Raw genomic sequence first — 762,294 nt, 5'->3', positions numbered from 1 at the left:
CTACTGACGCAATGTTGTAGTAGCAAGTAAAAAGCCCAAATGGTTCTGAAGATCAAAATATTGTAAAATTTGGCATTGTCATTACTCCATGCTGCGAATTATTACTCAGCAGGCAGACGTTAGATCAGAACTGCAACGGATCTGCGATCGCACCCAGGATGAACAGGTACTTCATAAAGAAGCAACAGTCCGCGAAGTGTTGCAAGCGGTGAAGCGCCAAGGTGACAAAGCTGTACTACATTATACAGCGGAATTTGATCACCAAATCCTCAAACCAGAAGAACTCAAAGTAACAGGCTCAGAACTGGATGCAGCTTACCAACAGGTATCCAAGGATTTCCTCCAGGCGATTCGCCTCGCTTGCCAAAAAATAGAAGCTTTTCACCGTCAGCGAGTTCCCAAAAGCTGGGTACAGTTTGGTGATGATCAAGTAGTTTTAGGCAAACGCTATACCCCCGTAGACCGAGCAGGTTTATATATCCCAGGCGGTCGGGCTTGTTACCCCAGTACAGTGTTAATGAACGCCATTCCGGCAAAAGTGGCTGGTGTCCCTCGTGTGGTGATGGTGACACCTGCTAGAGGCGGTAAAATGGTGAATCCTGCGGTTTTGGTAGCGGCCCAAGAAGCAGGAGTTCAGGAAATTTACCGTGTGGGTGGCGCTCAAGCTATCGCGGCTTTAGCCTATGGCACAGAAACCATTCCCAAGGTTAATGTCATTACAGGACCAGGGAATATTTATGTCACCTTGGCGAAAAAGTTGGTTTACGGAACGGTGGGAATTGATTCTTTAGCAGGTCCTAGCGAAGTGCTGGTAATTGCTGATGAAACAGCTAATCCTGCCTATGTAGCGGCTGACTTGTTAGCTCAAGCAGAACATGATCCTATGGCGGCCGCAATTTTGCTGACAACAGATGCTGGGTTGGCAAAAAAAGTACAAATGGCGGTGGAAAGACAATTGGTAGATCACCCGCGCCGGATAGATACGGAAAAAGCGATCGCCCATTATGGTTTAATCGTCGTGGTGGCATCCCTGGAAGCCGCCGCCGAACTTGCCAACGAGTTTGCACCAGAACACTTAGAATTAGAAGTTGCTGATCCTTGGGCTTTAATGAACCAAATTCGCCATGCTGGGGCAATTTTCTTGGGTAGTTCCACACCTGAAGCTGTAGGAGACTATTTAGCCGGTCCTAACCATACCTTACCTACTTCCGGTGCCGCCCGTTATGCTTCAGCTTTAGGGGTAGAAACATTTTTAAAACACTCAAGTATTATCCAATATTCACAAACTGCTTTGGAAAAAGTGGCATCTGCCATTGACATCTTAGCAACTACGGAGGGTTTACCTTCTCATGCTGATTCCGTTAAACTCAGGGTAGAGGATTGACACTCTGAGGTTGAAAATACGGTCTTAAAAATGACTCCCCCGTAAGCAGGCTATCGTCAACGCCCCCAGTGTACCGATAGTCCTTCAAATAAATTTAAAATGCGAACAATTGCGGAAATTAATGAGAAAATCACCCGAAAACGGGCGGTAGTCTGGACTGCTGAAGAGTTAAAAGCGCGAGTTGCGGAAATTGGTGTTAGTAAAGCTGCCAAAGAAGTAGATGTAATTACCACTGGCACATTTGAACCAATGGAATCAAGTGGTGCAATTATTAACTTAGGACATACTGACCCACCCATTAAAATTCGGCGTTGCTGGTTAGATGGAGTCCCGGCTTATGCGGGTTTTGGGGCTGTGGATTTATACTTAGGTGCTAGTTGTCCAGTTGACTCTCTGGATGGGGAAGACTTGCGGGAACGTGGTGGTGGTCATGTGATTGAGGATTTAATTGCCGGTAAATCTATCCAAGTTCGCGCTGTGGGACAAGTTACCGATTGCTACCCTAGAGCCACATTTGAAACCACCGTTACCCGTGACACTATCAATCAGTTTTATTTATTTAATCCGCGCAATCTTTATCAAAATTTTATTGTTGGTGTGAATGGAGGCGATCGCCCACTACATACCTATCTAGGACCATTGCAACCCCGCTTAGGAAATGCGGTTTATTCTAACCCCGGTTCGCTTTCCCCCCTCCTGAATGACCCCGATTTACAACTTGTGGGAATTGGGACAAAGATTTTTTTGGCTGGGGGTGTTGGTTATGTGGCTTGGGAAGGGACACAACATTTTCCCTTGCAAAAGCGGTTAGAAAATCGCACACCTATTGGACCTTCGGCAACTTTGGCGTTAATTGGTGATGCTAAACAAATGGATGCGCGATGGATACGAGGCTGTTATTTTAAAAGCTATGGACCATCTTTAATGATGGGTGTGGGTGTACCATTGCCAGTTTTAAATGCTGGTGTGGTAGAACGCTGTGCTGTGCAAGACAAGGATTTAGTAGCACCAATTGTAGATTTTTCGATTCCTCGTCGTGTCCGTCCTACCTTCGGTTTAGTGAGTTACGCACAACTTAAATCTGGACGTATCACTATTGAAGGTAGGACGGTACGAGTAGCCTCTTTAGCCAGTTTATTTCTTTCCCGACAAGTAGCCCAAGAGTTGAAACAGTGGATTAAAGAAGGGATATTTACCCTAACTGAACCAGTAGCCCCAATTCCTATGGAACGTTCTTTTTTACCCCAAGACCGTTGGACGGAGTTTTAAGAAGAAGGAGTCAGGAGTCAGGAGTCAGGAGTCAGGAGAAAGAGGGAATAAGAAAGAATAAAATTCTTTACCTGTTCCCTCAAAATTAATCCCCATTGAGTTTAAGCTTCTTGGCAATTAACAACTGACAACTGACAACTGACCAATCACCTAATCCGGACTTGGTTTAGGCTTTTTAACTGGCATAGGAGTGGGGGCTTTTGGTATGGGTTTGGTGATGACGGTGGGATCACCTGCTGTCTTTTTAATGGGACGTGGGGCATCTCCATTGCCATTGCGTCTGGGAGGGAATGGCCTTCTATCACCACCACCACCACCACCACCACCACGAGGCGCTCCTTTGAACGGTGGTCGGCGTTTTTTGGGTAAATCGGCGATCGCTTCGGCATTAACTACTACTAATGCGTCATTTTCCCGTTTAACATTGAAGTCCCAGAACTTACCTACAGCTTTGGTAGTTAATACGCCCTTGAGTTTCAACTTAAAATATTTAGCTTTATCAGTAGGTTTACGGGGAGCTTGTTTGATTTTCACAACCAAACTCTTTTCGTCAAAAGACTGGTAAACTACCTCACCACGCACAGAAAAGCCACCATCAGGAACTGCTGATGAAGGTTTTGGATGAATGCTTAACGCTACACTACCGTTATTAGAAACTGCTGTCGAATCTGTACCAGCTTCATCTAGTTCATATTTGGCCAGATTTTCTGGTTCCCAAACACCAACAATTTGCAGGTGCAATGCGTCATTTTCTTGTCTAGTGCGGGGATAAACTACCCATAGATGTTCTGTTTCTAGGTCTAAGTGATTTTTGACTAAACTCATAATCCGACCTAAGAGGACGGCATTAAGTTCAACCCCATCTTTTGTGATTAGTGTCCCCTGGGTGAACTGTTCATCACTAGCATGGTAACATCCGCGAATTAACCCAATAGCTCGGTATTGAGTCGGTTCGCTAGGAGGTGGAATTGGTTGTTCTCGATTAGGCAAATGCCCATTAGAGTCAGTCAGGGATTTTTCCAGTTTAGAGGATTGGTCTGCTAATGTATTAGCATTAACAGGGGATTCAATCTCTTTTATGCCTTGGTTAGAGGCTGTTAAATTTGCGGATTCAGAAGACGGCATCAGGTCGGAATTCATAAAAACTCCTTACGGCACAAGACATACCCCATTGTGGGATTTAATAAAAACAAAGGAAAAGAGCAAGTGTGTGACTGATCAGAGTATATTTCTTTTTAATCTGGTCAGTCCCTTGATGCTCTGTACGAAAATCAAAACGCCAGATATCACATTTATACACTAAATGTGTAATTTAGCGTCCTTAATCCAGTTATGGCTTACGCCAAGCTACGCTATCGGAAGCATAGCATACCGATAATTCGGACGGATCTTCCTAAAGTCATCACTTACTTTAGCAGGATAGATATTTATTTGTTATAAAATTCACAGACAAATGACCGTATTCCGCAAAGTTTTGGAAATTTTTAACTTTGCAATTTATCTCATTCCCATTTAGGAGCAGAATAATATTGTGTCTGAATCGCGTAATCGCTGGATAGTCCGAGTAGTTTTAGCTTTCGCTGTTGTTGCTTTTTTGGGTGTTTCTATTATGCCTATCATTACAGCGGTTAATAAACCCCAATCATCTCCACAAAATCAGCCCACTGCTGACCCTAAAATATCTTCATCGGAGCAAAAGTCAAAACTGGAAGATCAAGTTCGGGGTTATGAATTAGTTTTACAAAAAGATGCAGAAAATCAAACTGCACTCAAGGGACTTTTGCAAGCGCGTTTAGGTTTGTTGAGTCAAAAAAGCCAAGGGGAAGTGAAACCAGCGGATATTCAAGCTGTGATTGAACCTTTAGAAAAACTCGCTAAACTCAATCCCCAACAGTCGGAGTATGGGGTTTTACTGGCACAAGCTAAACAACAAATTGGTGATAAGGAGGGGGCTGCCCAAACTTATCGCTCTATTTTAACTAAAAAACCTGGTGATTTGAAAGCTTTGCAGGGCATGGTGAATTTGCAATTAAGTGAAAAGCGTCCAGAAGCAGCTATTGGCTTATTACAAGAAAGTTTAGCTGCTGCGACTCAAGCTAATACTATTCAGCCGGGTAGTGTGGATGTGGTTGCTGTGCAGGTGCTTTTAGGTAGTGTATACGCTTTTCAAAAGAATGATAATAAAGCTATCTCTGCTTATGATCAAGCAATTAAGAAAGATGCTCAAGATTTTCGCCCCGTTTTAGCAAAGGCAATGCTGTTTAAGGAACAAGGTAAGCTTGATAAAGCAAAACCTTTATTTGATAGTGCGACGGCTTTAGCACCGGCTCAGTATAAGGATGAAATAAATAAAGCCGCAGCTTCTAATCCTACTCCTACGGCATCACCTACGCCTTCATCCACAGAATCACCTACGGCATCACCTACGGCTACTCCGTAAGGTGTAGGGAGGAGAGGTAAACTGATAAAAGTCTCTGAGTTTTTTAGCAATAAAATAGGAGTTGAGCAAAAAATAATTCAACTCCTGATCAATAAATTATTTTTTGATCAGGATGCTGAAATTAAAAGGGTAAGTATCCTGTTGTAAGCATTTTATAACCAGAGGCGATGCAAATTAGTGAGAGAAAAAACTGCCATAAACTAGTAGGGTTAAGAATTGCACGACTGCTAATAAATATGGCCATAATACCAACGGCAACAGCAGTCCATCCCAAATCTTTCATACTTCCTGGAGCAAAAACTAGCAAGAGTACACCTGATGTTAATGCTAATACTGAAATATCAGCAGAAATTCCTCGCCACCAATAAGGATAAACATTGGTTGTAAAAAAGATATTTTCTCCTACAAGGTAAATACCCAAAATTAGCAACCCAAAGCCGACAATTCTCAGTAAAAAGCCCATAATGTACCCCTATAAAAAAATTTACATCTGACTAAGACTTAAAAGTACAACTGAGGGCGGGGAAACCACGCACCTACAGGTTTTGTAATTTTATCACGGTATCTCACTCAGGTGCATACAGGGGTATTGAATTTATTTTCCTTCTATGGCGGCCACTATGCCGAAGATGATAAATAGAAAGCCGCCTAAAAAGGTAATTTGTCTTTCAGAAATTTTACCTGCAATTAATCTACCACCGATGACGGCGATCGCTGCACAAATCGCGTGTCCTAATATTGCTCCCAGTGTCACACCAATGGGGTTATTCCTATTCACGGCTGCTGAAGCGATGGTGGCTATTTGTGTGCGATCGCCCCATTCTGCTATAAATGTTAGTACGAAGGATTTTAGTAAAATTGACCAGACACTTTTTTGCTGGGAATTATCTAAATCTGCCTTTTCTACCGCCTCTTGTGCCTCTTCTACGACTTCTTCGGTAGCAGATACAGCCATTTTATTGGCATCATAAATTAACTTCAAACCAAAGGCAATAAAGAAAACTATTTTGGCGTAATGAATATAGTCTTTTGGCAATAAAGATGCTACCTGCCCAAGCGCAACTGATAAGACAGTCATAGCCGCCAAAGCAGCTACCACACCAGCGAATACCAAGCGTCGGGGGTGGTGAATGGACAAAATCACAGCAATAAAAAATGTTTTATCACCTAGTTCGGAAAAGGTAATTAGTAGTAAACCTTCGGTAAAAGCTGTTAACACTCTCTCAAACTCCTAAAGGATTTTTTACCTGTGTGGAGTATCAATGAGAGCAATCAAACCTCACTGAACTCCACATAGTTAAATGTGTAGTCAGTGAAGGTCTCGCTTTCAAATACTTTATTTATTCGCTATCTAAACCAGGCTCATCACCAGTATGTTGACTTAGATATACTGAACAGAAAACTTTGATTTACTGCCAGCAGCTACTCCCCTTCTATTAGTTATGTATAATACTCTTTTTGACAACGAAAGTCAAGCCATAAACCCTAATTTGAGATTATGACCTATTTAGAAACCGCAGCCCAATTTTACAGCCAAGTTGCCCAAACACCAGAAATAGGTCTTTGTTGTGTTCAAAGTACACCTTTACAATTACCAGGGCTAAAAATTCCTCTAGCTATGCAGGAAATGAACTATGGTTGTGGAACTACGGTTCATCACAACGAACTCAATAATGAACCAACAGTCTTATATATTGGTGTCGGTGGCGGTTTAGAAGCTTTGCAATTTGCTTATTTTTCTCGTCGTCCTGGTGCGATTATTGCTGTCGAACCTGTGGAAGCTATGAGAGAAGCTGCAACCCGTAATTTACAACTTGCTGCAAAGGAAAACCCTTGGTTTGATCTTAGCTTTGTCGAAATTCGTCCGGGAGATGCGTTTAATTTACCTGTTGTTGATGCTTCTGTAGATGTAGTAGCGCAAAATTGCCTGTTTAATATTTTTGAACCAGCAGATTTAACTCGTGCTTTAAAAGAAGCATATCGGGTATTAAAATCAGGTGGACGCTTGCAGATGAGTGACCCGATTGCAACAAGTCCAATTCCTGCTCATTTACAACAAAATGAACATTTACGCGCTCTGTGTTTATCTGGCGCTATTACATATCCAGAATATACTCAATTAATTATTAATGCTGGTTTTGGACAAATTGAAATTCGCGCTCGTCGTCCTTATCGGTTGTTAGATAAACACAATTATCAATTAGAAGAAAATCTACTTTTAGAAAGTCTAGATTCTGTGGCTTTTAAGGTAGATATTCCCGCGGACGGTGCTTGTATTTTTACTGGGAAAACAGCGATTTATGCAGGTAAGGAAATATTTTTTGATGATAAGAATGGGCATATTTTACAAAGAGGAATTCCTGCGGCGGTTTGTGATAAAACAGCGGGAAATTTAGCAGTTGTAAATCCTGAAGAAATTATAATTACTGATTCTACATGGTATTACGATGGTGGGGGATGTTGTTAATTTTAGATAGTTATAGCTTGCGTGACGATGCAATAATCATCCGCCACGCTATCAGCAAGTTCTAATTAAAACTATGATTCTTGAATTTCTTTTTGTAAAGCCTGAATTTGTGCAAGAGATAATTCCGTAACTTCAGAAATTTGTTGTAAATTCATGCCAATTCGTAACAATTGCAAAGTAAACTTTTTGGTAGCTTCAGCTTTACCTTCAGCTTTACCTTCAGCTTTACCTTCAGCCTTACCTTCTTCTAAAGCTTCTTGATAAACTCTGGTTTGTTTCAACTCACTTAAACCTAACATAGCTTCAATCTCCTCTCTGCTTTTTTTGGGTAATTTGTAGACGATAATTGTCTCAATCAGATTAATTAAATCCCGTTTAATTTTGATATCAGTTAGTTGTTGGTTTGCTTGGGCAATTAAGCGTCTTGCTAATGCTGGTGCAGCCTTCTCTGTTTCTATTACTAGTTTAACAACTCCCACCCCTAAAGAACTCTCTCCCAACTCATCTAAATAAATGCGTGTAACTCTTTCAAGCAGCAAGATTTCGCCAAATTGTAAATTCTGTTCTCTTTCTATATTACGACTAGGATAGATGATTACAGCTTGCCAAGGATGAGGAGTTTTGTATTGTCGTAGGTAGAGAAAAAGTTCTGCAAAGAGACGATAATATAAATTATCATCGGGTTGAAATTGAACCTCGACAATATAAAATGGTTTTTTAGGATCTTTGGTGGTTGGTAAAAATAAACCGTCTAAACGAAAAGCCAGTTGTTTAACTTCACGAGAGGTAAATTCATAAACATCTGCTTCTGTGGGAGAATTATTAATTAATTCAAAAAAGATGCTAGGAAATGCTTGAAATAAGCTATAGAAAATTGTATCGGTTTTCACGGTAATTGAGTAATTTTTATATCTAATCTAGCTGAGGTTTCGCGCAAAGAGGCAAAGGAGCAAAGACGCAAAGAAAGAAAATTTTCCTCGTTCCCAGTCTCCAGATTTACGGTTTCCTCGTTCCCAGTCTCTGACTGGGAATGTTATCTTTGAGGTTCTACCTCCAGGTATAATAGAGGCAGAGCCTCTTAACTACATTCCCACGCAGAGCATGGGAACGAGAAAGACGCAAAGCAAGAAAATTCTCGTTCCCAGTCTCTGACTGGGAATGTCATCTTAGAGGTTCTACCTCCAGGTATAATAGAGGCAGAGCCTCTTAACTACATTCCCACGCAGAGCATGGGAACGAGAGAATAGGAGAAACTAGCGAGAAAATGGGGTAAAATCCTCAGATTTCTAATCTTTGCTTTTATTTCTCAACTAAGTATGGTTTAATTTAGATGGAATAAATAATTAATTTTATTAAAATGGCAGCAAATTATTTTGGACAAGACTTGGGAAATGGTGTGATTTTAGAAATGGTGGCTATTCCTGGGGGGACTTTTATCATGGGTTCTCCAGAAAATGAGGAAGGTTATTTTTATTGTCAAAGTCCACAACATCAAGTTACTGTTCCCCCATTTTTCATGGGTAAATATCCAGTTACTCAGAAACAATGGCGGGCTGTAGCTGCTCTGAAAAAGGTTAAGATTGATTTAAAATCTGATCCATCTCGGTTTAAAGGTGATGGTTCGACTTCGCTCACCAACAATTTGCCTGTTGAGTGTGTATCATGGAATGATGCTCAAGAATTTTGTGCCAGACTTTCCCGAATGGGAAATAAAACCTATCGTTTACCTAGCGAAGCTGAATGGGAATATGCTTGTCGTGGAGGAACTACTACCCCGTTTTATTGTGGGGAAACAATTTCTACAGATTTAGCTAATTATGATGGTAACTACACTTACGGGCAGGGACAAAAAGGAGAATATCGAGAAAAAACCACAGAGGTAGGAATTTTTCCCGCCAACCCTTTTGGTTTATATGATATGTGTGGGAATGTGTGGGAATGGTGTAAGGATGGGTGGCATGATCACTATATAAACGCGCCTACCGATGGCAGTGCTTGGACAAGTCTAAGCAGTCAACATAAGCTGCTGCGCGGTGGTTCGTGGAACGCCATTCCTGCATTTTGCCGTTCTGCTTATCGCCACGACTACAACCTCGGTTTCAACAGCTTCAATATTGGTTTTCGGGTTGTGTGTAGTGGTGCGGCGAGGACTTATTAGCACTCTACACTCTTGCTCTTTTGCGCTCTGCGCTCTTGATTCTTTTCACTTCCCTAGCGTAACGGAGTGGAGCGATCAAAAATATTTTATTTAGATTTTGGTAATGATTGATGAGTTGTTTCTTCATGATATAGGAAACTTTCGATTTAGTCAAGTGGTATGTTCCAATTATCAATAGTCTGCCACTTCCCCCTGTCTCTTAGAGGTTGTTTGAAAAGTATTATATCAAACCCCGTAATCTCCAAAAACCTAACCCCCCTACCCCCCTTCCCTGCAAGGGAATGGGGGTTTTAAAGCCTCTCCCCTTGCAGGGGAGAGGTTTGGAGAGGGGTCAGTCTATATATTCAAAACTTTTCAAACATCCTCTTAGGTTGAATGACCTTTAAAATATCCTCTTATAGAAATTCGTGCTAGAGATGCTTCTATGATTACACCTTTTTTTCAACAGCTAAATTCTCCTTTAACAAAAAAAGAAATTAACGTTTTACAAGTTAATTTGGGAAAACTTTGTAATTTGACTTGTAACCATTGCCATGTGGAAGCTGGTCCGAAAAGAACTGAGGAATTAACACCGGAAATTTGTCAACAGTTAATTACTTTAATTGAGAAGTTTCCGCAAATTAAAACGGTGGATTTAACTGGTGGCGCTCCAGAAATGAATTATGGTTTTAAGTCTTTGGTAGAAGCTGCTAAAAATGCAGGTAAACAGGTCATTGTCAGATCAAATTTGACAATTTATTTTGTGGAGGGATTTGAGGATTTACCAGATTTTTTTGCTCAACATCAAGTTAAAATTGTGGCTTCTCTTCCCTGTTATTTAGCAGACAATGTGGATAAAATGCGGGGGAATGGTGTTTTTGATCAATCTATTCAAGCTTTGCAATGGTTGAATAAATTAGGTTATGGTCAAAACCCAAATTTAGTTTTAGATTTGGTGTACAATCCTCCATTACCAAATAGTGAAAATTTTTCTTTAACTCCCGAACAAGAAAATTTAGAAAAGGCTTATAAAACCTTTCTGTTGGAAAAGTTTGATGTTCGATTTAATCATCTTTTCACGATTACTAATATACCTGTGGGGAGAACAAAGTTTCATTTAGAAAGAAAACAGCTTTATTTTAGCTATTTGCAGTTTTTAGAGTCTCACTTTAACCCCGACACAATTGATGGTTTAATGTGTCGTGAACAACTTTCTATTGATTATTTGGGGAATATTTATGATTGTGATTTTAACCAAATGATGAATTTACCTGCAAAAACTAGCAATGGTGAAAATTTGACGGTAAGTAAATTATTAGAAATTGGTAGTTTAGATATAATTCAAGAAGTCCAAACTGCTGAATATTGCTATGGTTGTACTGCGGGGTGTGGTTCTAGTTGTGGTGGTGCTATAATATAAGGTGACAAATATTAAGAATATATATATGTCATCAAAGAATTACTTTGTAAAGAAATTTGCGGTAGTTGAACTTCTAATTTTTAGATGAAGTATGATGAAGTAAGTTAAGTCTCCTCACACCACATTTTTTATTAAAGCCGTGAATTTATTTTTTCACGGTTTTTATTTTTTTATGGACAAAAAAATAATTATGACTTACGCATTGATAAAATTTTTAATAGGTGGTTTTGTTTGTGCTGGGGAACAGCTAATTAACAACCCAATGAAACTAAGAGGTTGTTTGAAAACTTTTCCGTGTGGTATCTGACACCCGCAGATCCCCCTAAATCCCCCTTGAAAAGGGGGACTTTGAGGAATTTAGCCCCCTTTTGTAAGGGGGGTTGGGGGGATATCGATTAATTCTGATACTTTTCAAACATCCTCTTATACTGCTATTATTTTCAATATATTGTCAGTTATGGGAATGCTTCCATGAATACTCTGAAAACTCAATCAGATAATTACTTTAAGAAGAATTGGGAAACATATCAAAAAGTCTTAGCCAATAATTACATGGAACACCGAGAAATTTATGGTGTTTTGCATAAATTATTAACTGATTACTTGCCAACACCATTTTCCTTACTTGAACTTGGATGCGGTGATGCTAGTTCATCAGTTCAAGCTTTATTAAATACTACCGTTGCCTCCTATACCGGAATTGACTTATCTGCGGCTGCTTTGGAAATTGCCCAAGGCAACATGGCACAAATTAACTGTGAACAAACTTTTATTGAAGACGACATATCGAAAGTTGTTGAGGAACTAGCTGAAAACCGAAAGCAAAGCTTTGATATAGTTACGACTTCCTTTGTTTTACATCATCTAAGTTTGGCACAAAAAGATAAAGTTATTGAGCAAGTATTCCATCTTTTGAAACCCAAGGGTGTATTTGTTTTGATTGACATAGTTTGTAAACAAGGGGAAGACCGAGAAAAATTTGTTAATCGCTACTTAGAAAATATGCGTCAAAACTGGACTGCACTCTCGTCTCAAGATATGTCCATGATTGAAAATCATATATCTACTTATGATTTGCCCGAAACTCAAACTACTTTGTACCAAATTGCACAAAAGCACAATTTTGTTCGTTTTGAATGCTTATACAAAGATACTCCTGAATCTGCACAATTTTTATGCCTATACAAGTGATTTTACACTCTCAGGGGTAAAGATACGGATCGAAACTATCATGACTTTGACACTCTTACTGGCTTTAGCCACTGAGATTCTTGGTTCAACGAGTCCACTTAGGGACTTCCAAATAAAAAAATACTCAACCACCTAACGCAAAAATCTCTCAAACCCTTATTCCTCTGTGTCCTCTGCGCCTCTGTGGTTCGTTAATCAGGATAATTTATTTCTTGGAAGTCCCTTAATTTAGACCCCTTGCGGTATTTAAGCCAGAGGTGGTTCTCTCCCCAGAAAGACAGGGCGCAGGCCCTGCGCCCCTACGATTGTTCGATGATTCCGCCACCTAATACCGTATCTTCGTCGTACCAAACCGCTGCTTGTCCAGGGGTGATGCTGAATTGTGGTTCATCAAATACTAACCGGACGCGGGAATCTGGTAGGGGAATGACTGTGACGGGTACGGGTTGGGAACGATAACGGATTTGAACTTCGGCGCGAATGGGGGCAACGGGTTCAGCTATGGAAACCCAATTTACTCGATTTATTGTACATTCTGACTGAGATCCTTTGGTGCGATCGCCTACAATTACCCTGTTATTAGCTGCATCTAATTCGATCACATACAAGGGGGCGGCGGCGGCGATACCTAAGCCTTTTCGCTGACCAATAGTGTAATGATGAACACCATCATGTTGTCCCAGAACTTTACCAGTTTCATCAACAATATCACCGGGTTTGGGGGCTAAATATTTATCTAAAAATGCCCGCATAGAACCATTGCTTTCTACCAAGCATAAATCTTGACTTTCTGGTTTATCGGCGGTTTTTAAGTTGTATTCAGTAGCAATTCTCCGAGTATCAGTTTTATTCAGTTCACCCAGAGGAAAAATTGTTGCCCCTAATAAGTCTTGGGATAAGTCATAGAGGAAATAAGATTGATCTTTGTTGCGGTCTACGGCTCGTAACAATTGGTAACGGTTAGTAGTGTCATCGTAGCGGATTTGGGCATAATGACCTGTGGCGATTTTCGTTGATGCCAATTTTTCCCGAGCATATTCCACCATTGGACCGAATTTCACCGTTTTGTTACATTGGGAACAAGGCAAAGGTGTAATTCCCACACTATAACCTGTCACTAAAAAATCAATAATTTCTGTTTGAAAGACATCCCGAATATCAACAACTTCATGGGGTATACCCAATTGTTCACAAATATCAGCCGCGTCGATCATTCCTTCAGAGCAACATTGCCCTTTGCCTTTCATCAGCCAAAGAGTTAAACCAATTACATCATAGCCCTGATTATGCAGCATAGCGGCGGCTACGGAACTATCAACGCCACCGGAAAGACCAACGACAACTTTTTTCATATTTTTCAAAGTCTTTGGGGCTTAATTGTTGCCACAAAGAGATTTTTATTTGACCACAAGGTGCGAGACTGTCCAATTATAGCACACATACTTATCAAGCCTGAAGGGGATAACAAAAGTAAAGTCTCCAGATTGTCCAGATTAGTGAGAAAATAAGAACTTGCAATTATCTTTACCTTGTATTCTTGACTGACCAAAGGAATTGGAAAAAATGTGGCAAAGAATTACGTTGATCTTATTATTGGTGTTGAGCTTCAGCTTGAGTAGTGTTGGTGTGGCTAATGCGGCTGGACTAAATCGGTTTGTAGATAGTGCTGACGGTTATCAATTTGATTATCCTAATGGTTGGTTACAAGTTAAAGTTGGTGATGGGCCTGATGTGGTGTTTCATGATTTAATTGAAGTATCAGAAAATGTGTCTGTGGTAATTAGTCCTGTTCCCTCTGGTAAAACTTTAGCGGAATTGGGAACACCAACAGAAGTCGGTTATAAGTTAGGAAAGGTGGCTCTTGCTCCTGTCGGTTCTGATCGGACTGCTGAGTTAATCAATGCGGCTGAAAGGGAAGTAAATGGGAAAATTTACTACTTTCTAGAATATGGAGTTAAATTTCCTAATGGACAGGAAAGACATAATATTTCTAGTGTGGCTATCAGTCGTGGTAAGCTGTTTACGTTTAATGCTTCTGTTCCTGAGAAACGTTGGAAGAAACTGCAACGAATTATTGATGAAGTTGTGAGTTCTTTCACTGTTTATTAATAATTAGAAATGGTGGTAATTGAGAATTAACTATGATCAATTACCCAAAAAATTACTTATACAGCAATTTATGAAAATTCCGCAATTTGTCCTTGCTTCTGCTTCTGTTGCCCGTCGTCGGTTATTGCAAACTGTGGGAATTGAACCAATGGTTTGTGCGAGTGATTTTGATGAGTCACAAATACAACTGACTGAACCTGGGGAATTGGTGAAAACGCTGGCTCAGTGTAAGGCGGAAACTGTGGTTTCCCAATTTCCATCAGCTTTGGTGATGGGTTGTGATTCTGTTTTGGCTATGGGTGGGGGGATTTATGGTAAACCAGAAAATGCTGAGGAAGCGATCGCTCGGTGGCAATTGATGCAAGGTAATTTTGGTGACTTGTACACTGGTCATGTTTTGATTGATACCACTAAAAATCAAACTGTGGTTAAATGTCAAGTTACTAGGGTGTATTTTGCAAAAATGAGCGATCGCGCTATTCTTGCCTATGTAGCTACAGGTGAACCTCTTCAATGCGCTGGGGCTTTTGCTTTAGAAGGTTTTGGGAGTTTATTTGTGGAGAAAATCGAGGGTTGCCACAGTAATGTCATTGGTTTGAGTTTACCCTTATTGCGGCAGATGATCGGGGAATTGGGATATGAAGTTATAGATTTTTGGGGATAATTTGTAAAATTATGATTTTTTCAATCACAATGTTCAGTTAACCAGTTAATTAGATCAGTTTCAGTTTTAAAATCTAATAAAGCTTCTCCTAAATCCTCTAATTGCAGAAAAGATAAGTCTTGAATTTTATTTTGAGTTTCAGTCCCTATTTTTCCTAAATGACGTTGAAGTTGACGAACAATTAATCTAATTTCAGAACGTCTTCCCTGTTCTAAACCTTCTCGAACGATTTTTTGATAAACGACAGATTCTTGCATAATATCCTCCCGAAAATAAGCGTTAATCAAATCCGCATCAAATCTAATTCCAGCTAGAAGTTGCACACAGGCTGAGACGTTGATTTGCTGTCTTCTATCTTCTATTATATTTACTTTAGCTGCAACTTGTTCTAATATTGCTCTGGGATTATCAACTTTGGCTAATACAGCTAAGGGCAAAAGTTCGGTCGTTGCTAATAATGGTTGAGAGGGTGTTTGAAAAGTCCCTCATGGTGTATCGAATATTTTTAGATCCCCCTAAATCCCCCTTAAAAAGGGGGACTTTGACTCTAGTTCCCCCCTTAACAAGGGGGGTTAGGGGGGATCTGTAAGTGCCTAAAATCACAACCTAAAACTTTTCAAACATCCTCTGAGGATCACATTCCCAAATTCTGATGACTCGATAGCGATGAAAAGTATTAGCTGTTTTAAATTCATTGATAAAAACCTCCTCTGATGTGGTGGGTTTTAAAAAGATAATAATTTGTTCAATGTTAGTATCATATTGGCGATATAATCTCACCCAATAATCTAGCATTCGTAATGGTAGCGGGGGTTTTGATTGATGAACTGTTTGAAATTCTAAATGAATGATATTGTTGTTGGTTTTTAATAAAAAAAGTCCATCAACACGAATTGGTTCTAAGTTTAATTCTGTTTTTAGTAATTCTGGATTTTCTGTAATTTCTGTATTCAACAACCATTGAACAATGGCTTGGGGATATTCTTCAATTAAGTATTTCAGCGTACTGTCATAGCTCATATTTTTTTATGGTCGTTATTTATTTGTAAAGAATTATCATAATTTGGTTTTTGAAATTATTATTTGAGTCAGTAGTCATATATTAATATCTTACAATTCAGTATCCCAGATAATTAATCATATTACAGAATACAATTGCACTTTTTGTTACATAAATTTATTTTCATGATCAGCCCATACTATAACTCTTTGTTTATATTTCCAGGCAGAAAAAATGGTACAAATAATTGTAAACTAACAAATAAATTGTCCCTCTTACATAATATGTCTTCTACTCCTTCTCTTCGTGAACAACAACATCCTCTGATTCGTCAACTAGCTGATTGTATTGAAGCAGTTTGGCATAAACACCTAGACTTATCACCATACCATTTACCAGCGGAATTGGGATATGTAGAAGGTAAATTAGAAGGGGAAAAACTAATTATCGAAAATCGCTGTTATCAAAGTCCCCAGTTTCGCAAAATACACTTGGAACTAGCAAGAGTAGGGAATATGTTAGATATTCTGCACTGTGTGATGTTTCCCCGTCCAGAATATGATATTCCCATGTTTGGTTGTGATTTAGTCGGAGGTAGAGGTCAAATTAGTGCAGCAATTGCCGATCTTTCGCCGGTAAACTTAGAGCGGATTTTACCAGATGGTTATAATTCGCAACTTAGTAAATTAACCACAGCCAACTTTTCTCAACCTCGTGATTTACCAGAATGGGGAAATATTTTTTCCGATTTTTGTCTATTTATTCGTCCTAGTTCCCCCCAAGAAGAAACAATGTTTATTTCTCACGTAGAATCATTTTTAGATATCCATTGTACACAAGCCATCGCATCTAGTCCAGTTGCACCGGAAAAAGTAGCTCAAATTATTGCTGGACAACATAATTATTGTACCAAACAGCAACAAAATGATAAAACCCGTAGAGTTTTAGAAAAGGCTTTTGGTGTAGATTGGGCAGAAAATTATATGACTAAAGTTTTATTTGACTTGCCAGAGTTACCAGAATAATCTGAGAAAATATTACCAAAAGTGTCAGCAATTAAAAATTGCTATTACCTTATCTGTAAAATGCGTTACGTTTTCCCTCAACTGATAAATGTAGAATTTATATGAAGTCATCACCACTGATACTTTTGGGAGGGAAAACTAACGTTAATCACTAAAATTCCTAGTTATCTGGTTTTGGCTGATAATTAGTAATTATTAATTGTTAAAATTCTTACCTATTTGCTCAAAAGTTTTATTTTCTCTTGTAAACTGCAAGTTTTGAAGTTTCGCACATCTTCTTAAAAATGAAGTGTGGAATCTCAACTACTAATGATTTATAAAATCTACCAATTGTATCCCAGGTTGCTTTGAGATAGAAATTTTCATGTAAAGATAATACACCTGAATAATCACAGAGTGTAGTTTATCCAAAGTTAATCATACCCAACAATAGTTATAAAATTGCCAAAACAAAAACCTAAAGAGGTGTAAATCTTGGATAAAGTTTGCTGTGGATTTTAATTACAGCTAATTTACTTTTTTAGTTTCATCACCACAATTCAGATAAATAGGTTAAATATCATGTCAAGGGTGAATGAAAAATCAAAATCCCCAGAAAAGGCACTTGAGCAGCCAAAAATTTGGTTGAGTATTGCCGTAGCTTTACCAGTAGCTATAGCTGCCGGTTTCTTAGCTACAGCGAGAATGGAACAATTAAAAAAACTGACTTCTACTGTATCTGTTGCTCCAGTTCCCAATAGTATTACTGCCATAGGACGCTTAGAACCAAGAGGAGAAGTAGTTAAACTTTCTGCTCCAGCGGGTTTATCAGGTAGTTCACGAGTACAACAACTTTTAGTCAGAGAAGGGCAACGAGTACAGCAAGGACAGATTGTGGCCATTTTAGACAGCCGCGATACCAGTATGGCAGTAGTAGAAGAAGCCAAAGCTAAATTGCAAGAATCCCGTGCGAATTTAGCCCAAGTTAGTGCTGGTCCACCAAGAGATGCTCAAGCTCAAAGATTCATTATTTCTCGGTTGCAAGCCCAACTAGCTGGAGAAAAAGAGGCTCAACAGGCAACAATTAGCCGAATTGCTGCCCAGTTAAGTGGTGATAAAGTTGCCCAACAAGCCACAGTTAACCGTTTGGAAGCGGAACTACTGGGACAAAGAAATTCTTTAAAAGCCAATATGGAGCGGATTAGAGCCGAACAACGAAATGCTCAAGTAGATTATGGGCGCTATGATTTTTTATACAAACAAGGTGCTATTTCTCAGCAAGAACGCGATCGCCGTCGCTTAAGTGCGTTAACTACAAATCAACAGTTAATTGAAAGTGAAGCTAGTTTAAAACGGGCAATAGATACTATTCAACAGCAAGTTTCCGAAGCTAGAGCTAATCAAATTAAAACCCTAGCGACCTTACAACAGCAGTTAATTGAAGCCACAGCCAACCGTAACAAAACTGTCTCCACTTTACAAAGACAAATAGACGAAGAAAGAGAAAGATTGAGCAGAATATTAGTAGTTAGTCCGCTAAATGTCCAAGTTGCTCAAGCACAAGTTACTAATGCCATTGCTTTAATGAGAAAAGCTCAAGTAGAACTTCAGCAAAGCTATGTTAAAGCTCCTAGTTCTGGTGAAATATTAAAAATTCACACTAAATCAGGGGAAATCATGGGAGCAAATGGAATTGCGGAAATCGGACAAACAGATCAAATGTTTGTAGTTGCAGAAGTTCCTGAAGATAGTATTAATAAAGTCCGTTTGGGTCAAAGTGCTACTATCTCTAGTGACAACGGCGCATTTAATGGTCAATTAAAAGGCAGAATTACATCAATTGGTAGAAAAATTGGCAAGAAAGATGTCCTCAATAATGATCCAGCGGCAGATATTGATGCCAGAGTTGTCGAAGTGAAAATTGCCCTATCTCCAGAATTTACCAAGCAAGTTTCCGGTTTAACAAATGCTAAAGTCACCGTAGAAATTAATGAGAATTAACTTCCTATTTCTACGCCAAATATTCATGTTCAACTACTTAATTAGTATCGAGATCAAAAAAAATAAAAAATGGCAGTAAAAATACCTTTATCTTGGCTGCAACTGACAAGAGAAAAAACTCGCCTAGCAGTGGCTTTGTCAGGTATTGCCTTTGCTGATATTTTAATGTTCATGCAGCTAGGTTTTCGGGATGCACTCTATTACAGTAACGTGAGAATGCACAGCAGTTTAGCCGGAGAAGTGGTTTTAATTAACAGTCAATCTAATGCTGTTTTAGCAATGAAAACCTTTTCCCAACGCCGTTTATATAAGGCATTAGACTTGCCTACAGTTCAGTCAGTACATCCTATATATTTAGACTATACAAGCTGGAGAAATCCTGTTACAGGTCGCCCTCGCAGTATCTTAATTTTCGGCATAAATCCAGAAGTTAATCTTTTTGATTTACCTGGAGTAGACGAAAATTTAAATAAACTCAAACTTCCTGATGTTGTTTTATATGACCGTTCTTCCAGAGTAGAATATGGTCCGATTGCTGATAGTTTTAATGCCGGAAAAGTTGTAACAGCCGAAGTACGCAGAAGAAAAGTTCAGGTCGGTGGATTATTTACATTAGGGGCATCTTTTGGTGCAGATGGAAATTTAATTACCAGTGATGTTAACTTTTTACGGATTTTTAATAACCGTCAAAGGGGATTAATTGATATTGGCATTATTAAGTTAAAGCCTGGTGCAGATCCCATCCTAGTAGCTCAAGAATTGCGAAGTTATCTACCTACAGATATCAATGTTTTAACTAAGGAAGAATTTATTGAATTTGAAAGAAATTATTGGGCAAGTAGTACAGCTATTGGCTTTATTTTTACCTTGGGAACAATTATGGGTTTTATTGTAGGAACTGTAATTGTTTATCAAATTTTGTATACAGAAGTCAATGACCATTTATCTGAATATGCTACGCTCAAAGCTATAGGTTACACTCAAAATTATTTACTAACTGTAATTCTTCAAGAGGCTTTTTTATTAGCTGTTGTTGGTTATTTACCTGGATTTGGCTGCGCTCTTGTTCTTTACAATGTTGCTAGAGATGCTACACTTTTGCCTATATTTATGAGTTATAATCGCGCCATTATGGTAATCATGTTAACTATTTTAATGTGCTTTATTTCGGGAATGATTGCTATTCGGAAATTAAGTTCTGCTGATCCAGCCGATATTTTTTAGCTTAGTTCTTGGTCATTGGAAAAAACAATATTTATTCTTCCTTCTTCCTTCTTTCTTCTTCCTTCTTTATCCTGACTCCTGACTCCTGACTCCTGACTCCTGACTCCTGAACTCCTGAATCCTTTTATTATGATCAACAAAGAACCTGTAATATCTATTAAAAATATCAATCACTACTACGGTAAAGGATCGCTGAAAAAACAGATCCTATTTGATATTAGTTTGGAAATATATGCTGGAGAAATCGTGATTATGACTGGACCATCTGGTTCAGGGAAAACGACTTTATTAAGTTTGATTGGTGGGTTAAGATCGGTACAAGAGGGAAGTTTAAAATTCTTAGGTGATGAATTGTGTGGTGCTAGTCAAAACAAACTGGTACACATGAGACGGAAGATTGGTTATATTTTCCAAGCTCATAATTTATTGGGTTTTTTAACTGCTCGGCAAAATGTGCAAATGGCTGTGGAATTAAATAATAATATTTCCCAATCAACAGCTATTTCCCAATCAGAAGATATGCTGGCATCTGTAGGTTTACAAGAACGGGTTAACTACTATCCAGATAATTTATCTGGTGGACAAAAACAAAGAATAGCGATCGCTCGCGCTTTAGTTAATCATCCTCCTTTAGTATTAGCAGATGAACCAACAGCCGCATTAGATAAACAATCAGGACGTGATGTAGTCGAAATCATGCAGCGTTTGGCTAAAGAACAGGGAACTGCTATCTTATTAGTCACCCATGATAACCGGATTTTAGATATCGCTGATCGCATTGTCGAAATGGAAGATGGTCTTCTAACCCGTGACGCTCAAAATGTTGCTTCTAATCACAACTCCTAATTTTGATGATCCGTCTTCTTCAATACAAGTGATGTATTCCAAACCAAAATTTTTTTCCGGTTTGAATTTTTCGGTATTTATTCGTAATTTCAAGTTGTGATTATTTCTGAATAGTGTCTGCATGATGTGAATTTGCTGTCCTATTGTTTTTTGTCAGAGGGGTTTGACGGCTAGTTCTAAATGTCACATTCACGCCTTCATTTGATTGTTCTAGTATCAGCAACGCGGTAGGTTTAGCCTTTTGATCCCAGTGCATATAAACAATCCTACCTTGAATAGTCGGTTGCCAGGTATCATCATCTTCCTTGGGTCTAAGGTATGTTTCTATACAATTCATAATTTCACTAATTGTAGAAGAAGTAGCTTGAGTTGGCAACTTCATTAATCGAATTTGCGCTCTAAACAGCACCCGTTTCACAATGTTGGGTGCTACACCAGTTTCATACTCAATATCGAAAGTTTCATCTATTTCCTTACCAGTATTACTAGCAACTCCTATAGATCCTTGGTTAGCTTGAGCAGGACGTAGGACTTGAGATATCTTATCTTTAACCTTAATTTTAATTTGATTAACTAGGGCAAAATAGAATACCTCCTCTGACATCCGCATTCGCAGATAATCTAAGTTAAAGTCCCGTGAGTGAAGTAAATCTGGATTAGTTTCCATTTTGCGAATAGTTTCTAAAGCTAACTTCAGCTTTCTCTCTAATTCTCGTGTGCGGAATTTTTCAAAAGTTAGTTTTTTCTCCCCCTTTTGCACTAAAATTTTGCCATAAATAATTACAGCAACCAGAGCTAAAACCAGTCCTCCACTAGCACACAATAGCAATGGTATAGCTGGTAATTCATTGCTAGAAACTTCTGTATTCGTTTTTGTTGTTTTCAATCTAGACGATTGAGCCAGAAAAATTGTACTAACCATAATTCACAATTTGAACCTTTTAACTCCTGATGTTTATAATACCCAAATCTTATTTAGTAGTTGGCTGTGGTATAAGTATTTTTTAGATTGTCTTGATCATGTCATATGTACAAACCTATTAGTCACTTGGATCAGCATTTTATCAATATACAGCCATTGTCTAATATAACATCTACGCATTCATCTCATATTTGCCTGTTAGCAACAGATATGGATGGGACACTAACTAAAGATGGCAGATTTACATCTCAACTGCTAAATACTTTAGAGAGTCTATCAGCAGCCAAAATTCCGGTCTTGATTGTGACTGGACGTTCGGCAGGGTGGGTAAGTGCTATTAGTAGTTTAATGCCCATTGTCGGTGCAATTGCCGAAAATGGTGGTTTATTTTATCCATCAGGTAATTCTGATCCAGTTACACTCACGCATATTCCTGATTTGGCTAACCATCGTCAAGATTTAGCTAGAACCTTTGTGAACTTACAAACTTATTTTCCGCAAATCCGAGCATCTGCTGATAATTTATTTCGAGTCACAGACTGGACATTTGATCTTACCTCACTAACGGCTGATCAACTAAAAAATATAAGTGATCTTTGTAAACAGATGGGTTGGGGATTTACTTACAGCAATATTCAGTGCCATATTAAACCCCAAGGACAAAATAAAGCTGCTGGTTTATTAAAAGTCTTAGATCAATATTTTCCCACATACTTGCCAGAACAGGTTATCACTGTTGGTGACAGTCCCAATGATGAAAGTTTATTTAACCAGCGTTATTTTCCTATGTCCGTAGGTGTGGCAAATATCCAGGAGTATACAAATCAGTTACAGCATCAACCTACATATATAACTACAGCAGCCGAAGGAGATGGTTTTTGCGAGTTGTGTAGTTATATTTTGCAAAATTGCCAGCGTTAGCAGGAGGTAGGGACGCAGGGACTAGGCCCAGTTAGGAGTCACCGAGTCAGAAGAAAATTACCTGTTCCCTATTCCCTGCGATAAAGTGACTTGCATAGCTTTTTTATTGATCTTCTATCACCTAAAATTAATGTCATCGTTTCCTAATGGTTATGCAGTCTAGCTGGAGGAGAAAGCTATATACATCAGTGTTTTTGGCAATTCCCATAGTAATTTCATATATAAAATTACTATATTCAATATCAGGAATCCATAAGCTAAAACTATACCATTTTTATATTTTCTTTGTTATTTTGTATTCAACTGAACAGTTATTCAACACAAAGCCAGTTTTAATAAAAATTAGTTCAACTACTTTACCGTTCTTCAAGTTCAGTCCAAATTGCCACATTCTCCAGTTTCTATCAATCTCATCTACATAGGATTTACAATAATGCTAAAAACAAATAGTGAACCGATGATTCTCTCCAGTTTTGTCAACCCTATCGAAGAAAACCATTCAGTTAAAAATAAGTTTGATTTATTGCAAAAAATCCGTCAATGGTTCGACGACATTGAAATTGATAATCGTCGAGTTGCCAAATTGATTGCTAAAGTAATTCCTGCCCAATGTCCCTTTGAGCGTGATATCGTGGTTTTTGGACGAACAATTGCTCATATTCCACCTATGTGCAAACTAAACCCACTGTATGATCAGTTTGTCGGCTTGCGTTTTCGCGCATTATGTTATTTAGTAGATAAGTGTGGAGAAGACATCCAATCTTATTGTTAAATAAAACTCATGGAAATTAAAGTCGTACATCAACCAAATCTTGCACATCTCAATGAGTTAGATGTATTCAACTGGCCAATTTGGGAAAAGGAAATATCTCAATTTTCCTGGACTTACGATGATCAAGAAACTTGCTACTTTTTAGCAGGTAATGTTGTTGTCACTCCTAATGGAGGACAAGCGGTAAAAATGGGTAAGGGAGACTTAGTAACTTTTCCCGCTGGGATGTCTTGTAAATGGGAAATTACCAGCGACGTAAAAAAACATTATTGCTTTGATTAATATTTTTGCAATCTCAATAACCAATATCTGAAGATGTGAATTGGATGTTATTTAGAGGTTGGCTATGAAACTATTGATCCCAAAATATCATCTACAACTAAATTAATTTCGGGGAATGCTTGAATTGACATTTTTTCTCCTCGACTTAGTTTTTGAATGTCGCTATAACCATTTTCGCTAGGGTAGCGATAAACAATAATACAAGATATAACAAAGAAGCAATCAGATCCCCGACTTCTCAACTCAATTGATTATTTATTAACAAGATATAACAAAGAAGCAATCAGATCCCCGACTTCTCAACTCAATTGATTATTTATTAACAAGATATAACAAATAAGTCGGGGATCTAGATTTACAAATAATCAAAAAAGACTTCGGGAACTAATCTTAATTCACCAGATTTGAATCGAGAAATATCTATCCACAATGCGCGATGTTGACGTTCTGGTGTTTCCGCAAAAGTTAAACTTTCAATTTGATAAAACTGGGAATCAGCAAAGTCGCATTCATAAAGTTGAATGATTTCATGTCCTTGTCTACCGTCAAAAGTAAATAAGTTCTCAATACAACTTAGATAGCGAATATTTGTTAATTCGGCTTGAATTTCTTCTTGAAATTCTCTAGCTAAGGCTATGCGGCTAGTTTCGCCAAATTCTACGCCACCACCTAACGCCCGGTAGAATATTGATTGTTTTTTAGGATCGAATCCTTCAGAAACAAATATTCGATTACCATCTCGAATTAGGGCTAAAACAATTACCCGGATTTGACCTTCTTTATTCATGATGACAATTAATTATCGTAAATTGAAGAGGGACGACTTTCGCTATCTTCTGTAGGCCAATCTGGATTTTCACCACCAATGTATAGTTCTTCAATTGTGACGTATTCTTCAGTTAGTTGGGTGAGGGCGTTGATAAGAATGTCTAAGGCGATCGCATCACTTGTACCTAAATCAAACCAACAACGTCCCCATTCTCCTTCATATTCAAATTCACCCATGTTGTGCATCAAAGCCATTAAGCTTTTATCATAGCCTCTTGCATCATAGTCCATGTGGCTGATATCAAGTCCTGTATCTTGGATTTGCAGATTTTCCGCATTAAATCCTCCCAATTTACCTAGATAAAACCAGGAATTAAAGACTTCTTCTACATATTGTTTTTCCCGTTGGGAGGGAACATTGCTAAACTTCAACCAAATCCAAGCATCAAAAGGATTAAACTCGCGGAATTGAATTTCCATTTTTGTAATGGGTAAAACTAGAATTTTGTAACAACTGACCACTGACTACTGACCACTGACAGCCTGATTGCGTTCATATTCAATTTGTTTAACTAAGTTAGCAGGAAGTTGAGACTTTTTGGCTAATGCTTTATCAAAATGAATTATTGCTTCCTTGATTAAATCCTGACTTTTTTCTTTTTTTCCTTTTTCATGGAGAATTTGGGCTTTGAGATAGTAAATTTCTGGGTTGTCAGCAGTTGTTTTTAAGGCGCGGTTGACATAATCTAAAGCCTGGGAATGTTGTTTTAAATCTCGATATGCTAAAGCAATACCTCTATCTACTAAATAACCAGGTGCTGCATTTTTTTCCAATCGGTTAATTGCATCATCTGGACTAGTAAAAGGTAAATTCACAGCTAACATTAAATCCATATAGCCGCGAATTAAGTTTAACTCTGGATCATTAGCAGAAATCTCTTCGGCTCTGTCAAGATATGTATAGACTTTCCGCAACCGACTAAAAGCGAGGGGCGCACCATTTACAGTTCCTTCCCGCTTTAAAATTACCGCCCCCTCTAAAAAATGACCAACCGCAGTGTATAAATTACCACGTAATGGGTCACTAGCGATGAGATTTTGTCCAGTTTCCAGGGTTTTTCGGCTGTATTTTGCTAAATTAGTTTGATCTTGATTTTGATATGCTAAAGAAGCCTGAAGGGCGTAAATTAAAGGTTCATTGGGTTCGCTAGAGACGGCTTTTTGTAAAGCATCTTTGGCTGCTGGGTAATTTCCTTGCTGAAAAATAGCATTAAAAACAGCTTCCGTGCGATCGCCAATTTTATGAGGTTCACGAGAGCGAAATGGATCACCCGCAAAGGATGGATTTACTAAAATATTTAAAAGGATGGAAGTAGTTACAGTCACCTTGAAAAATGGAGCAAATCGCCAGAATATCCTAAATTGAGGCATTAAAACCTGTTTAAACATGATAACCCTCAGAATAATTACAGTTGAAATTGTTGTGTCTATTACCTAAAATGCAAAAATAGTGAATATAAATTACGTCTATTTCCATCAAAAATTTCTCATAACTTGGTAATCTTCACAAATGCTCTATCTCAGAAATCTAACTTATCACCCCACAGCCTGCCCAAAAGCAATTCTTCAAGCTATAAATTTAGAATTACCACCCCAGAAACTGGGTTTAATTATTGGTCCTAGCGGTTCGGGTAAAAGCACCTTATTAGAAATTTTATCTGGATTGGCTGATCCCACTGCTGGTGGAGTTTTCTGGAGAGAACAGGGACTCATAGCCGAACAACTACAACAATTAGCCGGTTTAGTATTTCAATTTCCAGAAAGACATTTTTGCGGGGGGACAATTTTAGAAGAATTGCGCTTAGGACATCCTGAACTGGGAGCGGACAGGGTTAAACAAGCATTAACAGAGGTTGGATTAGATCATTTATCTTTATCTGCGTCACCTCATGCTTTAAGTGGTGGACAACAGCGACGGTTAGCTTTAGCGGTGCAGTTAATTCGTCAACCAAATTTATTATTATTAGATGAACCTACAGCGGGTTTAGATTGGTCAATGCGTCGCCAATTGGTGAATTTATTAGCCGAACTCAAAAAAGATTGGACATTGTTAGTTGTAACACACGACGCTGGTGATATGTTACCAATAGCTGATTATTGTTGGACTTTAGATCATGGGGTCTTAACATCAGGAGTCAGGAGTCAGGAGTCAGGAGTCAGAAGTCAGGGAGAAGAGGTAAAATCTGCTTAATTCTAAATTAATCTTCAGAGTAATTGAACGCAGATGAACGCAGATGAACACAGATAAGGAGGGATGAATTCATGGATTTGATGATGTTATGTAGCTTCACATAAAATTAGGTATGAAATTCCCAAATTGAACCTTTAAAACTCTTTCCTTTGCGTGATTGCGCCTTGGGGTGAGACTAAAATTCATACCCTGAATCAGTAACGCCAAAATAACTTAAAAAAATTAATTTTAACCAATGAATTTAGAATCTTTACCTATAACTATTTTGCCAGAAATGGGGGAAATATGGCAAAAAACTCTGAATTGGCAACCAACAAACTGGGAAGAAAACCAATTTCAACAACTTTATCAATTAATCTTGGCAGGAAATCGTCAACTTAACTTAACTCGCATTACTGAACCTGAAGAATTTTGGGAAAAACATCTTTGGGATTCTTTGCGAGGAATTGCACCTAAACAATTATTTATTCCCGGTATTGAAAAGGGTAAGCGGATAATTGATATTGGTACGGGTGCAGGTTTTCCTGGTATCCCAATTTCTCTAGTTTTTCCTAATTCTCAAGTTACGCTTTTAGATTCTACAGGGAAGAAAATTAGTTTTATTGAGACAATTTTATCAGCACTTGCTCTGAATAATGCCAAAACTTTACTGGGGAGAGCCGAAGAAGTTGGTCAGCAAATTCAACACAGACAACAGTATGATCTAGCTGTAATTAGGGCTGTGGGTAATGTTTCTGCTTGTGCTGAATATTCTTTACCTTTAGTAAAAAAAGGCGGTTTAGCGGTAATTTATCGCGGTACTTGGACTCAAGCCGAAAATGAAAGTTTAGAAATGGCTGTTACCCAATTAGGTGGGGTAATTGAACTAATTGAAGAATTTTCTACTCCCTTGAGTAATAGTATTCGTCATTGTCTTTATTTACGAAAAGTAGCAAACACACCAATTAGTTTTCCCCGTGCGGTTGGTATACCCAGTCAAAAACCAATTTAATCAACTGATTTCTCGATTTTAGATTAGATTGGTGATTAGATATCTAACAGCGCGAGAGCGTCAACATCGTTATAAATGGCTGAACCAAAGGTTCAACAGTAGCTAACCGCTGATAGCGAAAACAAACCTAAAATCCCAAAATCCAAGTGTTAAATTTGTCTCAAAATGGGTGTTCTGTATGGGTTGCTTCTGCAACAGAAGAACTGCTGACACCAACTGCTGTTGCTCTTGGCAAATTTGATGGTGTTCATCTTGGTCATCAAAGAGTGATTCAGCCAGTATTGCAGTCAGCACGGAGTGAGGAGAATTCAGTCCGCCCGTACTCAACCGTTGTCACATTTGATCCCCATCCCCAGGAGTTTTTTACAGGACTTCCCCGTGATTTGTTAACACCACTGGATGAAAAAGTTGCACAATTGCGATCGCTTGGGGTGGAACAATTAGTATTATTACCTTTTGATAGAGAACTATCTGCCCTTTCCCCTGAAGAATTTGTCGATAAAATCCTGGTTCAACAACTGCAATGTCAACAGATTAGCGTTGGACAAGACTTTTGTTTTGGCAAAAAGCGCATGGGTACTGCTCAAGATTTGCAAATACTCGCAGCAAAATATAATATACCCGTGACCATAGTTCCTATAAAAACTGATATAGAAAACTTTTCCGCAGCAGATGATACTCGCATTAGTACCTCATTAATCCGGGAAAGTTTGGAAGTCGGTGATATTCAAAAAGCAAATCGTCTTTTGGGAAGACCTTACAGCCTTACAGGTATAGTAGTAACAGGTCAAAAATTAGGGAGAACTATCGGCTTTCCTACCGCCAATATTCAACTACCAAAAGATAAATTTTTACCTCGTCATGGTGTTTATGCTGTGGAGGTTATTATTGATAACGAAACTCCAGACAACTCTCCCACTCAACATTTTGGAGTCATGAATATTGGCAATCGTCCCACAGTTCATGGTATAGATACTAGCGTAGAAGTACATTGTTTAAATTGGTCTGGTGATTTGTATGGTAAAAATTTGCTGGTACAACTAATAAAATTTTTGCGTCCCGAACAGAAATTTACCTCCTTAGAAGCGCTGAAAAACCAAATTCAACTAGATTGTAAAATAGCTCAAGAAATTTTTAATTCTTAATGATGGGGGGATTTTCAATGTTAATCTAAACATTACAGCGATTTTTAGGTAACTACTTCTGTAATATGAAATATCATGGGAGGTGTAACTTCCCAAAAAGTATTTCTATTATGGTACATTTGTTATGTAAGCATAAAAAAGTCACATTTACCTATGCAAAAAATTATCATCGAAAACTTCGGTCCAATTAAATATGCAGAAATTGAAGTTAAGAAAATATTAGTTTTGATTGGTGAACAAGCTAGTGGTAAAAGCACTATTGCTAAATTAATTTATTTTTTCAAGACCATACAAGAGGATTTATTTAGTCAAATTTACCGAGACAAACAAAATCAATCTCTGGATATCAATTCTGATATTTTATCCCCCATTCAGCAAAAATTTTATAATTTTTTTGGACCTACAAATAATTTACCTGATTTTGAAATAACATTTTATTACAGTTTTAATGAAAATAAATTCTTGAAACTAAGCAATGATGAAAATAAAAAAATGAAGATATCTCCTATAGATACTTTTATAAATGAAAAATTTACAATTCTTGCAAGTGATATTAAATTTAGACTTAGACAAGAATATTTAAATATCAACAAAAATAGAAATATTCAACCATTAATTAAGGAAGAAGAAAAAATAAAATATGCTCAACAACTTTATGACCTGCTCAATGACTTATTTCAAAATAAACAAAGAGATTTATTGTTTATTGTTGCTGGTAGAAGTGCAACCGTAGCCTATCCTAGTTTATTTGAAAAATATTTCTCACAAAGTATTGAAATTAATTTAAAACAAAATATTTCAATTGACAATTATGAACGTAGCTCAAAAACTTTAGATGAAATATTATTGGAAAAATTTATAGAAAAATTTGTAAGGGTAAAAGACATTTTTAGAAAGTTTAGAAATTTTGAAGGACTAATCGAAAGTTATTCAGAAAACAACATAAAAGAAAAATTATATCAAGTCAAAAATAAGATAGATAAAATATTAAAGGGAGAATACCGTATTGATGATTTAGGAGAGAAAATTCTATTTAATAAAGAAACAGAAGAATATATTTACTTGTCTAATACTTCGTCAGGACAGCAAGAATCTATAAGAATTTTACAAGATATTTTTCTGAATATTCTTGATAATACAAAAGTATTAAGAATCTTGGAAGAACCAGAAGCTCATTTATTCCCTGTTGCTCAAAAGCAATTGATTGAGTTATTGGCTTTAATGATAAATCAAAATGATGATAATCAACTAATTATCACCACCCATAGTCCCTATGTTCTCACAGTTTTTAATAATTTACTCTTTGCGAATAGAGTAGTTGAAAAAAATCCGTCAACAGAATCAGAAGTAGCACAAATAATTCCCCAAGATTCTTGGTTAAGTGCTAAAGATTTTTCTGCTTATTCTTTGGGAAATCAATCTGTTAGTGAGGATACTAGGTATTGCGAACCTATTTTTAATCAAGAAAAAGGTACTATTCAACAAAATTATTTAGATACAGTTTCGGAAATTTTGGGTGGTGATTTTCAAGCTTTGTACAGTATTCACGCTAAAACTTTCAAAAGAAAATGAGCAAATTTGAGGATATTAAAGAACTTCTATCAACTGCTTTTGATAACTTTTCCGATGTTCTGGAAATTGAAATGAGATCGGAATTTTCAATGATAGACTATCAAGGACAGTCCTTTATTATTATCAATATAAATTCAGATGACAACACATTTACTATTAAACTAAATGGTGTTGATACTGTTAAAAATGGTTTTGATATCACTAAATTATTTAATGTAATTAATGCTAAAATAGTTGGTTTTATTCCTATTGACGGAAAAAAAGGACTTTTAGGATTTGGTGATTCTCATTGCGATTTTGTATTTTTTGATGAAAATGATTTTTGTTTTGTAGAGTTCAAATTGGATGCAACAAGTTTAAGAAAAGTAGATAAAAACCGCGACAAAGCTATTAACCAACTCACTAATACTATTGATTTATTTGATAATAAATTAGTTAGAAACTATGCAGGTTTAAATTTAGAAGCTTATGTTTGTACTCCTGAATTTTACCCAAGATTTAATTCAAGCTGGATAGCATTTGCGAAAGATTTTTTAGAAGAGTATGGTTTTGAACTTTTTGAAATAAACAATAAAATTTGTAAATAAATAATATATTTAAAAGTAAAACCAGTTCCAAAAAATTTGTTTTTTGACTTTCCTCTCCTTGCGTCGGTGGTTTAGCAACTCCAGAAATCTTTAATTCTTATGCTGGATTAAGCTTGTTACGTGGGAATACTGTAGAAAAGGCTAAACTATTAAACAAGTTTTTAGTCAAAACTCAGAAGTAAGCCTTCTCCATTTCCCCCCAGGTACTGCATGAGAGAAAAAATTGACGCTTTAACACAAAATTTGGCTCGTACCATTGTTGGTAAACATGAAGCCATCCGCTTAGTCATAGTAGCTTTACTTGGTGGTGGTCATGCTTTATTAGAAGATGTTCCCGGTGTCGGGAAAACCCTCTTAGCCAAATCTCTAGCTCGTTCTGTAGATGGTAAATTTCAACGGTTACAATGTACCCCTGACTTACTCCCTACGGATATCACCGGCACAAATATTTGGAATCCTAAAACTGGGGAATTTACATTTCTACAAGGTCCTGTATTTGCTAACGTCCTCCTAGCGGACGAAATTAACCGGGCTACACCCCGTACCCAGTCGGCTTTGCTGGAAGTGATGGAAGAACATCAGGTAACAGTTGATGGTGTTTCTCGTCTAGTTCCTCAGCCATTCTTTGTGATTGCTACCCAAAACCCCATTGAGTATCAAGGGACGTTTCCCCTCCCAGAAGCCCAAATGGACCGGTTTATGCTGTCTTTGAGTTTGGGCTATCCTTCGGAATCAGAAGAAATGCAAATGCTGCAAAATCTGCAAGCAGGTTTAAAAGTTGCTGATTTACAGCCTTGTATTACTTTAGAAGAAGTCCAAGCATTACGCCAAGCTTGTTCCCAAGTCAAGGTAGAAGCATCTTTGCAACAATACATTTTGGAATTGGTGCGAACTACTAGACAGGATGAAGAAATCACTCTTGGTGTGAGTCCTCGTGGTACTGTGGCGTTACAAAAAGCTTCCCAAGCACTGGCTTTTATTTTAGGTAGAGAATATGCTCTTCCTGATGATGTCAAGTTTCTCGCACCGCACGTTCTTTGTCATCGTCTGATTCCTAGAGGGGGAAGAAATGCCAAAACTATAGTTGAACGGTTATTGCGATCTGTGCCTATCCCTTAATATAAAATATCATGGGAGGTAGAGCCTCCCAAAAAGCGGATTTTTTCGGGTTTTTTATGTCAATTTTGGAAAAGAACATCTTTTTTCTGATTATTAAAACTTATACCTTGTCTGATAAAAACAACAAAAACTTATAATTGCATCTTGATAGAAGAACTAAGAAGTCCTGATTTTGCCTTTTGCCACTTTTTCAGCAAACCCTAAGAGGTTGTTTGAAAAGTATTATATGAAACCCATAATCTCCAAAAACCTAACCCCCCTTCCCCCCTTCCCTACAAGGGAATGGGGTTTTTAAAGCCTCTCCCCTGGTAGGGGAGAGGTTTGGAGAGGGGTCTGTTTCCACATTAAAAACTTTTAAAACATCCTCTAAGTAACAAATTGGTTTATGCTGTAAATAGTGAAAGTTTAAGAAATATTAAGTTCTCCTCCTCGTATAATCATGCAATGTATTGTTAATCGCCGCGATCAGTTTTCAGCAGTTGGTCGGTATTGGTTCCCAGAACTGAGTCAAATTGAGAATTTAGAAAAATTTGGTGCTTACTCAAAATTTCCCGGACACGGACACAACTATGTCTTGTTCATTTCCATGATTGGGGAATTAGATGAGTATGGTATGGTGCTGAACCTGTCTGATGTCAAGCACGTCATCAAAGAGGAAGTTACCAGTCAACTAGATTTTTCCTATCTGAATGATGTGTGGACAGAATTTCAACAAACTCTCCCCACTACGGAAAATATGGCGCGAGTGATTTGGGAACGTTTAGCACCCCATTTACCTTTGGTGCGCGTCCAGTTATTTGAACATCCTCAACTTTGGGCTGATTATCAGGGAGAGGGAGAAAAAGCTAGTTTGACTATCAGGACTCATTTTAGCGCTGCTCACCGTCTAGCTCCTAACCTCAGTGCTGATAAATATGGTAGATGTACTCAGACTCATGGACATAATTATCATCTAGAAGTGACTGTAGAAGGGGAAATAGACTCCCGTACGGGCATGATTGTGGATGTAGCTGCTTTAAATCGAGTGGTGGAAGATTATGTGGTGAGAATATTTGATCACTCTTGTGTGAATGAGGATATTCCTTATTTTGCCGATATTGTACCCACTACAGAGAATATTTCCCGTTACATTCATGGTCTTTTAGAATCACCCATTGATGAATTGGGAGTGAAACTAGCCAACATTAAACTGTTTGAAAGTCATCAACTTTGGGCAGATTATCCGGGTAAAGATAGGTCAGGCTATCTGAGTATTAGCACTCATTTTAGCTCTGCTCATAGATTGGCACACCCTGATTTGAGTTTGGCAAAAAACACGGAAATTTATGGTAAATGCGCTCGTGTAAATGGACATGGACATAATTATCAATTGGAAGTAACTATCAAAGGGAATATTGACTCCTCTACGGGGATGGTTATTGATTTGGGGGCTTTAAATCAGATAATTACAGATTACGTGATTGAGCCATTTGATCATACTTTCTTAAATAAGGATGTTGCTTTCTTTAATCAAGTTGTGCCGACTGCGGAAAATATTGCTCTTTATATTAGTAATACTTTGCGATCGCCTATTCAAGAATTGGGTGCAACTCTTTACAAAGTTAAACTGGTTGAAAGTCCTAATAACGCTTGCGAAATCTATGCGGCTGATTCTGAATCCATATCTGTTAATGCAGCGGTAAGTCAACCAGTATTGGCAATAGTTTAAACACATCCAGATCCCCGACTTCTCAAAGAAGTCGGGGATCTATATTCCTAACTCCTCTTTTAATTCAGCCAATGTTTGAGGAGTTTCCATTTCTGTTTGGGTCCATTCTAAAGCCCGAAATAAACGTTTAGCGTTTTCAGGTGATCTTAACTACTTAAAAATATCTGTTCCATTGGTTGCTGATTAAACCATTGACTAACTTGGGGGTTGGGAGCTTTTTTAACAAACTCAGACATTACACAAGTATCAATTAGATAAGTCATAGTTCAAAATTCCTGCCTGTGTCTTTATCACGTTCAAACAATGAGGCAATATCATCTTCGGCAGATTCATCATCTATAAAACGTAATCGCTCAAATAAAGGCAGTTCTTTTTTTTGTTGCTGCAAGTAATTGGATAATATTTTAATGACTGCTTCCTGTGCATTTTCATAGTGACTGACTGCGATAATTTCATTAATTAATTCATCATCTATTGTGATAATGGTCATTGTTTTATTCTCCGTTGTTTTCATAATGCTAATTATCGGATAAACAAATACCGACGACCGGCTAAACTGCGTAAATAGCGATAAATTAACCAAGCTAAAAGTCCTAACCCAAAATTGAATAATAGTTCTTGGACTATAAACCAGAAAATTTTCGGATCAAACCAAAGTTCCCACCGCAAAGGACTAATTTTTCGGGCTAGAATCAATAATCCAAATAGAGAATTTCCGCCTAGTGATAGGATTAATAATACTAAACCCCTTTGCCAAGTGCGGGCTGAGGATATATGTCCAGAAATTAACACTAAAGGATGTTTTCTCTGGAGTTTTCGGAGTAGTTGTTCCCACCGCCAAAACATCCATAATAGTAAAGGAAATAACCCATAGATGAGCAAATTTGTGGGCTGCGAAAACCTCACAGAAATACCTAAAATATTGACTAAAGCATGAAAGAAAACAGAATTTAACCAAGCGATAAAAATTAAATCCCGATCTCGATTCAACCTTCTCCTAGCAGAAATATATATCCCTAAAGCGTACCCCCAAGGAGCAGAAAACATCCCATGAACTGGAGTACCAATAATGCGGTCTAGAATTGAAGATGTGCCATGAGATAAATAAATCCAGGTTTCTTCCGCTGTGAAACCTAAAGCTACGGCTATGGTAAATAAAAAAACTGTAGTAGCTCGGAGATGATACTGACGTTGTAAATAGCAAATGGGCAGAATAACTGCTACTAATTTACAACCTTCTTCAATGGGAGCGATCGCTAATATTTGCCGAAAAACGACACCAGAAAAATGACGCTGGATCTGTTGCCAGTCTAAAACCCGGTTAGCTACATTTTCCATAGCCCATTCCAAGCCCAGAGCAGCAAAACCAGAGATAGCGCCAATAATGAACAAAATCAATAAATTTAACCACGGTGGGGCAGCAGGAGTTCTGCGGTAGTAAAACCACAAAAACAACAGGGGGGGGATAACTGCCCACAGCACTAAATATAAATTAGCCACTCACCTGAGCAATGATAGTACGGTAACGAGGACTATTGCTAGTAATAGTAGGAGCTTGTAAACCTGCCCCAATTAGGGCTTGTTCAATGTCCAAACTAAAATATTCATCTAAATAAGGTTCGGTACTTTTAAGCAACGTCAAAATATAAGTTGGCATTTTTTTGTAATTTTCCGATTTGGGATTCATGTCCGTAGATTCAGCTTGATCATGTACCCAGTTGATTTGGGCAAGACGACGTTGTTTAGTCCGATAGTTAGCTACAGCTAGAAGGTAAGGAGATAAGTCTAAACCAGTAATTTTGGCTTGGGGATATACTGCCTGTAAGGCGAAGGTACTTAATACCACTGCACATCCTAAGTCTAATATATCTTGCGCTTGGTGAGAAATCTGTGCAATTCATTTTTGTCTTTGACACTCTTTTTAACTTATGACATATTTACCAGATTTGAGGCTATATTTAGTGAATCTGGCATTTTCTCAATTTATGCTAATTTTGAATTCTCAGGGTTTGGGCTGTAAGATAAACTTTTGTCCATTCACCTAGAACTTGATGGGTTTTCAGTTGTAGTTCTTGGGCTATGACTTCTATGGAGTTACCTGCTTTGCGGAGGTTGAGGATTTGTTGTCCTATGGGAGTGATTTTTTCTGAAAGTTGTTGCCATTGGGTTTCTGTTAGCCCTAAATTATGTTCTTCTAGGGAAATGGACAACCAGTGATCAATTAGTTCTGGTTGGCCTTTAATGGCAAAGACTCGCACGGCATGATAACTGAGTTTTTCTCGCAGCCGATATACTTCTTTAATGGGTTTGTTGAGTTGTTTGGCAATTTCTTCTTGGGATTTGCCTTGCAGATATAAGCGCAACCAATCTACTGCTTGTTGTCCAATATTTTCTAATAAGTATTGTTCAAATTCTTGCTGTACAAGTTGACGGTTAGCTTGTTGTTCTTCTAAGTGTTGGGTTTCTTGATATTGAGCGATCGCTTGATTATCAACTAAGCTAATCGGATTGTCGTTATTTTCTGTGAGAATTTCCTCAGAAACAAGTTTCACTAATTCGCTAGTAGGTACTTGTGTTAAGCCTCCTCTCTGGATTTTTCGCAGGTAGTTAACAAAGCGGTACATTAATATTGGTTGATTCCGAACTGGACGTAAACAATATTCTTCTATGCTGGCAAATAGTAACGTATCCCGCAATCTTTTGTCCGTTGTTAATGCGGTAATGTGAGTCATTTGTTGTTGGATATATGAGTCACTTTGCATCAGGTCTTGGAGGACTTCTTGCAGGACATCAATAACGCTTCGTTGGCGATCGCGGCTGAGAGATATCCACATCTGAATTTTGTTTCTTACCGCCACTACACTACTCAAGCGGCTAATGAGTTGACGATAAGCCTTTTCTCTGCTCATACCTAAATAGCGTTTGTGCAGAATTCGCCACCGATATTCCATTGCTTGTTTAGCAATTTCTAGTTCTTTGGGGTTAAGTAGATCAAACCGTGCTAAATCCACTCCCAAAAGCCAATTCAGAATACTTTGTCTAGTAGCCTGACTTTGTTCTGGACATTCTGTAATTAGTCGCTGTTGCCAATATTGAGCTAAATTTACCCCATTTTGTGTCATAGCAACATTGCGCTCCTTGAAATTAGATTTAGCGATTTAGTAGCAGGTAATAACTCCTAATTGATTCGTTCAATAGACCGTAATATCAAATTAAGATGAAGCTACATTGAATAATATTTCAAGAATAATTAACCGCAGATAAACGCAGATTAAGACGGATGAATTAATGGATTTGATGTAAAGATTCAGACGTTATGGGATTACGAACATAATAATATTGTGGACTATTGATGCAAGTTGCTATTTAGGGAAAGAGGGAATAGGGGTTTATTACCTATTACCCATTGCCCACCTAATAGATGAAATTAGATCCTAGCAGCACCGATAATGGGATTTTCCACAGATTCTCGATACTGTTGAACGTCTGCTGTATAAGCAATTGGCAATACAGCTTCTACGTTTTCATGGGGACGAGCAATAATTACCCAGGATTCGAGAGTACCACCATGAACTTTTTCTACAGCATCCACACCGGCTGCCATAGCGGCTTTAACTTCGGAAACATCACCACGAATATTGACGGTAAAGCGAGCGCTCCCAACTCTGATATAACCAACGAGGGTAACTCGACCGGCTTTTACCATTGCGTCTGCTGCTGCGAGAACGGCGGGAAAACCCTTAGTTTCTAATGATCCAACTGCCTGTGATGACATTTTTAATCTCCTGTTTTGAATATAAAGTTATCGGTTGCTACAAGTTAATTTTTATGAAGAAATGCTTCAATTTTTCATAGCGAACTTACTTAGAAAATACGGAAAGGTTCAGATTTGGAGGTGAAGTGGATAGGTAAGACTGTTTCCACATTTTCCGGGGGATTGGGAATAATGTAGTGGGTAATAACCTCACCGCCATAAACTTCTTCACCAGCAACAATTCCAGCGGCTACGGCTGTTTGCACTTCCGCAACGTGGCCTCTGACAGCAACTATCATGCGACCACTTTCCGCGATACCGTAATAAACAATCGTGACACTAGCAGCTTTGACCATTGCGTCTGCTGATGCTAAAACCGCAGGAAAACCTAATGTTTCAATTGCGCCAACTGCCATTGGCATGGCTTAAATCTCCTACTATCGGGATAATTGATTCCTATTTTACGTGGATTGTGTCCCTATTTTAATTTTTGCGGAAATTTTCTTTTTTAATTGGTGACTGGGTATTAGCTAAGGGACTTGCAAGAAATAAATTATCTCAATAAACGAACCACAGAGGCACAGAGAACACAGAGAGAGAATTTTTGCGTCAGTTTTGGGACATTTTTTTATTTGGGAGTCCCTAAGGTGATCCGCACTGATGTAAACTGGAGTTTATGTTTCCAAGTTTTCTTCCTGCCGCAGTTGGGCAACTCACAGAACCAACATCCATCGCTTTGGCTCAAAATATCCAAAGTCAGGCGATTATTACTCATGCCGCCAATGAACCCATTAATACCACTTATGTCCAACAAGGTTATGGTGGTACACCGATTTTATTAATTCATGGTTTTGATAGTTCGGTGCTAGAATACCGCCGACTTTTGCCTTTACTAGCTGAAAAAAATGCAGTTTGGGCCGTAGATTTATTGGGATTTGGTTTTACAGATAGATTACCGGGGATTGCTTACAGTTCGGTCACGATTAAAAACCATCTCTACTCATTTTGGCAAACCCTGATTAACCAACCTGTGATTTTGGTGGGTGCGTCTATGGGTGGGGCTGCGGCTATAGATTTTACCCTCACTTACCCAGAGGCGGTAAAACAACTGGTATTAATAGATAGTGCGGGTTTGAAAGGTAATTCCCCATTAAGTAAATATATATTTTCACCTTTGGATTATTGGGCGACGGAATTTTTGCGAAATCCCAAAGTCCGTAAAAGCATTTGTCGAACTGCATATAAAAACCCAAATCTGATCTCCGAGGATGCTTTGTGCTGTGGAGAATTACACTTACAAATGCCTAATTGGACTCAAGCCTTAATTGCCTTTACCAAAAGTGGCGGTTATGGTGCTTTTAAATTTCCCCAACTTGCCAAAATTGCACAACCAACTTTAATTTTATGGGGTGATAGTGATAAAATTTTAGGAACTGGGGACGCTCCGAAATTTGCCAAAGCAATTCCCCAAAGTCAGCTAATTTGGATTAAAGATTGTGGTCATATTCCTCACTTGGAACAATCACAAATTGTCGCTGAACATATATTAGAGTTTTAGCAACAAGATCCCCGACTTCTTCAAGAAGTCGGGGATCTAAATTCTTAACTTCAATCATACAACCAAGTATTTTTGGAAAAATCCTCACTGTCTTGATTGGGTTTTTCTTGAAGTCGTTCTATTGACCTATGAGATTTTTTGTATTGAATGGATTTGGAAATTTGACTAGCTTGTTGACTAAGTTGTGAATGAGGTTGTTGACTAGGTTGTTTTAAACCCTTGATTTCTTCTAGTAACTGAGAGTTGGAATCTGCTAGTTGTAAAGCGGTTTGTTTTGTTTCGTAAAGTTCATTTGTCAAACGTTCTACCAATGCTTCTTTTTCTGAAAAAGCTGTTTGTAAATCACTAATTTGCTTGATTAAAGTAGATTCTTTTTGTTTTAATGTAGAAACTGTTTGCTGTAATTCTTTAATACTGGCTTCTAGTTCTAACTGATTATTATCCGTTTGTACTTGGGTTTCCAATACTGCTTCAGCCGAAACTTCAATTACAGGTTCATTTTGTAAGGGTATAAATTTTGTGGTTTCTTCTTGTATTAAGTTAGAGAGATTTTTTTTAGGCATTACTTTATCAACTCCAATTACGCCGTCATTATTTAAGTATACGTCTGGAAGTGACAATAAAATCTTATATTCCCAATTTCTTTGCAAAATCAGATTTCAAGAATTATTGACCGCAGATAAACGCAGATAAACGCAGATAAATACGGATGAATTATTGATATTAGTGCAGATAATAGATAAAATCAAGATGTTTAATTACCTATCCTTTTTCTGTTTTGGCTACTATATCTTGTCCTCGTTGTCATCAAATTATTGATAGTCAAGCAATTACTTGTCCTCAGTGTCGGCTATTGCTGAAAGCTTATGGACATCCTGGTATTCCTTTGCACCGCGCTCAAGGAAATGATCATCTATGCGACAGTTGTAGCTATCACTTTGATCATACCTGTAACTTTCCTCAATATCCCTATGCTCAAGATTGTACTCTCTATCAAAATATAGAAGAAAGTGAATTAGAATCGCAAAAGCAAAATTCTAATTATAACTTGAGTACAAGGGTTAATAATTGGATAAACCGCCATCAAACTTTGTTATTAATACTAACTTTGTTATTAGTTTGTTTATTAATAACCTTGTTCAACTCTTGATATAACAGAATCACGAAAACTGCCCTTAAACTGTCTTTACTTCTAAGTTTTCTGGCATAATTTCCCCAGTTGATGAAATCTCTTCCGCAAATATTTCTAAATCAAACCAAAAAGTAGTACCAATACCAACTTCACTTACCAAATTAACTTGACTATGATGTCTGTCCATAATGTTTCTGACAATTGATAAACCTAAACCTGTTCCTTCTAGAGTATGAACTCTATTTTCTACACGAAAGAATCGGTCAAAAATTGCCTGTTGATCTTCTGGTGCGATACCAATTCCTGTATCACTAATTTCAATTCTCACTTTACCAGAATGATGCTGAGAATGAGAATTAGCATCTAGTTGATAAGCACGGATAACTACCTTACCACCAGCTAGACTGAATTTAAGAGAATTACCAATTAAATTCCCAAAAACTTGCAGTAACAAGTCATAATTTCCTAGAACAAAAGGTAAATCATGAGTCAGTTCCTGGCACAGTTCAATCCCTTTATCTTTAGCATTAAGCTGATAAGTCCGTAATGTCTGTTCTATTGCTTGTGGTAAATCTACCTTATCAAAAGTGTAATTCCGACCAGATTCAAGTTTTGATAAATCTAAAACATCATTAACCAAGCGGGTGAGTCTATCAGTTTCATTATTAACTGTTTGCAAAAATTCCTTGCGTTCATCAATACCTAAATCTTCGCCATAATCATGTAAAGTTTCAATATAGGTTTTGATGTTAAATAAAGGAGTCCTTAATTCATGGGAAATATTGCTGATAAACTGGCTTTTAGCTTCATTTAGTTCCACCTCCCGGCTAATGTCTTGGACAGTGATAGCTATACCTTTAATACTTTCCCGTTGGAGGTTAAGAACTGTGGTTAAAACAATGCGAATTGTGCGTTGAGTAGGTTGTTTGAGGAGGATACGAAATTCAGCACTTTCACATTCACCTGCTGCCATTTCATATAAAGTCCGGGATATTTCCATTTGGACAGTATGGGGTAAGTGATGGAGTATATTACTACCAACAACATCCACACTTTCCCAATTAAAAATCCGTTTAGCAGTGGGATTAACTAATATTACTTGCATATTATTATCAATCAAAACTGCACCATCAGCAATGGTGGAGACTAAGGTTTCTAATTTAGCTTTTTCGGCAGTTAATTCTTCAATATTTTGTTCTTCATAACGTTCTAGCCGTTCTGCCATTTCATTGAAGCTGAAAATTACTTCTCCTAGTTCACCACCGAGAGGGATATCTATGCGCTGTTTAAAATTTCCAGCCGCAATTTGTTTAACACCTACTAGCAATTCTTTAATAGGTTTAGTAATAGTTAAAGCATTAATTACTCCTGCTAAAATCACCATGACCCAAATTGTGATAAAAACGGCAATGGTAACATCACGGGTGAAATTAGTGGATATGACTGCGATTTGGTTAGGGTTAATACCAACTGCTAATACACCTAAGTATTTTTTATCTACTATTAAAGGCACAAATACATCTGTAACTGCACCATCGGGGGTGTTATGCTGCCTAACCATTGGTTGATCTTGATTGTCAGAATAATCTTCTGGTAGTTGGATATGGCGCTTAATAGTGAGGGAGTTTTCTACCTCTGGTTCCCAAAAAGGAAGACCAAAAAACATTTGCCCAGTTTCATCAGCGTATAACATATAACGCACGCTAGAAGTGGCACTGAAAAAACGTTGAGAAAATTGGGCAACTTCAGTTAAATTGTGATCAGCAATTAGGGGGGCTACATTTGCGGCCAGGAGTAATCCTAAATCACGACCAAAGCGGGTATCATTGAGACGTGCATCTTGCTGAATTGTGTTTACAGCCCAGAAGGTCAAACCACTCATGACCAAGGAAACCATGAGGGTGGCGACGGCTAGGAGTTTGGTCTGAAGGGTAAACTCTGACCACCAATTGGCGAGTGCTTTTGATGCACCAGAGGCGAATTCATCTCGGAAATTTGTAAAAAGAGCCAGCATCTTAAAATACGGTTGTTAGTAGTTCGTTGTTTTCTATCCCAAAAACTAAAAATTGCCAGTTAATTTTCCAAACGTGCTAGGAATTGGCAGGAGGGACAGGGGACAGAGGAAAGAATATAGTTGATCTTTTACCTCTTCTTTTCTAATTTAACTATGTTTTTGGAGTAATCGTAAAAACTTAGTTGCAAGAAAGGTAATGTGATGGGACTATTACAATGTAAAATACGTAATCATCTAGAATCCAAAATTAAGAATATTTCAACGTTCTAGGGTTAACAAACATTCTCACTCAGTCAATTATCCCCAAAATACTGATAACGTAATTAAATTTTTCCTATTCTATCTATGAATTCTCCGGAAACACCACGTAAATCACCCACCCAAGCAATAGGGGCAAAAATTTTCCACTATTGTAATTTCATCAGCTTATTTATTATGATCACCAGTGGATTGCAAATTTATAATGCTAATCCTGTTTTTGGCGGACGTGGTGGATTATATATTTTCCCCCTGTTTACTTTAGGTGGTTGGTTGGCTGGAGGTAGACATTGGCATTTTGCAGCCATGTGGCTATTTTCTCTGAATCTTTTCTGCTATGGAATTTATATTTTCGTTACCCAACGCTGGAAAAATAGATTTGTTAGCGAAAAAGATATCAAGGCATTACAAAAAAGTCAAAATCACCAACGTTTAAATTATGCTTGGCATCGAATTATTTATACAGCAATCATTCCTATTTTATTACTGGCAATATTTACAGGCATAGGAATGTACAAACCTGCTCAATTTTATTGGATAGTTGATATTTTTGGCAGTTGGCAAGCATTAAGAATTGTCCACTTTGCTGCTGTACCAACAGTGGTAATATTTGTCTGGCTTCATTGGAAGTTAGGGCAGAAGGTAGGGGGAAATCCCCTGACAAAATCTATATTTTTGTAAAAAATAGCAGAATTTAGGCATCAAAATGAATAATCATGAATTTACCCGAAGAAGGTTTTTACAACTTTCTGGTTTATCGAGTATGAGTTTATTACTTGGTGGTTGTGGTACACCTATATTTGCAGATTTAGTAGGGAAACTTTCTGAACCTCTCAATCAGAAATTTGAAGAATTGATATTTCAGCCTCAAAAGCCAGTTCCAGAATTTTTACCTAATCAAATTGAACCAAATAAGTTAATAATTAATAGTTTTAAATCTACACCAGTTATTGATCTAGCAAAATATCGTTTAATTGTAGATGGTGAAGTAAATCATCCGCTGAGTTTGAGTATGGCAGATATTCAAGCTTTACCTCTCACTTCTATGATTATTCGTCATGTTTGTGTAGAAGGCTGGGCGGCAATTGTGCAATGGGGTGGCATTCGTTTGCGGGAAATTATCGCCCTTTCTCAACCTAAATCCTCGGTTAAATATGCCTATTTTAAATCAGCAGATGGTTATTATGAAAGTTGGGATATAGCCTCAGCTTTACACCCACAAACCCTATTAGCTTATCAAAAAAATGGTGCAGCTTTGCCTGTGGAAAATGGTGCGCCTTTGCGGTTAGCTTCACCCATTAAACTTGGCTATAAACAAAGTAAATGGGTGACACGAGTTACCCTCACCAGTAAATTATCAAATGCTCAAGGTTATTGGGAGGATTTGGGTTATGAATGGTTTGCAGGATTGTAAATAAAGTAGGAGTCAGGAGTCAGGAGTCAGGAGTCAGGAGTTCAGGAGTCAGGAGTCAGGAGTCAGGAGTCAGGAGTCAGGAGTCAGGAGTATGGCTAACGCCACGCTTCGCTATCAGGAATCAGGAGAAAGAAAATTATCTAATTACCACTGACAACTGACAACTGACAACTGACCACTGTACGGGCGAAGCATTTGGAGAACTATTTTTGGCAATGACGGATAATTTATCTTCCAAATGCGACCACTGTACGGGCGAAGCATTTGGAGAACTATTTTTGGCAATGACGGATAATTTATCTTCCAAATGCTTCGCCCCTACTGACAACTGACTTTATTTTTTCACTAAAATATAGGCATTTGTATATTCAGGTAATTTTTGAATATATTGCTCAAAAGCTCTTTCACTGGTGAAAGTTCCTGCTAAAAAATCAAGTTGATAAAGATTAGGTAAAAATGCTCCACCTGTATCGGCAATTATGCCCATTTTTAAACGTTTCTGTCCACTCTGATTATCTTCAATGACAATTATTCTTCCTAAACCAATATTGAGAACATCCCCAGCAAATGTTACTCCTGGTTTAATGGATATTTTGGCATCTATTTTATATCCATAGCCTTTAATTGCATCAACTTCTTTAAAATACCAATAACGTGTTTGTGCAGTTGCTTTTAAGCCCCGAATATAGGACATTCCATTATTTCTATCTACGTTTAAAAACTCTTTAGTTCCATCTGTAAAATTAACTAATACTGTTCCCTGCATGAGTGCTGCTTCTAAACCACTGCGAGTTAAATAAGCAATTGGTTTAACTTTACCAAATTCTTTACCTCCAGGTTCATAAATACCTGATAAAACATCTTGTTTTGTATATTGGGTGTAAAATTTTTCTTGGCTTACTTCTTCGTTAATAGCGTAGATTGGCGTATTATATGTAGAAGTTTTTTGTCGAGAACCGGGATGAATAAAAGCTGCATATTTAGTAATTCTTAATTGTTTCTGCTGCGGATTTTCTGGGTTATGAGCAGACCATTTAATTACGCGAAAATTGGCGTTAATAAAGTTAGGATTTTGTAACCGAGTTGTTCGCTTATTAGAAATGTCTTCTTCTAAGACGACAATCATAAAATCTAATGTTTTCAGAATATCTTTAACGGTAACTCCTTGAGTTACTAAGATGCCTGTGCGTTGAATATCGGGATCTTCTTGAGAGTATTTCTGAAAATATTGTCTAGTATTTGTGAGTACGGTTAACAAATCAGCTTGATGAAAATTTATGGGATTATTTGGTAATTTCCCTATTTTTAATACTTGATTAGAATTAACACTATATTGATATTTTCGCCATTCATTGATGACTGAATAAAATGTGGATCTTTCATTACTTTTGGATTTTATATTAGATATTTTCTGCGGAGATATATCATGAGTAAATCCTTTAGTTGGAGAATTTACTATTTGGGATAATGATAAATTTTTAACAATCTGTTGTTGTTGAATTGGCTGTTTATTAAGAAAAATCACTACTAATAAGCTAGTAATAAATACTGTGACTTTTAATTTTTGATTAAAGATGATACGCATAATTCATGAACATAAACAATGATTACCCCCCATTTTAGCATTCTCAGAATTATTGACAATGGGAAATCTGCCCAATTAAGATGATTAATCATTCATTTCTTTTAAGGTAGCTAATGCTGAAGGTGATAAACGACTAAGATACCGGAATATCCAATATTTAACTATAGTGTCTAAAATTACAGGAAATGTGGCAATAAACATAAATATATAATTTCTACTCGCGGGTAAACCTAAGTGTTCTGCAAATCCTTCCAGAATTATTTCCCAGCCATGTGGTGAGTGAAAGCCTACAAATACATCTGTAGATAAGATAATTAAAAAAGCTTTAGCACTATCGCTTAAACCATAAACAATTTGATCTACAAAGTGTTGAAGAGAAATAATATCTTTGGCACTAAAAACAATTACTAATGCAAAGGTAATTAATGCTATAATGTCTGCAAATATATTACTAATAGCGTTAGCACTTTTATCTCGAAATTTTGCTGCTAGTTCTATGGCTTTTTCTTTTATCTTGGATTCTACATTTTCTGGGGAATTTTTCCATTCTGAATCCAGAAGACTTTTAAACTTTAATTCTGCTCTAAATATTTTTAATTCATGAAAAGCTTCTTTCTCCATTTCCTGATTGAGAAAAATCAGGTGAGAGTTTTCAGTTCTCATCTTCTCTACTAAGGGAAGGATAAATATCCGCTTAGATAGTTGATGAGTGAGAAGGGGAACAATAATTAGCAGTAATAAGAATTTGACAGCTATAGTTGTCCGCTGTCTGGATATTTGATATTTTTTAATAAATTCTTGATCTGTATTCGGAGATATATCACTAAAAATTTTTTTGAAAGTTCTACCGATTGATCTAGGAAATATGCCAGTTTTTAAGAATGTAAATGGTTGTGATGGTTTTTTCACGATTAGATAAATCTAGTTTGAGATGAGATGTAGTCATCATAGCAATTCTTCCCTGATTGGAATCAACCTGATCATCCTACCTAGGAAGTTACAATTTGAGTTTGTTATTAAATAGGGGGTGCTGAAAAAGTTGTCTGTGAGGGCTAGGAGTCAGGAGTCAGGAGGAAGAATTAGAAGAAGAGAAGAATAGTATTGAATCTGGTCAAGTGATAGGTTTTTGCTGATTTCAACCCTTATTCCTTGCACCTGATTCACCTTTTTTACCTTCAAACTCTTGATATATCTCAGTTCTAGGTTTATTCAGCAGCCCCTAAATAACACTACTAGATGTTTTATACTCTCCAGTTTGCAAATGCAAGCTGGAGTTATACAGCATTGAATTTAATTACCTGATATTTTCGGATAGTGCTTACTCACTATCTCCAATATCACGTTTAGGTGGACGCTTGTAGGTAAAAGTAAAACTCTCTCCACTAGCTATGACCTTTCGCATTTCCTCATACATAGGATAACTACCAACACCGCTTAAATTAGCCCAACCTCGCGCCCTGGTTAAAGCCACAAATAACTGGTTGCGGAAATTCACATCATTTTCATTCCGTGCTACATTATCAAAACCCACCACATAAACCATATCCGCTTCATGTCCTTTAGCGCGAGTAATCCGTGATACCGTTACACCACCTTCGTGCCAAAATTTATCAGGATCATGATTGGGATATTGGGGAACTAAATCATTTAACTTTAAAGCTGTAGGGATATAAACATCAATGTCATATTCCATTAAAAAGCCAGCTATCTGGGTTTCTAATTCCATTGCTTCATAGGTAGATCCTAAAATTACTACTAAAATATCTCGGCTGGGGTTAAGTCCGTCATGGACAATATTGTGCATAATTTTCTCAGCCAAAGCCTTCATTTCTTCCTGACGAGAACCATAAGTTTCAAATTCTAATACAGGTTTTCCCCAGATTTCTGATATGGGATTTGGTGAGTTTTCTGGCGGACGGCGCAATGTAATTTGTCTACCAGAAATAAATTTACTATCGCCGACAACTTCATAACCAATTTCCTTCCATGCTTTTTGATTTGTGAGTCCTGTCAGCATTCCTTCTGGACGTAACAAACCCATACCAATAGCGTGAGCAGATGTGAGAATTTGACCTGGTGTACGATAGCAACGTCGCATAATTTCTGATTTTTTAATGCCACCTTTATAGCTACCAGTTACCGCCTTATTAAGATTAGTATCTATCCCAAATAATTCTGGCGCGGTAGGAATTTTTAAACTATCTAAACTTTGAGCTTCGTCATAAGCCCAAATCAAGCGTTTTTGTTCTGGGTGTTCAGAATCAGCAGGTCGTAAAGATTGATAAGCTAACCAATAAATAGCTTGTTTATCCTGATATTTTAAATCATCTTCGGCTACTAAATCTTGACCTTCATCAATTAAGATGGCATCAAACATTGGTTCAATAGTAATTTCTTCCAATAGCCGTTTACTTAAATCTATTAAACCTCGATTTGGCTGTCTTTCATTGGTGTTCTGTACAGTTCCTGGTCTTTTACCATGATGTTCACAAATAATGCGATATAAACCTGGTTGTTCCTTTGCTCCCCAAGCATGAAAGACTCGTAACTTCGAGTTAGTTTTGGGGTCATACTGCATTTCACCACAACTAAAACGCTTTATCCATTGGTCGAGTAAACCAGTTATTAAATCATATAAGGAACGGGTAAAAAATACTAAAGCAATATCCCAATCTGGATGTTTCAGGTGCATATGTGCGGCTTTTTGACATAGTAAAACAGTTTTTCCTGAGCCGGCAATACCGCGAATCCGTTGAGGTCCTGGGGGAATTTCTTTACCAATATGTTCTTGTTGTAAATCAATCTCATAGAGTTTTTCTCGTAAACTATCAATGACATTAGAACGGGTTTTCCCAGTGGTATTGACTTGATTTCGGGGAGGTTTCCGCAATACAGGTGTACCGCCTATCACTGATAATAATAATTCCCAATTTTTAGCTTCTAAATCTGCTCCAGGAATGACAATATTAGCTTGTTGAATTTGTTCAATTAAAGCAACTTTTCCTAATTGGTCTTGAAATATAATTGGCGGAATATCTGGTAATTGGTCAAAGCCTTTTTGCTGCCATTGTTCTGTGGTAATTTGCGGTAATGCAACTATGGCTCTACCATTAACTTTTCGCCAAAGTGCTGTTTCTCTATCACTATATGATATTAATGCTCGCAGTTGATGTTCTGCTTGTTGGTAGGGATTTATTTCTGTGGTATCAGTATTTTGCAATTGCCATTGTTGACCATTAATAGCGGCAATTTGGTCAATATTTATAGATTTGACTTCAATTACAACTACACCAAATTCTCTATCAACTATTAAGATATCCGGCTCTTTTCTAATTTCTCCAGCTTTGGAAAAAATGGGATAACGCCAATATCCAATACAGTTTCTATCAGCAAAGGTACTACGGAAAGCGTCCCAAACCTTCTGTTCTCCGTCTTGATTTTTGATTGCTTCGGTGGTGATAAACTTGCTACCCTGTTCTTCTATGCCAACAGCCATTTTCTTTACCCGTCTAAAATGGTTACGTATTTTAAGTTACCATTACTAATGGGCTTTAAACCAGTGAGAATATACTGATATGTAATTGTATAATCAGTATGCTATGTATGTGTATATAGTTATATGTGGTTAGTTAAGTAGTTAATTTTTAACGAACCACAGAGGCACAGAGGGCGCAGAGGTAAATAAAGAAGAGATGTGAATACTGATCTTAAGTATTGTTGAGTCGGGTTAAGTTTGTTTGTTTTTTGAAGTATAAAAGTCAACAATTACATTTTGCAAGCTCCTACTCTCTGCGACTCTGCGCCTCTGCGTGAAAAAAAATTCATCCTTTCATTCAGCAACACCCACCTGTAATAAATCCAAACCTTGGGCAAAAATCTCATCAATTGGTAACATTTGCCCGGCTTCAGTCATGAATTTATGGTCTTTTGTAGCGCGAATAATTGCGCCATTTTCTAACAAATATTCATAAACTTCTTGCTGTCCCCGATTATGCCATTGGGCAATTGATTGAGTATAAAGCATTCCATTACTATCAATAGTATAAACTTTACATTCAATCTGTTTTTCAACAATTTCCCCAATCTCTAAAAAACCATATTCAACGGTTAAAATTTCTGTGTCATAACTTAAACAGTATTCGGCAAACTTCAACATATCCCCAAATAAATGTTCAGAAACTTGGGGTATTACACCATTTTTTGCCGAACCATCAATAAAATTTTGCTTTTGTTTCTCCATTTCTGATACTTTCTTTTTACCCATAGCCCGACGGAGTAAATCAGCTTGTCCTAAGCTATAACCAGCCATATCTTGAGCAATTTTCATAATTTGCTCTTGATAAACCATGATTCCGTAGGTTTCATTTAATATTGGTTCTAAAATTTGAGTATCATATTCGATTTCTTCTCTACCATGTTTACGATTAATAAATTTAGGAATTAATCCTGCATCTAATGGTCCTGGGCGATAAAGTGCTAGAATGGAAGAAATATCTTCAATGTTTGAAGGTTTTAAATCTCGGACTATCTGTTTCATTCCTGAAGATTCTAATTGAAATATCCCTTCTAAATCACCTGCTTCTAATAATGAATAAGCTTTAGCAACGTCTTTTGGTAAGTTAGTATGATCACCTTTAGCTAATATTTTTTGTGCTTTTCTTTCCTGTCCGGTAATTTCATCAGGATCAATTCGATATCCTTTACTTTGTTCAATTAAATCAATGGTTTTTTGAATTAGGGTTAAGTTCCGCAAACCCAAAAAGTCCATTTTTAATAATCCCAATGATTCCAAATCTTCCATGAAATATTGAGTAATTACAGAACCATCATTATTTCGTTGTAGAGGAACGAGTTCATCTAATGGTTCTGCGGAAATAACGACACCGGCAGCATGAACCCCGAAGGTTTTGTTAGTTCCTTCAATTCGCATGGCCATGTCAATCCAGCGCCGTACAGTGGGATCATTATCATATTTGGCTTTAAATTCTGGTTCGGGAGTTTCATCGGAAATCATCACTTTCAGTTTTGTGGGTTTACCCCGAACTACAGGAATCATTTTCGCCATTTTGTCAGAATCCCCATAGGGAATGTCTAACACTCTAGCGACATCTTTTAAAACTGCTTTTGATGTCAGACGGTTAAAAGTGATGATTTGGGCAACTCTATCAACACCATATTTATTAGTTACATAATCAATGACTTGATCTCGTTTATCAATGCAGAAATCTGTATCAATATCCGGCATTGATTTGCGTTCAGGATTGAGAAATCTTTCAAATAATAAGCCATGATGTACGGGGTCAATATTCGTAATTTTCATGGCATAAGCTACTAAAGAACCTGCCGCAGAACCCCGTCCTGGACCGACGGGAATATTATTATCTCGCGCAAATTTGATGTAGTCCCACACTACTAAAAAGTAGGTGGAAAATCCCATTTGTTGAATCATTTTTAATTCATATTCCAATCTTTCTTTATAGACTGGATCTACTTCGTTGCGAGATTTGCGTTTTAATCTTTCTAAAAGTCCGTCCCAAGCAACTTCTTCTGCATAGGTATCTGCTGTATGTCCTGAAGGTATTTGGGGTGTGGGAATTTGGGGATCACCCATGATGTGATAAGGTTCAACTTTATCAGCAATTTCTTCTGTGGTGGCGATCGCTTCAGCAATGACATCATCGGGTAAATGGTCACGGAATAACTGGTGCATTTCCTCTGATGATTTGAGGTATTCTGTGCCGCTATATCGCATTCTTTTATCTTCGCTGATGAGTTTGCCGGTTTGAATACATAGCAAGGCATCATGGGATTCTACATCAAAACAAGAAATAAAATGGGAGTCATTTGTAGCAATAAATTTAATCCCTAATTCTCTGGCAATTTTAACAATTTCTACATTCACAATCCGGTCTTCTTGAGAACCATGATCTTGAATTTCTAAATAAAAATCTTCCCCAAATACTTCTTTATACCATTTAGCAACTTTTCTGGCTGCATCTGGCCGATTACTCAAAATTGCTTGAGGAATTTCTCCCCCTAAACAAGCGCTAGTAACTATTAAACCTTTACGATATTGTTTGAGTAAATCTTTGTTAATACAAGGACGGGAAAAAATGCCTTTACCTTGTACTCCTTGAAGATGGGAAATTGTGGTGATTTTAACTAAGTTTTTATAGCCTTGAGTGTTTTTGGCTAATACGACTTGATGATATTTGGGACGGCGTTCTTGTTTGTCAATATCACCGTTTAGGATATACATTTCGTTGCCAATTATTGGCTTTATAGTCTTACTGCGGCAGATTTTAATGAGTTCAACTGCCCCATACATGACACCATGATCTGTGAGGGCGATCGCTTTCATTCCTAATGCGATCGCTCGATCTACCAATTCTGGTAGTTGACTAGCACCATCAAGCAAGCTGTAATCACTGTGAATATGTAAAGGAACAAATGACATATTAGTCTTTGGTAAAATAAGGGGATTTAAAATTAACAGTTTTTAGTTAATATCTTGTGCTGGGAAGGGAGTAATTAACCGAGTATGATATATCTGAAGTCAAGTAAGCGATCGCTTTTTTAACTATTCTTCTAGTTTCAAATTGGTCTTTTCATAATACAGGTAACTTCACCATAACCAGGATTACCAGTTAAACCTTGTAAATTATTATGCTCTATATCTTCGTCTTGACCTAGCTTACTTGTCCATTTACCATCAGGTAATTGTCTAGCAACGTGGGTTGGTGTTTTATTGGAATTAACGTATATTGCTATTTTTTGAAATCCTGGTTCTAAAGTATCATCTTCACAGACTTCATAACCAAGAGTTTGAAATGCTTGCTCAAAAGCGTTAATGGTCTCCTCTCTAGGAACATCTGGAGGCCAGTATTCTTCATTTTGAGCATCTGGCCACCACCAATTTTGATCGTCTTCTGCTGCCCAAGGAACACAATTGTAATCTGTTGTATCTGGGCTTGTAAGCTTGTATCCGTGGATGACTAGGTTGGGAAAATCTCGTTCAATAAATGTTTTTACATAGTTAACCCAGGCGTTATTACTTACCAATTGTAGCCCCTTTGCTTTCCCCATTCGAGCCATGCTTTAGTCATTTTTTCTGTATTTCCTCTGTACTCTGGAGGTACAGGATCTTCTCTGGAAATAGATTTTAATGCCCAAAACCAGCGTCCAGATTTCTTTTCAAGCTCTCTTAGCAGTAGAGGTATGACGACTTCACCCATGCCTATAATTTGTTGATAGGCAGGGTGCATACACATTTGGTTAGTTGATGATATACCACGATTTTCTTCCCGCCATTGATTGGCAAGTGTGATGAAAGTTGCTTCTATTTCTGCCTGTCTGGAGGCGGTTTGTAGTTTTTCCATATTGCTGCTACTGTACATGATTTAATTTTAGGATATATGGGGTTACTATAGATTACTAAACCTATCGCTTTATGGTGATTCCGATTTTCTATTTACTCGTACTGCATAAACAATAGCAGCTTTGACATCTTTTGTGCCAAAATGTATAGTATAAAATTTTCACACCGATAACTGTTAGCTTGTACAGTTTTTAGCTAAAACATTATATACCACAAACAAGATCCCCGACTTCTCTAAGAGGGTGTTTGAAAAGTTATGGTTGATGTATCAAATATTTTTTACCCCACCCTAACCCTCCCCTTGTAAAGGGGAGGGAACTGGATTTTTATTGTTTCCCCCCTTTACAAGGGGAAAGGGGGGTAGCAATGTGATGAAAATTACGGAATACCACTTTTCAAACATCCTCTAAGAAGTCGGGGATCTGAAACTCTCTGAAACTCTCGAAAACTATACTTCAACAATTCTAGGTTCTGAATTTTTGTGACAACACTTGTTGACAAAATAACTAGCTAAATCCAATAATTCCAAATTATCAATATCAAGATTAATATCACTTACTAACACATCTTTCACAGCCGATATTTTGTCATTTTCTCTAGAGATTCTCAAACATTCTTCTAAATCTACTGCTAAATCAAACAATGATGTATCTCCCATATAATTTCTGATTTTGATAGCCACATCATCATCACTAACTAAAAAGTCTTTAATAGAATCAAATAAAGGATTAGATATTTCATCATCTCCCCAGGTTTCTAGCCAATCACCTTCCACATCTTCGACATAAATATGAACAAAATTTAGTCCATAATTTAACCAATCTTGCTGCATATTCCGAGCTGCTGCTAACGCTTCTGTCAGGTTTTCGAGTTGAGCGCTATTATTAGTCTGTTGTTGGTTAACCATAAATGGTATTTTCAGCGGATTAATGATGTTAGCTAGGACACAGATTTCGATTTCAATATTCGGGAATCAGGAAAAATTCATATACTTCCCTTCCGCAAGATGATCACTGTTATACAGTGCAACATTGACTAACTGATGAATAAAATCATTGTCTTGGGGATTGTAACTGAGAAATAATCCTCTTTCTATTTCCCACAATTGCAGTGAATTTTGCCACTTTTGATACTTGGTGTTATGAAATTCTTCACTGACACTGGTAACTTGAATACAGAGTGGTTTATTTTGGTGATTGCTAACTATCAGGTCTGTTGCCATAGAAAGGTCAGCTATATAACGCCGCCAAAAATCCCCTTCTCGATGAACAACATCCTGAGCTATATATTTAATGATATCACTATCAGCCTGATTAAATTCCCCCGCCATCATTTTTTTCTTCCAAATATAAAATTTGGTATCTGTGGCGTTTATCCATTTAGGAAATAGACAACTGTACCAATATCTTTCATTGGCGGTCATTTGCTCAAACTGGAGTTTTTGCTCTTCCTCTGAAGGTAAAGATTTAATTGCTAACCAAACCTTAGAGTCCGTAATTACTTCTAATAAAAAAGCGACAACGATGGGTTTGGATATCAGTGAACCAAGCTTGATATGTTTAATCCAACGGTTGATATCTCTTAATTTTATCGTGAGACTTGGATCTATTTCAGCGGCTTGCTCGATTAGTAAATTTAGTTTATCCTTAATTTCTCTGGCTTGCAAACTATACCCTATTGTAAAACACTAACACAGCATCTAAAGAGTGATATCCTACTAAATCGGTAAATAAGGTTGTTAAAAACATGATCATTATTTTATCTTAGGGTGTACTGAATAATTCAGCATTAACTAATTGTCGGACTAGAGTAGGACTAGTTGAGCAGATCAGTAAATAATCTTTACACTCAGCACAACTTCGTTAAAAATAGTTTTCAGTCACAATATCATTATCATTTGCATCCATCATTATGTCTCAACCAACCATAGAATCCATTTTACAGGAAAAGCGGCTATTTCCGCCTAGCAGTGAATTTTCAGAAAATGCCCAGATCAAAAGTTTAGCAGATTATCAGCGACTTTACGACAAAGCCAAAGCAGATCCTCAACAATTTTGGGCAGAATTGGCGGAAACTGAGTTACACTGGTTTCAAAAATGGGACACTGTCCTAGATTGGCAACCACCTTTTGCTAAGTGGTTTGTCAACGGTAAGATTAATATTTCTTACAATTGTCTTGACAGACATCTCACTACTTGGCGGAAAAATAAAGCTGCATTGATTTGGGAAGGAGAACCGGGAGATTCACGGACGCTGACTTATGCCCAATTGCATCGGGAAGTATGCCAGTTTGCAAATGTATTAAAGCAGCTAGGAGCAAAAAAAGGCGATCGCATTGGGATTTATATGCCGATGATTCCCGAAGCTGCCATTGCCATGTTAGCCTGTGCGAGAATTGGCGCACCTCACAGCGTTGTTTTCGGTGGTTTTAGTGCTGAAGCTTTGCGCGATCGCTTGAATGATGCCGAAGCTAAGTTAGTGATCACAGCGGATGGTGGTTGGCGCAAAGATGCAATTGTCCCCCTCAAAGAACAGGTAGACAAGGCTTTAGAGAATAATGGAGTTCCCAGCATTACAGATGTGCTAGTTGTCAAACGCACAAATCAAACAATACAGATGGCAGCAGGGCGTGATCATTGGTGGCACGATTTGCAAAAAGGCGTTTCTGCTGATTGTCCCGCTGAACCAATGGATAGTGAAGATATGCTGTTTGTTCTCTACACTTCTGGTAGTACCGGCAAACCGAAGGGCGTAGTTCATACCACAGGTGGTTATAACTTATACAGCCATATCACCACCAAATGGATTTTTGATCTTCAAGATACTGATGTATATTGGTGTACTGCCGATGTCGGTTGGATTACGGGACATAGCTATATAGTTTATGGACCCCTTTCCAACGGGGCAACCACTCTCATGTATGAAGGTGCGCCCCGTGCTTCTAATCCTGGATGTTTCTGGGATGTAATTGAGAAATACGGTGTTAATATTTTTTATACTGCACCAACGGCAATTCGCGCCTTTATCAAAATGGGTGAACATCATCCTAAAAAACGTAATCTTTCTTCTCTGCGATTACTGGGAAGTGTAGGTGAACCCATTAACCCCGAAGCTTGGATGTGGTATCACAAAATCATTGGTGGTGAACGCTGTCCAATTGTGGATACTTGGTGGCAAACGGAGACAGGTGGGATTATGATTACACCTCTACCTGGGGCAATTGCCACTAAACCAGGTTCAGCCACTCTCCCATTCCCCGGTATTATTGCGGATGTGGTGGATTTAGACGGGAATTCTGTCCCTGATAACGAAGGTGGTTATTTAGCAATTCGTCATCCTTGGCCGGGAATGATGCGGACTGTGTACGGTGATCCTGATCGTTTCCGGCGGACTTACTGGGAACATATTCCGCCCACAAATGGTAATTATACGTATTTTGCCGGTGATGGGGCGAGAAAGGATGAGGACGGCTATTTCTGGGTCATGGGGCGCGTGGATGATGTCCTGAATGTCTCTGGACACCGCTTGGGGACGATGGAAGTAGAATCTGCCCTAGTGTCTCATCCGGCGGTGGCTGAGGCTGCGGTGGTGGGTAAACCGGATGATTTGAAGGGTGAGGAAGTTGTGGCTTTTGTGACTTTGGAAGGGACTTATCAAGCCAGTGAGGAGTTGAGTAAGGAACTGAAAAAGCACGTTGTCAATGAGATTGGAGCGATCGCTCGTCCTGGTGAAATCAGGTTTACTGATGCTTTACCGAAAACCCGTTCTGGGAAGATTATGCGGCGTTTGCTGCGGAATTTGGCATCAGGACAGGAAATATCGGGGGATACTTCGACTTTGGAAGATCGTGGTGTTTTGGATAAGTTGCGGGAAGGTGCTTAGTTTAAGGTAGTTTCGCGCAAAGACGCTAAGGAGCAAAGGCGCAAAGTAATCTGGGGTGGGCAAAATTGCCTACCCTATATTGTGTGAAGAAAACTATAACTTGAACTATGATAGGGGTATATATAAGAAAATGAGGGATGCACTAGGACGAAGAGGTGAATCGCTATTTGACCTTTTAATAACAGAATTTCACTCTGATGCTGGTCCAATTTTTAAGCCACAGTTTTTAGGAGAGAAATGGCAGTATGTTGATTTTATTGTTGAGTTAGTAGGTGCTGGTTCTTATATTCCTTATTTTTTTGTACAAGTTAAAACTACTAGGCAAGGTTATAGTAAAAAAGATAAACGTCTGAAGGTGAAAGTAGAAAAGGAATCTATAATTGGTATAGCATCTTATCTAGCACCAACTTATATAGCAGGCAGGGATTGATGAAATTAAAAAAGAAGGTTATTTAGTTTCTGCTAATGGTGAAAATTTAACATCTCTCTCAAGTCTATCTACTAATTTTCCTATTAATAAACAAAATAGAGAAATCCTTTGGGATGAAGTTAACAATTTTTGGCAACCTTACACACAGAATACACAGAAAATTTTAAGTTCTCAATTTACTGATCAACAATGGAGATAAAACAATGCAAACTGAACAACTTTGGTATATTGGTTTACGTTCAAAAGCTTTAGCAATAGTCTGTTTAACTGATCGGGATGATTTAATTGTTTATAGAGATAAAAAAGACCATGATTTAGATATTCTGGTTTCAATTAGCAAAAATGGTGAGGATATTAATAGGCTTTTTGGTGTGGAAATAAAAGCTGTAAAGTCCACACCTAAAATAATTCAAAATGATGCTGTTTTCAATATAGAAGGAGCAGATGTAGATGTTCTGCAATCACGATTCAAAAAGTGTAATTTTCCAATATGTCTATTTTTCTTTACCCTCGACAATGATAATGGCTACTATAAATGGATTAGCGAACCAATTCTTAATAACGAAAACAGTAACAAATTAAAATTTAATAGAAGTCCAGAATTTAGAGAATTAACCAAAGAGGCAATAAATGATATTGTTTCTTTGATTAATCAATGGTATGAGAATCAACGCGATGAAAATCAACCAACTGCTCATATAACTTATGTACGTCCACTACGTAAACGTTATCATGCAAGTGATGATATAAATTACGAAATATCTCAAATTTCACAACGTGAACGTCGCAAGGTATTTGGTGATCTTCAACAAAGAATTAAACAAAATTATGCAGCTAAAAATGATATAAATCATGAAGTAAACAAGGTGAAGTCATGACAACAAAAGAAGAACTAATCAAAGAAATTACTCAAGCACAGGATTTTTTAATTGAAGAAGTCTTAAATTTCTTACTATTCATTAGAAACAGGTTTAAGCAAATAACTTCCGAGAATCCAACTGGAGATGTTACCAATAACTTATCATCCCCATCTTTGTGAAATTTAATTGATAATATTACTAGCCAAATTCATCAAACAGAATGGAAAAAGCTACCATCTGATATGTCAAAAAATTTAGATTACTATTTATATGGTTCACCAAAAAGTGAAAGCTGATGAAACCAAAAACACAACTTGAATAAATATAACAACCTACAATTGAATATCTAAATATCATGACTATTGCACAAGAAACACGCTACTGTTCACCTGAAGAATATCTAGAATTTGAGGTAAATTCAGAACTACGTCACGAATATATTGATGGATTAATTATCCCCATGACAGGCGGAACACCAAATCATAATAAAATAGCTGGTAATTTATATGTTGCCATACATTTTGCCCTCAAGCGTCAGCCTTACGAAGTCTATTATACTGACCAACGGCTTTGGATTCCTAAACGACGGATTCATACTTATCCTGATGTCATGGTTGTCCAAACTCCCCTAGTGTTTGCAGAAGGAAGAAATGACACTATTACTAATCCAGTGATGATTGCTGAAGTCTTATCAAAATCTACCAAAGGTTATGATAGAGATGAAAAGTTTGCAGCTTATCGGACTATTGCTAGTTTTCAAGAATATATTTTAATTGACCAATACACAATGCACGTTGAACAATACGTTAAAACTGATCATAAAAAATGGATGTTTTTAGAATATGAAGACATTAACGATACTTTGAATTTAACTTCTGTTTCTTGTCAAATTTCTCTGGCTGATATTTATGACAAGGTAAATTTTAACTCTGATGAATCATAAAATAAATTCCTTCGCAGCATATATAATTTGATATTAATGCTCTAGCGTCTGTTATTGCGTAAACTTGATCATCAATAAATATATTCATGTTTAATTTCACTAGATTTCTCAGCTTCTAAATATTCTGAGGGAGAAATATAGTATTCACTTTTGCTAATAATTATTTTCCTATGTCTATAAATTGGTGCTGATAGCGTGACGTTAGCCATTATTTTCCTGAAAAATATAACTAATACTTTATAAATGCAACAGATTAATTGTCTTGAATAAGTTACAAAATGTGTTCGTTGTCACAAAAATCAACCAATTGTGAGGGGATCATGATATGAATTGCTCACTATTCATAAAAACTTATATAAATTAAGATCGCGATATATATACTTTAGGAAAACGACTGTTCAGAAATCCTGATTAAAAAAGATTGCCAGAACTTGATTTAGTTGCTAATGTGTGTAGGTACGACAGCACTGGTGAATGCTCGGAGCAAATAGAGAGGTAAAATCAATGAGCTTTATCCATCCTGCCAACAGTCTTTTATGTTGATTAAACAATCCTGACAACGAGGAATTTCTGCTGTTGAGAAGCAATAAAGGGGTATTGCAGATGAGCAGAAAAAGTATCTTCGTTCCTGTCGCTGAATTGAAATTTGATTTTTGTTTACCGTTCATCAATCGTCTTCCCTGTTGATTGCCAAGAAGGCAAAAGGAAGATGAAAAATGAAGAATTTAGAGGTGAAAACCGATGAAGATTCAAGGAAAAGTTGCACTCATTACCGGGGCTTCCCGTGGCATTGGTAAAGCGATCGCATTAGAATTAGCCAAACAGGGCATGAAAAGGTTAATATTGGTAGCACGCGATCGCCAAAAGTTAGCCGAAGTAGCTGCCCAAATCGAAGCCCTGGGCGTAGAAACTACAATCATGGCTTTAGACTTAACTCACTCAATCAACGTCAACATAGCCATAGCCCAACTTTGGCGCAGTTATGGACCCATTCATCTACTCGTAAATTGTGCCGGAGTCGCACATCAAAACTCATTTCTGCAATCAAAACTCCCCCAACTGCAAGAAGAACTCTCCGTCAATTTGATGGGAATGTACACCCTCACCAACTTGATAGCCAAACGCATGGTTAGTCAAAGACAAGGGATCATTGTCAATGTCTCCAGTTTAATGGGGAAAGTTGCCGCCCCGACAATGGCCACATATTCCGCCACTAAGTTTGCAATTGTCGGATTTACCCAGGCACTACGTCAAGAACTCGCCCAACACAATGTCCGCGTTATCGCCCTACTTCCTTCCCTGACGGAAACAGACATGGTGCGTGACTTGCAATCATTCCGAGGAGTGATCCCCATGACACCCGAACAAGTCGCCCAAGCCCTCGTTATCGGCATAGAAAACGATACCGCAGAAATCCTAGTAGGCTGGCAATCTCACCTAGCCGTATTATGCCAACGTCTCGCCCCTTGGTTACTAGAAATCATCATGCAACTGGCAACACCCAAAAAACCATTACCTGACGCTGCTGGATAAGGTTCAACCTAGTTAAGTTTTGTTTCGCGCAAAGGCGCAAAGGAGCAAAGGCGCAAAGTGTTTTTTGTGTCTTTGCGTAAAGTAAAGTTAAAAAATGGTAGGTTGGGTTAAGCGAAAGCGCAACCCAACTAAAAATTTGATAATGATAAGGAAGAAATGACACCATCACTAACCCTGTAATAATAGTGCAGAATCATAATTGATCTTACTGTAGCGATCGCTTGATAATCAAAATAGTTGCTACGAAATAAATATATTATTGTCTGAATCAGGATATCCAGGATTTTAGGATTAACAGGATTTTGATTTTATTTGTGGTGTACTAATATTTTAATTTGTCAGAATCAGGATGTCCAGGATTTTAGGATTTACAGGATGTTGTTTGAAAGTATCATGTTTTGATTTTTGATTGTCCATTTTTATCTGTGTTTATCTGCGTTTATCTGTGTTCGATTATTCTTGATATTACTGTTAGATTACCATTAGTTAAACGTTCAGAGCGATCATAATCTCCCTTTAAACGTATCTGTTCTGCATCAATTAGATAACGGTGAAATTTAGGATCAATTTTACCAGTTCTGGCAAAAAGTTCGCCAAATTTACTAATTACAGCGGAGTGTTTGCTAAAACTGAGATTTTCACTTACCAGGAATGCTTCAGCTATATAAAACATGGCATAATAGGCACGATAAGCAGCAAAATCAGGTAGATTTTCACCAGCTAAATTTTAGCTGCACGCAGACTATCTTGAGCTTTTTGCACTAGAAACTCTTGTTCTTTGTTCATAAAAATAAATACCTTCTTTTTTGATATTTTGGATTAGCATTGTTTGTTCTTTTTCAAAACGACTGAGGGAGTAAAATAGGTTAGAAATTACTACACTATATTTTAAACAAAGGGGACTAAGAAAAAAGCCAATTTTTTCAATTTCTTTCGTTGCTTGCACTAAATCTTTAAGTATAATTAATACATCAAAATCTGAATCAGGAGTAGCATCACCACGCGCTTGAGAACCAAAAAGAATCACTGCAATTAGTTGATCTTGGTATGTTTCAAGCAAGTTATTACACAATTCCTGCATAATTTCTTCTAGTTTTGGGTGTCTCATCGTTTAGTAATATTTTCTACTTGGAGATATAGCATTTTTTGTCAGAATCAGGATTTACAGGATTTACGGGATGTTGATTTTATTTGTGGTGTACTAATATTTTAATTTGTCAGAATCAGGATATCCAGGATTTTAGGATTTACAGGATGTTGTTTGAAAGTATCATGTTTTGATTTTTGATTGTCCATCTTCATCTGCGTTTATCTGCGTTTATCTGCGTTCAATTATTCTTGATATTACTGTTAGATTACTAATTTTTTTTAAACGAACCACAGAGAACACGGAGGACACAGAGAAAAAATATCAGTTATCTTTGTCTGGGAAGGGAGTATTTTTCTCGTTCATCTGATTAATTATGTCAGAATTGGGGGAGCTTTCATCAGAAAATAAAATCCTGTAAATCCTTTAATCCTGGATATCCTGATTCAGACTTAATAATTTTCTGTAACTTTTAAATGTTACAATTTACAAATCTCGACGCGAGAGATCCACAACCTCAGCAACCTGTCCAAACGCCACCAAGAAAGGTAGATTTCTGGTGCTTAGTTTGAAATAGTCTCACGCAAACTCTCTTAGACATCCTCCAGATTCGGCGCAAATACACAAAGTGTTTCTTAGCGCATTTGCGTAAAGTAAAGTTAAAAAATGGCAGGTTGGGTTAAGGGAAAGCGCAACCCAAGGAAAATTTTGATAATATTAATTTTGGGTTTAACTTCACCGTATTATTCCATAATTGATGAAGGATTGATATTGATGACGAGAAGCAAGGAGAATAGTTTATGCAAGTGAGACAAGAAATTTTTGATACTTATTGGCGATTTGCTGCTATGCGTCAAGAAGTATTTTTCAACAAACTTAAAAATGTACCACCACCCTGGACAAGCGATCCTATTCTTAATACTTATAAATTTTGTAATGCTTATCGAGTAAGTGATCGAGTCTCTCAATATCTGATCAAGAATGTAATTTATGATGAAAATAGAAGCAAAAATGAGGAGGAAGTTTTATTCAGGATTTTGCTATTTAAAATTTTTAATAAAATAGAAACATGGGAATACTTAGAAAACAAGATAGGAGATTATATTACAGTATCTAAGTTCGATTTAGAAGCATATTCAACTATGTTACAAGAAGCTATGGATCTTGGATATGTAATTTACACAAGTGCGTATATGTCCTGTGCTAGTAAGGAGTTTGGTTATGATAAAAAACACCAGAATCATTTGGCATTAATTGATAAAATGGTTGTCCAAGACAGGGTAATTAATTTTATCGTTAAAGCTAAAAGTTTAGAAGAGATTTTTCATATTATTGAATCATATCCATTGTTAGGTAAGTTTATGGCTTACCAATTAGCAACAGATATTAATTATAGTGAAGTTATCAACTTTGATGAGAATAGTTTTACTATAGCAGGACCAGGTGCAGAACGGGGTATTGATAAATGTTTTATTGATACTAAAGGAAAAAGTTATGCTGATGTCATTTATTGGATGACAGAAAATCAAGAAAATGAATTTCAACGTTTGGGTTTAAGTTTTCAATCTCTCTGGGGTCGTCCATTACAAGCTATAGACTGTCAAAATCTTTTTTGTGAAACTGACAAATACTGTCGAGCGGCTTTTCCTGATTTAAAAAGTAATCGCAAAAAGATCAAAGCAAAATTCACTGCAACACCCCAACCAATTGATTATTTTTATCCACCTAAATGGTTTATTAATGATAAAGTTCAAGAAACTTTAGCGCAGAGATTACCAACAGTAGAAATTCCTAATTTGCAGGATAATGGTCAGCAGTTATCTTTAGAGTTAGATTCTTTGGTAAAAACTACATCTGAAATATCAGATACTTTATCAAAATTGCATAAACAATATAAGCAAGAAACGCAGAAGAAAAAATCAAAAGCTTTGCAAAATACAGAGTTAGAAAAATCTCAACAGTTGTGTTTGTTTTGATGTCTTCTAGTATTTATAAATCAACAGTAATTCAAAGGAAAGTATGGTGGAATGGAAAAGTATGCCAAGATTGACGGGAATTATCGCTACTTACTAGGGCGTAAATGGGATGCAAATTTGCCACAAGTTACTTTTGTGATGCTTAACCCAAGTACCGCTGACTATCAACAAGATGATAGAACACTCACGAAATGTATTAATTTGGCTAAATCTTGGGATTATGGTTCTCTTGAAGTAGTTAATCTATTCGCGTATCGTGCTACAAAACGTCCTGATCTTCTTCTAACAACTGATCATATTGTAGGATCAAAAAATAATATTTATATTCAATCAGCAACAAAACGTGCTGAATCAATTATTGTAGCTTGGGGTGGGGGTAAGTTTCCTAAAATTATGCACCGGAACGAAGAAGTGCTAAGTCTAATTTCTGGCTATAAGCTTTACTGTCTTGTTAATAATCGTGGTGATGATCGAACAAAAGATGGGCATCCATTTCACCCACTACAACGCGCTCGACCTATTAAAGGAAGAAAGCTTTTTATCTAAAAATGTGACTTCCAAAAAATAAATTATCCAATTAATTTTGGAGGGTACGTTATGAATGCACCATTATAGCTTAACTCAAAATGGTGCATTACGCTTTCGCTAACACACCCTACAGGCTTTGAAATTTAAGGAATTAGATTATGAATTTTTCTGAATATCAAAAACAAGCACTGAATACAGATCAAATCCCTGCTGTTGAAGGTAGTGAATTAATCATACCGCTATTAGGTTTAGTAGGTGAAGTTGGTTCTTTGATGACAGAATATAAAAAACATTTACGCGATGGTGATGCACACAAATTATTTAAAGAAGGAATTGCGGAAGAATTAGGAGATATGCTTTGGTATATTTCCAATATAGCCAGTAAGTTTAACCTTGATTTACAAGAAATTGCAGAAGATAATTTAAGAAAGTGCAATGACCGTTGGGGATGGAGAGATTCAACAGAAACAGATAATAAAAATACAAGTTACATCTTTGATAATGAATTTCCAGAACATGAAAGTTTACCACGACAATTTGAAGTAGAAATTACGGAATTCAGCCAAGATAATTCAGTCAAAATGAAGGCATTTATTAACAAAGAACAGATAGGAAATGACCTTACTGATAATTCTTATAAAAGTGATGGCTACCGATTTCATGACATTTTTCATTTTGCCTATGCAGCAGTTTTAGGGTGGTCTGTAGTTACTCGCAGTATCCTAAAACGTAAGCGCAAAAGTAATCCTCTTATTGACGAAGTTGAAGATGGAGGTCGTGCAGTAGCTATTGAAGAAGGTATCTCAGCACTTGTATTTAGTTATGCTAAAGATCACGGTTTTTTAGAAGGTGTTTCAACATTAGATTATCAACTATTAAAAACTATTAAAAATATGACATCTCATTTAGAAGTTTCTCAATGTTCGCTAGGAGATTGGGAGAAGGCTATTTTGATGGGGTATGATGTCTGGCGACAAGTAGAGAAAAATCGGGGAGGAACTGTACTTGTTGATATTGACGCAGGTTTAATAACATATCAAATATGAGTAAGCTAAAATAAATTAACGAGTTTATTCAGCATTTAGCACTCTCCCCAATCAATATTCTTACAGCAGTTTGAAACCGCCAATTTATCTTTTTTTCTCCGGTAAGTTGCGCGGGGGGATTATTCTCCCTTCATAAAACTCCCTTTCCAACTGACTTAATTTCCACCATCCTGCACCGAAAAACAGAGGAACAAATGTTTCCACCATCACCAATACAATTGATTTTGTTTCTACCAAAAAAGCCAATAAAGGACTACTAGCTAAAGCCAGAATAGTAAGAACACCACACAAAAACTTTAACTGTTGAATTCTCCTTAAAGCCTGACGACAACTAGCACATTTTTCTGTATGGGAATGATATCTTTCTAGTAGTGCTTCTTTATTTAATAAAAGTGGTGGTAAAGATTCCCCTGGAAATGTTTCCCCATGATATTGATTTACCCATTTACGTAACTCAGCCACAAAAGTATCTGCTTTTGTCGCTAGATAAAAAGCCTTATTAAAATTAGCACTACCACCTTTATCCGCTAAATAACGTTCTTGATAATGGAGAAAAATTTGATCATCTTCTAAAACGCCATTTTGTCCAATATGGACATACCAACGAGGACGAATTTTAATAAAAAATCCTGGAATTTGAGACTTGAACTTAAAAGGAAACCGGGCAATGATGCGACATTCACCTTTGCGAATGGGGACAGCATAAACAACAGTTAAAATTCTGCCTTTTTCAGCATTAATATCATGCCACATCAAACCAGGAGCAATAAAAGTTGTGGAAAGTTTTCCCGATTGTCCCGGTTTTAACCCTTGTTTCCAAATACCTTCAAAACCATATTTTCCTGATTCAACTATTTCTAATTCTAAAGGTGCAGCATTGGCACGATTTCCCACTGTAAGATGATGCGTAAAGGCAATATGACTAGGATCAAGGATATTTTCTAATAATGTTAAAGCATCATAAGGAACATCTCGGAAAGTGTTCATAATTACCCATCCTTCTGGCGCTGATTCTATGGGTTCAACTACAGGAACTTTGGTATTTATGGCATTTTCTGGATTACCAGCATAGACAAATAATAATCCCTGTCTTTCTGTTGTTGGTAAAGATGGTACACAAGCCCTGGGAGAAGTTTCCGCTTTTCCACCAGCAACCTGTTGGGGAATTTTTTGACAACTTCCATCTCCAGCAAAAGACCAACCATGATAAGGACATTCTAATAGTCCATCTTCATTAATTCTGCCTTCGGAAAGAGGTGCAAGACGGTGAGGACATTGATCTATAAATACTTGCCAAGATGAGTTTTTTTGATCCCACCAAATCACAATATCTTTACCCAAAAGAGTGAAAGGAGTGGGTTTTGATTTATCTAAATCTTGAAGATAGTGAACTGGATACCATGCTTCTGCTAATTGGAAAGAATCGGGGTTACTCCCTCCAGGTAATATTTCTGTGAAAGAATTTTCGTTGATAAAAGATTGTGTTTGCACCATTTTCTGTATTGATTAATTTCCCATAACTTTTAATTTAACATTCTAGCAATAATCATCCCCAATTGAACACTGATAATTCCTAAAATTGTACTACCTGAAAAATAACTAGCAGCAGCTAACCAATTACCACGTTGTAACAAGCCAACTGTATCTAACCCAAAAGTAGAAAAAGTAGTATATGCCCCTAAAAATCCCGTAGCAACAATTAACTTAACTTCTGGGGAAATCATCGCTGTTTTTTCCATGGCTAAAGTTGCGAAAAAACCCATTGCTAAACAACCGCTAATATTAATAAAAAAAGTTCCATAGGGAAAACCAAAACCAAAGCGGTTTGTCAACCACAAAGTTAAATAATAGCGACTTAAAGCCCCAGCTATTGCCCCTAAACTAATAGCAACGGGAACACGAATTTCTGGCTGTTGTAACATTATTAATCTTTTATTCAATCAGTCTCAAACGGAAAACCGTACTTTGGTGACAGGTTTTCATCACTGTACCTCAAAATTGAACTCGATACAATCAAGAGGTGGCTAAAAGGATGCTGTTGTCCAGACAAAGTTACAAAAATTAATACAGCACAAGTAGGAGAGTTATCAAGATGGGAAATCAACTGAAAACGGCTATTTTACTAGGGACTCTAAGTGGCTTATTGATAGCAATTAGTTACTGGGTAATTGGTGGTACGGGGGGCTTGATTATAGGAATTGGGTTAGCAGCAGCGACTAATTTATTCTCCTGGTATCAATCAGATAAGATTGCTTTAGCCGTATATAACGCCCAACCTGTCACCGCAGCGGAAGCACCAGCACTGTATCGTATTGTCCAAAAATTATCTAGCCGTGCCAATATTCCCATGCCGGGAGTGTACATTGTTCCTAGTCCCACTGCCAACGCCTTTGCTACAGGACGAGATCCTGAACACGCGGCTGTGGCTGTCACTGCCGGGATTTTAGACATCCTCCCAGAGGATGAATTAGAAGGCGTAATTGCCCACGAACTTACCCACATTATTAATCGTGATACCTTAACTCAAGCGGTGGCGGCTACTGTGGCTGGGGCTGTTTCTTTCCTAGCACAAATGCTCAGTTATAGTCTGTGGTTTGGTGGCGGTTCACGGGATAATGAAAGAGGTGGCAATCCTTTAGGTGTATTAGCTACAGTTATTTTTGCCCCTATGGCTGCAACAATTATTCAGTTGGCTATTTCCCGCACTAGAGAATTCTCCGCTGACGCTGGTGCGGCAAAATTAACAGGTAATCCTCGCGCCTTAGCTAGGGCTTTGCAACGGTTAGAATCTACAGCGAGACAAATGCCTTTGAATGCTAATCCAGCTTTTGAACCATTATTAATTATTCATCCCATTTCTGGGCAGTTTTTGGGAAATCTTTTCTCTAGTCACCCAGCAACTGAAGCAAGAGTAGAAGCTTTACTACAATTAGAAAGGCAACTGATTAGTCGTTAATAATCTATCTTTGGTCATAAGTATATTTATAAATCCCCAATTGACTGATGACCAAATTATGATGATTACAGGTGCAATATTCATCCACAAGTAAACTTTACCAACAGGATCTGGCAACTATGACTACTAACAATATTGAATCTATAGAAATCGTAGAAATTAGTCTTCATACCAGCGAAAATGGGGAAATAGATGAAGTTAAACAGGAAACTACAGCATTATTAGAGGCGATTAAAAACCGCGCCCAAGCTGAAGCTGAATCGGCTGGAACTATTACCCGTGAAACCTATTTAAATGCTGTGCGTCAGGTACGAGAAGCTATTGAAAAAGACAAACTGATCGAAAGAGACCGCTTAGAATATTCTTGGGCTAAAATTCAAGAAGAATTGGAGCATAATTGGAACTTACTGCATAAGGATGTCACAGATTTGGGCGACAGATTCCAAAATGCTGCTAAGGCTGCTTGGGAAGCTTTCAATGCCCCTCGTGATTAGGAATAACAATAAGTAGGGATATAGCATAACTCATTGGTGTCAACTTAGGTTACAGATGGCTTATTTGTTTGGCTTCCACACCCGTCAGGGAATAAATTCCCTGTCTCATAGCTCAAGTCCGTTAAAACGGACTAATGAATTTTCCTAGTATTTAGTCATCTTTTAGATGACTTTCGCTATTAGCAAGGAACTTGAGTTTCTTGCGGGATGAAGATTTTGCGTTAAGTTGACACCAATGAGCATAAATGTATCCCTCATCAAAAATCGGATGGATAAGGATAGTCAAAATGTGATTATAATTATCTGCTTCTGATAAACCTGAAATCTCTCAAGTGATAAAAGAAGCAAATGGACTATTAATTTAACATCAATAATCCCAAAAATCATCAAAATCCTAAAAATCACAGTTTAGACATTTTATCTAACAAAACACTAACCTTTTTAGCCCTTTCTGGTTGACGCTGTTTTTGCAATAATTCCTTTGCTTGAACTAAATTACTTTTCGCTTCTACTTCCTGTTGTTCCTGCATGAGAATATTCGCTAAACGTAAATAAGCATCAGGATTTTTGGGACTACTATCAATTACTCCACAAAATAACGCTTTTGCTTCGGCAATTTGTCCCTTCTGATTTAAAATATCTCCTAACAGCAAACGTACCATATCATTGGTAGAGTTGATAGCAATGACTTTTCTCAAAGCTATTTCAGCATTTTCAAAATCTTTAGCTTGATAAAAATTGATGCCTTTTTGAAATAAATTAGAAGTAATCAATGTTTTGATACTTAAATAACCAAGAATGGCAAGACCAAAAATGACTACGGAAATGGCGATAATATTGGAAGTAGGAAATGTTGCTAACATGAGTTTAAGCTAATAAACAGGAAACGGGAAAAATTAGATATTCAATGAAAAACAATTTCCAGATAAATTGATAGAAATTAGTAATGGCTTGTTTGTCTTGTAAATCAACTCCAGCACCTTGCCACCACATCACAATTAAAGCTACTGTATGAGTGATTAAGATGAAGATAGTGTTAACTTCCGCAAGATGGAATAACGCTACTAAAATCATACCTCCATAACAGATTGTTAATACCCAAAGTGCGAGATTAAATACTTTTTGTTGTCCGAGTTGGAGGGTGAAAGTTGTGATATTATAAAATCTATCTCCTTCCATATCAGGAATATCTTTGAAAATAGCGATCGCAAATGTAAATACCAAGATAAACACCGTTAAAGCCCAAACTGCACCCGGAATCCCTTGGCTTCTTTGCAATACCCAACTAAAATGCAAAAATAAACCTAAATTAACAATCGTTCCCCGCACCGAAAAAATACACAAAGCAGCCCAAAATGGAAACTGTTTTAACCGAATTGGTGGTAAAGAATAAGCCGTACCAATTGCTAAACTTATCGTTACCATACCCATTAAAAATGGTCCCGTTAGCCATGCTAAAGCCAAAGCCACAATACCAGTAATAATAACAATTAATTGTCCTTGTCCTCTGGTAAATTCTCCCGACGCTAAAGGTAAATCTGGTTTATTGATTTTATCAATGTCAATATCTTCCAATTGATTCAAACCAACAATATAAATATTGCCACAGATACAAGCAATCCATGTTGCTAAAATTTGACTAATATGCAAACCAGAAAACTTTGTCGAAGTGACACCCAGGGTAATTAAATATAAACCCAAAACACTCAAAGTTGTTCCCATAATTGTATGGGGACGGGAAAACTTCCAAAAAGAATAAAACCAACTTCCTGGAAAAATAGCAGAACTTTGTTTATAAAATTGATTCATTTTTTGCTCTTTTTTGTTCGTAAGCACCTAAAGGAATTGAACTTATACCATTTCTTTATGAAACTGCGCCGAATTTCCTAACCTTATCTTTTTCTTCTCTGTGTCCTCTGTGCCTCTGTGGTTCGTTTATCCTTAAATTGAGTACATCTTTAAACAGAATTGGACTTATTTTGTCCCGCGTAATAATCCAAATCTAACTAATCCAGTTTCATAACCTCGACGCATTAAACCTAAAGATAATGCCCCCTGAATTGTAGTCCAACCAGCCATTAATAAACCGATAAATGCTTGGGGTGTAAACGCTGAATCAATGACAACATTCCAAAAAGGTGCAACTGCGGTTGACCAATCAGCCGTGCGAATATTATTTAATGGTAATTGCCAAGCGATCGCTTCATACTCCGCTAAAGAAATCACATAAGGTAAACAATAGACTCGATAAATATCCTCTAAGTGCTTTTGCTCATCCGTTGTTAGTGGTGACTTATCCGTATTCCGATGACACCATGTCACCATAATCAAAGTCCCACCCGGCTTTAACACGCGATAACACTCTTGTAAAAACTTAGTTTTATCTGGCATATGTTCACCGCTTTCCAGTGACCACACCAAATCGAAAGAATTATCATCAAAGGGCATTTCTTGGGCATTGGCAACCATGAATCTAGTCTTTTGACTCAAACTCATTGCCAAAGACCTTTCGGTGGCTCTAGCGGCTTGTACAGGACTCAATGTAATTCCCGTGGCATTGGCCCCAAACTTATCAGCCAAGTATAAAGAACTACCACCAATTCCACAGCCGACATCAAGGATATTTTCAGCACCTTTAACATCTGCCCATTTTAGCAACTCTTCAATTAAATCAATTTGTGCCTGACGGCGTTCCTTTACCTGTTTACCATCTACACCATAATAACCGTGGTGCATATGTTCTCCCCAAATCTGTTCCCACAGACTGGAAGAAGCATCGTAAAATTCCTGAATTTGTTTGTAAAGTATTTGACTCATGAATTTAATAATTAAAAAATGACAGGAAATTGAAAAAAAACTTATTCTTAGGCTACCATCTATGTTTTTAATTAGATAGGGATATTTTTCTGCCTGGGAATAACTCATTAATTCTACCTTGGTAAGATGTCAAAATAGCCTAATTGCACAAAGTTTATTTATTTTTCATTTTTAATTACTTATGACTGTTGCGCGGACAATTTGTTTGGGCTTTGTCGCTGTCATTCTCTTGGGAGCAATTCTCTTGACAATGCCTTTCTCTACTGGTAATGGTAATTGGAACGACCCCATTGTTGCCCTATTTACTTCAACTTCGGCGGTTTGTGTCACAGGTTTAGCAGTGGTAGATACTGGTACTGATTTTTCGTTTTTAGGTCAGTTGTTTATTGCCTTATTAGCCCAAATTGGTGGTTTAGGTTATATGACAACTACCACATTTTTAATGTTATTAATTGGCAGAAAATTTGACCTGCGACAAAAAGTAGCAATTCAACAAGCTTTAGACCGTCCAGGCATGAGTGGTAGCAGTCAAATTATCCGTTCTATTATTGCGACTACCTTATTATTTGAACTCACGGGAGTATTTTTATTAATGATAGTCTTTGTTCCCGAAAAAGGTTGGCAAGAAGGAACTTGGTTAGCGATTTTTCATAGTGTAAGTGCTTGGAATAATGCTGGATTTAGTTTATTTAAAGACAATTTAATTGGTTATCAATCTTCTCCTTTAGTGATTATCACAATTGGCTGTTTAATTATCTTTGGAGGTATTGGTTATCAGGTCATTTTGGATATGTATTTGTGGTTACGTGACCGCATAGTCAAAAAAACAAGTTGTTTAGTATTCTCTCTAGATTTCAAAGTTGCTACTAGCACAACTTTAATATTATTAGTGTTAGGAACAATTGCAATTCTCTTTGTAGAAATCAGAAACGATAGTGTCTTTGGACAATTAAGTTTATCTGATAAAATATTAGCCGCTTGGTTTCAGTCAGTTAGTACCAGAACCGCTGGTTTTAATAGTATTGATATTGGGAAAATGACTAATGCTGGATTATTCATTATGATTGCTTTGATGTTTATTGGTGCAAGTCCTGGAGGTACAGGAGGAGGAATCAAAACCACTACTTTACGAGTGCTTACCAGTTGTACAAATGCAATTCTTCAAGGCAAAGAAGAGGTATTATTATATAATCGCAAAATTGCCATTTCTTTAATTTTAAAAGCCGTAGGGGTGGTGTTTGGTTCACTAGCAACAGTGATTGTAGCTACGGTTTTAATTAGTATTACCGACCCCAAATTGGCTTTTATTCAAATTCTTTTTGAAGTGGTATCGGCATTTGGTACAGTCGGACTTTCTACAGGAATTACAGGGACTGTTTCTATTGCAGCAAAATTAATTTTAATTCTCACAATGTATATTGGTCGAGTTGGTGTTTTATTATTAATGTCATCTATATTAGGTGATCCTCGTCCTAGCAGAATCCACTATCCCGAAGAAAATCTCCTTGTTGGATAATCACCAATTACCAATTGATATCGAACTCAGGAAGAACGGAAATTAGATACCACATTCCCCAGTTATTATACTCAAAACGGCTTGATTGTTTGATTCTAAACGTAGGGGTTTAGCTCTGGCTTTACCCCTACACATCTGGGTTCTTTGTCATTTGGCAAAAGTACAGAGTTGAAAAAGATTCAAAGTCAATGGGAATAAAACTATCATGTCATTTATTTAGAAGTAAATGAAGAAACAGATATTAATGATATCCTAACCCAGTGGTGAAGCAAAATGAATTCTTCCAAAAAGCACAGGCAGAGATTACAACATTATTTTAACGCCGAATTAGGGCAATTTGTCGCTCTGAATCAAGATATTTTGGCGGAATTATTGACGTTTATTGATTTCTCTGAAAAGTTCACTTTGGGATTTATTGAGATTAATTTTCCTCCTGATGGAGAGTTATTAATTGAGGCATTAAAAACAAATTCCCAATGTGAGGAAATTCAATTTGTAATTCTCAAATTTGCTGATCCTAATTTGCGCTTTTTACGTGATGAAATTGTCAAAAAATTGCCAAAAATTGAAAAAGAAGCAAATAAAAAGTTAGTATTAATTATTCAAGGTTTAGAAAAATCTATTGGTGTGTTTGGTGAATATCCGCCATTTTTACAAGATTTGAATTTTGTCAGGGATGCTTATAAAAAAACTGTCCCTTATCCTATTTTGTTCATTTTACCAGATTACGCTATTAACCGATTAGCTAAATTTGCTCCTGATTTTTGGGCTTGGCGTTCTGGTGTATTTAGATTTAAAACTTTAGAAAATCTCATTACTTAAACTTTACAAATTTGGGAATAGTAGCCGAAGAAATGCGGGAATATGCCCAAGCACGGGACTTTTATCAACTAGCTTTATCTATCTTTATCGAATTTGGCGATCGCTTTTCTCAAGCTAGAACATACCACAATTTGGGAATAGTAGCCCAAGAAATGCGGGAATATGCCCAAGCACGGGACTTTTATCAACTAGCTTTAGCTATCAAAATCGAATTTGGCGATTTTTAGAGAGATTACCAGAGTGATAAAATAAATACGGTTGTTTTGTTTGCTTTCACAACCGCCCTGAAATGAATTTCAGGGCTAATAGCCAAAGTAAACTAAAGTTTACTAAACAATTTTCAGGTTATTTAGTCATCTTTAGATGACTTTTGCTATGAGACTGGGAATTCATTCCCAGACGGGTTAAAGGTTTTGCGTTAAATAGAAAAATAATAAATTTTTAAAGCACTTCCCATTCATCTCTGTTAATTTGAGCTTGTTTTAATATCTTTGCTAATAAGCTTTTGCTAATATCTCCTTCATGAGGATTAGGAATTATTAACCTCACATCATCTCTAACCATAAATTGATGTCTTGTCCCTGAATATGGACCATCAAAGCCAATTTGTTTCAGGTAATAAATTAAATCCCGGCGACTAATAGGTGCAAAGCTTGGCATCAAGCTACATCCTTTTTCAAAGCAAGGTAAATACCATCTAACTCAGGTATATTATGTCCTAACTGCAATCCTAAAACAATCCATTCTTCTAAAGATTGTTTTAATTCTTCCCGACAATTTTCCAGTGTAGGTGCATTGGCATATAAACCTTGTAATTCAGGGACTTCAGCGTAAAAAGTACCATCTTCTAAAAGTTCATATTTAGCGCGTTTTAAGGCTGATTGAATGTAGTCTGTTATCATTTGTTTTGTCTAATAAGCCTATTTCTCTGATTAAATTGTAATCTGAAAATCAAAATCCTACTTAAATTATATCATCAACCTGATAAACGCCGTAAAAATTCCCTGTGTTCTGGTGAGTTTAATCCTGTTTGCAATACTTCTAAAACCTTAACCATATCACCTGCTAATAATGCCGTTACAGATAACCATAATCCGGGCATAACTTGACTTTTAATAATTCCCTCTGTATCAGGTTGCAGTAATATATATTCACTGTCATGTAACCCAAACCAATCTAATTTATTTTCTAAACTCTGCCAAACAAGATATTCCTGAATGCCGTTCCGCTTATAGGCTTTTTTCTTATCATATAAATCATAAGCTGCACTGCTGGCAGCAATTTCCGCGACTAATTCCGGTGCGCCTTCAATATAATCATCATCGGTAATTCGAGATTTTCCACCTAAACTTTCATCAATTAATAAAACTCCATCGGGTTGAGGTTCATTATCCTGATCTAATCTAATGGTGGGTTCTATTCCTAATTTAATTCCGGGGGTATAAATTTGATAATTTCCTAACCAAATCATCAATTTAGCATGGGGTTCTGCATGACGTTGAAAGCGTAAAGGTGAAGCCACGTAAACTACTCCTTCGATTAATTCAGCTTTTTTAATATCGAGACTTTCAGTATAACGACGTTCAAATTCATGGCGTGATAAGCGATCGCCATTTTCTAATGGTAGAATTTGAGGAGTTGGGTTAGTTTGTGACCGCTGCATTACCATTTGCTATACCTCCAAGAATTAATTGACACAATCAGCAGAGGACGGGAAAACCCGCCCCTACATCATAAACTATTTGGCTGGGGGTAAAGTTCCACCACTAGCAGCCGGCGGTTCTGTGTAATCGCAAAAGACATGGACCCCTATTTTGAGGATATATAAAACTATAACGGTCGCAATGGCAGGATCAAGAGGTAAACCACTAGATGAAGCTAAACCCACTAAGGAAACTATAACACCAGTGAGTAAAGGAGAACTGCCCGGATTTCTGGTATATTCTCTGAGTTGACCACGAAACCCATCATCACCACAAAGTTCATTTCGCAAGGCTTTGAGGGTGATTTGTAAAAGTGATTTATCTCCCCCCATCATAGCTTGACCATTTTTTTCTTGCCATAAATCTTGAAAAGCCGTTTCCATGTCGCCATTGTGCTTTTCTAAATGATCCATTGCTTCCAGTCCGGGGGTATAATCAGGCATTAATTCCCGCATAGCTTTGATTTCGCTGTTAGTTATTTGCATAGCTAATTTAGGTGGTTTACTTAGTAGTATCAAAATCAACTACATTATGGACAGGGATTATTCATTCCGTATTTAGTGTACCAATTACCAATCACCAATTACCAATTATGAATCTTTCATCATTAAAATTTCTTCGCAGTTTACGTAAAGATAACCACCAATTTGCTGTAATTGGGTTAGGTCGTTTTGGTCGTTCCGTTTGTTCAACATTGCATAATTTAGGTTATCAAGTATTGGCTACAGATGTGAACGAAAAGCAAGTTTCTGAAGCTTTGAACGAACAAATTGTTGGTCATGCTTTGCAACTAGATTCAACCGAACCAGCAGCACTAAAAGAAGCCGGAATTTTTGAATTTGATACCGTTATTGTCGCAATTGGTAATTACGTTCAGGAAAGTATTATTACTACTTTAAATGTCAAAGAAGGTGGTGTACCTCACGTGGTGGCAAAAGCCTCTAGTGAAGTTCACCGTAAATTATTACAACGAGTGGGAGCAGATCATGTAGTATTTCCTGAATATGAAGCCGGTTGTGCTTTAGCACGCACACTTACTAAACCGGGAATTTTAGAAAGATTTGATCTTGACCCAGATAATAGTATTGTTGAATTAATTGTTCCTGATGAATTTCATGGAAAAACCATTGCTGAACTTCAACTTCGTAACCGCTATGGTTTAAATATGTTAGCTGTGAGTCATGATAGTAAATTTATCATTAATCCCGAACCAACTAAACGTTTAGAAAAAGGTTCTGCAATGGTAGTAATTGGTTGCAATAAAGATATAAATCGTTTACCAATATAGAGAACAGGGAACAGGGAACAGGGAATAGGGAATAGGGAATAATAATTTTTTCAATTAAGTAGGTGAACGGAAAAAAACCGTAGACGCGGAGCGGCTTCTCGAAGAGTAATATGTAACGAAAAGTAAAAAGTCATCCTGAATCTAATCTCAATTAGATGATCCATTACTTCATCAAAAATTCATAATTTAATGCTTTTCCCTTCTGGTAATATCAGCATGGCATCACCAAAAGAATAAAAGCGGTATTCAGAAGTAATTGCTTCTTGATAAAGATCCAACAATCTTTCTCTACCAATCAAAGCACTAACCAGCATCAATAAACTAGAACGGGGTAAATGGAAATTGGTGATTAAACCCTCCACAACCTGCCATTTATACCCAGGATAAATAAATAAATTTGTCTTCCCCACAAATGGCTGTAAATCTCCCAATTGTGCTGCACCCTCCAAAGCCCTTACCGCTGTTGTTCCCACCGCAATAATTCGCCCCCCAGCAGCCTGAGTAGCCCGAATTTGCTCAACGGTATCAGCAGGAACTTCAATCCATTCTTCGTGCATAGCATGGGTAGTAACATCTTTTACTTCTACTGGGCGAAAAGTACCGATACCCACATGAAGAGTAATAAAAGCCTGATTAATGCCACAACTACGCAATTTTTCTAGTAATTCCGGTGTAAAATGTAATCCTGCTGTTGGGGCGGCGATCGCTCCTTCTTCAGCCGCATACACTGTTTGATACTGTTCATCAGCAGCCGTAGAAGCCGTGATATAAGGTGGTAGAGGAATTTGTCCAAATGTCCCCAACACCTGCAATAAAGGAACTTGCTCCGGTAACTCAAACTGTAATAATCGCCCCCCAGTTTCCGAATCTGACTCAACCACTGTTGCCTTTAATGTTTGTTTATTTCCCTGTTCCCCCGATGTAAAAATAATTTCATTGCCTATCTTAAACCGCTTTCCTGGCTTCACCAAAGCCAACCAGCAATTATGTCGCCGTTCCTCTACCAGTAACACCTCCACACTCCCACTCGTAGACGTATAGCCATACAACCGAGCGGGAATAACTTTAGTATTATTCATCACTAGCAAATCTCCCGGCTTTAACAGTTCCGGCAAATTACGGAAAATGTGATGTAGTGGTGGTATAGTCTTAGCGGTTTCAGGAGAATTTACCACCAATAACTTAGAACTATCTCTAGGAACAGCAGGGTTTTGGGCAATTCGTCCCGGTGGAAGTTCGTATTCATAACCAGACAACGAACAATCTAAATTGATATCTTGTGATTCTGCTTGTAGTATTTTTTGCTTCATATTAATTGAGTAATTGAGTAATTGGTAATTGGGAAAATTATTTCTCCCTGCCCCCTGCCTTCTGCCTTCTGCCCAGATTGGGTAAATCTCCCCATAAAAGAACGGGTGCTTTTACCCTACCGGGAACTCCACCCCATTAACGAAGATAGATAGGTAGAACTAAATTTAATCCCATAACATGATGATGGAATACTTATACTATCTAGGCAATGCCACCCTCACCCTGAGAATCGTTCAATACCTACATGGTAGACCACAACTTCCCCTATCCTTTGTGAGCGTGATTCATCAAATTGATGGTTGGGTAGTCAGAATTAAATTCAAAGAAACAGTCTCAGATCAACAAGACGGCGATTTTCGAGCTTTCTTGAGTGAATTGGGAATTAGCTATCAACCACCAATGAGAGTCCAAATGGCGTTTTGGAGTTTAGAAGCCGGACAAACACCCGTAGACGTAATGCGTCGTTACCAAGTAGCAGTTGTTTCTCATGGTAGCCCGGAAAGGGAAGAAATTGAAGCATTTAGACAACAGTTTGTTCGAGGTTTAGGATATTGTCCAGAAACACTCGCTTAAACAGTTCTAAATTAAGTATCGCAAAGTAAAAATAATTTCGCCATAGCATTTATTATTTATCAAAAGCTGCCTCAATGTATTGTTGCAGTTTAAACTCATATCCAGATATAGATAAACGCTCTAAAAATTTGTCCCCAATAATTTTTCTAGTTTCTGGTTGATAGTGAACCAGTGCTACATCAAAGCGACAAGCATAATCAGCTTTTTGTGGATATTCAGCTAAAAATATTTCCGCCGTCCGCCAAATTTTTGCTTGTTTTTGGGGAGTAATGGCATTTTTTCCCCCCTCATCCCAATTACCAGAACTGCGGGTTTTCACTTCAACAAACGCTACAATTGAGTCTTGATATTGAGCGATAATATCAATTTCTCCCCAAGGACACCAAAAGCGACGCTGCAAAACTTCCCAACCTGTAGATTGTAACCATTTGGCTACCAGGTCTTCACCTATGTTACCAATATCTGCATAATTAAATGGAGAAGGATTAGCCATTAATTAACAATACCATGAATACTAAACATCGCAATTGGATAAGCATACTCAGTTTATTACTTTGGGCAATCATTTCCACCACAGCTTTAGCAAGTTTTGTCCCTACTGCTGTAGCACTGGAATATAACAAAGAAATTCTGATCAGTGCTGATTTTTCTGGACGTGATTTAACAGATTCTAGTTTTACTAAAGCAAATCTTCGCTACAGTAATTTTAGTCACTCTAATTTAAGAGGTGTTAGTTTTTTCGCCGCCAATCTAGAATCAGCAAATTTACAGGGAGCAGACCTAACTAATACTACATTAGATTCAGCGCGATTGATTAAAGCCGATTTAACCAACGCCATATTAGAAGGAGCATTTGCCGCTAACGCCAGATTTGATGGTGCTATAATAGATGGTGCAGATTTTACCGATGTACTACTGCGTCAAGATGAACAAAAGAAACTATGTAAGTTGGCAAAAGGTACTAATCCCGTGACAAAAAGGGATACAAGAGATACTTTATATTGTTCTTAGATCAGATCAGATACCCGGCTTCTTAAACAAGTCGGGTATCTGACGCTTACAGTATTTATATATTTTGTAAAATTTGTGAAAGTGTTAATTTGAGTTCTGGAAATAATGGCGATATAATTAAATCATTACCTCTAAATTGATTAACTATGTATTCATCATCAACTAAAGAATAAATAGAAATAGTCGGTTGTTTAGGATTACCAATAAATCTTTTACCACCGAAAGCACCATAATCAACTATCCAATATTCAGAAATACCCATTGATTCATAATCGTTGGTTTTATGAGTATAATCTGTTTGCCAATTACTGCTAACAATTTCTATTACTAAAGGAACTGAAGCAGCTTGAGTAATGGTTGATTCTTTTTTCCACAAAGGTTCATTAGGTAAGTTAGCAGGATTGAGTAATAAAATATCAGGTGAATAGGCAGATTCAGATTTTGGTGTTTTGATTAATGTTGTTTTAGGTATGAGGTAAGAAAGATTAAGTCTATCTAATTCTCCTGATATCTTACGGGCTAAAAAACCAATTACGAATTCATGATCTCCTACTGGTGGGTTCATTTCTACAATTTCTCCATTGTGTAATTCATAACGTGATCCTGTTTCTGGATAGGATTGGATAAACTCCTCAAAGCTGACTGATTTGGTTAAGGTTTGAACCATGATTCACCTCTTGAATGGTGATAATTTGCTGATTTTAATTATACTATATAGAAATCCAATATTACCAGAAATTTTGGTTCTAATGCTCTGAATAAAGTGAAACCCAACATTGGCGTTAAGATAGTAAGAGTTGTTGGGTAACATACGTCAACCCAACCTACAATAAATGTTTACATAAAGGGAACGTTAGAGCCAAAATTATTGATTTTATGTAACCAATTTATGATATAAAATTGTTATTTATCTCCTATAAAATATGCACCAGCAAGAAATTCGACTGAAACCCGGTACATTATGGACAAGTCTTAAAAAAACCACCGAACTAGCTTTAAAATCTGGAGCTTTAAAATCTATTCCTACAGAGTTGGAAATTTTTGAAAAAGATGGAATCAAGTTTGTTATCAGAATTTTAGAAAATATCAACCGCAAAAACGCTGATAAGGCTAAAAAAGATCAAGAAGCGACTAAAACTGGTAAAGAATTTAATCCTTTTTTACCCTACGAAGAAGATTTATTTGTCACAGATATCTCTAATACTCATGTTTGTATTTTAAATAAATTCAATGTTGTTGATTATCACTTATTAATAATCACCCGCGCTTTTGAACCACAGGAAAGCCTACTTACCCTAGAAGACTTAACAGCAGTATGGGCTTGTTTAGCAGAATTTAATGGGTTAGTATTTTATAATGGTGGTAAACTTGCCGGTGCGAGTCAACCACATAAACATTTGCAAATTGTTCCTTTTACAGAAACAGATATTCCCATTTCACCACTTTTGAAAACAGCAAAATTAGAAAATGATCTGGGAACTATTCCAGAATTTCCCTTTTTACACGCTTTCACTACTCTTAAAATGGGAGAAAGTGCAGAAGTAACCTTAGAAAAATATCATACTTTATTGCGAACTGTGGGAATTAAACCTCTAGAAAATAATATGCAATCAGGAGCATATAATCTTTTATTTACGCGAGAATGGATGTTAATTATCCCCCGCAAACAAGAAGAATTTGAGAAAATTTCTGTCAACTCACTAGGATTTGCGGGGGCATTATTAGTTAAAAATCAACAACAAATGCAATTACTAAAAAATATCAACCCTATTAACCTTTTAAATAATGTTGCTTTTCCTAGACAACAAAATTGAATCTTAGACTACAATATGAGTTATTGTATTTCCTTTGCGTCTTTGCTCCTTAGCGTCTCTGCGCGAAACAAAAATCATAAAAAAGAGGAAAAATCATGGAATCTTTAGACATAAAATGGATTCGTTCCCAGTTTCCCGCACTCACACAAACAATCAACGGAAAACCAGCAATTTTCTTTGATGGACCCGGTGGCACACAAGTACCCGGTGGAGTATTAGACGCAATTAGTGATTATTTAGTTAGATCAAATGCCAATGCTCACGGTGCTTTTACTACCAGTATGCGAACCGATGCCTTGATTATTTCTGCCAGGGCAGCGATCGCCGACTTCCTAGGATGCGATAATGATGAAGTAGTATTTGGCGCAAATATGACCACCCTCACCTTCTCCGTGAGTCGCGCTATCGGTAGAGAACTACAACCTGGTGATGAAATAATTGTTACAGACTTAGACCATGCAGCCAACATTTCTCCCTGGTATGCCTTAGAAGAAAAAGGCGTAATTATTCGGACTGTTGATATTAATATCGCCGACTGTACTTTAGATTTAAACGATTTAGAAAAAAAGATAAATTCCCGCACCAAACTAGTAGCAGTAACTTACGCTTCCAACGCCGTTGGCACAATTAATGATATTGCTAAAATAGTCAAACTCGCCCATAAATTCGGGGCTTTAGTATATGTTGATGCCGTTCATTATGCCCCCCATGCACCGATAAATGTTCATCATTTAGACTGTGATTTTCTCGCCTGTTCCGCCTATAAATTCTTTGCCCCCCATTTAGGAATCCTCTACGGAAAAAGAGAACATTTAACCAAATTTTCCCCTTATAAAGTTAAACCCGCATCAGAAGAAGTCCCTTCCAGATGGGAAACAGGAACATTAAATCATGAAGGTTTAGCCGGATTAGTAGCAGCAATTAATTATTTAACAAAATTAGGTTGTCATGTTTCCCCAATCTTAGATAACGAATTACTTTCATCCTTAATAGAAGCCGACAGAGAAGGTTTAACTACCTTCCATTGTCCTCGATTTTTGACTGCACCAGAACAAGAGAATCATGAATTAGTATCAGCTTATCATAGCCGACGAGCCGCATTATTAGTAGCAATGTCAGCCATCCAACAATATGAAAGAGAATTAAGCAAAAAGCTAATTTCCGGATTATTAAAAATCCCCGGTTTAAGCCTTTATGGTATTACCGAACCCAGCCAATTTACATGGCGGACACCAACCGTCTCTATTCGCATAGAAGGAAAAACACCAGAAACAATCGCCAAAATATTAGGAGAACAGGGAATATTTGCTTGGTACGGCAACTTCTATGCAGTTAACCTCACCGAAAAATTAGACGTAGAAACATCAGGCGGCCTATTAAGAATCGGACTAGCCCACTACAACACAGCCGCAGAAATTGATCAACTGCTGCAAACCTTAAATGAAATCGTCTAAAACCTTTAAATTACAGCTATCTTCTTCCTTTGCGCCTTTGCTCCTTAGCGCCTACCCTTCGGGATCTCTAAGAGAGATTGCGCGAAACAAAATTGAAAATAGCTGTAAACCCCACTAACCGCAGTCCTCAACCTCACAAACCCGACGAATATTGAGAATATCACTCATTTTCTTAAGTTGCACAAATAAATGTTCCAACTGAGAACAATCGCGGACATCAATACCCAAATTCATCAAAGCGGGTTGTCCCAAAGAAGTTTTCACTTGAGCATGACGGACATTAATCCCCTGGTCACTCAAACGTGACAAAACATCTTTTAATACTCCTACCCTATCCATAGCCTCAATTTGTATATTAATAGGATAAGTATGAGTACGACTGCGGTTTTCCATAGCTAAATTCCAGCGGACTGGGACTAAACGCTCATACTCAACAGGATCTACATTATGACAGCCTTGGCGATGAATAGAAATTCCTCTTAGTCGCGTCACTACACCCACAATCGCTTCCCCAGGAATGGGAGTACAACAGCCAGCGATATGATGAACCAAACCCTCCATACCAATAATTGGGGAATCACTAGCACGGGAACTAGTGGTTAACATATCCCGTGAAGTTTTTGGCGTTGGTTCTTTGGGAATAAATGGAACAACATCACTTACAGGTTGTCTAGCTTTGACAATTTCCCGCCAGCGGTTCAGTGCTAAGTTTGAGGTAATTTCCCCATAACCCAAACCGGCGAGTAAATCTTCCACACTGTGATAATTACATTTTTCCGCCACAGTTTGCATAGCGTCTGATTTGAGCAAATTCTCAAAACCAGTTTTCCCCAATTCCTTCTCTAATAAATCCCGTCCCCTAGCAACATTTTCTTCCCGGCGCGATCGCTTGTACCATTGTTTAATTCTATACTTCGCAGCCGAAGTGCTAACAAAATTTAACCAATCTAAGCTGGGATGACAATTCTTTTGGGTAATAATATCCACAATATCGCCATTATGCAGACGCGTGGATAAAGGAACAATTCGCCCATTGACTCGCGCCCCCGCACAGTGATTTCCGACTTCCGTATGAATCCGATAGGCAAAATCTATACTTGTAGAACCGGGACTTAAAGGAACAACATCCCCCTTTGGGGTGAAGACATAAACGTCATCTTCAAATAGATTGTCTTTAACACTATCTAAGTATTCCTGAGCATCCTTTAAATCACTTTGCCAATCTAGCAACTGCCGTAACCAAGTAAACTTTTCATCAGTGCTGGTCACAGGAGTATTTTCAGAACCCCCAGTTTCCTTATACTTCCAATGGGCAGCAATACCATATTCCGCGATATGGTGCATTTCCAAAGTCCGAATTTGCACTTCCAACGGGCGGCCAGTCAAGCCAATTACTCCGGTATGCAAAGACTGATAATGGTTTGGTTTAGGCAAGCCAATGTAATCTTTAAATCTACCAGGAATGGGACGAAAAGAATCATGAACCACTGCCAAAGCCCGATAACATTCTTCATTGGTTTGAACAATAATTCGCAGTGCTGCCAAATCGTAAATTTCATGAAATTCCTTTTGCTGCCGCTGCATTTTTTGATAAATGCTATAAAGGTGTTTAGGACGACCACTAATTTCCAGACAATTAACACCAGCTTTGAGTAACCGACGGCGCAAAGTATCCGTAGCTTTGAGTAATTTTTCTTCCCGTGCCGTGCGTTTTTCCGCGACACATTGCTGAGTTTCTCGATAAGCTTCTGGTTCTAAATATTTAAATGCTAAATCCTCTAATTCCCATTTAATTTGCCAAATCCCTAAGCGATTCGCCAAAGGTGCGAAAATATCTCGTGTTTCCTGGGCGCTGCGTTGACGACTAGCTTCGGACATATATTGAAGGGTTCGCATATTATGCAAACGGTCTGCCAGTTTTACCACAATTACGCGAATATCTTGCGCCATAGCCAAAAACATTCGCCGGAAATTTTCCGCTTGACTTTCGGTTTTGCTAGTAAAATTTATTTTCGACAGTTTGGTAACACCTTCTACCAATAGCCGCACTTCTGCTCCAAACCGGGCTTCTATATCTTCACTTGTAACTTCTGTATCTTCAACTACATCATGGAGTAATCCGGCTGCTATCATAGCCGGACTACCACCTAATTCACGGAGTATTTCAGCTACAGCAACAGGATGGGCAATATACGGTTCTCCCGACTTCCGAATTTGACCCCCATGCAGTTCATATGCAAACTGAAAAGCCCGACAAATTAAGGCATTACCGTTATACGTTCGGTCTTCTTCCTCTGTAAGTATCGGTGCTGGTGGTGCAATTAAACATTTGTTAAGCCAATCTGGGAGAACAACATCAACAGGGGGTTTGACAGCTACACTACTCATAAAATTAAAAAGGTAATTGGTGGATAGGTTAAGAGAAAAGCAAAATTGACAGCACGCCTATAAAATAGATGCTGGCTTAGAGATGATGCCCTAATTGCTTGTAGTCATCATCCATAGCAGCTTGCCTGCAAAGATCATAAAAAATACCTATTGACGGCAAACCAAGCCTTAAATCTGATTTTAAGGCTTGTAATTTTGATAATAAACAAAAGAAATTTCGGTTGTATGAGAAAATTTTCTTGACATTAATACTATCTTAACTAGCAACAGATGTCTTTTAATTGTGATAAATATCAGGAATTGGCAACATTTCTAGATGAGTTTCGAGCTAATGTAACGGCAGGTAAACTTAATTTACAGAAATTAAAGCAGAATTTAGCCCAGTTGCAGGGATTTTTTATCCAGCAAATTGTCCCGTTGGTTGATGCTAATTCGCGGGAACAATCTTATAAAACGGAAATAAATAAGCAGTTACGACTCTTGGAAGTAGATATGATGTTTCTCCAAGGGGCAAAGCAATTAACAACATTACAATCTAGGTTGAAAAATATTGAAGAACGCATTGATACTTTAATTAGATATTGTCAGGCTATTACCCAGCCAATAGAAGAAAAGGAATAATTTAGCTACAAATATACTGAAATTTGATGAATTTATTTGACACAGAGGCGCAAAAGAAGAGAGGAACAAGAGTTTTTTCAATCTATACGTTTCGCCTATGATTGTGCCAAAATGAATGTAACTGTTGTTTGTTCATCTATAACCGATGACTTGGTAAACAGGGCATAAATTACAGTGTAGTAGTTGTATTTTTTTACAATACATCTCTCTAAAATTAATTCAATCTGTTTATTTTTTAAAAAATATTATGCACATTTCCCGGTTTAAAGTGAAGAATTTTAAGTTATTTCAAGATATTGAAGTAGTGTTTAATCCGACTCTTAATATTTTTACTGGAGTTAATAATTCAGGAAAAACTACACTACTACAAGCGTTATCTTTATGGCATGAATGTTTTACTAAATTAATTAGAAAAGCCCTTAGAGCAACTGGTAATTATAGAAGAAATGACTATATTTTAGGAACTACTCAAGACAAATATTTTGATCAAATTAATAGTGTTTTGAGTCCTAATTTTGAAGATATTTTTTATCAAAGAGATAAAAACAATAAAATTGAATTATCCGCGACACTTGCCAATGATAATGAAGAAATCACAATATGTTTTAAAATTAGTAGTTCAGGACGTAATTATGTAATTGAGTTACTTGATTTTGGCAGTTATGATTTTAATAAATTCAATAATTTTTTCCAAAATTTACCTTCTCCTTTTAGTTTTTACTATACCTCACCTTCTAGTGCAATTCGCCAAATAGAAAGATTCGTAACAATCCCACAAATTCAAGAATCTATCATCAATCGTGATTCATCAAGGGTTATTCGTAATCGGTTATATCAACTTTATAACTCTTCTGATCCTTCTTTGTTTAGCAGTTTTTTAGAGGCTCTATCTTTTATTCTTTACAATCGAAATCGGAGCATGAATATTTCTACAGTTAGCCAAATTCAAAAAGATGTAACAGTTGTATTTAATTTTAAACATAATGAAATAGACATTGAAAAAGATATTGCACTTCTAGGTAGTGGCAGTTTACAAATTATTGAAATTTTGCTAAATCTTTATCATCCTTCTTCCATTCAAAAAGACTTAAATTTGATTCTTTTGGACGAACCTGATAGTCATATTCATAGAGAAATTCAGAGTCGTTTATTAAAAATATTAGTGCAATTCTCTGAAAAAAATCAAATTTTTATCACAACTCATAACGAAGCGTTAATTCGTAGTGCAAATTTATCTAATTTATTCCATCTTGATGGTCAACCTACAGGCATATATAAAACCATAGATAGCAATAATCTGATAGCAGTAAATTCGCGCTTTTCTGGTATTTATCCCTCTCAAGTTAATCCGGTTATTAGTGCATTAGGAATGGTGAGTGGGTTAGATTTTTTAAATGCCATTGAATCAGATACTCTAATCTTTGTTGAAGGTGCAGATGATGCACAAGTAATTGATATCTTACTCAAGCAGAATATTAGTAATAATAAAAAATATGTTTATTGGGTTTTAGGAGGAGTTAGTGAAGTTTCTGAGAGAATTTTACATTACAAAACCGTTTTTTCGGAAGTTAAAAACAATCAAACACTTTGGGAGAAATCTGTATTAATAATAGACAGAGATTTTTTGATTGACACTCATCAATCTGGACTTAATAATGAGTTTCAGAATAGAATTTACTTGAAATCTCATATTTGGTCTGCTTACACATTAGAATCAACTCTCTTTACTGATATACCAAAATTAGCTCGATTGTTAAACAAATGGTTATTAAAAAAAGGTATAAATGTTGATATTAATATTTTGGAAAATGAGTTACAAACTAATTATTTAAATCATGAACTTATTTTAGCAACCCGCTATAATGATCAGAAATATGAGGACTTAGCATTTTGGTATAAAAATCTTCAAATTAAATTAAATACTGTCTTAGACAATAAATATATGAAAGCTAATGACCAACAACTAAATACTAAGGTACGTCAGCACGTTAATAACTGTTTTACAAATAAATATCTTTTTAAATTGATGACAAAAGATGATGTGGAAACTGTTATTTCCGCTACTTTACAGCCTCATGGAATTAGTTTTGATGTAAAAACTGAATTTATTGAATTAATTGAGCAAGTAGATATATCACTTTGGTTTGATGAGTGGAATTTTTTAAATTCAATTTAGGGTTTTAAGTTACTATTTCGTGTATATTTTAGATAGAGGATAGTTATATGTTCACCAGAATACGCCGTCTTTCAAATCAATTTTTTAATAACTCTCGAACAGTCAATAATGAACCACTCAATAAAGTGAGTTTGATTGTCATTATTTTAGTTGATATTTTCATTTTAATTAACGTTTTTACAGGTTTAAATAATATTAGTGAATGGCATCTTAGCCCAACTCAAGCTTATCCATGTTATTCTGAATGGAATAATTATAAAACCCAAACTACCAAAAATAAAGATTATGAATTTTTGAGAAGTTCACTACCTTATGGTAACAATGAGCAAAGAGTTCGGCAAACATATCAAAATGTAGAAATTGGACATTTGGGTAAAGTTTCCGAAATATGTTTGAACTACGGTGAATCTAAAGATAAACTGAATAATCCTCAAAATCAGAAAATTCTCACCACAATAAATCAGACCCAGGATAAAATTAGTCGTCTTGAACAAGCAAATAATACTATTCGTCAACAATATGATTCAAGCTTATTAGAAAAAATTGCTGGTCAGTCTTCAGGTAATTCCATTAATCAGGTTCGCGCAGAAAAAGCTAAACAGGAATTAGCACAAAATAGCGAGAAGATTTCCACATTGAAACAGGAAATTGCTAACCTGCAAAATCAACTGCTGACAAAACCTGAAAGTATTAATTTTCTGTCTTTTCTCAAAGAGGAAACTAAATTTAATCAAGTTGAAAAAGGTTATAAAGACGCATCATTTTGGTATCCCAGCATTCAATTAGTATTTCAGGCTATCTTTTTACTCCCGTTAATTCTCATTGCCTTATTAGTTAATAACTTCAGCCAACGCAGAGGATATGGATTAATAGCATTAATTAGCTGGCATTTATTAGTTATATTTTTAATTCCGTTAATTCTGAAAATATTTGAATTTCTGCAAATTGGTATAATATTTCAATTCTTATTTGATGTTATTAGTTCCCTGTTTGGTGGATTAATCTTCCTAATTAGTTACGCTTATATTTTGCTAATTCCTTTAGTTGGTTTTGGCATGATTAAATTCTTTCAAACCGTTGTATTTAATCCTAAAATTCAAGCAGTTAACAGAATTCAAAAATCACAATGTATTCGGTGTGCTAAAAAAATTCGTCCTCAAGATAGCCACTGTCCCCACTGCGGTTATTATCAATATATTGAATGCCATAACTGTCATAATTTGACTTATAAAGAATTACCTTATTGTCATCATTGTGGTGCTGATCAAAATTCTGATACCGCAGGACAAAATTAACAATTCAAGAAACTTAGCAAAATTAAACTTATCAACATATTTTCACGCCTATTGATTAGATATTATTGAATTATTGACTTTAAATCTAGGCAGACAATTTATGTCATCAATTACCAATGTCACCGAAGCCACATTTAAGCAAGAAGTGTTAGAAAGTCAAACTCCTGTTTTAGTTGATTTTTGGGCCCCTTGGTGTGGTCCTTGTAAAATGCTAACTCCTGTAGTTGAAGAAGTGGCTGCGGAATACGAAGGACAGATAAAAGTAGTAAAACTGAATACTGATCAAAATCCTACCGTTGCTAGTCATTACGGAATTCGCAGTATTCCTACATTGATGGTGTTTAAAGGGGGACGACAAGTCAAAACAGTTGTTGGTGCTGTTCCTAAAACTACATTATCTGCTACCTTAGACAAGTATATTGCTGCAAAATCATAGTTAAAAACACTGGGAATTTCTGTAATAAATCTCCCTACAAAGGATTAAAACTCCGTATTTACCTCCTCCGTGCCTCCGCGCCTCTGCGTGAGAAAAAAAATTAATCAATAACCAACGAACTGCGTACAAAAAAGCGTTACCCTAAGCGGATAGGATAAAACAGAGGAGAATAGCGTGACTGCAAACACCCAAATCCCAGCATTAGACGTACCCAGCGCCATAGTACAACGTCGTTCCATCAAAACCTTCAAACCAGACCCCATCTCCCCAGAATTGCTCAAGCAACTGGTAGAATTAACCGTAGCTGCACCCAGTAGTTTTAACGTCCAATCGTGGAGAATCGTTTTAGTTGAAGACGAAGCTCAAAAAGCAGCGTTATGTGCTGCTTCTTGGAATCAAAAGCAAATTATCCAAGCGCCTGTTACCTTTGTTTTTGCTGCTGACGCTGCTGCGGGAGAAAAAGATATCACACCCATTTTAGAACAAGGTGCAGCCACTGGGGCTTGGAATGAGGGGACAGTTAATTACTTTAGAGGTGCGATTCCGCAATTTCAAGCTAGTTTAGGAGACAAGCGCCGGGAATACGCCATTAAAGATGCCATGATAGCTGCTACAAATTTAGTATTAGCAGCTGAAAGCTTGGGTTTATCCACCTGCTTTATGAATGGTTGGATTGAGGAACAGGTTAAAGCTATAATTGGGGCTGAGAATGATCCTGATATCGCTATTGCTGTTTTAGTACCTGTAGGTTATGCGGCTGAACCCCGGTTAAATCCCGGTCGTTTACCATTGTCGGTTAATGTTTCTGTGGATAGACTCGATAACCCCTATCAAGGTTAATTAGGGATTTGGGGATTTGGTGGGTATGAATGCAGATATCAGGTAAGTGAAATATATTTTTGTTTCGCGCAGAGGCGCTAAGGAGCAAAGACGCAAAGAAAAAATGTTGCACAGAATCATAAAATTCATTAATTCATCCCTCTTTATCTGCGTTTATCTGCGTTTATCTGCGTTCAATTATTCTTAAAATATTATTCTATCCAGCTTCATTTTCATCCTACCTACTATAAAAACTATATATTTCGGTTTTTTAAATCACAAAGTGATAATTTTTTATTGTACATCAATAAACATAAAAATATTTGGTTTTGATTTAAAAATATTGTAATAGAGCCAAGATCAAAATCTGCTTTTGGCTCTCTCGTTAATTCTAGAAGTTCTGCTTTTAGTTTTTTTGACAATTCATAAAAATTTACGTCTAGTAAATTCAACCTCTCACAGTGATTTAGTTTAGCTACATCCATAATTACTGTTGTGACTATGAAGAAATCACTTGACGGTTATACATTGCAGCAAACTCACACCAGATTTATCAAATAACTTTTTGGTATCAGTGAGTGAGTATCTAGCAATTATTTAAGTTTGGCTAAGGAGTAGTAAATCAGTCTAGGAGAATTTAATGCTGGATTTTTTCACTTCATTGAATGAGCATAATTTACCATATCCAGATCCTTTACATCCTATCGTGGTTCACTTTGTAATTGCGATGGTGCTATTTTCTGTTTTTTGTGATTTCGCTGGTTATGTAACTGGTAAAACTACTTTGTTTGAGGTGAGTTGGTGGAATATGTGTATTGCCACTGTAGCTATTTTTGTGGCAATTATTTTTGGTCAATTTGAGGCTGGTTTAGCAAAACCCTACGAACTCGCTAAATCAGTTTTAAATATTCATACTCTCATCGGTTGGTCACTTTCAGGTATTATTGCCACTATTACTGCTTGGCGTTATGTTTTGCGGAGTCGTAATCCGAAAAAACTCCCTTTTCATTATATAGCTGTGGCAGTTTTATTAACAGCCTTGGTTGGTTTTCAAGTATATCTTGGTGATGAACTGGTATGGGTGTATGGCTTACATACCGTACCTGTTGTGGAAGCGGTAAAGGATGGAATCTTGCCATGAACTCAGAATTATTAGACCAAATTAGTCACCAAATGGGTGCAAATGGTTTACCTTATGCCATTCCGATTCATCCTAATTTGGTACACCTCACATTAGGTTTATTCATCATTGCCATTATCTTTGATATTTTAGGTGTGTTCTTCCCTTTGGAAAAATGGCTATTCAATTTTTTGGGAATTAAGGTTGAACGTTCTCAATTATTTGATGTCGGTTGGTACAACATTTTTGCTGCATCTGTGATTACATTTTTCACGGTTGGTGCAGGTTTTTATGAAATGTTATTAGCAGCCCCACCAGCAGATATCAAAAGTCCTTGGGGAATGCTGGCAATGCCCACAATGATGTGGCATGGTGTGGGTGGTGTATTACTATTAGCGATGATGGTTGGCATGACCTTTTGGCGAGGTTGGCAACGTTACGTTATCGGCAAACATGAAGAGAGAGAAGTGCAAATTTCTTATCTGGTTGTCGGTGTAATTATTATGTTGCTGATGTATTTTCATGGAACATTAGGAGCGCACCTGGCAGCAGATTTTGGTGTTCACAATACAGCCGATAAATTACTACGAGCAGGACAAGACATCAATCAAATCTTTGGTAATAGGTAATGGGTAATTGGTGATTGGTAATTGGTAATTGGTAATTGGTGATTGGTGATTGGTGTAAAAATTCTTGTCTAACAATTCACAACTGACCATTAACAAATGACCACTGACCACTAACCACTGACAACTAACAACTGACCATTATGAAAATTCGGCAATTTCTCAACTTTTTGACCATTGTTACTGGGGCAGTTGCGGTAACTCTTACTAGTCTCTGGATTGGTAAACAGGCTTATTCTTGGCTTCCTCCCCAAGGGGCTGCTGAATCTCATCTGATTGATGATTTATTTAGCTTTTTGGTAACATTAGGATCTTTAATTTTCCTGGGAGTAACTGCTACTCTTTTCTATTCTATTTGTTTCCATCGGGCAAAAGCTACAGATTTAGGTGATGGGCCTCACATTGAAGGTAATGTGACTTTAGAAGTAATTTGGACAGCAATCCCAATTATGTTGGTGTTGTGGATTGCGGGTTATAGTTACCAAGTTTACGAAGAAATGGGTATCCAGGGACCATCTCACCAGATCCACTTACATAATCCGATGAAGATGGAAACTGCTGAAGCTGCGCCAGATGAGGCTTCAGAAGCCGCAGTAGCTGAGGATGTAGAACATATTGATGTATCCGCTAAACAGTGGGCTTGGGTGTTTCATTACCCCCAAAGCAATGTTACCAGTACAGAATTGCATTTACCGAGCGATCGCCGTGTCCGTCTAAATCTGCATTCGGAAGATGTACTTCACGGCTTTTTTATCCCCGCTTTCCGCCTCAAACAAGACATTATTCCTGGTAACGACCTCGACTTTGAATTTACTCCCATTCGCCCCGGTGCGTATGATTTAACCGACTCTCAGTATAGCGGTACATACTTTGCCACCATGCGAGCCAAAGTCATTGTGGAATCACCTAGCAACTATCAGCAGTGGTTAAGCAAAGCTGCCAGTCAAACACCCAGCCCAGCCCCTAACCAAGCGGCTTCCGAATATGCCCTCAAAGTAGAAAACGGCATTGATAGCGGTTGGAAAACCGTTGAACCTGCTGCACCACCATTAGTCAATTTCCCAGGTTAACTTCGTTATTTTCATGACCACTGACAACTAACAACTGACAAATGACTAATATCCCCATTCATGTTGCTGGTGAATCACATCACCACGAACCACCCCAAACCTGGAAAACATACTTCAGCTTTAGTACAGATCATAAAGTTATCGGTATTCAATACCTCGTTACTTCCTTTATCTTCTTTCTCGTTGGCGGTATCTTCGCCATGATTCTGCGGGGAGAACTCATTACCCCTGAAGCTGATTTAATTGACCGCACAGTATACAACGGAATGTTCACTATGCACGGAACAGTGATGCTGTTTCTGTGGACATTTCCCTCTCTCGTTGGTATGGCTAATTACCTCGTTCCCTTGATGATTGGGGCGCGAGATATGGCATTCCCCCGCTTGAACGCTGTCGCTTTTTGGATGGTTCCTGTGGTGGGTATTCTCCTCATGTCCAGCTTCTTTGTCCCCGGTGGCCCTGCTCAATCTGGTTGGTGGGCATATCCCCCCGTCAGTACCCAAAACCCCACGGGCAACTTGATTAACGGTCAAGTTCTGTGGTTATTAGCGGTGGCTATTTCCGGTGTCTCTTCCATTATGGGTGCGGTGAATTTTGTCACCACCATTGTGAAAATGCGAGCGCCGGGAATGGGTTTCTTTAGAATGCCTCTCTTTGTTTGGGCAGTATTTAGCGCTCAAATTATCCAATTATTTGGACTGCCAGCTTTAACAGCCGGGGCTGTAATGTTACTTCTTGATATTACAGTGGGAACTGCCTTTTTTGATCCTACTAAAGGCGGAAATCCGGTGATGTTCCAGCATTATTTCTGGTTCTATTCTCACCCTGCGGTATATGTCATCATTTTGCCTATCTTCGGGATTTTCTCGGAAATCTTTCCCGTTTATTCCCGCAAACCTTTATTTGGTTACAAAGTCGTTGCTGTTTCTTCGATGTTAATTGCTGTAGTTAGCGGCATTGTTTGGGTACACCATATGTATGTGAGTGGTACTCCTGGTTGGCTACGGTTGTTTTTCATGGTGACAACCATGTTTGTATCTATTCCCACAGGGATTAAGGTATTTGCTTGGGTGGCAACTATTTGGGGCGGGAAAATTCGCTTAACTACACCAATGTTATTTGCTTTGGGTGGTTTGGTAATGTTTGTATTTGCTGGGATTACAGGAATTATGCTTTCTTCTGTTCCAGTGGATGTTCATGTTAACAATACCTATTTTGTTGTTGGTCATTTCCATTATGTTCTCTATGGAACTGTAACTATGGGAATGTATGCAGCTATCTATCATTGGTTTCCCAAAATGACGGGGAGAATGTTCCACGAAGGTTGGGGCAAAATCCATTTTTGGTTAGCATTTATCGGCACAAATTTGAATTTCTTACCCATGCACCCTTTAGGTTTGCAAGGGATGTTACGCCGTGCTGCTTCCTACGCACCTGAATTAATTGGTTGGAATATTGTTGCTAGTTTGGGTTCTTTTCTGTTAGGAATGTCTACTCTTCCTTTCATCTTCAATATGTTGATTTCTTGGATGGATGGAGAAAAAGCTTCTGCTAATCCTTGGAGAGCAATTGGTTTGGAATGGACTGTTTCTTCTCCTCCTCCTGTTGAGAATTTTGAAGAAATTCCGATTGTTACTTGTGAGCCTTATGGTTATGGTAAGTCTGAATTAATGGCATCTTCTGAACATGAGTAATGGGTAATATAGCGATTCTATTTGATGTGTAAATTTGATTTTTTAACGAACCGCAGAGACGCAGAGGGCGCAGAGGAAGAGAAGGAAGAGAATTTTTTACGTCTTATTTAGAATCGCTATAGTTTTTCTCGTTACTTTTTTCTTAATTACTAGTTTCCTGGTTTTGGAGTTTTTTAACAATGGATAGTTCTGTTTCTCCTGATGATTTAGATCATGTTAGTCATGAGCATGGACATGATGAAGAAGGCAGTAAAATGTTTGGTTTTATTGTTTTTCTGTTATCGGAAAGTGTTATTTTCTTAAGTTTCTTTGCTGGCTATATTATCTACAAAACTTCTGCTGTTAATTGGTTGCCACCTGGTGTTTCTGGTTTGGAAGTAAAAGAACCTAGCATTAATACTGTGGTTTTGGTTGCTAGTAGTTTTGTGATTTTCTTTGCAGAAAAAGCCCTAGAAAGACATGATTTAAAGACTTATCGGCTGTTGTTGTTTTTAACAATGGCTATGGGTGGTTATTTCCTTTTTGGACAAGCTGTGGAATGGAGTCAATTAGAATTTGGCTTTACTTCTGGTACGTTTGGAGGAATGTTTTATCTATTAACTGGTTTTCACGGTTTGCACGTTTTTACGGGTATTCTGTTACAGTTAATTGTCTTGTTGCGTTCTTTCATTCCTGGTAATTTTGATAGCGGCCATTTTGGCATAAATGCCACTTCTTTGTTTTGGCACTTTGTTGATGTTATCTGGATTGTTTTATTTCTACTTATCTACGTTTGGCAGTAAGGATATTTTATTTTTCTGGTATAATACTCAGGGTGGGTTTTACTCACCCTTTTTCAATATCGTTGTTTAACTTGTAGCTTGAAATTCGGCTAATAGATCAATTACTTAATTAAAGCTAAAATCATGAATTTTACAATCAAAAACTCTTTAATTAGCGTTACAGGTAGTTACATAACTACAGATGTGCAGATTATAGATGGTAAAATCGCCGCGATTGCCCCTAATTTAGAGATAATTGGCACGGTAATTAATGGGGAAAATAAACTTTTATTACCTGGGTTTTTCAATGCCCATACCCATTCTTCAGAAATGTGGCAACGAGGAGTAATTCCACCTTTACCGTTAGAATTATGGTTAGCACATCTCTATGATTTTACTCCTTTAGATACAGAACAAGTTTATCTCAGTGCCTTGGGAACAGCAGTAGAAACTTTACTTTCTGGGGGGACAAGCGTTGTTGATCATTTAGTATTAATTCCTGGACAAGAATTAGAAACTATTGCCACAGTAGTTCGGGCTTATCAAAGAGTAGGAATTCGCGCTTTTATTGCTCCTTTAATTCAAGATGAATCTTTGAGTGCGGGCATACCAAATGGAGAATCGCAACCAGATCATGAACTTTATTTTCGTTCTACTGGGGAAACTTTAGCCATTATTGAAGCGGCAGTTAAGCAATTTCATCAACCGGAAAAAGGAATTAATATTTTAGTTGCACCCACGGGAATTCAGTTATGCAGCGATGATTTATTCAGAGGATGTATTGAATTAAGTAATAAGTACAATCTTTGTCGTCATGCCCATTTATTAGAAACAAAAGCTCAAGAGAAACTTGCTGAAGAAAAATATGGTTGTACTGCGGTAAAACATTTACAGAAACTTGGTTTTTTGAACAGTTGTACAACTTTAGCACATTGTGTTTGGTTGAATGAATCTGATATTAATATTCTCGCTCAAACAAAATCTACAGTCGTTCATAATCCTTTGAGTAACCTCCGTTTAGGCAGTGGTATAGCCCCAATTATTAAATATATGCAAGCTGGAGTAAATGTGACTTTTGGTTGTGATGGGGCTTCTAGTAATGACTCTCAAGACTTGTTAGAAGCAATTAAAATTGGTTCGATTTTACATAATATTACAGAACCAGATTATCAACATTGGATTACCCCACTCCAAGCCGTAGAAATGGCATCTTTAGGAGGTGCAAAAGGGTTAAATGTAGAAAATTTACTTGGTTCTATTACTGTTGGTAAACAAGCTGATTTAGTTTTATATGATCTCAATAATTTATCATTACTTCCCTGTACAGATCCCATTGGTTTATTAGTTTTAGGTCGCCCTGTCAATGTTGTGCATAGTGCTTGGGTAAATGGTAAGCAAATTATTAATAATGGCAAAGTTACCACAATCAATGTTGATGAATTGCAACAAGAATTGTTGAATCGTAGTCACTGGGAAACACCATCTCAATCAACAAATGTCGTTAAATTAGCTCCTCATTATCGGCAAGTAATGGGACTAGATTAAGTAAGTTTATGTAGGTTGGTTTGTTCGCGTTAGCGTTGCGGAGCAATCGGAACAAAAACCAACATTTACCGATATTTGTTGGGTTTAACTTCGGTTTACCCAACCTACAATTTTCTCAACTAAGCCGCATTATATTATATACTATATTGATCATAATAATAAATTAGAAAAACAATAATGATCAATAATCAACCTATTTGCATTTCCCTATTCACAGGTGCTTATGGCTTAGATTTAGGACTAGAACAAGCAGGATTTCATACTGTTAGTGTAGTTGAAAAAGATAAAGATGCAGTCAAAACAATTGCTCTGAATAGACCTTATCTCCAAGAAAGTGCTATTCCCAGAGAATTAGAAAAAGTTACTTCCCAAGAATTACTAGAAGAAGGAGGAAGAGTTTTAAATTTAGGTCGTGCTTTACTTCCAGGAGAAATAGATTTAGTCACGGGTGGTCCCCCTTGTCAGCCATTTAGTACCGCAGGAAAACGGGGTTCAGTTATGGACCCACGCGGAAGTTTATTTATGGATTTTATCCGCATTGTCAAAGAAGTCCAACCCCGATTTTTCTTAATGGAAAATGTTAGAGGTTTACTTTCTGCTTTTTTGCGTCATCGTCCTATTAATCAAAGAGGAAAAGATTATCCAGCTTTAGGACTTGATGAAATGAATGGTGCAGCTTTAAAAGTAGTTTTAGCAGAAATGAAAGAATTAGGCTACAACGTAGTTTACAACCTTTTAGAAGCAGCAGATTATGGTGTTCCTCAAAATAGATACCGTGTAGTTTTTATTGGTTCTAGAGATGGTGAAACTGCTACATTTCCTCTCGCTAAATATAGTAAAGATGGTAAAATTTTACCAAAATGGAGAACTTTGAAAGATGCGTTAACAGATTTTGTGGATATTCAACCAGAATTTATTAGTTATTCAGAAAATCGGCTCAAGTTTTTAAGATTATTAGCAGCAGGACAAAATTGGAAAAATTTACCAGAAGAATTACAACCAGAAGCAATGGGAGGTGCTTATAATTCTGGTGGGGGAAAAGTTGGTTTTTACAGAAGATTATCTTGGGATAAACCTTCACCAACAATCACAACCAGTCCCCAACAAAAAGCTACAGATATGTGTCACCCTGTAGAATTACGTCCTTTAACTGTGCGCGAGTCTGCCAAAATTCAAACTTTTCCTGATGATTGGATTTTTCATGGTTCGATAAGTTCTAAATATAAACAAATTGGTAATGCAGTTCCGGTGTTACTTGCGAAAGAACTTGGTGAATATCTGATTAATTCAATGCAGGGAAATCAACCAAAAGGGAAAGAAGTTACTGAACACATTTCGCTATTTTCTTGATATAATGTCAACATTTCTGATATAATATAAAATTGTGTACTAAATTAATATGAAATCTTGTATTGACGCTCAACAGCTAGAAATATTCCCATTATTCCAAGCTACAACTACCATAAAACCTACCACTAAATTTACCTTTATAGACCTATTTTCCGGTATTGGTGGCTTTAGAATTCCTCTCGAAGAACTAGGAGGAATTTGTTTAGGTTATTCAGAAATTGACAAAGAGGCAATCAAAGTTTACAAAAATAATTTTATTCGTGATACCAATACTGACGAACAATATTTAGGAGATATCACTAATTTAGACAAGCTACCTTTTGAACTAGATGTAATGGTCGGTGGTGTTCCTTGTCAACCTTGGTCAATCGCAGGTAAATTAAAAGGTTTAAAAGATCCCAGAGGTCAATTATGGAATGATGTTTTTCGAGTTATAAAATCCAATCAACCTAAAGCATTTATATTTGAGAATGTTAAAGGTTTAACTGAACCAAGAAACAGACCAAGTTTAGAATATATTCTTGAAAATTTAACATCATCTGGCTATGTAGTTAAATATCAAGTTCTTAATTCCTATGATTTTGGTTTACCTCAAGATAGGGACAGAATATTTATTGTGGGAATTAGAAATGATCTAGATAACAGTTGGGGTTTTACCTTTCCTCAACCCATAAATAAATATTGGAAATTATATGATATGATTCCTGATATTCAACACACTGATTTTTCTAAAAAGAAATTTTCTCCAGAAGTATTATTTACAGATGGTAAAATTCCTGGTTCTAGAGGTAGATTTCAAAGAATAGATGAATTAAATGATTTTTTTCTATTCTCAGATGTTAGAGATGGACATACTACCATTCATTCTTGGGACTTAATCAAAACAACCCAGAGAGAAAAGTCAATTTGTCAAACAATATTAAAAAATCGGAGAAGGAAAATTTACGGTGATAAAGATGGTAATCCTTTGAAATATGAGATTTTAGAATCTTTAATTATTGACTTGAAGATTGAAGAAATAAATCATTTAGTAGATAAAGAAATTTTACGTTTTGTAGAAAATAAAGGTTATGAATTTGTAAATTCTAAAATTTCATCAGGAATTAAGGGAATTTCTAAAATATATTTACCTCATGCTGATGCTATTGGGACTTTAACCGCAACGGGAACGAGAGATTATGTAGCAACTATATCTCTAGAATGTGATGAACCAAAAATATATAAACATAATTTTATTGAAAAAATTTATCTTCCTCAAAAATATAGACCATTAACGGCAAAAGATTACGCAATATTACAAGGATTTCCAGAAAGTTTCCAAATAGCAGATAATGAAAATAAGGCAAAGCATCAATTTGGTAATGCTGTGTCTGTCCATGTAATCTATCATTTGGCTAAATCTGTACTGAAAATTATCCCAAAATGAAATATCTAACTCATCACAGCGATCGCCCAACTTGTACAATAAAAGATAGATTATTGCGAATTGTATAGTTAAGGATTATAGCTGTTATGGCTGCTGCCGTTTTCATCGAAAATCTCAAAAAAAGCTACGGTAATGTAGTTGCAGTTGAGGATGTTTCCTTTCAAGTCCAACCTGGAGAAATATTTGGTTTATTAGGACCCAACGGGGCAGGGAAAACAACCACTCTGCGGGCTTTGTGTACGCTGACAACCCCCGATGCTGGCAAAATTGAAGTTTCCGGTATTTCGGTCTTAGATCACCCCAAATTAGCCCGACAAAAGCTAGGTTATGTAGCCCAGGAAGTAGCTTTAGATAAAGTCCTCACTGGCCGGGAGTTACTACAATTACAAGCCGCACTTTATCATCTTCCCGGTGCGCTGATTAAACAGCGAATTAACACTATTTTGGATTTACTGGGTTTACAAGAATACGCAGATAAAAAAACTGGCACTTATTCCGGTGGTTTACGCAAGCGGCTAGATTTGGCGGCTGGTTTACTCCACGCGCCCGATGTGCTGGTATTAGATGAACCAACGGTAGGATTAGATATTGAAAGCCGGGTTGTGGTGTGGGATTTCTTGCGTCAATTACGCACTGCGGGAACTACCGTTGTGATTACCAGCCATTATTTAGAAGAAGTTGACGCTTTAGCTGATAGAGTGGCAATTATTGACAGAGGTTTGGTTATTGCTAATGGTACACCATCTCAATTAAAAGATCAGGTAGGAGGCGATCGCATCACTTTAAGAATCCGCGAATTTTCCCCCAGTGAAGAAGCCGAAACCGCAAAAAATCTTTTAGCGGCTTTACCTTTTGTCCAAGAAATCATCATCAACAGCGCCCAAGGTAACTCCCTAAATTTAGTAGTCACCCCCCAAAATGACGTTTTAATCACGATTCAACAGGCGTTAAATAATGCCAATTTACCAATTTTTGGCATCGCCCAATCTCGTCCTAGTTTAGATGATGTCTACCTAGCTGCCACCGGCAAAACCTTAATGGATGCCGAATTAGCTGCTGTCGCTAATCGTGATCCTAAAGCCGAGAAAAAGCAAAATATGAGATAGAGGGAACAGGGATTTTCTCGTTCCCATACTCTGTATGGGAATGAATTCCAGAAGGCTCTGTCTTCCATATTTAGACGAAAAAGCCAAACAGCTAAATGCTAATTTTGAAGCAAGTGAGGTTATCGGCATCTGGTTTGTCATAGTCCTGAATTTGAGAAAGTTTGCGTAAAATTAACTCTTCCTTATTCAAAACTTAACTTTTTTGTTGTTCACTAAGATTAAATTCACTTTTTGCTGCAACATTAAAACTCCCCCCAACCACCTTGAAGTGAAAAGGCTTGGGGGATTATTTGTTAAAATATCCTAAACTTAGGAATAAATCCTTTGAGCAAAAATCCCCAACAATTAAGTAATATTAGTTACTCTCGCGTTATCCATCTCAGCCATCGGATTGATACAAATATACCTACATGGACTGGTGATCCTTCCGTAGAATTTACCAGTGTTGCCGAAATCCAAGATGATGGTTATTACTTACGACGCTTTGCTTTAGGAGAACATAGCGCCACTCATATTAATGCCCCCAATAGTTTTTATAGTAACGGTACAAGTATTGACCAGTATCCAGCATCATCTCTAATATTACCTGCTGTAGTTATCAATATTTGCAAACAAGCGGCAGTGAATGCTGATTATGTCTTGACTATTAGCGATATTCAAACTTGGGAAACTGAATTTGGGGAAATTCCCCCAGGTAGTTTACTGATACTATATACTGGTTGGCAAGAAAAATGGTTAAATCAAAAAGCGTTTTTTAACCAAGATAAATATGGCAAAATGCACTTTCCCGGTTTTAGCTATGATGCAACTGAGTTCTTAATTACACATAAGCAAATTACCGGAGTGGGCATTGATACTCACGGTGTAGATTCTGGGCAGGATACCAATTTTACTATTAATCGTTTGCTGCTGGAGCGATCGCTAATTGTGATCGAAAATCTCACCAATTTAGATCAGTTACCACCCCAAGGTACTACCTTAATCATTGGGATTCTCAGGTTGAGCAGAGGTTCTGGTTCTCCCGCTGGGATAATGGCATTATTTTAAATTTCTATGCACTTCTGAACAAATAAAGGGGATCTAAAACTAGATCCCCCTTATTGTTTCTAACATAATCCAACTTACAGCGGTTTCCGCTCTTATGAGGTACAAAGTTGAATCATGAAACTCTTGTAGTGCGGGCATCTTGCCCGCTAGATATGTACCTCATAACACCGGGAAGTGCTATATTACTAATTTTTAGCAATACTGCAAGTTAGATTTTGAACTGATTGAGAATTACTGAATGGGAAGTTGCTATTTTTTTAGTCAAGAGTAGAAATTTGATAAATCACACAACTACCCTTGCAACTAACTTTAGCTTGAGAACTGGAGGCTTGAGACTTTGAATTTTAGACTCTTGCCAGCAGTTTTAGATTTCACCATTAACCTGCATTTGATGAACTTGATCTGCCAATTCTTGACAATTTTGGTCATCTAACTTATCAATTGCCAACATTCCCATGAGAATAACTTCTTTTAAAGTTAAGCGAGTTGAATGTGCCTGTTTTTGCACAATCTCCTTAATGATGGGAGATACACCGATTGCTGTACTAGCTCTAGCCACGTTATAAAAGGAAACATTAAAGACTTCGGATAAATCTTAGCACTTTTTGCAAGGTTATTCTACATCCCTGGAATTGATCTACTTTGGTTTCGATAAATCTTTATATGTCTAATCCAGACTATAAATAGCAAACAGACTCAATAATTCTGCAAATCTAACTTTTAAACTACGAGCATAACCCTTATGTAGCAAGCATTTCACAGCTTACTTACTTTGCTGCACATAGTCATGTTACTACAATCACGCAATAAAATTACGTATTTTTTATTTGTGTTAATAGTAAAATATTTTCATAAGTAGGTATAAATAAACATATTTATAAAAAAAAAGAATATGCTATTTTAACCTTATTCAGTAGACTTTCTAGCGGTTTACTTCTATTTTCTTATGAACAAAAATTGATGCTGATATAATTATTTATTAATTTTCCTTACAACTTACATCACAAACCATTCATAATTGTCATCTACCAAAAGTATGAGACTCAAAATTTAGTGGCTCATCAAGGGATAAGACATTAAAAAATGATGTTACAAATTAATATGTAAAAAGCTGTAAAGCTTATACAGTAAGCTGTGTAAATTCAACAATCCCAAATTTTAGTGTTGATTAATCCTGACGGGAGAATATTTTTAACGATTAATAGGATTTAATAGCGTTGTATTGCTTAATAATATTAAATATTGTGAACTAGCAAAATAGACAGAAATCGAAATCTTCCTGAATTCACTTAGTTAATGCTGTCATCAGAAAAAGTAGTGAATACGCACAAGGAACAAAACAACGATAAGTGAAGTTACGTATATTAATGGTAACTTGCATTCTGAATTAACTACAGATGGATTACATTTATAAGAGACTAGGCTGAAAACCCTTGAAGTTGAGTTTTGGAGCGTGGTGGAAAAACTCAACTGTCCTTTAGGCAAGGGATGAAAGCCAGGTAGAGGCTGTCTTCCTCCACAGAAAGTTTTTCTCGTTGACAAAATTATAATATATGAGTTAGCATAATTTTGTGGTGTTTAGGTCGTAACCATGATAATTTATGAGTTCAAAGTCAAAGGAAAAGATAGGCAGTATCGCGCAATAGATGAGGCTATTCGTGCATCTCAGTTCATCCAAAATAAATGTTTAAGATATTGGATGGATAACAAAGGTGCGACGAAATATGATCTCAATAAATATTGCGCGATTTTGGCATCTGAATTTTCTTTTGCGGATGAACTTAATTCAATGGCAAGACAATCTGCTGCGGAGCGTTCTTGGAGTGCAATAGCTCGATTTTACGATAATTGTAAAAAGAAAGTTAAGGGCAAAAAAGCGGAAAACGCGGTCTTGGGCTTTGCCCAAGTGGAGCGATTTTCCAAGACAGGTTTCCCGAAATTCAAAAAGAATTGCCGTTCAGTTGAGTATAAAGTTAGCGGCTGGAAGTTATCTGAAACCAGAAAAGCAATTACTTTTTCTGATAAAAAAGGTATAGGTACTCTGAAATTAAAAGGTACTTATGATCTTAATTTCTATGACATCAAGCAAATTAAGCGAGTTCGTTTAGTCCGTCGAGCTGATGGATATTATGCTCAATTTGCAATTGATGTCAAAATTAGAATTGAGTCTCAACCAACGAATCAAATAGTTGGCTTAGATGTGGGCTTAAAATATTTCATTGCCGATTCAAAAGGTAATGTAGAGCCTGCTCCACAATTCTATAGAAAGTCAGAAAAACAGTTAAGTCGAGCTAATCGCCAGAAATCCAAGAAGTTTGACAGAGATAAGAAAAAAGCTAAACAACCACAATCCAAGAACTATTTAAAAGCTAAAAATAGGTATGCCCGTAAACATTTAAGAGTAAGTAGGCAGCGAAAAGAATATTGCAAGAGATTAGCATATTCCGTGATCCAATCTAACGATTTGGTAGCTTACGAAGACTTAAATATTAAAGGCATGGTAAGAAACCGACATTTAGCTAAATCAATTTCTGATGCTGGCTGGGCAACTTTTCGGCAATGGCTAGAATATTTCGGGTATAAATATGGGAAGGTAACAGTTGCTGTTCCTCCCCATAATACTTCTCAGAATTGTGCTAATTGTGGTCAAAAAGTGAAAAAATCCCTATCAACCAGCAATACCTTAGTCAAATTACGAGGGTGAGATGATAATGCTTTAACCATGAACTCCCGTTCCTCGCTCTTGCTTGGCAAAAACAATCACCCCTAAAAATTCCTTAAAGGTTTCCGACAAGGATTTTTTAAATGTATTGACGGTAGGATAAGGGTTTTAGATTCTAAACTACCTTTTCATCGAAACGCTTATATATGATTATTTTTGCCGTTTTTGCCAAAAATTATCAAGGCTCTTATTTTGGCAATAGTATTGAACCAGAACCCATAATTGTCATCATTGTGGGTTTGTGGAAGACAGAGATATCAATGCCAGTATTAACATCCTAAAAATAGGATTAACTACGGTAGGGATACGGTCAGCTACGCTACAGGAGATTTGCCCTCTTGGGCGATTGGTGAGGCAGCGCGGTCTTGGGGGTTTCCCCCATGAGCGACTGCCGAACCCGTAAGGGTGCAAACCTGTCGTCTAATGGCGAGTCAGTGAATGTAGAATCCCCGTGTCTTTAGACCGGGGAGTGTCAACCCTAGCAGGATATCAAGTGTGGCAATTTGCACTTGAGCAAATAGAATATAGAGTTGGTCAAATTTACATTGATATATGCAAATTGAATGTATATTTAAATTGCTAGTTGGAAAAAGGCAAGAGGTAAAAGGGAAGAGAGAATAGGCAAAAAGGCAAAAGTAGTTACCAATTACCTTTTTCCCTGCCTAAAATTAGATAACTAGCAACTTGGGTTATGTTATTTCACAGGTCAGGGTGTAAGAGCTATCACTAAATATCAAATGGTAGATCGGATAAATGATATCGCTTGGCAAGCTCATCAGGGTAGCGTTGCGGCAATTATTCAAGTCTTGAATGAAAGGCTAGTTATGTCTAGTGTCAGAACTAGAGCAGTTTTTGTGAATGGTGTTTTACAACTTTTGTGCGAAGCAGCTACGGTAGAGCAACTGGAGCAATCTACCTTAGTGCCAAAAATTCAACAAATTTTGGACTCGCTTGCACCACGTCACATTCGCCGAGTTAACATCAATAGTCGCATTGTTAAAGAAGAGCAATTGCTGTGGTTAGAGGAAATTCACCGTGATACTGATAACCAATTATTATGGTCACAGGAAATTACAGTATCCCAACCAAATTTGTTTAAGTGGTTAATTCCAGATTTAACTGAAGCTGATACCAAATCAAGAAAACCTATTTTGGCGAAACCCCAATCTTTACTCAAGAATCCAGATCAAGGGAAAATTTCGATCAAAACTTTAGTGATCGGGGTTTCTGGTTTATCTTCAGTAATTTTACTAGCTTGGCTGCTAGATTCTTGGTTAGGTAATCCGCTGAAAGATCTCTCACCATTCACAGGTTCTCAATCTTCCCAAACAGCAAACCAAAGTCCACCACAATTGTTGAATCGTCCTCCTAGCCAAAGTTTTTCTATTCCATCTGATGATCCATTTGTAGCCTCTGTGCGACTAGCTAACCAAGCTACTACGGCTGGTAAAACAGCAATAACTTCAACTCAGTGGTTGGAATTAGCTGCTAATTGGCAACGGGCTTCTGATTTAATGAGTCAGGTGTCACCTAGTCACAGCCGCTATCAAGAAGCACAGATTAGAACTAAATTGTATAAAAAGTTTAGTGAAGCAGCCCAGAAGGCAGCGGAAAAGGGTAAATCGTAAGATGAATTTTTAACTTCAACTACACACTCATTTCTAACATCCGTTGCATTGGTAGTAGTGCTGCTGTGCGGAGTTCTTCTGGTAAGGTAATTTCTGGGGTGCGATTTTTCATGGCTAAATACAGTTTTTCTAAAGTGTTTAGTCGCATAAATGGACATTCGTTACAGTTACAATCACTTTGCGGGGGTGCGGGAATAAAGTGTTTGTCAGGTGCTAATTTTTGCATCTGGTGAATGATTCCCGGCTCTGTAGCCACGATAAATTCCTGGCTAGGGCTGGTTTGACAATAACTAAGTAAGGCGGCTGTAGAGCCAATAAAGCTGGCGTGACGCAATACGCTGGTTTCACATTCGGGGTGGGCGATCGCTTCCGCGTGAGGATGTGTAATTTTTAACTGGACTATTTTCTTTTCCGAAAAAGTCTCATGGACAATACAGCTACCTTGCCATAACAGCATTTCCCGTCCGGTTTGTTCCATCACATACCGTCCCAAGTTCCGATCTGGGGCAAAAATAATTGGCTGTTCTTGGGGTATTTGCTGGACAATTTTCACAGCATTGGAACTGGTACAGATAATATCGCTCATGGCCTTGATTTCGGCGGAGCAGTTAATATAGGAAATGACCAAGTGGTCTGGGTGTGCGTCTTTAAACTCCGCAAACTCTTGGGGAGGACAACTATCTGCTAAAGAACAACCTGCATTGATATCTGGTAACAACACCAATTTATCAGGGTTGAGGATTTTGGCGGTTTCGGCCATGAAGTGAACACCGGCAAAGACAATTACATCGGCTTTTGTATTGGCTGCTGCTCTAGCTAATTGTAAGGAATCACCAATAAAGTCGGCAATATCTTGAATATCCGGATCTTGATAGTAGTGGGCTAAGATCACGGCGTTGAGTTCTGTTTTCAGATCCGCAATAGCAGCAAATAAATCTAATGGGAGAGTCCCTGATTTTGGTTGAGTAAGTGTAGTTGTAAACACAATTAAAAACTGCTTTTAATTACAAATTATTACCTTGTGAATTTAATTATAGTAGTTTTTACCAAAAATAGTGAGGGATTGATCCTAGCAATTTATGTCCAAATCCGGTAGAGTTTCATAAAACCTCGCGGTAAGTGGCAAACGAGCGCGGCTTTAGCTCTGAGAGGCAAGCGACTCCGGCGATTTTAATCGTATTGGTTTTTTATAAGAGCATTCGGTAAGCGTAAAACGAGCGCGGCTTGGCTCCCTGAGATATAAGCGACACGAGGGATTTTAATCCCTGTGGTATGTTAGAATCAAATTGTGAGTAAGAACAAAAAACATCTATGCGTTGAAGCATCCTAGTACGGAGAAATCCCGGCTCATAAGAAACAACGGTTAGGTTCAAGTCCTAACGGCAGTATTGACAAGAAAGAGCGAGTAATGGCAGGGTGTGGAGCGTACCGAGTCTTGGCTTAGTGATGGATTCTGAAAACACTGAAAACAATAAAAGTAAGCGCAATTTCGACACCTTGATTGGCAGTTGTTTTGAGCGTCTAGGCGGCGTTTGGCGGTCGCAGCGAGATTGGATTGGGCTAAACCCTTCATCTAAATCTGTCCGCAAAATCTCAGTGGCTTTAGCCATGAAAGTGTCAAATCCTGGAGATATACGGCTTTTTAAAGTGGCATGACCAGTCAGAAAACTCCATCAAAACCTATCAAAATTGCTGTAATTGGCGATGTTCACGACCAATGGGAAGTGGAAGACGGCATAGCACTCAAGCACCTGGGTGTGGACTTAGTGCTGTTTGTCGGAGATTTCGGGAATGAGTCGGTGGAAGTGGTAAAAGCGATCGCTTCCCTGGATCTTCCCAAAGCAGCGGTAATGGGCAATCACGATGCCTGGTATTCGGCCACTGAATGGGGACGCAAAAAATGTCCTTATGACCGCACCAAGGAAGACTGGGTACAGGAACAATTAGATTTATTGGGATCTGCCCAAGTTGGTTATGGTAAGTTGGATTTTCCGGCTTGGAATTTAACTGTGGTGGGTGGTCGTCCTTTTACCTGGGGAGGACCGGAATGGAGATTTGCCCAAATGTGTCAAGAACGGTATGGTGTCTCTAGTTTGGAGGAGTCCGCAGATAAAATCGTCAAAGTAGTAAAAAGTGTTACTTGTGATCATATTATTTTTCTAGGACACAATGGACCGAGTGGTTTAGGCGATCGCGCTGAGGACCCTTGTGGCAAAGATTGGCATCCCATTGGCGGTGATTTTGGTGATCCTGATTTAGCGGAAGCAATTTCTCAAAGTCTCAACCTGAAGAAAACTGTTTCTTTAGTCGCTTTTGGTCATATGCACCGAACTCTGCGCCATACTAAAAAGCTGCAAAGGAAGGCTGTATTTAGAAGTCCAGAAGGAACTATTTACTTAAATGCTGCCACTGTCCCCCGGATTATTCAGCAAGATGGTGTGAAATTACGGAATTTTTCTCTAGTTTCTTTGGAGGGGGGTGTAGTAACAAAAGCTGCTCTGGTTTGGGTGGGTAAAGACTTCCAAATTGCTGCTGAGGAAGTTTTTTATGATTCTTCAGTTTCAGTAGTGCAAATTTTGTAATTATAGGTTATAATGTTATTTGTCAGTTTTTGTATTCCACAATCCTGGCAAATAATTTGGAGAGGTGGCAGAGTGGTCGATTGCGCCTGACTTGAAATCAGGTGAAGTGAAAGCTTCCGGGAGTTCGAATCTCCCCCTCTCCGTTTTTTTGGGAAAATAGAGACGTTTGATTAAACGTCCCTACATTTCGATTTTAATTTCTGATTAGCTTGCTTGAGGCTCAAGTAAATTTTCTATGCCTTGAACAACGGTTGCTGATTCAATTTTGTCACCAGCTTTAAGTTTATCTAAAATCTCTCTACCTTCAGTCAGATAACCAAAAACAGCATAACGACCATCTAAAAGATTACGTCCCGCTGGAGTAAGTTCTGGTTCAAACAAAAAGAAGAAAATTTGGGAAGAACCACCATTAGCTTCATTTTCTGGCCGGGCCATCACTAAAGCACCAAAAGAAGAAAAAGGTAAAACCGGCATATCTAAATAACGCCCAGCTTCTTCGAGAGTAGTGCCATAGGTTGGTTCTTTTTCACCTGCGACTAAAATTTCTAAGGGAACAGCCCGGTATTTGCCAGTTTGAGGATCAATAAAACCGGCTTCCTTACCTACAGGATCTCCGGTTTGGAGAAAGTAAGATTCTTCCGAACGGGTGAATTCTAAACCATTATAAAAACCTCGTTGGACCAAATCAACAAAGTTACCAGCAGTCACAGGGGCGCTATAGCCATCTACAACTACAGTAAGATCGCCTTTATTGGTTTTAAAAGCAATCCTAGCTCGTCCTTTGAGTTGGGGTAAGTTACTGTATTCAGCCGGAACTTCAAAGGGGAATTTCGTCACCATTGATTCTTCTAACAAACTAACAAGATTCAGTAATTTAGCTCTGCCATCAAGAATGGGTTCTTTTTGTTTAGTTTTAACAAGTTCTTGCAGTTCTATGATGCCAGATTTCAATTCAGTCATCCAAGCTTGGGCTTGAGGTTGGCGTTCTTCCGGAACGCTTGCTAATATTTGGGAAGGTTTATCGAGTATCCGCGATGCTTGCTTGAGGTCATTATTAACTGCGCCCCATCGTTTATTTGCCCGCAGTTGGTTAGAAATGTCTTCTAAACTAGCTTGTAGTTTACGTACAGGTTGATTATCTATCGGCAGTGCATAGCGTAACAGAGCCTTCCCGTCGGTAATTGCGTTTCCCGCTGGTAGTCCAGCGTTACTAGTGGGAGTCCACCCAGCCGTACCTGTGCCTAAAAATATTGTTAATAGCAATATTACCTTTAGGCTGTTCTTCACCCAGGACTTAAATAAGTTCAACATGAAATTTCCCTTTCTTCAGCATCAAAGTGTTGACTGGAAGTAATTCATTGATTATCTTCCCATATTGCGGGACTGGGGATGGAGGAGGCAGGGGAAGTGGAAAGTAGGGGAAGTAGGGGAAGTAGGGGAAGTGGGAAGTAGGGGAGGCAGGGGAAGAAATATTAATTTTGCCTATTACCTGTTGCTTCTTTCCTGACAACTGACCACTGACAATTAACAACTAACAACTTATGGCGCGGGAAGGGTACAATAAATGCCGATTGTCTTGCAAAATTTGAAAGTTTCATGATCTCTAGTAACGACTTTCGACCTGGTGTTTCAATTGTATTAGATGGTTCGGTTTGGCGCGTGATAGATTTTCTTCACGTTAAGCCAGGCAAGGGTTCTGCCTTCGTACGGACAACATTAAAAAGTGTTCAAACTGGGAAACAGTTAGAAAAAACTTTTCGGGCTGGGGAAAGCGTTCCTCAAGCGACTTTGGAAAAAGTGACGATGCAACATACCTATAAAGAAGGCGATGAGTTTATCTTTATGGATATGGAAACTTATGAGGAAGGTAGATTAACTTCAGCACAAATTGGCGATCGCGTCAAGTACCTAAAGGAAGGTATGGAAGTTAACGTGATTCGCTGGGGCGAACAAGTTCTAGAAGTAGAACTACCTAATTCTGTAGTTTTGGAAATTGTGCAAACAGATCCTGGTGTTAAAGGTGATACTGCCACAGGTGGTACTAAACCCGCAATTCTCGAAACTGGTGCAACTATCATGGTTCCTTTGTTTATTGCCCAAGGGGAACGCATAAAAATTGATACCAGGGAAGATAAGTATTTAGGCAGGGAATAGTCAGGAATAAAATCGTTCAACTGAGCGAAGTCCAAAATCTCAAATTGGTGCTAATGATTTCAATCCCTTTTTTATAGAGGGATTAAATCCCTGCCTTAATTAGAATTTTAATTTAACAGTTAGGTGGAGGTAAAATAATTGTGACATTAGACTTTAATGAAATCCGTCAGCTATTAGTAACTATTGCCCAAACAGATATTGCGGAAGTTACTCTCAAAAATAATGAATTTGAGCTAACAGTCCGAAAAGCTGTCAGTTTTAGCAATAATGCCCAAGGAACGGTGAGTGCTGTAGGGAGTGCCAGTGTAACCCAGTTGCTATCTACAGCCTTACCAAGTTCAATGTCTGAGGGGGGTGTAATCAATAAAGTTGTTGATAATTCATTAGCACAACCTCCTCATTCTTCTTCACCAATTAATCAAAAATTGGTTGAAGTCCCATCACCAATGGTAGGGACATTTTACCGCTCCCCAGCCCCAGGAGAAGCAGCGTTCGTGGAAGTAGGCGATCGCGTTAAAGCTGGTCAAAGTGTCTGTATAATTGAAGCAATGAAGTTGATGAACGAAATTGAAGCCGAAGTCTCTGGACAGGTAATGGAAATTTTAGTTCAAAATGGCGAACCCGTAGAATATGGTCAGCCTTTAATGAGAATTAACCCTGATTAAGTATTAAATAGGGAACAGGGAAACTAACAACTGACAACTGTACGGGCGAAGCATTTGGAGAACTATTTTTGGCAATGACCGATAATTTATCTTCCAAATGCTTCGCCCCTACTGACCACTGACTAAAGCGGATAATTTTTCTGAAAACTTTCGCGGGTGAGTGGTTGTTGTAATTCCACACCTTCACCCCCTAAAACCTCTAAGGGTTTCCCATTGACTTGAATATATACTTTGGCTTTAGGGTTTAAACTAGTAGCAGTATATACAACTTGTCCCACACGCCCCATCATGGAAGTGCTACCTCCACCAGTGGTAAAGTTTGCGGATAAATTCACATGAATATCATTGTTTTCGGCTTTTAGTCCCAATAGTTGAGTCCCCTGGGGAATAGTAGTAGAATCTGTGCCTTCACCTGGACCTGCTAATAAGGTTTTAAATGCTGCCTCTAAAACTTGGTTGGGTTGGGTAGCTGCAACTTTAAAAGGTTGGGGAACTAAATCCAGCCGATTTTCCTGGGATCTGAGCCAATATATACTAGCAGTCTGTTCATTACCTTGTTGGGTTGTTGATTGCTTGACTGGCTGCTTAATAGTTTGCGAAGAATTGGTAGGTGTGGGAGTATCTGGAGTCTGTCCAGAAAACCAAGCCACACCACCGCTTACTGCTATTACGGCTGCGGAAATAGCTGCTACCGCACCGACAGAAATACCGTTAGTTCTTTGTTGGTTATTCATATGTGAAACCTACTGGATTCAGAATGGAAATAGTCGTAAGATAATTAGCCTGTTTATAAAGGTTATATCTTAAATAGATGCTTTGATTTGTATATAAACTGCTATTGCTAATCACTCCCCCTTCTCACTCCAATTGTAGAGTTATCTTTTCAAGTCCGTCAGCTTTCTCTTTATAAGGAAGAACGCCGAAAACCCTTGAAAATGTGGCTGACTCAGGAAGCCACATTTGGGCTTTAGACAAGGGATGAAGGCTAGAGGCTTTCCTTTATCCTGCATTGACGTTAATTTGAAAATTTGAAATAATTTCAAATTTTAACTTACCTTTGGGGGTTAAAGTCCCCTGCTTCTACAAGCAGCGGGTTTTGCGTCGGGGTAAAATCCCCGTTGCAAAACGTAATTCTAAATTCTAAATTCTAAATTCTGCATTCTTTTAATCCATATTCGTGATACAATTAAATTGTCACTAAAGACATAAAAAGCTACCGAGGGACTCTCGGAAAGTTACGCTTGTCAGATATGATTTCGCCCGCCAGGGCAAACGAAATCAGGGCAAGAACCCAAATATTTAAGGCAATGCCTGAAACTGGGATAACTGAGGGATATAGACTGAAACTCTCTATAGAATCTCCGCGTCTTTAGACCGGAGAGTGTCAACTAAATCCTATGGTTTTCTGGAAAAACTTTCATAAGACCTCTGCATCCTTCCTATCTGCCCTGGAACGTGCCAGACTATCAATAGCATCCCCTAAGGCTGTAGTCAGACCTTTGCGGGTTTGAGCGTGATTTTCTTGCTCTAGTTTCAAAGCTTGTAATAAATAATCACGTTCTTGAATAACTTCTAATAATTGAGTTTGTAACTCTTCTATAGAATTAAATTGGGCAATTTGTTGCTGAATAGCTGTGGTGCTGTCAGTACCTATTTCAGTATTGACACCTAAAAATTTTTGTTCTTCAGCTTTTACAGATGCTATGGCTTCCTGGTGCATTTTCGTATCTGCACGTCGTTGCTCTGCTTCGGTATTATAAAGTTGTCGCCATTTTTGCGAACTTTCCCAAGCTTCATCTCGTTCACGCTGAAATTTCGTCATCTGTTGTGTCAGAGACTGAATTTCGGCTAACCATTTTTGTGTTAAATGGGTGGAGTTATCAATATTTTCGGTCATTATTTTAGTTAAGTGTAGTTAATAGTTCAGGAGGATGAGCAGGAGGGGAAGGAGTTGCTTTAGGAACAGTTGTTTATCAAAATACAGGCAAAATAATGTAGAATATACCCCATCTACCTATAAAAAATTATCTAATTCATGATTAAGGCACTAAAACTACCCCAGAAATTAATGCTGCTTGGTTCAGGTGAACTAGGAAAAGAATTTGTAATTGCTGCTCAACGTTTAGGCAATTATATCATTGCTGTGGACAGATATGCCGATGCTCCGGCGATGCAGGTGGCTGATTGTGCAGAAGTTATCTCTATGCTGAGTGCTGATGATTTAGAAGCAGTCGTAAATAAACATCAGCCCGATTTTATTATTCCTGAAATTGAAGCAATTAGAACTGAAAAATTACAAGAATTTGAGCAAAGAGGAATTACAGTTATTCCCACAGCAGCGGCGACTAACTACACGATGAACCGCGACAGAATTAGAGAATTAGCACATCAAGAATTAGGAATTAGAACTGCTAAATATGGTTATGCTGTTACTTTAGAAGAATTAATTATCATTTCCGAAGAAATTGGTTTTCCTAATGTTGTAAAACCTGTGATGTCATCTTCAGGAAAAGGTCAATCTGTAGTTAATGACAGCAGCGAAGTCGCAAAAGCTTGGAATTATGCCATTTCTAATTCTCGTGGTGATAGCCAAAAGGTAATTGTTGAAGAATTCATTAATTTTGAAATTGAAATTACTTTACTGACAATTAAACAATGGAACGCACCCACAATTTTTTGTAATCCCATTGGCCACCGTCAAGAAAGAGGAGATTATCAAGAATCTTGGCAACCCGCAGCTATTTCTGAAGATAAAATTTTAGCATCTCAAGAAATTGCCAAAAAAGTTACTGATGCTTTGGGTGGTGCGGGAATTTTTGGTGTTGAGTTTTTCATTACTAAAGATGAAGTGATTTTTTCGGAACTGTCTCCTCGACCTCATGATACAGGAATGGTGACATTAATTTCTCAGAATTTGAATGAATTTGAATTACATCTCCGAGCCATTTTAGGTTTACCAATTCCCCATATTGAACAGTTAGGATTTTCAGCAAGTGCGGTAATTTTAGCTGCCGAAAAGTCTGATTCTATTACTTTTACTGGTGTAGCTGAAGCTTTAGCCGAAAAAGATGTAGATATTAAGTTATTTGGTAAACCTACGGCTCATCCTTATCGTCGTATGGGGGTAGCTTTAGCAAAAGGTGGGGATATTTCCGAAGCTAGAGAAAAGGCTACAAAAGCAGCTAGTCAGGTGAAAATAAATTGATATATTTATTTTTAATATTGAAACTATATCATGACAACAAACAAAACTTTCGTCCCTGTTGCTTTAACAATTGCCGGTTCTGATAGTGGTGGGGGTGCGGGAATTCAAACCGATTTACGGACTTTTGCTTTTCACTGCGTCCACGGAACAAGTGCTATTACCTGCATTACAGCCCAAAATACTGTAGGAGTCAGCAGGGTTGATGCGATCGCATCCGATGCTGTTGTCGCCCAAATTCAGGCGGTTGTAGAGGACATTGGCGTACAATCTGCAAAAACGGGAATGTTACTTAACCAAGAAATTATCTTGGCTGTAGCCCAGCAAATAGCAGCTTATAAAATTAATAATTTAGTAGTTGATCCTGTGATGGTATCACGCACAGGAGCGCAATTAATTGATGATGATGCCGTGCAAACTTTACGGAATACTCTGATTCCCTTAGCATCTATTATTACTCCAAATCGCTATGAAGCGCAGATTTTAAGCGGGTTAGAAATTACTTCTTTAGCAGATATGCAAGCAGCAGCGGCAATTATGCACAGGGAATTGGGAGTAAAGGCTGTTTTAGTCAAGGGTGGAGGAATGTCTGGAAATTTGCGGGGTGTTGATGTTTGGTTTAATGGAGAAAAATTGCAGATTTTGAGAACGAAACAGGTAGAGACAAAAAATACTCATGGCACAGGTTGTACTTTATCAGCGGCCATTGCTGCTAACCTAGCTTTAGGTAAAGACCTCTGGACAGCAGTACAAGCCGCAAAAGAATATGTTACAAATGCTCTTACCTATTCTCTAGATATTGGCAAAGGACAAGGACCAGTAGGCCACTTTTTCCCATTATTGATCAAATAAACCAATTTTTTAAAAGGTCGTATTAATCACATATAATTAGTTACTATACTGATAGATTTAATTATTTAATCCCAGAAATACGCAGAAAAATAGTTACGGGCATTTTTCCCTTATTTTTGGACATAATTTCATCAATAACTATATTCTGCTCCTGATTATCCTTACTCTAACTACTGTATTTTGATACTAAAATATCCATGGAAACAACTACAGGATCTAATTATAGTCAACCACCTAACAACTACCCTCCCTCTGTTCCCCTTTGGGTTTACCGAGAATTGACAGCGGAGTTACAAGCAGTACAATCTAAACTAAGTGTAGTTACCAGTCATAATCAAAAATTATCCCAGGAAAATCAACAACTGCGTCAAGAAATAACTAAAGTTATTGAATCTTGCTTAGAACTAAAAAAATTAGTTGAGACTTCAGCACCCAGCCCTCCCGCACCACCGTGTCCTCATAACGAGGAAGAATATCTACCTCAACCTACACCCCGTAATCATCAGGAGGTGAGATATACAAATAAGCCAACCGTGACAACAGCACCTCCACGACAACAGCCTACTACCCCTCGTCGAAAAGCAGTAATAAAAGCTACACCTCCCCAAAACGGTCGTCAGGAGTCTGTTACACCAACAAAAGATGTTAATTTTCCAGTATCAGAAAAAGTATTGATAGAAGAAAAGAAGGTCCGTTATTCTCCTAATCCTCAGTCTCAGACAAAAGGATTAAATGGGTTATGGCTAGTAATTACTATTATATTCATTATGCTAACTGGTTTTGCGGCTGGATATTTAATTGTCCGTCCTTTATTCCAAAATCAGATTCAACCTGCAACAATTAAAAATTAAAAAAAATTAACTAGTTTAGTCATCTAAAGCTGAATCAACCTATTAGTAAGAAACTTATATTTGTACCGAGATTTGAACTTTTACGAAATCACGAAAAACCTAGACGTGTAGGGGTTTAGCACTGCTAAACCCCTACCTATGAAAATTGACAGAAAATTACCTATCAACAGAACCCATGATTACGTCAATACTACCAAGAATAACAACGATATCCGCAACCTTCATTCCCCGCAGTAAATGAGGAAGAATCTGCAAATTGTTGAAATCTGCGGCGCGGATTTTCCAGCGCCAAGGGAAAACATTATTTTCACCAACTAAATAAATTCCCAATTCTCCTTTTCCACTTTCGACGCGGGAGTAAATTTCACCTTTGGGAACTTTGAAAGTAGGAGAAACTTTTTTAGCAACGTATTGATAATCAAAAGCATCCCATTCAGATTTTTTCCCAGCCATTATCCGTTTTGCTTCCAGGTTTTCGTAGGGGCCACCAGGTAAGCCAGCAATGGCTTGACGAATGATTTTTACAGATTCGCGCATTTCTCGCATCCGTACCATGTAACGAGCAAGACAATCACCAACGGTTTCCCACTGAACATCCCAATCGAAATCATCGTAACATTCGTAGTGGTCAACTTTCCGTAAATCCCATTTCACCCCAGAAGCGCGTAACATTGGTCCAGAAAGTCCCCAGTTAATCGCTTCTTCACGGGTAATAGTTCCCAAACCCTCAATGCGGCGGCGGAAAATGGGGTTATTGGTAACTAAACGTTCATATTCATCAACTTTAGGGATAAAATAGTCGCAGAAATCTAAACACTTATCTACCCAACCATAGGGTAAATCAGCAGCAACACCACCCACGCGGAAGTAGTTGTGATTTACCATGCGGTAGCCAGTGGCGGCTTCCCACAGATCATAAATCATTTCCCGTTCCCGGAATTGGTAGAAAAAGGGTGTTTGCGCGCCCACGTCAGCGAGGAACGGACCAAACCATAATAGGTGGTTAGCAATGCGGTTTAGTTCCAGCATAATCACGCGGATATAGCTGGCGCGTTTGGGTACGGTGATACCTGCTAATTTTTCTGGTGCGTTGACTGTCACCGCCTCATTAAACATCCCCGCAGCGTAGTCCCAACGGCTGACGTAGGGAACGTACATGATTGTCGAACGGTTTTCGGCAATTTTCTCCATTCCCCGGTGTAGGTAGCCTATGACTGGTTCACAGTCAACGACATCTTCACCGTCTAAGGTCATAATTAGTCGCAAAACCCCGTGCATTGATGGGTGGTGAGGTCCCATATTTAGCACCATTGGTTCGGTGCGGGTTTCTATTCTACTCATAGATTTGCTGTTCTCCCGTTGTGGATGTTGTAAATTGACCCGCTAAGATTAACCTGCTGCGATTGTTATTGTCTGCCAAAATTTAGCTTATAGGGATAATTTCTAGATTATCTCTACAAGGTGACGTTGGAGAGAGAATAGCAGAGTCGGTTTTGGACTTGATGTTTTATTTTGTGCCGCTACTTCAATTATTATAGGGAAGCTTGATATATCAGGGATTGAGAATCTGGATTTTTTTCATGTACCTGGGGGGTGTGGGAATGGGGAGAAATCTTCGCGGTTTGGATGACTAAACTAAAATTGTATCAAGGTCTTGGTGATTTTGCTGGTAGTTAAGATAGATTTAATTTATAATTACTCTAATTAATATCTATGGTTAAATCTTAGCTCACGCAGAGGCGCTACAGGCACGGAGGAAGAGAAACGGAGTTTTTTCAGGGGTGTGATTTAGTTATGAATTATTTACAAGTTTATTTTCAGGAAGTTAATCAAGTTTATCAAGGTCAAAATGCTACTGAACATAGTTATCGTCCTGCTTTGAAGAGGTTAATGGAGTCTTTAGATTCTGGTATTCAAGCTATTAATGAACCCAAACGAATAGCTTGCGGTGCGCCGGATTTTGTGGTAAGGAATGGTGTTTTGGAAGTTGGTCATATTGAAGCTAAAGATATTGGTGTTTCTCTCAAGAAAGTAGAAAAAACTTCACAAATGGGGCGTTATTTTCAGGCTTTAGGTAATTTGATTTTAACTGATTATTTAGAGTTTCGCTGGTATATTCAAGGAGAATTAAAATTAACTGCTTCTTTAGGAACTTTTGATAAAAACAAAAAAATCAAAGTTGATAAAGAAGGAATACAAGCAGTTGATCAACTTTTACAGCAATTTTTATTAGCTAAAGTTCCCCAAGTCACGACACCCAAGGATTTAGCTAAACGTATGGCTAGTTTAGGACAATTGATGAGAGATGCAATTAAAACGGCTTTACAGGATGTAAATCATGGGGGAATGTTACGTCAGCAGTTGGAGTCATTTCAACGAGTATTAATTAAGGATTTAACCGTTGAACAATTTGCAGATATGTACGCCCAAACTATTTGTTATGGGTTATTTGCAGCACGGTGTAATACTGATAATCCTCATACTTTTTCACGGGAAACAGCAGCTTTTAAATTACCGAAAACTAACCCATTTTTAAGAAGTATTTTTGGACAAATAGCCGGACCTGATTTAGATGATAGAATTAGTTGGGCTGTGGATAATTTAGCGAATATTCTGCAACAAACGGAAATGGCAGAAATACTCCAGGATTTTGGTAAACGGACTCGCAGAGAAGATCCTGTTGTGCATTTTTATGAAACGTTTTTGGCAGAATATGACCCCAAAATGCGAGAATCAAGAGGGGTTTATTATACTCCTGAACCTGTGGTTAATTATATTGTTAAAAGTGTAGATTATATTCTCAAGCATAAGTTTAATATTAGTAAAGGTTTAGCAGATTCTAAAAAGATTAAAATTCCTAATCCCAATGGTGAGGGAACTATCGAAACTCATCAAGTTTTGATTTTAGATCCTGCGGTGGGGACGGGAACTTTTATGCACAGTGTGATTGATTTTATTTATGATAAGTTTAAATCTCAAAAGGGGATGTGGTCAAGTTATGTGAGTCAACATTTATTACCCCGATTATTTGGTTTTGAATTGTTGATGGCACCTTATACTGTAGCACATATAAAATTAGTTTTACAGTTGCAAGAATTGGGTTATGATTTTAGTTCTGAGGAAAGGTTGAGGATTTATTTAACAAATACTTTACAAGAGGCTTTTCAGATTCCTGCTGCTGATGGTTTTATGAACAGAATTAGAGATGAAGCAGAAGCAGCAAAGGATATAAAACAAGATGTTCCTGTGATGGTAATTTTAGGAAATCCTCCTTATTCTTATGAATCTATAAATACTGACCCTTGGATTGTGGGATTAGTTAGAGATTATTATCAAGTAGACGGTAAACTTTTAGGAGAAAGAAACCCGAAAGGATTATTAGATGATTATGTAAAGTTTATCCGTTTTGCTCAACATCGAGTATCAGAAACGGGTTATGGTATTGTGGCTTTAATTACGAATCATGGTTATTTAGATAATCCCACTTTTCGGGGAATGCGTCAAAACTTGATGCAAACTTTTGATGAGATTTATGTTTTAGATTTACATGGTAATAGTAAGAAGAAAGAAGTTTGTCCTGACGGTTCACCAGACAAAAATGTTTTTGATATTCAGCAAGGTGTAGCAATCAGTATTTTTATTAAATATGAAAATAGTCAGCAAAAGTTAGCAACGGTTTATCATGCTGATTTATGGGGTACGAGGGAGGTTTATGAAAATAAGGAGTTGGTTGGAGGTAAGTATCATTGGTTAGCGGAAAATGATATTAGTTCAACTGATTGGAAAATTTTAAATCCTGAGTTTGAATTTTATCTTTTTCAACCTCAAAATCTTGAATTATCTAAAGAGAAAGATAATTTTTGGAGTATTAAAAATATTTTTACGGATAGCACACCTGGAATTGTAACAGCTAGAGATAATCTTACCATTCATTGGCAGAATAATGAAGTATGGAAAACTGTAATTGATTTTTCTAAAATTTCTGCTGAAGAAGCTATTATTAAATATAATTTAACAGATGACACTAGAGATTGGAAAGTCTATTTAGCTCAACAAGATATCAAACAATCAAAAATATCTAAAGATAAAATAACTTCTATTTTATATCGGCCGTTTGATTTAAGATATACTTATTATACTGGAAATACTAAAGGTTTTCATAGTATGCCGCGTCATCAAGTCATGCGTCATATAGTTAATTATGAAAACTTAGCATTAATTTCTGTACGGCAAGTTGCAGAAGGCATATTTAATCATATATTGGTAAGTGACTGTATTATAGATAATCGTTTAACTTTGAGTAATAAAGGATATGCAATCCTTTTCCCTCTCTATCTTTACCCAACAGATACCCCAACTTTATTTGATTCTCCACCCACTAACGCACCTGGAGGACGTAACCCGAACTTATCCCCAGAATTTATTACTGAATTTTCCCAAAAACTAGATTTAGAATTTATTTTTGATGGAAAAGGAGACAAAAAACAAACCTTTGGACCAGAGGATATTTTTAATTACATTTACGCTATCTTTCATTCTCCTAACTACCGTCAACGTTACGCTGAATTTTTAAAGATTGATTTTCCGCGTGTTCCTTTAACTTCCAATTCTGCGCTTTTCTGGGAATTAGTAATCAAAGGTGATAAATTAGTTAAATATCATTTAATGAAAGAAACAGGAACAGAAATTTCTACCTATCCTATTCCTGGTTCTGATATTGTGGAACAAGTCAAATATAATGAAAATCATCAACAAATTTGGATAAATTCTGAACAGTATTTTGATCAAGTTCCGCAACAAATCTGGAATTTTTACATTGGGGGTTATCAAGTTTGTCAAAAATGGCTAAAAGATAGAAAAGGAAGAGAATTGAATTTTGATGATATTAGCCATTATCAAAATATTATTTCTATCATATCGGAGACTGTAAAGATTATGGAAGATGTTGATAAAATCATTGATAAATATGGTGGTTTTCCGTTAGAATAGAATGCTGCAAAAGTAGGGGTTTAGCATTGCTAAACCCCTACAATTAAATACTAATTACCAATAAGTTTATAATGCAATCAGATTTACAAACACCCCTAGATTTAGAAGAAGTTACATTTTCTCATATTCCCGTTCTCAGTCAAGAAGTGATTACAGGTTTAAATATCCAACCTGGTGGAAATTATTTAGATTTAACCGTTGGTGGTGGTGGTCACAGTCGCTTAATATTAGAAACTGCTGAAGATGTGAAAATTACCGCAGTTGACCAAGATGAAGATGCTTTAAAAGCCGCAAAAGAGAATTTATCAGAGTTTGGGGATAGAGTTAATTTTATTCATAGCAACTTTGCCAATTACCAATTTATCGAAAATAGTTATGATGGAATTTTAGCCGATTTAGGAGTAAGTTCCTATCATTTAGATAATCCAGAACGAGGTTTTAGTTTTAGAAATACCGCAAATTTAGATATGCGAATGAACCAACAACAATCCCTCACCGCTGGAGATATTATAAATGAATGGGACGAAAAAGAATTAGCAGATATTTTCTTTAAATATGGTGAAGAGAGACTTTCTCGCAGAATAGCCAGAAGAATTATTGAGAAACGCCCATTTGATACTACTACAGAACTAGCAAATGCGATCGCATACTCCGTCCCCCCTAAATACCGACATGGGAGAATTCACCCCGCAACTCGTGTTTTTCAAGCCTTACGTATAGCAGTCAACGACGAATTAAAAGTCCTAGAAACCCTCATAGAAAAAGCACCCAACGCCCTGATTCCTGGGGGAAGAATCGCCATAATCAGCTTTCACAGCTTAGAAGACAGACCAGTTAAACATGGTTTGAGAAATTCGCCATTATTGAGGATATTGACAAAAAAACCCATAATTGCCACAGAAGAAGAAATAAAACAAAACCCCCGTTCTCGTTCTGCTAAATTGAGAATAGCAGAAAAGAAAAACATAGATAATTGACACCCTTAAACTCCTTCTTCCTTTGCTCCTTCTTCCTTTGCGCCTTTGCTCCTTAGCGCCTTTGCGCGAAACCTTAATCTAGATTTCCCATGCAAAACACCCTCCGTCACCGTCGCCAAAAACTAGCAGAAATCATAGACTTTCCCGCCATTCTCTGGTCTGGTGATAGCAGTCCCCGCAACTTCCCAGCCAATACCTTCCCCCACCGCGCCAATAGCCATTTCCTCTATTTCGCCGGAATTCCTCTCGAAAATGCCGTCATTCGCCTAGAAAGTGGCAAGCTACAACTATTTATAGATGACCCCCACCCCAGTAGCGCCCTGTGGCATGGAGAAACCCCCAGCCGAGAAGAAATTGCTGCCAAAATAGGCGCAGATGAAGCCAAAACCATGGCAGAATTAGGAAATTATTTAGAAAATGTGGCGACTCTTCCTGTACAAGATGCAACTACTTGGACACAGCAAACCCAACTTTTAAATCGCCGGATTTTACCAAAAAATCCCCTGTCAGGAATTGATTTAGAATTAGCAAAAGCCATTGTTTCCCTGCGACTTACCCACGACGAAGCCGCCTTGGTAGAATTACGTAAAGCTGCGGCAGTGAGTGTAACAGCCCACAAAGCCGGAATGGCGGCAACACCTTCAGCTAAACTCGAAGCCGAAGTCCGTGCCGCAATGGAAGCAGTAATTATGGGTGAAAATATGACCACTGCCTACACCAGTATTGTGACAGTTCATGGTGAAGTTTTACACAATAATCATTATTACCATTCCCTGCAATCAGGAGGTTTACTTTTAGCTGACGTAGGTGCGGAAACCGCGACGGGTTGGGCTGCGGATATTACCCGCACTTGGCCTATTTCTGGGAAGTTTTCATCTACCCAAAGAAATATTTATGATATTGTTTTAGCTGCCCATGATACTTGTATTCAAAATATAGCTCCTGGTGTAGAATATGCAGATATTCATCTATTAGCAGCAACTACAATTGCTGAAGGTTTAGTAGATTTAGGAATTTTACGAGGTAAACCAGAAGATTTAGTAAAAATGGATCTTCATGCTTTATTTTTTCCCCACGGAATTGGGCATCTTTTAGGTTTAGATGTTCATGATATGGAAGATTTGGGAGACATTGCCGGCTATGATCAAGGAAGAAGCCGAAGTAGTCGTTTTGGTTTAAGTTATTTACGGTTAAATCGTCCCTTGCGTGCAGGAATGTTAGTGACAATTGAACCAGGATTTTATCAAGTTCCCGCAATTTTAAATGATCCAAAAACTCGTTCTCAATATCAAGATTTAGTCAATTGGGAACGATTAGCACAATTTTCAGATGTGAGGGGAATTCGCATTGAAGATGATGTATTAGTTACAGAATCAGGAAGTGAGGTTTTAACAGCCGCATTACCAAATCAAGCCAGTGCTATTGAAGATTTAGTTGCTTGTTAAATATGGTATGCTAAAAAACGTGAATTTATTAAAAATGCTTCCGGAACAACCAGAGCCTATTTTATTAGCCCAGATTTTTGCCAAGCTTACCTCTCTTGGTCGTATTCACAATGCTTCTACAACCGTTGAACCCTCGTAATTTGACCAAGGTATTGTTGGGCGATCGCCTTTCTAGCAGCAGCAAAAGCAGCAGATTCTGGATTTTCAGAAGAAAGTTCATGAGCGATTCCTACGGAGCGCTTCGCTATCGCATCGGCATCGATCACTGGTAAATTAGATGCAGACAACTTGGTTAGACTAGATTTTCCCGATCCGTTAGCACCAGCAATGACAATTAACTCTGGCATATCTCATTGGATTTCTTCCAGAATTTCTTCGCTGCCATCTTCTCGTAACCGATATTCATATTTTCGGCCATCGGATTCCTCCCGTACCAACTTTTCCCCAATAGCGTGCATTCCTTGGCAAAATATTTGCATTTCTCACAGGAAGACGCATCTTTGTGTGATCCCAACCCACTGGATAAATTTTTACGCTATGCAATCAATCCTCAACAATTGCGAGCAGGAATCGAACTCTGGGTAGCCGCATTTCCTTCAGCACACAATTTCTTACCATCTCCACACAAAGCAGGTCAGATTGTCCCCACAATAGGCAATGCGATCGCCTCCAATCTTGGACAATCCGCCGAATATATTCATGTCCAATCAGCCAAAACTGATGAAGAAATTTATCAAACATTACTCGCCAGTGCTGCTATTCCTTTAGCATTTAAATCGCGCCAGATTGATGACAAGCATTATGTTGATGGTTGGCTAGGTGATAATGTCCCTCTCAAAGCCTTAGCAAATCGCGGTTGTACCCATGCGATCGTCATTCATTTAGGAAATGGTGAACTTTGGAATCGTCATGAATTTCCAAACCAAACAATAATTGAAATTCGTCCAACAGAAGATATGGGTGGTCTTAACAAATTACTAGATTTCAGTCCCGAACGGATTCAACTCTTGCAAAACCGAGGTTATCAAGATGCTAAACGGATTCTTGAACCAATTTTACAAACACTGATGATCGAGCGATCGCGCCAAGAAAGTTTTGCGCGGCTTCAGGAAACATCAAAGCGATTAAGAGACGATCCACCAATCTATTAGTTAAAACTGAATGATAAAACAGACTTGGGGTGCGGTACAAATAAACAAGGCACTGTGCGCTATTATTTCGGGTGTGGGGATAGGGATGATCTCCTGGGGGTGTAATGCTAATAACTCCCAGCTTGAAGAGACAAGATGGAATATATATAGAAATAATCGTTATGGTTTTGAGTTTCCTTATCCGAATACTTGGCAGCAATTAGGAAACCCAGACAACAGTGATGGTATTGCTTTAGTTTCACCAAACAAAAAAAACGTAGAAATTCGCGCCTATGCAAGTAAGCCTTTATTGAAATTCGCAACTGAAAATCCCCAGCCAGTCCCTAATTTTCGGACTCATCAGGGGTTTTCTGGGGTATTAGCTGTAGAAGCGGGGGAAAAGGTGACTGTGATTAAATTGACTATTAGCCAAGAGAACTTGGAGTATCACTGGCAAGGACAAAGCGGCAGCAAAGACTTTCAAAATTATTATCGGCTGTTTTACTACATTGCCCAGGAGTATAAAATTAGTCAGTAGTCAACTTAACGTAAATTGATGTCCCTTCCAGCCAGGGAATAAATTCCCTGTCTAAAAGTTAAAGTCGGTTAAAACCGACTGTTGGAGCATATTGACACTCTCAGGGAGCCAAGCCGCGCTCGTTTTACGCTTACCGGATGCTCTTATAAATAGGATAATTTTTGATTTTGAGTTAACCAGAGTGCGTTTTAACGCACTTTAGCTTTTAGACCAGAACTTAAGTTCCGGGCAGGAATGTTGCAGCCAAACAAATAAGCTATCCCTAGCCTAAGCAGCCAGTTTTACTGAGTGACTCGGTGACTCCTGCTGTAATTGATTCCTGTCTTAGTGAGAATTTAATGATGAAGAAGGGACACAAAACCTGGTAGATTTAGCTATCAGCGAGTAAAAACTGGTAAAGATGAAAGTCCTGGTAATTGGTGGTGATGGGTATTGCGGTTGGGCAACCGCGCTTTACCTTTCTAATCGAGGTTATGAAGTTGGAATTTTAGATAGTTTGGTGCGGCGACATTGGGATAATGAATTGGGTGTAGAAACTCTTACCCCAATCGCACCAATTCAGCAACGTCTCCAGCGGTGGCAGGATTTGACTAGCAAGTCTATTGATCTGTTTATCGGCGATATTACTAATTACGAGTTTCTGCACAAAGCCTTACACGAATTTCAACCAACTGCAATCGTGCATTTTGGTGAACAGCGTTCAGCGCCATTTTCCATGATTGACCGTGAACACGCTGTTCTTACCCAAGTCAATAATGTGGTTGGCACGTTGAACTTGCTGTACATTATGCGGGAGGATTTCCCAGATTGCCATTTGGTGAAATTGGGAACAATGGGTGAGTATGGAACTCCCAACATTGACATTGAAGAAGGATACATCACGATTGAACACAACGGCCGCAAGGATACTTTGCCCTATCCTAAGCAGCCTGGTTCTATGTATCACTTGAGCAAAGTCCATGATAGCCATAATATCCACTTTGCTTGCCGGATCTGGGGTTTAAGGGCTACAGACTTAAATCAAGGGATAGTTTACGGTGTCTTAACCGACGAAACGGGGATGGACGAACTGTTAATTAACCGCCTGGATTATGATGGCGTATTTGGTACAGCACTGAATCGCTTCTGTATTCAAGCAACTGTAGGACATCCCCTCACCGTCTACGGTAAAGGTGGACAAACTCGTGGCTTCTTGGATATTCGGGATACGGTGCGATGTATTGAATTAGCGATCGCTAATCCTGCCGAACCAGGAGAATTCCGTGTGTTTAACCAATTTACCGAACTATTTAGCGTCGGTGACTTGGCAATGATGGTGAAAAAAGCCGGTAACGCTATGGGACTGAATGTGGATATTAACCACATAGACAACCCCAGAGTGGAGAAGGAAGAACACTATTTCAACGCGAAAAACACCAAACTCTTGGATTTGGGTTTACAACCACATCTTCTCTCGGATTCTCTACTTGATTCGCTATTAAACTTTGCTGTCAAGTATCAGCACCGAGTTGATCACCAACAAATTCTTCCCAAAGTCTCTTGGCATAGAAAATAGGTGACAGGTGACAGGTGACAGGTGACAGGTGACAGGTGATAGAAAGAGCGTAAGAGGCAACAGTAGATTAATTTTCCACTCCTGACTCCTAACTGCGCCCCTACCTCCTGACTTCTGACTCCTGACTCCTGACTCCTGACTCCTGACTCCTACCTCCTTCTTTTTATGAGAATTGCTCTATTTACAGAAACCTTTTTACCTAAAGTTGATGGCATCGTAACCCGCTTGCGCCATACTGTTGACCATTTACAACGTCATGGCAATCAAGTTTTGGTATTTGCCCCTGAAGGTGGTATCACTGAACATAAAGGTGCGAAAGTTTACGGAGTTAGTGGCTTTCCCTTACCTCTCTATCCTGAGTTAAAAATGGCACTGCCTCGCCCGGCAATTGGTCATGCTTTGGAAGAGTTTAAACCAGATATTATTCATGTTGTTAATCCCGCAGTTCTCGGATTATCAGGGATTTTCTATAGTAAAGTTCTGAAAATTCCTTTAGTGGCTTCTTATCATACCCACTTGCCCCAATACCTGCAACATTACGGGCTAGGAATGTTAGAAGGGTTACTTTGGGAGTTGCTTAAAGCTGGTCATAATCAGGCTGAGTTAAATTTGTGTACCTCTACGGCAATGGTAAAGGAACTTTCAGCCCATGGAATTGAAAGATGTGATTTATGGCAACGGGGAGTAGATACAGAATTATTTCATCCTGATTTAGTCAGTGCGGAAATGCGATCGCGCTTATCCCAAAATCATCCAGATAGCCCCTTGTTACTGTACGTTGGTCGTCTTTCTGCTGAAAAGGAAATCGAACGTATTAAACCCATTCTAGAAGCCATTCCTGATGCCAGATTAGCATTAGTCGGCGATGGACCCCACCGACAAACTTTGGAAAAACACTTTGCGGGGACAAATACTTATTTTGTCGGTTATCTGATGGGTAAAGAATTAGGTTCGGCTTTTGCCAGTGCTGATGCCTTTATTTTTCCTTCCCGCACAGAAACACTGGGATTAGTTCTGCTAGAAGCTATGGCCGCAGGGTGTCCTGTGGTAGCAGCCCGTTCTGGAGGTATCCCTGATATTGTTACAGATGGAGTTAATGGATATCTTTTTGATCCGCAAGCCGATATTCAAGAAGCGATTAATGCTACAATCCGTCTGTTGAAACAACGGGAGGAAATCACTATTATCCGCACAAATGCCCGTGCAGAAGCAGAAAAATGGGGATGGACATCGGCTACACAACAACTTGAAGATTATTATCAAAAAATAATCTTAAATAGTAGCAGGAGTCAGGAGTCAGGAGTCAGGAGTCAGAAGCGAGAATAAGAGGGCTGGCTTTTTCTCTAAATTTTCCACCTCATTCAATTGCATACAGCCAGGAATTTTTGCACCATTACCAGGCTGGCCGCAATGCTTATATATTAAGGGATTTTACCCAAGCGATCGCCCGCTTCAAATTAGCTCAAGTCATCGAACCGACAAATCAGGCTGTTCATATCCATTTAGAGCGCGCCTACAAGTACCAGCAAATACCGCCACCAAAGTCCTGGGATGGTGTTTGGACAATCATCACGAAATAGTCAGTTGTTCGTTGTCAGTAGGGGCGAAGCATTTGGAAGATAAATTATCGGTCATTGCCAAAAATAGTTCTCCAAATGCTTCGCCCGTACAGTTGTCAGTAGTCAGTTGTCAGTAGTCAGTGGTCAGTTGTCAGTGGTCAGTGGTCAGTAGGGGCGAAGCATTTGGAAGATAAATTATCGGTCATTGTCAAAAATAGTTCTCCAAATGCTTCGCCCGTACAGTTGTCAGTAGTCAGTTGTCAGTTGTCAGTTGTCAGTTGTCAGTAGTCAGTTGTCAGTAGGGGCGAAGCATTTGGAAGATAAATTATCGGTCATTGTCAAAAATAGTTCTCCAAATGCTTCGCCCGTACAGTTGTCAGTAGGGGCGAAGCATTTGGAAGATAAATTATCGGTCATTGTCAAAAATAGTTCTCCAAATGCTTCGCCCGTACAGTTGTCAGTAGGGGCGAAGCATTTGGAAGATAAATTATCGGTCATTGCCAAAAATAGTTCTCCAAATGCTTCGCCCGTACAGTTGTCAGTTGTCAGTAGTCAGTTCCTTCTTCAGAACCGTTACTTTGAAAAGGTTGTTCACCGATTTTCAGTTCTTTCTTTGAGTGCTTTAATTGCTTCCAAAGTAACTTAATTTGATAATAAGCCTCATCTGGTGAGATCTTGCCACCTGTTTCTAAATTGCAGATATAACTGACTTTCTGGGCAAATTCCTGTAAGTTCGCGTTGAATACCAAGTTTTCTGGTTTTACATGACCATAATAGCGACCACGGGGATAGAGAAAATCTTCTTTACTCATCATTCTTTTTTCTCCATTTACTCAACTACTGATACTTTTAACCGAGACATTCCCTGACAGCTGAGATATCGTGAATGTCCAGTACAACATTACCAACTGAGTTGATAAAGGTGGTATCCCACATTGCCTTGAGCAAAATCCCCAAGGCTCCTCTATTTTTTCAGAATGGGATGGATAAAATTATTACATCCTGCTGATAGTTTAGCGTGGCGTGATCCCATAAGTAGAGATTGAAGGCAGTTATTCACGTTTAGTTATTCTCTAATTTATTAAAAACATATTGTATTAAGTTCAATAAGTTATTAATATATTCCTTAAGATAGATTAATATATTCCTTTTTGCAAGACTTGGAAAAATTTTTTCCTTGCAAGCTCTAATTATACATTTAAATTGAAATATAACAAAATTCCCGACTTCTCTAAGAAATCGGGAATATGAAGTATCAATTGTAATTTGCCACCTAAGCAGATGGACGAGTTGCTTCTAATAAACTGGAAAAGTAGAAGCTTGTCCGCGTCATAGCTTGTCTTTGGACTGAAAAGCCATTTTTTTGCAGAATTTTGACTACATCAGCTTCACGATGTAAATAAGCGCGAGTGGTTTTACTCGGACCAGGAAAGAAAGTACCGATTTTTTTGAGGATAGTCAGGAAGAAGGTTTTCGGGGCAAAACTGAGAATGATTCGGTCTGAAGCTAAAGAACATAGATGAGAAATCATTTCATCAGCTTTGTCTTGAGGATAATGAATCAGAACATCTAGACAGATGACAGTGTGATAATTGCCACTCAAAGATTCCAAATCCTGTACCGCAAAAGAGGGATTTACGGTATTGAACAAAGCCATGACAGCCCTATCCTGGGCTTCTGATACCATTTTAGCGGAAATGTCGCTGGCATAGACCTTAGCGCCATCTATAGCCAGAGGAATACTCAGACTACCCACACCACAACCAGCATCACAAATTGATAATGATGGTAAATTGTTGTCAGCTTTTAACCAGCCGATGACATTATCCACAGTTTGCTGATGTCCAGTGCGAATATCTAGCTGGACTTTGTTGACTTCACCATCACCATAGATGCGTTGCCACCGATCAAAACCTGTGGAGTTGAAGTATTCGCGGACTATTGTTTTATCGTCGGCTGCGGTCATAAACTCAATTGTTAGTTATTCACAATTACTAAAACTATCATTTGTCATCCCAATTATATGTAGGGCTGCACAGAATCATGAAATCCATGAATTCATCCGTCCTTATCTGCGTTTATCTGCGTTTATCTGCGGTCAATTATTCTTGAAATCTGATTCTATGCAGCTTGATCTTAATTTGGTATCAGTGGATTCTCAGCGACAAAAATTCCAGCCAGTGTTAAATTCTTAAAAACCGACTAGCTAATTTAATCGCGTCAGCAATATCCACATCACCATCACCGTCAGCATCTAGAAATTGATTTAGTAATGGATTACCACCAGATTGTAAGAAACTCAAGACTAAAGGCACTAAACTTGGTAATAATTGTTGAATTGTATTCACATCTAAGCTAGTACCCTGGGCAGCATTTTCCGCTACTTCTGCTTGAATATCTGGAGAAAATAAGGTATCTACAGCTTGGGAATTGGCGGAAGTGCCGGCAAATTGATTGACTAAATCTTGTACAGATTCACTTCCGTCGCTGGTTTGTTTTGCCTGTAAAGATGATTGTACTTGTTTACCAACTACTGATAAAACTGATTGCATGGTGGAAGAGTCTGCACCAATGCCATTACCTAATTGTTTCACTGTGGTAGCAATATTTATCAAGTTATCCAAACCACCTGGTTGATTGGAATTGCTAACCGCACCCAGAATTTGATCAAACAGTCCCATTAATTTTTTCCTGTTGTTTTTAATATCTCCTAATTATTAATAATACAGCAGAATTGAGCAATCAGGAGTCACCGAATAAAATCAAGATCATGATCTTGATGAATGAGAAATTGGGAGAAATATGGTAAATTCTGTACCTTGATTCGAGTCAGAATGAAAAGTAATTTTCCCCTGATGTTTTTTAACGACAATTTCATGGGTAATTGCTAAACCTAAACCAGTCCCAACACCTCTGGGTTTAGTGGTGAAAAAGTTTTCAAATATTTTCTGCTGATTTTCTGGAGGAATACCTGAACCATTATCTATAATTTTAATTAATACCCAGTCATTTTCTTGCCGTTCAGTAGTTATGTTTATTGCTGGTGAAAATTCTGAATTTTGAGCAGATTTTTCTTCTATAGCATCAATAGCATTACTTAAAAGATTCATGAAAACTTGATACAATAATCCTGTATAACCGGTTATTTGGGGAATTTCTCCATAGTTTTTGATAACGCTAATTTTATTTTTAAGGCGATTATTCAAAATTAATAATGTACTATCTAGACAAAAAGGAATATCTAATAATTGTGATTTATTTTCATCTACACGCACAAAATCTTTTAAACTCCGAACAATTTCTTTAGTTCGTTCTGCGCCAATTGTCATAGACTGAAAAAGTTTAGGTATGTCTTCTGCTAAAAATTCTAAATCAATTTCTTCCGCTACAGCTTGCACTTGTGGTGGTGTTTGGGGAATTTCCGATTGATATGTTTTCAGAAGTCTGAATAAATCATCAACATATTTGTGTGCGTGAATTAAATTGCCAGTGATCAAGTTTACAGGATTATTAATTTCATGGGCAATACCAGCTAACATTTGCCCTAAGCTGGACATTTTTTCACTTTGAATTAGTTTAGATTGGGATTCAGCTTGTTGTATTTCTAAAAGATGTTTTACTTGTTGAATTAGGAGATTTAAAGAGTTGGCTAAATCACCTATTTCATCTTGAATATTTATAGATATTTGTAAATCAAAATTTTCTTCATTGGTAACTTTTCGAGCAATATTAGTAACTTCTAAAATTGGTTGAGTAATAATTTTACTGGTGGATAAAGCGAGAATATTAGCTATTAATATGGAAGTTGCCATACTCACAATAATAATCACATCTTGTACTTTTAATGCGTGATTGTAAGCTAAATTTGCTTGTTCTTTAGTTTGTTCAATGGGTTCTCTTAGGGTTTCTAAACTGTAAGCAAAGTCAGAAAATTTCTCTACATTTTTAATTTGATATAATTTTAAAATTAACTGCTTTATTTCTGAATTTTTATTTGATTGTGCATCCAGTTGAGAAACTTTTTCGACTAATTCTTTGAGTAATTGGATGTAGCTGTTGATATTTTGTTGATATTTTTGACTCCAATCGGACAAATTACCATTTTTCTGGATTTGAGTAAAGTTTTGAAATTTAGTAAATTGAATTTCTAATTTATCTATTTCTGTGTTTAATTCAGCGATTTCTTTGGGTAACTTGTCTGGTTGATCTAATGTTGCTATAATCTTTTGTTGATGGATGAGAGATCCTAAAATTCCTCTTTGTAAATTATTGAGTAAAATATCTTCTTGATTGATTAAGATTGTCTTATTTCTAGCTGTTTGAAAATAGCTATTACCTACTAATAACCCTCCAGATGTACCTAAAACTGCTATTCCCAGGGAAAGAGTATACCCCAAGACAATTTTTTGTCTTATCCTCAAGGAAGGGAATAATTTTTTTAAAGAGCTAAAATGTTTAAATTCAGAGATAAAGTTCATATTGTGACTCGGCCTTTAACTTTCCCATGAATTGGGGTGAGACAAAAAATGCGGAATTTAATAGCCGGTCATTAAGAGGTTGTTTGAAAAGTATTATATGAAACCCATAATCTCCAAAAACCTAACCCCCCTACCCCCCTTCCCTGCAAGGGAATGGGGGTTTTAAAGCCTCTCCCCTGGTAGGGGAGAGGTTTGGAGAGGGGTCTGTTTACACATGAAAAACTTTTAAAACATCCTCTAAGGGAACACTGCACACAAACTGAATGTTAGTTTAGCAAAAATTGTGGCTTTTTACTTTCTCGCTGAGAAAAACACTGTATAGATCCTAAATTTTATCATTCATGCCCTTGTCTCGTATTGTTACACTGATTGTTGGCCTGATCGTCATTTTGGCGTTAACCCTATGGCTAATTGATTCTCTTTCCCGGTTGTACTGGCAGTTGTCCTATTCTCCGCTGTTGGGTAATTTACTATTATTACTGCTAGTTTTACTGATTGGTGGTTTAATTGCTGCCTTTGTTTATTATGTATTGGTGCTGCGGAAGGGAGAGGCAAAATCCCGTCGTCAACGCCCAAGAGTGACTTCTGCCCAAATTCCTGCGGCTAAATCTGATGCGGCTTCTTCGACTCTGCAAGCGGTACGACAACAGGTAGCCCAAATTCAAGATGAGGTGACACGTCAAGCTTTGCTAAGTCGCACTAAGGAAATTGAAACGAATTTAGCGAAAGGGGAAATTCAAGTTGTGGTTTTTGGTACGGGTAGTGCCGGTAAAACTTCTCTGGTAAATGCGATTATGGGGCGGATAGTTGGTGAGGTGAATGCCCCAATGGGAACAACTCAGGTGGGAGAAACCTATTGTTTGCGCTTGAAGGGCTTGGAACGGAAGATTTTAATTACTGATACTCCAGGGATTTTAGAACCGGGAGTAGCGGGTACGGAACGGGAACAACTGGCTAGGGCTTTAGCGACGGAAGCGGATTTATTGTTATTTGTGGTAGATAATGATTTACGGCGTTCTGAATATGAACCACTGCGGGGTTTAGCGGAAATTGGTAAGCGATCGCTTTTAGTGCTGAATAAAACAGATTTATACACGGAGACTGATATAGAAGTGATCTTAGCCAGATTGCGGGAACGAGTACGTAGCTTTATTGCTACTAATGATGTGGTAGCGATCGCTGCTAATCCCCAAATAGCCGCATTAGAAACCGGCGAAACCTTCCAACCAGAAGCAGATATTATCCCCTTGTTACGGCGCATGGCCTCTATTTTACGCGCTGAAGGTGAAGATTTAGTAGCAGATAATATTCTCTTACAATCTCTGCGCTTAGGAGAAGAAGCTCGCAAACTTATAGATTCTCAACGTCGTCGCCAAGCTGATAAAATTGTAGATCGTTATCAATGGATCGGCGCGGGCGTAGTTTCTGTCACACCATTACCGATGGTAGATTTACTCGCAACCGCTGCTGTTAATGCCCAAATGGTAGTAGAAATTGGCAGGCTTTATGGTTGTGATTTAAACATGGAACGAGGTAAAGAATTAGCCCTATCTTTAGGAAAAACTATTGCTGGTTTAGGTATCGTTAAAGGGGCAATTGAATTATTATCAACGGCTTTGCAACTTAATGTGGCTACTTTTATTGTAGGGAGGGCAATTCAAGGAGTGACAGCCGCATATTTAACCCGCATTGCTGGGAAAAGCTTTATCGAGTATTTTCGTCATGATCAAGATTGGGGTGATGGGGGAATGACAGAAGTTGTGCAACAACAGTTTCAGATTAATCGCCGTGATGAGTTTATCAAAGTTTTTGTCCAAGAAGCGATCGCTAAGGTCGTCAAACCTTTAACTGATACCTTTGCAGAAAAAGAAGATTATAAGTAAAAATACTGAAATGATTATTGAATATTTCACATACTGAATTATTTCCTATAATTCCGGAAAATAGCAGCCGATGTCAGAAAAGATATATAAGGATTTCTGACTAACTAGATCATGAGCAACCAGATGATCGGCCAAGTATTACAAGATCGTTACCAAATTGTGCAACCACTTAGTGCAGGAGTGTTTGGACAAACATTTATTGCTGTGGATATGTACCACCCAGAAAAACCCAGATATGTTGTCAAACAATTGAAGGTGAATCACTATCAATCTACTTCCTATTTTGACCACCGGAGATTGCGGTTTTTAAAAGAAACTGAAACCCTCAAACATTTAGGTCGTCATCCCCAAATTCCGGAACTTATTACCTGTTTTGAAGAAAATGAGCGGTTTTATTTAGTCCAACAATTTATTCCTGGAGAGTCTTTAGCAGCAGAATTACCTCATGATCCTGAAAGTCATGGTAAATGGAGTCAAGTTGATATTATTAAGTTTCTAGAAGATGCCTTATCTATTCTTGAATTTATTCACTCTCAAGGCTTTATTCATTGTGATATTAAACCAGAAAACTTAATTAGACGAGCTATAGATGCCAGATTAGTATTAATTGATTTTGGCTCAATTCAACCAGTAGACTCTAGTATTGAAACAGAATTTTCCATAGATCAAATTCCTGTCACATCATTAGGTTACATTCCCCCAGAACAATTTATTGGTCAAACCCAACCCAATAGTGACCTTTATTCCTTGGGAATAATTGCTATTCAAGCTATTACAGGACTATCTCCCTTAGAATTAGAAATTGATGCTGAAACTAATGAAATTATTTGGTGTGATCATGACACCTCTATGAATGATTATTTAGTTGCTTTCCTCAATCAGATGATCCGCTATCAACACCAAGAACGATTTCAATCTGCCAATGAAGCACTATGGTTACTCCAGCATATAGAATGGGACAATAACCCAGCAGAAATACAAATAGCAGAGTCTCAATTATCTGATAAAACTATTGAAACGACAGATCAAAAATCCCAACCATTACTAGCCGGACTGCGATTAGGTTTATTAATTAATTCGGTTCTACTAGGATTGGGAGTATATTCTTTATTTAACAATTCTCAAGCTTACTCAGCTACAGAAATTTTATATAAAGCCATAGCCAGATATCAATCTGGAGATTTACAAAAAGCCATTAATTTAGCTCGGTCAATCCCCCTTAATAGTAATGTTTATCCAGAAGCTCAAGCTTCAATTGAAGAATGGCAAAACCAATGGCAAAAAGATGCAAAACATTATGTTCTCACTGAAAAAGCTTTAAAAGAACGACGATGGACAGACGTATTATATCATGCACCTAAAGTTCCAATTAATTCATATTGGCAATCGAAAATTCAGCCCCTAGTTGCACAAGCAAAATTAAATATTGAAGCCCAAACACAATCCTTATTAGCCAAAGCTTATGCAAAAGCCGAGGAGAGAGATTTCTCAACGGCTTTATATTATCTACAGCAAATACCTGAAGAAAGTTCTGCTGGTGCTATGGTTAAACAGAAATTAGCTGAGTACAATCAAAAACGTCAAGTTAGATCAGGATACTATTTATATCAAGCTCACAATCAAGCCTGTATAGGTAACTTTTTCGCAGCAATTAAACTACTGGAAAGAGTTCCTAAAGATGCTGAAGTTTATGCACAAGCAAGAGTCAAACTAGAAGAATATTCCCACAAGTTACGTCTACGTAATCAGCAACAAGAATTAGCTATCCTAAAAACAGTTCCCCTTGCTGAAAGACAAAACACTCCTATTCAGCGGAGAGTATCTCTTCAACCAGAAGATTATTTACAGGAAGTAAATATTCGTAATTAAGCTGAGAAATGGGGAATAGAAGATAATTTTACCAATTCCCCCCATGGTTATTTTCCGTTGTTGCATTGCTATTCTGGGTACACGAATGTCTTTGTGCGATAATTCCGACTTGCAGAATCCCTCGGTTCACGACTGGGGGTATTTTTTTATCTATTCAATTAGACGGAAATAAATTAAATTTAAACTTTCCTATAGACAGAGACAATCTTCTAAAGATCAAGTTAGATTTACAGTTGAACTAGTCCACATTCCAATGTCTTTAATCATAGCCTCCAGTTATTTTTTAGGCTGGAGGTGATTCTTTATAAATCTTTGCTTCATTTCTATTTGATCATTGAAATACTTTTTCTAGATTATCCTGTTCTTTTTGTAATAAAGTGGTAATTTGTGTATACTCATTAAATAATGAAGCATGATTAAGAGTATTTATTAACAGGTCAAATTTATGTGCTTCTCTTGTATCACCATGAGCTAAAACTAAGAGGATGTTTGAAAAGTGGTATTCCGTAATTTTCATCACATTGCTACCCCCCTTAGTCCCCCCGTGTAAAGGGGGGAAACAATAAAAATCCAGTTCCCTCCCCTTTACAAGGGGAGGGTTAGGGTGGGGTAAAAAATATTTGATACATCAACCATAACTTTTCAAACACCCTCTAAAGGACGAATAGATAACCAAGTGCGATTTATATTTTTCGATGTTTTATTTAACCAGGGTTTATTTCCTGTGGGAATCCAGATTTCTAATTCTCGTTCAATGATTGGTCATGTAATTATTACAATTGGACTTTTGCCTGATTAAATTTGTTTTTTTGCATGAGGGTAAAGAGGTGAATTTGGCAAATTTTCACCTTGTTGTTGCAGAAAATTTCCTTTCCGGTTAAACATACAGTAGGCTTTTTGGCGATTGAATATGGTTGCTTTATTTACGCCGTGATGTACTAGTTGCTTGTTTGCTAATTTTTCTTAACTTATGTTATGGTATGCCAATGGCATACATACCACTGGTAAAAAGCGGTCGAATTTCTGGGATTGCACCCCAATACGTTGAGGAGATATGCAGATGAAGGGAAAATCAAAAGCATCAAAAACCCCGCAGGACAAAGACTGTATGATGTCGAATCATACGTCAACGGTAGCTCAGAACGAGCTACCATTATTTGTTACTGCCGAGTTAACTCCTCAAAACAGCGAGATGATCTCGACAGACAAATCGCTTATAGAGATATCCGGTAAGCGTAAAACTCAGTGTCTTTAGACCTGAGATATAAGCGAATCCTGCGGTTTTAACCGCATAGAGTTTTTCTTTTTGTAAAGATTGGTTAAAATGAGCAAAGGTTTATCGCCTTTGTATTTGATGATGTTATACTATTCACGACAGGAATGGTAATCAACCTGTATAAAAACCTAACTGCCTAACAGCTTTTCTGTACCTTGACAATTGAGGATATGGGGTTCTATTCCATAGTTTTAGTGACTACCCTCCGAATAGGTAAAATCTTCATGGGAGCTAGACTTGTGTTGAGCGAAGTCGAAACACGACACAGAATTTAAACTCAAGCAAAATTTGCAGTAATGCAACTACCTTGTCCGCTGAGGGAAAGTTAACCCTTCGGCTTCGCTCAGGGTTAAAGCCGAGCGGAGTCGAGGCTTTAACGCTTGGGGAGAGAACCACCTCTGGCTTAGATACCGCAAGGGTTCTAAGTTAAGTGGACTCGTTGAACCAAGAATCTCAGCGGCTTGGCTCCCTGAGAGTGTCAAATGCAATCCCTCTATCCAGAAGCCGAAATCATCAAAGACATCGCCTTGTGGAATCAACTTCAAAAGAAAAGGATTGCAATCCTTACTGGACAAGCTTCTGCGGGGAGATAAGTTCACGCTTGTTGTTGCCTGTCGTGACAGACTCGCAAGATTTGGGTTTGAACTTATACAGTACATGGTCGAACAAAACGGTGGACAAATCGTGGTTCTCGACGCAACTGTACACTGCCCAAATACTGAACTCACCCAGGATTTACTCTCAATCATTCACGTTTTTTCACGCAGAATGCACGGACTCAGAAAATACTCTCAAAAAATCAAGGAAGATTTATCTAAGTCTGACACCTGCACAGAAAGCGATAATTAAGCAATGGTTTGGTGTTTCTAGATTTGTTTACAATAAAACTATCAAGTTATTGCAAGATGGAGAAATCAAGGCTAATTGGCCAGCTATAAAGACAGGTATTCTTAATGATTTACCTGACTGGTGCAAAAGTGTTCCTTATCAAATTAAATCAATAGCAATTAAGGATGCTTGCAAAGCAGTTAGCAATGCCAAAAAGAAATACAAAAATGGCAGAGGAATAAGTCGATGTAGATTTAGATCCAGAAAATATCCAGTTCAATCCTGTTATATTCCCAAATCGGCAGTGCTAGAAAAAGGAATTTTTTACACCATATTAGGCGAAACATCCTATAAGGAATCTTTGCTCAAAGGATTTGGAGACTGCCGATTAGTTCTCTCTCATGGCGATTATTACTTAACAGTTCCCGAAGAAAAGCCACGACTCAATACCGAAAACCAAGGACGAGTCGTGGCTTTAGATCCAGGGATCAGAACATTTTTAACATTCTTCTCCGAGGATTCTTTTGGTTGGTTGGGAGATACTGCTAACATCAAAATTCAAAAACTTTGTTTTAAATTGGACAAGTTAGTTGGCAAAATATCTCAAGCTAAATGCAAACAAAAAAGAAGGCTCAAATTAGCCGCAACTAAATTGAGAGGAAAGATAAAAAATCTTGTATCTGAGCTACATAAAAAGACTGCCAAGTTCTTAGTTGATAATTTCGATGTAATTCTTTTACCAACTTTTGAAACATCTCAGATGTCAAAGAAAGGAAAAAGAAGAATTAGATCCAAATCAGTCCGGCAAATGCTAACGCTATCGCACTATCAATTCAAACAATTTATTAAACACAAAGCATTTGAATACAGAAAGATAGTATTGGATGTAAATGAAGCCTATACTTCAAAGACAGTTAGTTGGACTGGCGAAATAGTTAAGAATCTTGGTGGTTGTAAAACCATAAGATCTCCATCCACAAATAATGTCATGGATAGAGATTTGAATGGTGCGCGGGGAATTTTTCTCCGTGCATTGGTTGATACGCCTTGGTTGAGAGAAAACCTCAACTTATGTATTTGTTAACTTTTGTTAGCAAAAAAGTATCGGTATACTGTCCCAATTGCCCATTCCCAGTTCCCATCATCAATATGCTAGATTTATTACTCATAACGCTTCTGGGGTTTCTGGGCAGTTTTGGACATTGCTTTGGGATGTGTGGACCCCTGACTGTAGCTTTTTCTCTGTCCAAGCAGCAGGAAAATCCAAGTTGGCAACAGCAATTAAAATTTCATACATTACTAAATTTGGGGCGAATGTTAAGTTATGCCATAGTTGGTGCTGGTATTGGCGCACTAGGCTCAGTATTAGTAGAAGGTGGACAACTGGCGGGAGTTGGTAGTGATTTGCGGCGGTGGATAGCTATTATTACAGGTATAATGCTGATTTGGTTTGGTTTAGGGCAAGTTAAACCCGATTTTTTACCGCGTATACCCCTATTACACCCCATATTAAAAGGGAATTTACACAACCGTCTGAGTGCGGCCATGCTGAAATTATCTGCACAAACTCAATGGTGGACACCGGCACTTTTAGGCATGACTTGGGGATTAATGCCCTGTGGTTTTTTATATGCGGCTCAAATTAAAGCTGCGGCTACAGGGAATTTGTGGCAAGCTACAGCAACAATGTTAGCTTTTGGAATTGGCACACTACCCATCATGTTGGGCGTAGGTGTTTCCACGGCGTTAATTAGTCAAGATCAGCGGAGTCAATTATTTCGCTTGGGTGGGTGGGTAACTCTGATTATTGGTGCAATTACCCTATTGCGAACGGGGGATACGATGACGGACTATAGCGGACACGCTGCCTTAATTTGTTTAAATCTCTCATTGATTGCCCGGCCTGTAAATAGTTTTTGGTCTGCACCTCTGCGTTACCGTCGGGCGTTGGGCGTTGGGGCTTTTGTGCTTTCGGTAGTACATACTATCCATAATCTTGAACACTCACTAGACTGGAATATTACCGCTTTTTGGTTTTTACCGTTAGAATTTCAGTGGGGAATGAGTGCAGGGGCTGTGGCTTTGGTATTAATGCTCCCTGCGGCTTGTACAAGTTTTGATGTTATGCAAAAGTCATTAGGTAAACATTGGCGGCATATTCATCTTTTGAGTGTACCAGCTTTGTTATTGAGTGCTATTCATACGGTTATGATTGGTTCTCATTATCTGGGGGCTGTAAGATTAAGTTGGCAAAACCAATTAGCAGCCGTGTTACTGAGTCTAATTACCTTAGCTGTATTGTTGATCCGTTCGCGGTATTCTTGGTTATATTTACGTCTAGAAAAATTTTATGTTCCTCCCAATAAATCGCGGTAAATTAACTATTTATCCTGCACACAAAATCAAGTATCTATTATTAGTTTTATTTGGTTTAATAGTTACTACAAATACTCAAGTTTTAGCCCATACGGTGAAAATATCGGCAGATGTTGGTGCTACTATCCATATAGAACCTAATGATAATCCTCGCGCTGGAGAAGTTACTCAAGCTTGGTTTGCCCTGACTCGGAAAGGTGGTAAGGTAATTCCTTTAAAAGATTGTAATTGTCAGTTGGCTATTTATGCTGAACCTCATGCAGTGGGAGAACCAGCATTACTTGAACCTCCATTAAAACCTATTGAGGTTGAACGTTATCAAGGCATTCCAGGGGCAGAAATCACTTTTCCCAAACCAGGGGCTTATCAGTTGCAATTAACTGGTAAACCTGTGACTCAAGGAAGTTTTAAACCTTTTGAGTTAAAGTTTGTTGTCACTGTGGCTACAGGAAAGAATATAGATACTCTTCAATCTAGGGCAAGTGTAAATGAGAATCAGCAAGGAACAACAATTGGATTAGCACAACCTTTGATTTGGTTGGGAATTTTGCTGCTGTCTGGAGGGATTTTAGTTTTCTTGGTGCAAACAATGAAGAAGAATAATTAAAGTTAGTCTTTTTTGGCAGTTAACTGAATACTTGGATTTGGTAAAAATGTATATCTCAGATATAATCCTAACCACACAAATCCGATAATTAACAAAGTCCCAATTCCCAGAAAATTCGGCAACCAAAAAACTACCTCTACATGATTTATAGCCCCTGCTTTAATTGTCCATAGCAGTTGATTACCATGCTTTTCTGGTTGGATAGCATTTTCATCATTTTCAATATTCTTGACTCCCCAAGGTGTCTGTAGGCTAAAGTCTAGATTGACAATAGAACTATCACCTTTAGTGGTCAGCATAGCCAAAGAACGCAAATCTAAATCATAAACTAAATGATTTCTGGAAAATAGGAAAAAATTCGTATCTTCTGCAACTAAAGTTGAAGTAATATTTGATATTTCCGAACCATTACCATCTTCATCAGTTCGAGTATTAAAAAAGCCAGTGAATTTTTCTTGTAATTCTTTTGCACTGGTAAAGGGAATTTTAACAACGATTTCTGATGGTGAAATTCTCTCTGTTGAACCTGCTAATTGTCGCGCTCGTTGTTCTAAAGTTTTTAACCATTGTGATAGATAATCACTACTAAAAATAGTGATTTTTTCCGATAATTGAATATGTTGTACTAATTCACCATTATTAGTGCTGTTAAAGTTGACTCCTAAATCATACTTTACACAACTAGATAATAGTAATGAAGAAAAAATTACCATAAATACAATAGGTTTAATTTTAGTAAATTTTCCAATTTTCCTAATTAAAAAAAACACAGATTTGCTTAACTGTAATATCACCTTAATGAAAGTGAATACATTCATGACTAAATTTCTCCTTATTTACTAAAAACTTAACCAAACTAAATAGGAAATTGTTAAACTAACAGCAATTAAAGCTACCCAAACAAAATTATTATCTTTAGTATTGACTGTATTAAGGTCAATATATTCTCGTTCTCCAGGTTTTTGTTTAAATGTAGATTTTTTAGATTGAGAAGTGACAACTATTTTGGATTTGTGATCAGAAGTTATGTCCAAATCGGGAATTTCTGTCATCAATTCTTTAGGTCTGTTAAGTTTGGGCGCTTTTAAAATATATAGTAGGCGCTTTGCTTGTTGACGAATTTCATAATGGGGATGACGAATGAGTTGTTGACAAAGATTTATCGCTTCTTCCGAACGTCCCGCAGCTTCATAAGCATTCACCAACCAAATTTCGATTTCACCAGCAAAATGGGTATTTTTTTCTAATAGGGCGCTGGCTGTTTCTAGATTTTCTACAGATTTCCGATATTGACCATTTTCAAAAGCAGTTGTCCCCATTTGATAATGAGATCTAGCAAGTTCTAAGTTTTCTGTGGTCATTGGTCAGTTGTCAGTTGTCAGTTGTCAGTTGTCAGTAGGGGCGAAGCATTTGGAAGATAAATTATCGGTCATTGCCAAAAATAGTTCTCTAAATGCTTCGCCCGTACAGTTGTCAGTTGTTAGTAGGGGCGAAGCATTTGGAAGATAAATTATCGATCATTGCCAAAAATAGTTCTCTAAATGCTTCGCCCGTACAGTTGTCAGTTGTCAGTAGGGGCGAAGCATTTGGAAGATAAATTATCGGTCATTGCCAAAAATAGTTCTCTAAATGCTTCGCCCGTACAGTTGTCAGTTGTTACTCAATAACTTGAATTTTAACTTACGGCTGATTGTAGGTAAATGAAATTTTACCAATGAATCCTGTAGGGGTTTAGCAATGCTAAACCCTTCCGAATTAATTTTGCTGTAACTTGTCCCCAATCTCGATTATTGTTTCGACTGATGAGAACCGAGAATCATTGTCCCAATTCCCACATCTGTAAATACTTCTAACAGTAAAGCATGAGGAATCCGCCCATCAATTATATGTGAAGCCTTGACTCCTTGAGCAAGCGATCGCACACAACAATTCACTTTAGGAATCATCCCTCCACTGACTATACCATCAGTAATTAATTGCCGCGCTTCCCGAATATCCACTTTCGGAATTAAAGTAGAAGGGTCTTTATAATCTCTTAAAATTCCTCTGGTATCAGTCAGCAAAATTAACTTTTCCGCGCCCAAAGCTGCGGCTATTTCCCCCGCTACCGTATCCGCGTTAATATTATAAGCCTGTCCAGTTTCATCAGCAGCCACGCTGGAAACAACGGGAATATAGCCATTACTAGCAAGTGTTTCTAAAATTTTGATATTGACATTACTAACTTCCCCCACAAACCCAATCCCTTCATCACCTTGAGGACGAGCCGTAATTAAGTTACCATCCTTACCACAAAGCCCTACAGCCATCCCTCCAGCTTGGTTAATCAAAGCCACAATTTCTTTATTTACCCGCCCCACTAACACCATTTCCACTACATCCATGGTTGCTGCATCAGTAACACGCAAACCATTTTTGAATTGCGCTTCAATTCCTAACTTGCCTAACCAACTATTAATTTCTGGACCACCACCATGCACTAGAATAGGCCGCAAGCCAACGCAAGATAAAAAGACCACATCACGAATAACTTTATCTTTGAGGTTACTATCCTTCATGGCTGCGCCACCGTATTTAACCACAACGGTACGGCCAGCGAATTGTTGAATGTAAGGTAGTGCTTCGCTGAGAATTTCTACGCGATTAGCTTCAGCTTGCCTGATATACTCTATATCATTAATCATGTTATTACCCAAGTTGCTAGTTATCTAGTTTATGGGATAACTAGCAACAAGAGTTAATCAGCTATGGTGATAGGAGCAGGGGGGAATATTTATGCCCTATTCCCTATTCCTAAGAGAGTTGAAACAAGAAAGTGACTAAATCTCCTTTACCCAAGCTGATGCGATCGCCTGGACGGAGGCGATGTCTGTTTCCAGGTAACAGAGGTAAGTTATTGACATAAGTACCATTGGAACTACCTGCATCTTCTAGATAACAAGCATCTCCCTCAATCCGAATGTCTGAGTGAATCCGCGAAACAATTTCCGAATTTGGGAACCCAGAAACATCTATATCTGGAGGAATACGATCATTCGGCTTACCAATATGCACAACCGAGAGATTTTGTGGTAATTCTATTTCTTGGTTAGCTTGAACATGGAATAACCGTGCTACTACCTTTTGCAATTGCGTATTTGCCACCTTTACTTGTGGTGCGGCTGGGGCTACTTCAGGAACTGTGAGGGGATCGATCTGAGGTACATAAGCAGGAGGAATATAAGCTTCCGGTTCTGGTGCTACAGGCGCAGGTGGGGCTGTCAGCACAGGCGGAATATAAATTTCTGGTTCAGGTGCTACCGGTGCAGGGACAGAAGGAATATAAACAGCTTGTTCCTGAACTACAGGTGCGGGTGTCAGTACAGGGGGAATATAAACTTCTGGTGCTGGTGTGACAGAAGGAACATAAACAGCTTGTTCCTGAACTACAGCCACCGGTGCAGGGGCGGGAATAGCGCTAACAGGAGGATTGGCGGCGGGCGCAATTTCTAAAGCATCGGGCTGTAACAGTTGCATCATCAGGTCAGGAGCGACCACTGGAGCTGGTTGTACAGGGTTAATCGCAATAGTTGGGGTAACTGCGGGAGTAACACCAAAATGGAGATTGTAACCGCACTGACCACAGAAAGCGGCATCTGACTGTACAGTTGCTCCACAATTAGGACAACTAGCTGTAGCTGGTAACGGCGTATAACAAGCTTCACATTGAACAGCGCCGTCTGGGTTGGGATGATTGCAATTAGGGCAGACGATCATGGATTTAAGCCTTAGTGAAGGTCGTTGTAAAAATATTACTGACAAGCACATAAGTAACTTTAGCGTTTAATGCTAACAATTACTTAGAGTGAGAACAAGTTGATCATTGGTGATTATTCTTAATTATCTAAATCATCCAAATCTCAAGAATCATAGTTAGTGTTGAAGTTCCAAACCAGCGGCTGCGTCTAGCAACCAGTAAAGTTCTCCCTGGGGTTTAATTAGCCGAGATGGATAGACGAAATCATCTGCCACCGGTGCGAAAATTTGGGCTAAAGCCGGTCTTTTGTTAGCACCAGCAGCCAAAAAAATCACACTGCGAGCCGCGTTAATAAATGGGTAAGTAAAGGTGATGCGGAGATTATCATCTTTATTACCAACAGTGATTAGGCGATCGCACACCTTGAGAGCTTTTGTGTGGGGAAACAAAGATGCAGTATGGGCATCATCACCCATTCCCAGTAAAACTACATCTAATGCCGGGAACTCTCCCGATGTAGAATTAAAAAATGTTTGGAGATGCTGGTTATACTTAGCTGCATCCACTTCTGGATTAGCCGACAAAGTGGGGATAGCATGAATATTAGTCTGGGGAATAGCAACCTGATCTAACCATGCTCGTCGCGCCATCAGTTCATTGCTATCAGGGTGATCTGCCAGAACATAACGCTCATCTCCCCAGAATACATGAATTTTATCCCAAGGCAACTTTTGATTAGCGATGGCTTCATACAACGGTTTTGGTGTGCTGCCACCTGATAAAGCAATTGTAAACTGCCCCCGTTCGCTAATAGCAGTTTCTACTTTCGACAGAATCAATTCTAGCGCCCGTTGGACGAGTGCCGATACACTGGAGTGGACTTCAACAGTTTTGTTCATGGCATTATCATTACATAGCTTGTTTCTTGGCAATACCATAGCGAACTTTTGACAATTTTCCGGTTTAACTCTGGAAACTTTTAATATCGTCAAGTTAAGCCATCAATTATCGTCCTTAACCTTCTTTATCATTATTTGTGGTTGGTTGTCAGTAGTCAGTTGTACTAATCGCTGATCATCACCGCAGGGGATTGTTGAGAGAATAAAGGATACATCGGTAAATAAACACAACAGATAGAGCTAGTTCTGTTTCTTTTTGTGTTTTCTTATTCATATTTTCTCAAAAGTTACTAGACAAAAACAATAAATAAAATCTTTAAGAAGAAATAACTGTCGTTTGAACATTGATATCAATATTCAGCTTTTTCCGCAAAACATTCAAAATAGCAGTCAGATTATCCATTGTCGGATTACCTTTTGCCGATAACATCCGGTGTAAACTCTTGCTAGGTTTAGACGTTTCAATTGCCAATTGTTCAAAACCTACCGTTGCATTAACAATATCTCTCAAAATCAATCTTGCTGTTTCTGGTTCACCATTCAGGAAGAGAAAAATAGCTTCATCAAGTAGAGCTATTGTGAACTGAGAATCTTTTTCCACTCGTGCGTTAATAGTTTCTGTGAAATCTCTGGTAAGTGCCATAATAACTACCTTTTCTCTTTATTCTTGTTGTCAGTCTCTTGATTTATCGTAAGTTCTTTTTTTCGCTTTTTGTACTCTTGGTACAATTCTTTAGCACGACTAATATCAGATTGCTGATTTTTCTTTGTCCCTCCACCAAATAATACTATAAATTGCTTACCATCCTGAGCCAGATAAATCCGATATCCTGGACCCCAATCAATTTTATATTCACCAATTCCCTCAAACCATTTAACATTTGATGTATTACCTAACTCCAAACGAAACTTAGCAACAGTAACCTTCGCAGCAGCTTGAGCATTCAATCCATCAAACCATTCTTGATAAGGACTGGAACCATCTTCTTTAAGATATTCTTCAACTTTCATAACAGAGACAGTCTTATAGTAACTTATATGTTACCATGCGTCAAGCAGTATTATTCTAAATAAACCTAAAATTACAATATAGGTTTTTCAAACAGTAGCAAAGCCAAGATAAAATCCATAATAAAAATTGCCACCCAAGTAGTAACAACTGCTGTTGTGGCTGATTCTCCCACTTCCTTTGCACCTCCTTGAGTTGTCAGTCCCCAATTACAGCCATTAACAGAAACTATAGCCCCAAAAATTAACCCTTTAAGTAAAATAATAAAAATATCTGATGGTAATAAAAACGCTCTCACCGATTCTAAAAATGTTTCGGGAACAACTTGATAAAATTGTGCAGCCGCAAAAGCCCCGCCAATTATACCTGTGACTACAGCAAAAATCATCATTACAGGCATCATTAAACAGCAAGCAATGACTCTAGGTAAAACTAGATAATCAATCGGATCTGTTCTGAGCATATATAAAGCGTCAATCTGCTCCGTCACCCGCATTGCCCCTAATTCCGCAGCAAAAGCTGAACCAACTTGTCCAGCGATAATACTAGCAGTAAGAATCGGCGCTAGTTCTCGACAAAATGCTAAAGCAAATGCACCTCCAACACTATCTACAGCCCCAAATCTCACTAATTCCCTAGCGGTTTGAATAGTGAAAATCATCCCCGCAAAACCGTTAACTAGCAAGACTGGAGAAATAGAAGCCGGGCCTGCCGTTACCATATGTTCTAATATTTTGCGATAGTAGGTTTTTCCGCGCAGGAAATGCAATAGAATTTGACCGAACAACAGAAATGATGACAAACAGCGAATTATCCAAGATTGTTCTAAATTTCTTTTTGGTTGCAAGCAGTTTACGGCCACTAATTGAATTTTGGTACTTGGGAATTATGACAACTTAACCTTAGATAAACAAAGTATTCCAATCACTAATTGCATTTCTTTGAGCAGTTAATAATTGCTGGATACCTTGTTCGGAAAAATCTAGCATTTGATTTAATTGTTCACGGCTAAAACTACCTGCTTCGGCTGTTCCCTGAACTTCAATAATTCCCATTTTATGATTCATGACTACGTTAAAATCCACATCTGCGGCTACATCTTCAACATAGTTAAGATCCAAAAATGGTTCACCCTCCAACAAGCCTACAGAAACTGCTGCTATTTGTCCACATAAAGGCGATCGCTCTAAAACTCCCTGCTGCAATAATTGAGAAATAGCATGAGCCAAAGCCACAAACCCCCCTGTAATTGCCATTGTCCTCGTTCCTGCGTCCGCTTGTAAGACATCTGCATCCACAGTTAGCGTCCGTTCTCCTAAGGCCTCAAAATCCAAGGCAGCCCTTAAACTCCGCCCAATTAAACGCTGAATTTCCTGTGTTCTGCCCGATAATTTCATTAATTCCCGTTCCTGGCGTTTCTGGGTAGCAGAAGGCAACATTCTATATTCAGCTGTCAACCAACCCTTACCACTACCAGTTAAAAATCTAGGTACTCCTTCCGCAACGCTGACGGTACACAGAACTTGAGTATCACCACATTTAGCTAAAACAGAACCAGGTGCAAAGCGGGTGAAATTAGGATAAAAACTATGGGGACGGAGTTCACAGGGGGTTCTCCCGTCAGGACGTTGCCAAGTCATCGAAGTTGCCTTTTGAATTTTTGTCTACAGCCTTTAGATTACCCCAGGATGACTCAGGAATAAGGCTGTTTTACTGATAAATACTGCTGTATGATAACTATATGTTTTGCTATCAGCAAAGATTTACCTTTAAATGTAAGTCGTTAAATTTATAGTGAGTTTTTAAACTTTGCCTTATGGTTGCCCAACTAGAAACCCCAGGTCTAAATTCGACTCTCAGCTTACCATATTCCGTAGAAGGACTATTGCAAGTTTTTACTAGTTCCCAGCGGAGCTTTTTTACGAGCGTCATGGCACAAGCGCTGAGAATTGCTGGACAAGGTACACCAGTATTAATAGTCCAATTCCTCAAAGGTGGTATTCGTCAAGGACATGAACGACCTACCCAAATGGGACAACATTTAGATTGGATTCGCTGTGATTTGCCCCGTTGTATTGATAGTTCCGATTTGGACGCAGCCGAAAATCAGGCTTTGCAACAACTTTGGCAACATACCCAAAAGGTAGTTAATGAAGGTAAGTATTCTTTACTGGTATTAGATGAGTTGAGTTTAGCGGTTAATTTCGGTTTAATTCCTGAATCTGAGGTTTTAGAGTTTCTTGCTCACCGTCCTCCTCATGTTGATATTATTCTCACAGGTTCTCAGATGCCAACGTCTCTTTTAGATGTGGCAGACCAAATTACAGAAATTCGTCGCAGTCATCAACCTTAAGTATTAAGATATCCTAGTAACTTGGTTAAATTATCTGTGAACTTGTGATTAAAAACGACATCTGGATTACCGAAATGGCTCAAAAAGGCATGATTTCGCCTTTTGAGTCGAGTTTAATTCGTAAATTGCAACCTGATTCATCTGTAGCTTGTAAACCTGTGATTAGCTACGGTTTATCTTCTTATGGCTATGATATCCGGCTTTCTGGCGCTGAATTTCGGATTTTTCGCCACATTCCTGGTACTGTGATTGATCCTAAAAACTTTAATCCTCAAAATCTAGAGTCTACTCAATTACATACAGATGAAAGTGGTAGCTATTTTATCTTACCTGCTCATTCCTATGGTTTAGGCGTGGCATTAGAAAAGCTCGAAGTTCCAGCCAATATTACAGTAATTTGTATCGGTAAATGTTTGACAGGAGATACAAAAATTGTTGATGCAGCTACAGGAGCATATTTACCAATTAAGGAATTTGCAGGTGGACAAACAGCAAGTTATAGAGAAGAAAAGGGGATTATTAAAACTGCTGCTACGACTGTTATACCACAAGGAGTAAAGCCAATCTATCAAGTAACAACTAAAAAAGGTGCGGTTATTCAAGCTACTTCAAATCATCCTTTTTTGACAGAGACAGGATGGAAACCTTTAGAAGAATTAACTTCAGGAGTTAAAATAGCTACTCCTAAATCTATACCAATATTTGGCAATGGAGATTTAACTATTGATGAAGCAACATTACTAGGTTTAATGATTTCTGAAGGTCAATGTCATACTCCTGGTAATAGTCCAACCTTTACATCTGAGGATGAAGTGCTAGTCAATACTTTAAAAAGCTGTGTTAAAACAGTTCTTGACCAAGAAGTGACTTACAAAGGTAAAGATTTTGGTTATCGTTTAGTTAATCAAGTTGGTAGAGGTGGTGTAGTAACTCATAATAGAGCTAATCTATGGTTACAATCTTATGGTTTGAATGTAGGAGCATGGGGAAAATTTGTTCCTCAACAAGTATTTACAGCACCAAAAGTAGTAGTAGCAGCTTTTCTCCGTGCTTTATTTTCTGGTGATGGTAGTGTTTATTTAGTGGGAGAATCTACAAGAGCAAAACCAACTTTAGCTGTTGAATATTGCTCTATTAGTGAACGTCTGATTCGTGACGTTCATCATTTACTATTAAGGTTTGGTATTCCCAGTCAAATTAGAGTTAGAAAGCCAGCAAATGGTCGTAATGCTTATGTTTTAGCTTTTCAATCATCTGAAGCGGTTTTGAAATTCTTTAATCAAATAGGCTTTTTACCAGATTCAATTAAACAAAGAAGATTTGAAGAAAAAATGTATTCTATTCTCTTAGCAACAAAGTCTAGACCACAAATTCATGATCATATACTTTGGGACGAAATTAAATCTATAGAATGTGCAGGAATGGAAGAAGTTTATGATATTTCTGTCCCTGGTTTAGAAAATTTTGTTGCTAATGACATAATTGTGCATAATTCTACTTATGCTCGTTGTGGTATTATTGCCAATCTGACACCTGCTGAAGCGGCTTGGCGTGGTCATTTAACGTTAGAATTTTCTAATTCTTCCAGTGCTGACTGTCGGATTTATGCTAATGAGGGTGTAGTACAATTACTGTTTTTAGAGGGTGAACCCTGTGCTGTTAGTTATGAAACTCGTAGAGGTAAATATCAAGATCAGTTAGAAGTTGTTACAATAGCTCGCGTATAGTCAAATACTTTGGAAAAATAATTTTATTCTCAACACGATATCTTGAAATTATGTTCTGATAGTTAATGATGACTGAAGCCGTTTTAGATCAGCAAGAAGTGACAAAGAGAAACATTAGTCAATTATTGTCACAATTGACTAATATCTATCAAAACACACGCAGCGAAAGGAAGGAAATTGTTACTCAGTTTCCCCCAGATGATGAAGAGTTTTCACTATTAGAAGAAATTGAACTTTTAACAGTAAATTTAAGAGGTTATGCTAGTCAAATTGCAGCTAAAGGTCAAATAGTTAATAAAGAGCAGGTAATTTCTCAATTACAAACAATGCGAGTTTTTAGTGTTTCCCCAATTGATAAATTTTACTTTAGCAATAATGGCAAGTATGAACAAATAAAAAATTATATTAGGATGTTGGATTATTTGCGGTTGTTATTGTTAGAATATTTGCAATCTCTTTGAGAGTTAGAAATCAGCACAAATAACTAATTACAAATTGAGTAAAGAGGCAATTACGCAACTGAATTTTTTAATTTCCCTAACCTTCTTATTTTTAATTTTTTGTCACTTGCATTAATGTCTTTCATCTGACCTACTTATTTGCAGTAATTCCCGTTGAACCAAAACCACCAGTTCCTCTAGATGTATCACTTAAGTTATCAACTTCTTCAATTTCAACACGAATTACTGGTGCAATAACCATCTGAGCAATTTTCATTCCTTTTGATATTTTAAAAGGTTTTTTTCCATGATTTATTAAAATTACACCTATTTCTCCTCTATAACCTTCATCTATCGTACCTGGAGTATTCAAAACTGTAATTTGGTGCTTAAGAGCTAAACCACTTCTAGGACGAATTTGAGCTTCGGTTCCTGGGGGTAGTTCTATTGATATACCTGTGTGAATTAATTTGCTTTCTCCAGCAGGAAGTTCTAATTCATCAATTGATATTAAGTCTAATCCTGCATCATTTGGATGTTCATATCTAGGAGTTGTAGCTAAATTGGTTAACTTTTGTATTTTCAGTGTCATCTTGTTCTAGCTCAAAATATGATTCTTTATATTATATTCTAACTTCTACGCAGATCACTTGTAATTAGTGCAATTAACGCACCAAACATTACATATGTTGTTCTATCAGCGAAAGAACTGACTGTATTATACCAATGTTTTTGTGATAGAACTGTGCTATTGGCATCCAGATAAAGATAAAAACATAAACTTAAAATACTAAGTAATATTAAAATTATGTATGGCAATAAATATCGTAAGTTATCCAGCCAATCTTTCTTAAAGATTTTGAAATTATCAGATTCTTTGAGCTTTTTTCTTAACCGTTCTGTATCCTTTCTAAAAGATTCCTCCAACCAACGACTTTCGTCTGAAGTAAGCTGAACTTGTCTGAGCAGTTTTAGTATGTCTGGTCTACCAGGATCATTAGTATGTGGAATAGACGATTTGGTTTTAAGATAATAGAACATGAGAGATACAAAAGTATCTTTCTCTGGGTCTAGTTCTATCGGTTTGTTATTGTGATTATGAACCGCAATCAAAGAAACTCCTTTATAATCTGGATCTAGAGTTGTACCAATATGTCCCATTCCTTGAGAAACCCAAGAAACTTTAGAATGATAAGTTCCAGCAATTTTTTTTGAAACCCAAATAGCTTCATTAGTTTGAATTAAAACTGTAGAGTTTGCAGGAATAATAATTTTGTTTATTGAACTATCATAAGCACTCTTTCCGTCTTGAACTTTCCATGCAAGTTTACTTGCTGTTAGGTTATAACTTGCTCCTTTAAGATTATCTTCATTGAAAGGATATATTAAGATATCCTTACCTAATTCTCGTTTGATATCCCGATCACTTAATGCACTCATAATACTTTTATTGTTAAGTAGTTTAATGAACTGTTTGTAAAAGAAATTGTATCAGTATTGATAATTTACTGCAACTTTAATTTTCCTAAGAATTTATCTTGTTCATAAATAAACTGTTCTTTCATTAACAAAGCCATTTCCGCTTTTTGTAATTCCACACCTAAATACATTGCATGAGATACTTGTAGACCAGGACAATCTGTAAATATTTGCTGGGAAAGTTTATGTGCAGATTTACCACAATAACAATTAACTACTTCTCCAGATCCAGGAGTTGTATGTTCAACAATAATACTACCATCCTGAATAGTAATAATAAAACTACCCGCAGGATCAAAATAGTCTTTTCTTTGAGCAATTTTACTATATTGAGATGAAATTACGTTGGCGACATTTTCAAAACAATCATCATAAATATGGGCGCTTTGACTCATGGTAATTAATGCCCCCATTTTTAATATATGATCGGTTTTATTAATTAAAGAATCATAAATATATTTTTGTAAAGCCCTTAATCCCATTGCATTTGCTGGCCAAGCTGAAAACATATCATTACTTCTAAAAGTTGCAGTTAAAGATAGTTCATTATCAACTATTCTCACCCAAATATGATTAAGACAAGGTGGATTATCATTGTCATCTTGACTAGCATCCCATAAAGACATTACAGCCCTAGCGGAATCAATATCATTGGCTAGTTTGTCAATTACCTTTTCAATTTGATCTCGTCCAAACCAAGAACGTAAACGTTGTCCATAGGTGTATTTTACTCCTTCTCGATTGGGTGCATCATCTAATATTTGCGAAATATATTCTTCTAAAAAACTTCTATCTATTGGTAAATAATTAGGTTCAGGAAAATAAAAATCATCAGGTTCTTCCGTAACAACTGCCATTAAATCTATCAATTCTTGCCATTTTCCATCATAACCAGTTGGTCTAATTGTCCCCGTTGTTTTAATTCTGTGGATGATTTTTACCCAAGTTTCAGCAATGGTTTTCCCCTCAATTCTATGTCCATATCGTGTTCCTGGAAAAACATTTGATTCAACTACATTCATGGCGAATTGTAAGGGTGTTCCCCAAGGTGCTACTATTTCTTTTTGGGCGTAATATTGAATTTTCTCGACAGCATCAGAAATTGATATAGCGTCTTGAATTTCTACGGAATGGCGTAATTTTTCCAAGGCATTGATATCAATATCAATATCAATATAACCAGGAATTTGAGAACGAATTACCCAAGATTTTCGCCCCGCATCACTAATATTTTCTTCCACACCATGACGGAAAAAATCGCCTAAACATTGACAAGCACCAGCGTTTTTATCTTCTTTGGTAGCGTTGAGAATAACTAAATAGTGAACGTGGGGATTTAGTAACAAATTGCGAATTAGTAAGTTGATACCCCTGGTAGGTGAGTATAACTGTCCAATTACAGCATATTCGTTTGATTGTAGATGTTTAGCTACAGCTTGCTTCACCATCCACCCTGTAATTACTGCGGTTTGACCGCTACCATAAATCAATTGGTTTGGTTTGTGCTGGGCTGTGTAATAAAATTGGGTTAGTTGGCTACTCACTTGATTTACCAAATTTTTAGATAGCAATCTTTGATTATTTAGGATACAATGATTGATCGGGATTAATCACAAATTATCAAAAAAAGTCTTGAGTACATAATTTGTGTGATAATAATAACCTAAATTATGAATTGATAACGGTGTAATTAGGCATGGATTATCGGGATGCAGGCGTTGACGTTGAAGCGGGTAGAGCTTTTGTAGATCAAATTCGCAATTTGGTTCACAGCACCTTTAGAAAAGAGGTTTTGGGGGGACTGGGTGGCTTTGGTGGTTGCTTTCAACTCCCCACAGGTTACAAAGAACCGGTTTTGGTTTCGGGGACAGATGGTGTGGGGACAAAGCTGAAAATAGCTCAAATTCTCAATCGTCATGATACTGTGGGCATAGATTTGGTGGGGATGTGCGTTAATGATGTGTTGACATCGGGTGCAGAACCGCTGTTTTTTCTAGATTATGTGGCTACAGGTAAGTTAGATAAGGAACAATTAACTCAGGTTGTTGCAGGAATCGCTACCGGTTGTAAATTAGCTGGTTCGGCTTTATTGGGGGGAGAAACGGCGGAAATGCCCGGTTTTTACCAAGTTGGTGAATACGATTTAGCGGGTTTTTGCGTGGGAATTGTGGAAAAGAGCCGAATGCTAGATGGTTCTCAGGTGCAGGTGGGTGACGTAGCTATCGGTTTAGCTAGTTCAGGTATCCATAGTAATGGGTTGAGTTTAGTCAGGAAAATTGTCAGTGATGGTGGTTTTGCTTGGACTGATACCCCAGATTTATTAAATGGTGTATCTATTGGGGAAACTTGTCTCACGCCTACACGCATTTATGTAAAATCTGTTTTAGCTGCGTTGCAATCAGATTTAGAAATTCATGGCATGGCTCACATTACTGGTGGCGGTTTACCAGAAAATTTACCAAGATGTTTAAGTAAGGGTCAAGGGATTAAAATGATCCCCGATAGTTGGACTATTCCTCCTGTCTTCCATTGGTTAGCTGCGGCTGGTTCTGTGGGTGCTGAGGCTATGTATAATACATTTAATATGGGTATTGGCTTTGTGTTATTAGTTCCACCCCAGCAAGCAGAACAGGTAATTACTCATTTTCAATCTCAGGATATCTCCGCTAATATAATTGGTGAAGTTGTCACTGGAGCAGGTGAATTAGTCGGTTTGTTGTAACAATGGTGGTAAACAGATAGAACCTATACGCAAAATTCATATTTTCTTGATGGAAGTAATTAAAAATACTCATCGCCATCAGCGTTAATATTTGCTAACGTAGTCTTAACATATTGCAAAAATCAATTGGTGCAGTTGAGGAAGTATCTGTATTTACTGGTTAGTGGTATTGGTTATATCTCATTTATAAGTGTGGCGTGTTGGTGTTTTGAGAAAAATGTAATTTTCGTGTAGAGGGGTTATGGTTATAAATTTTGCCCGGACTACTGTTTCTAAGGAACTACTAAAGCAAGTATTCCAACGCATTGATGCACAAAGTTGTCCCCAGTTATTTAATTTTCATATGCACACGGTTCACTCGGATGGCAAACTAGAACCGGGTGATTTGATGAGTCAAGCGATCGCAATTGGCTTAAAAGGTCTAGCTATCACTGATCATCACAGTATCAGTGGCTACCAAGCAGCCCTGGCTTGGTTGGAAGATTGGAAGTGGAGTAATTCTGATGCTCATGTTCCATATTTGTGGAGTGGTGCAGAAATTAATGCCAATCTGCTGGATAATGAAGTTCACATTCTGGCTTATGCTTTTGAGTCAGAACATCCCAGTATGAAGCCATACTTACAAAAAATTCCTAGTGTCGGCAAGGCTTATCAAGCAGTTAACGTGATTACAGCTATTCACGAAGCGGGAGGACTAGCGGTACTTGCTCACCCAGCCCGGTATAGGCGATCGCATTTTGACCTCATTCCTGCGGCTGCGGGTGATGGTATTGATGGTGTTGAGACTTTCTACGCTTACAATAACCCTAAACCCTGGAAACCTAGTGTGGTGGAAACTGAGGAAGTTCAACAATTAGCGGAAAAATTTGATTTATTTAGCACCTGTGGTACTGATTCGCACGGCTTGAATTTGCTGCATAGGTTGTAAATCTGTATTTACCTCTTTTAAACTCCTGGTTTACTAACCAGGGGAAGTAGGAGTAGGGGAGTAGGGGGAGTAGGGGGAGTAGGGGGAGTAGGGGGAGTAGGGGAGTAGGGGAGTAGGGGAGTAGGGGGAGTAGGGGGAGTGAAAAAGAATTTTTCCCATGACCAATGACCAATGACCAATGACCAATGACCAATGACCAATGACCAATGACCCATGACCAATGACCAATGACCAATGACCAATGACCAATGACCAATGACCAATGACCAATGACCAATGACCAATGACCAATGACCAATGACCAATGACCAATGACCAATGACCAATGACTAAAGAACTATTAAAACAAGTAAGAGTAATTGATCCTGTGCAGAAAACTGACACAGTAACAGATGTATTAATTATTGATGGTTATATTCAAGAGATAGCCCCACAAATTACAGATTTTAGTGCTGATACTTCTATTCGTGATTGTCAAGGCTTAATTCTTGGGGCTGGATTAGTTGATTTATATAGTCATTCAGGCGAACCTGGATTTGAAGAACGAGAAACTTTAAGTTCTTTATTACAAGCTGCCGCAGCGGGTGGTTTTACTAGAATTGGTGTTTTACCAGATACATCACCATCTATTGATAAACCCGCTTTAGTGGCACATTTACAGCAACAGAGAGATCGGGAAAAACCTTGTCCTCATTTGCACATCTGGGGGGCAATTACCTTAGATTTAGCAGGTAAACAATTAACAGAGGTAGCAGATTTAGCCGCAGCAGGGGTTGTGGGTTTTACTGATGCTAAACCTTGGGACAATTTGGGGATAGTCAGACGGGTTTTGGAGTATCTGCAACCCTTTGGCAAACCGGTGGCTTTTTGGCCATGCGATCGCCATTTAGCCGCTAATGGTAGGATGCGAGAAGGTGCGGAAGCCTTGCGAATAGGTTTACCCCCGATTCCAGCCAGTGCGGAAACAACGGCTATTGCCGCATTATTAGAATTAGTTGCGGATATTGGTACACCAGTCCACATTATGCGTGTTTCCACTGCTCGCAGTGTCGAATTAATTGCTCAAGCTAAAGCTCAGGGTGTGCCTGTTACCGCTAGTACCACATGGATGCACGTTTTACTAGATACAACAGCTATTAGAAGTTATCACACATCTTTGCATTTAGATCCGCCCTTGGGAAATCACCAAGATATGCTATGCTTGCGGGAAGCGGTAAGAACAGGGGTAATAGATGCGATCGCTATTGATCACGCACCTTATACTTATGAGGAGAAAGTTCAAGCCTTTGCCGAATCACCGCCGGGGGCAATTGGTTTAGAATTAGCATTACCCCTACTTTGGCAAAATCTCGTAGCGACTGGGGAATTTACAGCTTTGGAATTATGGCGCGTTTTGAGTCATCAACCTGCGGCTTGTTTACAACAAGAAGTTAAAGCTATTCAACCTGGTGAAAAAGCCGAGTTGACTTTATTTAATCCTCTGCAAATTTGGAATGTAAATAAGGCAAATCTTCAGACACTTGCTTATAATACTCCTTGGTTTGGTCAAGAACTTACAGGTCGGGTTGTGCAAGTTTGGTGTAATACTAAATTGTAAGATTTTAAGATTATTTGAACGCAGATGAACGCGGATAAACACAGATAAATATGAATGATGATTATTCTGTGCAGCTTTACATAAAGTTGGTATAATCTTATTTAGTATATCAGAACTATATTAATATTCCATGTCTGATCTAATTTTGTTTTGGCATCGTCGAGATTTACGCATTTCTGATCATACGGGACTAGCTGCGGCTAGAGCAAGAAGTGCGAAGATTGTGGGTGTATTTTGTCTAGATCCCCAAATTCTCGAAGGTGATGATATTGCCCCCGTTAGGGTAAAATATATGATTGGCTGTTTGCAATCTCTTCAGGAAAGATATCAGCAAGCGGGTAGTCAATTATTAATTTTACAAAATGATCCTGTTATTGCAATTCCCAAATTAGCAGCAGCATTAACAGCTAAAGCTGTATTTTGGAATTGGGATGTTGAACCTTATTCCCAAATAAGAGATTTAGCAGTAAGTGAGGCTTTGAAAGTTGAAGGAATTGAATTTCTTAACTATAATTGGGATCAATTATTGCACTCTCCAACGGAAATTTTTAGCGGTACAAAAACTCCCTATACTGTTTATACTCCTTTCTGGAAAAATTGGATTACTAAATCTAAAGCTAAACCTGTTAAAACTTTAGCAAATCTAGAGAATTTAACAGCTAAAGAAGAAGAAATTGCTCAACAAGAGGGAACAATTAATTTACCTGCTGCTGAAGATTTAGGTTTTATTTGGGATGCAGAATTAATAATTTCTCCCGGAGAATTGGCAGCACAAGAAAAATTAGATAATTTTGCAAAATCTGCTATTAATGGATATCAAGAACAGCGGAATTTTCCCGCAATTCATGGTACATCTCAATTAAGTGCCGCTTTGAAGTTTGGTATCATTGGTATTAGAACTATTTGGCAAACTACTATAGAAGCCTTAGCAAATAGTAATAGTGAAGAAGTAAATGCCAGTATCCAAACATGGCAAAAAGAATTAGCATGGCGGGAATTTTTTCAACACGCTATGTACCATTTTCCAGCCTTAGCTAACGGTGCATATAGGGATACTTTTAAAACCTTCCCTTGGCAAAATAATGAAACATATTTTCAGGCTTGGTGTGAGGGCAAAACAGGTTATCCTATAGTTGACGCGGCTATGCGGCAATTAAATGAAACAGGCTGGATGCACAATAGATGTAGAATGATTGTTGCCAGTTTCTTGACTAAAGATTTAATTATTAATCCCCAATGGGGAGAAAAATATTTTATGCAGAAACTCATTGATGGTGATTTATCTGCTAATAATGGTGGTTGGCAATGGAGTGCTTCTAGTGGTATGGACCCCCAACCATTACGCATTTTTAATCCAGCTAGTCAAACCCAAAAATTTGATGCAGAAGCAGAGTATATTCGGCAATGGATACCAGAATTGCGTTATGTAGATCCAGAATATTTGGTAACTGGGAAAATTCCCCCGTTAGATTATTATGGAACAAATTATCCGCAACCAATTGTTGATCATAAACAACAGCAAGCTTTATTTAAGCAGTTATATCAGCAACAAAAAGCTATTAGTTAATTAACAAGTAAGTAGGTTGGCGTTGAAAATTGTCGTTATAGCAAGGCAAGAGGCAAGAGGCAAGAGGCAAGAGTAAAGAGTAAAGAGTAAAGAAGTTTTCAGCGATTTTACGTTTCTTTACACAGTTTGGTTTTATTGTGTTCACCTACTTAGTCTGTCAAAGACATTTTAACGGTTAATGGTTCTATTCCTCCCCTGCTCACCCTGCTTGCCTTCATTCGTCATTTTTGGATTGATAGACTACTAGGAGGAGTTGGATTAATAATTATTCCCTATTCAATTTTGAAGTTAACGGGTAAACGAGTATAAATCCCTTGAGGATCATTCATTGTTTGTAAAGTTTTTATTTCCTGTTGTAATTTTCCCAATTCATTTATGAGTGGGTTGGAATTTTTAGTTTGGGTTTTTTCTATTCCTAGTTTGGCTTTTGTTTCATCTAATTTTTTACCAAATAAGCGTTCTGGAAATGTACTAACTCTGGGATATTCTTGTATTTCCCAATCAGTTCCTAATTTTGCTTGTTTAGCTGCATATTCAATGGCTACATTTAAACCACCAATTTCATCAACTAGACCGATTTGTTTGGCTGCTGTTCCTGACCAAACTCTTCCTTGGGCGATTTCTGCTACTTTTGCAGTTGGGATTTTCCGTCCTTGGGAAACTTTCTCCAAGAATAGGTTATAAATGCGGTTAACACTGCGTTGATAAACTGCTAATTCTTGAGGTGATTTAGGACGGGAAATGGTTTGTTGATCTGCATATTGAGCCGTTTTAACTGTATCCCAAGTTATGCCATTATTATTGCCCAATTTTTGACCATTAAATAATACGCCAAAAACACCAATAGAACCTGTAATTGTGTTAGCTTGGGCAAAAATGCGGTTGGAATCACTAGCAATCCAATAACCACCGGAAGCAGCCACATCTCCCATGGAAACGATGACGGGTTTAATTTGACGAGTTAATTTGATTTCTCGCTGCATGATTTCGGCTGCGGTAGCACTACCACCAGGGCTATTAATTCTTAAAACTACTGCTTTTATTTGATTATTTTGCCTAATTTTTGAGAATACTTTTGCAAAGTTATCACCGCCAATTTGTCCTTCGTCACCGCTACCGTTGACTATTTCTCCTTCTGCATAAACAATGGCAATTTTATGATCTGAATCTAAGGATTTTCCAGGAACTTCTGCATAATTACTCAAGCTGATTTTTGTGAATGTTTTATCTTTTTCACTGTTACCAGTTAATTTTTTTAAGCCAGTGAATACTTGATCTTCATAAGCAATTGTATCTACTAAACCATTAGATTTAGCTGCTGTGGCTTCTAAAATTGGTTGACTATTAGCGATCGCTTGCAATTTTTGGGGTAGAATGTTTCTACTTGTACCCACAGATTTCCGCCACTCTCCCCACACATCATCTAACAATTTCTGCGTTTGTTCCCGGTTCTCTGGGCTGAGTTTATTGAGGATTAACGGTTCTACTGCACCCTTAAATTTACCCACCCGCACAATTTGCACACCAACACCGTATTTTTCAAATGCCCCCGCTAAGAACATTGGTTGTGAACTTAAACCGTTGATTTCCATTGCTCCCATAGGATTAACTATAACTTGATTGGCTGCAGAACTTAGATAATATTCTTTTTCACTCCAATCTGTACTATAAGCAATTATTTTTTTACCAGTTTTACGGAATTTTTCTAATGCTTGACGGATTTCTTTCAAGGAAGCATAACCAACTGCACTATTAGCATTAGTTCCATCTATATAAATACCCACAATATTTTGATCACGTCCGGCTTTATCTAATGTTTCCACAACTTTCCGCAATGTGATGTTATTTTCTTCAACACCGCTAAAAGTTTTTTGCAATAATTGACTGGAATTAGGTTCACTATCGGTGATATTCATAGACAAGTCGAAAACTAAAACTGACTTATCTTTCACTGTTGGGGTTGAACTTTGAGAACTAGCAACCGCAATTAATATTAATAAGAATCCCACTGTACTGACTCCAGAGAAAATTGTCAGTCCTAGTAAACTGCCAATTAAACTTGCTAAGGTTTGTTTAAGAAAATTATTCATTGGTTATTTATAAGTCAGTTGTTCGTTGTTAGTAGGGGCGAAGCATTTGGAAGATAAATTATCGCTCATTGCCAAAAATAGTTCTCTAAATGCTTCGCCCGTAAAGTTGTTCGTTGTTAGTAGGGGCGAAGCATTTGGAAGATAAATTATCGCTCATTGCCAAAAATAGTTCTCCAAATGCTTCGCCCGTACAGTTGTTAGTAGGGGCGAAGCATTTGGAAGATAAATTATCGATCATTGCCAAAAATAGTTCTCCAAATGCTTCGCCCGTACAGTTGTCAGTTGTTAGTTGTCAATTATTAACTGTAAATTTTGAGATTGCTTTAATTTATACAGATTGGTGTTAGCAGTGCAAAATAAGACAGTGGTGATTTCGGCAATTAATACCTCTGTCAATTCTACTACAGCCGCTTCCGATACTGCTGCTGCTTTGAGAAAGGGCATTGCTAAACCAGCAATATCAGCCCCTAAAGCGATCGCTTTAGCCACATCTAAACCATTGCGTAAGCCCCCAGATGCAATTAAGGGAACATTGGGATCATGCTCCCGAATACTGGCAATACAATCGGCTGTGGGTATCCCCCAGTCCCCAAATGTTTGCCCCAAACGCCGCTGTAAGACAGTTTCTGCCCGTTCACTTTCAACCATTGCCCAAGACGTACCACCAGCACCAGCCACATCAATAGCTTGCACTCCCACAGCTATCAATTTTTCTGCCATAGTTGCAGAAATTCCATTACCTACTTCTTTGGCAATTACGGGAACTGGTAAGTTGTTGCACAAGTTAGATATTTTGTCAAGTAATCCATGAAAGTTAGTATCACCCCTGGGTTGAATGAATTCCTGCAAAGGGTTAATATGTAAAATCAAAGCATCGGCTTCCACCAGATCAATAATTCGCAAACATTCATCAATACCATAATCATAATTAAGCTGTACCGCGCCTAAATTAGCAAAGAGGAGAATATCCGGCGCATATTTACGAACAGCAAAGGTATTTGCAACTTGGGGTTTTTCCACTGCCACTCTTACAGATCCTACACCCATTGCTAATTTGTATTCTTGGGCAACTTCGGCCAGACGACGGTTAATAATTCCCGCTGGTTCTGTACCTCCCGTCATGGAGGAAATTAACAAAGGTGCATGGAGATGTTTTCCCAAAAATGTCGTACTCACATCAATATCTTTACCATCAATTTCTGGTAAACAAGTATGGGTAAAGCGATATTTTTCTAACCCAGTGGTAATTACTGGAGATTGGACATTATCTTCTAAACAGATGCGGATATGATCTGCTTTGCGATTTTGGGTTTGGGCTGAGGTGTTAATAGGAGGGTTCACGGCTTAATATGGAGTTATGTGAATATTTATATTTTGCATTAAGCCCTGCCGCTTCAAACACGGGGAGTAAAAGTTTGTGTATATACTCAAGCGTTGATATTCTCCTTTTGCCTTCTTTCTGCTTCTGACTCCTGACTCCTGACTCCTGACTCCTGACTCTTCAAATATTTTTCATATCCAAGCTGATCTAGTGTAGCTTGCTTTTCCATGACCATATTACAAAGACTTTGGCGATAAACTTGCACTTTTTCGAGTAATTCTGGTTGGTGAGTAGCAAGAATTTGTACAGCTAAAAGTCCAGCATTTTTAGAATTCCCAATAGCGACAGTGGCAACAGGTATTCCTGCTGGCATTTGCACTATAGAATATAAAGAATCCACACCTTGTAAATTTCGAGTAGCGACGGGAACACCAATAACAGGTAAAGGAGTTAAAGATGCTACCATACCAGGAAGATGTGCCGCACCACCTGCACCAGCAATAATTACCTTGATACCGCGTTGATGTGCAGTTTTAGCATATTCAAACATTTGTTCTGGGGTACGATGGGCAGAGACAATGGCAACTTCAACTACAATACCGAATTCTTCGCAAATAGCGATCGCATCCTTCATTGTAGGCAAATCGGAATCACTACCCATGATAATACCAACTTCGAGACTCATATAATTTAGGGACTGGGGATTGGGGACTGGGGAAGTAGAGGAAGTGGGGGAAGTAGGGGAAGTAGGGGAAGTAGGGGAAGTAGGGGAAGTAGGGGAATATTTCTTCCCAATGACAACTGACAACTGACAACTGACAACGAACAACTGACAAAAATACCATGCTGGCAAATGTAGATATTATCAACGCAAAAGTCCCCGGTTATCAAGATTTACAAAGAATCTTAGTTAACCAAGCAGGCATAATTGAGCAAATTATGTCTATGAATACAGCATGGGAAAAAGTTGTACGACAAGACTTACAAGTTTTAGATGTGGCTGGAGACTGGATTTCTTTAGGTGGTGTGGATTTACAAATTAATGGTGGACTGGGTTTGGCCTTTCCAGAATTAACAGTAGAAAATTCCTCTATGCTGCCAAAAATCTCTTCATTTCTTTGGGAAGCAGGAGTTGACGGTTATTTACCAACCTTAGTGACCACCTCTATCGAAAATATTCAGCGATCGCTTGCCATTCTCGCCAATTATACCCCCAATTCTCCAACCTCCGCAGAAATTCTCGGAGTCCACCTCGAAGGACCATTTTTAAACTACTACAAACGCGGCGCACATCCAGCCGAGTATCTTCTGCGTCTCACCATAGATCAAATTAAACGTGTATTAGGAGATTATGCCCATATCGTCAAACTCATCACCCTCGCACCAGAATTAGACACCACCGGGAAAGTCATCCCATATTTGCGTTCTTTGGGAATCACCGTCAGCTTAGGACATTCTCAAGCCACCGCAGCGGAAGCCCAACAAGCCTTTACTCAAGGTGCTACAATGATAACTCATGCCTTCAACGCCATGCCACCCCTACACCACCGCGAACCAGGGCTATTAGGCGCAGCAATGAACAATCCTGATGTGTTTTGTGCTTTTATTGCCGATGGTCAGCACGTTGCCCCGATGATCTTAAAAATTCTTCTGCGTGCCAGTGAAAGGTTATTCATTGTCAGTGATGCCCTTGCACCATTAGGATTACCCGACGGCATCTATCCTTGGGATACCCGACAAATAGAAATTATCAACGGTACAGCCAGATTACAAGATGGGACATTAACGGGAACAACCCTACCATTATTAGTGGGAGTGCAAAATCTGGTCAAATGGGGAATTTGTGACGTAGAAACCGCCATTAGCCTCGCTACGGACGCACCTAGACAAGCTATTAATTTACCAACATTTGCCGCTAATCAGTCCGCTCATTTATTACGCTGGAACTGGGATCAAATTGGCAAAGAACTGTCTTGGAAACGGTTAACAGCCTGATATTCGGGCGTGAACATACCAGAATTTATAGGATTTGAGGATTTTCAGGACGCAAGAATTATAAGGAGAATGCCGAAAACCCTTGAAAGTGCGTCCGACTCAGTGTCAAAGATTTCTAGTGATAACCGCTCATTTTCTCCCCGTCTGGAGTGCCTTTGTGTGAGGTAATTATTTCTAAACACTCGACAATCGAAGCTCTTTTTCTCATTGCTGTCACCAAAGCTTGATAACTATCCCAATTTTCCTGAATCAGATTTTTAGATTGAAGAAGATGAAACCGTTGTTTTTGCTGATAACCTGTTTCCGAAAACCCGATAACTTGCAAAAATTCATTTAACTTAATTTTATCATCATTGCCACCTTCAGCCGACTTAAAAACCAAAGTTTCCGCCGCAATTCCCGCCATCCAAATAGTACAATAACGGTCTAGCATTTGAGCAGTAATTTGACCTGTTTCTATTTGCGCTGTTAACTCGCTATCTTCTAAAGTTATTCCCCCTTGTCCTGGTTGTCCTTTTTTCCAAGCTTCCCACGCGCTGAGAGTGTAGCTAGTCACCGGAATTCCTAACAGGTAAGCCACGAGAAAATGACCTGCTTCATGATGTAAAATGCGTTCTTTATATTCTGGAGAAAATCGCGCCATTAAATCTAATACTATCGTTCCTCCCTTTCCTTGAAAGCTGAAATTATCTAAAGTTGCAATTCCTAAAAATGTCACAGTAGCTAAAGCTGGTATCGTTGGGGAAAGATGTATTAATGGTCCTAACAGGCTGGAAAAAGTCATGAGAAAGACGAATATAGCAACGAGATTTATGGCAGTTTGGCTCATGGGAAGTTTTTTAAAGAGGTTGTTTAAATATCATAGAACATAGATCCCCGACTTCTTAAAGAAGTCGGGGATCTGAACATCTTGAATATTGCTATAATAAATTTGTACCATATTCCGTAAAACCATCTAAAATGGGAAACGCTATAAATATCAAAAATTAAAAAATATTGATCAAAACTGGATTTTCGACTAAATTTAACTATCCTTCAAAAGAAAAATAACCTTTATGCAACCAACATTATTAGACAAAGCCCTCAATCACTTTCAGGCTTGGGCAATAGAGAACCCTCAAAACCCAGTCAGCCGTACCTTTCTGCCTATAATCAGTTTTGTAGAGGGAACAATTGCCAATAATCCACCTTACCTAGACAGGAAAAGGCAAGTGCTGGGGGATGCCTTTTGTTGTGCAGGGGAAGTAGTCTTAGGAGACTTTAAAACCCTAGAAACCGCCTTAACCTCACCCCAAGCCCGTGACTGGAGACTAGGAACTTCCATGCTTAGTTCTAGTCATGGTCCGGGAGTTGATCAAGGAGGTCGCAATGTTCTTTTAATTACTCTCTCAGACGCAGCCCCCGGAGGGGAAAATCATCATGCTTTCCGTAAGTGTGTTGATAATTACTTCTTTAATGAAGGCATGGTAATGCGTCAAAATGATCAAGTAGCACAACGGTTGTTCAATAAGTTAGCGGCTGATTATGTAGATAGAATTACCAATAATACTTTAGAAGAATTTTTCAATAATGATCAACGGGATTGGATGGGCTTTTTAGTCCGGTATCTTCACTATGTTATTTTTGGCATTAATCCTGATGATCAAGCAACAATAAGAATTATTACAACCTTCCACTATACAAAAAGGGGAACATTATATTATTTTGCTGGCAGCAGTAGTTTAGAAAAGTTAAATATATGGGGATTTCGTCAAGTTCCTGAATTGGTAGAGCAAGTAGCGACGATTTACGAAAATTCTCCAGCCTTAGCTAATTTTCAAGAGAACGATCCTAAATATCATAAAATGACGCGGCGAGAACTTGCAAAACTGATGGTGTCTTTAATGAGTATTGCCGGTTTGCAAGGGCCGCTACACTTGGGAAAAACAGCATTGGGTTATCAATCCCTTCCTGCTTACCAAGGTCGTCAAACTGATAAAATTGACATTAAGAGTTATTGGGACAGGCTCGATCTTAATGATCGTCCTAGTATTCAACTTTTTCTGTTAGAATGCGCCCGTCTGTTTATGCCTGTAAGTGCCTCTCACCGAGTGGCGACAGAACCATTTAGGGTGACATTGGCGGGTAAAGCGCGAACCTTTCCGAAAGGAACTAAAATTTTAATTCCTATGCTTTTGGGAATGTTAAGTGAAGATTTTTGGGGAAAAACTGCTTATGAATTTAATGCAGACAGAGAAAATCTTTGCCCTTTTCACATGGGTTTTAATTCCGTTGGTTCCCGTCATGCTGGCCGCATTTGTCCGGGGAAAGACTTAGCATTAGAAATGCTGACCAATGTTATTATTAGCGTGGGTAAAGCTCGTCGCTCTTACTTAAGCCAAATATCCTAGTCCATATCATAAATAAATATCATGCAGCCATTTCTACCTCAAAATGACCCGAACCCCGCACAACGCCAATCTTGTCTAGAGAAAGGCCGCAAAGAGTATCAATTCATGTATGATTTTTTGCCGCCTATGGCGATGCTCAAAAGCGTACCTCCCGCAGAGAATTTTTCTACTAAGTATATTGCTGAACGGACATTAGAGGCAGCAGAACTTCCTCTAAATATGATGGCTGTTAAAACTCATGCTATGTGGGATCCTTTAGATGAATTGCAAGATTATGAGGACTTTTTCCCAGTTTTGCAAAAACCTAATGTGATGAAAACCTATGAAACCGATGATTCCTTCGCCGAACAACGGCTTTGTGGGGTGAATCCGATGGTTTTACGTCAAATTAAGCAAATGCCAGCTAACTTTGCCTTTACCATTGAAGAATTACAGGATAAGTTTGGCAATTCTATTAATTTAATCGAAAGATTGGCCACAGGAAATCTATATGTCGCTGATTATAGATCCTTGGCGTTCGTTCAAGGTGGCACTTATGCCAAAGGAAAAAAGTACCTACCAGCACCTCTGGCCTTTTTCTGTTGGCGCAGTTCGGGCTTTCAAGATCGAGGCCAATTAGTCCCTGTAGCCATTCAAATCAATCCCAAAGCAGGTAAAGCCAGCCCCTTGCTAACTCCTTTTGATGACCCTTTAACCTGGTTTTATGCTAAGTCCTGTGTGCAAATTGCTGATGCTAATCATCATGAAATGAGCAGCCATTTATGCCGGACTCACCTGGTAATGGAACCCTTTGCTGTTGTCACCCCGCGTCAACTGGCTGAAAATCATCCTCTGAGAATATTACTCAGACCCCATTTCCGGTTTATGTTGGCTAATAATGATTTAGCTCGCAAGCGTCTGGTTAGTAGGGGCGGTTTTGTGGATGAATTATTAGCAGGAACTCTGCAAGAATCATTGCAAATTGTGGTAGATGCCTATAAAAGTTGGAGTCTAGACCAGTTTGCTCTACCTAGGGAACTCAAAAATCGCGGTGTAGATGATGTGAAAAACTTGCCACATTATCCTTATCGGGATGATGGAATTTTGTTATGGAATGCGATTAATAAGTTTGTATTTAACTATTTGCAGCTTTATTATAAGAGTCCAGCAGACTTGAAAGCAGACGGAGAACTGCAAGCTTGGGCGCGGGAATTAGTGGCTCAGGATGGTGGTAGGGTTAAGGGTATGAGCGATCGCATTGATACCCTAGAACAATTAGTTGAGATTGTTACTACTATCATATATATTTGTGGTCCGCAGCATTCGGCAGTTAATTTCTCCCAATATGAATACATGGGTTTTATTCCTAATATGCCCCTAGCTGCTTATCAAGAAATTCAACAAAAGGGTGATATTGAAGACCGTCAAGCCCTCATAGATTTTCTACCACCTGCCAAACCCACAAATACCCAATTATCAACTGTGTACATACTTTCAGACTATCGTTATGACAGACTGGGATATTATGAAGAGGAAGAATTTGCAGATCCAAATGCTGACAAAGTTGTGAATAAATTCCAGCAAGAATTGAGTGTGGTACAGAGAAAAATTGAATTGAATAATAAGGGACGTTTAGTAAATTATGAATATCTCCAACCAAGACTCATTCTCAACAGTATTAGTATTTAACTAATTGCAGAATAGACAAAACCCCATCTTTAATAATATTAAAATGGGGTATTTTATTCTTCATCATTCACTATAAACAAATGATATGATAGTTTCTCGTTCCCATACTCTGTATGGGAATGAATTACGGAAGGCTCTGCCTTCATTGATACTAAATTATGGAGGCAGAGCCTCTAGGTAGCATTCCCAGTCGGAGACTGGGAACGAGAAAAAAACGAGAAGAATCACAAAAATGTAGGGTGGGTTAGCGACGGCGTAACCCACCATTTAATGGTATAGTGTGATTGGTTTTATGCTCTAGACAAGTTTAATAAAGACGAACCCACCAATAGTTACCAACAGCCCTCCAAGCATAGCCATATGGTGTGTAATAAATAAAACCACCCACTACCTCAAGTTCCAAATCAGATAATTCATCAAACTGGTTTTCAACTTGTGCTAAATCAGCAATTTGAATATTAGCCATCTTTGTATTCTCCTTGGTTTTAAAAAATCTAGAAAAAATCGGAAACGTTGTACTTTTTCATTTCCTGACTACATCCTATTAAAAATAAAAACCTCTGTCTAGAGACTTAGACAAAATAAAAGTGACATAATTGTTTCAGTTTTGTCACTTTCAATAGCTTGATGATAACAGCATTTTCCGCACAAATATCCGTAAATTTGCCCTTTTAGGTTGAGAATATCACTAAAAAATAGACAATTACGGACTAAAAATAGCCAAAAAAAGGGACATAATTGCTGCAATTTTGTCACTTTTGCCTATTAACTTAAATATAAATAGATCCCTAAATTATTTAATAATTTAGATATATGTATTAGCTCTTATAAGCATGAATTACATGAGATATGCAATAGACATCTCCATAAAAGAATGTAGAGACATTCCATGGAACGTCTCTACAAGGGTTGTAAGTCACGCATATTTAATTTTCGGACAGGTCTAATTTATTTTACATAACTACCTAATCAGATGGTGGGTTACGCTTTTGCTAACCCACCCTACGTATATTTGAAGATTTCAACAAGACGATTAATTTAATTGCAACCTAAGAGGTTGTTTGAAAAGTATTATGTGAAACCCATAATCTCCAAAAACCTAACCCCCCTCCCCCCCTTCCCTACAAGGGAATGGGGGTTTTAAAGCCTCTCCCCTGGTAGGGGAGAGGTTTGGAGAGGGGTCTGTTTGTACATTAAAAACTTTTCAAACATCCTCTAAGAATCCATTTCCGCTAATTCCAACCAGCGTTCTGTGGACAAATCAATATTTTTCTTCAGAGTTTCCACCTCTTCATATAGCTTTTGCACTTGGCTATAATTTCCAGCCACAGTTGTTAATTTCTTTTCTGCTGCTGTTTTTTCTGTTTCTAACTTGGCAATTTTCTGTTCTAATTCCTCAAATTCCCGTCTTTCCCAATTGGATAACCTCCGGGCTTTTTTAGTCTCTGCAACTGGAGACACAACCTTTGATTCTACAATTACAGTTTTTGACGGTTCTTGTTTTTCTGCTTCTTCAGCTTTTTTATAATCTAAATAGATGGAATAATTACCCGGATATTGACGTAAACCTCCACCTTCTTCTAAGGCAAAAATTCTGTCTACTGTCCGATCTAAAAAGTAACGATCATGAGAAACTACAATCACACAACCATTAAAATCTTCTAAATAGTCTTCTAATACTGCTAATGTTTGCACATCTAAATCATTAGTCGGTTCATCCAAAATCAACACATTGGGCGCACTAATGAGAATACGTAATAAAAATAAACGGCGTTTTTCTCCACCAGAAAGTTTATTAATGGGTGCATATTGTTGATTTCCTGGAAACAAAAATCTCTCTAACATTTGGGAAGCCGTGATTTTCGTACCGTCGGAAATTTGGATAAATTCCCCTTCTTCCTTAATGTAATCAATCACTCGTTGATTATCATCTACAGCCGTCAACAATTCTTCTGAATGTTGGTTAAAATAACCAATATGAATTGTAGTCCCAATTTCCACACTACCGGAATCTGGTTTGATTCTGGCAGTCATAATATCCATTAAAGTAGATTTACCTGCACCATTACCGCCAATAATACCAATTCGATCTTCTGGACTAAATTCATAAGTAAAATTATGAATTAAAGTCCTGTTATTGTAGGCTTTACTAACATTTTTGAGTTCAATAACCTTCTTACCAATCCGTCGGCCAACGGTAGAAATATCAACCTTACCATTAATTTCTTTAAATTCAGTATCTCTCAATTCATGAGCGCGATCAATTCTGGCTTTTTGTTTGGTACTTCTAGCTTTTGGGCCTTTCTTTAACCATTCTAATTCGCGGCGTAAAAGACCTTGATGTTTCCGCTGAGTGCTAACAGCAGATTCTTCAGCTAAAGCTTTCTTTTCTAAATAATAGGAATAATTACCTGTGTAATTGTAAATATCACCTCGATCAATTTCGATAATTCTATTAGTAACTTTATCTAAAAAATAACGATCATGAGTAATTAATAAAAGTGCGCCGCGATAGCGATTTAAATAACTTTGTAACCATTCTACCGATAAAGCATCAAGATGGTTTGTTGGTTCATCCATTAACAATAAATCAGGTTCTGATATCAAGGCTGCTGCTAAAGCAATTCGTTTGCGATATCCCCCTGATAATGTGCCAACTTTCACATCAAAATCAACAATTCCTAACTTTGTTAAAATGATTTTGGCGTTAGTTTCTACTTCCCATGCACCAGTTGCATCCATGCGCTCCATCACAGTAGAAAGACGAGACATTAACTGACTATCATCGGGGTAATGTGCCAATTTATCAGATAATTCTTCATACTCTTTGACGAGGTTCATTTGTTCACCACTATCAGCGAATACCTGTTCTAAAACAGTGTGATTTTCGTCCATATCGGGCTGTTGAGGCAAGTAAACAATTTTTGCCCCAGAATTCACTAAAATTTGCCCACTATCAATTGATTCTAGTCTAGCAATCATTTTTAATAAAGTTGATTTACCAGAACCATTAGTGCCGATTAAACCAACTTTATCATTAGTATCAAGGCTGAAATTAGCATCTTTTAAAAGTTCTTTAATTCCAAAATCTTTCTTAACTGATTGTAATGTAACAATGCTCATATTATGCGGTAATTAGTGATTAAGAATGAGGTGGGCATAGCCCACCCTAAAGATGATTGTAAACGAAATTCTAGACAAATAAATCGAGGGGTAAATGTCCATACATCTCGTTAACTCCTCCCTCTTGATAAGACTGGCAAGATACTAACACTCCCCGATGATGTCCAGCATAGGAATCGAGATAACACAAGCCATTTTTGCCATTTAACTTGATGTAAACTGGGCCTTCTGGATGTGGTAAATCAATTGGTGCTTGATAACCCAAAGCGCGAGAATAGGTTTTCATGGCTAAAATTCCCTCTGCGGCTGTATCAGCACAAATACCTAAGATTTGATAATCAGTAAGACTGGTGAGAAAAATTAATGCCTCACGAGTGGGAACTTTTTCGGACGGTTTAAGAATGGGGGCAATATCCAGACAGTTAAATTTGTTGAGTATTTTCTTGGCTTCTGGGAGTGAGAGTTGCTGATGATTGGGAGTAGACATAATATTGATTTGTCTAGTTTTTACGTCTGGTTCTGGTTTTGGGAGGGAGATTTGCTCAACATTACTGGCATTTTTGCACAAAATCAAGATTGATATGGCATATTCCCTAAGTTTTAGGAGGAATATTTGCTGTTTTGGTAGTCTTCACTGAAAATTAGCACATCTGGTTTATTGATACGGTTATTATACCCTGCTGTTTGCTGCGGGGAATAATTATTTTAGCGACAATATTTTCTAATATAATTCCCAAAAGTGAAGTTTGCCAAATTACAAGTTACCAATTTTTCAAAATTATCTCTTCTGTTCCTAAAGGAAGATAACTGTATCTATTGCTTCAATATTGATCACAAATCAACTCAATTATGTGGTAGTATTAACTGCAAGTAATTATCAATTAATGTGGCTATGCCATTTAAATCTATCCGATTATCCAAAAGGCGTAAACATTCTGTTCGTCCCCTCCAGCGGCTATTTAAATATGGACATCAGTATACTAAACAAATTCGACTGGCCATTGGTGCTTCTATCCTCAATAAAGTTTTTGACTTAGCACCCCCTGTATTAATTGGGATTGCGGTGGATGTGGTAGTCAAGCAACAAGATTCTATCATCGCCCGATTAGGCGTAAAAGATATTTATGGGCAATTTCTGATTTTATCCTTGTTGACGGTGATTACTTGGGTGTTGGAGTCATTGTTTGAATATGTCTATAAGTTACTATGGCGCAATTTGGGACAGAATATTCAGCATAATTTACGACTGGACGCATATAAACATTTACAAGAATTAGAATTAGCTTATTTTGAAGAACGCAGCACCGGTGGTTTAATGTCTATTTTGAGTGATGATGTTAACCAATTAGAGCGGTTTCTGGATGTGGGTGCAAATGACATTATTCAAGTAACTACTACTATTATTATTGTTGGGGCTGCGTTTTTTATTTTAGCTCCTAGTGTAGCTGGGATGGCAATTTTGCCCATGCCATTTATTCTCTTTGGTTCGATAATTTGCCAGAAATTTCTTGCACCTCGTTATGCAGAAGTTCGGGAAAAAGTCGGTTTATTAAATGGGAGATTATCTAATAATTTGAGTGGAATTACCACTATTAAAAGTTTTACAGCAGAAGCTTATGAAGCGGCGCGGGTAGAATCTGAAAGTAATGCTTATCGTCAAAGTAATGCGAAAGCGATCGCTTTATCTGCGGGGTATATTCCGATTATTCGGATGTTCATTTTAATCGCTTTTACCATCTTGCTATTATTTGGCGGTATGGCAGCGGTAGAGGGAAGATTGGCTGTAGGTACTTATAGTTCTTTGGTGTTTTTAGTTCAGCTTTTGCTGTGGCCATTAACCAGATTAGGTGATACTTTTGATTTATATCAAAGGGCAATGGCTTCTACTAATCGAGTGATGGATTTGTTAGATACTCCCATGGCAATTCATACCGGAAATATTGATTTACCTGTAGATATGATTCGGGGGGCTTTGGAATTTCAAAATGTGAGTTTTGCTTATCAAAATAGAAATCCAATTATTCACAATTTATCTTTGGAAATTCCCGCAGGAAATACAATTGCAATTGTGGGTTCGACAGGTTCAGGAAAAAGCACTTTGGTTAAACTCTTACTGCGATTTTATGAGGTGCAAAGTGGTAAAATTACTTTGGATGGAATTGATTTACAACAATTAAATTTGCGAGATCTACGCCGGGCTATTGGTTTGGTTAGTCAGGATGTGTTTTTATTTCATGGTACAGTGGGAGAAAATATTGCCTATGGGACTTTTACCGCTACCGATGAAGATATTATCATGGCGGCGAAAATAGCCGAAGCTCATGATTTTATTATGAGTTTGCCCCAAGGTTATGAGACAATTGTGGGAGAACGGGGGCAAAAGTTATCTGGGGGACAAAGACAACGAATTGCGATCGCTCGCGCAGTATTAAAAGATCCACCAATTTTGATCTTAGATGAAGCTACCTCAGCGGTAGACAATGAAACAGAAGCTGCTATTCAACGTTCTTTAGAACGGATTACGGTCAATCGTACCACAATAGCGATCGCTCACCGTCTTTCCACCATTCGTAATGCTGATTGTATTTATGTCATGGAACATGGCAAATTAGTCGAAGCCGGAACTCATGAACAACTACTAGAGAAAAATGGCATTTACACCAGTTTATGGCGTGTGCAATCTGGGTTAAAATAGCAAAAATAAAATTACAAATTAATCATCATGTTTAGTATTCCTCAACCCGAAACAGCAGAGAACAAATGGCGCGGACAATTAGATAGATTTGTCAAAAACAATCAGTTAGAACTAGCCGCACTTTTTTGGGGATTGTGGTTAGAAAATGGTAATCGTCAGGGAACTATTGGGATTGATTTACAACCAACTCCCCATTTTGTCTATTGTCCCCAAACCGAAATAGAGAAGTTAAATGAGCGAGTTGAAAATCGTCTCCAAGAAATTTTAGGAATTATTGATAATAACCAACCCGAAACAGAAGTAGTGATGATTGGAATTGGGAAAGGGGAGATTAAGTTAATTCAATTTGCACCCAAATCATCACCAGAAACCTGTTTTCAAGAAGTGGGAAAAGATATAGATGAATTATTAGATTTACTAGAACAGCGATTAATTGAGCAAATCAGGGATTAATAAAGCCATTGATTTTGCTATACTAGATACTGAAAAACGGAAGTTTCAATTTAAAAGTGATGAAATTATGATTCACCATCTTTCAATTTCTGCCCAAAATCCCCAACACGCGGCCGAAGTTCTCGCAGAAGTGATGAATGGAAAAGTATTTCCCTTTCGTCCACATCCAGGTAGTTACATGATGCTATCTCTCGATGAACACGGAACTGGAATTGAAGTTTATCCATTAAAAATTGTATTGCAACCTGGTGAAGAAGAACAGGATTGTCAGTTTAAAGAAACTTCTCAACCTAGCAACTTTACAGCCACTCATGCAGCTATTTCTGTTAATTCTACACAGGAACAAATAGAAGCAATTGCTCAGAGAGAAGGCTGGAGAGTTATTCGTTGTAGTCGTGCTTTCTTTGATGTGATGGAGTTTTGGGTAGAAAATAGGATAATGATAGAATTCTTAACCCCAGAAATGTCCAATCAATATTTAACACTTATGCAGCCAGAAAATTTACAAAAAGTATTTGCTGGTTAAATTTATAAAAGACTCGAATTCCGAAGTTAAGTAGAGTTGAAAATCAATTTTGAGAATGTGCTACACCTTTTATCACTACATCATTAGACAAAAGTAGTAATAACTTGGTTTAATTAAGAAAAAGTGGTGTCACCAGAAAGATAATGATTTTGGCTCAAAGCTTAACTATTGATGCAGTTTTAGTAAACAACTGTATCCAGTTCACAACCTGGGGATTTTCCTCCCTCCTACTCGCAGAAATTGTCAGAGATGCTTACCATGCTTTGTGTCATCAGGTAACATGGTTAGCAAAATGGCATAATAAACATCATGCTGTGTACCGTCGAGATTTAACTTTAACTTCCCAAAAAGCCTACGTAGATTCCCAGTTGTATCACGATATCGTCGAATCGGGTATATTAGTAACAATATTAACAATAATTGCCTTACTAGCACATCAATGGGGATTATGGTTAGGAGTTGCTTATGCCGTCACGTTTTTATACGGTGCATCTCTGCGATATTTTCAAGGAACAATAGACACAGACTACAATCATTTACCCGGACCCTTAGACACAATTCCCTCCGTTTTGTGGGTAAATAGAACCTATCATTGGCGACATCATTTTGATGATGTTAACGCTTACTATAGTGGTGTGTTTCCCCTAGTGGATAAAATACTAGGAACAGGACTTTCTCTCAAAGGTAAAACCGTAGCATTAACAGGTGCTTCCGGTGCATTAGGACAAGCATTAGCAGCAGAACTATTAAAGCATAATGCCAAAGTTGTGGCATTAACAAGCAATCCTGAAAAAATCGCAATTCAAGAGCGGGTCAAAATTGTAAAATGGGAATTAGGTAATGAAACTCAACTAAAAGAAAGTTTAAATAAAGTTGATATTCTCATTATCAATCATGGCATAAATGTTTATGGAGATCGTACTTCAGCCGCCATTCAAAATTCCTATCAAGTTAACACTTTTTCCGCGTTGGAACTGATAGATGTCTTTTCTGCAACTGTCACAGGACCTCAAGACAAAGCCACCAAAGAAATTTGGGTAAATACTTCAGAAGCAGAAGTTTCCCCAGCTTTAAGCCCCTTGTATGAACTAAGTAAAAGAGCATTAGGGGATATTGTCACCCTCAAAAGATTAGATCAAACTTGTGTCATTCGCAAATTAATTTTAGGACCATTCAAAAGTCAATTAAATCCCTATGGTGTCATGTCAGCAAAGCAAGTTGCACAGGGAATTTTATTTTTTGCAAAACGGGATTTTAGAAATATTATTGTCACAGTAAATCCTTTGACTTATTTACTATTTCCCCTCAAAGAATTTAGTACCTGGTTGTACTATCGGATTTTTAGTAAAGGGGTAAAAAGCAAATAATTATCAAGATAACGTTGCTAAATAAAATCTAACAGTCTCCTTTCTCTCCACCTCTGCGTCCTCTGTGCCTCTGTGGTTCGTATCAAATAAGATGACTGATGATTTGTGAAAATGCCATTAGCAACGTTATCCATGATATTGGGAAAAAATAAATATGAAACTAATATTTAGACATTATGGGTATTGATTCCGTACAAACATCCATGTTAAGCTATGTAGTAACAAGTAACATCTAGTTTATACATTTTGCATCTCACCTTGATTAATCAGGAGTATCAAAAATGCCAGTAGGTTTGCCTGAATTCGTGGAAAACCCGGAAAATCGTTGTCCGGTAATTCTCTTGCTTGATACTTCTGGCTCAATGTCAGGACAACCTATCCAGGAGTTAAATAGAGGTTTGGCGGCTTTCAAGGAAGATGTGATGAAAGATGCTCAAGCTTCTTTAAGTGTAGAAGTGGCTATTGTCACCTTTGGACCTGTGAAACTGACGCAAGATTTTGTCACTATAGACCATTTTACACCGCCCAAGCTAGAAACAGAAGGTGTCACACCAATGGGTGAAGCCATTGAATACGCTTTGGATTTATTAGAAACCCGCAAACAGACTTATAAAGATAACGGTGTCCATTATTATCGTCCTTGGGTGTTTTTAATTACCGATGGTGCGCCTACAGATTATTGGCAAGGTGCAGCGCAAAGGGTGAGGGAAGAAGAAGAACAGCGGCGAATGTTGTTTTTTACTGTTGGTGTTCAGGGTGCAGATATGAATAAACTCAGACAAATTGCCCCTCCAGAACGTCCTCCAGTGACGCTGAATGGCTTAGATTTTCGCTCTTTATTTCGTTGGCTTTCCACTTCCATGAAACGGGTTTCTAGTGGCAAGGTAGGTGAAGCTGTAGCATTACCGCCGATGGGATGGGGTCAGATTATAACATAATCTGAATAGTTGGAAAAGGCGATTATAAATCGCGGAACCACACAGGCAAAACCCACCTTCGTGGGTTAAAAACCTTGATTTTTCATTAGTCCACGAAGGCGGTCACTGAGCTTGTCGATAGCGTAGCGTGGCGTTAGCCATAGTGTGGACTTTGTTTGTGTAGTAGCGAATTATATTCGCCGAAAACCTTAAATCAGATTACTTAAATTTAAAGATGATATTTTGAGGATTTATTTATTGTGAGTTGGAAAGCAATTGCTCGTTCTGCGGTGGGTACGAGTCATCAAGCGGAAAAAATACCCTGTCAAGACTGCGGAAATTACCGCATTTTTAATGATGTGATTGTGGGTGCAGTTGCTGACGGTGCTGGGAGTGCGAAATATTCTCAAATTGGTTCTGAATTAGCGGTAGACACTGCGCTCAACTACCTTAAAGGAAATCTTAATAATCGCAAAAAATTCTGGGAAAATCTGTCTAAACCACTTACCGAAAAAGAGGTTAAAAAGCTTTTTAATCAAACCTTCAAAAAAGTTATTAAAGAGTTAAATAAACAAGCAACTAACAAAGGTGATTCTGTTAATGATTTAGCTTGTACATTGTTAGTTTTTATAGCAACTCCTGAATGGGTTGCAGCTATGCAAATTGGTGATGGATTTATGATAGTGCATCCCCAAGATTCAGAATATCAATTGTTGTTTAAACCAGATAAAGGGGAGTTTTTCAACGAAACAACTTTTGTCACTTCAGCTAATGCAGTTGAGGAAATACAGGTACAGGTAATTTCAGGAAATCAAGAGTTTATTTGTGCTTCTACTGATGGGCTAGAAAAAGTAGCAATTCGCTTGAGTGACTGGAAACCTTTTCCGCCATTCTTTAAACCATTTGAGGAATATTTGCGAGAAACAAATAATCCAGAAGAGGATGATCAATATATTATTGATTTTCTCAATTCTGAAAGGCTAAATTCTCGTACTGATGATGATAAAACTTTGGTTTTGTGTCTTTTTGAAAATTAATCCAGAATTTTCAAGAACCTCTCCCTAACCCTCTCCTAAAAGGAGAGGGAACATGAAAAAATGAGTTTTTGTACAGAGAGTTTCAAAGCCTCTCCCCTTGTATCGGAGAGGTTTAGAGAGAGGTTAAAAATTTGCTGTACAAGTTTTCAAATACTATTTGATATTGATGTTATCCTATTTAATTAAAATTCTATGACAGTTCTCACCTGTGCTATTACAAATAAATCAATTAGTCTGTTAGGTGAAGCAATATTCAATAGTGGTGAAGCGAAAATTTGGCGAACTAATGAAAATGGTTATTTAGCTAAAATTTACCATAAACCAACACCGGAACGGGTGCAAAAATTAGCAGTAATGATAGATCACCCTCCACAAGAGCCAAATGCCCATCTTAATCATATTTCCTTTGCTTGGCCTAAGTCACCATTGAAAAATGATCAGGGTGATTTTGTAGGCTTTTTGATGCCAGAAGTTAGAGATGCAAAAGAACTTATTAATATTTATAATCCCCAACTTCGTAAACGTGAGAAAATTAAAGTTGATTGGCGGTTTCTACACACAACAGCGATGAATATCGTTTCAATTATTGAAGCACTTCACACTGCTGGTTATGTATTGGGTGATATTAAACCACAAAATATTCTGGTTAATGATCGGGCTTTACCTTCAATTATTGATACAGATTCTTTTCAGGTAAAAAATCCGAGAAATGGTAGAATTTATCGTTGTTTAGTTGGTTCAGAAGGATATACACCACCGGAATTAATTGGTAAAGATTTTTCTAGTATTGAACAAACGGAAATACATGATAGATTTCGATTAGCAGTAATTATCTATCAATTATTATTTGGGGGGAATAGTCCTTTTCAGGGAAAATGGATAGGTACAGGAGAAACTCCAGAAATTAATGAACTTGTTCGTCGGAGTATATGGTTATATAGTGCAAATAGTTTAATTCAATCTGTAGATAGAACAATTCCTCTTGATATTGTACATTCAGAGATCAGAAGATGTTTTCTTAAATGCTTTAATGATGGTTATGAAAATCCTCAGTTACGTCCTACAGCTAAAGAATGGATGCAATCGTTAAAAGTTGCTAGAAATGGACTAAATGAATGCGAAATGCTAGATAGTCATTACTATAGCCAAACCTATGGTAAATGTTATTGGTGCGATCGCTCTACAAATCTTGGTGTTGATATTTTTCCCGGAGTTGTTAGACCAAAACCATCTGCTGTTGTGGAATCAACTTCACAGCGACAAGTTATAGATAAGCTACCGCAAACCTTCACTTTCCATTCTCAATATATTACTTCTGTAGTATTTAGCCCCAATGGTCAAACTCTTGCTAGTGGAAGTGCGGATACAATTGTCAAACTTTGGGATGTGAGGGGAAGGTTACTGCAAACTCTTATGGGTCATTCTAAGGTTAATTCTGTAGCCTTTAGCCCCGATGGTCAAATCTTGGCTATTGGACGTGATGACAACACTATCAAGATATGGAATGTGTCTACAGAAAGGCTACTGCAAACTCTTACCGATCATTCTGACTCAGTTAATTCTGTAGCATACAGCCCTGATGGTCAAACCCTTGCTAGTGGCAGTTTGGACAGGACTATCAAGATATGGAATGTGACTACAGGAAAACTACTTCAAACCCTTACAGGTCATTCTAGCTGGGTTCGTTATGTAGCATATAGCCCTGATGGTCAAATCTTGGCTAGTGGGAGTGATGACAACACTATCAAGATATGGAATAAGCCTACAGGACAACTACTTCAAACTTTTACAGGTCATTCTAGCTGGGTTCGTTATGTAGCATATAGCCCTGATGGTCAAAACCTTGCTAGTAGCAGTGGGGACAGGACTATCAAGATATGGAGTGTGACTACAGGAAAACTACTTCAAACCCTTACAGGTCATTCTGGCACGGTTAATTCCGTAGCATACAGCCCTGATGGTCAAACCCTTGCTAGTGGCAGTTTGGACAGGACTATCAAGATATGGAATGTGACTACAGGAAAACTACTTCAAACCCTTACAGGTCATTCTAGCTGGGTTCGTTCTGTAACATACAGCCCTGATGGTCAAAGCCTTGCTAGTGGTAGTGATGATGGGACTATCAATATTTGGCGGTTAAAGTAGTCATTGATAGGATTTTGTTAGCAATCGTCTATTTTATCATCCTGTAAATCCTTTAATCCTGGATATCCTGATTCTGACAATTTTACTAACCTATTTCCTCACCATAAATCTATGAATCATAAAGTTTTTTATCTTGATGGTAAAAAAATCAATAGCAAACAAACATTTTTAAAACAAGCTGCTGAAGCAATGGAATTTCCTACATACTTCGGCGCTAACTGGGATGCTTTTGATGAATGTATCACCGATTTAACATGGTGTCCGGCTCAAAGATATGTGATATCATAAGATCATGCTGATATCTTTGCTCAAGCTGAACCGACACAGTACCAAATAGCATTGGATATTTTAAATTCAGCCAAAGAATACTGGGAAGCTAATCATATTCCTCTCAAGTTTTTAGTTATTAACAAATAGGTAAAATTACATTTTCACTATTTGGAGATTGTTTATTGTGGTTGTCAGAATCAGGATTACCAGGATTTAAGGATGTACAGGATTTGATTGACTTTTTACCTGATGAAGATAAATGTAATATTCCATCATTCCCAATAGTCGGTTTAAACCGACTTTAGCTTTTAGACAGGGAATTAATTCCCTGGCTTCCTATTTGGAGATTGTTTGTTGTGGTTGTCAGAATCAGGATAACCAGGATTTAAGGATGTACAGGATTGTTATTTATAGATTTTCTGTGAATATTTAATGATGATATTTATTGAATAATAAACATATATTCTCTCTCGTACAAAAACCATAAGTGATCAAAAACATCCTGTTAATCCTCTAATCCTGGGTATCCTGATTCAGACAAATAACATCCTGTGAATCCTTAAATCCTGGATATCCTGATTACGACATTAAACTTTTAACAAATTTATGTTAAAATAATTAACTAAGCACCATTAGGAGATTTTTCAATTATGCAAGTAACAATTGATTTACCAGATAAATTAACAACGAAAATCATAAATCAATGGGGTAATTTACCACAAAAAATCCTGAATAATCTTGTATTAGAAGCATTTCGAGAAAGATTAATTGATTTTGATGAACTAAAAGATTTACTAAACTTTCCTTCTGACGCTGAACTCAAAAGATTTTTAATCCAAAATAATATTCTCCATTCCGCAGGTTTACTTAATTTGTATGGTGCTTGTGCTGATATTGATTTTGCAACGGATGATGATTTAATTGAGGTTATTAATGAAAAATGATTCTTTAATTTATTTACTAGATACGAATGTTTGTATCATGTATCTCAAGGGTAAATCTCTCAGCATTAATCATCATCTTGATAATTTAGAACCTGAAAAAATTGCGGTTTGTTCTGTAGTCAAAGCTGAATTATTTTATGGTTCTATGCGTAGTAATAATCCTCAAAAAGCCATAGCTGTACAAAAAATATTCATAGAACAATTTGTTTCTTTACCTTTTGATGATGAATGTGCAGAAAATTATGGCAAAATTCGCGCTGATTTAGCAAATTCTGGAACTCCTATTAGTTCAAATGATATACAAATTGCTTCTATTGCTTTAGTGAATAATCTAATTTTAGTTACTCACAATGTCAGGGAATTTAAACGAGTTAAAGGGTTACAAATTGAAGATTGGGAAATTGTCTGATAGTGTAGCACAAGCTATATAAAGTTACCTTTTCACTATTTGGAGATGACATTTTTATTTTTTATCATCCTGTTAATCCTCTAATCCTGGGTATCCTGATTCAGACATTTTTAACTAATACTCCAATCTTCCAAACGCAAATTAGGCACTTTTTCAAAATCTTTAAAATTACGAGTTACTAAAATCCCCTTGACTGATAATGTAATTGCAGCAATGCGTAAATCTTGAGTACCAACGCGGATTTTTTGCTTAACTAATTCAGTGTAAATATTACCCGCAGCTTCGCTAAATTGCAGTAAATTCACACTTTGTAAAAAATCTAAATTATTCTGAAAATTTGCATAAGCTAATACTAATTTATCCGATGATGAGGCATTCCTAATAACATTAAACCTACCACCCAATTGTTCCTCAGCAGTAATTATAGTTATGGCAATTTCTTCAAATTTGACACCATTAACACGCTGTACAATAAATGGATTTCTGCGTTGAAAGAGAGAAACGTGATCTGTATCAAGTATCCATAAGCTCATTTGCTATTCTCCTGGGTTTCAATTTGTTGATAATATTCCTCCATTTCTGCATCTAATTCACGACGATATTCTTCTATATATTCCAGCACTTCATCAAATTGCGGATCATCTTGGAACATTCCTGCAAATCTCATCCAAGGATGTTCTGTTTTAGCTGGTTCAATTTCTAAAGTTACTATTTCTGGTTTTCGGGCTTGAACAAGTTGAATCAGATTATTTAATGCTTCCTCTTTAGTCGCACCAAAACCTTGACATTCTGGTAAACTTAATAATGTCGCTTTCACAGTACCATCTGCTTGATTTTCAATCAACACATCATAAGTTAACTTGGGTGCAACTGTGGAAAGAGCATTTTTAATAGCTAAAATCATGATATTTTTACTCTTCTAACTCTGAATTGATTATAACATAATACTTAAAAATAGTTAAAATTATCATCTATATGATTTTAAGATTTATAGAATTTTATTAGCAATCGTCCATTTTATATTTTATTATCCTGTTAATCCTTTAATCGGTGGACATCCTGATTCTGACAAAAAATATCCTGTTAATCCTTTAATCGGTGAGTATTATCTCGACTATGGCTTACGCCACGCAGGCTATCGCTCGATAACCACCTGATTCTGACATTTTTTATATATTCAGTTAAAATAATCATAAAATACATTTTCATCGTTTAAATCTCCACCCATGCAATTAATTCTCTACAGCAAACCTGGTTGTCATCTTTGTGAAGGCTTACAGGAAAAACTAGCACAAATCAAAAATCTCAGTTTCCAGCTAGAAATTCGAGATATTACCACCCGTGAAGATTGGTTTGCAGCATATCAATACGAAATCCCGGTACTGCATTTAGTCACCAGGGACGGCACAGAAAAACTGATACCCCGTCCTTCTCCCCGTCTCAGTATCGAACGTTTAGAAAAAATGTTAGGTCAATATGTCTCCCAATAGATGACAAAATGATGCAGAATAAGCGCAAGACAAGCTTGTGGCGAGGTTCACCAGATGAAATTACGGGAATTATTAGCGACTGTAGATGGGATTAATTCTGTAAATATACCAGATATTGATATTCAGGGACTTAAAACTAATTCCCATGCTTGCACGGTGGGAGATTTGTTTATCGGAATGCCAGGAACTAGAGTAGACGGTGGAGAGTTTTGGACAGGTGCTTTAGCTGCTGGTGCTGTAGCGGCGATTATTTCTTCGGAAGCAATGCAGAAAAATCCGCCTACAGCTAACTCTGTAGTCATGAGTGCCGATAATATGACTAAAGCCTGCGCTCAAATAGCCGCAGCTTTTTATGGTTATCCTGGACAAAAACTGAAAATGGTGGGTGTGACGGGGACAAATGGTAAAACTACCACCACTCACCTGATTGAATATTTTCTAACTCACGCTAATTTACCGACGGCGTTAATAGGCACACTTTACACCCGCTGGCCTGGTTTTGAGGAAACCGCTGTGAATACTACTCCTTTTGCAGTAGATTTGCAGCAACAATTAGCTAAAGCCATGAATGCTGGTTGTGAAACTGGGGTAATGGAAGTTAGTTCTCATGCTTTGCACCAGGGTAGAGTTTTGAATTGTGCTTTTGAAGTGGGGGTATTTACCAACCTTACCCAAGACCATTTGGACTATCACAAGGATATGGAGGACTATTTTGCCGCGAAAGCGTTGTTATTTAGTCCTAATTATCTCCACGGACGGGCAATTATCAACGCTGATGATGCTTATGGTAAACGGATAATTGCATCCTTGAGTCCAGAACAGGTTTGGAGTTATAGCGTTAATGATAGTACCGCTGATTTTTGGATGAGTGATTTAAATTATCAACCAAATGGTGTGAGCGGAATTTTACATACTCCCCAAGGAAATGTAGATTTTAGTTGTCCTTTAGTTGGTCAATATAACTTAGAAAATCTTTTAGCTGCTGTGGGTGCGGTTGTCCATGTGGGTTTAGATTTGCAATTGGTAGCAAATGCCATTCCTGGGTTTCCCGGCGTTCCTGGCCGCATGGAACGGGTGCAAATTCACCCACAGCAAGATATTAGCGTGATTGTAGATTATGCCCATACTCCCGATAGTTTGGAGAACTTACTGAAAGCTGCCCGGCCGTTTATTCCTGGTAAAATGATTTGTGTGTTTGGTTGTGGAGGAGACCGCGATCGCACTAAACGTCCAAAAATGGGTAAAATAGCGGCTGAACTCGCAGATTTAGCAGTAGTGACATCAGACAACCCCCGCACGGAAAACCCAGAAAAGATATTACAGGACGTATTAGCAGGTATTCCTGATATAGTACAACCAATGGTTGTGAGCGATCGCGCTACCGCAATTCGGACGGCTATTTTACAGGCTCAACCTGGAGACGGTGTATTATTAGCCGGGAAGGGTCACGAAGACTATCAAATTCTAGGTACTGAAAAAATTCATTTTGACGACAGAGAACAAGCACGGGAAGCTTTACAGCAAAGAATAAATAGCCAAAATTAATTAACCCATCTTCAAGGGGTGGGGTTTCCCCGCCCTTGTTTCGCACCAAGTTGTAAAAAATCTATTTTACACTTCAATACTATTGCCAAAATAAGAGCCTTGATAATTTTTGGCAAAAACGGCAAAAATAATCATATATAAGCGTTTCGATGAAAAGGTAGTTTAGAATCTAAAACCCTTATCCTACCGTCAATACATTTAAAAAATCCTTGTCGGAAACCTTTAAGGAATTTTTAGGGGTGATTGTTTTTGCCAAGCAAGAGCGAGGAACGGGAGTTCATGGTTAAAGCATTATCATCTCACCCTCGTAATTTGACTAAGGTATTGACACTTGATGACCGACTTCCAAAGGTAAGAAAATTGTTAATACTTCCCCATTTTGAGGACGTTGACGCACAATCAACTTTCCACCAATTGCTTGAAATAAATGCTTAGTTGCTGCCATATTTAAACTAATTGCCCCTGTTTCCGGCTGAAACATTAATAATTGACCTAAAGATTTGCGAATTGGTGGTGTTGTTGTATAGCCTTTATCTTGACAATCAAACTGAGGAGATAATTGCAATTTTAGCTGATCACCAGCAGTCATTACTTGCACCTGAATACAACTACCAGCAGGTAAACTGCGAGTAAAATTCTCTATTAAACCAGTAAGTACCCGGTCTAACATCGCCGGATTACTAACCACCGTGGGGAATTGCTTCGGTAAAACCACATTTAAAGTTAAATTACGCCGAGTTGCTGCTTGTTGCCAACGGGGAATACTTTGCAGTAAAATATCCTCTAAACACATTGGGGTCAAGTGTGAATTAGCCAATTTTAAAGGTTGTGATAAATTCTCTAATTCTGCTGCTTTAAATAATAACTCCATCCGGTCAATTTGTTCAGTACATTCATGATCAATAACTTCTAAACGACTGATCACATTCCCCGGCAAATCCTGCCGTTTTAATAGTAACCGTGTCATCATCCGAATAGTTGTCAATGGAGTACGAACTTCATGGGCAAAGGCTTGGAGTAATTCTATGTCAGAACGAGATGGAGATTTTGGCAGTGGAGTTGGTGAATGAAAATGTGATGAAGTATGTGTAACTGGATTATTTTCTGTAATTGTTAATTCTTGAAGTAATAACTGACTAAATTGAATTATAGTGTGATAATCTGGTGCAACCAAAGGATAGTTTTGCACCTGAATATCTAAATCAGCAAACAATTCTGGATTAGTTAAAACTACCCTAGCACCTAAAGATTGCCAAGCTTTTTTGACTATTTCCGGTTCAAAGGAAAACAAAAACTCTTTTTTACCATTTTGATGTTCCCCCAAAACCAAAACTAATCTAAATTTATCTGTAAACACCAAACAAAACTGTTCCGCACCCAAAGGATCAGCCGGTAATAAAGGTAAGATAGATTCTTGAAAAGTAGTATGATCGGAAGTATTTGTTTCTATATTATTTATATTCCGCGCCATTTCTGATGGCATAATGAATGGCATCAACGCCAAAGGGTTAAAAGGTCTGGCTGTAAAAGTTACCGTTTGTAACCGTTGTGTTAGTTGGGGGTGACTAAATAAAGGTGCAGGTGCGGCTAATACCAAACCTGGAGTAGTATCAGGTGAAGTTGCAGCTAAAGTTTTCAACAGCAAGTTTTCCGTGGCTGCGAGACTGACACGCCATTGCTGTTCTGCTTTAGCCGAGGAACACTCAGCAAGATGAGATTGATTTTCAGATAAAACTTCCTTGAGACTTGGCAAAATCCATTCGTACACAGGTTTTCACCTCTTGATTGCTTCAGCAGCTAATGGTGGTTATATTTAGACATTTGCAAACTATATCTACGAGATTATCGTCATTAGTGTGAAGATAGAAAGTGGTATAACCGAACAATTAAGGTGCAATATCCTCTCTTTGTCAGTTGTCAGTTGTCAGTTGTCATTGGGAAGAAATATTCCCCCACTTCCCCCACTTCCCCCACTTCCCCCACTTCCTCCACTTCCTCCACTTCCCCAATCCCCAGTCCCCAATTATCAATCCCAAAAAAGATGCGGCTGAGTCTCTATGATAGAGAATATAGAGATAGTGGCTATCGGTGAGCATCAAACCGTCAATATTCTATAGCCATGAGTACAATTAAATTGGCTCTTTTCAATAAAAGCGTTTTAATTTAGTTATTGGAAAGTTGTCATATTGTCAGTTATTCAGGTATTTGGTTTATGACTTTTGGGTGTGGCAATTTAATTCTTTTTTAAGATTTGCTCCTGGGCATCACTCACAGTAAAATCCATCACTTCAAGTATTCAATTTTGGAAATCAACATGAAAAAGCTCATTCCTTTTCTCGTTAGTAGCGTTTTATTAGCTGGTATGGTTGGTTGTCAAGAAGCACCAAAAACAGGTTCAGAAACTACTGGTACTACCAGTGAAACTCCTGCTGTACCAGCCAAACCCGCTTCTGATACGACGCGAATTATAGATAATTCTACTGCAACTCCTACTGCAACTCCTACTGCAACTTCTACTGCAACTCCTTCTGCAACTTCTACATCTACAACCGACTTAAAAACAGAAATTAGCAAAAAACTAAAAGCCAGTTTACCTGAGAATAAGTTGGAAGTAGTCAACAAAAATGGGGCAATTATCCTTAAAGGAACAGCAACTTCTCAGCAAGAAATTACACAAGCTGAAACTTTAATCAAGGAAGTAGCTGGTGTGAAAAGTGTCAAAGTAGAAGCTGAAGTGAAGACAGAGAAAAAACTTTAGTCATTCTATTTTATCCCATTGGGATAGTGAATTGGTTTTGCAATCATCTATTTTTCAAATGGGTATAACTTGAGATTAAAATCTATCAGGGCTTACTTTAGTTAGTAAGTCCTGTTTTTGGGTATTTTCTACCCATTTCTTCATCACTAATTACCCATTAAAAATATGTACGATAATAGTTGTGTAATTCCCATTATTAAATCTCCCAAAGATTATCAAGCATACCGAATTAGTCCCTGTGACTCTAACCGATTAGCAATTATCTTTGATTCTGCCAGTGCGAATACAGCGGGCAAGATGCCCGCACTACAAGAGTTTCATAATTCATGTTTTTTTGCTCTCTTTTTTATAATTGTGAAAAAAGATTTTGCCAATCAATTATAGTTGGTCTATCTCCTTGATTGACTATTTCAAAAACTTTGTTAATAGAATTTTGATAAAATAAACTTTCTACACAAGTTGCAGCTACATCAATTCGGCTAGTATCACCGGAAATTGTATCTCCTTTTCCAAAAATGACGTTTAATTTACCTTCACTTGTGGCTTTGAGTAGGGTATTGAGATCATAGGATGTATAAGAGGATGTTTGAAAACTTTCTCGTGTGGGATCTGACACCCGCAGATCCCCCTAAATCCCCCTTAAAAAGGGGGACTTTGAGGAATTTAGCCCCCCTTTGTAAGGGGGGTTGGGGGGATCTCGATTAATTCTGATACTTTTCAAACATCCTCTAAGGGCCATCGGTTAAACGTCCGGGACGAATGATAGTATAAGGGATTCCCGAATTAATAATGGCTTGTTCTCCTTTTTCTTTAGCATCAAGTACACCAAAAAGATTCAAAATATTAAAAGGAAATTGATGTTTACGGAGAATTCCGCAGGAAGAAACAAACACGAAGCGGTTTAAGTTTTTTGGTGCTGCGGAGATCAGATTAATTACACCTTGAGTATCAACTTTAGTCGGGGTATTTTTCGCTTTGTCTTCTAGAAATTGGGGATTAAATGCAGTTATTACCAATTCGATTATATTGGGGGTTTGATTAAATTCCCATCTTGCAGAGGGAAAAGCGGTAGTTCCTGTACAACAAATAATGGCGGTAATATTTGCCATTGCTGCTGTCAATGTGCTGGGTTTACAGATATCACCAATTGCAATTTCTACTTTGTTATTAAACATTTTTGCGGCTTTTGTGCCGCTGATACCTGTTACATCTTGATCCCTTACTAGTTTAAAATCTTGGAGATGATAATCATTGAGTGAGTTTTCCCCAAATACTAATTTTCTCCCTCGTTGATTTTGCAGTTGTTGAAAAGATGGTAGAGATGCATTGGTGGCATAACTGGAATGTGGTAAAATTCTAGCAATCGCTACTTGTCCATCTGGTAAAATAAAACCACCACCTATAATCTGCTGCAATGGTTTTGCTTCAGGTTCAATTAACCAAAATGTTTGCTGATTTGGTTGCATAAGCATATTTTTCTGCTTTTTATATCTGGATAAATTAGAAGTATTATATGATATGCGTTAAGATTTAAATCAGTAATATCTAGAGACTTAAAATTTATGGTTAAGAAAATTCGCCGAGTTTCCAAAGTTATCCACAAGTCACGCGATAAAGAATTTTTTCACCAAGCAGGAACTCCACCAGGAACAATCATTGTTGATGAAAATGCTGAACAACCAATTATTTTTCTGATTGACTATAACCAAACTCAACTGATTCAGAAACAAATAAGTTATCCAGAAGAATGTCTTAATTATTTGGATACAGAATCCGTTTCTTGGGTAGATGTTCAAGGTTTAGGTAGTAAAGATATTTTGCATCGTTTAGGTCAAACTTTTGATTTACATACTCTAATTTTAGAAGATATTGTCAACATGGTAGAACGACCAAAAATCGAGGATTATGAAGAGCAATTAGTGATTATTGCCCACATGGTTGTACCTAATCATAATAATGGCGGTTTTTATAGTGAACAAGTGAGTTTAGTTTTAGGTAAATATTATGTTTTGACAGTGCAAGAAGAACCAGAACATGATTGTTTTGATGGGGTGAGAATGAGAATTAATAAGAATAAAGGTATTATCCGCAGACAAGGTAGTGATTACTTGGCTTATTCTTTATTAGACGCAATTATTGATGGATTTTTCCCAGTTTTAGAACTGTATGGGGAAAGAATTGATGATTTAGAGGAGGAAGTAATCGTTAATCCTAGTCAACAAACATTGCAAAAAATATATCAAATTCGGCGGGAATTATTACAACTACGTCGTGCAATTTGGCCACAAAGAGATGCAATTAATTCTTTAATTAGAGATGGTAGTGAATTAATTAGTGATGATGTGAGAATTTATCTAAGAGACTGTTATGATCATGCAGTCCAAGTGATGGATATAGTGGAAACTTATCGAGAATTAGTAGCTGGTTTAATGGATGTTTATTTATCAGCAATTAGCAATAAAATGAATGAAATCATGAAACTGCTGACGGTGGTTTCTTCTATTTTTATTCCTTTGACTTTTATTGCTGGGGTATATGGGATGAATTTCAATACCGAAAAATCACCCCACAATATGCCGGAATTAAATTGGTATTGGGGCTACCCGCTATGTTTAGGAGTAATGGCGTTAGTGGCAATCAGTTTACTATACTTTTTTTGGCGACGGGGTTGGTTGACTAATTCTGTTAATTTTCAAAAAGATATTCATCGCTAAATTCGATAAAATAGAGACGCTTGATTAAACATCTCTAAGTGGTGAATGCAATTAAATAACAGGGGCTGCTGTAAATATAAACCACAGCAACAATGCTAGAACTAAAACACCAATTTTCACAAGCAGATACGTATAAGCATGAGGGATCAGCAAATTTTGGGTTGTCATATTCCACCTCTACCTACTAGTGCTTAACTAGTTATTATTTAACACAAGGAGTATTTTCCTCAATACCTTTGGCATTTTTGTTACGAATCAAGGCTTTTTCCAATTTGGTGAAGGTATTATTTATTAACTCCATTTTCTTATGTTCCTATTGTCGCTTAAAAATTGGCTAGTACCGCAGGGCAGAATTAAAAATTAATAATTAAAAAGGAGACGATACAGGCTTTTTAAGTATTTTTAATTATGAAAAAACTCAGTACAAATATTTGTGCGCCGGAAAGTGCTGTAAGTAGCAAGTTTTGGGTGAAGATTTAGACCCCACCCTCTTGCCAGTTCTTTGTTTCCTCTGTAAGAATGGAATTTCAAATTACTGTAATTGAAAACCGAGATTATTCATCAATACAATTAGGAATACCTAAAACTGCACAAGGAAAATTATGACCTAGTGTTTCAATCAGCGGATGATTGATAGATTTGCAGCCTAAAAATAGAATATCAGCAGTTTCTAATTCTACAACCTGATTAAGTTCTTTAACAATGTTACCAAACCGTAAATGAGATTTAAATGAACCCTGCCATTCTTCGGCTAAAGTTTTTGCTTGCCAAAGAATTCTATCTGCTTCCTGGAGATAAGTTCTCGATTCTCTTTCTAACTGCGGTAAAATTGCTGTTCTTTTGGGTTGATTTAATCGCAACGTGACTGGCTTTGATATATTACTTAATTGGCATTCTAATTGAGCTTTATTATCAGCAACATTGAATATATCAACATACTGATAATTGCAGTTTTCTTCTACTACATAAACAGCTTGAACTGTAACTTGCGAGTTAGTTGCTAAACTCGTTTGGTAGGCAATCCAACAGGCAATATCTAGGGCTGTATGACTTTGAGGTGAACCATTATAGCCGACAATTAAGTTAGCTGATTTTGTCTGCGAACCTCTTTTAGCAAATGATTTTTGAGTCTCTGGTAATAGCACCATTTGTTCAATTAAGTCATCACGACCTATCGCACTTTGCAAACGTGCCAACATTGTTTTGATTTTCACAGTTTTAACTTCTCTCCCTTGAAACGATTAACCAACGAGAAGCAGGGATAACAATTTTAGATATTAGATTTATCTTAAATCCAAAATCCGCAATTGATTAAGGAAGCCCCAATCATAACTGCTGTTACAGCCAAAGTTTTGGAGGTTCCTTCCATTGCCGACGGAGTTAGCTGACGGGCTAAGACTGGAAGGTGTCTCTCATAAGATTAGCCCCAAATACTTGGTTCCTCCGCTTCAAATTCAGCTTTCATGAATTTGGATTAGGCTACCCACTAAAAATATAGTAATACTATTACACTAGGTTTAGATAAAGTCAAGTTTAAGAATATTGAGGATATGCTTGTAGTGAGCAGCTTAATTACTGATTTACCCTGTTTTCTCTAATATTTAATGATTTAAACTACTTCAACTTAGCAAAAATTTAGAAGTCAGAATTTAGCCATAATTCATTGTTAAACTATGTTTAATGGCTATTTACCAAAGTTTAGGAAAAATTAACTTCTGGTTTTATCCCTCTGCTACTGTGTTCATCATACTTATTGGTTGTTACTGTTAAGCTTATCATTAGCTAGTAGTCTGTCAAATTTATTTTGACGGGTTTTTGGTAGTGCGGACCGAAAAGCCCGCGTGAGCGAGACGCTCACACTACAGTCCATCATTTTTATCTTGACAAACTACTAGTGTTTGTTAACAATGCTAATTTTTGCAGAGTCATTAGCATTTTTTAGCACTTCGTTTACTAATAACTTGATATATGCTGATTTAATTTCGCGTAAAGACGCTAAGAATAATTTTACATCTTTGTTTGAAATCAATAATCATCAATAACATCAGAACGGTGGGGGAGTTATTGACGCAGTAATTTTTCTTTTTTGAAATTTAAAAAATTGTGCATTTTATGTTTATCTCATTTATGAATTGAATAAAAGAGCAGCTAAGATACCCAACCAATAAGATAATAACCAACGCTTGTGTGTTAGAATCATAATCCAGTTCCCTAGTTGTAAAAATTTTCAAATCTACAATTCCAGATTCCAGATATGAAAAGAACATCGTAACGTTTTGTTAAGTTAAGTCAAGCAACCTTAAGACCTGTATAGATAGGCAGATCAAGGGGAATCGGAGGATGGTAAGCTATATGGTGAAATATAAAAGTGACTTAGGACGAAGTGTTAAATGGGTGTTTCCTTAACGGCTCCTCTCCTCCTTAGGGCCGCTCGTGGTGAACAAGTAGATCGTCCCCCTGTATGGATGATGCGACAAGCGGGACGCTATATGCAAGCATACCGGGATTTGCGGGACAAATATCCTTCATTCCGCGATCGCTCGGAAATTCCCGAAGTAGCAATCGAAGTTTCCCTCCAACCCTGGAGAGCTTTCCAACCCGACGGAGTAATTTTGTTTTCCGATATTGTCACCCCCTTACCAGGAATGGGGATTGACATGGATATTGCGGAAGGGAAGGGACCGATTATTTATTCGCCCATACGCACCCAAGAACAAATTGAACAACTGCGTCCTCTAGAACCAGAAGCAGCACTGCCGTTTATCAGAACGATTTTGCAAGCATTACGGCAGGAAGTAGGCAATCAATCAACGGTGTTAGGCTTTGTTGGCGCACCTTGGACTTTAGCGGCTTATGCGGTGGAAGGTAAGGGTTCTAAAACCTATTCCATCATCAAAAACATGGCCTTCTCAGATCCGACAATTCTCCATCAGCTACTCACAAAATTAGCAGATTCTATTGCTGATTATGTCCGCTATCAAATTGATTGTGGCGCTCAAGTAGTACAAATGTTCGATTCTTGGGCAGGACAATTAAGCCCTCAAGATTATGATACCTTTGCGCTACCTTATCAAAAAATGGTGTTTGAGAAAGTTAAAGCCACTCATCCTGACACACCATTAATTTTGTTGGTGACAGGTAGTGCGGGACTTTTAGAAAGAATGGCTACCTCTGGTGCTGATATTATTACTGTAGATTGGACAGTAGATATGGCAGATGCTAGAGCCAGATTAGGGAAGCAGATGAAGGTACAGGGTAATCTTGATCCAGGTGTGTTATTTGGTTCTAAGGAGTTTATCCGCGAGCGGGTTATTGACACCGTTCGCAAAGCTGGTAACTGGGGACACATCCTCAATCTCGGACATGGTGTATTACCAGAAACACAAGAAGAAAATGTGGCTTTTTTCTTTGAAACTGCGAAAAACCTCAACGCTTTGGTGTAGTTTTTTGGGTGGGCTTTTTGCCCACCTGATTTTTATTAAATGGAAATGAGGAAATAACGAACCACTCCAGGCACAGAGGACACAGAGAGAAATTTCTGTTATTTTTGAATAGGTTAACAGTAACATCCTGTACATCCTTAAATCCTGGACATCCTGATTCTGACTAAATATTTTTCTGTAATCTTTAGATTTTACAGTCCACAAATCTCAACGCGAGAGAAGAACTTCTCTGCCCAAAACGCTGTTTCTATCCCGACTCTAGCTGTTTCTATCCCGACTCTAAAAGAATCGCGAACGTGAGTAGTATCTCCGATATTTATAATATTCAAAGAAATACAACCCGGAAGGTGGGCTTGTGGTGCTGTGATATCAAAAGTAAGCTCGTGGTAATACTTCCAAAATCCCATCCCTAACCATCCTTTTGTTCTCCATCCTACCCTATCTCCAAAGGCTATCTCATTAGCCCCCAAACTTTGATAAATTCGTTTCTGTACAGAAAACCCAAATTTACCATTACTGTATTTTACCCACAAACTGTCAATGGTTTGCAAATCTGCACAGGGAAAATTATCAATACTTTTCACATTTAACCAACGTTGTTTTTCCCGGTTTGCTACTGTCAACATTACTTTTATTGTTTCTTCATCTGCTTTCTTCCATTTACCTGCTGCTAATAATTTTTCTAATTTTTCATACCGATTGGGTAAAGCAACAGATGGTAAAATTACATACGATTGAGACGCATTTACAGATACTTGTGAAGTAGAAATTTGATTAATAGAAATCAAATCATTAATCACGTCTTTCACAGATTGATAACGCTGTTTAGCAATAGGACTTGCTAACTTTTCCAAAATCTTCCCTAATTTATTACTTACCCCATTCCCATTTAAAAAATCTCTCCATAGCCATTCCCCTTCCATTGGACTATATAAATTAAACGGACTAACTCCTGTTAATAAATGCAAACAAGTTACCCCTAAACTATATAAATCACTAATAAATAATGGTTTACCCATAGACTGTTCAGGAGCGCAATATTCAGCAGATCCTATAATTGTCCCTGTCGCCGTGCGTTGCTGTGGTTTGACTATTTTCGCCGCCCCAAAATCTACTAAAAATAACTTATTGTCACTACTGCGAATAATATTTTCTGGTTTAATATCTCGGTGAATTACCTGTTGACTATGAACAAACTCCAATATCTGCAACAGTTCTCTTAATAATACTCTAATTTGCTGTTCAGAAAAAACGCCATTTTTATCTAACTCAGTTTGTAGAGTTTCCCCTTTCACAAATTCCTGTACTAAATATTGACGATTATCAGATGTAAAATAAGCCATTAACTCAGGTATTTGAGGATGCTTACCTAACGCCTCTAAACGTTGTGCTTCCTGTGAAAATAACTGGGATGCTTTTTCAATACTATCTGTTCCCTGTGCTTGGGGTAAAAATTGTTTAATTACACAATAAGGTTTTGATGGTTTATCCTCATCAATAGCTAAAAATGTTCTACCAAAACCACCCTGACCTAAAATTGATTCAGGTATATATCTTTCACGCAAAAGTAACTTATTACCGCACTTTTGACAATATTGAAAATTATCAGGGTTAGGAAAAAGACAGTCAGGATTAAGACATTGACGCATAGACTCACCACCAAGGCTTTTTTGTAATTTTACCCTAATTAATCAAGGTTTACGCAAAATCTCTCAAAACCTCATTTCTCTGCGTCCTCTGTGTCTCTGCGGTTCGTTTCCAAAAAATATATTCAGTTAACAATACTGTAGCCAAAAAAAGAGGATGAAGAGAGAGGGCTGATGTAGTAGAGTTATAGTCTTCCAAAACAAAAACTCGAAAACCACATACAGCCCATGTTTGATATCCTAACACTCCTGCAATGCCTGCTACCAGAAATAAAAGTGACGACTATGCGGCAATTGAGTCAGATCATCATGGCCATGTTAGCAATGAGCGGACGAGTAACGATGTTGGGAATTTCGCGTTGGACGCTTAGTGGTGGTAGTTATCGGACGGTAATCAGATTCTTTCGGACAGTCATACCGTGGGCAACGGTGTTCTGGGTGTTTTTTCGGCGGCATTTGTTTTGCCCAAATGATGTTTATTTGTTGGCAGGAGATGAAGTAGTAATAAGCAAAGCCGGGAAAAAAACCTATGGATTAGATAGGTTCTTCTCAAGTCTAACAAGCAAACCAATATCGGGGCTATCTTTCTTTACCTTATCATTAGTAAGTGTTCAACAAAGACACTCATTTCCGATTCAGATAGAACAGGTAATCAAGAGCGATGTAGAAAAAAGTATTGTCTCACCAATTCCAGAAGTAAAACCTCAAGAAAAACCTGGACGGGGACGACCAAAAGGGAGTAAGAACAAAAATAAACAGGAGGTGATTTTTACATCTGAACTACTAAGAATTCAGAAAATGATTAATGAGCTATTTAAGTTAATAGCTAACTTTATCCCCCTCACTTACTTGGTTGTAGATGGTCACTTTGGGAACAATAATGCTTTGCAAATGGCTAGACAGGTAAAGTTACACATAATTTCCAAATTACGCCACGATTCGGCGTTATACATACCTTACCAACATCCTGACCCTAATCATCGTTCTCGTCGTAAATACGGAGATAAGCTGGACTGGCGTAATATTGCTGGGGAATATTTACGTCAAAGCAGTATTGACGAAGATATCAAAACTGATATTTATCAAATGACTCTACTGCACAAAGAATTTGCTCAATCCTTGAATGTAGTGATTTTGGTAAAAACAAATATCAAGACGAATGCTGTTAGTCATGTGATTTTATTTTCCAGTGACTTAGATTTGTCTTATGAGAAAATAATCGACTACTATAGACTCCGCTTTCAAATCGAATTTAATTTTCGTGATGCCAAGCAGTTCTGGGGATTGGAAGATTTTATGAATCGGGGTCAAACTGCGGTGACTAATGCGGCCAATCAATATTTTTTATGGTCAACTTATCTCATTATCTTTTAGCTCAATTCCGTCAAGATAATCCTGGTGCTGGAATTATTGATCTTAAGGCTTACTGTCGTGGTTTTCGATATGTTCGTGAAATGTTAAAAATGCTTCCGGAACAACCAGAGCCTATTTTATTAGCCCAGATTTTTGCCAAGCTTACCTCTCTTGGTCGTGTTCACAATGCTCCTACAGCCGTTGAACCCTCGTAATTTGGCTACAGTATTGGTTAACTAACACCCAGATCCCCGATTTCTTTAAGAAATCGGGGATCTATCTTCTCAAATCATGCTACAATTACGCACTGACCTCAACCATCCCCAAAAACCCCAACATCCAATTTCATGACCAAAAAACGCATTTTAGTTACAGGTGCAAGTGGCTGTGTCGGTCACTATATCAGTGAAGCCTTAATTGAAAACACCAATCACGAATTGTATCTACTAGTTAGAAACCCAAATAAACTCCAAGTTGATACTACAGCCCGTCCCGGTATTACTATTCTCCAAGGTGATATGAAAGAGATTGGTAAATTCTCTGATTTACTTAAAACTATTGATATTGCCGTATTAACAGCCACTTCTTGGGGTGGTGAGGGCATTTTTGATATCAATGTCTTCAAAACTCTAGAATTAATGAGTTTGTTAAATCCTGAAAAATGTGAACAGGTAATTTATTTTTCCACTGCGAGTGTTTTGAACAACGATAATAAACCACTTAAAGAAGCGGGAGAAATTGGGACAGATTATATCCGTTCTAAATATGATTGTTTACATCAAATTGAAAAATTAGCAATTTTTCCCAAAATTACCACGGTTTTTCCTACCTTAGTATTAGGTGGTGATGATAAAAAACCTTATTCTCATCTCACATCGGGTATTCCTGAAGTTACTAACTATATTAATCTCATTCGTTTTTTACAAGCAGATAGTAGTTTTCACTTTATTCATGGTAAAGATATTGCCACAGTTATCCAATATTTAATTGATTATCCCCCACAACAGGGAGATCCACGCCGATTTGTTTTAGGACAATCAGCATTAACTGCTAATCAAGCCATTGAAGAAGTGTGTGCTTATTTAAGTAAAAAGATTTATTTCCGCATTCCTCTATCTTTAGGTTTAGCCAATGTGATTATTGTTTTATTCCGCATTCAAATGGCGGCTTGGGATCGATTCTGTATGAATTATCGTCATTTTAGCTATGCTAATGCCATTAATCCTAGCAGTTTCAATTTACCAAATTACTGTGCAACGATGAGTGATGTTTTGAAAATTAGCGGTGTGAAAGCTGGAAAATAAGGCGTTGGTGAATGAAAGTATGAATTAGTCCCACGCAAAGGCGCAAAGGCGCAAAGATTAAGAGTTTCAAAAAGGGAATTTTTGATTTTCATATCTCAATTCAGCAATACTTAAAATAAATATTACACGAAAACGCATTCATGGTGGCGACTAATGCGGACACATCCTCATCTATATAAAGTGCAGCCAAGATGGTCATACTCTGCCTAATACAGCTTTCACAGAGAGATATACTAATTCATTAGGCACATCTTATATTGCACCAATGAACTGAATTGCTAGGGACAAAAATTCCTCCGCGCGGTCAATTTGTTCTGCGGCTTGGTCTGTTGTGACGGCGTTCAATTGTCCGTAGTCGCCAGTTGTTCGCAGTTCCTGTGCTTCAATTAGGAAACGATGAAAATTAGTTGGGACTACTTGAGGTTTGGCAAATTCTCGCCCAAAAGCAGCAATAACGGCTGAATGTTTGGAAAATGAAAGTCCCTTACCCTCTAAAAATGCTTCTGCAATGTAGAACATAGCGTAGTAGGCGCGGGAGGTGGCGTAGTCTGGGTAGTTGTTGGTAAGTAGGAGTTTTGCAGCTTCTAAACTCTGTTGGGCTTTGAGGAGGAGTTCCCGTTGTTCGTCGGTCATAGAAGAACGCCTTCTTTACGGATATTACGAAGCAAAGAGCCGTTGCGGGTTTGATAGTGGGTTTCATCCATGAAAAGACAGCTAATGACAACATCATAATCTAGGGAAAGATCAGCGATCGCTTTCCCCGTGCGTTTGATTTCTTCTCCGGGGTTAACTGGAGGCTTCAGCACTACCAACACATCTATATCTGATCCAGGTTCTGCATCACCACGGGCTTGAGAACCAAAGAGGGTGAGGTGTTGTAAGCGATCGCCATACAGGTCAGTGAGTTCTTGTTTCAGGCGAGTGAGAATAGGTTTTAGGTTAATGTTCATGGTTATAAGGGCGATACCTTAGGTAAGCTACGCTAACGCTCTCCTCTAGTTTATCTCATGGGAATCCCTTGACTCGCTGAAGGTATCGCTCCCATGCAAACAAGATAACTGCACTAATAATTACAATAGGGTTAAATGCACTCAGGAAACCCCATCTATGGAGCGGATATTATGTTGTTCTAAGATTGAATTTATAGTATCAATTACGTCTTGCTTGAACTTATTGAAAAGGTCAGAAGTATTTGGTAATTTAAATCTAGTAATGTTGTGTTCTGGAATAATTTCACCCATTTTTTTATAATCGTTGTATAATCCTCTTAATTTTCTTACTTTATTATAGAGATTGTTAAGATCGTGTTCTAAATTTTTGTCATCAAATTTACGAATGGGTTTTGCCAGCAATTTTCCGTTTATAACTCCTGTTTTCAAGAGAGATATCAAATCTGTTAAAGCAGCCTCAAAGTCCTGATAGCTTGATTCTGTGTGAAATGAATCTTGGAGTGCTGGTCTATCAAATGCGTCTCTATATATTTTTAATGCTTCAATATCTCCTTGTTGTAGGATATACATTTCTGCTGATAAATTTAAATTTTGATAAAATATTTCACTTTCAATTAAATGGTTCAATTTTTCTAGTTTTTCATCGGAAAGGGATTTTAATTCACGTATTAAATCCTTTAAATTTATAACATCCTTCTTTGGATCAAATGTAAATAAATTTTGGGTATTAAATCCCCTTCGATATGTTTCCTGCTTGTCTCCCAAAAATAAAAATTTCAGATGATCAAAATCTTGATATTTTTTATTTCCAATAAATTTATTTATTGTGTCTTGTATTTTCTTTCGATGGTTTTTAAGAGAAGTAGATGTAACTTGAAAACAAAGTTTTCTCTCGTAGTCACCCAAATCAATTGCAGCGCATGATTTATCCTGAGAATTTAAATTAATTAAGTTATAACCATATATTATATTTAGTAGCTTGACAACAAAATATTCAGCAATAATATGCTGATCGTAGAGGTTTAACACTGCGTAATATTCTGTTGAATCTTTTAATTGAATAAGTCCACGCGTAATATTTTTTAGAAAAGTTTCCTTTTTCAGCATAGTTGATACTAACCCAAGTTGCTAATTATTAATTCAAGACTTGTACACATATTGATACGTAGTTAGTGATAAAATTCTATCTTCATCCTGTAAATCCTTAAATCCTGGACATCCTGATTCAGACAAATTCCCTAACTAACAACTTATATTACTACGGATTCTTGCTTCCATGCAACATATCCCTTGTAAACTGAGGTGCAAAGTCAATTAGCTTTAACTAGCTAAAGCAGGAATCTTCAAAGGTACAAGAGCTTTATGCAGTACACTAGGTTTTGCACTTAAATATACTTCTCGAAAATTACTCTCGTTATATCCAACTACAACCGCGCCTATGGTTGTACCAATTTCTGGATACATTTCTGGACTCATGCCTCCTTCATCTAAAAAGTCTGGGATTTTGATCAATTTAGGACGTACACGCTCAAAAATTGTCCGATAACGTTGATACTCTGCCTCATTTTCAGCCTTACGTCTAGCTAATTCTTCCGGTGATAAAGTCAGTTCTGGAAAAATTATTCCTCTTCTCGCTGGTTGTTTTGGTGTTAGTTGAGTCATGTTTTTAAACTCCATTTCTACTATGATAATAATAATATCAAAAAAATCATCCCCAACTCAAAACACCAGCAGAAAAACCATCTTTATGAACCTTTCATTATCAGTCCTGATAGAATCTGCAAAAGCTGGAAAACTAATTAGTTTCCCCACAGATACCGTCCCCGCATTAGCCACCATACCAGTACAAGCAGAATTAATTTATGCAGCGAAACAACGCAGTTTCGATAAACCTTTAATTTTAATGGCTGCTAAAGCTGAAGATTTATGGGATTATGTTCAAGGTAGCCAAAGAGAATATCAAATCTGGCAAAAAATTGTTAATCAACATTGGCCAGGTGCATTAACTTTAGTTTTACCAGCTAGTGACAAAATTCCCACCGTCATGAACCCTGTTGAACCAACTACCATTGGGATTAGAGTCCCAAATCATCCAGTTGCTCAAACTATTTTGGCGCAAACTGGGCCAATGGCGACAACTAGCGCTAATTTATCAGGACAACCAGCTTTAGAAACCAAAGCAGCCATAGAAGCTCAATTTCCAGAGGTTTTAACATTAGAATCAACAGAATACCAAGGTTTGGGAATACCTTCCACCGTTGCTAAATGGACAGGGAACAATTGGCAGATTTTACGACAAGGTAGTATTAAATTAGATAATTATGAATTTTAGTAACTGGCTATATTTAGGAGCAGGAATAGGATTAGGAATAGGTATTTGTAGATTATTCCTTCAGCCTACAAAATCTGCATCCATTCCCATTCAAAATGCTCCACAACAGCAAGAAAACCAACTTTTACAAGAATTGAAACAAACTCAATTAGCCTATTATCAGTCCAAAGAAATGAGTCAGTTTCAAGCAGGTTTTTTAGCCCGAATTAGCCATGAATTGCGATCGCCATTAGGGAGTATAATTGGCTTACATCAATTGATTTTGACAGATTTATGTGACAATCCCGAAGAAGAACGGGAATTTGTCGGACAAGCTCACGAAAAATCTCTCAAGTTATTAAAACTAATTGATGAAATTCTCAATGTTTCCAAAATTGAATCTGGTAGAAATAAATTAGATATTGAAACTTTGCAATTATCTGAATTTTTACAAGAAATTTATAACTTAACTTATCTATTAGCAGTCAATCGTAATTATCCTTTTACTTTATCACCACCAGATCCAAAAATTTACATTTTAGCAGATTCCCGTTGGCTCAAACAAGTATTAATAAACTTGATAGATACAACAATTGCTCAAATGGAAGCAGGGAATATTTATCTTTCTAGTCATCTACAACCTACAGATAATTATGTAAATATCTGCTTAGATGTACCAACTGAAACTGTAGTTACAAGTGAATCTATAGATTTGATGATAGCTGAAAATCAGACAACTCAGAAAAATATAGTTCTGTCACCAGGAATGAAACTTTCACTTCATCAAAGTTTAGTAGAATTGATGGGAGGAAAGTTAGAAATTTTGCCTTTCCCCACCAATCAGGAAGAAAAATCACAGTTAACAAGATGGCAAATATCTATGCCTCTAACGACTCCTGAAGTTGAATCTCTCCAGGAACAAAATCAAAATTAGATTGATTGTATAGCACCATTGTTGTTGTGTTATTTGCTTGAAAACCAATCTTCTCATAAAATTCCTGCTGGTGAGTTGTCATCAAATACACACGCTCTACTTTTTGCATTCGCGGATGACTTAAAACAGTTTCTACCAACTTGCTACCTAGTCCATTACCTTGATATTCTGGATGAATCACAACATCCCAAATTGTAGCGCGATAGATACCATCAGAAGTCGCTCTTGCAAAGCCAATTAATAATTCCTTCTCCCAGACAGAAATCACAGGTTCACTATTAGCAATAGCTATACCCCAATCCTTAATACTTCGTCCTTTTGCCCAAAAAGCGGACAGATTAAACAGTTCTTGGAGTTGGTAAAGATCAATATCCGCATGACTGTGGCTAAATTGAATCTGAGAATATTTCATCTATAAACACCCACTTATCCTAAGATATTTGTTTCTGTTATGGCATATTTTCCTAGAAATTACTAAACCTGTATATGTATATGCAACAGTTCAATTAAAAATTAAGAATTAAAAATTAAAACACTCTTTTTTAATCACTCTTCCCTGTTCATTGACAAACCCACTTCCATAGAGGGTGAGAAGATCCTTGTTGACGAATACGATAAACTTGCTTTTTTAATTTTTCCTGTTCTGCCAATGGTAATCCCCACAGAATATTGCGACTTTGCCAAACTAAAACAGAAGTTGTCACACCTATGCACAAACTTAAACCCAGGGCAGATAGAGGATGAAAAATTAGTGCGTACCGTAATCCTACCCAGGTAAAATATTGTTGTAACAAGGAAATTTCTACCCGTAAATCCCACAGACAAACAGGGGCTATTATTAGCCACAAACAGCCGACAAATAACCATCTGCCGTATACTGTAAGCTGATGTAGCTTTTGGATTTGTTGAGTAAAAGCAGAATCTACTCCGAATTCTTCTACCTCAATTTGTGGTTCTTCGGGTTTATCCATAGGAAGAGTATAGCTTGCGCCTACAAAAAACTCTAAAATCTCGTTCCCAGTCTCCGACTGGGAATGTTTATTATTGCGGCTCTGCCGCTAGTGACAAGGAGGCTCCAGCCTCAAATTAGGCATTCCCAGCCAGAGGCTAGGAACGAGGTATTTTCCATGACTGAATTTAGCTTTCTGGAGAAGTCACAGGGGGTTCAACTTGGTAATTTTGACTGCGTTCTCGCCACCAAATCAGGAGTGTACTGGCAATGAATATACTAGAATAAGCTCCCATTATAAAGCCGACAATTAAAGCTAGAGAGAAATAATGGAGCGTTTCTCCACCAAATAGGAAAATAGCAGTTAATGTCAGTAAGGTGGTTAAAGTCGTGTTGATTGACCGAGATAAAGTTTGGTTAACAGCATCATCAACAACCTCAGCAATTGGTTGTTCAGGATGAAGTTTAATAGTTTCCCGAATGCGGTCATAAATTACCACAGTATCATTGACTGAAAACCCTGTGATAGTTAACAAAGCAACAATGAAAAGACTATCTACCTCAACACCGAAAACTAAGCCTAAAATTGAGAAAACTCCAGTTGTGACGAGAATATCGTGAAACAATGCCACAATAGCTAATAAGGCATAGTCCAACTGAAACCGGAAAGCCATATAAACAGTTATCCCGACAAAGGAAACTATTAAAGCTAAGATTCCCGAAGTAAATAATTCCTTTCCTAAAGTTGCACCAACGGAGTCAATTTGGTTTTTTTGCGGGTCGAAAGCGCCGATTTTTTCAGTTAACGCAGTTTGCAAATTACTCCGCTGTTCTGTTTCCAGGTTTTTCGTGCGAATAGTAATGCCATTTTCTTGGCCATTTTCCGAGATTAACTGAATGCTGCTGTCTCCAAGTCCTTGGGATTTGGCGACTTCTCGCACCAGATTAATATCTATTGGCTGGTCACAGTTACCAGGTTTGTCACAGTCCCGGACAAATTGCAACCTTGTTCCGCCGATAAAGTCCAAGCTGGGACGCAGAGGTGCTTTGATACTGGGATTGAGTGTGGATATCACCATGGAAATGATACCGATCAAAATAATCACAGCGGAAATAGTCCACCAAGTACCCCGGGCTTTGTTAATATCTAATCTCATCGTGCCACTCCTGTCTTATTTGTTACTGGCACATTAGGAGCATAAAATTCTGTTTTCCGCAAAGAGGGAATGGAAATAACTAAAAACATCAATGTGCGACTACAAGTAATTGCGGTAAACATACTCACCCCTACGCCTAAAGCTAAGGTAAGAGCAAAGCCTTTGACTAGTCCTGAACCTAACCAAAACAATGCAGCACAAGCAATCCAGGTAGTAACGTTACTATCCAAAATACTAGAAAAGGCGCGGTAAAAACCGGATTCTACAGAACGATACAAAGATTTACCTGCTTGTAGTTCTTCCCTGGTGCGTTCAAAAATCAAAACGTTAGCATCAACTGCCATACCGATACTGAGAATAAAACCCGCAATTCCTGGTAAAGTGAGGGTGACACTCAATAAACAAAAGGTAGCCCAAGTCAGTAGGGAGTAAATCAATAGTGATATATTCGCTATCATTCCTGGTAATCTATAGTACCACACCATAAATATTAATACTAAAGTCAGACCACCAATACCAGCGTAGATACTTCTTTGAATACTATCTTTTCCTAAAGTAGCTCCTACCGTTCTTCTCTCCGCAATTTCCACAGGAACAGGTAATGCACCACCGCGTAATTGTACGCCTAAATCATTGGCTTCTTGGGCTTGAAAACGACCTGTAATTACCGCAGAACCGCCAGTAATCCCAGTAGCAGCAAATTCTACACCTACACTAGGTGAACTGATCAGTTCATTATCAAGGAAAATACCGATACCACGACCAGTGCCAGCGAGGTCTTTTGTGAGTCCAGCAAAGAGTTCACCACCCTTTTGATCAAAACGGATAGCCACATCCCAGTTATTGCCTTGAGTGGGCTGACCGTAGGCATCCTGGAGATATTTACCAGTTAATGGTGGATTGGTACTTTCAAACAATTCCGCAACTGCTTGATTACTTTGATCAAACTCTTGCTTATTTTGATCAATTGCTGCTTGATCTTTACTCTTTTTCAAGTCTTCGCGCTTGGTTTTCAGGTCATTTTTTGTTACCTGAAGAGCAAAAAGTTGAGTTTCTGTATTCGGTTTTTGGACACGGAACTCTAACTGCGCTGTACCGCCTAATACCCGTTCTGCTTGTTCTGGATCATTGACACCAGGTAGTTGTACGGAAATCTTATCTGTACCGATAGTTTGAATTAATGGCTCAGAAACACCAAGACCATTAATCCGCCCTTCCACTACTTTTTTTACAGCTTCCAATTCTCTTTCGGTGATTTGGGGAATTTCCGCCGTTGGTTTCACCTGAATTGTAAGCTGTGACCCACCTCGTAAGTCTAGTCCCAAGGGGACAGGAATTGTCACAATCACCGTAATAGCGGTGATGACCAAAACTATAATTAACGCTAATAGCGATCGCTGTTTTTGCATACCATCACTCACAACTGACAAAGATTATAAGAAAATAGGCTAAAAACCTCGGAATTGACACCTAAAAATCCAAAAAGTTTTTAGGTGTCAATGTCTTTTAAGCCGGGACTGAAAGCCGTGTGGGGGATTTATCCCCCAGCGATTTATGTTATACTACTTGTAACAGGAAAGGTAATCAACCTGTCTAAAAACCTAACTGCCTAACGGCTTTTCTGGTCCTTGACAATTAAATCTATGCGGTTTTACTGCATTGTTCTAGTTTCCTCCTAGCAGTAGGTAAAAGATTTATAGGAACTAGACGACTCAGAATTTTGAAACTTTCTCGTTTCAAGTTAAACAGGACTTGCAGCAATGCAACTACGGTCGGGCAGACCGAAAGCTAACGCTTGGGGAGAGTCCCACCTCTGAGCTAGATAACCCAAGGAGTCTAGTTTAAGTGGTCTCGTTGAACCAAGAATCCCCGTGTCTTTAGACCGGGGAGTGTCAAAATAACGTTCTTTTTGCCAGTTGTGAGTAGAAGTTTGATGTGGTCAGTAGTCAGTAGTCAGTGGTTCATAGCAACGGACAAAGAACAACTGACCACTGACAACTGACAACTTCCTAAATTCGCAAAGCCACCATTTTCTGGACTGCTTCGACGATTTGCTCTGGTTGGATAATAGTTAGACGCTCAAGATTACCATTGTAAGGTGTGGGGATATCTTGAGAAGAAAGCCGCAACACAGGTGCATCTAATTCATCAAATAAGCGGTCATTAATAGAAGCAACTAATTCTGCACCAATACCCCCAGTTCTCATGCACTCTTCCACAACAATCACCCGGTGAGTCTTGCGAATTGATGCGCCAATAGTTTCAAAATCAAGAGGTTTCAAGGAAATTAAGTCAATAACTTCTGGATCATAACCTTGTTTTTCCAAAACTTTCACAGCTTGCAGCACATGATACCGCATCCGCGAATAAGTGAGAATTGTCACATCCTTACCTTGACGAACAACTTCAGCTTTATCTAGCGGTAGCACATATTCTGTTTCTGGCAGGTCTTCTTTTAAGTTATAAAGTAAAACGTGTTCAAAAAATAACACAGGGTTATCATCGCGGATAGCTGCTTTCAGTAATCCTTTAGCGTTATAAGGTGTGGAACAAGCCACAATTTTTAAACCAGGAACAGCTTGGAAATAAGCTTCAAGACGTTGGGAATGTTCCGCACCAAGCTGTCTACCCACACCCCCAGGTCCACGAATCACCATCGGGATTTTAAAGTTACCACCGGAAGTGTAACGTAACATCCCCGCATTATTAGAAATTTGGTTGAAGGCCAGGAGCAGAAAGCCCATATTCATGCCTTCAATAATCGGTCTTAATCCAGTCATAGCCGCCCCTACAGCTATCCCAGTAAAGCTATTTTCCGCAATGGGGGTATCTAAAACTCGCAAATCACCATATTTTTGGTGTAAGTCTTTAGTAACTTTATAAGAACCGCCGTAGTGTCCTACGTCTTCACCCAGAATGAATACGCTAGAATCGCGGGACATTTCTTCGTCAATAGCTTCCCGCAGGGCGTTGAAAAATAGTGTTTCTGCCATTTAGACCTTTATCGCAATTTATCGTTATAGAATTTTATCGTGCCATTGTCCCGAATACAGTCAAGCCTAGCACTGTTGTTGAGAACATCAGATAATTCTTTATAATCCACTTTTTGCACGTAGCGGTAGAAAATTCATGATATCTGACTTGAAGAATAATTGCACGAAAAAATCACAAAAGTTGGTTAAAGTGGAGTAAAATACAAACAACATCTTTATCTAGCTGAATATAGACACTTACCAACAAAGACTGATTGGGGAAATGCGTTATTACTTCTATCTAGTAGTCTGTTAAATTTATTTTGACGGGTTTTTGGTAGTGCAAGCATCTTACCCGCGTGAGCGAGACGCTCACACTACAGTCCATCATTTTTATCTTGACAAACTACTAGTACACTGCGGCGTAAGTAAGATAACCATTAAAAATCCCTAAAAAGCTTATACAATCTGCTTTTTTAATTTTTAATTGTTAATTTTTAATTCCGCCCTGCGGTACTAGTTTTGTTTGTACTTTTGTCTAAATCTCTAATTATCAATTTTTCACTCCTACCCATTGAGTCACAGGAGACATGGATTTCCAACCTAGAAATTTACCAATAGGTTCGGCTCGTTGAATAGCAATCCGGGTAAAGTTTCCTCCCACTTTTTCATACCATTGATATAATCTTTGTTCACCTGCCAAAGTGACAACATTAACCACCATTCTACCTCCAGGAAGCAAGACATTCCAACAATTTTCTAATATTTCTGATGCTGTCACACCACCACCAATAAAAATTGCGTTTGGTGCTGGTAAATTTGGGATGACTTCTAAGGCTTTACCTGCCATAATTTGTAAATTTGGTGTTCCCAAAGCAGCCGCATTATCAGCAATATAATTTAGTCTAGTGGAATTTTGTTCAATAGCGATCGCTCGACATCTTCTATCACTTCGCAGCCATTCTATAGAAATAGAGCCACAACCAGCCCCCACATCCCACAGCAATTCCCCCGGTAAAGGTGCTAAACTCGATAATGTCACCGCCCGGACTTCCCTTTTCGTCAATTGTCCATCATGATGAAAAGCATTGTCAGGTAAACCGGGAAATCTGGATAAACCAACAATTCCCCTATCAGCAATACATTCCACCGCAATAGTATTTAAAGCCGCGACATTTTTTTCTTGCCAATTAGTAGCGATATCTGTGATAATGTTCTCATTAATATTACCCATTTTTTCTAAAACGGTAATTTGACTATTACCATAACCGCGATTTATTAAAATTTCTGCGACATGAGCGGGAGTATTTTTTCCCTCACTTAAAATTAATAATTTTGCACCGGGATAAATATAAGATTGCAGTAAAGAAACCGGACGACCACATAAACTTAAAGTTTCGACTTCTGTTAATGACCATCCTAATCGAGAACAAGCCAGACTAAAAGCGGAAGGTGCAGGAATAATTGTAATTTCCGAAATAGGAATATCTTTCAGAATAGTTGCACCCACACCATAACATAAAGGGTCGCCACTAGCTAAAATACAAACTGCTTGACCACGACGACTGATAATTTCGGTTATGGAAGTTGTAAAAGGTGATTTCCAGGGAATTTTTTCCCGGTTGTCGTCAGGTGGTAACATAGAAAGATGACGTTCACCACCAAAGATAATCTGAGCTTTGTCTAAGCAGGAAACAGCAATGGGACTTAACCCTGCTAAACCATCTTCACCGATACCGATAATTGATAACCATTTTTGCATAATTCGTGAGGTTGTTTGTTTTGCTGGAATATCGCTTTTATTACCTTACCGTGAGGGGATGTAAAGTTGGTGCTTTGAGTTGAATAAGAGTATTTTTTCTCGCAGAGACGCAGAGGCGCAAAGAAGAGCGCGTAATGTATTGTTTTTACAACATATTTATAAACCTCATTAATACAATTTGTCATAATTAAATTTACTTATTTGATAAATTTACAGAGGTAGATGGTAAAAAATATGTTAAATATTTAGAATAGATGTCTATTTATATTATTGGAGTTTTATGTACCCCATATTTATCCTATTGAAAGAAGGAATATACTTATTTCAAGAAGCACATAAATCTAAGTTAAATCCTACTGGTTTAGAAGGAAATATTTTACTATTTTTTAGAGATTTAAAAAAATCAATAGATACAAAGAATTTAGATAAACTAAATGAATTAATATCTGATAAATATTATAGTGAATCTTACCCTCAGACTAATAAGAATCAACTAATATTCTATTTTGAATCTGTTTTCAAATCTTTACCATTTTTGACTAGTCCTTCTTTAGAGGTAGAAATTTGTAAAATTCCAGAATTTAGAAGTCAAAAGCAAGTTTTTTTAGTTATTAGACCTATTTTAAATGTTCATTTATTAGGAATAATAAATTTATTTTACCAAGGTTTTGGGACAGAAAAAAGAATGGGTGTAATTTTAGAGAAAAATCAAAATTCTGGGTTATTTACTATTGTTAATATGGAAGATATTTCATATCTTGAATCTAAATAAGTAAGTAAGTAGACGAAAATAAATCAAAGTAGATTAAGTAATGTAAAAAATCTGGAGATGATTTCGTAGTAAGGGCTTCAGCCCTCAAATGAGGAATAAATTCCTCACTACAAACTTTGAATTATTCAAGCCGTTTTACTTAGGTTAGCATTGAAAATCGTCGTTATGGCACTAGGCAAGAGGCAAGAGGCAAGAGTGAAGAGGGTTTGGGCGATTTTACTTTTCGTTACATATTTCGGTTTTTTTCCGTTCACCTACTTAATATCCTTTTAATTATTGAAAATTTAATAAATTGAAATTCTGGTTTTTGAGATTTAACCCAGGGATGAATACCATGTTGGGTTGATTGATATTTTTTTGCTGTTAATATACATCTTACATGATCCTACCAAACCGCCTGAGAATGAATTCTCAGTCTCATAGCAAAAGTCTGTTAAAACAGACTGCATAAATATCAATCTTCATTCAGCTTTAGCTGAATTTTGCTATTAGCCAAGAAATGAATTTCTTGGCGGTGGTGATATCATTTAGTAAATGGATTAACATAATAAAAATGAGGTTTATCTATGAAATTAATACCACAATACCCACCGCTAGTAAACCTAGAAATTATTGAAATCTATGAATATTATGATTTTCCCTGTTTATTTAGTTGTCAAAATGCTTCAGGACAGATTTTTTTAGCTGTTTGGATAGATGAAATACCAGATCATAAAACTTGGCTTTATTCTCCCATGTCAAAAGGAAGATTAAAAAATATTCGTTCTGGTAATCTTGATTTATATGATGCTTTTAAAAAATCAGAAGATGGTTTTATTTATCAAGCTATAATTTCCGAAAATGATAATTTGGATGTTGTAGAAATTATATTTTGTGAAAATCTCAATGATGAATATTTACCCATAGCTGGTGAAACTATTGATTTCTCTGATGCAGTTTTTCCTCTAGAAAATAAGGAAAAAATCAAGATTTGATTTAAAAATACCAGTATATATAAAAATTTTATTACTGTTGTAATTATTGTAGCTATTTATAAGGAGAAATTATGAACATTAATACATCTTTAGATCAAATCATTCTTGATAAGAATAACATCATTCAACAACAAACTAGCCAAGATATCAAACAAATTATTCAAACCGCAATTGGTCTTGATTATCAAAAAATTCAACAGCCAGAAAATGATCCTCTTGCTTTATTTAAACAAAGTGACTTTATTGCTTGTGGAAAAAGTGATCCTGATTTGTCTAGCACTTACAAAACTCAATTAAAAACCATTTTTTAGGATATAATAAAAATATCAATAGTCTTAGTAAAAATTAACGCAGTAATTTAATATGCCTACTGAAACTATTACACTACAAATACCCGAAATTATCTATCAACGGTTAGTTAATACCGCCCATGCTACCCAGCGCCCTTTAGAGGAGGTTATACTTCATGCTTTACAAGTGGGTAGTCCACCAGCATGGGATGATGTACCAGAGGAATTTCAAGCCGAACTAGCAGCTTTAGATAAGTTAAATGATAATGCTCTTTGGCAAATTTTCCATAGTCATAAAACAGTAACAGATATGGAAGAATACAATAGCTTACTAGAGAAAAATTCTCATAGTACACTAACAGAAACAGAAAGATTAAATTTAACATCTTTGCGATATAAAGCTGATCTTTTCATGTTACGTAAAGCCCAATCCGCAGTTTTACTTCGTTGGCGTGGATATAGTTTACCAAATCTTTAAAATATTGAAATTGTTGTGTCTACTTATATTTCTGAAAATTTAAGAAAACAAATCATTGATAATGATAAATCACGTTGCTGTTATTGCTTAACATCCGAAGTAAATAGCGGTATTACTATGACCTATGATCATATTCAACCAGTTTCACAAAGAGGAGATACAACTTTTGAAAATTTGTGTTTAGCTTGTCGTTCTTGTAATGAATATAAAAGTAATTTAACTGAGTCTATAGATCCTTTAAGTTGTGAAACAATATCACTTTTTAATCCTCGTAAACAGATTTGGTCAGAACATTTTATCTGGAGTGCTGACGGTACAAAAGTTGAGGGTATTACTGCTATAGGTCGCGCTACAATAATTAGGTTACGTATGAATAACCCTGTTATTATAGTTGCTCGTAAACGTTGGGTAATGAGTGGTTGGCATCCTCCTAATGATTAAAAAAATTGACAATAGCCAAAAATACCATCTTATGGTAAACTACTAAATCTGAGAGTTAGGAAACTTCGGTTCAATTCCGAGACTGTGCCGCAACTGTAAAGCAATTTGAGGTGATTGAAGTTTAATTAAAAATCTCACATTGAGTAAGTCAGAATGCTAACTCTCAAGTGTTCACTTCCATTCTGTCTCTGCGTCACACAGAGAAGGAGTTATAATTTTGCAAATTCCATTTACCGCTTGTCCGGGATTATTTTACAGCACACCAGCCCAAGACGGTCTTCTTTATCGGCTAAGAATACCAGGGGGAATCATCAATTGTCAACAATTTCAGACTATTGCAGATATTGCTGATAATCATGGTAGTGGCTATATTGATATTACTAACCGCGCTAATATTCAAATTAGAGAAATTCAACAAAGCATAAATATTGAAGTTCTGAAAAAATTCCAAGCATTAGGTTTAGCTTCTACCAATGCCAAGATAGATCATATCCGCAACATCATGACCAATCCCACAGCGGGTATTGATATAGAAGAATTAATAGATATTCGTCCCTTAGTGAAAGATTGGGAAGAATATATTACCGCACATTCTCATCTTGGTGAATTATCTGCAAAATTTAGCGTTTGCTTCGATAGTGGAGGCAAAGTTTCCGTAAGATATCAACCCAATGATATTATATTGGCAGCAGAATTAAATAACAGCAATGTATATTTGCGGTTATATCTCAGCTATGGAGAAAAAGGAGAACCAGCAAAAGACACAGGAATTGTATTCAAACCAGAAAAGGCAATAACAGTTTTAGAAGCATTAGCAGAAACTTACCTCAAACACATAGACACTAAAAACCGTCGCAAATTACGGTTACGAGAAATAATCAATAACATCACAGTTAAAGAATATCTTCATCAAGTCCAAGAAAACCTCAACCCAGGTATACTGAAAATTACAAAAACTCCTCTCCGTGCCTTTGCGCCTCTGCGAGAAAAAACTCATATTGGCATTCATTCTCAACGCCAAACCGGATTATATTATATTGGGATAGTCTTACCCTTGGGAAGATTAGAAACTTCGCAAATTAGAGGTTTAGCAAATATTGCCAAAAGGTATGGTGATAATAATATCAGGTTAACACCTTGGCAAAACTTACTATTAACCGATATTCCCCAAAACCAAATTAGCGAAGTTGAGCAAGAAATTACCAATTTAGGTTTAAACTCATCACCAACCGACATCAAAAGTTTTTTAGTAGCTTGTTCCGGGAAACGGGGTTGTGCTGCTGCGGCCACAGAAACTAAAGATGATGCCTTAAATTTGGTAAAATACCTGGACAGTCTGATGATTCTAGATTCTTCAGTCAATATCCACTTTAGTGGTTGTAGCAAATCTTGCGCTCAACACACACAAGCTGATATTACTTTACTTGGTATTACCACAGAAACCCCTGGCTATCAAGTTTATGTTTTGGGTCATTTACTTTATGAATATGTGACTATAGCGAAAATTCCGATTTTGATTCCAGAAATGTTGGCAGTGTATCAAAAACAACGTCTAAATTTACAAGAAACCTTTGGACAATTTATTCAGCGTCACAGCCACCAATTAAATCAATTATTTAAGTATTAATGCCAAATATATTTCACATTTCATTTGTCTGTATGCTTTATCCAATCAAGGATACAGAATAAAAAAATAGGAAATTAATATTGCACAGGTACTTATCCAATCATCTTAATCAAATAAATCACAAAAATCACAGTCCAATTTAACCTTTACAACCTAAAAATCTCATGTTTGATTACATCCGTGATGGTAACGAAATATATCGTAATTCCTTTGCAATTATTCGGTCAGAGTCCAATCTGGAAAGATTCCCTGAAGATGTAGCGAAAGTTGCTGTCCGCATGATTCACGCCTGTGGAATGACGGATATTGTCAATGACTTAGAATATTCATCTACAGCGGTAGAAGCCGGAAAAAAAGCCCTAATTGGCGGTTCACTGATTTTGTGTGATTCTTACATGGTAGCGGAAGGTGTTACCAGAAAAAGATTACCCAAGAATAATAAAGTTCTCTGTACACTCAATGATCCAGAAGTGCCACAATTAGCCAAAAGATTAAGAAATACCAGGTCAGCAGCGGCTTTAGAATTTTGGCGTTTCCATATAGAAGGGGCAATTGTGGTGATTGGGAATGCCCCCACAGCCCTATTTAGGCTATTGGAAATGCTGGACGAAGGTATCCCCAGACCGGCGTTAATATTGGGCTTTCCTGTTGGTTTCGTGGGTGCAGTCGAGTCAAAAGTCGCATTGGCCGCAGATAGCCGCAATGTCCCATTTATGACTTTACATGGTAGACGGGGCGGAAGTGCGATCGCTGCGGCTGCTGTTAACGCTTTAGCAAGTGAGGAAGAGTAATGACTAACTCTGGAGGTCGTCTTTATGGAATTGGTGTGGGACCTGGAGACCCTGAACTCATCACCTTAAAAGCCTTGCGTCTCCTCCGTTCTGCCCCAGTTATCGCTTATCAATCAGCTACAGATAAAGAAAGTATTGCCAGAAAAATCGTTTCTTCATACTTGGATAATAGTCAGATTGAGGTAGCATTTCATCTGCCTCGCGCCTTAGAACCAGAAAAGGCTAAATCTATCTATGACCAAGAAACTCAACCTATTGCTGACCATTTAGCAGCAGGTCGGGATGTGGTGGTTATCTGTGAAGGAGATCCGTTTTTCTACGGTTCATTTATGTACCTTTTTACTCGGTTAGCTGATAAATATAAAACGGAAGTCGTCCCCGGAGTTTCCTCACTTATGGCCTGTCCCGTGGCTTTGGGTTTACCATTCACCTATTACAATGATGTCCTGACGGTTTTACCTGCACCATTACCAGTAGAAGTTCTCACTAATCAGCTTTTATCTACTGATGCTGCGGCGATTATGAAACTTGGTCGTCATTTTCCGAAAATTAGGAATCTTCTCCATGAATTAGGACTAGCTTCACGGGCTAGATACATTGAACGGGCTACAAGCACACAACAGCGGATATTGCCCCTTGATGAAGTTAATCCAGAAGATGTACCTTATTTTTCTATGATTGTGATTCCTACTAAAAGTAAGTTGTAGTTGTCACAAATTATGTTTCGCGCAAAGGTACAAAGAAGCAAAGGCGCAAAGGTTTAAGGGTTTACAGGATTAGGATTTTCTATGAATACAAGGGTAGCCCCTGCGGTTGTGGTTTTGAGTCAGAATAGCGTTATGGTGGGGCGAAAAATTACCAATGTCTTACCAGGTGCGAAACTATATGGTTTAGTTAATCGTACTCATGATGTTGATATTAGCTTTAGCAATTTTGGCGAAACTGTGCGAGAATTATTCGCCGCTGGTACACCCATAATTGGTATTTGTGCGGCTGGTATTCTTATTAGAACAATTGCACCTTTATTGACTGACAAAGGACAAGAACCGCCAGTTTTAGCTGTAGCGGAAGATGGTAGTGCTGTAGTTCCACTTTTGGGTGGTTTAAATGGTGTTAATGATTTAGCGCGTCAAGTCGGGGAAGCACTTAATATAAAACCAGCAATTACCACCACAGGAGATATCCGCTTTCATACTGCTTTGTTGTCTCCTCCCTCTGGATATCATTTAGCTAACCCAGAACATGGGAAAAAATTTATTGCTGATTTATTAGCGGGGGGAAAAGTTAGGTTAGAGGGAACAGCACCTTGGTTGAGTGAGAGTAATTTACCTATTGATGAAAATGGTGAGTTAATTATTCAAGTTACCGAAAATTTGGGCAATCCTAGCTCTAATTGTTTAGTGTATCATCCTGCCAAGATAGCGATCGCCATATCAACTAAAATTATTAACCCCACCACAGGACAACCCCAGGGAAAATTAGCTATTATTGGTATAGGTCCAGGTGCATCTCAATGGATGTCACCGCAAGTAAAAGAAATTCTAGCAGCAGCAACGGATTTAGTTGGTTATAAAACCTATATTAATTTAATTGGACATCTTGCCGATGGTAAGCGCGTCCATGAATCAGATAATCGAGTAGAAGCAGAAAGGGCATATCAGGCCTTAGAGTTAGCCGCAGAGGGAAAATATGTAGTAGTTGTATCTTCCGGTGACCCCGGTATTTACGCAATGGCAGCGGCTGTTTTTGAGGTTTTAGAGCAATATCATCAACCAGAATGGCAAACAATTGATATTCAAGTCGCTCCTGGTATTTCTGCTATGCAAGCCGCAGCAGCCAGGATTGGTGCGCCTTTGGGGCATGATTTTTGTGTGATTTCTCTCTCTGACATTTTAAAACCTTGGGAAATTATCGCTCAACGCATTACCGCTGCGGCTATAAGTGATTTTGTGATTGCTTTTTATAATCCTGTATCAAAAGAACGCACTTGGCAACTAGCAGCCGCGAAAAAGATTTTAATGGAACACCGCAAACCTCATACCCCAGTCGTCTTAGGACGAAATCTAGGGAGGAAGGGAGAAGAAGTTAAGGTAATTACCCTGGAAGAGTTAGAACCAGCATTAGCAGATATGCGAACTGTCATTATTATCGGTTCTTCCCACACGCGACAAATTCAGCAGGATAATCATATTTGGGTTTATACTTCCCGCAGATATAACTCTGAAGAATGATGTTTTTTATCTGAATAATAATATCCTTCTTCCTTTCTCCTTCTTTTCTCCTTTCTCCTTCCTTCTTCTTTCTTTCTCTTTTGTCCTTTCTCCTTTCTCCTTCCTTCTTCTTTCTTTCTCTTTTGTCCTTTTTCCTTTCTCCTTCTTTCTCCTTCCTTCTCCTTCCTTCTTCTTTCTTTCTCCTGACTCCTGACTCCTGACTCCTGACTCCTCTAAGATATAATCCACTTAATTATGTCTAGTTTATATCGGAAAAAGACTTGATTTTTTTATTCTGATCATCAACAATAAAAACATCATGTTCCAGACATGATTGTAGCCAATAAAAGTGACAGAAGCCCTAATAATGTCCGCCCTCGCGGACATTTTACTTATTAAAAATTCTTGTCAGCTTTTTACAGGCATTTTTAGATAAATGAATCACATTTTTAGATCTCACGCAGAGGCGCGGAGGCAGAAAGGAGATAGGAAGAAGGTAAGACAAAAATTGAAGTGTTATTTAAATAAATTAAAAATCTCAAATAATACAAATTATGATCACATAAAAGGCGAGTAACCCCGCCTATGTTAATCTATTTATTTCATGCTTTTTTCAAATTGGTGTTATATTGATTTTGCCAGGTTGTCAAAATATCAATAACTACCAGCCCAAGTTATCCATTTATGGGATAAACCTATATGCAAAATTTCTCCAGTTATCTCAAGTTCAGTTATGATAGTTGTTGTTAAATCAACGCCCATTAATTCGGCTTCATTGATATTACTATCAATTAAATTGGCTTTATGGAGATTTGCACCGGTAAAGTCAGCACCACTCATTTCTGCTTGACTAAGGTTTGCACCTACCAAGTTTGCTGAAGTTAAATTTGCAGTTCGCAAATCAGCACGACTCAGGTTAGTTTTTTTGAGGCTGACTCTGGTTAAATCAGCACCAATTAAGTTGACTTCACTTAAGTTTGCATTTTCTAAATTTGCTCTACTTAAATCAGCATTAGTTAAATTTGCTCTACTAAGATTACAATCGCTTAAATTTGCCCTACTAAGATCAGCACCGCTTAAATCTGCTGCTTCTAAATTTATTCCTCTCAAATCAACATGATTTAACTTAGCTTGGTGCAGATTTATGCCAGAGAAATTCCTTTCTCCTGATTTATATGACTTCAGGAGTTTTCTAGTGTCCATTATTCCACCTCTTTATATCTACAGGTGAGTTATTACACTTCCCAAACCACAAACAATTACTTGAGTTTCTAGCGACTAAAATTATTAGCTAAAAATCGTATATTCATTATACTCTAATTAAGAAGCTAATTAAATAAACGTTAGAATTTAGTTAGGTTATAAAAAAACATAGCAATACTTACATCAATAATACTTTTATGACAGCTAATTTAATATCTCATTCCCCTTCTGACTTTATCACCTCCTTATCCCATACTGCTACTGCGTATCGGGAAGGAAGTCAAGTTCCCTCGGCTGAAGTAATAGTAAATGCGTTGCTGGAAGCGGAAAAAACCGCAAAGCTACAAAAGTTAAATTACCCTTTTGAATCTCTGGGTGGTAAATGGCGACTTTGTTTTGCTACTGGGACTAAAAAAGTTAGAAACCGGGGCGGAATTATTTTAGGTAAGGGTTGGTATGTCCCGAAATTTACGAAAATTCATCTTTGTTTTAGTAGCACAGAAGAACAGACTTTAGGAAAGGGGGAAATTGCTAATCAGGTCCAATTGGGAGGGATTTTATTGAAACTCACAGGACCAATAAAATATTTAGGAAAAAAGAATTTATTGGCTTTTGATTTTACCCAAATGCAAATTAGTTTATTTAATTGGATGTTTGTCAATAAACAAATTCGCTCTGGTAAAGTTGAAAGTGGGAACTTTGATAACCAACCTATAGCTAAATTACCTTTTTTTGCTTTCTTTCTAATTACCGAAAACTTGATTGCTGCCCGTGGTCGTGGTGGTGGTTTAGCACTTTGGATTAAGGATAATTAATCTTTTCGGCAATAAAGAACCCCTCCCCGCTTGCGAGGAGGGGGCTATGATTTAGTTTATTAAATTCGGTAAAAAGTAGATAAATCAAATTTTAATTTATGCAACTTCTCAATTTCTCTATAGAGAAAGAAATAAACACTAATTCTCATGGTCACAGCACAAACAATTAAAAAATAAATCCGCTATTACCTGCTGTAGCCAAGCTGGAAAAAAATCGTAATGAGAATTTAACACCATCTGGCAACAGAAGGATTAAAATCAGAACGGACAGATTAGCCCTGTAATCAAGGAGGCTTAGAAAACAATGTCCGATTTAAATCGCGGAATTATGAAATTTGAAGGTGCAGATTCACCTAAACTAATTACCATCTCCACTGTGGTACTTTTAGGATCAATTGCTGGACTGATTCTATGGGCGCTTACTGGTGCTTATGCACTAGGATAGATTCCGAGAATAACAATTCAGGACACTAGCAAGTAAGACTACCATTGCTCTCTAGTGTCCTATATAGTAAATAGTTATTTTTGTTAACAACAAACTGAGAAATTTCCGCTCTAAAATTTTAGATTATAAAATAATGATTAATTTTTTTGGGATCTTAATTATTTTAATTTTTTGTCCACTGTTAGGGGCAATACCGCTCATTTCCTGGATTACTTATGCCCTGAGTGGTAAAAAATTAGCCAATATGGGGACAGGAAATATTAGCGTTGCAGCGGCATTTTATCACGGTGGTAAATTAGCAGGAAGCATCTGTGTCGTCTCTGAAGCCGTCAAGGGCGTTGCTGTTGTCACAATTGCCCAATATTGTTTTCCTTCACAACCATTCTCCGAAATTATTGCTTTAATTGCCTTGGTTATCGGTAGATACGTGGCTACTAAAGGGGCAGGAACAACAAACGTCGCTTGGGGATTGCTGGCACATGATCCTTTGGTAGCTGCCTTTGTTAGCTTACTTGCAGCTATTGGCTTTTTGATTACTCGCTCTAAAGAAACAATTAAATTAGGGGTATTAGTCATATTTCCCCTATTTGTGGGGATTGTCCATTCCCAGGATATAGCCAGAATTATCGCTGCTTTTGCCTTGTCGGCATTAATTTACTGGATTTATAACCAAATTCCTGATGATTTAAATCTCCCAGTTGAGGAAGCAAATCCAGAATCTCAACCAATGATGGCATATTTAAATCATGAGGAGAAGATTATTACTTTAGATGATGACTTAGATGGGGAAGTCGTAGGAGCTAAATCTGCAACATTATCGCAACTTAAACGTTGGGGTTATGCAGTTCCGAAAGGTTGGGTATTATCTCCTGATGATGATCCCACACCTTTAATTGATTTTCTGCAACCATCACAACTTTCACCTTTAGTAGTGCGTTCTTCTGCCATTGGGGAAGACTCACAACAGGCATCAGCCGCGGGACAGTATGAAACAATTTTAAATGTGATCAGTAAGGCAGAACTGCGACAAGCGATCGCTCAAGTCCAAGCCTCCTATAATCATCCCAGTGCCGTCGAATATCGCCGTCGTAGCAGTTCAGAGGATGCGGCAATGGGGGTACTCATTCAGCAACAAGTTCAAAGCGTATTCTCTGGCGTAGCTTTTAGCCGAGATCCTATTTCTCAACAGGGTGAGGGTGTAGTTATCGAAGCTGTATCTGGTAGTCCTACGCAAATCGTATCGGGAAAAGTGACACCAGAACAATATCTAGTCGTGGTTGCTGGTGATGAAAAATTGTCTTGTCTGCAATTTGAAGGCAATGGGAAAGTTCCCCAAGCATTAATTAAGCAAGTTGCATACCTAGCCCGTCGTTTAGAAAGACGTTATTTGGGTATTCCCCAAGACATTGAATGGAGTTATGATGGTCAAAATCTGTGGGTATTACAGGCAAGACCAATCACTACGCTTTTACCCTTATGGACAAGGAAAATCGCCGCTGAGGTAATTCCGGGAGTTATTCACCCCTTAACTTGGTCTATTAATTCTCCTTTAACCTGTGGTGTGTGGGGAGAAATTTTTAGTATAGTTTTGGGTGATCGTGCTAAACGCTTAGATTTTGCCACAACAGCAACATTGCATTATTCTAGAGCCTATTTTAATGCTTCCTTGTTAGGAGAAATCTTTTTGGAAATGGGATTACCTCCAGAAAGTTTGGAATTTCTGACTAGAGGTGCAAGTATGAGTAAACCTGCTCTAAATTCCACTTTAGCTAATTTACCAGGACTAACAAAGTTACTCAAGCGGGAAATTGATTTAGACAAAGATTTTAAATCGGATTATCGCCAAGTTTTCATTCCGGGATTAACCCAATTATCAAATGTCGTCATTGCCGAATTATCACTAGATCAATTATTAACTAGAATAGATTTAATTCTCAACTTATTGCATCGGGGAACTTACTACAGTATTTTAGCCCCTTTGAGTGCAGCTATTCGCCAAGCGGTTTTGGGGGCAAAGACAGAGGAAATTGATAATAGTGTCACCCCAGAGGTAGCATCATTAAGAGCTATGCGTCTTCTGGTTGCGGATGCTAAACAAATCTTAATAGCTGGTAACTATGATTTTAAACCAGAACAAGTATTTGCACAATTGGCAGAAACGCCCGCAGGGGAAAGAATTTTAGATGAAATTGACGAATTGATTGAGGATTATGGTTATTTAAGTGAAGTCGGTACAGATATTTCTGTTCCCACTTGGCGAGAAAATCCCCAAATAGTTAGACAATTATTTATCCAGTTGTTACAAGCACCTGAATTGCCAAATTTAGATGATTCCCGTCCCGAACAGGCAAATTTAGTGCAAAAACGAGTTGATCTGAAAGGACGGGTAACGGAAGTTTATTCTCGCTTGTTAGCTGAATTACGATGGACATTTTTGGCTTTGGAACAGATTTGGCTTGAGTCTAGGGTATTAACACAATTAGGAGATATTTTCTTTCTCCAGTTAGATGAAATTCGTGATTTAGTGATTAATTCAGATGTAGCTTTTAGGAATCATTTATTGGCATTAGTCGAAAAAAGGCGATCGCAATTTCTCCAAGATAGCCAAATTACGCAAATTCCCGCCGTAGTTTACGGTTATAATCCTCCTCACCCCATTGCCCCGGTAATTGATCCCTCTGACAACATTTTATTAGGTATTCCTGCTAGTCAAGGACAAATTCAAGGACGGGTGAAAGTAGTCCGAACTTTGCAAGAAGCCCATGATATTGATAAAAACACCATCCTTGTAGTTCCTTACACAGATTCCGGTTGGGCCCCTATCCTCGTGCAAGCTGGGGGTTTAATTGCTGAAGCTGGGGGTAAACTTTCTCACGGGGCAATTATCGCCCGTGAATACGGTATTCCTGCTGTTATGGATGTGCGTGGTGCGACGTATTTGCTGCAAGATGGTCAGGAAGTTCGCATTGATGGCTATAAGGGGACGGTGGAAATACAATAGTCTAAAGCAACACCAGCATAAGCTTCTTTGAGGGCGATAAAGGCAACTTGACGAGGGTTGGTCATGGAATATCAGGTAATTTAGTTCAGAGTTGTCATTATACCTGCCAACATAAGTTCAAAGAGCAAATACTTAGAGTGCGTTAGTGGTAGCGTAAAGCACCAAATGATACCGGAAAACTGATGAAACATGAACTGATGTTATAAGGAGGATAACGTAATGCAGTGCCATATCTCGGAGATTCTTCACTTCGTTCAGAAGGGTATGGCTGTACCCGCAGAGAAAAAGCGAGAAGGAGTCAAAGCGGCATTTGGGATGCCTACAACTGTGTTAAATAGTGAACTGCTTGATGCCCAAGCTACTCGCTCGATCCAGATAGAAGCCATTAAAGTTCCTGGATATCAGATTGAGCTTGGTTTTAGTGGTTCTCCTGTGTGGGATAAACCATTACAGGAAGTTGTGGGTATGGCTGTACCCGCAGAGAAAAAGCGAAAGGGAGTCAAAGCGGCATTTAGGATGCCTATAACTGTGTTAGTGGAAACTGGGGATTTTTCAAATCAAGCCATGCAGCAAAAACCAATAAATTCTTCTCGTTCTTTTAATCGAGTACAAGAAATTAAAGTCAGGGAATTGGAAAAACGTTTCGCAATTTTAGAAATTGATTATGAAGCAGTTTATAACCAATTGAATGAAACACTAGATGCTGAATTTAAAAATAAAATACAGCTAAAACTGAAGAGAATTGAGCAAGAGATGAATGATGTCTTTGGAGAGTTAAAAATGGTCGGATAAAAATTTTATTACAAAAGTCCGCAAATAAGCGACCTTAAGTATAAAACTTATCCAACAGGTTTTGATTTAATGAAGGAGTTTTAGCCCAGACAACACAACCCATATCAGTTACAGATATTGCCAATTTCCTAAATACTGATGAATATGATGTTGAGGAATTATTAGAAAATTGGGTAGAATTTTTAGTCTAAGAAAATAGATCAGAAAATACTTACTACAGCTTCTATCATTTTAGTTTCCGTGATTTCATTAACAAAATATAGAACTCAAACCCATCCCATAGAGAGATGATCCATACCAGCATTTGAAATAAATTATAATCGTATGTACTCAAATAACATACATCTTAAATCCCCTCGTCGCTTGCGGGGAGGTGGGGTTTTTGTATTTAAATCTGGTAGGTTGGTTTAAAGTTAGGAAACCCAACATTTACGGACTTTTGTTGGGTTGTCTCTTAACCGAACAGTATTGACATCAATTCTGAATTCATCTCAATTAAATTGTGAGAAAAAAGAGATTATTTAACTTTTTAGGATTGGTAATAATAATAGCGATCGCTATTATTAGTTATCACAATTGGCTATTACTAAAACCACCCCCATTCATTACCGTTAAACTCAGCGGTTGGACAGGAAATCCTCTAGAACAAAAACTTTTAAAACAGGTAATTCAAGACTTTGAAAAGCAGCATCCCCAGATCAAAGTCAAATATGAAGCAATTTCTGATCAATATATGGATGTAATTAAAACCCGCTTAGTAGGAGAAGCTGCACCAGATGTATTTTATCTCGACGCACTAGAAGCCCCTTTCTTAATGGGTCAGAATGTCCTAGAACCCCTTGATAAATACATTAAACCCAAATTTGACCTCACAGATATAGAACCCAACTTACTCAAGAATTTTACCTACCAAAATCGTATTTATGGTTTACCTAAAGACTATTCCACCTTAGCCCTATTTTATAACAAACAAGCATTTAATCAAGTGGGTTTAACCAGTCCTCCCACTACCTGGGAACAACTCCGCAGCTATTCAAAACAATTAACAGGCAAACTCAATAAATATGGCTTTGGTGAAATTCCTGAATTAGCCCGTCAAGCATACAAAATTACAGCTTTTGGAGGGGAAATTATTGATAAAAATGGTTATGCTACCTTTGCAAATAATCCAGGATTACAAGGTTTGGAATTAGTAATTAACCAATATCAAAAAGATCGATCTTCCGCCCAAAAATCTGATGTCGGCACAAATTCCGGGAGTGAAATGTTTGGACAAAATAAAGTAGCAATGGTAATTGAAGGGAATTGGGCAATTCCCTATTTACAAGAAACCTTTCCCAAACTAGAATTTGCCACAGCAGAAATACCAGAAATTAATAATCAAAAATCCACAATGGTTTTTACTGTTGCTTATGTCATGAATAAACAAGCACCCCATAAAAAAGAAGCTTGGGAACTCATTTCTTTTCTAACAGGTAAAGAAGGCATGAAAAAATGGACAGCTAAAGGATTTGCATTACCAGCCCGTAAATCAGTGGCACAACAGTTAGGTTATGATCAAGACCGTCTGAGATCATCATTAGTAGCAGGAGTTAATTATGCGACACCCTGGCAATTAGGTAAAAATCCTGCCGCAATTATCAACAATTTTGATAATCAATTTATTAGTGTTTTACTAGGACAACAACCATTAAAACAGGCAATGTTAAAGGCACAAGATGCAGCAAACAAACAAATTAAGGCAGATATGTAGAGTTTAGCAGTCAGCAGTAAACCCCTTTAATTGCAAAGACCATACTCTAATTTTTCTATTCCTTTCTTCCTTTGCGACTTTGCGCCTCTGCGTGAGATATAAAAATGTGTTTCATTTCCGAGAAAATCACTGTAATAGACAGATTCGAGAAAATTTTACAGCTTATTTATTCATAACTCCCAGTATTTTAGTTTTAGGCACATTTGTAATTTTGCCTATTCTCTATGCTGTATTTCTTTCCTTACACAAAGTTCAAATGTTGGGAGGTATTAACTATCGTTTTATTGGTTTGGGTAATTTCCAAAGATTGCTAACAGATGAAAGAGTGGGAATTGCTTTAAAAAATACCGCAGAATATGTGGCTATTGTTGTTCCCACCCAAACTATTTTGGCTTTAGGTTTAGCTGTGACACTCAATTCTGGCATTCATGGTAAAAATTGGTGGCGGATTCTTTACTTTTTACCGACAGTTACATCTTCAGCAGTTTTGACACTAATTTTTATGTGGATTTATAACACAAATGGACTATTAAACAATTTTTTGGCTTTTCTCAACCTGCCTATTTATAATTGGTTGGGAGATCCATCTGTTGCCTTGAAAGGGATTATGATCATGAATATTTGGTCAACAGCACCGTTTTTTATGGTGATTTATTTAGCAGCTTTACAGGATATTCCCCAAACTCTTTATGAAGCAGCAGAACTTGATGGTGCTAATAATTGGGAACAGTTTATTTATATTACTTTGCCTTTATTGCAACCTGTGACTTTCTTTGTCATGGCTATGGGAATAATTGGGACTTTTCAATTATTTGATCAGTCTTATATATTTTCTGGAGGGACAGGTGGACCAAATAACGCTACTCTCACCTTAGTCCTGCTGATTTATCAAACCGTATTTCGGAATTTACAAATGGGATATGGTGCAGCAATTGCCTTTTTACTAGCATTTGTAATTATTATCCTCACATTAATTCAGAGGCAATTTTTCGGAGGTTATAAAATTTGAATAAAATCTTTGGTAGTTTCTGGTTGAAAGTGCTGTTATATATCTTCCTCACAGTTTATGGAATTATTACCGTAATTCCTTTTCTCTGGGCATTTTCTGCATCATTTAAGCCTCTATCCGAGATTATTAGCGGTGAATTTAATTTTATCCCCAAACATTTTACTCTCGATAATTACAAACAAATATTTCTGCAAGAACCTTTATTTTGGCGGTGGTTATTTAATAGTGTGATTATTGGTGTTACTGTCACAATTTTAAACTTGCTATTTAACTCAATGGCAGGTTATGCCCTCGCAAGATTGCATTTTCGGGGTAAACAGTGCTGGTTTTTCCTGATTTTGACCGTGTTAGTAGTGCCAGCGCAAATTACCCTAATTCCCACATTTTTAATTTTAAAAGTCATCGGTTGGCTAAATTCATACCCAGGGATGATTGTTCCGAGTATGGTCAATGCTACTTTCATTTTTATGATGCGGCAGTTTTTTGTCAATTTCCCTAGAGAACTAGAAGAAGCTGGACAATTGGATGGTTTAAATGCCTGGGGAATTTTTAGGTATATAGTTTTACCTTTAGCTAAACCAGCATTAGCCGCACAAGCGGTTTTTGTCTTTATGGGTAGTTGGAATAATTTTTTACTCCCTGTAGTGATTCTCTTTGACCCAGAAATGTTTACTTTACCTTTAGGACTAAATACATTTAAAGGTCAATATATCAGCTATTGGAACTACATTATGGCAGCTTCAATGGTGTTTACTCTGCCAGGTTTAGCTATTTATGCTTTCTTTAACCGCTACTTAATTCAAGGTGTTACCTTTACCGGTGGTAAAGGCTGAAAATACAGCAGAATTCAAGAGACTGCACAGAATTATGAACTCCATTAATTCATCCCTTCCTATCTGCGTTTATCTGCGTTTATCTGCGTACCCTATGGCTTCGCCACGCAAGCTGCGGGAAGCAAGCTACAATTATTCTTGAAGTCTGCTGTATCAACCCTAATTTATAAAAAATGGTTATCATCAAATTCATCTATGAATGAAGAGTTTATTTAATAGTTAACATCAAAATTATCTATTCATGTCCTTTTTCTGTAATTAACTAAACCCAAGATTACGAAAACCATAGATTAGAAATAATCATTATCATTAATTAAACAATATATATTAGAAACTTTCCACAAAATTAAGCCCAAACTATAAGTTTTTACTTATGTATCCAATATAATATTTATTTAATAATTCGAGTTGAGAATTGATCACTTTGATCAGAAACACTGTAAACTAGATTTTACTAGCTGAGTGATGCCTCTTGTTCATACTAGGTTAAGAAACTAAACCATGTTTATCACAAAGTATACAAACTAACTTTTTTACATAAAAAGCTAATTTTGAATGCCTAGATATAACTAGGAATTTCAATAGTAAAGCCAAGAATTTATTTCTTTGTCTAAATTTTCATGTTTAAAAAATAAATTCTTTCACCAGGGAGATGTTTCATGTCTGAATTTTTTAACCAAATTTCTCGCCGTAAGTTCATCGTCACGGCTGGAGTTTCAGCCAGTGCAGTATTACTTAAAGGTTGTTTAGGAAATCCGCCAGAACCAGGAGGTATAGCCCAAGCGAAACAAGCCGAAGCAGTTAAATTAACACCAGAAATTACACCAGAAACCACTACTGTTAAATTAGGATATATTCCTATTGTAGAAGCTGCGCCATTAATTATTGCCCAAGAATTAGGCTTTTTTAAAAGATGGGGAATGACAAATGTACAACTTGCTAAACAAGCATCTTGGGGTTCAATGCGAGATAATACCGAAATTGGTTCTGCTGGTGGAGGTGTAGATGGTGGACAATATCAAATGCCCATGCCGCATTTAATGACAGAAGGGTTAATTACTAAAGGAAATACCAAAATTCCTATGTATGTATTAGCCCAATTAAATACTCAAGGTAATGGAATTGCGATCGCTAATAAACACGCAGGTAAAGAAATTGGACTAGATTTAGCTAAAGGTGGAAAAATAGTTTTTGATCAATTAAAAAGTACAAAAAATCCCTTTACAGCCGCCTTTACTTTTGGCAAAGTTAATCAAGAATTTTGGCTACGTTATTGGTTAGCAGCAGGTGGAATTAATCCTGATACAGATGTGAAATTAATTCCTGTATCTGCTGCCCAAACTGTAGCCAACATGAGAACAGGAACAATGGATGCGTTCAGTACCGGAGATCCTTGGCCTTATCGAATTGTGAAAGACAAAATTGGTTTTTTAGCCGTATTAACCTCAGAAATGTGGAAAAATCATCCTGAAGAATACTTTGCCATGAAAGCGGAATGGGTAGACACTCATCCCCAAGCAACCAAAGCCATTTTGAAAGCTATTATGGAAGCACAACAATGGTTAGATAACTTTGAAAACCGTGAAGCGGCGGCGGCAATTTTAGGACGAAGAAACTACTTTAATTTAACACCAACCTTCCTGAAAGATTCCCTACAAGGTAATTATGATATGGGTAATGGTCGTGTGATTAATGATAAATCAATGGCAGTATTGTATTGGAAAGATGAACGAGGTAGTGTGTCTTATCCCTATAAAAGTCATGATTTATGGTTTTTAACTGAAAGCATTCGTTGGGGATTTTTACCACCAGAATATTTAAACAAAGCCAAAGATTTAATAGACAGAGTTAACAAAGAAAATATTTGGCGCGAAGCTGCTAAAGAAGCAGGAATTATGGAGGCAGATATTCCTAATAATACATCTCGTGGACTAGAAACATTCTTTGATGGTGTAACTTTTGATCCAGAAAATCCCACAGCCTATTTAAAGAGTTTAAAAATCAAGAAAGTCAATATTTAGGACTGAGAATATTTGCTGAAATCAAAAATAGAAAATCAATCAACAACAATATTTAATTGATTAATCACAAAACAAAAAATCAACAAAATTAGGAGAAAATCATGACTACATTTACCGCCAAACGTCGTAATAGTAACAATTCTGATAGTGCTATATCTGTATTTATTAGTAAACAATTACCGGAAATTATACCACCAACAATTGCTATTGTGGTTTTCCTGGTGATTTGGCAAGTATTTTCTTTAATTGCTGGAACATTACCCGGACCTATTCAAGTAGTTCAAGAAACTTGGGAGTTAATTCTTTATCCATTTTATGATCGGGGAGGAATTGATAAAGGGTTATTTTGGCAAATTTTCGCTAGTTTACAACGGGTAGCTATTAGTTATACTTTAGCCGCAATTGTGGGTATTGGTTTAGGGATTTTAATTGGTGTGAATCAAACCATGTCTAAAGCCTTAGATCCCTTATTTCAACTATTAAGAACTGTACCTCCTTTAGCTTGGGTTCCTATTTCCTTAGCAGCTTTAAGACAAAATGAACCAGCCGCATTATTTGTAATTTTCATTACTTCTCTGTGGCCAATTTTAATTAACACTGCTGTGGGAGTAAAAGAGATTCCTAATGATTATAATAACGTTGCTAAAGTCTTACAACTTTCTCAAAAAGAGTATTTCTTGAACATCTTAATTCCTGCGGCTTTACCTTATATTTTCACTGGGTTAAGAATTTCCATTGGTTTAGCTTGGTTAGCGATTATTGCGGCAGAAATCGTCATGTCTGGTATTGTGGGTATCGGCTTTTTTATTTGGGATGCTTATCAAGCTAACAAGGTTAGTGAAGTTATTTTAGCACTAGTTTATATTGGTGTTGTCGGTCTTATCCTAGATAAAATGATGGCTGCATTACAAAACTGGATTTTACCAGCAGAACAAAAATAGTCAAAAGTCATTGGTCATTAGTTAATAGCAAAGAAATAACAACGAACAACTGATAACTGTACGGGCGAAGCATTTGGAGAACTATTTTTGGCAATGACCGATAATTTATCTTCCAAATGCTTCGCCCCTACTGACAACTGACAACTGACAAATAACCCATTACCCATTACCAAATAATATGTCTATATTTGTTGGCGTTGACCAAGTTGATAAAATTTTTGAATTAACCGGTGGTGGACAATATATCGCCCTCAAAGGTATTGATCTTCAAATTAAAAAAGGCGAATTTGTTTCTCTTATTGGTCACTCAGGTTGTGGAAAATCTACCCTTCTAAACATGATTGCCGGTTTGGATTTACCAACAGAAGGTTTAGTCACTTTAGAAGGACAAAGAATTAAAAAACCTGGACCTGATAGAATGGTAGTATTTCAAAACTATTCGCTTTTACCTTGGCGAACAGTGAGAGAAAATATTGCTTTAGCAGTAGATTCAGTATTACATGGAATGCCCGCAGCGGAACGCAAAGCGATTATTGACAGACATATAGATATGGTCGGTTTACGTCCCCATGCTGATAAACAACCAGGGATGTTATCAGGTGGACAAAAACAACGAGTTGCGATCGCTCGTGCCTTGGCAATTCGTCCTAAACTATTACTATTAGATGAACCCTTCGGTGCTTTAGATGCCCTAACTCGCGGGAATTTGCAAGAACAATTAATGCAAATTTGTGAAGAGAATCAAGTTACCGCAGTCATGGTGACACACGACGTAGACGAAGCGGTTTTGTTATCTGACAGAATTGTCATGTTAACCAACGGACCAGAATCGAAAATTGGCGACATTTTAGAAGTAGATATTCCTCGTCCTCGCAAACGCATGGAAGTAGTAAAACATCCCAGTTACTACAGCTTGCGAAGTGAAATGATTTACTTCCTCAACCAACAAAAACGCATCAAAAAAATTCGGGCGAGAAAAACTGCTGCGGTGGTTCGTCATGGTTTAGAAAAAGTTAATTTAGAAATTGGCTTCTTACCCATTACAGCTTGCGCCCCCCTGGCGATCGCCAAAGAAAAAGGCTTTTTCATCAAACATGGTCTGGATGAGGTTAATTTAGTCCGGGAAAGCAGTTGGAGAGGAATTGTAGACGGGATGACAGGGGGATATTTAGATGCGGCACAAATGCCCTCAGGTATGCCCATGTGGTTAAGTTTAGGAGGAAATAAAAACCAACCTTTACCAGTTGTCACCGCCCTGACAATGACCCGCAATGGTAACGCCATCACCTTAGCCAAACGTTTTTATGACGAAGGTGTACATAGCTTATCCGACTTCAAAAATTATCTCCTAAAAACCCGCGAACAAACACACAGAATGGGAGTAGTTCATCCCGCATCCATGCACAATTTACTCCTTCGTTATTGGTTAGCAGCAGGTGGAATTGACCCCGACAGTGATGTGGTTATGAAAAATATCCCTCCTGCTCAAATGGTAGTAGATTTAAAAGGTGGAACTATTGACGGTTATTCTGTAGGTGAACCTTGGAATTATCGGGCAGCAGTTGAAGGTTCAGGCTTTACCATAGCCACAGATTTAGAAGTTTGGTTAGGACACCCTGGTAAAGTTCTAGGAGTACGAGAAGATTGGGCAGAAACTTATCCAAATACCCATATTGCCTTAACCAAAGCCTTATTAGAAGCTTGCCAATATTGTGCAGATCTTGCCAACGCCCAAGAAATTCGCCAAATTTTAGCAAGTCAGGAATATGTCAGCACAGATATTGAATATATCCAACTGGAAAACCCGAATAACGCTACCTGTGACTTAAATCATCCCATGCGGGAATATGCCCATCACCAATTTTATTCCGAGTCTGCCATTAATCGCCCCAGTCGCACCGAACAAATTTGGATTATGACTCAATTAGCGCGGTGGGGTGACACTCCCTTCCCCAGAAACTGGGTAGAAATCGTTGAAAGAGTTTGTCGAGTCCGCGTTTTCAGTACCGCAGCCAGAGAACTAGGCTTAGATATCAGTTACACCCGTCAACCCATTCAATTATTTGATGGTAAACCCTTCAACGCCGATGATCCAATTGCCTATCTTAACGACCTAGAAATCAAACGCGACTTCTCCATAGCCGAAGTCATTCTAGATGCCCCCAGAAGAACCGCAGCTTAAAAAAACCCTTTCTTCCTTTGCGTCTTTGCTCCTTTGCACCTTTGCGCGAAACCTCCTACCAATTACTAAACAATGCAAAACCGTAACTTGAAATCTACCAACACAGCTACAACCACAATCAGCCGTCAGCCTTTCCTAGAAATTAAAGACGTTTGCAAAGTTTATCCCACCAAAAATGGACCATTTACCGTTCTTGATGGTGTTAACCTCAACGTGGAGAAAGGTGAATTTCTTTGCGTTATCGGCCACTCTGGTTGCGGTAAATCAACTTTATTAAACATGGTTTCTGGTTTTAACTTCCCCACCACTGGACAAGTTTTATTAGAAGGAGAACCAATTACAAAACCAGGTCCAGATCGCATGGTAGTATTTCAAAACTATGCGTTATTACCTTGGATAACAGCTTTTGACAATATTTATTTAGCTGTAAATGCAGTTTATCCCACTAAGCCAGAAGCCGAAAAACGGGCTATTGTGAGAGATCATTTAGCAATGGTGGGTTTAGCTGATGCCATGGAAAAGAAACCCATGCAAATGTCTGGGGGGATGAGACAGCGGGTTTCTATTGCGCGGGCTTTAGCTATTCGTCCGAAAGTGTTGATTTTAGATGAACCTTTTGGGGCGTTGGACGCAATTACTAAGGAAGAATTACAAGAGGAATTGTTGAAAATTTGGAATGATAACCGTTGTACAGTTTTGATGATTACCCATGATATTGATGAGGCTTTATTTTTGGCTGATAAGTTGGTAATGATGACCAATGGACCTCATGCCAAAATTGGGGAAGTGATGGAAATTCCTTTTTCTCGACCTAGAGATAGAGCGAGAATCATGGAAGATCCTCAATATTATCAATTGCGGAACTATGCGTTAGATTTCTTGTTTAATCGTTTCGCTCATGATGATGTTGGTTAGTAGTTAGTAGGTTGGGTTAAGCAACAGCGCAACCCAACAACAGCTTTAATCATCAGGTTTAATAATGTTGGGTAACATACGTCAACCCAACCTACTAAAATCAAAGATTAGGCATGAACCATTAAATATTGGCCATTACCGTTGTATTCACCATTGCAACTGGCGAAATTAGCAACAAACCAAATTAAATAAAACCTCCAGATGCGGCGAAATTTGGCATAGTCCATCCCGTAGTCTAAATCTTTGACTATTGCTTGAGAATCATCAAAGTTTTTTAGCCAACTAGTAAGAGTTTTAGAGTAATTAGAGCCATTAAGATACCATCTATCAATAGTTTTCAGGTCTTGATTATGACTGGGAATCGCGTCATATTTCCAGTAACGACCATGAGGGAAAATGTATTTGTGAGTGAAAACACTGGAGATATTATTAGGGGTACGGACTGTGATAATGTGAATAAAAACCTTGCCGTTATCCTTGAGAAAAGATGCCAGCTTTTGAAAAGCCTTTGTTAAATTACCCACATGACAAAAAACGCCAATTGAGAGAATTTTGTCAAACTTTGTCTCAAATTGGGCATCGTTTATATCTCCTTCATAGAGAGTAAAACGACCGGAACTGAGGTAACTTTCAGGATCTTGCATTTTCTGACGCATATATTCACATTGGTTATGACTCAAGTTAATTCCTGTGAATTTAACATTGGGAAATTTGGCAAGAATATAATTTGCTACGCAGCCCCAACCACAGCCAAAATCTAAAATATGATCACCATCTTTTATTTCTAATTTGTCAATTACATCATCAATCATTTGCATTTGTGATTGTTCGAGATTTGCTGCTCCTTTTTCCCACAATCCCATGCTATATTTGGGATAAATAAGTTTTCCATCACCTAACATGAGATTCAACATAGCTTGAGGCAAATCGTACTGAATCTTCATTAAATCCCGCGCACCTTCGGCGGTATTGTCTGTTTCTGTTAATACCCATTCGTAGGGTACAAGCAGGGATGGAAAATACTTAAAAAAGACAGGCATACAACTATCAAAAAGCGATCGCAACACAGCATCCGGTACTTCTAATCCGTTGATATAAGACTCGGCTATTGCCATTTGCACTGCGTTAACTGTACTAACTGCAAGACGGGTTGCTTTGTAAGCAATGGGACTTTTAGTATGTACATCTCCCACGATGGGAAGATGTTTCTCAATGTTTTGTAAAATTGTTGATGAACTCATGTTTATATTGGATTTTAAAGATGCCGCTATTTTATATCAATAAAGCCAAGTCAAAATAATATTAAAGAATAGATATTTCTTTGGATAGATAGAATGAAAAAAAGAGGAATAATAAGTATATATATATATATATTCACTACGGCTGATAATTAAGTAAGTCAACACAATAAAACCAAACTGTGTAAAGAAATGTAAAATCACTGAAAACTTCTTCTAACATACCTCTAAGATATAAGGTTGTGTTGCGCTGTCGCTTAACCCAACAAAGCAAAAAATGGACAAGGTATTGATGCTAAAACCATATTACTGTATTCTGTTCTATGACAAGTTATGTTTCAACCTTCTGATCATCTGCCGCTGATATTCTCAGGAAATAGATGTAAATAATTCGATATATAAACTACAAAAGGTGGACAGAATGAGTCTTCGCGCACTACTGTTAATAAATAGTAATTCTCGTCAAGGGCAAGAACGTTACCAAGAAGCAATAAATTGTTTAAATAAATTGGGTTTGGAAATAATTACAGAATCTACAGAACATCCAACTCAACTAGGGACTGTGATTCGGCGTTACCAACAGCAAATAGATTTGGTAATTGTCGGTGGTGGTGATGGTACACTTAATGCTACTATAGAGGCGATAATTGAGACTCAATTACCTTTGGGTATTTTACCATTAGGAACTGCTAACGACTTAGCCAGGACTTTAGCAATTCCCAACTCTTTACCGGAAGCGTGTCAAATTATTGCCTCTGGAAAGTTGCGAAGAATTGATTTAGGTTCTGTAAATGGGAAATATTTTTTTAATGTTGCTAGTCTGGGTTTAAGTGTAAAAATTACTCAACAATTAACTAAAGAAATTAAACGGCGTTGGGGTATATTTGCCTATGCAGCAATTGCATTTCAAGTAATTTGGAAATCTCGCCCTTTTAGTGCAGAAATTCGCGTGAATAACGAATCAATTCATGTGAAAACTGTGCAAATTGCTGTGGGTAATGGTCGCTATTATGGTGGTGGTATGGCTGTAGTTCACGACGCAGCGATAGACGATCAAAGACTGGATCTTTATAGTTTAGAAATCGATCATTGGTGGCAAATTCTTCCCCTACTTCCGGCTATGCGTCAAGGTAGACATATTGATTGGCCGAATGTCCGCGCCCTTGAAGGTCAGGAATTTACAATATATACTAGAAAACCCCATGCTATTAACACAGATGGAGAAATTACAACCCATACTCCCGCTGTGTTTCGGGTGATTCCTCAAGCGATCGCAGTTTTAGCCCCATGACTATCATCTTCAACTATGATTTACCTGATTGATATGATTTATTTGACGGGATATGTAATTAAACAGGAGATTGTCAGTAAAGGAGGTAAAAAATGAAAATTCAACTATGATTTACCTGATTGATATGATTTATTTGATGATATCTTAACTGATTGATATGATTTATTTAATGATATCTTAACTATTATTTATGTAATTAAATAGGAGATTGTCAGTAAAGGAGGTAAAAAATGAAAATTCAACTATGATTTACCTGATTGATATGATTTATTTGATGATATCTTAACTATTATTTATGTAATTAAACAGGAGATGGTCACTAAACGAGGTAAAAAATGAAAATTCAACTATGATTTACCTGATTGATATGATTTATTTGATGATATCTTAACTGATTGATATGATTTATTTAATGATATCTTAACTATTATTTATGTAATTAAACAGGAGATGGTCACTAAACAAGGTAAAAAATGAAAATCAAAACTCCTATCTGTCAACAAGGAAGCATCCAACGGGTTTCACTCCTGAATTTTGCTGTATCATAAGAATCAGAAAAATCATTAAAATCATAGTTATGAATTTGCGCTTTTCTCAAGAAATTAAATCCCTTCTAGAACGTTTAAGTGAACAGCCACTAACTTTAGGTGATATCCTAGCGGAAACTTCCGAACGGGGTTTTAGCTTAGTAATCACATTACTAGTATTACCTTTTCTATTTCCCATGCCTCCAGGCTTAACCAGTCCTTTAGGTGGTGCTTGTCTATTATTATCATTGCAAATGGTTTTAGGGAGGAGAACACCTTGGCTACCCAAGAAAATCGCTAACTATAAATTTCCCAACGCCTTCGCTAAAATCATCTTACAAAATCTGCGTCGCGTGACTAGGGTATTAGAAAAAATTGCCCGTCCCCGACTACAAAAAGTCGCCAATCATCCTTTAATTTGGCGATTTAACGGGCTGTGCATCTCTTGGTTAACAATACTACTAATTTCCCCCATTCCCTTTACCAATCCCATTCCGACTGTGGGGATTTTACTTTTGGCAGTTGCTACTATTGAATCTGATGGTTTATTAATGTGTATTAGCTATATTGCTACTCTCTTGATTACTATGCTATTTGGTTTTATTGGTTATGCATTATGGTTAGCCCCCAACTTACTGCCTGCTATGTTCAAATAAAATTTTTGGCATTCCTGATCAAAATTTGTTAAGATATAAATCCCAAAGAAAAAAACCCTTAGGCACAAGCCAAGGGTAATGGTTTAATTAAGGTGCATCTACTATTTGAGTATCCACGGCTGATTCTGTTATGTCCGGATAATTTCTGTATAACTTTCAATTTTGTATTCTCATCCTTTCGAGAAAGTATGTTTTGTCACAAACTATAAAAAACTTAATATCCAATATCAATACCTTGTCCATTTTTTGTAGGTCGGGTTAAGCAACAGCGCAACCCGACGCTCATGTTGGGTTATGGCCTCGCCACACTTCGTGAACGTACCTCAACCCAACCTTGTATCTTAGAGGTATGTTAGATATTTATTTGGATACCTGACTTAAATAATCAAAGAATATGGCGATCGCTATTGATTTCGGTACAAGTAACACAGTTATCACTCGTTGGAATTCTGTCACCCAACAAGCAGAAACCCTGAATCTACCCAGATTATCAACGCAACAATTTCTTAATCCTCCACTGATTCCCAGCTTAGTTTATGTAGAAAATGCCAGCCTTGGTAAAATTATAGCTGGACAACAGGTACGCGATCGCGGTTTGGATCTGAAAACTGACACCAGATTCTTCCGGAACTTTAAACGGGGAATTGGTGCAGATATCCAGGGTTTTTTACCGGAACTTGATGGACAAAACATTAGCTTTGAACAAATAGGAACATGGTTTTTAAGCAAAGTAATTGCAGAATTAGCACCTTTAGAAGGGGGAATAGATTCCTTGGTTTTAACCGTACCAGTAGATAGTTTTGAAGCCTATCGTCACTGGTTAGGGAAAGTTTGTCAATCATTAGCCGTCGAACAGGTGCGGATGTTGGATGAACCCACTGCTGCGGCTTTGGGGTATGGTTTAACAGATCAAGGAACTCTCTTAGTCGTTGACTTTGGTGGTGGAACTTTAGATTTATCTTTAGTGAGTTTAGATCAAGGTACACAAGCCAAGACTAAACCTTTAGGATTTCTTCTCAAATGGGGTGATAAAAATCTGGGTGAAAATTCTCAACAAAAGACTAAAACAGCCCGTGTATTAGCAAAAGCAGGGCAAAATCTAGGCGGAACTGATATTGATAATTGGATAGTAGATTACTTTGCTAAAACCCAAGGATTGCCAGTTAGTTCTCTTACAGCGCGACTAGCGGAACAGTTGAAAATTCAGCTATCTCACCAAGATAAAGCTAGTGAAGTTTATTTTCATGATCAAACTTTTGAAAGTTATGAAATGGATCTTGATCGTTACACCTTTGAAAATATTTTGCAGGAAAACGGATTTTTTGATAAACTGCATGATGTAATGATGACGCTATTACAGCAAGCGCGACGCTACGGTATAGAAATTGATGATATTAATGCAGTATTATTAGTTGGGGGAACTGTACAGTTGCCCGTAGTGCAAGCATGGATAGAACAATATTTTGAACCAGAAAAAATCCGCCGTCAATTGCCTTTTGAAGCAATCGCTCAAGGGGCGTTACAAATAACTCAAGGGATAGAAATTAAAGACTATCTTTATCATAGTTACGGTGTGCGTTATTGGGATCGCCGCAATCAACGTCATAGTTGGCATCCAATTATTAAAACTGGACAACCTTACCCCATGACTCAACCCGTAGAATTAGTTTTGGGTGCTTCTGTGGAAAATCAACCCAGCATTGAGTTAATTATTGGGGAATTGGGCGCTCAAACAGGTGGAACAGAGATATACTTTGAGGGCGACCGCTTAATTACTCGTCAGCTTGATCATGGTGCAACTACTGTTAAGCCTCTCAATGATACAGTAAATGCCAGTAAAATTGCCAAACTTAAACCTCCAGGATTTCCGGGAAGCGATCGCATTAAAATCTATTTTCAAGTTGATGAACAACGGTTTTTAAGAATTACTGTTGAGGACTTATTAACAAATAACATCCTATTAGAAAATCAACTTGTAGCCAAATTAACTTAACTTACCTTTGGGGGTTAAAGTCCCCTGCTTCTACAAGCAGCGGGTTTTGTGTCGGGGTAAAATCCCCGTTGCAAAACGTAATTCTAAATTCTAAATTCTAAATTCTGCATTCTTTTAATCCAGATTTCTCACCAATAAATCAAAACAGAGAGGCTTTATAGTAGTATAAAAATTTACCAATAAAAAACTAGTAACAAAAAAATCTAAATTTTCCTGATCACAGGCTGCTATTTTCAGTCGAATAAACGCATAATGGAAATGTGACTGATTTATTAGCCCCTTTACAATCCCTACAACAGGGTAACTGGTTCAAATTAATTTGCGGAGCCAGTTACCAACATCTTCCTGCGGTCAGAAACTTAACATTAGCCTACACCTTGGCTGGTGCTGACTGTATAGATGTAGCAGCAGATCCGGCAGTCATTGCCGCCACCCAAGAAGCTTTACTGGTAGCCCAAAGCTTGAGATATAATGCCCAAAAGCGAGGCTTTGCCTTGACAGGTAATTTGCCCTTGTTGATGGTCAGTCTCAATGATGGCGAAGATCCCCATTTTCGGAAAGCTGAGTTTAATTCTCAAGACTGTCCCCGCGATTGTTCCAGACCATGTGAAAAAATTTGTCCAGCCCAAGCAATTTTATTTAACAATACCAAAGATGATTTTTCTGGAGTAATCGCTGAAAAATGTTATGGCTGTGGCCGTTGCATTCCTATCTGTCCTTATGGGATAATTTATACAAAATCTTATGAGTCAACGCCAGGGGAGATCGTACCATTGATCATGTCAACGGGAATAGCAGCCGTAGAAATTCATACTCAAGTGGGGCGGTTGGCAGAATTCCAACGGTTATGGGACGCGATGACACCTTGGGCAGATCAATTAAAGTTAGTAGCCATCAGTTGTAACGATGGAGAAGGTCTAATTAATTACCTAAAAGCTATTTATGATTTAATTATCCCCCGTCCCCAGTTTTTAATTTGGCAAACTGATGGACGTTCAATGAGTGGTGATATTGGTGATGGTACAACCATAGCCACAGTGAAATTGGGGCAAAAAGTTTTGGCAGCAAACCTACCGGGATATGTGCAGTTAGCAGGCGGCACTAATAGCTACACCGTTCCTAAATTAAGGGGAATGGGACTGCTGAAAGAGGCAGGGGAGCAGGGGAGCAGAGGAGCAGGGGGGAAAGAGTCCCCAGCTTTTATCTCTGGGGTTGCCTATGGTAGTTACGCCCGTGTATTGCTGTCACCCATTCTTGACCAGTTAGAAAAAAAGGAGGTGATTAACACTGATAGTCAAGGCAATATTCGCCTGGAATCAGAACCGGAATTACTATGGGAGGCTGTAAGGGTTGCCCATACTCTCGTTTCCCAGATTAAGTCTGAGCAGTCGCGCTCATCGCTCCAAGCATATCTCTAAAAACGTCAAGTCACCAATAGAAAGCATGACGATTACAGAAGATCTCCAAAAGTTGTTAGACATTTTGCCCCAAGACCTTCAACAAAAACTAGAGCATCATCCTAACGGAGATAATTTAGTTGAAGTGGTTTTGGATTTAGGCCGTCGTCCAGAAGCTCGGTTTCCCCATGTAGCTGAGTATTTGAGCGAAACACCAGTCACTCAAGCACAGATAGATGATTGCATTCAACGAGTGGGAAATTTTGGGGGGGATAATCGGGCAGGAATTGAGCAAACTTTGCATCGGATCAGTGCTATCCGTAACCGTAGCGGTAAGATTATTGGCTTAACTTGTCGGGTCGGCAGGGCGGTATTCGGAACAATTGCCATGATCCGCGATTTGGTGGAAACTGGTCAATCAATTCTCATGCTAGGTCGTCCGGGTGTTGGTAAAACCACGGCTTTAAGGGAAATTGCCCGTGTGTTGGCAGATGACTTAAATAAGCGAGTGGTCATTATTGACACATCTAACGAAATTGCTGGGGATGGTGATGTTGCTCACCCCGCCATTGGTCGGGCGAGACGGATGCAAGTTTCTAAGCCAGAGTTACAACATCAGGTCATGATTGAGGCTGTGGAAAACCATATGCCAGAAGTCATTGTCATTGATGAAATTGGCACGGAATTGGAAGCTTTAGCAGCCCGAACCATTGCCGAACGGGGGGTGCAATTGGTAGGAACTGCCCACGGTAATCAGATTGAAAACCTGATTAAAAATCCCACTCTGTCTGATTTGGTGGGGGGGATTCAGGCTGTGACGCTGGGAGATGATGAAGCTAGACGGCGTGGTTCGCAAAAGACGGTTTTGGAACGCAAAGCGCCACCTACTTTTGAGATTGCTGTGGAGATGCTGGAACGGCAACGCTGGGTAGTTCATGAATGTGTGGCTGATACGGTTGATACTTTGTTACGTGGTCGTCAACCGACTCCACAAACGAGAACTGTTGATGACAATGGCAAGGTTGGCGTTGTTAGACAGTTGGCTGTGGTCAATGGTGGCAATAGCAATGGTAATGGCAATGGACACATTGCTAATGTGGAGGAATCTTTCCTCTCTGCTCAACCTAATGGTTGGCGTTCTTCTGGACAAATGGTGGCTTTACCACCTTTATCTTTAGATCGGGAAAGACCCACGGGACGCAGTGAATTTGACCGTTTGTTGGATGAATCTTTCAATTACTCGGAAAGTTTTGATTTTGCCAGCCGCAAACAAGCAGGTCCCAATGGGGAAGATTTACCATTGCACATTTACCCCTATGGGGTGAGTCGTCAGCAATTGGAACAGGTGATTAATGTGTTAACTTTGCCAGTGATATTGACCAAGGACTTGGATAGTGCTGATGCTATTCTGGCTTTGCGATCGCACGTCAAGAATCACGCTAAGTTAAGACAAATGGCTAAGGCTCGTCATGTACCCATTCATGTGATCAAGTCTAGTACAATTCCCCAAATTACTCGCAGTCTCCGCCGCTTACTGAATATTGATGATCCAGATATTGGCGATGACCGAGAGTTACAACTGTTATTACACAACGGTGGTGATGATGAAATGGACGCTTTGGAGGAGGCGAGGCTTGCTGTGGAGCAGATTGTCATCCCTAAAGGTCAGCCTGTGGAGTTATTACCCCGTTCTTCCCAAGTGCGGAAAATGCAGCATGAGTTGGTGGAACATTATCGTCTCAAATCGGATAGTTTTGGCGATGAACCTAATCGGCGGTTAAGAATTTACCCGGCGTAGGTTGTTGATAATTTTCCCCTGAAAGGATTGTTTTTACATCTTTTCAGGGGATTTTTTTATTGTTTACACTAAGCACGGGCGGAAAATGGACTTTTGTAAAATTAGGAAAAACCTATTACCGGATGACAAGCTGTTGTGCATTTAGTTTATATAATTCTAGCGAGCATCTTGCCCGCACTACAAAGGGAGTGGAAGGAGCGATCGCCTAAAACTAACTATCTGGTTGTACCCAGCCCTTAATAATTGCCTTAACAACTTTCAAATATTTATTTTCAAGAATAAACTCATCAATTGCAGTTTCACCACCAGCTTTTAAAGCACTAGCAGCACGACGTTGGAATTTAGGAGTAGTGTTATCTTTAATATGAGAAATTTGTTCTGCTTCAGTAGCACTAGGATTATCTGTTTCCAATTGTTTCAGAAGTTGTTGGATTTCTGTTGCTGCTTCTGCAAGAGTTTGTTTCTGTTCTGGAGTATAATTATTTTGATTAAATGTAACATTACTACCTGATGCTGCTCTATCTACAAATTGGTTATTTGCATTTCTCTGATCATATTTAGATTGATAAGATTCCGACATAGTATCTCCTAGATTTTGATAGTTTTGTGCATAAAAGCTAATGTTTTTTACGTTGCAAAAGCTTTGCTCCTGTCCAAGCAAAAGACTTAGAAAAATCAGCATTTTTATTTTTTAGCTCAACTTTACGGTCTTTAGTTATGGAACTAATTGCTCGCCGTCAGTTAGCTACTCTGCTAAATTTATCCCAGTTAGTCAATATTAGTGCGGCTGATGCTGTGCAGATAGCTGGTTTGTGGAACAAAACATTGGAGGACAGTATTATCCTAGCTTATCAAAATCGAACAGAGCTAAAGCAGCAAGTTGTACAACGTAATATTAGTGAGCAGCAGTTGAGACAGGCATTGTCAAGCAGTAGTCCGCAAATTAGCTCTAATTTGAACTATAACTTATTAGATAATTTTGATGATCAAGTAAATGTTAGTGATGGTTATTCTCAGTCAATACAAGCAACTTGGAACTTATTTGGTGGTGGAGCAACTAGAGCTAAAGCAGAGCAGGCTAGAGCTAATATAGCGATCGCCGAAGTTTCCTTTTCTGAACAGCTAAAGCAAGTTCGATTTCAGGTAGAACAGGCTTTTTATCAACAGAAGTCTAATTTAGATAATGTACAAACTGCCAATGCTGCGCTGGAACTGGCTAGGGAGGCTTTACGTTTAGCAAGACTAAGATTCCAATCTGGTGTTGCTACTCAAACTGATGTGATTAATGCAGAAAACGATCTCACAACAACAGAAGGTAATCGAGTCACTGCTGTTTTGGATTACAACCGCTCTTTAGCCCAATTAGAACGATATGCACCAAAAACGCACTAATTATAAATTGTCAGATTATAAATTGTCAGATAAAAAGTTGAGGTATCTAATCTTCCATTGATTTTCACTCCCAATATTTACTAGATAAAAGTAAATCTGTTTTATAATCAAATTGCCAAGTTTCTGGAAATTGAGTTTGTTTATATTCAACAGAAACTATATCTACAGCATCAAGGTAAACCTCTGTAAATATTTGCGCTAGATAGGGTTTAAGACTAGGAGATTCTTTTAATAATATTTGGATTTGTTTACGTTGTTCTATAATAGTTATTTCCCAACCGTTGAAGTTTTCAGCACTATTAACATATATCCGTTTGAGAATATGAGATAGTAAGACTAATAACCGATTCCTTAATTCTCTTCTTTCGCTTTTACCCAATGTTTCAATCTCCTCAATTAAATTATCAAAATCAAGATTTTCTATGTCTTTATTTTTGAGTTGGTTGACTGTTCTTTCGCACCATGCGAGAAAATCACATTCATAGAGAATATCGTTTTTCTCGATGTTTTCGGTCATGTTTTGGGTCATAATTTTACCTTTAGTTATTTGTCTGATTCAGGATTTACAGGCTTGTGATTTTTCTCTATTTGTCAGAATCTAGATTTTTGGTAAATGGCGGGTTATGCTAACACTAACACACCCGATAAATTAACTTTTCAATTAATTATCACACACAAGAAAGATAAATTACAACATCCTGTAAATCCTTAAATCCTGAATATCCTGATTCTGACAACCAACAACCCCAAACACAAACCCACATCCTGTACATCCTTAAATCCTGGATATCCTGATTCTGACAATAAATATAAATAAGATCGTTCAATACCTGAGATGTATATTTTTATTTTTATTTTTATCCTATCCCCCCGGATAGGATATTATGCTACAAATTGAGAGAGATCATCTAGTAATTCTCTAGGCTTGTCTCCCTGTTCTAGTTATCTTGAGGAACTCATTGTGGTTGCAACCCCTGAAAAACTGCACGCTACCCATAGTCACGAGCATCTACCCAGTAAAGACCGTGTAGCCGTATTGCTGATGGGCTATGGCGAAGTCGAAAGCTACGAAGATTTTGCTAACTATAACGAACAAGCTTTAAATTTACTGACTGCTAAATTTGCTCCTGTTCCTACTTGGATTTATCCCCCTTTAGCCAAACTTTTGGCATTATTTGATCGTCATGAATGGGGACACACACATCATGATTTTATCTCCCCACATAATGCCATTTTTGAAAGACAAAGAGCGGGTATTGAACACGAATTACAACATAAATGGGGTAATGGTGTTCAAGTTTTCAAAGCTTTTAACTTTTGCGCTCCTTTTTTACCAAATCAAGTTTTAGCCGAAATTAAAGATCAAGGCTTTAGCAAACTGCTGATTTATCCATTATTGGTTGTTGATTCCATTTTTACCAGTGGTATTGCTCTTGAACAAGTAAATAATGCTCTGGTAGAATTAGCTGATGGTGATGAACATTGGATCAAAGCCCAAAGATATATTCCTTCGTTCTACAATGAGCCAAAATATATTGATTTAATGGCGCATTTGGTAGAAGAAAAAATTCATACTGATTTGGCTACAGGTTATCTACCGTCGCAAATTGGGATTATCTTGATGAATCATGGTTGTCCCCACAAAGCTAAAGGTTTTACATCGGGAATTGATGAAAGTCAAGCCATGTATGAGTTAGTTAGAAACAAGTTAATTAACAATTATCCGTTAATTTCTGTGGGTTGGTTAAATCACGATACCCCATTAATTGAATGGACTCAACCAAATGCTACAGTAGCCGCTCAAAATTTGATTCAATTGGGTGCAAAGGCGTTGCTATTTATGCCCATTGGTTTTGCAACTGAAAATCATGAAACTTTATTAGATGTGCATCACATTATTCATGATTTAGAAAAGCAACATCCAAATGTAGATTATTTACAAATGGCTTGTGTTAATGATGATCCACAATTTCTAGCTATGGTTGCTGAATGGGCAAATGCACATATTGCTGAGTTGATGGAAACGGAAGGAATGGCTGTTAATTCACAATCAGCTATTACTCACCACCATCACCATCATTAAAAGGAATCTGTAAGGGCGCAGTTCCTGCGCCCATTAACTCTGGAATTTATCTAACCGCAGAGGCGCAGAGGACGCAGAGTAAAAAAATTAATTCCCTACTAGTGGTGCATTTAAGGTTTTCTCAATGCGATCGCGTGTTTCCAATAAAAAAGCCTGTGTATATTCATCTTCAGAGTTCACCCGTTTTAATTGATTATTTAATTGCTTGAGTTTATACCAGGCTAAAGTACGGGCATCTTCAGGAGTAGCTTCTTTTCGCAACACCATTCCCATCAGTACATTTAGATATTCCCGTTGTAAACCTCTCCGCAAACTGGAAATTTTTAATTTGCCTTTAGGTTGCAAAACTTCCGACCAAATCCCAGTTTGTAAAGTATCAAATAATTCTGGCAAGGTGAGAGATTTTCCTGTTTCACTTTTTAATTCTAGATCCTTAATCCGTGTTAAGCGATCGCTTGCCAATAAATCCCGTAACACCGCAGTCTGCACCAACAACACTAAATCATGAATTGGATAATCTAACCGTCCGATTTGAATATTAGTCCCCCAATGTAGCCACCGTGAAGGTACTAATTTATTCAGTAATTCCGGGGGAAATTTCAAAGCATCTTCCGCAAAAACATACTTTTGCATTGTCATCAATGCTTGTCGCTGTTGTTCTACCGGCACAGGGACAAATGGTAATTGTCCTTTAGTATCATTTGGTTTAACTCGGTAAAAAGACTGTCCACCAATGTATTTACTGGTATAGTATAAATTCTGTAAATAATTTCTGAGGATGGTATTAAAACGCTCTTCTACATCGCTAGAATTTTCTGCATCTATAGCATATCCCTGATTTAATCGTTCCCACATCCGCCGCGCATTAGCCAATTGTGAATGAGAATAAACCAATACATTACTGCTATGATCCCAAGGATTCACCGTCGGATCACTATTAGATAAATCCTCATCAGGAGCATAACTCAACTCTCGTTGGTTAGATTTTCCAGCAATTGCTGCTAAAAACGACTTTTCTCCCATGGTAGTTGACGCTTGACTGGGAGTGTAACCATACTCAATTACCCATTCATCATAGGGTCCCACCTGCTGTGGAAAATAATCTCCCTGCTTGACACCATTAGGGGCAATGTTTGGGGGAATATAATCCATAACCGATGCTGTCATTCCTTTAGTCTGCGTAATTTCTGGATTATTCATCTCCTCTGGAAAGAGCAAGGTACTACCACGGAAATTATGACGCAAACCTAAAGTATGACCAACTTCATGGGTAATAATTAAACGTAAATATTGATGGATATAATCTTTTAACTGCTCTGGACTTGGTGTAGTATTTCCTAACATTGACATTGCTAAAGAACCAAAAGCCAACTGATTAGATGCTTCCATGCCATAGCATAAATCATAATCTGTCGCTAGTTTAGACAAATTGCCTAATGATTTTGGAGATTTTTGATTACCTTTGCCACACAAACGCCCATTGTTGACCAATGTTGATAAAGAAGTGCTAGTTTGTGAATTTTGAGGTTGAATAATTTGCCGATAATCATTTTTTAATAATCGGACAAAACTACCATCAATCAGAATATCTGCATTCAAAATTTCTCCAGTTAAGGGATTAACACGGGATGGACCCATCGCAAAAAAACCATCTACAGTATTAATCCAACGGATAGTATTATAGCGAATATCGGCTGGGTCCCAGGTAGCATTATCAGGCATTTGTTGAACTTGAATAGCATCCTTGAATCCTGCTTTCAAAAAGGCTTGATTCCACATCAAAATTCCCTCTTTGATAGACTGACGATATTCTAGAGGTACAGCATTATCAATCCAAAAAACAATCGGTTTTTTCGGTGGAGAAATTGCGGCTGTGGGATCTTGTTTTTCTAAATTCCAGCGATTAATATAACGAACAAAAGTATCTCTCCGTTCATCTTTAGACAAATCTTGATAAGCTGTGAGGAAATAACCTACCCGTTCATCAGCTAACCGAGGTTGATATTTATTTTGTGGTAATTCCGATAAACTATAATGAACCTTTAAAGTAAAGCCACGACTATCAGGTAAAACATCCGAATTCTTGCCACTATTAGCAAAATTGAAAATCGTCCCAATTTCTAAATTATTGGGAAATACTTTCGCATTACCAAGATAACCTTGATCGGGACTAACAGCTAATTCTAAATTAGTAGATAATCCTGCCAAATCTGTGAGTAGTAAATCACCTAAATCAATAAGAATGGTTTTGCGTTGTGAATGAATACTTTTAATGGGAATAGTGTAAAGAACAGAATCACTAAATGATCTTGCTACTGATCTGGCTTGGGGATCTCCTTCACGAGTCCGAAAATTGACATTACGAACCACAAACTGGATTTGATTATCTACCTTTTGAAAGTAGAATAAGAAGTCTTGTAATGGCATTCCACTATAAATACCTTTTTCACCAATTCCCGATTCTAAAGTTGAGTTTGCTATAAAGTTTTTTTGGAGTTGTTCTGGTTTAATTTCCAGATAGATTTTATTTTTATGTTTATGACGATAAATAGTAAAGATTCCCTCTGATTTTTTGGTATCCTTGGTAATTTCTGTAAAATCTTCTAATTCATCTTCTTTCGGTGATTTAGATTCAGGTTTAGCTTTCGGTTTCTCTGTTTCCTTCTTAACTTGAAGAAATGGCTGTTTTCCTACTTCCTTTAAATCTTTAAATACCCAAAGGAAATCTTCTGTTTTTACCTGATGATTTTGATCAATAACTGCGATTTTGGAAGATGGTAGTTTTAATTGTTGAACAATTTTATCCACATTAGTGGTTTGTCTCTCTATTTCTATATTTGAATTATCATGATTATTTATTAATGATTTAGCATCAGCAGTTTCTATGGAAACAAATAGACTATTAAACAAAATGAGAGCGAAAGTAAACTTATTCATTTCCTAAATTCCTGATAATTATTGTTTAATAGCCGTCTCTGCATTTAATCTCATAAAATTGTAGTTTTCCGTAGTCAAACGTAGCTATATCCGTCACTACAATGAACCTTAGTAATATCTTTCATTGTGGAAAATTCAACTCTAAAACCATTGATAACAATCTCACATCCGTTTTTTGTGGGAGTTTTAACGCGACTTACATACTTTCCAGAAGTTATGTTTTTACGATCTTTGTGCAAAGTAGCCTTAACAAAATCTCCTGTAGAAACATGAGTGAATATTTTTTTAGGCTCGGTGCAAGGAAAACCAAATTTATTGATCCTACAAAATCTTCTGCAACTATGCCCTGTGCTTTTTACTGTTAAAATTTTTGTTGTAAGTATTTTGAGAGTTTCAACTTTCCCTACACAAGCAGCATCAATCCAATGAGTTTTAGGCAATCCTAAACGAGTTCTATTAAACTTAGTTAAACCTCCTGAACCTGTTGTTATAGGTAATCCAGTTTCTTTTAACTTATTAAATAAAGCCCATCTCGTTGAATTTACAGCAGACGCATCTTTTAGTGTCCGCTGGGCTTGGGATAAAATTTGCTTCAACAACTCAGGCTTTTTTACTAAAAACTTCTCAATATCTTGAGTACCTTTTTTGATATTGCATTTCTCACAAGCTAGACACAAATTAGAAATTCTATTAGTTCCTCCTTTGGCTTTTGGTTTAATATGCTCAACTTGTAAAGGGACATTTTCAGCAGTACAGTATGCACATTTTCTATTCCATTTATTCAAAAGATATTCACGGACTTCATACCCTTGTAACTCTCCCTGTTGATACTCAAAGCCTGATATCTCCGGGTTTTCTAGCTGCTGTAGGTCAAACCTAGCAAGCTCTTGAACTATGTCAGTTATTGGGGCAAAATTACATAATCTTTTGACCCAAGTGTTAATAGTTAAAACTCTATGGCTTAAAGAAGGTGCTAACCAACCTTGAGGTTTAGTGCGGTTAAGAAATCTAGCTTGACGATAACGAGTATGTCTAGAACGTCTTCCTCGCCTTACTCCTTTTCGAGTTTCTAGGCTTTCTTTAATAGCTAAACCTCTGTGTTGTAATTCCATACCCCAGATGACTTTATTATTTTGAACTAACGCAAAACCTGTAGTTTTACTCCCTGGATCTATTTTTAATTCAATCGGTTGAGTTGGAACGTGAGATTTAGGTTCTTTCAAAATTATGGTAAATGGAAATCTTCTAAATACAGCAGCTTTTTGTTGATTTAATAAAAAACGTGCATCTCCTGGATGGATTGGAGTAAGTGGTTTTTTGTTGGTATCAAGAACTAGAACAAAATTAGACATTTAAATTTCACCTTTTCAGGGTAATGTTTGCTTCAACCTTGTTATCTGAGCTTGTTATGCTAAATACACTATCCTTGCGGATTGTTTAATAAGTAGCAACATGGCAGGGGACTAGCGAATCCCAAGGTGTTATGACCTAGATAACGTTTACCCATTCGACTACGCTCAGGGTGGTTTGGTTCACATAAACTACAGATTACTCCGTTTATTTATGCTCTCTGAAATGGAAACTCTCCAACTTTGCGCCTTTGCTCCTTTGCTCCTTTGCGACTGGGCGCGAAACATAACCTATCCTAATTCGTAACTGATTGGGCTTCCTGATACATAATTTCCTGGAAGTGAATCATATCTTTTTGGGGATCAGCCAAACTAACTTTCACTAATAAATTTTCTCCCAAACTGACAGAACGCCGGAAGGACATAGGCAATTGTAAACCCAAATCTTCTAATAAAATTAGTCCTAAATTGCTATCTTCTCGTAACCACATTAATACCGTTACCTGCCAAACTTGTTCAGGATGACGACGTAAATATTCTAAAGCGTAATATCTATTAGTTTGTCGTTCCACCATTGTTGCTTCTTGAGTGATGCTGCTGACCGTCATCATCACTTCTTTGAGTTGTTCAGCAGAGAATGGTAAACCTTCGCCGCGTAAATGTGCCTTTAATTGAAAGTGGGTGAGTAAGTCGCTATAACGACGAATGGGGGAAGTAGCTTGAGTGTAGGTATCTAAACCCAAACCAGCATGGCGCACTGGTGTAATGCTCATTTCGCTTTTAGGCATACAGCGTCGCATCGCACAGGAACGAACAAAACCGGCTGGAAGCAGGAGCAGTTCTTCCTCTGGAGGTAATTCTGGTTGGGGTTGGCCGCGAAAGGGCAGCGGGATATTATGAGTTTGTCCGTAACGGGCGGCAACTTCTCCAGCAAGAATCATCATTTCTGCGACTAATTGGCGGGAGGAAGAATCATCTAAAACATCAATATTGATATCATCGTCTTTGACTTTGATCATCGCTTCGGGCATATTGATACTGATAGCACCTTGACCATAACGCCAAGTTTTGCGGATTTTTGCCCAATTAGCGATCGCCTCAATTTCTGGTTCTGCTTGAACTCCCAACTCCAGCATCTCATCCACATCTTGATAGGTGAGGCGGTAGGTAGGCTTAATTAAACCAGTGTGTATACAGTAATCTTCCACGGACCCAACTGCATCTAAAATCACCCCAAAGCTGAGGGCGCAACAGACTTTCCCCTGAATTAAACTCATGGGACCTGTGGCCAACACCTCTGGGAACATGGGAATCATCCCCGTGGGTAAATATACCGTACTACCCCGTTTTCTGGCTTCTAAATCTAATTCATCATCTGGCATTAATAACCGCGTCGGGTCAGCAATATGCACCCATAACCGTTCCTTACCATCTGGTAATATCTCCCAACTCAAACCATCGTCTATTTCTGTAGTGCTTTCATCATCAATGGTATATACCTTGAGATGTGTGAGATCGAGACGGTTTGTATCTAAATCTGTAGGAGGAAAATCCCAACATTCTTGCGCCACTTCTAATACCTGATGAGGAAATTGAACGGAAATTGATGAACGGCGCAGGAACAGGTTTTCGTGGGAAGTCCACAAACCCAAATCTATCAAGAGTTGAAAGGCCGCCTGGGGCGTAGCAGAACGTCCCAGCATATTCATAGTTTCTAATACTGAAGCTGGAGGCGGACAAGCACGAGCTAAAGAATCATAGTTCACTTTCAGCATCACCACATCTGCCAGCAAAGTCGCATATTTTTCTAATGCGTCTAAACGCTGGCGATCCAGTCTTTGCCATTCTACCACTTGTCCCTGGAGCGCCTGTTCTATCCGGGCTAAAAATTCCTGCTGTCCCTTGGCTTTTTGTGATTCTACTTGAATCTGGTGCTTGCGTTCTGCTATTTGCGCCGCGCTGCGGGGTTCGTAAGCGTCTCCTTTTTGTTTGAAATAGAGTTTATCTTCTGATAACAAACAATGGGCTGCATAACACTGGGGAGGTGTGGATTCCGAAAATAGGAGATTTGCCAATTGGCTAGGAGTGACAGTTTCTCCATCTTCAATCAGTAGTTCCCAAGCTATTTCCAGACTTGATGGGTCTAGATAAGGCTGAACTTGACTTAAAAACTCAGCGATTTCCCCTGGTTTATAGGTTTGTCCGTTAACCGTGTAGGTAAATTGGTTATTTTTGATGTTATGGGATTGACCACGTTCATCTACTACAAACCAACTAGTTTTACCGTCTGGACGATCTATCACTCCAAGACGGCGATCGCCTTTAACCCTAAATTCAACTAACGTCCCCTTATCCACAACTGTCGCACTTTAATTTTAATATTTTGAGATTTTTAGACTGGAAATTCTGGATTAAATAACGGGTATTTAATCCTTTATTTAATAATTTGCTGTGAGAAATGCTATTCCAGTTTAGAATTCCATCCTCAAATTTAGCGATATCGTACCATTTTTGAGAATGAATTAATTAAATGTTTTTAGCAATTTCCTAACATTAAATATTAAATTTTAGATTTTGGACTCAAAGTAACTGGGCATATCCATGCAACTGCTACTTTTTTGGATGATCATCCAAAATCCAAAATCCAAAATATTCTTAACCTTCGGCGTTAATGAAGGGCAATAAAGCCACAATTCGAGAGCGTTTAATGGCTAGAGTCAGAGCGCGTTGTTGCTGACAGGTTAAACCGGTGATTCTCCGAGGTAATATTTTACCACGTTCGGTGAGAAACTTCCGCAACAAATCTACATCTTTGTAATCAATGGGATCTCCGGGCTTAATTGGAGAAAGGCGACGACGATAGTAACTCATTCTTACTTAATTTCCTTGTGAACTGTGTGTTTGTTGCAGTGGGTACAGAACTTTTTCAGTTCTAAGCGGTTGGTTGTGTTCCGACGGTTCTTGGTACTGGTATAACGGGATACGCCAGGTGAACGTTTATCTGGATTTGTTCGACACTCGGTGCATTCTAGTGTCACTATTATGCGCGCACCTTTACTCTTAGCCATAATCTTAGAAACTGTAAAGCCTGGAGATAATTAACACAAATGGTTATTATCTCATATTTCGTGGAAATTTTGCAACTAACCGTTTAATTTTTATATCTAATGAATAACCCCGACGGGAAGAAACTATGATAGTCCGAAAAAAGCGGTCATGGAATGCCTGTCGCATCTGAGTATCGGATAAAGCTGCACCGCCGTCAATGATCAGGGGAAGTAATAGGACGACAGCAGCGGGATTGAGGATGATATTCCCCAAGAAAATGGATAATAACAAGCTAGAAAAGCAAATAATCCCTTCTCGCAGTAATAAGGTCTGAAATTGGGGGATTCTATTGACTATTTCGCCATTTGCAACTTCTAGGATCTTTAAATCAAATGCCCAACGGCCTAAACTTTGTCCTTGATTGTTGTAAACTATGATGACGCGGAAAATTAGCCAAGCAAAAATAAAAACAAAGATTTGGGTAAATTGAATCCCGATTTGATTACTTCTGAAAATAGAACTCAGGAACCATGCACAGAAGAAGTCAAGAGCTAAGGCCATACCTCGACGGGTAAGATCCCCTTTTGGGAAGTGTCTTTGATTGACTTTAACAAGAGTCATAGCCTTTACCTCGCTGCTGGTAGAATAGTGAGTTTATTTAAACTTGTATCAATATCTCTCAACAATTTAAAATCATCCTCTGATAAAAGATAACTATTGTTACTAACTAAGGTCTAGGGTTTCTATCAAAGTATAGCCAGATTTAATTTTTAGTAAAATTATACTAATTTGGTAATCCCAGATTATAATATTATATGTAAGTAAGCTTGAAAATTTTTTCAGATATTCATTCTATTTTGATTTGCGAGTCTGATTATGATTGATTGTCTCAATGCAGCTCGTTACTTTATTGCGAGAGCCTACGAAGACAGTATGGAAGCAGAAATGACTAATATGAAAGTTCAGAAGCTTCTGTATTATTCACAAAGCTTACATTTGGCGATGTACGATGAACCGTTATTTGCAGAAGAAATTCAAGCATGGCGATACGGTCCTGTGTGTCCTCCTGCTTATAGATTTTATAGTGAATTTGAAGCTAATCAATTACCTGTTCCTAGTCAAGAATTATTGTTACAAATTCCTGATGATCAGAAAAAACTTCTCGAAGAAGTGTGGGAAAATTTTGGAGGTTATCACGCCTATTTGCTGAGTGATATGACTCATTTGGAGTTTCCTTGGAAAAAAGCTCGTAAGGGTTTACTACCCCAAGCAAGCTCAACTAAGCCGATTTTGCTGGAGGATTTGAAAGCATTAGGTCATCAAAAATTAGACTTAATAGAACGTGATCATCCTGCTTATCAACCTATAATGTCTGAACTTGTGAAGGACGCTTGTACTTCGGAATCATCAACTAGAATCAAGAAAGGAGAAGTGCGTGACTGGCTTAATTCCCTTCTCGATTGAAGAATCCGAAAATTTTAAACGTTCTTTCAAAAAACTGAGAAAAGTTCATGGAGATGCTTTTGTTGAATTGATTGTAGAAGTATTGGAAGATTTGATTGCAGATCAATATCCTCCAAATTCCCGCCAAGAACCGTTACCTGGTAAGATTGATTTACCAGAAGGATGGACTTTTCATAAATTGGAATTGAGGTTTGCTAAAGGTGCTTCTGGACAAATTAGATTGATGTATTTAGTCAATTCAGAAATGTTTGTAATTACGCCTGTATGGATTTATAGTCATGAACAGTTTACAAAACGCCCTGCTGATGCAGATTTAAAAAGTGTTATTAGGGAAATATTAGACTGTTAATTTCAGCTATTTTACTTATTTATTAACAACTTCATTTAATGCTTCATGAATAATATCATCACTCACACCATGTCGTTTTAAACTAGCAATTAAAGCATTAACTGTATTATTTTCTAACTTTTCTAAATCTGCTCTCATTCCTTGTCCAATGTATGCTCGAATTAAGGGTTGATAACCAGAAAAACCAAGTATGGGTGCAAGTTGTTTCAATTCTTCTACTACATCTTCTGGTATTCTTAGAGTAACCGTAATCATGGGGCGATTTTTGTCTAAGCGTTGTTTTAATGTTTCAATCTTCATAATATTCTCGCTCCTTGCGTGTGGCTTTACGGGCTGAAATAATTCTGATTACATCATCATCTATATTAACAATAGGCTTATTTCCTTGACTTGGGAAAATGGTGACTATACTTACTCTGTTTCTTGATCGGAAGGTTCAAGTAATTAAATGTATTTGAATATTTACAACAAGAATCAAAGAATATTACATAAAAAATGATACTTATTCAAAGTTCATGATCTTCATTGAAGTTTTGTGACACAAAATATGTACTTAGCAATGAAAGTAAACAAAAAATAAACTAGGAAAGTATTTACAACTACGCTTGTATATGATTATTATGTTAACGGGTATATAAGTTGCTACATCAGGCAATGAAGCAGATGTAAGGACGATTATCCAAAATAATTAAAAATGAATGCGCTAAAAAAGTTATTTATTCACTTTATCAGGAGATTGGATATGTCTCAAGCAAATACATCAATTAATCATCATGTTGAAGACTACTTAAATTATTATTGTGCATTACGTCATTCTCCTAAATTCGCTATTTTACTTAAAGGGAAATGGGGGTCTGGTAAAACATGGTTTATAAATCAATATCGTGAGAAGCTAGAAGAACAAGGAAAAAAATCTTTATATGTCAGTCTATATGGAGTTAGTAAATATTCAGAAATAGAAGAATCTCTTTTCCAGCAATTACACCCTTTCCGTTCATCTAAGGGAATGGTATTAGCAGGAAAAGTCTTTAAAGGGCTTTTAAAAGGTGCGTTAAAAATTGATTTAAATCATGATGGTAAAGATGATGGAACGTGGAATATTTCTATTCCAGATATAAACATTCCTGATAAATTTAAGGATTCTAATTTTGATCTTTTAATATTTGATGATTTGGAGCGTTGCAGCATAAACATTGCAAATATTTTGGGATATATTAGTAGCTTTGTAGAATCGCAGGATTTAAAAGTAGTCATAATTGCGAATGAAGATCAAATTAATATCAAACAAGAAGAATATAAAAGAATAAAAGAAAAGTTAATTGGTAAGACTTTTGAAATATTTCCTGATTTTTCAGGAGCATTAAATGATTTTATAAATCAAATAGAACACCATAAAATCAAATATATTTTACTAAATAATCTTAATCTTATTCAAGAACTATTTATAAAGGCAGAGTGTAAAAATTTAAGATTTTTGAATCAAATTAGTTTAGACTTTGAAAGAATATTTAATATTTTATCAGAAGAGGCACAGAAAAAATCCGATTTATTGGAGGAGATTTTACAATTATTAACAATTTTTTCAATTGAAATTTCTAGTGCAAGACTCAAAGCAGAAGATATTAGTCAGTTATCAGATAAAATAAGTAAAGAATATGCATCTTCAGAAATAAAAAAATATCATGCAACTGCTGATTTACAAGAAAATAATATCAAAGATGAAATTTCATGGTTGCAAACTTTTGAAAGATATGGTTTTGTAAATTTAATTCTCAATAGTCCCTTTCCTAGTTTATTATGGTGGGAAAATTTTTTTGATAAAGGCATTGTGGATCAAGATACTTTAGAAAAATTAATGCCAAATAGCAAATATTTTGAAGATGAAAATACTCCTAATTGGTTGAAACTGTGGTACTATACTAGACATACAGATGAAGAGTTTGAAAAAATACTTAATCAAGTAGAGTCAGAATACAAAAAGAGAAAATTTGAAGACATTGGCATAATTAAACATATTACTGGATTATTTTTACTGTTTTCTGATACTGGAGTATATAGCAAAAATAAGCCAGATATTATTGATGAATCAAAAAAATATATTGATGAATTAAAGATGTCTGGGAAGCTAGATATAAAATATCGTGATGAGATATTCGATAATTATATGGGACTTGTTTTTCCATCTAAAGATTCTCAAGAGTTTAAAGATTTTGAGAATTATATTGAGCAATGTAAAAAAGAAGTAATGCTTCAAAATATGCCTAATGAAGCAAATAAATTATTGAAGGTTATGCAAAATAATATTAATGAGTTGCGCCCCCTAATTTGTATACCTTCGTCAAACTATTTAGATATTTTTCAAGAAACATATTATAACTTTCCTATTTTCAAATATTTATCACCTAAAGACTTTATGAAAACAGTTTTCATGCTTTCTAATGAGAAGATAAATTACTTATTTTATTTGTTGCAAGAAAGGTATAAGTATAGAGGTATTGTTGAAAAATTAGTTGATGAATTGGATTTTCTTAAAGAGGTTCAAAAGTTATTATTAGCAGAAGTTATTCACAGAGAAGGGAAAATGAGTGGATACATATTAAGTCTTGCAAACAAAAAATATTTGCAAAAAATTATTAGTGATCTTGAACAAATAAAAAATGCTCCCCAGCCAAATAACATATAAAATTAATAATATTTGATAATCCCTCTACTCGACTATATAGACAAAGTTAATAATTTTCACATCCAAGTTATGCAAAATACTGTAAATAATTTATAATCTTAAATAATGACTTGGGAAATTAGATGATGATATCAGTCCCGATTACCTTAGAACAATTAATTACGGCTGTACAACAATTACAACCGCAAGAACGAGCAATAGTAGCTCAAGCATTGATAAAATTTGATTTAGCTGCTGATTTGACAGCTTTAATTCAAGAATTATACTCCCAACCACCAATTGATGATATTACAGATGATGATATTATGGCAGAAATCAAAGCTGTGCGTCAGCAAAACCGCCAAACATGAAATTTCGGGTAGTCATTGACACTAATATTTGGATTCGCATTTTATTGAGAGGGCGAGTCACATTACCAATTTTAGCAGCATTTAATGATCACAAATTCCAGTTATTGATGAGTCAACCTTTACTGGATGAATTTCATGACGTATGGAATCGGCCTCGATTAAAACAACGAATAGATGAAAATCAAGCTATTCGACTGGAACAGCAGTTAAAATACCGTTCAATATGGGTTGAAGCTACAACAATTCCGCCAAATTGTCGAGATATTAAAGATTTACCTATACTAGCTACAGCTATTGATGGTGAAGCAAACTTGATTGTATCTGGAGATGATGATTTACGTGCTGATGATACGCTGAGACTAGAAATGGAAGCTTATGGTATAAGATTGCTTGGTGTTAATTCTTTCTTGGAATGTTTAGAAGTTTAGCTATGAGAATATTGACCTTTTCCTAATAAATCCACTTTAATAAGATTAAAAAAGTGTGTTAACAATAAAGCCATGATAGATTTATCTAAAATAGCAGAACAAATACCAACACAAAATATTAATTTAGCTTTAAAGTTTTTACCAAAGCTACCAGCAGAGGCTTATACAGCATTGCAACATATAGAGATAATAGCTTCACCAGAAGATTGGCAAAAAATCACCTATCAAATAGCACATACTTTAGTAGATGCTCAATATGAAATCACTCATCGTCAAATTATGGAACAAATGAAGGTGGATAATTTAGATAAGATAGAATCTGATGATGATATTTTAGCCACTGCTTTGAAACTTACGAGTTAGTTTATATTCCGTCTTCCTCTGTGTCCTCTGTGCCTCTGTGGTTCGTTTAATCCATATTCTCCCGTAAAAACCCATAAAAAAAAGTGGGTTAACAATAAAGTCACCCACCAAATAAATTACTGATATTATTGAAATCCGTAATTAACCAACATTAGTTAATAACAACTCACGGGTTTCCGATTTTCTAACCTTTACCTGTCCATCATCATCTACATCCACAATAGCCTTATCTCCATCTGCAATTTCCCCAGATAAGATCGCTTCAACCAGAGAATCTTCCAACAGACGCACAATAGCGCGGCGTAATGGTCTAGCACCGTAGCTAGGATCATAGCCTTCTTGGACAACCTTCTCTTTAAAAGCTTCCGTCACTTCTAAAGTGATATTCTTCTCTTTGAGACGACTACCAACATCACGCAGCATGATTTCAGCAATTTGCTTGACCTCATCTTTGTTGAGTTGAGTGAAGACGATAATATCATCAACACGGTTGAGGAATTCGGGACGGAAATATGCTTTGAGTTCTTCGTTAACCAAGTTACGAATCCGATGATAACTAGCTTCTGCTGCATTATCAAACTCAAACCCTAAGCTACTACCACCTTTTTCAATTACCTTAGAACCAATGTTAGAAGTCAAGATAATTAATGTATTCTTGAAGTCTACTTTCCGACCTTTCGCATCCGTAAGATGACCGTCATCCAAGATTTGCAGCAGCATATTGAATACATCGGGATGCGCTTTTTCGATTTCGTCGAATAGCAACACTGTGTAGGGTTTGCGCCGTACAGCTTCCGTTAATTGTCCGCCTTCATCGTATCCTACATAACCAGGAGGTGAACCAATCAACTTGGAAACGTTGTGGCTTTCCATGTATTCGGACATATCTAAACGTACCATTGATTCTTCATCCCCGAAGAAGTAAGCCGCTAAGGCTTTAGCTAATTCGGTTTTCCCGACACCAGTTGGTCCAGAAAAGATAAAACTAGCAATGGGACGATTAGGACTTTTTAAGCCGACACGGGCGCGACGAATAGCGCGAGAAACCGATGTAACTGCTTGTTCTTGTCCAATCAATCTTGTATGTAAAGTGTCTTCAAGATGTAAAAGTAATTCAGATTCAGATTCAGTCAGTTTGTTAACGGGAACACCAGTCCAAGAAGCGACAATTTGAGCAATGTCTTCTTCGTTGACAAGGGGAGCGTTGACAGTTTCCTGATTTTCTTCTAAATCAAGTCTGGTTTGTAGTTCTAATTCTTGTATCCGCAATTTACCAGCTTTGCTAAAATCTTGAACTCTAATGGCTTCCGATTTGGCTTTGGTAGCGGTGGTTAATTCCCGTTTGAGTTCTTTGTTATTCGCAATGTGCGAGTGACGTAAACGCACGCGAGAACCAGCTTCATCAATCAAGTCAATGGCTTTGTCGGGTAGAAAGCGATCGCTAATATAACGATCTGCCAATTCAGCCGCCGCAACTACTGCTTCATCAGTAATATTGACTCTATGATGCTGTTCATAAGCACCGCGTAAACCATAGAGGATATCAATAGTTTCGGCTACCGAGGGTTCACCGACCAAAATTGGCTGAAAACGCCGCTCTAGAGCCGCATCACGCTCGATGTGCTGACGATATTCATCTAAGGTAGTAGCACCAATGCACTGGAGTTCACCCCGTGCTAAAGCCGGTTTCAGGATATTAGCTGCATCCAAACCGCCTTCTGTGCCACCTGCACCCACTAAGGTATGAATTTCATCAATCACTAAGATGATGTTTCCGGCGCTGCGGACTTCCTCCATGATTTTCTTGAGGCGTTCCTCAAAATCACCCCGGAAACGAGTTCCCGCTACCACAGACCCCATATCCAAACTAATTACTTGTTTATCAAGTAAGATTTCGGGAACATCTTGATTAACAATGCGTTGCGCTAAACCTTCAGCGATCGCTGTTTTACCAACCCCTGGTTCTCCAATTAAAACCGGGTTATTTTTGGTTCTCCGACCGAGAATTTGCACAGTTCTTTCAATTTCCTTCTGGCGACCAACTACCGGGTCTAGCCTGCCATCCTGAGCCAGTTTGGTGAGATTTCTGCCAAACGCCTCTATGGATAAATTTTGATTGCGCTGGGAATTACTTCTACCACCAGTGACAACCGCTGTATCTTCACCCAATCGGCTCATCACAGCGGAACGGATAACTGGTAAATCCACTCCTAGATTTTGTAATACTTTGGCGGCGACTCCTTCACCAGCCTCAGTTAAACCTAATAATAAGTGTTCAGTGTTTATGTAATTATGTCCAAGACCGTGAGCTTCTCGGAAAGATTGCTCAAACAGGCTTTTTACTTTCGGGGTAAAAGGAATTTCCGGTGGGACAAACCCAGAACCCCGGCCAATTATTTTTTCTACTTCCCGACGGGCTTCTTTCAGGGTAACACCCAACTCAGCCAGCACCTTAGCAGCAACACCTGTTCCTTCTCCCATTAGACCCAGGAGAATTTGTTCTGTTCCTACAAAGTTGTGTCCCAGTCGTCGTGCTTCCTCCTGGGCTAACATAATTACCCTAATGGCTTCGGAAGTGAAGTGTTCAAACATAGCGGGTTCTTTCCCTCGTGCTGCTTGGACTTTGGGTGAGATATTATTTCACCCTCATCTAAAGTTTCTTGTATTTTCTTAAAGATAATGTATCTTTATTTTAAGCTGAATGGCAGTAGTGAGAGCCGTAAGTGACAAGGCGTAGTTGCCGTCATTCACTAGATAATGGTAGATAATTAGCAATGGTCGAGATTTTTCATCTTGAGTTGTTGATGGATTGCTAACTTCGTACAGGTATTAATTGTGACAGAAATTTCCGGCGGTAAAGACCAACAACATCCACTCTACAACCGCGATCGCCCCCTTATTGATATTTTACTCGCTCAAGACGCAACCGATTACAATTTATCAGAATTGGCTAGACTAAAAATTCGCTATCAAGGTTTTCCGGGAGCGCGGGACATCCAAAGCAACTTAGATAAAGTTTTGCAACGCTGGGGTTTAACGGAAACTGAACTATTTGCAAAAACCCGTCAAATCCATGATATCGGCGGAATTTACAAAAGTCAGGGCAAAAAAGACGAGCAGGATTGGAATTAGGGAATAGGAGTTCAGGAGTCAGGAGTCAGGAGTCAGGAGGAAAAAAGAATAAAGAAGGAAGTTTCTCCCCTACTTCCCCCACTTCCCCCACTTCCCCCACTTCCCCCACTTCCCCCACTTCCCCCACTTCCCCCACTTCCCCCACTTCCCCCACTTCCCCCACTTCCCCCACTTCCCCCACTTCCCCTACTCCCTGTCCCCTGTCCCCTGTTCTCGATAATCTCGGAGTTGTTGGAGGAGTTGTTCTTGGGATGAATTGGGTGGTTCGGAGATAGGTTGGGTGGTTATTTCTACTTTCTCCAGGGTTTTGGGTGGGGGAGTAATTACTAAGTTTCGACTTTGCTCAACTACCGATACTTGTTTTTGGGGAACGGGTGCGGTAATTACTACCTTTGGGCGATTAGCATCAGCTTTGAGAGAATCTAGAGTTACAGCTACCTTGGTTTTTTCCTGGATGTCTTTGCTAGAAGAAACTAATTTACTCAGACCATTTACCAATCGCAGCATATTTTGACGAAACTTAGGATCGCCTGTTAATTCATCTAAATCAGCGGTAATTTTTTGGGTATTTTCAAATGTTGCTCTAGCTGCATCTAAAGTTTGTTGCAGTAAAACAATGTTTTTTGGATCATTTAAAGTTTTAGAAGCATCTTTTAAATTCGCAGAAGCTTCGGCTGCATTTGCAGATAGGGTTTCTAGGTTATTTAATAATTTTCCTTGGGTTAAGCGGTTAATTGCCGGTGATAAACTGGTAATTGTTTGCCTAAGTTGGTTACTGGTTTCCGTTATACTATTCAAAGTACCAACTAAAGAAGAACGATTAGTAGTGATGAGATTATCTAAATTTGTTAGTAAGCGACTTGCTTGTTTGGCTGTTGTACTAAAGTCTTTAGATGTTTCGCCTAATTGATTCGCTGTTTTGGTTGTGGTTGCAGTTAATTGGACTGTCGAACGTTGTAATGTAGCTGCTGTATCTGAAAATACACCTATTTGTCCTTTGAAGGTTTTGCTCAACCCTTGCAAATCCTTCGTCAAATCAGCGATATTAGCAGCAGCATTAGCCGAGGTTTCTAACGTACGATTCACATTTTTATAGAACTTTTCGTTACTGTACTGAGCCGCAAAAATAGTTGATTGTCGCATCAGTTCATCCACACTGATCCCAATTATCCCTTTTAAGCGAGAACCATTACAAATAATCAAGCTAGAATTACAGTCTTTATCTAGGGGTTTAGCGGTTACCTTCCCAGGTAAATCTCCTTTTGGTGTAATGTCAATAATATTTTCGCTAATTAATCCACTTTGATTGGCTTCAATGATCGAATTACTGGGAATTATTAAATCAGGGGAGTTAATTTGAATTTCGACATCAATCGCATTTGAGCCGGGTTTAACATTGGTGATAGTCCCCACTTTCACACCCCGAAAACGCACTGCTGAACCTTTTTGCATTCCCCCCGCGTTAGCAAATTCGATAGTTGCTTGATAAGAAGTTTGGCCGGGGGTGATTCTATTCAACCACAGTAAAATTACTCCAAATGCGCCTAACCCTAGCAGGAGCAACAATCCTACAGAACCTTCTCTCCATGTACGTGCAGATGTGAAGCTGCTAATTAGACCTCGCATTTATTCCTCCACTGATAGCGTTAAACTCAGCAATTTTATTTGATTTGGTACTTAACCAGCTACTTGAATGGGTCCATGTACACTTCCACTCATAAATTGTCTAATTAAGGGATTTTCTGTGTGATCTAAGGCAACTACTGTACCTTGCCATTGCACTTTTCCTTGATAAAGAAAGACTATTTGATCCGATGTCCGCCGAATTGTACTATCTTGGTGAGTCACAATGGAGTAGGTACTACAGACTCCTTGTGTATGTTGTAAGTCACGGATTAAGTCCTCAATTACCGTTGAGGCAATGGGATCTAATCCGGCTGTAGGTTCATCGTATAATAAAACCTCTGGACTATCTGTAGGACGTTGAGGATTGGACATAATAGCACGGGCAAAACTGACTCTTTTTCGCATTCCTCCAGAAAGTTCTGACGGGTAAAGGTGACTAATATCTGCTAGTCCTACCAATTCTAGTTTTTGATTGACTAATTCCCGAATATGCGATCGCTTGAGTCGAGAATGTTGATAAAGTAGAAATCCAATGTTCTCTTCGACTGTCAAGGAGTCGAATAAGGCCGCTTGCTGAAATACCATCCCAATCCCCACAGGGTCAGCAGCATCTTCTATTAAACCTTTTCGTTGTACTCCTTGAATATAAATTTCTCCCTCATCGGGTTTTAATAATCCGGCTATAATCCGCAAAACCGTTGATTTACCAGTTCCTGATGGTCCAATAATCCCTAATGCTTGGCCTCGATATATTTTCAAATCTATATTATCCAAAACCTTGTTCTTGCCAAAAGTTTTAGAAATACCTCTTAATTCAATTAATGGTTCTAATGTTTCTATCATTGCTGGTTGGTAATTGATTAAATTCTCACCTGTCACTTAATCACCTGTAACCTATAATATTTTGTAAATAACGTTATTTTCCCATTTTACTCAAGTTTATGTCTCCTTATCCTAGTTTAGTAACTGTTTCCGCACTTATACTATACTTTGTAGTCACAATTAATGTTGGTATAGCCAGAGCTAAATATCAAGTCCCCGTACCGCAAACTACAGGAAACCTCGATTTTGAAAGAGTGCTAAGGGTACAACAAAATACCTTGGAACAACTAGCTTTATTTATTCCGGCTTTATGGTTGTTTTCTATTTACGTTAGTCCTATTTGGGGTTCTGCTCTCGGTGCAGCTTGGATAGTAGGAAGAATTGCTTATGCTTGGGGATATTATCAAGCTGCTGAAAAACGCGGTCCTGGTTTTGCAATTAGTTCTCTCAGCGGTATCGTGCTAATTCTTGGTTCGCTGGTGGGGATTATTTTATCTATGGTGAAATAATTTTTGTTTCGCGCAAAGATACAAAGGAGCAAAGACGCAAAGGAAGAGGGCGGATTGACTTCCGCCCATATTGGTTATATATATTTACTTGATTTACTCAACTAAATCGGGGAAGACTTCTTGGACAGCAGGATGTACAAGCCGATGATTTTGGACGTTTAAACCTTTTGCTAAGGCTGGGTTAATTTCTAAAGCTTTAAGTCCCAGGTTTGCTAACTGGACAGTATAGGGTAAGGTGCTGTTATTGAGGGCTTGTGTGGATGTCCAAGGAACTGCTCCTGGCATATTAGGAACGCCATAATGCACTACTCCCTCATCAATGTATACTGGTTTGGTGTGAGATGTGGGGTGTAATGTTTCCACGCAGCCACCTTGATCTACAGCGACATCAACAATCACTGAACCAGGACGCATTTGTTTAACTAATGCACGAGATACTAGAATGGGGGCTTTTTTACCAGGAATTAAAACTGCACCAATCAGTAAATCGGCTTCTTTGACTGCGGCTTCAATATGGGCGGAATTGCTGTAAAGTAGTTCTACTCTCGAACCAAAGAGGGTTTCTAGGTAAGATAGGCGTTCCACGTTGACATCTAATATTTGCACCATTGCACCCATACCGACGGCGATTTTTGCGGCTTCTGTACCGACTACACCACCACCTAAAATCACGACTTTACCGGCTTTGACTCCGGGGATACCTCCTAAAAGTACGCCTCTTCCTCCTTGTTGACTTTCTAGGAATCTTGCGCCAAATTGTACGGCTAACCGACCAGCAACAATACTCATGGGGGTGAGTAAGGGGAGTTTATTTACTCCTGGTTGTTCTACGGTTTCATAAGCGATCGCACAAGTGCCACAATCAATTAAATGTTCTGTTAGTTGACGATTTGCAGCTAAATGTAAATAAGTAAATAATAATTGTCCTTTCTGCAAGAATTTATACTCGCTTATTAAAGGCTCTTTTACCTTAACAACTAACTCCCGATTCCAAGCAGCATCGGCTTTATCTACAATTTCTGCTCCAGCATTACGGTAGTCTTCATCAGTAAATCCCGCAACCGTACCAGCTTTACTTTCTACAAAAATATTATTACCATTTTCTCGTAATACCCGAACACTGGAAGGACTTAAACCTACCCGAAATTCTTGATCTTTAGTTTCCTTGGGAACACCAATTTCCATTGATAACCTCTTATATTTTATTGTTTCACTTTAGCGTGCCAGTACCTAGCTGATTATTTCCGTATTCAGTAATTCAAAATCCAAAATTTTTTAGTCTCCCTCACGCTACACCTTGACTAATTCGCCAGGTTTCTTACAATAGATAAAGAATAATTAAAAATTGTTAAGTACCGACGACCATCTCCGACAATTTACTTGAAAAATCCCTGTAAATTTTTGTTTGCCAATTATCAAGAAAGGAATCACTGATTATGACACAACAACAACCAACTATTACCCCTAAATTAGAACAACCTAAGTTTGGTTTTAATGAATATGCCGAGCGTTTAAATGGCAGAGCGGCTATGATTGGCTTTGTTTTAATGGTGATAATCGAATATGCTACCAATCAAGGTGTAATTGCATGGCTCGGTTTGAAGTAAACTTCTAATCTGGCGTTACTGATAACTTGCGTGGCATAGTTTACTAAAGCATGAATTTAGGTTTAGAGATGTTCCATGGAATGTCTCTACATTAGTTTTCAGTTGATTTTTGTCCTCACAGTCTGTTTCGCTAAATTAATTTCGTGCGTCAGTCCTAGTACAATGGAAATAATTGTGATGATCCTCAAAGCAATTACTTCTAGGGTGTTAATTACCGTACTCCCTTTTTCGGCAAAGGAAATTACAATTATTTGTGCTATTATTTGCCTCTAATCAAATAGACGAATTGTAGTTGGAATATTCTGAGTAAGTTTATACAAAAACTCTAAGTGGAACTAAGTAAGCTGTGATGAATGCTGTATTACCTCGTTTTTTAAAGTCAGCCTACCGCAAAGAACCGATCATTAGTGTATTGATAACAGCGGGAACAATAGATGCTATCATTGGTGGTTTGGATGATAGTTGGTCACTTTTCATCTTTGGTTTAGGAACAGTTGGAATAGCTCTCGTCTTTAAATTATGGCGAATGCAGCAACGTCCGGCTTTACCAGAAGAGCCTGTTGCTCAATATTATTTACCTCCTCAGTCTTCGGCTGATCCTTTACCTGTATTAAAGGTTTCCAAGAAGAAACCCCGTCAGTAATTACCGAAGCTGTCAGCGGTAAAACGCTTGAGGTGCAAAGCTTTATGATGAAAATTTGTACCTCATTTGCCCAAAATATGCTATATTTGGAAACTTTAGAAAGATTCAGGACTACTGGTTATATGTGGTCTTTGTCAGAAATTTACACTATTCAAAATCAAGTAAAATTCAATTAGTAACTATTACTAAATAGAACGATGAAACTACAAACTACTACCCAAGAAATCAAAGTAGTTACGGCTTACTATACTCCAGAAGAATATTTAGAATTAGAAGAAAAAGCTGATTATAAGAATGAATATCGAGATGGAGAAATTATATCTATGACTGGTGGAACAACAAATCATAATAAACTGGCGTTAAATTTAGCAACTGGCTTGAATGTGGCGTTAAATGATTTAGACTATGAAATTTATATTGGTGATGTGAAATTGTGGATACCACGCTATCGAGAATTTACTTATCCTGATGTGATGGTAATTGAAGGTCAGCCTGTTTATTACAGTGCGAATACTACAATAGTTACTAATCCTGTGTTAATTGTGGAAGTTTTATCTAAATCAACAAAAGATTATGACCGTGGTGATAAGTTTCTTTATTATCGCTCAATTCCTGAATTTAAAGAATATATTTTAATTGACCAAACTAAATATTATGTAATGCAGTATGTGAAAACTTCGGAAAATCAATGGATTTTGACAGAGTATGAAACTGAAGATGCTCTGATAAATTTGTCATCAATTAATGTAGAATTATCTTTGAAGCAATTATATAAAAAAGTCAATTTCTCGGAAAATTTAGAATAAAAAATCTCGGAATTTGGTGATTACTTTTTTATTAACAACTGACAACTGTACGGGCGAAGCATTTGAAGAACTATTTTTGGCAATGACCGATAATTTATCTTCCAAATGCTTCGCCACTACTGACAACTGTACGGGCGAAGCATTTGGAGGACTATTTTTGGCAATGACCGATAATTTATCTTCCAAATGCTTCGCCACTACTGACAACTGTACGGGCGAAGCATTTGGAGAACTATTTTTGGCAATGACCGATAATTTATCTTCCAAATGCTTCGCCACTACTGACAACTGTACGGGCGAAGCATTTGGAGAACTATTTTTGGCAATGACCGATAATTTATCTTCCAAATGCTTCGCCACTACTAACAACTGTACGGGCGAAGCATTTGGAGAACTATTTTTGGCAATGACCGATAATTTATCTTCCAAATGCTTCGCCACTACTAACAACTGTACGGGCGAAGCATTTGGAGAACTATTTTTGGCAATGACCGATAATTTATCTTCCAAATGCTTCGCCCCTACTAACAACTGTACGGGCGAAGCATTTGGAGAACTATTTTTGGCAATGACCGATAATTTATTTTCCAAATGCTTCGCCCCTACTAACAACTGACAACTGTACGGGCGAAGCATTTGGAGGACTATTTTTGGCAATGACCGATAATTTATCTTCCAAATGCTTCGCCCCTACTAACAACTGACAACTGACTAATAAGCAATGAATAAATTACTAGTAGTAGCGACAGGAAACCCCGGTAAATTGCGGGAAATGCAAGCTTATTTAGCTGATTCTGGATGGGAATTAGCTTTAAAACCGGAAGATTTGGATGTGGAAGAAACGGGAGAAACTTTTGCGGAAAATGCTGGTCTGAAAGCCTCGGAAATTGCCAAAGTTACAGGTAATTGGGCGATCGCTGATGATTCTGGTTTAAAGGTAGATGCTCTCAATGGTTCGCCGGGGGTGTATTCTGCTCGTTATGGGAACACGGATACAGAAAGGATTGAGAGGTTATTAAGAGAATTAGGTGATCAGGAAAATCGTCAAGCTCAATTTGTGTGTGCGATCGCAGTTGCAAATCCTCAAGGAGAAATAGTGATTCAATCTGAGGGTATTTGTCACGGTGAAATTTTGTTTGCACCTTCTGGAGATGGTGGTTTTGGTTATGATCCGGTTTTTTATGTACCAGAGAAACAATTGACTTTTGCTCAAATGACGACGGATTTAAAAAAATCAATTAGTCATCGTGGTAATGCTTTAAAAGCTTTAGTTCCTCAGTTATTGAGCATTTAAGATTAAGAATCTAAAATTTTAATTTGGATTTGGTGAAGACGCGGACCAATAATTGAGATCACCGTAAATTCAAGATGATCATAATTAAAGATTTCCCCTTTCTTGGGGATTTTTTGGCATTGATAAAGTAAAAATCCGCCCAAAGTCAGATATTCTCTAGTTAAAGGTAAATTAAGATGTAAAACTTGATTAACTTCTTCTAGATTGATTTGAGCTTGCACTAAAAATGTCTGTTGGTCTACCATTTGGATCAGCAAATCATTAATGCTATCAAGTTCACCGGAATGACCGATAATTTCAGCAATAATGTCTTGAGTAGTCACCAGTCCGACAGTTCCCCCAAATTCATTGACTACCATTACCATAGAGGGTTTCTCTTGCTGCATCATTGGCAAAAGTTCACTTAATAGGGTTTGTTCTGGCACAAATCGGGGCGAACGCATCCACGGTTGGATTTGTGTTTCTGGTGTGATTTTTCCTAAAGCCAAGGGTTGTGCTAAATCTTGAAAGTAAACTATACCGCGAATGTCGTCTAAAGATTCGCCAATGATCGGATAACGAGAGTGACCAGTAGATGCTATTTCCTCAAGTAATCCCTGAAAACTGGCGGTTATGGGTAAAGCAATAATGCTAGTTCGGGGAATCATGATGTCTTCAGCCGTAATATCTCCGAATTCAAAGACGTTATTTAAGAGTTCTCGTTCTGCATTTTCTAAACCTGTAGATTCTCGTTCTGTGGAGATAATTAATTGTAATTCTTCTGGTGTGACTGGAGGCCGCCAACTTTGTCCCGTGTATTCAATCCCAAATAATCGTAATAGCCAATAAGTTGAGTGGTTGAGAACCCAAATAAAGGGACTAAAAAAACGGACTATTGATTTAACTGATGGACCTAAAAGCCTAGCTAGATGTTCTGAATACAACATTGCTACTGATTTTGGACACAATTCGCCTAAGACGATTTGTAGGTAAGCAATGGCAAAAAAGGCCATGGGGACTGATAAAGAATGAGCTAGTAGATAATTAATTCTGAAAGGTAACGGCCAGGAATCGAGCCATTTTTCTACCAATACAGCAATTGTACTTTCGCCAATCCAACCCAGTGCCAGACTAGAAAGGGTGATACCTAGTTGGGCTGTAGATAGTAATCTATCAATACTACGCTGTAGTGTTTCCACGGACATCGCTCGGAAATCACCCGCTTGTACTAACTGTTGAATCCGAGTTCGCCGCACTGTCACCATTGCAAACTCTGCCGTCACAAAAAAGGCATTGATAGCAATTAGCACTAGCACACTACACAACCGCAGCCCCACATCTGTCCAACTTAAAGTAGAAAAAGCACTCACTGTCTAAGGTGATGTCAAATTTGACATTAGTGTAAGAAAATACCATCTAAAATCCTGCGACTGAGCGAAATTAAAGTCCAAAATGGAATCTTAATTCCCTTTTTCTACAGGAATATCAGATAATTGTAACTTGAGTTTTTGAGCAGGATAATCAGTCAAAGATAGAGATATCTGTTTGACATCATCAAGTAAAGCTGTGGGAATGCTAATTGTACCTTTAAATTCCGCACCTTTTGCGGGCAATTCTGCTGGTAAACCTTCTGTAATTGCACTCAAAGTTCTGCCTTTATCGTCGGTAATATCTAAAAAACTATAGAGAAACCGCACAGAATCACCACCTTTATTCTGCATATTCACTTTTAGTAGTAAATCACCACCCGAATAGCGGATAGATTTTACAGACATAGTTACACCTTCACTTTCAGCAGTTATAGGAAATCCTGGTTGAGAAGTTTCTGGTGCTGCGGATTTTTCCTGTGGCTGCGGCTGGGTAATTTTAATTTCTTCTTCTTCTGATTTGTCTGGTTTATTACCCTTTTTTTGGTCGCTAATTCGTGATTTCACGACTTTGAGAATATCTTCTTCTTTTAAGAAAGCTTCACTTTCCTGTTGGGGGTTATTGGCTTTGCTGCTGTTAAATTTAGTCGCAGGACGACCATCTGGTGTAGTGACACCTTTAAGTGCCATACTTCCCAAGGTAAAGCCCAAAAAACCACTTGCAGAACCAGCACCCAACATGAGGGTTAACAAAATTAAGGTTAGTAGTACAGTAGTATTTATTTTCATTGCAGTTATCAGCGAATAGGAATTCAGATTTAGTTACTATATATGCTACTCAGGATTTTTGAGTTTGGCATTATTAATCTTAGCAAAATTTACAACTCTATGCCATTGATAGGAGTTGAGGGGTCTTATATCTTTGCTTTCTTTCTGCCCGCGCTCAAATTATCACTTTTTTTCTGCCAATATTAAAGTAGAATCTGCACTTCGTCCAAATTCTTCTGGTGCATATTGAAGATGAACTTCCGCACCAGGCCAAATAAATGTTCCTGGAGTCACAGAACGAACTAAATAATGTAAACTATAAACTCCCGGTTCAAGATGATTTGCATAGGAAATAATTCGATCTTTATGGATTGTTTTATATCCTAATTGCCAATTATCGGCTTTTGCTTGTAATGCTGGTGTCGCTGTTTGAAAACTATCATCTACAGCTTCAAATCCTGCGGGTAAGGGGTCTTTTATGACTACATGATCTACAGGATGATCTGTAATTATTTCTAACCCAATATCAAAGACTTGTCCAGGTTGTAAAGTTAAAGGTTTATCAAAAGCATACATTCCAGTTTTTTGAATAACTTTCTCTTCATTAACTTTACTAATTTCTCGCGTTACTCGTAACCCGTTAAATCTTCCTGGTTGATTTCCTTGTAACCGATATTTGTAAGCAACTAAATAATGTAATCTGCCTCTTCCAGATTTTTGTAACCATAAATCACGATTACCTTGGGGTAATTTATTCATGGGAACATTTATTTGCAAGTTGGGATTTTGATAGCCATTAAAACGGGTTTCTCCTAATTTCTGATTTGCTAATTTTACCGTAGTCATAAAATTAGGTGGTGTGGGTTGAAGTTGACTATATGCAACTAAAGCTGTGAATGCCTGGGCGTTATTATAACTAGATTCCCATGCGCCATCTCTGCGTAAATTAAGAAGACTTTGCAGTAATTTATCAATGATTTCTGGGTTGGTTTTTTGGTCAATAAATAACCGTAAAGCTTGGGCTTGGGTGACAGTATTTGAACTCATCCAACTCCAACTTTGAGGTAAGTTTACAACTGCGGTACGTCCAGTTTCATAAATATTCTTTTGGAATTGCACACGCATAATTTGCGCTTGATTTTGCCATTCAGGAAATTGATATAGATATCTGGCTAATTTGATTTGAGTAACTAGATCAAAATCATCACGTTGTTGATAAATATCTGACAGAAAACTATTGCGTTTATCTCCTAATTGTGCTAAGGCAATCAAAGAATTTAGTTGCAATTGAGATTTACAAAGTTTCTGTTTACAAAAGTCATATTGTCCAGGATTTGCAAGAACATTTTGCAGATAAGTTTTCAGAGTAGAGATGATTTTACTATCAACCAAATCAGGAAAAATTTGATTAGCTTTGACTAAAGATTCTGTTGCATAACTAGAAACCCAAGGATCTGATTTTTGTTGTCCTGGAAATGCTGCAAAACCACCATCTGCTATTTGCAATTTTTGTAATTGTGCAATTGCTAATTTTGCTTGTGCTTGAGGATTAAATTCTGCAAAGGTTTGATTATATTTTTGGGTGAGGGTTTGCAGATTTGCCGCAATTAATAATTGACTTGCGGCTGGTTCTGCAAATGGTAAATTATTATTTTCTAAAACTTGTTTTGCAGGTGCTGTAATTTCCGGAATTAAGGTACTGGCTAATTGAATATCTAAACCTCCGGCTTCGCGGCAGGTATTTTTATTAATATTCAGGGGAATTTTTAGCTGTTTTTCACTAACACCAGTTTCTACAACTTGTTCAGTAATTTCTAAAGGTTTAATTTCCAAAGGGACAGTAAAAGCATCAGCAATATTATTTAATTGGGTGGTAAATGTGAGTTTACCTTGTCCCACATTACCCGCTATCATGGGGAAGCGATAAGCTTGGGTTGCTGACTCGGCTTTTGGTTGTAATGTCGTGGTTTTGGGATTATTTTCGGCGAAGTTGAGAGAACCGCTAAGTTCACCTTTAATATTGAGGTTTCCGGTGTTTGTGGTGGTATTGGTGACGGATAAACCTGCCAAAATGCGATCGCCTGTGCGGGCAAATTGTGGCAGAATAGCATTAGTTATTAATGGCTTTGTGGTGATAAATGTTGCGTCACCATTGCCAAACCGCAAATTTCCATCTGTAGCCACTACCATTATCCGCCAAGTTGTTAAATTATCGGGTAATTTAAAGGTGATTTTGGCTTTACCATTTTCATCACTAATTACCGAACCATTGTAATAAGCTAAAGCTTGAAAATCTTCACGAATCCGAGTATTTGCTAAAGCATTGGAGAAGCCACCACCATAACCCCAACCCTTGGGTAAACTTGCCGATAATGGGGCTAATTTAACATGACGACGATTATCACTAAATCGGGTAGAAATTGGTTGTTCTGCATAGACAGTATCTACCAAATTTGGCGGACGATAACCAGTTAATTGTAATATGGCTTCATTCACCACCATGACAGTAAATTGTCCTGTGGTTGGTTTTCCTTGATCATCTTTTAATTCCAGTTCTACATTTGCTTCTTTTCCCGGTTCTAAAGATTTTTCAACTGGGTTAATTTGTACCTTTAAATATTTATCTGCTAGGTTAACTTTAAAATCTGTAAAACCAATTCGGGCTAAATTTTCTAAACTTCCCAGTTCTATTTGATTAAGTGGTTTACCTTGTCTAACTAACACCGCTTGTACTGCTGCATTAGGTAACATTTCTGGCGTAATTGGAAACTGAATTTGGGGCGCACCTCCTTTAATTTTGATAACTTGTTGATAGAGAGATTTATCTTTAATGACTGCAAAATATAATTCTCCTTCTGGGTAGGGAGATTGAATTAAAGCTGTTGCTGTGTCTCCAGGTTTAAACTCTTTTTTATTTAATTTAACTGACAACTTATCTTTTTCTTCTCCACCCCAAAATACTTGATTTTCTCCTGTCACCCAAATTTGTAAATCTGTGGCTGTAATTTCATCTTTATTATCACTAAAATTAGCGCGAATCCGATATGAACCTGATATGGTAGGTTTCAAATTGACTGTTTGGGGAGTATTCGCAGATGTAATATCTGTTTTCCCAACTGTCTGATATTCAACTTGATTTTGTGGAGTTTTACTACCTTCAACGATTTTGGTAACGCTGCTATATTTCATCTGTTGTAATTCCAGATGTATCCTTTGATTTTCTAGAGGTTTTCCCGTTGGGTTAGTGACAATAAATTCTACAGGAAAATCTTTACCAGCGTCAGCGACAAAATTACTTTTTAAACCAATGATTCTATTACTAGGTAAAGCAGTAAAAGTTTGGGAATTAGCAACTGATAAATTAGAAACATCACTAATTTGCACGTCTACCCGGTAAGTCATGGGGTAGGGTAAATCTTTAGCTACAGTTAAGGTTTGATTACTTTTCCCATTAGCATCTAATTTAGTGTTAGTTTGTAAAACATCATTAGGAACATTGGGACTTTCTTCCGGCCAAAACCATTGTCTCCCAAAACTAAATTCTTCCCAACCTTTAGGGATAAAATTAGTCTGTTTACGAGTGACAAAATACTTAGCTTCTCCTCCTTCCACTGGGGAACCAAATAAATAATTACTTCCTACTTGCACATCAATTTTGTCATCAATTACTGCAAATTTTTTATTTAGCTGTAAATCAACTTTAAAATTTGGTGGTTTAAATTCTGCTACTTGAAACTCTCCAGAAATTTCTTGTCCCTTGTTACCTTTTGCTTTAATAGTATAAAATCCTAAAGGCTGATTTTTGGGAATCGGTAACTCTAAAGAAAATGTACTAAATTCATTAGTTGTTTTTGTGCCTAAATCTGTATTTTTCCCAGTAGTATTGACTAGAGTTAATTGATAAACTGCATTTTTATCTTCCTGAACTTTACCTTTTTCTAAATAATCTGCAAAAGCAGTAAAAGCCGCTTTTTCTCCGGGTTGATATAACTTTCTATCAGAAAAAATTATGCCTCGTGATTCTGGTTTATCAGCTTCCCAACCAGCATCAATTCCATAACCATAAGCACCACTATATTCTTCATTTCTAGTAAATGCCCAATCTTGATTTTCACTAGCAATTACTAATAATTGTGGTAAACTAGATTTTAATTTGGGATAACATTGGATTAATTGATTATTTTCAATGATTAAAATTCCTTTTTCATCAGTTTTTCCAGTTGCACATGGTACAGGTTGAGGACGAGATTTATCAGCTAATTTTGATTGATAAACTTCAATATTTGCCGCTTTAACTGGTGAACCATTACTAAGATAATGAACCCGAATTAAACCGGATTCTGGAAACCATTGAGAAAAGATACCTAAATTGGTTAATTGTACCATTCCATAAGTTGTGGGTTCTCTCCACAATTGTTTACCGTCTTCTTGATATTTATGAGTTCGTGCTTGCACTCCATAAGCTAACATTCCCTGAGTAGTCCCTAATTTTTCTTTGAGGGGAACATTGATAGTTAAGGATTGATTTTGCTTACCATTAATTGTGAAATCTTGCCATTTAGCAGGTTCGGGTAATAAATCATTAGCAGTATTTGTATAAACTAAATCTGTTGGCTTAATAATGCGATAAGCTGCTTGATATTTTGATTCTGGTAAATTAATAGTATCAATATTAATTTGTAGATCTTTATCTGTGGGGAAAATATTTAAATCTGAGGGTACAGAAATATTACCAGCTATATCACCAGTATCATATTTAATTGTGAGTGGTTTACCTAAAGTCTGTCCAAATTTATCTTTGAGATTTTTCTCAATATTAATTGTATAAGTAGTAGCTGGTTCTAAAGCATAAGGATTAATACTGACAATTCTATCTTCTCCAGAAATTTGCAGTACACCATCAATATTTTTTGGTGTTGGCTTAATTTTAATATTTTCCTTAACGGAATCTGCTAATAAAAGATTATTAAATTCTAACTGGGGACTACCTTTAATAAATCTGCCATAAGTTCCACCTGAATCTGGTTCTCCATAGGGTTTAATTCCCACAAATCCCAAAGGTGAATAAGTCGCTAATTTACTGACAAATTCTTTTTGACTTGGTAAATTACCATTAGCAGGAAGAATACCAGGAGAAAAAGTTAAACGGTAAGGTGTGGCTTTTTCCAGATTTTGCTGAGGAATCAGATTATAAATCCAATTTTTAGTTGCAGGATCAAATTTTTCTAAAGGATCTAAATTTTCTGGTGTTTCTTCCTTCGCTAATTCCACCTTAAAACCCACACCTTGAGTTTTACCTTCAGGAATTAACTGTAAATGCTTTTGGACAGAATCTAGATCCAATGCTAAATTAGAGGTAAATTGCAACTTTGGTTGTAAATCAATTGGTTCAACTTCCGCTTTTTCCATGGGGTTAACCCCTGGTAAATTAGTAATTTGAATAGATTCAGTATTAAAAGTCCAAGCCAAATCTTGATTTAAGCGATGATTTTTTAAATCAGCTAAACCAGCTTTGAGAGTAACCTTAACTCGCGTCGCTTTCGGTATAGCTTTATCAGCTTGAAAACCCACCATACGCGGAGTTAAAAAGCGAAACTGTCCCGGTAAAGGAGGCCAAATGGCAAATTTAGTTAATAAATTTTGTTGTTGGGGACTATCAAGACTTTCAATAGGAATTACAGCTTCTTTAAAACGGATACGAATTTGCCCCAGAGGTTTTGCATCTCCCACAGGACTGATTTGTTCTATCCAATCTGGTAACTTTGGCGTTATTAACGACTCAACCATTGGTAATTGTTCATTACCTGATTGAATACCAACAAAATTACAACCCGTCATTCCGCATACGAGAATAACAATAACCAGGAACTTAAATATTTTTATGATCTTCATATTAAATAAAATGTAAACATCGCATTCCTCTCTTCCTCTGTGTTCTCTGTGCCTCTGTGGTTAGATAAAAAATTCTGTACACAAATCAAAAAGGATTGATATATAGATAACTAATCTAGTGTGACAATTCCCAACAAACCATACAATTCTTAATATTGTGATGAATTTACTAACTCATGTCCTCAAAACTCTTACTCTTCGCGCCTCTGCGACTCTGCGTGAAATAAAATCATATAAATTGAAACTAAAGCGCAACTACAAACTAAATAAAATTATTTTCTCCTGCATATTGATATGTTTTCTAGTCCGATTATGCCCCTATTTTGCACCTATTCATAGTGTAGATATTGCCCAGCATCAATTAGCAATAGAGTTTACAGATCGGAATAATTTACCATTAGGAACTGTATTAACCAGTGATCAAGAAAATACATCAGTTGTGAAATTAAATCAAGTTTCACCTCAATTTATCAAAGCAATTTTGGCGGCTGAAGACGGTAGTTTCTATCAACATGGGGCGTTAGATTTAAAAGCGATTTTGCGGGCAATTAAAATAGGAGTAGAAAATAAAAAAATTGTTTCTGGTGCTTCCACAATTACCATGCAATTGGCGAGAATGTTGGATAATTCACCGCGAACAATGACTGCAAAATTAAAAGAGGTTTGGTTATCGTGGCGATTAGCTGCGGGAATGACTAAAGATGAAATTTTAGCTGCTTATATTAATCGTCTCCCCATGGGCGGAAATATTTATGGGGTGGAAGCTGCGGCGCGAATTTACTTTGCTATTCCTGCAAGTGATTTAAACTTAGCACAAGCTTCTATTTTAGCAGCAATTCCTAATAATCCCACTTATTTTAATCCTTATCAACATCAAAAAAGATTACAGCAACGACAGAAATATGTGTTAAACAGAATGGTACAGGAAAAATATATTTCTGATGCAGAAGTAGAACTTATATATCAAGAGAAAATAATATTTAACCCCCAGCAACAGGGAATTATTGCTGCACCACATTTTTTATTTTGGTTAGCAACAAAAAACAATACGCATAATACAGAATCATCACCTATTCGTACGACAATAAATCGCCCTTTACAGCAATTTGTGGAAGCACAGGTACAACAAGTAATTTCTTCTTTAAAGGCGAATAATGTCCATGATGCAGCAGCGGTAATAATTGACAACTCCTCTGGGGAGATTTTAAGTTATGTCGGTTCGCCTGATTATTTTAATGATGTGAAATTAGGGCGAAATGATGGAGTCCAAGCTTTGCGCCAACCAGGTTCTACCTTAAAGCCATTTGTGTATGAATTAGCTTTAGAAAAAGGCGTAATTAGTCCTCATACTATTTTGGCAGATGTTCCTACTCATTATGCAATTCCGGGAGCAAAATTATATAGTCCGACAGATTATACTAACAGCTTTCTTGGTCCTGTCAGAGTCAGAGTTGCTTTGGCGAATTCTTTAAATGTACCTGCGGTAAAGGTATTAGAAAAGGTGGGTGTAGAAACTTTTTTAAATCGGCTGCATGAATTGGGTTTTGCACATCTAAATCAAAATGCTGAATATTATGGTTTAGGGTTGACTTTGGGTAGTGGTGAGGTGAATTTATGGGAACTGGCTAGTGCCTATTTAACTATGGCTAATATGGGGAAAATCACACCATTGGTAACTACATTAAATAGTTCTCCAATTGCCAATTCTCAATCTTTAGTTTCCCATAGTTGGCAATTAATTATTGATATGTTAAGCGATCGCTATGCCAGATCCACAGCTTTTGGTGTAGACTCAGTGTTAAATTTGCCCTTTCCCGTCGCTGTCAAAACTGGTACATCTTCAAACTATCGTGATACCTGGACTGTAGGCTTTAGCAGTGATTATACTGTGGCTACGTGGGTAGGTAATTTCAACGGTGAACCCATGCGTCAAGTTTCCGGTGTCACAGGGGCTGCACCTTTGTGGAATAGAATCATGTTACATCTGCACGAACATCAAGCCCCCGCTGATTTTCCACCTCCAGCAGACATGATAAAATTGCCTATCTGCGCCACCACAGGGTTAAAACCTACACCTAGCTGTACTTCCGTAGTTCAGGAATATTTCTCTGTCAAAGATAAAATTGCTTATCAAAAATCTACGGATTTCCATTTATCACCTGTGTATGATCAATGGTTAGCAAAACAACCACAATTGAATTTTAATCCTGATAATTTCCGCATTATCTCTCCTCGTAATGGGGATTTATTTCTGCTGTATCCAGGTGAAGACGGACAGCAAAAATTAGAATTTAAAGCTAGTGGAACATTAAATCAGTCTGTGGACTGGTGGCTAAATGATAAACATTTATCTACACAATCAAGTAATGGGATATTTTGGCATTTACGCCCTGGTAATTGGCAGTTAGAAGCTAGAACTGGCAAGCTACACGACCAAATAAACTTTCAAGTAAAGTTAGGAAATATCCAACCTAAAAAACAAGGTTTTTCTGTAGCAAATCCCACTAAATAATAGAATATTAGAGATTGATGAATTTTGCATAATCACCTCAATCTTTTATCCGGGAGTTGATAAATCAAAGTTGATAATGTAAATGTGGTTAAAAGTTTTCAGGAAGTGAAAATAGTCATGAAAAATACACAAGAACGCAAGTCTACTAAAAAGAAACAGTCTTTTTCTCCTGTTGATATTGGGACTCCTAAAGTACCAGTTCGGAAAACTAAAGCTAAAAATCAACAGTCTGAATCACTCAGCGACTGGGAACACGCGAGTTAATTTATGAACTGCTTTTCTTTCCCTGCATCTGTCTAAACTATGATTTGTAGTGATTTTGGTGATCATGATGATTTAATATGGTAATCATTGAATCAAAGTAATTATAGTTTAGACAATAATCAAGTAAGGTAGGGTAAGTTAGGGTCAAAAAAAGATGATCAATGAAAAGTATAAATACTCGGAACTGACATCCAAAATCATTGGATGTTCTATGACTGTGCATAAAACATTGGGTAATGGTTTTCAAGAAGTTATTTATCAAAGGGCATTGGTAATTGAAATGCAATTAGCGGGTATTTCTTTTGCAAGAGAATTTGAAATGCCGATTTTTTATAAAAAACAACAAATAGGAACACGACGAGTAGATTTTTTGGTCGAAGGTGTTATTTCAGTTGAAATAAAAGCAGTAACTAAATTAGAAGACGTTCATTTTGCACAAGCAATTAACTACTTAGAAGCATATAATCTTGAGATTGGGTTACTAATCAATTTCGGTGAAACCAGTTTGAACTTTAAAAGACTTACTAATAAGAAATATAAAACGTCTGAACTATGATTCTTATGATTTGGATGATTCTTGTGATTTTTATGATTTGGATGATTTAGAGTCACACCTGTAAAAATTACATTCAATTGCATCATACAACTTCATCACATAAATCACATAAATCATAAAACGTCTGAACTATGATTCTTATGATTTGGATGATTCTTGTGATTTTTATGATTTGGATGATTTAGAGTCACACCTGTAAAAATTACATTCAATTGCATCATACAACTTCATCACATAAATCACATAAATCATAAAACGTCTGAACTATGATTCTTATGATTTGGATGATTCTTGTGATTTTTATGATTTGGATGATTTAGAGTCACACCTGTAAAAATTACATTCAATTGCATCATACAACTTCATCACATAAATCACATAAATCATAAAAATCATAGTTTAGACTATGTTACAATTTTGAAATTGGTAGAAAATCAGGGTTATAAAAATGCAGAGTGGCGACCAAAATCTGATTATTTTGATGATTTATATACTTGTTGTCTATTGGACAATCAATCGCATGATTGCATCTATAGACGATATAGTAAAAGTTGATTTCCAAAAAGGTGCTGTTGATGATCAATTAAAAGCACAAAATCTCCAAGATACAGTGGGTATTTCCTTCAAGACAGGTACTTATGGACTAGATAAAGTGGAAACTGATCTAAAAGAATTATCAATGAGTGTTGAAAATAAATCAGATAGTATTGCCATATATGTTGACTGGGATAATAGTTCTTTCGTGGTTGAACATAGCAAGCAGTCGCGGCGGGTAATTCGCAAATCTCCTGACTTAACCCGCGATTTAGCTATACCCCAAGTTCCGACAATTATTGCTCCTAAAAAGACAATTTCTGAAAATGTCACCGCAGAAGATGTTTTTCAAAGAGATAAAGAATCAGGAGTCTATAAACCAGCCTCACCTTTAATTAATGTAGCGGGAGTTAAAGGGAATAAAAAGTTATATAAAGACTTTTTAGATGGCAAAAAAAATTTAGAATTTTCCTTACAACTTGTATTGCGAATTTCAGAAATCAGAGCCGGTATTGCACCGGGAATAAATGTTCCTCCAGTGTCAATTATTAATTGTCCTTTTACTATTAAAAAAATCCCTTGGACCTACGCTTTACCTTGGAATAAAAAGTAATCTATCTGAGTCTTGCGATTTTCATGTAATTAAAAGTAAACTAGAGAAAGAGAGAGTAGGCGTAGGCAGTTGCAGATTAGTCATTCAGACTGGTTTGAGGAAAGTCCGGGCTCCCGAAAGACCAGACTTGCTGGATAACGTCCAGTGCGAGTGATCGTGAGGATAGTGCCACAGAAAGATACCGCCAGTCAATTTATTGGTTGGTAAGGGTGCAAAGGTGCGGTAAGAGCGCACCAGCAGCGTCGAGAGGCGTTGGCTCGGTAAACCCCGGTTGGGAGCAAGGCCACAAGGAACTACGGTTGGTCTTTTACCAGTTCCGCTGAAAAAGAGCCGCTAGAGGTGTTTGGTAACAAGCATCCCAGATAGATAACTGCCCTCGCAAGAGAACAGAACCCGGCTTACTACCGACTCTCTCTTTAAGCGAATTATGGATTTTTTATTTTCCATAGTTCGTTTTTTCAATTACTACAGAAAATGAGAGAGACTGAAACATTTTAGCTAATGAAATTTTGAATAGAGCTAGTTTCAAACATTTGATATATAATATATTTATGTGTAATAATATGAACAATAAAATGAACACAAGTAATATAAAATCTTTTTCTGTGTCTGGTCTTTTTGGAACAGATGATATACACATTCCTTTTGATGAAAATATCAAAATACTAGTTGGTGAAAATGGAATTGGCAAAACTCAAGTTTTAAATCTTTTTTATTATACTTTGACAAGAAATTTTTTTAAACTTGGTGAATTTAAATTTGATAGATTAGTTTTATCATTTAATGATAGAAAATCTATCGAGATCACTAAATTTTATGTAGATGAATTGGTTAAAGAAATTTACGATAATCCTATAATTATGGATGAAGTTAATCATCAAATTACACATCCAAGTCGCTATCAGGATTTATTTTTTAAAACTGAGATTTTAAAAAATAAATTTATACAAAGTAGAATAGATTTGGTCTATACTTCAGATGATTATAAAACTATCTATGAACCAAGAAAACGCGGTACTTTTGTTATACAAATTGGGAGAAAAAGAGTAGACATATTCAACCCTTTTTTTAGTCAATGTGAAAAAGAAATTGAATCAGGAATTGGAAATACTGAGATTATGTATTTTCCCACTTATAGACGGGTTGAAGAAGATTTACATAATTTAGGTTATAATGATGATGAAATTTTAAATCAAGAAAATACACTGATTCAGTTTGGAATGGATGATGTGCAAAAACGTTTTACTCAAATTGAAAGTAAAATTGATAAACTCTTAAAAGAAGGATTTTCTAAAATCACTTCGGAAATTTTAAGTCAATTAATAAAAGGATTTTCTCACACAGATAATAATTTTTTAAGTAAAATTAATGAAAATGATATTGAAATTATTTTAGCAAGAGTTGGTAAAGAATTATCTGAAAATGATAAAAATGAAATTAGAAATAGTGTTAAAAATCAATCATTTGAAAATCCATCACTAACTTATATTTTAAAAAAATTAGTAGAAATATATGATAAACAAAAAGAATTAGATGACTCGGTGAAGAAATTTAAAGACGTTTGTAATAAATATTTAATCAATAAAAGAGTATTTTATGATGAAAGTGCCATCAAAATATTTATCAAATCAAAAAAAACTGATGCTGAAATTGACTTGAGTAAACTTTCTTCTGGAGAAAAGCAAATTATTTCTACATTTTCCAAAATATACCTTTCTGAAAGTAACAAAAGATTTATTATACTTTTTGATGAACCGGAATTATCATTATCAATGATCTGGCAACGACAATTACTTCCAGATATTATCAATTCAGGAAAATGCGAATTACTTTTAGCAGTAACTCACTCTCCATTTATTTTTGATAATGAACTAGATAAATATGCTATTGGATTTGACCAATATATTCAACCTTCAGAAATGATTATAGCCTAATGTCATACTTAGATAAACTCAAACAGAGTCGAGATAAACCCCAGGTTTCCTATCAAGAATTTGCCCTGCATACAAGACAAGATAAAGATGGTTTATTTTGTTTTTTTGAAGGTAAAGATAATGCTTATTATGTGCCAAGAATCAAGCACTTTATTAATAATTATCACCCTATCCATTGTGGTGGTAGAGAGAAAGTGTTAGAAGTTTACCGACTTATTACTATTCATAGAGAATATGATAAGTACAAAAAAGCATTTTTCATTGATAGAGATTTTAATGAACCTTTACCACCTCATAACCCACCAATATTTGAAACATCTTGTTATTCAATTGAAAATTTTTATGTTTCAGTAAATGTTTTCAAAGAAATTATCAAAAATGAATTTCATTTATCAGAGGTTAGTGATCCAGATTTTCAAGTTTGTTTAACTCTTTTTAAAGATAGACAAGAAGAGTTTCATCAAGCTACAATTTTATTTAATGCTTGGTATGCTTGTTTGATAGAAATTAGAAATACTACAGGAACAAAAACAGGTGTAGAACTAGATGATAAATTCCCCAAAGATTTTATTTATTTAACTTTAGACTCAGTTTCGGTAAATTATGACTTGGAAAAAATTAAACAAAAGTTTCCAAATGCTCCAGAAATTACAGCAGATATTTTAAATAATAAAATGGAAGAATTTACTAATTGTGAACATTATAAGGTTTTCCGAGGAAAATATGAAATGTGGTTTGTGTTACTCTTTTTAAGGTTAATTTTAAGAGATTCTTGTAAAAGTAAATTGTTCATTGCAGAAAAATTAAGTTTCACTTTTAATAATGACTATACCAGTCCACATCCTATACTTACCAATGAACAAGCACTTACAGCATTTAATGGCTATGCTGAAACCCCTGAAAGTTTGAATGCTTATTTAATGCAAGTGATACAATAGGAATAAATGTCAGTCTATCTCTTCTTTTATGTTTTTATTGTATGGTATTCTATGCTAATTCTACATTCCGCAGCTAGTTGAAGTTATGAAAATGCTAACACAGTAAGTTTTTAAACAAAAAACAGACTTGTATTTATACTTTATAATTTAATGCTAAGTTAAGAGTTATTAGCCCTTTTTTCCACATTTACCTAATGTCCAGCGTTTATCCCCGCCGTCAACGGCAGCTTGAAAGTTTAGTCCAAAAGTTTGGTTTGTCACTAGATTCACCGATAAAGTGGCAATTATTGGACTTGGCTCTCACTCATCCTACCGTCTCTGATACCGCCAATTATGAACAACTAGAGTTTGTGGGCGATGCGGTGGTACGTCTCGTGGCGGCTGAGGTATTATGGGAACATTATGCTGATTGCTCAGTCGGTGATTTTGCCGCTATTCGTTCGGTTTTAGTGAGCGATCGCATTCTCGCCCAACTAGCAAGAGAATATGGTTTAGAATTATATTTATTGGTGGCTGGTAGTGCTACTGCTGATCATATCGGGCAAGAATCACGATTAGCAGATTCTTTTGAAGCAGTTCTCGGAGCGCTTTACCTTAGCACTCAAAATCTTAACCTGATTCGTCCTTGGTTAGATCCCCATTTCCAACAGCTAACCACAGAAATCCGTCTTGACCCTGCTAGACTCAATTATAAAGCGGCTTTGCAAGAATGGACTCAAGCCCAATTCAAAGTTCTCCCAGAATATCGAGTTTTGGAAGTCAGTCAACCCCACCGCACTCATGAACGCTTCTTTGCTGAAGTTTGGCTACATGAAAAAATGTTAGGACAAGGAAAAGGACGCTCCATTAAAGCCGCTGAACAAGCCGCTGCCAAAGTTGCCTATTCAGCAATTAGCATACCTGTTACAGATGAGTAATTATAGCAACCGCCAAAGCGCTTAGAACATCAATTGATCATGAAACATAAATTAAACTATGATCACTACTATCATGACTGTTATCATGAACAACAGTTAATCTATCAGCACTTATTAAAGTTAGTGCAAAAAGAATCTCTCGACCAAATGTTGGCTAGATTTCGGTCCCTATTTATTGAAAGAGCGAATTATCCTGAACCAGAAATTTTGCCAATTTTAGACAAAATTACCGCATCTAAGACCGCACCTGAAGAATTTAAGTTTTTTCTGAATCGGTGTTGTCATATTCTCATCAACTACTGGCACATGAACCCCCTACTACATAGGGCAATTTCTGATTTAATAAGTTTATTTAATACTATACCTACTACTTATAAAGTTAATAATTTACGTTACCGCGAAATTAGCCGTCTCCGTGAATTAATCAAACAGTTTGTTGGCAGCGAACAGTATTTAATTTTACAACGATTTACTCAGGTAGTAAATGAGACTTATCCTCTAGCGAAGAGACGAGATGATCAACCACTAATGACCTTAATTCGCCGTTATCCTTATCTATATGAACATTATTTAATGACTGAAGACTCTACCTTTGAACAAAAAGAAACTGTGAGACATTTTCAATCACAGGTACAAAATAAATTTGAAATTTATTTATCACAATATGTCACTTATAAAGTGCGGCGAATTCAGATGTTGCAAAACACGACAACGGCTGAAGCTAATCGAATTTTGCGCCCGGTAAATAATCCGACATTGTTAACTGATAGTGAATTATATACCACCTTAAAGTATTTTGTTGGTAAAGTCGAACATGGTAATACATATCATGAATCAGCCCAACAATTCATAAAATACGGCGGACAAGCTGCAAATTTCCGCAATTTTAAAAATGATTTATATGAATATTTAATATCTTCCGTAGATAACTCCTACGGAAAAAAACAATTTAATCAAAAACTATATAAATATTTACAAAATATTTTGCCTCAAGCAGATGAACAAAAAGTTAATGATTTATTATTGATGAGAACTTGTGGTAATTTATTAAACTTTTTAGTTGTTCATAACAAATCATCACCACAGCATTTTGTGTTCTTGGATTTGATTAGTAATCAAGGAACAGTCCCCACAATGGGTTTATTATTAAAAATTGTCCTGATTTGTCGGAAAGTAAAACCACATTTAGAAGGAAAATTTGCAATTTTATTTAATCACTATGAAAACTCTACCACTAATTCTGTTAGCTGGTTAGTGGAAACTTTAGAACAATTGAATATTGCGTTTAGCATTAATTTCAGTGGTATTGACTTATCATTCTTTAAGAGATTTTGTTAAAATATAAGTTTACTGAAAATTTGAGAAATCGGACAATAGCATGAATTGAAACGGTTATATATAGCAGATTTCGCTCTAATGAGGTACAAACTTGAATTATGAAACTCTTGTAGTGCGGGCATACTATGGCTAACGCCACGCTGCGCTATCGACAAGCTCAGTACAAGTCTTGCCCGTTGGATATGTACCTCATAACACCGGAAAGTGCTGTATAAATTAAAAAAAGACAGAGATTTCCTCTGTCCTAAAAATATGATAATTAGAGTCTTAATGGCAAAACTTAGTAACGGTCGCGTCCACCACCACCACCACGATCTTCTTTGGGTTTAGCTTTGTTAACTTTTAAGCTGCGTCCCATCCATTCAGCACCGTCAAGTGCTTCAATTGCGGCTGTTTCTTCTGCCTCTTTTTCCATTTCTACAAAGGCAAAACCTCTTTTCCGACCAGTTTCCCGGTCAGTGGGTAGTTGGACTCTCTTCACTTTTCCATATTCTGCGAAAACCCCAGTTAGGTTATTTTCCGTAACCTCATAGGATAAATTGCCGACGTAAATTGACATTGAATAGCTCCGAACACTAAAAATTTGACTTGTTCTTTAACTATAATATCAGCACTTAGATAAAATCCGCCATAGGATTTAAAAAAGACACATATTTTGTGTGTCTTGATAAAATTATGATTTATTGTGGATGTTCAAACTTAGTAACGGCGAGAATAGCCGCCACCGTCGCCACCCCGTCCACCACCACCACGATCTTCTCTGGGTTTAGCTTTATTAACTTTCAAGCTGCGTCCCATCCATTCAGAACCATCAAGTGCAGCAATTGCGGCTTGTTCTTCTGCATCTGAACTCATTTCTACAAAGCCAAAACCCCGGACACGTCCGGTTTCTCGGTCAATAGGTAGTTGAGCTTTTTTTACAGTTCCATATTCTGCAAAAACCCGCTTGAGGTCTTCTTCTGCGACTTGATAGGACAAATTACCGACGTAAATTGACATTGAATAGCTCCAGAAATTAAAAAATGGGCATTTACAGTATGAATAAAAGAAATGCCTCAACCATATAATACCCGTAATTAAGGTTTATTTTCTAATTGGGCATAGAAATTTTTTCTCCGGTAGCATAACCCTCCAAATCACCAACCGTCCCATACAACAACTAGCCAAAGCCCAAATCACCAAAGTACGACTCACGAAGATGTGGGAGAAGGATGAGATTTTGTAATTGGCATGGAATAGGATTTTGGTAGTTTTAAATCAGCAAATTCACAGATAGAACTAAAGGCACAAAAACGGCAATGGTTGCCGGGATTTGGGGGAAATATTTGACTGAAGTTGCTATTTTTAGCTTCATATTGTTGCAAATCTTCTTGATGTTGATGGGCAATATTTGCTAACTCAGATTCTAAAGCTTTAAATTCACTATTACTAATAGTAATTAATTCCGATTTTTTGCCAGCTTCCAAATTATAAAAAGATGCAACTGCGGGTTTGCCAGGATAAAGATAACGGGCTGCAAGTAAATAAACTAATGCTTGTCTGTGGTCAAAAGCCGATCTACCCGTTTTAAAATCTAAAATATGTAAGGTGCTATCAGACTCAATAAATATACAGTCCATAGCGGCATATAACCGAAAGCAATAATCTTGTTTTTCAATCACAATCGGTTTAGGAAAACCTTCATCACCGGAAGTTAATTCCAGAATTCGTTTACCTAATAATAAAGGGGCATTTTGATATTTTCTTAAAATTTGCAATACCCGATATTTAACTGTTTCATGGGTTTGACTCAATCTCAATAACCTCGCCACTTTTTCCACACCATCAGCCTGAGTTAACCAATGCAGGTGATGATGAAACTCATATACGCCTTTTTGGGCAAGAATGCCAATGCGCTGGGGTGGGGTAGCTGTTGTCAATAAAGCTTTAACTTGGGGTTCATGCTGTCGCGCTTTGATAAATCCTCTTCTCATTTGGCAATGCCAATGTTCCTGTCCCCGGCTGGGGGCAAATAAAGACCAAAGGTGGTAACTAACAAAGGGTCTATCGGGGGTTGACATTGCTCATGTAGAGTGAGAGAAATTACTTTGGGGATACTTGCGGCTTAGTGGCTGTTCCACAGCTTTGCGGGATGCTTCCTAATAGTAAATAGCAATAATCATGCACGGGAGAGAGTGGCAATATGAGTAACCCTAGCAATTCCGGTAAAATCAAGTTTGGGACTGACGGCTGGCGCGGAATTATTGCCGATGATTTTACTTTTCCCAATGTACGGAAAGTAACCAGGGCAATCGCTAGTTATCTGGAAACTGCCTATAGTAAAGACAAACCTGTTTTAATTGCCTACGATACACGGTTTTTAGCTGACGAGTTCGCCCAGGCATCTGCCGCAGTTTTGGCGGATTTGGGCTGGAATGTGAAAATTACTGATCGGGATTGTCCCACTCCAGTAATTGCCTACAATGCGCGTCTGCTCAACTCCGCAGGGGCTTTGATGTTTACTGCTAGTCATAATCCTGCACCCTATTGTGGGATTAAATATATTCCCGATTATGCAGGTCCTGCAACTCCAGAAATTACTGATACTATTGTCGCCAACATAGAAACAGCATCGGATGAGTTACCTGGCAGTAACCCATCTGGGACAATTTCTACTTTTGATCCTAAGCCCGATTATCTGAATTTTATCTACACCTTGTTGGATGTGGAAAAAATTAAAAGTGCGAATTTAAAGGTCAAATATGATGCCCTTTATTCTACCTCACGGGGATATTTAGATGAAGTCTTGCAACACTGTGGTTGTCAATTAGAAAGTTTCCACGATTGGCGAGATGTGCTGTTTGGTGGTGGTATGCCTGAACCCAAAGGGGAACAGTTAGTTGAGTTGGTGGCAGCGGTGAAAGCTGATCATGCGGATTTGGGTTTGGCTACCGATGGTGATAGCGATCGCTTTGGTATTGTTGATGAACAAGGTAATGTTCTCACTCCCAATACAGTGTTGTTAGTTCTAGCACGGCATTTGATTAAAAACAAGGGTAAGAGCGGTGCAATTGTTAGGACTGTGGCAACTACGCATTTATTAGATAATTTTGCTGCTAAGTATGGCTTGCAAATTTATGAAACTGCGGTAGGTTTTAAATACATTGGTGAGAAAATGCGGGAAACCGCTGTTTTGATTGGTGGAGAAGAATCCGGTGGTTTAAGTATCATTGGCCATATTCCTGAAAAAGATGGGGTTTTAGCAGATATGCTGGTGGCTGAGGCGATCGCTTATGAAGGTAAGCCTTTAAGTCAGTTGGTACAGGAAGCGATCGCTGAAGCTGATGGTCCTTTGTATAACAATCGCTTGGATTTACACCTGACGGAAGATCACAAAGTTGCCGTGATTGATTCCTATACCCAAAATCCGCCGTCAGAAGTGGCAGGAATTGCGGTGAAAGAGGTGGGAAGGAAAGATGGTATTAAACTGTATTTAGAAGAGGGTAGCTGGGTGTTGCTGCGTCCTTCTGGAACAGAACCTTTGGTGAGAGTGTATATGGAAACTAACTCACCAGAAAAACTTAGTCAGATTGCTAAATTCATGGAAGCTGAAATTGCTAAGTTAGCATAGACAGTGTAGAGACGTTCCATGGAACGTCTCTACATTTTTGGCAACGTTTATATTTTTAAGTTATGATTTTGAAAATATTGGCGAATTTTTTAATATTACTAATTATAGCTATTTGGGTAGTAGCGATCGCTCTCATTTCTGTCCAAAATGCTACTTCTGTATCTTTACGGTTTTTGGGTTTTCAATCAATCCAAATTCCCTTGGGGTTGATGTTAGCTTTTAGTGTGGCTGTCGGTTTGTTAGGTACAGCAGTTTTGCAGCCTCTCTGGGGGTTGGGAGAGTCGCAATCTAGGGTAGATGAGGATGCAGAGTTTTTTGTTGATGATGAGGATTTTTAGAAGTTTTTAGATCCCCGACTTCTTTGATAAATTTTGTTATTTATCAAATTGAATTTGTAGAAGTCGGGGATCTTGATTTTGGGTTTTTCTCACGTAAAGACGCAAAGAGAAAGAGATAAAAGATAACCCACTTAATTAATTTTCATGCCGATTTAACCAAGTTACTAAATCAGAGATAGTTTTAATTCGCTCAATTGCTTGTCTATATTGAGTTTCCCATGATTATTGACCTCTGCAAATACCCCCTTGACAATTTCCCCTTTTCCTTAACTTGTCACTAATGATTGTTCCTCGCCATGACAGGTAATAGTCATTGTTCCTCGCCATAAGAAGTTCCGGTAAATATTTATATAATATAATAGGAGTTAAATTTTACCAATCACCAATTCCCAATCACCAATCACCAATTCCCAAATTATGACACAAACACTCCAAGCGAGAGATATTGATTTACGCTACTTAATTGATAATTTTGGCATTGAGTTAGTTTTAGATGGACAATTATTTTGGGAATGGCAAGAAGAATTACCAGAACTTACAGATTTAGATAAACAACTTTTAAACAAAATAAAAGCTGGTTACTTGAATCTTCTCAATTATCCGCCATTACTAGAAGATGTTGTCCGCATGGCAGTTGTAGATCCGATACTTTTTATCGGTGATTTTTACCTATCTCCCTTTTATGTAAAATCAGAAGAATCTATAGATATTGCCGTACCAGATGAAGACGTAATCATCAAAGGCAGAATGGATATTTTAGTTTTAAAAGACCAATTCTGGGTGATGATTATTGAATCAAAAAAAGCTTCTTTTTCTATTGAAGAAGGACTCGCACAAATTCTCTCTTATATGTTAGGTAATCCCTATCCTGATAAACCCAGTTTTGGGATGATTGCCACAGGTAGCGAGTTTATTTTTGTGAAATTAGTAAAAGGAAAACCACCCCGTTATGCTTTATCAAAAGGTTTTTTAATGCGTAATCCTGGAAATGAATTGTACGACGTGCTGCGTATTCTCAAGCATTTAACTCAATTGGTAACTGCTTGAATTTTTCAAAGTTGGCTCAGTGTACCTAACTATTGCGGCTCGCAAACATAAACGCTCCGGCTTCACGCGCTCGGTGAGCGAAATCATGTCGCAGATCATGAAAAGTTACATCATGGATAAGTTCCCACTCTTCAACATTTGCTTGTGCTTTAATGTTTTTCCACCAGCGATGAATGCCCGCTTCAGTTAGCCGCTCACTGCGTTGAGAAGTAAAAGTGTAAAAACTCTCAGTATCTCGTCCACCGTGATAAATATATTCATACAAAGGTCGCGCGGCTATTGACACCACTACAACAGGTTTTTTTCCACTGACGGACTAAGTCGTAAATTTAGCTGTTGATAAGGTTCAGAGGATTCACTTAAATCTATTGTTTTTGGTTCTGCTGGAATATTATTGATCAAAAGATTATACTTACGGTCAATTAATCCCTCTAGATAATACATCCCACCACTACCCGTAATAGAAAAAACCCTGTGATTAGAAGTAGAAGATACAGCTTCAACCCTAGCACCAGAGACAACTTTTCCCTTAGCATCAGTCACAGTTCCCGATAGGGTGTAGGATCTAGCAAAGGGAATAACAACTTCTGTAAAACCTCCCGCCACAACTTCAATCGCCACAGCCGTATTTTTAGTAGGAGACCAATCTAAAGGATAACCAGAAAGATCTAAATCCAGGCGATACATTCCTGGTTTTAGGGATGCAATAATCCCATTATCGGTAACTTCTGATCGATATTGGAAAACAGGCTTGTTATTGACAATTAAAAGTGAACCTGAGTTCTTGAGAATTAAAGGCTCTGTCGGCTCTTTAATGCCATTGTTATTCTTATCAAAAAATGGTTTAAAAAGAATACCGTTATCCACTCTGGGTCTAGCCTGGAAAGAATCATTTAAACAAAAACCACGTTTGAAGTCAAAGCAAGATGCAAGGGAAAGCCTAAATCTATCTGCATTTGATCCTAAACCAATATTACTATAATTAGCTTGTAAAAATAAACCAGAAAAGATTTCATGGGCAAAATTAGTAATAAATCCCGATCCTTCTGAGCCAATGCTATAGCCTAAATCTATCTCGAACTTAGACTTATTAGGCTTAAACCGCCAACTTAGAGATAATAAAGAATTACCTGTGGAACTGGTGGAACTAATTGGGGCAAGGGTTTGATAATTTAAAACTAGAGAACTATAAGAATTGTATTCCTTTAACGTAGAGTTATCTAAAATATCATAAATAAGGCTAGTTTGGGTACTGAAGTCATTACGAAAGTGTTTGAGTTCAAAATTATCTTTTCTGGCAGTGAAATTCCATTGTAGGTTACTCACATTATCCCGTTCCAGAGTTAGAGAAGCAGAAAATTTTCGTCCTGATAAACTAGCTTTTGTACCGATATTGTACCTAAAAGGCGAATTAGCACTGTAGTCATAATTAAAATTACTAAATACCGATAAATTGGGTAAAATATTTTGATTAATTCTCAGGCGGCTACCTTGCAAATCTGTAGCTAGATTTACCTGGAGTTTGGAGTTAGGATTGTAGCGAATATTTGCGTTAATTTCCCAGTCTCTTTGAGGTGTTGGCGTTAAAGCTGAAGCTGTAATTTGTAAAGGAGTATTTTCGGGTTGAAAAAATAACTCTGTTAAGCCCCGAAAACCATCTTCATAACTACCACCCACTCCTAAGGTCAATTCTTGAGATATTCCATAACGGTAACTTGCGGCTGCACGCAAATCAGTAAAGCTACCTAAAAACTCGTTGTTATTACCAGAATTATTACGTCCTGTCCCGACTGATACAATTAGGGCGGAAGCTTTATGAGGTAATTGTCCAATAACAATTGGGAGTTGAAGGATTCTTTCTTCTGGTTTAGATGTCAATTTCCCTTGGGCGTATAACAGTAATCGCACCTCAGAGAAAATGATATCGTTAAAGCTGTACTCTCCTGATTCATCAACTAAAACCTCTGCAAAAACCTGCTTATCATAGCGAGAAAGTAACTGGACTAAAGTTCCTGGAGCAGCTTTCCCTCGGACTGTTTGACCAAAACGCGATGGTTGGACACGAGCTTGTGCTGCTCCACCATTCTCTGGGGACATGGTCAATCCCCAGCGTTGGACTGTGGTTACACCCCAAAAGGGATTGGGACTGGTGCTACGCCAAAAGGGGGATTGTGAGCCTACAAATAGGTCTGTAGAGTCTTTTTGAAGAGTATAGCTGGCTGAACCCAATCTCCAACTGTTGTCATTTTCGGTTTGAGTTTCATTGAGACTGAGAAGCCATGCTCCTCCTAATAAGCTACCGCTACTAGTAACTGTTCGATTTTGAGTGGCACGGGAACGGAAACTTTGGGCAGATTGTTGATTATTTATGGTGGTGACAGTGAATGAAGGGGCAAAAATATAGGGAATATTAGTGAGGTCAATGGGTGGCTCAACGGTGGCCTTGCTGAGGACTGATTGGTTGGTGCGAGGATATTTGATTTGGATAGCATAATTATCGATGTCAAATTCTGGAGTAATGCCAAACCAGTCTTTAACATCACGGATAGATAGAACAGCGCCTATTTCGGGGTCGAGTCTGAGACGACTAAGATCAAGGTCGAATACGACTGTCGGCGATCGCAATTGTACCTGACCATTAGGCAAATTAGTCACCCGAATATTCAATGCCTTAATTATTACCTCATAAGGAACAAGCCAATCATCAAATTGAATTGCCTGAGAACCATCTTCAGTCCCCCGTACCAAGGCACTTTTGACAACCCCACGGCCATCTACTAAAATCCCAATTGGCAAAATGCCCCATTGAGCAGTAACACTTTTAGGGTCAATGGGAGGAATTAATGAGTTGGCAGACGGGGGAGACTGAGTAATATTTAGTGGTTTATTAGAGGTTTTTGGTGGAATCGGCTTTTCTATATCTGTTACCGGTAAAAACTCAATTTTTTGCTCATTAATGGGGAATTGATCATCAAATTTTCTTGAGACTGGTTTTGCTTGTTCTAAATCCACCGCCTGGATAAAGTTTATAGTAGGTTGAGATTGGGTTGATTTTTCTATATCTGTAACCCGCAAAAACTCTACCGTTTCACTGAACTTTTTAACCTCTTCCGTTGTAGGAGACTGACCTGGAGTTTTTCCAAATACGGCAGGAGCAGAAATTAATACTAAGGCGAAAACAGATGTACAAGCCGAGTAAAATCTAAAAACTTTTAACCCAATGTCCATCTAAAACTGGATGAAAACCGCTTTTTACATTCAACATTATTGAGAGATGGACTTTCACGAGGTCATGGAAAATCTAAACTTCGGAAGAATCAAGGGTTTTGCCTGTGTAGACGCAGTTTCTAACCGCCCATTTTGAATTTACACCCCAGGGATTATTTACCAGGTACCGTCAAGGAAAAATTAAAAGGAACAACATTTTGATTGGTCTCGGAATTTAGCGCCCAACCTTTATTTACCCAAACAAGTTTTCCAGACAGATTATAAGTACCAGCCGGCAAAGGTTTTTCATTATTAGCTGGATAATTAATCGGGAATTTACGACTACTTTCCGATACTATTGAAGCAGGTCCATTGACTCGGCTCACAACTTCCTTATCTCCCTGTTTCAGTGTCCATTCAATATGGGGACGAGTCGAGCCGTTACCAGTATTTTCTACATTCAGCAATATTTGTCTTTGTTTAGGATCATAGTTAGCCCCCATAACCTTTAGACTAGGAGCAACCTTACCTTGACGAGCATAAACCGTTGCCCCAATTCTAGTAACAAGTCCCATTTGGGAAACCGCGACATTCTTAGGTACATTGGGATTAGTAGGGGACTCAGTCAAGGATTCAACATACACAACTGCCCGATACTCTTTATCAGTTATCTTTTCGGGAATACGAGTCACAAGTCGCACCTGTCTGGATTGTCCTGGATTAAGTGTTAACTCACGAGGAGAAAACACCAGATAGGGTGTCAGGTCGGCTTTGCTGTTAGGTTCTGGACGTAATCCTAAATCCGTATAGGAAAAGGGTTCGGCATAGAGTCGAGCGCGCACAGGGGAAGTGGTGCTAACATTTCTGATGGTAAATACACCTTTTCCCTGACCACGTTCGGTCTCCAGTTCCACAATACCAGGAATCAAATTTAAGGATTGTGCTTGAGCAGCTTGTCCAGATAGCACTAGAGGAACTCCGATAAAACTTCCCCAAGCCAGGACACGGATACCAACATTTAGGAGACTTTGCAAGTAGGAAGGTTGAATAGTAAACATAGTCTTATTATTTAAATCAGAGGGTGTTTGAAAAGTTATGGTTGATGTATCAAATATTTTTTACCCCACCCTAACCCTCCCCTTGTAAAGGGGAGGGAACTGGATTTTTATTGTTTCCCCCCTTTACAAGGGGAAAGGGGGGTAGCAATGTGATGAAAATTACGGAATACCACTTTTCAAACATCCTCTCAGATGGTCTTTTATCATTTCAGCAGTACGAAGACCGTGCCAAGTATAATTGACAAATATATTTAAGCACGGCGACATCTTTTTAAGATATCGGATCAGGGATTTCTAAAATCTCTTAAATAAGCATTTTTAACCAGATAGAGACGTTCTATGGAGCATCTCTATCTGGCTTTCGGATAACGCACAGTTAATTTTCAGTAGATATCTGTTACCTATTTCTGATGCTGGAAATCAACTCCAATATCACTATTGAGGAACAGCGCTTACTAGAATTGTATATTTGTAGATACCTACAGGAACACCAGAAGCAGATTGAACATTCATATCAACCGTCATGTCTGTAGATGCAGCGGCGGCAACGGGAAGGAATTGGTCACTTGTTACAGAACCACCAGCAGGCGATGCTGTGTAAGCTTCAATTGTGGCACCACCAGCACCAGCATCAGCTAGAACTGATTTTGTACTAACTGCTTGAAAAGCAGGGTTAGAAGCAGCAGCAACAGGTGTATCTACAAAGAAGGCCGTCTGGGAGTTACACTCAGCAGTAAAACTCGCTGGTAGGGCAGCAACACCACCAACAGTACCTAGTGTCGCGTTGCTACTAGAACCAACGGTTCCAAGATCTACACCCTTAGCAATAACTAGACCTGATTCGATGTTGGTGAACAAGCAGTTAGCCTGAGCAACACCAGTGAAGTCTAGATTCAAGCTTTGGTCAGCTTTAGCCACAGGTGCGAATAAGAAAGAACCGCTTACTAAAAGAGCAGAGATTAAAGAAATACGTTTCATAGGGATACCTTAATTAAATTCCAAAGGGAACATAGGTGAACATTACCAACAGACCCTCATTTTTTTGGTCTATTTCTTGAGGGGTGCTCAAAATAGTCTTAAAATAGTCTTTAAAAAGTCTTTAAGAAGTCTTTAAAAAGTCTTTAAGAAGTCTTTAAAATCAATCTATATTAAAATAAGGTTGTTAAACACAATACCTTAGTCAAATTACGAGGGTGAGATGATAATGCTTTAACCATGAACTCCCGTTCCTCGCTCTTGCTTGGCAAAAACAATCACCCCTAAAAATTCCTTAAAGGTTTCCGACAAGGATTTTTTAAATGTATTGACGGTAGGATAAGGGTTTTAGATTCTAAACTACCTTTTCATCGAAACGCTTATATATGATTATTTTTGCCGTTTTTGCCAAAAATTATCAAGGCTCTTATTTTGGCAATAGTATTGTAAACAACGTTAGATTTACTGATCTTTTCTGAGTCTCAATATGTTTAGGAATTAGTGAAGCACAAATTTTAGATGATTATCCTCATTTAACTGCTGCTGATTTAGTGAATGCTTGGGCTTATGCAAATGCACATCTAGAAGAAATTGAAACAGCAATTCAAAAAAATGAGGCGGCTTAAATTGTGGTACGTCTTTATGCAGATGAACAATTTCCTCGCATAGTCAGCGAATTATGATTAGTTCACCCTTCTCTATAAGCCCTTATTTTCCTTCTTTGCGTCTTTGATCCTTAGCGTCTTTGCGCGAAACAAAGATAGCACCCTTAGCAATAAAGCCCACCTGAGTGGGCTAGTGAGGCTAATTTGTGTAGACAAATGCTATTAATAAGGATCGGAGTCAAACCTTCCGCGCTTCACACTTCTGAGATAATAACCCCGTGACGGTAATTTATTTAAATCGAAAGTGTCACCTCTAGGAACTCGCCAAATTTTGTAGTCGTGATATGTGAGAGGAGTTCCCTTTTTACAAGTTTCTGGAGGATGATCTCCTAAGACAAAATATGCTGAACCTTTACCCGTAACTTTAGCAATACCATATTTATCAACTAGTAAAGATGTTTGTTCACTAATTGCTATCCCTAACGCTTTTGCAGATACACCATCTTGAATTTGCCTAGCAATAAAAACCATAATTCTCCCCATTCTTTTGCGTTCATCGAAATGGGTATCAATGATAGTTCCTCGCAGATATTTCCACTGGAAAAAGTTATAGGTAAAGGTAATATTCCCGTAGGGATCATCAAGGGCTTCGTGAGTTTCAATACTATCTTCACAAGCACAAGAATCATAAACATATTCACTTTGAATCATCGCTCCGGCACTTGTACCACCAATAGCACCACCTTGATCATAAACCGACTTAATAGCAACTTCCAGCTTAGTGTTTTTCCAGTGGCGAATATATTCACATTGATCACCACCAGCAAAGAAAATTACGCCAGCATTTCTGACTTTATCAAAAATATCAGTTCGGTTCGCTTCTTGACGATTACGAATGATGAGAGTTTCTACATATTTGACACCTCTCATACTATAAATTAGCTGATTATAATCATCGTTACCAGCAGCACGAATTACTAAAACATTAACTTTAGTATTGCTGTTACTACCACCCCTGACTTGATTAATCATCCACTGAATAGCGTCATCAACATCAGGACCGCCACCACCTAAATTATGAACAGGTCCAGCTAATTTAGGGAGTTTATAAGCTGGTTCAGAGGTGGGAATCTGGCTATCGGCAATGATATCCTCAAAGAACCGTTTTAACTTGGCTGTTAAACGATCTAGGATGCGGTTTACCATCTTCAACAAGCTGTTTTTTGCATTCTGCAAACGCCTGGATGTACTTAGGAATGCCTTTATCATATTATAATCTTGTCAAGCAAACAGCAATCATTTCTAACTTTCGCATTTCTCAGGGCTAAATTCCTAGCGTACAGGGTTTGTACTGTTTTTTTACGGACAATAATCAGAGTAATCTTTAATTCTCTTTACCAGACAATTTCTGCTCGTTCTTCTACTACTCTTTCATAAACCATTTCTGTTTGTTTACCTAATTTTGGCCAGCTAAATCTTTTCTCTAAATCTGCATAAGCATTATTTACCAACCATTGACAATAATCTGGGTTTTTCAGCACTTCTAATATTCCCCAAGCCACAGAGTCCGAGTTGTTTACCCAGGTGGTAATTCCCGTTTTTGTATGTTGAACTACTTCAGGAAAACCACCAGTATCGGAAACTATGACTGGTACGCGGGAGGCAAAACTTTCTAAAGCAACTATCCCAAAGGGTTCATAAAGACTGGGAAAAACTGCACAGTCAGCGATGGTTTGAAATTTATCTAAGTATTCATCAGCCAGGAATCCAGTAAAGTAACACTTGTGCCAAATTCCCAAATCCCAAGCTTGACGTTTAAGATGGTCAGTATTACCACCACCAATTATGACAAATTTAACATTATTTCCCATTTCCCACAGCACCTTGGGAGCGGCATTAAGTAATATAGGTACGCCTTTTTCATAGGTCATGCGACCAAGATAATAGACAATTTTTTCATCATCTGCGGCAAATCGTCGCCGAAAATCTTGAGCATGAAAATCTTTGTGATGTATTTTCTTTTCTGCGCGAATACCGTTATAAATTACGTCAATTTTATCACTAGGAATATATAGTGTTCCGATCATTTCCCGACGCATATATTCACTACAAACGATGACCCGCCAAGCATTATCAGCTAGTGTATATTCTTTATCATGAATATAGTTTTGGGTATCATTGTGAATACCGTTATAGCGTCCATGTTCTGTGGCGTGAATTGTGGCAATTAGGGGAATTTTAAAGGTATGCTTGAGAGCGATCGCTGCATCCCCAACTAACCAATCATGGGCATGAATCAGATCAAATGGACCTTTTTCCCTTAATAACCTGCCGCCATGTTCTCCCATACTCTCATTTAAGTTCACCACCCAGTGGAAAAAATCGTTACTAGGAGCTACTGGGACACGGTGGATATGAATGCCTTCCACGACTTCATACAAGGATGCTGGACCAAATTCTGGCGTAATTAGGTGGATGTCATGGCCTAACTTTATTAGTTCCGGGTACAACTCAGCAACGTGACGAGCAATTCCCCCAACTATCCTCGGTGGAAATTCCCAACTCAGCACTAATATCTTCATTGACTTGACTCCCCGATGATTGACAAAAAATTAAAATATATAAAAACTATATTTATAGCAGGGAAAAGGGCATTAGAAATTAAAAATTCTCGAAAACTCTTAGGAATACTGCTCGCGGCTTATTTGCGAGAGAGTACAGTATAGTAGTTAGTGACGGAATGTAGCGATAGCAAAGCGCGACCTAGGAATCGCTCTCTTAAAATCCTGTTAGTAATATTTGTGTAAGATCAATATACAAGTAAAATCTATGAGTATATCATTGCTGTTTAAGCATATCTAGATTAGAATTGGTAAAGATTTGATAGGGGTAAAGCAAGAGCTTTATTGGTGTCAAATTAGGCGAGGGATACTTTGGTAAGCTCAGTACAAGTAGCTTGTTTGTTTGGCTGCAACATTCCCGCCCGGAACTTAAGTTCCGGTCTAAAAGCTCAAGTGCGTTAAAACGCACTCTGGTTAACTCAAAATCAAAAATTATCCTATTTATGCTGAAATAGTCGGTTTTAACCGACTTTAGCTTTTAGACAGGGAATTTATTCCCTGGCTGGCTTGAAGGGACATCAATTTACGTTAAGTTGACACCAATGAGCATTGCTAAACCCTTACTTAATGCAATAGGAAACTACACTTCGTTATCAGGTGCGGAAATAAAAAATATGTTAAAAGAATGCAGAATTTAGAATTTAGAATTTAGAATTACGTTTTGCAACGGGGATTTTACCCCGACGCAAAACCCGCTGCTTGTAGAAGCAGGGGACTTTAACCCCCAAAGGTATGTTAAACAATTCTTTTCTCAGTCAAACTGCGACAACTGTTGTCTTTATTGATTCTTCTGTTTCCGACTACCAAACCCTACAGACAGGAGTTATAGCAGGAGTAAAAACGGTTATTCTTTCCCCAAATCAAAACGGAATTGAGGAAATTACGGAATTTTTACGACAGCATACTCAAATAACCACTATTCACATCCTTTCCCACGGTTCTCCAGGATGTTTGTATTTAGGAAATAGTCAACTGAATTTAGAAAATATCAGTAAATATGCTGAATTGTTGCAGCATTGGCAAAGCGAGAACATTTTACTCTATGGTTGTAACGTCGCTGCGGGGGATGCTGGGGAAGAATTTATTAGAAAGTTACATGAGATTACTAACGCAACCATTAGTGCGTCAGCAACAAAAACGGGAAATGCAGCATTAGGGGGAAATTGGGAGTTAGAGGTTAATATTCCCGTTACAGATTTAAAGACGTTCCATGGAACGTCTCTACATTATTTGTCGGAGATTGTTTTTCATGCAGACACCCTCAACACCTATCAGGGAGTATTTGCACCCACATTAGTGGGCAATTATGATACATCTGGCTATGCTATAGGTGTGCAAGTAGTACTCCTGCTTACTCTATTAACTTAGTTAATTTAAACACCTTTAGCTCCATTGGAGATGTTAGTAGTAACAACACAGTTATTCAATCAGGTACAACAAATACCGTTGATACTGGTGGTGGTGCTGGTAGTTTAGAGCAATTTTTGGGTATCAATGCGACCAATTTTGCAACTGCTATTCCAGACAATCAATATGGTTCAGCCATTAAAAGTACCTTTACTAACATCAATGCTGGAGATGTGTTTAGCTTCAACTGGAATTTCACAAGTGCAGATACAGATCAAGCTTTTGTAACGATTAACAATAATGTTCAAACCTTAACGGATAATAGTCTTTATAGCTATACCTTCACTTCTGCGGGAAATTATAACATCGGTATTGGAGTTGTTGATACTTGGGATTCAACAGGTCCATCAACTCTCACCCTAAGTAATGCCACAATTCAGTCCGTTCCTTGGGAAACTGATGCTTTACCAGTATTAAGTAGTACAGTTCTTTTTGGTATTGGTGTTTGGACAAAACGTAAATTCAATAGACATCTCCAATAATTTTTGAACCCCCCAGTCGGTTTTAACCGACTTTAGCTATATCCCTGGCTTCTCTCCCTGGCTTCCTCCTTCCTCCTTCCTTACATCATCACCCCATAATGTTTCGCTAAAAAACGCAAAAACGCCAACGGGAAAAAAGTGATTTTATTGTGTTGACAAACAATTTTAAAAATGTTATCATGAAATTGATAAGGAAGAACTATCTTGCTATTAGTTAATTAGTGACGAGAAGATCCTCTGCTTACCTACAGTAGCGGGCAAGATGCCCGCACTACAAGGGTTTCATAATTCAAGTTTGTACCTCATTAGAGCGAAATCTGCTGTATTACCCATTTTTTGCCTGATTTTCACAATAAACTCGCCTGTAATTTCCCTCACGATTGCATACAGACGAGTTTTTAGCAATAAACCAAAAATCTGGGAATTAGCTCTTATCTAACCGCAACACAGCCATAAAAGCCTCCTGGGGTACATCCACCGTACCTATAGACTTCATCCGTTTTTTACCTTTGGCTTGCTTTTTCAACAGTTTCTTCTTCCGGCTGATGTCGCCACCATAGCATTTAGCCAAGACATCTTTCCGCATCGCTGATATACTTTCACTGGCAATAACTTTTGAGCCAATAGAAGCTTGAATGGGGACTTTAAATTGATGACGGGGAATTAGTTCTTTGAGTTTTTCCGCCATGGCTCTACCGACATTGTAGGCTTTATCTCTGTGGACAATCATCGCTAAGGAATCCACTGGATCACCATTAATCAGAATATCCAATTTCACCAAAGGATTTTCTCGGTAGCCAATCAGATGATATTCCATACTGGCGTAACCGCGAGAACGAGATTTCATTTGATCAAAAAAGTCGGTGACAACTTCAGCCAAAGGTAACTCATACGTTAGTGTAGTCCGTCCTTGGGTGAGATATTTCATATCTTTGAAGACTCCCCGACGATTTTGCGACAACTCCATTAAAGAACCAACGTAGGTTTCTGGAGTAATCATTTCGACTTTGACATAGGGTTCTTCGATTCTGTCCCGTTCATTCGGTTCAGGTAAGCGACTAGGATTATCAATGTACAGTTCTTCACCTTTGTTAGTGACAACTTTGTAAACTACCGATGGTGCGGTAATGATTAAATCTAGGTTATACTCGCGTTCTAAACGTTCTTGGACGATTTCCATGTGCAGTAATCCCAAAAACCCACAACGGAAACCAAAACCCATGGCGCTAGAGGTTTCTGGTTCATATTTTAATGCAGCATCATTGAGTTCCAGTTTTTCTAAAGCTTCTCGCAAGTCTTCAAACTGATCTGCGTCTATGGGGAACATCCCACAAAATACCATGGGATTAGCTTCTGCGTAACCAGGCAAGGCCTCAGTGGCTTTGTTTTTGCCTAGGGTAATGGTATCTCCTACTCTGGCATCAGCTACGGCTCTAATTGATGCTCCTAAATATCCTACTTCCCCAGCATGAAGTTCTTCCACTTGCTTTTGTGTTGGCACGAGAATGCCTAATTCATCAATGATAAATTCTTTACCAGATGCCATTAAGTAGATGCGATCGCCTCTTTTCACAGTTCCATCCATGACCCGGAAGTAAACAATTACACCCCGGTAACTATCATAGTAACTATCAAAAATTAACGCCCGCAGCTTCTCATTTACAGTATCAGCAGGTGGGGGAACTCGTTCGACAATTGTTTCTAAGATCTCCGCAATGCCAATTCCCTCCTTCGCTGAAGCCAAAATTGCGCCACTGCAATCTAAACCAATAATTTCTTCAATTTCGCCAATTACTCGTTCTGGTTCTGCCCCTGGTAAATCAATTTTATTTAAAACTGGGATAATTTCTAGATTATTCTCTAGGGCTAAATAGACATTTGCGAGAGTTTGCGCCTCTACACCTTGGGACGCATCCACAACTAATAATGCCCCTTCACAAGCCACTAGAGAACGCGACACCTCATAGGAAAAGTCTACGTGTCCAGGAGTATCAATTAAATTAAGAACATACTGCTGACCATCCTTGGCAGTATAATTCATCCGGGCAGCTTGCAGCTTAATTGTAATGCCGCGCTCCCGTTCCAAATCCATGTTATCAAGAAACTGCTCTTTCATCTGTCGATCTTCTACAGTCCCAGTCGCCTGTAGTAAACGATCCGCGAGAGTAGATTTCCCGTGATCAATGTGAGCAATAATACAGAAATTACGAATGCGAGCAGCGGGAACGTCAGTCATATACCATTTTTGCTTAAAGCAAACCAAAGTGAAAGCTATTTACTTCATGTATTTTAATGCTTTCTGAGAGAATAAGGGAAGAGGTAGGGAGCAACGCGAGGGAAAGAATTTTTTGATTTCTGCTCCTGACTCCTGTACGGCAGTTACACTATAGATTACCACAAATTTCCCAGCCATATTTTCAGGAAAAAACCTATAACTAAGTTGAGAAAATTAAAAGTGTGAGAAATCATCTGCCCTTAAAAGAGCAACAGCATCTTTCTTTAGTATTAATGGTCGGTAATTCCCGCCTGCATTGGGCATTGTTCAGAGATAAAATCTTATACTCAACTGGGGACACATTTCATCTACCTGCATCTATTATCCAACAATTAGCTGAATCTCCAACCTTAGATAATTGGTTGACAGCGATTTCTCTACCTACCAATCTTCCCATTATCCCAGATGATCCTATCCCTCTGATTCTCGCTTCTGTCGTTCCCAGTCAAACCGCACTTTGGCAAATTTACCCCCATTTGCGTCTGATTACCTTGGAAGATGTACCATTAGGGGGAATGTATCCCGCGCTAGGAATTGATCGGGCTTTAGCTGTATGGGGTGCGGGAATAACTTGGGGATTTCCCGCACTAGTAATTGATGCGGGTACAGCATTGACTTTTACAGGTGCAGACAATCATCAATGTTTGGTTGGTGGGGCAATTTTGCCGGGTTTAGGGTTACAATTTGCCAGTTTAGGACAAAAAACCGGACAATTACCATTATTAGAAACTAGGATAATGACATCTTTACCACCACGTTTTGCCATGAATACATCAGATGCAATTCAAAGTGGAGTAATTTACACTTTATTAATTGGGATAAAGGATTTTATTGAGGCTTGGTGGCGGTTATTTCCTCATGGTCAGATTGTGATAACTGGTGGTGATAGTCATTTATTAAAAAACTATCTTCAGCAACAGTTTCCAGATATAGCAAACCGATTAATTGTAGATAATAATTTGATATTTGAGGGAGTTGGAAATATAGTAATTAGGCAATAAATCTCTAAAACTCTTATTTCTTCCGATTAGTATTACTTGTAAATTCGGCAAATCATTGTACTAGACTTTAGACTCAAAAGCACATAAATCATATTATTTGTATATTTGTAGGGGCAATTCATGAATTACCCCGACGGATGTTTTCACGGAACTTTGAGATTAAATCTTTTGGTTTTTCACCAGACAAAAGCAAACTTGCCAACAGAGTTAAATCTAAATCGGGTAAAAATTCACTTTTTGATATTTTCTCATACTTATCACCCCGCAGAAAATATAATGAAAATTGATGATTCTGCCAAAACCAAACTTCCGGTACACCCAAACCTTGATAAATTAATAAATCATCAATTCCCCCACTCGTTACAACCACTTCAATAGCCAAATCAGGAACGGATTTTTCAGAATCAAAACAATAACATTCATCTGGTTCAATACCTCTAGCAGACGCTTCCTTTCTAAAAGTAGTTGAACCTAAAGGATAAAAATCAATATCCTTTTCAATAAAATAAGTTTCTAATAATAAAGCAATTAGCTTTTTATCAAACTCATGACGACGACTAGGAGACATTATTTCTAAAGTACCTTCTAAATATTTAAACCGATAATGAGAAGTATTTTCAAATCGCTGTAACAATATCTCATATATATTCCAGTTAATCCCATTCATCAGTAAAATTTGATCTGAATCAACATTATCTAATGCTGATTGACTTGTTAATTCTTCCCAGCAACTCAATTTTTCTAGTAAACCTAACATTGTCACCGCTCCAAAATTGCTTTAATCTCAGACATAATGTCAGCAACTCGCCGATCTTTCTCTAATATATCAGTTACCAGTTGCTCTGGGGGTAAATGTTCAAAATCCGTCTGATTATTGGGATTTTTGCGGTCAAGATTATAAATTGCCCAGTAAATAGCATCACCTTTCGCTTTTTCATCCTTAGCAATTTCGCGGTGAATTTGTTCTTCAGTTTGAAACTGTTTTGCCTCATCCTTAATTTTTTGAATCTGCTGTTTAACTTTCGTAACTACTTTAGGTAGAGAAAAATCTAAACCTAATTTTAATGAAGACAGAGAACAGAGAAAATCATTTTAATTTTATTTGTTTTTCTAAATTTTTTATATTCTCTTCATTGGATATGAAAACACCGATTGAACTCAATTCATCACCAATTTTTTTTATTAAAACATCTCCAACAAAATTCACCAACCACGTTTGAACTTGAAAATCACGTCGGTAAATTATGTGATGCTGTGTTGCTTTTGCCCAAATAAATTGTATAACTTGATCGCTAATTATACCTGTCTGGATAATAATCAACCATCTCTCTTTACTTAATGTTTCTATTTCTATTAGACCTTCACAAGTCGATTCTTGTATAAACAAACTTTCATTTTCAAATTTAGGCAGATATATTTCTTGATTATTTCTATAAAATAATTCACCAGAAATTTTTTGGTTATTAAATAGTTTTATCAAATTTAAAATTCTATTTTTTACATTTTTAGTTGTTACTACGAATGGGCTACGCATAGGTAAATCTATACGGCAAATTTCTGAAATATATCTCTCAGTAAACTCTTTATCTTTGATATTTTTTTCTAGAAGGTATAAAAAATCTGTAATAATTTCTTCCAATAACGGAATAATTTCTTCAGTATTTAACTGTGCAGAAAAATGAGTTATTCGATTTCGGTATTTATTAAGCTCAAGAATTTTATCACCTAAAGTTTTTTGATTGTTATCTCCTTTTTTAAATTCCTCTAAACCTAGCATAATACGCGCTCGTTTTAAAGAGTCTTCGCATCCAATGGAATGTGGTGAATCATCTTCTTCAAAGACATCAATTATAGTGGCATTAGGTTTCACACTTGCAAGTTTTTCAAACTTATTAATTGCATCATTTACATTTGCAAAAATCAAGTATTCGTTGGTTTGAATTAGCAATAATTTCAGCCCAATTTCAATTCCATGCTGAATCCAAATTATTGATTCCTTGAGTAACCAAGCATCTTGATTATTTTTGGATTCGATGTATAATTCATAGCCCCTTTTGAAAGAATGATAAAAATTTTCTTCCAAGCCTATGCGTAAATTTCTATTATTTGTCGTGTTCATCAATACCTCATTATCTATCTTTAATAAGAAGTTTTGCAATTTTAGGCAGTATAAAGTAAACTTTGTAACTGATTTACGGACTCCCTCAATTCCTGAACACCCCCAAACCGTTCAGCAATTTCCACCACATTACCATAATTATTAAACTCCCGATTGGACAAGTCGTGGGAATGTTAAACTCCTCAACCCACTTTTCTGCATACTTATCCAAAAGTATTTCTAAAATAGTCCTGGCTTCTTCCCCATATTGTTCAAAAAGTCAGAGTTAGCACGACACAACCTTTCAGCCCGTTGCTTGTCTTGTTATATTACTTAAAGCCGATGATGAGATTTGAACTCACGACCTACTGATTACGAATCAGTTGCTCTACCCCTGAGCCACATCGGCGTACACAGTCACACATTATAACATAATTTATTGATGATGGAACAAAATTCTCCAAAAAATCTCAACCCCCAACAATATGAACGTCTCAAAGCCGAAGCAGCCGCACCCTATCGGGGGTTAAGGCAATTTATTTATATTGGTGTCGGTGCTTCCGGCTTTATTGGTGCATTCGTTTTCTTTTTTCAACTCCTAGCAGGACGCGATATAGAACAAGCAGCGTCTAATTTCGCTATCCAACTAGGAGTAATTGGGTTAATGGTGTTTCTCTGGAAATGGGAAAACAGCAGGAATAAATGACAGACAAGAGGCAACTGGGAAGATAAATATTCCCCTGCCCCCTGCCTACTTGCCAGTTACCAGATATGGAGAATTAATTGCTTGAACACGACCAGCATTAACCAAGGCTTGATATACAAAAGCCGCAATTTCCGCTCTAGTTGCTTGACGCTTAGGTGCAAGCTCTTTAACAGTGGGATAATTAATAACTAATTGCCGTGAAGTTGCTGCTGCTACTGGACCAACTGCATAACTGGGAATTTGACTAGCATCAGTATAGAAGTTAATCACAGTCTGACCATTCGCAGTTAAACCCAAACCATTAGCTAAAGCCACCAAGGCTTGCACTCTAGGAATTTGTTGTTCTGGCTTAAAAGTTAAATCAGGATAACCAGATAGAAACGGACTACTAGAAGCAGTTTGAATGGCGCTATAAGCCCAATAATTGCTTTTGACATCTTTAAAAGCAATTCCTTGGCGTGTTGCTGAAGGTTTAAAAGCCTTATTTATGATAGCAGCAAATTGAGCGCGAGTTACAGGTTCATTGGGTTTAAAACTACCATCTGGAAAACCAGCGATAATATTTTTGGCAGCTAAAGCTTCAATGTAAGCTTTTGCCCAGTAACCTGTTTGCACATCTTTAAAAGCAGTATTTCCAGTATTCCCAGTATTGTTATCGGGAGGTGTAGTCACTTTAGCCGCGACAAAATCAACAGCACCAAAAATCCGCTTCTCGTTGATATCGTTACCAATAGCGACAATTTTGCCAGCTTTAGTAGCATTGTTCAAATCATAGCGAGCATTATCACGGATGAGATTGCCACCAGGATTTTCACTTGTACCCAGGTCAGGAACTGCACTAATAGTAGCGACAATACCATCCCGTTTATTACCGCGAATGGAATTTTTACGGAGGATAGGTTTGGCAGTTTCCGAGATAAAAAGACCGTCTGTGTTTTGGGTAATGTTGTTACTTTCTAATAAAGGTGTAGAACTACCACCAATTGCTACACCAAAACCAGTATCCTGAAATAAATTGCCACGAATCACACCTTGGGCAGATTTAGTTACAGAAATTCCATTGCCCTTATTTTTCAAAAAGATGTTATTTTCGATTTGGGGATTTCCCGTACCTGTCACAAAAATTCCTTCTCTGACACTGTTAATAAATGTGCTATTTTTGATCACCGGGTTACTGGATTCTACCCATACAGCCGTTCCCCGTGAATTCGGGTTGGTAAAAGTTAAACCTGTAATAATAGTGCTATTATTCGCTAACAGTGTAATATCCTGTCTGGCAAAAGTGCGACTAGTGTAATAACCACCACCGCTAATTAAGATTCCCTCACCCTTGTTAGACTCATTACCTTGAAGCGTCACTCCAGAATTGAGGACAAGAGGGAATGTTTCACCACTCTCTTTACTATAGTTCCCAGGGGCAACCTGAACAACTGTCCCGGCTGTAGCTTTAGAAAGGGCAAAGGTGATGGTTTTATAGGGGGCTGCTGTAGTTCCATTAGCGGCAGTATCTTTTCCAGTGGCAGAGTTAACGTAAATGACAGTGCCATTGGCTGGCACTTGGGCTGTTAAAGTTGGAGCAGCGCCAGCTTTAAGTTGACTGAGTATGAGGGTAGAACTACCAGCAACTAATAACAAAGCTGTCAGGCTGGTTTGTAAAGATAAACGAGAAATATGAAAACCCTGATTTTTCATTTTTTTAGTGAATAATGTGTTTAATGATGGTACTTTCACAAGAATGTAAGGTAACAGATGTACATCTGTAAAACCCATGACAAACTATACCGGATCATTATCACTTATTCCGCTAAAATTGTGATTAAAAAAAACAAAGTAACTTAACAGTTCAGTAACTTTTATAAGGGAAATGCCGAAAACCCTTGAAGATGTAGCTGACTAAGTCAGCTACATCTGTGCTTTAGACAAGGGATGAAGGCTAGAGGCTTTCCTTTATCCTGCATTGACATTAATTTAAAAATTTGAAATAATTTCAAATTTTAACTTACCTTTGGGGGTTAAAGTCCCCTGCTTCTACAAGCAGCGGGTTTTGCGTCGGGGTAAAATCCCCGTTGCAAAACGTAATTCTAAATTCTAAATTCTGCATTCTTTTAATCCATATTCGTGAGACAATTAAATTGTCAGCAAAGACATTAAAAACCTACCGGGGGACTCTCGGAAAGTTACGCTTGTCAGTTCGGCTTCGCTCACCGCAAGCAGAGATGATTCTGCCAGTAATGGCAAACAGGATCAGGGCAAGAACCCAAATATTTAAGGCAATGCCTGAAGCTGGGATAACTGAGAGATATAGACTGAAACTCTCTATAGAATCCCCGCGTCTTTAGACCGGGGAGTGTCAACCTCTAACATACCTCTAAGATACAAGGTTGGGTTGACGCAAGGAAACCCAACAAATAGACAAGGTATTGCTCCCACATAAAAATTGAGGATAAGAAATCTTCTCCTCAACTTCCCTGCTGAAAGCAAGGAGTAAATATTTTTGACATACTCACCGACCTGAAGGTGCGGGGAAACACTTGACACTTCGCCAGAACCCGCCACAAGTGGTCTTATCGTCCCTCCATGTCCGTTTAAAGTCTCCCAATGCCCTATGGCGACTATGACCAAATTTTAGCATAAAGCCGTCCTGGAAGGACGGGGCTTGTGTCCCGTCTTTTCGGTCAAAGGGTTAATAAGCTAAAGTTTCTAAAGTCTCTCGTAAATACATTTGTACTTGTTGATCTAGACGTAAACTTTGTAATTTGGCGTTACATTCTAATTGCCATCTTTGAAAACCGGAACTAGCAGAAATCACGTATTTCAGGTTATGCCAAAATTGAGTATTAGCAGATAATTGGTGATCTTTACGCTCACCGTTGACAGAGACTTTGCTGTCAGTAGTATGCGCGTAATCGCTAGAAGTTGGAAATTGAGCCATAATTCCTCATTCCTTATTTTTCACTTCCAGAATTAGACAATTTGGGATTTTAGATTTCAGATTGATAATTTATTTCACACACAAGGGGAACACGTAAATCTAGTCACCCAAAGCTAAAATTGAAAATTTTTGTTTAATCTTCTTTCAAGATAATGGTTTTACACCTGAAAATTCTGTCTCATTCATCACTAAATGCGGAATTTTATGCGAGAAATTTCTAAAACAACTTGTTTTTAATTAAACAGAGAATTTTCTTAAAATTTATAGCAACCCAAGGGGGTAAGACATGAATTGATAATAAAACTCGGACTAGAACAGGTTTTTCCTTCTTCTTTTTCATTTCTTCCTTCTTCTTTTTCCTTCTTCTTTTTCCTTCTTCTTTTTCATTTCTTCCTTCTTCTTCATTCTTCTTCTGACTCCTGACTCCTGACTCCTGACTCCTTTTAAACGGAGTGCTGAGTTTACATTATTTGAGTGTTGAACTCGGAACAGTCTCAATTCAACACTCATTAACTCAGCACTCAACGCTGGATGCACGTCACTACTTAGTCATAGTCAGAGTCCGACGTTTAGTTACCAATTGGTAGGATTCAATGATATCATTTTCCACCCAGTCATGGAACTTATCAATGCCGATACCACATTCATAACCTGCGTTGACTTCACGGGCATCTTCTTTCATCCGTTTGAGGGAATCGAGAACACCTTCGTAAACTACCTTGTTATAGCGACGGACGCGCACCTTACAGTTGCGAACGAGCTTACCAGATTGAACATAACAACCGGCAACAGCACCACGACCAACTGGGAAGACAGCACGGACTTCTGTTTGTCCCAAGGGTTCTTCCACCAACTCTGGTTCGAGTAGACCTTCTAAAGCACCTTGGATATCTTCCAAGAGTTTGTAGATGATGTTATATTCTCGAACATCTACACCTGCTTCATCCGCAGCCTGTCTAGCTCCACTGGCGTAGGTGGTGTTGAAACCAATGATCACAGCGTTACTGGCAGCAGCTAAGTCTATGTCTGTTTCGGTGATTTCTCCAGCGGTAGCTAGGAGCATCCGAATTTGGACTTCGTTTTGCGGAATTTGGCGCAGAGAGCCGATAATGGCTTCCACAGAACCTTGTACGTCGCCCTTGAGGATCAAGTTGAGTTCTTTTAACTCGCCTTCTTGTGCTTGTGCTGACAGGGTAGTGAGAGTGACACGACCTTGTAACAATCGAGACTGACGTTGCTTATCGGCGCGATCGCTGGCTACAGAACGAGCTTCTTTCTCGTTTTCATAGACCTCGAAATCATCACCAGCAGCAGGGACATCACTTAAACCCAATACTTCCACAGCAAAGGATGGACTAGCAACATCTACACGCTTGCCTCGGTCACTTACCATAGCCCGGACTTTACCGAAGGCTGAACCAGCGACCAGCATATCTCCAACGTGGAGAGTACCGTTTTGAATCAGCAAGGTAGCAACGGCACCTTTCGCCTTATCCAAATGAGCCTCAATGACTGTTCCTTTTGCGACCCGATCTGGATTAGCGGATAGTTCGGCTACTTCCGACACCAACATAATCATTTCTAGGAGGGTGTCGAGGTTTTCGCCCTTAATAGCGCTAACGGGAACCATGATGGTTTCACCACCCCAATCTTCAGCGGTGAGACCATAATTAGTAAGTTCCTGTTTAACCCGTTCTGGCTGCGCGCCTTCTTTATCAATCTTGTTGATTGCCACAACAATGGGAACATTAGCAGCTTTAGCGTGGCTAATAGCTTCAATGGTTTGGGGACGAACACCGTCATCAGCAGCTACAACTAGCACGGCAATATCCGTCACCCTAGCCCCTCTGGCACGCATCGCTGTGAAAGCTTCGTGACCAGGAGTATCGAGGAAAACAATCTGCTGTGGTTTACCTTCATGGACGATATCAACATGATATGCGCCGATATGCTGGGTAATACCGCCCGCTTCCCCAGACGCAACTTTGGTTTTGCGAATAGAGTCGAGGAGAGTGGTTTTACCGTGGTCTACGTGACCCATGATGGTGACAACTGGGGGACGACGAATGAGGTGAGCCAAATCAGCCACGTCAATCATTTCCGTGACTTTCCGGGCTTCAGCTTCTCGTTCGACAATTTGGACTTCTACTTCTAGTTCTTTGGCGACTAGGGTAATCGTCGGAATATCCAGATTTTGGGTGATGCTAACAGCCATGCCCTTCATAAACAGGATTTTGACAATCTCTGTATCGGCAATTACGAGGGACTCAGCCAACTCCTGGACTGTTAATGGACCAGTAACATCTAGTGTGGCTGGACGATCTGGTTTTTGCTCTACATTTTCTTGGCGACGATTGTTGTGGTCACGGGAAGAACTAGATTTTTTACCTCTAGTGGTAGGAGCAGCCACAACCGCTACAGTTGGCATACCGGAGCGAGTCCCTTTGGGTTTGGGAGGACGGGCAATGGAGAGACTAACTTGAGTGGCTGCGGAATTTTCTAGACCGTCTTCATCTAAATCATCTTCATCTAAATCATCTTCTACGATTTGTTTGACCCGTTTGCCTTTGGGTCCAACCTTCGCTTTTTCTTTGATTTCGTCAATGATTTCTTCTTCTTGCCATTTTTTCCCACCCTTGTTCAAACGAGGGGGTGTAGGGCGTTTTAAATCCAAAAGATCGGGTGCTACTGGTATTTCATCCAATCCTTCTTTTTTCGCGCCACCTGCATGATGTCTGGGTGGAGTCGCCGTGGGAATGGCTGCTGGTTCACTGGGACGGGCAGGTCTAGGGCGTTGGATATCACCGCCAACGGATGGTCTACCACTGCGTTGTTCTGGTCTTGTCGGCGCTCCTGAATTAGCCCGACTAGGTCTAGGTGGTGCAGATGGTGAACCTTGATCAGATGAAGGTCTATTAACCTTACTTCTCACTGGCTGAGGATCTTCTTCAACAGGCTGTGAGCGATCGCGTTTGAGAAGAGGTTTTTCTGATGTTGCTAAAACTGGTGTTTCTGCCGCTTTTGCGCCATCTACTCTAGCAGGAGGAGAAACCAACTGGGGTTTTTGCGGTTTCTCTGGTTTGGCTCTGGGAGTAGATATTTTCTCTGATTTTTCCGCTCTCACCTTTTCTGTAACCGATTCAGGATTAGATACCTGTTCTGGTTGGGTAGGATTAGGTTTAAGTGGAGTCTCAGATTGATTCCGGGGTACTGGTCGAGTTGGTGCCGCCGGCTTTATATTCATAGATGAAACTGGTGTAGCAAAAGGCCTTGGAGGTGCCGGAGGATTAGCATCAGTAGCGTCAGTAGCAACTGAGATATCGGTTGAGTTGGTGGTAGTGTTTATCAATATTTTCGGTTTGCGAATTTCTAGAATTTGCTGTTTGTGATGGGCGTTGGTACGGTTTTGAGATGAATTTGGTTTATGGCCATTTGTACTTTGTTCCTTTTTTGAGGCTAAATTCGTAGCAGCGACTTTTTCGGCTGCGCTACGAATTTGTTCAGCTTCCGCTTCGGAAATCGTACTGCTATGGCTTTTAACCGCAATATCGAGCTGGTCGCAAATTGCTAGTAGCTCTTTATTATCCAAATTCAATTCTTTTGATAAGTCATAGATTCTCACTTTTCCGTTGTTCATCCACTCTTTCCCCTTTAATTTACAGTTTTAGCGGATGGTTGCCTGGTTTGTGACATCTCCACCCTTTGATCACTGTTTTTTCGGTTGCCTTTGGTGATATTGCCGGTGACTCCAGTTAGGAAAGAGAGATGTTTCGGGTTAATACTGACATCTCCACCAGGAATGATGGTTGATGCAGAACTGCGATTTGACGCTACCAGGTCGCCATTTTTGGTTTTTTTGTTTTGCTGATTTGTGAGTCTTCCACAATACAATCAAAAAAAAACTTGTTGGGAGTAATGCCTTGCGTCTTGTCCAAAAAAGGAGATCGAGAAAGCTGGTTACATCCATTTACTATTTTGGCATTAACTTGAACGATACTAAAGGTTATGATCAGATACCGAATAGTTCGGCTTTTGTCATAATATCTTTAGAGACTATCGCAATTTTAGTTGTTACCATTAAATGCGATCTTGGCGATCGCCGTGATTTAGACGTTGCCACAATGTTTGATACACTGTATCTGGCACTGCTCCATGCAGCGATCTCCCTAGTCTATTTTTCTTCTGAGCTGCTTGTAGGCAACTCTCTTGCGGACAGATATAGGCAGAACGCCCCATGCCCTGATCTAATTGTACCTTTCCAGATGGAAAGACGCGGACAATCCGCCAAAACTCTTGTTTCAAGTTGACTTGACGACAACTAATACAACGCCGATAGTTCGGTTTCATCAGTCTTCTGCCAGATTTAAGTTAGATATCTTGGGGATACTAAACAATGTATTTTTTAATGCCTGTTGTTAGTTGTTAGTTGTCAGTTGTCAGTTGTTAGTTGTTAGTTGTCAGTTGTCATTGGGAAGAAATATTCCCCCTGCTCCCTGCTCCCTGCTTCCCTTCCTTTTTCAAATTATTGCAGATAAATTTGGGGAATTAATCTTCCTCGCTATTGTCAAATCTATCCTCATCCAATTCTAATTCTTCTGCCATTGCATCTTCTCGGTCAGACCTGTCATCCCTATCATTTTGGGATTGATATTGCGCTCTCACCGCTGCAAATTTAGTATTTTCGGCTTCCTCGTCATATTTAGCCTGATCTTTAATATCAATTTTCCAACCAGTGAGACGGGCAGCTAACCGCACATTTTGCCCTTCTTTACCAATAGCTAAACTCAGTTGATCTTCAGCCACTAAAACGTGAGTTTGGCGACTTTCGGGGTCCATGAGTCTGACTTCATCTACCTTTGCTGGACTCAACGCATTGGCAATATAGGTAGCTGGATCTGGAGACCAGCGAATCACATCAATTTTTTCACCGCGTAATTCATTAACTACCACCTGAATTCGTGATCCCCGCGCACCAATACAAGCACCAACGGGGTCTACATCGCGGTCTAGGGTATCAACAGCAATTTTTGTGCGGGGTCCTACATAACGAGAGGGAGGGTTAGCTTCTCGCGCTACAGCCACAATTCGCACTACCTCATCTTCAATTTCTGGGACTTCATTGGCGAATAGATAAACCACCAAACCTGCATCAGCACGAGATACCATCAATTGTGGCCCTCGTTGCTGCCCTTGGGAAACTTTTTTTAGATATACCTTAAAGGTAGCATTAGCCCGATAATTATCGTTGGGTAGCTGTTCTCGCTTGGGTAATTCGGCTTCTACTTCTGATTGTCCAAATCCGCTACTAACTGCCAAAACTACAGATTGACGTTCAAATCGCAATACTCTAGCTTGTAAAACCGTGCCTTCCAAGTCTTGAAACTCTTCTTGCACCATTTGGCGTTGTTGATCTCGCAGTTTTTGCGCCAATACTTGTTTCGTTTGCATGGCTGCCATGCGCCCAAATTCTCCTTGATCTGGGGTGACATCCAATACTACAGAATCTCCCAGTTGGGCTTCTGGGGCTACTTGCTGGACTTCATCTAAGGAAATTTGATGATCAGTGTTAGCAACTGCTTCAACAATGGTTTTGGTGGAAAGAACCCGAAATCCTTCACCCTCAATATCCAGTTCTACTTCAAAATTATTAAAATACTCTTCATCAAATTGTCTGCGTTCTAAATTTTGGGCGCGACGATAACGTTCGTAACCCTTAATTAAGGCTTCTCTAATAGCTGCTTGTACAGCTAAACGCGGTAAGTTTCGTTCTTGGCTAATACTTTCGATTAGCTCTTTTAATCCCGATAAAGTCACCATTGACATACGCAGTCTCCTAAAATTTTATAAGAAAGTAGGCTTAAAACCGTTCTATAAAACTTACCCAAAATTACCAAAGTCTAGACACATCTGGACAGCGATAACCTTAGTGTTTACTTCCTGCTTCATCACGGTCTTAGAATGGCTTCTAAGAGGTTTTTCCGCTCCACAGGCAATCTCGGTAGAACTTACCGTTTCTGACCCTAGACTTAAAATCTAAAACCTTTTTGGGTTTTTATGTTTGGGTGTTTTTTAAGCGAGAGAGGGGATAAATCTCTCAGTGACTTATGGTGTTACAATGTCTTTAACAGGTAAGGGTAATTAACCTGTACAAACACCCGATGTTGCCTAACGGCTCAACACTATACATTGACAATCTCTTTAGAGCGGAGAGTGTCAAGTCAGCAGTCAGCAAAATTAGATAACTGTTAAGAAATAATTGTGTTCTTTTCCCCAATTACTCCTTCCCAATTACCAATTACCAGTTACCAGTCCCTAATCCAACGTCTAAAATCTAAAATTGATTAGCTACGCTCATCTATTTGGACTTTGGTAATGAGGTTACGGGGAATTTTTACTACACGACCCTTTTGATTAAGGTAAACTGTAGTTTCATCCCGGCTAATCAATAGACCTATCCACTCTTGCTGTTGTTCGGAGGGTGGGGAAGTAGAAATAACTACAGGGAATCCTTTGAAGGAAATAAACTCCCTGTCTGTTACCAGTTGCCGCGAAATACCAGGACTAGATACTTCCAATATGTAACCGTCTGGAATGATATCGGCCGCATCTAATGAGGCTTCAACGGCACGGCTCATCCTTTCACAATCATCCAGTCCAATGTCCTGTAGAGGATTAAAGATATCTACTCGCAAGACTGGGGGGTTTTGGTTCGTATGAAAAACTATACTAACAACTTCCAATCCTAGTTCTGCGGCTACTGGTGTCGCCAAATCAATAATTTGTGGTATTAAAGGATGAGTCATGGGAGAATTCAATAAAAAAAGTGGGCTTCAACCCACTTCCTGCGATAGGGATATCTTCCAAGAAGTATTGTGACGAACTGTATGAGTTCGCCCCTAAAATGAGTGTAGCTTATTTCTTCAGTTAGTCATGACAGACTTGAAGAAATGGTCATTGGTCAGTTGTCATTTGTCATTGGTCAGTTGTCAGTTGTCAGTTGTCAGTTGTCATTGGTCAGTTGTCATTGGTCAGTTGTCATTGGGAAAATCTTTTTCTTTCCGTATTTTGCTTTTTACCTCTAAATTTAAGGTATATATCGTGAACTACCTACACTGACCTGACGGTACAGTGTAGGCTTCCCAATTCCATGGGGACTGCCTCGGACTTCATGGATTTTTTACGTCCCTAAGACTTTGGTCTTACATCCCCTCCAAGGGCAGAAGCGCTAGTTCCTAACGCCCAAAGTCGCAAACCTTCATTTCTAATATTTATTGCGGCATTGATATCTCTATCATGCTGTTTTTGGCAGTGAGGGCAATCTACAAACCTAACTCCTAACGAATCATATCCTTTTTGCAATACCGGAATTGGTAGTAGAGTTTCACTACAAAGTTGAGAAGACGGGAAGAAACGACCTATTTCTTGATAAGTATGACCAAATCTTTCAGCTTTGTATTTGAGCATGGTTTGAAACATTCCCCAACAAGAGTCACTAATAGCTTTTGCCAAGTTGGGATTTTTAACCATATTCTTAACTGCCAAATCTTCTACACAAATAACTTGGTTTTCGGATGCTATTTTGCGAGATAGCTTGTGTAGAAAGTCTTCACGGACTCTAGCTATTTTGCTAGAAACTTTTGCGACTAAACGTTTAGCTTTACGACGTTTATTAGATGTTTTATCGGTCTTCTTAGCTAGTTTTTTCTGCTTGCGTTTTTTATTCTTTTCGAGAAGAGCTAATTGCTTCTTAGGAAGGTCATATTTTGAGCCTTCGGAAGTTATAGCAAAGTTTTTCAATCCCAAATCAACACCAATAGCTTTTCTAATTGCAACTACCGGATTGTCATTTTGGTTAAAAAGAATAGATGCATAATACCTACCGTCTGCATTTCTTGATATTGTTACAGCCGTGAATTTTGCATCGGGCAATTCTTTATGGAACACGGTTTTCATCATCCCTAAATTGCCAGGAAACTTAATCACAGAATCCTCTGGCATCAGTTTCACATTTTGGGGATATTGAATTGATTGTTTACCATGTTTAGATTTAAAGTTAGGAAATTTAGCACGGCCTTCAAAAAAGTTGACAAACGCACTAGAAAGATTGAATGTGACTCGTTGCAACACTTGACTGTATGCAAGTCCTAACCATTCATATTCCTTTTTTAATCCTGGAAGCAACTTATCCATAGCCGCTTTAGAAAGCCCAATGCTTATTTCTTTATCCGCGACAGTAGTGGCATTAAGCATATAATTCCACAACCATCGAGTATTACCAAAACATTGAGCTAAATATGATTCTTGCTCATCAGTGGGATAAATCCTAACTTTAATTGCTCTATACATGGTATCGACCTTACCGCGTTCGTATATTCATGGTAACACAAATAATCAAAACATACCGAATAAAAAACGAATATTTTGCTCGTTTCGTCGTTGTAGTCTTTCCGGTTTTCGCTGCGCACCCTGCGGGAAGCAAGCTACAAATATGGTCAGACTACACCCGGATTTCTCACGCGCAATTCATCTCAACACTGACCTGAGTACAGGTACAGTGTGAGCCTTCTTGCTGTTTAAGGTAAAGCTCCCCAGTTTTATCAACCGGGGAGCTAAAATTTTTTAGTTCACCACAACGCCGTTTTACCTAAGTTTATGACCTGGTTAAACCAGGTGGGAACTGAGGGTTCTCATTTAAAGTTTCTGGGTACAAGCCCAGTATACTGCCACGAGAATTGTTTAGCTCCCTTGTTGTTAAAGACATAGATCAAAAAACTTGACGGCAGTCACCAATCGTCGTAGTGCAACTAACTCATTATAGCTTTGAAAAATAGTTTGTGTGTGTATTTTGGGAAAATTTTGGCAAATTTCTACTGGGGATACCAGATAGATTCAATTTTGTGTATAATGTCCTCTACTCCATTAGTGTGATCTTGATCTAATAAAACGGTGATATGTCCTAGCTTCCTTCCTGGACGAGCTTCTGTTTTTCCGTACCAATGAACAGTAGCCTGGGGAATATTTGCTAATTGTTGACGTTGTTTTTGGTAGTCACAATGGCTGTTTTCATATCCTAGCAAATTAACCATCACGGCACTAGCACAATGTAATCTAGTATTGCCTAATGGTAAACCACACACTGCTCTCAGGTGTTGTTCAAATTGGGAAGTTTCACAAGCATCCAGGGAAAAATGCCCAGAGTTATGGGTACGTGGTGCTATTTCATTAATTAAGATTTTACCTTGGGCGGTGAGAAATAATTCAATGCCACAGACTCCTATATATTGGAGGCTAGTTAATAGTTTATGGGCGATCGCTTCAATTTGCAAACTTTGCTCTTGGGTGATTTGAGCGGGGGCAATTACCCACCGACAAACCTGTTCTTTCTGGAGAGTTTCTACCGCTGGATAGATGACAATTTCCCCATTTACAGAACGGGCGGCAATTATAGCCAGTTCTTTGGTAAAAGGCACAAATTCTTCGACTAAAAACTGGCTATGAGTTTGATTAACTATTTTTGATAAAGTTGCAAAATCGGGAATGATAAAAGTTCCTTGACCATCATATCCATGTCTTCTGGCTTTGAGAACCACAGGAAAACCCAAATTTTCAATTTGAGATTCTAGCTTTTTTTCCCCTGATAATGCCAAAAACTGGGGAACTGGTAAACCTAAATCCCGTAAATAGCACCGTTGCTCATATTTATCTAACAGGGGTGCTAAAGCTGCTAGTTGAGGATGAAAACAAACACCCTGTTTTTCTAGCAGTGATAAAGCCGCAAGGTTAACAAATTCATTTTCAAAGGTAACGATATCACACTTTGTCGCTAAAATTTCTGTGGCAGCGGCATCATCAACTGCGGCAAAAATGCTATGTTGGGCAACAGATACGGCTGGATCATTGGGACTAGGAGTTTGGACTATTAATTCTACTCCCAGCTTATCTGCTGCATCTTTCATCATCCAAGCCAGTTGTCCACCACCAATTATACCAAGTTTCATTGACATCCTAAGGACTCACGAGTTTCTACACCAGTTTGAGAATTTACACCACTGGCTTTTTGACATAGCTCTTTAATTTGCGCTTTATCTAAAATTGCGTCTGTAAAATCTGCACCTGTGATATTAACATCTGTGAAGACGGTGCGGAGTAAAAGAGCTTCGATTAAAACGGCATTACTTAAATCAGCACCTGCTAATTTTACCTCATTCACCATCGCATTGGTTAAATCTGCTCCATGTAAATTTGCTTTTGTCATGACTGAAGCACTGAAAACTGTTCCTCGTAAGTCCGCACCTGTAAAGTTAGCCATTTCTAAGTTAGCGTTAGAAAATTCCGCAGCTTGTAAACTTTGTCCCGAAAAATCTTGTCTCGACAATTCGGCATTGCTATATGATAAAGGATGAGTCCAATCTGCTGATGCTGGCTGTGCAACGCACCAAACCATAATTCCCAAAATCCATCCTAAGCTCTTTTGCCAAAACATAGTTGATGAGTCCAAATTGATACTGGATAAGTTAAGTTTTGCATAAACGTTAATATTTTGTAATAACGCTTTTGGTAATTACTCCCTTTTTTAAATTTTAACTGTTGCTGATTCTGGAAAAAAATGGCATTATTGCTCCAGCAGGATTTTACTATTTACAATAATTCATTAAGTTTGATTACAAGTAAAGTTTGTTATCTTTTAAAGTCTAGTAGTCAGGACAACTGATAATCTGTTAGTTATGGTGATGGCTGTGGAAACAGGATTGTTAATATGTATAAAATAATTTGATAAACCTTTAAAACAATGAACTAAAAGTTATAGCGATATGTACTTGAATAAGGGAAAAAAGTCCCTAAAAAAGCCAGATAACACAAGATTTTTCCTGCTGACTGCTGCTATATCTGACTAAGATCTTTAAGTTATTAAAATTGACAAACTGCACACATTAACAAAGGAAATTGGTATTTATATGATAAATCATTACTCTATTCAATGGATTGAAGCATGGTGCTTAGAAAACGGTTGGACAGATTTATTTGTTGAGAGACGTGGTAACTATTGGGCGTTTCCTCCTGGTGGAGTCATGCCAGAACCAATCCCAATGAATGTGTTGAGAGTAATTAAAGAAAAAAATGGTTTAACTAATCAGGAAATGTATTGGGCTTGTGCGGCCATATCTACCACTATCCTAGCAGTGATTTACACTTTTTGGTTTAAATGTCCGATTCCCTTAGTTTTATCTTTTGCATTTAATGCTGTAACTGTGGCACAATTTGAACCAGAGGATGTCTAGATTTTTAAAAGCTGTCGCGCACTTAAATTGTATAATTTGGAGGCAGAAACCCGCCTATAGCCTAGATCAGGTTCAAAAACTAGATGCGTGACAGCTTACTTGCCACAAGAGAAGCGATCGCCTAAAATTAGATACAGGGGTAATCTAATTTCCAAAAAATTCAGTGATTAAAAAACATTGGCTATTATTGAGTTTATTTTTCATCTTCCTATTAACCTTTCAGCAAGCATTAGCCAAGAATAATTTACAGTTAAGAGTTAACCGCTACTTAGAAGTACGTAGCATTTTTGGTAATGTTATTTATGGAAATCAACAAACTTCCCAACCTGCCAATGTCGGCACAAAGTTGCAAAAGGTTGGTGATAGCATTGGTACAGGAAAGAATTCTCGGACGATGTTAGCATTAGATACAGAAATTGCTTTTGTGGAAGTGGCAGAAAATACAAAACTGCAAATTCAAAAACTGCATAGCACTAGTAATAATGGAAAAGTCACAGAGTTGCTGCTAACTGGTGGACAGGTGCGTTTAAAAGTACGTCCTTTGAACAATCGAGAATCTAGACTAGAAATTAAAACTCCAGCAGGGATTACAGGAGTCAGAGGTACAGAATTTGGTGTTAGTGTCCAACCTAGTGGGAAAACAGGGGTAGCAACTTTAAAAGGCCAGGTGGTAACATCTGCTCAAGGTAAAACTGTATCTGTAAATAAAGGTTTTCAAAGCTTTGTAATTCCAGGAAAACCACCTTCACCTCCAGTGCGTTTACGAGATGATACTAGTTTGCAAATAAAAATCCTGGCAGATATGGGCAATCAACAGGCAAAAATTGCAGGTAAAGTAGATCCTGTGAATTTAGTTATTTTAGCGAATGAATCATTAATAACCAATCAGAATGGAGAGTTTGAGGTGATAACAGCCCTTCCTAATAATCGAAAAATTGCAGTTAGTATCACAACACCTTTAGGAAAAAAGCAAAAGTATGAATTAGCTGTTCCTTAATAAAAGTAAGAACTGAAAATGTATGATCATGTTCACAGAAATCCAGCGGTTATTTGGGAAATTGTTTCCTGGTTTTATAGCCATGTTGATAGTTATTTGTTTCCTGTTACTGGGAATTTTTCAACCTTTAGAATGGATAACATATAACACCCTATTCCGACTAAGGGGAAATATTGACTGGAATCAGCAGATAGTAGTAGTGACAATAGATAACAAAAGTTTGGCAGAGTTTAAACAATTTCCCTGGCCACGGACAAGATATATAGAGCTATTAAATGTACTCGATACAGCCCAGCCAAATGTAGTTGTCTTCGATATTATTTTTTCTGAGTCTAGCCCCGATGATACGGCTCTGGCAAAGGCTATGAAACAACATGGTAAAGTGGTATTGGCAGAGGCTTGGGATACTCAAGGAGAACCTTGGTTTCCTGTCCCTGAACTAGAACAGGCCGCAATAACTACAGGACATATATTCAGTCAGAAAGATGGAGATGGTATAATCCGTAATGTACAGCCACTAAAAAATGGTATTTCTTCCTTAGGAATTGCGGCTATCCGGGCTTATGGAACTTTTATGGAAATACCCCCTTTGCCTAATTTAGAGCAGCCATTATGGATTAACTGGCCTAGTCAGGTTCAGCAAATGCCTCACTATTCCTTTAGTGATGTAGTGCAGGGGAAAGTATCAGCCGATTTATTTAAAAATAAAATTGTTTTAGTAGGAGTTACTGCTCCTGGTATTGATGTTTTAGTCACGCCCTTTAATTATGATCCACCCACGGGCGGAGTTTACTTACAAGCAACTTTTATTAATAATGTATTTCAAAATAATTTTCTCGATCTTTTTCCTTCTGGGGCATGGATAATATTATTACTATTGGCAGGTCCAGTCTGGGGTTTAGTAATTGTTCGTTGGCATTCTAGGAAAAAATTAGGATTCTGTATAGGGCTATGTGTACTCTGGGAAATTTTCAGTTTGCTCATGCTAAAAATCAATTATTGGCTACCTGTGGCTGCACCAATAACTTTATTAGGAATGACAACTGGAATTGTAATTTGGCAAGATGATCTGAACCTTAAAGCCGAAAATCAAACTCTCTACCGTCTGGCTAATTACGACAGCCTCACGCAAATTCCTAATCGTCGCCGATTTGATGAATATTTGCAGCAAGAGTGGGGACGCATGGCTAGGGACAAATCTGCACTCTCCCTGATTTTGTGTGATGTAGATTTTTTTAAACGATATAACGATACTTACGGACATCAAGCGGGAGATAGTTGTTTACAAAAAGTGGCTTTTGCCATGAGTCAAGCTATTAAAAGACCTAGTGATTTAGTAGCGCGATATGGAGGAGAAGAATTTGTAGTAATTTTACCAAATACAAATGCAGAAGGTGCAATAATTGTCGCCGAAGAAATCCGTGATCAAGTGAAAATATTGGCAATTTTGCATTCAGCTTCTGAGGTAAGTCAATATGTTACGGTCAGTTTAGGAGTTACTACTTTAATTCCTACTGCTGATATTCCGGCTGCATTCTTCATTAAAACAGCAGACGAAGCACTTTATCGTGCCAAAAAAGAAGGACGCGATCGCTTTCGGATCATTACTTCTAAAGATTTAGGTATAAATTAATAGTAATTTTGATATTACTGGTGAATTATCAAGTAATCAGATGGCTCATCTGGATAATACAGAAATATTTGAGTCTTAAGTAATAACAAATTTTGATTTTATTAATAGAAATACGACATAAGATTAACCAATTTTTAACCATTTCCTAGTTGTTTATTAATGTTGCTGGGATAAGTTGATAATTCTTTATTTGGACAAGTCTAATGGTTTATGCTGCCTTTAATGCGGACATAATCACAGCAGCCAATTTTTATAAATTCTCACGCAATCCCATGGCTATTTTACTGTGTTTTTCGATTTGTCCCATCACCTGTTTTGCCCGTTGAATTACCACTGTGGGTAAACCTGCTAACCTTCCTGCTTCTATTCCATAGGATTTATCAGCACCACCGGGTTGAACTTGATGTAAAAAGATAATTTGGTCTGGTAATTCTTTAACTGTAACTTGATAATTTGCCACATTTGAAATAATAGTAGCCAATTCATTTAACTCATGATAATGAGTAGCAAAAATCGTGCGAGATTTAATCTCAACTGCTAAATATTCTGCTACAGCCCAAGCAATTGAAAGACCATCAAAAGTTGCTGTCCCGCGACCAATTTCATCTAACAAAACCAAAGATCTCAAAGTTGCATGATTGAGAATATTGGCAGTTTCATTCATTTCCACCATAAACGTAGATTGACCTGTGGCTAAATCATCTACAGCCCCAACACGGGTAAAAATGCGATCGCACACTCCCAATTTAGCAAACTTAGCAGGGACAAAACTCCCCACCTGTGCCATTAATTGAATCAAACCCACCTGTCTTAAATAACAACTCTTCCCACTCGCATTTGGACCTGTCAAAATCACCAAATCAGGATTGTTGTCTATTGTTGTTTCTACTGACAACTGACCACTGACCACTGACAATTGACCAAGTTTAGTCGAATTAGGGACAAAAAATCCAGCAGGTAAAGACTGTTCCACCACCGGGTGACGACCATCAATCACGTTAATCTCGCGTCCTGTAAGCATTTCTGGACGACAATAACCTTGATGTACGGCTAATTCCGCCAAACCACATAATACATCTGACGCAGCTACGGCACGGGCAATATTACGGATGATTTCGGCATGAGAACCCACTTCATCCCGTAATGCGTCAAAAATCTGATATTCCAACTGATTTAAATCATCTCGCGCTGTGAGAATTCGGGCTTCTCGTTCTTTCAAATCAGGAGTAATGTAACGTTCCTCATTTGTCAGAGTTTGCTTACGAATGTAATTATCGGGAACTTGGTCAGATTTATTGCGGGAAATACTGATATAATAACCAAAAGTTTTATTAAATCCTACCTTCAAAGTGGGGATTCCCGTTCTTGTTCTTTCGTCAACTTCTAAGTTGGCAATCCATTGTTGATCACTTTCGACTGTAGCCTTTCTTTCATCTAAAAGCGGATTGATTCCCGCCCGAATTAAACCGCCTTCTTTTAGATGAGTCGGTGGTGATTCTACGATGTGAGCGTGTAATTTTTCTGCTAGTTCTTCGAGGCTGGGCGGGACTTTTTGCAAAGCTTTTAAGAAAGGTGATCTCGCATCTTCTACCAAGCGAGATAATTCTGGTAAACGGGAGAAAGAATCAGCTAAGGCGACTAAATCCCGTGCATTTGCTCTACCAGAAGCGGCTCTGACTGTTAAACGTTCTAAATCATAAATTTGCTTGAGTAAATGGCGTAGATCTTGGCGTAAAGGTGTATTTTCTACTAATTCTTGAATGGTATCTTGGCGGGATTTAATCCCTTTAATCTCCAGTAGCGGTTGTAACAACCATCTTCTTAAAGCCCGGCTGCCCATGGCGGTGCTAGTTCGATCTAAAGCCCATAATAGAGAACCGTGAAATGTGCCGTCGCGGACGGTTTGGGTAATTTCTAGGTTACGGCGGGTTTGATGATCTACTATTAAATAATCATTTAATGTATATGTGCGTAATAATTGCAGGGAGACGGGATTGGCTTTTTGTGTGTCTTCGATGTATTCTAAAAGACCACCAGCGGCGCGAACTGCCAGGGGGAGATGTTCGCAACCCAAACCTTCGAGCGATCGCACTTTGAATTTCTGCAATAATTTACTTCTAGCTTCTGCTTGGGAAAAGGGGACTTGCGATCGCAAACTATAACAAAATGTAGGTGGTAGACATTGGGGCAAAGAGGGTGAAGTTTCCCCTGGACGCAGTAAACTACCTAAATCGGGGGCGTTAGTGGGAAACAGGACTTCGGAAGGTTGTAAACGCATTAACTCCTGAGTTAAGTGTTCTAAATCACTACCTTGAGATGTGAGAAATTCCCCTGTTGAGATATCTGCGTAGGCTAACCCCCAATGATTGACAGCAATTACCACAGCCGCTATGTAATTATTCCGACTGGCTTTGAGCATTCCCTCTTCTAGCAAAGTCCCTGGTGTAAGAATGCGTGTTACTTCTCGCTTTACTAAACCAATGGCATCAGCGGAGTCTTCTACTTGGTCGCAAATTACCACAGCATAACCTTTTTCTACCAGTTGGGTTGTGTAGCGTTCCCAAGCGTGATGAGGTACACCTGTCATGGCAACGCGACCGACTTCCCCACCGTGTTTACTAGTTAAGACTAATTCTAATTCTCTGGAGACGGTTACAGCGTCTTGGAAAAAAGTTTCAAAAAAATCGCCTACTCTGTACAGCAGCAACGCATGAGGATACTTATCCTTGACTTCTACATAATGCTGATACATCTTACTCAGCTTGCTGCGGTCTTCTACCAGATTTGTATCAGTAAGTGATTTGTTGGGTTGATTGGGTTCTGGTGTGGAAGTCGTCATAAGACCTTGCGGTAAGTGGGAAACGAGCGAGTTTTTAGACCTGAGAGGGAAGCGACACGGGCGGTTTTAACCGCTTTGAATATTTTTTCATTACCGCCTTGGAGTTGAAAAATTCGGGGTACTTTTGTGATGTACTTTCAACGGGACAATTACCGATTCAAATTTTCCAACTCTGTACGCATAATGTTTTGCTCCAAAGAGCCTCCCATTTCTGGGGTAATGTTAGCTAGATGCCTCCGGCACGCTGCGCGAACGACCAGTTATAAAAGCTTTTTAGACTTGCAACACTGTTTCAGTGACCTTAAAACTGTTTAATTGCAAATGACAGAGCAGGGAACTAGTGAAGCAGCGCGGTCTTGGGGGTTTCCCCCATGAGCGACTGCTGAACCCCGAAGGGGCTACGCATTCCGGGGTGTCGTGGCTCAAATAACGGCTACCCTTCGACTCCCTTCGACACCGCTCAGGGCAGGTCACTCAGGGTGGTCTGGTCAGCACGGCTTGCTTGATTACTCTTGCAAGCCCAGTCCCTTTAGGGCTGGGTTACTGACGGTAGATGCTGAGAATTTATTGGCACAGATTATTGTGATTCCTTCTGATCATAACGTGATGTGGGGGATTGGGAGCGATCGCTTCAGGTTTATTTATTTTTATTAAACTACCCTTGGTATTGAAATGATTTTTTCCTTTTGGTGCAAATCTGGGTTAGAGTTTCTTGTTTGTAACAATTAATTGATATTTGTTGCCAAAATCACTGTTTTAGTTAGACTCTAAGAAGACAACAAAGCAATTATTTTTATGAACACTCTTTCTAGTCTGGAATTTAAACGGTCAACTTGGCAAACAGCGATTATGTTAACTCTGGGCTTCTGGCTCAGTGCTAGTCTGGTTTTAGATTGGGTAATTATGCCTAGTCTTTACTTTGCTGGTATGATGAATGAGGCTAATTTTTCTACAGCAGGTTATCTGGTTTTTTGGAATTTTAATCGCCTAGAATTATTGTCTGCTACTGTGGTTTTAACTGCTGTACTGGCTATTAGCAAGACTAAATCTAATTGGCCTTTAGGTAGTATTGCTTTATCTGGAATTCTGTTAACAGTAGCATTACTAGATACTTATTTCTTAACTCCCCAAATGTGCGCTCTAGGTGCTAATTTCAGCTTACTTACTAGTAATCTAGTTCCACCACAAATGAACTTATTACACAGCGGTTATTTTCTATTAGAAGCATTAAAGCTAGTAGCAGGTGGTATTCTGTTAAATTTGTACTGGCGCGAAGCTTAATGTTTAAAAAGTAAAAAATATCACACTATCAAGCATAAACACTGGCATTGTCCGGGATTTTGAAGATTGCTATCTAGCTAAACATTAACCCAATATTTGTCATACTAGATATAGTATAAAATAGCGTGCAGAATCTGGGTTAATGAATCGCCAAAAACCTCAATTTTTGGTGAGCTTATGACAAAGTAATTCCCAGCCAACATCACCGGACTGTTAGTAAAGATAGTGGTCAAACTAATCATAATGATTAAGAAATCAGATTTTGTCTTAGCTCCCTACATGAAGAGCAACGACTTACGCGCAACTTATCAAGTCCTTAATACAGTTGTTCCCTATATTTTGTTATGGATTTTAGCAGCAAAAGCAGCAGAATTTTCCTTTTGGTTGCTGCCACCGATCATGATTTTGATCATACTATTTTCACTGCGTTGTTTTTCTTTAATGCACGATTGTGGACATTATTCACTCTTTAGATCAAAACGGGTCAATAGAGTGGTAGGGTTTATTTTGGGAGTGATGAATGGCATCCCTCAATATCCTTGGTCAAGGGGTCATGCTTTTCATCATAAAACAAATGGCGACTGGGAAAAATATAAAGGACCGGCTGCATTAATCTCCACAGAGCAGTTTAGTAAACTTAGTCCTTTTGCCCAAAAGCGGTATGAATTACTTAGGCATCCATTAATGCTTTTGCCCGGCGGTTTTTTCTATCTAGCAATTAAGCCCAGACTGGCACTAATCGCTGGTTTGTATGGTTTTATAGGTCATTTGCTGACTTGCATACAGAAAGAACCGACTATGGATATCAAGGAAATCATTTACTCTTATAAATCCAGAAATTGGTACACAACAGGAGAGTTTTTTGATATCCTTTTCAACAATATTTGCGTAGTTAGTAGTTGGATTTATTTGGGTTATTTACTAGGATTTGGATTCTTCTTTGGGGTTTACTCAATCACTCTCACCTTTTCAGCAGCAATTTTTATCTGCATCTTCTTTGTACAGCACAATTTTGATGGCTCTTACGCCCATAAAACTGAAGGTTGGGATTATACTCTAGGAGCATTAGAAGGTAGTAGTTACTTAGAATTACCCAGAGTTCTTAAATGGTTTGGGGCAGACATAGGCTACCACAATATTCACCATCTTTCTGAAAGAATACCTAATTACAATCTGGAAGCTTGCCATAATCAAAATATTCATTTACTGACCCATGTAAAAAAGCTAAAAATAGCGGATATTCCTGATTGCTTCCAATTTATTTTGTGGGACGCATCGGAGGATCGTCTTGTATCTATCGCTTCATTTCATCAATCAACCGCTTACGGTAGTAACTTTATGTTACAGTAGCGGATCTGCTTAATTTCCGATCATTTATAAGAGCATCCGGTAAGCGTAAAACTCAGCGGCTAAAGCCGCTGAAATATAAGCGACACTTCGACAGGCTCAGTGCATCGCACGAGGGATTTTAATCCCTGTGGTATGTTAGAATTAAATTGTGAGTAAGAACAAAAAACATCTATGTGTTGAAGCATCCTAGTACGGATAAATCCCGGCTCATAAGAAACAACGGTTAGGTTCAAGTCCTAACGGCAGTATTGACAAGAAAGAGCGAGTAATGGCAGGGTGTGGAGCGTACCGAGTCTTGGCTTAGTGATGGATTCTGAAAACACTGAAAACAATAAAAGTAAGCGCAATTTCGACACCTTGATTGGCAGTTGTTTTGAGCGTCTAGGCGGCGTTTGGCGGTCGCAGCGAGATTGGATTGGGCTAAACCCTTAATCTAATTCTGTCAGTAGAATCTCAGTGGCTTGGCTCCCTGAGAGTGTCAATCCTCTTCACTGTTGGGTAATAAGAGACGGATAGCAAGAATGGCAAATCCCACAGCAGCGATCGCTTTTAAAATCCGTGTAGGTAAAAATTGGGACACCGCACCACCAGCTAATGCGCCCAGGAGACTGGTTAATACTAAAGCACCTGCTGTACCAAAAAATATAGCTTTTCGAGATTGTCCTTGTCCAGAAAGAGCGATCGCTGCTAATTGACTTTTATCACCCAATTCTGACAAAAATACCGTGACAAAGCTTAGTCCTAAAAGATGCCAGTTCATAATTTCCCCAGTTCACAATATTTACAAGTATTAACCCTGAATTACATCCCATACCAACATGACGGAAATCAGTAATAACATCACCCCGGCTGATTTCTCAACGGTTTTAGGGCTAAGTTTTGTAGATATCCAACCACCTAATAATACTCCCAGTAAGCTAGTAGTAATTAATGCTACTGCCGAACCCAGAAAAACCACCCAAGGGGCATGAGATTCTGCACTCATTAACAGGGTAGAAAGTTGGGTTTTATCACCAATTTCCGCGAGAAAAATGGTGATGAAGGTTGTCCCAAATACCATAAATACAGATTCTTTCGGTTGGGGATGATCCTTAACTATGGATTGATGTAATTGGCTTTCAGTTTCTGATAAGTGGGAAATGCTGACAGGTGGAGTATCAAGTTTCACAGGCGCTAATCTTGTCTCTAAGTTGTTTTCATATTCTCTTTATTTTCTCATATTGTTGTCATAAATTGCAACTGGATTTGTTAAAAACCGACAGCTTGATCAAAACGGATTTGTTCCAAACTGCGATCGCTCTGCTTATACTCGTCAAGAGGTAATATCGAGCAAATAACAGTATTTATTTTTCGCATAAAGATTATTGATGAGAATACACGCTTAGAGGGTGTTTGAAAAGTTATGGTTGATGTATCAAATATTTTTTACCCCACCCTAACCCTCCCCTTGTAAAGGGGAGGGAACTGGATTTTTATTGTTTCCCCCCTTGTAAAGGGGGGACTAAGGGGGGTAGCAATGTGATGAAAATTACGGAATACCACTTTTCAAACATTCTCTTAATTAATGATATTAAAAAGTAATCTAAAACAAAATCTCTGATCACAACTTTGAGTGCTAAAATACCGGATATAGAGCGAATTGAAGATATTCATCTCAGAAGTTCTTTGAGATTCTCTATATAATTGCTTGTTAAGAAAAGTAAGAAATATGAAAATACAGAGTTTTAAATTCAGTAACCATAAAGAAAATTGGCACATTGAGGAAGTTAAATTTGAGAGTCTAAATTTACTTGTCGGTGGTTCTGGAGTTGGAAAGACAAGAATTTTAAAGGCACTTGACTTGATTTGTGATGTTGCAAAAGGTAGAAATCGTAACTTAGATGATTTAGAATGGAGTATCAATTTCTCTCATTTAGGACAAAATTATAGGTGGGAATTACAAAGTTCCTCACTCAAGGACGAAGAAATTATTCTAAATGTAAATGAGTCAGAACAGACTGAAATTGTGTATGAAAAATTAGTTCAATATGATGATGATTCTGAACTGGAGATACTTGTCCGCAATGATTCAGATTCAAAATTCAATAGTGAAAAATTACCTAAATTAAAAAGAACTGAAAGTGCAATTACTCTTCTTTCAGAAGAAGATTTGATTATTCCAGTGGGTAAAGCATTTGAGCGATTAATATTTAACTTTGAAACTCGTCAACAATTGAGAATTGGACTTGGTTCTGATCCTTCTAAAATACCAGTTTATATTGAAAATGATGAAATTCAAAATTTTAAAGAATATTTTGCTAATTTTCCACCAGTCGTAAAGGCTTTTTATTTGCAGAAATTTTTTCCAGATGTTTTCAATGAAATTAAAGAGTATTATATTGATATTTTTTCAGAAGTTAACGATGTGAGAGTTAGTAGTGAGAGAGATAAAGATGGTGATTTTATGCTATTCTTTGAAATCCAGGAGAACGGTTTAGAAGACTGGATTCCTCAACAGCGAATTTCATCCGGTATGTTTCGTACTTTAATTTTTTTGGTTGAAGTAACTGCTGCTCCTGAAGAATCCGTGATTTTAATTGATGAATTTGAGAACAGTTTAGGAATTAACTGTATGGCTGAACTAACAGATTTTATCCTTGATAAATCCCCAGATGTACAGTTTATACTTACTAGCCATCATCCATATATTATCAATAATATTCCTTGGAAAACTTGGCAAATAGTTAGTAAATACGGAAATGAAGTCAGAGTTAGAAAAGCTTCTGACATTCCAGCACTTGATACAGCTTCTAGCTTAGATAAATTTACTCAATTAATTAATTTACTTAACTGGGAGGAATTTTCTGCGTGAATCTTTTATTTTTAGTAGAGGGGGAAAAGACCGAGCCAAAAGTATATAAGGCATGGTTACAACATTTATTTCCTAGCTTAACTTTTGTTGTTCGACCTGAAGATATGACAATGAATACTTGTCGAATTATTGCAGGTAATGGCTATCCGAGTATGGTTGATAGACAGAAGAAAAATCCAGAAGTTTCTCGACTGGAAGCCTGTCTAATTGATATAGAAAGATTCGGTAATGTCAATCATTTCTTTATATGTATTGACTCTGAAGAACATTCTTATACTGCTCGTTTTCATGAACTTAAATCTAAACTTGATGCACTCAAATCTGGCTACAATATAGATAGTTCAAAAACAGAGATTCATATAATAATTCAGCATTGCTGTTTTGAAACATGGGCATTAGGTAATGCAGAAATTCCTAACGAATATCCTTTAATTAAAAGTTCCACAATTTTATCAGATTTTAAAACATATTACGATGTTTTAGTCAATGATCCTGAAGAAATGTCCTGCTGTCCAACTGGACGTACTTTTAGCACGAAAGCGCGATTTCATAAACACTATCTACAAGAATATCTCGGACAGTTTGGTTTGTTTTATAGTAAGAAAAATCCAAAGGTTGTAGAGGATAAAAAGTATCTAGATGCGTTAAAAAAGCGATGTGAATCAATGAATCATTTATCTAGCTTGAAATTATTGTTAGATATATGGGATAGCATAGAAACTTTGTAAGCAGTAGCAAAACTTAGGTACATGAAGGTGAATCTCCCATTGATTACTGCGCTCAAAAACACAATGAGAGAATACCTGTATGAATTAAATCAAAAGCCAACAGCTTTATCAAAGCGGATAAGTTCCAAACTGCGATCGCCATAAACCCCCTCAATTTGCTGATGACAGCAATCAATCGCAAAATCGTTCACATCTTCCGCTTCAATCCCATACATCTCCTCAAAAGTCTCTGCTTCCACACGACAGAACCAAGGACGGGTAGAATAGATTTTACATTCTCGCGTACCATGATCATAATTTACACACCATCCTCCCTCACCGACCATACTGAGATAAAGTTCTAAATCAGGTGGTGAAAGATACTCTTCTATATCTGGACGATCCGCTGGTGTCAGGTTACAACAAGCCCCACACTGAGCTATACATTGCCAAGTAGCCATATTTTTAACCTTCTAGTATTCCTGCTATTCTACTTTTTTATGACTTTTCTTATAATTTTGTGAAGTAAATTAAATTTTAGATCCCCTAAACAGATATGATAAGTTGCGGGTTTTGTCATTGAATTATTAAATCTTTTTAAACCATTAAAATCATTGGGAGGAAAAAATGGACATTTTAGCTAACATCAATTGGGAAGTCGTCTTGCAGTTAACTTGCGTGGGACTAATTGTGATTTCAGGACCCATAGTCATCTTCGTTCTAGCATTTCGCAACGGCAACCTGTAAATTGGGTAATTGGTAATTGGTAATTGGTAATTGGTAATGCTTTGTCTAATCACCAATTACCCGTTGGAGATAATAGAATCTTAAATTACCCATTTAAGAGAGTTTTTAATCTTTAATTCTGCACAGAGGTAGACAAAGCCTGAATTGCATTTTGCACAATTCCCTCATATATGGGTTGAGATAGATTTACCTGTTCAGCATTTTCGCGGTTGAAACCCAACAAACCAAATTTATCTTCTGGTCGCATGACTAAAACTTTACCTTCAGAATTTTTAACTCTTAATTCTCTACTTATACCATTTTCATAGATTCCGCAGGTATATTGACGCTGTTTATATTCAAAACTAGCCCGTGATAGATTTGGTGAATTAGTGAAAAGTTCAACAACGTGATTTGGGAGTTTTGCACCTACTAACTCCATTTCAATGGTAGTTTTGCCATTAAAGTTATTTTCACGCAGTTTGTAAGCAATATCCAATCTTGATGGTAAGGGAAAATAATCACCCCAACGCCATGCTATGCCTTTAATTTCTTGACGCTGATTGTCTATAGTTTGGGATACAGTTAATTTAATGTGACCTTTCCCAACTATTTTCTGTTCAATCACTTGGACATTAGCAGTCCAAAAAATTGGATCTGAGTTATCAATACCGCAGGGGTGAAGAATATTTAACTGCTGAAAAATATCCTGGTTAATTTCGTGGATATTAACTTGAGTATCTATTTTCAACAGCGGTTTAAGGTGTTGAAGTTCCAAACACTGATTTGCAAATGCAGATAAACGCAACCGCAATTCTGGTAAATTCTCCGCTGGTAAAGAAAATCCTCCCGCAGCTTTGTGGCCGCCAAATTTACCTAATAAATCTCGACAAGCATCTAAAGCTGCAAATACATGAAATTCAGGAATTCCTCGCGCTGAACCCCGAATTATGGTTTCATTTTCGTAAGTTCCAATAAATACAGGAACACCATAACGTTCTAGTAAGCGAGAAGCAACAATCCCAATAACACCATGATGCCAATTATCTTTGATAACAACTAATACGCGGTCTTTTTGTAAAGAGTTTATATATAAATCTTCAACAATGGCAATGGCTTCTTTTTCAATTTCCTCGCACATTTGTTGACGTTGAGTATTAGTTTGTTCACATTGGATAGCTTTAGCTAGTGCAATACCAAAATCATCAGTTGTGAGTAAATCAATGACAATTTGGGGATCACCAATTCTGCCGATAGCATTAATTCGTGGTCCCAATCGAAAACCAATATCTTCGGGTTTTAAAGATTTAGAAGTTTGATTTTTTTCTCCTTCGCTGGCTTGAACTCCGGCAATTTGAATTAATGCTTGTATCCCTGGTAAATTAGATTTTGGTAATAACTTTAAACCCCGTTTTATCCAGCGACGATTCACACCGGTTAAAGGGGCTAAATCGGCAATAGTTCCCAAGGTAAATAAAGCTAACAGTGGCTGCACTAAACCTTTGATTTCTCCTAATTGTTGGGCTAAACAAACGGCTAAAATGTAAGCCACACCCACACCAGCTACACCCCGATAGGGAGAAGATTCAGCTATTAGTTTCGGGTTGAGAATCGCGTTAGCTGGAGGTAATATTTGGGGAACATCATGATGATCTGTGATAATAACTTTTAAACCCAGTTCTCTGGCTCTAGTAATTGGTTCAACCGCAGAAATTCCATTATCCACCGTCAGAATTAGTTTCACCCCTTCATCATGAAACTCTTCGACAATCCGGTTATTAATCCCATAACCATCGTGCATTCGACTAGGAATAGCATAATCAACATCAGCGCCCAAAGCCCTAAGACTTCTCAGCAGTACTGCAGTACTGGTCATACCATCAGCATCATAGTCTCCACAGATAGCTATCTTCTCTTTATTGGCGATCGCTAATTCCAATAATTCCACACTCGCAGCTAAATCAGGGAATTCTTCGAGAGGAGAAGGTAAAATCAGAGATTCGGGATCTAAAAATATCTTGGCATCTTCTGGGGTTTCCATGCCCCGATTAATTAATAATTGGCTGATAATTGGGGAGATATTTGTTAAATTCGCTAATATTAAACTAGCTTCTGGATTTTTTGCTGCAATTTGCCAACGTTGATTGGGTAAGCGTTTGGAAGATTTGTCATTGGTCATAGAAGAGTTAAAAGTCTATTTAATAGACTATTCTAAGTTACGTATTGTCAGATATCAAATCGGTTCTATATGACTATAATTTTAACCAATGACGACGGTATTGATGCACCGGGTATTGCAGCTTTATTTAAAGCAGTAAATGGTAAGTCGGTAATTATTGCTGCACCGCAATCACATCAATCTGGCTGCGGACATCAAGTTACTACCCATCAACCGATTAATCTTCAACGGCGTTCAGATTGTGAATATGCTATTGGTGGCACTCCTGCTGATTGTATCAGAGTTGCCATTTCACATATTGCTGAAGATATCAACTATGTAATCTCCGGTATTAATGCTGGTGGAAACTTGGGTGTTGATGCTTATATTTCTGGGACTGTGGCTGCTGTTAGAGAGGCTGCAATGCACGGAATTCCCGGAATTGCTGTTTCTCAATATCGTCACGGTAAACGCGATTATGATTGGGATGCGGCTATGAGATGGACATCTGCATTGTTAGAATATTTGATGGAACTTCCCCTCGAACCTGGATGTTTTTGGAATGTTAATTTACCACACCTGTTACCGCAACAAGCAGATCCAGAAGTAGTATTTTGTCAACCTTGTTCCAAACCTTTACCTGTTAATTACCGAATAGAAGGTGATGATTTTTACTACACAGGAGAATATAGTAAACGAGAGCGGACTCCTAATGGTGATGTTGATATATGTTTTTCTGGAAAAATCGCAGTCACTAAGTTAAGGGTTTAAGGTAATTAGAGCTTACTAATTCAGGTTCTAAATTCTTCTTCCTTCTTTCTTCTTCCTGATAGCGTAGCGTGGCGTTAGCCATACTCCTGACTCCTGACTCCTGACTCCTGACTCGGTGACTCCTGAACTCCTCCTATAATTATTCATCTTGCAACAAGGATACAAGTCCATCTAAGGTTTGTGACAATTGAGTGATTTGTTCCATAGAATCCTTCTGAGAATCAGCCAAACTTTGCACAGCGTCACATAAAGCAAAAATCTGATATCCTTGCTGCTGTACTTGTTTTCCTTGAGCCTCTATTTGTAGACTCAGAGCATCTACTCTGTGAGCAAGACGTTCAATTGTCTCAGTTGTCGAGAGTACAGCGTCTCCAATCTGTTCAACAATAGATTCTAGACGACTGATTCTTGTTTCTATTCCAGTTGCAATCATTTCTGGCCTGCTCCAATCTTGAGGAAAAATCATCACAGTAATATTCCTAAATATTCATTCAATAGTTTCATAATCAGCATTATTAATAAATAAAGTAATTTGTCATCATTCCTCTTACTTTTAACTTCGAGCTTGCGGTATTAGTCCCAATTCCTATTCCCCAATCCCTAAGTTAAATTACTGAGTAACCCAAAAATACGATACCAATTGCACAGAATACTAAACCAGCAAAACGGATGATTTTTGGGAAGATTTGGTTAATTTCATTGATGCCAAAATTTACACCTATTTTTCTGGCACTCATGATAATTACTGTTTGGGTGAAGGCAACACTAATGACAAAGATAATCATAGTTAATGTTTCCGCACCGAGGATGGATGTAGCATCAGAGTAACCTTGAAATATACCAGCAGTAGCACTTAATAAAGCTATTGCTAACCAATGAATAGGAATTGGTGTAACTAACATGATTCCTAATGCAATGGTACAAATAGCGATCGCTATTGCTGGTGCAGGTAAGATCACTGGAGATAAATTAATCAATTGTCCACAGATAGCAGCAATGACAAAGGTGATATTTAGGCAATTACCACGGGTAAATCTAGCGGAAAATAAACCTAATGCTACAATCCCTGCAAAACGGTCTAAACTAATCACTGGATCGGCTATACCCCAAATAAACCCTTCCCAGATGGTGGAAACATTATGTTCAATGGGTGATCCACCGGCTGAAGTCAGTAAACTAATGACGACTAAAAGAGCTATCGCTCCTAAAAGACGCTGCTGTTTAGATGTTAATAAGTTACTGGACTCAGAAGCTACTAACTGTGAATTTTTAAACATCTTTAGATTATGCTGGTTGGTGATTAATACTACTGCTAATTATTACAAAAATTAATCCATTTTGGTTCAATGTAATAGTTCTTCTACTTGGTGTTGATGCCACAAATTTTGATAAAGTCCAGGCTGTTCTACCAGTTCTGAGTGATGACCAGTCTGGACGATTTTCCCCTGTTCCATGACCAAAATTCGGTCAGATGTGGCAGCAGCAGCAAGTTGGTGGGTAATGAAAATTACGGTTTTTCTTTTTGTCCCTGTAGCCAGATTGGTGAGGATTTGTGTAGCAGTTTGATTGTCTACACTGGATAGGGCATCATCCAACAGCAAGATGGGGGCATCAATTAACATTGCTCTTGCTAAAGCTGTGCGTTGTCTTTGTCCACCAGAAAGGGTAATTCCTCGCTCACCCACTAGGGTTTCATACTGTTGGGGGAAATTCTGAATTTCTGCGTCAATTTGCGCCATTTTGGCGGCGTAAACTACGTCTTCTGCGGCGGAGACGGGATCACCATAACGGATATTATTTTTGACGGTGGTACTGAATAAAAAGCTATCTTGTGGTACGTAGGCGATCGCTCCGCGTAAATCACTCACCGCTAGTTTTGTCACATCCAACCCATCTAAAAACAACTGTCCTGGCTGAATATCCAATAATCTGGGGAAAGCATTCGCTAAGGTTGATTTTCCTGAACCAACCGGACCGACAATAGCGACTACTTCCCCAGGAGCAATCCTAAAATTAAGATGTTCTAGAACTGGGGTATTTACGCCGGGGTAGGTGTAACTAAAGTTTACTGCTGTCAGTTCCCCTTTGAGTTTGTTAACCTCCAGATGAATACTATCTGGTGTGTCTTGAATTTTGGGAGTCACACTGAGAATAGTTTCTAAACGGTCAATACTGACTTCACCCCGTTGGTAAGCAGTAATGGTGAATCCTAATAAAGCGGTAGGGAAAATTAATCGCTCTACATAAATTAGCAAAGCCAGAAAGTCACCAATGGCAAGAGTTCCAGAGGATATTCTGGCTGTACCTAACCAAATAATAATCAAAGAACTGAGACTTGCTAACCCACCAATGAGCGGAAATAGGGTGTTGCGCGTTTTAGCTAGTTTGAGGTTAGCGGTTAATAGCTGTTCATTTTTCTGACTAAATGCTTGACGCTCATTGTCTTCTTGGGCGTAAATTTTAATCAGTGCCATACCGCTCATATCTTCCCGTACCAGTTCACTGATTTCTGCAAGTTGTTCTTGGACGGCGGTTTGTTCATTACGCAAGCGATCGCTAAAAAAATGCACCATCATAAACATGAACGGGTACACTGCTAATGATGCCAATGTCAGTTCCACACTCAGAGACAACATCACTGGTAATGTCAGAGTATAGGCAAAAAAAGTATTTGCCAAACTTAATACAGCAAAACCTACCAACCGTCGAATATTATCTACATCACTGGTAGCGCGACTAATTAAATCCCCTGGAGTATTAACTGTAAAATAAGCAGGTTCTAATTGCAGCAGGTGTTGAAAAATCCGCTGTTTGAGGTCAAATTCTACCTGTCTTCCCACACCAAATATCCAAATCCGAGAAGCCATTCGCATCATCCACATAGCGGAACTAAGTAGGGCGATAAGGACTACATAATGGATGATTTGGCGAAAACTAAAACTCTTAGATAGAGTATCTACCCCTGAACGGATTAACAAAGGAATATATACACCCAGCCCATTGACAACTAATAAAGCAATAATACCGAAAACGGTTTCGCGCCAATAGGGGCGTAAATAAGCAGCGATTTTATCAAGTCTGTGTGATTTGGCCATGCCAACAATTATCTAACTTTTTGGTATTGTGTGGGAGGAGTCAGGAGTCAGGAGTCAGGAGGAATAAAGAAGAAAGAAGAAAGAAAGAAGAAGAAAAAAGAAAGAAATTTCTCCCCTGCCTCCTGCCTCCTGCTCCCTGCTTCTTCTACGTCCGGCCACGCAAGAAAACATAAATCTGATTGAGATAACTTTCCCATACTTGGGTAGTAAGTTGCAGTGTTTCTGCATTAGGAACAAAGTCTTCTACCCGTAACCCGCGGGTGCTGATTGCTTGAGGATTTTGGAGGAGATAGGAAGGGATATTCGCAGTCAGACTATTGAAGGCTATAGTTGGAGAATTTATCTCTACCATTGGTGGGATGATATTTTGCTGAATATCTGAGATTGTGAAATTAGGATTTGCTGAACCAAAGGCGACTAGGGCGGATGGGGAAGTTTGGTGATTTATGTTCGTCCCCTCAACTGTAGCAACTGGTGATCTAACGAGGAAGTAAGCGATCGCTGGCGTGCTGGACAAAAGCAAAACCGTCAAAGCCCATCCTAATAAAAAACCGCCCGGTTTATCAATGCCACCGCCTTTGATTTTTTGAGCAGCTAGAAACAACATTAAAACCGAAGCGCCCAAAGGCTTGAGCGGGAAGGAGATAAATCGCCACAATGAAGCCAATGCTGGTTCATTGGGATTGAGAAATGCTAAAGCTAAAACAACAATGACTAACCCTAAAACAAATCTGCCGACAAAAGTTACTGATGGATAGAATCTTTGAAACAAAGAAAAGGCTACAACACCAATTAAGAGCCATAGCAAAACCCGGCTTAACAACTGAAACATAAATTAACTCTCTAATTTTTTAGCGCAGTAAGCCTAAAGACCGCAGGAAGTGGATTAATTTTATCGTCAAGCTGACTTAAAAATACCTCAAACTCACACCCAAAGATTACCGCCGTAGTGATTTTAATGCAATTTTTTGACACCGAGTGTATTATTTGCGATTTTCCCCAAGAGAAATTTTTAGATTATTTGGCTATAAACGAATTTATACACTTTTAAACCCACCCAGATCCCCGACTTCTCCAAGAAGTCGGGGATCTGAACTTTCCTGCACATTTACTTGGTTGAGAATCTCTGTCTATTGACATACAAGCATAATCAACCCTTTGATGGACGGTCTTAATCATAAAAATAACTAATGTATACATATTAGAACTAACAGAGCTGAAAAACTAATAACCCAATTGTACCAGGTTCTAATGTTGAGAATAATTGGTATTTGATGACATCAACTGATGGTGAAACTGGAACAGGAGCAAAATTATCAACCTGTTCCACATCCGTAAAAAGTGGAGATGGAAATAGTATGCCTCTTTTGAAAATTAAAGAATTTGATCCGAATTATCGAGAAAGTTTTGAAGGCAAAGATATCAAAGGTATGGGTGTCTATGCAACCGCAGATGAAAAAATTGGCACAGTCAACGATATTTTAGTAGATGACCAAGGACATTTTCGCTATTTCGTTGTTGATTTAGGTTTGTGGATTTTTGGGAAAAAAGTTTTATTGCCAGTTGGTCGTTCGCGCATTGATCATACCTCTGAACGGATTTATACAGTGGGAATGACCAAACAACAAGCAGAGAATTTACCCGAATTTAACGAACACAAAGAAATTGATTATAACTATGAAGAACAAGTCAGAGGAGTGTATCGTTCCGAAGCATTCTTAGAAAGTTCCGGTTCTGTAGATACAGCCAGTTCTCGACCTGCGGGAGGGACTATGGTAGCCCCTCCCATAGTCCCACCGAGAAAGTCCGGTAACGGCAGTGCTGCCTATGACTATAAAGCAGATCCGGCTCTATATGCTTTGAATGATCAGGATCATCAAACTTTCAAACTATATCAAGAACGATTAATTGCCAACAAAGTCCGCGCCAAAACGGGAGAAGTTATTGTTGGGAAACATACAGAAACAGAAAAAGCGCGGGTTTCAGTTCCCATAGATAAGGAAAGAATTGTTATTGAACGAGTCACTCCTACAACTGCGGGAGAAACGGTGGCTTTAGATAGCGACAGCTTTGGGACGACAGAAGTGAGTCGAATAGAACTTTATGAAGAAACTGCGGACATTCATAAAGAAGCTTTCTTACGAGAAGAAGTCAGAGTTAATAAAGTTGTAGATCACGAAACCATTGAAGCAGAAGAAACTCTGCGTCGAGAGGAATTGGATGTTAACACCCAAGAACATCCGAATGTGGAAAGAAGATAAAACCCAGATTTCGCGTTAGTAAATTTTCCATTAGGAGCAGATTATGAGTATGAAAGATAAAGCTAAGGCAACCGCCAAAAACATTGAAGGTAAGGTTCAAGAAGCCGTAGGCGATTTAACAGGAGATCCAAAAACTCAAGCAGAAGGCAAGGCAAAACAAGCAGAAGCCAAAGTTCGCCACGCGGTTGAAGATGTGAAGGATCAAGCCAGAGAAATTGTCGAATAGATTAACCAGGCAGGGGCAGGGAAATAAGACTTTTGATCTTACAAACTAATTCTTAATTACCTTGTTGCCTGCCACTTTTTCCCTTGTGAAAGGATAAAAAAATGACCTTGATTAATAATAAACGAGCAGTGGGAGTATTTTCTAGTCACGAAGAAGTAGAAGATGCTCTAAATGAACTGCGAGATAACGGATTTGACATGAATCAGGTATCTGTGATTGCTAAACATGATGAAGATCTAAATCAGCGATACCAAATTGGTGAAACACGAGTTCAAGAACCAACAGAAGCCCGTGAAATCGGCCATGAAACCACTCATGAAACCACTCGTGTAGAGGAAGGTGCGAAAACTGGAGTCGAGGCAGGAGGAGCGGTTGGGGGGTTGACAGGGTTACTAATTGGGTTAGGAACTCTAGCAATTCCGGGGATTGGTCCAGTTATGTTAGCAGGAGCAGTAGCTACAGCGATCGCTACAACTCTAGCAGGTGGAGCTATCGGAGCAGCAGTTGGTGGTTTAATTGGTAGTTTAGTAGGTTTAGGAATTCCCGAACATCGGGCGCAAATCTACCATGATTATGTAGTTGATGGGGATTATCTAGTAATTGTAGATGGCACAGAGGCGGAAATCCTGAGAGCAGAAACAATTTTCAAGCACAAGGGAATGCGGGAATGGGAAGTTTACAATAGTCCAACCATTGGCCGTTCTGCTAATCCTGTTGTCTCGCGTGTGTAAAAGGGATTGGAAATATGAGAAAAATTACGCTTTTAGTCCTCAGTAGCATTTTACTTCTGGGAACAGTTGCTTGTGACAATAAAGCCAAAACTAGCAGCAGTGCGCCCGATTCTGCTGAGAAAACTGGTGAAGTTCCCACAGATAAAACCATTTTAGCCAATCAAAAAGACGCAACTAGCCAACTTCGTCGAGATCAACTCAACGCAGATATTCGCGCCCGTGAACAACGCAATAATGTCACTGGAGGGAATGCAACTCGCGCTAATAGTGATCTTGCCAGTGAGGTTCGTTCTAAGTTGGAAGCTAATATTCCGTCTAGTCAATTAACTGTGGCTGCTAAAGATGGAGCAATTGTTGTAGTTGGAAATGTCCAGAATCAAGAACAACTAAATAAAATTAATTCTCTTGCTAAAGAAATCAAGGGTGTAAGAAGCGTCAAAGTTGTAGTCAAAATTGTTCCAGCCGTACCAAGTCCAAAACTATAACCGATGACATTTATTAATTAACAACCTATAAATGAGGAAAATTCCATGAATCTATTTTCACAATTTCGCAAGTTTTTTCTCGTCATTAGTTTAGTTCTATTTCTGGGAATTTTCACAGCTTTTACATCTGAGGTTAGTCTCGCTCAGACTCAAATGGCCACAACTATGAATCGAGTCGAAGCCACAACTAAAAATATTGAAGGTAAAGTTCAAGAAACTTTCGGTAATGTCACAGGAAATAAAAAAGACCAATTCATGGGTAAAGCCAAGCAAGCTGAAAGTAAAGTTCGTAATGCAGTCGAAGATATAAAAGATACAAAGTGGCAACCCAACTCAAGAGCAACCAAAAAGATTGAAGCTAAAACTGAAAAAGCCATAGACAATAGTATTGTCAACCCTAATTATCTACCTAGTGGAAAAACTGATGACATAAAAAGTGAATCTCGTAACCCAGCAAATAAAATGAAAGAAGAGGTTCGCAATACTTTTAAGTAGGGTTTGCTGAAAAAGTTATCTGTGAGGGCTTTTGTAGGTTGGGTTGACGCAAGGAAACCCAACATTTTTGGGATTTGGTGGCTGTAGCTTAACCAGAACTACAATTATTTCTAACATTAATTGATGAATTCACAATTATCCACTTTTTGGAATTTATCTGCTGTTCAGATATTTGTGCAGGTACAATCAACCCCACAAGGTTTAAGCAGTGAAGAAGCTAAACAACGCCTGAGTAAGTCCGGTGCAAATAGCCTCAAGCAAAAACAGCAATCCCATACTCTCACTTTGTTATTAAATCAGTTTAATAGTCCGATTATTCTGATTTTGATTGTAGCAGCAATTCTTTCCATTTTTCTGCAAGATGCTATTGATGCAGTCATTATTCTCGTAATTGTCTTCGCAAGTGGATTTCTGGGTTTTTGGCAAGAACGGGGTGCTGCTGATGCTGTCCAGAAACTCCTAGAACTGGTGGAAATCAAAGCGAGTATCCTCCGAGATGGTAAACCCCAAGATGTCCCAGTAGATGAGGTTATGCCGGGAGATATTGTCTTATTGTCGGCTGGTAATAGTATTCCTGGAGATTGTTTGGTTTTAGAGTCACAAACCCTATCGGTAGATGAAGCTACTTTGACTGGGGAAACTTATCCAGTGGCTAAAGAAACAGCGATTTTACCTGCGGAAACTGGACTAGGACAACGCACAAATAGCCTATTTATGGGGACTCATGTAGTAAGTGGCACTGCTAAGGCTGTGGTGGTGAATACGGGCAAAGCAACGGAATTTGGTAAGGTATCGGAACGATTGAAATTTAGACCACCAGAAACTGAGTTTGAGAATGGAATTCGCAAGTTTGGTTATTTTCTTTTGGAAGTAACTTTAACTTTAGTAATCCTAATTTTTACCGCGAATATTTATCTCCATCGTCCGGTGTTAGATTCTTTTATGTTTTCCTTGGCTTTGGCTGTAGGACTTACTCCCCAATTATTGCCGGCAATTATTAGTATTAATTTAGCTCATTGTGCCAAGTTAATGGTCAAAAAACAGGTGATTGTCAAACGATTACCTGCAATAGAAAATTTTGGCAGTATGAATGTTTTATGTGCCGATAAAACAGGGACTTTAACTGATGGTGTGGTGCGAATTCGTTCGGCTTTGGATGTAGATGGTAAAGAAAGTGAGAGAGTCTTGTTTTATGCCTATTTAAATGCTATTTATGAATCAGGTTATGTTAATCCTATTGATGAAGCAATTCGTAATCATAAATCATTTGATATTTCTAAATATAAAAAGTTGGATGAGATTCCCTATGATTTTAACCGCAAACGTCTGAGTATTTTATTGAGTAAAGATCATGATTGTCTGGTGATTACAAAAGGAGCAATTTCTAATATTTTAGATATCTGTAATACGGTAGAAATGGCAGAAGATAAAATAATTGATATTGAACCAATTCGGCAGCAAATCCAGCAAAAATATGAAGATTTAGGTAGTCAAGGTTTTCGGACTTTGGGCGTTGCCTATCGAACTATAAATACTAATCATATCACTCTTAAAGATGAAATTAATTTTACTTTTTTGGGCTATTTGGCTTTATATGATCCGCCCAAATCTGACATCAAAAATACAATTATTGATCTAGCAAATTTGGGCGTTACTTTGAAAATGATCACCGGTGATAGTCACGCAGTTGCTGCTAGTATTAGTCAGCAGGTAGGACTAATACAAACTAAGCTATTGACAGGATCTCAAATCCAAAAACTCAGTGATGCAGCTTTGATACATCAGGTAAATCAGGTCAACATCTTTGCAGAAATAGAACCAAATCAAAAGGAGCGAATTATTGTAGCTTTGAAAAAAGCTGGTAATGTTGTCGGCTACATGGGGGATGGAATTAATGATGCTTCTGCGCTTTACGCTGCGGATGTGGGTATTTCTGTTGATACGGCTGTAGATGTGGCTAAGGAGGCAGCGGATATTGTCTTGATGCAGAAGGATTTGGATGTGTTATTGGGGGGAATCAAAGCGGGAAGAACCACTTTTGCCAATACCTTAAAATACGTATTTATGGCTACTAGTGGTCTGTCAAGCTAAAAGTTGTGAGTTTGAGGAGTTTGAGGGAAAATAGAAAGGCTATTTACAGTAAACCTCAGCAGATATTCTAATAACTGATTATGTTTAAGACCTATATTGTCCGGTTAAGTCAAGAAGAACGGCAGACCCTACAAGATTTGGTATCCACAGGCAAAGCAGCAGCTTACAAAATTAAGCACGCCAATATTCTGTTAAACATTGATGTCAATGGACAAGGATGGACGGATGAAGAAGCTGCGACCGCCTTCAGTTGCCACCGAAACACAGTTGCAAATCTTAGAGAGCGATTGGTAAAAGAAGGCATAGAGTCAGCATTAAACCGCAAACCCAGTAAAACGCCGCCTCGTCAAACGATTATTGATGGAGAGGTGGAAGCAAAACTAATTGCCTTGCGTTGTGGGGAATCGCCTGCTGGTTATGCTCGTTGGACCCCACATTCCGCACTTCAATTTGTAGTACACATACAAGTATGATAAGCAGCATAGCTGGTTAAACATAAATACGCAATTAAGACAGTAAAAATATAGACCTTAATTTTCATTTGACTACTAAAGAGAAATTCATAAGGCATTGATAATAAATTCAGGAAAAAATGAGAGAATGAGACTGAATTACCAAAAAATGCCTTCATAATATGAATTACCAAAAAGAAGAAATGGAGAGTAAAAACATAGATCACTTAGGAATAATAGCAGGAATAATAGATGAGATAGGAATAGTAGAAAAAATTAATGGGATATTCCCAATAGATAGTAGATAGAAAGTAAATTATTGAGAAGTAGTTAAAGCAATTATTCTCAATGGACTAGGCTTTGTATCAAGACCACTATATTTATTTCCAGAATTCTTTAAAGACAAAGCCGTAGAACATTTAATAGGAGGAGGGATAAAAGCGGAAGATTTAAATGACGATAAAATAGGTAGAGTCATGGATAAACTTTACAAATATGGCTGAACTAAATTATTCTTAATCATTGCCTTAGAAGTAGTAAAGAAATATGGAATAGACACAAAATATTCCCATTTAGACTCAAGCTCATTACATTTACATGGAAAATATGATAATTGCCTCAATAATCCAGAAAAAGAATTAGGAATAAATCGAGAACATCCAATTATGATTACACAAGGATATTCTCGTGACCATCGCCCCGACTTAAAACAATGTATATTAGATTTAATAGTAAGTAGTGATGGAGATATACCATTATTTTTCAGAGGAGCATCAGGAAACGAATCAGATAAAGCAGTATTCGCTCACATCTTAGTAGAATATTCTAAACAAGTAGATTTTGAAAGTATCATGGTGGCTGACAGTGCATTGTATAGCGAAAGTAACTTAAAATTAATGTCGAACATGAAATGGATAACTCGAGTACCATTATCCATTAAAAAAGCGAAAAATTTAGTGAAAGCCTTCATAAATAATGACCTAAAAGCCTCTAAAATAAAGGGTTATAGCTATCTCGAAGAGAAAGTATATTATGGAGGAATAGAGCAAAGATGGTTATTAGTAGAAAGTGCAGAGAGGAAAAAAGCAGACTTAAATAAACTAGACAAAAAAATCCAAGAAGAGTTTTTGAAAGTTAACAAACAAGTAGCGAAATTAGAACAGGAAGAATTTACAGATAAATCTTTGACAGAATTAAAAATCAAAGAAATAACAACCAAATTAAAATATCATCAAATATCAGACTGGGAAATTACTGAAACCAATAAAGGGAAAACAACAGTTTATAGAGTGAAATGTAAATTAAGAGAAAATCAAGAGTTAATTACACAACAGCAAAACTCTTGTGGCAGATTTATTTTAGCCACCAATATTTTGGATACGATTGAGTTAGAGTCAGAAGAAATCCTCAAAATATATAAAGAACAACAATCTACAGAAAGAGGATTTAGATTTATCAAAGACCCGTTATTTTTCGCGGATAGTCTGTTTGTGAAAAATCCCGAAAGAGTAGAGACAATGATGATGTTAATGGCATTATGCCTTTTGGTTTATAATTTAGGACAAAGACAATTAAGAATGTCATTGAAGGCACAAAAAGCCACAGTTAAAAATCAACTGAATAGACCCACAGAATCTCCTACATTAAGATGGATATTTCAATGTTTCCAAGGTATTCATATTTTGATGACACAAGGATTTCAACGAATTCTTAATTTAACGGAGTCGCATTGTCATATCTTACAATTCCTACCTACTACTTGCCAAAAATATTATTTATTATCTTAGTTATTATCTTTATTTTTACAATTTCATCGGTTATCTTTTTGAGAACTGATTCCACACCTTGAATTAAATATTGTTGTTGAAATAGCTTTTAAACACCGATAAAAGCTCTACTTTGTGTATCCATAATTTTGTTTTACATTGATACCTAATTGTTAAAATCATAAATTTTAATTGACCGTCAATGTAGTTTACTTGTGCTACTTTTTGAAGTGCGGAATGTGGGTTCTAAAATCCCCACCAACCCTAAAACCCGACGATAATCAACAGAACGAATTTGAGCAACATCAATAAAACGATCTTTATCTAATCCATTAGTTGCTGTTGCTTTGATATTGACAATATAGGGAGCTTGCTTACTTCCTGGTCGAAATGGCATCACAATTGTTAATAATCCATATTGATTCATAATATCATTTTGAACTATCAAACAAGCACGGATTTTTTGTGCTTCTGCTCCCACCGTTGGATCAAGATTTACCCAGCGAATTTCACCCCGTTTATAAGTTAAATTACCCTCTGGCATTAATACCATCTCCAGCTACATTATCCCAAGCAGAAATCTCATTTTGATATTCTAAATCTTTTGCATCTTCTTGGAGTGCAGCAATTATTTCTGCTTCTAAAATTTTGCGTCTTTGTTCTGCTAATAGTGCATTGATATAGGCACTACGATTACCTTTTGCTTGTTGATCAATAAATCTGAGAATGTCTTCTTCTAAAGTAATTGTGACTTTCATCATTATGTATGACTTATTCATCTTACTAATCAATCATACCACTTTTTTAACAATTTGCAAATACTCTGTATTCTCCGTGTCTGGAGTGGTTCGTAAAAAAAAGGATTCTGGTAAGTTGAAGGAATGCGATAGCGTAAGTGCTGACTTGTCAGTTCGCTGTTTGGGAGGTTGAGGAGATGCGATAGCGAACGCATTGCGTCCCGGAGGGAACTAGCGTGACCTAGGAATCGCTTTTATCTTAAAATGGAATCCATTCCAACTTATCTATCCATTCTTCCCCTTCAGTGAATAAAAACGGGTTGCAGGTCTAAAGGTAGATTCGTTCCCTAATTAGGCTAGACTAGCAGCGCAACTCCTTCAATTCGGGGAAAACAATTACCTATTTACATTCATCCCACAATTAAAATTGAGAAATTCGTGTCAATTTTCTCTACTTGCGTTATCATGGCGATGGCAAGCCTAAAAACCTTGTAGACTGGATATTGCCACCACTTTTCAGCCTAAATAGCGGTTAGTAGTAGTGATTACCGGACAAAACCGAATTCCCAAGCAACTTACTCTTGTTAGTTATGGTATAGTGGAAAAGTTGGAACTAGCTTTGCCAAACCATAATTGCTCTACGCGCAGGTAATAATTGCAACCGGAAAGCTGTTTTGATCAAGAATTTACACACAAAAATCTGAAATACACCGAGTTTATGATTCAGCAAGTAATTCACCCAATGGTGAAATTGCAGCGCAACGTGCAATCACTCGTAGAATCCAATATTATCAAACCCAATGATAGGATTTGGAAAATTGCCTTACTCTATGGCGATGAATGGCAACATTGGAAACAAGAATTGCTAGACTTTGGATTTAGCACTCAAGATCCAATTGGTGATTTATTAGCAGTAGAAAAGTGGGACGACGATTAAACATCTAAATTAGATCGGCTATATCTAACATAGCTTGATGTAAATACGCCTACCTCTACCTATAACAAGGATGGTGCTTAATCCTTGTTTTTATGGTAGGTGTAATTCCGCCGAGATTCTATTATAGATTTAGCACAATATTGATCTGGGATTCAGTATCTTAACATAGCATTTTTATCAAGGTAGGTAAATTATGGTTCAAACCTTACCTAAAACCCAGTTAGTAACCTTTGAAGAGTTTATTAAATGGAAACCAGAAGGCGGATTTTATGAACTGCATGAGAGCATAAATAAACGGAGTAATCTGTAGTTTATGTGAACCAAACCACCCTGAGCGTAGTCGAATGGGTAAACGTTATCTAGGTCATAACACCTTGGGATTCGCTAGTCCCCTGCCATGTTGCTACTTATTAAACAATCCGCAAGGATAGTGTATTTAGCATAACAAGCTCAGATAACAAGGTTGAAGCAAACATTACCCTGAAAAGGTGAAATTTAAATGTCTAATTTTGTTCTAGTTCTTGATACCAACAAAAAACCACTTACTCCAATTCATCCAGGAGATGCACGTTTTTTATTAAATCAACAAAAAGCTGCTGTATTTAGAAGATTTCCATTTACCATAATTTTGAAAGAACCTAAATCTGAAGTTCCAACTCAACCGATTGAATTAAAAATAGATCCAGGGAGTAAAACTACAGGTTTTGCGTTAGTTCAAAATAATAAAGTCATCTGGGGTATGGAATTACAACACAGAGGTTTAGCTATTAAAGAAAGCCTAGAAACTCGAAAAGGAGTAAGGCGAGGAAGACGTTCTAGACATACTCGTTATCGTCAAGCTAGATTTCTTAACCGCACTAAACCTCAAGGTTGGTTAGCACCTTCTTTAAGCCATAGAGTTTTAACTATTAACACTTGGGTCAAAAGATTATGTAATTTTGCCCCAATAACTGACATAGTTCAAGAGCTTGCTAGGTTTGACCTACAGCAGTTAGAAAACCCGGAGATATCAGGCTTTGAGTATCAACAAAGGAGAGTTACAAGGGTATGAAGTCCGTGAATATCTTTTGAATAAATGGAATAGAAAATGTGCATACTGTACTGCTGAAAATGTCCCTTTACAAGTTGAGCATATTAAACCAAAAGCCAAAGGAGGAACTAATAGAATTTCTAATTTGTGTCTAGCTTGTGAAAAATGCAATATCAAAAAAGGTACTCAAGATATTGAGAAGTTTTTAGCAAAAAAGCCTGAGTTGTTGAAGCAAATTTTATCCCAAGCCAAGCGGACACTAAAAGATGCGTCTGCTGTAAATTCAACGAGATGGGCTTTATTTAATAAGTTAAAAGAAACTGGATTACCTATAACAACAGGTTCAGGAGGTTTAACTAAGTTTAATAGAACTCGTTTAGGATTGCCTAAAACTCATTGGATTGATGCTGCTTGTGTAGGAAAAGTTGAAACTCTCAAAATACTGACAACAAAAATTTTAACAGTAAAAAGCACGGGGCATAGTTGCAGAAGATTCTGTAGGATCAATAAATTTGGTTTTCCTTGCACTGAGCCTAAAAAAATATTCACTCATGTTTCTACAGGAGATTTTGTTAAGGCTACTTTGCACAAAGATCGTAAAAACATAACTTCTGGAAAGTATGTAAGTCGTGTTAAAACTCCCACAAAAAACGGATGTGAGATTGTTATCAATGGTTTTAGAGTTGAATTTTCAACAATGAAGGATATTACTAAGGTTCATTGTAGTGACGGATATAGCTACGTTTGACTACGGAAAACTACAATTTTATGAGATTAAATGCAGAGACGGGGAAATTATTGAGATGAATCCGCCATTAGGAAAACACGAAAGCAGAACTGGATTTTTAACTATAGAATTAGCTATAGAGTGCCGCCGCTTAAATCTTCCCTATTTTATTCCCAAACAGGCATTAGTTAAACCGCAAACAAGGCAATCAGCCTATTGTCTAGATGTTTTGTTGATAAATCCCACAAACCTAGTCAATGAAGCCCTGTGGGAAAAAACAGCAACGGTAACTCAAGGTGATTCTGTACCATTAATCATCGAAGTGGTGAGTAGCAATTGGCGAGTTGATGACTATAGAAAATATATTGACACTCTGCGGTCTAAAGACACGCAGATTCTTTAAGACCTGCTTAAAAAGGATAGTCAATTATCCTCCTAGACGCTCAAGGCAACTACCAGTACGACAGGTATTGCAATTGCGCTTACTTTTGATTTTTTTTTGCTGCTTTTGTGAGTCCATCAATTTTTAATGTTAAACGCTCCATGATTTACCATTGCTTGTTTACCCAGGCTACAGCTATGCCGAGACGAGATAAATCAGGGGTTTCTCCTTAATAAAACACTTCTTTGCGCTGATGGTTATTCCTACTTGCTAATTAATTCTATCATGTCACCGCGAATAAATAGAGCCTCCGGCACGCTCCGCGAACGCCGTTGGCACTTCCTCCACGCATCTATTGCCAAGTGGCTTCCGTGCCTTTCGTTCTATTTGGTGATTATGAAGAAATGGGAATTAAAGAATACTGGATTGTTGATTATCAACCTTTTGGTGCTGGTAAATTCGTTGGTGAACCAAAACAACCTACCATATCAGTTTGTTCTCTAATTGGTGATGAGTATGAAATTAACCAATTTAGAGACAATGAGCCAATAATTTCCCGGATTTTTCCTGAATTGAAGTTAACCGCTCACCAGATTTTGCTAACTGCTGACTGATCTTAATGCTTGAGCCAAATCTTTTGCAGTATGATAGCGATCGCGTGGTAAAGGTTCTGTCACACACTCAATTACCTGTCTTAATTGATCAGTGATTGTGGGAATACCTTTAACCTCAAACCGAAAATTCCGTCCCCTTTGCCGATAAAATTTTAAAGGATTTTCCCCGGTTAATAAAAAAATTAACGTCGGACCAATAGCATATAAATCAGATTGGGTAAGAGGTTGTCCCCGTTCCTGTTCAGGAGCGCAAAAGCCTTCAGCACCGATTCTGGTCCCTGGTTTTGTGCCAATTTCCTTAACAGCACCAAAATCCAACACCACAATACTATTATTACCACCACGCACCATTAAATTAGCCGGCTTAATATCCCTGTGAATTAGTGGTGTTTGTTGGTGATGAAGATAATCTAGAATATCACAAGTTTGTACCATCCAAGCGATCGCCTGTTTCGGAGTTACAGGCCCAGTTAAGCGAATTCGTTTGTCTAAATCTTGTCCATGAATTAACTCCATAGCCAAGTATTTTTTACCATCTTCCACAAAAAAGTCATAATATTTGGGAACTCCTGCATGATTAAGATGCTTGAGAATACTAGCTTCTCGCATGAATAACTCTTGAGCCTTGGGAATTTTCACCATATCAGCATTCATCTGTTTGATTACCAGTAATTGTGGTACACCAGTAATTTCACCAACACTATCCCAAGCTAAATAGGTAGTACCCATGCCACCCTTGCCAATAGTGCGTAATACCTGATAATGACGAATAGTCTTTTGTACCAAAATTGGTTGACCACAGTGAACACAAAAGACATTCTGGGGATGATTCCCCTCATGAGTACAACCAGTGCTGGAGTATTCTGGGGTTATCTTCTGACTAATTTCCCCATCTCCTGACGGTGAAGGTTGGATAAGTAGAGAAGATAATTCCTGAATCTGTACCTTGAGTAGAGGACCACCTTGAGCTAATAGCAGTAAAGAATTATCAGGAACGATACATTTAGTCACCAAAGAGCCATTGAGGAAAGTGCCATTAGTCCCGTGACTAATTAATTCCCAATCATCTCCTCCGGCATTAGTAACTAATTTCAGTTCTAAATGATACCGAGAAACTAAATTTTCAGCCAAAATAACGTGATTATCTACCGCCCGACCGATGCGAACGACGGTAGAACCCTCAAAGCACCACTGTTTAAGCGGTGTTTGTGTGCTTTTTTCTAATAGGGTCAGAGTAATCACAATACAACCTAAAATTTAAGATCAAAAAACTAATTTTATAAGCAACTTTGCTGAGATGGGCGGACTTTCACCCGTACCAGTATAGCTGTAATATTATCATGACCGTTATGTTCATTGCCCAATTCAATTAAATTTTGAATACCCGTTTCTAAGTTACTAGCAGAACTTAATAAGGGTTGAAGATGAGTTTGCCAATGAGTTTCTAGACAGTCATTATCTGATAAACCATCTGATACCAATACCAGAAGCATATCTTCATTGATCTCAAAGAACGTCACATCAGGATGGAGAGAATCTTCATTGCGTGGACCCAGAGCTTGGGTAAGTTGGTAAGCATCTGCACGTCCATAAGCGACACTCGGTTCTATCCCCCTAGCAATTTCTCGTTGACCAACTTCATGATCTACAGTTATTTGTTCTAGTCCTTGCTTGCGGGTCAGGCAATAAACACGACTATCTCCCACATGAGCAATTGCGGCCTGATTATCCTGAAGTAACAGCATGACCAAAGTAGTACCCATGCGACCAATACCGGAACGGGCTTCTTTTTGATTAAGCTCATAAATAGCTTGATTAGCTAAATAAACCGCATGACGGATACATTCCCTCCGAGGTAATTCTGTATTTACCCAGGTTTCTTGGAAGTATTTACGGATAGTCTTCACCGCTAATTCACTGGCTACTTCACCTCCAGCATGACCACCCATACCATCACAAAGAATATATAAACCCTGTGCTGTAATCGTGCTATTTCTTGGTAATTCTACCTTGTGAACCTGACTATCAACACAAAAATAGTCTTCATTGTGATTGCGTTGACGACCAACATCAGTAGATGCTGCATATTCCAAGCTACTTAGCTGCATGGATAGCACCACAGTTGGGGCATCATCAGTCTTGGTTTCCGTTTCATCACCTAGTTGCAAAATAGTTGAAGAAGCATTGAGTTTTTCCTGAGTAAATATTTCTGCTGTTTTTTCTAACTCCGATAGCGTTCGCGGAGCGTTCTGGAGGGAACTAGCTCTGCTACAAGCAGTTCGCAATTGTGTCAGAGTTTGAATATTCCCAGATTCTATATCCTCTAATATCTCTACCACACAGCCAAATTGAGTGCATTGGGATTCTCTAAACAAAGTTTGCCACATCTGGCCCAAACTTTTAATAGTTAAGAGCTTCTCATTATCAGGATATAACTTTTGTAATACCAAAGCTTGGTCTTCATCTAACCGCAAATTTGATAACTCCAACAAACTTTGGCGACAATTCACAGCTTCGAGTAACTCCCAAAGTTGAGTCATCTGATCAAACCAATGTAAGATTTCCACCGGGCTGGTTGTGTCTTTTTGCCAAACATCAAGCAACATAGGATAATTGGATCTATCTGCCAACAAGACTATTTGCAGATCATCTTGCTGCCAAGCATCATGAATTTTGGGTATTCCTGGGTGGATCTTCATCTGCAATTCTAGATAAGCTGGCGCTAGATCCGGAATTGTCATTGTATCGATCTTAGTTTCATGCTCAAGCATGGCCCCAATCAGTGATATTTCGTAAGGTTGGCAATCTAGAACCTTGACTTCTCTATAATCCCCAATCACTTGTGGAGATTCTAATAAGCGATAACGCTGCTGAGAATCTAAATAAGAATCTAAAACAAATTTGGAAAACGGACTATAATCACCACTCTCGTCCGCTATATTTTCTAAATTTTGGGTTAATTCCGCAGTTTTTGCCATAACAGAAACTACCTGATCTACTGCGTGAGTAATGAGCGCGTACCAAACTGTGCTAGATTCTGCACCACATTTATAACAATACTGTGCATCTAAAGCTATATCGGCACTGCATTCAGAGCAGATTTTATGAGCTAAGGATGTACCACAGCTTTGACAAAACTTATTACTATCAGGGTTTTCAAATTTACACTGGGGGCAAATCAGCATAGTGGGAGTTCCTTGATTTTCCTGCTAAGGTGCTTTCAGTCTCTCTAGCCACGAACATTCCAACGGGACAGAATTAAATGACTAAAATTATGTAACTTGAGAATTAAGTGGTATTGTTAACACTCTTTTGTATACTGGTATTACAGTCCCTTAATCTATCTTTCCGGTGAATGATTTAATCTTGTGACTTCTAAGGAAGTGAGTTCTCGCCATTGTCCTGGTGATAAATCATCTAATTGAATATTACCAATACTTATTCTGATTAACCGCAAGGTCGGAAAACCCACAGCAGCCGTCATGCGACGGACTTGGCGGTTTTTACCTTCAGTTAGGGTCATTTCTAGCCAAGCAGTGGGAATACTTTTGCGAAATCTAATCGGTGGAATGCGTTGGACTACGGATGGTTCTTCTAACAATAACCTAACTTGAGCAGGACGAGTCCGGTAATCTTGAATTTCTACCCCACTTTGTAGCTGATTAATTGCATCAAGATCAGGAATGCGTTCCACCTGCGCCCAATAGGTACGTTGATGACCAAAACGCGGATGTGCCAGACGATGCTGTAACTGTCCATCATTTGTTAACAACAGCAACCCTTCACTATCCCAATCTAAACGCCCTACAGGATAAACATCGGGAACATCTATATACTCTTTCAGAGTGATATGTTTGGGACTTTCTTGGGTAAATTGGCTCAAAACCCCATAGGGCTTGTGAAAAATAATATACCGATTGTTCATAAGATATAGGAGTCAGGAGTCAGGAGTCAGGAGTCAGGAGGCAGGAGTTAGGAGGAACAAAGAAGAATAGTTTTCACCACTTACCACTTACCAATTACCAATTACCTGTTCCCTGTTCCCTGTTCCCTGCTCCCTGTTCCCTCTCTCAACAAATGAATTTAATTTTGTCAGACTACTCAATTATGACAATTAGCAAAATCAGCCGCAGATCCTTTTTATTCCTTGGTGGTGCAACCTTAGCACAAGGATTAACCTTAACATTACCTAGTTATGCCCAAACTGTACAGGTAAACAAAAGTCAAATTAATGGTATTCCTTTTTATCAAACCATAGTTGACCTCACAGATCCAAAAACCTTTATCACCATGGGTTTAGCCAAAAACGCCGCTTTTGCGAATACCATTCAAAAAACCAGTGGTGATGAAGAATTTAGTAAATTAGTGGCGCGTTATAAGGCTGCCGTAGTTGCTAACGGCACATTTTTTGCCAAAAATCCCCAAAAAACGGTTATGGGTAACATGGTAGCCGGGGGAAAATTTGTGAAATACAGTCGTTGGGAAAACTTTGGGACTACTTTGGGATTAGGAGTCGGTAATAAACCAGAAATGGTGACAGCCAGAATAGACGGTAAACCAGAATGGAATAAACATTGGTTTTCCCTAACTTGTGGACCAAGATTATTGCGACAAGGGGAAATCCGGTTAAACCCCAGGATTGAAGGTTTTAAAGATCCTGCTGTTTTAGGTAATAGCGCCCGAACAGCAATTGGTTTTACTCAGGACGGCACAAAACTGATTTTAGCCAATTTTGAAATTAACCTCACTTTACAACAAGAGGCGGAGGCAATGAAAGCGATTGGTTGTTATCAAGCTATGAATTTAGATGGTGGAGCATCTAGAGCCTTAGCCAACAAGACTAATATTATAGTTCCTGCCGGTAGACCTTTGACTAATGTAATTGTCATTTATGATGTCACCAATCCTGCCCCAACGGACTTGCAACAGGCATGGCTGAAGTTTCAACAAGGGGAACGTCCTGCTTCGTAAATAATTGACAATTACCAAGCCCCTTATTACGGAGTAAGGGGTATCATTTTTAATTTTTAATTCTTAATTTTTAATTCCCGACAGGGTTTGACGGCAAATACGACTATAAAGTTACGGTTCACCCCAATTCCTCAAAGTATTAATTACCATACATTAGTCAATGTGAAAGCACATAAATCCATGAACCCACTAGACATAATTTATAAAATTCACCGTTCCCCTAACGGTTCGGTAAACCACCCTTCATGGAATACCACTGAGTTTATGTCAGTAACCCAGCCCTAAAGGGACTGAGCTTGCAAAAGTAATCAAGCAAGCTGTACTGACCAGTCTAAGTCTTCACTGACTACGTTTTTTGAGTCACGACACCGGGCGAATGCGTAGCTAGTTCCCTGCTCTGTCGCTTGTGATTAAACAGTTTCAAGGTCACTGAAACAGTGTTGCAAGCCTAACAAGCTCTTAAAACATTGACGTTCGCGCAAGCGTGCCGGAGGCATTCAGCTAACATTACCCCAGAAATGGGAGGCTCTTCGGAGCAATACATTATGCGTACAGAGTTGGGAAATTTGAATCGGTTTGTTATTGACATTTAGTTAATGCAATTTTATATTCTCTCTGAGTTCATTTAGTAATTTTATACGGAGCAAACACCCAAAATGGCAAAGGTAGTTGGAATTGATTTAGGTACGACAAACTCCTGCGTGGCAGTAATGGAAGGTGGTAAACCCACCGTTATCGCTAATGCAGAAGGTTTTCGGACAACACCCTCAGTAGTTGCGTTTGCCAAAAATGGCGACAATTTAGTTGGTCAAATCGCTAAACGCCAAGCGGTAATGAACCCCGAAAATACTTTTTATTCTGTAAAACGCTTTATCGGTCGTCGTTTTGAAGAGATTACCAATGAAGCTACAGAAGTTTCTTATAAAGTTCTCAGTAGCGGCGGTAACGTTAAAGTAGATTCTCCCGGTGCTGGTAAACAATTTGCACCTGAAGAAATTTCTGCGAAGGTTCTTCGCAAATTAGTGGAAGATGCTAGTAAATACCTGGGTGAAACCGTTACCCAAGCTGTAATTACCGTTCCTGCTTACTTCAACGACTCCCAACGTCAAGCCACAAAAGACGCGGGAAAAATCGCTGGTATTGACGTTCTCCGCATTATCAACGAACCTACCGCTGCTTCCTTAGCTTATGGTTTTGATAAAAAGAGCAATGAAACTATCCTCGTATTTGACTTGGGTGGTGGTACTTTCGACGTATCTGTTCTGGAAGTAGGTGATGGTGTATTTGAAGTATTATCAACATCTGGGGATACTCACCTGGGTGGTGACGACTTTGATAAAAAAATCGTTGATTTCTTAGCGGAAAAGTTCAAAAAAGACGAAGGGATTGACCTGCGTAAAGACAAACAAGCTTTACAACGTCTGACTGAAGCCGCTGAAAAAGCCAAAATTGAACTTTCTAGCGTTAGCCAGGCAGAAATTAACCTGCCATTTATTACCGCTACCCAAGAGGGTCCCAAGCATTTAGATACAACTTTAACTCGCGCTAAGTTTGAAGAACTTTGTTCTGATTTAATTGACCGTTGCCGCATTCCTGTGGAAGATGCGCTCAAAGGTGCGAAGTTAAATAAGACCAATATTGACGAAGTTGTTCTCGTTGGTGGTTCTACCCGGATTCCCGCTGTTCAAGATGTGGTTAAACGGGTGTTAGGTAAAGAACCTAACCAAACTGTTAACCCTGATGAAGTGGTAGCTGTTGGTGCTGCTATTCAAGCGGGTGTTTTGGCTGGTGATGTTACAGGTATCTTGTTGTTAGACGTAACACCATTATCCTTGGGTGTAGAAACCTTGGGTGGGGTAATGACTAAGATTATTCCTCGCAACACTACAATTCCTACCAAAAAATCAGAAGTGTTCTCTACTGCGGTGGACGGACAAGGTAATGTGGAAATTCACGTTCTCCAAGGTGAGAGAGAATTTGCCAATGATAATAAGAGTTTAGGAACTTTCCGTTTGGATGGTATTCCTCCTGCTCCCCGTGGTGTTCCCCAAATTGAAGTGACTTTTGATATTGACGCTAACGGTATTCTCAACGTTGCGGCTAAGGATAAGGGAACTGGTAAGGAACAATCTATTAGTATCACTGGTGCTTCTACTCTGGATAAGAATGATGTAGAACGCATGGTCAGAGAAGCTGAACAAAACGCTTCTTCTGATAAGGAACGCCGTGAAAAAATTGAACGCAAAAACCAAGCTGATTCTTTAGCTTATCAAGCTGAAAAGCAGTTGGAAGAGTTGGGTGATAAAGTCCCCGCTGCTGATAAGACTAAGGTTGAAGGTTTGGTCAAGGAAGTAAAAGAAGCAGTTGCGAAAGAAGATGATGCTCAAATCCAGAAGTTAATGCCAGAACTGCAACAAGCTCTGTTTGCTATTGGTAGCAATATCTATCAACAAGCTGGTGATGCTGCTGGCGCTGCTGGTGCTGAACCTCATGCTGGTGGTTCTACTCCTCCTTCTGGCAGTGGTGATGATGTCATTGATGCTGATTTCACTGAAAGCAAGTAGTTTCACAAAGGGCGGGGAATTCCTGCCCTTATTTGATTAATACCCACCTAGCCCAATGACTGGATGGGTATTTCTTATGGTAGTTAAATTATTTATGGCGAGACAGTTCTTCCTTATCAATTTCATGATAACAAATTTAAAAGCAAATGTCAACCCTCTTGATCTCCATTTTTAGGGATTTTTCCACTCTTCTAAACTCAATTTAGCTTGATGAATTACAATAGCGTTTTCCCTCCCCTACTCCCCCTGCCCCTCTTCTCCCCCTGCTTGCCTTTACCCGTCATTTTTAGATTGACAGACTACTAGTGGTCCGGCTCGAAAAAATACAACTCGGTTTTTTGACATTAGTATGCGGAAAATAGTTGTCAAATACTTGGCAAATAAAAAATCATCTGCTATATTAAACTCATACCCAAAAACCTAATCCCCTAATCCCCTGTCCCTACGGGGATGTAGAGACGTTCATCGGAGCGTCTCTACTCTTTTGTGTTGATATTGCAGTAGAAATTGAAGAGAAAGGAAAAGATTCTTTCCTATATCTTCAGTCAGTTCCTAACTAATCAGCATTAAGAATTTTGGGAACTCGGAAAAAATCACCTTCCTGTTGAGGCGCACTGCTGAGGATTGCTTCTCTGTCAGGACAGGGTTGAAGAATATCTTCTCTGGTAATATTGCTAACATCAATAGCTCTGGTTGTCGGTATTACATTGGTGACATCCAGTTGATTGAGTTGTTCTATATAATCCAGAATACTACCCAGTTGAGTAGTAAATTGTGCTTCTTCATCTGCTGTTAATTCTAAACGAGCGAGATTAGCAACTTTACGAACTTGTTCACTATCAATCATAATTTGTCCGTTGTCCGTTGTCCGTTGTTAGTTGTCCGTTGTCAGTAGGGGCGAAGCATTTGGAAGATAAATTATCGGTCATTGCCAAAAATAGTTCTCCAAATGCTTCGCCCGTACAGTTGTCCGTTGTCCGTTGTTAGTTGTCCGTTGTTAGTTGTCCGTTGTCAGTAGGGGCGAAGCATTTGGAAGATAAATTATCGGTCATTGCCAAAAATAGTTCTCCAAATGCTTCGCCCGTACAGTTGTCCGTTGTTAGTTGTCCGTTGTTAGTTGTTAGTTGTTAGTTATCAGTAGGGGCGAAGCATTTGGAAGATAAATTATCGGTCATTGCCAAAAATAGTTCTCCAAATGCTTCGCCCGTACAGTTGTCCGTTGTTAGTTGTCCGTTGTTAGTTGTTAGTTGTTAGTTGTCAGTAGGGGCGAAGCATTTGGAAGATAAATTATCGGTCATTGCCAAAAATAGTTCTCCAAATGCTTCGCCCGTACAGTTGTCCGTTGTCAGTTGTCAGTTGTCATGTAAAATTGTATAACCGACTAATGACTAAGTTAAAAGAATATGTCAATTTGCGATCGCCCGGTGGTTTTGATCCAGTTTTGAGCTTCAATATAGTTATTGGGAGCCATGCGAATTGCTCTAATCCAATAATCTGCCGCTTGATCAAATAATGCCTCTCCACCGTCATGATCTCCGGCTTCCTTAGCCCTTTCTCCTTGAAAATGATAAATCACCGCAATATTATTTAAGGCTTGGGGTAATTGTGGATTTAACTCAATAGCCTGATGATAATACTCTAAAGCCTTATCATGATCGCCGTTACTGGCATAAATCAACCCTGTATTATAGAGAATATAACTCCGATCATTGGAGTCTTCTTCCATTTCTAAGGCTTCTTTATAGTAGTCTAGAGCTTCAGCGTATTCGCCTTCTGCCTGTGCGGACATCCCATCTCGGTAATAAACAAAGGCTTCTTTAGCTTTTCGGTTGGTTGGCAATATCTTGAGGATGATATCTGCCATTACGGTAAAGGACTTGTCAACAAAGTTATCGTTTTTCTGTGTTCTTGGCATATTTGTCTCTATGGTTTCTTCATTGCAGCATACCGCTAATTTAACTAATTTTTGGGGGTTTGAGTTATTGCAAATTAATATGAAGCTGCATGAAGTAGTATCTCAAGAATTATTTACCGCAGATAAACGCAGATAAACGCAGATGAATTAATGGATTTTATGATTCGTTTTAAATCATTCGACTACATAATATTAATCGGATCTACATCAATTGTTAAACTGACAGAAGCAGGAGAAAGCGATCGCACTTCTGGCCAATCTGGTAAATTTGGTAAAGCGTCAGGATCAAACTTGAGTAATATTTGCCAACGATAACGGTTAGCTACTCGTAAAATACTAGCTGGTGCAGGTCCCAATATCTCAAATCCTTCTTTATTGTTCAAAAATGTAGCAATGATTTGGGCTGTGTTTTGGACTTGAATGGGATCTAAACTACTTAATCGCAATAAAATTAATCTCCCATAGGGAGGATAATTCAGAGTTTGTCTTTGTGCTAACTCTGCATCAGCAAAAGATTGATAATCATGTTTTTGCACTGCTTCAATAATCGGATGTTCTGGAGTATAGGTTTGGACAATTACCCTCCCTGGATCATCCCCTCTTCCTGCCCTTCCCGCAACTTGGGTCAAAGTTTGAAATGTGCGTTCATTGGCGCGATAATCAGATAAGTGCAATAATCCATCCGCAGCGACTACACCCACAAGGGTAACTTGGGGTAAATCTAACCCTTTTGTCAGCATTTGTGTCCCTACTAATAAATGGGCTTCACCATTAGCAAACTGGGTAAGAAGTTTCCGGTGTGAACCTTTAGTGGTGGTGGTATCACTATCAAAGCGAATTATTTTCAAATTGGGAAATTGCTTAGTTAATTCCTGCGCTACCCGTTGAGTACCGCTGCCAAAAAACTTTAAATAAGGGGAACTACATTCGGGACAATGGGGAGGATGTAAACGCCCATAATTACAATAATGACAGCGCAATAATTCCGGCGCTCCCTCTTCCACATGATGATAAGCCAGGGATACATCACAATGGGGACATTCCAACACATAACCACAACTGCGACAAGAAACAAAGGTACTATGTCCGCGCCGATGAATAAATAATATTCCCTGTTGTTGTCTTTCTGCTAATTGTTGCAGCGCATTTTGCAGCTTTCTACTAAAAATAGACCGATTTCCCTCTTTTAACTCTTGACGCATATCCACGATTTCCACAGGTGGTAATGGGCGCGAGTTAATGCGTTCTGGTAATGATAAATATAGTTGATTTCCACTTACCCAACTTTCTAAAGAGGGAGTCGCAGAACCTAAAATTAGGGGACAATGTTCTAATTCGGCTCGCCATTGAGCGATGGTGCGGGCGTGGTAAGTGGGAATAGGAGAATCTTGTTTAAAGCTGCTATCGTGTTCTTCGTCCAGGATAATTAAGCCTAGATTGGGTAAAGGAGCGAAAATGGCGCTGCGAGTCCCGATGATGATTTGCGGCTCTCCTGTGAGCATTTGTCGCCAGGTGTCGTAACGTTCACCGTCAGAAAGGGCGCTGTGATAAACGTGGACTTTGTGACCAAATCGGGCGCGAAATCTATCTGTAAGTTGAGGTGTGAGGCCGATTTCGGGAACTAAAACAAGGGCCGATTTTCCTTGTTCAAGTAATGGTGCTATGGCTTGTAAGTATACTTCTGTTTTTCCTGAACCTGTCACCCCATGTAGCAATATTTGAGCAAATCCGGTTAAGGAATTAATCGTTTCTAAGGCGTTATTTTGGGCTGGTGTTAAGGATTTTGCCCAATCTGCGGCTACTGTGGGTCCTTGTTCTCTGCGTAATATTTCCCTGTCCTCAATGACTATATAGCCTTTATCTACTAAGGCTTTTAGGGTGGAAGTGCTGGTACTGCAAAGTTGTAATAATTCACTTTGCCATATTTCTCCCCCTCGTCGTCGCAAAACTTCCACAATTTCTTTTTGACGGGCTGTTAAATCGTCATGATTATTATCTAGAAGTGTGACAGCTTTTTGTAATTTAGGTTTGGTAAGTTGTGGCGGTTCTAAATAATTTTCGGCTAAACCTAAGCGGATTAATTCCCGAATTCCGCGATATGCGGCTTTAACTTTTTGTTGGATGTAGTGATAACTATAGTCTGCTGTTGGGGTTTTTTCTAAAAGTGTAATTACTTGCTGGGCTATAGGACTAATATAAATAGCCAGATTTTTTTTACCCAGAGAAGTCAAGCGTAAACGACGTTGTGATCTTCCTAATAAGCCTGGTGGTAAAGCGACGCGAATTACTAAAATTAGAGGTGTATAGTAATAGGCTGCAACACGGTTGAGTAATGTCCAATAACCAGCAGGGAAAAACCCTTCACTAACTACATCTTCTACTTCTCGAATTTTTTCTAAGGGAATATCTAGATTCGGTTGAGTTAATAAGCGAATAGCGATCGCCCCTACCTGTGTCGCACCAAAGGGAACGCTTAAAATATCTCCTGGTTTGATTGCTAACTGTGCTGGGATTTTATAGGTAAATAAATCTGAACATCCTGGACAGTCTACAAGCACTTCCACCCATTCAGGTAATTTTGCTGGAGATTGATATGATCCTCCTGGTTCAGCTACAGCGATAACAGATGATTTTGCACCAATACTATACATAAATTTTCGATTTATAAACAAATATTGTATTCACAGACTTCGTTAATTCTATCCTTTGGTTTTACTTTGTGTAAATAGTATTTTACAATACTTCAATTACCCATAATCCTTGATAATCTCTAATTTATGTAATCTACTAGACAAATTAGCTTCTACAATTTAGGCAATAAATAATTGAAGATTGAAAGTTTAAATTTGAGCAAGTAGCTTACACAGTCTTGATCAGATTTTTTAATGCTTTGTTGACTTACCGACTGGGATACTCAAGCTGCAAAACCTATCTTGAGAAATATGCCGAAGTAATGAGTAATCATGAGTAAGTAGGTAATTAAGTGATTAAACTTCCAGATTTTTATGTGATTTGTAACATCTTGATTAACTAGTAAATTATGTTATTAATCAATCATGAGATTGAGCTACGAAATAAGGCATAGAGTTTTTCAACCTATTGATAGATATTAAATATTTTTTCAATATGAGATGCTTTTAAACGATAAATATTATCCGGATTAGAAGTTACCATTTTTGTAATTTGGATCATTTAGTAAATTTTCGGAGAGATAAATAACTCTAGTACCAAAATGGCGATTTATTCAATTACTCTGATGATTTCAGCCGGACAAACCTGAAAACTTTGCAAAAAATACACGAAAATTTAATATATATCATTTTTCGGTGATTTATCACCTTTACACGGAAGCTATGTACAGACTACAGGCAACAAGCAACTGATTTTTCCCCAGATCATTTAAGATAGATAGATAGGCTTCTTTCTCTATGTTTTTGATATTTGTTAAAGTTAGTCTTAGGGGGTTTGACCTATTTAGTAATCAAGAAAAGCATAGAGAATATGTCTATTGGGTTTCTGAAAAAAATAGTTTTTTGTGAGTGCTAAAGTCGTTAATGATTATAGGTCGTATCTAGCCATAACTCAAAATAATGGACAAATACTGATTTCCATTCCAGACGAGGAATGATTAAAAAGAGAAGATTTTGCTAGAGAAGAAGGGTGTATTTGTCCTCAAGGGAAAACTACCAAGCCTGAAAGAGGCTGTTGTCATGAAATTATGTACCAAACAAAGCAACCATCTCTAACGGAAACTATGAATCTTGCTGAATTGGGAACAATGGAAATACTAGAGAATATTACTGATCATGAAGAACCATCAATTGAGAGTTTAGATCAAGTAGTATATGAAGATGCTACAATTGTCGAAAACTTGGCATCAGAAGAGCGCAATGGCGATGACATGGCCGCAGCCCGTCCTTCGGGATATAATAAAACCGAAAATGATGATGCTGTTGGCGCATTTTTTAAGGAAATGGCGCGTTATCCCCTACTCAAACCTGATGAAGAAGTGGAATTAGCGCGACGGGTGAGATTTTTAGAAGAAGTCAAAGAATTGCAAGCAGCTTTGGAATTACAACTAGGAGCGCAGCCTAGTAAGGTGCAGGTGGCTTCGCAATTAGAGATAACAGAAAAACAACTGGAAAGCCGCTTGTATCAAGGTAGAGTGGCCAAGCGAAAAATGATTCGCTCCAATCTCCGGTTAGTCGTATCTATTGCTAAACGATATTTAAATCGTGGTGTCCCTTTTCTCGATTTAATTCAAGAAGGAGCAATGGGTTTAAACCGCGCTTCTGAAAAATTTGATCCTGATAAAGGATATAAGTTTTCTACTTATGCTTATTGGTGGATTAGACAAGCAATTACCAGAGCGATCGCTAATGATGCCCGAACTATTCGCTTACCAATCCATATTGTTGAGAAACTTAATAAACTAAAAAAAGCCCAACGGGAACTCAAACAAAAACTCGCTCGGAATCCCACAGAGGCCGAAATGGCCGAAGCTTTGGAAATTACAGTTCACCAACTGCGTCAACTTCAACAACTGCGTCGTCAAGCCCTGTCCCTTAACCACCGTGTCGGTAAAGAAGAAGACACAGAATTAATGGATTTGCTAGAAGATGAAGACAACCAGTCTCCCGAAGCCAAAATGAACGAAAACATGATGCGTCAGGAGATTTGGGAAGTTCTCGGAGACGTACTTACCCCCAGGGAAAAAGATGTCATTTCCCTCCGCTATGGACTCACTAGCAGTGAACCCTGCACCCTAGAAGAGGTGGGGAATATGTTTAACCTTTCCCGCGAACGAGTCCGTCAAATCCAAAGTAAAGCCATGCGAAAGCTACGTCGTCCCCATATAGCCAAGCGTTTAAAAGGTTGGTTGGTATGAGTCATTAGTCAGTTGTTAGTAGGGGCGAAGCATTTGGAAGATAAATTATCGGTCATTGCCAAAAATAGTTCTCCAAATGCTTCGCCCGTACAGTTGTTAGTAGGGGCGAAGCATTTGGAAGATAAATTATCGGTCATTGCCAAAAATAGTTCTCCAAATGCTTCGCCCGTACAGTTGTTAGTAGGGGCGAAGCATTTGGAAGATAAATTATCGGACATTGCCAAAACATAGTTCTCCAAATGCTTCGCCCGTACGGTTGTTAGTAGGGGCGAAGCATTTGGAAGATAAACTATCGGTCATTGCCAAAAATAGTTCTCCAAATGCTTCGCCCGTACAGTTGTTAGTAGGGGCGAAGCATTTGGAAGATAAACTATCGGTCATTGCCAAAAATAGTTCTCCAAATGCTTCGCCCGTACAGTTGTTAGTAGGGGCGAAGCATTTGGAAGATAAACTATCGGTCATTGCCAAAAATAGTTCTCCAAATGCTTCGCCCGTACAGTTGTTAGTTGTCTGTGGTTAAAAAAAATTAGACATCTTGAGTATAAAATGTGAACTAATGACCAATGACTAATGACCAATGACTAATGACTAATTTAATTGTCCGTTTTGCCGAACCCAGTGATGCTCATACCTTATTTGCCTTAATTCAGGGACTTGCTGAATATGAAAAACTATCTGATGCTGTTATTGGCAATGCTGAAGCCCTCAAGGATCATTTATTTGGTTCACCAAAATACGTAGATGCAATCCTAGCCGAATTTGAAGGTAAGGCTGTAGGTTTTGCCCTATTTTTTCATAATTATTCTACATTTCTCACCAAGCCAGGAATTTACTTAGAAGATATCTTTGTTTTGCCGGAATATCGCCGCCAAGGTATTGGTAAAGCACTTTTGTCCAAAGTAGCCCAAATAGCTGTAGAAAGGGATTGTGGGCGCTTAGAGTGGAGTGTTTTAGATTGGAATGTGTCAGCGCAGGCATTTTACCGGAATATGGGTGCAGATATTTTAGAAGATTGGCGGATTTGTCGGGTGACTGAAAAGGATCTGACCCAATTAGCCAAGCAAAAATGAAGTTTAAAAGATAAAGGGTAAATATAGCAAATTTCCCTTTTATCCTTCATTATTAATTTCTTTTTGCTCTTCTTCAATTTAAATTCATATAAGTTTACATTTTGTCTAAACCCTGAAGCTATCAATCAACTAATCTCAAATTCTCAATTATTTCAGCCAAGTTTGACAGTCTGTCGTTTGACTAATGCAACGAAATTAAATGAGAATTAGGGAGGATATTTGTACCGATTCAGACATTGTTATCGAGAGAACACCAGATGAAAAAGATTGTCTCAGTATTATTATTAGGCATAGCTATCTTCACCTTTGCCTTCATTAGTCCCGCTTTGGCCGCAGACGCAGCCAGTGGAGCTAAAGTATTTAGTGCTAATTGTGCTTCTTGTCATGCGGGTGGCAGAAATTTAGTTAATGCTGCCAAAACCCTGAAAAAAGCAGATTTGGAAAAGTACGGTATGTACTCGGCTGAAGCAATTGTTTATCAAGTTACTAATGGTAAAGGTGCTATGCCAGCCTTTAAGGGTCGGTTAAAAGCAGAGCAAATAGAAAATGTAGCTGCTTATGTCCTACAACAAGCTGATAACGGCTGGAAAAAGTAAATTTAGATCTAATTTGATGGCTTAACAATGTGCGGGGCTTTTTGTCCCGCTCAGTCTTTTTATTAGTAATTAGATTTAGTAACCACTGTACAACCAAAAATATCATCAGCATGGTAAATGGCTTTTCTTTAATATCTTAATATTTTCATAAATTCTCCATTCCATGAATAAAATAAATTAATTATTCCCTGCCTAAATAGAAAAATTCATCAAAGCATAGATGTTGTTGATATCATCTTTTACTGGATTCTAAATCAAGAAAATAATTATCATAAATAGTCAGAAAATATGGAGTTTTCAAGTGTCACTATAGAACAGCGCGAAAAAGAAGCTGAAGCATTAAAGACTTTTCTTTTCTTTAGTCTAATTGGTTCATTGGTATTACATATTGGGATACTAGCTTTAGCTATTAACAAATTTTTTCTCAAATTCCCTGAAGTTAGAGAAGAACCCATTGAAGTGACAATTCTGGAAACAATACCCCAGGAAGTAAACCAACTACCAGTAGAGATAAAATCCCTAGCAAAAACAAATTCCGGTGGTGGTGGTGGAAATAAAGGTGGCGGAATTTCTACACCAACAGAAACAGCCCTGAATATGATTAAGTCTTCTGTCGCACCCATAACCAAACAGGCTCAACTAAAAATCACTACTAACCTTATCAGTAAACAATCCCAAACACTTACAAATCGTGAACCAGCGAAAATATTAACTCCTGTACAAACTAACCCAATAGAAAACACAACTCCTGAACCTGCGACAACACCACCCCCAGTAGAAACAAAACCAATACAAAAATTAGATGAAAACGCAAATACCCTAGCGTCTACTCAACCCCAAGTGCAGACAAAACCCACAAAAATCACACCATTAAAGTCAGAAACTCAACCTAATGCTAGTTCCAACAATATCCCTAGCAACTCCACCGCTTCCACACAGTTACCGCAGAATAAAAATATTTTAGGCAATTTAGGCGATCGCTCAAGAAATAGTTTAGGTACTGGAAACGGTACTGGTTCAGGTACTGGTGTTGGTAATGGAATTGGAAATAGTACAGGTAATGGTACTGGTTCAGGTACTGGTGTTGGTAATGGAATTGGAAATAGTACAGGTAATGGTACTGGTAATGGTGTTGGGAATGAAAGTGGGAATAAACCAAAACCAGAAAATACACCAATAGCTACCGCACCGAAACCTCCCATAGAAAATAGTTCTAAACTGAATCGTGCGGATTGTATCCAGTGTCAAATTAAGTACCCAGATAGAGCCAGACAGCGTGGCATAGAAGGAAATGCAGAAGTTGCTATTGATACTGATAGCCAGGGTAATGTTACGCGAGTTCGGTTAGTCCGTTCCAGTGGTGATAGCGAACTAGATCAAGCCGCTCAACAAGCTGCACAAGAGTGGAAATTAACACCCACAGCAGAGGGAAGAGAAGGGGTAAGAGCCTCAGTTAACTTTGCCATTAAAGGATCACAGCGTCACCGTAAACTTCAAGAACGGCAAATACAAAAACAAAGAGCAACCACCAAAAAAACCCCTGAAAAAGCGACTTCTACCTCTACTCCTATCGAATCTCCTCAATATAATCAACAAAAAATAACTCCTATTATTACTGATATTCCCTCCGAAAATACAACTAAACAGAAAGAAGAATCTGCACCTTCTGAGAGTCAACAGATCTCACCACCAGCATCTGCAACTACATCACCTACTGAGTCTTAGAGGTAGATATTCAAAGTATAGATATGGGAGGGATAATTCATGAATTACCCCATCTGACTAGAATGTAGGGTGGACAATGCCAACCATCATGTTAAATTAATAGATCTGTTAATCTTCGTGATCATCAAAGGGATCATCTAATTCCTGGCTTGGGGGTCCAAAAGATGTGTAAATTGCCATACCAGTAATAGCAACTAACGCCGCACAAAAGGAAATTCCAAGCACCGTAGCGGGTTCTAAGTCCATAAATTTAGATACATATTATCACAGCGATATTTATAGAATATTACAAAATTTAACTTATCGCACATTACATAGTTAAAGCATGATCATCTCACCCTCGTAAATTGGCCAAGGTATTGATACTCCGTAAATAATGTTATGCCCAATTTATTGACAAAACATTAAAAATATGTTAATAATGGATCTTTGTGGAAACTTTACCCTTTAATATAATCTCTTGGCTAACGTCATTGTCATAGGTGCCCAGTGGGGCGATGAAGGAAAAGGTAAAATAACTGACTTACTCAGCCGCTCCGCAGACGTGGTGGTACGTTACCAAGGGGGAGTGAACGCTGGGCATACAATCGTAGTCCAAGGTCAGACGTTTAAGCTGCACTTAATCCCCTCTGGTATTTTGTATCCAAAAACCGAGTGTATCATTGGCTGTGGAACAGTCATCGATCCGCAAGTCTTGATTAAAGAACTCGAACAACTAGAAGAATTAAATATTTCCACGGCTAATCTGTTGATATCTCAGACGGCTCATGTCACCATGCCCTATCATCGCATGATTGACAAGGCATCAGAGGAAGTACGGGGAAATCATAAAATCGGGACAACAGGTAGAGGTATTGGTCCTACTTACGCCGATAAATCTGAGCGGATAGGCATCAGGATGTTAGACTTGATGGACACCGACGGACTCCGTGAGCAGTTAAAGTGGACGATAAACTATAAAAATACCATTTTAGAAAAGCTGTATAATCTGCCACCTCTCAATCCAGAAGAAGTGATTGAGGAGTATTTAGGTTATGCGGAACGCTTGCGTCCTTTCGTCGTTGATACATCGTTGAAAATCTACGATGCGGTTTTACGACGACGGAATATTTTGTTTGAAGGCGCACAAGGGACATTACTTGACCTAGATCACGGAACTTATCCCTATGTCACATCCTCCAACCCAGTCGCTGGGGGGGCTTGTGTGGGGAGTGGACTAGGACCAACAATGATAGATCGGGTAATTGGTGTATCCAAAGCCTACACGACAAGAGTGGGAGAAGGTCCTTTCCCCACGGAACTAGATGACGAAATTGGTGACTTGTTAGGCGATCGCGGTGCAGAATTTGGCACAACTACAGGGCGTAAACGTCGTTGTGGTTGGTTTGATGCGGTTATTGGTCGTTATGCGGTTCGCATTAACGGCATGGATTGTATGGCACTTACCAAACTTGATGTTCTCGATGAACTAGAGGAAATCAATGTTTGTGTGGCTTATGAAATTGATGGTGAACGCTGCGAACACTTCCCCACCAGCGCTCGTCTTTTCGCCCGTTGTCGTCCCATTTACAAAACTGTACCAGGATGGCAAGTGTCAACAAGTCACTGTCGTACCCTGGAAGAGTTACCACAAAAAGCACTGGACTATCTGAAATTCTTGGCAGAATTAATGGAAGTGCCGATTGCAATTGTTTCCTTGGGAGCAAGTCGTGATCAAACTATCATTGTTGAAGATCCTATTCACGGTCCCAAACGCGCACTGTTACAACCTAACAGTACACCAGTTTAATTAGTGGTCATTGGTCATTGGTCATTGGTCATTGGTCATTGGTCATTGGTCAGTGGCAAGATAACTGACAACTGACAACTGACAACTAACAACTCACAACTTAACAACTTAACAACTTATATGGCAATCACACTCGAATCTAAAACCCGCCCAGAAGGTAGCAAACCCAGAGCTTTGCGCCGTTCTGGATTAATTCCCGCCAACTTGTATGGTCACAACGGGATTGAATCAATTTCTCTAGTTCTTGACGCTAAAGTTGTAGAACGTTTGCTCAAGCAAGTTATTCCTAATAAAACCCAAGTGGAACTCAGCATTGCTGAATTAGAGTGGACTGGTACAACCGTGCTTCGTGAAGTTCAGATTCACCCAGCCAAAGGCACACCTTACCACATCAGTTTTTTTGCTGGTGCTAAAGGCTAAAATTCAGGTAATAATAACGAAGAGAACCAGGGTTAGCCCTGGTTTTTTTGTGGGAAAAAGGCAAGAGTATCAAAATCCCTCTTACCATTAACCACTGTACGGGCGAAGCATTTGGAGAACTATTTTTGGCAATGACCGATAATTTATCTTCCAAATGCTTCGCTGTACGGGCGAAGCATTTGGAGAACTATTTTTGGCAATGACCGATAATTTATCTTCCCAATGCTTCGCCCCTACTAACAACTGACAACTGTACGGGCGAAGCATTTGGAGAACTATTTTTGGCAATGACCGATAATTTATCTTCCCAATGCTTCGCCCCTACTAACAACTGACAACTGTACGGGCGAAGCATTTGGAGAACTATTTTTGGCAATGACCGATAATTTATCTTCCCAATGCTTCGCCCCTACTAACAACTGACAACTGTACGGGCGAAGCATTTGGAGAACTATTTTTGGCAATGACCGATAATTTATCTTCCAAATGCTTCGCCCCTACTAACAACTAACAACGAACCAATGACACAAACCAATCTCCCAAATTTAATTTCACAAATGTTACAACCAGGATTTTATCCTCATTCTGTAACAGAACCAATTCAATTAATTCAAACTCATATTTCCTATGTCCTCCTCACAGGAGATTATGCTTACAAACTGAAAAAACCAGCCAACTTTGGTTTTTTAGACTTTTCCACCTTAGAAAAACGACAACATTTTTGTCAAGAAGAATTGCGCTTAAATCAACGTGGTGCAGGTGAATTATATTTAGAAGTTCTACCCCTAACTTTAGTTGGTGAACAATACCATTTAGGGGGAACAGGAGAAGTTGTAGAATATGCAGTAAAGATGCGTCAATTTCCCCAAGAAGCCCTTTTTAGTGAACTTTTTGCCAGTGGAAATTTGCAAGAAAGTCATTTGGAAGAATTGGGAAGAGTTGTCGCTCAATATCATGCTGAATCAGTCACAAACGATTATATTCGTAGTTTTGGGGAAGTCTCACAAATACGATTAGCAATTGATGAGAATTATCAGCAAACTCAAAACTATATTGGTAGACCTCAGACACAAGAGCAGTTTGAGGCAACAAAACAATATACAGATAACTTCTTTGTCCAACATCCAGAACTATTTAAAAGCAGAATTGACAATAACTATATTTGTGAATGTCACGGCGATTTACACCTCAGAAATATTGCTCTTTGGCATGACAAAATTATGCTATTTGACTGCATAGAATTCAATGAGCCTTTCCGGTTTGTGGATGTTATGTATGACGTAGCATTTACAGTTATGGATATTGAAGCCAGAGGAAGAAAAGACTTAGGAAATGCTTTTTTAAATGCCTATGTAGAGCAAACTGGAGATTGGGAAGGTTTACAGGTATTACCTTTATATTTAAGCCGTCAGGCTTATGTGCGAGCTAAGGTAAATTCCTTTTTATTAGATGATCCTAACATCCCGGCTGCGGTAAAAGAAGAATCTGCAAAAACCGCATCTGCATATTATCGTCAAGCGTGGGAATATACTAAACCCCAACAGGGAAAACTGATTTTGATGTCGGGTTTATCTGGTGCTGGTAAAAGTACCACAGCTAAATATTTAGCCCGAAAACTCAATGCAGTTCATCTCCGTTCTGATGCTGTGCGTAAGCATTTAGCAGGAATTCCCCTCTTAGAAAAAGGTGGGGATGAAATCTACACACCAGAAATGACCCAAAAAACCTATAGCCGATTGTTAGCATTAGGAATTATACTGGCTAATCAAGGTTGGTCTGTAATTTTAGATGCCAAATATGATCGTCAGGATTTACGGGAAGCAGCTATTTCTCAAGCTACACAGCATCAATTACCTGTACATATTATCAACTGCACCGCACCGTTAGAAGTTGTCACAGAACGACTGCTGAACCGCACTGGTGATATTGCTGATGCAACTGCTGATTTATTAGCATCCCAAATCAAGCAATCTGAACCATTTACAAATCAAGAACAACCTTATATAACAGTTGTAGATACAACTCAACCGCTAGACACGCAATTATCAGAATTGATTTAATTTTCGTTTAGTAAGTTAGGATTTAGCATTGTTCGTAAGTGTCAAATTAACGTAAAATTCCTAGCCCGTCGGGGAATAAATTCCCTGTCTAATAGCTCAAGTCATCTAAAGATGACTAAAACAAACCAAAAATTTTTAGTGTACGTTAGTACACTTTTCTCGTTCCCATACTCTGTATGGGAATGAATTCTAAAAGGCTCTGCCTTTAATAACATTTGAGGCAGAGCCTCCATGATAGCATTCCCAGTCAGAGACTGGGAACGAGATATAATTATTCTTTCTCCTGACTCCTAATCTTATGGCACCAAAAAATAATCTGCTAGGCGATATTTTCTCTTCTTCACCTAACTTTCTTTCTCAACTGTTGTTTGGATTATTTTTATTTATTATCTCCAGAATTGCTCATGCTTCAGTTCCTCTGAGTCTATTCATAGCCATTATGGGTGGTGTTACTTTGGGGTGGTTCACATTTGCCAATGATAATAGTCCTGAACCTGCTACTGTCGCATCTAATGATGGTATTGATGCTGGGTTAAAATATTGGTTGTTTTTTATGATGGGCTGCCTTTTCCTCGGTTATTCAGCCCCTGTGAGTATTGTGTTCGGTGCTATTGCTGGAGTTGGTGGTGGCTGGATAATTGGTTGGTGGCGCAGTGAGGAGGCGTTACAAACACAATTATCTGAGGAGATTGTGGAAGAAGTAAATCCAGAACAGCCGAGTGAGAGAAGTGCAAAAAGACGTAAAAGAAAACCTACTAAACGTTTCCGTCGGGAATCTGCAACTTTCAATTTTCGCTTTTGGGAAAAGTAATTAATAATTAACTAATTATGTTTTTATATTTATCTAAAATCCTACCACTATTTTTTTACCCTTTGGGATTGGCAAGTGTGAGTTTAATAGTGGCTTTAGTAACTTTACGAAAACGTCCCCGGATTGCGACTATAGCTATTTCTTTATCTTTAGCTTTATTGCTAATATGTAGTAATGCTTGGGTGGCTAAATCCTTGGTACGCAGCCTAGAATGGCAAAATATCCCTGCAACTCAAATCCCCAATGCTGAAGCCATTGTAGTCTTAGGTGGTGCAACTAAATCAGCAACTTGGCCACGGGTGACAGTAGATTTAAGTGAAGCAGGCGATCGCGTAATTTATGCCGCACAACTTTATTTTCAGAAAAAAGCCCCTATAATTATCCTTAGTGGTGGCCGGATTGATTGGCGCGGTAGTGGTTCGCCAGAATCAGCAGATATGGCAAATATTCTCACATCTATTGGTGTTCCAGCAACAGCAATTATTCAAGAACCTGATTCTTTCAATACTCATGATAATGCTGTCAATGTCCGTAAAATTCTTGAAGCTCGCCAAATCAAAAAAGTATTATTAATTACCTCAGCAATACATACGCCGCGATCGCTCAAAATTTTTCACCGTCAAGGTATGGATGTCATTCCCACACCAACCGATTTTCTTGTTAGTCAAGGTGAATTTCAAGAACTTACCAGCACTCCAAAAGCCGCAATTCTCAATTTACTCCCTGATACTGAAAATTTAAACCAATTCACAAGTGCATTAAAAGAATATATTGGTACTTTTATTTATTGGTTACGAGGTTGGTTATAATAATTCATGAAATCAGAATTAATATTCCCAAGTATAATCAAATTAACTTTAAATAACAAGGAGTGGAAAAGATGTTGTTAGAATTAAAGCGCATCCATGTACCACCAGGACAAACAGTAATATTGCAAGATGTCACCTGGACAGAATTAGAAACTATTCTTGAAGAATTAGGAGAACATCGTGCAGCGCGAATTGCTTATGACAAAGGGATATTAGAAATTATGGCACCATTACCAGAACATGAAGACGATAAAGAAATTATTAGTGATTTAGTTAAGGCTTTATTGGAAGAATTAGATATTGAATTTAGATGTCTTGGTTCTACCACATTTAAAAATCAATTTATGGAGAAAGGGATAGAACCTGATCAATGTTTTTATATTAAAAATGAAGCTTTAATTCGAGGAAAAAAGCGATTAGATCTAACAATAGATCCTCCACCAGATTTAGCCTTAGAAATTGATATTACTTCCCGCACTCATGCAAATATTTATCAAGCCTTAAAAGTTCCAGAATTATGGCGTTTTGAGAATAGTAATTTAAGAATAAATATCTTACAAGATGGGAATTATCTAGAATCTCAATCAAGTTTAAATTTTCCTAATTTACCTTTAATTGCAGTAATTCCCCAATATCTTCAACAAAGTAAAACCGCAGGGAGAAATGCGACACTTAAAGCCTTTAGAAATTGGGTAAAACAGCAACAGTTATCCTCTGAGTCTAAGAGGTTGTTTGAAAAGTATTATATCAAACCAGTAATCTCCAAAAACCTAACCCCCCTACCCCCCTTCCCTGCAAGGGAATGGGGGTTTTAAAGCCTCTCCCCTTGCAGGGGAGAGGTTTGGAGAGGGGTCAGTCTATACATTCAAAACTTTTCAAACACCCTCTAAATAAATGACAACAACATTTCTGGCAAAAATCATTACCATAGAAGAATTCTTAAAACTGGGTTTTATTGATGAGTCACCACCATGGGAATATATTAACACAGAAGCAATTCAAAAACCTATGGGCGGAGGTAAACACAGTTTATTACAAAAAAGATTAGTTGCAGTAATTGACACAGCAACAAGTGATTATGAAGCATTTCCAGCACTGCGGTGTAGCTGTGGTAATCGTTCCGTAGTTCCTGATATTGCAGTTATTGATAATAATCAAATACCATTAGATGAAAGCGGTGATATTATTAGCAGTGGGATTAATTTTGCACCAGATTGGGTAATTGAAATTCTGTCACCGGCTCAAAGTCAAACCAAGGTAACTGGCAATATTTTACATTGTATTAAACATGGTACTAAACTTGGATGGTTACTTGATCCAAGTGAGCGTTCAATTTTAGTTTATCAGCCTCATAGTTTACCAGATTTATTAATTGGAACAGATATATTACCAGTTTTAGAAGGAGTGAATTTAATCATCACAGTTGAGGAAGTATTTGCTTGGTTGCAAAGGAGAAAGTGATGGATTTAACCCTCAAAAATAACTTGATTATTCAACCAAACAACTAAATCAGCTTTACTGGTAAAATCTAACAACGCTAAACCTAAATTCTCCAAATCTTCCACAGACAACTGATTAATTTTTACTTGTAAATCCTGACTAACTCCACCTATACGCCGTTCAAGTAAACGCATTACAAAATTGAAAATTACCTCATAACGAACTTCTTGATGATATCTGGTATTTTTTAAATCACTAATACTAAACATTCTTGCTAACTCCTGGGAACTGAGACGGGGTAATTTAGTTTAACCATCTGCAATATTTTGATTATTCAACCAAGTAACCAAATCAGCTTTACTGGTAAAATCAAACAAAGCTAAACCTAAATTCTCCAAATCTTCCACAGATAACTTATTGATTTTTACTTGTAAATCCTGACTAACTCCACCTATACGCCGTTCAATTATACGCATAGTGTAATTTAAAGCCTCCTCATAACGGACTTCTTGATAATATCTGGTATTTTTTAAATCACTAATACTAAACATTCTTGCTAACTCCTGGGGACTGAGACGGGGTAATTTATAGGAAATAATAGTCTGTATTAAATCTAGCAAATTTTTCTGCAATCTTTCATCCGGTAAATCTGATCTTGCTTGTGATAATAAATTTCTCGCTAAAGCTGGAACTTCTTTTTCCTTCTCCACCACTAACTTAATAATACCTAATCCCAAGGATGTTTGTATATCCACCAGTTCATCCAAATATAACCGAGTTACCAAAGGACTTTCCAGCAAATAGCGATATGGTTCTATTTCCGTCGGTTCTATACTACGTTTAGCAAATAAAACCACAGCTTGCCAGGGTGTAGTAGAAGCATAGAGATGTAAATAAAGAAAAATCTCTGAAAAAAAGCGAGAATAAAAGTCATCATCTCTTTGAAATTGCACTTCTACAAAATAAATAGGTTGTTCTTTTTGATTATTTGTAGGTAGAAATACACCATCAATTCTAAATGCTGTTTGTTTCAGTTCAACAGACGCAAAATCATAAATATCTGCTTCACTAGCTGGTAAATTAATCAGTTCAAAAAAAGATTGCGGTAAGGTTTGAAAAATGCGATAAAAGATAGAATCGGTTTTCATGAATATTTCTAGTAAATATTTTTGTAAATGTTGCAGGACTTACGCAACTGGCACATTAGTAGGGTGCGTCAGATATCAAAATCTGTTTATTTGCAGGATTTATGCAGTCTGACGCACCCTACAACTAATCGGCTAATTCGGATCAAAAAAAATAATCAACCTAAATCTGGGATTCAAGTTTTTGTTTACCAGGAATATAAGAGATAACTGATTATTTTTATTTATCCACAAGCTGATTTTTTATTTCTCACCTAATAAATAAATCTTCCCTTTTTGTCAATATAACGTTCTTCTTCGCCAATCCTAACCAGTGCCAAACCTTCATAAAAATCCCCAGTATAATCAAATTGGGGTGGGATGATTAACTGTCCACTTTTACCAATGTAGCCGTATTTATTGTCTATCTTGACTGATGCCAGATCCTCAGAAAAGTCCCCGGCATTATCAAATTTGGGTGGGATAACAAACTGCCCAATTTTGCATATGTAGCCATATTTATTGTCTATTTTAACTAGTGCCATACCTTCAGAGAAATTCCCTGCATAATCAAATTGAGGTGGGATTATTAACTGCCCACTTTTACTGATGTAACCATATTTATTGTCTATATTTACCCATGCTAAACCTTCGTAAAAATTCCAAGTAAAATCAAATTTGGGTAGTATAACTAACTGTCCACTTTTACCAATATAGCCATATTTTTCGTTTATCTCTACTCCTGCCATACCTTCGGAAAAGTCCCCTGGATTATCAAATTGGGGTAAGATGACTAAACTCCCTCTTTTGCTAATATAGCCATATTTATTGTCTATTTCTACCGATGCTAAACCTTCGGAAAAGTCCGAAGCATAATCAAATTGCGGTGGAATAACTAACTGTCCACTTTTACTAATATAGCCATATTTATTATCTATCTTAACTCTTGCCAAACCTTCAGAAAAATCCGAAGCATAATCAAATTGAAGTGGTATTAATAGCTCACCTTTTTTATCAATATAACCATACTTTTTACCAATCCTGATTACGGCCATACCTTTAGAAAAATCCCTAGCACTATCAAATTGGGGTTGAATAACTACCCGTCCTGTCTGATCTATATAGCCATACTTATCACCAATCTTGATAGGGTGTAGTGAAGTAATAGGAGATTCTGAAGGTAAACCAGCTTGCTTTAAAGCTTGTAATGCTTCATGAGCATCTGTATATCTATCCTTATGATGATATCTGACCATCTTGGTTAGAATATCTGCCAGTGGTTCACTTATTTGAGCTTTTTCTCTCCAAATAACCTCTAGTGTGTTGGAATCTCTTCGTAATTCGTGAGGTGATATTCCAGTTATTGCTTCAATTGCTGTCATCCCCAGAGCATAAATATCACTGCATAATTTAGGATGTCCATTAGACTGTTCATTTGGCATATAGTAGTGAGTACCAATTGGAATAGTGCTGCTTCTTTTTCCTTGGGCATTCACTTCCAAAGTGCTGATTTCTTTAACTATTCCAAAGTCAATCAAAACAAGTTTATTATCAGAATAACGGCGCATTAAATTTAATGGCTTGATATCCCGATGAATAACATTTTGTTCATGGACAAAACTTAGCACTTCCAAAATTTCTTCTAAAAGGTGAATTACCTCAGCCTCACTCCATTCTTGACCTGAAGTTATTTCATAACTCAAATCTTGTCCATCAATGTATTCTTGAACAAGATAAAATTTTCTATTTTCCTCAAAAAAGTCGTAGAGTTCAGGAATTTGGGGATGGTTTTTTCCCAACTTGAATAAGATTGCTGCTTCCTTTTTAAATCTTTCTTCTGTATTGATTTCTGATGTTGAGGGTCTGATAAGTTCTTTAATAACACATTTATATTGAGGAGTAACAGGCAAATCAACCGGGTATTCAGCTAAATAGGTTTTGCCAAACCCCCCTTCTCCTAACTCCTTGGTAATTTTGTAACGCTGTCGTAATGTTTGCCCAATCATGATGATACAGAAGCATTTATGTAAATTTTGGCATAACTACGCTACAAAAGACAATTAATTATTGACACTTTGCAGAATTAAATTAAAATTTATCCCCCTCCATCACAAAACGAAGGGGGATAAAACATTAAGCCGTGAAATACTTAGCCGCAGGGTGATAAGTAATAATCGCTGTAGTGGACTGTTCAGGATACAATTGCTCACTTTCATCCATCTGCATCTTCATCCTATCAACCCCCAACAACTGCAACTGCTTAAACTGATCCTGAATATTCGGACAAGCAGGATAGCCGAAACTATACCGAGAACCCTGATAACGCTGCGCCAACATATCCCGAATATTATCCGGTTCAGAATCACCAAAACCTAACTCCCGGCGGATTCTAGCGTGAGTCCATTCAGCCAAAGCCTCCGCCACCTGTACAGCCATACCATGAAAATACAGATAGTCAGTGTATTTATTATCGGCAAATAGCTTTTGTCCAAACTCCGTTGCAACTTCCCCCACAGTCACCGCTTGCATAGGGAAAACATCAATAATTCCCGACTCCTTCGGTGCAAAAAAATCTGCAATACATAACCGATTAAAAGACCTCTGACGGGGAAACTCAAAACTAACTCTTACCTCCGCGTCCTCTGCGTCTCTGCGGTTCGTTTCATAAATCAACAAACTATTCCCCACAGACTGACAAGGAAAATAGCCATAAATCACTTGAGGATGTAATAAATTCTCCTCAATAATGCGCTGTTTCCACTCTTCCAAAACTGGATAAACCTTATCAGCTAAAAACTCCTGATATTCCTCCTTAGATTGTTCCTTGGGCTTGCGGAATTGCCATTGTCCAGCTACCAAAGCTTGCAAATCTAAATACCAAAATAACTCCTCCAAAGAAATATCATCAGGTTGTAAAAACTGCGTTCCCCAAAAAGGTGGATTTGGACGTTCAATATCTACCGCTACCGCTTCAGAACGCCGAATATCTTTTTCTTTTGGTTCAACAGGTGTTTTATCTTTAACAGGATTATCTACTGTTTCTTGATGTCCATTAGTTGATTCTGCAACTTCATCCAAAAATCCCGTTGAATCTTCCCAATTACCTGCTGTTTTTGCAGGCATTAACTTATCCATAAAATGCAAATCAGAAAAAGCATCTTTGCCATAAATAACCTTACCTTTGTAAGTACCTTGGCAATCCTGATTCACAAATTTAGGAGTTAAAGCAGCACCACCTAAAATTACCGGGACAGTAATTCCTTTTTCATTAAAAGTTTGTAAATTCTCCTTCATGAAAGCGGTGGATTTTACTAACAATCCACTCATGGCAATACAATCAGGTTTGTGTTCTTCGTAAGCCTGAATGATGTTTTCTACAGATTGCTTAATTCCCAGGTTAATCACCTTATAACCATTGTTAGATAAAATGATATCTACCAGGTTTTTACCAATATCGTGAACATCACCTTTTACCGTCGCAATTACAAAAGTTCCCTTCGCATTATTCCCAGATTCCGACTTTTCCATAAACGGTTCTAAATAAGCAACCGCAGCTTTCATGGTTTCGGCAGATTGTAATACAAAAGGTAATTGCATTTGTCCAGACCCGAACAATTCACCCACAACTTTCATTCCGTCTAATAAGAAAGTATTAATGATTTGTAAAGGAGGATATTGTTCTAAAGCTTTTGTTAATTGGGTTTCTAAACCAATGCGTTCACCGTCAATAACATGACGTTTCAAACGTTCTTCAATGGGTAAACTGGCATCAATTCCCGTATTCCGTTTAGTTTTGACTCCGGCAAAAATTGTGGTTAATTCTCCTAAAGGATCATAAATGCAGACATTACCATCAAATTTACGTTCATCATAAATTAATTGCCGACAAACTTCTTGATGTTGTGGTTCAATCTTAGCCAGTGGTAAAATTTTACTCGCGCTGACAATTGCTGCATCCATGCCCGCTTGCATAGCTTCATGCAAAAACATCGAGTTTAACACCATGCGCGAGGCGGGATTTAAGCCAAAGGAGATATTGGAAACGCCCAACATGACATGACATCCGGGCAATTCTTGGCGAATACGGCGAATTGATTCAATGGTAGCTTTACCATTTTCCCGATCTTCTTCAATCCCAGTAGAAATCGGTAGAGCTAAAGTATCAAAGAATATTTCTGTAGGCGCAATCCCATATTCTAAAGCTTGACGGTAAGCCCGTTGGGCAATTTGAAACTTTTTCTCTGCTGTCCGCGCCATACCATCTTCGTCAATTGTCCCAATAATGACACCAGCACCGTATTTTTTAGCTAATTCTAGCACTTTCAAAAATCGGTCTTCGCCATCTTCATAGTTGGTAGAATTGAGTAAACACTTACCACCAGCTACCTTTAACCCCGCTTCCATTTTTTCCCATTCGGTGGAATCCAGCATTAAAGGTAAAGTTACATTATTGACAACACGAGAAACTAACTCGTGCATATCACGTACGCCGTCACGTCCCACATAATCAACGTTAATATCAAGGATGTGTGCGCCTTCTTTTACCTGACTCCGCGCCATTGAGACTAAACCATCCCAGTCTTCAGCGTTGAGTAAATCACGGCATTTTTTAGAACCACTGGCGTTAAGACGTTCACCGATAATCAAGAAAGAATTTTCTTGTTCATAGGGTTGAGTCGTATAAATTGATGCGGCTGATGGTTCTAAAATTGGTTGTCTAACTTTTGGTTTTAACTCGTGAGCAATTTCCGCCAATTGTTGAATATGTGCTGGTCGTGTCCCACAGCAACCCCCAATCACTTGGACACCCAAATCTTCGATGAAGTGCATTAACGCCATGCGTAATTCTATGGGCGTAAGTCTGTAATGTGCTTGACCGCCGACGTTTTCCGGTAAACCAGCATTGGGAATACAGGAAACTACGAAGGGGGAATGTTCTGATAAATACTTGATGTGTGGTTTCATCAAGTCGGGACCAGTGGCGCAATTTAAGCCGAGAATATCAATGGGGTAAGATTCGAGGATAGTAACTACGGCGTTGATTTCTGTCCCTACCAGCATTGTTCCCATGCTTTCCATAGTTACAGACACCATTAAGGCTCTTCTTTCCCCTTTTTTGGCAAAAACTTCCTCAATCCCATTTAATGCGGCTTTAATTTGCAGCACGTCTTGGCAGGTTTCTACGAGGAATAAATCCACACCACCATCAAATAAGGCTTCTGCTTGTTCAGCAAAAGAGGCTTTCATGGTGTCAAAGTCAATATGTCCCAAAGTTGGGAGTTTGGTGGTTGGACCAATAGAACCAGCTACAAATCGGGGTTTTTCCGGGGTGGAAAATTCCGCAGCCACACTTTTGGCAAGTTCGGCGGCTTTCTTCGTGAGATAGTAAGCTTGGTCTGCTAAGTCATATTCTGCTAAAACTATGGACATAGAGCCAAAGGTATCAGTTTCAATGACATCAGCGCCAGCGGCGAGAAAATCACGGTGAACCTTAGCGACGGCTTCGGGTTTGGTGTGGACTAGATACTCGTTACAGCCTTCATATTGTGCGCCTCCAAAATCTTCAGCGGTAAGATTTTGGGTTTGCAGGTTTGTACCCATTGCACCGTCAAAGACGATAACGGGACGTTCAGGACTATGTAGGTGTTTGAGAAAGGGATGGGTCATAATTGTGTGAAAAAATAGAGTTATTTTTGTAATACTAGACTTAATTTACAGCAGGAGTCAGAAGTCAGGAGTCAGGAGTCAGGAGGAAGAAAATTATTTACCAATTACCAATTACCTGTTCCCTGTTCCCTGTTCCCTGTTCCCTGTTCCCTACTTAAAATAGTGAAACTTTCAGATTTAAGCAGTCCATTACCGAAAACAGTATCTACTACCATGTCTGTTAATTCTAAACTCTACGAAGGCAAAGCCAAAATTCTTTACGCAACAGATGATCCAGAGATTTTGTTGGCTGATTTTAAAGACGATGCTACAGCCTTTAATGCTCAAAAACGGGGCAGCATTCAAAACAAGGGCATGATTAACTGTAGTATTTCTAGTCAACTGTTCCAACAATTGGCAAAACAGGGGATTAAAACTCATTTTATTGATAGTCCAGCCCCCAATTTGATGAGAGTCAAAGCTGTAAAAATTATCCCCTTAGAAGTGGTGGTAAGAAATATTGCGGCTGGTAGCCTGTGTCAACAAACTGGGTTAGCACTAGGGACTGTGTTATCACGGCCTTTGGTGGAATTTTATTATAAAGATGATAATCTAGGTGATCCTTTACTGACAAGCGATCGCTTATTTCTCCTAGAATTAGCCACACCGGAACAAGTTGCTCAAATTACTCATCTTGCATTGGAAATCAACGAATTTCTGAAGCAGTTTTGGGAAAAATGCCAAATTACCTTAGTGGACTTTAAACTTGAATTTGGCGTGGATTCACAACAGCAAGTGCTTTTAGCCGACGAAATTAGTCCCGATACCTGTCGTTTATGGGACATAGCCGAAACCGATACTAACCGCCGCATTATGGATAAAGACCGTTTTCGTCGGGACTTAGGAAACGTAGAAAATGCCTATCAGGAGGTTTTGCAGAGAGTATTAAAAGTAGTAGAAAGCTCCAAAGCTGAGTAAGTAAATTTTCCAGTGATTAACAATAATGGTGTGTGGTAGTGAAGAGAAATATGATTAAAAAACATTTAACACCCGGATTAATGGCCATGGTAGCCATGACCGTCCCTTTAGCAATTTCTGTCAAAGCAAATGCCCAAACGACTGATAGTCACCCACAGACCACAGACGTTTTGACAGTAGCAACAAACCAGCCAGAAACACAGAATCTTGTCAAAGGTGATGCTATTGAAAATCCAGCATCTTATCCCCTGGTAGCACCAATAGTTGGAGAAAGAGAATCTCACAAATTTTCCCCTCTTATTAAGGCTTTAAAGTCCAACTCAGCATCAGTAGATCAGGGATCTGTAATTATACCCAACTCCACAATAGTTCCCATTACAGCACAGGCTGAACCAACTCAGAAAAAACCAGATCCTTCAAAAACAGCCCCCACAACCATAAAAAAGGGATCTGAGGTTGTCCCCAAACGGACAATAGTTCCTAAAAAAACACCAGTTCCCCTAGTAAAACCGACTCAACCTCCTGCGACTGAATCCAATCAAGAAAAACTAAATCCGCCAACAGTAGCACCCACACCCAATCCAGAAGCAACCGAAGCCCGCGTATTGGTGTCAGAGGTAGCAATTAAATCAGAAACAGGACAAATCACCCCGGAACTAGAAACCCAAGTTTATAAAGTAATTCGCACCCAAGCTGGACAAACAACCACCCGTTCCCAACTGCAAGAAGATATCAGTGCGATTTTTAGAACTGGGTTTTTCTCCAATGTCCAAGCATTTCCAGAAGATACCCCCCTTGGTGTGCGGGTAAGTTTTATTGTTACCCCCAATCCCATTCTCTCTAAAGTAGAATTAGAAGCCAATCCTGGTACGGGTGTAGCCTCTGTCCTTCCTGCTGCCACAGCCAACGAAATATTTAGCAGTCAATATGGCAAAATTCTCAACTTGCGGGAATTAAACGAAGGCATTCAGAAATTAACCAAACTTTATCAAGACCAAGGTTATGTACTTGCCAACTTAGTTGGAGCGCCCAAAGTCTCAGAAAATGGCGTTGTCACCCTCCAAGTGGCAGAAGGGGTTGTAGAAAGCGTTAACGTCCGATTCCGTAACAAAGATGGTGAGTTCGTAGACGACCAAGGCAACCCAATTCGCGGACGGACAAAGGATTATATTATTACACGGGAATTAGAATTAAAATCAGGAACAGTATTCAATCGGAATACAGTACAGAGAGATTTAGCGCGAGTATATGGACTTGGATTATTTGAACCACCTGATACTGAGCCTATATCCCTTGCTCCTGGTAGTGACCCCAGTAAGGTAAATGTACTAGTAAATGTAACTGAGCGTAATAGCGGTTCTATTGCTGCTGGGGCGGGAATTAGCTCTGCTAGTGGTTTATTTGGAACTATCAGCTATCAGCAGCAAAACCTGGGGGGCAGAAATCAAAAATTGGGGACGGAGTTACAGTTAGGAGAACGAGAACTACTATTTGACCTGCGCTTTACTGATCCTTGGATTGCTGGTGATCCTTATCGCACTTCATATACGACAAATATTTTCCGTCGTCGTTCTGTTTCCTTGATTTTTGAAGGTAAAGATAAGAGTATTGATACCTTTGATCCTAACAATATTACGGATACAAATCAACAAGATCGCCCCCGGATTACCCGCTTAGGTGGTGGTGTCACCTTTACCCGTCCCCTTTCCCGCAATCCTTTCAAAAATTCCGAGTGGCTGGCTTCCGCTGGACTCCAGTATCAACGGGTTTCCGGTCGTGATGCTGACGGTAATTTGAGAAAGGAAGGAGCGATATTTGATAGTAGTGGAAGTATCATCAGTGATAGAACTCCTCTCACTCTTTCGTCTTCAGGAGAAGATGATTTATTACTCTTGAAGCTGGGCGCACAAAGGGATCTCCGCAATAATTCCTTACAACCCACCAAAGGTTCTTTCCTCAGCTTTGGAGTTGATCAATCTGTACCTATAGGCACAGGTAGTGTTTTTATGACTAGGCTTAGGGGTAACTATAGTCAGTATCTACCGATTAAATTACTTAGCTTTAGCAAAAAACCCCAAACTTTGGCATTTAACCTGCAAGGGGGGACAATCTTTGGGGATGTACCTCCCTATGAAGCCTTTACCATAGGTGGTAGTAATTCAGTTCGCGGGTATGATGAGGGCAGATTAGGCACGGGTAGTAAGTATGTCCAAGCTGCTGTTGAATATCGCTTTCCGGTTTTCTCGGTTGTCAGTGGCGCACTATTTTTTGACTATGGTAGTGACTTGGGAAGTAGTACCCAATCTGCACAATTGTTAAAGAAAAATGGCAATGGCTATGGCTATGGTTTAGGTTTGCGGATACAGTCTCCACTGGGACCAATTCGCATAGATTACGGTGTCACTGATGAAGGTGATAGTCGGATCAATTTTGGCATTGGGGAAAGATTTTAAATTGGTCAGTAGGGGCGAAGCATTTGGAAGATAAATTATCGGTCATTGCAAAAATAGTTCTCCAAATGCTTCGCCCGTACAGTTGTCAGTGGTCAGTAGGGGCGAAGCATTTGGAAGATAAATTATCGGTCATTGCCAAAAAATAGTTCTCCAAATGCTTCGCCCGTACAGTTGTCAGTGGTCAGTAGGGGCGAAGCATTTGGAAGATAAATTATCGGTCATTGCAAAAATAGTTCTCCAAATGCTTCGCCCGTACAGTGCGAAGCATTTGGAAGATAAATTATCGGTCATTGCCAAAAAATAGTTCTCCAAATGCTTCGCCCGTACAGTTGTCAGTGGCTAAGAATTTTACTTCTGACTCCTGAATTCTGACTTCTGTACCTTAATAATATTTAATATTTTTCAGACAAGAATAATCAGAGTTTTGAGCAATACTAACTACAATATTTGGATTATTAGATGATGCAGCAACATACTTTAGCTGGGGAAATTACTCAGACTGGTGTGGGGTTACACAGTGGGGTCAATACTCAAGTACGAATATTACCAGCACCACCAGGAAGTAATCGCTTTTTTGTCCGGGTAGATTTACCGAATTCACCAATTATTCCCGCCCAAGTTGCGGCTGTGAGTCAGACTGTGCTTTCTACTCAATTGGGTAAGGGTCAAGTCTGTGTTCGCACTGTGGAACATTTATTGGCTGCTTTGGCGGCTATGGGGGTGGATAATGCCAGAATTGAAATTGATGGACCGGAAGTACCGCTTTTAGATGGTTCTGCTCAAGTTTGGTGTGAAAGAATTGCTGAAGTTGGTTTATTTGCCCAAATGGTGAGTAATTTACCTGCACCTGTCGTTATTACCGAACCGATTTGGATTTATGAAGGTGATACTTTTGTTTGCGCCCTACCGGCACCAGAAACCAGATTTAGCTATGGGATAGATTTTAATTTGGCGGCAATTGGTAATCAATGGCACAGTTGGTTATTAACGACAAGTTTAGAAAAATCTTCTGCTGACTTTGCTTCAGAAATTGCGCCGGCTCGAACTTTTGGGTTACAGCATCAAATCGAACATCTGCAAAAGTCGGGATTAATTAAAGGTGGTAGTTTGGCTAATGCCCTAGTTTGTGGGTTGGAAGGTTGGCTAAATCCACCATTACGATTTGCAAATGAACCAGTTCGTCATAAAATCTTGGATCTAGTCGGAGATTTAAGTTTACTGGGAATTTTCCCTGTTGCTCATTTTTTGGCTTACAAAGCTAGTCATAATTTACACATTCAACTGGCACGGAAAATTTTAGAACTGATCTAAAATTCCCAAATTTACCCATCTTAGTGTTTAATTATTCAAACAACGTACCACTAATGTCCACTATTACCGAACCTAATTCCCAGGAATTGAATACATCAAGTGAGGATAATGTCAATCCACAGACTATAAAAACTACCTTTAGTATTGAGGAAATTCAGGAACTCTTACCTCATCGCTATCCATTTTTACTGGTAGATCGGATTATTGATTATGTACCTGGTAAAAAAGCCGTGGGTATTAAAAATGTTACCTTTAATGAACCCCAATTTCAAGGGCATTTTCCAGGGCGATCGCTGATGCCAGGTGTGCTAATTATCGAAGCCATGGCACAAGTCGGTGGGATTGTGATGACGCAAATGCCGGAATCAAAAGGAGGACTATTTGTCTTTGCTGGTATTGATAAAGTCCGTTTCCGTCGGCAAATTGTTCCTGGAGATCAACTGGTAATGACGGTGGAACTGTTGTGGGTGAAGCAGCGTCGGTTCGGGAAAATGAAAGGACGAGCGGAAGTTGATGGACAATTAGCCGCTGAAGGAGAACTAATGTTTTCTTTGATTAGTTAAAATTTATTATACCATAACAGGATTTTAGATTTTCGCCCTCACACATAACTGAACTTTGCCCGACACGTTTCTTAATTGAATAAATTAGCAAGTAGCACTTAGTTTTGGAGATTCACCTTTGAAAACACTTATTCATCCAACTGCTGTCATCCATCCTAATGCGGAACTCCACTCAACAGTGCAAGTCGGCGCTTATGCTGTGATCGGCGAGAATGTTAGAGTTGGTGCAGACACTGTAATTGGCGCTCATGTCGTCCTAGAAGGCCTTTGTGAAATTGGTACGGGAAATCAGATTTTTCCCGGTGCAGCTATCGGTATGCAGCCCCAGGATCTCAAATACGTGGGAGAACCGACTTGGGTAAAAATTGGTAACAATAATTCCATCCGTGAATATGTGACGATTAACCGCGCTACTGGCAGGGGTGAAGCGACGGTAATCGGTAATGGCAATTTATTAATGGCTTATGTTCATGTAGGTCATAATTGCCTGATTCAAGATTCTGTCATTATTGCTAATTCTGTAGCATTGGCGGGTCATGTACATATTGAATCACGAGCTAGACTGAGCGGCGTTTTAGGTGTGCATCAATTTGTTCACATAGGAACTATGTCTATGGTGGGCGGGATGACACGCATTGATAGGGATGTCCCTCCTTATATGTTGGTGGAAGGAAATCCGGCGAAAGTGCGATCGCTCAATTTGGTAGGATTAAAACGTTCGGAAATGGCTGCTAGTGATTTCCAATTAATTAAAAAAGCTTTCCGTCTTCTCTATCGTTCTGATTTCCTATTTAAAGATGCTTTACAAGAGTTAGAAAATTTAGGAGATTCAGAACAATTAAAACATCTTCGCCGTTTTTTACTCCTTTCCCAAATGCCCGGAAGACGCGGTTTAATTCCCGGAAAGGGCAGAAAATCTGTCAGTGATGAATAATGAATAGTCAGTTAGATGTAGGGACGGGGTTTTCCCGTCCTCAAAGTTTACCAGTTGCTCTGTTTTTGTCGGCAGAATATGGATTTAATGAATATGGATTTAATGAACCACGTTCGCGGAGCGTCCCGAAGGGATAGAAGCGAAGGCAGCGAAGGAAAAAAAGAAGAAGAAGAAAAGAAGAAGAAATAGGTAATTTTCAACTGGGAAAGGGCGTAAAAATCTCAAATCTAAAGTTTTAAAATGCGGATATTTATTAGCACTGGCGAAGTTTCTGGAGATTTACAGGGTTCGCTGTTAATTGCAGCACTGCAACGTCAAGCTGTTGCTGCGGGTTTGATATTGGAAATTATCGCTTTGGGTGGGGAGAAAATGGCGGAAGCTGGGGCGAAAATTTTGGGGGATACTAGCGGTATTGGTTCAATGGGTTTGATTGAGTCTTTGCCTTATGTTATCCCTACTTTAAGGGTACAACGCCAAGCGATCGCTTACTTAAAGAAAAATCCCCCTGATTTAGTAGTCCTAATTGACTATATGGGGCCAAATCTGGGAATTGGTACATTCATGAGGGAAAATTTGCCAGATGTACCTGTGGCTTATTATATCGCTCCTCAAGAGTGGGTATGGTCTATGAGTTTTCAGAATACCAACCGCATTGTTGGTTTTACAGATAAACTATTAGCAATTTTCCCTGAAGAAGCGCGATATTATCGGCAAAATGGGGCAAAGGTTTGTTGGGTAGGACATCCTTTAATTGATAGAATGGCAAATGCACCAAATCGAGAAATTGCCAGAGAGAAATTAGGAATTAAACCGGCAGAAATCGCCATTGCCCTGTTACCAGCTTCCCGTCATCAAGAATTAAAATATCTTTTACCAATGATTTTTCAAGCTGCCCAAAATATCCAATCTAAATTACCAAATGTCCATTTTTGGATTCCTCTATCTTTGGAAACATTTAGACAACCAATTACAGCAGCAATTAAAGATTACGGTTTAAAAGCTACACTAGTATCAGATCAACAAAAGGATATTTTTGCTGCGGCTGATTTCGCAATTACTAAATCGGGAACTGTCAATTTAGAACTTGCATTATTAAATGTCCCCCAAGTTGTAGTTTATTGTCTTCATCCCATTACTGCTTGGATTGTACGTCATATTCTTAAAGGTTCAATTCCCTTTGCTTCTCCAGTAAATTTAGTTGTCATGCGGGAAATTGTTCCCGAATTTTTACAGGAACAAGCTACAGCCGATAATATTGTTGAAGCAGCCATGGAATTGTTATTAAATCCTGAAAAAAGACAAAAAACTTTATTAGATTATCAAGAAATGCGCCATTGTTTGGGAGAATTGGGAGTATGCGATCGCACTGCCAAAGAAATATTAGCAATGAAAAAGTAGATAATAGTTAAAATGGCAAAAACCCGACCAATTGCAGTTGACTTATTTGCAGGTGCAGGAGGAATGACTTTAGGCTTTGAACAAGCTGGTTTTGATATTCTGGCATCTGTGGAAATAGATCCAATTCATTGTGCAATCCATAAATTTAACTTTCCCTTTTGGACGGTGATCTGTAAAAGTGTAGAAGAGACAACAGGGAAGGAAATTAGGAATAGTTCTCAAATTGCTAATCAAGAAATTGATGTAGTTTTTGGTGGTCCTCCCTGTCAAGGTTTCTCATTAATAGGAAAACGCTCTTTTGATGATCCAAGAAACTCTTTAGTTTTCCATTTTATTAGATTGGTTGTAGAATTACAACCCAAGTTTTTTGTATTAGAAAATGTCAAAGGAATGACAGTAGGAAAACACAAGGAATTTATTGCTGAAATCATTAATCAATTTACTGAAAGTGGTTATCAAATTGATGCAAATTATCAAGTTTTAAATGCAGCTAATTATGGAGTACCACAAAATCGGGAAAGATTATTTTTACTAGGTGCGCGTGAAGATTTAGAATTACCGAAATATCCAGAAAAAATTACATTCCCTAATCAAACATCTCCCACAGTTTGGGACGCATTACAAGATTTACCAGCAATAGAAAACTATCCAGAACTATATCAACAAGATTGGATATTAACTGAATTTAGTAACCCTAGTAACTATGCTAAAAAACTGCATAATCTGGAAATTGCAAAAAATAACTATGCCTATAAACGTCAATATGATCTGACCTTACTAACATCAAGTTTAAGAAGCAAACATTCACCTGAATCTAGGTCAAGATTTGCTTCTACACCTCATGGTAAAATTGAATCAATTAGTCGTTTTCATAAACTTGATCCTGATGGTTTATGTAATACGTTAAGAGCCGGAACACCTAGTAATAAAGGGGCATTTACTTCTCCTCGTCCCATCCATCCTTTTATCCCCAGATGTATCACTGTCAGGGAAGCTGCGCGGTTACATTCCTATCCTGATTGGTTTAGATTTCATCCGACAAAATGGCATGGTTTTCGACAAATTGGTAATTCTGTTCCTCCGCTTTTAGCGCAAGCAGTCGCAGAGGAAATTATTAAAGTTTTAGATATCAAATCTTCTCGACCTCAAGGTGTTAAAGACTTAGGGGATATTAGTTTATTAACATTTGATATGTCAGCAGCCGCAAAATATTTTGGAGTCAATCATCATGTGATAGAATCGAGAACCAGGAAAAAATGAATATTTAGCATTTAGAGGATGTTTGAAAAGTGGTATTCCGTAATTTTCATCACATTGCTACCCCTCTTTCCCCTTGTAAAGGGGGGAAACAATAAAAATCCAGTTCCCTCCCCTTTACAAGGGGAGGGTTAGGGTGGGGTAAAAAATATTTGATACATCAACCATAACTTTTCAAACACCCTCTTAGCTAATACAGCAATTTTATTGTAGCTACATTAATTATTTTATTATTATTATTATTATTATAAATCCAATATGGAAGAACCAAATTTAATCTCAGATGCAGCTAATATCCGAGAGATATATCTTAGAAGATCATTTCCGAAGGGTAATATTGCTATTATCGAGGTACGATTAGAAGATGGTAAAGCTTTTGGAATGGGTGCAACATCTAGAGCCAACAGTCCAGCACCTCAACCAGAACCTAAGTCAAAGGGAGGACAATTTGAACCTGCTGTAGATTCTCACTCAGAACGTATTATGGATACTGATGCGGAATATAAGGTTTTGTCAGCCATTGCAGAAACTTTAGAATTTATCTACAATAAGGATAATAACCGCGTTAGAGGGCAATTGTATCTTTACACAGAAAGAAAACCCTGTGAGAGTTGTCAAGGTGTTATAAATCAATTTGAGCAAAGATTTCCTGAGATAAAAATAACTATCTCCTGGACATATCCTTATCCTCCGAGTAGCAATTAACTATGACATTGATATTGCATGAAGTTGAAAAGTCTCCTCTCATTTTATCTGCTGAAATTCCTGATTCTTTACGTTTAGTCATAGAGAAAATGCAGGGATATTCTTATGCAGAATTATATGAAGAAAAAGACATTCAGGGAATAAGTTTAGAAGATTCTTTAATCACAGTATTTGATGCAATAGAAAAAGAAAAAAATAGTTTAGATATAAGTTATTGCTATTTTTTTATGGCTATAGTTATGGGAATTGCTGTGCAACCAACTATTAAAACTTATTTACCTCGTGAGACAATAACTGGTAATATATTTCAGTATCTTTTTCAGAATTGGATATATTATCAAGATAATTATCAGCCAAATTTAAACGTTTCATTTCAGAATTATCAAAATACTTTGGGACAATATCAAGCTCTTGATGAAGCTGTTGATGTTTTTGACAATATACCGCAAGTGCTGGAGTCTGTGAAAAGAGAAGCCATATTAAATATATTAGATGATTGCTTCCAGGGTTATGCTATTTTTCCAGGTTCGCAAGGTAGACGGGAACTTTTTGATTGGTGGTTATTAGATGTTGTTCCCTCTGTTTTTTGTGGACGTTTACCTAAAAGTATTCATACTTTAAAGGGAGTTGGTAAAATGACTCAACATATTACTAAAATACGGGACTATTTTTTTAAAGTAGTCGGGAATAATCAGTCTCAAGGAAATACAAATTTGGAAAAACAAGATTTGTTGTTAAGATTTTTGGCTTCTGATAAATAATATTAATATCTATCCCCAAACAATTTCCATATTTAAAATAAATCTTGGTTAAATATTTTCAACTGATGATTTTTGAGAAAAGCTTATTGCTATGTTTGAACTGACAATATATGAAGGTGAAGTAAGAATCGTGCAGGAGAAACATTACAAGTTTGTTCCAGCCGATCAAATTTCTGAAACCGATTTACAAAATTATAGGAATTATACATAATGAAGAAGTAAATTGGAGTCAAGAGATTGTTAAAATTATGATGCAGAATAACTTTATTTATGAACATTGAAGAATTTTTTGAATTAAGTGCTGGAAAGTGGTTTTCTCATCGCACTAGTCACCATTTAGCTTTTAAGCAGTCAGAAGACGGCAAATCAGACATCGTGATTGAGATGTTAGCCGCTGATCATCCAGAAGTAATTAAACTGTGTGAACAGTATGAAATTGCGGCTCATACAGCTTCCTGTGGGGCGCGAGTTACCTGGAATGGCACAATGGAATGGGACGAAGAAAAACACCAGGGTTCGACCGTTTTAGCCACAGTCCCGAATGCGGATAACCCAGATGAAGGTAAATTACTCCGAGAAATGGGTTATGCCGAAAAAGCTCCCGTTGCTGGTAGCTATAAAATCGGTGATGATGGGGCTTTAACTCTGATTACTGAGTATGAAACCATGTGGTCTGAAGAAAGGCTATGGTTTGCCAGTCCTAACTTGCGGATGCGAGTAAGTGTTTTGAAGCGGTTTGGTGGCTTTAGTATGGCTTCCTTCACTTCTGAAATCCGCATGGGTAGCACGGATGCTTCTAAAAAGGCTACGGAAGCCGCTAATTCAATTAACGCACCCACAAATTAAAACCTTAAACTACAATATTGAGGCTGGTAATTGATAATTGACAACTATTACCTGCCTCTATATCACGTTCATAGTTAAATTTGTCCTAAATCTGCAATAAACGAGCTAAGAATTGGGGTAATGGTAAAATAATCAATAACAATAAAGCCATTGACATTAATCCCATAAAATCTCGTTTATTATCTAATTCTGTGACATCATTTAAAGCAGGTTCATCAATTAAGGGAACGAATAATAAAATAATTGCCCACAATAAAAATTCTTCTCTAATAAACGAAAGCATTAATAATAATAATCTAGCAATTTGACCAATGAAAACAGCAGTCCGTTGTCCAAACATAGCATGAACAATGTGACCACCATCTAGTTGTCCCACGGGCATCAAATTCAATGCAGTGACAATTAATCCTAAGAAACCTGCAACTGCAACTGGATGTAAATCAATGGCAGATTTTGCGGTTAATTCACTTCCCAAGGCTAATTTTGAGAGTAAAGCTAATAAAATCGAATATTGAGGATTAAGTGCATTGGGGTTTAACATTCCGGTTTTTTCCGGTAACGCTACTATTTCCGAATGAGCTAAACCCCAAATCAATAAAGGTATAGTCATCATAAATCCTGCCAATGGTCCAGCAATACTGACATCAAATAAAGCTTTGCGGTGAGGGACAGGACTCCCCATTTTAATAAAAGCACCAAATGTTCCTAAGAAATAAGGTATAGGAATAAAATAAGGCAATGTGGAGCGAATTTTATAGAATCTTGCTGTTAAGTAATGACCTAGTTCATGAGTTCCTAAAATAGTTATTAACCCTAAAGCATAAGGTACACCGTTAAAAAATAATGTCAAATAAGATTCTAGCGAATTGACTTGAAAACCTGCAATTCTCAATCCGACAAAGGTAGTGCTAAATAAAGTTGCTACTAATAATAGTAATGCTAACCCTGGTCGAGTAATTTTTTCGGAATCGCGGTGGTTATTTTGTCTAACTACTTGAGGATTTGGAACTAAAACAAAGAAGGGTTTACCATTTATTCCTTCTTGAAATATGATGAGAAAGCGATCGCCAAATTGTCCTTCAATATTAGCTTTAACTTGCTCATAAGCCTCACTAGCCATAGTTCGCAACTGTCCCCGACAAATTACGGCTTGGGGACGATACTCAATATTTTGCACATAATATACAGACCAGGGAAAACAATTTCGTAGTTGACTTTCTTCTGCTAAATCAATGGGACGGACTGGTACTGTTTCTTGAGGAGAATTATTACTTGCTTGTCCCTGATTTTCTGGAGATTGATTTTGTGGATCTACGGGTAATTGCCGACCCCTATTAAACAATAGCCAATATAATAATAAACAACCCCCTGATATCCAGAGAATTAATGCTGATGGGGGAGCTTGTTTGATCCCATGTACCAGCGTCCAACCAGTCAATACAAATGCCGGTGTCATTAAAACCAACCACAATAACCATATAGGGGTTCTTGTAGCCCGTGCAACACTGTGCTGCATCATTAAATAAGTCAATGACCCCAAAACGAAAACGAGGAGAAACCAAAATGCCATATTATCTTCACTATATTTGATAGAATGCCTTACCTGTAATTTCTGTTACAGATTTTGATGACAAATAAGACTGCACGCCTTAATTTTTTAATCACAGTTAACAGTCATGGTAAATACACTGTAACCTGATTGTTCACCACTTCCGAATTTGGGTTTTTTCATTTATGTCTTCTTTTCCTCAGCAGTCCAGTCATCAGACTAAACAACCACGCTCTATATCCCTAAAAAGCCCATCAAAGGCGGAAAATCCTCTAATTTTCACACCCAACAGTATTTTTGCTTTTCCACCTAATCGGGACACTTTAGGAGCAACATCTTACTTCATTATTACAAATGCAGGGAATATTCTCATAGATTGCCCAGCTTTAGAACAGATAAACCAGGATTTTTTGTCCTTGCATGGGGGAGTCAAGTGGTTTTTTATCAGTCATCGTGGTGCTATTGGTAAAGCCGCAGAATATCAGCAAATCTTAAATTGCGAAATTCTCATCCAAGAACAAGAAGCCTATTTATTGCCTGGTTCAACTGTCACCACTTTTACTGATGAGTTCACTCTTAATGCCACAACGCAAATAATTTGGACACCAGGCCATTCTCCAGGCTCTTCTTGTCTATACTATCGTGAATTTGACGGCGTGTTATTTTCTGGACGGCATTTACTTCCTAACCAGCACGGCGAACTTGTGCCACTACGCACTTCTAAAACTTTCCATTGGCCACGACAACTCAAAAGTGTTAAATTATTAAGCGATCGCTTCACACCACAAACTTTAACTTATTTATGCCCCGGAGCTAATACAGGTTATCTCAGGGGTAAACCCTGTATAGACCAAGCATACCAAAAAATTAAGAACTTGAATTTAGTAACTTTACGGGAACAGGGAACAGGGAAGGAAATTCTTCCCACTGACCACTGACAACTGTACGGGCGAAGCATTTGGAGAACTATTTTTGGCAATGACCGATAATTTATCTTCCAAATGCTTCGCACTGTACGGGCGAAGCATTTGGAGAACTATTTTTGGCAATGACCGATAATTTATCTTCCAAATGCTTCGCACTGTACGGGCGAAGCATTTGGAGAACTATTTTTGGCAATGACCGATAATTTATCTTCCAAATGCTTCGCCCCTACTAACAACTGACAACTAACTAATGACCCATTACCAATTTTTTACTCAAAAGTTCGATAGCCGCTTGATATTGAACATCTGCCTTTGTGCCGATTTGTTCCCGGTTAAGTGATGGTTGGGGAATAATTTGATCTGGCTTAATTCCCAACTTATTAATATCTCGATGGTTAGGAGTTTCATATTTAGCAATTGTCACCGCCAAACCAGAACCGTCCGATAATTCAAACAAAGATTGAATTAAGCCCTTCCCAAAAGTCGTTTCCCCGACTAACTGGGCGCGATGATTATCTTGTAAAGCACCTGCGAGGATTTCGCTGGCGCTGGCAGTTCCTTGATTAACGATAATTACTAAAGGATCTGTGGTTAAGGCTGGACCAAAGGCTTCATAAGTTCCCTGAATGCCTTGACGGTTGACAGTGTAAACGATTGTGCCAGAGTCTAACCATAAACGAGCAATTTCAATTCCCGCTTGTAAGAGTCCACCCGGATTATTTCTTAAATCAAGAATATAGGCAGACGCGCCTTTTTTTTCTAGAATAGAAATAGCGTGTGCCAAGTCAGTAACGGCATTGGCACTAAATTGACTCAGGGACAAATAACCAATCTTGGTTCCTTCCGGGGATAATCGTAAGTCAGAGACAACAGGATTAAGAGCAATGCGATCGCGCACCAAGATAACTTCCCGGTCCTTTTCTCCTTCCCTGCCAATTAAAAGCGTAATAACGCTGCCCCTTGATCCACGCATTCGTGCCGCAGCCTCATCAAGAGTCAAATTCTCTGTAGATAAACCCTCAATCTTCAAAATGCGATCGCGTGGTTTTAAATCCGCTTTGTCGGCTGGAGAATCTTCAATAGGTGTAATTACCTCCAAACCACCACGTGGATTGAGAGTAATTTGTAAACCCACCCCAGTTAATTCTCCAGCAGTGCTAACTTGCAAACTGCGATACTTCTCAGGCTCAAGAAACCGGGTAAAAGGATCATCCAGGCTCTTCAGCATAGACTGAATAGTAGAATAAGCTGCTTCATGGTTGGCGAAGTTGCCTTTTAACGCCTTTTGTCGCACATCAAGCCAGCTTTGATGGTTAAAAGTCCCATCTAAATAAGAGCGATTAACAATTCGCCACACTTCATAAACTAGCTTCTGTTCTGGGGTCAAAGCTGAAGCCGGAGGAACATATCCTGCCAACACCAAACCAAAAAGCAATAGTAGTAAACATCCTAGCCGCCAAAACCGTTTGTGAATGAACCCTAATTTCAGTGCCATCTCAGACTCAAATTCCCTAAAACTTTCTGTAATGATCAGTTGCTGATGAAATCTATCTCTCGACTATGTTACTTTTTTTATAGAAGAAGTGCATTCTTCTCATAAACTTGCTAGTCCAAATTTGTGAGATGTCCATTCTTCCTGATCAACGATAAAATCTTCTTTGGAGTCAACATAGTTAGCGTTGGCTGGCAAAGACGAGAGACAGGGGGATTTCTCAAAAATAGGGTGAGTTACACCCGAATTTACGCTCGTAGACCAATAGAAGCCCATTCTCTTGGATGAAGCGAGAAGCGAACCCTCTAACTGAGGTTAGTTGAATAGTCACTCATGACTAAGCTTCGCATCACAAAACTTATCAACCGCAATCTATTTTTAGGAACTTAGGATTGTATGGCCAACGTTTATGACTGGTTTGAGGAACGCTTGGATCTCCAAGAAATTGCTGATGATATCACCACCAAATACGTACCTCCCCACGTTAACATCTTCTACTGTTTAGGTGGAATTACCCTAGTATGCTTCCTGATTCAGTTCGCCACTGGATTTGCGATGACATTCTACTACAAACCTACAGTTGCTGAAGCTTTCTCCTCTGTCGAGTACATCATGAATGAAGTCAACTTTGGTTGGTTAATTCGCTCCATTCACCGCTGGTCAGCCAGCATGATGGTATTAATGATGATTCTCCACACCTTCCGTGTTTATCTAACCGGTGGCTTCAAAAAGCCCCGCGAATTAACCTGGATCAGTGGTGTTATCCTCGCAGTTATCACCGTTTCCTTCGGTGTAACAGGCTACTCTCTGCCTTGGGATCAAGTTGGTTACTGGGCTGTAAAAATTGTTAGTGGTGTACCAGAAGCCATTCCCGTAGTCGGCGTTCTCATCTCCGATTTACTCCGTGGTGGTTCTAGTGTTGGTCAAGCTACACTTACCCGCTACTATAGCGCTCACACCTTCGTTCTTCCTTGGTTAATTGCCGTCTTCATGTTGTTCCACTTCTTGATGATTCGCAAACAAGGTATTTCTGGACCTTTGTAATCAAAGTTATTAGCAAATAGGCAAAACTTGTGTTTCCAGATCATCGTAGTTTGTTTTAAACTAAAGAGAAAATAACTTGTAAGTTGTAGACATAAACTACCATCGGAAACTTGAGCTAGTTGTATTGTTGATAGCTTTCACCAATTCTTTAACTTCACTTCAGTCGGAGAGCGAATTTAAAAATGTCAACGCAAAAAAAACCGGATCTGAGCGATCCCAAATTGAGAGCTAAACTTGCCCAAGGCATGGGTCACAATTACTATGGTGAACCTGCTTGGCCCAACGATTTGCTCTATATATTCCCAGTCGTCATTATGGGTTCTTTCGCCTGTATTGTGGCTCTAGCAACTCTAGATCCCGCGATGATCGGTGAACCAGCCAATCCTTTCGCTACTCCTTTGGAAATTTTGCCAGAGTGGTACTTATATCCTGTATTCCAGATTCTCCGCTCATTACCTAGTAAACTATTAGGTGTATTAGCAATGGCTGCTGTCCCCTTGGGACTAATTCTCGTTCCTTTCTTGGAAAACGTGAATAAGTTTCAAAACCCCTTCCGTCGCCCTGTAGCAACAACAGTATTTCTTTTTGGGACTCTTGTTACCCTGTGGCTAGGTATTGGTGCTGCACTCCCATTAGACAAATCCTTAACTTTAGGATTGTTCTAAGATAGTTCAGTCAAAACTAAATCCAGTAACGTCTGTAATTTTCAAGAGCATATACGGGATAATATCTGACAAACAACTAGTACAATACGGCGTAAGTTAAGCAACCATTAAAAATCCCTGAAAAGCTTATACCATCTGCTTTTTAATTTTTAATTGTTAATTTTTAATTCCGCCCTGCGGTACTAGCCGTAAATCTTTTATGGTCTACTTGTTACTGATATTTCAAAAGAGATATGCTTTTGAAGATCAACAGACGTTAACTAAATTCCTAAATGTGAAATTATCAATCACAAAAAAACGCAAATACTTTTCAATTACTTTCTATCCAAGTCACGGTCAATGCTTAGCATAGTGCAGCAAGACCATCAAACGGTAAAGAGCGATCTTAAACTCTTGATCCAAGTACAACAATGGTTTGAAGAATTCTGTGAGCGATATTTACCTAAATATGGCTGGTCAGATACCCAAGTTTATTGTCTTAACCTAGCATTAGCAGAAGGCTTTACCAACGCAGTTCGTCATGCTCATCATGCTTTACCACCGGAAACAACTATAGAAATTCAAGTCAGTTTATGGATTGATAAACTGGAAATAAGAATTTGGGATTATGGAAAACCATTTAATCCTGACGTGATCACCGAGCCAGAACCTGGGACTCTGCAAGTAGGTGGATATGGGTGGTTTTTACTCCGCCGTTTGGCAGATAAAGTAGTCTATGAACGTGATTCAGATACTAGAAATTGCCTGTTAATTGTTAAATATTGTTTAGAAGGACAACATTAAGAACTAGCACCGCAAAGCGGAAGTTAAAAGTCAAAATGATGACAGTTTGGGGTTATTGTCTGATATTTCTGGTGATCAGACGCAACGAAAGCAATTTTCTTCCGCATCAAAAATAATATTTAAAGAAGAATTAATATTTCATGATCGTCTAGCTGATTTTTGCATAATAACCTCGCAAGCAAACTTGAGGATTGTATATTTAGAGGCAATGGCTGATGAAATACCTGTATTACTGGGGGATAACCCAGGACTAAACTCGCTATCCTAGAGTCAATAGCACAAAGAAAGAGACATGACCAAAAACTTGCAATTCAATTTTGAAAAGATCCGCCCTTGGTTGACCCTGTTAGCAATCGCCTGGCTATTAGCATCATTGGGATTAGGCTGGTTAGTTAATTCTTTAGTAATTATTTTGGGGTTATTGTTTTTTTTACCTGTGGTAGCATTCTTGGGGTTTCGTTGGTGGTTAGCAAAAAATCTAGTTACTAACCAGTGTCCCGTATGTGGATATGAATTAACAGGGGTAAATAACAGCCAAGTACAATGTGTTAACTGCGGTGAACAACTATTAGTTAAAAACTTTCAATTCCAACGCTTCACACCAGAAGGAACAATTGATGTGACAGCGGTTGAAGTTCAAGCCCAATCACTGGAAGATTAGTCAGTTGTTAGTTGTCAGTTGTTCGTTGTCAGTTGTTCGTTGTTAGTTGTTCGTTGGAATCTAGAAGGGTGAATTTATTAGACTTGTCTATTGCCTATTTATCTAGATTTTTGAAAAAATGTGGTTGTTGTAGTTCAGAAAGCCAAAGAATCAAGGCATCCTCATTGTTATCTTTGTAATAACCCCGTCGTTTTCCCGCAGTTTTGAAACCAAACTTTTGATACAAAGAAATAGCAACGTAGTTAGAATCGCGGACTTCGAGGGTAGCTCTTTCCAAACCAAGATCAGCCGCAGTTTGCAGAAGGGAATATAATAAGGCTTTTCCTAGCCCTTGACCATGATATTGGGGATGAACTGCCAAAATTGTAATGTGTGCTTCTTCTAGAATTGACCAAAAGCACCCCATTCCCAAGAGTTCAGAATGATTAAAAGGGGAAAATAAACCCAAAAAATGACTATTAGGACTTTCTAACTCCCGCAGGTAGCCTTCCATAGTCCATAAACCATCAAAACAAGCCTTATCTAGTTCTAATAGTTCAGTTAAATTATCTGTGGTTAAAGATTGAATTTTTAAGTCGGATGAAATCACAATTTTTGAGGATTGAGGAAGGTTAATTACCAATTACCAATTATCCATTACCAATGAGAGGTTAAACTGGAAATCAGGACATATACTCATGGCCTGATTTTTCACAAAGACAACTCTTATTAGTTATGGTATCGACTTACCCCGTCGAAGTTCAACTTTCTGGCCGTCAATATTTACAGTCAACAACTGGTGACAGTGCTGATATTTCTCCTAACCAACAACTCTTACCTTTGACAGCGAGAGTTAATGATCATGATCATCTGGAAATCGGTGGGTGTGATGTCACAACCCTAGTTGAACAGTTTGCTTCACCTTTATATATTTTAGATGAGGAAACCCTGCGGACAGCTTGTAGGCAATATCGAGATACCTTTAAGGAATATTACAAGGGAGAATCTCAGGTACTTTATGCTTCTAAGGCATGGAATTGTTTAGCTGTTTGTGCCATTGTTGCCTCAGAAGGGTTAGGAATTGATGTAGTATCCGGTGGCGAACTTTATACTGCGCTGAATGCGGGTATGAGTCCTGATAAGATTTACTTACATGGAAATAACAAATCTCATGATGAGTTAGTTTTAGCGATTCAGTCTGGATGTACTATTGTAGCGGATAACTGGCATGAATTAGATCTGCTGGTGAAGATAGCAGGGGAGAACACAGAAAATTCTGATCTTTCGCCCATTCGGATTATGCTACGCTTAACTCCTGGGATAGAATGCCATACCCACGAATATATTCGTACTGGACACTTAGATAGTAAATTTGGTTTTGATCCCCATGATTTACAAGAAGTATTTGCTTTTGTAAGTAAGCAGCCCAGTTTAAACTGTGTGGGGTTACACGCTCATATTGGTTCACAAATTTTTGAACGTCAACCACATAGAGATTTAGCTGCTGTGATGGTGCAGTGGTTAAGAGATGCGGCTAAACATGGATTAAAGGTGAGAGAATTAAATGTTGGTGGTGGTTTAGGGATTAGATATACAGAATCTGATGATCCACCAAGCATTGTGGAATGGTCTAAGGCAATTTGTGAGGTTGTACAAACTGCTTGTATCTCGGAAAATCTGCCTTTACCAAAATTACTCTGTGAACCAGGGCGATCGCTCATAGCCACATCTTGCGTCACGGCTTATACTGTTGGTGCTACGAAGGTTATTCCCGAAATTCGCACCTACGTAGCGATTGATGGCGGAATGTCCGATAATCCCCGCCCTATCACCTACCAATCAGTTTATCGGGTAGTAGTTGCTAATAAAATATCTACCCCCTGCACTGAAACCGTCACATTAGCTGGTAAACACTGCGAATCAGGGGATATTCTGATTAAAAATGCCCAACTACCAAAAACTGAAGCAAATGATATTCTCGTAGTTATGGGAACTGGTGCGTACAATTACAGTATGGCATCTAATTACAATCGTCTCCCCCGACCGGCAGCAGTTGTAGTGGCAAATGGTGAAGCAAATTTAATTTTGCAGCGCGAAACTTATCAAGATTTGATTCGACAAGATTGCCTACCGGAAAGACTGAAATAGTCAGTAGTCAGTGGTCAGTGGTCAGTGGTTAAAAAATCACAATTGACAACTGACAACTGACTATAAGAATCCAGATGTCTTGACACTCTCATGGCTTCAGCCACTGAGATTCTGCGGACAGAGTAAAACTCTCGCTGCGACCGTCAAACGCCGACTAAACGCTCAAAACAACTACCAACTAAGGTGTTGAAATTGCGCTTACTTTTGTTCAAAATGCTATGGCTAAAGCCACGCTGCGCTATCGGAATCTGTCACTAAGCCTGTGGCACGGTACGCTCAGTCAACCTGCCATTGCTTGCTCTTTCTCGTCATACTGCCGTTAGAAAATCTAACCGTTGTTTCACAGGAGCCGGGATTTCTCCGTACTAGGATGCTTCAATACGTAGACAATAATTCTTACTCGCAATTTAATTTTACCACAAATGTCACGGCGACTTTAATCGCTCGTGTCGCTTCCCTCTCAGGTCTGAAGACTCTGAGTTTCCTGCATACGGCGAGGTTTTATGAGAGATTGGTGGAAGCAATGGCTGATAAACCTGGGAGATAGGTCACAGTCCTTGTTCCTTGGGACTCTGGATATAATGTTAGTGCTGGCACTGACATACATGATCCTGGTTATTATTAGTGAACGGCGCACTTTATGGATGGTGCGAGGGTTTATAGTCTTAATGCTCTGCTCGGCACTCAGTGGCAAATTGGGATTACCCCTCCTAAATTTTGTCCTGGAAAAATTGGTGATTGGCTGTGCTGTGGCTATGGCTGTAGCACTGCAATCAGAATTTCGCCGTTTTTTAGAACAATTGGGACGTGGTGAATTTTGGCAGTTATTTCGGAATAACGCTAGAGCAATTCCTAAGTCGGATAGTGTAATTGATGAAATTGTTGATGCAATTAAAGAGTTATCAAAAAATCGGATTGGCGCTTTACTAATTTTAGAAACTACAGGACCCATTGAAGAACAAGATTTCTCCGTTCCAGGAGTGAAGCTAAATGCTGAAGTTTCTAAAGAACTGATCCAAACTATTTTTCAACCGAAAACTTTGTTACATGATGGAGCAACGTTAATTCGTGGTTCGCGCATTGTATCATCTGGTATAATTTTACCACTTTCAGGACGCACAGCGTCGCGGCAGTTGGGAACACGCCATCGGGCGGCAATGGGAATTACTGAAAGGGTCGAAAATTGTATTTGTGTTGTTGTATCAGAAGAAACGGGTTCTATTTCCTTAGCGGAAAAGGGAACTCTATATAGACCACTAACTATTAAAAAGCTCAAAGAGTCTTTAGAGACTCGATTCTCTCCCACTGTAGATCGGGAAGCTCATGCACCTGGTCTTTTCAGTTTAGTTCGTCAACTTGGTGATCAATCACTAAAATTAATGTCCCGGTTACTTAGGCTACCTTGTCTTCGACACGCTACCCGTAGGGGTACGACCGCTTCTCAAGATAAAAAATGAAAACACAACAAACTGAATTGCAATATTTACCTCTTGATTTAAAACAAGAATTACTCCCTCAGCACGTCGCGGTAATTATGGATGGTAATGGCCGATGGGCAAAAAGTCGCGGTCTACCCCGGATGATGGGTCATAAAGCCGGTGTAAATGTTCTCAAGGATTTACTGCACTGTTGCAAAGACTGGGGAATTAAAGCTCTAACTGCCTATGCTTTTTCAACGGAGAATTGGCAAAGACCAGAGGAGGAGGTAGAATTTTTGATGAATCTATTTCAGCGCGTTTTACGCCAAGAACTGCGGGAAATGGTGGAGGAAAATGTGCAAATTCAGTTTGTGGGTAATTTATCGGCTTTACCACAGGCTCTTCAGGCTGAGATTTCCCATTCTATGGATCAAACTAAGGATAATCGCAGTATTCGGTTTACAATAGCGACTAATTATGGGGGTAGACAGGAGATTTTACAAGCTTGTCGGGCGATCGCTCAAAAGGTTAAAGAAGATTTACTACAGCCTGAAGATATATCTGAAGAAGTATTTGAAGCTCATTTATATACGGCTGGAATAGCAGATCCAGATTTATTAATTCGCACCAGTGGAGAAATGCGATTATCGAATTTCTTACTTTGGCAAATGGCTTATAGTGAAATTTATATTTCTGATACTCTCTGGCCGGATTTTAACCGTCATGAATTTCATCGCGCTTTATCTGCTTATCAACAACGAGAACGCCGTTTTGGGAAAGTCTGACAATTTTGGATTTTAGATTGGTGCCAAATTTAAACTTTTAAATCCCAAATCCCAAATCCCAAATCCCAAATCCCAAATCCCAAATTAGATTATGGCCCTGAAAAAACGGCTTCTTCGATATCTTCCCGACTCAGGGAATATTTAAAGGAACGTTGAATATCTTGACGGGTTTCTCCTATTTGAAAATAGCGAACTGTAATTTGTTCAGTATCTAACCAAAGTTCCGCTTCCCAACTAGATCGTTGGACACGCCAACAATGTAGTTGGGTATCGTCTTGTTGACAACCTTGGTTTTTTAGCCATTGTTCAATTTGTGGTAGAGAATGACTATACAGTGGTGTATTAGCGGAAAGCATAAGCAATTCAATTCAATTCAAAATTATTGGTGATTTTAGAGGTGAGAAATTGAGTTTAACTGATTGCTTCTCCACGGAGAATGGCGATCGCAATCGCTAATAGCATACAACCAACAATGGTCAACCCCAAAATAAATAATACAAATATTTCTCCAGAAGACAAAGGGCGATCTGTAGCATCGAGATACATTGATTTGGAAAAATCGTAAGGCTTATGTACAGACTGGTTTAAATCGGGTGGTGCTTGAATTACGTCAAAACGGGAATAACCCACTTTCAAATCATAGCTCAATCGTCGTTCTGGGTTACAGAGGGTAGCGTAGGCTGTGTTTATTTGCTGAAATTTAGCAGTAGCAATATTAGCAGGTAATTCTGTCGTATCTGGATGATAGAGTTTGCTCAGTTCTCGATAAGCGCGACGAATATCAATTACTGATGCTCCAGGATAGAGTCCTAGCAGGGAGTAATAGGTAATTTCGCTGCTGTGTGGGACTTCCTCATTTTGGTTTACGGTTTTTTGAGTCACTTTGCTCAAATAAGTTTTTTTCTATTCTAAATCTCTTGGGTAGCTATAGCAGAAATAGCCACAAAACATCAGCAATTCTCATTTTGGAAATTTTGTGCGACCTATTAAAAATATTTCTCAATAACTTTCTCTAAAAAGCCTATTCTCTTGTTTAAGTTTTTCCAACTGAGATGGGTTTCAGTTCAAAATGAGAATTGCTGTCCTAATTTCATAAAATGTCGGGGTCAATATTCAATTCTCTGAGTTTGGCAGCTAAACGTTCTGCACGTTGGGTTGCTTCCTCTGCGATTTGGGTTTGTTGTTCTGCACGTTGAGCCTGTTGTTCTGCGAGTTGGGCTTTTTGTTCTGCGAGTTGGGTTTGTTGTTCTGCACGCTGGGTTTGTTGTTCTGCGAGTTTGGTTGCTTCTTCTGTGAGTTGGGCTTGTTGTTCTGCACGTTGGGTTGCTTGTACTCCATATTCTTCTGGTGTTAGCATTAACTGTCCTTCTGGCAGAAAATAACGCAATTTACCGTCATGGACACCCAAATATAAATTTAGCTGCTGACTCCATAATAAACCTTGAGGATTAGGTTCTATGGGTTGATATGTTCCACCAAACAAGATAAAACCAGCAAATTCTAAATTTTGCGGATTAAACCAGAAATATTCAGGTGTGCGGAAAATATCTTGATAAATTTGTTTTTTTAACCCTTTATCAGTGGAAGCAGTGGAGGGAGAAAGCAATTCTATAATTAAGTTAGGATATTTACCACCTTCCTCCCAGACTACCCAACTATTTCGCTCGCGGTTTTCTGTATCCAGCACTAGGAAAAAATCTGGACCACGAAAATCTTTAGTTTTAATTTGCCGAGGACTATAATAAACAGTCATGTTCCCAGCAACAAAATAATTATTAATTTTATTTATATCTCGCCACCACCAATTGAGACATTGGATTAGTAGTAGCATTTGTTGTAGATGTAAAGATGATTCCAAAGGTGGTTCGTCACTTTCTAGATTACTTGGTGGAAATATTACATCTAAACCGGGTTCAATATTTTGGCTGACGGTCATAGCTGCAAGTTAGTGGAGGATCTATTTTCATGGTAACAGATCCAGGAATCTAAAATTCTCTACCCACTCTGCATCTGAGCCATCTGTGGAGAAATTAATTTCTCTTGTTGCTTCTGTAGTTTGTTTTATTGTTAAATTAAATCAGCGCGAGGTTTAAAGGTTTCTATTTCTCGTAATTTTTCATAAAGTTCTCGTTCTTGAGGACTAATATTTTTGGGAGTTACTATCTGAATTTCCACTAATTGATCACCACGTTGACCAGTTTCGCCAGGGTAGCCTTTATTACCAAGACGGAATCTTTGCCCAGACCTGACACCAGCAGGAATGGTCATTTTCACTGGACCATCAAGGGTAGGTGCTTCGACTTGTCCGCCTAAAGTTGCTTCACTGGGAGTCACAGGTACTTGACAGAAGATATTAATGCCTTCTAACTTAAACAAAGGATGAGGATCAACGGTAATTTTTAAGTATAAATCACCACCACTAATTCCCTGATTTCGTAAGCGGATAGTTTGCCCTGTTACCATAGCTGGGGGCATAGTCACTTCGAGAGAACGTCCATCTTCTAAACGGATTCTTTCGTTACCACCTTGATAAGCTTTTTCTAAAGGTAAGGTTAATCTAGCTTCGATATCCCGACGGGTGGCACGGGGTGGCGGGGTATTAACTGTATATGAAACTTTGGTTCTGGGACTGCGAAAGGGGTCGCTAGTGCTGGTACTTCCGGGACTACTTTTGGGATCTTTGCGATTGCTGACACCAATTACTTGATTAACAAAACTTTCAAAATCGTTAAATTGGCTGGGGTCTACTTCTTGACTAGAACGAGCGTTAGCGCGGTTATCCCAACCTTTTGGCTTGGGAGTTTGTTTATTGCCAGCAAAGCCGTTTTGTTGCCAATAGCGGCTAAATTGGTCATATTGCGATCGCCTGCTAGAATCAGAAAGGATTTCATAAGCCTCACCAATGGTTTTAAATTTCTCCTCAGCTTCCTTATTCCCAGGATTAAGGTCAGGGTGATATTGTCTAGCTAAACGCCGATAAACCTTCTTGATTTCTTCACTGGTGGCATCTTTAGAAACCCCTAAAATTTCGTAATAATCCCGAAAGTTCTGCAAATTTTGCATAATCTGTTAAATGTTAGTTGTCAGTAGGGGCGAAGCATTTGGAAGATAAATTATCGGTCATTGCCAAAAATAGTTCTCCAAATGCTTCGCCCGTACAGTGGTCAGTTGTCAGTTGAAGCATTTGGAAGATAAATTATCGGTCATTGCCAAAAGTAGTTCTCCAAATGCTTCGCCCGTACAGTTGTCAGTTGTCAGTTGAAGCATTTGGAAGATAAATTATCGGTCATTGCCAAAAGTAGTTCTCCAAATGCTTCGCCCGTACAGTGGTCAGTTGTCAGTTGAAGCATTTGGAAGATAAATTATCGGTCATTGCCAAAAATAGTTCTCCAAATGCTTCGCCCGTACAGTTGTCAGTTGTTAGTAGGGGCATTTAGAAGATAAATTATCGGTCATTGCCAAAAATAGTTCTCCAAATGCTTCGCCCGTACAGTGGTCAGTTCTCAGTTGCGCTTCTACTTATGACTGACCCTGCAAATCAAATATTGGGAAAGATTTTTGAATGTAGATCAAATATAGTTAATCTAAAATCTAAAATCGAATTATAACCAATCATCGTCATCATCCCAGTTATCCTGATAGCTAGGGCGTTTGCTGCGAGTGGGACGACTTTCATAATTAGGAGAACGATTTTGATTTTCCCTGCCATAGTCCCTGTTAACACCTCGGTTAGATGAATCTCGTTGGCGATAGTTATCTCTGTAAACATCCCTTGGCGGTTCTTTTTCTTTTTCACCCACAAAGATTTCCCGGATAGCACCAAATAAATCTTCATCTTCATCCTCAGCATAATACTGACGGACCTCTCTATTCAGTTCATACAGAGCATCTTGTAAATCAGCATAAGCCTGATCAATACCGCGATCTTCGTCAGCTTGTAAACTTTCTCGTAAATTCCGGCAAATATTATCAATGCGTTGACGACGGTTGCGGGCAAATTGCATTCCCATTTCCAAAGCTACTTCTCGCAGTTGTCGTTCTGCTTGTAATATTAACGCTTCGGCGCGGGTCCGTTTTTCAACTCGTTCCTTCCTTTCTCTATCAACATTGGCGTATTTTTGAGCATCCTGAATCATGCGGTTAACTTCTGACTCACTTAAAGTAGAAGCGTCTTGAATAGTAATGCTTTGTTCTCTGCCAGTAGTTCGATCTAGGGCTGTTACCTGGAGAATCCCATTAGCATCAATATCAAAAGATACTTGCACTTGGGGAATGCCTCTGGGTGCGGGAGGAATGCCATAGAGTTTAAACCGTCCTAATGATTTGTTATCTGTGGCCATGTCCCTTTCACCTTGGACAATATTGATTTCTACGCTATTTTGGTTATTTTCAGAAGTAGAAAAGATGTCAGAACGACGGACTGGGATAGTTGTATTGCGGGGGATGAGTTTTTTCATGACACCACCGATGGTTTCTAAGCCCATAGATAGGGGTGTAACATCTAAGAGGAGAACATCTTTAAGTTCCCCAGCGAGAATACTGCCCTGAATAGCTGCACCCACAGCGACGACTTCATCAGGATTGACGTTTTCGTTGGGTTCAATGCCAATTAAATCTTGAACTAGCTGTTTCACCATGGGCATTCTCGTAGAACCACCAACTAATACGACTTCTTCAATATCTACAGGAGAAACTCCGGCATCTTTTAACGCCCGCTTAACTGGTGTTCTTAATCTACTCAGTAAGTCTACACATAAACCTTCAAATTGCGATCGCGTCAGCCGAGTTTCTAGGTGTTTTGGACCGTCCTCCGTGGCGGTAATGAAGGGTAAATTAATATCGGTGACACTAACCGCCGAAAGTTCAATTTTCGCCTTTTCTGCGGCTTCCATTAACCGTTGCAAAGCTTGGCGATCGCGTCTTAAATCTACACCTTCTGCTTCTAAAAACTGTTCCGCTAACCAATCAACTACTTTTCGATCAAAATCATTACCACCGAGTTGAGTATCTCCACTGGTAGATTTAACCTCAAATACGCCATCACCCACATCTAGTAGAGACACATCAAAAGTTCCCCCACCCAAATCAAACACAAGAATAGTTTCTGTATAACCTCGATCTAATCCGTAAGCTAAAGATGCGGCTGTGGGTTCGTTGAGAATCCGTAAAACATCTAAACCCGCAATTCTGCCCGCGTCACGGGTAGCTTGGCGTTGGGAATCATTAAAATAAGCCGGAACAGTAATCACAGCCCCGGTAACAGGTTCACCCAGGTAACGACTAGCATCATCAGCTAATTTTTTCAGCACCATAGCCGAAATTTCTTCTGGGGAAAATTCCTTATTTAGCCGGGGACAGGCAACTTTAATATTACCAATTTCATCTTTGCGAATAGTGTAAGGAACACGCTTAGAATCTGGGTTTAATTCCCCATACTTGCGCCCAATGAAGCGTTTTACCGCAAAAAAGGTATTTTGAGGATTAAGGACGGTTTGCCGTCTGGCCATTTGCCCCACAACCCTTTCGCCTTCCTTACTAAAGCCAACTACGGAGGGGGTTGTTCGCATTCCTTCTGCATTGGCAATCACCACCGGCTTGCCACCCTCCATGACGGCGACTACTGAGTTGGTTGTACCCAAGTCGATGCCAACTACCTTGCCCATGCGTTACTCGTCTCCTGTTGCGTGTTTTGTAAATTTATTATGATATGATAATACTGCTTTTAGCTTGGTGCTAAATCAGGTCAACAATCCAATTGCAATAATTGTAAATCAGGAATATCCAATGATAACAGCATTGCTACTTGCTACAGGATAGCATTTAGAAAGAGGTAAGAGGTAAGAGGTAAGAGGTAAGAGGCAAGAGGCAATTAGACTTCACTTGCGATTACGATTATGGCTTCTGATGGGCTGGGATCTCGTAATTATCTCGCAAACTGTCATGAATTTTCACCCAAGTTCCGTCTCTGCGCCAGTTGAATTAATAAAAAAAGTGAAATGATAAGAAAAGTTAAAAATTTCAAATAAATATAGTACGTATAATTCGCAGTGTTGTGTGTGTGATATAAAGTCAATTATGGGTTTTCAGAATGCACCAAACAACTCGTCTGAATATTGCTATGAAATTTACTCTATCTCGTCTTTTGCCTTTAGTTGTTGGTAGTGCTGCTGCTGGTGTCCTTGCTTTAATGTCTCCTGCTTCTGGTATACCTATTACAACATATGAGTGGACTATTAATGGGGTTGGACTTAAAAATTCAGGGAGTGGAACATTTACTAAAGATGGTAATTTAATAACAAGTTGGAGTGGTCAATTCGGGGGAAAAAAAATCAAGAAAATAATTGATGCAGGGGGATTCTTATCAAACGATAATACATGGCCAATTTCCGGGGGTCTTTTTGGAGGGGGTGGTGTAAGCTGGGAAATGGATGGTGGAACAAAATATAAAATATTTAAAAATACAAATCCTTCCCTGTTTAGCCCATCTTATTTTACATTGGAAGAAGGAAAATCACCTGTTGATGTGGACAAGTTCAATGCGAAAGGAGTTCCTTTCGATATTTCCGGAAGCGCTACCATTCCCGCAGTCGGCGCTCTACTTTTGGCCGCAAGATGGAAAGCTAGAAAAAGCATAGCATCAAAAACCCGCACTGCCAACCCTGATGTAGCGGTTCCCTAGGTGGACAATTGTTGAGGTGACGCTTTGTGTTTAGTCCTGACCTTGGGCGTTGCTAATTGTTGATGCCTAAACTCGTCAAAGACCGACTACCCCAACTGCATTTTTCTTGTTTCTTTTTTAGTGGGTTATATCGCTTGCAAAAGCATTTGTATCGTTTACAAGCGATATAAACCATATATTTAAACATTGGCAATAAATTCTTCTACTGTTAACCCAGCAGTTCGTATCAGTCCACGTAAAGTCCCTTTTGCCACCTCATGATGATCAGGAACAGACAAAGTTACCATTTCACCTTCTTTGACCAAAATGATATGACTTGCACTTTGGCGTGCAAATCGCCAGCCCAGCTTTTCAAAAGTGCGAACTACTTCTTGTCCACTCAGAACAGGTAATTTTGATGCCATAACTATACTAAGACTTCTACTTATTTAGTTTCAACAGTCAATGGCAACCCCATTTCTGCCCTAACCTGTAAGCAAGCAGAAATCGCATCTTGAATATTCTCTAAAGCCTCTTCTTTTGTCGCTCCTTGACTAATACAACCAGGAATACTAGGACATTCAATAATCCAGACACCATCTTCATCTCGATCAATCGTGACATTGAATTTCATGCTAAGTTGTAGTTAAGTAATACCTGTATTTTAGCTTTGAAAATTTCGATTATTAGTCTTAATGGAAGATTATCGCAGATTCTCGAAAAAAGTCAATTGCTGGTATATTTCACAAACTACCATAAACGGGAATTGCTGCACCACGGACATCCTTGGCTGCTTCTGAGGCTAAAAAACAGATAACTTGGGCGATAGATTCGGGTTTTACCCATTTATCAGCGATTTCTGCGGGTGTACCTACTCTGTTAGCGGGGGTATCAATGACACTGGGGAGAATGGTATTAGCTGTAATGTTAGTCCCTTTGGTTTCATCGGCTATCGCTTTTGTTAAGGCTATCACCCCAGCTTTAGCCGCAGAATAAGCTGCCAAATTTCCCGCAGGTTCAGCCCCAGCGCGGGAACTTACAGTCACAATCCGCCCATAGCCATTTTCTAACATACTTTTGAGGCTATATTTGCAAGTCAAAAAAGTTGTATTTAAGTTTAAATCTATTTGTTGTTTCCAATCATAAAAACTGTATTCGTGAGTTTTTCCCATAGAAAAACCACCGACTAAATGAATTAATACATCTACTTTTGTCATGCGACTGATAAGTTTCTCTACTGAGGCTTCATCTTCTAAATTAGCAGGAATAAAATGAATTCTGGCAAAATCCGCAGGGGAAATAATTCCTTTGAGACGTTCTACATCTTTAGGACTACGATAAGGAATAGTTACGTCTGCACCTTGGGCTATAACTGCGGGTGTTACACCCAAACCTAGTCCCCCTGTGCCACCTGTAAGTAAAACTTGTTTGCCTTTCATAAAAAGATGCACTCCTTGGATCTTCTTTATTTAAGATAGCGCGAATTTTGTTTCGCGCAATCTCTCTTAGAGATCCCGCAGGGTAGGCACAAAGGAGCAAAGGCGCAAAGGAAGAAATACACTGAAAGTTGCTGTTATAGAGACGCGGAATTTTGCATCTCTATTTTAAAACCCTATTTAAAGTTGTGGTTGTAGATGTTGTACTAACTGTGCGGCTTGCATAACACCTTCAATTTTATCTACGGGCTTTCCTTGTTTAAATAGTACCAAGGTTGGTAAAGCGGCAATGCCATACTGACTGGCTAATTCTTTATACTTTTCTGTGTCAATCTTCACAATCCGTAATCTATCTTTCAGTTCAAGGTTGACTTTTTCTAAAATGGGTACCATCATTTGACAAGGACCACACCAGTCGGCATAAAAGTCTACTAACACGGGTACATCTGAACCAGAAAGCATTTCTTCAAAGCTGTTGAATTGTTTTTTAGTTGCCATTACACACACCAACTTTTTAATTAATCGTTTGTTTTAATGTTAGTTCTTAGAATCTGGAATTTGTATATGTTTATATTTTTTATAGATCCCCTTTTTAGATTCCCGACTTCTCTCAGAAGTCGGGAATCTGGGTATTAGTCTCTTACATTGTCAAAGATTGGGGATTCGTTTCAATCAACTTCGCTAAGTCTTGCAAGAATCCGGCAGCATCAGCGCCGTAAATAATGCGATGATCACAGGTGATTGTAACTTGCATTTGTTGACGCACACCAAATAATCCATCAGGTGTGGCAACTACTTGGGGACGTGATGCACCAATGGCTAAAATAGAACCTTGTCCGGGGGGTAAAATGGCATCAAAGGTATCTACACCAAACATTCCTAAGTTGGAAAGTGTAAAAGTACCGCTGTTATATTCTACTGGTTGTAGTTGTTTAGCTCTAGCGCGTTCTACTAAAGATTTCCAATTGCGAGATAAAGAGTAGATATCAACTGCATCTGCATTTTGTAAAACGGGTGTGATTAAACCACCATCATCCATGGCTACGGCAACAGAAACGTTAATATTAGGGTGATTGACAATTCCTTGATCTGAGTAGCTGGCATTAAGGATGGGGTGTTTTTGTAATGTTATGGCTACAGCTTTGGCTAATAGCGCGGTCATTGTCACACCTTTAGACTTAATTTGTTTGTAAAGTTTATCGAGTCCATCGGTGCTAATTGTGTAACTGACACGGAACACAGGTACAGATAAACTGGCTACCATGCCCCGAACTACGGCATTTTGTAAGGTTGTGAATGGTACTACTTGACCAGGAACGGCACTACTAACTACTGGTGTGGCAACAGGTGCAGGTGCAGCTACGGGTACAGGTGCGGCTACAGGTGCAGGTGCGGGAGTGACAACGGGGGTAGTAACGGGTTGAACTTTACCGACTGCCACTTCTATATCTTCCGCCACAATACGACCGTAGGGACCGCTACCTGTGAGGGTATTTAAATCAACTTTGAGTTCTTTGGCTAGTTTGCGAGCGCGGGGTGAAACGACGACTCTGCCGGGTTCATGGTTAGAACCATTTTGAGATGGGGTGGCAGGGGCGGCAATGGCGGCAGCGGGTACGGGGGCAGGTGTGGAGGGGGCAGCAGCACCGTCTGCGTTGGCTAAGGACTGGGCTGTGGCTATTTCTGCTTCTGTTTCGGCAATGTATGCGATCGCTGTGCCGACTGGGGCGGTTTCACCAGCGGGAACAATGATATGGGCAAGATATCCTTCATAGAAGGTTTCCACGTCCATATCAGCTTTATCTGATTCGACAACCACCACTGTTTCGCCTTTCTCCACTTTATCTCCAGGCGACTTGACCCAGGAGACAATTTTGCCTTCGGTCATGGTGGAACTCAGCGCTGGCATAAATACTTCGTTAATGCTCATGATATGGTGGTTTCAGAATCAATTATATATGGACTTCAATCTACGAATTTTAACAGTTTTGTGATCAAGTGGGTGATTTTTTGGAAAAATCAGATTGATGATAACTATCTGTTTTTTTGGACAAAACACAACCGATTACTTGATTGTTAGCGGTTTTGGGGAATTGAATAGATTTTTATGAGAAGATAGTTCTTCCTTATCAATTCTATGATAACAAATTCAAAATCATTTGTCAACCCCCTCAATTATTAATTTCCCCCCCTACTAGGGTAGTGGTTAAGCGTGATAATGATTGGTGTCAACTTCATGGATGAGCTTTGATAACTGTAGAGGCAGAGCCTCTGTGATAGCATTCCCAGTCAGAGACTGGGAACGAGATATGCTAAACTTCTACTTCAGTGCTAATGTTAGATGTCTCCGCGAATTTCTTCGACAATACCATCACGGAGGACAACTTCAACCTGCATTTTACTAATCAAATTATCACCTAGTTCAATCCGGAAAAAGCTTTCCATTTGAAATTGATTAACTTCTTGATCTAATTCCAATAATTGTACTTGCTGGAGGTTTTGCAGCATTTGGTTTTTCTGCTCTAGAAGTTCACTTTTCTTTTGATTGACTTGCAGTTGAATGTTGTCAATTTGTTGGAGTGTTTGGGGTCCTGGTGGTTGCACACTCTGTTTTTGAATGGCGCTAACTGCTCTTTGTCCTTCAACGTCTAATTGTTGCAGTTGTTGGTCAACTTGATTAATTTGACCTTGTAGTTGCTGTTGTACTTCCTCTTTCCAGAGACTAGTAACTATGGCTTTGACATTAATCGGGCGTTTTAAAAGCAATTGAGGGTTGGAAACATCCATAAAAATTGTCCGTTCACTCTTAAATAGTTTGTAGTTTGGGGGAAGTCAGGAGTCAGGAGTCAGGAGTCAGGAGTCAGGAGAAAAAAAGAAAGAAAAAAAGAAGAATTTTCTTCCCATTCCCCTCTGCGGGGCTGCTTCCCTATATCTCCATTAAGTTCTGAAAGATTATCTGCGATTTAGGGAATTATTTGGCAAACATTGCGTTAATAATATCGCAATATCGGGCCATGACAACGTGACGACGGATTTTGAGCGTTTGTGTCATGAGTCCATTTTCAATTGAGAATTCTTCCTCAATGAGTTTGAACGGTCCAACACGATCATCGGCTCGGTAGCTGGGACGGTTTTGAACTTCCCGATTTAATTCCTGACGAAACAAATCCTGGACTATTTTACTCTCTAAGTCAATTTTTTGACTATTATTTTGAGTTTCTGCCCATTTTTCTAAGGCTTCTAGGTTGGGAACAATCAAAGCGCCAATACTCCGTTGATCTTGCCCTACTAACATGATTTGGTCAATATAGGGTGATCTTAAACAAGCATCTTCTATGGGCTGGGGTTCGATGTTTTCCCCATTGGTTAAAACAATGGTGTCTTTTGCTCTACCTGTTAATACTAGGTCATTTTCAGGAGTTACCCAACCTAAATCACCGCTATCAAACCAACCTTCTGTGTCTATGGCTTTGGTTGTGGCTTCGGGATTTTGATAATAGCCCTGCATGATTTGTGGCCCTTTGAGCAGGACTAAACCCCGTTCTCCCACTGGTAGAGGTTGACGAGTCTCAGGATTGACAATTTTCACTTCTGTACCGGGAATTGGTTGTCCTGAAGAACCCCGTAAATTTCGCCAAGGACGACGAGCATTAGTTACTGGTGAGGTTTCTGTTAAACCATAACCTTGTAAAATTTCCACCCCAACAATTTCAAAGAAGTTATCTATATATGCAGGTAGCGCCCCACCACCGCTAATAACGTGCTTGATGTTGCCGCCAGTAGCTTCTCGCACTTTGGTATAAACTAATTTTTCACCGAGTGCATGGAATAATAATAAACCCAATTCTGTTATTTTGGCTTGGGAACGTTCAATAAATGAAGCGTGAATGTGATTTAAACTCAATCCCTGGCAAATACGCCGTGCTTCAATATATTTCTGGCTCGTTTCTAGTAAGAACTTCACCAAACTTTGTTTTTTGGCTGGTTGTTCGCGGAATTGTTTTTGCACTCCTTCATAAATTGATTCCCATAGTCGAGGAACAGCAATCATGTAATTGGGTTTAAATTTCTTTAAATCCCCTTTCACAGAACGCAAATTAGTGTAAATTTGGGTACAACCTTGAGAAAGTAAGAAATATTCTCCACTGCGTTCATAACTATGCCATGTGGGCAGAATACTGAGGACGGTATCACCTTTTTTGGGTTGGACAACCACCCCCAAACTTTTAACTTGGTGCAGCAAATTTTTGTGAGATAGCATCACACCTTTAGGTTTTCCCGTAGTACCAGAGGTATAAATTAGGGTTGCTAAACTTTCGCTGCTTTGTTTGGTAGCTATTAAAGTGTTGTTACTACCAATATCTAATAATTGGGAAAAGTTCACCACTGGAAAATTGCGTTCTGTGGGTGGTGCTTCATCAGAAAGGAGAACTACCAGCTTAATCGGTAATTCATTTAAGCTTTCTCCTAACTTATTTAGAGTTTTGAGATCCTCAATTACTAATGCGGTACTGCCACTATGGGAAATAATATAGAGTAATTCTTCTCGTTCTGCTTGGGCGCTACGGACTGCATTTACCGCTCCAGCGGTCATTATACCTTGATCGGCAATAAACCAGCGGGGACTGTTATCAGCAATGAGGGAAACCCGTTCACCATAGGGAAGAGTGTCGCTATTGTTTATATTGATGCCTAATGTCTGTAAACCAGCCGCAAATTGTTGAATTTGCCCTGACAACTGACTATAGGTAATTTTTACTTCTGGTTTGGAGTGGGGGTTATGCAGGGCAACAATATTACCAAATTTCCTGGCAGCTAAAGTCCAAATTTCTGGGAGTGACTCCACATTTGTGTAATCTACTAAACTCTGTAAAGCCAGGCTTTCCCGCTCAGAAATGTTAGCTAAGAAAGAAGTTGCAGATTGGGTTTTTGTCATAGATGCTGATGTTAAATTTAAATTGGTGATTTTTTCAATTTAATATAACGGTATTTAATAGACATCTGGTGAAAATTAAATATGCGTGACTTACAACCCTTGTAGAGACGTTCCATGGAACGTCTCTACATTCTTTTCTGGAGATGTCTAATACGTTAAAAGCACATTGTTGATGACAAATTACTGAATTATCACCGTTACATCTAGAAAAATCTATGCTAAACTGATTTTATATAAACTAAATACTATGGTTGAGTCTTAGGACATTGCCATATATTTTAGTTTTAGTCAAACTGTTTTCACGTAAATTTCATTTGGGGGTGATTCCCTATAGATTTGATGGATGTATTATTGCTCACCGTCATCAATGCTGGGGCTTGTTTGGCTTTGCCTAAGCTGCTATCTATGGTTTTGGTTCGTAAACCTCAACAATCTCAACCATTTGCCCTTACTCCTAGTTGCAAATCCGCCAAAATGGCAATGACCAGTTTCCCATATTGTACAGCCTACGGATTAACTGGTAGTCAATCTTGTAAATTTAGTCCGAATTTTTGTTCCCAATGTTCTCCTAATTAAAGAGAATATTAGCGAATAATAGCAATCCTCAATTATTTGTGAATATATTTATTTTCTTCTCTGCGCTATTCATACAGCACTTCCTGGTGTTATGAGGTACATATCTAGCGGGCAAGATGCCCGCACTACAAGAGTTTCATGATTCAACTTTGTCCCTCATAAGAGCGGAAACCGCTGTAATTCTCGGTAAAAACATCAATTTTCACAAATCAGACAGGATTGCTATACATAACAGGGAATAGAAAAGTTGCAAGTATTTAATTTACTTATGCAAGTCAAAGACATTCAAAAATTCAAAAATGGTGTTTAGAATGCAAAATCAAGATGTAGTTATCACAGGGAGAGTTATTTATGAGTTTAATTGATGGTCTATTTTTAACAATATTGAATACGGCTATTTGTTTGGTTTTACCAAAGCTGCTATCTCTGGCTTTATCGGCAAAAAACTAAAAATCAATATCATCTTTAATGGTTTTTTGTTTTTCTCTGCGCCATTTTGCTCTAACTAAACGAATTTCGTCAAAACTGTAGCTTTCACCTAAATTTTCCCGAATGGGTGTGAGGGCAATATCACCAACAATTTCTAAAACGTTCCAGATTTTCTTTTGGCGTTCTAAGGGGACTAATTTACTTAAATCTACAGGTTGTTTTTTCTCAATTAAATTGGAGAGATGATTGATAATTGTGGCAGTTTTAACGTTGCGTTGTTTAGCGATGTTTTCAATACTCAAACCCTGGTTATATAATTCCAATGTTGTTAATTCTGTATCAGAAGGTGAGTGAGAATGAGGTGAGGAACTAACTCGATTAATAGTCTTTTCTTGTAACCCTTGTTCTTGGCGGTATTTTTGAATTTCTGCTAAGAATCTTTCGCCATATTGAGATAATTTATGACTACCAACCCCGGAAAGATTGCCAAATTCATCTAAGGTTTTTGGTTGGCTTTGTGCCATTAATTTGAGGGTAGAATCATGGAAGATGACGTAGGGTGGTACTGCTTGTTCGTCTGCGAGTTCTTTCCTAAGCGATCGCAATTTTTGCATTAGCACTTCTACATCTGCTGCTTTGACATTTTCCTCTTCCCAAGTAGTTTTCTTTGCTATAGGAACAGCAATGGAAACTGGGCGTTGTTTTCGCATTACTTCCCAACTCAAAGCATTAAGTTTTAAAATTGAATAACCGTCTGCGGTTTGTTCTATTAACCCTTGATGTAAAAGTGATCTTCCTAACATTCGCCATTCATCTACTGTTTTATCTTTGCCAATTCCATAGGTAGAAAGTTGATCATGTTTATTAACAACAATTCTCTGATTTTTTGCGCCTCTTAATATATCAATAATATGTAACATTCCATATCTTTCTTTACACCTGGCCACACAAGATAGAAATTTCATGGCTTCAATTGTCCAATCTTGGACAGGTTTAGGATAAAGACAATTATCACAATTTCCACAATTTCCCGGAAATCTTTCGCCAAAATAACTTAATTGAATTGTGCGTCTACAGTCTGTCCCTTCTGCATAATCAATTACCTGTCTTAGTTGCTGTTTAGCTATTAATTGTTCTTGGGGATCTGGTTTTTGATTAATACTCCATTCAATGGTTTTAATATCACCATAATTGAAAAAAAGTGTACATTTGGAAGGTTCATCATCTCTGCCGGCTCGTCCTGATTCTTGATAATAACTTTCTAAATTTCGCGGTAAATCGGAATGAACTACAAACCGCACATCGGGTTTATTAATCCCCATCCCAAAAGCAACCGTAGCCACCATTACTCGCACATCATCCCGAATAAACCGAGTTTGATTTTTTGATCTTTCCTCATCACTTAAACCAGCATGATAAGGGAGAACTGAAACTTTATCATTTTGGAGTTTTAAAGTTATTTCATCAACTTTTTTGCGAGTTAAACAATAGATAATTCCTGAACCTTCATTTTCTCTAACTATTTCTAATAATTCTGCATAAGCACGATTACTTTTAGAACGGACTTCATAATGAAGATTTTGGCGGTTAAAACTGGCAATATGAATGCTGGGTTGTTTTAATCCTAATTGTTCGATAATATCAGCCCTGACTCTATCTGTAGCGGTAGCAGTTAAAGCAATTGTCGGTACATCAGGATAACGTTTTCTGAGTAATCTTAATTGCCGATATTCTGGGCGGAAATCATGCCCCCATTCTGAGACACAATGGGCTTCATCTATGGCAAAGGTGGAAATTCCGACTTTTTCTTTAACTACGTCTAAAAGCGGGAGAAATCGTTCACTAACGAGGCGTTCTGGGGCGACATAAAGTAATTTTATTTTACCATTCATGATCGCTTCTTCACGGGAGCGAACTTTATAGGCATTAAGACTACTATTCAGAAATGTGGCAGAAATGTTATTAGTTCGCAGTGCTTCTACTTGATCTTGCATTAAGGCTATCAATGGTGAGACTACGACTGTTAAACCTGGTTTCAAAAGTGCTGGTAATTGAAAGCACAGAGACTTACCCCCACCTGTGGGCATGACTACCATTAAATCACGATTTTCTAAGGCATCTTCGATAATTTGCCTTTGTCCAGGGCGAAATTGATCATAACCAAAGTGATGTTTTAAGGCTTTTTCTAAGTGGGGGTACTGAAGCATGGTAGATGGCTGCTGCGTGTCTGAGTTGTGATGAAGATATTAGAATTTTAACGCACGTTGGGGGAATGGGGAACGCTAGAATTTATAGATAGGAAAATGTCTGAATCAGGATGTCCAGGATTAAAGGATGAACAGGATAAAAATTAAAGTGTTGAATTTTATTAATTTTCTAAAATTTCTTCTATCCAGAGTTATAAAAAAGTGACGTAAAGTGATAATATCTGTATTTGTAATGATATTATGTACTCACGTTGCTTTATATACATAAAAATTTATTATGGATGAGGTTTCTACTAAGCTTTTAGCAATTTTCCAGAATGTGAATGAGTGGCTGAAGTTTGCAGAGGCTAAAAATGGTGTTCTGCTGGCTTTTTCTGGCGCTGCTATTACTGCAACTATCACTCTTTTAGCTACAGCACAAAATATTCCCAATTCTTTAAATTTCGGGTTGTTGTTAACAACGATTTTTCTTTGTATTTGCGCTTTGATTTGTTCCCTGTCTTTTTTGCCTAAAACAAATCTAGAGGATCTTTTGTGGTTGCGAGATAGACAAAATAAAAAATCACATTCTCAAGATCCAATAAAAGATAATTTTTGGTATTTTGGACATTTACAGAAATATAAACCGGATGAATTACTGGAAGTATTGAACGAACCCTATTTCAAGGGTAGTGTAGATATAACTAAAGTAGAATACAAGGAATATAAAGATATTGCTGCACAAATTACTATTAATGCCGAAATTGCTTTTTTGAAGTTTGAAGTTTTTACCTATGCGATAAAAGTTTTAATTACTTCTATTTTAATAATTCCCTGTTCAATTCTGATAAGTTTGGTTATTTATCGGCGTTTGTGATTTTCATGATATCTTCAATGATTTTTGACAACAAAAACGAAATATATATAATGTAAACATATACATTCTGTAAGGGTTTAGCAATGCTCAACCCCTACAGCAAACTATATTTAATATTCCCAATTTCATCAATTTAGATTTACTCACAGAAAATAAAAGCACCTATCATGTCAGAAGAAAACATTCGATTAACTGTAGTTCAACTTGATTTATTTCAGTCTTCAAAATCAACTAATTTTATTGAAGATGAATTAGGTGTAGAAGGTACGAAAATCTTTGTTTATAAGATTAGAGAATTTGTTAAAAATGCTTTTAATAAAACTTTTGAAAATCATGAAATCCATGAATATAATGAAATACATTCTTTAGGTGGAGATGGTTATCGCATATCATTTAAGGATGTAGATAAGGCATATACATTTGTAGAAAATTTTCGTAATTTGGTTGATAATTATAATCAACAAGACAACAAGAAGCGATTATTTCGTATTGCCGCAGCAACTGGTAAAGTTTTATATGATAAATCTCAATCAAATATTGATAAAATAATAGGACATCGTGTTTTGTTTACAGTTTCTCGAATGGTTACAGCAGCAGAACCTGGTTGGTTGTATGTTGATAAAGCAACATATCAAGCAATCCCTCAAAAGTCGCAAAATAATTTTATTCTGAGAAATATCGAAGGAAAAAAGCATGAAAATAATTTTGATGCTTATGCTTGTCCAATGTTATGTGATGCTTCGCCATTCATTCAGCCTTTTAATTTTGAAATTGCTATTATAGATAGGAAAAACAAAGTTAGTTACAAAAGCAAAGAAACTAAAGAAGTAAAAATTGAAGCTAAATACTTTATTGAAAAGTTAGATAATAATGTAACCCTAGAAATGATATCTATCCCAGGTGGAATATTCCAGATGGGAACAACAGAGGATGAAATTGAGAGGTTGTGTAAACTATATAATGAAGACTATTTCAGAGGATGTTTGAAAAGTATCAGAATTAATCGAGATCCCCCCAACCCCCCTTACAAAGGGGGGCTAAATTCCTCAAAGTCCCCCTTTTTAAGGGGGATTTAGGGGGATCTGCGGGTGTCAGATCCCACACGAGAAAGTTTTCAAACATCCTCTCAGACGAGAAGGAGAACAACATGGTGTAACTGTACAATCTTTCTGTTTCGGTCGGTATCCTGTCACTCAAGCGCAGTGGAAAGCAGTAGCTTCTTTCCCACAAATAAATCGAGAACTAAATCCTAACCCATCTCATTTTCAAGGAGCAAATCGCCCTGTTGAGTGCGTTTCTTGGGATGATGCGGAGGAGTTCTGCTTGCGCCTCTTACATCATACTAAAAAACAATACCGCCTTCCTAGTGAAGCAGAATGGGAATATGCTTGTCGCGCTGGGACAAAAACAGCATTTCATTTTGGTGAAACACTGAAAACAGATTTGGCTAACTATAATGGCAAATATGGTGGTGAAGGAGATTATCGACAGGAAACAACAGAAGTAGGTAGTATGAAGTTTGCTAATAGGTTTGGATTATACGATATGCACGGAAATGTATGGGAATGGTGTCAAGACCATTGGCATGATAGCTATGAAGGTGCGCCTACAGATGGAAGCGCATGGATAAATACAAGTCATAATCCAAAAGGAAGAATTCTTCGCGGTGGTTCTTGGTATACTGGTCTGGCAAATTGTCGTTCCATGCGTCGTCTTTACGCTAATTCAGGACAGGAACATAACACCTACGGGTTTCGAGTTGCTTGTAGTTCTTCATGGATTTTGTAGTTTTTTAGACTTTGACTCTTTCGCTTGCGAGGGAAAAATATTTTTTTTCAGAAATCAAGAATGATACGAGGAATTTATTCCTCATTTGAGGGCTGAAGCCCTTACTACGAAATCATCTCCAGATTTTTTACATTACTTAATCTACTTTGATTTATTTTCGTCTACTTACTTAATCTAATTTCCAATTAACAAGTTTCTGGACTATTTCATCGGTTTTTTTCACAGTCTTTAAATTTAGCAGGACTAAAATTTATTTCGATACTTGTGATTGCTATTTCGCAAAACTTTTACCAAATTTCAGTATATCACGTAAATAAATAGTTATTTTAAATGTCACAATATAAATTGTTAACTTTTTTCAAACTCACATCATGAAAGCAATTTGGAATGGCGCTATTTTAGCCGAAAGCAATAATACCGTAGTTGTGGAAGGAAATCATTATTTCCCTGCTGACTCTATCAAGAAAGAATATTTTCAAGACAGTAGCACTCACAGCACTTGTCCCTGGAAAGGAGTTGCTAGTTACTACAGTGTTGAAGTTAATGGACAAGTTAACAAAGATGCAGCTTGGTACTATCCTAGCACCAAAGAGAAAGCTAAAAATATCGAAGGTTATGTTGCTTTCTGGAAAGGTGTAAAAATCGAAGCTTAGTAAACAAAAAGATTCCCGACTTCTTAAAGAAGTCGGGAATCTAAGTTAAGTATTTCTAATCTTTTGCAATCACAATATCATTAGATTTAATCACAGCATAGGCTTCTGTACCTTCAGATAATTCTAATTCTTCAGCGGAAACTCTAGTAATCATGGAAGTTAACTCAACTTTCTGAACGATTTCTAGAGTTATTTCTGTATTTACACTTCCAGTTGTGACTCGTTTCACTACTCCTTTCAAAACATTACGCGAACTCACTTTTAATGCTTTTTTGGGACTAACAATTTCAAATTCAGGATGCTTAGTTTCTGCTTTTTCCTGTGAAGTTGATAATGATATGGACGGTGATGAATATTTATTAAGTCCCCGCACTAATTCCCGCAAAATCTCAGTTTTAGTCCGCTGGGAGTTTTGACAAAATTCTTCTAATATCTTGCGTTCTTCTTCGGATGTTTGAAATGTCACCCAACCCTGGTCTTTTCTTGGCATAAAATTACTAATTTATTGAGTAAATATAATCCTAATACAATACTAGCAATAATCAATACAATCAAGGGCGCAGACCCTGCGCCCCTACAGGTTTTTTTATATTGCTAATTCATTTTAAGCAATGCTAGAAATACTGAAATCTGGTGGTATATCTTGCAGTCTTCCCGGACCAATAGCTTGTAATCCTTCTTTGAGGATAATATCACCCGTATACAAGGCTTTACCAACTATCACACCTGTTACCCCTTGGGGTTCTAAAGCTAATAAACTTAATAAATCGGTGACAGAACTTACACCACCGGAAGCAATTACGGGTATGGAAATTGCCGCTGCGAGTTCTCGTAATGCGTCTAAATTTGGGCCTTCTAGTGTGCCGTCACGGTTGATATCAGTGTAAATGATGGCTGCTGCACCTAGTTCTTGCATTTGTACTGCTAGTTGAGTGGCTAATACTGTTGATGTTTCTAACCAACCACGAGTTGCAACTAAGCCGTTACGGGCATCTATGCCAATAATAATTTGTTGGGGAAATTCTTGACAGAGTTCTTGGACTAGCTGGGGTTGTTCGACGGCGACAGTTCCCAGAATTGCCCAATTTACTCCCAGATTAAATAATTGTACAACACTGGAGCGATCGCGCAATCCGCCCCCAACTTCAATGGGTATATCAAGATTATTTCTAATGGCTTCAATAGCTGCTAAGTTGACGATTTTCCCAGCTTTTGCGCCGTCTAAATCAACTAAATGTAGTCTTGTCGCGCCTTGGTCTGCCCACATTTTCGCTACTTCAACGGGGTTTTCGCTGAATACTTGCGATCGCTCGTAGTCTCCTTTATATAGTCGCACACAGCGACCTTCTAGTAAATCAATTGCGGGGATTACTTCCATAATTGGTAATTGGTAATTGGTAATTGGTAATTGGTAATTGGTAATTGGTAATTGGTAATTGGTAATTGGTAATTGGTAATTGGTAATTGGTAATTCTTTCTATTCCCTGTTTCCTGTTCCCTGTTCCCTGTTCCCTAATTCCTGTACTGCTTGGCGAAAACCTAAGACTAGTAAGATGTTAGCAAGGGTTAAAAAAACTTCGGCACTGCCATGTAACCAGTCTACATTGGCTAGTTGTTCTCCGTACTGGACTTTGGCGTAAATGGCAGCGGGGATGGTGATGGCGACAAATACCAATGTGCCGTAAAATCCATATAGGGCTAAACGTGGCATTTGTGGACTGCGGCTAATAAACCACAAGAAACCCAGATAGGGAAAGAGAGAAAGGGCAAAGAGGGTTTCTTTTGATATCATTGTTCTGATTTGATAGATTGTGTCTCAATGGGGCTTGTAGACTTGGTAGAACGCCAAATTAGATAAGCTGCTGCCCAGAGAGTAAAGTTACCAACTAATGTCATGGTAGCTTGTAGGGTGACTAACCATTCTAATGATTCGGAATTGTCGAAATAATGCCAAGTACAAGCACACATTGCGCTAATTAAAGCTGGTAACATGGCAAAGGACAATCCCCACCAACTCCGATTTTCTGTAAGTTCACCGTATATCCAAATTAGCCAAATTGCGGCTATCCACTCAATGACGCTAGAAATATGAATTATCCAGGTGGGAATCGAAAGGGCGTGCATAATTAATCTAAAATCTAAAATTTAAAATGGGGAAAATGCGGGTTTTATTGTCTGGGTATTACGGTAAGGGTAATGGTGGTGATGAAGCTTTGTTAGCCACACTTCTGCAAATGCTACCACTTGATGTTACTCCTGTGGTGCTTTCTGGAAATCCTGAAGAAACTCATCGGCGTTATGGTGTGGAATGTTACAACCGCATGGCGGTTTTACAGGTTATCAAGGCTTTGCGTTCTTGTGATGCTTTTGTTTGGGGTGGTGGTAGTTTAATTCAAGATGCTACCAGTCTGATTAGCCCTTTTTATTATGGGGGATTGATGGCTTTAGCTCAAGTGATGGGTTTGAAAACTGTGGCTTGGGGACAGGGTATAGGTCCTTTGTTGCATTTCCAAACTCGTTGGTTAGCAAAGGGAAATTTTACAGGTTGTACTCAAGTGAGTGTGCGCGATCGCTCCAGTTCTCGGTTATTATCAGATTGGAGTATACCCCATATCCTTGCCCCTGACCCGGTTTGGGCGTTAGATTCAAAGCCAGTCCCAGAATTAGTAGATTTACCAAAACCCAGAATTGCAGTTACGTTAAGAAATCATCCTCAATTGACAGAAAACAGGTTAGCAAATTTAACTCAAGCTTTAGTTAATTTGCAGAAAGAAACCCAAGCTTTTATTTTATTATTGCCATTTCAAAAAAGTGAAGATCTAGGAATTGCGGAAAAAATTCATACTCAATTACCAGATGTGAGTAGAGTTATTTGTTCCGAAGATCCACAAATTTTAAAAGGTGTATTTCGCGGTGTGGAAATGTCCATAGGAATGCGTCTCCATAGTTTAATTATGGCAGCAAGTGAAGGTTCACGTTGTTTTGCATTGAGTTATGATCCCAAAGTTAACCGATTAATGGAAGATTTAGAAATACCTGGTTGGGATTTAAAGGATTTACCAGATGATATACATTTAATTAGTAAAAGTTGGATTAATTATTATTATCATGGTGAATCTTTGTCACCTCATAAAATTCAATCTTTAATAAATGGAGCTTTTTTACATCGGGATTTGTTGAAGGAAGCTTTAAAATGAAATTTCCTCAATAGCACTTAAGTAGTGGATACAGCAGCTTTCAGCAGTCTAAACTGTGATTTGGATGATTTGGATGATTTGCATGATTTTGGGGATAAAAAACCCATTAATCATCTAAATCAAATTAATCACATAAATCATAGTTCAGACTTTTGTCTGATATTGTCACTGCAATCACAATTAAACTTCACACCCTTACTGTGTCTTTAGTAAGAAGAGAATTGGTCGGACTAGACGTAGGGTTAATGGAACGACTGTTAAAGGCAGCGAAATACCATTAGGAGAATCATCATGGTTTTAGTTAGCGAGCGTCCAGGGACGAAAAAAATCACCAGCTTACAACAGCAGTTTATCTATGAAATGAACATCATGTACGATGCTGAAAATCGCTTCTTAGAAGCCCAGCAAATGATGTGGCAATGTTGTCAAAATAGTAAATTGAAAGCTGTGATTGAGCCACATCTTCCAGAAACTGAACAGCATATCGAAAACCTGAAACAGGTTTTATCTATTTTAGGAGAGCAACCACAACGAATTACCTGTGATCTTGCGGTTGGTTTAATTAGTGAAGGTCAAAAATTTGCCCTTTTAGCTGCCGATAATCCCAAAATTATTGACTTAGGATTGGCAGAATGGCATAGTAAGATTGAACAATTGGAAATAGCTTGTTATCGTGGTTTAATTAAGGTAGCGGAACAAATGGGACAAAACCAAGTTGTCCAGTTGTTAGAGCAAAACTTACACCAAGAAGAACAGACAGCACAAAAGCTGGAACAGTTGATGATGCAGTTAGTTCAAGAAGCGAAGCAAACTGAAGCTAAGACTACTGCTAAAGCTCGTTAGTTTGATGGCTATTTCTTCAAAAAAGTCCAGTTTAAACTGAGTCTTTTCCCATAGTAAAATCCCCGATTTTTTTCGAGAATTTGGGGATTTTAACTTACGGATTTTGATCAATCAAATACTAAAAATCTATAAACTAGGAGGTAGAATCAAATTATCAATTTGATGAATAACTCCGTTGCTACCTTCAATATCTGGCTTGATTACCTTTGCATCATTGATTTGTACACCATCACTATCAACTTTAACAGTAATAGGATCTCCTTGTAAGCTTTTTATTTCTCCAGATTTCAAATCTCCAGAGAGTACCTTTCCAGAGACTACATGATAAGTTAAAACCTTCACCAATACTTCCTTATTTTCTGGCTTCAATAAATCCCGTAACGCTTCTGCTGGAAGTTTCTTAAATGCTTCATCTGTGGGAGCAAAAATGGTAAAAGGACCATCTCCCTGTAAAGTATCTGTCAGTCCTGCTGCTGCTAAAGCTTTGATCAGGGTTGTAAAAGATCCATTAGCATTAGCTAACACTACTAGGTTTCTGGTTTCTTTTGTTTCGGTTAGAGGTGCTGTTGGGGTGGGTTTAACAGTGGGAACTTCTGTTTCTGGCTGTGTGGGTGTGGTAACTGGTGCAGTTTCACTGGGCTTTTTACCACGATTGTAGAGCGGTTCGTTGAAAATACTTGGTCTGGAATTGGGATTGCGGACTTCTTTCGCTGGAGATGGGATAGTAGTCAAAAGACCGATACTCATTAATCCCATGATTGCAGTAATTTTGGTCAATAATTTGCTGTAATTAGCGTTCATAAATTTTGTTTGTATTGATTGCATATAAGTTATATCAAGATTTATCACATTCTGCCAACTAAAAAGGTTCTTGACTGAGGAACAAGATTTTTTGTAAAAATTTAGGTAAAGTTATCAAAGAATTTAGAAGTCGGTAGTCAGAAGTAGGAATATTATAATATCCAACAATTTCAACAATTTCAACAATTTCAACAATTTTATGCTGTGAACTATTTTGAAAATCTCAAGTGTCTGGAAAAATGCTCAATCAATTGACAGGCATAACAATCCGAGTTTAATTATCACACAAATTCGAGTAACTTTCAACTTGATGGGCAACAACTCAACCCAGAAAATGATAAATTCACAGGAAAAATGCTAAGAATTAAGGATACAATTATAAAATTAACAACTAAACAAGTTGCAGAATATACAATATGCTAGAACTATATCAGTGGGAACTATCTCAATTTTCCGAAAAAGTTCGTTTACTCTTAGATTATAAAGGACTGGAGTATCGCAAAATCGAAGTTGCACCAGGCATTGGCCAGCTAGAATTATTTCGCTTGACTGGACAAAAACAAGTTCCAGTGTTAAAAGATGGCAATAGATATATTGCTGATTCTACAGAAATCGCTAAATATTTAGATTCAGAATACCCAGATCGTCTGCTGATACCGATAGATCCCAAAAAACGCGCTTTGACTTTATTATTGGAAGATTGGGCTGATGAGTCAATCGGTGCTAAAGGTAGAAAGGCTCTATTTGCAGCTATTAGTCAAGATCAGAGTTTTCGTAAGTCGTTGTTACCAGTTTCCACTCCAGATATTCTCAGAAGTGTTATCGAAGGTGTTCCTGGTGATTTTCTGTCAGCGCTGGGTTTTGGTGTCGGTTTTACACCAGATGTGGTAAATGCGGCTGTTACTAGCTTAAAACAAGATTTGGATATTATTACCCAATTGTTGGTAGGTAGTCCTTATTTAACAGGTGATGAACCAACTTTAGCTGATTTAACAGTTGCTAGTTTATCAATGCTTTTGAAGTTTCCCGATGGTGCTTATTTGGATTTACCAGTATCTCTGAGAGGGAAAGGATTGTCCAGCATAGCCAATAATCCTGATTATGAAGCATTTTTTGCTTGGCGCGATCGCATCTATTCACAATTTAGAAACCCATTACCAGGAATCACACCACCCGGAGGAAATTCACCAACAAGTATTCAAATTGACTAAGGAATGGGTAATGGGTAATGGGTAATGGGTAATGGGTAATAGGTAATGGGTAATGGGTAAGAATTTCTTTCTCTGTCCTCCCTGTTCCTTAACAACTGACAACTAACAACTGACAACTGACAACGAACAACGAACAAAAATGAATTTGGGATTACCATTAGGTTCAGTTATTGAAGGTTCTCTGACTGGAGGTTTAGAAGTCAGATTACACCCAGATATCTCTGTAGAAGATATGCGGGTAGGTAAATTTCTCGTGGTACAGGGAATGCGATCGCGCTTTTTCTGTATGCTAACAGATGTATCCTTGGGTATGGCAAATGACCGCATTACAGCTAGTCCTCCCAATTGGGATGATAGTTTCTTGCGCGAAGTATTAGCCGGTAGCGGTACTTATGGGATGATCAACCTAGCACCCATGCTGATGTTTACCCCTGAATCTCCAGCATCTGGCTTTTCTAGTAATGGTAAATCCCCTAATTCTTTCATACCATCGTCTACGGGTTTAGCATCCTTTCAACCCCAAACCAGTACGACGATGGAATTATTACCTGTTAAAACTATTCCTAGTCACTTTAGCCAAGTTTACGAAGCCAAGGAAGAGGATTTTCGGAAAGTTTTTGGCTGGGAAGATGATCCTCAACGCAAAAACTTTTCTATCGGTAAACCCTTAGATATGGATGTGCCGGTTTGCATTGATTTAAACCGCTTTGTGGAACGGAGTAACGGGATTTTTGGGAAATCGGGAACTGGAAAATCTTTCCTGACGCGCTTGATTTTAGCTGGTGTAATTCGTAAGAATGCTGCTGTCAACTTGATTTTTGATATGCACTCAGAATATGGTTGGGAAGCAGTCGCAGAAGGAAAAAACGTCAACACTGTTAAAGGCTTAAAACAGTTATTTCCCGGACAAGTTGAGGTTTACACACTTGATCCAGATTCAACAAAGCGTCGAGGTGTTCGGGACGCACAAGAACTATATCTCAGCTATGAACAGGTTGAAGTTGAAGATATTAAATTATGTAATCGTGATTTAGGACTTTCTGAAGCGGCTTTAGATAATGCCAATATCCTCTTTACAGAGTTGGGTAAATCTTGGATTATTAAGTTACTAAATATGAGTAACGAAGATATTGAGATGTTTTGTGACGAAAAACGCGGACACAAAGGCTCAATTATGGCATTACAGCGGAAACTTTTTCGCTTAGATAGTTTAAAGTATATGCGTAGTGCTTGTCCGCAAAATTATATTAAAAACATCGTCCAATGTCTAGAAGCTGGAAAAAACGTAGTTATTGAATTTGGTTCCCAGTCAAATATGCTTTCATATATGTTGGTGACAAATATGATCACCAGACGGATACATGAGCATTATGTCAAAAAAGCTGATAAATTTCTCCAAAGTAAAAATCCTTTAGATCGGCCGACACCATTAATGATTACAATAGAGGAAGCGCACCGCTTTCTTGACCCAGGAGTTGTCCAAAGTACGATTTTTGGAACTATTGCTAGAGAACTGCGAAAATATTTTGTCACGCTTTTGGTAGTTGATCAACGTCCATCAGGCATAGATAATGAAGTCATGTCCCAGATCGGGACTCGGATCACCGCTTTGCTCAATGATGAAAAAGATATTGATGCTATTTTTACGGGTGTATCTGGTGCGGGTGGTTTACGCTCAGTCTTAGCTAAGTTAGACTCTAAACAACAGGCCTTAATTTTAGGTCATGCTGTTCCTATGCCAGTGGTTGTGCGGACTCGTCCCTATGATTCCACATTCTACGCCGAAATTGGCGCGATCGCTTGGGAAGAAAAAACAGACGAGGAAGTATTTACCGCTGCTGAACTAGCAAAAGCAGACTTAGGTTTCTAGTTTTAAATCAATAACTAACAACTAACAACTAACAACTAACAACTAACAACTTCGTAACATTCCTCCATTTCCAAGTAACTCAAGTTCGGTTATCCGGCTAGTTGAAAGCAACTTTAGAGGGAGTTTTCGCGTCACCATGAGTATATAAACACAGTTTTTGGAAGTTAAAGAAAAATAGTGATCAACTTTTTGCCTTGATTACTGAAATATTTATCATCTGGGAACTTTACTATTGACTCTGTTTGTCGTAACATAAAATCAAAGTAAACTCATACTGACTCCGGGTTTTAAACCGACTACTAGATAACTTAAAAAAAGAATTCTAGCAACCAACCCAATGTATTTCTGCTAAAACTCCAAAATTAAGAGAGGGTAACGAGACACATTTTTAGACTAGCAACATCTTAATAAAGGCTTAATTAGTGTAATTTTTGATGGTAGCTTTCCATGTTCATTGATGTATATTGTCAGCTTACGAATTGCCTTTGTTGAAAAAAAATATTGATTATGCTTAAAGAGTAGAGGATAAAAGCACCAATGGCTACAGTTAAAAATCATACAGAGAATGTCAATGCCAAATTTACCGCTGATATGGTAAGAACTTATCTGCGAGAAATTGGCCGTGTACCTTTGTTGAGCCGTGAACAAGAAATCATCTACGGTAAACAAGTACAGCAAATGATGGCACTGCTAGAAGCTAAAGAAGCTTTACGCAAAGAAATTGACCATGAACCTAGTTTATCAGAATGGGCTGCCCGTGTTAATCAATCAGAAACAGAACTAAATCATCTGATGGTACAAGGTAAGCGAGCCAAGCAAAAAATGATTGAAGCGAATTTGCGCTTGGTTGTAGCTATTGCGAAAAAATATCAAAAGCGGAATATGGAATTTCTGGATTTAATCCAGGAAGGAACTTTGGGATTAGAACGGGGTGTGGAGAAATTTGATCCCATGCGGGGTTACAAATTCTCAACCTATGCTTATTGGTGGATTCGTCAGGCAATTACCAGAGCGATCGCCCAACAAGGTCGGACAATCCGTCTACCAATCCATATTACCGAAAAACTGAACAAAATTAAAAAAGTTCAACGGGAATTAGCGCAAACATTAGGAAGATCACCCACACCTACAGAAATCGCCAAAGAACTAGAGTTAGAACCCGCTCAAATTCGTGAATATCTGAATATGGCGCGTCAACCAGTTTCTTTAGATGTGCGCGTCGGTGAAAATCAAGATACCGAATTGCAAGAAATGTTGGAAGATGACGGTCCATCACCAGAGTATTACACGACTCAGGAGTTTTTGCGTCACGACTTGAATAACCTGCTTGCAGAACTCACACCCCAACAGCGCCAAGTTGTAGCCTTACGCTTTGGTTTAGAAGATGGAAATGAACTCTCTTTAGCGAAAGTTGGTGAACGTTTGAACCTCAGTCGGGAACGAGTTCGTCAATTAGAGCATCAAGCTCTTGCACATTTACGTCGTCGCCGCGCTAATGTTAAAGAATACATTGCCAGCTAGGAATGTGAACACGCAACAGTGTAATTCAAAACATCCCTCTTGGTGATGAGCCTCCTGATTTTAAAACAGGGGGCAATTTTTTTATTTTAATTTATTTTGCGAAATCTGTGAATTAGAAGTTGTATGTATCTATGGGTCAACACCAAAATTCAATAGATTAGATAGGGCTTGCTGAAAAAGTCTTTTCGTGAGGGCTAGGAGTCAGGAGTCAGGAGTCAGGAGTCAGGAGTCAGGAGTCAGGAGGAAGAATTAGAAGGAGAGAAGAATAGTCTCAAATTTCAGAAAGTGATAGGTTTTTAATGGTTTCAATCCTTATTCCTTGCACCTAATTCACTTTTTTAACCGGGAAACTATTAATCTATCTAGGTTTTCGGTTTATTCAGCAAGCCCTAGATATTTCCCAAAAGTACACAATGACAATGACAAAGTATAAAAATCGCCAATCTCAATTTTACATCCCCCAACTGGATGATTTTCTGAAGTAAAGTATAAAGTTACTAAATAATCATAATCTCAGATTATTCCCCAAAATTATATAACTAGCGAGTTTTTGCTTAATTTTAAATTAAATATATAGATAAAACTTTTGAGGGAATCTTAGGTAATTAGTATTTAGTTATTATTGCAGAAATCCAGGAAACAACAATAGTTAACTTCATTACAGGAGAAATCCAGTGCTTAACCACATTTCCAAATTAATGACTTCTAGCCAATTTAAATTTCCCATCGTGGGACTAATTGTTTCGGCTGGTATTTTAGGTATTAGTTATTCTAGTCAACAACATTACAAACTCCTCTCGTCAACAGCCTTCACTACTAATTATGTAGTACCTATCAACCAAAGACAGATTAACTTTGATCCTACTGTGATCAAAGAGGAAAGTATGCAAAAATCACCAGTTAATATTTCTAATCAAATCTCTACTGATAAGTTAACAGAAAATATCACAGCATTATCTACAAATACGAGAGAATTGGGGAGAAAAGGACAAGTCCAATTTCCCGAACAAGATGGAACTTATCTTTATGGACAATCAACAACACCAAATCAATTAGGACAAGGTTACATCCTCTTTCAAAAACAACAAGGTAAAATTATTGGTGCTTTGTATGTTCCTCACTCTGAATTTAGTTGTTTTCAAGGAACTTTGGCTAAGTCAGGAGAATTAGCAATGACAGTGAGAAGTTCCCCTGGTGAAGTTGGTGCAATGGACGTTGCTACAAGCAGTACAATACCTAAAGTTAATGAAAATGAGTTCACAACTTATCCTTATTCAGTAACTTTACAAGACTATCATCAGTTGAGTTCTGTAAGTTCTAATGATAGGGAAATTTTGCAGATATGCCAACAAGGAAGCGATGGTTTTAAATAAGTAGGTGGACGTAAATAATTGTCCTTGGGATATAGCATTTTTTAGTGAGGTACAAGAACCCCACCCCGCAAGCGAGGAGGAGGCTATAAATATACTCGATATGATTAGGAAATACTATAAAGCAGGGAGAAATCAGTTAATGACCAATGACTAATGACTAATGACAAATTTGAATTAATACTCAATTCCCGCTTGAGCTTTCACACCTTGATCCTTAAAAGGATGTTTAATTAATGTCATTTCAGTGACTAAATCGGCTTTTTCAATTAATGCCGGTGGTGCGCCTCTTCCCGTGAGAATTACGTGCTTGTCTGCTGGTTTTTGAGCTAAACCTGCTAATACTTCTTCAACCTGTAAATAACCCAGTTTCAGAGCAATATTAATTTCATCGAGGAGAACTAATTTAAAGTCTGGGTTGTTGATAAATTCTAGGGATTTTTCCCAAGCAGCAGCAGCTTTATCAAGATCACGATCACGATCTTGAGTTTCCCATGTAAAGCCTTCTCCCATTGCATGAAATTCGAGTTGGTTTTCCCAGTGGCTAAAAGCACGTTTTTCTGCTGGTTCCCATGCGCCTTTGATGAATTGCACTATGGCTACTTTATGTCCATGTCCGAGCGATCGCAAAACCATTCCCAAAGCCGCAGTAGTTTTACCCTTACCATGACCAGTATTGACGATAATTAAGCCTTTTTCCGGTATGGCTTTAGCTATGCGTTGATCTTGGACTTCTTTCCGTCGCTGCATTTTTTGACGGTATTTTTCATCAGTTTGGGATGTTGATATTACCTCATCAATTAACCGGGAAATCTCTTGATCTGCTGAATCTGGATGTAATTCTTCTGGTGTGTCGCTTTTCATAAACCCTATTGATAAATAACTGTTAAGATTGAGAGAATGAAGTATAATTTTTCTACTTCGACAAATTCATTAGTTATAATAGACCAGAAATCACATAAATTCTGTTAGCTGCGATCTTAATAATTTGTTTTATATTCTGCTTCAAGTCGTTGACATTCTTCTTGATATCGAGCGAATTGAATATCTAGTGATTCCTTATTAGCATAATAATAAGCCAACGCAGTATAAATACCTGCAATGGTCAAAAAAGGCTTATCTTCAATAATTTCTTCTGGAGTTATCCCAGATTTAATCTCATTGACAATATACTGAACAGTAATGCGAGTGTTAGCAATTCGTGGACGACCACCACAAGTGCCTGGTGTGCTAACAATCAAAGTGGAAATATCTGTGAGGGTTGGCATCGGTTTCTGAATTAATCCTCTGGGATGACTTTATTGTAAACTGAAAAGAGCGATCGCGAACGTGATCGCGTCCTGAAGAGATAGCACTCCGTAGGAATCGCCTTGAAAATTCAAAAATCAACAATAAGATTGATTCAAAAGTGTTTATCTATAGCTATCAAGTCAATACCAAATTTACCAGTTTTATGCTCAATGAAGTGATATAAATCAGGAGGGAAAAAATAAGTTAATTCCACTAAGTTACCGAATTCATCTCTAGTGATAGAATGTGAGCTTAATACTATTGAAGATTCAGCTAAATACTTTTTTTCAAAAGCATAACCAAAAACTCTTGTCCATCCTCGCTTCTCTTGCATTTTGCGGGTTAGGGAATGACAGTTTTGAGGGTACTTCCACTTGGCTAATTGAGTGATCTTACCCTGCGAGAATAGTTCATCAGCTTCATTCTGAAGTTCACTCTGTATTTGTTTTAGATCGGAATCATTAAGTTCTTGTGATGCTGCCTCTCTCTGCATATATTTTTCTGAATTGAGAATATCCAATATTTCAGATAGGTCTTTTTCAGTTATTTCTCCAGAAGACCCTTCATTAGACTTATAATGTTTAATATTTACGTACATTTCAACCACCACACTTAAGTTAACAGGTAATTAATTGCGATTTTTACAGAGGAAGATAGTAAATTTGTCCTGCCAATTCTCCCTCTAAACAGCACTCTATCAGAAGCAGAATATCTTCTATTACTTGCCCAATTCGTGTATCTGTAATAACTTCAATCACTCCTGGCATGGGCTGACCTTGTGTAATCCGTTCATAGGCATAGCTTGTAATTGTAGCGACATCATGAGTAAGTAACACTCGGTCTTCTTTGGCTGCCCATGCTAGGATAGTTGGGTCATCTTCACCCAAAAGACCAACATTTTGGACTCTGACAATATCAATATTTGGGTTACGTCGCAACAATCCCCTGACAATAGTATTATCAAAATTTTCGTCAGCAAGCAGTTTCAACATACTTCCCGTTCTGCTTTCCGCGCCAACAATCTATCACGCAACCCTTGGGGGTCAAATCTGACCTCATTTATTTTACGAATTTCCTGTGCTTGTTGCTGTCTTTGCTGTAGATACACTTCCACTTCTTGTTGATGATTGAGGTAGAAGGCAATGGTAGCATAGACATCAGCAAGTTTAAGGGATGGATAACGGTAAGCAATTTCTTCTGGTGTTGTTCCTTGTTTAAAAACAGCAATTACCGTATCGAGTGTTACACGAGTTTTGCCTATCCTAATCACACCATCAGTGGTAAATTCCAATGGTGCGGGTTCGGATGTGATTCCTTCAGAAAGATTCACCAAAGCTTGTGCCATAATTAATAACAAGTTAGTTGTCTTTAATAATAGCAAATATTGGTTGAGATATACCTTTGGATTTGCTCAAATAGAAATAGAAAATTGGATGACTTCCGAAGTATTATCTTCAGCATTGCCGCTAATTTATATAGCTGCATAACATTTTAGCAACTTCCGTACATTTGAATACGATAACATTATATTCGGCATATTTACTATTCAGGATTTCCCAAAAATGTCACAAAAGCCAGGTAAGAAAATTGCACCTATCCCCATGTCTAACAATGTTAGCGTGGTTGACTTGATTGATACCTATTTTACCGCTTACAACTCAGCCCGGTTGCGGGAAGCCTGTCAACTGCTGACTAAGGAGGTGTTTCAAGAGGGTGTCACCGTAGGAGTAAGCCTTTCCGGGGCTATGACACCCGCAGGTTTTGGGGTTTCCGCCCTTGCGCCCCTCATTCGCAATGGTTTTATTGACTGGATGATTTGCACAGGTGCGAATCTTTACCATGATATGCACTATGGTTTGGGTTTTGAACTATTTGCGGGTAGTCCCTTTTTAGATGATGTCAAATTACGGGAAGAAGGAACAATCAGAATTTATGACATTATTTTTGGTTACGATGTACTGCTAGAAACGGACGCTTTTATTCGCAAAGTTCTCCAAGCTGAACCTTTCCAAAAACGCATGGGAACGGCGGAATTCCATCATTTGCTGGGTAAGTGCGTCTGGGAAATAGAAAAGCAATTGGGTGTCCAAAATTCCTGCTTATTGGCGACAGCTTATGAATGTAGCGTACCTATTTATACTTCTTCCCCTGGAGATAGTTCCATTGGGATGAATGTCGCCGCTTTGGCTTTAGAGGGTTCAAAGCTGGTAATAGATCCTGCTATTGATGTCAATGAAACCGCAGCTATCGTTTATGGGGCGAGAGAAAACGACGGTACAAGTGCAGCGGTAATTATTGGTGGTGGTAGTCCCAAGAACTTTTTATTACAAACACAACCGCAACTTCACGAGGTTTTAGGATTGGAAGAACGGGGACATGATTTCTTTATTCAGTTTACTGATGCCCGTCCTGATACTGGTGGTTTATCCGGTGCGACTCCTGCTGAAGCTGTGAGTTGGGGTAAAATTGACCCCGATGAGTTACCTAGCGCTATTGTTTGTTATACCGATAGTACAATTGCTTTACCTTTGGTAACAGCTTATGTCTTGAATCAATGTTCACCTCGTCCCCTGAAGCGGCTGTATGATGGACGTGAAGCTTTATTAGATACTTTGCAAAAAGATTATTTAACAGCTAAAGACAAGCCTGTAAGTGAGGGTAGTCAGGAAAAAGCAGCGACTTATCCCTGCGGTACACCTGTGAAAGGTTAGGGTTTTAAAGTCATATTAGTAAGGTGCGTCAGCAGCTAATAATTTATTAAGTTTGACGCAACCTACTAACTTATGAACGATTAATCTCCCATTTATTATGATATATTGTGGATGGTTCCAATCATTTTAAAACTTGATACATGATATAACATCACAAATCATCCAATATAAAAATATGAAAAATATTCAAATTACTTCATTAGGTATCAACCAAGCACTTAAAAACCATGATTATTTATCATCCATTGCAGAATATATATGGAACGGTTTTGATGCGGAGGCTACTGAAATTAATATAATAATGCAATCTGATGACTTGGGAAGAATATCAGAACTAAAAATTATAGATAATGGATGTGGTATTGCTGATCCAAATAGATTTTCACTCTTTTATGAATCGAATAAACAAATTAATTTTGGTACTGCCAAGAATCTATCACATATTCACGGTAACAATGGTATAGGCAGATTAACTTTTTTTACTTTTTCTTCCTCAGCACAATGGGATACTATTTATGAAAAAGAAGGAAAAAGATATAGTTATAGCATAAATATAAATCATAAACAATTGGATAACTATGATATATCAGAAGAGGTAGAAACTGATAAAAAAACAGGAACAACAGTTTTTTTTGATGATATTCATACAATTACATCTAATGATTTTAATGATGATCTTAATATCTATCTATATAGAGAATTTAGCTGGTTTCTTGAACTAAATTCAATGAAAAACTTTTCAATTAAAATAAATGATATGGATTTAGATTATAAATCTAATTTCATTAGCGATTTCACTGAATTAGAACATAAAATTGGTCAATATTTATTTAATTTGAAATTTATTCGCTGGTCTCAATCTCTAAAGAATGAATATTCCAGATATTACTGTATTAATTCCAAAGGTGAAGAAATAGATAAAAATACAACTACTCTTAATAATAAAGGCGATCATTTTTCTCATAGTGTTTTTGTTAAAAGTGAGTTCTTTGATCAAGAACATTTTGGATGGAGAAATATACAGAATAAGCAAATTTATAATTCTTTGATTCATTTTATTAATCAACAGCTTCAAAATAGAAGAAAAATTTTTCTGAAGACAAAATCGGATGTAATAATAGATGAATTTAGAAGAAATAATGCTTTCCCAAGATTTAGTAATAATACTTGGGATCAATACAGAAAAGCTGAACTTGAAGATTTTATCAAAGAATTATATCAGGTAGAACCAAAAATTTTTAGTTCTCTCAATATTGAACAAAAGAAAGTATTTGTTCATTTTTTGAATTTAATTCTTGATTCAGATGAAAGAACTAAATTAATTGATGTATTAGGAGAAATTATCAAGTTAACTTCTTCTGATTTAGAACATTTATCTGAATCTTTAAAAGTTACCAAACTTACAAATATTATTAAAACTGTAAGATTAATAGAAGATAGATACAGAGCTATTGATCAGTTGAGAAATTTAGTTTTCAATCAAGATTTAGAAGCTAACGAACGAGATCATATTCAAAAATTTGTAGAAAATCATTACTGGATTTTTGGTGAGCAATATCATCTTGTAACTGCTGCTGAACCAAAGTTTGAAGAAGCATTACGTAGGTATACTTATCTATTAAGAGGAGAAAAGCCTATTGTTTCTATTGATCATCCTGACAAGAATAAAGAAATGGATATATTTATGGTACGGCAGCTTTTAAATAATTCTTCTATCAATAATGTAGTTGTAGAGCTAAAACATCCTCAAAAGAAGCTTGGTTCAAAAGAATTAGAGCAGGTTAAAAAATATATGGGAGTAATTTTGGAACAAGATGAATTTAATGCTTCTAACGTGACTTGGGAATTTTATTTAATTGGTAATGATTTTGACAAATCTAAATATATTGAAAGAGAAATACAAAGTGCTAAGTCTCATGGTGAAAAATCTCTAGTACAGGTTGTTGATAATTATAAAATTTATGTTAAAAAGTGGAGTGAGATATTCACTGAGTTTGATTTAAGACATAAATTTTTGTATGACAAACTTGAATTAGAGAAGGCACAACTTAATATGGATGCTAGAAGTGCAAACGAAATCATTAGTAATATCCATAGCAATAGTGCGGTGCAACCTCCTCAACGTGTTATTCCAGAAAATTAAAATTTTTGTAACTTTATAAGTGAAGAGGCTTAACATCCGGTTAAAAAGTTGTTATCGTAGATTTGATAAGGAAGAACTATTTGCTATTTTTCAAAGCCAGTTGATATCCTACATAAATCCATTGATTAACGCATCTTTATCCGCGTTTATCTACGCTCATCCGCGTACCCTTATTCTTGCTATTCTCTCCTCAGAGTGATTTTTATAAATTAACTAATTATAAATAAAAGCCAATTGCCAGAAGGCTTTTTGGAAAAAATTATAGGTAACAAGAAGTAAATATGATTTATCAAGAATAAGCACGATCTCCTCATTTTCTTCAAAAATTTAGGAATATGGATGATTTTCAGCTTTGGCTTGATTACAAAAGAAAATAATCAGCATATTCCTAAATATATAAAAGTGACTGAACATTAATCTTACCTTTGATTGATGTGGATCATGTCTGTATTTTGAGAATATGTAAGGTGTTTACGTAATAATCGGAGTTAATAATAATGACCATACATAAAATAAACATTGGTTTAACAGAACAACAGCGTCACGGTGTGATGAATTTGTTAAATCAAGATTTAGCAGATGCCAATGTATTGCTAGTAAAAACAAAAAAGTATCATTGGGATGTTGTCGGGCCTCAGTTTCGTACCTTGCATAAACTTTGGGAAGAACACTATCAAAAACTGACAATAAATATTGATAAAATAGCTGAAAGGATTCGGACTTTGGGCTGTTATCCAACAGGTACAATGGCAGGATTTTTAAGTCTTGCAACCCTCAAAGAACATAGCGATAAAATTCCTACAGCAACCAAGATGGTAACTCAATTGGTGGAAGATCATGAGCAGATTATTCGCAATTTAAGAAATCATATAGATCAGTGTAGTCAAGAATTTCATGATCAAGGTTCTGCTGACTTTTTAACTGAGTTGATGGAAAAACATGAAGAAATGGCTTGGATGTTACGTTCATTTATTGAAGGAGAAGCAGTAGAACCAGATGGTAAAAAACAACCAGCAGCAACTAAAGTTCCGGTGGGTGTGTAAATAATTCAGAAAGTTTTCATCATCAGAATCAGGATTTACTGGATTAGAAGATTAACACCGGAAAATGCTGTATTTAATCCTGTAAATCCTTAAATCCTGAGCATCCTGATTCAGACAATTTTCAGACTATTACTTCCCAAACACAGTAGTTAGAGAACGGGCAATATTTTTCGGCTGCATTGCGTCCATTGCTGCTGTCGGTTCATAACCACAATGCACCATACAATCAGTACATTTAGGATTACCACTAGCACCGCCATATTGACTCCAATCAGTCTTATCCAACAACTCCTGAAAGGTTGCATAGTAACCCTCATTCAACAGATAGCAAGGTTTTTGCCAACCAAGAACACTATAACTAGGACTACCCCAAGGAGTGCATTCATAGTCTTTCTCACCAATGAGAAAATCTAAGAATAGAGGGTTGTGATTGAAGTTCCAATTCTTCTTTCCAGATGTGTAAGGTGAGAGAATTTCTCTAAATAAAGCGCGAGTTTGTTCTTTTTGCAGAAAATGATCTTGATCTGGCGCCCATTCGTAACTGTAACCAGGAGAAATCATCATCCCGTCAGTACCCAATGTTTCCAGAAAATCGAAGAATCCCTGCATTTCTTGGATATCGCAACCTTCAAAAATGGTTGTGTTGGTAGCGACACGAAAACCCTTAGCTTTAGCCGCGCGAATCGCTTGGATAGCAGTATCAAAAACGCCTTTTCTGTCTACACATTTATCATGCCATTCCCGCATTCCATCTAAATGGACACTAAAAGTTAGATAAGGAGAAGGCTTAAACTTATCAAGACTCTTTTCTAGTAATAAACCATTAGTACACAAGTAAATATATTTCTTGCGTTTAATTAAACCCTCAACAATTTCACTTATTTGGGGATGTAGTAAAGGTTCTCCACCGGGAATAGAAACCACTGGTGCGCCACATTCTTCCGCTGCCGTAAAACACTGTTCTGGGGTAAGATTTTGCTTGAGTATTTCTACAGGATGCTGGATTTTACCGCAACCAGTACAAGCTAAATTACACCGAAACAGCGGTTCTAACATCAAGACCAGGGGAAAGCGTTTCCGTCCTAATAACCGTTGTGTAACTAAATACTTGCCAATATCTATTGCTTGTTGTAAATTAATTGCCATTTAATCGTTCTCCTCTTTTAATTACACCACAGGTTGAATTCAAAAATCATTATTTGGGTGTAGCAATGCTAAACCCCTACAAAATCAGAGGTAAAATAATGAACTTTCACTTTCACCTAATTTACATAACCTTGAGCTATAAACCAATCCACAGCATCCTTGAGGGCTACATTCAGAGGGGACTGAGGTAAACCTAATTCGCGGATAGCCTTAGAAGCATCATAATACATTGGTTGCTGTGCCATGCGGACTCCATCAATGGGAACTGTGGGAGTTTTCCCTAGAGGGGCAAGGATTTTTTCGTCTATCCAAGCTACAGTTAGGGGTATCCAAGCTGGTATAGATGTTTGCGGTGCAGGTAAATTAGTGATTTGCGAAAGTTGCTCTAGGAGTTGTTTGAGGGGAAGATTTTGATGACCAAGAATATAGCGATCGCCTGATTTTCCCTTTTCTAAAGCTAATAAATGCCCCTTAGCTACATCGCGCACATCTATAAAATTTAACCCTGTATCTACATAAGCAGGCATTTGTCGGCGTAAAAACCGCAGAATAATATCACCTGTAGGAGTGGGTTTAATATCTAATGGACCAATAGGGCTACTAGGATTAACGATCACAATATCTTGACCCTGATTAGCAGCGGATATTGCCACTTTTTCCGCCAGAAACTTTGATTTTTTGTAATCTCCTACTAATTTCTCTACCGGACTTTGATAGGTTTCATCCACAATTTCACCAAATTTACCGACACCAATGGCTGCAACGGAACTAGTATAAACGGTGCGTTCAATCCCGGCTTTTTCGGCTGCGGCCAAGATGTTGCTTGTACCGTCAACATTATGAATATAAAGCAATTCTCGGTCTTTTTGCCACAGGGAATAATGGGCTGCGACATGAAAAAGATATTGACAACCCTGCATCTGTTCCCAGATATTTGGGTTATTTAAATCACCTTTGACAATATCTACAGCCAAACCCTGTAAATTACCCAGGTTACTACTAGGACGAACTAAAGCGGTAACTTGGTATTTTGACTCTAACAGCGATCGCACTATATGAGAACCAATAAAGCCTGTCCCCCCGGTTACAAATGCTCGCATTCAATCACCCTCTACTCCTCAAGGTTTCTAACCGCATTTAAATATCCGTTATTGAGAACTTTGATTAAGATATTACAGTGTCAACTGGCTCTTTAAGGTCATTGCATTGGCTTTTCATTGTTGCTAAACCCAAATAACGGATACCTTCTGGAGATATATCAAAGCGACAAGGAAGAACTTCTAAACCTAGTTGAATTGCTTCCCGTAGCAACCGACCATATACAGGGTCTTTACTATCCCCAGGTGCAAACTCTAAACAATCACCTCGGTTAATAAAATACAGCATTACTGATCGACTTTGGGGTAAAACTTCCATTAATTCCCGTAAATGCTTTTGTCCTCTGGTGGTTTCGGTGTCAGGAAATAACGCTAAACTCCCCTGTGACCAAGTTGTATTTTTTACCTCTAAATAAATTGGGCGCTGTTGAGAACTTCCCGTTAAATAAAAATCCACCCGACTTTTCCGATCTTTTCCATAAACTACTTCACCCTTAACCTGGTCATATTCACTTAATTCTGGGAATAAATGCTGCTGTAGAGCCAATTTAATCACCCGATTAGGTAAAGCAGTGTTTACACCTACCCAAGTTGTTGCATGATCATTGACCTGGATTAACTCTAAGGTATAAGCTAATTTGCGTTGAAGATTATCACTTTTGGAAACTTGTACAGCACTACCAATGGTAGAAACTCCCGTCATTGGACCTGTATTCGGACAATGTGCTGTGATCACCTCTCCAGAATGTAATTGAATATCAGCAAAAAACCGCTTGTAGCGTTTGAGTAAAATACCAGGATATAGTTTTGGGTATTTATATAACCAATCAATCATTTTTATCACTGCTAAAAAGGAAAAGCCAGTTTTTAACAAAGTTTTGCAACCTGGAGAAATAATTTTAGTAAATGAACATCAATTTTTTCATTTTACCACTCCCATAAAACCCCAAAATCCAGAATTGGGAAGCAGGGATGTATTTGTGATCAATTATCCTAGTTTAATTTCTGACTTTTAAGAAATATTTTGAAATAGGAATATGCAGATCCCTGAGTTCTTGAAGAAGTCAGGGATATTGTGCGTTTTCTCTGATTTGTTCTATGGTTGATAGTTGACAATTTTCACCTATTCCCTATGCTCAGGCTAGAATCTGTTAATTTTTATAAACGTTTACAACATCAACACCAATACCCGATTTTACAGGATATTACCTTTGATGTATCACCAGGCGATCGCTTGGTAATTATTGGTGAATCTGGTGCTGGTAAAACTTCCTTATTACGCCTCATTAACCGTCTAAACGAACCCACAGGCGGGAAAATTTATCTCAAAAATCAGGAATATCGCCAAATTCCCCTTATCCAACTGCGTCAACAGGTAATGCTTGTCCAACAAGAGTCTAAGCTGCTGGGGATGACAGTTGGGGAAGCCTTAGCTTATCCTTTAATTCTGCGCGGTGTACCTAAGCAAACTATTCAGGAAAAAGTCAGTTATTGGCAAGAAAAACTGCAAATTCCTGAACAATGGTTAGGACGAACCGAGGTGCAACTTGCTGCTGGACAAAGACAGTTAATTGCGATCGCTCGCGCCCTAGTTACCGAACCCCAGATTTTACTCCTAGATGAGCCTACATCAGCCTTAGACACTCCCACATCCACTCATTTAATAAGTGTACTCACTCACCTAAATCAACCCCATTCCTCGGCAATTTTAATGGTAAATCGCCAAATTGATTTAGCTCAAGCATTTTGTACCCACCTGTTACATCTTCAGCAAGGTCAAATAGTTCTCAATCAACCTGCCGCTGATACAGACTGGGACAACTTAGCAGCCAGCCTCAAGCAAGCCGAAACTCAAGCACTAGCAGAATGGACTTAACTCATTATCTGTTCCCTGTTCCCCGTTTTAAGAGCTTTGAGTAGTTAGTACAGGAAGTTGATTAGTAAATCTCTCTTTTGGTAATTTTGTGTGTGTTTGCGGAATGTTGACATTCAAAATTTCCATGTTAAACCGATATCCAACATTGCGGATAGTTTGAATTAAACTGGGTTGACGGGGATCAAGTTCCACCTTTTTCCGCAACGATAAAACATGAGTATCAATAGTGCGGGGGTTATCAATAGCATCAGGCCAAGCACGACGTAATAATTCCGATCTACTTAAAGGGACTCCTCCAGCTTGTGCTAAAACGTACAATAAACTGAATTCCTGGGGCGTTAAATCAATAAACTCCCCTTGAAAACGCACCCGACGCTGGACTAAATCAATTTGCAAACTGCCATAATCTAAATAAGCCGGTGCAGTAGGTGTCCGGTTACGGCGGATAATTGCCTCAACCCTAGCCAAAAATTCTTGCATTCCAAAAGGTTTGCTCAAATAATCATCCGCCCCCGCTTTTAATCCTGCTACAATATCGGCTTCATTAGTACGAGCAGATAACATGAGAATTAAAGGCTGTTGTTGACGATGTAACCAGCGGCAAAACTCCACCCCATCACCATCTGACAAATCCGCATCTAGAATGACTAGAGTGGGTTGATGGCTGATAAACACTTCTTTTGCTTGATAAATACTGGCAGCTTGATGAACTCGGTATTCTAGTTGTTGCAAGTGCCAACCCAACAACGACCTCAGATGGGGATTCCCCTCAACAATTTCTATACAAACCGAACCCACAGTGGTAAGACCCCTTAGCGTTGATGAATCTCAAATTAACAATCTCATGGTTAAGGTTTTGTAGTTTTTGTTACTTCAATAGACATATTCTTCATATTTCCCTCAAAAAACCTTGCAGAAAATTTATTTTTTACTTTATTTGCAGCCAAGCTAGTAGCTTTATTAAATTTTTATTACGTTTACATTATATCCATTGGACAACGGAAATAGGTAAATAAAATTACTTTTCTATCACTTGTAGCGGTATGAACTAGAATCAGCTACAAAATTTACTTCCAACAGCCATACAACCCTATTACCTTCATTCTTCATTATTCATTCTTCTTTCTCCCGTCTTTCCGTCTTTCCTTTCTTCTTCTCTTCTTTTTTTATTCCTCCTGACTCCTGACTCCTGACTCCTGACTCCTGACTCCTGACTCCTAATTCTTGACTCCTAATTCTTGACTCCTATCATTAAAGTTTATTTTTGGCAATCTGTCCTACTCCTGAAGAGATATGGTAAACTCAATAGAACAATCATTTACCAAAGGGAGTAGCACAAAAATCACACCTGATTACAACCAAAGGGAGAGACAGGTAGTTACTTATCCCGGAAACAGCTAACAAATTCTCAAACTTGATTTTACAAATTTATGCACTAATAGCTAGATTTGTATTCCCGGTGAGAAACGGCTAAAAAATTGGATAAAAATCAATTACCCTTTGTGGTTACAAATAGATAGCTAAGTCCAAGCTATCAGCTCAAATTTTTGACAAAAAATCGTAAAAATACCCTACAAAATCACCATATTTCCAATTTTTTGGCGTTAGGATCTAATTAAGTTTTTAGCTGCTGGGGGGTCTCACCCAAGGTGAAAATATTAACTGATGAGTTAATACAGAAGAGGGAAGTGATACTTCATTAAGCGTGAATCATCATCTACAATTCTCATTGCAAAGAGATTAATAAAGCAGTTATGCTCCAAGACACACAAGCCATCCGCTACTACCAAAGACTTACCGACGCCTTCGTCGAATTATGGAATCGCGGTTATCGTATGGATGATATGCGGATGTATTTGGATGGATACCTTGCCGCACTTCGACATAGTAACATCATGGAACCATATTGGATTCATCGCTTAGAAGAGGAAGCCAGCCGTTATTTGCATGATGTATCTAACTTCGCAATGGTTCAACCGGAACCCGAAAAACAACATGGCTACTACTAAAGGTGCTATCTGATTTTGCTGATTAGCCTATTACCGCCGACAATTATAGCACGATTTTTGCATTCGTCAATGGGGTATAGGGGACGAAATTTGGGAAATACTGCAATTGATATGAAATCAAACCCCTTAGTTTTACATCAACAAGGGGAATTTTTTTGTTTATTCGTCAACCTTTTATGTTTAAAGACAGGTTAATAAAACATTATTATTTACATAAATTTTGAATTTACATTTAACCTTTCAGTTCTGATTAATAATTTCTTGAGATAATTGACACAATTCCTCTAGAGATATCTTTTCTGAATTGTACAATTCTTCAATCTTCTGTGTAGCAACTTCTAAAATTTCCTGACCACTTCTGATTTGAATATTTAATTTATCTTGATTTCCATCATAAATCACAAACAGAGAGATATTTTTATCCATAGTTTGTGTAATCCCTTTGACTTTAAAATCAGTCACAAATTTACCTTCTGCTGGAACATGAAGAGGTAAATTAGAAGATTGAATAATTTCCTGAATATCTGCAAGTTGTAAACTAGAAATTGCGGGAATTTTCGCTTCTATATTCACAAATTCGGCTAAATCTGGCTGCTTAATTACAACATCTTCCAATGATTCATATTGAAATGTAATTTTCCCTGCTAAATTATCAGTAATCGCATAAATTGACACAGAGTATGGAGGTTTAGGGACAGAACCCTGTGCATAAAATAAACTCCCCTCTGCTGTGACAGTAATTTGAGGTGTATCTGCTAGGGTTTGTAAAGATTGCAAATTAGTAATGGTACTTTTAACAAATACAGAATCCAGCCCTAAGATAGATGCTAAATCATTAGCTGTAGGAGGAGGATTAAACTCCATAGCAGCACGAATAATAAACTCTTCTAAGACATTAAATTTGCGGGGTTCTTTAATGGTTAATTCTAAAGAATTTTGAATTACAGTATAGCCAAATTGACGCGCTGCTAAAACTGTTAAACCAGCAGTTTCAGTTTCAATTTTCTCAACTATATATTTTAGATTTTCATCAATTGGTTTAATTACAGAAACAGGAAACATCAATAAAACCTCCATGAGAATTAACAGTTTTGGCAACTTCAGAATACATATTACCTACTGTACCGGGTTTAGTTGTAAATAAATCATGACAACCAACAATTACTAATAATTCTTGTGCGCGGGAAAAAGCCACATTCACCCGTTCTGGTTTATTGGCAAATCCCACATCTCCTTGCTGATTGTTCCTTACCATACTCACAATTACCACCGGTCTTTCCATACCTTGAAATCTATCCACTGTACCTGTTCTAATTTGCAAAGAAGGGAAAAGTTCAGATTGTAAGCGTTCATCAATTTTTCTTAATTGAGCGCCATAAAATGTAATTACAGCTATTTCTTTTTTTTGTTCTCCATTTGCTACTTTATGCACCCAAACCTGCTCAAATTGGTGACAGATACTTTCAATCACATCAACTTCTTTAATATTCAAAAATGAAGTTCCATTACGTTCTTCTTGAAATTCATTTTCTCTGGGCATTTTTACCCAGCAGAGATGATGGTAAGATTGAATGATTTCTCCTGCTAAATTATGAGCGCGTTTTGTGTCAGGTTCTAAAATCCCACATTCCAATTTACCATGATAAAATTGATTAATTGCGCCCATAATCATCGGGTGCATTCGATATTGAGTATTTAGCATTTTTTTAATGCTTTTATCAGCGGTTTCAAACTGACTTTTAAATAATGATTCTTCTAAAAATTGTAATTCTTCCCTCGTATTCCCCATTGTTTTCGCAACTTCTTCCACAGTGCTAGTATCAAGCATAGGTGGTAATTGCCGATGATCTCCTACCATGACTAATTTTTTACCTTTCAAAGCCGGAATTAGTAACTCTGGAGGAGTGCATTTACTAACTTCATCAATAATCACAACATCAAAAGATTGAAATTCTTCTGAGAAATTATAATTTGCAGCTTGAACACAAGTAATACCAACAACGTTAGCATTATCTAAATAAATCCCTCTGAGGTCTTTACTATCTTGTTCTGAGGGTTGACGAAGTTTTGCAACCCAATCTTGCACAAAATTTTGATATTTGTGCAAATAATTTTCTTCACTTTTTAGCTGTCGTTTCCATGACTTAAATTTATTTTGAATATTGCATAAAGATCCTAAATCTAATAAATCATTATTAGATAATTCTGGTTTTAATTTATCTGGGATTGTTTGCCAAATTGACTGCCACCAATGCCGTTCGCTAATTAAACTAGCTGATAAATGTAATTGTGATTTCTGTTCTAAGTCAGATATTTTTATTTGTAATTCTGCAAGTTCTTGTTGATAAATATCAGCTTCTGCTTGGAAATTTGTGAACTCTTGATTTAAAGAGTCTTTAATTGTTTCTAAAACAGTAAAAGGTGCTAATGATAAAATCAGAGTTTCCATTTCATTAATACGATTTTCCCAAAACTTGACTTGTTGGGAAAATTCCTGGGATTTTTCCCAAATATTTGCTTGTCTAGTCAGATATTTTTCTGCTAAAATCCGTAGTGGTAGGGGGATATTTTGCTGTTTATGAAGTGCTTGTAAGTTATTGATAACTTCTGCAAGTTTTAAATTAGCAGCTTCTTTAGTTTTCTTTACCTGAGATTTAGCTTCAGATATTTGTGCTGATGAAATTTCATTTTCTGGAAGTTCCTGAAATTGCTGTTGTAAAATTTCTAATTGTTGTTCAGCTTCAGTTTTAACTCTTAAAACACATTGACGCGCATGAACTAAGATAATATCTAGTAATTCTTGGGTAATGCGGGTAAGAGTAGCTTCAATGTTATTCCATTCAAAGGACTTACTGTATGTTTTTTCCAATCTAATTAAAAAGACTTGAGTGTTTTCAACTAGCAATTTTCGCTGTTTAGGATTGAGGAGTTGATAATTTTGGAATTTTTGATAGGTTGTTTGCCATTGAATTTGATCAATTTTTGATAAAACTATAGGAATTTGACTAAAACTTTCTTGTAAAAAATAACTAAAATCATGTTTTTTACCTTTTTTATCGGTAAAGTTACCCGCTATTTCATAAGATATGGCTTTTGTTAATACTCCCCAATCTGGTAAACTGATTTGATAATTTTTAGGAACAATAGTTAATTTTAATGTTTTGGCAAACATCAATAAACCTAATGGTAAACCTACCATACTTTCTGTTAATTCAAAATCAGATTCTTGACATTCTTTCAATGCTTGATATAAGTTATTGTAAGCTGTAGATTTCCATTCAACAATGGCTTCAATAATATAATCAATTTCCCGTTTGCGATTTTCCCAAATTTGAATTGTTGTCCGTAAATCGTTTTGGTTATGACAATTTTGATGATCTGTTTCTAATTTCTCCAAAGATACAGAATGCTGCTGGAAAATATAAACTAATTTTGCTACTTCCGAAATAGCTAAACCGACATCATTAGCATCTTTTAATCCCGGTTTAAATGCAGAAATATGAGTTGTGATATTTTTCTGCAACCAAACTGCTAACCCAAATGCACCAAATCCCGGACGAGTAAAACCAAGTTCTTCAATACATTTAATAGCTTGACGCACATTTTCTCGAAAATTCTGTACTTCTTGATTATTTTCTGTATAAGGTTTAATTTGTGGTAAAAAACTGTTGATTTCTGAAGATTCCCAATCTATATTTGTGGCATTTTTGAGAATATTTTCTAACCCAGTAATTAATAATTCAATTTCTTTTTTAGTTACCAAAGTTTGATGATATTCAATTTCTTGATTTTGATAACTTGTTTCTAAATTATCTTTTTCATTTTTGAGTTCATTCTGTTGCTGATTTACTTCTTGTTCTGCCAGAAAATAGTCTGTAAATCGTGGTGATAATGGTAATAATTGATTGATAATTCTAATATTTTCGTGACGTTGACTGAGATTATTTTCACAGTCAGTAGCGGTATTTTGTAGCCATGTACCAATTACTTGATCTTCTAAAAATGGCTGTCCTTCTTCCCCAACTTTTTCGGCTCGTCCCTTTCTAATAGCACGAATAACGGGATTGTGAACTAAGCGACTGAGGGCGTTATCAACTGCTAAATTAGCTTGTGAGGTAATTAATGTGCGTCCCCCGCGCAAAGCTACTTGATAGCAAATTTCCGCAATTACGGTAGTTTTTCCTGTACCTGGTGGGCCTTGAATCAGCACTAAATCTTCTGCGGACAGGACTTTTTCAACTGCGGCTTTTTGTCCAGCATTTGCAGAAGATAATAATAAGTCTTTTGAGTTAAGTTTAATCCTTTTGATAATCGGTCTGGCTTGGGAAGCGTCAAAGAGAAAGTTACCTAAATAGGGGTTTTGAGTGCGTCCTTGTTTTAATTGTTCTAAGGCTTTTTCTTTCCGTTCAATTTGTTTGATGTCTCCAGCAGCATCAAAAAATAAGTAACCATTCTTGGGAAGTTGATAATTACCTTTGGCTATATATTCGATGATTTCTCGTTCTAATCGAACATGAATAAAATTATGTTTTTGATCAATTTTTTCAATAGTTCCTAATTGACGACTGTGACGACGATTTCTGTCTGTGGGTACGGAATCTAAAAAGTTAACTTCTTGATTTTTAGCTTTTCTTACCCGTTCCCAAAAGTTTTCTACACCTAAAATATTCTCTTCAGAACCGTTAAGGGTAGCTGAATTAACTTTAACTTCTAAAGCGATTTGTCGAGAATTTGAGCCATGATGAGAAATTCGGAAAGATACACAAAATTGCCGGGATTTAGCAATGCGTTCTTCAACTTTTAAAAATGCTTTCCAGGCTTTAAGTTGATCTTCTGTGGGGACATGATTTCCGCAAATTGGCATATTTTTAATTTTTGCCAATAATGGTTTAGGAATATCCAAACGATGTTGATGATTGGGACTTAGTCGCAACCAATAGGGTAAAGCATAGCCGTCAATATTCCCCCGCAATTCATGTAATAAATAAGCTGATAAAATTTTAAATCCGCCATGTCCATCTTGACGAATAGCAGCTTTAAATGCTAAAGTTTTTCCTAGCTTTTTCAGTTTTTTTGGTAATTGAAAGTTATCTTGATCTGTGGCTATAGTTAGTTCCCAAATCTCTTCTCCTGGTTCTTTTGCAGTTCCTTGACGACGAATATAAAACAAGCCAGGTTGTTTACCAACTAAATCAAATAATAATTCATTGGCACGCTCTCGTCGTTCTCGAAATTCAGGATATAATTGTAGAGATGATTGACCTTCAAGATGGCGAACTAAATTATCAACGGCTGAACCTATAAACGTATAACCACAATCTTCTATCTTTGTTTTATTATTCATAGTTTTGGTAAAAAATATTAGTAATCAATAATGTAATATTAATAAGGATCAGATCCCCGACTTCTTAAAAAAGTCGGGGATCTTGTAGTTGATATTAAGAAGCTAGTGTTACTTCTACCAATTCTTGTAATTCACCTTTGTTGTACATTTCAATCAAAATATCAGAACCGCCAACGAATTGACCATTAATGTATACTTGGGGAATTGTTGGCCAGTTGGAATACTCTTTGATGCCTTGACGAATTTCTTGATCTGCAAGTATGTCAAGGGTTTCAAAGGGAACTCCTAAGGTATTGAGAATTTGGACAACGTTATTAGAGAAACCACATTGGGGCATTAATTTATTGCCCTTCATGAAAACCATAATTTTGTTTTCTTCTACCAAAGTATCAATTCTTTCTTTAAGTTCTGGGGTCATGATTAGTTATTTCCTTATGTTACTGAAATTCAAGAGTTGATACGATCTTAGATTTTGTTTTCTTAATGCAAAATCCTCAATCTAAAATTAGTTTGTTGCTTGCCAAGCTTCGGGAGTGTAGGTTTTAAGTGCTAAAGCATGAATAGCTTCGCTGGATATAGCTTGTTGCAATGCGCCATAAACTAGTTGGTGTTGTTGCACCATTCCCTTATCTGCAAACTGCGATGAAACTACTGTTACCTGATAGTGATCACCACCACCTGTCAAGTCTTGTACTTGCACTTGGGCATCTGGCATTTGTGCCTTGATCATTGTCTCTACCTGTTGCGGACTTATCATAAAAATACCCGGTAAGTGGGAAACTCAGACACTTCAGTGCTGAGAGGGAAACGACACTATGGCTTACGCCACGCTTCGCTATCGACAAGCTCAGTGACCGCTCGTGCGGTTTTAACCGCCTTGAATATTTTTTCATTACCGCCTTGGAGTTGGTAAATTCGGTGTACTTTTGTAATGTACTTTCAACGGGACAATTACCGATTCAAAATTCCCAACTCTGTACGCATAATGTGTTGCTCCGAAGAGCCTCCCATTTCTGGGGTAATGTTAGCTTCGTCAATGTTTTAAGAGCTTTTTAAACTTGCAACACTGTTTCAGTGACTTTAAAACTGTTTAATTGCAAATGACAGAGCAGGGAACTAGCTACGCATTCCGGGGTGTCGTGACTCAAAAAACGTAGTCAGTGAAGACTTAGACTGGTCAGTACAGCTTGCAATTTCTTACAAGCTCAGTCCCTTTAGGGCTGAGTTACTGACCGCAATTCCTGAAAAAACTTACTTCTCTATTATTAACAGATATGTCGCGGTTGGCTGTTGCCTGTTAGCATTTGCCGATTATTTTTTACCTTGACGCGGAAAGGGGGCATCTACAAAACCTAATTCAAATAATTGTTGGTATGCTTTTGTGCCTAATTCTCTGGTGGGGTTTTGACTTTTAATGATTTGCACTAGCAAAGGGATGGCTAATTCTGGCTGATTTTGCGCTCTATGTACTAAGGCTAACTGATAGGTGGCTTCATCTCGCTTTTGGGCAGTTGCTAAAGCATTCTTGCGGTGGGAATCGGCAGCACGAATGTCAATACCTGCAAAACTAGAATTTAGGTCTTGATAAAAGCTTGATAATTGATTATAAACTTGGCGGGCTTCTTGGAGTTTTTTGGCAGCCAGAGGGTAATCTTGACTAGCAACTGCTTGGGCTGATTCTTTGATCAAGCGATCGCCTCCCTCTATACTTAAAAGATTATTACTTATTCCTGTGGGGCTGAGGGTATTAGGCTGATCTGTATTAATAGGTTTTGGTTGTTCCGTAGGTTTGATTTGATTAGCGGGTTTGGCTTGATTAACAGGATTTGATAACTTTTTCCCCTGAGCATAAGCAGGTGACAGCAGACCCAAAACTGCTATGAGTGATAAAAATGTGAAGCGAATTAAGGGAGCAGCATTCATGAGTTTAATTAGTGCAATAATTCTATAGAAAAAGTTGGGAAACCTTGTGTATCTTAACTCTCTTTGTCCTAGAGATAAAGTCAGTCACGCGATAACCATTCAAAAAGCAGAAGAAAAAATCCCCCAACTAACGCTAGAGGATATATTCTCCATACTTTGTGTTAGTCGGCAGTTACCTATTTTAAAGTTCCCAAAACAGGAGTTAACTGAGTTGCTGGAATCTGCGGATTTAATAATCCACTAGCATAAACACGAGGATTGGTTTGGGAAATAATCGTATAAGATTGGCGAACATGAGCATTGACAGCTACAGTTTTCGCATCATACATTTGCATGGCTACTTTGGGGTAGAAACCAATGCCAATAATCAGCACCAGAAAACAGGCAGCAATAAACACTTCACGGGGTCTGGCATCAGTATATACCGTTTCCGTTGGTAAAAGGCAATCTGTACCAAAACAAGCCGTTCCTTCGTCTTCTTGATTTTCCAACCCAGCATTGTTAATATCGCAGATCAGTGCCGCACCAGAACCGTAAAATACTTGACGCAGCATAGAAAGGAGATAAATAGGTGTGAGAATAACTCCCACAGCCGCTAGGAAAACTGTAACGGTGCAGAATGTGGAAGTATAAACATCGCTAGTAGTTATCCCGACAAACACCGAAAGTTCACCGACAAAGCCACTCATTCCCGGTAAAGCCAAAGATGCCATTGCCCCCATTGTAAATAGAGCAAATACCTTTGGCATAGCTTGACCAATCCCACCCATTTCTAACATGACCATTGTGCGGGAACGGTCATAAGTTACACCAGCCAAAAAGAATAACACGGAAGCAATTAAACCATGGGAGATCATTTGCAACATTGCCCCGTTGATACCCAAATCGGTGAAAGAGGCAATTCCTATTAATACAAAACCCATGTGGGAAATGGACGAATAAGCCAAACGTCGTTTCATATTCGTTTGGGCAAAGGAATTTAACGCACCATAGATAATATTGACAACACCGAGAATGACGAGAACGGGGGCAAAGTAAAAATGAGCATCGGCAAGTAGGTCAAGATTCAGGCGAATTAGTCCATATCCACCCATTTTCAACAACACACCCGCCAAAATCATGGATACGGGAGAAGATGCTTCACCGTGGGCATCAGGTAGCCAAGTATGCAAGGGGAAAATCGCCAATTTTACGCCAAAGGCAATTAACAACCCAGCATATAGTAGCAGTTGCAGAGTGAGGGGATATTCTTTTTGTGCGAGTTCTGCAATATCAAAAGTGACATTTCCGCCGCCATATAGCCCCATTGCTAGGGCTGCCACCAAGATAAATATAGAAGCTGCTGCGGTATAAAGTAAGAATTTTGTAGCTGCGTAGCGTCGTCGTTGTCCACCCCAAATACAAACTAGTAAATATACGGGGATTAATTCGACTTCCCACATAATGAAAAATAACAGCAAGTCTTGGGCAACAAATACCCCAACCTGTGCAGAATACAACACAAGCATGAGAAAATAGAACAGCTTTGGTCTGCGGTCAACTTGCCAAGCTGAAAAAATCGCCAGTGTGGTCACAAATCCCGCCAAAAGTACCAGTGGGGCGGAAATCCCATCCACAGAAACTGCCCAGTTTAGTCCTATCTGAGGCATCCAGACATAATTTTCTACCAGTTGAAAACCCGCATTACTAGCATCGTAATGTTTCCAAAAGGCATAACACATCAAAATAAAGTCAGCAATACCTACGCCCAGTGCATACCATCTGACAAGTTTGCCGTCTTTATCAGGCAATACAGGAATGACAAAGGATGCTAAAAGTGGAAATAGGACAATTGCGGTAAGCCAGGGAAATTGAGCCGCTATCATGTCAATAGGAAAAAATACTTATTGGTTAATTTTGCTATTGTACTAAACTTTTTAACAATTTCTTTATAAGTTTTTACCCCAGGTTAGCATAAAGGAATATATACATAAATATATCTTATGCTGAGGATTGAGTAGATGAGAAAACGTCTTTATCTGTCTAATGATATAAATTCGCTCTGCTTTTAAGTGAAAAATTTTAGGCTTTTGCTGAGGATAAATGTGATAAAATTGGTTAATAGTTGACAAATGACAACCGACTAATAACAACTAACAAATGAACGATTTTTGGAATACGATTCTAGAGTTTGCAGAAACCACTACTATCAGAGTGGGAAAACAATTAATGCAGGATTTTGGTAAAGTCCAAGCTTCACAAAAAGCTGATGGTAGCTTGGTAACAAAATCAGATAAATGGGCAGATCAAGAAATTCGAGATGCTATTGTTTCTACTTTCTCCGGTTACGGCATTTTGAGCGAAGAAAGTAATCAAACTTTTCCGAATGCAGAATGGTGTTGGGTAATTGATCCTTTGGATGGTACAACCAACTTTACCAGAGGAATTCCGATTTGGTCTATTTCTCTGGGGTTACTTTATCGAGGAACGCCCATTTTTGGTTATGTTTACGCGCCACCATTAAATCAAGCCTTTCACGGATTTTGGGCGGGTTCATCAGGCTTAACAACGCCAACGGGAGCATTTTTAAATAATCATCCCATTCATACCAGTAAAGATGCTCCCAGCAAAAACCACTTTTTTAACCTTTGTTCTCGCAGTACCGACATTATTCAACCGGGTTTCCCCTGTAAAATTCGGATGTTAGGAGTTGCTAGTTATAACTTTCTTTCCGTCGCAACTGGTGCGGTTTTGGGGGGAATTGAAGCCACACCCAAGGTATGGGATATTGCTGGCGCTTGGGTCATTGTCCAAGCTGCGGGTGGGACGTGGGTATCGCTCAATTCTGAGTCTTTTCCATTATCGCCGGGAATGGATTATAGCGATCGCTCTTTTCCCACAATGGTTGTGAGTAATTCCGATATAGTTCCGATATTTACACCATTTCTAGAAAGTGCAAAACTTTAACAACTAACAACTAACAACTAACAACTGAAAACTAACAACTGAAAAAATTATGAAAGGACTTTGGTTAGAAAATAATCAATTACAATTACGTACCAATATTCCTATTCCTGAACCACTACCAGGAGAGGCTTTGGTGCGGGTTTTGCGGGCGGGAATTTGTAATACTGACCTAGAATTAATTAAAGGTTATTATCCTTATACTGGCATTATCGGCCATGAATTTGTTGGTGTTGTTGAACAAGGTCCCAAACAGTTAATTAATCAAAGAGTGGTTGGTGAAATTAACGCTGCTTGTGGTGATTGTCGTTTTTGTCGGCGGGGACAACCAACACATTGCGAAAATCGGACAGTTTTAGGAATTGTTAACCGTCATGGTGCATTTGCAGAATATCTATCTTTACCTATTGAGAATTTGCATCTTGTTCCTGAAAATGTCTCTACAGCAGCCGCAACTTTTACTGAACCCATAGCCGCAGCTTTGGAAATTCAACAACAAATACAAATATGTAAAGATGACCGAGTATTAGTAGTTGGAGATGGTAAACTGGGACAATTAATAGCCCAAACTTTAGCCTTAACAGGTTGTGAATTATTAGTAGTTGGAAAACATAAAGATAAATTAGTAAATTTAGCAGCGAAAGGAATTAAAACTGGTTTCGCTGATAGCGTCACTGATAGATACTTTGATATCTCTGTTGATTGTACAGGAAATCCTGAAGGTTTTAATATTGCTCGTCGGGCTTTACGTCCTCGTGGTATATTAATCTTAAAAAGCACCTATGCGGGAAATCTCAGTTTAGATGCTTCTGCTTTAGTGGTAGATGAAATCACTCTCATTGGTTCTCGTTGTGGTCCCTTTGTTCCAGCATTGGAATTGTTAGCGACGGGAAAGATAGATGTTCAATCTTTAATTGATAGTCATTATCCACTTTCTCAAGGTTTAGCAGCTTTTGAGAAAGCCAAAACTAAAGGAGTTTTAAAAGTGTTGTTAGAAATGAGTTTGTAATTATTTGTCAGAATCAGGATTTACAGGATTAAAGGATTTGCAGGATGTTAGTTTGCATTTAAAGATAACCGACTTCTGATATAATTGATATTGATAAATGAAAAGATGTAGAAAATAAGTTAGGTATCTCACAACTCAGAATATTCAGAATTCAAATGTAAAATGTGTGTAATCAAAATGAATAAATTATCAATAGATAATCCTGTAAATCCTTTAATCCTGTAAATCCTGATATGGCTACGCCACGCTACGCTATCAGACATTAATCAGGTAGAGACATTAAACATCTCTACCAAAATTTATCAACCTCTAAACTTTCAACGCCTTTTCAGCTTGGAAATGCAGCAATAACCCATATTCCAAACCTTCAACCACAGCTTGATAAGAAGCCTCCAAAATATTGCTAGAAACTCCTACAGTAGTCCAGCGTTGTTGACCATTACCTGATTCTACCAAAGCGCGAGTTTTAGCAGATGTTCCCGTATTTCCATTGAGAATTCTCACCTTATAATCAGTCAATTCAAAATCAGCAATTTGGGGATAAAAATTCACTAAAGCCTTCCGCAAAGCGGCATCCAAAGCGGCTACTGGTCCATTACCTTCTGCGGCTTCGAGAATATTTTTACCATTAACAGCAACTTTCACCGTTGCTAAAGAATTAGTAGATTCCTTCATTTCCACCAAATCACAATGGACTTGAAAACCTTGAACTTCAAAAAACTGCTGACGACAGGATAAAGCCTCATACATCAAAAGAATAAAACTAGCTTCTGCGGCTTCAAATTGATAGCCTTGACTTTCCAATTCCTTCATGCGGTGAAGAATTTGTCTAGCTTGGGGATGATCCTTATCTAATTCAATCCCACAACTGCGAGCTTTAGCTAAGACATTACTTAAACCAGACTGTTCAGAAATGACAATCCGGCGGTGATTTCCGACCAATTCCGGTTGAATATGTTCATAGGTTAAAGGATTCCGTGCCACCGCAGAGACATGAATTCCCCCTTTATGAGCAAAAGCCGAAAGTCCCACAAAAGGTGCGTGTTCGTCAGGTGCGAGATTAACAACTTCACTGACAAACCGACTAGCTTCTGTAAGCTGATTTAGCTGGTGTTCACCGATACAACTATAACCCAGCTTTAGCTGTAAATTGGGAATCACAGAACACAGATTTGCATTACCGCAACGTTCCCCATAACCGTTAATTGTTCCTTGTACCATTCTAGCTCCAGCCATAACTGCCACTAAGGCATTCGCCACCGCCATTTCTGAATCATTATGAGTATGTATTCCTATTTGGGGAATTTTTTCTTGACAACTAACCCCTTCGGGGTTCGTCAGTCGCTCATGGGGGAAACCCCCAAGACCGCGCTGACTCACAACTGACAACTGACCACTGACAACTGACACAATTTGCGAAACTTCATGAGGTAAAGTCCCACCATTGGTATCACATAAAACTAACCATTCTGCACCTGCTGTGACTGCTGCTGTCAACGTCTGTAAAGCATAATCAGGATTTTGCTTATAACCATCAAACCAATGTTCAGCATCGTAAATTACTCGCCGTCCTTGAGAACGCAAATACTCGATTGTGTCCCCAATCATGGCTAGATTTTCCGCCAGACTGGTCTTGAGTCCGGCTGTAACGTGCAAATCCCAAGATTTACCAAAAATTGTCACCCAGCGCGTATCTGCCGCCAAAATCGCTTGGAGCATGGGTTCATCTACTGCTTTGGTGTGAGGACGACGGGTGGAACAAAAAGGGACAACTTCTGCTTGTTTGAGGGGATTTGTTTGAAGTTGCTCGAAGAATTGGACATCTTTGGGATTTGCTCCCGGCCAACCACCTTCAATAAAGGGTATACCCAATTCATCAAGTTTGTGAGCAATGCGTAACTTATCTTCTATAGACACTGACAGTCCTTCTCGTTGAGTTCCGTCGCGGAGAGTAGTGTCATAGATCCAAAGTTGATTTGAGGGAGTTGTGGTCATAAAAATTGGGTGAACCGTTGGTTCAACACTGACACCTGAGAGACAAATTTGCGGCGATGTGCCAATATACAACAAAACGCTATTTCGGTAATTTCAATATCCCTCAGTTGGTAAGGCCAAGTAAATTAATTGAGTGTAAAGAAGAGGCTGGGGATAAGGTACACAGAGATGATCAACTGTCGAGGTATTGGCACTTATGGTACTTATGCGGTTACAGTAGAAAGTGAGGTGTCCGCAGTGAGTTAGCCTAAGCAAACACAGCGATAGCGAAGCACAATCTAGGAATCGCTTCCTCCCCATTCTCCTACAAACGGCCTGGGTTTAACTTGCCAAATTCAGGTTTTAGGTGATGTCAAAGTAACTAAATTTTATGGGTTTTGGGGTCAAGGTTCTCAATTAGTTTAGATACCAGAAGGTTAACAAGGAGAGAAACAAGATGGGTAGATGGACACCCTTGATTTTAATGGCTGGCGGCGTAGCAATTTTGCTAGGTACGTTACTGGGAATTAATTTTCCTATGGGCGGACAACAAACTGCTAATGTTCCCCAAGGACGCAAAGAATCTAGCGTTCTTCCCGCTAATATTAATGTTAATAGTGCTGCGAATGGGAATGATTCGGAAAATACTAGTAGTAATGAGTCAGAAACTTCCAGCGGAAACAATTCTAATTCTGCCAGTGAAAGCCCTCGGAATACCCGTGTAGCTCAAAGTAATGCTTCTACAGAGACTACCAACAATTCTGCTAATACTACACAAGAAACAAGTGATAGTAATAAAAGTTCCAGTTCTACAAATGATAGTTCCAGTTCTCTCAATGAAACTTCTACTACAGAACGTAATTCAAATTCTGGTAGTAATACCAATCAAAACAAAGCACCAATTCGGGCTTTGTGGTAACTAGGGAAAAATTTAGTTAGAGGTCAAAGGTCAAAATTAAAAAACTCATGACCAATGACCAATTTCCACCCCCTCTGAGTCATTTATGAGTTATTAGTTATTTACTAATAACTAATTGACTAATGACTAATGACTAATGATGTTTTAATTATTGGTGGTGGTATTATCGGGTTGGCTTGCGGTGTTGAACTTAAATTACGGGGTGCAAATGTAACTGTAATTTGCCGTGATTTTACTGCCGCAGCCAGCCATGCCGCAGCGGGAATGTTAGCGCCTGATGCGGAAAATATTACTAATGAGGCGATGTTGTCTTTATGTCGGCGATCGCGTAATTTATATTTAGACTGGACGGAAAAATTAACAAAATTAACCGCCACAAAAGATTTAAACAATACAGGTTATTGGCCTTGCGGTATCCTCGCACCATTGTATCAACAACCTGAAAACCGGGAACACAAAAACGCTAACTGGTTAGATAAAAATACGATTAACCAATATCAAACAGGTTTGGGTGCAGATGTGGTTGGTGGCTGGTGGTATCCTGAAGATGGGCAAGTTGATAACAGGGCTTTAATGAAAGTTCTGCGAACTGCGGCTACCTCTTTGGGTGTTGTTTTCCAAGATGGAATTACAGTAGAAGCGATTTCTCAACAACAGGGGAAAGTTATTGGTGTACAAACTAATACTGGGTTACTTCGCGCTGATCATTATCTTTTAACTGCTGGTGCTTGGACGAATCAATTATTACCTTTACCAGTGCGTCCCCGCAAAGGACAAATGTTGAGTGTGCGAGTCCCGGACTTTGTGACTGAATTACCTTTAACCAGGGTGTTGTTTGGTGAAAATATTTATATTGTTCCCCGCCGCAATCGCTCTATCATTATTGGTGCAACTAGCGAAGATGTAGGATTTACTGCCCATAATACCCCTGGGGGCATTCAAAGTTTATTACAATCAGCTATACGACTATATCCCCAACTAGAGAATTATCCTCTACAAGAACTTTGGTGGGGATTTCGTCCCGCTACTCCCGATGAATTCCCTATTTTGGGTCATAGTTATTGTAGTAACTTAACCTTGGCTACTGGTCATCACCGCAATGGTATTTTACTTGCGCCAATTACAGCCACATTAATTGCTGATTTGATTTGTGAACAAAAAGCAGATCCTCTTTTAGCTAATTTTCATTATTCTCGCTTTTCTACTGTGTCATCTACTACTACACCAATGTTAATTCACGCGACTCCTGCCACTAACGGACACCGTAACCCAGAAATATCAGATTTAATTGTTCCCGATTCACCCTTAATTATTGCCGGCAAAAGCTTCAAATCTCGGTTAATGACGGGAACCGGTAAATATCGCAATATCCGAGAAATGCAGCAAAGTGTCGCTGCTAGTGGTTGTCAAATTGTCACGGTAGCTGTGCGACGGGTACAAACCAACGCCCCAGGACATGAAGGTTTAGCAGAGGCACTAGATTGGAGTAAAATCTGGATGTTACCCAATACCGCTGGTTGTCAAACCGCAGAGGAAGCGGTGCGAGTGGCACGGTTGGGACGAGAAATGGCCAAGTTATTAGGACAGGAAGATAATAATTTTGTCAAGTTGGAAGTTATACCTGATGCTAAATATTTACTACCTGATCCCATTGGCACTTTACAAGCTGCGGAACAGTTGGTAAAAGAGGGTTTTGCTGTATTGCCTTATATTAATGCTGATCCCATGTTAGCCAAGCGACTAGAAGAGGTGGGTTGTGCCACGGTTATGCCTTTGGCTGCCCCTATTGGTTCGGGACAAGGACTGCAAACAACTGCCAATATTCAGATTATTATTGAAAATGCCCATATTCCCGTAGTGGTAGATGCCGGCATTGGTGCGCCCTCTGAGGCTGCTGAGGCGATGGAATTGGGGGCGGATGCGTTATTGATTAATAGTGCGATCGCCCTGGCTCAGAATGCCCCAGCAATGGCTTATGCAATGAATCTAGCCACAGTAGCCGGTCGCATGGCTTATTTAGCCGGCAGAATGCCCATGAAGGATTACGCTAGTGCTAGTTCACCTTTGACGGGGACTATTACGGGCTAATTTGTATTTACTTAGATCCCCGACTTCTTGAAGAAGTCGGGGATCTGATTTTCTTCTAAAACCTGACTTTTATATTTGATCAGATCACCAGAATCTTTGCCATTTTGTTGTTTAAGACGTTTCTTGAGCTTAATTTCTATAGAACTATTAATATCAGGTGTGGGATTTCTATTTAATACAATACGTGCATAAATTTTGAATTCTTTTATTTCAGTCATCAGTTTATTTATAGATGAATTTATTTGTGCAATTGCTTTTTTTAAATCATGTCCTTTTAATTATCAGTTCTACAATATCACTGCAGTCAGGTGAAGTAGAATAGCACAAAGTAATACATGAATTGTCTATTTTGTCAAGATACCGCAGATTGCAGATTAATGAGGTACAGGATCTAAATTCAAAGCCAGACAGCAAGCCAGTTTTACTCCTGACTCCTGACTTCTTTAGATTCATGTAATTATTTTTTTATTTTTATGAGAGTGCTGTAAAATTTATTTAACATTAAGTAAAGAAAGATAATAAGGAATCACTTCATGCCTTACACAAACGAAGAGGGTGGTCTTCTCAATAACTTTGCTAAAGAACCCAAGCTTTATCAAGCTGAACCACCAACAAACTCCCAAAAGCGTACTTATATTATCTTAGGAATTGCAGCGGTGCTTTTAATTGGAGGGGTAATTTTTGTCGCTTTCACTGTCTCTAATGTTAGCTAATTGGAAAACTGCCCTTTAATAGCTTTTCCTGATTTCAGGTTCTTATTTTGATCAAGAGCCTGATTTTTTGCTAGAATGGCAAAATACAAGTATAATCATAGTCTTTTTTTTTTGATATTCTAGCCCATAAAACTTGATTCATCCTGAAAAAGAGAGCATCTCCGTGAAAATCCAAATTATGAGATGTGACATTAATATTTAATTTATTCAGTCAGGATGTATACAGAAAATAGGGCTAAAACTCAACTAAATACAAGCGTGAATGAAACTGTACATACAGAAAACATTAGTTTGAATCGGCAAGTATATCAACGCCTAAAACTTGCTCTGAGTCTGGGTTTACGTAGACAAATCCTATTTGCTATATGTGATAATTTACATTTAAGAAATCGGATAGCAGCGCGGTTACACTCCACTTTAGCTTATCCAGTGGGTAAGGTCATATATCAGCGAGCTAATGTGGGAGATTTTAGCACGCCAGCTTATCCGCGATTAGTCACTCTGCGTTTAAATTTAAGTGATCCTAATCCTATAGCGCAAATCAATGAATGGTTAGCTAATTATCCACCCCCGATGGTGGGAGGATCAACAGATAATCCTGGCCGTCCCTTACCAATGCCGGGATTTCAGATTGTCGGGGTAGAAATGCTGACTAAAGAACCAGTAGCAGTACAACGTTTATTTTTGAATTATCTCCGGTTAGGTGAACAGCATTTATCAAGTCAGGAATTTAGTCACTTTGTAGAATCTAGTCTTTTATTTTGGGTTTCTCGTCCTTGGTTGTCTGCGATTCAGCAATCAGCATCAAAATTTTGGCATTGTCGAACCGGCGTATTTGTATTTGCAGGAGAACCGACACCAACTATAGATAATAGAGGTTATCCAGAAAAATTTGCAGATTCCTATAATTTAGGTCAAGAAAATTTAGAGCATTTAGTTGTTAATGAAGAGGAAGTTTCTCAAGACATCAAACAAACAAATAAGTTTGATTTGTCTTTAACTTCAACCACAGATTTAACACAAATACCAGATGAATTTCCGGTTCAATCTCCTCAAATAACAACTCATCAGCATTTTCCTTCCTTATCTCATATTAACCAGGAGTTACAAGGATTAATTAAGGCAACAATAAATGCTGATGATAGTGATCAAATTCAACAAATACTCTGGGAAATTGAACAGTTACATATTCAAACAGCTAAGGGAGAAGAGTTAGGGATAGCTTATCAGAATCTTGGTAATTTCTATCGGTTGCAGATTGAGCAAGGACAAGCAACTGTGGAAAATTTGATGATAGCAATTCTAGCTTATCAGGAAGCAGTTAATTATGATGAAAGTTCTCCACAACTTCCAGATATTTTGAATGATTTGGGGACACTTTACTGGATGTTGCACCGCATCCCTGATAATTCTGAAGAAGCAAAAATTTATATTCAACAAGGGGTAGACTTTTATAAATTAGCACTCAAGATAATTACAGGTGATACTCAGCCAGAAACTTATACGCGGATTCAAAATAACCTGGGTACTGCCTATGGTGACTTAGCGAAATTTGCTGAACCTGTAGAAAATTGGCAGTTCGCAGTTATTGCTTATGATGAAGCCATTCGTTACCGACAAGAAGAAATAGAACCTTTAAAATATGCTGCTTGTCAGAACAATTTAGGTACAGCTTATTGGCATCTAGGGCAGTACGATCAACCTGTAGAAAATCTCACCAAAGCGATTTCTGCTTATAAGTTAGCAGTCGTTCACTATCAACAGACAAATGATCCCCTAAAATATGCGATGATTCAAAATAATATGGGTACGGCTTATTGGAATCTTTCCCAATATGAACAACCAATAGAAAATCTCCAGTTAGCAATTCAGGTTTATAATGAAGCCCTAAAATATCGAACATCTGTGGATGTTCCTCAATCCTATGCTGCTACTCAAAATAATCTGGGTATCGCTTACTGGCATCTAGCAAATCAGCCACAAACAACAAAAGAAGATCAACAAAAATTCGTAAAATTATGTATTAATGCTTATGAAGAAGCTGTGAATACGGCTCACTTACTTAGTAGTCTACCTTTAAGTTTTGATTTATGGATGACACACAATAATTTAGGATTAGCTCATTATTATTTAGTGATAAATTTGTCTTTTAATGGTGATAAAAAAATGCTTTCTCAACAGTTAGAAGCCGCTTTAGAAAATCATTTACAAGCGTTAAGTGGATTTGATAGACAAACAGAAAATTATCAAACAACAATCAGCTATATTATTAGCACAATTCGGGCTTTTCACAATGAGTTAGGAATTCAAGGACAAAATTTAGCTTTATCTAAGCTTCCAGGACATTTATTGCCAAATGTCTTACCTAAGTTGTAATTTGGTAATTGGTAATTGGTAATTGGTAATTGGTAATATGAAAGAAACAGTTTTAGGGGTTCGCAATCTACAAGTTGAATTTGTCAGTGACAGCAGTAAAGTAAAAGCTATTGATGATATTAGTTTTCAGCTACATCAGGGTGAGACTTTAGGAATAGTGGGAGAGTCGGGAAGTGGAAAGTCGGTTACGGCTTTAGCAATCATGGGTTTGTTGCAATATCCAGGAAAAGTGAGTGGAGGGAAAATTTTCTTTTCTTGCACAAGTGGACAACCGGTGAATTTATTAGCATTATCACCTCAACAAATGCAGCTTTATCGAGGTGGTGATATTGCGATGATTTTTCAAGAACCAATGAGTTCTTTAAATCCGGTTTATAATATCGGGTTTCAGTTGCAAGAAGCTATTATGCGACATCAGAATGTAAATGCAATTGAAGCGAAAAGAATTGCGATCGCGGGTTTACAAGAAGTTAAACTTTTAGCTAGTGATGAACAAATTGAAGAACAGTATCTTGATCATAATTTATCTGCATCAGGTAGCTTTAAATTAGCACAGTTGGTGAAAGAACACAAAGAAGCCATGTTGGAAAGATATCCCCATGAGCTATCTGGAGGACAATTGCAACGAGTTATGATTGCCATGGCTATTTCTTGCAATCCATCGGTATTAATTGCGGATGAACCAACTACAGCTTTAGATGTGACTGTGCAAGCTACGATTCTAGCATTGTTATATGAACTGCAACAAAGTCGCAATATGGCAATGATTTTTATTAGCCATGATTTGGGGTTAATTGCGGAAATTACTGACCAAGTAGCAGTGATGTATAAAGGTAAAATTGTCGAATATGGTGCAGCAGCACAAATTTTTAACAATCCCCATCATCCTTATACGAAAGGACTTGTAGCTTGTCGTCCTAGTTTGAATCGTCGTCCCCACAAACTGCTGACTGTTTCTGACTACATGAGTGTGACAGAAGATGAATTTGGAAAAGTGACAATTCAGAGTAAAGAACCTGCTCAACCAGCGGAAATTACTAGAATAGAAATTAACGAAAGATTAGCAAAGATTAGTTCACAACCACCTCTGTTGACCGTTAGTAACTTGGAAGTCGGTTTTCCAGTCCGGGGAGTATTTGGCAGCACAAAACGTTACCATAAGGCTGTAAATGGGGTTTCCTTTGATGTTTTTCCGGGAGAAACCTTGGGATTGGTGGGAGAATCTGGTTGCGGTAAAACTACTTTAGGTAGAACATTGCTGCGATTAATCGAACCGATGAGCGGTAAAATATTATTTAATGGACAGGATATTACTCACTTGACTGGGAAAACTTTGCAGCACTTACGACGGGAAATGCAAATTATTTTCCAAAATCCTTTTAGTTCCCTCAACCCCCGGATTAAGATTGGGGAAGCGATTGTAGAACCGCTGTTAATTCATGGTGTCGGTAAGTCGAAACAACAGCGACAAGCTAGGGTAGTGGAACTGTTGGAACGGGTGGGTTTAAGTGCAGATGATATGAAAAAATATCCTCATCAGTTTTCCGGTGGTCAGCGTCAACGGGTTTGTATTGCTCGCGCTTTGGCTTTAAATCCTAAGTTTATTATTTGTGATGAATCAGTTTCAGCTTTAGACGTATCTGTGCAAGCGCAAGTTTTAAATTTATTGAAAGAATTACAAGAGAAGTTGAAACTAACTTACATTTTTATTTCCCATGATTTAAGTGTAGTCAAATTTTTGAGCGATCGCATTTTAGTGATGAATCAAGGGAAAATAGTGGAATCAGGGACATCTGACAGTATTTACTTAGAACCAAAAGAAGAATATACACAAAAATTAATTGCTGCAATTCCTACAGGTAGTCCAGAAAGAATCAGAAATAGAATCGGATAATGTCAGATTTAGATCCCCGACTTCTCCAAGAAGTCGGGGATCTTATTGATTGTAATAAGCTAAACAAATAGCAATTTCTGAACGAACCTGAGAAACCCGTTCTAAATCATTTATAAATTGCTCAGTTCCCACTTGATAATTCATGATGATTATACTTTATTTAGAGTTTTTTTTTAATTTGCGATTCTAAGAAAAGTTTGTAAAAAAGAAAAGCCAAAGCCCCAAAAATAATAATTCCGGCTAAAACTGAGGCTACTCGAACTGCAACTATAGTTGCAACAGCCAAACCAAAAAATTTTCCACCAAGAATGATTTTTCTTAGCCAAGGTTTTTGAGATTGTTCTGGTTGATGTTTCTGAGTTTTATAAACAGGTTGATCAATAGCATTGATTTGATCATCCAGTTCTCGGAGTCGCTTTTCTAGCCGACGTTGAATGTCTTGATTGTGTTCATGGGGAGATTTCATTAATGTCCACCTTGTTTATGAAATCATTTAGTATATTGTATGATAACTTACGCACAGAAACAACCAAAGCAATATTAACATTGCTAGATTGAGTTTAAATTCAATCTTTTGTACTTGCTTTTCAGAAATTTTCGGGAAGAAGATCCCATTAGAATTGAGATTATAGCAATTTTAATGTATTTCTTCCTTAGCGTCTTTGCTCCTTAGCGTCTTTGCGCGAAACAAAATTACATAAAAATGTCAAAATTTGATTGGGAAAAACTCAGGTAGATGCAAAATGGATATCAAAAATGGATTTGTTGGTACAATTGGTAACACCCCATTAATTCGTTTAAACAGTTTTAGCGAAGAAACAGGTTGTGAAATCTTAGCCAAAGCCGAATATCTGAACCCTGGTGGTTCTGTCAAAGATCGGGCTGCGCTGTATATTATCGAAGATGCAGAAAAAAAAGGACTTCTCAAACCCGGTGGTACAGTAGTTGAAGGAACAGCGGGAAATACGGGAATTGGACTGGCACATATTTGCAACGTCAAAGGTTATAAATGCTTGATTATTATTCCCAATACCCAATCCCAAGAAAAAATAGATGCTTTAACTACCTTGGGGGCTGAAGTTCGTCCTATTCCTGCGGTCCCTTACAAAGATCCGAATAATTACGTTAAACTATCTGGTAGAATTGCGGCAGAAATGGAAAACGCCATTTGGGCTAATCAGTTTGATAATTTAGCCAATCGTGTAGCCCATTATGAGACCACAGGTAGAGAGATTTGGCAACAGACAAATGGTAAAGTCGACGGCTGGGTGGCATCAACTGGTACTGGTGGTACTTATGCTGGTGTGGCAATGTACCTAAAAGAACAAAATCCGGGCGTTAAATGTGTTGTTGCTGACCCTTTAGGTAGTGGACTATATAGCTATATCAAAACTGGTGAGATCAAAATAGCAGGTAATTCGATTACTGAAGGTATTGGTAATAGTCGCATTACCGCCAATATGGAAGACGCACCTATTGATGATGCTATCCAAATTGATGATTCTGAAGCCTTGCGTGTTGTTTATCAACTATTAAGAAAAGATGGTTTATTAATGGGTGGTTCAACGGGAATTAATGTCGGTGCGGCTGTGGCTTTAGCTAAACAGTTGGGTCCGGGACATACTATTGTAACTATTTTGTGTGACAGTGGTTCTCGCTATCAATCACGAATATTTAATAGTGCATGGTTAGCCAGTAAAGGATTAGTGATCAATTAGGATTTCTTAGCGATCGCCACATATACCAAATATAGTATCATAGTGGCGATTTAGATGAAGCCCAGTGCTTGGGTGTTACTTCTGATTCTATTATTAAATTATGGCTGGCTGAACGTCTTGATAAAAAAGTTACTAGCAAGTAAAAACAGTAAATATTTGGATATTTTCAGTGAATTAACTGTAAACAAATGTCAAACGTCCCAACTCAGGAACAACCCCTGCCTATTTCTGTAAAAGTATGTCAACATCGTACTTGTAGAAAACAAGGTGCAGAAGAAGTATTAGCAGCTTTACAAGCTTTACCTGCTCCTAATGTGACAATTGCAGCTAGTGGCTGTTTAGGTCAATGTGGTAATGGTCCAATGGTGCTAGTTTTACCCGAAATGGTTTGGTATTGTCGGGTTTTACCTCAAGAAATACCCAAATTAGTCGAACAACATTTATTAGCTGGTAAAAGAGTTAAAGAAATGCTTTATTATCGGTTTCATCCCCAGGGATAAAGATCACTGAAAATATATAAATGCTGTAATTTAGTACAGTAAGAAGTGAGGGAATGAATGGATATTCAGCATCTACGTCAAGCATTAAAAATGAAGTGGCTAATTTATTATGAACAAAATCGTTCTTGGCTAGTTAAAATGCGAATCTGGAAAGATTATGCTGGCATCCGCAGACCTTCTTCTGGTTACATTTTAGCAACTTTATCCACTTTAGAACCAGAGTTAAAAAAAATCCTCCCTTTCATTTTGGATTTAAACAATGATCCTGATAGGATCATTGCAGCTTTGTGTTTGCACTTCAATCCTGAACAGGAATTAAACTTATTAAAATCCCAGCATTCTACCGCAAAAAATGAGATTGTGAGTACCTCTCCTGCTCATATAGCCTTGACAGATTCACCTGTACCCAAAGAACGCAAACAGGTGTTATTGAAAATGACTACAGGCATTTCTGTGATTGCAGTGGCTACACCGATTCATCATCATTCTTCAGTTAAGCTACCTGTCGGATTGGCCAGGGAACAAATAGATAAACGATTGATAACTACGGGAATTCCCAGCCCAAATATTACCGGGATTTCATCTACTTATAGCAATATTTTTCCGTCTTGGCTAGATGAATTGTGCCCAGGTAGAGGAAATGGGTAATGGACAATTAGACATTACTTAATGGATATTCGTGGGAAACAAAGGGAATAGCAATTATTTCCCCTTCTGTTTCTCCAACTTGTACTTTTAAGCCAACTCCACCAGCTTTACTCCTGATGTAACCTAGTCCAAAATGACCATCAGGAGTGGTTGTATAGCTGGTGAGTTTACCTACTTTTTCTTCCCCAATGGTGATGACTGTTCCTGGTTCAGCCGTAGCACTAAGACGAATTCCCCAAAGGTATTGCTTTACACCTTTGTATGTATTAAGTCTGGCAATGGTTTCCTGACCGATATAACAACCTTTGCTAAAGGAAACTGTCTGCCATAAACCCACTTCTAAGGGGTTATAATCATCCGTGAGTTCTGAATCGGTCGCGGGACGACCTTGTAATATTCGTAACATTTCCCAAGCGCGATCGCTCAATTCCACAGCCCCCAATCCTAGTATTTTCTCCCACCATATTTGTTTTTCGGCAATCGGTAAAATCAATGTATATCCAGGTGCAGCCAAGCCACTACCCACTGCAACTATCACCCGATCAACTAAAATATGATTACCATCTGGTTGACCAATTAAATCACCAGCTCCTAAATTTTCGACGATAGCATGGCTTTGAGGTCCAATCAGGCTTAATGTCGCTGTTTCCTCGGTCACATCAGTTAATTTAACCTTATCTGCAAAGAAGATATAGCGATCTAACCATGCCATAAGTTCCTGACGACGGTGAGGGGAAACTAACAATAAAACAGCATCATCTAATACATAAGCAGTCACTAAATCTATCGTCCGAGCGGTAGATGTCACCATGACAGTATCACAGCCCTGACCAGGTTTGCGAGATTGAAAATCATTAGTGCTTTGATTATGTAAAAAGCGGAGACGATCATCATCAGAAATCCGAATACGCCCCCAATCAGAGCGATCTCTGACCACGGACCCTTCCCTTACCGCTTGAATAGTATTTATATCGTTAGTATCAATTGCAGATGTTAACATAGTGGTACAGAGTTGATAAAATTATCACCATAAGCAGATAGAGGATGTAGGTTAACATCAAGCTCTTTCAAAACTATAGTTTTCAACTTGGATCTAGTTTATACTCAGATACCGGACTTCTTTAAGAAATCCGGTATGTAGCTTTTGTAAAAATGGAGAGGGGGGGATTCGAACCCCCGAAGGGATATAATCCCTTAACAGATTAGCAATCTGCCGCTTTCGACCACTCAGCCACCTCTCCAGGTCATGAGTAATAATCGTAGCAGAAGTTTTTGAGCTTGTCAATAGTTATTTTGTAAATAGATTCATTGACCATTGACCATTGACCATTGACCATTGACCAATGACCAATGACCAATGACCAATGACCAATGACCAAGTTATAAAACTTGAGATCGCATCCAAGCTGCTGGCAAAGTACGTAACTTTTTCCATTGGGGAACATAAGCTCGCTGACTGAACACATCATAATTATTGCGCTCAATCACCTCTAAAATCTGCTCATAGAGCATGGATGCAGCCCAAACAGGCCACCGAGCATCAGCAGAAAGATAACTAATACCTTTATCTGCTTGAATATAGAATTGACGGGCGCGATCAATTTGAAACCGCATGAGTGAACGCCAACGGTCATCCACTACGCCGCGAATACATTCTTCCTCGGTGTAATTAAATTTGGCCAAATCTTCTAGGGGAATATAGATTCTGCCTCGACGGGCATCTTCACCAACATCACGGAGAATATTCGTGAGTTGATTGGCAATTCCCAAAGCGATCGCTTCTTCTATAGGAAGATAAGGCTGTTGGCCTTGATGCCAAGGGGCGGTATAGATATTATTATCTATACCCATAATCGTTGTTGACATCAAACCTACAGTCCCCGCTACTCGGTAGCAGTAGAGGTATAAATCCTCAAAGGTTGCATAGCGACTGCGATACAAATCCATCCGCTGACCGGCGATCATATCCCGAAAGGGTTGAATGTCTAGCGGAAAGCGTTGGAGAGTATCTACTAACGCTACATCATAATTATCCAATGGGCATCCCGCAAAAATGGATTCCAGTTGCTTTTCCCATAGTTCTAGGGTTTCTGGCGTGGTAATAGCAGATGCAGGGCCATCCACTAATTCATCTGTGCGGCGACACCAGGCATAAATTGCCCAAACAGATTGACGCTTGGCCGGACTCATCAACATTGTCCCCAAGTAAAAAGTCTTGGCGTACTTAGCTGTGAGTTCCCGACAAAGGTTGTATGACTCATCTATAGAGACCAGCGTTTTCATGCGCGGGGGGGAATCAGGCAGTTGCAGCATTCTTGGCGGGCGGTCGTGTTGGCGTTTGCAGGTTAGAGGGATTTGCTACCGTCTGTGCTTGGAATATCGCCTGCGCTGTCAGTTTACCAGAAAGTACAGCCCCTTCCATGCTGGCTAGATAGCGCTGCATGGTGTAATCCCCAGTCAGATAGAAATTAGTAATGGGGGTTTCCTGGGAAGGACGGTACTGTTGACGACCTGGGGTAGCCTTGTAAACTGAACGTGGTGTTTTTACCACATGATATTTCAGCATTTTGGTAGGATTATCCCCCCCAAAGTGTTGGGGAAAGAGTTTTTCTAACTCAGTAATAGTTGCAGCAACAATGTCCTCATCGGATTTAGATATCCAATCTTTTGCCGGTGCTAGAACTAATTCCAGCATGGAACGGTGAGGATTGGCGTATTCACGGCAAGTATTACTCATATCAGCATAAACGCTGAGGAGAGGAGAACGCGAAAATAGCAGATGATCAATATCTGTTAATTTGCGGTCGAACCAGATATGGACATTAATCACTGGGACCCCTTCTAAACCCTCTAATTTTTGGAAAAATGGCATTTCTTTCCAAGAAATGGGCAAAATCGGCTTTAAGGGGTCAACTGGAAGGGCAGAGACATAAGTATCCGCTGTAAATATTTCATCTTCTGCCCCATTTAAACCGCGGAGGAGGAAGCCTTTCACAGTTCCATCCTCATTGAGTAAAATCTCTTTCAAGGGCGCATTCAGACGGACTTCACCACCCCGTTCAGTAATGTGGTCAATAATGGGCTGACACAATCTTTCTGTGGGTGAACCATCAAGGAAGGCCATTTTTGAGCCGTTTTTCTCTTGGAGAAAGCGATTCAAAGCCGTTAAGAGGACAGTAGCAGAAATTTCATCGGGGTCAATGAAGTTTAAGGCTTTGGACATCGCAATGAATACTTCTTTTTCTACCCTGGGGGGGACGTTTTGTTTTTGCAGCCACTCCCGGAAAGAATATTTGTCCATTTCTTCGACATACTTTTGCCCTTGGAGAATGGCAGGTAGTAATCCGATGCCAAAACTGATTTTCTCCGGCCAGGTCAGCATATCGTTGTTTCTGAGAATTGCTACCATCCCATTGATAGGTGCTGGTAAATCGGGGAAATCAAAGCGGCTGTAAGTCCCCGGTGCTTCGGGCTGATTGAAGATCATTGTGTGTTCTTTCCACTGCAACCGATCTTCAATATCCAATTCTTTGAATAACTGCAACATATTGGGATAAGCCCCAAAGAAAATATGCAGTCCTGTTTCGTACCAGTCCCCATCAGCATCCTTCCACGCTGCCACTTTCCCCCCTACTACGTCTCGGCGTTCCAAAACGATGGGTGTGTGACCTAGATCCGTGAGATATTTTGCACAGGAAAGTCCTGCTAGACCCGCTCCCGCGATTGCTACGCGCATTTAAACCTACTATTATTTAATATTTCTTAACTGTTTTGCCGTTCTAATTATACGTTGCAATCCGTTACATTTGGCGATTCTAGTTTGATTGCTTCCCAAAAAATTCCCAAAATTTTCCGCCAACTATCTAATTTACCCTAATCATCAGTCCAGGGATTAACACAAATTTTTTTGAAGTCAAAAATATTTAGTGTAGTTTATGACTCATCATCAATCCGTGTATATTTTTGGGTAACTGCTTGTCACAAATACAAAACCTGATTTTTTTATTAAGTATTAATATGCAAGATGCCTATGTGACTTAGTAAAGTAAATGGCAGGATAAATCGCTATTCATAAGCAAAAGTAATGGAAATATTAGTAATACCTGAAAACTAGATTTAAAACTTTTATTTATTTCAATCTCTATTACGGTATATGATGATCCCAGAGGGTTTAATCATAATTAAGTCTGAAATCACATAGAAATTATGTAATTAAAAAAACTCTCTTTTTATTCAACCTGGGGATTATTTCTCTAGGAATTGTGCATCTATCTGGAGAATAAATAAACTATGATATCAACGGGAATAATATGGGCGACATCCTTCACAGGTGGTACTTTGGTGTTGACAGCAAATTTACCGCTGGGTTTAATAGCTGCATTTTCTCCAATCCAACTTCCAGCCAACTTAGTCAAGCCCCAGGCTCAATTTCTGACCATTTCTCAAGAATATAAAACTGCTTGGCAAAAAACCTTAATATCAAAAACCTCTTTGACATTGGATTGGATAAATAGACGATTATCATCATATCGAGATAGGTCTATGACTCTACCTTCAACAACCTTGAAGGCAAAAGAAACAAAATTTTGTGCCTCTGTGCCAGAAAATATACCTGCACAACCTCACTGGCAAAATTTTACTAACTTTCGACAGATAATATTTACTCAAGTTAGTGTTCCTAAACTAGATTTGTCACCAGCTACTGTTGTGCGATCGCTCGAAAGCTTCTTTAATATCATCAACAATCCAATTGAGCCAAATGGAAGTTATGATTACTCACCAGTATTGATTGTCAAGCGGAATTCATCCAGTTATGAAGTCTGGGTTAATAACAGCTTTGTTGCCCGACTACCTGATCAAATTACAGCTAATGCTTTACAAAACCGCTTACAGCAATTAGTAATATCACGTACTAAACAACCTACGCAATTACAACCAGGTTTAGTTGATAAAACTCCTTCTCTGATGATAGGTAATAGATTACTATTTGCAATAGATCGAAAAATCTCTGATGAACTTGGTCGCAGCGGTGATATTTTAGCAATAGAATGGACGAATAATTTACGAATAGCCCTCCATACTAAACCGCTAACACTGATACAAGGGCAAATGGAAATGTATGGATTACAGTCCTCAAATACAAAACTTTCTGGTATAGCTTCTTGGTATGGTGGCTATTTTCATGGTCGCTTAACCGCAAATGGTGAGATATATAATCAAGATGATTTCACTGTTGCCCATCGTAGCCTACCTTTTAATACCTTCTTAAAAGTAACAAATTTACAAAACAATAAATCCGTGATTGTGCGTGTAAATGATCGCGGTCCGTATATTGCACCAAGAAGCCTAGATTTGTCTCGAACTGCGGCTCGTTGTCTCGATAGTGAACATACTGGAGTCGTAGCTTATCAGGCTGTGGTTTTACAACAAAATGCGCCACAAATGACTTTGAAACCATCTCCACCAAAAACTGAAAATATGGCTAATGCTAAAAGTGAGTTATTAGTTTTTAACTTTTAGTAACCTGGAAGGATAAAGTAGAGAAAATGCGTTGCATAATGGCAGTATGAATTCTGTTTCACGCAAAGAGGCAAAGGAGCAAAGACGCAAAGGTAAGAGTTTTAATTGTGTAGCGTAAGCTATAAGTTCAATCAAGAGAATTTCATACCTGAATTTAGCAACACCAGAAAATACTTTATCCTTTACTTAAATCACCAAATTATGTCAATATCTCAATTATCACAAAGCTTTGGTAATCACCTAATTCTGGGTATTTCTGGGACAAGTTTAAATGATGACGATAAACGGGCGTTAAATGAATTAAAACCGATTGGTGTTATCTTTTTTGCTAAAAATTTTCTTGACGGTGTACCATATCCAGTCTGGTTAGAAAAGTTTAAAACCCTCATTGACGAAGTTCGCCAATATTCTGAACGCGACTCCATATTTACTACTTTAGATCATGAAGGTGGGCGAGTTGTGCGGACACCTTTACCAATTACTCGCTTTCCTTACGCTTATTTATTGCAATCTCATGCTTATGAAGTTGCAAAAGCCACAGCTTTAGAATTAAAATCTCTGGGAATTAATCTTTCTTGGTCTCCGGTTGCAGATATTTTCTCTAATCCCCAAAACCCAATTATTGGACTCCGTGCATTTGGAAATACACCGCAAACCGCTAGTGAAGGTGCGCGGGAATATTACCGAGGATTGCGGGAAGAGGGCATTTTAGGTTCTGCTAAACACTTTCCTGGCCATGGAGATACTAGCACTGATTCCCATTTGGAGTTACCAATATTAAATTTGAGTCGGGAAGATTTGCGAAACCGGGAATTGATTCCTTTTCAAACATTAATTCAGGACAAAATTCCGTTAATTATGACGGCGCATATTTTGTTTCCGCAAATTGATCCAGAAGTGCCAGCAACCTTATCTAAAATCATTTTAAATGATATTTTGCGGAAAGAGTTAGGTTTTGAAGGTGTGATAGTTTCCGATGATTTAGACATGAAAGCTGTCTCGGAAATTTTTATGCAATCGGGAACAGTTGCGCGGGCTTTTCATGCTGGTTGTGATTTGTTTATAGTTTCTCGTAATATCAATTCTTCTTCTTTGGAAAGAACATATAAAATAGCGGCAGATTTTTCTGATAGTTTGAATAATGGTAGTTTAGATGTAGCGGTGGTAGAAGCTGCGCGGGAGAGGGTGGAAAAGTTATTGCGGATAACTCCTCAATATCCGGTTTCGACTCTTGATAAGGAGACCTTGGTGAAGAATGCAGAATTAGCTATTAGTTGTTGTTTGTAGGGGGATTGAATAAAAATCAGGAGTGTGGGTGATAGCCTACTTACTCATTGGATTCATCCAAATTTCCAACCTGCTAAAAAGTTGGGAACAAATCAAAGTTAAACACAAATAAATTACAGCCACAGCCGCATAAACTTCAAAAGCGCGATAATTTTCCGAAACAATTAATTGTCCTTTTCTAAATAATTCCTCAAACCCAATTACAGCAACTAAACTAGTATCTTTCAATAAACTAATAAACTCATTACCTAAAGGTGGTATCATGCGGCGTAATGCTTGGGGAAAAATCACATAAGTCATAGTTTGCACAGAATTTAAACCGAGTGATTTGGCTGCTTCTGATTGTCCAATTTCAATAGATTGAATTCCTCCACGCACAATTTCCGCAATATAAGCTGCACTATTTAAACTTAACGCAATTACTCCAGCCGCAAGACGATTTAAAGTCAAAGTAAAACCCATCTCTTGAGAAATTGCTGGTAAGCCAAAGTAAATCATAAATATCTGTACTAATAACGGCGTTCCTCGGAAAAAATCTATATAAGCCCTGGCTAAAAAACGCAAAGGTTTAATATGAGAAAGCCGAATTATCCCAATTAGAGAACCGCTAGTTAAACCGCAGAAACCTGATATAAATGCTAATTGCAATGTTACCAAGACACCACTTAATAAAGTTGGTAAAGATTGCCAAAATACACTAAAAGAGTTTAATTTGGCTGTGTTTTTATTGATAAATGGTAATATTTCTGGCAATATTGGCGGTGTAGATTTAAACCATTTTTGGTAAATCTGTTGATAGTTGCCGTTTTTTAAAATCTTCGTTAAACCGTGATTAATCAAAGATAAATAAGGAGAGTTTTTAGCAGTTGCAATTCCATAAAATTCCTCAGTTAGTAATTGTTCTATAACTTTGATTCCTTGCAAATTACCTGTATTAATAGCATATAAAGTTACAGGTGCATCATTAATAACTGCATCTACATTGCCATTTTGTAATTCTTGGAGGGCTAATGGTGCAGAGTCAAAACTGCGAACTTCCCCCCCAGTCACACTTTTAGCTTTTTCTGCGCCAGTTGTGCCAATTTGAACAGCAATTTTTTTATTTTGGAGACTGTCAAAACCTGTAATATTTTGATTATCTGCACGAATAGCTATGGCCAAACCTGCTTTAAAATAGGGACGAGAAAAAGCCACTGTCTTCGCCCTCTCTGGGGTAATAGTAATCGAACTAATCGCCCCGTCTATGGTTTTAGCTTGTAGCGCGGGAATAATGCCATCAAAAGGTAAACTCTGAAATTCTACCCGAAAATTAGCAGCAGTCGCTATTGCTCTCATTAAATCAATTGAAAACCCTGCTAACTCTCCACCTTTACTTTGAAACTCAAAAGGCGGAAATGCTGGTTCAGTAGCTACTCGGAGAATGTAATTTCCGCGATAATTTCCACTACAACCAGCCAATAAACCACAAATTAAGAGAATCAGCACACACAACCGACTAAAATCAAATCTTACCATCTCCCCCTCGGTCGCATCATCTGCACTTAGAGTAGTTCATTCACAAGACTACAACGAAGCAATAGATTATATCAACTAAAAGAGAATAAAGAAAGTTAAGATATGTATCTTCTCTGTTGTAAATTTTTACAAAAATTCACGTAAGAACTCAAAGGGATGATCTTCCCAACAAGGTTCGGGTACTAACCAAACCAATTTGCTTTTAATTTCGTCTTCAATTTCATCGCTATCGTCTCTATCAAATAGTGAAGTTAAAAGTTAAAGCTTCCCAATCGCGTTCTCTTAAGGAGTTCAAAGAGCAATGAGTTGTGTAAATGCGGGATAAGTTAAAGCATTTTCAAAATTGGTAACTGGTTCTGCTGTTTGCATCAAGCAATTTTATATTAAAATTGCCAGTAAATTATGAAAAGTATATTGCCAAGTTAATATATTCAGTATAAGTGAGGTATTTCTTTTACCACATCTAATATTTCCTGAATTGTGAAATAAATATAGTAAAATACTGGTTCTCCATTAATTTCTATAGTACCGTATTTTCGATGTGGACGGCCTTGCACGTCTTTATCGGAAAAATCGTTAGGCTTAGGATCATAACCACGATAATCTTTCCGAAAACTTACCAACTTAATTGGAGTGCATTCTTCATCAAAAGTGATACTCCATTTTATTTTTAATTTTAATTTACCATCAGAATCTCGTTCTAAGTCATGAAAGAAGTTTTTATAAAAATAGTTTATTTCAATTCTTTTGGAATCTTGAAAATCTTTTTCTGTAATAAGTTTTGAATACGGTAATTGAGTTCTATTAATAACAGCAGGATTGATTTTTTCGATTTTCTTGAAAAATTTATCCGCTTGCCAAATTATGTAATTTTCTACAGCCTTCTTTTGCTTCTGGTTAGCAAAAGATATAAAAGGAATATAAAGACTCTCAAAGGCTGTATCTGTAGATCGGATTCCAATTATATCTGACTCAAAATTCATAGATTATCTTCTAAATAAATATTTTGTATTAAAGAGAAATTTGCCCTAAAAATTACTATACCATTTAGGTTTAGTTTTTGTTCCAATTCACCTAATGGATTAGATGGTTCTACATTATAGTAATAAGGAATAAAAAACTCACTTGCAGAAACCTCGTGTGTTTGCTGGAGAGCATATTCGTATGTAAGTTGCTTGATGATATCTAAATGATATTTGTTCGCTGATTTTGGAGCTAGTTTTTTATTTTTATAAAACTTTAATGGTACATCTTTATAATCAATTATTTTGATGAAATTACCCTCTATAACATTATTGTCAATTTTTTTAGTATTCGATTCTATAATTAAATCAGGACGGATAAAACGACGTAATGCTTGACTTCTATTTCGTTTTTCAAACTTATTATACTTGGGTTGTTGGTAAACTAATGTTCCATCATTTAAATCAAATTCAATGCAAAACAGTTCATCCCATTGAAATTTTTCGGCTACTTTTCCTGAAGATTTAGAAATATTGGAATTTGTGCAGTAAACCCATTGATTCCAACGTGCAGATCCACCATTAGCTTTGCGGTTTCCAACTCGATGTTTATCTTCCTCTTCTCTTTGTGGGTTATCATAATCTTTCAGAGGTATATCTGTGTCCGCATAGCAAATTTCGTTGCGGTGTTTCTTAAAGAAATAGCTATGACACATATCCTCCCAAATTAGAGAAAACCCATATATTCCCCAAAATTCACCATCACCTTTCTCAGGATTTAGATCACCGTAAAGGAATGTTTCAATAGCTTCATAAATTCCCCAATAATCAGTATCTTTGTAATAGGTATTCTTATCTATATTATCTAGTGATTCTTTAAGAACATTAATAGTCTCCTCAAAAGTATCCTGGTCAAAAATAGACTGGTTACTAGTTAAATAATCCTCCTTGAAGCCTTGAGCAAGAAAATGAATTTCTTGACTTCGGGCTTTAATATTATCTGGTACATCACCATTTAACTGCTCAACAATCTCATCGAGAATATAACAATACAGATTTACAATATCGGTGCTTTGATAGCGTATCGTCAAACAAGGTAGATCCATCATCTCAACATAAATTACATCATTATTTATATTTAGATCATCTTTTAAATAGATAGCACGATCTAGATATTTATGAAGTTGAGAATAGTCGATATCTTCACTACGTCTAACTTTCTTTTGGATGGAGTTGATTGCTAAGTCATCGTAAGCTTCTAGAACTCGCTCAATCATTTTAATCTTACTGTAGAGTACACAAATATCTCCTTCCTCTGTTTGTATCTTGACTCCACCAGATGAAATAGTCGTCTGATCCTGTTCTCGCTGAAAGTCAGGTTGATTTATGTTGAATCGGTTGGAGTCTAAATTATCGCGTTCAAACTTGCGAAAGGTGCGATACATCTTAAAAAATAAATCTCGTACTGCGTTGAAGTCACCCTCTGGAAAATTCTCAAAGCCATTTGGTAGACAAAACTCGAAATTATCTCCAACTTTAGATTTACGAATACCAATAAAAAAATCCTTAGAACCTTTAACTAGATTAAAACTGGAAAAATCAAACATAGAAATTAAAAATGTAGGCTAATATTTCGACTTTACAGCACTTCCCGGTGTTATGAGGTACATATCTAGCGAGCGAGATGCCCGCACTACAAGAGTTTCATGATTCAACTTTGTACCTCATAAGAGCGGAAACCGCTGTATATACGAATAGTGCAGTTAGTTCTTGAAATTGATTATATTTTTAACAAAAGTATTATGTAGTTTAGTGAAATCTCCAAAAGTTACCAGGTCATCTTTTTTTACTTTTAGAAGTTCTAATAGTGGCTTTTTATCACGATTAAAAACGCTGTCCCATAAGAAAAACATTAGTTTATTCTGTATTTGTTCAGCAGTAACTGAATCTTTGATGAAGTAATACCCAATTTGTTTGTCTTCAATTCCCCTAATTGAGTCATGGTATTTTTTGATGAAGGTGTTAAGTTTTGTAATAAGATTTCTCCATTCTTGTTCGTTTAAAACTCCATCTTTTCCATAGGTAGCCTTAAGAGGCTTGCTATGATCCCAGTTTACAAACTCCCAATCCCAACGACGCTTAAAGGCACTGTCCATGAAATAAATCGAATTATCAGAAGTGTTCATAGTCGCCAGAATAGAAAGATTAGGTGGAATTTTAATGCTTCTGTTTACCAAATCAAAATTTAAAAATTCAATTTTCTTTTGTAATGTTTCTAATTTAGCTACTTCTTCATAAGGTTGTAGCTTATAACTATTGATATTTCCTCTTTCATCATAACCAAATTTAGTTCCTACCAATTCTAATAGCTTGAAAAATTCGATAGTAGTTATATTAATTCCATAACTTGACCAACCATCTTTATCTCTATCTAAAAGTTGAAAAACAGTACCAAATATCGCGGAAGAATTACCCCGATTTATTTCATCAATAACAAGAGCAACATTTTTGGGTTGGTTGATTTGTTTACCTTCTTTATCGTAGGCATCTTTTATATTTTTATAAGCTTGAGATAGGGCTTTTAGAAAATGTCCTTCATAATAGTTGTACTCTACTTTACCAGACTTGGTAATTGGCACTAACTTACCCATGAAATCCCCATAAGTATATTCTGGATGAAAAACTGTCTTAATGATGTTTTCTGGATTTTCTTTACCTATATCTAAATCATTAGGGATAATCTCGGTAACAATTCTGTAACTTTTGCCAGTTCCAGGGCTACCGAAGATAATTTTTTGAATGGGTTGATTCATGATTGCGGACACCTGATAAGCAACTATTAAAACTCAATGCAAACATTATACATTAATACTTGGTATGTCAACTAGCTATATGTAAGCTGTAAAACTTTTTTACTCTCATCACCCCCTATCCGGTAAACTCAGAAATGCTGCGTTATTCCTAATCATGTCTGACTCCCAAGTAAGTGCTGCTGTTGCGAAACTCTACGATACCTATCCATTCCCTCCCGAACCCATCCTCGACGAACCACCACCAGGTTACAATTGGCGTTGGAATTGGTTAGCTGCTTATAGCTTCTGCACAGGTAGAAAACCGCAAAGGCAAGATATCCGCATTTTAGATGCTGGTTGTGGTTCAGGAGTCGGAACAGAATATTTAGTACATCTCAACCCGCAAGCGCAGGTAGTCGGAATAGATTTAAGTGCTGGTACATTAGAAGTAGCAAAAAAACGTTGTCAAAGTTCCGGTGCTGACCGTGTAGAATTTCATCACCTGAGTATTTATGATGTGGAACAAATACCAGGAGAATTTGATTTAATTAATTGCGTTGGTGTGCTTCATCATTTACCAGATCCCATTCGGGGTATTGAAGCATTAGCGAAAAAACTCGCCCCCGGTGGAATAATGCACATTTTTGTGTATGGAGAATTGGGAAGATGGGAAATACAACTCATGCAAAAAGCGATCGCTCTCCTCCAAGGTAACAAAAAAGGCGACTATCGTGATGGTGTCCAAGTCGGACGAAAAATATTTGCCTCATTACCAGAAAACAACCGCATTGTCAAGCGAGAAAAAGAAAGATGGGCAATGGAAAACCAGCGAGATGAATGTTTCGCTGATATGTACGTCCATCCTCAAGAAACTGATTACAATATTGATACATTATTTACATTAATAGACGCTGCTGGTTTAGACTTTGTGGGGTTCTCAAATCCTGGTTTTTGGCAATTGGAAAAGCTTCTAGAAAAAGCACCAGAGCTAATTGAACGAGCCGAAGAATTAACAGAACGTCAACGTTATCGTCTCGTAGAATTACTGAATCCCGAAGTTACCCATTACGAATTTTTCCTCAGTCGTCCTCCCCTCACCAAAACCGATTGGTCAGCAGATAACACATTACTAGCAGCTATTCCTGAACTTAACCCTTGCATAGATGGGTTTCCCAGTCAATGCTTATTTAACTATGATTATCAAATTATTAACTTAACAACAGCAGAATTTGAATTTATGCAAAAATGTGGTAACAATGCCACAGTGGCTGAAATTTTAGCCCAAGTCGAGCTAGACTTAAACGGAGTAAGACATCTCCTCAAACAACAACTACTCTTACTAACCCCCGGCGAGAGGGTGTAAAGTGCAGGGAGCAAAGGAGTCCGGGGAGAAATTCCTTCATCTGATTCTTGACTTCTGACTCCTGACTTCTGACTTCTGACTCCTGACTTCTGACTCCTGACTCCTGACTCCTGACTCCTGACTCCTCAAAAAATAAGTTAATTGTTTTTTTCTAAAGTAGTGTTACCGGATCGTGATATGATTCAACTGACTGAATGTACAGTCATCTCATATTAGCTGTACTGGTTTCAAGTCTCGTGAGCTTGTCAGAAGAATCAATTGCACCGACTCAGACAACACAACAAGATGAGAAATCTGGTTTTGCTCAAACAGAACCAGTAACCTCTTCCATGCAAGAGTTCTATCAACTCTATCAGAAGTTGCTAGTCATCACACTTGTGTTGACGGGGATTATTTTTATCTCTGTGTGGATTTTTTATTCCTTAAACATAGCCCTAAATTATTTGATTGGGGCGTGTACAGGTGTGGTTTACTTAAAAATGCTGGCTAACGATGTCGAGAGACTTGGTGGTGAAAAACAAAGTTTGAGTAAAAATCGTTTTGCTCTGATCATGATACCGATTATATTGGCGAGTCAATGGCATCAGCTACATATTCTGCCTATATTCTTGGGGTTTCTCACCTACAAAGCTACCCTCCTCATCTATATGGTGCAAACTGCATTCATTCCTGAAGCTTAAAGTTGTAGAGGTAAAGCACAATGCTAAACCACTACAGACAATCCTCCAATCCTCGATTTTTGGGGAAAACCTTGAAGAACGCCCATGCTTAGTGTATTAAACGCTTTTAACGCTTTTCCCCTCGCCGAATTAGAAGTAGGTCATCACTTCTTGTGGCAACTGGGCAGTCTCAAAATACATGGGCAAGTATTTCTCACCTCATGGTTTGTGATTGCTATCCTAGTAATAGCATCACTAGCTGCCACCAGAAACGTCCAAAAAATTCCTAGCGGCATCCAAAATTTGATGGAATATGCCCTAGAATTTATTCGGGATCTAGCGAAAAACCAACTCGGAGAGAAAGAGTATCGCCCCTGGGTACCATTTATTGGTACGCTATTCTTGTTTATCTTCGTATCAAATTGGTCAGGAGCATTAATTCCCTGGAAGCTAATCCACTTGCCTTCTGGTGAACTAGCCGCCCCTACCAACGACATCAATACAACCGTCGCATTGGCATTGCTAACCTCCTTGGCGTATTTCTACGCTGGATTTCGCAAAAGAGGTTTAGGCTACTTTAAGAAATATATTGAGCCAACACCAATTCTGTTGCCAATTGCCATTCTCGAAGATTTTACCAAGCCCCTCTCCCTAAGCTTCCGGTTATTTGGAAATATATTAGCGGATGAATTAGTAGTCGCGGTATTGGTATTGCTCGTGCCTCTCTTTGTGCCTTTGCCAGTAATGGCTTTGGGTTTATTTACTAGTGCCATTCAAGCCCTAGTATTTGCTACCCTAGCCGGGGCATATATTCATGAAGCCCTAGAGGGACACGGCGAAGAAGGACATGAGGAGCATTAACGCCCTCAGTTGATCGCCCAGTTAAAACGAGCAAATTCGCTCAAAACATCGCTACAGCGATTTGAGAACCTAGTACAGTGTGAAAAACACATATCTAGTTGTTACGTACATTTGTAATTTTTGTAGTTAAAGCAAGGAAAATCGTCATGGATCCAATCGTACAAGCTGCTTCAGTTCTAGCTGCTGCCCTCGCTATCGGTTTAGCTGCAATTGGACCTGGTATTGGTCAAGGTAATGCAGCCGGTCAAGCAGTAGAAGGTATTGCTCGTCAGCCCGAAGCAGAAGGCAAAATTCGCGGCACACTACTTTTAACATTAGCCTTCATGGAATCCTTGACAATTTACGGTTTGGTAATTGCCTTGGTATTGCTATTCGCTAACCCTTTTGCCTAAGACCGAAAAAGTTTTGTTAGTGTAGAGACGTGAAAGATGTCACAGACAGCGAAAAGCTGGACATCTGCACGCCTCTACAAACTGGCAACTTATCGCTCATTAGTCAGAACGGGATTCGTAAAATTATCAAAGGCTGGATCATCTTACTAGCCAAGAAAATTAGTATTCCAGCCAAAGAGGAGAGAAATGTTTGATTTCGATGCTACCTTGCCATTAATGGCATTGCAATTCCTGTTGTTGGCAGCTTTGTTGAATGCAATTTTCTACAAGCCTATGACCAAGGTATTGGATGATCGGGATAATTATGTCCGTACCAATAACCTTGATGCTCGTGAACGCTTGGCTAAAGCTGAAGCATTAGCTAAAGAGTATGAGCAGCAACTATCATCTGCGCGTAAGCAATCTCAATTGACTGTAGAAGCTGCCCAGAATGAAGCTAAGAAAATTACAGCACAAAAAATAGCTGAAGCTCAACAGGAAGCCCAAGCTCAACGCGAACAAGCTGCTAGAGAAATAGAGCAGCAAAAGCAAGCAGCTATGGCAACCCTAGAAGCACAAGTTGATGCCCTCAGCAACCAGATTCTAGAAAAACTATTAGGACCTGCTTTGGTGAAATAGTTCTAACTATATCACCAAGTTGGTGCTACGAAAGCATAAACACATCAGGGCTTATGCCCGAAAATGTGGCGAAATTTAAGTGTCCAAAACATTGGCACTTTTTTCCCTGTCGGGAAAAATCAACGAATTACCAAGCGAGCAGCGCACTTGTAGATGGCTAACATGGGCAATATTTTATTACTTGCCGCAGAAGCTGTTAACTCTGAAATGGCAGAAGGCGCAGCAGAAGGCGGTTTCGGTCTAAACCTAGACATCCTGGAAACCAATCTAATTAACTTAGTAATTCTGATTGGCATACTATTCTACTTTGGACGCAAAGTTTTAACCAATATCTTGAATGAAAGACGCTCCGGTATTGAAAGCGTTATTCAAGATGCAGAAGGACGCTTGCGGGAAGCACAAACTGCTTTGGCAAAAGCCCAAGGGCAGTTAACCCAAGCACAGCAAGAAGCACAGAGAATTACTCAAGTAGCTGAACAAAATGCTCAAGCAGCTAAAGAAGCTATTTTAGTTAAAGCGAATCTGGATGTAGCCCGTTTAAAAGAAACCGCAGCATCTGATTTGAATGCAGAACTAGAAAAAGCTATCTCCCAACTTCGACAAAAAGTAGTTGCACAAGCACTGCAAAAAGTTGAAGGACAACTCAAGGGTGGTATTAGCGCAGATGCTCAACAAATTCTAATTGATCGTAGCATCGCACAACTGGGAGGCGAGATATGAAAAGTGATGCAGCAACCGCTGAAGTATCTCAGCCTTATGCACAGGCACTGTTATCCATTGCTCAATCTCAAAACTTAACAGAAGAGGTTGGGGGAGACGCACGGACTTTCTTGAGCTTATTAACAGGGAGTCAAGAACTCACAAGCTTTTTGAGCAATCCCTTTGTCAAGCCAGAGAACAAGAAAAATGTCCTCAAACAATTACTTGGTGAAGGTGTAAACCTCTGCCTCCGTAACTTTTTACTGCTGTTAGTTGACAGAAGACGGATTGCTTTCTTAGAACCAATTTTACAGCAGTATTTAGTGCTATTACGCCAACTAAATCAAACTGTATTAGCTGAAATTACTTCTGCGGTTCCGTTGACCCAAACCCAACTGCAAGCAATTACAGAAAAGGTAATTACTCTGACCAAAGCTCGTCAAGTGGAATTAGCCACAAAAATAGACAGCGATTTAATTGGTGGTGTAATTATCAAAGTTGGTTCTCAAGTAATTGACGCTAGTTTGCGTGGACAAATACGTCGTCTTTCTTTGCGTTTAAGCAGTAACTAAAAAGTTCTGATAAATGTCAGTAGTCATTAGTTAATGGTCAATAGTCAATAGCTAATAAAAAACAACTGACAACTGACCGTTCGGCTGACGCTCACGGCGAAGCAACTGACAACTGACAACTGACAACTAACAACTAACAACTGACAACTGACAAATGAGTATTTCCATTAGACCTGACGAAATCAGCAGTATCATCCAACAACAAATCGAGCAATATGACCAAGAGGTTAAAGTTGCTAACGTTGGAACAGTGCTACAAGTTGGTGACGGTATTGCCCGGATTTATGGCTTGGAAAAAGCTATGGCTGGGGAACTCCTAGAATTTGAAGATGGCACAATTGGTATCGCCCAAAACTTAGAAGAAGATAACGTCGGTGCGGTACTGATGGGCGAAGGTCGGAGTATTCAAGAAGGTAGCTCTGTAACCGCTACTGGTAGAATTGCCCAAGTAGGCGTAGGTGACGCTCTCATTGGTCGCGTTGTTGATGCTTTGGGTCGTCCTATTGATGGTAAAGGTGATCCAAAAACAACCGAAACTCGGTTAATTGAATCTCCTGCCCCTGGGATTATTGCCCGTCGGTCTGTACATGAACCGATGCAAACAGGGATTACCGCTATTGACTCCATGATTCCCGTCGGCCGTGGTCAACGGGAATTAATCATTGGAGATCGTCAAACTGGTAAAACTGCGATCGCTATTGACACCATCATCAACCAAAAAGGTGAAGATGTAGTTTGCGTTTACGTAGCTATCGGTCAAAAAGCTTCCACCGTTGCTAACGTAGTTCAAACCTTACAAGAAAAAGGCGCGATGGACTACACAGTAGTTGTTGCGGCTAACGCCAGTGACCCAGCTACCCTCCAATTCCTCGCACCCTACACAGGCGCTAGTATTGCTGAGTATTTCATGTACAAAGGCAAAGCGACCTTAATCATCTATGATGACCTTTCCAAGCAAGCACAGGCTTATCGCCAAATGTCCTTGCTCCTCCGTCGTCCACCCGGTCGGGAAGCCTATCCTGGAGACGTATTCTACATTCACTCTCGCTTGTTGGAACGTGCTGCTAAACTCAGCGATGAATTAGGTAAAGGCAGTATGACTGCTCTACCTATCATTGAAACCCAAGCTGGTGACGTATCTGCATACATTCCTACCAACGTAATTTCCATTACCGACGGTCAGATTTTCTTGTCTTCTGACTTGTTTAACTCTGGTATCCGTCCCGCTGTAAACCCCGGTATCTCTGTATCCCGTGTAGGTTCTGCGGCGCAAACCAAGGCAATGAAAAAAGTTGCTGGTAAAATCAAACTAGAATTGGCTCAGTTTGACGACTTACAAGCTTTCGCACAATTCGCTTCTGATTTAGACAAAGCCACTCAAGACCAGTTGGCGCGTGGTGTCCGTTTACGGGAACTCTTAAAACAGCCCCAAAACGATCCTCTCTCCGTAGCTGAACAAGTAGCGGTTCTTTACGCTGGTATTAACGGTTACTTAGATGACATTGCAGTTAATCAAGTAACTAGCTTTGCCCTAGGTCTACGTGGCTACTTGAAGAATGTTAACACTGCATACTTCCAAGGCGTACAAGGTAGCAAAGCTCTAGGTGATGCAGAAGAAGCAGCTTTGAAAGCCGCTCTTACCGAATTCAAAAAGACCTTCCAAGCAGCAGCGTAACAGGTAACAGGTAATAGGTAGTGGGTAATAGGTAATAGCAATAACTTTTACCCAATTACCAATTACCAATTACCAATTACCAATTACCAATGACCTAAAAATTATGGCTAATCTCAAATCAATACGCGATCGCATTCAGTCGGTCAAAAACACCAAAAAAATCACAGAAGCCATGCGGCTTGTAGCAGCGGCGAGAGTCCGTCGCGCTCAAGAACAGGTAATTGCTACCCGTCCCTTTGCAGACCGTTTGGCGCAAGTATTATTTGGCTTGCAAACCAGATTGCGGTTTGAAGATGTCAACCTCCCCCTACTGAAAAAACGCGAAGTTAAAACAGTCGGTTTGTTGGTAATTTCCGGCGACCGGGGTTTGTGTGGTGGTTACAACTCTAACGTGATCCGCCGGGCTGAAAATCGGGCCAAGGAACTCAAAGCTGAAGGTGTAAACTATACTTATGTATTGGTTGGCCGCAAAGCTACTCAATACTTTCAACGCCGGAATCAGCCTATTGATGCCACCTACAGCGGTTTAGAACAACTTCCTACCGCCGCAGAAGCTACAAATATTGCTGATGAACTACTTTCTCTCTTCCTTTCGGAAAAAGTAGACCGGATTGAGCTAGTTTATACAAAATTTGTCTCCCTGGTTAGTTCTCGTCCCGTAGTCCAAACCCTTCTCCCTTTGGATACCCAAGGTTTAGAAGCAGCGGATGACGAAGTTTTCCGTTTAACTACCCGTGGTGGTCAATTCCAAGTGGAACGGGAAAAGGTAGCTAGTACAGTTACCGCTTTACCTAGTGACATGATTTTTGAACAAGATCCAGTGCAAATTCTGGATTCTTTGTTGCCATTATATCTGAGCAATCAGCTATTACGGTCATTACAAGAATCAGCAGCTAGTGAACTGGCCGCACGGATGACAGCGATGAGTAACGCCAGCGAAAACGCCGGTGAATTGATTAAAACTCTATCTTTGTCTTACAACAAAGCCCGTCAAGCCGCAATTACCCAGGAACTTCTGGAAGTTGTCGGTGGTGCGGAAGCGCTTACTTAACTTGGTGATTGGTGATTGAAGCCATAAAATAAACTATGGCCAATCATCAATTACTAATTTTTAACCAAGGAAAATGATATTTGTCCATCTTCAAGACGGAATTTATAGAAAAGCTAAAGAGTCAATATTTTTGCATTTAAACTTGGTAATATGACCGATACCATACAACAAATCGCTCAATACCCACTTCAATCGAAGTATTGGGTTTAAAACCAATATCTTGCACCAAATCATCAACATCAGCATAAGTTACAGGTAAATCACCAGGTTGTATTGGTAGCAGATTCTTTTTGGCTTTCATACCCAAGTAATTTTCTAGGGTTTCGATGAAGTTCATTAATTCAATCGGCTGATTATTGCCGATATTGTAATTTTTATATGGTGCATAACTTGTCGCGGGGTCAGGTGCATTTCCCGACCAATTGGGATTCGATTCAGCAACTTGATCAATAACGCGAATTACACCTTCAACAATGTCATCAATATAAGTAAAATCGCGTTTCATTTTACCATAATTAAAAACATCAATTGGTTGTCCTGCCAAAATTGCTTTAGTGAAGAGAAACAATGCCATATCAGGACGACCCCAGGGACCGTAAACTGTAAAAAAGCGCAATCCTGACGCTGGCAAGCCATACAAACTACTATAAGTATGTGCCATTAATTCGTTGGCTTTTTTGCTGGCTGCGTATAAACTAACGGGATGATCTACATTGTCGTGAACGGAGAAAGGAATTTTTGTATTTGCACCGTAAACTGAACTGGAAGAAGCAAATACTAAATGTTGTACATTTGTATGCCGGCAACCTTCTAGAATATTGACAAATCCTACCAAATTACTATCTACATAGGCGTGGGGATTTTTTAATGAATAGCGCACTCCTGGTTGTGCAGCCAAATTTACAACTTTATCAAAGTTTGATTCAATGAATAATTTGGGGATACTTTCTCTGTCTGCTAAATCTAATAAATGGAAGCTAAAACCTGGTTTTTCTAAAAGTTGTTTTAGTCGATCTTTTTTTAAAGTTACATCGTAATAATCATTGAGATTATCCAAACCAATAACTTCATCGCCCCTTTCTAGTAAGTGTTTACTGAGGTGAAAACCAATAAAACCAGCCGCACCTGTAACTAAAATTTTCGTCATAATTTCACCACTGTAATATATATGGAGATTTACATTCTCCGTTTCTGCGTAAATTTTGTAACTTGTTAAGATAAACAATAATACTTAATAAATAATGTTGTATTTAATACTCATTTAATTTATATTACGTAATTTACTTCTGATATCAATCACCGAAATAGAGAATATAGCGGTTTACCAACCCGTTACTAATATAGCATTCTCATTTTTGCCTCCCGTCTGTCCCCTGGTTTTATGAATAAGTTTAAGAATCATCAGAGTACAGAATGTAGGATAAAATCTATATTCATCCCAGAAAATGGAAGTATGTATCTTCTTGAATATCAAATTTAGATTACAGATTCGACATACTTCTTAATAAACCAACAGTGTAAACGCAAAACGTTCTAATCTGAAAATCGACCGAGTTAATTTACTGGGTTTTAGAGGCGTAACATTCATAAATACGCAAAAATGTCAAGCCTTAAAATAAATAACCCAGGCTGAACAGATAAACAATTATGATAGGAGTCTTAAAAATCCCATGAGTGTTAAGGCAAGCGGTGGAAGCTCAGTTGCGCGTCCGCAACTATATCAAACCTTACCTGTCGCCACCATTTCCCAAGCGGAACAACAAGACCGCTTTTTGGGAAGAGGTGAACTAAGTGAACTTGGCAGTTATTTTACCTCCGGGGCAAAGCGGTTAGAAATTGCCAAAATTTTGACAGACAATTCCGAAATCATCGTTTCTCGTGCGGCTAACCGGATTTTCATTGGTGGTTCACCAATGGCTTTCTTAGAAAAGCCCCAAGAGAAAGAATTGGCAATGGTTGGCGCTGGTGCTAATGTCCAAGAGGGCATGAAACTAGGAACAGTCACCTACGTTGAAAGTAGTGGTGGTTTCTTTGAAAACCTCCGTTCTATCTTCAATACTTCTGCTGGTGGACCAACACCTCCAGGCTTTAGACCTATTAACGTCGCTCGTTATGGGCCTAGCAACATGGCCAAAAGCTTACGTGACTTGTCTTGGTTCTTGCGCTATGCCACCTACGCCATTGTCGCTGGCGACCCCAACATCATCTCTGTAAATACCAGAGGTTTGCGGGAAATTATTGAAAATGCCTGTTCTGGAGAAGCAACCATCGTCGCTTTACAAGAAATCAAAGCAGCGTCCCTGTCTTATTTCCGTAAAGATGCCGCAGCCACAGAAATTGTGACTGAGTACATGAATGTGTTGCTGACAGAATTTAAAGCACCAACACCTTCTACTAAAGTTCGTCAACGTCCTTCCGGTGACCAACAAGGGTTACAACTGCCACAAATTTACGCTGTGGCCGCAGAACGTCGTCCCAAGTACGCCATGAAGCCCGGCTTGTCTTCTAGCGAAAAGACAGAAATCATTAAAGCGGCTTACCGTCAAGTATTCGAGCGCGATATTACCCGTGCTTATAGCTTGTCTATTTCTGACTTAGAATCGAAAGTCAAAAACTGCGAAATCTCCATGCGGGAGTTTATTCGCCGTTTAGCTAAATCTCCCCTTTACCAAAAACAGTTTTATCAGCCTTTTATTAACAGCCGGGTGATTGAATTGGCTTTCCGTCACATTTTAGGACGGGGACCAAGTAGCCGTGAGGAAGTGCAAAAATATTTTGCCATTGTTTCCCTCAAAGGTTTGGCAGGTTTAGTTGATGCTTTGGTAGATTCTACCGAATACAGCGATTACTTTGGTGAAGAAACAGTTCCCTACATTCGGGGTCTGGGTCAAGAAGCCCAAGAATGTCGTAACTGGGGACAACAGCAAGACCTGTTTAAATACAGTGCGCCTTTCCGTAAAGTTCCTCAGTTCATTACAACTTTTGCTGCTTACGAACAACCATTACCTGACCAACATCCCTACGGTTCTGGTAATGACCCCTTGGAAATTCAATTTGGGGCGATTTTCCCGAAAGCAACCCGCAACCCCAGCAGCAGCCCTGCACCGTTTAGTAAGGATACTCGTCGGATCTTGATTCACCAAGGGCCTGGTATCAATAACCAACTCAGCAATCCTAATGCTCGGAGTGTAGCTCCTGGGACTTTGGGCGCGAAGGTGTTCAAGTTAGACCAGTTACCTGGAACTATTGGCAGAAAAGCTCCTAAGGGTGTAAGTGTCAAGTTCTCGGAAAGTTCTACCCAAGCGGTAATTAAGGCTACTTATCTACAAGTTTTTGGTCGTGATGTTTACGAAGGTCAACGGCTGAAAGTTGCGGAAATTAAGCTGGAAAACGGCGATATCACCGTCCGCGAGTTTGTGCGGATGTTGGCGAAGTCGGATTTATTCCGGAAGATGTACTGGACTTCTCTCTATGTCTGTAAAGCCATTGAGTACATTCACCGTCGCTTGTTAGGTCGTCCTACCTACGGTCGGGAAGAGAACAACAAGTATTTTGACATTGCTGCTAAGAAGGGCTTTTATGCGGTCGTTGATGCCATTCTGGACAGTGACGAATACAGCCAAGCATTTAATGAAGATACAGTTCCTTACGAACGCTATCTAACTCCTGCGGGTGTGTCTTTACGTCAATTACGTGTGGGAACTATCCGCGAAGATTTGGCGAATGTTGAGAAACAGGAAACACCTCGCTTTGTGGAATTGGGTACAGTCACAGAAATGCGGACTGAACCAGATATTGAGTTCCGCATTAACCAAGGTGTTACTAAGCAACGTGAGCAAACCAAGGTCTTTAAACTGACAGCAGTTAAAAATGACAAGGTTGCGGCGGAAACTGTGATTAGCGGCGCTTATCGGCAGATTTTCGAGCGCGATATTGCTCCTTACATCTCTAAGAACGAGTTCACGGTTCTAGAAAGTAAGTTGGTGAATGGTGAAATCAGCGTTAAGGAATTTATTCAAGGTTTGGGTTACTCTAGCCTGTACCTGAAGGAGTTCTACACACCTTACCCCAATACAAAGGTAATTGAGTTGGGTACTAAGCATTTCTTGGGTCGCGCTCCTATTGACCAAGCAGAAATTCGTAAATACAACCAAATTCTCGCTACTCAAGGGATTCGGGCTTTTATTAGCGCGATGGTTGAAAGTGCTGAATATGGTCAAGTGTTTGGTGAAGATACTGTTCCTTTCCGTCGCTTCCCCACTTTACCTGCGGCTAATTTCCCCAATACCGAGAAGCTTTACAACCAGCTAACCAAGCAAAATGATGATTTGGTTGTTCCTAGTTTTGAAACTGTGAAGCCCCGGATTAAAACTGAGAATACGCCAATTCTCGCCAAGGCGATCGCTGATTTGGCAGCCCAAGCCAAGAAAATGGACAAGACTAAACCCTTGTTTATTGAATTGGGTCGTTCTTTCAATGATGGTCGTGGTCAATCTGTAGAAGTTGGTGTTGGTACAAGCCGTCGCAAACCAGCCCGGATTTACCGTGCTACCACTGGGACAAATTCCCCCGAAACCAATCAGGTCATTAATGCTATCTACTGTCAGGTAATGGACGTATTTAGCGGTCAAGTACCTGCTTATTTCCGCCGTTCTGACTTGGATAGCAAATTGCGTAACGGTGAAATTACCGTGCGTGAGTTTGTTCTCGAACTAGCCAGTTCCGAAATCTATCGCAAACGTTTCTACGCGCCTTATCCCAACACCAAGGTAATTGAATTCCTCTTCCGTCACCTCTTGGGACGCGCACCAGCTACCCAAGGCGAAATCCGTCAATATAACAAATTATTGGCTGATAGCGGTTTAAGGGCTGCTGTAGAGGCAATTGTCAACAGTCCTGAGTATGCTCGTTACTTTGGTGAAGACGTTGTTCCCTACAAACGCTATCCATCTTTACCAGCAGGTAACTACTTGGGTAGTGTTCAAGCTGAAGCTGACTTGGTGAAACAATCTTGGTCTAGCTTGTCTCCTTCTGTTCTCACAGGTGGTCTTCCTAATAGATAGGTGACAGGTGACAGGTGACAGGTGACAGGTGACAGGTGACAGTAGAAGAAGAAATGGAGCAGGGAGCAAGGGGGAAAATTCGTCTCCTCTGCACCCTGCACCCCGCCCCCCTGCCTCTTTTGCCTGTTCCCTGTTCCCTGTTCCCTGTTCCCTGTTCCCTGTTCCCTGTTCCCTGTTCCCTGTTCCCTGTTCCCTGTTCCCTGCTCTCTGTTCCCTGAGAATGAGCAAATCTGAAAATAAGTGTTACAAAATATTAAGAGCAGTAATAAATGCTCAACATAATACTGGACAATATTTTGCGGGAGGTAATTGAGTTTTCCACCTGGTTTACACCAAATCCAGTCAATCTGGCTAGAAATGTAAATCAAGATGTAAATTCAGTACCAACCATATAAATTCGTACCAGTTTAATCAAATTCTGGTTCCATTAGTTTTGGAGGAATCCATTAATGAGTATCGTCACGAAAGCTATCGTGAATGCTGATGCAGAAGCTCGCTACCTCAGCCCCGGTGAATTAGACAGAATCAAAGGTTTTGTTGCTGGTGGCGCACAACGTCTTCGCATCGCTCAAGTATTGACCGAAAACCGCGAACGCATTGTTAAAGGTGCTGGCGACCAACTGTTCCAAAAACGTCCTGATGTTGTTTCCCCCGGTGGTAACGCTTACGGTCAAGAAATGACAGCTACTTGCTTGCGTGACTTAGACTACTACTTGCGTCTTGTTACCTACGGAATCGTTTCTGGTGATGTTACAGCCATCGAAGAAATCGGTATCGTTGGTGTCCGCGAAATGTACAAATCTTTGGGTACTCCCATTGATGCAGTTGCTGGTGGCGTTGCCGCTATGAAGAACGTTGCTGCTACCTTGTTGTCTGCTGAAGACTCCGGTGAAGCTGGTTCTTACTTCGACTACGTTGTTGGTGCAATGCAGTAAGTTTTAGCTGTTTTTTGGCTCAAACTAAAACTGTGGCAATAAGGTTGGAAATAAGGAAAAAACAACAATGCAAGACGCAATTACCTCCGTTATCAATTCTTCAGATGTTCAAGGTAAATACCTTGATACCGCTGCTCTCGAAAAGCTAAAAGGCTACTTCGCTACTGGTGAACTGCGCGTTCGTGCAGCTACAACCATCAGTGCTAATGCTGCTGCGATCGTTAAAGAAGCTGTAGCTAAATCCTTGTTGTACTCTGACATCACCCGTCCCGGTGGTAATATGTACACCACACGCCGTTACGCAGCTTGTATCCGTGACTTGGATTACTACTTGCGTTATTCTACCTACGCTATGCTTGCTGGCGACGCTTCCATTTTGGATGAGCGCGTATTGAATGGTTTGAAAGAAACCTACAACTCCTTGGGAGTACCCGTAGGCGCTACTGTTCAAGCTATCCAAGCTATGAAGGAAGTAACCGCTAGTTTGGTTGGTCCTGACGCTGGTAAAGAAATGGGCGTTTACTTTGACTATGTCTCCTCTGGCTTGAGCTAAGAGTTAGCTTTGCACTTAGTCATATAGGTGCGGCTTTGTTAAGGTCTGGAGATCAATCATGATTGCTAGAAGGTTCTCTTGCTGATTGATTGTAAGTGTTATCAGTCTAGTATTGATGGTTGATTTCCAGCCTTGGAAAAAATAATTAAAGATTTTGACTCAAGATATTTGAGATAAAAAAGTTTCTAAAACAATATCAGGAGATTTGAAACAAAATGGCTCGTTTATTTAAAGTAACTGCTTGTGTTCCCAGCCTAACTCGGACTCGCACCCAACGCGAATTACAAAATACTTACTTTACTAAGTTAGTTCCTTATGAAAATTGGTTTCGTGAACAACAACGGATTCAAAAAATGGGTGGCAAGATTGTTAAAGTGGAATTAGCAACTGGTAAACAAGGTACTAATACTGGTTTGTCTTAATTTCTATAAATCAAACATTATTTTATTTTGATTTTATCAGGGGTCAGTAATGACCTCTTTTTTATGTTGAGAATTTCATATCAGAGAATGTCAAAGAGCGGATTTCTTCATCAATTCCTGAACTTGAGCCGCTACCAGAGGATTTGGATCTGTTTTTAATGTTTTTCATTACTATCCGGCATTTTTTCCCGTTCCACAATTCCGTGTTCTATCAGCCGCTGGAGTTTTTCCTGTGGTGGACGGCGATCTAAAATATGCAATAACATAGCAAAAGTCCTGAACAACTGAGTATTATTTTTCCCACTCAGCCTTCAGGACTATCATTTTAGAATAAATTGACATAAATCTAATTATGGTTGAATGCTGAGGGAATGGGAAAAATTTCCCTGGGGTCAATTTTAGATCCTATTATTCACTAATTCATACAGCACTCATTACCAGGTTGTTGACAAGATTATTTTTTGGGTGAAATCAGCATCATCATATTCCGCCCTTCTTTCTTAGGTGCTTGCTGAAGTTCACCAAAAGGCTCTAAATCCGTAGCCATCCGTTTAAGCAGCGTTTCTGCCAAGTCACTGTGTTGAATTTCCCGACCTCGGAACATCACAGTAGCCTTAACTTTATCGCCATCTTTGAGGAAGCGTTCAGCTTGCTTAACGCGCACATTATAGTCATGTTCTTCTATTTTGTAGCGCATTTTCACTTCTTTCACATCAGCCGTGTGCTGCTTCTTCCGGGCTTCCCGCGCCTTCTTCTCCTGCTCAAACTTATATTTCCCATAGTCCATTATTCGACACACTGGCGGATCAGCCTTGTCACTAATTAGCACTAGGTCTAATTCCTTTTCCTCTGCTAATTGTATCGCTTCCTGCGGAGTTATAATTCCCAGTTGTGCGCCATCAGTGTCAATCACCCGAATTTTCGGGAAGCGAATCCGTTCGTTAATTTGGGGCAGATCGCGAGTTCTTTTTTTCTCAATCACAGGCATTATGATTAGTGGCAGCTCTATTAGTTAAGATTTTGGACTGGTCTTCAATTTAGTTAGTTTAGTTTGATATGCCATTGAAGGCAAAATACAACAGTAACTCAGAATTGGAAAATGAATATCCCTCTCTAGTGTAGCAAATTTATAAGGGAAGTTTAATCAAGTGATTGACTGTATAGTCTGACTCTGAGTTGATTCCACTGCATTATTTAACGTAAATTACATGATATTTGACACTAATAACTATTGTTACAATTTTCTTCTGAGATACATAGAGGTATGATATCTAGAAGATGTTTCCATGATAGCAAAATTAGGTATACATTGAAGCTAACCAAATATAATGTAACATATTAAGAAAGAACGCACAAAATTAATAGTTTCCAACTAATCACTAAGAGATAACTGTGACTACCGTAACACATTGGCAGCAAAGAGTTGGTAATCAAAGGGATTGGGTGTGGCGTGGTTGGCAAACCCGTTATACTTATATTCGTCCTCCCCATGATTATGCAAAAACAACACCTTTAATTTTACTTCATGGTTTCGGCGCGTCCATTGGTCATTGGCGACATAATTTAGAGGTTTTGGGTAAATCTCATCCGGTTTACGCCTTAGACATGATTGGTTTTGGGGCTTCGGAAAAGGCTGCAACTAGCTACAATGTGGAACTGTGGGTAGAGCAGGTTTACGATTTTTGGAAAACCTTTATTCGTCAACCAGTGGTTTTAGTGGGTAATTCCATCGGTTCACTAATTTCTATAGTCGCAGCCGCTAACCATCCTGATATGGTAAAGGGGATAGTGATGATGAGTTTACCTGATCCTAATTTGGAACAGGAGATGATCCCGACTGCTTTACAACCTCTTGTTAGCGGGATTAAAAGTATATTGACTTCCAGATTAATACTAAAACCGATATTTTATTTTGTGCGTCGTCCTGGTGTGCTGCGTCCTTGGACTAGTTTTGCTTATGCCAATCCTGAAGCTGTTACTGATGAACTTATAGATATTTTAGCAGGACCGCCCCAGGATAGGGGATCTGCCCGTGCCTTTAGAGCCTTGTTTAAAGCGACAACGGGGGTTAATTTTAGTCCTAGTGTCAAGAAGATTTTACCAAACTTAACAATTCCTATGCTGTTAATTTGGGGGAAAAAAGACCGATTTGTGCCACCAAAACTAGCAAATCAATTTGTTGGCTACAATGAAAAATTGCAATTGCTATATTTGGAAGATGTCGGTCATTGTCCCCAGGATGAATCACCAGAACAAGTTAATCAGGCGATTTTAGATTGGATTGGTAATTCGTCAGTTGTTAGTAGGGGCGAAGCATTTGGAAGATAAATTATCGGTCATTGCCAAAAATAGTTCTCCAAATGCTTCGCCCGTACAGTTGTCAGTTGTCAGTTGCAAAAAATATATTTCTCTCCCCTGCTCCTTGCTTCTTCTTTTGACTAAAAAATTATTCAGTAAATTTTAATTAGTATTAACTTGCGTTGTATCAACATCTGTAGTGCCATCAACGGTGTGAGCTACAGCAATTAGTTGATTAAGAATATCTTGGGTGGGAACTTGACCTTTTAGTACCACAGTGCTACCTGTTTGAGCAACCCAAATAGTGTCAATATCATCAAGGTCAGGATCTTGATCAAATGCTAATGCTACGCGCTTGGCTAAACCACTTTGGTCATATTCTCCATTTAATCCCATGCGTTCTGGCTCTGTTGTTTGTGTATTAACATCATCGCTAGAAGTTCGATTAACTTGGCCGCTTTCCGATTGCTCTAAGCCAAACATTCTTTGTAACCAACCCATAAATACTTTGTTCCTGTCAATTTTCACTGCTGATGACAATATATGGCTTTAATTTCAAGGCTGCATCTATCTTTGAAAATAGATAACTTTTCCACAGGAACGGAATGATTGTAATTATTAAGTATAAAATAAAAATTCAGACCGACAATGCAGCGTAGTCGAAACTCGCTTTGCAGTCGTCAGTAACCCAGCCCTAAAGGGACTGAGCTTGCAAGAGTAATCAGGCAAGCTGTGCTGACCAGACCACCTTGAGCTTAGTCTCATGGTAGCCGTTATTTAAGTCACGACACCCCGGAATGCGTAGCCCCTTCGGGGTTCAGCAGTCGCTCATGGGGGAAACCCCCAAGACCGCGCTGCTTCACTAGTTCCCTGCTCTGTCACTTGCAATTAAACAGTTTTAAGGTCACTGAAACAGTGTTGCAAGTCTAAAAAGCTTTTATAACTGGTCGTTCGCGCAGCGTGCCGGAGGCATCTAGCTAACATTACCCCAGAAATGGGAGGCTCTTTGGAGCAAAACATTATGCGTACAGAGTTAGAGAATTTGAATCGGTAATTGTCCCGTTGAAAGTACATCACAATAGTACCCCGAATTTCCTAACTCCAAGGCGGTAATGAAAAAAGATTCAAAGCGGTTAAAACCGCCCGTGTCGTTTCCCTCTCAGGGCTACAGCCGCTGAGTTTCCCACTTACCGGGTATTCTTATGAGTGCCGGTCTGCGTTCATGTCATGCTCTTTTAGTCGCCGATGAAACATACGCTGTCAGTTATTGTGGAAGATGAAGCGGGGGTTCTATCCCGCATTGCTAGTTTATTTGCTCGTCGGGGTTTTAATATTGAAAGCCTGGCTGTGGGACCTGCGGAACAGGAAGGAGTATCCCGAATTACGATGGTTGTTCCTGGTGATGATCGCATTATTGAGCAACTTACCAAACAACTGTATAAGTTAGTTAATGTTCTCAAAGTGCAGGATATTACAGAAATTCCTTGTGTAGAAAGAGAATTGATGCTTCTGAAAGTAAATGCTACTAGCAGTAATCGTTCGGAGATTATCGAATTGTCGCAGATTTTCCGAGCGCGAATTGTGGATGTGGCTGAAGATTCTTTGACTTTGGAAGTTGTGGGTGATCCTGGTAAAATGGTGGCGATTGTGCAAATGCTACAAAAATTTGGACTGAGAGAAATCGCTCGCACAGGTAAAATTTCTCTGACTCGTGAATCGGGTGTGAATACTGAATTACTGAAGTCTTTACAAGCAAAAGTCTAGTGTAATTGCAAACGGATGATCAAGAAGTTAATCATCGAAGTTTTTCATGTAATCAAGCAGCAGATATGGTGTAATGGCTATATCTGCTGCTATTATTTTGATAATAGGCATCTCCGGTAATTAAATGTGCGTGGTTTGAAACCCTTGTAGAGACGTTCTATAGAACGTCTCTACATTCATTTTCGGAGATGTCTAATGAAGATTAAAAGTTAGGTGTTGCTAAAATTTCATCTTGCCTAAATTAAGTCGGTAATAGAAAATTGTCGCTGTTTCTCAAGGTCTTGTAAATGAAGTTTTTCTATATATATGGCTTCAGCATAATATTTATCTTTTTCTGGTTCGGCTTCAGGATCTATTTTTTCCCATTGTTCCATAAAATAACGATAGCGTTTTTCTCGAAATACTCTCTCCATACAAGCTAGTGCTGCTTGAATAACATGAGGAGTTCGTAATATTTCTGTTTTATTTTTTTCGTTGAGATGAAATATATGAGAAACTATTTCTAGTTCTTCTGCTAATTCTAAATATCTATTTTGCACACTAGAAATTAAATCAACTTCATCAACTGTAAATTCTGCCATTTGTTGCCATAAAAAGCGATGATGAGAAAGACTAAATTCTAAATTACGGTTTTCTAAATCTTCAATAATTATTTGCCGCTGCTGGGAAGAATGAAGATAAATAATTAATAATAATGCCTCCGCTCGTTCTAGTAAACTGCGTTCTGTGTTCACTAAAGATAGCTTTGGGGTTTTAGTTGCGGGATTACTTGTCCGCGGATTTAGAGATTTTATCCTACCAGGTTTAATTTGAGTTAGGAGATTTTCAACTCTTAAAGGAATAAGTCGAGTATCTCCTAAACTCAATATTTCTGCACAGGAAGAAACATAATAATTAAGTGTATCACTATTAACTATATTTTGCAATAGTTTAACTATTTGTTGGGTGACTTGTTGGAAATCAGTAGCTTGTTTTAAATCTCGATTTTTAATAATATTTTGAATTTGCCAATCAAGCCAAAGTGGCGCATTTGTTAATAGTTTTTGATAATCGGCTGAAGTGTGACTATGTAGATATTCATCAGCATCTTTACCATTAGGTAAATTGAGGATTTTTAATTGCACTTCCCCTGCATAAGCCAAATTAGCAATTTCACCAATTGCTCTTTCTGTGGCGTTTGTGCCGGCTTTATCAGCATCAAAATTGAGGATTAATTGTTTGGATTCTGTGTAACGTAATAATAGCCGCACTTGTTCTATACTTAATGCAGTTCCTAGGGAAGCAACGGCGTTATTAATTCCGGCTGCATGGAGAGCGATCGCATCAAAATATCCCTCAACTACCACCGCTTGATCAACTTTAGAAATACCGTCTTTAGCTTCATCTAAAGCAAATAACATTTTCCCTTTACTAAATAATTCTGTCTCTGGAGAATTGAGATATTTAGGTTGTTCATCTGTTAAAGTTCTGCCACCAAAAGCAATGACTCTACCTTGAATATCCCGAATAGGAATCATTAAGCGATCACGAAATACATCATAATATCCACCTCCTTCTTTCCGGGGTTTAATTAATCCCGCTTGTTCTACTAATTGCACGGGATAATGTTTACTTTCTACCAAATAACGGTAAAGAGTTTCCCAACCAGCAGGAGCATAACCTAAACCAAATTGTTGAATTGTTCCTTGTTTAAATTGACGAGTTTGTTCTAAATACTCTAATGCTTTTTGTCCTTGAGACTGTCTTAAAGTGTGTTGATAAAATTGAGCAGCAGTAGCAAGAACCGTATATAATTGATCACGTAAAGATATTTGCCGTTGTAATTCTTGTCTTTGTTCAGGTTCTAAAGTTTTAACCGGCACTTGATAACGTTTTGCTAAATCTAGTACCACGTCTGCAAATTGACGTTTTCCCAAGTCCATGACAAACTTAATCGCATTACCCGCTGCTTGACAGCCAAAGCAATAATACATTTGCTTATTAGGACTAACGCTAAAACTGGGGCTTTTCTCATCATGAAAAGGACATAACCCCAAAAAATCTTTACCTCGTTTTCGCAAAACTACATACTCCGAAACCACATCAACAATATCAGCCCTGAGTTTTACTTCTTCGATAGTGTCTGGATGTAAGCGGGGAATTTGCATGAGAGGTAAACAGTGAGAAGTGATATCTATTATATAGCAGGATTCACATCCAAAAATAGGGATAAAGCATGAGCTAAACCCCTACACCTATTCCCTATTCCCTATGGCACTACATATCAGATGCACCAGTAGCAATTAAACTTCTGAATAAGGCTGCTGACCATCCTGTTTCTTTGAGTACCGCAAATTATGTGCTATTTATTTTCAATATTTTGTTGTAAGTAAGTAAAAAAACTATTTGCCAGGATAGCAGCTTGTGTGCGATCGCGTAAACTTAGTCTATTTAAGATATTCGTAACATGATTTTTAACTGTACCCTCAGAAATATACAATTTTTTGGCAATTTCTCGATTATTATCACCAATAGCAATTAACCGCAAAACTTCTTTTTCTCTAGGGGTGAGTTCCGCTAAGTTCGCTGGTACAGCTAATACTGGTTGTGAATTAGCCGGAAATTGAGTGACTAGTTTTTTGACTATTCCTGGTCCCAATTGGGAATATCCTTTGTCAACTGCACGAATGGCGACTGCTAACTCTTCTGAGGGTGTATCTTTAAGTAAATAACCCATTGCGCCATTTTGTAATCCTGCTTTCACATATTCATCATCATCAAAAGTTGTTAAAATAAGAATTTTGCTGTGAGGAAAATGGTGATTAATTTCTTTGGTAGCAGCAACTCCATCTATGATAGGCATTCTAATATCCATTAAAATTACGTCAGGTTTTAATTTTTCAACTAGATTAATTGCGATTTGACCATTTTCAGCTTCCCCGACAATTTCTATATCTGCTTCTAATTCTAATAAGGCTCTTAAACCTTGACGAATTAAACTTTGATCATCTACAAGTAAGACTTTAATCATTTTTGTTGGTAATTGGTAATTGGTAATTGGTAATTGGTGATTGGTGATTGGTGATTGGTAATTGGTAATTGGTAATTGGTAATTGGTGATTGGTGATTGGTGATTGGTGATTGGTGATTGGAAAAAATATTCTCCCCTGCTATAAACAAGGGATATCAACTATAATTTGACAACCATGATTATGACTGCTATGAATATGAAATTCACCTCCTAATGCCAACGTGCGATCGCGCATACTTTGTAAACCAAATCCAGTAGTATTTTGCTCTAAATCAAAACCTCTGCCATTATCCTGAATTGTTAACTTCACAGTTTCTAATGTTGTTGTTAATTCTAGTTGAACTTCTGTGGCTTGGGCATATTTAGAAATATTAGTTAATGATTCTTGAATAACTCGATAAATAGGAGTGCTGACTTCCATAGACAATGGAGAAATAATGGATATTTGACAACTGGGTAAAATGCCAGTAGAACGCTGAAAATCTGCCGCAAGATTCTGAATTGCCTGTGCTAACGATTGTTCTTGTAAAGGATGGGATCTCATGCTAGAAACCGATTGACGGACATCTTGTAAGGCTTTTGAACCGAGTTCTTTGGCAGTGGCTAAAAACGTCATTGCTCTAGGTATATCATGTTTTGATAACTTTAAAGCAGTTTCTAATTGAAGATTTAAAGCCGTGAGAGAATGTCCTAAAGAATCATGAATTTCTCTAGCAATGCGGTTGCGTTCTTCCAAAGTTGCCTGACTTTCAATTTTCAAAGCATATTGACGGAGTTTTTCGTTTGCAGCTTGGAGTTTATCTCGACTTTGCCGTTCAGATAAAACAGTATTCATTAATACTAAAACAAATACTAAACTTAAACCAAATAAAACTGCTAAACTAAAACTAAAAAACCAAAATCTTTCTTGGGCTATTGGTGAAAATCGTCCAGGAGGCATCCTTTGTCTGAGGGTAAGTAAAAATAAAATAAATGAGGAAAAAGTAACTGCTAATCTTCCTGGTAGTGGAAAAATTAAACAACTGCGAGTTACCAAAATTAGATAGAGAAAGGGAAAAAGCCTCGCACTTCTACCACCAAAAAAGCCAGTAATTAAAATTAATATAACTTCAATAGTCGTATAAATAAATTTATTGATTTTATTGTAAGTAGGCAATCTTAAACCCATTAAACCGAAAAATGTCAAACTGCAAATTGTCAGTTCTGGATACATGACAGAAAAGCGCGGTGAAGGAGATGGCATTAATGCCATTAACGCTGAAAATCCTAATAGTAGCCATTCTAAATAAAGTAGAAATCGAAAAGGATGATTATTAAATTGAATAGGACGATTCATAAAAAATTGATAATTGAAAAAATGGCAGCCTAACCTAGATTTAATATATTTGTATCATGATTCAAGTTCAATAGGATGAGAGGAAGATATTGAAATCCTAATTTCATGACTAAAGTCATGGGTGTAGACGTGACCTTTGCCTCATATCATTACTGGGCGTTAATCTATATGATAGGAACTATAGAAAGCCGACATAACCAAAAGGTATTTATGAAACTGAAGACATTATCACTGATTGCTGGTACTCTGGCTTTAACTTTAATCGCAACTCCATTTGCAGTTCAAGCGGAACAAAATAATCCATCCTCACCTCAACCTGGTAAAGAATGGCAAAAAAAGGGTCAATTTAAAAAGTTGAATTTGACACCTGAACAAAAAGCTAAAATGAAGGAAATCGGCCGCAGTACCCGCGCTCAAATTGAAGCTGTTCTGACTCCCGAACAAAAGACCAAATTACAAGCTGCAATGGCTGAACGTAAGGCTCAACATCAAACGCAACGTCAACAAAGACAAGGACAAGGAGAACGTCAAGAAGGACGTGGTAAAAAAGGTGATATTTTTGCTTCTTTGAACTTAACTGAAACACAGAAAAATCAAATTAAACAAATTAGAGAGTCATCAAAACAACAAATGCAAGCTGTGTTAACTCCGGAACAGCAAGCACAAATGAAGCAAATGCGAGAAAATATGCGTTCTCGTCGTCAACAAGATAAACCTCAATAATTCTTGACTATTCAAATAAGATTAATAAATTAGGGGTGGGCTTAAAATCTCATCCCATTTTTGTATATAGGCAAACTTTAGAGAGGGCGTTACAATTTGTTAACGCCCCTTTTTTGGATCATTTCTGGACAATCATATTCATATCCCAAGTATACAAACCGATTTGGTTAGGAACTCTCACAAAGCGGCCTGTGCGATGACCCCTAGATAGTTCATTGAGAACCTTATTTTTGACCTCTCTGACTTCTTCAGCATCTAAATGTCCATAAATACCATTGACTATCTCATTCACATTGAAAATTTGTCCGGCATTTTGTTCTAGAAATAAGGTCAGAGCATCAATTAAAAATTGACCATCAAATTGTGCCAACATCGGGACTACTTTCATCTGGGGTCTGGTGAAATGTTTGTTGGTTTTGGTGGATTTAATACTTCTAGATATTCCCTTACCTTGAATTGGTCCTAGTGAATTTAAATCTAGGGTATAGCAACCAGGTTCATTGGGAATTGCTGACCAATAACCACTTTCTCTCCCTTGAGTTAGAGATGATTGGACTCTACCTTTAACGACTTTAAAGATAGTAGACTCTAAATTACCGTAGAGCGATCGCACAATAAAATCTATGTGACAGACAGTTCCCACATATTCCCGCAATAGCTTTTTAAGTGCTTCCATGCGAGTCATATTTTCATACTGAGCCACCATGGGAACGTCTTCCCCTTTACCAACATAGTGACGACGTTGACAGGAAAAATTGCCTGAGTTGCTAACTTCAGAAAGGGAATGATCAACCTTGAAAGAGTCTGATTTAGGAACTTCTGACTCTAGAGAATCCAAATATTCTACACGAGAACTCTGATTAGAAGACAACAACAACAGTGAATCTTCTTCAGCAACCCCAACCTGTTCGTTGTCATGAGGATAAGACCAAGTAGACAACAAAGATTCTACATTATCTAATTGCGATCGCGCCTCTATAAATAGACGTTGGTACTCTTGTGCGAGACTCCCATAGTAATCTCGTAATTCCAACAATGGCGTAATAAATACATCGGGTGGTGCTTGTAATTGTCCTGGAGAATTCATAGTAATTCACTCAACTTAAATCTATATTGCTGGTGTAAGTCATGGCTCTAGGTTTGCTCGGTGTCGATACCTGGAGTGATTTTTTAGGAGGTTGGGGAGGACGACAACATTCACAATATAAAGGGCGAGTTCCGAAAGTTTCTCGTTTTGTAGCCTGATTACATTCTTTACAGACAAAGTTGAAAACTCGCGTATGAATCTGCCTTTTGTGCGCTCGGACAGTATATTCTCTAACATCAATTACTTTGGTTGCCATAATTAATAATTGCCAGTCTTAATCCTCTTTATATAGCTATTCAAGCAAATGAAACTGTATCAGTGTGTGTTTTCATAGAAGTTTTCTAAAAAATTAAAAAATCCCATGTAACTCAGAGGCATAAACTGCTATTTCCGATATATTAACAGTGACTGGGATATATTTTCCCATCCCTTACATAAAAGAATGAAAAGAAATATAGGTTAAACTTGTTGCTCTCAAGACTTGTGAATATAAGAATGCTTTTTTAGCATCTATCTTGAGAATTAACTATATAATTGAAAACATATTTTTAGGCATATTTTTAAACCTGGACTATTGATAATAAATTATGATATCGCCTACTAGTAACAAAAAAAATGAAGGATGAAGTAATTATAAAATCCCTCACCCTTCCTGATCTAGCCTAATCAAAGGTAACTAACTAAAGACGAACCTTCACAGCTTTGTGTTTTTCCGATTCGGCTTTAGGAATAGTTAGATAGAGAATTCCATCCTTATATTCTGCCGCTACCTTCTCATTATCCACAACAGCAGGCAAGGCAATTACCCGTTGGAACTTGCCATAACGGAATTCCGAGCGAGTCAAACCTTCTGCTTCCGTTGTTGTTTCCGACTTCCGCTCACCGCTAATAGAAACCGATTCAGGAGTGACTTCGACATCAAGATCCTTTGCGTCCAAACCTGGTATTTCTACTTTCAACTTCAAATCACTATCAGTTTCTGCAATCTCAGCCGGAGGAATGAAAGTTAACCCCACCCTTTCAACTGCATCAGGTGGTAATAATTGTTCAAACAAGCGATCCATTTGCTGCCGGATAATACCCATTTCAGGGAATGGTTCCCAGCGTTCTATTTCCCGTAACGGATTCCAACGTACAAGTGTCATAACTATCTCCTCAAAAATTCACTATTGGACTTTCTGATTTGGTGAGACTAAATCTTCAGCTTGTGACTTGGTAAACAATAATACTACTGGCAAAATCTCTAACTTTTAACTTCTTGAAGCCTAATCTTTAGCCTCCCAATTAGATGATAGCACTAGAAAATCAATTAATTACAGTTCGGTTTTATAGATATAATCTTCGTAATAACCGTACTATTGAGCTAATAACTTCAGGTTCGTATGTTAGAATATAAAAGTGGATATTGGTACTATTTTTTAGCCAAAAATATCTCAAATATAACACTGTAAAGATTGAATTACACTATTAACTAAAGTGCTTTTAGCCGTATTGATAAAAAAGTGATCACCACCGATCATTTTCAATAAAAAAGGAGCAACAGTTTGTTTTTCCCAGGCAGAAAGAGCAGTATAGCTAACTGTTGGATCTTCTGACCCACCAAAAGCACTAATAGGACAATTTAGAGGTGGTTGAGAAGTATAAACATAGGATTCTAAAACTGTAAAATCAGCCCGAATAATCGGCAAAAAAATCTGCATCAATTCGGCATTTTCTAGCACCATTTTGGCAGTCCCATTAAACTGGGATATTGCGGCTAAAAAATCGGCATCTGGTAATTTAGAAATGGGTGGGTTTTCCCTAGGGAATTGTGGGGCGCAACGGGCAGCAATAAAAAGATGCAAAGGATAAAGACTATATTCAGAACGCAGTAGCCTAATTAACTCAAAACTGATTAATGCACCCATACTGTAACCGAAAAAAGCAAAAGGTTTATCTAGACAGGGGATGATATTAGTGGCTATTTCTCGGACTAAAGGGAGGATTTTTGTGTATGGAGGTGATTTGATTTGTCTGCCTCTACCGGGAATTTCGATAGGACATAATTCAATAGTTGCGGGTAAATCATCAGCCCAAGTCCGAAAAACTGAGGCACTAGCACCAGCATAAGCAAAGCAAAATAGGCGTAATTTAGCTTGGGGGTTGGGTTTAGGGCAAGTTATCCAAGATGTGAAAGTGGTTTTAGTTGTCATGATGGAGGTTTATATGGGGTTAATTGCTAATTTGATTGCTGGATCTAGTTTTACAGCACTTTCCGGTGTTATGAGGTACATATCCAGCGGGCAAGACTTGTACTGAGCTTGCGATGCCCTGAGCCTGTCGAAGGGTCGAAGTATGCCCGCACTACAAGAGTTTCATAATTCAAGTTTGTACCTCATGAGAGCGAAATCTGCTGTAAATTAGGAAAAAAGTCATGAAACTATTGTGACTTTTTTCCTAGTCAGGTTAGGAAACTTGGCTCATGCAGAAAATCAGATCGACTTATAAAATAGGCTAATGTAATTAAGGCAGAAATTCTCTGCACTATTTTTTGTGAATCTTTTTTATCAATTAAAGTATGTTAAAAGAATGCAGAATTTAGAATTACGTTTTGCAACGGGGATTTTACCCCGACGCAAAACCCGCTGCTTGTAGAAGCAGGGGACTTTAACACCCAAAGGTAGGCTTACTCTTGCTCAAAAAACGTTGGGTGGTAGAGCGCGCTTTCGGTTGGGTTATGGGGTGTCGCCGATTGGTCAGAGACTATGAACTTCTGCCGGAAACATCAGAGACGTTTATTTACCTTGCCATCATTCGGATCATGGTACGGCGACTGGCATAAATTTTGACTTTGTATTTAACGCCTGTGTTTTATACTTATATGGAAGAATTGAGAAAAAATCTGAGTAAATCAAAGAGAAAAAATCAGATTCAAAACTTAGAGATTTCCAAATAATCAATGATCTAAAAATGATTAATTAAACAACTTAAAGATAAATAACAAAATCCTGAATTTCTTCAAAAAGTCGGGAATCTGAGTTTTTATATTTTTACAAATCAGATATAGCAGATTTCGCTCTAATGAGGTACAAACTCTTGTAGTGCGGGCATACTTCGACCCTTCGACAGGCTCAGGGCATCGCAAGCTCAGTACAAGTCTTGCCCGCTGGATATATACCTCATAACACCGGAAAGTGCTGTAATATTGTTATATTAATATTATTCAAATGATCAATTATATATGCAAACAATTGATAAAAAGTCAACTAAAAAAGCATGGGTTCGGGCAATATCTCAACCTGCAACGGAATTTTCTGCCACTCAATTACCGATTCTTGCAGGTAAAATCCCCGATGGTTTGCGGGGTACACTGTACCGGAATGGACCAGCAAGACTAGAACGGAATGGTGTTGGGGTGGGACATTGGTTTGATGGAGATGGGGCAATTCTGGCTGTTAATTTTACCAATGTCGAAGCAGTTGGGGTTTATCGTTATGTGCAAACCACTGGTTATCAAAAAGAAACTGCTGCGGGTAAATTGCTTTATGGTAATTATGGCATGACTGCACCAGGAATTATCTGGAATCAATGGATAAAACCTGTGAAAAATGCGGCGAATACTTCAGTTTTGGCATTACCTAATAAACTTTTGGCATTGTGGGAAGGTGGTAAACCTTATGCTTTAGATTTGCAAACTTTGGAAACTTGTGGTGAAGATGATTTAGGCAGTTTAACTAAGGGATTAAGTTATTCTGCCCATTATAAGCGGGATGCAAATACAGGGGAAATTTTTAATTTTGGTGTAACTCCTGGATTAAATGCCACAATTAATGTTTATAAAAGTGACTCGACTGGCAAAATTATCCAAACAGCAATACATGAATTAGAAGGAGTACCACTAATACATGATTTTGTGTTAGCGGGACAGTATCTTGTCTTTTTTATTTCCCCAGTGCGGTTAAATCTTTGGCCTGTTTTGTTAGGGATAAGGAGTTATAGTGATTCCCTAGAATGGCATCCTGAATTGGGAACTAAAATTATAGTGCTAGATAGAGAAAATTTATCTTTAGTCAGTCGAGGAGAAACTGAATCTTGGTTTCAGTGGCATTTTGCTAATGGTTATGTAGATAATAGTGGTGCGGTAATTGTGGATATTGCCCGTTATGAAGATTTTCAAACTAATGAATATCTTCGAGAAGTAGTTACCGGGGAAACTCACACAATTGCTAATAGTACATTTTCACAAGTTCAACTTAATCCTTTAACTGGCAAGGTAATTAAAATTGAACAACTTTCAAATCAACATTGTGAGTTTCCTAGTGTTCCTCCACAAAATACAGGTCAATTTTCTCGCTATACTTATATGTCAGGATTTCAACCAGGAACAGATGCTAGTAAGGAACTTTTAAATAGTATTGCTTGTTTTGATCACAAAACTGGAACTTTAACACAAGCAAACATAGGAGAAAATCGCTATCCTTCCGAACCTATTTATGTGCAAAATCCGCAAAACTCTGAACAAGGTTGGGTGTTAACTGTGGTTTATAATGGTCATACTCATAGTAGTGAAGTTTGGGTATTTGCGAGTGATAGATTAAATGCAGAACCTATTTGTAAACTGGGATTACCCAGTGTTATCCCCCACAGTTTTCACGGTACATGGAAACCTGCTTAGAAAAATCCAATCATAGGAATTACGAACCGCAGAGGACACAGAGGACACAGAGGTTAGAGAGGAATGGGAGTTGAAAATAATTTCTGTGTAAGTCCTAAATCAATGTAGGGGTGGGGTTTTCCCACCTTTTAACTTGAGGACTTGATTTGTAATTGTAAAGTTTTGTAACGATATAGATAACATTACTCTGCATTCACAGAAGAACTCATAGAACGAAAAATCAATTCCCCAAATCTATGAATCTTCAACTTTTTATCTCACGCAGAGGCGCAAAGGACGCAGAGAAAAGGAAAATATGAAGAAACTATTAATAAGAAGAATCTCTTTTTTATTACTTGCTATGTTGGTGACTGTTTTCATTACATTTACTCATGCTGTCGCCCAGCAAGTACCATTTTATTGGGATTATATCAATGTTAATATTGATGTGCAAACTAACGGAGATATGTTAGTTACGGAAACACAAAAGTATGTTTTTACATCAGATTGGACAAATCAAAGATATCGCTATATTCCTTTAGATAAAGTTGATGAAATTAAGGATGTAACGATTCAAGAAAATAATAAACTTCTTCCTAGCGAAACGGGAATTGAAAATAATCAATTTTGGATTCGTTGGCAACATCAATTAACAGCACCAGCATCACATATTTTTGTAATTAAATATCGTGTTGTTGGTGGACTGCATATTAATGGTGATAATACTCAAGTTTACTGGAAAGCCATTTTTGCTGACCGTAAAGCCCCAATTCAAGCAGCAGAAGTTTGGGTACAACTACCAGAAGCTTTATCAGGTAAAGTCTTAGAGTTTAAAAACTTTGGTACTCCGGCTACAGCCCGTCAAGTCAGTTCTAGAATATTCGATTTTGTAGCAACTCAGCCTATTTTACCTCAACAAAAGCTAGAAATTCAGATTGCATTTCCTAGTAAGATTCTCAATCTTTCTCAACCTAATTGGCAGCAAAGTAACTTTGGAATTATCATAGGAATCGGGATTATATTTATAGTCTTTTTTGCACTATTTGCAGTAATCAGTAAACCAAAATGTCCTAAATGCAAGAGTTTAAATTTCAAACAGAGTTACCAAGTATTAGTTCCTGCAACTACTAGCCGTTCAGGAAAGCGAAGAGTTATCGACCACTGCAAAAACTGCTCTTACCATAATGAGTATGAAGAGGTGATTCCAGTAATTAATGAAAGTAGCGATTCTGGTAATGATTGGAGCGGTGGTGGTGGTGGCCGTAATGATTGGAACGGTGGTGGTGGCGGTGACCGTGGTGGCCGTAATGATTGGAACGGTGGTGGTGGCGGTGACCGTGGTGGCCGTAATGATTGGAACGGTGGTGGTGGCGGTGACGGTGGTGGCCGTAATGATTGGAGCGGTGGTGGTGGCGGTGACGGTGGTGGCGGTGACGGTGGTGGCGGTGGCGGTGACGGTGGTGGCGGTGACGGTGGTGGCGGTTAATAGACAGCCAGAATTTACACCTCATTTAATGTAGCTGTTATTAGTAGCAGTTCTCTTGTCTTGCACTATGGCAAAGGTGTTGATAAATCTGAAAAATTCTTAGTTGAAGAAGGAAAACAAAATGAAATTATCAAAATTAACAAGTTTGGTTTTTGTACTAGGAGCAATATTATATAGCTCTAAAGTTGATGCTCAAAATGTGCCGAATATTTTAGAGTCAGGAAGAGAATCAAGATTACTGTTAGTACAAGTTAATTCTCAAGATCCAAAGTTTTATATCAAGCGTGGTGAAGCCCGATTTGAATCAGGAGATATAAAAGGAGCGATTGAAGATTTCAACCAAGCCTTACGTCTTAATCCTAATATTGCATTAGCCTACTTGAATAGAGGTCTTAACCGTCGTGAACTAGGAGATGAAAATGGGGCTACTGCCGATTTGCAAAGAGCATCTGAACTATTTCAACAACAAGTAGAAATAGCTGAATCTCAATATGTTATCAAGTTATTTCCGAAAATAAACAATAAGTAAATCTTCAGACGCTTGCTTTAATTAAGAAGATGAACATTGATAAGAGATAGAAAAAATCGGTGTTGCTAAATTGAGGTATGAAATTCCCAAATTGAACCTTTAAAACTCAAACCTCAGTGCGTCTTTGCGCCTTTGCGTGAGACTAAAATTCATACCCTTAATCAGCAACGCCAAAAAATCTTTTTGCATCTTTATAGCAATTTCAAGAAAATGGTATTATGTATCAAAATCAAACTAACCTAATCAAATGGATGAATTAGAAGTAAAAATCCTCCAACTTATTCAAGAAACTTGTCAACATCCTAGTGGTAGTCTAGCCCGTCAAAAAGGATTAAATCAGATTATTTTACTAATTCAAAAAACAGGTAAATTATTGCGCGGTACAGGTATACCTGATGCTGAAGAAGCTTTACAGGAAACTTGGTGGTTTTTTTGCCGTAATCTTTGTGAAGCTACTAGCGCAAAAGAACCTTATAATCCTGATAAAAGTAGCGTGATTACTTGGATTAACAATTACCTTAGTTATCGGTTACAAGATAAACGGATTAGTTATTATGAACAAAAAAGTAAATTCGATTTTTTCTTAGAAGAAAATGAGCAAATAGATCCTGCAAGTTTAATTCCTGCACCTACAGAACCAAGACCAATATTAAATGAAATTCAAGAATGGTTAAAAACAAATTCTTCAGAACTAAAACGTATTCATATAAGATATCGTTCAGATGTTAATTGTTACGTTTTAATTTCCCGTCGTTTACCACCAGAAACATCTTGGCTAGATTTATCTGTAGAGTTTGGTATACCTGTAGCAACTCTTAGCAATTTCTATCAACGTCAATGTTTTCCCCGTCTGCTCAATTTTGGTAAATCCCAAGCTTATTTTGATAGCGAAGGTTACTTTGATATATAAATTATGAATTACCCTACTGAACAACAAAGCATTTCTATTCCTATTTCGGCAAAGTTCCGAGATACAGCTTTACAATTTGCCCAAGAACAACCAAATCCAGAAAAAGCAAAACTCGTATATCTGAATACTTTAGCTGTACAAGTTGTGAATAACTACTTGCAAATGTTAGATATTTCTACTACATTAGAAGCTAGTCATAGTTGGGATTATTGGGGAAGAATAGCTGGAAATGTAGCAGATTTATTATTAACTGGAATTGGACATTTAGAATGTAGATATATCAGAACAGGAGATCAGATTTGTTATATTCCTCCTGAAGTTTGGCATCATCGTTTTGGTTATGTGGTAGTAGAAATTAATCAAACCTGCCAAGAAGCCAAAATCAGAGGATTTTTACCCCAAGTTACCACAACAGAAATTAAACTAGAACAGTTACAACCATTAGAACTTTTCCTAGAACATTATCATCAATCTTCGGGTATACAATTAAGACAATGGTTAGAGGGAATATATACATCTCAATGGCAAAGTATTGAGGAATTAGCTTTACAAAAAACTTCGCAATTAGCCTTTCGTTCTGCAAAAGTGCGGGGATTTGAAATAGATACATCCAAAAAAGTTTGGCAAGTTATTGAACAATTATATCCCCAGCGCAGTTGGAGGAAAATCTTACCATCAACATTATTAGAAAATTCAGATGTAGAAGTAATGGATATTCTTGTTCATCTTTTACAAACTACAAATGATGAAGAAATTCGTTGGACTCTAGCAGAGATTTTATGGACAATTACACCAAATCATCCTGTTGTTACTGCTAGACGAATTATGGATTTAGGAATGCAGTTATCAGGGAAACCTGTAGCTTTAATGGTGGCTATATTACCCAAACTAGATAAAACTTTTGCTGTGCTTTTGCGAGTATACCCAATGGGAAATAAAATTTATTTACCAGCAGATTTACTATTATCAGGATTATATGAAAATGGCCAGCCATTTTTAGAAGTTAAAGCCAGAGAACAAGGAGATAATTACATTCAATTAAAATTTTGTGCTGAAATGGGTGAAAAATTCCAAATCCGGGTTACTCTAAATAATGCAACCATTACGGAAAAGTTTGTCATTTAACCAGACAAATAAATTAGTTGTAGGTTGGGTTAAGGCTTTGCGAAACCCAAGCAATTCGCAAAGATGTTGGGTTATGCCTACGGCACGCTACGCGAACACGTTGTTCAACCCAACCTACATAGACTATTATAAAAAGTTTGTCATTTAACTAGACAAATCAATTAGGGTAAAAACAGTGGGTAAGCTGATTATATTCGAGATTGGAGAAGGTAGTTTTGAAAAAGGATTTCCTGTAAAAATCAGAATTGGGGAAGACGGTAAACCCCATTTCGCAGAAATTTCTGGCAGGTTCCCACCAGATTTAGAAATTCCTCAAACTTATTATGAATGGCAATCAGCTTATTATCAATTGCCTGGTAATTGGTTAATCACTGTACCTCAAACTCAAATTACCAATGTATCTACTACAGAGATTTGTGATACTGCTGCTAAAAAATTCCAGTCTAGTTTTAATAATTGGTTAAATCAACCATCTGTGAGAAAATTAGAACGGCAATTTTTACAAAAAATCGGTGATTGGCATAATGTCAGATTTATTGTACAAACACAAGATTCACTTTTAAGAAGACTTCCTTGGCATTTGTGGGAAATATTTCATACCAGTCATATTCAACCTGAAGTTGTCATTAGTTCTGAGTATGAACCATCCAAAATTAAATTAAAAAGTCCGGTAAAAATTCTGGCTATTTTAGGTAATAGTCAAGGGATTGATATTCAACCAGATTTACAAGCATTGACCGCAAAATTACCAGGGGCAATTATTGAACCTTTGCTGCAACCTTCGCGTCAAGAACTTGTTAATAAATTATGGTATCAACCTTGGGATATTTTATTTTTTGCCGGACATAGTTGCAGTCAAGAAGGTGATAGTTGGGGAGAAATTCAAATTAATGACAATGAAACTTTATCACTTTTACAGTTGCGTCATACTCTGGGATATGCTGTCAAAAAAGGATTGAAATTAGCAATTTTTAATTCTTGTGATGGTTTAGGATTAGCGCGTAATTTAGCTGATTTACGCATACCTTATACAATTGTGATGCGAGAACCTGTTCCTGATATTGTTGCTCAACATTTTCTAGAATATTTTCTCACAGTTTTTGCGTCTGGTGAATCTTTATATATTTCTGTACAACAAGCGCGTGTGCGTTTACAGGAAGAATTAGAAAATCAATATCCTTGTGCTTCTTGGATACCTGTAATTTTTCAAAATCCAGCCGCAGCATTACTCAAATATCCCCAACCTCGCAATTTACAAAAAATAGTTTTACAGTCAGCAATAGCTACGATGTTATTAGTAATTATCGGTGCTATTTCATGGCTGAGTTTCCAGGAAATCAAATTGCGAAATCGGTTTAGTTATGGGGAGAAAATATTATTTAATTCTCCAACTAATTTGGATAAACAAGCAGCTATAACAGCATTTTGGTGGAAAAATTATAATCTGGCAATTAAAAAATTTACCACCTATTTACAAGATTATCCTAATGATCCAGAAGCTAGAATATATTTAGAAAATGCGAAGGTTGGAAATAAAGAAGTAATCAAAATTGGTGTAGCTGTACCGATAGGTAGTAATCCTCCCGTAGCGCAAGAAATCCTGCGAGGAGTCGCACAAGCTCAACAAGAGATAAATCATGATGGTGGAGTGAATAGTAAATTTCTACAAATTCAAATTACTAATGACAATAATAACCCAGAAATAGCTCAACAAATAGCGGCAAGATTTGTCAAAAATAAAGATATTTTAGCTGTAATTGGTCATAATAGCAGTGATGCTACCGTACCAGCTTCTAATATATATCAATCTGGCAAATTGGTGATGATTTCCCCAACCAGTAGTTCTACAAAATTAACTGACCGTGAAGATCAAACCAATGGTAATTATATTTATAGAACTGTAATTAGTTCTCATGTAATTGCGGAAACTCTGGCGGAATATGCCAAAAATAATGATAAAAGTAAGATTCTTATTTGCAGTGATTCTCAAGCAACGGATCAATCTTTCATTCAGGCTTTTATTAATACTATTAATAACAGAAATTTAGAATTAATTAGTGATATTCATTGTGATTTTTCTGCTAATAACTTTCAAAGTGATAAAATTATTCAAAATGCTATTAATCAAAATGTCAATACTATTCTGCTGAATCCTCATATTGATAGAATTAATCAAGCTCTGGAAATTGCTAAAAGTAATCAAGGTAAGTTATTATTATTAGGAAATCCTAGTTTACAAACACAAACAACTCTGGCTGCTGGTAATGCAGTTAATGGTATGATTATGGCAGTTCCTTGGCAAATTAATGATTTAGAAAATAAAGAATTTGTCAAAAGTGCTAATCAGATTTGGGGTGAACAAATTTTAATTACTTGGCGGACAGCTACGGCTTTTGATGCTACTAAAACAGTAGCTATTGCTATGGAAAAAAATGGTAATACTAGAATAGGTATTCAACAAGCTTTAAGTCATAATTTTGCTTTTTCAGGTGTGACAGGGAGAATCAAATTTTTATCATGGGGCGATCGTGATCGCATCAGTAAGGCTATGTTAGTTCAAGTACAAGTAGACTCCCAAGCATCTACAGGCTATAGTTTTATCCGAAAGGAGTAGACAATAATTTGGTATAATTATCTAAAAAACTAATTACCATCTTGGGGAAGTGCAAATAAAAGTAAATTGTAATTATTTGACTAATGACTAATCAACACCGCATTGGCATTATTTTAGGAACTCGTCCCGAAGCTATTAAACTAGCACCAGTAATTCAAGTTTTTCAAAATTCTCCAGATTTTGAATTGCAGGTAATTCTCACAGGACAACATCGAGAAATGGTTGAACAAGTGATGCAATTGTTCAAACTCAAAGCCGATTGGAATTTAGAGATTATGCAGCGTCAACAATCTCTTAATGATATTACCTGTAGAAGTTTACAAGGTTTAGAAGCATTATTTCAAGCCCAAAAGTTAGATTTTGTAATTGTGCAAGGAGATACAACAACAGCTTTTGCAGCCACCTTGGCAGCTTTTTATCAAAAAATCCCTGTAGGTCATGTGGAAGCAGGTTTAAGGACTGATGATTTATTTAATCCTTTTCCCGAAGAAGCTAATAGAAGGTTGATTTCCCAGCTTACACAATTGCATTTTGCGCCGACTACTTTGGCGGTGGAAAACTTACAAAATTCTGGGGTGTTAGGAGAAATTCACTTAACAGGAAATACGGTAATTGATGCCTTATTAAATGTGGCTGCCAAAAAACCAGTTTGCAATATACCAGGTTTAGACTGGAGCAAATATAGGACAATATTGGCAACAGTTCATAGACGGGAAAATTGGGGATCACCGCTGCAAGACATCGCTGAAAGTTTTTTACAAATTTTAGAGCAATTTCCTGATACAGCCTTATTACTGCCATTACATAAAAATCCCACAGTTAGAGAACCATTGCAACAGTTATTAGGGAATCATTCCCGCATTTTCTTAACAGAACCCTTGGATTATGCCGAATTAGTGGGAGCTATTGAGCGATCGCATTTAATCTTAACCGATTCCGGTGGCTTGCAAGAAGAAGCCCCCAGTCTGGGTAAACCGGTGTTAGTTCTCAGAGATACCACCGAAAGACCAGAAGCAGTCACCGCTGGGACAGCCAAACTCCTAGGGACACAAACCGCAAATATCGTCACAGCCGCTAGTGAACTACTCAGCAATCCCGACGCTTACAGCAAAATGGCCACCGCCATTAATCCCTTTGGCGATGGCCATGCAGCAGAACGCATCCTGCAAATTGTCAAAAATTACTTAAGCTAAATCCCTAAAGCTCTCCGAGTTTGATAACCAACAACGCCATCTACACGCAGTCCGTTACGTCTTTGGAAGTGACGAACTGCATTAATGGTTCGTGAACCGTAAACGCCATCAACTCTAATCCCTAAAGCTCTTTGGATTTCTCTGACTCGTTCGCCTCTTGCGCCATATTCTACCGTTACCCTACCTCCAACACCGTAGCCAGAACGATATCTGCGGTGAGAACGTCCAGGAGTATTACCAATCCATCTTTCAGCAGCATAGTATCCTCGGTAACGTCCCGAAGAAATTCTCGCAAACCCATTTCTAACACTACCAGTTTCACCAACGTATGTACCATTGCGGACACAGGCTACAGATGAATTTGCAGTGCTAGGTCCGGTGCGAATATAAAGACAACTTCCATTCGTGCTGGCATATTCAGCCGAAGCAAACTGCATTTGAGTCACTGTAGCTAGTAATATAGTTACACCGGCCAAAGTTAACCATGCAGAAGATTTAAAAATTTTCCGCCAATTAAATGACGATTTCGGAAGACTTAATGCAAAATTTTCATTTGTTCTTTCATCCTCTATATACATATAGGAATAAGCCAAATATTCCATAATCATCTGCTCCTTGATGTGAAATTTTGTGATACTTTTGTCTAGTTTTAATCTTCATTGATTTTATACTTCTTTATGACAATATGTTGGCTAATATATTCCGCCATTTGAACTGTCACATCAGGTATTTGTAATGAAATCATCAATTACATAAAGAGGTTAGTATTTTTATTTCCCTAAACCATGAGAAGTGAGAAAACTATCCGCACGAATTGGACTCCCATTGCGCCAAATTTCTATTTTTTCTGGACTAATTAAGTAGGAAAAAGTCCCATTATCTGCCTGATATTTGTGATTGTCAAGCTTCCAAGCCCGAATTTTTAAAACTTGACTTGGTTCTTGTTTCAATTTCCCCACATAAAATAACTGACCATGTTCTTCGCAAACTTTTATACTGACTGTTGTTGTCTCCCCTGTCATAACTGTAGTTCCATCACAATCAGTATTATTACTTACAGATAAAACTGGTTGTAGAATTGGGGTAATTGGTTTATTTACTGGTGTTTTTGCGATGGTGGCGGACGGTAATAAACTGAGAGGATTACTAGCTAAACGACCATCTACATAAAATTCAAAATGCAAATGAGGGGCGGTGCTATTGCCTGTTGAACCCATTTCGGCAATAATTTGACCTTGTTTGACCTGTTGACCTTTACTTACTAATAAACGGCTATTATGTCCGTAAACTGTTACATTGCCATTAAAATGTTTAATTTCGATAAAATTGCCTAATCCCCAATCATCCCAACCAGCTTTCACGACTGTACCAGCAGCAGCAGCTAAAATTGGAGTCCCTTTTGCACCCGCAATATCAATTCCCTCATGCTGATATTTACGGAAACCTTGGGAAAGAATCCCTTGGGTCGGCCAAATTAAGTTAGCAGTAGGTGCGGGTGTGGGGTTAATTAGAGAAACTGTCTGAGTCAAAGCTGGGGAAACTTTACTTACAGCCACGGTACAGGATATTAAAGCCATCAAAGCATAATCACAAAAGCGGTAGATATTAACTTTTTTCATCAGTTTCTAGCCTAATAATTGCTATAGCAGCGAAAAAGAAGTCAAAGCTGACTGCTGTAAATGGAAAAATGCTATAGTTATTTGCTATTTCAGTCTCAAATGTGTCACATCGGGACAATTTGCTAGTTAAATTTACGACTCGTGCAAACTTACTATTCCCAAGATGCTTAGATTTTTTCGATTTATGGACATTACTAAAATTTGATTCTGTTAGGTTAAGAGATACACAAGTAACGTAGTTAACCGAGGTCAAACAGCGTTAATTGCTGATAATTCGCTCTCTGATTGACCTTACTCGTAAGGAGAGCTTTTAGGTTCTAGAGTCTGGGGCTTATCCTTGCCCGTTTTCGCCTCGGTTTCCATTACTATGGAGTCCCGAAACTTCTGCGTCCGTTCTAGCAAGATTACTTTTACATCGGAATGCTTCATGTATCGAGTGATTTCAACATCACTCATTCTTGCTAGAACGTTATCAGCAGCATTAGTATCTGAGTGCATTACGACCCCATCATGTCCGGTAAACTTGTCACCATTTCTACTACCAGTTAAGGTAGCAAATCTGGAGTCAAGTTGTGACGTATATGCACAATTCACACTAACAACCGTGCAACCTACACGGGTTGAAACTTGTTTGAGAGCATCCGCAATTATCCCCTTGCACCATGAAGAAACATTTCTCTTCATGCGCTTTCTCATGGGCTTTTTGCTTTTTATTGCTTCCGTCAAATCTTCAAAAGCTACCTTGATTGCATTTAACATCAAGTCATGGGTGGCTGTAAAAACGATTGTTTTAATCCTACCTTTAAAGGATGTTTCCCGATTATTCCACTTGATTTTACCAAGGTTATTCCGTTTAATCCTATCAGCTTTAGCACTGTTTCCCTTGGCGATAGATTTATTAAAAACTGACCTGATTTTGTTGCGTTTAACTTGTTTCGCTGTTCTATAATCAGTCTCTTCTGTTTGGATTTTACCGAAATTATTACCCAAAAATCTAGCACCATCGTTAGATGATGTGGCATACACTTCTGTGTAGCCTCGGTCACATCCAATTATTTTACCTTGAGTCTTTTTTTCAGCTTTTTGGATGTCAGTCGTGTAATGTATTTCCCATCTGCAATTACGCTTGATTAGCCTTAATTGACATTTTACTTCTGTCGGTAAAGTCGTTGGTAGCTTGAGGGTTTTACATGGAGTTAGTCCACCAAAACGCAACCACACTAAGCCTTTGCTATCTAATTTAGTATCAAAAGCCCTAAGAATAATTTGGTTACAAACTTTTGTGTGACCTCGATACCAAAACTTTCTAATCAATGTGCAAAGTTTGGGGTGTTCCAACCATTCACGACTTTCTAATGTAAGTTGTAAAACCCCTTTTTTAGATGGGAACGATTGGAACGATTGACCCAAATATTTCATCACCTTTTCGACACAAGCAGCCTGAACCAAGTGGATATCATCAATTACATCGTAGAGGGTTGAATCCCATAACTTAGCAGGTAATTGATACTTGTCTTTCGATGTGCGTAGCTGTTTGTCAATCTCAAATTTAGACACACCCCAGGCTTTCAACGACCCGAACTCATTCCACAAGTCAGAGCGTAGTTGTCCCAAACGCAAAGCAATTAAATCAAGTTCGTTAGATTTCCAAGTATTTAGTTTTTCAGTCCCTAAAATAGCGATTCTCGTAACGGTTAACTGATTCTTGACAATACGTTTCATATTCTAGACTTACTACGTCTTTTATTATTATACTCCCATTGACAGCCTATTCTGCGGTTGTCTTGGGGTAATCACCAAATTGTTTGTAAACTTGTTCTGGGGTTAGGTATTTCATCTTGGGTTTAAATACGATTAACCCCAGTATACTACGTTATTTCGAGATTAGAGAGTTAGACCACTAAAGTTGACAACCGATTCTGCCTAGGTTGCGATTAATTCTGCTTCTAAAGTCATTAATCTACCCTGCTATTGCCAACTTTGAGAGTTGGAGTTGGTAAAGTATTGAGAGAACAAGTACAAATTAAATTTTCCAGATGACGATGAAAATTGGTATTTTAGGACTGGGACTTATAGGCGGTTGCTTAGGTTTCGATTTACGTTCGCAAGGACACCATGTTTTAGGTGTCAGTCGTCGTCAATCAACTTGTGAAAAGGCAATTAACCTTGGTAGCGTTGATCAAGCGTCGTTGGACTTGAGCTTGTTGGCATCAGCCGAAGTTGTATTTATTTGTACCCCTATAGGATTGATAGTCCCCCAAGTGAAAGAGTTGATCACTCATTTACCAAAGGCTACTATTGTTACTGATGTTGGTTCAGTTAAAATGCCTATAGTTGAGGCAATTTCTCCTGTGTGGGAAAATTTTGTCGGTGGTCATCCGATGGCGGGAAAAACAGACGCGGGTATAGAAGCAGCACAGCGAAATTTATTTGTTAATCGGCCTTATGTATTAACGCCTGTGGCAACAACACCTAGTAATGCTGTGACAATTGTAGAGGAAATTGTGCGATCGCTCGGTTCTATTATCTACCATTGTCAACCAGAACAACATGACCGCGCTGTGAGTTGGATTTCTCATTTACCTGTAATTGTGAGTGCCTCTTTGATAGCAGCTTGTTTAAGTGAAACAGATCCAGAAATCGCGGCCTTAGCCCAAAATTTTGCTAGTTCAGGGTTTCGAGATACAAGTAGGGTTGGGGGTGGAAATCCCGAATTAGGGGTAATGATGGCGCAATATAATCGCCAAGCATTATTACATTCTCTTCATCAATACCGCGAAAATTTGTCTGAATTTATTCATATAATTGAGCAGGAAAAGTGGGAATTATTAGCAGAAAAATTTAAATTCAATCAACAAGCGCGTCCTGATTTTGTAGAATAAGTTACTGGTGCGTTATCAATAATGTAACGCACCTGATCATTTAGTTATCACCGAGTCAGAAAGAAGAAAGAAAGCAGAATATTTATCTTTTCTGTTCCCTGTTCCCTGTTAAAGATTATTTACACATTAAATCGGAATAATAGTACATCACCTTCTTGGACAATATACTCTTTTCCTTCACTTCTGACTAAGCCTTTTTCTTTGGCTGCACTCATTGAACCATGAGTTACTAAATCATGATAAGCCACAGTTTCAGCCCGAATAAATCCCCGTTCAAAATCAGAGTGAATAACTCCTGCGGCTTGAGGTGCAGACATTCCGGCATTAATTGTCCAAGCGCGGGTTTCTTTCGGTCCACAGGTGAAATAAGTCCGCAAACCTAATAGAGTGTAAGTTGCGCGAATTAAAGATTTTAAACCACCTTCTTTTACACCTAAAGATTCCAGAAAATCAGCTTTATCTGCTTCTGGTAATTCTACTAATTCCGCTTCTACTTGAGCAGAAACAATGACAACTTGGGCATTTTCGACCGCAGCAACTTCTCGAACTCTCTCAACAAAATCATTACCTGTGGCTAAATCTTCTTCAGAAACATTAGCAGCGTAAATAATGGGTTTATTGGTAAGTAGTCCTAAGCCTTTGATAATTTCCGATTCTTCGGCATTCAAACCAACTTGACGGACAGATTTGCCTTCATTTAAAGCAGCGGCTAATTTTTCGAGAATTTCTACTTCAACCTGGGCATCTTTGCTAGTGCGTGCGAGTTTGCGACTTCTATCAATCCGTTTTTCAATTTGGAATAAGTCAGATAAACCAAGTTCTAAATTAATGATTTCAATATCTCGCGCTGGGTCAACAGAACCGGCTACGTGAATGATATCATCGTTTTCAAAACAACGGACAACATGAACTATGGCATCAACTTCCCGAATGTGGGATAAAAATTGATTACCCAGTCCTTCTCCTTGACTTGCACCTTTAACTAAACCGGCAATATCCACAAATTCGACACGGGCGGGTACTGTTTGTACTGAGGTAGCAATTTTTGCTAAAACGTTTAACCGGTCGTCGGGGACTGAGACCATGCCAACATTGGGTTCAATGGTACAAAATGGGAAGTTAGCGGCTTCAGCCTTAGCGTTAGCGACTACAGCGTTAAATAAGGTTGATTTTCCGACGTTGGGAAGTCCGACAATTCCGGCTCTTAGCATTGTAAATTTTAGATTTTGGTTTCAAGTATAAGGATAGTTCAAACAGGTGGAGGATGGTTGGAGTCATTGGTGTTAACTTAGGCTAAAAATGGCTTATCTGTTTGCTGACAAACTCGCCCAGAAATGAATTTCCGGTCTCAAAGCTAAAGTGCGTTTGAACGCACTCTGGTTAACTCAAAATCAAAAATTATCCTATTTATGCCTAAGTAAGTAGGTCGGCGTTAAAAATTATCGTTGTGGAAAGGCAAGAGGCAAGAAGCAAGAGTGAAGAGGTTTTTGGAGATTTTACTTTTCTTTACACAATTTGGTTTTATTATGTTGACCTACTTAGTCGGTTTTAACCGACTTTAGCTTTTAGACAGGGAATTTATTCCCTGGCTTTCATCCTTGACTTTCATCCTTGACTGAAAAATCTGTTTATGTAATTACAAATGTGGTATAAAAAAAATCTAAAATCTAAAATGGTATGAACAAGTATCTAATTACAGCCATAGTTACAACTGTTTTATGGCATAGTTTATTATCCAAGGCTTGGGGGCAAGCACCCAATTGTATTCCCCTAAGTTTGCCTCAAGTTAGCAAATCGGTGAATACTGTCCAGCAGAATAATGTGATCGTCATTGGTAAAGTGCCAAACCGCCCGTATGTGGTTGTTGTTCCTGGCAATTCAGATCAATTATTAAATGTTGTCAGAAGCTATGTTTCTGACGCATTTTTAGCCAAGCATCGGCTTGGGACTTATATATACGCTGGGAGTTCTAGTAAAAGAGAAGAAGCCGAGTGTTTATCTAGCGTGTTGAAATACCATAGGATAGATGCGCGAGTTATCTATTTCCACTAAGGAGGCTGTAGGATTGACACTCTCAGGGAGCCAAGCCACTGAGATTCTACTGACAGAATGAGATTAAGAGTTTAGCCCAATCTAATCTCGCGGCGACCTCAAAAGGGCAATTATATCAACTTGCAGTTCCTTAATTTAGGTTTGAGATTATTCTTCTTTCTGACTGCTAACTGCTGCTATATCCTGATTTTCCCACAATTCTAATAAACCAACTGTACCGACAAAAAATGTATAAGTTGCATATTTGATTGCTGTCTGATTGCGTGTTGGGGCATAATAAGCGGCAATTAATGCTTCAATAAAATGAGCGGATAGGGCAATATGGGCAATGATTAAAGCTGGTGTTAAGATACTGGGTAGTTGGTTATTGGTTATTGATGTTTGGAGATTCCATAATTCTAAGCCAATGGCGCTGGTGATGAGTGTGGTGGAGATGATTTTGATGATGGGGAATAGTTTTTGTTTGATATCTTTTAAGTTCATGTTGTTTGATTTTTTCAAAGTAAGAATATTTTACATTTTATTCTATCAAATTATTGATTAATTCATCTATTCTTAAAAGTTCATCAGTAATTTGGTTTACAGTATTTAATTCATTTGCAGGATCTGGAGTTTGAGTAGTCATGTATGATGTAGCTGAAGTATGTGCGACAAGACCTCGTTTTTCTCCAAATGTATTCATGGTAGCAAGCCAAGCAGGATCTAAATGATCACTATCTATTCCTATGGGTAAAAGTAAGGACAAAATATGATCTTCTTTGACTCCATGATTTTGACTAATAACTCTTTTAAAACTTTCCAACGCTAAATTTATTTTTTTTGATATTTTGATTTTTTCCTCTTTAACGGTTTTACTTCCCTTTTTTGGTGTAAGTGTATCTGGTGGTTCATCCATAGTTAAACCAGAAAACCCAAGTAGACATATTAAAGTACGAGTTGTTTTACCGCTTTCATCCCAAAGAGTTTTGGCATTTTGAACAACTTCCCAAGCTCTTTCTTCAAGATAAGATTCAATTTCAGCATGAGCTAAAACTCTATATGCAGCAGTTTTAGATAACTGACTCTCAGAATATAAACCCGTTGGGTTAATCTTAGGAAGAAATTGTTTTTTTAACCTATTTAACTCTCTAGTTAAAGTACGAAATCTAGCTGATTTTGACATATTATAGATAACAACCTATCTCAAACCATTGAAAATAATACGATTATCAACGAATTGAGGTAGGTTAAATTCTACATCTAAAACTTCTAGTAGACTTTCGCCCCAAAATCTAAAACGATTGTAAGTTTGACTAATGTTTTTGGTTGTTCCTTCAACACCTTCTTTAAAGTCGTTATTTGATGAACATAATTTTTTTAAAGCTTCTTGAACTTTGTCTTGATTTCTTTCAGCAGATTGTCTGATAATTTCATCTGAAAAATAAAATACCATCACATCTAAAATTGCTCTATTAAAGCGTCTTCTATATTTTTTATCATTGCTTAACCACATACGAAAAAAGTTTTTGTCTCCAAATATATTAATAGTTGTTTGTACTGCTTCCTCAAATTGGTTAACTACATTTTCAATATCATTATGTTTGTTATTCCAATCTTTATTAAGTTCTGTGCAGGTCATGTCAAGAAATGATTTAAGGTTTCCACTATATTTAGATAGAAAATAATGAAATCCTACATAACGTAACAATAATTCGACATCTCTCATCCGAAAATCAGGATGTGGTGATTTGAATATTTTTTTAAGAGCTTGACTTTTAATTGATTGATCATCTAAAAAATTGATAAATGAACCATGATGTAATGCTTGTCGAAGTTCTTGTGCTGATAATGGTGTACTTTGTACATTCAAACGTAGAAAAATTTTATAAAGGAAATTTTCGTCTTTTATATTCCGCAGAAGCATAGTGCGAATAGTTTGATTATCAAGATTATCAGTATCTCTACTCAAAAATAAATCACTTCTTATGTCTTCATATTTTTTGCCAATTAAATCACGTCTAAATTCTAGATTTCTTAAAGCAAAGGCATTATTTGGTATGTTTTCATCACTCCTGCCATAAAATTGCAGAATTGTTAACAAGCGTTGCTTACCATCAAGAACAATAAATTTACCTTGTTCTTGACTAGTTGCTAATACTATTTGTGGTACTGGAAACCCAAGTATAAGTGATTCGATAAATCTACTTTTGAGTGTTATATCCCAAGCGTCTCGTCTTTGAAATCTTGGAGTTAATTGGATATTATTGCGAAGAAGCTGATCAAGTATTGTTGCTGTTGTCCAGTCACTACCAGAAACAACAATTTCTCGAATTTGCTTTAATTCAGGAATTAACTCACTCAGCGGTTGAGACTCAATTTCTTGATCTTCCTCTTCCTCAAAAAATATTTCTTCTTCGTTAGTCATAGTTTCGGTCTGCATAAAGATTTGAATTTAAATACAATATATCATATTATTTCTTTATATTCTATACTTTATCAATTTTACCTAAAGTCCTAAACACTTCCTTTTCCCCCAAAAATGCTCAACCAAAACCAAACCCCCCTGATAGATGCCTTAAAAGCCTGTACAACCCGTCCTCACGCCCCATTTTACACCCCAGGACATAAACACGGTGCGGGCATTTCCCCACTTTTAACCGATTTAATTGGAAAAGATGTCTTTCGTGCTGACTTAACAGAATTAGCAGAATTAGATAATTTATTCACACCCCAAAGCGTAATTCTCGCAGCACAAGAACTAGCAGCAGAGGCTTTTGGTGCAGAGAAAACATGGTTTTTAGTTAATGGTTCTACCTGCGGAATTGAAGCTGCAATTCTCGCTACTTGTAGAACAGGAGAAAAAATTATTCTGCCGCGAAATGTCCACTCTTCTGTGATTTCTGGGTTAATTCTTTCTGGGGCAATTCCTATTTTTATAAATCCTGCATACAACTCAGATTTAGATATTTCTTACAGTATTACACCGGAAACATTAAAAGCAGCATTAGCAAAACATCCAGATACAAAAGTAGTGCTGATAGTTTATCCTAATTATTATGGTGTTTGTGGGAATTTGCCAGCATTGGTAAACCTTACCCACCAATATAATATTCCCTTAATTGTAGACGAAGCCCATGGCGCACATTTTCATTTTCACCCAGAATTACCAACATCTGCTTTATCCGCAGGGGCAGATTTAACAGTACAATCAATTCATAAAACATTGGGAGCAATGACACAAGCATCAATGTTACATATTCAAGGTCAAAGAATTGATATTGATAGAGTGAATAAAGCTTTGCAATTAGTTCAATCTACCAGTCCTAGTTTTATCCTTTTAGCTTCTCTAGATGCCGCACGTCAGCAAATGGCAATACATGGAGAAAAGCTGATGTTTGAAACTTTGGAATTAGCCAAAGAAGCAATTGATAAAATCAACAAAATTCCTAGTTTATCGGTTTTACAAATAGCTCAAAACCATATAAAAAATAACGGCTTTATAGATTTAGATAAAACCCGGTTAACCGTTAATGTTTCTCAGTTAGGTTTAACAGGTTTTACTGCTGAAGATATTATTAATGCCAATGGAGTAACCCCAGAATTTTCATCTTTACAAAATCTCACATTTATTATTAGCCTAGGAAACACAAAAACTGATATTGAAACATTAGTACAAACCTTAAATAATCTTACCCAAATTCCCCACTTGACAAATCGGGAAAAAATCTGTAAATATAAAAAAGATACTATAATCGCCCCTTCTATGTGCATTTCTCCCCGTGAGGCATTTTTTGCTGATAGTGAGATCTTACCTTTCGAGAAAACCCTAGAACGGATTTGTGCAGAAATTATTTGTCCTTATCCTCCAGGAATTCCCGTATTAATGCCAGGAGAACTAATTACAAAATCAGCTTTAGAATATTTGCAAGAAATTCAAAAAATGGGTGGTTTTATTACTGGTTGTGCAGATGAAACTTTGCAAACTTTAAAAGTTGTGAAAGGATAGATTTATCTCAACAGATATTTTAAAAGTAAAGAAAACATAAATCATTAGATATACCTATAATAATCATCAGAATATTTTAGTGTCAAGATTAACTTAGCACTAGAAATTCGTGCTTATATTAAATCAGCACTTTATCATGAAATTAAATAACTCCCGTGTTAGAAGCGTGCGTACTGATAACAATATTGTGTGGTTTTTTTGGCATCATCCTCAAAAAAAACCTGGTAATGAAAATTGTCTCTATGGATGTGATGAGTACAGGTGTGATTGCCTTTTATGTACTAATTGCATCACGACAAGGCTTATTTACTCCCATTATTTCCGATGTAAAAAACATTGCTTATGCCGATCCAGTTCCCCAAGCAGTGATATTAACAGCGATAGTTATCGGGTTTTCCATTCAGGCTTTGATGCTGGTTGGTGTGATGAAATTAGCACGGGATAACCCCACATTGGAAAGCAACGAGATTGAAAAAAATAATACACCATGAATACCATTACACTAGCTTGGATTGCTACCCCATTTTTTCTAGGGTTCATGATTTTTCTAGTCCCCAAACTGAACCGACATTTGACATTGTGGGGGACTATTGCTTCTGCTGCTTATGGGTTGCAGCTATTTATCGAACCATCACCCATCACAATGAATTTACTGGATAGTTTCGGTATTACCTTAGTAGCCGACGAGTTAAGTGGTTATTTTATTTTCACAAATGCCCTGGTAACGGCTGCTGTTGCCCTCTACTGCTGGCGCAGTGATAAAACGGCTTTTTTCTATGCCCAGATGATTATTGTGCATGGTAGCCTCAATGCTGCCTTTATCTGTGCCGATTTCATTAGTTTATATGTGGCTTTAGAGGTCAGCGGTATTGCGGCTTTTCTGTTGATTGCTTATCCCCGTAGCGATCGCTCAATTTGGGTAGGTTTACGGTATCTCTTTGTTAGCAATACTGCAATGTTATTTTATCTAGTAGGTGCAGTATTAGTTTATCAAACACATCATTCCTTTAATTTTGCCGGGTTAAAAGGATCACCCCCGGAAGCACTAGCACTAATTTTTCTGGGATTATTCATCAAAGCTGGAATTTTTGTCTCCGGTTTATGGCTACCTTTAACTCATTCTGAATCAGAAACCCCAGTTTCCGCATTGATGTCAGGAATTGTCGTTAAAGCCAGTGTTTTGCCTTTATTACGTTGTGCATTAGTTTCCGAAGAAATTGATATTATAGTCAGAATTTTTGGTGTGGGAACAGCTTTAATGGGTGTATCCTATGCTGTCTTTGAAAAGGATACCAAGCGCCTGTTAGCATTTAGCACTATTTCCCAGTTAGGCTGGATTCTCGCTGCACCGGCTGTAGGTGGATTTTATGCCCTCACCCATGGATTAGTCAAATCGTCTTTATTTTTGATTGCGGGTTCTTTACCCAGTCGCAATTTTAAAGAACTGCAAAATAAACCCATTCATACAACAATTTGGATACCTTTAGTTATTGCTAGTTTATCAATTTCTGGTTTGCCTTTGTTGTCAGGGTTTGCAGCAAAGGTATTAACGATAAAAAATGTAGAATCTTGGCAATTTATAGTGATGAATATTGCCGCAGTTGGTACAGCCATATCTTTTGCTAAATTTATTTTTCTCCCCCATATAAAAGCAGAAGAAGAAGAACAGAAAACAAAATCCGGTTTTTGGATATCAGTAATCTTTTTAATTACTGGATTATTTGTGGCAAATATTGTCTATCTTCCAGCTTATGAAATCACCAATATCACAAAAGCACTTTTAACTATTGCTGCGGGCTGGTTAGGATATCATTTCATTTTCAAGAAATTATCCATATCTCTACCTCGTGTATTTGAAGAATTTGAGCATTTAGTTGGTGTCATGAGTTTAACTTTAATCCTATTATTTTGGATGGCTTTACCATGATTGGACATCTCATATTCAGACTGTCAATTTGGTTATTACTCACAGCTAATGTGAGTTTAACAAATATTATCATCGGTGTAATTATTGCCTTACTTTTACCACGTGGTAAGTCATCACCAGAAAAATTAAAATCTTGGTTAAAGGTAATAATTAAAATCTTTGTTGCTATTCCGGTTGCTTTTATGGAGGCATTTGAAATTATCTTCCGTCCCCATAATCAAGAAGAAATTATCATGGAAAGAGTCAAACTCAACAGATCACCTTTATTGATTTTTCTTGATATATTTCTAATTACCTTTACACCCAAAACCATCGTCATGAAATACCACGAAGAAGGATGGTATGAAGTCCACCACATTAAACCCAAGAGAAAACAATCATGAAACTAGAAATAGTCTTAACGGCAATGATTTTAGCACTACTCATTCCCATTTATGAAGCTTGGAGAAGTGATGATACCTGGCAGAAAATGTTAGCTTTTGGCAGCATTTCTAGTAAAGTAGCCATCATGATTCTCGTAATTTCCGTTTTACGAGATGATTGGATGATTGGTGTAGTCGCAGCGATTATTTTGACGGTAGGAAATGCCGCATTAATGTTATTAGCACATATTCTCAGAAGATTAGGTGAAGTATGATTAAAACTAACAATAAGATCCCCGACTTCTGATCTTAATTAATAATTTATTTACTAGATACTAAAAGAAGTCGGGGATCTGACAACTAGCAACTTTTACAATTCAAATAGGACTACTAAATGATCAACATTCTTAGTTATACCTGCATAGGTATCGGCATAGTTTTCTGGTTTTGGGGAACTTCTCATTTAGTCAGCAACAGATCAGTATTATTCAAATTACATGGACTTTCTGTTGCTGATACGTTAGGTTCAATGATGATTATTGTCGGACTATTATTGAAAATACCCAGTGAATGGCCATTACTTATTCTTGGCATTATCTCCTTAGCAATTTGGAATACTATGCTGGGTTATGTATTAGCATATTGTTCAACAGCAGAGGAAAAACATGAATGATACTTATCTCTATTTAATCATTGCTTTATTACCCTTAACTGCGGGGATGTTAGTAACTCAAACTAACCCCTATCATGCCTTAATCATTCGTGGGGTACTCGGTGCAGTTGCGGCAATGGTAGATGCAGTTTTAGGTGCAGCAGATGTGGCTTTAACAGAAGCATTAATGGGAACAATGCTATCAATTACCCTCTATGCGATCGCAGTTCGTTCATCCTTAGTATTACGTCTTGGTGTCATGGAAAATCAGTCAATAGAAAAAAATCAGGATAGCAATTTTCAACAACTGATAAACGATTTTCGCAGCATTTTTAATGAACATTATTTACGTCTAGAACTCGTACCTTATCCTACTAAAGAAACCTTACAACAGGCATTAATAGAAAAAGAAATTCATGCTAGTTGTGTGCAATTAGAAAAAAGTGAGCAAGCACAGGAAACATACCAAACTGTAATTAGAGTGGAACGCATCTATAAGATTATGCAAAGTAAACTTTCATCACCAAAAACAACTTTACAATATTTCAATATTTTAGATTCAGGAGCGCAAAATTTATGAAATTAGTTTACATTTTAGCCGGAATAGCTTTATTTGTGAAAATGCTGATTATGCCTAATTCCGAACTAAATTTACCAGATATTTCCATTGTGGAAACAGTGGTTAAAGAAAGTGGTGTTCCCAATGCAGTATCAGGGATTATTTTCAGAAATCGGCTATATGATACAATCTTTGAAGTTATTGTTTTTACTATAGCCATTCTCGGAGCTAATTTTTTATTAGCTAATGAAAAACCATCTTGCAGCATCTATCAATTTAAAGATCAACCATCAATAATATTAGCTCGTCTAGGGGCGACAATTGCGGCATTAGTGGGCATTGAATTAGCAATTAGGGGGCATTTGAGTCCGGGAGGTGGTTTTGCGGCTGGGGTGGCTGGAGGAACAGCAATCGGACTCATAGCAATTACCTCATCATACCAATGGATGCAGGATATTTACCAACAGTGGCACGCGGCTATGTGGGAAAAGATTTCGGTGTTAGTCTTTATTGTTTTATCAGTGATAACTTTGTCGGGATTTGAGTTACCACACGGTGAGTTAGGAATGCTTTTTAGTGGCGGAATTTTGCCAATATTAAATATCTTAGTTGCTGTTAAAGTGGCATTAGGTTCTTGGGCTGTGATTTTGATTTTTATTCGTTATCGGGGTTTGTTATAAAAAGTGGGAGTTTAAAGAATTAGCGATCGCACTTAAGTAGGTGAACACAATAAAACCAAACTGTGTAAAGAAATGTAAAATCGCCTAAACCCTCTTCACTCTTGCCTCTTGCCTTTTGCTTTGCCATAACGACAATTTTCAACGCCAACCTACTTAGGGACTTCCAAGAAATAAATTATCCTGATTAACGAACCACAGAGGCGCAGAGGACACAGAGGAATAAGGGTTTGAGAGATTTTTGCGTTAGGTGGTTGAGTATTTTTTTATTTGGAAGTCCCTTAGCTTGTGTTAACCTATCGCTTAACCTAATCTAGAAATCAATGCTAAAGTGCAATAATAGCTGGTACTTCTTCTTCAACTTCATAACCATTTGCTAATCTTTCTATCGCACCATCAATTAAATCTAAACCTTGTTGGACAGTTTCCATTAAACTTAACTTACCCCGTAAATCAGCCGCACCCATAAAGCCTTTTGCATACCAAGTCATGTGTTTACGAGCTTGACGGACTCCCCTATCTCCCTTGTATTCCCACAAAGCAAAAAGATGTTCTCTGGCACATTCTAAGCGTTGAATTGGGTTAGGTGGTGTTAATAATTCTCCAGTTTTTAAGAAATGATCAACCTCACCAACTAAAAACGGATAACCTAAAGTTCCACGAGAACACATTACCCCATCTGCACCAGTTTGTTCTAAACATTTTACCGCAGCTTCCACAGAGAAAATATCCCCATTACCAATTACAGGAATTGATAAAATTTCCTTGACTTTTTTGATCCATTCCCACCGCGCATTACCATTGTAACCTTGAGCGCGAGTCCGTCCATGCACAGTAATCATTTTTGCTCCCGCGTCTTCCATTCTTTTCGCAAAATCAAGAATAGTAATTTCATGATCATTCCAACCAATGCGGGTTTTCACCGTCACGGGAACATCTACAGCTTTGACAACTTCTCGGACAATTGCTTCCGCAATTTCTGGTTGACGTAATAAAGAAGAACCACCACCATTTTTAGTAATTTTATTAACAGGACATCCCATATTAATATCAATCGTATCCGCACCTTCAGCCACTGCTTTTATGGCTGCTTCCGCGAGAAAATCCGGACGACAATCAAATAATTGAATACTAATTGGACGTTCATTAGGATCTACTTCCATAATGATTGGTAACTGCTTAACGTAATGCAAACCCGTAGCATTTACCATTTCTGTATACACCATAGATTCTGGTGCATAACGACGCACTAAACGCCGAAACACCATATCTGTCACCCCGGACAAAGGAGACTGTAAAACCCGGCTTTTAACCTCAAATGAGCCAATTTTTAAAGGAGTGGAAAGTCTAGCTTGAAGTTCGGGAGAAAGGTAAATCATGGTTAGAATTAAAAATACAATCGTTAATTGGGGAATCGAAGGCTGACAAGGGGTATTTAATTGAAGTGTGGACTCTTAAACCAGTAAATCCTAAATGGACATAAAATAAAATGAGCATAAAAAATAACGAAAATAAAGACCGGATTCTTGTCTCTTACCTTTTATGTGGGGCTGGTTTTTTGGGAATAAACGGTTTACATCGGTTATATAATGGCAAAACCGCTACTGGTTTATTATGGCTATTTACCTGCGGTTTATTTTACATGGGGCAAATCTATGATTTATTAATCATACCGAATATGGTTGACGAATATGAGCAGAATTTGCGGTTAAAAGCAGGTTTATCACCTCTGGGTATACCCATGAATGAACGGATATTTATTTCCCAAGTCCAGAAACCAACTGATAAACCACTGATTGTTAAACTGATAGAAGCCGCAGAGGCTAATGGTGGTAGTTTAACTGTAATTCAAGGTGTTAGGGCTACCGGATCTGGTATTGTGGAAGTGGAAACTATACTCAGAGAAATGCTGCAATCAGATCATCTCAGAATAGGTAACGACCCCATTTCTGGAGTCGTTACTTATTATTTCGATGAATTGTAAAGTTCTAATTTCTACCTAGCCACTTTTGTCCATTTAAGCGATATACTAGCCGAGATACCAACAATTCTAGGGTAGTTTTGCGCTCATCAATTAGAAATGACTCCAAGGTACTGGGTTTTTTACCTTCATTACAGGAAAATCCCTTTTTACCTTGAATATTTTCTTCAGGAAAATATACGTTAAACTGGCGTTGTCCCCCTTGCCAAGAACCAATAACTTGCCAACATTCTTCCGCTGAATTAAAACCAATAATAGAATATTTCTGCTTGGCAAAAGTCAGCTTTACATCTGGCACACCTTCTTTAGTAATTGCCTCTTGCAACGCTGGGAGGTAATGCTGCTGCATAAACTCTTCAAAAGGCTTATCTTCCAATGCTGGGGGTTTTTCCTTTTTGGCAGCTTTAGTCTCTGCTGGGGGCTTTTCTGGGGCGGTTGCAGCAGGATTAGAAGCTACATCTCCCGCTTGATTTTGATTAGTTTCTTCTGCCATTGCTCATTTTGGGGTAGTCAGTTATTTTTATTTTGACATACCAGAGCATAGCTACAGCTATTTAGATATAAAATAAGATTTCAAGAGTAATTAACCGCAGATTAACGCAGATTAGCGCAGATAAAGACGGATGAATTAATAAGTTTCATGATTCTGTGCAGCTTGGACTATCATTCGGATAAAATCGTTTAAATAGTAACTTTTCAAGAAGTATGTTGGATAAAATGGGTAATGGGTAATGGGTAATTTGGGACTTTTAAAATCCCATACCCTCCAGCGATATTTCAACCACCTGCAACAGCGGGAACAATACTCACTTCATCTTTATCCTCAAGTGGTGTTTCTGTATTTTGTAAAAATCGAATATCTTCGCTGTTGACATAGAAATTTAAGAACCGTAAAGGCTCTCCGTTTGGCTTCCGCAAACGCCCCTTAATAGCAGGATAGCTTGTTTCTAAGTAATCAAACAATTCAGAAATATTACTACCACTACATTCTAAGACAGCTTGATCTTCTGTAAACTTTTGTAGAACTGTGGGAACTAAAACTTTGACAGCCATTGTTTAAACGTTAATTGTTAGTGAGTGATTTGGTTGGTAGGGGTTTAGCAGTGCTAAACCCCTACAATTAATTGTTAGTGACAGGATTAAACTGTAACTTCTTGCCATTCTAAGCGGTCAAGTGTGCGGGATCTTTCTAAAGCCCGTTCAAAACTGTCTAGTTTGGCATCAATTGTTAAAGGTTCACCAATGTAGCCTTGAATTGCTTCCTGGGTTTTCAAACCATTGCCAGTGATATAAACCACTGTAGTTTCATCTGGATCAATTTTGCCAGCTTCTACTAATTTTTTAAGAACAGCAACGGTTGTACCACCTGCGGTTTCGGTAAAGATACCTTCGGTTTCTGCCAATAGTTTGATACCTTCGATAATTTCGGCATCATTAACTGATTCAATATTACCGTTGGTTTTTTGAGCGATTTCTACAGCATATACACCATCGGCAGGATTGCCAATCGCAATGGATTTAGCAATTGTGTTAGGTTTAACTGGTTGAATAAAGTCTCTACCTTCTTTAAAAGCTTTCGCAATGGGGGAACAACCTTCCGCTTGAGCGCCACTAAAGCGAACATCTTTACCTTCTACCAAACCAACTTCGACAAATTCTTGGAAACCTTTATAAATTTTGGTAAACAGAGAACCAGAAGCCAAAGGGGCAACTATATGATCTGGTAATTGCCAACCTAGTTGTTCTGCAACTTCAAAGGCTAATGTCTTAGAACCTTCAGAGTAGTAAGGACGCAGGTTAATATTCACAAAACCCCAACCGTGGGTATTGGCAACTTCTGAGCAAAGACGATTAACTTGATCATAGTTGCCTTTGACTGACATCAGGGTAGGACTATAAATCAAGCTACCGATGACTTTACCAGCTTCTAAGTCAGAAGGGATAAATACACAGCAATCTAAACCAGCGTAGGCGGCGATCGCTGCGGTAGAATTTGCTAAATTACCTGTACTAGCACAAGAAACAGTCGTAAAACCCAATTCTCTCGCTCTACTGAGGGCAACTGACACCACCCGATCCTTAAAGCTCAGGGTGGGCATATTGACGGCATCATTTTTAATATAAAGTTTATTTAGACCCAGGCGACGGGCAAGACGGTGGGAACGCACCAAGGGAGTCATTCCTGTTCCCACATCTATATAATCATCTGTAGCAACTGGCAAAAAGTGACGATAGCGCCAGATAGAATTGGGACCAGCTTCAATAGTTTCTCGACTAACTAAACTCCGCAGCACATTGTAATCATATTTGACTTCCAACGGTCCAAAACACAATTCACATACATGAGTGGCTTTAAGTTCGTATTCTGCTCCACATTCTTTACACTTCAAAGCCTTGAGAATAGAAGTGTTCGCTTGGTTGAGGTTTGTAATCGCCTGAGTCATAATTTTGCGTTCCCTGGGTATCCGTCAACTTTGGAATGATACTAGCACAAGGCAAAATCCACGTCAAACATACCCGACCATTTTTATCGGGTTTGGTTACTCAAGAGTTAGTTAAGTTCTCATTAATAATTAAATCCCATATTCCGCACTTCATTTTGTAATATGCGAATATTTCCTTAATTTTATTTTTTATTGTCTTTAAAAATACATATTTTATCAAATACTTTAAGCTTTAATACGTAAGATTTTGAACCTTATTAAGAATAATTCTTGAAAAGGGTCATACTAGATTATGAGTGCGGAATGTCGGTTAAAAAATAATCCCTTTGTCAAAGTGAGTTGTAATTTTTCAAGGGGGCAGGTAGATGAGAAAATTTATCAAGAATTAGAATATGATTCCTGAACTTCAGCCAGAACGATTACAAAACTTGAGTCAAGAATTACAATTTGCTATTAATACTAATAATATCTCCTCCATGGAGGATCACAGTCAAGAAACCAGAAGAGAAATTCGCAATTTACCTGATGAAGTCCAGTTAGTACAAGTTGTATTCTCGCTATCCAACAAGCCAAAGCCGTTGCCCCTACTGCAGCTAATGCCATGTCTGACAAACTCTCTCGGATGTTAAATGCAGCCATCAGTAGTGATAGTAATGAGGTAGATCATTTATAGCGGGAATTAAAAGAATGCAGAATTTAGAATTTAGAATTTAGAATTACGTTTTGCAACGGGGATTTTACCCCGACGCAAAACCCGCTGCTTGTAGAAGCAGGGGACTTTAACCCCCAAAGGTAAGTTAAAACCAGATGTGCAACATTGGTTAAATCAAGAATTACCCAGTCATAGTATTATCACGGGACTTAAGCGATGAACACCAAAACTAAAGTTGATTGTCCTGTTTGCGGGTATCAAGGAATTGAGGGCAACATTTGTCCTAATTGTGATACTGATGTTTCTCTAATTCGCTCATTGGCAGAATTACCCCAGCGGCCAAAATCCTGGACAACAGGCATCGCTATCTTAATGCTGATGATTGGTATTACTATCGGTGTAGGAGGTAGTTTTTTTGCCCTGCAAACAGCTATATATACCGCAACAGTTCCTAAACCTACAGTTACTACTACTCCTAATCTCAGTCCCCAGGTAATTACCCCTGTCATTCCTAAACCAGCGTCACCACTAGCCACTTATACCGTAAAATCAGGAGATACTCTTAGTAGTATTGCTGGCAAGTTTTGTAGTAAACCTACTGATTGGCAATTAATCGTTGCCGCTAACGCCGAATTACAAAAACGGGAAAATAAATTAGATATAGATCAGGAGTTGAAAATTCCTAGTAGCTGTAAAAGGAAAAACCCATGATGATAGTTGACAACTTCAAACAAGCTAGTCAGAAAGCTGAAAATTTTGCCCAAAAAAAACAACTGCGGGCAGCGGTAATTACTGCGGAAACGCTTTTGAGTAATCATCCTCATTCCCAAATTAACACTTGGGCTAACAAAATTCTAACTGTGCTATCTAAAGAGATTTCCCGTGCCTGACTTATCCCCAAACTATCTAATTAGCTTAGAATTACGAGAATTACTCGTCCAAAAACTCGGCATTCTGCAAAAAGATAATGTAGTATTACAGCAGTCTTTGAGAGAACAGCAAACCCGAACTACAGCCCAAACAGAAGATTTATTCTTGGAACTTTTAGAAGTTGCTGATGCCTTAGAAGCTTTATTAGACTATCTAGAAAACAATCCCAATCCTAGTCCAGAATTTATCGAACGCTTACCCAGATCCATAGGTGCAGTTAATCGCAAGTTTCTCGGTGTTTTAGGAAAGCGCCAACTTTTACCTATAGAATTACAAGAAGGCACAGAACCAGATTTTAACTTATGTCGCGTCATTGATCGGGAAGAAAGAACGGATATCCCAGACCAAACAATCACTAAAATTGTCCGTCGCGGATTTCATTTAGGTGAAAAAGTCCTCCGTCCCGCAGAAGTCATTACCGCTAAATCAGATAATGGTCATTAGTCAGTTGTCCGTTGTCCGTTGTCCGTTGTCAGTAGGGGCGAAGCATTTGGAAGATAAATTATCGGTCATTGCCAAAAATAGTTCTCCAAATGCTTCGCCCGTACAGTTGTCCGTTGTCCGTTGTCATTGGGAAAATTCTTTCCCCCCCCAACTCCCCCAACTCCCCCAACTCCCCCAACTCCCCCAACTTCCCCAACTCCCCCTGCCCTTCTATCCCCCTTACACTGTTAACTATGACTCCTCACGAAAGTGATATAAAAGATGCTTCTTCACAAACAAAAATCTGGAGTGGTTGGCAGGAAAATTTAGTTTTAATAACTATTGCCCTGTGTTTAGCTCTGCTAATTCGGACATTTATCGCTGAACCACGCCTGATTCCATCAGAATCAATGTACCCTACTTTACACACAGGCGATCGCTTGGTCATAGAAAAAGTATCATACCGGATTCATCCTCCTAAAATCGGCGATATCGTCGTTTTTAACTCACCACCAGAATTACAAAGACGCGGATATTCTCAAAACCAAGCCTTTATCAAACGGGTAATTGGTGAACCAGGAGCAGTAATTAGCATCGCTCAAAGCAAAGTTTACCTCAACGGTACAGCCTTAACAGAAGACTACATTGCTGAACCACCAAATAGCCCATTTCCAGAAATCAAAGTCCCGGAAGGCGCATTTTTCGTCATGGGAGACAACCGCAATGATAGTAATGACTCTCGCTATTGGGGTTTTGTCCCCCGTCAAAACGTCATCGGTCGTGCTACATTTCGCTTCTGGCCTCTTGACCGTATCGGCTTAATCTAGTCCACTGACAACTGACAAATGACAACTGTACGGGCGAAGCATTTGGAGAACTATTTTTGGCAATGACCGATAATTTATCTTCCAAATGCTTCGCCCCTACTGACAAATGACAACTGTACGGGCGAAGCATTTGGAGAACTATTTTTGGTAATGACCGATAATTTATCTTCCAAATGCTTCGCCCCTACTGACCACTGACTAAAACCGCAAATAATACATCAACTGAGCGATCGCATCCCCAGATAATTCTAAACGTTGTTGAAAATCTGCTAAACTCCGGTAAGAACCAGCAGCCAGACGGTTTTCCACAACTGTCTGTGCTAGGGATAAATCTATAAAAGGGATTTTGGCAAGACTTTCTACCGAAGCAGTATTAGGGTTAACTTGCTGGGGTTTATCGAGGGAATTTTGATCATAATAATTAAAATTCAGCAAAGACTTGAGCGGTTCTAATCGTTGTACTGGCAAACCCAAAGCCGCAGCCACATCTTCGATACAATAGAATATCACACCAGCGCGAGAAAGTTCCACAAGCGATCGCCCTTGGTGAATTGACAACCCAGGTAAACGCAGCCAATCATCCACAGTTGCTTGATTAGCATCAATACCCAAACCCAATTCAGCGGCCATTTGTACCTCTTCCCCCGACTGTAAACGATAATAAGGATCATTCAGCAGCTTGGCGCGAAGCTTTTGCAATTTCAGATTTAAAGGTAGCCACTTATTCATTCTTAACCTGATCCTTTTACCAATTACCAATTACCAATTACCAATTACCAATTACCAATTACTAATTACCAATTACCAATTACCTAAATTTGATCTAACATTTGCCGACGTTTTTGCTCAAACTCGTATTCAGAAATTAATCCATCTTGACGGAGTGCTTCTAACTCACGCAAAGCATTAGCAACTGATTCTACTTGATTCCCAACTTGGGTTGATACCTTCATTACTGATTCACCCAAATTAAAATACCGATCAAAAGTTTCTTCATCTTGAGTTAAATACCAAACCCCTTCAATAGCACAAGCTACCTTGGGAATCGGTGTCCAAGACAATAGAACATACAGTATTCCCCAAAGTGGCTGTCCCACGTAGAATTTATGTAAACCCGAAATCGTTAATGTGCCAGAAAAGGCTAAAATAGCAGCAATAGTCCGGCTTTTTCGTTTAGTTAAGATCATTTTATCTATAGCCATTCTACTTGATTCATGAACTGATTAATTCTTCAGAGGGAACAGGGAACGGGCAACAGAGAACAGAGAAAACTCATGTTTAAAAACATGAGATTGAAATAATGAAACTGTTTTTTTCGGGCTACGCATATTTTAAAAACATCTTTTTTTTGACTCAAGTTCTGAACTAGTGAAACTTTAGTTTCTTATCTGTTCCCTCTTCCCTCTTCCCTCTTCCCTCTTTTTGTAATAATATAGAATTATTGCTTGCTTGACAGTCATGCTCAAAATACCGAATGGAACTTTAAGATAAAATTCAGTAATAGTCAAGATTAATTTGTAAATAATGATATGATGCCACTCAATTCCCTATCAACAGAATGGTTAAACCTGCTTTTTGATCCCTACGCTGTGCTAGGGGTGTCAGTGAATGCTGATGAACGTCAAATCAGTAAACGGTATTATATTCTAGCAAAGTTGCTACATCCTGATAACTATATCAAGCATAACCAACCAGATCAGGAATTAGCTCAAGCAGTATTTACACAATTGATTAATCCAGCTTATGAACAACTCAATCAGACGAAAAAACGCTTAAATGTAATAAATTTACTACGCTCAGAAGCAGAAGTTTTAGATCCACAGAAAGTCCGTGCTATCAAAGTTTCTACCATTCAGGCAATATCAACAATGTCTGCTGAAGAAGCAGAATTATTTTATGAAGACGTAGTTACATCCTATGGGTATGAGCAATATCATTCATTACCTCAGTCATGTCACATAACACAGCAATTAAGTACGTTAAATATAGTCTATCTATCACACCAAAAACCAAACAGTCCACTGGCTAATCAATCTAAATCTATCATCCCCCAGGAAGAAAACCAGAGACCTCCAGACACCTCATCTTCAACAACAATTCTCAAACCAGAGCCAATAAGCTATGCTCAAGTTTACTATGAGAGAGCCGTAGAATATTATAATCAGGAAAACTGGAACTTAGCAGTAAAAGAACTGCGAGATGCTATTAAATTAGACCTAAATAACAGTGATTACTACGCACTACTGGGAGTAGTCCATTTTCACCAGAAATTTATAGGCATGAGTAAAGTCTACATCGGTCAAGCATTAAAAATTAATCCTCAACAACCACTAGCCTTAAAATACGCTGCCCTTTTGCCAATTCAAGTCAATGAAACAGTTAAGCCTCAATCAATGTCCAAAGCCTTGAGTATTGCTTCTTTCTTAGGTAAGTTTTTATCAACCAAACTTCATTAACATCCCCCCTAACTCTATCCACTTGAAGTCAAGTAGTGAAATTTCGGTAAAAACTCCTACTTGAACCGAAGTAGTTTCCCTAGATGAATCTTCTACACTAAAATGGGAACAGAGACAAAATTTGAAGCTACTGAAGTCATAGCACTCAGTTAAAGAAAAGCAAAATGGGATTCTTCGACTCGGAAATAGTCCAGCACGAAGCCAAGCAATTGTTTGAAGATTATCAAGCACTGATTCAGCTTGGCAACAGCTACGGCAAATTTGACCGCGAGGGCAAAAAGCTGTTTATTGAGCAAATGGAATCCATGATGGACAGATATCGCGTCTTTATGAAGCGTTTCGAGCTATCAGAGGATTTCATGGCGCAAATGACCATACAGCAACTAAAAACTCAACTAGGTCAGTTTGGCGTAACTCCACAGCAAATGTTTGATCAGTGCGATTCGTTGTTAGCTGAATCACGGTAATCAGTCCGTACATAAGCTAACCAACCCAATCCAATCCAATCATGGAAAAAGGTTGAACTCTCGGTCTGATATGGGTGAAAGTCCCATCTACCAGACTCAGGTATGACTCCCTATCTGCCCACGATGACCCGACTCGGTATCGGGAGGTCGAAGCTGGGAACAGGGCATAATCAGACATCCGTTGTGGGGTGACACTGGTGCTAATGGGGAGTTCCTACGGTGAAACACCAGCCTAGAAAAGCAACCGAACATTGAGCAGGACACAACAGCAAAATCCTGACTTCACTGGAGCATAATTCCCGCCGCATATTGGTCAGATAGCGGTAAGAGTCTAGGGAATCCAGTGGTTGAATTGGCTACACCTAACGGAACTATCAATCAACCGAGGGAACGAATAAAAACGGATTGAGGGTCTAAGGGCGGTCGAACCCTAAGTAGGCTGGACGAGCAGCGGAAATCCCTCAATCCGGGTAGGACAGGCCGTAATTGGTCTGAGGTGTTCAGAATACACAAATGGTCGCAGAGCATGATTAGACACAGAGGCAACTCTAGTGAATCCTGGAAGACGTTGCCTTGGAAGAAATTCCGCCGTAACTTATTCCGCCTACAAAAACGCGTGTATAAAGCTGTTCTTGTTGGAGACAAGCGCAAAGCGAAGTCCTTACAAAAGCTGATTCTGAAATCAACCTCCGCAAGATTACTGGCTATTCGTCAAGTAACACAGCTAAATGCTGGGCAAAAGACAGCGGGAATTGACGGTAAAACCGCGCTCTCTTTTGAGCAAAGGTTTCAACTGAGCGAAAAACTCTCAAGCGAATGTAACGACTGGAAACACCAGGGATTACGTGAAATACCTATCCCCAAAAAGGATGGCAAAACCCGAATTCTCAAAGTCCCCACTATTGCAGATAGGGCGTATCAATGCCTTGTTAAATACGCATTAGATCCAGCACACGAAGCAACTTTCCATGACAGGAGCTACGGGTTTAGAACGAGACGCTCGGCACACGATGCCCAGAAAATCCTGTTCAATAACCTAAATTCTCGCGTCAACGGAATAGATAAACGAGTTATAGAACTCGACATCGAAAAATGCTTTGATAGGATAAACCACACCGCCATTATGGACAGACTCATTGCTCCCAAGAGCATAAGACAAGGAATTTTCCGATGTCTCAAAGCCGGAGTTAATCCAGAGTTTCCCGAACAAGGAACACCTCAAGGTGGTATGGTAAGCCCACTATTAGCTAACATCGCCTTAAATGGGATTGAAAGTATTCACAGATATCACAGGACATCCAACTGTAGAATCACAGACAAAACCTCCAAGGAATATATTATTGAGCCATCAGTCCGCTACGCAGATGACATGGTAATAATACTCCGTCCCCAAGACGATGCTACCGTTATACTTGATAAAATCAGTCAGTTTTTAGCAGAGCGGGGAATGAAAGTCAGTGAGCAAAAGACAAAGCTAACCGCCGCGACAGATGGGTTTGATTTCCTCGGCTGGAACTTTAAAATCCAGAAAAACGGAAAGTTTAGATGTACCCCCTCAGTGGATAACTACAAAGCTTTTCGCAAGAAAGTAAAACACATCATCAACAACTCGAATTATGGTGCTACCACAAAGGCTGAGAAATTAGCCCCAGTAGTTAGAGGTTGGAGGAATTACCACCGCTTCTGCAAGATGGATGGGTCGAAGTTTTCCTTATGGCACATCAATCACAGAGCATTCAGGGTATTCAACAAGGAAACTAAGCAGAATCGCCATACCTGCCACGAGCTAATCAAGAAAGCATTCCCAGCAGTTCCTTACTCCGAAAACAAACACATCAATGTCAAAGGTGAGAAATCACCCTACGATGGAGATTTAAGTTACTGGAGCGAGCGCAACAGCAAGCTCTATAACAGCGATACCTCTAAAGCCCTTAAACGGCAAAACCATAAATGTGGTCATTGTGGATTGAAAATGATTGGGGATGAGAAGGTACATTTGCATCATTGTTGATGGAAACCATAACAATTGGAAACCTAAAAACCTTCTAGCCATTCACTTTCATCTGCCACGATTATATACATATCAGCAAAAGCGGAAGCTAAGAACATCGGGAGCCGGGTGCGGTGAAAGTCGCACGCCCGGATCTAACTGAGAGGGGCGAGGAATAATATCCTCCCTCGACTCAACCAATGAACGTGACATTAGAAAGGATGAAAGCGGAATTGGAACAAACAAAATAACTGGGAACAGGGGAGGCAGTGGGAAAATTCTTTCTCCCACTGACAACGGACAACGGACAACTGTACGGGCGAAGTATTTGGAGAACTATTTTTGGCAATGACCGATAATTTATCTTCCAAATGCTTCGCCCCTACTGACAACTGACAACTGACCAATTAGTTTGATTTGGGACGGGGAAACTGAGAAGGAGGCTTAAACTTTTCTACGGGTACGCCCTTAAGTGCTTTTGTCATAAAATCTCGCCAAATGGGGGCTACAGTACCACCACCAGTTGCTCCACTAGCTAACTGTTTGCTGTCGTCCCGTCCTACCCAGACAGCAGTAGTTAGTTGGGGTACAGTACCTACAAACCAAATATCCTTTTCTGAGGATGTAGTTCCTGTTTTACCCGCACTGGGGCGATTTATAGCAGCACCTTTTCCCGTACCTTCTGTCATTACTGAAGTCATGATATCAATAGTCGCTGCTGATGCCCAAGGGTCAAGAACTTGTTTAGGTTTGGGTGTATTATCGAGAATCACGTTACCAGCACTATCTGTAATTCTCACAATTACAGTAGATGGTGACTGCCAGCCATAATTAGCAAAGGTAGCATAGGCACTGGCCATTTCTAGGGGAGTGACACCAATAGCACCCAAAGGTAAAGAGGTAACAGGTTCCATGGGACTCATAATTCCTAATGTCCGGCAGGTTTCAATCACCTTATTCATCCCCACCGATTTACCAAGTTTAATCACTGGGATGTTTCGAGATTGAGCGAGGGCTTTGCGAATTGACATCGCTCCGGCAAAGCCACCATCATAGTTTCTTGGGAAGTACCTATTATTACCATCTTGGTAGCTGACTGGAGCATCTATCACTGTGCTATCTGGTGCATATTTGCCAGTAGCAAAGGCGGTATAGTAAACAAATGGTTTAAATGAAGAGCCTGGTTGTCGTTGAGCTTGTGTAGCTCGGTTAAATTCACTGGCTTTGTAATCTACACCACCGACAAGGGCTTTCACAAAATGGGTGCGGGGATCAATTGACACTAAGGCCATTTGATTCTTATTCAACCCTTGAGACTGAAGCTTTTCATGCCAATCTCTAACGGTTTCTTCGGCCATTGCTTGGAATTTAGCATCAACCGTAGTTTGGACGCGCATTCCCCCTTTGAGCAGAGAATCACGTCCAAATTTTTTCGCCAACTCTTGGGCTACAGTGTTGGTAATATAAGGTGAGGCACTACCTTGAAAAGACCTGATTTTACCCAGTTTAATTGGTTGTTTCAGGGCATCATCATATTCTTTTTGGGTAATCCAATTCAATTCGATCATTCGCCCCAGAACTTCCTTTTGTTTCTGTTTGGCCAATTTCATACTCGCAAAAGGGCTAAACTCTTCTGGTGCTTGGATTAAACCCGCCATCATAGCTGATTCACCCAAAGTTAAATATTCTGCTGATTTATTAAAATAACTGCGGGCTGCTGTTTGCACACCGTAATTGTTATGACCCCAATAAACTTGATTGAGGTACATTTCTAGAATTTCCTCTTTGCTGAGGATTTGCTCTAACCGAATTGCTAGGACAGCCTCTGCCAATTTCCGCGTAAAAGCCCGTTTTTGAGATAAAAATAGGTTTTTAACTAATTGCATGGTGATAGTAGAACCACCTTCTTTGACTCCACCTGCGACCATGTTAACGATGACAGCACGACCAACACCAGTGGGGTTAATCCCATGATGATCGTAGAAGTGACCATCTTCACTGGCTAGGACGGCGCGTTTGAGGTTGGGGGAAACTTTATTGAGGGGTACTACTTCTCGGTTAGCTTCTCCGTGAATACTGGTTAAAAGTTTGCCTTTTATATCGTATATGTAAGTTGTTTCCGAGGGGAAAAAGTTTTTTATTTGTCTAACATCTGGTAAATTACGGAAACTAATGGCTAAACCTACCAGTGTTCCCGCAACAATAGAGCTTGTTAGGAGTGTTATGGATAGCAAAGTACCGCCAGTTATCTGACCTACTCCCTTAAAAAACTCAAATCCAGATGAATCCTTCTCTTGTGGTTGTTTGTTTGCAAAAGTCCTAGACGACACGGCGATCTCACTTCCTCACTTGTAAATTTAAATGTAATTCATTAAATGGAAAAAGACAGTTAATTTTTTGCAATTATAGTAATCTGGCCGGAGAAAGGACAGATAATTGGTTTGTGAACATAACAAACTTAACTTTTAGAGTGGAAAGTATAGTTAATAGCGAATTTCTTAGTATGACGCAAAGTTTCTCTTGGTTGCATCGTGGTGTGGCAGAAATTTTTCCGCAACCCCATGTTGGTGATAATGATCCGGAAAGTTTGGAAAAGCGATTACTCAATTCTGACCGTCCTTTAAGAATTAAACTAGGTATTGACCCGACTGGGGCAGATATTCATTTTGGTCATAGTATACCTGTACGGAAGTTGCGGGCTTTTCAAGATGCTGGTCATACAGCGGTACTGATTATTGGTGATTTTACTGCCCGAATTGGTGATCCTACTGGTAAATCTGAGGTGCGTCGTCAACTTACGGAAGCTGATGTGGCAGAAAATGCCCAAACTTATCTTGACCAAGTCCGTCCTATTTTAGATTTTGATACTCCCGGTAGGTTAGAAGTCCGTTATAACTCAGAATGGCTTTCCCGTCTAGATTTGGGGAAAACTTTGGAGTTACTTTCAACTATGACTGTGGGACAGATGTTAGCCAAGGAAGGTTTTGCGGAACGTTATAAACAAGAGAGTCCCATTTTTCTCCATGAGTTCCTGTATCCACTGATGCAAGGTTATGATTCTGTGGCTGTGGAAGCTGATGTGGAATTGGGAGGGACTGATCAAAAATTTAACATCGCGGTGGGACGAGATCTACAACGTCATTTTGGTCTAAAACCTCAATTTGGACTGTTATTACCAATTTTAATTGGGACTGATGGTGTCCAAAAAATGTCTAAGTCTTTGGGTAATTATGTGGGTTTAGGAGAACATCCTTCCCAAAAGTATCAAAAACTTCAAGGTATACCAGATAATTTACTGTCGCAGTATTTTGAATTGCTGACGGATTTACCTTTGGATAGTCTGCCAGAAAACCCGCGCCACGCCCAAGAATTTTTAGCCTGGGAAATTGTCCGTCAGTATCACGGTGAACAAGCAGCTAATGAGGCGAAGGAAGCGGCAAAAAGTGGTGGGAAGGAGGGAGCATTACCAGAATTTTCTCTAGCTGCTATTCCTCAATTTCCGGCGAAATTAGCGTTTATTTTAGGTGCTACCGGTTTATGTAAAAGTACAGCCGAAGGTAAACGGAAAATTCAGGAGGGTGGAGTGAGGATAAATAGTGATAAGATTGCTGATGCGGATTTAAGTTTTTCTACACCTGATGATTTATATGATAAGGTGTTACAGGTGGGTAAGAAGAATTTTGTGCGGTTGGTAAAGTAGCTATCAGCAGTCAGCAGTCAGCATTCCAGAGTCAGTCAGGGAATCTATTCCCTGTCTAAAATAAGATAATCGGTAAATGTCCTCAAATTTAAACCACTCACAGTCAACAACAAATTGGTCTCGTAAGTCAAATACTACATCAATGACTTTGATGCTCTTCTTTATTTTATTTAGAATTTTTATTCTCATAATTTAGCATATTAGGTACTGAAGAACCATTACGGCTCTTCCGTACTTACTATGCTAAATTATTGTTTTAAATCCCAAAATCCTTGCCATATAAGGATTTTACGTTAATTCATTGGTTAATTTGACATAAATTTGGCATCAAACACAATGAAACCCTTTATTTATATGGGTTATGGGGTAAATAAACCCATATTTGGCATAACAGGTACGGAAGAACCTTAATTACTTGTTCTCTTAATTGATTAATTTCTTGTAAATTAGCCTTGACTTTATCGTTAGCATTAATATCTTTGCTGATTCAATTATCATAAACTGTCTATTTTGTCAACCCACCCTTGACGTTGCTTTACAAAACTACATCAATGTATTTCTAAATTTGTCCAAAAAATTCTCTATCACTCCTGAATATTTTCCCCGTTCTCACTTTCCCTATTTCTCAAATACCTATAAATAAAGGATTTCCAGATTCTACTTCCTACAATTTTAGAAAATTGATATACTACGCCTAGATTTTGAAATTTTACCAAATCGCTGAAACTATTGCAAGATCGTTGATAAATAGAAATTATTCTCAATAAAATATTAAGAAAATATAAATATGAAGTTATATTAATTTTTCTAAAATAGAAATATTTAAACTATTTTCCAAATATTCATAATTTACACTTATAAATTAGGGAAATAACAGGGTTAAGAGCAAAATTTTTGTTGTACTCTATTACACAGTATTTATATGTTATTAAACACTTGTAGGCTTTAATTAAGTAAATCTAATTGTTAAACTACTCAAAAGTAGTCATATTAAACATCGCTATTAAAGTATAATAAATTGGATAATATGTAATAAGTAATAACCAGAATTATGAATGATGAATGATGAAAAAATTATTGTACCTTTAGATGTACCAGATTTAGATAGTGCGATCGCTCTTGTTGATAAACTTCCCCAAGTCACTTTCTGGAAAGTTGGTTTGGAGTTGTTTACTAGCACTGGTCCCAAGATTCTGGAAATCCTCAAATCTCAAGAAAAGCGAATTTTCCTAGATTTGAAATTTCACGATATCCCCAATACTGTCGCCGGTGCTTGTCGCGCTGCGGCTGGTTATGGGGTGGATTTATTGACAATTCACGCAACTTGTGGTAATGATGCTTTAAAAGCTGCGGCGGAAGCGGTGCAAATTGGGGCGGAAAAAGCCGGGACAAAACCACCTCAGTTAATCGCTATTACGTTGTTAACCAGTATTTCGGCGCGACAATTGGCGGTTGATTTAAAAATACCTTTAGAATTGCCAGAATTTGCTTTAGAAATGGCACTGTTGGCACAGAATTCTGGTTTAAATGGGGCTGTTTGTTCTCCCCAAGAGGTGCAACAATTAAGAGCAAGTTGTGAAAAAGACTTTTTGCTGGTTTGTCCAGGGGTGCGGCCAACATGGGCCGAGAAGGGAGATCAAAAGCGATCGCTCACTCCCTCTCAAGCTATCACAGCGGGTGCAGACTATCTCGTTATCGGTCGTCCCATTACTGCGGCGGCTGTTCCTGAGTTAGCTTGGAATCAGATTGTTGAGGAGTTGAAGATATAATCTGATTATCAAGATAGTTCTTCCTCGTCATCTTCATGATAACAAATTCAAAATCAATTGTCAACCCTCTTAATACTATTTTTTTGCTTTTGTTGGGAGTAAATTAATAACGAGCAAATATTTGAATCAAATCGGTTTTACGTTTTAGGAAAAAATATCTGTCTAACAATCAAGATTTATCAATTACTGCCAAATTTGCAGATAGTTCATCTTCTTCAAACGCATCTGAATACAGTCTTTTATTAAAGACGTTCATTAGATCCTGAACTGCAACTTCTTTAACGCGAATTCCGTCAACATCATACAATTCTCTAGTATTGTTCTTAGTAATTATCCATACCTGACAATTTTTACCCTGGATTTGCAGAGTTTTTTTTCTAACATCGCCATTTGTTAATCTAAAATCAATTGTGATCTGAGAGTTCTTCAATTTATTGACATAATTTTCAATTTGTTCTTTTTTGTGTTCTTCAAAAGTGTTTCTGAGAGTACAGTCATACATCACTGCTAGACTACCAATTATGAAAAAACCATCGGCTCTACCAGCTTGGTTTTTTTTATCGTATTGATATAAACTGTGAATACCAAGTAGCCTGAGAATCATAAATGTATAATCCTCAAACTCTGCTGGATCTGATAGTGTCTTATGATTACCCAAAAATAAACAAATTTTTTCCTTGAGTTCTTTTAAATTGAAAATATTGTTATTATAAACTTGTAAATTGGTGATTGATTTTTCTATCTCAGAAGTTTGTGAATTGATTGGTGATACTATATCAGAAGTTTGTATATTAGTAACTGAATGTATAGGTTGATTTGTTCTAGGTGACAGCAATTGGATATGTTTAACTGATTTTATAACCCTCCCATCTCTATAATTTATAATTTTTACTACAAATCTAACTTTATCTCCTTTTACAATATTTTCTATTTGTATTTCCTCTAAATCTTCTTTAAAAAAGAATAAATCTTTATTTAGATTGTCTAATGGTTGGTCGGTTTTGATAAAACCGTTACCTTTTTCTATGCTTACCCAATTGATAACACCTGTTAAACTAATGGTCTTATTCAAGAAACGCACTTCCTGGGCAATTTTTTGTATAGTCCCATCTTTTCTATTCCATTCAGTAATACTGAATTCTACTACATCTGCTCGTTCAACATATTCAATACTGATACCAATCAGTTTATCAGCAAAGAAAAGTATGTCACCTTCATGACCAGGTATTGGTCTATCGGGATCAATAAATCCCAGACGACTTTTGCCTTCCTTAATACTAATAGCTCGGATTTTTCCTGTGAATTTCACGCTCATTGACTGACAACTCCTAAAAGTGGTAAATATAGGCCTGCCTAAAAACTGCACAAGCTAACAGTTCTCGGTGTTAGTATTTTATACTATACATTTTGGTACAAAAGATGTCAAAGCTGTTATTGCTTATCAGTACAAGTAAATAGAAAATCGGGATCACCATAAAGCGATAGGTTTAGGTTAATTAGACACCAATTATGGCAAAAACAAGCAATGCTAAAGCCTTTCTGTAGTTTAGGAGTTCAAAAGCAAGAAAGAAGAAGGAAGAAGAAAGTAAATTTCTCTCCTGCTTTTTGGTGCTTATATTTGATAGCCTGTAATTGCTGGCTATTTATTGCTCCTGGATTTCATTACTCCGCTGATGCTAAAAATATTCCTCCCAAACCTGTAAATCCCAAAATTAGTAATTCTTGTTCTGAGCAAAGTTTAGAAACTTTAACAACTCAGCTAATGTTAGATTTACCTAGCTATACTAATCGTGTTATCCAGCGTGCGCGTATTCTGAAACGGAGTGTTGATACTTTTTCCTATATCTTAGCTGCGGGTAAACCAGAGTTTGAACCTTTACCATTAAATCCAAGTATTGATAATGGGGATAAGTATAACGCCGAAGGAGTAAAACAGGTTTTCTTTACTACCCTAGAACGGACATATATCCACAAAAAACCTGTGGAATTACAAGAATTTCACAGGCTATTTTTGACAAAAACGAACATTGGTTGGACTGTGGTAATGATGTTTACCCAAGACGGTAGTTATCCAGTCAAACCACCTATCGCACCACCGAGAAATAGTAGTAACGGGGCGATCGCTCAAGGTGTTAAACTATGGTTACGGGATTGTCAAGCTGGCAGTGTTCGATAATCATATCATTGTTTTTGTTTCGCGCAGAGGCGCAGAGAAGCAAAGGCGCAAAGGAAGAAATACATGATTACCCTTGGGGAATTTGATTTAATTCTGCTGTCAGTTTTTCTTGATTGCGTCTGCGGATTTTGGCGTAAAGTTGAATAGTCACAGCCATGAAAATCACTAAGCCAAAAATTAACCAAGCTGTAATATCCGTTGGTAAGTTATTCTTAAATGTCGCCAACATCACAATTACAACTAATAAAAGTGTTGGTGCTTCATTTAATGCGCGTAAACTTTGACCAGTCCACTTACATTCATTCGCTGCTAACTGCTTCATTAATCTTCCACAGTAATAATGATAGCCAATTAAAATCCCTACAAACCCTAATTTGAAATGTAACCAAGGTTCTTGTAACAGTTCCATGTTTGTAGATAAGATTCCAATGGCCATTGCTACCGTTACGCACATACCTGGAGTGGTAATAATATCGTAAAGACGCTTTTCCATGATTTGATACTGGTTTTTCAGTATCGTTCTTGCTGGTTCTGGTTCAAGGTTCGCTTCAACGTGGTAGATAAACAACCGCACTAGGTAAAATAACCCCGCAAACCAAACCACAAAGCCAATAATATGAAATGCTTTAAACCACGAATAAGCCATGAATCCTAACCTACCTTCATCAATTTACAAATGATTGCATCTACTCTCATTATCAGGTTATGGTGATTTTACAGCAAGGATGCAGGTAGGTTAAGAAGTGTAAATCTTATATTTATCATCATCATATTTCATCCTCAACTACTTCTTCTTCCATATTGAACTCAACTCGACTTTGTAAAACTATTTCTTCAATTACTTGAATACCCCTTTGAAAATCTAAGACTTTATTAAAACGAAGTATTAACTCTGGAATATTTATCACTTCCTCTATACATTCCATATATTTCTTAATAATAGCTTTGATTTGATATCTTATCCTGGCTTGTTCCTCAATATTTTTGAGTAAATATTCAACTTCATCCTCAGTTTTGATTACAAAAGTAACTGGATATTTTTGTACCTTATCAATATCTAAAAAATATTTTCCCGTATCTAAAGTTTCTGTAACTTGAAAAAACCTTCCCAGAGGCTTCATAACAAAATCTATCCCACCATCATTTGCATTTGTGCGTCCAGTCTTATACAAAATCAAATGATCAACATTTAATTCATATTGTGACCAACCCCAGTATATTTTTTGCTCTGCATAATACTGTTTTAAAATCGCATAACTCACAATTTCAAATACTCTAGCATCTACATTTGGCTTTAATAGACTTCTAATAAATTCAATTGCTGCTTCAGATGACTGATTTTGAATTTCCATCATTTTTTGACAATAAATCATGAATTCATTGAATGATTTCATTCTGGCTTGAATATAAGCATCAATGATATCTTTAACAGATTCAGAAATATTGATTAATTGCTCACCAATTTCGATTTTTAAAAGATTTTCATTAATCCAATATCTATTTGTTGTTGAATCTCTTATTATTGGTAAATAATCTGAGGTGCGAAAATATTTTTTAAATTCTTCATTTAAACGATGATTTAGAGCATGATTTTGAAGTTTCCTTCCAAAAGGTAGTTCTCTTTGTCTCATTAATAGAGTAGTATATTGTGCGCCTTCATAATCTTCATAGCCATTCTGTATATGAAAGTTATTTTGCAAATAATCTTCAATTAAAACATATATAGCATAATGATTAGCAAAGCTGGCTCTTGATTTTGAACCACGATTTGCAGCTTTAGTTTTAAGATTGATATATTGTAATAATTGACTATTGTTTAAAATAATATCTCCATCTCCAGGAAAATATTTATTAAGAATATTAATTATTGTTTTCGTGAAATCATGCTGTAGTATTTGCATCAAAGATACTCCCTTGGATAAAATCTAAATCTACTTTTTTACCATTTTTATTTTTGACATTATGGTTTTTCTGTGGTGGTAAGAGTTTTTCTCCTTTATATTCTGCCATTTTTAAAACCCTTCTTAACCCAATTTTTAGATATTCTTCTTGTAGTTCAATACTGATAGATTCCCTACCTAAAACTTTAGCTACAGCAGCAGTTGTAAAAGTTCCAGCAAAAGGATCAAGTATTAAGCTTCCTTCATGGCTACTTGCTAAAATAATTCTTTCTAATAATGACGCTGGTTTTTGTGAAGGATGGTTTTCGTATTCTTCCATGCGATATCTAACACGGGGAAAATACCAAGCATTACCAGGTACTTTTTCTGTATTATAGGGAGTAGGAACTGATTTCCTGTAATCAATTAATTTACGTTGTGCGCCTGTTTTTGCTTCAACTTTGATATCATCTGCATTAAAAATATAATTATTTTTATTTTTGACACAATGAAGAATAGGTTCATACATTGAACCAAAGTATTTTGTAGCTTGAACTCCAGAACTATCATAATGCCATATTATGCGACTGAGAATAGTTAATTTTTTTCTCAAGTAAATATCAAAATAAGGCATTGCTTGGGTACTTGTCATCACATAAATTGTACCATTTTGTTTGAGAATGCGAATACATTCATCAAGCCATTGATATGACCAATTTATATATTCTGCTTCTGATTCCCATTTATCATGGAAATTACCAAATTTCTTACCTATATTATAGGGAGGATCGATAAAAATTAAATCTACTGATTCTGAAGGAATATGATTTGATAAAACGCTAATAGCATCACCATGAAAGATGGTATGTTGTTGATTTGTATATTGTTCAATCATTATTTTAAATAGGTAGAAAAGATTTTGAATGTGCAGATCAAAAACTGATATAGTATTTCCTCGTCTAAAGAAGTACAAAAACATCTGCGTTTGTCTGCGTTTGTCTGCGTTTAATTATTACTTCTTTTACCTCACTTGAATAGGAATTGCTATAAAGTAATATATCATGTGACTTTACTATCCTTCTTCTCAGAAATACAAAAAAGAGGGATAGCAGAGAACAAGAAACACAGGTTTATAACTAATTCGACTGGGAACGCCGGACAAATGGTAATAAATCCTGTAAAATCACTTCATGATAATGTTCTTGGGGATAATGTCCCACATTATTAAGTTTAATTATTTCACCATTGGCGACAGATTTAACGAAAGTTTCCGCCATATCTACAGATAACCAAGGATCAATTATCCCCCATTGGACTAAAATAGGTTGTGGCCATTCTTTAAACCCATTTTCTATTTCTATCATCGCTTTTTCTAGTTGAAAATTGCGAATTGTGGTGAGGAGACTTCTCCCAGAAGCAGAACTTTTCAAAAATGGTTTTCTATAAATATCTAAATCTTCATCTTCAATGCGGTAACGACTACCCCCTTCCAATGTTCTATCAACCAACAAAGGATCTTGGGTAATGATATCTCCAGCTAATGGTAAACCCATTTGTTTGATTTTCCAAGGAATTTTGGCAGAAGTGGTAATGGGTGTATTTAAAATCGCAATATTAGCAATCTTTTCAGGATGACGTAAGGCATATTGTAACCCAACTGAACCTAAAAATCCTTGGACAACTAAGGAAAATCTTTCTAATTCTAAAGCTTTAACAAATCCATCCAAAGCTGTGATAAATGCGTCCGGAGTATAAGCAAAATCCTGTTTTTCGGGTTTACCAGAAAATCCGTAACCAATCCAGTCCGGTGCGATCGCTCTATTTCCCTGTGCTGCTAAACTGGGAATAACATTTCTCCAACTATAACTTTGAGAAACTAACCCGTGTAAGCATAACACAGGGATTAAATCAGTTCTCCCAATCGGTTCAGCTTCCCGATAAAACCATTCTAAAGAATCTACCGTAATTTTATGTTCTTGAATTGACACGCTATTTTCCTATTTGGGAATGCAATAACACTGTACAAGTGCTACATTATCATCCTACAAATAGGTAACAGGTGAGCAAATTCAACCTTTGCGCCTTTGCGCGTGCATCTTTCAGAGTAACTTCGTTAACGCGCAGCGTGCCGTAGGCATAACATAATTCCTAAAAAAAGAAAAAAATTTCGCATTTTATAGATAAAGGGGGTTGACTTGCGGCTGGGAATCTGATATAGTTGAAACTGACGAGGAAGAACTATCTTGCCATAAAAATTAATTAAACTCCAATACCTTTTCCTTCTTCTCGCCATAACTGATTTAACCTGTTAGCGGGCATGGTTAAATACAAAACATCTCCAGGGGCGAGAATCGTTTCTAATAAATCCCAGCCCTGTACAGTTTCGTGGTTGATTTCCACATACAAAGGCACAAAATCCGCCAACTTGGCCACATCTTTCACCCACTCATCACAGAAAGGGTGTATTGGTGTAATTGTGGTGGCAAAAGCTACCCATAAATTATCAGCAATAATGCCATTACCAATAATCCTACCACCTAGGGCAGCAGCAGCGAAGGCAGGGGCAGCTAGTTCAGCGGGACTGAGTACAGCTTCAAAGTCAAATACCTGTTGTGCTATACCAGCAAAATCGGGATCAGCATAGTTGACAATCACAGGAATATTCGGTGCTAAAGCCTTAGCTTTGAGAGCAATTTCCAAATTAGTAGCATCATTGCTAGTGACAGCTAAAACTGCGGTAGCTGTGTTGATATTACTTGACTGTAGAGTAGCGCGAAAACTGGCATCAGCAAGGATGACAGGAATACTCATACCTCTAGCAGTAGTCACATATCTATTATTAGCGTCTGTTTCAATTACTACTACTTCATGGCCACTCAGATGTAATTGTTGAACAATTCTAATGCCGATACCACTTAAACCGCAAACAATATAATGATTATGTTGGGGAATTCTCGCTGCGTCTAAAAATTGTTTTAAGCGACTACCCAGGATAAAATCTGTCAGCGTAGCGTACCAAAGCCCAATTACCACAGCCCCAATTAGCATAATGATAACGGTAAATAATTTGATGCTATCAGGTGCATTTTCTACGACTTTATCATTACCACCAGCCCCTGTAATCATGCCGACAGCAAAATATAAAGCATCAACAAAAGAGAGATTATGCTTACTGGCAACATAGGTAAATGTAGAGAGTAAAATAATTACTAATAAAGCTATTGCCATGCCGACAACTGATTGGGCGTGTTTCTGAAATTCCCTAATATTAGCAAAAGCTTTGATTAATTTTCTAATAAATGATTTACGTTGTGGACGAATGCGGGGTTGAGTGCCAATAATTAAGCGATCACCTACTTTCAATTGTTGATCTAATAACACTGCTGAAACTACATTCATTTTCCCTTGGATAGGGACATAATAAATCAGCATTCGCGTTGGATCTTCCCATAAACAGCTAATTTTTCTACCCTTCCAAGCATGATTTTCGTGAATATATTCTTCTTGAATTGGCCAAGTTTGCTCAAGTAATTTAATTTGGCCAATGGCTTTGTTTCCTAAAGCGGCAAAGGTAAATACTGGTGCGGCTAAACCCACAACACTCAAACTTAAATGATTTGACAAAGTTTGATCAAGACGTTCACCTAAATTCGTATTATAAAAACGGTTAATAATCCGAATTTGGGGATTAAGTACCCGTGCTTGCATCATGATTGATAAATTTAGGGCATCATCAGAAGTCGCAATTACTAAAGTATGTGCTTCGGTAATTCCCGCTGCTTGCAAAGTGGCAACTGCCTGTAACTCACCAACAATTACATTAGCAGCAGTTTCACCAGCAACGGGTTTGCGATGAATACCTACTACTAAAGCCCCATGTTCTCTCAGTAACCGAAATATTTTATATCCGGTACGCCCTAAGCCGCAAACAATAATTCGAGGTTTCATAAAACCGCAGCATAAAATTTATATAAATGGCTACATAGGGGGTGCTGAAAAAGTTGTCTGTGAGGGCTAGGAGTCAGGAGTCAGGAGTCAGGAGCGATGCCCTGAGCTTGTCGAAGGGTCAGGAGGAAGAATTAGAAGAAGAGAAGAATAGTTTTGAATCTGGTCAAGTGATAGGTTTTTGCTGATTTCAACCCTTATTCCTTGCACCTGATTCACCTTTTTTACCTTCAAACTCTTGATATATCTCAGTTCTAGGTTTATTCAGCAGCCCCTACATATCAATTATCAAAAAAGAATTCAGGAGTTGGAATTGAATTCAATAATCTCTATTCTTGCTTAACTAACGGGATAATAACTGTAACTGAACACACTATAGGGATAAGATCCCCGACTTCTTAGAAAAGTCGGGGATCTGACTCTTGCAGAAAATTAAAAATAATTAGAAAATGCACATAATAATCCGACAACCCTCTAACTAATGCGGGAAGCACAAGCAAAGAGGGGATGTCGAAAACGAACAAATTATGTGACTAAATCGGCATTGGCAGAAGTGCGTTTCAGCATGAATACAGCCACAATAATTCCCACAATGGCTAATCCCGCAGTTGGATAAAAGAAATTAGTGTAACTGCCGAAAATGTCTCTAATTTTGCCAGCTAATAAAGTTCCACCCAAAGCCCCCATACCGTAAGCAGTGAAGACAATACCGTAATTTTTAGCATAGTCTTGGGATTGAAACATGATTAAAGTGGAAGTGGGAGCGATCGCTAACCAACCCCCCAAAGCCAAGTAAAATAGCGAAAAAGCGACTATATAAGTGAGTACACTGCCCTTACCCGCACTCAGCATCATAATCGAACCAATCAAAATTAAAACAAAGGAAACAATTGCCCCCAACTTTGGCGTAAATTTGTCCGTAAACCACCCAAAAAACAACCGTCCCGCACCATTAAAGACAGCAAACAGAGAAACTGTATTTGCGGCTGTGGCTGCATCTAATTTAATAATTTCCTGTGCTAGAGGACTAGAAATACCAATAGCTGCCAGTCCCGCAAAAGAACCAATGGTGTAGCACAACCACAAGCCATAAAAACTGGAAGTCTGAAGAATTGATCCTGAAGTTGTCGTGTGAGAATTTGTTTGCACAGATCCGGGTGGAGTCCATCCTTCTGGTTGCCAACCTGGAGGAGGAGTTGTGAGGACAGTAGAAATAGCGGTAATAATAACTGCAAAAGCAATACCTAAAATTACAAAAGTTTGCTGAACTCCAAAAGCATCTATCAGAAACTTGGCCAAAGGTGCAGTAATTAAAGGTGACAAACCAAATCCAATCACAGTAGCGCCCACAGCCAAACCTTTTTTATCAGGAAACCACTTAGCCACCACAGCCAATGGTACACCGTAAGTGATACCCACACCCATACCAGCAATCACACCATAGGTAATAGTTAATGTAGGAATATTGCCACCCAAACTAGAGAGGATATAACCTACTGCCGTAATTAACCCACCAACACCTGTAATCAGACGAGTATCAAAACGATTGATATAAAAGCCAGTGATTGGCATTAAAATTGCGAATACAACCAGCAGCACCGTAAATGGTAATAGGCTATCAGTTGCACCCACACTAAGAAGTTTTTCCAAAGGTTTTCTAAAAATACTCCAAGAATAAACTGTACCCAAGCACAGTAAAACAGTGATACTTAGAGGTATCAGTAGCCATCGCCCTTTCTCCGCAGGCATACCAAATAATTGTAGTTTTTCCATTTGTTGTTATGTGAGGTGAATATATAATTTTTTTGCAGTATCTCACTTTTTGGCTAAATTGGCATAAATGTTTTTTATATCGAGGTGAGTACGTAGGATAGCGTGAAAAATTAGCTAAGATATTTCTGTTAATTCTTCTGGATAAACTGCTGTAAAGTAATCCTGGAAAGAATTAATCAGGGTTATTATGGCACTTTATTTAGATTCAGCTATTGCCGCAGAAGCCGAAATTGTTAAACATTGGGGTTGGGTAAAAGGTATCACCACCAACCCCACATTGTTAGCACAAGCCAACACCCCACCAGAAACCACCCTCAAAACCTTAGTTTCCTTAACTTCAGGTCCGGTATATTATCAACTCCTCGTTTCAGACAAAGAGAAAATGATAGCCCAAGGGAGAAAAGCTTTTGAAATTATTGGTTCTCAAACCATCTTAAAAATTCCTGCCACACCCCTAGGATTTGAGGTAGTAGCCACCCTTTCCTCAGAAATCACCTGTTCCGTCACCGGCATTTACAGCCCCGCACAAGCCGCAGTAGCCAAGGAAGCGGGGGCAAAAATCGCCATAGCCTATGTCAATCGGGCTGAACGCTTGTTAGGAGACGGTATTGCTTTGGTACGAGATATGGCCAGTATTCTCAAAGGCAGTAATGTGGAAATTTTAGCAGCTAGTATCAAGTCACCAGCAGAAGCAGCCGCGTCTCTCCAAGCCGGTGCTAATCATCTCACCTTACCATTGGCAATGTTGCAAGCCATAGCAAGCCATGAATTTTCCAATCAAACCGTGATTGATTTTGCGGCTGGAGGAATCGGCTTAACAATTTAAATTAATAGCCTCTAGTATATACTCCAACACCATTAGTGAATAAATGAAGGGTTTCACCCCTCATCCTTAAAACCTTGATTTTCCATAATCAAAATATTTTAAAATTGGTTTTATGGTCCTAGACAAAATGGCTTAAAAACCAGTGAAATCAATCTATATCGGGGATGATGGGTGTGACCCCCTATTAATTATTCCCGGAAAATATAGATTACAAACTGTTGGCAATGAACAAATAAAAAATTTAAAAATAAATGCCAAATTGGCAACCATCATGAAACGAACCAGGCTAAATTATATGAGTCGAGCAAAAACAAGGGATTCGTTAAGAGACTGAATCAATTAGCAAAAAGCTCTTGTTAAGATTGCTTAAAAAATAAATAGAATTAGTATTTGCTGCCTAGGAATACCTGCTAAGTATAGACGTTATCGTTAACCTGCAAATTACCCCCCTAATTAACGGTTCTCGTCTGTATGAATAAAGTTCCTAATCGCTTCAGCAGCAAATGATAGAGTGGGAGAGAAAGGCGCTTGGTAATGCCTCCTCCCACTCTCTTTTTTTGGGTACTTTTTATAAGTCGTGCAGCTTTTAATCTGTTGATTCTGACTGATAAATTCTGTGTTGAAAAAGTCTTTTTTGCACCAGTTGAATTGATTCTACAATTGCTTCTAATTTGACAGGCTTAGGAATAAAATCATCCATACCAACAGATAAACATTCATCTCTGTTTGACTGCATTGCATTGGCAGTCATAGCAATAATATAAGGACGATTAGTTTTACCCCATTCTTGATAAATTGCTTCTGTTGTTTCTATCCCATCTAATTCTGGCATTTGTATATCCATGAAAATAACATCATATATCTGTTGTTTTAATGCGGTTAATACCTCAACCCCATTATTGACAATATCTACTTGATATCCTAGTTTCTGAAATAATTTCTCAGCAATTTTCTGATTAACAATATTATCTTCAGCAATCAATATTTGTAAAGGAAATTTCTGGGAGAAATGGGTATCAAATTTAATGACTGGTTTTTGGATATCTTGATTTTTGGGGGTGAGAAAATCTAGCTCTACACTAAATAGACTACCTTGGGATAATTTACTAATGACTTTAATTTCACTACCCATTATTTGAGCTATTTTTTGACTAATTGCTAAACCTAATCCTGTGCCTTGAGATTTAAGTTTACTTTCTCCTACTTGCTCAAATGGTAAGAATATTTTGGCTAATTTTTCAGAGCTAATTCCCACACCAGTATCTGTGACTTGGAAGTTTATTTTAGTTAAATAAAATAACTCATTTTTTGGTTCTTGACTAATAAAATTAACAATCAAAGTTACTTTACCTGTATCCGTAAATTTAATAGCGTTTCCTAATAGATTTAGCAAAATCTGTTTTAAGCGTTTTTCATCGGTATGAATAATAATAGGTATTTTTTGGTCAAATTGATAGATAAAATCAATATTTTTTTCCATTGTAGAATAACGACAAATTTCGACTATCCCTTTCAAAAAATCAGGAAAGTTAAAATTTTGCAGTTCTAGTGCCATTTTTCCAGCTTCTATTTTAGAAATATCTAAAATATCATTAATTAATGATAATAAATGGACACCTGATTGATAAATGATTTGAATATCTTCTTTCTCTGATGTTGTTAATGTTGGTGAATCTTGAAAAATTTGAGAAATTCCTAAAATACCATTTAATGGTATCCGCAGTTCGTGACTCATGTTGGTGAGAAATTGACTTTTGTAACGGTTAGCATCTACATAATTTTGTTTTGCTAATTCTAATTCTAAATTTTGCTGAATAAGCTGTTCTTTTTGTTGCTCTAATATTTCTGCTATTTGCTGAAGTTCTAGCGATTTATCAAATAATTCCATTTGCGAATTTTTTAGGATTAATGTTGCTGTTTTTCTTTCACTAATCACAGCATTTAATACAAGTGTTGTTAAGACAATTACCCCAATAAAGCATTGTAGTAATAAAAGAGATTCATTTAAGTTAGAACGATTAAATGCTCCTAGTCCTCTAACTGTTCCTAAAATAGCCATTACAGCTACAAGTACAATTAAGTTTGTAGCAGCTAGTTTCCCAAACCGAAAAACTGCCCAAACTAAACAAGGAATAATCATGTATTCTATAAAGTAGTTACTAAAAAAAGCATTTTCACATATAATAATAACAATTGTTAATAAGAGTAAAATTTCGATAATTCCCCAAAAAGTTCTTGATTTTAGGTTAATTGCAAATTCTTGTTTGTGCGTTAAGAAATATTCCTTAAATAACTCTCCCCAAGTTAGTAATGCTGGAGTAAAAATAAAGATTCCAGCTACGTTAGATATCCACCAAGTTACCCATAAATTGGTAAAGTCAATAATAGATATTTTTCCTCCTAATGTTAATGCTGTTACTCCCGCAGTCGCATTCACAATTGGTCCAATCATCCCTGTGAATACTAAAAATTTCCTCACGTCGCTTAGTCGTTCTAGAGGAGAGGGTGTAGCAACTAATTTGCGAAATAGGAAACAACCCAGTAATATCCCAGAAGTTGTACCAATAGCAATTCCTAAAACCTGTAAAATTGAAGAAATGAGCGTAATGATATTGGTTGGATTAATAAATGCCCAAATATTTGCTAAGAATGACCCAATTAATACTCCTGGCCAAATCCAATACCCAAAAAGTAATATAGCAGCAGTAGCAAAACCATCAGGTGGCCAAACTGGTGTAACATTTTGGGGCGTAGAAGCGAGAATTCGAGAAAATTGTGCAGTTTCGTAGTAAACTAAAGCTAAAACTGCTATCCATGTAGAACGGACTGATATAAATCCTAAGTTGAATTTCATTACCCAATACCCAATTATTCTCAGGGCTATTTCATTCTTATTTAACCCGCCTCAGAATGAATTCTGATAGCTTGCGTGGCGAAGCCATGTCTAATAGCAAAAGTCGTCTCAAGACGACTAAAGGAAAGTTTATAGTCCGTTAAAACAGACTTGAATTATTAGCCCTGATAGCGAAGCGTGGCGTAAGCCATACTTCAGTTCAGGGCGGATTATGTTTAGAATGAAATAGCCCTGCAATTATTCTACTTCTGCTTTGCTCCAGCTTTAGCAGCTTTAGCGGCTTTTTTAGCAGCTTTTTCGGCTGCTGCTGCTGCTAATTCTGCTTGTTCTTTCTCTTCGGCTTTCTTATCGAGATAGTAGTGATAATCTCCTAAATAAACGCGGAATTCACCATCACGAATTTCGACGATTTTGTTAGCTACTTGGGAGATAAAATAACGGTCGTGGGAAACTACCAGGGCTGTACCATCATAGTTTTGCAAAGCCTCTTCCATCATTTCTTTCGCAGGAATATCTAAGTGGTTGGTAGGCTCATCCAAAATGATTAAATTCGCTGGACGTAAAAGCATTTTAGCTAATGCTAACCGAGCTTTTTCACCTCCACTCAATGCCCCAACTTTCTTAAATACGGTATCACCAGTAAATAAGAATCTTCCTAACAGTGTACGAACTTCTTCGTTTGTCCAGTTGGGAACTTCATCATGAATTGTTTCCATGACGGTTTTATTTAAATCCAACGCTTCCGCTTGGTTTTGCTCAAAGTAACCCGGAATAACGTTGTGATCACCTAATTTCACAATCCCTTCTGTGGGAGGTTCAACACCCATCATGATTTTTAATAGTGTGGATTTACCCGCACCATTGGGACCGAGAAACGCAATTCTGTCTCCTCTTTCCACTAGCAGATTTGCCGACAAAAACAGAATTTTATCCCCATAAACATGAGTTAAATCCTTAATTTCTACCACTTCTCTACCGCTACGACTAGCATCAGGAAAACGGAAATGCAGAGTTCTTACTCCGCCTGTGGGAGCTTCGATGCGTTCAATTTTATCTAGTTGCTTTTCTCTACTTTTCGCTTGGGTACTGCGGGTAGCACTGGCGCGGAATTTATCTACAAATGCTTGTTGTTTCTCTAATTCTTTTTGCTGACGTTCGTAAGCGTTAAGTTGTGCGTATTGATTTTCCGCTTTTTGTTGTAGGTAGGATGAGTAATTACCCAGGTAAGAACTGGAAACACCCCGTTCAGTTTCCACGATTTGGTTACACAGACGATCTAAAAATTCCCGGTCATGGGAAACTATCACCATGGGGGTAATTAAACCGCGCAGGTAATTTTCTAACCACTCAATGGTTTCTAAATCTAAGTGGTTTGTCGGTTCGTCCAGTAGTAACAAGTCGGGTTTTTGCAGGAGAATTTTCCCTAAACTCATCCGCATTTGCCAACCACCGGAGAAGGCACTAACTAGGCGATCGCCATCTTCTAGTTGAAATCCCATCTCTGGTAAGATCTTACCAATCCGCGAGTCTAAGTTATATCCGTCTAAAGCCTCAAATTGACGCTGTAACCTATCTAACTGATGAATTAGTTCATCTAATTCTTCTGGATTAGCAGTTTCCATCTCATGGGGAATATGAGCTAAAGCCATCTGCACTGCGTTGGCTTCTTTAAATACAGTCCAAAATTCTTCTCTGACTGTACGAGTGGGGTCAACCTCAAATTCTTGGTTAAGATAAGCTATATGTAGACTGGAAGGGCGAATAATTTCGCCAGCGGTGGGTTCAATCTCCCCAGAGATGATTTTCAATTGGGTGGATTTTCCCGCACCGTTAACACCAACTAAACCAATCCGATCTCCTGGTTTGACTTCCCAGTTGACATCTTTAAGAACTTCGCCTGTAGGATAAATTTTACTGATATGTTCTAATCGCAGCATGAAGCGTCTCGTAGGTAGGGGACAGGGGGCAAAGCTAACGCCGTATATAATCTTAACAAAATTTAACGCCTTATGTACAATTTTTTGGCTAATTCTTTCCTAGAGTCAGGAGGTAGGGGCGCAGGCTCTGCACCCTTTGTCAGCAGAAAGAAGAGAGAAGAAGAAAAACGGGGTTTACCAGCAAGTGTTGTACATTACAACCGAGACATTTTTCCAACTTTTAGTTATAGTATTGTTTGACAATTTCTGGGTTATTATTGCCTTTTTTGAGGAAATAATTTATTGATCAAAGGTTCTGATCACTTTATTCTCTTGTTCTAGGTTTTATGCTTGCTAATTCTCAATTTTATTCGCGGTTTAACAATAAATTAATACTGATTTTTTGAGAAAATTAAGATAGTGAAGTAACAATAATTAACATCTTAAATTAATAAAAATAGCCGAAAATATATCTAATTAGATTAGGTTGACAATTTACACTCTTGTAAATAATTATCATAGTGAACCCAGATAATCGTTAATGAGGAAAATATGCACACAGTTGTTCTCGTTCTAGTTCAGGTGTTAATTGTAATTGGACTCTCCCGACTTGTGGGACTGGGATTCAAAGCAATTAAACAACCATTGGTAATTGGTGAGATCTTCGCTGGTATCATGCTTGGTCCATCATTATTTGGTTTAATTGCTCCCGGTTTAGCACATAGCCTGTTTCCCCCAGAAACAATGCCTTATTTGAATGTTTTATCGCAAATAGGGCTAATATTTTTTATGTTTCTGATTGGGTTGGAATTAAATCCTAAATATCTGAGTGGTAACTTAAAAACTGCCATTCTCATTTCTAATCTCAGCATTATTGTTCCCTTTGCTTCGGCTTTTGGATTATCTTTCCTCCTTTATCCTTTAGTTTCTGGCAACAATGTAAATTTTGCCCCTTTTGCCTTGTTTTTAGGGGCAGCCATGTCAATTACCGCCTTTCCTGTATTGGCGAGAATTATTACCGAAAATAACTTACAGGGAACTCGGTTAGGGACATTAGCCTTAACTTGTGCGGCAGTGGATGATGTGACAGCTTGGTGTATTTTAGCAGTAGCGATCGCTGTCGCTCGTCACGGTAGTATTGATCAACAAGCTATTTTCACCATTGTTGAAAGCATTGTTTATATTGGCTTCATGTTCACAGTTGGACGGTGGTTTCTCAAACGGTTAAGCAAACATCATCGTCGGGCTGGACGTTTGAGTCAATTGGTTCTCGCTGTAATTTATATGGGAGTTGTGTCCTCTGCCTTAATTACTGAATTTATCGGCATTCACCTAATTTTTGGGGCATTCTTATTAGGCGCAGTCATGCCCAAAGATGAGGAATTAGTCAGAGAATTAGCCATCAAAACTGAAGATTTTGTTCTCATTTTTCTCTTACCAATCTTCTTTGCCTACAGTGGTTTAAAAACACAAATTGGTTTACTTAACAGTCCTCATTTATGGCTATTGTCTGCTTTGATTTTATTAGTAGCAATCGGTGGTAAATTTACTGGTGCTTATATAGCTGCTCGAATTAGTGGCATTGACAAACGCGAAGCATCAGCCCTAGGTTGGTTAATGAATACTCGCGGTTTAACCGAGTTAATTGTCTTGAACATTGGTTTAGAGTTAGGCGTAATTACCCCCTTACTTTTCACCATGTTAGTAATAATGGCTTTGGTGACAACATTCATGACTTCACCATTACTGGAATGGACTTATCCTAAGCGCCTAATCAGATTAGATATAGTTGAACCAGAAGCAGAAATTCCATCAGAAGCTGTACCAGCCCCCAGCGAACCTTACCTCATCCCATATCGGATTTTAGTCCCAGTTGCCAATCCCAATGCCCAAAAAGGTTTGTTACAGTTAGCAACAGCGATCGCAGTCAACAACCGACAACCTGCTATTGTTTATCCCCTCAGTTTTATTGAACTCGAAGAAGACTATGGCTTTGAAAGTACCCCCACCGAAGCCGACAGACTGATTGCCGAGCGTCGCCAAAAATTAGAAGAATTAATCGCCACCCTAGAACCACCACTAACACGTTCCTGTATCCATCCCATAGTTCGCATATCTAGCAATGTTGCTAGAGAAACAGCACAAATAGCCAAAATTGAACAACCCGATTTAGTTCTCGTCGGTTGGCATCGTCCAGCTTTTAGTAACAATCGGTTAGGAGGAAGAGTCGGACAAATCCTGGGGACTACACCAGTAGATGTCGCCGTATTTGTAGATAAAGGTGGCGAACGTTTAGAAAGTTTATTAGTTCCCTACTCTGCCAACATTCATGACGATTTAGCATTAATTATCGCCCTCAGAATGCTGATTAATCGTGATACTTGTATGTTACAAGTTTTACAAGTCTTTAAAGGCAATCATGTCCAAGACGAATTAAGTTATGAACTCAACACCATGATTGAGCAGTTACCCAAAAGTGTCCGCGATCGCATTGAAATTAAAACTGTTACATCCCCAGAACCAATCCCAGCCGTAATTACTGCCTCAGAAAATGTTGATCTGACTATTGCTGGTACTAGCCGTCTGTGGGGAATAGAACGTCAAACCCTGGGAAGATACACAGATCAACTTGCCATCCAATGTCGTTCTTCATTACTCATTACCCGTCGTTACAGTCAAGTTACCTCACACCTTACCGCCCTTTTACCAGCAGTTAATACCCAAGAAATAATTCGTAATTCTTAATTTTTGCCAACCAGGTACTATATTGAATCACCACCAAATTATGAAAACAATAACTAATAAAATTCTTCCATCTATCGGGGTAAGTTTATGTGGTTTAATCACCCTTACCCCCAATATCAGTATTGCCCAACCAATCGCACAACTTAATAATTGGGAATTTAACCCCAAATCCCAGCAATTAGAAATTAATATCTCCGCAACTGCAACACCCCAATATTTCTACCTAATTCAACCACCACGTCTGGTTCTCGATTTACCTAATACCAAACTCGGTAAAGTCCTCACCCAAAAAGAATATGCCGGTGCAATTCAGAAAATTCGTATTTCTCAACTTAACGCCAATATTACCCGCATAGTTCTTGACCTAGCACCAGGAACCAAATTCCAACCCAACCAAGTACAACTTCAACCTCTTTCTCGACAAAAACCCACGCGCTGGGTATTCAATCCTCATCTTAGCTTTTCTCCCGCTAAGAGTCTCTTACCCACACCCGACACTACTCTACCACCATCCACAAATCTCACAAGTAACTCCCAACAACCCTTAATCACCGTACCACCTCTAAATTCTCAAAACCCCCCAGTAATTACCAATTCACCCCTACCTGCCGCTATGTTGACCCCACCTTCAGAAAACAAAAATAGTTCTCCAAATAAACTCAAAGAAATTCCCATAATTGAATTTGGGCAACCTTTACCTAAGAATCTATAAAATAGTAAAAATATAAAAAGTACCGCCTTGTTAAACGCCATTCATCTCACTCCCAATCTCTGACTGGGACAGAAACTTCATCCTGTACATCCTTAAATCCTGGATATCCTGATTCAGACATTTTTTAATCCACTTTGTCAAGGCAAGAGCGTTTTGACTCCCGTTCTAAAGTTGCCACCACAAAATCAAAAGTGTGAGTTTTAACAATTTCAATAGTAGCAACTTCAAAATCACAGGTTTTTAATTCTGGTTCTTTTGTTGTATCTCCTGGAGAAGTACCTGCTTGAATTTGGGAAGATATGGAATCTGCTAAATCAGCATATTCACCCCCAAGATTGCGGAATACATCTACAGCTATTTGTGCAAAGGGTAGAACTTTCTCTTTATCGGTTTCAATTTCAGGTAATAAATCTATAAGTGCGGTAAAACTATTAACTGATAAACCAATTCTGTCACCAATATATTTAGAAACAGCATCTAAAACATTGATTGTTTCATTAGTGGCCATTGCCGGATTGAGTACCTTTCGCACACCAGGCAAAAAATCATAAACTCTAGCTTTTCCGGCTTTATCTTCCTTAGTAACATGAAGTAATCCCCCCATATATACTTCTGCCACATGAACAGGTTGGGCTGTTTTTAAACAGGTTTTTCTAATCAGATTAACCACAGAAATATCCACAGGTGCAGCAGCCATCATTCCTGCTAATCTTTGGGCTGTGAGTGATGCTGTATTTAGGAATTGTTTAACAATTATTTTCGCTTGTTCTTCTTGACCTAACCCCCCGTCCCCCTTCCCTGCGAGGGAAGGGGGGGAATTTGTTCCCTCTCCTTTTTGGGGAGGGTTAGGGAGAGGTGAAGAGAGGTATTCTAAATCAAATAAATAAGTAGAAATTCTAGTATTTCCAAAACCGGCAATTACTCGCCCCCAAAGTTTTAATATTTGTGGGTCTAAATTGAGAACAGGTAAAATTAAAGTTTTATGCCAATTAATATTTAACCAAAAAGGTAAATCATCTAAAATTAATTTATTATTAGCAATACCAGGATTTAAGGCTTTAGCAAAAAGTTTACGTCCTAAAGATAATTGGGTACTATCCCATAATCGTTCAGGAAAGAATTGGACAACAGCAGTAGGTTGAGATTCCGACCAATCTTTTAACCATTGATGAAAAGTGGGATTTTGCCAAAGGGGAGATACACAATCACTAATAAGTAAAGTTAAACCCCGTTTATTTGGATGAATCAATTCCCGGTGCTGATGTTGACGTTGTTCTAATTTACCTCCTTTTTTACGACGAATGAGCATTAAATTATTATTTTGAGATTTAATAGTCAAAACTCGAATACGCCGAAATGCCCCTTGATTTTCGAGAATTTGTTGAAATTCATCTATCAATTCTTGCCAAATAAAAGCAGAACGGGATTCTTCAACTACTAATTCTAAATTTAGCCATCTTTCTGGTTCTGGTTTGGTAACAGGTAGCCATATATCACGTTCAATAATGCGGTTAATTGTTGCTTCTTCATTTAAAATAAATCTGCTTGTAGAAGGTACTTTGCGCTTGAGGGGACGCATTGCCCGACCAATTTCTAAGGAATTTTGAATAGTCCGGGCTGCGGGAACTTGAAACGGAAATCCTGATGTTGTGTTTTTTGTTCCTGATGTTTGATTATTTGGTTTTTTTTCTGGTGATTTCGTATAAACATTAATAACTGAATCTTGTACAGAAGTATCTTGAGAAGGTTCTATTTTTCCATCATCAATTATTTTGGTTTCTGGTGCTTTTGGTTCAGCAATAACTCCCATTTGCAAAGCCAACCAAATACTATCAGCAATATCTTCATCATCCAATGACAAACTGTGCAGTAATCCAGCCTGATCTAATCGGCTGATTAAGCGTTTAATCATAGCATGAGAAGATAATTTATTCATTTTCTTCTTCAGCCTCTAAGTCTTCAACTGCACCTAAATCTGTAAGCAGTTTCTCAATCAACTTACTTTTACTATCAATACGTCCTTTTGTCACCATAAAAATAGCATTTAATAATTGGTCTGTTGCTAGTGTTTCTTCTTTTTGTCTCCCATGAAAATCCTGAATTAGTGTATTTATATCTGGAATTTTAGCAGTTTCTGCATCTAAATGAGCCGTAACAATGTTAATTAAATCATCTATTGACAGTTTTGTTCTTCGTTGCCCAAAATGTGGCATCAAAAGGTAACAAAGCCCTAGCTTTACCCCTATTGGGTATTTACAGTCTCTTATCTGGATATACCTTGAGTGGCTTGGTATTTGTAGCTTTGAGAACCCAAGGGGTAGGTATTCAAGGTATTGCTATTGCTGCTTTAAGTTGTGGCATTACCTTCATTGTTGCCCGAAAAATCGGTTCTAACCTTTCGGAAGCAGACGGTATGGCGTTGACAAAAACCGTTAGTTTGGGCATTGTGGCCTTATTGGTGGTTTGTCTTCTCCAATTTGTCTTTACCTTGTTTGGTGTTTACACACCCAGTTGGTTAGAAATTGGTATCTCTGGTATAGGTGTATTTCTCTTCGCAGGAGCATCAGTAGTTGATTTTTACATCTTACCCCGCACTTACCGCAATGATGAATATTTACCAGCAGCTTTGTCAATGTATCTCACCTACATCAATTTATTTGTCTTTATCTTACGCTTGCTGATTGCTATCAATGGTCGTGATTAAGTATCTGTAAGCATAGAAAACTAAAACTTATCAGGAAAGAAGAAAAGTGAAAGAAAAATCTTCTTCCTTCTTCTTCTTTCTTCTTCCTTCTCCTGACTCCTGACTCCCATATTTAAAATCTTTCCGTATCTTGTGGACTTCCCACAGCACCAGGTTGAGATAAAAAGAAATTTTGAGCCGATTCATTTTGATAAATACATCTAATATCTGGCTTTTCACTATTTAAGTCCCCTGTAAAGCCAAAGGTATTAAGACGATTTTTACATTCTCGTACCTGATCTGATGTTACAAGTTTTTTATTTTCCAAAATTGCCCAGTTATTTTGACGAATTACACATCCAGGGCGGATATTTGGCTGGGCAACAAAGACATTAAAGGGATTAAGAGTGACAAAGAGTCTGGCATCCATCACCATGGCACTAGATCCAAACTGCACACAAATCTCAGGATTTGGCGCTCTAGTGTCAATGAACTCACGGGAAGCTACGTTTGATGAACTTAATGTAGTTGTCGAACTAAACGCAATCCCAATCCCAATTCCCAAAATCATCACTCCTCCTAAAAGGGCAATGGTGGCGAAGTTAAACACCGGGGATTGGAAAATAGAGGGTTTAGGGTTATTTGTTGGTCTAGTATTAGCAGATTTACGTCTCATTTTCGCTTTATTACCTTCGTCCCAAGAGTGGTTTTTTAATTTCTCCCTTATTCAGTATGCCGATCCTTGAAGATAATTATCCCCTATTTTCAATTTTAAGGAAAATATAAAATAAAAAAAGCCCGCATTAGCGGACTTCCTAGCTTTAAAAAATTTACCGATTACTTGACATTCTGACTCTTAGAAGTGTAGTAAACCTTACTACCTGTATCGGGAACAAAATGACAACCAATAGCAGAATTCCACAAAGACTTCCAAACTGGTTCTTTTGATTCGTGGAAATACTCACCCATAATTGGTTTAATTGCCTCAGTCGCTTTCAACAAATTGTAATGAGGCATATTCAAGAAAATGTGGTGAGCAACATGAGTACCGATATCATGATGAATGTGGTTAAAAATTCCATAATTTCGGTCAACACTAGAAATTGCCCCTTTCAGGAAAGTCCATTCTTCCCCACGATACCAAGGAATTCCCGGTTCAGTATGGTGTAAGAAAGTCACCAAATCCAACCAAATAATAAAGACAATGTAAGGTCCAGCGTAGTATTTTAACAACGCCATCCAACCAAATTGATAGGTGAATAAACCTAACAAAACTACCATACTAATCCAAAGTGTGGTGCTGGTGATAATGTCCCATTTTTCGGAAGGCTTAAACAGTGGGCTACTAGGTGAAAAGTGAGAACCTTCTTTACCAGGAGAACGCTTGAATAAATAAACCGGATAAGCCAATAAGAACAGATAAAAACGCCCTATTCTTTGCGATAAAGGCATTTCATCATACTCAGATTCAGAAACAGGATACCAGCTTTCATCATTTTCCAAACTGCCTGTATTCTTGTGGTGAGTTCTGTGGCTAATTCTCCAACCATGATAAGGAACAAGAATGAAAGTATGGGTAATATGACCAACTAAATCATTCAACCATTTATGCTTAGAAAAAGATTGATGTCCGCAGTCATGACCAACAACAAATAAAGCCCAAAACATAGTTCCTTGCATGACCCAAAAAACTGGCCAAAAATACCAAGAATCCAGATAATTAGCCGCTGCATACAGCAGTCCCACAATCAGAACATCACGGAAGAAATAATAAAGTGATTTCGTTACACTTGGCTGAAAACATTCAGCGGGAATTGCAGCTTTTAAATCCTGAAGAGTAAACGGTAATTTTTCTTGACCTTCAGTAGATGCAGAACTAGGGTTTTGATTAAACTCGATTGTATCTAATTGCACTGGATTATTTAATTGATTGTAAATTAGAAATTAACAGTGAGGTAATATTTAATGACCTCTAAAATACAAACTTGAGATGTTGGCAATTGACCTAAACCGGGTTAAATTTGGTTAATTGCCAAATCAAAAGAATTGGTGCTAAAAGTAGAAAGAATTACTACTTCACCGTTGATAATTTTTCTTCACGATATTCGTCAAAAGTTATATAACCAATATCAGTTTTATAAAGTTGACATTGATTAGTAATGTCCTTCATTAAACCCCAAGAGAATTTATATTCATCATGGAGATAAGCACCCCAATTTTCTTTGATGCTGCTGTAAGCCAACCGCAAATTATAGGAAGGAATAGCAGTAGAAATATGATGGGGAACATGAACATTAATATCGTGACAAAGAATTTCTACCCAACGAGGATAATCACAATGAACTGTTCCAAATAACTGTGCTAAAGCCTCATTCCATTTATTAGCAGTTGCAAAAGGAACATCTGGAAGAGTGTGGTGAACAATGGTGAAGGTACTCATCCAGAAATGGTAAACCATCCAGGGAATAACCCAGAATTTAATAAAACCCCAAACACCAGTTGTAATAATCAAAGTTGGGAAAACAATCGCTGCAAAAACAGCCACTACAGCCACAGAAAATTTAACACTATCTTGTTCTTTTTTCGGAAAATTGCGCCAATCAAAATGCACAACCGCCCAATGGCCAATAGAACCTACCCACCAGAGACGTTTACTGATAAACAACTCAAAGACAGACTGTCTACTTTTAGACCAACTTGCAAAAGTTTCTGTTCTAATAGGATGCCAAGCGTTGTCTTCGTCTAGCTTGTTGGTATGTTTATGGTGATGATTATGTTTAATGCGCCAGCTATGAAAAGGGTAAATTAAGAACATCATAAAGAAATGTCCCACTAAATCATTTACCCAGCGACGGTTTGCAAATGAACGATGAGCGCAATCATGTCCAATAACGAAAAAACCTGTTAAAGCAGTTCCTGTAAAAATCCACGCTATGGGTAGAAGAAACCAAGGGGAAATTGCTATAAAATAATAGCCTAATGCAGCCATAGATAGACTGATAAGCACAGTTGTCCATGCTTTGCGGCTATTTTTCTGAAAACATTCCTTGGGTAGACTTTTGATAATATGTTTTAGTTTTATTTGGTCTTTACCAAGGTCTGTGGAGACCGCTATTTCCTGACTTTTGATGATTGATGTAGTCATGAATACCTGAAAAACAACAGACAGCTAGACAAGGTTACTAAAAAAAGTAACTTGCTGCAAAGTTTTGTAACATTAATTTCTGAGATTATAGCAACCTTAGAACAACTTAGGATAGATATTGAGCAATTAAAAATTTCAAATTAAAAATTGCTTTATTTACACACAAAAAGTCAATAGTTTCCAGCCAAAAAATGACTACAAAACTATTGACTTTGAGCAGAAAATCTGCTTATGCCTTTTTCTCTGCCAGCTTTACGTTTGTCGCTAGACCTAGTAATTGTAATAACTGAATTGTCATCCAAGTCAGATCAATTTCCCACCATTCCAAACCATGACGGGCAGAGTATTGAAACGCATGGTGGTTATTGTGCCAGCCTTCACCAAAAACGAGAATGGCAACCCACCAACAATTAGTTGACTGGTCACCAGAATCATAAGTGCGGTATCCGAATTTATGAGTAGCACTATTTACCAACCAAGTACAGTGATAAACCCAAATAATCCGCGCAAAAATTCCCCAAACTACCATTGGCCAGCCACCTAAGAAATATAGGATTATGCCCAAGGCAACTTGTAATAAAATGAAATTTTTCTGTAAAAACTGATAAACTGGGTCATCAATAATGTCTTTAGTGAAGCGAGGAACTTGACTGTGAGCAGGAGCAAAATGAATCATCCAACCCATGTGACTCCACCAGAAACCTTGATTTGAATCATGGGGATCAGATTCAGTATCAGAATGTAAGTGGTGAATTCGATGTGTACCTACCCATTCAATTGGACCACCTTCACAAGATAGTGTCCCAAAGATTACCAAGACATACTCTAGCCATTTAGGCGTTTGAAAACTACGGTGAGTGACAAGACGGTGATATCCCAAAGTAATACCTAAACCTCCAGTCACCCAGTAAAGCAATAAAGCAACACCAATTGCCTTCCAGCTAAAATTGCTCGGAATTAAGGCAAATAGAGCGCCGACGTGCAATGAAACGAAAAATAGGGTATTAACCCAGTTAATGGGAGGTTTAGAAGTAGCAATTGTCATGCAGTAACCTGAATAGAAATTGTTCAGCCTAATCTGCGAGATCCTAAAATCCGCATATCTATTTTATGTTTTTGAATGAGGAAATGATGAACAGCTTTGAACGGCTGCGGGAAGCAGAACAGGCACTATTAGAAATTTTTTCTGGTATTGACGCTCAGGTCAAGCATAATCTTAAAAGAGTATTAGATGCCTTTCGTCATCACCGAGTAGGCGCACATCATTTTGCAGGCGTAAGTGGCTACGGACACGATGATTTAGGACGAGAAACCTTAGATAAAGTTTTTGCCGAAATAATGGGTGCTGAAGCTGCTGTGGTGCGAGTGCAGTTTGTTTCGGGAACTCATGCGATCGCTTGTGCGCTGTATGGTGTACTTCGTCCTGGGGATGAAATGTTAGCAGTAGTCGGTTCTCCCTACGATACTCTCGAAGAAGTAATTGGCTTGAGAGGACAAGGCCAAGGTTCTCTAATTGATTTTGGCATAAAATACCGCCAATTGGAACTAACTGATCAAGGAAAAATAGATTGGCAAAACTTAAACACTAGCATTACCGACAACACAAAGTTAGTATTGATTCAACGTTCCTGCGGATATTCATGGAGGCCAAGCCTCTCCATAGCCGACATAGAAAAAATTGTTCACATCGTTAAACAGCAAAACCCGAACACCGTTTGTTTTGTAGACAACTGCTACGGCGAATTCATCGAAACCCAAGAACCAACCCATATTGGTGCTGACCTCATAGCCGGATCATTGATCAAAAATCCTGGAGGTACAGTCGTGAGTGCAGGTGGTTATATAGCCGGACGCGCCGACCTAGTAGAAGCAGCCGCTTGTAGACTCACAGCCCCCGGTATTGGTAGCGAAGGAGGAGCAACCTTTGATCAAAACCGCCTGTTATTCCAAGGATTATTTTTAGCCCCACAGATGGTAGGGGAAGCAATGAAAGGAACATACCTGACAGGTTATATATTTGACAGACTCGGATATCCAGTCAACCCCCCACCATTAGCACCCAGAGGAGACGTGATTCAAGCGATTAAACTCGGTTCAGCCAAAAAACTGATCGCCTTCTGCAAAGCCATACAGCAGCATTCACCCATAGGATCTTATCTAGAACCCATACCCGACGATATGCCCGGCTACGAAAGCCAAGTGGTGATGGCTGGGGGGACATTTATCGAGGGGAGTACCTTAGAATTATCGGCAGATGGACCATTGCGTGAGCCTTATGTGGTTTATTGCCAAGGGGGGACTCATTGGACTCATGTATCTATTGCTTTACAAGCGGCTATTGAGGCTGTGGGGGAGAATTAAGAATAGTTTCGCGCAAAGTCGCTAAGGAGCAAAGGCGCAAAGGAAGAGGGGGAAGAGAAGGAAGAGGTTAAAGTTTGTTGGCTATGCGTTTAATGCCGTCTTTGATGAGGACTTCACCAAAGTTGATGAGTAGTCCAAGGCGTATATTGGCAAGAGTTAGATAGGTGATAAGTTGTTTTTTGTGTACAGGGTGGAGGGTTTCTAGGGATTTGATTTCAATGATGACTTTGTTTTCAACTATGATGTCTGCCCGAAACCCTTCCTGTAAATGAACACTTTCGTAAACTACAGGTATTGCTTGTTGTCTTGCTACCTGTAAACCTCTACTCTCCAATTCATAAGCCAAAACAGTCTCATACACAGATTCAAACAACCCTGGTCCTAATCTGGTATGAATCTTATAAGCAGCATCAACAATCTGAGTCGCAATTTCATTCTCAGTCATATAAACCTCCTTCTTAATACCTTACCTCCTTCTTCTTCCCTTTGCGCCTTTGCTCCTCTGCGCCTTTGCGCGAAATCTTATTCCGGTAACTTATACTGCCCCACTATCCGCTTCGCAAACTCCGGTACATGAGCTTCTAATTTTTCTCCATGATTCCGCTTCACATATAAGTAATTTCTCGCAAAGTGGGAATCTATGGAAAATCTCGCATATTCTAGTCCTTTGGGGCCAATTTTATCTATGACTACTCCCATTAATTTCGCTGCCCACATGGGTAAGGTGACGGCTTGATCATAAGCTGGTATGCTTTGCTGTACTGCTGGTTTGCGGTTTCCTTGGGACGTGACTGGCTGGGTGTGGAGTTGGTCTTTGACGAGTTCGAGCATTTCTTTGCCTGTATCGTTTCTGACTACTATCCATTGCCATTGGTAAGGTGCGCCCATATACCCGACGACGATATCAGCGAGGGAGTTGACGTAATCGAAGCAACTCATACATGATGGGGCGAAGATGTCTTTGAGGACGTTGGTTTTTAAGCCGAAGAAGGGGACTGTTTCTTCTGAACCGTCTTCGTGTTTGAAGTGGACTCGGAAGTCTTGCATGAATTCGTAGCTGACTACTGTTTGGGGGGAACGGCTGGTGGTTTCTAGGAATTTTTGCAGTCCGGCGCGGGTAACGTTATCTACGCATGGTGTTCCCAGTACGTAGAGTTTTTCTAAGCCGAGTTTTTTCTCTACGGCTCGTAATGCTTGGATTTGACAACCTACTCCGATGACTAATAACCTCTTCATTCCTGATTTTTCTATCTGTTCTAATACGGATAGGTTGGGGGATAGGGTAGGTTTATTGACTTTGGCTGCTAGTATTTCTTCGGGTGTGCGGGCGATGATGGGCATGGGTTGAAAGCGGTCTTCTTTGCTGTTTTGCACACAAACTACGCCTTCAACTAAGCCACGATTTAGCATTTCTATGGCTATGCTGCTTACTATTCCTGTCCATTGTGCGCCTTCTATGGGTTGTTGTTTTCTGGCGGACATCATTTCTTGATGAACTCCAAAGTAAAGTTCGTTTTCGTCTTCTAGGTTGCGGGGACGGTTATGGGTGGTGGTTTCTAGTTCGTCTATTCTTTGGGTAATGAAGGCGCAGGCTTCTTTGACGTAGTGGATGTAGTAGGTGTCGCATAGTCCGCATTCGCTACATAGTTCTTTTGCGGGGCGCACGCTTCCGGGTTTGAGGGCTTTGGCTTTTTTGTGGGATTCTATGGATGTCATCTATTTTGTTTATTTTTACTAAATATGGCTTTTATTACCTTACCGTTTGGGGATGTGAACTTAAAGATAGAAATTGAAATAGAGGAAGACTGGTGTTTGATTGCTGACGTGATTGATATTCCTTTACTCTATAATGAGTAAACAAATTAATACACCAAGAAATTTAAATGCTGCGTATATTCCAAAATTCCAAAAGCGTAATATCAGTGTGTCTAGCTACATTGCTGATTTTAGTAAGCACTATAACTATTTTTCCATCTACAGCTAGTGCAGCAGTTATAGAGATAAATGTTGTTAAATGTGAATCTGGTAGCAACTGCTCAAATATCGCCTCGTTTGCAGCGGGAGCAACCACCGGAATCGTTGCTGGTAGTGCAGTAACACTCGCTGCTACTGGAAACACAGCTACCATTGTAGCGGTTGGAGCAGCTATGGGACAAGCAGCAATAACAAGTTTAGCTCCATTAGTTGCAGATGCTGGAACTATCAGTGCATCGCCAGTTTTAGTTCCTGTAGGAATAGCAGCCGCAGGAGGGTATGCTGCATATCAGTTATGGCATAATTTCAGCGATAATCAAAGTCAAAATGCAAATTAGCAGTTTCTTGTTTGCTGTAGTTTGTACAATTTTGTAAGTCACTAATTTTTTCAGTAATCTGATTATTTCAATAAGCCTTAGGTTAATTTATCGAGGGTTTTTTGCTGTTAATATACATCTTCCATTATCCCACAAAACCGCCTGAGAATTAATTCTCAGTCTCATAGCGAAAGTCTGTTAAAACAGACTGAATAAATATCAATCTTCATTCAGCTTTAGCTGGATTTTGCTATTAGCGTAATTTCTTGGCGGTGGTGATATCATTTAAAAAATGTATTAAAATAAAAGAAACAACATGAAATGGCCTCAGTATTTTCCTGAAAATTGCCCTCCTGAAGCTGCTCAACCAATTTCAGGAACTATTTACCGTCTGGTAGATAATAACCCTCCTACATCTGATGATTTTAGATCATGGCGTAAACAAAATATAGATCAACCTTGCCCTAAAAACATCACAGAATGTCAAACTTGTGGACTCTCTGTTTTTACCTCAGCAGCAGGAGTTTGTAATGCTCGTAATAAAGTTCCTGCACTTCGCAAAAAACAAGTAGCATTAGGATATGGAAATTCTGATTTAGGAGTAATGTTAAATACACCTTCCAGAAAAACAGGTAATCATCATCATACTTGGTGGTTTCCAGCTAATCAAGAACCTTGGAAAAATTTTGAAATTGTTAATATTACTTCTCCTGACTAAACATGAGGTTTATCTATGAAATTACTACCACAATACCCACCGCTAGTAAACCTAGAAATTATTGAAATCTATGAATATTATGATTTTCCCTGTTTATTTAGCTGTCAAAATGCGTCAGGACAGATTTTTTTAGCTGTTTGGATAGATGAAATACCAGATCATAAAACTTGGCTTTATTCTCCTATGTCAAAAGGAAGATTAAAAAGTATTCGTTCTGGTAATATTGATTTATATGATGCTTTTAAAAAATCAGAAGATGGTTTTATTTATCAAGCTATAATTTCTGAAAATGATAATTTGGATGTTGTAGGAATTATATTTTGTGAAAGTCTCAATGATGAATATTTACCCATGGCTGGCGAAACTATTGATTTTTCCGATGCAGTTTTTCCTCTAGAAAATAAGGAAAAAATCAGGATTTAATTGTAAATTAGGGAAGATTTTAGATAAAAGAGCGATCGCTCACCCAAAATACTCTAAATTGATTTATATACCCAACTTATTTAATAAATTGGGTATTTCCGAGTTCACAAATTATTTAAACTGGCTATAAATCAAATAGGAAACTGATAGATAAGCACCTTACCTTGCCAATTTTCTTCGACAAATACGAGATATTCATCATTAGCACGACGGAAAGCACGGATACCATAGGGAATATCAACCCAACCACTTTCTTTCCCAACTTCTGCACCTGGAGTCATCTTTTTCACGAGTTCTCCCGTAGCAGTTTTGTAAACATATACCTCTGCGGTTTTGACACCCACTGCAAATACATAATCACCTGCTACACTCATGGCTGCGGTGGCAATTTCTCCTTTACCTGTGGTGTCGTAGGGAACGACGGTTCGCCATTTGGGAGTGCGATTTCCTTTACTCCAATTATCGAAGCGAGCAATTTCTGATCCTATGACTTTGGCATCATCAGCAAATGCCGGATGTTCAATAGTAAAACCTGATAAATACATAGTATCTGTTTCGGGAAAATATTCAATCCGTCGCAAGTCTTTAAAGGTGCTAGGAGTCCTGATTTTTTTCATCGAACTATAGGTATAAATGGGGTTTCCTTTACTATCTAATCCCTGTAAAGGATAATGACGAATGCCATCTTCTGTTCGCAAAGTTTTCCAAATATCTCCTTTGCTATCTACCCACCAACCTCCGATATAGGGATAGTCTTGACTGCTATCATATTCATTTTTTTCAAATGCACCATTGCCATTACTATCACGCCAAATCCATTCTCCGTTTGCGGGTTGATTGGGTGGCCAATTGCCATTAATAGATTGTTTATTCTGATCATTAGTACCCACAAACATCCCGGCAGGAATTGCAATTTTACCATCTGTTTTTGGTTCAAAACGATAAATTTGCAAAAAGCTGTTGAACATATTTGTGAGGAATAGAAAAGGTTTTCCTTGAATTCGGCGGACAAAAGTTCCATCTGGTGATGTATGCAGCCGTGGATCTTGAGCATATTTAAAGGGATTAACTGTGTAGGCTTTATATGTCCACTGTTTACCAGCAGGCTTGCTATAATCCATGACATATTGTTCTTGTTTGGTGAATATATTTACACCATCTGTTTTTGGATCTGTATCTGCATTATCTACAAATATTAATCCTAGTAATTGCCATTGTATTTTTCCTGCTGGCGAAAATTTTCTTAAATCTGTTCCTGATTTATTGAAGCCATTACTATTTACATAAATATTACCTTTTGCATCTGTACCAACTCCTGTAATGCCGTAGAGTTTGGATGTTTTTATTTCTCCAGGTACACCACCAAAAATACCTTTTTTATCCCCAAAAGTATCTACACGAACCGGCTGATTATTAATATTGTAAATTACCAATTGTTGATTAATCCCATTTTCTGCTACTAACAGTCTGCCGAGATTATCAATGGCTAATGCTGATGGTTTATCAACATCTATTATTTCTTTTGGTAATTTTTTTCCGTCTTGAGAATAATTGACAATTTTTCCAAATTTAGCACCTTTTTGATTTTGAATAATCCACAAACTACCTTTTTTATCAATGGTAATTTTTTCGGGACTATTAACCTTAAATTTGTTTATTTCTGCCATTGTTTCGGTATTATAAACCCGAACAATATTCTCCCCAGCATTGCTAACAAATAGGTGATTATTTATTGTTGCTATTCCTGTGACTTCATGACTTTTGCTGGTAATTAACATACTTTTATCCCAGCCATTCCCTTTCTCAAAAGGTGCAGGTTTTCCTGTTAAGTCATAACGTCTGACGCAGTACCAAGTTTGTCCTTGGGGAGGATAATCTTCTTTAGTTTGATCTACTCCACCTTGAGTCATAGAAATATAAATATATTTGCTATTTACTGTTATTGCTTTACCCCCTAAACGATTCCAACCATGTGTATCTTGGAGGATAAAAATTGGTTTACCATCTTTATATATTCCTGCTTCACTACCAGCTTCATCCCAAGCACTATTTGTGTAAATTGTCCCATCATCTTTGACATACATTCCTTCTATGTTATTTTGTACTCGCAATTTACCATTACCAATGGTATTTCCTAACCAAGAAGTAATATATGTAATTTCAGGAGTTTTGACTGCTTTGGATTTTTTAGTTGTGGCTAAATCCATTGTCATTCCGGCAAATGTTATAAGTAGTCCACAGGTTAAACCAAGTAAAATATTGAAAGTTATTTTTTTTCGCCAATATCTCCTCGAAAATAAGTTATGAAGATATTGATAAAGTTTGTAGCAAGTTTTACTAATCTGCATAAATAATTCGGTTGCTGTAATATGCTTTTTGAATTTTTAATTTATCCCTGTGGGATAGGCTTTTAAATTCTTACTCATAAATTAACAAATAAATTTTATCTTGCAGTTAATTTCATCAAAACTTTATCAACAATATATATTTTCAAAATAAATAAATTATACTTGATACTTTTGATGTTTTTACGAGTATCTATTATTTGTTATGCAAATATATTTTTTTGATGTATTTTGTTTGTGGAAATAGAATAATTTTTATATTTAAACCGATTTTGATTCTCAGCGTCGTATTAAAAGATTATGCTGAAAATAAATTATCTTGGCATTGACAAAATAAATAAAAGCATAAATCAAAATAACTCATCTCAATTTATCTATCAAAGGGGAGATAAGTAAGTGGCAGGTAAAGATATAAAATTAAGTTCAGCATCGGCATCTATTCTAACTTTAGGTACGGGTTGGTTTCCTAACAATCCTGGAGGCTTGGAACGGTATATTTATGAACTAATTCATAAATTAGCAGCATCTCAAGACCAAGTAGAATTATGTGGAGTGGGTTTACCTCTAGATGCTAAAAATACACAGATTAAGTTGACTAATTTAGCTTGTCCAGATAGTAAAATTAGTTCTCGGTTATGGTCAATTCGTGATAATTTTCAGAAAACAAGATTAGGTAAACCTGATGCAATTAATCTCCATTTTGCATTATATAGTTTTCCAATTTTAGATATTTTACCTAAGGGAGTACCGGTTACTTTTAACTTTCATGGGCCTTGGGCTTCAGAAAGTCAGGAGGAAGTTGTTAATAAAAAGTTGAGTGTTTGGCTAAAGGAAAAAATAATAGAACAAAGCACTTATAATCGGTGCGATCGCTTTATTGTCCTTAGTAAAGCTTTTGGTCAGATTCTCCATCAAAAATACCAAGTTCCCTGGCAGAAAATTCACATCATTCCTGGTGGAGTTGATATTAATCATTTTCAGAATAATCTCTCGCGTCAAGAGGCTAGAATAAAACTAGGTTGGCCAACTAATCGGCCGATATTATTTACTTCCCGTCGCTTAGTTCACCGCATGGGAATTGATAAGTTATTGCAAGCTATAGCTATGATTAAAGTGGGAATTCCTGATATTTGGTTAGCTATAGCTGGTCGTGGTCATATTCAAGCTTTACTTCAACAACAAGCTAGAGAATTAGGTTTAGAAAATAATGTGCAATTCTTAGGTTTTGTACCTGAAAATGATTTACCTGTGGCTTATCAAGCGGCTGATTTAACTGTGATGCCAAGTCAATCTTTTGAAGGTTTTGGATTAGCTATTTTGGAATCTCTAGCCTGTGGTACTCCTGTTTTATGTACTCCTGTGGGGGGAATGCCAGAAATTTTGCAGAAATTTTCTCCAGATTTAATTACTGAGGCGATTACTGTTGAAAGTATTGCTGATAAATTAGCACAAGTTATGTTAGGAAAACTGCCTTTACCTTCTAGGGAAGAATGTCGTAATTACACAATTAAAAATTATGATTGGACTAATATTGCTCAACAAGTTCGGCAAGTTCTCCTAGCTTAAATTGATGATAGAGATTGTATGAAAATTCTATTCTTAGACCAAAGTGGTAAACCTGGTGGGGCTGAATTATGTTTAGTTGATATTGCTAAACCTTATGGTCAAAATTCCCTGGTTGGTTTATTCGCAGATGGTGATTTTCGTAAGTTACTCGAAGAAAACCAAATTCCTGTGGAGGTTTTGACAACTCAAGCCATTAAAGTTGGTAAACAAAGTGGTTTATTTCCAGCATTAGCTAGTTTAGGGCAAATAATTCCTTTAATTAATCAGGTTATGCAACGGGCAAAGAAATATGATTTAATTTATGCTAATACTCAAAAGGCTTTAGTTGTCGCGGCAATAGCTAGTTTTTTCGCTCGTCGTCCTCTCGTTTATCATTTACATGATATTCTTTCTCTAGAACATTTTAGTAAAACTAATTTGCGAGTTGCTGTTAATTTAATTAATCGTTGCGCTGCTTTGGTCATTGCTAATTCTCAAGCTAGTAAAACGGCATTTTTACAAGCTGGAGGAAAACCGGATATAGTTGAAGTTGTTTATAATGGTTTTGCTATAGAAAATTATCAAGTTGATGCATTAGAAGTTAGAAAAATCCGAGCTAATTTAGAATTAGAAGGTAAATTTGTTGTTGGACATTTTAGCCGGCTTTCTCCCTGGAAAGGACAGCATATTTTAATTGAGGCTCTTTCTCAATGTCCAGAAAATGTGGTAGTAATTTTAGTTGGTGATGCTTTATTTGGTGAACAGGAATATATTCAGGATTTACATCAAAAAGTTGCTGGATTGGGGTTAGAAAATCGAGTCAATTTTTTAGGTTTTCGCTCAGATATTCCCAAATTAATGGCAATGTGTGATTTAATTACTCATACTTCCACTGCACCTGAACCTTTTGGAAGAGTTATTGTTGAAGCTATGCTGTGTGGTAAACCTGTGATTGCGGCTCAAGCTGGTGGTGCAATAGAATTAGTGGAAGATGGGATTAATGGTTTTTTAGTCACACCTGGAGAACCTCAAGAATTAGCAAAGGTGATTCATAATTGTCTGCAAGAATCTGTAAAAACTGCGAATATTGCCAATAATGCCAGAATTAGTGCCGGTCAACGTTTTGATGTCAAAATTATTAATCAGCAGATTCAAGAATTGCTAGAATCAATAAGATCCCCGACTTCTTGAAGAAGTCGGGGATCTGGAAGTCAAGGATCTGGGTCTTGGGAAACAATGTATAATATGTAATGTATGGGTGGAGAAATCCCGCCTTTACAAATTAATAAATTTTAAAGTGAATTCTCGTGGCACAAGTTGTATTAGAAAATGTTTATAAAAGTTTTCCCTCTCGCGGTGGGGAAGGTGCAAAAACGCAACCAGACGGTACAGATGGTGTAAGTGTCTTGCGACGGATTAATTTAACCATTGCTGATGGTGAATTTATGGTGCTGGTGGGACCATCTGGCTGCGGTAAAAGTACCCTGCTGAGGTTAATCGCTGGGCTGGAGGTAATGACTGGTGGTAACATTTCGGTAGGAGATACCGCAGGGCTTCGCTTGATTAATGACTTACCTCCCAAGGACAGGGATATCGCTATGGTGTTTCAAAGTTATGCACTCTATCCCCACATGACTGTATATGACAACATTGCTTTTGGCTTACGTCGTCAGTTTCCAGATCAGGAAGTTGGCAAAAAAAGACTGACTCAATGGGGCGAAAATCTACTTGTAGGGTTAACAAAAAAGTTACCTAGTGGATTACGGTATATTTCTCCAAAAGAAAGAATTGTTAATGAACGAGTCCAAAAAGTTGCGGGTTTATTACAAATTGAAACTCTGTTAAATCGGTTACCGAAACAACTTTCCGGGGGACAAAGACAACGGGTAGCATTAGGACGAGCGATCGCCCGCAATCCCCAAGTATTCTTAATGGATGAACCATTATCTAATTTGGACGCTAAACTACGAGCTGAAACCCGCAGCCAAATTGTTAAATTACAACGTCAATTGGGAATAACGACGATTTATGTTACCCATGATCAAACTGAAGCGATGACAATGGGCGATCGCATTGCCATTATGTCAGAAGGTAAAATACAGCAAGTTGCAGCACCTTTAGAACTATATAATCGTCCTGCTAATCGCTTCGTCGCGGAATTTATCGGTTCTCCACCCATGAATTTTATCCCTGTGGAGTTTCACGCACCTTTATTAATTACCCATACTAACTTTCGCTTTACCCTTCCAGATGTGTGGGGAAGTGCGTTACAAAACTACGACGGACAAACTTTAATATTGGGTATTCGTCCAGAACATCTCAGTTTGGGTGTACCTGCTACTAAAAATTTACCAGTCAAAGTAGACTTAGTAGAAAACTTAGGAAATGACACTTTTTTAGCTGTAAAAATTTCTGATCCTGATTTACAAAATGTAGATGGACAAACTTTACAAGTTCGAGTTCCCCCAGATAGATTTATAAAGATAAATGACCAACTTTGGTTATCATTTGTGCCTGATAAACTGCATTTTTTTGACCCCAAAACCGAGTTAGCAATATTTCAACAATAAGGGAAGAGGTAAGAAGAAATATATTTTTATTTACCAATTCTCTATTCCCTGTTCCCTATTTTAATGATATAAAGCACTATGGGTTGACACTCCCCGGTCTAAAGACGCGGGGATTCTTTAATCAAAGACATGACTTGCTCAGACAGGATCTCTCCAGCCTGAGTAGAGGACTCATCTCCTAAAGCGTTGCTCATGTCTAGCATGAAAGTTCCCGTATGCCCTACGGTACTCAATCCTCGACTAAGGATATTTCTAGCTGCATTCTCATCCCTATCCATCACACAGCCACACTGACAAACGTGTGTCCTCGTAGATAGAGTTTTCTTAACAACTTCACCACAGCTAGAGCATTCAAGGCTTGTATATTGTGGATTTACTGCCACCGTGACTCTCTTAAATACTTTGCCAAAATATTCAAGCCAGACACGAAACTGATACCAAGATGCGTCGTTTATTGACTTAGCTAAACAATGATTTCTCACCATGTTTTTAATTCTCAAATCTTCATAGGCTATCAAGTCGTTAGACTGAACTACGCACCGTGCTAATTTAATAGCATGGTCTTTACGTTTCCTACTTATTTTGAGGTGGCGTTTTCCTAAAACCTGTCTAGCTTTGCCCCGATTTTTTGAACCTTTGACTTTTCTGGAAACACGGCGTTGTGAACGTTTAAGAACCTTTTGGCCAATACGCAGAAATTTCGGATTCTCAACCATCACCCCATGAGAATCAGTGTAGTATTCTTTCAAACCTACATCTAAACCAATTGTATTTCCCGATGGTTCTATATTTTCTTGACGGTTGACATCAATACAAAATTGACAATAATAACCATCAGCCCGTTTTACCAATCTTACCCGTTTTATTTGGTTAATTTGGTAGAAATGGAGGTCACGAGTCCCTTTAAGTTTTAACTGCCCAATGCCTTTTTTATCAGTGAAAGTGATGGATTTACGATTCAAAGCCAGCTTCCATCCTGATGTTTTGTATTCAACAGAACGACAATCTTTTTGGAATTGAGGATATCCCTTCTGACCAGGAATGCCTTTCTTGCAATTATTATAAAACCGAGTGATAGCAGCCCATGCTCGTTCAGCAGAAGATTGTCTAGCCATTGAATTGAGTTCATTAGCAAAAGGGAAATTAGCCGCCAGTACAGCACAATATTTCTGCAAGTCGTTTTTACCTATACCTTGAACATCCATCCATAGCCGAATACAGCTATTACGAATGAACTGTGCAGTCCGAATTGCATCATCTATTGCTGTTAACTGAACTGATTTTCCGTAAGCTTTAAACTCAAAAACTAGCATCCTTTCACCTCCCATCCTATACTACTATAGTTGGTTGAAGATGGCTAAATGTATTGCGCCTTGCAAAATCTTGACGGTGGTTAAAACCACCTGAGTCGCTTTTCATCCCTTGTCTAAAAGCACATAAGGCATTGCTACGCAATGCTTACTCAGGGGCTTTCAAACTTCCCAGTCTTTCTTGTAATTGCTCTCCCTGGCGGTAAATTTCCTGAGCGTAGTCTGTCCAAGTCCCTTGTCCCCAATAACGAAAACAGCTAGTTTGTAATAAGAGATTATGTAATAGCAGTTGGCGGTATTGACTATCTTGAGTCAGATTTACACTGGATTGATCAGATAATAAATCGTCAAATTTCTCATGAAATAAATTGCTAAATTTGTACATGGGAGATAAAACATTTTCGTATCCTTGCACCCAACTAATATGATTTGTCCATGATGCCCCATCAATATGAAAGTTGGGGTGATTTTTCTTCAGTTCTTGAATCGCATTTTCTACAGCATCTAGTTGATAATTATCTTCAGGAATTTGCGCCCAGATTTGATGTTGTCCACTTGCTTGACAGCTAGGAAAGTCTTCCAGTTGACAACCTGCGGCTGCTAATAATTCTAAATATTCTGTACCGCAAACACCAACAACACCAGTTTTACCTCCTCCATTTTGCACCATATCCCCCCAAGCTTGTTGAAAACCGCCGGGAAATTCGTTCATCATCACACCACCATTTTCACCATCACCTATTTGACTAACTATGGGAGGTACGACAACATCACCTAATTTTTGTTTAGATAAAGTTTTGGCTTCATAGTATGGCTGCATTTGGGCGACTAATTTAGTGTCTGAACCTTGGGTTTTTATCAATGCAGTAATACTAATTTCTTCTCCTTGGGAATTGCGAGCTATTAACCGATGTGGTAAATGTTTATAATTTAAAGGCTGACCATTAATTGTTTCTACGGTATGTTCTTGTACTAATAACCAACGATAACCACATTCTTTTAAGGCTTTGATAAATGCAAACAAGGTATCTGGATGGTTTGGTAAGTGCATTTCTGGAGGGGAAAATCCTTTGATTCTTGCTAATGCTTCCCAACCAAAAATTGCCGCAAAATAATGTTGCCAAGCGATAATGTGGAGTTTAATATCTGCTATGGGGGTGGAAGGAATGACAGCATGACTCCACATAGTCCCCAACCATTCTACATAGGGCTGGTAGGTAGGATTGCAGGTGATGCGTTTAAGATTATCTAGAATATCACTTCTGCCCATTTGTACCAGTCCCCACAAAAGATTACCAGAATAATCCAACATCACACGGGGATTACAGCCTTGTGCAACTAATTCAGGAATAAAATCTCCCATGCGACTATAACAATTAGCAAAAGGGGCAGCATTGTGGTTATCTCCTTCTTGTTGATGGGCAAACATATATTGTAAATTGCTGATCAATAAACCATTATTTCCTGCTGGGATGGTGGGTTGGTGCATATGTAGAGCGATCGCAAATACTGCGTTGATATCTGCTAATTTCAGATTAGTCGTTGGTAAAAAAATAGGCTCATCGTGGTTAACTACAGTCAACACTTCTTTTTCCCAACCGCAGATATTTGGCAGATTATCAATAATTTCGGGTAACGTAGGGAGATTATCTGGTAATTTAAACATTTATAGCACCTCAAAAATAATGTACAACTAACAATCTTGCCCGAAAATTGAAAAATTTTGTGTTTAACTTCAATTTAAATTTAAGGGAATCATAACCATCTGTATACAAAAAGCAACATTTTTCCGAACTTATACCATAATAATCCTGCCATGCCGCTTCTGTAAATGTGAGTTTCATTCTTCAATTAAGGCTCTTTCAATAACTTCACCTGTTTTTGCTGATTGGATTGAGCCAAGAAGATGCTTTGCGTTAACAGGATTTGACAATAAATACAATTTAAATATGAAAATCCTTCGTAATTACATTTTGGATTTATGTTGACGAATAGCTTTATTCATGGAAATAATCTGTCCTACATGAAAAGAAGGAGGCATTAAACTATGAATCCGATGATCAAGTCCATCGTGCATGACATCTGTAGGTAATAATGAATGATCTAATCCCAATGTATGACCAATTTCATGAGCGATAGTATTAGCAATCAAATTAGATAATTGACCTAAATTTAAATCAGCCTGATTAGAAGCATGAAGAATTTGGTCAATGCGAACACCAGCAATATCTGTAACTTGATGATGACGAAAACTAGCTATTCCTAAATAATCTACCTGTTGCTTATCTATAAATACATATACATGAGTAAAATTCCGCCGCCATTCTTTCTCTTCTGGTTCATCTGAAGTCAAAAAGACATGAACACTCCTAAAAGCACTAAAAACTTTAGCCAAAGCATCCGCCATTATTTCTAGCATGGTGCTATTGTTTTCATTTGTATTAATGCTTCCAGAAATATCTACCCAGATACAATGACGTATTTCTTGATCTTTAATAGTTAGAAATGTGCCACATGATGGACATACACGCCAATCAGTTTGAATCCGAGAACGGCAACCTTGACAACGTGGTTTTGCTGGTCTGTCAAGATTAATCCGTTCCCAGATGGGAACTTGCAATTTACGATTTGTCTTAGTTTTTTTGGTTAAATTCAGGCGATCGTAAAGTGACATTATTTAACAATAAGATGCAACAAGTTCCCCTAAGCCATTAACACTCACACCATTCCCAATAGCTGCCATTTTCCACTCGTTATTGTGGCGATAAACTTCAGCTAAAACCATTCCTGTCATGCCGCTATACTCTTTCCCAGAAAGATTATATCGAGCTAATTCTTTATTATTAGCTGCATTTACCAATCTAACAAAGGCATTGTCAACTTGGGTAAAATCTTGTTTACGAGCAATACAATCGTAAATATTGATGACGAAGACTAATTTAGCAATATCAGCAGGAATGCGAGGTAAATCAATAATGATTACTTCGTCATCACCATCACCAGCACCAGTTAAATTGTCTCCTGTATGGACGATTGATCCTGATAAATGTTGAAGATTCCCAAAATAGATAATGTTTTCTTGGGCTGTTAATTTACCATTAGCATCCAAGCAAACTACAGAGGCATCTAGATCATATTCATGACCACCACCACCAAAACTTCTAAAAAATCCGCCACCAGAGCGTTTAACTACATCCCAGCCCAATCCACACATCAATTTGGTTAGACCAGGAGCTTCTTTAGAAAGGGAAATTCTTTGTCCTTTCTGGAGATTAATTGCCATGTTTAATTTCTCCTAGCTAAAGCGATCTAATAAAGCTTTCAATCCTCCTTGATAGCCTGAACCAACGGCATTTAACCGCCAATCTCCGTCTTTACGGTAAAGTTCAGCCATAATTAAGGCAGTTTCAGTGGAGTAGTCTTCAACTAAATCATAGCGAATAACTTCTTGTTCGTTTTGAGCATTTACAACCCGAATAAAGGCATTTTGCACTTGACCAAAGTTTTGATGCCGTTCTGCTGCTTCATGAATAGTAACAGCGATGACAATTTTGTGGACATCCGCAGGGACTTTTTGCAAATGAATTTTAATGACTTCATCATCACCATCACCTAAACCTGTCAGGTTATCTCCGGTGTGTTGAACTGATTTAGCAGGATCTGGACTGGTAAGATTATTGTAAAAAATGAAGTGTTGATCAGAAATTAGTTTTTCGTTACTTCCCAGGATAAAGACGGAGGCATCCAAGTCAAAATCCAAGCCAGTATCCACAACTTTAACATCCCACCCTAAACCCACAAATACTTCGGTAAGTCCTGGGGCGACTTTTTCCAGTGATATCCGTTGTCCTTTAGTTAGCGAAACTGCCATTGTTTAATAAACTCCTAAATTTTTTACTTGCTTTTACTTCTAGCCAAGTCTGACACTGGTATCTGAAATTGAGATCCAGTTCTGTGTAGGATTAATAGGGAAAATCGAGGTCTGCTAAAAATAATTGCAGTTAAATTTTGTCTAGTGTCATGAAAGACATCAGAATTAATACTTATTTGAGCATATAGACATCAAAAAGGCAAGTCACAATTTTGTAAATATCCACATTCCTTAAGAATAGGAAGTCTAAATAAAACCTGTAGTTTGTCTACAAGCGATTGCGGATCGCTGTTGTGGATGGCAGCCAAGATGATTAATCCTGTTCGGCAATAAAATCCTCTAAACTCGAAAATTGCCCTCTTTCAAAATCATCAAGCCCGCGTTGGATTCCCTTTAAAGCCTCAAAAAAATCATTATCATCCAAACTCAGCCCCAAAGTCAGAACTGCGATTCCTACGGAGCGCTTGCGCTATCGCCATTTGCGAAATATCTTGTCCGGTGCTTTCAGCCCGCTGTCGCAGCAACCCCTCAATTTTCGGTGGCAGATCGAGTGTAATGGACATTGTTGATTTTTCCTCAGTGATACTGGTTTTATTATAGCGATCAGCTTCTTTAGGTGTTTTAAATGGAATATATTGCAGATTAAGTTAATTAACGTAAAGTTAAATCAATAATTATTGACAAAATTAATAGATAGTGCTTGGTGTTATATTCCAAATTACTTGAGAATATTGGCGATCGCCCAATAAAACCCCAACAATAGAAACCCTTGCAAAGCGTTCCATCAATAGTTACACTTTTTAGAATATTCTCATTTTTGTTTAGTAATTACCCAAACACTCAAACAGCTAGTTCTTGACAAAAGAACTCAAACTATGGTAGTGCGTCGGTATTGCCAAACTCAAAATCAGCAATAAAAAAACTCAGAGATTGTTCTCATTGGCGGTTTCCGTCATCTGTGAACCTCAGTAAGAAAATTGCCTTGTAAACATAACTATCCTGGAGGCTTGTAGTCAATGGGACTACCTTGGTATCGGGTACATACAGTCGTTCTGAATGATCCAGGTCGGCTGATTTCTGTACACTTAATGCACACAGCTTTAGTAGCTGGCTGGGCAGGTTCAATGGCATTGTACGAACTAGCCGTTTATAACCCTAGTGATCCAGTTCTTAACCCCATGTGGCGACAAGGGATGTTCGTACTTCCCTTCATGGCACGTTTAGGTGTAACCGAATCTTGGGGCGGTTGGAGCGTAACTGGTGGCACAGCAGTAGACCCCGGTTTCTGGTCATTTGAAGGCGTTGCTGCGGCTCACATCGTTCTTTCTGGTTTATTATTCTTGGCTGCCGTTTGGCACTGGGTTTTCTGGGATTTGGAACTCTTTCGAGATCCTCGCACTGGTGAACCCGCGCTAGATTTGCCAAAAATGTTTGGTATTCACCTGTTCTTATCCGGTTTACTTTGTTTTGGTTTTGGTGCATTCCACCAAACTGGATTATTTGGTCCGGGAATGTGGGTATCTGATGCCTATGGCATCACTGGCAGTATTCAGCCAGTAGCACCAGAATGGGGTCCGGCTGGATTTAACCCCTATAACCCCGGTGGCATTGTCGCTCACCACATTGCGGCTGGTGTAGTTGGTATTATCGCGGGTTTATTCCACCTGACAGTTAGACCTCCAGAAAGGCTCTACAAAGCCCTACGGATGGGGAATATTGAAACCGTACTTTCCAGCAGTATCGCTGCTGTCTTCTTCGCTGCTTTCGTAGTAGCCGGAACTATGTGGTACGGTAACGCTGCTACCCCAATTGAACTGTTTGGACCTACCCGCTATCAGTGGGATCAAGACTACTTCCGTCAAGAAATTCAGCGTCGTGTGCAAACCAGTGTTGCTGAAGGTGATTCTTTGACCGCAGCCTGGGCAAAGATTCCTGAAAAACTGGCTTTCTACGATTATGTTGGTAATAGCCCCGCTAAAGGTGGTCTATTCCGTACAGGTCCAATGGTGAAGGGTGATGGTATTGCTGAATCTTGGCAAGGTCACGCTGTATTCACAGATGCCGAAGGACGGGAATTAACAGTTCGTCGTTTGCCTAACTTCTTTGAAACCTTCCCAGTCATTTTGACCGATAAAGATGGTGTTGTCCGGGCTGACATCCCCTTCCGTCGGGCAGAATCTAGATATAGCTTTGAACAAACTGGCGTAACTGTCAGTTTCTACGGTGGTAATCTGAATGGTAAAACCTTTACAGATCCCGCTGATGTCAAGAAGTATGCCCGTAAAGCTCAAGGTGGAGAGATCTTTGAATTTGACAAAGAAACCTTGAACTCTGACGGTGTATTCCGCACATCCCCCAGAGGTTGGTTTACCTTTGGTCATGCTGTATTCGCTCTATTATTCTTCTTTGGTCACCTGTGGCATGGTTCACGGACAATCTACCGTGATGTATTTGCCGGTGTGGAAATTGAAGAAGAACAAGTTGAATGGGGTCTTTTCCAGAAGCTGGGTGACAAGACAACTCGCCGGAGAACGGAAGCTTAAAACTTGGATCAGGTGTGAAGTAGAAAAATCTACTTCATGCTTTTTCCCAGGCTTGGTAAACTAAAATTACTGACTCAACAGGCAGGATCTGAAAAATATGGAAAGTGTTGCTTACATCTTGATTTTAGCCCTAGCAATAGGTGTTCTCTTTTTTTCAATCGCCTTCCGCGAACCCCCTCGCTTTGAGAAAAAAGATAAGTAGTTAGTTATTCCCGATTTATAAGGGAATATAGACTTTTTATCCGTTGTTACTAATGATAGTAGCAACGGATATTTTAGTTTAAGACTTCTTTCTTCTCCTGACTCCTGACTCCTGACTCCTGACTCCTGACTCCTGACTCCAAAATATGATATAATTTTATGTCTGGAAGTTGATATGTGTTAAGACTAGCTATTCTAAGCTAGGATAAGACAGCAATGTAAGTGGAAATTGTCATCCCCCTACTTACATAATAAACTGAATTTATGACAAAACCTTTACGGAGACTAGACCCAGGAATACATTAGCATGGTCAATCAGAACTTAACCGCTACAGAAATTGGATTTACCCACGAAGATTTCGCTGCTCTACTAGATAAATACGACTATCACTTCAGCCCTGGAGATGTCGTACCGGGTACAGTTTTCAGTATAGAGCCGCGCGGCGCTCTGATTGACATAGGTGCGAAAACCGCAGCATATATACCCATACAAGAAATGTCTATTAACCGGGTCGATGCCCCGGAAGAAGTCTTACAATCAAACGAAACACGGGAATTTTTCATTCTTACCGATGAAAATGAAGATGGTCAGCTCACCCTTTCAATTCGTCGGATTGAGTATATGCGGGCTTGGGAGCGAGTACGACAGCTACAAGCAGAAGATGCTACTGTCCGCTCTGGTGTTTTCGCAACCAACCGTGGTGGTGCATTAGTGCGAATTGAAGGACTGCGCGGCTTTATCCCCGGTTCTCATATTAGCACTCGCAAACCCAAGGAAGATTTGGTAGGCGAAGAACTGCCCTTGAAATTCCTAGAAGTAGATGAAGAGCGTAACCGCTTAGTTCTCTCCCATCGTCGGGCGCTGGTTGAGCGGAAGATGAACCGTTTGGAAGTTGGCGAAGTGGTTATTGGTACTGTTCGCGGTATCAAACCTTACGGTGCTTTCATTGATATTGGTGGCGTGAGCGGACTGCTACACATTTCTGAGATTTCCCACGAGCATATTGACACTCCTCATAGTGTATTCAATGTCAATGATGAAGTGAAAGTAATGATCATTGACTTGGATGCAGAAAGGGGACGGATTTCACTGTCTACCAAACAGTTAGAACCTGAACCCGGTGACATGATCAAGAACCGTGATTTGGTTTACGATAAGGCCGAAGAAATGGCAGCTAAGTATCGGGAACAATTGCTTGCTAAACAGCAAGGTATTACTATACCTGCGGAAGTAGCACCTGTGGAAGGCGCTGAAGAAATTGCACCTCAAGAAGGCGTAGCTGAAGAAGTTGCATCTGTGGAAGCTGTAGCTGAGGAAGAAATTCCCGCAGCAACAGAAATTGAAGAAGAGATCCCAGCCGCTATTGAATCATAGATTGATAGTTGTAATTACCTACAACTGAGATCATGAAAGTATTGAATTAAGAGGGTTTTTCCCTCTTTTTTTGTGGCAATTGGCTATTCAATTGACTTATTCCCCGTTCTTTAACAACTGAAAAATATGGTAACTATTAAATGTAAAAACATTGCGTTTTCTCATATTGAAGCAATTTTATTTGATAAAAACGGGACTTTAGAAGATTCCGAGTCATATTTAATAACGTTGGCACAAAAAGCAACGCGGATAATAGACGCGCAAATTCCCGGTATTGGTGAACCTTTATTAATAGCTTTTGGTATTAATGGCGATTTTTTAGATCCAGCGGGTTTAATATCAGTAGCGAGTCGCAAAGAAACGGAAGTTGCAGCAGCAGCCTATATTGCGGAAACTGGAAGAGGATGGTTTGAATCTTTGAAAATTGCCCGTCAAGCTTTAGAAGAGGCTGATCAATATGTTAGCAAAACTCCCTCACCTTTATTTGTGGGTAGTTTGGAGGTATTACAGTCTTTGTCAGTAGCGGGATTAAAATTGGGGATTCTGTCAGCCGCAACTACTGAAGATGTAGAGAAATTTGTGATTAATCACCAATTAAGCGATTATTTGCAACTGGAAAAGGGAGTTGATGAGGGTCCAAGTAAACCAGATCCAGCCCTGTTTTTAGAAGCTTGTCAAGCTTTAGGAGTAGCACCAGGGGCAACTTTAATGGTAGGTGATTCTGTGGGTGATATGCAAATGGCACGTGATGCTAAAGCTGCTGGCTGTATTGGTATTACTTGGATTGGGAGGGCAGATAATGTTAAAGGTGCAGATGTGGTAATTAATCAACTTGATGAAATTCAGGTGATTGATGATTGAATGATTTCCTAGTTCTATTTATTGACACACCAATTTAGAAAATTTTTGGCAATTAATTAAGTTAAAATTTAAGCGGACTAACTACAAACTACTCACTATCTCTTAATTATGAATCAATCCAATAATAGTGGCATACTTGAACAGTTTGTAAACATGGTGATGGGGGTAAAAACTGGCAATCAACAACAGTCTCTAAATACATCAGCAGCGGACACACAAGAACTAGATATCAAGGCAGTTTTAGTTTATAAATTAGGAACTATTCTGCAAATAGGAGTGATGATTCTTGTGTTACTGGGAATGGAAAAATTAGTAATTTTAATTGACAATAATTCTGCTTTTCCCAGTTGGTTTAGCACTTTAGTCACGGCGTTATTTTTTGGTTTATTAAGTATCCGTTCTCGCATTTTTTCACTGTTAGATAATACCCGTTCTCGGACAACTTATGATCAGGTAATTAGACCAAGATGGTCTCCTCCACCTTTAGCATTTCCCATAGTTTGGATGTTCATTGCTGTATTGCGAGTAATTTCTTCGGTATTAGTTTGGCAGGAAATGAATCACCAATTTTTGGTATTACCTTTAATTCTGTTTGTGGTACATCTGGCTTTAGGAGATACTTGGAATACGATTTTTACCGTAGAACGGAGATTAGGTGCGGCTGTTCCTGTGGTGATTTTAGGACCTTGGTTATCGGCTATAGTCGTAACAGCAATTTATTGGCAAACTGTTCCTTTAGCGGGAATGATTTTATCTTTTTCTTGTGTATGGTTAACTGTTGCTTCTGTATTGGTGTTCAGCATTTGGCAGTTAAATGGATCTGAGCCTTTGTATCCTTTGAAATTGGCTGTTGTGGAGAAATAAATAGTCATAATTCACATTGAGGGGAAAGAAAAGACCGCATTTAATATCTATGAAAAATGGTAGGGAAAAATTAATTCTCTACCACTGAATTCAGGAATTTAAACGCCTAACATAGTGCTGTAATATTAAACTATAATTCTTCAATTGTTACTAAACCACCTTCTGTAAATTGGATAGATAGTTTATAACCGTCAAGTAAAGCAGTTCCTAATAAGGGACGCTTTCCTGTAGCTAAAACATTAACTACTCTTTCTTCTCCATTCCAGATAATGGTAGCTTGATGTACTGGTAAAAGCACACGGCTATTATCTGCTAAAGTTGCATACATATCATAAACACAAGGAAAACCCAAGAGATTAACTGCTGCGGTCGGTAAGGAAAGAAACTCTGTAAACCCTGTATCAATCACAAATTCAATTGTAAAATCTGGTTGATTTTCTAATCGAAATATGACATTAACAGTTGCACGTCCATTTTTGATAATGCCAGTTATCATGGATAATCACGCTCCATTTCTCCACTAAATGATGCAGCCACTTTGTAACCAATGCGAATACCAAAAAGTCGAGCAAATCTGTTTTTATTCCGTAAATAATGCGCTGATTCTATGCCTGTTTTATCAATAGCATATTCACCTGTTTCTATATCAATAATTATCATTTTACCGATGTTTTCTGCTGTTTCTACTTGTTGACGAATGCCATTTTCATATAATTCTTTGGCACGTTTGGCGACTTCTTCGCTGCTGAGGAGAATGGCTTGCATTTTGTTTCATCCTTTTTCGTGATTAGTTTATTATAATTGATTAGCAGTAGAGTTTATCCTTCCTCAAGCCACTGTTTATAACCACACACAAGTAATCTTTCCTTTAAATTAGCGATCGCTTCTGGTGCGGGTACATCAATTGACTGTACCCGATATACATCATTGAGGACAAGACTATAATCTTTACCGCTATAGTAAGCTACAACTTCAGCTAAATTCCTATCTGACATTTCCTCACTAAGTAATGCTAAAAGCGGTAAATAAGATTGTGATTCTATTCCCTTGGGGAAAGCATTTTGAATTAATTTATATTTGCTTTGTAGATGTGGTAAAACAGTGATTTGCATGATTAATTACCAGTTAAAGGAAAAGGTGGATGAATATATACATGAAAATCAACACCTTGAGCAGAAGCGACTCTCACAGCTTTTGCATCTGCTGTGGTGGTAAAAATATTCAGTTGATCACCTGTACCCTAATATGATAATATAGTTAAATTGATATATAATAAAAATGAATAATTTTTGATATCTTATCATGACATTACAAGAATTGCAAAAACAAGTATTACAGTTACCAATGAGCGATCGCTGGCAATTGGTACAAACTGTATTAGAATCAATACAACAAGAAACTATATCACCATCAAAGAAGGGTAATTTATCTCGACTGCGTGGTATTGCGAAAGGTGTAAATATCTCTAGTGATGAGAATATTAATGGAGATTATGTCACTTATCTAACTGAAAAATACCAATGAAGCGAGTTTTTATTGATACGAATGTGGTTTTAGATTTTTTACTAGAAAGAAAACCTTTTGTAGAAGATGCAGTCAAGCTATTTGCAAAAATTGATGCAGGTGAGATTATAGGGTTTATTGCTGCTACTACAATTACTAATATTTATTATATTATTCGTAAAGCCGCAGGTGTAAAAGTTGCTCAAGATGCAATCTCTCAAATCCTCACAGATTTACATATTTGCACAGTTGATAAAAATATTTTAGACTTTCAATTAATCTTTTACCATTACTAAAACGCTGCAAAAATTATGCAATTGATTCAGTTCCATCTTTGATTATCGCCTGTTGAATTTGTTCTTCCCAATTTTCATCATTTGGGTTAATTGTGATCATCCGTCCTTCAGATTTAGAACGATCAACATAAGCGTGAAAAGCTGAAATATCTTCTCTGTGAGTAAGAATATAACGACGTAATTCTTTCAGAGTCATTGCTTTATAATTAACTAATGTCATCGTTCATCCTCTATTAAAATTTCTTACTTTTCTTAGCGTCTACCCTGGGGGATATATAAGAGAGATTGCACGAAATAAAAAATCTCCTAACTTACACCAATTCTTCAGCTAAAAGTCTACCTTCAAATGGTTCATACTCATCTTCTAGTAACCATAACTTGGCAGTTTCATAATCATTACTAGAAAATACAACCTTATCACCCTGTTTTGGATCATAAATTCGACAATTTCCCTCACTATCACAAAGTAATAACAGAATATATGGAGGTGATAACATTGGATCTATCCATACTTCTGTAAATTCCCAGTTATTCTTCACTAGGTCTGGTGCGGGGTATGACGTGGTATTGGTTGTCTGCATTGATTTTTATCTCCCCATAGTAAAGTGGAATACTACTACCATCTGGACTAATTCTATAACCTATTGGTTCAGTAAAAAACATTCCATAGCGTTCATAATCTCGGACAGTGCCGATAAACTCACCTTCTTCTATTATGCACTGAGCAACTTGATTCATGGTATTTTCATCGTTAAATACATGAGCGGCTTGTCCTTTTTTTAGAAGTCTTTGCATTTGCGGTGTTCCTGGTAAATGCTTGGCAATATGTCTAGCGTCAAGGGTAATGTGACGATTAATTAATTCTGATGTCATTTAATTTTACCTAATTTACTTTATATAACAAACTTAATGAGGTCTATATCTAACCAAAAATGGTCTATATGGGAGAATACCGTCCTCAGAGGTGGTGATATTACTACTTGCCAAAAAGTATTATGTATGTTGTATATTCATATATAAAAAAATCTCCCACACAGCAGGAGAGATAAAAATAAAGGTTATTATGAGCTTTTATAAGCTACACTGCAATTATCTCCAAAGAAACCAAATTTAATTATTTAAAATAGTTCTTCTTCACGAGGTCTAAAATTTTTGGATCTTCAAGCATCATTTTTATGATGTTATATTCTGACAAATTGCCTGTTTTTAGGTGCAAATGAAGACTGATTTTATAAAATTGTATAGCTTCTTTTTTTCGTCCAGAAATTAGGTGTATGAATCCTTTATCTGTATAAGCTTCAGCAATTTCGGGATTAATTTGTATAGCTTGATCAATGTCACTAAGCGCTGAACCCAAATTTCTCAGACCCAGGTGAGATTTTCCGCGAATGTAATAAGATTGAGCAAGTTTAGAATCAAGCTTAATAGCTTGATTACAATCGTCTATAGCTCTATGATAATCTTTAATTTCATACATTGCTAATCCACGGTTGTTATAAGCTAATGCACAGTTAGGATCAAGTTTAAGAGCTTCTGTACAATCCTCTATTGCTCCTTGATAATCTTCTATTTCATACTTTGCTAATCCACGGTTATTATAAGCTAATACCATACCAGGATCAAAGCTAATTGATTTTGTATAATCTTGAATTGCTCCTTTATACTGTTTTAAACCTTCTCGTGCTTGTCCACGATTAAGATAAGCATCTGCACAACTTGGATCTATTTTTAGAGCTTTATTAGAATCTTGTAGAGCTTTTCTATAGTTCTTTAATCTATAACTAACAGCACTTCTATTGCCATATGCTTCAACATAATCTGAATCTAGTTCAATTGCTTGTGTAAAATCAGAAAAAGCATCTTCATATTTAGATAATTCATAGTAACTTCGTCCTCTCATATTATATATTTGTGGATCATTATTATTGCAATTAATAGCCTCATTAAAATTTTCAATTGCTTCTTCATAATTGCCTATTTTATTGAAAATCCAACCACATTGTATATAAATTAAAATATCAAGTTCTTTATCCAAATGATTATTTAATATAATCGCAATTTTACATTGTTCTAAAGCAGCTTGATAATCCAGTTTTTTTATAAAAACTGAAGTTAGCAATAAATAAGTTAATAAATTGTGCGGTTTAAAATGAATTATCTGTCTGAAATCATCAATAGCTGCTTGATAATTATCTAATAGATAGTAAGCATATCCTCTATAATGGTATGCAGGATACAAGTCAGGCTTGATATTTATTATTGCTGTATAAAATTCTATAGCTTCTTTATAATTTTTGCTTAACAAGCATTCAGAAGCTTTTATAAAATCATTAAAAATATATGTCTCTAAATCGGATGAAATACCTGGTTGATCAGAAGATATATACTGTAAATAACTATGCAAGCCACTACCATATAAAAGGTCATCTAATCCCACTAAAATTTTGTTATTAGTATCTAATTCCTCTGTTGGTAAAAATCCAGCCATGACCAAGTTATATTCAGTTTGTGCTTCACTAATTTGTTCTAAGAGTAAAATACATACTAAAGCTACATTTTTGCTAACTTCTTCTTTACTAAATTCCCATTTTACTGTATCAATATTTCCATAACGAACTTTAACTTGAATACCTATTTCAGGATTAGAGATGAGTTTTAAATCTACTTTTCCATCACCACCAGAATAAGTTAAATAATCAACTTCTCTAACCATATTTTTTAAATATTTTGCTACAGCCTCTTCGCCAAGTTTTCCTTTCATATTATTGATATAAACTTCACGTGGAGATTTATATCTATACTTCTCTGTCATAGACCAGCAGAAATCTCTTAGTCGTTTTAATCGTAAATCTGAAATCACTATTAATTCACTATAAGCATCTTCCTCAGTGTTACAAATGATATTTTTATGATCTAATTTTAGCCTTGTAATAAACTCATTTTGTTTAGCTTTCAATGATGTAGTCCAATCCATCGTTAGATCCTTGTTATCTATAGAATATTTAGTGAAAGTTATACAAAAAAATCTTACACCTTAATCGGTAAAGTTAAAAAACGGCAGAGAACCGAAATCCTCCACCGCTAAATTAACAATTAAAAAACCTAATTAAGACTCAACAGGGGTTAACAACTCCCGTGTTCGTTGAGAACTAACTTGAACAATGCCATTTTCATCAACATCAACAAGAGCAGTATCGCCATCTTTGATGCGTCCAGACAGAATTTCTTCCGCCAGACTATCTTCCAATAAGCGCATAATTGCCCGACGTAATGGCCTTGCACCGTAGCTAGGACTATAACCCTCAGTTATCAAGCGATCCTTGAAGCGGTCAGTGACTTCTAAGACAATGCCTTTTTCCGTCAACCTACCAAACACTTCCTTCAACATGATTTCGGCAATTTGGGTAACTTCCAACTTATTCAACTGACGGAAGACGATAATTTCATCTAACCGGTTCAGGAACTCAGGACGGAAGTATTGCTTCAGTTCCTCATTCACCAAAGAGCGAATTCTGTTGTATTGTGTCTCAGTCGCATCTTCAGAGAACTCGAAGCCGATACCGCTACCACCTTTTTCAATCACCTTAGAACCAATGTTGGAAGTCAAAATCAGCAAGGTGTTCTTAAAGTCCACCGTGCGACCTTTTGCGTCAGTTAAACGCCCGTCTTCCAAAATTTGCAAAAGCATATTGAACACATCGGGGTGTGCTTTTTCGATTTCGTCGAATAGCACCACAGTGTAAGGACGACGACGGACAGCTTCTGTTAACTGACCACCTTCGTTGTAACCGACATAACCAGGAGGTGAACCGATCAATTTACTGACGGTGTGACGCTCCATGTATTCGGACATATCCAAGCGAATCATGGCTTCTTCAGCACCGAAGAAGTAGGAAGCCAAGGATTTCGCTAATTCGGTTTTACCTACCCCAGTCGGACCAGAGAAGACAAAACTAGCAATCGGCCGATTCGGATTCTTCAAGCCAACGCGAGCGCGACGAATAGCCCTGGAAACAGCCTTCACAGCGTCTTCTTGACCGATGAGCCGCTGATGTAAGGTGTCTTCCATGTGCAGCAACTTCTCGGACTCAGACTCGGTGAGTTTGTTCACCGGTACACCTGTCCAGGAAGCGACAATGTGAGCAATGTCTTCTTCTGTAACTACAGGTTCAACACCGTCACCACTAGCGCCATTACTCTTAGTTTGAGCAATAGTGCGGATTTCGGCTTTGATTTCCATTTCCCGATCACGCAGTTCTCCTGCTCGATCAAAGTCCTGGGAACGGACTGCATCATCTTTTTCTTTTAAGATTTGCCGTAGTTCCTTGTCTAACTCCTTCGCGGCTGGGGGCAGTTGGGAGTTAATCAGGCGCACCCGTGAACCCGCTTCATCCATCAAGTCAATGGCTTTATCTGGCAAAAAGCGATCGCTAATATAACGATCAGACAATTTCGCCGCCGCCACCAATGCTTCATCGGATATCTTCAGTTTGTGGTGTGCTTCATAGCGATCGCGCAAACCATATAAAATTTCTATTGTTTCATCAACAGAAGGTTCACCCACCATTACAGGCTGGAAGCGTCTTTCCAACGCTGCATCCCGTTCAATGTGTTTACGGTACTCATCCAAAGTAGTAGCGCCGATACATTGCAACTCACCTCGCGCCAAAGCTGGCTTGAGGATATTCGCCGCATCAATCGCCCCTTCGGCAGCACCCGCACCAATTAAGGTGTGAACTTCGTCAATTACTAGGATGACATTACCCGCAGAGCGGATTTCATCCATAATTTTTTTGAGACGTTCTTCAAATTCACCCCGATATTTAGTTCCTGCTACTAGCAAACCAATATCAAGAGTGACTACACGCTTATCTTCCAAGATATCGGGGATATCCTTGCTGGCGATGCGTGAAGCTAAACCTTCAGCGATGGCGGTTTTACCAACACCAGGTTCACCAATCAAAACTGGATTGTTTTTAGTCCGGCGACCCAAAATTTGGATAACTCGCTCGATTTCCTTGGCGCGTCCCACCACAGGATCAAGCTTGTTATCTATAGCCATTTGGGTCAGGTTTGATCCAAACTCATCGAGAGTTGGGGTTTTAGTGCGACCAGAGGGGCCACCCGGCGTAACTTCCGCCGTTTCTCCCAACATCCGAATCACTTGGGTTCTCACCTTGGTCAAATCTACACCGAGGTTTTCTAGCACTCTGGCTGCGACACCTTCCCCTTCGCGGATCAGGCCCAACAACAGATGCTCGGTACCAATGTAGTTATGCCCCAATTGGCGTGCTTCTTCCAAGGATAGTTCTAAAACCCGTTTTGCCCGTGGCGTAAACGGAATTTCCACGGCTACAAAGCCTGAACCCCGTCCTATGATTTTTTCAACTTCAATGCGAGCATCTTTGAGATTAACTCCCATTGATTTCAGCACCTTGGCGGCTACTCCTGTGCCTTCACCAATCAAACCCAAGAGGATCTGCTCAGTTCCGACAAAGTTGTGACCTAAACGGCGGGCCTCTTCTTGGGCCAGCATGATTACCTTAATGGCTTTTTCTGTGAAGCGCTCAAACATGGCATTTTTCCTATCACCTGCGTCGTGCCGGTATGCTGATTTTAGCACAGGCTAAAATTTTGGGTATCTGTATAAACAATTTAGATATCCAATTACCATGACACAGGTTGATAGGTTAACGAGTAGCTATTAATTAATTTATAGGTAGCTAGTGTACTGAGGAGAGTGATTTTACCAGCATTTTGGGGGCTAAATCCAAACAATAGACTATTGATGTGGGGATTTTGTTTAGGAGTCCCAAACACACATTGTTATCATAAAATGTATGTTGATGTCAATAAATCGGCATGAATGATAAGATTTTTCTATTAAAAAGAATTAAAACAAAAAATATTATGATATAAAACCAGGATAAAAATTTTATTTTATCTTCACAACTGTGGTTTAGAGTAAGTTAGATTTTGGAAATTTTGTCTTGAATTGTACAGAAGTTGGATATAAACCTCTGTACAGACTCCTTTAAACTTTAATTAAAGCTTTGATGTTAGTATCGCGAGCGATCGCACTGGCAGAATTAAAGGATGAAACCGGGGATTTTATCGCCTATTAAATTAAGTAGCCATCATGAACATTACCCATTACCAGGTTGTTCACTGGATATGAGGTTTTGCGTTAAGTTGACTGTAATAAATCATCCCCGGGAATGATGGTAGTATAAAAAGTGTAACTATTGTTCTGAAGATAGCGGCGGTCTTGCTTAACGATAGCCATGAACTCACGGTGTCCATCTGTGAGACGACCAACTAAACAACCTGCACTAGCCCCTTTGATGTCGTTGCTGGGGAAATCATAGCCCCAATGTTGATTAACGGCAAAATAATCACCTGTATCCAATTCATCACCAGTTCGTTTGAAATTTTTGTCAAAATCTCGACAAACAGTGATGTTTCCACATTGAACTAATGCTTCATGGGGATTGGAAGTACCGTGTCTTCCCACTCTCCAAGCCTTGTATTGTCCAAACTGGATTCTTGCTGCTCCTTTGGGATTCATGGGATTGTAAGTATATTTACTACCTGGTTCAGTAGTTGCTTGCCAATGATCAACGATTTTGGGGACACCATCTATGATTTCGATCACAATGCGGCGGTCATTAAAGGCGTTGGCAGCATCACTATTGAGTGTCCAGTCTCCATTTATACCTTCGACATAAACAATGTTGTATTCTTTGGGATTGGTGAATACTTCATAATTTTTAGCCAACATATATTTAATGATCTTGCTGGCAATATCAGTTCCTAGATTTAAAGGAGGTTTTGGCAGGTCTTCTGTTTTAGTTTCAATCAATTTTTTGGCTGTGACTGCACCTAGAAAATCAGTTTCTCCTGTTTCTGTTAAGGTTTGGAACTTTTTCAGTGCGGCTGTGGAAACTGGTCCAAATAGTCCGTCGGCGGGTGGTTCTAGGAGTCTTAAATCAATTAATCTTACTTGAACTTGCCGAGACAATTCCCGATCTTCAGCGATCGCTTCGTAACCCCATTTTTCCTCTGTATTCAAGAAGTTTTGCAGTTTCATATTATACGCTTAATAATTCAAGTGTTTTGTTTGCACCACGTTAAATAAGCTATCTTAAATTTCAAATCTATAAATAACCTTTATTATTTTTTAACAAGGAATATTAACAAGGAAAATAGGCGATTGCTCTGATTATCTCATTCTCAGTAAGCTCAAACGAAGTTAGCCAGGGGTAGTTCATTGTTCCATAAGTACCTGGACAGAATTAATTACATATTATTTATTTACCAATCCTTTGTCCATTACGGATTTCAGTCCAAATATTTGTGTAATTAATTTTGTCTCATTACTTACTTCCATTCTAAAATGGGGGGTAGAAACAGTTTGATAATTTCTACCCATAACTAGCCTTATGTTACTGTTTGTCCAAGTCTTCAATTAATTGATCAACAAATTCCCTTAACCGTTGTTGCTGTGTTAGGGACGGTTTTAATTTTTACCCTCTGTCCTTTCCGACCTTTAAAACAAATTGGTTGAGCGTCTAACTCAGCTTTGAGGATTTTCTTAGCACCAATTTTATTATTTTTCTCAAATGGCATTGACTTTAACCTTGTAAGTTGGTATACTAACTATACTACAACATTGAAAGGTCGAGTCAATGCTTTTATCATTCAAAACTGCACTAATTCCAAATAACCGACAGATTACAGCTTTTCGCAAAGCCTCTGGAGTAGCTAGACACGCCTATAACTGGGCAAATGCTCAAATCAAGGATATTTTAGCTGCTCAAAAAGAAGGCGAAAAACTTAAACTTCCCTCAGCGATTGACTTACATAAAAAGTTAGTTGCTGAGGTAAAATCTGAGCATATTTGGTATTACGAAGTTAATAAAAATATCCCTCAGAAGGCGTTAGCTGACTTACGCCAAGCATGGGATAGGTGTTTTAGGAAGACATCGAAACAACCCCGATTCAAAAAGAAAGGTCAACGTGATTCTTTCTATTTGGAGTCAGGAACTAAGGCGAAACCAGCAATTAAAAATGATAGTAAAAGAATTAAATTACCGTCAATTGGCTGGGTACGTTTAGCAGAACCTTTACCGATTACAGTAACTTATAATTGCGTGATTTCTAGACAGGCTGATAAATGGTTTATTTCTGTTAAATACGAAGTTGAAAAACCTCCTATACTTGCAGACAGACCGACCATTGGTGTTGACATTGGTATCAAAGAATTAGCAGTTTGCAGTAATGGTGAAGTATTCGAGAATCCTAAAGCCTACCGCCATAAAACTGAGAAATTCGGGAGTGAACTAATCCTTGTGGATCGGTTTTTTCCTAGTTCCCAAATATGCTCTAATTGCGGTAATCATCGTCATAAAATGCCATTAAAAAACCGCGTTTATATTTGTCCTGATTGTGACTATAAAGCTGACAGGGACTTAAATGCAGCGCGTAATATTGACCGATGGTTTGTGGATATTTTTATCCCTGTAGCGTAGCGGTTCCTTTTAGGAACTACGGTCAGAAACGGTAAGTTCTACCGAGATTGCCTGTGGAGCGGAAAAACCTCTTAGAAGCCATTCTCAGACCGTGATTAAACAGGAAATAAGCACTAAGGTTATCGCTGTCCAGATGTGTCTAGACTTTGGTAATTTTGGGTAAGTTTTATAGAACGGATATCTCTCTAGATAATCTGCTAATATCAAACAGCTACCCTAACATCCAATCACGCTTCTGCAAAAAATCACCACTGGATAGGGAAAATTGTTATGAACAGCAAAAACCCCATGTTCTCAAATCTGGCTTTAAAAAGTGCCATTTTCTTGTCACCCTTACTGCTATCAACGGCTTTTATCAGTGGGTATTCTGTGCCATCTGCTACTGCTCAGGTACTATCAAATCAGGAACGGGAAGAATTAGCGCGACTGCGACAAGAAACCAGAACTCAAAAACAAGTTCAATCTGATTTTGAACGGGCTTTTACTCGCACGAATACTTTGCTTAATATCTGGTTGACTATTTTAAGTTTATTTCCTGTGGCCTTAATTGCCATGTTATGGTTTTTTCGTCGAGCAGTAATCAGAGAAATTGTCGAACGAGCAATGCAGCAAATTCAAGGAATTGAAAATTTGCAAACTCAATTAACTACGGTTCAAGCAGAAGCAAAAAAACTGATTCAAGCATCTAAAAATACTACTCAAGAATTAGCACAAGAAGTTAATACACTTAAACAAAAGATTCATGGTGAGGAAGAAAATTTATCTATTCTTTTATCTGATTTACCCAAATCAAAACAAGAGTTTTTAACAGCTTTGGAAATTGAAGTTAAATCTGCTCAAGAGAATATTAGTAATTTAGAGTTTAGATTAAATACTCAACTAGAACAATTAACCTTATCTGCTCAACAGCAAAAAATTACAATTGACAATATCAAAAAGTTAGAATTTGAGTTATTTTCTCAATTTACCCAACTCAAGTCAGAAGTAGAAAATCAAAAAGATATCGCTGTTAGTGATATTGAACAATCTCGCGCTGATTTGATATCTCAATTTCAAGAGTTAGAGTCGGAAACTCAACAACAGAAATTTCATACTGTTGAGAATTTAGGGAAATTACAATCAGAATTTAATAATGAATTATCTCAATTTCAATTAGATGTTAAAAATCAAAAAGATATAGTTATAGGTAATATCGAAAACCTGAATAATATATTTAAGTCAGACATTACTGAATTAAAAACTGATACCCAAGTTAAAAAATATCAATTACTTGAGGATTTTGGTAAATTACAAAGCGAATTTTCTCAGCAACTTACAGAATTACAAAATAATGCTCAACAACGACAACAGCAAATTATTGAGAATTTAGAAAAGTCCGGTGGAGAATTTACATCTCAGTTTTCCGGTTTACAAAATGATGTGCAAGAACAGCAAGTTACTATTCTGGAAAATTTGCAGAAGTTAGAAATTGAATTTTCTCAGCAACTTACAGAATTACAAAATAATGCTCAACAACGACAACAGCAAATTATTGAGAATTTAGAAAAGTCGGGTGGAGAATTTACATCTCAGTTTTCCGGTTTACAAAATGACCTGCAAAAACAGCAAGTTACTATTCTGGAAAATTTGCAGAAGTTAGAAATTGAATTTTCTCAACAACTTACAGAATTACAAAATAATGCTCAACAACGACAACAGCAAATTATTGAGAATTTAGAAAAGTCCGGTGGAGAATTTACATCTCAGTTTTCCGGTTTACAAAATGACGTGCAAAAACAGCAAGTTACTATTCTCGAAAATCTGCAAAAGTTGGAAATTGATGCTCAACAATGTAAAGATATAATTCTCAAAGAGTTAGCGGAAATTACACCTACTCCAACACCAGAAAAAGCACCAGAACCATTACAACCAGAAGTTTCTATTGATGATTATATCAAACAAGCAGAAATGCTATTTTTAGAAAAACGCCATGAAGATGCTTTAGCTGTTTACGAACAACTCATTAAAATTCAACCTGAAAATCCAGAAAATTGGCTGAAACGGGGGATAATTCTCAATCGTCTAAAACGCTATAAAGATGCTATAGCTTCCTATAATCAAGCCATTAAAATCAATCCTGAATATCATCAAGCTTGGTGTGATATTGGTGTGGCTTGTGGAAATTTAGGAAAACATCAAGAGGCTTTTAACTGTTTTGATAAAGCTACTAAAATTAAACCTGATGATGGAGTTGCTTGGGTAAATCGTGGTTTATCTTTGCTAGAATTAGAACGTTACGAAGATGCAGTTACTTCTTTTGATAAAGCTCTAGAATTTCAACCCAATTCTCCTAAAGTCTGGGATAAACGGGGTTACACTTTAGTAATGTTGGGAGAAGATGATCAAGCAATTATCAGTTTTGATAAAGCATTAGAAATTAAATCTGATTATCCTAGCGCGTATTATCATAAAGCTGCCTGTTATGCACTCCAAAGAAAGGTGGAATTAGCTTTGGAAAATCTGCAAAAAGCTATGGAATTTAATCCCAGTTATCGAGAAGATGCTGCAACTGATATTGATTTTGATGACATTAAAAATGAGCCAGATTTTCAAACATTAATTCAGGGTTGATGTTAGAAAACCTACTGTGTTGGGTAACATACGTCAACCCAACCTTGTATCTTAGAGGTAGATGACATTGAGAACCAAATTTATATAGTACGAAATTACTATATTCGTGTTTGGCTGTCAACTACCACAGGAAATCGGTGGAAATCTACCCTGCGGTACTAGCTTTTCTGGCGCAAAAAATCAACAATTGTTCTTTCTTGACTAATTAATCTAGAAGATTTAAGATATACTTTCTTTTAAAGCATAATGCAGTTAGTTAAGACGCATATTTTTGTGACTTTTAATTGAGTTTCCACTCATTTTTTACCTATGACAATCACACTGACTATTCCCGGAATGGCTTGTTCTGCTTGTGCTAATAATATAACCAAGGCAGTTAAAGCTATTGATACTAATGCTATTGTGGAAGCTGATACCAAAACCAAGTTTGTCAATGTAGATACTCAAGCTTCAGAAACTGCTATTAAAGAAGCTTTGACTGCTGCTGGTTATCCTCCTGCTTAAAATCAAATCCCCGATTTCTTTGAGAAGTCGGGGATTTTGTTATTTCGGCTGAATATGATGGGAAATTTGGAAATTATTTGTCCTTCTGTTTTCATTTTGAAAAGTTATTTTAGATGCAATTAATCAATCAGATTTATAGATTGTTTTCAAGAATCTAGCCTTTTTATATAAGTTGTAAATTGACTATTTTTCGATATTGGATAGTATTTGTGCGAATTGCGTCACAATATGTTAGAATTATAGCAAAATATGACAACTATTCAAAGTTAATTTGACATAATTTTGTCTTTTGTCAAGTTGAAGCCTAAAATCTACATTTTTTTGGAGTTTTCGAGTTTATGACAACCTCACAGGAGAGGATTATCCCGACGGATTTGCGAGGTGAAATGTCGCGGTCTTATCTAGAATACGCCATGAGCGTCATTGTAGGTCGGGCGCTGCCAGATGCTAGGGATGGTCTTAAACCTGTGCATCGTCGCATCCTCTATGCCATGCACGAACTGGGTTTACTACATGATCGCCCCTTTAGAAAATGCGCCCGTGTGGTCGGGGAAGTTTTGGGTAAATATCACCCTCACGGTGATACAGCAGTGTATGATGCTTTGGTGCGGATGGCGCAGGATTTCTCCATGCGATCGCCTCTCATCAGTGGACATGGTAACTTTGGTTCAGTGGACAATGATCCGCCGGCGGCAATGCGGTACACAGAATGTCGTCTGCACGCCCTAACCAGTGTGGCCCTCCTCCAGGATATTGAAGCCGAAACCGTAGACTTTGCCGATAACTTCGATGGTTCTCAACAAGAACCCACAGTTTTACCCTCCCGCATTCCTCAACTTCTCCTCAATGGTTCTTCGGGGATTGCTGTGGGAATGGCCACAAATATTCCTCCGCACAACTTGGGAGAATTGATTGATGGATTAGTGGCACTAATTCACAATCCCGAAATAACTGACATTCAGTTAATGCAGTATATTCACGGTCCCGACTTCCCGACTGGGGCGCAGATATTGGGAGTCAGTGGCATTAAAGAAGCTTATACCACTGGACGCGGTTCAATTACCATGCGGGGTGTGGCTAATATTGAAACCATTACCCAACGCAACCGTCCCGAACGGGAAGCAATTATCATCACCGAATTGCCTTACCAAACCAATAAAGCGGCATTAATTGAAAAAATTGCCGAATTGGTGAATGATAAACGCATTGAGGGCATTTCCGATATCCGGGACGAGAGCGATCGCGACGGCATGAGAATTGTCATAGAATTAAAACGTGATGCCTATCCCCGCGTCGTTTTAAACAATCTTTATAAACAAACCCCTTTACAGTCTAACTTTGGGGCGAATATGTTGGCACTGGTCAACAGTGAACCCCAAACCCTGAACCTCAAACGTTTCCTCAGCGTCTTCCTAGATTTCCGCATTCTCTCCATTGAACGCCGGACTCGCTACGAACTTCGCAAGGCACAGGAACGAGATCACCTATTACAAGGTTTATTAATTGCCCTATCACGATTAGATGCAATTATTGTTTTAATTCGTCATGCACCAGACGCACCCACAGCCAAAGGTGAGTTAATTACAACTTACGGACTTTCGGAAGTGCAAGCAGACGCAATTTTGCAAATGCAACTACGGCGATTAACAGCACTAGAAGCCGATAAAATTCGCCTCGAACACGACGATTTACAAGTTAAAATTACCGACTTATTGGATATTTTAGCCAGACGGGAACGGGTGCTAGAAATCATCGAAACGGAAATCAGCCAAATCAAAACTAGCTTTGCCACACCCCGGAGAACAGTAATTACTCATGGGGAAGGAGACATAGATGATATTGACTTAATTGCTAATGAAAAAGCAATTATTCTGGTGACAGAACAAGGTTACATCAAACGGATGCCCGTCAACACCTTTGAATCTCAAAGCCGTGCCACCAGAGGTAAAGCCGGGGCAAAAGTCAAAGATGATGATACCATTGAACATTTCTTGACCTGCTGCGACCATGATAGTATCTTATTCTTTAGCGATCGCGGAGTCGTGTATTGCCTGAGAGCATATCAAATTCCCGTCAGTTCGCGCACCAGTCGGGGGACACCGATTGTACAAATGTTGCCCATTCCCAAAGAAGAAAAAATCACCTCCATTGTCCCCGTAGACGAATTTAGCAGCGAAGAATATCTCGTCATGCTCACTAAAGGCGGTAACATCAAAAAAACCGTCCTGGAAGCATTTAGCCACATTCGCGCCAACGGATTAATTGCCATATCCTTAGAAGAAGGCGACCAACTGCGCTGGGTGAGAAGAGCTAGGGTAGAAGACAGCATCATTATCGGTTCGCGTCAAGGTATGGCCATTCACTTCCGCTGTACTCATGATCAACTGCGTCCCTTGGGTAGAGCCACTCGTGGTGTAAAATCCATGAAACTCAAGAACAAAGACGAACTCATAGGCATGGACATCCTACCTGCGGCTATTCTTGATACCTTAGCTACTGTGATAGAAGGGGAAAGCGAAGAAAGCGAAGAAACCGCAGAAATTGAAGAAATTGTAGAAACCGCAGAAATTGCCGAAATCGAAAATAGCGAGGAAATTGTAGAAGTCAGCAACGCCAGCAGTACCGGACCTTGGGTATTAGTCATTACCATGGGCGGTTATGGCAAACGCGTTCCCGTTTCCCAATTTCGACTGCAAAACCGTGCTGGTCAAGGTTTAATGGCCACCAAATTCAAAAACCGCAAAACAAAAGACAAATTAGCCACCTTGCGAATTGTCAACAGCGACGAAGAAATCATGATGGCCACAAATCGCGGTATCATTATTCGTCAAGCGGTCAATGCCATTTCTATCCAATCAAGATCAGCCACCGGAGTCAGAGTGCAACGTCTAGACGAAGATGATGCCATTACCGGAGTTGCAATTGTTCCCCCCGACACAGGAGACAATGGCGAACTAGAAGAAGCAGAATAGACAATTAATAAGATCCCCGACTTCTCTAAGAAGTCGGGGATCTGAATTGAATTACTTTATGTACTTTAGGACACAAGGAGATGATCAAACTCGGACAGCAACAGATTTCTAAATCCATTAAATATTATACCTTATCTTTTATCAGTGGCATATTCATGGGAACGACCGTTGCCCCTATTGGTGCATGGTTTCTAGCCTGGATTGCCCTTGTTCCCTTGTGGCTATTAGTTATTAAATATACATCCAAAACAGATCCCCCTGCCCCGCGCCCTGGGTTCCTGAGCGAAGTCGAAGGGCTGCCCCTTGCCCTAATTTGGGGTATCGGTTATCACGGAGTTGCCTTGTCATGGATTACAGGGATTCATCCAATGGATTGGTTAGGTGTCCCCTGGTTGCCTAGTTTAATTATTACCCTCCTTTGTTGGGCATTTATTAGCCTTTGGGGGGGGATATTAGTCTCTGTTTGGGCAGCTTTAATGGTGCGTCTAGATAGGGGAAATCCTTGGTTGCGTGTTCTATTTGGTACGGCCATTTGGTGTGGCTTAGAAAGCCTCTGGAGTGCAAGTCCTCTATGGTGGAGTTCTCTGGCTTACACTCAATCACCGCAAAATCTCGTAATTTTACATTTAGGACAGCTTTCAGGACCAAATACTGTTACTGCGGTAATTGTGGCGTTTAATGGGTTAATTGCGGAATATCTCACGCAGAGACGCAAAGGCGCAAAGGAAGAAAGAATTACTATTTATTCGGCTCTTTCTCTATTTATTTTGGCTCATTTAATTGGTTTTATTCTCTATAGTCAACCGTTGACGGAAGGTGCGAATACGGCTATAAAAATCGGTGTTATCCAAGGTAATATTCCTAATAAAATTAAGGTTCTTCCTGAAGGTTTGCGGCGGGCGATTACAGGATACACTGAAGGATATTTAAATTTAACTAATCAAGAGGTCAAAGCTGTTCTTATTCCAGAAGCTGCTATACCTATTTTTTCCCGTGATTTACTTCAAACTCCTTTATTCGCAGCTATTCGGGAAAAGGGTGTAATAGCTTGGATAGGTGCATTTGGTGAACAAGGAAGTAGTTATACAAATAGTTTATTTACGGTTCTTGGGAATGGGGCAATTACTAGCCGCTATGATAAATCTAAACTTGTGCCATTAGGAGAATATATTCCTTTTGAAAATATTTTAGGGGGAATTATTCAACGTCTATCACCGCTAGAAGCACACCAAGTTCCGGGTAAAGCCAAACAAATTTTTGATACTCCTTTCGGAAAAGCAATTATTGGTATTTGTTATGAATCTGCTTTTGCGGAAAACTTCCGATATCAAGCTTCTATGGGGGGAAAATTTATGCTCAGTTCTTCCAATGATGCCCATTATACGGCAGCAATGGCAAATCAACATCATGCCCAGGATATCATGCGGGCAATTGAAACTGATAGATGGGCTGTGAGGGCAACAAATACAGGTTATTCGGCATTTATTAATCCTCATGGGCAAACTCTCTGGAAATCGGCTTATAACACCTATCAAACTCATGCAGAAACTATTTATCCTCGTCAAACTCAGACTTTATATGTGCAGTGGGGTGATTGGTTGACCCCTTTATTGTTGCTTCTAAGTGCTTTAATTTGGCTTTTTTGATTTCCTCTCTACTGTATTTTCTCGTCCCAATAGAAAGTGGTCTGAAAATAGAAGTATTTGCTTGCGGATTAAGACTATCGTTTAGAGGTTGTTTGAAAAGTATTATATTAAACCAGTAATCTCCAAAAACCTAACCCCCCTACCCCCCTTCCCTGCAAGGGAATGGGGGTTTTAAAGCCTCTCCCCTTGCAGGGGAGAGGTTTGGAGAGGGGTCAGTCTATACATTCAAAACTTTTCAAACACCCTCTTAAACTATCATCTATTTTTTTGCGGAGTGATGATAAAAACATTATGTCATTTCCTAGATCAGAAACTTCATCTTCATATTCATCCAAGTCTTCAATTTGATTGATTCTTTCTTGGTATTTTACCATCAAATTATCAACAGCTTCGATCATAAATTTGATGTCTTTAAATGATAAATCCATAGCTAATTCCTTCTAGAGATGATTGTCACTACTATTCATTAACTTTAGAGAAATATGTGCCTATCTGTTGCAATACTTCTTTATAATCCTCCAATGGCATATCTTGAATGGGTTTCCACAGCCAATGATTATCATAGTCATTAACTAATTCTAGCTGTTCTGGTATTTTTGTTCCTGCTTGTAATTGCCACCAATTTTTACCATATCCTGGATTAGCAAATGTTGATATTCCGCCTGTTGATTCCCCATCTGCTAAAGTAGTCATAACCCACACAGGGGAAACGCATCTAAATTATCTTGACAGAATACTATATTAGTGCATCAATATGGGAAAATATCTAACTTCATTCAAAATCTGATAAATTCCTTTATTAAAATTATAAAAATTTCATAAATTTAGAGTAATTATTTATTTTTAATGATGGATTTATTTTGTTCAGTTCTATATATTAATATCTATATTTTTTGGCATCAAAAATATAGATTCTATTGTAGAATCAACAGAAAAATAAATTGGTTATATTTATATTTGTCTATATTTTCTGATTTTTATCAGATACATTCTAAAATCTTCTCTAAATATTCATCATCCCATCCTGCACAAAACTGCTTACTTTTAGTTCCTAGTTTTTGGCTTTTTTCTTTTCCTAAAAGATTAACTGCTATATGACGAATAACTGCAAAGTTTTGTGGTGCATTATCCTTTCTTATCCGACAATCATCTTCTCTAAAAGCTACATCTAAAACCCAGTGTAATGAATTCTCTATACCCCAATGAGTGCGGACTGATTCTCCTAGTAATTTCGCATTATTTGTCAAACTACTTATATAATAGCCTGTCTCAACCTTCGTTTTTCCATTAACTTTTCGTATATATTCTACCATTCCTACACTTTGAAGATTTACCCATTTCTTATCAGTATCTATTCTTTCTTCTATGTCTGATAACATGAGATAATGACGAATCTCTTCTCTTCCATGTTTGTCTTCTTTTGTATGAAATTCACTATATTTGAATCCCTCAAACCCTTTAGATATAGCTTCTTTGAAGATTTCTTCTACATTCTTATATAAATTACCTTGATTCTTTTTGAGTGCGATAATATATTCGCCTGATTTTTCTGCAATTGATTTTACTATCTCTTTTTGACACCCCATCGCATCAATCGTTACTAAACATCCGGCTATATCTAATACTTTAATTAATTCCGGTATGGCTGTTATTTCATTTGACTTTTCTTCTACTTTACATTGTCCTAATACTAATTTATTACTAGTTGCCCATGCACTTACCATCTGAATCGCACCTTTATCCTTTCCTTTATCATATGAATGCCTTAATGTTTTCCCATCTATTGCTATGACTTCTCCTTCTGTAATTTTATTGATAGATTTTATCCAACTCAAAAAACAATTCTGAAATTGTTGCGGATCTATTCTCGCAAATACTCTGGCGAATGTATCATGAGATGGAATCCCGTTTGGAAGTTCTAAAAATTGTTTTAGCCATTTTTCTTTCTTTTTTCCATAAGCCTCCATCAATACCCAACTATCTACTCCACAGATCACTGCACAAATCGCAATGGTTACTATATCTATTAATTTATGCCTTTTTGTTCTCTCAACTCTTTTATCTTCTAAATCTTTAAAGTGATCTACTATTGTGATTTTTGGTGGTAGCTTCATTTTGTGAATTTTGTCTCTTTAGTTTTATTGAGAATACCACTTCAACTCATTTTATTGATTCTTATAGAAACGAATTTACCATCAAATTTTCTTCATACTCATTTATTGGCTTGATATTAACATGGTAATACTGCCCTTTTTATCTATTCATAGAAGTTACATTTTGTCAAAAAAAATTAGATGCGTTTCCCCTGATAACCCACACTTGCCCATCTTTATCATAGCAAGCTATATCTTTATTAGGGCGAACATTATCCATTCTGGGGGAATTGGCATTTCCTTGTCGATAAAGAGTAATTGGTGTATTGTCCATTAAAGTGGGCTTTTAGTCTTTAATTTGTGTCTTAAATAGCATAATGCTTGTCAAGATAAATGCCAAAAATATCGCTAAATTCCGCAATAAATCAATATTACTATGTTTAACAGCGATCGCTATTAATGCCCAAACCGTAACACCAGTATAGGGAATATCTTTGTACCTAATTGCAATCACAGCCGCAATCGTTGTTGCTATCACCAACATGATGATAGTCCAGACCTGACTATTAATACCCCAACCATTCCAACCATAAAAATATAGTGCAGAAGCCACATTTACCACAGTTGCCACAGAAATCCAACCCAAATAAATACTCACAGGATTATGCAAGCATAACTTTTTCGTTTGAGATACCCGCTTTTTGCCAATGCCTAAAATATGATAAATAGCCATCAGCGGTATGAGAATACCGAACATAGCCACAACAGAAAAAGCAAAAAGTCTAGATAAAAATAAATACACCCAAATACTTTGAAAAACAGAAGCAATCACTAACAGATAACCTGTTTTACGTAAATCTGCATCCTGTTTTTGGTTAGGTAGAAATTGATAAACTGCTAAAGCGAATAGTCCTAAATAAATCACTCCCCAAATGACAAAAGCATAGTTAGCAGGAATAATCAACACATCTTTAAATAAAGTGTTAGAAATTGCCCCTATACTCAGTCCATTTAAGGGAAAAATATTTGATGCTACATTCACCACAAAAGCACCAACAACAGCAACTAAAGTTATTAGTTGTCTGATAAAATCTTGATTATGATTGGAAGTAGATTGCTGCATAGATAATTACCAAGTTGGATCACTAAAAAGATGTATCGTTAATTTATCTTTTCCTGGTGGAACTGCGGTAATACAAGCCCGGATAACTTCACCATCATCTAATTCTACAGTACAAGCGTGACAAGTTCCCATCAGACAACCGGTAGGAATGGATACTCCAGCCCGTTCTGCGACATCTAACAACGGTTCTCCTACTTGGGCATTAACGGTGATATCATCTGGTAAAAAAGTAATTTGCATAGTCCTATATGGCTTTTTATTTGCTAAAGAATAGATGAAAAAGAAGAATTATAAATCACTAATTATTCCCCTAATTATTTTGACATAAAGTTCTATAACTTTCCTTTTTATAGGCATCGCTTCTGGTCAGGTTTGGATTATATAGTAGATAATTTTTTAATATATGGCAATTACTTTCCAGTAATCTTTCTAATGTCATATCCGATAACTTCCGTAAAATTACATGACTATTACCACTACCAGCCGCTAATATTTTACCATCTGGACTAAAACTAACGCTGCTTAAATCTTCTGCATCACCTTTTAAAACCATCATTAAAACACCTTCTTGATTCCACAACCTGATTTTATTATCACTGCTGACGGCTAGAGTTTTACCATCTGGACTAAACTTAACACTAATAAAACCATCACCATACCCCATCAGGGTTTTTTGTAATTGACCGTTCTCACTCCAAATTTTCACCGTACTATCAAGACTAACAGAAGCTAATAATTTACCATTAGGCGACCAGGCTACACCATTTACCCTGCGAGTATGACCAGTTAAATTTTTGATCATTTTGCCATTACTTGTCCATATTTTTACTGATTTATCATCACTAGCGGAGGCTAGAAATTTACCATTAGGACTAAAACTCACCCAATTAATAGCATCAGTATGACCATTTAAAGTTTTTAGTAATTTACCATCTTGATTCCATAATTTTATGGTTTTATCTTTACTAGCAGAAGCGATAATTTTACCATCTGGCGACCAAGCTACAGCTAAAACTAGATCATTATGACCAGATAATGTTTTTAATAATTTACCATCTTGATGCCATAATTTTATAGTTTTATCTTTACTAGCAGAAGCAATAATTTTACCATTAGGCGACCAAGCTACAGCCCAAACTTGATCATTATGGGCTATGAATTTTTTGAGTAATTTACCTTCCCGATTCCAGATTTTGATTGTTTTATCCAAACAAGCACCGGCAATAGTATTACTATCAGGACTAAAACTAATACTTGTTACCCAATCATTATTAGCTTGGGGATTAGGTAAAATTAGACTATCCCAACGCCACAAAATAATAGTTTTATCTCTACCAGCAGATGCTAAAGTTAGTCGGTCAGGGCTAAAACTAACACTATTTACCCAACCATTATGTCCTCGCAGAGTTCCTAGTAAATTACCATCAATACTCCAAACTCTAACTGTTTCATCCATACTAGCAGATGCTAGAGTATGACCGTCCCTGCTAAAATTGATACTAATAACACCGTTGCTATGTCCAGAAAGAGTTTTGAGTAATTGACCTTCTTGATTCCATAATTTGATTTTTTTATCTAAACTTGCAGAAGCCAAAATTTTACTATCACTAGACCAAGCTATAGCTAAAACAGCATCTTCATGGGCCGGTAAAGTTTTGATTAATTGACCTTTGCTACTCCACAATTTTATGGTTTTATCAGCACTGCTAGAAGCCAAAATTTTCCCATCATTAGACCAAGCTACGGCTAAAACAGCATCTTTATGACCAGATAATGTTTTTAGTAGTTTACCTTCTTGATTCCACAATTTTATGGTTTTATCGGTACTTGCAGAGGCGATAATTTGACCATCAGGATGGAAACTTACACTATTCACTATAGATGTATGACCTAGTAAAGTTTTCAGTAGTTTACCTTTTCGACTCCAAAGTTTAATTGTTTTGTCTTGACTAGCGGAAACTAACATTTGACTATCAGGACTAAAAATAACACTATTTACTACATCTTCATGTCCTGATAAAGTGTTGATTAAAAGACCATTAGGACTCCAAAGTTTAATTGTTGTATCTGCACTAGCTGAAGCTATTAAAGATTTATCTGCACTAAATGTCACCATTCTGATTCCCGACAAATGACCTTCTAAACGATTACGTTCTTTGACTCCATAAACCGCTTGATACAGTGCAGTTAATACCTTCTCTTGAGTAGAAGTATCTATCCATAGAGTTTTTTTTAATTTTTTTCCTGCTTTCAAACTTTCCTTGAGAGCATCAATACCTTTTTGAGAAGCAAATAAAGTCTCACTAGATGCACTTAGAGTTTTCATTTCACTATCTGTGGACGTAATTACAGAAGTAGTTAAGGCAAACATAGCAATAATAGAAGCTGTTAAGGCTATTTTCAGGGCAATATTTAATCTAATTGCACCCAAACGTTGTTTTTCTTGGCTATCGGCTAATTTTGCAAGTAACTCTTTTTCTTTTAATTCTGTGCGTAAATGTTGAATTTCTATTTGACTTGCTTCTTCTCGCTTTCGTAATTCTCTTAATTCTGCCAGTAAATTATCTCCTTGTGAATGGTGTGTCTGTTCTAAACTAACGCCGTTCTGAGTTTTTCTTAATTCACTTTTAAGCCGTTCAATTTCTTGATAACTATTTCTAACCTGATCCCGTAATGTATTAATTTGTGTTTGTAATCCAGATTCCTGTTGTTGTAAATAACGAATTAAGCTGACTAAATAATCATGAATTAATTGATAGCGTTCGGGAACATTGGGAAATATCACAACTAACCCGGAGCGAACTAAAATATCTAAAATCAATTCTAAGTTACTAGGATCTTCTAAATCTGAGAGTTCTAATGTTAATTCTGTCCGGGTTTTAAAAGGTCTTTTATTATGATCATCTGTTAATAAATATAAAACCAGGAGAGCCGCCCGTTCGTGTTCTTTTCCACATTCTTTAATTAATTCTTGAATATATGTTTGAATTAACTTATTGGGACGATATGCTTGATACTGGGCAAGGGTAGTAATATATTTATCTTGTAATTGTGCGCCCGCTAATTGCAATTCTATCGGACGAACTTCGCCCAGTTCTGAAGACAAATCAGCAACTAACGCATCAATTAAATCTGGTTCTAATTTGAGTTGGGATTGATTATGTGAACGTTCAGTTAATTTCTGAATGATTTTTCTGGCATTTTCAGGAGAAAAGTTATTAAGTTGATAACGAATATTTTTGTCAAGAATATTATTATTAATTGTTTCGATTGATGAAAGACATTTAAAATCTAGAAGGCGATGTAAATAATCTTCGCGCAAAGTCAAAATAACTTTCACAAAAGATACCCCTAAACAATCACTAATAAATTGATCAAATATTTGTTTTTTCTGAATATCTGTATCACCAAAGAAAAATTCTTCAAATTGGTCAAAAATTAACACTGTAATTAAATGATTATCTGCATTTTCCCGTAATTGTTGCAAAATACTATTAATAGTTGTAGGTATAGAAATATCAGATCGAAATTCTGTTTCCATAGCTGCTATTTTTTGCATTTCTAACATGGCCTTGGTAAAAGATTTACCTAATTCTCCTAACCAATCTGTATAGACTTGCAGGACAACTGGTACAGCAATTTGATCACCAACAGCCCGGTTTTGTAGTGCGGGAACTAAGCCAGCCGTAACAGTAGAACTTTTACCAACACCTGACTGTCCATGAATAACTATTAATTTTTGGTCTGCACGACTAATTCTCCCAATTAAGTTATTAACATCATATTCTCTACCAGAAGCGGCAATTTCTAAGGCTATACTATTACTAGCAAATGTAGATATTAAAGTGGGGTTAGTGACTTGTCTTTGCGGTTGTAACCGTCCAGCCCCAATAAAGGGGACAAAACCATATTGTTGTTCTACAGAACGGAGTTTTTGTTTAATAATATAGGCTTGAAGATAGTGTCCTATTTGAAAGTATAATGATCTTAAATTATGTAATAAGCGAATATAACGATGGGCATCATATTTATGTTCACTTTTTTCTAAAGCTGATGACAGTTGTTGAGATGCTGCATTTATATATTCTTTTGCTACCGTTATTTGTCCTAGATGATTGAGGGCTTCTGCTAAAGTTAATAAATAAATTTGTTCTAATATCAGAGGAAATAAATAATGATTTGATTCTGGGTGATTTTTTTCTGTTTCTAATTGTATTATTGATATATGCGCTAAAATACTAGCTTGTATCCAGTTGGAATTATGTACGGCTACCTGTGCTAAAAAACCATAATCACAAGCTAATTGAATTTTCCTACCATATATTTGATGTAATTCTAGGGATTTTTTAGCGACAACTTCTAATACTGCCCATGATTTTAAACTATATAAGACTTCTAATAATTGTTCAATAAATTCCGAAACTAAATCTATCCGTCCAGCAATTTCAAATGTTTGTAAACATTGCTGAAAATATGTTTTAGCTGATTGCCAATATCTTTCTCTTGATTTGGGATTTTGTTCGGCAAGACGACAGCAACATAATCCAATATAAAATAATAAAATTGACTGTTTTAAAAGATAAGCATAGGATGAATCAGATAGTTCCGCTGTTCTATCAGTTGCATATTCTGTTAGCCATAAGTTTTCTTGATGATGCCAAAAACGCAAACTTTTCTGAAAGTTATTTAGGGCAGAATCAATCCGATTATTGACATAATCATCTATGCCAAAAATAAATTCTAACCTAGCATTTAATTCTGCTTCGATTTTCATCCCCCTATCATACAATTCTTTAATTGCATAATGCAGTTGATCACTGCTAATCCATACTTGTTCTAAGGTGACAGGATTACCTTGTGCATAATTACTTTGTAAAACTCTCGTAAATAGATCGTCAGTTTCTTGGTGGAGAAATTCTAGTAATCCAATAGAGGTCATTTCAAATCTAATTGGTGTAGCTGCCCAACTGGCAAAATCGGGAGCTAACCGCAGGATTTTCTGTAACACTTCATCATTTACCCAAAAAATCATGGGGATTTGATAACGTTTACGAAATTCATCTCGGACTTGATTAATGGAACGCAGGAGATCATCTATTCCATAGATTGATTCAAACCCCATAATCATTAATCCGGCAGGTTGATTAATGGTAAGTTGTGATTGAATTGTGGTATATAAACTTGTAGCATTTTGGGCTAAAGTAATACTTTGAATACGCTCATTTCCCCAACCATTAATTGCTAGTTGTTGCCGGATTATATCTCGCAGAAATTCGTAGTTACAGCACAGCAAGATAACTGAAAACTGATTTTTAGAAAAGGTAATTGCTCTTTCTAAACTACGTAAAGACTGTTGATTCGCAGCGATTATATTCTCTGCTTGCTGTCTTTTAACCATAATTTAAATTTTTCGGTTTCTGCTAAAACTGGGTTAAGTGCAAACCAAACACCCTGGTGATCACGATATTCAAATACGAATAAACTCCGTAATAAAATATCGTACTCTACATTGCCTCTAACTCGTTGATCTTGGATTACCTGCAAGATTAATTCACTTTCATCCAGATCAATGGCATTAGCCCGGTAATCTCGTTGTCTTTGGATTACTAATTCTACACATTTGCGGTCAAAAGGTGGATCTTGTTCTCGTAAACAATCAAATAGTAGCCCTAATAAGTCGCGGACATGACCACCACTAATCAAACACAAACGATCTAGAGTATCTAGATGATCAAATAATTGGGTAACTAAATTTAAACGATCTGTTGGTGATCTGTCAGGAAAGGCTCTTGCTAATACCATTTGTCGCATTAATCCTAGTCCTTCTGTATTAATTTCTCCAGAACGTTGCCGCACGGGAATCATTGGTAATACTTTCGGTGCAACTCCACCTCCTAAACGATGTTGTAGTTCCGCACTATCATTAGAAAATGTCAAAGCTAAGGGAATTGTGTAAACTATGTGGCAATTCAATTTTCTTAATTGTTCTCCTCGATCAATGAATAAGTATTCTGGTAGCGATCGCCCAGACGGTAAAGGACGAACCGCCACCCGATCCAAGTTATCCACAATCACCACCAATCCCTTCTTCCCCCTAGCTTTTAGCTCCAAATTAGCCCGATCTAATAGCTCTTGATTAATTGATTGTAAGATATTTTCTGTGCGTGGTTCTAGATAGTCTCTTAACCGTCTGCGTAACTGAGGACTTTCTTTAGTTTTCGCCGTAATTTTGGCAATCCCCACAGATAATTCCGCTTCTACCCCCAGTTCTAAAGGCGTTTGCAAAAAATCTACCAACTCCCTAAACAACTTAGTAAAGTAACTAGGTTGGACACGCAGTTTCATCGCTTCCAAGTTTTCACTCACCAAACCCGCGATCGCTAATAGAATATCTGTAATATCTATATCTACCATTTCTAAAACATGGGTAGACTCAAAATAGACAACATGAAAATCTTGCGCTTCCAACTCGGCTTTGAGTCGTAGCAATTCCGTAGATTTTCCACAGCCCAAATGTCCCGTAAATAATTGACAGGTTGGTATATTTGGGGAAATCTTCGTAATAGTCCGCAGCAGAGCTTCAATAATTTTTCCCCCACGGACTGAAGTAAAATCAATATAATACATCCGGTCGTCTACGTTCTCAATCATCAACGGCCGGGAAGGATTACAAGCTTGATAAAATCTTTCTAAGTTAAGAAGCATAAAAAATTAATTCACGCTGTAATGGTCATAACATGATCTGTCACTATCTCTTTTACAGTGGAAAACCGAACATATCCGCAAAAACCAGGTATAGAAACATAACTAATTTTAGATTTTTCTTCACATCTTCACGCAAGAAAATCCAAAATTAGTATTTACTTGAATACATTCAGAACAAAATCAAAAAAGTAGTAGTCCCTGATAAACAAGCATAGATAACATCTGGATGACTCCCTCTACCGAAGCCAACCAAAATATATCCAATATTGAAAGTTGAGAAAAAATCTGATGATCTGATAAATCTCGCTTAACGCTAATTATTTAAGCTCGGTTACAAATATTACTTTGTAATCAAAAAATATTAGTCCTTGCATTTACCTTTACGTAAACAATCTCCTTGTGGCTCATCTCTACCAGAGACATTAACCACTAACTGTGATTGAGTATAATTTTCGATTCTTGCTTGAGCATTATCTCTAGACAGCTTATTCCCTGCAAAACAAGCACTGGAATTGCACAGATAAACTGACAACACCATTAGTCCTACACCAATTGTTTTTTTCATATCTAAATTCGATTCAGATTTCTATTGCGTAATCAGCAACATTATTTTGATCAATCGTGAAAACTTATTAATCAGCTAATAGTTCTAAAAATTGCCAGAAAAATCTGTTTATAGTCTCAAATAAGACACTACAAAGAATGCAACCTTAAAGCGCATTAGTATATCTATGTCTAGTCAGTACAGAAGTAAATCAAGATTTATACTTGGTTTTACCCAACTACATCCTTGATTGATCCCAGACTGAGATAAACAAGTTATTGTTTTCATTGATTCACAGATTAAAGTTATATCTGTGATGGACAAATCCACTCTTACCCCCCTGGCAGAGTTAATTTAACCACAAGACAACGTGCTTGATACGTATACATTTACTATGGGAAAATCCCGGATAAAAAAATCTTTTTTTGACCAGAAACAAATATAAATATTATCCGTCAACATAGAACAGAACGTAATTTAAAGTACATTTGTATTTAATCGTAAATTTAGAGTATTTTTTTTAAAGCATAAAAAAACCAGATTTAACAAGCTATACAGCTAGGAAATACTGCATAAAAGGATATAAGATCTGCAATTAATACTTATGTATCAAGTAGTAATAATTTAGAAATACACAAAGTAAATTTTGTGCTAATTAATACAGATGTAAAATTAAAGTCCAAATGTAAAAATAAAAATAGAAATAGAAATGCTACCAAAAATAAATACGGCTATTTTCGTGAATTATTTACAACTTCAAAAGTTTTCGAGCGGATTCCCTATAAAATAGTGAACGAAGATTGCCTAACAAATGTTTCCCACTTTTCCTACTCATGACCTCTTCACAAGACGTAGATACCATAAATTCCCCCGGCTTAGACCCAGAACCATCTATTAACCCGCTAGATGAATTACCAGGTGAAGTGGAAATGTCCATATTTGACCACCTGGAGGAGTTGCGGCAAAGAATTTTCTATGCCCTCATAGTGGTAGTAGTGGGTATTATCGGTTGTTTTATTTTCGTCAAACCCCTAGTACAACTACTAGAAGTTCCTGCTCACGGCGTTAAATTTCTGCAATTAGCTCCGGGAGAATTTTTCTTTGTCTCCATGAAAGTTGCTGCTTACGGTGGTTTAATCCTGGCTACTCCCTTCATTCTTTATCAAATTATCCAGTTTATACTTCCTGGCCTCACCGTGCGGGAACGGCGTTTAGTCATCCCTGTGGTGCTAGGTTCAAGCGTATTATTTGTATGCGGCTTAATTTTTGCTGACATTGCACTCATTCCCGCTGCTTTACAATTCTTCATTAATTATGGTGCTGATGTTGTTGAGCAACTTTGGTCAATTGACAAGTATTTTGACTTTGTGTTGTTATTGTTATTCACCACAGGACTAGCATTTCAAGTTCCAGTTATTCAAATTTTGCTCGCTACCTTGGGAATTGTCTCCTCACAAATCATGTTGAAAGGTTGGCGTTATGTAATTATGACAGCAGTAATTTTAGGAGCAGTGCTGACACCTTCTACCGATCCTCTGACCCAAAGTCTTTTAGCTGGTGCGGTTTTAGGACTATACTTTGGGGGGATTGGACTAGTCAAAATCATTGGCAAATAATTCAAGTTGTCAGTTGTCCGTTGTCCGTTGTCCGTTGCTGCAAAAAAAATCATACAATTGATGAGTTTATTCATTCTCATCTGCGTTTATCTGCGTTTATCTGCGTTTGATTATTCTTAAAATATGATTTCATGTAGCTTCATCTTAACTTACGTGATGAAATTACGTTAATTGTTAATCGCTATGCAGAAAGCCAGTTATCCTCATTGCTATCCTATAAAATGAGGCTTGATAAATTAGTTTTGTCAACGCTGGCTAATTTATAGCTAACGTTATCTAAAACCAACTTAACTTTAACTTTTACAATAGGGATACTTCACCAGCATGGCTCAAGAGCGCACGTTACCCACATTTAATACTGCCACAGTCCAAATCACCAAAGAAGAAGGATTGGGCTTATACGAAGATATGACACTAGGACGTTTATTTGAAGATAAATGTGCCGAAATGTACTATAGAGGAAAAATGTTTGGTTTTGTCCACCTATACAACGGACAAGAAGCAGTTTGTAGCGGCATTGTCAAAGGTGCAATGCGCCCCGGTGAAGATTTCGTTTCCAGCACCTACCGTGACCACGTTCATGCTTTAAGCGCAGGAGTTCCCGCCCGCGAAGTTATGGCAGAATTATTTGGTAAAGCCACAGGTTGCAGTAAAGGGCGCGGTGGTTCTATGCATATGTTTTCTGCGGAACATCGCCTATTAGGTGGTTATGCTTTCGTAGCCGAAGGTATTCCCGTCGCTGCTGGTGCAGCTTTCCAATCTAAATATCGTCGGGAAGTTCTGGGAGACAAAACCGCAGACCAAGTAACCGCTTGCTTCTTTGGTGACGGTGCTGCTAACAACGGTCAATTTTTTGAAACATTGAATATGGCAGCTTTATGGAAATTGCCAATTCTCTTTGTGGTCGAAAATAATAAGTGGGCAATTGGTATGTCTCACGAACGGGCAACTTCCCAACCAGAGATATACAAAAAAGCCAGTGTGTTTAACATGGTGGGTGTGGAAGTAGACGGTATGGATGTTTTAGCAGTGCGTCAGGTGGCTCAGGAAGCCGTAGCCCGCGCCCGTGCAGGAGAAGGTCCAACTTTAATTGAAGCTCTGACCTATCGCTTCCGGGGTCATTCTCTAGCTGACCCAGACGAAATGCGAAGCAAAGAAGAAAAAGAATTTTGGTTTGCTCGTGACCCCATTAAAAAGTTAGCTGCTTATTTGCTGGAACAAAATCTAGCTACAGAAGCAGAACTCAAAGATATTGAAAAGAAAATTCAGGCTGTAATTGAGGACGCGGTTAAATTTGCCCAAAGCAGCCCTGAACCAGATCCTAGCGAGTTATATCGCTTCATTTTTGCCGAAGACGTTTAAATTGAGAACTGGGGACTGGGGACTGGGGAAAATATCCAATACCCTATGCCCTATGCCCCAGATACAGTTGACGAATTCCCTGGCGCGGATTTCTTACCAAGATTCTCAAAAATAGCTATGCACCAAAGTTTTGTGTCCAATAGAATGTATTTCCGTAAGCATATGCAATCCCAACATCACGAAAGTTAGGATCAAGAATATTTTGACGATGACCTGCACTATTCATCCAAGATTGCATTACCTCTTGAGCAGAGGTTTGACCATATGCAATATTCTCTCCAGCCCACCGATAATTATAGCCATATCGCCTCATCCGATCTACCATTAATGAACCATCAGAACCAGTGTGGCTTAGACGGTTATGCCGAGCCATATCGTTGGAATGGGCTTGAGCAGCCGCTATCAATTTTGAGTTAAGTCTAAGGAGTGATAATCCTGCTCTGAATCTTTCATTATTAAGAGGTTGTTTGAAAAGTATTAGATGAAACCAACAATCTCCAAGAAATTGAAAAATCAATATCAAACCTGCCCCTATTTGTCGCGCAAAGTGCTGTAATAGGAGGTGAATGGAAAAAGGCGTGAGACGGAAAGCTTAGTTAGCGAGTCATGTTTTGCGAACGGGTATCTGCCCAATCACCAATTACCTATCACCAATCACCAAAAATCATGTTTACCATTGACATTCAAGAACAACAATACAAAACCTACATCCTGTCTGATAAAACCGCTGGTACACAAATAGAAGTTGTCCCAGAAAGAGGTGGTATCATCACTCGTTGGCTGGTGCAAGGTCAAGAAATATTTTACCTAGACGCTGAACGCTTTACTCATCCTGATTTGAGCGTTAGAGGTGGTAATCCCATTTTGTTTCCTCTTTGCGGTAACTTACCTGATAATACTTACAGCGTTGACGGAAAACCGTATACTATCAAACAACATGGCTTTGCGCGGGAATTGCCTTGGACAGCAACAGCGCAAAATACTGAAGGTAAGGCTAGTCTAACTGTAGTTCTCAGCAGCAACGAGGAAACAAAGGCAGTTTATCCTTTTGATTTTCAATTGGCTTTTACCTACGAACTCCAAGGGAATACCTTAGTAGTGCGTCAGGAATATAAAAATCTGTCATCTACACCCATGCCATTTTCCGCTGGTTTCCACCCTTATTTTCTCTGTGGTGACAAAAATCAGCTAGAAGTGGAACTTCCTTCCACACGATATCAAGATAACAAAACTAAGGAGTTTCACACCTTTGACGGCAAATTCGACTTTAACCAAGATGAAATTGATTTTGCTTTTGGGGGACTCACCAGTAAATCAGCCACAGTCACAGATAACAGCCGCAGGTTGAAGCTAACCCTCGATTACGATGATTTCTCTACCTGGTTGGTGTTTTGGACTGTTAAAGGCAAAGAATTCTACTGTCTAGAGCCTTGGAGTGCCACCCGCAATGCTTTCAACACTGGTGAAAACCTGACTGTGTTAGCTCCTGGAGCTAGTTGTACTGCTTCTTTTGGATTAACGGCAAATCTTTTTTGAAAACCCCTTGACAAAACCATGGCTGTTGATGGTATATTGATAAAGTTGGAAAAACAGCAAAAGGGTGGCTAACTCAACGGTAGAGTACTCGGCTTTTAACCGATTTGTTCCGGGTTCGAATCCCGGGCCACCCATTCTCAAGACTCAAGCATAATTGCCTGTGACAATTGCAAGATGTAAGATTATTCATAGACTAAAAACTTATTAACATCTTCACAGTTATCAAACTTAGAATAAAATTCTTCAGCCTTCCTTGATTAATTAAACAGAAATGCGGAAAGATTGACCAATCACTTGAAAATCTTCTGTTTGTTGATTTCTAAGTTTGGCACGAATTTGAGTAAATTGGCTAACAACGTCTGGTTTATAGAGCTTTTCTCCACATTTTGAACAAACTTCTGCTTCTACATGGATAACGGCGGTGTTATTTCCTCCTTTTAGCATTTTTTCAATTTGCTTAGTTTCTAACTCACCTTGACAAGTGGGACATTTTTGGTTTTTCATGTTACTACTTCCTGATGTGTCAATTAATCCAGTGTTGAGGCTGAGAACTATCAACAGTGACTAAAATTGCAGTGCTGCTATTCTGATCATAGCCTCTAATTTTGTGAATAGGTTGACGGGCAATATTTTCTCGGTAAGTTAAATCAGGAGGATAGGGTTGATTATTGGGTTGTTTTTCGATAATTTCGTTGTATCTGACACAATGAAAGATTTTATTCCAGGGAAGTCTATTATTTTCTGCTTTTTCATTAGTAAGTAACCGAGATTTGGGGGATAGTTTACTGGAAAGTACGGATATGAGTGGTAGGATACAAGGGGAAGCATTATAAGAGTCTAGGCTGAAAACCCTATAATGTCTTTTTTCCCTAATTTGATTAAGAAAAGTGATGTTTTGCCTAATTTTAGGCAACAAAAACTTATCTTTGCTTTTGCCTAATTACTTAGTCATCTTTTTTCTTGCCTTTTCCCACTTTTTCAGCAAGCCCTAACTAATAAAGTCAGTAACCCAGCCCTAAAGGGACTGAGCTTGCAAGAGTAATCAAGCAAGCTGTGCTGACCAGACCACCCTGAGCTTAGTCTCATGGTAGCCGTTATTTGAGTCACGACACCTGGGAATGCGTAGCTAGTTCCCCGCTCTGTCGCTTGTGATTAAACAGTTCTAAGGTCACTGGAACAGTGTTGCAAGTCTAACAAGCTCTTAGAACAGGTCGTTCGCGCCAGCGTGCCGGAGGCATCTAGCTAACATTACCCCAGAAATGGGAGTTGGTTTCCAGGTTCCAATCAAAAATCTGGTTTCAATTTTAATATCCACAGCGGTTAAAACCGCTCGTGTCGCTTCCCTCTCAGCCCTAAAGGGACTGAGTTTCCCGCTTGCCGTGTATTCTTATGAATTTTAGTACCGCTCTACCCACTTTTGTAATTACCCTGCGAGAAGGTGTCGAAGCCGCTTTAGTTGTGGGTATTGTTCTCGCATTATTAAAAAAAGCCCAACAATCTCGACTCAACCCTTGGGTTTATGCTGGCGTAATTGTTGGTATTATTGTCAGTGGCTTAATCGGTATTTTATTTACGGGGATCATTAAATTCTTAGGATCTATTAATCCTCAATATACCTCTGTTGTTGAGCCAACATTGGAAGGTGTATTTAGTGTTTTAGCAATAGTCATGCTGAGTTGGATGTTAATCTGGATGACAAAACAAGCCAGATTTATGAAAGCACAAGTTGAGGGAGCAGTTACCGACGCAATAGGCAAAAATTCCAATGCAGCTTGGGGAGTTTTTAGTTTAATTCTAGTCGCCATTGTCCGCGAAGGATTTGAAACTGTTCTCTTCGTTGCAGCTAATTTTCAACAAGGTTTATTGCCGACTTTAGGCGCACTTGGTGGTTTAGCCACAGCGTCAGTAATTGGCGTTTTATTATTTAAATGGGGTGTGAAAATTAATATTCGCCAATTCTTTCAAGTTATGGGCGTTTTATTAATATTAATTGTTTCTGGTTTAGTAGTTTCCGGTTTACAACATTTTGATGAAGCTACAGCTAATCTAGCTTTGAGTAGTCGTTCTTCAGAAAATCTTTGTTTCTATTATGAACACTTTACCAGAATTCACTCTTGTATCTTAGGTCCAATGGTTTGGAATGCTGAAAAAATCTTATCTGACGAACAGTTTCCCGGTATCATTCTCAAGTCCTTATTTGGTTATAGAGACAAAATCTATATTGTTCAAGCCGTGGGATATTTGGTATTTCTCATCAGTATTGGTGGGCTATATTTCCGCAGTATCACAGGTGGAGATAATCAGAATAGCAAAAATAAAGTCATGACTACTACCCCAGGGCGGAATTAAAAATAATAGATTGGTAATCAGGGAAAAGATTAAAATTTTTACCTATTCCCTGCGATGCACTGAGCTTGTCGATAGCGAAGCGTGGCGTAAGCCATAGTGTTCCGTCTAGGCTGCATTTTACTCCGAAACCTGGAAAGTCGAACTAATTACAGGACCCGACATTTCCGCAAGAGGTGAGACTGCCTTGGGATGTATTGGAGTAGTTTTACTCAATACGGCGATGAGTTGCAATAAAAATGTAATAAAGGCCGCTTGTATAAGTTTTTCTAGCATAATATCCCTCTCTTTATTTATATGGATGAGACTTCCATAGGAACTTGTTATTCTCAATACACTTTGTGTTATTGGTTTATCGGATTTGGTGAATATAATTTGAGAATAGCTCAGAAATCTGTGAAAAAATGTGATTCAGTTCTCTCTTTATATGCACCTGACAACGTGGACGTTTGTTTTTTCCAAAAAGTGTCCTGAAAATCCAAATTTATTTTTAAATCCCTGGGGATATCTCATTGTTTTACTCCAGTCACTCAATTAGCAAGAACCGTAATAATACTGATATTTGTGTAAAATATATTTCTTTACATGAGCTTCTATCTGCTCTCTTCACCCGGCTTGTCCTAATCTTAATTGGCAATTTCAACACAATTAGCCGTTGTCACCGATAGAATAAATGAAAAATAGCTAAAACACACTAAATGATTCCTATCGTTATTGAACAATCCGGCCGAGGCGAACGCGCCTTTGATATCTATTCACGGCTGTTGCGTGAGCGGATTATTTTTTTGGGAGAACAGGTTGATAGCAATCTGGCTAACTTGATTGTTGCCCAACTGCTGTTTTTAGATTCTGAGGACGCGGAGAAGGACATATATATGTACATTAATTCTCCTGGTGGTTCTGTGACAGCGGGAATGGGTATTTTTGACACCATGAAGCATATTCGCCCTGATGTCTGTACAATTTGTACTGGATTGGCGGCCAGTATGGGAGCTTTTCTCCTCAGCGCGGGTACAAAGGGTAAAAGGATGAGTTTACCCCATTCACGGATTATGATTCATCAACCCCTCGGTGGCGCTCAAGGACAAGCAACTGATATTGCAATTCAAGCCCGCGAAATTTTGTATCACAAGCAGCGGCTAAATGAATTTCTCGCTGATCATACTGGTCAACCATTTGAGCGGATTTCTGAAGATACCGAACGTGATTTCTTTATGTCTCCCGCCGAAGCCAAGGAATATGGCTTAATTGACCAAGTAATTGACCGTCATGCCGCCGGTAGTCGTCCTGTACCTCTAGTTTAGTTATTGGTCAGTTGTCAGTTGTCAGTTGTCAGTAGGGGCGAAGCATTTGGAAGATAAATTATCGATCATTGCCAAAAATAGTTCTCCAAATGCTTCGCCCGTACAGTTGTCAGTTGTCAATGAGAAAATTCTTCTTTCTTCTTTCTTCTTCCTCCTGACTCCTGACTCCTGACTCCTGATTCTAAAATCCCGCAATTGGATCTGGTTGAGATTTGAGGTAAGTGAGAAAATTTCGTAATTCTTCTTCACTCAGCAGAGAACGTCCTCGTTTACTGTAGGTTTTGACCAGATAATCTTTACCTTGTTCTGGTGTCCAGCCTAAGCGCTCGATTTCTACGTCTGTTTGGGCAATGACATCAGATAAATTTACTGGTTCATTATGTCTTTTCTTTTTACCGACGACTGACTGGACACCAGTATCCTCATAAGGGGTATAACTGCGAGGTGTAAATGGCGTGACATTACTAGGGGGGACTTCTGATAAAGGTGGATATTCTGGTTCTTGATGAGAAAATATTTCTGGTTCTGGAAATTTGGGATCAATTTCTTCTTCTGGTAGCGGTGGTGTATATATCTGTGTATTGTTAACAGGGGGAACAGGTTTTGATTCCTGGAAAGTGGGTTTTATTTGTGGAGTGGTAACTAATGGGGAGACAGATTTTGTGACTTCCCCCGGTGTATTTTTGACCCCCAAAACCGTTAAAGCTCTGTTTCTAGCCTGGTCTTCTGCTGCTTCTACTGTTTCTGCTCCTGCGATCGCCGTTGCCCTGGTGATACCTTCGAGTTGTATACTGACACGGACGATATATTTCCCTTGAAAAATTTCTATTAATTCTGAGATAATACTGCCGTTGGGGTACAAATTCTGGAATTGTGCCAACATCATACTTTCAACCATTTTTATCTAAATTTTCCTAATAACATAAATTGCTAGTCAGCGCACAACTGACAACTGACAACTGACAACTGTACGGGCGAAGCATTTGGAGAACTATTTTTGGCAATGATCGATAATTTATCTTCCAAATGCTTCGCCCCTACTAACAACTGACAACTGACCACTGACCATCCCCTAGACAAAACCCTATATTTCAATATAAAGTCTTACTGAGAACTAAGCACTCACGACGTTAAATATGTCCTGATACTAACAGTTGTTGATCACAAATTGTCGTCTATCTTTAAATGCTATACTAATTAACCAATTAGATATCTAGAAGTATTTTTAAAGAAGTGCGCTCTAAATCTACAATAATAAAGATAAGGTTTGCCTTCGTTGCCTGTGTTTTACTGCTTACCTGATTGTTACCGATTCTACATAAGGGAGAATTGGGTTTTTCAGCGGTTTCTTCCAGTGAAGACATGGCCAACACCACGCTATGCTATCAGAATTGATGTCGTGGAATTGCCTTACATCTAAACTATCAAACACCTGTAGTTAAACCAGTTTGTAGTTTGTGGGTTGTGGGTGAGATAGAGAGTTCTCCAAACCAAGTCTCTCACTAACTCATTATCTAAATTACGTAGTGTTTAATTATTAGGTATCAGGAGTGCATGGTCAAGATTGTTTAGATCAAGTCAAGGGTCACGTAAGCAAACGCTGAGATTGTCGTGCAGTGAGAAGTCAACGCAGGGGCTTCATCTGACAATGACTATGGCTAACGCCACGCTGCGCGATGAGCGGACTTGCCTTTTCTACGAAACACTACGCAAAGGCGAAATTCGTAAGCAAGTGTCTGTAAACCGCGAGGGAATACAGTAAAGAGCCAGATTCGACAACAAATGATGTTTTGACCAAAGGTCGGTTCACTGCATGGAATTTTCAATCGCTACACTTCTTGCCAATTTTACAGATGATAAATTAGTGGCTCGTAAAGTCCTAGAAAAAAAACTGGGTTGTGAGGATGAAGAAAGTCTAGAAAAACTCCAAATTACTTTGGATGTGTTGGAAAAAATCGGGCTTTTGGTGAAGGAACGGGGGAAATATCGCCGCGTTACCGAAGAAGGCTTGATTGAGGCTAAACTCCGTTGTTCTAGTAAGGGCTTTTGCTTTGCGATTCAAGATAGCGAAGGCTCAGAGGATATTTACATCCGTGAAAGTCATTTGAGCAATGCCTGGAATGGCGATCGCGTTTTGGTAAGAGTCCTCAAGGAAGGCAGTCGCAGGCGATCGCCAGAAGGTGAGGTGAAGTTGATTATGGAGCGGTCTAATCACACCTTACTCGCCAGAATTAAGCAGGTGGAGGAAGGTTTTCGGGCTGTCCCTTTGGATGACAGATTGCTGTTTGAACTAAAACTACAACTCAACAGCATGAAGTTGGAAGAAGCAATTGATCACTTAGCTCATGTAGAAATTCTTCGCTATCCCCTCGCACAATATCCCCCATTGGGTCGAGTAGTGCAAATTTTGGGTAGTGATGCTGAAGCCGCAGCGGATATAGATTTGGTAACTTGTAAACATGATTTATCCCGAACTTTTCCTGATCCTATCCTCGATGCAGCAGCAAAGTTACCCAAGAGACTCCTGAAAGCAGACCTGAAAAATCGTCTCGATTTACGTGAGGTTTTTACCTTCACCATTAAGAGTGTCAACAGTGATGAGTCTGTGGTTGAAAATGCCTTCAGTGTGGAAAAAACTACTGATGATAATTGGCGATTATTATTTCACATTACAGATGTTTCCCACTATATCCAACCCGATGAGGCTCTAGACAGGGAAGCTCTCAAGCGGGGTAAGTCAGTGTATTTGGGAGAATTACTACTGCCAATGTTGCCAGCAGTGGTGATACAACGGTGTTCCTTAGTCCCTGGTAGCGATCGCTTGGCTCTCTCTTTTATCATCACCATTAACCCCCAATCAGGAGAAGTGGAGGAATGGGAAATTCAACCTAGTGTCATTAATGTAGATGTAGCTGTTAGTCAAGTAGAGACAGCAGCTATTCTTGCCGGTGAAAGCAGCAAAGTGGCAGTCGAAGTCCAAGAGAAATTACCAGATTTACAGACTTTGGCTACTGCTATTAAGCAGGTACGTCTACAGCGGGGCAGCTTACGGTTAAATCTCCCACCCAGCCACAACCCTTACTATGACGAAGGAGCAATGGGATCGGTGGTGGTTAATGACTTACCTGGGCGATCGCTCATTACCGAATTGGTAATATTAGTTAATCAACTCATGGCTGATCATCTCAGCGCCTTGGGAGTTCCCAGTTTATGGCGAGTTCAAGGCACACCTGATCCCGAAGATGTTCAGGAAATGCTCAAACTAGCCGTTAATTTAGGTGTGGAATTAGGACTTGATCCAGAATTAGAAATCCAACCTCTAGATTATCAACACTTGACGGGAGCTTTTGCCGATTCCCCATCGGAACAAGTTCTCACCTATTTATTACAAGACACTCTCAAGCCTTCTTTATATAGCATTACCAAAAGTTCTCACTTTGGACTAGCTTTATCCCAATATGTCCACATAACTGCCCCCTTACGTCGTTATCCAGATATCCTCTTGCAACGGGTGTATCATAACTTACTAGAGCATGGGCGCGATCGCCGGAATACCCGCGTCAAAGATCGGATAAACCTGCGCCATTCTAATTGTCACGAAGAAATCAATTGGAACGTTCTCCCCCCAGAACTCCAACAAGAACTGCAAAGCGACTTAACCAGAGTCATTGTCCAAATTAATGACCGAGAAAAAGAAGTCCAAGAAGCTGAAGCTGATTTAGCCGGACTCCAAAAAGCCTCCTTAATGAAACAACGCATTGGCGAAGTATTTCCAGGAGTAATTACTGGTGTTCAATCCTACGGCTTCTTTGTGGAAATTGAAGTCCCAGTAGAATCGCCCACAGAAGGTAATCTCGCTAATACCTTACGAATAGAAGGACTGGTTCACGTCAGTTCCCTCAAAGACGATTGGTATGAATATCGTGCCAGACAACAAGCGTTATTTGGGCGAAAAAATCGGGCTTCCTACCGATTGGGCGATAGCTGTATGGTACAAGTCAAAAGTGTTGATTACTACCGTCAACAAATTGATTTAGTGACAGTTGGTGCTGATGGTTTACCTAAGTCCATGAGCGAGAATACTGGCAATGAGGAAACAGGAGACATTTATCCACAAAATCAAAGCGATAGCTTGCGTGGCAAAGCCATATCTTTTGACAGAGAACCTTATGATCAAGAATAGTCAGTTGTCAGTTGTCCTTTGTCAGTTGTCCGTTGTTAGTTGCTCTTAAATATTAACTACTGACTACTGACCACTGACCACTGACCACTAACAACTGACCACTGACCACTGACCACTGACAAATGACTAATAACACAAAACCTTTAATCTTGGGCGTAACAGGTGCATCTGGTCTAATTTACGCCGTTCGCGCTCTTAAATTCCTCTTAGCCGCAGAATATCAAATTGAACTGGTGGCATCTAAATCTACTTACACAGTTTGGCAGGCAGAACAGGAAATCCGAATGCCAGGAGAACCAGAAAAACAAGAGCAATTTTGGCGAGAACAAGCCGGAGTTCCCGAACAAGGTAAACTCCGCTGTCATCCTTGGAGTGATGTTGGTGCGGGTATTGCCAGTGGTTCTTTCCGCACGTTGGGGATGATCATTATGCCTTGTAGTATGAGTACAGTCGCAAAACTTGCTGGGGGGCTAAGTTCCGACTTACTAGAACGAGCCGCAGATGTCCAAATTAAAGAAGGACGTAAACTGGTAATTGTCCCCAGAGAAACCCCTTTTAGTTTAATTCACCTGCGGAACTTAACGACCTTAGCGGAAACTGGAGTGAGAATAGTCCCCGCTATTCCTGCTTGGTATCACAACCCACAAACCATTGAGGATTTAGTTGATTTTGTTGTAGCTCGCGCTCTGGATCAATTAGATATTGACTGTATACCAATTCAGCGATGGCAAGGTCATTTATAGGAATTAAAAATTAAAAATTAAAAATTAAAAAACTAAATTTTTAATTCTTAATTCTTAATTCTATTTTGCTCTTTTGTGGCAACAGCTATATTCATCTGTTTTTTCCTGGTGTATTCTTAGAATCCTGCTGCAATTTTGAATTTTTTATGGCTGTAATTCGCTTAATTATCTTGGTGATGGCAATGCTGGGACTAATAATAATATTAGTTCAAAATTTGTCGCCCTCACTTCCATTAATGTTTTTGGGGATGCGAACTCAAGCATTACCATTAGCATTGTGGATTTTATTAAGTATCACTGCTGGTATTTTCACATCTTTAATAATTACTAGATTGTTAAAATTTGCGACTGATTTAAATTTACAAGCACCACAACCTCTACCCAAATCAATTCCCACTCCACCCCGTGTTAGACAAAATACTCCACCTCCTCAAAGTCCTCCACCAACCGTTAATCAAGTTGATGATGAATTTGACGATTGGGACACAAATCGCAATCAAGATGATTGGGATAATGGCGAAAATTCAGAACCAGTAACAGAAACTTCCCCAAGTCAACAAAGTTATAATTCCCGCAATAGTTCCGTTTATTCCTATAGTTCCCAATCACCGAAAAACACTGCTGTGGGTAAAACTGAATCTGTTTATGATGCTGATTATCGGGTAATTATTCCTCCTTACCAAGAATCAGGCAAAACTCAAGTTACAGATGATGATGACTGGGATTTTTTTGAAGATGATGATTTTGAGGATGACAACGAAAATAAACCACAAAAACGCTAATTTAAGCTTTAATAATAATTAATAATTTTACAGGAGAAAAATACTGATGATTGATATATTAAAAGGAGTCAACCTCTATTTAATTGGCATGATGGGAGTTGGGAAAACAACGGTAGGAAAGTTATTAGCTGCAGAAATTGGTTATAGATTTGTAGATACAGATGAAGTTATAATCAAAGCCGCAGGTAAATCTATTAATGAAATATTTGCCGAAAATGGTGAAGCGGAGTTTCGGCAATTAGAGAGTGATGTTTTAGCTCAAGCTTGTGCTTATACTAAGTTGATTATATCTACGGGTGGGGGTGTTCCCATGCAGCAGCAGAATTGGAGTTATCTCCATCATGGGTTGATAATTTGGTTAGATGCACCAATAGGAATAATCTTACAGCGGTTAGCGGAAGACAATACCAGACCACTTTTACAAGATGCCGATATCGAAAGTAAATTGACATCGCTTTGGGAACAACGTCAACCAATGTACTCCCAAGCTGACTTACATATTACTATGAGCGCGACCGAAACACCAGAAGAAATTGTCACACGCATCCTCGCTACAATTCCCAGTATTCTCAAACCGCAATAATTCTTTCTACACCCATTTATAACCCACTTGAATATCAGATCCCCGACTTCTTAGAGAAGTCGGGGATCTGACTCTTGCAATGTATATCTACGGCACGCTACGCTATCACAAATCAAATACGAATTGCTATATATCTATAAAAAGGAATAGAAAGCAGTTAATTTCTTGTCAAAAGCAAGATGCAGAATTTCCACATCAAGAGTTGAATGGAATCTAGATTCTGTAATTATCCTCGACAGGGATGAAATCTATGACTATATTTTCTCTTGATGAACTCAAAAATTTAGTCCAAAATCCTGAGTATCCATGCGTTTCTCTGTATCTACCTATGGAAAAACTAGGAGGAGATACGCGACAAAATCCGATTCGGTTTAAAAATTTAATTCGAGAAGCTGAAAACCGCTTAGATGAAACAGGATTACGCCATGCTGAGACTGTAAATTTGCTCAAACCAGCGATGGAATTAGACAACACTGATTTTTGGGAAATTCAAAATCAGGGATTAGTAATTTTTATTTCCCCCAATCTATTTCGTTACTATTGTTTACCAATTTCTTTTCCCCAATTAGTGGTTGTTGGCAAGAATTTTCATATCAAACCCTTATTAAATCTGATTAATAATGATGGAAAATTCTACATTTTGGCTTTAAGTCAAAAGAATGTCAAACTTTACTCAGGCACACGCTACCAAATTAATGAAGTAGAAGTAGAAAATATGCCTCATAGTTTGGATGAAACTCTCTTAGAAGATGAATTTCAAAAAGGCGTACAGCATAGAATTGGTATCCCTAGAGGTGCGACTTCTGCGGCTCAACACCCTGGTTCTGTGCATGGACAGGGTAATCCAGATCGAGAGAAACATGAAGAAGATATTTTGCAATTTTGTTATGCTGTTGATAGTGCATTACATAAAAAATTGCGACGTGAAAAAGCACCTTTAATATTAGCAGGAGTAGAATATTTATTACCAATTTACCGACAGGCTAATACTTATCCATATTTAGCAGAAACAGGGATTACTGGCAATGCAGAAATCCTCAAAATGCAAGAATTAAATCATGCAGCTTGGGAAATTGTTAACCCTTTATTTCAACAGGAATATGAAGATCTAATGGCTGTTTATCTGCAACTATCTGGGGAAGAAAGTAACAAAATTGCCAATGATATCAAAGCAATTATTCCGGCTGCATATTATCAAAGAGTTGATACTTTGTTTGTGCCTCTAAAACAACATATATGGGGTAAATTTGATTTACCAACTGCTACAGTTGAATTACATCCAGAACCAGCACCAGATGATGAAGATATGTTAGATTTTGCGGTAATTCACACCATCTTAAATGGTGGTAAAGTTTATACTCTTGAACCAGAAGCAATGCCTAGCGGAGTGAAAGTAGCGGCTATTTGCCGATATTAATTTTTTAAGTTGCTAAGTTGTCGTCGTGCTGCTGCTAAAATTAATCTTTGTTCAGCACGAGAAATCGCTTGATAAGTCCTTTCCACCGCTTCCGGTTCTACAGAAATAGAACTAATCCCCCATTCTATTAATTTATCAATCATTTCTGGATAAAGCACCGGGGCTTGACCACAAATAGAACAGGGAATACCTCCAGCTTGAGACATTTTAATTAATTGAGATATTGCCCCCATTACTGCTGGATGACTTTCATCAAATATTCTCCCTAATTTTCCCTGTTCCCTATCTATTCCTAATAGTAATTGAGTTAAATCATTTGTGCCAATAGAAATACCTGCCACACCAGCTTTAATATATTCAGGTAATAGAAATAAAATACTAGGAACTTCTGCCATGATCCATAATTGAAACTGGGATATTTGTGTTAACCCAAATTGCTCAACTTTTTGACGACAAAATATAAATTCTTCAACACTGCGGACAAAAGGTAATAGCAAATTAATATTTCTATAACCAGACGCTTGAACTATCGCTAAAGCTTGCAATTCCAATTCAAAAACCGCCGGATTTTGCATATAGCTGAAAACACCCCTGTCACCAAGAATAGTTCGATTTCGCTCACTATAAATTGATGACTGTGATAATAATAAATCATGGGGTAGGTAATCTAAAGAGCGATAAAAAATAGGTCTGGGTGAAAAAGCGCGAGCAAATTGCTTAATCTGCTCAGATAATAACTCTAATAATTCCGCTTTTCTTCCAGCTATTAACCATTCTTGAGGATGTTCTCCCTCCAGAATATTTAACATCATCAATTCTGAACGTAATAATCCTAACCCATCTACAGGTAAACATTTTACTTGTTCAATTAATCGTCCTTGACTCAAATTTACGAGTAACTTAGTGGCAATTATTGGTAAATTTATCGGCTGATAATTGACAATTTTTTCCTCTTTGATTAATTCTTCTATCTCCTCACTAGGAAAGTTTTCTTTATCTTCTGTGAAACGATATATTTCACCCTTATTACCATCTAATAATAACTTTTCACCTGCTTGTAAAAGAGTGGTTGCACCTGTGGCACTCACCACCGCAGGAATACCCAACTCCCTGGCTAAAATCGCCCCGTGGCTAGTTAATCCTCCTTGTTCTGTAATAATCCCCGCAACTCCTTGTAGTAAGGGCAAACAATCAGGAGTAATCACTGGGGCGATGAGAATTACACCTTGAGGAACTTGGATTGCTTTTTGTGATGAACTAAAAATATGGGCATTAGCAATAATTCTCCCTCTGGCTGCCCCAATGCCTTGAATAAATTGCACACTCTTATTTACAGATTGGGGAACAGTGACTTCTGTAATATAGAGTTTTGTGGCTAAAGATTCTTTGGCAACTGTCCATTTCATTGTTAAAGTTGCCCCCAATTCACTGACTATTTGATTACTGACAGTAATTAATTCTTGCAAAAATTCTTCTGGCAAAGCATATTCTTGTTGTTGGGATTCTTCTAAAATATAAGCTAATAAAAAATCAGTATCTAATGTTGGTTGCAGTTGTTCATCTGTAAAAGCATTACCATGATGAAGACGATACGCCAACATTTTATTACCCAATTGTCTTTCTACGACTGCGCCGGTTTTTGGTTCTATGTAGTAAACATCTGGTAATACTTCACCGTTGGTAATTGCTAGTCCTAAACCCCAAGTAGCTTCAATATCCCATGCCGATGATTTAGTATTGATTACACCAGAAGCGATCGCATTGTCAACTGGTTGCACTAACACCCCTAAATTAATGCTGGGCAAACTAAGCCCCGCACTATGCCAATATAGTAAACTTCTGGCTCGGAATAACTGACTCCAAAGCAGCTTTAAAGCTTCACCTATTTCCTCTTCTTCACAAGGGCAAAATACTGGTTCTAATAACCCAGATACATTTTTCATTTCTTGGTTATTTGATATTGCCAAACTGGGACGCAAAATTAAACTGCTTCTTTGCCATTGTCGCGCAGCTTGAAAAATTGTCCTCACCCAATGAGGTGGCACAGTCGCTGAGATAATTTCCTGACGTAAGCGTCCGGCTACCTGTTGCAGTTGTCGCCAATTATGTACATCTAAATGTAGAGAAGAATAGGGTAAATCAGCAATTAACGACTCTGAACTATTGAGAGTTTCTAGAAATTGCCGTAAAACATCTGCCTCTACCACAAAACCAGGAAGAACAGGATAACCCCGTTGTTTGATTTTGCTTAAATCGAACGCCTGCACGCCAACTTTAGCGAGGTCTTGTAGTTTAATTTGGTCAAGCCAATAGAGTTTATCCACTCAATTTATTAAATAATATTTATTACATACTTTTTGTTACTATATTACCAATTAGTCCGAACAATGCCCCGATTTCATTTATTAAACTATTTACCACCGAAAAAAATTGATCAATCCTTATTATATTGCCGGTAGTGACTGGCTAAACACTGGACTTCGTTTATGTTTTGCCTTGTTTATTGGAGCTTTAATTGGCTTAGAAAGACAACTAAAAAATAAACCGGCTGGTTTAAGAACCCATATGTTAGTAAGTTTGGGTTCAGCCGTATTTACTCTCATCACTATCCAAGCGGGTGGAACAGAACTTAGTGCTGATTCTCTTAGTCGTGTAGTTCAAGGTATTGCTGCTGGAGTGGGGTTTTTAGGCGCTGGGGAAATTTTACGTGAATCTTCCCAAACATCAAAATCACCGGAAATTCATGGTTTGACTTCTGCCGCTGCGATTTGGGTAGCTGCGGCTTTGGGAATTGCTGCTGGGTGCGGTTTATGGCAATTAGGATTAATGGGTGCTATTTTAACTGTAATTATTCTACACATTTTTAAAAGACTGGAAAAGTTTTAGTTGTTAGTAGGGGCGAAGCATTTGGAAGATAAATTATCGGTCATTGCCAAAAATAGTTCTCCAAATGCTTCGCCCGTACAGTTGTCAGTAGGGGCGAAGCATTTGGAAGATAAATTATCGGTCATTGCCAAAAATAGTTCTCCAAATGCTTCGCCCGTACAGTTGTCAGTTAATCAGAAGGAAGAAGAAGATTACCCAATTGTCAATTATCTATTTTCCCTGCATTTACATATAAAACCTGGGAAGATTTCAACCATTGAACATCAAAAGCACTCAAATGAGTGGTAGTAATTAAGGTTTGAAATCGGTCTTGAATAGCATCAAGTAATTGATTTTGGCGAGATGGATCTAATTCGGCTAAAACATCATCTAATAATAGTAATGGTGGTTCATTAATAACTTCTTCAATTAATTGTAATTCTGCTAATTTTAAAGCTAAAACTAATGTTCTTTGCTGACCTTGAGAACCATATTGACGAGCGGGAGTTTGATTAATAATTAATTCTACTTCATCGCGGTGGGGTCCAACTAAAGTTATCCCTCGATGTAATTCTGCAACGGCTCTTTGTTGTAGTTTAGCAAAAAAAGCCCCTTGTAATTCTTGAGGAGAAGTTTTTTCTAAGGGAATATTAGCAGCATAATTAATTTCCAGAATTTCAGATGCTCCACTAATACTAGCGTGCCAGGCAGAAGCGATAGGAGATAATCTTTTAATAGCTCTATCTCTTCTGATGATTACCCTTGTCCCCGCAGTTACTAATTGTGCATTCCAGATAGCTAATTCTGATTGTAGAGATTTTTCTGGTGTATTTAGATAACGTTTTAAAAAAGCATTGCGTTGGCGTAAAACTTGGTGATATTGGTGCAAAATGTGAGCATAAACTGGTTCTAATTGAATTAAAAGCGTATCTAGCCAGTTGCGACGAATTTCAGGACTACCACGCACCAATTCTAAATCCAAGCTAGAAAACTCCACCGCATTGAGAACCCCCAGAAAATCCATTTGTCTGGGGACTGTAACGCCATTTATAGCCACGCTGCGACGAGAATGACGACGGAGGGTGAGAGTTAAATCACTATGGCTATGAATCCGGTCTAGGTTGGCATGAATTTGGGCTGTAGATTCACCTTCTTTAATTAAATCACGATCGCGTGCCATGCGGTGCGATCGCAATGTTGCTAATAACTCCACAGCCTCTAACAAGTTCGATTTTCCTTGAGCATTATTACCAACTAAAATTGTTTTAGCAGCGGTAAATTCAACTTTTTGGTTTTGGTAATTCCGAAATTGTTTGAGGTGTAAAGTTTTTAAGTACATAATAGCTGAAGAGTCAAGATCCCCGACTTCTATAATAAGTTATCTTTGAGATGAGAAAATTGTTTTCAGAAGTCGGGGATCTTTTGGGGATTTTTCGGGAGATGAGAAAATTTTTTTTAAGATCCTGTTACCAAACTTACTTGGTACTTTTTGGAATCGCTTTTCATACATATAAAGTCATTTAATGGGTCGTATGTATCAAAATTCCTGAGATTTTCCTCTTTGTTTATATCATTCTCCAAATATGCTAAGGCTAATGTTGAAGTAACGTAAATATTTCCATGTTGTTTGAAAGCTTGGACTAATTCAGATTCGGGAGGATAGTCTTTTAATAAATGTTCAGCGAGATATCCTGTGACAATTATTCCTTTCAAACCCGTTTCTTTGTAACCTTCCTTAGCGATCATCAACGATATACTATCACCATCGAGATGAGATAAATTATCGTAATCCTCAAAAAACGGGCAAAAAACTTTCATAAGATTTCTGACAGGATTTTTAACTTTCCCGTAATTGGGATCTTGCTGTTTTCTCCGTTTGGATTCACCCATGATAGCTATCTCCTAATTAATACTAGAATTGTCAACGCACCCAAAGGGTTTTCTTATCTCGTCGAAGTTGATTTTTAGATACATATTGATGAATAATTGGTAATAAATATCAGAATCAGGATAAAAAAATCCAAAGATCATGAAATTACATCCTGTTAATTTGCAAGTCCTGATTCTGACAATTTACCAATTAAACAGTTTTTTTGCCCATAAGGCGGAAGAATATCTTCTCACCTTCAATCCAGACAAACATTAAAGCACTAAAACCGATACAAATTGCTAATTCTTCTAAACTGAGTGGATGAGTACCAAAGAAACTTTGCAGGGGTGGAACATAAATTAACATCAATTGCAAAATCGTGGTGACAATGACTGACCCCAAGACAAAAGGATTAGAAAAAGGATTCATTTCGATGGTAAGTCTATTATTAGAACGAATAGCGATCGCATGACCCATTTGCGCTAGACATAATGAAGTAAATACCATTGTCTTCCAAGTATCTTCATGTCCTTGATACCCGGCTGCATGAGAATGATGGTAAGCCCATTCCATGAGGATAATTGTAATCACAGCGAAAACAATCCCAATGCGAATCATGTAAGAACCTAAACCCCTAGCAAAAATGCTTTCACGGGGGCTAAAGGGGGGACGTTCCATAACATCAGGTTCTGGTGGTTCTACAGCTAATGCTAAAGCTGGTAAACCGTCTGTTACCAAATTCATCCAGAGAATTTGCAAAGGACTCAAGGGAACGCCTCCTAATCCCAACAATGGCGCAGCCGCAATGGTGAGAACTTCCCCAATATTACTACCCAAAATGTATTTAATAAAGCGGCGAATATTGGTATAAACAACTCTACCTTCCTTCGTGGCAGCAACTATGGTGGCGAAGTTATCATCTAGGAGGATCATGTCGCTGGCTTCTTTGCTCACATCTGTACCTGTGATGCCCATGGCAATGCCTATATCAGCCTGTTTGAGGGCGGGAGCGTCATTTACCCCATCGCCTGTCATAGCTACAAATCGCCCGCGACGTTGTAAGGCTTGGACAATTCTTAATTTGTGTTCTGGGGAGACTCGCGCGTAAATACTCACTAGGTCAACCTGTTCCTCTAATTCCTGGTCACTGAGAAGTTGTAATTCCTTACCAGTGAGGACTCTATCACCTGCTTGGGCAATTCCCAAATCAATAGCGATCGCCTGAGCAGTTAATTGATGGTCGCCAGTAATCATAATCGGACGGATTCCCGCCTTGCGACATTCTTGCACAGCCGCCCTCACTTCTGGACGAGGCGCGTCTAGCATTCCCACCAACCCCAACCAAACCAAATCTACCTCAGATGTATCATGAGAACCATCTGGGGGAACTTCAGCCAAAGGTTTATAGGCAAAACCTAACACCCGCAAACCTTTACCCGCCATTTGGTCATTAGCTACCAAAATTTGGCTGCGGTGTTCGTCACTGATAGGAATCGAGTGATTACCTAAATGGATTTTTGTACACCGTTCCAAAGTTAATTCTGGTGAACCCTTGGTAAACATCAGATATTGTTCAGATTCCACAAAACCAGCAATGGCTGGGTCAATGGCGGTTAAAGAAGTATCACCAGTAGCTACAGCTTCTAATTGACAAATCACACTCATGCGCTTCCGTTCCGAAGAAAAGGGAAATTCGGAGACACGAGGTAATTTACTACTCCATTGGTCTTGTTCAATTCCGGCTTTTCCTGCCAAAGTCACTAAAGCCCCTTCTGTCGGGTCGCCTAAAATTGCCCATTCTCCTTGTTGTTGTTGCAGAACAGCATCATTACAAACCGCACAGGAAACAAGCAAAGCAGAAATTTCTGGACATTCATCTAAATTGGCTTTTTCACCATTTAACTGAAAATCGCCAATGGGAGTATAACCTTCTCCAGTGACGCGAAAGGGAGAATTATTGGTGTACACCGACTGTACCACCATTTTATTTTGAGTTAGAGTTCCGGTTTTATCAGAACAAATAGTAGTTACAGAACCAAGAGTTTCTACCGCTGGGAGTTTGCGAATTAAAGCGTGATGCTTGACCATACGCTGAGTTCCCAAAGCCAGAGTCACAGTGATTACCGCAGGTAAACCTTCAGGAACTACCGCTACCGCCATACTTAAAGAAACTTCCACCAGTTCTTGTAAATTCTTCCAACCTATTCCTTTAGTTAGATCATGAATAAGTCCACCACCAACTACTATGGCTACAAGAATTAAAGAACCAGTAACGAGAACGTTACCCAATTGGGTCATGCGTTGCTGCAAAGGCGTAGGTTCACCGTCCACAGACTGCAACATAGCGGCAATTTTGCCTAGTTCTGTTCGCATTCCGGTGTGAGTTACCAGTACCTTAGCCCGACCTTGGACAACTTCCGTACCTTGAAAAACTGAATTGAGGCGATCGCCTAATGGTGCATCTTCTGGTAATGTAAGAATGGCTTGCTTATTGACAGCTTCGGCTTCACCTGTGAGAGCCGATTCTCGCACTTGCAAATTAGACTGTTCTATTAAGCGACCATCAGCAGCTATTTGCACCCCAGCTTCCAGCAACATCACATCCCCTGGAACTAGCTCCTTCGCTGCTATATCCGCCAGTTTACCATCACGGAGGATTCGGACTGAGGGAGAAGATAGTTTTTTCAAGGCTGCTAGAGCTTTTTCAGCCCGGCTTTCTTGCACATAGCCCAAAATACCATTGAGGATAACGATAGCCATAATGGCAATTGTGTCTTTAAATGGCACTTCACCGGGTTTTAATGTCCCCCCAGTCAAAGCCACCAAATCCAAAAGGCCAGAAATGAGGGCAACGGCAATCAGCATCAATAACATGATATTGGTAAACTGATCTAGCAGAATTTGCCAAGGGCTACGACCGACCTGTTCTTCGAGTTCATTAAGTCCATATTTTTGGCGACGCTGTTCAACTTCTGGGGAGGTTAAGCCGCTATTTGCGTCACTATCCAGCATTTCTAAGGCTTTATCAACTTCTAAACCATGCCAAAGGTTGGTAGATTCAGGTAAAGAATGAGCAGACATCGTGTAAGTTACAGGAAATGGTTACAAAATTCGATCATAATTTAGTGGTGTCCGAAAATGTGGAATTGGTCAATTGTCAGTTGTTAGTAGGGGCGAAGCATTTGGAAGATAAATTATCGGTCATTGCCAAAAATAGTTCTCCAAATGCTTCGCCCGTACAGTTGTTAGTAGGGGCGAAGCATTTGGAAGATAAATTATCGGTCATTGCCAAAAATAGTTCTCCAAATGCTTCGCCCGTACAGTTGTTAGTAGGGGCGAAGCATTTGGAAGATAAATTATCGGTCATTGCCAAAAATAGTTCTGCAAATGCTTCGCCCGTACAGTTGTTAGTAGGGGCGAAGCATTTGGAAGATAAATTATCGGTCATTGCCAAAAATAGTTCTGCAAATGCTTCGCCCGTACAGTTGTTAGTGGGGGCGAAGCATTTGGAAGATAAATTATCGGTCATTGCCAAAAATAGTTCTGCAAATGCTTCGCCCGTACAGTTGTTAGTGGGGGCGAAGCATTTGGAAGATAAATTATCGGTCATTGCCAAAAATAGTTCTGCAAATGCTTCGCCCGTACAGTTGTTAGTAGGGGCGAAGCATTTGGAAGATAAATTATCGGTCATTGCCAAAAATAGTTCTGCAAATGCTTCGCCGGTACAGTTGTCAGTTGCAAAAAAATATTTCTCTTCCCTGTTCCCTGTTCCCTAATAAATAATAATTTATGACTAATATGCTTAATGATATAAGTTTTCCAGTACCCAGTTTGACGGTGAACCAGATGTTTGGGCAAAAAATAATCAGACCAGTTACTGCTGCTACCTTGTACGGTATTGCTTTTATCAAGGATAGACTTATTGCTATTGATACGGTTAAAGGTCATTTATTAGAAATTGACCCTCTTACCGATAACAGCAAAATTATCAATCCCCACCAAGTCCGCGAATTTCAAGAAGTGACTGGTTTAGCTGTGTGGGAAGATGACCTGTGGGTGACTCGTGGGAACAGTGTCTATTTATGTAAATTGGCATCTTTAGGGTTAGAGCATTTTGTAACTTTACCCTATCCCGCTGATGGTGTTGCCGTTTGGGAATCTACCGTTTATGTTAGTTGTCAAAGACTTGGCTATATTTTGATTTTTAACCGGGATACCCGCAAGGAAATCACCAGATTTTATGCCCCTGGTGTCGGTATCCAAAACTTGGCAGTTAGTAAAGAAACTTTATGGGTATGCGATCGCACGGAACAAACAGTTTACTCTATGGATAGGGCAACTGGAGAAGTGCGTTTCAGTGTTCTCACGGCTTTTGATTCTCCTACAGGTATCGCAGTTCAGGGGCAGGATGACACAGGCAAAGATCGTATTTATGTGGCATACTCCAGCGAAGAACCTTATATTCGGGATAATCCCAATGCTGACCCTTGTTTTGAATTAACCTACCGCGATCGCACATTTATTCATTCTCTACAATATCATTACCAAGAGGATAAACGCTACGCCCTCTCTAATGGCTATCTGATAGAAATGTCTTATGTTGAAGAAATTTCCCCCCTTGATGAAATTTATTTAGCCGATATAGAATGGCGCATAGCCCTACCCTCAGAAACCCAACGGCAAAAAGTCCAACAAGTTGAACCCATTGGTTTACCATTCACAGAAGAAATCATTGACGGACAAAGAGTAGCCGTATTTAAATTTGATACCCTTGCCCCCGGTGAACGTCACATATTTGGCTGGAAGGCATTAGTAGAAGTACGCGGAATTAAACATCGCATCACCCCTAAAGATGTCGAAGATGTTCCAGAACTGTCACCAGAATTAAAAACCCGCTATCTGGTAGATGATGACGACCTAGCAATGGATACCGATATTGTTATCCGTGCAGCCCGCACAGCCGTTGGTACAGAAACTAATCTGTTACGGAAAATGTACAGTATCCGCAACTACGTTTATGATCAATTGTCTTATGCCATTAAACCTCATATTGATTCACCCGATATAGCTTTAGATCGGGGTACTGGTTCATGTGGCGAATATGTAGGTGTATTACTGGCACTTTGTCGCCTGAATGGTATTCCTTGCCGCACCGTTGGTAGATATAAATGTCCAGTTTATGCCGAACATCAGGGAATTCCCCTCCAACCCGATTTTAATCATGTTTGGTTAGAGTTTTATATTCCGGGAATTGGTTGGTTGCCAATGGAATCTAATCCTGATGATCTGGAAGAAGGTGGACCATATCCTACACGATTCTTTATGGGCTTATGCTGGTATCATATCGAAATTGGTAAGGGTATCACTTTTGAAACCTTAACCAGAGATGGAATTCGCTTAACGAAAGAAGAGGTTTCCCTGGGTGACTTAGCTATTAACCATATTCGCTTCACGATTCTGAAGGAATTACCACCTTTTTAATTTTTGATTGAGGAACGAAACCCAACGTAAAATGTGTCTGATTCCGCCTGAGAATGAATTCTGATAGCCTGCGTGGCGAAGCCATGGATAATAGCGCCTGAGAATGAATTCTGATAGCCTGCGTGGCGAAGCCATGGCTAATAGCAAAAAGTCCGCTTCAGAATGAATTCTGATAGCCTGCGTGGCGAAGCCATGGCTAATAGCAAAAAGTCCGCCTCAGAATGAATTTTGATAGCCTGCGTGGCGAAGCCATGGCTAATAGCAAAAGTAAGCTAAAGCTGACTAAGGATAAATTTTGGGGAAATATCATAAAAATACAGTCGGCTTGAGCCGACTTTTGTTATGAGACTGGGAATTCATTCCCTGGCGGTTGCGAAAGATGAAATTTTGGGGAAACATCATACAAATATAGTCGGCTTGAGCCGACTTTTGTTATGAGACTGGGAATTCATTCCCTGGCGGTTGCTTTCATTATGAGACTTTCATTATGAGACTGAAAATTCATTCTCAGGCGGTTGCGAAAGATAAAATTTTGTGGGAGCATCATCATCTTGATTATGTTCTTCCAAAGATGCAATTGTTGTGCCATTTGAATGATGCTCCTTTTGATTTCTCACATAAATAACCGCTTGTTCCAATTGTTTTCTCCCCAGTGAAAAAACCCCATATCCTCTTTGCCAACCAAAGGTATCTTCTCCAGGAGATAAATGATTAATATAATGGGTGCTACTGCCTTTAATTTTTTGCACAAAATCAGAAATGGAAATCTTTGGCGGAATAGAAGCCACTAAATGAATATGATTTTCTATGCCGTCAATAGCATGAATAATAGTACCAAGTTCATCAGCTTTGCTAATAATGTAACCGTAAAGTTTCCCTTCCCGTTCCCTGGTAATTAGTGGCTGACGCTCTTTTGTTGCCCAAACCAGATGATAATAAAGTCTCCACAAAGCCATAAATACACCTTATTTATGATTCTAAATATTCTCATATTTAATATTCCCATAAATACAGAAAAATATAGTCCGCCTCAGAATGAATTCTAAGGCTAATAGCAAAAGTAAGCTAAAGCTGACTAAAGATAAAATTTTGGGAAATCATCATAAAAATACAGTCGGCTTGAGCCGACTTTTGTTATGAGACTGGGAATTAATTCCCTGGCTGTCGCTTAACCCAACCTACGATTTTCTATTCTACATTTACCCAAAAATCTGCGGTTTTGATTTGTCCATTGCGATTAAATTGCATCCACATTTTATATGTTCCTGGTTTGGGGAATTTTGTATGAAATTCGATTTTTCCATCTGGAGTATTTTTGATTGCGTGTGCATGGATATAATCAGATGAAGTCAGGGGAGATGAACTTTTAATAATTACTAAATGTCCTTTTTCACCCAAATAAGGTTGTAAATCTTTAATTGGTTGATTTTTGTTGTCTTTTAAGTCAAAAGTTAAGTTAATGTCTTGACCGACTTTGATTTTTGGTGCAGAAATATTCAGATTGACTTTAGTATCTGAGATAGTTTTAGTTTTGGTGAACTTTTCTAAATTTTTTGGTAATGGAACTGTACCAGGAATTGTAATATTCATTAATGAGACATTTTCCTGATTTCCAGCAGGTTTATAATCACTGAAAAGTGTATAATTTCCTGACTCTGGAAAATTTGCAGTTACTTCAAAGCGACCATTTTCTTTATATTCGGGATGAATATGATCAAAAAATTGTAAATCATCTCTCACAACAATTAAGTGCATGATTTTTTCTTGGAAAATGTCAAACTTATTCACAGGTTTTCCAGTAGAGTCTTGAATATCAATAACTAAGTTAATTGGTTGATTTGGTGATAAACTTTTCGGAGCAGTTAATTTAACTTTGGTAGTTATTTGTGAATTATTTTCATGATTCATATTTTCCATGGAATGTCCATCATGATTCGTCATTATACTAGGTGAAACTTGTGTCTCAGTAGATTTAGTATTAGATGAACAACCAGGAGCTAATAGTAAAGTTGTAACTACAAAAATACTTGCAAAAAATCGCTTCATTTTAGGAGGGTGGTAATTTGAAATTTATTGTTTGCGGAACATTTCTCAGAGCCAGAATTAACTCCTAACTCCATTTATGACCACATCTTTTTTTTCTGGATTAGGTAATAAAGCCAGATCAATCAAAGGTAATTTAATAATTACTGTTGTTCCTTGATTTAACCCCAAACTCTCTAAAGTGATTTTACCACCCATGAGTTCAATTAAATTCCGAGAGATTGCTAAACCCAATCCAGTTCCTTCAAACTTGCGCGTAGTTGTCCCGTCAACCATCACAAAGGGACGAAATAGTTTACCTTGTTCTCCTGGATCAATACCAATTCCTGTATCTTTAATAGAAACTAAAACATACTGCTGATGACGATTAATACTCATGGTAATTTGAATACTACCTTCATCAGTGAATTTAGTAGCATTACCAATAATATTAATTAACACTTGTTTGAGTTTAATGGAATCAGACTTTATAGGAATAGGCTTATCACCTATATCACAAATTAATTGTAGTCCTTTATATTGGATATTAACTGATTGTAAGTTAATTACCTCTAATAATAATTGTCGTAAATCTAGCGGTACTGTAATTACAGAAAGTTTACCCGCTTCTATTTTAGAAATATCTAGCAAATCATTAATTATTCCTAATAAATGAATTGCTGTATCATCGGCTTTTTTAAGAAACTCTAATTCTTCTTCTCTACTATCACATAAATCATCACGCACTAACCGCACACAGTTAATAATAATATTCAGTGGATTTCTTAATTCGTGAGAAGTTGTGGCTAGAAATTGACTTTTCACTTGATTGGCTGATTTAGCTTCTTTCCAAGCAATTTCTAATTCTTCAGCCCAATCTTTGAGTCTTTCTACCATTTGATCTAATGCTTGAGCTAGTTGGTTAAATTCTCGAATTTTGAAGTTGCGGGGAATGGGTTGTGCCGCGTGGTGACTATGAAGATTAATAGCATAGTCGCGGAGTTCTTCTACTGGACCTGCTAAATAAGGAACTAAATAAAATGATGCCAATAAACTTGCACCAATTAAACCAACTGTTAAAACAATGAGAATTAGTTTAATTTCTTCTAAACCAAATAGGGCATTTTCCACACTTGTAACTGCTAGGACAATCCATCTTTGTGATGGTTTTGTAGTGATAGGTTTAGTAGTAGCTGTAAAACCTGCAACCAGTTCTTGTCCTTCTATAAAGGATAAATTACTGGAATTATTACTGCCACCCAAGGCATTTTTAACTATAGCTTGAATTCTGTCTACATCGGCATAATCTTTAATATTAGTACCGATTCTTTCTGGTAATGGATGAGCTAAAACTTTACCGTCTTCAGCAATGACTACCAAAAAACCCGTTAATGAGCCTGGATGATTGGGATTTTGTTGATATAATGTGGTTTTCATGCTTAATCGGTAGGCTAAATTACCACGTTGATTAGAAACAGGAATTGATAAAAATAATTGTAGTTGATTTTGTTTGTCTCTTTTACCAGTTTTTCCCGATTGGGATGGTAATATAAATTGAATATCAACGTCATTGCTAGTAAGAGATAAACCTGATGGCATAATTTCTTGAACACCACAACTACTGGCAATTATCTCACCTTTTTTAATGCGGGTTAATTGGAGACAATCAGTTTGGGTTGGTAGTTGTTTTTTTAGTTGTTTAAGAAATTGTTCAATTTGGAAAGTTGAACCTGATTGAATTACTTTAGTTTGACTAGCTGTAATTAAATTGGAGCGTAAAGCGGCAATATTATCAGTAATTTTTTCTCCTTTATTAACTGCACTTTCTGTTAAATTTTGTTGGGCAGTATTTAACAAACTAGAACGAGCTTTATTCAAGGCAACCATTTCTCCTACTAATAAAACTGGGATAAATACTAGCAGTATTCTTGTTACTAATATTTGTCGAAATGACGATTGACGAGATTTAGCCATTGTTTGTCTCACTTCGCATCTTCAAACTACGATAATAAAGATATGAAATTACACTAGTCAAGGGAGACATTTTATTAATTGATGATGAGTTTACTATTAATTTAAATTTCCAAGTTAGAAAGGAGAGAACAGGTAAGAATTAGAAATTTAAAAAATATCTCACTAATTACTGAAACATAAATTTATCAATCTTCCATCAATATCTTGTTCATTTTTCGTAGGTTGGGTTAAGTGACAGCGCAACCCGACGCTCATGTTGGGTTTCATCCTTCAACCCAACCTACAAATCAAGACTTTTCTCGATTTTGACAAAGTATTGTTCCATATACCAAATTTTATAAAATGTAGATTAAATAGTGACTGCTGTTGCATATTCATATTAATGGTGTAAAATTATTCAAAATTATCTTGTAGCTATAGATTTTTCAATAATCTATCCCCTCACAAAAAATATCAAAGCAACCCAATCATGCAAAATCGTCCTCATACCACAGTAGTTTTAGCCATGAGTGTTGATGGTAAAATAGCAGATTTTAGGCGATCGCCTGCGCGGTTTGGCTCATTGGTTGATAAAATACACTTGGAGAAACAAATTGCTGCATCTGATGCCATTTTATTTGGTGCTGGTACTCTTCGTGCCTACAGTACAACAATGACTATCACAGAGACAATACTCTTGCAACAAAGAAAAAAAGCAGACAAGCATCCCCAGCCGGTTCATATAGTGATTTCCCGTTCAGGCAATCTGAATCCGGACATTAAATTTTTTCAACAACCGGTGAGACGGTGGTTACTCACAACCTCTCTAGGAGCTTATTTTTGGCAAGAAAGATCAGAGTTTGAGCAAGTTTTAGTCTTTGAAACTGCTGCCAAAGAAATTGACATTTTGGCTGCTTTAAAATATTTAGCACGGTTACAAATTACCCGTCTGGCTATTTTGGGAGGAGGACAATTAGTGGCATCTTTCCTAGAATCTGATTTAATTGATGAAATATGGCTCACTATTTGTCCATTAATTTTAGGTGGTAGTATTGCCCCTTCACCTGTGGAGGGGACAGGATTTTTAGCTGATCTTGCTCCTAAGTTACAATTATTAGAAGTATCCACAATAGAGCAAGAAGTATTTTTACACTATAGGATAATTCAGGAGTCATAAGTCAGGATTCAGGCGTAAATTCAAAATATAAAATTGTTGGGAAACTACACAATGATCAAAGAACACAAACCCCATTATTCTCTTGTTTGGACGCACACAATCGCCGATGTTCCCCAAGCAGACTGGGATGCTTTAGCAATGCCGTTAAAAACGCCTTTTTTAGAATGGGATTGGTTGCACAATTTGGAAATATCCCAAAGTGTTACAGCCAATACAGGTTGGTTGCCAAATCACTTGATTTTGTGGCGAGATAAAACTTTAATTGCGGCTGCTCCTTTATATTTAAAAGGACATAGCCAGGGCGAATTTGTTTTTGATCAGCAGTGGGCAGAATTAGCTTCCCGTTTAGGAATAGAGTATTATCCAAAACTGCTAGGAATGACACCATTTACCCCGGCTGAAGGCTATCGGTTTTTAATAGCTGCGGGAGAAGATGAGGAAGAAATTACGGCGGTAATCCTCCATGAAATTGATAGTTTTTGTGTGAAACATCGGATTTCTGGCTGTCATTTTCTTTATGTTGATCCCCAATGGCGACCAATTTTAGAACGCCAGGGGTTTACAACTTGGCTACATCATAATTATGTTTGGGAAAATGCTAATTTTCAAACTTTTGATGATTACTTGACTGGATTTAATGCCAATCAAAGACGCAATATTAAACGGGAACGCAAAGCTGTAGAAAAGGCTGGTTTAAAATTGCAAGCATTAACAGGTGAGGAAATTCCTAATTCTCTGTTTCCGTTAATGTATGATTTCTATGCTGATACTTGCGATAAGTTTGGTTGGTGGGGAAGTAAGTATTTAACCAAGAACTTTTTTGAACAGTTGCACCATAATTATCGGCATCGAGTCGTATTTTTTGCCGCTTATAATGAGCAAGATCCACGTCAACCTGTGGGGATGTCCTTTTGTTTATTCAAAGAAGACAAACTATATGGACGCTATTGGGGGAGTTTTCAGGACATAGATTGCTTACATTTTGATGCTTGTTATTATGCACCAATTGAATGGGCGATCGCTCATGGTATCCAAAATTTTGACCCAGGAGCAGGTGGTAAACATAAAAAACGTCGGGGATTCCCTGCTACTGCTAATTACAGCCTTCACCGCTTTTACAACAACCGTTTAGGACAAATTATTTTGCCTTGGGTTCGGGAAGTAAATCAAATGGAACAAAAAGAAATGGATGCTATTAATGCAGAGTTACCTTTTAAATAAGGAAATAGATCCCCGACTTCTAAATAGATCCCCGACTGCTCAAAGAAGTCGGGGATCTGAATATTGCATATTGATGTAATCTAAAAATACTGTTTCTATAAATTTACTTTTGATAATGCATAAGGATTTACTACTTGAAGATTTGACAGCAATTGATCATAAACTTTCTCAGCGTTATATTGATCTTGACCCCAAGGGCTATTTTATTATCTACATAGATCAAAATGAAAGGTTAATTTATGCAAAGCACTTCACTAATGTCATTAATGAACGTGGTTTAGCAGTAGATCCCGAAACAGGTCAGGTGATTCCAGTTCGCGGTAAAGTGGAAAGGACTCACACTACCGTATTTAGTGGCCGTACAGCCAAGGAACTGTGTATTAAGATTTTTGAAGAAACTCCAGATTGTCTTGTAACCTTCTTAGACCATGCAGCTTATTTAGGTAGAGAATTTGTGCGGGCTGAAATGGCTTTAGTGTCAGGAAAAGAATACATTCAAGATTAGATACAAGAGTAAAGACGGGGAATTAGTTACTAATTCCCACTTACTTACAGCGGTTTCCGCTCTTATGAGGTACAAAGTTGAATCATGAAACTCTTGTAGTGCGGGCATACTTCGACCCTTCGACAGGCTCAGGGCATCGTAAGCTCAGTACAAGTCTTGCCCGCTAGATATGTACCTCATAACACCGGGAAGTGCTGTATACTTCAAAAAAGAAAAAAATAATACATTTCTGCACTTTTTTCAAAAAAATTATTAAAACTAGAAAATCTTTTTAATAAGTAATAAAATTACAACATGAAAGAATTATTACCTCATGATGAAACCGCCAGAATAGAGGCACTATTACAGTACAAGATTCTGGATACTGCACCGGAAGCTGCTTTTGATGATTTAACTCGTTTAGCAGCTTATATTTGTGGAACTCCCATAGCTTTAGTAAGTTTGATTGACACAAACCGGCAATGGTTTAAGTCTAAAGTCGGTTTAGAGGCATTAGAAACACCTCGTGATATTGCTTTTTGTACTCACGCCATTTGCCAAAAAGATGTTTTCATTGTTCCTGATGCCACTCTTGACGACAGATTTGCTACCAATCCCTTAGTCACATCCGAGCCTAATATTCGATTTTATGCAGGTGTACCTCTAATTGATGCTGAGGGTTATGGTTTAGGAACGTTGTGCGTGATTGATAATGTGCCAAGGGAACTCACGGCTGAACAACTAGAGGCTTTGAAAATACTGGGTTGCCAAGTCATGAAACAGCTAGAACTACGACGCAATTTAGATAGCTTACTATTGGTAACTACTAAACATCAAAAACAAAAGAAAGCTAACAAACAACTTTTTGTGAAAATTGGCGGCTGGTTTGGCTTAACATCATCAATTTTAGTGATAATTGGGATATTTTCCTATCAAAATATTCAAGAAATTGTCAATATAAATAATCAGCAAAAACAGACATTAGCACAATATGAAAAAATCAATGAATTTAATCAAAAAGATCAAGAAATTCCTCAACAACAATCAATAAAATTAACTAATACTACACATAGTATGCTCCTTGGATTGGGGATTGCTATCGGTTTGTGTGTCATAATTATGGCGATGATTTACTACCTTATTTATCGGGAAATCATTGCCCGCAAATGGGTAGAGGAATCTCTAAAAACAGAACGTAATTTCATTTCTAGTGTTCTAGATACAGCCAGCGTTTTAGTGATGGTTCTCGATGATAAAGGGCAAATTGTCCGCTTCAATCGAGCTTGCGAACAAAATACTGGTTACACCTGTGGAGAAGTTTTAGGGCGATGTTTTTGGCAGCTATTTTTAACCGAGAAAGATCAGCCATCAATTCAAGCTATTTTTGAGCAAATAAAATTAGATAAAAGACCAAGAGAATCCGAAACTTCTTGGATAACAAGAGATGGAAGACAACGATTAATTGATTGGTCAAATACTATTCTGCTGGATAGTCAAAACCAAATAGAATACATTGTTAGTACAGGGATAGATATTACTGAGCGCAAACAAAATGAACAATATCTCAGTTTCCAATATGCGGTAACTAATGCCTTAGCAGGAGCTATAAATATTCACAATACCACCCATCGCACCTTAAAAGGAATTTGTCAAACATTGGCATGGGATTGGGGCGAAATTTGGGTTCTGGATAAATCAGAAAATATTCTGCGTTGTTTAGATATTTGGTATGAATCAGGTTCAGAATTTAAACAGCTTGAAGAAATTACTAGAAAAATTACTTTTGCTCCAGGAATTGGTCTCCCTGGCCGAATTTTATCTAAATTTCAACCTATTTGGCTAACTGATATTTGTAATGATCAGAATTTTCTGCGAGCAGATATTGCTAGTCAAGTAGGATTGAAAACAGCTTTTGGTTTTCCTATTCATGGTGGTAATACAAACATTGGGGTCATGGTTTTCTTTAGTAAAAATATGCAGCTAGAAAATGCAGATCTACTGAAGGGGATGATGTCTATTGGCAAGCAAATAGGTCAATTTATTAAGCGAAAACAAATAGAAGAAGCACTAAAGCAGCAAAATTTGCGATCACAATTATTAGCCGATATCACCCTAAAAATCCGCGACTCTTTACAAATTGACGACATCCTCCAAACTAGCGTTACCGAAGTTAAAAGGCTGCTAAAAGCTGATCGTGTCCTCATCTTAGAGTTAGAAGAAAATGGCAATTTAACTGCACGTAAAGAAGCATTGATTCCCGGTATCCCTGTTGTCATAGGAGAGCAGATTTTTGACCCTTGTTTTGTAGAAAAACACGCTCATAAATATGCTCAACAATGGATTACCAGTATTGATGATATAGAAAAAGCGAATATCCAACTTTGTCACCGACAATTACTGGAAAGATTTCACATCAAAGCCAACCTTGTGATTCCTATTTTTCTCGAAGATGAATTTTGGGGACTGTTGATTGCTCATCAATGTACTCAACCCCGTCATTGGAATACTTGGGAAAGAGAATTCTTGCGATCGCTTGCTGATCAAATCGGTATTGCCTTAGTCCAAGCTAAACTATTAGAATCAGAAATTATTCACCGTCAAGAACTAGAAATAGCCCGACAGGAAGCCGAATCAGCATTACAAGCCAAAAGTAGTTTTTTGGCCAATATGAGTCATGAAATCCGTACCCCAATGAACGGCGTTTTGGGCATGACCAGCTTACTATTAGAAACTCCCCTTAATCCAGAGCAACAAGATTTTTTGGAAACAGTGCGGACTAGTGGTGATGCTCTCTTATCCTTGATTAACGAAATTTTGGATTTATCCAAACTTGAAGCCGGGAAAATGATGCTAGAAACCCTAGATTTTAACCTATCTACCTGCATTCAAGAAGTTATAGAACTGTTAGCACCCCAAGCTCATGATAAAGGACTAGAAATAGCAGCATTAATTCCTGCCGATGTCCCAATTTATATCCAAGGAGATGCTAGTCGTCTGCGACAAGTTATCATGAATTTGATGGGTAATGGGATCAAGTTCACCAGCCAAGGAAAAGTAATTGTTCAACTAGAATTAATTTCAGAAACCGATGATACAGCTACCATTCAATTTGCCATCATAGACACAGGTATTGGCATTACCACTGAAGATAAAAATAACCTTTTCCAACCCTTTACCCAAGTTGATGCTTCTATTACCCGTAAATATGGCGGTACGGGTTTAGGACTAGCCATTTGCCAACAATTGGTAACTTTAATGGGTGGAAAAATTGGCCTCAACAGTGAGATTGGTAAAGGTTCTAAATTTTGGTTTAATTTATCTTTTACTAAACAGCCAGAGTCTGTTTCTCAAAATCAAGATTATCAAATTCTTAGTCAGCGACGGTTGTTAGTAGTAAATAACAATACTATCAGTCGAGAAATTCTCCACCACCAAGCTATCAGTTGGGGAATGCACATAGATGAAGTTGATTCTGCTATTGCCGGACTTGCAGCTTTAGAAACAGCCGCAACACAGCAGATGCCCTATGATATTGCCATAATTGATATGCAAATGCCTGAGATAGATGGGTTGACTCTAGGAATACAAATTAGGAAAAATCCAGCTATTGCTAATGTCCCTTTAATTATGCTGACTTGTACTAATCAAAGAGATGAAGTAAAAAAGGCATTAGATATAGGATTTATCAGTTATTTAGTCAAGCCGATTAAGCCTACTCGACTGCTTGATACTATTATGAATATAGTAGGTTCTCAATCAAAAATAAATAATTCTCAGATTGCTATCAATGAAGAGTTGCCAGCAATAAGTAACAAGAATACATCCAAATTAAAGTTGCTGTTAGCAGAAGATAATCTAGTTAATCAAAAAGTCTTTCTCAAGCAACTTCAAAATCTAGGATATCAAGCAGATGCCGTAGCCAATGGTCAAGAAGTATTAGAATTATTAGATAAAATTGCCTATGACTTGATTTTCATGGATTGTCAAATGCCAATTCTCGATGGTTTGGCAGCCACAAAAGAAATTCGTCGTCGTCCACTAAGTTCCTTTCCTAAACATCAACAACCTGTAGTAATTGCTATTACTGCTAATGCCATGAAAGAAGACCAAAAAATTTGTTTAGATGCTGGTATGGACGATTATTTAAGTAAACCAGTAGCTAAAGATAAATTAGCCGCAATGTTAGAACTTTGGAGTCAGAAAATTCTGAAAATACAGAAAATAATTATTCCTGAAGAAACAGTGTTTTAAATAAAAAATAGGAGTCAGGAATTGGAAAGAAAAAAATAACCAATTCCCTATTCCCTATTCCCTATTCCTCAGATTCCTGAGAGGGTGGTTTTTGAAACACTAAGTAAATGTAGTATGTAGCCATTGGAATGACAGTGGCCGCAATTAACAGCCCGACAACCCAAGCAGTAGCATTACCTTGATCTGTTTCTTCAGCTTTGGTAAAAGTTCCTTCTACTTGGACTGTTTCCTTGATCTCTGGTGGACCGGGATCTGGTTTACCGGATAAAACAGCCACCAAGCGATCGCTCACATCCAAAAATCCTTGGTTGTATTTATTACCACTACGTAATGCTGTACCCAATGTTTCTTCAGCCACGCTTTGGACGATAGAATCAGTTAACAGAGACTTAACCTGATCTCCACTAATTAAAGCAGTTCCATTAGTAACAGTATCAACAAGTAATAACACTTGATTAGCCTGTTCTGCTGCTGTTGGAAACCATTTACTAAATAGTCCCTTGGCAAAACTTTCCGGTGTTTCCCCATAGTCGAGGCGGTGAATAGTGACAATTCTGGCTTCGTTACCAGTTTCCCGAGCTAAATCCTGGAAAGTCTTACTAATCTGACCTTCATTCAATCGGCTAATCACATCACCTTGATCTAAAATCCAAGTATCTGCCGTTAAACTGGGTATTTGGTATACACCAGTAGCAGCAGCAGGTAAAATAAACAGTGAACTCGCCATCATCATTACCAATACAGGAAAAATGAGACGGACAAGGTATTTTGAGTTACTAAATAATTGCTTGAGTAACTGTTGCATGGGATGAATCCTTAAACAGACTTGCAATCAAAATACTACATAATTAGGTCAGTTGTTAGTTGTTGGTTGTCAGTTGTCAGTTGTTAGTTGTTGGTTGGAAATATCTCCCCTGCAACCTACGCTCTGCCCTATTTCCTCAATCATCGGGGGGATACAGCACTTCCCGGTGTTATGAGGTACATATCTAGCGGGCAAGATGCCCGCACTACAAGAGTTTCATGATTCAACTTTGTACCTCATAAGAGCGGAAACCGCTGTATGTGACTTTATTAAGGTAAAATTAAATTTAATAAAAATAAAAAAATCTTTGTTTTAGAGAAAGATCATGACAACTTCTACCGCCTTTGACTTAGCATCACTAAATCAGCAATTTGAAACCGCAAGTCCTACAGAGATCTTAGCCTGGTCTGTGAAGAATATCCCCACAGGACTGGTACAAACTAGCGCCTTCAACGTAGATGATATTATCTTGACACATATTTTCTATAGCGTACTTCAGCATCCCGTTCCTGTAATTTTCCTGGATACCCTTTATCATTTCCCTCAAACCTTAGAATTGGTTGGTAAAGTCAAAGAAATCTATAACCTAGATTTACAAACGTATAAAACACCAGACGTGGATAGCCGTGAAGCCTTTGCTGCTAAATTCGGTGCAGCCCTCTGGGATACAGATATTGCTAAATTCCACGACATTACCAAAATCGAACCACTTTTACGGGGATTAGATGAACTCAATACTGTAGCTTGGATTACAGGTCGCCGTCGTGATCAGGCCGTTACTCGTGCTACCATGCCCGTATTAGAATTAGATGGTAAAGGCAGATTAAAAATCAACCCTCTAGCTAATTGGACTCGTAAACAAAGCTGGGCTTATGTAGCTGAACATAAAGTAATTTACAATCCTCTCCATGACGAAGGTTATCCTAGCATTGGCGACGAACCCATTACTACTAAAGTAGGTGAAGGTGAAGACGAACGCGCTGGACGTTGGAGAGGAAGCGAAAAAACTGAGTGTGGAATTCACATTTAATCTCTTAGATCCCTGACTTCTTAAAGAAGTCAGGGATCTGAAATTTCTGAACTCTCTGAAATAATGCGAATAAACATCCAATTATGGGACAAAGAAGGATTCCACTCCAAACTGGCAACTTTTATCATGTTTATAATCGCGGAAACAATCGCCAAATAATTTTCTTTGAACGTGAAAACTATATTTATTTTCTTCGACTGATCAGAGAACATCTAATTAAAAATTCAGTAGATATTATTGCATACTGTTTAATGCCTAATCATTATCATCTTCTAGTCTATCTGAGAGATGAAACCCTTTCTGATGCTATGAAATCTCTCTCACTTTCTTACACAAAAGCAATTAATAAACGTTTTAACCGTTCTGGAGTATTATTTCAGGGAAGGTTTCAAAGTATTCATATTTCACAAACTGACTATCTTGTTAACCTCTCTCAGTATATTCATCTCAATCCTGTGAAAGCATCACTGGTGAAGCAACCCGAAGAATGGGAGTTTTCCAGTTATTTAGAATATGCTGGATTAAGAAAAGGAACAATACCCAAGATAGAGTATATCAAAATGCAGATTGAGGAAGAATCAGTTTATCAGCAATTTTTAGCGGATCATAACTTACCTCATAGCAGTGACTTCAAAAAACTGCTACTAGATTTAGAATAGATCGAAGAATAGATCCCCGACTTCTTTGAGAAATCGGGGATCTAAACCCTTACAACCAATAAACTATGAAAATTCTCCATCTTTCAGATATTCATATTGGTAGCGGTTTTTGCCACGGGCGCGTTAATCCAGCCACAGGTTTAAACACACGACTGGAGGATTTTGTGAAAACATTATCTTTGTGTATTGACCGAGCGATCGCCAATCATGTAGATTTAGTTTTATTTGGTGGTGATGCTTTCCCCAATGCCACACCTGCACCCTATGTTCAAGAAGCCTTTGCTAATCAATTTCGCCGACTAGTAGATGCAGATATCCCCACAGTATTATTAGTGGGAAATCATGACCAACATTCCCAGGGTTTGGGAGGTGCGAGTTTAAATATTTATCGGACTTTGGGAGTACCAGGGTTTGTGGTTGGTGATACTTTAACAACTCATCGCATTTCTACCCGCAGCGGAGATGTGCAAATCATTACTCTTCCTTGGTTAACTCGTTCAACTTTGATGACTCGTCAAGAAACTCAAGGTTCTTCTTTAGCTGAAGTAAATCAACTCCTGACAGACCGTTTAGAGGTAGTTATCGAAGGAGAAATTCGCCGTCTTGACCCAGATTTACCCACTGTACTTTTAGCTCATTTAATGGCTGATAATGCCACTTTAGGTGCAGAACGTTTATTAGCAGTCGGGAAAGGTTTTACTTTACCTTTATCTTTATTAACTAGGCCATGTTTTGATTATGTGGCTTTAGGTCATGTCCACAAACACCAAAATTTAAATAAATCCAATGACCCACCGGTAATTTATCCAGGAAGTATTGAACGGGTAGATTTTAGTGAAGAGAAGGAAGACAAAGGTTATGTGATGATAGATTTGGAAAAAGGGAAAGCAGATTGGGAATTTTGTCCTTTACCTGTGCGAACTTTTCGGACTATTGAGATAGATTTATCTAAGCAGGATGATCCACAAAAGGCATTATTAAAAGGAATTGCTAAATATGATATTCAAGATAATGTGGTGCGACTTATTTACAAATTGAAATCAGAACAATTGGATTTAATTGATAACTCTTCTCTTCACCAAGCTTTAAGTGTCGCGCACACTTACACTATACAAGCTGAATTAGTGAGTCAGTTAGCAAAACCCCGCATTCCTGAATTAAGCGCGAGTAGCAGTATTGACCCAATGTCAGCTTTAAAAACTTACTTAAATAATCGGGAAGATTTGCAAGAAATAATGCCATCTATGTTGGAAGCAGCACACAATTTATTAGCAGATGATGAGGGGATTTTGCTAGTACCCCAAGGAGGAATTAAAAATTAATAGGAGTCAGAACTTTTCTACCTAACTAGTCTATTTTGCCAACGGGTAATAGCTCGCAAATATGCGATAATGGGAAGCTGATAAACTTCAATAAAAATCCACACAATAATTCCTAAGTGTGATAAAAAAGTTAGCACAGTCCAAATAAATGGAATCCATGAAAGCGGAACATGAGAATGAGGAGGAAAATAATAGGCTGTAATTCCTATTAAGGTAGTCGGTAAAATAATAAAAGCAATTGCGGACAAACCATAACCCCAACCTAATTCCACATTTCCTAATCGTGCTTGGGTCCACCTTAATCCATTCCAATTCCAAACTAAAGGTGGTTCTCTAGAAGGCATTTTAACTTGTTGTAATTCTAAGTTAACTGTAAATATTTCATTGCAAAAATCACAACACATAGTTTCCATCATCAACATTTGCGAAATTTTACCCACGTGACATACTGGACATGGATAATCTTCGTGAAAGTTTAAAGATGTTGATAAAATTGGATATTTTGCCATAATTAGGGCTTGCTTAATAAACCTAAAACCTTGATAAATAAATCAATGAATTGAGAAGGATAAAATGTGAATAATGTGCAAGGAATAAACTTTGAAACTATTCATTTAGCTATCATTTTCCCAGATTTGAGACTATTCTTATTTCCTTCTAATTCTTCTTCCTGACTCCTGACTCCTTCTAATAAAACAACCTAGTTTATTCATAAAACCAGGTTGAATTTGATATGATGAAAATATTGGAAATTTGACACTCTCAGGTCTAAAGACACTGAGATTCTTTAATCAATGAGCCAACTTACAATTGCTGGATTACTCCAACAAAAACAGAGGTCGATTCTCCTAAAGCGTTAATTCCGGTATGCCCTACCGTACTCGATTTTTGTATTTCATTTTTCACCAAATTTAGCTTTCCTAAACTGCAATACTGTTAGGTATGACTACGCACTCAACCAAATTAGTTAAGTTTTTACGTTGTTTAGTTATACTTAAATTATGGAACTTCTGAAAGTATATCACACCTACTGTTACTAGTCAAGAGCTTGAGCGAATAAATTCGCCCGTGTCGCTTATATCTCAGCACTAAAGTGACTGAGCTTTACGCTTACCGAGTAATCTTGTAATTAGTCTAGAAAACCCATCAAAAGTTCGGAATCGTCAAAGGTATTTGGTGCTATTGGCCGATTTCCGAAGACAGAATAGTTGTCAGCAACTACCAAGGTGCTAGAAGCTATGGGACGAATACCAGACAAGTTAATACTATCAACTACTTGGAATGTGTTTGCACCTATGGGACGAATCCCCATAGAGTTGAAGGTATCAACTACTTGTAATGTCCCGGTGGTAATGGGACGCATTCCAGCAACTATGATTGTTCCTTGAGAACTTTCTTCAGTATTACCAACATTATCCTGATTATTTTCTGTCATTTTTATTTGTCCTTTGTATTAGATGACACTTGTTCAAACTGAATCTTTGTTTGTTAAGTGAATTTTACAATAATTAAGGAAAGAAGTATTTTTTTCCTATATATTTAGAGTCTAACCTTAAACCAGCATATATCACAGGTTGAATCTGAGATTGATATATTTTTGGGCGTTGCATAATGGCGGTATGAATTTTGTTTCGCGCAAAGTCGCAAAGGAGCAAAGACGCAAAGTTTTAGATTTTGAGTTTTTAGTTTCATACCTCAATATGGCTATCGCCACGCAGGCTATCAGCAACGCCGATTTTTAATGGGGTTAGAATCTTGATTATATCAGCTAATGTACATTTATTTTGGTGCAGATAGGTTATGTCAAGATATAAAATTATTTTATATTTTCGATAAGATCATTACCATAATCAAAAATAATCCAATTAAAGAATTAAGTAACTCTGCCATTTTGATTGAGGATCTTGACGGTTTTTTTCTGGTATTAATAACCGCCAACTTTTCCCTTCTTTTTGAATTTGTAGGTAGACTTCAAAGGGTTTTTCAAGTTGTTTAAAACTGCGTTTTGGTAGTTTTACGGTAAAGTCGTAATTTCCCTGTACCCGATAAGCTGGTAAGTTTTCAATGGTGAGGGGTTGTTGTTGAGTGATAGATATGCGCTGAATATTAAATTTTTGGAAGTTTAGATCTAGCTGTTGGTTAAGTTGCTGTTGGGTTTGTTCTAGTTGGAGAGCGATCGCTTTTTGCACTAATTCCGGTGTTGGTGATAAGGCAATAGTAGTACAAGCTGTGAGGAAAACTATGAAAATTGTTGTAAAAATTAACTTAATCATCTTTAATTTCTTTTTAGTGTATTTGAATATATCCTCGTTAACCACCATTCACTGGGGGAATTAAAACCACTTCGTCACCATTTTGGAGAATGGTATCCGGTTCAACAAATTGTAAATTCACGCCAAAGCGGGTTATTTCCCGCCATTTGCTTAATTTTGGGTGTTCAGCAATCAAGCGATCGCACACAGCTTGAACTGGTGTACCATCAGGAAAATCTAACACTAGTTCGGACACATCAAAAGCTTCTTGATAAACAGCAAATAACTTAACGGTGACAGCGATAGATTGGGACATATAATTTTTGTATACAACCTAATTTAATTATTGGGAATCATTGTAAACTGACCTTGTTTAATTTGTAAAAGAATAGATTGACCGTCCCGCTCCCTTTCTGGTGTAAACTTAAGAGGATAACCCGATGTTTCATTAGCAGAAAGACTGACATTTTCCAGCCCTCTTAATACTGTACTACGAGATGGATTATTAGATAAAGCTTTAATCAAAGCCTGAGTTGCATCAAAGCTAATTGCAGTTCGCCAACTAATACCTCCTCCCCACTGCTTCTCTGCTTTTTTGGCAAAAGATTGAGCTTGTGATGTTTCTCCAAACCAGGGTACTGCAATAATTAAACCCTCTACATTTTTCCCACCGTTGGTTAAGATATCACCCTTATAAAGACTACCTCCACCTAACATTTTTAATTCTGGTCTTGGTGGATTTTGAGTTCTAAGTGTTTCGTTTCTTTTGGTAATCTCTTTAGCAATCTTGAGGGCAATATCAGTGCTTTGTGTATCTGGAAACAATAACGCTGCTTCTGCCTTCTCACCATAGACTGTTATGGCAACTTCTTTCTCTGCATCAAATGTAGTAGCAGTTAAATCAATTAAAGGTTTGCGAACTACCTCACCTCCTAATTTTTCAAATTGATTGATGAATACCTCTCTGATACTGTTACTATATGGACTATTTGGATTTCCAAAAACTACCGCTTTTTTCAATTTCAGACTTTTATAGGTGTATTCAGCAAGTTTTTTACCTGCACTTTCATCAGAATAAACTGCTCTAAAGAAAACTGGATTGTTTAGAAATATGCTGGCACTAGTAGGGGAAACAAGTGCTAATTTTGCTCTTGCATATTCTGGTAATGCAACCAGGGTAGCATCACTAGAATTATGTCCAATTACTCCCAATATTGAAGGATCTTTGATAAGTTCTTGTGCTACTTCTTTGGCTTTTTCTTTATTGCTATCATTAGCAATTACAATCTCTAGTAATCTGCCGTTTAAGCCTTTATTACTATTAAATTGGTTTTGTGCTTGAGCTACCCCACGTAATACTTCTACAGGAGTATTTGTATTTTTGTCTAATGATACAACTACTGCTAATGTTAGAGTAGAACCTTTTTGACGAGCCAGGGCATTATTATAATAAATTAGCACTTCTGGATCATAGGGATTAGCTGTTACAGCTTGTTGAAATAATGTAGTTGCTTGTTGATAATTACTTTCTTGGAAGGCTTGAATGCCTTTGTCACGCGGGATATTATTAATCTCAGGGAAGAAAGTGCGATCGCCTCGACTAATTCTACCATTAATTATACTATTGTCTGCTACACAAAAAACACCTAATTCCTTTCTTTTCCCAGGTTCACAATCTTTAGATCCGCGAGCAATACTAGCTACTATAATACTAGAAATAATAAAAACAGCAGATGCTATTGCAGTTAAAATAATCAAATTGGATTTTGCACGAATATCTGGAATGTTAACTTCACTTGATTGATGTAAATTAGTATCACTCTCAAGTGTAAAATCGCTCTCAACAGTGTTTGAATGTGGAATTATATTACTATTACTAGGACTTTTTTTTTGCTCAATTTTATCTAACTCATGAATTTCTTCGCTGAGTGGGTGACGTTGTATGATCCAGAGCCGGACAAATTCTATTTTAACCCTTTCCTCTATTTCATCTAAAAATCCATTACTTCTCAGAAGTTGATTCGTTTCTATAATTAATTTATCTTCTGTGTCAGGTCTAAATCTTTTTATTAAGAGAACATAATTATCTGAATCTTCTTGCGCTTCTGCTATTGCTGCAAACACAACTTTTTCTAAAATCGAAAAGCCGTCCCAAAACCATGTTAAACCAGCCTCAGCTAACTCAATTGCTTTATTAATAATGAGTTTTACATCTTCACTACTAACTGTCCATTTATCCTCCTCTCTCGCTCTCCCAAAAATAGTAAAACATATCGCTTGAGTAAAATAAGGGTGTCCTGCGGATAGATCAAAAATTGCTTTTATCGCATCTTCTTCATATTCAAGAATATTTTCTGCTGGCTTAATAATTAAATTTGTTGTACTATTTTCATCCAACAGCCCAATTTCTCGAACAGGTACATCCTTAAATATCTTACTTATTCTGTGCTTATTTACTGATCTTTGTTCTATTAATAAAATTAAAAATAATTTTTTATTAATATTGATAAGGGAAGATAAATATTTATAAACTTGTTCTAATAATTCTGGATTATTACTATTCATTAAGGCATCAAATTCATCAAGTACCAATACCAAATTCTTATTTTCTAATAATTGATATACTTGCGGTAAGAATTGATGAGAAAAAATTCCCGTATCTAATTCTAACTCCGTAATTTCCGGTAGTTTAATATTTTCATCATCCAACGAAAGATCATGGAGAATCTCTTGAGCTAAATCCGCCAAAATTTCACTTAGGGATTTTTGGCTATAATGTTCTAAATTAAATGTCACAAAAACAAACTCATGTAAATCATTCAATCCATGAGGAATGTTTCTAATGACAGATGACTTACCAATGCGGCGCTGACCATATAACAAGATAATGTTGCTATTATGTTGAATATGATCTTGAATAGTCAAAAATAGGCTTTCTCGCCCAAAAAACAACTGTTGGTCAATAGGACGACCAATAACATAAGGGTTTCTTTGAGACTTAAAAGAAGTAATCATATCCTCATAGTACCTCCAAACGTTTTAATTGCATCTGTGAGATCACGGTTTTGCTGGTGGATCAATTTGAACGAATTGATTGCCTTTAACTTGCAAAAGAATAGATTCCCCTTCACGCTCTCTTTCCGGTGTAAACTTGAGAGGATAGCCGGAAGTTTCACTTGCGAGCAGACTGACTTTTTCCAGCCCTCTTAATACTGTACTACGAGATGGATTATTAGATAAAGTTTTAATTAAAGCCTGAGTTGCATCAAAGCTAGTTGCAGTTCGCCAACTAATACCTCCCCCCCACTGCCTATCTGCTGTTTTGGCAAAAGATTTAGCTTGTGATGTTCCTCTAAACCAGGGTACTGCAATTATTAAACCCTTTACATTCTCCCCATCGTTGGCTAGGGTATCATCCTTATAAAGAGTATCTCCAGCTAACATTTTAAATTCTGGTTTTGGTGGATTTTGAGTTGTGGGTTTTTCGTTTCTTTTGGTAATCTCTTTAGCAATATTGAGAGCAATATTAGTGCTTCGTGTATCTGGAAATAATAATGCTGCTTCCGCCTTTACATTATTAGTATAGACACTTCTATCAACTTCTCTCTCTGGATCAAATGTAGAAGCAGTTAAATCAATTAAAGGTTTAGGAACTACCTCACCTCCTAGTTTTCCAAATTGATTTGCAAATACCTCTCTGATACTATTACTATATGGACTATTCGGATTTGCAAAAATTACTGCTTTTTTCAATTTCAGATTTTTATAAGTGTATTCAGCAAGTTTTTTACCCGCACTTTCATCAGAATAAACGGCTCTAAATAAAACTGGATTGTTCAATAAAATGCTAGTGCTAGTAGGGGAAATAACCGCCAATTTTGCTTTTTCATATTCTGGTAATGCAATCTTAGTAGCATCACTAGAAATATGTCCAATGACTCCCAGTATTGAAGAATCTTTGATGAGTTCTTGAGCTACTTCTTTAGCTTTTTCTGTGTTGCTATCATTAGCAATTACAATCTCTAGTAATCTGCCGTTTAAGCCCTTTTTTTGATTGAATTGGTCTTGTGCTTGGGCTACCCCACGTAATATTTCTGGAGTATTATTTTTATCATCTTGGTTTTTGTCTAATGGTACAACTACTGCTAAGGTAAATGGAGAACCTTGTTGGCGAGCTAGGGAATTATTATAATAAATTAGCACTTCTGGGTCATAGCGATTAGCGTTTACAGCTTCTTTAAATAATTTAATTGCTTCTTGATAATTACCTTTTTTAAAGGCTTGAATACCTTGGTCACGATAGATATTATTAATCTCAGGGAAGAAAGTGCGATTACCTCGACTAATTCTACTATTATCTACTACACAAAAAACACCTAATTCCTTTCTTTCACCTGGTGGACAAGTTCTCAAACCTTGGGAAATACCCACACCAATAACTACAACTCCAGCTAATCCTAAAGATGCTATTAATATTGAACTACGGTTGAGCCATTGGAGCATGATTGTAGAAGGTTTTTTATTTAAAGGTTCAGCTGCAACGTTAAGATTAGTGTTAGACTCACGGTCTTCAATTTCTTTTAATCTTTGTTTAAATAATATTCTGTTTGGATCAATTTCTAACCCTGATTGACATTGTTCTGTTGCTTTAATCCATTCTCTTGCAAGTATCAATTTATGGACATAATTTTCTATTGTCTGTAAAAAACCATCTTTGCTACTTTCTCTATCAATTTTGTCAGCTAGTCTGTAAATTTCCAAGGCTTGCTCAAAATTTTCTGCCTTTGAGTATTTTTCAGCTACAGTTAATAAAGGCTGTAAAACAGACTCTTGTTTATTTATATTTCCGATAAAAGAATAGAATTGATAGGCTCGTTCGTAAAGTTCACAGGCTTTATTAAGTTCTTCAATCTTTAAATATTCTTCAGCCAAAGATGTTACAGTTTTAAAGTTATTAGGATTAAGCTTTAAAGCCAGTTCATAAGTTTGCACTGCCCGTGTATCATCATGTTCTCGCAAATCATCTGCTACTGACAAGAGCCTATTAATATTTTCTTGTTGAACTGTCTCTAAATGGCTAATTTCCTCTTTTAGCTGATGACTTTTCACCAACCAACGACGGACAAATTCTAGCTTAACCCTGTTATTATCTAAAAAACCATATTCATGTAATTGTTCGTCTGCTTTTTTCAAATATTCTGTTGCTATTCCATGGCTTCTTAATAGCATTAGCTGGGGAGGTTCATTTTCTTGAATAGCTATATTTCGAGCCTCTGCTGCTGCTGCAAAAATAACTTGCTGCTCAGTAGTTAATCCGCCCCAGAACCATATTAAACCATATTCAGCTAATTCAATTGCTTTATCTACGATACTTTCAACATGATGACCATTTATACTCTGGGGAAGCACATTTTTTTGATTATAGCGATCGCGTGCTAGATTATAAATGGCAGAACATATACACTGGGTAACATAAGGATGTCCTGCGGATAATTGGAAAATTGCTTCTATTGCTTCTTCTTCATAGTTTAAAACATTCTTATCAGGTTGAATAATTAACTTTTGAGTATCCTCTTTCTTTAACAAACCAATTTCTATATTTAGTGCTTCTCGTAATGAAGAAACTAATTTTGGTAACTTTGATATATGTCTTCCTACTACTGGGATAATAAATAATTTCTGATCTCTTTTCTGTAGCTGTAGAATATAATCACAAAAATTATTACTATCTGTATCTGATTCAGTATCTCTTTCAGTCAAAACATCAAATTCATCCCATAGTAAAACCAATTTCTTATTACCTAATTGTTGATAAACTGTCGGTAGAAATTCACGAGAAAAAATCTCAATATTGGTAAGAATATTCTCTGCTAAATGGGTTAAAATTTCCTCGTTTGTTTCTAATGTTTCTAGTTTCTCTATAATTCCAATTGCAATTGAATGTATAATTTCTTGATGAGACGAGTTTACTGTACCTTGAAAATCGAAACTGATAAAAACAAATTCATCTGTACCTAATTTTCCAGGAATTTGTGCAATTACAGATGATTTGCCAATCCGTCTTTGACCATGTAATAAAATTAGTTTTACATTGTCGGTTTTAAGATAATAATTAATGTCATTAAAAAAATTTTCGCGTCCAAAAAATCTATTTGTATCTGTAATTCGACCACCTATTATGTAAGGATTTGGAGGGAAAGGCATATTTTATCTGCTCCTTGTTAATTTCAGATCAATCATGGTCTATAAACTTAGTAGAGAAGTCGAAAAGAACTTCTCTATTCAAATATCTATGCAGGAAATACTGGTACTACCTTTGTAATCCAATCTAGGAAAGATTTTACTTTATTTGGATTGTTACCTAACCAAGTAACTACTTCTTTAACTTGGTTTACTTGTCCATGACTAATCAGATTCATAAATTCTTTTTCTCTATCTCTGATTGATTGTTCTGGAGTCTGCAAAATCTCCTGAATTACCCATTTTTTCATAAGTGATGAAGTGAAAGAGTAAAACTTTTCTGGTTCTAGAGAATTGGAAGTAATTACACCCTGTTCTTCCAACTTTCTTAAAGATCGTTCATGTTGTGTAAAAATGCGGCCAATGCCTTTTAATTTAAAGTTTAGCTCCCCTATATGACCTTCCATATCTAACAAGGCTATCAGCATTAACAACACCTGTTCTTTAGGATTGCATCTATGCCAAATTGTTTTGAAAATCTGTTGAGTATCTCTTTCAAAATTTTCAGCAAATGATGTAATATCGGGATTAATCCCAGGCTGTAGCTCTCGATACAAGAAAAACCCAGCAGTTTGGACTAACATTGGATGTCCACCAGTAATATTCATGATTTCACCCCGTAATGTGGGTGGTCTAATAATATTTAATAGTTGAACTAAATCCTTGGTAGGAAACAATTTCAGCGATTGAAACAGATAGTGATTATACCAAGGAGAAGCATTGGGGTTAAGCTTGGGACCTAATTCACTGAGGCGTTGGAGTGAAGCCACAATCATTGAGAGGTATTGACCTTCTTCCGCATGAACCGCCAAATTACGACACTGAGCTAAAAATGTTTCCATTTCAGCTTCTTGATATTGATCATTGCTCACTAAAGCTGCATCAAAATCATCTACCAACAATACTAAAAACTTATCTTTTCTACCCAATCTCCGTAATGCTTGGCGCAGACTATCATTTGTAGTCGGTTTTTCGAGTAATGGCTTTATTTCAGCTTGTAGTTGTGGTTCACTGTCTAATTTATCATGCAGCAAACTTAAAGCTTCCCGCCAAAAACCAGCAGGAGTAAAGGGAATGATATTTTGACAATTGACTATGACAGCGATACCTTGAGATGGATCTAATCCATATTCTTGCCATGTTTGCTCAGAAGCTAATTTCTGCAAGAATGAAGACTTACCCATTCCTGGCCCACCCCAAATGGCGAAATGGCTGCGGTTATGGATTTGGTCAAAAGCATAGTTAATTTCTGATGTCCGCCCCACAAAACTTTCTGGGAGAACTGGTTTACCTGGAAAAAAGGGATTGGCCATGGTGAATTTGAATAGTTCGAGAAATTAAAATTATTGTCACAGTATACTATCAGTAGTGTACTTGTTTTATCTCTTAGAAGCAATATGCAATCTGAATTTAATTTCTTTCAACACTGGTATCCTCTCATCCCTATAGAAGATTTAGAACCACACAAACCCAAACCGATGACATTATTAGGAAAAAGATTAGTAATTTGGAAACCTACAAAATCAGAAACATATCGGGTATTTTTAGATCAATGTCCCCACCGTCTCGCACCATTAAGCGAAGGTAGAATCGAAGATAAAACAGGTAACTTAATGTGTAGTTATCACGGTTGGGAATTTAATGAAAATGGCATTTGTCAGCGCGTTCCCCAAGCAGAAAACCCAGAAATTGTCACCAAAAATCAAGATAATTTTTGTGTTATTTCCTTTCCAGTGCGTCAACAACAGGAACTACTTTGGGTGTGGCCAGATGAAAAAACAGCCGCAATAGCTGAAAATACACCTTTACCATTATCACCCCAAATAGACGCAGAAAAAGGATTTGTGTGGTCGAATTATATTCGAGATTTAGAATATGATTGGCAAACATTAGTAGAAAATGTAGCAGATCCTAGTCATGTCCCTTTTGCTCATCATGGAGTCCAAGGTAATAGAGACAAAGCTCAACCTATACCTATTAACATAGTTAAATCAACCATGGATTTAATTGAAGTAGATATTGCGAGAGGTTTACCCACAACAATTACATTTGAACCACCTTGTAGATTAGAATATGCAATTAGTCTTGGTAATACAGGAAAGAAACTAGGTTTAGTTGTTTATTGTATTCCCGTATCTCCTGGTAAATCGAGAATTGTTGCTCAATTTCCCCGCAACTTTGCTAAAACCCTACATCGGATTATCCCCCGTTGGTGGAATCATATTAATGAGAGACATCTAGTATTAGATGGAGATATGATTTTTCTGCAACAACAAGAATACTATTTACAACAAAAACAATTAACCCAAAGTTGGAAAACAGCTTATAAATTACCCACAAATGCTGATAGATTAGTAATTGAATTTCGCAATTGGTTTGATAAATATTGTCAAAGTAAATTACCTTGGCAAGAAATAGGAATTAATGGTAGTGAACCTACAACTATTAATGAAAATCGGGCTGAAGTTCTCGATAGATATAAACAACATACCCAGCATTGTAGTAGTTGTCGAACCGCAGTTAAAAATTTAGAACGGTTGCAAATAGGACTTTTAGCATATTTTGTAATTGTTATATCTGGAGTGGCTTTATTACCTGATGATTTGCGGTTACAGCTAGGTTTACCATTAATAATTACCGCACTTTTAGGAGTAGGAATTTCTGCGTGGTTGAAATTTTCATTCATTCCTAAATTCTACTTTGTAGATTACATCCACGCAGAGAAATAAACAATTCAAAAATAAAAAATGAATCAATAATAAACTCTTACCAATTATCAATTACCCATTACCCATTACCAATTAACTAAAGTTTCAATCCCAAACGTTGAAAATCCTGCTGAACTTCATTCCATAAAGCTTTATTGTATGGGTCAGTTTTTAAGGCTTTTTTCAGATAAATTCTGGCTTTTGGGAGTTGTTTTTCCGTAATTAAAGCTCGTCCCCAGATTTGATAAGCGATCGCTAACCATTGACGCACCTCCGCATCTGCTGGTAAACGCGCCATTAAAGCCTCTGCTAGAGCGATCGCCTGGGGAAAACGTCTTTCCTGTAAAAATCGCTGTAACTGCTCATAAGTCTTCCACTTTAACCGTTGTTCTATATCCTCTAAATTGGGTGGATGAGATATAACCGTTGTTTTTGATGCTGCTGGTTGAGTTTGCACTTCTCTAGCACTAGAAACATCAGTTTTCACCTCATTAGTCCGAGGCTTAATTTCCTCCGGTGGTAAAACCGTTTGGAGAAACTTATAAGCCTCAGTCACCGCAATAAACTTATCTTTCGCTTTGAGATCATCTGGGTTGATATCAGGATGATATTGCTGTACCAATCGGCGATAGGACGCTTTAACATCAGCAAAAGAAACTCCCGACCTTAAACCCAATATCCGGTAATAATCTTCAAGATCCATGTTGCTTCGCTTGACTTAAATTCAAAATTCAAAACTAAAAATTCAAAATGAGTAATTCATACTTTTGAATTTTACATCTTGAATTTTGAATTATTTTCCACTATTAAATACGTTCTTCAATCACACGATCAATTAAACCGTATTCCTTAGCCTCTTGAGCAGACATAAAAAAGTCACGATCCATGTCTTTTTCAATCTTGCTTAAAGGTTGAGTAGTATTATCAGCATAAATTTGATTTAACTGACTCCGAATTCGCAGAATTTCTCTAGCTTCGATTTCGATATCAGAAGCTTGTCCGCGAGTTCCCCCAGAAGGTTGGTGAATCATAATCCGGGAGTGAGGTAAGGCCATGCGTTTACCCTTTGTCCCCGCAGCCAACAGGAAAGATCCCATAGAAGCAGCCAAACCGACACAGATTGTCACCACATCAGACTTAATGTGTTGCATGGTGTCATAAATTGCCAAACCAGATGTCACCATCCCACCGGGGGAATTGATATATAAATAAATATCCTTCCCTGGATCATCGGAATCCAGATACAGCATGACAGCAATAATTTGGTTAGCAATTTCGTCATCCACATCTCTTCCCAAGAAAATAATTCTTTCCCGGTAAAGACGGTCATAAATGCTAATCCAATCTGTATATTGTCCACCGGGCATCCGGTAAGGAACTTTAGGCACGCCTATAGGCATTTGCGGTACTCCGTTTGTAATTAGTTAATTGTCAGTGGTCAGTGGTCAGTGGTCAGTGGTCAGTGGTCAGATGAAGCTATATCTTCTTACCAATTACCAATCACCAATCACCAATTACCTATTTAAAGCACACTTGCAGGGAGTGGGGGATTAGCGAGTTCATCCTTCCTAAAAACTCTGTCAATCAAACCATATTCCTTAGCTTGGTCAGGAGTCATGTAGAAAAGACGATCCATGTCCTTGCTAATTTTCGTCATGTCTTGTTCAGTCGTCCGGGCTAGAATTTCCAGCATTGAAGCTTTATTTGCCAAAACTTCCTTAGCGCGAATTTGAATATCCGTCGCCTGTCCTTGGGCGTAGCTTTTCGGCTGATGCAGGATAATGGAAGAATTGGGCAAACTAGCACGACAGCCTTTTGTCCCAGCACTAAGAATCATCGCAGCCATACCCATAGCCGAACCAATACAAATGGTGTGGATAGGAGGCTTGATATATTTCATAGTGTCATAGATAGCGAAGGCTTCGGTTTCAAAACCGATAGGTTCGCCACTGTAACCAGAAGTACCTGTAGAGTTGATGTAGATTTTAATTGGTTTTTCGGGATCATCGGACTGCAAATACAGCAATTGAGCGACGATTAATTCCGTAACAGACGGAACAAGTGGCATACCCAGATACACAATCCGCTCCTTCAATAGTAGGGACGGTAAATCTGGCGGCGGTGTCCGGTAGGAGCTATCGCCGGAATAGGGGGCTTGCACAGCCTTGAGGTGAGAAATATCCATAGCAACTAATCGCCTGAAACTATGCCGTTAATGTATTACATCCTAACGCGATGCTCACCCAATTTAGGGTGTGGATTTCTCCCTGATAGTGAAAAAAGCTAAATTTTAAAATATTTGGGTCTTGAGTCCCAATTATGCCAAGTACAGCAGGGCGTAGGGGCGTAGGGTCTGCGCCCTCAATTGTATGGCATCTAACCAATAACCGCTATATGTTTCATGAAAAAATCGGTTGCAAATCTAAAATAAAACCGGGTAATACATTTTCTCCAGATAAATTTGCAGGAGATTGTAAAACTTCTATTTCTTGATTTGGGCGATAAATTTCTACTTGTTTATCTTTAGGATTAATTAACCAACCTAACCGCAAACCATTGGCAATATATTCTCGCATTTTGGCTTGAGTATCTGCTAAATCATCGCTTTCAGAAACCAACTCAATCACAAAATCAGGACATAAAGGCAGAAACCTTTTTCTTTGTTCTGGTGTGAGTGCATTCCATCTTTCCATCTTTATCCAAGACACATCAGGGGAACGGGTAGCACCATTAGGTAATTTAAAACCTGTGGAAGAATCAAAAGCTTTTCCTAAACCATTTTGGCGATTCCAAAACCAAACTTGTCCTCCTAATTCTAGGTTTCTATCTCCCGTTTCTCCTCCTGTTGGTGACATAATACTTAATTCTCCTTGTGATGATAATTCTAAACGTAAATCTTTATTAGCAGCGACCATTTCCACAAATTTATCATCTGTGAATTTGAGTGATTGTGGTATTTGTAAAATTACAGCAGTCATGATTCATACCTCTTAATTAATCTCCATTTATTCCCTCGTTCCCAGTCTCCGACTGGGAATGCTTTCCGGGAGGTTCTACCTCCCATTTTAACGATATTTTCAGAACAGGGCGGTTAGAAAATACATTTTAACCTAAACCTAGAAAACCAGAAATTATCGGCAACAATTTACCGCATTCTTCAACCAATTTTGCCGCAGTTGGTAAATGAGCAATTGTTCCTTTTAACATTGTAATTGCTGTATCTGCTAAATCTTGTTTTTCTTGAGGATTTTGTGCGGCTTCTGCTAAAGATTTAACTTGTTTTAAAGCCTTTTCTTTTTCTTTTGCTGTTAAATTACTATCAGTTTCAATTGCTGTTTTTAATTGTGTTAATAATTCTTTAATTCCTGGTTTATCGGGTTCAGGTGCAGACGGTAATTCATTAATAGTATTTGTGACTGTACCACTGATTTCACCTAAATTTAAGGCTTGTCCACTGGCGTTAAAATCTCCGCCGATACTGCCAATTTCAACTTTACGGCTAGAATCGTTAGTCATGTTTTTATTCTCCACTTTGTTGTCAACTTGAACATTGATAGGTTTCTTAGCTAATAGTTTAACAATTTCTGTCATCTCTGCACTTTGTTGGCGATAAATAACTATTTCATTATCTTTAGCTTGTAATTGTGCTTTATATTTTTCTTCAACTGCTGCTAATGCTAATTGATAATTTTGAGTAAAATCGCGGTGAATCTTTTCTTTATCAGCATTATCAGGAACGGCAACTTTAGAGGTTGTTTGAAAAGTATTAGATGAAACCGATAATCTCCAGAAACCTAACCCCCCTTCCCCCCTTCCCTACAAGGGAATGGGGGTTTCAAAGCCTCTCCCCGCGTCGGGGAGAGGTTTGGAGAGGGGTTTATTTATACATTAAAAACTTTTCAAACATCCTCTTAACAACTACCACACTATCACCTTTATTTTCAATACTCTGAATAGCTAATTCTGTATCTCTATTTTGATTTTGAACTTGATCAAAAGCATTAACAAAAGCCTTCCAGTCAATACCATTTTGGAAAATTAGATCAACAGTATTTAAAACTTCTGTAGTCCAGCCTTAGCGCCACTAAAATCAGCATCTTTAAGGATAGCATTGGTAAAATTTGCCCCTCTAATATCAGCTTTACTAAAATTAGCACCTGTCAGGTTTTGACCTTTAAAAGAGCGTCCTCGGAGATTTTGACCGCCGTAGTTTGGTGACATAATCGCATCCGCAAGAGATTATCTATTAGATTTTACACTTATTTGTGGGTATTATTCCCAGTTTTGGTTAAATTTTATTAAATTTGGCTTTTTATAATCCGGGTAAATATTTTTAAACTAATAGGACTTACGCAAAAAACCTATCAAACTCTTATTTCTCTGTGTTCTCTGTGCCTCTGTGGTTCGTTTATTCCGTAACTTGTGCGTAAGTCCTAACTAAATTAAAATAAGAGTTAACTTTTGCAGGAGGATTATGAACAATCAACTCTATGAACGAGATTTTAATGTTTGGCGAGAAACTATCATTAAAAAAATCAAACAACAAGATTTTAATGATATTGATTGGGAACATCTACTATTAGAATTAGAAGATATGGGAAAATCAGAAAAACGCTCATTTTTGAGTAATTTAACCATCTTAATTACTCACTTACTCAAATTGACTGTTCAAGCTGATGCTCCCGAAATAATGAAAGGAAGTTGGTACAGTTCTGTTACTGAACATCGTTTTCGAGTTAAAAAAGATTTGGAAGAAAATCCTTCTTTTAAAAATTATCTCCATGAGGTTATTTTTATTGCTTATGCTGATGCTCGTAAATTGGCAATTAAAGAAAGTAAAAATGCTAAATTGGGAATCAGAAAACCAGAGGAAACCGAATATCCTCTTGATTTTCCTTTTACTATCGAACAGTTATTAGATGAAGATTTTTATGGGGAGTTAGGGGGGTGATATCCAATTGTTTTCTAAATCATCAACCCAAGGATCAGTATATATGTAAGAATCTGGTAAATAACAATTACAAGATTCAAGGAAAAAAATAACTAACTGTTTCAGGAGGACATTATGGAAGAATCTTGGGTTTATCAGGATATTCTGCAAAAAGGTGAGCAAAAAGGCAAAAGAAGAGAAGCACTAGAATTGATTCTCCGTCAGTTAAAACGCCGCTTTGGGAATATTCCAGCCAAAATAGAACAGCAACTTCCTAATTTGGGACTAACTCAACTGGAAGATTTAGCCGAAGAATTATTAGATTTTTCGCAAATAGATGATTTAGTTAAATATATGGCGAATATTTCCTAACAACAAAAACCATTATTATCCTCGTTCCCTGGTTCTGCCGGGGAATGATATTTTTAGCATCAAGGTGAATTATGAAGAAAGAGAAACAATAGAATGATTTACTGATAGGATTATTGCAGGAGGTTAGAAATCATTATGACAACACATCAACCAACAGTCATTACCAATGATAATCTTTACGACCAAGATTTTTATCTGTGGATAGAAACAATATCTAAACAATTAAAAGCAGGGAAATTTGCAGAAATTGATTTAGCAAATCTGATAGAAGAAATTGAAAGCATGGGAAAAAGTGAAAAACGGGAGTTAAAGAGCCGTTTAATTGTGCTATTAATGCACTTACTAAAATGGCAATATCAACCTGAAAAACGTAGTGAAAGCTGGCGCAGTACGATTACAGAGCAACGTATTTGTATTGAATTATTATTAGAAGATAGTCCTAGTTTGCAATCTCTACTTATAGAAATATTTGCAGATTGTTATGAAAAAGCTCGTTTAAAAGCATCTGAAGAAACAGGAATTAAATTAAACTTCTTTCCTAAAGAATCTCCTTTTACTTTAGCAGAAACCCTGAAAAATTACTTTTTGAATAATTAAATTCTATCAATTTTCATGTTTATTTGTTCATATTTCAATTTCTGTTTTAGGGAAAGTTAAGGCTTTTATTCCAGTGATTCTCAGAGGGTGTTTGAAAACTTTTTTGTGTGGTATATAACACCTGTAGATCCCCCTAAATCCCCCTTAATAAGGGGGACTTTAAGAAATTTAGCCCCCTTTTTTAAGGGGGTTGGGGGGATCTAAATAAATTTTGATACTTTTCAAACATCCTCTCAGCCTCTAAATTAACTTATTTTCCGTAGTATAGAGGATGCGGTTTGAAGTTATCTGTAAAATTGTATCTGTCTAAACTAGATAGGAAATTGAAATTATGAAAGTTAATTTACAACTAGCGCTCAATGATGCTGGTATAGATGCAAATCAAACTAGCACTCAACGTCAATTAGTAGTTTCCGTTTCTGCTGGTGGTGAAACAATAGATCGGACTGTACCCTTGAACTTATGCTTAATTCTCGATCATAGCGGTTCAATGCAAGGGAAATCCCTGGAAACTGTGAAAAATGCCGCTTGTTTGTTAGTAGATCGTTTGACTCCTGAAGATCGTCTCAGTGTAGTTGTTTTTGATCACCGTGCCAAGGTTTTAGTCCCCAATCAGTTAATTACAGATCGTCAACAGATTAAAAAGCAAATTAAACAACTCACCGCTGATGGGGGAACTGCCATTGATGAGGGTTTACGGTTGGGAATTGAGGAATTAGCCAAGGGTAAACATGATACTGTTTCCCAAGCATTTTTACTGACTGATGGGGAAAATGAACATGGTGATAACGATCGCTGTTTGAAATTTGCCCAATTAGCCGCCAACTATAATTTGACTCTAAATACATTGGGATTTGGTGACAATTGGAATGATAAGGTTTTAGAAAAAATCGCTGATGCTGGTATGGGTACGTTGTCTTATATTCAACACCCAGATCAGGCTGTATCGGAATTTGGTCGCTTATTTAGTCGAATGCAAACAGTGGGATTGACTAATGCTCAACTATTATTATCCTTAACGCCTAATGTCCGATTAGCTCAACTCAAACCCATTGCTCAAGTTTCCCCAGATACCATTGAGTTACCAGTACAACCCGAAAGCGATGGACGGTTAGTAGTGAGACTGGGCGATTTAATGAAAGACGAGAAACGGGTAGTTTTAGTTAATATTTATGTAGGACAGTTGCCAGAAGGTAAACAGGCGATCGCTAATGTTCAAGTCCGCTACGATGACCCCGCCCATAACCAAATCGGGCTACACTCCCCCAATCTACCAATTTATGCTCATGTCACCAGGGAATACCAACCAGCACCAAATCCCCAGGTACAACAGTCGGTTTTAGCTTTAGCCAAATATCGCCAAACCCAGTTAGCCGAAACGAAATTACAGCAGGGTGATCGGGCTGGTGCAGCAACGATGTTACAAACTGCGGCAAAAACTGCGCTGCAAATGGGAGATGCTAGTGCTGCAACGGTATTGCAAGTTTCCGCCACCCGCTTACAAGCTGGGGAACAGTTATCAGAAAGCGATCGCAAAAAAACCAGAATTGTCTCAAAAACTGTTTTGCAAGATGCTTCCCCCCAATGAAAGTTCAACTAACATCGGCTCTAAATGATACTAACGTTGATGCTGCCCAACAAAGCAATCAACGACAACTCTCAATTTCCATTTCCGCTATGCCTTCTCAACTTGAACAAAGTTTACCCTTGAATCTCTGCTTGATTCTCGATCAAAGTGGTTCTATGTCCGGTGAACCCATGAATATCGTCATTCAAGCAGTTGAGCAATTATTGGATCAATTAAAAGTTGGTGACAGGATTTCCATTATCGGTTTTGCTGGCACGTCTGGAGTCATTATCCCCAACCAAATCGTTCAAGATATTGAAAGCATCAAAACCCAGTTAAGAGCCAAGCTAAAGGCTGCTGGCGGGACTGTCATCGCCGAAGGTTTATCCTTGGGGATTACAGAACTACTCAAAGGCACAAAAGGCGCAGTTTCCCAAGCCTTCTTACTGACAGATGGTCATGGGGATAACGGGTTACAGATTTGGAAATGGCAAATTGGACCAAATGACAATAAACGTTGTTTGCAACTTGCTAAAAAAGCCGCCAAACTCAACCTGACAATTAACACCCTGGGTTTTGGTGATGACTGGAATCCAGATTTATTGGAAAAGATTGCTGATGCTGGGGGTGGGACTCTGGCTTATATCGAGAACCCAGAACAAGCTGTAACTCAATTTGCGCGCCTATTTCGGCGGGTACAGTCGGTGGGATTAACAAATGCCCATTTACTTCTATCTTTAGTCCCTGCTGTGCGTCTGGCGGAACTCAAACCCGTTGCCCAAGTTGCCCCAGATACCATTGAATTACCAGTAGAAACCGATGCTAATGGGACTTTAATGGCGCGGTTAGGGGACTTGATGAAAGATACCGAACGAGTAGTTTTAGCGAATATTTATCTGGGACAATTACCAGAAGGGAAACAAGTCATTGGCCATATCCAAATTCGCTATGATGACCCATCGTTGAATAAGGAGGGTTTACTTTCTCCTTTAGTGCCAATATATGCTAATTTCACCAAGACTTATGAACCTGCTCTCAATTCCCAGGTGCTAAACTCGATTCTGCTTTTGGCTAAATATCGGCAAACTCAATTGGCTGAGGCAAAATTAGAATTAGGCGATCGCCTTGGTGCTGCTACAATGTTACAAACTGCTGCTAATACCGCCTTACAAATCGGTGATACCTGTGCAGCCACCGTGTTACAAGTTTCAGCAACTCGCTTACAAGCAGGTGAAGAACTATCGGAAGCTGACCGCAAAAAGACAAGAATGGCATCCAAGACAGTTTTGAAAGAATAGCTGTAGGGTAGGTCTTTCGGCCTACCCTCTTAAATTTTTAGTAATTCTTGCAATAAAAAGCAAGGTAAAAAACCAAGATAGACATCGGCAATATCACATTTAGAGAAATTTGTACACACCTTATAGGAAGATGAATAGGAATAATATAAGGTTTAAAGTAGCTATATATGGTAAACACCTGGTATATATAAAGGCTTGGCTAACCCCCAGGTCTTTTTCGTATTTAAAGTAGTTGGTAAAATTTTATGAATTCCTATTTATGATGTCAATATGTGTTATTGCCATGATATATCACATTTAGAGGAATTTGTACACATTCTATAGGAAGATGCTATGTGGCTAGATTAGCACTAAATTAATTATGTACGTTGTTAAGCACAGCAATTATGGAGGTTTGGTAATATGACCAAACCTTTTTTTTCGCTTCAACCAAAAATTAACATCAATCCAACCTACGAATTAAGGATTTTTTCAATGTGGTAAAGGTATTGTTGTATAGCGTCACAATACTTAGTCATGAAATTATTTTTGACTATTAAAGTAACTGTTATAGGGCTACACTGAAGCCAATAGATTTTTGATAATACATACAAATCATTTGTTACTATGTACTGTAATTAAAAATATCCATCTGGAAACCCACGTCAGATACCAAATACATTAATCAAAATAACAGTCCTATGGGATGCCGACTGAGAGTTGTTTTAACTGATCAAGAAAAGTTAACGCTAGAAGAGTTAAGAAGGTCTAAAGACGCTCCTCAACGAACAAAAGATCGCGCTCAAGTTCTACTGTTGAACGCTAGGGGATTAAAAAACGAGGAAATTGCTCAAGGTTTAAACTGGGCAGTTTCTACAGTCCGTCAAACCTTACACCGTTGGGAAAAGATGAGTTTAGCAGGATTATGGGATGCTCCAGGTCGAGGAGGAAAACCCCGTTATTCAGAACATGATTTAGAGTATCTAGAAAACTGCCTAATTGAAGAACCCCAAACTTACAACTCTAAACAACTAGCCAAAAAACTAGCATCTGAGCGACAAGTTTACTTGAGTGCTGACCGACTTCGCAGAGTCCTTAAAGCCAGAGGCAAAGTCATCAAGTCATCAATACACGCAGAGAGCAGGGGGCAGGGAGCAGGGGAAAATTGACAACTGACCACTGACCACTGTACGGGGGAAGCATTTGGAGAACTATTTTTGGGAATGAGCGATAATTTATCTTCCAAATGCTGACTGTACGGGCGAAGCATTTGGAGAACTATTTTTGGCAATGAGCGATAATTTATCTTCCAAATGCTGACTGTACGGGCGAAGCATTTGGAGAACTATTTTTGGCAATGAGCGATAATTTATCTTCCAAATGCTGACTGTACGGGCGAAGCATTTGGAGAACTATTTTTGGCAATGACCGATAATTTATCTTCCAAATGCTGACTGTACGGGCGAAGCATTTGGAGAACTATTTTTGGCAATGACCGATAATTTATCTTCCAAATGCTTACTGTACGGGCGAAGCATTTGGAGAACTATTTTTGGCAATGACCGATAATTTATCTTCCAAATGCTTACTGTACGGGCGAAGCATTTGGAGAACTATTTTTGGCAATGACCGATAATTTATCTTCCAAATGCTGACTGTACGGGCGAAGCATTTGGAGAACTATTTTCGGCAATGACCGATAATTTATCTTCCAAATGCTGACTGTACGGGCGAAGCATTTGGAGAACTATTTTCGGCAATGACCGATAATTTATCTTCCAAATGCTTCGCCCCTACTGACCACTGACCACTAAGTATTCATTCCTAAAAATAGGGTACTTTGAATACAGTAAAGAGGTAAAAAAACAAAAAAAATCCTGAAATCTATATAAATTAATAGTTTCATCTATCCACTTAGGGCGACAACGCTTTAGAATGATTCATTGAAAAGTCGAATCAATCGTATTTGTAGCGATTTTGAGTGTAAATACTCTCAAGGAACGATTTTTGTATTTCTACAAACGGAAATTTACGTAAAGATGCAGTCATGGTGCATCTTGAAATAATCTCTAGCAAAACTTTAGGAGTTTGATATGAACAAGGGCGAATTAGTTGATGCGGTAGCAGAAAAGGCTAGTGTTACCAAGAAACAGGCTGATGCTGTTTTGAGTGCTGCCATCGAAACCATTGTGGAAGCGGTTTCTTCCGGTGATAAGGTAACATTGGTAGGATTTGGTTCTTTTGAATCACGGGAACGCAAAGCCCGTGAAGGGCGCAACCCCAAAACCAACGAAAAAATGGACATTCCCGCTACCAGAGTTCCCGCTTTCTCCGCTGGGAAACTGTTTAGAGAAAGAGTAGCACCCCCAAAAGAGCCAAAAGAGTAAGTTCTTCTAGAGGAAAGATATTTTTGATGCCACAACAAGCACACGGGGGAAATTTAGCTTGGGCAGCAGCACTGGCTGGCTGTTCCCCTGATGCTATTGTGGATTTTTCCGCCAGTATCAGCCCGTTGGGACCACCAAACAGCGTTATTGCTGCAATTGTGTCCCAACTGGGCAATCTGAGGAATTATCCTGACCCAGAGTATGGTGAATTGAGACTTGCTCTGAGTCATTTTCATCAAATACCTACTGAGTGGATTTTGCCAGGTAATGGTTCAGCAGAATTATTAACTCTGGTGGGTAGAGAATTGGGACAATTAGCAGCAACAGTGTTACTAACTCCAGCGTTTGGTGACTATTACCGCACTCTTGCGGCTAATAACGCTAAAGTTCTGGAGTTTCCTGTGGATTTAGGCATAGGTCAGGGGAATATTTCTCTATTGCCAGATTTCGGACTTGAGACTTCAGATTTTGGGTTACTGCTGAATAATCCTCATAATCCCACGGGAAAGTTATTTTCACGGGAGTCTGTTTTACCGTATTTGGAAAAGTTTGCTTTGGTGGTGATAGATGAAGCGTTTATGGATTTTTTGCCACCGGAAGCTGAACAAAGTTTAATTGGGTTGGTGCAGGAATACGAGAATTTGGTGATTTTACGATCGCTCACCAAATTTTACAGTTTACCAGGGCTAAGATTAGGATATGCGATCGCTCACCCCGACCGTTTGGCAAAATGGAAATTATGGCGAGATCCTTGGCCTGTAAATACTTTAGCAGCAGCCGCAGCGATCGCCGCCCTCCAAGATACAGAATTCCAAAATCTCACCTGGAAATGGCTACCAGAGGCGAGAAACCAACTATTTCAAGGTGTAGCTTCAATTCCCGGTTTAACCCCGCTCGAAGGCACTGTTAACTACTTATTGGTAGAATCTCAACAATCTACTTCCCAGCTACAACAGCAACTACTTCAGCAACACCAGATTTTAATTCGTGATTGTTTAAGCTTTAAGGAATTAGGCGATCGCTTTTTTCGCGTCGCAGTCCGTACCCAGTCTGATAACCAACGCCTATTAACAGCACTTATAAGAAGGAGTCAGGAGTCAGGAGTCAGGAGTCAGGAGTATGGCTAACGCCACGCTTCGCTATCAGGAGGAAGAAGGAAGAAGGAAGAATAAAACTTAATGGGTGACAACGAACAACGAACAACGAACAACGAACAACGAACAACTGCCCAATGCCCAATGCCCAATGCCCAATGCCCCATGCCCCATGCCCAATATTGATTACGATATCGTTATTATTGGTGGCAGTATTGCTGCATACAAAGCTGCTTTAAGTGCCACTCAGTTACACGCTAAAGTTGCTTTGATTGTGAGCGCGGATTTTTCTGATCACTATAATTCAAGTTATCAATACATACTTAGTGAAATTAGTCAAATTACTCAGCAATCTTATAATTTAGCAAATCTAGGAATTTTTGACAAAAATATTCACTTAAATCCAGAATTTTTAAATTTAAAAAAAGGATTGTTTTATGCAAATGCCGTTGCTAAAAATCTGAATCAAATAAATTCTCTTTCTAACTTAGCTGCCCAAGGTGTTGATATTATTGTTGGTAATGGTCAATTTCAATCTTCTCCTCAATTAAGTTTTACAGTTAATGAAAGACAGTTATATAGTCGCACCTATTTACTCGCTAATGGTTCTCGTCCCTTAATTCCCAATATTTCAGGATTAGATACTATTAAATATCTGACTTTAGCTAATATTTGGCAATCTTTAGAAACAACAACATTACCCGAAAATTGGGTAATTATTGGTGGTGTTCCTCAAGGTATAGAAATTGCTCAATTTTTAGCCAGATTCGGTTGTCAAGTTACATTAATAGTTAAAAATTCTCAAATTCTGCCTAATCTTGATTTAGAAATAGCCCAATTATTAACAGCACAATTAGAAGTTGATGGTGTGCGGGTTTTAACACAAACCCAAGTCACCCAAATCCGACATATAGACAATAAAAAATGGGTACAAGCCGGAAATCAAGCCATTGAAACCGACGAAATTTTTATTGGAATTGGACAGCAACCAAACCTAGAATATCTGAATTTACCAGCCGTAGGAGTAAAATTGCATCAACACCGCTTGGTTGTCAATGAAAAATTACAAACTACCAACCAGCGAATTTATGCCTGTGGTGATATATTAGGTGGTTATGATATTCAGAATATTGGTAATTATGAAGCTAATATTGCCATAGAAAATGCTTTATTTTTTCCCAGACTAAAAGTTAATTATGAATCTGTTCCTTGGGGAATATATTCTCAACCTAAAGTGGCACAAGTTGGTTTAACAGAAAAACAAGCGCGAAACCGATATTCTCAAAAGCAAATTTTAGTTTTTAAGCAATATTTCAAAACAGCTACAGCCCCACAAATACAAGGAGAAATTACAGGTATTTGTAAATTAGTAGTTTTGGAAAATGGAAAAATTCTAGGATGTTCTATTTTAGGAATAGCAGCAGGAGAATTAATTAATTTAATTAGTTTAGCAATATCACAAAATATTAAAATTCAGCATTTAGCAAAATTATCACCTATTTATCCCAGTTATTCCGAAATTATCATGGAAACAGCGAGAGAATGGAATAGACACAGAATTAATAAAAACCGTGCTTTACAAGAGTTGTTATTAGGTTTTTTCAATTATCGTCGTGATTGGAATTTATAGTACAGCACTTCCCGATGTATATTATTCGTAATTAATGAAAAGGCTTTTAATCCAATTACCAATGACCAATTACCAATTACCAATTACCAATGACCAATTACCAATTACCAATTACCAATGACCAATTACCAATGACCAATTACCAATTACCAATTACCAATTACCAATTACCAATTACCAATTACTTATTCTTCCGTTGTCCCTTTTCCGTTAAAGAAACACTACCAATTCCCTGTAAAATTCCCCTCCCAACTAAACCTAAACCTCGGCCAATTACTTGAGTGAGAACAAAAACAATTCCAGTTCCTAAAAAGCCTACTAATGATTGTATGCGGGGAGAAATAGCATCCCGAAATTCTAGTATTAATGTTACCCCTAAAGGAATTCCAGAAAGTTGAGCTAATTCTTGATTTCGAGGAGCATAAATTGATATTTTAGAAATTCCCCGAGGGGCAAAAATAAATAATTCATAGCGACTTTCAAAAATTGTTTGCGCTTCAGTTATATATTGATGTAATTGATATTTCCAAGATAAGTTATTTCTAAATTTCTCAATTTCTCTGGTGGAAATCATGTGCCAATGATAAAAATTTTGTTTAATACTTTCCTCGTCTGCTAAATTATTTAGTAATGGTTGAATTACAGCATTAGCTATGTGAATCAATAAATTTTCTAAAATTGATAATGCTTGAGATTGAGATTCTTGCGTTCCTGCTGGATAAGAAACGTTATCAATACATAAATCTGTTAATAATAGTACATAAGTCAATAACTCAAATAGAAATGGAACTTTATTGATAATTTCTGTTTGCGAATCTGTGGTTTTATCTAATAAAAATTTAACCAAATTTATTTCTTGTTTATCTAAAATAATTCGGGAATAATTTCCAAAAAACTCCGTAATAGTAAATTGCCATAAGTCCAGTAAAATCTGGCTTTGTAAATTAAATAGCTGATTCTTATCAAAATTAAAAGCCCGGATTTCTTCCAACTGCTTAAAAAATTGCTGAAGAATAATATAAAGTAACTCTCGCTTTTTATTTTCTCGAAGAATATCAATTTCTAAAGGTGTATTAGTAAGATTATCTAAAGGAAATTTGAGTTTATTTAAACCTAAAGTCAATAATTCAGATTGCAGTTGTTGAGAACTAACTATCGGTGGTACGTTTATAAATGGTCGTAGATCTGATTTAATAATAGTCTGATTGGGAAAAATATCTAAGGACGGTAATTGGTTTTCTTGTGATAGTCTTTGTCTTTCCTTCTCTGCTGTCAATAAGTGATTAACAACCCACCGAGCCGCTAAAAGTTCGCGTCGTTGTCCTGCTAAAATTGCTTTATTTAATAGAGTTATTCCCGGCAATTTTAATTGTTCTGTAACTTTATCAAGGGCTTGATCAATGTTATTAATTCCCGAATTTTGTAAGTTATTTCGCAACTTAGCAAATGGGAAGGGAGAATTAACAATTACTGAATCTGCAAACCAGTAATCACCACCATTAGCTACTTCTTGAATAATGGGGACTAATTGAGAAATTGATATCCCTTTAGGACAATAGCCATTTATCCCGATTTCTTTGGCAGCAATGAGCATTTCTGGTTGAGATTTTGAACTTAAAAGTAATATAGGTATATGGGGATATAAAGCTTTGAGTTGTTTACAGAATTTTAACCCTATTTGCTCATTATCTAATTCTAAAATAATTAATTTAATTTGCCGAGAATTTCCAGTTAGTATTTCCGCTAAAACCTGTAAAGCGGCAGTATCTGTAGCAACATCTGCTACTACTTGTAAATTAGGAATAGCTTCCAGTGTTATCTTGAGTCCTAAACGGAAAATTGGATCTGGGTCAATTAATAAAAATTGTACAAGGCGATCGCTCATTTTTACAAGAAAGTTGATTCCTGATTTTTTAGGCTAGTTTAAATTTTTAATTCCTAATCACTTACTTTGTCACGATAACCATAAAAGTTAATAGTATATTCAGAAATCTTCATCCCTGTTTGTGCTTCCACTTGACGTAACAAATCTTCAGGTAATTCTATATGCACATCTAAAATTTGATTTGTATCTATACAGTTAACATGACTATGGGAATTACTATTATTGCCATATAATCGCCCTTCCCCATGTTCAATACACTCTATAATATTTTGGCTAGATAAAGCTTCTAGATTTTGATATACCGAAGTATGGCCAATTTCCTTACCTTCTTGATTCAGTCGATCATAAATCTCCCTAGCAGAAAGGTGTTCCTTCGCTTGCCAAAGCAATTCCAAAACAAAGCGCCGTTGACGACTGATACGCATCCCTAACATTTGACACCTATCCAAAGCATCTTGTAAAGAACAAATAGGTTTAGGATAAATCCCTTGCTTGTACATATTTCAGGTTGTAAATTCTAGGAATTGGGGATAAATCAATTCAAAATATCCTCATGATAGAACTTGCTTAGGCAAAATTCGAGGAAAATTTTGGCTGTTTGCTAACTGATCATTTTCTTAATCTAAAACAAACTCATAACAACTTTATCTTAAAATTCGGCTAAATGTCTACCTAAAGAGGTAAAAAAGCTGCTACTGTAGATTCTCAACACTGTTGAGTAAGTAGCTATCAGTTCATGACAATCACAATCACCCTCAACAACAACTCTATTTATAGTTTAGATGTGTCACCTGCCTTAACGGTGATTGAACCATTGCTGCAACAGGGAAGCATTTCTACCCATGAACAGCAACTGCGTCTGGAAATTCAGTTTGAGCGGGAAGCAAATGATCCACGGGAACTATCGGAAATTCCCGAAGTCAGACTGTGGTTTGTGCGTCTTGATGCCAAGTATCCTTGGTTGCCATTTTTACTAGACTGGAAAGCAGGAGAACTAGCTCGGTATGCAGCTATGTTAGTACCTCATCAGTTTAGTTCTAAAGAAGGTATCCAGTATAACCCCGAAGCTTTAGAAATATTTCTGATGCACAAAATCTTTATTTTAAGTGATTGGTTGCACAAACAAGATATTGCTAGTCCATCTCGACTCAAATCTTTAGCGCAAATTCTGGGTTATGAATTAGATGATGCTTTCTTTGAAATGATTGAAAAAACTAATTCGTGAACAATGGAATTTATGATTTTAGATTGGATATTTTTTTTCAATCTAAAATCCAAAATCTAAAATTAATACTCAGCCTCCCCAAATTTTTTCTAACACTATTTGGGGTAAGATATCTGCTATTTTCCCAGTTGATGAAGTAATAGCTAATACTTTCTCGCTTATAGGTAATAATTTTTCTGAATCTATAGAATCTAACAAAGTAATTGTATATGTTTCTACTGCTATACTTAATTGCAAGAAGCTATTTTCTACAGATACCATTAAACTAGCACCGGCAATTATGGCAGTTAACTTACCAATATCATCGGGAGAAGTAACTTTAATATTGTGACAATGTTCTAAAAGCGATCTGACTAAAGGCTCATTATTTGCTTCTTTAATGACAACAACAGGTAAATCTGGCTGTTTTTGTTGACAAGCTGCAATAATTTGTTGCCAATTTTCTACGGGATAAGTTGTATCTAGGCTACCTTCACCAGCATTGATGAGAATAAAACCTGTTTCATTCACTCCTAAGCGTTTTTGTTCTGCTTGCGCCCATTCAATATCTACTTTAGGCACATTTACTGATAATGCTGGACAAGGAGTATTAATTTTCAAAGGTTTGAGTAAATTATGGTACATTTTTGCCACATACTCGGATAAATTGGGCGGAATAGGGTTAGTGAGAAAAACCGCACCTTGTCCTTGGTAGCCAATGCGTGTGGGAATTCCCGTCAACCACATTAACAAACCTACCCACCAACTTTGTCCGACAATAATAGCGACATCATACTCACGATCACGGATCATACCAACTAAGTTACCCCAATCAGCTAAACTATTACGATCTTTGTAATCAAAGGTTAATACATCATGAACTGACTTGCTGACTCGGTAAGCGGCCTTTGACTGGGGTTCTACAATCACATCTATCTGCGCGTCGGGATAATAACGCTTCAGATCATCAAGAGTGGCAAAAAAAAGAATTTGGTTATCAATTGAACCAGGGACCAGGGCTACTACACGCATAATATTTATTAACGGTTATTGTTTTATATTTTAGGAGAATATAGGTATTGAGAATTAGGAGTCAAGGAGTCCTTTAATTTTGCTGATGAAGTTATTTTCAACGATGGGTATTTTGAATTTATTTAATTAAAGATTAAGGAAAAGTTGTGCATTTACTAATTCCCGCAGCCGGAAGTGGCAAAAGAATGGGTGCTGATCGTAATAAACTTTTATTACAGGTACGTTCAAAACCCTTGATTGCTTGGACTTTGTTAGCCGCAGAAGCTGCAAGTTCTATTAGTTGGATCGGAATTGTTTCTCAACCTCCAGATTGGGATGACTTCAAGTCTATTATCGCTGACTTAAAGCTGAAAAAAACAATAGTATTTATTCCTGGTGGTTCTACCCGTCAAGAGTCAGTTTATAATGGTTTACAGGCATTGCCAACTAATGCAGGACAAGTTTTAATTCATGATGGCGCTCGTTGTTTGGCAACACCAGAGTTATTTAATGCTTGTTCTGAGGCAATTTTGCATTGTTCTGGTTTAATTGCGGCTGTACCTGTTAAAGATACAATTAAAGTCGTTGACGACAATAATATAATTAAAAGCACACCAGAGCGTAAACAGCTTTGGGCGGCTCAAACCCCCCAAGGGTTCGATGTCAAATTGTTAAAACAGTGCCATGCTGAAGGTGTCCGTCAAGGTTGGGAAGTGACTGATGATGCGGCTTTGTTTGAAAAATGCGGTATTGAAGTGAGAATAGTTCCTGGGGAAGAGACTAATTTGAAAATTACGACTCCTCAAGATTTAGCGATCGCTGAATTTATACTTAGTTATATAAAATAGGTAAAAATTTTCAACCACTGACCACTGTACGGGCGAAGCATTTGGAGAACTATTTTTGGCAATGATCGATAATTTATCTTCCAAATGCTTCGCCCCTACTAACAACTGACCACTGTACGGGCGAAGCATTTGGAGAACTATTTTTGGCAATGATCGATAATTTATCTTCCAAATGCTTCGCCCCTACTGACAACTGACCACTGTACGGGCGAAGCATTTGGAGAACTATTTTTGGCAATAATCGATAATTTATCTTCCAAATGCTTCGCCCCTACTAACAACTGACCACTGTACGGGCGAAGCATTTGGAGAACTATTTTTGGCAATGATCGATAATTTATCTTCCAAATGCTTCGCCCCTACTGACAACTGACCACTGACAACTAACAACTGATTAATGCCCAAGAATATACCTATAGTCGGCAAAATAGAAGCAATTCTTTATTTAAAGGGTAAACCCTTATCTCTAAGTGAAATTGCTGAATATGCGAAGTGTGATCGCTTCACAGCAGAAGAAGGAATTATCGAACTAATTGAGAATTATTCCCGTCGAGATACAGCTTTAGAAGTCGTAGAAACTGAACATGGTTATAGTTTACAACTGCGTTCGGAATTCCATGATTTAGTGCAAGCTATAATACCAGTAGAATTTGGTGTGGGGGCTTTACGGACATTAGCAGCGATCGCCCTCCATAATCCCATATTACAAAGCGAATTGATTAATTTACGGGGTTCAGGAGCTTATCAGCACGTTCAAGAATTAGTAGAATCTGGTTTTGTTCGCAAACGCCGAGAGAGTGATTCTCGCTCCTTTGCTCTGCAAATAACCCCAAAATTTCATCAGTATTTTCAAATCGAACAACTGCCCCAAATTTTGGCAATTCCAGAGAAAGAACAACAACTAGAACTGGAGTTGGCAGGATTGGAGGCAGAGGAGGAAACAAGTTAAAATTAAAAAACTATTCCCTGTTAGAAAGTTTCCTTTTCCCTTTTCCCTGTAGAAAATGCGCTACTCTATGAATATGGTTTAGAGTAGAATTAGCAGTTACGCTAATATAAATCGCCAATGGTGTTTGATCCTGACTTTTTACAAGACGACTCTGAGCAACACCCTAATCAACTTCTGAATGATCGCTTTGGGGAAAACCCAAATCAATTACTTAAATATTTACAGCATCAATCCCCCGAAGTTTTAGCCCGTGTCGCCCAAGCTGTCAGCCCTGAAATTAAACAAATCATTTCCCAGAATGTCCAAGGACTAGTGGGAGTGATACCGACAGAACATTTCAATGTCCAAATTACAACAGACCGGGACAATCTAGCGGGAATACTAGCATCGGCAATGATGACAGGTTATTTTCTCCGCCAAATGGAACAGAGGATGCAATTGGAACATTTATCCAATCAATAGGAATCAGGAGTCACCGAGTCAGAAGATCAGGAAGAACAAAGAACAATTCTCCCCCTACTTCCCCTACCTCCCCTACTTCCGCTACTTCCCCTACCTCCCCTACTTCCCCTACCTCCCCTACTTCCCCTACCTCCCCTACCTCCCCTGCTTCCCCCACTTCCCCCACTCCCCCCACTCCCTGCTCCCTACTATTGGGGATAATTTCCGGCACGGACTTTAAAGATTTGAGTTTTACCATTGCGGTTGACTTCTATTGCGAGAATGTCCCCAACGGTACTTGATTCAACTATCTTCTGGACTTGGGCAGAAATTTTTATTTGTTTGCCGTTAATCTTTTGAATCACATCACCAGGAAGTAATCCTCCTGTCTGCGCTGGTGATTTTTCCAGAACTTTTCTAATGACAATTCCCACATCTGGCTGAATGTTTAGTTGATCTTCCTCTTTCAGTCGCTGTTTTGTAGTTGTGGAAATATCTATCATCTCAATTCCTAAAAATGGGTGAGCAACTTCTCCTTTGGTAAATAGTTCATTGGCTACACGGAAAGCGGTTTCAATGGGGATAGCAAAACCAAGTCCTTGAGCATCAGCACGGATAGCGGTATTCACACCAATAACTTGTCCTTGAGCATTTAAAAGTGGTCCTCCAGAATTACCAGGGTTAATTGCTGCATCTGTTTGGATAAAACTCACGCGCTTATCAGGAACACCTACTTGGGCGCTAGTTCTGTCTGTGGCACTGATAATGCCAATAGTGACAGTATTATCTAAACCTAAAGGATTGCCAATTGCGATCGCCCATTGTCCAGGAATCAAATTTTGTGAATTACCTAACTTGACTATCGGCAACTTATCGGCAGAAATTTTGACTGCGGCTATATCTGTTACCGTATCAATTCCTACGACCTTCCCTTCAAAAGTTCGCCCATCTTTGAGGGTGACTTGAACTGTATCTGTGTCTGCTACTACATGAGCATTAGTTAGTAACTTACCATCTTCGGTCAGAATAAATCCTGAACCTGTCCCGCGCTCAATTTTTTCTGAGGGCATTAGTCGTTCATCCTCTTGGAAAAAATGCCGAAACAAGGGATTTTTAAAAGCTTCAGTCATCGGATTTGATATTTTCCGAATTGCATTAATCCGCACAACCGCAGGACCAACTTTGCTGACAGCAGTGGCGATAAAATTGACATTATCACCTCCAGGAGAATTGAGTATGCCATTAACAGGTTGGGGAACAACAGATTCAGCAGGTAAAGTTACCGCCACATTTTTTAACTGTTGAAATGAAAGATTGTGTGTCCAAAAATAACGACTAGCAAAGACACCACCACCAGAGCCAATTACCACCAAACCTAGATAAACAGCCAGTTGTTTCAAAGATAACTTCATAATAATTAAGAATAATGGCGCTCAAGGACAGATGGAAGCTTATCTCTTTAGTGTAGTCAAGCAAACGTTCAGTGAACAGATCATTTGACATATAAATATTAGAAATTTGTCAGCATATTCGGGGATCATATCTACTTCTGGGATTTCATCATGAATTTACTCAAAATAGGTAGTAGAAAGATAGAGGAAAAACTTTATCCTATCTTTAACAATTCCCCACTAAAATCTAAAAATTAGCGATTTCTGGACTTATTTGCATGAAATTTTCCTATTGTTCACTATGTTTTTTGAGCTTATTTAGCACTTTGGGTTTATTATCCATACTGCCACAATCACAAAGCGTTAATGCTAGTCCAGGAAGTTGCCCGATTCCCGCTTTAGCTCGTATCCAACGTCATCAAGTTAATCGTGGTGAAACTTTAGCAACTATAGCTAATCGCTATAATTTAGCACCAGAAACAATTATTGGGATTAATCCATCCGTGAAGAATGGGGTCGTAAATCCAGGAACAGAACTGCAAATTCTCCCTTTCAATGGCATTGTTGTCGAAGTTCCTCGTAATCAAAACTGGCGACAAATCGCATCTAAGTATAAAGTCCGTCCAGATACAGTATTTGAAATCAATGGTTGTCAGAAAACCCCTAAATTTGTCTTTTTACCGATACTTCCAGGGGTAATTACTGCTCCTGCTGCTACTTCTGGGACAATTGCTACCGCACCTAGTACCCCGGCTGGAAACATTACTGGTTATCCCTTGCCAAGTAGTACAGATGTTGCATTAGTTTATGGTTGGCAAATTCACCCGATTACAGGAGATGTTTTCTTTCATAGTGGCGTAGATTTGTTAGCACCAGTAAATACTCCTGTGACAGCGATCGCTCCTGGAATCATCGTCTTTGCCAAGGAACAAGGTAGTTATGGCAAGTTAGTCATTATTAACCACGCAGGTGGCTTACAAAGCCGTTACGCCCAACTTGACAGCATCAAAGTTACTCTCGGTCAAACAGTCAACAAAGGCGATATTTTGGGAGCAGTGGGAACTACCGGACAACCAACCTCCACACAACCTCATCTTCATTTTGAAATGCGTTCTAACGGTTCCCTCGGTTGGGAAGCAAAAAATCCCAAAGAGTTTTTAAAGTGAGGAGTATGGCTAACGCCACGCTTCGCTATCAGGAATTCAGGAATTCAGGAATTCAGGAATTCAGGAATTCAGGAGTTCAGGAGTCAGAAGGAAGAATAAAACTACCCAATGACAACGGACAACGGACAACGGACAACGGACCAATCCGATTAAAACTTCGGGACGCAAAATAGAATGATTTTCTGTTAAGGGTGTAATGTTAGTTGCGGCTGGTATTGGGTGTTCTCCTTGGGAATTGACCCTTGTCTAATTTGTGATCATCTGGGAAATTGAGAACAGGTAAGCGATCGCCTCGTAATAATTCTTCACTTGCTTCACCTAGTCCGATTAATGCCTCGCCAGTAGCTTTTTGAGCCATGAGTAGCATCAGTATAGATACTGTACCAACTTGTAAAAGACAAGCAGGGGAAATAGTGAATGCAATGCAATTTAATCCAGATTGAGAAAATGACTGTTGGTTTACGGATGACATTGTAATTTTCAGTAATTAGTAGACGTTTATTTAGTCATCTTCAGATGACTTTTGCTATGAGACTGGGAATTTATTCCCAGGCGGGCTACGGTATATTACATCAATGTTAACAGTAGAAAAATATAGCAGGAAACGGGGAAAAAGGTTAAAACTATTTTGGTGTCTGATAGCACCGCATAATGTTGGTAATGTTTTATTTATCCCTTGCAGAAGGTATTGACTCCTTGGCGCAGCACCCATACTCCTGATTTCTAAACTCTTCATATAAGACTATCTTTGTCAATTTTGCAAGCTGCAAAGGTAACAAAATTGTTAAAAAAAACGGCAAAATGTGATAATTCTATGATTCTAGTTGACAAGTACAGCCGAAATTCCCCAATACAACCTTGCTGTTAAATTCCACCGCCCATGAAAACAGTATTACTTGATAATCGTCAAAATTCCTTAGTGCAATGGGTAAGCCAAGCAACAGGTATAAATACTTTTGGGGTAAAAGTCCGATTGCTAGGTAATGACCTACATATTCTCTGTGAAAGCGTTGAATGTCCACAACGTTGGCAAACCTTATCGGAGTTACTGCAAGCGCTACAGCAAACCGATATAGATACCCTTACCAATGACGAACAACCGTCAATATACCAGATATTAATTTATGGTCGAAAAAAAGGGGAACACCGCCCCGAATGGTGTCATCGGGTGTACTTGAATCAACTAGAGCAACATTTAGAACAGGTAGAACAGTCACTATTATCACAAACAGAAACGCCTATAAACCCCGGTGGCTCGTTAATTATCTCTAATGAGAGTCTGGCACGCCAGGGAGATGCCGATGCCATTGCTCGCTATTTGAGCGAACATCTCAGCCATTTAGGGATAGCAATACAGGTAAAAATTCAACCCTCTCCGGCGAAAAATAACTTTCAGATAGTCGTTAATCGTCTGTGGGTATTTTGTCAGTCTAGCTATAGCCCCGATCCATTATTACTGGCAAAAACGGTAGCCCAAAAGCTCAGATATTTGCAGCTTGTTGGTTATCAGGATGGGATCATTGTAGCCCAAGTTCGCGGGGAAACCGAGCCAGATTGGCGGGTAAGAGTAGATTTAACACCTCCAGAACTGATGTTAAAAGAATGGGCGCGGTGGGGAGATGTGCAAGCGATCGCTAAAATATTAACAGAGGAATTATTAGGCTTCAAAATAGCACTACAAACTTCTCTCAAAGAATCTACCTTATACATATTTTGTACTCCAGCTTTTGACCCCTTAGAAACCGCCCCTGCACCAGATAAAGAAACCGCGCTACAGTCCATTGTCCCCCTGCTAGAAAATATTGCTCCTCAAGCTATTATCTCAGCCGCCATATACGGACAAAAAACAGCGGATAAAAAACCAATTTGGATAGACTGGGTATCTTTACCAGCATCTCAGCATCCCGCTCTAGTGACATCTACCTGGGAACTTGCCCGTACAGGTGATCAACCAGCAATTATTTTTTTACTAGAGCAGTTGCTTAATCCTGACCTAGATTGGCGATTGAAAACAGGTGGTATTCGGGTATTACTAGTTTGCAAAGAATATTTATTACACATCATGTGTGATGCTCCCGTTTGTCCCACACGCCATCAAGTTTCTCGGAAAGTAACTCAATTTATCCGCCAACTGAAAATTCATGGTATTACAGGTGTCCGTGTTTATGGTCGTCGTGCTGGTGATAAAGAACCCGTATGGCATCATGGAGTTGATCTAGAAGAACGTTCTCGATTAGTCCCCGAAGCAACACCAGAATTTGCTGCTACATCAGAATATGTAAATTCCCTGATAATCGGTGAAAACGGTGAAGAAATTTTGCGTCCCGATTTAACAAATACAAAAGTACAAAGTTTTATCAAAGAAAAAACAAAAAATTGGTTAACAAATACCAATGAAATCATCAGAAATTTACTTTTAAACAGTCAACTATTTACATCATCTAATCAAGAAATAGATGAAAATCCCGATAATCAAGGAATTAGAAGTGGAATGATTTGGCTGGCATTAGGATTACTTCTCGCATTACAAAGTGATTTCATGTTAGGCTATGTTGTCGCCCATACTATTAAGAATTCACCAAAAGCTACTAATAATACTATTTCGCCCTTATCCTCACAAGCCCAAGCATCTTTACCATTACCAAATAATCAGAAAACATCATTTTTCAATCAATCAGGAACAACCGAATTACCTAATAATAATCAAGCTGCTTTTAATGCTTCTGAATTTATCAATGAAAATGGTTCTCAATCAGAAAATTTACCAGCCGCACCATTAAAAGAAAAAGCTACAGCGATTTTATTAGCAGCTAGATCACAAATGCCCAGTTTTAATGCTAGGCAATTAGATGAACAATTAGCCCTCTATAAACATCGTTTAAACACCAAAAAACGCCCACCAGATGTGTTGATTATTGGTTCTTCTCGCGCCCTTAGAGGAGTTGATCCTGTTGCCCTTTCTAAAGCTTTAGTCACCCAAAATTATAGCAATATTGATATATTTAACTTTGGTATTAATGGAGCAACAGCCCAAGTTGTTGATGTTCTTATCCGTCAGGTTTTAAAACCTGAAGAATTGCCAAAGGTGATTTTATGGGCAGATGGTTCTCGCGCCTTTAATAATGGCAGAGAAGATATTACTTTCAAGGCAATTGAAACCTCACCAGGATACAAGGAAATATTACAAAAAGCCAAAACAACAGTCAAAAATAATGAAGTTCCTCATAACGCAGAAGATGGAAAAGAAAAAATTAGTAGTAAACCTAAGATAGAAGATATTAGTATCTATCAAGTCGCTAACGATTCGTTAAATCAGTCTGTAGCTAATTTATCTGCTAGTTATAAAAACCGTGATCAAATTAAAATTCTTCTCCAAAAACAACTTCAATATCTACCTTTTAGCTATCAAAATCCCCCGATTAAATCAAAAATTAATCTCACCCATGATTCTGAAATAGACAATAATTTTTCTCTCCCCGGAGTTGATTTTGATGGATTCTTACCTTTATCTATTCGCTTTAATCCCAGCACATATTATCAAAAACACCCCAAAGTTTCTGGAGATTACGACAACGATTATAAATCTTTCCAATTAGCAGGTAAACAAGATCAGGCATTCCATTCTATGTTAGAGTTTACCAAAAATAATAAGATATCCCTTGTCTTTGTCAATATGCCCCTTACTTCAGATTATTTAGATCCTGTACGCACAAAATATGAACAACAGTTTCAAGAGTATTTATTAAGCTTTACCAATCATCCTCAATTTATATATCGTGATTTAAGTCAGCTATGGCCAAAAGCAAATGATTACTTTTCAGATCCTAGTCACCTCAATCGCTATGGTGCTTATGAAGTATCAAAAAAACTGGCTATAGATCCAATGATTAGCTGGCCAACAAAGTGATTAAATAGGGAAGAGAAAAAAATACTTATCTTCTTTCTTCCCAATCACAAATTCAAAATCATAAATTAATCAAAAATGAAATTTATATCAATTTTTTACGGGCTGTTTTTGTTGAGTGTTTTAGGAATCTACTGGACTGTTAATTTAGCAAATATAAGATTATGGATACTGCTAATAGCCAGCCTTGTTTTCTACGCATCTTTGCACATTCAATATTTACCATTACTTTTAGCACTAACTTTTATTAACTTCCGCCTAGGTTTAGAAATTGGCAGCAATACTTCACCAGGAAAGCATTCTCAAAACTGGAATTTATCTAACGAAGAACGGCAATTTACCCAAGCTGACTGGAATCAACGTCGTCTCAAAGTATTGTCGATTGGTATAGGTTTTAATGTTTTTATTCTTTTAGGTTCTAAATACATAAATTATTTCCTAACTTTAGTTTTTAATCAGCCGACAAATTCACCAGAATCATTAATTAAGTTAGTTGCACCTTTAGGAATTTCTTTCTTTACATTTGAATGTATTGCTTATTTAATAGATGTTTATCGTGGCGCTACTGCTACTACTAAATTTATCCAATTTGCCACATATAAATTATTTTTTGCCAAACTAATTTCTGGGCCAATTACTCGTTACCATAATTTAGCAATTCAATTTGATACCCTAAGATTTCCCAGCATTGATAGAGTTGCTGAAGGACTGTGGTTAATTGCTAGAGGTGCGGTTAAAAAAGGTATTTTCGCTGATAATTTGGGTATATTTGTGGATTTATGCTTTGGTAACTTACAAAGAGCAGGTAGTACAGATTTGTGGTTAGCTACCTTTGCTTATGGCTTGCAACTATATTTAGATTTTAATGGTTATGTTGATATTGCTCGTGGTAGTGCTTTACTATTTGGTTTAGTTTTACCGGAAAATTTTGATTTTCCCTATTTCAGTACCAGTATTGCCGATTTTTGGCGACGCTGGCACATCACATTGGGTGATTGGTTGCGTAATTATCTTTATTTTCCTTTAGGTGGTTCTCGACGTGGATTAATGCGTACCTGCGGAAATTTATTAATAGTAATGCTAATAGCTGGTATCTGGCACGGTTCAGCTTGGGGTTTTATTATTTGGGGTGTATTGCATGGTGTCGCTTTAGCTGGGCATCGTCTCATTAGTGTATTAAGCGATCGCTTGACAATTCTTAAATCTTTTTGGCAAAACCCGCTAGGAATAATTTTTGCTTGGTTTTTGACACAAATCATGGTTTTTACATCTTGGATTTGGTTTCGTCTCCCCAACCTCCAAGACTCTGCTTTAGTTATTCAACACCTTTGGGGTCATGGGGGTGATCAACAATTTTCCGCAAAGGTCTATATAGAAGCTCTAAATATGAGTCAATATCAAATTTCTTATTTGCTGCTCGGCATAGCTTTGCTGATGAGTATTTCTTATGCTTTTAAAAGAGAAATGAAATTAGAGTTTAGCTGGCCAATTAAAATTGTTTTTGTCCCCTTATGCTTTTATGCGGTTTGGTTACTAGCGCCTGAAGGCAGTTTACCTTATATATACTTTGATTTTTAGGAGTGAATTTGCGGCTGCAATTTCTGTAAACCTCATTACATTAGGAAAACATATAACTGATATAACTAATACTAATTCTAATTATCTTTACAAATTTAAACTTATCCTCTAATGTTGTATACAGGTAGGCAAAACCACCTACCAACATCATAAGAAAATAAAGCAATTATAAAATGACCACAACCTTACAACAGCGCTCAACCGCTAACGTATGGGATCGCTTCTGCGAGTGGATCACCAGCACCGACAATCGGATTTATATCGGTTGGTTTGGTGTATTAATGATCCCTACCCTGTTAGCCGCTACTACCTGCTTCATCATCGCTTTCATCGCTGCGCCTCCCGTTGACATTGACGGTATCCGTGAGCCAGTTGCAGGTTCTTTGATCTACGGAAACAACATCATCTCTGGTGCAGTTGTTCCTTCCTCTAACGCTATTGGTTTGCACTTCTACCCAATCTGGGAAGCAGCTTCCTTAGATGAGTGGTTGTACAACGGTGGTCCTTACCAATTGGTAGTATTCCACTTCTTAATCGGTGCAGCTTGCTACTTAGGCCGTGAGTGGGAACTTTCTTACCGTTTGGGTATGCGTCCTTGGATCTGTGTAGCTTTCTCTGCACCTTTAGCAGCAGCTACCGCAGTATTCTTGATCTACCCAATTGGTCAAGGTTCATTCTCCGATGGTATGCCTTTGGGTATCTCTGGAACATTCAACTTCATGATCGTGTTCCAAGCTGAACACAACATCTTGATGCACCCCTTCCATATGTTGGGTGTAGCTGGTGTATTCGGTGGTTCTTTGTTCTCTGCAATGCACGGTTCTTTGGTAACTTCTTCCTTGGTTAAGGAAACAACTGAAACCGAATCTCAAAACTACGGTTACAAGTTCGGTCAAGAAGAAGAAACCTACAACATCGTTGCAGCCCACGGCTACTTCGGTCGTTTGATTTTCCAATACGCTTCTTTCAACAACAGCCGTCAATTACACTTCTTACTAGCTGCATGGCCAGTATTTGGTATTTGGTTCACCGCTTTGGGCGTCAGCACAATGGCGTTCAACTTGAACGGTTTCAACTTCAACCAATCCGTCATTGATTCTCAAGGTCGCGTTATCGCTACTTGGGCTGACGTAATCAACCGCGCTAACTTAGGTATGGAAGTAATGCACGAGCGTAACGCTCACAACTTCCCCCTAGACTTGGCTGCTAGTGATGTTGCTCCTGTTGCAATGAGCGCTCCTGCAATCAATGGTTAATAATTAAAGCTTTGTTAATAGCTTAATTACAGAATCACCCTCCAGAAATGGGGGGTGTTTTTGTTTTGTGTAAAAATCTGGTGTTGCTGATAGGTAAGATGGTAATATCCGTAATTAAAACCTTATGCCCAGTACCGCTAATTTTCTCCAATATACCCAATGGTCAGGTATTGCGACAATAGTATTTGCAGTCCTGACAATCTTAGCTTTCATTCTTAAATGGGGCTTTCGCTTTCGACTGGTGGGTGCAACTGGCTTTATGCTGGTACTGACAGGGGGATTATTTTCACTTTCCCTCGTTCCCCTGAGTCGCACAATTATTCCTGGTGCTGTCAAGTACAGCCTAGTTTATGATAACGGTTCTAACCAAACAGTAATTGCCGTCGCACCAGAAATTACTCCCACAGAATTAGAAGCAACTTTACGTCAAGCAGCTAGTAACCTTTATTCCTATGGTCGCTTAGGTACTGGTGGTAGTAAGGAAATGATAGTTCGCGCTCGCACTATTATCCACCCAGAAATAGGGTTATCTGTACCGCTGTACTTGGGTCAAGTAAATCGCACTTTGGTCAGTCGTGAAGACCCAGAAATGGCGGTAGAAGTTTATTTAGATAAATTTGCTTCATTACCAAAACCCACTGCTTTATAGGTAATTGGTAATTGGGAATGGGTAATTGGGAAGAAAAATATTCTCCTCTTCCCCCTGCCCCCTGCTTCTTTCTTGTTTGCACATTTTTTGGTCATCTATCATACAATAAAGATTATTTTAAAATTTGATTAAGAAATATCAATAGTTTTGGCAAAATCAAGATCATGCCTAATCAACATTCTACTGAAACTTTGTCCACTCAAACCTCTAGTTCATTTTTCAGCCTTTCTGTTTCCCCTGGGAAAGTAATTCGCGGTGCGGGTGTGTTGTCAACCGTTGCGGGTGAAGTTGCTAATTTGGGAACTCGTCCCTTAATTATTGCTGGAAATCAGACTCTCAATCTGAGTCAAGAGAGTTTACAATCTCTTTGCCAATCTCCAGAATTACATCCTTTGTCAGTTTCCTATGGTGCTGATTGTTGTGAAGCTAGTTTGAAAGCCTTACGCAAAGCCGCTAAAGAACATAAAGCTGATCTGATTATCGGGATTGGTGGTGGTAAAGCCCTGGATACGGCTAAATTAGTCGCCCACCAATTGACATTACCAATTGTGACAATTCCCACTTCTGGGGCTACCTGTGCGGCTTGGACTGCTCTTTCTAATGTCTATTCAGAAACTGGGGCGTTTTTATATGATGTGGCTTTATCTCGCTGTCCTGATTTGCTGATTTTGGATTATAATTTAGTTCAGACTGCACCTCCAAGCACATTAATAGCAGGAATTGGGGATGCGATCGCTAAATGGTATGAAGCATCAGTGAGTAGTGGGCATTTGCAACAAACTTTAATTATTGCTGCGGTTCAACAAGCGCGAGTTTTACGCGATATTTTATTGCAAAAGTCTGCTGCTGCGTTACAGTTTCCGGGTGGGGAAGTTTGGCAAGAAGTTGTGGACGCAACTGTACTCCTAGCTGGAGTAATTGGGGGACTTGGTGGGGCGCAATGTCGCACAGTCGCTGCCCATGCAGTTCATAATGGCTTAACTCATATTTCTGGACATGGGAGCATTCATGGGGAAAAGGTCGCTTATGGTATCCTGGTACAACTGCGGTTAGAAGAAATGATCCAAGGAAATCAATTAGCAGCGTCAGCAAGACAACAATTGTTGAAGTTCTATGCAGAGATTGGACTACCCCAAAAATTAGCAGATTTGGGATTAGGTAATATTACTCTGGGTGAGTTACAAACAGCAGCGGAAATTAGTTTAGAACCTAATTCTGATATCCACCGTCTACCGTTTAATGTAGCGTTGGAACAATTGATGGCCGCAATGGTTTCTACCACTGCACCAATAGATATTAATCGTGTTTCCACCAGGGGAATAAGTGACGAGGTGAAGGAATGAGTTTGAGTTGGATTTCTCCCGCAGAACGGATACAAAAATTGCCGCCTTATGTGTTTGCCCGTTTGGACGAATTAAAGGCTAAGGCTAGAGAACAAGGGTTAGATTTGATTGATTTGGGTATGGGTAATCCTGATGGACCTACTCCCCAACCAGTGATAGAAGCCGCAATTGCAGCTTTGCAAAATCCCGCTAATCACGGTTATCCTCCATTTGAAGGAACGGCTAGTTTCCGTAAGGCGATTACTCAATGGTATAATCGCCGTTATGGTGTTACCCTTGATCCTGATAGTGAGGCTTTACCCTTACTCGGTTCTAAGGAAGGTTTGGGGCATTTAGCGATCGCCTATATTAATCCTGGTGATACTGTATTAGTACCTTCACCATCTTACCCTGTGCATTTTCGTGGACCGATTATTGCTGGGGGAGTTATCCATAATTTAATTCTCAAGGAAGAAAATAATTGGTTAATTGATTTAGCGGCTATTCCTGAGGAAGTGGCTAGAAAAGCGAAAATTCTCTATTTCAATTATCCCAGTAATCCTACCGCAGCCACAGCCCCCCGCGAATTTTTTGAGGAAATTGTGGCCTTTGCACGGAAGTATGAAATCCTTTTAGTCCATGATTTATGTTATGCAGAATTAGCTTTTGATGGTTATCAACCCACTAGCTTGTTAGAAATTCCTGGTGCTAAGGAGATTGGTGTCGAGTTTCACACTCTCTCTAAAACCTATAATATGGCAGGTTGGCGCGTTGGTTTTGTTGTCGGAAATCGTCACGTTATCCAAGGTTTGCGGACTCTGAAAACCAATTTAGATTATGGCATTTTTTCGGCTTTACAAACAGCAGCAGAAACAGCTTTGCAACTTCCTGATTCTTATTTACATGAAGTGCAACAACGTTACCGCGTTCGTCGAGATTTTTTAATAGATGGTTTGGGTAAGTTAGGGTGGAATATTCCCAAAACGGAAGCAACTATGTATTTGTGGATAAAATGTCCGGTGGGAATGAATTCTACAGATTTTGCTTTGAATGTTTTACAGCAAACTGGGGTGGTTTTGACTCCTGGAAATGCCTTTGGTGTGGGTGGTGAAGGCTATGTGAGAATTAGTTTAATTGCAGATTGCGATCGCTTGGGTGAAGCTTTACAAAGATTCAAGGAAGCGGGGATTTGCTATCAGTCGGAAGTTTCTGTTTCTGCGTGATCATTAAGGTGATATGGGATAGGGGGAAATAACCAATTACCAATCACCTCAAATCTGTTTAAATTTATGATAATCAGGAATTTTTATGATTTTAACCAGTTTTCTAAGATCAGATTAGTAATATTTTCAAAATCACGAGTATTATCAGTTACTAAAATGTAATTCTGAGAAATAGCAACAGCAGCAATTAAAGCATCTAATTGTCCAGTTGGTTTTCCAATTTTTCTAAGTTCATTTTGAATTTTTCCAAATTCAATTGCGGCTTTTTCATCAAAATCTATCATCGGTAATAGATTAGCAAACTTCTTTAAATTATCTAAATTACGTTCGACTTTAGTTGAACAATAAACTCCTTTGTACAATTCTGCTAAAACTAAACTAGAAAGATAGCAAGATTGATATTTTTCATGAAACTGTGATACAACATTTTCATTAGCTTTAAGTATCGCAATACAAATATTAGTATCTAGCAAGTACATAATTTTAAATATCTAAATTAATTTCACGTCCTAAATCTTGATGACGTTCCTGATTAATGATATCAAAAATTTCATCAATTTCTGGATTATCTTTCCATAAACCAATAACAGCTTCTAATTCTGGCCATTTTGGTTGTTTAATTATTAAGTTATCTGGTATTTCTATAGAAATTTTTACTCCATCAGGTAGAAGAATTTTGTCTAATATTTGGTCTAATAATTCTATGGTGTTACCTTTGATAATTCCTTGTATTTTCATGATTTATTCCTTCATTAAATATCTAAGTTATAATTCATTGTAACCTACAATTTCCGCTTTTTTATCCATATACCCAACATAGCTAGAAGAGTACATACTATAGTAGCAATAATGCTTAAAACTAAAGATGCTAAAAAGGGATTTTTTGGTAATAAAGGTAGATTGATTTTATCAATGTGTTCAACTATGACACCGGAAACTATCGCACCTCCACCCAAACCTATACCTAATATTTGTACTGTTCTTTCTAAAGAGCGATCGCTTTTAGCTTGTTCTATTTCTACTATACCACGAATTGAGTTAATGGCTTGATCTAATAATTGTGAACCATGTTGAAAATAGCCTAAATCGGCTTGAATTTGCCGTTTAAAGGTGACACAATTCTTATTTAGGAAAATTTCTAGAAAATCTAGATTCTCACCGTTTAAATTATGTTTAATTTGTGCTAATTTATCGCTATAATTATCTGCATTAATCACAATTGTATTTTGGGAATCTTCTAAACTTAAAAGTAATCTGGTATATTCAAGTGCTAATCTAGGAAACGCTCTTAACTGGTTTTGTAATTTCTTTAAATCCTTTCTGGTTATATCTTGATTGTTTTCCAGTTCGAGAATTTTATTAACTTCAGATTCTATATCTCTATACTTTTTATCTAAGTCTTTATATATAGCCCGACTGTCTTTATAAGCTTTGATTATCTTACTATGACGAAAAAACAAATCTAGTAATTCTGAACAAGATTGTTCAAATTTATTTCCAGTTTCTTGTTTTGTAAATAAACAAATTAAAACTTGTTGATATTGACTAGATTGATTTGGTAAACCATATTCAAATATCGGACTACCAAATAATTGACCTTGACGATAAAAAGATGGAATTGTATTTTGATTAGGGAAAATTTGCTTTAAACATTCATCAGCTATTTTTTGATGATCATTTTGAATTTTAGCATTATTTATCCAAGCTGTAATTAAAATAGTTTGTCCCAGAAATAAAGGATTTAATGGTAAAATTAAGCAATTATTGGGATTTAAAAGTTTGAGAAAATCAGTTTCTACATCTTCCGTAGGTTGGTTATTTTCCTGTTTTGGACGACGTAAATTTAACCACAAACCGTAACTATCAGAAATTCGACAAGGATAAGCGAAACCTGTAATTAAAATATCTTGTTGAGGACTTGGGTTAACATTCCCCTCCAAATATACAGCTACTTCATTTTGATCATTCAGAATATCTACTTTATTAAATCCCTCATCTTTTTTAACATCAATTTTTTGACTGAGTTGTAAATCTTGTTTGAGAACTTCTTTAAGAATATCATTACCACGTTCCCAGATAAAGTTTAAATGTTGACTATCTATATTATCATCAAAATTTGAGCCTTTATAAAGTTGAAAAGTGAAAACGTGAATATTAGGTGCATATATTTTCATAATTTAGCTATACCAAATACGACTGAAATGTGAATTTTGACAAGATTTAAAAAACAGTTAATTTAAGCCCTGGTAACTGAAAATCGCCGCTACACAAACAAATTCCGCCCGCGCAGACTAACCAAAAATCAAGGATTTGATTTTGTCTGTGTAGACGGGATTTCTAACCACCAGTTTAACTTGTATAATCAACCGATTTATTCATTTTTAATTATGGGTTTTGGGCTGGTGTCTTTTTTTCTTTCAGTTTTTCTACTTCCTCTTGTAAAAGTCGGTAGCGATTTTCTACGGTGTTTTCTTCATTTTCTGGTTTAGTTCTAGGGACTCTACCAATTTCCCTTTCCCGTTTTTCTAAAAAGACTGCATTTCTAACTTTTTCATAGTCAAGATACCATTGACGGATAGCTTCTGCAACTACTTCCGGAGGTTCAGTTTCTATACCAGCGATAGTTTTTTGTAATTCTGTGATAGCATCTAAAGAAACGTCGGAAAAAACATAATCTTGGTTTCTCACGACTTCGGTAAATGCTTGGATAATTTGATTAGCTTCCATAGGTTTAGTTTGTGAATTGATTAGTATTTTAGCTGATTTTAACTCGTTCCCAGACTCTGGCTGGGAATGCAGTTTTTCAGGCTCGGCCTGAAGTAAAATGATATAGTGGAGGTAGAGCCTCTGCAATTCATTCCCGGTCAGAGACAGGGAACGAGGGAAAACGCACTCGCATAAACTAGAAAGTCAAAATTTATAAAAATTGATTCTAGGATTAATATAGTCGGTTAAAACCGACTTTAGCTTTTAGACAGAGAATTTATTCTCTGGCTTAAGAATACATCAATTTTCATTAATTTGACACTTACAATCACTGCTAAATCTCTACATGAAATAATACGAAATTTTTGATAATGTTGGGTTTCACTTTGTCAACTCAACCTACATTACAGGAGAAACAGCACAAAAAGCAGCCCAAAAATATGGTTGGTTAAATGGTTGATGTTCGGGTCTACATTGCTTAGATAATGAATTAATAATGTTCTCTTTTTGTTCCTCCTTTATTTCAGTTTTCTGCTTCAACCAATCAATGATTTCTACCTGTGTGGCTTTGCGTAACCATTCCTGGACTGTGTTTAATGCAAATGTGATATCCTGGGGTTTATTGGCGATATTTTCATATAATTTAATCATTAAAATAGCGGTGTGAACATCACTCACAGTCCACAAACTGCTAACAATATTAACTGCACCGGCTTTCATAAAACCACTGGATAAACCAATAAATTCATCACTGTTATTTCTAACATCAATTACGCCGGTTTCGCAAGCAGAAAGACAAACAAGATAACATTGAGGGAGATTTAATTCTAAGATATCTGCTAATGTCAAACATTTTGATAAATCAATAGCAGTTTCTTCATTAATTCTCACATAACGAGATGAATATGTTGTCAAAAGTGAAGGATTAACTTCCGAATCAGCAAGTTGTAAAGCTGATTTTAAAGGTGATTTTAAATCAAAACTACCGTGACAAGAAAAATGTAACCATTGGGAATTAGTAAAGTTATTAAATGTGGTAGTTTCTTGTAAATTGGCTTTGCTGGCCTCATTATTTTTGAGGATTTTCTGGGGGTGGAAATTAGCTGCAATTGTTTCCACTTCAGTGTTAGTAAAAGGTAAATTGTTATTAGGATCTTGAATTGCAAATAGGTTACTTAATCTTGTTCTCTCTCCTTCTAGGAGAGAGTTAGAGAGAGGTTCTAATCTTGTTCTCTCTCCTTGTAGAATAGGGTTAGAAAGACGTTCTTTAGCAATATTCAAAAGTTGACAACTGGGTGCATAACTGACACCTTCAGGATATTTATCAAATAAATATTCTGAATTTGTAGATAAAGGAATAGCATGAAAAGGTAATAAGTGTAAATGACGGTGGGGAATGATAATTATTTTTTGAATATCCTTTGGAACTTGGGCAATTATTTGATTAATATGGAAAATTTCTGCAAATTTGGTAAGTTGATCATTTAAATCATTTCGCCATTTCTTACGGTCGGAATAGTAAAGGGTGATATATTCATCATAAACCCAATCTATGAGTTGATCTAAATCTTCCTCTGTAGATTTCCAAATTATTGGTTTATCGTTGTTTTTGGTAATAATGAAAGCCCGGAAACAAGCATTAAAAATGTAAAATTGAATAATTGCAGTTTTCTCATCTAACAGATTTTGAATTTCTGAATATTCAATTGGTGTAAAATCAACCTTTTCAGCAATCAATTCTACTAAATTGCGGGTTTTACTGCGTTCAATATAACTGATAGCTTCCCTTTCTTTACCCAGCACTAAACAAACTTCTACCATGCTTACAAAAAGTTTATTCCATTCTTCCGCTTGTTTGCGTTTACTTTCTTCCCCAGAAATAATTTCCCCCCGTATATCTTCAACTGTGACAAGGGCAGATTTAAAGGTATCGTAAGCTAAATCAAACTGTTGTGATTCTTGATAAAGAATACCCAAATTGAATAAAGTTTGAGCATTTTCTACAGGAAAATCGGTGCGGGTTCTCACTTCTAAAGCTTGCTGATAAGCTGCGATGGCATTTTCCAGATTATCCGCTTTATCACCCCTGATTCTATTATTGTAGGCAGTCCCCAGATTATTTTGCGTCCTTGCCCAATCTACAGGAAAATCGGTGCGGGTACTCACTTCTAAAGCTTCATTATAAGCTGCGATGGCATTTTCCAGATTATCCGCTTTATCTCCCCTGATTCTATCTCTGTAGGCATTCCCCAGATTATTTTGCGTACCTGCCCATTGTACAGGAAAATCGGTGCGGGTATAAACTTCTAAAGCTTGCTCATAAGCTGCAATGGCAATTTCCAGATTATCCGCTTTATCTCCCCTGATTCTATCACAGTAGGCAGTCCCCAGATTATTTTGCGTACCTGCCCAATCTACAGGAAAATCGGTGCGGGTTCTCACTTCTAAAGCTTGCTCATAAGCTGCAATGGCATTTTCCAGATTATCCGCTTTATCTCCCCTGATTCTATCTCTGTAGGCAGCCCCCAGATTATTTTGCGTCGTTGCCCAATCTACAGGAAAATCGGTGCGGGTATAAACTTCTAAAGCTTGCTGATAAGCTGCAATGGCATTTTCCAGATTATCCGCTTTATCTCCCCTGATTCTATCACTGTAGGCATTCCCCAGATTATTTTGCGTGGTTGCCCATTGTACAGGAAAATCGGTGCGGGTATAAACTTCTAAAGCTTGCTGATAAGCTGCAATGGCATTTTCCAGATTATCCGCTTTATCTCCCCTGATTCTATCTCTGTAGGCAGCCCCCAGATTATTTTGCGTCGTTGCCCAATCTACAGGAAAATCGGTGCGGGTATAAACTTCTAAAGCTTGCTGATAAGCTGCAATGGCAATTTCCAGATTATCCGCTTTATCTCCCCTGATTCTATCACTGTAGGCAGTCCCCAGATTATTTTGCGTGGTTGCCCATTGTTCTGGAGAAGTTTCACGGGTGAAAACAGTGGAAACTATTTCATAACCAGTAATAGCAATTTCCACATTATCAGGTTTGTTACCTAAAGGAAATTGCCATATCAAATTACTAAAATTACCTATCACTACAGCGAAAAATTGTTTTGCGTCTGGTTCTGCTTCTTCTAGTGTATTTGTTGCCCAATCCTGTAATAATTTAACAAAGGTGAGATTAAGTTTATCCGTATTTGCAGCCAGTAAAGGGTAAACTACCTGGGGATTACCTTCACTTTTTGCGGTTGCTTGTAATACTTCTAATAAAAAATGTAAATAGGTATCAAAATTTGCTTGATTAAGCGGCGTTTCTGGTTCTGGAGTATTCCCATTTAGGGCTATATCTAACTCTTCACTGAGTTGAGAAGCTAACCCCAGCAACCAGTTAGCAGTATTTTCCTCTCCCTGTTGGGTAAAGGTTTCTGCTACCTCTACCACCACTTGTAAAAAATCAACATCGAGTAATTCCCTGTTAGCTTGTAATATAGCCGCTTCTTGACCATGGGGACAACTAAGCAGTTGTTGAACTAGCTGATAATATGCCTGTAGACGCTGTTCATTCATAAGTTAGGACTGGATAGGGTAGAACCTAGATCATGCTTCAATAGTATCTTGACACATTGCGGACAATATTACCCTGCAAATCCCGAAAATCCTGATTCTGACAATTAATTATCCTGAAAATCCTCAAATCCTGGAAATCCTGATTCAGACAATTAATTATCCTGAAAATCCTTAAATCCTGGACATCCTGATTCTGACAAAAAATCATCAGCCGGTGCGTCAGATGCGATTATTTAGTGATCATGAATAGATTTTCAATTCTGACGCACCCTACAAAATCCCTATCCTGTTAATCCTCAAATCCTGGACATCCTGATTCAGACAATTAATTATCCAAGGTAAAATGATCCAAGGTGCGCGAATAGTAAGCGCCAACTATGATTATTTGGGTAGATATTAATCCCAAAAACGAACCTTAAAGGAGAATTGCATCTTGGAAGTTAAAGCAGCAGTAGCTTACACCGCAGGAAAACCTCTCACAATTGAAACTGTACAATTAGCACCACCACAAGCCGGAGAAGTCTTAATTGAGATTAAAGCCAGTGGGGTTTGTCATACTGATGCTCTTACCCTTTCTGGTAATGATCCTGAAGGTTTATTTCCGGCAATTTTAGGACATGAAGGCGCTGGTATAGTTGTCGAAGTCGGGGCTGATGTCAAAAGTCTCAAACCTGGAGATCATGTAATTCCTTTATACACACCCGAATGTCGGCAATGTGATTATTGTTTAAGCTTCAAAACAAATCTCTGTCAAGCAATTCGCGGCACACAAGGACGGGGTTTAATGCCTGAGTTCCTTATTTGGTAGATTTAACAAACGGTGGTGCTGACTATTCCTTTGAATGTATTGGTAATGTCAATATCATGCGTCAAGCTTTAGAATGTTGTCATAAAGGTTGGGGTGTGAGTGTGATTATTGGTGTAGCTGGTGCAGGTAAAGAAATCAGCACTCGTCCCTTTCAATTAGTAACTGGCAGGGTTTGGAAAGGTTCGGCTTTTGGTGGTGCAAGAGGGCGGACAGATGTACCGAAAATAGTAGATTGGTATATGGATGGTAAGATTAATATTGATGATTTAATTACTCATGTGATGCCGATTGAAAAGATTAATGATGCTTTTGATTTGATGCACAAGGGGGAATCTATTCGGAGTGTGGTGACTTTTTAGGTTTTTGTTTCGCGCAAAGACGCTAAGGAGCAAAGGCGCAAAGGAAGAAGGGAGTTATAATTAATTCAAGGTTACTAGGTTTTAATTATGCAGACACAAGGGGGGAAAGAATCCGCTGTCAACCTGAATCTTTATGAAACGGATTTTTATGCCTGGACTCAACAACAGGCTAATTTATTACGTTATCAGCTATGGAATCAAGTTGATTTAGTGAATTTAATTGAGGAAGTTGAATCTTTGGGGAGAAGGGAACGCCAAGAATTAAGAAATCGTCTGATTATTTTAATTGGACATTTACTCAAGTGGGAATATCAATCATCAAAACGTATTCGTAGTTGGTTAGCAACTATTCGGATTCAACGCCGAGACATCATAAAATTACTGAATGAAAATCCTAGTTTGCAGTCTTCTCTAGAAGTAGCACTTGAGGAAGCTTATGAAAATGCTAGGGATTTAGCATCAGGAGAAACCAATTTACCGTTATCAACCTTTCCTTCTCAATGCCTATATTTATGGGAAGATCTAATTAACCTCAACTTTTATCCTGGTGACGTTGCAAATGATGATTTGATGCAATAATCGGCATTGCTAAATTAAAATATAAAATTGGAAACTCACAAATTTCAAACTTTGCGCCTTTGCTTCTTTGCGCCTTTGCGCGAAACATAATTTATTATTCTCCTAACTCCTCAAACAACTTCGCTAACATCACATTAGAAAATATAAAACCATCGGGATCGCTAAAACGCAACCTATCCCCAACAATCTTCACCCAACCCTGAGCAAAGTATGGTTGCAAACAGCTTTGAATTCTCTCAACTTGATGATTACCAAAGTTTGTTGCTAAGGAATTTAAACTGATTCCTTCGGCTAACCGTAACCCTAACATGAGAGTTTCTAGCAAAACATCTACCTGTGGTGTGATTTCACAATCAATCACAGCACCGTTTTTTAACCATTGGTAATATTCCTGGGTTTTGCGGGGACGGGTGAAGCGTTTACCTTGTATATAGCTGGCTGCACCCATACCAAAGCCATAATAGGGGCGATTTTGCCAATAAACTCGATTATGTTGGCATTGATGTCCTGGTTGGGCATAATTGGAAATTTCGTAATGTTCGTAACCAGCATCAGTTAAGGTCTTTTGCCCCATTTGATACATTTTGACGGTGGTTTCATCTGTGGGTAAGGGATGATCTCCCGGTTTGTAATAACGATTGAAGGCTGTTCCGGGTTCAATGGTCAGGTCATAGATGGAAATGTGAGTTGGGGTGGCTGCTACTGCTTGGATTAAGGAATCTTGCCATTGTGCTAAAGATTGATACGGTAAGCCAGAAATCAAGTCTAAGCTAAATTCGGGAATCTCGACCTTGTGAATTAACTCTATAGCTGTAAATATATCTATAAGGGAATGCGATCGCCCAGCAGTTTTTAACAATTCTTCTTGGAAAGCTTGGACACCCAAACTCACGCGATTTACTCCTAAGCTACGATAACCAGCGATATGTGCAAAATCAAACGTCCCTGGGTCAATTTCCATAGAAATTTCTACCCCAGAGGCAATGCCAAATCGCTGTTCTAAGGTTGTCAATATAGATTGCAACTGTGCTGTTGATAATAGTGAAGGAGTACCACCACCAAAAAAAATTGTTTCTAAAGGTTGACTATAAGATGGTGCAATCCTGATTTCTTGACATAAAACTTCAACATATTCGCCAATTGTCCCAGAATTTTCGCCCCGTGAGTTATTCCCGACCACAAATACCGGAAAATCGCAATAAAAACATCGTCGCCGACAAAAGGGAATATGCACATAAGCAGAACTGGGAATCCCCCAACCAATATCTTTTTGACTCATTTTGAACAATAGTGAAGTTAATTTGATTTGACTGTTAAAAATAATGAAAATGAGGAGTTTGTTTACAACTTTTCATCCTTTTTCCCTAAAAATAAAAATAATATGCAGTAAAAACGCTTTAGTTATAATGTTGGCATATTCTGTCTGCCTGAGCAGCTAAGATGATTCCATCACTAAAAAGGACTCAAACAAGCATACTTTACTCTATCGAATAAATATCGTTGTAGGAACACAACATAACCATGCTGGATGTCATTATTATTCTCTCATTTATCTTGGCAGCGTCGGGAATAGGTTATTTCAGCACTGATCTACTCCCCCCTGGTACTCTTAATGGAGTTAGTGATTTAGATGCCTTACGCCTAGTTTTCGCTGTCTTTGCTGCCATTATCGGTGGTGCAGTCGGGCTGAGTTTCCAGACTACATACCGTCGGCTAGAGTCACAAGTCCGGGAAATGCCCCTAGAAGTCATTCTCACCCGTGCCATTGGCTTAGTAATTGGGCTATTACTCGCCAATCTGATGTTAGCCCCGCTATTTTTATTACCCATTCCCCCAGATTTTGGTTTTATCAAACCTCTTGTTGCGGTTGTTGGCAGTATTATCCTCTCTGTTACAGGAATGAACTTAGCAGATACTCACGGACGGGGTTTGTTAAGATTAATTAACCCCAATACTGTAGAAAGTATGGTGGTGGAAGGAACTCTTAAACCTGCTAATACTAAGGTTTTAGATACTAGCTGCATTATAGATGGCCGGATTGAAACATTACTAGAAACAGGATTTCTAGAAGGATTAATTCTTGTCCCCCAATTTGTTTTACAAGAATTACAACAAGTAGCTGATGCTAGTAAAGACCAAAAACGGGTCAGGGGAAGAAGAGGATTAGAAATTCTCAACCGCATTCGGGAAACTTATCCTGAACGTATTTTAATCAATCCTGTGGACTATGAAGATACTGCCACTGTTGATGCTAAATTGGTGCGTTTTGCTCAAGAAATCAATGGCACATTACTCACCAATGATTATAATTTGTCGAAAGTTGCTAGTGTGCAAAAAGTTCCAGTTTTGAATGTTCATGATTTAGTCAATGCTGTTCGTCCAACTTATTTACCTGGTGATTATCTTGATTTGAAAATTCTCAAAGAAGGAAAAGAACCAACTCAAGGAATTGGCTATTTAGATGATGGCACAATGGTAGTAGTGGAAGAAGGTAGAGGTTATGTTGGTGGTGAATTGCGAGTAGTAGTTACCAGTGCTTTACAAACTTCTGCTGGAAGGATGATTTTTGCCAAACCCCAAGCTTCCGCATTAGCCTAAGGAATATGGCACGGAAAACTAGAGTTAAATTATGTAAATCGGTGTGGGGAACTGCACCGATAAACTACATTTAATTTTATTTCGCGCAAAGAGGCAAAGGAGCAAAGGCGCAAAGGAAGAAATAAATACATGAAATCTGAACTAATGTAAAACCAGAAATTATAAATATTTTTCCATTACATAATTTTTAAGTTTTATTCCTCGACGTTCTACAAACAGTTTCATAATTGCTTCAGTGTCAGATATTTGATATTCTCTGACTATCATTATGGTGTTTTTACAGGTTTGATATTTTTGGCTTTATAAAATGTTTCTAAACTATCAGTATCGCCGACAAAACGCCAATGCCAAGGTTCATAACTGACACCTTGAAGATTATTTTTCGGAAAGGAAATTTCAAAACTAAACTTAGCCGCATTAGCCTGTAACCACTGATAAGCTTTGGTATTATCAAAATTGGCTTGGAGATTAGTTGCTGGGACTGTGCCATCGCCAACATCCACCGCATAACCTGTATGATGTTCACTATGATTTGGTGGTGCGCTGAGGGCTGCTCTTTCGGCTGGGGTTTGATTCCGCTGTGCGCCTACACCGAAAAATAACTGCTTTTGCTCTTGTACAGAACGAAAGCCAGAAATTGGAACTAAAATTACACCCGCACTTCTAGCGGTTTGTACCATGGCTTGAAACTTGACAGCGGCAGATTTTCGCATTCTGATTCTACTGTCACCCGTAATTGGGGCTAATTCTGATTCTGGTGCTTCTGAATAGGGAAAATGTCCCAACACTGTATCATTATTATTTGGGGTATTAGCGGCTATGGGTGTAGAACTAATTGGTTCAGCTACAGAATTAGCATTTGGCTTAGGTGTTGTCAGCGAAAACAAAAAACCACTAGAGACAGCCAGTAACAAAAATCCTGTTAATCCACCTGTAATCAAAACCACAGGTTGGACTTTGATCTTACTTCCTGCATCATTTGTATCGCGTAAAGCCACTGGGATATCATCACCAGAGAGAGGGTAGGAATTGTGCGGTTTTTTAGGAAACCCAGCTTTATTCAAGTTTTTGCTCCTGTTTGTGTTTAATAGTTAGTTAAAGAAGAAATGAGTTTTGTTTAATGCTTAATTTTGAATTATGGTGTAATTTTGATAAATCTTTTAGAACTATATATCAAGTTAGTGGGATTAATCCTAGTGGGATTTATACTGGGACGTAAATTGCCTAACAATACTTCCACCTACGTAGGTCAATTTCTCTATTGGGTGGGAGTACCTATAAGCATCATCGGTTTTTTACTACAAACAGATTTATCAGGACAGATTTGGATTGCACCGATAATAGCTCACTTGGCAATCTTTCTGGGGGCATTATTAGCTTGGTTAAGAATCAAAGCCCAAGCCCATTTCATTGATTCAGTTCCCCCCGCGACAACTCAAGGTAGTTTGATTCTAGCAGCAATGGTAGGTAATACAGGTAATTTGGGTTTTCCCATTACTTTAGCAATGGTAGGTAAAGAATATTTTGCCTGGGCTTTATTTTACGATATGTTGGGTTCGCTGTTTGGTGCTTATGGTTTAGGTGTGTTTCTTGCTGCTAAGTTTGGTAATAATACCCAAAATCAGATGCAAATAGCAAAGGTAATTTTGATTAATCCGGCTTTATGGAGTTTTGGATTTGGCTTATTATTGCATCAAGTGACGCTTCCCTCTCCGGTGATATTTTGTTTAGAAAAATTGGCTTGGGGTGCAGTTGCTTTATCTTTGATGTTAATTGGAATGCGACTTTCCCAACTAAAATCTTGGCGAAAATTACCACAAGCGGGGAGTAGTGTCTTCATTAAAATGCTATTAGTGCCGATGATTTTAGGTAGCACTCTCTCATTTTTTGGTGTTACTGGTAATGCAGCACAGGTGATAGTTTTGCAAATGGGTATGCCTCCAGCTTTGGCTACATTGGTAATAGCAGAAACCTTTGATTTGGATAGAGATTTGGCTGTTACTGCTTTAGCTATGGGGATGATAGTTTTGTTGTTTACTCTTCCTGTTTGGTTATGGTTGTTTTAATTGGAAATCTGCTTCAAATACAATCAATTACAGTGCTTACCTGCATCAACAGAATTACCAGATTGGGCTACTGCAAAAATTCATTGCTATATCCCTCTATTATTGCACTAATAACCAGGAGTTAGTATGTGGTCAACATTAAATTCTTTGAATTTGTCACATCCTAAATGAGTTTCCTGCCACATTTTGACCAAAGAAGAAGATTGAATAACAACTCGTTTTTCAATTTGAACGTCAAAGTTAAAGAAATTCTCAACTGTTGCTGAATAATCACAAATCAGCTTTTCAAAATTTTTTATTGAGATTTCATTTTGAATCTTGTTGCCCAATTTATCTGTGATAACAAAGTCAATATTATCTTCTTTATCTCCCTGTAATTGAAAGCTTAACATAGTTTGGTCTGAATTGTGAAAAACAAATAATTCCTCTTTATAGAGAATATCAGTATCATAGAAAGTATAAGCTGTAGAACCTTTAGATGGTGGAATAAGGCTTCTGAGAAAAACTTTATATTTAATATTCTTTAAAAGTCTTCTTCGAGGTATGTTCCGAATGACCAATCTAAAACCATACTCTGGCAAGTATCCAAGCCTCGGTAGTCCTTCTTGTCGTACTGTCCACTTGAGTAGAAAATATTGGATTACGGGGAAAGCGAAAAAGGTTATTAATGCTAATACCTGACTAACTACCTGCTCCAAAAGTTTATCTATGCTCACCGATTTCTCTCCTATAGAAATAATAATTAAGACTCAAAGCTAATATAGCATTTCCTAGTCTAATGAGGTACAAAATTATCTGTGTTCATCTGCATTTATCTGCGTTTAATTCTGACTTATTGCACCTCACTTGTATGGGAATTGCTATATTTGAGTATGAAGTTTTCCAGAAAGCACTTTTTTTGTAGGCAATGAAGTCACAACAAAACGAGTATCTTTCACTGCTATTCTGCAACCCCTAAATTCTCCTTTTTTGCCAGTTCGGAAGGACTAATATGTTCGTAATGTTCAAAAGGTTGATGAATCCAAGGATTATCAGCCAGATAATCAACGTGGTAGTCAGGAACAACAACTGAACAAGCTTTATACCAAATTACAGCGGTGCGAATTTCTTGAATGGGAAAATCATGATGTTTCTGTAACCAGGGAACTGTTTCTTGAATAGTGATACCAGAGTCTACTAAATCATCTACTAGCAAAATCCGTGAACCTAAATTTTCACTAGTCATGGTTAATTGACGAGAAATAATTAAATTACTTCTTTTATATGTCCCCGCGCCGTTGTAAGATGAAGTAGCTAAAATTGCTAATGGTTGATTGTATATGCGGGAGAGAATATCTCCTACTCGCAGTCCCCCTCTAGCTAAACAGACGATTTGGTTAAATTCCCAACCCGATTGATAAATCTTTACAGCCAGTTGTTCAATTTTGTGGTGATAATCTGACCAAGAAATGTAAAGGTCTGACATAAAACTAAAATAAGTGTGTTAATAATTGTTAGTTATCTATTGTCAATTGTCAATTAATAAGGGTGTAATTTATGGTTAAGGATAATGGTGATAATAACGATTTTCCTAAGTCGCTAACAAGTGAAAAATTAGATTTTAAAACTAAATTAGCTTATGGTGCGGGAGATTTGGGACCAGCGATTACTGCAAATATTGCTGTATTTTACATGATGGTTTTCTTTACCAATGTGGCAGGAATTCCAGCGGGTTTGGCAGGTAGTATTTTGATGATTGGCAAAATTTGGGATGGTATCAATGATCCTATGGTGGGAATGTTGACTGATAAAACCCAATCCCGGCGCTGGGGTCGTCGTCTACCTTGGCTTTTATATGGGGCAATTCCTTTTGGATTTTTCTTTTTCTTGCAGTGGATTGTCCCCCAATTTACTGCTGACAAAAGTAGTAATATTTGGTGTTTATTTTGGTATTATGTAGTAATTGGGATTATATCTCAGGCATTTTATACTGTTGTGAATTTGCCTTATACAGCCATGACTCCTGAGTTAACTCAAGATTACGATGAACGAACTAGTTTGAATAGTTTTCGGTTTACGTTTTCCATTGGTGGCAGTATTTTATCGTTGATTTTATCAAAAATTATTTTCTCACAAATTAGCGATCGCCAACAACAATATTTAGTCTTAGCGGCTGTGTGTACCGTAATTTCGGTTTTATCTTTGTATTGGTGCGTTTATGGGGTGCGCGATCGCATTTTAGCTTTTGAAGCTAAACGGATTTCTTTGCCACAAGAAGCAGAAATTCCCTTTTTTGAACAGTTGAAAATTGTCTTTAGTAATAAACCTTTTCTTTTTGTTATTGCTATTTATCTTTTTTCTTGGTTAGGTGTGCAAATCACAGCCAGCATTATTCCCTATTTTGTTGTTAACTGTATGAAACTTAAAGAGGGAGATGTCCCCACAGTCATGATTGCAGTTCAGGGAACGGCTTTATTTATGTTATTTATTTGGAGTTATTTAAGTAAAAAGATTGGCAAAAAAATCGTTTATTTCTTAGGAATGAGTTCCTGGATTATTGCGGCTGCTGGATTATTTTTCTTACAGCCTCATCAAGTTGGTTTAATGTATGTTATGGCTGTAATGGCAGGTGTGGGAGTTTCTACAGCTTATCTAATTCCCTGGTCAATGATCCCTGATGTGATTGAATTAGATGAATTGCAAACTGGACAACGACGGGAAGGTATTTTCTATGGTTTCATGGTTTTATTACAAAAATTTGGTTTAGCTTTCGGGCTGTTTTTGGTCGGTAATACCTTACAAGCTTATGGTTTTAAAGAAGCGGTTGCTGGACAAAGTTCTTTACCTGTACAACCTGAATCTGCACTTTTAGCCATTCGTATCGCTGTTGGACCAATACCAACTGTTTGTTTAATTGCCGGGTTAGTTTTAGTCTACTTCTATCCCATTACCCGCGAAATGCACGCGGAAATCATGTTAAAACTGCAAGTACAACGGCAGAGGACATAAACCCGAATTTCTCACCAATACTCATAAACCAAAAATGTCTCTTTTTGTTCTATACTTTGGAATAATTGCATTTGAGAAGCAATTTCTTTAAAGGTAGTTGGGTGATTTATTTGATATTGGTTAATGGATTAAGTCTATTTTTACAATTATATCAAATAGTAAAGCGATATTGACCTCTCCCCCAACCCCTCTCCTACAAGGAGAGGGGAGCAAGATTTCTCCCCCTTCCCTCGTAGGGAAGGGGGCTGGGGGGTTAGGTCTTTTCACAACAAATTTGATAAATTTGCATCAAAACTTGATCAATTTTCTCTGTTATTTCTTCATTTTTAAATCTCAATAAACGCAAACCTCTAGCTGATAAAATTTTATCTCTTTCTAGATCATATTCTATTTGTTGTTCATGAATTTTTCCATCTACTTCTATGACTAAACTAGCAGCATGACAATAAAAATCTACTATAAAACCATCTATAATTTGTTGCCGGCGAAAATGTAAACCATGCAAGCGATTGGCGCGAAGATGTTCCCACAGAATTTTTTCTGCTGGTGTCATTTGACGACGCATTTCTTTGGCGCGTTCGAGTTTTATGGGTTCTATTTTTTGTCCAATGACTATGTTATGAAGTCCGTCTTTTTTCGGTGGTTGGTTGTTCATTTGTGGGGTGTGTTTTTATATCGTGTTTGACCTCTCCCCCAGCCCCTCTCCTACGAGGAGAGGGGAGCAAGATTTCTCCCCCTTCCCTTGCAGGGAAGGGGGTTGGGGGGTTAGGTCGGTTTGGGATGTTGGAGGAATGCGATTATTCTTTTCAAGAATTACGGAGTATAAAAAGGGTTTTTATCAATGATAGCTGCATGAATTTTCTGTTTTAGCAAGGTAGTTAAATCACGTTCTTGCTCTAGAAGTAAAACAATTTCTTCGAGCTTGCAAAGAACTACTACAGTGCGCTGTAGAGATTCTTTACAAGATATAATTGCCGCATCAGTATAATTAGAATTAGATATAAAAATTCCACGAGCATGACCTCTGTTAAAAACTCTTACTAAATGTTGTGAAACATCACCTGGACCTAAAGGTTTACTCCACCACTTCATTTCCACTAGATATAATTCACCATCAATTTCTGCAACACCATCAATTTGTTCAATGATACCTTCACTGGAATTTCCTTTTACAGTAATATCTTCTCGAAGAAGAATTCCATTAGCTTTAAATAGACGATTTAAGACACCTTCAAGAGCCTTTCCTCTTTTCCAATTATCTGTTTCACGAAACAACAATTTTAGATCCTTGTTAATAGCGGATAATTCCTGCCTTTGCTTCTCCATTTGTTTGACTTTTTCTTCTTGTTCTGATATGCGTTTTTTTCTCTCCTGCTCTAGCTCTTTTTTTATCTGTGTGAAGGAATCCTTAACATTTACAACCCGCCTAACTTCAGATACTAAACCTTTTGCTTTCAATTGATCATCTGGCCAACAAGTATAAAAAGTTTCAAATTCAGTAACTTGTTTTACAATTTCTCTTCTTGCTTCTAATCCTAAATCTCCCATTTCATTTAGACGAGTTAATATCGTTCTAACAATTTGGTACTTTGATATGCTGTCCTTATTCATCTTAACGATATCAGCAATATCTTTAGTTATGCTGGGATTAACACCAGCCCCTTGAAAAAATATGATTAGGTCCTCTTTTGAACGAAATAGCAATGGAATGGTATTAATAAGAAGATTTAAGAATTCAGGTGGGTAGTGAAATATCTTGGAATCTATTGTCATAGTATGGATTGAAATAATTAGTGACTTTCTTAAATTTTTCTCTATAGAAAATCAGACATCCTAAGAGAATTACTTTAGAAACAAGTATTTAATATAGATATTAGCACAAAGGTATAATCTTTTCAGATCTTACAGAAATACAGCACTGTACCAATAATCTGATTAAGAAAAATTAGTAACCTGTTTAGCCTTTTCGATCATAAACAAGGAAGCTGTCACTGATTGGGGGTTTTCAAAAAATTGTATTAGGCTTACAACGCATAAACATCAGAATGTTTAAAATTAAGGTGAGTCCACAAAAGACCCACCTTAATCTAAATTATACCAACAAAGTTTTTCTCTATTAAGCAATAGCAAACTCAGTTAATTTACGAGTTTCTGGATCATGAAAAGCCAAAACAATATCCTCTTTGGGTACACCTTCCCTCAATAATTCTGTTGCAATTCCTTCCTCAGTCCAATCTTCTTCAATGTAAATCTTCTCATTCTTAATGCGAATATGGACAGAAATTCCCTTAATTCTTTCCTCAGTTGTCCAACCAACTTGAAACCATAAATATTGATCTCTTTGCTCATCAAAAGCTAAGAGCATTTCTATATTATCAGGAGATGCAGAGGAAAAAAGTTGATGATATTCTGTTAAGATTTTTTTGATTAAAAAACGGTAATTTTCTAACTTATCCATTTGGTAATAACCTCCTTATCTGTATCTACAATGATTAATTTAAGTTGGTTTTCATCAACAACAACTTGGATAGTTTCATCAAAATTAGCTTTATAAACAAGTTGACCAAGTGCTAAGTAAATCTGATGGTCTGGTGCTGTTCTTTTAAGATAATTACGGTAAATGATATACTGACCTACAGCCCTTTCTAAATCATAAATAAATGATGGATTTAGAAAACTTTTAACTTCTATCACTATTTTCTCATCACCTCTTTGAGCAGATAATGGACGTTCAGCACCTAGATCAGCAACAAGTCTTAATTTTCTATAAATTATATAATAAGGATCAGCCGTAATTGTCCAACCATCCTTAATTAAAGCATTTTTGACCTGCTTTTTCTAATAACTTAATTAATTCCTTGGGTCTTAAAGAAGGTATATTTTTAGGCATAAACCTTCCTCAATTCATAGATTTCTGATTGTTTTTCTTTTTCCTCAACTAATAAAAATTCATGTAATTCATCTATAGAAATAGGAGATTTATAAATATTATCTTCTGATTCATAAACATCTTCAAAAGATTCTATTGCTTCCTTTAATTTATTAACTGCATCTTCTTGAGTATCTCCCTGTCCAACAATCCCATTTTCTAAACACAAACCCACCCAATAACCGGAACTTTGTCTGAGAACAACTGTGTAAAAGTTCATTTTTGTTTACCTATGGATTATGTATAAGCATTTTCTTAACATCAGCTAAAGATACGGAAAGACTATCTTTCTCTTCTTCCTTAGCATCCCGTAAATCTCTTAAATCTTCCAAATCTTCTAACAATTCCGTAATCTTCAAAAATTCCTCATAAGGTAAAACAGCAAATTGCTTTTGACCATGTTTTGTTAAAAATTCAGGATGTAATTCTATCATTTTTGCACCTCTTTATATTTATAAGATTTTCTCCATTAATCATCTGCTAAAGTTTCCAACTCATCAGAAATCAAATTTTGCCAATCTTCATCACAATGGGAATGCAAATGAATAGAAGCTACCAGCAATTCTGAGAGAATTTTACCCTTTTGGCGATCGCTTAACTCAGAAAGTTGTAATTGATTAACCAGAGAAATCACATTCTGGCATTCTTCCTGTAATTCCATTAGTAACTGATTAAGCGTTGAGTTTTCACTGCTAATTTTTTGTTTCGCGAGTTTCATTAATAGTTTCACGATAATTAACTAATTTATCCATTGTACAATTTCCTCTTTTTCTGTATTAATAATAACCAAAGCAAGTTGATTTAATTGAACTACAGTTTTAATTGATTTCCTTTGAAAAAAAGTCTCATAAATTTCATCTTTTACAGCTAAATAAATTTCTTGGGATTCATTTTGAGATAGTTGAATCAAATTACGATATAAAATATATTGTCCTAAAGCATTCTGAAAATCTTTGATGAGTGAAGAACTGATAAAACTTGTGATCTCAACAATAATTTTACGTTGTTTTTGGTTTTCTGAAATTATCTTTTCTATAGCTAAATCTGGATAAAGTTCAACGTCTTCATATTCCAGAGGACAAGTATCTATTGTAATTGTCCAACCGTCTTTAATTAAAGCATTTTTAACCGGATTCTTTTTTAAATATTTTTCATTAGATAGATAACTCTCTATATTTTCTAATATTCCCCTTAAATAACAAATAACTCTTTTTTGAATTTCCAATAGCTCATCAGAAGTAGCATCTCTACCAACTTTCTCAAAAGACTTAAAACCATGTGTTAAGTCTTTTCTATGATCTTTAATTCGTTGTAAATCCTTACCATTTCCAGTTTTTCTAGCATTAGTCTTATATGAAAATCCATACATTTCGGCTATATCTTTGATTCTTTGTCCATCAATATTTCCTGAAAATAATCTATCTCTATTAAAAGTAGCTGATATGATATCAACCGAAATATTTTGAACTGTAACTAAAATATCTTTAGTAGATTTATTATCTTTATCTTTTAGATTATCAATAACAATCTTTTTAATTTCGTCTCTTACATCATCGAAAGAAATATTTTTAGTTTTTAATTCATCAAATATTGTTTCAATTGCATTACGCATTGTAGATTCAACTAGATTATATAGTAACAAAAATCCTGTTGCTTTAAGAGTTTTTTCTAAATCATTGTTTATCGGTTTGATTTTTGTATTGTTTGTATTACCCATACTTAATTGAATTGAACCTTGCTCTAAATTTTTCAATAATATAAAATATCGTCTTACTTCTTGAGCGCGTTTATCAAAATCTTCAAATAATGTACTTCTCATGAATTACCTAAAAGCTGATCACGAACATAATAAATACGATTAATTACTTTGTTTTTAGAACTACTCGCATTAGAATTGGTATAATCTTTAAATTCTTTAGAGTTTAAAAACTCAATTAAATTGGGAACTATATCTGGATTTATTCTTAACGCTAAAGCAATACCTACAGTAATTGATTCAAACTTAATTCTAGTTGTAGGTTCATAGGATTTTTTTATTTTGATATAGGTATGTAAAGCATCAGAAAAATACTTTTGAACAAAATTTAACATTAAATAAAATTCATTTTTAGCTGCATTAATATCTAATGTTTCAGACTTATTCTCTTGCTCTAAATAATCATCCAAAAATTTATGAATATCACTTTTCCTAGGATAATTTTCATAATTATTCAGAAATGCAAAAAACCGGAGAACAAATTCTTGGGGATCTCTCTTATTTATCTGAGTTGGAGTAAAAGAACATAAATCTCGAAATTGTTGATATTTTGATAACTCTTCGATTATATCCAAAAACTTTCCTGGTCGAGATCCTCTGCGTTTCTCCATTTCATTCAATTGAACACTACCAGTATTAAGTCTCTCAAAAATATCCCTTCTAATTTCTTCACCTGAATGTTCGGTTAATTGAATCATTCTCATGGTAGTTCTGTTAAAACGTCTTTGACGTGGTAGCGGTAAATCTTGAAAAGTAAACCCATTGAGGCTTTCTAATTTATTTAGATTTTGTAATCTAAGCTCATTGTTAATGAACTTAGCTAAAGTCCGAATACGTTGTGTACCATCTATAATTTCTAATCGTGCTAAATCTTCTGTACTTGATATATCCGCAACAAAAATATAAGGGATTGGTAAACCTAACATCACAGATTCAATGAATTTTGATTGTCTATCTTCATCCCAAGCTATTTCTCGTTGATAATCTGGAATAAACAATTCATTTTCATCTTCCTTCTCCCCATCTAAATATTTTTGCACAATTACTTCGATAGGATATTCTAAGGTGTTGTAGTCAACACGCTTTGTTTTGTCACGAATTTCCGCTTCAGCATTTTCTTTGCGTTGATCTGTAATTTCTAGTTGATTTACCATAGTTGACAATCTTTTTCGTTAACGTTTAAAATTAGAGATTTGTTGATTAAATGAGTTAGTATAACTACATTTTATCACTTTATCACTGAAATAGCTTAATTTAGATAGAGTAAAAAATCTTAACAATTAGATTAAATATAAACTTCTTAAAATCAAGGTGAGTCATCAAGACTCACCCCAATTACATTATACCAACAAAGCCTGTTCCTCCTTACTAATCACCCTCCCCTCATTCTCAAAACCAACAATTTGATCAAAGTTCAAATAGCGATACAAATCATCAGCAAAAGGATGAATTCTTTCAGCCACAATATCCAAATATTCCTGCACATTAGGAAGCCTTCCCAATAATGCACAAACCGCTGCTAATTCCGCCGAACCTAAATACACTTGAGCGCCTTTACCCATGCGATTATTGAAATTACGAGTCGAGGTAGAAAACACAGTTGTATTATCATCAACTCGCGCCTGATTTCCCATACATAAACTGCATCCGGGAATCTCAGTTCTCGCCTTTGCAGCCACGAAAACATCATAAACACCTTCCGCCTTTAATTGGTGTTCATCCATTCTTGTAGGAGGTGCAATCCACAACCGCGCTTTCACATCTCCTGCACCTTCTAAAACCTTCGCAGTTGCTCGATAATGCCCGATATTTGTCATACAAGAACCCACAAAAACTTCTTGTACAGGATCATTGGCAACTGCCGATAATAACTTAACATTATCTGGGTCATTGGGAGCAGCTACAATTGGTTCTGTGATTTGGCTTAAATCAATTTCAATTATTTCTGCATATTCGGCATCAGCGTCAGCAGATAATAATACTGGATGATCTAACCATTCTTGCATTTTTGCCACCCGGCGCATGATAGTTCTGGCATCACTATAACCCCGTGCTACCATATTAGTTAAAAGGGCAATATTGGAACGTAAATATTCCGCAATTGTTTCTTCGCTTAATTTAATTGTACAACCAGCACAAGAACGTTCTGCGGAAGCGTCAGTTAATTCAAAAGCTTGTTCAACTTTCAAATTTGGTAATCCTTCAATTTCCAAAATCTTGCCAGAGAAGATGTTTTTCTTGTTCTGCTTCTCGACAGTTAACAAACCTTTTTGCATGGCTACATAAGGAATGGCATTTACAACATCCCTCAGCGTTATTCCTGGTTGCAATTCTCCTGTAAATTTGACCAAAACTGATTCTGGCATATCCAAAGGCATGACACCCAATGCACCAGCAAACGCTACTAAACCCGAACCCGCAGGAAAGGATATACCCAAGGGGAAGCGAGTATGGGAATCTCCACCTGTTCCCACGGTGTCGGGTAATAACATCCGGTTTAGCCAGGAGTGAATGATACCATCACCAGGACGCAACGCCACACCACCACGGGAGGAGATAAAGTCGGGTAATTCTTGGTGGGTTTTAATATCCACAGGTTTGGGATATGCGGCTGTATGACAGAAACTTTGCATTACTAAGTCTGCACTGAAACCTAAACAAGCGAGTTCTTTCAATTCGTCTCTGGTCATTGGGCCTGTAGTGTCCTGAGAACCCACTGTAGTCATGATTGGTTCGCAAGATGTCCCCGGACGTACTCCAGGCAAACCAGCGGCTTTCCCGACCATTTTCTGCGCCAATGTGTAGCCTTTGCCGGTGTCCACTGGGGCTTGGGGACGGATAAATAATGTGCTGGGCGCTAAACCCAATGCTAGACGGGTTTTATCGGTGAGGGTACGCCCAATTAGGAGGGGAATGCGTCCACCTGCGCGAACTTCGTCTAAAATGGTGTCAGGTTTGAGGCTGAAGGTGGAAATTACTTCTCCTGCGGCGTTGAGAACAGTTCCTTTGTAGGGATAAATGGTAATTACGTCACCGGTTGCCATTTTGCTGACATCGCATTGAATGGGTAATGCACCGGCATCTTCGGCTGTGTTAAAAAAGATGGGAGCGATCGCACTTCCTAAAATATAACCTCCCGCCCGTTTGTTTGGCACAAAGGGAATATCATTGCCCAAATGCCATAATACAGAATTGATTGCAGACTTGCGCGAAGAACCTGTACCCACGACATCACCGACGTAAGCAACGGGAAATCCTTTTTTCTTCAACTCTGCAATGGTTTCTAAACTTCCTGGTTGACGAGTTTCTAACATCGCCAAAGCGTGTAAAGGAATATCTGGTCTGGTTGTAGCGTGGGTTGCTGGTGATAAGTCGTCAGTGTTGGTTTCTCCGGGAACTTTGAAAACGGTAACGGTGATAAATTCTGGTAATGTGGGACGCAACGTAAACCATTCTGCTTCTGCCCAGGAGTTTACCACCTGTTTGGCGTAGGGGTTGGTTTTGGACAATTCCAAAACATCATGGAAAGCATCATACACCAACATAATTTTGCTGAGAGCGTTGGCTGCATAAGCGGCGATTTGTTCTCTTCCTTCTCCTCCCATTACCAAGGGTGTTTCTGAAGAAGTTGATACAGAGGTGCTGGAAACTTGGAGTAAATCAATTAAGGATTGAACGTTGTAACCACCAATCATCGTTCCCAGTAATTCTACTGCGTCAACTGGTGAAACTAAAGGACTGGTAATTTCTCCTTTAGCAATCGCAGTCAGAAATCCAGCTTTTACATAAGCAGCTTGATCTACTCCAGGGGGAATGCGATCGCGTAATAAATTTAATAATAACTCTTCTTCGCCTGTGGGTGGATTTTTCAGTAATTCACACAATGCTGATGTTTGTTGTGCGTCTAATGGTAAAGGAGGAATACCCAATTGAGCGCGATCGGCAACCTGTTGACGATATTCTTGTAGCATGGTTTAGATTGTGATCCTGTAATGTCTTGCTTTCTTTATTTTATTGTAAGGGAATTGTTACAGGAGTTACTGGTAAACGAATTTGTCAGAAATAGACAGTTTATAGTTTATGATCAGATTATTAAAATTTTTCTGAATTTAATTTTTATGTCAGCTAGGGATACTTACCATGAAGCAATTAAAAATGCCTTGATTAAAGACAGTTGGATGATTATTCGTGATCCTTATACTATTAAATATGAGGAGATACAATTATTTGCTGATTTATTAGCTGATAGAACTTTAGAAATTGAACGCAATGGACAACAAATTATTGTAGAAATTAAAAGTTTTATTGGTCGTTCACCCATGCGTGAATTTGAAACAGCTTTAGGGCAATATATTATTTATCGTACCTTGTTAAAAGTTATTCTTCCTAAAGTAACAATTTATTTAGGGGTAAGTCGCAGTATTTATCAATCTTTTTTTCTGCAAAAAGCGATTTCGTTCATCATGGCAGAAAATGATTTAAAATTAATAGTTGTTGATTTGAATAAGGAGGAGATAGTACAATGGATAAATTAAACCAATATCGCAATGTGATCAAGAAAATTCTGAATGAATATGAGCAATTAGCATCACAAACGCCTAATCCTGATGGTGTTGATAGTATTCTAGCTTTTGATGAACAAAGAGATCAATATCTTTGGTTTCAAACAGGTTGGCATAATGATCACAAAGTTAGAGGTATTACTGTTTATGTCAGAATTAAAAATGAGAAAATTTACATTGAAGAAGATTGGACTGAGGAAGGTATTGCAACTGAGTTATTAAGGGAAGGTGTACCACAAGAGGATATTGTTTTAGCTTTTCATGATCCTGAAACTCGCAAGTTTACAGAGTTTGCAGTCGCTTAGGTTGAATATTTGGGAATAGTTAAACACAATATTTTTGATAATCAAAAGGAGTTGTGAATAATGAAAAAACCTGATAATTGGGATCGCCTGATAGATTCATTTAGTGATTGTAATTGTCCCTATGCTTATATAGTAGGTTATTATCTTTCAAGATTTGATAAAGATAGTTATCAGAGATTAGGACTTGGTAACAAAGGGGAAACACATCAGAAAATTGGCTCTATGCTTGAAATTTCATCTAATACACTTAAAAATTTTAGAGATGCTTTTGATCCTTATCATGAAAACAGTCGTAAAGGTTGGTGGCAAAGAGATTTATGGCGTGTTGAAAAAGAAATTTATGATGGATTTAAAGCATATCCTGAAGAAGAAATATATGATTTAGTTTGTAATATTTTAAATAATCCAAAACTAGATTTTGAATACTTTTTCGATTCTGTTAGTGTAATAGATGATATCCTATTATTTCCTGATGAAGTAAGAGAAACAGAAGAAACTCAAACCTTAAAAGAAGGGTTTATTCGTCAAGTAACAGTTAATGCTTATGAAAGAAGTAATCAAGCTCGAAAACAATGTATTGAATATTATGGCATAACTTGTTATGTTTGTGGGTTTAACTTTGAAAAAGTTTATGGTGAAATTGGTCAAGGTTTTATTCATGTTCATCATTTAATTCCTTTATCGGAAATTAATCAAGAATACGAAGTTGATCCAATTAAAGATTTACGTCCAGTATGTCCTAATTGTCATGGGATGATACATCGGAAAAATCCACCATATACTATAGAACAACTTAAAAATATACTTCAATAGCTGGGTGTTAGCTTACCGTAGGTATCGCTTAATCTTTCATCCTCAAAAATAACTCCATCCTGTAAATCCTTAAATCCTGGATATCCTGATTCTGACAATAAAAATTATGTTTTAGATCAAAATCAAAAACCAATTGCTGTACAAATTCCTATGACTGAATTTGAACAAATAGAGGAAATTTTAGAGAATTATGGACTAGCACAATTGATGCAAGAAGTAGAAACTGATGAAATTTTATCTAAGAGGGTGTTTGAAAAGTTTTTAATGTATAAATAAACCCCTCTCCAAACCTCTCCCCGACGCGGGGAGAGGCTTTGAAACACCCCTTCCCTACCAGGGAAGGGGGCTGGGGGGTTAGGTTCTTGGAAATTATTGGTTTCATCTAATACTTTTCAAACAACCTCTAAACATGAAGCTTTAAAATATTTAGAACTACTGAAAAATAACCATCTGGAAAGTTGAATCAACAAGAGCGGAAGCTCCCAGACTTCTCCTTTAATGATGTCAATAAGTGATGAATCAATCGTAGAAATCGGGGAGCTAATCCTTACACTAAAAATTATTTATGCCTTGTTTTATGCCATTGCCAAGCGTGAGAAACGATATCCTTAATACCTGGATATTGAGGTTGCCAATTCAAGATTTTTCTGGCTTTTTCACTTGTACCAATTAAGGCTGGAGGATCTCCAATCCGGCGATCGCATTCCTGCACTGATATTACCATACCTGTGACATCTTCTGCCGCAGCAATCACTTCTCGAACTGAAAAACCGTTACCATTTCCTAAGTTAAAAACTTCGCTTTCACCACCATTTAATAAATATTCTAACCCCAAAACATGGGCATCTGCTAAATCATTTACATGAATATAATCCCGAATACAAGTACCATCAGGAGTAGGATAATCAGTTCCGAAAATACTAATAGCTTCTCGTTTACCTAATGCTGTTTGTAATACTAAAGGGATTAAATGGGTTTCGGGATGATGATCTTCTCCTAATAATCCTTGGGGGTTAGCACCAGCAGCATTAAAATAGCGGAAACGCACTGATTTAAAATTGTATGCCACATCAAAATCAGTTAATATCCTTTCTACCATTAATTTAGTTGCCCCATAGGGATTAATAGGATTTTGGGGATGATCTTCTGTAATCGGAATAAAATTCGGTACACCATAGGTAGCACAGGTAGAAGAAAAGACAAAATTCTTAATAGAAGCTGCTAACATTGATTCTAATAGTGTCAGCGTTCCTAAAACATTGTTGCGGTAATATTTAGCCGGATCTGTTACAGATTCACCTACATAAGCATAGGCGGAAAAGTGCATAACTGCGGCAAAATTACGACTCTGAAAAAGATTATCTAATAAAAGGCGATCGCTTGTATCCCCTTCGATCAATTCTACCCGCAAAACCTGTTCTACCAAATCCCGATGTCCATACACCAAGTTATCAAGAATTACCACCTCATAACCGGCTTGCTTGAGGGCTAACACCGTATGAGAACCAATATATCCTGCTCCCCCCGTTACCAAAATACTAGGCTTTTCCGCTGACATAGTTTCTCCTTGATGGTTCTTTGATTATAGGACTTACGCAAGTGTCACACTAAAAATCTGTTGTAGGGTGCGTCAGATATACTCAAAACGGCTTGATTGTTTGATTCTAAACGTAGGGGTTTAGCTCTTGCTTTACCCCTACACATCTGGGTTCTTTGTCATTTGGCAAAAGTTTAAATCTCACCCGTGTTTAGTATATCAACAATCTGTTTATTCGCAGGATTTATGCAGTCGGACGCACCCTACCAATGTGCCAGTTGCGTAAGTCCTGTATGAATCTAATTTAGCCTAATATTATTTCCTTTTGAAGATGAAATTTATTCTTTGTTGTCCAGAAGTTGCATGAGTAGAGATTCTCCACGCTATAAAATTTATTTAGCACACCTTTACATAAAATTGGTATAATTTTAATGATTATAGAAAATAGCCAATTGACAATTTCATCATTTAATATTAAAGTGTGGGAGAATAAATGAATTATTAAATAGATATAAAAAATGCAAAATACATCAGAGTTTTATTGTGCTTATTGTGGAGAAGTAAACTTAACTTTTATTGATTTTAGTGCCGGAATGCAACAAAACTATATAGAAGATTGTCAAGTTTGTTGCCGTCCTAATATTTTGTATATCAGGATTGATGAAGACACACTAGATATTGAAATAGATACCGAATATGATGGTTAAATAATTCGGAACAGCCTCACAAAAAATGGCTCAAAAAAGAGAAATATTAGTTAAAACTTTACCCGACTGTAAAAAATACCTTTAACAATTTCCGCAGCCGTGACATAGAGGGCAACTATTGCCATTAAAATGAGGACAAAACTCAAAGGTAAGGCTTGAAAACCCAACACAGATGCTAAGGGAGTATAGGGAATAATCAATGTAATTATAGCGATCGCTATTGTTGCACCAAACAGGTATGGACTGGGTTTACTGTGGAAAATAGATTGACGAGTCCGAATTACTAAGACAATCATAGATGCAGAAATAACCGATTCCATAAACTTTCCAAAATTGGCACTAGTGGTCTGTCAATATTAATTTTGTGGATAAAGACGCTTGAGACGGACACGGGCATCCGCTGTTGTGAACTGCCAATCTACAGATTTTTGTAAATGATTGCGTTGAATATACCAAGCCGTTGTTTCTTGTTCTAAAGTTTCGCGGTCAGGAATCCGACGATCTAAACATTGTCGAGTCATTGCGGACAGTTCGTTTTCAGCGATATTGAGCCAACTACCATGTTTAGGGGTGTGGTGAATGGACAAGCGTTCAACCAGACGACGGGCAATGGATGGCTCAAAAGCTTGATATAGGGAGGCAAGTTTATGAGTATTTAGCTGGTCACATACTAAAATAACTTTGTCGCTATCGGGATAGTCGTTATCGAGTAAGTGCTTAATTTCTGTTGCCCAGTCAACCGCTGTTCTCCGGTCACTGACGACTGTTTTACGCCACCCAGACAAGGGTTATGTAAACATAAAAATATTGGCTGTTCCATTGCGATCGCAAAACATAATCCACCGACTCTGAGTGTCCAGGTTTAGCTGGCAGAGGAACGCGGGTTTCTTTGACCAATTGTATAGGTTGCTCATCCATGCAAATCACTGGATACTTGGGGTCATAGGGCAAGTGATAAATCTCCAGAACATCTTCCATATGAGATACAAATTCGGCACTTTGTTCCGGTGGAATTACATACATCTGCCGCAGATGAGGTTTGAGTTCGTTTTTTTTAGCACTTGACGCACGGTTTCGTGACTAATTGCTGGCACAATTTCTAACTCGACTGCCTTGTCTGCCAGTAATCGCAATGTCCAACGAGCATAACCAGCAGGCGATTCCCCACAACGCAAGGCAATTAGTTTTGCTTCCACCTCTCCATCAATAATCGTTTGACGAGGCGGCGTTTTACTGGGTTTGCGGTTTAATGCTGACTCTATGCCTTCTTTTACCAATCGCTCTCTAAGATTTGCAACTGTGTTTCGGTGGCAACTGAAGGCGGTCGCAGCTTCTTCATCCGTCCATCCTTGTCCATTGACATCAATGTTTAACAGAATATTGGCGTGCTTAATTTTGTAAGCTGCTGCTTTGCCTGTGGATACCAAATCTTGTAGGGTCTGCCGTTCTTCTTGACTTAACCGGACAATATAGGTCTTAAACATAATCAGTTATTAGAATATCTGCTGAGGTTTACTGTAAATAGCCTTTCTATTTTCCCTCAAACTCCTCAAACTCACAACTTTTAGCTTGACAGACCACTAGAAGTATGAATGGTAATGCTTTAGCTATTGTAAGATTTTTAGCATCTGCATTTGCTGGTATTGTCGGTTATTTAGTTTCTGGTGATCTTGGTTTACAAGCTTCAATACCTTTTATGAGGACAAAAACCCAAGTTAAAGCCACAGGAGCATTTGCAGCATTTGTTTTAGTATTTCTACTTTTTTATATGGGTGTTCCTACTTCCGAAATAACACCACAACCAACCCCCACACCTTGATGAAAATCCTCATATTAACCGATAGGATAACATCCCGGATTAACTGCATGAATAAATTCACTCCCTGCTAGTGGTCTTCCCCGTTTATAAGCTGCTTCTTGGGGTTGTCCCCAACCTAATTGTAAAATGATTTCTAGAAAGTTCGGATTTTCCCATTTTAATAAAGTTGCCCATTCTGTTCTTTGGACAATTCTTTCTACATCTACTTTTACAATTTTTTGATGTTGTTTACCATTACTAAAACTTAAATGTAAATCCATTTCCCCTGTGACTAAATACCAAAATTCTAAAATTGTATCTTTGGCAGGTTTCAATATTTCTAAATCACTTTCTAAAGCGATTAATTCAGTATCAATTTCTGGATAATGCAGATTTTTACCTTTAACAGTCATATCTTTCCAGATAATTCCAGAAACTTGATTTTCTCGTTGATATTCATGAATAGAGGTTTTAAAATCTTGGTAGGCCGTGAATCTTTGCAGTCCGTCGGTTCTGACAAACTGATCTATAAATGGATTACCAGAAACAGTTACATCTAACTTTAAACGTTCACCTTTTAAGCAAGCTTGGCGTTCGGTTGCCAATATCTGAATTAACTCTTGGGTATTATAAATATTTGACATCAGAACAAGACCTAATTAGTGATCAATCATCAGTTATTAGTCATTAGTTATGAAACTAATTATTAATTTTGTGTCAGATGATAATCAAGATTGATTGAAGATTTAATTATTATCTCTTGATAGCCATAGAAATGCCGTATCAGAACCGACTATTTGTTTCATTGTTCATCCCATAGTAATGAATGTCGACATTATTCTATTTTACCTTGAGGAGTAGAATTAGGTTTATGGTCAAGAAAAAGCCCAATTCTCAAGAATCAGGGCTGAACAAGCAGAACTCAAAATTGCACAATTAGCTGAATGCTTAGGATTAACAAGTATAAAATCAGACTCACGCTAAAACTTAACCGCAAAAAAGCCTAATAATGATGATCTTATTAATTTAAGTAAGTTAACGCCTTATGTGAGTTAGAGTAACAAAAAAGAAAGGGAAACTACAAGATCAAGGTAAAGACATTTTATGAAATTTATGCTTCAATTATTGGATAATCCATTTTGGGCATTAGTAAGAAAAGAAATTAATCAAATTTTACGCAATAGACAATTCAGCAGTGAGACTGCGTTGCTTTCGTGCCTGTACTCGTCTGGAGAAAACTTAGCCATAACCTTAAAATATTTACTTGCTATTTGTATATGGCTATTGTTTAATCAAATAAAGGAAACAACAATGGGAGGGACTTATATTTGCTAACAAACTATGTATATAAGCTACGTCCTAATATTAGTCAATCCGATAAAATGGACGGTTGGCTAGATATGCTCCGGTCTACTTACAATTGGAGTTTGGCTGACAGAATAGCTCAATACAATCAGCAATTTATTCAAGGTGACTATTGCGATATTAGGACTAAAGCAGAAGCTTGTCCATTAACTTGTTTTGTCAGTAAAAATGGAGCAAGTGGAGAGCCGTGGAAAGATGCTAAAACTAACAAGGATGGCAAACTCAAAAACCCTCGACGCAGTGCTGGTGATATTCAAATAACGGCATTACCATATCTAAAAAAAGCTAGACGCACTTTAAAAATCAGACAGCGACGGATTAATTGTAAAGTCAAGGGTAGTAAGAATCGTAAAAAAGCAGCTAATAAGGTAGGACGGTTTCACAAAAAGATTACAGATAAAAGGACTGCTTATCAATGGAGTGTTGCTAATACAATAGTTTCTAGAAAGGTTGATGCTATTGCTTTAGAAGATTTAAATGTCTCCGGTATGTTGAGGCGTTGCCAAGTTAAGACCGATGAAAAAACTGGAAGATTTTTAAAGAATGGGCAATCTAGAAAAAAAGGATTAAACCGTTCTATTTCTGATGCAAGTTGGAGTGATTTAATTTTAAAAATTGAGTATCTCGCTGTGAAGCAAGGAAAAGTTGTAATTAAAATTAATCCTAAATACTCCAGTCAAGAATGCAGAAATTGTGGGCATACTGATAAGTCAAACCGTGATGGTGAGAAATTCATTTGTACGGAATGCGGATATCACGAACACGCCGATATTGGTGCTGCAAAGACTATCAGAGATAGAGGTTTCAAAATAGTACGTGGGGACTCCGCGAAACTTGCTGTTTAACAGCTAAACGCCCAGAAGATGAGCCAGTGCGGTCTTGGGGTTTCCCCAAGTAGAGCAACTGGCGGTATCAGCACGCACTTTTGTGCAAACGTACTGAGTCTGGGAACCTGTGTGAACAGGATATTAGGATTGTAAAATCTTAAGAATCCCCGCGTCTTTAGACCGGGGAGTGTCAAACACAAACCTGATACGATTCCAGCCCATTTACCAGAAATTTTTGTCAATGACAAGATTAAAAAAAAAGAAGTTGGGAATCTCAGATAGAATATTTCTCTGTCCTCTTGGTGCATAACTTCCATGACCACATTTGGTGAAAATCCCTTTTCCCCCCAAGAAATAGCCTCAGAAGGCATAAAACCAGAAGAATATACCGAAATCGTCCGCCGCTTAGGCCGTCACCCCAACAAAGCCGAACTAGGAATGTTTGGGGTGATGTGGTCAGAACATTGCTGTTATAAAAATTCCCGCCCATTACTCAAACAGTTTCCCACCACAGGTCCCCGCATTCTTGTCGGACCCGGTGAAAATGCTGGAGTTGTGGATATCGGCGACGGACTACAATTAGCGTTTAAAATAGAATCCCATAACCACCCTTCCGCCGTTGAACCATTTCAAGGTGCAGCCACGGGAGTAGGTGGGATATTAAGAGATATTTTTACCATGGGGGCGCGTCCCATAGCCTTATTAAACTCTTTGCGCTTTGGTGATTTGAATGATCCCAAAACCCAAAGATTGTTTACAGGCGTAGTGGCGGGCATAAGCCATTATGGTAACTGCGTTGGAGTGCCGACTGTAGGTGGTGAAGTCTATTTTGACCCCGCCTACTCGGTCAATCCCCTGGTCAACGTCATGGCACTGGGTTTGATGGAAACGGCGGAAATTGTTAAATCAGGGGCTTCAGGCTTAGGAAATCCCGTGCTGTATGTGGGTTCAACCACCGGACGGGATGGCATGGGCGGCGCAAGTTTTGCCAGTGCGGAATTGACTGAGGAATCAATGGATAACCGTCCCGCTGTGCAAGTGGGAGATCCATTTGTCGAAAAGTCCTTAATTGAAGCTTGTTTAGAGGCATTTAAAACCGGGGCTGTAGTTGCGGCACAGGATATGGGGGCTGCGGGTATCACCTGTTCCACTTCGGAAATGGCTGCAAAAGGTGGTGTGGGGATTGACTTCGATTTAGACAAAATTCCGGTGCGGGAATCGGGAATGATTCCCTATGAATACCTGCTTTCGGAATCTCAAGAACGAATGTTGTTTGTGGCCGAAAAAGGACGAGAACAGGAATTAATTGATATTTTCCACCGTTGGGGACTGCAAGCGGTGGTTGCGGGGACTGTAATTGCAGAACCCATTGTCAGAATTTGGTTTGAGGGGAAAATAGCTGCCGAAATCCCGGCTGATGCTTTGGCGGAAAATACGCCTTTGTATGAAAGAGAATTATTAACAGAAGTCCCCGAATATGCCCAAAAAGCATGGCAATGGACAAGTGATAGTTTACCTGTTGGCAATGCTGCGGGTATTGAAATTGCAGGAAGTCTGCAAAGTTGGAATCAGATTCTATTGACTTTGTTAGATACTCCCTCTATTGCTTCTAAAAGCTGGGTTTATCGCCAATATGACCATCAAGTTCAAAATAATACCGTATTGTTACCCGGTGGTGCTGATGCGGCTGTCATTCGTATCCGTCCCTTAGAAGCACCCCAAAATCCAAAATCCAAAATCCAAAATCTAAAATCCGGCGTTGCAGCTACGGTAGATTGTAATTCTCGTTATGTTTATCTTGATCCCTATGAGGGGGCAAAGGCAGTAGTCGCGGAAGCTGCCCGCAATCTTAGCTGTGTGGGTGCTGAACCCATCGCTGTGACGGATAACCTCAATTTTGGTAGTCCAGAAAAACCCATTGGTTATTGGCAATTAGCGTCCGCTTGTCGGGGTTTGAGTGAGGGTTGTCGGGAGTTGGGAACGCCGGTAACTGGGGGGAATGTCTCTCTCTACAATGAAACTTTTGACGCGGAAGGTAATCCTCAACCAATTTACCCGACTCCGGTTGTGGGTATGGTGGGATTGATTCCTGATTTAACCAAAATTTGCGGACAAGGTTGGCAAAATGCAGATGATATAATTTATCTTCTAGGTTTATCAATTCAATCCAAAATCCAAAATCCAAAATATAAAATAGAATTGGGTGCTTCTGAATATTTGGCAACTATTCATAATACGATCGCTGGTAAGCCCCCTAGAATTGATTTTGATTTAGAACGACTCGTACAAAAGGCTTGTCGTGAGGGTATTCGCGCTGGTTGGGTAAATTCTGCCCATGATTCGGCTGAGGGTGGTGTGGCTGTAGCTATAGCGGAATCTTGTCTTTCTGGGAATTTGGGGGCGGAAATTAATTTCCCAATTAGTGCAAATCACGATTCCCGTTTTGATGAAGTTCTTTTTGGTGAAGGTGGGGCGAGAATTTTAGTTTCTGTCAGTGGAGAAAACCAAGAAAAATGGGAATCCTATTTACACCGAACTCTTCCAGAGAATTGGCAAAAACTGGGAACAGTAACTAATTCCGGTAATTTAGAGATTTTAACCGCAGATAACCATAAGTTACTCCAGGTTAGTCTCGAAGATATGAGCGATCGCTATTCTCAGGCAATCTCTAAACGTCTCGCTATCTACACCAATACCTGATCAACAGCAAAAATCAAGGTTTGAATACGAAAATTCACAATTCGCACTTGATTCTTAACCAATTTACGGTACTGTTTTAATGGATGGTTAAAGATTTGTTAAGAAGAAGGAGTCAGGAGTCAGGAGTCAGGAGTCAGGAGTCAGGATAAAAATTAATTATTCCCAATTCCCAATTCCCAATTCCCAATTCCCAATCACCAATCACCAATCACCAATCACCAATCACCAATCACCAATTCCTAGTTCCCACTGAATCGACACCCCACCAGGAGCAATACCAGCATGATTCCCCTTAATTCCGTTACCTCGGATGAAAACGCCTGTGACAAACCAGAAGAAGCTTGTGGTGTGTTTGGCATTTATGCCCCAGAACAAGACGTTGCTAAATTGACCTACTTTGGATTGTATGCTCTTCAGCATCGGGGTCAAGAATCTGCTGGAATTGCTACCTTTGAGGGTACGCGTGTTCACCAGCACAAAGATATGGGTTTGGTGTCTCAAGTCTTTAATGAAACTATCTTAGATCAGTTACCCGGAAATCTGGCAGTTGGTCATAATCGCTATTCCACTACCGGTTCTAGTCGTAAAGTTAACGCCCAACCCGCTGTAGTCGAAACTCGGTTGGGTTTATTAGCTTTAGCACATAATGGTAATTTAGTCAATACCGTAAAATTGCGAGAAGAGTTACTCAAAGATAAGTTTAACTTAATCACGACCACGGACTCGGAAATGATTGCTTATGCGATCGCTCAAGAAGTCAACGCTGGTGCAGATTGGGTAACAGGGGCTATGAGTGCCTTTCATCGTTGCGAGGGTGCATTTAGTCTGACTATTGCCACACCTGATGGTATAATGGGAGTCCGTGACCCCAACGGCATTCGTCCCTTAGTCATTGGTACTTTAGATAGTAAACCAGTCCGTTATGTTCTCGCTTCCGAAACCTGCGGTTTAGATATTATCGGTGCGGAATATCTGCGTGATGTTGCCCCTGGAGAATTGGTTTGGATCACTGAAACTGGTTTAGAATCATTTCAATGGCATCAACAATCAGAACGCAAACTTTGTATCTTTGAAATGATCTACTTTGCCCGTCCTGATAGCCTCATGCACAACGAAACTTTATATAGTTATCGAATGCGGTTAGGACGGAAAATGGCGGCTGAAGCCCCTGTAGAAGCTGATTTAGTGTTTGGTGTTCCTGATTCTGGTATTCCTGCGGCCATTGGGTTTTCCCAAGCTTCTGGTATAGCTTATGGTGAAGGACTGATTAAAAATCGCTACGTCGGTCGCACCTTTATTCAACCTACCCAAGCCATGCGGGAATCAGGGATTAAAATGAAACTTAATCCCCTTAAAGATGTCTTATTCGGTAAGCGAGTTGTAATTATTGATGATTCCATTGTCCGGGGAACTACTAGCCGTAAACTTGTGCAAGCCTTGCGTGATGCTGGTGTGTCCGAAGTTCACATGAGAATTTCTTCTCCTCCTGTAACTCATCCTTGTTTCTATGGTATTGATACTGATACCCAAGATCAATTAATTGCGGCGACAAAATCAGTGGAGGAAATAGCCAAGCAATTACAAGTTGATAGTTTAGCTTATTTGAGTTGGAAAGGAATGCTAGAAACCACCAGAGAAGATACTAATAGTTTTTGTTCAGCTTGTTTTACTGGTGATTATCCTGTGGCTATTCCTGAAAAAATGAAGCGTTCTAAATTGATTTTAGAAAAGGTTGTAGTTTAGATAATTCTATCATCTTGTGGGGTGGGCATCTTGCCCGCGCCTCAATATTTAATTGTCAGAATCAGGATATCCAGGATTTGAGGATTAACAGGATTGTTATTGATTATTTTTCTGTGGGAATTTGTCAGAATCAGGATGTCCAGGATTTGAGGATTTTCAGGATTGTTATTGTTTAATTGATGGTTTGATTTTGTGTCTTTTTTTGTCAGAATCAGGATGTCCAGGATTTACAGGATTTACAGGATTGTTATTGTTTAATTGATGGTTTGATTTTGTGTCTTTTTTTGTCAGAATCAGGATGTCCAGGATTTCAGGATTAACAGGATTGTTATTGTTTAATTGATGGTTTGATTTTGTGTCTTTTTTTGTCAGAATCAGGATGTCCAGGATTTCAGGATTAACAGGATTGTTATTGTTTAATTGATGGTTTGATTTTGTGTCTTTTTTTGTCAGAATCAGGATGTCCAGGATTTCAGGATTAACAGGATGTTATTGATCAATTTTCTGTTTGCATCATAGCATCAGAATTTAAAGATATGATATCATTATTTAATCTATATTTATCATCTTTTAGTAAACAAAAATTACATCCTGCACATCCTATAATCCTAGTTATCCTGATTCTGACAAAAAGATACAAAATTAAACCAGAAATTTAAAAATCACATCCTGTAAATCCTATAATCCTGGTTATCCTGATTCAGACAAATATTATCAGACAATCTCATTCAATGCTGGTAAGCTATTAACTATTTTCACTGTTTCTAAACTTACTTTCACAATCCTTTTGACTAATTCCACTATATAACGGGGATTTTCTGACCAATGGTTAGGGTCGTTAATTATGCCACTATCTTTATCTTTGGTGACTTTGTACCTTTCCATTATCCATTCTAGGGCTGATTTGCCATTTACTATATATTCGTAGGCTTCTAGGGGGATTTGGGATAGGGTAAGTTTACTATTATAGATGATGATGGTTTTATCTAGGCCGTTTTTATTCTTACCAAAGACCATTTTTTCCACTTGATAATCTTGGTGATCTAAATATAATTCTTTTTTAAATTCTTCTAATTCATAAGGTTCTATGGTTTCATAGTTGAGATGATAATACGCTAATTCTCTACCGGCTTGACTGAATGTCCAAAAATCCGCAGTAAAGGGGATTCGTGGTAACATTTTCTTCAGGTCTGACGCAAAGCGTTGTTTATATTCGGGTGAATGTAATACTCCATAAATGTAATAGAAGATGTCTGATTTGGTGATGGTTTTGTCTTCATATTTTTGCTGATATTCTTTTAAAATGCTATCGGGGATGTTTTCTTTTTTGGTGTATTGTTCTGTGGTTGCTGTTGCAAATAGTTCTCCTAGTTCGCTTTGTTTTTCGTAGGTATATAAGGGGAAACATTGACCAGTATCATGTAAATGTAAATTAGGAATAACATCTATTATTAAAGCTGAAAAATCTTTACTTGCACCAATTCCAGTTACATAAATTGCTAGATTTTCTAAATTTTGATTAGGGAATATTTTAGGAATTTGGTAAAGACGATTATTTAAGTCTTTATTATAGTAATAAGCTTGGTTACAAAAAGGACGGTACATACTTTTAACAACTTCACTAGGATTAAAAGCATGAATTATTAATTTTCCACAATCGTCTTTTAATTCTCCAGACCAACTAATCTTTTTAGGGTCAGTATCAATAAAACTTTCTACTTGTTTTTTTCTTTGTTCAGCATTAGTTAAAGTTTGACCTTTCAAATGATTTTTGAACTCCTCAACTTGTTGATTATAAAAATCAATCATTCTCGTCATATTATCAATAACTGATTGTTGAGAGAAATTATAAACCCAATTATCTCTACAAGTCATTACTCCTCTTGAATAAACATCAAAAATAGTTTTAGTAGTTGCATCTTTTTTATCACCCAATGAAATAAAACTTTCAAAATCATCATTACGTTGGTTAATCCAATCATAATTTTCATTAGGGGTGATTTCTTGCCATTTAATAGTAGATATATCACCGAAATTTTTAATAATATCTAGTTTTTCTTTTTGACTTAAATAATCACCAATATCATGATAAAATACCTTATTTTCTGATTTCTTACTGGAATTTTTGATTAAGAAAATAATCGCAATAGTAGCACGACTTCCTGAACCAAAAATTTTACCTCCTTCTTTTCTCGATTGTTCTCCCGAAGTTCTTTGATTACCACGTAAATTAAAACAATAAATGCTAGTAAATTCATCTACTAAACATTTTCTAAAACCATCCATTGCATTATTATCAATGAATGAACCATTACTGACAAAACAAACTATACCTTGGTCTTTAATTCTATCACTAGCCCATCTAAAACCGCGAATATAAGAATCATAAAGACTATTTTTTAATGTAGCAGTAGAATGTTTAGCGTAACTATTGGCAATTTTTTGATCTAAATTTTCATATTTGAGATTTTTATTACCATCATTTTCGCTTGTTTGTCCAGCAGAATAAGGAGGATTACCAATAATCACAGTAATATCCCTTTGCTTTTGATTAATTACCCGTTGATTATTTTCAGGAAAGATACTTTCTAACAAATAACCCTCATTCTCAAACATTTGAAATGTATCTGTTAAAACAATGCCATTAAAAGGTTGATAAGAAGATCCCCCTAAATCCCCCTTATCAAGGGGGACTTCTATATTTCCCCCCTTTTTAAGGGGGGTAAGGGGGGATCTAGTTAAAAAATGATAACTTTCCTCAATATTAATTGCTGCAATATAATAAGCTAATAAAACAATCTCATTACAATGCAACTCATAACTAAACTTCCGTTGTAAATCCTCATGTTTAATTAACCCACTTTGCAATAACCGCACCATAAAAGTACCCGTCCCGGTAAAGGGGTCTAAAATATGCACACCCTCATCAGTTAAACCCACTCCAAACTCTTGTTTTAAAGCAAAATCAGCACTTTTAATCATAAAATCTACCACTTCCACGGGAGTATAAACAATTCCCAATCTTTCTACCAACCTGGGAAAAGCCGCACGGAAAAATTTATCATATAATTCAATAATTATCCGCTGTTTTCCTTCTGCATTATCAATACCACTAGCGCGTTCTCGCACACTTTCATAAAACTTGTCTAAAGTCTTGACTTCCTTCTGCAAAGATTGACCTTCTAACACATCTAACATTCTTTGCATTGTCTGGGAAACCGGGTTATATTTAGTAAATTCGTAACCCTCAAACAAAGCATCAAAAACCGGTTTGGTAATTAAATGTTGAGATAACATTTCAATAGCTTCATCTGGACTGACATTAGGATTAATATTTTGATGTAACCCTGTGATAAAGTCATCAAATACTTTTTTCGCTTCTGATTCTGAATTTTCTAATAATGCTTTAATTCGGGAAGTGTTACTTTCAGCAATTTTCGCTACATCCTTAGCCCAATCTTCCCAATAACGACGATTACCACATTTAGTAACTATTTTCGCATAAATTGCATCTCGCCATTCTTCAATGGGAAAATTCAATTCTAATTGTTTATAGGTAGTTTCTATTTTTAAACTTTGAGAAGAATCACTTTTTTCTTTACCACCTATACCAATAATATTAATTTTATCAGGACGACGTTTATTTAATTCTATCTTATTGATAGTATCATTAAATCTCTCATCATGAGAACGTAAAGCCTGTAAAACTCGCCAAATTACCTGATATTCATTATCTTTTAAAGCAATTTCAGGAGGTATATCTGCCGCAATACTAACTGGTAAAATGATATAACCGTATTTTTTCCCCTCAGCTTTTCTCATCACTCTACCAACGGACTGTACCACATCCACCACTGAGTTACGAGGTGTGAAGAATATCACCGCATCTAACGCGGGTACATCTACCCCTTCCGATAAACACCGCGCATTGGATAAAATGCGGCAAATATTACCCCCCCTAACCCCCCCTTGTGAAGGGGGGGAATGAAGGGGTTCAGCTTTTAACCATTCTAATTTTTCATTTCTTTGTAAAGCGTTTTGTTTACCGTCAACGTGCTGTAATTCACATTGTAAAATTGTTTCAT

722 protein-coding genes, 4 tRNA genes, 2 other RNA genes, 26 pseudogenes and 1 riboswitch (1 of these 755 cut by a window edge) are annotated in these 762,294 nt (G+C 38.1%); of the genes and pseudogenes, 406 read left to right on the top strand and 348 right to left on the bottom strand.

Going from position 1 to position 762,294, the window contains the following annotated elements; translation table 11 throughout:
- Positions 1-88 precede the first annotated feature (88 nt).
- Both hisD and ANA_RS22560 read left to right on the top strand, forming a co-directional pair.
- Positions 89-1,384: a histidinol dehydrogenase gene (gene hisD, locus ANA_RS22565; protein WP_015083722.1), complete on the top strand. Its 1,296-nt coding sequence runs from the start codon at positions 89-91 to the stop codon at positions 1,382-1,384.
- A gap of 99 nt (positions 1,385-1,483) precedes the next feature.
- The gene (locus ANA_RS22560; RefSeq protein ID WP_015083721.1) at positions 1,484-2,653 is read left to right on the top strand and encodes a homocysteine biosynthesis protein; all 1,170 of its coding nucleotides are present in this window, start codon (positions 1,484-1,486) and stop codon (positions 2,651-2,653) included.
- Positions 2,654-2,803: 150 nt separating this feature from the next.
- Here ANA_RS22560 and ANA_RS22555 read toward each other — a convergent pair whose 3' ends face one another.
- Entirely contained in the window at positions 2,804-3,793 is a 990-nt protein-coding gene (locus tag ANA_RS22555) for a hypothetical protein (RefSeq protein ID WP_015083720.1), read from the bottom strand.
- A 391-nt stretch (positions 3,794-4,184) separates the two neighbouring features.
- Between ANA_RS22555 and ANA_RS22550 the strand changes: the two genes are divergently transcribed.
- The gene (locus ANA_RS22550; protein ID WP_015083719.1) at positions 4,185-5,093 is read left to right on the top strand and encodes a tetratricopeptide repeat protein; all 909 of its coding nucleotides are present in this window, start codon (positions 4,185-4,187) and stop codon (positions 5,091-5,093) included.
- A gap of 121 nt (positions 5,094-5,214) precedes the next feature.
- On the opposite strand, the gene ANA_RS22545 is transcribed toward ANA_RS22550, so the two are convergent.
- The gene (locus ANA_RS22545) at positions 5,215-5,556 is read right to left on the bottom strand and encodes a hypothetical protein (RefSeq protein ID WP_015083718.1); all 342 of its coding nucleotides are present in this window, start codon (positions 5,554-5,556) and stop codon (positions 5,215-5,217) included.
- Positions 5,557-5,688: 132 nt separating this feature from the next.
- On the bottom strand, positions 5,689-6,312 hold the full coding sequence (locus ANA_RS22540) for a TMEM165/GDT1 family protein (protein ID WP_015083717.1): 624 nt from the start codon (positions 6,310-6,312) through the stop codon (positions 5,689-5,691).
- Positions 6,313-6,591: 279 nt separating this feature from the next.
- Between ANA_RS22540 and arsM the strand changes: the two genes are divergently transcribed.
- Positions 6,592-7,560 carry an arsenosugar biosynthesis arsenite methyltransferase ArsM gene (gene arsM, locus ANA_RS22535; protein ID WP_015083716.1) on the top strand — a complete coding sequence of 323 codons (969 nt, stop codon included), beginning with the start codon at positions 6,592-6,594 and terminating at the stop codon, positions 7,558-7,560.
- Positions 7,561-7,631: 71 nt separating this feature from the next.
- On the opposite strand, the gene ANA_RS22530 is transcribed toward arsM, so the two are convergent.
- Positions 7,632-8,450 (bottom strand): Rpn family recombination-promoting nuclease/putative transposase, encoded by an 819-nt coding sequence (locus ANA_RS22530; RefSeq protein ID WP_015083715.1) that lies wholly within the window; start codon positions 8,448-8,450, stop codon positions 7,632-7,634.
- A gap of 467 nt (positions 8,451-8,917) precedes the next feature.
- On the opposite strand from ANA_RS22530, the gene ANA_RS22525 reads away from it, so the two are divergent.
- From ANA_RS22525 to ANA_RS22515, 3 genes are all read left to right on the top strand, one after another.
- Positions 8,918-9,718 carry a formylglycine-generating enzyme family protein gene (locus tag ANA_RS22525; protein ID WP_015083714.1) on the top strand — a complete coding sequence of 267 codons (801 nt, stop codon included), beginning with the start codon at positions 8,918-8,920 and terminating at the stop codon, positions 9,716-9,718.
- A gap of 424 nt (positions 9,719-10,142) precedes the next feature.
- Complete coding sequence (gene arsS, locus ANA_RS22520) at positions 10,143-11,117, top strand: arsenosugar biosynthesis radical SAM (seleno)protein ArsS (protein WP_015083713.1); 975 nt, start codon at positions 10,143-10,145, stop codon at positions 11,115-11,117.
- A gap of 471 nt (positions 11,118-11,588) precedes the next feature.
- Positions 11,589-12,308: a class I SAM-dependent methyltransferase gene (locus ANA_RS22515; protein WP_015083712.1), complete on the top strand. Its 720-nt coding sequence runs from the start codon at positions 11,589-11,591 to the stop codon at positions 12,306-12,308.
- Between the two features lie 299 nt (positions 12,309-12,607).
- Here the strand turns inward: ANA_RS22515 and mnmA are convergent, their stop codons facing one another.
- Complete coding sequence (gene mnmA, locus ANA_RS22510; protein ID WP_015083711.1) at positions 12,608-13,660, bottom strand: tRNA 2-thiouridine(34) synthase MnmA; 1,053 nt, start codon at positions 13,658-13,660, stop codon at positions 12,608-12,610.
- Between the two features lie 211 nt (positions 13,661-13,871).
- On the opposite strand from mnmA, the gene psbP reads away from it, so the two are divergent.
- Complete coding sequence (psbP, locus tag ANA_RS22505; RefSeq protein ID WP_015083710.1) at positions 13,872-14,417, top strand: photosystem II reaction center PsbP; 546 nt, start codon at positions 13,872-13,874, stop codon at positions 14,415-14,417.
- Between the two features lie 70 nt (positions 14,418-14,487).
- Complete coding sequence (locus tag ANA_RS22500) at positions 14,488-15,081, top strand: Maf family protein (protein ID WP_015083709.1); 594 nt, start codon at positions 14,488-14,490, stop codon at positions 15,079-15,081.
- A 20-nt stretch (positions 15,082-15,101) separates the two neighbouring features.
- Here the strand turns inward: ANA_RS22500 and ANA_RS22495 are convergent, their stop codons facing one another.
- Entirely contained in the window at positions 15,102-15,518 is a 417-nt protein-coding gene (locus ANA_RS22495) for a DUF4351 domain-containing protein (RefSeq protein ID WP_051155263.1), read from the bottom strand.
- Between the two features lie 169 nt (positions 15,519-15,687).
- Positions 15,688-16,101, bottom strand: coding sequence for a hypothetical protein (locus tag ANA_RS22490; RefSeq protein WP_051155262.1), 414 nt, complete (start codon positions 16,099-16,101; stop codon positions 15,688-15,690).
- A 264-nt stretch (positions 16,102-16,365) separates the two neighbouring features.
- Between ANA_RS22490 and ANA_RS22485 the strand changes: the two genes are divergently transcribed.
- The 3 genes from ANA_RS22485 (at position 16,366) to devC (ending at position 20,310) form a co-directional block, all read left to right on the top strand.
- Positions 16,366-17,106, top strand: coding sequence for a phycocyanobilin:ferredoxin oxidoreductase (locus ANA_RS22485; RefSeq protein ID WP_015083708.1), 741 nt, complete (start codon positions 16,366-16,368; stop codon positions 17,104-17,106).
- A 561-nt stretch (positions 17,107-17,667) separates the two neighbouring features.
- Positions 17,668-19,086 carry an HlyD family efflux transporter periplasmic adaptor subunit gene (locus ANA_RS22480; RefSeq protein ID WP_015083707.1) on the top strand — a complete coding sequence of 473 codons (1,419 nt, stop codon included), beginning with the start codon at positions 17,668-17,670 and terminating at the stop codon, positions 19,084-19,086.
- Positions 19,087-19,155: 69 nt separating this feature from the next.
- Positions 19,156-20,310, top strand: coding sequence for an ABC transporter permease DevC (gene devC / locus ANA_RS22475; protein ID WP_015083706.1), 1,155 nt, complete (start codon positions 19,156-19,158; stop codon positions 20,308-20,310).
- On the opposite strand, the gene ANA_RS26785 is transcribed toward devC, so the two are convergent.
- Complete coding sequence (locus tag ANA_RS26785; RefSeq protein WP_158310565.1) at positions 20,307-20,450, bottom strand: hypothetical protein; 144 nt, start codon at positions 20,448-20,450, stop codon at positions 20,307-20,309. The genes devC and ANA_RS26785 overlap by 4 nt on opposite strands.
- On the opposite strand from ANA_RS26785, the gene ANA_RS22470 reads away from it, so the two are divergent.
- Positions 20,440-21,156 carry a DevA family ABC transporter ATP-binding protein gene (locus ANA_RS22470; protein WP_015083705.1) on the top strand — a complete coding sequence of 239 codons (717 nt, stop codon included), beginning with the start codon at positions 20,440-20,442 and terminating at the stop codon, positions 21,154-21,156. The genes ANA_RS26785 and ANA_RS22470 overlap by 11 nt on opposite strands.
- A gap of 100 nt (positions 21,157-21,256) precedes the next feature.
- Here ANA_RS22470 and ANA_RS22465 read toward each other — a convergent pair whose 3' ends face one another.
- The gene (locus ANA_RS22465; protein WP_015083704.1) at positions 21,257-22,078 is read right to left on the bottom strand and encodes a hypothetical protein; all 822 of its coding nucleotides are present in this window, start codon (positions 22,076-22,078) and stop codon (positions 21,257-21,259) included.
- Between the two features lie 105 nt (positions 22,079-22,183).
- Here ANA_RS22465 and ANA_RS22460 point away from each other — a divergent pair, with 105 nt between their 5' ends.
- The 3 genes from ANA_RS22460 to ANA_RS22450 all read left to right on the top strand — a co-directional run bounded on the left by ANA_RS22460 (position 22,184) and on the right by ANA_RS22450 (position 24,053).
- Complete coding sequence (locus tag ANA_RS22460; RefSeq protein WP_015083703.1) at positions 22,184-22,999, top strand: HAD family hydrolase; 816 nt, start codon at positions 22,184-22,186, stop codon at positions 22,997-22,999.
- 433 nt (positions 23,000-23,432) lie between these two features.
- Complete coding sequence (locus ANA_RS22455) at positions 23,433-23,771, top strand: Mo-dependent nitrogenase C-terminal domain-containing protein (RefSeq protein WP_015083702.1); 339 nt, start codon at positions 23,433-23,435, stop codon at positions 23,769-23,771.
- 9 nt (positions 23,772-23,780) lie between these two features.
- The gene (locus ANA_RS22450; RefSeq protein ID WP_015083701.1) at positions 23,781-24,053 is read left to right on the top strand and encodes a cupin domain-containing protein; all 273 of its coding nucleotides are present in this window, start codon (positions 23,781-23,783) and stop codon (positions 24,051-24,053) included.
- Between the two features lie 355 nt (positions 24,054-24,408).
- Here ANA_RS22450 and ANA_RS22445 read toward each other — a convergent pair whose 3' ends face one another.
- The 3 genes from ANA_RS22445 to ANA_RS22435 are packed head-to-tail and all read right to left on the bottom strand — an operon-like array spanning position 24,409 to position 26,270.
- Positions 24,409-24,840 (bottom strand): NUDIX hydrolase, encoded by a 432-nt coding sequence (locus ANA_RS22445; RefSeq protein ID WP_015083700.1) that lies wholly within the window; start codon positions 24,838-24,840, stop codon positions 24,409-24,411.
- Positions 24,841-24,848: 8 nt separating this feature from the next.
- The gene (locus tag ANA_RS22440) at positions 24,849-25,301 is read right to left on the bottom strand and encodes a DUF3531 family protein (RefSeq protein WP_015083699.1); all 453 of its coding nucleotides are present in this window, start codon (positions 25,299-25,301) and stop codon (positions 24,849-24,851) included.
- Between the two features lie 45 nt (positions 25,302-25,346).
- Positions 25,347-26,270 carry a Sll0314/Alr1548 family TPR repeat-containing protein gene (locus ANA_RS22435; protein WP_015083698.1) on the bottom strand — a complete coding sequence of 308 codons (924 nt, stop codon included), beginning with the start codon at positions 26,268-26,270 and terminating at the stop codon, positions 25,347-25,349.
- A 121-nt stretch (positions 26,271-26,391) separates the two neighbouring features.
- Between ANA_RS22435 and ANA_RS22430 the strand changes: the two genes are divergently transcribed.
- The 8 genes and pseudogenes from ANA_RS22430 to ANA_RS28650 all read left to right on the top strand — a co-directional run.
- Positions 26,392-27,072, top strand: coding sequence for an ABC transporter ATP-binding protein (locus ANA_RS22430; RefSeq protein WP_015083697.1), 681 nt, complete (start codon positions 26,392-26,394; stop codon positions 27,070-27,072).
- A gap of 235 nt (positions 27,073-27,307) precedes the next feature.
- Positions 27,308-28,063 carry a 16S rRNA (guanine(527)-N(7))-methyltransferase RsmG gene (gene rsmG, locus ANA_RS22425; protein ID WP_015083696.1) on the top strand — a complete coding sequence of 252 codons (756 nt, stop codon included), beginning with the start codon at positions 27,308-27,310 and terminating at the stop codon, positions 28,061-28,063.
- 146 nt (positions 28,064-28,209) lie between these two features.
- Positions 28,210-29,208: a bifunctional riboflavin kinase/FAD synthetase gene (locus ANA_RS22420; protein WP_015083695.1), complete on the top strand. Its 999-nt coding sequence runs from the start codon at positions 28,210-28,212 to the stop codon at positions 29,206-29,208.
- A 153-nt stretch (positions 29,209-29,361) separates the two neighbouring features.
- Positions 29,362-30,780, top strand: a complete 1,419-nt coding sequence (locus tag ANA_RS22415) for an AAA family ATPase (protein WP_015083694.1) — start codon at positions 29,362-29,364, stop codon at positions 30,778-30,780.
- Positions 30,777-31,367 (top strand): hypothetical protein, encoded by a 591-nt coding sequence (locus tag ANA_RS22410; RefSeq protein ID WP_015083693.1) that lies wholly within the window; start codon positions 30,777-30,779, stop codon positions 31,365-31,367. Before ANA_RS22415 ends, ANA_RS22410 begins: the two co-directional genes overlap by 4 nt.
- A 210-nt stretch (positions 31,368-31,577) precedes the next feature.
- Complete coding sequence (locus ANA_RS22405) at positions 31,578-32,486, top strand: AAA family ATPase (RefSeq protein WP_015083692.1); 909 nt, start codon at positions 31,578-31,580, stop codon at positions 32,484-32,486.
- A 439-nt stretch (positions 32,487-32,925) separates the two neighbouring features.
- Positions 32,926-33,687: pseudogene (locus ANA_RS28655) on the top strand (6-carboxytetrahydropterin synthase); the annotation flags it as partial.
- 42 nt (positions 33,688-33,729) lie between these two features.
- Positions 33,730-34,194, top strand: a pseudogene (locus ANA_RS28650) (6-pyruvoyl tetrahydropterin synthase family protein); the annotation flags it as partial.
- Positions 34,195-34,453: 259 nt separating this feature from the next.
- Here the strand turns inward: ANA_RS28650 and ANA_RS22395 are convergent.
- The 6 genes and pseudogenes from ANA_RS22395 to ANA_RS22370 form a co-directional block, all read right to left on the bottom strand.
- Positions 34,454-34,684, bottom strand: a complete 231-nt coding sequence (locus ANA_RS22395; protein WP_041458611.1) for a type II toxin-antitoxin system VapB family antitoxin — start codon at positions 34,682-34,684, stop codon at positions 34,454-34,456.
- Positions 34,685-34,716: 32 nt separating this feature from the next.
- Positions 34,717-35,694, bottom strand: coding sequence for a PrsW family intramembrane metalloprotease (locus tag ANA_RS22390; protein ID WP_015083690.1), 978 nt, complete (start codon positions 35,692-35,694; stop codon positions 34,717-34,719).
- Positions 35,687-36,088 (bottom strand): annotated as a pseudogene (locus tag ANA_RS22385) (trans-aconitate 2-methyltransferase); the annotation flags it as partial. The gene ANA_RS22390 and the pseudogene ANA_RS22385, both read right to left, overlap by 8 nt.
- A gap of 94 nt (positions 36,089-36,182) precedes the next feature.
- Positions 36,183-37,316 carry a HetZ-related protein 2 gene (locus ANA_RS22380; protein WP_051155260.1) on the bottom strand — a complete coding sequence of 378 codons (1,134 nt, stop codon included), beginning with the start codon at positions 37,314-37,316 and terminating at the stop codon, positions 36,183-36,185.
- A gap of 305 nt (positions 37,317-37,621) precedes the next feature.
- Entirely contained in the window at positions 37,622-37,969 is a 348-nt protein-coding gene (locus ANA_RS22375) for a carbon dioxide-concentrating mechanism protein CcmK (RefSeq protein WP_015083688.1), read from the bottom strand.
- A gap of 89 nt (positions 37,970-38,058) precedes the next feature.
- A complete protein-coding gene (locus ANA_RS22370) occupies positions 38,059-38,370 on the bottom strand; it encodes a carbon dioxide-concentrating mechanism protein CcmK (protein WP_015083687.1) in 312 nt (103 codons plus the stop codon).
- A 254-nt stretch (positions 38,371-38,624) separates the two neighbouring features.
- Here ANA_RS22370 and ANA_RS22365 point away from each other — a divergent pair, with 254 nt between their 5' ends.
- Positions 38,625-39,506 (top strand): alpha/beta fold hydrolase, encoded by an 882-nt coding sequence (locus ANA_RS22365; protein WP_015083686.1) that lies wholly within the window; start codon positions 38,625-38,627, stop codon positions 39,504-39,506.
- A gap of 50 nt (positions 39,507-39,556) precedes the next feature.
- Here ANA_RS22365 and ANA_RS22360 read toward each other — a convergent pair whose 3' ends face one another.
- The gene (locus tag ANA_RS22360; protein WP_015083685.1) at positions 39,557-40,069 is read right to left on the bottom strand and encodes a hypothetical protein; all 513 of its coding nucleotides are present in this window, start codon (positions 40,067-40,069) and stop codon (positions 39,557-39,559) included.
- 215 nt (positions 40,070-40,284) lie between these two features.
- On the opposite strand from ANA_RS22360, the gene ANA_RS22355 reads away from it, so the two are divergent.
- Positions 40,285-40,656, top strand: coding sequence for a zinc ribbon domain-containing protein (locus ANA_RS22355; protein WP_015083684.1), 372 nt, complete (start codon positions 40,285-40,287; stop codon positions 40,654-40,656).
- Between the two features lie 25 nt (positions 40,657-40,681).
- On the opposite strand, the gene nblS is transcribed toward ANA_RS22355, so the two are convergent.
- Positions 40,682-42,652 carry a two-component system sensor histidine kinase NblS gene (nblS, locus tag ANA_RS22350; RefSeq protein WP_015083683.1) on the bottom strand — a complete coding sequence of 657 codons (1,971 nt, stop codon included), beginning with the start codon at positions 42,650-42,652 and terminating at the stop codon, positions 40,682-40,684.
- Between the two features lie 345 nt (positions 42,653-42,997).
- Between nblS and ANA_RS22345 the strand changes: the two genes are divergently transcribed.
- Genes ANA_RS22345 through ANA_RS26780 form a run of 3 tightly spaced genes read left to right on the top strand, consistent with a single transcriptional unit; the run spans position 42,998 to position 44,485 of the window.
- Positions 42,998-43,591 carry a cytochrome b/b6 domain-containing protein gene (locus tag ANA_RS22345; RefSeq protein WP_015083682.1) on the top strand — a complete coding sequence of 198 codons (594 nt, stop codon included), beginning with the start codon at positions 42,998-43,000 and terminating at the stop codon, positions 43,589-43,591.
- Between the two features lie 25 nt (positions 43,592-43,616).
- Positions 43,617-44,324: a molybdopterin-dependent oxidoreductase gene (locus ANA_RS22340; protein ID WP_015083681.1), complete on the top strand. Its 708-nt coding sequence runs from the start codon at positions 43,617-43,619 to the stop codon at positions 44,322-44,324.
- A complete protein-coding gene (locus ANA_RS26780; RefSeq protein ID WP_158310564.1) occupies positions 44,306-44,485 on the top strand; it encodes a hypothetical protein in 180 nt (59 codons plus the stop codon). The genes ANA_RS22340 and ANA_RS26780 overlap by 19 nt, the downstream gene beginning before the upstream one ends.
- On the opposite strand, the gene ANA_RS25175 is transcribed toward ANA_RS26780, so the two are convergent.
- The 9 genes from ANA_RS25175 to ANA_RS22300 all read right to left on the bottom strand — a co-directional run bounded on the left by ANA_RS25175 (position 44,461) and on the right by ANA_RS22300 (position 54,953).
- The gene (locus tag ANA_RS25175) at positions 44,461-44,652 is read right to left on the bottom strand and encodes a hypothetical protein (RefSeq protein ID WP_015083680.1); all 192 of its coding nucleotides are present in this window, start codon (positions 44,650-44,652) and stop codon (positions 44,461-44,463) included. The genes ANA_RS26780 and ANA_RS25175 overlap by 25 nt on opposite strands.
- Before the next feature lie 6 nt (positions 44,653-44,658).
- The gene (locus tag ANA_RS22335) at positions 44,659-45,909 is read right to left on the bottom strand and encodes a hypothetical protein (protein ID WP_015083679.1); all 1,251 of its coding nucleotides are present in this window, start codon (positions 45,907-45,909) and stop codon (positions 44,659-44,661) included.
- An 84-nt stretch (positions 45,910-45,993) separates the two neighbouring features.
- Positions 45,994-46,818 carry a hypothetical protein gene (locus ANA_RS22330; RefSeq protein ID WP_051155259.1) on the bottom strand — a complete coding sequence of 275 codons (825 nt, stop codon included), beginning with the start codon at positions 46,816-46,818 and terminating at the stop codon, positions 45,994-45,996.
- Between the two features lie 409 nt (positions 46,819-47,227).
- Positions 47,228-49,405 carry a DEAD/DEAH box helicase gene (locus tag ANA_RS22325; protein WP_015083677.1) on the bottom strand — a complete coding sequence of 726 codons (2,178 nt, stop codon included), beginning with the start codon at positions 49,403-49,405 and terminating at the stop codon, positions 47,228-47,230.
- 333 nt (positions 49,406-49,738) lie between these two features.
- The gene (locus ANA_RS22320; protein WP_015083676.1) at positions 49,739-52,366 is read right to left on the bottom strand and encodes a trans-splicing intein-formed DNA polymerase III subunit alpha N-terminal partner DnaE-N; all 2,628 of its coding nucleotides are present in this window, start codon (positions 52,364-52,366) and stop codon (positions 49,739-49,741) included.
- 137 nt (positions 52,367-52,503) lie between these two features.
- Positions 52,504-52,971, bottom strand: a complete 468-nt coding sequence (locus ANA_RS22315; RefSeq protein ID WP_015083675.1) for a DUF7689 domain-containing protein — start codon at positions 52,969-52,971, stop codon at positions 52,504-52,506.
- A complete protein-coding gene (locus tag ANA_RS22310; protein ID WP_041458610.1) occupies positions 52,965-53,288 on the bottom strand; it encodes a hypothetical protein in 324 nt (107 codons plus the stop codon). The genes ANA_RS22315 and ANA_RS22310 overlap by 7 nt, the downstream gene beginning before the upstream one ends.
- A gap of 447 nt (positions 53,289-53,735) precedes the next feature.
- Entirely contained in the window at positions 53,736-54,194 is a 459-nt protein-coding gene (locus ANA_RS22305; protein ID WP_015083674.1) for a hypothetical protein, read from the bottom strand.
- A 66-nt stretch (positions 54,195-54,260) separates the two neighbouring features.
- Complete coding sequence (locus tag ANA_RS22300; protein ID WP_015083673.1) at positions 54,261-54,953, bottom strand: hypothetical protein; 693 nt, start codon at positions 54,951-54,953, stop codon at positions 54,261-54,263.
- A 245-nt stretch (positions 54,954-55,198) separates the two neighbouring features.
- On the opposite strand from ANA_RS22300, the gene acs reads away from it, so the two are divergent.
- From acs to ANA_RS22275, 5 genes are all read left to right on the top strand, one after another.
- Positions 55,199-57,169 carry an acetate--CoA ligase gene (gene acs / locus ANA_RS22295; protein ID WP_015083672.1) on the top strand — a complete coding sequence of 657 codons (1,971 nt, stop codon included), beginning with the start codon at positions 55,199-55,201 and terminating at the stop codon, positions 57,167-57,169.
- A gap of 55 nt (positions 57,170-57,224) precedes the next feature.
- Complete coding sequence (locus tag ANA_RS27990) at positions 57,225-57,599, top strand: DUF4365 domain-containing protein (RefSeq protein ID WP_235082103.1); 375 nt, start codon at positions 57,225-57,227, stop codon at positions 57,597-57,599.
- A gap of 203 nt (positions 57,600-57,802) precedes the next feature.
- The gene (locus ANA_RS22285) at positions 57,803-58,477 is read left to right on the top strand and encodes a DUF4365 domain-containing protein (RefSeq protein WP_015083671.1); all 675 of its coding nucleotides are present in this window, start codon (positions 57,803-57,805) and stop codon (positions 58,475-58,477) included.
- Complete coding sequence (locus tag ANA_RS27985) at positions 58,474-58,638, top strand: DUF2281 domain-containing protein (RefSeq protein WP_235082101.1); 165 nt, start codon at positions 58,474-58,476, stop codon at positions 58,636-58,638. The genes ANA_RS22285 and ANA_RS27985 overlap by 4 nt, the downstream gene beginning before the upstream one ends.
- Before the next feature lie 176 nt (positions 58,639-58,814).
- Entirely contained in the window at positions 58,815-59,402 is a 588-nt protein-coding gene (locus ANA_RS22275) for a Uma2 family endonuclease (RefSeq protein WP_015083670.1), read from the top strand.
- A 71-nt stretch (positions 59,403-59,473) separates the two neighbouring features.
- Here ANA_RS22275 and ANA_RS27980 read toward each other — a convergent pair whose 3' ends face one another.
- Positions 59,474-59,611: a hypothetical protein gene (locus tag ANA_RS27980; RefSeq protein ID WP_174783290.1), complete on the bottom strand. Its 138-nt coding sequence runs from the start codon at positions 59,609-59,611 to the stop codon at positions 59,474-59,476.
- A gap of 532 nt (positions 59,612-60,143) precedes the next feature.
- On the opposite strand from ANA_RS27980, the gene ANA_RS22270 reads away from it, so the two are divergent.
- Positions 60,144-60,935, top strand: coding sequence for an SDR family NAD(P)-dependent oxidoreductase (locus ANA_RS22270; RefSeq protein ID WP_015083669.1), 792 nt, complete (start codon positions 60,144-60,146; stop codon positions 60,933-60,935).
- 439 nt (positions 60,936-61,374) lie between these two features.
- On the opposite strand, the gene ANA_RS22265 is transcribed toward ANA_RS22270, so the two are convergent.
- Together ANA_RS22265 and ANA_RS22260 are read right to left on the bottom strand one after the other, a co-directional pair.
- The gene (locus ANA_RS22265) at positions 61,375-61,608 is read right to left on the bottom strand and encodes a hypothetical protein (RefSeq protein WP_015083668.1); all 234 of its coding nucleotides are present in this window, start codon (positions 61,606-61,608) and stop codon (positions 61,375-61,377) included.
- 69 nt (positions 61,609-61,677) lie between these two features.
- Positions 61,678-62,043 (bottom strand): nucleotidyltransferase domain-containing protein, encoded by a 366-nt coding sequence (locus tag ANA_RS22260; RefSeq protein ID WP_015083667.1) that lies wholly within the window; start codon positions 62,041-62,043, stop codon positions 61,678-61,680.
- A 779-nt stretch (positions 62,044-62,822) separates the two neighbouring features.
- Here ANA_RS22260 and ANA_RS22255 point away from each other — a divergent pair.
- The 3 genes from ANA_RS22255 to ANA_RS22245 all read left to right on the top strand — a co-directional run bounded on the left by ANA_RS22255 (position 62,823) and on the right by ANA_RS22245 (position 65,572).
- Positions 62,823-63,998: a nucleotide kinase domain-containing protein gene (locus tag ANA_RS22255; RefSeq protein ID WP_015083666.1), complete on the top strand. Its 1,176-nt coding sequence runs from the start codon at positions 62,823-62,825 to the stop codon at positions 63,996-63,998.
- Between the two features lie 51 nt (positions 63,999-64,049).
- On the top strand, positions 64,050-64,544 hold the full coding sequence (locus ANA_RS22250) for a DUF1643 domain-containing protein (protein ID WP_015083665.1): 495 nt from the start codon (positions 64,050-64,052) through the stop codon (positions 64,542-64,544).
- Positions 64,545-64,684: 140 nt separating this feature from the next.
- Entirely contained in the window at positions 64,685-65,572 is an 888-nt protein-coding gene (locus ANA_RS22245) for a nucleoside triphosphate pyrophosphohydrolase family protein (RefSeq protein WP_015083664.1), read from the top strand.
- Between the two features lie 84 nt (positions 65,573-65,656).
- Here ANA_RS22245 and ANA_RS22240 read toward each other — a convergent pair whose 3' ends face one another.
- Both ANA_RS22240 and crcB read right to left on the bottom strand, forming a co-directional pair.
- A complete protein-coding gene (locus ANA_RS22240) occupies positions 65,657-67,066 on the bottom strand; it encodes an aromatic ring-hydroxylating dioxygenase subunit alpha (protein ID WP_015083663.1) in 1,410 nt (469 codons plus the stop codon).
- Positions 67,067-67,095: 29 nt separating this feature from the next.
- The gene (crcB, locus tag ANA_RS22235; protein WP_015083662.1) at positions 67,096-67,494 is read right to left on the bottom strand and encodes a fluoride efflux transporter CrcB; all 399 of its coding nucleotides are present in this window, start codon (positions 67,492-67,494) and stop codon (positions 67,096-67,098) included.
- Between the two features lie 170 nt (positions 67,495-67,664).
- Between crcB and ANA_RS22230 the strand changes: the two genes are divergently transcribed.
- Entirely contained in the window at positions 67,665-68,528 is an 864-nt protein-coding gene (locus ANA_RS22230; protein ID WP_015083661.1) for a M48 family metalloprotease, read from the top strand.
- Positions 68,529-68,647: 119 nt separating this feature from the next.
- Entirely contained in the window at positions 68,648-69,022 is a 375-nt protein-coding gene (locus ANA_RS22225; protein WP_015083660.1) for a hypothetical protein, read from the top strand.
- Between the two features lie 401 nt (positions 69,023-69,423).
- Here the strand turns inward: ANA_RS22225 and ANA_RS22220 are convergent, their stop codons facing one another.
- The 3 genes from ANA_RS22220 to ANA_RS22210 form a co-directional block, all read right to left on the bottom strand.
- Positions 69,424-69,885, bottom strand: coding sequence for a tetratricopeptide repeat protein (locus ANA_RS22220; RefSeq protein ID WP_015083659.1), 462 nt, complete (start codon positions 69,883-69,885; stop codon positions 69,424-69,426).
- A 4-nt stretch (positions 69,886-69,889) separates the two neighbouring features.
- Positions 69,890-70,831 carry a homogentisate phytyltransferase gene (locus ANA_RS22215; RefSeq protein ID WP_015083658.1) on the bottom strand — a complete coding sequence of 314 codons (942 nt, stop codon included), beginning with the start codon at positions 70,829-70,831 and terminating at the stop codon, positions 69,890-69,892.
- Positions 70,832-70,996: 165 nt separating this feature from the next.
- Positions 70,997-71,839 carry a methyltransferase domain-containing protein gene (locus tag ANA_RS22210; RefSeq protein WP_041458679.1) on the bottom strand — a complete coding sequence of 281 codons (843 nt, stop codon included), beginning with the start codon at positions 71,837-71,839 and terminating at the stop codon, positions 70,997-70,999.
- Positions 71,840-72,020: 181 nt separating this feature from the next.
- Between ANA_RS22210 and ANA_RS22205 the strand changes: the two genes are divergently transcribed.
- The 3 genes from ANA_RS22205 (at position 72,021) to ANA_RS25450 (ending at position 74,404) form a co-directional block, all read left to right on the top strand.
- Complete coding sequence (locus ANA_RS22205; protein WP_015083656.1) at positions 72,021-73,355, top strand: TrkH family potassium uptake protein; 1,335 nt, start codon at positions 72,021-72,023, stop codon at positions 73,353-73,355.
- Between the two features lie 273 nt (positions 73,356-73,628).
- Positions 73,629-74,177: a hypothetical protein gene (locus tag ANA_RS22200; protein ID WP_051155258.1), complete on the top strand. Its 549-nt coding sequence runs from the start codon at positions 73,629-73,631 to the stop codon at positions 74,175-74,177.
- Between the two features lie 11 nt (positions 74,178-74,188).
- Positions 74,189-74,404 (top strand): tetratricopeptide repeat protein, encoded by a 216-nt coding sequence (locus tag ANA_RS25450; RefSeq protein ID WP_051155257.1) that lies wholly within the window; start codon positions 74,189-74,191, stop codon positions 74,402-74,404.
- Between the two features lie 214 nt (positions 74,405-74,618).
- Here the strand turns inward: ANA_RS25450 and ANA_RS22195 are convergent, their stop codons facing one another.
- The 4 genes from ANA_RS22195 to ANA_RS22180 all read right to left on the bottom strand — a co-directional run bounded on the left by ANA_RS22195 (position 74,619) and on the right by ANA_RS22180 (position 76,365).
- The gene (locus ANA_RS22195) at positions 74,619-74,837 is read right to left on the bottom strand and encodes a type II toxin-antitoxin system HicA family toxin (RefSeq protein WP_015083655.1); all 219 of its coding nucleotides are present in this window, start codon (positions 74,835-74,837) and stop codon (positions 74,619-74,621) included.
- A complete protein-coding gene (locus tag ANA_RS22190; RefSeq protein ID WP_015083654.1) occupies positions 74,837-75,079 on the bottom strand; it encodes a type II toxin-antitoxin system HicB family antitoxin in 243 nt (80 codons plus the stop codon). The genes ANA_RS22195 and ANA_RS22190 overlap by 1 nt, the downstream gene beginning before the upstream one ends.
- A gap of 74 nt (positions 75,080-75,153) precedes the next feature.
- A complete protein-coding gene (locus ANA_RS22185; RefSeq protein WP_015083653.1) occupies positions 75,154-75,846 on the bottom strand; it encodes a Uma2 family endonuclease in 693 nt (230 codons plus the stop codon).
- Between the two features lie 69 nt (positions 75,847-75,915).
- Positions 75,916-76,365, bottom strand: a complete 450-nt coding sequence (locus tag ANA_RS22180; RefSeq protein ID WP_015083652.1) for a hypothetical protein — start codon at positions 76,363-76,365, stop codon at positions 75,916-75,918.
- Positions 76,366-76,472: 107 nt separating this feature from the next.
- Here ANA_RS22180 and ANA_RS22175 point away from each other — a divergent pair, with 107 nt between their 5' ends.
- Positions 76,473-77,168 carry a potassium channel family protein gene (locus tag ANA_RS22175; RefSeq protein WP_015083651.1) on the top strand — a complete coding sequence of 232 codons (696 nt, stop codon included), beginning with the start codon at positions 76,473-76,475 and terminating at the stop codon, positions 77,166-77,168.
- A gap of 179 nt (positions 77,169-77,347) precedes the next feature.
- On the opposite strand, the gene queA is transcribed toward ANA_RS22175, so the two are convergent.
- Positions 77,348-78,478 (bottom strand): tRNA preQ1(34) S-adenosylmethionine ribosyltransferase-isomerase QueA, encoded by a 1,131-nt coding sequence (gene queA, locus ANA_RS22170; RefSeq protein WP_015083650.1) that lies wholly within the window; start codon positions 78,476-78,478, stop codon positions 77,348-77,350.
- A gap of 184 nt (positions 78,479-78,662) precedes the next feature.
- Between queA and ANA_RS22165 the strand changes: the two genes are divergently transcribed.
- The gene (locus tag ANA_RS22165; RefSeq protein WP_015083649.1) at positions 78,663-79,052 is read left to right on the top strand and encodes a hypothetical protein; all 390 of its coding nucleotides are present in this window, start codon (positions 78,663-78,665) and stop codon (positions 79,050-79,052) included.
- Between the two features lie 52 nt (positions 79,053-79,104).
- Here ANA_RS22165 and ANA_RS22160 read toward each other — a convergent pair whose 3' ends face one another.
- A complete protein-coding gene (locus tag ANA_RS22160) occupies positions 79,105-79,545 on the bottom strand; it encodes a YraN family protein (RefSeq protein WP_015083648.1) in 441 nt (146 codons plus the stop codon).
- A gap of 14 nt (positions 79,546-79,559) precedes the next feature.
- Between ANA_RS22160 and ANA_RS22155 the strand changes: the two genes are divergently transcribed.
- Complete coding sequence (locus ANA_RS22155; protein ID WP_015083647.1) at positions 79,560-80,063, top strand: pentapeptide repeat-containing protein; 504 nt, start codon at positions 79,560-79,562, stop codon at positions 80,061-80,063.
- A gap of 55 nt (positions 80,064-80,118) precedes the next feature.
- On the opposite strand, the gene ANA_RS22150 is transcribed toward ANA_RS22155, so the two are convergent.
- Complete coding sequence (locus tag ANA_RS22150) at positions 80,119-80,730, bottom strand: Uma2 family endonuclease (protein ID WP_015083646.1); 612 nt, start codon at positions 80,728-80,730, stop codon at positions 80,119-80,121.
- Between the two features lie 256 nt (positions 80,731-80,986).
- On the opposite strand from ANA_RS22150, the gene ANA_RS22145 reads away from it, so the two are divergent.
- Together ANA_RS22145 and ANA_RS22140 are read left to right on the top strand one after the other, a co-directional pair.
- Positions 80,987-81,877 carry an ATP adenylyltransferase family protein gene (locus tag ANA_RS22145; RefSeq protein WP_015083645.1) on the top strand — a complete coding sequence of 297 codons (891 nt, stop codon included), beginning with the start codon at positions 80,987-80,989 and terminating at the stop codon, positions 81,875-81,877.
- Between the two features lie 95 nt (positions 81,878-81,972).
- Positions 81,973-83,331, top strand: a complete 1,359-nt coding sequence (locus ANA_RS22140) for a cysteine desulfurase-like protein (protein ID WP_015083644.1) — start codon at positions 81,973-81,975, stop codon at positions 83,329-83,331.
- Positions 83,332-83,445: 114 nt separating this feature from the next.
- On the opposite strand, the gene ANA_RS22135 is transcribed toward ANA_RS22140, so the two are convergent.
- Positions 83,446-85,719 carry a RelA/SpoT family protein gene (locus tag ANA_RS22135; RefSeq protein WP_015083643.1) on the bottom strand — a complete coding sequence of 758 codons (2,274 nt, stop codon included), beginning with the start codon at positions 85,717-85,719 and terminating at the stop codon, positions 83,446-83,448.
- 270 nt (positions 85,720-85,989) lie between these two features.
- Here ANA_RS22135 and patD point away from each other — a divergent pair, with 270 nt between their 5' ends.
- The 5 genes from patD to ANA_RS22110 all read left to right on the top strand — a co-directional run bounded on the left by patD (position 85,990) and on the right by ANA_RS22110 (position 91,087).
- Entirely contained in the window at positions 85,990-86,340 is a 351-nt protein-coding gene (patD, locus tag ANA_RS22130) for a heterocyst frequency control protein PatD (RefSeq protein ID WP_015083642.1), read from the top strand.
- A gap of 247 nt (positions 86,341-86,587) precedes the next feature.
- Positions 86,588-88,516: an ATP-dependent nuclease gene (locus ANA_RS22125; RefSeq protein WP_015083641.1), complete on the top strand. Its 1,929-nt coding sequence runs from the start codon at positions 86,588-86,590 to the stop codon at positions 88,514-88,516.
- 47 nt (positions 88,517-88,563) lie between these two features.
- Positions 88,564-89,811: a zinc ribbon domain-containing protein gene (locus ANA_RS22120; protein ID WP_015083640.1), complete on the top strand. Its 1,248-nt coding sequence runs from the start codon at positions 88,564-88,566 to the stop codon at positions 89,809-89,811.
- 100 nt (positions 89,812-89,911) lie between these two features.
- Positions 89,912-90,247: a thioredoxin gene (gene trxA / locus ANA_RS22115; RefSeq protein ID WP_015083639.1), complete on the top strand. Its 336-nt coding sequence runs from the start codon at positions 89,912-89,914 to the stop codon at positions 90,245-90,247.
- A gap of 174 nt (positions 90,248-90,421) precedes the next feature.
- The gene (locus ANA_RS22110; RefSeq protein ID WP_015083638.1) at positions 90,422-91,087 is read left to right on the top strand and encodes a nitroreductase family protein; all 666 of its coding nucleotides are present in this window, start codon (positions 90,422-90,424) and stop codon (positions 91,085-91,087) included.
- Positions 91,088-91,320: 233 nt separating this feature from the next.
- Here the strand turns inward: ANA_RS22110 and ANA_RS22105 are convergent, their stop codons facing one another.
- Entirely contained in the window at positions 91,321-91,551 is a 231-nt protein-coding gene (locus ANA_RS22105) for a hypothetical protein (protein WP_041458608.1), read from the bottom strand.
- Between the two features lie 155 nt (positions 91,552-91,706).
- On the opposite strand from ANA_RS22105, the gene ANA_RS22100 reads away from it, so the two are divergent.
- The 10 genes from ANA_RS22100 (at position 91,707) to ANA_RS22055 (ending at position 102,811) form a co-directional block, all read left to right on the top strand.
- Positions 91,707-92,207: a DUF2231 domain-containing protein gene (locus ANA_RS22100; protein ID WP_015083637.1), complete on the top strand. Its 501-nt coding sequence runs from the start codon at positions 91,707-91,709 to the stop codon at positions 92,205-92,207.
- Positions 92,204-92,815 (top strand): DUF2231 domain-containing protein, encoded by a 612-nt coding sequence (locus ANA_RS22095; protein WP_015083636.1) that lies wholly within the window; start codon positions 92,204-92,206, stop codon positions 92,813-92,815. Before ANA_RS22100 ends, ANA_RS22095 begins: the two co-directional genes overlap by 4 nt.
- A gap of 140 nt (positions 92,816-92,955) precedes the next feature.
- On the top strand, positions 92,956-93,882 hold the full coding sequence (locus ANA_RS22090) for a cytochrome c oxidase subunit II (protein ID WP_015083635.1): 927 nt from the start codon (positions 92,956-92,958) through the stop codon (positions 93,880-93,882).
- 41 nt (positions 93,883-93,923) lie between these two features.
- Positions 93,924-95,576 carry a cytochrome c oxidase subunit I gene (gene ctaD / locus ANA_RS22085; protein WP_015083634.1) on the top strand — a complete coding sequence of 551 codons (1,653 nt, stop codon included), beginning with the start codon at positions 93,924-93,926 and terminating at the stop codon, positions 95,574-95,576.
- Between the two features lie 179 nt (positions 95,577-95,755).
- Complete coding sequence (locus tag ANA_RS22080; protein WP_015083633.1) at positions 95,756-96,358, top strand: cytochrome c oxidase subunit 3; 603 nt, start codon at positions 95,756-95,758, stop codon at positions 96,356-96,358.
- 123 nt (positions 96,359-96,481) lie between these two features.
- Positions 96,482-97,882 (top strand): amidohydrolase, encoded by a 1,401-nt coding sequence (locus ANA_RS22075; protein WP_015083632.1) that lies wholly within the window; start codon positions 96,482-96,484, stop codon positions 97,880-97,882.
- A gap of 177 nt (positions 97,883-98,059) precedes the next feature.
- Positions 98,060-99,232 carry a DNA cytosine methyltransferase gene (locus ANA_RS22070; RefSeq protein ID WP_015083631.1) on the top strand — a complete coding sequence of 391 codons (1,173 nt, stop codon included), beginning with the start codon at positions 98,060-98,062 and terminating at the stop codon, positions 99,230-99,232.
- Positions 99,233-99,281: 49 nt separating this feature from the next.
- Complete coding sequence (locus ANA_RS22065; protein ID WP_015083630.1) at positions 99,282-100,658, top strand: DNA cytosine methyltransferase; 1,377 nt, start codon at positions 99,282-99,284, stop codon at positions 100,656-100,658.
- 86 nt (positions 100,659-100,744) lie between these two features.
- Entirely contained in the window at positions 100,745-101,764 is a 1,020-nt protein-coding gene (locus ANA_RS22060) for an ABC transporter ATP-binding protein (RefSeq protein WP_015083629.1), read from the top strand.
- 324 nt (positions 101,765-102,088) lie between these two features.
- The gene (locus tag ANA_RS22055; RefSeq protein WP_015083628.1) at positions 102,089-102,811 is read left to right on the top strand and encodes a cyclase family protein; all 723 of its coding nucleotides are present in this window, start codon (positions 102,089-102,091) and stop codon (positions 102,809-102,811) included.
- A 364-nt stretch (positions 102,812-103,175) separates the two neighbouring features.
- Here ANA_RS22055 and ANA_RS22050 read toward each other — a convergent pair whose 3' ends face one another.
- A complete protein-coding gene (locus ANA_RS22050; protein WP_015083627.1) occupies positions 103,176-103,370 on the bottom strand; it encodes a hypothetical protein in 195 nt (64 codons plus the stop codon).
- Positions 103,371-104,402: 1,032 nt separating this feature from the next.
- Between ANA_RS22050 and ANA_RS22045 the strand changes: the two genes are divergently transcribed.
- The 4 genes from ANA_RS22045 to ANA_RS22040 all read left to right on the top strand — a co-directional run bounded on the left by ANA_RS22045 (position 104,403) and on the right by ANA_RS22040 (position 107,161).
- Positions 104,403-105,515: an RNA-guided endonuclease InsQ/TnpB family protein gene (locus tag ANA_RS22045; RefSeq protein WP_015083626.1), complete on the top strand. Its 1,113-nt coding sequence runs from the start codon at positions 104,403-104,405 to the stop codon at positions 105,513-105,515.
- A gap of 164 nt (positions 105,516-105,679) precedes the next feature.
- A complete protein-coding gene (locus tag ANA_RS28645; protein WP_371260431.1) occupies positions 105,680-105,814 on the top strand; it encodes a hypothetical protein in 135 nt (44 codons plus the stop codon).
- Positions 105,775-105,936: a hypothetical protein gene (locus ANA_RS28640; RefSeq protein ID WP_083881531.1), complete on the top strand. Its 162-nt coding sequence runs from the start codon at positions 105,775-105,777 to the stop codon at positions 105,934-105,936. Before ANA_RS28645 ends, ANA_RS28640 begins: the two co-directional genes overlap by 40 nt.
- Positions 105,937-106,270: 334 nt before the next feature.
- Entirely contained in the window at positions 106,271-107,161 is an 891-nt protein-coding gene (locus tag ANA_RS22040; RefSeq protein WP_015083625.1) for a hypothetical protein, read from the top strand.
- 19 nt (positions 107,162-107,180) lie between these two features.
- Here ANA_RS22040 and nadA read toward each other — a convergent pair whose 3' ends face one another.
- Positions 107,181-108,146, bottom strand: a complete 966-nt coding sequence (gene nadA, locus ANA_RS22035) for a quinolinate synthase NadA (RefSeq protein WP_015083624.1) — start codon at positions 108,144-108,146, stop codon at positions 107,181-107,183.
- Positions 108,147-108,813: 667 nt separating this feature from the next.
- Between nadA and ANA_RS22025 the strand changes: the two genes are divergently transcribed.
- Both ANA_RS22025 and ANA_RS22020 read left to right on the top strand, forming a co-directional pair.
- Positions 108,814-109,743, top strand: coding sequence for a TIGR04168 family protein (locus ANA_RS22025; RefSeq protein ID WP_015083623.1), 930 nt, complete (start codon positions 108,814-108,816; stop codon positions 109,741-109,743).
- Positions 109,744-109,801: 58 nt separating this feature from the next.
- Positions 109,802-109,886: transfer RNA gene (locus ANA_RS22020), tRNA-Ser, on the top strand.
- Positions 109,887-109,947: 61 nt separating this feature from the next.
- Here the strand turns inward: ANA_RS22020 and ANA_RS22015 are convergent.
- Both ANA_RS22015 and ANA_RS28395 read right to left on the bottom strand, forming a co-directional pair.
- Complete coding sequence (locus ANA_RS22015; RefSeq protein ID WP_015083622.1) at positions 109,948-111,054, bottom strand: peptidylprolyl isomerase; 1,107 nt, start codon at positions 111,052-111,054, stop codon at positions 109,948-109,950.
- Positions 111,055-111,215: 161 nt separating this feature from the next.
- Entirely contained in the window at positions 111,216-111,341 is a 126-nt protein-coding gene (locus ANA_RS28395) for a hypothetical protein (protein WP_256370333.1), read from the bottom strand.
- Here ANA_RS28395 and efp point away from each other — a divergent pair.
- Positions 111,340-111,897, top strand: coding sequence for an elongation factor P (gene efp / locus ANA_RS22010; protein WP_015083621.1), 558 nt, complete (start codon positions 111,340-111,342; stop codon positions 111,895-111,897). The genes ANA_RS28395 and efp overlap by 2 nt on opposite strands.
- A 140-nt stretch (positions 111,898-112,037) precedes the next feature.
- The gene (accB, locus tag ANA_RS22005) at positions 112,038-112,562 is read left to right on the top strand and encodes an acetyl-CoA carboxylase biotin carboxyl carrier protein (RefSeq protein WP_015083620.1); all 525 of its coding nucleotides are present in this window, start codon (positions 112,038-112,040) and stop codon (positions 112,560-112,562) included.
- Here accB and ANA_RS25165 read toward each other — a convergent pair.
- From ANA_RS25165 to ANA_RS21995, 3 genes are all read right to left on the bottom strand, one after another.
- Positions 112,549-112,743: a hypothetical protein gene (locus ANA_RS25165; protein WP_083881530.1), complete on the bottom strand. Its 195-nt coding sequence runs from the start codon at positions 112,741-112,743 to the stop codon at positions 112,549-112,551. The genes accB and ANA_RS25165 overlap by 14 nt on opposite strands.
- A complete protein-coding gene (locus ANA_RS22000; protein WP_015083619.1) occupies positions 112,685-113,296 on the bottom strand; it encodes a GerMN domain-containing protein in 612 nt (203 codons plus the stop codon). Before ANA_RS22000 ends, ANA_RS25165 begins: the two co-directional genes overlap by 59 nt.
- Before the next feature lie 683 nt (positions 113,297-113,979).
- Positions 113,980-114,459 (bottom strand): hypothetical protein, encoded by a 480-nt coding sequence (locus ANA_RS21995; RefSeq protein ID WP_015083618.1) that lies wholly within the window; start codon positions 114,457-114,459, stop codon positions 113,980-113,982.
- Between the two features lie 138 nt (positions 114,460-114,597).
- On the opposite strand from ANA_RS21995, the gene purT reads away from it, so the two are divergent.
- The 3 genes from purT to ANA_RS21980 all read left to right on the top strand — a co-directional run bounded on the left by purT (position 114,598) and on the right by ANA_RS21980 (position 117,467).
- Complete coding sequence (purT, locus tag ANA_RS21990; RefSeq protein ID WP_015083617.1) at positions 114,598-115,767, top strand: formate-dependent phosphoribosylglycinamide formyltransferase; 1,170 nt, start codon at positions 114,598-114,600, stop codon at positions 115,765-115,767.
- A 30-nt stretch (positions 115,768-115,797) separates the two neighbouring features.
- Positions 115,798-116,616, top strand: a complete 819-nt coding sequence (thiD, locus tag ANA_RS21985) for a bifunctional hydroxymethylpyrimidine kinase/phosphomethylpyrimidine kinase (protein WP_041458606.1) — start codon at positions 115,798-115,800, stop codon at positions 116,614-116,616.
- A 197-nt stretch (positions 116,617-116,813) separates the two neighbouring features.
- Positions 116,814-117,467 (top strand): hypothetical protein, encoded by a 654-nt coding sequence (locus ANA_RS21980; RefSeq protein ID WP_015083615.1) that lies wholly within the window; start codon positions 116,814-116,816, stop codon positions 117,465-117,467.
- Positions 117,468-117,623: 156 nt separating this feature from the next.
- Here ANA_RS21980 and ANA_RS21975 read toward each other — a convergent pair whose 3' ends face one another.
- Positions 117,624-118,808, bottom strand: a complete 1,185-nt coding sequence (locus ANA_RS21975; protein ID WP_015083614.1) for an NAD(P)H-quinone oxidoreductase subunit H — start codon at positions 118,806-118,808, stop codon at positions 117,624-117,626.
- 453 nt (positions 118,809-119,261) lie between these two features.
- On the opposite strand from ANA_RS21975, the gene ANA_RS21970 reads away from it, so the two are divergent.
- From ANA_RS21970 to ANA_RS21960, 3 genes are all read left to right on the top strand, one after another.
- Entirely contained in the window at positions 119,262-122,456 is a 3,195-nt protein-coding gene (locus ANA_RS21970; RefSeq protein WP_015083613.1) for a type ISP restriction/modification enzyme, read from the top strand.
- A 71-nt stretch (positions 122,457-122,527) separates the two neighbouring features.
- On the top strand, positions 122,528-123,433 hold the full coding sequence (rsmH, locus tag ANA_RS21965) for a 16S rRNA (cytosine(1402)-N(4))-methyltransferase RsmH (RefSeq protein WP_015083612.1): 906 nt from the start codon (positions 122,528-122,530) through the stop codon (positions 123,431-123,433).
- Positions 123,434-123,522: 89 nt separating this feature from the next.
- A complete protein-coding gene (locus ANA_RS21960) occupies positions 123,523-124,878 on the top strand; it encodes an aminopeptidase P family protein (RefSeq protein WP_015083611.1) in 1,356 nt (451 codons plus the stop codon).
- Between the two features lie 116 nt (positions 124,879-124,994).
- Here the strand turns inward: ANA_RS21960 and ANA_RS21955 are convergent, their stop codons facing one another.
- Both ANA_RS21955 and ANA_RS28390 read right to left on the bottom strand, forming a co-directional pair.
- Entirely contained in the window at positions 124,995-125,225 is a 231-nt protein-coding gene (locus ANA_RS21955; RefSeq protein ID WP_041458605.1) for a dephospho-CoA kinase, read from the bottom strand.
- Positions 125,226-125,228: 3 nt separating this feature from the next.
- The gene (locus tag ANA_RS28390) at positions 125,229-125,357 is read right to left on the bottom strand and encodes a hypothetical protein (RefSeq protein ID WP_256369510.1); all 129 of its coding nucleotides are present in this window, start codon (positions 125,355-125,357) and stop codon (positions 125,229-125,231) included.
- Here ANA_RS28390 and ANA_RS21950 point away from each other — a divergent pair.
- The 6 genes from ANA_RS21950 (at position 125,352) to ANA_RS27975 (ending at position 130,306) form a co-directional block, all read left to right on the top strand.
- Positions 125,352-126,029: a patatin-like phospholipase family protein gene (locus ANA_RS21950; RefSeq protein ID WP_051155256.1), complete on the top strand. Its 678-nt coding sequence runs from the start codon at positions 125,352-125,354 to the stop codon at positions 126,027-126,029. The two genes, ANA_RS28390 and ANA_RS21950, sit on opposite strands and share 6 nt — an antisense overlap.
- 10 nt (positions 126,030-126,039) lie before the next feature.
- On the top strand, positions 126,040-126,546 hold the full coding sequence (locus ANA_RS21945; protein WP_015083610.1) for a hypothetical protein: 507 nt from the start codon (positions 126,040-126,042) through the stop codon (positions 126,544-126,546).
- 400 nt (positions 126,547-126,946) lie between these two features.
- Positions 126,947-128,101, top strand: coding sequence for an NAD-dependent epimerase/dehydratase family protein (locus ANA_RS21940; RefSeq protein ID WP_015083609.1), 1,155 nt, complete (start codon positions 126,947-126,949; stop codon positions 128,099-128,101).
- A gap of 165 nt (positions 128,102-128,266) precedes the next feature.
- Entirely contained in the window at positions 128,267-129,427 is a 1,161-nt protein-coding gene (locus tag ANA_RS21935; protein WP_015083608.1) for a glycosyltransferase family 4 protein, read from the top strand.
- Between the two features lie 59 nt (positions 129,428-129,486).
- Positions 129,487-129,681, top strand: a complete 195-nt coding sequence (locus tag ANA_RS25160) for a hypothetical protein (protein WP_323294571.1) — start codon at positions 129,487-129,489, stop codon at positions 129,679-129,681.
- Positions 129,682-129,931: 250 nt separating this feature from the next.
- Positions 129,932-130,306 carry a hypothetical protein gene (locus ANA_RS27975; RefSeq protein ID WP_235082099.1) on the top strand — a complete coding sequence of 125 codons (375 nt, stop codon included), beginning with the start codon at positions 129,932-129,934 and terminating at the stop codon, positions 130,304-130,306.
- Here ANA_RS27975 and ANA_RS27970 read toward each other — a convergent pair.
- From ANA_RS27970 to ANA_RS21915, 4 genes are all read right to left on the bottom strand, one after another.
- On the bottom strand, positions 130,206-130,472 hold the full coding sequence (locus tag ANA_RS27970) for a DUF7219 family protein (RefSeq protein WP_041458604.1): 267 nt from the start codon (positions 130,470-130,472) through the stop codon (positions 130,206-130,208). The two genes, ANA_RS27975 and ANA_RS27970, sit on opposite strands and share 101 nt — an antisense overlap.
- 461 nt (positions 130,473-130,933) lie before the next feature.
- Positions 130,934-131,626, bottom strand: a complete 693-nt coding sequence (bchM, locus tag ANA_RS21925) for a magnesium protoporphyrin IX methyltransferase (protein WP_015083606.1) — start codon at positions 131,624-131,626, stop codon at positions 130,934-130,936.
- Positions 131,627-131,843: 217 nt separating this feature from the next.
- Positions 131,844-132,341, bottom strand: a complete 498-nt coding sequence (locus ANA_RS21920) for a DUF937 domain-containing protein (protein WP_015083605.1) — start codon at positions 132,339-132,341, stop codon at positions 131,844-131,846.
- Between the two features lie 87 nt (positions 132,342-132,428).
- Positions 132,429-134,138: a sensor histidine kinase gene (locus ANA_RS21915; protein WP_015083604.1), complete on the bottom strand. Its 1,710-nt coding sequence runs from the start codon at positions 134,136-134,138 to the stop codon at positions 132,429-132,431.
- 341 nt (positions 134,139-134,479) lie between these two features.
- On the opposite strand from ANA_RS21915, the gene ANA_RS21910 reads away from it, so the two are divergent.
- Together ANA_RS21910 and ANA_RS21905 are read left to right on the top strand one after the other, a co-directional pair.
- A complete protein-coding gene (locus ANA_RS21910; protein ID WP_015083603.1) occupies positions 134,480-136,021 on the top strand; it encodes a YcjF family protein in 1,542 nt (513 codons plus the stop codon).
- A gap of 123 nt (positions 136,022-136,144) precedes the next feature.
- Positions 136,145-137,890, top strand: coding sequence for a serine/threonine-protein kinase (locus ANA_RS21905; RefSeq protein WP_148279156.1), 1,746 nt, complete (start codon positions 136,145-136,147; stop codon positions 137,888-137,890).
- A 331-nt stretch (positions 137,891-138,221) separates the two neighbouring features.
- On the opposite strand, the gene ANA_RS26880 is transcribed toward ANA_RS21905, so the two are convergent.
- The gene (locus ANA_RS26880; protein ID WP_162471205.1) at positions 138,222-138,410 is read right to left on the bottom strand and encodes a hypothetical protein; all 189 of its coding nucleotides are present in this window, start codon (positions 138,408-138,410) and stop codon (positions 138,222-138,224) included.
- A gap of 509 nt (positions 138,411-138,919) precedes the next feature.
- Between ANA_RS26880 and ANA_RS21895 the strand changes: the two genes are divergently transcribed.
- The 5 genes from ANA_RS21895 (at position 138,920) to ANA_RS21880 (ending at position 142,977) form a co-directional block, all read left to right on the top strand.
- Positions 138,920-139,123: a hypothetical protein gene (locus ANA_RS21895; RefSeq protein ID WP_371260419.1), complete on the top strand. Its 204-nt coding sequence runs from the start codon at positions 138,920-138,922 to the stop codon at positions 139,121-139,123.
- A 598-nt stretch (positions 139,124-139,721) separates the two neighbouring features.
- Positions 139,722-140,015 (top strand): recombinase family protein, encoded by a 294-nt coding sequence (locus ANA_RS27965; RefSeq protein WP_083881528.1) that lies wholly within the window; start codon positions 139,722-139,724, stop codon positions 140,013-140,015.
- Positions 139,900-141,078, top strand: a complete 1,179-nt coding sequence (locus ANA_RS21890; RefSeq protein WP_371260428.1) for an RNA-guided endonuclease InsQ/TnpB family protein — start codon at positions 139,900-139,902, stop codon at positions 141,076-141,078. The genes ANA_RS27965 and ANA_RS21890 overlap by 116 nt, the downstream gene beginning before the upstream one ends.
- A 65-nt stretch (positions 141,079-141,143) precedes the next feature.
- Complete coding sequence (locus ANA_RS21885; protein WP_015083601.1) at positions 141,144-142,370, top strand: urease accessory protein UreH domain-containing protein; 1,227 nt, start codon at positions 141,144-141,146, stop codon at positions 142,368-142,370.
- Entirely contained in the window at positions 142,345-142,977 is a 633-nt protein-coding gene (locus tag ANA_RS21880) for a hypothetical protein (RefSeq protein WP_015083600.1), read from the top strand. Before ANA_RS21885 ends, ANA_RS21880 begins: the two co-directional genes overlap by 26 nt.
- A 2-nt stretch (positions 142,978-142,979) precedes the next feature.
- Here ANA_RS21880 and ANA_RS21875 read toward each other — a convergent pair whose 3' ends face one another.
- Together ANA_RS21875 and ANA_RS21870 are read right to left on the bottom strand one after the other, a co-directional pair.
- Positions 142,980-143,795, bottom strand: coding sequence for a DUF3153 domain-containing protein (locus ANA_RS21875; RefSeq protein ID WP_015083599.1), 816 nt, complete (start codon positions 143,793-143,795; stop codon positions 142,980-142,982).
- Between the two features lie 21 nt (positions 143,796-143,816).
- Positions 143,817-144,338, bottom strand: coding sequence for a hypothetical protein (locus ANA_RS21870; protein ID WP_015083598.1), 522 nt, complete (start codon positions 144,336-144,338; stop codon positions 143,817-143,819).
- A gap of 7 nt (positions 144,339-144,345) precedes the next feature.
- On the opposite strand from ANA_RS21870, the gene ANA_RS27960 reads away from it, so the two are divergent.
- Entirely contained in the window at positions 144,346-144,486 is a 141-nt protein-coding gene (locus tag ANA_RS27960) for a hypothetical protein (protein WP_235082089.1), read from the top strand.
- 32 nt (positions 144,487-144,518) lie between these two features.
- Positions 144,519-144,644: a hypothetical protein gene (locus ANA_RS28385; RefSeq protein WP_256370251.1), complete on the top strand. Its 126-nt coding sequence runs from the start codon at positions 144,519-144,521 to the stop codon at positions 144,642-144,644.
- Positions 144,645-144,764: 120 nt separating this feature from the next.
- Here ANA_RS28385 and argB read toward each other — a convergent pair whose 3' ends face one another.
- The 7 genes from argB to rph form a co-directional block, all read right to left on the bottom strand.
- Positions 144,765-145,661 carry an acetylglutamate kinase gene (gene argB / locus ANA_RS21865; RefSeq protein WP_015083597.1) on the bottom strand — a complete coding sequence of 299 codons (897 nt, stop codon included), beginning with the start codon at positions 145,659-145,661 and terminating at the stop codon, positions 144,765-144,767.
- A 109-nt stretch (positions 145,662-145,770) separates the two neighbouring features.
- Positions 145,771-146,733: an FHA domain-containing protein gene (locus tag ANA_RS21860; RefSeq protein WP_015083596.1), complete on the bottom strand. Its 963-nt coding sequence runs from the start codon at positions 146,731-146,733 to the stop codon at positions 145,771-145,773.
- Positions 146,734-146,889: 156 nt separating this feature from the next.
- A complete protein-coding gene (gene pgl, locus ANA_RS21855; protein WP_015083595.1) occupies positions 146,890-147,612 on the bottom strand; it encodes a 6-phosphogluconolactonase in 723 nt (240 codons plus the stop codon).
- 316 nt (positions 147,613-147,928) lie between these two features.
- On the bottom strand, positions 147,929-148,255 hold the full coding sequence (locus ANA_RS21850) for a helix-turn-helix domain-containing transcriptional regulator (RefSeq protein ID WP_015083594.1): 327 nt from the start codon (positions 148,253-148,255) through the stop codon (positions 147,929-147,931).
- 5 nt (positions 148,256-148,260) lie between these two features.
- Complete coding sequence (locus ANA_RS21845) at positions 148,261-148,623, bottom strand: type II toxin-antitoxin system RelE/ParE family toxin (RefSeq protein WP_015083593.1); 363 nt, start codon at positions 148,621-148,623, stop codon at positions 148,261-148,263.
- Positions 148,624-148,694: 71 nt separating this feature from the next.
- Positions 148,695-149,468, bottom strand: coding sequence for an MlaE family lipid ABC transporter permease subunit (locus tag ANA_RS21840; protein WP_015083592.1), 774 nt, complete (start codon positions 149,466-149,468; stop codon positions 148,695-148,697).
- 55 nt (positions 149,469-149,523) lie between these two features.
- Complete coding sequence (gene rph, locus ANA_RS21835) at positions 149,524-150,261, bottom strand: ribonuclease PH (RefSeq protein ID WP_015083591.1); 738 nt, start codon at positions 150,259-150,261, stop codon at positions 149,524-149,526.
- A 176-nt stretch (positions 150,262-150,437) separates the two neighbouring features.
- Here rph and ANA_RS21830 point away from each other — a divergent pair, with 176 nt between their 5' ends.
- The 5 genes and pseudogenes from ANA_RS21830 (at position 150,438) to ANA_RS21815 (ending at position 153,162) form a co-directional block, all read left to right on the top strand.
- Positions 150,438-150,974 carry a P-loop NTPase family protein gene (locus ANA_RS21830; protein ID WP_015083590.1) on the top strand — a complete coding sequence of 179 codons (537 nt, stop codon included), beginning with the start codon at positions 150,438-150,440 and terminating at the stop codon, positions 150,972-150,974.
- A gap of 74 nt (positions 150,975-151,048) precedes the next feature.
- A pseudogene (locus tag ANA_RS25140) lies at positions 151,049-152,407 on the top strand (LAGLIDADG family homing endonuclease); the annotation flags it as partial.
- Positions 152,396-152,440, top strand: a pseudogene (locus ANA_RS28635) (hypothetical protein); the annotation flags it as partial. The pseudogenes ANA_RS25140 and ANA_RS28635, both read left to right, overlap by 12 nt.
- Positions 152,441-152,452: 12 nt before the next feature.
- Positions 152,453-152,701: pseudogene (gene dcd / locus ANA_RS28630) on the top strand (dCTP deaminase); the annotation flags it as partial.
- Between the two features lie 68 nt (positions 152,702-152,769).
- Positions 152,770-153,162 carry a hypothetical protein gene (locus ANA_RS21815; RefSeq protein WP_041458601.1) on the top strand — a complete coding sequence of 131 codons (393 nt, stop codon included), beginning with the start codon at positions 152,770-152,772 and terminating at the stop codon, positions 153,160-153,162.
- A 130-nt stretch (positions 153,163-153,292) separates the two neighbouring features.
- Here ANA_RS21815 and dut read toward each other — a convergent pair whose 3' ends face one another.
- From dut to ANA_RS21800, 3 genes are all read right to left on the bottom strand, one after another.
- The gene (dut, locus tag ANA_RS21810; protein ID WP_015083588.1) at positions 153,293-153,733 is read right to left on the bottom strand and encodes a dUTP diphosphatase; all 441 of its coding nucleotides are present in this window, start codon (positions 153,731-153,733) and stop codon (positions 153,293-153,295) included.
- Positions 153,734-153,771: 38 nt separating this feature from the next.
- The gene (locus ANA_RS21805; RefSeq protein ID WP_015083587.1) at positions 153,772-154,581 is read right to left on the bottom strand and encodes a dCTP deaminase domain-containing protein; all 810 of its coding nucleotides are present in this window, start codon (positions 154,579-154,581) and stop codon (positions 153,772-153,774) included.
- Positions 154,582-154,646: 65 nt separating this feature from the next.
- Positions 154,647-156,164, bottom strand: coding sequence for a thymidylate synthase (locus ANA_RS21800; RefSeq protein WP_015083586.1), 1,518 nt, complete (start codon positions 156,162-156,164; stop codon positions 154,647-154,649).
- A 152-nt stretch (positions 156,165-156,316) separates the two neighbouring features.
- On the opposite strand from ANA_RS21800, the gene purM reads away from it, so the two are divergent.
- Positions 156,317-157,342, top strand: coding sequence for a phosphoribosylformylglycinamidine cyclo-ligase (purM, locus tag ANA_RS21795; RefSeq protein ID WP_015083585.1), 1,026 nt, complete (start codon positions 156,317-156,319; stop codon positions 157,340-157,342).
- 241 nt (positions 157,343-157,583) lie between these two features.
- Positions 157,584-158,270, top strand: a complete 687-nt coding sequence (locus ANA_RS21790; protein ID WP_015083584.1) for a PHP domain-containing protein — start codon at positions 157,584-157,586, stop codon at positions 158,268-158,270.
- Between the two features lie 17 nt (positions 158,271-158,287).
- Here the strand turns inward: ANA_RS21790 and ANA_RS25135 are convergent, their stop codons facing one another.
- A complete protein-coding gene (locus ANA_RS25135) occupies positions 158,288-158,596 on the bottom strand; it encodes a hypothetical protein (protein ID WP_200863866.1) in 309 nt (102 codons plus the stop codon).
- Here ANA_RS25135 and ANA_RS21780 point away from each other — a divergent pair.
- Both ANA_RS21780 and ANA_RS21775 read left to right on the top strand, forming a co-directional pair.
- Entirely contained in the window at positions 158,596-159,867 is a 1,272-nt protein-coding gene (locus ANA_RS21780; RefSeq protein WP_015083583.1) for a dihydroorotase, read from the top strand. The genes ANA_RS25135 and ANA_RS21780 overlap by 1 nt on opposite strands.
- 130 nt (positions 159,868-159,997) lie before the next feature.
- Positions 159,998-161,434: an FAD-binding domain-containing protein gene (locus ANA_RS21775; protein WP_015083582.1), complete on the top strand. Its 1,437-nt coding sequence runs from the start codon at positions 159,998-160,000 to the stop codon at positions 161,432-161,434.
- A gap of 272 nt (positions 161,435-161,706) precedes the next feature.
- Here the strand turns inward: ANA_RS21775 and sppA are convergent, their stop codons facing one another.
- Positions 161,707-163,524, bottom strand: coding sequence for a signal peptide peptidase SppA (gene sppA / locus ANA_RS21770; protein WP_015083581.1), 1,818 nt, complete (start codon positions 163,522-163,524; stop codon positions 161,707-161,709).
- A gap of 113 nt (positions 163,525-163,637) precedes the next feature.
- On the opposite strand from sppA, the gene ANA_RS25130 reads away from it, so the two are divergent.
- Entirely contained in the window at positions 163,638-163,871 is a 234-nt protein-coding gene (locus ANA_RS25130; RefSeq protein WP_235082088.1) for a hypothetical protein, read from the top strand.
- On the opposite strand, the gene fni is transcribed toward ANA_RS25130, so the two are convergent.
- Both fni and purE read right to left on the bottom strand, forming a co-directional pair.
- A complete protein-coding gene (gene fni, locus ANA_RS21765) occupies positions 163,810-164,865 on the bottom strand; it encodes a type 2 isopentenyl-diphosphate Delta-isomerase (RefSeq protein WP_015083580.1) in 1,056 nt (351 codons plus the stop codon). The genes ANA_RS25130 and fni overlap by 62 nt on opposite strands.
- Before the next feature lie 86 nt (positions 164,866-164,951).
- A complete protein-coding gene (gene purE / locus ANA_RS21760) occupies positions 164,952-165,530 on the bottom strand; it encodes a 5-(carboxyamino)imidazole ribonucleotide mutase (RefSeq protein WP_015083579.1) in 579 nt (192 codons plus the stop codon).
- Between the two features lie 158 nt (positions 165,531-165,688).
- Here purE and nagA point away from each other — a divergent pair, with 158 nt between their 5' ends.
- On the top strand, positions 165,689-166,840 hold the full coding sequence (gene nagA / locus ANA_RS21755) for an N-acetylglucosamine-6-phosphate deacetylase (RefSeq protein WP_015083578.1): 1,152 nt from the start codon (positions 165,689-165,691) through the stop codon (positions 166,838-166,840).
- A 115-nt stretch (positions 166,841-166,955) separates the two neighbouring features.
- On the opposite strand, the gene ANA_RS21750 is transcribed toward nagA, so the two are convergent.
- On the bottom strand, positions 166,956-167,669 hold the full coding sequence (locus ANA_RS21750; protein WP_015083577.1) for a hypothetical protein: 714 nt from the start codon (positions 167,667-167,669) through the stop codon (positions 166,956-166,958).
- A gap of 226 nt (positions 167,670-167,895) precedes the next feature.
- On the opposite strand from ANA_RS21750, the gene ANA_RS21745 reads away from it, so the two are divergent.
- Positions 167,896-169,230: a cytochrome P450 gene (locus ANA_RS21745; protein WP_015083576.1), complete on the top strand. Its 1,335-nt coding sequence runs from the start codon at positions 167,896-167,898 to the stop codon at positions 169,228-169,230.
- Positions 169,231-169,251: 21 nt separating this feature from the next.
- Positions 169,252-170,898 (top strand): lipoxygenase family protein, encoded by a 1,647-nt coding sequence (locus ANA_RS21740; RefSeq protein ID WP_015083575.1) that lies wholly within the window; start codon positions 169,252-169,254, stop codon positions 170,896-170,898.
- 307 nt (positions 170,899-171,205) lie between these two features.
- On the opposite strand, the gene ANA_RS26775 is transcribed toward ANA_RS21740, so the two are convergent.
- The 3 genes from ANA_RS26775 to ANA_RS21730 all read right to left on the bottom strand — a co-directional run bounded on the left by ANA_RS26775 (position 171,206) and on the right by ANA_RS21730 (position 174,508).
- Positions 171,206-171,364, bottom strand: a complete 159-nt coding sequence (locus tag ANA_RS26775; RefSeq protein WP_158310563.1) for a hypothetical protein — start codon at positions 171,362-171,364, stop codon at positions 171,206-171,208.
- A 749-nt stretch (positions 171,365-172,113) separates the two neighbouring features.
- The gene (locus ANA_RS21735) at positions 172,114-174,021 is read right to left on the bottom strand and encodes an ABC-F family ATP-binding cassette domain-containing protein (protein WP_015083573.1); all 1,908 of its coding nucleotides are present in this window, start codon (positions 174,019-174,021) and stop codon (positions 172,114-172,116) included.
- A 70-nt stretch (positions 174,022-174,091) separates the two neighbouring features.
- The gene (locus ANA_RS21730) at positions 174,092-174,508 is read right to left on the bottom strand and encodes a DUF1824 family protein (RefSeq protein ID WP_015083572.1); all 417 of its coding nucleotides are present in this window, start codon (positions 174,506-174,508) and stop codon (positions 174,092-174,094) included.
- Positions 174,509-174,913: 405 nt separating this feature from the next.
- On the opposite strand from ANA_RS21730, the gene ANA_RS21725 reads away from it, so the two are divergent.
- The 11 genes from ANA_RS21725 to ANA_RS21680 all read left to right on the top strand — a co-directional run bounded on the left by ANA_RS21725 (position 174,914) and on the right by ANA_RS21680 (position 184,784).
- Complete coding sequence (locus ANA_RS21725; RefSeq protein ID WP_174782885.1) at positions 174,914-176,716, top strand: ABC transporter ATP-binding protein; 1,803 nt, start codon at positions 174,914-174,916, stop codon at positions 176,714-176,716.
- Positions 176,717-176,743: 27 nt separating this feature from the next.
- Positions 176,744-177,169 (top strand): beta-carboxysome assembly chaperone CcmS, encoded by a 426-nt coding sequence (locus tag ANA_RS21720; protein WP_015083570.1) that lies wholly within the window; start codon positions 176,744-176,746, stop codon positions 177,167-177,169.
- Positions 177,170-177,236: 67 nt separating this feature from the next.
- Positions 177,237-177,695 carry a hypothetical protein gene (locus tag ANA_RS21715; RefSeq protein ID WP_015083569.1) on the top strand — a complete coding sequence of 153 codons (459 nt, stop codon included), beginning with the start codon at positions 177,237-177,239 and terminating at the stop codon, positions 177,693-177,695.
- A 143-nt stretch (positions 177,696-177,838) separates the two neighbouring features.
- Complete coding sequence (locus ANA_RS21710) at positions 177,839-179,062, top strand: bifunctional sterol desaturase/short chain dehydrogenase (RefSeq protein ID WP_015083568.1); 1,224 nt, start codon at positions 177,839-177,841, stop codon at positions 179,060-179,062.
- Between the two features lie 281 nt (positions 179,063-179,343).
- On the top strand, positions 179,344-180,000 hold the full coding sequence (locus ANA_RS21705) for a vWA domain-containing protein (protein WP_015083567.1): 657 nt from the start codon (positions 179,344-179,346) through the stop codon (positions 179,998-180,000).
- A gap of 239 nt (positions 180,001-180,239) precedes the next feature.
- On the top strand, positions 180,240-181,016 hold the full coding sequence (locus tag ANA_RS21700; RefSeq protein WP_015083566.1) for a PP2C family serine/threonine-protein phosphatase: 777 nt from the start codon (positions 180,240-180,242) through the stop codon (positions 181,014-181,016).
- Positions 181,017-181,208: 192 nt separating this feature from the next.
- Positions 181,209-183,161, top strand: a complete 1,953-nt coding sequence (locus ANA_RS21695; RefSeq protein WP_015083565.1) for an eIF2A-related protein — start codon at positions 181,209-181,211, stop codon at positions 183,159-183,161.
- A gap of 111 nt (positions 183,162-183,272) precedes the next feature.
- On the top strand, positions 183,273-183,449 hold the full coding sequence (locus ANA_RS25120; RefSeq protein ID WP_083881526.1) for a barstar family protein: 177 nt from the start codon (positions 183,273-183,275) through the stop codon (positions 183,447-183,449).
- Positions 183,450-183,613: 164 nt separating this feature from the next.
- A complete protein-coding gene (locus ANA_RS28380; RefSeq protein WP_256380217.1) occupies positions 183,614-183,736 on the top strand; it encodes a hypothetical protein in 123 nt (40 codons plus the stop codon).
- 345 nt (positions 183,737-184,081) lie between these two features.
- On the top strand, positions 184,082-184,375 hold the full coding sequence (locus tag ANA_RS21685) for a hypothetical protein (protein ID WP_015083563.1): 294 nt from the start codon (positions 184,082-184,084) through the stop codon (positions 184,373-184,375).
- Positions 184,365-184,784 (top strand): type II toxin-antitoxin system tRNA(fMet)-specific endonuclease VapC, encoded by a 420-nt coding sequence (locus tag ANA_RS21680; RefSeq protein ID WP_015083562.1) that lies wholly within the window; start codon positions 184,365-184,367, stop codon positions 184,782-184,784. Before ANA_RS21685 ends, ANA_RS21680 begins: the two co-directional genes overlap by 11 nt.
- Before the next feature lie 110 nt (positions 184,785-184,894).
- Here ANA_RS21680 and ANA_RS21675 read toward each other — a convergent pair whose 3' ends face one another.
- Together ANA_RS21675 and ANA_RS21670 are read right to left on the bottom strand one after the other, a co-directional pair.
- Positions 184,895-185,317: a type II toxin-antitoxin system VapC family toxin gene (locus ANA_RS21675; protein ID WP_015083561.1), complete on the bottom strand. Its 423-nt coding sequence runs from the start codon at positions 185,315-185,317 to the stop codon at positions 184,895-184,897.
- Complete coding sequence (locus tag ANA_RS21670) at positions 185,314-185,688, bottom strand: type II toxin-antitoxin system HicB family antitoxin (RefSeq protein WP_015083560.1); 375 nt, start codon at positions 185,686-185,688, stop codon at positions 185,314-185,316. Before ANA_RS21670 ends, ANA_RS21675 begins: the two co-directional genes overlap by 4 nt.
- Positions 185,689-186,010: 322 nt before the next feature.
- Here ANA_RS21670 and ANA_RS21665 point away from each other — a divergent pair, with 322 nt between their 5' ends.
- Both ANA_RS21665 and ANA_RS21660 read left to right on the top strand, forming a co-directional pair.
- Positions 186,011-186,274: a glutaredoxin family protein gene (locus ANA_RS21665; protein WP_015083559.1), complete on the top strand. Its 264-nt coding sequence runs from the start codon at positions 186,011-186,013 to the stop codon at positions 186,272-186,274.
- A gap of 54 nt (positions 186,275-186,328) precedes the next feature.
- Positions 186,329-187,819 (top strand): UDP-N-acetylmuramoyl-L-alanyl-D-glutamate--2,6-diaminopimelate ligase, encoded by a 1,491-nt coding sequence (locus ANA_RS21660; protein ID WP_015083558.1) that lies wholly within the window; start codon positions 186,329-186,331, stop codon positions 187,817-187,819.
- A 316-nt stretch (positions 187,820-188,135) separates the two neighbouring features.
- Here the strand turns inward: ANA_RS21660 and ANA_RS21655 are convergent, their stop codons facing one another.
- On the bottom strand, positions 188,136-189,587 hold the full coding sequence (locus tag ANA_RS21655; protein WP_015083557.1) for a sensor histidine kinase: 1,452 nt from the start codon (positions 189,585-189,587) through the stop codon (positions 188,136-188,138).
- Between the two features lie 123 nt (positions 189,588-189,710).
- Here ANA_RS21655 and ANA_RS26770 point away from each other — a divergent pair, with 123 nt between their 5' ends.
- From ANA_RS26770 to ANA_RS27945, 3 genes and pseudogenes are all read left to right on the top strand, one after another.
- Complete coding sequence (locus tag ANA_RS26770; protein ID WP_235082083.1) at positions 189,711-189,911, top strand: hypothetical protein; 201 nt, start codon at positions 189,711-189,713, stop codon at positions 189,909-189,911.
- 222 nt (positions 189,912-190,133) lie between these two features.
- Complete coding sequence (locus ANA_RS21650) at positions 190,134-190,577, top strand: BON domain-containing protein (RefSeq protein ID WP_015083556.1); 444 nt, start codon at positions 190,134-190,136, stop codon at positions 190,575-190,577.
- Between the two features lie 165 nt (positions 190,578-190,742).
- A pseudogene (locus tag ANA_RS27945) lies at positions 190,743-190,868 on the top strand (cupin domain-containing protein); the annotation flags it as partial.
- Positions 190,869-190,923: 55 nt separating this feature from the next.
- On the opposite strand, the pseudogene ANA_RS21645 reads toward ANA_RS27945, so the two are convergent.
- Positions 190,924-191,154 (bottom strand): annotated as a pseudogene (locus ANA_RS21645) (SDR family NAD(P)-dependent oxidoreductase); the annotation flags it as partial.
- A 154-nt stretch (positions 191,155-191,308) separates the two neighbouring features.
- A pseudogene (locus ANA_RS25435) lies at positions 191,309-191,764 on the bottom strand (NAD(P)H-binding protein); the annotation flags it as partial.
- A 375-nt stretch (positions 191,765-192,139) separates the two neighbouring features.
- Here ANA_RS25435 and corA point away from each other — a divergent pair.
- Entirely contained in the window at positions 192,140-193,291 is a 1,152-nt protein-coding gene (gene corA, locus ANA_RS21635; RefSeq protein WP_015083555.1) for a magnesium/cobalt transporter CorA, read from the top strand.
- Positions 193,292-193,845: 554 nt separating this feature from the next.
- Here corA and ANA_RS21630 read toward each other — a convergent pair.
- On the bottom strand, positions 193,846-194,490 hold the full coding sequence (locus ANA_RS21630; protein WP_015083553.1) for a universal stress protein: 645 nt from the start codon (positions 194,488-194,490) through the stop codon (positions 193,846-193,848).
- Between the two features lie 157 nt (positions 194,491-194,647).
- Positions 194,648-194,761, bottom strand: a riboswitch (cyclic di-AMP (ydaO/yuaA leader).
- Positions 194,762-195,681: 920 nt separating this feature from the next.
- On the opposite strand from ANA_RS21630, the gene hemE reads away from it, so the two are divergent.
- Entirely contained in the window at positions 195,682-196,734 is a 1,053-nt protein-coding gene (gene hemE, locus ANA_RS21625) for a uroporphyrinogen decarboxylase (RefSeq protein ID WP_015083552.1), read from the top strand.
- Between the two features lie 191 nt (positions 196,735-196,925).
- Here the strand turns inward: hemE and ANA_RS21620 are convergent, their stop codons facing one another.
- Entirely contained in the window at positions 196,926-198,383 is a 1,458-nt protein-coding gene (locus tag ANA_RS21620; protein WP_015083551.1) for a serine/threonine-protein kinase, read from the bottom strand.
- Positions 198,384-198,608: 225 nt separating this feature from the next.
- Here ANA_RS21620 and ANA_RS21615 point away from each other — a divergent pair.
- Together ANA_RS21615 and ANA_RS21610 are read left to right on the top strand one after the other, a co-directional pair.
- A pseudogene (locus ANA_RS21615) lies at positions 198,609-199,948 on the top strand (IS4-like element ISAsp3 family transposase).
- A gap of 132 nt (positions 199,949-200,080) precedes the next feature.
- On the top strand, positions 200,081-201,037 hold the full coding sequence (locus ANA_RS21610; protein ID WP_015083550.1) for an NAD-dependent epimerase/dehydratase family protein: 957 nt from the start codon (positions 200,081-200,083) through the stop codon (positions 201,035-201,037).
- 252 nt (positions 201,038-201,289) lie between these two features.
- Here ANA_RS21610 and ANA_RS21605 read toward each other — a convergent pair whose 3' ends face one another.
- The 4 genes from ANA_RS21605 to ANA_RS27940 form a co-directional block, all read right to left on the bottom strand.
- Positions 201,290-201,670, bottom strand: a complete 381-nt coding sequence (locus ANA_RS21605) for a HEPN domain-containing protein (RefSeq protein ID WP_015083549.1) — start codon at positions 201,668-201,670, stop codon at positions 201,290-201,292.
- The gene (locus tag ANA_RS21600) at positions 201,667-201,987 is read right to left on the bottom strand and encodes a nucleotidyltransferase domain-containing protein (protein ID WP_015083548.1); all 321 of its coding nucleotides are present in this window, start codon (positions 201,985-201,987) and stop codon (positions 201,667-201,669) included. The genes ANA_RS21605 and ANA_RS21600 overlap by 4 nt, the downstream gene beginning before the upstream one ends.
- Positions 201,988-202,128: 141 nt before the next feature.
- Entirely contained in the window at positions 202,129-203,094 is a 966-nt protein-coding gene (locus tag ANA_RS23790; RefSeq protein WP_015083547.1) for an SMEK domain-containing protein, read from the bottom strand.
- A 213-nt stretch (positions 203,095-203,307) separates the two neighbouring features.
- Positions 203,308-203,649: a hypothetical protein gene (locus ANA_RS27940; protein WP_015083546.1), complete on the bottom strand. Its 342-nt coding sequence runs from the start codon at positions 203,647-203,649 to the stop codon at positions 203,308-203,310.
- Positions 203,650-203,734: 85 nt separating this feature from the next.
- On the opposite strand from ANA_RS27940, the gene ANA_RS21585 reads away from it, so the two are divergent.
- Together ANA_RS21585 and ANA_RS21580 are read left to right on the top strand one after the other, a co-directional pair.
- A complete protein-coding gene (locus tag ANA_RS21585; protein WP_015083545.1) occupies positions 203,735-204,319 on the top strand; it encodes an L-threonylcarbamoyladenylate synthase in 585 nt (194 codons plus the stop codon).
- Positions 204,309-205,232: a sensor histidine kinase gene (locus tag ANA_RS21580; protein WP_015083544.1), complete on the top strand. Its 924-nt coding sequence runs from the start codon at positions 204,309-204,311 to the stop codon at positions 205,230-205,232. Before ANA_RS21585 ends, ANA_RS21580 begins: the two co-directional genes overlap by 11 nt.
- On the opposite strand, the gene ANA_RS21575 is transcribed toward ANA_RS21580, so the two are convergent.
- The 6 genes from ANA_RS21575 to ANA_RS21550 all read right to left on the bottom strand — a co-directional run bounded on the left by ANA_RS21575 (position 205,177) and on the right by ANA_RS21550 (position 212,072).
- Entirely contained in the window at positions 205,177-205,644 is a 468-nt protein-coding gene (locus tag ANA_RS21575) for a GNAT family N-acetyltransferase (RefSeq protein WP_015083543.1), read from the bottom strand. The genes ANA_RS21580 and ANA_RS21575 overlap by 56 nt on opposite strands.
- A 148-nt stretch (positions 205,645-205,792) precedes the next feature.
- Positions 205,793-206,203, bottom strand: a complete 411-nt coding sequence (locus ANA_RS21570; RefSeq protein WP_015083542.1) for a hypothetical protein — start codon at positions 206,201-206,203, stop codon at positions 205,793-205,795.
- Positions 206,204-206,369: 166 nt separating this feature from the next.
- Positions 206,370-207,338 carry a protein translocase subunit SecF gene (gene secF, locus ANA_RS21565; protein ID WP_015083541.1) on the bottom strand — a complete coding sequence of 323 codons (969 nt, stop codon included), beginning with the start codon at positions 207,336-207,338 and terminating at the stop codon, positions 206,370-206,372.
- A complete protein-coding gene (gene secD, locus ANA_RS21560) occupies positions 207,335-208,747 on the bottom strand; it encodes a protein translocase subunit SecD (protein ID WP_015083540.1) in 1,413 nt (470 codons plus the stop codon). Before secD ends, secF begins: the two co-directional genes overlap by 4 nt.
- Before the next feature lie 600 nt (positions 208,748-209,347).
- Positions 209,348-210,331 (bottom strand): alpha-ketoacid dehydrogenase subunit beta, encoded by a 984-nt coding sequence (locus tag ANA_RS21555; RefSeq protein WP_015083539.1) that lies wholly within the window; start codon positions 210,329-210,331, stop codon positions 209,348-209,350.
- A 532-nt stretch (positions 210,332-210,863) separates the two neighbouring features.
- On the bottom strand, positions 210,864-212,072 hold the full coding sequence (locus tag ANA_RS21550; protein WP_015083538.1) for a bifunctional cobalt-precorrin-7 (C(5))-methyltransferase/cobalt-precorrin-6B (C(15))-methyltransferase: 1,209 nt from the start codon (positions 212,070-212,072) through the stop codon (positions 210,864-210,866).
- Between the two features lie 301 nt (positions 212,073-212,373).
- Here ANA_RS21550 and ANA_RS21545 point away from each other — a divergent pair, with 301 nt between their 5' ends.
- The 9 genes from ANA_RS21545 to cobJ all read left to right on the top strand — a co-directional run bounded on the left by ANA_RS21545 (position 212,374) and on the right by cobJ (position 219,676).
- Positions 212,374-212,844, top strand: a complete 471-nt coding sequence (locus ANA_RS21545) for a hypothetical protein (RefSeq protein WP_148279145.1) — start codon at positions 212,374-212,376, stop codon at positions 212,842-212,844.
- Positions 212,845-213,410: 566 nt separating this feature from the next.
- The gene (locus tag ANA_RS21540) at positions 213,411-213,818 is read left to right on the top strand and encodes a DUF6575 domain-containing protein (RefSeq protein WP_015083536.1); all 408 of its coding nucleotides are present in this window, start codon (positions 213,411-213,413) and stop codon (positions 213,816-213,818) included.
- A 71-nt stretch (positions 213,819-213,889) separates the two neighbouring features.
- Positions 213,890-214,129: a hypothetical protein gene (locus ANA_RS21535; RefSeq protein ID WP_015083535.1), complete on the top strand. Its 240-nt coding sequence runs from the start codon at positions 213,890-213,892 to the stop codon at positions 214,127-214,129.
- Between the two features lie 52 nt (positions 214,130-214,181).
- Complete coding sequence (locus tag ANA_RS21530; RefSeq protein ID WP_015083534.1) at positions 214,182-214,586, top strand: hypothetical protein; 405 nt, start codon at positions 214,182-214,184, stop codon at positions 214,584-214,586.
- Positions 214,587-214,601: 15 nt separating this feature from the next.
- Positions 214,602-215,027 (top strand): HNH endonuclease, encoded by a 426-nt coding sequence (locus ANA_RS21525; RefSeq protein ID WP_015083533.1) that lies wholly within the window; start codon positions 214,602-214,604, stop codon positions 215,025-215,027.
- Positions 215,028-215,244: 217 nt separating this feature from the next.
- Positions 215,245-216,654 carry a precorrin-3B synthase gene (gene cobG / locus ANA_RS21520; protein WP_015083532.1) on the top strand — a complete coding sequence of 470 codons (1,410 nt, stop codon included), beginning with the start codon at positions 215,245-215,247 and terminating at the stop codon, positions 216,652-216,654.
- Positions 216,655-216,818: 164 nt separating this feature from the next.
- Entirely contained in the window at positions 216,819-217,445 is a 627-nt protein-coding gene (locus ANA_RS21515; RefSeq protein WP_015083531.1) for a precorrin-8X methylmutase, read from the top strand.
- A complete protein-coding gene (locus tag ANA_RS21510) occupies positions 217,445-218,152 on the top strand; it encodes a precorrin-2 C(20)-methyltransferase (protein ID WP_015083530.1) in 708 nt (235 codons plus the stop codon). Before ANA_RS21515 ends, ANA_RS21510 begins: the two co-directional genes overlap by 1 nt.
- An 81-nt stretch (positions 218,153-218,233) precedes the next feature.
- Positions 218,234-219,676 carry a precorrin-3B C(17)-methyltransferase gene (gene cobJ, locus ANA_RS21505; RefSeq protein ID WP_015083529.1) on the top strand — a complete coding sequence of 481 codons (1,443 nt, stop codon included), beginning with the start codon at positions 218,234-218,236 and terminating at the stop codon, positions 219,674-219,676.
- 6 nt (positions 219,677-219,682) lie between these two features.
- Here the strand turns inward: cobJ and ANA_RS21500 are convergent, their stop codons facing one another.
- Together ANA_RS21500 and ANA_RS21495 are read right to left on the bottom strand one after the other, a co-directional pair.
- A complete protein-coding gene (locus ANA_RS21500) occupies positions 219,683-219,904 on the bottom strand; it encodes a hypothetical protein (protein ID WP_015083528.1) in 222 nt (73 codons plus the stop codon).
- Between the two features lie 405 nt (positions 219,905-220,309).
- Positions 220,310-220,858, bottom strand: coding sequence for a pentapeptide repeat-containing protein (locus tag ANA_RS21495; RefSeq protein WP_015083527.1), 549 nt, complete (start codon positions 220,856-220,858; stop codon positions 220,310-220,312).
- 197 nt (positions 220,859-221,055) lie between these two features.
- Here ANA_RS21495 and ANA_RS21490 point away from each other — a divergent pair, with 197 nt between their 5' ends.
- The 11 genes from ANA_RS21490 (at position 221,056) to ANA_RS21440 (ending at position 235,565) form a co-directional block, all read left to right on the top strand.
- Complete coding sequence (locus ANA_RS21490) at positions 221,056-221,673, top strand: hypothetical protein (RefSeq protein WP_015083526.1); 618 nt, start codon at positions 221,056-221,058, stop codon at positions 221,671-221,673.
- A gap of 304 nt (positions 221,674-221,977) precedes the next feature.
- The gene (locus ANA_RS27200) at positions 221,978-222,118 is read left to right on the top strand and encodes a hypothetical protein (protein ID WP_015083525.1); all 141 of its coding nucleotides are present in this window, start codon (positions 221,978-221,980) and stop codon (positions 222,116-222,118) included.
- A gap of 133 nt (positions 222,119-222,251) precedes the next feature.
- Positions 222,252-225,119, top strand: coding sequence for a glycerol-3-phosphate acyltransferase (locus tag ANA_RS21480; protein WP_015083524.1), 2,868 nt, complete (start codon positions 222,252-222,254; stop codon positions 225,117-225,119).
- A 219-nt stretch (positions 225,120-225,338) separates the two neighbouring features.
- On the top strand, positions 225,339-225,911 hold the full coding sequence (locus tag ANA_RS21475; RefSeq protein ID WP_015083523.1) for a hypothetical protein: 573 nt from the start codon (positions 225,339-225,341) through the stop codon (positions 225,909-225,911).
- A gap of 502 nt (positions 225,912-226,413) precedes the next feature.
- Positions 226,414-227,664: an ABC transporter substrate-binding protein gene (locus tag ANA_RS21470; protein WP_015083522.1), complete on the top strand. Its 1,251-nt coding sequence runs from the start codon at positions 226,414-226,416 to the stop codon at positions 227,662-227,664.
- 106 nt (positions 227,665-227,770) lie between these two features.
- A complete protein-coding gene (locus tag ANA_RS21465; protein ID WP_015083521.1) occupies positions 227,771-228,673 on the top strand; it encodes a carbohydrate ABC transporter permease in 903 nt (300 codons plus the stop codon).
- Positions 228,670-229,506, top strand: a complete 837-nt coding sequence (locus ANA_RS21460; protein ID WP_015083520.1) for a carbohydrate ABC transporter permease — start codon at positions 228,670-228,672, stop codon at positions 229,504-229,506. The genes ANA_RS21465 and ANA_RS21460 overlap by 4 nt, the downstream gene beginning before the upstream one ends.
- A gap of 659 nt (positions 229,507-230,165) precedes the next feature.
- Positions 230,166-231,527 carry a CmpA/NrtA family ABC transporter substrate-binding protein gene (locus ANA_RS21455; protein ID WP_015083519.1) on the top strand — a complete coding sequence of 454 codons (1,362 nt, stop codon included), beginning with the start codon at positions 230,166-230,168 and terminating at the stop codon, positions 231,525-231,527.
- A 101-nt stretch (positions 231,528-231,628) separates the two neighbouring features.
- On the top strand, positions 231,629-232,468 hold the full coding sequence (gene ntrB, locus ANA_RS21450) for a nitrate ABC transporter permease (RefSeq protein ID WP_015083518.1): 840 nt from the start codon (positions 231,629-231,631) through the stop codon (positions 232,466-232,468).
- Positions 232,469-232,646: 178 nt separating this feature from the next.
- A complete protein-coding gene (locus ANA_RS21445) occupies positions 232,647-234,650 on the top strand; it encodes an ABC transporter ATP-binding/substrate-binding protein (RefSeq protein WP_015083517.1) in 2,004 nt (667 codons plus the stop codon).
- A 72-nt stretch (positions 234,651-234,722) separates the two neighbouring features.
- The gene (locus ANA_RS21440; RefSeq protein WP_015083516.1) at positions 234,723-235,565 is read left to right on the top strand and encodes a nitrate ABC transporter ATP-binding protein; all 843 of its coding nucleotides are present in this window, start codon (positions 234,723-234,725) and stop codon (positions 235,563-235,565) included.
- Between the two features lie 107 nt (positions 235,566-235,672).
- On the opposite strand, the gene ANA_RS21435 is transcribed toward ANA_RS21440, so the two are convergent.
- The gene (locus tag ANA_RS21435; protein WP_041458597.1) at positions 235,673-236,806 is read right to left on the bottom strand and encodes an SAM-dependent methyltransferase; all 1,134 of its coding nucleotides are present in this window, start codon (positions 236,804-236,806) and stop codon (positions 235,673-235,675) included.
- 418 nt (positions 236,807-237,224) lie between these two features.
- Between ANA_RS21435 and ANA_RS21430 the strand changes: the two genes are divergently transcribed.
- From ANA_RS21430 to ANA_RS26765, 6 genes are all read left to right on the top strand, one after another.
- Positions 237,225-238,094, top strand: coding sequence for a lipid kinase (locus tag ANA_RS21430; protein ID WP_015083514.1), 870 nt, complete (start codon positions 237,225-237,227; stop codon positions 238,092-238,094).
- 577 nt (positions 238,095-238,671) lie between these two features.
- Entirely contained in the window at positions 238,672-239,277 is a 606-nt protein-coding gene (locus ANA_RS21425; RefSeq protein WP_015083513.1) for an exopolysaccharide biosynthesis protein, read from the top strand.
- A 394-nt stretch (positions 239,278-239,671) separates the two neighbouring features.
- A complete protein-coding gene (locus tag ANA_RS21420; protein WP_015083512.1) occupies positions 239,672-241,270 on the top strand; it encodes an Hsp70 family protein in 1,599 nt (532 codons plus the stop codon).
- 260 nt (positions 241,271-241,530) lie between these two features.
- Positions 241,531-242,688 carry a circadian clock protein LdpA gene (gene ldpA, locus ANA_RS21415; protein WP_015083511.1) on the top strand — a complete coding sequence of 386 codons (1,158 nt, stop codon included), beginning with the start codon at positions 241,531-241,533 and terminating at the stop codon, positions 242,686-242,688.
- Positions 242,689-242,713: 25 nt separating this feature from the next.
- On the top strand, positions 242,714-244,465 hold the full coding sequence (locus ANA_RS21410) for a R3H domain-containing nucleic acid-binding protein (RefSeq protein WP_015083510.1): 1,752 nt from the start codon (positions 242,714-242,716) through the stop codon (positions 244,463-244,465).
- A gap of 59 nt (positions 244,466-244,524) precedes the next feature.
- The gene (locus tag ANA_RS26765; protein WP_158310561.1) at positions 244,525-244,674 is read left to right on the top strand and encodes a hypothetical protein; all 150 of its coding nucleotides are present in this window, start codon (positions 244,525-244,527) and stop codon (positions 244,672-244,674) included.
- Positions 244,675-244,676: 2 nt separating this feature from the next.
- Here ANA_RS26765 and ANA_RS27195 read toward each other — a convergent pair whose 3' ends face one another.
- Complete coding sequence (locus ANA_RS27195) at positions 244,677-245,045, bottom strand: hypothetical protein (RefSeq protein ID WP_041458662.1); 369 nt, start codon at positions 245,043-245,045, stop codon at positions 244,677-244,679.
- A 137-nt stretch (positions 245,046-245,182) separates the two neighbouring features.
- Here ANA_RS27195 and ANA_RS21400 point away from each other — a divergent pair, with 137 nt between their 5' ends.
- A complete protein-coding gene (locus ANA_RS21400) occupies positions 245,183-245,857 on the top strand; it encodes a TolC family protein (protein WP_015083508.1) in 675 nt (224 codons plus the stop codon).
- A 64-nt stretch (positions 245,858-245,921) separates the two neighbouring features.
- Here the strand turns inward: ANA_RS21400 and ANA_RS21395 are convergent, their stop codons facing one another.
- Entirely contained in the window at positions 245,922-246,386 is a 465-nt protein-coding gene (locus tag ANA_RS21395; protein ID WP_015083507.1) for a DUF29 domain-containing protein, read from the bottom strand.
- A 432-nt stretch (positions 246,387-246,818) separates the two neighbouring features.
- Between ANA_RS21395 and ANA_RS21390 the strand changes: the two genes are divergently transcribed.
- Positions 246,819-247,940, top strand: a complete 1,122-nt coding sequence (locus ANA_RS21390) for a ferrochelatase (RefSeq protein WP_015083506.1) — start codon at positions 246,819-246,821, stop codon at positions 247,938-247,940.
- A gap of 87 nt (positions 247,941-248,027) precedes the next feature.
- On the opposite strand, the gene ANA_RS21385 is transcribed toward ANA_RS21390, so the two are convergent.
- The 6 genes from ANA_RS21385 to ANA_RS21365 form a co-directional block, all read right to left on the bottom strand.
- Positions 248,028-250,877, bottom strand: a complete 2,850-nt coding sequence (locus ANA_RS21385; protein WP_015083505.1) for a zinc-dependent metalloprotease — start codon at positions 250,875-250,877, stop codon at positions 248,028-248,030.
- Positions 250,878-250,951: 74 nt separating this feature from the next.
- The gene (gene iscB, locus ANA_RS21380) at positions 250,952-252,229 is read right to left on the bottom strand and encodes an RNA-guided endonuclease IscB (RefSeq protein ID WP_015083504.1); all 1,278 of its coding nucleotides are present in this window, start codon (positions 252,227-252,229) and stop codon (positions 250,952-250,954) included.
- A gap of 293 nt (positions 252,230-252,522) precedes the next feature.
- Positions 252,523-254,583, bottom strand: a complete 2,061-nt coding sequence (locus tag ANA_RS21375) for a ribonuclease catalytic domain-containing protein (protein WP_015083503.1) — start codon at positions 254,581-254,583, stop codon at positions 252,523-252,525.
- 298 nt (positions 254,584-254,881) lie between these two features.
- Positions 254,882-255,097 carry a 30S ribosomal protein S18 gene (gene rpsR, locus ANA_RS21370; RefSeq protein WP_015083502.1) on the bottom strand — a complete coding sequence of 72 codons (216 nt, stop codon included), beginning with the start codon at positions 255,095-255,097 and terminating at the stop codon, positions 254,882-254,884.
- A gap of 2 nt (positions 255,098-255,099) precedes the next feature.
- Positions 255,100-255,294 carry a 50S ribosomal protein L33 gene (gene rpmG, locus ANA_RS25100; RefSeq protein WP_010998585.1) on the bottom strand — a complete coding sequence of 65 codons (195 nt, stop codon included), beginning with the start codon at positions 255,292-255,294 and terminating at the stop codon, positions 255,100-255,102.
- A 46-nt stretch (positions 255,295-255,340) separates the two neighbouring features.
- Complete coding sequence (locus ANA_RS21365) at positions 255,341-255,895, bottom strand: RDD family protein (protein ID WP_015083501.1); 555 nt, start codon at positions 255,893-255,895, stop codon at positions 255,341-255,343.
- Between the two features lie 255 nt (positions 255,896-256,150).
- Between ANA_RS21365 and ANA_RS21360 the strand changes: the two genes are divergently transcribed.
- Both ANA_RS21360 and ANA_RS21355 read left to right on the top strand, forming a co-directional pair.
- On the top strand, positions 256,151-256,738 hold the full coding sequence (locus ANA_RS21360; protein ID WP_015083500.1) for a Panacea domain-containing protein: 588 nt from the start codon (positions 256,151-256,153) through the stop codon (positions 256,736-256,738).
- Positions 256,710-257,087 (top strand): hypothetical protein, encoded by a 378-nt coding sequence (locus tag ANA_RS21355; RefSeq protein ID WP_015083499.1) that lies wholly within the window; start codon positions 256,710-256,712, stop codon positions 257,085-257,087. Before ANA_RS21360 ends, ANA_RS21355 begins: the two co-directional genes overlap by 29 nt.
- Positions 257,088-257,102: 15 nt before the next feature.
- Here ANA_RS21355 and ANA_RS21350 read toward each other — a convergent pair whose 3' ends face one another.
- Positions 257,103-257,387 carry a hypothetical protein gene (locus ANA_RS21350; protein WP_015083498.1) on the bottom strand — a complete coding sequence of 95 codons (285 nt, stop codon included), beginning with the start codon at positions 257,385-257,387 and terminating at the stop codon, positions 257,103-257,105.
- A gap of 442 nt (positions 257,388-257,829) precedes the next feature.
- Between ANA_RS21350 and ANA_RS21345 the strand changes: the two genes are divergently transcribed.
- From ANA_RS21345 to ANA_RS21330, 4 genes are all read left to right on the top strand, one after another.
- Positions 257,830-259,770 (top strand): P-loop NTPase fold protein, encoded by a 1,941-nt coding sequence (locus tag ANA_RS21345; RefSeq protein ID WP_015083497.1) that lies wholly within the window; start codon positions 257,830-257,832, stop codon positions 259,768-259,770.
- A 122-nt stretch (positions 259,771-259,892) separates the two neighbouring features.
- The gene (locus tag ANA_RS21340; RefSeq protein ID WP_015083496.1) at positions 259,893-260,120 is read left to right on the top strand and encodes a hypothetical protein; all 228 of its coding nucleotides are present in this window, start codon (positions 259,893-259,895) and stop codon (positions 260,118-260,120) included.
- Positions 260,117-260,548 (top strand): putative toxin-antitoxin system toxin component, PIN family, encoded by a 432-nt coding sequence (locus ANA_RS21335; RefSeq protein WP_015083495.1) that lies wholly within the window; start codon positions 260,117-260,119, stop codon positions 260,546-260,548. Before ANA_RS21340 ends, ANA_RS21335 begins: the two co-directional genes overlap by 4 nt.
- Before the next feature lie 72 nt (positions 260,549-260,620).
- Positions 260,621-260,911, top strand: a complete 291-nt coding sequence (locus tag ANA_RS21330) for a hypothetical protein (protein WP_015083494.1) — start codon at positions 260,621-260,623, stop codon at positions 260,909-260,911.
- Between the two features lie 141 nt (positions 260,912-261,052).
- On the opposite strand, the gene ANA_RS21325 is transcribed toward ANA_RS21330, so the two are convergent.
- Complete coding sequence (locus ANA_RS21325) at positions 261,053-263,503, bottom strand: ATP-dependent Clp protease ATP-binding subunit (protein ID WP_015083493.1); 2,451 nt, start codon at positions 263,501-263,503, stop codon at positions 261,053-261,055.
- Positions 263,504-263,746: 243 nt separating this feature from the next.
- Here ANA_RS21325 and ANA_RS21320 point away from each other — a divergent pair, with 243 nt between their 5' ends.
- On the top strand, positions 263,747-264,043 hold the full coding sequence (locus tag ANA_RS21320; RefSeq protein WP_015083492.1) for a DUF3288 family protein: 297 nt from the start codon (positions 263,747-263,749) through the stop codon (positions 264,041-264,043).
- A 25-nt stretch (positions 264,044-264,068) separates the two neighbouring features.
- On the opposite strand, the gene ANA_RS26760 is transcribed toward ANA_RS21320, so the two are convergent.
- From ANA_RS26760 to ANA_RS21310, 3 genes are read right to left on the bottom strand one after another with little or no spacing between them, the layout of a single operon-like run.
- Positions 264,069-264,224 (bottom strand): hypothetical protein, encoded by a 156-nt coding sequence (locus ANA_RS26760; RefSeq protein WP_158310560.1) that lies wholly within the window; start codon positions 264,222-264,224, stop codon positions 264,069-264,071.
- Between the two features lie 5 nt (positions 264,225-264,229).
- Positions 264,230-265,669: an MlaD family protein gene (locus ANA_RS21315; protein WP_015083491.1), complete on the bottom strand. Its 1,440-nt coding sequence runs from the start codon at positions 265,667-265,669 to the stop codon at positions 264,230-264,232.
- Positions 265,670-265,720: 51 nt separating this feature from the next.
- Positions 265,721-266,512 (bottom strand): ABC transporter ATP-binding protein, encoded by a 792-nt coding sequence (locus ANA_RS21310; RefSeq protein WP_015083490.1) that lies wholly within the window; start codon positions 266,510-266,512, stop codon positions 265,721-265,723.
- Between the two features lie 98 nt (positions 266,513-266,610).
- On the opposite strand from ANA_RS21310, the gene ANA_RS21305 reads away from it, so the two are divergent.
- Positions 266,611-267,000, top strand: a complete 390-nt coding sequence (locus tag ANA_RS21305) for an MAPEG family protein (RefSeq protein WP_015083489.1) — start codon at positions 266,611-266,613, stop codon at positions 266,998-267,000.
- 93 nt (positions 267,001-267,093) lie between these two features.
- On the opposite strand, the gene ald is transcribed toward ANA_RS21305, so the two are convergent.
- Positions 267,094-268,185, bottom strand: a complete 1,092-nt coding sequence (ald, locus tag ANA_RS21300; protein WP_015083488.1) for an alanine dehydrogenase — start codon at positions 268,183-268,185, stop codon at positions 267,094-267,096.
- Positions 268,186-268,436: 251 nt separating this feature from the next.
- Here ald and ANA_RS25430 point away from each other — a divergent pair, with 251 nt between their 5' ends.
- The 3 genes from ANA_RS25430 (at position 268,437) to ANA_RS21285 (ending at position 270,056) form a co-directional block, all read left to right on the top strand.
- The gene (locus tag ANA_RS25430) at positions 268,437-268,607 is read left to right on the top strand and encodes a chlorophyll a/b-binding protein (protein WP_015083487.1); all 171 of its coding nucleotides are present in this window, start codon (positions 268,437-268,439) and stop codon (positions 268,605-268,607) included.
- 349 nt (positions 268,608-268,956) lie between these two features.
- A complete protein-coding gene (locus ANA_RS21290) occupies positions 268,957-269,250 on the top strand; it encodes a hypothetical protein (RefSeq protein WP_015083486.1) in 294 nt (97 codons plus the stop codon).
- A 197-nt stretch (positions 269,251-269,447) separates the two neighbouring features.
- Entirely contained in the window at positions 269,448-270,056 is a 609-nt protein-coding gene (locus tag ANA_RS21285) for a Uma2 family endonuclease (RefSeq protein WP_015083485.1), read from the top strand.
- Here ANA_RS21285 and ANA_RS21280 read toward each other — a convergent pair.
- Positions 270,048-270,692 (bottom strand): hypothetical protein, encoded by a 645-nt coding sequence (locus tag ANA_RS21280; RefSeq protein ID WP_083881524.1) that lies wholly within the window; start codon positions 270,690-270,692, stop codon positions 270,048-270,050. The two genes, ANA_RS21285 and ANA_RS21280, sit on opposite strands and share 9 nt — an antisense overlap.
- Positions 270,693-270,777: 85 nt before the next feature.
- Here ANA_RS21280 and rdgB point away from each other — a divergent pair, with 85 nt between their 5' ends.
- Positions 270,778-271,350 carry an RdgB/HAM1 family non-canonical purine NTP pyrophosphatase gene (gene rdgB, locus ANA_RS21275; RefSeq protein ID WP_015083483.1) on the top strand — a complete coding sequence of 191 codons (573 nt, stop codon included), beginning with the start codon at positions 270,778-270,780 and terminating at the stop codon, positions 271,348-271,350.
- Between the two features lie 2 nt (positions 271,351-271,352).
- Here the strand turns inward: rdgB and ANA_RS21270 are convergent, their stop codons facing one another.
- From ANA_RS21270 to ANA_RS21260, 3 genes are all read right to left on the bottom strand, one after another.
- Positions 271,353-272,699 (bottom strand): hemolysin family protein, encoded by a 1,347-nt coding sequence (locus ANA_RS21270; RefSeq protein WP_015083482.1) that lies wholly within the window; start codon positions 272,697-272,699, stop codon positions 271,353-271,355.
- Positions 272,700-272,789: 90 nt separating this feature from the next.
- Complete coding sequence (locus tag ANA_RS21265) at positions 272,790-273,485, bottom strand: hypothetical protein (protein WP_015083481.1); 696 nt, start codon at positions 273,483-273,485, stop codon at positions 272,790-272,792.
- A gap of 162 nt (positions 273,486-273,647) precedes the next feature.
- Complete coding sequence (locus tag ANA_RS21260; RefSeq protein ID WP_015083480.1) at positions 273,648-279,356, bottom strand: alpha-2-macroglobulin family protein; 5,709 nt, start codon at positions 279,354-279,356, stop codon at positions 273,648-273,650.
- A 160-nt stretch (positions 279,357-279,516) separates the two neighbouring features.
- On the opposite strand from ANA_RS21260, the gene pbpC reads away from it, so the two are divergent.
- The 9 genes from pbpC (at position 279,517) to ANA_RS21225 (ending at position 288,962) form a co-directional block, all read left to right on the top strand.
- Entirely contained in the window at positions 279,517-281,868 is a 2,352-nt protein-coding gene (gene pbpC / locus ANA_RS21255) for a penicillin-binding protein 1C (protein ID WP_015083479.1), read from the top strand.
- 84 nt (positions 281,869-281,952) lie between these two features.
- Positions 281,953-282,132 carry a hypothetical protein gene (locus ANA_RS27190; protein WP_235082138.1) on the top strand — a complete coding sequence of 60 codons (180 nt, stop codon included), beginning with the start codon at positions 281,953-281,955 and terminating at the stop codon, positions 282,130-282,132.
- A gap of 154 nt (positions 282,133-282,286) precedes the next feature.
- Positions 282,287-282,688 carry a GxxExxY protein gene (locus ANA_RS21250; RefSeq protein ID WP_015083477.1) on the top strand — a complete coding sequence of 134 codons (402 nt, stop codon included), beginning with the start codon at positions 282,287-282,289 and terminating at the stop codon, positions 282,686-282,688.
- Positions 282,689-283,136: 448 nt separating this feature from the next.
- Positions 283,137-283,835 (top strand): hypothetical protein, encoded by a 699-nt coding sequence (locus tag ANA_RS21245; protein WP_015083476.1) that lies wholly within the window; start codon positions 283,137-283,139, stop codon positions 283,833-283,835.
- Between the two features lie 51 nt (positions 283,836-283,886).
- An RNA gene (gene rnpB, locus ANA_RS23800) (RNase P RNA component class A) lies at positions 283,887-284,252 on the top strand.
- 158 nt (positions 284,253-284,410) lie between these two features.
- Positions 284,411-285,769 carry an AAA family ATPase gene (locus ANA_RS21240; protein ID WP_148279143.1) on the top strand — a complete coding sequence of 453 codons (1,359 nt, stop codon included), beginning with the start codon at positions 284,411-284,413 and terminating at the stop codon, positions 285,767-285,769.
- Positions 285,769-286,707, top strand: coding sequence for a DUF4435 domain-containing protein (locus tag ANA_RS21235; protein WP_015083474.1), 939 nt, complete (start codon positions 285,769-285,771; stop codon positions 286,705-286,707). The genes ANA_RS21240 and ANA_RS21235 overlap by 1 nt, the downstream gene beginning before the upstream one ends.
- A 194-nt stretch (positions 286,708-286,901) precedes the next feature.
- A complete protein-coding gene (gene rnc / locus ANA_RS21230; RefSeq protein WP_015083473.1) occupies positions 286,902-287,624 on the top strand; it encodes a ribonuclease III in 723 nt (240 codons plus the stop codon).
- Between the two features lie 39 nt (positions 287,625-287,663).
- Positions 287,664-288,962 carry a hypothetical protein gene (locus tag ANA_RS21225; RefSeq protein WP_015083472.1) on the top strand — a complete coding sequence of 433 codons (1,299 nt, stop codon included), beginning with the start codon at positions 287,664-287,666 and terminating at the stop codon, positions 288,960-288,962.
- A gap of 280 nt (positions 288,963-289,242) precedes the next feature.
- Here the strand turns inward: ANA_RS21225 and ANA_RS21220 are convergent, their stop codons facing one another.
- The 3 genes from ANA_RS21220 to ANA_RS21210 form a co-directional block, all read right to left on the bottom strand.
- Complete coding sequence (locus tag ANA_RS21220; protein WP_015083471.1) at positions 289,243-289,521, bottom strand: RNA recognition motif domain-containing protein; 279 nt, start codon at positions 289,519-289,521, stop codon at positions 289,243-289,245.
- Between the two features lie 140 nt (positions 289,522-289,661).
- Positions 289,662-289,961: an RNA recognition motif domain-containing protein gene (locus ANA_RS21215; RefSeq protein ID WP_015083470.1), complete on the bottom strand. Its 300-nt coding sequence runs from the start codon at positions 289,959-289,961 to the stop codon at positions 289,662-289,664.
- A 191-nt stretch (positions 289,962-290,152) separates the two neighbouring features.
- On the bottom strand, positions 290,153-291,022 hold the full coding sequence (locus tag ANA_RS21210; protein ID WP_015083469.1) for a PD-(D/E)XK nuclease family protein: 870 nt from the start codon (positions 291,020-291,022) through the stop codon (positions 290,153-290,155).
- A gap of 122 nt (positions 291,023-291,144) precedes the next feature.
- On the opposite strand from ANA_RS21210, the gene ANA_RS21205 reads away from it, so the two are divergent.
- The 3 genes from ANA_RS21205 (at position 291,145) to ANA_RS21195 (ending at position 293,957) form a co-directional block, all read left to right on the top strand.
- Positions 291,145-292,572, top strand: coding sequence for a phosphoglucomutase/phosphomannomutase family protein (locus tag ANA_RS21205; RefSeq protein ID WP_015083468.1), 1,428 nt, complete (start codon positions 291,145-291,147; stop codon positions 292,570-292,572).
- A 62-nt stretch (positions 292,573-292,634) separates the two neighbouring features.
- Positions 292,635-292,910 (top strand): lipopolysaccharide assembly protein LapA domain-containing protein, encoded by a 276-nt coding sequence (locus tag ANA_RS21200; protein WP_015083467.1) that lies wholly within the window; start codon positions 292,635-292,637, stop codon positions 292,908-292,910.
- 417 nt (positions 292,911-293,327) lie between these two features.
- Positions 293,328-293,957 (top strand): type I restriction enzyme HsdR N-terminal domain-containing protein, encoded by a 630-nt coding sequence (locus tag ANA_RS21195; RefSeq protein WP_015083466.1) that lies wholly within the window; start codon positions 293,328-293,330, stop codon positions 293,955-293,957.
- Between the two features lie 25 nt (positions 293,958-293,982).
- Here the strand turns inward: ANA_RS21195 and ANA_RS21190 are convergent, their stop codons facing one another.
- From ANA_RS21190 to ANA_RS21175, 4 genes are all read right to left on the bottom strand, one after another.
- On the bottom strand, positions 293,983-294,243 hold the full coding sequence (locus ANA_RS21190; RefSeq protein WP_041458594.1) for a tyrosine-type recombinase/integrase: 261 nt from the start codon (positions 294,241-294,243) through the stop codon (positions 293,983-293,985).
- Between the two features lie 2 nt (positions 294,244-294,245).
- The gene (locus ANA_RS21185) at positions 294,246-297,185 is read right to left on the bottom strand and encodes a carboxypeptidase-like regulatory domain-containing protein (RefSeq protein WP_015083464.1); all 2,940 of its coding nucleotides are present in this window, start codon (positions 297,183-297,185) and stop codon (positions 294,246-294,248) included.
- A gap of 152 nt (positions 297,186-297,337) precedes the next feature.
- Positions 297,338-298,222, bottom strand: coding sequence for a hypothetical protein (locus ANA_RS21180; protein WP_015083463.1), 885 nt, complete (start codon positions 298,220-298,222; stop codon positions 297,338-297,340).
- Positions 298,223-298,657: 435 nt separating this feature from the next.
- A complete protein-coding gene (locus ANA_RS21175) occupies positions 298,658-299,140 on the bottom strand; it encodes a hypothetical protein (RefSeq protein ID WP_158310559.1) in 483 nt (160 codons plus the stop codon).
- 548 nt (positions 299,141-299,688) lie between these two features.
- On the opposite strand from ANA_RS21175, the pseudogene ANA_RS25095 reads away from it, so the two are divergent.
- Positions 299,689-299,823 (top strand): annotated as a pseudogene (locus ANA_RS25095) (DUF433 domain-containing protein); the annotation flags it as partial.
- A gap of 201 nt (positions 299,824-300,024) precedes the next feature.
- Here the strand turns inward: ANA_RS25095 and ANA_RS21170 are convergent.
- Complete coding sequence (locus tag ANA_RS21170; RefSeq protein ID WP_015083461.1) at positions 300,025-301,071, bottom strand: cyanophycinase; 1,047 nt, start codon at positions 301,069-301,071, stop codon at positions 300,025-300,027.
- A 125-nt stretch (positions 301,072-301,196) separates the two neighbouring features.
- Complete coding sequence (locus tag ANA_RS21165; protein WP_015083460.1) at positions 301,197-302,384, bottom strand: glycosyltransferase family 4 protein; 1,188 nt, start codon at positions 302,382-302,384, stop codon at positions 301,197-301,199.
- Positions 302,385-303,155: 771 nt separating this feature from the next.
- Between ANA_RS21165 and ANA_RS21160 the strand changes: the two genes are divergently transcribed.
- Positions 303,156-303,791, top strand: coding sequence for a DUF4347 domain-containing protein (locus ANA_RS21160; protein ID WP_015083459.1), 636 nt, complete (start codon positions 303,156-303,158; stop codon positions 303,789-303,791).
- A 116-nt stretch (positions 303,792-303,907) separates the two neighbouring features.
- Positions 303,908-304,312: a hypothetical protein gene (locus ANA_RS21155; RefSeq protein ID WP_015083458.1), complete on the top strand. Its 405-nt coding sequence runs from the start codon at positions 303,908-303,910 to the stop codon at positions 304,310-304,312.
- Positions 304,313-304,736: 424 nt separating this feature from the next.
- Here ANA_RS21155 and lepA read toward each other — a convergent pair whose 3' ends face one another.
- Positions 304,737-306,548 carry a translation elongation factor 4 gene (gene lepA / locus ANA_RS21150; RefSeq protein WP_015083457.1) on the bottom strand — a complete coding sequence of 604 codons (1,812 nt, stop codon included), beginning with the start codon at positions 306,546-306,548 and terminating at the stop codon, positions 304,737-304,739.
- A 272-nt stretch (positions 306,549-306,820) separates the two neighbouring features.
- Here lepA and ANA_RS21145 point away from each other — a divergent pair, with 272 nt between their 5' ends.
- On the top strand, positions 306,821-307,588 hold the full coding sequence (locus ANA_RS21145; RefSeq protein WP_041458656.1) for a pantothenate kinase: 768 nt from the start codon (positions 306,821-306,823) through the stop codon (positions 307,586-307,588).
- A gap of 118 nt (positions 307,589-307,706) precedes the next feature.
- Here ANA_RS21145 and ANA_RS21140 read toward each other — a convergent pair whose 3' ends face one another.
- From ANA_RS21140 to ANA_RS21130, 4 genes and pseudogenes are all read right to left on the bottom strand, one after another.
- On the bottom strand, positions 307,707-308,345 hold the full coding sequence (locus tag ANA_RS21140) for a Uma2 family endonuclease (protein ID WP_015083455.1): 639 nt from the start codon (positions 308,343-308,345) through the stop codon (positions 307,707-307,709).
- Positions 308,346-308,675: 330 nt separating this feature from the next.
- Positions 308,676-309,746 carry a hypothetical protein gene (locus ANA_RS21135; RefSeq protein WP_235082080.1) on the bottom strand — a complete coding sequence of 357 codons (1,071 nt, stop codon included), beginning with the start codon at positions 309,744-309,746 and terminating at the stop codon, positions 308,676-308,678.
- A 2-nt stretch (positions 309,747-309,748) separates the two neighbouring features.
- A pseudogene (locus ANA_RS28625) lies at positions 309,749-310,004 on the bottom strand (type I restriction-modification enzyme R subunit C-terminal domain-containing protein); the annotation flags it as partial.
- A 19-nt stretch (positions 310,005-310,023) separates the two neighbouring features.
- Positions 310,024-310,095, bottom strand: a tRNA-Thr gene (locus ANA_RS21130).
- Between the two features lie 33 nt (positions 310,096-310,128).
- Here ANA_RS21130 and ANA_RS21125 point away from each other — a divergent pair.
- Entirely contained in the window at positions 310,129-310,392 is a 264-nt protein-coding gene (locus tag ANA_RS21125) for a DUF3493 domain-containing protein (RefSeq protein WP_015083454.1), read from the top strand.
- A gap of 45 nt (positions 310,393-310,437) precedes the next feature.
- Here ANA_RS21125 and ANA_RS21120 read toward each other — a convergent pair whose 3' ends face one another.
- The 11 genes from ANA_RS21120 to ANA_RS21075 all read right to left on the bottom strand — a co-directional run bounded on the left by ANA_RS21120 (position 310,438) and on the right by ANA_RS21075 (position 323,807).
- On the bottom strand, positions 310,438-312,084 hold the full coding sequence (locus ANA_RS21120; RefSeq protein WP_041458655.1) for a DUF1565 domain-containing protein: 1,647 nt from the start codon (positions 312,082-312,084) through the stop codon (positions 310,438-310,440).
- 991 nt (positions 312,085-313,075) lie between these two features.
- The gene (locus tag ANA_RS21110; protein ID WP_015083452.1) at positions 313,076-313,324 is read right to left on the bottom strand and encodes a hypothetical protein; all 249 of its coding nucleotides are present in this window, start codon (positions 313,322-313,324) and stop codon (positions 313,076-313,078) included.
- Between the two features lie 336 nt (positions 313,325-313,660).
- On the bottom strand, positions 313,661-313,834 hold the full coding sequence (locus tag ANA_RS26755; protein ID WP_015083451.1) for a hypothetical protein: 174 nt from the start codon (positions 313,832-313,834) through the stop codon (positions 313,661-313,663).
- A gap of 31 nt (positions 313,835-313,865) precedes the next feature.
- Positions 313,866-316,961: a translation initiation factor IF-2 gene (gene infB, locus ANA_RS21105; RefSeq protein ID WP_015083450.1), complete on the bottom strand. Its 3,096-nt coding sequence runs from the start codon at positions 316,959-316,961 to the stop codon at positions 313,866-313,868.
- Positions 316,962-317,401: 440 nt separating this feature from the next.
- Positions 317,402-317,671, bottom strand: a complete 270-nt coding sequence (locus tag ANA_RS21100; RefSeq protein WP_015083448.1) for a YlxR family protein — start codon at positions 317,669-317,671, stop codon at positions 317,402-317,404.
- 198 nt (positions 317,672-317,869) lie between these two features.
- Positions 317,870-319,147, bottom strand: a complete 1,278-nt coding sequence (gene nusA, locus ANA_RS21095; RefSeq protein WP_015083447.1) for a transcription termination factor NusA — start codon at positions 319,145-319,147, stop codon at positions 317,870-317,872.
- Positions 319,148-319,665: 518 nt separating this feature from the next.
- Positions 319,666-320,127, bottom strand: coding sequence for a ribosome maturation factor RimP (gene rimP / locus ANA_RS21090; protein WP_015083446.1), 462 nt, complete (start codon positions 320,125-320,127; stop codon positions 319,666-319,668).
- Between the two features lie 382 nt (positions 320,128-320,509).
- Positions 320,510-321,670, bottom strand: a complete 1,161-nt coding sequence (locus ANA_RS21085) for an RNA-guided endonuclease InsQ/TnpB family protein (RefSeq protein WP_015083445.1) — start codon at positions 321,668-321,670, stop codon at positions 320,510-320,512.
- Positions 321,671-321,944: 274 nt separating this feature from the next.
- Positions 321,945-322,129: non-coding RNA, 6S RNA (gene ssrS / locus ANA_RS25075), on the bottom strand.
- 62 nt (positions 322,130-322,191) lie between these two features.
- Positions 322,192-323,328 carry a 5-(carboxyamino)imidazole ribonucleotide synthase gene (locus tag ANA_RS21080; RefSeq protein WP_041458589.1) on the bottom strand — a complete coding sequence of 379 codons (1,137 nt, stop codon included), beginning with the start codon at positions 323,326-323,328 and terminating at the stop codon, positions 322,192-322,194.
- Positions 323,319-323,807, bottom strand: coding sequence for a pentapeptide repeat-containing protein (locus tag ANA_RS21075; RefSeq protein WP_015083443.1), 489 nt, complete (start codon positions 323,805-323,807; stop codon positions 323,319-323,321). Before ANA_RS21075 ends, ANA_RS21080 begins: the two co-directional genes overlap by 10 nt.
- A 472-nt stretch (positions 323,808-324,279) precedes the next feature.
- Here ANA_RS21075 and ANA_RS21070 point away from each other — a divergent pair, with 472 nt between their 5' ends.
- The 3 genes from ANA_RS21070 to ANA_RS21060 all read left to right on the top strand — a co-directional run bounded on the left by ANA_RS21070 (position 324,280) and on the right by ANA_RS21060 (position 327,233).
- Entirely contained in the window at positions 324,280-324,603 is a 324-nt protein-coding gene (locus ANA_RS21070) for a hypothetical protein (protein ID WP_015083442.1), read from the top strand.
- A gap of 424 nt (positions 324,604-325,027) precedes the next feature.
- Entirely contained in the window at positions 325,028-325,600 is a 573-nt protein-coding gene (locus ANA_RS21065) for a FecR family protein (protein WP_371260430.1), read from the top strand.
- Positions 325,601-325,628: 28 nt separating this feature from the next.
- Positions 325,629-327,233 carry a diguanylate cyclase domain-containing protein gene (locus tag ANA_RS21060; protein ID WP_235082079.1) on the top strand — a complete coding sequence of 535 codons (1,605 nt, stop codon included), beginning with the start codon at positions 325,629-325,631 and terminating at the stop codon, positions 327,231-327,233.
- Between the two features lie 250 nt (positions 327,234-327,483).
- Here the strand turns inward: ANA_RS21060 and mutS are convergent, their stop codons facing one another.
- Positions 327,484-330,072 carry a DNA mismatch repair protein MutS gene (gene mutS / locus ANA_RS21055; RefSeq protein ID WP_015083439.1) on the bottom strand — a complete coding sequence of 863 codons (2,589 nt, stop codon included), beginning with the start codon at positions 330,070-330,072 and terminating at the stop codon, positions 327,484-327,486.
- 795 nt (positions 330,073-330,867) lie between these two features.
- Here mutS and ANA_RS21050 point away from each other — a divergent pair.
- A complete protein-coding gene (locus tag ANA_RS21050) occupies positions 330,868-331,353 on the top strand; it encodes a hypothetical protein (protein WP_015083438.1) in 486 nt (161 codons plus the stop codon).
- A gap of 243 nt (positions 331,354-331,596) precedes the next feature.
- A complete protein-coding gene (locus tag ANA_RS21045) occupies positions 331,597-332,703 on the top strand; it encodes a fatty acid desaturase (protein WP_015083437.1) in 1,107 nt (368 codons plus the stop codon).
- A gap of 478 nt (positions 332,704-333,181) precedes the next feature.
- On the opposite strand, the gene ANA_RS21040 is transcribed toward ANA_RS21045, so the two are convergent.
- Together ANA_RS21040 and ANA_RS21035 are read right to left on the bottom strand one after the other, a co-directional pair.
- The gene (locus ANA_RS21040; protein ID WP_015083436.1) at positions 333,182-333,463 is read right to left on the bottom strand and encodes a TMEM165/GDT1 family protein; all 282 of its coding nucleotides are present in this window, start codon (positions 333,461-333,463) and stop codon (positions 333,182-333,184) included.
- Positions 333,464-333,493: 30 nt separating this feature from the next.
- Complete coding sequence (locus tag ANA_RS21035) at positions 333,494-333,871, bottom strand: TMEM165/GDT1 family protein (RefSeq protein ID WP_015083435.1); 378 nt, start codon at positions 333,869-333,871, stop codon at positions 333,494-333,496.
- 540 nt (positions 333,872-334,411) lie between these two features.
- On the opposite strand from ANA_RS21035, the gene ANA_RS21030 reads away from it, so the two are divergent.
- Positions 334,412-335,554, top strand: a complete 1,143-nt coding sequence (locus ANA_RS21030; RefSeq protein WP_015083433.1) for an AAA family ATPase — start codon at positions 334,412-334,414, stop codon at positions 335,552-335,554.
- Positions 335,551-336,282, top strand: coding sequence for a hypothetical protein (locus ANA_RS21025; RefSeq protein ID WP_015083432.1), 732 nt, complete (start codon positions 335,551-335,553; stop codon positions 336,280-336,282). Before ANA_RS21030 ends, ANA_RS21025 begins: the two co-directional genes overlap by 4 nt.
- An 89-nt stretch (positions 336,283-336,371) precedes the next feature.
- Here ANA_RS21025 and ANA_RS21020 read toward each other — a convergent pair whose 3' ends face one another.
- Entirely contained in the window at positions 336,372-336,722 is a 351-nt protein-coding gene (locus ANA_RS21020) for a YkgJ family cysteine cluster protein (RefSeq protein WP_015083431.1), read from the bottom strand.
- A 166-nt stretch (positions 336,723-336,888) separates the two neighbouring features.
- On the opposite strand from ANA_RS21020, the gene psb30 reads away from it, so the two are divergent.
- Positions 336,889-337,008: a photosystem II reaction center protein Ycf12/Psb30 gene (gene psb30 / locus ANA_RS25070; protein WP_028084264.1), complete on the top strand. Its 120-nt coding sequence runs from the start codon at positions 336,889-336,891 to the stop codon at positions 337,006-337,008.
- Positions 337,009-337,120: 112 nt separating this feature from the next.
- Here the strand turns inward: psb30 and recJ are convergent, their stop codons facing one another.
- Positions 337,121-339,166 (bottom strand): single-stranded-DNA-specific exonuclease RecJ, encoded by a 2,046-nt coding sequence (gene recJ, locus ANA_RS21015; RefSeq protein ID WP_015083429.1) that lies wholly within the window; start codon positions 339,164-339,166, stop codon positions 337,121-337,123.
- A gap of 69 nt (positions 339,167-339,235) precedes the next feature.
- Between recJ and surE the strand changes: the two genes are divergently transcribed.
- Positions 339,236-339,916, top strand: a complete 681-nt coding sequence (surE, locus tag ANA_RS21010) for a 5'/3'-nucleotidase SurE (protein ID WP_015083428.1) — start codon at positions 339,236-339,238, stop codon at positions 339,914-339,916.
- 139 nt (positions 339,917-340,055) lie between these two features.
- On the opposite strand, the gene ANA_RS21005 is transcribed toward surE, so the two are convergent.
- From ANA_RS21005 to ANA_RS20990, 4 genes are all read right to left on the bottom strand, one after another.
- The gene (locus tag ANA_RS21005) at positions 340,056-340,349 is read right to left on the bottom strand and encodes a hypothetical protein (RefSeq protein WP_015083427.1); all 294 of its coding nucleotides are present in this window, start codon (positions 340,347-340,349) and stop codon (positions 340,056-340,058) included.
- 172 nt (positions 340,350-340,521) lie between these two features.
- Complete coding sequence (locus ANA_RS21000; protein WP_015083426.1) at positions 340,522-341,193, bottom strand: HupE/UreJ family protein; 672 nt, start codon at positions 341,191-341,193, stop codon at positions 340,522-340,524.
- Between the two features lie 66 nt (positions 341,194-341,259).
- Entirely contained in the window at positions 341,260-343,011 is a 1,752-nt protein-coding gene (locus tag ANA_RS20995; RefSeq protein WP_015083425.1) for an ABC transporter ATP-binding protein, read from the bottom strand.
- 145 nt (positions 343,012-343,156) lie between these two features.
- The gene (locus tag ANA_RS20990) at positions 343,157-343,843 is read right to left on the bottom strand and encodes a hypothetical protein (protein WP_015083424.1); all 687 of its coding nucleotides are present in this window, start codon (positions 343,841-343,843) and stop codon (positions 343,157-343,159) included.
- Between the two features lie 526 nt (positions 343,844-344,369).
- Here ANA_RS20990 and ANA_RS20985 point away from each other — a divergent pair.
- From ANA_RS20985 to ANA_RS20950, 8 genes and pseudogenes are all read left to right on the top strand, one after another.
- A complete protein-coding gene (locus tag ANA_RS20985; protein ID WP_015083423.1) occupies positions 344,370-345,272 on the top strand; it encodes a DUF2382 domain-containing protein in 903 nt (300 codons plus the stop codon).
- A 43-nt stretch (positions 345,273-345,315) separates the two neighbouring features.
- Complete coding sequence (locus ANA_RS20980; protein ID WP_015083422.1) at positions 345,316-345,498, top strand: CsbD family protein; 183 nt, start codon at positions 345,316-345,318, stop codon at positions 345,496-345,498.
- Positions 345,499-345,599: 101 nt separating this feature from the next.
- Complete coding sequence (locus ANA_RS20975; protein WP_015083421.1) at positions 345,600-346,229, top strand: general stress protein; 630 nt, start codon at positions 345,600-345,602, stop codon at positions 346,227-346,229.
- Between the two features lie 14 nt (positions 346,230-346,243).
- Complete coding sequence (locus tag ANA_RS20970) at positions 346,244-346,714, top strand: BON domain-containing protein (RefSeq protein WP_015083420.1); 471 nt, start codon at positions 346,244-346,246, stop codon at positions 346,712-346,714.
- A 45-nt stretch (positions 346,715-346,759) separates the two neighbouring features.
- Positions 346,760-347,209: a CsbD family protein gene (locus ANA_RS28620; RefSeq protein WP_015083419.1), complete on the top strand. Its 450-nt coding sequence runs from the start codon at positions 346,760-346,762 to the stop codon at positions 347,207-347,209.
- Between the two features lie 123 nt (positions 347,210-347,332).
- Positions 347,333-349,300 (top strand): cation-translocating P-type ATPase, encoded by a 1,968-nt coding sequence (locus ANA_RS20960; protein ID WP_015083418.1) that lies wholly within the window; start codon positions 347,333-347,335, stop codon positions 349,298-349,300.
- A gap of 80 nt (positions 349,301-349,380) precedes the next feature.
- Positions 349,381-349,773 carry a helix-turn-helix domain-containing protein gene (locus tag ANA_RS20955; RefSeq protein ID WP_051155202.1) on the top strand — a complete coding sequence of 131 codons (393 nt, stop codon included), beginning with the start codon at positions 349,381-349,383 and terminating at the stop codon, positions 349,771-349,773.
- A gap of 161 nt (positions 349,774-349,934) precedes the next feature.
- Positions 349,935-351,539: pseudogene (locus tag ANA_RS20950) on the top strand (IS1634 family transposase).
- Positions 351,540-351,717: 178 nt separating this feature from the next.
- Here ANA_RS20950 and ANA_RS20945 read toward each other — a convergent pair.
- Both ANA_RS20945 and ANA_RS20940 read right to left on the bottom strand, forming a co-directional pair.
- Positions 351,718-352,062, bottom strand: a complete 345-nt coding sequence (locus ANA_RS20945) for a type II toxin-antitoxin system PemK/MazF family toxin (RefSeq protein WP_041458587.1) — start codon at positions 352,060-352,062, stop codon at positions 351,718-351,720.
- Entirely contained in the window at positions 352,049-352,279 is a 231-nt protein-coding gene (locus ANA_RS20940) for a type II toxin-antitoxin system MazE family antitoxin (RefSeq protein ID WP_015083417.1), read from the bottom strand. The genes ANA_RS20945 and ANA_RS20940 overlap by 14 nt, the downstream gene beginning before the upstream one ends.
- Positions 352,280-352,973: 694 nt before the next feature.
- On the opposite strand from ANA_RS20940, the gene ANA_RS20935 reads away from it, so the two are divergent.
- The 4 genes and pseudogenes from ANA_RS20935 (at position 352,974) to ANA_RS20920 (ending at position 355,945) form a co-directional block, all read left to right on the top strand.
- A complete protein-coding gene (locus tag ANA_RS20935) occupies positions 352,974-353,192 on the top strand; it encodes a DUF4327 family protein (RefSeq protein WP_015083416.1) in 219 nt (72 codons plus the stop codon).
- Between the two features lie 499 nt (positions 353,193-353,691).
- Positions 353,692-354,970, top strand: a pseudogene (iscB, locus tag ANA_RS20930) (RNA-guided endonuclease IscB).
- Positions 354,948-355,352 (top strand): Uma2 family endonuclease, encoded by a 405-nt coding sequence (locus ANA_RS20925; RefSeq protein WP_323294673.1) that lies wholly within the window; start codon positions 354,948-354,950, stop codon positions 355,350-355,352. Before iscB (ANA_RS20930) ends, ANA_RS20925 begins: the two are co-directional and overlap by 23 nt.
- A gap of 311 nt (positions 355,353-355,663) precedes the next feature.
- Positions 355,664-355,945 (top strand): Uma2 family endonuclease, encoded by a 282-nt coding sequence (locus ANA_RS20920; RefSeq protein ID WP_371260418.1) that lies wholly within the window; start codon positions 355,664-355,666, stop codon positions 355,943-355,945.
- On the opposite strand, the gene ANA_RS20915 is transcribed toward ANA_RS20920, so the two are convergent.
- The 3 genes from ANA_RS20915 to ANA_RS20905 form a co-directional block, all read right to left on the bottom strand.
- Positions 355,931-357,187 (bottom strand): protein kinase domain-containing protein, encoded by a 1,257-nt coding sequence (locus tag ANA_RS20915; RefSeq protein WP_015083415.1) that lies wholly within the window; start codon positions 357,185-357,187, stop codon positions 355,931-355,933. The two genes, ANA_RS20920 and ANA_RS20915, sit on opposite strands and share 15 nt — an antisense overlap.
- A 35-nt stretch (positions 357,188-357,222) precedes the next feature.
- Positions 357,223-359,130: a serine/threonine phosphatase gene (locus ANA_RS20910; RefSeq protein ID WP_015083414.1), complete on the bottom strand. Its 1,908-nt coding sequence runs from the start codon at positions 359,128-359,130 to the stop codon at positions 357,223-357,225.
- A gap of 155 nt (positions 359,131-359,285) precedes the next feature.
- Positions 359,286-359,870, bottom strand: coding sequence for an rRNA large subunit pseudouridine synthase E (locus tag ANA_RS20905; protein ID WP_015083413.1), 585 nt, complete (start codon positions 359,868-359,870; stop codon positions 359,286-359,288).
- Positions 359,871-360,052: 182 nt separating this feature from the next.
- On the opposite strand from ANA_RS20905, the gene ANA_RS20900 reads away from it, so the two are divergent.
- Positions 360,053-360,916 (top strand): phosphodiester glycosidase family protein, encoded by an 864-nt coding sequence (locus ANA_RS20900; RefSeq protein ID WP_015083412.1) that lies wholly within the window; start codon positions 360,053-360,055, stop codon positions 360,914-360,916.
- Between the two features lie 656 nt (positions 360,917-361,572).
- A complete protein-coding gene (gene dnaK / locus ANA_RS20895; protein WP_015083411.1) occupies positions 361,573-363,480 on the top strand; it encodes a molecular chaperone DnaK in 1,908 nt (635 codons plus the stop codon).
- A gap of 556 nt (positions 363,481-364,036) precedes the next feature.
- Here dnaK (ANA_RS20895) and gatC read toward each other — a convergent pair.
- Positions 364,037-364,327, bottom strand: a complete 291-nt coding sequence (gene gatC / locus ANA_RS20890) for an Asp-tRNA(Asn)/Glu-tRNA(Gln) amidotransferase subunit GatC (protein WP_015083410.1) — start codon at positions 364,325-364,327, stop codon at positions 364,037-364,039.
- Between the two features lie 17 nt (positions 364,328-364,344).
- On the opposite strand from gatC, the gene ANA_RS28375 reads away from it, so the two are divergent.
- The 3 genes from ANA_RS28375 (at position 364,345) to ANA_RS28370 (ending at position 364,857) form a co-directional block, all read left to right on the top strand.
- Positions 364,345-364,467 carry a hypothetical protein gene (locus ANA_RS28375; RefSeq protein WP_256380216.1) on the top strand — a complete coding sequence of 41 codons (123 nt, stop codon included), beginning with the start codon at positions 364,345-364,347 and terminating at the stop codon, positions 364,465-364,467.
- On the top strand, positions 364,468-364,611 hold the full coding sequence (locus ANA_RS27930; RefSeq protein WP_235082075.1) for a hypothetical protein: 144 nt from the start codon (positions 364,468-364,470) through the stop codon (positions 364,609-364,611). It abuts the gene before it with no gap.
- Positions 364,612-364,734: 123 nt separating this feature from the next.
- Positions 364,735-364,857: a hypothetical protein gene (locus ANA_RS28370; protein ID WP_256380215.1), complete on the top strand. Its 123-nt coding sequence runs from the start codon at positions 364,735-364,737 to the stop codon at positions 364,855-364,857.
- Positions 364,858-364,873: 16 nt separating this feature from the next.
- Here the strand turns inward: ANA_RS28370 and ANA_RS20885 are convergent, their stop codons facing one another.
- Positions 364,874-365,395 carry a photosystem I assembly protein Ycf3 gene (locus tag ANA_RS20885; RefSeq protein WP_015083409.1) on the bottom strand — a complete coding sequence of 174 codons (522 nt, stop codon included), beginning with the start codon at positions 365,393-365,395 and terminating at the stop codon, positions 364,874-364,876.
- A gap of 10 nt (positions 365,396-365,405) precedes the next feature.
- Here ANA_RS20885 and ANA_RS28365 point away from each other — a divergent pair, with 10 nt between their 5' ends.
- A complete protein-coding gene (locus ANA_RS28365; RefSeq protein WP_256380214.1) occupies positions 365,406-365,531 on the top strand; it encodes a hypothetical protein in 126 nt (41 codons plus the stop codon).
- A gap of 46 nt (positions 365,532-365,577) precedes the next feature.
- Here ANA_RS28365 and priA read toward each other — a convergent pair whose 3' ends face one another.
- Positions 365,578-368,046 (bottom strand): primosomal protein N', encoded by a 2,469-nt coding sequence (gene priA / locus ANA_RS20880; protein WP_015083408.1) that lies wholly within the window; start codon positions 368,044-368,046, stop codon positions 365,578-365,580.
- 1,067 nt (positions 368,047-369,113) lie between these two features.
- Between priA and ANA_RS20875 the strand changes: the two genes are divergently transcribed.
- The 6 genes from ANA_RS20875 (at position 369,114) to ANA_RS20850 (ending at position 373,674) form a co-directional block, all read left to right on the top strand.
- Positions 369,114-370,283 carry an RpoD/SigA family RNA polymerase sigma factor gene (locus ANA_RS20875; RefSeq protein ID WP_015083407.1) on the top strand — a complete coding sequence of 390 codons (1,170 nt, stop codon included), beginning with the start codon at positions 369,114-369,116 and terminating at the stop codon, positions 370,281-370,283.
- A 12-nt stretch (positions 370,284-370,295) separates the two neighbouring features.
- Positions 370,296-370,514 carry a hypothetical protein gene (locus ANA_RS20870; RefSeq protein ID WP_041458586.1) on the top strand — a complete coding sequence of 73 codons (219 nt, stop codon included), beginning with the start codon at positions 370,296-370,298 and terminating at the stop codon, positions 370,512-370,514.
- Positions 370,501-370,803: a hypothetical protein gene (locus ANA_RS27925; protein WP_015083406.1), complete on the top strand. Its 303-nt coding sequence runs from the start codon at positions 370,501-370,503 to the stop codon at positions 370,801-370,803. The genes ANA_RS20870 and ANA_RS27925 overlap by 14 nt, the downstream gene beginning before the upstream one ends.
- 64 nt (positions 370,804-370,867) lie before the next feature.
- Positions 370,868-371,353 carry a GNAT family N-acetyltransferase gene (locus ANA_RS20860; protein ID WP_015083405.1) on the top strand — a complete coding sequence of 162 codons (486 nt, stop codon included), beginning with the start codon at positions 370,868-370,870 and terminating at the stop codon, positions 371,351-371,353.
- Between the two features lie 257 nt (positions 371,354-371,610).
- Entirely contained in the window at positions 371,611-371,949 is a 339-nt protein-coding gene (petJ, locus tag ANA_RS20855) for a cytochrome c6 PetJ (protein ID WP_015083404.1), read from the top strand.
- A 288-nt stretch (positions 371,950-372,237) separates the two neighbouring features.
- Positions 372,238-373,674 (top strand): energy transducer TonB, encoded by a 1,437-nt coding sequence (locus ANA_RS20850; RefSeq protein WP_015083403.1) that lies wholly within the window; start codon positions 372,238-372,240, stop codon positions 373,672-373,674.
- Between the two features lie 108 nt (positions 373,675-373,782).
- On the opposite strand, the gene psbN is transcribed toward ANA_RS20850, so the two are convergent.
- Entirely contained in the window at positions 373,783-373,920 is a 138-nt protein-coding gene (gene psbN / locus ANA_RS20845) for a photosystem II reaction center protein PsbN (protein ID WP_015083402.1), read from the bottom strand.
- A gap of 214 nt (positions 373,921-374,134) precedes the next feature.
- Here psbN and ANA_RS20840 point away from each other — a divergent pair, with 214 nt between their 5' ends.
- Positions 374,135-375,463 (top strand): adenylosuccinate synthase, encoded by a 1,329-nt coding sequence (locus tag ANA_RS20840; RefSeq protein ID WP_015083401.1) that lies wholly within the window; start codon positions 374,135-374,137, stop codon positions 375,461-375,463.
- A gap of 120 nt (positions 375,464-375,583) precedes the next feature.
- Positions 375,584-375,883 (top strand): 50S ribosomal protein L25, encoded by a 300-nt coding sequence (rplY, locus tag ANA_RS20835; protein WP_015083400.1) that lies wholly within the window; start codon positions 375,584-375,586, stop codon positions 375,881-375,883.
- An 87-nt stretch (positions 375,884-375,970) separates the two neighbouring features.
- On the opposite strand, the gene ANA_RS27920 is transcribed toward rplY, so the two are convergent.
- From ANA_RS27920 to ANA_RS25060, 3 genes are read right to left on the bottom strand one after another with little or no spacing between them, the layout of a single operon-like run.
- Positions 375,971-376,150 (bottom strand): hypothetical protein, encoded by a 180-nt coding sequence (locus ANA_RS27920; protein ID WP_168654142.1) that lies wholly within the window; start codon positions 376,148-376,150, stop codon positions 375,971-375,973.
- A complete protein-coding gene (locus ANA_RS27915; protein WP_174783331.1) occupies positions 376,095-376,238 on the bottom strand; it encodes a hypothetical protein in 144 nt (47 codons plus the stop codon). Before ANA_RS27915 ends, ANA_RS27920 begins: the two co-directional genes overlap by 56 nt.
- A complete protein-coding gene (locus ANA_RS25060) occupies positions 376,183-376,326 on the bottom strand; it encodes a hypothetical protein (protein WP_174783331.1) in 144 nt (47 codons plus the stop codon). The genes ANA_RS27915 and ANA_RS25060 overlap by 56 nt, the downstream gene beginning before the upstream one ends.
- A 78-nt stretch (positions 376,327-376,404) precedes the next feature.
- Between ANA_RS25060 and ANA_RS20830 the strand changes: the two genes are divergently transcribed.
- The 5 genes and pseudogenes from ANA_RS20830 to ANA_RS20810 all read left to right on the top strand — a co-directional run bounded on the left by ANA_RS20830 (position 376,405) and on the right by ANA_RS20810 (position 381,024).
- Positions 376,405-377,943, top strand: a complete 1,539-nt coding sequence (locus ANA_RS20830; RefSeq protein ID WP_015083399.1) for a bifunctional aminoglycoside phosphotransferase/ATP-binding protein — start codon at positions 376,405-376,407, stop codon at positions 377,941-377,943.
- A 298-nt stretch (positions 377,944-378,241) separates the two neighbouring features.
- Complete coding sequence (locus ANA_RS20825; protein WP_015083398.1) at positions 378,242-378,754, top strand: hypothetical protein; 513 nt, start codon at positions 378,242-378,244, stop codon at positions 378,752-378,754.
- A gap of 17 nt (positions 378,755-378,771) precedes the next feature.
- Entirely contained in the window at positions 378,772-379,563 is a 792-nt protein-coding gene (locus ANA_RS20820; protein WP_015083397.1) for a YdcF family protein, read from the top strand.
- Positions 379,564-379,634: 71 nt separating this feature from the next.
- Positions 379,635-380,267 (top strand): annotated as a pseudogene (locus tag ANA_RS20815) (Uma2 family endonuclease); the annotation flags it as partial.
- 190 nt (positions 380,268-380,457) lie between these two features.
- Entirely contained in the window at positions 380,458-381,024 is a 567-nt protein-coding gene (locus ANA_RS20810; protein ID WP_015083395.1) for a Uma2 family endonuclease, read from the top strand.
- A gap of 5 nt (positions 381,025-381,029) precedes the next feature.
- On the opposite strand, the gene ANA_RS20805 is transcribed toward ANA_RS20810, so the two are convergent.
- From ANA_RS20805 to metH, 4 genes are all read right to left on the bottom strand, one after another.
- Positions 381,030-381,272: a DUF4351 domain-containing protein gene (locus tag ANA_RS20805; RefSeq protein ID WP_051155252.1), complete on the bottom strand. Its 243-nt coding sequence runs from the start codon at positions 381,270-381,272 to the stop codon at positions 381,030-381,032.
- A gap of 39 nt (positions 381,273-381,311) precedes the next feature.
- Positions 381,312-382,151 (bottom strand): Rpn family recombination-promoting nuclease/putative transposase, encoded by an 840-nt coding sequence (locus ANA_RS20800; protein WP_015083394.1) that lies wholly within the window; start codon positions 382,149-382,151, stop codon positions 381,312-381,314.
- A 251-nt stretch (positions 382,152-382,402) separates the two neighbouring features.
- Entirely contained in the window at positions 382,403-384,133 is a 1,731-nt protein-coding gene (locus ANA_RS25055; protein WP_015083393.1) for a WG repeat-containing protein, read from the bottom strand.
- A gap of 127 nt (positions 384,134-384,260) precedes the next feature.
- The gene (gene metH, locus ANA_RS20790; protein ID WP_015083392.1) at positions 384,261-387,794 is read right to left on the bottom strand and encodes a methionine synthase; all 3,534 of its coding nucleotides are present in this window, start codon (positions 387,792-387,794) and stop codon (positions 384,261-384,263) included.
- Between the two features lie 213 nt (positions 387,795-388,007).
- On the opposite strand from metH, the gene purC reads away from it, so the two are divergent.
- The 12 genes from purC (at position 388,008) to ANA_RS20740 (ending at position 398,979) form a co-directional block, all read left to right on the top strand.
- Entirely contained in the window at positions 388,008-388,751 is a 744-nt protein-coding gene (gene purC / locus ANA_RS20785; RefSeq protein WP_015083391.1) for a phosphoribosylaminoimidazolesuccinocarboxamide synthase, read from the top strand.
- A 50-nt stretch (positions 388,752-388,801) separates the two neighbouring features.
- On the top strand, positions 388,802-391,204 hold the full coding sequence (locus ANA_RS20780) for a BamA/TamA family outer membrane protein (protein ID WP_015083390.1): 2,403 nt from the start codon (positions 388,802-388,804) through the stop codon (positions 391,202-391,204).
- A gap of 23 nt (positions 391,205-391,227) precedes the next feature.
- Positions 391,228-391,350 (top strand): hypothetical protein, encoded by a 123-nt coding sequence (locus tag ANA_RS28360; protein WP_256380213.1) that lies wholly within the window; start codon positions 391,228-391,230, stop codon positions 391,348-391,350.
- 8 nt (positions 391,351-391,358) lie between these two features.
- Positions 391,359-391,508, top strand: coding sequence for a hypothetical protein (locus tag ANA_RS25050; protein WP_235082073.1), 150 nt, complete (start codon positions 391,359-391,361; stop codon positions 391,506-391,508).
- Positions 391,509-391,666: 158 nt separating this feature from the next.
- Entirely contained in the window at positions 391,667-392,515 is an 849-nt protein-coding gene (lpxC, locus tag ANA_RS20775) for a UDP-3-O-acyl-N-acetylglucosamine deacetylase (RefSeq protein ID WP_015083389.1), read from the top strand.
- A 53-nt stretch (positions 392,516-392,568) separates the two neighbouring features.
- The gene (gene fabZ / locus ANA_RS20770; RefSeq protein WP_015083388.1) at positions 392,569-393,078 is read left to right on the top strand and encodes a 3-hydroxyacyl-ACP dehydratase FabZ; all 510 of its coding nucleotides are present in this window, start codon (positions 392,569-392,571) and stop codon (positions 393,076-393,078) included.
- 118 nt (positions 393,079-393,196) lie between these two features.
- Positions 393,197-394,012 carry an acyl-ACP--UDP-N-acetylglucosamine O-acyltransferase gene (gene lpxA / locus ANA_RS20765; RefSeq protein WP_015083387.1) on the top strand — a complete coding sequence of 272 codons (816 nt, stop codon included), beginning with the start codon at positions 393,197-393,199 and terminating at the stop codon, positions 394,010-394,012.
- A gap of 240 nt (positions 394,013-394,252) precedes the next feature.
- Positions 394,253-395,410 (top strand): lipid-A-disaccharide synthase, encoded by a 1,158-nt coding sequence (gene lpxB / locus ANA_RS20760; RefSeq protein WP_015083386.1) that lies wholly within the window; start codon positions 394,253-394,255, stop codon positions 395,408-395,410.
- A gap of 12 nt (positions 395,411-395,422) precedes the next feature.
- Positions 395,423-396,670, top strand: a complete 1,248-nt coding sequence (locus ANA_RS20755) for a DNA cytosine methyltransferase (RefSeq protein WP_015083385.1) — start codon at positions 395,423-395,425, stop codon at positions 396,668-396,670.
- A gap of 255 nt (positions 396,671-396,925) precedes the next feature.
- Positions 396,926-397,372: a deaminase domain-containing protein gene (locus ANA_RS20750; RefSeq protein ID WP_015083383.1), complete on the top strand. Its 447-nt coding sequence runs from the start codon at positions 396,926-396,928 to the stop codon at positions 397,370-397,372.
- 14 nt (positions 397,373-397,386) lie between these two features.
- A complete protein-coding gene (locus ANA_RS20745) occupies positions 397,387-398,133 on the top strand; it encodes a hypothetical protein (RefSeq protein WP_235082071.1) in 747 nt (248 codons plus the stop codon).
- A gap of 270 nt (positions 398,134-398,403) precedes the next feature.
- Positions 398,404-398,979, top strand: coding sequence for a phycobiliprotein lyase (locus ANA_RS20740; RefSeq protein WP_015083381.1), 576 nt, complete (start codon positions 398,404-398,406; stop codon positions 398,977-398,979).
- Between the two features lie 85 nt (positions 398,980-399,064).
- On the opposite strand, the gene ANA_RS20735 is transcribed toward ANA_RS20740, so the two are convergent.
- On the bottom strand, positions 399,065-400,549 hold the full coding sequence (locus ANA_RS20735; RefSeq protein ID WP_015083380.1) for a site-2 protease family protein: 1,485 nt from the start codon (positions 400,547-400,549) through the stop codon (positions 399,065-399,067).
- A gap of 164 nt (positions 400,550-400,713) precedes the next feature.
- Here ANA_RS20735 and ANA_RS20730 point away from each other — a divergent pair, with 164 nt between their 5' ends.
- On the top strand, positions 400,714-401,466 hold the full coding sequence (locus ANA_RS20730) for a hypothetical protein (protein ID WP_015083379.1): 753 nt from the start codon (positions 400,714-400,716) through the stop codon (positions 401,464-401,466).
- Here the strand turns inward: ANA_RS20730 and ANA_RS27910 are convergent.
- Entirely contained in the window at positions 401,419-401,556 is a 138-nt protein-coding gene (locus tag ANA_RS27910) for a hypothetical protein (protein ID WP_235082067.1), read from the bottom strand. The genes ANA_RS20730 and ANA_RS27910 overlap by 48 nt on opposite strands.
- 145 nt (positions 401,557-401,701) lie before the next feature.
- Positions 401,702-402,949, bottom strand: coding sequence for a carboxyl-terminal processing protease CtpA (gene ctpA, locus ANA_RS20725; protein WP_015083378.1), 1,248 nt, complete (start codon positions 402,947-402,949; stop codon positions 401,702-401,704).
- A gap of 393 nt (positions 402,950-403,342) precedes the next feature.
- Between ctpA and petB the strand changes: the two genes are divergently transcribed.
- The 4 genes from petB to ANA_RS20705 all read left to right on the top strand — a co-directional run bounded on the left by petB (position 403,343) and on the right by ANA_RS20705 (position 406,099).
- Positions 403,343-403,990, top strand: coding sequence for a cytochrome b6 (petB, locus tag ANA_RS20720; protein WP_015083377.1), 648 nt, complete (start codon positions 403,343-403,345; stop codon positions 403,988-403,990).
- A 182-nt stretch (positions 403,991-404,172) separates the two neighbouring features.
- A complete protein-coding gene (gene petD, locus ANA_RS20715; RefSeq protein WP_015083376.1) occupies positions 404,173-404,655 on the top strand; it encodes a cytochrome b6-f complex subunit IV in 483 nt (160 codons plus the stop codon).
- Positions 404,656-404,994: 339 nt separating this feature from the next.
- Positions 404,995-405,438, top strand: a complete 444-nt coding sequence (locus ANA_RS20710; RefSeq protein ID WP_015083375.1) for an ATP-binding protein — start codon at positions 404,995-404,997, stop codon at positions 405,436-405,438.
- A 292-nt stretch (positions 405,439-405,730) separates the two neighbouring features.
- The gene (locus ANA_RS20705) at positions 405,731-406,099 is read left to right on the top strand and encodes a hypothetical protein (RefSeq protein WP_015083374.1); all 369 of its coding nucleotides are present in this window, start codon (positions 405,731-405,733) and stop codon (positions 406,097-406,099) included.
- A gap of 94 nt (positions 406,100-406,193) precedes the next feature.
- Here the strand turns inward: ANA_RS20705 and rimI are convergent, their stop codons facing one another.
- Positions 406,194-406,688: a ribosomal protein S18-alanine N-acetyltransferase gene (gene rimI / locus ANA_RS20700; protein WP_015083373.1), complete on the bottom strand. Its 495-nt coding sequence runs from the start codon at positions 406,686-406,688 to the stop codon at positions 406,194-406,196.
- Between the two features lie 125 nt (positions 406,689-406,813).
- Here rimI and lysA point away from each other — a divergent pair, with 125 nt between their 5' ends.
- The 3 genes from lysA (at position 406,814) to ANA_RS20685 (ending at position 410,429) form a co-directional block, all read left to right on the top strand.
- The gene (lysA, locus tag ANA_RS20695) at positions 406,814-408,226 is read left to right on the top strand and encodes a diaminopimelate decarboxylase (protein ID WP_015083372.1); all 1,413 of its coding nucleotides are present in this window, start codon (positions 406,814-406,816) and stop codon (positions 408,224-408,226) included.
- A gap of 503 nt (positions 408,227-408,729) precedes the next feature.
- Positions 408,730-409,683, top strand: a complete 954-nt coding sequence (gene cdaA / locus ANA_RS20690) for a diadenylate cyclase CdaA (protein WP_015083371.1) — start codon at positions 408,730-408,732, stop codon at positions 409,681-409,683.
- Positions 409,680-410,429 carry an isoprenyl transferase gene (locus ANA_RS20685; RefSeq protein ID WP_015083370.1) on the top strand — a complete coding sequence of 250 codons (750 nt, stop codon included), beginning with the start codon at positions 409,680-409,682 and terminating at the stop codon, positions 410,427-410,429. The genes cdaA and ANA_RS20685 overlap by 4 nt, the downstream gene beginning before the upstream one ends.
- A gap of 89 nt (positions 410,430-410,518) precedes the next feature.
- Here the strand turns inward: ANA_RS20685 and ANA_RS20680 are convergent, their stop codons facing one another.
- The 4 genes from ANA_RS20680 to ANA_RS20665 form a co-directional block, all read right to left on the bottom strand.
- Complete coding sequence (locus tag ANA_RS20680) at positions 410,519-410,785, bottom strand: DUF3143 domain-containing protein (protein WP_015083369.1); 267 nt, start codon at positions 410,783-410,785, stop codon at positions 410,519-410,521.
- Positions 410,786-410,840: 55 nt separating this feature from the next.
- The gene (locus tag ANA_RS20675) at positions 410,841-411,311 is read right to left on the bottom strand and encodes a J domain-containing protein (RefSeq protein ID WP_015083368.1); all 471 of its coding nucleotides are present in this window, start codon (positions 411,309-411,311) and stop codon (positions 410,841-410,843) included.
- A gap of 208 nt (positions 411,312-411,519) precedes the next feature.
- Positions 411,520-412,365 carry a Uma2 family endonuclease gene (locus ANA_RS20670; protein ID WP_015083367.1) on the bottom strand — a complete coding sequence of 282 codons (846 nt, stop codon included), beginning with the start codon at positions 412,363-412,365 and terminating at the stop codon, positions 411,520-411,522.
- Positions 412,366-412,496: 131 nt separating this feature from the next.
- Positions 412,497-413,492, bottom strand: coding sequence for a DnaJ C-terminal domain-containing protein (locus ANA_RS20665; protein ID WP_015083366.1), 996 nt, complete (start codon positions 413,490-413,492; stop codon positions 412,497-412,499).
- 413 nt (positions 413,493-413,905) lie between these two features.
- Here ANA_RS20665 and ANA_RS28355 point away from each other — a divergent pair, with 413 nt between their 5' ends.
- Entirely contained in the window at positions 413,906-414,037 is a 132-nt protein-coding gene (locus ANA_RS28355; protein WP_256370270.1) for a hypothetical protein, read from the top strand.
- Here the strand turns inward: ANA_RS28355 and dnaK (ANA_RS20660) are convergent.
- Positions 414,032-416,092, bottom strand: a complete 2,061-nt coding sequence (gene dnaK / locus ANA_RS20660) for a molecular chaperone DnaK (RefSeq protein ID WP_015083365.1) — start codon at positions 416,090-416,092, stop codon at positions 414,032-414,034. The two genes, ANA_RS28355 and dnaK (ANA_RS20660), sit on opposite strands and share 6 nt — an antisense overlap.
- 425 nt (positions 416,093-416,517) lie before the next feature.
- Between dnaK (ANA_RS20660) and ANA_RS20655 the strand changes: the two genes are divergently transcribed.
- Complete coding sequence (locus ANA_RS20655) at positions 416,518-417,108, top strand: hypothetical protein (protein WP_015083364.1); 591 nt, start codon at positions 416,518-416,520, stop codon at positions 417,106-417,108.
- Positions 417,109-417,287: 179 nt separating this feature from the next.
- On the opposite strand, the gene ANA_RS20650 is transcribed toward ANA_RS20655, so the two are convergent.
- The 7 genes from ANA_RS20650 to ANA_RS20620 form a co-directional block, all read right to left on the bottom strand.
- Positions 417,288-417,512 (bottom strand): type II toxin-antitoxin system HicA family toxin, encoded by a 225-nt coding sequence (locus tag ANA_RS20650; RefSeq protein WP_015083363.1) that lies wholly within the window; start codon positions 417,510-417,512, stop codon positions 417,288-417,290.
- A 20-nt stretch (positions 417,513-417,532) separates the two neighbouring features.
- A complete protein-coding gene (locus ANA_RS20645) occupies positions 417,533-417,721 on the bottom strand; it encodes a type II toxin-antitoxin system HicB family antitoxin (protein WP_015083362.1) in 189 nt (62 codons plus the stop codon).
- Positions 417,722-417,830: 109 nt separating this feature from the next.
- Positions 417,831-418,526: a 3-oxoacyl-ACP reductase FabG gene (fabG, locus tag ANA_RS20640; RefSeq protein WP_015083361.1), complete on the bottom strand. Its 696-nt coding sequence runs from the start codon at positions 418,524-418,526 to the stop codon at positions 417,831-417,833.
- A gap of 177 nt (positions 418,527-418,703) precedes the next feature.
- Positions 418,704-419,021, bottom strand: a complete 318-nt coding sequence (gene trxA / locus ANA_RS20635) for a thioredoxin (protein ID WP_015083360.1) — start codon at positions 419,019-419,021, stop codon at positions 418,704-418,706.
- 142 nt (positions 419,022-419,163) lie between these two features.
- Positions 419,164-420,453, bottom strand: a complete 1,290-nt coding sequence (locus ANA_RS20630; protein ID WP_015083359.1) for a dihydrolipoamide acetyltransferase family protein — start codon at positions 420,451-420,453, stop codon at positions 419,164-419,166.
- A 407-nt stretch (positions 420,454-420,860) separates the two neighbouring features.
- Positions 420,861-421,310 carry a YlqD family protein gene (locus ANA_RS20625; protein ID WP_015083358.1) on the bottom strand — a complete coding sequence of 150 codons (450 nt, stop codon included), beginning with the start codon at positions 421,308-421,310 and terminating at the stop codon, positions 420,861-420,863.
- Between the two features lie 184 nt (positions 421,311-421,494).
- Positions 421,495-423,459 (bottom strand): AMP-dependent synthetase/ligase, encoded by a 1,965-nt coding sequence (locus ANA_RS20620; protein WP_015083357.1) that lies wholly within the window; start codon positions 423,457-423,459, stop codon positions 421,495-421,497.
- Between the two features lie 339 nt (positions 423,460-423,798).
- Here ANA_RS20620 and ANA_RS20615 point away from each other — a divergent pair, with 339 nt between their 5' ends.
- Entirely contained in the window at positions 423,799-424,035 is a 237-nt protein-coding gene (locus tag ANA_RS20615; protein WP_015083356.1) for a hypothetical protein, read from the top strand.
- Positions 424,036-424,481: 446 nt separating this feature from the next.
- Here the strand turns inward: ANA_RS20615 and recQ are convergent, their stop codons facing one another.
- Entirely contained in the window at positions 424,482-426,671 is a 2,190-nt protein-coding gene (gene recQ / locus ANA_RS20610; RefSeq protein ID WP_015083355.1) for a DNA helicase RecQ, read from the bottom strand.
- A 277-nt stretch (positions 426,672-426,948) separates the two neighbouring features.
- Between recQ and ANA_RS20605 the strand changes: the two genes are divergently transcribed.
- The 4 genes from ANA_RS20605 (at position 426,949) to ANA_RS20590 (ending at position 429,968) form a co-directional block, all read left to right on the top strand.
- Positions 426,949-427,527 carry a hypothetical protein gene (locus tag ANA_RS20605; RefSeq protein WP_015083354.1) on the top strand — a complete coding sequence of 193 codons (579 nt, stop codon included), beginning with the start codon at positions 426,949-426,951 and terminating at the stop codon, positions 427,525-427,527.
- A 167-nt stretch (positions 427,528-427,694) separates the two neighbouring features.
- Positions 427,695-428,603, top strand: a complete 909-nt coding sequence (locus tag ANA_RS26750) for a hypothetical protein (protein WP_041458585.1) — start codon at positions 427,695-427,697, stop codon at positions 428,601-428,603.
- A 4-nt stretch (positions 428,604-428,607) separates the two neighbouring features.
- Entirely contained in the window at positions 428,608-429,315 is a 708-nt protein-coding gene (locus tag ANA_RS20595; protein ID WP_083881521.1) for a formylglycine-generating enzyme family protein, read from the top strand.
- 368 nt (positions 429,316-429,683) lie between these two features.
- Positions 429,684-429,968 (top strand): DUF427 domain-containing protein, encoded by a 285-nt coding sequence (locus tag ANA_RS20590; protein WP_041458584.1) that lies wholly within the window; start codon positions 429,684-429,686, stop codon positions 429,966-429,968.
- A 55-nt stretch (positions 429,969-430,023) separates the two neighbouring features.
- Here ANA_RS20590 and ANA_RS20585 read toward each other — a convergent pair whose 3' ends face one another.
- From ANA_RS20585 to ANA_RS20570, 4 genes are all read right to left on the bottom strand, one after another.
- A complete protein-coding gene (locus ANA_RS20585; protein ID WP_015083352.1) occupies positions 430,024-430,458 on the bottom strand; it encodes a TOBE domain-containing protein in 435 nt (144 codons plus the stop codon).
- Between the two features lie 114 nt (positions 430,459-430,572).
- Entirely contained in the window at positions 430,573-431,346 is a 774-nt protein-coding gene (hisA, locus tag ANA_RS20580; protein ID WP_015083351.1) for a 1-(5-phosphoribosyl)-5-[(5-phosphoribosylamino)methylideneamino]imidazole-4-carboxamide isomerase, read from the bottom strand.
- Positions 431,347-431,445: 99 nt separating this feature from the next.
- Complete coding sequence (locus tag ANA_RS20575) at positions 431,446-431,760, bottom strand: DUF3593 domain-containing protein (RefSeq protein ID WP_015083350.1); 315 nt, start codon at positions 431,758-431,760, stop codon at positions 431,446-431,448.
- Positions 431,757-432,092: a DUF2499 domain-containing protein gene (locus tag ANA_RS20570; RefSeq protein ID WP_015083349.1), complete on the bottom strand. Its 336-nt coding sequence runs from the start codon at positions 432,090-432,092 to the stop codon at positions 431,757-431,759. Before ANA_RS20570 ends, ANA_RS20575 begins: the two co-directional genes overlap by 4 nt.
- Before the next feature lie 26 nt (positions 432,093-432,118).
- Between ANA_RS20570 and csaB the strand changes: the two genes are divergently transcribed.
- Positions 432,119-433,165, top strand: coding sequence for a polysaccharide pyruvyl transferase CsaB (gene csaB / locus ANA_RS20565; RefSeq protein ID WP_015083348.1), 1,047 nt, complete (start codon positions 432,119-432,121; stop codon positions 433,163-433,165).
- Between the two features lie 291 nt (positions 433,166-433,456).
- A complete protein-coding gene (locus tag ANA_RS20560; protein WP_015083347.1) occupies positions 433,457-434,008 on the top strand; it encodes a YciE/YciF ferroxidase family protein in 552 nt (183 codons plus the stop codon).
- Between the two features lie 126 nt (positions 434,009-434,134).
- Here the strand turns inward: ANA_RS20560 and ANA_RS20555 are convergent, their stop codons facing one another.
- Positions 434,135-434,809, bottom strand: coding sequence for a fasciclin domain-containing protein (locus ANA_RS20555; protein ID WP_015083346.1), 675 nt, complete (start codon positions 434,807-434,809; stop codon positions 434,135-434,137).
- A 416-nt stretch (positions 434,810-435,225) separates the two neighbouring features.
- On the opposite strand from ANA_RS20555, the gene ANA_RS20550 reads away from it, so the two are divergent.
- Positions 435,226-436,020 (top strand): glutathione S-transferase family protein, encoded by a 795-nt coding sequence (locus ANA_RS20550; protein WP_015083345.1) that lies wholly within the window; start codon positions 435,226-435,228, stop codon positions 436,018-436,020.
- Here the strand turns inward: ANA_RS20550 and ANA_RS28350 are convergent.
- Complete coding sequence (locus ANA_RS28350) at positions 435,994-436,122, bottom strand: hypothetical protein (protein WP_256380221.1); 129 nt, start codon at positions 436,120-436,122, stop codon at positions 435,994-435,996. The genes ANA_RS20550 and ANA_RS28350 overlap by 27 nt on opposite strands.
- 37 nt (positions 436,123-436,159) lie before the next feature.
- Here ANA_RS28350 and ANA_RS20545 point away from each other — a divergent pair, with 37 nt between their 5' ends.
- The 3 genes from ANA_RS20545 to ANA_RS20535 all read left to right on the top strand — a co-directional run bounded on the left by ANA_RS20545 (position 436,160) and on the right by ANA_RS20535 (position 440,784).
- A complete protein-coding gene (locus tag ANA_RS20545) occupies positions 436,160-437,890 on the top strand; it encodes a helicase HerA domain-containing protein (protein WP_015083344.1) in 1,731 nt (576 codons plus the stop codon).
- A 537-nt stretch (positions 437,891-438,427) separates the two neighbouring features.
- Positions 438,428-439,411, top strand: a complete 984-nt coding sequence (locus ANA_RS20540) for an RNA polymerase sigma factor, RpoD/SigA family (protein WP_015083343.1) — start codon at positions 438,428-438,430, stop codon at positions 439,409-439,411.
- A 698-nt stretch (positions 439,412-440,109) separates the two neighbouring features.
- A complete protein-coding gene (locus ANA_RS20535; RefSeq protein WP_174783419.1) occupies positions 440,110-440,784 on the top strand; it encodes a hypothetical protein in 675 nt (224 codons plus the stop codon).
- A gap of 174 nt (positions 440,785-440,958) precedes the next feature.
- Here the strand turns inward: ANA_RS20535 and cobO are convergent, their stop codons facing one another.
- The 5 genes from cobO to ANA_RS20510 all read right to left on the bottom strand — a co-directional run bounded on the left by cobO (position 440,959) and on the right by ANA_RS20510 (position 443,452).
- Positions 440,959-441,645: a cob(I)yrinic acid a,c-diamide adenosyltransferase gene (gene cobO, locus ANA_RS20530; RefSeq protein WP_015083341.1), complete on the bottom strand. Its 687-nt coding sequence runs from the start codon at positions 441,643-441,645 to the stop codon at positions 440,959-440,961.
- Between the two features lie 116 nt (positions 441,646-441,761).
- Positions 441,762-442,049 (bottom strand): DUF433 domain-containing protein, encoded by a 288-nt coding sequence (locus ANA_RS20525; RefSeq protein WP_015083340.1) that lies wholly within the window; start codon positions 442,047-442,049, stop codon positions 441,762-441,764.
- A gap of 134 nt (positions 442,050-442,183) precedes the next feature.
- Entirely contained in the window at positions 442,184-442,681 is a 498-nt protein-coding gene (locus tag ANA_RS20520; RefSeq protein ID WP_148279140.1) for a hypothetical protein, read from the bottom strand.
- 31 nt (positions 442,682-442,712) lie between these two features.
- The gene (locus ANA_RS20515) at positions 442,713-443,063 is read right to left on the bottom strand and encodes a DUF5615 family PIN-like protein (protein WP_015083338.1); all 351 of its coding nucleotides are present in this window, start codon (positions 443,061-443,063) and stop codon (positions 442,713-442,715) included.
- Positions 443,057-443,452 (bottom strand): DUF433 domain-containing protein, encoded by a 396-nt coding sequence (locus ANA_RS20510; protein ID WP_235082133.1) that lies wholly within the window; start codon positions 443,450-443,452, stop codon positions 443,057-443,059. Before ANA_RS20510 ends, ANA_RS20515 begins: the two co-directional genes overlap by 7 nt.
- A 181-nt stretch (positions 443,453-443,633) precedes the next feature.
- Between ANA_RS20510 and speY the strand changes: the two genes are divergently transcribed.
- From speY to ANA_RS20495, 3 genes are all read left to right on the top strand, one after another.
- A complete protein-coding gene (gene speY, locus ANA_RS20505; RefSeq protein ID WP_015083336.1) occupies positions 443,634-444,782 on the top strand; it encodes a homospermidine biosynthesis protein in 1,149 nt (382 codons plus the stop codon).
- A gap of 175 nt (positions 444,783-444,957) precedes the next feature.
- Positions 444,958-446,925, top strand: a complete 1,968-nt coding sequence (locus ANA_RS20500; RefSeq protein ID WP_015083335.1) for an ATP-binding protein — start codon at positions 444,958-444,960, stop codon at positions 446,923-446,925.
- Between the two features lie 503 nt (positions 446,926-447,428).
- The gene (locus tag ANA_RS20495) at positions 447,429-447,968 is read left to right on the top strand and encodes a Dps family protein (protein WP_085929769.1); all 540 of its coding nucleotides are present in this window, start codon (positions 447,429-447,431) and stop codon (positions 447,966-447,968) included.
- A gap of 129 nt (positions 447,969-448,097) precedes the next feature.
- Here ANA_RS20495 and hpnH read toward each other — a convergent pair whose 3' ends face one another.
- From hpnH to sfsA, 3 genes are all read right to left on the bottom strand, one after another.
- On the bottom strand, positions 448,098-449,114 hold the full coding sequence (gene hpnH / locus ANA_RS20490; RefSeq protein ID WP_015083333.1) for an adenosyl-hopene transferase HpnH: 1,017 nt from the start codon (positions 449,112-449,114) through the stop codon (positions 448,098-448,100).
- 116 nt (positions 449,115-449,230) lie between these two features.
- Positions 449,231-450,214: a hopanoid-associated sugar epimerase gene (gene hpnA, locus ANA_RS20485; protein ID WP_015083332.1), complete on the bottom strand. Its 984-nt coding sequence runs from the start codon at positions 450,212-450,214 to the stop codon at positions 449,231-449,233.
- A 64-nt stretch (positions 450,215-450,278) separates the two neighbouring features.
- Positions 450,279-451,046, bottom strand: coding sequence for a DNA/RNA nuclease SfsA (sfsA, locus tag ANA_RS20480; protein ID WP_015083331.1), 768 nt, complete (start codon positions 451,044-451,046; stop codon positions 450,279-450,281).
- A gap of 7 nt (positions 451,047-451,053) precedes the next feature.
- On the opposite strand from sfsA, the pseudogene ANA_RS25030 reads away from it, so the two are divergent.
- Together ANA_RS25030 and ANA_RS20475 are read left to right on the top strand one after the other, a co-directional pair.
- A pseudogene (locus tag ANA_RS25030) lies at positions 451,054-451,227 on the top strand (2OG-Fe dioxygenase family protein); the annotation flags it as partial.
- Between the two features lie 116 nt (positions 451,228-451,343).
- Positions 451,344-452,087 (top strand): ABC transporter ATP-binding protein, encoded by a 744-nt coding sequence (locus ANA_RS20475; protein ID WP_015083330.1) that lies wholly within the window; start codon positions 451,344-451,346, stop codon positions 452,085-452,087.
- A 27-nt stretch (positions 452,088-452,114) separates the two neighbouring features.
- Here ANA_RS20475 and ANA_RS20470 read toward each other — a convergent pair whose 3' ends face one another.
- Positions 452,115-452,885 carry a response regulator transcription factor gene (locus tag ANA_RS20470; protein ID WP_015083329.1) on the bottom strand — a complete coding sequence of 257 codons (771 nt, stop codon included), beginning with the start codon at positions 452,883-452,885 and terminating at the stop codon, positions 452,115-452,117.
- 956 nt (positions 452,886-453,841) lie between these two features.
- On the opposite strand from ANA_RS20470, the gene ANA_RS20465 reads away from it, so the two are divergent.
- Positions 453,842-454,096, top strand: a complete 255-nt coding sequence (locus ANA_RS20465; RefSeq protein WP_015083328.1) for a DUF6761 family protein — start codon at positions 453,842-453,844, stop codon at positions 454,094-454,096.
- A gap of 240 nt (positions 454,097-454,336) precedes the next feature.
- Here ANA_RS20465 and ANA_RS20460 read toward each other — a convergent pair whose 3' ends face one another.
- The 6 genes from ANA_RS20460 to ANA_RS20435 form a co-directional block, all read right to left on the bottom strand.
- Positions 454,337-455,173: a hypothetical protein gene (locus ANA_RS20460; RefSeq protein ID WP_235082131.1), complete on the bottom strand. Its 837-nt coding sequence runs from the start codon at positions 455,171-455,173 to the stop codon at positions 454,337-454,339.
- On the bottom strand, positions 455,136-459,440 hold the full coding sequence (locus ANA_RS20455; protein WP_015083326.1) for an AAA domain-containing protein: 4,305 nt from the start codon (positions 459,438-459,440) through the stop codon (positions 455,136-455,138). Before ANA_RS20455 ends, ANA_RS20460 begins: the two co-directional genes overlap by 38 nt.
- Positions 459,441-459,534: 94 nt before the next feature.
- Positions 459,535-459,858, bottom strand: coding sequence for a Grx4 family monothiol glutaredoxin (grxD, locus tag ANA_RS20450; protein ID WP_015083325.1), 324 nt, complete (start codon positions 459,856-459,858; stop codon positions 459,535-459,537).
- Positions 459,859-459,945: 87 nt separating this feature from the next.
- A complete protein-coding gene (locus tag ANA_RS20445) occupies positions 459,946-460,197 on the bottom strand; it encodes a BolA family protein (protein ID WP_015083324.1) in 252 nt (83 codons plus the stop codon).
- A gap of 554 nt (positions 460,198-460,751) precedes the next feature.
- Positions 460,752-461,372 carry a hypothetical protein gene (locus ANA_RS20440; protein ID WP_041458583.1) on the bottom strand — a complete coding sequence of 207 codons (621 nt, stop codon included), beginning with the start codon at positions 461,370-461,372 and terminating at the stop codon, positions 460,752-460,754.
- A gap of 167 nt (positions 461,373-461,539) precedes the next feature.
- Positions 461,540-463,228, bottom strand: a complete 1,689-nt coding sequence (locus ANA_RS20435) for an NAD(P)H-quinone oxidoreductase subunit 4 (RefSeq protein WP_015083322.1) — start codon at positions 463,226-463,228, stop codon at positions 461,540-461,542.
- Between the two features lie 274 nt (positions 463,229-463,502).
- On the opposite strand from ANA_RS20435, the gene ANA_RS20430 reads away from it, so the two are divergent.
- Positions 463,503-464,309 carry an inositol monophosphatase family protein gene (locus ANA_RS20430; protein ID WP_015083321.1) on the top strand — a complete coding sequence of 269 codons (807 nt, stop codon included), beginning with the start codon at positions 463,503-463,505 and terminating at the stop codon, positions 464,307-464,309.
- Positions 464,310-464,358: 49 nt separating this feature from the next.
- Positions 464,359-465,315, top strand: coding sequence for an MDR/zinc-dependent alcohol dehydrogenase-like family protein (locus ANA_RS20425; RefSeq protein WP_015083320.1), 957 nt, complete (start codon positions 464,359-464,361; stop codon positions 465,313-465,315).
- 309 nt (positions 465,316-465,624) lie between these two features.
- Here ANA_RS20425 and cimA read toward each other — a convergent pair whose 3' ends face one another.
- The gene (cimA, locus tag ANA_RS20420; protein ID WP_015083319.1) at positions 465,625-467,310 is read right to left on the bottom strand and encodes a citramalate synthase; all 1,686 of its coding nucleotides are present in this window, start codon (positions 467,308-467,310) and stop codon (positions 465,625-465,627) included.
- 165 nt (positions 467,311-467,475) lie between these two features.
- On the opposite strand from cimA, the pseudogene ANA_RS27905 reads away from it, so the two are divergent.
- The 3 genes and pseudogenes from ANA_RS27905 to thiO all read left to right on the top strand — a co-directional run.
- Positions 467,476-467,715: pseudogene (locus ANA_RS27905) on the top strand ((2Fe-2S)-binding protein); the annotation flags it as partial.
- A 31-nt stretch (positions 467,716-467,746) separates the two neighbouring features.
- Entirely contained in the window at positions 467,747-468,208 is a 462-nt protein-coding gene (locus ANA_RS20415) for a hypothetical protein (RefSeq protein WP_015083318.1), read from the top strand.
- Positions 468,209-468,337: 129 nt separating this feature from the next.
- Entirely contained in the window at positions 468,338-470,296 is a 1,959-nt protein-coding gene (gene thiO / locus ANA_RS20410) for a glycine oxidase ThiO (RefSeq protein ID WP_015083317.1), read from the top strand.
- An 11-nt stretch (positions 470,297-470,307) separates the two neighbouring features.
- On the opposite strand, the gene ANA_RS20405 is transcribed toward thiO, so the two are convergent.
- A complete protein-coding gene (locus ANA_RS20405) occupies positions 470,308-470,514 on the bottom strand; it encodes a hypothetical protein (RefSeq protein ID WP_174783443.1) in 207 nt (68 codons plus the stop codon).
- Positions 470,515-470,829: 315 nt separating this feature from the next.
- Between ANA_RS20405 and psb34 the strand changes: the two genes are divergently transcribed.
- The 3 genes from psb34 (at position 470,830) to ANA_RS20390 (ending at position 475,279) form a co-directional block, all read left to right on the top strand.
- Complete coding sequence (gene psb34 / locus ANA_RS20400; protein ID WP_015083315.1) at positions 470,830-471,009, top strand: photosystem II assembly protein Psb34; 180 nt, start codon at positions 470,830-470,832, stop codon at positions 471,007-471,009.
- Positions 471,010-471,225: 216 nt separating this feature from the next.
- Positions 471,226-473,385, top strand: coding sequence for a tetratricopeptide repeat protein (locus tag ANA_RS20395; RefSeq protein ID WP_015083314.1), 2,160 nt, complete (start codon positions 471,226-471,228; stop codon positions 473,383-473,385).
- A gap of 37 nt (positions 473,386-473,422) precedes the next feature.
- Positions 473,423-475,279 carry an ABC transporter ATP-binding protein gene (locus tag ANA_RS20390; protein WP_015083313.1) on the top strand — a complete coding sequence of 619 codons (1,857 nt, stop codon included), beginning with the start codon at positions 473,423-473,425 and terminating at the stop codon, positions 475,277-475,279.
- Between the two features lie 160 nt (positions 475,280-475,439).
- Here the strand turns inward: ANA_RS20390 and ANA_RS20385 are convergent, their stop codons facing one another.
- Entirely contained in the window at positions 475,440-475,745 is a 306-nt protein-coding gene (locus ANA_RS20385; RefSeq protein WP_015083312.1) for a hypothetical protein, read from the bottom strand.
- 277 nt (positions 475,746-476,022) lie between these two features.
- Between ANA_RS20385 and ANA_RS20380 the strand changes: the two genes are divergently transcribed.
- The 3 genes from ANA_RS20380 (at position 476,023) to ANA_RS28345 (ending at position 478,145) form a co-directional block, all read left to right on the top strand.
- A complete protein-coding gene (locus tag ANA_RS20380; protein ID WP_015083311.1) occupies positions 476,023-476,997 on the top strand; it encodes a cysteine synthase A in 975 nt (324 codons plus the stop codon).
- A 188-nt stretch (positions 476,998-477,185) separates the two neighbouring features.
- Entirely contained in the window at positions 477,186-477,497 is a 312-nt protein-coding gene (locus ANA_RS20375) for a (2Fe-2S) ferredoxin domain-containing protein (RefSeq protein ID WP_051155250.1), read from the top strand.
- 57 nt (positions 477,498-477,554) lie between these two features.
- Positions 477,555-478,145, top strand: coding sequence for a DUF5331 domain-containing protein (locus ANA_RS28345; RefSeq protein WP_015083309.1), 591 nt, complete (start codon positions 477,555-477,557; stop codon positions 478,143-478,145).
- A 7-nt stretch (positions 478,146-478,152) separates the two neighbouring features.
- Here ANA_RS28345 and ANA_RS20365 read toward each other — a convergent pair whose 3' ends face one another.
- The 4 genes from ANA_RS20365 to pds form a co-directional block, all read right to left on the bottom strand.
- On the bottom strand, positions 478,153-479,145 hold the full coding sequence (locus ANA_RS20365) for a CAF17-like 4Fe-4S cluster assembly/insertion protein YgfZ (RefSeq protein WP_015083308.1): 993 nt from the start codon (positions 479,143-479,145) through the stop codon (positions 478,153-478,155).
- A gap of 153 nt (positions 479,146-479,298) precedes the next feature.
- A tRNA-Ser gene (locus ANA_RS20360) sits at positions 479,299-479,386 on the bottom strand.
- A gap of 139 nt (positions 479,387-479,525) precedes the next feature.
- A complete protein-coding gene (crtB, locus tag ANA_RS20355; RefSeq protein WP_015083307.1) occupies positions 479,526-480,458 on the bottom strand; it encodes a 15-cis-phytoene synthase CrtB in 933 nt (310 codons plus the stop codon).
- On the bottom strand, positions 480,442-481,881 hold the full coding sequence (gene pds / locus ANA_RS20350) for a 15-cis-phytoene desaturase (protein ID WP_015083306.1): 1,440 nt from the start codon (positions 481,879-481,881) through the stop codon (positions 480,442-480,444). Before pds ends, crtB begins: the two co-directional genes overlap by 17 nt.
- Before the next feature lie 554 nt (positions 481,882-482,435).
- Between pds and ANA_RS20345 the strand changes: the two genes are divergently transcribed.
- Positions 482,436-483,665, top strand: coding sequence for a septal ring lytic transglycosylase RlpA family protein (locus tag ANA_RS20345; protein WP_015083305.1), 1,230 nt, complete (start codon positions 482,436-482,438; stop codon positions 483,663-483,665).
- Between the two features lie 201 nt (positions 483,666-483,866).
- Positions 483,867-484,952: a beta-N-acetylhexosaminidase gene (gene nagZ, locus ANA_RS20340; RefSeq protein ID WP_015083304.1), complete on the top strand. Its 1,086-nt coding sequence runs from the start codon at positions 483,867-483,869 to the stop codon at positions 484,950-484,952.
- A gap of 36 nt (positions 484,953-484,988) precedes the next feature.
- On the opposite strand, the gene ANA_RS20335 is transcribed toward nagZ, so the two are convergent.
- From ANA_RS20335 to ANA_RS20325, 5 genes and pseudogenes are all read right to left on the bottom strand, one after another.
- Positions 484,989-486,467, bottom strand: coding sequence for an ABC transporter permease subunit (locus tag ANA_RS20335; protein ID WP_015083303.1), 1,479 nt, complete (start codon positions 486,465-486,467; stop codon positions 484,989-484,991).
- A gap of 126 nt (positions 486,468-486,593) precedes the next feature.
- Positions 486,594-486,783 (bottom strand): annotated as a pseudogene (locus ANA_RS27895) (hypothetical protein).
- 115 nt (positions 486,784-486,898) lie between these two features.
- Entirely contained in the window at positions 486,899-487,450 is a 552-nt protein-coding gene (locus ANA_RS26745) for a hypothetical protein (protein WP_051155249.1), read from the bottom strand.
- Complete coding sequence (locus tag ANA_RS20330; protein WP_051155248.1) at positions 487,447-489,036, bottom strand: hypothetical protein; 1,590 nt, start codon at positions 489,034-489,036, stop codon at positions 487,447-487,449. The genes ANA_RS26745 and ANA_RS20330 overlap by 4 nt, the downstream gene beginning before the upstream one ends.
- 156 nt (positions 489,037-489,192) lie before the next feature.
- Positions 489,193-490,242, bottom strand: coding sequence for an McrB family protein (locus ANA_RS20325; RefSeq protein WP_015083302.1), 1,050 nt, complete (start codon positions 490,240-490,242; stop codon positions 489,193-489,195).
- 154 nt (positions 490,243-490,396) lie between these two features.
- On the opposite strand from ANA_RS20325, the gene ANA_RS20320 reads away from it, so the two are divergent.
- The 9 genes from ANA_RS20320 to ANA_RS20280 all read left to right on the top strand — a co-directional run bounded on the left by ANA_RS20320 (position 490,397) and on the right by ANA_RS20280 (position 498,111).
- Positions 490,397-491,584, top strand: coding sequence for a class I SAM-dependent methyltransferase (locus ANA_RS20320; RefSeq protein ID WP_015083301.1), 1,188 nt, complete (start codon positions 490,397-490,399; stop codon positions 491,582-491,584).
- 194 nt (positions 491,585-491,778) lie between these two features.
- Positions 491,779-492,264 (top strand): ATP synthase subunit I, encoded by a 486-nt coding sequence (locus ANA_RS20315; protein WP_015083300.1) that lies wholly within the window; start codon positions 491,779-491,781, stop codon positions 492,262-492,264.
- Between the two features lie 84 nt (positions 492,265-492,348).
- Positions 492,349-493,104: a F0F1 ATP synthase subunit A gene (atpB, locus tag ANA_RS20310; RefSeq protein WP_015083299.1), complete on the top strand. Its 756-nt coding sequence runs from the start codon at positions 492,349-492,351 to the stop codon at positions 493,102-493,104.
- A gap of 146 nt (positions 493,105-493,250) precedes the next feature.
- Entirely contained in the window at positions 493,251-493,496 is a 246-nt protein-coding gene (atpE, locus tag ANA_RS20305) for an ATP synthase F0 subunit C (protein WP_015083298.1), read from the top strand.
- 186 nt (positions 493,497-493,682) lie between these two features.
- Positions 493,683-494,114, top strand: a complete 432-nt coding sequence (locus ANA_RS20300; protein ID WP_015083297.1) for a F0F1 ATP synthase subunit B' — start codon at positions 493,683-493,685, stop codon at positions 494,112-494,114.
- A 153-nt stretch (positions 494,115-494,267) separates the two neighbouring features.
- Positions 494,268-494,834 carry a F0F1 ATP synthase subunit B gene (locus ANA_RS20295; protein ID WP_015083296.1) on the top strand — a complete coding sequence of 189 codons (567 nt, stop codon included), beginning with the start codon at positions 494,268-494,270 and terminating at the stop codon, positions 494,832-494,834.
- Positions 494,831-495,385, top strand: a complete 555-nt coding sequence (atpH, locus tag ANA_RS20290; protein WP_015083295.1) for an ATP synthase F1 subunit delta — start codon at positions 494,831-494,833, stop codon at positions 495,383-495,385. The genes ANA_RS20295 and atpH overlap by 4 nt, the downstream gene beginning before the upstream one ends.
- Positions 495,386-495,539: 154 nt before the next feature.
- A complete protein-coding gene (gene atpA / locus ANA_RS20285) occupies positions 495,540-497,060 on the top strand; it encodes a F0F1 ATP synthase subunit alpha (RefSeq protein WP_015083294.1) in 1,521 nt (506 codons plus the stop codon).
- 103 nt (positions 497,061-497,163) lie between these two features.
- On the top strand, positions 497,164-498,111 hold the full coding sequence (locus tag ANA_RS20280) for a F0F1 ATP synthase subunit gamma (protein WP_015083293.1): 948 nt from the start codon (positions 497,164-497,166) through the stop codon (positions 498,109-498,111).
- A 136-nt stretch (positions 498,112-498,247) separates the two neighbouring features.
- On the opposite strand, the gene ANA_RS20275 is transcribed toward ANA_RS20280, so the two are convergent.
- Complete coding sequence (locus tag ANA_RS20275; RefSeq protein ID WP_015083292.1) at positions 498,248-499,258, bottom strand: NAD-dependent epimerase; 1,011 nt, start codon at positions 499,256-499,258, stop codon at positions 498,248-498,250.
- 523 nt (positions 499,259-499,781) lie between these two features.
- Between ANA_RS20275 and ANA_RS20270 the strand changes: the two genes are divergently transcribed.
- The 4 genes from ANA_RS20270 to ANA_RS20255 all read left to right on the top strand — a co-directional run bounded on the left by ANA_RS20270 (position 499,782) and on the right by ANA_RS20255 (position 505,084).
- Positions 499,782-503,174 (top strand): phycobilisome rod-core linker polypeptide, encoded by a 3,393-nt coding sequence (locus ANA_RS20270; RefSeq protein WP_015083291.1) that lies wholly within the window; start codon positions 499,782-499,784, stop codon positions 503,172-503,174.
- Between the two features lie 449 nt (positions 503,175-503,623).
- Complete coding sequence (gene apcA, locus ANA_RS20265) at positions 503,624-504,109, top strand: allophycocyanin subunit alpha (RefSeq protein WP_015083288.1); 486 nt, start codon at positions 503,624-503,626, stop codon at positions 504,107-504,109.
- 67 nt (positions 504,110-504,176) lie between these two features.
- Positions 504,177-504,662: an allophycocyanin subunit beta gene (gene apcB / locus ANA_RS20260; RefSeq protein ID WP_015083287.1), complete on the top strand. Its 486-nt coding sequence runs from the start codon at positions 504,177-504,179 to the stop codon at positions 504,660-504,662.
- Between the two features lie 215 nt (positions 504,663-504,877).
- Positions 504,878-505,084, top strand: coding sequence for a phycobilisome linker polypeptide (locus tag ANA_RS20255; RefSeq protein ID WP_015083286.1), 207 nt, complete (start codon positions 504,878-504,880; stop codon positions 505,082-505,084).
- Between the two features lie 454 nt (positions 505,085-505,538).
- Here the strand turns inward: ANA_RS20255 and infC are convergent, their stop codons facing one another.
- Complete coding sequence (infC, locus tag ANA_RS20250; protein ID WP_015083285.1) at positions 505,539-506,072, bottom strand: translation initiation factor IF-3; 534 nt, start codon at positions 506,070-506,072, stop codon at positions 505,539-505,541.
- Between the two features lie 404 nt (positions 506,073-506,476).
- Here infC and ANA_RS20245 point away from each other — a divergent pair, with 404 nt between their 5' ends.
- Both ANA_RS20245 and ANA_RS25015 read left to right on the top strand, forming a co-directional pair.
- Positions 506,477-507,412, top strand: coding sequence for an alpha/beta fold hydrolase (locus ANA_RS20245; protein ID WP_015083284.1), 936 nt, complete (start codon positions 506,477-506,479; stop codon positions 507,410-507,412).
- Positions 507,381-507,548, top strand: a complete 168-nt coding sequence (locus ANA_RS25015) for a hypothetical protein (RefSeq protein WP_235082130.1) — start codon at positions 507,381-507,383, stop codon at positions 507,546-507,548. The genes ANA_RS20245 and ANA_RS25015 overlap by 32 nt, the downstream gene beginning before the upstream one ends.
- On the opposite strand, the gene ANA_RS20240 is transcribed toward ANA_RS25015, so the two are convergent.
- Entirely contained in the window at positions 507,545-507,883 is a 339-nt protein-coding gene (locus tag ANA_RS20240) for a BON domain-containing protein (RefSeq protein WP_015083283.1), read from the bottom strand. The two genes, ANA_RS25015 and ANA_RS20240, sit on opposite strands and share 4 nt — an antisense overlap.
- A gap of 744 nt (positions 507,884-508,627) precedes the next feature.
- On the opposite strand from ANA_RS20240, the gene ilvN reads away from it, so the two are divergent.
- A complete protein-coding gene (gene ilvN, locus ANA_RS20235; RefSeq protein WP_015083282.1) occupies positions 508,628-509,146 on the top strand; it encodes an acetolactate synthase small subunit in 519 nt (172 codons plus the stop codon).
- Between the two features lie 236 nt (positions 509,147-509,382).
- Here ilvN and dnaG read toward each other — a convergent pair whose 3' ends face one another.
- The 3 genes from dnaG to ANA_RS20220 all read right to left on the bottom strand — a co-directional run bounded on the left by dnaG (position 509,383) and on the right by ANA_RS20220 (position 513,492).
- Positions 509,383-511,293, bottom strand: coding sequence for a DNA primase (dnaG, locus tag ANA_RS20230; protein WP_015083281.1), 1,911 nt, complete (start codon positions 511,291-511,293; stop codon positions 509,383-509,385).
- A gap of 194 nt (positions 511,294-511,487) precedes the next feature.
- Positions 511,488-512,156: a response regulator gene (locus ANA_RS20225; RefSeq protein WP_015083280.1), complete on the bottom strand. Its 669-nt coding sequence runs from the start codon at positions 512,154-512,156 to the stop codon at positions 511,488-511,490.
- A 139-nt stretch (positions 512,157-512,295) separates the two neighbouring features.
- Positions 512,296-513,492, bottom strand: a complete 1,197-nt coding sequence (locus ANA_RS20220) for a sensor histidine kinase (protein WP_015083279.1) — start codon at positions 513,490-513,492, stop codon at positions 512,296-512,298.
- 210 nt (positions 513,493-513,702) lie between these two features.
- Here ANA_RS20220 and ANA_RS20215 point away from each other — a divergent pair, with 210 nt between their 5' ends.
- Positions 513,703-514,215: a Spy/CpxP family protein refolding chaperone gene (locus ANA_RS20215; protein ID WP_015083278.1), complete on the top strand. Its 513-nt coding sequence runs from the start codon at positions 513,703-513,705 to the stop codon at positions 514,213-514,215.
- A gap of 118 nt (positions 514,216-514,333) precedes the next feature.
- Here ANA_RS20215 and ANA_RS20210 read toward each other — a convergent pair whose 3' ends face one another.
- From ANA_RS20210 to ANA_RS20200, 4 genes are all read right to left on the bottom strand, one after another.
- Complete coding sequence (locus tag ANA_RS20210) at positions 514,334-515,302, bottom strand: hypothetical protein (protein ID WP_015083277.1); 969 nt, start codon at positions 515,300-515,302, stop codon at positions 514,334-514,336.
- A 10-nt stretch (positions 515,303-515,312) separates the two neighbouring features.
- The gene (locus ANA_RS27890) at positions 515,313-515,558 is read right to left on the bottom strand and encodes a hypothetical protein (RefSeq protein ID WP_015083276.1); all 246 of its coding nucleotides are present in this window, start codon (positions 515,556-515,558) and stop codon (positions 515,313-515,315) included.
- 424 nt (positions 515,559-515,982) lie between these two features.
- On the bottom strand, positions 515,983-516,447 hold the full coding sequence (locus ANA_RS20205) for an Hsp20/alpha crystallin family protein (protein ID WP_015083275.1): 465 nt from the start codon (positions 516,445-516,447) through the stop codon (positions 515,983-515,985).
- A 288-nt stretch (positions 516,448-516,735) separates the two neighbouring features.
- A complete protein-coding gene (locus ANA_RS20200; protein WP_015083274.1) occupies positions 516,736-517,494 on the bottom strand; it encodes a thioesterase II family protein in 759 nt (252 codons plus the stop codon).
- A 470-nt stretch (positions 517,495-517,964) separates the two neighbouring features.
- On the opposite strand from ANA_RS20200, the pseudogene ANA_RS25005 reads away from it, so the two are divergent.
- From ANA_RS25005 to wecB, 8 genes and pseudogenes are all read left to right on the top strand, one after another.
- Positions 517,965-518,123: pseudogene (locus tag ANA_RS25005) on the top strand (transposase); the annotation flags it as partial.
- A gap of 399 nt (positions 518,124-518,522) precedes the next feature.
- Positions 518,523-519,956, top strand: coding sequence for a carotenoid oxygenase family protein (locus tag ANA_RS20195; RefSeq protein ID WP_015083273.1), 1,434 nt, complete (start codon positions 518,523-518,525; stop codon positions 519,954-519,956).
- 295 nt (positions 519,957-520,251) lie between these two features.
- On the top strand, positions 520,252-521,421 hold the full coding sequence (locus ANA_RS20190) for a DUF2207 domain-containing protein (protein ID WP_015083272.1): 1,170 nt from the start codon (positions 520,252-520,254) through the stop codon (positions 521,419-521,421).
- 121 nt (positions 521,422-521,542) lie between these two features.
- Positions 521,543-521,950 carry a tetratricopeptide repeat protein gene (locus ANA_RS20185; RefSeq protein WP_051155247.1) on the top strand — a complete coding sequence of 136 codons (408 nt, stop codon included), beginning with the start codon at positions 521,543-521,545 and terminating at the stop codon, positions 521,948-521,950.
- A 247-nt stretch (positions 521,951-522,197) separates the two neighbouring features.
- On the top strand, positions 522,198-522,860 hold the full coding sequence (locus ANA_RS20180) for a hypothetical protein (RefSeq protein ID WP_015083270.1): 663 nt from the start codon (positions 522,198-522,200) through the stop codon (positions 522,858-522,860).
- A gap of 3 nt (positions 522,861-522,863) precedes the next feature.
- Positions 522,864-523,985 (top strand): DUF1822 family protein, encoded by a 1,122-nt coding sequence (locus ANA_RS20175; protein WP_015083269.1) that lies wholly within the window; start codon positions 522,864-522,866, stop codon positions 523,983-523,985.
- A 175-nt stretch (positions 523,986-524,160) separates the two neighbouring features.
- On the top strand, positions 524,161-526,599 hold the full coding sequence (locus ANA_RS20170) for an ABC transporter substrate-binding protein (protein ID WP_015083268.1): 2,439 nt from the start codon (positions 524,161-524,163) through the stop codon (positions 526,597-526,599).
- An 83-nt stretch (positions 526,600-526,682) separates the two neighbouring features.
- Positions 526,683-527,792: a non-hydrolyzing UDP-N-acetylglucosamine 2-epimerase gene (gene wecB, locus ANA_RS20165; protein WP_015083267.1), complete on the top strand. Its 1,110-nt coding sequence runs from the start codon at positions 526,683-526,685 to the stop codon at positions 527,790-527,792.
- On the opposite strand, the gene ANA_RS20160 is transcribed toward wecB, so the two are convergent.
- The 3 genes from ANA_RS20160 to ANA_RS20150 form a co-directional block, all read right to left on the bottom strand.
- Complete coding sequence (locus ANA_RS20160; protein ID WP_015083266.1) at positions 527,789-528,394, bottom strand: peptidoglycan-binding domain-containing protein; 606 nt, start codon at positions 528,392-528,394, stop codon at positions 527,789-527,791. The two genes, wecB and ANA_RS20160, sit on opposite strands and share 4 nt — an antisense overlap.
- Before the next feature lie 168 nt (positions 528,395-528,562).
- Positions 528,563-529,411 (bottom strand): M23 family metallopeptidase, encoded by an 849-nt coding sequence (locus tag ANA_RS20155; protein ID WP_015083265.1) that lies wholly within the window; start codon positions 529,409-529,411, stop codon positions 528,563-528,565.
- A 291-nt stretch (positions 529,412-529,702) separates the two neighbouring features.
- Positions 529,703-531,133, bottom strand: a complete 1,431-nt coding sequence (locus tag ANA_RS20150; protein WP_015083264.1) for a transposase — start codon at positions 531,131-531,133, stop codon at positions 529,703-529,705.
- A gap of 320 nt (positions 531,134-531,453) precedes the next feature.
- On the opposite strand from ANA_RS20150, the gene ANA_RS20145 reads away from it, so the two are divergent.
- Positions 531,454-532,293 (top strand): prephenate/arogenate dehydrogenase, encoded by an 840-nt coding sequence (locus tag ANA_RS20145; protein WP_041458582.1) that lies wholly within the window; start codon positions 531,454-531,456, stop codon positions 532,291-532,293.
- A gap of 119 nt (positions 532,294-532,412) precedes the next feature.
- Here the strand turns inward: ANA_RS20145 and ychF are convergent, their stop codons facing one another.
- Positions 532,413-533,504 (bottom strand): redox-regulated ATPase YchF, encoded by a 1,092-nt coding sequence (gene ychF / locus ANA_RS20140; RefSeq protein WP_015083262.1) that lies wholly within the window; start codon positions 533,502-533,504, stop codon positions 532,413-532,415.
- A gap of 466 nt (positions 533,505-533,970) precedes the next feature.
- Between ychF and ANA_RS20135 the strand changes: the two genes are divergently transcribed.
- A complete protein-coding gene (locus ANA_RS20135) occupies positions 533,971-534,345 on the top strand; it encodes a hypothetical protein (protein WP_015083261.1) in 375 nt (124 codons plus the stop codon).
- A 147-nt stretch (positions 534,346-534,492) separates the two neighbouring features.
- Here ANA_RS20135 and ANA_RS20130 read toward each other — a convergent pair whose 3' ends face one another.
- The 3 genes from ANA_RS20130 to ANA_RS20120 are packed head-to-tail and all read right to left on the bottom strand — an operon-like array spanning position 534,493 to position 536,749.
- Positions 534,493-534,828: a hypothetical protein gene (locus ANA_RS20130; RefSeq protein ID WP_015083260.1), complete on the bottom strand. Its 336-nt coding sequence runs from the start codon at positions 534,826-534,828 to the stop codon at positions 534,493-534,495.
- A gap of 37 nt (positions 534,829-534,865) precedes the next feature.
- Entirely contained in the window at positions 534,866-535,507 is a 642-nt protein-coding gene (locus ANA_RS20125) for a HEPN domain-containing protein (protein WP_015083259.1), read from the bottom strand.
- A 15-nt stretch (positions 535,508-535,522) separates the two neighbouring features.
- Positions 535,523-536,749 carry a DUF262 domain-containing protein gene (locus ANA_RS20120; protein ID WP_235082129.1) on the bottom strand — a complete coding sequence of 409 codons (1,227 nt, stop codon included), beginning with the start codon at positions 536,747-536,749 and terminating at the stop codon, positions 535,523-535,525.
- Positions 536,750-536,863: 114 nt separating this feature from the next.
- Between ANA_RS20120 and ANA_RS20115 the strand changes: the two genes are divergently transcribed.
- The 8 genes from ANA_RS20115 to ANA_RS20080 all read left to right on the top strand — a co-directional run bounded on the left by ANA_RS20115 (position 536,864) and on the right by ANA_RS20080 (position 542,510).
- Positions 536,864-538,330 carry an aminotransferase class I/II-fold pyridoxal phosphate-dependent enzyme gene (locus ANA_RS20115; RefSeq protein WP_015083257.1) on the top strand — a complete coding sequence of 489 codons (1,467 nt, stop codon included), beginning with the start codon at positions 536,864-536,866 and terminating at the stop codon, positions 538,328-538,330.
- Positions 538,331-538,485: 155 nt separating this feature from the next.
- The gene (locus ANA_RS20110; protein WP_015083256.1) at positions 538,486-538,821 is read left to right on the top strand and encodes a cation:proton antiporter subunit C; all 336 of its coding nucleotides are present in this window, start codon (positions 538,486-538,488) and stop codon (positions 538,819-538,821) included.
- Positions 538,818-540,257, top strand: coding sequence for a cation:proton antiporter (locus ANA_RS20105; RefSeq protein WP_015083255.1), 1,440 nt, complete (start codon positions 538,818-538,820; stop codon positions 540,255-540,257). The genes ANA_RS20110 and ANA_RS20105 overlap by 4 nt, the downstream gene beginning before the upstream one ends.
- Entirely contained in the window at positions 540,254-540,640 is a 387-nt protein-coding gene (locus tag ANA_RS20100) for a Na+/H+ antiporter subunit E (RefSeq protein WP_015083254.1), read from the top strand. The genes ANA_RS20105 and ANA_RS20100 overlap by 4 nt, the downstream gene beginning before the upstream one ends.
- A complete protein-coding gene (locus ANA_RS20095) occupies positions 540,637-540,894 on the top strand; it encodes a hypothetical protein (RefSeq protein ID WP_015083253.1) in 258 nt (85 codons plus the stop codon). Before ANA_RS20100 ends, ANA_RS20095 begins: the two co-directional genes overlap by 4 nt.
- 119 nt (positions 540,895-541,013) lie before the next feature.
- On the top strand, positions 541,014-541,292 hold the full coding sequence (locus tag ANA_RS20090) for a monovalent cation/H(+) antiporter subunit G (protein ID WP_015083252.1): 279 nt from the start codon (positions 541,014-541,016) through the stop codon (positions 541,290-541,292).
- Positions 541,285-541,851, top strand: a complete 567-nt coding sequence (locus ANA_RS20085; protein WP_015083251.1) for a DUF4040 domain-containing protein — start codon at positions 541,285-541,287, stop codon at positions 541,849-541,851. The genes ANA_RS20090 and ANA_RS20085 overlap by 8 nt, the downstream gene beginning before the upstream one ends.
- Entirely contained in the window at positions 541,848-542,510 is a 663-nt protein-coding gene (locus tag ANA_RS20080; RefSeq protein WP_015083250.1) for a Na(+)/H(+) antiporter subunit B, read from the top strand. The genes ANA_RS20085 and ANA_RS20080 overlap by 4 nt, the downstream gene beginning before the upstream one ends.
- 323 nt (positions 542,511-542,833) lie before the next feature.
- On the opposite strand, the gene dusB is transcribed toward ANA_RS20080, so the two are convergent.
- A complete protein-coding gene (gene dusB, locus ANA_RS20075) occupies positions 542,834-543,886 on the bottom strand; it encodes a tRNA dihydrouridine synthase DusB (protein ID WP_015083248.1) in 1,053 nt (350 codons plus the stop codon).
- A gap of 110 nt (positions 543,887-543,996) precedes the next feature.
- Between dusB and ANA_RS20070 the strand changes: the two genes are divergently transcribed.
- On the top strand, positions 543,997-544,491 hold the full coding sequence (locus ANA_RS20070) for a TM2 domain-containing protein (RefSeq protein ID WP_015083247.1): 495 nt from the start codon (positions 543,997-543,999) through the stop codon (positions 544,489-544,491).
- Positions 544,492-544,495: 4 nt separating this feature from the next.
- Here the strand turns inward: ANA_RS20070 and ANA_RS20065 are convergent, their stop codons facing one another.
- The 3 genes from ANA_RS20065 to thrC all read right to left on the bottom strand — a co-directional run bounded on the left by ANA_RS20065 (position 544,496) and on the right by thrC (position 546,932).
- Entirely contained in the window at positions 544,496-544,981 is a 486-nt protein-coding gene (locus ANA_RS20065) for a DUF2996 domain-containing protein (protein WP_015083246.1), read from the bottom strand.
- Positions 544,982-545,265: 284 nt separating this feature from the next.
- On the bottom strand, positions 545,266-545,541 hold the full coding sequence (locus ANA_RS20060; RefSeq protein ID WP_015083245.1) for a MoaD/ThiS family protein: 276 nt from the start codon (positions 545,539-545,541) through the stop codon (positions 545,266-545,268).
- Positions 545,542-545,627: 86 nt separating this feature from the next.
- Positions 545,628-546,932, bottom strand: coding sequence for a threonine synthase (thrC, locus tag ANA_RS20055; protein ID WP_015083244.1), 1,305 nt, complete (start codon positions 546,930-546,932; stop codon positions 545,628-545,630).
- A gap of 392 nt (positions 546,933-547,324) precedes the next feature.
- Here thrC and ANA_RS20050 point away from each other — a divergent pair, with 392 nt between their 5' ends.
- The 6 genes from ANA_RS20050 to lepB all read left to right on the top strand — a co-directional run bounded on the left by ANA_RS20050 (position 547,325) and on the right by lepB (position 549,764).
- Positions 547,325-547,561 (top strand): hypothetical protein, encoded by a 237-nt coding sequence (locus ANA_RS20050; protein WP_041458581.1) that lies wholly within the window; start codon positions 547,325-547,327, stop codon positions 547,559-547,561.
- A gap of 239 nt (positions 547,562-547,800) precedes the next feature.
- Positions 547,801-548,295, top strand: a complete 495-nt coding sequence (locus tag ANA_RS20045; RefSeq protein ID WP_015083243.1) for a LysM peptidoglycan-binding domain-containing protein — start codon at positions 547,801-547,803, stop codon at positions 548,293-548,295.
- Positions 548,292-548,474 (top strand): hypothetical protein, encoded by a 183-nt coding sequence (locus ANA_RS20040; RefSeq protein WP_148279137.1) that lies wholly within the window; start codon positions 548,292-548,294, stop codon positions 548,472-548,474. Before ANA_RS20045 ends, ANA_RS20040 begins: the two co-directional genes overlap by 4 nt.
- Positions 548,467-548,958: a nucleotide exchange factor GrpE gene (locus ANA_RS20035; RefSeq protein ID WP_015083242.1), complete on the top strand. Its 492-nt coding sequence runs from the start codon at positions 548,467-548,469 to the stop codon at positions 548,956-548,958. The genes ANA_RS20040 and ANA_RS20035 overlap by 8 nt, the downstream gene beginning before the upstream one ends.
- Positions 548,948-549,211, top strand: coding sequence for a hypothetical protein (locus ANA_RS20030; RefSeq protein ID WP_015083241.1), 264 nt, complete (start codon positions 548,948-548,950; stop codon positions 549,209-549,211). The genes ANA_RS20035 and ANA_RS20030 overlap by 11 nt, the downstream gene beginning before the upstream one ends.
- Complete coding sequence (gene lepB, locus ANA_RS20025; RefSeq protein ID WP_015083240.1) at positions 549,192-549,764, top strand: signal peptidase I; 573 nt, start codon at positions 549,192-549,194, stop codon at positions 549,762-549,764. Before ANA_RS20030 ends, lepB begins: the two co-directional genes overlap by 20 nt.
- On the opposite strand, the gene ANA_RS25000 is transcribed toward lepB, so the two are convergent.
- The 3 genes from ANA_RS25000 to ANA_RS20015 all read right to left on the bottom strand — a co-directional run bounded on the left by ANA_RS25000 (position 549,721) and on the right by ANA_RS20015 (position 550,948).
- Positions 549,721-549,894, bottom strand: a complete 174-nt coding sequence (locus tag ANA_RS25000; protein ID WP_235082128.1) for a hypothetical protein — start codon at positions 549,892-549,894, stop codon at positions 549,721-549,723. The genes lepB and ANA_RS25000 overlap by 44 nt on opposite strands.
- Before the next feature lie 68 nt (positions 549,895-549,962).
- On the bottom strand, positions 549,963-550,493 hold the full coding sequence (locus ANA_RS20020; RefSeq protein ID WP_015083239.1) for a ComEA family DNA-binding protein: 531 nt from the start codon (positions 550,491-550,493) through the stop codon (positions 549,963-549,965).
- 83 nt (positions 550,494-550,576) lie between these two features.
- Complete coding sequence (locus ANA_RS20015) at positions 550,577-550,948, bottom strand: NINE protein (RefSeq protein WP_041458635.1); 372 nt, start codon at positions 550,946-550,948, stop codon at positions 550,577-550,579.
- A 345-nt stretch (positions 550,949-551,293) separates the two neighbouring features.
- On the opposite strand from ANA_RS20015, the gene ANA_RS20010 reads away from it, so the two are divergent.
- The 3 genes and pseudogenes from ANA_RS20010 (at position 551,294) to ANA_RS20000 (ending at position 554,790) form a co-directional block, all read left to right on the top strand.
- Entirely contained in the window at positions 551,294-552,220 is a 927-nt protein-coding gene (locus ANA_RS20010) for a J domain-containing protein (RefSeq protein WP_235082127.1), read from the top strand.
- 164 nt (positions 552,221-552,384) lie between these two features.
- Positions 552,385-552,687 (top strand): DUF1825 family protein, encoded by a 303-nt coding sequence (locus ANA_RS20005; RefSeq protein ID WP_015083236.1) that lies wholly within the window; start codon positions 552,385-552,387, stop codon positions 552,685-552,687.
- A gap of 526 nt (positions 552,688-553,213) precedes the next feature.
- A pseudogene (locus tag ANA_RS20000) lies at positions 553,214-554,790 on the top strand (group II intron reverse transcriptase/maturase).
- Between the two features lie 99 nt (positions 554,791-554,889).
- Here ANA_RS20000 and ANA_RS24995 read toward each other — a convergent pair.
- Together ANA_RS24995 and ANA_RS19995 are read right to left on the bottom strand one after the other, a co-directional pair.
- Complete coding sequence (locus ANA_RS24995) at positions 554,890-555,069, bottom strand: hypothetical protein (protein WP_162471204.1); 180 nt, start codon at positions 555,067-555,069, stop codon at positions 554,890-554,892.
- A gap of 15 nt (positions 555,070-555,084) precedes the next feature.
- Positions 555,085-557,007 (bottom strand): transglycosylase domain-containing protein, encoded by a 1,923-nt coding sequence (locus ANA_RS19995; protein WP_015083233.1) that lies wholly within the window; start codon positions 557,005-557,007, stop codon positions 555,085-555,087.
- Between the two features lie 173 nt (positions 557,008-557,180).
- On the opposite strand from ANA_RS19995, the gene tyrS reads away from it, so the two are divergent.
- Complete coding sequence (gene tyrS, locus ANA_RS19990; RefSeq protein WP_015083232.1) at positions 557,181-558,377, top strand: tyrosine--tRNA ligase; 1,197 nt, start codon at positions 557,181-557,183, stop codon at positions 558,375-558,377.
- A gap of 1,058 nt (positions 558,378-559,435) precedes the next feature.
- A complete protein-coding gene (pyrF, locus tag ANA_RS19980) occupies positions 559,436-560,146 on the top strand; it encodes an orotidine-5'-phosphate decarboxylase (RefSeq protein WP_015083231.1) in 711 nt (236 codons plus the stop codon).
- A gap of 169 nt (positions 560,147-560,315) precedes the next feature.
- On the opposite strand, the gene ANA_RS19975 is transcribed toward pyrF, so the two are convergent.
- Complete coding sequence (locus tag ANA_RS19975; protein WP_015083230.1) at positions 560,316-561,461, bottom strand: cold-shock protein; 1,146 nt, start codon at positions 561,459-561,461, stop codon at positions 560,316-560,318.
- A 210-nt stretch (positions 561,462-561,671) separates the two neighbouring features.
- On the opposite strand from ANA_RS19975, the gene ANA_RS19970 reads away from it, so the two are divergent.
- Positions 561,672-562,322: a hypothetical protein gene (locus tag ANA_RS19970; RefSeq protein ID WP_015083229.1), complete on the top strand. Its 651-nt coding sequence runs from the start codon at positions 561,672-561,674 to the stop codon at positions 562,320-562,322.
- 67 nt (positions 562,323-562,389) lie between these two features.
- On the opposite strand, the gene hemJ is transcribed toward ANA_RS19970, so the two are convergent.
- The 5 genes from hemJ to ANA_RS19945 form a co-directional block, all read right to left on the bottom strand.
- Positions 562,390-562,968 carry a protoporphyrinogen oxidase HemJ gene (gene hemJ / locus ANA_RS19965; protein ID WP_015083228.1) on the bottom strand — a complete coding sequence of 193 codons (579 nt, stop codon included), beginning with the start codon at positions 562,966-562,968 and terminating at the stop codon, positions 562,390-562,392.
- A gap of 121 nt (positions 562,969-563,089) precedes the next feature.
- Entirely contained in the window at positions 563,090-564,223 is a 1,134-nt protein-coding gene (locus ANA_RS19960) for a hypothetical protein (RefSeq protein ID WP_015083227.1), read from the bottom strand.
- Positions 564,204-565,097: an adenine-specific DNA-methyltransferase gene (gene yhdJ, locus ANA_RS19955; protein ID WP_015083226.1), complete on the bottom strand. Its 894-nt coding sequence runs from the start codon at positions 565,095-565,097 to the stop codon at positions 564,204-564,206. Before yhdJ ends, ANA_RS19960 begins: the two co-directional genes overlap by 20 nt.
- 241 nt (positions 565,098-565,338) lie before the next feature.
- Complete coding sequence (locus tag ANA_RS19950) at positions 565,339-566,190, bottom strand: alpha/beta fold hydrolase (RefSeq protein WP_015083225.1); 852 nt, start codon at positions 566,188-566,190, stop codon at positions 565,339-565,341.
- A 271-nt stretch (positions 566,191-566,461) separates the two neighbouring features.
- Positions 566,462-568,150: a potassium channel family protein gene (locus tag ANA_RS19945; protein ID WP_015083224.1), complete on the bottom strand. Its 1,689-nt coding sequence runs from the start codon at positions 568,148-568,150 to the stop codon at positions 566,462-566,464.
- A gap of 53 nt (positions 568,151-568,203) precedes the next feature.
- Here ANA_RS19945 and ANA_RS28340 point away from each other — a divergent pair, with 53 nt between their 5' ends.
- Complete coding sequence (locus tag ANA_RS28340) at positions 568,204-568,335, top strand: hypothetical protein (protein WP_256380219.1); 132 nt, start codon at positions 568,204-568,206, stop codon at positions 568,333-568,335.
- A 337-nt stretch (positions 568,336-568,672) separates the two neighbouring features.
- Here the strand turns inward: ANA_RS28340 and ANA_RS19940 are convergent, their stop codons facing one another.
- The gene (locus ANA_RS19940) at positions 568,673-569,920 is read right to left on the bottom strand and encodes an L-lactate MFS transporter (protein ID WP_015083223.1); all 1,248 of its coding nucleotides are present in this window, start codon (positions 569,918-569,920) and stop codon (positions 568,673-568,675) included.
- Positions 569,921-570,107: 187 nt separating this feature from the next.
- Here ANA_RS19940 and ANA_RS19935 point away from each other — a divergent pair, with 187 nt between their 5' ends.
- Entirely contained in the window at positions 570,108-570,746 is a 639-nt protein-coding gene (locus ANA_RS19935) for a transaldolase family protein (RefSeq protein ID WP_015083222.1), read from the top strand.
- 586 nt (positions 570,747-571,332) lie between these two features.
- Here the strand turns inward: ANA_RS19935 and ANA_RS19930 are convergent.
- On the bottom strand, positions 571,333-573,600 hold the full coding sequence (locus ANA_RS19930; protein ID WP_015083221.1) for an MASE1 domain-containing protein: 2,268 nt from the start codon (positions 573,598-573,600) through the stop codon (positions 571,333-571,335).
- A 242-nt stretch (positions 573,601-573,842) separates the two neighbouring features.
- A complete protein-coding gene (locus tag ANA_RS19925) occupies positions 573,843-575,537 on the bottom strand; it encodes an ABC-F family ATP-binding cassette domain-containing protein (RefSeq protein WP_015083220.1) in 1,695 nt (564 codons plus the stop codon).
- 531 nt (positions 575,538-576,068) lie between these two features.
- Here ANA_RS19925 and ANA_RS19920 point away from each other — a divergent pair.
- Complete coding sequence (locus ANA_RS19920) at positions 576,069-578,261, top strand: cation:proton antiporter (protein ID WP_015083218.1); 2,193 nt, start codon at positions 576,069-576,071, stop codon at positions 578,259-578,261.
- Positions 578,262-578,301: 40 nt separating this feature from the next.
- The gene (locus ANA_RS19915) at positions 578,302-578,973 is read left to right on the top strand and encodes an AMIN domain-containing protein (protein ID WP_041458577.1); all 672 of its coding nucleotides are present in this window, start codon (positions 578,302-578,304) and stop codon (positions 578,971-578,973) included.
- A 124-nt stretch (positions 578,974-579,097) separates the two neighbouring features.
- Here the strand turns inward: ANA_RS19915 and ANA_RS19910 are convergent, their stop codons facing one another.
- Positions 579,098-580,909: an SAV_2336 N-terminal domain-related protein gene (locus tag ANA_RS19910; RefSeq protein WP_015083216.1), complete on the bottom strand. Its 1,812-nt coding sequence runs from the start codon at positions 580,907-580,909 to the stop codon at positions 579,098-579,100.
- Positions 580,902-581,189, bottom strand: a complete 288-nt coding sequence (locus ANA_RS19905; protein ID WP_162471203.1) for a hypothetical protein — start codon at positions 581,187-581,189, stop codon at positions 580,902-580,904. The genes ANA_RS19910 and ANA_RS19905 overlap by 8 nt, the downstream gene beginning before the upstream one ends.
- Between ANA_RS19905 and ANA_RS19900 the strand changes: the two are divergent.
- Positions 581,156-581,677 (top strand): annotated as a pseudogene (locus tag ANA_RS19900) (Bax inhibitor-1 family protein); the annotation flags it as partial. The gene ANA_RS19905 and the pseudogene ANA_RS19900 overlap by 34 nt on opposite strands.
- 112 nt (positions 581,678-581,789) lie before the next feature.
- Here the strand turns inward: ANA_RS19900 and ANA_RS19895 are convergent.
- The 4 genes from ANA_RS19895 to ANA_RS19880 form a co-directional block, all read right to left on the bottom strand.
- Positions 581,790-582,332 carry a DUF3172 domain-containing protein gene (locus ANA_RS19895; protein WP_015083215.1) on the bottom strand — a complete coding sequence of 181 codons (543 nt, stop codon included), beginning with the start codon at positions 582,330-582,332 and terminating at the stop codon, positions 581,790-581,792.
- A gap of 161 nt (positions 582,333-582,493) precedes the next feature.
- Positions 582,494-583,570, bottom strand: a complete 1,077-nt coding sequence (locus ANA_RS19890; protein ID WP_015083214.1) for a fatty acid desaturase — start codon at positions 583,568-583,570, stop codon at positions 582,494-582,496.
- 157 nt (positions 583,571-583,727) lie between these two features.
- Positions 583,728-584,801: a fatty acid desaturase gene (locus ANA_RS19885; protein WP_015083213.1), complete on the bottom strand. Its 1,074-nt coding sequence runs from the start codon at positions 584,799-584,801 to the stop codon at positions 583,728-583,730.
- A gap of 229 nt (positions 584,802-585,030) precedes the next feature.
- Entirely contained in the window at positions 585,031-585,846 is an 816-nt protein-coding gene (locus ANA_RS19880) for an acyl-CoA desaturase (RefSeq protein WP_015083212.1), read from the bottom strand.
- An 86-nt stretch (positions 585,847-585,932) separates the two neighbouring features.
- On the opposite strand from ANA_RS19880, the gene ANA_RS19875 reads away from it, so the two are divergent.
- Positions 585,933-587,162 carry a methionine gamma-lyase family protein gene (locus ANA_RS19875; protein ID WP_015083211.1) on the top strand — a complete coding sequence of 410 codons (1,230 nt, stop codon included), beginning with the start codon at positions 585,933-585,935 and terminating at the stop codon, positions 587,160-587,162.
- 67 nt (positions 587,163-587,229) lie between these two features.
- Here the strand turns inward: ANA_RS19875 and ANA_RS19870 are convergent, their stop codons facing one another.
- Together ANA_RS19870 and ANA_RS19865 are read right to left on the bottom strand one after the other, a co-directional pair.
- On the bottom strand, positions 587,230-587,607 hold the full coding sequence (locus ANA_RS19870; RefSeq protein ID WP_015083210.1) for a GxxExxY protein: 378 nt from the start codon (positions 587,605-587,607) through the stop codon (positions 587,230-587,232).
- A 77-nt stretch (positions 587,608-587,684) separates the two neighbouring features.
- On the bottom strand, positions 587,685-588,878 hold the full coding sequence (locus ANA_RS19865; protein WP_015083209.1) for a Coenzyme F420 hydrogenase/dehydrogenase, beta subunit C-terminal domain: 1,194 nt from the start codon (positions 588,876-588,878) through the stop codon (positions 587,685-587,687).
- Between the two features lie 221 nt (positions 588,879-589,099).
- On the opposite strand from ANA_RS19865, the gene ANA_RS19860 reads away from it, so the two are divergent.
- The 3 genes from ANA_RS19860 to ANA_RS19850 all read left to right on the top strand — a co-directional run bounded on the left by ANA_RS19860 (position 589,100) and on the right by ANA_RS19850 (position 590,594).
- The gene (locus ANA_RS19860; protein ID WP_158310558.1) at positions 589,100-589,474 is read left to right on the top strand and encodes a hypothetical protein; all 375 of its coding nucleotides are present in this window, start codon (positions 589,100-589,102) and stop codon (positions 589,472-589,474) included.
- 295 nt (positions 589,475-589,769) lie between these two features.
- The gene (locus tag ANA_RS19855) at positions 589,770-590,171 is read left to right on the top strand and encodes a hypothetical protein (protein WP_015083207.1); all 402 of its coding nucleotides are present in this window, start codon (positions 589,770-589,772) and stop codon (positions 590,169-590,171) included.
- A 15-nt stretch (positions 590,172-590,186) separates the two neighbouring features.
- Entirely contained in the window at positions 590,187-590,594 is a 408-nt protein-coding gene (locus ANA_RS19850; protein ID WP_015083206.1) for a DUF6575 domain-containing protein, read from the top strand.
- Between the two features lie 131 nt (positions 590,595-590,725).
- Here ANA_RS19850 and ANA_RS19845 read toward each other — a convergent pair whose 3' ends face one another.
- Entirely contained in the window at positions 590,726-592,942 is a 2,217-nt protein-coding gene (locus tag ANA_RS19845; RefSeq protein ID WP_041458574.1) for an NHL repeat-containing protein, read from the bottom strand.
- 393 nt (positions 592,943-593,335) lie between these two features.
- Between ANA_RS19845 and ANA_RS19840 the strand changes: the two genes are divergently transcribed.
- From ANA_RS19840 to ANA_RS19830, 3 genes are all read left to right on the top strand, one after another.
- Complete coding sequence (locus ANA_RS19840) at positions 593,336-594,505, top strand: glycosyltransferase family 4 protein (protein ID WP_015083204.1); 1,170 nt, start codon at positions 593,336-593,338, stop codon at positions 594,503-594,505.
- Between the two features lie 18 nt (positions 594,506-594,523).
- The gene (locus ANA_RS19835) at positions 594,524-595,675 is read left to right on the top strand and encodes a glycosyltransferase family 4 protein (protein WP_015083203.1); all 1,152 of its coding nucleotides are present in this window, start codon (positions 594,524-594,526) and stop codon (positions 595,673-595,675) included.
- A gap of 116 nt (positions 595,676-595,791) precedes the next feature.
- Entirely contained in the window at positions 595,792-597,054 is a 1,263-nt protein-coding gene (locus ANA_RS19830) for an ABC transporter ATP-binding protein (protein ID WP_015083202.1), read from the top strand.
- A 98-nt stretch (positions 597,055-597,152) separates the two neighbouring features.
- On the opposite strand, the gene ANA_RS19825 is transcribed toward ANA_RS19830, so the two are convergent.
- From ANA_RS19825 to ANA_RS27180, 6 genes are all read right to left on the bottom strand, one after another.
- Positions 597,153-598,367 carry an RNA-guided endonuclease InsQ/TnpB family protein gene (locus ANA_RS19825; protein WP_015083201.1) on the bottom strand — a complete coding sequence of 405 codons (1,215 nt, stop codon included), beginning with the start codon at positions 598,365-598,367 and terminating at the stop codon, positions 597,153-597,155.
- Positions 598,368-598,512: 145 nt separating this feature from the next.
- Complete coding sequence (locus tag ANA_RS19820) at positions 598,513-600,030, bottom strand: glycoside hydrolase (protein WP_015083200.1); 1,518 nt, start codon at positions 600,028-600,030, stop codon at positions 598,513-598,515.
- Between the two features lie 300 nt (positions 600,031-600,330).
- A complete protein-coding gene (locus ANA_RS19815; protein WP_015083199.1) occupies positions 600,331-601,038 on the bottom strand; it encodes a zinc-dependent metalloprotease family protein in 708 nt (235 codons plus the stop codon).
- Between the two features lie 3 nt (positions 601,039-601,041).
- Positions 601,042-601,647, bottom strand: a complete 606-nt coding sequence (locus ANA_RS19810; RefSeq protein WP_015083198.1) for a TerD family protein — start codon at positions 601,645-601,647, stop codon at positions 601,042-601,044.
- Positions 601,648-601,659: 12 nt separating this feature from the next.
- The gene (locus ANA_RS19805; RefSeq protein ID WP_015083197.1) at positions 601,660-602,235 is read right to left on the bottom strand and encodes a TerD family protein; all 576 of its coding nucleotides are present in this window, start codon (positions 602,233-602,235) and stop codon (positions 601,660-601,662) included.
- A gap of 416 nt (positions 602,236-602,651) precedes the next feature.
- On the bottom strand, positions 602,652-602,798 hold the full coding sequence (locus ANA_RS27180) for a hypothetical protein (protein ID WP_200863868.1): 147 nt from the start codon (positions 602,796-602,798) through the stop codon (positions 602,652-602,654).
- 453 nt (positions 602,799-603,251) lie between these two features.
- Between ANA_RS27180 and psbB the strand changes: the two genes are divergently transcribed.
- From psbB to ANA_RS19775, 5 genes are all read left to right on the top strand, one after another.
- Positions 603,252-604,778, top strand: a complete 1,527-nt coding sequence (gene psbB / locus ANA_RS19795; RefSeq protein ID WP_015083196.1) for a photosystem II chlorophyll-binding protein CP47 — start codon at positions 603,252-603,254, stop codon at positions 604,776-604,778.
- A gap of 97 nt (positions 604,779-604,875) precedes the next feature.
- Complete coding sequence (locus ANA_RS19790; RefSeq protein ID WP_015083195.1) at positions 604,876-604,980, top strand: photosystem II reaction center protein T; 105 nt, start codon at positions 604,876-604,878, stop codon at positions 604,978-604,980.
- A gap of 306 nt (positions 604,981-605,286) precedes the next feature.
- The gene (locus ANA_RS19785; protein ID WP_015083194.1) at positions 605,287-606,354 is read left to right on the top strand and encodes a 30S ribosomal protein S1; all 1,068 of its coding nucleotides are present in this window, start codon (positions 605,287-605,289) and stop codon (positions 606,352-606,354) included.
- Between the two features lie 126 nt (positions 606,355-606,480).
- The gene (locus tag ANA_RS19780) at positions 606,481-607,215 is read left to right on the top strand and encodes an HAD family hydrolase (protein WP_015083193.1); all 735 of its coding nucleotides are present in this window, start codon (positions 606,481-606,483) and stop codon (positions 607,213-607,215) included.
- Between the two features lie 108 nt (positions 607,216-607,323).
- A complete protein-coding gene (locus tag ANA_RS19775) occupies positions 607,324-608,079 on the top strand; it encodes a TspO/MBR family protein (RefSeq protein ID WP_015083192.1) in 756 nt (251 codons plus the stop codon).
- A 130-nt stretch (positions 608,080-608,209) separates the two neighbouring features.
- On the opposite strand, the gene ANA_RS19770 is transcribed toward ANA_RS19775, so the two are convergent.
- From ANA_RS19770 to ANA_RS27885, 4 genes are read right to left on the bottom strand one after another with little or no spacing between them, the layout of a single operon-like run.
- Positions 608,210-608,575 carry a clan AA aspartic protease gene (locus ANA_RS19770; RefSeq protein WP_015083191.1) on the bottom strand — a complete coding sequence of 122 codons (366 nt, stop codon included), beginning with the start codon at positions 608,573-608,575 and terminating at the stop codon, positions 608,210-608,212.
- Entirely contained in the window at positions 608,572-608,844 is a 273-nt protein-coding gene (locus tag ANA_RS19765; RefSeq protein WP_015083190.1) for a hypothetical protein, read from the bottom strand. Before ANA_RS19765 ends, ANA_RS19770 begins: the two co-directional genes overlap by 4 nt.
- 53 nt (positions 608,845-608,897) lie before the next feature.
- On the bottom strand, positions 608,898-609,191 hold the full coding sequence (locus ANA_RS19760; protein WP_015083189.1) for a DUF3349 domain-containing protein: 294 nt from the start codon (positions 609,189-609,191) through the stop codon (positions 608,898-608,900).
- A 2-nt stretch (positions 609,192-609,193) separates the two neighbouring features.
- Positions 609,194-609,268: a DUF1308 domain-containing protein gene (locus ANA_RS27885; protein WP_235082136.1), complete on the bottom strand. Its 75-nt coding sequence runs from the start codon at positions 609,266-609,268 to the stop codon at positions 609,194-609,196.
- 113 nt (positions 609,269-609,381) lie between these two features.
- Between ANA_RS27885 and ANA_RS19755 the strand changes: the two genes are divergently transcribed.
- Positions 609,382-609,603: a hypothetical protein gene (locus ANA_RS19755; protein WP_015083188.1), complete on the top strand. Its 222-nt coding sequence runs from the start codon at positions 609,382-609,384 to the stop codon at positions 609,601-609,603.
- Positions 609,600-609,878 (top strand): type II toxin-antitoxin system VapC family toxin, encoded by a 279-nt coding sequence (locus tag ANA_RS19750; protein WP_148279136.1) that lies wholly within the window; start codon positions 609,600-609,602, stop codon positions 609,876-609,878. The genes ANA_RS19755 and ANA_RS19750 overlap by 4 nt, the downstream gene beginning before the upstream one ends.
- Before the next feature lie 13 nt (positions 609,879-609,891).
- On the opposite strand, the gene ANA_RS19745 is transcribed toward ANA_RS19750, so the two are convergent.
- The 7 genes from ANA_RS19745 to ANA_RS19715 all read right to left on the bottom strand — a co-directional run bounded on the left by ANA_RS19745 (position 609,892) and on the right by ANA_RS19715 (position 617,507).
- The gene (locus tag ANA_RS19745) at positions 609,892-610,098 is read right to left on the bottom strand and encodes a DUF6887 family protein (RefSeq protein WP_015083187.1); all 207 of its coding nucleotides are present in this window, start codon (positions 610,096-610,098) and stop codon (positions 609,892-609,894) included.
- 91 nt (positions 610,099-610,189) lie between these two features.
- The gene (locus ANA_RS19740) at positions 610,190-610,459 is read right to left on the bottom strand and encodes a hypothetical protein (protein ID WP_015083186.1); all 270 of its coding nucleotides are present in this window, start codon (positions 610,457-610,459) and stop codon (positions 610,190-610,192) included.
- On the bottom strand, positions 610,407-610,751 hold the full coding sequence (locus ANA_RS19735) for a DUF6972 family protein (RefSeq protein ID WP_015083185.1): 345 nt from the start codon (positions 610,749-610,751) through the stop codon (positions 610,407-610,409). The genes ANA_RS19740 and ANA_RS19735 overlap by 53 nt, the downstream gene beginning before the upstream one ends.
- A 241-nt stretch (positions 610,752-610,992) precedes the next feature.
- Positions 610,993-612,852, bottom strand: coding sequence for a tetratricopeptide repeat protein (locus tag ANA_RS19730; RefSeq protein WP_015083184.1), 1,860 nt, complete (start codon positions 612,850-612,852; stop codon positions 610,993-610,995).
- Between the two features lie 132 nt (positions 612,853-612,984).
- Positions 612,985-615,453: an ATP-dependent Clp protease ATP-binding subunit gene (locus ANA_RS19725; RefSeq protein WP_041458572.1), complete on the bottom strand. Its 2,469-nt coding sequence runs from the start codon at positions 615,451-615,453 to the stop codon at positions 612,985-612,987.
- Positions 615,454-616,065: 612 nt separating this feature from the next.
- On the bottom strand, positions 616,066-616,968 hold the full coding sequence (locus tag ANA_RS19720; protein WP_015083182.1) for a peptidoglycan-binding domain-containing protein: 903 nt from the start codon (positions 616,966-616,968) through the stop codon (positions 616,066-616,068).
- Positions 616,969-617,354: 386 nt separating this feature from the next.
- Positions 617,355-617,507: a hypothetical protein gene (locus tag ANA_RS19715; RefSeq protein WP_233466900.1), complete on the bottom strand. Its 153-nt coding sequence runs from the start codon at positions 617,505-617,507 to the stop codon at positions 617,355-617,357.
- Positions 617,508-617,566: 59 nt separating this feature from the next.
- Between ANA_RS19715 and ANA_RS19710 the strand changes: the two genes are divergently transcribed.
- The 5 genes from ANA_RS19710 to lnt all read left to right on the top strand — a co-directional run bounded on the left by ANA_RS19710 (position 617,567) and on the right by lnt (position 626,141).
- The gene (locus ANA_RS19710) at positions 617,567-618,409 is read left to right on the top strand and encodes an RNA-guided endonuclease InsQ/TnpB family protein (RefSeq protein ID WP_015083181.1); all 843 of its coding nucleotides are present in this window, start codon (positions 617,567-617,569) and stop codon (positions 618,407-618,409) included.
- 270 nt (positions 618,410-618,679) lie between these two features.
- The gene (locus ANA_RS19705) at positions 618,680-621,019 is read left to right on the top strand and encodes a tetratricopeptide repeat protein (RefSeq protein ID WP_015083180.1); all 2,340 of its coding nucleotides are present in this window, start codon (positions 618,680-618,682) and stop codon (positions 621,017-621,019) included.
- Positions 621,020-621,328: 309 nt separating this feature from the next.
- Positions 621,329-621,523 carry a heavy-metal-associated domain-containing protein gene (locus ANA_RS19700; protein ID WP_015083179.1) on the top strand — a complete coding sequence of 65 codons (195 nt, stop codon included), beginning with the start codon at positions 621,329-621,331 and terminating at the stop codon, positions 621,521-621,523.
- Between the two features lie 338 nt (positions 621,524-621,861).
- Complete coding sequence (gene gyrA / locus ANA_RS19695; RefSeq protein ID WP_015083178.1) at positions 621,862-624,495, top strand: DNA topoisomerase (ATP-hydrolyzing) subunit A; 2,634 nt, start codon at positions 621,862-621,864, stop codon at positions 624,493-624,495.
- Between the two features lie 80 nt (positions 624,496-624,575).
- Positions 624,576-626,141 (top strand): apolipoprotein N-acyltransferase, encoded by a 1,566-nt coding sequence (lnt, locus tag ANA_RS19690; RefSeq protein WP_015083177.1) that lies wholly within the window; start codon positions 624,576-624,578, stop codon positions 626,139-626,141.
- A gap of 212 nt (positions 626,142-626,353) precedes the next feature.
- Here lnt and ANA_RS19685 read toward each other — a convergent pair whose 3' ends face one another.
- The 8 genes from ANA_RS19685 to ANA_RS19650 form a co-directional block, all read right to left on the bottom strand.
- Positions 626,354-626,569: a hypothetical protein gene (locus ANA_RS19685; RefSeq protein ID WP_015083176.1), complete on the bottom strand. Its 216-nt coding sequence runs from the start codon at positions 626,567-626,569 to the stop codon at positions 626,354-626,356.
- Positions 626,570-626,600: 31 nt separating this feature from the next.
- Positions 626,601-626,834 (bottom strand): Tse2 family ADP-ribosyltransferase toxin, encoded by a 234-nt coding sequence (locus ANA_RS19680; protein WP_174782907.1) that lies wholly within the window; start codon positions 626,832-626,834, stop codon positions 626,601-626,603.
- A 287-nt stretch (positions 626,835-627,121) separates the two neighbouring features.
- The gene (locus tag ANA_RS19675) at positions 627,122-628,255 is read right to left on the bottom strand and encodes an ISAs1-like element ISAsp2 family transposase (RefSeq protein ID WP_015078025.1); all 1,134 of its coding nucleotides are present in this window, start codon (positions 628,253-628,255) and stop codon (positions 627,122-627,124) included.
- Between the two features lie 325 nt (positions 628,256-628,580).
- Positions 628,581-629,357, bottom strand: a complete 777-nt coding sequence (locus ANA_RS19670; protein WP_015083175.1) for a hypothetical protein — start codon at positions 629,355-629,357, stop codon at positions 628,581-628,583.
- Positions 629,358-629,363: 6 nt separating this feature from the next.
- Entirely contained in the window at positions 629,364-629,597 is a 234-nt protein-coding gene (locus ANA_RS19665) for a 2Fe-2S iron-sulfur cluster-binding protein (protein ID WP_015083174.1), read from the bottom strand.
- Positions 629,598-629,667: 70 nt separating this feature from the next.
- The gene (locus ANA_RS19660; RefSeq protein WP_015083173.1) at positions 629,668-634,755 is read right to left on the bottom strand and encodes an nSTAND1 domain-containing NTPase; all 5,088 of its coding nucleotides are present in this window, start codon (positions 634,753-634,755) and stop codon (positions 629,668-629,670) included.
- Positions 634,725-636,062 (bottom strand): P-loop NTPase fold protein, encoded by a 1,338-nt coding sequence (locus ANA_RS19655; protein WP_015083172.1) that lies wholly within the window; start codon positions 636,060-636,062, stop codon positions 634,725-634,727. Before ANA_RS19655 ends, ANA_RS19660 begins: the two co-directional genes overlap by 31 nt.
- A gap of 361 nt (positions 636,063-636,423) precedes the next feature.
- Entirely contained in the window at positions 636,424-636,627 is a 204-nt protein-coding gene (locus ANA_RS19650; RefSeq protein WP_015083171.1) for a hypothetical protein, read from the bottom strand.
- Between the two features lie 812 nt (positions 636,628-637,439).
- Here ANA_RS19650 and tatC point away from each other — a divergent pair.
- Both tatC and pdhA read left to right on the top strand, forming a co-directional pair.
- Positions 637,440-638,222 (top strand): twin-arginine translocase subunit TatC, encoded by a 783-nt coding sequence (gene tatC, locus ANA_RS19645; RefSeq protein WP_015083170.1) that lies wholly within the window; start codon positions 637,440-637,442, stop codon positions 638,220-638,222.
- Between the two features lie 324 nt (positions 638,223-638,546).
- Positions 638,547-639,584, top strand: a complete 1,038-nt coding sequence (pdhA, locus tag ANA_RS19640) for a pyruvate dehydrogenase (acetyl-transferring) E1 component subunit alpha (RefSeq protein ID WP_015083169.1) — start codon at positions 638,547-638,549, stop codon at positions 639,582-639,584.
- 115 nt (positions 639,585-639,699) lie between these two features.
- Here the strand turns inward: pdhA and ANA_RS19635 are convergent, their stop codons facing one another.
- Positions 639,700-639,990, bottom strand: coding sequence for a CAP domain-containing protein (locus tag ANA_RS19635; protein ID WP_235082117.1), 291 nt, complete (start codon positions 639,988-639,990; stop codon positions 639,700-639,702).
- Between the two features lie 260 nt (positions 639,991-640,250).
- On the opposite strand from ANA_RS19635, the gene ANA_RS19630 reads away from it, so the two are divergent.
- Both ANA_RS19630 and ANA_RS19625 read left to right on the top strand, forming a co-directional pair.
- Entirely contained in the window at positions 640,251-641,120 is an 870-nt protein-coding gene (locus ANA_RS19630; RefSeq protein WP_015083167.1) for an aldose epimerase family protein, read from the top strand.
- Positions 641,121-641,182: 62 nt separating this feature from the next.
- A tRNA-Lys gene (locus tag ANA_RS19625) sits at positions 641,183-641,254 on the top strand.
- A 127-nt stretch (positions 641,255-641,381) separates the two neighbouring features.
- On the opposite strand, the gene ANA_RS19620 is transcribed toward ANA_RS19625, so the two are convergent.
- Both ANA_RS19620 and ANA_RS26735 read right to left on the bottom strand, forming a co-directional pair.
- Positions 641,382-641,624 carry a YgiT-type zinc finger protein gene (locus tag ANA_RS19620; RefSeq protein WP_015083166.1) on the bottom strand — a complete coding sequence of 81 codons (243 nt, stop codon included), beginning with the start codon at positions 641,622-641,624 and terminating at the stop codon, positions 641,382-641,384.
- A gap of 19 nt (positions 641,625-641,643) precedes the next feature.
- Positions 641,644-642,036 (bottom strand): hypothetical protein, encoded by a 393-nt coding sequence (locus ANA_RS26735; protein WP_158310557.1) that lies wholly within the window; start codon positions 642,034-642,036, stop codon positions 641,644-641,646.
- Between the two features lie 473 nt (positions 642,037-642,509).
- Here ANA_RS26735 and ANA_RS19610 point away from each other — a divergent pair, with 473 nt between their 5' ends.
- From ANA_RS19610 to ANA_RS27175, 3 genes are all read left to right on the top strand, one after another.
- Positions 642,510-643,469, top strand: coding sequence for an FTR1 family iron permease (locus ANA_RS19610; protein ID WP_015083164.1), 960 nt, complete (start codon positions 642,510-642,512; stop codon positions 643,467-643,469).
- Between the two features lie 695 nt (positions 643,470-644,164).
- Positions 644,165-644,770 carry an ATP-dependent Clp endopeptidase proteolytic subunit ClpP gene (gene clpP, locus ANA_RS19605; RefSeq protein WP_015083163.1) on the top strand — a complete coding sequence of 202 codons (606 nt, stop codon included), beginning with the start codon at positions 644,165-644,167 and terminating at the stop codon, positions 644,768-644,770.
- A gap of 25 nt (positions 644,771-644,795) precedes the next feature.
- Positions 644,796-644,942 carry a hypothetical protein gene (locus tag ANA_RS27175; RefSeq protein WP_168654023.1) on the top strand — a complete coding sequence of 49 codons (147 nt, stop codon included), beginning with the start codon at positions 644,796-644,798 and terminating at the stop codon, positions 644,940-644,942.
- A 9-nt stretch (positions 644,943-644,951) separates the two neighbouring features.
- Here ANA_RS27175 and ANA_RS19600 read toward each other — a convergent pair whose 3' ends face one another.
- Positions 644,952-645,653, bottom strand: coding sequence for a hypothetical protein (locus ANA_RS19600; protein ID WP_015083162.1), 702 nt, complete (start codon positions 645,651-645,653; stop codon positions 644,952-644,954).
- 930 nt (positions 645,654-646,583) lie between these two features.
- On the opposite strand from ANA_RS19600, the gene ANA_RS19595 reads away from it, so the two are divergent.
- The 5 genes from ANA_RS19595 (at position 646,584) to ANA_RS19575 (ending at position 652,478) form a co-directional block, all read left to right on the top strand.
- A complete protein-coding gene (locus ANA_RS19595) occupies positions 646,584-648,953 on the top strand; it encodes a ribonuclease R family protein (RefSeq protein ID WP_015083160.1) in 2,370 nt (789 codons plus the stop codon).
- Positions 648,954-649,075: 122 nt separating this feature from the next.
- Positions 649,076-649,696 (top strand): flavin prenyltransferase UbiX, encoded by a 621-nt coding sequence (locus ANA_RS19590; RefSeq protein ID WP_015083159.1) that lies wholly within the window; start codon positions 649,076-649,078, stop codon positions 649,694-649,696.
- Positions 649,697-649,842: 146 nt separating this feature from the next.
- Positions 649,843-650,478 carry a hypothetical protein gene (locus ANA_RS19585; protein ID WP_015083158.1) on the top strand — a complete coding sequence of 212 codons (636 nt, stop codon included), beginning with the start codon at positions 649,843-649,845 and terminating at the stop codon, positions 650,476-650,478.
- 46 nt (positions 650,479-650,524) lie between these two features.
- Complete coding sequence (locus ANA_RS19580; RefSeq protein WP_015083157.1) at positions 650,525-651,061, top strand: shikimate kinase; 537 nt, start codon at positions 650,525-650,527, stop codon at positions 651,059-651,061.
- Between the two features lie 250 nt (positions 651,062-651,311).
- Positions 651,312-652,478 (top strand): baeRF7 domain-containing protein, encoded by a 1,167-nt coding sequence (locus tag ANA_RS19575; RefSeq protein ID WP_015083156.1) that lies wholly within the window; start codon positions 651,312-651,314, stop codon positions 652,476-652,478.
- Here the strand turns inward: ANA_RS19575 and ANA_RS19570 are convergent.
- A complete protein-coding gene (locus ANA_RS19570) occupies positions 652,475-654,802 on the bottom strand; it encodes a putative PEP-binding protein (protein ID WP_015083155.1) in 2,328 nt (775 codons plus the stop codon). The genes ANA_RS19575 and ANA_RS19570 overlap by 4 nt on opposite strands.
- A gap of 106 nt (positions 654,803-654,908) precedes the next feature.
- Between ANA_RS19570 and ANA_RS19565 the strand changes: the two genes are divergently transcribed.
- On the top strand, positions 654,909-655,364 hold the full coding sequence (locus tag ANA_RS19565; protein ID WP_015083154.1) for an MgtC/SapB family protein: 456 nt from the start codon (positions 654,909-654,911) through the stop codon (positions 655,362-655,364).
- Positions 655,365-655,652, top strand: coding sequence for a hypothetical protein (locus ANA_RS24985; protein ID WP_085929765.1), 288 nt, complete (start codon positions 655,365-655,367; stop codon positions 655,650-655,652). It begins immediately after the preceding gene.
- Here ANA_RS24985 and recF read toward each other — a convergent pair.
- The 3 genes from recF to ANA_RS19550 form a co-directional block, all read right to left on the bottom strand.
- A complete protein-coding gene (gene recF, locus ANA_RS19560) occupies positions 655,567-656,682 on the bottom strand; it encodes a DNA replication/repair protein RecF (RefSeq protein ID WP_015083153.1) in 1,116 nt (371 codons plus the stop codon). The two genes, ANA_RS24985 and recF, sit on opposite strands and share 86 nt — an antisense overlap.
- Positions 656,683-656,798: 116 nt before the next feature.
- Positions 656,799-657,233, bottom strand: coding sequence for a hypothetical protein (locus ANA_RS19555; protein ID WP_015083152.1), 435 nt, complete (start codon positions 657,231-657,233; stop codon positions 656,799-656,801).
- 190 nt (positions 657,234-657,423) lie between these two features.
- Positions 657,424-660,294 carry a cation-translocating P-type ATPase gene (locus tag ANA_RS19550; protein ID WP_015083151.1) on the bottom strand — a complete coding sequence of 957 codons (2,871 nt, stop codon included), beginning with the start codon at positions 660,292-660,294 and terminating at the stop codon, positions 657,424-657,426.
- Positions 660,295-660,311: 17 nt separating this feature from the next.
- Here ANA_RS19550 and ANA_RS19545 point away from each other — a divergent pair, with 17 nt between their 5' ends.
- The gene (locus ANA_RS19545) at positions 660,312-660,989 is read left to right on the top strand and encodes a hypothetical protein (RefSeq protein WP_015083150.1); all 678 of its coding nucleotides are present in this window, start codon (positions 660,312-660,314) and stop codon (positions 660,987-660,989) included.
- 22 nt (positions 660,990-661,011) lie between these two features.
- Positions 661,012-662,694: a transglutaminase domain-containing protein gene (locus tag ANA_RS19540; RefSeq protein WP_015083149.1), complete on the top strand. Its 1,683-nt coding sequence runs from the start codon at positions 661,012-661,014 to the stop codon at positions 662,692-662,694.
- Positions 662,695-663,179: 485 nt separating this feature from the next.
- Here the strand turns inward: ANA_RS19540 and tnpA are convergent, their stop codons facing one another.
- The 3 genes from tnpA to ANA_RS19525 form a co-directional block, all read right to left on the bottom strand.
- Entirely contained in the window at positions 663,180-663,650 is a 471-nt protein-coding gene (gene tnpA, locus ANA_RS19535) for an IS200/IS605 family transposase (protein WP_015083148.1), read from the bottom strand.
- A 232-nt stretch (positions 663,651-663,882) separates the two neighbouring features.
- The gene (locus tag ANA_RS19530) at positions 663,883-664,740 is read right to left on the bottom strand and encodes a hypothetical protein (RefSeq protein ID WP_015083147.1); all 858 of its coding nucleotides are present in this window, start codon (positions 664,738-664,740) and stop codon (positions 663,883-663,885) included.
- A gap of 57 nt (positions 664,741-664,797) precedes the next feature.
- Positions 664,798-666,690: a sensor histidine kinase gene (locus ANA_RS19525; protein WP_015083146.1), complete on the bottom strand. Its 1,893-nt coding sequence runs from the start codon at positions 666,688-666,690 to the stop codon at positions 664,798-664,800.
- 466 nt (positions 666,691-667,156) lie between these two features.
- Between ANA_RS19525 and ANA_RS19520 the strand changes: the two genes are divergently transcribed.
- From ANA_RS19520 to ANA_RS19505, 4 genes are all read left to right on the top strand, one after another.
- Positions 667,157-667,846, top strand: coding sequence for a RibD family protein (locus ANA_RS19520; RefSeq protein ID WP_041458569.1), 690 nt, complete (start codon positions 667,157-667,159; stop codon positions 667,844-667,846).
- Positions 667,847-667,897: 51 nt separating this feature from the next.
- Positions 667,898-669,067 (top strand): GNAT family N-acetyltransferase, encoded by a 1,170-nt coding sequence (locus ANA_RS19515; protein WP_015083144.1) that lies wholly within the window; start codon positions 667,898-667,900, stop codon positions 669,065-669,067.
- Between the two features lie 115 nt (positions 669,068-669,182).
- On the top strand, positions 669,183-669,572 hold the full coding sequence (locus tag ANA_RS19510) for a DUF4346 domain-containing protein (protein WP_015083143.1): 390 nt from the start codon (positions 669,183-669,185) through the stop codon (positions 669,570-669,572).
- A 294-nt stretch (positions 669,573-669,866) separates the two neighbouring features.
- Entirely contained in the window at positions 669,867-673,802 is a 3,936-nt protein-coding gene (locus tag ANA_RS19505; RefSeq protein ID WP_015083142.1) for a GAF domain-containing protein, read from the top strand.
- Positions 673,803-673,863: 61 nt separating this feature from the next.
- Here the strand turns inward: ANA_RS19505 and psb32 are convergent, their stop codons facing one another.
- The gene (gene psb32 / locus ANA_RS19500; RefSeq protein ID WP_015083141.1) at positions 673,864-674,607 is read right to left on the bottom strand and encodes a photosystem II repair protein Psb32; all 744 of its coding nucleotides are present in this window, start codon (positions 674,605-674,607) and stop codon (positions 673,864-673,866) included.
- Between the two features lie 325 nt (positions 674,608-674,932).
- On the opposite strand from psb32, the gene cysH reads away from it, so the two are divergent.
- The 3 genes from cysH (at position 674,933) to sbcD (ending at position 677,618) form a co-directional block, all read left to right on the top strand.
- The gene (cysH, locus tag ANA_RS19495) at positions 674,933-675,637 is read left to right on the top strand and encodes a phosphoadenosine phosphosulfate reductase (protein WP_015083140.1); all 705 of its coding nucleotides are present in this window, start codon (positions 674,933-674,935) and stop codon (positions 675,635-675,637) included.
- A gap of 83 nt (positions 675,638-675,720) precedes the next feature.
- Entirely contained in the window at positions 675,721-676,296 is a 576-nt protein-coding gene (locus tag ANA_RS19490) for a transposase (RefSeq protein WP_015083139.1), read from the top strand.
- A 65-nt stretch (positions 676,297-676,361) separates the two neighbouring features.
- Positions 676,362-677,618: an exonuclease subunit SbcD gene (sbcD, locus tag ANA_RS19485; RefSeq protein WP_015083138.1), complete on the top strand. Its 1,257-nt coding sequence runs from the start codon at positions 676,362-676,364 to the stop codon at positions 677,616-677,618.
- A gap of 17 nt (positions 677,619-677,635) precedes the next feature.
- Here the strand turns inward: sbcD and ANA_RS19480 are convergent, their stop codons facing one another.
- The 7 genes from ANA_RS19480 to ANA_RS19450 form a co-directional block, all read right to left on the bottom strand.
- The gene (locus tag ANA_RS19480) at positions 677,636-678,127 is read right to left on the bottom strand and encodes a hypothetical protein (protein WP_015083137.1); all 492 of its coding nucleotides are present in this window, start codon (positions 678,125-678,127) and stop codon (positions 677,636-677,638) included.
- A gap of 620 nt (positions 678,128-678,747) precedes the next feature.
- A complete protein-coding gene (locus tag ANA_RS19475; RefSeq protein ID WP_015083136.1) occupies positions 678,748-679,053 on the bottom strand; it encodes a hypothetical protein in 306 nt (101 codons plus the stop codon).
- Between the two features lie 430 nt (positions 679,054-679,483).
- The gene (locus ANA_RS19470; protein WP_015083135.1) at positions 679,484-679,891 is read right to left on the bottom strand and encodes a hypothetical protein; all 408 of its coding nucleotides are present in this window, start codon (positions 679,889-679,891) and stop codon (positions 679,484-679,486) included.
- A gap of 37 nt (positions 679,892-679,928) precedes the next feature.
- The gene (locus ANA_RS19465; protein WP_015083134.1) at positions 679,929-680,186 is read right to left on the bottom strand and encodes a MoaD/ThiS family protein; all 258 of its coding nucleotides are present in this window, start codon (positions 680,184-680,186) and stop codon (positions 679,929-679,931) included.
- Positions 680,187-680,209: 23 nt separating this feature from the next.
- On the bottom strand, positions 680,210-682,885 hold the full coding sequence (locus ANA_RS23760) for an ABC transporter substrate-binding protein (protein ID WP_015083133.1): 2,676 nt from the start codon (positions 682,883-682,885) through the stop codon (positions 680,210-680,212).
- Positions 682,886-682,927: 42 nt separating this feature from the next.
- A complete protein-coding gene (locus ANA_RS23755; RefSeq protein WP_015083132.1) occupies positions 682,928-686,074 on the bottom strand; it encodes an ABC transporter substrate-binding protein in 3,147 nt (1,048 codons plus the stop codon).
- 86 nt (positions 686,075-686,160) lie between these two features.
- Positions 686,161-687,423 carry an ATP-binding protein gene (locus ANA_RS19450; protein ID WP_015083131.1) on the bottom strand — a complete coding sequence of 421 codons (1,263 nt, stop codon included), beginning with the start codon at positions 687,421-687,423 and terminating at the stop codon, positions 686,161-686,163.
- 84 nt (positions 687,424-687,507) lie between these two features.
- Here ANA_RS19450 and ANA_RS19445 point away from each other — a divergent pair, with 84 nt between their 5' ends.
- A complete protein-coding gene (locus tag ANA_RS19445) occupies positions 687,508-688,839 on the top strand; it encodes an aromatic ring-hydroxylating dioxygenase subunit alpha (protein WP_015083130.1) in 1,332 nt (443 codons plus the stop codon).
- Between the two features lie 76 nt (positions 688,840-688,915).
- Here ANA_RS19445 and ANA_RS19440 read toward each other — a convergent pair whose 3' ends face one another.
- From ANA_RS19440 to ANA_RS28615, 6 genes and pseudogenes are all read right to left on the bottom strand, one after another.
- Positions 688,916-689,521 carry a J domain-containing protein gene (locus tag ANA_RS19440; RefSeq protein WP_015083129.1) on the bottom strand — a complete coding sequence of 202 codons (606 nt, stop codon included), beginning with the start codon at positions 689,519-689,521 and terminating at the stop codon, positions 688,916-688,918.
- A 103-nt stretch (positions 689,522-689,624) separates the two neighbouring features.
- Positions 689,625-690,218: an ATP-dependent Clp protease proteolytic subunit gene (locus ANA_RS19435; protein ID WP_015083128.1), complete on the bottom strand. Its 594-nt coding sequence runs from the start codon at positions 690,216-690,218 to the stop codon at positions 689,625-689,627.
- A gap of 122 nt (positions 690,219-690,340) precedes the next feature.
- A complete protein-coding gene (locus ANA_RS19430) occupies positions 690,341-691,003 on the bottom strand; it encodes an ATP-dependent Clp protease proteolytic subunit (RefSeq protein ID WP_015083127.1) in 663 nt (220 codons plus the stop codon).
- A 214-nt stretch (positions 691,004-691,217) separates the two neighbouring features.
- The gene (locus ANA_RS19425; RefSeq protein ID WP_015083126.1) at positions 691,218-691,796 is read right to left on the bottom strand and encodes a Uma2 family endonuclease; all 579 of its coding nucleotides are present in this window, start codon (positions 691,794-691,796) and stop codon (positions 691,218-691,220) included.
- Positions 691,797-691,923: 127 nt separating this feature from the next.
- Positions 691,924-692,565 (bottom strand): annotated as a pseudogene (locus tag ANA_RS27880) (hypothetical protein); the annotation flags it as partial.
- Between the two features lie 166 nt (positions 692,566-692,731).
- Positions 692,732-693,030: pseudogene (locus ANA_RS28615) on the bottom strand (pentapeptide repeat-containing protein); the annotation flags it as partial.
- 262 nt (positions 693,031-693,292) lie between these two features.
- On the opposite strand from ANA_RS28615, the gene ANA_RS19415 reads away from it, so the two are divergent.
- The 6 genes and pseudogenes from ANA_RS19415 to ANA_RS28610 form a co-directional block, all read left to right on the top strand.
- Complete coding sequence (locus ANA_RS19415) at positions 693,293-693,769, top strand: DUF29 domain-containing protein (RefSeq protein WP_015083125.1); 477 nt, start codon at positions 693,293-693,295, stop codon at positions 693,767-693,769.
- Between the two features lie 114 nt (positions 693,770-693,883).
- On the top strand, positions 693,884-694,120 hold the full coding sequence (locus ANA_RS19410; RefSeq protein ID WP_015083124.1) for a DUF4351 domain-containing protein: 237 nt from the start codon (positions 693,884-693,886) through the stop codon (positions 694,118-694,120).
- A gap of 135 nt (positions 694,121-694,255) precedes the next feature.
- Positions 694,256-694,717 (top strand): DUF29 domain-containing protein, encoded by a 462-nt coding sequence (locus tag ANA_RS19405; RefSeq protein WP_015083123.1) that lies wholly within the window; start codon positions 694,256-694,258, stop codon positions 694,715-694,717.
- A gap of 331 nt (positions 694,718-695,048) precedes the next feature.
- Positions 695,049-696,305, top strand: coding sequence for a vWA domain-containing protein (locus tag ANA_RS19400; RefSeq protein ID WP_015083122.1), 1,257 nt, complete (start codon positions 695,049-695,051; stop codon positions 696,303-696,305).
- The gene (locus ANA_RS19395; RefSeq protein ID WP_015083121.1) at positions 696,302-697,582 is read left to right on the top strand and encodes a vWA domain-containing protein; all 1,281 of its coding nucleotides are present in this window, start codon (positions 696,302-696,304) and stop codon (positions 697,580-697,582) included. The genes ANA_RS19400 and ANA_RS19395 overlap by 4 nt, the downstream gene beginning before the upstream one ends.
- Before the next feature lie 680 nt (positions 697,583-698,262).
- Positions 698,263-698,598, top strand: a pseudogene (locus ANA_RS28610) (transposase); the annotation flags it as partial.
- A 26-nt stretch (positions 698,599-698,624) separates the two neighbouring features.
- Here ANA_RS28610 and ANA_RS27875 read toward each other — a convergent pair.
- The gene (locus ANA_RS27875) at positions 698,625-698,831 is read right to left on the bottom strand and encodes a hypothetical protein (RefSeq protein ID WP_235082115.1); all 207 of its coding nucleotides are present in this window, start codon (positions 698,829-698,831) and stop codon (positions 698,625-698,627) included.
- Between the two features lie 823 nt (positions 698,832-699,654).
- Between ANA_RS27875 and ANA_RS19385 the strand changes: the two genes are divergently transcribed.
- The 3 genes from ANA_RS19385 to ANA_RS19375 all read left to right on the top strand — a co-directional run bounded on the left by ANA_RS19385 (position 699,655) and on the right by ANA_RS19375 (position 702,672).
- A complete protein-coding gene (locus ANA_RS19385) occupies positions 699,655-699,948 on the top strand; it encodes an HU family DNA-binding protein (protein ID WP_015083119.1) in 294 nt (97 codons plus the stop codon).
- A 26-nt stretch (positions 699,949-699,974) separates the two neighbouring features.
- Positions 699,975-701,075 (top strand): threonine-phosphate decarboxylase CobD, encoded by a 1,101-nt coding sequence (gene cobD, locus ANA_RS19380; RefSeq protein WP_015083118.1) that lies wholly within the window; start codon positions 699,975-699,977, stop codon positions 701,073-701,075.
- A gap of 139 nt (positions 701,076-701,214) precedes the next feature.
- A complete protein-coding gene (locus tag ANA_RS19375; protein ID WP_015083117.1) occupies positions 701,215-702,672 on the top strand; it encodes a dihydrolipoyl dehydrogenase family protein in 1,458 nt (485 codons plus the stop codon).
- A 181-nt stretch (positions 702,673-702,853) separates the two neighbouring features.
- Here the strand turns inward: ANA_RS19375 and ANA_RS19370 are convergent, their stop codons facing one another.
- Both ANA_RS19370 and ANA_RS19365 read right to left on the bottom strand, forming a co-directional pair.
- A complete protein-coding gene (locus ANA_RS19370) occupies positions 702,854-704,557 on the bottom strand; it encodes a DUF3685 domain-containing protein (RefSeq protein WP_015083116.1) in 1,704 nt (567 codons plus the stop codon).
- 53 nt (positions 704,558-704,610) lie between these two features.
- Positions 704,611-705,057 carry a Fur family transcriptional regulator gene (locus tag ANA_RS19365; RefSeq protein WP_015083115.1) on the bottom strand — a complete coding sequence of 149 codons (447 nt, stop codon included), beginning with the start codon at positions 705,055-705,057 and terminating at the stop codon, positions 704,611-704,613.
- A gap of 236 nt (positions 705,058-705,293) precedes the next feature.
- On the opposite strand from ANA_RS19365, the gene ANA_RS19360 reads away from it, so the two are divergent.
- Positions 705,294-705,782, top strand: a complete 489-nt coding sequence (locus ANA_RS19360) for a CRR6 family NdhI maturation factor (protein WP_015083114.1) — start codon at positions 705,294-705,296, stop codon at positions 705,780-705,782.
- A gap of 69 nt (positions 705,783-705,851) precedes the next feature.
- Here ANA_RS19360 and ANA_RS19355 read toward each other — a convergent pair whose 3' ends face one another.
- Positions 705,852-706,793 (bottom strand): glycosyltransferase family 9 protein, encoded by a 942-nt coding sequence (locus ANA_RS19355; RefSeq protein ID WP_015083113.1) that lies wholly within the window; start codon positions 706,791-706,793, stop codon positions 705,852-705,854.
- Positions 706,794-706,939: 146 nt separating this feature from the next.
- Between ANA_RS19355 and ispD the strand changes: the two genes are divergently transcribed.
- Entirely contained in the window at positions 706,940-707,620 is a 681-nt protein-coding gene (gene ispD, locus ANA_RS19350; RefSeq protein ID WP_015083112.1) for a 2-C-methyl-D-erythritol 4-phosphate cytidylyltransferase, read from the top strand.
- Here the strand turns inward: ispD and ANA_RS26200 are convergent.
- The 4 genes from ANA_RS26200 to ANA_RS27860 are packed head-to-tail and all read right to left on the bottom strand — an operon-like array spanning position 707,582 to position 708,025.
- Entirely contained in the window at positions 707,582-707,749 is a 168-nt protein-coding gene (locus tag ANA_RS26200; RefSeq protein WP_235082113.1) for a hypothetical protein, read from the bottom strand. The genes ispD and ANA_RS26200 overlap by 39 nt on opposite strands.
- Positions 707,694-707,837 (bottom strand): hypothetical protein, encoded by a 144-nt coding sequence (locus tag ANA_RS27870; protein WP_235082111.1) that lies wholly within the window; start codon positions 707,835-707,837, stop codon positions 707,694-707,696. Before ANA_RS27870 ends, ANA_RS26200 begins: the two co-directional genes overlap by 56 nt.
- The gene (locus ANA_RS27865; RefSeq protein WP_235082110.1) at positions 707,782-707,925 is read right to left on the bottom strand and encodes a hypothetical protein; all 144 of its coding nucleotides are present in this window, start codon (positions 707,923-707,925) and stop codon (positions 707,782-707,784) included. Before ANA_RS27865 ends, ANA_RS27870 begins: the two co-directional genes overlap by 56 nt.
- Positions 707,870-708,025, bottom strand: a complete 156-nt coding sequence (locus ANA_RS27860; protein WP_235082109.1) for a hypothetical protein — start codon at positions 708,023-708,025, stop codon at positions 707,870-707,872. Before ANA_RS27860 ends, ANA_RS27865 begins: the two co-directional genes overlap by 56 nt.
- On the opposite strand from ANA_RS27860, the gene scpB reads away from it, so the two are divergent.
- Positions 708,018-708,569: an SMC-Scp complex subunit ScpB gene (gene scpB, locus ANA_RS19345; protein ID WP_015083111.1), complete on the top strand. Its 552-nt coding sequence runs from the start codon at positions 708,018-708,020 to the stop codon at positions 708,567-708,569. The genes ANA_RS27860 and scpB overlap by 8 nt on opposite strands.
- A gap of 117 nt (positions 708,570-708,686) precedes the next feature.
- Positions 708,687-709,031: a DUF760 domain-containing protein gene (locus ANA_RS19340; RefSeq protein ID WP_041458567.1), complete on the top strand. Its 345-nt coding sequence runs from the start codon at positions 708,687-708,689 to the stop codon at positions 709,029-709,031.
- Between the two features lie 10 nt (positions 709,032-709,041).
- Here the strand turns inward: ANA_RS19340 and ANA_RS19335 are convergent, their stop codons facing one another.
- Together ANA_RS19335 and ANA_RS19330 are read right to left on the bottom strand one after the other, a co-directional pair.
- Complete coding sequence (locus ANA_RS19335) at positions 709,042-709,242, bottom strand: hypothetical protein (protein WP_041458566.1); 201 nt, start codon at positions 709,240-709,242, stop codon at positions 709,042-709,044.
- Positions 709,220-710,422 (bottom strand): HhoA/HhoB/HtrA family serine endopeptidase, encoded by a 1,203-nt coding sequence (locus tag ANA_RS19330; RefSeq protein ID WP_015083110.1) that lies wholly within the window; start codon positions 710,420-710,422, stop codon positions 709,220-709,222. Before ANA_RS19330 ends, ANA_RS19335 begins: the two co-directional genes overlap by 23 nt.
- Positions 710,423-710,679: 257 nt before the next feature.
- Here ANA_RS19330 and ANA_RS19325 point away from each other — a divergent pair, with 257 nt between their 5' ends.
- Complete coding sequence (locus ANA_RS19325; protein WP_015083109.1) at positions 710,680-711,567, top strand: LysM peptidoglycan-binding domain-containing M23 family metallopeptidase; 888 nt, start codon at positions 710,680-710,682, stop codon at positions 711,565-711,567.
- Between the two features lie 199 nt (positions 711,568-711,766).
- Here ANA_RS19325 and ANA_RS19320 read toward each other — a convergent pair whose 3' ends face one another.
- Positions 711,767-712,039 carry a hypothetical protein gene (locus ANA_RS19320; protein ID WP_015083108.1) on the bottom strand — a complete coding sequence of 91 codons (273 nt, stop codon included), beginning with the start codon at positions 712,037-712,039 and terminating at the stop codon, positions 711,767-711,769.
- A 408-nt stretch (positions 712,040-712,447) separates the two neighbouring features.
- Between ANA_RS19320 and ANA_RS19315 the strand changes: the two genes are divergently transcribed.
- From ANA_RS19315 to ANA_RS19290, 6 genes are all read left to right on the top strand, one after another.
- A complete protein-coding gene (locus ANA_RS19315; RefSeq protein WP_015083107.1) occupies positions 712,448-715,474 on the top strand; it encodes a DUF1574 family protein in 3,027 nt (1,008 codons plus the stop codon).
- Positions 715,475-715,549: 75 nt separating this feature from the next.
- Entirely contained in the window at positions 715,550-717,049 is a 1,500-nt protein-coding gene (locus tag ANA_RS19310) for an MBOAT family O-acyltransferase (RefSeq protein WP_015083106.1), read from the top strand.
- 173 nt (positions 717,050-717,222) lie between these two features.
- A complete protein-coding gene (gene psbA / locus ANA_RS19305) occupies positions 717,223-718,305 on the top strand; it encodes a photosystem II q(b) protein (protein ID WP_015083105.1) in 1,083 nt (360 codons plus the stop codon).
- Positions 718,306-718,429: 124 nt separating this feature from the next.
- A complete protein-coding gene (locus tag ANA_RS19300) occupies positions 718,430-718,954 on the top strand; it encodes a Ycf51 family protein (RefSeq protein WP_015083104.1) in 525 nt (174 codons plus the stop codon).
- A 164-nt stretch (positions 718,955-719,118) separates the two neighbouring features.
- The gene (locus tag ANA_RS19295; protein ID WP_015083103.1) at positions 719,119-720,297 is read left to right on the top strand and encodes an iron-containing alcohol dehydrogenase family protein; all 1,179 of its coding nucleotides are present in this window, start codon (positions 719,119-719,121) and stop codon (positions 720,295-720,297) included.
- Positions 720,294-721,499, top strand: a complete 1,206-nt coding sequence (locus ANA_RS19290; protein WP_015083102.1) for an aspartate aminotransferase — start codon at positions 720,294-720,296, stop codon at positions 721,497-721,499. The genes ANA_RS19295 and ANA_RS19290 overlap by 4 nt, the downstream gene beginning before the upstream one ends.
- An 83-nt stretch (positions 721,500-721,582) precedes the next feature.
- On the opposite strand, the gene ANA_RS19285 is transcribed toward ANA_RS19290, so the two are convergent.
- From ANA_RS19285 to ANA_RS19265, 5 genes are all read right to left on the bottom strand, one after another.
- Positions 721,583-721,978 (bottom strand): type II toxin-antitoxin system VapC family toxin, encoded by a 396-nt coding sequence (locus tag ANA_RS19285; RefSeq protein WP_015083101.1) that lies wholly within the window; start codon positions 721,976-721,978, stop codon positions 721,583-721,585.
- Positions 721,979-721,982: 4 nt separating this feature from the next.
- Positions 721,983-722,237 carry a hypothetical protein gene (locus ANA_RS19280; RefSeq protein WP_015083100.1) on the bottom strand — a complete coding sequence of 85 codons (255 nt, stop codon included), beginning with the start codon at positions 722,235-722,237 and terminating at the stop codon, positions 721,983-721,985.
- Positions 722,238-722,281: 44 nt separating this feature from the next.
- Positions 722,282-723,673, bottom strand: coding sequence for a hypothetical protein (locus tag ANA_RS19275; RefSeq protein ID WP_015083099.1), 1,392 nt, complete (start codon positions 723,671-723,673; stop codon positions 722,282-722,284).
- 211 nt (positions 723,674-723,884) lie between these two features.
- Complete coding sequence (locus ANA_RS19270; protein WP_015083098.1) at positions 723,885-724,226, bottom strand: hypothetical protein; 342 nt, start codon at positions 724,224-724,226, stop codon at positions 723,885-723,887.
- 378 nt (positions 724,227-724,604) lie between these two features.
- A complete protein-coding gene (locus ANA_RS19265) occupies positions 724,605-727,769 on the bottom strand; it encodes a CHAT domain-containing protein (RefSeq protein ID WP_015083097.1) in 3,165 nt (1,054 codons plus the stop codon).
- Between the two features lie 433 nt (positions 727,770-728,202).
- Between ANA_RS19265 and ANA_RS19260 the strand changes: the two are divergent.
- Together ANA_RS19260 and ANA_RS19255 are read left to right on the top strand one after the other, a co-directional pair.
- A pseudogene (locus ANA_RS19260) lies at positions 728,203-728,936 on the top strand (alcohol dehydrogenase catalytic domain-containing protein).
- An 87-nt stretch (positions 728,937-729,023) separates the two neighbouring features.
- Positions 729,024-729,515, top strand: coding sequence for a DUF29 domain-containing protein (locus ANA_RS19255; protein WP_015083096.1), 492 nt, complete (start codon positions 729,024-729,026; stop codon positions 729,513-729,515).
- 94 nt (positions 729,516-729,609) lie between these two features.
- On the opposite strand, the gene hemW is transcribed toward ANA_RS19255, so the two are convergent.
- The gene (gene hemW, locus ANA_RS19250; protein ID WP_015083095.1) at positions 729,610-730,794 is read right to left on the bottom strand and encodes a radical SAM family heme chaperone HemW; all 1,185 of its coding nucleotides are present in this window, start codon (positions 730,792-730,794) and stop codon (positions 729,610-729,612) included.
- A 242-nt stretch (positions 730,795-731,036) separates the two neighbouring features.
- Here hemW and ANA_RS19245 point away from each other — a divergent pair, with 242 nt between their 5' ends.
- Entirely contained in the window at positions 731,037-732,113 is a 1,077-nt protein-coding gene (locus ANA_RS19245; RefSeq protein WP_015083094.1) for a PIN/TRAM domain-containing protein, read from the top strand.
- 266 nt (positions 732,114-732,379) lie between these two features.
- On the opposite strand, the gene ANA_RS19240 is transcribed toward ANA_RS19245, so the two are convergent.
- Positions 732,380-733,177 (bottom strand): M15 family metallopeptidase, encoded by a 798-nt coding sequence (locus ANA_RS19240; protein WP_015083093.1) that lies wholly within the window; start codon positions 733,175-733,177, stop codon positions 732,380-732,382.
- A gap of 84 nt (positions 733,178-733,261) precedes the next feature.
- On the opposite strand from ANA_RS19240, the gene ANA_RS19235 reads away from it, so the two are divergent.
- The gene (locus ANA_RS19235; RefSeq protein WP_015083092.1) at positions 733,262-734,179 is read left to right on the top strand and encodes an AEC family transporter; all 918 of its coding nucleotides are present in this window, start codon (positions 733,262-733,264) and stop codon (positions 734,177-734,179) included.
- A 107-nt stretch (positions 734,180-734,286) separates the two neighbouring features.
- On the opposite strand, the gene ANA_RS19230 is transcribed toward ANA_RS19235, so the two are convergent.
- Both ANA_RS19230 and ANA_RS19225 read right to left on the bottom strand, forming a co-directional pair.
- Positions 734,287-734,895, bottom strand: a complete 609-nt coding sequence (locus ANA_RS19230; RefSeq protein WP_015083091.1) for a hypothetical protein — start codon at positions 734,893-734,895, stop codon at positions 734,287-734,289.
- A gap of 224 nt (positions 734,896-735,119) precedes the next feature.
- Positions 735,120-735,644: a phosphoribosyltransferase gene (locus ANA_RS19225; protein WP_015083090.1), complete on the bottom strand. Its 525-nt coding sequence runs from the start codon at positions 735,642-735,644 to the stop codon at positions 735,120-735,122.
- Positions 735,645-735,715: 71 nt separating this feature from the next.
- On the opposite strand from ANA_RS19225, the gene ANA_RS19220 reads away from it, so the two are divergent.
- Positions 735,716-737,167, top strand: a complete 1,452-nt coding sequence (locus tag ANA_RS19220) for an MFS transporter (protein ID WP_015083089.1) — start codon at positions 735,716-735,718, stop codon at positions 737,165-737,167.
- A 253-nt stretch (positions 737,168-737,420) separates the two neighbouring features.
- On the opposite strand, the gene ANA_RS19215 is transcribed toward ANA_RS19220, so the two are convergent.
- From ANA_RS19215 to acnB, 10 genes are all read right to left on the bottom strand, one after another.
- Positions 737,421-737,822 carry an endonuclease domain-containing protein gene (locus tag ANA_RS19215; RefSeq protein ID WP_015083088.1) on the bottom strand — a complete coding sequence of 134 codons (402 nt, stop codon included), beginning with the start codon at positions 737,820-737,822 and terminating at the stop codon, positions 737,421-737,423.
- 158 nt (positions 737,823-737,980) lie between these two features.
- Positions 737,981-738,940: a restriction endonuclease gene (locus ANA_RS19210; protein ID WP_015083087.1), complete on the bottom strand. Its 960-nt coding sequence runs from the start codon at positions 738,938-738,940 to the stop codon at positions 737,981-737,983.
- A gap of 343 nt (positions 738,941-739,283) precedes the next feature.
- Positions 739,284-739,625 carry a XisI protein gene (locus tag ANA_RS19205; RefSeq protein WP_015083086.1) on the bottom strand — a complete coding sequence of 114 codons (342 nt, stop codon included), beginning with the start codon at positions 739,623-739,625 and terminating at the stop codon, positions 739,284-739,286.
- On the bottom strand, positions 739,613-739,942 hold the full coding sequence (locus ANA_RS19200) for an element excision factor XisH family protein (RefSeq protein ID WP_371260429.1): 330 nt from the start codon (positions 739,940-739,942) through the stop codon (positions 739,613-739,615). Before ANA_RS19200 ends, ANA_RS19205 begins: the two co-directional genes overlap by 13 nt.
- 107 nt (positions 739,943-740,049) lie before the next feature.
- Complete coding sequence (locus ANA_RS19195; protein ID WP_015083084.1) at positions 740,050-740,316, bottom strand: type II toxin-antitoxin system HicB family antitoxin; 267 nt, start codon at positions 740,314-740,316, stop codon at positions 740,050-740,052.
- A gap of 10 nt (positions 740,317-740,326) precedes the next feature.
- Complete coding sequence (locus tag ANA_RS19190) at positions 740,327-740,530, bottom strand: hypothetical protein (protein ID WP_015083083.1); 204 nt, start codon at positions 740,528-740,530, stop codon at positions 740,327-740,329.
- Between the two features lie 35 nt (positions 740,531-740,565).
- Positions 740,566-740,814, bottom strand: coding sequence for a hypothetical protein (locus ANA_RS19185; RefSeq protein WP_015083082.1), 249 nt, complete (start codon positions 740,812-740,814; stop codon positions 740,566-740,568).
- 21 nt (positions 740,815-740,835) lie between these two features.
- Positions 740,836-741,915, bottom strand: coding sequence for an MAE_28990/MAE_18760 family HEPN-like nuclease (locus ANA_RS27855; protein WP_015083081.1), 1,080 nt, complete (start codon positions 741,913-741,915; stop codon positions 740,836-740,838).
- On the bottom strand, positions 741,912-743,006 hold the full coding sequence (locus ANA_RS19175; RefSeq protein WP_015083080.1) for a DUF262 domain-containing protein: 1,095 nt from the start codon (positions 743,004-743,006) through the stop codon (positions 741,912-741,914). Before ANA_RS19175 ends, ANA_RS27855 begins: the two co-directional genes overlap by 4 nt.
- Before the next feature lie 186 nt (positions 743,007-743,192).
- Positions 743,193-745,823 (bottom strand): bifunctional aconitate hydratase 2/2-methylisocitrate dehydratase, encoded by a 2,631-nt coding sequence (gene acnB / locus ANA_RS19170; RefSeq protein ID WP_015083079.1) that lies wholly within the window; start codon positions 745,821-745,823, stop codon positions 743,193-743,195.
- A 147-nt stretch (positions 745,824-745,970) separates the two neighbouring features.
- Between acnB and ANA_RS19165 the strand changes: the two genes are divergently transcribed.
- From ANA_RS19165 to ANA_RS28335, 4 genes are all read left to right on the top strand, one after another.
- Complete coding sequence (locus ANA_RS19165) at positions 745,971-746,387, top strand: element excision factor XisH family protein (RefSeq protein ID WP_015083078.1); 417 nt, start codon at positions 745,971-745,973, stop codon at positions 746,385-746,387.
- Positions 746,375-746,719, top strand: a complete 345-nt coding sequence (locus tag ANA_RS19160; RefSeq protein ID WP_015083077.1) for a XisI protein — start codon at positions 746,375-746,377, stop codon at positions 746,717-746,719. Before ANA_RS19165 ends, ANA_RS19160 begins: the two co-directional genes overlap by 13 nt.
- Positions 746,720-746,779: 60 nt before the next feature.
- Complete coding sequence (locus ANA_RS19155) at positions 746,780-747,532, top strand: HNH endonuclease (RefSeq protein WP_015083076.1); 753 nt, start codon at positions 746,780-746,782, stop codon at positions 747,530-747,532.
- Between the two features lie 150 nt (positions 747,533-747,682).
- A complete protein-coding gene (locus tag ANA_RS28335) occupies positions 747,683-747,808 on the top strand; it encodes a hypothetical protein (RefSeq protein ID WP_371260424.1) in 126 nt (41 codons plus the stop codon).
- Positions 747,809-748,091: 283 nt separating this feature from the next.
- On the opposite strand, the gene galE is transcribed toward ANA_RS28335, so the two are convergent.
- Positions 748,092-749,090 (bottom strand): UDP-glucose 4-epimerase GalE, encoded by a 999-nt coding sequence (gene galE / locus ANA_RS19150; RefSeq protein ID WP_015083074.1) that lies wholly within the window; start codon positions 749,088-749,090, stop codon positions 748,092-748,094.
- 497 nt (positions 749,091-749,587) lie between these two features.
- On the opposite strand from galE, the gene ANA_RS19145 reads away from it, so the two are divergent.
- Complete coding sequence (locus ANA_RS19145) at positions 749,588-749,776, top strand: CPXCG motif-containing cysteine-rich protein (RefSeq protein ID WP_015083073.1); 189 nt, start codon at positions 749,588-749,590, stop codon at positions 749,774-749,776.
- A gap of 50 nt (positions 749,777-749,826) precedes the next feature.
- Here the strand turns inward: ANA_RS19145 and ANA_RS19140 are convergent, their stop codons facing one another.
- Together ANA_RS19140 and ANA_RS25410 are read right to left on the bottom strand one after the other, a co-directional pair.
- Complete coding sequence (locus tag ANA_RS19140; RefSeq protein ID WP_041458565.1) at positions 749,827-750,096, bottom strand: cation transporting ATPase C-terminal domain-containing protein; 270 nt, start codon at positions 750,094-750,096, stop codon at positions 749,827-749,829.
- Between the two features lie 36 nt (positions 750,097-750,132).
- A pseudogene (locus ANA_RS25410) lies at positions 750,133-751,260 on the bottom strand (IS630 family transposase).
- Positions 751,261-751,364: 104 nt separating this feature from the next.
- Here ANA_RS25410 and ANA_RS19125 point away from each other — a divergent pair.
- On the top strand, positions 751,365-751,595 hold the full coding sequence (locus ANA_RS19125) for a hypothetical protein (RefSeq protein ID WP_041458563.1): 231 nt from the start codon (positions 751,365-751,367) through the stop codon (positions 751,593-751,595).
- Positions 751,596-751,609: 14 nt separating this feature from the next.
- On the opposite strand, the gene ANA_RS19120 is transcribed toward ANA_RS19125, so the two are convergent.
- Positions 751,610-752,218 (bottom strand): hypothetical protein, encoded by a 609-nt coding sequence (locus tag ANA_RS19120; protein ID WP_015083072.1) that lies wholly within the window; start codon positions 752,216-752,218, stop codon positions 751,610-751,612.
- Positions 752,219-752,902: 684 nt separating this feature from the next.
- Here ANA_RS19120 and ANA_RS19115 point away from each other — a divergent pair.
- From ANA_RS19115 to purF, 3 genes are all read left to right on the top strand, one after another.
- Complete coding sequence (locus ANA_RS19115) at positions 752,903-753,784, top strand: RNA-guided endonuclease TnpB family protein (protein ID WP_015083071.1); 882 nt, start codon at positions 752,903-752,905, stop codon at positions 753,782-753,784.
- Between the two features lie 297 nt (positions 753,785-754,081).
- Positions 754,082-756,466 carry a phosphoribosylformylglycinamidine synthase subunit PurL gene (gene purL, locus ANA_RS19105; protein ID WP_015083070.1) on the top strand — a complete coding sequence of 795 codons (2,385 nt, stop codon included), beginning with the start codon at positions 754,082-754,084 and terminating at the stop codon, positions 756,464-756,466.
- Positions 756,467-756,748: 282 nt separating this feature from the next.
- The gene (gene purF / locus ANA_RS19100) at positions 756,749-758,209 is read left to right on the top strand and encodes an amidophosphoribosyltransferase (RefSeq protein WP_015083069.1); all 1,461 of its coding nucleotides are present in this window, start codon (positions 756,749-756,751) and stop codon (positions 758,207-758,209) included.
- 714 nt (positions 758,210-758,923) lie between these two features.
- On the opposite strand, the gene ANA_RS19095 is transcribed toward purF, so the two are convergent.
- A protein-coding gene (locus tag ANA_RS19095; protein WP_015083068.1) for a DEAD/DEAH box helicase crosses the window boundary here: on the bottom strand, positions 758,924-762,294 show its 3' portion. It continues 1,525 nt past the right edge of the window; only the last 3,371 of its 4,896 coding nucleotides appear in the window; the start codon falls outside the window, past its right edge — the gene reads right to left on this strand; it ends in the stop codon at positions 758,924-758,926.

This window comes from Anabaena sp. 90 (assembly GCF_000312705.1).
GTDB classification, from domain to species: domain Bacteria; phylum Cyanobacteriota; class Cyanobacteriia; order Cyanobacteriales; family Nostocaceae; genus Dolichospermum; species Dolichospermum lemmermannii.
This window is presented reverse-complemented; position numbering and strand designations above follow the sequence as displayed.

Excerpts from the sequence above, each read along its gene's own strand:
- hisD (WP_015083722.1), top strand. The coding sequence starts at position 89 with ATGCTGCGAATTATTACTCAGCAGGCAGACGTTAGATCAGAACTGCAA.
- ANA_RS22560 (WP_015083721.1), top strand. The coding sequence starts at position 1,484 with ATGCGAACAATTGCGGAAATTAATGAGAAAATCACCCGAAAACGGGCG.
- ANA_RS22555 (WP_015083720.1), bottom strand. The coding sequence starts at position 3,793 with ATGAATTCCGACCTGATGCCGTCTTCTGAATCCGCAAATTTAACAGCC.
- ANA_RS22545 (WP_015083718.1), bottom strand. The coding sequence starts at position 5,556 with ATGGGCTTTTTACTGAGAATTGTCGGCTTTGGGTTGCTAATTTTGGGT.
- arsM (WP_015083716.1), top strand. The coding sequence starts at position 6,592 with ATGACCTATTTAGAAACCGCAGCCCAATTTTACAGCCAAGTTGCCCAA.
- ANA_RS22525 (WP_015083714.1), top strand. The coding sequence starts at position 8,918 with ATGGCAGCAAATTATTTTGGACAAGACTTGGGAAATGGTGTGATTTTA.
- arsS (WP_015083713.1), top strand. The coding sequence starts at position 10,143 with ATGATTACACCTTTTTTTCAACAGCTAAATTCTCCTTTAACAAAAAAA.
- ANA_RS22515 (WP_015083712.1), top strand. The coding sequence starts at position 11,589 with ATGAATACTCTGAAAACTCAATCAGATAATTACTTTAAGAAGAATTGG.
- mnmA (WP_015083711.1), bottom strand. The coding sequence starts at position 13,660 with ATGAAAAAAGTTGTCGTTGGTCTTTCCGGTGGCGTTGATAGTTCCGTA.
- psbP (WP_015083710.1), top strand. The coding sequence starts at position 13,872 with ATGTGGCAAAGAATTACGTTGATCTTATTATTGGTGTTGAGCTTCAGC.
- ANA_RS22500 (WP_015083709.1), top strand. The coding sequence starts at position 14,488 with ATGAAAATTCCGCAATTTGTCCTTGCTTCTGCTTCTGTTGCCCGTCGT.
- ANA_RS22490 (WP_051155262.1), bottom strand. The coding sequence starts at position 16,101 with ATGAGCTATGACAGTACGCTGAAATACTTAATTGAAGAATATCCCCAA.
- ANA_RS22485 (WP_015083708.1), top strand. The coding sequence starts at position 16,366 with ATGTCTTCTACTCCTTCTCTTCGTGAACAACAACATCCTCTGATTCGT.
- ANA_RS22480 (WP_015083707.1), top strand. The coding sequence starts at position 17,668 with ATGTCAAGGGTGAATGAAAAATCAAAATCCCCAGAAAAGGCACTTGAG.
- devC (WP_015083706.1), top strand. The coding sequence starts at position 19,156 with ATGGCAGTAAAAATACCTTTATCTTGGCTGCAACTGACAAGAGAAAAA.
- ANA_RS22470 (WP_015083705.1), top strand. The coding sequence starts at position 20,440 with ATGATCAACAAAGAACCTGTAATATCTATTAAAAATATCAATCACTAC.
- ANA_RS22465 (WP_015083704.1), bottom strand. The coding sequence starts at position 22,078 with ATGGTTAGTACAATTTTTCTGGCTCAATCGTCTAGATTGAAAACAACA.
- ANA_RS22460 (WP_015083703.1), top strand. The coding sequence starts at position 22,184 with ATGTACAAACCTATTAGTCACTTGGATCAGCATTTTATCAATATACAG.
- ANA_RS22455 (WP_015083702.1), top strand. The coding sequence starts at position 23,433 with ATGCTAAAAACAAATAGTGAACCGATGATTCTCTCCAGTTTTGTCAAC.
- ANA_RS22450 (WP_015083701.1), top strand. The coding sequence starts at position 23,781 with ATGGAAATTAAAGTCGTACATCAACCAAATCTTGCACATCTCAATGAG.
- ANA_RS22445 (WP_015083700.1), bottom strand. The coding sequence starts at position 24,840 with ATGAATAAAGAAGGTCAAATCCGGGTAATTGTTTTAGCCCTAATTCGA.
- ANA_RS22440 (WP_015083699.1), bottom strand. The coding sequence starts at position 25,301 with ATGGAAATTCAATTCCGCGAGTTTAATCCTTTTGATGCTTGGATTTGG.
- ANA_RS22435 (WP_015083698.1), bottom strand. The coding sequence starts at position 26,270 with ATGTTTAAACAGGTTTTAATGCCTCAATTTAGGATATTCTGGCGATTT.
- ANA_RS22430 (WP_015083697.1), top strand. The coding sequence starts at position 26,392 with ATGCTCTATCTCAGAAATCTAACTTATCACCCCACAGCCTGCCCAAAA.
- rsmG (WP_015083696.1), top strand. The coding sequence starts at position 27,308 with ATGAATTTAGAATCTTTACCTATAACTATTTTGCCAGAAATGGGGGAA.
- ANA_RS22415 (WP_015083694.1), top strand. The coding sequence starts at position 29,362 with ATGCAAAAAATTATCATCGAAAACTTCGGTCCAATTAAATATGCAGAA.
- ANA_RS22410 (WP_015083693.1), top strand. The coding sequence starts at position 30,777 with ATGAGCAAATTTGAGGATATTAAAGAACTTCTATCAACTGCTTTTGAT.
- ANA_RS22405 (WP_015083692.1), top strand. The coding sequence starts at position 31,578 with ATGAGAGAAAAAATTGACGCTTTAACACAAAATTTGGCTCGTACCATT.
- ANA_RS22395 (WP_041458611.1), bottom strand. The coding sequence starts at position 34,684 with ATGACCATTATCACAATAGATGATGAATTAATTAATGAAATTATCGCA.
- ANA_RS22380 (WP_051155260.1), bottom strand. The coding sequence starts at position 37,316 with ATGACACAAAATGGGGTAAATTTAGCTCAATATTGGCAACAGCGACTA.
- ANA_RS22375 (WP_015083688.1), bottom strand. The coding sequence starts at position 37,969 with ATGTCATCACAGGCAGTTGGATCATTAGAAACTAAGGGTTTTCCCGCC.
- ANA_RS22370 (WP_015083687.1), bottom strand. The coding sequence starts at position 38,370 with ATGCCAATGGCAGTTGGCGCAATTGAAACATTAGGTTTTCCTGCGGTT.
- ANA_RS22365 (WP_015083686.1), top strand. The coding sequence starts at position 38,625 with ATGTTTCCAAGTTTTCTTCCTGCCGCAGTTGGGCAACTCACAGAACCA.
- ANA_RS22360 (WP_015083685.1), bottom strand. The coding sequence starts at position 40,069 with ATGCCTAAAAAAAATCTCTCTAACTTAATACAAGAAGAAACCACAAAA.
- nblS (WP_015083683.1), bottom strand. The coding sequence starts at position 42,652 with ATGCTGGCTCTTTTTACAAATTTCCGAGATGAATTCGCCTCTGGTGCA.
- ANA_RS22345 (WP_015083682.1), top strand. The coding sequence starts at position 42,998 with ATGAATTCTCCGGAAACACCACGTAAATCACCCACCCAAGCAATAGGG.
- ANA_RS22340 (WP_015083681.1), top strand. The coding sequence starts at position 43,617 with ATGAATAATCATGAATTTACCCGAAGAAGGTTTTTACAACTTTCTGGT.
- ANA_RS26780 (WP_158310564.1), top strand. The coding sequence starts at position 44,306 with ATGGTTTGCAGGATTGTAAATAAAGTAGGAGTCAGGAGTCAGGAGTCA.
- ANA_RS22335 (WP_015083679.1), bottom strand. The coding sequence starts at position 45,909 with ATGCGTATCATCTTTAATCAAAAATTAAAAGTCACAGTATTTATTACT.
- ANA_RS22325 (WP_015083677.1), bottom strand. The coding sequence starts at position 49,405 with ATGGCTGTTGGCATAGAAGAACAGGGTAGCAAGTTTATCACCACCGAA.
- ANA_RS22320 (WP_015083676.1), bottom strand. The coding sequence starts at position 52,366 with ATGTCATTTGTTCCTTTACATATTCACAGTGATTACAGCTTGCTTGAT.
- ANA_RS22310 (WP_041458610.1), bottom strand. The coding sequence starts at position 53,288 with ATGGAAAAACTACAAACCGCCTCCAGACAGGCAGAAATAGAAGCAACT.
- ANA_RS22305 (WP_015083674.1), bottom strand. The coding sequence starts at position 54,194 with ATGGTTAACCAACAACAGACTAATAATAGCGCTCAACTCGAAAACCTG.
- acs (WP_015083672.1), top strand. The coding sequence starts at position 55,199 with ATGTCTCAACCAACCATAGAATCCATTTTACAGGAAAAGCGGCTATTT.
- ANA_RS22285 (WP_015083671.1), top strand. The coding sequence starts at position 57,803 with ATGCAAACTGAACAACTTTGGTATATTGGTTTACGTTCAAAAGCTTTA.
- ANA_RS27985 (WP_235082101.1), top strand. The coding sequence starts at position 58,474 with ATGACAACAAAAGAAGAACTAATCAAAGAAATTACTCAAGCACAGGAT.
- ANA_RS22275 (WP_015083670.1), top strand. The coding sequence starts at position 58,815 with ATGACTATTGCACAAGAAACACGCTACTGTTCACCTGAAGAATATCTA.
- ANA_RS27980 (WP_174783290.1), bottom strand. The coding sequence starts at position 59,611 with ATGGCTAACGTCACGCTATCAGCACCAATTTATAGACATAGGAAAATA.
- ANA_RS22270 (WP_015083669.1), top strand. The coding sequence starts at position 60,144 with ATGAAGATTCAAGGAAAAGTTGCACTCATTACCGGGGCTTCCCGTGGC.
- ANA_RS22265 (WP_015083668.1), bottom strand. The coding sequence starts at position 61,608 with ATGTTTTATATAGCTGAAGCATTCCTGGTAAGTGAAAATCTCAGTTTT.
- ANA_RS22260 (WP_015083667.1), bottom strand. The coding sequence starts at position 62,043 with ATGAGACACCCAAAACTAGAAGAAATTATGCAGGAATTGTGTAATAAC.
- ANA_RS22255 (WP_015083666.1), top strand. The coding sequence starts at position 62,823 with ATGCAAGTGAGACAAGAAATTTTTGATACTTATTGGCGATTTGCTGCT.
- ANA_RS22250 (WP_015083665.1), top strand. The coding sequence starts at position 64,050 with ATGGAAAAGTATGCCAAGATTGACGGGAATTATCGCTACTTACTAGGG.
- ANA_RS22245 (WP_015083664.1), top strand. The coding sequence starts at position 64,685 with ATGAATTTTTCTGAATATCAAAAACAAGCACTGAATACAGATCAAATC.
- ANA_RS22240 (WP_015083663.1), bottom strand. The coding sequence starts at position 67,066 with ATGGTGCAAACACAATCTTTTATCAACGAAAATTCTTTCACAGAAATA.
- crcB (WP_015083662.1), bottom strand. The coding sequence starts at position 67,494 with ATGTTACAACAGCCAGAAATTCGTGTTCCCGTTGCTATTAGTTTAGGG.
- ANA_RS22230 (WP_015083661.1), top strand. The coding sequence starts at position 67,665 with ATGGGAAATCAACTGAAAACGGCTATTTTACTAGGGACTCTAAGTGGC.
- ANA_RS22225 (WP_015083660.1), top strand. The coding sequence starts at position 68,648 with ATGACTACTAACAATATTGAATCTATAGAAATCGTAGAAATTAGTCTT.
- ANA_RS22220 (WP_015083659.1), bottom strand. The coding sequence starts at position 69,885 with ATGTTAGCAACATTTCCTACTTCCAATATTATCGCCATTTCCGTAGTC.
- ANA_RS22215 (WP_015083658.1), bottom strand. The coding sequence starts at position 70,831 with ATGAATCAATTTTATAAACAAAGTTCTGCTATTTTTCCAGGAAGTTGG.
- ANA_RS22210 (WP_041458679.1), bottom strand. The coding sequence starts at position 71,839 with ATGAGTCAAATACTTTACAAACAAATTCAGGAATTTTACGATGCTTCT.
- ANA_RS22205 (WP_015083656.1), top strand. The coding sequence starts at position 72,021 with ATGACTGTTGCGCGGACAATTTGTTTGGGCTTTGTCGCTGTCATTCTC.
- ANA_RS22200 (WP_051155258.1), top strand. The coding sequence starts at position 73,629 with ATGAATTCTTCCAAAAAGCACAGGCAGAGATTACAACATTATTTTAAC.
- ANA_RS22195 (WP_015083655.1), bottom strand. The coding sequence starts at position 74,837 with ATGCCAAGCTTTGCACCTATTAGTCGCCGGGATTTAATTTATTACCTG.
- ANA_RS22190 (WP_015083654.1), bottom strand. The coding sequence starts at position 75,079 with ATGATAACAGACTACATTCAATCAGCCTTAAAACGCGCTAAATATGAA.
- ANA_RS22185 (WP_015083653.1), bottom strand. The coding sequence starts at position 75,846 with ATGGTAATGCAGCGGTCACAAACTAACCCAACTCCTCAAATTCTACCA.
- ANA_RS22180 (WP_015083652.1), bottom strand. The coding sequence starts at position 76,365 with ATGCAAATAACTAACAGCGAAATCAAAGCTATGCGGGAATTAATGCCT.
- ANA_RS22175 (WP_015083651.1), top strand. The coding sequence starts at position 76,473 with ATGAATCTTTCATCATTAAAATTTCTTCGCAGTTTACGTAAAGATAAC.
- queA (WP_015083650.1), bottom strand. The coding sequence starts at position 78,478 with ATGAAGCAAAAAATACTACAAGCAGAATCACAAGATATCAATTTAGAT.
- ANA_RS22165 (WP_015083649.1), top strand. The coding sequence starts at position 78,663 with ATGGAATACTTATACTATCTAGGCAATGCCACCCTCACCCTGAGAATC.
- ANA_RS22160 (WP_015083648.1), bottom strand. The coding sequence starts at position 79,545 with ATGGCTAATCCTTCTCCATTTAATTATGCAGATATTGGTAACATAGGT.
- ANA_RS22155 (WP_015083647.1), top strand. The coding sequence starts at position 79,560 with ATGAATACTAAACATCGCAATTGGATAAGCATACTCAGTTTATTACTT.
- ANA_RS22150 (WP_015083646.1), bottom strand. The coding sequence starts at position 80,730 with ATGGTTCAAACCTTAACCAAATCAGTCAGCTTTGAGGAGTTTATCCAA.
- ANA_RS22145 (WP_015083645.1), top strand. The coding sequence starts at position 80,987 with ATGCACCAGCAAGAAATTCGACTGAAACCCGGTACATTATGGACAAGT.
- ANA_RS22140 (WP_015083644.1), top strand. The coding sequence starts at position 81,973 with ATGGAATCTTTAGACATAAAATGGATTCGTTCCCAGTTTCCCGCACTC.
- ANA_RS22135 (WP_015083643.1), bottom strand. The coding sequence starts at position 85,719 with ATGAGTAGTGTAGCTGTCAAACCCCCTGTTGATGTTGTTCTCCCAGAT.
- patD (WP_015083642.1), top strand. The coding sequence starts at position 85,990 with ATGTCTTTTAATTGTGATAAATATCAGGAATTGGCAACATTTCTAGAT.
- ANA_RS22125 (WP_015083641.1), top strand. The coding sequence starts at position 86,588 with ATGCACATTTCCCGGTTTAAAGTGAAGAATTTTAAGTTATTTCAAGAT.
- ANA_RS22120 (WP_015083640.1), top strand. The coding sequence starts at position 88,564 with ATGTTCACCAGAATACGCCGTCTTTCAAATCAATTTTTTAATAACTCT.
- trxA (WP_015083639.1), top strand. The coding sequence starts at position 89,912 with ATGTCATCAATTACCAATGTCACCGAAGCCACATTTAAGCAAGAAGTG.
- ANA_RS22105 (WP_041458608.1), bottom strand. The coding sequence starts at position 91,551 with ATGGATGTAGCTAAACTAAATCACTGTGAGAGGTTGAATTTACTAGAC.
- ANA_RS22100 (WP_015083637.1), top strand. The coding sequence starts at position 91,707 with ATGCTGGATTTTTTCACTTCATTGAATGAGCATAATTTACCATATCCA.
- ANA_RS22095 (WP_015083636.1), top strand. The coding sequence starts at position 92,204 with ATGAACTCAGAATTATTAGACCAAATTAGTCACCAAATGGGTGCAAAT.
- ANA_RS22090 (WP_015083635.1), top strand. The coding sequence starts at position 92,956 with ATGAAAATTCGGCAATTTCTCAACTTTTTGACCATTGTTACTGGGGCA.
- ctaD (WP_015083634.1), top strand. The coding sequence starts at position 93,924 with ATGACTAATATCCCCATTCATGTTGCTGGTGAATCACATCACCACGAA.
- ANA_RS22080 (WP_015083633.1), top strand. The coding sequence starts at position 95,756 with ATGGATAGTTCTGTTTCTCCTGATGATTTAGATCATGTTAGTCATGAG.
- ANA_RS22075 (WP_015083632.1), top strand. The coding sequence starts at position 96,482 with ATGAATTTTACAATCAAAAACTCTTTAATTAGCGTTACAGGTAGTTAC.
- ANA_RS22070 (WP_015083631.1), top strand. The coding sequence starts at position 98,060 with ATGATCAATAATCAACCTATTTGCATTTCCCTATTCACAGGTGCTTAT.
- ANA_RS22065 (WP_015083630.1), top strand. The coding sequence starts at position 99,282 with ATGAAATCTTGTATTGACGCTCAACAGCTAGAAATATTCCCATTATTC.
- ANA_RS22060 (WP_015083629.1), top strand. The coding sequence starts at position 100,745 with ATGGCTGCTGCCGTTTTCATCGAAAATCTCAAAAAAAGCTACGGTAAT.
- ANA_RS22045 (WP_015083626.1), top strand. The coding sequence starts at position 104,403 with ATGATAATTTATGAGTTCAAAGTCAAAGGAAAAGATAGGCAGTATCGC.
- ANA_RS28645 (WP_371260431.1), top strand. The coding sequence starts at position 105,680 with ATGATTATTTTTGCCGTTTTTGCCAAAAATTATCAAGGCTCTTATTTT.
- ANA_RS22040 (WP_015083625.1), top strand. The coding sequence starts at position 106,271 with ATGGTAGATCGGATAAATGATATCGCTTGGCAAGCTCATCAGGGTAGC.
- ANA_RS22025 (WP_015083623.1), top strand. The coding sequence starts at position 108,814 with ATGACCAGTCAGAAAACTCCATCAAAACCTATCAAAATTGCTGTAATT.
- ANA_RS22015 (WP_015083622.1), bottom strand. The coding sequence starts at position 111,054 with ATGTTGAACTTATTTAAGTCCTGGGTGAAGAACAGCCTAAAGGTAATA.
- efp (WP_015083621.1), top strand. The coding sequence starts at position 111,340 with ATGATCTCTAGTAACGACTTTCGACCTGGTGTTTCAATTGTATTAGAT.
- ANA_RS28395 (WP_256370333.1), bottom strand. The coding sequence starts at position 111,341 with ATGAAACTTTCAAATTTTGCAAGACAATCGGCATTTATTGTACCCTTC.
- ANA_RS22000 (WP_015083619.1), bottom strand. The coding sequence starts at position 113,296 with ATGAATAACCAACAAAGAACTAACGGTATTTCTGTCGGTGCGGTAGCA.
- ANA_RS21995 (WP_015083618.1), bottom strand. The coding sequence starts at position 114,459 with ATGACCGAAAATATTGATAACTCCACCCATTTAACACAAAAATGGTTA.
- purT (WP_015083617.1), top strand. The coding sequence starts at position 114,598 with ATGATTAAGGCACTAAAACTACCCCAGAAATTAATGCTGCTTGGTTCA.
- thiD (WP_041458606.1), top strand. The coding sequence starts at position 115,798 with ATGACAACAAACAAAACTTTCGTCCCTGTTGCTTTAACAATTGCCGGT.
- ANA_RS21980 (WP_015083615.1), top strand. The coding sequence starts at position 116,814 with ATGGAAACAACTACAGGATCTAATTATAGTCAACCACCTAACAACTAC.
- ANA_RS21975 (WP_015083614.1), bottom strand. The coding sequence starts at position 118,808 with ATGAGTAGAATAGAAACCCGCACCGAACCAATGGTGCTAAATATGGGA.
- ANA_RS21970 (WP_015083613.1), top strand. The coding sequence starts at position 119,262 with ATGAATTATTTACAAGTTTATTTTCAGGAAGTTAATCAAGTTTATCAA.
- rsmH (WP_015083612.1), top strand. The coding sequence starts at position 122,528 with ATGCAATCAGATTTACAAACACCCCTAGATTTAGAAGAAGTTACATTT.
- ANA_RS21960 (WP_015083611.1), top strand. The coding sequence starts at position 123,523 with ATGCAAAACACCCTCCGTCACCGTCGCCAAAAACTAGCAGAAATCATA.
- ANA_RS21955 (WP_041458605.1), bottom strand. The coding sequence starts at position 125,225 with ATGCCAGAGTTAATTGTCATTGCTGGTGCTAACGGATCGGGAAAATCT.
- ANA_RS28390 (WP_256369510.1), bottom strand. The coding sequence starts at position 125,357 with ATGCAAATATTTTGCCAAGGAATGCACGCTATTGGGGAAAAGTTGGTA.
- ANA_RS21945 (WP_015083610.1), top strand. The coding sequence starts at position 126,040 with ATGATAAAACAGACTTGGGGTGCGGTACAAATAAACAAGGCACTGTGC.
- ANA_RS21940 (WP_015083609.1), top strand. The coding sequence starts at position 126,947 with ATGAAAGTCCTGGTAATTGGTGGTGATGGGTATTGCGGTTGGGCAACC.
- ANA_RS21935 (WP_015083608.1), top strand. The coding sequence starts at position 128,267 with ATGAGAATTGCTCTATTTACAGAAACCTTTTTACCTAAAGTTGATGGC.
- ANA_RS27970 (WP_041458604.1), bottom strand. The coding sequence starts at position 130,472 with ATGAGTAAAGAAGATTTTCTCTATCCCCGTGGTCGCTATTATGGTCAT.
- bchM (WP_015083606.1), bottom strand. The coding sequence starts at position 131,626 with ATGACCGCAGCCGACGATAAAACAATAGTCCGCGAATACTTCAACTCC.
- ANA_RS21920 (WP_015083605.1), bottom strand. The coding sequence starts at position 132,341 with ATGGGACTGTTTGATCAAATTCTGGGTGCGGTTAGCAATTCCAATCAA.
- ANA_RS21915 (WP_015083604.1), bottom strand. The coding sequence starts at position 134,138 with ATGAACTTTATCTCTGAATTTAAACATTTTAGCTCTTTAAAAAAATTA.
- ANA_RS21910 (WP_015083603.1), top strand. The coding sequence starts at position 134,480 with ATGCCCTTGTCTCGTATTGTTACACTGATTGTTGGCCTGATCGTCATT.
- ANA_RS21905 (WP_148279156.1), top strand. The coding sequence starts at position 136,145 with ATGATCGGCCAAGTATTACAAGATCGTTACCAAATTGTGCAACCACTT.
- ANA_RS21885 (WP_015083601.1), top strand. The coding sequence starts at position 141,144 with ATGCTAGATTTATTACTCATAACGCTTCTGGGGTTTCTGGGCAGTTTT.
- ANA_RS21880 (WP_015083600.1), top strand. The coding sequence starts at position 142,345 with ATGTTCCTCCCAATAAATCGCGGTAAATTAACTATTTATCCTGCACAC.
- ANA_RS21875 (WP_015083599.1), bottom strand. The coding sequence starts at position 143,795 with ATGAATGTATTCACTTTCATTAAGGTGATATTACAGTTAAGCAAATCT.
- ANA_RS21870 (WP_015083598.1), bottom strand. The coding sequence starts at position 144,338 with ATGACCACAGAAAACTTAGAACTTGCTAGATCTCATTATCAAATGGGG.
- ANA_RS28385 (WP_256370251.1), top strand. The coding sequence starts at position 144,519 with ATGCTTCGCCCGTACAGTTGTCAGTTGTCAGTAGGGGCGAAGCATTTG.
- argB (WP_015083597.1), bottom strand. The coding sequence starts at position 145,661 with ATGATTAATGATATAGAGTATATCAGGCAAGCTGAAGCTAATCGCGTA.
- ANA_RS21860 (WP_015083596.1), bottom strand. The coding sequence starts at position 146,733 with ATGATCGTCTGCCCTAATTGCAATCATCCCAACCCAGACGGCGCTGTT.
- pgl (WP_015083595.1), bottom strand. The coding sequence starts at position 147,612 with ATGAACAAAACTGTTGAAGTCCACTCCAGTGTATCGGCACTCGTCCAA.
- ANA_RS21850 (WP_015083594.1), bottom strand. The coding sequence starts at position 148,255 with ATGGCACTTACCAGAGATTTCACAGAAACTATTAACGCACGAGTGGAA.
- ANA_RS21845 (WP_015083593.1), bottom strand. The coding sequence starts at position 148,623 with ATGAAAGTTGAAGAATATCTTAAAGAAGATGGTTCCAGTCCTTATCAA.
- rph (WP_015083591.1), bottom strand. The coding sequence starts at position 150,261 with ATGACTTGGCAACGTCCTGACGGGAGAACCCCCTGTGAACTCCGTCCC.
- ANA_RS21830 (WP_015083590.1), top strand. The coding sequence starts at position 150,438 with ATGGTTGCCCAACTAGAAACCCCAGGTCTAAATTCGACTCTCAGCTTA.
- ANA_RS21815 (WP_041458601.1), top strand. The coding sequence starts at position 152,770 with ATGACTGAAGCCGTTTTAGATCAGCAAGAAGTGACAAAGAGAAACATT.
- dut (WP_015083588.1), bottom strand. The coding sequence starts at position 153,733 with ATGACACTGAAAATACAAAAGTTAACCAATTTAGCTACAACTCCTAGA.
- ANA_RS21805 (WP_015083587.1), bottom strand. The coding sequence starts at position 154,581 with ATGAGTGCATTAAGTGATCGGGATATCAAACGAGAATTAGGTAAGGAT.
- purM (WP_015083585.1), top strand. The coding sequence starts at position 156,317 with ATGGATTATCGGGATGCAGGCGTTGACGTTGAAGCGGGTAGAGCTTTT.
- ANA_RS21790 (WP_015083584.1), top strand. The coding sequence starts at position 157,584 with ATGGTTATAAATTTTGCCCGGACTACTGTTTCTAAGGAACTACTAAAG.
- ANA_RS21780 (WP_015083583.1), top strand. The coding sequence starts at position 158,596 with ATGACTAAAGAACTATTAAAACAAGTAAGAGTAATTGATCCTGTGCAG.
- ANA_RS21775 (WP_015083582.1), top strand. The coding sequence starts at position 159,998 with ATGTCTGATCTAATTTTGTTTTGGCATCGTCGAGATTTACGCATTTCT.
- sppA (WP_015083581.1), bottom strand. The coding sequence starts at position 163,524 with ATGAATAATTTTCTTAAACAAACCTTAGCAAGTTTAATTGGCAGTTTA.
- purE (WP_015083579.1), bottom strand. The coding sequence starts at position 165,530 with ATGAGTCTCGAAGTTGGTATTATCATGGGTAGTGATTCCGATTTGCCT.
- nagA (WP_015083578.1), top strand. The coding sequence starts at position 165,689 with ATGCTGGCAAATGTAGATATTATCAACGCAAAAGTCCCCGGTTATCAA.
- ANA_RS21750 (WP_015083577.1), bottom strand. The coding sequence starts at position 167,669 with ATGAGCCAAACTGCCATAAATCTCGTTGCTATATTCGTCTTTCTCATG.
- ANA_RS21745 (WP_015083576.1), top strand. The coding sequence starts at position 167,896 with ATGCAACCAACATTATTAGACAAAGCCCTCAATCACTTTCAGGCTTGG.
- ANA_RS21740 (WP_015083575.1), top strand. The coding sequence starts at position 169,252 with ATGCAGCCATTTCTACCTCAAAATGACCCGAACCCCGCACAACGCCAA.
- ANA_RS26775 (WP_158310563.1), bottom strand. The coding sequence starts at position 171,364 with ATGGCTAATATTCAAATTGCTGATTTAGCACAAGTTGAAAACCAGTTT.
- ANA_RS21735 (WP_015083573.1), bottom strand. The coding sequence starts at position 174,021 with ATGAGCATTGTTACATTACAATCAGTTAAGAAAGATTTTGGAATTAAA.
- ANA_RS21730 (WP_015083572.1), bottom strand. The coding sequence starts at position 174,508 with ATGTCTACTCCCAATCATCAGCAACTCTCACTCCCAGAAGCCAAGAAA.
- ANA_RS21725 (WP_174782885.1), top strand. The coding sequence starts at position 174,914 with ATGCCATTTAAATCTATCCGATTATCCAAAAGGCGTAAACATTCTGTT.
- ANA_RS21720 (WP_015083570.1), top strand. The coding sequence starts at position 176,744 with ATGTTTAGTATTCCTCAACCCGAAACAGCAGAGAACAAATGGCGCGGA.
- ANA_RS21715 (WP_015083569.1), top strand. The coding sequence starts at position 177,237 with ATGATTCACCATCTTTCAATTTCTGCCCAAAATCCCCAACACGCGGCC.
- ANA_RS21710 (WP_015083568.1), top strand. The coding sequence starts at position 177,839 with ATGATTTTGGCTCAAAGCTTAACTATTGATGCAGTTTTAGTAAACAAC.
- ANA_RS21705 (WP_015083567.1), top strand. The coding sequence starts at position 179,344 with ATGCCAGTAGGTTTGCCTGAATTCGTGGAAAACCCGGAAAATCGTTGT.
- ANA_RS21695 (WP_015083565.1), top strand. The coding sequence starts at position 181,209 with ATGACAGTTCTCACCTGTGCTATTACAAATAAATCAATTAGTCTGTTA.
- ANA_RS25120 (WP_083881526.1), top strand. The coding sequence starts at position 183,273 with ATGAATCATAAAGTTTTTTATCTTGATGGTAAAAAAATCAATAGCAAA.
- ANA_RS21685 (WP_015083563.1), top strand. The coding sequence starts at position 184,082 with ATGCAAGTAACAATTGATTTACCAGATAAATTAACAACGAAAATCATA.
- ANA_RS21680 (WP_015083562.1), top strand. The coding sequence starts at position 184,365 with ATGAAAAATGATTCTTTAATTTATTTACTAGATACGAATGTTTGTATC.
- ANA_RS21675 (WP_015083561.1), bottom strand. The coding sequence starts at position 185,317 with ATGAGCTTATGGATACTTGATACAGATCACGTTTCTCTCTTTCAACGC.
- ANA_RS21670 (WP_015083560.1), bottom strand. The coding sequence starts at position 185,688 with ATGATTTTAGCTATTAAAAATGCTCTTTCCACAGTTGCACCCAAGTTA.
- ANA_RS21665 (WP_015083559.1), top strand. The coding sequence starts at position 186,011 with ATGCAATTAATTCTCTACAGCAAACCTGGTTGTCATCTTTGTGAAGGC.
- ANA_RS21660 (WP_015083558.1), top strand. The coding sequence starts at position 186,329 with ATGAAATTACGGGAATTATTAGCGACTGTAGATGGGATTAATTCTGTA.
- ANA_RS21650 (WP_015083556.1), top strand. The coding sequence starts at position 190,134 with ATGAAAAAGCTCATTCCTTTTCTCGTTAGTAGCGTTTTATTAGCTGGT.
- corA (WP_015083555.1), top strand. The coding sequence starts at position 192,140 with ATGGTTAAGAAAATTCGCCGAGTTTCCAAAGTTATCCACAAGTCACGC.
- ANA_RS21630 (WP_015083553.1), bottom strand. The coding sequence starts at position 194,490 with ATGTTGGCACGTTTGCAAAGTGCGATAGGTCGTGATGACTTAATTGAA.
- hemE (WP_015083552.1), top strand. The coding sequence starts at position 195,682 with ATGGGTGTTTCCTTAACGGCTCCTCTCCTCCTTAGGGCCGCTCGTGGT.
- ANA_RS21620 (WP_015083551.1), bottom strand. The coding sequence starts at position 198,383 with ATGCGTCAATGTCTTAATCCTGACTGTCTTTTTCCTAACCCTGATAAT.
- ANA_RS21610 (WP_015083550.1), top strand. The coding sequence starts at position 200,081 with ATGACCAAAAAACGCATTTTAGTTACAGGTGCAAGTGGCTGTGTCGGT.
- ANA_RS21605 (WP_015083549.1), bottom strand. The coding sequence starts at position 201,670 with ATGACCGACGAACAACGGGAACTCCTCCTCAAAGCCCAACAGAGTTTA.
- ANA_RS21600 (WP_015083548.1), bottom strand. The coding sequence starts at position 201,987 with ATGAACATTAACCTAAAACCTATTCTCACTCGCCTGAAACAAGAACTC.
- ANA_RS23790 (WP_015083547.1), bottom strand. The coding sequence starts at position 203,094 with ATGCTGAAAAAGGAAACTTTTCTAAAAAATATTACGCGTGGACTTATT.
- ANA_RS27940 (WP_015083546.1), bottom strand. The coding sequence starts at position 203,649 with ATGACTCAACTAACACCAAAACAACCAGCGAGAAGAGGAATAATTTTT.
- ANA_RS21585 (WP_015083545.1), top strand. The coding sequence starts at position 203,735 with ATGAACCTTTCATTATCAGTCCTGATAGAATCTGCAAAAGCTGGAAAA.
- ANA_RS21580 (WP_015083544.1), top strand. The coding sequence starts at position 204,309 with ATGAATTTTAGTAACTGGCTATATTTAGGAGCAGGAATAGGATTAGGA.
- ANA_RS21575 (WP_015083543.1), bottom strand. The coding sequence starts at position 205,644 with ATGAAATATTCTCAGATTCAATTTAGCCACAGTCATGCGGATATTGAT.
- ANA_RS21570 (WP_015083542.1), bottom strand. The coding sequence starts at position 206,203 with ATGGATAAACCCGAAGAACCACAAATTGAGGTAGAAGAATTCGGAGTA.
- secF (WP_015083541.1), bottom strand. The coding sequence starts at position 207,338 with ATGAGATTAGATATTAACAAAGCCCGGGGTACTTGGTGGACTATTTCC.
- secD (WP_015083540.1), bottom strand. The coding sequence starts at position 208,747 with ATGCAAAAACAGCGATCGCTATTAGCGTTAATTATAGTTTTGGTCATC.
- ANA_RS21555 (WP_015083539.1), bottom strand. The coding sequence starts at position 210,331 with ATGGCAGAAACACTATTTTTCAACGCCCTGCGGGAAGCTATTGACGAA.
- ANA_RS21550 (WP_015083538.1), bottom strand. The coding sequence starts at position 212,072 with ATGCAAAAATGGTTATCAATTATCGGTATCGGTGAAGATGGTTTAGCA.
- ANA_RS21540 (WP_015083536.1), top strand. The coding sequence starts at position 213,411 with ATGAAATTAATACCACAATACCCACCGCTAGTAAACCTAGAAATTATT.
- ANA_RS21535 (WP_015083535.1), top strand. The coding sequence starts at position 213,890 with ATGAACATTAATACATCTTTAGATCAAATCATTCTTGATAAGAATAAC.
- ANA_RS21530 (WP_015083534.1), top strand. The coding sequence starts at position 214,182 with ATGCCTACTGAAACTATTACACTACAAATACCCGAAATTATCTATCAA.
- ANA_RS21515 (WP_015083531.1), top strand. The coding sequence starts at position 216,819 with ATGTTTGATTACATCCGTGATGGTAACGAAATATATCGTAATTCCTTT.
- ANA_RS21510 (WP_015083530.1), top strand. The coding sequence starts at position 217,445 with ATGACTAACTCTGGAGGTCGTCTTTATGGAATTGGTGTGGGACCTGGA.
- cobJ (WP_015083529.1), top strand. The coding sequence starts at position 218,234 with ATGAATACAAGGGTAGCCCCTGCGGTTGTGGTTTTGAGTCAGAATAGC.
- ANA_RS21495 (WP_015083527.1), bottom strand. The coding sequence starts at position 220,858 with ATGGACACTAGAAAACTCCTGAAGTCATATAAATCAGGAGAAAGGAAT.
- ANA_RS21490 (WP_015083526.1), top strand. The coding sequence starts at position 221,056 with ATGACAGCTAATTTAATATCTCATTCCCCTTCTGACTTTATCACCTCC.
- ANA_RS27200 (WP_015083525.1), top strand. The coding sequence starts at position 221,978 with ATGTCCGATTTAAATCGCGGAATTATGAAATTTGAAGGTGCAGATTCA.
- ANA_RS21480 (WP_015083524.1), top strand. The coding sequence starts at position 222,252 with ATGATTAATTTTTTTGGGATCTTAATTATTTTAATTTTTTGTCCACTG.
- ANA_RS21475 (WP_015083523.1), top strand. The coding sequence starts at position 225,339 with ATGCAGTGCCATATCTCGGAGATTCTTCACTTCGTTCAGAAGGGTATG.
- ANA_RS21455 (WP_015083519.1), top strand. The coding sequence starts at position 230,166 with ATGTCTGAATTTTTTAACCAAATTTCTCGCCGTAAGTTCATCGTCACG.
- ntrB (WP_015083518.1), top strand. The coding sequence starts at position 231,629 with ATGACTACATTTACCGCCAAACGTCGTAATAGTAACAATTCTGATAGT.
- ANA_RS21445 (WP_015083517.1), top strand. The coding sequence starts at position 232,647 with ATGTCTATATTTGTTGGCGTTGACCAAGTTGATAAAATTTTTGAATTA.
- ANA_RS21440 (WP_015083516.1), top strand. The coding sequence starts at position 234,723 with ATGCAAAACCGTAACTTGAAATCTACCAACACAGCTACAACCACAATC.
- ANA_RS21435 (WP_041458597.1), bottom strand. The coding sequence starts at position 236,806 with ATGAGTTCATCAACAATTTTACAAAACATTGAGAAACATCTTCCCATC.
- ANA_RS21430 (WP_015083514.1), top strand. The coding sequence starts at position 237,225 with ATGAGTCTTCGCGCACTACTGTTAATAAATAGTAATTCTCGTCAAGGG.
- ANA_RS21425 (WP_015083513.1), top strand. The coding sequence starts at position 238,672 with ATGAATTTGCGCTTTTCTCAAGAAATTAAATCCCTTCTAGAACGTTTA.
- ANA_RS21420 (WP_015083512.1), top strand. The coding sequence starts at position 239,672 with ATGGCGATCGCTATTGATTTCGGTACAAGTAACACAGTTATCACTCGT.
- ANA_RS21410 (WP_015083510.1), top strand. The coding sequence starts at position 242,714 with ATGACGATTACAGAAGATCTCCAAAAGTTGTTAGACATTTTGCCCCAA.
- ANA_RS27195 (WP_041458662.1), bottom strand. The coding sequence starts at position 245,045 with ATGTCGGAATCTTATCAATCTAAATATGATCAGAGAAATGCAAATAAC.
- ANA_RS21400 (WP_015083508.1), top strand. The coding sequence starts at position 245,183 with ATGGAACTAATTGCTCGCCGTCAGTTAGCTACTCTGCTAAATTTATCC.
- ANA_RS21395 (WP_015083507.1), bottom strand. The coding sequence starts at position 246,386 with ATGACCCAAAACATGACCGAAAACATCGAGAAAAACGATATTCTCTAT.
- ANA_RS21385 (WP_015083505.1), bottom strand. The coding sequence starts at position 250,877 with ATGAATAAGTTTACTTTCGCTCTCATTTTGTTTAATAGTCTATTTGTT.
- iscB (WP_015083504.1), bottom strand. The coding sequence starts at position 252,229 with ATGTCTAATTTTGTTCTAGTTCTTGATACCAACAAAAAACCACTTACT.
- rpsR (WP_015083502.1), bottom strand. The coding sequence starts at position 255,097 with ATGAGTTACTATCGTCGTCGCCTTTCTCCAATTAAGCCCGGAGATCCC.
- rpmG (WP_010998585.1), bottom strand. The coding sequence starts at position 255,294 with ATGGCTAAGAGTAAAGGTGCGCGCATAATAGTGACACTAGAATGCACC.
- ANA_RS21365 (WP_015083501.1), bottom strand. The coding sequence starts at position 255,895 with ATGACTCTTGTTAAAGTCAATCAAAGACACTTCCCAAAAGGGGATCTT.
- ANA_RS21360 (WP_015083500.1), top strand. The coding sequence starts at position 256,151 with ATGATTGATTGTCTCAATGCAGCTCGTTACTTTATTGCGAGAGCCTAC.
- ANA_RS21350 (WP_015083498.1), bottom strand. The coding sequence starts at position 257,387 with ATGAAGATTGAAACATTAAAACAACGCTTAGACAAAAATCGCCCCATG.
- ANA_RS21345 (WP_015083497.1), top strand. The coding sequence starts at position 257,830 with ATGTCTCAAGCAAATACATCAATTAATCATCATGTTGAAGACTACTTA.
- ANA_RS21340 (WP_015083496.1), top strand. The coding sequence starts at position 259,893 with ATGATGATATCAGTCCCGATTACCTTAGAACAATTAATTACGGCTGTA.
- ANA_RS21335 (WP_015083495.1), top strand. The coding sequence starts at position 260,117 with ATGAAATTTCGGGTAGTCATTGACACTAATATTTGGATTCGCATTTTA.
- ANA_RS21330 (WP_015083494.1), top strand. The coding sequence starts at position 260,621 with ATGATAGATTTATCTAAAATAGCAGAACAAATACCAACACAAAATATT.
- ANA_RS21325 (WP_015083493.1), bottom strand. The coding sequence starts at position 263,503 with ATGTTTGAACACTTCACTTCCGAAGCCATTAGGGTAATTATGTTAGCC.
- ANA_RS21315 (WP_015083491.1), bottom strand. The coding sequence starts at position 265,669 with ATGCGAGGTCTAATTAGCAGCTTCACATCTGCACGTACATGGAGAGAA.
- ANA_RS21310 (WP_015083490.1), bottom strand. The coding sequence starts at position 266,512 with ATGATAGAAACATTAGAACCATTAATTGAATTAAGAGGTATTTCTAAA.
- ANA_RS21305 (WP_015083489.1), top strand. The coding sequence starts at position 266,611 with ATGTCTCCTTATCCTAGTTTAGTAACTGTTTCCGCACTTATACTATAC.
- ald (WP_015083488.1), bottom strand. The coding sequence starts at position 268,185 with ATGGAAATTGGTGTTCCCAAGGAAACTAAAGATCAAGAATTTCGGGTA.
- ANA_RS25430 (WP_015083487.1), top strand. The coding sequence starts at position 268,437 with ATGACACAACAACAACCAACTATTACCCCTAAATTAGAACAACCTAAG.
- ANA_RS21290 (WP_015083486.1), top strand. The coding sequence starts at position 268,957 with ATGAATGCTGTATTACCTCGTTTTTTAAAGTCAGCCTACCGCAAAGAA.
- ANA_RS21285 (WP_015083485.1), top strand. The coding sequence starts at position 269,448 with ATGAAACTACAAACTACTACCCAAGAAATCAAAGTAGTTACGGCTTAC.
- ANA_RS21280 (WP_083881524.1), bottom strand. The coding sequence starts at position 270,692 with ATGCTTCGCCCGTACAGTTGTCAGTTGTTAGTAGGGGCGAAGCATTTG.
- rdgB (WP_015083483.1), top strand. The coding sequence starts at position 270,778 with ATGAATAAATTACTAGTAGTAGCGACAGGAAACCCCGGTAAATTGCGG.
- ANA_RS21265 (WP_015083481.1), bottom strand. The coding sequence starts at position 273,485 with ATGAAAATAAATACTACTGTACTACTAACCTTAATTTTGTTAACCCTC.
- ANA_RS21260 (WP_015083480.1), bottom strand. The coding sequence starts at position 279,356 with ATGAAGATCATAAAAATATTTAAGTTCCTGGTTATTGTTATTCTCGTA.
- pbpC (WP_015083479.1), top strand. The coding sequence starts at position 279,517 with ATGAATTTACTAACTCATGTCCTCAAAACTCTTACTCTTCGCGCCTCT.
- ANA_RS21250 (WP_015083477.1), top strand. The coding sequence starts at position 282,287 with ATGATCAATGAAAAGTATAAATACTCGGAACTGACATCCAAAATCATT.
- ANA_RS21245 (WP_015083476.1), top strand. The coding sequence starts at position 283,137 with ATGCAGAGTGGCGACCAAAATCTGATTATTTTGATGATTTATATACTT.
- ANA_RS21240 (WP_148279143.1), top strand. The coding sequence starts at position 284,411 with ATGAACACAAGTAATATAAAATCTTTTTCTGTGTCTGGTCTTTTTGGA.
- ANA_RS21235 (WP_015083474.1), top strand. The coding sequence starts at position 285,769 with ATGTCATACTTAGATAAACTCAAACAGAGTCGAGATAAACCCCAGGTT.
- rnc (WP_015083473.1), top strand. The coding sequence starts at position 286,902 with ATGTCCAGCGTTTATCCCCGCCGTCAACGGCAGCTTGAAAGTTTAGTC.
- ANA_RS21225 (WP_015083472.1), top strand. The coding sequence starts at position 287,664 with ATGAAACATAAATTAAACTATGATCACTACTATCATGACTGTTATCAT.
- ANA_RS21220 (WP_015083471.1), bottom strand. The coding sequence starts at position 289,521 with ATGTCAATTTACGTCGGCAATTTATCCTATGAGGTTACGGAAAATAAC.
- ANA_RS21215 (WP_015083470.1), bottom strand. The coding sequence starts at position 289,961 with ATGTCAATTTACGTCGGTAATTTGTCCTATCAAGTCGCAGAAGAAGAC.
- ANA_RS21210 (WP_015083469.1), bottom strand. The coding sequence starts at position 291,022 with ATGTCAACCCCCGATAGACCCTTTGTTAGTTACCACCTTTGGTCTTTA.
- ANA_RS21205 (WP_015083468.1), top strand. The coding sequence starts at position 291,145 with ATGAGTAACCCTAGCAATTCCGGTAAAATCAAGTTTGGGACTGACGGC.
- ANA_RS21200 (WP_015083467.1), top strand. The coding sequence starts at position 292,635 with ATGATTTTGAAAATATTGGCGAATTTTTTAATATTACTAATTATAGCT.
- ANA_RS21195 (WP_015083466.1), top strand. The coding sequence starts at position 293,328 with ATGACACAAACACTCCAAGCGAGAGATATTGATTTACGCTACTTAATT.
- ANA_RS21185 (WP_015083464.1), bottom strand. The coding sequence starts at position 297,185 with ATGGACATTGGGTTAAAAGTTTTTAGATTTTACTCGGCTTGTACATCT.
- ANA_RS21180 (WP_015083463.1), bottom strand. The coding sequence starts at position 298,222 with ATGTTTACTATTCAACCTTCCTACTTGCAAAGTCTCCTAAATGTTGGT.
- ANA_RS21170 (WP_015083461.1), bottom strand. The coding sequence starts at position 301,071 with ATGATAAAGGCATTCCTAAGTACATCCAGGCGTTTGCAGAATGCAAAA.
- ANA_RS21165 (WP_015083460.1), bottom strand. The coding sequence starts at position 302,384 with ATGAAGATATTAGTGCTGAGTTGGGAATTTCCACCGAGGATAGTTGGG.
- ANA_RS21160 (WP_015083459.1), top strand. The coding sequence starts at position 303,156 with ATGTTAAACAATTCTTTTCTCAGTCAAACTGCGACAACTGTTGTCTTT.
- lepA (WP_015083457.1), bottom strand. The coding sequence starts at position 306,548 with ATGACTGACGTTCCCGCTGCTCGCATTCGTAATTTCTGTATTATTGCT.
- ANA_RS21145 (WP_041458656.1), top strand. The coding sequence starts at position 306,821 with ATGGTCGGTAATTCCCGCCTGCATTGGGCATTGTTCAGAGATAAAATC.
- ANA_RS21140 (WP_015083455.1), bottom strand. The coding sequence starts at position 308,345 with ATGTTAGGTTTACTAGAAAAATTGAGTTGCTGGGAAGAATTAACAAGT.
- ANA_RS21125 (WP_015083454.1), top strand. The coding sequence starts at position 310,129 with ATGATGGAACAAAATTCTCCAAAAAATCTCAACCCCCAACAATATGAA.
- ANA_RS21120 (WP_041458655.1), bottom strand. The coding sequence starts at position 312,084 with ATGAAAAATCAGGGTTTTCATATTTCTCGTTTATCTTTACAAACCAGC.
- ANA_RS21110 (WP_015083452.1), bottom strand. The coding sequence starts at position 313,324 with ATGGCTCAATTTCCAACTTCTAGCGATTACGCGCATACTACTGACAGC.
- ANA_RS26755 (WP_015083451.1), bottom strand. The coding sequence starts at position 313,834 with ATGAGTGTTGAATTGAGACTGTTCCGAGTTCAACACTCAAATAATGTA.
- infB (WP_015083450.1), bottom strand. The coding sequence starts at position 316,961 with ATGAACAACGGAAAAGTGAGAATCTATGACTTATCAAAAGAATTGAAT.
- ANA_RS21100 (WP_015083448.1), bottom strand. The coding sequence starts at position 317,671 with ATGAAACCGAACTATCGGCGTTGTATTAGTTGTCGTCAAGTCAACTTG.
- nusA (WP_015083447.1), bottom strand. The coding sequence starts at position 319,147 with ATGTCAATGGTGACTTTATCGGGATTAAAAGAGCTAATCGAAAGTATT.
- rimP (WP_015083446.1), bottom strand. The coding sequence starts at position 320,127 with ATGACTCATCCTTTAATACCACAAATTATTGATTTGGCGACACCAGTA.
- ANA_RS21085 (WP_015083445.1), bottom strand. The coding sequence starts at position 321,670 with ATGTATAGAGCAATTAAAGTTAGGATTTATCCCACTGATGAGCAAGAA.
- ANA_RS21080 (WP_041458589.1), bottom strand. The coding sequence starts at position 323,328 with ATGTCAATGAAACTTGGTATAATTGGTGGTGGACAACTGGCTTGGATG.
- ANA_RS21075 (WP_015083443.1), bottom strand. The coding sequence starts at position 323,807 with ATGTTTTGGCAAAAGAGCTTAGGATGGATTTTGGGAATTATGGTTTGG.
- ANA_RS21070 (WP_015083442.1), top strand. The coding sequence starts at position 324,280 with ATGATAAATCATTACTCTATTCAATGGATTGAAGCATGGTGCTTAGAA.
- ANA_RS21060 (WP_235082079.1), top strand. The coding sequence starts at position 325,629 with ATGTTCACAGAAATCCAGCGGTTATTTGGGAAATTGTTTCCTGGTTTT.
- mutS (WP_015083439.1), bottom strand. The coding sequence starts at position 330,072 with ATGACGACTTCCACACCAGAACCCAATCAACCCAACAAATCACTTACT.
- ANA_RS21050 (WP_015083438.1), top strand. The coding sequence starts at position 330,868 with ATGAACACTCTTTCTAGTCTGGAATTTAAACGGTCAACTTGGCAAACA.
- ANA_RS21045 (WP_015083437.1), top strand. The coding sequence starts at position 331,597 with ATGATTAAGAAATCAGATTTTGTCTTAGCTCCCTACATGAAGAGCAAC.
- ANA_RS21040 (WP_015083436.1), bottom strand. The coding sequence starts at position 333,463 with ATGAACTGGCATCTTTTAGGACTAAGCTTTGTCACGGTATTTTTGTCA.
- ANA_RS21030 (WP_015083433.1), top strand. The coding sequence starts at position 334,412 with ATGAAAATACAGAGTTTTAAATTCAGTAACCATAAAGAAAATTGGCAC.
- ANA_RS21020 (WP_015083431.1), bottom strand. The coding sequence starts at position 336,722 with ATGGCTACTTGGCAATGTATAGCTCAGTGTGGGGCTTGTTGTAACCTG.
- psb30 (WP_028084264.1), top strand. The coding sequence starts at position 336,889 with ATGGACATTTTAGCTAACATCAATTGGGAAGTCGTCTTGCAGTTAACT.
- recJ (WP_015083429.1), bottom strand. The coding sequence starts at position 339,166 with ATGACCAATGACAAATCTTCCAAACGCTTACCCAATCAACGTTGGCAA.
- surE (WP_015083428.1), top strand. The coding sequence starts at position 339,236 with ATGACTATAATTTTAACCAATGACGACGGTATTGATGCACCGGGTATT.
- ANA_RS21005 (WP_015083427.1), bottom strand. The coding sequence starts at position 340,349 with ATGATTGCAACTGGAATAGAAACAAGAATCAGTCGTCTAGAATCTATT.
- ANA_RS21000 (WP_015083426.1), bottom strand. The coding sequence starts at position 341,193 with ATGTTTAAAAATTCACAGTTAGTAGCTTCTGAGTCCAGTAACTTATTA.
- ANA_RS20995 (WP_015083425.1), bottom strand. The coding sequence starts at position 343,011 with ATGGCCAAATCACACAGACTTGATAAAATCGCTGCTTATTTACGCCCC.
- ANA_RS20990 (WP_015083424.1), bottom strand. The coding sequence starts at position 343,843 with ATGTTTCAGTTGTTAAGCCGGGTTTTGCTATGGCTCTTAATTGGTGTT.
- ANA_RS20985 (WP_015083423.1), top strand. The coding sequence starts at position 344,370 with ATGCCTCTTTTGAAAATTAAAGAATTTGATCCGAATTATCGAGAAAGT.
- ANA_RS20980 (WP_015083422.1), top strand. The coding sequence starts at position 345,316 with ATGAGTATGAAAGATAAAGCTAAGGCAACCGCCAAAAACATTGAAGGT.
- ANA_RS20975 (WP_015083421.1), top strand. The coding sequence starts at position 345,600 with ATGACCTTGATTAATAATAAACGAGCAGTGGGAGTATTTTCTAGTCAC.
- ANA_RS20970 (WP_015083420.1), top strand. The coding sequence starts at position 346,244 with ATGAGAAAAATTACGCTTTTAGTCCTCAGTAGCATTTTACTTCTGGGA.
- ANA_RS28620 (WP_015083419.1), top strand. The coding sequence starts at position 346,760 with ATGAATCTATTTTCACAATTTCGCAAGTTTTTTCTCGTCATTAGTTTA.
- ANA_RS20960 (WP_015083418.1), top strand. The coding sequence starts at position 347,333 with ATGAATTCACAATTATCCACTTTTTGGAATTTATCTGCTGTTCAGATA.
- ANA_RS20955 (WP_051155202.1), top strand. The coding sequence starts at position 349,381 with ATGTTTAAGACCTATATTGTCCGGTTAAGTCAAGAAGAACGGCAGACC.
- ANA_RS20945 (WP_041458587.1), bottom strand. The coding sequence starts at position 352,062 with ATGCCAGAGGGTAATTTAACTTATAAACGGGGTGAAATTCGCTGGGTA.
- ANA_RS20940 (WP_015083417.1), bottom strand. The coding sequence starts at position 352,279 with ATGATGAAAGTCACAATTACTTTAGAAGAAGACATTCTCAGATTTATT.
- ANA_RS20935 (WP_015083416.1), top strand. The coding sequence starts at position 352,974 with ATGATTCAGCAAGTAATTCACCCAATGGTGAAATTGCAGCGCAACGTG.
- ANA_RS20910 (WP_015083414.1), bottom strand. The coding sequence starts at position 359,130 with ATGCTGATTTGCCCCCAGTGTAAATTTGAAAACCCTGATAGTAATAAG.
- ANA_RS20905 (WP_015083413.1), bottom strand. The coding sequence starts at position 359,870 with ATGAACAATCGGTATATTATTTTTCACAAGCCCTATGGGGTTTTGAGC.
- ANA_RS20900 (WP_015083412.1), top strand. The coding sequence starts at position 360,053 with ATGACAATTAGCAAAATCAGCCGCAGATCCTTTTTATTCCTTGGTGGT.
- dnaK (WP_015083411.1), top strand. The coding sequence starts at position 361,573 with ATGGCAAAGGTAGTTGGAATTGATTTAGGTACGACAAACTCCTGCGTG.
- gatC (WP_015083410.1), bottom strand. The coding sequence starts at position 364,327 with ATGATTGATAGTGAACAAGTTCGTAAAGTTGCTAATCTCGCTCGTTTA.
- ANA_RS20885 (WP_015083409.1), bottom strand. The coding sequence starts at position 365,395 with ATGCCAAGAACACAGAAAAACGATAACTTTGTTGACAAGTCCTTTACC.
- ANA_RS28365 (WP_256380214.1), top strand. The coding sequence starts at position 365,406 with ATGGTTTCTTCATTGCAGCATACCGCTAATTTAACTAATTTTTGGGGG.
- priA (WP_015083408.1), bottom strand. The coding sequence starts at position 368,046 with ATGTATAGTATTGGTGCAAAATCATCTGTTATCGCTGTAGCTGAACCA.
- ANA_RS20875 (WP_015083407.1), top strand. The coding sequence starts at position 369,114 with ATGTACCAAACAAAGCAACCATCTCTAACGGAAACTATGAATCTTGCT.
- ANA_RS20860 (WP_015083405.1), top strand. The coding sequence starts at position 370,868 with ATGACTAATTTAATTGTCCGTTTTGCCGAACCCAGTGATGCTCATACC.
- petJ (WP_015083404.1), top strand. The coding sequence starts at position 371,611 with ATGAAAAAGATTGTCTCAGTATTATTATTAGGCATAGCTATCTTCACC.
- ANA_RS20850 (WP_015083403.1), top strand. The coding sequence starts at position 372,238 with ATGGAGTTTTCAAGTGTCACTATAGAACAGCGCGAAAAAGAAGCTGAA.
- psbN (WP_015083402.1), bottom strand. The coding sequence starts at position 373,920 with ATGGACTTAGAACCCGCTACGGTGCTTGGAATTTCCTTTTGTGCGGCG.
- rplY (WP_015083400.1), top strand. The coding sequence starts at position 375,584 with ATGGCAATCACACTCGAATCTAAAACCCGCCCAGAAGGTAGCAAACCC.
- ANA_RS27920 (WP_168654142.1), bottom strand. The coding sequence starts at position 376,150 with ATGCTTCGCCCGTACAGTTGTCAGTTGTTAGTAGGGGCGAAGCATTGG.
- ANA_RS27915 (WP_174783331.1), bottom strand. The coding sequence starts at position 376,238 with ATGCTTCGCCCGTACAGTTGTCAGTTGTTAGTAGGGGCGAAGCATTGG.
- ANA_RS25060 (WP_174783331.1), bottom strand. The coding sequence starts at position 376,326 with ATGCTTCGCCCGTACAGTTGTCAGTTGTTAGTAGGGGCGAAGCATTGG.
- ANA_RS20830 (WP_015083399.1), top strand. The coding sequence starts at position 376,405 with ATGACACAAACCAATCTCCCAAATTTAATTTCACAAATGTTACAACCA.
- ANA_RS20825 (WP_015083398.1), top strand. The coding sequence starts at position 378,242 with ATGGCACCAAAAAATAATCTGCTAGGCGATATTTTCTCTTCTTCACCT.
- ANA_RS20820 (WP_015083397.1), top strand. The coding sequence starts at position 378,772 with ATGTTTTTATATTTATCTAAAATCCTACCACTATTTTTTTACCCTTTG.
- ANA_RS20810 (WP_015083395.1), top strand. The coding sequence starts at position 380,458 with ATGACAACAACATTTCTGGCAAAAATCATTACCATAGAAGAATTCTTA.
- ANA_RS20805 (WP_051155252.1), bottom strand. The coding sequence starts at position 381,272 with ATGTTTAGTATTAGTGATTTAAAAAATACCAGATATCATCAAGAAGTT.
- ANA_RS20800 (WP_015083394.1), bottom strand. The coding sequence starts at position 382,151 with ATGAAAACCGATTCTATCTTTTATCGCATTTTTCAAACCTTACCGCAA.
- ANA_RS25055 (WP_015083393.1), bottom strand. The coding sequence starts at position 384,133 with ATGATTGGGCAAACATTACGACAGCGTTACAAAATTACCAAGGAGTTA.
- metH (WP_015083392.1), bottom strand. The coding sequence starts at position 387,794 with ATGACCCATCCCTTTCTCAAACACCTACATAGTCCTGAACGTCCCGTT.
- purC (WP_015083391.1), top strand. The coding sequence starts at position 388,008 with ATGTCTGTTAATTCTAAACTCTACGAAGGCAAAGCCAAAATTCTTTAC.
- ANA_RS20780 (WP_015083390.1), top strand. The coding sequence starts at position 388,802 with ATGATTAAAAAACATTTAACACCCGGATTAATGGCCATGGTAGCCATG.
- ANA_RS25050 (WP_235082073.1), top strand. The coding sequence starts at position 391,359 with ATGCTTCGCCCGTACAGTTGTCAGTGGTCAGTAGGGGCGAAGCATTTG.
- lpxC (WP_015083389.1), top strand. The coding sequence starts at position 391,667 with ATGCAGCAACATACTTTAGCTGGGGAAATTACTCAGACTGGTGTGGGG.
- fabZ (WP_015083388.1), top strand. The coding sequence starts at position 392,569 with ATGTCCACTATTACCGAACCTAATTCCCAGGAATTGAATACATCAAGT.
- lpxB (WP_015083386.1), top strand. The coding sequence starts at position 394,253 with ATGCGGATATTTATTAGCACTGGCGAAGTTTCTGGAGATTTACAGGGT.
- ANA_RS20755 (WP_015083385.1), top strand. The coding sequence starts at position 395,423 with ATGGCAAAAACCCGACCAATTGCAGTTGACTTATTTGCAGGTGCAGGA.
- ANA_RS20750 (WP_015083383.1), top strand. The coding sequence starts at position 396,926 with ATGGAAGAACCAAATTTAATCTCAGATGCAGCTAATATCCGAGAGATA.
- ANA_RS20740 (WP_015083381.1), top strand. The coding sequence starts at position 398,404 with ATGAACATTGAAGAATTTTTTGAATTAAGTGCTGGAAAGTGGTTTTCT.
- ANA_RS20735 (WP_015083380.1), bottom strand. The coding sequence starts at position 400,549 with ATGGCATTTTGGTTTCTCCTCGTTTTCGTTTTGGGGTCATTGACTTAT.
- ANA_RS20730 (WP_015083379.1), top strand. The coding sequence starts at position 400,714 with ATGTCTTCTTTTCCTCAGCAGTCCAGTCATCAGACTAAACAACCACGC.
- ANA_RS27910 (WP_235082067.1), bottom strand. The coding sequence starts at position 401,556 with ATGCTTCGCCCGTACAGTGCGAAGCATTTGGAAGATAAATTATCGGTC.
- ctpA (WP_015083378.1), bottom strand. The coding sequence starts at position 402,949 with ATGGCACTGAAATTAGGGTTCATTCACAAACGGTTTTGGCGGCTAGGA.
- petB (WP_015083377.1), top strand. The coding sequence starts at position 403,343 with ATGGCCAACGTTTATGACTGGTTTGAGGAACGCTTGGATCTCCAAGAA.
- petD (WP_015083376.1), top strand. The coding sequence starts at position 404,173 with ATGTCAACGCAAAAAAAACCGGATCTGAGCGATCCCAAATTGAGAGCT.
- ANA_RS20710 (WP_015083375.1), top strand. The coding sequence starts at position 404,995 with ATGCTTAGCATAGTGCAGCAAGACCATCAAACGGTAAAGAGCGATCTT.
- ANA_RS20705 (WP_015083374.1), top strand. The coding sequence starts at position 405,731 with ATGACCAAAAACTTGCAATTCAATTTTGAAAAGATCCGCCCTTGGTTG.
- lysA (WP_015083372.1), top strand. The coding sequence starts at position 406,814 with ATGGTATCGACTTACCCCGTCGAAGTTCAACTTTCTGGCCGTCAATAT.
- cdaA (WP_015083371.1), top strand. The coding sequence starts at position 408,730 with ATGAGAGATTGGTGGAAGCAATGGCTGATAAACCTGGGAGATAGGTCA.
- ANA_RS20685 (WP_015083370.1), top strand. The coding sequence starts at position 409,680 with ATGAAAACACAACAAACTGAATTGCAATATTTACCTCTTGATTTAAAA.
- ANA_RS20680 (WP_015083369.1), bottom strand. The coding sequence starts at position 410,785 with ATGCTTTCCGCTAATACACCACTGTATAGTCATTCTCTACCACAAATT.
- ANA_RS20670 (WP_015083367.1), bottom strand. The coding sequence starts at position 412,365 with ATGACCGTCAGCCAAAATATTGAACCCGGTTTAGATGTAATATTTCCA.
- ANA_RS20665 (WP_015083366.1), bottom strand. The coding sequence starts at position 413,492 with ATGCAAAATTTGCAGAACTTTCGGGATTATTACGAAATTTTAGGGGTT.
- ANA_RS28355 (WP_256370270.1), top strand. The coding sequence starts at position 413,906 with ATGCTTCGCCCGTACAGTGGTCAGTTCTCAGTTGCGCTTCTACTTATG.
- dnaK (WP_015083365.1), bottom strand. The coding sequence starts at position 416,092 with ATGGGCAAGGTAGTTGGCATCGACTTGGGTACAACCAACTCAGTAGTC.
- ANA_RS20655 (WP_015083364.1), top strand. The coding sequence starts at position 416,518 with ATGCACCAAACAACTCGTCTGAATATTGCTATGAAATTTACTCTATCT.
- ANA_RS20650 (WP_015083363.1), bottom strand. The coding sequence starts at position 417,512 with ATGGCATCAAAATTACCTGTTCTGAGTGGACAAGAAGTAGTTCGCACT.
- ANA_RS20645 (WP_015083362.1), bottom strand. The coding sequence starts at position 417,721 with ATGAAATTCAATGTCACGATTGATCGAGATGAAGATGGTGTCTGGATT.
- fabG (WP_015083361.1), bottom strand. The coding sequence starts at position 418,526 with ATGAAAGGCAAACAAGTTTTACTTACAGGTGGCACAGGGGGACTAGGT.
- trxA (WP_015083360.1), bottom strand. The coding sequence starts at position 419,021 with ATGGCAACTAAAAAACAATTCAACAGCTTTGAAGAAATGCTTTCTGGT.
- ANA_RS20630 (WP_015083359.1), bottom strand. The coding sequence starts at position 420,453 with ATGAGCATTAACGAAGTATTTATGCCAGCGCTGAGTTCCACCATGACC.
- ANA_RS20625 (WP_015083358.1), bottom strand. The coding sequence starts at position 421,310 with ATGGATGTTTCCAACCCTCAATTGCTTTTAAAACGCCCGATTAATGTC.
- ANA_RS20620 (WP_015083357.1), bottom strand. The coding sequence starts at position 423,459 with ATGACAAAAACCCAATCTGCAACTTCTTTCTTAGCTAACATTTCTGAG.
- ANA_RS20615 (WP_015083356.1), top strand. The coding sequence starts at position 423,799 with ATGGATGTATTATTGCTCACCGTCATCAATGCTGGGGCTTGTTTGGCT.
- recQ (WP_015083355.1), bottom strand. The coding sequence starts at position 426,671 with ATGCTTCAGTACCCCCACTTAGAAAAAGCCTTAAAACATCACTTTGGT.
- ANA_RS20605 (WP_015083354.1), top strand. The coding sequence starts at position 426,949 with ATGGATGAGGTTTCTACTAAGCTTTTAGCAATTTTCCAGAATGTGAAT.
- ANA_RS26750 (WP_041458585.1), top strand. The coding sequence starts at position 427,695 with ATGTCAGAAGAAAACATTCGATTAACTGTAGTTCAACTTGATTTATTT.
- ANA_RS20585 (WP_015083352.1), bottom strand. The coding sequence starts at position 430,458 with ATGCCAAGAAAAGACCAGGGTTGGGTGACATTTCAAACATCCGAAGAA.
- hisA (WP_015083351.1), bottom strand. The coding sequence starts at position 431,346 with ATGGAAGTAATCCCCGCAATTGATTTACTAGAAGGTCGCTGTGTGCGA.
- ANA_RS20575 (WP_015083350.1), bottom strand. The coding sequence starts at position 431,760 with ATGATATCAAAAGAAACCCTCTTTGCCCTTTCTCTCTTTCCCTATCTG.
- ANA_RS20570 (WP_015083349.1), bottom strand. The coding sequence starts at position 432,092 with ATGCACGCCCTTTCGATTCCCACCTGGATAATTCATATTTCTAGCGTC.
- csaB (WP_015083348.1), top strand. The coding sequence starts at position 432,119 with ATGGGGAAAATGCGGGTTTTATTGTCTGGGTATTACGGTAAGGGTAAT.
- ANA_RS20560 (WP_015083347.1), top strand. The coding sequence starts at position 433,457 with ATGGTTTTAGTTAGCGAGCGTCCAGGGACGAAAAAAATCACCAGCTTA.
- ANA_RS20555 (WP_015083346.1), bottom strand. The coding sequence starts at position 434,809 with ATGAACGCTAATTACAGCAAATTATTGACCAAAATTACTGCAATCATG.
- ANA_RS20550 (WP_015083345.1), top strand. The coding sequence starts at position 435,226 with ATGCTAGAACTATATCAGTGGGAACTATCTCAATTTTCCGAAAAAGTT.
- ANA_RS20545 (WP_015083344.1), top strand. The coding sequence starts at position 436,160 with ATGAATTTGGGATTACCATTAGGTTCAGTTATTGAAGGTTCTCTGACT.
- ANA_RS20540 (WP_015083343.1), top strand. The coding sequence starts at position 438,428 with ATGGCTACAGTTAAAAATCATACAGAGAATGTCAATGCCAAATTTACC.
- ANA_RS20535 (WP_174783419.1), top strand. The coding sequence starts at position 440,110 with ATGACTTCTAGCCAATTTAAATTTCCCATCGTGGGACTAATTGTTTCG.
- cobO (WP_015083341.1), bottom strand. The coding sequence starts at position 441,645 with ATGAAAAGCGACACACCAGAAGAATTACATCCAGATTCAGCAGATCAA.
- ANA_RS20525 (WP_015083340.1), bottom strand. The coding sequence starts at position 442,049 with ATGCCAACCCTCACAGATATTTCCACTTTGATTGTTAGCACACCAGGC.
- ANA_RS20515 (WP_015083338.1), bottom strand. The coding sequence starts at position 443,063 with ATGTTGAAACTGCTTGCTGACGAAAATTTTGATAATACTATTGTCAGG.
- speY (WP_015083336.1), top strand. The coding sequence starts at position 443,634 with ATGTCACAAAAGCCAGGTAAGAAAATTGCACCTATCCCCATGTCTAAC.
- ANA_RS20500 (WP_015083335.1), top strand. The coding sequence starts at position 444,958 with ATGAAAAATATTCAAATTACTTCATTAGGTATCAACCAAGCACTTAAA.
- hpnH (WP_015083333.1), bottom strand. The coding sequence starts at position 449,114 with ATGGCAATTAATTTACAACAAGCAATAGATATTGGCAAGTATTTAGTT.
- hpnA (WP_015083332.1), bottom strand. The coding sequence starts at position 450,214 with ATGCGAGCATTTGTAACCGGGGGGACAGGCTTTATTGGTTCTCATATA.
- sfsA (WP_015083331.1), bottom strand. The coding sequence starts at position 451,046 with ATGATTGATTGGTTATATAAATACCCAAAACTATATCCTGGTATTTTA.
- ANA_RS20475 (WP_015083330.1), top strand. The coding sequence starts at position 451,344 with ATGCTCAGGCTAGAATCTGTTAATTTTTATAAACGTTTACAACATCAA.
- ANA_RS20465 (WP_015083328.1), top strand. The coding sequence starts at position 453,842 with ATGCTCCAAGACACACAAGCCATCCGCTACTACCAAAGACTTACCGAC.
- ANA_RS20460 (WP_235082131.1), bottom strand. The coding sequence starts at position 455,173 with ATGGAGGTTTTATTGATGTTTCCTGTTTCTGTAATTAAACCAATTGAT.
- ANA_RS20455 (WP_015083326.1), bottom strand. The coding sequence starts at position 459,440 with ATGAATAATAAAACAAAGATAGAAGATTGTGGTTATACGTTTATAGGT.
- grxD (WP_015083325.1), bottom strand. The coding sequence starts at position 459,858 with ATGACCCCAGAACTTAAAGAAAGAATTGATACTTTGGTAGAAGAAAAC.
- ANA_RS20445 (WP_015083324.1), bottom strand. The coding sequence starts at position 460,197 with ATGATAAGTCCGCAACAGGTAGAGACAATGATCAAGGCACAAATGCCA.
- ANA_RS20435 (WP_015083322.1), bottom strand. The coding sequence starts at position 463,228 with ATGATAGCGGCTCAATTTCCCTGGCTTACCGCAATTGTCCTATTTCCA.
- ANA_RS20430 (WP_015083321.1), top strand. The coding sequence starts at position 463,503 with ATGAACGATTTTTGGAATACGATTCTAGAGTTTGCAGAAACCACTACT.
- ANA_RS20425 (WP_015083320.1), top strand. The coding sequence starts at position 464,359 with ATGAAAGGACTTTGGTTAGAAAATAATCAATTACAATTACGTACCAAT.
- cimA (WP_015083319.1), bottom strand. The coding sequence starts at position 467,310 with ATGACCACAACTCCCTCAAATCAACTTTGGATCTATGACACTACTCTC.
- ANA_RS20415 (WP_015083318.1), top strand. The coding sequence starts at position 467,747 with ATGGGTAGATGGACACCCTTGATTTTAATGGCTGGCGGCGTAGCAATT.
- thiO (WP_015083317.1), top strand. The coding sequence starts at position 468,338 with ATGACTAATGATGTTTTAATTATTGGTGGTGGTATTATCGGGTTGGCT.
- ANA_RS20405 (WP_174783443.1), bottom strand. The coding sequence starts at position 470,514 with ATGACTGAAATAAAAGAATTCAAAATTTATGCACGTATTGTATTAAAT.
- psb34 (WP_015083315.1), top strand. The coding sequence starts at position 470,830 with ATGCCTTACACAAACGAAGAGGGTGGTCTTCTCAATAACTTTGCTAAA.
- ANA_RS20395 (WP_015083314.1), top strand. The coding sequence starts at position 471,226 with ATGTATACAGAAAATAGGGCTAAAACTCAACTAAATACAAGCGTGAAT.
- ANA_RS20390 (WP_015083313.1), top strand. The coding sequence starts at position 473,423 with ATGAAAGAAACAGTTTTAGGGGTTCGCAATCTACAAGTTGAATTTGTC.
- ANA_RS20385 (WP_015083312.1), bottom strand. The coding sequence starts at position 475,745 with ATGAAATCTCCCCATGAACACAATCAAGACATTCAACGTCGGCTAGAA.
- ANA_RS20380 (WP_015083311.1), top strand. The coding sequence starts at position 476,023 with ATGGATATCAAAAATGGATTTGTTGGTACAATTGGTAACACCCCATTA.
- ANA_RS20375 (WP_051155250.1), top strand. The coding sequence starts at position 477,186 with ATGTCAAACGTCCCAACTCAGGAACAACCCCTGCCTATTTCTGTAAAA.
- ANA_RS28345 (WP_015083309.1), top strand. The coding sequence starts at position 477,555 with ATGGATATTCAGCATCTACGTCAAGCATTAAAAATGAAGTGGCTAATT.
- ANA_RS20365 (WP_015083308.1), bottom strand. The coding sequence starts at position 479,145 with ATGTTAACATCTGCAATTGATACTAACGATATAAATACTATTCAAGCG.
- crtB (WP_015083307.1), bottom strand. The coding sequence starts at position 480,458 with ATGCTGCAACTGCCTGATTCCCCCCCGCGCATGAAAACGCTGGTCTCT.
- pds (WP_015083306.1), bottom strand. The coding sequence starts at position 481,881 with ATGCGCGTAGCAATCGCGGGAGCGGGTCTAGCAGGACTTTCCTGTGCA.
- ANA_RS20345 (WP_015083305.1), top strand. The coding sequence starts at position 482,436 with ATGATATCAACGGGAATAATATGGGCGACATCCTTCACAGGTGGTACT.
- nagZ (WP_015083304.1), top strand. The coding sequence starts at position 483,867 with ATGTCAATATCTCAATTATCACAAAGCTTTGGTAATCACCTAATTCTG.
- ANA_RS20335 (WP_015083303.1), bottom strand. The coding sequence starts at position 486,467 with ATGGTAAGATTTGATTTTAGTCGGTTGTGTGTGCTGATTCTCTTAATT.
- ANA_RS26745 (WP_051155249.1), bottom strand. The coding sequence starts at position 487,450 with ATGAATTTTGAGTCAGATATAATTGGAATCCGATCTACAGATACAGCC.
- ANA_RS20330 (WP_051155248.1), bottom strand. The coding sequence starts at position 489,036 with ATGTTTGATTTTTCCAGTTTTAATCTAGTTAAAGGTTCTAAGGATTTT.
- ANA_RS20325 (WP_015083302.1), bottom strand. The coding sequence starts at position 490,242 with ATGAATCAACCCATTCAAAAAATTATCTTCGGTAGCCCTGGAACTGGC.
- ANA_RS20320 (WP_015083301.1), top strand. The coding sequence starts at position 490,397 with ATGTCTGACTCCCAAGTAAGTGCTGCTGTTGCGAAACTCTACGATACC.
- ANA_RS20315 (WP_015083300.1), top strand. The coding sequence starts at position 491,779 with ATGTACAGTCATCTCATATTAGCTGTACTGGTTTCAAGTCTCGTGAGC.
- atpB (WP_015083299.1), top strand. The coding sequence starts at position 492,349 with ATGCTTAGTGTATTAAACGCTTTTAACGCTTTTCCCCTCGCCGAATTA.
- atpE (WP_015083298.1), top strand. The coding sequence starts at position 493,251 with ATGGATCCAATCGTACAAGCTGCTTCAGTTCTAGCTGCTGCCCTCGCT.
- ANA_RS20300 (WP_015083297.1), top strand. The coding sequence starts at position 493,683 with ATGTTTGATTTCGATGCTACCTTGCCATTAATGGCATTGCAATTCCTG.
- ANA_RS20295 (WP_015083296.1), top strand. The coding sequence starts at position 494,268 with ATGGCTAACATGGGCAATATTTTATTACTTGCCGCAGAAGCTGTTAAC.
- atpH (WP_015083295.1), top strand. The coding sequence starts at position 494,831 with ATGAAAAGTGATGCAGCAACCGCTGAAGTATCTCAGCCTTATGCACAG.
- atpA (WP_015083294.1), top strand. The coding sequence starts at position 495,540 with ATGAGTATTTCCATTAGACCTGACGAAATCAGCAGTATCATCCAACAA.
- ANA_RS20280 (WP_015083293.1), top strand. The coding sequence starts at position 497,164 with ATGGCTAATCTCAAATCAATACGCGATCGCATTCAGTCGGTCAAAAAC.
- ANA_RS20275 (WP_015083292.1), bottom strand. The coding sequence starts at position 499,258 with ATGACGAAAATTTTAGTTACAGGTGCGGCTGGTTTTATTGGTTTTCAC.
- ANA_RS20270 (WP_015083291.1), top strand. The coding sequence starts at position 499,782 with ATGAGTGTTAAGGCAAGCGGTGGAAGCTCAGTTGCGCGTCCGCAACTA.
- apcA (WP_015083288.1), top strand. The coding sequence starts at position 503,624 with ATGAGTATCGTCACGAAAGCTATCGTGAATGCTGATGCAGAAGCTCGC.
- apcB (WP_015083287.1), top strand. The coding sequence starts at position 504,177 with ATGCAAGACGCAATTACCTCCGTTATCAATTCTTCAGATGTTCAAGGT.
- ANA_RS20255 (WP_015083286.1), top strand. The coding sequence starts at position 504,878 with ATGGCTCGTTTATTTAAAGTAACTGCTTGTGTTCCCAGCCTAACTCGG.
- infC (WP_015083285.1), bottom strand. The coding sequence starts at position 506,072 with ATGCCTGTGATTGAGAAAAAAAGAACTCGCGATCTGCCCCAAATTAAC.
- ANA_RS20240 (WP_015083283.1), bottom strand. The coding sequence starts at position 507,883 with ATGGGTTGGTTACAAAGAATGTTTGGCTTAGAGCAATCGGAAAGCGGC.
- ilvN (WP_015083282.1), top strand. The coding sequence starts at position 508,628 with ATGAAACATACGCTGTCAGTTATTGTGGAAGATGAAGCGGGGGTTCTA.
- dnaG (WP_015083281.1), bottom strand. The coding sequence starts at position 511,293 with ATGCAAATTCCCCGCTTACATCCAGACACTATCGAAGAAGTAAAACTC.
- ANA_RS20225 (WP_015083280.1), bottom strand. The coding sequence starts at position 512,156 with ATGATTAAAGTCTTACTTGTAGATGATCAAAGTTTAATTCGTCAAGGT.
- ANA_RS20220 (WP_015083279.1), bottom strand. The coding sequence starts at position 513,492 with ATGAATCGTCCTATTCAATTTAATAATCATCCTTTTCGATTTCTACTT.
- ANA_RS20215 (WP_015083278.1), top strand. The coding sequence starts at position 513,703 with ATGAAACTGAAGACATTATCACTGATTGCTGGTACTCTGGCTTTAACT.
- ANA_RS20210 (WP_015083277.1), bottom strand. The coding sequence starts at position 515,302 with ATGAATTCTCCAGGACAATTACAAGCACCACCCGATGTATTTATTACG.
- ANA_RS27890 (WP_015083276.1), bottom strand. The coding sequence starts at position 515,558 with ATGGCAACCAAAGTAATTGATGTTAGAGAATATACTGTCCGAGCGCAC.
- ANA_RS20205 (WP_015083275.1), bottom strand. The coding sequence starts at position 516,447 with ATGACACTTGTACGTTGGAATCCGTTACGGGAAATAGAACGCTGGGAA.
- ANA_RS20200 (WP_015083274.1), bottom strand. The coding sequence starts at position 517,494 with ATGACAACTAAAACCACTTTCACATCTTGGATAACTTGCCCTAAACCC.
- ANA_RS20195 (WP_015083273.1), top strand. The coding sequence starts at position 518,523 with ATGCAAACAATTGATAAAAAGTCAACTAAAAAAGCATGGGTTCGGGCA.
- ANA_RS20190 (WP_015083272.1), top strand. The coding sequence starts at position 520,252 with ATGAAGAAACTATTAATAAGAAGAATCTCTTTTTTATTACTTGCTATG.
- ANA_RS20185 (WP_051155247.1), top strand. The coding sequence starts at position 521,543 with ATGAAATTATCAAAATTAACAAGTTTGGTTTTTGTACTAGGAGCAATA.
- ANA_RS20180 (WP_015083270.1), top strand. The coding sequence starts at position 522,198 with ATGGATGAATTAGAAGTAAAAATCCTCCAACTTATTCAAGAAACTTGT.
- ANA_RS20175 (WP_015083269.1), top strand. The coding sequence starts at position 522,864 with ATGAATTACCCTACTGAACAACAAAGCATTTCTATTCCTATTTCGGCA.
- wecB (WP_015083267.1), top strand. The coding sequence starts at position 526,683 with ATGACTAATCAACACCGCATTGGCATTATTTTAGGAACTCGTCCCGAA.
- ANA_RS20160 (WP_015083266.1), bottom strand. The coding sequence starts at position 528,394 with ATGGAATATTTGGCTTATTCCTATATGTATATAGAGGATGAAAGAACA.
- ANA_RS20155 (WP_015083265.1), bottom strand. The coding sequence starts at position 529,411 with ATGAAAAAAGTTAATATCTACCGCTTTTGTGATTATGCTTTGATGGCT.
- ANA_RS20150 (WP_015083264.1), bottom strand. The coding sequence starts at position 531,133 with ATGAAACGTATTGTCAAGAATCAGTTAACCGTTACGAGAATCGCTATT.
- ANA_RS20145 (WP_041458582.1), top strand. The coding sequence starts at position 531,454 with ATGAAAATTGGTATTTTAGGACTGGGACTTATAGGCGGTTGCTTAGGT.
- ychF (WP_015083262.1), bottom strand. The coding sequence starts at position 533,504 with ATGCTAAGAGCCGGAATTGTCGGACTTCCCAACGTCGGAAAATCAACC.
- ANA_RS20135 (WP_015083261.1), top strand. The coding sequence starts at position 533,971 with ATGAACAAGTATCTAATTACAGCCATAGTTACAACTGTTTTATGGCAT.
- ANA_RS20130 (WP_015083260.1), bottom strand. The coding sequence starts at position 534,828 with ATGAACTTAAAAGATATCAAACAAAAACTATTCCCCATCATCAAAATC.
- ANA_RS20125 (WP_015083259.1), bottom strand. The coding sequence starts at position 535,507 with ATGTCAAAATCAGCTAGATTTCGTACTTTAACTAGAGAGTTAAATAGG.
- ANA_RS20120 (WP_235082129.1), bottom strand. The coding sequence starts at position 536,749 with ATGACTAACGAAGAAGAAATATTTTTTGAGGAAGAGGAAGATCAAGAA.
- ANA_RS20115 (WP_015083257.1), top strand. The coding sequence starts at position 536,864 with ATGCTCAACCAAAACCAAACCCCCCTGATAGATGCCTTAAAAGCCTGT.
- ANA_RS20105 (WP_015083255.1), top strand. The coding sequence starts at position 538,818 with ATGAATACCATTACACTAGCTTGGATTGCTACCCCATTTTTTCTAGGG.
- ANA_RS20100 (WP_015083254.1), top strand. The coding sequence starts at position 540,254 with ATGATTGGACATCTCATATTCAGACTGTCAATTTGGTTATTACTCACA.
- ANA_RS20095 (WP_015083253.1), top strand. The coding sequence starts at position 540,637 with ATGAAACTAGAAATAGTCTTAACGGCAATGATTTTAGCACTACTCATT.
- ANA_RS20090 (WP_015083252.1), top strand. The coding sequence starts at position 541,014 with ATGATCAACATTCTTAGTTATACCTGCATAGGTATCGGCATAGTTTTC.
- ANA_RS20085 (WP_015083251.1), top strand. The coding sequence starts at position 541,285 with ATGAATGATACTTATCTCTATTTAATCATTGCTTTATTACCCTTAACT.
- ANA_RS20080 (WP_015083250.1), top strand. The coding sequence starts at position 541,848 with ATGAAATTAGTTTACATTTTAGCCGGAATAGCTTTATTTGTGAAAATG.
- dusB (WP_015083248.1), bottom strand. The coding sequence starts at position 543,886 with ATGATTTACCTTTCTCCCGAACTTCAAGCTAGACTTTCCACTCCTTTA.
- ANA_RS20070 (WP_015083247.1), top strand. The coding sequence starts at position 543,997 with ATGAGCATAAAAAATAACGAAAATAAAGACCGGATTCTTGTCTCTTAC.
- ANA_RS20065 (WP_015083246.1), bottom strand. The coding sequence starts at position 544,981 with ATGGCAGAAGAAACTAATCAAAATCAAGCGGGAGATGTAGCTTCTAAT.
- ANA_RS20060 (WP_015083245.1), bottom strand. The coding sequence starts at position 545,541 with ATGGCTGTCAAAGTTTTAGTTCCCACAGTTCTACAAAAGTTTACAGAA.
- thrC (WP_015083244.1), bottom strand. The coding sequence starts at position 546,932 with ATGACTCAGGCGATTACAAACCTCAACCAAGCGAACACTTCTATTCTC.
- ANA_RS20050 (WP_041458581.1), top strand. The coding sequence starts at position 547,325 with ATGATTCCTGAACTTCAGCCAGAACGATTACAAAACTTGAGTCAAGAA.
- ANA_RS20045 (WP_015083243.1), top strand. The coding sequence starts at position 547,801 with ATGAACACCAAAACTAAAGTTGATTGTCCTGTTTGCGGGTATCAAGGA.
- ANA_RS20040 (WP_148279137.1), top strand. The coding sequence starts at position 548,292 with ATGATGATAGTTGACAACTTCAAACAAGCTAGTCAGAAAGCTGAAAAT.
- ANA_RS20030 (WP_015083241.1), top strand. The coding sequence starts at position 548,948 with ATGGTCATTAGTCAGTTGTCCGTTGTCCGTTGTCCGTTGTCAGTAGGG.
- lepB (WP_015083240.1), top strand. The coding sequence starts at position 549,192 with ATGACTCCTCACGAAAGTGATATAAAAGATGCTTCTTCACAAACAAAA.
- ANA_RS25000 (WP_235082128.1), bottom strand. The coding sequence starts at position 549,894 with ATGCTTCGCCCGTACAGTTGTCATTTGTCAGTAGGGGCGAAGCATTTG.
- ANA_RS20020 (WP_015083239.1), bottom strand. The coding sequence starts at position 550,493 with ATGAATAAGTGGCTACCTTTAAATCTGAAATTGCAAAAGCTTCGCGCC.
- ANA_RS20010 (WP_235082127.1), top strand. The coding sequence starts at position 551,294 with ATGATGCCACTCAATTCCCTATCAACAGAATGGTTAAACCTGCTTTTT.
- ANA_RS20005 (WP_015083236.1), top strand. The coding sequence starts at position 552,385 with ATGGGATTCTTCGACTCGGAAATAGTCCAGCACGAAGCCAAGCAATTG.
- tyrS (WP_015083232.1), top strand. The coding sequence starts at position 557,181 with ATGACGCAAAGTTTCTCTTGGTTGCATCGTGGTGTGGCAGAAATTTTT.
- pyrF (WP_015083231.1), top strand. The coding sequence starts at position 559,436 with ATGAATGATGAAAAAATTATTGTACCTTTAGATGTACCAGATTTAGAT.
- ANA_RS19975 (WP_015083230.1), bottom strand. The coding sequence starts at position 561,461 with ATGAGCGTGAAATTCACAGGAAAAATCCGAGCTATTAGTATTAAGGAA.
- ANA_RS19970 (WP_015083229.1), top strand. The coding sequence starts at position 561,672 with ATGCTAAAGCCTTTCTGTAGTTTAGGAGTTCAAAAGCAAGAAAGAAGA.
- hemJ (WP_015083228.1), bottom strand. The coding sequence starts at position 562,968 with ATGGCTTATTCGTGGTTTAAAGCATTTCATATTATTGGCTTTGTGGTT.
- ANA_RS19960 (WP_015083227.1), bottom strand. The coding sequence starts at position 564,223 with ATGCAAATACTACAGCATGATTTCACGAAAACAATAATTAATATTCTT.
- yhdJ (WP_015083226.1), bottom strand. The coding sequence starts at position 565,097 with ATGATTGAACAATATACAAATCAACAACATACCATCTTTCATGGTGAT.
- ANA_RS19945 (WP_015083224.1), bottom strand. The coding sequence starts at position 568,150 with ATGAAACCTCGAATTATTGTTTGCGGCTTAGGGCGTACCGGATATAAA.
- ANA_RS19940 (WP_015083223.1), bottom strand. The coding sequence starts at position 569,920 with ATGGAAAAACTACAATTATTTGGTATGCCTGCGGAGAAAGGGCGATGG.
- ANA_RS19935 (WP_015083222.1), top strand. The coding sequence starts at position 570,108 with ATGGCACTTTATTTAGATTCAGCTATTGCCGCAGAAGCCGAAATTGTT.
- ANA_RS19930 (WP_015083221.1), bottom strand. The coding sequence starts at position 573,600 with ATGAAATTCAACTTAGGATTTATATCAGTCCGTTCTACATGGATAGCA.
- ANA_RS19925 (WP_015083220.1), bottom strand. The coding sequence starts at position 575,537 with ATGCTGCGATTAGAACATATCAGTAAAATTTATCCTACAGGCGAAGTT.
- ANA_RS19920 (WP_015083218.1), top strand. The coding sequence starts at position 576,069 with ATGCACACAGTTGTTCTCGTTCTAGTTCAGGTGTTAATTGTAATTGGA.
- ANA_RS19915 (WP_041458577.1), top strand. The coding sequence starts at position 578,302 with ATGAAAACAATAACTAATAAAATTCTTCCATCTATCGGGGTAAGTTTA.
- ANA_RS19910 (WP_015083216.1), bottom strand. The coding sequence starts at position 580,909 with ATGAATAAATTATCTTCTCATGCTATGATTAAACGCTTAATCAGCCGA.
- ANA_RS19895 (WP_015083215.1), bottom strand. The coding sequence starts at position 582,332 with ATGAGACGTAAATCTGCTAATACTAGACCAACAAATAACCCTAAACCC.
- ANA_RS19885 (WP_015083213.1), bottom strand. The coding sequence starts at position 584,801 with ATGACTACATCAATCATCAAAAGTCAGGAAATAGCGGTCTCCACAGAC.
- ANA_RS19880 (WP_015083212.1), bottom strand. The coding sequence starts at position 585,846 with ATGACAATTGCTACTTCTAAACCTCCCATTAACTGGGTTAATACCCTA.
- ANA_RS19875 (WP_015083211.1), top strand. The coding sequence starts at position 585,933 with ATGAACAGCTTTGAACGGCTGCGGGAAGCAGAACAGGCACTATTAGAA.
- ANA_RS19870 (WP_015083210.1), bottom strand. The coding sequence starts at position 587,607 with ATGACTGAGAATGAAATTGCGACTCAGATTGTTGATGCTGCTTATAAG.
- ANA_RS19865 (WP_015083209.1), bottom strand. The coding sequence starts at position 588,878 with ATGACATCCATAGAATCCCACAAAAAAGCCAAAGCCCTCAAACCCGGA.
- ANA_RS19855 (WP_015083207.1), top strand. The coding sequence starts at position 589,770 with ATGAAATGGCCTCAGTATTTTCCTGAAAATTGCCCTCCTGAAGCTGCT.
- ANA_RS19850 (WP_015083206.1), top strand. The coding sequence starts at position 590,187 with ATGAAATTACTACCACAATACCCACCGCTAGTAAACCTAGAAATTATT.
- ANA_RS19845 (WP_041458574.1), bottom strand. The coding sequence starts at position 592,942 with ATGCAGATTAGTAAAACTTGCTACAAACTTTATCAATATCTTCATAAC.
- ANA_RS19835 (WP_015083203.1), top strand. The coding sequence starts at position 594,524 with ATGAAAATTCTATTCTTAGACCAAAGTGGTAAACCTGGTGGGGCTGAA.
- ANA_RS19825 (WP_015083201.1), bottom strand. The coding sequence starts at position 598,367 with ATGCTAGTTTTTGAGTTTAAAGCTTACGGAAAATCAGTTCAGTTAACA.
- ANA_RS19820 (WP_015083200.1), bottom strand. The coding sequence starts at position 600,030 with ATGTTTAAATTACCAGATAATCTCCCTACGTTACCCGAAATTATTGAT.
- ANA_RS19815 (WP_015083199.1), bottom strand. The coding sequence starts at position 601,038 with ATGTCACTTTACGATCGCCTGAATTTAACCAAAAAAACTAAGACAAAT.
- ANA_RS19810 (WP_015083198.1), bottom strand. The coding sequence starts at position 601,647 with ATGGCAATTAATCTCCAGAAAGGACAAAGAATTTCCCTTTCTAAAGAA.
- ANA_RS19805 (WP_015083197.1), bottom strand. The coding sequence starts at position 602,235 with ATGGCAGTTTCGCTAACTAAAGGACAACGGATATCACTGGAAAAAGTC.
- ANA_RS27180 (WP_200863868.1), bottom strand. The coding sequence starts at position 602,798 with ATGTCCATTACACTCGATCTGCCACCGAAAATTGAGGGGTTGCTGCGA.
- psbB (WP_015083196.1), top strand. The coding sequence starts at position 603,252 with ATGGGACTACCTTGGTATCGGGTACATACAGTCGTTCTGAATGATCCA.
- ANA_RS19790 (WP_015083195.1), top strand. The coding sequence starts at position 604,876 with ATGGAAAGTGTTGCTTACATCTTGATTTTAGCCCTAGCAATAGGTGTT.
- ANA_RS19785 (WP_015083194.1), top strand. The coding sequence starts at position 605,287 with ATGGTCAATCAGAACTTAACCGCTACAGAAATTGGATTTACCCACGAA.
- ANA_RS19780 (WP_015083193.1), top strand. The coding sequence starts at position 606,481 with ATGGTAACTATTAAATGTAAAAACATTGCGTTTTCTCATATTGAAGCA.
- ANA_RS19775 (WP_015083192.1), top strand. The coding sequence starts at position 607,324 with ATGAATCAATCCAATAATAGTGGCATACTTGAACAGTTTGTAAACATG.
- ANA_RS19770 (WP_015083191.1), bottom strand. The coding sequence starts at position 608,575 with ATGATAACTGGCATTATCAAAAATGGACGTGCAACTGTTAATGTCATA.
- ANA_RS19765 (WP_015083190.1), bottom strand. The coding sequence starts at position 608,844 with ATGCAAGCCATTCTCCTCAGCAGCGAAGAAGTCGCCAAACGTGCCAAA.
- ANA_RS19760 (WP_015083189.1), bottom strand. The coding sequence starts at position 609,191 with ATGCAAATCACTGTTTTACCACATCTACAAAGCAAATATAAATTAATT.
- ANA_RS19755 (WP_015083188.1), top strand. The coding sequence starts at position 609,382 with ATGACATTACAAGAATTGCAAAAACAAGTATTACAGTTACCAATGAGC.
- ANA_RS19750 (WP_148279136.1), top strand. The coding sequence starts at position 609,600 with ATGAAGCGAGTTTTTATTGATACGAATGTGGTTTTAGATTTTTTACTA.
- ANA_RS19745 (WP_015083187.1), bottom strand. The coding sequence starts at position 610,098 with ATGACATTAGTTAATTATAAAGCAATGACTCTGAAAGAATTACGTCGT.
- ANA_RS19740 (WP_015083186.1), bottom strand. The coding sequence starts at position 610,459 with ATGCAGACAACCAATACCACGTCATACCCCGCACCAGACCTAGTGAAG.
- ANA_RS19735 (WP_015083185.1), bottom strand. The coding sequence starts at position 610,751 with ATGACATCAGAATTAATTAATCGTCACATTACCCTTGACGCTAGACAT.
- ANA_RS19730 (WP_015083184.1), bottom strand. The coding sequence starts at position 612,852 with ATGGATTGGACTACATCATTGAAAGCTAAACAAAATGAGTTTATTACA.
- ANA_RS19725 (WP_041458572.1), bottom strand. The coding sequence starts at position 615,453 with ATGTTTGAGCGCTTCACAGAAAAAGCCATTAAGGTAATCATGCTGGCC.
- ANA_RS19720 (WP_015083182.1), bottom strand. The coding sequence starts at position 616,968 with ATGAAACTGCAAAACTTCTTGAATACAGAGGAAAAATGGGGTTACGAA.
- ANA_RS19715 (WP_233466900.1), bottom strand. The coding sequence starts at position 617,507 with ATGCCATTTGAGAAAAATAATAAAATTGGTGCTAAGAAAATCCTCAAA.
- ANA_RS19710 (WP_015083181.1), top strand. The coding sequence starts at position 617,567 with ATGCTTTTATCATTCAAAACTGCACTAATTCCAAATAACCGACAGATT.
- ANA_RS19705 (WP_015083180.1), top strand. The coding sequence starts at position 618,680 with ATGAACAGCAAAAACCCCATGTTCTCAAATCTGGCTTTAAAAAGTGCC.
- ANA_RS19700 (WP_015083179.1), top strand. The coding sequence starts at position 621,329 with ATGACAATCACACTGACTATTCCCGGAATGGCTTGTTCTGCTTGTGCT.
- gyrA (WP_015083178.1), top strand. The coding sequence starts at position 621,862 with ATGACAACCTCACAGGAGAGGATTATCCCGACGGATTTGCGAGGTGAA.
- lnt (WP_015083177.1), top strand. The coding sequence starts at position 624,576 with ATGATCAAACTCGGACAGCAACAGATTTCTAAATCCATTAAATATTAT.
- ANA_RS19685 (WP_015083176.1), bottom strand. The coding sequence starts at position 626,569 with ATGGATTTATCATTTAAAGACATCAAATTTATGATCGAAGCTGTTGAT.
- ANA_RS19680 (WP_174782907.1), bottom strand. The coding sequence starts at position 626,834 with ATGACTACTTTAGCAGATGGGGAATCAACAGGCGGAATATCAACATTT.
- ANA_RS19675 (WP_015078025.1), bottom strand. The coding sequence starts at position 628,255 with ATGAAGCTACCACCAAAAATCACAATAGTAGATCACTTTAAAGATTTA.
- ANA_RS19670 (WP_015083175.1), bottom strand. The coding sequence starts at position 629,357 with ATGCAGCAATCTACTTCCAATCATAATCAAGATTTTATCAGACAACTA.
- ANA_RS19665 (WP_015083174.1), bottom strand. The coding sequence starts at position 629,597 with ATGCAAATTACTTTTTTACCAGATGATATCACCGTTAATGCCCAAGTA.
- ANA_RS19660 (WP_015083173.1), bottom strand. The coding sequence starts at position 634,755 with ATGGTTAAAAGACAGCAAGCAGAGAATATAATCGCTGCGAATCAACAG.
- ANA_RS19655 (WP_015083172.1), bottom strand. The coding sequence starts at position 636,062 with ATGCTTCTTAACTTAGAAAGATTTTATCAAGCTTGTAATCCTTCCCGG.
- ANA_RS19650 (WP_015083171.1), bottom strand. The coding sequence starts at position 636,627 with ATGAAAAAAACAATTGGTGTAGGACTAATGGTGTTGTCAGTTTATCTG.
- tatC (WP_015083170.1), top strand. The coding sequence starts at position 637,440 with ATGACCTCTTCACAAGACGTAGATACCATAAATTCCCCCGGCTTAGAC.
- pdhA (WP_015083169.1), top strand. The coding sequence starts at position 638,547 with ATGGCTCAAGAGCGCACGTTACCCACATTTAATACTGCCACAGTCCAA.
- ANA_RS19630 (WP_015083167.1), top strand. The coding sequence starts at position 640,251 with ATGTTTACCATTGACATTCAAGAACAACAATACAAAACCTACATCCTG.
- ANA_RS19620 (WP_015083166.1), bottom strand. The coding sequence starts at position 641,624 with ATGAAAAACCAAAAATGTCCCACTTGTCAAGGTGAGTTAGAAACTAAG.
- ANA_RS19610 (WP_015083164.1), top strand. The coding sequence starts at position 642,510 with ATGAATTTTAGTACCGCTCTACCCACTTTTGTAATTACCCTGCGAGAA.
- clpP (WP_015083163.1), top strand. The coding sequence starts at position 644,165 with ATGATTCCTATCGTTATTGAACAATCCGGCCGAGGCGAACGCGCCTTT.
- ANA_RS19600 (WP_015083162.1), bottom strand. The coding sequence starts at position 645,653 with ATGTTGGCACAATTCCAGAATTTGTACCCCAACGGCAGTATTATCTCA.
- ANA_RS19595 (WP_015083160.1), top strand. The coding sequence starts at position 646,584 with ATGGAATTTTCAATCGCTACACTTCTTGCCAATTTTACAGATGATAAA.
- ANA_RS19590 (WP_015083159.1), top strand. The coding sequence starts at position 649,076 with ATGACTAATAACACAAAACCTTTAATCTTGGGCGTAACAGGTGCATCT.
- ANA_RS19585 (WP_015083158.1), top strand. The coding sequence starts at position 649,843 with ATGGCTGTAATTCGCTTAATTATCTTGGTGATGGCAATGCTGGGACTA.
- ANA_RS19580 (WP_015083157.1), top strand. The coding sequence starts at position 650,525 with ATGATTGATATATTAAAAGGAGTCAACCTCTATTTAATTGGCATGATG.
- ANA_RS19575 (WP_015083156.1), top strand. The coding sequence starts at position 651,312 with ATGACTATATTTTCTCTTGATGAACTCAAAAATTTAGTCCAAAATCCT.
- recF (WP_015083153.1), bottom strand. The coding sequence starts at position 656,682 with ATGTACTTAAAAACTTTACACCTCAAACAATTTCGGAATTACCAAAAC.
- ANA_RS19555 (WP_015083152.1), bottom strand. The coding sequence starts at position 657,233 with ATGGGTGAATCCAAACGGAGAAAACAGCAAGATCCCAATTACGGGAAA.
- ANA_RS19550 (WP_015083151.1), bottom strand. The coding sequence starts at position 660,294 with ATGTCTGCTCATTCTTTACCTGAATCTACCAACCTTTGGCATGGTTTA.
- ANA_RS19545 (WP_015083150.1), top strand. The coding sequence starts at position 660,312 with ATGGTTACAAAATTCGATCATAATTTAGTGGTGTCCGAAAATGTGGAA.
- ANA_RS19540 (WP_015083149.1), top strand. The coding sequence starts at position 661,012 with ATGCTTAATGATATAAGTTTTCCAGTACCCAGTTTGACGGTGAACCAG.
- tnpA (WP_015083148.1), bottom strand. The coding sequence starts at position 663,650 with ATGGCTTTGTGGAGACTTTATTATCATCTGGTTTGGGCAACAAAAGAG.
- ANA_RS19530 (WP_015083147.1), bottom strand. The coding sequence starts at position 664,740 with ATGAAGCGATTTTTTGCAAGTATTTTTGTAGTTACAACTTTACTATTA.
- ANA_RS19525 (WP_015083146.1), bottom strand. The coding sequence starts at position 666,690 with ATGGCTAAATCTCGTCAATCGTCATTTCGACAAATATTAGTAACAAGA.
- ANA_RS19515 (WP_015083144.1), top strand. The coding sequence starts at position 667,898 with ATGATCAAAGAACACAAACCCCATTATTCTCTTGTTTGGACGCACACA.
- ANA_RS19510 (WP_015083143.1), top strand. The coding sequence starts at position 669,183 with ATGCATAAGGATTTACTACTTGAAGATTTGACAGCAATTGATCATAAA.
- ANA_RS19505 (WP_015083142.1), top strand. The coding sequence starts at position 669,867 with ATGAAAGAATTATTACCTCATGATGAAACCGCCAGAATAGAGGCACTA.
- psb32 (WP_015083141.1), bottom strand. The coding sequence starts at position 674,607 with ATGCAACAGTTACTCAAGCAATTATTTAGTAACTCAAAATACCTTGTC.
- cysH (WP_015083140.1), top strand. The coding sequence starts at position 674,933 with ATGACAACTTCTACCGCCTTTGACTTAGCATCACTAAATCAGCAATTT.
- ANA_RS19490 (WP_015083139.1), top strand. The coding sequence starts at position 675,721 with ATGGGACAAAGAAGGATTCCACTCCAAACTGGCAACTTTTATCATGTT.
- sbcD (WP_015083138.1), top strand. The coding sequence starts at position 676,362 with ATGAAAATTCTCCATCTTTCAGATATTCATATTGGTAGCGGTTTTTGC.
- ANA_RS19480 (WP_015083137.1), bottom strand. The coding sequence starts at position 678,127 with ATGGCAAAATATCCAATTTTATCAACATCTTTAAACTTTCACGAAGAT.
- ANA_RS19475 (WP_015083136.1), bottom strand. The coding sequence starts at position 679,053 with ATGACAGAAAATAATCAGGATAATGTTGGTAATACTGAAGAAAGTTCT.
- ANA_RS19470 (WP_015083135.1), bottom strand. The coding sequence starts at position 679,891 with ATGATTAAGTTAATTTTTACAACAATTTTCATAGTTTTCCTCACAGCT.
- ANA_RS19465 (WP_015083134.1), bottom strand. The coding sequence starts at position 680,186 with ATGTCCCAATCTATCGCTGTCACCGTTAAGTTATTTGCTGTTTATCAA.
- ANA_RS23760 (WP_015083133.1), bottom strand. The coding sequence starts at position 682,885 with ATGATTACTTCTTTTAAGTCTCAAAGAAACCCTTATGTTATTGGTCGT.
- ANA_RS23755 (WP_015083132.1), bottom strand. The coding sequence starts at position 686,074 with ATGCCTTTCCCTCCAAATCCTTACATAATAGGTGGTCGAATTACAGAT.
- ANA_RS19450 (WP_015083131.1), bottom strand. The coding sequence starts at position 687,423 with ATGGCCAATCCCTTTTTTCCAGGTAAACCAGTTCTCCCAGAAAGTTTT.
- ANA_RS19445 (WP_015083130.1), top strand. The coding sequence starts at position 687,508 with ATGCAATCTGAATTTAATTTCTTTCAACACTGGTATCCTCTCATCCCT.
- ANA_RS19440 (WP_015083129.1), bottom strand. The coding sequence starts at position 689,521 with ATGGATCTTGAAGATTATTACCGGATATTGGGTTTAAGGTCGGGAGTT.
- ANA_RS19435 (WP_015083128.1), bottom strand. The coding sequence starts at position 690,218 with ATGCCTATAGGCGTGCCTAAAGTTCCTTACCGGATGCCCGGTGGACAA.
- ANA_RS19430 (WP_015083127.1), bottom strand. The coding sequence starts at position 691,003 with ATGGATATTTCTCACCTCAAGGCTGTGCAAGCCCCCTATTCCGGCGAT.
- ANA_RS19425 (WP_015083126.1), bottom strand. The coding sequence starts at position 691,796 with ATGACTGCTGTAATTTTACAAATACCACAATCACTCAAATTCACAGAT.
- ANA_RS19415 (WP_015083125.1), top strand. The coding sequence starts at position 693,293 with ATGAACAATCAACTCTATGAACGAGATTTTAATGTTTGGCGAGAAACT.
- ANA_RS19410 (WP_015083124.1), top strand. The coding sequence starts at position 693,884 with ATGGAAGAATCTTGGGTTTATCAGGATATTCTGCAAAAAGGTGAGCAA.
- ANA_RS19405 (WP_015083123.1), top strand. The coding sequence starts at position 694,256 with ATGACAACACATCAACCAACAGTCATTACCAATGATAATCTTTACGAC.
- ANA_RS19400 (WP_015083122.1), top strand. The coding sequence starts at position 695,049 with ATGAAAGTTAATTTACAACTAGCGCTCAATGATGCTGGTATAGATGCA.
- ANA_RS19395 (WP_015083121.1), top strand. The coding sequence starts at position 696,302 with ATGAAAGTTCAACTAACATCGGCTCTAAATGATACTAACGTTGATGCT.
- ANA_RS27875 (WP_235082115.1), bottom strand. The coding sequence starts at position 698,831 with ATGCTTCGCCCGTACAGTCAGCATTTGGAAGATAAATTATCGCTCATT.
- ANA_RS19385 (WP_015083119.1), top strand. The coding sequence starts at position 699,655 with ATGAACAAGGGCGAATTAGTTGATGCGGTAGCAGAAAAGGCTAGTGTT.
- cobD (WP_015083118.1), top strand. The coding sequence starts at position 699,975 with ATGCCACAACAAGCACACGGGGGAAATTTAGCTTGGGCAGCAGCACTG.
- ANA_RS19375 (WP_015083117.1), top strand. The coding sequence starts at position 701,215 with ATGCCCAATATTGATTACGATATCGTTATTATTGGTGGCAGTATTGCT.
- ANA_RS19370 (WP_015083116.1), bottom strand. The coding sequence starts at position 704,557 with ATGAGCGATCGCCTTGTACAATTTTTATTAATTGACCCAGATCCAATT.
- ANA_RS19365 (WP_015083115.1), bottom strand. The coding sequence starts at position 705,057 with ATGTACAAGCAAGGGATTTATCCTAAACCTATTTGTTCTTTACAAGAT.
- ANA_RS19360 (WP_015083114.1), top strand. The coding sequence starts at position 705,294 with ATGACAATCACAATCACCCTCAACAACAACTCTATTTATAGTTTAGAT.
- ANA_RS19355 (WP_015083113.1), bottom strand. The coding sequence starts at position 706,793 with ATGCGTGTAGTAGCCCTGGTCCCTGGTTCAATTGATAACCAAATTCTT.
- ANA_RS26200 (WP_235082113.1), bottom strand. The coding sequence starts at position 707,749 with ATGCTTCGCCCGTACAGTGGTCAGTTGTTAGTAGGGGCGAAGCATTTG.
- ANA_RS27870 (WP_235082111.1), bottom strand. The coding sequence starts at position 707,837 with ATGCTTCGCCCGTACAGTGGTCAGTTGTCAGTAGGGGCGAAGCATTTG.
- ANA_RS27865 (WP_235082110.1), bottom strand. The coding sequence starts at position 707,925 with ATGCTTCGCCCGTACAGTGGTCAGTTGTTAGTAGGGGCGAAGCATTTG.
- scpB (WP_015083111.1), top strand. The coding sequence starts at position 708,018 with ATGCCCAAGAATATACCTATAGTCGGCAAAATAGAAGCAATTCTTTAT.
- ANA_RS19340 (WP_041458567.1), top strand. The coding sequence starts at position 708,687 with ATGGTGTTTGATCCTGACTTTTTACAAGACGACTCTGAGCAACACCCT.
- ANA_RS19330 (WP_015083110.1), bottom strand. The coding sequence starts at position 710,422 with ATGAAGTTATCTTTGAAACAACTGGCTGTTTATCTAGGTTTGGTGGTA.
- ANA_RS19325 (WP_015083109.1), top strand. The coding sequence starts at position 710,680 with ATGAAATTTTCCTATTGTTCACTATGTTTTTTGAGCTTATTTAGCACT.
- ANA_RS19320 (WP_015083108.1), bottom strand. The coding sequence starts at position 712,039 with ATGTCATCCGTAAACCAACAGTCATTTTCTCAATCTGGATTAAATTGC.
- ANA_RS19315 (WP_015083107.1), top strand. The coding sequence starts at position 712,448 with ATGAAAACAGTATTACTTGATAATCGTCAAAATTCCTTAGTGCAATGG.
- ANA_RS19310 (WP_015083106.1), top strand. The coding sequence starts at position 715,550 with ATGAAATTTATATCAATTTTTTACGGGCTGTTTTTGTTGAGTGTTTTA.
- psbA (WP_015083105.1), top strand. The coding sequence starts at position 717,223 with ATGACCACAACCTTACAACAGCGCTCAACCGCTAACGTATGGGATCGC.
- ANA_RS19300 (WP_015083104.1), top strand. The coding sequence starts at position 718,430 with ATGCCCAGTACCGCTAATTTTCTCCAATATACCCAATGGTCAGGTATT.
- ANA_RS19295 (WP_015083103.1), top strand. The coding sequence starts at position 719,119 with ATGCCTAATCAACATTCTACTGAAACTTTGTCCACTCAAACCTCTAGT.
- ANA_RS19290 (WP_015083102.1), top strand. The coding sequence starts at position 720,294 with ATGAGTTTGAGTTGGATTTCTCCCGCAGAACGGATACAAAAATTGCCG.
- ANA_RS19285 (WP_015083101.1), bottom strand. The coding sequence starts at position 721,978 with ATGTACTTGCTAGATACTAATATTTGTATTGCGATACTTAAAGCTAAT.
- ANA_RS19280 (WP_015083100.1), bottom strand. The coding sequence starts at position 722,237 with ATGAAAATACAAGGAATTATCAAAGGTAACACCATAGAATTATTAGAC.
- ANA_RS19275 (WP_015083099.1), bottom strand. The coding sequence starts at position 723,673 with ATGAAAATATATGCACCTAATATTCACGTTTTCACTTTTCAACTTTAT.
- ANA_RS19270 (WP_015083098.1), bottom strand. The coding sequence starts at position 724,226 with ATGGAAGCTAATCAAATTATCCAAGCATTTACCGAAGTCGTGAGAAAC.
- ANA_RS19265 (WP_015083097.1), bottom strand. The coding sequence starts at position 727,769 with ATGAATGAACAGCGTCTACAGGCATATTATCAGCTAGTTCAACAACTG.
- ANA_RS19255 (WP_015083096.1), top strand. The coding sequence starts at position 729,024 with ATGCAGACACAAGGGGGGAAAGAATCCGCTGTCAACCTGAATCTTTAT.
- hemW (WP_015083095.1), bottom strand. The coding sequence starts at position 730,794 with ATGAGTCAAAAAGATATTGGTTGGGGGATTCCCAGTTCTGCTTATGTG.
- ANA_RS19245 (WP_015083094.1), top strand. The coding sequence starts at position 731,037 with ATGCTGGATGTCATTATTATTCTCTCATTTATCTTGGCAGCGTCGGGA.
- ANA_RS19225 (WP_015083090.1), bottom strand. The coding sequence starts at position 735,644 with ATGTCAGACCTTTACATTTCTTGGTCAGATTATCACCACAAAATTGAA.
- ANA_RS19220 (WP_015083089.1), top strand. The coding sequence starts at position 735,716 with ATGGTTAAGGATAATGGTGATAATAACGATTTTCCTAAGTCGCTAACA.
- ANA_RS19215 (WP_015083088.1), bottom strand. The coding sequence starts at position 737,822 with ATGAACAACCAACCACCGAAAAAAGACGGACTTCATAACATAGTCATT.
- ANA_RS19210 (WP_015083087.1), bottom strand. The coding sequence starts at position 738,940 with ATGACAATAGATTCCAAGATATTTCACTACCCACCTGAATTCTTAAAT.
- ANA_RS19205 (WP_015083086.1), bottom strand. The coding sequence starts at position 739,625 with ATGGATAAGTTAGAAAATTACCGTTTTTTAATCAAAAAAATCTTAACA.
- ANA_RS19195 (WP_015083084.1), bottom strand. The coding sequence starts at position 740,316 with ATGAACTTTTACACAGTTGTTCTCAGACAAAGTTCCGGTTATTGGGTG.
- ANA_RS19190 (WP_015083083.1), bottom strand. The coding sequence starts at position 740,530 with ATGATAGAATTACATCCTGAATTTTTAACAAAACATGGTCAAAAGCAA.
- ANA_RS19185 (WP_015083082.1), bottom strand. The coding sequence starts at position 740,814 with ATGAAACTCGCGAAACAAAAAATTAGCAGTGAAAACTCAACGCTTAAT.
- ANA_RS27855 (WP_015083081.1), bottom strand. The coding sequence starts at position 741,915 with ATGAGAAGTACATTATTTGAAGATTTTGATAAACGCGCTCAAGAAGTA.
- ANA_RS19175 (WP_015083080.1), bottom strand. The coding sequence starts at position 743,006 with ATGGTAAATCAACTAGAAATTACAGATCAACGCAAAGAAAATGCTGAA.
- acnB (WP_015083079.1), bottom strand. The coding sequence starts at position 745,823 with ATGCTACAAGAATATCGTCAACAGGTTGCCGATCGCGCTCAATTGGGT.
- ANA_RS19165 (WP_015083078.1), top strand. The coding sequence starts at position 745,971 with ATGTCAGCTAGGGATACTTACCATGAAGCAATTAAAAATGCCTTGATT.
- ANA_RS19160 (WP_015083077.1), top strand. The coding sequence starts at position 746,375 with ATGGATAAATTAAACCAATATCGCAATGTGATCAAGAAAATTCTGAAT.
- ANA_RS19155 (WP_015083076.1), top strand. The coding sequence starts at position 746,780 with ATGAAAAAACCTGATAATTGGGATCGCCTGATAGATTCATTTAGTGAT.
- ANA_RS28335 (WP_371260424.1), top strand. The coding sequence starts at position 747,683 with ATGACTGAATTTGAACAAATAGAGGAAATTTTAGAGAATTATGGACTA.
- galE (WP_015083074.1), bottom strand. The coding sequence starts at position 749,090 with ATGTCAGCGGAAAAGCCTAGTATTTTGGTAACGGGGGGAGCAGGATAT.
- ANA_RS19145 (WP_015083073.1), top strand. The coding sequence starts at position 749,588 with ATGCAAAATACATCAGAGTTTTATTGTGCTTATTGTGGAGAAGTAAAC.
- ANA_RS19140 (WP_041458565.1), bottom strand. The coding sequence starts at position 750,096 with ATGGAATCGGTTATTTCTGCATCTATGATTGTCTTAGTAATTCGGACT.
- ANA_RS19125 (WP_041458563.1), top strand. The coding sequence starts at position 751,365 with ATGAATGGTAATGCTTTAGCTATTGTAAGATTTTTAGCATCTGCATTT.
- ANA_RS19120 (WP_015083072.1), bottom strand. The coding sequence starts at position 752,218 with ATGTCAAATATTTATAATACCCAAGAGTTAATTCAGATATTGGCAACC.
- purL (WP_015083070.1), top strand. The coding sequence starts at position 754,082 with ATGACCACATTTGGTGAAAATCCCTTTTCCCCCCAAGAAATAGCCTCA.
- purF (WP_015083069.1), top strand. The coding sequence starts at position 756,749 with ATGATTCCCCTTAATTCCGTTACCTCGGATGAAAACGCCTGTGACAAA.